The sequence below is a fragment of the Bradyrhizobium erythrophlei genome (genome assembly GCF_900129425.1).
In the GTDB taxonomy this organism is placed as follows: Bacteria; Pseudomonadota; Alphaproteobacteria; order Rhizobiales; family Xanthobacteraceae; genus Bradyrhizobium; species Bradyrhizobium erythrophlei_C.
On the sequence record NZ_LT670817.1, the window covers coordinates 1,196,732 to 2,119,477 of the forward strand.

Here is a 922,746-nt window from a genome sequence, read left to right on the forward strand (position 1 = left end):
CCTTACGACAACGACGGTGCGCTCCCTCTCCCATGGGGAGAGGGTGGGGTGAGGGGGTACGGTCTATCGTGAGGCCTCCCCATGGGAGAGGTGCAACTGCGCTTGCCTCGCGACCGTTACCGCACAAATGAGACGACGCCTCCCGAACGAGCGGGATGCGCGACATTATCGGACCAGCCTGCTCAGCTGCTTTTCTCGCCCGACATCAGCGGGCCGAACAAATCCCAGCTCTCGCCCTTGAATCGCATCATCTGCAGTTGCTCGAGTGGAGCAAAATCCGTCGGGCTGGTCTTGATCCTGGTGCCCGGCAGATAGACGCCGATCTCGAAATTCAGGTTGGCGGCCTGCTTCATGATGTTTTCGCGGGTGAGGTTGTCGCCGCACTGCCGCAGCACCTGTTCCAGCCCCTTCGCGACGCCGTAGCCGAACGTGGTGGAGGCGTCTTCCTGGTCGCCTTCGGGATACCACTTGGTCATGAAGGCGCGCCATTCGTTCATGGCGGCGTCGTTCTTCCATTTCGGATCCTTGGGGTCCTTCAGGTACGCTGCGCTCAGGATGTCCTGACTGGCCTCATAGCCGGCCGGCTTCATCACGCCGCCGACCGAGGCCGACACGTTGGTGATGAACTGCACCGGATGCCAAGCCAGTTCGGCGACTTTCTTGATCGCCTGCGCGGCGAATTTCGGCGTCGCGACGTTGATGAAGATATCGGGATTGGCGCCCTTGATCTGGACGACCTGCGAATCCACCGTCGGCGAACTCGTTTCATACGAACTTTCGACGACGATCAGCTTGTCGGCCTGATCGCCGAGGCCTTCGCGCAGCCCGATCACATAGTCTTTTCCGAAATCGTCGTTCTGGTAGAGAACGCCGATGGTCTTGCCGGGATAATTCTGCAGAATGTACTTCGCGTAAATCCGGGCTTCGACCTGGTAGCTGGGCTGCCATCCCATGGTCCACGGGAAGTCTTTCGGGTCGTTCCACTTGGCGGCGCCGGTCGAGACGAAAAGCTGCGGCACTTTCTTCGCGTTCATGTATTTCTGAATCGCGCTGTTGCTGGGGGTGCCGAGCGAATTGAAGATCAGCAGCACCTCGTCGGATTCGACCAGCTTGCGGGCCTGCTCGACCGCCTTCGGCGGACTGTAGCCGTCGTCATAGCTGATAAAATTGATCTTGCGGCCGTTGATGCCGCCTTCGGCATTGATCTTGTTGAAGTAGGCCGCCTCGGTCTTGCCGATCGTGGCATAGGCCGACGCCGGTCCCGAATAGGGCATGATGTTGCCGATCTTGATCTCGGTATCGGTGGCGCCGGGATCGTATTTCTTCTGCGCGCTCGCTGTGCTCGCGACCGCGGCCGCAAGAAGTCCCGCGAGTAAGGCGGATTTGGCATGGCTCAAGACACGGTGGTGCATCATCGTCCTCCCTGACGTGCTGGCCGAGGCTCAGGCAGTCTTGTTGTAGGGCAGCTTTGTGAGCCGTCGGATTGAATGCGGGCGCAGTATGCACGATTAGGTTGACGTGGCCAGCGATGCCTTCGTCGCTATTTTCCGCAGAGCGGAACCAGCTGTCGGTTCCGGCTGCAGGCGGGCGAGAGCAAGGACTGTCAAATGAAGCGCGCGCCAAAGGGTCATGATATCAGCGCTTCGAACGAAGGCCATGATCCCATGAATCCTGCCCAGAAGGCGCTCTGGTTCATCGAAAGCCATCTCGCCGGCGAACTGACCCTCGACGAAATCGCCGGCGTCGGTGGCGTTTCGCGCTTTCACATGGTGCGGGCGTTCGTCGCCGCGACGGGGCTCCCGGTCATGCGCTATGTGCGTGCCCGGCGCCTCAGCGAGGCGGCGCGTGCGCTCGCGGGCGGCGCGCCCGATATCCTCAATGTCGCGCTGGACGCGGATTACGGCTCTCACGAAGCATTCACCCGCGCGTTCCGCGACCATTTCGGGGTCACGCCCGAAGCGGTTCGCAGTTCGGCGTGCCTCGATAACCTCAGGCTTCAGGAGCCGATCCTCATGAATTCAACCCTCACAGACAATCTTCAGCCGCCGCGTTTTGAGACCGGCAAGCCGATGCTCGTCGCAGGTATTGGCGAGCGCTATAACCATGAGAACGGGGCCGGCATTCCCGGCCAATGGCAGCGCTTCAATCAGTCCGTAGAGAATATTCCCGGCCGGGTCGGGCAGGTCGCCTACGGCGTCTGCTGCAACGGCGATGACGCCGGAAATTTCGATTATATCTCGGGCGTCGAGGTATCCGACTTCTCCGACCTGCCGCGCGAGTTCAGCCGGGTTCGGATCCCCGAAGCGAAATACGCGGTCTTCACCCACCGCGACCACATTTCGACCATCCGCCGCACCATCAACACGATCTGGAATCACTGGCTGCCGGCGTCGGGGCTGAAGGCCGCCGACGCGCCCAGCTTCGAACGTTACGACGAGAATTTCGATCCGCTCACCGGCAATGGCGGCCTGGAGATTTGGATGCCGGTCAGGGAGTAGGCCTCACGCGGGGCTGCCCTGCGCCGTCCCCGTGAGGTGGTTGCTTGGCAAGCGAGATCGGCTTTGCCATAACATCGCGCAACGAAGTCGTTGCGCGGTGCGGAATCAGCCTGGAATCCGCCTGCAGCTTAAGAAAAGCCGGGAGGATTTCATGTCCAGCGTTCGCGTACTCGCCACCGGTCTCGAATTCCCGGAAGGGCCGGTGGTGATGCCGGATGGATCGGTGGTGCTGGTCGAAATCCGCGGCCGGCGGCTGACCCGGGTGTGGCCGGACGGCCGCAAGGAGGTGGTCGCGGAAATTCCCGGCGGCCCCAATGGCGCGGCGATCGGCCCCGACGGCAAATGCTATATCTGCAATAACGGCGGTTTCAGCTGGATGCCCTCGCGCGGCACCATGATGCCGGGCGCGCCCGAACCGCATGAATATATCGGCGGCTCGATCCAGCGCGTCGATCTCACAACCGGCAAGGTCGAAACCCTGTTCGACAAATGCGGCGAGCATCCCTTGAAGGGGCCGAACGATCTGGTGTTCGACAAGCACGGCGGGCTCTGGTTCACGGATTTGGGCAAGCGCCGCGCCCGCGACATGGATGTCGGCGCATTCTATTACATGAAGCCCGGCGCCGGCGAGGTGGTCGAAGGCGGCTTCGGCATGCTGCCCGCCAACGGTATCGGATTGTCGCCGGACGAGAAGACGGTTTACGTCGCGGAGACGCCGACGGCGCGGCTGTGGGCGTTCGACCTGTCCGAGCCGGGCGAGGTCAAGCCGCGCGACGTGATCTATCGCGGCGAACGCGGCAAGCCGATCGCGGGGCTCGGCGGCTACCAGATGTTCGACTCGCTGGCGGTGGAAGCTTGCGGCAATGTCTGCGTGGCGACGCTGATCTCGGGTTGCATTTCCGTGATCGCGCCCGACGGCAGCATCGTCGAGCAGGTACCGACCGGCGACCGCGTCACCACCAACATCGCCTTCGGCGGTCCGGAACTGAAGACCGCCTACATCACGCTATCCGGCAAGGGCGAACTGATCGCGATGGACTGGCCCCGATCCGGCCTGCCGCTGAATTTTCTGAACAAGTGATGATAACAAGTAATGATATCGATCTGCTCTAACCCTCATGGTGAGGAGCGTCGCTCTTGCGACGCGTCTCGAACCATGAGCAGCACACCGTGGTCTCATCCTTCGAGACGCGCTTCAAGTGAAGCGCTCCTCAGGATGAGGGGAGAGGATGTCTAATGCCCTGGCTTGAACCAATATCCCTGAGCGGCCCGCACGCGAGCTTAAAACCCTTGTCGCACGATCATGTCGACGGACTGACCGAGGCGGTGAAGGACGGCGAGCTGTGGAAGCTCTGGTACACCTTCGTTCCGAAGCCTGAAGACATGCGCAAGGAGATCGATCGCCGGCTCGGGCTGCAGGCGGCGGGCACCATGATGCCGTGGACGGTTTTCGATGCCGACGGCAGGATCGCGGGCATGACCACCTATATGAACGTCGATGCGCCGAACCGGCGGGTCGAGATCGGCTCGACCTGGTACGCGAAAGCCGTGCAACGCAGCGCGGTCAATACCCAGTGCAAATTGCTGTTGCTCGGCCACGCCTTCGAAAAACTCGATTGCATCGCGGTCGAATTCCGCACCCATTTCTTCAACCATCAGAGCCGGCGCGGCATCGAGCGGCTCGGCGCCAAGCTCGACGGCATCCTGCGCAGCCACCAGATCGCAGCCAATGGCACGCTGCGCGACACGGTGGTCTACAGCATCATCGCCAGCGAATGGCCGACGGTGCAGGCGCATCTTACCTATCAACTGCACGAGAAGGCGCGGTAGCGGACCGCCCGGAAATAAAGGCGATGGATACATTCGATTATGTGATCGTCGGCGCCGGCTCTGCCGGAAGCGTGCTGACCAACCGGCTCAGCGAAGATGCCGGCACCAGCATCTGCGTGCTCGAAGCGGGCCCGCGCGACTGGCACCCTTACATCCATCTGCCGGCGGGTTTTATAAAAACCTTTCACATGAAGAGCATCAACTGGGCCTACCAGCAGGAGCCGGGCCCGTGGACGGGGGGCCGCAGCATCTATGCGCCGCGCGGCAAGACGCTCGGCGGCTCCTCCTCGATCAACGGCCACATCTACAACCGTGGCCAGCGCCAGGATTTCGACACCTGGGCGCAACTCGGCAATCGCGGCTGGGGCTATCCGGATGTGCTGCCGTATTTCAAGCGGCTGGAGCGGCGGGTCGGCGAGGGCGAGGATACGTTTCGCGGGCGCGACGGCAATCTGACGGTCACCACCATGGACTGGAAGGATCCGCTGTGCGAGGCGTTCATGGCCGGCGCGATCAGTCTCGGCATTCCCAGAAACCCGGATTACAACGGCGCGATCCAGGAGGGCGTATCCTACGCCCAGCGCACGATTCGAAATGGCCTGCGCGTCAGTGCGGCAACCGCCTTCCTGCATCCGGCGATGAAACGGCCGAACGTCCATGTGCGGACGCATGCGCATGCGACCGAGATCATCTTCGAAGGCAAGCGCGCCGTCGGCGTCCGCTACGCCAGGGGCGGCAGGGGCGGCGCGATCACGGAAGTGCGCGCGGCCAAAGAAGTGATCCTCGCCGGCGGCACCTATAACTCGCCGCAACTGTTGCAATTGTCGGGTGTCGGATCGCCGGAACTGCTGCGCTCGCTCGGCATCGAGGTGCGCCACGCGCTTTCAGGCGTCGGCGAGGGATTGCAGGACCATTACGCGCCGCGTTCGGTCGCCCGCGTCAAGAACATCAAGACCATCAACGAACGCCGGCGCGGACTCAGGCTGATCGGGGAGGCGATCAAATGGGCGACGACGCGGCGCGGCCTGCTGTCGCTGTCGCCGACCATGGTCTATTGCTTCTGGCACTCCGGCGAGACCACTGAGAGTTCCGACCTGCAGCTGACGTTTACGCCCGCGAGCTACATGGAAGGCGTGCAGGGGCAGCTGGAAAACGAGCCCGGCATGACGGTCGCATCCTGGCAGCAGCGGCCCGAAAGCCGCGGCTATGTCCGCGTCCGCTCCGCCGATCCGTTCGAACCGCCGATCATCCAGACCAATTATCTGGCCGAAGAACTCGACCGCCGCACCGTCGTCGCCGGCATGAAGCTGGCGCGGCGGCTGCTCGCCTCCGCGCCGCTCGCGCCCTATTACGCCTACGAGGATTTTCCCGGACCCGGCGTGCAGACCGACGATGAATTCCTGGCCGCCGCGACCCAGCGGGGCACCACCACCTTTCACCCGGGATGCACCTGCCGGATGGGCCCGGCCGACAGCAGCTGGGCCGTGGTCGACGATCAGCTCCGCGTCCACGGCTTGCAGAACCTGCGCGTGATCGACGCCTCGATCATGCCGCGGATGATCTCGGCGAACCTCAACGCGTCGACCATGATGATCGCCGACAGGGCGTCGGATATGATCCGCGGCCGTCAGCCCTTGGAGGCAGCGAGGGTTTCGCCAACTGTCTAATGCTCCCAATCCCCCTCAAGTCTCTGCTCAAATATTTGCGCCGGTGCTCCCTGGTGAACTTCGGCGAACTCCTTGAGGGGAAGTGAGTTGGTCACACCGACAACATTGGAATTAACAGTCTCTAAGACCAGCATCTGACCTGACTCCAGATCATGAATTAAGCTAGCAGTCGCTACACTTCCGGCTACGCAACCATTGGTGAGACAAATGACATAGGGAATTTGCACGGGCGAGCCCTGGTCAACAGTCAATTTGATGCCGGGCTGCAAGAATGATCCAGGGGGCATAAAAATCTGCAGGCGAGCAACCGGATCGCCGTCTCGTTCGATCAGATCGACTCTGATTGCGATCTGACCCGTGTCCCATTTACCGTTCATGGTCGTGCGACAAACCATTTTCGACCCGGCCTCCTGGGTGGCCTTGAAACATACCTTGCGCCACGGCGTGTACGTTAGCGGGCGATCTGGCTGTCGTCCCCGAGTGGCGATCTCTGCCTCGGAAAAATTCCCGGTCGCCGGTACGTCGCCAAATGGTACAAGTTGTTGTGCGTCGACCCTCGTCAGTGGGGTCCCCGCGAATACCACAAGTAGTCCAGTGGTCAGGAATTGATACCAAGTTGACCTTGCCGATGAGTACATAAGCCGAATGTCCATAAACCAATTCCTTTCATGGATGTTTGGCCAGGAATTCGCTGACAACAGGCGCCCAGAGCTGAACGGCGTCGGCCGAGTCAATCAAAAAATGGCCGTCCGTTCCAAAATCAGATAACAGATGATACTCGACATTTCCGCCTGCGGCCCGAAACGCTTCCGCCAACCGCTTTGACAGATCAGGTCCAAAATAGCTGTCGTTATGGGTGTAGATCCATAACATTGGAACGCGCGCCGTGCGGCCAAATTCGGTAACGGCATCGACTAGCTGATCAGGGGCACAGTTGCTGTTGGGTTTGCCATTGAGATGACCACCGCGGCCGGCTGCAAAGCCGATGATCGCCCGCACGGATTCCGGATTTTGACTGGCAAGCGCAATCGATCCCCAACCACCCCCGGATTGGCCGACAATGACGACTTCATCGCGCTTGATAAATGACTGAGTTGACATGTACTCGATGATCCACTTGTCAATCGACGCGACAGCAAGCCCCGCTTCACGAAACTCGGCATCCGAACATTTTCCCACGCCCGAGAAAAAAAGCCCGAACAGCCCCCGCTCGGGGATTTCGATCGCAGTAGCACCGTATCCAGGGCGTACAGGTGCGACCACCACGTAGCCCCGCCGCGCAAACCAAAGTGCGGCGTCACGGAATTCAATCACGGGAAAGAAGCTTCGCTCCTTCGCATCGAGCGAAACTCCATGGTTCATCACAACGAGCGGAAATGGACCGCCTCCGATGGGTCGGATCAAATACGCGAGCATCGGCACGGGCGAGGAAGGAATCGCCCAAACCTCCTCGTGAACCTGGGGCGCCGTGGGCTGCTCGGACGCCGGTCCTGCCATCACCAGATTTGGCAGAATGAGGAACATGATTATGCTTGATAAAGGGTACCGCATGGCTAACGACCCTCTACGTATGGCGCTGATTATAGAGCAGCCTTCATGACGAATATATCATGCCCTTGCCAGGCGTGGACGTTGTTGCCCTGCAAGGTAACAAGCGTGGTGCGGAGCCATATCCGCTAATGGGTCAATCGCGTCACTTTGGCCCTCGGTCGACCACTTTCGGTCTTCCCCGATAACCAGACATGCTGAGAGCCCGTCGGCATGTCTCAACGGTGCCAAAAGGCGACATCGACTGGGGGCGGTCTCCGCCTCATTCACCCACTGATAATGAATGACGCACTTGCCGGCATATCACAGCGGCAATGCTGCTGATCCCCGCATTATTCTGAATCGCGGAAACCGGCTTTGTCGGAAGGAAAATGCGCCGCATCGAACGCGGCGCATCTCCTTGGCTGGTCACAAGCTTTTACCAACTGCGCTTCCTGATCGCAGCCACAGATCGGATGCCTGCCTTCGGCGAAGCGCCGGGAAACCAAGGTCGCCGGGCGGGATCGCCTAGAATGTGAATCCAAACCCGACGAAGCCGACCGCATAATCCTTGTGCGCGTCCGCATAGCTGGTGGCGGTTCCGGTGAAGGTCTGCGCCAGCCTCAGACTGTCATTGAGGAGATTGTAGTACTGGAAGCCGCCCTTGACGTACCACTTGCCATAGCTTGCCGGCATGAATGTCAGCGGTGCAGTCGCGGTCAGGCCGGTCGAGAAAACGCCCGCATTGCTCAACGCGCATGTCGTCGTCGCCAACCCACAGCCCGTGATACCGCGATTCCAGTACGACGACGGACCGACACTGACCCATGTCGGCGCGGTCAGCACGACGTTCGCACCGTACTTCTTCAAGTCCAACGTCGGCACCATGCCGAACTCAAAATAATACGAGTCGCTGCTGCCCCCGCTGACGCCGGTAACGACATCCGGCGAGCCATCCAACTCATCCCAGAACCTGACATAGGGCTTGAACGCGATCGGCAAGCCCCATGACGTATCATCGTAGGCGACGGTTACGTTAAGATGGCGTTCGGTGAGGAAGCCACCTGGCGGACTCAGGAACTCGTCGTATTCGATGCTCGCCGACCAATCTTGCAGGAACGCCACCTTGGCTCCGACGAACCAGTCAAACTCATTCCAGGAACCGACCTTGGGATCGTGCTGTTCAGTCCAGAACTCATTCGAAATGCCGCCATAGACGGAGACCTTGTTGAGCATGCTGTTCGCATTCTTGTAGAGATCGAACGAGAGGCCGGCCAGCGCCTGCGGAGCCAATCCCGTGTTGGTGACCAGCAAGCCACGGGAGGTGGAATAGTCGTTCCCGAACGTCATGTCGAAAAAGCCATGAATGTCCGACGACGGAGTTGATGGCGGTGCTTTCACATAAGGGACATCGGAAGCAGGGACATCGGGAGCCTGAAGATCCGCCGCCACCGCGATTCCCGGATCCGCGATCGCGAGGGCGAACGATGCGACCAGTCCCGCAGCCGCGAGACAGCGTTGTATTTTCGATAGATGCTTCATGTATGCAAGTTTCTTCCAGTTGACTGCAGCCGGTGCCGGTCAGTGAACGATCCGACGTAACTTCACAAAACGGCTGTCGAGTTTGCTGGCGGCGTGTTGCAAGCCACAGGCCAGCAACGGGGCCCTTGCATTTGAAACGCGATTCCGGCGCAACGATTCAAATAAGCCCTGCAGTTAAAGGATTTTTCGCATTCAGATTCCCGTTCGAAAGACGCATCGAGCATCGCGCTGCGGGATTTGCGCGCAGCACGCGCACATTAATGAGGCGCAACAGCAATGATTCAGCGCTGAGCGCAGCGCGAGACATGGTGGCGCTGACGAACTCGTGTTCCATTGCAGCGCGTGAGTAACGCCGACGTTATTGGCCGGTGTGACTATGCTTATGTAGGACGATGCTTTCGATATCAGCAGGGCGCAATATTCTCGCGCTGAATGTAACGCGCTGACGGATGCCGATTGTACATTGCGTTCGCCGGCGAGAAGCGGATGCCGACGCAAAATTTGCGCGTCGGATTTTCGGCGACGGCGAGTGTCGGCGAACGCGGCAACGACATCTCGCTCAAGCGCCGCCTGTGCCGATTTCTTGCTGCCGACGTGATGCTATTTCCGCCGGTTCAAGTCCGGCTTGGGTCAAACCCAGACCTCGGGCCGCGTCTGAGCCAGGTCCGTTCATCCCCCTAATAGCGGACATGCGGGCACTTCGGCAGCAGGTCCGTTTCGTGCCAGTAGGAGAACTGAGCGAGCCTGTCGTGGTCAGTTCTTCATCATGGGATCGGTGCCGGTCGCCACGAGAGATCGTCGGACCAAAGGTAGATTGCGATGGCCGCCAAGCACAGAGCGATGGCGATCCAGAAAATCGGAGAATGATGGATCGGTCGTCGGTCGCTCGAAGCCGGCTTCATTCGATAACCGTGCGGGCGAGCAGCGAAGGCGGCACCGCGAGGCCGGGCGCCTTCGGTCTTGAGGTTGATCACCACATGTACGCCGATTGCTGAACGGCCAAGTCCAGCCCTGCTAGACCAGCTTGGCGCGAAGACGTCCGTACTCGACGTCGGTTATCGATCCCGACTTTTTCAGCTGATCAAGCTTGGTAATTTCGTCTGCGACACTAAAGCCAACGATGCGTCGCAATTCATCGCGTGCCTGTTGAGCCTGCTGAGCGTTACGTTCGGCCATGCCTCTGCCTTGGGTGATTAGGTAGGCAAAGATGCCGAAGTAGGAGAATAAAATCAGCACTAGCACCCATAGCGCTTTACCCCAACCGGAGATGTCGTGACGCCTGAACAGGTCGCCGTAGATTACAACCAAAAGCCAGAACCATACGACAAATGCGAACACCCCAATCATATCCATCAGGAAATTTCGATAGGTGAAGCCTTCTTGAACGAAGAACATCTCGATCCTCCCTTGTGTAGGTGTCGTTCAGCTCTGCTCGCTATCCTTTCTGCGATTTAGTCGAAGCCCGAGAATCTTATTACTTCGCCAGCGCGCCGCCAATACGCTCAAGCTAACTAATCTGCTGGCGTCCGTGCAGCCGGTCAGACCAGAGGGCAAACAGACGATCGGGCGCCCCAGACGTCCGAGTTGGGTCAAACTCGGAAGTGCCCCGCTTCCTTGGCAAGTCCGTTCTACCCTCAGGAGCAGACAATCGTCAGGCCGATCCGGCAGGTCCGAAAAGTGCCAGGAGCGGACGTTAAGGTGCGGGCGCGCCAGCGGGAGTGCGGCGCCGCGCGCAGTTCCCAATTATGTCGATGCAGCAGGACACCCGGCGAAGTGCCACGCGGACGAATGCCGGGGAGCCATGACCGGCCGTTCTCCGACTGTCCTGGTTTCGCTCACTCCTTGAGCGATTCAAGACGAGTCCTAGGATTGACCGGCGACCGACACAAAGCGTGCACGGCCAGTGAGATCGCGGCCCCGCGCGCTTTTTCCTCGGAGCACGGCAAAGGGACGATATCGCGCAGCCTGTGCATCGCAAACCATGCGACCATCTCGAGGACGCCGCGAGCGGCGCTCGCTGCGTCCACATCGCGATATATCCGCCGACCACTCTGGCCGCGGGAAATCAAGGCCTCGAGATCCCTGAGATATCGGACTTTCACGTGCTTCACGTAGAGCGCGGCGATCTCTGGAACGTCTTTAGCACATCGATCGAGCAGCCAAATCGCGCGGCGCCGACGATGCATCATGTCAAAGAGCTCGGCTGCCACTTCTGCGATGTCCTCCGTGTGCGGACCGTTCCCCGGCTTCTGTAGTCTCTCCGAGAGAACAGGCCATATCGCATCTCGCTTGATCTCATGCTTGAGCAGATTGAGTGTCTCGCTCGGGGAACTGATACGATAAGGAAGATCGCTTTCGTCCGGCTCAATCTCGAACACATACGACAGCGCCAGATGCAGGAGCGCCTCTTTGCCTTCGACGTAGCCATAGAGCGCTCCCGCCGAGAGATCGCATTCCCGCGCGACGTCGGCCATCTGCGCCAGCCGATAGCCCCGCTGGCTGAGGATGGTCGCGGCGCCCTCCGCGATCCGATGCAGGCGCCCCGCTGGTTTCCGTCGCATGTCACCACCTCCGTGCGCACCGCCTTGACCGGTCGTCAGCGGCATAATAGAATGAACCGTTCATTTATGATAGGCCATGCGGAGCACGATCATGCAGCGGGCATGGGGGATGTTTACCTGTGCGCTAGCACTCCTCGCGAGCATCCCGGGGGACGCGCCGGCACAACTGCGAACGCCGTCGCCGGTCGGCGGAGCGGCTCTCCTCGTGCTTGACCTGCAAGTGGATTTCGTCGATCCGGCAGGACGGCTGCCGATTTCACGCGATCAGATCTCTCCTGTGCTGGCCGCCGCCAACCGGGCGATCGGCGCCGCGAGAAGTGGACATCTGGCAGCAGCCTACATCGGCAACGAATACGGTTTCTGGGACATTCCCGGCAATTGGTTTCGCCGTGGTGCGGCGATGAAGAATTCCTTGGGCAGCGCGCTCGACCCACTCGTAACGCGCATCGCCGGGGCGCCGTACTTCGCCAAGCATCGGGGCGACGCTTTCTCGAACGATGCGCTCGAGCGCTTTCTCGTGTCCAACGACATTGGAAGGGTGGTTCTCGCCGGCGTCTATGCCGACGCTTGCATCTATTGCACGGCGCGATCCGCGATAAACCGGGGATACCGCGTGACAGTGCTCGCCGATGCGGTGGGTGCCGCAAGCGATGAGGATCGACGCGCGGCACTCCTATCGCTGTCACGGCTCGGGGTAGAGGTCGAGACGGTCGCCGATTTTGAGTCGGAGATCGCTCACCAGCGATAAGCGGAAAGATTTTGGAATGTAGGGCTGCGATCGGGCGCCGATGGCGTCTACCGAGCCGAATGTTACGACCGTAATCGGTTTCGCCGTTATTGAAATGACGCCGTAGCGAGCCCCCGCTATCCCGGCGTACCACGCCCGAACGAAGGGCGAAATGTTCACTCGGCTGGATGAATGTGACGGCCTATTTGAGGATCAAGTCATGAGCACAGCAACACCGGAACACATTATGCGAGTTGGTTTGGGCTTTTGGGCATCCAAAACGCTCTTAAGTGCTGTCGAACTAGGCGTGCTTAGCACTTTGGCCGATGCACCAGCCGACCTGCCAAGCCATCCTATATCGGCGGTGTCCTGGAGATGGCAAATGCCCGGCTCTATGGCTTCTGGGGATCGCTCACGGAGGCCCTGCGCACCGGTGAAGTGCAGAACGAGAATAAGGGTGGAGGAGAAAACGTCTTTGCGGCAGTGTATGCCGATCCGGATCGGCTGCGGGGGTTTCTGACCGCGATGAGTGGAATAAGTGCGGGCGCGGCCCACGCCATCGCCGCCAACTTCCCATGGAGCGACAAGAAGACCTTCATGGATCTTGGTTCAGCTCAGGGCATGGTACCCGCCACTCTCGCCCGCGCCCATCCCCACCTCACCGGCATCGGCTTCGACCTTCCCGTAGTCAAGCCCGTCTTCGAGGAATTTATTGCTCACCGCGGGGTGACTGACCGTGCGGTTTCAAGGTGGAAATTTCTTCGAGGACCCTCTGCCGAAAGTTGATGTCATCGTCATGGGTCACATCCTCCATGATTGGGACCTTGCCCAGAAAAAGGTGCTTCTCGGCAAGACATTTGACGCTCTTCCGAAAGGCGGCGCAGTCGTCGTTTATGATGCCATCATCGATGATGATCGCCGCGAAAACACCTTCGGTCTCATGATGAGCTTGAATATGCTGATCGAAACTGCCGGTGGGTTCGACTATACGGGAGAGGACTGTCAGGCTTGGATGCGCGAAGTCGGATTCTCAAAAACGCGGGTCGAACCGCTTGTTGGCCCGGATTCGATGGTGATCGGATTGAAGTAGCTTATCCAGGCGCGCGGCTTGCCGATCAGATACGTCACATGTTGCGAGGTCCGCTGGAGGGTCTCGCGCCATTTTGACCGTCGGCAGACCACTTCCGGTCTTCCCCCGGGAACGGACATCGTCAGGCCGACCCGGTACGTCCGAAAAGTTCGGCTGCCAAAAGCGGACATGGATCGCCAAGTCCGCCAAGTCTCACTAAGAAGCAGTCTTCGCGCTCAAAGCACCTTCGAACGCAGATTACCATTTTTTTCCCATCGTTTTTGAGAGCCTAACAAATCGGAATAGCTAAAAAATCGCGCAGGTACACGTGGCGCATATAGCTGATTTGTAGGACTTATTGGCCAGCATTCAAAGATATTCAAGAATCGCGCAGGCCTACGTATTGCCGCTTTATCCCGCGCTTTCATCGAAGTCACAAGAAAGCTTCATCGCCGCGTCAACTGGCGGCGAATAGATTTCCGTGCCTCGTCGAAGGCAATTCTCATCTCCTTAAATGATAGAAAAGGGCGAACTCATGCGTGGTTTTCGTAATTTTTTCCTGTCAACTGCCGCGATCGCAGCGGCAACACTCGCCTGCGGCGTCACGGTCACACAGGCGGATGACGGCGACGGCCATTCACAACGGCACGGCTACAAGCACGTGCTCTTGATCAGCGTCGATGGCATGCACTCCATCGACCTGAAACGCTGGATCGAAACCCACCCGGGCGGCAACTTTGCCAAGCTCGCCGACAATGGCGTTGTCTACTCCAACGCTTACACGACCGCTCCGTCGGACAGCTATCCGGGCATGCTGGCGCAGGTCACCGGCGCCACGCCGAAGGGCGGCGGACTGTTCTATGACGACAGCTACGACCGCACCGAATATCCCGCCAAAGCCTTCTACACCAGCCAGGGGCTTCCGGACCCGGGTTGCGTGGGCAACCCAGGAACCGAGCTCACCAACTTCGAGGCGCTCGATAAGAGCTACAATTACTCGACCGCGCTGGTGGCCGACTTTACCGGAGGTGGCACAGTGGGTCAGGTCTACACGCAGCTCGATCCCGACCACATGCAGCGCAAGCTGGTCAACGGCAAGTGCGTCCCCGTCTTTCCGCATGACTATGTGCGAACCAACACGATTTTCGAAGTCATCAAGGGAGCCGGACGGCGTGCGGTGTGGTCGGACAAGCATCCGGCCTACGAGGATTTGGCGGGCCCGTCGGGCACTGGCCTCGACGAACTTTATGCGCCGGAGATCAACTCGCAGGATACGCTCGATCAGGGTGCCCAGACCGGCGACGACTACACCACCAGCTATACCGGCGTCCGCACCTATGACTCGATGAAAGTGCAGGCGGTGCTGAACTGGATCGACGGCTATAACGGCGCGCGAACCCAGAAGCAGTCCGTCCCCGCGATCTTCGGCACGAACTTCCAGGCGGTCAGCGTTGGCCAGAAGCTTGCCAAGGCGGGCAACGCGGATTCCGACAAGTCACTCATCGGTGGCTATGCCGATGCCCAGGCGACCCCCGGCAATGCGCTCACGCTGCAATTCCAGTTCGTAGACGATGCGCTCGGCAAGTTCATCAACGAACTCAAGGCTCAGAATCTCTATGATTCGACGCTGATCATCGTCAGTGCCAAGCACGGCCAGTCGCCGATCAACGTCAGGGATCGTGTGGCGATCTCCGATGCGCTGTATAGCGGTGCGCCCGGTTTCGGCTCCCACGGCTTCGAGATCTGTGACGACACGGCGTACGTCTGGTTGTCGCCGGAACTGCAACAGGCGACCAATCCGGCGACCGGTCATCCCTACTATGCGGATGCCAAGGCCTACATCCAGGCCCACGCAGCTGACCTGCATATCACGAAGTTACTCGACCGCGACGAACTGACCCGGCTCTACGAGGATCCGTTCCACAACAGCCGCGTGCCGGACTTCATCGCCCTCACCGATCACGGCGTCATCTGCACCGGCGGGAGCAAGCTTGCCGAACATGGCGGCTGGTCCCAGGACGATCGCAATGTGGCGCTGGTGATGTCTTCGCCTCACATCAAGCACGCAAGGATCGTCGACGACACTACCTTCACCACGCAGATTGCGCCGACGATCCTCGACGCGCTCGACCTTGACCCGCGCAGCCTCCAGGCGGTTCGCGAGGAAGGCACTCAGTCCCTGATGCGCGACTAAAGCTGCTGGGTCGTCTCACGTCGACCCCTCTGATTAAGCAAGACTGTCCCGCCGCGTTGCATGCGGCGGGACTTTCGCTGAGGTTTTCATTGAGCGAAACGCGGCTACCTGAACGCGTTGCATTTCTGAACGGCAGCGAGGCCCCGATATGGGAAGGCCCTTTGGTGTCTGCTGGCGCTTCCAACTGCTGATAGAGCTCGGGCGCCGGCCGAAATAGGCCACACCATCCACGGACGAGTTGTCGAGCAAATGTTCGCTTTGGGCCGGCTGCCAATAACGGACTGGCGGCTTATCGTAATCGCCAGAAACACGACATTGATCGAGTAAGTCGCGTGGACCAGCGCCGTGTGCCGATAGATCAAGCGGCCGTGGGGCCGATCGCCTCGCCGAGACTATCGCGTCGTCACATCGGCGGCTTCACGCCCTCCGCGCCGATCACGACCGCGGCGGCTTCCGAGCCGTCCTTCTTCATAATGACGAAGACCTTGCGCCCAACGGCCAGTTGATCGGCCGGCGCCTTGTCAAAGGCGACGACCGTCGCGCTCGTCGGGATGGTGATCGTCTGTTCTCCGCCTTTGTAGTTAAGCATGAGCACCCGGTCCGTTCCGACCTCCTCGACCTTGGCGATATTGGCGTTGGTCATCATGTTCGGCTTGGATTCAAGATCCCAGGGATAGTGCCCCTCGGCCAGGCCGCGCAGCGATTCATCAAATACATGAACTTCGCGTGCGACGCGCTTGCCGTCCTGCTCGACAGACGTAATGCCGACGAACTTGCCGGCCTGGATGGCACTCATGTCGGCCGTGGTAACCAGGAAAAGGTCTGCGTCGTTGGCGAGTTTGATCGATTCCGTTCCGCCCTTGGCGGTCTGGACGTTGATCGTTCCGTCCTTCGCGGCGGTCAGCGTGCCGCGGATATGCGCCTGCGCGAAGGCTGGCGCGGAAAGCAGTACACCAACAAGAACCGTTGCGGCTGTAATCGCTACCCAAAGAGCTCGAGACATGAGCATCTGATTTCACTCCCTTTGGCGCTCGGCAGGCAAGGTATGCCCACTCCAACGATTAGAATGCGGGCAATTGTGCCGACCTAATCTGGTCACTTTGAAGACGGCTAGATCGAAGGAACTTTGGAGGTCGCTGATGTCCGAGAAGGGGCATTTTCGGAAGTCGGGCTGCTAGGTAGCGAGGTCAGCTTGACCACCGCGAACGGACATCGTCCGCCTGATCGCTCAGGTCCGAAAAGTGCCACTTCCGGACTCATGCGCCGCAGCACAGGACCTGCAAGGTCCGGCCACTATCGCCAAGCTTGTGAATATCGCCTTACTGAATGGCGAAGCAGTAGAAGAGCTCATCCCAGCCGGTGCCGCGGAGGTCGCTCTGGCTGCAACCGTCCGAGTCCACTCCGAGAGCTGGCTGGCCACTTTCTCGTACGCGCACCCTAAAAGGTGGCCATTGAGACGGGATTACCTGCGAACCCCGGAGCTGAACGGTGCGGTGCCGATTGTAGGCGCGCCAGGAGCGGGCGCGCTACTCACGCGAGGCCCGGTGTTGCTCCAGGTGGGGACCGCGTTTGTTGCGCCTACCGACGGCCAATAGTACGATCCCACTGACGGCGCGACGACAGATCCAACAGAAGTTCCGGATGTCCCATAATAAGTTCCGGATTGCGTCGTCGATATTCCCGACGTCCCATAAGTGCCCGATTGCATTGTCGAAACATGATGCCTGATGTGCTTGTACTTCTTCGCTTGGGCAGCAAAGGGCGCACCCGCCAGCCCCACAGTCACGAGCGCGGCAATTACCAGTCTGGTCGTCATCATGGTCGGTCCTTTCCCATCGTTTAGATAGGGACAAGCGCGCCGTCTGCCATCGCGAATATTTCAACGTATCGTGAGCGCGGTAGTACGCCGCGCACGCGGGCTGCACACGCTTTCGTCGTCTGTCTTGCAGGCGCGCTTCCAATTGGCTTGGGCCAGTTCGGCCGGTCTGTTCCAGGCTTCGGGCGTAGTCGCAAACAGCTCTCGTGCACCAAGTTAAGAAGCTGGAGAACCATTCTGCTCTGCAACAAACACGGGTATCCGGCGATTAGTGCGTTCTTGGTAGTCCGCGTAAGGCGGAAACGCCGCCACAGCGAGCTTCCAGAGCCGAGTCCGTTCACGGTCGTCCTTGACCTCACGCACTCGCATTGGTCGCACGACGGTCTCGTCCCGAATTTCCACATTCGGATTGACCCGGAGATTATGCACCCAGGCTGGATCGGTTGGCGCGCCGCCCTGTGACCCGATTAGGACGTAATTACTGCCATCCTTTACGCGCATGAGCGGGGTCTTTCGGATGGCGCCGGTCTTATTGCCGACGTGCGTCACGATGACGACGGGCAGTCCGGTGTCACTTAACGTGGTGCCTTTCGTTCCACCACTACTTTCGTAAAGCTCGACCTGCTCGCGCACCCAGTTTCGGGGACTAGGAACATACTCCGCCATTGCTAAAGCTCCATCGAGGGAGGGTGGTAGGGGACTGGCCTAAATCCAACTCGCGCAGGAACGATCATACAAAATAAACGATGCCCGTGCCACGAGACTCTCCCAGCAGATGACGGTACAGGACTGATGCGCTCAAGATCGTCGCCCGTGGAGCTGACAAGGAAGATCGGGCGGCGGCGTGACATGCTGGCGATCCGTTAGGTAGCCAGCGGTAAGGCCTCCGGAGCGACCGGGCCTTACTTTGTTGTGACCGGAACGATATGCTTTAGGTCGAATTGTGCTTAGGTCTGTTTGTTGCGTAGGAGGTGCGTGTGCGCAGCGCCGGTTGGACGCCAAAGATCGTGCCCTATGGTGCGGATCAAACCGTCTACCTGGTCATTGACCGCTTTGGCGGGCTGGGCACCGTGTACCGCGAAACCGAAGTGGAGCGGACCGACCTCGAAACCATCGTCAGCGATTTCATCTCGGGCCAGTTCAACGACCCGATCCGCGTTGTCGCCTTCAATACACTTGAGCATTGGTCGGATGACGTCTCGGTAGATATCGCGACCGAAATCCAAACCCGCTGCGATATCGAAGGCGTCGCAGTCCCCGAGCATATCCGGGATTTCGTTGACTCCCACGCCGGTCCCGCCCGCCAAATGACGCCGCGGCTCGCCTGAGCCATGCCGTACCCTTGGCCATAGCCGCCAGCCGGTGGAAGGCCAACTATCCGGGTTTCATTGAACCGGCGCTGACCGAAGCGTGGGGGCACGTCGCATTAGAGCAAAAGCAAAACCCGCCCGTCAGTAAGCCATCCGGCAACCTATAGGTGCTATCGCAGACCCGCAGGACGGTAGGTGGGCACATGCTTCGAAATGGCAGTTATTCTGCTTGGTTCAGAACCTCGCAGGCAGAGGGAATCGGCATTGTCGTGCTTAAGGACAGCAAACTGACCGGTGGCGATACCGTGCTCGCCTACACCGGGACGTACTTTCAAAACGGCGATAGGTTTTCGGCTTCCGTTAGGACCCAGCGGCATTCGCCGGGACAGCCTTCTGTTTTCGGCATCGACAACTTGGATTTGACACTGACCGGCAAATCCACGCCGTCGGTGGCATCATGCACCGGAACCGCCAGACAAGCGCCGGACATGATGTTTGTCGCCGCGCTCGTCCCTATGGCAGATTGACAGGCCGCCAACTGAGGCGGCCTCTTTGTGTGTGGGTTTTAATGCCAGCCGCGATGACGACCGTACCCCCATCCATAATGGTGACCGCGACCGCCGTGATGACCCCACCCATGACCATGGCCGCCCCTAACGAGGACGATCGACCCCTCAGTGTCGGCAATCGCACTGGGATTTGCACCGGGCATTGCGAACGCAGGCAGGGCTGGAGCTAGAACAACCGCGCACGCGGCAAACCCGATTAACAAAAGCCGTTTCATATTTCCTCCTTGGACCGCATTATCGCGGTAAGGAAGAAAGTCCTGACAGCCATCAAGGTTCCACCTTTGAAATTAGGCCATTGCGAAATACTAGGGATCGAAGCAGGCCAGTGCCGGCAATCTTGATCTTGGACCAATAAGGACGCGAAAAGCCCCAGAATTGTATCCGGGGCTTTCGTGGTTTTCCTTGGCTTCCTAAAGTTTATTTTTTGCGAGCGTCGTTCATTTTGTCGCCCGGCGCATATTCCGAAGCACCTTTGGTAGCGCCTCTGGACATGCCCGTCGTTCCAGAGTCCTTCATTCTGTCGCTCGGTGAAAGCTCAGAAGCGCCCCGCGAGGTCGCAGCACCCGAATCATTCATCTGAGTGCCCGGCGCTGAACCCGAAGCACCCTTCGTGCCCGATGAACCAGCAAAGCTAAGGCCCGATGATCCAATCAGCACCGCAGCGGCGGCAATAATCAAAGTTTTCTTCATGTCTCTCTCGTCTCCATTGTCTGGGTTGCCAGCCCCAACGTCGCGCGGATTAAAAGGTTCGTCCTTATCGGGATTTGATTGAGGCGCTGAGGAGTCATTCCATCTGCTAGGGAACCGGTTGAGGGCCGAATTTGAGGAACGATTGGTCGTTTCAACCATTGGCTTGTAGGAACCTCACAGGAGTTCAGCTCACAGGAGTTCAGTATGAATAAAGCTATCATCTCGCTTGCGCTCGGTGCTTCCGCACTGTTCGCCACGGCCGCGTCAGCGGCCCCGCTCGCAAATGGTATCGCGGTTATGCCGTACAACGGCATCGAAAACGTTCGCATGGTCTGTGACGAATACGGACGCTGCTGGCGGGATCGGGGTTCGCGACGCGTTATCATTCAGGACTCGTACAACTACGCGCCGCGCGAACGATACATCGAACAGCGCGGATATTATGATGGCGGGTACTATAATAACGGGCCGAGCGTCGGGATCGGCGTTGGGCCGGGTGGCGTAGGAATTGGCTTCGGAGCCGGTCCGCGTTGGTAAGCCTGCGACCACTGATGATTAGATAGAGGCCGTAGAGAAATCTGCGGCCTTCTTCTTTTGCCTTGCCCGCAATGGATTACCACGGCTATTAAGTCGAGCCCCCCACGGTTTACGCAGATAAGGGCACCCGCATTTCGGGTGCCCCAATTCTTTCAACTAGCAGTCCGGCATTCCGGCAGGGCGCGCAGAGGCGGTGGAGCTGGTGCCTGCACCGGCGCTGGGGCCTGCTGCACCGACAGCGCCGGTGCCCATGGGGCTCCTGACGATGCGGAGCCGACCGTGCTGCGGGTATTCTCCGAAGACGTTCCGCGAGAATTCGTTTGGTTCTTATCACGAACCGTATTGCTATTCACGTTTCAGCACTGGCTGTAAGCCGAGCTAGTCGATCCAGAGCTTGTTCCGCTTCCTTGTGCATTTGCGATCGCTGAGCAACGCATTACAGATCGATAGTCGTCCTTGCGGGGATTGCTTCTGGTGACTTAGGCACATTCCCCAGGATCACGAGACGCTGCAGCCAAGTCAGTTCGCGCTCAGGCGTCTTGGGAATTTCGACATAGTCAATCACGAGTTGGTCGTTTTCCTTCTCGATCCGGAAGTAATTCAAGCGATACGAAGGATGGTAGACCGCGGGCAACAAGCCAAGGCGCACCGGAACACGGGACAATAGCTTCAGCCACGTACCGGTATTGATGACGACTTGACCGGCGGGACCCAGTCGCCTCAGGAACGCCGAATGCGTGTGTCCGAAAATGAACACCGCTACCTTGTCATCCGCTTGGAAAACCTCCTGAGCCCCTTTTAGGTAGGGCGCTTCCGAATCGAGGTTCGGGGTCACTCCGTGGCTCGTCTGTAGACGAAAGCGATGCAACGTTCGCATGAGGTCACGTTCGACGACCAACGCAGGGATACCGAACAAAATCAAAAACAGGGAATTGATCGTGATCACGACCTGCAGGACGTTGTCGATGATCCCCAGCCTGCTCATCAGCGGGTTGTGAAATATGATATTGTAATCAAAGATGCCCGCGACCCGAAGGATTTCCCCGAGAATCGCTATCACCGTGACGCCGGCCAGCAGCAGGAAGGGCATCAGCACCCAGCGTAGCGCCATGCTCATCTCGCGGTAAAAGTAGTTCGACAGCATCCAGTCGGGAATCTGCATCGTGCCTACGGAGCGGATGTCCTTGAGCCAGTCTCCCCGGCCGAAGTCCGAATACCGGCTGGCTCCGCTGACGAAGGTTTCCGTGATGAAGTAGCCCACCGGGAGAGCGTAAGCGTTGCCATATTCGGGAAAGCTGTTGAACTGATCGCGCTGCTGTCCGTGTTCGATCCATATCCTCTTGTCGCCCACCGGGCGGATCAGCACCAGGCTCGAGTCCAGATGGATGTTGTATGCCTGCAGTTTCTCCACAAAGACCGGATCGCAAGCGAGATCATAATCGTGATTCCCGACCATCATGGTCACCTTGATGCGCGCGCCGGTGGCCCTGAGTTGATCGAAAATCGCCTGGTGCGCCTGTATGATGTGCGCAAGCCTTTCAACCCCGCGCACAAGCGTGAGCTCCCAGAAGCCAAACGTGTCGCCCACGATCAGAAACTCGGTGTCGGGGCCTTCCTTTTCCAACTCCTTCAGGAATTCGATGAACTCGGCGGCGTAATCGCAATGCTGCAATTGACCGTCGCCACCCATGTGCAGGTCACTGACAAAGTAATACTTCTGTGCCAAAGTATGATCTCCCTGCCAGAGCGGTCGAAAATATCCGACCGCGGGTCATACACGTGCGCAGGATATCGCCCCGGCCGGCTTGATGTAAGCATGAACCATGAACCTCACTCGGCCCGTCGCCTTCTGGATTGCGGTATTGGTGGCGGTCGTCGTCGCCGTCGTTCTATTGCGTGAAGTCCTGCTGCCTTTCGTCGCCGGCATGCTACTGGCGTATCTACTTGATCCTCTGGCCACCCGGCTGGAACGGCTCGGAATGAACCGCCTCATTGCGACGCTAACCATCGTTGGGTCGTTCGTTGCCGGTGTGGCCGCACTTATTATTCTGACCGCTCCGGTCGTTGTCGGTGAGCTTGCCTTTTTCATCGATAATTTTCCGCTCTACATCAAAAGGGTGCAGGGGCTCGCGACCGATCCAAATCGGCCGTGGCTGAGCAAGCTTGTCGGAGAAGGCCTAGGCTACGCCGAGCAGTCGGTCGGGGAACTGACCACATTGGCGACTGCCTGGCTCCGCGATTTTCTGCGTTCGGTTTGGACCGGAGGCCGGGCGCTGATCTCGGCCTTTTCCCTCCTGGTGGTGACCCCGATCGTTGCCTGCTATCTCATCTATGATTGGAAGAAGATGGTGGCGGTTATCGATAACTGGATACCGCCGGCGCAACGCGATACCGTCCGGGCTCTTGCTCGCGAGATCGACGGCACAATCGGCGGCTTTGTGATCGGTCAGGGCACGCTGTGCCTGATCCTCGCGGTATTCTACGCGACAGCACTGTCCTTGCTCGGGCTCAAGCATGGGCTCCTGATCGGCATTGCGGCAGGACTGATAAGCTTCGTGCCGTATCTCGGCTCGCTGAGCGGGTTCGTCATATCGATGTGTGTTGCGATTGCACAGTTCTGGCCGCATTGGGCCGTCATCTGGATCGTCCCGGCGATCTTCTTCGTCGGCCAGACGCTGTCAGACTATTTGCTGTCGCCCTATTTCGTCGGCCGGCGCGTCAACTTGAATGCGGTCTGGATCATGTTTGCGCTGTTCGCATTCGGGTACCTGTTCGGGTTTGTCGGCCTTTTAATTGCCGTGCCGGTTGCGTCCGCTATCGGCGTGCTGACGCGCTTCGCGTTACAACGATATTACGAAAGCTTCCTTTATACGGCCGTCCCGAGGGCAACTGTGACAGATGCGGTTAGATTGACGCCTTCCGACAAGAAGATGGACTGATTCATCAATCTAAAGCATTTTCCTGTTGTATCGAACCACCATCAGGCACCCAACGGGCCTGATGGTTCGAGACGCGCGGCGTTGCCGCGCTCCTCACCATGAGGGCCTCAGACCTCATCCTGAGGAGCATCGCGAAGCGATGCGTCTCGAAGGATGATGCCAGCGAACTGGAAACTGCCCTAGTCAGACGCCCCAGCATGTCGGAAAAGTGCCATGAACCGACATGACCTCAACCATCGCGTTAGGGCCGAGCGCTGACCGCCGCTGCAAAGCGTCCTAATAAACCAGGCCAGTCCCGGGCGGTTTCTCCAGCGCGGCGGCCAACGACCGATACTCCTCGCAGCCCGTCCCGCAAATCGCGGCGATCCGACTCAAATGATATTGCGCTTGATCGCGGTTGCCCTGCTCGATCTGCCACAGACCGTAATATTGCCAGGTCAGCACATGGTTCGGATCTGCCTTCAGGGCTCGCTCGTACCAGACTTGCGAAAGCTTGAAGTCGCCGAGCTTGCGATAGGAGTAGCCGATCAGATTGGCGACATTTGCGTTGTCGTCATGGCCGAGCGCCTTTAGCTGCTCGATCGCGCCAGCATAATCGTTGCGGTCATAGATCGTCGCGTAGGCGGCGCGGTACCCATGAGCGAAGGCGGGGTCGTCGAAAAGGGACTGCCTGGCTTTCTTGGCCTTGGGGGCGTGAGTGGCCCTGGTGCCCGACCGCTTCGGGTACGACGAAGGCGGATAAGCGGAGCGTTGGTTCGTCCCGCTATAGTTTGCCTCACCGCCGCCTAGATCGCTGCCCCCGGCCGCAACAACCGGAGTGACCGAGAACGCAGCGATCAGCGCAATCGAACACGTTGCCAGCGTCACAATCCTGATCATCAAGTTGGTCATAGGAACCTCCTGCATGCTACGCCTTCGAGCTCCCAATCCAGCCGAACGTGTTAACTCCGGCTTGCTTCAAACATTCCTGGAAAGTTATTCAGAAAACGAGATTTAGTGTGACAGCGATGTTGTCTTATGGGGCTTGATCGCCCTCATGCTCTGGCTATGTGGGGCTTCCGCCGGTGAGGCTGATCGCCAGCGCGATAGTCCCGACCAGAATGAGGCTGACGGCCCAGGCTGCGTCCAGGTTGAACCAGCTTCGGGCCACGAATTGTACGCCGAGATAGCGGTAAACCAGCCACGCCGCGCATCCGCCGGCCGCGATCATCGCGGCGGAGTGCGCTACCGACACCAGCAGGGCCATGCCCAGATTGCTATCGATGAGCCTCGATGCCGCCTCGTGGCCGGTGTCCAGGGCCGCGGCCTGGCACAGCCCGAGATAGATCGGCACCAGCATCAATCCAGCGCCATGGGCAATCGCTACCGCGAAGGACCACAGCCCCAGTTGCGTCGGCCGTATTCGGGCGAGCGCGCGTGGATGGCGTTGATTGAGAAGCCGGAAGACACCGAATCCGATGACCAAAAGGCTGGCGCCGAACCGGATCGGTCGCTGCCATTCGACCAGGGCGAGGAGCAGCGCGAAGGGGAGAATGACCAGAAGCATGGCCAGCAGGTGGCCTGCCCATAATGGCCCAAGCGCCCTGAACAGGGCGCGCGAGCTCTTTTCCATCAGTCCCGCCGAAACAGCGAGCGGCCACCCCATCCCCGGATTGATCCCGTGATAGAGACCGCTCGCGACGACAGCCAGCCACAGTCCGGCAACGGTCCAATCGGCTCCGCTCAACTCTAGGCCGAGGGATAGCAGAACGAATCGGTCGAGCAGTCGCCGCCGTCCAGCCGGATTTGATGCGCGCGGTAGCCGTCGGGGAAGCCCACCCAATAATCCCTGGCCAATTCCAGGCCACCGTTTGGACCTGCATTGGCCATGACCTCGGCGCCCGGTATTCCCTCGGGATAGAACTGGTTGTCCCAGGTCGAGTAGAGGGAGTTGGTCCAGTACACCCGTTTGCCGTCGCGGCTGATCTCGACCATTTGGGGACCGCCCGCATAAGTCTTGCCGCTCGGATGAGGCGTGCGGCGAACAATGCCGCCGGTATGCACGGAGCCCGTCAGCTTTGGCTTTCTGGGATCGCTGACATCGTATTGACGCATCTCGCCGGTGCCCCAGCAAGAGACGTAGAGAAACCTGTCATCCATCGACAGGTCGATGTCGGTGACCAGCGGCGGCACGGCGCCGAAGCCTTGCAAGAGGGGTGGCAGCTGTTCCTTGGGCGCCGCTTCCGGCGGAATCGTCGCCGTCTTCTCGATGTGGAACTTGCCGTCCTCGCGCCACCAGGTCCAGATTGAGCCTTCGAGGTTGGTGCTGTCGACCACGATGCCAAGGAAGCCGTGCTCGCGAACGGGATCGTGCGCCGGCCGCACTTCCAGTGCCATTTGATGATTGGCGCCGAGATCGATGGTCTGGACGTTTCGCCGCGCCCGCAGATCCCAGAAGTGGATTCGGTGGCCATACTTGTTCGAGAGCAGATCCTCTGGCACGATCCCGTTCTCGAACTGCGGCGGCAATCCCCACTCGCTGGTCACCATGTAATCGCGCGGCAGGTTCCACCAGAAGTCATACTCCAGCGTTTGCGGACCACGGTCGATCTCCCACCGTCCGAGCACCTCGAACGTCTCGCAGTCCATGATGAAGACACCGGGCGGTCCATCGGTACCATCCTTGCCACCGCCGCCGAGCGTGCTGACGTAGATGCCATCCGGACCGCAGTGGATCGTGTGCGGCCGCGAGTATCCAGTCTTCCTGAAGATTTCCTCGGGCTCGATGATTTTGTGAATCCTGGCCTGGGTCGGATCAGGTTTGGTATCCACGACATAAATGCGCGAGGACCGGATGCCGGGGATGATCAGATAGCGCCGTTCGAGGAATGCGTGTCCGGAGAGCGGCGACAAGGAAGATGAGCAGGCATTCCATCCGAAATGGTGAAACTCGTCGCCCTTGTTCGGCATCGTTACCGTGTGGACGATCTGGCTGTAGGTCGGTGATCCCTGCTTCACGTCGACCACCGCGAGCGCATCGGGTTTTGAGAAGTCGGGGCTGAGCAGCAAGGTATAGGCGAAGCTTTCGGGCGGCGCTTCCATTGCAAGCTTCGGCGATGCGTGGAACGTCGGGTCGGGCCTCATTGTCATCGGACTGCCTCCCTGGTGTGTGGACGCATGCTAAAACGTCTCGGCGGCATGCAGCAGCAAATCGGACTTGTTGGGTTGCTGTCGCGAGAGCTGCCGCCGGGTTCGGCCGATCGCCACAATACACCATCGAAGCCGCCGGGTAATCAGCAAGGTGACGGCCGAAATCGGCCGGCCGTTGAAAGGAGCATGCGGGTCGTTATGGGAGAATGCCGAGTCACTGCTCGCCAATCATCGGCGGCAGATTGTCGTAGTTGGGTCGATCGCTACCGAAAGCCGACGTCTGCGCAGAGTTCGTTTCCGCTGGCGGCGGCCCAGAACCGGACATCGCCAAAAGTGCCAAAGCTCGGCTGTGACCGGTCAGTCCCGCAAGAAAGTGACCCCGCCTCCTCGGCGAGTCGGCGACAGCGCGCCGCGGCAGGAACTCTTATTGCTGCTGGAGCACGTCAACCGGGAAACTGTCGGCGTTAATCTGGTCATTCACGTCGGTCCAGAAGCAATCCACCTGATCGCCCTTGATATCTTTGACGGTCATCAATGGTCCTCCTGAACGCAGCCGAACAAGACTGCCAGTCCGAAATGCAGGTGCGGCCTTGTTCTGTGTGTTTGAGGGGGCAGAGCCGGAAGAGGCCGGAGCCATTCCTACTGTTTTTGTGTCTGCTGGCTTTGTGCCTGTTTTTGTGGGGACGGCATTGCCACCAACTGTGATCAAGCCTGGACCCGAAAACGCCTCTCCCGACGTGCCTCCGACGGGCGGTTGTTGGACCGCACCGGATGCGGGCGCGGGCATATCGGCAGCGGCGGCGTCGTTGAATGTCGCGGTTTGTGCAAACTCCGCCGCTCCTAAACCTGAAAGGCGATCAGCGAAAATGCCGTTTCCGAAGTGAATGCCGTTTCCGAAGCGAATGCCCGTTCCATTGCCAATCCGCGTTCCGAAGCGGATGCCCGTTCCATTGCCAATCCGCGTTCCGAAGCGAATGCCCGTTCCATGGCTAATCCGCGTTCCGTAGCGAATGCTCGTTCCATGACCAATCCGCGTTCCATAGCCAGTTCCCGCCGTACGGCCAACGGCAACTCGGGAGACGCCCGCCATATAACGTCCGCCGATACCTCCAACATGACGTCCGGCAATACCTCCGGCGCGAGCCCCGATATGCGCGCCGCCGAAACGGCCGACGTGAGCGACGCCACCGCCTCCATGTCCACCGCCTCCGTGTCCTCCGCCTCCGCGTGCCTGTGCATCAGTCGCTAGAAGGCTGCCGACAAGCGCCGCGCCTGCCAAGACCACCATCAATCGTCGTCTCATGACATTCTCCTTTGGACTGGACGGGGCCGTCCGCACCGGGGGCCTTGTCCGACGCCGGCGTGCCCCAGCAAAACAAATGCCGAGGCCGCGATAGACTGAAAATGGGAAAACCTGCTTGTTGCCTCAACTAAATTCAGGTTTATGAATTGAAAATCTGCGTGACAGCTCGAACCGACATCAAGCGTGAAACAAATCAACCAAACCGGAGCGTCAAAGCCGAATAAATTGACGTCAATTTTGGTAACGCATCGGGGACTGGAACCGGTCGCGAAGTGCTGATCTCGAACCTTTGAACTCAAAAAGCCACCGGCATCGTTCGGGGCTTTTTTGTTTCGACATAGGCTCCATCTGGAAAGCACGAATGTCGCCTCCGGGGTCATTCGCCAAAAAATCCGGGGCGCGGGTCCCGCCGGATTGACCTTGGCGATTGAACTCTCGCGCTCACTGCGCTCAAACAAGCGAAGGGGAAAGAATGTCGAAAACCGAGCTAGACGGGCATTCGGCCGGAAAAGCTTTACCGGCGTTCGGCAGTCGCGCCATTCTCGGCGCGACCGTCGGCAATATGCTCGAATTCTATGATTTCATCACTTACAGCTTTTTCGCGGTCCAGATCGGCCACACGTTTTTTCCCTCGCACAGCGAATATGCCAGTCTGATGCTGTCCCTTGCTACGTTCGGAGCGGGGTTCGTGACCCGGCCGATAGGTGGCATCGTGATCGGGTCCTATTCCGACCGGGTGGGACGCCGGCCCGCGATGATCCTGAGCTTCGTCATCATGGGCTTCGCGATCATCACGCTGGCCGTCACACCCTCCTACGAAACCATCGGCATCGCTGCCCCGATCATCGTCATCGTCGCGCGAATGGTGCAGGGGTTCTCGCTCGGCGGCGAGGTGGGTCCCACCACGGCCTATCTGATGGAGGCGGCCGAACCGGGCAGGCGGGGACTTGCCGTTTCATGGCAGCCGGCGAGCCAGCAAATTGCCGCGACCGCTGGCGCATTTGTCGGCGTCGTGCTTTCGGAATCCATGGATAGCGCGGCGCTGGACGCTTACGGGTGGCGCATCGCCTTTCTCCTCGGCGCGGTTTGCCTGCCATTCGGCCTCTGGATGCGCAGCGGTTTGCCCGAGACCGTACACGGCGCCGAAACCGATGCGGCCGGGATACAAGCCGCCCGCAAACCAATCGGCGTCATAAGGGCTAATGCGCGGATCATTATTCTGGCTCTGCTCATTCTGGCCAGCGGCACGATCAACACCTACGTCACCCAATACATGACGACCTATGCCGAGAACACATTGCATATTGCGGCCGATCTTGCTTTCGCGACCACAGTTGTAGGCAACGGTCTCGGCATCGCCGCGGCGCTTTACGGTGGCTGGTTGTCGGACCGCTTCGGGCGCTGGCCGGTGATGGTATGGCCGCAATTGGCGGCACTGCTCCTGACCTACCCGGTTTTCCTGTGGATTGTGGATTCGCGCAGCGCCATGGCCCTCTTGGGTGGCTTCGGATTGCTATCGCTCGTCGGCAGCATTCCCTACAGCGCCTTCTACGTCGCGCTGACGGAAAACCTGCCCAAGAGGATACGCGGCAGCGCTTTTGCGACAATCTATGCCGTTGCCATCGCCAGCTTTGGCGGCACCGCGCAACTGATTGTCACCTGGTTGATTCACGCGACCGGCAACGCGCTGGCGCCGGCATGGTACATGCTGTTCGCCGCGGCGGTGGGCTTAGGCGCCATGGTCATGATGCCTGAAACAGCGCCCGTGAAAACAGTTCAGCAAGAGCCGTCCCGATCCTGCTGACGGGGCAAGTCACGCATTCGCAAGCTTTGACGGCACCCTGCCGATGTTCTCGTTGACATTGAGACCAGGGATATTCCTGTCGAGCTCAAATCCCTGACGGATCCGAAAGGTGCCGGAAGCTGCCATTTCCCGGCGGCTAGAGTGCTTTCCATCTCACATGAGCCAGCACACTTTTCTTCTCCCCTCCCCCCGCAAAGCGGCGGGGAGGGGTCGGGGGTGGGGGGTCTATCGGCCGGAACGGCTGCATGGGTGATTGCCGGTACGGACCGGATAGATTCCCGACATTTTAGACCGGGATGATTCCCGACAGGTTTCAGAATGCGCCGGAGGGAGGACCCTTCGATGCCATTTAGAGAGACCGGTCGGATGGAAGAGCGTATTCGGATGTTTTTGGAGTACGAGAGCGGGAACTGGAGCGTATCGGAGGTGTGCCGGCGCTACGGGATTTGCCGCGACACGTTTTACGAATGGCGCAAGCGGAAAGAGAGCGGCGATCCGGCCTGGTTTCAGGACCGCTCGCATGCGCCCTTGCAGTGTTGGCAGACCACGAACGGTGCGATTGCAGAGAAGGTGATCGCGGCGCGGCGGCGATTTCCGTATCTGGGGCCGCGCAAGCTGTTGGCGGTGCTTGATCGGGATGCCCCCGAGATCGCCTGGCCTGCCGCCTCGACGATCGGGGACATTCTCAAGCGCGCAGGCTTGGTCTCGCCGGTGAAGCGGCGCCGTCGCCCGCTCGACCAGCGGCGGCCCTGCACGCCGGTGACGAGCGCCAATGATGAGTGGAGTACGGACTTCAAGGGCTGGTTTCGCACCCGCGACCAGCGGCGGATCGATCCCTTGACGGTAGCAGACAGTCACAGCCGTTTTCTGATCGAACTCCGCATTGTCGCCCCCACTATTGAGGGCGTTCGCCCCTGTTTTGAACGGGCTTTCCGTGAGCATGGCCTGCCGCTTGCGATCCGCTGCGACAATGGTTCGCCGTTCGGCTCGCGTGGCCCGGGCGGTCTCACCCGGCTGTCGGCCTGGTGGATGAAGCTCGGCATCACACCGCACTTCATCCATCCCGCCTCGCCGCAGGAGAATGGCCGACACGAGCGCATGCACCGCACGCTGAAGGCACAGACCTCGGTCCCGCCAGCCAGCAACGCACCCGAGCAGCAGGCCCGCTTTGACATGTTCCGAAAGCATTACAACGAGGAACGTCCGCACGAAGCGCTGGACCAACGGCCGCCGGCAGAGTTCTACAGCCGCTCCCCGCGCACCATGCCGCCGCGCGCGGAAGATCCCTGGTACGACGCCGATCATCAGGTCCGTCGCGTCCGCGGCAACGGCGAGATCAAATGGAAAGGCGAGTTTGTATTCATCGGTGAAGCGCTGGTGGATGAACTTGTTGGCGTTGCTGAGCTCCAGACCGGTGACCACATCGTGCGCTTCTGCGATCTGGACATCGGCCTCATCGATCGCCGCGGCCTGTTCACCCGGTTCGCTCCGCTTCGTGAGCGGCTCCGCGACCCGGGTGAACAGGCCGCTCAACCCAAACTGTCGGGGATCATGCCGGTCCAAAGTGTCGACAATCATGCCGGTTGAACCTACCGCCGCACTACCCCCACCCCCGACCCCTCCCCACCACGCGCAAGGGCGCGTGGAGGGAGGGGAGTGAAGAGCATCGCCAAGCGATGCCGCTCGAAGGATGAAGCATTAGAAGTGGAAAGCGCTCTAATATCGCGATGCGTCGAGGGAAGCATCGATCTGATCGCGATCTGCCCCGTCGGTTGGCGGCAGCGTGAACTGAAACAGGGCGCCCCGTGGCTCGTTTTCGCTCGCCCACAGCCGTCCGCCGTGTTCTTCGACGATGACGCGGCATATCGACAGTCCCATGCCCATGCCGCTGGGTTTTGTTGTGTAGAATGGCTCGAACGGCAGCTGGAGGTTGTCCGCGCTCAAGCCGGGACCCGTATCCCGCACCGCGACGCGCACCTCTTCCTTGGTGCTCTCGGTGCTGATACGCAGTTCACGGGGGCTGTCAGCGGGGCCGCTCATCGCCTGAATGGCGTTGATGATCAGATTGAGCATCACTTGTTGAAGTTGGACCAGATCTCCCCGAACGTGCGGCAGGCTGTCTGACAATTGCGTCTGCACCCTGATTCGGTTCTTCACTACCTCGCCGCGGACCACGGTCATAACCTCCAGGATTGCATCGTTGATATTGATCGTATCCTTCCGTGGGGCAGCTTTTTTCACCAGACTATGGACCCGGTCTATCACCGAGTTGGCTCGCTCGACGTCCTTGATGATGCACTCAATGGATCGTTTCGCGTTTTCGATCTGGGCCGGTTCTCTCGTCAGCCAGCGCGAGCTGGCAGCCGCATTGGCGGCCACAGCGCAAAGCGGTTGCTTGAGTTCATGAGCAAGCGAACTCGTAAGGTGCCCCATTGCTACGACCCGAGTTGCGTGTGCCAGCTCGGTCTGCGCCTGCCGAAGTTGCCGCTCGCGACGGGTGATCTCCAATGCGATCGTAGCTTGCGCGGCAAAGGCCGTGACCAACTCAATCTGCTTGTCCGTGAATGGCTGCACGTGGGCGCGGACGATGGTAATTCCGCCGACTAATTCATCATCTTTCAGCATGGGGACGAGCAGATAGCTCCGGACGCCTATCTGTTCCACGAGAGCCACCAGGCCGGGTACGCGCTGGAGATAAGCTTGATCTGCCGTCAAGTCGGCGATGTGGACCGGCGACCTGGTTTTGACCATTCGCGCGGAGGGAGCGCCTTCACTGACGGGATACAGGTGGCCCTTGACGTAGTACGTATCTGCCACACCTGTTCGCGCAACAATGCGATAGCCGTGTTCCTCGAAGAGTATCAAGGCGCCCACTTCGGCTCTGCAGAGGCGGGTGGCATTGGCGGTTATTGTGTCGAAGATGGGCTCCAGCTCGTGCGGCGAGTTGGCAATGGAGCGCAGTACTTCCGACACCGCCGCCTGCTGCGCAGCGAGTTCGGTGACTTGCTCTTGCAGCTCCAAGCGGTCGGCAACACGTCGGCGGCGAGGGGTTTTAGGGCCGCCGCGGGGCTTGCTCTGTTCCATCCGGTCACGTCTCCGTCTGTTGCAAACGGAACGGTCCTCATCCCCTCAAACTGGGAGCTAGGCAGTCTAAAGGGCCGCGCGGCAAAGTGCGAGCACCATGAGCCTTTCGAACCAGAGAAATGTGACCGTATGTCTGAGGTCTGCTCGGCGTCAAACGCGTCATTTTGGCTGCGCGCAGCCCACTTCCGGTCTATTCCAAAGAGCAGACATTTTCTGACTCCGTCGGCACGTCTCAAAGATGCCAAGAACGGAAGTGCAGCGGACGTGCTCCGGCGTCACGATCGCACGCCTTCGGAACCATCTATGAACACGTCAATTGGGAGGGGGTAGTTGATCACGTAGGTGCCGTAGTTCTGGTCGTGCTTGTCAGGTTGGATCCGGCCGTCCGCGTCCTTGGCGCGAGCCAGCAATGTGTACTGTCCCGGTTCTTTCGGTGTCAGCCAATCGAATTTCCACCGTCGCCACCCGTGCCTTCGCACAGGGTCCAGGAATTCTGCCTGAGCCCAGGTCCGGCCACCATCGGTGCTCACTGCAATCTCGGTCACGTCGGTCTCGCCCGTCCATGCAGCGCCGGAAACCGTGTAGATCTGGTTCGGGGCAAGGGTCTCGTAGACACGTGGTCGCGCGATTTCGGACTTGAGCTGCATTTCTCCCAACGGGCGCCGCACGGGCTTTCCATCCATCGAAGCCCAGTAGGCATAATCCGATGTCTGCCAATAACCCTGAAACGGTTCGCGTACGGCGTCGATACCCGTCAGCCACTTGACGGACGCCATTCCATAATGTCCAGGAACAATTGCGCGGGCCGGAAATCCGTGATCCCGCGGAAGATCGCGGCCGTTCATCTGGTAGGCGATCAAAACTTCCGGCTGAATTGCCTTGGCCCGGGGCAGGCTCCAGGCAAACGATATCGGTTCGGGAGGTACAGGTTCTTCTGTAGGTGTTCCGCGATCCGCGCCTACGAGCACAATCTCGCAAGCGTCTTCCTCCAGCCCGGCGCGCTCCAGCAATGCTCTAAGGGGCACACCAGTCCATTCTGCATTGCTGACGGCTCCGAGTTCCCACTGAGCGCCTCGCACCTGCGGGACGAGAAAGACTCGGCTATTACCGGCGCACTCCAGAGTCGCCACCCGGGTCTCGGACGGCATGCCGCGCAGCTCATCGTAGCTCAATGTGAATGGACGCCTGACCGCACCGTCGATGCGTAGTTGATACGAGGCACGGTCCAAGGCTGGTATCGGAAAATGGCTGCGGATGTAGAACAGTTCTGTGGGAGTGAGATATGAGTCGATCCGGTCGAAGGGAGCCTCCAGATTCTTTGGCTCCTTTTGCCGGATGGTGAGACCCGCGGAAGGGAACTGAATCGTGTTGTCGGCGTAGCGTTTTTCCAAGCCTTCCATGATCCTCTCCTTATTTGCCGATTGCGATGCTGGCGAATGCCGCGTCCGGCGGCTGCGCCAGAAACAAGATCAGGTAAATGGTCATGGCAATGCCGACCAGCGCCAGGAACGAAGCCATGAACACACCTTGCCTGGAGAGCGAGCGATCTGCGAACTGGTTCCGGTCCACTTCGTCGGCCAGGTGCATAAAACGCCGTGCGGAAAACAGATTCACGAGTGCGCCGGTGATGATGAGCGCGACTCCAAACCAGGGTGAAAACTCGTGGAGCTGGGCGGCGGAAAACCGTTGCGCTAAGTGGAGCTGCTCCAGGAGAATCCCGAAGCGCGCCACCACGAACCCGAATCCCATCAACGCGATGCCGGTGCGAATCCAGGCGAGAAACGTTCGCTCTTCCGCCAGATAGTTCCCCAGGTCAGCCGCTGGCTTTGCTTCGATGGGCGTGTCCATTTCAACTTCACCGGCTCTACGGATCGCGCAGCCTTCTGGTGTGCGATACTTGAGGTGGCGGCCCATGCCGACTTGCCCATTAAATTCGAGTTTAATCTTGAGTTGGCTGCGCTCGATTTGGATGGCTGGAGAATCGTTTGATGTAGGAGGCGACTCCGATCGGACCGCCTCCTATCAAGAGTGGCCGGGGCGTTCGCTTACACGGGCGGGCTGGCTCTCGCCAGCACGACTGACCCAGGCCCGGACGCGTCCCGGTGGTCGGACGCTTCGCGCTCGCTGGCGGCAGGGCGTAATAGCCGTTTCGGCTGATTGCGTCGTACCACTCCCAATGCTGGAATCGAGCTTGCTGCAGGCGCAATATGGCCAGCGCCTATTGCGCCCCGCGGACGGTCTTTCCCAAGGTGATTTCGGGCCTGCGCAGACCCATCGCAATCCAGGCGGCGATCAGCTTCAACATGAACTTGCCGGAGTGACCACGATAATTCGGCAAGTCATCGGCAAGCTCGACGCCGGCGCGCCGCTCTTTCGTCATGAGCCGCATTTCAAGCGGCGGCGCGCCTGTCGGAAACCGGTTCCGGTACATCGACAGCCAGTGCCCTTTGGTTACGTCGAGGAACATTGCCGAATTGCAGCACGTGGCAACGACCCGCCGGGTCGGGGAATCCGGCTTGAGCCGATGCTCTTCGAGATACTCCTGCCCCATCACGCATTGCACTCGATCCTTTCGATACAGGATGTAGGCTGATCCACTGTCGGAATCGAGCACGGACGGCGCGGAAGCCATCTCCTCGAACCGGCGTCCGGCTTCTTGGCAGCTCGTGCAATAGCAGGAGGCGGTCAGAATCGGCGGGCCAACGGCCTCGAATTTCACCTTGCCGCATTGGCATGCCGCGGAAAGGTGCTTGTGCTGCTTCTGGTTCACTGCGACTTCCCATTCCTGGATCACATTTAGAAGGCTATGTTGGCAGTGGTGCGAAATGTCTGCAACGGGTCCAAAAACGGAAGTGACCCTGCTTCCTCGGCAAGTCCGTTCTACCCTCAGGAGCAGACGTCGTCAGACCACCCGGGCACGTGTGAAAAGTGCCAACAGCGGAAATCGACGATGCAAACCAGATAGACGAGGCCCAAAAGACCGCGCCTTTGAATCTGGCAATCCAATCGCCACTGGGTAGCTGAACCTGAAGCCATGATCCATCCGAGGACCCGACGCCGCCGGGTCGCGGTCGTAGATTCTACTACGGTCGGGCCCTTACGTTGAGACTTCACAATCCTTCGAGCATAATCATCACGTCGGTCGCGGCGCTTCGGCGCAATGCGATGAGCGGTTGGTATTCCGGTGCCCGGTACCAATTTTTGATCGATGCAATATCGGGAAATTCGATGATAACCACCCGATTGGGTCTCCAATCCCCCTCCAGTATTTCGTGTGAACCCGCCTTTGTGAGATAGCGGCCGCCGAAGCGCTCGACCATCGGCACTACCTTTGCAAGGTAGTCGTCAAACAACGCAACATTAGAGATTATGTGTTCGCCAATGTAATAAGCGGGCATGTGCGTTCCATTTGCCAAAAGCAGACTTCAAACAACTCGACGTTAAGTTCAGCCCCTCATCATTCCGGCAAGCCCGCCTTACGCAGGCCATCCTCTAGCCTTGCGAGGTCGCCAGGTCGACGAAACGGTTGCCATTCTTTGACAGTGGAAACTCGCATTGCGGGGGCGATTTCGCGCAGGCGCGCCATTGCTGCTTGCGCTTCGCTATCTCGACCCGCGAGCGCTCTGGACGCCGCTAGATCGCGTATTGCGGGGAGATAATTCGCCCGCTCCCGCAGTGCCTTTTCGGCCCACAACGACGCCTCGTCATAACGACCAGCAATGAAATGAGCGAGTGCGACCGCGCCCAGGGTTCGGAAACTCATTGGATCGAGCGGGCTCAAGCGCATGGCATCGGTCACATGCTTGATGGCCATTTCCGGTTCGCCGAGAAAGGCCTTTGTCCATCCGCTGTTAATCAAAGCTCCAGCGTGATTGGGATTGAGCGCGAGCGCTCGATCAAGAATGGCTGACCCGTTATCGAGATCGTGCGCAACAAAGACGAGCGCATAACCTGCACCTGATAGTGCCGTGGCGTCATCCGCCCCCAAATCCACCGCCCGACGGGCGAGCCGTGCCGCTTCGGCGATCTCTTGAGCAGGGTCGGCCATCCACCTATTCGCCTTCCGCAAGACGAAACACCAAGCAGCCATGCCGTATGCCGACGCAAACCCAGGGTCCAACTCGAAGGCCCTGTAAAATAGCCGAAGTGCCTCGTCGCTGGATTCCTTGGTCCATTGATGAAGGCTAGCCATGCCGCGCAGATAATGGTCGTATGCATCGAGACTCTCGGTCGGCTTGCGCTTGGCGCGTTCAATCTCGACCTGTTCCAGCTTCGGCGCGATTGCACCCACCACGCGCGTTGTGACTTGGTCTTGTAGATCGAAAATGTCGTTTAACTCACCGTCATAGTGTTCCGCCCAAATATGATTGCCGGTTGCCGCGTCGACTAGCTGGGCGGTGATCCGCACGCGGTTGCCACTCTTGCGAACACTACCTTCGAGCACATAGCGAACGCCGAGTTCGCGTGCGACGCGCTTTACGTCGACTGCTTTACCTTTGTAGATGAACGACGAATTCCGGGCGATGACGAAGAACCAGCGCAGCTTCGATAGAGCCGTGATGATGTCTTCGGTGATGCCGTCGGCGAAATACTCCTGCTCGGCATCGCCGCTCATATTGGCGAACGGAAGCACGGCGAGGGACGGCCGATCGGAGACCGTCCGCTCCATCATCTTGCCAGCGACAGTCGCCGATTTGCCTGGCGCAACTTGCTCGGCCAATTGAACGCGGTGAACGCCGACCGGACGTGCGATGTTTTTGACCGCCTGTTCTCCCAAGTCCTCAAAACCAAAGCTGAGCTTGTCGCGTACTTGATCATGCACGACGCCCGAAACCATGATGCCGCCGGGATCGGCCAGCGCCTCCAGACGCGCCGCCACATTGACTCCGTCTCCGAAAATGTCATCGCCATCGAAAATGATGTCGCCGACATTGATGCCGATGCGGAATTCGATGCGCTCGTCCGACGGAACCCCGGCGTTACGCTCGGCCATGCCACGCTGGATATCGACCGCACAACGGACGGCGTCGACCACGCTCACGAATTCCACGAGCATTCCATCGCCCGTCGTTTTGACGATTCGGCCGCGATGTTCGGTGATCTTAGGATCGACGAGTTCCTTACGGTGCGCCTTGAGCTGGCGCAGCGTGCCTTCCTCGTCGGCGCCCATCAGCCGGCTATAGCCGGCAATGTCGCCGGCGAAAATCGCGGCCAGCCTGCGGTCCACTTGGTCGTTGGGCATATGATGGCTCCGGCGAGCCTGCATTGCTCGGAAAGATAGCATAGAGAGACCTCGAACGTCAGTATCGATATCGCCAATCGGTGCCCTTCGCGACGAGATAAGCGGCTTGTGGAGAGTGAGTTCAGGGGGGACGAATCGCGGCATTCCCGCATTGGGTCTAAAACGGAAGTGACCCAGCTTCCTTGGCAAGTCCGTTCTAACCTCAGAAGCAGACGTCGTCAGACCACCCGGGCATGTCCGAAAAGTGCCATCAACGGAAGTCGACACTTCTTACCAAGCATACCGGACCACACCCTTGCCGGCGTAAGAGCGGGTGACGTCGGAGAACTCGCCCTCGAAGGTCGCCGCCGCCGACCAGCCGTTGCGCCATTTCAGTTCGGCGGACGCGGTGGTCAGTGCCGAGTCGCTCGCTTGTGCCGCGCCGTTGACGACGAAGGATGCGCCGGGCAGCGTCTGGAAGGTGGCGGCAATCGAGCGATCGGGGTCGTAATCATGCGCCCAGGCAAGACGTCCGCGCAGGGTCAGGATGGCGTCTTGCATCGCGTATGATTTGTCGGTGCGGATACCGAGTTCGGTGCGCGTGTCTGTCACGCTCTTCGAGCCGTAAGCAAGGGCGAACGTATTGGCGCCCGACAAAGCCTGCTCGGCATAGGCCGGCAGATCGAAGGTGGTGAACTGTCCGGCGGCATAGGGCGTGACGCCCATCCACGGTGTGACAAAGCGATAGCCGCCTTCGGCGCGGCCGGAGAAGGCGTTGGCGTCGAACTCCGCGCGCAGTTGATCGACGCCCGCGATGGTCACGGTGCGGTCGGTGGTGATGTCCTGCCAGCCATAGGCAAGTGCAGCGGAGATATAGGCCGGGCCGACGGTGTGGCGAATGAAGGCCCCGGCCTGGAACAGGTCGGAACGGCCGGTTCCGCCATTGGCGACGCTGAAATTGGTGCCGCCGCCGGCCAGCGCAAACCCCGCAATCGTAAACGGCGAGATGCGATAGTCGGCTCCAACAGCCGTGCCATAGACGCTGCTGGTCGCCGTGTTGGAGCCGAGCGCGATACTGCCGTCAGTGGTTTGCGATCCACCGTAGCCCGCGGTCCAAACGCTCCAGCTCGGACTGAATGGCGCGACCTTCGCCGGCGCCTTGCGATAGATCGCGGCGTAAGCATCGCTCTCGCTTTGGCTGCGCCCCGAATCTTTCGCCGCATAGGCATTCGCGGCATCGAATTCTTCTGCGAACGGCGTCATGTCCGAACCGGTAGTTGCCCCGTCGCCGCGGCCGCCGATGAACGGGTCGGTCATTACGCCCATGAACATGTTCATCGCATCGAACGTGGTCTGCTGCGACCCGGTCGCAATCTCGCCGGAGGCCTGCGTCAGGGCGGCTGGCGTCAGCGCACCGAATACGATCGGAATGCCGCCGGTCGCATTGAAGAAATTGGTCAGCGCGTTGCCGACATTCTGCTGGTTGCCGTTGAGGCCCCCCGGTATCCCGAAATTCAGCGCCAGATTGAGATACGCATCATGGGTGTCATAGCTCAAATTGGTGTGGAAGTTGGACGGCAGATTGGTATTGACGACCGCAGGATTGAACGTGCCGCTGACCGTGCCGGTCGCCTGGACGAGGGTATATTGCTTTGAGACATAGGATCCGGCCGCGAAGATTGCGCCGACCGTGGCGCCCCCGAGATAAGCGGTGCCCGTGACATTGGCAAAGGAGGCCGGTGCCGGATTGATCTGTACCAGAAATAACGCGCCGGACTGCAAGGCAAGACTGCCGGTCACCGTCATTGACGAGCCCGGCGCGCCGTTACCGGGTGCGAACGTGCCGCCGTTGACGGCGAGATTTTGCACGGAGCCGATGCCGCTCAGCCAGCCATCAGCCATCGCGTAGGCACCGGTGATGGCGCCGTTATCTATCATCGAATTGGTCGTGATCGTTCCCAGGTTGTTGATGGTGGCGCCGGCGTTGTTGACGATCGCATTCGCACTCAGCGTCCGGCCCGCGGCGTTCACGATGCCCGCCCCCGCGGTCGAATTGTTGGTCAACGTGGTAATGCCGGTGAAACTGCCGGCGGCGACAATAAGCTGCGCCGTGCCGTTGTTGGTGAACGTGTTGTTGCCGGCGAGCGTACCGTCAACGGTAAATGTACCGGCGCCGTTATTGGCAATTATGCCATCGACCTGACCCGCAGCAGTCACTGTTCCAGTGTTGGTAAGACCGCCATTGACAATGCTCGTCGCAACATCGGTGTTTAGCGTCCCTGCGTTCGACACCGCCGAGTTCAGCGAACTCAGCGTGCCCGAGTTGCCGATCGTGGCGCCGGCGCTGTTGACGACGGAATTCGCGCTCAGCGTCCGGCCCGTGGCGATCGCGATGCCCGCCGCCGCAGTCGAATTGTTGGACAGCGTGGTGATGCCGGTGAAATCGCCGCCGGTCACGTTCAACCGCGCTGTGCCGTTGTTGGTGAACGTGTCATTGCCGGCCAGCGCGGCGGTGACGGTGAAAATGCCGGCGCCGTGGTTGAGGATTGCGCCGCCAACCGTTCCCAGAGCGTTCGCTGTCGCCGAGTTGGTGAGGCCGCCGGAGATTGTTCCCGTCGTGGTCAGCGTCCCGCCGTTGATGAAACCCGTCGTCGTGGTCCAGGTTCCGGAGTTGACCAGGGCGCCGGCGTCATTGTCGGCGTTGCCGATCCAGGTGCCGCTGTTATTGATCGCGCCCGCGTGGCTATTCGCATTGCTGGTGAGATTGCCGGTCCAGTTTCCTGAATTCGTGACGGTGCCGGTGGATTCGTTGGCCAGGTCTGAATTGTAGTTCGCACCGGCATTGTTGGTCACGGCACCGTAGTTTGCCAGGTTAAGGGCATTGATCGTTCCGCTGTTGCCGATCGTGCCGGTCGCATTGTTGGTGATTCCGTTTACCATCGAAGTCAGGGTCGCACCGTTGGCTACGGCAAGCGCGCCATTGTTCGTCACCAGTCCTGTCGAAGTGTAGGTGCCGGCGTTCACATTCAGATTGGCGCCATTCGCATTGGTAAATGTGCTGTTGCCAGTGAGATCGCCGGTCGCGTTGAAAGTGCCGCCGGCATTGTTTGCGATGGAGCCGTTGACCTGACCTTGCGCGTTGACCGTCGCGGTATTTGTCAGACCTCCGTTGATCGCGCTGGTCGACGTATTGGTGTTGAGGGTCCCGCCGCTGACCGTCGCGCCGCCGTTAATCGTGCCGGTGTTGGTCATTGTGCCAGCCGTATTGGACAATCCGCCGCCGAGCGTCCCGCCGTTGCCTGCCGTGCCGGAGTTGGTCAGCAGGCCAGAAACCATCCCCGGAGAGTTGTTATTGAAGGTACCGGAGCTCGTGACCGTGCCAGTCCAGGTCCCGGTGTTGGCGATCATGCCGGTATTGGCCTGAACGTTGCCCACCCACGTACCGGCGTTGGATATCCCGGTCGCATTGCTGGCGTTGGTGATGACATTGCCGGTCCAGGTGCCGGTCGCGCTGTTGGCAATCGTGCCGGTGTTGGTGGCGACATCCGCGTTATAAGTGAGGTTATTGGTGACGGTGCCCGCGTTGTTGAGGACATCGTCGATCCGGCCGTTGTTAACAATGGTCGCGCCCAAATTGTTGGTGATGCCGCCGGCAGTCGCGATCAGGGTGCCCCCGGCATTGACCTGGATAGCACCAGAGTTGGTGAGCAACTGATCGATCGTGTACGTCCCCGTATTATTTACGGTCAGCGTCGCTGTTGACAGCACGGTAAAGGCGTTCGTGACGTGAAGCGTTCCGCCGTTGACGGTCGTATTGCCTTGATAGGAGAGCGTACCCGACAACGTCTCCGTGCCGGTCGTCAACGTCAGCCCGCCGCTGCCGGCGATCGCACCGCTGTAGGTCGAACTCGCGTTCGACAATGTCAGCGTGTTGGCCCCCAGCGTCACCGTGCCATTGCCCGACAGCGTCTGGATCGACACGCCAGCACTGGCTGCGGAGATGTCAAAGGTGCCAAAATTGTTGCTGACGCCGCTCGATGTCGCGATCGAGCCATTACCCGAAAGCGCCAGCGTGCCGCCGATGATCGTGGTTGCGCCGGTATAGGTGTTAGTGCCGGATAGCGTCTCCGTGCCAGTCGTCAACGTCAGCCCGCCGCTGCCGCCGATCGCACCGCTGAAGGTCGAACTCCCGTTCGACAATGTCAGCGTGTTGGCGCCCAGCGTCACCTTGCCAGTGCCCGACAGCGTCTTGATCAACACGCCCGTGCCGGCTGCGGAGATGTCAAAGGTGCCATTGTCGGCGACGCCGCTTGATGCCGCGATCGAGCCACTACCGGAAAGCGCCAGCGTGCCGCCATTGATCGAGGTCGCGCCGGCATAGGTGTTCGCGCCCGACAGCGTCAGCGTGCCGGCGCCGGACTTGGTCAGCGGCCCGCCGGTGAGCGCCTGGGAGACGGTGAAATTGTTGGCCGCATCGTCAATATCGAAACCGCCGCCGCCGGCGCCCCAGGTGATGGTCCGCGCGGTGGAGTTGAATGTCGTCCCGGTCACCTGCAAGGCGCCGCCGTTGAAAGTAAGCCCGCCTGTCGTGTTGCCCAGATTGCCGTCGGAGGAAACGCTGACCGTTCCCGCCGCAATGGTCGTACCGCCGGTGTAGGTGCTGGCGCCGGTGAGGATCGTCGTTCCGTTTTCGACGATCACTGAGCCATCCCCCGTAATCGGCGATCCAAAGACGTAGTTGTTGGACGTATGATTGAAGACAACGGTGCGGCCGACGACGCCAGGGCCGAAAGAAACCCCGAGACTCGTGGTTAGGGTTCCGGGGGCCACGGGAATGGCAGTGGCCCCCCCGATGGTGAGTGTACCGCCATCAATTAGTATCATCCCGGTCGAAACCGTAGCGCCAGTGCTGATGACAAGTGCGCCCGAACCGGTGAAGGCTCCGACTTGGATCAAATCCGAGGAAACCGTAGCGCCATTGCCGACGAGCAGAGTTCCGGAGGCCCCCAAACCAACCGAAAGTCTGCCCGTATTGGTCCAGGTCGAACCAACGCCGTCGACCGTTGCGACAGCGTCCCCGCCCAAAAAACCGCCAATGAGGGCGGTTCCTGCACCGGTGTCGCCCGGGCCATTGGTAACCAGCGTGCCGCCGCCTGTAACGAACAACAAACCAGTGCCACGCTGTCCAACGATCAGGTCCTTCACCTGCCATTTCGAGCCAGATCCGGTCACTGTGACCGTGCCGTTTGAACCTGGGTTTTGCCCAATGGTGCTGTAACCGCTTCCAAGGACCCCGCCATTCTGGATGGTCAGGGATCCTCCTTGGTTAACGCCGACTGTCAAATCGCCGGACTGGGTACCTGGCCCTTCCACGACCGGGTTCGGGCCGCCACCTGCACCTGAAATTGAATCGATTGAGGTGGTGGTACTTCCCGTCGGAACGCCTGTCGACCAGTTGCCGGCGCTGAACCAGTCAGACGAGGCAGCGCCAGTCCAGGAATCGTCTGCGTGAACCGGTGACGCCGAGAGTGCGGCAATAATTCCGGCAATCGCGGTGGTGCCAAGAAGCCCCGTGCGTCGAGTTTTCCCCCCATTCGGCTTTGTACCAGCGCCGGATGACCGATTGGGCTTGCACGACTTCGCCATCTCAAAAGCTGCAATTTCGACCATAAACGCTCTCGGATGGCTCAATCAGTGGGCCACGACAGGAAGGCGTCTGCCTGCGCGACTTGAGTCTGCTGTTTCTCATTCGGGGGTAATTGACCGCCGCTGGCAACACAACGGGTCTAACGTGAAAACCCCTGCGCATGATACTTTTGACTTCAGCAGTCAAATCATCTGAACTGCGGAGGCAAGTGTGGGGACCGCCGCGGAAGCGCTTCCACGCCGCGCTGGACGATTTGCTCCGATCGAATCAGAGCCCAATTGAAAGAAATCGATGGTCACCATGACGGCTGCGATTCCCGGTTTTCACTTTGACACGAACGATTTTCCGGAAAGCCAGCGTTTTGAGATTTGGCGCTCAGGAATCACGACGCATCAGGTTACGCGCACCGAACCTCCCGGCGCCCCGTTCAATGCGGTGGTGGACGCCTGGACTCTCGGGGATATGGTGATGACCCATTCCGACATCGGTGCCGCCAAGATGGTGCGGACGAAAGAGATGGCGCAGCAGGATGGCCGCGACTGGATCCTGGTTCTTCTCCTGAAATCCGGCACCATGAGCTTTGCGGTAGACGATGGGGCGAAGAAACAAACGATTCGGCAAGGCGAAGTGGCTGTCTTTGACACCATCCGCGACTTTGCATCAGATGGCTCTGCGATGGACAGCGTCACCTGCGCAATTTCCAGGCGAGCTTTTGCGCAAATAACATCCCCGCTTCACCATGGTCTGATCGTTGAGGGGGCGTGGGGGCGTCTTTTGGCCGACTACTTGCTCTCGTTTCTGCGGCAGCTGCCGGAAATGGATGCCGGCGACGCATCAAGCCTCACCGGGGCCTTTGTCGGAGTGCTCGCGGCGGCACTTCGGGCCGCGCAGCCAACCGGCGATGCACCAGTCAGCAAGACGATCGCGACCGCCCGCCATCGCGTGGAATCGCACATCGACCAGAATCTGACCTCCGGCCAACTCACTTCCGAACAGATCTGCGAAAAGCTCGCCCTTTCCCCATCAAGCTTGTATCGGGCGTTCGCCCACGCCGGAGGGATCACAGCCTATATTCGCAAAAGGCGGCTCGAGGTCATTCATGCCTTGCTGAACACAACGACCGATGGCCTTTCGATTGGCGCGATCGCGCGTCAGTACGGCTTTGTCAGTGCCGCGCATTTCAGCAGGGCGTTTCGAAAACAGTTCGGCTTCAGTCCTCGCGCCGCGCGCCTCGGATCAGTCCTTGTCCGGCCGCCCGCAAGGGATGCCGATGAGGCCGCAGTGTTTCGTCATTGGGAAGAACAGCTGCGTTGAAGCCTGCTCCGGCTATCGAGCTTCAAATCTGAGCTTATCGATCATATCAAGCATGATGAAGGCTGTAACACGCGAAGTCCGTTCTGGGTCAATCGCGTCATTTCGATCGTGGTTCGGCCACTTCCGGTCTGCCCCTATGAACGGACATAGTCAGGCCGCTCCAGCATGTCGGAAAAGTGCCACAAGCTGACTCCGCCCTGTCGCCGACCCCTGGGAGCTGCCATCGTTGCGCCGGCGGAGAAGATCAGTCTAGAGGGAGGCGGATCATGTCTGCAGCACTGTCTAACAGCGAGGCGGAGCGACTGCGCGCCTTCGAACGCCAGGGCCATGATGCTTTAGCAACGAGCTATCACGCATTTTTTGCAGCGGTGACGGCCCTTGCCACTAGCCCACTCCTGGACGCGGTGCATCTGCGCCCAGGTATAGGTTTGCTGGACGTCGCGACCGGGCCGGGCGCTCTTGCAGCCGAAGCCGCAAATCGGGGGGCGCGTCCGGTCGGCATCGACTTGTCGCCGCAGATGATAGAACTGGCGCGGCGACTGCACCCCGCCATCGATTTTCGTGAAGCTGACGTAGAACGTCTCCCATTTGCTGATGATACGTTCGATGCAGTTGTCTGCGCTTTCGGCCTCGGGCATTTTCCCCGGCCAGAAGTTGCTGTCGCAGAGTGTGTTCGGACCTTGTTACCCGGGGGACGCGTTGCATTTTCTTGGTGGGATGATCCGTCGCGCCAGCGAATCCAAGGTATTTTCCGGGATGCTATTGCCGAGATTGGCGTATCGATGCCGCCGGACGTGCCACAGGGCCACGATGTGTACCGTTTCTCCAACACAGGAGAGTTCCTCCGGCTGCTAAAGGGGGCCGGACTCACCGAAGTAACAGTCATTGAGCACGCCACGATCTATTCCGTCTCCGACACGGACACTCTTTGGCGAGGTGGCTTGGGTAGCCTCGTTTTGACCGGCGCTGCGATCCGGCAGCAAGATAAGCCAACTCAGGACCTGATCCGATCCGCGTTCGAGCGTCGCGCCAGCATCTACAGATCACCCGATGGGCTGAGATTGCCGGTCGCATTCAAAATAGGCTCTGGCCGACAGCCGACTTGAATGGCGCGACAACCTCGAGGTCCGGACTGGGTCAAACTCGGACCTCTGCGCGCGCAACCGCTAGGTCCGCTCTGCCCACGATTTATCGACGGCGCAAGCTGCTTGAGCAATTCCAGCCATTTCGCGACGATCGAATACTCATAAAGCGCGAAGCCGGTGATGTTGCCACCGGGTCGCGCCAAACTTGCGACGAATCCACCGCCGACCGGATCGCTGACCTGAACGAACACAATCGGTATCGTTTGAGTTGCCTGTTTCAGCCGCTCCAAGGCGGGCGTGGCCGCGGCGACGATAACATCTGGATTCGGGCCGACGAGCTCCACCGCATAGGCGCCCAGGCGCTCGGCATCGCCGCCGCCCCAGCGAACATCGATCCTTACATTGCGGCCATCATTCCATCCGAGCTTCTCAAGGCCGTCTCGCAGGGCCGACATCCTGCGCTGCGCGTCGGGATCGCTCTCCAATGGCGCTATCAGCACGCCGACCCGCCGCATCCGCTCGGGCTGCTGCGCGCGCGCGGCGAGCGGCCAGGCGACCGCCGAGCCGCCAAGTGTAGCTAAAAATCTTCGCCGTCCGATGAAGCTTGCCATGTGACCCTCCGCTTGGGGGTCATGCCCATGCAATGCAGGGGAGGATATCACGCATTACCGAAGGACGAACGATGCCTTTGCGCTGCGAAAGGCTGGAGCCGCCCATTTCTCAGATGGGTCAATCGCGTCATTTCGACCGTGGTTCGGCCGCTTCCGGTCTGCCCCTAGGAACGGACATAGTCAGACCGCCCCGGCATGTCGGAGAAGTGCCACAACCCAACTCATGCAATGCAGCAAACAGCACCCTCACTCGACCCCTCGTCGATATAAGATCACTCATTGCCACCCCCGTCATCAGTGAGCGCTGAGTGCATGGCGTAGACGGCAATTGCCGCTATGAGACCCGTAACAAAGAGCCCGAAAAAGCCAATTCCGATCGCAAGTGCGCGCGTCAACGCCTGCCTCGGGACGAGATCACCGTAACCAATCGTGAGGCCGGTAATGAAAGTGAAATAGACCGCATCCCCGAGAGACCAGCCCTCAACAAAACCAGTCAGCAAGCCCAGGGCAAGCTGAATTGCTAGAATTGCCGACAACACCGGCCACGTGACGTGAATGGCATGGCCGAGCGCCACGAAAAAGCGCCGCCGCAGCGTTTTCGGTGCCGGCCGGTTCATGTCGCGACGACCTCCGTAAACGGAGCGCTGCAGAAGTGGTGCGGCAAGCAAAATGCGGCTATGCCTCCGTTGGGTCAATCGCGTCGTTTCGACCGTGGTTCGGCCACTTCTGATCTGCGCCTATGAACGGACATAGTCAGACCGCCCCGGCATGTCGGAAAAGTGCCAATACCGGAAGTCGCAACTTATTCAACCACGCGCATAAACACGACCTCGACGCTACACTCTAGCGGTTACCAGGTGGGCGGCTATCGGAAAGGCCAGCTCAGTATTGCTCGTGTATTTGCCCAAGGCATTCCTAACGTCGGTGATCAGCGCATCGCGCGCCAGAATTTCCAAGGTACGTTGGCTGTGAGGGCACTATAATTCGATGCAAAGAAGTCAGCTATGGGTCAATCGCGCAGTTCTGACTGTGTGCCGATCACTTCCGGTCTACCCCGGAAAGCAGGTCGATTCTGCGGCGCATGACCTCATAGCACTCGCATGCCGCTGCTTCGAGCCGCGGTCTGTCTATCTCGATCACGCCCCGCTGATTAGATCGGATAGCACGCGACATCCGGAGCTTGCGCACAACGTGCGTCACCGTCGTTCGTCGTACGCCAAGCAACTCCGAAAGCACCTCTTGCGTCAGTGGCAGGAAGTCGCCGTCAACTCGATCGTGGATGTGGAGCAACCACCGGGCCATGCGGGCCTCGACGGAGTGCAGCGCATTGCAGGCCGCCACATGCTGGAATTGCGCCAAAATCGCCCTGGTGTGGGTCTGGACCGTCTGTCTGATGGCGGCACTGCGGCTGAGGGCCGAAAAAAATCGTGCTGGAGAGATTTGCAATGAGGTGCCGGCGACGCATACGACCGCCGTCATCGGAGAGGGGAAGGGTCCGAGCGCTGGCAGGATGCCCACGGCTCCCTCATTCCCGATGACCGCCGTTGCAACCGTTTGTCCGTTCGGCATGTCCAGCATGAACGAGATCGTCCCGCTGCGGGGGAAATAGATCTGTTCAATTTGGTCTCCCGATCGTACGAGCACTGCGTCGCGTTCAAGCGATGCTTTCCGGAGGTGAGGCGCGAGCAAATCAAAATCCGCTGGCGGCAACGCAGCTAACAGTCGATTACCTATCCTGGTAGTGTGCTCCATAACGGGGAAGATCCTTCCCTCGACGGACGCGCGGCTCTCTGCAGAATAGTCCATCTAGCCGCCATGGGCGCTACAGTGTGTTTTTCGATGTTAGAGCTGACCTTGCATGGGTCGCCCGCTCTATGTCTGGCGGCGGATGTTGTAGTCCTGCCATTGCACACCAGACACCGACATAGGCAGCATGCAATGACCTGTCTTCAACACTATCCTTGAAGTTCGGGTAATCGATTTGATCAACCATGAGGGCCAGAGCTTGCTTCACCGCATCGCGTGGTATCACCGCCCGATAGAGATAATCCGTCCCGGTGTTTCTGGTGACCTTGGCTGAAGGAAACACCTTCTCGATGTCTCCATTGCGCCGGGCCCGTACAAGCAACTCAGTCGGGCCACAGTCCTTGCTGACGATGGACAGAAAGCAGTCGGAGTGCATTATCCACATAATTTCCCCTCCATGGTTTTGCTGATGTATGCAGCCACCAGCCGTTTTGCAAATCGGTGTTTGCGTGGCGGCGGGGTCGCCACCATCGGCAGCCCTCTAAAGTTCGGGCTGCGCAAGCGGCACGTCCGCTTCACCCCCCCAAGAACGGACTTCGTTGGTCAGATCGGTCAAGTCCGAAAAGTGCCACAAGCCGACATGTGCACCCTCATGCCGCCAACTCGTCGAGCAGGGTCTTCGCCTGCTTCAGGTCCGGCGTGTCGAAACCCTCGGTGAACCAGCCGTAGACTGGAGCGAGAAGTTCTCGGACCTGATCCCGCTTCCCTTGATCGCACCACAGCCGCGCCATGCTCATGGAAGCTGTGCAGCTCCCAGGACTTCGCCTGCTGTGCACGTGCGACGGCGCTGTCCTTACCGGTGATCTCAGCTCTTCGTGACGGCCACGCAGTCGATCTCGATATCGAACGGACCGGTCCACTCCGGGACGCAGAAGAAGATTCGGGCAGGCGGGTTCTTGGGGAAGTAGCGTTTGTAGATCTCGTTGAAGGTCTTGAAGCGCTCGGCGGATATGCAGAGCACGTTGCACTTCAGCACGTGATCGAGGTCCGACCCCGCCGCCTCCAGCGCTGTCTTCATTTGTTCGAGGATGCGCTCGGCCTGGCGCTCGAACGGGGCATGCTGCAGGAGTTCGCCGGTGTCCGGGTCGAAGGGCGGCATGCCGGACATGAACACCATGTTCCCAGCTCGGGTGCAGACCGAGACGGGAGCGCCCCATTTCTCAAAATTGGTGCTGAACGGTTCGACGCGGATGATCTCTCGTTCCATGGCTTTCCTCCTTTAAGGTCGCTTCAGATGACCAATTCGACTACTACATCGTTTGCACGAGGGCTGTGTTGTGCGTCACAGCAATTTGACCGCCAATGTCGCTGATGGGTCAAACTCCGACCTCGGGCCACATCCGAGCGAGGTCCGTTCATCCCCTCATAGCGGACATGCGACGACTACGGTGGCAGGTCCGCTTGGTGCCACAAGCAGACATCAGTTCGATTTTGACGGTGAGGACTCTAGGACGTTGTAAGCCTGTCGCGTAAAGCTTGACTGAGGCGGCTGTGCCGGACGCCATTTAGTTCGTGCGGTGCGGAGGCTTCTTCTTTCGATGCTGTGTCGGCTGCGTTGCCTTTGGAGGCTGCGGAGGTTGCGGCCAGTAGGCACAGCCGAAGCTACAGCCACAGCCGGCACCGCATCCGGCGGCCAGCCTTAGTTTTTGGAAGAGCGGTGATGGTCCAGCATTTTCCTTGTCGAAGACATAGAACGTCGCCAAACTGACGTCGGAGATCTCCTCCTCACCATGAAAGATTTCGTGCTTCTGCGAGGGCGGTGATGTATTCGCCGACGCTTCGCTAGTTGAGGCGCACGCACCGCTTGCCATCGAGAGAGACATGCCGGCAAACCCTAAGGCGGGTAAGGCTTTGCTCCGACGCTTGCCTATGGAAGAGCGCTTCGGCATGGCACAATTCTCCCACGTGCTTGGGCATACTGAACTAAACTGGCGTGATGAAATCCGACCGAGCTAGTTCCAGTAAAGACCAATGATGGCGGTGGAGGCTATGCCGACCCCGGCGGCGGTCAAGCCTTTGGCCAAGCGGGAAGCCGACTTCAGCGACGATAGATGACGGCCTTGATCCGATCTAGCTAAGTAGCCCCGTCCCGACCGAGTGTCCGCTTCGGGTCCAGGCTGTGTGAAAACGTGCACGCGCGGAGAACTCGCAGAATTGTTTTCTCTCTTTTCTTCTTCCGACGGTGACTGGCAGATCGCCTCTTCTCTTATTGAACGCAATCGAGACTAACTTTCTACGCGCAAGTTCGACGTCGGAGTTTTCACACAGCCTGGGTCAAAAACGGAAGTGACCCTGCTTCCTTGGCAAGTCCGTTCTAACCTCAGAAGCAGACGTCGTCAGACCACCCGGGCATGTCCGAAAAGTGCCAGAAGGCGATATCCCCGCGTCGTCGGCCATGTCCGCTAGGGCCATCGGTGCTTTGATCTATATCAACATACACGCACAATTAGCTTGCACTTTGATGGCTTCATCAAGTGTGCAAAAACGATGCGTCACTTTTGCAGTTTGGTTGCGTACACTTTTTTAACGCTTGCGGCCTGGACAGCTATGGGCAATCCACTGCAAGCAGGTACTGGCACCGTGCGCGTTCTCTTCGGCACGGCGGGGATTGTCGTGGGCGTTGGCCATGGCAAAGGCACGCTAACATTCCAAGGGAAAACGTATTCGTTTGAGGTTTCCGGTGCGAGCTTTGGCGCGACGCTGACGCAAACTGCCAGTGAGTTAGAAGGGCGGGCGCTGAACTTAAATACCCCCGAGGATCTCGCCGGCAACTATATCGCGGTCGGAGCCGGTGGGGCCATTGTGGGAGGAGCAGGCGTCGCGCGGTTGCGTAATGCGAAAGGGGTTATCTTGGTGGTTCGCGGCCCCAAATTGGGTGTGGGGCTCTCGGTCAATTTGGCTCGTGTCACGATAACAATGATGTGACAGCATTTGCTGTTGTTGCTGGTCCGGAGGACCCATGCATGACACTCGATCCGATCCACCAGTTCGAAATCAAAAACCTTTTCAAGATCGGCCAGATCGGCGATCAGGCCATCTACTTCACAAATTCCTCAGCCTACATGCTGCTCACGGTAGCGGTGATTTGCTTACTGACTGTTCGCGGCATGAAAGGCCGACAATTGGTTCCCGGGCGCTACCAGTCGATGGCCGAGTTGAGCTACGTGTTCGTGGCCAATATGATCCGCTCCACCGCCGGCGAGGATGGCATGAAGTTCTTCGCGCTGGTGTACTCGCTGTTCATGTTCGTTTTGGTCTCGAACCTGATAGGCATCATTCCTTCCACCTTCACCGTCGCAAGCCACATCATCGTCACGGCCGCGTTCGCGCTGCTCGTGTTCTTCACGGTGCTGGCCTACAGCTTCTACAAAAATGGGCTAAAATTCTTCAAGATTTTCGTGCCCCGGGCGTTCCGATCTACATCCTGCCGCTGGTTGTCGCGATCGAAATCATCTCCTTCCTGTCGCGGCCGCTCTCGCACAGCGTCCGTCTGTTCGCCAACATGCTGGCGGGTCATATCACGCTCAAGATATTCGCCGGCTTCGTCGCCCTGCTTGGCACCTCGCTCGGCGCGATTGGTTGGATTGGCGGCATTGTGCCGCTGGCGCTGACCGTCGCGCTCACCGCGCTCGAACTGCTGGTCGCGTTTCTGCAAGCCTACGTGTTGCGGTCCTGAACTGCATCTACCTCAACGACGCCCTTCATGCGGGACACTAAGTGGACCCGGAGAGCAAGGGATCGATTCCGCGATTTCTAGCAGCAAATGTCAATCGCTTGCTTGCTTAGGGACAGCGAACTCGGACTGGAGTCGCCTCAGCGCGGCGTAAGGCTTCACGCCGAAGTTCCACATGTCCGGCTCGGGTCAATTGCGTCACTTTGACCGCGCGCCGCTCACTTCCGGTCTTCCGCGATTAGCAGACATTCTCGGGGGCATTTGGCAAGTCTCAAAAGTGCCAATGGGAGAAGTTCCGGGTTAGCGGATAAGGCTGCCAGCCTGAGGCGACCGTGCCTGTAACTTCTTTCCGCCAGCAGGCCAACGTTGATCTACGTCAACGCTGCCACGGGAATTCCGTGACGCATCTCTTATGAGACATGTTGTGGGAGGCGCGCATGCCAGACGAGGCCACAAGTGCAATCGAAGCCGGAATACGGTCCGCGTTCACTGCATACTCCAGAGACGATGACCCCGACTGGAGGAGCGCTACTTGGGTCAAGCCCGAAGAATGCTCCCATTTGGCGATGAGCATTCTAAAGGAATTGGCTGCTAGGGGCTTTGAGATCGTCAGAAGGCGTAAGGCGGCCTTACTGCGCGAATATGATCGTGGTGGCGATGACAATCGGAGCCATTCCCCACGCATAAGAATGCTTCCGGCAGGAGGTAAGGATGCGGATCGCAGTCTTTGGAGCAAAGAATTACGAACGCAGATTGCTCGATGAGCTTAATCCTCGTCATAAGCATGAGATCGTCTATTTTGAGCCGCTGCTTGGTCCCGACACAGCAGTATTGGCAGCAGGATCTCCGGCGGTCGCCGTCTTCGTGAATGACCAAGTCGATGCCGACGTCATCAAGCAGCTCGCTGCTGGTGGCACCAAGCTAGTGACGACCCGCTCGACCGGCTACAATCAGATAGACCTCGCGGCCGCAAAGAAGAGTGGCATCAAGGTTACGCGAGTTACCAATTATTCTCCCAATTCGGTGGCCGAGCATGCGGTGGCGCTCCTTCTCGCGCTCAACCGCAAAATTCCCCGGGCCTATAACCGGACGCGCGACGGCAATTTCGAGCTCGACGGCCTCATGGGTTTCGACCTCGTCAACCGGACAGTGGCTGTGCTTGGAACTGGGAAGATCGGCACCATCTTTGGTCGGATCATGAATGGGTTCGGTTGCAAGGTGCTGGGCTATGATGCCCACCGCTCGCCTGAATTCGAGAAGATTGGCCGCTATGCCGGGGTGGAGGAAATTCAGGCGGATGCGGACGTCATCTCCCTCCATGTTCCGCTCACTTCGCAAACTAAGCATGTCGTCAATGCCAGGACGATAGCCAAGGTGAAGAAAGGCGCACTCCTGATCAACACAAGTCGCGGCGGTCTGGTCGATACCGAAGCGGCGATTGAGGGACTCAAATCCGGTCAGCTCGGCGGGATGGCGATCGACGTTTACGAAAACGAAGCCAGTCTTTTCTTCCAGGATTTGTCGGGCTCCATCATCGAGGATGATGTGATCCAGCGCCTCGTTTCCTTCCCGAACGTAATCCTCACGGCCCATCAGGCCTTCTTTACGCGCGAAGCGCTGGAAGAGATCATGAACACGACGCTTGCCAACGTCTCGGATTTTGCCGCTGGCCTGCCGCTCAAGAACGAAGTCAAGGAGCCGTGACCGTGAAAGCATTCCTCGTGATCGCGTCCGAAAAGCCGCGACCGCCACTGAAAGGATTTCCACGCGTCGCGGAAGGCTGCACGGTATGACCGCTTTGGGTCCAAAAACGGAAGCGACCCTGCTTCCTCGGCAAGTCCGTTCTAACCTCAGAAGCAGACGTCGTCAGGACCACCCGGGCACGTCCGAAAAGTGCCATGACCGGAAACGCTCAGCATGAGCGGAAAAGAAAGGGCACAACGATAATAAAAATTTACGTGTGGCGCCCTTGTGTTGGTGAGATACAATTCTCACTGACTGCAACGCCAGCAGGGCGTCGAACGATGACGCGTTGACGTCTGCCGGGCATAGCCGGTCTGGGCAGACCGGCATCGCGGAGCCAGTAGGACACCGACGGTCAGCGAGGCCGCGTTGAATATGAATCCATCCTGGTTTGGAGCGGGTCCGGCAAGTACGGGTCCGGTAAGTCGTGCGGGAGTGCTCGTCCGACTGGGCGCGATCGGTGCGGTGATGCTGAGCGTGGCCGGGGCGTTCGCCTACACGGGCGGCTGGCTCTCGCCAGCACGACTGACCCAGGACCGGATGATGGCGGCTTTCCAGGATGTCGACGGCATTCACGCCGGCTTCCGCCGCAACCATGCCAAGGGAATGTGCGTCACCGGCTGGTTCGAAAGCAGCGGGCAGGCAGCGGCACTGTCGAAAGCCGCTGTCTTCAGGCCCGGCCGCGTCCCGGTGGTCGGACGCTTCGCGCTCGCCGGCGGCATGCCCTTTCAGACGGATGCGCCTGCGACGGTGCGCAGCATGGCGCTGCGCTTCCTGCTACCCGGCGGCGAGGAGTGGCGCACCGGCATGAACAACATCCCGGTTTTCCCCGTGAACTCGGCGCGTGGCTTTTACGAACAATTGCTTGCCTCCAGCCCCGATCCAGCCACCGGAAAGCCCGACCCGGAGAAAATGAAGGCGTTTTTCGCCGCCCATCCGGAGGCGGAACAGGCGCTGGCGCTCATCAAGAAACGCCAGATCACCTCCGGTTTTGCAAACTCCACCTTCAACGGCCTCAACGCCTTCCGCTTCGTCGACGCCGCCGGCGCCCCCACTTCCGTTCGTTGGTCCATGGTGCCGGTGCAACCCTCCGCGGCTGAAAGCGCCGAGCGGTCAGCGGCAGAGGACAAGAACTACCTGTTCGATGCCCTGATCGCCCGGATCGCGCAGCATCCACAGCAATGGCGGCTGATGGTGACGATCGGCGAGGCCGATGACCCGACCAACGATGCGACGCTGCCTTGGCCCGCCAACCGCCGGCAGATCGACGCCGGCATGGTAACAATCGATCATGCATCGAGCGAGGACGGTGGGCGCTGCACCGCCGTCAACTACGATCCTCTGGTGCTGCCGTCCGGCATCGAGCCATCCGACGACCCGTTGCTGAGCGCCCGCTCGGCGGCCTACGCGCGCTCCTTCACGCTGCGTGCCGGAGAGGAGGGTGAGAAGCCGCCCAGCGCGGTCACACCGCAGGAAGTGGAAGCTGGAGGCAACTCATGACCACCCAGGCACGCTTCCCGGCTGCGTCCCGGCTTCTGCACTGGCTGATGGCGCCCATGATTGTGGCGATGCTGTTCATCGGCGTGGGCATGGCGGCTACGGTCTCCACGCGCTACGAACTGCTGGTCTCGATCCACCGGCCGCTCGGAATAACCATCTTTGTGTTGTGTGTGATTCGTATCGTGAACCGGTTCATCAATCCGCCGCCGGCGTTGCCTGATACGCTTCCATCGCTGCAGCGCTTCGCCGCCAAGGCATCGTACATCGTACTGTATGCGCTCATGTTCATCATGCCGCTGGTCGGCTGGGGCATGCTGTCGGCGGCGCGCTATCCGATCGTGCTCTATGGGCCGCTGCGGTTGCCACCGATCCTGCCGCATGATTTGACGCTCTATGCGTGGCTCCGCGTCCTCCATACCGATCTCGCCTACCTGTTCTTCGCGGCCTTCCTCGTGCACTTCGGTGCAGCGCTTTTCCACGGCCTGATCCGGCGCGATGGCGTGCTCGAGAGCATGGCGTCGTGGCGGTAAGCCGTTTGTAAGCGCGAGCCGGTTGTCGGTTGTTCAAACTTGATCTCGATCTCTGACGGCAAAGTTTGAACAAACCGGTTGCGGGACACACGCCTGGTTTCGTTGTGCAGCTTGCCCGACAGGCAAATCACGCGTGCTGCCGAACTGGGGCGTGTCCAGCCCCTTTTGAAAAAATATTCTGATTTTCCGAACACCCAAATCACTTCTATATTCACCGCCATCCAGTCCCACTCAGAGGGGCGTTGCGCAACGTCACCAGCGCGGGACGGGATGCGGTGGACGCGGATGGTGCTCCTGACGAGGGTGCTTGAGGCGGACGGCGAAGACGTGTGGTCCTGACACCCCGACGCTGGTGTCAAGCCGGTGGAGGCAACTCCGCCGGCGACGGTGGCAAGAAAGCCGATCACCGGGGAGAGCACGGTATAAGCCGTAAACCATTGCGCGGGGAATGCCGGGTGATTCCGGTGACTCGCTGTGAATACTCGTGTGCATACTTACTACCCATAGCGCACACGAGGCTGCGGGTGCATCGGGCATCCGGCATTCCCTGCGCCCTCTGATTGGAGAGGGCGGAACGAGCAGGCCAAACCTCGCGCAAATATGCGGCGAGATCGCGAAGCTGTGTTTACAAACGGCGGCTGCTATTTGAAATCAAGATTGGTGTGCACACAAAACACACTCGTCATGCCCGGACTTGATCCGGGCATCCATCCATCTTCGCAAGAAGTTTTTTTTGAAGAAGATTGATTGCCGGGTCAAGCCCGGCAATGACGACTTGTCGACATTCGCGCCGACCCATGGCTTGCTATGACGTGTATCGAATCCGTAAGGCAGGCAAAGCGCAACTTGCCCATCGTCGTCGTTCGCCAACGTTGTGGGCACGGCGCAAATGCGCCTTTGCTCACCCTGCAGGGCACTCTAATCGAACAGGCTCGATACCGACTCTTCCGACGCGGTGCGGCCGATGGCTTCCCCGATCAGCGCGGCGATCGACAGTGTGCGGATATTGGGCGCGCTGCGGACCGCTTCGGTCGGCTGGATCGAGTCGGTGATGACAAGCTCCTTCAGCCGCGAGCCGGTGATGCGGGCGGCGGCGCCGCCGGACAGCACGCCGTGGCTGATATAGGCGTAGACGTCCTTGGCGCCGTTGGCGAGCAGCGCGTCGGCGGCGTTCACCAGGGTGCCGCCGGAATCGACGATATCGTCGACCAGGATGCAGGTATAGCCGGCGCAATCGCCGATCACGTTCATGACTTCGGATTCGCCGGCGCGTTCGCGGCGCTTGTCGATGATGGCGAGCGGAGTGTTGATGCGCTTGGCAAGGCCGCGCGCGCGCACCACGCCGCCGACGTCAGGCGACACCACCAAGACATTGGTGAGGTCGAAGCGCTCCTTGATGTCGCGCACCATCACCGGCGAGGCGAAGAGATTATCGGTCGGGATGTCGAAGAAGCCCTGGATCTGGAGGGCATGCAGGTCGAGCGTCATCACGCGGTCGACGCCGGCCCGGGTGATCAGGTTCGCCACCAGCTTGGCCGAAATCGGCGTCCGGGAGCCGGATTTGCGATCCTGCCTGGCATAGCCGAAATAGGGGATCACCGCCGTGATGCGGCGCGCCGACGACCGGCGCAGCGCATCGGTGATGATCAGGAGTTCCATCAGATGGTCGTTGGCCGGAAACGACGTCGACTGGATGATGAAGGCGTCGGAGCCGCGGACGTTTTCCTGGATTTCGACGAAGATCTCCATGTCGGCGAAACGCCGGACCACGGCCTTGGTCAGCGGCACATGCAGCCAGTCGGAGATTTCCTGCGCCAAGGCCGGGTTGGAATTGCCGGCGACCAGCTTGATGGAGCCGTTCTTGGCCGACATCGTGGCTTCTCCCCGCGCCTTGCTGGAGACAATATTCAGCATATCGGGATACCCACAGAACCGGCGCGCGTTTCGACGAGCGAGGTGATATCAAGGAGGTGGCTCGGCTGGCAACCCGTCGGGTCAGGTTTTCCTGCGCAAAAACGGTAACGGGAGACTATTTCCTTAACGGGAGCTGTAGGCCAGGGCGCCGGATACATCCGAGGCGGGCGATATTCCTTCCGCGCTTGCCACCGCCGGGCCGCTTCGGCCCGGTTCGGAGGCCGGCGGCGGCTCATCCGCCGGTGCGGTTCCGTTGACCATGGCGGCGAGCCCGCTGAAGCCGGCCTGCGCGATCCGCCGCAGCACCAGATCGTCGGCCGCGGTCCAGGGGTCACGCCCGGCGTTGCCGGCCGGTTCCTCGCCGCTCAGCCGCAGCGCCCGCTGCTGGTTGCCGTCATAGACGTCCCAGACCCATGCGATCGAGGTGCGGCCGCCATGGCTGACCTGGGCGGCGAGATAGCTGCGTACGCGGAAGGAGGCCGTGCCGTCGCGGGATACGATCGAGAGGTTGCGCAGCTTCGATTCGCTGTCGAGGATGCCGACCATCCGGTCGAAGATCTGTGGCGGCGGGCCGTCGATCGACTCGAAGGCGACGGTGGGGCCGCTTCCGCCGCCGGCCATCGCGTAAGAGCCGCCCGCGGCGGCGCCGCCGGCGCAGCCGCCAAGCCCGCACGCCATCGCCAGCAGAATAGCGGCGACCGCGGCGCGCGGCGCAGTCCGCCCGGCCATGGCGGCCCGAAACAGTGTGGTGATGGTGTCCCTCATCGCGCCCCGAGCGATATCGTTAAAACACGTTAAGGTCTAGGGCAGGAATCCCACAATGCCATGATGAGGGTTCACGCGGATGCCGAAGCGCACCGACAATTTTCGTTTAAGTTGAAGCACTTCCGCGCGAAGCTAAGCTTCGAGAGCAATCGCATGCACATGCCGGCCATAATCCGGCTCGTTGCGATGCACCGAGCGGCGGTAGCTGTAGAAGCGCTGGTCGGAATAGGTGTCGACGCCGACATCGTCGATGACAAGGATGCCGGCGTTTTCGAGCCGCATCCGGATCAAGCCGGCCAGATCGAACATCGCGTGGCCCTCGCGCGCGGCGGGAATGAAGAACAGCGCATTCTCCGCGTCGGCCTCGATGAACCGCTCGACGAATTCGCCGCCGACTTCGTAAGAGTGCTGGCGGATCAGGGGGCCGATGGCGGCGACGATGCCGCCGCGTCCGGCGCCGAGTTTTTCCATGGCCTCGACGGTGGATTCCACGATGCCGGTCAGGGCGCCCTTCCACCCCGCATGCGCGGCGCCGATCACGCGCGCGTTCGGATCGGCCAGCAAGATCGGTCCGCAATCGGCCGTGGTGACGCCGATGGCGAGACCTTCGGTGCGCGTGACGATGGCGTCGGCGCGGGGCCGCGACGCGCCTTGCCAGGGTCCGGTGGCGACCACGACGTCAGGCGAATGGGTCTGATGCACGCTGAGAAAATGTTCCGGCATGACGCCCATCTGCCCCGCCATCCGGCGGCGGTTTTCCCTGACATCGGCGGGATCGTCGTTCGAGCCGATACCGCCATTGAGGCTTTCATAGACGCCGCCGGACACGCCGCCCTCGCGGGTGAAGAAGGCGTGGCGCAGGCCGGGAATGGCCGAGAGCAGCGGGGAGCCGAGCCTCATGGCAGTTCGTCCCTGGTGTCCGGCTGCTCGTCGCCGAACCCCGCCAGCGTCGTCAGGTGCGGTTCGGAGACCGCGAGCACCTTGAACATCGAGCCCATGCCCCCGCGGCCGCCTTCGGTCAGCCGTTTCAACGCGCCCGAAATGTCCTCGGAAACCTCATGGCTGGCCTTGGCCATCAGGGTCAGCGCGCGGGTTTCGATGCCGAGCCGCCTGAGGAAATCGCCCTGCTGCACCGGGCCATGCACGCGCGCGCCGAGATCGTCGGCGGCGCGCGCCAGCGCCTGAAAATCGACATGGGCTGTCACGTCGGCCTGGCCGGGATTGTTCAGGGGATCGGTGAAGCTGTGGCGCGCGATGGCCTGAAAGGTATCGCCGACGTCGCTGCGCAGGTGGCCATAATCGATGATCAGCGCCGCACCATCCTGGTCGCGCACCCGGCTGGCGATCTTCATGATCTCGGCGTCGGGCCGCCACTCGAATACGGCGCCGACCGGCGCGGCCTGCACCAGCGGCGGCAGCAGGATCTCGAAGCGCGGCACAGGCTCGGCGGCGGCGCCGAACACCAGCCTGCCGCCGGGGTCGATCTCCACCACGCGCTCGTGCCAGCCGGCCTCGCGCTTCACCACCTGGTGAATCGGCAGCACGTCGAAATATTCGTTGGCGAGAATGACCGCCGGACCGTCGGGGATGTCGTCGATGCCGTCGTGCCAGGCGATGTTGCGTACCCCCGACAGCGTCGCCCTCTGTTTTTCGCGCAGCACCGGATTGATCTCGACCAAATGGACGCTCAGCGCCTGATAGAGCGGCGGCAACACCCGCAGCGCGCGCAGGGCATCCGCCATCATGGTACCGCGGCCGGGTCCGAGTTCGATCAGCCGCAGCAACGACGGCGAACCGATCGCCTTCCATACCGACGCCGTCCAAAGCCCCAGCAATTCGCCGAACATCTGGCTGACTTCGGGCGCGGTGGTGAAATCACCCTCGCGTCCCAGCGGATCGCGCGACACATAATAGCCGTGCCTGGGATGGGTCAGGCACAGCTCCATGTAGCGCCAGACCGGCATCGGGCCGGACGACTTGATCAGCTTCTTGATCTCCGACTGGAGCGGCGAATACTCGGTCACGGCCTGCCTTGAACGGAGTTCGGTGGCTGCTTCGTCGCTTTCCGACGCCATGCCACCACAATAATGATCGCGCCTGCAATAATCATCGGTACCGACAACAACATACCCATGGTCAGCCCGCCCCACAAAAATCCGAGCTGCGGGTCGGGCTCCCTGAAGAATTCGCCGGTGATACGCGCAAAACCGTAAAAGGCGATGAAGCTGCCGAGGATCAGCCCCGGCCGCTTCAGCGCGCCCATGCGAATCATCACCGCCAGCACCGTAAACAGCACGATTCCCTCCAGCCCCGCCTCGTAAAGCTGGCTGGGATGGCGCGGCAGCGGGCCGCCATTGGGAAATATCATCGCCCAGGGCAGGCTGGGATCCGCCGGACGTCCCCACAGCTCGCTGTTGATGAAATTGGCCAGCCGGCCGAGAAACAGCCCGATCGGCCCGACCGCGGTGGTGATATCGCCGAGCGACAGGATCGGAAGGTCGTTCTTCCGGCAGAACAAGATCACCGCGGCGACGCAACCCAGAAAGCCGCCGTGGAACGACATGCCGCCCTTCCACAATTCGAAAATTTCGGCGGGATGCTGGATGAAGAACGGGAGATTGTAGAACAGCACGTAGCCGGTACGGCCGCCGAGGATGATGCCGACCGTCACCCACAGGATGAAATCGTCGAGCTGCAGCAGCGTGATCGGCGCCGGCCCGCCCCACAGTCTTTCGTTCTTGATCAGCGCGCGGGCGTAAATCCACCCCAGCACGATGCCGCCGATATAGGCCAGCGCATACCAGCGGATCGCGATCGGCCCGATGGCGATCGCGATCGGATCGAACACCGGAAAGGCGATGGTGAGGAAGGGCATCGAGCCGGCTTATGACGCGAGGTTGCGGCGATAGAGCGCGAGCAGCCGTTCCCAATGCCGCTCGGCGGCATCGCGATGGTAAACCGGCCGCTTCGGAAACGCGAAGCCGTGATGGGTGCCGGGATAGACCTCGACCTCGGCATTGGCGGAATCGTCGTTCATCGTCTGCCTTACCTTCTCGATGATTTCCATCGGCGCATAAACGTCGGTTTCCGCGCAGCCGAAATAGAGCTCGGCCTTGGACTTTTTCCCCGCAAGATGCGGGCTGTCGGGCTGGTCGGTGGCCAGATGGGTGCCGTAGATCGATGCGGCGGCCTTGACGCGATCTGGAAAATGCGTCGCCGCGTTGATCGCGTATCGTCCGCTCATGCAGTAGCCGACGGTACCGACAATTTTCGCATTCGCGGCCGGCTGCGTGTCGGCATAGGCGAGCAACGCGCGCGTATCCTCCATGACCAGGGGAATGTTGATCGAGTTCATGAATCCGAACATCCGCTTGCGCTCGGGCGCTTCCGGATCTGGCGGTATCGGACCCAGCTCCATCACGCCGGAGCGGTAATACATATTGGGCAGCATCACGTAGTAGCCTGATGTGGCCAGCCGGCGCGCCATGTCGCGCAGTTCCTCGCGGATCGCAGGGGCGTCCATGTAAAAGATAATGACGGGAAACGGGCCGCCGCGCTCGGGATGGGTGATGAAGGTGGTGGTGTGGCCGTCCTTGGTGGGAATTTCGATCTGCTGGTCGATCATGGCGCGTTCGTTCTCGCGGTTTGTGGTTTCTTGCCTCGGCGTTCGATACGATTGCAAGGAAACCGGAACATGACAAGGCGACTTGCCGCGTGAAGAGGGCAACATCGGCCTTGAACCGCGCCGTCCGGATCGCCATTGTGTGGTTGATCGAACCGCGCGCAGCCGACCGGAGATTTCAGGGATGACCCAGACCAGCAATCGCTTTTTCGACGAGATCGGGCGTCTGATGAACGATGCCGCGGGCGCCGCCCAGGGCGTCAAGCGCGAGGTCGATACCGTGGTCCGGAATCAGGCCGAAAAAATCCTGCGCGACCTCGACATCGTCAAGCGCGAGGAGTTCGAGGCGGTCAAGGACATGGCGCGGCTGGCGCGCGAGGAAAACGAGGCGCTGAAGGCGCGCATCGCCGTGCTGGAGGCCAAGCTCGGCGCCTCGCCATCGGCGCCGGACAATGGCAGCCTGAAGACGGACGGTTAGAGCATTCGTCGTGTTGAGCGTCATGGCCGGGTTCGTCCCGGCCAGCCACGTCTGTGCGACCGAGAGAAAGTAAGACGTGGATGCCGGCACGGGGCCGGGCATGATGGAGCTGTCGCTTCCCCCTGGACCCGCAGAAAAATCCCTGCATTTCCTTGTCATTTCCGGGCTTTGGGGCTAGAACCCCGCCACGTCCGCAGCCCCCGCACCCCTGGAGGCTTGCTGCGGCGGCAAATGGGGCCGCGATGCGGCCTTTAACTTTTTGAAAACAAGGACTTAGGCAGATGGCGACCGTCAAGGAATTGAAGGCGACCGCACGTCCGGCAGGCGGCAAGGGGGCCGCACGGGCAGAGCGTCGCGCCGGGAGAGTGCCCGGAGTGATCTATGGCAACGACCAGCCCCCCGTGACCATTTCGGTCGACGATACCGAGTTGCGCCAGCGTATCCTGGCGGGGCGGTTTCTCACCACGATTTACGACCTCGATCTCGAGGGCAAGAAGCACCGCGTGATTCCCCGCGACTTCCATCTCGATCCGGTGCGCGATTTCCCGCTCCATGTCGATTTCATGCGGCTCGGCGAAGGCGCCACCATCCGCGTCAGCGTTCCCCTGCGCATCCAGAGCGCGGAAGCCGCACCCGGCGTGAAGCGCGGCGGCACCGTCAACATCGTTACCCACACCATCGATCTGGAATGTTCGGTCGATAACATCCCGCAATATATCGAGGCCGATGTCAGCGGCCTGGAAATCAGCCACTCGCTGCATCTGTCCGATATCAAGCTGCCGCCCGGCGTGCGTTCGCTGTCGCGCGAAGACGTGACGCTGGTGACCATCGTGCCGCCGTCCGGCTACGCCGAAGAAATCAAGGCCGCTGCCGCTGCCGCCGCTGCCGGTCCGGCATCTGCGGCTGCTCCCGGTGCTGCCCCGGCGGCCGGCGCTGCGGCTGCCCCCGCAGCTGGCGCGGCTCCCGCGGCTGGCGCGAAGGCGCCTGCTGCCGGCGCCAAAGCGCCTGCCGGCGGTGGCGACAAGAAGAAGTAATCGGGCGCGGGATGCCGCGTCATGCGCCTGTTTGTTGGTCTCGGCAATCCCGGCGCGAAATACGCGCATAACCGGCACAATATCGGGTTCATGGCCGTCGGTGAAATTGCGCGGCGTCATGGTTTCGCACCATGGCGCCGGCGCTTTCAGGGCGAGACCGCGGAAGGCACGCTCGATCAGGAGCGGGTGATCCTGCTCCGTCCGCTAACCTTCATGAACGAATCCGGGCGCGCGGTGCAGGAGGCCGCCGGCTTCTTTAAGCTCGCGGCCGGCGAGATCACGGTGTTTCAGGACGAACTCGAACTGCCACCGGCCAAAGTGCGGGTCAAAGTCGGCGGCGGCATTGCCGGCCACAACGGCCTGCGTTCGATCTCGGCGCATATCGGCAACGACTATCGCCGCGTGCGGCTCGGGATCGGCCATCCCGGCGTCAAGGAAATGGTGCACGGCTACGTGCTGTCCGATTTCGCCAAGGACGAGCGTGGCTGGGTCGAGGCTTTGTGCGAGGCGGTTGCCGATAACGCCGGCCTGCTCGCCACCGACCGCGATTCGACGTTCCAGAACAAAGTGCATCTGGCGATGCAGGCCAGGGGATTTTTCGATGAGGACGACGACGGCGAGAAATAAAGCATGACTTGTCATCGCCGGACTTGATCCGGCGATCCATCATTCGAAGCAGATGGATACGCGGCTCAAGCCCGCGTATGACGGCCTGGATACACTCACTCGCAGCGATGTCGCGCGAAGGATCGGGAAGCAATGGGATTCAAATGCGGTATCGTCGGATTGCCCAATGTCGGCAAATCGACGCTGTTCAATGCGCTGACGGAGACAGCGGCGGCACAGGCGGCGAATTACCCGTTCTGCACCATCGAGCCGAATGTCGGCGAGGTCGCGGTGCCCGATCCCAGGCTCGACAAGCTCGCCGCGATCGCCAAGTCGGCCCAGATCGTCCCGACCCGGCTGACCTTTGTCGATATTGCCGGCCTGGTGCGCGGCGCCTCGAAGGGCGAGGGCCTCGGCAACCAGTTTCTCGCCACCATCCGCGAGGTCGACGCGGTCGCCCATGTGGTGCGCTGCTTTGAAGATTCCGATATCACCCATGTCGAAGGCAAGATCGCGCCGCTCGCCGATATCGAGACCATCGAAACCGAGTTGATGCTCGCCGATCTCGACAGCCTGGAAAAGCGCGTCGACAATCTGGCCAAGAAGGCCAAGGGCAACGACAAGGAAGCCAAGGAGCAACTCGACCTCGTCAACCGCGCGCTGGTGCTGTTGCGCGAGGGCAGGCCGGCGCGGTTTCTCGAGCGCAAACCCGAGGAGGAGCGCGTCTTCGGCATGCTCGGGTTGTTGACCTCGAAGCCTGTGCTGTATGTCTGCAACGTCGAGGAAGCTTCAGCCGCCAGGGGCAACAAGTTTTCGGAGGCCGTCGCCGAACACGCCAAAAAAGAAGGCGCGGTCGCGGTCACCATCTCGGCCAAGATCGAATCGGAGATCGCGACGCTGTCGCGTGAGGAGCGCACCGAGTTCCTCGATACGCTCGGGCTGGAGGAAGCCGGCCTCGATCGGCTGATCCGCGCCGGCTATCAGCTGCTTGACCTCATCACCTATTTCACCGTCGGCCCGAAGGAGGCGCGGGCCTGGACCATCCACCGCGGCACCAGGGCGCCGGCCGCCGCGGGCGTGATCCATACCGATTTCGAAAAGGGCTTCATCCGCGCCGAAACCATCGCGTATGACGATTACGTCGCGCTCGGCGGCGAAGCCGGCGCCCGCGACGCCGGCAAGCTGCGGCTGGAAGGCAAGGAATATGTCGTCGCCGACGGCGACGTCATGCATTTCCGGTTTAATAATTGATTCTCCGCAAATGACGCGGAAGCCTAATGCCCCGAGCCTTGGTCGCGGATCGCGCCGAGATGCTCGTTGATGCGAAACACGATCAGGACGAATTCCGCGGCGATCCGCGAAAATACCACCCCGACCACCACGCTGGCGATCGAGGACAGCAGCACAATGAATCCGCCGAACGGGCTGATCGCCATCGCGGCCAGCCCGGAGAAAATGCCGGAGATGCCGAGCAGCGCAATCAACGCGATGACCAGCCAGTAAAAGGTCTTGATGATGGTGGGCGTGATGAAGCGGTCCCACTGAAACAGGTCCCGAAATTCAAACATCGGTCGTTCTCCCCCGGCAAGTCGAATATCAGTTAAAGTCCAAATCTGGCTTAAGTCATTGCAGGGCCTAGCTCCGAATGGTGTCCCGGGCAAGATCAGCGGCGGGCACCGGAGCACGGTGCCCGCCCCGCGGAGCACGAGCCATGCGGGCAGGCGGGTTGAGATTGCCGTAAATAACGGCCACAATCGGGCTTCCCCTTAGGCAATCCCCATCATGACGCTGACCTTTGAAGATTTCCCGCCCGGCCATTTCGGTCAATTCGGACCACGCCGCGTCACGCGCGAGGAGATGCTGGCGTTTGCCGCCGAATTCGACCCGCAGCCGATGCATCTCGACGAGGAGGCCGCTTCGCGATCGATGCTGAAGGGTCTCTCGGGTTCGGGCTGGTACCTGTGCTCGATCATGATGCGGATGATGTTCGACGGTTATATCGGCCGCACCGCGTCCATGGGGTCGCCGGGTGTCAACGAATTGCGCTGGCTGGCGCCGCTTCGCCCCGACGACGATCTGATGCTCGATGTCGAGGTCGCGGAGGCAAGGATTTCCCGGAGCCGTCCCGAGACCGGCATCGTGACGTTCAAGGGCGTGGTGCGCAACGCGGCGGGGCAGGCGCTGTGCGAGATGGTCTCGCCGATCATCGTGCGGCGGCGCGCCACACCGGAGCAGGCCGGCTGATGCGATTTTTCGAGGACATCGAGATCGGGCAGCGGCGTGAACTGGGATCGTTCACCTTTACCGCCGAGCTGATCAAGAAATTCGCCGGCCAGTTCGATCCGCAGCCGTTTCATCTCGACGAGGAGGCGGGGCGCAAATCGCTGTTCGGCGGGCTCGCGGCGTCGGGCTGGCATGTCGGATCGGTCTGCATGAAGCTGTTGGTCGCCGACGGCCAGCGTCAGGCCAGGGAGGCCGCGGCGCGCGGCGAGAAGATCGCGACCTGGGGGCCGTCGCCGGGTTTTCGCGAACTGCGCTGGCTCAAGCCGGTGCTGGCCGGCGACACCATCAGTTTCCAAAGCGAGGTCGAATCGCTGCGCACCTCGGAGAAGCGTCCCGAATGGGGCATCCTGCAGGCCCGCAACACCGGCACCAATCAGCGCGGTGAACTGGTGTTTTCGATTCTGGCGACGGCGTTCGTGCCGCGCCGGAACGCCGGCGCCTGAGCGGCCTCGCTGCACCAGATGGAACGAACTTCCCGCTAACGCATTTTGAACCTTGTCCCCCGCATAATAGACGAGGGGATATATTGAGGGGACGACAATGGCAGACCGCAACGGCCTGAAATTTGTGGGCTTTGTTTTCGCGACCGTGACGCTTGCGGTGATGCTGGCCACCGGGATGGTGGTGAAGGGTTATGCCGACGGCGCCTATACGCTCGATGGCGCGCCGATCGCCAGCCGGTAAGCTACGCTCCGCTAACCATAGCGGCCGAATTCGCCGCGAAGCCTCGCGAATCAGCGGCTCCAGATCAGCGTCAGAAGCGCCACAGCTACGATCAATAATCCGACGAATCGGATCATGATGGTTCCCATCCGGTGCGGCGAACTCCGCAACGGAATCGGATCGGTATTGTCAGGCCGAATGCTCTGCATGAAGATTTGTCCCCCGATAGTGCCTGCTCTTGGTCGCAGCCGGAGCCCGACACGTTCAAAGACATCGCAGCCAAAATGAAACCGCCGCGCTTCCCCTAGGGGGAAGGCGGCGGCAATAATGCCTGGAAACGATACGGCTCAGCTGTTGCGAAGGCCGTCCGCCGTGCGTTTCCACTGCGACACGTTGTCGGCGATCATGCGCGTGGATTTCATCGCGGCCTGACTGAGCTGGGCATAGCCGGAGATCTCGCGCTGGACGCGCTGACCTTCGGAGTGCAGCAGGTCGCGCAGGGCTTCGAGTTCGCCGATCAGATTTTCGATTTCCGAGAGCGAGGTTCCGGCGACGCGCTGGATCAGCGAGTTGACGTTGTTGACGGTGGCCTCGGTATTCGGCTCGAGCGCCGTCTCGCTGCTCAGAATGCTCGGCCCCGGGCGGCGCAGATAGGCGACGTCGTTACGGACGAAGTCACGGATGCCGGCCTCGACCTCCGAGACCGCGGCGAGATCGTCGACCTCAGTTGACTCAACTTTTTCGGAACGAATGGCTGTCATCGGCTAATTCCCCTGGTTCGCGTGTGATGCCAGCGCGGGTGTCCCCGCACGACGAAAGTAACGCAGCGCCATCAGGGCTGCTGAATTTGACCGCATCGCGGCCAATATGCGGCAATGCGCGATCTTTCATGGGGTGTGGCGGAATCGCCGACTACCAGCTGCGCTTGAATCCGGCGGTGAGACTCTTGTTGGCGATACCGAGCGGCGTTTCGCCGATCGAGGCCGACAGGCTAACGTCGCCGAACAGCTTCTGTTCGGCGCCGATCTTGCGCAGCCACCGATCGTCGGTGGTCGAGAGCGTCTGGCCGGCGACGAAGCTGGTGCCGGTGTCGGCGATGCTCAACTTCGCCGATTGCTCGGTTTCATAATTTCGCAGCGGGCGTCCGGCGATGCCGGGCGCCGGCACGATACCCTGCTGAGTGACGTTGTAGCCGTTCTGCAAGGTCAGCGAATACGGCCCGTTGAGCGGCAGCGATTTGCTCAAGGAGGTGCCGAGCTTGCTCTGCTCCTGCGCCGGATCGACGCGGGCTTCGACCGCGGTCTTGTCCCAGATCGAGCCGACGCCGGGTGCCGTGATCGCCGCCCACGCCGTGCCGGAGGATTGCGGCACGCTGCCGCCGTTGGCCAGTTTTTCCGACAGCAGTTCGGAGCCCGTCAGGGTTTGCGGCTGCCGGGTGACGGTCATGTCGGCGCCGATCCGGGTATCCCAGAATGGCGAAAGCGGCTGCTTCACCGACACCGCGGCCGCGCCGTTCGGCGTGTCTTTGGACGACCACGACATTTCGGTGCTGGCTCCCGCCTGCGGCGCAAGGCGCGCCTTCGACGCGGGGCCCGCGGTCAGGGTCGAGGCGTCGACATTGAGCTGGCTCCAGTCGAGCTGCAGATCGCGGATGTCGGTTTCGTCGGCATCGGCCGCCGGAGCAGTGTCGGCCTTCGCCACATCGGGATTTTCGTCGGCAGGCACCGTCTGCGCGCCGGCCTGCAGCCCCGATGCCGCGCTGAAGCCGGCCGCCAGCAACAGCAGCACAACCCAACCGTGTGGTGTCCTGGAAGTCATAACCCCCGCCCGTATGCCCTGAGCATACACCCTGCACGTGCATCAGCGCGAAATTGTGGCGGGAGATTTCCGGCATTGCGAATCCAGACGCCGTCATTCCGGGATGGTGCGTTAGCACCAGACCCGGAATCTCGAGATTCCGGGTTCGATGCTTCGCATCGCCCCGGAATGACGACTGCCGACTACGACGCGGTTTCGCATCGCCCTGGAATGACGACTCCGAACTACGACGCGATTTTCGGCAGATGAATCGGATGTCCGAGCGTCTGCTCCACCAGATCGAAGCTGTCGAGGAGAACGCGCATGCTGAGCAGCCGGCCGGCCCTGAATCGCACGAAATGGGCGATCCGCAGGCTGATCGGCTTGTTCGAGTCCACCGCGGTCAGCGAATAGCGCATCATCGACGCCGCCGAATCCACGCCCAGCATCACGGTCTCGCGCTCGAACTTGCGGACCTGGAAATTGTCCGCGATCTGCCCGACGACGTCGAGCACGGCGGCCTTGCCGCGGCGCGCGCCGAGAAACGGAAACATGTCGATCGGGCCGTAGATCGCCCAGTCGACGTCGTCGTCGAGCAGGGCTGCGAGGTCTTCGGGCCGGCGTTCACTGAGCGCGCGATGCAACGCGCGCGAAAAACGCCAGAGGCTGTGCTCTGTCATGGTGTCTTAGTCCTGAATGATTGAAAAATCAGCAAGCGGCCCCTGATGGCGCGTCATTGGCGACGCCCGGCCTAGTTGCTGCACTTCATCGTTGAGGCCCGAAATAACGGCGTTTGATCAAAACGCAACGGGCATTTTTGCATTGCACAAATGCGATCGATTCTGGTTTACCGGTCGTAGCGGCCGGCCGGCTGCCGCTCGACGGCGATTTCGGCATCGCGAACCGCGATCACGCCGAACAGCAGCGCCCCGCCGAGTCCGCCGATCGCCGCGCCAAGCGGCATGAAGGTGAAGAACACCAGCATTCCGCTATAGCCTTCGAATCCGGTGGTATTGAAAATCTCGACCCAGGCGAGCCCGGCGCCGATGCCAAGCGCGGCGCCCCCGAGCGCGCCCAGCAACAAACCCAGCAGCACTAGCAATGCGATTTTCATGGATGTTCGCCCGTGGATGCCCGCAACACCTCATGGTTGTGTCGCGACTGGACGCGGCGAGGTTCAATGCTGCGATGAAAATCGGGGTTCGACCGTCATTCCGGGGCGCGGCGAAGACGCGAACCTCAGATGCGCAATTGCGCATCGGGGAATCCTTGGATTCCGGGTTCGCTCGTTTCACTCGCGCCCCGGAATGACGGGGCCAATAATCGCCGCGCCCCGGAATGACAGGGCATGCCGACGCCCTCTTATCGCATCGCCTCGCGCACGCTGTGGGCGTAGGCGCCGGTCAGGTCCTGGCCGAGCAATTGCTGGAGGAAATCGAACGAATCGAAAAACGAGCGGTGGATCAGGATGCGGCCGCCGCGCAGCGTAAAGAATTCCGCGATTTCCATGTGCACGACGCGGTCGTCGTTGCGCTTGCGCAGGCTGACATACTGAATCGTCGCGACCTTGTCGCCGTCGACGGCGAGGAATTTGATGTCGTATTTGCGGCTCGAGTAGCGCTGCTGCTGGGTCCGGATCGCCTGCTCGACCCAGTCCCTGCCGTGCTTGTGTCCGAGGTGCGGGAACAGTTCGATCGGCGCAAAGGTGATGCTGTCGAGCTCTTCATCGCAGCACGCCACGGCGCCCTCGATATCGCCGGAATAGAACGCATCGAGAAATTTCAGCACGCGCTGCCGGTGAATATCCTCGACCATTGTTTTTCTCCGCCGGTGTTGGGCCCGACCGTATTGCGGATTGCACTGTGAACCGAATTGCGCGGCGATCAATCGGCAAAAATGACCTAGCGGCTTGAGGCGCCGCAGGTCGAAAACCGCTCACAACCCATGAGTGCAATTTGGCGGTGATGCTCTTGAGGGCCTGGCCGGCGATGGCGTCCTGCTGCCGCTCGAAGATGTCTGTTTGTTTCCGCGGCCGCTATGCGCATCGTGCCGCTCGCGCCATTCGCGATGGCGCAACGCTCGTGCGAGACGCCGGGCGACTCTTCTCCGTCATGGCCGGGCTTGTTTGTCCCGGCCATCCCCCTCTGTGCCTGCCGCAATTCCGTCAGGCCCGTGGATGCCCGGCGCGGGGCCGGACAGGGCGGCTCCTGTCGCGCCGGCTTCAGCGGCGGCGTTCGGGTCAGCCGCCAGGGTCCGACCAGGGCCCGCGAAGCGCTCTCGCGACGATCCGCAAAAACCCGGCGTCAGCTCTTCTTGCTGTTGGGGCTCTGGCCCGCCGGCGTCTTGCCGGCCGCGAACGGATTGACCGGCGCCGCGCCGCCCTTTTTGAGGTTCTTGTCGGCCTTCGGTTTCTTCTTTTCCTTGTTGCTGCGCATCTGACCCTTGGCCATGGCGATCTCCCTTGCGCCCGGATTGAAAGACTCGGCGCCGCCTAAGAATAGCAAATCCGCCGGCTTTTGTAAGCAGGGGCGCGGCAAACCGCGAGGCCGGCGCGGCCGCCAAATCGACGCCGGCGGCCTCGCCTGCGGCTTCGCAGCCCGTATCCTTCGGCGAGGAGGGCAGGGTTCAACGTCCCTCCGTCAGGGGAGAAGCAGTCATGAAATCCGTTGCCTGTAAATCCATTGTCCGTCTTGTCGCCGCCGGCCTTATGATAGCGCTGCCGGCCACGGCACATACGCCGCAGCAAGCGCCACACCAGCTCTACGGAGAAGGCGACCTCAAGCTCGAAAGCGGCGAGGCGATCAATGATTTCTCGATCTCCTACGTCACCCACGGCACGCTGAACGCCCAAAAATCCAACGCCATCCTGATGGTGACGGCGATCTCCGGCAATCACCACCGGCTCGACTTCATGATCGGCCCCGGCAAGGCGCTCGATCCCGGCAAATATTTTATCGTCTGCACGGGTGCGATCGCCAACGGGCTGACGACGTCGCCGAGCAACTCGAAAACCCAGCCGCGGATGAGTTTTCCAAAGTTCACCATCCGCGACATGGTGGAATCGCAATACCGGCTGATGAAGGAAAAATTCGGCATCGACCATGTCGTCGCCGTGGTCGGGCCGTCGATGGGCGGCATGCAGACGCTGCAATGGGGCGTCAGCCATCCCGGCTACATGGACGCGCTGGTGGCGATCGTGCCGCTGGCGAAAACGCCGCCCTGGAGCGTGGCGGTCATGGAGGCCTCGCGCAAGGCGATCATGGATGATCCGGCCTGGAAGGACGGCAATTACGACGCCCCGCCGGAAAAAGGCATCCGGCTGTGGCGCGACATCGTTACCCTGCTGGCGGCGCGCACGCCCGACATGTACACGGTGCAGTTCAAGAACGGCCTCGATGTGTTGCCCTGGATGGAGCAACAGGAAACCGCCGCCCTGAAGGCGTTCGACGCCAACGACTGGATCTACCAGAGCTGGGCCTATGACCGCCACGACGTCGGCACCACGCCCGGCTTTGGCGGCGACACCGCGAAGGCGCTGGCCTCGATCAAGGCCAAAACGCTGATCCTCACCGGCACCAAGGATCTGCTCAATCCGGATTTCGAGCCGAAGGAAATGGGCAAGAATATTCCTGATGTCAGGATGATGACGATCAGCCCCGGAACGGTGACCGGCCACGCCTCCGCCGGCGAATTCAATCCAGCGGATGTGGAGTTTCTGAACCGCGAGACGGGCGCGTTTCTCGATGAGGTGACCGGCGGGAAGCGGATGGAGTAGGGATACGCGTGCCCCGGATGCCGCGCAGCGCGCCGCCCTTGCGGCGTGGTGCGCTGCTGATCCGGGGCCCATCCGTGTTCGGCGGATTCCTGGGTCCCGGCTCCGCGGAGCAGCGCGAGCGCTGCACCGCGTCCGGGACACGAGGTGCGGCGCTGCTCCACCATCGATCGTCATACCCCGCCACCGGGTCTCGCCTGCGGCGAGTCCGATGACAGGCTCCGAGAAGCAATCCAAAACCTCCGCCATCATTGCTCCAATACCCAGATACGCGTCCGCATTCTCGCGGCGCGATGCACCCGAGGTTTGCCAAAAACATCCGCCCTGAAAACAGAGGGCGTGGGGAATGCCGGGCGCCCGATGCACCCGCAGCCTCGTGTGCGCATGGGGTAACAAGTATGCACACGAGTATTCACAGCGAGCCACCGGAAAACACCCGACATTCCCGCACGCAATGGTTTACGGCTTATAGCGTGCTCTCCCCGGTGACCGGCTTTTTGTCACCGTCGTCTTCGGATTAACGGTTTGTCGGTACCCGGTTGGGCCGAAAACCTCCGTCAACTTGACGCCAGCGCCGGGGCGTCAGGACCACACGTCTTCGCCGTACGCCTCAGCGCCGTTCGTCAGCCTGCCGCCGATCGCTCACAGGCCGAAGCCCGCCCTGCCATCACGTGTCATGCCTGACGCTGCTGCGTCCACCGCATCCCGCCCCGCGTTCGTGACGATCGCGCGAGCGCCCCTCTGATCGGGACGGGACGGCGAAGGAGATAAACTGATTTGCGTCTTCGGAAAAACAGAATATTTTTTCGAAAGGGGCTGGACAGGTTTTTTGATTTGCCCGTCAGGCACGGGAATTCAGGCGTAATCTTTCATGCGCCCGTCATTCCGGGGCGAGGCGCAGCCTCGAACCCGGAATCCCCCCATTAGTGGCTATGGATTCCGGACCTGCGCCGGGAGGCGCATCCCGGAATGACCGGTTTACCGTATGTCGAGCGAAGCCAGAAATTCCTCGGCCTGCTCATGCGTCGGAAAGCGGCCAATCTCGCGATAATCGGGATCGTGCTCGGCCGTACCGGGCGAACGAATCACAATTCGCCTCCACCAGGCTCACTGACCTCGCATATCCCCTTGCGCTGCCGACCTGCACCGATCTAAGCAGCCATTAGTCCCGCGTCTCTAAGGCTTTGAACCTGTCGCGCACGATCCGCACCTTGCCCCTGTGAGAATTCCCCAAACGCAGCGCGCGCAAACGTTCGGCACTGATCCTTGTTACATCGAAGGAGCTTATAGATTTCGTTGTCGATAAGAGCATTCTCTAGGGCGCTCAAGCCGGCCGCAGCGTGTAATGAGCCATCAAAGATCTCGCGATCCCAAAACAACTGAACTGCATCGACTAGCCATCGCTGTCGAAGATCTTTTGGCTGAAGCCTTCCTTTTGTTAGCACGCCCGCGCTTCTGAGCATGTATCGATAGTTCGTGAAAACTTTCCGCTGGGTAACTGGCTCCGCTTCGATATGGTTCTCAATAAAACCGAATAATTTCCCGTCCAGAAACGCACCCTCGGCCCAGTCGTCCTTAAGCCACGCATCAGTTAGTATTAGCTCGTTGGCCCATCCCGCGACCCTTCCGTCGGGCCAATGTGAATTTCGCCACTTCCCCGAATTAGCCAAGTGAAACGAAAAGAGAGCCAGTTGCGCGAATTGTTGACCATACGTTGATCGACCAAAAAAGATAGGCTTGCCAAGCGATGTCGAGGCCGTGGTAAGCGACCACGGGTAATTCGAAGTCATCGGGCACCGGACTTTCTGAATCGGTTTCTTCAAATGCCCACAGTCGATGCTGACCGTCGATTACCTCCAATGGTGGCAGTTGGCTTTGCGATAGCGAGTCGATGGATGGAATTACCAGCGTGTAGGGAGATCCAAATCCTTTCTTGATCGTAATAACGTGCTCGGCATTAATTGTTTGACCGTGTCGCTGATCACCCGGGCGCAGAATATTCACAACTATCGCAGTTGGGAGCCAGCCGGGTTTCCGCAGCGACGCGAACTCCTCTCTGTTTTGGTCGGCCCTCAGGTCGCCGTACGGGTATCCATATTTGACGTAACGCTGAATTCGTGCAGTCCGGCTTTCGTCTCTTCTCCGTTGAATTCCTTCGGCAACATCGCCATCTCTGCGCCTTCGATAGACGTCAGATATTCGTCTTAGGTCCGCTGCCTTCATTGAAAAGAGATAGATGTGTGGTTCTGGCCTTCGTCTGTGGGCACTAATTTCGTAATCGTATTGATCCCATTCTTTGAGCCACTGCTTAAATCGAATAGCAGGAATCTGCATCGGGATGTTGCTCCGCAATATCTTCAAACAAGTACGATTGTACTGAGACGGCTTACAACTTTCGAGTTAATAATTGGAACTAGACATCAAGCGCTGCATTCCTGCTTCAGAATGCTCAGCGGGAATACACCGATACAGGATCCCTAGGTTTCACCTCTTCTTCCACCCCCCCCGATGCCCCGGCGCGCCTCCGCTGGAACGGGGGGCCGGGCCGAATTCGGGGCCGAATTGGCGCGAGTCGGTCGGCTGGAAGATTTTGCTGCCGCTGGCCGGGGTCGATTCGTCGCGCGAGGGTTTGCGCGTTGAAGCGCGGTTGGGACGGAAGGGCAGGGACTCGGGGCCGTGCATTTCGTCGAGATGGGGTTTGTGGACGCGGGACGACGAGGCACTGTCGTCGTTGAGAGATTTCACCCCACCCCGCGCGCTTACAGCGCGCGACCCTCCCCCTCCAGGGGAGGGTGAAGAGGAGCCGCGCGGGGTGTTGTTGCCGCCGCGCTTGGCCGACTGTTGCGGCAGGTTTGCTGACTCGCCGTATTTCTTCATCCCGGCATAGGCGCCGGCCTTGCCCTGCACGGTGCGCTGTTTCGCGGTGGGATCGTCGACCACCGCAAGCTCTGTGGCGCGCAGGCGCTTGACTTCATCGCGCAGGCGCGCGGCTTCCTCGAAATTCAGGTCGGCGGCGGCCTCGCGCATGCGAGTTTCGAGGTCGCCGAGCACGGCTTCGAAATTGTGCCCGATGCTGATGACGTCATCGGCCATGCCGCCGCCGCCGATTTCCACCAGCACATGGTCGCGCTCGTAGACGCTGTTCATGATGTCGCCGATGGATTTCTTGATGCTTTCGGGCGTGATGCCGTTGGCGGTGTTGTATTCGACCTGTTTTTCGCGGCGGCGGTCGGTCTCGGCGATGGCGCGCTCCATCGAGCCGGTGATCTGGTCGGCATAGAGGATCACCCGTCCGTCGACGTTGCGCGCGGCGCGGCCGATGGTCTGGATGAGCGAGGTCTCGCTGCGCAGAAAACCTTCCTTGTCGGCGTCGAGGATCGCGACCAGCGCGCATTCGGGAATGTCGAGGCCCTCGCGCAACAGGTTGATGCCGACCAGCGCGTCGAACGCGCCGAGCCGCAAATCCCTGATGATCTCGATGCGCTCGATGGTGTCGATATCGCTGTGCATGTAGCGCACGCGAATGCCCTGCTCGTGCAGGTATTCGGTGAGATCTTCCGCCATCCGTTTTGTCAGCACGGTGATCAGGCTGCGATAGCCGGCCTGTGCGGTGGCGCGGACCTCGCCGACGAGATCGTCCACTTGCGTGCGCGCCGGGCGGATGTCGACCGGCGGATCGATCAGCCCGGTGGGGCGGATCACCTGCTCGACGAACACGCCGCCGCTTTCGTTCAGTTCCCACGCCGACGGCGTGGCGGAGACCGCGACCGATTGCGGGCGCATCATGTCCCATTCCTCGAACCGCAAGGGACGATTGTCCATGCAGGAGGGCAGCCGGAAACCGTATTCGGCCAAGGTTGCCTTGCGCCGAAAATCACCTTTGAACATGCCGCCGATCTGCGGCACCGTGACGTGGCTTTCGTCGGCAAAGACCAGCGCATTGTCCGGGACATATTCGAACAGCGTCGGCGGCGGCTCGCCGGGCCGGCGTCCCGTGAGATAGCGCGAATAGTTTTCGATGCCGGCGCAGGAGCCGGTGGCTTCCATCATCTCGAGATCGAAGGTGGTGCGCTGCTCCAGCCGTTGCGCTTCCAGCAGGCGGCCCTGGTTGTTGAGCTGGTCCAGCCGCCATTTCAATTCGGACTTGATCGACTTGATCGCCTGCACCAGCGTCGGGCGCGGCGTCACATAATGCGAGTTGGCGTAGATCTTGATGAATTCGAGCTCGTCCTGCCGGTGGCCGGTGAGCGGATCGAACTCCTCGATGTTCTCGACGACGTCGCCGAACAGATTGACGCGCCAGGCGCGGTCTTCGTAGTGCGCCGGAAAGATGTCGATGACGTCGCCGCGCACCCGGAAGGTGCCGCGGGTAAAGTCGGCCTGGGTGCGCTTGTATTGCAGCGCCACGAGATCGGCGATCAGCTGGCGCTGGTCGATGCGCTCGCCCTTCTTCAGCGCGAACGTCATCGCGGTATAGGTTTCGACCGAGCCGATACCGTAGATGCACGACACGGAAGCGACGATGATGACGTCGTCGCGCTCCAGCAGCGCCCGCGTCGCCGAGTGGCGCATGCGGTCGATCTGCTCGTTGATGGACGAGTCCTTCTCGATGTAGGTGTCGGTCCGCGGCACATAGGCTTCGGGCTGGTAGTAGTCGTAATAGCTGACAAAATATTCCACGGCGTTGTCGGGGAAGAAACTCTTGAACTCGCCATAGAGCTGCGCCGCCAGCGTCTTGTTCGGCGCCAGGATGATGGCGGGGCGCTGCGTGGCCTCGATCACCTTGGCCATGGTGTAGGTCTTGCCGGAGCCGGTGACGCCGAGCAGCACCTGCGTGCGGTCATTGCGCCTGACGCCCTCGACCAGTTCGGCGATCGCGGTCGGCTGGTCACCCTTCGGCTCGTATTCGGATTTGATTACGAACGGCTGGCCGCCTTCGGATTTCTCCGGACGCGGCGGCCGGTGCGGCGTCCAGACTTTCATCTGGCCGTCTTCGCCCTTGAATTCGGGACGGCCTTCGCGAATCAGCGCGTCCAGCGCATCGGCGGTCGCGGCGACGCCGAGCGCCTCCATCTTGTTGCGCGGCGGCCGCGCCAGCGCGGCGGCGTCTTCCTCCTCGGTGGTGAAGCCGAGCTGTTTTGCGAGCTCCGGATCGAGCACGGGAATCGTCGCCGAGGTGCCGTAGTTGGCCTGGGGGGATTCGGAGAGGCCGGAGTTTGCGGAGGCACCCCCGCCCTGGCCCTCCCCCGCAAGCGGGAGAGGGGACGCAGGCTGCGGCTGCTCACGGGATTCTTCTCCCCTCCCTCCGCGAAGCGGTGGGGTCCGAGGCGAGCGAAGCTCGCTCTCGAGGTCGGGGGTGGGGGGTCTCTCCGCGGGCGATGCTGGCAGCGAGTTTGTTGAGCCACCCCCCACCCCCGACCCCTCCCCACCACGCGCGATGCGCGTGGGGGGAGGGGAGAAGGAAGCATCGCGCTTCGCCGAAGGTCTGGAGCCCTCTCCCGCTTGCGGGGGAGGGTTGGGTGGGGGTGGCGCAACAGGCGACGTCGCTAGCGACGCATCGCGCTTCGCCACATCACTGCTGGTGCCCTTCGTCGATGCCCGCGCGCGATGCGCGGCGGCTTCGCCGCCGGCGCGGCGGTCCCAGGAATTATCCGGCGGCGGCTGCAGGCCGGTGCCCGAGCCAAGGCCTGCATCGCCTCGGTTGATCGCGGGATTGAGCAGTTCGGCCAGCGCCGGTCCGATCGGCTGCACATCGGGGCGATGCGCTTTCGATTTCGGAGTTTTGACGGGCTTTTTGGGATTGTCGGGTTTCTTCGCCATCGGGCGAATATGGGATGAGTCCGGCCGACATAAAAGGGCAAAAGCCCCCAGGGAAACGCGGATGAGCTCTCTTCTGAAGACGCTGACATGGCTCACCGCATTCGGCGCCTGTGCGCTCCATTGTCAGCAGCTGTCAGCACAGTCGAAGGAAGCGGAACCGGCGACGCGCGCGGCCAACGACGCCTTCGTCAAATCACTGCCGTTTTCCGATCGCACCGATCTGGCGGCCGCGCAACAAGGCCGCCGACATCGGTTCGAATTTCGGCGCAATACCGTTTCCATTCTCGCCGCAATACAACGAGCAGGGTGCGAACCGCTCACTGTCGACGCCTGAGCAGCACCTCATGCAGGTGCAGGCTCCAGGCTGCAGCTTCCAGTCGGTCATTCGCGCATGCTTCGGCTTGCACTGACTTCAGCCGGAATCCTCACCGAGGGATGGCGGTCGCCTGTTCGGACCCGCCAAATCCATCTACAATGCCGCGGCGGAACGTGTTCCGCTGACAACGTCGAGGAAACCAGGTGGCTGCTGAAATAAATCCGCTGGCCGGCAAGATCGCCACCCCATCCATGTTGGCGAACATACCGCGGCTGGTGACCGCCTATTTCGAAGGCAAGCCCGATCCGTCGGTCGCGGCGCAGCGGGTTGCGTTCGGCACCTCGGGGCATCGCGGCTCCGCCTTCAACAACGCGTTCAACGAGGCGCACATCCTGGCGATCAGCCAGGCGATTTGCGATCACCGGCGCAGCATCGGCATCAGCGGCCCGCTATTCGTCGGTATCGATACCCACGCGCTGGCGGAGCCGGCGCTGGCGAGCGCGCTTGAAGTGTTCGCGGCCAACGGCGTCGAGACCATGATCGACGAGCACTACGGATATACGCCGACGCCGGTGATTTCCCGCGCGATTCTCGCCTACAACAAAGGCCGCGACACGGGCCTCGCCGACGGCGTCGTGATCACGCCGTCGCATAATCCACCCGAAGACGGCGGGTTCAAATACAATCCCCCCAATGGCGGTCCGGCGGATACCGATATTACCGCCGGCATCGAACGCGCCGCCAACGGCTTTCTTGAAGACGGCCTCAGGGGCGTGCAGCGCATCCCCTATGACCGCGCCCGCCAATCGTCCTGCGTTCATCGCCATGATTATATCGGGCCTTATGTCGCCGACCTCGCCAACGTCGTCGACATGGAGCTGATCCGCGCCGCCGGCGTGAAGATCGGGATCGATCCCCTGGGCGGCGCGGGCGTGCATTACTGGCAGCCGATCATCGAGCGCTATCGGCTGGCCGCGACCATCGTCAGCGACGCGGTCGACCCAACGTTTCGCTTCATGACCGTCGATTGGGACGGAAAAATCCGGATGGACTGCTCCTCGCCCTATGCGATGGCGCGGCTGATCGGCATGCGCGGCAAGTTCGACGTCGCCTTCGCCAACGACACCGACGCCGACCGGCACGGCATCGTGACCCGCTCGAACGGCCTGATGAATCCAAACCACTATCTCGCCGCCGCGATCTCCTATTTGTTTGGCAATCGTCCGCAATGGCGCGGCAACAGCGCGGTGGGCAAGACCATCGTCAGCAGCGCGATCATCGACCGCGTCGCCAAAAAGCTCGGCCGCAGGCTGGTCGAAACCCCCGTGGGTTTCAAATGGTTCGTCGACGGCCTCGGCGACGGATCGTTCGGTTTCGCCGGCGAGGAAAGCGCCGGCGCCTCGTTTCTCCGGCAGGACGGATCGGTGTGGACCACCGACAAGGATGGCATCATTTTGGGATTATTGGCCGCCGAGATCACCGCGCGAACCCAACGCGACCCGAGCCAGTTGTTCGACAGCCTGACGAGTGAACTGGGCGTACCGTTTTACGAACGGATCGACGCGCCCGCCACGCCAGCGCAGAAGAACCGGCTGAAGGCGCTTTCGCCTGAAAAGCTCGCGCTGTCGGAACTGGCCGGCGAGCCGGTTCGCGCGACGCTCACGGCCGCTCCCGGCAACGGTCAACCGTTCGGCGGCATCAAGGTCACGGCCGATGACGGATGGTTTGCCGCGCGGCCTTCGGGCACCGAGGATGTCTACAAGATCTATGCGGAGAGTTTTCGCAGCCAAGAGCACCTGCGGCAAATCCAGCACGACGCCCAGTCCGCCATCGCGCGTGCGTTCGAGGATTAGGCGCGCTGTTCAGCAGGCCGAGGCCGTCGAAGGCGGGGCTTTGACGATATCCAGATGAATGCCGCCGCACCTCGTGCACCGGAGCGCCCAATATTCCGAGCCTGACCGTCCCGGGATGACGCGCAGGATCGCCAGCTCGGCATGGCATTGCGGGCAGTCGGATAGCACCGCGGCGGGCTCGGCTGGTTCGGTCTCGGATACAGACATCGGATGCCGTTGCTTTCAATTCGGGCTAACCAGCCGACGGCTTGGTTTGCGACATCTGGCCGGCGGGTGCGTATCGCTTGAGCTTGAGGCGATCGATCTGCGTCTTGGCATCCGCAATGGCGGCCTCGGGATCGGACCACGCGAAACCGACTTCCAGTGTGGAAAACAGAACGCCATCGATCACGACAGGCTTCTGGTCCTCGCGTCGTATCCGCGCATGCCACAAGCCTCGTCCGGCTTCGAAGGATTCGATCATGAAGTTGTCGTAAATCATCGCATCCTCCAGATGTTGTCCGGAGTCGAGAGAAACATGCGCCCGTCAAAACGAATGTGAACTCGTTCACATCCCCGCCCATTTTTCTGGGCCCTCCGGACTGCGGCGGTTTGTGGTGCAGATCAATTCGCCGGGATGCGAAGCGCCGGCCATTGACTTCACGGCTTCGATGCGGTGAACTTCATGCAATCGCATCCACTTTGGATGACCACCAACCGCCGCACGACAGGAACGCCTTATGATCGACCTTCACTACTGGACCACGCCGAACGGCCACAAGATCACGATCTTTCTCGAGGAGACCGGGCTGCCCTACAAGATCTTCCCGGTGAACATCGGCAAGGGCGACCAGTTCAAGCCGGAGTTCCTGGCGATCGCGCCGAACAACCGCATTCCGGCGATGGTCGATCATGAGCCGAAAGGCGGCGGCAAGCCGATCTCGATCTTCGAATCCGGCGCGATGCTGCTGTATCTCGCCGAGAAGACCGGCAAATTCCTCCCCGCCGACATCTACGGCCGCTACGATGCGATCCAGTGGACGTTCTGGCAGATGGGCGGGCTCGGACCGATGGCCGGCCAGAACCATCACTTCAGGAACTACGCCCAGGAAAAGATCCCATACGCCATCGACCGCTATGTAAACGAGACCAACCGGCTCTATGGCGTGCTCAACAAGCGGCTCTCGAACCGCGAATTCATCGCCGGCGATTATTCGATCGCCGATATGGCAAGCTATCCATGGGTGGTGGGGCACAAAAACCAGGGCCAGAACATCGAGGACTTCCCGCACCTCAAGCGCTGGCTGGAGACGATTGCTGCCCGGCCCGCGACGGAGCGCGCCTACGCCAGGGCCAAGGAGGTCAATCCGAATTTCGGCCAGCCGGCGATCCGCACCGAGGAAGAGCGCAAGCTGCTGTTCGGGCAGACCGCGGCGGTGGTGAAGTGACGCGCAGCTGTCATCATCCGCGAAGGCGGATGATCCAGTAAACGCAGGTGCCAGTAACTTGCATGAGCGTCACGGCGTACTGGATGCCCCGCCTGCGCGGGGCATGACGGAAGGCGAGGGACCATGGCGTTAAAACTGTTCGAACTGGTCGGCACCGACCAAGCCCGTCCCTTCAGCCCGTTCTGCTGGCGGACGCGGATGGCGCTAGCGCATAAGGGGCTCGGCGCGGAGTCGATCCCGTGGTGCTTTACCGAGAAGGACGCGATCGCTCCGCACCATTCCGAAAAGGTGCCGGTGCTGATCGATGGCGAAACCTCGGTCGCCGATTCCTGGGCGATCGCGAACTATCTCGAAGACCGCTATCCGGACCGGCCATCGCTGTTCGGCGGTGAGGGCGGCCGCGCCATGGGCCGCATGATCAACTGGTGGGGCGATGTCACCGTGGTCGGCGGCATGTTCCCGCTGATCGTCGCGGATATTCCCGGCCACCTCAAGCCGGTGGATGCGGCCTATTTCCGCAGGACCCGCGAGGCGCGTTTCGGCAAGCCGCTAGAGGAAGTCGTCGCCGGACGCGACAAATCGGTCGAGGGATTTCGCCGCGCGCTCGACCCGATGCGGCTGACCTTGAAGACGCAAACCTATCTCGGCGGCGGTGCGCCGAACTATGCCGACTACATCGTGTTCGGCGCATTCCAGTGGGCGCGCGTGGTCAGCCCGTTCAAATTGCTGGCCGAGAACGATCCGGTCTACGCGTGGCGCGAAAAGCTGCTCGACGCCTTCGACGGCATGGCGCGGAAATCGCCGGGTTACCAGGTGTAGGTTTGAACGGCTTCGAAAAGCTGGCAGGCGCTCAAGACAGGAGTTTTGACCATGCCGGATCGCGCAGACACGATTTCCACCAAGGCCGTCATCACCGCCGCCGAACCGCAATTGTTCGTCGCCGACATCAAGGCATCCTGTGATTTTTTTGCGGGCAAGCTCGGTTTCGCCGTCGCCTTCACCTATGGCGAACCGCCGTTCTATGCGCAGGTCGGGCGCGACGGCGCGCGCATCAACCTGCGATGCGTCGCGCAGCCGGTGATCGATCAGGCTTTACGGGATCGCGAGCAATTGCTTTCCGCTTCCCTCACCGTCGCGACGGCGGAGGAGATCGAGGCGCTGTTCCGGGAATTTCGGGCCGCCGGCGTGACGTTCTTTCAAACGCTCAAGCGCGAGCCGTGGGGCGCGCGCGATTTTATAATCAAGGACCCGGACGGCAACCTGCTGCTGTTCGCCGGGCCGGCGGAATAGCGAGGCGGGGACGCTGAGGCGAAAACGCGTCGCATTTTTCGTCGACGCGGAAAGACCGCGCTATCTGTTCGGCGGCGTGTGAGTTTGCCCCGCCATCTTCCGCAGGCAATCCCGGCACAGGCAATCCTCGCCCGCAACCGGCATCGGCAGGCGAGCGGTTTCCTCGGCGCACCAGCACGGTCCCGCCGGGTTGCAGGCGAACTCCGTTCCGCAAACGGAACAGGCAAGGCGGCGCGAGACCGGGATATCTGACCGATTTGTCATGATCGGAACCGAGACCTGGCCATGTTTTTCATCCCGGGTTCATGCCGAACGGCGATATAATTCATCACAAGATATACGCGCAAAGCCCGCCAAGCAAAGCGCAAAGGAAAATTCGATGGCCCGCGATCCACAAACCGCTCTTGTCGCGCTCAATCGCTTCGGACTGGGCGCGCGCGGTGGAGCCTCCGGCGATTTCGTCAATGCAAGTTCCGATCCGCGCGGCTTTGTCAAAGCCGACCTGAGCCGCCCCAACGCCGTGCTGCTGGAGGTGCCGGGATTGCTGCCCACCCCGGCCCTGGGGCAGGCGGTGTTCGCGTATCAGCTGGAGGTCAAGCAGGCGCGCGAGGCGAAGTCGGGCGCGCCGATGCCGTCCACGGACGGCGCACCGGCGCCGCCGGCGGCTGAATCCAAGGCGCAACGGCGCAACCTGTCGCTCAACAGCATCGCCATGGACATGTCGGGCAAGTCGCCGGCGATGAATTCGCCGGAAAACGCCGGCGCCAACGCGGCGATGCCATCGGCCGACGCCATGCAGCCCAACGCAGCCAAGCCGCCGCCGCAGCCGCTCAACATCATCCAGAAAACCTACCGCGCCGAGGCGCTGGCGCGGCTGCAACGCGGCGTGATGGCGGATTGCGGGTTCGGCGAGCGGCTGGTGGCATTCTGGTCCAATCATTTTTGCATCTCCGCCAACAAGGGTCCGTTGGCGCGGATGTGGGCCGGCGCGTTCGAACGCGAGGCGATCCGGCCTCATGTGTTCGGACGCTTCGCAGACATGCTCCAGGCCGTCGAGCAGCATCCGGCGATGCTGTTCTTTCTCGACAACCAGCAATCGCTCGGCCCCGATTCCCGCGCCGGGCAAAACCGCAAGCGCGGGCTGAACGAAAATCTCGCCCGCGAAATCATGGAGCTGCACACGCTCGGCGTCGGCGGCGGCTATTCGCAGGACGACGTCACCTCGCTGGCGCGCATCATCACCGGCTGGACCTTTGCCGGAAGGCAAGGACAGCTCGGCACCCCCGGCAGCTTCGTGTTCAATGCCAATGCGCATCAGCCCGGTGCGCAGCGACTGCTCGGCAAGACCTACGAGAACAACGGCGTCGCGCAGGGCGAATCCGCGCTGGCGGATATCGCGCGCCATCCGTCCACCGCGAAATTCATCGCCACCAAATTCGTCCGTCATTTCGTGGCCGACGATCCGCCGCCGGCATTGGTGGCGCGGCTGCAGGACACGTTCGGAAAATCCGACGGCGATCTCAGGGCGCTGGCAACGGTGCTTCTGGATTCCGACGAGGCGTGGCAGGCGCCGCTGACCAAGATGCGCAGTCCCTACGAATTCCTGGTCGCGACCGGCCGGCTGCTGACGCAAATCCCGGAGGAGCCCGGCCGCTATCTGGGCGGCCTCAATTTGCTGGGCGAACCGCTGTGGTCGCCGGCCGGGCCAAACGGATTTCCCGACACCAATGCGGCTTGGGCCGCGCCCGAGGGGATGAAGCTGCGGCTCGATATCTCGGCGCAGGTGGCCTCGCGGCTCGGCGATAACATCGATCCCCGCGATCTCCTGGAGGTTGTCGCCGCCGACGCGGCGTCGCCGGAGACGCGGCGTACCATCGAACGCGCGGAGTCGCGGCAGCAGGCGCTGGCGTTGTTGCTGATGTCGCCGGAATTCCAGAGGAGATGACGATGGATTGCTGCGAAAGCCCGAGATCACCGGCGACCTCGCGCCGCGCGCTGCTGCTCGGCGGGGCGTCGTTCGCGGCCTGGGCCTACTTGCCGAAATTCGCCCGCGCCGCCGATGGACGCGACCCGCGCCTGATCGTCGTGATCCTGCGCGGCGCGCTGGACGGGCTTGCCACCGTCGCACCGACAGGCGATCCGGATTATGCCGGCCTGCACGGGTCGATCGCGCTGACACCGGACGGCCCGCATGCCGCTGTGATGCTCGATTCCTTCTTCGCCCTGCACCCGGCGATGCCGGAATTCGCCCGGATGTACAGAGAACAGCACGCTGCCGTGATCCACGCGGTATCGACGCCCTATCGCGACCGCTCGCATTTCGACGGGCAGGACGTGCTCGAAAGCGGGTTTGCCGGGCCGGGCCGGGTGCAATCCGGCTGGCTCAACCGCGCGCTGGAAGCGTTACCGAAAGGCGAACGCGTGATGAGCGGTCTTGCCGTCGGCCCGACCACGCCGCTGGTGCTGCGCGGTTCGGCGCCGACCGTCGGCTGGGCGCCGGTGGCGCTGCCGCAAGCCGCCGACGATACCGCGATGCGCCTCCTCGAACTCTACCATCATCGCGATCCCGCGCTGGCGTCGGCGTTGTCGCAAGGGTTGCAACTCGACAAGGCCGCGCAGGGCGACGATATGCGGCCGAAGCCGGGCACCAACAATGCGGGCGCGATGCGGCTGGTGGCGCGCGGCGCCGCCAAGCTGATGGCGGCCGACGACGGCCCGCGGATCGCAGCGCTCGCCTTCGACGGCTGGGATACCCATGCCAATGAAGGCGGCCCGGTGGGCCGTCTGGCGCAACTGCTGTCCGGCCTCGACGGCGCGCTCTCCGAATTCGAAAGCGGGCTCGGCGAGCGCTGGCGCGACACCGCGGTGGTGGTCGCGACCGAATTCGGCCGCACCGCGCGGATCAACGGCACCGAAGGCACCGACCACGGCACCGGCACCATTGCGCTGCTCGCCGGCGGTGCGGTGAAAGGGGGCCGGGTGATTTCCGACTGGCCCGGATTGAAGCCTGCCAATCTCTATGAGGGCCGCGATCTTGGACCAACCACCGATCTGCGCGCGGTGATCAAGGGCGTGCTGCACGATCATCTCGGCCTCGCCGAGCGCGTGCTGGCGGAGACGGTATTTCCCGACAGCGCAGCGACGAAGCCGATGCAGGGGCTGCTGGGGTAGACCATTTTTTCTTCGTCTCTCGCCGCTCCAACAAAGTCGTCATGCCCGGGCTTGTCCCGGGCATCCACGTCTTTGGAGCTTGGAGAAGGCGAAGACGTGGATGGCCGGGACAAGCCCGGCCATGACGATCAAGCAGTTGACGCCGCCGCCGACTACCCCTTCGTAATCCCGTCGATCTCCGCGATATCCTCCGCCAACAGCGCCGTCATTCCGGGGCACATCGAAGATGCGAACCACAGATGTGCAATTGCACATCGGGGAATCTCGAGATTCCGGGTTCGTCCTTCGGACGCCCCGGAATGACGAACCTACTTCGTAATCTTGTCGATCTCCGCCAGATCCTCGGCGCTGAGCGCCCAGTCGATCGCCTTGACGTTCTGCTCAACCTGCTCGACGCGGGTGGCGCCGGCGATCACGCTTGAGACCTGCGGCCGCGACGCCAGCCATGAGAACGCCAGTTCGAGCATGGTGTGCCCGCGCTTCTGCGCGAAAGCCTGCAGCTTCTCGACCATGTCCTCGTTGCGCGGCGTGGCGTAACGATCGCGCAACGCCGGCATCTTGGCAAAGCGCGTATCCTCCGGCACCGCCGCGCCGCGCTTGTATTTGCCGGTTAGAAGTCCGCTGGCGAGCGGGAAGAACGGCAACAGGCCGAGCCTGTATTGCCGCGCCGCGGGCAGCAGATCCTTTTCGATGTCGCGCACCAGCAGGCTGTATTCGTCCTGGCACGACACGAACGGACTGACGTTCATCTGGCGCGCGGTCAGTTCCGCCTCGGCGATGCGCCAGGCCGGAAAATTCGAATTGCCGATGTAGCGCACCTTGCCCTGCCGGATCAGATCGTCCAGCGCCCGCAGGGTTTCCTCGATAGGGGTCAGCGGATCGTAATCGTGCTGCTGGTAGAGATCGATGTAGTCGGTCTTCAGCCGGGTCAGGCTGGCCTCGACCGCGGACATGATATAGCGCCGCGACGCGCCCTGTTTGGTACCGTCACTGCTCATCGGCTTGGAATATTTCGTCGCCAGCACGATGTCCTTGCGGCGGTCGCCGAGCACCTGGCCGAGCACGGTCTCGGAGCCGCCCATCCCGGCATAGATGTCGGCGGTATCGAACAGCGTCACGCCGAGATCGATCGCCTTGTGGATCACCTTGCGCGAGGTCTCCAGATCGGTGCGCTGGCCGAAATTGTTGCACCCGAGGCCAACGGCGGAAACGCGCAGGCCGGAGCCGCCGAGATTGCGAATTTGCATGAATTGATCCTGTAGGGGGGAGTTCGAGAGGGTTGTCATTGTGACTCGCGCATGGCGAAGCCGCAAGGCGCCGGGCTTGACGTGTCGCGGGTCAGGCCGATTCTTGAACGCCAGCGCAATCAGGATAACGGTGTCGTGAAGCGGTTCGCCGACCGCAAATGCCGGCGCGGCGGAGGAAGGACGTCGCGAGTGGCGGTTAGGCCCAACGCACCCCGTCAGGCGACAAAAAAAGGCGGCCCCGGTCAGACGCGGCGACTGACGGGGACCGCTTGGGCGCGTGATCTGTGACGGGGGGCCTGATCAGACGCATGCGAAACCTAGCGTTGTATTGTTACGCGCCGGTGACAGCAGGACTTATCCACAGGCCGGCAGCATCCGGGGCAGGCTCGTCATAACAGCTTGCGATAGATGACAAAGCCGGGGCGCTCCGCCACCTGGTTATAAAGCCGCATCGCGGTAAGGTTTGTTTCGTGCGTCTGCCAGTATACGCGCGGCGATCCGGCGCGCCTCGCCTGTTCATAGACGCCGTTGATGAGTGCCTTGCCCACGCCTTCTCCGCGCGCGGCTTCGCTGGTGAACAAATCCTGCAAATAGCAGAGGGGCTCGATCGCCGTGGTGCTGCGGTGGAACAGGTAGTGGGTTAGGCCCAGCAACTCTCTACCGCTTTCCGCGACCAGACCATGTACCGGCTCATAGGCATCGAAAAAGCGGGCCCATGTCATCGCTGTAATTTCAGGGGAAAGCGCGGTCGCGCCCGCGCGTCCGTAAAACGCGTTGTAGCCATCCCACAGCGGAAGCCATCGGTCATAATCCTGTCGGGTGACGAAGCGGACAGACAGTTCGCTGGACATCGGCGTTGCTGCATTCATGAAAGGCGGGCCACCAGGGTGCGCAGGCCGGGGAGGTAGCCCTTTCATTAAGGGCGCCGCCGGACAGGATCAATCGGCTTCGGCGTCTCACGCCACCATGCGGCTATTCCGCGGCGCGGAGATGCCGGGCAAGGTCGCGATCGCCGCCGCCGCGCAACGAGCGGTAATAGTCGGCTCTGGAAGGGTCGTCGCCGTGGCGGACGAGATCGGTCACCGGCGTGTAGCTCAGCATGCGTCCGCCGTCGGGCAATGCCGTGCAGGAAAAACGCAGCACCTGTCCGTCGGCGAGGTCGATATTGATCGGCGTGGAGTCGCCGGCGCGCACCATCTCCATGCGCCGTGCGATGAAGGCACTTAGCTCCTGCTCCGGAAGTTCGTAGGCGCCGGTGTCGCGGCTGTGATACATCAGCGCGATGAACGGTGGCTTGCTGTCGGCCTTCTGGTCGGGCAGCGAGAAATAATCGCGGAAGGCGCGATTGATGAATATCGCGCGGGTATCGGAATCAAGCAGCACGATGCCGATGTTGACCCGATCGAGCGCCGCCGACAGCCGCTCCGCGGTGGCATGATGCCGGCGTTCCCACGCGAACGCATCCGTCAGTCCTTTCCGCAGCAGGCCAGTAAGGGCGGCGGCGCCGGCCGCGGTTAGCGCCAGCATCAACAGCCGAACCAGATCGGCTGCGTCGTAGCCCGGCGCCGCGCGGTGGCTGAGGAAAAACAGCGCGGAGGCAGCGACCGCAACGGCGGCACTGCTCATGCCGGATGCGAGCCCGCTGAACGAGCCTGCGAAGGCGACGATGCAAACCAAAAGCGGCGCCGGGTTGGGAACGGCAACAAAATGGCGATCGACAACAATGGCGATCAGAGCCGTCGTTGCCGTCAATGCCGGACCGGAGATTGCGCGCCAGTCAAAACGCATGCCTGTACTCGTCTCTCACGAGAGTAAACGGGCTTAACGTGACGAATGGTTGCGTCAGCGGCTGTTTTTCCTGGCGTATCCTTAAAAATCGATCAACCGGACCAGTGCGGCTTTCCGATCTCTTGGATCAATTGATATCGATCGCGGAGGGAACCGGCGGGCCGGAATCATGGACCGGCTTTTGCTGGCGATCCGATCCTGGCCGCCTATCTACCTCGTTTGCACCTTCAAAAGGATAAGACATGACAGGTTCGGCGCTTGTGGTTGGAGCCAGCGGTATCGTCGGCAATAATCTCGCCCGGCATCTGCGCGAACGAGGCTGGCAGGTGCACGGATTGGCGCGGCGGCCGCCGACCGGCATGGACGGCGTGATTCCCCTGGCCGGCGACTTGCTGGATTTGGAAGCGCTTCGGGCTGTCTTGCGAGGCCTGCAGCCCACCGATGTCTTCATCGCTACGTGGCTGCGGCAAAAGACCGAGGCGGAAAACATCAAGGTCAATCGCGCCATGGTTCGCAATTTGCTCGATGCACTGTCGCCGGCCGGTTCGGTCAGGCATGTCGCGCTGGTGACCGGGCTGAAACACTACCTCGGCCCCTTCGAGGCCTACGGCAAGGGCACTTTACCCGCGACGCCGTTTCGCGAAGAGCAGCCACGGCTCGATGTGGAAAATTTCTACTACGCGCAGGAAGACGAAGTGTTTGCCGCGGCCGCGCGCGACGGCTTCGGCTGGAGCGTGCACCGGCCGCACACCATCATCGGGTACGCGGTCGGCAATGCGATGAATATGGGCGTCACGCTTGCCGTGTACGCGACGATCTGCCGGGAGACCGGCCGCCCATTTTCGTTCCCGGGCTCCGCGACGCAATGGAACGGCCTCACCGACATGACGGATGCGAGGCTGCTTGCCCGCCATCTGGAATGGGCCGCCACGACAAAGGCGGCGCGCAACCAGGCATTCAACGTCGTCAACGGCGACGTATTCCGCTGGAACTGGATGTGGGCCCGGCTGGCCGGCTGGTTCGGCTTGCAACCCGCACCGTATCGGGGCCACGGAATTCCGCTCGAGCGTCAACTGGCCGATGCGGGTCCGATCTGGACCGAGATCGCCCGCAAGCATGACCTGGCAGTGGCCGATCTCTCGCTGGTCACCTCGGCGTGGCACACCGATGCCGATCTGGGCCGTCCCATCGAAGTGGTCACCGACATGAGCAAGAGCCGCAAGCTCGGCTTTCTCGACTATCAGGCCACCGACGATAGTTTCTTCGATCTGTTCGCCCGGTTGCGCGAAGCCCGCATCATTCCGTGACGGGAGCGCTGTACTCGCGGCCGAAGGCGGGACCGGCGTTTTCGCCGCGCGTTCCCGTCGCGATCAGCAGTGATGCTGCCACCAGGATTGCCGCCGTCAGCGCCGCAGTAACCAGTACGACAGGTGCCTTCATCGTCGCCCGATCGCGGTCCTGACCACCGCTCGTTGTCGCGCAAATTGCGAATGACCTGGAAAATAATTTTTGGCTATGCCGGAATCGGCATCGCCATGGTGACCTTGATCGAAAGCATGGTGAGGGTGACGATCAGGCACAGCGACAGCGAACCGATCGCGAGCGAGGCCGCGACGGTACGGATCAGTCGGGACGAAGCGACAGGCGCGGAGCGGCCATTGAAGCCTGTCGCGCCGGGCGATCGTATCATGGCCCAAGATCCTTCAACGCCCGGGCGAATCACCCGCGACGTCGAAAATTCGCAGGGATCGCCGGCAATATTGCGGCGAGCGCGCCTCGAAAATGGCAAAATCACGGCGATTGCGGCGGTTATGCCCGCTATTCCCGCAGCTTAAGCGTCAGCGGCGATCCCGGCGGAATCGTCGACCTCAGCCCCGGGGCGCCAGTCCATGGCGACGAAGCCGGGGGTTTGCTCGATCCGCCGCAGCCATGCCCGGATCGCAGGGAATGTCGTGAGGTCGTAATCGCAGCGGTCGGCGACATGGGTGTAGCCGTAGAGCGCGATATCGGCGACCGTGAGCTGGCCGGTTGCGAAATACTCATGGGTCTTGAGGTGATTTTCCATCACCTGCAGCGCCGCATAACCGCGCTCCATCCAGTCTTCCAGCGCGTGCGTCTGCAGGTCGCGGCCACCTTTGACCAGCGCCAGCCAGAAATAGGCCGCGCCGATATTCGGCTCCAGCGCGTGTTGTTCGAAGAACATCCACTGCAGCGCTTCGGCGCGCTCGATCCGCGTTTCCGGCGCGAGCGAGGTGCCGCCGGCGACATACCAGAGGATCGCGTTGGATTCGGCGAGGTAGCGGCCTTCCGCGACTTCCAGCAGCGGCACCTGTCCGCTGGGATTCATGGCGAGAAAGTCCGGCGTGCGGCTCTCACCGCGCAGGATGTCGATTTCGATCGCGCGATAGGGCGCGTTGAGCAACGCCAGCGCAAGGCGAACCTTGTAGCTGTTGCCGGAGCGCTGCATCGAATAGAGCTTGTACATCGGATTTGTTTGACCGCAGGACGAGGCTCGCGAAAGTGACCACCTTGTCATCCCGCAAGGCGGCTAAAGAATGATGCCGATACGGATGCGTCGCAAGGCCCCGACAATGGAAAAGGTAGAAATCATCTACCGCACTGCAACCACGCAGAAGATTTTGCCAATACGCCCGATCAAATCAGATCACGCTTGCGCGATTCGATGGACGCTGGCAGCGCCTGCGCGATCGAGCACCGCGCGCCGTAATGTAACGAGGTAAAACGTTAACAACACCAGCAGGCCGAGGGGTATGCCAGTGACTCCGGCAATACCGCGTGACAGCAGCGGCACGATCCACGCCGCGGCCAGCACGCTGATCTCGAAAGTGCGGAAACCACGACGCAGCCCATGGCGGACGAAAAATGCGATGGCGACCGCGAGCACCACGAGATCGTAGTCGAGGACGTACGGCGTCGCGAGCAGGCTGCCGCTCGCCAGCGCCGAGGCCTTGAGTTCGAACGCGACATCGCTCCGCCACAGCCAGGCGAGGCTTGCCGCCAGCATCAGCGCCAGCGCGGTCTGCACCGCATAGGCGGTGTGGACGCCCGCGCCCCACATCCGCACCGCCGAAAAGATCGACTGGATTTTTTCCCAGCCGGTGCCGCCCTGCTCGAGCACCACCGTCTGCGTGAAGGTCATCGAGTCCGCGAACGCGTGCCAGACCCCGCCGCCGAGCGTGACGAAGCTGAGCGCGACCAGCGCCGCCACCGTGACCGCCGCCGCGCCAATGCTGCTCCATCGTCCGCTCGCCAGCAGTGCTACCGGAATCAACACGCCGAATTGCGGTTTGTAGGCGAGCAGGCCGATCAGCACGCCGGCGAGCCATGGCCGGCGATCGAGCAGGTGCAGCGCGCCGCCGAGCAGCGCGGCGGTTAGAAATCCGTTCTGGCCGTGGCCGATATTGACGAACACCGCGGGGAAGGCGGCGGCGACCAGCAGCGTTTGCCGACCGGGCAGGATCGCGCGGATCGTCGCCAGATAGGCCGCGAAGCTCGCCGCAAGCCAGATCGCAAGCCCCCACGCATAGGGGAAGGCGGCCACGACAACGGCAACGGCAAAGAAAAACGGCGGATAGTGCCAGCCGTAGAACGGCACCTCGCGGCCGCCGAATACGGCTATCTCCTCGGCATGCTGGAGCGCGGGCTCGTAGGCCTCCGCCGGCCGGCCCTGCCACGTCAGGCTGCCGGCGGCATAGACGTTGGAAAAATCAGTGCCGAGGGGCTTGCCGTTGCGGTCGACCAGGCCGTCCGCCATCGCGATCCAGCCGGCCACGGCGATCGCGCATATCCCGAGCAGGATCAGGCTGTAGCCGCGTGCCCGCGCGGCGGTCAGCCACTGGCCGGATCGCAGGCCTTGCCAGATATGAGTCATTTCGCCGCGGAATTTTATGAATGTTGCGCGACCCTAGCCGGCGCCTTTTAACGTTCCCTAAAGTTTGGCTGCGATGGGCCAAGCTTCTTGCGATGCATCGTGACACGCTTTAGTGTGCCTCGATCCCATCAATAAGAGTCGTGGATCGGTGTCGCGGCGCCCGGCGTGCTCGCGACCTTTGCAAGGAGATGATGATGCCGTTTCTGTCCGCAGCGCTCGACCGTGTGAAGCCGTCCGCGACCATCGCGGTCACGGATAAAGCGCGCGAGCTCAAAGCGGCAGGCCGCAACGTCATCGGCCTTGGCGCCGGCGAGCCCGATTTCGATACCCCCGCCAACATCAAGCTGGCGGCGATCCACGCCATCGAGGCCGGCAAGACCAAGTACACCGCGGTGGACGGCATTCCCGAGCTGAAGGAGGCGATATCCGCCAAGTTTCAGCGCGAGAACGGTCTTACCTACAAGCCGAACCAGATCATCGTCGGGACCGGCGGCAAGCAGGTGCTCTACAACGCGCTGATGGCCACCATCAATCCGGGCGACGAGGTCATCATTCCCGCGCCCTATTGGGTGAGCTATCCGGAAATGGTGGCGCTTGCCGGCGGCGAACCGGTACCGGTGGTGTGCACGGCGCAGCACGGCTTCAAGCTGCAGCCCGACGCGCTCGAGAAGGCGATCACGCCCAAGACAAAATGGATCATTCTGTGTTCGCCGTCGAACCCGACCGGCGCCGCCTATACGCGCAGCGAGCTGAAGGCGATCACCGATGTGCTAGTGAAGCATCCCGAGATCTGGGTCATGACCGACGATATGTACGAGCATCTGGTCTATGACGATTTCGTGTTCACGACGCCGGCGCAGATCGAGCCGAAACTGTACGAGCGCACCCTGACGGTGAACGGCGTGTCGAAAGCTTATTGCATGACCGGCTGGCGCATCGGGTATGCCGGCGGTCCGGCGCCGCTGATCAAGGCGATGGCGACGATCCAGTCGCAGTCGACCTCGAACCCCTGTTCGATTTCGCAATGGGCGTCGGTCGAGGCCTTGAACGGTCCGCAGGATTTCATCCCGGTGAACAACAAGGCGTTCAGGGAGCGCCGCGATCTCGTGGTGTCGATGCTCAATCAGGCCAAGGGCATCGATTGTCCGCGGCCGCAGGGCGCGTTCTATGTTTACCCGTCCTGTGCCGGCACCATCGGCAAGACGTCGCCGTCCGGCAAGGTGATCGGCAACGACGAAGACTTCGTCACGGAACTCCTGGAAACCGAGGGCGTCGCGGTGGTGCAGGGGTCGGCGTTCGGGCTTGGCCCGGCGTTCCGGATTTCCTACGCGGCCAAAAACTCCGACCTCGAGGACGCCTGCAAGCGGATCCAGCGATTTTGCGGCAATTTGAGATAGTCAAATCACTTCCTCGTCGGCTTCGGATGTTTTGACGGCGGATTCTTGGAAGCGCCTTGTTTTCGACACGGCGCTTCCTTCCTGTCCCCCCGCGAATTCAGTTCATCACCCGGGGACCCCCACACATGCGACTCTCGAGACTTACTATTGCTAGTATTGCCACGGCTGCGCTCGTGCTGCCGATCCCAAGCGCCAACGCGCTGCCGCCGGTTCGTGCCGGTATCCTGCAATGCCAGGGCGGCCAGAATGTCGGCTTCGTCGTTGGCTCCGTGACCAGCCTCCAATGCATGTTCGAAAGCGACGGAAGCCCGCCCGAGCCCTACGTCGCGACCGTCCGCCGGTTTGGCGTCGATCTCGGCTTCACCCAGCAGACCCAATTTTCCTGGGCGGTAAGCGCACCGAGCAGCAGGGTTGCGCGCGGCGAACTCGCGGGCAACTACGGCGGGGTCGGCGCCAACGCGTCGGTCGGGGTCGGATTTGGCGGCAACTTCCTGGTCGGCGGTCCGCAGAATTCCTACGCGCTGCAGCCGCTCAGTGTGCAAGGCCAGACCGGGTTGAACGTTGCGGCCGGCGTTGCCGATATCGAGCTGGAGCCGGTCCAGTTCGCGCATCGCGGTTATCACCGGCATCATTATTACCATCATCACCATCATCATCACGGCTGAGAAGCCGGAGCACGTTAACGGAAAAGAGGCCCGTGAAAGCGGGCCTCTTTTTGTTTGGCGCTTTGCCTCGTTGGCTCGTCATTCCGGGATGGTCCGCACCAGACCCGGAATCTCGAGATTCCGGGCTCGCGCTTCGCGCGCCCCGGAATGACGTTCTAAATTGCAACGAGCGCCTGGAGCGCTGCAAATCTGGCACGGCCGCCGATGTTGTGGCATAGAGAACGGAGCGCCGCGGGCATGGCGCTTTGCTGATTTGGCTCGCATCACATTTTTTAGCCGGAGATTTCATCATGCACCGTTCAATCCTCCTTGTCGGCATCGCCGTCGCCATGCTGGTTGCGTCCTTCGCCGGCGCCGGCGCGCAGCAGCCGATCCAGCGCGTCCAGGTCGGCGTGCTCGAATGCCGTGGCGGCGCCAGCGTCGGCTTCATCGTCGGCTCGGTCACCAATCTCGGTTGCGTGCTGCGCATAGAGGGCATGCCGGAGGATCGCTATGTCGCGACCATCCGCAAGGTCGGCGTCGATCTCGGCATCACCCAGGAATCGGCGCTCGCCTGGGGCGTCTATGCGCCGGTGGCGCGGCTCGGGCCCGGCGATCTCTCGGGCAATTACGCCGGCGCGCAGGGCAGCGCGTCGGTCGGCGTCGGGCTCGGCGGTAATGTGCTGGTGGGCGGCTCGGACAATTCGATCGCGCTGCAGCCGCTTAGTGTGCAGGGCCAGGTCGGCCTCAATGTCGCGGCCGGGCTGGAGAGCCTGGAACTTCGCCCGGGACGGTAAGAATGATCCAAAAGCGCGCGGAACCGTCATCCTGAGGTGCACGCCGTCTTCGGCGAGCCTCGAAAGATGACATGACGGTGCAAGCTTCCCATGCTTCGAGGCGCGCAAGAGCGCGCACCTCAGGATGACGCATCTTCACGTCGCACCGCAGCGACGTTTTTCCGGCTTGCCAAATCTTCGATGTAGGCGGAGCATCCGGCCGCCGACCCAATCAAGGGCCGAGCTCCAGATGAGGAAACGGCGATGGGACAAGACGTCAGTAGTCCCCGCGGTCCACGGTGCATCGCACTAGTGGGCCCTTTCCAAAGCGGTAAAACCACACTCCTTGAAGCGATATTGGCGCGCACCGGCGCCATCCCCCGTGCCGGCAGCGTGGACGCCGGAACTTCCGTGGGCGATGCCAGTCCCGAAGCCCGCCACCACAAGATGGGCGTCGGCCTCGCCGCCGCCACGACAAATTTCATGGGCGACAGTTACACCTTTATCGACTGCCCCGGCTCGGTCGAATTCGCGCACGACATGCGCGCCGCGATCCCGGCGGTCGACGCCGCGGTGGTGGTCTGCGAGGCCGACGAACGCAAGCTGCCGCAGCTCCAGATTATCCTGCGCGAGCTGGAAGATCTCGGCATCCCGCGCTTTCTGTTTCTCAACAAGATCGACAGGGCCAACAAGCGGATCCGCGAAACGCTCGCGACATTGCAGCCGGCATCGCGGATTCCGCTGGTGCTGCGGCAGATTCCGATCTGGAACGGCGATCTGATCGCGGGTTTCGTCGATCTGGCGCTGGAACGCGCCTTCGTCTATCGCGAACACAAGGCATCCAAAGTGGTCGCGCTCGAGGGCGGCGATCTCGACCGCGAGAAGGAAGCCCGCTTCTCGATGCTGGAAAAGCTCGCCGATCACGACGACGCGCTGATGGAACAATTGCTCGAGGACATTCCGCCGCCGCGCGATGCCGTGTTCGACGATCTCGCCCGCGAATTGCGCGAGGGGCAGATCTGTCCCGTTCTGCTCGGCTCGGCGGCGCGCGAGAACGGCGTGCTGCGCCTGATGAAGGCGCTGCGGCATGAATCGCCCGGCGTGGCCGAGACCGCCAGGCGTCTCGGCGCGGCTTCTGCCAAGGACATGCTGGCCTACGTATTCAAGACCGTGCATTTGCAGCATGGCGGCAAGCTCTCGCTGACGCGCGTGCTCGCAGGCCACCTCGATGACGGCGCGACGCTGCAATCCTCGTCGGGTGAGAGCGGCCGGGTGTCGGGCATATCTGGCGTGAACTGCGCCCATGACAGCAAGCGCGCCGCCGCCGAGACCGGCGAAACGGTCGCGCTCGGCAAGCTCGACACCATCAAGACCGGCGACACGCTGTCGAGCGGCAAGACCGCCCCGGCAGTGCTGGTCCGCGTCGAGCCGTCGCCGCCGGTGCTGGCGATCGCGCTTTCGGCAGCCGACCGCAAGGACGACGTCAAACTCGGCCAGGCTTTGTTGCGGCTCAACGAGGAAGATCCCTCGTTGACGATGATCCAAAATCCGCGGACCCACGACACCGTGCTGTGGGGACAGGGCGAGATGCATTTGCGGGTGGCGCTGGAGCGCCTGCATGACCGTTTCGGCGTCAACGTCAAATCGCAGCCGCCGGCGATCGGATATCAGGAAACCATCCGCAAATCGATCACCCAGCGCGGCCGGCACAAGAAGCAATCCGGCGGCCACGGCCAGTTCGGCGACGTGGTGCTGGAGGTCAAGCCGATGCCGCGCGGCGGCGGCTTCGAGTTCCACGAAAGGGTCGTCGGCGGCGCGGTGCCGCGCAACTATATCGGCGCGGTGGAGGAGGGCGTGGTCGACGGGCTGTTGCGCGGGCCGCTCGGCTTTCCCGTGATCGATGTGCAGGTGACGCTGACCGACGGTTCGTATCACAGCGTGGACTCATCGGATCTGGCGTTCCGCACCGCGGCGCGGATCGGCGTCAGCGAGGCGCTGCCGCACTGCCAGCCGGTGCTGCTGGAGCCGATTCATGTGGTGGAGATCGTCTGTCCCACCGACGCCACAGCGAAAATCAACGCCATTCTCTCGGGGCGGCGCGGGCAGATTCTCGGCTTCGACACCCGCGAGGGCTGGCCGGGATGGGATCGCGTCCGCGCCATGATGCCGGAAGCCGAGATCGGCGAGTTGATCGTGGAGTTGCGCTCGGCGACGGCGGGCGCCGGCAGTTTCACGCGGGCTTTCGACCGCATGGCGGAGGTCACCGGCCGCGCCGCCGATCAGATCATCGCCGCGCACCGCGTCGCGGCGTGATTCCGGCTGTCATTCCGGGGCGCGCAAGGCGCGAGCCCGGAATCCAAGGATTCCCCGATGTGCAATTGCACATCTGAGGTCGGGCCCGGAGCCTGTCATCGGGCGGCGCGAAGCGCCGACCCGTTGGGACCATCCCGGAATGACGGCAGATAGCCATTCCAAGACGATATCCTCTCCGCTTCCCGCGATTTGCGTTGCTGCCGCCGAGCATCATGATCTCGCTCAATAAGCCGTCCCGCCCGCCATTGCATGATATCCTCCCGAATCGGGAGACAGGGACTGCAGGGACATGCTGCGGCATATCAAACAGCCGACCTTTGCTGAATTGTACGCACCTAAACTGCTTACGGTGCTGCGCGAAGGCTATGGCTTGGCGGATTTTCGCGCCGACGTGATCGCCGGCCTGACGGTGGCGATTGTCGCGCTGCCGCTGTCGATGGCGATCGCCATCGGCTCGGGCGTGACCCCGGACCGCGGGCTTTATACCGCCGTGATCGGCGGCTTCATCGTCTCCTTGCTCGGCGGCAGCCGGTTTCAAATCGGCGGACCCGCCGGCGCGTTCATTGTGCTGGTGGCGCTGACCGCCGAACGCCACGGCGTCGATGGCGTGATCCTCGCCACCGCGATGGCCGGAGTGCTTCTGATCGCCGCGGGTCTTCTGCGGCTCGGCACCTACATCAAATTCATTCCCTATCCGGTGACCGTGGGGTTCACCGCCGGGATCGCCGTCATCATCTTCGCCAGCCAGCTCAAGGACCTGCTCGGCATCACGCTGACCACGAAAGAACCGGGCGAATTGATCCCAAAACTGCAGGTGCTGTCGGGCGGACTGCACACCGCCAACCTCTCGGCGATCGCCGTGTCTGCGGTCAGCGTCGCCATCATCGTCATGCTGCGAAGACTGCGGCCGCACTGGCCCGGCATTTTGATCGCGGTCGTTGTCGCAGCGCTCGCCGCGTGGGCGCTGTCGCTGCCGGTGGAAACCATCGGCACCCGGTTCGGCGGCATCCCCCGGGAATTACCCTGGCCGGCGTGGCCGGTGTTTTCGCTGGAGAAGGCGCGGGCGGTACTGCCCGACGCGATCGCATTCGCGCTGCTCGGCGCCATCGAGTCGCTGCTCTCGGCCGTGGTGGCGGACGGCATGACCGGCCGCAGGCATCGTTCGAACTGTGAACTGGTGGCGCAGGGGTTTGCCAATATCGGATCGGCGCTGTTCGGCGGCATCTGTGTCACCGGCACCATCGCGCGAACCGCGACCAACGTCCGCGCCGGCGCGCGCGGCCCGATTTCCGGAATGCTGCATTCGGGTTTCCTGTTGCTGTTCATGCTGATCGCCGCGCCCCTGGCGAGCTATATTCCGCTCGCGGCGCTGGCGTCGGTGCTGGTGGTCGTCGCCTGGAACATGGCGGAGAAACACGAATTCGCGACTCTGATCCGCTCCTCGCGCGGCGATGCCACAGTGCTGCTGGCGACCTTTCTGCTGACGATCTTTCGCGATCTCACCGAGGGCATCCTGGTGGGCTTCGCACTCGGCGCAGTGCTGTTCATCAACCGCATGGCGGAGATGACGGGCATCGAGGCGGCAACGCCGCTGGTGACCGCCGACAGGGCCGACCACGGCGACGGTGATCGCGTGCCCTACGATTCCCGGCTGGCTGCCGATCCGGACGTGCTGGTGTATCGCATCACCGGCGCGTTCTTTTTCGGCGCGGCCTCGACGGTAGGGGCGGTGCTCGACAGCCTCGCCGATACCCGCAAGGCGTTCGTGGTGGATTTCGCGGCGGTGCCGTTTCTCGATTCCACCGCGGCCAACGCCATGAGCCGCGTTGCGGCCAAGGCAAAGCGCCAGGGCATCCGGCTCTTCATCACCGGCGCGTCGCCGACGGTGCGCCGGGCACTCCTCACTCATGGGGTGAGGCCGCCGCGCGCCAAATATCGCGAAACCATTGCGCGGGCTGTCGCCGACATCAAGGGCGAGCGCGAGAAACTTTCGGTCGCGGCGGACGGTCTCGCCGCAAGTTAGCTTCGCCCGCGGGCGTTGTTTTTCGCGCGGTCGCACTTTCCAAGTCAGCCGCTTTCGTGAAAACTGCGGCGTCGGCGCGCGAAGTACCGTGCCAATTTCCGTTGCGTGGCATCGCAGTTCGCGGGGAGCCTGATGGACAAGATCGTTTTGTCGTTGAAAATGAAACGGCTTACTGCCTGGCTGGACAGCCGATGTCAGCCGGATAGCCTGATACGCAGGCAGTTCCACGGCTCTCCCTGCGGCAGTTGCTACGTCACCATCGACCCTCATCGTCAGGGTCCCTTTGCGTCCGCCAATCTGAACCGCGTCTATTGGTGCGGAACGGAAGCGGGAATGGAATTCCGTGGCATCGGGCGTTTGATCGATCTGTTCGCGACCGACGGGGTGAAGCGGTTCTTCGTCTGGCTCAGCCCCGGCCCCGACATGGAGGTGGTGCGCGGCTGGCTGGAACAGAGCGGGCTCTCCCGTATTCGACGCACCGGCTATCCGACCCTGTGCCGCGATCATCGTTCGCCGGTTGAATTCAAAACCGATCTTGAGGTGCGAGAGGTGAGCGCGGAAGAAATAACGCAAGCCGGCGATCAGCTGGGCGAGACCATGTGGCCGGGATATGTCAGGTCCGCCGGCAAGGAAGGCTTCTTCCATTACATGGCTTTCGACGACGCGCGTCCGGTCGCCATTGCCACCCTCTGCGTGTTCGAAGACCTCGGATATCTGATGTCCGCGGCGACCGCCGAAAGCCATCGCAAACGCGGAGCCCAGCAGGCCCTGATTGCGAAGCGGATAGAACGGGCCGAACAGATGGGCTGTTCGACGCTGGTGTCCGAAACCCTCTATATGATCGAGCATTCCTACCGGAATCTGCAGCGCGCCGGATTTGAGGAAGTCTACGAAAAAGAAATCTACGAATGGAACGCCTGAGACGTCCTTGCTCGGTCGAACCACGGACAGCCCGCGCGCGCCGCGCCGCGGTTCGCCGAAATGCTTGATTCACACCGCAACACCATATTGGCCTGTGCGCTGAGCGCGCTGGCCGGCTACGTCGACGCCATCGGCTTCCTGCATCTCAACGGTATGTACGTCGCCTTCATGAGCGGCAACTCGACGCGGCTGGGCGTCAGCCTGGCCGCGGGGCACTGGTCGAATGCGGCCGAGGCGCTGGGCGTGATCGCGCTATTCGTGATTGGTGCCGCGGCCGGCTGCCTGATCGTGCTTGGCCACGGTGTCCACCGCCAGCCCTGGCTGCTGCTCACGGAGGCGTCGCTGCTCGCCGGATCGGCGCTCTGCTACAGCTTCGCCCTGCCGAATGCCGCGATTGCCGCGATGGTGCTGGCGATGGGATTGGCGAACGCGGTGTTCCAGATCCAGGGCGGCGGCGGGCTCGGCGTTACCTACGTCACCGGTACGCTGGTCAAGGTCGGCCAGCATGTCGCGGCGGCGCTGCGCGGCGGCCCGCGCTGGGATTGGGTGCCGAATTTGCTGTTGTGGGCGGCGCTGGTGGCGGGTTCGTTTTGCGGCGCGCTGGCCTATCACTGGATCAATCTCGCCGCGATCTGGTTTGCCGCGGGGATAGCGCTGGCGCTGAGCGCGATCGTTGCCGCGACCATCCACCGATAGCATTGACAGCGAACCCAGCTTGGCCGATTTGAGCAGCGGCGGCGGCTGGTTACGACGCGCTGCAGCAGGATAGACCATGACAGCCGAGACCAAAGCCCGTGCCGCATGCCTGATCGGATGGCCGGCAGCGCATTCGCGCTCGCCGCTGATCCATCATTACTGGCTGCGGATGCTTGGTATCGAGGGCGGCTACAGCATCGAGGCGGTGCCGCCCGAGGGCTTTGCCGAATTCGTGCTGCACCTGTCGACGCACGGTTTCGTCGGCGCCAATGTCACCATTCCGCACAAGGAGCGCGCGCTGGCGCTGTCGATGCCGGACGCACGTGCCCGCGCGGTCGGCGCCGCCAACACGCTGTGGTACGAGGGCGGCGAACTGCGCTCGACCAACACCGATATCGAAGGCTTTATCGATAATCTCGACGCCTGCGCTCCCGGCTGGGACGCCGCCACCGAAGCGCTGGTGCTCGGCGCCGGCGGTTCGTCGCGCGCGGTGGTGTTTGGATTGATCGAGCGCGGTATCAGGCGCGTGTATCTGGCCAACCGCACCGTCGCGCGCGCCCGCACGCTCGCGGATCAGTTCGGCGCCACCGTTCATCCTGTTCCCTGGGATGGCATCGATGATCTGTTGCCGCGCGCGGAACTGCTGGTGAATACGACGTCGCTCGGCATGCACGGCCAGCCCGCGCTCGAAATCGAGGCCGGCCGGTTGCCGTCGCATGCGGTTGTCGCCGACCTCGTCTACGTGCCGCTGCAGACGCCGCTGCTGGCGGCGGCGCGGGCGCGCGGACTCAAAGCCGCCGACGGGCTCGGCATGCTGCTGCACCAGGCGGTGCGCGGGTTCGAATTGTGGTTCGGACAGCGCCCCGAGGTCACGCCGGAGCTTCGAGCCCTGGTCGAGGCCGATCTCACAAAGGTTTGAGCGGGAATAGTGTGGAAGTTTTAGGGGGCTCGTGCCCAGTGATACCGTTGTTCAGTGATACCAACCGGAGATCAGTTCATGCCCGTTCGTCGTTCGAGCCTCAGTCGTCCGCTTGTCGCAATGGCCGTTTTGGTCGCGTCGTCGCTCTACGCAGTCGCGCAACAATCGCCGACGCCGTCGCGGGTTCGCGGCACCATCGAGGGCGTTGACGGCGACGTGCTGTCGGTCAAGTCGCGCAGCGGCGAGGATGTCAAGCTGCACATGACCGGCGACATGAAGGTAGTCGGGATCGTCAAGATCTCGCTGTCCGACGTCAAAGTCGGCTCCTTCGTCGGCGCCACCACGGTGCCCGGGGCGGACGGCAGTCAAAAGGCGGTCGAAGTGCACGTATTTCCCGAGGACATGCGCGGCACCGGGGAGGGTTCGCGGCCGTACGATCTGCGGCCCAACAGCACCATGACCAATGCGACGGTGGCCGAGAGCGTCGCGGGCAACGACGGTCGCACGCTGACAGTCAAATACAAGGACGGCGAGAAAAAAGTCGTGGTCGGGCCGGATACGCCGGTGGTGACCTATAACGCCGGCGACAAATCCGACCTGAAGGCCGGCGCCAAGGTGATCGCATTTATCAAAAAGCTGCCGGACGGTTCGTACGAAACCAACCGGGTCGGCGTCGGCCGCGACGGCCTGACCCCGCCGATGTAGGATTCGTCTCTCCCCTGACGACAAACGGGATATCACGGCTGCGTCATCCCGGAATAGCCTTCCGGCCGCGGGGTTCTGTCATGAGTTGGACAGAGCTTTGAGAGGGACAACCATGCTGAAAATTTCTTCGTTGATGCCGCGCCTGCTGGTGGTTTCGCTGACGGTCATGCTTGCATCGGCGGCGTGGGCGCAGCAGCCGCCGACGGTGCGCATCCGCGGCACCATCGAAAGCGTCGATGGCCCCACGCTGATGATCAAGTCGCGCGAGGGCGCGGACATGAAGGTTCGTGTGACCGACAATGTCGTGGTGGTCGGCATCGCCAAAAGCGCGCTGTCCGAAATCAAGCCGGGCTCCTACGTCGGTGTATCGGCGATGCCCGAGCCCGACGGCACCCAGAAGGCGCTCGCCGTTCATATCTTCCCTGAAGCGCAACGCGGCGCCGCCGAAGGCTTCCGGCCCTGGGACCTGCGTCCCAACAGCACCATGACCAACGCTACCGTCGCCGAGACCGTCGCCGGCACCGACGGCCAGAACATCAGGGTCAAGTACAAGGACGGCGAGAAAAAAGTCGTGGTGCCGCCGGAAACGCCGATCGTCGCATTCGTTTCAGGTGACAAGACCGAACTGAAGCCGGGCGCCAAGATCATCATCTTCGGTGCCACCAAGAAAGATGACGGCACACTGGAAGCCGCCCGCGTCGGTGTCGGCCTCGACGGAATTACGCCGCCGATGTGACCTTACTCTTTCCTTCTCCCCTTGTGGGAGAAGGTGGCGCGGACGAAGTCCGTGCCGGATGAGGGGTCTCTTTCCATCGATGGACCGGACCCCTCATCCGTCTTCGTGGAGTTTATCATCGGGCGGCGCTTCGCGCCGACCCGTTGGCGAAGCCACCTTCTCCCACAAGGGGAGAAGGGAAATGGCGAACGCCGCGACGAAACGTTTCAGACCGCCAGCACGTGCTCGTCGATCTCGGCGATGGTGTTGACGCCGCACAGCCCCATGGTGACGCTGAGTTCGTTGCGGATGATGTCGATCGCCTTGGTGACGCCGGCTTCGCCGAAAGCGCCGAGGCCGTGGACGAAGGCGCGGCCGATCATGCAGGACTTGGCGCCGAGCGCGAGCGCGCGCATCACGTCCTGGCCGGAGCGAATGCCGCCGTCGAACAACACTTCGATCCGCGAACCGACGGCGTCGACGATTTCCGGCAGCACCTCGATCGACGACGGCGCGCCGTCGAGCTGGCGGCCGCCATGGTTGGAGGCCACCAGGGCCTGCGCGCCGGTCTTCACCGCTTCCTCGGCATCCTCGACGTCGAGGATGCCCTTGAGCACCAGCTTGCCCGGCCAGATGCTGCGGATCCAGTCGACATCTTTCCAGTTCAGCGAGGTGTCGAACTGCGAGGAGGTCCATGTCGACAGCGCGGTGATATCGTCGGTGCCCTTGAGGTGACCGACCAGATTGCCGAAGGTGCGGCGCTTGCCGCGCAATACGCCGGACACCCATGCCGGCTTGCTCGCAAAATCGAGAAATTTCGAGAGCGTCCATTCGGGCGGCACCGTCATGCCGTTCTTGATGTCCTGATGACGTTGCCCGATCACCTGCAGATCGACCGTGAGCACCAGCGCGCTGCATTTCGCCGCGATGGCGCGCTCGATCAGCGCCTTGATGAAGCCGCGGTCCTTCATGACGTAGAGCTGAAACCAGAACGGCTTGTCGACATTGGCCGCGACGTCCTCGATCGAACAGATCGACATCGTGCTCAGCGTGAACGGAATGCCCGCGGCCTGCGCGGCGCGGCAGGCGTGAATTTCGCCGTCGCCGGATTGCATCCCGAGCAGCCCGATCGGCGCCAGCATCAGCGGCAGCGAAGCAGGCTCGCCGAGAATCGTGGTCGAGAGATCGCGCTTCGACACATCGACCAGAATGCGCTGGCGAAACTTGATCTGCTGCAGGTCTTCCCGATTGGCGCGCAGCGTTTCCTCGGCGTAGGAGCCGCGATCGGCGTAGTCGAAAAATGCCTTGGGCACCTTGCGCTTATGGACCTGGCGCAGATCTTCGATGCAGGTGATGTGTTTCATGGACGTTGCCGGCCCTTCTTGTATTTATGGCTTTGACTGTCATCTAGCATGCTTGGGCCCACCGCAAAATCGCTTCACGGCGGTGGGGCTGCCAGCCAGGAGGGCATCCATGACCGGCCCACGCTCCGAGCCCGAAGATGCCAAAAGTGCCGAGAAGCGCCGGCTCGATCAGGCCCTGGACGAGGGGCTGCAGGAGACCTTTCCAGCCTCGGATCCGGTCAATGTCACCCAGCCGGCGCCCTCGAAACAGGACCGCCACGTCAAGCGCAACGATTGACCGCGGCGGGTGACGCCTCAGTATCCAAGATAAATCAAGCGTTAACAATGGGTTAATCGCTAATCGGCGGCGCGGCCGCCGGTAATGATTAATCATATTTTTTGAAGCCATATCGGCCCCGAAGGCATTATAATCGCCGCACGCTATGATGGCGGCCGTTTGAGGCTTCTTGAGAAACCTGGACGGTGCTTGGGGGGTACATGAGCCGCAGATATTTCGGTACGGATGGGATTCGGGGCCGCGCCAATGGTTTGATTACGCCGGAGCTCGCGCTCAAGGTGGGGCAGGCGGCTGGGCTGGTATTTCAGCGCGGAGAACATCGCCATCGCGTCGTCATCGGCAAGGATACCCGGCTTTCCGGCTACATGATCGAATACGCGATGGTGGCCGGGTTTACCTCGGTCGGCATGGATGTGCTGCTGCTCGGCCCGATGCCGACGCCCGCGGTGGCGATGCTGACCAAGTCGATGCGCGCCGATCTCGGCGTGATGATTTCCGCTTCGCATAACCTGTTCGAAGACAACGGCATCAAGCTGTTCGGCCCGCAGGGCTTCAAACTGTCCGACGACGTCGAAAAGCAGATCGAGCAGCTGATGGATGAATCGCTCGACAAGCGGCTGGCGCAGAGCGCCAGTCTCGGGCGCGCCCGCCGCATCGACGGCGTCCATGACCGCTACATCGAATTCGCCAAGCGTACGCTGCCGCGCGATCTCAGCCTCGACGGCCTGCGCGTGGTGGTCGATTGCGCCCATGGCGCGGCCTACAAGGTGGTGCCGGAAGCGCTGTGGGAGCTCGGCGCCGACGTCATTTCGATCGGCGTCGACCCGGATGGATTCAACATCAACAAGGAATGCGGATCGACTTCGCCGGAGGCACTGAGCCGCAAGGTGCGCGAAATGCGCGCCGACATCGGCATCGCGCTCGATGGCGACGCCGATCGGGTGATCCTGGTCGATGAGCGCGGGCATCTGGTCGACGGCGACCAGCTGCTGGCGGTGATCGCGCAGAGCTGGAAGGAAGACGGCCGGCTCGCCAAGCCGGGCATCGTCGCCACCGTGATGTCGAATCTGGGACTGGAGCGCTTTCTCGAAGGCCAGGGCATCGAAATGGTGCGCACGCCGGTCGGCGATCGCTACGTGCTCGAACAGATGCTGCGCCAGGGCTACAATCTCGGCGGCGAGCCCTCCGGCCACATCATTCTGTCGGACTACGCCACCACAGGTGACGGCTTCGTCGCGGCGCTGCAGGTGCTCGCGGTGGTGCAAAAACTTCGCCGCCCGGTATCGGAGGTCTGCCGCCGCTTCGAACCGTTGCCGCAGATCCTGAAGAACGTGCGTTACCGCAGCGGCAGGCCGCTCGACGACGCCGAGGTCAAATCGGCCATCGACGCCGGCGAAGAGCGGCTCAACGGCCACGGCCGGTTGTTGGTGCGCTCCTCCGGCACCGAGCCGGTGATCCGCGTGATGGGCGAGGGCGACGACCGCATCCTGGTCGAGGAAGTGGTCGATCATATCGTCACCGCGCTCGGTAACGCCGCGGCCGCCGCCGCGTAAGCGCATCGCAGCCATCATTTAATGGCGCTGGTCGGGGCCGTGCCGCCATCGTAGGAAGCGCGTGGCTCCGCGCTGACCTTTCGGGAATGATCTCTTGAACAAGCCTGTCATCGTCTCCGAAGAGGCCCTGGCCGCGCCGGTTCTGGTGCCGGACCCGACGTCCGGTTCGATCGCACGATCCGCCGCGGCGGGACCGGCCTATATCGTCCTCGGCGGCATCAGCCTGTCGCACTTCCTCAACGACACCATGCAGTCGCTGATCCCGTCGGTCTATCCGATCCTGAAAGACAGCTACGCGCTCGACTTCGCGCAGATCGGGCTGATCACGCTGGCGTTCCAGTTCACCGCCTCGCTGCTGCAGCCGCTGGTGGGGCATTTCACCGACAAAAAGGCGCAGCCGTTTTCGCTCGCCGTCGGCATGGGGGCCACGTTCTTCGGCCTGCTGTTGCTCAGCGTCGCGCAGCAATACCTCGTCATCCTCGTCGCGGCAGCGCTGGTCGGACTCGGCTCGGCGGTGTTCCATCCGGAGTCGGCGCGGATCGCGCGGCTCGCCTCCGGCGGGCGCTACGGCTTCGCGCAATCGGTGTTTCAGGTCGGCGGCAACGCCGGAACCGCGATGGGTCCGCTGCTCGCGGCGCTGATCGTGGTGCCGTTCGGTCAGCCGAGCATCGCCTGGTTTTCCTCGGTCGCATTTCTGGCGATCGTGATCCTGTGGCGGATCGGGCAATGGTACAAGCCGCAGATCACGACGAAAAAGATGGCGCCGCCTCCCGCCCATCCCGACGCGCCGAGTTCGCGCCGGGTCGTGATCGCGCTGGTGGTGCTGGTGGCGCTACTGTTCTCGAAGCAGCTCTACGTGTCGAGCCTGTCGAGCTATTACATGTTCTACCTGATCGACAAATTCGGCGTCTCGACCCAGGCCGCCCAGCTTTATCTCTTCCTCTTTCTCGTCTCGAACGCGGCCGGGGGGTTCTTCGGCGGACCGCTCGGCGACCGGTTCGGACGTAAATACGTGATCTGGTTTTCGATCCTCGGCGCGCTGCCGTTCACGCTGGCGCTGCCCTATGCCGGCCTGTTCGCAAGCGCGGTGTTGACGGTGTTCATCGGCTTCATCATTTCCTCGGCGACGTCGGCGATCATCGTGTTCGCGCAGGAGCTGATGCCGCATCGGTTCGGAATGATCTCCGGGGTGTTCTTCGGGTTTGCGTTCGGCATCGGCGGCCTCGGCGCCGCGGTGCTCGGCAAGGTCGCCGACCATACCGGCATCGCGTTCGTCTATCAGGTCTGCGCCTACCTGCCGGCGATCGGGCTGCTCGCGGTGTTCCTGCCGAAGATGCCGAGAACCGCGCACTGACGCGCCGGTCGGCCGCGCAGCTTCAATGCGCTGTTCATCAATACATTGTTAGGAATTGTGGCGCTTGCGCCATCTAATTCTCGCGTGCACTCCGGCAACGAAAAAAACACTCAGAGAATATCAACCTTAAAAATTAGGGTTAAGTGGCGCTTAAGCATTTGGTGGCATCGTCCTGCCGTGAGTTTTTAGTTGTGAGGCCTCCGTCGTTCGCCTCACCGGACAAAAGGACGAAGCCAATGCGTAGCGTTAAATTTCTCGTCGCCGCCGGAGCGGCATCACTGCTGTCGTCGGCGGCGTTTGCCGCGGACATGCCCTCGATCATGCCGCCGCCGCAATATTACGCGCCGCCGGCGCAAGACTTCGGCGGTTGGTATCTGCGCGGCGATATCGGGTTCAGCAATCAGAGGGTGAATAACATCCGCACGTCCGATCCGGTCGCGTACTCCCAAATCAGTTCTCTGACGGAGACAACCAATTTCGATACCGGCGGAATCTTTGACGTCGGTGTGGGCTATCGGTTCAACAACTGGTTCCGTGCTGATGTCACCGCGCAATACCGCGGCAACACGAATTTCAAAGGCACGGACGTCTTCAACGCCTCGGCGTTTGGGGTCGCCTACAACGGCCAGGATAATTATAGTGCCACCAAATCGGAACTGCTGTTCCTGGCGAACGCTTATGCCGATCTCGGCACCTGGTGGTGCATTACGCCGTTCATCGGCGCGGGTGTAGGCACATCCCGAGTCACCATTTCAGGCTTCACCGATAACGGCGTGACCAATCTGCAGCTACCACCCCCGCCGGCCGCACCCTTCGCCGGCGGTCCCCCAGTTGCGAGTAACGCGACCGCCGCGAGCGGCTCGCAGTGGAATTTCGCCTGGGCCCTGCATGCTGGTCTAGCCTACCAGATCAACCCCAATGTCACGCTCGAATTGGCCTATAGCTATGTCAATCTCGGTAGCGGGACGACCGGCGTCATCTCCGACTTCACCGGGTTCCAGGCAGGCCATGTCATGAAGTTCAACGACATCACCTCCAACGACCTGAAACTCGGCGTGCGCTGGAATTTCGACAGCCCGCCGGTCTATGCGCCGCCGCTGGTCACCAAGGGCTGATCGAGCCTTTCACCTGTCAATGTTTGCTAACGGCGCGGGATTTTCCCGCGCCGTTTTGTTTTGCGCGCGTGGCATGATCCCGACTGCGACGGCTGCTTCAGTGCAAAGCGACGAACGGTTTTCGAGCACGATCAGGTCAATCAACGCGCTGCGACAACGATATGTTAAGGTTAACGAGCGATGATCGGCGCCAAGTTAAGGTGTTCGATGGGAGCGTTGCGATGCGTAGGTTTCTGCTGGCGGCGGTAATGTTCGGAGCGGCCTCCGGCGCGCGGGCGGCCGATCTTCCCGATTATTTTCCGGCGCTTCGCGGCAGCGAAGGGCTGAGCACGGCCACCCGAAACTGGGACGGCTGGTATGCCGGCGGTCAGGTCGGGTACGAAACCTCATCGGTCGATTTCAGCCAAAGCGTCGTGGGCCTGACGAATTTTATCTTTCGCAACAGCGTGCTTCAGCAACCGACGTCGCAGTGGTCGCTGTTGAACAAGGCCAACATGCAAGGCACCGGCTTCGGAGCGTTCGGAGGCCGCAACTGGCAGTGGGACGACCTCGTGTTCGGCTTCGAAGCCAACTACAATTACATGAACAGGCTGGCCAGTTCATCTTCCAGCTCGATCGGTCCGCTTGGCATCGTCAACCCCGCCGGCTCGATGCCGCCGCCGAACCACACTTACACCTACAACACCACTCTGACCGGCAAGGCCGCGCTGCAGATCAAGGACGTGTTGACCTTACGCGGCCGCGCGGGCTGGGCGGCCGGCAACTTCCTGCCCTACGTGTTTGGCGGTCTTGCGGTTGGCCGCATGGACGTTTCCCGTTCGGTGACGAGTAACGTCGTCTTGCGGGACGACCAAACCGTGACGACCACTATTAACGGCACCACGACAACCTTCAATCTGAATCCAGTTTTTAGCCCTCAACCGCAGGTTTCGCTGACGTCGAGCCAGGAGCGAACCAATAATTTCGTCGTTGGATGGACCGGCGGTCTCGGAACCGAATACATGGTTTGGGACGGCCTGTTCCTGCGCGGTGAATGGGAATACATCAAGTTCGTGTCGGTCATGAACACGTCGGTTTCGATGAACAGCCTGCACGTCGGGCTAGGCTACAAGTTCTGATCCTCTGTCCACCTCCCGCCTTGACAGGAAATGATGCGGCTGGTCCGATGGCACGCCTGTCCGGGAGGACCGCGGTGATGAAAATCCACGGCGATACCAATTCAGGCAATTGCCTGAAAGTGAAATGGGTCTGCGACCGCTTGGCGCTGCCCTATACGTGGATCGGCGTCGACATGCTCAAGCGCGAGACCCGCACCACGCCATTCCTCAAGCTCAACAGTGCGGGCCAGGTTCCGGTGGTGGAGTTCGACGACGGCCGGGTGCTGGCGGAATCCAACGCCATCATTCGATACCTTGCCCGCGGCAGCGATCTCATTCCAGCCGATGAATTTGCGGCGGCGAAGATGGACGAGTGGTTGTTCTGGGAACAATACAGCCACGAGCCTTATGTCGCGGTGTGCCGCTTCCAGATGAAATATCAGGGCAAGCCGGCATCCGATCTGGATCCCGACAAGATCAAGCGCGGCTATGCGGCGCTGGCGCGGATGGAGCACCAGCTTGCCGCGACGCGATATTTGGTCGGCGACAACCTCTCGCTCGCCGACGTCGCGCTGCTGGCCTATACCCGCCTGGCGCATGAAGGCGGCTTCCATCTCGACGGCTACGCCGCCGTGCGGCGCTGGATCGTTGAGGCCGAACGGTCTCTCGGCCTGCCGCCGGCGCGCTAGGGGTTTCTGGAACCAGCATGAACGCAATATCCTTGATAACCATCCGGCGCGCCCGCCGTGACGACGTCGGCGCCATCGTGCGCATGCTGGCGGACGATCCGCTTGGCAGCGCGCGCGAACGGATCGAAGAGCCGCTGCCGCCGTCCTATTTCCGGGCGTTCGAAGCGCTCGAACACGCTTCCCATATCCAGCTTGTGGTCGCCGAGGACGGTGAGGGTGCCGTGGTCGGCTGCCTGCAGCTCTGCATCCTGCCGGGACTGAGCTCGCAGGGCGCCTCGCGCGGCCTGATCGAGGACGTTCGCGTCGCCGCGCAGTGCCGAAGCCGCGGCATCGGCGAGCAACTGGTGCAGTGGGCCGTCTCGGAGGCGCGCGCCAAAAATTGCAAGCTGGTCGAACTCCTGACGCATCGCACCCGCGTCGATGCACAGCGGTTCTACGTCCGACTCGGATTTCAGCCGAGCCATGTCGGCATGACCTTGCGATTTTGATGTTGCCCAATTGTTCGGCGTCGTCACGCCCGGGCCGTTGCGAACGTTGCGAAACGGGTTTTGCCATTCGTTGCGGTTAAGGCGCGGTAAACTAACCGGTGTTCCGTAATTTTTTTCGCGGAACGATTCATGACATCATGGCGTATCCCGGCGGGCTTCGGGCGGCTTGGGAATTGCGCATGAAAAATTATTCGATCGTCAGGATCGGCAACGAATATGTCGTGCAGGCCGACCACAAGAGCATTCTGAAAATCGCGAGCCGGCGCAAAGCCGCCAGGCTCGTCACCGATGCGGCGGAGCTGCTGCAGTCGCAGCCGGCTGCGAAATTGCCGCCGGACGCGCACGCTGAGTCATCAATCGCCTGTGATCTTCCTGAAGTTCCTTGACGATTCACGGCGATTCCCCTATGCACCGCGGCGGGACACCTCCCCCCAACGGGAGGCTTGCTATCTGGAAGGATAGATCATGACTGCAGCAAAGCCCGCTTTGCGGCCCAACGTGCCGCATTTTTCCTCCGGCCCCTGTGCCAAGCGCCCCGGCTGGAACCCGCAAAATCTCAAGGACGCCGCGCTGGGCCGTTCGCATCGCGCGAAAATCGGCAAGGCCAGGCTCAAGCTCGCGATCGATCTGACGCGCGAAGTGCTTGAGGTCCCCGCCGACTACAAGATCGGCATCGTGCCGGCGTCCGATACCGGCGCGGTCGAAATGGCGCTGTGGTCGCTGCTTGGCGCGCGGCCGGTGACCACGATTGCCTGGGAATCCTTCGGCGAAGGCTGGGTCAGCGACATCGTCAAGGAATTGAAGCTCAAGGACGTCACGCGGCTGCATGCCGGCTATGGCGACATTCCCGATCTCTCCAAGGCCGATCCGGCTTCCGACATCGTCTTCACCTGGAACGGCACCACTTCGGGCGTGCGCGTGCCCAATGCCGACTGGATCAGCGCCGATCGAGAGGGCCTCACCATCTGCGACGCCACCTCGGCGGCGTTCGCCCAAAAACTCGACTGGGCCAAGCTCGATGTGGTGACGTTCTCGTGGCAGAAGGCGCTCGGCGGCGAGGCCGCGCATGGCATGCTGGTGCTCAGCCCGCGCGCGGTGGCGCGGCTCGAAAGCTACACGCCGGCCTGGCCGCTGCCGAAGATCTTCCGCATGACCAAGGGCGGCAAGCTCAACCAGGGCATCTTCGAAGGCGAAACCATCAACACGCCGTCGATGCTGTGCGTCGAGGATTATCTCGACGCGCTGAACTGGGGCAAGTCGGTCGGCGGCCTCAAGGCCCTGATCGCGCGCGCCGACGCCAACACCAAGGTGCTCGCCGACTGGAAGGCGAAGACGCCGTGGATCGATTTCCTGGCCAAGGACCCGGCTGTTCGGTCGAACACCTCGGTGTGCATGAAGGTGGTCGATCCCGCGATCACGTCGCTGACGGCGGACGCGCAGTCGGATTTTGCCAAGAAGCTGGTCGCCCTGGTGGAGAAGGAAGGCGCGGGCTACGATTTCGCGCATTATCGCGATGCGCCGGCCGGCCTGCGCATCTGGTGCGGCGCCACGGTGGAAGCCAGTGACGTCGCGCTGCTGACGCAGTGGATCGACTGGGCCTTCGCGGAAACCAAATCCACGCTCGCCAAGGCGGCGTAAGTTTCTTGTTCACCTCGCCCCGTTCTTACGGGGAGAGGGAGAAGTAAATCGTTCCGCGACTTTCACCCCACCCCGGCGCTACGCGTCGACCCCAAGAGCGAGCTTCGCTCGTCTCGCCCCCTCCCAGGGGAGGGAGAAGGATCAACCTCCATGCCCAAACCCAAAGTTCTCATTTCCGACGCACTCTCTCCCGCTGCGGTGCAGATCTTCAAGGACCGCGGCATCGAGGTCGATTTTCAGCCCAATCTCGGCAAGGACAAGGACAAGCTCGCCGAGATCATCGGCAATTACGACGGCCTCGCGATCCGTTCCGCCACCAAGGCCACCGCCAAGATCATCGAAAAGGCGACGCGGCTGAAAGTCATCGGCCGCGCCGGGATCGGCGTCGACAATGTCGAGATACCGGCCGCGACCGCCAAGGGCATCATCGTGATGAACACGCCGTTCGGCAATTCTATCACCACGGCCGAACACGCCATCACCCTGATGCTGGCGCTGGCGCGCGAAATTCCGCAGGCCGATGCCTCCACGCAGGCCGGCAAGTGGGAGAAGAATCGCTTCATGGGGGTCGAGATCACCGCCAAGACGCTGGGCGTGATCGGCTGCGGCAACATCGGTGCGATCGTCGCCGACCGCGCGCTTGGCCTGCGCATGAAAGTGATCGCGTTCGACCCGTTCCTGTCGCCGGAGCGCGCCAGGGATATCGGTGTCGAGAAAGTCGAACTCGACGATCTGTTCAAGCGCGCCGATTTCATCACGCTGCATACGCCGCTCACCGAAAAGACAAAAAACATCATCGATGCGGCGGCGCTGGCCAAGATGAAGAAGGGCGTGCGCATCATCAATTGCGCGCGCGGCGGTCTGGTTGACGAGCAGGCGCTGGTCGATGCGCTCAATTCCCGGCAGGTCGCCGGTGCCGCGTTCGACGTCTTCGTCGAGGAGCCGGCCACGTCAAACGTGCTGTTCGGCCATCCCAACGTGATCTGCACCCCGCATCTGGGAGCTGCCACCACCGAAGCCCAGGAGAACGTCGCGCTGCAGGTCGCCGAGCAGATGTCGGACTATCTTTTGACCGGCGCGATTTCCAACGCGGTCAACTTCCCCTCGATCACGGCCGAAGAGGCGCCCAAGCTGAAGCCGTTCATCGAGCTTGCCGAAAAGCTCGGCTCGTTCGCGGGCCAGCTCACCGAGACCGGCATCCTCAAGGTGCAGATCACCTATGAGGGCCACGTTGCCGAAATGAAGATCAAGGCGCTGACCTCGGCGGTGCTGTCGGGCCTGCTGCGGCCGATGCTGGGCGACGTCAACGTCGTCTCCGCGCCTGTCGTCGCCAAGGAACGCGGCATGGTGGTCGACGAGATCGTGCGCGCGGCGCAGAGCGACTACGAGAGCCTGATCACGGTCACTGTCGTCACCGAGCGGCAGGAGCGTTCGGTGTCGGGCACGGTCTATGCCGACGGCAAGCCGCGGCTGGTCGATATCAAGGGCATCCGGGTCGACGCCGAGTTCGGCAAGTCGATGATCTACGTCACCAATGAGGACAAGCCGGGATTCATCGGCCACTTCGCCGGCCTGCTCGGCGATGCCAGGATCAACATCGCGACCTTCCATCTTGGCCGCAACAAGCCGGGCGGCGACGCCATCGCGCTGGTCGAGGTCGACGGCGCGGTGCCTTCAGCGGTGCTCGCCAAGGTGCAGGCGCTGCCGCAGGTCAAGCAGGCCAAGGCGCTGACCTTTTAAAGAGCCCTGACGTTCTGAAATCGTCCGCACGACGAAGGAAAGGCCCGGCAAAGCCGGGCCTTTCTGTTAACTATTTTTGTTGCTGGCTGTTCGAATGAGCCTGGTTGCTGGTAAACACCGCGGGCTCGGCGGTCCAGGCAGCGATCGCGAAACATCGATACCAAAGCCCAATATCGAAAGGCGCGCCGTTTTGGATAATCTGCGGCGGCGTTATAGAAAAGAAGTATCAGGGAGAGACCCTTAATGAAGCGAGTCATGGATTCGGCGGCGTGCGCGCTTGCCGCTGCAATGCTTTTTGTTGCACCGTTTGCCCAGGCAGCCTCCAACAAGGTGGTGATCGGCGACATCGACGATATGTCGGGACTTTATGCCGACGTCATTGGCGAAGGCGGTGTTGAAGCCGTCAAGATGGCGATTGCGGATTTCGGCGGAACGGTGCTCGGCAACAAGGTCGAGTTTATGGTCACGGACCATCAGAATAAGCCCGACGTCGGCGCGCAGAAATTTCGTGAGTGGGCGGATCGCGATGGCCTGACCATGGTGCTTGGCGGTTCTAACACTGGCGTCAGCCTCGCCTTGGCGACTGTCGCGAAGGAAAAGAAAACGCCGTTCTTTGCGATCGGTGCAGCCGGCGCTTCGCTGACCGGCAAGGATTGTACGCCCTACACGATTCACTATGCGTACGACACCACGGCACTCGGCAACGGCACCGCCACAACCATGGTCAAGGAGGGCGGGAAAAGCTGGTTCTTCCTGACCGCCGACTACGCATTCGGAACCCAGCTTCAGGAAGCCGCCGCCAAGGTCGTCGAAGCCAATGGCGGCAAGGTGGTTGGCGCGGTGCGCGTGCCCCTCTCGGCATCGGACTTCTCAAGTTTCCTGCTTCAGGCCCAAAATTCGGGCGCCCAGGTCCTGGGCCTCGCCAACGCTGGAAACGACTTCACCAATTCGCTGAAAGCCTTTGACGAGTTCGGCCTGTCAAAGACCATGAAACCTGCGGCGTTGCTGGCTTTCCTCAGCGACATCCATGCGCTCGGACTGAAAACCGCACAAGGTCTTTACCTGACGACCGGCTGGTATTGGGACCTCAACGACAAGACCCGCGCATTCTCAAAGCGTTACTTCGAAAAGACGAAGCGCGAACCCACCATGAACCAGGCCGCCTACTATTCCGCCACGCTCACCTATCTCAACGCGGTCAAGGCCGCCAACAGTACCGACCCGGACAAGGTGATGGCCGAACTTCACAAGACGACAATCGACGACATGTTCGCGAGTGGCGGCAAGATCCGTGCGGATGGCCTGATGGAACACGAGATGTACATCATGCAGGTCAAGAAGCCGGAGGAGTCGAAATATCCCTGGGACTACTATCGTCTTGTGCAGACCATGTCGGGCGAGGAAGCGTTTGGAAAGCCTGGCGACTCGGCTTGCCCTTTGGTTACGCACTGACCGGTCGCGCAATCGGCCGAAATGCGATGGCCGCATATTCACCGATTTGACGCAGAAAAAAATGGCGAGCTGAAGAATATCAGCTCGCCATTTCGGCGACTTCGCCGGTCTGCTCGGCGATGCCAGGATCAACATCGCGACCTTCGATCCCGGCCGCAACAAGCGGGGCGGCGACGCCATCGCGCTGGTCGAGTCGATGGCGCACGGTCTGTGTTGAGTAGAAGCGATGAACCCACCGCTGCTCACTCCTTCACCGCTCCCGTCAGCGACGAAACATAGTAGTCGACGAACAGCGAATAGAAGATCGCGACCGGCAGCGAGCCGAGCAGCGATCCCGCCATCAGCGCGCCCCACTGATAGACGTCGCCGGAAACGAGCTCGGTCAGGATCGCGACCGGAACCGTCTTGTTGGCGCTGCTCTGGATGAAGGCCAGCGCGTAGATGAACTCGTTCCACGACAGCGTGAAGCTGAAGATGCCGGCCGAAATCAATCCGGGCACGGCCAGCGGCAGCGTGATCCGCCATAAAATCTGCAGACGGGTGGCGCCGTCGACCAGCGCGCATTCTTCCAGCTCGTACGGGATCGACTTGAAATAACCGATCAAGAGCCAGGTGCAGAACGGCACCAGGAAGGTCGGATACACCAGGATCAGCGCCAGCGGACTGTCGAACAATCCGAACTGAACCACCACGGTCGCCAGCGGAATGAACAGGATCGACGGCGGCACCAGATAAGCGAGATAAATTCCAAGCCCGACATAGGGGCTGCCTCGAAAACGCAAACGTTCGATGGCGTAGGCCGCCAGCGTGCTGGAGAACAGCGACAGGAAGGTGGCGCCGATCGCGACATACATCGTCGTCATCAGCCAGTGCGGATAGGCGGTCTCGAAAAAGAGATGCCTGATGTGCGCGAGCGTCGGCGACGAAATCCAGAACGGATTATGGGCCTTGTAGTTGAGCAGTTCGGCATTCGGCTTGAATGACGTGATCGCCATCCAGTAGAACGGAAACAGCAGGATCACCACGAAGCAGGACAGCGGCAGATAGATCATCACCATCCGCCGCGCCCCCGAATCCCACGCCATCGTATCGGGCGTGGAAGTTGCGAGGTTGCCGGACTGCGCCACGGCCTCAGTCATTGTTCTCTCCCTGCTGCCATTTGCGGCGGGCGAGGCCGAAGTAGCTGAACAGCGTCGCAAATACCAGGAACGGGATCATCGAGACCGCGATCGCCGCGCCCTCGCCGAGTTCGCCGCCGGCAATGCCGCGCTGGAACGCCAATGTCGCCAGCAAATGAGTGGAATTGACGGGGCCGCCGCGGGTGATGGCGTAGACCAGCTGGAAGTCGGTAAAGGTGAAGATGATCGAGAACGTCATGACGATCGCCAGAATCGGCATCATCATCGGAAACGTGATGTAGCGAAAACGCTGCCACGCGCTGGCGCCGTCGAGCATCGCCGCTTCGTAGAGCGAAGGCGAGATGGTCTGCAGGCCGGCCAGCAGCGAAATCGCCACGAACGGAATGCCGCGCCAGATGTTGGCCGCGATCAGCGAGAACCGCGCCGGCCAGGGGCTGCCGAGGAAATCGATATTGGTGGTGCGGACGTGCAGCACGTCGACCAGGAGATAGGAGATGATGGAAAACTGCGGATCGTAGATCCACCAGAACGCCAGCGCCGACAGCACCGTCGGCACGATCCACGGCAGCAGCACCAGCGCCCGCAGGATGCTCTTGAACGGAAAATGGTTGTTCAGCAACAGCGCCAGCCAGAAGCCGAGCGCGAATTTTCCGAACGTGGCGACGGCGGTATAGAACACGCTGTAGAACACCGCGTTCCACCACAACGGATCGGTCAAGAGGTACTGAAAATTCTCCAGACCGACAAAAACCCCGCGCCGGCCGATCGTGGTGTCGGTGAACGCCAGCCAGACGCCCAGCCCGAGCGGATAGGTGAGGAACACCAGCAGCAGCCCGATTGCGGGCGTCAGGCAGACCACGATCAGGAACGGCTTGTAGTCGAACAGCCGCGCCAGCCAGTGCGGCTGCCGCTGAATCGCACCTCGGGGAAGTGTCGTCGTTACGGACATATCGTCGTCCCGAAAGTCTCGTTCAAAATGATGTCAATCGAATTCCGTTGTCATTGCGAGGAGCCAACGGGTCGGCACGAAGCGCCGCCCGATGACAGGCTCCGCGACGAAGCAATCCATTTTACGTTGATCGATGGATTGCTTCGCTGCGCTCGCAATGACATTTAGCGCCGGAAATATCGCTTGGCGCGTCGCTCGGCTTCGGCGGCGGCGGCTTCCGGCGTCGCGGCGTCGGTCGCCACCGATGCACACATCTGCACCAGGACATAGTCCGCGTTGACCGCGCCGGTCGCCGTTGAAATCGGGCCCTTGTAGCCATTCCAGTATTGATTCTTCATGGTGTCCTTGAAGATCCGCACCTTGGGATCGCCGGACCACACCGCGGCGTCGGCATAGGCGGCAAGCGGCTGCGCCCAGTAGCCGCTGTTGGCGTTGAGCCACGGTTCGTACTGCTCGTGCTCCAGCATGAATTGCAGGAACGCCTTGGCGGCGTTCGGACAGGGACTGTGTCTGAACACCATGGCATTCAGGGTCAGGCCCGACATCGGCGACGATTTGGCGAGGCCCATCGGCATGAACTGATGCATGGTATCGTCCGCAACCGGCCTGGTGGCGGGATCGTTCTTGAGCGAAAAATACAGCGAGACGCCGTTCGATGTCAGGGAGATGTCGCCGGCCGAATAGGCGCGGTTGTTGCTGACGTCATTCCACGACGGCGTCCCGGAAATGAAGGTGGGATAGAGCTGCTTGAGATATCCAAGCGCGGCAACGGTCTCTTTGCTGTTGATGATGACATTGCCTTCCTCGTCGAGCAGCGAGGCGCCGTGCGACCACAACAGCCAGTTGGAGAATCCGTTGCCGTCGCCGACCGCGTTGCCGAGGGCGAAGCCCGCGGGCTTGCCGGCTTTCTGCAGCTTCTGGCAAAGATCCAGGAATCCGGCGTGGTCGTCCGGCGCCTTCTCGAAGCCGGCGGCCTGGATCATCGATTTGCGATACACCAGAGGACCGCCGCTGGCGCCGAACGGCAATCCGATCCAGGCGTTGCTGTTGTGGCGCCTGCCGTATTTCTCGGCGAGAAACAGCCAGCCGCCGTAACGCTTGCCGAGGTAATCGGCGACGTCGGTCAGCTCAACCAGCTTGTCGACATAGATGTGAGGTGCGTCACCAAAACCGATGATGATGTCGGGGCCGGCGCCGCTGTTCGAGGTCACCGCGGTCTGCTGGTTGATGTCCTCCCACCCGACGAAATCGACCTTGACCTCGACGCCGGTCTTTTGCGTGAACTTCGCCGCATTGGCGCGGAACACATCCTCATCGGTCTGGACGAACCGCACCGGCCGCAGCATGCGCAGGCTCGCGCCTTTTTCGATCGCAAGCGGCGGTGCCGGGGTGTCGGTGACCTTGACCGCCGACGCCGCGGGCTGGGCCGAGGCGCCGGTCGCGGCCAGCGCCGCGGCAGACAACCCCAAGCCCAGCGCGCCACGGCGCGTGAAATCGCTCTTCATGGTGTCCTCCCTGTCTTCTTGCTGTGTTCGTGCAGTTGTTTCCTTGTTGTTTTCTTGTTGTTTTCTTGCACCCGGCGTTATTCGCCGATGAGTTTTGGCAGTGACTAGCTGTTCGGGCCGCGCTCCATGCCGACAGGCTGCCAGCGCCGAAGCGACGTATTTTGCAGCACCGACGGATTGACGCAGCTCACCGGCCACATGCCGGACAGCACCAGCGACAGTTCGAAGCCGACGCGCCGCTTGCGCGCCTCGTCGAAGCGGGCGGAGGCCGAAGCGACGTGGGCCGTCAGCGTCACGTTCTCCATCCCCAGCATCGGATTGTTGTGCGAAGGCGGCTCCTTCTCCAGCACGTCGAGTGCGGCGTGTGCGATCCAGCCTTCCTGCAGGGCCTTGATCAGCGCCTCTTCGTTCACGGTCGCGCCGCGCCCGGTATTGATGAAGATCGCGCTCGGCTTCATCTGGCGGAAATGGGTTTCGCCGAGCATGTGGTGCACCTCGGGCCGCGCCGGCGCGTGCATCGACACGAAATCGGATTGCGACAGCACCTCCGACAGCGTCGCCGGCAGCACGCCATGATCGGAAATCAGCGTCTCCGCGATGAAGGGATCATAGGCGATCATCCGCAGCCCGAACGGTGCGGCGCGTTTGGCGACCGCGCGCGCCACGCGCCCGAACGATACGAAGCCGAGCGTTTGGCCCATCAGCCGGGGAATCTTCAGTAGCGCCGGGCGGCCTTCGGTCCAGCGGCCCTGCCGCACCATCTTGTCCTGCTCGACCAGCCGGCGAAACCCGGCCAGCAGCAGCATCATGGCGTGGTCGGCGACTTCCTCGATGAAGGTGTCGGGAATGTTGGTGACGGGAATGCCGCGCGCGGTGGCGGCCTTGACGTCCACGCTGTCGACGCCGACGCTGCCGAGCGTGATGACCTTGCAGTTTTCGAGGGCGTCGATGATGGTCTTGGAGATCGGAATGCCCTTGGCGTAGATGGCGTCCGCGGTCCGGGCGGCGTCGATGAACTCGGCCTCGTTGGCCGGCGCCTCGACGATCTCGGCGCCGATCGGATCGAGCGCTTCCTTTTCATACGCATAGCCGCCGCCGGCGACGGTGAAACTCGCGCCCTTCGGCGTCACGACCTTGAACTTCGACATTTCCTGCTCCCGATTGATTTTCGGTCTTTTTATAGACACGGGGTTATCGCCGCTTCCAGCGTTCGGCGCGTTTGGCATCTCCTGGCCCGGGCAGGCTAGCCTGCCCGAGAGTAAAGCGGAAGCGGGTTCGGCGCCGTGACCGCTTGCATCGTCATCGTTTCGAAGAAGTTGCGCCGGATTCGCGCCGCGCGACAAGTCCGGCGCGCGCAATGCTACAATGTCCTGATCCTGTCGAGCACGGAGGAGACCGCCATGGGCGTGGATCTGTTGAATATCGAGGGCCTGAAGCAACTGGAACATCAGGGCCCGATCGTGATGGTGAACCTGATGCGGTTCCACGAGCGTTCGCTCGATGGCGACGGCAGCGGCTGGGATGCCTATTTGCGTTACAGCGCGCTGACCGTGCCGATGATCAAGGCGCGCGGCGGCACGCTGCTGTGGACCGGCGACGCCAAAGCGGTCGCGCTCGGCCCGCAGCACGGCAACCAATGGGATTATCTGGCGCTGGTGTATTATCCATCCGTGGCCGCGTTCCTCGACATGATGACGTCGGAAGAATACGAAAACCGCTGCGACCCGCACCGCCGCAACGGCTGCGCCGAGCATGTGATCATCTGCACGAGCGAGGCCTACAGCAAATTCAAGATCGGGTAGGGTGCAGATCCGCCCGGCCTGGAGCATTTCCAGCAAGGTCGAATCGTGATTGCCATCGTTGCCTCGTGGTTCGAGACGCGCGGCGTTGCCGCGCTGTGTCTCGTGTCCGGACGCGGTGCAGCGTTCTTCACGCTGCTCCGCAGAGCCGGGACCCACGGATACGGGTCCATCATGGACCCCGGATCAGCAGCGCACCGCCATAGCGCGTCGAAGACGCGCGTAACCGCGCTTATGGCGCTGCGCAGCGTCCGGGGCACGCCAAACCCTCATCCTGAGGAGCGCGCACCTGCGCGCGTCTCGAAGGATGAAGCGACCGAACTGAAAACGCTTCAGAGCCTCCGCACCAGGCCGGATGAAATCTCGCCGATGCTGCGGATGCCGAGCAGGGCCATGTCGCGATCGACTTCATCCCGCAGCAGCGTCAGCGCGCGCCGCACGCCGGCTTCGCCGCCGGCGACCGCCGCGTACAGCAGCGGCCGGCCGATGAAGACGAACTTGGCGCCGAGCGCCAGCGCCTTCAGCACGTCGGTGCCGCGCCGGATGCCGCCGTCCAGCATCACGGTCATGCCGCCTGCCTCGTCGGCGATCTCCGGCAGCGTGCGCAGCGCCGACACCGTGCCGTCGAGCTGGCGGCCGCCATGGTTGGAGACGATCACGCCGTCGACGCCGGATTCGCGCGCGATCTTCGCATCATCAGGCGCGATCAGGCCCTTGACCACGAGCTTGCCGTTCCAGCGCTTGCGGATCAGCTCGACATGCTTCCAGGCCAGCTGGTCGCGCTTGCCGATGTTGCGCATCAGGTTTTTGGCGAGCACCGGCGGTCCGCGCACCGCGTCCATGTTCTCGAAATGCGGCATGCCGTAATTCATCAGGGTGCGGGCCCAGGTGCCGAGCAGCCAGTCCGGATGCGTGACGGTGTCCCAGGCGACGCGCGGCGTGATCGCCAGCGGGACCTGGAAACCGTTGCGGATGTTGTTCTCGCGGTTGGGCGGCACCGGCACGTCGGCGGTGACGACAAAAGTGTCGTAGCCGGCGGCGGCGACCCGGTCGACCAGCGGCTCGATCCGCGACGCATCGCCCGCCAGATAGGCCTGATACCAGGCGGCCGGATTCTCGCGCCTGACATCCTCCAGCGTGATCAGGGAGGAGGCGCTGAGAATCATCGGCACATTCATCGCCGCCGCCGCGCGCGTCAGCACGATGTCGCCCCGGTAGGCGCACAGCGCGGCCGAGCCCATCGGCGGAATGCCGAACGGCGCCGCGTAGGTCTTGCCGAACAGTGTTGTCGCCTGCTCGCGGCCGGAGACGTCGTTCAGCACGCGCGGGACAAAACCGTATTCCTGAAAGGCGCGGCGATTGTCGGCCAAAGCGGCGTCGGTCTCGGTGGCCCCGGAGATGTAGCCATAGAGAAATTTCGGCAGCCGGCGCCGAGCCGTGGCCTCGAAATCATCGAGCGAAAGATAGCGTCGAAGCGCGCGCGGAACGCCGCTCTCGGCACGTTGCACTGTGGCTGGCGGGGAATTGATGGCGGCGGTTCGGTCATGCATTCGGCGAGCAATCCGTCTAAGAGGCCTTGGCGGCGATGGTCCGACAGGGGGATATGGCGGTCAACCTCTGCCGCCGCGTTTGACGCAAACTAATTCGCACTCGCCTGCTTCCGCGACGCAACAAAAACGCCGATCAGCACCAGCGCGAAACCGATGACGTGGAATAGCTGCGGCCGTTCGCCGAGAAACACGATGGCCATCGCGGCGCCGAACGCCGGCACCATATGAAAGAACGGCGCGGCGCGGTTGGCGCCGATCAAGTGGATGCCGCGATTGTAGCACAGGTACGCCACCGTCGAGGGAAACACCGCGACGTAAACCACCGACAGCAGGTTGGTCGTGTCCAGCTGCATCACCGGCCGCGTGCACAATTCCCAGATCAGCAGTGGAATCAAACTTGCCGCGCCGCAGCCGAACGTGAAACCCGCCAGCGACAGCGCGTGAATCTTCGGACGCTTCAAGGTCAGCACCGTATACAGCCCGAAAAACACCATCGCCGCGGTGAAGATGACGTCGCCCTTGTTGAACACGATGCTGGTGACTGCGGTGAGGTCGCCGTGCAGCAGGATCACCAGCACGCCGGTCAGCGACAATACAATTCCGCCGGCCTGCGCCAGTGTCAGCCGGACCCCGAGCAAAAGCAGCGACCATACCGCGACGAACAGCGGCCCGGCCGACTGCAGCAGCAGCGTGTTCAGCGCCTGGGTGTATTCGAGCGCCCAATATTGCAGGGCGTTGAAGACGCCGATGCCGGTGACGGACAACAGGACCATGGTGCCGAGGCGGGCGCGCAGCGCCCCCCAGTCGCGCAGCAGATGCTTCCACGCGAACGGAAGCACCATCAGAAACGCGATCGCCCAGCGCAGGAACGCCAGCGTCACCGGCGGAATATGCCCGGCGGCGAGGCGGCCGACGATGGCGTTGCCGGCCCAGCACAGCGCGGCGATCGAGAGCAGCAGATAGGGCTGGTTGGCGAGCCAGCCGCCGGAGGTTGTGGCCCCGGAGGTTTGATCGGAAGCAGACATTAGGCGGTCGTCTTGGCCCGGGTTCAATGGCGCCGCGGCCCGTCCGGTGCTTTGGCACCAGCGGAAGCTCTGCCCGGCCGCCTCACAGACACGGATTTTCGGCGCGCATCAATGGCGCAGGATGCATCGCGACCATGCATGGGCCGGCTCGTCCACGGGGCGCGGCATGATTCGGACCCGGCGCCGGCCGGTGCCATCGTCCCGACACAGATTTTTAGGGGATATCAATGGGTTGGGGCCCTCCCAATCCGGTCCCGAAGCCCCGTTCCTGCTTGCGTCGCTAGCCCGCTTCCGTTATCCGATTGTATGCCTCGCATGCGAGCGCCCCGGCCGTGATTTAGGGCTGGGCGCATGATCCGGAAAAGCAGGCAGCGATTTTCCGAACCGATCATGCTTGAACCAGGATAGTTGCAGAGGGAATACCCGCGAATGGCCAATGTTGTCGTCGTCGGCGCCCAATGGGGCGACGAAGGGAAGGGCAAGATCGTCGACTGGTTGTCGGAGCAGGCTGACATCGTCGTGCGCTTCCAGGGCGGCCACAATGCCGGCCATACGCTGGTCATCAACGGCGAAACCTACAAGCTGGCGCTGTTGCCGTCGGGCGTGCTGCGGCCCTCCAAGCTCGCGGTGATCGGCAACGGCGTGGTGTTCGATCCGCAGGCGTTCCTCGATGAGGTGACGAAACTGAGGGGGCAGGGCGTCGCCATCAGCCCGGAAAATCTGCGGGTCGCCGAGAACGTCACGCTGATCCTGCCCCTGCATCGCGATCTCGATTCGATCCGCGAATCCAGCAACGCCATCACCGCGATCGGCACCACGCGGCGCGGGATCGGGCCGGCCTATGAGGACAAGGTCGGCCGCCGCGCGATCCGGCTGATGGACCTCGCCGATCTCGATACGCTGCCGCACAAGATCGACCGCCTGCTGGCGCATCACAACGCGCTGCGCCGCGGGCTCAATCTGGAAGAGATCGACGGCGCGGGAATCATGAAGGAGCTGAGAGCGCTGGCGCCGCAGCTTCTGCCTTACGCCGAAACGGTGTGGCGGCTGCTCGACCTGAAGCGCCGCGAGGGCAAGCGTATTCTGTTCGAGGGCGCGCAGGGCGCGCTGCTCGACGTCGACCACGGCACCTATCCCTACGTCACCTCGTCCAACACCGTGGCGGCGCAGGCGGCGACCGGCACCGGCATGGGCCCGGGCGCGGTCGGCTATGTGCTCGGCATCTGCAAGGCCTATACGACGCGGGTCGGCCAGGGCCCGTTCCCGACCGAACTGCATGATGCGATCGGCGAGGAAATCGGCCGCCGCGGCAAGGAATTCGGCGTCAACACCGGGCGCAAGCGGCGCTGCGGCTGGTTCGACGCCATGCTGGTGCGCCAGACGGTGCGGACCTGCGGCATCAACGGCCTGGCGCTGACCAAGCTCGATATTCTCGACGGCTTCGACACCATCGAGGTCTGCGTCGGCTATACTCTGGACGGCAAGGAAATCGACCATCTGCCGGCCGGCGAGGGCGCGCAGGCCCGGATCAAGCCGGTCTACGAGACCATCGAGGGCTGGAAGGAGCCGACCGCCAATGCCCGTTCCTGGGCGGATCTGCCGGCCCAGGCCATCAAATATGTCCGCCGGGTCGAGGAACTGGTGGGTTGCCCAATCGCCTTGCTTTCCACCAGCCCGGAACGCGAGGATACTATTCTGGTCCAGAACCCGTTCGAGGCTTAACGAGATGTTACCGGAAAGCCCGCATTGTTGAGTCGAAATGGCTGATTACTACCCGCTGATTGCCCGCGCCATATCCGGCCTGGACCCCAGTGCCCCCGGCGAGAGCCGCCGCGCGCTTTATGAGCGGGCGCGCGCGGCGCTGATCGCGCAGTTGCGCAGCGTACAGCCGCCGTTGAGCGAATCCGAAATCACCCGCGAGCGGCTGTCGCTGGAAGAGGCCGTGCGCAAAGTCGAGTCCGAAGCCGCCCAGCGCGCCCGGGACGCCACGCGCTCCGGGGACGCCACGCGCTCCGGGGACGCTGCGCGCTCCGGGGACGGCTCGCGCCCAACCGGCGCCCGCGCCGGCGACGCGTTCCGCGCCACGACCCGTCCCGCTTCGCGGCCGGCCGAGCCGGCGCCGCCATCTTCAGCCCAGCCATCTTCAGCACAGCCGCCCCCGCCGCAGCCTCCGACAGCCCAGCCGCCGCGTCCGCGCCAGCCTTCGCCGCCACCGCCGCCGCCGTCGCGCACCGAGCGGCCGCCGCTCGGCCAGGAGGATCGCTCGCCGCGCAACCTTCGCGCCGACCCGGTGCCGATGCAGGATCCGCAGCTGCCGCCGACCCGTGAACGGTCAGGCGCGCCGCGCCGCGGTCCCGACAACAGTGCCCCGCAGGCCCCGCCGCCGCCGGGCGTGCGCGGCTTCCGTGACATCGCCGCCGACGCCGACGATCTCGGCCGCGCCGCGGCGCAGGCCAGCCGCTCGGCGCGGAAAACCTACGCCAACGTGCCGTCGCCCTCGCCGGAATTCGACCGGCTCGAGCCGAGCATGGAAAACCGTGGCGCCGATCCCGACGCGCCGTATTCCTACGACGAGTCCGTCGAGGAGGCCGAGCGCTACGCGCAGTCGCAACAGCCGGCGCCGCGCCCGCGCCTCGGCCCCGACCGCGCGCCGAAAAAGCGTATCCGGGCCGGCACGGTATTTCCGTTCAAGAGCGCGATCGCGATCGGCATCGTACTTATCCTGGTGGGCGCCTCGATCCTGTGGGGCAAGTCGGTGGTGACGGCCGTCAGCGGCCTGTTCAAGCCGTCGCAGACGGTGGTGGAAGCGCCAAAGGACGCCTCGCCGCTGTCGAAGCCGAAGATACCCGATCGGGTCGGCCAGCCGTCGTCGACGGATCAGGTCGCGCCGGTGGCGCAGCGCGTGGTGCTGTATGACGAGGATCCGTCCGATCCCAAGGGCAAGCAATATGTCGGCTCGGTGATCTGGCGCACCGAACAGATCAAGGGCGCCGCCGGCCAGCCGCCCGATCTCGCCGTGCGCGCCGACATCGAGATTCCCGACCGCAAGTTCAAGATGACGATGTCGTTCCGCCGCAACACCGACACCTCGCTGCCCGCCAGCCACACCGCGGAACTGACGTTCATCCTGCCGCCGGATTTCGCCGGCGGCGGCATCAGCAACGTGCCGGGCATCCTGATGAAATCCAACGAGCAGGCGCGCGGCACGCCCTTGGCGGGACTCGCGGTCAAGGTCACCGACGGCTTCTTCCTGATCGGGCTGTCGAACGTCGATTCCGACCGCTCGCGCAACATCCAGCTTCTGAAGGAGCGCTCCTGGTTCGACGTGCCGCTGGTCTATGTCAACCAGCGCCGCGCCATCATCGCCATCGAAAAAGGCGCCCCCGGCGAACGCGCCTTCAACGACGCCTTCGCGGCGTGGGGGGAGTAGGGCGGGCGGCGAGGGATCTCCTGCGTCCGCGATTTCGTTCAGCTGATAAGTTTGCGGATTAAAGGAGACTGAGGCCGGGATCACAATGAAGCTCAAACGGGGGACGTTTGCAGCGACGTTCTTTCTGGCCTGCCTTGCGGCGATGGAATTAGAGGGTGTGGGCTGGATGAAATCTAGCTACTGCAATTCGCAGTTTGCGCCCACGAATTTTGTGGTGTCCATATCGTACCGATCTTTATCATCGTATTTTACGAGTTGACAAAGCGCATGCACTTTGGCCCCAGCGCTAGGATTCATCGTGAGAATTTGGTCACCCCATTTCTTTGCATCAAAGATTAGAACTGCGGGCCAAACTGGTTGAAGGATAACGACTATCAAATATTCTTTTTTATCTTTCTCGACTAGGCGACTAACCCTCAGAAAAGGATTGTCAATTTTAACCCAACTGCCAACATAGGCATCTGTGCCGATAGACCCCATTGAATAGTTCATGCGGGCCAGCTCATTTGGCCCGAATGGCAGCAAGAGGCGGCCACTTTTCTTTGCCTTCTGCACCTCGTCCTCGGTAACCCACGGTTCTGGCGGTAATGGCGGCGGCGGTGTGGGTGTGGTGATCGATGACGGTAGCGGCTTCGCGGGCCGGGGCAGCGCTGGCGCGGAAACTTTGGAGACCTGTGCGCCCCAATGGGCTGCATCAAGCGACCAGATTGTAACTATTGTGGTCACTACAAATAGCCAGAAGAAGGCTAAGAGCGGGCGCGCACTGTCACTACTTGGGGTCGGACGGCCCCCTGTCGCTAACTCCAATTTCCACTTATGACGCGCCGCGTATTCAAGGGATGTCAGGACGACGATCCCGGCTCCGATCAAGAGCCACGTTTGGATTGAAAGCCATCCATAGGTCATGGCGATAACCTGATGGGCCTTCGGAAAGTTCTTGGCGATATTTTCGGGAATAAACTGGGAGACAAATGTATCCCAAGTCGCAATCGCACCCCAGATCGCAAAAATGGCTTTGGGGACCGGACGGCCAAGAATGTCCAAAAAGGCGTTGGCCCGATCCTGAATGGCAACCATGGAATCCCCCTGCGGCACTCTAGCCGAAGGGCAGCAATTCCTGAAACTATAGGTAGTGGATAACCGCCTGTATTCACTTTCGGACCCGGTGGCGTTTGCGGCGGATAGCCATCGTCAGCTCAGATTCGTCGCCATCGAAGCTCGCGATCATGGCGTGAAGCATTGCATCGGGATCGAGCTTTTCGAGATTTAGCGTTTGGCCTGCCCGATCGGCCAACAAGGCGAAGAACGCCAATTGCGTGCGACCATGGTAGAGTTTTCGTAGGGGTGAGGATCCTCCGACGCGTCGCACATGCGGTGGTGATTCAGGCTTTGCGGTGGGCGCGGATGATCGCCTTGCGATATTCCTCGGCGGACAGGCCCTTGCTGGTGGCCTCCGCGGCGCGATCTTTCATCGCCGGCTTCAAGTGAATACCTTCAATCGCGCTGATCTTTGCGAAGCCGGTACGACCAACGATGAAGCCGGTTTTGCTGCTTTTTCCGGTCGAGCGCTTTTGCGTTGGCATGTCTAAAACCTGGCATATTTTTCCGCCGTTTGCCATGCCGTGCCGGCTAGCTGTCGTCGGAGCCGACGCTGCGGGAATGTCTGATCCCGGACGCTTTCGGGTCAGCGCCAACAGTTGACGCCGTTCGCGCAGTAGCGAAACTGGCAGCGGGGCCAAAGACGGGAGGAGCTGGATGAAGCGGTATGTGATCTTTGCAGTACTGGCGCCGCTGCTCGGCGGATTTTGTCTGCTGCTGACGACCACCTGGCTGTCGGGATACTGGAATGAGTTCAATACCGCCCAGGTCACAAAGCTGCTCGCGGTGTTCGTCAAGACGCTGCAGTACAGCTACCTGTTCGGGATCCTGCCGACCCTGATGATCGCGGCGTTGGACGATATTCTCTGGCATATCCGGCGGATTCACCCGGTGGCGCGCATGCTGATCCTCGGTGTGATCTCGTTCTTCGCGGCGGAATTCCTCTACGGCTCCCGGGGGCCGGACAGCGGCGTCACCCAGTTCATCCTTTACGGGCTGGTCGGCTTTGTCCCGGCGACGGTGTCGTCGTGGCTGGCGCATGAGGCGATCGACGAGCCTGCGAAGGCGTGAGCGCGGCGCCTGTGCCGTCCGTGGCTGGATTTGCGCGTCATGGCGAATTTTTGCTCCGGCCGGGTCATCTGGTTGGCTCAGGTGATTTGCCCGTCAGGCGGTTTGTGGAGGCGGCTGTCCAGCCCCTTTTGAAAAAATATTCTGATTTTCCGAAGACCCAAATCAGTTGTATGTCTCTTGCGTCCCGTCCCACTCAGAGGGGCGGCTCGCGACGTCACGGACGCGGGGCGGGATGCGGTGGACGCGGCGGCGCGCTTGACGGGCGTTGCTTGCAGCGGACGGCGAAGACGTGTGGTCCTGACGCCCCGACGCTGGCGTCAAGTTTGCGGATTAATCCGCGTAACGACGGTGGCAAGAAAGCCGATCACCGGGGAGAGCACGGTATAAGCCGTAAACCATTGCGTGCGGGAATGTCGGGTGATTTCCGATGGCTCGCTGTGAATACTCGTGTGCATACTTACTACCCATAGCGCACACGAGGCTGCGGGTGCATCGGGCGCCCGGCATTCCCCACGCCCTCTGTTCTCAGGGCGGATGTTTTTGGCAAACCTCGGGCGCATCGCGCCGCGAGATCGCGAAAGTGTGTCTGAGATTGGCTGTCTGAAAATTAAATCTGCGCACGCGCGTACGCGTCACCTCTCCCCTTGTGGGAGAGGTCGGATCGCATCGTTAGATGCGATCCGGGTGAGGGGTTACGGACTATCGATAGACCGCAACCCCTCACCCCAACCCTAGAGAGCGAGCTTCGCTCGTCTCGATCCCACAAGGGGAGAGGGAGCTCACCGCCGTCGCTGAAACGCTGATGGTTCACTTCAGATGAATTGCTTCGCGAAGCTTATCAGCGGGCACGCATTCAACGCGACGACGGCCTCATACCCTGCCGTCGACCACCACCTCGATCAGCTTCGCGCCGCGCCGCCGGGTGACGGAGTATGACGACTTCTTAATGTGGAGGCCAATCTCTCTTGCTGACCCGAAGCAAATCCCGACGCCGTGATTTACGGATGGTACGTTATGACGCAACTTGCGCCGGCTTCAGGCGTTACCCATTTCATGACCATGTCGAACGACGAAATTCTTTTCACCCGGCCCGCGCGTCCCGGGAAAACCTCACGCGCGACGTTTCGTGGGCCGGAGGCGCGTGGCCCGATCATCGATCAGGAAGGACGCGAAATCCCCGCGGAATCGCTCGGTCCGCAGGTCAACGGTTTCCGGTTCGAGTTCGGCCGTTCCGGCGCCAATCCGTTCGGCAATCTTACCCGCGAACAGCGGCTGGCGCGGCTCGATGCGCTGGCGAGACTTCTGGATGTCGCCTTCGTGCTGCCCGGCAGCAATATCCGCTACGGCATCGACGGCATCATCGGGTTGATCCCGGTGGTCGGCGACATCATCGCGGCCGCGCTCTCATTGTGGCTGGTGCGCGAGGCGCGCGCCCTCGGCGCGCCCTGGCATGTCACCGCAAGGATGCTCGGCAATGTCGCGATCCAAGGCGTAGTCGGAGCGGTGCCGGTCGCCGGCGACGCGTTCGACGTGCTATTCCGCGCCAACATGCGCAACGTGCGCTTGTTGCGGCGCTGGATCGAAAGGCAGCCGGTTTAATCAGGCGGCGTCGGCGTCGGCCTTGTCGGTGGCGGGCGCGGGCTCCGGCGCACGGGGGCGGCGCGGCAGCGGAAAATCCTGGCTTTCGTACAGCGTGCGAATGCCGCTCTGATCGAAGCGGGCTTCATCGACCTGCAGATAGGCGCCGTTCAGCGAGTCCGCCGGCAATTCCTCGATCGCGAATTGCACCGCGGCAGCCGCGGTGTCGAAACGGCGATACGCGAAACCCGCCCGCTTCTTCTTGCGGATCGCGGCGGGGAATAGTTCGGCGGCAGTGTTGTAGCTGAAGGAAGCCATGGTCAGTGACCTTATCTTTTTAGTGAGAACGCGAACGAACTCGCGATCGGATCGTACGGGCTTGCCGATGCGGCAGGCCGGCACACGTCATTTCAGGACAGACCTTAATATAAGCTCGTTTGACGGAAATGCGACTCTTGACGGGTCTGATAATGAATCCGCCGGTTCCGACCGCAGGTCTGGAATAAAGCCCGCTATTTCAAGAGCTTGCGAACATTAAAGTTTGCCGAGCAGCAGCAGGATGATCAGCACGATCAGAATAACTCCGCCAAGGCCCATGCCGGAATGGCCCATGCCGTAGCCGTAGCCGCCGAACCGGCCGCTGAAGCCGCCCAAGAGGTAAATGATCACGATGATGATCAGTATCGTTCCGAGCGACATGGCATATCCCCCACGGCAGCCGGCGAATGGAAATCCGCCGCTCCGCCCCGGGATCAAAGCACATCCGGGCCTTTGGTTCCAGCGAAGGAACCGAAAGCCTTGGAAGCAGAGAGTTCGTCATTCCGGGGCGATGCAATGCATCGAACCTCAGATGTGCAATTGCACATCGGGGAATCTCGAGATTCCGGGTCTGGTGCTAAACGCACCATCCCGGAATGACGGCTTCCCGGAATCTCGAGGTTCCGGGTCTGGTGCTGACGCACCACCCGGAATGACGGCTATTTGGGGCTCGGCCTATTTATTTCGGCTGCAACTTCAGCGCCGCCGAGTTGATGCAGTAGCGCAGGCCGGTCGGGCCGGGGCCATCATCGAAGACGTGGCCGAGATGGCCGCTGCACTTCGAGCACAGCACTTCGGTCCGGACCATGCCGTGGCTGACGTCGCGCTCCTCGTCGACATGGCTCTCGCCGGCCGGCGCGGTAAAGCTCGGCCAGCCGCAGCCGGAATCGAACTTGGCGTCGGATTCAAACAGCGTCTGGCCGCAGCCGGCGCAGATATAGGTGCCGGGCCGTTGCTCATGCTCGTATTCGCCGGAGAACGGCCGCTCGGTCGCCTTCTCGCGCAGCACCGCATACTGCATCGGCGTCAATTCCTTGCGCCACTCGGCCTCGCTCTTCTCGACCTTGCCTTGCATCGTCTTGGTGTCGGACATGGAGTCTCCTTGCAATTGATCCGGCCGTCAGTTGGTGACCTTTGCGCTGTTCACCAGCGTCGGCTTCTCGGTGTAGTTCTCGGCGAAGATCTTCTTGAGGTTCTCGACCTTCGGAATGTCGTTATAGGCGATATAGGGCTGGCTCGGGTGCAGCGTCAGATAGTCCTGATGATAGGCCTCCGCCGGATAAAACCCCTCGAGCGGCCCGACCTTGGTGACGATCGGCTTCTTGTAGACTTTGGCGGCGTTGAGCTGCGCGATGTAGGCGTCCGCGACCTTCTTCTGCTCGTCGCTGGTGGTGAAGATCGCCGAGCGATATTGCGTGCCGGTGTCCGGTCCCTGCCGGTTCAACTGCGTCGGATCGTGCGCGACCGAGAAGAAGATCTGCAGAATCTTGCCGTAGCTGATCTTCTTCGGGTCGTATTTGATCTGCACGGACTCGGCGTGTCCCGTCGAACCGGTAGAGACGGTGTCGTAGTCGGCGGTGCCCTTGCTGCCGCCGGCATAGCCGGACACCGCATTGACCACACCGGACGTATGCTGGAACACACCCTGCACGCCCCAGAAACAGCCACCAGCGACGACCACGGTCTGCAGCCCATCGGAGGCTTGAACGTCCTGGGCGGGGGCAGGGATGATCACGGCTTCTTCCGCGGCACGCGACGGCACGATCGCGAATGCAGTAATCGCCAGCGCGCCGATGGCGGCGGCGCAAAGCGACAGGCGGCTGAATTGGCTACGGGACATGGGGCTTCCTCTGGGGTCAGCGGATTGAAAGACAGTCTAGGACAGGGGCGGCGGTTCGGAAACGGCCTCGGCTCGCCCGATGTCCCAAGATACGCGGCACGAGGGGTATTGTTACAGCCGGACACACACGAGTTCGTGAATAAAAGCGCCGTTCAGCCGAGGCGTCCCGTCGTTGAGACGCGGCTACACCACCACGCTCAGCCGCTTCGCCGCGCGGGTGATGCCGGTGTAGAGCCAGCGTGCGCGGCTGTCCTGGAACGCAAAACTCTCGTCGAACAGTACCACGTCGTCCCATTGCGAGCCCTGCGACTTGTGCACCGTGAGCACGTAGCCATAGTCGAACTCGTCATAGGGCTTGCGCTGCTCCCACGGGATGGTCTCGATGGCGCCGCCGAAGCAGTCGCCGCGAACCGAGACCTTCGTGACCTTGTGGCCGAAGTCCTCGTCGGGCGACAGCCGCATGGTGATGATCTTCGATTTCGACGCCGCGCGCGACTTCACCCGCCACAGCCCGCCGTTGAACAGGCCCTTCTTGCGGTTGTTGCGCAGGCACACCAGCTTGTCGCCGGCGACCGGCAAGGGATCCTCGATATTCTGCTTTTGCCGCACCCGCATGTTGTAGGAGCGTCGCGTGTTGTTACGGCCGACCAGGACCTGGTCGGCGCTCATCACCCGGTCGGGATCGAGTTCGCTGCGCGATACCACTTCGCTTTCGCCATAGCGGCCGATGTCGAGTTCGCGGCCCTCGCGCACGTCCATCGACATTCGCACGATCGGATCGTCCTGGGCCTGGCGATGCACTTCGGTCAGCATCGCGTCGGGTTCGCAGTCGGTGAAGAAGCCGCCGCCCTGGATCGGCGGCAATTGCGCGGGGTCGCCGAGCACCAACAGCGGACATTCGAACGACATCAGGTCGCGGCCGAGTTCGGCGTCCACCATCGAGCATTCGTCGATCACGATCAGTTTTGCTTTCGATGCGGGCGCGTCGTCCCACAGTTCAAAACTCGGCTGCTCGACGCCGGATTCGCGCGCGCGGTAGATCAGCGAATGAATCGTCGAGGCGTTGTCGCAGCCCTTGTTGCGCATCACCAGCGCGGCCTTGCCGGTGAAGGCCGCGAATTTCACCTCGCCGTCGACGCCGTCGGCGATATGCCGCGCCAGCGTGGTCTTGCCGGTGCCGGCATAGCCGAACAGCCGGAACACCGGCGGCGTGCCGTTCTTGCCGGGCTTTGCCTTCAGCCAGTCGGCAACGGCCTTCAGCGCGGAATCCTGATGCGGCGTGAAAGTGGGCATGGGGTCTCGATGAAAGACAGAGCGGGCAGCAAGGGGCGACCGCGACTCACGGACAGCAAAACTAGCTATTCGCGCCGTCAACGCAAGCCGCCTTCCGCCGCGCGGAATTGGCCAAGGCTGGACTCGGCTTACGCGGGGCATACACTGCTCAGAATAACAAGTCGCTCCCGGGGAGGCGTCATGAAATTCGGCATCTTTTATGAGCTGCAATTGCCGCGCCCATGGGAGGCCGGCGATGAACTCAGGCTGTATCAGGACGCGCTGACGCAACTGGAGACCGCCGACCGGCTCGGCTACGACCATGCCTGGGTGGTCGAGCATCATTTCCTGGAAGAATATTCGCATTCGCCGTCGCCGGAATCGTTTCTCGCCGCAGCCTCCCAGCGCACCAGAAACATCCGCCTCGGTCACGGCATTTTCCAGCTCACCACCAATCACCCCGCCCGCGTCGCCGAGCGCGTCGCGGTGCTCGATCTCCTCAGCAACGGCCGCTGCGAATTCGGCATGGGCGAGAGCGCCTCGATCACCGAACTGACGCCGTTCGGCCGCGGCATGGAGACCAAGAAGGAAGTATTCGAGGAAGCCGTCCGCGCCATCTTTCCGATGTTCAAAGAAGGCGGCAGCGAGCATCACGGCAAGTATTTCGACATTCCCTTGCGCAATGTGGTGCCGAAACCCGTTCAGAAGCCGCATCCGCCGCTGTGGATGGCGTGTTCGCAATTGCCGACCATCGAGCGCGCCGGCCAGAACGGTTTTGGCGCGCTCGGTTTCCAGTTCGTCAGCGCCGACGCCGCGCATGCCTGGGTGCATGCCTATTACAATGCGATGACAAAACGGCTGAAGAAGCTCGCCGACTACGAGATCAATCCGAACATGGCGCTGGTGTCGTTTTTCATGTGCGCAAAAACCGACGAGGAGGCCCGCGCGCGTGCCGACGGCGCGACCTTCTTCCAGTTCGCGCTGCGCTTCTACGGCGCCTCACAGAACCGCCAGCGCCCGGCGCCGGGCACCGTCAACATGTGGGACGAATACAACAGGTGGAAGCGCGAAAATCCGGAGGCCCAGGAGGCGGCGCTGCGCGGCGGCCTGATCGGATCGCCCGAAACCATCGCGAAGAAGCTGCGGCGGTTCAGGAGTTCGCACATCGACCAGGTGATCCTGCTCAACCAGGCCGGCAAGAACAGCCACGAGCACATCTGCGACTCCCTTGAATTGTTTGCCAGGGAAGTGATGCCGGAATTCCGCAACGATCCCGAGCACGACGCATGGAAGGCTGGCGTGATGAGCGGGGCGATCCAGCTCGAGGAGATCGACACCGAGGCTTTTGGAGATCGCTACGGCAAGCTGGCGGTCAGCGTCGCGCCGCCAAAGCCGGCGATCACGGCGGCGGGATAGTCTTGCTGGACGGAAGGTTTTTGAACCCTCACGCGAGATGACGCGCGCGTGATGCAGCGTTCGGCCGGCGAAGGACTTCGTTTCGCCAGCCCGGACCCCTGGAAGAATCTTTCACCACGCAAGCGGATTTCGTGACAGCAATCTTTTTTCTGCGCGGTCATTGGCGAAGGCCGCCGTCCGACCCACATCGAGCATTGTACTTCCTCCGAGAGTGAATCGGGCCAGGAGGCAGTTTTCAATGAGCACGCTTCAACGCAGGGCTATTGTTTTCGGGGTTGGTTCCGAACAGGGACTTGGTGCAGCGCTGGCTGGATCTGCGCGCCATTCAAGGAGGCTTCCTAGAATCCAGGCAACCCCCAACAAAAAGGAGAGCAACATGGGACTGCAGAACGAAAAGATCGCAGCATTATCGTTCGTGACCGCCGATCTCAACTACCTGGCGCCCGCTCGGGACCGGCCGCGGACCTATACTTTCGAACCGCCGCCCGGCGAACCCAGATCGAATATCGTGGCGGAGCCGCACAACGTGCCGATTCATGACGTTCGTCCGATCAGTGAGACGGTTTCGGTCGATCGGGAAGGGTTTGCCCTGGTACGGCACAGGAGTTCGGTAAAAAATTTCTACGACGAAGATGAAATCAAGCGCATCTATTATCCGGAGGCGGAACGGCTGATCAAGGCTGTCACCGGCGCCGACCGGGTATCGGTGTTCGACCATACGGTACGCAGACGCGTCGAAGGCGCCGCCGATCGCGACGGCGGCCTGCGTCAGCCGGTGGCGCGCGTCCATGTCGACCACACCGAGAAATCCGGGCCGCAGCGCGTCCGCGACCTCATTCCGGACGAGGCGGAGCACCTTCTGAAGGGCCGGTTGCAGATCATCAATCTGTGGCGGCCGATTCGAGGGCCGCTGCTGGACTCACCATTGGCCGTCTGCGACGCCCGCACGGTAAAGCCAGGCGAGCTGGTTGCGTCCGATCTGGTCTATCGCGATCGCGTCGGCGAGACCTACTCGGTGAAATACAATCCCGACCATCGATGGTTTTATGTGCCGGCGATGACGGTCGATGAAGCCTTGCTGCTGAAGTGCTTTGATTCCAACACCGACGGGCGAGCCCGCTTCGCGCCCCATACAGCCTTCGTCGATCCGACCACGCCTCCCGACGCTCCACCGCGCGAGAGCATCGAACTGCGGACGCTGGTGTTTCACGCGAGTTGAACGTGATGGGTTGAGGTTGAACCACAGCGCTGAAAGACTCTGCTCTATCCTTCCCGTGGGGCAACGGGAGCAGAGTTCGCCTGGGTGCCTGTGGCGGCAATTACCCCTGCAACGCTGCGAGCAATTCGTCGGGCCGCTCGACCATCATCATGTGACCTGCACCGCGCAGCACCACGGTGCGCGAATTCGGCAACGCGGCGGCGAGCGCCTTGCCTGATCTTGCCGGGGTCATCATGTCGCGCTCACCGAGAATGAATGTCGCGGGAACGGTGACCTGCGCGGCGGCGGCGAGCGCGTTCTGATAGGCGTTGCAGGCGGAGAGGTCGTTGAACAGTACGCCGGGCCGGCACTGTTCAAGCACCCGTTGGGCGCCGCTGTGCATCCACAAACCCGGCGCCAGGCTTCCGCCGAGTTCCGCCTGAAAGCCGAGGCCCCAGATCGAGACCATGTCGACGGCCGTATGATCGTCGGCCTCCGCGGCCTTGAGAAGGTCAGGTCCGACCGTCATCGTCGCCGCCGTTCCGATCAGGCTCAGCGCCGAGACTTTTGCCGGGTGTCGCGCAGCGGTCTCCAGCGCGATCAGCGAACCCATGGAGTGACCGACGAGCCTTGCCTTCGCCACGCCGGCGGCGTCGAGCAGCGCGGCGGTCCAGTCGGCCATGTCGGCGATCGTGGAGAGCGGCGCGCCGGCCGAGCGGCCGTGGCCGGGCAAATCCGGAGCCAGCACGCCATAGCCATGATGTGCGAACCACCGGCTGTGCAAAGCCCAAGTGGTATGATCGAAGCCGGCGCCGTGCAGCAGCACGACGGTCGGCAGCGACGAATCGAATTCCCGGCCGCCGGTGGCGACGAAGGCATCAACGTCGTTCACGGACAAAAACATGGTTCAAGCCTTCTGCGAAAGCCGGAGCGCCTGGCCGAGGTCATCGATGATATCGGCGGCGGATTCGATGCCGACGGACAACCGCACCAGCTCTTCGCCGATGCCCGAGGCTTTGAGTTGGGCGGCATCCATCTGCTGATGGGTCGTGCTGGCGGGATGAATGACGAGGGTTTTGGCGTCGCCGACATTGGCCAGATGGCTGACCATCCGAAGCGCCTCGATGAACTTCTTGCCGGCAGGCCGGCCGCCCTTGATTCCGAAACTGACGATCGACCCCGCGCCGCGCGGCAGCAATCGCTTGGCCAGTTCGTGATCGGGATGGCTTTCGAGCGAAGGGTGCAGCACCCAATCAACGGCTTTATTCGCCGCGAGGGCCTCAAGCACGGCATGCGTGTTGGCGACATGGCGCTCCATGCGAATACCCAAAGTCTCGACGCCCTGCAGCAATTGAAAGGCATTGGTCGGTGACAGGCAGGCGCCGAAGTCGCGCAGGCCTTCGGTGCGAGCCCGCATGATAAACGCGGCCGGGCCGAATTGCTCGTCAAAGACAATGCCGTGATATCCGCCGTAAGGTTCGGTCAGCACTGAAAATTTGCCGGAAGCGCGCCAGTCGAACCGGCCGCCGTCGACGATCACGCCGCCGATGGCGATGCCATGGCCGCCGATCCACTTCGTCGCTGAATGCATGACAATGTCGGCGCCAAGCTCGATCGGCCGGCTGAGAAACGGCGTCGCGAACGTGTTGTCGATCAGCAGCGGGATTTTCGCGTCATGCGCGATGTCAGCGACGGCAGGAATATCCAGCACCTCGAGACCGGGATTGCCGATGGTTTCACCGATCACGAGCCGGGTGTTGGGTTGAATTGCCGCGCGGAATTCGTCGAGCGCGCGGGGCTTGACAAAGGTCGTGGTGATGCCGAAGCGCGGCAGCGTGTGCGCCAGCAGATTGATGGTGCCGCCATAGAGCGAGGCAGAGGCGACGATGTGATCGCCGGCATTGAGCAGCGTCGCGATCGCCAGGTGCAGCGCGGCCATGCCGCTCGCCGTGCAGATCGCGCCGACGCCGCCTTCCAGCGCGGCGAGCCGCTCTTCGAGCACCGCGGTGGTCGGGTTCGAAATCCGGGTGTAGATGTTTCCCGCGCGCTCCAGATTGAACAGCGCCGCGGCATGCTCGGAATCCTGAAAGACATAGGATGTGGTCTGGTAAATCGGGACCGCACGCGCGCCCGTGACGGGATCGGGATGTTGCCCCGCATGGAGGCTCAGGGTTTCGAAGGCGGGCGGCCTGGGTGCGGGCATGTCGATCTCGAGGAAAGATGCGTTGTCTGGTTATCACCGAGTTCGGCAGGGTGTGCCACAAAAACCCTCTGATTGTTAGCCCATGGCTTTGTTTCGCTCCGCTTTCCTCCCGGCCCGGACTTGATTTGCCGAAGAATATTCCGTCCGTTGCACAGCTGACGGTGCGATTATTTCGATCAGTGATATCGCCCGGCCGCTGACGCTTCCATCGCGAGAGTTTGCCGGGTCGAACTTTCCCTGCCCATCTTTTGATTAACCGTTCTGCTCGATCCGTGCGCCGAGAAAAATGAGCCGCGCCGGATCGCGATTGCGCAATAATCACATCGCGACCACGCTGCGGCGCAGCGTCGTCATTGCTATTTTTGCAGAGCACTCGACACATCTCGCAGACAGCACCATCCTCTTTTGACAGCGAATGACCGCGCCCCGTTGCGGTATTCCAGTCGGGAGATCGCAATGAAGCGTCGCGAGTTTTTGCAACTATCCTTTGGAACCGTGACGATCGCTGCGCTGTCGCAGCGTGCGAGGGCGCAAGGAAGCCTCAAGGAAATTCGCATCGGCTATCAGAAGAATGGCGTGCTCGTGATCGTGCGGGAGCGCGCGACCCTTGAGGAGCATTTTGGTGCCCAGGGCGTCGACGTGAAATTTGTCGAGTTCTCGTCGGGGCCTCCGATGATGGAAGCGATGAATGTCGGCAGCATCGATTACGGCGCCGTCGGCGACTCACCTCCGGTATTCGCGCAGTCGGCCGGAGCAGCCATCGTCTATGCCGCGGGTGAGCCGATCACCAACGGGCAGGGCATTCTGGTGCAGGGCAATTCGCCGATCCGCGCCATTGCGGATTTGAAGGGCAAGCGCGTCGGCTTCACCAAGGGCTCCAGCGCCCACAATATCGTCGTGCAGACCCTGGAAAAAGCAGGACTCATCTACGCCGATATCACGCCGGTCTATCTGACGCCGCCGGATGCGGGCCCGGCTTTCGCCAATGGCAGCATCGATGCCTGGTCGATCTGGGATCCGTATTTCGCGATCGGCGAGACCAAACAGAATGGCCGCATCCTGGTCAACGCGTCGGATATCACCAAGACCAACTCGTTCTATATCGCCAATCGCGACTTTGCGAAGGCCCACGGGCAGGTGTTGCAGCAGATCATCGATGTGACCGCCTCGACCGCAAAGTGGGCGGAGACGCACCGCGATGCGGTGGCGCAGGCACTGAGCGCGGTCACCAAGATCCCTCTCGACATCCAGACCGTCGCCGCCAACCGTTCGTCATTTGCCGTGGGGCCGATCACCGAGGACATCATCGCGACTCAACAGGGCGTCGCCGATCGCTTCTTCAAGCTTGGGCTCATTCCGAAACCGGTCTTGGTCCGCGATGCGGTCTGGAAGCCGGTGCAGACCTGACCCATCCCATCCTTGGCAGCCTGTTGCCGAAACCAATCAAGATTTCCGACGCGGCAAGGAGGCCCGGCACATGAGTACCCATCAGTCATCCAAAGCCAACATTCTCTGGTTCCTGCCGACCCACGGCGATGGCCGCTATCTGGGCACCACGACCGGCGGACGCGAAGTGAATTTCAATTACCTGCGCCAGATCGCGCAGGCCGCCGATCAACTCGGCTATTTCGGCGTGCTGCTGCCGACCGGGCGAAGCTGCGAAGATTCCTGGGTGGTGGCGTCGGCCGTGGCGCCATGGACCGAGCGGCTGCGTTATCTGGTGGCGGTGCGGCCCGGGCTGCAGTCGCCGGGCGTTGCCGCGCGCATGACCGCGACGCTCGACCGGGTGTCGAACGGACGACTGCTGGTCAACGTCGTCACCGGCGGCGACCCCGTCGAAAACAAGGGCGATGGAATTTTCCTCGGGCATGATGAGCGCTACGCCGTCACCCGCGAGTTTCTCAACGTCTACAGCGATCTGCTTGCGGGAAAGACCGTCAATGTCGAGGGCAGGCACATCCGCATCGAGGACGGACGCCTGCTGTTTCCCCCGGTGCAGTCGCCACGCCCGGCGCTCTATTTCGGCGGATCGTCGGATGCCGGCATCGATGTCGCCGTCGATACCGTCGATAAATATCTGACCTGGGGCGAGCCGCCGGCGCAGGTCGCCGACAAGGTCAACCGCGTCAAGGCGGTTGCCGCCGCGCGCGGACGCAAGCTCTCGTTCGGAATCCGGCTGCATGTGATCGTGCGTGAAACCAACGCCGAGGCCTGGAAGGCCGCGGACGAATTGATCCAGTACGTCACCGACGAGACCGTCGCCTCGGCGCAGAAGATCTTCTCCAGAATGGATTCGGTCGGCCAGCAGCGGATGGCGCAGTTGCATAGCGGACGCCGAGACAAGCTCGAGATCAGCCCGAATCTCTGGGCCGGCGTCGGCCTCGTGCGCGGCGGCGCGGGAACCGCACTGGTCGGCGATCCCCCGACCGTGGCGGCGCGCATCAGGGAGTATCAGGACGTCGGCATCGATACCTTCATCATGTCGGGCTACCCGCATCTCGAGGAAGCCTATCGCTTCGCCGAATTGGTGTTCCCGCTGTTGTCGTTGCAGCAGAACGACAATGTGACGACGCTTCGCGTCAATACCGGACCATTCGGCGAGACCATCGCCAATGAACGCCGGCCTTTGCTGAAGGCTTCGCAATCATGAGCCTGATCGAAAGCCTTCCGCGCGTCCGTGGCCTGCGGCTGCCGCGCGCCGATGGCCTGATCCAGTGGATCGTGCCGCTGGCCATCGTAGTGGTCTGGCAGGCCGCCTGCGAGACCGGATTCGTGCCGGGGCGCGTGCTGCCGGCGCCGAGCGATGTGGCATTGGCGGGCTGGAAGCTGCTGCTGTCGGGCGAACTGGCGCGCAATATCTGGGTCAGCTTCTGGCGCGCCGGCGCGGGCTTTGTCATCGGCGGCGGCATCGGCTTTGCTTTCGGCCTGGCCAATGGCCTGTCGCAACTCAGCAACAAGCTGACCGATACGACGTTGCAGATGGTGCGCAACATTCCGCATCTGGCGCTGATCCCGCTGGTCATCCTGTGGTTCGGGATCGATGAGTCCGCGAAACTGTTTCTGGTCGCGCTCGGGGTGTTCTTTCCGATCTATCTCAACACCCTGCACGGTATCCGCAGTGTCGATCCGCAGCTGGTCGAGATGGGACGCATCTACGGCATGACCGATGGCGAGTTGTTCCGGCGGGTGATCTTTCCGGGCGCATTGCCCTCGATTTTCGTCGGCGTGCGCTTTGCGCTCGGCATCATGTGGCTGACGTTGATCGTGGCGGAGACCATCGCCGCCTCGTCGGGGCTGGGCTACATGGCGATGCAGGCGCGCGAGTTCATGCAGATCGACGTCGTCGTGCTCAGCATCCTGATCTACGCCTTGCTGGGAAAACTGGCCGACAGCGCCGCGCGTGTGCTTGAGCGGCTGACACTGTCCTGGCATCCGGCGTTCCAGAAAACGTGAGAATATCCATGCAGGAAGCCGTTCGTTTTCGCTCATCGGATGCCGAGCCCGTGGATCGCGCCGACTTCATCGAGCAGGCGCGGGTAGCGCGGCGCGGTTCGGAAGCCTCCTCGCGCGGCCTTCCACTGACCATTCGGGGCTTGCGCAAATCGTTCGGCGACAACGAGGTGTTGCGCGGTATCGACCTGCATATTCCGGCGGGACAATTTGTGGCGATCGTCGGCCGCAGCGGCTGCGGCAAGAGCACGCTGCTGCGCCTGATCGCCGGCCTCGAGACGATCGATGCCGGCACGATTGGCTTTGGCGCGGAAACGCGGCCCGAGGATGTGCGGGTGATGTTTCAGGAGCCGCGGCTGTTGCCATGGGCGCGGGTGCTGTCGAACGTCGAAGTCGGCCTCGGTCGTGACCGCGCATCTTCGGATGCACAGGCGCGCGCCGAACAGGCGCTGGCGGAAGTCGGTCTCGAGGACAAGCGGGGGCAATGGCCGGCGGTTCTCTCCGGCGGACAGAAGCAGCGCGTGGCGCTGGCCCGCGCGCTGGTCAGTCATCCCCGCGTTCTGGCGTTCGACGAGCCGCTGGGCGCGCTTGACGCGCTGACGCGGATTTCGATGCAGCGCCTGCTGGAGCGGGTCTGGCACGATCAGGCCTTCACCGCGATCCTGGTGACCCATGACGTGTCGGAAGCCGTTGCGCTCGCCGATCGCGTGCTGGTGATCGAGCACGGCCGCATCGCGCACGATGTCAAGGTCGATATCCCGCGTCCCCACCGGCGCGGCGCGGCCGATCTTGCGGCGCTGGAAGGCTCGATCCTGCGCGACCTTCTCCGATCGGCGGATGAACCACTGGACTTGTGAGGCTGCCATGAATTCCGCCGTCCGCACCATCAAGATCGATCGCGAAGTTTCCTCAGGAGATTTTCGCAGCGCCATGCGTCATCTGGCGGGCGGGGTCAGCGTGATCACAGTCGGAAGCGGCAAGGATATCACGGGGATGACCGTGACATCGGTATCGTCGCTGTCGGTCGATCCGCCAACCCTGATTGCCAGCATCAACCGGGGATCATCGTCCTGGCCGCTGCTCGCACGTCACGGTTTCTTCGGCGTAAATATCCTGACCGCCGATCAGATCGATATCGCCGAGCGGTTTACCGGCAAGGACGGATTGAAGGGCGCCGACCGCTTCGCCGGCGCGCCGTGGACCGCCGGCCTGTCCGGCGTGCCGCTTTTGGCCGGCGCTTTGGCGGCGATCGAATGTGAAGCCGAGGATATCCTCGAGCGGCACTCCCATGCGATTGTGATCGGGCGGGTGCTGGACATCAGGACCTCGGGGCGTACCGCGGCGCTGGCCTACTGGCAGGGCCAATATGTCGCGATCGACCAGAACGAGGATGCGATCAGGCTTGCCGAGGTCAGCCTTCCGGCCCCGCGCGCTCTGCGCAAAATTTGACCCGGTGATTTCGGGACGCCCCGGGCCGCTTAAGACGGGGGCGTTGGCCTTTTGCGCGTTCGCAGGTTAAACCCTGATCGCCACAGCATCAGGAAACAGACCCCTGCGATGGAACGCATGCTCCTTCAAACTGCCATCGGCAGCGCGACTGGTTTGGCGGAAGAGCGGATCGTTGCGCCGCCGGTGAACTATTGGCGGCGGCTGGCGCGGGCGGCCCAAGGCCGTGTGCCGAGCCGATGAAACGGATCGCGACCTGGGTTTTTTATGGGGTCGGCGCGCTGGCGATCGGCTATCTCGCGCTGTACGCCTATGCGGCGTTTACCGGCCGCGAGTTGCAGCCCGGCGATCCCATCCATATTTTCCGCAAGCCCGACGCCCCGAACTACTCGGCGGCGACGGACGGCGCTTTCGGCTGATGGCGGGAGACGAAGGTGCGGCCCATGGTGACGTTCTTCTGAGCGCGGATCTGGGTGTTGTCGTAGGTCCAGCACTCGCCGGAATCGTCGAGGAAGCAGACCCACAGCAGATTGTATTCGGGCCCATAGTCGATCAGCAGATGGGCGTAGCCGTCACCCTTCGGGGTAATGACGGGAATCGGCGGATCGAGTTGGAGGGTGGACATGGCCGGCTTTCAAACAGAGTACGGCGAATTGCCTGTTTGAAAACGTGGTTGCCGCAAAACGGTTCCGGCGCGAGCAGAACTCGTGCCGGGTTATTTCAAATCACGCCGTCGCAGCGACGCGGTGATATTCGCCGGCGCCGGCGGGCGTGATCGGCAATCCGCCGTCGGCATATTCGTTCAGCTTGTTGCGCAGCGTACGGATCGAGATACCGAGAATGTTCGCTGCGTGGGTGCGGTTGCCGAGGCAATGCTTGAGCGTTTCCAGAATGAGATCGCGCTCTACGTCGGCTACCGTACGCCCGACCAGCGCGCGGGTGACCTGTTCGGCGGCGAAAGTGGCGTGCGCTACCGCCGGCACCGTCTTGACCAGGTCGAGACGGTCGCCGTCCGGCGTCAGGATGGCGTCGACGCCGATCTCGTCGCCCTGCGCCATCAGCACCGAACGATGAATGGTGTTTTCCAGTTCGCGGACGTTGCCCTGCCAGCGGTTGGAAGTCAGCACCCGCCTTGCATCCGCCGAAATCGGCCGCAACGGCACGCCGTTGGCGTCGGCATATTTCTTGGCGAAATGCTGTGCCAGTTCGAGAATGTCGGCCGGGCGTTCGCGCAGCGGCGGTATCTTCAGGTTCACGACGTTGAGCCGGAACAACAGGTCTTCGCGGAAGCTGCCTTCGCGCACGGCATCGGCGAGATTGCGGTTCGAGGTCGCGATGATGCGGATATCGACCGGGACCGGGCGGGTGCCGCCGACGCGATCGATCACGCGCTCCTGGATCGCGCGCAGCAATTTGGATTGCAGTCGCACATCCATCTCGGAGATTTCATCCAGCAGCAGCGTGCCGCCGGTGGCTTCCTCAAATTTTCCGATACGGCGCGCGACGGCGCCGGTGAACGCGCCCTTTTCGTGGCCGAACAGTTCGGATTCAAGCAGATGCTCGGGGATCGCCGCGCAATTGATGCTGATGAACGGCTTCTTGGCGCGGTTGGAGCGGGTATGGACATAGCGCGCCAGCACCTCCTTGCCGGTGCCGGATTCGCCGGTGATCATGACGGAAGCGTCGGAGCCGGCGATCTGCTGCGCCAGCTTGATCACCTTGGCCATCGCTTCGTCGCGGTAGATCAGATCGCGCGAATCGTTGGCGACGGCGGCGAGCACCGCGGCGATCAATTCGGGATCCGGCGGTAGCGGGATGTACTCCTTGGCGCCGGCGTGGATCGCGGCGACCGCGGCGCGGGCGTCATTGGAGATGCCGCAGGCGACGATCGGGACGTGAATGTGTTCGGCCTCGAGCCGCATCACCAGATCGCGGATGTCGAGGGCGACATCGACCAGCAGCAGGTCGGCGCCCTTGCCGCCGCGCAGCACCCGCATCGCCTGTTCGTGATCCTCCGCATGCGTAACGGAAGCGCCATTGTCCATGGCGATCTTGGTGGCCGTCGTAAGCTGGCCCTTCAATGTGCCAACGATGAGAAGCCGCATGGTAGTCTCTCCTGTTCGTCTGTTCGCGCCGGTTATGCGCGTATCGCAAAGAAAGCCTTCAGGTGCGTTCAGCCTTGATGATTTCGGTCATGGTTACGCCAAGCTTGTCTTCCACCAGCACCACCTCGCCGCGCGCCACCAGCCGGTTGTTGACATAGATGTCGATGGCTTCGCCGACGCGGCGATCGAGTTCGAGTACAGTCCCGGGCCCGAGTTTCAACAGTTCGCCGATATCCATCTTCGAGCGGCCGAGCACCGCCGAGACCTGTACCGGCACGTCGAACACGGCTTCCAGGTCGGCGGCGACGCGGGACGCCTGTTCGTCCTCGTGATAGGTCACGTCGTTGAGCGGCGGCGCGTTAGCGGCGTTGAGATCTGGAAGCGGGACCTGTGCGTCGGTGTCACTCATGGTTCAATCCTCATGGCCTCAAGTTGCGGCCTGATTGCGGGACGCCATGTAGCGCCCGACAAGTTCGTTGATCTTTGCCTCGATCGCCACGCGCTCCAGCACCACGCCACCATCGGCCCACTCGATCCTGCAATCGCCGGTCTCGATTTCGGGCTCCGCCAGGATCACCAGGCGCCCTTCGAAACCGCTTTGCTTGGCCAGCCGCTCGATCCGATCGCGGGCAGCCTCGTAAAGGGAATCGTTGATCCGAACCACCAGATGCGGCGTCGATACCAGATGCGAGAAGCAGTCGCTCACCAGTCCGGTGATCTCGCCAAGCGGCTCGCTGGAAATCAATTCCCGGCACAGCTTGCGCGCCACGGCAACCGCGACATCGACGGCTTCGGTTTCCATTCGGGTTTCAATGCCGGAAAAGCGCGCGGCGATGCCCTGGATGCCTAACCGGATCTCCTCGAGCGCCAGCGCGGAACGGCGGTCGCTTTCCGCCTTCGCCTCGCGCTGCCCGGCATCATAGCCCTCGCGATAGGCGCGGGCCTCGGCCGAGGCGATCTTCTGCGCGATTTCCGACGGCGTGGCGGGCCGCTCACGCGACTTGTCTGGCGCCGAGAAGTCCATGTCGAACAGGAATTTGGCGGGGGCGGCCATCAGTACACCAGCTCGTCGTCGGCGCGGTTCTTGGTCAGCGTGATTTCGCCCTTGGCCGCGAGATCCTTGGCAAGATTGACAAGCAGCGCCTGCGCCTCGTCGACATCGCGCAAGCGTACCGGTCCCATTGCCCCCATGTCGTCCAGCAGCATCTTGCCGGCGCGGGATGACATGTTGCCGAGGAAGAAGCCGCGTACCTCCTCGTTGGCGCTCTTCAGCGCGACGCCGAGCTTGTCCTTGTCGATGTTGCGCATCAATGTCTGGGCGGAAGCGGAATCGAGCTTGATGAGATCGTCGAAGGTGAACATCAGCGCCTTGATGCGTTCGGCGGATTCGCGGTTCTCCTCTTCCAGCGAAGTGATGAAGCGGGTTTCGGTCTGGCGGTCGAAATTGTTGAAGATCTCGGCCATCACCTCGTGGGCGTCGCGGCGGCGGGTCTGCGACAGGTTCGACATGAATTCGGTGCGAAGCGTCTGTTCGACGCGCTCGATCACTTCCTTCTGCACCGCTTCCATCCTCAGCATCCGGCCGATCACGTCGAGCGCCATGTCCTCGGGCAGGATCGCCAGCACCCGGGCGGCATGCTCCGACTTGAGCTTCGACAGCACCACGGCGATGGTCTGCGGATATTCATTCTTGAGATAGTTGGCGAGCACCTCTTCCTGAACGTTGGAGAGTTTCTCCCACATGTTGCGACCCGCCGGGCCGCGAATTTCGTCCATGATGCCGCTCACGCGCTCCGTGGGCAGGTATTGCTGCAACAGCCGTTCGGTGGCGTCGAACGTTCCCATCAATGCGCCGGACGCCGACATCCGCGACACGAATTCGAGCAGCAGGTCTTCCACCACGTCGGCCTCGACGGTGCCAAGCGTCGACATATGCATCGACAGTTCGCGCACTTCGTCGTCGTCGAGCAGCGACCAGACCTTGCCGCCATATTGTTCTCCCAGCGCCAGCATCAGGATCGCGGCGCGTTTCGGGCCGCTCATTTTCGGACCCTTGGGACGATTCGCCTGCCGGCTCGCCAATTGGGCGATGACGGTGGAGATATCGTTGGCGTTTGTGGTTTGCGGTACGGCCATGTCAGATCACGCAGCCGGCTCGGTGAGCCATTGACGAACGATGGAAGCGGTTTCGTTGGGGTTTCGCTCGGCCAGCTCGCCGACGCGATGCACCGACTGGGCGTGGACCTGGCCCTGGACCTGGGCGACGTCGATCAATTGCGCGGTGGCGTTGGTGCCGGGAACGAGGCTTTGCCCGCCTGCGCCGTCGGCTTGGGCGCTGCCGTCGGTTAACGCCGGTGCCGAACCGGCGCCGGTGAGCGAGGGGACCTCCTCGGAAGCCAGGATGCGCTTGACCAGCGGCCGGATCACCATGAACAGCACCACGAGGCTGAGCAGCATCATGACTCCGAGTTCGATGACGTACATCACGTCGTCCTTGGTGAATTGCAGCATGCCGAGCAGGCCGGTCGGCTCGGCGAGCGGGGCCACCGCCGGCGCTTCGGCGAATTTCAGGTTCACGACCTCGACCTGGTCGCCGCGCTTCTGATCGAAGCCGATCGCCGAGCGCACCAGCGTCGCGATCCGCTCCAGCTCCGCCTTGCCGCGTTCCTGATAGACCATTTCGCCTTTTTCATTCTTGGAATAACTGCCATCGACCAGCACGGCGACCGAGATACGGTTGACCCGGCCGGCCTCTGTGACTTCGGTCTTGGTGGTGTGGGAGATTTCGTAGTTGTTGGTTTCCTCGGTTTTCTTGCTCTGGTCGCGCGCCGGCGTCGCAGTGTCCTGGCGCTGATTGCCCGGCAATTCGTTGTTGACGGTGACCTGGCCGTTATTTTCGGCGGTCGCGCTGGATTCTTCCCGGGTCTGGCTCGAGCGCAGCACCCGGCCTTCGGGGTCGAACTTGTCCGAGGTCTGGGTAACCTTGTTGTAGTCGAAGTCGGCCGAGAGCTGGACGCGGGCGCGGCCGGCGCCGACCACGGACGACACGATCGCCTCTACCTCATTGCGCATTCGCTTCTCATAGGCGGTGCGGCGATCGTCCCCGACCGCGCTATCGGTGTCGCCACCCGCGCCGTCGGCGAGCAATTGACCGGCCTCATCGACGATCGACACCCGCTGCGGCTTCAGGCCGCTGACGGCGGAGGCGACCAGGTGGCGGATGGCGCGAATCTGCTGCGGTTCGAGCGTCCCGCGCACGCGCACGACGATTGAGGCGGATGGTTCGGGCGTCTCGCGCGAAAACAGCGGCCGCTCGGGCAACACCAGATGGACCCGGGCCGCCTGGATGCGGTCGATGGCGCGAATGGTACGGGCAAGCTCGCCCTCGAGCGCGCGCAAATGATTGATGTTCTGCACGAAGCTCGTGGTGCCGAGCGCGTCGGATTTGTCGAAAATCTCGTAGCCAACGCCGCCGCCCTTGGGCAAGCCGCCCTCGGCGAGCTTCATGCGCAGCCGCGTGACCTTGTCCTTTGGCACCATGATCACCGCGCCGTCGTTGCGCAGTTCGTAAGGGATCGCCTGGCGTTCCAGGTCCTTGGTGATGGCGGAGGAATCCTCGAGGCTGAGGTCGGTAAACAGGGTGGTCATCTGCGGCGTCGTGACGCGCATGATGACGAACGCGAAGAAGCCGATCAGCGCGGCTGTCACCGCGACCATCGCCATCAACCGCGACGCACCCAGACCCTTCAGGAAGCCTAAAAGACTCTGCAAACCAACCGCCCCATAGATTCGGCTCCAGAAGCCGACTGGGCAATTATTGCCTATGGGATGGTTTCGATATGGTTAACGAAGGTTAAGAGCGGTGGCGAAACTTCAACATGGGAAAAATCGGCCTCGCACAGCGAGCCCGATTTTCGTCTAATGCCGCTGATTCTGGCGAGCGTTTATTGGCGATATTGCTGGATGCGCGTGGTGCGCAGCCCCGCAAGGCCATGCTGATCGATGGAAAACTGCCAGGACAGGAATTCGTCGACGGTCAGCGTATAACGGCTGCAAGCCTCCTCGAGGGAGAGCAGGCCGCCGCGGACAGCGGCAACGACTTCGGCCTTACGGCGAATAACCCACCGTTTAGTGCCGGGCGCGGGCAAATCCGCAATTGTTAACGGACTGCCGTCAGGCCCGATGACGTATTTTACCCTCGGGCGATGGGGTTCTGTCATGGCGTACTCACAAACTCTCAACCACTGAACTCACGATAACAACCTACGCCCCGCGACTTAAAATTTGCCTAAGCCCAAGGCTTCAATACGAATCTCCTTGAAAATGCCTGCAAACCGTTCTGGCCCGGCGTCTGAAAGACGCCGGGCTGAGGCAGATTGTAAACGGACTGATAGTTTATCCGGCGGCTCGATTGTGCCGGCCTGGGCTTCGGGACTAGTTCACGATGCTCTGGATCTGGCTGACGGTGTAAGTCGAGCCGTTGATCGACAGCAACGGAGGCGATTGAGTGAGATCGACCGAATTGACCACGCCCTGGACCTGCGTGGTAACGGCGACGGTGTTGTTCGAGGAGTCCTTGGCGGTGGCCGTCATGGTGTAATTGCCGGAAGAGTATTGGGTGCCGTCACTGCCTTGGCCGTTCCACACGAAGGGCTGGTTGTTGCCCGCGGTTACGGGATAGCTGCCCGAGAACACGGTCTGACCGGTGCTGCTGGCGATGGTGACGTTGAGGGTTGAATTGGTCGGAATGCTGAGCTCCCAGGTCGCGCTGCCGTTGGTCAGTCCCGCCGTGCTGCCATTGACCACCGCGGTCTTGCCGACGAATCCGAGCGCCTGGGTCGATTGCGCGGTCTGCTGCAAGGATACCAGCGTCGCCAGTGAATCGTTGGTGTTGAGCTGCTGCTGGACGCCGGCGAATTCGACCAGCTGCTGGGTGAATTGGTTGGTGTCCAGCGGACTGAGCGGGTTCTGGTTCTGCAATTGCGTTGTCAGCAGGGTCAGAAAGCTTTGAAAGTTGCCGGCAATTTGCGAGGACGCCAGCGCATTTGCAGCCGACGCCGATGAGCCTGACGAGGAGGAAGAGGCGGGTAGGGGCGTCGTCCCCGAAACGACCGGGCTGGCTGTGGCTGATGTTGTTGTCATGTCCGTCTCCTCAGACGCTAATGTCCACGCCGCTGCTCGATCCGAGCATACGGCCATATGATCGTCCCGCGACCGCGGTGGGGATGGCGGCATCCTCGCTGATGACGAGGTGCTGCGCGTTGCGGCCGTTTTGGTTGCCGCTGTTCTGACCGGAAGAAGACTGGTCGCGCAGGCTGAATTGCAGGCCATTGTCGCCGGTCTTGAAACCGGCATCATCGAGCTGACGCTGAAGCTGCGGTGCGTCCTGACGCAGCATCGACAGCGTTTCCGGCTTTTCGACCGTCAAATGCGACGTCACCTGGCCGTTGCGATCGACATCGATGCGAACATCGATGCGGCCAAGGTCGGCTGGATCGAGCCGGATTTCGAAGCTGCTCTTGCCGTTTTTGGCCGATGCCGCGATCTCAAGCGCCAGCCCGCTCAACGGCACGGCCGCATGGCTCGCCGCCGTGACGGTCAATGGACCGACCGGAGCCGCCGTGGCGGCAATGGCGGGCAGCTGCGGCTGGATCGAACCGGTCGCCTGCGCGCCTGTATCCGATGGGCCTGTTGGGGCGTGTCCGCCGACCGGCAAACTGTCATGGGCCGACGCGGCGGATGCCGATATCGATGGGGGATCGCCCGAGGCATCGGCTTTCGCCGTGTCGCTGCCATTCCCGGCCTCCGGCTTGCCTGCGATGGCCGGTTGCTGGCCGGCGTTTTGAGCGGCGTCAGCCGGTGTCGCTGTAGCCGACGGATCGGCGTTCCCCGAAGCCGTATCTGAAGCGCCCGACGCCGCGGTCTTCGCTTGCGTCGCTACCGGCGCCTTGAGCGGCGTGGCTTTCGCGATCACCGGCGCAGCGTTCGCGACGGCCAATGAGCCATCGGTTGCCGCGGTTGCATTGGTCGGCGTTGCCTGACCCTTCGCGCCCGTGGCGACCGCGTCGCTCGGCGCCGCCCGGACGTTCTTTGCGCTAGCGTCCGCGGCTGCGACGGCTGCATTGGTTGCGGTAGCGGATGCCGATGCGGCCGCGGCGGAGCCGGTCGTGGTCTGCGCCGGTGCAGCGGCGGCCGACGAGGTGCCCGCCGACGAGGTGGCCGCGATCGCCGCCGCCGCAATGGCGAGCGGTGTCGTCGCATTGCCGGACCCAGCCGGCGCTGCAGGCGCATTGGTCGAGGCGATGATGACGGGAATCGCAACGGCGATCGGGTTCGGCATCGTCACGGACGGTCCGCCCGGCTGCGCCGCGGCGCTCGGATCGGCCGCGGAAGTTTTATCGGAAGACGATTTTCCGGTTGATTTCGAGGTGCTGGCTTTCGAGGAATCGGAATTCGAACCGGTCTGCTGGACCGTATTGCTGCTGGTGCTGGTATTGGCGCCGGATGGCTGACTGGCGCTGGAGTTGCCGGCGGATGAATCGTTGCTTGCGGCCTGGTTGGCGGCCGAATTGGCGGGCGGCGGGGTGTTGTCCGAGGCGGCGGGCGCGTCGTCGTAGCGGCGCTGCGAGGCGGGTTGCGCCTGCGCGGATAAGGTCGCGCTATCGTTGCTAGTGTTGGGGGTTGTGTTGCTGTCCAGCAGTGCTCCGAAATTATCGGCTCGGGAAGGCTGGTCGTACCGCGCGGGCCTTGGCGGGGCCTGGAACGACAGGTTTGTCGGTGCATCTGACGTCACGCTGGTCACGGGCGGCCTCTGGCGATGAAACTTGACCTCAGATCAGCAAGGACCGGGCCACCCCGGCTTTCAAAAAATAGTTATAGATTTCAATGGCTTAATACGGGATAGAGTAAACTGCGGAACCACGGCGGCGACTGCCTTTTCTGCCCGGCGGCAAGATTTGCCGTTCGCGGCATGTAAAAGAGGCTGGTGCGATTGCCTGAGAAGAATACGGCCTATATTAAGAGGGCTGCTTTGCAGCCATTTCCGATCAAGCGAACCCGCTTTGCCGGAAACCGCTCCAGAGCTCCATAGGCTCGCAAGCGGCTTTCCAAACGCAAACGGGCTCTTTGGTCGCAAAATGGCTTCCTGATCGCGAAGTGCTGGATGCCGCCGCGATCGCATCAATGACCGAACCATGCTCAACAGTCTGGATCTTGAAGGCCGTCCGCAGGACACAAGGGTTGTCGTCGCCATGTCCGGCGGCGTCGATTCCTCGGTCACGGCGGCGTTGTTGAAATCGGAAGGCTACGACGTCGTCGGCATCACGCTGCAGCTTTACGATCATGGCGCGGCCACCCATCGCAAGGGCGCCTGCTGCGCCGGGCAGGACATCCACGACGCCCGCAATGTCGCCGAGCGGATCGGCATCCCGCATTACGTGCTGGACTATGAGAACCGCTTTCGTGAATCGGTGATCGACAGTTTTGCCGACAGCTACGCCTCTGGTCAGACGCCGGTGCCTTGCATCGAGTGCAACCGCTCGATCAAGTTTCGCGATCTGCTGGCGACCGCGCGCGAACTCGGTGCGTCGGTGCTCGCCACCGGGCATTATGTGGCATCTCGCCGGATGCGCGATGGGTCGCGCGCGCTGATTTGTGCCGCCGACGCCGATCGCGACCAGAGCTATTTCCTGTTCGCGACCACACGTGAGCAACTCGACTACCTCCGCTTTCCGCTGGGCGACATGACCAAACCGCAAGCCCGCGAACTGGCGCGGCGCTTCGGCCTCACGGTCGCGGACAAGCAGGACAGCCAGGACATCTGCTTCGTGCCCACGGGACGCTATACCGACATCATCAGCCGCCTGCGGCCGAATGCCGTGGAGCCCGGCGACATCGTCGACCTCGATGGCCGCGTTATCGGCAGGCATCAGGGCATCGTACATTTCACCGTCGGCCAGCGGCGGGGATTGGGCATCGCCTCCAGCGCGCCGCTCTACGTGGTGCGGCTGGATGCGGCCAGCCGCCGTGTCGTGGTCGGCCCGCGCCAGGCCTTGCGGATGGATCGCATCGTGCTGCGCGATGTCAACTGGATCGGCGACGGCGCGCTGGATCGCGCGGTCGGCGAGGGTCTGGAGATTTTCGTGCGGGTGCGATCGACCCGCGCGCCGCAGCCGGCGTGGCTCCGCGCGGTTGATGGCGGATATGAAGTCGAACTCGTCGCCGGCGAAGAGGGCGTATCCCCCGGCCAGGCCTGCGTGTTCTACGATGCACCCTCGGGCCAGGCGCGCGTGCTCGGCGGCGGATTCATCCAAAGCGCGGCCGCGAAGAGCGCAGCGGCCAAAGGCGCGGCAAGGGAAACCATCGCGCCGCAGCCCTTCGTCGAGGCGATGCGCGGATAAAGTTTCAGGGCGGGGCATGGCTTCAGATATCGACCGCGCGGGGGTCGCAAAGGCTTATGGGCGCTGGGCGCCGGTCTACGATCTGGTGTTCGGCAAGGTGTTCGACCACGGCCGGCAATCGACCATTGCGGAAGCCGACAAGATCGGGGGGCGGATTCTCGACGTCGGCGTCGGCACCGGATTGTCGCTGTCGGATTATTCGCCGACCACGAAATTGTGCGGCGTCGATATCTCCGAACCGATGCTGCGCAAGGCGCAGAGCCGGGTAAGGGCGCTGGGTCTTCGCAATGTCGAGACGCTCGCGGTCATGGACGCCAGGAATCTGGCCTTTTCGGATTCATTTTTCGACGCCGTGGTGGCGCAATATGTCATCACCGCGGTGCCCGATCCGGAAGCCACGCTCGATGATTTCATCCGCGTGTTGAAGCCCGGCGGCGAGCTGATACTGGTCAATCACATCGGCGCCGAGAGCGGCCCGCGCCGTCTTTTCGAACTGGCGTTCGCGCCGCTGGCGCGGCGGCTCGGCTGGCGGCCGGAATTTCCGTGGGCGCGCCTGGTCGATTGGGCGGCCAAACACGGCGGCGTCACCCTGACCGAGCGCCGCCCGATGCCGCCGATGGGGCATTTCTCCCTGATCCGCTATCGCAAATCCTGAAATCGCGGGACGTTCGCACGGAACATCCGCCGGGCCTGGCCGTTTTCCCCGTATGCGAATGAAACATGCACTCTTTCTGTCTGGCGCCCTGTTGGCGGCACCTGGCGCGGTGATCGCGCAAGCCCCGCCGGCGCCGGCGACGCCACCGGCCCAAACCGCCCATCCTGTACCGGCGCGCGTCAGCGATTGTGCGCCGATGCAGCCGGCGCCGCCGCGAGGCACCGTCTCGCCGGAAGGCACGACCACCGGCCAGCGGGCCGAGCCGCTTGGCGATAAACTGGCGAAATCCGACGGCGTGTTGTGTCCGCCCGCGGGCGTTGACCCGGACATCCATGCACCGACGCCCGATGCGGGCAACACGCCGGTGATCCCGCCCCCCGGCAGTCCCGGTGGAGATCCCAACATCCGGCCGAAATAGAGACGGTTGCAGGCGCTTGCCGCGATGGCGGGGCTTTGCTTGACATGCCCTTGACCGGCTTCTTATATGCCGCGCGTTCGCGACTGCGGCATATAAAGCCGTAACAGCGGACGCCGTGGCGGGGTAGCTCAGCTGGTTAGAGCACGGGAATCATAATCCTGGGGTCGGGGGTTCGAGTCCCTCTCCCGCTACCACACGCAGCGCGGGTACCAGCTCGCCGAATCTTCAATGAAATCAATGAATATCGCCTTTCGCGTCGGTATCGATGTGTCCTGTGTCACAAGGATCACTCACACCGAAGGTGCGAAGTCTTGGCTCGTTCAGCATTCATTTCGCGGCGCGAAGGACGCTACATATTCCAGATCCGCACGCCGACCTGCCTATCGTCGGTCTATCGCTCGGGCTCAATCCGGCTTGGGCTTGGAATCGCGAATTACCAAATGGCCTCCACCCGGGCGGCGCGCATTGCATCCTGGATGCTGAGGATCAGGACATCGATGGCGATCCGCGCCAGGCGATGATTATGGCCAAGGCTACAGGCGTTGGCGCTTAAGCCGGTCAGTATCCAGACATCGCAGCTTTGTATGGAGAATGGCATTTCCGCTCTGCGAAGCGTTCTCTTGCTGAAGGCGACGATGACGAAGATGACGCAGACGAGGCGGATACGGAGCCAGGCGAAAGGTTTTGGAAGCAGGCGGCCGGGAGCGGCTCTCGAAGGCGCAACGTTCGGCGATAGAAGACGAAGGTCTGCAACGGTGGCTGTTTCCAGAATGGAAGGTTTACATTCTCCCCACTGGACAAGTCAGATGGTCCAAGCCGTCTCAAAAGCCCGGCAGTACGTGAAAGTAAAATTCAAATTGCAGCGGAAGGGGTTTGCCCTCCACAGCGCGCGGCACACCTTCAAAGGCTTCATTGACGATCTTCGGGCCTTGTCGGAACGATCGCGCAGGGTCGTGATGGGCTGCCAGTGCGACCGACACGTCAGGCGGCTATGGACCAAAGTCGATCACCGAGGAGCGGGCTGAGGTAATTTTAGGGTCTCTCAAATAGCACGATTGAACACATGACGACCCTCTTGCTCAGTACCAAAGAGCGAGCCGATCACGGTGAGTTGAAAATCGTCGAAGCGGGCGAAACGACGAGCGTTCGAACGATGAAAAGTTGCACATCCTGCACGCAAAACGAGCGAAACAGTATCGTTGATATGTCGTCCTTTTTGACCGAGCTTGTGCATTGTCGGCCCTTGGGATGATTTTACAGAGCCCGTTAACTGTAAATCAGCCGCCTCATGGCTTCGAAGGCTCGAGTCCTTCCTCTCCCACCATTTTGAAAACGCTAATGAATTTGCCAAATTCCTGAGTTGTCACAACCGGGTCATAAAACGACGGAAGTCGTGCGCGGCGAAAGGCGCGAAAACTGCCGATCTGCCGGTCGAGCAGCTGACTGAGTTCGAGCTGGTCATCAATTTGAGGACTGCCAAGGTGCCAGGCCTGAACGGCTGCTCGCCCGCGCCGACCGACTCTTGCCTCCGCTGGGGCTGGCGTGCAAAATTGTTGCTGAATTGCCGGAAGTCGAGGTCATGTGTCTCAACAACGCAGAGGACAGGGCCTTACGCGTGGACCTCACGCGTTGAATGTCTGCTGTAATGAATTAGAAAGATTGAATTTAGCGGATCGCCTAGCGCCATCATTTGGATTTGAGAAATGAACGAAGCAGGCTCAAAAAATCCACTCGTCTCACTAGCCATTCCTGTTTACAACGGCGAAGCATATCTCGTCGATGCTATTACGTCTTGCCTCGCCCAAGACTATGATAATTTCGAGCTTATCATTTCAGATAACGCCTCTACGGACGGCACAGAGCGGATTTGCCGCGAATTCGCTACGAAAGACGCTCGGGTAAAATATTTCCGCAATGAAAAGAACTTGGGTGCTGGCCGCAATTACAACCTGGCATTCCATCACAGCTCCGGAAAGTACATGAAGTGGTGTGCGGCGGACGACCGCATCAGTCCGAATTTTGTCAGTGCTTGTGTCGCTGTTCTGGAGAAAAATCATGACGTCATATTAGCCTATGGGACGACAATCAGTATCGATACCGCCGGTCGCGAAATCCCTCTGGTTGGGAGGGGCCGCAAGGCGCAGGATCCAAATGACGGACCGGCCATGCGCTTCCTCAAAGATCTAAACGACCGTGGAACAAATTTTGAGTGCTTCGGACTTTTCAGGCGAGAGATACTTCAAAAATCGACATTGCATCGCTCGTATTACGGTTCCGACCTTACGCTGATGAGTGAGCTGACCTTGCTCGGAAGGTTTGCGCAGGTGCCGGAGGCGATCTTCTACAATCGCGAGCATCCGGCGCGTTCGATGAATCTCAAAGACAAGAAGGTGCTGTTGGCCTGGCAGGATCCGGAAGCCGCAACTAAACACCAGCCTCGCCGGGAGAATTGGGAACGCTGGAAGCATTTGCTGGAAATTGCATTCCGACATCGGCAGACGACGCCCGCCTTCGCCGTCCTCGCCGTGATCGTCATTTGGACCACGGCTAGGGTTCGCGACAGGATAGCGGCTACGCTTGGCCAAATGACATCGGGGCTATTCAAAGGCCACGCTGTCAACAGAGAAGTGTAGTGAGACAAACGTGAGGGGCGTTTGTGAGACTTGCCAGAATGCTCCAAGAGTGCGGTCTTAGAGTCACAAAATTGGGCCGATGCCCGTCCGTTTGGCAACTTCTGTTGTTCACCCCACGTCAGTTAACCTTGCTTACGCTCAGGTGGCGCTTCCTGGAATCGGTAGTTCGGTCAGCGAAGCGTCTTTTCCCGAAAGTCCGCTCAGAACTCGTCGTATTTGCCGTCTGCGTGGATGTAAAAAGTTAAACCAGCCCGACAGAGGACAAGACATCCTTGAATATCGTCTCGCTCTGGGGGCGACAGGACTGGTCGCTCAAGATCCCTTCTAAGGTTCCAATTCGTCCGACGGAAATCGTCGGCTGGAAAACCAACGACGAATGGCTCGCGCTGCATCGATGTGCTGACGAAAGCAAGCTTCAGCCTTAAAAAAGGCGAGTGCCTGCTCGCCGTGTGTTACCTAGGCTCGAGTCATAAGCTTTTTTGCCTTTTCAAGGGGGCTCAAATGCAAGAGCAATCACGGAATGTATATTCCGAAATGTGGTCAGAACTGCATCGAACAAATCACGCGGCGTCATCGAAGCTGCTGAACGTTGACAAAGAGATAGGGTTTAAGGAGGCACATAACCATTTCTCGTCGTTGCAGCCTCCGGATCTGCTGAAGCTGCAGAACTTGAGCTCGCGTGACAGGGAGCGCCTTATTCGGCAGGGGATATCGCCAGTTTTTTTAAGAAGCAACTTTGGAAAATCATTCGGAGTACACTATCTCGATAAGCGAGCGTTTCAGATATGGGCCGTCAAACATAAATCCGTTCGTGCCGTGTGCCCATTTACCGGGCGCATACTTTCGTCCGGCCACTCGTTGCTTGCAAATATAAACACCATTTTCTACCGTTTCGTAAGCGAGCAGATATTCTACATTATTGTTAGCGGAATTGGTTCGGGCTTTAAGAAGAATGCGATCTATTTTCCTGATGATGAATTGATTGTCACATTAGGAGATCCATGGGGGTTTCAGCAGGAGGAGGTGGCCGAATTAAAGGCCCGCATGGTGAGTAATTTTGGGCTTTGCCGCAGCTATTGCTATGCAGGTCCGAATCCGATGGCTCCGGTTGCCGTCTGTTTGGGTTTTTATCATTTTGGCCACCACGTATGGAACGAATTGTCCGGCATACAACGGCTCGTCAGCCATCGGTCGTTGAAGCATGTTGACCGGTTTATTGTGATGCGCGAGCCTCTCGGACCACTGGAGCACATATTTCCCGAGATCCAAGCGAAAACGATCGATAGAAAAGCGACAGCCGACGAGATTTTCAGGGAAATCCTGGAGAAACGATATTTGGCGATCCGAGTTGGAGCCAATTTCATTCCGCGCGCTGTGCTCGAGCGGGTCAACAGGGTAGCGAAAGCTCATTTGTCGGCAGATGCTCGACGAGAAATTAATGCGGCTAAACAGCAGCACCGGCCGTTGCTCTGGATAGGTATCCGAGTCGGAAATCGTATGTGGGCAGATCAGGCTGAAGGCATAGCTTGCCTGATATCGGGATTGATCAACGGTTATCCTCAACTCGGTGTGGTTTTCGACGGCTTTTCAATCCCCGCCGATCGTAGTGAAGCATCAGAAAAAGTCGAATATGCCTCGATTATCGACGAGGAGAATGCTGTAGTTGACGCGGTGAGGAGAAAGCTCCGCGATCGCAATATTCAGATCGTCATCTTCAACATTATTGGCCGCACGATCTTCGACGCGATCGAATGGGCCCACGCCATTGACGTCTATATCAGTCCGTTTGGTACCATACAGCACAAGGTTGGGTGGTTTGCTAACAAGCGGGGCATTATTCATAGCAATTTGAACCTGCTCGGTACCGACTTCATTTGGACCTCGATCGAAGACGCAAAGACTCCCAATTATGTCAGGGCATCAAGTGTCGTCGACGTTCCATCAGGTCTAACGGGAGAAACCATCTATAAGAGTACCAATGATCGACGCGAAATAGGGACTGGCGCCGTAGCAGCGGACCGAAAGGTTGCAAGGAATCCGGAGTTCAATAACTACACCATTGAAGGCAACGCTTTGCTCGAGGATGTACTGGCACTTCTTGAATCGCCAGCGGAGAAATCAACGGCGAATATTGCCATCAAGCGCAAACTTATCGAGCGCAAACTCAGGCACTTTCTTCAAAAAGCGGTGCCGAAATTCGACGTCAGGGGGCTATAGCAGGCCTGCTGAAAAATTAGTCTGGCGGAGAGATCACTATCGGCGTGGCGGCGATTGAAGCCAAACTGAGAGCGGGCTTCGCTGCTATTGGGCTGAAAGAGGCTCCCAACGTCCAACGAAAGAACCAGATTTTCAACCTCCCGAAAATTCACATCAGGTGAACCCCATTGGGCTGAGCGCGACGATCTCCGGCCTGAGACCCGTTTCCTTCAGGCTCAACTCGATTTCGGGGACATAGATTGGATTCATCACGATCACTAAATCCGCTGGCTGATCAATGAGCGCTTTCGGGGCGATCACGGGATGCCCCGTCCCCGGCATGAACTTCCCTTGCTTAAAGGGATTGACGTCCACCACCGCCGCTATCTCTTCGGTCAGTCCGAGCGTGGTCAGAAAGGACACGCCCTTCGATCCCCCGCCCCACAACACAATCCGCTGTCCGCATTTCCACGCCGAGCGAACGCGTTTTCGCCAACCGTCCTGAACCTGCCGCACTCGCTCCGGAAAGTTCGCTGCGAGGCATTGCAGCTCTGCGAGGTCCTGCTCCAGCGCAAGGCGAGGCGGGGAATGTCGGGACACCGGGTTGGCATATTGAATGATGTACTGATCATCGTAGGCGAGGCGAAGCTCGGTTACGTCAAAGCCTTCCTGGCGAAACAGCCTGGCATGCGCTCCCGGGCTGAAATACGAGCAGTGCTCGTAGTAGATGTCCCAGAAAGCGCCTTCAGCAAGCACGCGCTTGGCGTCGGGGGTCTCAAAGAACACGGCGGCGTCGTCGCGCTCACCGATCATCCTGCGGATCGAGCCAACAAAGCTTCGAACTGGTGCGATGTGCTCGAGCGTGTGACGACAAACGATGACATCGGCCTCGAGGTGCTCGTACTTTTCCGAAAAAAGGTCGGTGATGAAGCGAACCTTGTCGCTCGGCGTCAAGCGTCCCTCGTCGGCCCTATAGCCGGGATCGATCCCGAGCCCCGTAGCACCGTCCACATCACAAAGCTCCCGGAGGAATTCGCCTTTGCCGCAACCGATCTCAATGACATGCTTGCCGGCTATCGCGCATTTCTCGGCAGCTTCGCGGGCCAGCTGTCTGGCAAACGCATTGAAAATGCCGGAGAAGTGCTGGGATTCCTCGAAGTTGGTCGAGTACCTCATCACAGCTTCATCGAAAATGTGGTTGAACACGAAGCCGCAGGAGTCGCAGCAGGCAAGCTCCAAGTCTCTCCGAGTCAAAGCACGCGCCGCCTCGGCTGTATCCAGGAGAATGCAGCTATGAATCGGAATCGACGGTACGCGGTATAGTATCCGCGTAACTGCAGTAGAACATGAGGGGCAAACGCGGCGAGTGAGCGCGCCCGAAGGACTGCCTGAGTTTGCCAACTATGATCCAGAGATGGAAGTAAGGCCGCTTTCGCTCGCAGGGCTGTCGGGCTTGAACACGAGAACGGCACCTTCCGGGATCTCGCCGCTGTCGTACCGCGCCACGAACTGGTCAGGCATCGCGGCATCGTCAGAGCCGCGACGAAAGTCGCGCAGACTGGTTCCCGTTGCGCGGGTGTCCACGTTAGGGGCGCTTCGACCATTCTCCAGATCAGTGAGATCGACCGTACGGAAGTCGATGCTAAATCGCGTCAACCCTGACGTATTTGGCACAGTCGAATGCATCTGCGCGCCAGAAAACAGGATTAAGCCTCCCGCCGGACAAACAATCCGGATCTGATCCTCGATGTCCATTGGTTCTCGTGGACCGGGTTGCTTCCGGGTGTCGGCCTTGATGTGCTTCACAGCTTCCTTTCGGCCGACCGCGTTGTATTGATAATAGTTGAAGTGCTCCGATCCGTTGCTGACCGGCTTCGTCCAGTAATTGGGATGAAACGCCATCCCTGACTCCGGCGAAAACTCGTAAATCGGCAACCACCAGTTCAGCTGGGCCATCGGGGCAGACCACCACGTATCCCGGTGCGGCGGAAAGGCGTAGCCAACTCCCGCAGTCAGGTATTTGTCGCTGGTCGCGCCACGCAGCCGGGGCACGTCCACGTGTACCGTATTCAGATCGCCGCCGAGTTCTGCAACCACGTCGCGTAGGAGTGCGGCAGTCTTTGGATGGTGAATGAAATGTGGTTTGAGAGGCCCAAAAATCTCGACGAACCTTTCAACGGACAACTCGAATTGCGCGGTCCGGGGGGGAAGCGGGGCAAAGGCTGCTTCAATGAGTTCGCGAGCAAAATCGACAAGCGCGAGGGTCGACGGCCGCGGCGAAAAAACGAAAATATCCCCCGCGAATATCTTGCCCCGCCGCTCCGCATCAGTCATTTTCGAGTCGAAATAAACTGCGGTCATGATTTTCATCCGGAGTTGGCGTTATCCGAAAACCCAAAATATATCAGATCCCGGCTTGCGTGGAAATAGGGTCAAATTCCCCACGTGCCGTTGCGCAGCTCCATCCCGCGACCCTCGGATCTCAAGTAGGCCCTGAACCAAGAGGTTTCTTCGCGTGTCGTTCAAGCCTGGGAAATTTCCAAATTGCGGTCCAGCGCTGACGCCATCTCCACGATCTCCTGGTAGTAGACAGGATTCATCACGATAACCGAGCTGATGCGGCGTCCGACCAATTCCGCCGGTGGAACAATCGGGGTGCCTGTCCCTGACGCATAACGACCTTGTTTGTGCGGATTGAGATCGATCACCGCATTCATCGCGCTTGCGCCGGGGACCACGTTCAGGAAGTTGACGCCCTTGGCCCCCGCGCCCCATACCGCCGTCGACAAGGGTCCGCGGTCAGCGATGTAATCCCGCCAGTAACTAATTTTTGAACGATAGATCTTGTCAAAATCTCCTGCCAGTTTCTCAAGCGGCAGCACATCCGACGAGAATGCCCGAGTTTGCGGTTTGCCCGTCCTTGCCTCAACATAAAGAAATTGTTCGCCGAATGTTGCCCCCGCATTCACGACCTCGAATCCCGCGATATTGAGCGCCGTACGGAACGAGGGTGGCGTGAAATAAGAAACATGCTCGTAAATCAGATCCCAGATTCCCAGCTCGCGCAGGGTGTAAAGAGCGTTTGGCACTTCAAAGTAGAAAACCGTGTCTGGACAAATACTGTGATGCGTATTCAAAGCCCGTAGAAAGGAAATCGGCTCGGCCATGTGCTCGAGCACGTGTCGGCATGCCACAAGGTCCGGAGCTTCACCCGTATAGGTTTCGTCGAACCAGTTTTTGACGAAGCTTACCCCGGTAATATCTTGTGATCGCTGCTCGAAGCTCTTGTCAAAGCCGACACCTCTGGCGCCGCTCAAAGAGCAGACACACCTGAGGAAGCCACCTTTACCACAGCCCACGTCAATGATCAGCTTTCCGGCGAGATCGTAGCTTGCGTTCAGCCGTCGCGCCAGTTCATCCTCGAAAGACACGAACCTCGGTGAGAAATCCAGGGAGGAATCGTAGCTCTGCGTATAGCGAACCTTGCGCTCATCGAAGGCCGAATTGAAAAAGTGTCCGCAGTCACGACACAAGCAACCATCGAAGCGACCGGTCTCCGATCTCCTCGCAGATGCCGCATCCGCGTGGAGTTCATTACACAGCACCGGCAACCTGTCGATCAGGACAGCGCTCAATAAATTGCCGCTATTGCACACCGGACACTTCATGCAGATTACTCGCAGTCGACCGTGTCTCGCCTCCTGCCATCGTGGGGCACGTAACGGCAATCTTCAATTGACCGTAAGCGTGGCGCCGGTGTGCCGAATCGCAAGGCTGTTTTCATATGACCGTTGGCCAGGGAATAGGAATGATGAACTTTCCACCGCGCGCGCGGTACTCCCGTTGCTGATCGAGAATTTCGTCCGCGAAGTTCCAGGCAAGCAGCAGGACGTAATCAGGCTGGACCTCTAGAAGCATCTCGGTCGGGCGGATCGGAAGCTGTTGTCCGGGCATATACTTGCCTTGCTTGTGGACGTTGCGATCGACCACAAAATCAACGAGATTCCGGTCAATCCCGACAGTGTTAAGCAAGGTCGCCCCTTTGGCCGCCGCCGCATACGCTGCGATAGATGCTCCTTGCGATTTCAAACTGCGCAGCAGCTTGGAAAGTTCCCGCTTCAGGGTGTCGACTCGTGCGGAAAAATCGCGGAAGTATCCGATCCTATCGAGCCCCCGTGCCTTCTCATGCGCAAGCTGCGTCTTCACGCTTGCGTCAACGCGCTCCTCTGGCTCGACGTACAGGCGAAGCGAGCCGCCGTGAATCGCAAGATGCTTGATCTCGTTGAGATAGAGGCCATGACGGCGAAACAGCCTATCGAGCGCAGTGACCGAGAAATAGCAGAGATGCTCGTGGTAAATCGTATCAAATTCGCAATGCTCGATTAGCGGCTCGATGTAGGGCGCTTCGATCACAGCCACGCCATCGTCCTTTAGAATGCGGCGGATCGCAGCGACAAAGCCGTTGGTGTCTGCGACGTGGGCGAGCACATTGTTGGCATGGATAACATCCGCGCGTATGCCTTCCGACCTCAAGGTCTCGGCGAGTTCGCGGGAGAAGAAAGCGCAGCGCGTCGGCACGCCAAGCTTCTCGGCCGCTTGGGCTGGACCTTCCGCCGGATCTATGCCGAGCACCGGAATTCCACCCTCGACATAGTTTTTCAGCAAATAACCGTCGTTACTTGCTAGTTCGATGATGAAGCTGCCGGGTCCAAGCTCGCGCCGCGCAATGAGTTCGAGCACGTTCTCGCGCGAATGCTTGAGCAGCGCGGGAGAGAAGGACGAGAAATAGGGATAGGCGTCGGCGAAGAGAATCTCCGGGTTCGCCGTCTCAGTGATCTGCACCAGACTGCACTCGTGGCAGAAGGCAACCTGGAGAGGAAACGTGAGCTCTCTCTTGCCAAGATCGGCCTCTGCCAGAAGGCGATCGGCGAGCGGTGTCTCGCCGAGATCAAGGAACGTCTCCAGCCGCGCGCTGCCGCAAGACCGGCAAGCCACCTCTCTTACTGAATTCGCCATCTTGCTCGCAACTATTCAAATCAAAACGGAACGGGCGAGAGCTGGAACACGGCGAAGCTCGTCATCGATCTCTCCGTCGCGTATCAATTTCTGGATGTGGGCGATGCGCCTGAAGCGCTCGCCTTCAAAATCGTCGAGCGTAAGGCCTGTCCTGCAATACGCGTCGTAGAGCTGCTCGACGCCGCGTCGCGCAGTCCACTGCGGTTTGAACGCGTGGAGGCGCCGGGCAATGTAATTGCAATCGACACGGTAGCATCGCAAATCGGGGCCGGCGTCGGGCGCAAATTCGATCTTGCTGTTCGGAACAATCTGTTTCACCAGCTCCGCGATCTCGCGAATCTGATAATTTTCGGTCGTCACGCCGACGTTGAATGCCTGATTGTGAATGCGATCGCGATCCGCTTCGAGGACGGCAATATAGGCAGAGGCGATATCCTCCACGTGAACGATGGGACGCCAGGGCGAGCCGTCGCTCTTGAGATAAACCTGGCCTGTCGTAAAAGCCCAGGCCGTCAAATTGTTGACGACGAGGTCAAATCGAATTCGCGGCGACAACCCATAGGCCGTGGATGCCCGCAGAAATGTCGGGCTAAAGGAGTCGTCGGCCATTGGAGCCACGATCTGCTCCGCTTCGGCCTTCGACTTTCCGTAGGGCGTCACCGGATTGAACGCCGCACTCTCATCGAGAAAGTCGGAGCCGGACGCTCCGTAACAGCTACACGAGGAGGCATAAAGAAATCGGGATACGCCGGCCCTTTTGGCCAGTTGGGCGAGCCTCACCGACGCCTTGAAATTCACGTCCTCCGTGAGACTGGGGCGATAATCTCCAAGCGGATCGTTGGATAATCCGGCCAAATGGATGATGGCATCGAAGCCCGCGACGTCGTCGACCTCCGCGTCACGAATGTCCTTGTCGATGGTCGGCACCGCGGCAAGTTCGCCCGCAAAGTTGCACGACCGGTAGAGGTCACTATCCATTCCCACCACGGAGTGATTGCGTTCCAGCAGCCTGAGGGTCAGGACCGCTCCGATGTAGCCGCGATTTCCTGTCAGCAGAACCTTCATTGATCTTGGTCCTTCCAGAGTTTCCAGGGCGGGTTGCCGCTCTCCCACAACCGCTGCAGAACCGTTTTTTCACGAAGCGTGTCCATGCATTGCCAGAACGATTCATGGCGGAATGCCATTAATTGCCCGTCGGCTGCGAGCCGCTGCATGGGCGCGTATTCGAACATGACCTCATCGCCGTCGATGTAGTCCATCACACCCGGCTCCAGCACAAAGAAGGCACCGTTAATCCAGCCTTCCGCAGCCTGCGATTTCTCGTTGAACTCGACAACGCGATGACCGTCGAACTCAATATGTCCATAACGCGCGGGAGGGCGGACCGCAGTCATCGTGGCGAGCTTGCCGTGTGAACGGTGAAAGGCAAGAAGCTTGTTCAGGTCGACGTCGGAGACACCGTCACCCCACGTCAGCATAAAAGTATTGTTGCCCATCCATTTCGTTAATCGCTTGATGCGACCGCCGGTCCCCGTCCTGATCCCGGTATCGACGAGGTCGACCGTCCAGTCGGGGATGGAGCTCCCATGCCGCTTGATTTCTCCCGTCGCCATGTTGACGGTCATGCTGCCATTGAGGCTGTTGTATTCCGCAAACCAGCGCTTGATGTGGTCACCCTTGTAGCCGAGCGCGACCGCAAATTCCCGGTGACCGTAGGTATGATAATACATCATGATGTGCCACAAAATCGGCATGCCGCCGATTTCAACCATCGGTTTAGGCCGAATTTCAGTCTCTTCAGCAAGGCGGGTTCCGAATCCGCCGGCCAGTATTCCGACCTTCATACGTTCCTCCGCACAAAATCGGCATTGGCCCGTCGCAAGCGCAAAATGTGTGTTAACGGGCCCGGCTCAAAATAAGGCAATGTCCCGAAAAGAGAGGTTCTCTAGCTAAAGTTGATAAAACTCGCGGCGGTCGCAGCCGCCAGATGATACCCGGTGGATCGTTCGAATCTGCCCTCGGCTAACCCCGGACAGCGGTTCATCCCTGCCTAATTTTCCTTTCTTCATGGTCGACCCAACAGTGGGGCGGATCCGAGCGCTTCAGAGCTTCGTGGTGGACTAGACTTGAAACCCTGGGCTCTCGGAGCCCGGCAATCAAAGACCTTCTCAGAAAGAGCCTCAACTCTCAAAGGTAGATCGGTGTCGCGCCAGCTTATTCCAAGTTTCGGTGGTGAGAGCGGCAACCTTCGACTCAATTCCCTCGGGGCATCCCGAAATTGCCCATAGCAAAAACATCGACCCGATGTAGGTCACCGCTCCAGCCATGACGACAGACGCCAGTCCAAGCGCCATGTCCGAAAGCGTGTAGAGATTCATTAGCCACTTGTCGGACGATCGAATTACCAAAGCCATGATAAATGCACACGCAACAGGTCGCCACGGCGCCAGCAGTTGTTTCGATACAGGCGTCCCGATCAGTTCTTGCACAGCGATCATGGAGCAGAACGACATAAAAAGGGCGGTCGCCAATCGCACCGATATGACTCCGTCGATGCGATAGTAATATGCCCCTAGTACCATAAGGGGCAATTTGAAGCAAACCTCAATTAGCGCAAGTCTGGCGAATGTTTTGATTTTATGGAGCGAAATGACCAGAGCAGGCAGTGGCCCGACAAACAATGACGGGACCATCGCGACGGATAACCACTCCAATATTGGAGCTGCGTCCAGCCACCGCTGACCTAAAACGACCCTGACAATCGGAGCCGAGAGCATGCTCATCCCGATCGAGATCGGCAAGGCAACTGAGACGATCGTGATCGCGCTCTTCCGGTAGGCTGCTCTCATTCTCTCCGCGTCATCGCGCACCAACGCGAAAGCTACGACCAGAGGTCCTGTAACCTGGTTTACAATGATCTGCGACGGCATAAACGATAGATTCGATGCCATCGAAAACTGCCCGAGGTCCACTCGGCTGATAAGCTTTCCCAACAGCAATTGATCCATCTGCCAGTTGAAAGACGTGATAGCCTGCGTCGCCGTCGACCAACGAAGATAATTGGAGAAGTCTCGCCATTTGCTGACAGTGAGGGTCGGCAAATAAGGGGCAACAAAATATGTCATCGCCACCACGGTGACCGGATTTGCAATCATCCCGGCAGCAATTGCCCAATAGCTTCTGCTCCACCAGGCGAAAACCACCGATACCAGCAAGGCGACAAGTTTGCCCGAGATCTCCAGGAAAAAGTGCGGACGGTAATCGAGTTTCAATGCATATTCCACGAAGAGTGGGCTGCCCATTCCGCGCGTTGCCGTCGCGACTGAAAGGGCGCAGAGAAGCCAACCGACCCGTTGATCGTTGTAGATGATGGAGAGAGGAATCGACAAGACAACGAGGACCGCGACGAGTATCCCCGCTCTTATTAGCTGAAGCGTGAACGCAGTGTCGTAGTGCTCATTAAGTCGCCTTGGCATCGATGTGAGAGCCAAGCCCACGGGCAATTCCATGACCGCTTCGGCAATCAGCATGACCGACATCGCGATAGCGACGAGCCCGAAATCGGCGGGAGATAAAAGCCGTCCCAGTGCGACCAGTGTCACCAAATCAATGCCGCGTGTGACTAACCTGGATACGATGAGAAGTCCGGCGCCAAGCGTCGCGCGAGTTCCCAATTTTTGCGACGAGGGTGCGATTGAGCTGTTCATTCGTAGCGGAAAGTGAGAGAGATCAAAGCTGTATCGGCTAAATCTCGGGCTCGATCGCCTTGCGACACTCGTGGTCCGGGCGTCCTTTGTATGGCTCGGAGGGAACGATAGTCCAATTCGCCGGCTACGTGAAGCTTGTTATGATTGCCGGATCATTCGGGAGAGATGTCATTGCGCCTGAGGTCCTGCGCTGACCATTACGGTTGGCAGCGCTTCTTTCCGGACTGGGCCTACGACCGGGAATTAATTTGGCTTGTGGTATCGAGTCCCTCTCCCGCTACCACTCTATTCCTTTTTTGGAACGTGACGGGAACGCCGCAAGGCATTCCATTGCATGGTGTTCGGTAACGCGGCCCAGCCGCGCAGCCATCATACTAGGCGCCGCGTTGCGGAACTGCGATCAGGCGCAGGAAACTCATCACGCATCCGACCGCGGCGAATCCCGCACCAAGCACCAGTGCGACCGTGGCCCCTTCACGGCCGGCGAGTCCAAAGCAGAGTGCCGCAAGCGCCGAGCCGGTCGTCTGCCCCATCAGGCGCGCGGTCGCCACCATTCCGCTCGCGCCTCCGCTGCGACCGGCAGGGGCGCTGGACATCAAAGCCTTCATGTTCGGCGCCTGGAAAAAGCCGAACCCGCATCCGCAGATAACCATGCGCCAAACGATGTCGACGACGTGGGGGCTCGCCGGAAGCATCGCCAACAGCGCCATCCCGACACCGAGCAGTGCGAGACCGAGGCCACCGAGGATGCCCGCCGGGTAGCGATCGGACAGGCGTCCGGCGATCGGTGCCATGATGGCGACCACCAGAGGCCATGGGGTCATGAAAAAGCCGGTCTCGACCTGCGAGCGGCCAAGAATATCCTCGAAGTAAAACGGCAGGGAGACGAACGCCAGGCCCTGCACCGCAAAGCTGCAGATCGCGGTGGCAGCGGACAGCGCGAAAAGCGGCCGGCGAAACAGATCGATCGGCAGCACCGGCGCCGGATGATCCGCCTGTCTGCGGATCAAAATCCAGCCGGCCAGCACGGCGCAGGCAAGCTCGATCATTACGAGCCCGGGCCGCGCATGGTGGGTCGCGCTTCCGATCCCCAGAATGAAAAGCCCAAGACAGATCGCAGCCAGCAACGCGCCAAGAAAATCGAACGCATGCTTCGCCCGCGGGGTACGCGGCAAGGTCTTCAGACCGATCAGAAACGCAACCACGCCGAAGGGAATGTTGACGGCAAACAGCCAGCCCCAGGACCCGACCGCGAGAATGCCGGAGGCGATCGTCGGGCCGAGCGTGAAGGCGGTTGCGACCACCAGCGCGTTGTGACCGAAACCGCGGCCCAGCAGGCGCCCGGGGTAGACGAAACGAACCAGCGCCGTGTTCACGCTCATGATGCCGCTGGCGCCCAGGCCCTGCAGCACGCGCGCCGTCAGCAGGCTGGGCAACGACCAGGCGCATGCGCAGGCCAGCGACGCCAGCGTGAACAGCAAAAGGCCGCCGAGATAGATGCGGCGATGGCCGACGATTTCGCCAAGTGCGGCGAGCGGCAACAGTGTCGCCACCAAAACAATCTGATAGACGTTCACCACCCAGATGGCATCGGCCGGGCTGACATGAAGATCGGTCGCGATAGTGGGCAGGGCGATGTTGGCGATCGCCGTATCGAGCGACGCCATCGCGAGTGCGGTGAAAATCGCGGCGGAGGCCCATCCTCGGCGGTCAGCCGGCAGACCATCGGCCGCAGCCAGCCCATCCGCCGAAATTGCTTCCGTCGACATTCAAAGATCTCCAGTTACCAGGGATTCTCCAGTTCCCGGGGATGTAGTACGGATTCCAGCCGGCCAGCAGGCGGCCCCCTGCATGCCGCGTATGCGATCCGTTTGAGTGCTTTTGCGTTCCAGCGGCAGGTTCGGTGCGGAGGGTGATCCTAGCGTGGCGCGGTAAAACTACGGTAGGGTGGATCTGACAGGCCGCTAGGTCGTCCGACGCCGATACAACATCTGAGGCCATGGAGAGAATATGACGCTTGCGACGCATCACGACGAAAGGTCATCAGCCGTTTCGTCGAATCATGGAAATACCTGGACGTTGGCGGAGGCCTCGGCGCTCTACGAAATGCCGTTCAACGACCTGCTGTTCAGAGCCCAGACCATCCATCGCGAAAACTTCGACCCCAACCGGGTTCAGCTCAGCCGTCTCTTGAGTATCAAGACCGGCGGCTGTCCGGAAGATTGCGGCTACTGCAGCCAGTCCGTGCACCACGAGTCGGGCCTGACCGCATCCAAGCTCATGGAAGTCGAGCGCGTTGTCGCGGAAGCCCGCAAAGCCCGTGACGCCGGTGCGACCCGCTATTGCATGGGGGCTGCCTGGCGAAACCCCAAGCCTCGCGATATGGAGGCGGTTGTCGCGATGGTGAAGGGCGTCAAGGCGCTGGGAATGGAAACCTGCATGACGCTCGGCATGCTAGATCGCGCGCAGTCCGAGCAACTGAGTGAGGCGGGCCTCGATTACTACAACCACAACATCGATACGTCGGAGCGCTACTACCGCGAGATCATCACCACCCGGAACTTTGCCGATCGTCTTGAGACCCTCGAGCATGTTCGCGCGTCCGGCATGAAGGTCTGCTGCGGCGGCATTGTGGGAATGGGCGAGCAGGCGATTGACCGCATCGAGATGCTGACGGTTCTCGCCAATCTTCCGGAGCCCCCCGAAAGTGTTCCCATCAACATGCTGATCCCGATCGCGGGAACGCCGCTTGCGAATGCAACGCCGATCGAACCGATCGATTTCGTGCGCACTATCGCGCTTGCCAGAATCATGATGCCGAAATCATACGTCCGCCTGTCCGCGGGCCGCACGGCGATGAGCGATGAAATGCAGGCGCTGTGCTTCTTTGCCGGCGCCAACTCCATCTTCGTTGGGGATGTCCTGTTGACGGCGGGCAATCCGGGAAACGACGAGGACATGGGTCTGTTTCGCAGGCTGGGCTTGCAGCCTGAGGAGCAATAGGCTTGCGGTCGCCATATCGTTGCCTCAACGTATCCAGAAATCCGCTTGCCAAGAAAATTGAAAAATGAACAGTCAAGCTCGATCTCGCGCGGCAACAAACCCGACATCCGACGTCACCGAATTCGACTATGTCATCGTCGGCGCGGGATCGGCCGGATGCGTGCTGGCAAACCGCCTGAGCGCGGACGGAAAAACCTCGGTGCTGTTGCTCGAGGCCGGCCCGAAGGACTCTAATATCTGGATCCACGTGCCGCTCGGCTATGGCCGGCTGTTCAAGGACAAAACCGTCAACTGGATGTACCAGACCGAACCCGAACCGGGACTGGACGGGCGAAGCGTGTTTCAGCCGCGCGGCAAGGTGCTGGGCGGGTCGAGTTCGATCAATGGCCTGCTGTACGTTCGGGGCCAGCACGAGGATTACGATCGCTGGCGCCAGCACGGCAACAGCGGATGGGGCTTTGACGACGTCCTGCCGTATTTCAAGAAGGCCGAGGACCAGCAGCGCGGCGCCGACGATTTCCACGGCGCCGGCGGTCCGCTGCCGGTTTCCGATTTGATCCACGCCGATCCGCTGTCCGCCGCCTTCATCGCGGCTGCCGCGGAGACCGGCATACCCTTGAATCCCGACTTCAACGGCGCGGCGCAGGAGGGCGCGGGATTCTTCCAGACCACGACGACGCGGCGGGGAAGACGCGCCAGCACTGCGGTGGCATATCTTCGCCCCGCCAGGGACCGCAGCAATCTGCATGTCGAGACTTCCGCGCTGGCGCAGCGCGTGGTGTTCGAGGGACGTCGGGCTGACGCCGTGGAATACCGCAAGGCCGGGACGCTGCGAACGGCGCGGGCGCGAAAGGAAATACTGATCGCAAGCGGGGCCTATAACTCGCCGCAATTGCTGCAGCTGTCCGGCGTCGGCCCCGCGGAACTGCTGCGAAAGCACGGCATCGAAGTCGTGCTGGATGCGCCGGGGGTCGGGCAGGATCTGCAGGATCACCTGCAGGTGAGGGTGGTCATGCGTTGTGCCAAACCCATCACGCTCAACGACATCGTCAACCACCCTGTCCGGCGGATTCTGGCCGGCGCGCGCTACGCGGCCTTTCGCCAGGGGCCACTGACCATCGCCGCAGGCACGTCAGGGGCGTTCTTCAAAACCAATCCGCGGCTGGCGACGCCGGATATCCAGATCCATTTTCTGCCGTTCTCAACCGACAAGATGGGAGAAAAGCTGCATTCGTTCTCCGGATTCTCGGCGTCGGTCTGTCAATTGCGCCCCGAGAGCCGTGGCTCGCTTCGCATCAGGAGTGCCGATCCCGCGGCGCCGCCGGAAATACGCATCAACTATCTCTCGACCGAGGTCGACCGCACCGCCAACGTCGAAGGCTTGAAGATATTGCGAAAGATCCTGCAGGCGCCGGCGCTTCGCTCCTATGTGGTCGAGGAGGTCGACCCCGGCGCAAAGGTTTCCAGTGACGAGGCGCTGCTGAATTACTGCCGCGCGCGGGGCAGCACGATCTATCATCCGACATCGACCTGCCGAATGGGAAGCGATCCTCTTGCGGTCGTCGATCAGCGGCTGCGGGTTCGCCGGCTGGAAGGCCTGCGCGTGGTCGATGCCTCGGTCATGCCGGATCTGGTCTCGGGCAACACCAACGCGGCGATCATCATGATCGCTGAAAAAGCCTCGGATATGATTTTAGAGGACCGGTAGCCGCCTCGGGCAACAGGGAACGCCGGCGTGGTTTGCATTCGGCATTGGCGGGTTTTATCTTCCTGCCTGATATGGTCCGCGATTCCTGTGCGGCCCCGAATGGAGCGTGACCGGTGGCAGTTCAAATACGGATCGGCACGCGCAAGAGCGTCATGGCGCTGGCCCAGACCGAGGAGATTGCCCGCCGCCTGATCGCGGTCGCTCCGGGCATCGATGTCGAGATCGTGAAGTTTGAAACCACGGGCGACCAGGATCAGGTCGGCAAGCTGTTAAAGCATGGCGGCAAAGGCGGCGCATTCGTCGCCGAAATCCGCAATGCCGTCCGTTCGGGCGAATTGCACGCCGCGATGCATTCGCTAAAGGACATGCCGGGTAATGAGGACACCCCGGGTCTCGTGATCGGCGCGACCCTGCCGCGCGATCCGCCCGGCGACGTGCTGGTGCTTCGATCGGGGATTTCGATCGACGATCTCGGGCGATCGCGCGGCAAAGGATTCAAGATCGGCACCAATGCGGTGCGGCGCGCGGCCTATGCGCGCCGGCTGTTTCCGGAAGCCGACGTGATTCACTACCGTGGCGCCGCCGATACCCGCGTTCGAAAGCTCGACAGGCTGGAAATGCAGCGGCTTCCTGATGGCGGCGAGGTGGGTCCGGCGGACGCGTTGATCATGGCGCGCGCAGGGCTGGAGCGCGTCGGCCTGGCAAGCCGGATCGCCTATGAATTTTCAATCCAGGAAATGCTGCCGGCGGTGGGGCAGGGGATTGTCGCGGTAGAGTGCGCGATCGGCGACTGGCAGACGCGAAGCATTCTCTCAGGCATCGACGATCCCATCGCTCACAGATGCGCCGATGCCGAGCGCGAGGTGCTGTGGGTCCTCAACGGCCATTGCAATTCCCCCATCGCGGGATTTTCGACCATCGACGGCGACCAGATGACGCTGACTTCCTCGGTGCTCGACGAGGCCGGCGGCCTGTTCATCGAGGTAACGCGCTCCGGGCCCGCCGATCGCCCGCGCGAACTCGGCCGCGCGGTCGGACTCGAACTTTTGCACAAGGGTGCGGCCGGAATCATCGAGCGCAGCCGGCCGGAGTGATTGAGCGGCGCCGGTTGCGCAATGCCGTCGTCATCATCCGCGAAAGCGGACGATCCCGTACGCGGTGGCGTTTCGAATCCAGCACAGGCCAGCGATCACGGATACCCGCTTTCGCGGTGTGACGGCCTCCTATCCCTTATATGCCCGCACCCGGTTCAGCATCTGCTCGACATGTGCGATCGGGGTTTCCGGCTGGATGCCGTGGCCGAGGTTGAAGATCAGCCGTCCCCCGGCGTAATCCGCAAGCACGTCGTCGATCGCCTGATCGAGCGCAGCACCGCCGGCGATCAGCGCCAGCGGGTCGAGATTGCCTTGAATGGCGACGCGGTTCTGCACCCGCTCGCGGATTAGTGACGGCTCGGCGGCCCAGTTGATGCTGACGGCGTCGACGCCGGTGGCGTCGACGTAGGCCGGCAGCAACGCGCCGGCGCCCCGGGGAAAGCCAATGATCTTGGCGCCCGGCACTTGTTTGCGGACGCCCTCGACGATGCGCCGGGTCGGCTCGATCGACCAGCGCTGAAATTCGCGCGGCGGCAATACGCCGGCCCAAGTGTCGAAAATCTGCAGCACGTCGGCGCCGGCCGCAAGCTGCCCCAGCAGGTATTGAATCGAGTTTTCCACCAGCACGTCGATGATTGTCGCAAACGCGTCCGCGTGGCGATAGGCCATCATCCGCGCCGGCGCCTGATCCGGTGTTCCCTGTCCGGCCACCATGTAAGTCGCAACCGTCCACGGCGCGCCGCAGAAACCGATCAGCGCAACCTTCGGATCGAGTTCGCGGCGCACGCGGCGCAGCGCTTCATAGACCGGTTCGAGTTTGGCGAAGTCGGCCCGCTGCGCCAGCGTTTCGACTTTCTCCGGCATATCCAGTGGATCGAGCCGGGGGCCTTCACCGGCCTCGAAGCGCACCTCACGGCCGAGCGCATAGGGAATGACGAGTATGTCCGAGAAGATGATCGCGGCATCGAAGTTGAAACGGCGGATCGGCTGCAGCGTGACTTCGGCCGCGAACTCCGGCGTGAAACAAAGATCGAGAAAACCGCCGGCCCTGGCGCGCAATTCACGATATTCCGGCAGATAACGGCCCGCCTGCCGCATCATCCAGATCGGCGGTACGGCCTGCCTGCGGCCGCACAGCACTTCAAGCAGGGGTTTTTCAACGGGGTCGATCTGGGTCAAGCGCTGGGTCCGCGGGCTGATCGGGGCAGGATGCTGTTCTGATACACCGCGGATACGGGCTAGGCCAAGCTGCGATCATCGCTGAGACCGGCAAACATTGGAAGTCGCGGGCCGGCTGTTCAAGATATCTCGGGCAAAAAGGCCGGGAGGGGGTGCCGTCCCGGCAATCTCATCCTTTTTGCGGCACGACCGGAACGGTTGCAGCGATAGCTAGCGGAAATCGCTGATCATCGGTCGCTTCGCCAACAGAAGCTTGAGCGCACAGTCCTCCGGCCTGGCGATCAGGTTCAGCGGTCGTCCCAAATCAGAAATGCCAAACGGGCTGGGGTCGGAATTCATCTTCGGAGCGTACCGCATCCACCTCAACGACGAGGATGCAACCAACTCGTCGCTGGCATAGTCGAACTGAAGTTGCCGCGCTTGTCTGTGCAATATTGATCATCGGGATAAAAATTCCCCGCCGGGTGTCCCCGTTTCCGGACATTGGCGGGGACCGCTTCGTGAGCGCCGGCCAGGCTCAAATAGGGCAGTTTTGGCAGCGTTCCGCGCCGCCGGTCGGGGAACGTCCGGATTGCGGACGCGTTACCCTCCGAGGGAGACGCAACATGGCTGAGAAATTCAATCCCGCGGCACACGACAAGCACGCCGCCAACCCACGCGACGCCGTTCTGGCGGACCGCGACACCCACGCGAAACTGGAAGCCGGTCTGATCGGGAGCTTTCCGGCATCCGATCCCGTTAGTGCGACGCAGCCGCCGCCGTCAAAGCCGCGTCGCGAAGAGGAAGGCGTCTCGCTTTGGGACAAGGTCTTGGCTGTGTTTCGTTAGATCTGCAGAGGGTGGTTTGTGCGGAACCGGCGGCGCTGCGGCCGAAGGAGTTCAAATGAACCAGCAATTCGACCATGTCGCGAACGATTCCCCGGGAAGCGGAAGTTCGAAACGGGTTACCCCAGTGGTATGGGCGGTAATCGTTGTGGTACTGATCGTCGTCGCGATCTGGTTCGCGATGAAGTTGTGAACGGTGCGCTCGGAAAATAGTCGCTGGAATTCGGGCTGCGGATGCGGAACGATCCTCGGTTCCGCCGCTAATAGTGGGGTGGAGGTTCGTTCGTCGCGCCGGGTGCCGCTGCCTCGGCCTCCCGTAGCCGTTCGCTCAGGGTTGCGATCTGACGCGTCAGCACGTCGATCTGCTGCCACTGCGCGGTGATGGTCTCATTCAGAGTCTCGATGGTTACGTCCTGAAACGTCAGCCGGGTTTCGAGCATGTCAATACGATGGCTCAGCGTCTTCACGTCACTCATCGGAATTCTGTTCCATTCGGCGTTCGTGCAGTCCGTGGCCGAGCGCGACGCGGTCGTCGAACACAAAGCATTCGCCGCGCCAGCGGCTCTCCGCTTCCGGGACCCCTTCCAGGTATTTGAGAATTCCGCCCTTAAGGTGATAGACCTGCTCAAAACCGTGTGAAAGCAGATAGGCGCTGGCCTTTTCGCAGCGAATTCCGCCGGTGCAGAACATCGCGACTTTCCGATGTTTAGCGGGATCGAGATGGCGCGCGGCAAAATCCTTGAACTGCCCAAAGCGTTCGATCCCGGGATCCAGCGCGCCGGGGAATGTGCCCATCGCGACCTCGAATGCGTTGCGGGCGTCGATCACCAGCGTGTCCGGCGCAGCGATCAGCGCGTTCCAGTCGGCGGGGTCGACATAGACGCCGACCTGCCGCGTCGGATCGGTGGCGGGATCGCCGAGGGTGACGATCTCCTTTTTCAACCGGACCTTGAGACGCTGAAACGGCATCGCCGAGGCCTGTGAGAATTTCAGCTCGAGCTTGTCCAGCCGGCCGCCGAACAGATCGCCGTGTCGCAATTCTTCAACCAGTGCGGCAATGGCGTCCACGCTGCCCGCCAGCGTGCCGTTGACCCCTTCATGGGCCAGCAGCACGCTGCCCTTCAGCTCCAGACCGGCGCAAATCGCGCGCAGTGGCTCGCGCAACTCCCGGAAATCCCGCAAGGCGGCGAATTGGTAGAAAGCGGCGACCTTGTACGTCATCGCGGTGGTTTATCAGGAGGGTGGCGGAGGGGGAAGGCTGCGCGCGATCAACAGATATAACGTTTATAACATCGTCCCTGTGAAAGCAGGGACCCATACACTACATCCCCGCGGCTAACTAGCGGATGCAGCTAATTGCCTTTGCTACAACAAACATCGGTGGCTGGGTCCCGGCGTTCGCCGGGACGACGATGATGGGGCCGTTGTGCACTACAAGCATTGCCCATCGCGGCCTGAATATGCCATGTAAATGCGCACCCGAAGAACAACGACAAACGACAGAAGTGAGCAACTTGGCATGAGGAATTTCCATCTCGCCGGCCGGTCGACGGTCCACGCCCAGAACGCGATGGTAGCGACGTCGCACCCGCTGGCCGCGTTGACGGCGATCGAGGTGCTGCGTTCCGGTGGCACCGCCGCCGACGCCGCGGTGGCGGCGTGTGCGCTGCTGGGGGTGATCGAACCGCAATCCACCGGCATCGGCGGTGATTGCTTCGCGCTGATTCAGCCCAGGGGCGAGGGCAAGATCGTCTCTTATAACGGCTCGGGCCGCGCCCCGATGGCCGCAAAGCCTGAATGGTATCTCGAGCGCAACATGCATGCGGTCCCGCTGACGTCGGCCCACGCCGTCAGCATTCCCGGCGCGATCGACGCCTGGGCGACCATCCTGCGCGATCATGGCAAGCTTGGGCTCGATACTTTGCTGCAACCGGCGATCAAGGCCGCGGAAGAGGGCTATATCGTTGCGCCGCGCATCGCGTTCGACTGGAAGAACGGTTTCGACAAACTGAAGAAAGGCACCAACACCGAGCGTTATCTGCTGCCGCACGGCAAGCCGGCGGTTGCCGGCGACGTGATCAGGCAGCCCGAGCTCGGCCAGACGCTGCGGGCGATCGCGAAGGGCGGCCGCGACGCGTTTTACACGGGCGCCATCGCCGAGGACATGGTGGAGACGTTGCGCGGGATCGGCGGCCTCCACACGCTGGACGATTTCGCTGCGCACACCACCGAGACCACGGTGCCGATCGGCACCATGTACAAAGGCCTGGATGTCTGGCAGTGCCCCCCAAACGGCCCGGGCATCACCATGCTGGTGATGCTCAACATCCTGTCGCGTTTCGACCTCACGAAATTCGCCCCCCTCAGCGTGGAGCGGTTTCATCTCGAAGCCGAAGCGGCGCGGATCGCCTACATGATGCGCGAGCAGTACATCGGAGACCCCGCCCAGGCCGACGTCGACGTGGTCAGGATTTTGACCAGGGAATTCGCCGACGAATACGGCAGCAAGATCAGGATGGACCGGCTGCTCGATCTGCCGAAAGTGTCGCCGCCTATGAATCCATCGACGGTCTACATCACCGTGGTGGACAAGGATCGCAACGTCTGTTCATTCATCAATTCGATCGCGCATTCCTTCGGTTCGGCGATCGTTACCAACAAGACCGGAATCCTGCTGCAAAATCGTGCTGCTGGTTTCCGCATTCAACCCGGCCATCCCAATTGCATCGCGCCGGGCAAGCGGCCGCTGCACACCATCATCCCGTCGCTCGTCACCAAGGCGGGCCGGGCGCTGATGCCATTCGGCGTGATGGGCGGGCAGTATCAGCCGGTCGGGCAGGTCCATGTGCTGACCAACATGGTCGACTACGGATGCGACGTGCAGGAAGCCATCGATATGCCGCGCGGCCTGCATTATGAAAACGTCTATCAACTCGAGGATGGCGTGCCCGCCGATATCGTCGAGGGCCTGAAGAAGCTCGGGCATCAGACCACCAGCGTGGTGCCGCCACTCGGCGGCGGACAGGCGATCTGGATCGACTGGGACAAGGGCACGCTGTCAGGCGGTTCCGATCCGCGCAAGGACGGCTGCGCGCTGGGCTACTGAGTCGGTTTGCGCGCACTGGAACCCGCGCCATCGACGGTTCGGCCCACGCGATCACGCCGCATCCTGGAACAGGCTTCGCTTGGGGGCATTGACCCCCAAGGAGAAGCGCGATGCCCATTTTTCATTTTGATATTGCCGACGGCGTGCGACTGGAGGATCCGGTCGGGCTGGATTGCAAAAACGAGAACGATGCGAAGAAAACCGCCGATCTGATCGCGCGGCAAATTGCCGTCGACATTCCTGCCGACCGCGAGGACCGCGCCGTGTTGGTGGTCGACGAGACCGGTTCCGAGATCTACAAGGCGCCGGTCAAGCCCTGACGCACCGTTGTCGCGCCTGCGGCGTCCATTTAACCCCCGTTCCATCAGCGAAATTTTTATCGCCGATAGTTCCGCGCCCGTCGGGTGTCGGATTGGCGAAGTAGCTTCGCGGACTGCGACGTAGCTTCGCGGGCAGCGATGCGTCGCAGGACCCGCGCTGGCCCAGTCGGTCGGCGAGAAAACCGGCGTCAATTCGACTCGGCGCTGGCCAAGACTCAAATATCGCGACCTGAGAGCTGCCTGAAATTTCCGCATCAGGATCAGGCTTTTAGCAGGAACGAACACCGCGGCCATCATTTGTTTCACAATCCCCAATCAGAACGCTCCGGGAGCTGCCACGTGCAAATTCGTGCCGGTTACGACATCGCCTTTCAATGCTTCCAGGAGACCCCAATGGTCCTGATGCTCAGCATTGAGCCGGCGCGGGAAAAGGAACTGTTGAGCGAACACCAAATTCAGTTCTCGCCGGACATCCCGTCGCGCAACTACATCGACATGTTCGGCAACACCTGCACCAGAATTGTTGCCCCGGCCGGCCTGATCGAAATGCGCAACGACTTTCTGATATCGGACAGTGGTCTGCCGGACGACGTGGCGCCTGACGCGCGGCAGCTTGCAGTCGATGAATTGCCGGATGACGTGCTGATCTACCTTTTGGGCAGTCGGTATTGCGACACGGAAAAACTTTCCAATCTCGCCTGGTCGCTGTTCGGCAGCGTGACACCGGGATGGCAGCGCGTGCAGGCGATCGTCGATTACGCCCATGACCGGATCTGCTTCGGCTACCAGCACGCCCGTTGCGACCGGACCGCCTCCGAAGGCCATGAGGAGCGCATCGGCGTCTGCCGCGACTTCGCCCACCTCGCGGTGACGCTGTGCCGCTGCGTCAATATTCCGGCGCGCTATTGCACCGGCTATCTCGGCGATATCGGCGTCCCCGTCGATCCGGCGCCGATGGATTTTTCCGCTTGGCTCGAGGTCTATCTGGATGGCCGGTGGTTCACCTTCGATGCGCGTCACAACCATCCGCGGATCGGCCGCATCGTGATGGCGCGCGGCCGCGATGCGGCCGACGTCGCGATATCGACCAATTTCGGCGTGGTCCAGCTGGTGAGGTTTTCCGTCATTACCGACGAGGTGACGCGGGCGCCAGCTAGCGTGTCCAAGGCAGCGTGATTCTCCGCCTCTCCTATTTGCATGGGCTCGACGTTGCGCTAGACAGGTTCCCGATTCCAAAGGGAAGGTGCCCAAGATGCGACGTCTCCAGCATGCAAGAATCTCGATAGCAGCGGCGCTTGCGATGGCGATCGTTGGGGTGTCATTGGCCGGCGTACCGACCATAGCAGCGGCCCAGACCGCAGGGAAAACCATGACCACAGCTTCAGGTTTGCAGATTATCGACACGACCGTCGGCACCGGTGCGACGCCGAAGCCCGGCCAGATTTGTGTCATGCATTACACCGGCTGGCTCTATGAGGACGGCAAGAAGGGCAAGAAATTCGACTCTTCGGTCGACCGCAATGAGCCGTTCGAGTTTCCGATCGGACAGCACAAGGTGATCGCCGGCTGGGACGAAGGCGTCGCCAGCATGAAGGTCGGCGGCAAGCGCACCCTGATCATTCCGCCCGCGCTGGGCTATGGCGCCCGCGGCGCCGGTGGCGTCATTCCGCCGAACGCCACGCTGATGTTCGACGTCGAATTGCTTGGTGTGAAATAGGCAGCCCGCGGGATTGCGAAAAGCGGATTCCGCAGCGTTCGCCGCCGGGTAGTCCGAAGGGAGGCGCATCGTGCACATCTCCATCCTCGACGACTATTTCGACACGGTGCGCACCCTCGAATGCTTCGGCAAGCTTGCCGGGCATGACGTCACGATCTGGAACGATCACGTTCAGGACGTCGACACGCTGGCGGAGCGATTGCGCGATACCGAAGTGCTGGTGCTGATCCGCGAGCGCACGCAGATCCGTGAACCGCTGCTGAAGCGATTGCCAAAGCTGAAGTTGATCAGCCAGCGCAGCGTCTATCCCCATATCGATATCGGCGCCTGCACCCGGCTCGGCATCGTCGTCTCGTCCAGCCAACACGCGGGAACGCCGTCTTATGCCACCGCCGAATTCACCTGGGGACTGGTGCTGGCGGCGATGCGCGCCATACCGCAGCAGATGGCGTCGCTGAAGGCGGGCCACTGGCAGATGGGGGTCGGCCACACGCTGCGCGGCAAGACGCTCGGGATCTACGGCTATGGCCGGATCGGCGCTGTCGTTGCCGGATACGGCAGGGCGTTCGGCATGAAGGTCGTGGTGTGGGCGCGCGAGAAGGCATTGGCGCAGGCGCGCTCCGACGGTTACGAAACCGCCGACTGCAAGGCGGCGTTTTTCGAGCAGTGCGACGTGCTGTCGCTGCACATGCGCCTGGTCGAGGCGACGCGCGGCATTGTCACCGCAAGCGATCTGGCGCGCATGAAGCCATCGGCGCTGTTGGTCAACACCAGCCGCGCGCCATTGATCGAACCGAACGCCCTGGTGAATGCGCTGCGCGCCGGACGGCCCGGCATGGCGGCGGTGGACGTCTACGAGAAGGAGCCGCTGCGCGACACCAGCGATCCGCTGTTGACGATGGACAACGTGGTCTGCACGCCACATATCGGCTACGTCTCGCGCGACGAATATGAAATCCAGTTCGCCGATATTTTCGACCAGATTCTCGCCTACGCCGCGGGTGAGCCGACCAATGTCGTTAATCCGGATGCGATCGGCAAGCGGGGCTGAGGCCATTTCATTTTCGTCATGGCCGGGCCTGTCCCGGCCATCCACGTCCCTCTCTTGCTGAGGAGGAAAGGCGTGGATGCCCGGCACAAGGCCGGGCATGACGATGAGAACAGGCGGCGCGACCGTAAAAAAGGACCGGCCCCGAGGGACCGGTCTTTCTCTTCAAGATCGAATTAGATTCGATCAGAGATTCTTGTTTGCCGCATTTGCCGCGTTGTTCACGGCATCCTTGGTGGCTTCCTTGGCGTCGCCGACGGCCTTCTGGCCCTTGCCTTTGACTTCCTGAATCACGCCTTCGCCCTGCAGGCGATCGGAACCGACGGCTTCACCCACGCCCTGCTTGGCCTTGCCGATGGCTTCGTTGGTCGTGCCTTTAACCTTGTCTGTCGTTGCACCCATGGGAACTCTCCTTTGCTGTTGAGCTTCATCAAGGGCAAAGTCCCTCATGCAGCAAAAGTTCCTGATCGGGGCTGGTTTGCGATCACGGTTTTCTGTAGCGTTCGCGGCGAAACATTTCCGAAAGCAGCACGATGACAGGCTCCCACGATCATACCCATTCCGACCACTCACACGATCATGACGACACGCAGCGCTGGAAGCACGATGGCGTCCGCGTCATTCCCGGCGATCAGCTCGATCCCAACGTGCCATCGACTCCCGGAATGGACCGCAAGGCCGCGATCAATTTCGCCCGCGCCGGCGCGCAGAAACTATGGGCGGGCACCGTGACCATCAAGCCCGACGCCAAGACCGGCGCGCATCATCACGGCCACCTCGAGAGCATCATCTACGTGGTCAAAGGCAAGGCGCGGATGCGCTGGGGCGAGCATCTGCAATTCACCGCCGAAGCCAACCCCGGCGACTTCATTTTTATTCCGCCCTATGTGCCGCACCAGGAGATCAACGCCAGCCGCGACGAGGCTCTGGAATGCGTGCTGGTGCGCAGCGACGGCCAGGCGGTGGCAATCAATCTCGACATCGAGCCGGTGGAAAAGCCGGAAACGGTGTTGTGGATCGACCCGGTGCACCGCGATCCGGCGGAAGGGAAGTAACAGTCGTCATTCCGGGATGGTCCGAAGGACCAGACCCCAGATGTGCAATTACACATCGGGGAATCTCGAGATTCCGGGTTCGACGCTGCGCGTCGCCCCGGAATGACAGCGGAGGGCCTACGCAAACACGCTGTGATCGATCGGTCCGTTCGGCACCACATAGCCATAGCGCGTGTTCGACGGCTCAGGTCCCGCCTTCTCGTATTCCGCCTTCATCATCGCGAAGCGGTCGCCCTTGACGTCGAGCATCGCACGCTTGGGCTGGATGTTGTAGAGCCGCGCGTTGTTGTCGCCGAAGATCGCGGTCTTGACCGGGCCGTCGGCGGCTCCGAGCGGGGCGAAGCCGAATTTCTTTTGCATCACTTCGGGAATCTCCAGCCGGCGCAGGCCTTCGATCTGCCATTGCGGCGCCCCGGTCCACAGTGCGTCCGTGCCCCAGCAGACGTGATCGACGCCGAGGCCCTTGATCAGCGTACCCATGAGCGCCGCGCAGACATTGGGTTCGGCCACCAGCGTGGTTGCGAACAGTTGGCCGACGTCGCCATAGACATTGCTGACGCCGTACTGCGCCGGGATGTCCGCCAAATCACTGGTCCAGGAAATCCGCCCGGTGCGCTCGAACTCGGCCAGCGCCTGCTTCGGATCGCCGCCGACGTGCCGATAGGCGGAGTGATAGATGATAAAATTGAGCTGCGGCCAGTCCTTGGCCGCCTGACCGACGTCGGCGACGTCGGCGAAGCCGCGCAGGTTAGGAAACTGCTTCTCGATGCCGGGGGGAAACAGTCCCTTGTGAACGCAGACATCCTTGATGCCGGCCTTCACCATTTTCTCATAGCCCTTGTAGGTGACCTTCTCGTCGTCCATCCGCCAGGGATAGCGGCTGATGTCCTTATGGGTATTGTCGCCGACGGTGTAGCCCTTGCAGGATTCCGGGTTGAGCGCGAGGCCGGCGTCGAGATTGTCGAGCCAGCCGGGCTGCCCCGGCGTGAAGATCATATGCGAGAACAGCCGCCGCGAGCCGGCTTCGTCGTTGACCTTCTTGCGCGCGTCGGCCATCTGCTGGTTGGTCAGGAACCAGTCCTGCTCGATGTCGGAAGGCGCCGACGAGATCAGCGCGATCTTGGTGTCGCTGTCGAGAAACATCTCTTTCTTGTAGTTGTTGAATTTCAGATCCTCGATGGTCTGCTCGTGGTCGCTCAATTCCTTGTTCCAGCCGGCCTTGCCGACCGCCCTGCGCATGTCGACGAAGGTGGTGATGCGGGTGTCGTCGCGCAGAAAATGCGTATGCATGTCCATGATGAACTGGTCCTTCAGCGCATTGGCGCGCTCCTGGGCCATCGCGGGCGTGGCGGCTTCCGCCGGCGTCGCGTCGAACAGCGCTCCGTAGACTTCGTTCATCGCCACGAAAGAGGCCGCCATGCCGGCGGCGGTCTGGAAGAACCGGCGGCGGTCGAGGCCCTGTTTGCCGCCGAGGTCGTCGGCCATCGCCAGCAGCCGTGCCTCGACCTCGCGTTGCCGCTCGTTCTGCGGGTCGGGATAGAATTCGTCGGATGCCACGATCTGGGTCGGGATCGGCGTCTGGTATGCACATAATTCAGACGGCATCAGCGCGGCAAGTTCTGCTTCGGTCAGTTGGCTGCTCACGGTTTTTACTCCCTAGTTCGGCTGCCGGATTGTTCCGGTCGGTTATTGGCAGGAAAGACTAACCCTATTGCGGCAGGCGGGCTATACGCCGCGTGCTGTGATATTCAAAAATTCGTGCGGTGCGCTTTGTTTCTACCGAAGCGTTTGCGCTCTCTATTCGTCATGACCGGGCTTGTCCCGGCCATCCACGTCTTTCCTTGCAATCGAGCTTAAGCACAAGACATGCTGCCCGGCACAAGGCCGGGCATGACGGCTACGGACGCCCGCTGCTTTCGAACGCTGCGCTGGTCTGCTACGCTTGGCATTGCGGGCACCGGACGAAAGCTCTCGGGCCGACAAGGAGAGAAACATGGCGAAACCAAATCATCCACTGGCGCGGCGCGCGGTCATCAAGGGCGCGGGGCTCGGTCTTATGGCCGGGACTATCGGTGCCGCGCTGCCCGTCTCGGGCGCCGTTGCGGCAACCGCGGATGGCGGCGAGATCTGGAGCAGCGAATACTGGGCAAAGAAGGGCGACGTTCCGCTGTGGATGTTTCGCAAGCGGCTCGGCGCGCCGAAAGCCGGCGAGCCTTCACGGCCGGTGCTGTTCTTCGTGCATGGCTCCTCGGTCACGTCGCGGACGTTCGATCTCAACGTGCCCGGCCACGGCGAATATTCCGTCATGAATGAATTCGCTCGCTATGGCTTCGACTGCTGGACCATGGACCATGAAAATTACGGCAAGTCCGGGCGTACCTCCGGCAATTCCGACATCGCCAGCGGTGTCGAGGACCTGAAGGCGGCGGTTGAGGTCGTGACCAAGGAAACCGGCCGGCAGAAATTCCATTTTCTCGGCGAGTCCTCCGGTGCGCTGCGCGCCGGCGCCTATGCCATGGTGGCGCCGGAGCGCGCCGACCGGCTGGTGCTGGCCGCGTTCACCTACAAGGGCGAGGGCTCGCCGACCCTGACAAAACGCGCCGAGCAACTGGCTTATTACCGCACCCACAACATGCGCAAGCGCGATCGCGACATGATCCGTTCGATCGCCACCCGCGACAAGCCCGGCACCAGCGACCCCGCCGCGGTCGAGGCGCTGGCGGATGCCGAGATGCAATTCGGCGACCAGGTTCCGACCGGCACCTATCTCGACATGACCGCCAATCTGCCGCTGGTGCATCCCGACAAGGTGGTTTCGCCGGTGCTGCTGGTGCGCGGCGAATATGACGGGATCGCTACCGTCGCCGATATCGAGCAGTTCTTCAATTTGCTGCCCAACGGCGACCGCCAGTTCGTCATCCTGCCGGGAACCGCGCATTCGGTGACGCTCGCCACCAACCGGCAATTGTTCTGGCATGTCGCCCGGGCCTTCCTCACCATGCCGACCCCGATCGCGACCTGAGATAAGAGCGTCGAAATAACGCTTTTCCGCAAAGACCGTGATGCCCGGCCTTGTGCCGGGCATCCACGTCTTTTTTTCCCAGCCAGAAACAAGACGTGGATGGCCGGGACGAGCCCGGCCAAGACGAAAGAGGTGCCGTTCTCCGCGAAGTTTCGTGGAAATAATTTATGTGAGATGTCGGGAGCGCATCGCCCACTTCGTCTTATGGACGATCGGAACGACAAAAGAGGAACCCGCCTATGTCAAAAATCTCCCCCTGCCTGTGGTTCGACGGCGAGGCCGAGGAGGCCGCGAATTTGTACGTTTCGCTGCTGCCGGATTCCAGGATCGAGAAGGTGCAGAAGAACACCGTCGACAGCCCCGCCGGAAAGGCCGGCTCGGTGCTGGTGGTGGAGTTCACGCTCGCCGGCCAGCGTTTCATGGCGCTGAACGGCGGCACGCGGTTCGAATACACCCCCGCGGTCTCTTTCAAGATCGACTGCGCCGATCAGGCCGAGGTCGATCGGCTCTGGGACAAGCTGTCCGCCGATGGCGGGTCGGTCCAACGCTGCGGCTGGCTCAAGGATCGCTACGGCTTGTCGTGGCAGATCGTGCCCTCGGTACTGCCGGAATTGCTGGGAGGCCCCGATCGCGCCGGCGCGCAGCGGGCGATGGCCGCGATGATGCAAATGATAAAACTCGACATCGCTGGCCTGCAGAAGGCCTATGAGGGCAAGTCAGCGGCGTGAACGGAACATTTCGGCGAGCCTGTGGTGCCGAAAATTCCTAGTAGTTTGCCCGCAATCCGACGCCGCCGTGGACGGTGTTGCCGACCGGCTGCGGACCCAGAGTGCCGTTGACGAAGAGGTCGGCGACCCAGCCTTTGGTGATGCGGAAGCCGAGCCGGCCGCCATATTCGAACCAGTTCTGGTTGCCAATGGTCGGCACCACGGTGCCGTCGCCGGTCACGGTGGCGACGATGCCGGAACGGGTTGCAAAGGACTGCACGAATCCGCCATTGACGTCGCCCTCGACGCTGCCGCCGAACAGATGTGTCCATTGTCCGCCGACCTTGACCAGATTGGTTTTATCGGTGCCGGTGGCGATCGAGGCGTCGAACGGATTGAACGCCGCGGACGGGTCGGTATAGCCGTTCACCCGCTGCCACAACTGCCAGACTTCGACCGAGGCCGCGATCTCGTCGCGCGGCGACAGCCGGCTGACCCAGCCCGCCCGGCCATAGACCCCGTAGTTGGCGCTATTGGTTTCGCTATCAAGCGTCACCGCGCCGAGGCTCGTCAGATAGCTGCGGGTGTAGCGCACCTTCTCGAACGGCGTGAGGATGGCGCCAATGTCGAAGAACGGCCGCGACGATCCCCAGTCGACGAAATCATAGCGAAGCGCGAACGCCCCGATCGGCGCGCTGGTGACGCTGTATCCGCCTTCGCTGTATCGGGTATAGGCGATGCCCGCAAGCAACGACAGGTTCGGCGTGAGCTCCTTGCGGCCGTGAATGCCGGCAGAAAACGACCCCGCGGAGCCGAACGCACTGATGCAATCGCTGCAATTGACCTGTTCGTTGACGCCCAGCAGCACCGTGCCGAGCACCCGGTTGGTGATCATCTGGTTGAAGCGTTGGTTGGCGAGGCCGCCGATTGATCCGCCGCTCGAACTCGCGCCGGTTGGTGTCGGTGTCGGACTTGGAGAAGGGGAAGGCGTGGGCGTCGGCGTAGGCGTAGGTGAGGGGCTCGGAGTTGGTGTGGGAGTTGGCGTCGGCGTCTGCGCGGATGCCGGAACGGTTTGTGCCGCGATCAGCACAAGCGAAATTGCCGCCGTAACCGCGGCCGACATGACCAAGTTACTTGCGCGTTTTGGCATCGTCAGCGCCCGCACAGCATGCCGGTGGGATCGCTGCCGTCATCGAGGGGAGGCGTTACCGCAGGCGTGGCGTCCGCAAATTGCGTGACGGTGCACAACCCTGCCGCTGCGCCGCAGGTCGAGGTAAAGGTCCAGGGCGGGTTGTTGGTCTTCTGAATCGTGACCCTGCCGCCGGTCGATGTGATCACTGCGGTATCGCCGGGCTGCGTCAGCTCGATGCACTGAAAACCGAGGGTGCAGACCCGCGAGGCGCCTTCCTGCAGCACCACCGTCGTCTTGCCCCGCAGCGACAAAATATCGAGGATGGTGCCGCGTACGCCGATCGTCGCCAGCGGCGTGGTGATCCTGTAGGCGGTCTTTTCGGAATGTCCGGTGACGAAGCGAAACGCGCCCGATGTCAGCCTGATCGCGATATCGCGATAGCTGTGCTCGTCGTCGAAAACAGTGCGGTCGAGCTTGATCGTCGAGCTGGGGCCGAGCGACAGATTGGTGCTGTCGGCCATCACCAGCCGCGCCGCGCTGGCAAGGCCGGTGCGCACGATTTCGTCGCGCAGCACGCCGTCGCCGACGTTGATCTGGCTGGTCGCCGATCCCATGACGCGGACGACTTCGTTCTGGACAACCGCCGCTTCGCCGACCCGGGCTTGCGCGTGAGCGGGATCTGCCGCAAGCCCTGCCGCCAGGCAAAGCACGGAAATATAAAGAACGCCGCAACGCCAATTCATTTCAATACCGATCGATCATCCCGTCGGATCGCGCGCGCCCGCGATGTTGTATATTTATCACAAGCCGACCCTCACCTGCCCGCCAGTTAGTGTCCGCGAAGTCGAAACGCGTTCATTGCAATGGACTCAAAACGCGTGCGCCCCCAAACTTGATTCGTCGCAACGCGATCCCTTCGTGAACCCTGTGTTTGAATCCCCTTCGGTCCCCAACAGTTCGATCGCGCGGAATAGTGCCGTCGCCGTCATTATATTCTTCACAGCCCACTTCGCGCTTCTGGTTGGTGTGACGACGCCGGACAAATTTGTTTTCGACGAAGTTCACTACGTGCCGGCCGCCCGCCAAATGCTTGAGCCGGTGTTGCCGACACCGATGCTCAATCCGATGCATCCGCCGCTGGCAAAGCAGTTGACGGCCTTGTCGATCCGCACGTTCGGCGACGGGCCGCTGGGCTGGCGTTATCCGAGCGTATTGTTCGGAGCGCTCGCGGTCGTTGCGATGTATCTCTGCGGGCTGGTGCTGTTCGCGGGCCAGGGTCCCGCGGTGGCGTCGGCCTTGCTTGCCTTCTTCAACCAGATGCTGTTCGTGCAGTCGCGGATCGCGATGCTGGATATTTCCGCGCTCGCGTTCGGCCTGCTGGCGATCGCAGCCTTCATGTACGGCTTCCGGAAAACTAGGCCGCACCTCTGGTTCGCGCTTGCAGGTCTCGGTTTCGGTCTCTCGAGCGCCTGCAAATGGAGCGGATTATTTCCGCTCGCCACCTGCATCGTCATCGTCATCGTGATCCGCCTGATGCAAGCCTGGCGCACGCTGTTTGCCGACGGCAACGATGACGACTGGTACCGGCCCGGCCTGTGGCCGGATTTCAGATACGCTCACTTCGCCGCCTGCTTGGTGCTGGTTCCGGCGATCGTCTACCTCGCGACCTTCGTCCCGCTCTATGGATTGTCGGTGCCCGACATCCTGGAGGCACAACGCCGGATCTTTGGCGACAACACCACGACCGCGATCGCGGGCCACACCTATATGAGCGCCTGGCCGTCCTGGCCGTTTCTGGTACGGCCGGTATGGTATTTGTTTGACAAGATCGACGACGACCGCATCGCCGCCGTCGTATTCCTCGGCAATCCACTGGTGCTGTGGCCGGCGCTGCCGGCGCTCGCGGTTTGCCTGCGCGACTGGATCGTGACTCGGCGGGCCGATGCCTTCCTGATCCTGTCGTTTTATTTCGGACCGTATCTCGCTTGGGCGATGCTGCCGCGCACCCTGGGATTCCTGTATTATTATTTGCCGTCCGCCACGGTCGCCAGTCTGGCGCTGGTGTACGTCCTGCGGCGCGGCAACAGCCCGCGCTGGGTGCTATGGGCCTTCGTTGCGCTCGCGTTTGCGGGCTTTGCCGCGATGTTGCCGGTCTCGGCCGCGTTCGTGGGAACGTCGATGGAGAGCTTCAACCGGCTGATGATTTTTCAGAATTGGATTTGAGGAGATCGCTGGCCGCGGTCTCCTCCAGTCAACCTGGCTTGGCCCGCCGTCATCGACAGCGCGGCTCCGAGCGTGATCTCCGCGGCCGTGGAAATTTTGAAAAAGCTGGTCATGGTCTTGATCCTCGCTGTTACGCCTTTGGGGGCGTTGATGGGCAGAGGATAGGACGGGCCAGGGGGCTTGAATGTGAGTTAGGTCACGAAGGGATTACTTACCCCATCGGTGGAACTTGCTGAGGGCACCTGAAGTTGGCGTTCGGTCAAAATGGGGGTTCGACCATGTTGATGCGTGTAATTGCAGCCCTGATGCTCGCTGGTAGCCTTTTAATCGTCAGCGCGGCCAACGCCGCGGATGGATGCGGTCGCGGTTGCCACGCAACCGTGTCCGGTGCCTGTGTCATCGATGGCTGGACGACTGGGGCGTTTCCCAACGAATGTCCGGTGGAGGAACGTTTATTCGACCTTGCCCGGCGATCACGGCATCCGGTGGGGAGGCACCATCGGCGGGTTGCCAGCCGCGGGGAAAAAGCAGCTGCCCCGCCTGAGTGACTCACGTCACAGTCCGCACCGGGGAACCGGATCACATTGCTCCCATCAGATCGGCCAGGGGTCGGTGCAGGCCGGCCTTGCCGACATGAAATCCGCCGGTCGAGGCGCCGAACACGCCTGTTGTCACCACCGGCTCGGTCTCGGAAGTCGAGCTCGAGTTCTGGCGCTCGATCAAGGACTCCAACAAGCCGGAAGAAGATCGGCTCACGGCGGCGATCCGGTCGCAAAGCCGTCGCGGCAGCGCCGATGTGTGGACAATAAATCGGCCAGATGCGAGCTTAAGAATGTCCCTCGCCAACAAAAACCAAAAAAGTGAAACTTCCGGCCTTGTTCTCATCACCAAAAAGACAAAGCGAATATCAGGGCTACCGCGGGACCCTGCCCGATCGTTCGGCATATCCGATGCCCATCCTGGTCGGCGCAGCCATGATCGCGGGGGCTATTTTGTTGTCCACGCTGATCACGGCTGTCGGCACGAGGTTCGTGGGCATCGACAGTCCGACCGAGGAAAGCATGTGGCTGGTCGATCGGCTCACCGGCAGCGTCTATAAATGCCAGGCAGCCGCGGAGCGCGGCAAAGCATCCTGCGAGGCTGAACTCGCGACCGGGAGTATCGGGGACCAGCAGAAGCACTGAGCGGGACCCGGTCATGCTCCGATCGCGAGGTCGTGGGCGTTCCGGACTTCGGCTTTGAGCTTACTGGTCCACTCGCCTGTGGGGTTCAAGCCGAACGGAGAGGGCGAACGCCGCCGGATTTGCCAGGTGGCGCATTTTCCGAAATCTGTGGCGCGCGACATCGGCGAATCCCGCTACATTGCCGCCAGCATGCCCCGCACCAATACACTCCATCCCCTGACGACATCCCAGGGCCGCCACATCTGGCTGCGCGCCCAGCGGCTCGACACTTCCGAACCGTTCGGTGAGGGACCGCAGGCGACGGCTGCCGCGGTGGAGCATCTCGGCTATGTGCAGATCGACACCATCAACGTCATCGAGCGCTCACACCACCACATTCTCTGGACCCGGATCCCGAACTACCGGCGCGCCGACCTGCGGCAGGCCCAGAGCGTCGACAAGAGCGTGTTCGAATACTGGACCCATGCCTTGTCCTATGTGCCGGTGAAGGACCTGCGCTTCTTCATGCCCGCCATGAAACTCCACCGGCGCGAGGGGCACAAATGGCTCTCCTCGGTTACTCCAGTGGATTTACGCAAGGTCATGCGGCTGATCCGGCGCGATGGCGCGCTGACCATCCGCGACATCGACGACGACGTGCTGGTCGACAAGCAGCATCTGTGGGCAAGCCGCAAGCCGTCGAAGCGGGCGCTGCAACTGGCGTTCTACCAGGGCCTGCTGACGATCTCCGAGCGCAACGGCATGCTCAAGACCTATGAGTTGATGGCCCGGCATTTCGGCTGGGACACGTCGCCCAATCAACCGCCCAAACCCGCCTCCGCGCGCGAGGTCAATTCCTATCTGCTCGACCGCGCCCTGCGCGCGCAGGGGCTCGTGAGTCTGGATTCGATCTGCCATCTCGCCGCGCCGAGCAAGGCGGCGATTCGGCGCCTGATCGAGCCCAGGGTGCGCGCCGGGGAACTGGTGCCGGTCGCGCTCGAAGGCGCGGGCAAGCAGGAGCATTGGGCGCGGCCGCAGACGATGGAGAGCGCCGGCGGCGCCGCTTCCGAACTGGTCCACATCCTCTCCCCGTTCGATCCCCTGATCATTCAACGCAAGCGCACCCGTCTGTTCTTCGATTACGACCATCGCTTCGAGGCGTATGTCCCGAAGGAGAAGCGGGTGTTCGGCTATTTCGCGCTGCCGGTTCTGGCGGGAGAGGACATCGTCGCCGCGCTCGATCTCAAGACCGATCGCAAAAGCCGAAAATTGCTGCTGCAGAAATGGAGCTGGGTCGGGGTTGGTGCCCGGAGGGGCGCGCGCAAGGATTTAAAGCGCCGTATCGAGGAGGAGCTCCATCGGTTCGAGCGGTTTCAACTGGCGGGTGACGGGAACCAGCCGGCTTCGCCTCAGTTAGCCCGGGATAATCAATCCCTGGAGGGCGTCATGGACAACGACAAATCGATCCTGGAAAAGATAGCCGATACCGTGAAAGACATTGCGACGCTTGCGAGTGATGCTGCCAGCCATGCCCTGAAGGCCGAAGAGCCACCGCTGAAGGCTGGCGAGCAGCCGGCGGTGGCGTACATGCCGCTGGCTGGCGATGCTCTCGTTTCCGATCCCATGATGATGGTGCCGCCGATCGCGGTTGCTCCCGCTCCGAGACGGAAACGCGCGGTCCCAAAGCGAGCGGCGAAGAAGGCGAGCAAAAAGGCCGCAAAAAAGGTGGCCAAAAAATCTGCCAGCAAGGCAGCCAGGAAATCCGTGGCGAAGAAATCCGTGGCCAAGAAATCCGCCGCGAAGAAAACAAGGAAGGCCGCCAAAAAGAGCGCGAAAAAAGCCAGCAAGAAATCGGCGAAAAAGGTCGCGAAGAAAGCCCGCAGAGGAAAGCGCGGCTAATTCATCGCCCTTCGTTTTTCGATACCCGAAACTTCAGCTCCTCCACCTTCGACAACAGAAATTTCAGCAGCGGCGAGGTGTTGGCCTCGTTGTAGCCGAGCACGAGGTCGACCATCGGCGGCGCGCCCTGGATCGGCCGGCTGACGATGGTTTTCGGCAGCAGGTTTTTCGCATAGAGCGGCATCAGGCAGATGCTGCCGGTGGAGGCCACCAGCGAAATCGCCATCGCGATATTTTCGGCCTGGTGATCGGGCTTCAGCGCAATACCGGTACGCTTGGCATATTCGCCAATGACGGCGTGCAGCGTGGGTGCCCGGATCGCTGACACGCCGATGAATGTTTCGCCGGCGATATCCTGCGGGCGGATCGAACTTCGCGCTGCCAGCGCGTGATCGCGCGGCATCACCACGATCAATGGATCCTTTCGCAACGGCTTGAATTTCAGGCCGGGCGCCTGCTTCTCCGGGCGCAAAAAAGCCAGATCGATCTTGCCGCGGATCAGACCCGCGGCGAGATCGGGCGAATCCTGGCTGTGGATGACGACTTCGGTCGCCGGTAGTTCAGCGTGCAACATTTCCATCACCGCCGGCAGCCAGTCCATCTCATAGCCGGTCAAAAAGCCGATCGCGAACGACGCTCTCGCCGGTTGCGATGCCCGCCGCGCCGCCTCGCCGGCGGCCTCGACCTGCAGCAGCGCCACCCGCGCGTGGTCGAGAAACACGCGCCCCGCTGCGGTCAGTTCGATGCCGCGGGGCCCGCGGATCAGGAGTTGAACGCCAAGCTCCCTTTCGAGGTCGTGAATCTGCCGGCTCAGCGAGGGCTGCGCGGTATGCAGCCGCTTCTGCGCCGCCACCGTCAGGCTGCCCTCTTCGGCCACGGCAACGAAGTAGCGCAGGTGTCGGAGCTCCATGGATAGCTATCCCTCAAAAGTATGGCTTCGAGCTTACAAAGTCTTTCTCCGGCGCGCCAGTACGACCTACATCCTCAACAACGGCAGTCAATAGGTGTCAGCGAGAGCACATATCCGCTCAGAACTGAAGCTTCCGGAAAGGCCCAACAGGCATACCGGGCCGTCCTTTGAAGGAGTAATCACATGAGCAATCCCGTTGTCCTGATCACCGGCGCGCTGACCGGCATCGGTCGCGCTACCGCGCTCGCCTTCGCCAACGAAGGCGCCCGTGTCGTCGTCTCCGGCCGCCGCGATGACGCCGGCCAGGCGCTGGTCAGCGAACTTCGCGCCGCCGGCGCGGAAGCCGAATTCATTCGCGCCGACGTCCGCCGCGACAACGACGTACAGAACCTGGTCGACAAGACCGTGGCCCGGTTCGGCCGCCTCGACGTCGCCGTCAACAATGCCGGCACCGAAGGCACGCCCGGCCCGGTCACCGAACAGACGGCGGAGAGTTACGCCGCCACCTTCGATACCAACGTGCTTGGCGTGCTCCTGAGCCTGAAGCATGAGCTGCGCGTGATGCAGGCGCAGGGCGCCGGCAGCATCGTCAACGTGTCCTCGACGATGGGCCATCGCGGCGCACCCGGCGCCTCGCTCTATACCGCAAGCAAGCACGCGGTCGAGGGGCTGACCAAGTCGGCGGCCCTGGAAGCGGCTTCGTTCGGCGTCCGCGTCAACGCCGTCGCGCCGGGCCCGATCGACACCGCGATGCTCGATCGCTTCACCGGGAGTGCCGACCGCAAGGCCGGCCTCGTCGCCGGCGTGCCGCTGAAGCGTACGGGCCGGCCGGAAGAGATCGCCGATGCCATCCTGTTCCTGGCATCCGGCAGGGCCTCGTTCGTCACCGGCCAGATCGTCGACGTCAATGGCGGCAAGACCGCTTCCTGAGACTTCTTCCCGAGGCGTCGAAAAGCGCTTCACCGAATTCCTCGCACCCAAACCGGACAATTGACATGACCGACCTCACCAGCAGAACCGCACTCGTCACCGGCGCATCGCGCGGCATTGGCCGCGCCACCGCCCGCGCGCTCGCCGCCGCCGGCGCTCGCGTTATCGTCCACTACGGCAACGCGGCCAGGGAGGCCGAATCGCTGGTTGCCGAAATCCGTGCCTCCGGCGGAAAGGCCGACGCCGTCGGCGCCGACCTCGGCGCGCCCGACGGCGCCCACAAGCTCGCGGTGCAAGTCCGCAAGATCGCCGGCGAACAGCTCGACATTCTCGTTGCCAATGCCGGCATCGCAACGGCCGCCAGTATCGAGGACCAGACCGTCGAGGAATTTGATCGCATGTTCGCGGTCAACGTCCGCGCACCGTTCTTTCTGGTGCAGCAATTGTTGCCGCTGCTCGGCGAAGGTGCCAGCGTGGTGCTGCTGTCGTCGCTGGCGGCGCGCGCTTCCGTGAGTCTGTTGCCGGCCTATGCCGCGACCAAGGGCGCGATCGATACGCTGGTGAAACATTTCGCGGCGCTGCTGGGGCCACGCGGCATCCGCGTCAACGCGGTGGCGCCCGGCGTGATCGACACCGAGATGTCGAAGTTCGCAACGACCGACGAAGGCCGCCAGTTCACGCTTTCGATGCAGGCGCTGCAGCGCATCGGTCACGCCGACGATGTCGCCGACGTCGTCGCCTTCCTCGCCTCCGATGCCGCGCGCTGGGTGACCGGCGATACCGTTCAGGTCGGCGGCGGCTCGAAACTCTGATTTATCGGGAGGTTAAAATGAAACTCTATCAATCGAACGCCTCGCCCAATTCCCGTCGGGTCAGGATCTTTTTAGCGGAGAAAAGCATTTCGATGCCGCTGGTGCCCGTCGATCTCGGCGCCAAAGAACAATTCTCCGACGCTTACGCGGCGATCAATCCGCGCCGCGTGGTTCCGACCTTGGTGCTCGACGACGGCACCGCGATCGGCGAAGTGCCGGCGATCCTGCGCTATCTCGAGGAAGTCCATCCCGAGCCGCGGCTGCTCGGCGTCACACCGAGGACCAAGGCGGAGGTCGCGATGTGGGAGCGGCGCGCCGAGATGGAAGGATTTGCATCCGCCATGGAGGCGGTGCGCAACGCCGTTCCCGGTCTCAGGAACCGGGCCATTGCCGGGCCGCATGATTACGAACAGATTCCGGCGCTGGTCGAGCGCAGCCGGCTGCGCGTGCGGAATTTCTACGCTGACTTCGATGCCCGGCTCGGCGAGGTGCCCTTCGTGGCCGGCGACCAATTTTCGGTCGCCGACATTACCGCCATCGTCACCGTCGATTTTGCGACCAAAGCCGCCGGTCTGCCGATGCCGGAGCAGCATGTCGCTCTGAAGCGCTGGTACGATTCCGTCTCAACCCGTCCCAGCATGGCGGCGTAGCCGACCGAATCCCGACATCGCAAAGCGATCGAGCAGCGTTGCCAGGACGATTCCGACGGCGTAGGCGAGCATGTCCCACGGCGAGAAGATGCGGCCGAGCAGCAGCGCGCCCGCCAATGTCAGCCGGAAGGCGTCGAGCCAGGGAGTATGAATCAGCCGAAACAGTTCCACGCCAACAGCGATCGAGGCGGCAATCAGCGCGATACCCGGTCGTGACAGGCGTGAAGCCCTCATCGCGACAAGGAGGAAAACCATCATCGCCCACAGCACGGAGCCGCCATATTTCACGATCAGTGCCGGCAGCCCGAGACCGAACCCAAATCTGCGCAATGCGAGGCCGGAAATTACAAGCGAAAGACAAAGACAGGCGCGGGTGATCAGCATCCCGCCGGCTCGTCGGCGACGGGGATCGTCAGTTCGAAGGCCGTGCCCTGGTCGGAATCGATGAGGCGGATCGCGCCACCATGGGCATCCAGCATGGCGCGAACGATCGCGAGCCCCATCCCGGTCCCGCCGCTGTCGCGGCGCGTCGTGAAGAAAGAGTCGAAGATCTGCGCCCGATTGTTGGACGAGACGCCTTCGCCGTTGTCGATGATGTTCACGCGAAGCAGATTTCCCAGTCGCTTGGCGGATAGTTCAAGCGTCGAACTCTTGTGACGCATGGCGTTGTCGGCGAGATTGGAAAAGATGATGGCGGCATTTTCCTCAGATATGCGCATCGGCGTCTCGAGGTCGCCATTTGCCCGAATATCGAGCGAGGCGAAGGCCGAGCGCAGACCGGCAATCGTGCCGTTCAGGGTCGCGGCACCGAGCGCAACCGGATTTTCCGCGCGGGCGAGGTCGCGCAAGCGGCCGGAGATTTTTGCGAGCCGGTCGGCGTCCGCGACGATGTTGTCGAGGAACTTGCGCCTGTCCTCGTCGTCCATGACCGGCGCGTCGACATCGTCGCGCAGCAGTTCGGCGGCGCCCTGGATCGACGTCAGCGGCGATTTCAGCTCGTGCGAGACATGGGTGGCGAAGGTCGAGATGAAACTGGAGCGCGTGTTCAGCCGCCTCGCCATGTCGAGGAAGCTCTCTGACAGGCGGGCGAATTCACTGGTGCCGTGGCGCTTGAGTGGACGCAGGGCGTCGCGGTCACCCTTGCCGATCAGGTTGGTCCGCTCGATCAGTTCCCGCATCGGCTCGGTGATGGTGCGATGAAACAGGAACCCGATCAGCAGCGTTGGCACGATCATGGAAAGTATCGCGAGGACGACCTTTCCGCGCTGCTCGTACAGGTACTTGAAGACGTTGCTGGGCGTGCGGGAGGCATAGATGACCCCCGCGACCTGGCCGCGCACGATCACGGGCATCGCCGTGAAGACGCGCACACCGGTTCCCCGGCTGGTGGAATAGAGCGGCGGCGCGTCATGTTTGGAGACGCGTGCGCGCAGGGCGCCGCGGAAGTGTCCCTGCAGCGCCTCGGCGACTTCTTCGAGATGCGCCAGCGACAGCCCGACTTCCTCGCGGCCGGCGATGACGACGCCGTTCGGATCGAGCAGCCGAAACCCCGCCAGCGTCACGTTCTGGGTTGCGATCAGATCCGGCATCATGCGCGCGCCGAGTGCGGTGAAGGCCGGATCGGCCGGCGCCGACGGCGTCCGGGCTTCCGGCCGCGGCGGCAAAACGTCGTCGTTTTCAAGTTCCAGCCGCGGCCAGATCGGCTGGTACGGTTCGGCGGGAGATGTTTGAGCGACGGGCGGAATCCGGGTGCCGAGGGCGACGCCTTGCGGAACTCCGGTTTCGACTTCGCGGCGAAAGATCGCGCCGAGCGCGGCGCTCTGCGCGATCAGCTCGGCCTCGGTCTGCTGGATCAGCTGGGTCTGGTAGATCTTGAGAAAAAACAGGCTGAACAGCGGGATCGAAAGCACGCTGGTCAGAACGACAAAAACGATCAGGCTGAGGCTTGGCCGCCACTTCCGCCGTGGGCCGGGCGTCGCTCTGGGGACGTCGATCAACGCGATGCCCCACAGCGCCCCAGTTTGAAACCGACGCCATGGACGGTTTCGATCACGGACTCGCAGCCGGCCGCGGCCATCTTGGCGCGGATGTTCCTGACGTGGCTGTCGATGGTGCGGTCGGCGACATGGATGTTGCCGGCATAGGCGGCGTCGAGGATCAATTCGCGGGTGAATACGAACCCCGGCCGCGCCAGCAGCGTGCGCAGAATCGAGAACTCAAGGGCGGTCAGCGAAACCGGCGTATCGAGGAAGTTCGCAGTGCGGGCGTCCAGATCGATCGCGAGCCCGCCATGGCTCATGGCCTTGGCCGCGGCCGGCGCCGGCGCGCTTCGAGTCCGCCGCAGGATCGCATTGACCCGTGCCACCAGTTCGCGCGGACTGAACGGTTTCGTGACGTAGTCGTCGCCGCCGATTTCGAGGCCGAGCACGCGATCGATCTCTTCATCACGCGCCGACGGGAACAGGATCGGCGTATCCGAGGTCTTCCTGATCTGCCGGCAGACTTCGAGGCCATCCATCTCCGGCATGCCGATGTCGAGCACGATGAGTTCGTGGACGTTGCGGTCGAACTGGCGCAGCGCCTCCTTGCCGTCCTGGGCGATCGAAATGTTCATCCCGGTTTTTTCGAACGCGAAGCGCACGACATCGCGGATATGCGGGTCATCGTCAACCACGAGAATGGAATGAGCCATGTTCGCGCTAGGCCTTTGCCGCTATCTCTGGGATTCGGCGATATCGTGGGATTGTTAGCCAAATATCGTTCCAGACGCCATGTCCGAAAACTCCAGGCTCGCCCAATTTTCACGTCGATGGGCAAACCAATAGACAGCACTTAAGTCAGCGCGACGCAGGCGGCGGACATTCAGAGCGCGGGAGCAATTTCAAGATCGAATACGGACGCGATCGGCATGATTTTATTTCCCTGACGTGATGAGGGTGAGGTGCCGGGGTTTGGACGTGGACTTGGACACGGACTTGGACTTCGGCCCGTAGCGCTTCGGCAAGGCGACCACGGAAGACGGAGTAGGCGGCGTTTCCAGCCACCAGCCGTCGTTGAGCAGCCGCCGCGGCAGCCGCGATCGCCGGAATTGAACAATGATGATTTTCCCCATGGCCTGACGATGCGCCGCCGATTGGCAGCGCGTTTGTCCGGTATGTTCAGAATTTGCGGAATTTTGTGCAGAATTTGCGCAGACGGCGAGCGCGAAAGAAGGCGGCGGGATTTTCCGGCCTCGCACCAATCGCCCTTTGCTCGACGGCGATGCTAAGAACCCCCGCGGCCACGTTGCCGCCACCAAAAACAAAACCCTGGAAACAAACTCATGAGCCAGTGCGCCGCCATCACCGCCTCATCGACCGGCGCGAAGAGCGAACTCGAGACCTCTACGATCCGCGCGATCTCGTGACGCCTCATTTCCATTTCTGGTGCTGGCGTATTTCTTTTCCTATCTCGACCGCGTGAATCTCGGCTTCGCCGCGCTGACCATGAACGCCGAACTGAAATTCTCGCCGATCGTTTTCTCGCGACGCATCTGCCGCTGGGGCAGGCGAAGTGACGAGCCCTTAGCTAGCCGTCATTCCGGGGCGTGCGTAGCGCGAACCCCAGATGCGCAATTGCGCATCGGGGAATCTCGAGATTCCCCGATGTGGAATTGCACATCTGAGGTCTGGTCCTTCGGACCATCCCGGAATGACGGTGTTGGTTGGAGGCGCGCGAACCGACGGCACATTGCCTTGGGGGGAGGGAAGTCCCGTGTCCATCCGCTGGACACCCGCAGGCATCCTGCTCACGAAATCATGATTGATGACGAATGTTGACAATCGTCAGCAAATAATCAACACTACCGTCGCGCTTAATCGAGGGAAGCTGCCATGTTGGTTCAATCCATTTTATCGAGCTATTCCAAGCTTTTAATCGGTGTATCGCTGGCATTTCTGGCGACCGCGTTGGCCGGTTGCCACGATACGGTCGCCGAGAAAGCCACCCCGTCGCGCCCGGTGCTGGTGGCAACGGTGCATTATGCGGCGGAATCGCCGGAGCGCAGTTTTGTGGGCACCATTCGTCCCCGGATCGAAACCGACATGGGTTTCCGTGTCCCCGGCAAGGTTGCAAAGCGGCTGGTCGAAGTCGGCCAGGCCGTCGACGTCGGCCAGCCGCTCGCCACCCTCGACGAAATCGATCTGAAACTACAGGCCGAGCAGGCCGAGGCCGAATTGCGCGCCGCCACCGGTGTGCTGGCGCAGGCCGCCGCCGCCGAGCAGCGCGCCAGGGATCTGCGTGCCAAGGGCTGGGCCACCGATGCGCAGCTCGATCAGGCCAAGGCTGCCGGCGACGAGGCGCGTGCGCGGCTCAATCGCGCGCAGCGCTCGGTCGAACTCACCAACAACTCGCTGTCTTACGCGACCCTGGCCGCCGACACCCGTGGCGTCGTCACCGCGACCCTGATCGATGCCGGGCAGGTGGTGGCGTCCGGTCAGACCGCGATCCGCGTCGCGCGCTTTGCGGAAAAAGAAGCCGTGGTCGCCATCCCCGAAACCTTGCTGGGACGCGCCAAGGACGGCGTCGCGACGGTTAGTCTTTGGTCGGAGCCGAACAGGAAATACGTGGCAAAACTGCGCGAGGTCGCACCATCGGCCGATCCGGCGACCCGCACCTATCTGGCAAAATTTTCACTGCCCGACGCCGGCGAAAGCGTCTCGCTCGGCATGACCGCGACACTGACGCTGGCCGACCCCGCCACGACGCGGGTGGCGCGGCTGCCATTGTCGGCGCTGTTTTCCGAGGGCGGCGATCCCTCGCTCTATATCGTCGATGACAAGGGCGAGGTGGCGCTGAAGCCGGTCGCGGTCAAATCCTACGAGAGCAACTGCGTCGTCATATCCGGCGGCGTCGATGAGGGCGCCAAAGTGGTCGCGCTCGGTGTGCAAAAACTCGATCCGGCCCAGAAGGTCAGGGTCGTCTCGTCATTGTCGTTTTAGCCCCGTCATTGCGAGGAGCCCAGCGACGAAGCAATCCATACTTTCTTTTCGGCACGATGGATTGCTTCGCTTCGCTCGCAATGACGGCCACAGTTCACATGGTTCTGGAATTTGGAGAGGCGCGATGAAACATTTCAATCTCTCGGCCTGGGCGGTCAGCCATCCCGCGCTTATTTTGTTCCTGATCGTTGCGCTCGGCGCCGCCGGCTTCTTCTCCTATGAAAGACTCGGCCGCGCCGAGGATCCCTTCTTCACCGTCAAGGTGGTGAACGTCTCGGCGATCTGGCCGGGCGCAACCGCGGCCGAGATGCAGACCCAGGTCGCCGATCCCATCGAGAAGAAGCTGCAGGAGCTGCCGTATTTCGAAAAGGTGCAGACCTATTCGAAGCCGGCGTTCACGGCGATGCAGGTCACGTTCAAGGATTCCACGCCGCCCAAGGACGTGCCGTATCTGTTCTACCTGCTGCGCAAGAAGCTCGCCGACGTGCAGGGCGAGCTGCCGTCCGGTTTGCTCGGCCCCGTCGTCAACGACGAATTCTCCGACGTCGATTCCATCCTCTATATGATGACCGGCGACGGCGCCGACTATGCGCAATTGAAGAAGGCCGCTGAAGGCATGCGCCAGCGGCTGTTGAAGGTACCGGGAGTGACAAAAGTCGATCTCTACGGCACCCAGGACGAGCGGATCTTCGTCGAATTCTCCCATGCCAAGCTGGCGACGCTCGGGATCACGCCGCAGGCGCTGTTCGATTCGCTCGCCAAGCAGAACAACGTGGTGCCGGCCGGCACGGTGGAGACCTCCTCGCAGCGCGTGCCGCTGCGCGTCACCGGCGCGCTCGATGGCGTCAAGGCGGTCGCCGAGACGCCGGTCGAAAGCAACGGCCGGGTGTTTCGCCTGGGGGATATCGCCACCGTCACCCACGGCTTCGTCGATCCGCCGACCTTTATGGTGCGTCAGGAAGGCAAGCCCGCGCTCGGCATCGGCGTGGTCACCGCCAAGGGCGCCAACATCCTGGAACTCGGCAAGGACGTTGCCAACGCCACTGCCGAGTTCATGAAGGCGGTGCCGCAGGGCATCAATGTCGACCAGATCGCCGATCAGCCCAAGGTGGTCGAGCGCGCCGTCAGTGAATTCGTGCATTCCTTCGTCGAGGCGCTGGCGATCGTGTTGTTCGTCTCCTTCGTCGCACTGGGTTGGCGCACCGGCATCGTGGTGGCGCTGTCGGTGCCGCTGGTGCTGGCGATCGTGTTTATCGTCATGAATGCGATGTCGCTAGACCTGCACCGGATCACGCTCGGCGCGTTGATCATCGCGCTCGGTCTGTTGGTCGACGACGCCATCATCGCGGTCGAGATGATGGTGGTGAAGATGGAGCAGGGCTGGGACCGCGTCCGCGCGGCGTCCTTTGCCTGGGAATCCACCGCCTTTCCGATGCTCACCGGTACGTTGGTCACCGCGGCCGGCTTCCTCCCGATCGGCTTTGCCAATTCGGCGGTCGGCGAATATGCCGGCGGCATTTTCTGGATCGTGGCGATCGCGCTGGTGGCGTCGTGGTTCGTCGCGGTGATCTTTACGCCCTATATCGGCGTCAAGCTCTTGCCGAATATCACCGTCAGCCACAACCACGATCCGCACGCGGTGTATGAGACGCGCGTGTACCGGATACTGCGCGGCATGATTCAATGGTGCGTCGAGCACCGCATCAAGGTGGTGCTGGCAACCGTCGGCATCTTTGCGCTTGCGATCGTTGGCTTCGGCCACGTCCAGCAGCAGTTCTTCCCGCTGTCCGAGCGGCCCGAACTGTTCCTGCAGCTGCGGCTGCCCGAAGGCACGGCGTTCGGCGTCACCCAGCAATCCGTGAAGAAGGCCGAAGCGCTGTTGAAGGACGACCAGGACATCTCGACCTATACCGCCTATGTCGGCCAGGGTTCGCCGCGGTTCTGGCTCGGGCTCAACCCGCAATTGCCGAACGAAGCCTTCGCCGAGATCGTGATCGTGGCCAAGGACGTCGAGGCGCGCGAGCGGATCAAGGCGCGACTGGAGAAGGCGGTCGATGACGGGGCACTGACCGAGGCGCGGGTGCGGGTCGATCGCTTTAATTTTGGCCCGCCGGTCGGCTTTCCCGTGCAATTCCGCGTGATCGGTCCCGACCCCGAGAAGGTGCGCGACATCGCCTACCGGGTGCGCGACGTGGTCAAGCAGAACGACAAGGTCAAGGATCCCCAGCTCGACTGGAATGAGCAGTCGCCCTACCTGAAGCTGGTGGTCGACCAGGACCGCGCCCGTGCGCTCGGCCTGACCCCGCAGGACGTTTCGCAGGCGCTGAGCATGCTGATCTCGGGCGCGCCGGTGACCACGATCCGCGATGGCGTCGAGAAGGTCGGCGTGATCGCGCGCGCGGTGCCGTCGGAACGGCTCGATCTCGGCCATGTCGGCGATCTCACCGTCACCTCGCGCAACGGGGTCGCGGTGCCGCTAACGCAGATTGCCAGGATCGAATATTCGCACGAGGAGCCGATCCTGTGGCGGCGCAACCGCGACATGGCGATCACGGTGCGCGGCGACGTCGTCGACGGCGTGCAGGCGCCTGATATCACCAACCAGATCTGGCCGAAATTGCAGGAAATCCGTGACAGCCTCGAGCCGGCCTACCGGATCGAGATGGGCGGCGCGATCGAGGAATCGGCCAAGGGCAATGCCTCGATCTTCGTGCTGTTTCCGTTGATGGTCATCGTCATGCTGACCCTGCTGATGATCCAGCTGCAGAGTTTTTCGCGCCTGCTGCTGGTGTTCCTGACGGCGCCGCTGGGGATCATCGGCGCATCGCTGGGACTGAACCTTGCCAACCAGCCGTTCGGCTTCGTGGCGCTGCTCGGACTGATCGCGCTGGCCGGCATGATCATGCGCAATGCGGTGATCCTGGTCGACCAGATCGAGACCGACGTGGCTCACGGCCTGAGCCGCAAGGAGGCCATCGTCGAGGCCACGGTCCGGCGCGCCCGCCCGGTGGTGCTGACGGCGCTCGCCGCGATCCTGGCGATGATCCCGCTGTCGCGTTCGGCGTTCTGGGGTCCGATGGCGATCACCATCATGGGAGGCCTGTTTGTTGCAACCTTCCTGACCTTGCTGTACCTGCCCGGGCTCTACGCCCTCTGGTTCCGGAACAGCCTTGAAGAAAGCAGCCGCAGCGAACAGATTGGTCTTGCGCCGCAGCATCAGGACGAACTCCAACCCGCATTTCCGCTTGCCGCGGCCGCGGAATAATTGAAGATTGAGTACCGACATGGCGTTGATTTCCGAACATACCGAGCCCGATACCCGCGAGCGGATTCTCGTGGTGGCGGAGCGTTTGTTTCGCGAAATCGGCTATCAAAAGACCACCGTCGCCGACATCGCCAAGGTGCTGCGCATGAGCCCGGCGAACGTCTACCGCTTTTTCGATTCGAAAAAGGCAATCCACGAGGGCGTCGCGCGTACCCTGATGGGCGGCGTCGAGGAAGCCGCCGAGGCCATTGCGACCGGGCGCGGACCGGCGGCGCAACGGCTGCGCGAGCTGATGACCACCATCCACCGCATGAACTGCGAACGCTATATCGGCGATTCCAAGCTGCACGAGATGGTCGAAGTCGCGATGGAGGAGAGCTGGGAGGTCTGCGTCGCCCATATGGAGCGGATCACCCAGACCATCGGCGCCGTCATCGCCGAGGGCGTCGCCTCGGGCGAATTCGAAGCCCCCGACGTGCCGCTGGCGGCGATGTGTTCCTGTACCGCGATGATGCGGTTTTTCCATCCGCAGATGATCGCGCAATGCGCCAACAAGCCGGGACCGTCGCTCGACCACATGATCGATTTTGTCTTGGCCGGCCTGGCGTCGCGGGGCAAGGCGGCGAAACGTTGAGAAGCTGAGAGTTCTCTCGTCATTCCGGGGCGATGCGAAGCATCGAACCCGGAATCTCGAGATTCCGGGCCTGGTGCTAACGCACCATCCCGGAATGACGAGTCGAGTAGCCCGGTTGTAGCGGAGCGCAATCCGGGAAAATTCAATCCACTTGCGCTTTAGACCCGGATTGCGCTTCGCTGCGTCCGGGCTACGAAAAAAAGGAAGCTACCACCGTGACCGATAAAGATCTGCACTATTACGAGCCGGTCAACGGCCACGGCCTCAGGCACGATCCGTTCAATGCCATCGTCGCGCCGCGTCCGATCGGCTGGATCTCGTCGCGCGACGCCAGGGGCAACGTCAATCTCGCGCCCTACAGCTTTTTCAACGGGTTTTGTTATACGCCTCCCATTATCGGCTTTTCCTCGACCTCCTGGAAGGACAGCGTCGCCAATATCCAGGAGACCGGCGAATTCGTCTGGAATCTCGCCACCATGGATCTGGCAAAGCAGATGAACGCCACCGCGGCGCATGTCCCGCACGAGGTCAGCGAGTTCGCGATCGCAGGGTTGACGGCGGCCCCCAGCAGGCTCGTCAACGTGCCCCGGGTCGCGGAAAGCCCGGTCTCGTTCGAATGCAAACTGTCCCAGATCATTCAGCTGCAGGGTGCCGACGGCAAAAAGGCGCAGGCCTGGCTCACCCTCGGCGAAGTCGTCGCCGTCCATATCGACAAGGCCATGATCAAGGACGGCGTCTACCAGACCGCGCTGGCGCGCCCGATCGTGCGCGCTGGCCGCAAGGGCGACTATTTTGAAATTCGGCCGGAGGCCATGTTCGAGATGGTGCGGCCGGATTGACCATGTTGCTGTAAGTTGCGTTGCGGCAATCGGGTTGTTCGGAACCGATACGGCACCTTGCCGTTATCCGGCACCCAGCATCCGGGTCAATTTCGCCTTACCCTGAACGCGAAGTGACAAGTGATTCGCACGCTTTCCTGCTAAATTGAGTCGCCATTCAGCGAGCGCGGGACTCGGCCGCGCCGCCATCCCGACCATGAGGACATCGCCATGAGCTCCCGGTCCTTTCGCCGCGATATCATCACCAAGCCGATCTTCGCCTGGGCGCGGGGCGTCTTGCCGGCCATGTCGGACACCGAGCGCGAGGCGCTGGAGGCCGGCGACGTCTGGTGGGACGCCGACCTGTTCACCGGCAATCCCGACTGGTCGAAACTGCTCGCCAACGCGCCGGCGACCCTGACAGCGGAGGAGCAGGCGTTCCTCAACGGCCCGGTCGACGAGCTCTGCGCCATGCTCGACGACTGGAAGATTAACTGGGAATGGCGCGACCTGCCGCCCGAAGCCTGGGACTTCATCAAGCGCGAAAAATTCTTCGGCATGATCATTCCGAAAGAGTATGGCGGGCTCGGCTTTACCCCCTACGCGCATTCGGAAGTGGTGCGTAAGATTTCGTCGCGCTCGCTGGCCGCCGCCGTCACCGTGATGGTGCCCAACTCGCTCGGCCCCGGCGAACTCCTGATGCGCTTTGGCACCAGGGATCAGCAGCAGCAATGGCTGCCGCGGCTTGCCGACGGACGCGAGATTCCTTGCTTTGGATTGACCAGCCCGGAGGCCGGCTCCGATGCCGCGTCGATGATCGACAGCGGCATCATCTGTAAGGGCAATTTCGAAGGCCGCGACGTGCTCGGGCTGCGCCTCAACTGGCACAAGCGTTACATCACGCTCGGCCCGGTCGCGACGCTGCTCGGCCTCGCTTTCAAGGCCTATGACCCCGATCACCTGGTCGGATCGAAGGACGAGCTCGGCATCACCGTGGCCTTGATCCCGGCGCATCTGCCCGGCGTCGAAATCGGCCATCGCCATCTGCCGTCGATGCAGGTGTTTCAGAACGGCCCGAACTGGGGCCGCGATGTCTTCATCCCGATGGATTACATCATCGGCGGGCAGGAGCGTCTCGGCCAGGGCTGGAAAATGCTGATGACGGCGCTCGCCGCCGGGCGCGGCATTTCGCTGCCGTCGCTATCGGCCGCGGGCGCGGCCTATGCCGCCCGCACCACCGGCGCCTATGCGCGGATCCGCGAGCAGTTCAACGTGCCGATCGGGAAATTCGAGGGCATCGAGGAGCCGCTGGCCCGCATCGCCGGCACCGCCTATCTGCTCGACGCGGCGCGGCGGCTGACCTGTGCTGCGCTCAATCAGGGCCACCATCCCGCCGTGATCTCCGGCATCATGAAGCTGCATGCCACCGAGCGGATGCGGATCGCGATCGACGACGCAATGGACATTCATGGCGGCAAGGCCGTGATCGACGGCCCGCAGAATTACATGGGCAATCTCTATCGCTCGGTGCCGGTCGGCATCACCGTGGAGGGAGCCAATATCCTGACCCGCAACCTGATCGTATTCGGGCAGGGCGCGATCCGCGCGCATCCTTATCTGCTGGAAGAGATGAACGCGCTTGGCGAAGAGGACCGCGCCAGGGGTCTCGACGCCTTCGACAAGGCATTCTGGAAACATATCGGTCACAGCGTCGCGACGATGTTCCGCGCCTGGGGCCGAAGCTGGAGCGGCGGGATGTTCGCGCCGGCGCCCGACGCCGGGGCCGCGACCGGATTCTATCGCCAGCTGTCGCGCTACTCGTCGGCGTTCGCGCTGTGCGCCGACATGGCGCTGCTGACGCTGGGCGGCGCCTTGAAACGCAAGGAAATGCTGTCGGCACGGTTCGGCGATATCCTGTCGGAACTGTATCTGCTTTCGGCCGCGCTGAAACGCTGGCAGGACGAGGGCCGCCAGCAGGCCGATTTCGTCGCGCTCGAATGGTGCATGGCGAGTGGCTTCCGCACCATCGAAAATCGCTTCGCGGAAATCCTGGCGAACCTGCCGAATCGGTTTGTCGCCATCGTTCTGAAATTCCTGGTCCAGCCGTTCGGCGCACGTGTGCTCGGGCCCTCTGATATCGTAATCCATCAATGCGCGCAGCTCGTGCTGGAGCCATCGGCGGCGCGGGATCGGTTGACGCCGGACCTGTCGCATGTCGATGATGACAGAGGCGTGGCCCGGCTGGAGAAGGCATTCCTTCTGGTCACCGGCGCCGAGGAGATCGCCAAAAAGATGCGCGCCGCCCACCTTCACGACTGGAAGCAAGCCGTGAAGAACGGCGTCATCACGCAGGCCGAGGGCGAGCAGCTTGCCGCGGCGCAGGAGGCGGTCGCCAAAGTAATCGAGGTCGACGACTTCGCGCCGGAGGCGCTGTCGCCGATCTACAGGAAGCCCGCCGACGTGCATCAGTTCTTCCAGGCGCTCGGTGAGCAGCGGGCGGCGAGCTGATGGCGCGGCCGGTCTATATTATCGACGGCAGCCGCACGCCGTTCCTGAAAGCGCGCAGCGGGCCCGGTCCGTTCACGCCGGTCGATCTCGCCGTGCAATGCGGCCGGCCGCTGCTGGCCCGCCAGCCATTCGCGCCATCAGCCTTCGATCAGGTGATCCTCGGCTGCGTCAACGTCATTGCCGACGAGATGAATCCGGCCCGTGTCGCCGCGTTGCGGCTCGGCATGGGCGAGGCCATGGTGGCGTTCACGGTGCAGATCAATTGCGGCTCCGGCATGCAATCGATCGACACCGGATACCGCTATATCCGCGAAGGCGTTTCGGATCTGATCCTGGCCGGCGGTTCGGAAGCCCTCAGCTACGCGCCTTTGGTGTGGCCGCAGCAGGGCGTGCGCTGGTTTGCAGGGTTGGCCGGTGCCAAGGGCGCTTTCGCCAAGGCCGCCGCGGCGCTGAGGGCGCGCCCGGCCTATTTCAAGCCGATCATCGGGCTCGAGCGCGGGCTGACCGATCCGATCACCGAACTCAACATGGGACAGACCGCCGAAGTGGTCGGCCATCTCTTCGGCATAACCCGCGCGCAATCTGACTTCTACGCCGCCGAAAGCCACAAGCGGCTCGCCAACGCGCAGGCCCAGGGTTTTCTCAAGGGCGAAGTCGAAACCGCGTTCGCGCGCGACGGCAAATTCTACGATCACGACGACGGGGTGCGGCCGGATTCCTCGCCGGAGACGCTTTCGAAACTCAGGCCGGTGTTCGAACGGCCCTGGGGCCAGGTCACCGCCGGCAACTCGTCGCAGATCACCGACGGCGCGTCATGGACCATTCTCGCCTCCGAAGACGCGGTCGCCAAACACGGCCTGAAGCCGAAAGCTGTCATCGTCGACAGCCAATGGTCGGCGCTCGATCCGTCTATCATGGGCCTCGGCCCGGTGCTGTCGGCGACCGCGCTCCTGAAGCGCAACAAATTGTCGCTCGGGGATATCGAGACCTGGGAATTGAACGAGGCGTTCGCCACGCAGGTGCTGGGCTGTCTGGCGGCCTGGAACGACGACAAATTCTGTCGCGATATTTTGGGATTAGACGGCGCCGCGGGACCGATCGACCACGCCAAACTCAATGTCGACGGCGGCGCGATCAGCCTCGGTCATCCCGTCGGCTGCAGCGGCAACCGCATCGTGCTGCATCTCGTCAACGCGATGAAGCGGCTCGGCACCAAGCGCGGCATCGCCACCGAATGCATCGGCGGCGGGCAGGGCGGCGCGATGTTGATCGAGACGGTATAGGGAACGTCATGGACAGCAAAATCATGGACGTTCTCGCTGACCGCGTGCTCGAACTCGGGCCGAAGCCGGAGGCCAGCGGACCCTATCGCAATTTCAAGCTGACCCGCGATTCCGACGGCATTGCCTGGCTGCTGTTCGATCGCGATGGCGCCAGCGCCAATACGCTGTCGGCCGATGTTATCGAAGAATTCGACACCGTTCTGGCGGCGCTGGAAAGCCAGCGGCCGGCGGGACTTGTCATACGTTCCGCGAAGAAATCCGGTTTCATCGCCGGCGCCGACGTCAACGAATTTCGCGGCGCGACCGATCCGCGTGCAGTCGAAACCGCGATCGGCCGGGCCCATGCGGTGATCGACCGACTCGAAGCCTTGAAAATCCCGACCGTTGCGGTGATTCACGGCTTCTGCCTCGGCGGCGGCCTCGAAGTCGCGCTGGCCTGTCAGTCGCGGATTGCGATCGACGGCGCCCGCTTTGGTTTTCCAGAAGTGCTGCTCGGCCTGCACCCCGGTCTCGGCGGCACCGCGCGCTTCACGCATCTCGTCAATCCGATGCAGGCGATGACGCTGATGCTGACCGGCAAGACCATCGACGCGCGCCGGGCAAAATCGCTCGGGCTGGTCGATGCGGTGACGCAGGAGCGGCACGTCCGCAATGCCGCCAAGGACGCGGTGTTCGGCCATCTGAAACGCGCTCGGCCCGGTCTTGTGAACGCGATCCTGAACTTCACGCCGGTACGGGGCTTTCTCGCTTCGCGGATGCGCGCCGAAGCCGAAAAGGCCGCGCCCCACGAGCACTATCCCGCGCCCTATGCGCTGATCGATCTCTGGGAAAAGCATGGCGGCGACAAGGCCGCGATGCTGGCGGCGGAAAAAACCTCGTTCGCCAATCTGATGGTGACGCCGACGGCGCAGAACCTGATCCGGGTGTTCTTCCTGCGCGAGCAGATGAAGAAGCTCGCCGGCGGCGGTAACACGGTCGCGCATGTTCACGTCATCGGCGCCGGCGCGATGGGCGGCGATATCGCGGCATGGTGCGCCAACGAGGGAATGCGTGTCACGCTCGCCGACATGAAGCCGGAGCCGATTGCCGGTGCAATCAAGCGCGCCGCCGACCTGTTCGGCAAAATCATTCGCAAGCGCACCGATATCCGCGATGCGCTGGACCGGCTGGTGCCCGATCTCGACGGCGAGGGCGTGCGCGGTGCCGACCTGATCATCGAGGCGGTGCCGGAGAAACTGGAGCTGAAGCAGAAGGTCTATGCCGGGCTCGAGCCGAAAATGAAGCCGGGCGCGATTCTCGCCACCAACACCTCGAGCATTCCGCTGCAGGATTTGCGCGCGACGCTGCAAAAGCCGGAGCGGCTGGTTGGACTGCATTTCTTCAATCCGGTGTCGCGGCTGCAACTGGTCGAGGTCGTCAGCCATGATGCGACCGATCCGCAACTGCTGAAGCAGGCGCTGGCCTTTGTCGGCGCCATCGACCGGCTGCCGCTGCCGGTCAAGAGTTCGCCGGGCTTTCTCGTCAATCGCGCGCTGACGCCTTACATGCTCGAAGCGATGCTGATGCTGGACGAGAGGATCGACAAGGTCACAGTCGATGCGGCCGCGGAGAAATTCGGCATGCCGATGGGCCCGATCGAACTCGCCGATCAGGTCGGGCTCGATATCTGTCTTGCGGTCGGCGACATGCTGCGCTCCAAATTCGGCGACCTGCTGCCGCCGACCCCGGCCTGGCTTCGCGACAAGGTGGCCGCCGGCGAACTCGGTCGCAAGACCGGCAAGGGCTTTTATGTCTGGAAGGACGGCAAGGCCGACAAGACGTCCAGCTCATCCTCCACGGCGCAGCCAACGGCTGAAATGATCGACCGGCTGGTCCTGCCGATGTCGAACGTCTGCGTCGCCTGCCTGCGCGAGGGCATCGTCGACAACGCCGAGGTGGTCGATGGCGCCATGATCTTCGGCACCGGCTATGCGCCGTTCCGCGGCGGCCCGCTGAACTATGTGCGAGCCCGCGGGCCGGAGAATGTGGTGTCGGCGCTGCGCGCGCTGGCGGCGAAGTTCGGCGGCCGGTTTGCGCCCGATGCCGGCTGGGATAGTTTCAAATAGCGCGATTTTCAGATTCGATTCGACGGGGCTTCACCAATGACCGACACGCAGGCCGTTCACGCCCCGTTGAATATGGAATTGGAGCCTAGCGGCGAACTCTGTATCCGCACCCTGGCGATGCCGGCCGACACCAACCAAAACGGCGATATTTTCGGCGGCTGGCTGCTCAGCCAGATGGACCTCGGCGGCGGCGTGTTCGCTTCCAAGAAAGCGAAATCGCGCACGGTGACGGTCGCGATCGAGGCGATGAATTTCCGCAAGCCGGTGTTCATCGGCGATCTGGTTTCCGTGCACGCCAATCTGGTCCGGGTCGGCAAGACCTCGGTCACGGTCCACCTCGAGGCCTGGGTGCTGCGCCGCAAGGAAATGCAGTCGATCCTGGTGACCGACGGCAACTTTACCTACGTCTCGATCGACGACCAAGGTCATCCGCAGGCCATCCAGCCGGGCGAACCGGCGATTTCGGCGTAGCCGTATCGACGTCCGTTGCCTCGTGGTTCGAGACGCGCGGCGTTGCCGGGCTCCTCACCATGAGGTCTTAGCGCCCTCATCCTGAGGAGCCCGGCACGCGGCTGTCTCGAAGGATGCGGCCATCGCACTGAAAACGCTCCAGTCCCACCTTCGGAACCTTTTTCCACCTGCACCGTTGTCCGCGCGCCCTGGCGAACCAGGGCACGGAATTGGAAGAAAATGTCGGACACTTACATCATCGAAGTCCATTCGCAGGCGGCCGGAATCGTCGTCCGCAATCCGGACGGCTATCGTTTTTTCGCAGCCTCGCACCGCTTCAATCCGATGGAAGGCCAGCTGTTTCGCAACGCCCGCGAGGCCGAGCGGGCGGCGGTGCGGCTTGCAAATGGCGACCTGCCGAAGGTCGCGTAACAAACCCACCCATTTCCGTCAGGGCGCGGCCCGAAGCGACGATGCGTGACCGCTCGACCTTCCACATACGCCTAGACAGCCGATTTAGCCTCGCTATAGGCTGACTGCGGGACTGCTGGGGGGTGTGGGGATGAGCCGGTATTTTTTCCACGTCGTCGGTAACGGCGACGTTGAATTCGTGGATGAGGACGGCGAACGCTTCGACGCGCAGCAAGATGCGGCCGCCTACGCAGAAAAAATTGCTGCCGAACTTGCCCAAGACGGGGATCACTATCGGGGTTCTGCAGTCTCCGTCTCCGATGAGGACGGCAATGAACTCATGCAGGTAACAGTCAAACCGAAAAATAACTCCTGAGTTTGCGGCGCGCTTCCCCGTCGGCGCGGGACGGGCACTCACATCATCGAAGGCCGCTCCTGGGTGGCATGGATTATCGCGCGCAATGACGGCTGCCGAGGGGCGGACCGCTTTAACCGTAACCCGACGTTCGCCCCTGGGGCGCCGCCAAGACTGATCTGCCGCGTTGACCGGATGCCGGAACGGCCGCACCATGGGCTGCGCTTTTGCCCATGGGTGCCGCCGTGACCGGACTGACGCATCGCCAATCCGAAATCCTCAATATCGCCCGCGCCTTTGGCCGGGTGATGGTGGAGGATCTCGCCCGGCGCTTCGAGGTCTCGGCGCAGACCATTCGCAAGGACCTGAACGATCTCTGCGATCACCGCTCGCTGACCCGCATCCATGGCGGCGCCATCATTGCCTCCGGGGTCGAGAATCTCGCCTATGAGGCGCGCCGCTTCGTCGCCGCCGAGGAGAAGAAGGCGATCGGCGCGGCCGCGGCGCAGCTCATTCCGAACGGCTGCTCGCTGTTCATCAATATCGGCACCACGACGGAAGAAGTCGCGAGCGCGCTGACCTCGCACGAGGACCTGCTGGTCATCACCAACAATCTCAATGTCGCGATGCTGCTTTACAGACACCCGCGCATCGAGGTGATCGTGGCCGGCGGCGCGGTGCGCCGTGCCGACGGTGCCGTGATCGGCTCGACCGCGATCAGCCTGATCGGCCAGTTCAAGGTCGACTACGCCATCATCGGCGCTTCCGCGATCGACGAAGACGGCGCGCTCCTGGATTTCGATTATCGCGAGGTGCAGGCGGCGCAAGCCATCATCGCCAACGCGCGCAGCGTGATGCTGGTCGCCGATTCGACCAAATTGCGGCGCAGCGCGCCGGTCCGTATCGCCCATATCAGCCAGATCCAGACCTTCGTGACCGACGCGGCACTGCCGGCGAGATTAGCGAACATCTGCCATACCCGCGGCATCGAAGTGATCGAGGCGATACCCAAGGCTTCAGCCGATATGGACGAGCCGGGCGCCGAGCCTTCCTCGACCGTCACCCGCCTGCGCTAGACCAGAGACCGTCCTTTCGTCATGGCCGGGCTTCGTCCCGGCCATCCACGTCTGTTTTGCCCGTGCAGCCAAGACGTGGATGCCCGGCACAAGGCCGGGCATGACGAACTGCTCTTTTGGCCCGCTCCAGGTCAAAGCTACCGCCGCCTCCGGGCGGGCCCGAGTTCCCCTTTTTCGCTTGCTTTCACATTTGGTTGTGATTTATTCGAAACCGAAAGCGAAATCGCCAAAGTGAACAGGCGAACGCCCGGGGGAAGCGTCTTTTGGATCGAATTTTCGACCTCGCTATCGTCGGTGGCGGCGTCAATGGCTGTGGCATCGCACGCGATGCGGCGGGCCGGAGTAATTCTGTTTTCCTTTGTGAAATGAACGACTTGGCCAGCGGGACGTCGTCCTGGTCAACCAAGCTCGTGCACGGCGGCCTGCGTTATCTCGAATATTATGAGTTTCGGCTGGTGCGCGAGGCGCTGATCGAGCGCGAAATCCTATGGCAGATTGCCCCGCACATCATCCGCCCCTTGCGATTCGTGCTGCCGCATCATGACGGGCTGCGCCCGGCCTGGCTGCTGCGGCTGGGCCTGTTCCTCTACGACCACATCGGCGGCCGAAACCTGCTGCCGCCGACCCGCTCGGTCGACCTGACCCGGGACGAGGTCGGACAGCCCCTGATCCCCGGCCGTTACACAAGGGGTTTTGAATATTCCGACTGTTTTGTGGATGACGCCCGCCTCGTGGTTCTCACCGCGCGCGATGCGGCCGACCGCGGTGCCGAAATCCGCACCCGGTCGCGCGCGGTCGAGATCCGGCAGGAGAATCGAATCTGGCATGTCACGGTCGAAAACACCGCGACCGGCACGCGCGATACGATTCAGGCCCGTGTGCTGATCAACGCCGGCGGCCCCTGGGTCGAGCAGGTGCTGGCGTCAGGCGCCGGTGTCAACGCCAGGGCAAAAGTGCGGCTGGTGCAGGGCTCCCACATCGTGGTGCCAAAGCTCTATGCGCACGACCGCGCCTATATGTTTCAGAACAGCGATGGCCGCATCGTTTTCGTCATTCCCTACCAGGACGATTTCACGCTGATCGGCACCACCGACCGCGATTACGACGGCGACCCCGCCAAGGTGAAGGCCTCGAACGAAGAGATAAAATACCTCTGCGATTCCGTCAGCGAATATCTGGCGAAGCCGGTCAGGCCCGAAGACGTGGTCTGGACCTATGCCGGCGTTCGCCCGCTGTATGACGACGGCGCCAGCGAAGCCAAGGCGGCCACCCGCGATTACGTGTTCGAACTCGACACGCCCGGCGGCGCGCCGCTGCTGTCGATCTATGGCGGCAAGATCACCACCTATCGGAGGCTGGCCGAGGAAGCGCTGGAGCGCCTGACTCCCTATTTGCGCAGCGCCAAGGCGCGCGAAGGCTGGACCGCGAAGTCGCCGCTGCCCGGCGGCGATCTCGACGTCTCGGCGATCGCCGCGCTATCGGCGGAACTGGTGCGCAGCTATCCGTTTCTCTCGTCCGCCCATGCCAACCGGCTGGCGCACGCCTACGGCACCCGCGCCAGCAAGCTGCTCGGCAATGCGAAATCGATGGATGATCTCGGCCAGGCGTTCGGCGCCACCTTGACGGAGCGCGAGGTCAGGTACCTGATGTCATCCGAGTGGGCCTGCACGGCCGAAGACATCGTATGGCGGCGATCCAAGCTTGGATTGCGGCTGTCGCCTGCGGAGGTTGCTGCCATCGACGACTGGATTGCCACCCACCGGGTCCCGCTTGATAGTCCCTTGCTTGAGGCGGGAGGGCGGCCATGACCGTTGCGCTCGAACACGTCACGCGCTCGATTGATGGCATCCCGACCATTCGCGATGTTTCGCTGACGCTCGAGCGCGGCACTTTGAGCGTGCTGCTGGGCCCGACGCTGTCCGGCAAGACCTCGATCATGCGGCTGCTCGCCGGTCTCGACAAGCCGGCCACCGGCCGCGTCCTGGTCGACGGCAAGGATGTTACCGGCTTCGATGTGCGGCAGCGATCGGTGGCGATGGTCTACCAGCAGTTCATCAATTATCCCTCGCTGACGGTCTATGAAAACATCGCCTCGCCGCTGCGGGTGCAGCGCAAGCCACGCGCGGAAATCGAAAAGCGCGTGCAGGAGGCGGCAAGGCTCTTGAAACTGGAGCCGTATCTGAACCGCACGCCGCTGCAATTGTCGGGCGGCCAGCAGCAGCGCACCGCGATCGCGCGCGCGCTGGTGAAGGGCGCCGACCTGGTATTGCTGGACGAGCCGCTCGCCAACCTCGACTACAAGCTGCGCGAGGAACTGCGCACCGAACTGCCGCGCATCTTCGAGGCGTCGGGGGCGATCTTCGTCTACGCCACCACCGAGCCTTCGGAGGCGCTGCTGCTCGGCGGCCGCACCGTCTGCATGTGGGAAGGCGAGGTGCTGCAGGCCGGCGACACTTCCAAAGTTTACCGCCATCCCGACACCCTGCGCGTCGCCCAGGTATTTTCCGATCCGCCGCTGAACATCGTCGTCATCGAAAAGACCAATGGATCGGTGCAGTACGCCGGCGGCGTCCGGGCGCCGGCGTCAGGCCTTTACGCCGGCCTCGGCGATGGCCCTTACCGGGTCGGCTTCCGCGCCCATCAGCTCGAGGTCGCCAGCGGCATTGCCGGCCGCCACGCCTTTCATGCCACCGTGACGGTGACCGAAATCACCGGTTCAGAAAGTTTCGTGCATCTCAACCGCGATGCTTCCAACTGGGTCGCGGTGCTGCAGGGCGTGCACGAATATGAACCCGGGCACGTGCTGGACGCGGTGCTCGATCCCGACAATGTCTTTGTGTTCGACGCGGCCGGCCGCCTGGTCGCCGCGCCGAGTGCGATGTGAGGGAGATGCCGCATGGCCCGCATTGACCTCGTCGATCTCGCGCACTCCTACGGCGGCAACGCCGCCGACCCCGATTCGTTTGCGCTCAAGCCCGTTACGATGACCTGGCGGCAGGGCGGGGCCTATGCGCTGCTGGGGCCATCGGGTTGCGGCAAGACCACGCTGCTCAATCTGATCTCGGGCATCGTCGCGCCCTCGCGCGGCAAGATCCTGTTCGACGGCGTCGACATCACCCCGCTGTCAACCCAGAAGCGCAATATCGCGCAGGTGTTCCAGTTTCCGGTGATCTATGACACCATGACGGTCGGACAGAATCTCGCATTTCCGCTGAAGAATCGCGGCGTGCCCAAGGCCGAGATCGATGCGCGGGTCGCGGTGATCGCGCGCCTGCTCGACCTCGCGCCCTATCTTTCGCGCAAGGCGCAGCGGCTGACCGCCGACGCCAAGCAGAAAATCTCGCTGGGCCGGGGACTGGTCCGTTCCGATGTTGCCGCCGTGCTGTTCGACGAGCCGCTGACGGTGATCGATCCCGAGCTGAAATGGCAGTTGCGCTCGAAGCTCAAGGCGCTGCACCGCGATCTCGATTTGACGATGATCTATGTCACCCACGACCAGACCGAGGCGCTGACCTTTGCCGATACCGTTGTGGTGATGCATGACGGCCGCGTGGTGCAGAGCGGCACGCCGGCGGAATTGTTCGACAAGCCCGCGCATACGTTCGTCGGTTATTTCATCGGCTCGCCCGGCATGAACATCGTGCCCGCCGAGGTCAGGGGCCGCGAGGCGCGGATCGACGGCCACACCATCGCGCTCAAGCGCAGCTATGACAGCTTGCCTTCGGGCGCCAAGATCGAGATCGGCGTGCGGCCGGAATTCGTCGACGTCGCGCCGCCGGCGCCGGGCCTGCTCTCGGCCAACATCGAGCGGATCGATGACCTTGGCCGCGTGCGCTTCGCGCGGGTTCGAATCGGCGACGCCAAATTCGCGGCCCGGGTGCCGGCGGGATTTTCAATACCCGGTAACGCTGCCGGATTGGTGTTCGACCCCTCGCATGTTCACGTCTACGCCGACAGTCTTCTGGTCGAGGGAACGGCGTAATGGACAAGACCGTCAACCAAAAGGCCTGGTTCCTGGTGCTGCCGGTGTTCCTGGTGGTGGCGTTCTCGGCCATCCTGCCGTTGATGACGGTGGTGAACTATTCGATGCAGGACACCTTCGGCAACAACCAGTTCTTCTGGAACGGCGTCGGCTGGTTCAAGGAACTGCTCGATCCGTCGACCGATCTCGGCGGAAGGTTTTTTGCCTCGCTGTGGCGCAACCTGTTTTTCTCGGCCGTGATTCTTGCCATCGAAGTCCCGCTCGGTATCGTGATCGCGCTGTCGATGCCGCGCGAGGGCTGGCGGGTGGCGGCCTGCCTGGTGATCCTGGCCTTGCCGCTGCTGATTCCATGGAACGTGGTCGGCACCATCTGGCAGATTTTCGGACGGCCCGACATCGGCCTGCTGGGCTATGTGCTGAACGGCATCGGCATCAACTACAACTACGTCTCCAACGAATTCGATGCCTGGGCCACCGTCATCGTGATGGACGTCTGGCACTGGACCAGCCTGGTCGCGCTGTTGTGCTATGCCGGACTGAAATCGATACCTGATGCCTATTATCAGGCAGCCCAGATCGACGGCGCCTCGCGCTGGGCGGTATTCACCGCGATCCAGTTGCCGAAGATGAACCGCGTGCTGCTGATCGCGGTGCTGCTGCGCTTCATGGACAGTTTCATGATCTATACCGAGCCGTTCGTGGTGACCGGCGGCGGTCCGGGCAACTCGACCACCTTCATTTCAATTGAGCTGGTCAAGATCGCGCTCGGACAGTTCGACCTCGGCAAGGCGGCCGCGCTGTCGCTGGTCTATAACCTGATCATCATCATCGTCTGCTGGATCTTCTATACCGTGATGACCAATGCCGGCGCCGAGCGCCGGCCAGAGAAGCCAGAGAAGCCAGAGAAGGGAGTCGCATGATGCATTCGATTCCCGGCCGCCGCGTCATCCTCTCGCTGTTTTTGATTTTCCTGCTGCTGCCGATCTATTGGCTGGTCAACATGAGCTTCAAGACCAATGAGGAGATCGTCTCGACCATGACGCTGTGGCCGCATGCGCCGACCATCGCCAATTACATGCGCATCTTCACCGACGAGAGCTGGTACTCCGGCTACATCAATTCGCTGAAATACGTCGTCATCAATACCATCATCTCGATTTCGGTCGCGCTGCCGGCAGCCTATGCTTTTTCGCGGTATCGCTTCCTCGGCGACAAGCATCTGTTCTTCTGGCTATTGTCGAACCGGATGGCGCCGGCGGCGGTCTATGCGCTGCCGTTCTTCAATCTTTATTCAGCGATCAATCTGTTCGATACGCCGTGGGCGGTCGCATTGGCGCACTGCATCTTCAACGTGCCGCTGGCGGTGTGGATCCTGGAAGGGTTCGTGTCCGGCGTGCCGCGCGAGATCGACGAGACGGCGTTTCTCGATGGTTATTCGTTCCCGCGGTTCTTCATCAAGATCCTGGTGCCATTGATCGCCAGCGGCATCGGCGTCGCTGCGTTCTTCTGCTTCATGTTCTCCTGGGTAGAACTGCTGCTGGCGCGCACGCTGACCTCGGTCAACGCCAAGCCGATCGCGGCGGTGATGACCCGCACGGTCTCCGCTGCCGGAATGGACTGGGGATTGCTGGCCGCGGCCGGCGTGCTGACCATCATCCCCGGCGCGCTGGTGATCTGGTTTGTCCGCAATTACATCGCGCGCGGCTTCGCGCTCGGCAGGGTTTGAGGGGAGCAGCCATGGAAAGCATCGCATGGATGGCCTGGACGCTGCCGACCGCGATTTTCTTCGTGATGCTGTCCATGACCCTGGCGGTCATGACCTGGCTCGCGGTGGCCTATCCGGAAGCCGAGCGCGTCGGAATCCTGCACATTCCGACCACGCGCGGCGACCGCCTGTTCATTTCGCTGATCATGGCCGCGGTCATCCATCTATTGTGGATCGGGTTCGTCGGCACCGACACCATTGCCACGCTTCCGGTCGGGGAAGGTATTGAATTGTCGAGCCTGTGGCTCGCTACCGTGATTTCGCTTGTTTCGGCCGTCGCGATCTTTCGCACCGTCTGAGCCAAGCGAAAAAGAGCAGATCCGGGATCAACCCGGGCCTGGATATTGTTTTGTCGCTGCAACGGAGGAATCACCATGCGACACTTAACGAGAAGCAAAGGTCCTTTGACCGGGACCCGTGTTTTGATGATGACGAGTGCGCTCGCCCTGATGGCGGCGTCGACTGCGATTACCGCGCCCGCGTTTGCGGATGAAGCTGCTGCCAAGAAGTGGATCGACTCGGAGTTTCAGCCTTCGACGTTGTCCAAAGACGACCAGATGAAGGAAATGCAATGGTTCATCAAGGCCGCTGAACCCTACAAGGGGATGGAGATCAACGCCGTCTCCGAAACGCTGACGGTGCACGAGTATGAATCGAAGACGCTGGCGAAGGCGTTCGAGGAAATCACCGGGATCAAGGTCAAGCACGACATCATCCAGGAAGGCGATGTGGTCGAGAAGATCCAGACCCAGATGCAATCCGGCAAGAACGTGTACGACGCCTGGATCAACGACTCCGACTTTATCGGAACGCATTTCCGTTACGGCCAGGCCGTCGATCTGACGGACTGGATGGCCGGCGAGGGCAAGGACGTCACCAATCCCGGGCTCGACGTCAATGACTTCATCGGCAAGTCGTTCACCACGGCGCCGAACGGGCATCTCTACCAGTTGCCGGACCAGCAGTTCGCGAACCTCTATTGGTTCCGCTACGACTGGTTCTCCAATCCCGACTACAAGGCCAAGTTCAAGGCCAAATACGGCTACGACCTCGGCGTTCCCGTGAACTGGTCGGCCTATGAGGACATCGCTGATTTCTTCACCAACGACATCAAGGAAATCAACGGCGTCAGGATCTATGGCCACATGGATTACGGCAAGAAGGATCCGTCGCTGGGATGGCGTTTCACCGACGCGTGGTTGTCGATGGCAGGCAACGGCGACAAGGGAATCCCGAACGGACTTCCGGTCGACGAATGGGGCATCCGGATGGAAGGCTGCCGCCCCGTCGGCTCGTCGGTCGAGCGTGGCGGCGACGTCAACGGTCCGGCGGCGGTCTATTCGATCGTCAAGTACCTCGACTGGATGAAGAAATATGCCCCGCCGCAGGCGCAAGGCATGACCTTCTCCGAATCCGGTCCGGTGCCGGCGCAAGGCTCTATCGCCCAGCAGATCTTCTGGTACACCGCCTTCACCGCCGACATGGTGAAGCCCGGTCTGCCGGTCATGAATGCGGACGGTACGCCGAAATGGCGGATGGCGCCGTCGCCGCACGGTTCGTACTGGAAGGACGGCATGAAACTCGGCTACCAGGACGTCGGTTCGCTGACGTTGCTGAAGTCGACCCCGATTGATCGCCGCAAGGCGGCCTGGCTCTATGAGCAGTTCATCGTCTCCAAGACGGTTTCCTTGAAGAAGAGCCATGTCGGTCTCACCTTCATCCGTGAATCCGACATATGGGACAAGTCGTTCACCGAGCGCGCGCCGAAGCTCGGCGGACTGATCGAGTTCTACCGCTCGCCGGCGCGCGTGCAGTGGACCCCGACCGGCAACAACGTGCCGGATTACCCGAAGCTAGCGCAATTGTGGTGGCAGAACATCGGCGATGCGTCGTCCGGTGCGAAGACGCCGCAGGCAGCGATGGACTCGCTGGCAGCCTCCCAGGACTCGGTGATGGAACGTCTGGAGAAATCCGGCGTCCAGGGCGCGTGCGGGCCGAAGCTCAACAAGAAGGAGACGGCCGAGTACTGGTTCGCGAAGTCCGCCAAGGACGGCAACATCGCGCCCCAGCGCAAGCTCGCCAACGAGAAGCCGAAGGGCGAAACCGTCGACTACGACACGCTGATCAAGTCGTGGCCGGCCTCGCCCCCGAAGCGCGCGTCGAACTGAGGTACACCAACATCGTCATGGCCGGGCATCAGCGCGAAGCGCGTCTTCGCCCAGATGACCCGGCCATCCACGACTTCTTCTTTCACGAAGCAAGACGTGGATGCCCGGCACAAGGCCGGGCATGACGAAGAAGAAATGAGGCCGGGAGCGATCCCGGCCTTTTTTCTATCGTGCGGGCGCGCGCTTCACCTCGCCCCGCTTGCGGGGAGAGGTCGAAATTCGAGCGCAGCACGAATTTCGGGTGAGGGGGACTCTCCACGAGTCGCGCTCGCTGAGAGAGCCCCTCACCCCAACCCTCTCCCCGCAAGAGCGGGGCGAGGGAGCGCGCCGAGCTTCACTGCGCGCGCAGTCGCGCCCTGCATCATTGACCATCGCCTTCCGTCGCCGCACGATGTCGGAGTCAGCTTTTGGAGCTTCGCCATGCGCATGATCTTCCGTTGCGATCCGGCGTTATCGGATCACTTGCCGCGGCCGGTTGCGGCGCGCGGGGCGCTGCCGGACTGGCTCCGCGCCATGCCGGCGAAAGCGCATTCGGACATCCACGGGCGCGACATTCGCACCGTGAAGCAGTGCCCGCCTTTTGTCGACGCGATGGCGTACGGCGTGATGATCCTGCTGCCCTGCGACGTCAGCGTCGACCGTGGTTCGTTTTCCTGGGCCTGGGACATTCCGGAGCCGTCGACATCAGGACATCCCCGCGCGCCCCTGAGCTTTCATGTCGCCGCGCAATTCCCGGATGCGCCCTTTGCGAAAGACGGCCAGGCCGCGATCAAATTCAACAGTTTCTGGACCATCGAACTCGAGCCGGAATGGTCGCTGTTTGCCACCCATCCCATTAATCGCGACGACCTGCCGTTTCGCCTGATCTCGGGGCTGGTCGATGCCGATCGGTTTCACGACGGCGGCATCAATTTCCCGGCGATCTGGACCCGGCCGGATTTTTCCGGCGTGCTGCCGAAGGGCACCCCGGTGGCGCAAGTCTTCGCGGTGCCGCGCGCCGTGCCACAACTCGAATTCGAATGTTTCGACGAGAGTCACAAGGCCGCCTATGAGACGACGGTGGCCGAGGTGCTGGCCAGTCCTGGCGTCTACCGCAAGCGTTTTCGCGCGCGAAGGGGACGAGCATGATCCCGAAAAGTGGATACCGGTTTTCGGAATAAGAACCGGCGCGGGGTTGGATTCCGTCATTCCGGGATGGTCCGAAGGACCAGACCACAGATGTGCAATTGCACATCGGGGAATCTCGAGGTTCCGGGTTCGATGCTTCGCATCGCCCCGGAATGACGGCTCCTCAAACAAAAAACCTTAACCGCCCAGTGAGCGGCGCAAGCTTGCCTCATCGAGCCACAACCGGCCGTGCGGCGCCGAGGTCAGCGCCATCGCGATCGTGCCGAAGGTCGATGGCCGCAGCCGATAGGCCTGCGCATAGGCGCGCATCGCGCCGTCCATATCGCCGGCATCCTGCAGCACTGTGCCGAGATTGAGCGCGGCTTCGGGGTAATCGGGCTTTATTTCGAGCGCCCTGCGGTAGGCGGTGGCGGCGCCGCCGCGGTCGCGCTGATCCTGGCGGACGAGGCCGAGATCGAACCAGACCGATGCGGGCGCCTCGCCACGCACGGCGCGTTCCAGCAAGGTCACGGCGCTGGCGTGCTCGCCATCCTCCCAGGCGAGCCGTCCCAGCCGCGCCGCGGCCTCGATATTTCCGGGCACGACTTCCAGAATGGCCCGCCATGCTTCGCGCGCCTGGGGCCTGAGACCGGCTTGGTCGAGCGCCCGGGCTTTTTCCAGAAATACTTCGCGCTGCGGCGCGATCGCGATCGCCCGATCGAGATGCGACAGTGCGCTATCGAAATCCTTCGCAACGCGGGCGATGCGGGCCGCGAGCAGATGCGCGGCGGCACTGTCGGGGCGTTTTGCAAGGCTGCTCTCGACGTGGCTGCGGGCCGATTCGGTCTCGCCTTTCGAAAACAGCACGGCGGCGAGCAGATGATGGAGCATGGGATCGCCGGGCTGGCGGCTCAACCCTTGCTCGCAGAGCTGGCGCGCCTGGTCGGGCCGGCCCGAATTAAAGGCCGCCGTGGCACGACGAACGATCTCCTCGGCGGTGGGCTTGTTCATGGCAGGCACATTATACGCGTTATTGCGAGCCAACGAGTAGCACCAATGCCGTCATTCCGGGGCGACGCCAACGGGGCCGCGCGAAGCGCGGCCCCGTTGACAGGCTCCGCGTCGAACCCGGAATCCTTGGATTGTCGGCGCGAGATTCCGGGTTCGCGCTGTCGCGCGCCCCGGAATGACGTCGTGGGGTGGAACGCCCGTCGTTACTGCGCCGCGTCGAGCGCCTCGCCCAGCACGGGATAATCCGTGTAGCCCTTGGCGCCGCCGCCGTAGAACGTCGCCTTGTCGGGCGCGTTGAGCGGCGCGCCGCGCTTGAGCCGTTCGACCAGGTCGGGATTGGCGATGAACGGTTTTCCGAACGCGATCAGATCGGCCGCGTTGGCGGCGAGCACCTTGGTCGCGAGTTCGAAATCATAGCCGTTGTTGGCGATGTAGGCGCCCTTGAAGCGCTTGCGCAAGGAGCCGTAGTCGAACGGCGCGATGTCGCGCGGGCCGCCGGTCGCACCCTCGATGACGTGGATGTAGACCAGCTTCAGCGCATTGAGATGATCGACGATGTAATCGAACAGCGGCTGCGGGTTGGAGTCGGAGACGTCGTTGGCCGGCGTCACCGGCGAAATGCGGATGCCGGTCTTGTCGGCGCCGGCTTCCGCGGCCACGACTTTCGATACCTCGAGCATCAGCCTGGCGCGGTTCTCGATCGATCCGCCATAGGCGTCGCTGCGCTTGTTGGTGCCGTCCTTGGCGAACTGATCCAGCAGATAGCCGTTGGCGCCATGGATCTCGACGCCGTCGAACCCTGCAGCGAGCGCGTTCGCAGCGCCACGTTTAAAACTCTCGATGATGCCGGGGATTTCTTCCAGCGCCAGCGCGCGCGGCTCGGAGATATCGGTAAACGTGCCGCCGACAAAGGTCTTGCCTTTGGCGCGGATCGCCGAGGGTGCTACCGGCGCGCCGTCATTGGGCTGCAGCGAGGTGTGCGAAATGCGCCCGACATGCCAGAGCTGGATGAAGATGCGTCCGCCCTTCTCGTGCACGCGGTCGGTGACCTTGCGCCAGCCGGCGACCTGTTCCTTGGAGTAGATCCCGGGGGTGTCCTGATAACCCTGGCCCTGCTGCGAAACCTGGCTCGCCTCGGTCACCAGCAGGCCGGCGGAGGCGCGCTGCCCGTAATACTCGATCGCCAGAGGGGCGGGCACCAGACCTGCGACCGCGCGGTTGCGGGTGAGGGGCGCCATCACAAGGCGGTTAGGCAGCGTGATCGGGCCAAGCTTGTAGGACTCGAAGAGTTTCGTCGGCGTGCTCATGTGTTGATTCCGTAGAAATTGCGGGTAGCGATGATTTGTGCATTGCGGTGGCGGGCGGCAAGCCGCCAGCTATCAGGATTTCGCAGCCTAGCCCCGCACAATGCCGGCGAGGGCCGCCGTCGGGAAATCGCTGTGGGCATTGGCGCAGGATGATTCGTTCAAAATCAGAAACACCGCAGCATAAGCAACTTCCCAGCCGGCGGCGTGACAGCGGAAAGGTTCTATCTTCGTTTGTCCCCGTCATTCCGGGATGGTCCGAAGGACCAGACCCGGAATCTCGAGATTCCGGGTTCATCGCTATGCGATGCCCCGGAATGACAACAATAGCCCGTCATTGCGATCCGTTGGCTTCTCGCAACGACAGGAGCAATCAATTCACTCCGAGAAAATCCCGTTTCCCGATTTCGACGCCGTTGTGGCGCAGGATGCCGTGGGCGGTGGCGGCGTGGAAGTAGAAATTCGGGAAGGCGAAGTTGTTGACGAATTGCTGGCCCTTCACCGTCAGGGTATTGGTCGGGCCGATCGGAAAGGTAACCTCGCGGGCATCGGCGCCCTCGAACTGTTCCGGCTTGAACGTCTTGATATAGTCGGCGGTTTTGGCGAGCCGCTGCTTCAGCTCTTCGAAGGTCTTTTCGGTGTCGGGCGTGGACGGCACCTCGCTATGCGTCAGCCGCGCGCAGCTTTTTCCGGCGAAATCGCACACCAGCTGGATCTGTTTACTGAACGGCAGCATGTCCGGATAGAGCCGCGCGCCGAGCAGGACCTCAGGCGCGATATTCTTCGCCTTGCAGTGCGCTTCGGCCTTGGTGAGGATTCCCGGCAGGCTGCCGAGGATCTGCAGGAACGCGGGAACGGTAGCGTCGTAGAAGGACATGGGATGCTCTTTCGGTTGGTGCTGTCATCCGGGGCATCGCGCAGCGATGAACCCGGAATCTCGAGATTCCGGGTTCGCTCGCGTTGCTCGCGCCCCGAAATGACGGCATATCAGTTTTTCCCGTCATTGCGAGCAATGAAGCGTTCGGCTGGTCGAAATCGTGTTTGCTACCGCACCACCGACGCGCCCGGCGCAAGCGTTTGGGCACGCGGGCCGCCGCGCATCCGCGCCAGCAATTCGGCGGTGGGCCAGGAATCGGCGGGCAGGCCGTATTTGATCTGCATCGCCTTCACCGCGCTGCGGCTTTGCTGACCCATGACGCCGTCGACCTTGCCGACATTGAAGCCCGCGCGCACCAGCAATTGCTGCAATTCGCGCAGTTCGGCGAACGGCAGTTGCGCGACCGGCGCGGAAGGACGGTGCATCGGCGGCGCGCCGGCGATGCGGGTAGCAAGATAGCCGGCGGTGGTCGAGTAGATCAGCGAGTTGTTCCACTCGGTATAGGCGGCGAAATTCGGATAGGCCAGAAAGGCCGGTCCGGTGCGGCCCATCGGCAGCAGCAGCGACGAGGCCAGATTGTCGTCCGGCAACGGCCGGCCGTCCGCGTAGGTGACGCCGAGTTGCGCCCATTTCGAACGCGGCAGCTGGATCGTCAGGTCGGCCTGGTCCCACGGAACGGTTTGCGGCACGCGCACTTCCTGCAGCCAGGGTTCGCCGCGCCGCCATTTCAGTCCGTTGGCGATGTAATTCGCGGTCGAGCCGATCACGTCGGCCGGGCTGTCCAGGAGGTCGCGGCGTCCGTCGCCGTCGTAGTCGACGGCGTAGTTGAAATAATGCGTCGGCAGAAATTGCGTCTGCCCCAACTCGCCGGCCCACGAGCCGACCATCTCCGTTGGTGTGAGGTCACCGCGGTCGATGATTTTCAGCGCGGCGATGGTTTCGTTCGCAAACATCTCCGAGCGCCGGCAGTCGTAGGCCAGCGACACCAGCGAGCGCAGCGTCGGCAGATTACCCATGTTGGCGCCGAAATCGCTTTCCAGCCCCCAGAACGCAGCGATGACGGCCGGCGGCACGCCGTATTCCTTCTCGGCCCGCGCGAACGCCGCGGCATAGGTTTTGATCTTGGCCTGGCCCTGCTGCATCCGGTAAGTCGCGGCCATGCGGCCGGCGAACTCGGTGAACACCTGCCCGAACACGCGCTGGCCGCGATCGCGATTGACGATGCCCTGGTCGTAGACCAGATACGGCGATGCTTCCGCGATCGTGCGCTGCGATACCCCGGCTGAAACGGCCTGCGTTTTCAGGTCAGCGAGGAAGCGGTCGAAAGACATGCCGCCGTGACAGGAGGCGCCTTTCTGGGCCAATGCCTGCTGCGCTACGAACAGGATCGCCAATAAAATGGCGACAGGAAAAAATCGCGTCGTTGAAAAATTTCGCATGCGGTTACCGGTCAGGTTTGACGAACAGGCGGTGCTTCTTTCTTGCCCTCCCCTGAATGGTGAGGGTCGATGGGCGAGCGGCGGATCGAAGAAAGCCCTCACCCCGCCGCTCTACCGGGCGACGCCTCACGTCGCCAAGTCGCGTCGACCCTGGGAGTGAGCTCGGTCTCGACCCTGCAGGGATGGTGAATGCAATCTTACAACTCGTGCGCATTGCCGGAAGCGAACGAGGCCACGCGGCGGGTGTTCTCGTCAAGCAGCAATGTGCAAGCATGGGGGCTAAAGCAGGGCAGGTGGATTTGCGGACGTGTTTCGAACGATAACATTCCGTTCACCATGAGGGCAAATCCCTGAATTCCTTTTTGCAAAACTACCTCCGCCGGCAAGGTTTGCTTACACCTTATGCCGCTTAGTCATGTTTGCGTGAGGCCCTCACCGCATGTAGCCCAAGCATTGCGGCGCAGATGTAGTTAGTGAAGCGTATGTATACCGCCCGCATTGTTGTCCTGATCATCGCGCTCAGTGCCGGGGGCGTTGCCGCATATCTGGCGAGCGGGTCCGACAACAAGGCTGCCCCGACCGCGCCGGCTGCCCAACTGCAAACCGTGGACGTGCTGGTTGCGAAGTCCGACATCGGCCTTGGCCAGACCGTGACGCCTGAAAATCTGCAGTGGCAGACCTGGCCGGCCGCGACCTCAAGCAACGGTTTCATTCGCCGCAACGAACGCCCCGATGCAACGACCCAGATCGCCGGTTCGATCGCGCGTACACCGTTCATCGCCGGCGAGCCGATCCGGGAAGCGAAGCTGGTCAGGGCCAATGGCTCCGGCTTCATGGCGGCGATTCTGCCCACCGGCATGCGCGCCGTTTCCACCGAAATCTCGCCGGAAACCGGTGCCGGCGGCTTCATTCTGCCGAACGACCGGGTCGACGTCATTCTTTCCAAGCACGAGAAGAACCCGGACCACGCCGGCCCATCCGACGTCGTCAACTCGGAAATCATCCTGAGCAATGTTCGCGTGCTCGCGATCGATCAGGCCCCGAAGGAAAAAGACGGCCAGAATTCGGTGATCGGCAAGACCGTAACCCTCGAACTGAAGCCCGAGCAGTCCGAGACGCTCGCCCGCGCGCGCCAGAGCGGCACGCTGTCGCTGGCGCTGCGCAGTATCGCCGATATCAACATGGTCGAAAACAGAACCGACGACGAGGGTCCCAAGCGCGGCGACAGCATCAGTGTGGTTCGCTACGGCGTCTCGAGCCCGACCACGACACAGAAGTGACCATGAGGACGTACGACATGAAATGCAGGGGAAATCAGCTGGCGATGCGAACCTTTCTGGTCCGCGCCCTGTCGTTTTCGGCGATCGCGGCGTTGACGCTCAGTCCGGTCTTGACGCCGGTGGTGGCGAGCGAAGCCGCGGTGCCGGTCGCCGCCGGCGCACATATGAAGGCACGCTTTCTTGCGCTCGGCATCGGCAAATCCGTGATCATCGACTTGCCACGCGACGTCAAGGATGTGCTGGTCGCCGATCCGAAGATCGCCAACGCCGTCATCCGCTCGCCGCAGCGCGCCTACATTATCGGCGAGCTGGTCGGTCAGACCAACGTCGTGTTCTTCGACTCCGAAGGCCAGCAAATTGCCGCCTACGACATCGCGGTTAAGCGCGATCTCAACGGTGTGCGCGCCGCATTGAAGCAAGCGCTGCCCAACGCGAGAATCGACATCGAAGGCGTTGCCGACGGCGTCATGCTGACCGGCTCGGTATCGAGTCCGGTCGAGGCCCAGCAAGCGGGGGATATCGCCGCGCGGCTGGTGGGCGGTGCCGACAAGGTCGTCAACTCGATCGCGGTCCGGGGCCGCGATCAGGTGATGTTGAAGGTGACTGTCGCGGAAGTGCGGCGGGACATTATCAAACAGATGGGCGTCGATCTCAGCGCCAGCATGAATTATGGCACCGCGGTTGTAAACTTCAACAACACCAATCCGTTCACCGCGAATGGCGCTCCGCTTGTCGCCAGCAACGGCACCGCCGTTTCGGCCCTGACCCGCGCCGGTCTGCCCTCGGTCACCGCGACCATGCGCGCGATGGAAAGCGCCGGCGTGGCGCGGACACTGGCTGAGCCCAACCTGACGGCGATTTCGGGCGAGTCCGCGACGTTCATCGCCGGCGGCGAATTTCCGATTCCGGCTGGTTATTCCTGCGATCCCACCACGCATGTCTGTACCACCCAGATCACCTACAAGAAGTTCGGCATTTCTCTCGACTTCACGCCGGTCGTACTGTCCGAGGGACGGATCTCCTTGCGGGTGATGACCGAGGTGTCCGAGTTGTCGACCGACAACGCGATCACGGTCTCACAGGCGCTCACCTCCACCACGACGAATTCCATCACCATCCCGTCGATCAGGACCCGCCGCGCGGAAACCACGCTGGAAATACCATCGGGTGGATCCATGGCGATGGCCGGACTGATCCAGCAACAGACCAAGCAGGCCATCAACGGGATGCCCGGTATCGACCAGGTGCCCATTCTTGGAGGGCTCTTCAGGAGCCAGGACTTTGTCAATAACGAAACCGAATTAATGGTTCTGGTGACGCCCTATATCGTTCGCGCGGTGGCCCAGAAAGACCTGTCGCGTCCCGATGACGGGTTTGCGCCCGCGTCGGATGCCCAATCGACTCTGTTGGCTCAGGTCAATCGGATTTACGGCATTTCCGGTCGCATCGAACCGGTTGGCAACTACCAGGGCAACTTTGGCTTCATCATTGACTGAGACGAAGCTGCCCGGCCAATGCGGGACGAGGAGAGAACGATGACAAGCAGAACACCGGATCGGCATCGAACCCTGCGCCTGCTGAGTGCGCTTGCGGGCCTTTCAGTCGTGCTGGGAGCTTGCACGCATACCGACGACGGGCTGACGGCGAGCGTTCCGGACGATTACCGCCTGCGTCATCCGATCGCGATCCAGGAAGCTGACCGCTCCGTCGTGATTTTCGTCGGTCACGAACGCGGCGGCCTGTCCGCGTCGCAGCGCGCCGACGTCATGGGACTGGCACAGACGTGGGTTCGCGAAGGTACCGGTGCGATTGTGGCCGAAGTGCCGGTCGATACGCCGAACGCACGGGCCGCGGCGAGTTCATTCCGGGAAATTCAGGCGGTGCTTGCGGCAGGCGGCGTGCCTCCACGCGGAATTACGCTGCGTCACTACCATCCGGACGATCCCCGAAATTTCGCGACGATCACGCTGAGTTATCCAAAAATTGCCGCGGTTGCCGGACCCTGCGGCCTGTGGCCGGAGGATCTCGGACCCTCGATCAAGGACCCGAGCTATTTCGAGAACAAGGATTACTACAACTTTGGTTGCGCCTACCAGCGCAACATGGCGGCGATGATCGACAATCCGTCGGACCTTGTGCAGCCGCGATCTGAATCCCCCGCCTACACGGCGCGGCGCTCGGAAGCCTTCGAGAAATATCGCAAAGGCAACCCGACCACGACGACCTATTCCGACGCCGACAAGGCCAAACTCAGCGACACAGGCAAATGATGAGGAACGCCCGTCGAAATCCCGAAGAGCAGCCGGACATCACCCCGCCGCACGCAGACGATTACATCGCTCCGGCGCCTCGGGTGTCGGTGCAGGCCTTTTGCGAGACGGTGGAAACCGCAGCCGCCGTGCGGTCGGCGGGCGAAGACCGCCGCCTCGGCAAGGCCCATCTCACCGTCCAGATGGGCGGCGTGGCCGGGGCCATCGAGGTCTATCGTACGGTGCCTACGCCGAACGTGATCATCCTGGAAACCGAAGACCGCAGCGATATCCTGGTGGGCCTCGATCAGCTCGCAACCGTGTGCGATGCCGGAACCCGCGTCGTCGTGATCGGCAGTGTCAACGATGTCGCGCCTTATCGCGAACTGGTGCGTCGCGGCGTCAACGACTACGTCATTGGGCCGGTCGATACCCTTGATGTGGTGCGCTCGATCTGCAGCCTGTTCTCGGCATCGGAGGCAGTCACCGTCGGCCGGATCGTCGCGGTCGTCGGCGCAAAAGGCGGCGTCGGCGCATCCACCGTCGCGCACAATGTCGCCTGGGCCATCGCCCGCGATCTCGCGCTGGATTCCGTTGTCATCGATCTCGACCTCGCGTTCGGCACCGCCGGTCTCGACTACAACAAGGATCCATTGCAGGGAATCGCCAATGCGGTGTTCTCGCCCGACCGGCCCGATACCGCATTCATGGACCGCTTGCTGTCGAAATGCACCGATCACCTCAGCCTGCTGGCGGCGCCGGCGACGCTCGAGCGGGTCTACGACTTCGGCGAGCAAGCCTTCGACGCGATCTTCGATACGTTACGCATGACAACGCCCTGCATTGTGTTGGACGTTCCACACCAATGGTCGGGATGGACCAAGCGCGCCCTGGTCGGCGCGGACGATATTCTGATCGTGGCCGAGCCGGATCTCGCCAACCTGCGCAATGCCAAGAACCTGTTGAATATGCTGAAAGCGTCGCGTCCCAACGACCGGACGCCGCTGTATTGTCTCAATCAGGTCGGCATGCCGAAGCGCCCGGAAATCAACGCGCGCGGCTTCGCCAAGACAATCGAGAGCCCGCCGATCGCTTCCATTCCATTCGATTCGCGAATGTTCGGCACGGCTGCCAATAACGGCCAGATGATCGCGGAAATCGCCGCGCGCCACCGCGCCACCAAGATGTTTCTGGAGATTGCGCAACTGCTGACCGGCCGCGGCGAGACCAAAAAGCCGCGGCGCTCGTTGTTGTCGCCAATCATCGAGAAGTTGCGGGCAAAGTAAGCCCCGCGCGCAGGGCCGCGGCGCTTCGCAAGGCGCAGGGATCGCGGCCGATGGAGCCGATGCCCTTCGCTAAAGGTCAATCAGCGCGCGACGGCTGCCACCGGTATGCCTTCCGGGCCGCTATGGGCATCATCCTTCCGGGACAACAATCGCTTGAGATAAGCGACATTCGCCGCCGCTTCCTCGGGCGGCCGGCCGGCCTTCACGATGCTTTCAGCCTCCGCGAAACGGCCCCGCAGGCCGACCACAAACGCCAGGTTCTGCCGCACGCGCGGATCCGTATCCGCGCCCTTGTACGCGCGGCGCAGCGTCTCCTCCGCTTTGGGCAGATCTTTTGAAAGCAGGTACGAAAGGCCGAGATTGGACAGCACGGTGGGGTCTTCCGGGGCGATTTTCAGCGCGCTCGCGTAGTACTGCCGTGCTTCCTCGTATCGGCCCAGTTCATCGAGCACAGCTCCCTGGGCCGAGAGGATCCGCCAATCGGGATCTTCGGGGGTATGTGCGTTGCCGAGAACGTCGAATGCCTGCTGGAAATTGCCATTGTCCGCCAGCGCCCGCCCGTAACCGGCAAGAAGCGCCTTGTCGCTGGGGTGAGCGATCGTGGCCTGTTCGAGCACCGCGACGGCCTGGGACCGCTGCCCGGCGGCCCGGAGCGCCTTTCCGTATTGTAACGCCGCGTCGGGATCCTTGGGATTGGCGCGATAGCGATCGCGATCAAGATCCAGTTCGCCCCGGGGGTCGGCGGCACGGTTTGCTTCGGTTTTCTCGCCCAGCGAGCCCGTGATGTCAGACATGCCCGCGCTGCAGCTGCAAAGCCCCAACACCAGGATCGCGGACGATGCCGTGCAGGCCAGAAATCTCGCGAAACGATAGTGGGGCAACTGCGCAAACATGAACTTCAACCTGGGGTTGGCGACTGGACCCCAGATAGCCACGGTAACCCTAAGTTCCGGTTAAACAGGCGGCGTGCTTCGGTTGCGGTCCTGGTTTGCGGGTCGCCCGCGCTGGCCGGCTCGACGTTTTGAGCGGGCCGTTCGATCTAATCGACGAATTCAGCGCCGAATTCGCAACCGATCCGCCATGCCAGCCGGCATCGGCGCTGGTCGCCTGTTGAGAAGGTGATGGTGAACTCAGCGGGAATGTCCGGATATTCCGCGACGACCTTCGCGCCGCCCCTGGAGACGTCCGTGATCACGCAGTCGCGCGGCAACAAGCCGGTCCCGAATTGGATCTTCGCGCCCCGTCTGCACTCACGACGCTCGCTTTTACGTCGATTCATCAGCATGTCGATCCTTCGCTTTGCTCGAGACGGTTCATCCGGCGTGCAGTTGCTTTAGAGAAGAATTGTTGGAATACGCCTAGCGGAACCCCTCGCAATGTAACGATTGTTTTTGAATTCTTTTTACCGAGTTGCCCGGAAGATTTCTCGAACGGCCGCGAACGGCTGCAAATGCCGGAACAGAAATCCCGCAGTGCCGGAATTCGCCGACGGATAAACCGATAAATCGATAAAGAGACGGCGTATCCGATCGGCGCGCTGAAACCGGGCCTACGCCGACCGCTTTGAGCCGGACTCGACCAGGGTCAATTTGCCGAAGGGCACGCCGGCTTTCAGAAGGCCTTCACGATAATGTGCGATGTCGGCCGGCGCTTTCCAGCGGAAATTCCGCAGGTGCCGCTCGACGGTCAGGCCTGGAAAGTTGCCGAGCAAAACCTCGGCCGCCTTGGCCGCTTCCTCGGTTCGCCCCGATTGCGCCAGCGCCGCGGCGCGCACGGCGAGCACCTGAAGATGATTGGGGTTCAGGTACAGGGCTTCGCGCGCCCAGGACAGCGACGCATCGTATTGTCCCAGCAAATAGTGGCTGAACGCGTTCAACGCCGCCCATTTATACCGGGGGTCGCTGTTGCCGCGCTGCATGGCGATTGAAAACAGTTCGATGGCCTGCCGGTGCTCGCCGATCACCATGTGGCATATTCCCAGCACGCCGCGGGCACCCATGTCGTACGGGTTCAACTTGACGGCTTTTTTTGCAGCCTCCATTGCCGCCTCGTACTGTCCCTCCATCGCATGCACATAGGACAAGATCGCAAACCCGAATGACGAACGCGGATCGAGCCGCACGCTGCTTTCGGCGAGATTCATCGCCTCGGTCCACAGCTCGCGCGTACTCCTGATCCAGCCATACTGCACGGCCTGCACCAGGACGGTGGCGAGATAGGCGCGGGCGATGGCGAGCGCCGGATCGAGCGCGATGGCCTCCCGGAAAAAGCCGATCGAGGCTTCGAAATCTGCCTTGGTGTGCCGGTAATAGTGCGAAAGCCCCCTGAGAAACCGATCCCACGCGGTCAAATCGGTGGTGGACGATGAGCGGGTCGGGGCAGAGGCCTCCGCGCGAAATATCTCCGGTGCCAGCGCGGCGGACAGATGCGTGGTGATTTCGTCCTGCATCGCGAACAGGTCGCCCATGTCCCGGTCATATCGGCCGGTCCACAATTGCTCGCCGCTCTCCGGAGCGATCAGCTCGGCGGTGACGCGAATCTTGCTTCCGGCACGCCGTACCGAACCCTGGATCAGGTAGGTGGCATCGATCTCGCGCGCGATCAGGCGGGTGCTGAGATTCTTGCCCTTGAACGAGAACGTCGAATTCCGGCTCAGCACCCGGTAGAAGGATTGCAGCGAAAGCGCGTGGATCAAATCCTCGGTCAGCCCGTCGGAAAAATATTCGTCGGTGCTGTCGCTGAGATTGGCGAACGGAAGCACGCCGACGATCGCCGTTCGATATTGAGCCGGCAGGTCCGATGTGTTCCTGGGCTCCCGGCCGCTTCTGTCGGCCCCGCCTGGCTCCCAGGTCCAGACATTGATCGGCTCTTCGATGTTCTTCAAGCGGTGAAGGCCGGCATCGACAAGGACGGCGCTGAGATGCTTGCTGGCCTCATGGTAGGCCTTGGCGGAAATGGCGACCCCGCCGGGAGCGGCTACCGCTTCAAGGCGAACGGCGACGTTGACGCCATCCCCGAACACTTCGTCCTCGTCGGCGATCACATCTCCCATGTGGACGCCGAGACGGAATTGCATGACGCGATCGGCGGGGAGGTGGCCGTTCCGTTCCGCCATCAGCGCCTGCACCGCGATCGCGGCCTCGATGGCGCCGACGATGCTTGGAAACTCCAGCAGGAAGCCATCGCCGGTGTTTTTGACGACCCGGCCGCCATGATTGAGAATGATCGGGTAGATCGCGCTTCGATGCGCCTTGAACGCAGCGTGGGTGCCTGCCTCATCGCCGCCCATCATGCGCGAGTAACCGACGACGTCAGCGCAGACGATGGCGGCCAGCCGTCTTTCCATTCTCCTGCGTTCCCATGTTTTAGAACCGGCAGATATCACGGTACGTGGTCGGCCGGCCGAATCCAATGATTTATAAACGCACTGTCCCCATGGAACCAGATCATGCAATCTACTCAGGATTGCCGGTGGTCTCGATGAAGCGCATAACGGGAGAATTCGAGGTCGCGGCGCGCCGCCCCGGCGACCGTCACGACGCCGGCTTTGGCCGGGTCTCGATCGAGGGCAGCGGCTCGCCCTCGATCTTGGCCTCGAACGAGCGCAGCCGCTGATAGATCGAAATCAGTTCGACGATCGTGCTCCAGGCGTTGACCAGGTACTGGAACGAGGTGCGGACCTGCGAGAACGCGTTCAGGATCTGGTTCATCGCACCCAGCGTGATCTTGCCGGCGACGATGGTCGGCGCCAGCAGGATGTAGGGAAACACGGTGTCGGTCTGTAGATAGACGATGCGGCCGATATTGAAGTACATGAAGTTCAAATAGAGCCTGAAGTAGTTCCTGCGAACGTCGGCGAACAATTCACCGAGTGTTGGTGGCTCGGCGCGGGCTGCATCGTCCTCGCCGAGCACGAGTTCCTTGCGATAGGCCGCTTCGACCCGCTGGTTGAAGAACTCGATGGCGGGCAGGCGGATGCCGATCAGCGCCAGCGCGCCGGTTCCGAGCAGCGACCAGATCACCGCGGCGAACACCAGCGGGTAGGGGATCGAGCCGATCAGGGGCAGCTCCGTGATATTGCCCGACAGCTTCACCAGCACCGGCAGGAAGGCCAGCAGCGTCAGCAGCGCGCTGATGAGGTTGACGCCGAGACCTTCCATGGTGGTCGCAAACCGCATGGTGTCTTCCTGCACGCGCTGCGAGGCGCCCTCGATCTTGCGCAGCCGCGGCCAGTTGGCGACGTAGAAGTCGTTCATCGCCGTCCGCCAGCGGAAGATGTAATGGCTGACGAAGAACCGCGTCAGCACGCCGACCACAACCGCGATCAGGGCGATCCCGGCGAAGGTCGACAATTCGCCGTAGAACTGCTCGATCGGGACCGACGCCGGTTTCGCCAGCGCGGCCTGCACCAGGTTGTAGAACGGTCCGTACCAGCTGTTGATGGCGACGCTGACCTCGACCTGGAAGTACGAGGTGAACAGGATCAGCGCGGAACCGATGATCGACCAGGGCGCCCAGGGATGCGGCGAATAGACCATCCAGGCGGCCGCGAAGATCGCGACGCACAGCGCGAAATAGAGGTCGAACCAGAGCTCCCGTGGCGACCAGAACATCGCCACGCCGACCACCGGCGGCGCCGACGAGCCCAGGAGATTATCGGCGAAGCCATACCAGAACGCCATCGCCACCGCCGCCCAGGCGATCGCGGAGAGGAAGAACAGCTTGGGCCGGGGGAAAAATGAAACGAACATGCGCGGGGTCCACTCTCGTCGGGTCGGAGGCTTTACGGCACACTGGTGTATGGGGCGACGGACCCGAACACCATAGGGCGTGGCGACAAGGCGATCCGCTGCGGCCGGGGGGTGCCGACTGGCCCTGTACTTCGCTCGCGGGAATTGGGATGCTTTGGCGCCATCAGGGGGCGCTAGCCGTGAAACTCATTCGCCGCCACTTCCTTGAGCTCGCCGGGATCTCCGTGACGGCCCTTGCCTTGCCGCGACGCGCCGCGGCGGCCGGCTATCCGGAGCGGCCGGTGCACATCATTGCCGGCTTTTCCGCCGGCGGCGGGGTCGACATATCGGCGCGCCTGATCGGCCAATGGCTTGGCGCGCGGCTCGGCCAGTCCTTCATCGTCGAGAACCGCCCGGGGGCCGGCGGCAATATCGGCACCGAGGCCGTCGTGCATGCGTCGCCCGACGGCTACATGCTGTTGCTTTCCACCGTCCCCAACGCGGTCAACGCCACGCTCTATGACAATCTGAAGTTCAACTTTATCCGCGACATCGCGCCGGTCGCCGGCATCATCCGCGTGCCCATGGTCATCCTGCTGCACCCGTCGGTGCCGGCCAGGACGGTCCCCGAACTGATCGCCTATGCCAAGGCCAGTCCTGCCAAGGTCAACATGGCCTCGGCGGGCTTCGGCAGCGCGCCGCACATGGCCGGCGAACTGTTCAACGTCATGGCCGGCGTCAGCATGGCGCACGTGCCCTATCGCGGCCAGGCCCCGGCGCTGACCGATCTGATCGGCGGCCAGGTGCAGCTCTTGTTCGCGACCACGCCCGGGACCTCGGACTATATCGCCACCGGCAAACTGCGCGCGCTGGCGGTGACCACCGCGTCGCGGATCGCGATGTACCCGGAGTTGCCGACGATCGCGGATTCCGTGCCGGGCTACGAAGCCAGCCAGTGGTACGGTCTCAGCGCGCCGAACAACACGCCCGCCGATGTCGTCGCCACGCTCAACCGGGAGATCAACGCCGCGTTCGCCGACCCCGGAATGAAGCAGCGCTTCGCCGACATCGGCGGCGAGCCGCTGGCGGGCTCGCCCGACGCGTTCGGGAGGCTGATCGCGGAAGAGACCGAAAAGTGGGCCAGGGTGGTGAAGTCGACAGGCATGAAACCGGAGTAAACCCATGACCGATTCCGAAAAAGCCGTAACAGTCATCGAAGCCCTCAAGGCGGCCGAACGCGAGCCGGCGCAGACGGCGTTGCCGATCCTGAACGGGCTCGTGGGACTGGTGCAGGGCGACGGCAACCAGCCGCTGGAAGTCGAGGAGGCCAGGTCCGGCGCCTTCATGGCGATCTGCGAAGTCGGCAAGGCGCTGCACCGCGGCCAGCCCGCCGATAGCCTGTGGGCCTCGGCGATCGCGGCGGCGGAGAAGTGGAAAGCGGTTGCGGGGTGAGGGTGGCGTGATGGCTGCGAAATAAGCGCGTAGCCCGGATCAGCCAAGGGGTCGGCGCGAAGCGCCGCCCGATGGCAGGCTCCGCGACATCCGGGGTTTTCATTTTGCGGCGATCCCCGCGCCTCACAAACGCTGCTTTTTCGCCGGCCATTGTTTCCTGTCCAGCCGCTCCTGCTGATCTGCCAACGTCCGCCACGCTGCTTCCATCCTCAGGAAGGTAAGCTTCGTGTCGTCGTCTTCGCAGCGCCTGGCAAGGAAGGCACAGTCCTCAGCGTTATCACGGAAAATATCAACCAAACTCATAGGCGCTAAATGGCGAGGGTTTACCTTGCTTGAAGGGGATTGTTCCATGAAATGTTCGTAAGCCCGTGGGGCGGATTGGCGGAACGTAATCCGCCATTCTTCGACCACAAAATGGCGGGTTACGCCGGAGCCTGCATTCGGGCCGCGCTTCGCGCGGACCCGGATGGCTAACCCGCACTACGGGCTGCGCGTGCCAGGCGATGAATTTCTCCAGAACATCCGTTCAGGCGCCGGCGCTTAGGATGCAAGAAGCTCCTTCAGCTTCGCATCGATAAAATCGACGTCCTTCGGATTGGTGCCGGGCCCGCCGGCGAAGTGGCCCCAGATGGAGGGAACGGGGACAAATTTGGCGTCCGGCATATGCGCCACCTCGAACTCGCTGTCTTCAGGCGGAAAATACAAGTCGGTCTGGCCAGGCATGACATAGGCTTTGGCCTTGATGGCGCGGAGAGCCGCCTTGAAGTCACCGTTGTAGAGTTCGTTGTCGGCGATGTCGCCGTTCTGCCAGGTCCATAGCATGGTCAGCAGATTGTTCGGGTCCTTCGGCAGGAAGAACCCTTCCCAGAACGCCACCAGAAAATCTTCCAGCGAGGAGTAGCCCAGTGCCTCGATATCCAACCTCTGGCGGTAGAACGCCTGCGAAAAACCCCAGCCGGCATAGACCCGCGCCGCCGCGCGCAAGCCGCGTTGCGGCTTCTCGGTGTACCAGCCTTCCTTCCACGCCGCATCGGCGGTGAGCGCGGCCTTGACACCCTCCAGGAAAACGAAATTGTGACGCGAGCATTTCGCCGACCCGCAGAATGGCGCGATCAGGTCCATCATGTTGGGATAGAGCGCGCCCCAGTGGAAAGTCTGCAGTGCGCCCATCGACCAGCCGGTCACCAGCCGGATATGCCCGATGCCGAATTTTTCGGTGACCAGACGGTGCTGCGCGCGCACGTTATCGCAGGCCGTCACCTGGGGAAAACGCGGGCCGTTATAGGGTTCCGGCGTGTTGCTCGGTGACGATGACAGGCCATTGCCGAGCATGTTCGGGATAATGATGAAGTATTTCTTCGGATCGAGCGCGCGGCCGTCGCCGACCAGCCACTCGTTGTCATAGTGCTGGCCCGAATACCAGGTGGGATATACGATGACGTTGTCCTTGTTCGGACTGAGCGTGCCGAAGGTCTTGTACGCGAGCTTGCAGTCCCGCAACGTCGCGCCGCGCTGCAGCCTGACGTCGCCCAGATTGTGGATTTCGTAGTCGAGACCCATGGCGAACTCCCTTGTTTCTATTCAAGCCGGAAAAGCGGAGCCCTGATCTTCCTCCGAAACAAAGGAAAGGGTTAAGCTGCTTTCAACGCCATCTCGATCGGGCTGATGTCGCCGACGGCGGGGTGGCGACGGGTTCGATGATAGAAGCCCTCGATGTAGGCAAAAATATTACGCGAGGCCTCCTTGCGCGTTGAATGATGCCGAGCAAGCGCTCCGCGCCGGATGGCAGCGCACCGTCGAAACCGCCGCCAGCTTCACTGCGTTCTATGGCGCAGTTGCGCGGCAAGGCGTATGCTTCAATGGAGCGCGGAAGTCCTGCTGCTCCTCCCGCTCTATGACGAGCGCCCATGATGCATGGTCGCAGCGGTCGCGATCCCCCAAAGCAGCTGCTGGCAAAGGGAGGAAATTGAAGTGCGCAAGATCATTGGAACTGCAGCGTTTGTAGCCATGATGTTATTCACGGCATTGCCGGCATCCGCCCAAAGGGATGGTCCCTACGATCATCCCTACTGCCTGCAATACGGAGAACTCGGCCTTCCCGGGTTGTGTTATTTCACAAACTACCGGCAGTGCCAGGCCTCGGCCTCCGGGACGGGTACGTATTGCGGCACCAACCCGCGATTTGCGTATGGATGGCAACAGCCCTACGCGCGACGCCCGTATCGTGAGTGGTGATCGTTCCGGCGCTTTTGCGAAGTGCGTTGAATAACGCCGGTGAGGGACGAACTCGCAGCGCGTAGGACGGATTAGCGAAGCGTAATCCGCCGTTCTGCGAAATGGCGGGTTACGCCGGAGCCTGCATTCGGGCCGCGCTACGCGCGGACCCGGATGGCTAACCCGCCATACGGGCTAGGACGAAGCAGCACAGCGTGCTTCGAAGCCTCGACCTAGTTCAGCTAGGCTGACCGCGCCCAGTCGTTCGACTAGTAGTGCCTCAGCGTCGCGTAAGGCGTTCCCCACTGCTTCGTTGACGACCTGTTCGACTGCGCAGTCGGGATTGGAATGTTCGTTGCCGATCGCGAAGATCCTTGGGCCACCGACAGCGCGGTGGACGTCGAGCAGCGATACACGCTCAAGATCGCAAGCGATAATCCAGCCGCCGCCATGCCCCTTGTCCGAGCGGACGTAGCCCGCGTCCCGCAGCCCAGCCATCGTGCGGCGGACCACGACCGGGTTGGTCCCGAGCATCGCAGCGATCGCCTCCGACGTCATTGGCCCGTCGTGTCGCGCCATATGGAGCAGCACGTGCAGCATCCGGGAAAGACGGCTGTCATTTCGCATAATCCGGTCTTTCGCATGTCCTTCACGGTTGGCAAGCGCCCACAGTCACGATACTTATTAAGTTACATGATTCGCGGAGTGGATGAAATGCGAGAGTTCGAAAATCCTGATCACTGGGACGTGGCGGCGAGCCACTATCAGCGGACCGCGCATCCTTTCACGGCACGCTTTGCAGAGGCGGCGCTCGCGCGCGTGGCGCTGGCTCCCGGGAGCTTCGTGCTCGATGTGGCGACCGGCACCGGTGCCCTTGCGCTAGCGGCGGCGCGCACAGGAGCAAGGGTGCTGGCGACCGACTTTTCGCCCGGCATGGTGGCGTGCGTCGCCGCCGCAGGGCTGCCCAATGTCGAGGCCCTGGTCATGGACGGACAGGCGCTGGACCTGCCCGACGCGAGTTTCGATGCCGTCTTCTCGATCTTCGGCGTGATCATGTTCCCCGATTGGCGCAAAGGCCTTGCGGAGATGCAACGGGTTACGCGGCCGGGCGGATATGGCGTGGTCGCCACTTGGCAAGACCGGGGTGCGGCGACCTTCCTGTTGCTTGGCCAGATTCGGCGGAAGCTGTTTCCCGAGCGCGAAAGTATGGCAATGCCTGACGCGGTGCAGGCGTTGAGCGATCCTGAGGATTTCGCCCGCGCACTGATCGCGGCGGGCTATCGCAATTCGGAGATCGAGAGCGTGACCCAAGACTATATGCTTGATGTCGCGGCACTCGACGAGCCCGATACGCTGTTCGGGATGTCGCCTGACTGGACCAGTCTGAGCGATGCGGACAAGGCGGCAGTGACTGGCGAGGTTCGGCAAATGGCCGGTGATCGAGCGGTTCTTCCGATCCCGTCTACTGCACTAATCGCTGTGGCGGAACGCTGAGGATCAACGGGACCCACTATCCTCAACTCTGCCGCAAGGCGTGCTCCAACCGACGTCCGCCCCTTCGAATCGATTCCCCGGAAGCCGACTGAGCGTAATCCATCAAACATCGCCGCCCACCAACGGGACCACGGAAGCGTCATCCGATATTTCAACGGACCGACATCTGCTTGGCCTTGGAGAATCGGAGCAGCGCGTGGGATAGGTTGAGCCCGTTGCCAAAAATGCAAAGTGTCAGCTATGCCAGATTCAAAATCGCGTGCGCGGGTCGAGCGAATGCTCCGTGGCGATATGCGGCCTGATGATCTTACCCACCTGTTTTTGTACGCACGCGATCGGTGTGATGGCCGCGAGTCGGTTCAGGAAATCGGAGACTTTGTCGCACATCACGCCGAGCGCAATAAAGGAATTGTTACCGAATCGACTCGGGAGTGGTTTGCAATAGCCCGATTCAGCGCAGTCGTATTTACCTTAGAGGGAACCAAACCTCTTGACCCCGAGAGATTACCCGCAGTGACGCCTTCCTTCTTGTCGGCCACGTTGCGGCGTATCGACAACAAGCAACTAAGGGCAATGAGCGGGCTATCTAGAGTGGCGGCTCGGAAAGCATTACCCGCTCTTTTAAGAATGTTACGCCAAAACGCGGACGGCACATATTCCGCCGGCCCGGTCTCGGGACAAAACGAAGTCGCACTGCTACGGGGACTTTCCTCTGTAATAATCGCGAAGGCTGCCTTTGACGGCGATAGGCTGTTTGCGGATTTTTCCGCAACACTAAAGAGCAATGCCCTGGTTATTAAGAGCGAGACCGACGCACTATCTAAACTCCAGCCGGTAATTGAACTTTTTGCAATCGCAGCGATGCATAACTGCAGGATTCAGATGGATGACGGTTCGCAGATAGTTTTAAAAGCCGCTCCTTCTGATGCTGGGATTGACGTGAATGCCGCCATACCGACACACAAATTGAAGGACGGGGGCGAAATTTTCCTCTCGTCGTCGATTTTTAAATCAAAAATAAATCCAAAAGAATTTTGCGAGCCCAACCTACTGGAATCAAACTGGTCCGGAGAGATCGAATTGAGTTCATCTGGACGGTTGAGTCTACTCTAGCGCGTAGGATGGGTTGAACCCATTGCGAAATCCATCAGAATCAAAAACGGCAAATGATGGGGTAGCGCTTCGCTCACCCATCCTTAACACGCTAAGTGTTTTGAAGCCGTCATTGCGAGCCAACGGGTCGGCGCGAAACGCCGCCCGATGACAGGTTCCGCGAAGCAATCCATCGTGCAGGTTTGCCAAAGCTGGATTGCTTCGTCGCTTTTGCTCCTCGCAATGACGAGAAAGGGGAGCAAGCGTAGCCCGGATGAGCGAAGCGATATCCGGGTTTCATTTGCGTTGACCCCGCATATCGCGGAGCCTGTCATCGGGCGGCGCGCCTCGCGCCGACCCGTTGGCTCATGCGGGCTACCGGCGACGACCACAGCCGCCCCCCGCTCACCCCACCCCTCCCATCACATACGGCTTCAGCATCGCATAAATCATGCTGTGGGTCGGCGTGGGTATGCCGAGCTGGCGGCCGAGGTCGGCGACCTTGCCGCTGAGCCAGGGCACTTCCAGCCGGTTGCCTCGGTCGAGATCGAGCGCCATCGAGGCCTTCATGGCGGGCGGCGTATGGCCAGTGAAATCGAGAATCTTGTCGAGTGCGTCGGCGGGCAGGGCGACGCCTTTGGCGCGGCCGACGTCGATCACTTCCTGCCAGGCGGCGAGGAAAATCGGGCGCAGGTCGGAATCGTCGCGCAGCTTTCCGATCGGCTGGCGGGCCAGCGCCATGATGCCGGCGTTGCTGGCGAGCAGGATGAACTTCATCCAGAGGTCGGTGAGGATCTGCTCGCTCAGAGTCGCGTCGAAGCCGGCCTTGAGGCACAGCGCGAGAAACTTCTCGGCCCGCTGGCTGCGCCGGCCGTCGAGTTCGCCGAAAATCATGCGCATGAAGGTGCCGACCTGCGTGATCACGCCGGGCGCGGTGATCGAGGCCGAGATCTGCGCCACGCCGCCCATCACGGCGCTCTTGCCGAGGATCGGGATCAGCCGCTCGGCGGCGTCGATGCCGTTCTGCAGCGGGATCACGGCGGTCTCAGTGCCGATCAGCGGCCTTATTCGCTCGCCCGCGCTTTCGACGTCCCACAGCTTCACGCAAAAGAGCACGATATCGACTTGGCCGATTTCGGCGGGATCGTCGCTGGCGCGGGTCGGCGTGAGATGAACGTCGCCGCGGGGGCCGTTGACTTTCAAGCCGGCGCTCTTCATCGCGGCGAGATGCGCGCCGCGCGCGAGGAAGGTGACGTCGGCTCCCGCCTGCGCCAACGCTGCACCAAATCCGCCGCCGACTCCGCCGGCGCCGATAACCGCGATCCGCATCAAATTCTCTCCTTGAAGCTCGTCATGCCCGGTCTTGTGCCGGGCATCCACGTCTTTGCCGTACCTTAGGCAAAAAAGGCGTGGATGGCCGGGACGAAGCCCGGCTATGACGAAATTGGATTATTTTCCGGTGGTTGGAAAGAGGAGGCTGAAAATACCGGTTGCAATTCCGGTGCAAAGATTTTCCCGTTCGTAGTTGCGCCAACAAAATCTATAATCGTTGCGGCACGCCCAAAGGGGGCGTCCCGCCACGGGAGGCTGATGCCGATGCCTTCGGGTCCGAAAGCGAAACTGCGCGCGCGGATCGCCTTCGTGTGCCTGTTCGTGGCCTTTGTCGGGCTTTCGATCGGGGCCTATTACGTCGGCGATCTCGGCAGGTTTCTGCCCGGCACGGCCGCGCGTGAAACTCATTCGGCATTGCGGGCCATCGGCGATCCCGGGCGGATCGATGCGGCGTCCGGGCAGCATCCCGCCAATCCATTTCAGCAGCTGCTGGCCATGGCGACCAGGGCGGCCGATGACGCTGACACGGCCAGCGAAAAACTGTCCAGTGAAGTCGAGCGGCCGGCGATCCCGGGGGATATCAATCTGGGCACGGCGAGCCGGGCTGAGCTCGATACGCTTCGCGGCAATCTGAAAACCGCGGAAGCCAACGCCACCGCCTTCATGCCGCGCTACGCCGCGCTGCTCAAGACCGAGCGCGACACGGTCGAAAACGACGCCCGCGCGCTGCATGTGGAGCAAGCGAGCGCCGGCAAGCTTCTGGACCAACTCGATCGGCGGCAGGCGGAAATGACGGCTCTGATGGCCAGGCTGGTGTCGGCGCGCGCCGAGTTCTACGGCGCCTACGAAAACTATGTCGCGGTGCTGGCCGGGGAGTTCGGCAACTACAAGGTGGTGGACGGTCAATTCATCTTCCCGTTTCAGCGCAGCGTCGACCGTTACAATGTCGCGGGCCATGCCATGACGGTCGCGGCGAGAAGCGTCGCCGAACTGGAACAGGAAAGACAAAACCTCAAGCGGTCGCAGCAGGCGGCATGGCTGCGATTCGTCAACGGCCAATGACGCGATGCCGGCGGGCCGGGGGTGCTGATTTGCCCGACGGGCGTGCTTGCCGATTTCGTGTCCAGCCCCTTTTGAAAAAATATTTCTGATTTTCAGAAGGCCCAAATCAGTTGTATGTCTCTTGCGTCCTGTCCCACTCAGAGGGGCGGCTCGCGACGTCACGGACGCGGGGCGGGATGCGGTGGACGCGGCGGCGCGCTTGACGGGCGTGGCTTGCAGCGGACGGCGAAGACGTGTGGTCCTGACGCCCCGACGCTGGCGTCAAGTTTGCGGAGCGATCCGCGTAACGACGGTGGCAAGAAAGCCGATCACCGGGGAGAGCACGGTATAAGCCGTAAACCATTGCGTGCGGGAATGTCGGGTGATTTCCGATGGCTCGCTGTGAATACTCGTGTGCATACTTACTACCATAGCGCACACGAGGCTGCGGGTGCATCGGGCGCCCGGCATTCCCCACGCCCTCTGTTTTCAGGGCGGAGATTTTTGAGCAAACCTCGGGCGCACTGCGTCGCGAGATCGCGAAGGTGTGTCCGGATTTCACGGCCGTCATTGCGAGCCAACGGGTCGCGCGAACGCGCGCCCGATGACAGGCTCCGCGAAGCAATCCACTCTTACTTTCTTTCTCGCTGATCAATGGATTGCTTCGCTGCGCTCCCAATGACGGTCTTACAATTGCTTGCGCCTTGGCTGTTTGAAAAATTGAATCCGATATGGACGGTGCCCGCGCCAGGAGCTCTTCACCTCTCCCCTTGTGGGAGAGGTCGGATCGCATCGTCAGATGCGATCCGGGTGAGGGGTTACGGTCTCACGATAGACCGTGACCCCTCACCCCAACCCTAGAGAGCGAGCTTCGCTCGTCTCGATCCCGCAAGGGGAGAGGGAGCTCACCGCCGATGCCGGGACACTGATGGTTCACTTCAAGTGCGTGGCGGCATCAATCATCGGTCGCGCCTTTGAGAAAGACAATTCGAGCGGCTACAATGGACTGTGCCGGGCCGGGTTATCACGGGAGAAAAAACTTCATGATCGAAAAACGTCTAGACAATTCGCGGCGGAAGCTGATGTGCGCCATCGTTGGCGGCGCGTCGGCGGGGCTGTTGTTTCGGATTTCGCGGACCGAGGCCGCGGAAAAAATGACGCCGCAGCAGGCCGAATATCAGGGCACGCCGAACGGCATCTACAGCTGCGGCATGTGCACGCTGTTCGAGGCGCCGAATTCCTGCAAGGTGGTCGAGGGCGAGATCAGCCGCGACGGCTGGTGCAAGGCCTTTGCGATGGCGGATTGAGTGTGCCCCTTACCCTCCCCTGGAGGGGGAGGGTCGACGCGACTGAAAGGAGCGGCGGGGTGGGGTGGCAGTCTATCGTTTCGAACGGTGCCCGAGTTGAGAGACTGTCACCCCACCCCGTCTCGCATCTTGCTTCGCGCGATGCGAGCCGACCCTCCCCCTCCAGGGGAGGGTAAGGCGCCATCACACCCCTCACAACTCCCTCGCATTACTGAACGCGAACGACGACACCCGGCGCGTGTTCTCGTCGAGGATCAGGGTTCGCGTGATCGGCGGCTCGGCGCGCTGGCTGCAGTTTTCGCGTTCGCACAGACGGCAGTTGACGCCGATCGGCGTGCCCTCGGTTTTTTCCAGATCCATGCCGGTGGCGTAGATCAGTTTCGAGGCATGCCGGATTTCACACCCAAGCCCGATCGCGAAGCGCGGCTGCGGCTGCGGGTGCGGCGCCACCGGCCGGCGCACCATCTGCGCGATCGAGAAGTACCTCGCGCCGTCCGGCAGTTCGATGATCTGCTTGAGCAGCCGGTCCGGCGTGTCGAAGGTCGCGTGCACGTTCCACAGGGGACAGGTGCCGCCGAATTTCGAAAACGGAAAGGTGCCGGAGGAGAATCGCTTGGAGACGTTGCCGGCATTGTCGACGCGCAGCAGGAAGAACGGCACGCCGCGCGCGTTGGGCCGCTGCAGCGTTGTCAGGCGATGGCAGACCTGCTCGAAACCGCTGTTGAAACGCTGCGCCAGTACGTGGACATCGTAGCTCAGCGCTTCGGCGGCGGCATGGAAGGCCTGGTAGGGCATCATGACGGCGGCCGCGAAATAGTTCGCGAGCGTAATCCGGTAGAGCCGGCGCGGGGTTTCGTCGAGCGGGCCGGCGCGGCCGACGATCGCATCGAAAATTCCGCTGCATTCGGCAAGCCCGGTCTGGAAGCCGATCTGGAACGCGCGGCCGGGGCCATCGACCAGTTCCGAAATCAGGAGTTGCCGGCGATGGCGGTCGAACCGCCGCAAGGTCTCGCGCATGACGTCGACCGGCATGATGCGGGTGACAACAGAATGCTTTTCGCGCAGGCGCGCGCCGAGTGCGGCGAACAATTCTTCGGACGCCACATCCAGTTCGTCGCGCAGGGTTTCCGCCGCCTGTTCGAGTTCGGGGAAATAATTGCGGTTGGCCTCGATCAGGTCGCGGACACGCTCGACCGGATTGGCCTCGAAGCGCGTGCCCTCGTCGCGGTCGGCCATTTGGGCTGCGACCAGGGTCTCGCCGCGGCGGGCCTCGGTATAGGCGGCGTACAGCCGCTGCAGCGAATGCGTCACGCCCGGGCACAATTCCGCAAGGTCGCGCAACTCCTGCTTCGGCAAATCGATCTGGCGGAACAGCGGATCGGAAAAGATCTCGTTCAGCTCGGCGAAAAACCGGTCCTCGTCGGCGGTGGCGAGGTCGCGCAGATCGAGGTCATAGGTTTCCGCCAGCCGCAGCAGGATCTGCGCCGTCACCGGCCGCTGGTTGCGCTCGATCAGGTTGATGTAGCTCGGGGAAATGCCGAGCCCTTCGGCGATCTGGGTCTGCGACAGCCCCAGTTGCTGGCGGATCCGCCGGAACCGGGGGCCGACAAACAGTTTCTTGGCGGAATCACCGGCCATGGGCAGCCTCCCTCATTTCCCACCGCCCCCACCGTCATTCCGGGGCGATGCGCAGCGTCGAACCCGGAATCTCGAGATTCCGGGTTCGTGCTTCGCACGACCCGGAATGACGGCAAAAGAGCATATTTTGTGACAAACATTACAAAGTGACATCTATGACATGTACGCATGTTACATGACATCATCATTAGAAGGCAAGTCATCTATACGAATTGAGAAGTTTAGCGTTTAGCTCTCGACACGTTTCGCAATGCACTGTCACGAATGTCGATTGGAGAATTGAAATGTCGCAGACCTTTGAACAGCTGGTTCCCGCGCCCGCCGGGCGTTTCGATGGCATCAGCCGTCCCTACAGCCCGGCCGAGGTAGAGAGGCTGCGCGGTTCCGTGCCGATCGCCTACACCCTGGCCGAAAAGGGCGCCAATCGGCTCTGGGAATCGCTGAAGAGCGAGCCCTTCGTCAATTCGCTCGGCGCCGTCACCGGCAACCAGGCGATGCAGCAGGCCCGCGCCGGCCTGCCGGCGATCTATCTGTCGGGCTGGCAGGTCGCCGCCGACGCCAATACCGCGGGCGCAATGTATCCCGACCAGAGCCTTTATCCGGCCAATGCCGGCCCCGAATTGTGCCGCCGCATCAACCGCACCTTCCAGCGTGCCGACCAGATCGAGCACTCCGAAGGCGGTGCCAAGATCGACTGGTTCGTGCCCATCGTCGCCGACGCGGAAGCGGGCTTCGGCGGTCCGTTGAACTCGTTCGAGATCATGAAGGCCTATATCGAGGCCGGAGCGGCCGGCGTGCACTTCGAGGACCAGCTCGCGTCCGAGAAGAAGTGCGGCCACATGGGCGGCAAGGTCCTGATCCCGACCGCGGCGCATGAGCGCAATTTGATCGCGGCGCGTCTGGCCGCCGACGTCTGCGGCACGCCGACTTTTGTCCTGGCGCGCACCGATGCGGAGAGTGCAAAACTGATTACCGCCGATGTCGATGAGCGCGATCGCGAGTTCATCACCGGCGAGCGCACCGCGGAAGGTTTTTATCGGCTCAAGCCCGGCACGGGTCTCGCCCATTGCATCAAGCGCGGCATCGCGTTCGCGAAATATGCCGATCTGCTGTGGTGGGAGACCTCGACCCCGAACCTCGAGGAAGCAAAAGAGTTCGCCGAGGCCGTGCACAAGGTCTATCCCGGCAAGATGCTGGCCTACAATTGTTCGCCCTCGTTCAACTGGGAAGCCAATATCGACAAGGCGACCATCGCCAAATTCCAGCGCGAAATCGGCGCGATGGGCTACAAGTTCCAGTTTGTCACGCTGGCGGGTTTCCACTCGCTCAACCACGGCATGTTCGAACTGGCGCGCGGCTACAAGACCGAGGGCATGGCGGCCTACTCCCGCCTGCAGCAGGCCGAGTTCGCGTCCGAGAAGCACGGCTATTCGGCGACGCGCCACCAGCGCGAAGTCGGCACCGGCTATTTCGATCTGGTGTCCACCACCATCACCGGCGGCACCTCGTCGACCACCGCGCTGCACGATTCGACCGAAGCCGCGCAGTTCAAGAAGCAGGGTTCGGAAATCCACGTTCAGGCGGCTGAATAAAGGAGGCTATCATGACGAGCGGCAGCAATTTCTGGGTGATTGGCGGCGAGTTCGGTTCGATGAACTTCCACACGCTGGTGGAAGGCTCGGCCCAGGTTCAGGGCCCGTTCAAGACCCGCGCCGAGGCCGAGGACGCCTGGCGCAGGGTTTCGGAAGAGAACCGCCATAAGGCCGGCGTGCGGTTTTCGATCGTCGAGGAGCCCAATCGCGTACCGGCCTGAGGTTTTCTCAGGTCCGACTGACGGCTAAGAAACGGCCCAAGGACGACCGCGGTCCCATCCGGACATCCGGGTGGGGCCGCTTGCGTCTCATCTCCTCTCCCGCTTGCGGGGCAGGCCCGGCTGGGGATGCTTGACGAGAAGGGGTTGCGCGACGCGAGGATGACGCGGATAAATGCTCCACCCGTCGCGCCGATGGCGGCCTATGCTTCCCCGCAAGCGGGAGAGGTGAGAAGCAACCGAAGGCGTAAGCCTTTGGGAACAAACGGCCTTTGCGGACAGCGTGGTTGCTGATAGGTTAAACGCAATCCGAACCCCTTAGACAAAAGGCCGCCAGCTTATGTCAGACGCGCCACATACCGGGAGTCATGCCGCCAGCGAGACGCGTCCGATACGCCTGCGCGATGCGCTTCGGCAGGCGCGGATCGAGGCGGCCGATCGCACCGGCGTGGTCGTCGACCTGCGCGATGCCGAAGTGGCTCGGCTTGAAATTCTCAACGAGGCGCTCGATCCCCTGTTCGCGCAAATACCTGCTCAGGTCGATCTGTTCGATCGCGGTATCAGCCAGGGCGATACGCCGCGGCTGTGGGTCGACGTCGTCGCCCATGTCGTGATGGGACGCGACAAGCGCATTTATCGCTTCGTGCAGGACACCCGTTTCGGCCGCATCGTGATCGCCGAATCCCACGATGCCATCGTCATCGTCGACGCCGTCACCGATTATGTCGCGCGCCGCATGATCGAGCGCGAACACGCGCTGGTCGCGACGCCGGCTGCGCCGGAACCGGTCGTCGTCGAAAAGCCGCGCCGCGGCGGGTTCTGGATCTTCGCGCTTGGCTTCATCATCGGCGCGCTCGCGCTGTTCGGTCTGGCGCTGTTCGCGACGTTACGCAATTTCTAGGCATGCACAATCTCTCACCGTCATTCCGGGGCGCGCGAAGCGCGAACCCGGAATCTCGAGATTTCCGCGATGTGCAATTGCAGATCTGAGGTCTGGTCCGGCCTGTCATCGGGCGGCGCGAAGCGCCGACCCGTTGGGACCATCCCGGAATGACGGTAACGGTTACATCAGCGTGGTCCGCCGCAATTCCCTCACCCGCATCATCTCATCGATACCGCACACGGTCTGCTCGCAACGCCATGCCGCGCCATCGCGCTCGATCGAAAACAGATTGTAGGCCGCGGCGGGATAGCGGCCATGCGCGAGTGCCGATGCCGAAGGCACGCCGATCGCAGGTATCGGGCCCTGCGGCCCGTCGATCCAGATCGTCGAATGAACATGATCGTGCCCGTGCAGGATCAATTCCACGCCGTGTTGCAGCAGGAGCGCGCGCAGTTCGAAGGAATCGGTCAGCCGCTTGGCGCGCGAATCCGAGCGCAAGGGGTGATGGACCAGCAGCACGCGAAATGCCTGTTCGGAAGAAAGCCCCGCCAGCATGCGTTCGAGCGCATCGAGCTGGGGGCGACCGAGCCATCCCGTCGCCATCAGCGGTGGCGTCGGGACCGCCGACGATACGCTGATCAGCGCCAGCGGGCCGCGCCGGCGCAGAGAAGGCAATATGACGCCGCCATCGGGCACCTCGTCGCCGGCGAGGTAATTTCGCCAGGCTTCCGCAAATCGATGCCGGGTGGCGCGCACATAGGCGTCGTGATTGCCGGGGACGACCGTGACACGATCCGGTGCGCCGACGCTTTCCAGCCATTTCAGCGCCGGCGCGAACTCGGCCTCCAGCGCCAGGTTGACGAGATCGCCGGTGATCGCGATGTGATCCGGGCCTTGCGCCTGCAGGTCTGACACCAGCGCATCAAGCACGTCGCGGCGATGGAATTTCCGGCGATTGCGGATCCAGTTGAGATAGCCGAGCGCGCGCTTGCCGGCGAGATCGGCAAGCCGCGGCACGGGCAGCGGCGGAAGATGCGGATCGGACAAATGGGCCAGCGTGAATGCCGCCATCAGTTGCATCCGACCGGGTCGCCCGTGGGACGGCGCCGCTGCACGATCATCTCGTCATATCCCGTGAAATCCTGCAATGTATTGGCAAGCCGGCAGCGGTGACGCAAGGATCAAACGAGATGTCCGGACATCGGGGATTTCAGTGGCGATGAACCTGCAATCCCTGCGAAAGCTCGTCGAGCCGCTGCTGCGGCGGCTGTTTCACCTCTATTGGCGGTTCGCCCGCGGCATGACGCTCGGGGTCCGCGCTGTGGTGCTGGACGGCGACAACAGGGTATTTTTGGTCAAGCACAGCTATGTCTCCGGCTGGCACCTGCCGGGCGGCGGTGTGGAGGTCGGCGAAACCTTCGGCGATGCGCTGCGGCGCGAACTCGCGGAGGAGGGGCGGATTGAAGTGCTGGGCCAACCGGCCCTGCATGGCCTGTTCTTCAACAGCCACGCTTCCCGCCGGGACCACGTCGCCGTCTATCTGGTCCGGCATTTCAGCCAGGATCGCCTGCCCGAACCCAATCACGAGATCGTCGCCTGCGGCTTCTTCGAGGCTGGCGCGCTGCCGGCCGAGACGACTGCGGGGACCCGTCTGCGGATATCGGAAGTGCTCGAAGGCAAAGCGCCGATCACAACCTGGAGTTAGGCCCTTGAGCTTCGCTCCATTTGGCGACAAGCTTGTGGGAGCACCGTGCACCGGAACCAAGCGATGCGATATCTGAAGGCTGCCTGTGGCTTCCTTTGCTTTCTGGTGTTGGCCAGCAACGTATGGTCGATGTCGCACTGGAACGAGGCCCGCGGCGTTTACGACGACGTCTGCTATCTCCGGCAGGCGCATCTGTTCCAGAAATTCGGCATTGACGGGTTGGATACAAATATCTCCCGGGACGACGATCATTATCTGTCGGAAAAATTGAGGGCGATAGCTTTCCCGACCTGGAGCGATACTACCACGGCTCCCTGTCACAACATGATGCCGGCGACAAATAAGCTTGTCATGCAATACCCGCCGGGCACGGGCTTTGTGCTGGCGCTGTTTCCGCAAGGATTTCAGGTCATCCCGCTCTACGCTTTGGCGACTGTCATCATCTTTGGCTTTGCGTCGCTTGGGATTTTTTATGCGCGTTCCACGGCTGCAATTCTGTTGACGACGGCCTTTGGCTGCCTGGCGATCTACCTGATGATCAATCCGACCAAGGCGAGCTATTCGGTGGCGCCGACGATGGTGGTCTGCGCGCTGGCGGGTTTTCTCACCGCCAGGCTCTTCTCCACGGAGCAGCGGCGTCGTCGCCTGCTTTTGACCGGCCTCGTCGGTCTTTTGATTGGCGTGGCCATCAATTTCAGATTGTCCAATTTGTTTCTCGCGTCCGGATATTTTTTATTCTTCCTCGCTTCGTTTTCATTTTACCGGAGGCTGGAGTCATTTCTGCAGGGCGCCGTGTTCGGGGCCGCGTTCTTGGCAGGCGTGGCGCCGACCCTACTTGCGAACGCGATCAACGCGGGCGGTCCTTTCTCTACGACGTACGGCGGTGCCGACACGACGGCCCCGGATTTCAGTTTCAGCGTCATCTGGAGTTACGCCGCGGACCTGCAATTCGCGCTGCTGCTGCTCGCGGGTGCGTGGACCGTTGTGATCCTGCTTTCCAGCACCGGCAACGGCATAAGGCAAACGGCCCTTGTCGCGGCTGGAAATCTTCTGGTGAATCTGGCCTTCTTCTTGAGCCATCCCGTCTTCACCCCGTATTATACGATCCCGATCGCGATGCTGTCGTTGTGGAGCCTGCTGTTTGCCTCGCTGATACAGCCGGCGGAAGCAGTGGACGATAATCGCCTTGGACAGGCGGCCAAAGCCTGATCATGCTATGAGCGTTGAGTCGGCGGGCTTGATCGGGCAGGCATTTCACGAATGATACCATCATCGACGCGGGTTGCGGTTCTGGTGCCGTGCTTCAATGAGGAAGCCGCGGTCGCCACCGTCGTGGCCGATTTTCGCAAGGCGCTGCCTACAGCCGAAATCTTCGTCTACGACAATAATTCGTCGGATCGCACCATCGCGGTCGCGCGCGCCGCCGGCGCCGAGGTGCGCAGCGAACGCCGCCAGGGCAAGGGCCATGTAGTCCGGCGCATGTTCGCCGACGTCGACGCCGATGTCTATGTGCTGGTCGACGGCGACGCGACCTATGACGCCGCCAGCGCGCCACGCATGATCGATACGCTGCTGTCGGATCATCTCGACATGGTGGTGGGCTTTCGGGTCGATCAGGTTCAGGCCGCCTATCGGCCAGGCCATCGCACCGGCAACTGGATGCTGACCAGCTTCCTCTCCTCGGTGTTCGGCCAGGCTTTCAAGGATATCCTCTCCGGCTATCGGGTGTTTTCGCGGCGCTTCGTCAAATCGTTTCCGGTGCTGTCCGATGGTTTCGAGATCGAAACCGAACTGACGGTCCATGCGCTTGAACTGGCGCTGCCGGTCGCGGAAATCGAGACACCTTATTACGCCCGACCGGAGGGATCGTTCAGCAAGCTCAACACCTGGCGCGACGGCTTTCGGATCCTTGCCACCATCCTGAAACTCTACCGGTCGGAAAAGCCGTTGCGGTTCTTCACCGCCATCGGAATATTTCTGACGCTGGTGTCGGTCGGCCTCGCGATACCCATCATCGTCACCTACCTTGAGGAAGGCATCGTTCCCCGGCTGCCGACCGCGGTTCTGTCGATGGGCCTGATGATTCTGGCAGTGCTGTCGGTGTCATCGGGACTGGTGCTCGATACCGTGACGCGCGGCCGCCGCGAGATGAAGCTGCTGGCCTATTTGTCGCAGGCCCCGATCAACAGGAACTGATACGGCAAGAATTTGCCGAGGCGGGCGATGGACCGCGCCTTCGCCAGATGCTATCCCGCGCGTAACCATGAGCGACCTTTCTCTGACAATACTGCCCGAAACCGCCAACGACGCGCTGCCAATCGAACGCCTGCACGAGCGCACGTTCGGGCCCGGCCGTTTTGTGCTGAGCGCGTACCGGATTCGCGAACACGTCGATCATCTGCTCGATCTGTCATTCACCGCCCGGATCGGCACGCTGCTGGTAGGCTCGGTACGTCAGTTGCCGATAATGGTCGGCGATACCAAGGCCTTGCTGCTGGGGCCGCTGACGGTCGAGCCGCCGTTTCGCGGCCGCGGCGTCGGCCGCGCGCTGCTCGATCGCGCGCTGAAGGATGCGAGAGCGAAGGGGCATCGCCTCGTGCTGCTGGTCGGCGACGAGGCCTATTACAGCCGCGTCGGCTTCAAGGCGGTTCCGAAGGGCCGCGCGAGCATGCCGGGACCGGTGGATTACAGTCGCCTCTTGGTGGCGGAGCTCGTCGACGGCGCGTTTTCAGACGTCTCGGGGGCGATCCGTCCCGACTGGAGCGTGGTGCGATCGGGAGCATGATCCTGGCGATCAATCCGATCGAGACATTCGCCTCTCAGAAGCAGGTCACGCGCTCGGCGGCGATGTAGCCCAGCAGCAGTCCCACGCCAAACAGCAACACCATTCCCGCAGCGGCGAACTCGACCCCATGCATCACCAGCGCACCGCTGCCCCCGCGGCCGGCGGTTATCCGTCGCGCCAGCCCCTTTGCGGAGACCGCAATGATGGCAATGGTTGCGACGGTGATCGCGGTGCCAAGCCCCATCACGAACGTGGCGGCGATGCCGGCCCAGAACAGCCCCTGTGCCAGCGCGAACACCAGAACCAGAATGGCGCCCGAACACGGCCGGATGCCGACGGTTAGAACCGCGCTGAAACCGCGCCGCCACCCGCCGGGACCGGAAAGTTGCGAGGGCTCGGGACCATGCGAGTGTCCGCAATGCTCGTCGTGCACATGGCCATGCTCGCGATGCTCCGCATGCTCATGTCCGGACACACGGTCGCGAGCGACAGTGGCATGCGCAGGGCCGCGGTCATGGTGATGATGTTCGTGACCGCCATGATCGTGCGAGTGATGTCCGTGATCATGATGAAATGCAGTCGCGTGCGCCAGGACCGGCGCAATCGTTGGCGCGGATCTGCCGTAAGATGATTGCAGCGCCCGGATCAAGCCGCCGCCCTTGCTCCAGACCAGCCGGACACCGAACGCGGCGATCAGCGTGTAGCTGGCGATCTCGATTGCGCGCTCGGCGCCGCACATGGTCTTGGCGGTGACGTTGAGCAGCCAGGCGCCGATGCCGACGATCAGCACCGCGATCAACGACTGCATCAGCGCCGAGACGAACGACAGCACGATGCCGCGTCGCGCGGTCTCTTCATTGGCGACAAGGTATGACGAGATCACGGTCTTGCCGTGGCCGGGGCCGGCGGCGTGGAATATGCCGTAGGCGAACGAAATCGCCAGCAGCGTCCAGACCGCGCTGCCGTCGGCCTTGGCGGCGCGAATGGTCGCCGACATCTCGCGATAGAATTCCGATTGCTTGGTCATCAGCCAGCCGACGATACCGCCGATTTGCGCGTCGGGAGCGGCGGGCGGACCGCCGAACGGATTTTGCGCCAGCGCGCTCCGCAGCGCGCCATCGACGACAATGGCGACGGCCATGATCGCCAGGCAGTTCAACGCCGTCTGTCGGTTGGTTTTCATGCGCGCGATCCTCAGGGACAATCGACATTGATCTTGTTGGCGAACATTGCGCCATAATTACTGTTGCTTCCGTTCAGAAACGAGGCCTCGCCAAGTTTCTGGGCGGCGGCGGCTCCGTCGTTCGGCCGCTGGATCGTCGTGGCGCAGGCGGCGGGCGCGCCGACGAGGCGGATCGGATTTTGTTTCTGCAGCGCGAAGTCGACGAAGTAGGTTGGGTCGAAGATCTCCACGGCGAGTTGTTTGGTCTTGATCGGGGTCTTGAACGGGAGCGTGAAGTGCAGCACCAGGGTTGAATCCCGGTATTCGAGAAAGTAGTCGGCCGGCTTTTGAAACGGCTGTTTTTGGCCATTGACCTTGGCGAAGGTGAAGAAGCCGTATTCCTTCAGGGAGTCCATATTGGTCTGTGCCAGCGGGGCTAGTTCTTCGCGGCTATAGGTCCCCTTCTTTTTGGCCGCGATGCCCTGCAACGCATAGGTCGAAAACATGTCGTCGAACGTCCAGGCGTGCCGAATCCCGGTGATCGAGCCATCGGCAGCGAAAATCAGTTCGCTCGCCGCGGTGACCCAGACGTGCGGATGGGCCTGCGCCGCACCCGAACTCAAAGCGAGCGCCGCTGAAGCTGACAGCAGATGAAGCAACAAACGCATCAAGGCGTTCACGTTCACCCCCCATTGGCTCTGCCAAGGGCGCTCGCAAGCGGACCTTGACTTGATTGGCTGTCCACCGGTCCCGGCGCGGCCGAGCCTTGCGCCTCTCATATCTTCTTCGAGATGCCGAGGAAGAAGCCGCGTCGCGGCCCGAATTGCGGCGCGAACACGCCGATGCCGGATCCATCCCTGATTTCGTAGATCGAGTCGAACAAGTTGACGACGTCGAAACGAACGGTCATCGGCTTAGGGTCATTCGGCAGCAGGAATTCGCGCTGGATGCCGACATTGACTTGCGTGTAAGACGGCACCATACCGATGTTGGCGTCCCCGTCGCGCAGACCGCTGCCATAGATTGCGTCGGCGCTAAGCTTGGTCCCGCACCACGATAGCCCATCGGCGCCGAACGTTTCAGCGACAGTCGCAGGCCGGCCGCAGAACTGATAGACGGCCCCCGCCGAAGCGGTGACGAACTGGTTGTGGTCGGTATAGACAAAGTGCGACTGGATGTACTGAAACTCGGTCAGGCCGCCGAGATCCGCGAGTGGCGTCGAATTGTCGAATAGATACTGGTTCGACACCACCTGGCTCGCTCTCTGCTGGGCCACGGCAACGTTGGCATAGGCCTGGAAGTTGCCGCTTTTGTACTTGGCGTGGAATTCGATGCCTTCGTTGTATCCGTTGGCATAGTTGAATGCGGTCAGCACGTAGGCCTGGCCGAAGAGGCCGTTGTCGAGGAGGTCCGTCGCGATCTTGTAATAGGCGTCGACTCCGAGTTCCAGACTGGAGCAGTCTTTCGCGCCCGCTGACGAGCATCCGAACGGAATTTTTTGATCGACGCCGGCATCGAAATAGTGCGAGCGCTCCGGCAAGACGGGGTCGTTGGCCTGGCCGGCATTCGGTGCTCCCGTCGTGTTGTTGAACAGGCCGATGTTGGCGGGGGCTGCTTCCACGAGTTCCGGCGGCGTGAAGTAGCGCGCATAGCCGGCATGGAAGGTCGTATTCTCGAACGGCTTATAGGTAAAACTCAAGCGGGGGCTGAACTGGTTAGCGCTCACGAATTGATACATTTGATCGAAGCGCAAGCCGGCGTTGATCGTGAACTGGTCGGTGACCTTCCACTCGTCCTGAGCATACACTCCCATCAGCACGCCCAGTTTCGAGACGTTGTCGGTTATCGTCTCCGGCGCACCGTTGTCCGAGCCGTCGCATACCATGCAGGGTTCGACCAGCGACGAATTGCCGACGAATGCCTGCTCGGCGCTGACTGAGAAGCCGGCGCGGAGCGTATGGGTCGAATTGAGCTTATAGGAGCCGTCGCCCTGGATGCCATTGGTGTAGGAAGTGCGGGTAATATCCGAGGCGACGCCGTTCAGCAGCAGATCTCCGGTCGGGTCCGGCAAGAAGTGCAGATCGTTGTAGCGGGTGAAATAGGACAATTGCCCGTCGAAGCCGTCGACTGATTTCTGCACCGACAGCACGCCAAAGTGAGTGACCTCCCACTGATTTTCGTTGAGCAGCGCTGAATTAAAACTGGTGCTGCCGAACGCGTTGGTGACCGGGGGATTCCCGTTCTGCCCGACCGGTTGACCCGGATTGTTGGGAATCTGAAAGTTGTTGTTCGAAGTGCCGGCGATCAGGCTGACCCGGGTGGTCGGATCGACGAACGCGGACATGTAGGCGAAGCCCCTCTCCTGCTGTGAGAAATCGTGGATCGCGTTGTACGCAGGCGTCGCATTTTCAAGACCCAACGTGTTCTGCAGATAGCGGCCGGTGAAATAGTATTGAACGCCGGCAAAGCAATCCGCAGAAACCGGCGGCGCCTTGACGGAGGTTGGCGCGGTCGTGGTTGCAGGGCAGGTGCTGCCGAATGTGCCGCCATATTCGACGCTCGGCGTAATGGTGCCGTGACTGCCGCCGTACACGCTGGCGGTGCCGCTGTTGTTGAAAAGGTCGTTGCGGGTGGTGATGTCGACGAGGCCAACCGTGCGCAGCCCGAATTCGGCCGGCAAGGCACCGGTGACCAGTGCCATGCTGCCAATGAAACTGGTGTCGAAGATGCTGCCGAAACCGGTGAGCCCGTCGGGCATCATCACCCCGTTGATCCGGAACTGGACGTTGGCGTGATCGTTGCGGACATGCAGCGAGCCGCTGACGGCGGAATCCTGCGAAATCCCGGGGGCCTGCAGCAGCACCTTCTCAACCGACTGGTTGGTGCCTTGCGGCAGATCCTGGATGGTGTCGTGGCTGATGGTGTCGGAGGTCGTGCCGATGGTTGTATACAGATCGTTGCGCTTTTGATCGAAGACGTTGCTTTTTGCGGCAAGCTGTGCGGCTGGCGAGATCGGCGTTGAAGTCGCGGTGGTCGGCGTTGTCCGCGGAGATACGGCGCGCCGCGCGATCGCGCTCGGCTTCGGTTTCTGCCTCGGTGTCCCTGCTACTTGCTTCGGCGCTTCAACCACGATGTCAGGAAGCGCCGTGGTGCCGTTACCGGCGGGTGCTGCGGTCTGCGACATCGCGGCGCCGCCCAGGCCGAGCAGCAACGACGCCGAACCGGAGAGGAGTAGAGTACTTCTTGCAACAAACGTCATTAATCCCAACCCTGAAAAGCCACGGCCTGATTCGTCGTCGACGAATTCGGAGGGGCCTGCCGTCGACATGCAACGGACCGATTTCTAGTTATCCCGATGGACCGGCCACGTATGACGCGGCGATCGCTCAGGGATGACGAAGCAAATTCAGTCAGGAGATCGGGGGAGCGCGAGGCTGAAAGGCAACGCGAGTAGAGTTCAGATGAACGAACTCGGCATCGGTGGCCAGATATGAAAATTCCACGGCCTGCGGAATTAGCAGCAGCGGTGGTGTTGCAAACAGGACCGTATTCGCCATGGCGATAACGGCGCAGATCGCGCAACCGTCGTTCGGCTGCTTGCCGGAATCGCGATCGGGGGCCGGCGCCCGCTGATCGGGTTGACTAATTGTATTCGGTGAAGGGACGCCGTTGACGTGAGCAGCATCGGATAACGCCTGGCCGGATTGAATCGCGGGCGCCGCCTGCGCGGCGATCCCGTGGAAATGTCCGAACGAAAACGCAAACTGGAACGCGAGCGCAACAAGCGCGAGCCGCGTGCCAAGCCTGATGTTCGATCGGAACCACTTCATGCCGATAAACGCCCCACGCCGGCGGGCCAGGTTTTCCCGGCCGCCCCGACGTTATAATATAACATCAGGAATTGCCACAGCGTGTCAACTGCGGTGAATCCATGCGGCGGCGGAATTCGCAACGTCTGTGTGATTCACGCAACGTCCGTTGACGTGAGGTTGCGATCAGCGCCCCTCGCGCAGCCAAGTGGCGGCGAACGCGCCGAGCAGCAGCAGCAAACCGATCAGGCCGGCGAACATGGGCAGCACGCCCACGCCTTTGACGACGCTGGCATCGCGCATCTTCACGCCCATCCAGCCGTCACCGTGAAACACGCTGGACGCACGCACCGGCACGATGCGCGGAAGATCGACGCTCGAGCCATCGACGACCCGCCGGACGTCGCCGCCGGTGGCCTGGGCCAGTGGTTTGAGCGTTTCGGTGGTGGAGGTGACTTCCGAAAACTCCTTCGGGTTGGTCGGGCCGACATTGACCAGCGCTTTCAGCGTGCCATCGGTCGCCTGCCACAGGCCCAGCTCGTTCGCGGGTATCGTCGAGCGCCAGGTTCCCGGCTCGCTTTCGCTCAACGTCAGTTCGCGCGTCGCCCCGGCCGGCGAAGTCACCGTCACCGGCGCGACGTTGTCCGCCATGGTCTGGCGCAGCACCACGAGGTCCTTGCCCTGGACCTGCAGGCGTAAGGCTTCTTCGTCGAGGTCGGGCTGCTTCATCAGCCAATGCGACATTCGCCGCAGCAGGTCGAGATGAGGCCCGCCGCCCTCATAGCCGCGCGCCCACAGCCAGATGTGATCCGACAACAGCAGGGCGACCCGGCCCTCGCCGAAGCGCGACAACAGGAGCAGCGGTTTGCCGTCGGCGCCGGTCATGACCGGAGGAGTGGTCGCGTTGCGCGTCTCGACGTCGCGGAAGAACCGGCTCCAGTGCGGCGGCTCGAAGCTGGATCCTTCCAGTCCGCGCGTCACCGGATGGCGTTTGCCGGCATCGCTCAAATGCGCATAGAACGGCTTCTCGGTGACGCCGACCGGCTCGGCCGGCAGCACCGAATCCAGCGGCGTGCGCCAGATACTCGTGCTCGAAGCGTAATCGGGACCCGCCGACACCAGTACCGCGCCGCCGGCGCGGACGTAGCGCGCGATGTTGTCGAAATACGCGATCGGCAACACGCCCTGGCGCGCGTAGCGGTCGAAGATGATCAACTGGAATTCGTTGATCTTCTGCTGAAACAGTTCGCGGGTCGGAAACGCGATCAGCGACAATTCATTGATCGGCGTCCCATCCTGCTTTTCGGGCGGACGCAGAATCGTGAAATGCACGAGATCGACGCTGGCGTCGGACTTCAAAAGGTTGCGCCAGGTGCGCTCGCCGGAATGCGGCTCGCCCGAGACCAGCAGCACCCGCAATTTGTCACGTACGCCGTCGATCGCAACAACGGCGCGGTTGTTGACCGGCGTCAGTTCATTTTCGAGCGGAGAAGCCTCGATCTCGACGATGTTCGGCCCCTCGTGCTTGATATCGACGTCGACGTTGACGGTCTGGCCGCTCAGCACGGTGCGTTCGTTGATCACTTCGCCGTCGCGGCGCACCACGACCTTGGCGCGATCGCCGCTGACGCCCTGATCGTCGAGCCGGTAGGTGAGGGTCTGGGCTTGTCCGACGATGCCGAAACGGGGTGCGGCGGTAACCGCGATGCGGCGGTCGCGTTCGTCCTTGCGCCCTGTGATCAGCGCATGCACCGGGGCCTGGAATCCCACCGCGGCCGCGTTCGCGGGAATGTCGTGCACGCGGCCGTCGGTGATCAGGAAAGCGCCGGCGACGCGGTCGACCGGCACGTCTGACAGCGCCGACGACATTGCACCGAATAATTTGGTGCCGTCGGTTTCGCCGTCGGCCTGGCCGGCTTCGACCACGCGTACCTCCAGCCCCTTGATCTTCTTGAGGCTGTCGACCAGCGCCTCCCTGGCCTTTTCGGTCTCCTGGGTGCGGTTGCCGAAGTTCTGGCTGGGGCTTTTGTCGATCACGACGGCGGCCACCGACGACAGCGGCTCGCGGTCCTCGCGGGTAAATGACGGATTGGCCAGCGCCAGCAGGATTAGCGCCAGCGCCGTTACCCGCACCGCCGCGCCTCGCGCCCGGCCGAGCAGCAGCAATCCGGCGATCAGGACGATGGCGGCCGCCGCGAGCCAAAGCACGATGGAGGGAACAAGCGGCGTAAACGCGATGCCATACTGCATATTGCGACCCTATTGCCCCAGCCGCTCGATCAGCGCCGGCGCATGCACCTGGTCGGCCTTGTAGTTTCCGGTCAGCGTGTACATCACGATGTTGACGCCGGCACGGAAGGCGAATTCGCGCTGCCGCGGCTCGCCCGGCGTAAGCGGCAGCATCGGCTGGCCGTCGGGGCGGATCGCCCAGGCGCCGGCAAGATCGTTTGATGTGATGATGATCGGCGACACGCCGTCTCCGCCCCGGGCCGGCCGCGACGCGGCCTCATCGTCATCCTCGCGCGGCAACGTCTCGACCCAGGTCTGGCCGGTGTTAAAGCGGCCAGGAAAATCCCGCAGCAGATAGAACGTCTTGGTCAGCACGTGCTCGCGCGGCACCGGTTCAAGCTCGGGAACGTCGAGCGAGGAAAGGATATTGCGCAATGCCAGCATTCCCGGCGTCTGCGACGCGCCGCCATCTCCCGGCGGCGCCTCGATGGCATCGCGGGTATCGAACAGCACGGTGCCGCCCTGCTTCATGTAGGCGTCGATGCGGTTGATGGCGTCCTGCGGCGGCTTCGCGGCACCTGGCACCACCGGCCAGTAGATCAGCGGAAAGAATGCCAGTTCGTCATGCGCGGGATCGACGCCGACGGGATCGCCGGCTTCCAGCGCGGTGCGCTGCGCCAGAAACAAGGTCAGTCCGGACATGCCCGCTTTGACGATGGAATCGACGTCGGCATTGCCGGTGACGACGTAAGCCAGCCGGGTTTGCGAGGTGGCCTTGATGGCGAAATCGTCGCTGCCGTCGGCACGGGATGGCGATGGCGCCCCCAGCATCGTGGCAAACAGGAAGGCGAAGACCAGGGCGGCCGATACCGCGCGCCGCCGCAGCAACGCCGCGAAGCCGGCGCCGAGCAGCGCCACCACGATCGCATCGATCAGGAACAAGGCCAATGACGACGACAGCAGCATGCCACGCAAATCCCGCGGTTCGGCGTTGGTGTAACTGGCGCGCCGCGCGCGCAAGCCCGAGGTATCGAGCGGCGCGATACGGTCGGCGGCCGCCAGCGTATTGACCGCGAGCGGACCGTCGGCCGGGCCGTAGAACCCAGGCGGATGATCGGGTGTCGCCCGATCCCGGAAGTCGGCGGGCAGAGGCTTTGCGGTCGAGGGCGGCGGCCCGAACGAACCGAAACCATCGAGAATGTGCAACGGCGCCACCGTTTCCGCAGCGGCTTGGCTGGCGACGCCGGCACCGGGATTGGAGGTATAGCCGGACATGTCGACGATCCGCCGCAGCATCTCGACGAAGCTGCCGGACATCGGCAGATCGGACCAGCGCATATCGGCGCTGACATGAAACAGGCTGACCACGCCCTTGCCGCGGCGTTCGCCGGTCACCAGCGGCGTTCCATCTTCCAGCGAAGCCCAGCTTTTGGTGGCGAGCACCGCGTCCGGCTCGGCGAGCACCTGCCGGTTGACCGTGACGTCCTTTGGCGCGGTCAGACCGGCGAACGGTCCATCGGCCGCGAACGAAGCGAGATGCTGCGGTTTTTCCCAGGTGAGACTGCCGCCGAGACTGCGTCCGCCGCGGCGCAGCTTCACCGGCACCAGATCGTCGTCGGCTTGCGCCAGACGCGGCCCGGCGAAACGTACCAGCACCCCGCCTTGCTCGATCCACGCACTGATGCGCTCGCGGATCTCGGGCGACAGCGTGCCGACATCCGCCAGCACGATCATCGGCAGCTTCTGGTCGAGAAATTGAGTGATCGCCTGTTGCGGCGCGCCGCGATCGCCGAGCCGCACATCGGCGAACGGAGCCAGGGCGCGGGTGAGGTAGAACGTCGACGCCAGCAGCGGCTGTGCGGTATCGCTGCTCGATCCACTGACGATGCCGATCGCGCGCCGCCGCCATCGCTTGTCGAGCAGTTGTACCGCGCCCGCGGATCGTTCGCCCGATATCTCGAGCCGCGCGATGTCGTTGCGCAACTCGACCGGAAGGTCGAACGCCGCTTCGGTCTCGCGATCCTGCGGCGCAAAGGTGAAGCGGGCCTCGCCGATCGGTGAGCCCTTCAGGTCGAGCGCGCGCACGATTCCGGCAGCAACGCCGCCGCCATCGGCCCGCAGCACCTTCACGGTCATCTTCGCCGCGGCATTCTCGGCCGCAACCAGGGCAAGCGGAGGTGGGGTGCCACCTTCAAAAATCGTCAAGGCACGATCCCCGATCGTTTTGCTCAGTCCCTCGAGGAATTCCGGTCCGCGCCCGGTATCGACGCCATCCGAAAGCCAGGCGATTTCGCAGTCGCCGGTCGCCTTCAGGAAACGCTGGATCGCGGGCAGGGTTTCAACCCGCTCGATCGAATAAGGTTTTGGCGTGAGCTGGCGCAACGCCACCCGCGCGGTGCCGCCGGTCATCAAGGTGATGTCACGGGAGGGCTCGGACAGCGGCACCAGCGCAACGCCGCGGCGGTCGTTGTCGGCATTCGCGATCAATTCGTCCGCGGCCTTGACGCGGGTATCCCAGCTGGAGGCTGCGCTCCAGCCGTCGTCGAGCAAGATCACCAGCGGCGCGCGGGAGCCGGCAAGACCGGTCTGCGGATTCCAGACCGGCCCGGCGGCCGCCAGAATCAGCAACGCGGCGGCCAGCAGGCGCAAGGCGGTCAGCCACCATGGCGTACGCGAAGGGGTCTCTTCCTTCGGCGCGATGTCGAACAACAGCCGCGTCGGCGGAAACTCGATGCGCCGCGGCCGCGGCGGCATCACCCGCAACAGCCACCACAGCACCGGCAGGCTCAACAGCCCCAGCAGCAACATCGGTTCGGTGAAAGACAGCGGCAGTCCGGCCATCATGCGACTCGTCCCGCTTTCACCGTCGCGATGCGCGCGCTGCCCTTGCTCACCATCATCCCGCTGTGCAGGAACAGCAGCAGTTCGGCGGCCGAGCGGCTGGTGGTGTGGGTCGAGAACAGCCAGTCGAGCTTGTTGGTTTCGCCGCGAATCTCGTCGCGATGCAGCGCCACGCGGGCGACGTAGTCGCCGGCCCATCTTTCCGCCCGGCCCGCGGTGATGATGCCGCCGCCTTCCGGTTCGACAAATTCGATCCGGCCGGAATAGGGGAAACTTTCTTCAGCCGGGTCGACGATCTGGACCAGTGCGCCATGCGCACCGGATGCCGACAATCCGGCAAGCATGTCTCTGATTTCAGCGATCGGCGACCAGAAGTCCGACAGCACCACGATCTCGGCCAGCGCCGACGGCACAAAGGCCGGCGGCAGGCTGAGGCGTGCGGCGTCGTCATGCAGCATCGCCTGCGCCATCTTGTCGACGACGTTACTGCTCGCGGTCGGGTTCATCAGGCCGGGAATGCCGACGCGTTCGCCGCCCGCGACCAGGAGTTCCGCGAGCGCGAAGGTCACGATCAATCCGCGTTCCAGCTTGGAGTCGCGCGCCTGTCTGGAGGCAAACGCCATCGACGGCGAGCGGTCCGGCCACAGCCACACCGTGTGCGCGGCCTCCCATTCCTGCTCGCGGACATAGAGATGATCGTCGCGCGCCGAGCGCCGCCAGTCGACCCTCTGCGCCGGCTCTCCGGAAACGAAGCGGCGATATTGCCAGAAACTTTCCCCCGCGCCGGCGCGCCGCCGTCCATGCAGGCCATGAATCACGTTGGCGGCGATGCGGCGAGCTTCAAGCACAAGACGCGGCAGCGATGCGGCGAGCGTTCGGCTTTCGCCATCGGCACGTCGGATTGCTGTGATCTCCCCGCTGGTGTGCTTGGTCTCGGCGGCCATCAACCGATCCGCGTCTTCAATTGCCGGATCACGTCGGGAATGGTGCGGCCTTCGGCGCGCGCCGAAAACGTCAGCGCCATGCGGTGCTTGAGCACCGGCTCGGCCAGATCGAGCACATCGTCGATCGAGGGCGCCAGACGGCCGTCGAGCAGGGCGCGGGCGCGAACCGCGAGCATCAGCGACTGGCTGGCGCGCGGACCCGGTCCCCAGGCGATCAGCTTGCCGGCTTCGCCGCCCTCGGGGCCGGGCCGCGCGGAGCGCACCAATGTCAGGATCGCTTCGACGACGGAGTCGCCGACCGGCAGGCGCCGCACCAGGCGTTGCGCGGTGATCAGGATCTCGGCGTTCATGGCTACCTTGGCGAGCGTCTCCTCCGCGCCGGTGGTTTCGAACAGGATGCGCCGCTCGGCGTCGCGATCCGGATAGTCGACGTCGATCTCCATCAGGAAGCGATCGAGCTGCGCCTCCGGCAGCGGGTAAGTGCCTTCCTGCTCCAGCGGATTTTGCGTCGCCAGCACATGGAACGGCTTCGGCAAGTCGTGGCGAGCGCCCGCAACGGTAATGTGCTGCTCCTGCATGGCCTGCAACAACGCCGACTGGGTGCGCGGGCTGGCGCGATTGATTTCGTCGGCCATCAACAGCTGCGCGAACACCGGACCGGCGATGAAACGGAACGACCGCTTGCCGGTACTGCTCTCGTCCAGCACTTCGGCGCCGAGAATATCCGACGGCATCAGGTCCGGCGTGAACTGGATGCGCTTGGCGTCAAGCCCGAGAGTAACGCCCAGGGTTTCGACCAGCTTGGTCTTGGCAAGGCCGGGCACGCCGATCAGTAGCGCGTGACCGCCCGACAGGATCGTCACCAGGGTATTTTCAACCACCCGGTCCTGACCGAAGATGACGGTGGAGATCGCATCCTTCGCGGCGCGGATCTGACCGGCGACCTGTTCGGCCGAGCGGACGATCACGTCCTCAAGTTTTTCGACACTGTCTGCGCCAGCCATTTAGGTCTCCTTGGTCAATGCTTTGCCTGCAACGCCGCCGACTGCGGCGTCATGCCATGAACCCGAAGCTAAACTCATGCAAAGGCCATGTATTCGTTGAATTAAACTATCCCCACATTATCGGTATTTCAGGGTATGAACGGGATCACGATGTGGCGACTTGATCCGGGCAGAACCCGTTAACGTGGCCTGCACCAATCGTGCCAAATCAAGGCGGTCAGAGTCAGGGCAAACCATGGCGAAGCAAGGGCAGACCACCGATCGGGGCCTCGAAGGACTGACTGCCGCCGTCAAGGATGCTGCGAACGCCAATTCCGCCGGAAAGGGGCTGCCTCCGGTGCATTTGTGGAATCCACCGTTCTGCGGCGATATCGATATGCGAATCGCAAGCGATGGCACGTGGTTCTACATGGGAACGCCCATCGGGCGCCCGGCGCTGGTCCGGCTGTTTTCGACGATACTCAAGCGCGAGGACGGCAAGCACTTTCTCGTGACCCCGGTGGAGAAGGTCGGCATCCGCGTCGACGACGCGCCGTTTCTTGCGGTCGAGATGCTCAAGGAAGGCGACAGCCGCGGCCGGCTGCTCCGCTTTCGCACCAATGTCGACGACTGGGTGAGTTGCGATTCCGCCCACCGCCTGCGGTTCGAGGCCGCCGCCGACGGAGGCCTCACGCCCTATCTTCATGTCCGCGCCGATCTTTGGGCCAAAGTCACCCGCGCGCTTTACTACGATCTGGTTGACATGGGCGAGGAGCGAGTGGTCGATGGTCGTCCGATGTTCGGGATCGCGTCCTCGGGGGCGTTTTTTGCGATGGCGGATGCGGAGCAGGTGAGGGGAGCGCTTTGAACGAGCCGATGCTGAAGACGGGGGCCGTGGCGATCAGCCCGGTGGAGTTTTTCGAGCGCGCCCGCGCCCGGCTGCGCTTTGAGGTCCCGCCGGGCCTGCTTGATCCCCAGATCGTCCCGCAAAGCGGCGATCAGGGCACCGATCGCATGCTCGAAATCATCGCCCGCGAGCAGCCGGTCCGGCCCGCGGCGGTGCTGATCCCGGTGGTGGACCATGCCGAGCCGACCGTACTGCTGACGCAGCGCGCGGCGCACCTCAACGATCACGCCGGCCAGATTTCCTTTCCCGGCGGCAAGATCGATCCGACCGACGCCTCGCCGCTCGACGCCGCGTTGCGGGAGGCCGAGGAAGAGGTCGGCCTGACACGGGAGTTCATCGAACCGATCGGCTATCTCGATCTCTACGGGACCAGTTTCGGATTTCGCATCCTGCCGACGGTGGCGCGGGTGAGACCTGGGTTCAAGCTGCGCATCAACCACGCCGAAGTGGACGATGCGTTCGAGGTTCCGCTGGCGTTCCTGATGAATCCCGTGAACCACCAGTTGCACAGCAAGGAATTTCGCGGGATGGAGCGCACGTACTACGCCATGCCGTTCGCGGAGCGTTATATCTGGGGCGCCACCGCGGGAATTCTGCGGGTGCTGTACGAACGGGTTTATAGGGCATGATTCGTCCGGCTTTCACCGAAGTCGGCATTTTCCTGATCCCATTTGCGGTCTATGCGTTGTTTTTGATCGCGACACGTTCCGGACTGATGATGCAGTCGTCCTGGCCGGTACATGTCATCGCCAAGCTGGCAATCGGTGCGCTGCTGCTGGTGATCGTCAGTTTTGTCCTGCTCGCGCATTTTTCCGGCGCCTCGCCGAATTCGACCTATACTCCCGCGCACATCGAGAACGGCAAGTTGATTCCAGGAGTTGAAAAATGACTGGTGTGCGCGTGCTCGACGACGCGCCCTGGCTCAAGTCCGGCCCAACCGCCCGCGTGCTCGGATTGCTCAACGGCAACGGCGAGGAAGCGCGCGTGGTCGGCGGCGCGGTTCGCAACGCGCTCCTGAAGATTCCAACCGGCGATATCGATATCGCGACCACCGCCTTGCCCGCCGAGGTGACCCGCCGCGCCAAGGTGGCCGGCATCAAGAGCGTGCCAACCGGCATCGAGCACGGCACCGTGACGCTCGTCGTCGACGCGCAGCCGTTCGAGGTCACGACCTTGCGCGAGGACACCGAGACGTTCGGGCGCAAGGCGAGGGTCGCGTTCGGGCGCGACTGGGTCCATGATGCCGAGCGGCGCGACTTCACCATCAACGGCCTGTCGGTCGACGCCGATGGCGTGGTGCACGATCACGTCGGCGGGTTAGACGATATCCTTGCAAAGCGTGTGCGCTTCATCGGCGACCCCAGGCAGCGTATCGCCGAAGACTACTTGCGCATTCTCAGGTTCTTCCGCATGCACGCCGCCTATGGCACCGGCGAGCCCGATCGCGCCGGATACCTCGCCTGCATTGCCGCGCGCGAAGGCCTTGCGACGCTGTCCGCCGAACGCGTGCGCATGGAAATGCTGAAGCTGGTGATCGCGCAAGGCGCGGCCGGCGCAATCACGGCGATGGCGGACGGCGGATTGCTGCTGCCGGTTTTCGGCGGCATCGCCTATATCGGACCGTTCAAGGCGATGATCGCGGCGGAACACCTGCTTGGAGTTGAGCCGAACGCGATCCGCCGGCTCGGGGCGCTCGCGGTTGCCGTCACCGAGGACGCCAAGCGGCTCGCTAGCCGCCTGCGTCTCACCAATGCCGAAACCAGGATGCTCGATTCGATGGGCCATCGCTGGTGGCGCCTCGCCGGCATGGACGAGGCGAGGGCGCGGCGGCGGCTCTATCGGCTCGGCGCGGATCGCTACCGCGACCGGCTGATGCTGGCCTGGGCGCGGTCGGGGCAGGACACCGATTCCGCGTCCTGGCGCGAGCTCGCCACCCTGCCGGAGCGCTGGAACGCGCCGAAATTTCCGCTCAGGGCCGCCGATTTCATCGCGCGCGGAATTGCCGAAGGCCCGGCGCTGGGGCATGTGCTGGGACTGGCCGAGGACGCCTGGCTTGCGGCGGGCTTTCCTTTGGATCAAGCCGCGCTTGAAGCCATCGCCGACCAGGCCGTAACACGTTTCAACCGTGACCACCGGCTGTGATTTTTTCAGGCTTTGCCGATATCTCCGTAGCTCAACTGCTGCTGGTTGCCGGCGTCGCGCTGTTTGCCGCCGTGGTCGGCGGGCTGGCCGGCTACGGCACCGGTGCGTTGATGCCGCTGGTTCTGGTGCCGCTGATCGGCGCCGAACCGGTGGTGCCGATCATCGCCATCTCTTCGATCTTCTCCAACCTGAGCCGCTTCGTCGCCTATCTGCGTTACACTGACGGACGCCGCGCGCTGATCGTGATTTCGGCCGCCGCATTCACGACCGCGCTCGGCGCTTACGGCTATACGCGGTTGACGAGTGCCGGCGCGGCGCTGGTGATCGGCGTCATGCTGATATCAAGCGTTCCGCTGCGCCGTTTGCTCCGACGCCATGACATCAAGATCGGCGATACCGGGCTTGCCGCCGGCGCGGTCGGTTACGGCGTGGTGGTCGGCGGCACCTCGGGCTCGGGGGTGATCCTGCTCTCACTGTTGATGGCGGTGGGCCTCGAGGGCGCGGCCGTGATCGCTACCGATGCGGTGATCTCGGTCACCACCAGCATCATCAAGATTTCCGTGTTCGGATTGGCCGGGGTCATCACCGCGCAGGTGCTCGCCTTTGCGCTTCTGATCGGCGGGATAGCCCTTCCGGGTACGTTTTTGGCGAGAGCCTTCGTCGAGCGTATGCCGGTGCATGTTCACACCGCGATCCTCGACGTCGCCGTGATCGCCGGAGGACTGGTGATGATTTCCGCAGCAGCCCGGCAGCTGCTCTGAGGCGGTCATCCGCTCTCGCTCACTGCGGTCCTGATCGGCGTGCATCTGTTGCTGAACAGGCCGATGGCGTCGCGGACCAGCGGGATGTGGCAGACAAAGCCAACGGGCCGGTACTTGACGCGGATTCTCTCGAGTTGAGACATCGCCAGGCTCATGAAGGCGTCCAACCGGACGACTTCACTGTCGAGTCTGGACTTGGCCCGCTTCATTTCCTCTTTGTCCAGGAATTTGGCTTTCCGCTCCTCGCTGATATCGCTGGTCGATGCCGCCCAGACGCGCGCGGTTTCTATCGTCCTGTGCCCGACTTCGAAGCAGTAGTGCATGGTAAGCACCTGATGCCTTGCACTCAACCAGTTGATCGTTACGGGATGGCTCGCAACGATGTTGCCGTCGTCATCCCTAGCGCAAAGCCGGACCGCGGAGTTTTCTTCGGATTCTTTTAAATCCTCCTTTTCTTTCTTGTCGGCGACTTCCTTCTTCGCGGGGACGCAGACGTCCTTTTTGGATGTTTCCGGATCCTTGGATGTTCTCGGAGGCTCCCTTTTCGCAGCCGGATTGCCGAAATGGGGAAGATTGACGGGACTGTCGCAGTTGAAATTATAGTTTCCCAGCAGCACTTCGCTGAGCGGGTCGGCGTCGAGGGGCCGCGCAGCCGCCGGATCACGGTTGAGGTCGCTGGCCCAGTCGACATAAATTTCCGCCTTGCGGGCGAGCACATCCTTGTTCTGCCGCAGCAGATTCCTTGCCTTCAGGTAATCCGGAAAAATGTCGCGGGCATTCCTGGTGCTCATGGCCTTGTCGGCGTCGTCGGACTTTTCGTTGAGCACATCCCTTAAATCGAAATAGATGAGTTGCTGGAGCAGTTGCGCCTGGGCAAACGCATTCGAAATCTCCACGAATGTCGCGGTCGCCGCGGCCATGTCGTCCTTGGCCTGGGCGCTGACTTTCTCGTCATAGGCGTTGAGGTATTGGAAATAGCCGCCGAGGAAACCGGTCAGCACCGTCACGACCGTCAACCCCTTGGTGACAGAAAATTCGCTGTCCCAGGTCTTGACCCGTTCCAGCCATCTCGGACTCTTTGAATGCCCGTCCGGCCCCTGCGCCGGACTATCCCCGCCGTCCGCCTGCATCGTGACTCCCTACTGGTCGGCTGGCGAAGTCATACGACAATCGTCGATTGTGGTCTATGGCCACTTCACTTCCGGCGGCATCGACGACAGAATCGAATCGACATTGCCCCCGGTCTTCAGCCCGAAGATGGTGCCGCGGTCGTAGAGCAGATTGAATTCGACGTAACGTCCGCGCCGGATCAGTTGCTCTTCGCGGTCGGCCGCGTTCCATGGCGCCGCAAAATTGCGCCTGACGATTTCGGGATAGGTCTTCAGCAAGGCGCGGCCGACGTCCTGGGTAAAGGCGAGGTCGGCGTCCCAATCGCCGCTGTCGTGCCAGTCGTAGAAGATGCCGCCGATGCCGCGCGGCTCCTTGCGGTGCGGAAGATAGAAATATTCGTCGCACCATTTTTTGTATTTTTCGTAAGAGGCAACGGCCGTATGCGCATCGCAGGCCGCCTGCATCGCGGCGTGAAAGGCAACCGTGTCGGCATCCTCCTGGCTCCGCCGCCGGTCGAGCACCGGCGTCAGATCGGCGCCGCCGCCGAACCAGGCCTTGGTGGTGACGACGAAGCGGGTGTTCATATGCACCGCGGGGATGTTCGGATTGCGCATATGCGCGATCACCGAGATGCCCGACGCCCAGAAGGCGGGATCGTCGGCGGCGCCGGGGATCTGGGCGCGGAACTCGGGCGCGAATTCGCCGTGCACCGTGGAGCAATGCACGCCGACCTTCTCGAACAGCCGTCCGCGCATCACCGACGTCACGCCGCCGCCGCCGGGCCGGCCGCTATGGTCGGTGCGGTCCCAGGCCGTGCGCGTGAAACGCCCCGCGGGTCCGGGATAAAGCAACGCCGGCGCCTCGTCTTCGAGTTTCTCGAAGGCCACGCAAATGTCGTCGCGCAAGGTTTCGAACCAGGCCCGCGCGCGCGCTTTGCGATCCTCGATCACGGAGATGTCCATAGGCAATTCCTGATGTCGGCGGATGAAGTGGGTCGGACCATCTTTCCCCGTCATTGCGAGCCAACGGATCGCGCGAATGCACGCCCGATGACAGGCTCAGCGAAGCAACCCGGAAATAATACCGGGAAAGATAGATTGCTTCGTCGCGACGCTCCTCGCAATGACGATCATGCAAACCTAGCCCTGCGGTCCGTAGTAAGTGCAGCTCTCTCCGCAGCTGTCGCGGTGAATGCTTACCCGCGCGATCTGGCCCGCATGCTGAAGCCGCTCCCAGACGAAGCGCGACAGGTTCTCCAGCGTCGGCGGCCCCAGCGCCTCGACCTTGTTGAGCAGTTTGTGGTCAAGCATTTTCTGCACCTCCGCCATGCTACGCTCCAGCAGGCCGAGATCCAGCACCATCCCGGTCAAGGGATCGGGCGTGCCGCGCACAGTGACCTCGGCGCGGAAGGAGTGGCCGTGGATTTCCTCGCTTGCCGCACCCAGCGCCGTTCCCGGCAGCGCATGCGCCGCCTCGAACCGGAACGATTTTGTCAGCTCCCACATTCTAAATCCGCTATCTGATGCCAAGGGTCTTGTGCGTCTGCAGGCTGAGCCGCCATTGCGGATGGCTCAGGCAATAGTCGACCGCGCGCGCGGTGTTTTCGATCACGTCCGGTCCATCCATCGGCTGGAGCGAGAAGCGCTCGAAGGCGAGATCGACAAAGGCCTCCGGCGCCGCATCTTCCTGCGGGTAAATCAGTTTGAGTTCGTGACCCCGCCGGATCACCAGGTCTGAGCCTGCTTTTGGGCTGACGCAAATCCAGTCCACGCCATCGGGCGGGGCGATCGTGCCGTTGGTCTCGACGCCGATCGCAAAGCCACGCGCATGCAGCGCATCGACGAGCGCGATATCCACCTGCAGCAAGGGTTCGCCGCCGGTCAACACCGTGTAGCGGTGACCCGCCGTCCCGGTCCATTGCGCGGCGATGGTATCCGCAAGCGCCTCGGCCGACGCATAGCGGCCGCCGAGGGTGCCGTTGGTTCCGACAAAATCGGTGTCGCAGAACTTGCAGGTCGCATTGGCGCGATCCTGCTCGCGGCCGCTCCAGAGATTGCAGCCCGCGAAGCGGCAAAACACCGCCGCGCGGCCGGCATGCGCGCCTTCGCCCTGCAAGGTCAGAAAAATCTCCTTGACCGCGTAGCTCACCGGGCCGCCTCCCTGGAAGGTTTACTGGTTTGCCGCAGCGCTTCACCCAATGCCATGGCGGCGGCCATCGCGACATTGAGCGAGCGCAAGCCCGGCTTGATCGGGATCACCAGCCGCGCGTCCGCAGCGGTGACGACGTCGTCGGGTACCCCTGCGGATTCGCGCCCGAACAGCAGAATATCGGTCGGGCCGTAGCGATAACCAAGATATGAACTGACGCCCTTGGTTGTGAACAGGACCAGCCGATGGCCGCTATCGTTACGCCATTGCTCGAATTTTGACCACGAGTCGTGACGCATGATGGTCACCTGGTCGAGATAATCCATGCCGGCCCGGCGGAAATGCCGATCGGATACCGGAAAACCGGCGGGTTCGATGATATGGGCTGTCACGTCAAGGCATGCACAGAGACGAAGAATCGTCCCGGTGTTCTGGGGGATGTCAGGCTGGAAAAGTGCAATCTGCATTTGTCGACGGCCCTTCGGCTCCCCATGAAATGTCTGAATAAATCGCCGCTCAGCGCGGAATTAGTGCATTGCACGCTGATGAGCCGATAGCGGGCTTGCGCTCTTCCGGCAAGGGTGCCAATAGAACGATTCTGGACTGCTTGTTCCGCCCGATTGGCTGGGAAAAGTGGTCTTTCTGCCGCCGCGGGGTCGCGGGCGCCGGCATCCTCCCTTGCTTCGTGTGTGCGTTGCCTGGGGCGGTTCCACCGGCTGCAGCTGAGAAAGGGTTTGGAATCGTGACGACAGCGTCTTCGGCGGGCTCGACACGCCGTGATTTCCTTTTTGTTGCAACGGGAGCCGCCGCCGCGGTGGGCGGATTGGCAACCCTCTGGCCGTTTGTTTCCCAGATGAATCCGGACGCCTCGACGATCGCGGCCGGCGCGCCGATCGAAGTCGATCTGACACCGATCGCCTCGGGCCAGGACATCAAGGTGTTCTGGCGCGGCAAACCGATCTACATCATGAACCGCACGAAGAAGCAGATTGAGGAGGCGCGCGCGGTACCGGTTGCGAGCCTTCCCGATCCGGCGACCGACCAGTCCCGAGTCAAGGAGGGCCACGACCAGTGGCTGGTCGTGATCGGCATCTGCACCCATCTCGGCTGCATCCCGATCGCCCATGAGGGCAATTACGACGGCTTCTTCTGCCCGTGCCACGGCTCGCAATACGACTCCTCGGGTCGCATTCGCCAGGGACCTGCGCCCGCCAACTTGGCGGTGCCGCCCTATCAATTCGTATCCGACAGCAAAATCCAGATTGGCTAAGCCCCGGATCGATATCCGAGACCTTAAGCCCGTCGCGTCGCTTTTATACTTCCTCAGGATCGCATCATGAGCGGACCATCCGACTACCAGCCGACCAATCCCGCCTTGAAATGGATTGAGCGGCGTCTGCCGATTATGGGTCTCGTCCACTCCTCGTTCGTGGCCTACCCGACACCCCGCAACCTGAACTACTGGTGGACCTTCGGCGCCATCCTTTCGCTGATGCTCGGGGTGCAGATCCTGACCGGCGTGGTCCTGGCGATGCATTACACGCCGAACGCCGACCTGGCCTTCAGGTCGGTCGAGGGCATTGTGCGCGACGTCAACTACGGCTGGCTGCTGCGCAACATGCACGCCAGCGGCGCCTCGATGTTCTTCCTCGCCGTCTACGTCCACATGTTCCGCGGCCTGTATTACGGGTCGTACAAGGAGCCGCGCGAAATCCTGTGGATTCTCGGCGTCATCATCTACCTCCTGATGATGGCGACGGGCTTCATGGGCTACGTGCTGCCGTGGGGCCAGATGAGCTTCTGGGGCGCCACCGTCATCACCAACCTGTTCTCCGCCATTCCCTATTTCGGCGAGAGCATCGTCACCCTGCTGTGGGGCGGCTATTCCGTCGGCAATCCGACCTTGAACCGGTTCTTCTCGCTGCACTACCTGCTGCCGTTCGTGATCGCCGGCGTGGTAGGGCTGCACATCTGGGCGCTGCATGTCGCGGGTCAGAACAATCCGGCCGGCGTCGAACCGAAGACGGAAAAGGACACCGTGGCGTTCACGCCCTACGCGACCATCAAGGACCTGTTCGGCGTTTCCTGCTTCCTGATCTTCTTCGCCTGGTTCATCTTCTACATGCCGAACTATCTCGGCGACGCCGACAACTACATTCCGGCCAATCCCGGCGTGACGCCGGCGCATATCGTGCCGGAGTGGTACTATCTGCCGTTCTACGCAATCCTGCGCAGCATCCCCAACAAGCTCGCCGGCGTGACCGCGATGTTCTCGGCGATCCTGGTGCTGGCGTTCCTGCCTTGGCTCGACACCGCGAAGACCCGGTCGTCCAGATACCGCCCGCTGGCGAAGCAGTTCTTCTGGATGTTCGTCATCGTCTGCGTGCTCCTGGGCTATCTCGGCGCGCAGCCGCCCGAAGGCATCTACGTGATCGCGGGGCGTGTGCTGACCTTCTGCTACTTCGCCTATTTCCTGATCCTGTTGCCGCTGTTGAGCCGGATCGAGAGGCCGCGCCCGCTTCCGAACTCGATCGCCGACGACGTGCTGGCGAAAACCGGAAGCAAGTCGGCGCCGATGGTGTCCACGGTGATCGCGCTGATGGTCGCGGGGGCGCTGTTCGCCGGAAGCGCGCAGACCGCCCGGGCCGACGAACAGGCAGTGCCGCCATCGCAGCAATGGTCGTTCGCCGGTCCGCTCGGCAAGTTCGATCGCGGGTCGCTGCAGCGCGGGCTGAAGGTCTACAAGGAAGTCTGCTCCAACTGTCACGCTTTGTCGTATATCGCGTTCCGCAATCTCGCCGATCCCGGCGGCCCCGGCTATTCCGAAGCGCAGGCGGCGGCGCTGGCCGCCGAATACAAGATCAAGGACGGCCCGAACGACCAGGGCGAAATGTTCGAGCGGCCCGGCCGGCCCGCCGATTATTTCCCCTCGCCGTTTCCCAACGAGCAGGCCGCGCGCGCGGCCAATGGCGGCGCGGCACCTCCCGACCTGTCGCTGATCACCAAGGCGCGTTCCTACGAGCGCGGTTTCCCGAAATTCGTGTTCGACTTTTTCACGCAATTTCAGGAGCAGGGCCCGAACTATGTCGATGCCATCCTGCAGGGCTTTGAAGACAAGCCGCCGGCGGGCGTGACCATCCCCGATGGCTCCTACTACAACAAATATTTTCCCGGCCACGCCATCAAGATGCCGAAGCCGCTCAGCGACGGCCAGGTCACGTTTGACGACGGGTCGCCGGCAACCGTCGCGCAATACGCCCACGACGTCACTACGTTCCTGATGTGGGCCGCGGAGCCGCACATGGAGGCCCGCAAGCGGGTGGGGCTGCAGGTGTTCGTGTTCCTGATCCTGTTCGCGGGCTTGATGTATTTCACCAAGAAGAAGGTCTGGGCCAACGCGCACTGACCTTGGGCGGGGATATGACGTGAATTTGAAGAAGCCCCTGCGGGGGCTTTTTTGTTGGACGACGACGTGCCCCGGACGCGGTGCAGCGCTCTCGCGCTGCTCCGCTGAGCCGGGCCCCACCTTTCATTGTGCGGGTTCGATGGGCGCCGGATCAGCAGCGCATCACGCCGCAAAAGCGGCGCGCTGCGCAGCATCCGGGGCAGGAGTCCGCTGCGCTTGGTGATTGCTTCCCGACCGCGCAGCGGACAAAATGGCCGCCAGCAGAGCATCCCCAGAAAATCACCCGGAGGAACCTATGGGTACCAGCATCTCTTTCAAGCGGCCGGACGGCAAGGACGCCAGCGGTTATCTCGTCAACGCCAGCCGTGGCGACGCGCCGGGCGTGGTCGTAATCCAGGAATGGTGGGGGCTTTCCGAGCAGATCAGGGGGCTGTGCGACCGCTTCGCGCTGGCCGGCTTCGACGCGCTGGCGCCCGATCTCTACGGGGGCAAGGTGGTGCCGTATCACGACACCGACGCCGCGGGTAAGGAAATGAACTCGCTGGATTTCATGGACGCCACCACGCAGACCGTGCGCGGCGCCGCGCAATTCCTCGCCAGGAACGGCGCCAAGGTCGGGCTGACCGGCTTCTGCCTCGGCGGCGCGGTCACTATCATCGGCGCCGCCAGGATTCCCGAGCTGACCGCGGGCGTGGTGTTCTACGGCATTCCGCCGGAGCAGGCGGCAAAGCCGGCGGACGTGAAAATTCCGCTGCAGGCACATTTCGCCAACAAGGACGACTGGTGCACGCCCGAGCTGGTCGGCGGCTTCGAGAAGGCCATGAAGGCCGCCGGCAAGTCGCTCGAACTGTTCCGCTATGACGCCGAACACGCCTTCGTCAACGAGCAGCGCCAATCAGTGCACGACCGCGCCGCCGCCGAACTGGCCTGGGGCCGGGCCACGGAGTTTTTCAAAAAGCATTTGGGGTGAAGTAACTGGGGGACCTCATCCTGAGGAGCGGCCACTTGGCCGCGTCTCGAAGGAGGAGAGGGGCGGGCTCTCATGGTTCGAGACGGCGCTGGCGCGCCTCCTCACCATGAGGAGCGGAGTTCCTGCTAGCCGTCAGCGAGCCTTGCTGACCCCATCCCACCACGGGCACGTTCCCGACAGCAGTTTGTAATTGCCTGACATCACCTGGACCGGCGCGCGCAGGCCGGAAGCCGCGGCGCGCATCCGCATCTCGCGGGCCACTTCGCGGTCGGCGGGCGGCAGCCAGACCCGTTCATGTCCCCACAGGCTCGGGCCGTCCTTCAGTTCGAAGGGTTGCCAGGTCGGCGGATCGATCTCCCTGCCGCCCCAGCCGCACTCGACCATGAAGGACGACGGCGTCCTGGCGTAAAACGACGTCATGAGATCGTTGGTGTGGCGGCCCAGCGTGACGCGAATGCGCTCGTGCTGGTTCAAGGCGACATCATAGGCCTGGCCGACATCGTCGAGCGAGAACAGCTCCACCATCAGATGATGCATGCCGTTCTTGCCGGTCTCGATCAGAGCGAGGCTGTGATGCCGTGCGTTGATGTGAAAGAAGTAGGCGCGAAACGGCTTTTGCATGTAGTCGCTGAGCCCGAAGCCGAGCACGTCGACATAGAACGGCATCACCGCGTCGATGTTCTCGACCGTCAGCACGGCGTGGCCGAGGCCGAGCGGACCGGTGCGGAAACCCGAAATCGAACGGCCGGGGCAAAACGGCGTCTCGTCGATCTCGGCGCCGTAGAATGCCTCGAGGCGATTGCCCGCGGGATCCCGAAACGAAATCAAGGCGCGAACACGTCTGTTGTCGGCAAGGGTCTGCGGTTCGGCGACGACATTGACCTGATGCTTTTCCAGCCGGGCCGCGAGTTCGTCCAGCGCCGCCGCGTCGGCAACCTCCCAGCCGAAAAAGCGCGTGCCTTCCGGCAGCGAGCGGTCGATGACGATGCGCTGCTTGCGGTCGTCCATCCGGAACGCCAGCAGCGACGGGCTGCGCTCCACCGCCTGCAGGCCGACCAAACCGGTCCCGAACTGCCGCCAGTCGTCGAGATCGGCCGATCCGAACCCCGCATATCCCAGAGCCTGCAACGCCATCGGGCGCCTCCGCTTACCGCTGATGCTTTTGGATGAATCCTACGCATATTTTGCGGATTCAACACCAAAAGATGCGGTTGGCGGCCAGAGTGGGCCGCAGTGCGCCCGCCGTCAGGGACAACACTGGCTTTTGCCGCTTTCCTGAATCGGCGGACAGGGCACCGAGCCATAGGAGCAGAACACGCAGCAATCGCCGGGCAGCGGCTTGAGCTTCTGTCCGCAACCTCTGCAGACATAAAAGAACTGGCAGGCATCGGTCGGCATCGGCTCGGTCGACTGAAACCTGCATTGCGGGCAGGTCAGAACGGATTCCAGTTGCATTGCTTGTTCCGTATTTCCAGCTTTGATCAGGCGGATTCCCGCTACCATAAATACTGGTCTGCAATTGGACCGGAAGGGCACGGGCAAGGCACGGGGTGAAAGATACCAGCCCGTCCCCCGTGCGTCCGCGGCCTTCGTCCCCTTGACGCCCCCGCCGCGCCATGGTGTTTATCCGGCCATGAACACCGCCGTCCGCAAGACCCGTCTTTGGTGGCCCACCTTCTAGAGGTGGCCGGTGCGATTTCATTTCAACCAATCGTCAGAGGCCGTCATCGCAGTGCGACGGCCTTTTCGTTTGTCCTGTGTGGCGTTCCCTCCGCAAGTTTCGTAAGAGGATCACATGAACAGGACCGTTTTCTCCCTGCCGGCCCGCAGCGAATATCGCACCCGTGGCGGCCTCGCCGTCACACGGTCGGTGGAGCAGTTCTCCGGCGGCGCCAAAAGGCTCGATGACCTGATCGACCTGCTCGATCGCCGCCGCGGCGTGGTTCTGTCGTCGGGCACAACGGTGCCGGGCCGCTATGAGAGCTTCGACCTCGGCTTTTCCGATCCGCCGCTGCGGCTGGAAACCACGGGATCCGACTTTTCACTGCAGGCGCTGAACGCGCGCGGCGAGGTATTAATCGCCTTTCTCGGCGACGCGCTCCGCGAACCCTGCGTCGTGGTGACCGAGACAAGCGCCACCCGGCTGGCCGGCCATATTCGGCGCGGCGCGGCGCCGGTCGACGAGGACCAGCGCACCCGCCGCGCCAGCGTGATGTCGCTGGTGCGCGATCTCGTAGCGGCGCTCGGCGCCAACGACGATCCGTTGCTCGGCCTGTTCGGCGCGTTCGCCTACGATCTGGTGTTCCAGATCGAGGACCTCGTGCAGAAGCGCGCCCGCGAACCCGACCAGCGCGACATCGTGCTTTACGTGCCGGATCGGCTGCTGGCCTATGACCGCGCCACCGGGCGCGGCGTGGTGCTGAGCTACGACTTTGCCTGGAACGGTAAATCGTCGGAAGATCTGCCGCGCGACACCGAGCAAAGCATCTACGCCCAAACGCCGCGGCAGGGATTTGCCGACCACGCGCCCGGCGAATATCAGGCCACCGTCGAAACCGCGCGCGCCGCGTTCGCGCGCGGCGATCTGTTCGAGGCGGTGCCGGGGCAACTGTTCGCCGAACCCTGCGAGCGCTCGCCGGCGGAAGTGTTCCAGCGGCTGTGCCGGATCAATCCGTCGCCTTACGGCGCGCTGATGAATCTCGGCGACGGCGAATTCCTGGTGGCGGCATCGCCGGAGATGTTCGTGCGCTCCGACGGAAGGCGGATCGAGACCTGCCCGATCTCCGGCACCATCGCACGCGGCGTCGATGCGATCGGCGACGCCGAACAGATCCGGCAATTGCTGAATTCGGAGAAAGACGAATTCGAACTCAACATGTGCACCGACGTCGACCGCAACGACAAGGCACGGGTGTGCGTGCCCGGAACAATTAAAGTTCTGGCGCGGCGGCAGATCGAGACCTACTCTAAACTGTTTCACACCGTCGATCATGTCGAAGGCATTTTGCGGCCCGGCTTCGACTCGCTCGATGCCTTCCTCACCCACGCCTGGGCGGTGACGGTGACCGGCGCGCCGAAATTGTGGGCGATGCAGTTCGTCGAGGACAACGAGCGCTCGTCGCGGCGCTGGTACGCCGGCGCGATCGGCGCGGTGAATTTCGACGGCAGCATCAACACCGGGTTGACCATCCGTACCATCCGGATGAAGGACGGCCTTGCCGAAGTGCGGGTCGGCGCCACCTGCCTGTTTGATTCCGATCCCGCCGCCGAGGATCGCGAGTGCCAGGTCAAGGCGGCGGCGCTGTTCCAGGCGCTGCGCGGCGATCCCCCAAAGCCGCTGTCGGCGTTCGCACCGGATGCCACCGGTTCCGGCAAGCAGGTGCTGCTGATCGATCATGACGACAGCTTTGTTCACATGCTGGCGGATTATTTCCGCCAGGTCGGCGCCACCGTGACCGTGGTCAGGCACGTGCACGCATTGGAAATGCTAAAGCAGAGGCGTTGGGATCTGCTGGTGCTGTCGCCCGGTCCGGGACGGCCGGAAGATTTTGCGATTGCCAAAACAATCGAGGCCGCGCTCGGCGACAAGCTGCCGATCTTCGGCGTCTGCCTCGGCGTGCAGGCGATCGGCGAGTATTTCGGCGGGCAACTGGGCCAGCTGCGCCAGCCCGCGCATGGACGGCCGTCGCAGATTCAGGTCCGCGGTGGGCGGCTGATGCAGAACCTGCCCAATGAAATCGTGATCGGCCGTTATCATTCGCTCTATGTCGAGCGCGACAGCATGCCGGAGGTGCTTGCGGTGACGGCGAGCACCGAGGACGGCGTCGCCATGGCGATCGAGCACAAGACCCTGCCGGTCGGCGGCGTGCAGTTTCATCCGGAGTCGCTGATGTCGCTCGGCGGCGAAGTGGGCCTGCGTATCGTCGAGAACGCATTTCGGCTTGGCGTGACGGGGAATTGAATGCAAGGTTTCACGCACGTCATTCCGGGATGGTGCGTCAGCACCAGACCTCAGATGTGCAATTGCACATCGGGGAATCTCGAGATTCCGGGTTCAATGCTTCGCATTGCCCCGGAATGACGAAGAGATGGAAAAGAGATACCGATGACTTTTGAATATGATCTGAAGGCCACCGTCCGCACCATTCCGGACTACCCGAAGCCCGGAATTCTGTTTCGCGATATCACCACGCTGCTGGGCGATGCGCGCGCCTTCCGCCAGGCGGTCGATGAACTGGTGCATCCCTGGGCGGGCAACAAGATCGACAAGGTCGCGGGCATCGAGGCGCGCGGCTTCATTCTTGGCGGCGCGGTGGCGCATCAGGTCTCCGCCGGCTTCGTGCCGATCCGCAAACGAGGCAAGCTGCCGCATACCACGGTGCGGATCGCCTACTCGCTGGAATACGGCCTCGATGAAATGGAAATGCACGCCGACGCCATTCATCCCGGCGAGCGCGTCATCCTGGTCGACGACCTGATCGCGACCGGCGGCACGGCGGAGGGCGCGGTCAAGCTGATGCGCCAGATCGGCGCCAATGTGGTCGCGGCCTGCTTCATCATCGACCTGCCGGACCTCGGCGGCGCGGCAAAATTGCGGGCGATGGATGTGCCGGTGCGAACGCTGATGGCGTTCGACGGGCATTGATCTTCCTTAACCTCGCCCCGCTTGCGGGGAGAGGTCGAAATTCGCGGTAGCGAATTTCGGGTGAGGGGGTACAGCTTTCGTCTCATTTTCAGAATTGCGGTGAGAGCCCCTCACCCCAACCCTCTCCCCGCAAGGGCGGGGCGAGGGAGAAGAACTAAGACCCCTGCAAAATCAAGCTCAGCTCGAGCTCGCGGAAACTGAAGTAGTTTTTGCGGATCCATTGATGCAGTTCGGTCGATGTATCCTTCTCGTTGCGCAGATAGGCCGTGAACGAGAACGCCAGCCGGTCGATATAGGTTTTCAGGAACACCGGCAGCGCGGCGATGCGAAGGATCCGGCCATCGGCCATCGCCGCCGGCAGTTCGCCGCGCACCACGTACTCGTTGTCGACGGTAACCAGGGCGGTCGCCGGTATCTGTTGCTGCAGCATGGCGTGGCCGCGCGACGAGACGCGGTCGGTATCGGCGACGAACAGGATGATCGGCGCGACGCCGCGCCGCGCCGCTTCCTTCAAGAATCCGATTTCCTCGGACATCTTGAAGAATTCGTCGAAGGCATGAAAGCCGAGATCGATCACCTTGGCGATCCCGTCATTGACGATCAGGCGATCCATCAGCGACATCTTGCCGAAGGTATCGTCGACCTCGGCCGTCTCGGTTATGCCAGGCAGATATTCGAGCAGCGACGGCTCTTTGAGGTTGATGTCGAATGAAGCGACCGCGCCGTTCTTCAGCAGCAGGAACTCGCTCAACAGCCGCGCGATCAGCGTCTTGCCGACCAGCGGGCGGGGCGAGCAGATGATGTAGACGGGCGTGGTGCGCATCAGGCGCTATATCGGGCGAAATTTGTGCCTAATCCAGCCAAATAACATCCAGCGTGCAATTATTTTTCGCCGCCGCGCGCGGCCGCCAGTTTGCCGGATCCGACCAGGTCGGTCAGCTTGATGCGGTCGAATTCGCTCCAGACGTTGGCGAGCCAGTGCCGGACATAGCCGCGCAGCACGAACGAATAGTTGGCGGCCTCGTCACGGACGCCCTTGTTGGCGACGAACTGGAGGAACGGCACCGAGGCGACCTCGACCTGTTCATAGGCCATTTCGTTGAGCTTGGGGATGGTGAGTTCGGTGGCGTCCTTGATGCGGTGGAAATAGGAATTGTAGGTCGCCTGGTCCCATTCGAAGAAGCTGGTGTTGTTGATGAAGTTTTTCACCAGGAAATATTTCGCGCCCTGCATGAAATTCGCGGTTTCGGCGATTTCGTCCAGCGAGGCGATCGACGGGCCGAGAATGTGGAACACGGCAAAGGTGATCTGTCCCGACTTCGCAGCGTCGAGAAAGCCGATGTCGCGCAACGAGGCCAGCGCCGGCGACAGCAGGCCGGCGCGGACGTCGATCACGGTGACCGAGGGGCCCGATGAATTCAGCGTATCGAAAATCTTCATCTGGTCCGAAGTCGTCGTCATGTCGACGATCTCGGTGATTTCAGGATGAAAGCGCTTCAGGGTGCCGCGCGGCGACTCCGTATCGAACGCGCGGGTCAGCACACTGTTGGCGCTGAAATAGTCCAGCAAGGTGCGCGCGACGGTGGTCTTGCCGACCCCGCCCTTATCAGCGCCTACCACAATCACGACTGGCTTCGCCATAGACTTCCCTCACGCACCCGTTTTCCGATCGAGGCGTGATCCTAGAACAAACCAGGCCGTCTGTTGGCGGAAAACCGCCGTCGGCTCGGATCATACCCCCGAATTTCCGATCGCTGGGAGCAATCGGAACCTCCCGATCCCTGCTTTGGGCGCGAACATGGCAGAAACAAGGGAGAATTCAAATTCATTCGATCGCCGCAGGGCTGATCCTGCCGATGTCATTAACGTGGTGCAGTTGGGGCACAGGGGCTGTTCCCCGAGTGGCGTGCCAAAAATGCCTGTCATGTCAGCGGAAAGCGATGCCTCAGCGAGGCCCCCACGGGCCGGGAGCATTGCCCCACGGGCCCGGCGAGGTACCGGGCGTTGCGTCGGCCGGATCCCTGGCATCGCTCCATGGACCGGAGGGCGCTGGTGCCCGGGCCTGGCCATCTGCCGGCTGATCGTCTGGTCCATCGGCCGTATCCGACGGCAGCGCCAGCCGTCCGGGATCGTGTCCGCCGGCGAATTTCACCAGCGCCTGGACCCGGGCATCCACCGAGGGATGGGTCGCGAACAGGTCGGAAAAACCCTCGCGCGGGTTGTCGAGGCACAATTCCATCACCGCTGAGGTGGCGCCGGGCAGTTCGCCGCGGTTCTCGATCTTGCGCAGCGCCGAGATCATGGCGTCCGGGTTTTTGGTCAGTTCGACCGAGCCGGCATCGGCCAGCAGTTCGCGCGACCGCGACAGCGCCAGCCGCACCAGCTGCGACAATAGCCACGCCAGCGCGATCAGCGCGACCGCGATGATAATGACGACGATGGCGCCGCCGCCGGAGCTTTTTCTGTCGCCGTCCGAAGAAGATGAGGATGAAGATGAAGATGAAGATGACCAGGACCCGCCGCGGCCGTAACCGCCATAGCCGCCATAATAGCCAAGATTGGTGAACGTCCGGAAGAACAGTTCGGCAAAGAAGCCGACCACGCCGGCGATGATCACGGCGATCACCATCATCTGCACATCGCCATTGCGGATGTGGGTGAGCTCGTGGCCGAGCACCGCCTCGACCTCCTGGTCGTTGAGCGCATTCAACAGGCCCGTAGTGACGGTAATGGCATATTGCCGCTGGTTGAGCCCGGTGGCGTACGCGTTCAGCGCGTCGCTTTCGATGATCTTCAGCTTCGGCATCGGGATGCCGCGCGAGATGCAGAGATTTTCAAGGAGATTATAGAGCCGGGGCTGCTGCTGCCGCGTCACGTCCTCGCCGCCGGTCACGGCGTCGACGATCGATTGATGAAAGAAATAGGCGATCACGATCCACAGCACGGCGGCGCCGGTCGCGTAGGGCAGCGCCGTCACGAGGTCGCGCGCGGCCGCCATCAGATAATAGTCGACCGGCGCGCCGCTGTAGTTCACCACTTCCGCGATCAGTGCGCCGGCATAGACCATGACGTAGACCAGGACGAACAGTCCGGCCAGCAGCAGCATCGAGCGAAATTTGTTCGATGCGATGTGCGTGTAAAGTCCGTACGCGGCCATGATGCGCTGCTCTGTTAGGTTCCGTCATTCCGGGGCGCGCTGAAAGCGCGAACCCGGAATCTCGAGATGTTTGACTCGGATGAGATTCCGGGTTCGATGCTTCGCATCGCCCCGGAATGACTGGAGTGGGCCGACATCACTTCAGAATTTCACCTGCGGCACCGCTTCGACTTCGGCGCGGGTGGCGCCGAGGTCGAAGAAATCCTTGCGGGTGAAGCCGAACATGCCGGCGAACAGCGCCGCAGGCATCTGCTGGATGCCGGTGTTGTATTCCTGGACTGCGTTGTTGAAGAAGCGGCGGCTGGCGGCGATCTTGTTTTCGAGGTCCGACAGCTCGTTTGCCAGTTGCTGGAAGTTGGCGTTGGCCTTGAGGTCCGGATAGGCCTCGGACAGCGCGATCAGCCGGCCGAGCGCGCCGCTCAACTGGTTCTCGGCGGCGGCGACCTGTCCGGGTCCCTGCGCCGACATCGCGGCGTTGCGGGCCTTCACCACGTCGTCGAGCGTGCCGCGCTCGTGCGCGGCGTAGCCCTTCACGGTCTCCAGCAGATTCGGGATCAGGTCGTGGCGCTGCTTCAGCTGCACGTCGATATCGGCGAAGGCCTGGCCGACGCGCTGGCTGAGCGCGACCAGCCGGTTATAGGCCGCGAACGCAAAAAGAACGAGAACCACAATAACGCCGAGAACGATCCAGCCGGTCGACATGGCCAACAACTCCTGATGGGACCTCGAAGGAGGGCAGGTAACCCTAGACGAAAAAAAGCCCGCGCGGCAGCCGCCACGAGGTGGGTATCCCCTTGGTCGGGCGCAAGGCGGGATAAGTTCAAGGGCGGTACGTGTCCCGGACGCGATGCGGTGCGCAGTACGCTTCGCAGAGCCGGGACCCAGTCCTCGCCTGGAGGATGGATGGACCCCCGGATCAGCAGCGCACCACGCCGCAAGTGCGGCGCGCTGCGCAGCATCCGGGGCACGTCGGCCCGTTAACCTTCCTCCATCACCGCGTCGCCCCAGCGCCAGCGCCGGGCCCGCGCATAGTCCGCTTTGGCGCGGCGGGGCGCTGTTGCGATGATGACGCCATCCGGCGTGCAGAGTTTTGCCGATACTTCGACCTTGCTGACGGCAGGCTGCGCCAGCACCCGGGCGGGATGGCGGGTCGCCGGCGCGCGCGTCAGCGCGACATAGCTGAATTTTTCGTCTTCGAAGGGAAGTTCGGCGCCCTTGATCTGCTTGTGCGCGCGCAAGCGTGGCAGCCGCTGCGTGAAATGGCACCAGTCCGGCGCCGTCAGCGGACAGCGGCCGTCATGTGGGCAGGGTGCTACGACATGCGCGCCTGATTCGATCAGCTGCGCGCGCGCTGCGATTATCCGGGCGTAGCCCGCCGGCGTGCCGGGTTCGACGATCAATAGCGTGTCGCGGGTTTTTGCCCACATCAACTCGGTGAGCGCGCGTTGTTCCGCCTCGCTTGTTTCGCCGATCATGTAGCTTGCCACCACAAGGTCGGCCGGCTCGGCATCCGCGAGCGCGGCCCGGGCTTCGCCGCGTTGATATGTCATGCCGCGCAGGCGCGTGCTGCCGCTGCCGAGATCGAGCGCCAGCGCGCGCAAGGCGTCGTTGGCATCCAGCAGCGTAAAACTTTGCAGCGATGAAAAAGCTTCGGCCGCGGCCCAGCTCGCCGTTCCCGGCCCCGCGCCGACATCGAGCAGGTTTTGGGGCGCGAAGTCCGGCGTGATCTCAGCGAGCGCGTTCAGGCTTGCAATGACAGCGGCATAGGTCGCGGGCATCCGCGCCAGCGCATAGGCCAGCGCATCGGCCTCCGACCTGATCGCGCCCGAGCCGCCGCCGCCGCGATAGGTCCTTGAGATCAGCGCGGCGCGTTCGGCCGCGTCGCTGCGCGACAGGCCCTGCAGCCTGGCGTCGAGCGCTGCTTTCAACTCGGCCGGTAGGTCGGGAGCGGTCATCGCATGCCGTTCACCCGCACGTTATTCCGGCATCGCGCGCAGCGCGAGAGCCGGAATCTCGAGCTTGGAGGAACGAGATTCCGGGTTCGGCGCGATGCGCCGCCCCGGAATGACGATCAAACAAAAATCATCACGCCACGTGCTGGTCGAGGATCTTCACCGCTTCGTCGAGCGCGACCGAGACCAGTTGCGAGACGCCGCGCTCGGCCATGGTGACGCCGAACAGCCGGTTCATCCGCGCCATCGTGATCGGGTTGTGCGTGATGATGATGAAGCGGGTCTCGGTGGTCGAGGTCATCTCGTGCAGCAGGCTGCAGAACCGCTCCACATTGTGGTCGTCGAGCGGGGCGTCGACTTCGTCCAGCACGCAAATCGGCGACGGATTGGTGAGGAACACCGCGAAGATCAGCGACAGCGCGGTCAGCGCCTGCTCGCCGCCTGACAATAGCGACAGCGTCTGCGGCTTCTTGCCGGGCGGCTTGGCGATGATTTCGAGGCCGGCCTCGAGCGGATCGTCGCTTTCGATCAGATGCAGCGCGGCCTCGCCGCCGCCGAACAATTCCACGAACAGCCGCTTGAAATGGCCGTTGACGATTTCGAACGAGGTCAACAGCCGCTCGCGGGCCTCGCGGTTGAGGCTCTGGATGCCTTGGCGCAGCCGCTTGATGGCTTCCACCAGATCGTCGCGCTCGGTGGTCAGCGAGGTGTGCTGGGCTTCGACCTCGTGCAACTCTTCCTCGGCGCGCAGGTTGACCGCGCCCAGCCGCTCGCGGTCGCGGCGCAGCTTTTCCAGGTTTTCCTCGATTTCGGTAAGCGGCGGCAACTCCGCATCCGGCTTGATTTCGGCGAGGCCGGCCACAGCATGCGGCTCGCATTCCAGCATGTCGTGGATTTCGCGCTCGATGTCGATGAGGCGCCGCCTGGAGCCATCCAGGCGCTCTTCGGCCCGGGCGGTCGCTTCGCGCGCGCTCGACAGCGCCTCCAGCGAGATCTTGGCGGCGCGGTCGGTTTCCGCCATCAGGCTTTCGGCGGCGGCCAGCGCATCGGCGGCGACGCGGCGGGCGCTTTCTGCGGACTCGATTTCGCTGATCAGGGCGCGGCGCTTTTCCGCAAATATCGCGGGCGCATTGTCGAGTTCGGCGCGCTCGGCCTTGACCTCGGTGATGCGGGCTTCGATGGTCGATATCTGCGAGGCCGCGCTCTGCCGGCGGCTTTGCCATTCGCCGCGCTCGGCGGTGATCGCCTGCAGGCGGCGATCCGCCAGTTCGGCTTCGCGCGCCAGCGCCTGTGCTTCGGCCCGTACCTGCGCGGCGAGGCGGCGATGGCCGTCGATGTCGGTGCGCACCGCGGCGAGCCGGGTTTCGGTGTCGAGGCTTGGCGGCAATTCGGCCAGCGCCGCGGCAGCACTTTCATGCGCGCTCTCGGCCTCGACGCGGTCGGCGTGCAGACGGCTGTGAGCTTCGGTCAGCGCCGACTTCCGCGCGGCGTGGCGGTTGATCTCGCGCTCGGTATTGGCGTGGCGTTCCCGTGCCGCATCGGCCTCACGCTGCGCGGCGCGCCATGCATCGCGCGCGGAGGTCTCGGCTGCGGAGGCGGCCTTGAGCTCGGCCTCGGCGGTTTCCAGGGCCTGACGCTTGGCGCCGGCATCGGTGCGGGCCTGTTCAAGCTCGTGTTCGATATCGACCAGCCGCGCGCGCTCGGCCAGACGCCGCGCCGCGCCGGTCGGCGCGTGGGCCGCGGCGACGAACCCATCCCAGCGCCACACATCGCCTTCCGGCGATACCAGCCGCTGGCCGGTCTTCAGCTGCGACACTAACTCCGCGCCGCGGTCCCTGGCAACGACGCCGATCTGGGCGAGGCGCCGCGCCAGTTCGGACGGCGCATCGACATGCGCGGCAAGCGCTTCGACGCCATCGGGCAACGCCGGATCGCCTTCGGTGACGCCCGAATTGGTCCAGCGCATCGGCGCCGACGGATCGACCGGGGCGTCGAGATCGTCGCCCAGAGCGGCGCCAAGCGCTTTCTCATAGCCCTTGGCGACGGTGACGCCGTCGATGATCGGCGGCCACAGATTCTTGGTCTCGCCGTTGACGAGTTTGGAGATCGTGCGCGCTTCGGTCTCGAGCCGCTGCACGCGCTTGTCGGCCTCGTTGAGCGGCGCGCGGGCGGCTTCCAGCCTCGATCGCGCGTCGATGTGGCCGGCTTCGTTAGCCTGCGCGGTGGCTTCCGACTCCGCGAGACTGAGCTGCGCGGTCTCCATGGCCTCGGCCAATGCCGCGAGGTCGCCGAGGCCGCGGGTTTCCTGTTCGAGCTTCTGCTCTTCGCCGGCGACGTTGGCGATATCCTGATCGAGCCGTGCCAGCCGATCGCGATGGCCGCGCACGCTTCCCTCGAACTGATTGCGCTTGGCAGTGAGGTCGGCAAGGGCGGTGGTCAGTTCCGTGAACAGGCGTTCGGCGGCGGCGAGTGTCGCCTCGGCCTCGGAAACCCGTTCGTCAACGCCGCTGCGTTTTTCAACGCGCGACTTGATTTCTTCCTTCAACTCGCTGTCTTCGGTGTCGAGCCGCTGCAGCGCCACCTCGGCGTCGGAGGTCTGCTGCTGCTCGCGGGCGATATCGGCCGAAAACTGCGTCAGCCGGCGATCGAGCTCGGCGACGCGCTCCCTGGCGCGCTCTTCCTCGCGATCGAGCGTTTCGCGTGCATTGGTGAGCCGCTGCAGGCCGGCCGCGGCACGGGCCTCGGCCTCGCGCAGCGCCGGCAGTTCCGAGGCGCGCACCGCCTGGATACGGGCCGCCTCGGCCTGTTCGCGGGTGCGCTCGGCCATGTCACGGACGCTGAGGTCGTGGACAGTGGTGGCTTCCGCCACGCCGGCATTGGCCTCCAGCCAGCGCAGATGGAACAGCAGCGCCTCGGCCTTGCGCACCTTGGCCGCGACCTCGCGGTAGCGGATCGCCTGCCGCGCCTGCTTCTTCAGGCCGTCGATCTGTCCGGCCAGTTGCCCGATCACATCCTCGACGCGGGTCAGGTTGGTTTCCGCGGCTTTGAGGCGCAATTCGGCCTCGTGGCGGCGGGCATGAAGCCCCGCGACGCCGGCAGCGTCTTCCAGCACACGGCGGCGCTGTTCCGGCTTGGCCTGAATGATCTCGCCGATCTTGCCCTGGTGGACCAGCGCCGGCGAGCGCGCGCCGGTGGCGGCGTCGGCAAACAGGATCTGCACGTCGCGGGCGCGTACGTCGCGGCCGTTGATCCGGTAGACCGAGCCTGCATCGCGTTCGATCCGGCGCGAAATTTCCAGCGTCTCCCGGTCGTTCACGGCCGCCGGCGCGGAGCGATCGGAATTGTCGATCGTCATCACCACTTCGGCATGGTTGCGCGACGGACGGTTGCCGGAGCCGGCAAAGATCACCGCGTCCATGTCGGCGGCGCGCAGCGATTTGTGCGAGGTCTCGCCCATCGCCCAGCGCAACGCCTCGACCAGGTTGGATTTGCCGCAGCCGTTGGGTCCGACCACGCCGGTGAGACCGGGTTCGATCACGAAGTCGGTGGGTTCAACGAACGACTTGAAACCGTGGAGGCGAAGGCGGGTCAGCTTCATGGGCACGATGCTCTGTTGGCAGGACGCGAATCTCCCTGCCGGGACAATACCATAGAAGGCAATGTCGGTGTGTGGGCGAGTCGCTTTTGGCGCCTCTCATGGCCGCGACAATGGCGAGGCCGGGCCCCAAGGGCAACCGCCGCCGGGGGCTTTTCCCAAGGCTTTTGTAAGGCTTATGCCGGCGCTTCAGGGGAACATTCGAGCAGGGCGCCCGGCCAACGCCGGAACCGAAAATCCATACCGCAACAGTGAAAGCCAGCTATCGGCCAGGCCGCCAAAACGGCAGACCGAGGACGAATCGATCAGCTCTTCAGCATCGATTTGATCTTCTTGTCGAATTCCTCGAACGAGGTTTCGCCCTTGATCATCTCGCCATTGATGAAGAAGGTCGGCGTCGAGTTCACCTTCAGCACCTCGTTGGCATATTTCTGATCGGCGGCGATCTTGTCGAGCAGCGCCTGATCCTTGAGGCAGTCCTCGACCGCCTGCTGGCTGAGGCCGGCCTGCTTGCCGATCCGGGTCAGCGTTTCCGTGGTGTTCTTCATCACCCAATCGTCCTGCTGCCGGAACAGCATGTCGACCACCGCGAAATATTTCGCCGAATCGTCCTTGGCGATGCAGCGCGCCAGCATCGAGCCTGCCGCCGCCTTGATGTCGAGCGGAAATTCCCGGAACACGTAACGGATCTTGCCGGTGTCGATATATTCCGACTTGATTTTCGGGAACACATCCTTGTTGAAGGCGGCGCAATGCGGGCAGGTCATCGACGCGTATTCGGTGATCGTCACCGAAGCGTTGGCGGGACCGAGCGCCATGTCCGGCAGCGACACCGGTTTGGCCACATCGGCGGCGCTTTGCGCCATCGCGTCCGCGATCAAACGCAGCGGCGAGAACCCGATGAGAGCGGCAAGCCCGGTCAGCGACAGGGCGGCGGTGAAGGCGCGGCGGGTGATGATCAACGAAAAAACTCCCGGATTGGCGCATTCACGCCCAAAGGACCTATAGAAGAACTAGCTGGCTAGCTTGAAACGACAATCGTGGCAATGGCAGGCCGCGCCGGCCGGACGTGGCGGCTGGCTCAATTTCGCTTGATCGAGGCGCCGAGCCGCGCCAGCGCCGCCCGCAATTCTTCGTCTTCGACGGAAGACAGGGTTTCCGCGACCTTCGCCACCGCGCTGGCGTCGGGGGTGCGGGACGCCGGAGGCCGATTCCGGCGCGCCAGCGGGGCCTGGCGCAGCGCCAGCCGCCCCACCGCGCTCCAGCCGAAGAAGCGGTTGACGCGCTGCAGGATGACGTCGGAGGCGTGCTGGATTTCCAGCGCCATCGGGCCCTCCACCCGCAGCACCAGCGTGGCCGGTTCCTGCGGCTGTCCCTGCACCGGCCGCGGCCACTGGATCTTCAGGGGCTCGGAATGGGCGGCGACTTCAGAGCCGGCGATGTCGGCCCAGCGCGTCACCAGTTCGCGCGCGGCGAATCCCTGCTTGGCATAAGCGTCGGAAAACACGTCGCTGAGCAGGACGGAAAGCGGCTTGGCGCTGATCGGACCGGGTTTGGCCATGGCGTTCTATAACACTTAGCATGGCGTGGGCGGAACTCCCTCAACCGTCATGGCCGGGCAAAAGCGCGAAGCGCGTCTTCGCGTCAGGTGTCCCGGCCATCCACGTCTTGAATCGCTGAAAAAAGAAAGACGTGGATGCCCGCGACAAGCGCGGGCATGACGTGGAGAGATTGGCGCTCCGCCCCTACAGTGGTTTTATGAATTCTCGTGCAATCGCCAAGGCAAAGCGTCGCGAAGTTTCTGAGGAAACCGCCCGCCCGGCGCTGCTGCTGGCCTGGTACGACCGCCATCGCCGCCGGCTGCCATGGCGGCCGCTGCCGGGCGAACGCGCCGATCCCTATGCCGTCTGGCTGTCGGAAATCATGCTGCAGCAGACCGGCGTCAAAACCGTGGGGCCGTATTTCCTGAAATTCCTGGCGCGCTGGCCCGATGTCGACGCGCTCGGCCGCGCCTCGCTCGACGACGTGCTGCGGATGTGGGCCGGGCTCGGTTATTATTCGCGCGCGCGCAATCTGCACGCCTGCGCGGTGGCGGTGCGGCGCGATCACGGCGGCGCGTTTCCGGAGACCGAGGAGGCTTTGCGCGCGCTGCCGGGGATCGGGCCGTACACGGCTTCCGCAATTGCCGCGATCGCCTTCGGCCGAAGGACCATGCCGGTCGACGGCAATATCGAGCGCGTGGTGTCGCGGCTGTTCGCGGTCGAGGAGCCGCTGCCGCAGGCCAAGCCGCTGATCCAGCAGATGGCGATGACGCTGCTCGGACCGGGCGAAACAAATCCGCGCGCCCGCGACGAGAAGTCTCGCGCCGGGGACGCGGAGTCGCGCGCCGGGGATAGCGCGCAGGCGCTGATGGATTTGGGGTCCTCGATCTGCACGCCGAAGAAGCCGGCCTGCGCGCTGTGTCCGCTCAACGATGATTGCGTGGCGCGCGCGCGGGGCGATCAGGAGACCTTTCCGCGTAAAGCGCCGAAGAAAACCGGGGCGCTGCGCCGGGGGGCGGCATTCGTGGTCACGCGCGGCGATGAGCTGTTGGTCCGCAGCCGCCCGGAAAAAGGCCTGCTCGGCGGCATGACCGAAGTGCCGACCTCGCATTGGCTCGACGTGCAGGACGACAAAGCGGCGCTGCAGCAGGCGCCGGCGCTGAAAGGCATTACGCGCTGGCGTCGCAAGGCAGGCGTGGTCACGCACGTTTTCACGCATTTCCCGCTCGAGCTTGTGATCTACGCCGCCGCCGTTGCTGCGCGAACCCGCGCGCCGGAGGGAATGCGCTGGGTGCCGATCGCGACGCTGAAGGACGAGGCGCTGCCGAATGTCATGCGCAAGGTGATCGCGCATGGGCTCTCCGGGAATGTATAGCCGTCATGCCCCGCACAGGCGGGGCATCCAGTATTCCGCGGCGCCAGCTTGAATCGATAGGTTTCGGAATACTTGATCATCCGCCTGCGCGGATGATGACGATCTCTCAATGCCTCCCGCAAGCTTAACCCGGCATCGTCACGATCGGCGGCTTGGCGTTCAACCCCTCGACCTGAAAACCGGCGACGCGCTTGTAGTTGGCCGCGATGTCTTCCAATTCCTTTTGCGACAGCACGTCGGTGACGACGTCGTAACCGTCAGGCGCGCGCTCCTCGACCAGTTGCATGACCTGCTCCGGCCCGTTGCGGCGGTTGAGCATGACAAGATCGGTCGTCGCAGGCCGGCGTTCCGCCTCGTACGCCACCAGCGCGGCATGGGTCTCGCCGTGCGCCAGGATCTCGCGGGTGAGAACGCGGGCGTCGAGGATCGCCTGCGACGCGCCATTGGAGCCGATCGGATACATCGGATGCGCGGCATCGCCCATCAGCGTGGTCAGCCCGAAGGTCCATTGCGCGACAGGATCGCGGTCGACCAGCGGATATTCGTAGGCGTGCGGGCAGTTGCCGATCAGGCCGGGCACGTCGAGCCAGTCGAATTTCCAGTCCTTGAACCACGGCAGAAATTCTTCGAGTTTCGCGGTGCGGTTATAGTCCTCACGGCGCCATTGGTAGGTCGGCGGCATGTGCCGCTCGGCGACCCAATTGATCCAAAACTTGCCGTTCGCGTCGGCCTGCTTCGAAATCGGATAGCAGACGAATTTCAGGATTTCGTGGCCGGCCATGATCATGGTGCGGCCGGACAGGAATGCATCCGACGCGGTGATGCCGCGCCAGAGGATGCGCCCATTCCAGAGCTGCGGCCCTTCCTGCGGATAAAGCTTGTCGCGGATCGCGGAGTGGATGCCGTCGGCTGCGATGAGAAGCCGGCCGTCATGGCTGCCGGCCGGCTTGCCGGTTGCCTTGTCGATGAAATCGGCGCGCACGCCTTCGGGGGTCTCGGTCCAGCCGGCAAGATGATGGCTGGTGAGGATGTTCTCCGCGCCCAGCCGTTCGGTCGCGGCGTCGAGCAGGATCTGCTGCAGCGTACCGCGATGGATCGAGAACTGCGGCCATTTGTAGCCGGCCTCGATACCGCGCGGCTCGCTCCAGATCGGCTTGCCGTGCTTGGAAAAATACGCGAGTTCCCTGGTGCGCACGCCTGACGCGTCGAGCCGGTCGAGCAGGCCGAGTTCGATCAGTTCACGCACGGCGTGCGGCAGCACGTTGATGCCGACGCCGAGCGGCTTCAGTTCGGACACGCTTTCAAATACTCTGGCGGGAACGCCGATCTGATGCAGGCTAAGCGCCAGCGTCAGCCCGCCGATGCCGCCGCCGGCGATAAGAACGGTCATGTTACGCCCCTCGATGACGGGTATGGTGATGGCATGGGAACACGGCCGCGGGCAACCGCGAAAGCCGATCGTCGCCGGCGTCGCAGGGATGGACGGCGCAAGGGCGCGGCGTTAACCTTCTGGCTCCCAATGAGGATCAGGAAATGTTCAAGCTCTATTATGCCCCGGGTACCTGCGCGCTCGCGTCCCATATCGCCTTGCAGGAGGCCGGTGCTGCCTACACGACCGAGAAGGTTGATTTCAAAACCAACCAGCAGACCAGCCCGGAATATCTCGCGATCAATCCCAAGGGGCGGGTGCCGTCGCTGGTGACGGATCGCGGCATCCTGACCGAGACACCCGCAATGCTCGCTTACATCGCGCAGAGTTTTCCGCAGGCGAAACTGGCGCCGCTCGACGACGCCTTCGCCTTCGCGCAGGTGCAGGCCTTCAACAGCTATCTCTGTTCCACCGTGCATGTGGCGCATGCCCATAAGGGGCGCGGCCATCGCTGGGCGACGGACGAAGCTTCCTTCGCGGATATGAAGCGCAAGGTGCCGCAGAGCGTCGGCGCCAGTTTCGCGCTGATCGAACGCAATATGCTGAAAGGGCCGTGGGTGATGGGAGAGCAGTATACGATCTGCGATCCCTATCTGTTTACGCTGGCGGGCTGGCTGGAGGGCGACAGCGTCGATCTTGCAACCCTGCCGAAGGTGATGGATCACCGCAAGCGCATGTCGGAGCGGCCCGCGGTGCGCGAAGTTTTGGCCAAAGAGCTGATGCCGGCCTGACCCCAGGCGGCGCGTCGCGGTTCGCGCTGCGGTTTGCAGCAGGTTGGGGCACGGCTGAGATCGAGGCGATCGCGGCGCGCCCACGACTGAAACGAAAACGGCGCCCGCGAAGGGCGCCGTTTCACCGTCGCGGGCGGATCAGGCCGCCTTGGTCTTGAGGTGGCCGAACATGATGTGGCGGGCCTCGTCGTCCATCTCGGTCTTGAAGACGAACTTGTCCTTCAGCGCGATCGCGCGCGCTGCGGCGGGCCTTGCCGAGACCTCATCGAGCAGCCGCTTCACGTTGGGATATTTTGTGAAGACGTCATCGCCAAGCACGTAAGGCGCCATCCGTGCCCATCCCCAGAACGCCATGTCCACGATGGTGTAGGTGTCGCCGACCATATTGCGGCTCTTGGCGAGATGGTCGTCGAGAATCTTGTAGTGGCGATGCGCCTCGTATTGATAGCGGTTGTGCGCGTATTCCAGGTCTTTCGGCGCGGCGTGCTTGAAATGCACGGCCTGGCCCGAATAGGGGCCGACGCCGCTGGCGACGAACATCAGCCATGACAGCAGCTGCGCGCGGTTTTTCGGCGTGCTGGGAGGCAGGAATTTGCCGGTCTTCTCGGCGAGGTAAAGCAGGATCGCGTTGCTGTCGAACACGAACACGCCGTCATCGTCGATCGCCGGCACCTTGCCGTTCGGATTGACGGCGAGAAATTCCGGCTTGAACTGGTCGCCCTTGCGGGTATCGACCGGCACCAGCTCGTAGGGCAGGCCGGACTCTTCCAGAAACAGCGCGACCTTGTTGGGGTTCGGCGCGCCGTTGAAATAAAATTTCAGCATTGGGGTCTCCGGGGATTGGACGGCAAAAACAGCAACGCAAAGCGGACGTCGCGGGTGGCAGCGCTTTTTCTTTGCTTCGGTTCCCGGGGAAGCGCAACCGAAGACTTCGTGAGGCAGCACGCGCGGAGGGCTGCGCTGCCGGCGGAATGTCAGGAAAACCCGGCAAAATCGCAAACGATCGGCTTCCACCGGGGTTGGATCGTCTCCTGCTCCGGAAGACCGCACATTCGTGCCGCGGGGTTCACAAAGACGATTGTCACCGAGGACTCGTTCCGCAACGCGCTGCAGTCCCTGATCGACCACACGCTCCTGCCGCCCGCCGCGAAGTAATCCGACGGCTGATACTTGCGGCGGGCAAATCACTTCGGCTTGAGGGCAATGCTGTCGAAGGCCTTGATAATTATGTCGTTGAACGATCTGCCTGCGCCACTGTCTTTGTTCAACCACATTTGGTGTCGATTTTTCGATGATCCCACTCGGCGGAATGAGCCGGGCTCATGATGCGGGTGGTGTCGCGCCCTTCCTGGTACCGGACGAGAGCCGCTCTGTCGCGGCGGCTGATGTCGTCGATGGTGAGATGGAGGCCCGAAAGTAGCAGCGCACTTGGTTGGAAATCGGAGAGTGGTGGAAAGGCCGCTTCTATTCCGATGCTGCCGGCTCACCTGTTCACTCCGAAGCCACGAAACCCACAACACGGAGAAAGCCTATGTCCCAAGCAGAGCAGTTTGAAGTTCTCGTCGTCGGCAGTGGGGCAGGCGGCAAGCTGATCGCATGGCACATGGCTCAGTCGGGACGACGAACTGCCGTCGTGGAGCGGCGGTGGATTGGAGGCTCCTGTCCCAACATCGCCTGCATGCCCAGCAAGAATGAAATTTCGGGCGCCAGGGTTGCGTACTTGACACGTAATGCCGCGCAGTTCGGGACCACCGCCGGCCCGGTGGCGGTCGACATGAGTGCGGTTCGCAAGCGGAAGCGGGAGATGGTTGACCGACAGGTTACGAAGCACCTGCAGCTATACAAGGCAAGCGGTGCGGAACTGATCATGGGAGCTGGGCGTTTCGCGGGGCCGAAAACGCTTGAGGTTACCCTGAATGACGGAGGCACACGCGTGCTTTCGGCGGACACGGTATTCCTCAACCTCGGAACGCACGCGGCCCTTCCGAACGTTTCCGGCCTCGATGCCGCCCGGCCGCTGACGCATATCGAGGCTCTGGAGCTCGACTATTTGCCGTCGCATCTGCTCGTCATCGGCGGCGGCTATTCCGGCCTCGAATTTGCACAGGCTTTCCGTCGCTTTGGCAGCGAGGTGACCGTCATTGAGGCTGGCCCTCAGATTATGGCTCGAGAGGATTTGGACGTTGCACAGGAGGTGCACCGGCTTCTGAGCGACGAGGGAATTGAAATCGTGGCGGGAGCCGAACTGCTCCAGGTACGCGGGCGATCCGGAGAGAAGGTCAGTCTTGTCGTGCGCACCCGTTCCGGCGAACGAACCATAGAGGGCAGCGACATCCTGGTGGCAGCCGGGCGTGTTCCCAACACCGGTGGAATCGGACTTAAGGAGACTGGGATCGAGTTGGACGATCGTGGTTACATTCGCGTCAATGAGCGCCTCGAGACCAGCGCCCCGAATGTCTGGGCCCTGGGGGAATGCGCGGGCAGCCCACAATTCACGCACATATCCGAAGATGATTTTCGCATCGTCCGCGACAATCTCGCCGGAAACGCGCGCAGCACGCGCGATCGAATCGTTCCTTACTGTATGTTTACAGATCCTCCGCTCGCCCGCGTGGGGCTTAGTGAAGGCGAAGCCGAGCGTCGCGGAATCGCGGCACGCGTTGTGAAGCTGCCGATGGATGCCGTGTTGCGTGCGCAGGCCACCGACGAGAGGCAAGGCTTCATGAAGGCGCTGATCGCCGCGAATGACGATCGCATTCTCGGTTTCGTAATGATAGGCGCCGAGGCGGGAGAAGTTCTGGCTGCGGTGCACACGGCCATGTTGGCCGGTCTTTCATATTCGAGGCTTGCCGATGCCCCCTTCGCGCACCCGACGATGGCCGAGGGGCTCAGCTCGCTGTTCTCGCAGGTACCGCGTCGCCAACAGGGTATGTCGAAAACGGCTTAGTTGATGTCCTGGTCTCCATCGCGCTGTGCTTTGGATCGGCGTGGGCGGCGACTCACTGCGGTGTCGGTGGCGCGTGCGATCGCGGCGCAGCCAAATGACGCGATGCGCCGCGAACGAATTCATGCACCGCAGCAAACAGCCGCTCTATTCGATCACCTCGTCAACGCGGGCGAGCAGCGATGGCGGTACCGTGACGCCTAGTGCCTTCGCCGTTTTAAGATTGATCACGAGCTCGTACTTGGTGGGCGTCTGCACCGGGAGATCAGCCGGCTTCTCGCCCTTGAGGATGCGGTCGACATATGGAGCCGCGCGGCGAAACAGATCGACAAGATCAGTCCCATAGGACATCAGCCCACCGCTCGCCGGGAACAACCGATATGCGTAGGCCGCCGGCAAGCGATACCGATCGGCCAGCGCAATGATCTGCTCGCGGTGGGCCAGTATGAAAATATCCGGCATAACAATCAGGCCGCTGTTCGGCTCGCGCGCCAGCGATACCATAGTGGACTCGATCTCGGCGGGGCTGTGAACAGGCGCGGCCAGCATCACCAGCTTCAACTTGGGGGCGGCTACCTCGACCGGCCTCAAGAAATATGACCCTCCGTCAGGGGACGTCGCCGGATTGAACATTAGCGCGATACGGCTCGTCTGGGGCGCGACCTCCTTCAGCAGTTCCATCAATTTGGACCCCATGGAGGCTTCGAGGTTTGTGAAACCCGTAATGTTGCCGCCGGGGCGGGCCAGTCCGTCGACGAAATGGCTTCCGACCGGATCGGAGACTTGTGTGAACACGATCGATATCGTGCTGGTCAGCTGCTTAAGGGCGGCGACAACAGGTGATGTGTGACCGATTATAAGATCGGGCTTCTGCTCGACGAACTCGCGCGCGAAGCTCTGGATCTTATCTGCGTCGCCCGCGCCCCAGCGATAGTCGATCCGGATATTGCGTCCTGGGACCCAGCCCAGGCCTTGCAGCCCCTGAGTAAATGCTGACACGAGCGATCGCTGTGCTGGATCGCTTTCAGCAATTCCCATCAGCACGCAAACGCGACGCATGTCGCCGGACTGTTGCGCGCGCGCAGCGAGCGGCCACGCAGCCGCACTGCCTGAAAGTACAATAAACTCCCTGCGTCGCATGCGCGCCCCCCAAGACCCGAATGCGGCAGTTAACTATCTAAACTCAAGATCTGGAAGGCGTTGGGGCCTTTCGGAATGAAATAGTTGTTGGCTGCCCTCTAACGCAATGGGTCGTTCAAGGTCGGGTCGATACCGCAGCAAGTCCGGCCATGTCCGTTATGGGACGGCGATGTGGGCGGGATAGGAGTCCGCGTGGGCCGACAACAGACATGGCTCAGCTGCGGGAGTTGATGACGGCAACCGCGACGGCGGGCGCGCTTGGTCGCGTGGTCAAGATGGCCGCTCGCGGCTACAGCCCGGGACAGGAAATCCGGACTGCCAAAAGCTGCTGTTCAGGTTTGCGGGAGCGAATGGGCTAACGACCGGACGCCTGCCGAGGCTTCCGGCCGCTGACCGTCGATCCCGTGGATTTCCGCATCGAACTCATGACGACGCCCGGTCGTGACGAAGCTGCGCTTTCCCGATCGGATGATGCCCAGTTGTGCGTGGTGGCAAAGGCAACGACCCGATCGAGTCGATCGTCCGCGACATCCTCGTTCCAGTGCAGGGAGATTACGCGCTTTGCGTCGAAATCGCGAACCGGGACTTTCTTCACGTTGGGCGCATCGAAAATTGCAGGCATCAGCGCGACGCCCATGCCGGCCCCTACCAATGCGAGAGCACGATCGTCCTGATCCGTCCTGTAGACTACCTGACAGCGTATTCCGCGGTCCGCCAAAAGCTTCGTGGTGTTGGCGAAGGTTTCACAATGAGTTCGAACGATGAAGCGCTCTCCGTTGAGGTCGGACAATTGAACGCCTTCGTAAGAAGCAAAGCGATGGTTGAGGCCAACCACCAGTCCATAGTCTTCCCTCAGTAGCTCGACAGAGCGCTGTCCCGGCTCGCTCCCTGCTTTTATGGAGATACATGCCAGCAACTTTCGGGCTGCGAGTTGCGCATGCAGCTGTTCTCGCGTTCCATCGACGAGTTCGATCCGCGTTTCCGGCAGTTCGCCCTGTAAGGTCTCTATGAGCCGCGCGAGATGCACGGATGGCAACGTGCGCAGTACGCCAATTCGGAGCGGCCGGTCGGCGACACTTGCCCGAAGCTCAGCCTTCACCTTGTTGCAAGAACCCAGAACCTCCTGCGCGGTCATCTGAAACCGACGACCCGCCGGGGTGAGGGTGACCGACTTCGGTGATCGGTGGAACAGCTTCACCCCAAGCTCCTCTTCCAGCTTGGCTATCGAAGCGGAGAGCGCGGGCTGCGATACGGCGGCCCTGACGGCTGCCTTCGTGAAACTGCCGGTCTCCGCGACCGCGGCAAAGTGCCGGATCTGGTAGAGTTCCATACTATAAACCGTGTTTATCCAATCTATCAAAACATACGATTTCACATATTGCTTTTCAATAAGCACATGAGTCCAAGACGGCGAAGCGCGCACCGCCAAAGCAAAAGCTGGCCATCAGAGGATTGTTAAACTGAAAGGAGCATCCGATGCCACTCGTCAGAATCGACCTCAACAAGGACGCGTCTGCCGAGCGCGTTCGAATCGTCAGCCAAGCCGTCTACGGCGCGATGATCGAAATTGCGAATGTGCCGGTCAACGACAAGTTCCAGATCGTGACTCGCCACAGCGCGGACGAGATCATCTATCCGGAGGAGGGCTATCTTGGTGTCCAATACTCGCCGGACCTCATCATGATCCAGGTGACCTGGGTCGGCGGCCGCTCGACCGACGTCAAGAAGCAATTCTACCGGCGCATTGCCGACGAAATTCACGCGAAGGCCGGCGTCCGCAAACAGGACGTCTGGATCAACCTGGTGGATGATGGGCGCGAGGACTGGTCGTTCGGCAATGGCGACATGCAGTACGCGCCGAAGTAGATCGCAACGCGTCCATGCCATTCGTAGAAGTAACCACACGGAAGAACTGTCAGACGCGGTACGCGCCGAGCTTCTGGCATTCCTGCTTAAACGTCGGCGTTTGCGCAGACTATCGGACCCGCATTCACAGATAACGAGGCGAGCACGCGTCGGGCGACCGCTCCTGCGACCGCCAAACGCAACAGGAAACAAGGAGGTTCTCATGATCAAGAGTGTCCTTTATGCCGCGATTGGGTTTGCCGCGATCTCCTCGATCGCCCTGGCTGGCGACGATCGGGAAGACCTTTCTTCGGCGACGGCCCTGTTGCCATCAGGCACATTCACCACGTCGGCGCACTCTGACCAATGGAAAATTGCGAACGCGCTGAGTGCGGGCCCCGCCAGCATCACGGACCACGCAACCGTGATTGATTGGCCCGCGAATCCGAAGCATGGAATGTCTCAGGGCAGGGTGCTTCGCGAGGGCACCAATGGTTGGACATGCATGCGCGACGTTCCCGGAAGGCCTCAGCACGACCCGATGTGCGTGGACGAGACTATGATGAAATGGCTCGATGCGACTCTGGCCGGGAAGAAGCCGGACATCGATCGCGTTGGACTGTCATACATGTTGATGGGCGAGGCGAGGCAGGGACAGGGCGCAACTCCGGCAAAGGACCCCAGCCAGGTCAAAGAATGGTTCACTGTCGGCCCGCATGTGATGATGGTGCTTCCTGACTCAGCCAAGGACGCGCTCCGGGGCATCAATCAGGATCTCTCCAATAACCAGCCCTATACATCGCTCCTCAGTTCCGCGGATGTAGCGACGCCGATCTGGGTCATTCCCGTTGCAAAGGGCGGCGACAGGATCAAGGAGGAGCCGGCGAAATAGGGCTTCCTTGCGACGGACTTGGCGCAGCGCTCTGGCTTCCGCGGGGGGCACGGCGACGATCGGCGGCTTGAGGTGGTCGTTGCAGAGAGCATCACTCGAGAGAGACAAGCCGACGTGACTTGCCGTCTTCGAGCGGACAGAACAGTACCGGCCGACTGAACCTCATTGGTATCTGTCGCTCATCGGTGTCAAAGGTGCGTTTGCGCGGAGTCTACCGGGCGAAATCCCGTAACGTCTCCGAAACGCGCGCACGAATGCGCTCTCGGAGTCGTAGCCGACCGCTGCCGCCACCTTCGCCAGGGTTCCAGTTGTCGAGCCGAGGCGATGGTGTGCCAGACCAAGCCGCAACTCGCTCAGGAAGCCGAGCGGCGGAATATCCCCCTCCCTGCGGAAGATCCGAACCAGGGTCGCGCGCGAAACATGCGCTTCCGCCGCAAGCTCATCCAGCGTCCATGGATGCGCGGGAGCTCTCAACATGGCGGTGACGGCTCTGGCCGAAGACGACGATGCGAGCAGCCGCATTATGCCGCTCGATGCCGCCGATTGTTCGAAATGCAGGCGAAGCATCATCACGAAGAGAGCGGTGGCAAGCTCAGTGGCAATCGTCGCTGCGCCCGGACGCGCGGCCTGCAGTTCCTCATCGATCGCCTGCACCAGCATCCGCATCCGGGCGAACAGATCCCCTCTGCCGACCCTGAGCACGATCGCCTTTGGCAACGCGGCAGTGACAAGGCTATCCATGGCCCCATCCAACCGCAGCCGGCCGCAGATCATCTCGGTGTCGCTCGCGCCGCGGGTGTTGGTCTTGATCCTGATCGCGTTGTTGTATTCGGTTCTGATCGGCGCTCCGGGGCTTCCGCCACGGCTCGCCGATCGCACGACGTGGGGGTCGCCCTGCGGGAGCAGGAGGATGCTGCCGGCTTCCAGCTTGAACGTTTCCCCGGAATACCGCTCCAGCAGGCAATTTCCGTTGGTCACGATGTGAAATTGAGCGAAGCCCGCCGGCTCCGCTTCGTGCACGACCTCCCATTGCAAGGCAAATCGGCACACATCCTGAATTTCCGGGCGCGCCCGGAACAGGGGAGCAATCGCACCGAGCGGGTCGAGAGTAACAGGCTCAGTCGCGTCGTCTGGATGTTTGATCCGGCCGGCATAGGTTTTGCGCCGCGAGAGCATCGCCAATTCCCCGTTCGCCCCAATTTCTCAAAGCATCGAATGAATGAGGAGAATGTAATGCGGATGCGCCAACCCAAGCGCGGAGTTCAGACGCGCAACGATCACGAATACGCGATCAAGAAAACATTCATCGGCGGCGCCCTTGCATTGCCGGTCCTGGCTTATCCCGCTCGCGCCTCGGCGCGCAACGCGGAGCGCTGAACACAGTCAATCGACCATTCATTCCGCGTTTCACATCGCATCGAATAGGAGAGCGTTATGCACATGCTGGATTGGAATACATATCGGCGGCAGCTTGTCGCCGGGGTCGGCGGCTTCGGCAAGCTCAACCCCGATATCATCAAGGGCTACACCACCCTGAGCCGGGCCGGCCAGAAGGCCGGTCACCTCGATGAAAAGACCCGCGAACTCGTCGCGCTTGCGGTCGCCATCACCCTGCGCTGCGACGGCTGCATCACGGTACATACCGCGGCGGCCCGGGAACGGGGTGCGACCAGGGAAGAGATAGCCGAAGTGCTGGGTGTTGCGGTCTCCGTCAATGCCGGCGCGGCCGTCGTCTATTCCACCCGCGCGCTCGACGCATTCGACGCCGCCGCCGAAATCAACCCCAACGCCTGAGGAGAACTCATGATCAACTATCTTCGTCTGCCGCTTTCCTGGATCGCTCATTCCGATCGGGTTGGCATCCCGCTGATGCGCGTCGCCATCGCGATCGTCTTCCTGTGGATCGGCGCGCTCAAATTCGCGCCCTATGAAGCCGACAGCATTACGCCCTTCGTCGCCAACAGCCCGTTTATGTCGTTCTTCTACGAGCATCCGGCCGAGTACAAGGCGCACCTCACGCGCGAGGGCGAGTTGAAGCCGGCCGAGCGGGCCTGGCAGACCGCGAATAACACCTACGGCTATTCCGACGGCCTCGGAACCGTGGAGATAACGATCGGCCTGCTGACGCTGCTGGGCGTGTTCTCGCGCCGATGGGGCATTGTGGGCGCGACGCTCTCGTTCCTGACGCCGTTCGTGACGTTGTCTTTCCTGATCACGACGCCAGACGCGTGGGTCGCCGCGCTTGGCGATGCGCAGCACGGCTTCCCTTATCTGTCAGGCGGTGGGCGACTCGTGCTGAAGGATGTCATGCTGCTGGCCGGCGGCCTGCTGATCATGGCCGAAAGCGCCCGCGCCTTCCTTGAGGCGCCGACGCAGGTTGCGCCGATAGGACAACAGATTGAGCCGCTCGGTCATTCAGCCGGACCGGCATCGGTTCTAGTGTTCTACAAAGAGCCCTCTGTGGAGCCACCAGATTATCAGCCGTTCTGAGCTACGAAGGACGATAGACGCAGCTTACGGCCCGGCGGCAAGGCCCATATTGAGTCCTTGGCGCCGCCGAAATCCAAGCTTCGGAAGACCACATCAAAGGAGCCGGTCGCATGACGTCAAGAAACGAAAACGTGACAGAACTATCCGGAGAAGATGCTTTCTCCCGCAGGAAATTCCTGACGGTCGCATCCGCGGGCGTGGCCGGGACTGTCGTTACAGGACGCGCGGTTGCCGACACGCTTGCCGATGTGCCGCCGCGCGAGGTGGGTGCCGATCTCTCGGGGCACGGCGAGCGATCGAAGTTTGTTCACCTCGCCATGCTTCCGGAGGCAGGACCGGGGAAGCGCAACGTCGATCCAAGCGATGCGATCAATTCGAAAGCGCCACTCGGCAAGCTGGTCGGGACTATCACGCCCACCGATCTGCATTACGAACGGAGCCATTCTGGCAATCCCGATCTAGATCCGGCGAAGCACCGCTTGCTGGTCCACGGCATGACGCGCAAGCAACTCGTGTTCACTGTTGATGATCTCATGCGGATGCCCTCGACCACCCGCACGGTCTTCATCGAATGCACCGGTAACGGCTGGGAAAACTGGAAAAAGGCGGACCCCAATGTCACGGTCCAAAACACTCACGGTCTTGTGAGCACCAATGAGTGGACCGGCGTTCCGCTTCGCTTTCTCATCGATCTCGTCGGGAAGGACCGCCGATCCACCTGGATGCTGGCGGAAGGCGCCGACGCAGCCGGCGTTGATCGGAGTATTCCGCTCACCGAGGAGATTACGGACGAGGCCTTCATCGCATACGGCCAGAACGGCGAGCCGTTGCGGCCGGCCCACGGCTTTCCGATCCGTCTCATCATGCCGGGCTTCGAAGGCAATCTGAATATCAAATGGCTGCGTCGGCTGAAATTCGGCGACCAGCCCTGGATGACGCGGTGGGAAACGGACCGCTACACGCAGCTCCTTGCGAACGGCAAGGCCATGCAATTCCAACTCAGGATGGAGACGAATTCCGTCATCACATCGCCATCGGGAATGATGGAGATACGCCCCGGCTATCACCGCATCACGGGTCTAGCCTGGAGCGGCCACGGCAAGATCGCGAAGGTTGAAATCAGCACGGATGAAGGCAGAACCTGGAAGCAGGCCGAATTGAACTATCCCGTGCTGCCGAAAGCGCAGACAAGATTCCAGCTCGATTGGACCTGGGACGGCAAGCCCACAAAGATCGTTAGCCGCTCGACCGACGACAAGGGCAACGTCCAGCCCGACCGCAAATCGTTCATCGCTCAAATGGGCACTAACGCGCTGTTCCACTACAACGCCCAGCAAACCTGGGCAATCGACGCCAGCGGGAGAGTCAGCAATGTTCTCGCCTAAGCAGCTCTTTGCGGGTGCGGTAGCTGCCGCGCTCCTCGTACTTCCGGCTTACGCCTTCGATTTCGGACGTCCCGCGAACCCCGACGAAATCAAGCTGTGGAACCTCGACGTGCGACCCGACGGCACGGGCTTGCCCGATGGCAGTGGCACGGCGGCACACGGTAAGGAGATTTTCGCGGAGAACTGCGCGGCCTGCCATGGCGACAAGGGCCAGGGCGGCATCAAGGATCGCCTGGTCGGCGGTCAGGGCACGCTCACCTCCGATCATCCGATCAGGACGGTCGGAAGCTTCTGGCCCTACGCCACCACGTTATTCGACTACATCCACCGCGCGATGCCCTACCAGGCGCCGGGATCGCTCAGCGTCGACGACTACTACGCGCTAACGGCATACCTCCTGAGCTTGAACGGAATTCTGCCGCCGGACGGCAAGCTCGACAAGGAGACGCTGCCAAAGGTGAAGATGCCCAATCGCGACGGTTTCATTCCCGATCCGGAGTTCAGCAAAGTGCCGGTGCCGAAGTGATCGGAACTGGATTTCTGCAACACGAACCATCATTGCCCGCAAAACGACGATGGGCGCAAAAGGCTGTTGCGGTCCTTGCAGTGCCGGTCCTTGCGTTATCGGTAACGGTTGGAGCGAAAGCCATGGATAGAGACGGACTGATCACAATCCAAAGCCAATACACGCCGAAGGATACCATGCAGCGGCTCGAGACCGCCGTCAGATCGAAAGGCATGACGGTCTTCGCCCATATCGACCATGCGGCCGGGGCCGCCGAGGTTGGCATGGCCTTGCGTCCCACGGACCTCTTGATCTTCGGCAGCCCGAAAGGCGGCACACCTCTGATGCAATCGGCACAGACCATCGGCATCGACCTGCCGTTGAAGGCCCTGGTTTGGGAGGACGCCGAAGGCCATGTCTGGCTGTCCTACAACGATCCCGCCTGGATCGCGCAGCGCCACGCGGGACCGGCCGGCATGCAAGCTGCGGTTCGGACCATGACCGGCGCGCTCAACGCAATCGCTGCCGAGGCTACATCCGCCGCGCCCAAGAAGTAACAGCCCGGCAATTCGAAGAGAGCCAAGTCATGGAGACCATGAGCCCCACCAACAAGATCTGGACCCGCGAAACCGGCGCGGTCGAAAAACGCGATCTTTGGTCGTCCTTGAAGCGCGGGTTTCGCGGCCGTTGCCCGCGCTGCGGCGAAGGCAGGCTGTTCCGTGCTTTTCTGAAGGTCGACAATCGTTGCTCCGTGTGCGGGCTCGATTTCACGCCGCACCGCGCCGACGATCTGCCGGCCTATCTCGTCATCGTCATCGTCGGCCATATCGTGGTTCCGACCGCGCTTCTGATCGAAACGGATTACTCGCCCCCGGTGGGGCTGCAACTTGCGATCTATCTGCCGCTGACGGTGGTCTTGTCGCTGGCATTGCTGCAACCGGTGAAAGGCGCAGTCGTCGGGCTGCAATGGGCGTTGCGCATGCACGGCTTTGACGACAATGCACCTAAGGGGATTCCGCCGGCTTAGGTTCTCAAATGCTTGGTGCGAGCCGCCGTCGATCGCAGGCGGCATCCCACGAAGCGGTCTGCGGCGCGGGGACGGCTCTTGTCCCCCTTTGCGCCAGAAACGGTCATTCCCGGATAGTCCGAGACATCCGGCCTGATCAGGTCTGAGCGTCTGAGGCCGATTGGATGTCATTTCTTACTCGCGATCGCCCGTCATGACGGGCGCGGAGTCTACCGGGCGAAATCCCGTAACGTTTCCGAAACGCGCGCGCGAATGCGCTCTCGGAGTCGTAGCCGACCGCTGCCGCCACCTGCGCCAGGGTTCCAGTTGTCGAGCCGAGGCGATGGCGGGCCAGGTCGAGAGTAACAGGCTCAGTCGCGTCGTCTGGATGTTTGATCCGGCCGGCATAGGTTTTGCGCCGCGAGAGCATCGCCAATTTCCCGTTCGCCCCGATTTCTCAAAGCATCGAATGAATGAAGAGAATGTAATGCGCATGCCTGGCAGTTCAGAAACACAACGATCACGAATACGCGATGAAGAAAACATTCATCAGCGGCGCCCTTGCAGGTCTGGGGTTGTCCCGTTCACGGCTGCACTGCGACGGCTGCATCACGATGCATACCGCGGCGGCCCCGAGGCATTCGACGCCGCCGCCGAAATCAATCCCAACGCTTGAGGAGAACTCATGATCAACTATCTTCGTCTGCCGCTTTCCTGGATCGCTCATTCCGATCGGGTTGGCATCCCGCTGATGCGCGTCGCCATCGCGATCGTCTTCCTGTGGATCGGCGCGCTCAAATTCGCGCCCTATGAAGCCGACAGCATTACGCCCTTCGTCGCCAACAGCCCGTTTATGTCGTTCTTCTACGAGCATCCGGCCGAGTACAAGGCGCACCTCACGCGCGAGGGCGAGTTGAAGCCGGCCGAGCGGGCCTGGCAGACCGCGAATAACACCTACGGCTATTCCGACGGCCTCGGAACCGTGGAGATAACGATCGGCCTGCTGACGCTGCTGGGCGTGTTCTCGCGCCGATGGGGCATTGTGGGCGCGACGCTCTCGTTCCTGACGCCGTTCGTGACGTTGTCTTTCCTGATCACGACGCCAGACGCGTGGGTCGCCGCGCTTGGCGATGCGCAGCACGGCTTCCCTTATCTGTCAGGCGGTGGGCGACTCGTGCTGAAGGATGTCATGCTGCTGGCTGGCGGCCTGCTGATCATGGCCGACAGCGCCCGCGCCTTCCTTGAGGCGCGCCCTTACGCCAGACTTCAGACGATGACGGCCGGCAAGACCTCCATTGTCCCGGCCGAATGAGCGCAGCCGGTTGCCCCCGGAACCTGCGGCATCGGAAACAGTCTGGAACAGTATCTGCCAATAGGCGACATGATCCGCCTGCTTGAAAATGAAAGAGGCCGCCCGACCGGGCGGCCTCTTATGTGGGCCGCCCGCCGCGGTGGCGGGGATGACCGGCGTGAGTTGGGAGCGGCAACAAACAGCGCTGTTCGAAATTTGAATCGGTCGCTCGTAGCCCGGATAAGCGCAGCGCCATCCGGGGGCTGTCTCCTGAGTCCCGGATGGCGCTTCGCTTATCCGGGCTACAAGCTTGAAAACTCAGCCCGCCGCCATGCCGGAGCGGATTTCGGCGCGCAGCTCGTCGATCAGCCGGAGGCCCTTCTTGGTCTCGACGTGCCAGAAGGTCCAGCCGTTGCAGGCGCCGGAGCCCTGCGCCACCGCGCCGATGCGGTGGATCGAGCCGACCTTGTCGCCGAGCATGATGGCGCCGTCAGCGCGCACCAGGGCGCCATGACGCTTCTTGGAATCGACCAGTCTGGCGCCGGGCAAAATCATGCCGCGTTCGATCAGTTCGGAGAACGCCACTCTTGGTGCGTCGCGCGCGGTCATGAACGGCGCCAGGGTTGCTTCCGGCAGCGGCTCGATCGCGGCGATGCGCGCTTCCGCCGCGGCCGCATAAGTCCGGTCGCGCTCGAAGCCGATGTAGCGGCGACCGAGACGTTTTGCCACGGCGCCGGTGGTGCCGGTGCCGTTGAACGGATCAATCACGAGATCGCCGGGCTTCGACGACGACAGCAGCACCCGCGCCAGCAGGCCTTCGGGTTTCTGGGTCGGGTGAACCTTCTTGCCGTCCTCGCCCTTGAGCCGTTCGTCGCCGGTGCACAGCGGGATCAGCCAGTCGGAGCGCGCCTGCACGTCCTCGTTGGCGGCTTTCAGGGCCTCGTAGTTGAAGGTGTAGCCCTTGGCGTTCTCGTCGCGCGCCGCCCAGATCATGGTCTCGTGGGCGTTGGTGAAGCGGCGGCCGCGGAAATTCGGCATCGGATTGGTCTTGCGCCAGACGATATCGTTCAGCACCCAGAAGCCGAGGTCCTGCATGATCGCGCCGACGCGGAAAATGTTGTGGTAGGAGCCGATCACCCACAGCGTCGCCGACGGTTTCATGACGCGGCGGCAGGCCAGGAGCCAGGCGCGGGTGAAATCGTCATAGGCGGCGAAGGATGAAAACTTGTCCCAGTCATTGTTGACGGCATCGACGTGGGATTCGTCGGGACGCTTGAGATCGCCCTTGAGCTGCAGGTTGTACGGCGGATCTGCGAACACCAGATCGACCGAACCTGCCGGCAGTTTCGACATCTCGGCGACACAATCGCCAACGACGACACGGCTGCTCGGATCGGACTCAAATTTAGTGCGGGGCGCCCTTGCAGACGCCCCGCGACGCGACACAACCATGACTCAAATACTCTGACTCAGGCGACGCTGTCGGCGACGCGGGACTAAACAACCGACTGGCGATACATTGACGTGGCAAAGTAAAAATCGACTTAACCGGGCAATTCTTTCACGCTAGGCAATTTTTGCCGGGCGGGTTATTGATTAACGCGATGGAAATTTTACCTCTGTGCCGCGTTGACTGTCAGCGGAGCCGCTTGCGGCTGGATGTAATGAGGAAAGGCCGCCATGCGTTACGATGATTTCCGCCGCAGCGACGACATCGAGGACCGTCGCGACGACAGCGGCGGCGGAATGGGTGGCGGCGGCGGGTTTGGCCTTCCGATGGGCGGCGGCGGGCTCGGCATCGGCACCATCATCGTGCTCGGCCTCATCAGCTACGCCTTCGGCATCGATCCGCGCATCCTGATCGGCGGCGCGGAAGTTCTCAACGGCGGCCGCAGCCAGGCGCCGAGCTATCAAACCGATCGCAGCTCCACCGCCAGGACCGGCGCGCCGACCGACGAGATGGGCAGCATGATCGCGGGCATCCTCGGCGAGATCGACGATCGCTGGAGCGAGATTTTCGAAGCCAGCGGGCAATCCTATACCGGTCCGCGCATCGTGCTGTTTCGCAACGTCACCAATGGCGGCCGCTGCGGCATGGCGCAGTCGGCGATGGGCCCGTTCTATTGCCCGCCGGACAAGAAGATCTTTCTCGACACCGGATTTTTCCGCGAGGTCGAAACCCGGTTTCGCGGTTGTTCCGGCAACGCCTGCAAATTCACCGCGGCTTATATCATCGCCCACGAAGCCGGCCATCACGTGCAGAACCTGCTCGGCATCCTGCCGCGGGTGACGCGGCTGCAGCAGCAGGTCGGCAGCAAGGCGGAATCCAACGCGCTGCAGGTGAAGGTCGAATTGCAGGCCGATTGCCTGTCGGGCGTCTGGGTCAACCGCGAGGAGAAGAAGCGTCCGGGCTTCCTTGAAGCCGGCGACATCGACGCGGCGCTGACGACGGCGTCCGCGATCGGCGACGACACGCTGCAGCGGCAGGCTACCGGCAGGGTGGTGCCGGACTCGTTCACCCACGGCTCCGCCGCGCAACGCAAGCAATGGTTCATGACCGGCTACAAGCAGGGCACGGTGCAGGCCTGCAATACATTCGGCGCGGCGGCGCTGTAGATGCTGCTATGCATTGATCGTCATGGCCGGGCTTGTCCCGGCCATCCACGTCTTTGCTGGCCTCTAGAGATTTTAAGACGTGGATGCCCGGCACGAGGCCGGGCATGACGAGAGGAAATATCGCCATGTCCTCCATCGATGAATCGACAGACTTCGTGCCGCTCAACATCGCGGTGCTGACGATTTCCGACACCCGCTCGCTGGAGGATGACAAATCCGGAACGGTGCTGGCGGAGCGGCTGACCGCGGCCGGTCACGTGCTGGCGGCGCGCGAGATCATCGTCGACGACGTCGACGCGATCCGCATCATCGTCAGGCGGTGGATCGCCGATCCGGGCGTCGATGTCGTCATCACCACCGGCGGTACAGGGTTCACCGGCCGCGACGTGACGCCGGAGGCGATCGAACCGCTGTTCGAAAAGCGGATGGACGGCTTTTCGATCGCGTTCCACATGCTGAGCCACGCCAAGATCGGCACCTCGACGATCCAGAGCCGCGCCACCGCGGGGGTGGCCGGGGCCACGTTCATCTTCTGCCTGCCGGGATCGCCGGGCGCCTGCCGCGACGGCTGGGACGGCATTCTCGCCGCCCAGCTCGATTACCGCACGCGGCCCTGCAACTTCGTCGAGATCATGCCGCGGCTCGACGAGCATCTGCGGCGCCCCAAGGCAAAGGGCGCTTCGGCTTAACCGCGGGATCGGTCCGCGCCGATGCTAGAGCTTTAACTCCCAGGTCTCGCCGATCAGGCTTTGGCCGAAACTGCGGTGCGGCTCGGTCGCGACCAGCGCGAATCCGGCTTGCTGGTAGATCTTGCGGGCGGCGACCAGAATGCTCTGGGTCCACAGCGTGATTTTGCGATAGCCGCCTGCCCGCGCGAAGGCGATGCATTCGGCGACCAGCCGTTGACCCAGTCCCTGTCCGCGCCCGGCGGGATCGACCAGCAACAGGCGCAGCTTGGCGACATCGTCGCTGTGCCTGACCAGGAATACCGAGCCGACCTGGGTACCATCGAGCGCGGCGATCCAGCAGCGTTCCCGCGACGCGTCGAACGAGGCCAGAAACCTGGCCGCGATCTCCGCCACCAGGCCTTCGAAGCTGGAATCGAAGCCGTATTCGCCGGCGTAGAGCGAGCCGTGGCTCTGCACCACCCAACCCATGTCGCCCGGGCGCGGTTCGCGCAGGATCGCGCGCGGAGCCGGCACCTCCGAAGGATCGAGCAGCCGCTCGATCGCGGCCATCGCCGCGACCAGCCGTTCGCGGCCACCGCATGGCAGCGTGGCGAGCATGTCGGCGACCTCGTCGTGCGAACTGCGATCGAGCTTCGCGAACGCCTGACGCCCCTTGGCGGTCAGGCTGAGCCGGTATTGCCGCCGGTCCGTGGCCAGCGGCTTGCGGGTGATCAACCCGTTTTCCTCGAAACTCTGGATGATCCGGCTGAGGTAGCCCGGATCGAGACCGAGTTCGCTCCCGATCTCCTTCGCGGCCGGATCTGCCCGGTGGGCGAGTTCGTACAATACCCGCGCCTCGCTCAGCGAGAACGGGCTTTTCAGCAGTTGCTGGCCGAGAACGCCGAGCTTGCGGGTGTAGAAGCGGTTGAAGGCTCGCACCGCTGAGATCTGGTGGTCGGAACTGGGTTCGGACATGGCACACCTCTGATAGTTGCCATTGTCAAATAATTATTTGACTTTGGCAAGTACCTAGGCAGGCATCACGCGACGATGATCCGGCTGCGCAGCATGGTGCGCGACGAGCGGCCGAGTTGCCGCAGCAGTCTAGCTTCGGAGCGGCGGGCGTCCGGCGCATAACCCCCGAGCCGTTCGTAATGGTCGCGTGCGATCAGCAATCCCTGGTCCGCCGACGGCCCCGCAAGCATCCGCGCGACGAATTTGAAGCCGTCGCGCAGCCGCGTTTCGCGGTAGGGCGAGCGGGCGTAGCGGAAGATGCCGGCGCGGGGACGGCCGCTGTCGGAGACGCCCTGGATGAATTGCGCGGTTTCACCGATCCAGCCGGAGTCCAGCACCGCGCCGGCATGCAGAAACATCAGCCATGGCGAGCGCGCCTGGCGGGCGCCGGCCGCCAGCGCCGCCGCATGCGATCCCTCGAATCGCAAAAACCGGCAGCCCGCGACGTCGGCGACCCGCTCGATCACGCCGGTGCCGGCCCGGTCGACCAGCAGCACTTCGCGCACCACGCCGGCCGCAGCACCGGGCACCAGTGCCGCGAGGGTGGCGACGGCAGGCTGCTCGACGCCTTCGGTAGGAATAATGACGCTCAGCATGGATGGCTCTTCGCCGGCTCAAGGATTAGGGAAAACGCCGCACTGTTATCACCTTGTCACACTCAAATCAGCATTTCGCCTGCAGCTTTTTGCGCCAATGCATCAGCCTGCGCGGCCGCCGACAAAATCATCGCTCCACTCGATATAGTCGATTCATGTTCTTGATTTGTTCTCAGGGCGTGCTATGTACGAACCATGAGCCGAGCATCCTCTCATGCCCTCAAGCACCCGCCGGTCACGGCGCCCTCCGAGCCGGCGGGTGCACCTTCTCCTTTTCCCGAACTGGCGGTCGCCATCGAACGCGAGCGGCGGCGTGGCCGCGGCGCGCAATCCAACGACAGCGGCCGCTTTGAGGCCGAAGCGCGGGTCGCCTTTGACGACGGCTGGCAGAGTCTCGATGAATTGCCGCCGTTCAAGACCACGGTCACCCTCGACACCGCGCGCAAGGTCATCACCCGCAACGATTCTCCCGATATCGGCTTCGACCGTTCGATCAACCCCTACCGGGGCTGCGAGCATGGCTGCGTCTACTGCTTCGCCCGGCCGACCCATGCCTATCTCGGCCTGTCGCCGGGGCTCGACTTCGAATCGAAACTATTTGCAAAACCCGACGCGCCGCAGCTTCTGGAAAAGGAACTGGCGGCGCAGGATTACGAACCGCGCATGATCGCGATCGGCACCAACACCGATCCCTATCAGCCGATCGAGCGCGAGCGGAAGATCATGCGCGGCATTCTCGAAGTGCTGGAGCGCGCCTCGCATCCCGTCGGCATCGTCACCAAATCGGCGCTGGTGGCGCGCGACATCGACATTCTGGCGCGGATGGCCAAGCGCAATCTCGCCAAGGTGGCGATTTCGGTCACCACGCTCGATGCGAAACTGGCGCGCACCATGGAGCCGCGGGCCTCGACGCCGGCGAAACGACTGGAGGCGCTGCGGCAGCTGTCGGAAGCGGGAATTCCGACCACCGTCATGGTGGCGCCGGTGATCCCCGCGCTGAACGATTCGGAGATCGAGCGCATTCTCGATGCCGCCGCGCATGCCGGCGTCAAGGAAGCGAGCTATGTGCTGCTGCGGTTGCCGCTGGAGGTGCGCGACCTGTTCCGGGAATGGCTGATGGCGAATTATCCCGACCGCTACCGCCACATCTTTACGCTGATCCGCGACATGCGCGGCGGGCGCGACTACGATTCGCAGTGGGGAACCCGGATGAAGGGCACCGGGCCGATGGCCTGGATGATCGGACGCCGGTTCGAGATCGCCTGCGAAAAACTCGGACTCAACAAGAGACGTTCGAAATTGACGACCGATCATTTCGCCCGGCCGAAACGCAGCGGGCAGCAACTCAGTTTGTTTTAGAAATCTGCGCGCCGTGGCGATGGTTGATGGGCAGCCGCCACAATAAAGACTGTCATCGCCCGGCCTTGACCGGGCGATCCAGTACGCCGCGGCCGACCGGCTAACCTCAAACGTCTCCGGAATACTGGGTCGCCCGGTCAAGCCGCGCGATGACACCAGTGTTTTTGTCAACTGCGCTCATTCGCCGAGCTGCTTGGGACGACGCGGGACGACGGGTCTGAATAACGGGCATCACTGAGAGTTCCCGGTTGCGCGGCGGCAAGAGCTTGCGCACGATCCGCGGCATGATTCGAGACAAATCCGACAAACAGCCCGCCAAGCTCCCCAAGGGCGTGATCGCGGTCGCGCCGCCGAGCTTTCGCCGCGAACGTGCGCTGATCAAGCGCGGCGTCTGGCCGGTGGCCGGCTGCGACGAGGCCGGACGCGGGCCGCTGGCGGGCCCGGTGGTGGCCGCGGCGGTGGTGCTCGATCCCAGGCGGATCCCTAGGGGTATAGACGATTCCAAGCGGCTGACGCCGGAGCGCCGCGAGGAGCTGTTCGAGGAAATCTGCGCGACGGCCTCGTTTGCGGTCGCCTTTGCGTCGCCGGCGCGGATCGATCGCGACAATATTCTGCGCGCCTCGCTGTGGGCACTGGCGCGCGCGGTGCACGCGCTCCCGGAACCGCCCAGGCATGTGTTCGTCGATGGCCGCGACCGGCTCGATACGCCTTGCGACTGCGAAGCCGTGATCGGCGGCGACGGACTGGTCATCTCGATCGCGGCGGCGTCGATCATCGCCAAGGTCTCGCGCGACCGGCTGATGTGCAAGCTGGCGCAGGATTGCCCGGGCTATGGTTTCGAATCCCACAAGGGCTACGGCGTGCCGGAGCATCTCGAGGCGCTGCATCGGCTCGGACCCACCGTGCATCACCGCCGGTTTTTTGCACCTGTTGTAGCGGCGCGGGAAAGACATCAGGCGATCGCGGTCGAAGGTGAAATCGTCGCAACCGAGACACAATTTTCTCTTGAGATCGGTGCCGCGGGCTGACGTAGTTGCTTCAATCGGCTTCGGGCTCTATTACCTCACCATCGACCAGTGCGAAGCGTTGGTCCTCCTGGCGAGAAGCGCGGCTTGTGCGTCTCGAACCGCGAGGGCCTCATCCTTCGAGACGCGACCAGGACGTCGCTCCGCGGGAATGAGGGACATTCCTGCCGGTCGGTCAGTTCGTGGCAAAAGCGATCCAGCCGTTTCATGCGTTTCACCTCCCTGATCACCGAACTGATCCGCGCCCGGCCGCGGCTGGTGGTCTGGCTCGTGGTGCTGTTTCAGGCGGCGCTGTGGCTGATGGTGCCGCTGCTGCTGTACCGAAGCCCGCCCGACGACCTTGCCACCGTGCTCGCCTATGGCAGGGAATACCAGGTGGGAACCGGTCTCGGCCCGCCGCTGGCGTTCTGGCTTGCCGATATCGCGTTTCGCGCCGCCGGCAATCATGTGATCGGCGTCTATCTGCTGGCCCAGCTTTGCGGGGTCGCGACATTCTGGACACTCTATCTCCTGTCGCGCGCGGTTGTCGGCGGACAGCAGGCGGTGCTCGCGGTGCTGCTGACCATGACGGTCGTGGTATTCAGTTCGCCCGGCGTCGAATTCGGCCCCCTGGTGCTTGCGCGGCCGCTCTGGGCGCTGCTGCTGCTGCATTCCTGGCAGCTGATCGGCCAGAACCGGCGCAACGCGTGGTTCGCATGGTCGATCGAAGCCGGCCTTTTGCTGCTGACAATCCCCGCCGCGATCGGCCTGTTGATTTTGGTCATCGGATTTGCGCTCGCGACCGCGCGCGGACGGCGCATGCTGAGGTCGTTCGATCCGCTGTTCGCGCTGCTGGTCATTGTCGTGCTGGCGCTGCCGTATCTGATCTGGCTGATTCGCGCCGACGCTTTGGCATTGCCGCCATGGCCGGCGATCGCGGAGTTGAGCGGCAGGGCGCTGCACTGGGCAGGCCTGCTCGGCACCCTCCTGTTCGCCCTGTCCGGGATCGTGCTGCTGGCGGTGCTCAACTCCGGCTGGTTCGCCCGCAAGCCTGAAGACGCGCCGATCATCTATCGGCCGCCGGTCGATCCGCTGGCGCGCGATTTCGTCTATTTCTTCGCCATCGCGCCGGCGCTGGCGGGAAGCCTGATCTCCGGCCTGTTCGATTTGGACCGCGTCGCGGGCGGGGCGGGTGTCGCGTTATTGATGTCGGGACTGGCCGTGATCGTCGCGGCCGGCGATCTGATCGCCCTGCGGCGTCAGCGCGTGCTGCGCACGGTCTGGGCGGCTGCCATCGTCGTGCCCGCGCTCGCGGTCATCGTGACCACGCTTTTTCTGCCCTGGGCCGGCAGCGCCGAGGTGACGACGTCGCTGCCCGCGACCGCGATCGCGCGTTTCTTCGGCGACAGTTTTGAACGGCGCACCAACCAGCCGCTGCGGGCGGTGACGGGCGATGCGCAACTCGCAGCACTGATCTCACTGGACGCCGGCCGGCCTCATTTGTTTCTCGACACCGCAGCGGAACGGACGCCGTGGCTGACATTGGCGAAATTCAACCAGACCGGCGGTGTCGTGGTCTGGCGCGCATCCGATACGGCCGGCACGCCACCCGCCGACATCGCGCAACGATTTCCCGGCCTGGTCCCGGAAGTGCCGCGGGCGTTCGAGCGGCTGGTGGTCGGACGACAGCCGCTGCTGCGGATCGGCTGGGGTATCGTGCGGCCGAAGGCGCCGTAACGAGATCTACCAGCGTTCCCCGGATGCTGCGCGGCGCGCCGCACTTTGCGGCGTGATGCGCTGCTGATCCGGGGTCCATCTATCGACCAACGCATGAATCTTGCTGGTCAACCCGCCCCGTCGCCGCGGAACACAATCCGTCGCCTTCTACAGCAATCAACGCTTTCGTGAAATATGAACCAGTTCACAGCCGTACGTCGCCGTCCGAGTTACCTGGCTCGGAGAATTCCGGTCGTCAATTGGAGGATTGATGAGATCGGAACCAGGCCTGATGACCAATCGGAAACGAAGATATGAACCAGAACATCGGATCGATAGACTATATTCTGATCATCAATAATGATCCGGCTATGCGACAGACGGTGAGTGGGTACTTTTCCGACCACAATTTCCCCGCCCGTTGTATGTCCAACTGGAGCGAGTTGAAATACACCGGCACGCCTCCCAGCTTGATCATCATGGACCAGCCATACGGGCTGGATCGATTGCGATCAATCCGATCGAAATCAGATATTCCAATCATCATCACCAGCGACCACGCCGACGAAATTGATCCTATCGTCAGCCTAGAACTTGGCGCCGACGATTACATCGTAAGGCCTAGCCCCAGGGAGTTGCTCGCACGGACGCGCGCTATATTGCGACGACGGCAGCTGCCGCGTGCCACGCAAATTCGCGATCCGAAAGGCGGCGGCTTTAGATTCAACGGCTGGCGGCTCGAGCGTGACCGCCGAAGACTCGTAGACCCCAACGAAGCGCGAGTTTTGCTGAGTAAAGGTGAGTATGCCTTGTTGCTGGCGTTTCTGGAAGCACCTGAGCGACCTCTCACGCGCGAGCATCTGCTGCATGCGACGCGAGTTCATGAAGATATCTTCGATCGGAGCATCGATGTTCAGGTCTTGCGGCTGCGGCGCAAGTTGGAGATTGATCCGAATGCACCGCGCATGATCCAGAGCGAGCGCGGCATTGGCTATGTTTTTTCGCTGCCGGTGGAGCAGTTTTGAACAACTGCGTTAAGTCGGTCATGTCAGGCCAGCGGACAGGCCTCGAACTGGGCCATCAGGATCGCCGGGTCCTCAAGCACGGTTTCAATCCCGATGGGGCCTTCGTATGCGCTGTCCGGCTACCGGAGGACTAAACCTGTCCGGTTACGTTTGAAACGCATTCCCCGTGAGCTGCAATCGAACCGTAGTTTGCCAACTGCAGACTGCCGCTTCCCAAGCCCGACCTGGAGGATAGCCAGATGACAACGCTTCTCGACAAGAAACGATCAGTGACCAGCAACGTCCAGAGTCCCGACAAGGCCACATTGGATCAGGTGCTTTCGCGCATCGCCGCGCTCGCGCCGATGGTCGCGCGGCTTGCTCCCGACATCGAGCAAGGTCGGCGACTGCCGGCGGAACTCGTGTCCGCTCTCAGGTCTGCACGGATTTACGGCATGCTTGTACCCCGGCGCTACGGCGGCCTGGAACTTGATGCGCCGAGCACCTTTCGGGTGGTCTCGGCCCTGGCCAAGCTCGATGGGTCGGTGGGCTGGAATGCGATGATCGGCCACCTCGGGAGCCTAATGCCGTTCTTGGTGAGCCGGGCTTTTTGTGAGGAAATCTTCCAGGATGGAAAGGATCACATCTTTGCCGGTTCGGGTCAGCCGGCTGGCAAAGCCGAGCGCGTTCGCGGCGGATGGCGGGTTAGCGGCTCATGGCCGTTTGCCAGCGGCTGCCAGAATGCCGAGTGGATCGCAGGCACCTGTGTGATGATGGAGGGCGGTTCCCCGATCGACTCCCCGGACGGGCCCGGCCCGATGACCCGCACCTGTCTCATGCCGGCCGAACGCTGGGAAATCAGGGACACTTGGTACACGGTCGGCCTCAAGGGCACCGGCAGCCACCACGTCGCGTTGACGGACGCGCTTGTTCCCGACGAGAGCTTCTTCGAGTTTCCGTTCGGAGCCTCGTTCGCGTCCGATCCCATCTTCGGCAAGTTCGCCGAGGTCCTCGTGCTGTCGCATGGCGCCGTCGCCGTGGGGATCGCCGAGGGCGCCATCACGGACCTCGTTGAACTGGCAAGGGAGGGCGTCACACAATTGTTCATGACCACGCCGCTGGTGGAGACCGAGCGCTTCAAGGAGGGCTTGGCACGGCTTGATGCCGACCTGATGGCAGCGCGCGCGCTGCTTGAGGCGCAGATCGCCCGCGTTTGGCAAAACCCCGAACGAGCGACGGCGAAGGGCTTGGCCCGCGTGGCGGAACAATTGCAAGCGGTGGTCTGGATCACCTCGGCCTGCGTCCGCGTCGCCGAAAGCTGCTTTGAACTCGCCGGAAGCAGGGCCGTGTACGAAAGCTCATCACTGCAGCGAAGGGTGCGGGATCTTCGCGTCGCGGCTCAACACTTTGCGGCCCAACCGCGCAACTACGTGACGGCAGGGGCCGCCGTGCTCGCGCGCCTGTCGTGAGCACGCATTACGGCAAAGTCGCCCTCGTCACCGGGGGCCGGATGCAGCGTAGCGCGCCGCACTTTGCGGCGTGATGCGCTGCTGATCCGGGGTCCATCGATCCAGGTCCGTGGGTCCCGGCTCTGCGGAGCTGCGCGAAGCGCTGCGCCGCGTCCGGGAAACGAAGATTCAGGATGGGACCTGCTGCTCCAGCGCCTTGGCGATGGAGCGCAAATCCTGCCACGACAGCCGCTTGTAGGACGGCGAGCGCAGCAAATAGGCCGGATGGAAAGTGGCGAGCGCGCGAATCACCCGGGTGCCGGTGTCGTAGTCGAACCAACGCCCACGGGTTTTCATGATGCCCTCGCGCGTCGACAGCAGTGTCTGGGTTGAGGGATTGCCGAGCGTCACCAGCACATCCGGGTTTACCAGTTCGATTTGCCGCTGGATAAACGGCAGGCAGATCTGCGTCTCCTGCGGCGTCGGCGTGCGGTTGCCGGGCGGCCGCCATGGAATGACATTGGCGATGTAGGCGCTGGTGCGGTCCAGCCCGATCGCTCCAATCATCCGGTCGAGCAACTTGCCGGAACGTCCGACGAACGGCAGCCCCTCGAGGTCTTCTTCGCGTCCTGGGGCCTCGCCGACGAACATGATGCGCGCCTGCGGGTTGCCGTCGGCGAACACCAGCCGCGTGGCGGTCGATTTCAGCGCGCAGCCGTCGAATTTTTCCAGCAGTTCGCGCAGCACTTCCAGCGTCGGCGCGGTCCGCGCGGCTTCCCGGGCCGAATGGATCGCTGCCTCCGGCGCCGGCGCCGTATCGCCGCGCAGGGTCGGGACCGCAGCCGGAATGGTCCTGACCGGTTGGGACAGCGGCGCTTCGCTTGCTACGGGGAGGATCACAGGATCGGACAGCCGGTCGACCGGCTCATCGCCCAGCGCACAGTCGACTCCGGCCTCCAGATAAAAGGCCAGCAATTGCCGAACGGTTGGGGTGCTGTCAGGCGTCATGGCGGGATATCAGGGGCATTTCGTTATTCTAGAGCGGATCGCACTGCAGCGAAACGCCCGACTGGGCATTTCCATGGTTGTTCTCAGGCGAAAAATCGGAAACATACGACCTGCCGGGCGCGATCGGCAGGAATGGGGACCGGTTTTGCGCCCGAAATTATAACAAGGGCGCATGATCGTCATCGCCAAACGCTCGCAGTTTGGCGGGTCATGCATTGGAAACTTTCTCGACCGGGCTGAGAGCAGATCATGAGCACCGAAGAATTGCCGCCGCGTGAATCCATGGAATTCGACGTCGTGATCGTCGGCGCCGGGCCCTCCGGGCTGGCCGCGGCGATCCGGCTGAAGCAGCTCAACGCCGATCTCACCATTGTCGTGGTGGAGAAGGGGTCCGAAGTCGGCGCGCATATTTTGTCCGGCGCGGTGATCGATCCGGTGTCGCTCGACAAACTGATTCCGGATTGGCGCGAGGACGCCGATTGCCCGCTGAAAACGCAGGTCAAGACGGATAAGTTCTACTGGATGACGGCGGGCTCCGCGATCCCGCTGCCGGCGATCGCGATGCCGCCGCTGATGAACAATCACCACTGCTATATCGGCTCGCTCGGCAATGTGTGCCGCTGGCTGGCGCGCAAGGCGGAGGCGCTCGGCGTCGAGATTTATCCGGGCTTCGCGGCGGTCGAAGTGCTCAGCGATGACAAGGGCGCGGTGCGCGGCATCGCCACCGGCGACATGGGCGTCGCCAAGGACGGTTCGCACAAGTCGTCCTATACGCGCGGCATGGAACTGCTCGGCAAATACACGCTGTTCGCCGAAGGCGCGCGCGGCAGCCTGACCAAGCAGCTGATCGCGAAATTTTCCCTCGACGCGGGCAGCGAACCGCCCAAATTCGGCATCGGGCTGAAGGAAGTCTGGCAGGTCGAGCCCTCGAAGCACCAGAAAGGCCTGATCCAGCATTCGTTCGGCTGGCCGCTCGACAATTCGACCGGCGGCGGCTCGTTCCTCTATCATTACGACGACAATCTGGTGGCGGTCGGATTCGTCGTGCATCTCAACTACGACGACCCGTATCTGTCGCCGTTTGACGAATTCCAGCGCTTCAAGACCCATCCCTCGATCCGCCCGCTGTTCGAAGGCGGCAAGCGCCTCGCTTACGGCGCGCGCGCCATCACCGAGGGCGGTTATCAGTCGGTGCCGCGTCTGAGTTTTGCCGGCGGCGCGCTGATCGGCTGCGCGGCCGGTTTTGTCAACGTGCCGCGCATCAAGGGCGTCCATAACGCCGTTGGCAGCGGCATGCTCGCGGCCGAACACCTCAACGCGGCGCTCGGCGCGGGCCGCGCCAACGATGAACTGGTCGAATACGAGAATGCATGGCGAGGTTCGGCGGTCGGCAAGGACCTGTACCCGGTTCGCAACGTCAAGCCGCTGTGGTCGAAGTTCGGCACCGTCATCGGCGTGATGCTCGGCGGCATCGACATGTGGTGCAATACGCTCGGGTTCTCGCTGTTCGGAACCCAGTCGCATGCCAAGCCCGACCGCAAGACGCTCGATCCGGCCAAAGCCCACGCGCCGATCGCGCCGGTCAAGCCGGACGGCAAGATCACCTTCGACCGGTTGTCGTCAGTGTTCCTGTCCAATACCAATCACGAAGAGGACCAGCCGGTTCATCTGAAGGTCGCCGACATGAACCTGCAGAAGACATCCGAGCACGATGTCTATGCCGGCCCCTCCAACCGCTATTGCCCGGCCGGCGTCTATGAATGGGTCGAGGAGACGACCGGGCCGCGTTTTGTCATCAACGCCCAGAACTGCGTCCACTGCAAAACTTGCGACGTGAAGGATCCGAACGGCAACATCACCTGGGTCCCGCCGGAGGGGGGTGGCGGGCCCAATTATGAGGCGATGTGACCACGATTGCGTGAATTGGTGCGCGCTCCCTGGCGGTTTCGGGCGAAGTGGACACCGGTTGGCGGGAAGAAAAAGCGTTAAGGCAAGAAACCAGGGCGCCGTTCCGATTTCGATCGGAAGGGTGCTCCGGTGCGGTCCCGGCCACGATACCGCCACACTGGAAGCGTTTTGAGGCAAGGCTGGCGGGATCGGACCCATCCGGGCCTTTCCCTCCGATCGATTCGCCACCCCGTATCCTTGCGGTTGAACGCCAAACGCGGCATTGTCTCCTCTCTTGATGCCGCCGATCGGGTCCGCATTCGAGATTGATCGTAAAGATCCTGCCGTAAATCCCTGGAGCTAGGCGAACCCTGATGTTTTCCATTCGTTTCAATCGCTGGACGATCGCTGCATTCGCCTTCACCGCGCTGGCCGTGCCCGGCACGCTTTCGGCGCAGACGCCCGATCATCCGTCCGACAACTCGGCGCAGTTTCCCAACAGCCACGATCTGAGATCGCTGACGATGTCGGGCAGCTATCTGGCCGCCCGCCATGCCAGCGTGGAGCGTGACGCCAGTTCGGCGGCCGCCTTCTATCGCTCGGCGCTCCGCACCGATCCGAAGAACAACGAGTTGCTCGATCGCGCGTTCATCTCATCGCTCGCCGATGGCGACATCGACGAGGCGGTGAAGCTCGCCGACCGCATCCTGACGCTGGACAAGTCCAATCGCGTGGCGCGGCTGGTGATCGGCGTGCGCGACCTGAAGCTGAAGAAATATGCCGCCGCGCAGCTCAACATCAACCAGTCGATTCGCGGGCCGATCACCGATCTGGTGGCGACGCTGTTGTCGGGGTGGGCCAGCTATGGCGCCGGCGACACCAAAACGGCGGTCGCCAACATCGACAAGCTGACCGGTCCGGAATGGTATCCGATCTTCAAGGACCTGCACTCCGGCATGATCCTCGAACTCGCGGGCAAGGAAAAGGACGCCGGCGTGCGCCTCGAGCGGGCCTACAAGCTCGACGATTCCATGCTGCGGGTGGCCGACGACTATGCGCGCTGGCTGACGCGCAACAAGGACGATGCCGCCGCGACCGCGGTCTATGAGGCGTTCGACAAGAAGCTGCCGCGGCATCCGCTGGTACTGGAAGACCTGCGCGAAACCAGGGCCGGCAAGAAGATGCCGCCACTGGTGGATTCGGCGCAGACCGGCGCCGCCGAGGCACTTTACGGCATCGGCGCGACGCTGACCCGGCGCGGCGGCGAGGATCTTGCGCTGGTCTATTTGCAGCTCTCGCTCTATCTCGCCCCCAATCACCCGCTGGCGCTGTTGTCGCTGGCCGATCTCTACGAGTCGGTGAAGAAGCCGGCGATGGCGATCAAGGTCTACGAGCGCATGCCGGCGAGTTCGCCGCTGAAGCGCAATGCGCAGATTCAGCTCGCGACCAACCTCGACGCCGCCGACCGCAGCGAGGAAGCGATCAAGATCCTCAAGGGCGTCACCGCGGAAGATCCCAAGGATGTCGAAGCCATCATGGCGCTCGGCAACATCGAACGCGGCCGCAAGAAGTTCGCCGACTGCACCCAGACCTACGCCCAGGGCATCGCGGCGATGCCGGACGCGAACGACAAGGGCAACTGGGTCTATTACTATTACCGCGGCATCTGCGAGGAGCGCTCCAAGCAGTGGAACAAGGCGGAAGCCGATATGCGCAAGGCGCTCGATCTGCAGCCCGAGCAGCCCCATGTGCTGAACTATCTCGGCTATTCGTGGATCGATCAGGGCATCAATCTCGACGAAGGCATGAAGATGATCAAGCGCGCCGTCGACCAGCGCCCGGACGACGGCTACATCGTGGACTCGCTGGGTTGGGCCTATTACCGCATCGGCAATTACGACGACGCGGTGAAAAACCTCGAGCGCGCGATCGACCTGAAGCCGGAAGATCCGACCATCAACGACCATCTCGGCGACGCCTATTGGCGCGTCGGCCGCACGCTGGAAGCCAAATTCCAGTGGGCCCATGCCCGCGACCTCAAACCCGAGCCGGAAGACCTGCCGAAGATCGAAGCCAAGATCGCAAACGGCCTCCCCGACGACACCTCGTCGGCGGCCTCCGCGGACAAGAAAAAAGAAGACGGCAAGGGCGGCTGATCGAAGGGGATTGCTCGCCAATGCTAGCGCTGACTGAGGACGGGCGGGCCAAGGTCAACCTGACCCTGCGGGTGGTTGGGCGCCGCGTCGACGGCTATCACGACCTCGAAAGCGTGGTGGCGTTCGCCGACTGCGCCGACCGCCTGAGTCTCGCGGACGGTCCCGAACTCCGTCTCACGACCACCGGGCCGCTTGCGGAAGCCTGTGGCGAGACCGTCGACAATCTTGTGTTCAAGGCCGCGCAATTGCTCGGCGATCGCGTTGCCGATCTGCGGCTCGGCGAGTTCACGCTCGACAAGGTGCTGCCGGTCGCAGCCGGAATCGGCGGCGGTTCGGCGGACGCCGCCGCGGCGCTGCGACTATTGGCGCGGGCCAACGGTCTTGCCATCGACGACACCCGCCTGCTCGAGGTCGCGCAGTTGACCGGCGCCGACGTCCCGGTGTGCCTCGCCTCGCGTGCCTGCGTGATGACCGGCGTCGGCGAAACGCTGTTGCCGCTCACCTTGCCGAAAATGCCGTGCGTGCTGGTCAATCCGCGCATTCCCGTGGCGACCAAGGACGTGTTTCGGGCGCTGGGCCTGCGCAACGGCGAACTGCTGGTCGGCGCCAGCGACGTGATCCGCGCGCCCGCCTGGCCGGAAGCGGGCTCCTCGGTCGAAGACTGGGTGGAAATGCTTGCGGCCAGTTCCAACGACCTCGAAGCGCCGGCGACGCGCATTCAGCCCGTGATCGGCGACGTGATCTCGGCGCTCAGCGCCACCAACGGGGCCTGGCTGGTGCGGATGTCGGGCTCGGGCGCCACCTGCTTTGCGATCTTTGAAAACACCGCGGACGCGCAGCGCGCGGCGCAGAAAATTCAGCTCAACCATCCGCAATGGTGGGTGCATGCGGGGCTGCTGAGCTAGGGCGATAGAGTCCGTTATGCCCGGGCTTGTCCCGGGCATCCACGTCTTTACAGAGTTCATAAGAATACGTGGATGGCCGGGACAAGCCCGGCCATGACGGATTTCGCTAATGCGACCGCGCCAGGCAGAAGGCCACCACCTGCTCAAGCGCGGTCTTCATCGCGGAGGCCGGGAACAGCGCCAGCGCGTCGACCGCCATCGCGCCGTAATGCTGGGCGCGGTTGAGGGTGTCCTCGAGCGCGCGATGCTTGGTCATCAGGCCGATGGCGTGATCGAGATCGCCGTCGCCGATCTCTCCCCGCTCCAGCGCCCTGATCCAGAAGCCGCGCTCGATATCGTTGCCGCGGCGGAACGCCAGCACCACCGGCAGCGTGATCTTGCCCTCGCGGAAATCGTCGCCGATGTTCTTGCCGAGTTTTGCAGCTTTGCCGCCGTAGTCGAGCACGTCGTCGACGAGCTGGAAAGCGATGCCGAGATTCATGCCGACCGAGCGGCATGCGGTCTGTTCGGCCTTGCGCCGGTTGGCGATGACCGGGCCGACCTCGCAGGCCGCCGCGAACAGCTCGGCGGTCTTGCCGCGGATCACAGCGAGATATTCGTCCTCGGTGGTGGCGGTGTTCTTCGCCGCCGCCAGCTGCATCACCTCGCCCTCGGCAATGGTCGCCGCGGCAGACGATAGAATGTCGAGCGCGCGCAGCGAGCCGACCTCGACCATCATGCGAAACGCCTGCCCGAGCAGGAAGTCGCCGACCAGAACGCTGGCCTCGTTGCCCCACAGCATCCGCGCCGACAGCTTGCCGCGCCGCAATTCACTTTCGTCGACCACGTCGTCATGCAGCAGGGTGGCGGTATGCATGAACTCGACCGAGGCCGCGAGCTTGATATGACCATCGCCGGAATAGCCGGTGAGGCTGGCCATCGCCAGCGTCAGCATCGGACGCAGCCGCTTCCCCCCTGAGGAAATCAGGTGGTTGGCGACCTCGGGGATCATGGTGACTTCCGAGCCGGTCCGCGACAGGATCGTCGCGTTGACGCGCTCCATATCGGCGGCGACAAGCCCGACCAGCTCATCGATCGAAGCGCTTGCTGGGCTCTCGAAGGGAACAATAACCGCCACGCTGGTCTCCACTTTTGCCCAATTCGCTCTATCCTTGGTTATAACAATAGAAAGTGCGAGGGAACGCGGCAAGGGCATCAAGCCGTTGACACGCCTTCCCGGCGCTCACGGCAGGTCGGCAAAGGAGAACCCAATTGCGGGAATTGGTCCGGACCAACGACATGGTGCTGGTTTCGGCGGTCGGCGCGCTGCTCGATGGCGCCAACATCCATCATCTGGTGCTGGATCAGAATATGAGCATCATCGAAGGCTCGCTCGGAGTCCTGCCGCGCCGGATTCTGGTCCATGACGACGATAACCGGCAGGCGCGTCAGCTCCTGGCCGATGCCGGCCTCGCCCACGAATTGCGGGCCGATGACTGATTCCGGCGAATTTACCGAGGATGCGTTTCTCGGCGGCCAGCTGCGGCTGCGGCAGCGAAAGTCGGGTCACCGCGCCGGCCACGACGCCATGCTGCTGGCGGCAGCGACACCGGCGCGTTCAGGCGATCGGGTGGTTGATTTCGGCGCCGGTGTCGGCGCCGCCGGTCTCGCGGTCGCCAGACGCGTGGCCGGAATCGAACTAGCTCTGGTTGAGATCGACCAGGGGCTTGCGGATCTCGCCCGCGGCAACGCCGCCGCGAATGCGATCGCGGCCGATGTGATCGTGCTGGACGTGACATCCACCGCCGCGGCCTTTGCAGCAGCTGGGCTGTCGCCCGATGGCGTCGACGTCGTCCTGATGAATCCGCCGTTCAACGATCCGGCCCGGCATCGCGCCTCGCCGGACAAGACCCGCGAGCTGGCGCACGTGGCCACAGTTGCGACGCTTGAAAGCTGGATTCACGCGGGCCGCCGAATTCTGAAATCCGGCGGCGTCCTCAGTTTGATCTGGCGCGCGGACGGCCTCGTCGAGCTGTTGGCGGCGCTCGACCGCGGCTTCGGCAGCCTCGCCATTCTGCCGGTCCATAGCGACGCGGCGACACCGGCGATTCGCGTGCTGATTTGCGCTATCAAGGGTGGAAAGGCGCCGACCCGAATGCATGCGGCGCTGCTGCTCAAAGATGAGTCAGGAGTGCCTAATAAACAGGTGCAGGAAATTCTCGCCGGGAAGGGGGTATTGCCGCTGGCAATACCCTGACGTCCGCTCAATCGCCCTGGCTTTGAGCGCAGCCGGTTATTGCGGAAGCGTTTTGGAGGGTTGTTTCGGCCCCGAAGTGAAATGAACAGCGGTCAAAAGCGTACCGATCAGTGCCATCAGCAGGTAGATCTTCATGTCTTTCTCCGCTGCGCCCTTGCAGTCTGTTAAAGACCGCGATGCAAAAGGCGTTCCACCGCTTCAATGACATGCGCGTGATAAGATACAGTTAATTCGGGGTAACAGTATGACGGAACAAATGGATATTCGTGGGCGATGGCCGGGCCTGTTCGACAGGCTGATGGGATTCCTTCCGGCGCGGCTGCGGCGTGGAACCGCGGTGGTGCCCGTGGTGAGACTGTCCGGCGTGATCGGTGCGGTGACGCCGCTGCGGCCGGGCATGTCGCTTGCCGGCATCGCCAGGACGCTCGAGCGTGCCTTTGCCACCAGGAACGCCAAGGCGATCGCGCTGGTGATCAACTCGCCCGGCGGATCGCCGGTGCAGTCGCGCCAGATCTATTTGCGGATCAGGCAGCTCGCGGCGGAAAAGAAACTGCCGGTGCTGGTATTCGTCGAGGATGTCGCGGCATCCGGCGGCTACATGATCGCCTGCGCGGGCGACGAGATTTTCTGCGATCCGTCCTCGATCCTTGGCTCGATCGGCGTGGTCGGCGGCACCTTCGGATTTCAGGAGCTGATCAAAAGGATCGGTGTCGAACGGCGGCTGTATACGGCGGGCGCGCACAAGGCGATGCTCGATCCGTTCCTGCCCGAAAACCCTGATGACGTCGCGCGCGTCAAGGCGCTCCAGCGCGAGATCCACGCCATCTTCATCGCGCTGGTGAAGCAAAGCCGGGGCGCGCGGTTGAAGGGCGCCGACGATGTGCTGTTCACCGGCGAATATTGGGCCGGAGAAACGTCGGTGTCGCTGGGCCTCGCCGATGCCATCGCCGATCTGCGCTCGACGCTGCGCGCGCGCTACGGCGACAAGGTGCTGACCCCGGTGATCGCGCCGGCGACGGGATTGTTGTCGGGCCTGCTCGGCCGCAAATCGGCCGGTGCGGGAACCCTGACCTCGCTGGACGGCCTGGCGGGTCTGCCCGATGAGGTAATTTCGGCGCTGGAGACCCGGGCAATTTGGGCGAAATTCGGGTTTTAGGGGCGGCGGTTATGCCATTTGGTTGAGTTGCGGGTTGGGTCGGCTTGCGCAACAATATGTAACGGGGCGTGACGCATAAACGACAAGGATCGACCGATGCCGCCGCTGATCGCATTCGCGGGCGCCCTGGGTGGACTGGCCGTGGTCCGCTGGGCCTACCGGACAGCCGTGAGGGTCAACAGGGAATTGGAAGAGGCTCGCCTTGCGCGGGTCGCCGAAGCCGCCAGATCGAACGAAATTCCGACGCTTCGGCGGGACCCCAGCACCGGCGCCTATCGTCCGGGCTGATTGCTGATCCATCCCTGCGTAACGGCTTCGCCGTTATCGCTGGTGCGGGCGCAAGCTTGCGTCTCGAAGGATGGTCACGGGCCGCCATGGTTCGAGACGCGCCAACGGGTCCGCGCGAAGCGCGGCCCGATGATAAACTCCGACGTGCTGCTCACCATCGGGAAAAGTTAGCCTCCAAAAACACTTGCGCCGGTCTCGGGGTGAGGCACCACCCATGAGACCGGCGAGCAAGCTTGGAGGTGGTTCTTCTTATCGGACGCCCCCGGTTTTTGTTTTTCACAATCCAATCGAGCAGGATCACGAACTCCGGAGCACCATCTTCGGAAGGCCAGTCGTCTCAGTCTCCCGAATCGGTCTCCGCGGTTCCACCGGGATAGCGTCCAGTTGCTAACGATCGGCGTCGTAGCGGCGCAAACATTGCCGCCGTGGTTAGCGGAGTGTTACGTTCGGGAGTGCAATTGGGGCCTCCGCCGGCATTTTGACGGCAAATCCGCCCGGCCATCGCCTTGATTCCCCGTCTCCCCGCCGATACGGTCCCGCGCGCTTGCCGCGCCTCCAGCGAAATCAGACGAAATCAGAATCGAACGATGGACTCCCTGCCTCCGCACATGCGCCCGGAACGCTCGTTCCAGGGATTGATCCTGACGCTGCAGCGTTTTTGGGCGGACTACGGCTGCGTGATCCTGCAGCCCTACGACATGGAAGTGGGGGCGGGCACCTTTCACCCGGCGACCACGCTGCGCGCGCTCGGCCCGAAACGCTGGAACGCGGCCTATGTGCAGCCCTCGCGGCGGCCGAAGGACGGCCGCTACGGTGAAAATCCCAACCGGCTGCAGCACTATTACCAGTTCCAGGTGATCCTGAAGCCGTCGCCGCCGGACATTCAGGACCTTTATCTGAAGTCGCTCGCCGCCATCGGCGTCGATAGCGCGCTGCACGACATCCGCTTTGTCGAGGACGACTGGGAAAGCCCGACGCTCGGCGCCTGGGGACTGGGCTGGGAATGCTGGTGCGACGGCATGGAAGTGTCGCAATTCACTTACTTCCAGCAGGTCGCGGGCGTCGAATGCGCGCCGGTGGCCGGCGAACTCACCTACGGGCTGGAGCGGCTGGCGATGTATGTGCAGGGCGTCGACCGCGTCTACGATCTTAATTTCAATGGCCGCGAAGGCGCCGAGAAGGTCACCTATGGCGACGTGTTCCTGCAGGCCGAGCAGGAATATTCGCGGCACAATTTCGAATATTCCGACGCCGACATGCTGTTCAAGCAATTCGCCATGGCCGAGGAAGCCTGCAAAAAATATCTCGAGGCCGGCTGGAAAGACGGCAAGCGCGAGGCGCATCTGATGGCGCTGCCAGCCTACGACCAGTGCATCAAGGCCAGCCACGCCTTCAACCTGCTCGACGCCCGCGGCGTGATCTCGGTGACCGAGCGGCAAAGTTACATCATGCGCGTGCGCGAACTGGCCAAGGCCTGCGGCGAGGCCTGGATGCATACCGAAGCGGGCGGGGCGGGTTCTTTACCCTCCCCTTGAGGGGGAGGGTCGCTCGCCCATGCTTGGGCGAGCGGGGTGGGGTGAAAGGCGGTCTGCGATGTCGCACGAATCCGCTAGATTAAGAAAGTTTGATTTTGGATTTGAAAATTGCAGCGAGCGCCAACCTGCTCCCCTCCCCCCGCGCGCGAAGCGCGTGGCGGGGTCGAGACGAGCGAAGCTCGCTCTTAGGGGTCGGGGGTGGGGGGTGGATGACACGGGGAACGCGGCGTGCTGTCGACCACCGCGTGCCCCGCGCACGCGCTTTGCGTCGAGACGCGACCGAAGCCGAAAAAAAACTCTGGCAACATCTTCGCCTGCCGCCGTTCAAGGAGCACCACTTCCGACGTCAAGCGACGATCGGTCCTTACTTCGCCGATTTCGCCAGCCACCAGCTAAAGCTTGTCATCGAACTCGACGGCGGACAGCACTCTGACAATACGTCGGACGAGACACGCACCCGGTATCTCGAAGCAAACGGCTATCGCGTGCTGCGGTTCTGGAATAACGAGGTCTTCGAGAACATGCCCAGCGTTCTCTCGGCGATCGGTACAGCAGTGAATGCTGATAGACCCCCCACCCCCGACCCCTCCCCGCCGCAAGCGGGGGGAGGGGAGTAGAGCCAATGCCCGATCTTCTCCTCGAACTATTCTCAGAAGAAATTCCCGCGCGGATGCAGGCGAAGGCGGCGGAGGATCTGCGCCGCATGGTGACGGATAAACTGGTCGCCGAGGGCCTGGTCTATGAAGGCGCCAAGGCGTTCGTGACGCCGCGGCGGCTGACGCTGACGGTGCACGGCATTCCCGTGCGTCAGTCGGACCTGAAGGAAGAGCGCAAGGGCCCGCGGGTCGGCGGCCCGGAAGCCGCGATCGCGGGCTTTCTCAAGGCCACCGGCCTTGCGTCGCTCGACGAGGCAAAGATCCAGCGCGATCCGAAGAAGGGAGATTTCTACGTCGCGCTGATCGAAAAGCCCGGCCGCGCCACGTCGGACGTGCTCGCCGACATGCTGCCGGTGATTATCCGCACCTTCCCTTGGCCGAAATCGATGCGCTGGGGCGAACGTTCGGCGCGGCCGGGCGCGCTGCAATGGGTGCGGCCGCTGCATGCCATCGTCGCCACCTTCGGTCTGGAGACCGAGGAGCCCGACGTCGTGAAATTCGCCGTCGACGGCATCGAAGCCGGCCAGACCACGTTCGGCCACCGCTTCATGGCGCCGGCGCCGATCGCCGTGCGCCGGTTCGAGGATTACGAAGCGAAACTGCTGGAAGCGAAGGTCGTGCTCGATCCCGAGCGCCGCAAGGACACCATCGCCACCGACGCAAGGACTCTGGCGCAGGCGCAGAATTTCGAACTGGTCGAAGACCAGGGCCTGCTCGACGAAGTCTCGGGACTGGTCGAATGGCCGGTCGTGCTGATGGGATCGTTCGACGAGGAATTTTTGTCAATTCCGGGCGAGGTGATCCGCGCCACCATTCGCAACAACCAAAAATGTTTTGTGGTGCGGCAGCCTGCTTCACCTCTCCCCGCCGGGAAGAGGTCGAAGGCGCGCGCCAGCGCGACGGCGGGTGAGGGGGCTGGAAACTCTCATGCGATCGACCCCCCTCACCCGGCACTGCGTGCCGACCTCTCCCCAACGGGGAGAGGTGAAGCAGGCAGCGGGGGGAGGGGGGAAGTCCTCACCAACAAGTTCATCCTCACCGCCAACATCGAGGCGTCCGACGGCGGCAAGGCCATCATCGCCGGCAACGAGCGCGTGATCCGCGCACGCCTGAGCGACGCGAAGTTTTTCTACGAGACCGATCTCAAGACAAAACTCGAAGATCGCTTGCCGAAATTCGAGAACATCGTGTTTCATGAAAAGCTGGGGACGCAAGCCGAACGCATCGCGCGAATCAAACGGCTGGCCGCCGAAATCGCGCCGCTGGTCGGCGCCGATGTCGAAAAGGCAAAACGCGCCGCGCATCTGGCGAAGGCGGATCTGCTGACCGAAGTGGTCGGCGAATTCCCGGAGCTGCAGGGCCTGATGGGAAAATACTACGCGCTGGCGCAGGGCGAGGACGCTTCCGTCGCCGCCGCGAGCGAGGAGCACTACAAGCCGCAGGGACCGAACGATCGCGTGCCGACCGATCCGGTGTCAGTTGCTGTGGCGCTGGCGGATAAGATCGACACGCTGGTTGGGTTTTGGGCGATCGACGAGAAGCCGACGGGGAGCAAGGACCCGTATGCGTTGAGACGTGCGGCATTGGGTGCGATCAGGTTGATAGTCGAAAACGGTCTTCGACTATCAATGTTGAAAACTGCCGAACTCGCGATTTCAGGTTTGCTCGATACCGGTACAAAATACCCAGTTGTGGATTCTGGTAAAATTCCAGGCGAGCTTCTTACTTTCTTCGCCGACCGTCTGAAAGTGCAACTGCGCGAGCAGGGATCGCGCCACGATCTCGTCGACGCCGTGTTCGCGCTCGAAGGCCAGGACGACCTCCTCATGGTCGTCCGTCGCGTCGAAGCGCTGGGAAAATTCCTCGATACCGACGACGGCAAGAACCTGCTCGCGGGCACCAAGCGCGCCGCGAACATCTTGCGCATCGAGGAAAAGAAGGACGGCAAGGCCTATGACGGCGCGCCGAACGCGGCGCTCTATAGTCTCGATGAAGAGAAGGCTCTCGCGAAAGCGATCGACCAGGTGAAGGCGGAAGCCAGCGCTGCCGTCGCCAAGGAAGATTTCGCCGGTGCGATGACCGCGCTGGCAAAACTGCGCCCGGCGGTCGATGCGTTCTTCGACAAGGTGAAGGTCAATGACGACGACGCCAGCGTGCGCGAAAATCGCCTGAAGCTGCTGAACGAAATCCGCGCCGCCACACGCGCGGTGGCGGATTTTTCCAGGATACAGGATTGAGTTTCCGCGCGAGCGCACTCTCTCATGCGTCATGCCCGGCCTTGTGCCGGGCATCTACGTGTCTTCTCATTCAAGTAAGACGTGGATGGCCGGGTCAAAGCCCGGCCATGACGGGTATTGGCTCATTACGTTCGCGGTGAACTGCGACACGGAGCGCGGCACATCCTTCGCGACGCGCGGGGGCGCGCTCCTTAGAGCCTGAACACGGACCTCATCCTGAGGAGCTTGCCACCGGGTCCGCGCGAAGCGCGGCCCGATGATAAACTCCGCAAGCGTCTCGAAGGATGGACGCAACATATTGACTCGCAGCCATCCTTCGAGACGCGGCCAAGAGGCCGCTCCTCAGGATGAGGGTTCATTGCATTCGCTGGCCTGAAAGCCGGACTGATTTGCCCGACAGGCAATTTTTCAACCGGCGTGTCTAGCCCCCTTTGCAAAAATATTCTGTTTTTCCGAAAGCGCAAATCAGCCTATATCCATCGCCATCCTGTTCCACTCAGAGGGGCGTTTCGCGAACGTCACGGACGCGGGGCGGGGTGCGGTGGACGCGGCGGCGCGCTTGACGGGCGGTGCCAACGCGGACGGCGAAGACGTGTGGTCCTGACGCCTCGGTGCTGGCGTCAAGTTTGCGGAAATTATCCGCAGGCGACGGTGGCAAGAAAGCCGATCACCGGGGAGAGCACGGCATAAGCCGTAAACCATTGCGCGGGGAATGCCGGATGATTCCGGTAAACTCGCTGTGAATACTCGTGTGCATACTTACTACCCATAGCGCACACGAGGCTGCGGGTGCATCGGGCGCCCGGCATTCCCTGCGCCCTCTGATTGGAGAGGGCCGATGATGATGGCAAACCTCGCGCACAACATGCGGCGAGATCGCGAAGCTGTGTCTGGTGATGACTGACTGCTGAAATTTGCATCTTTTCTCACCGTCTCATGATGAAGGCGTGCTTTGTGCAGGGACGTGTGCGTTCACAAAGAAACGGACAAAACAAAAGCCCCGCCCGGCGGGGGGGAAACCGGGCGAGGCCTTGATGTCCGGTCGCCGTTGCAGCGCCCCGGACAATTCGCTTGGGCTGATTTACTCGACGACCTGAACGATGCGGCGCGAGCGCGGTTCGACCAGTACGGTGCGGCCATTGACCACAGTGTAGCGATAGGGCGTGACGGCGTAGGTCTGCGGCACGTCGTAATAGGTCACGCCGGTTTCCGGCAGCACGCCGCCCACCACAACCTGATCCGGAATCGCGTAGTTCGGCACCCGTTCGCGAATAATGTATTCGCGGAACGCCGGCCGCTGATCGATGGCGATGCCGCCGGCCTCGTCGGAGACGATCACGGGGCCTCCGCGAACGAGGCCGGTGGTGATTTCGCTCTGCGCCTGTGCCGCGATCGGCGCGCTGATGGCGCCCGCGATCGCTGCAATGGCAAGTATCTTGCTCCGCATGATTAGCTCCTTCGCGATGAAACGCGCCCGCTCGCGCCGGCGCGCAATCCCACCCAATTCATCGCGCGCGGCATCGTTCCCCGGAACATGCGGTTGTGACCGCCGCAATTTACGGCATTTTTCGCCGGCGCCGGAACTCATGCGGACGACAAGCGTCTCCTATCGTGGAACCGCGCATGGGGATAAAATGCGGGCCTCGATTCGACTTTTTCCCACAGCGCTGTAGCGAACAGGATTCCAGATGACCCTTACGGTTGCCCACATTTCACCGATCATGTCCGTGATCGCAGGCCTGCTCATTCTGATCATGCCGCGGTTGCTCAATCTGGTGGTGGCGATCTTTCTGATTCTCAACGGCCTGATCGGCCTCGGACTGCTCAGATGGCTTCATATCTAGCGTCAAAACGCGCCTTGTTGCCTTGCGCGGAACTCACCAAAGTGGTGTAAGGCGCGCAACTTCCTCTCCTCTCGCGGATTATTTGCAGTCATGGCCAAAGCCGTAGCGAAGACCAAAAAAATCGCAGCGAAATCAAAGTCATCCGGATCCGCCGGGGCGAAAGCCGCGCCGGCGGTCAGCGCCCGCAAGGCACTCAAGAAGAGCCCGGCCAAAGCGGTGCCGAAGCCAGCGGGCAAGAGCAAGGTTGTCGCCGGCAAGCCCGCCCCAGGCAAGATTGGGGCGGATGTGGCGAAATCCGGCAAATGGGTGTTCACCTTCGGCGACGGCAAGGCGGAAGGCAAAGCGGGCCTGCGCGATTTGCTGGGCGGCAAGGGCGCCAATCTCGCCGAGATGGCCAATCTCGGACTGCCGGTGCCTCCCGGCTTCACGATTCCGACGTCGGTCTGCACGTATTTTTATGCGCACGACAAATCCTATCCTGCCGCATTGAAGGCGCAGGTCGAAAAAGCGCTGGATCATGTCGGCAAGTTGACCGGCAAGGCGTTCGGCGATTCGAGAAATCCGCTGCTGGTTTCGGTGCGCTCCGGCGGCCGCGCCTCGATGCCGGGCATGATGGACACCGTGCTCAATCTCGGTCTCAACGACACCACAGTCGAAGCACTGGCCGAAATGTCCGGCGATCGCCGTTTCGCCTATGACAGCTATCGCCGTTTCATCACCATGTATTCCGACGTGGTGCTCGGCTTCGAGCATTCGCACTTCGAGGACATCCTCGATACCTTCAAGGACAGCCAGGGCTATACGCTCGACACCGACCTGACCGGCGACGACTGGGTCGATCTGGTCGGCCGCTACAAGGATGCGGTGGCGCGCGAGACCGGCAACGATTTCCCGCAGGATCCGCACGCGCAATTATGGGGCGCGATCGGCGCGGTGTTTTCGTCGTGGATGAACGCGCGCGCGGTGACCTACCGGCGGCTGCACGACATTCCGGAATCCTGGGGTACCGCGGTCAACATACAGGCGATGGTGTTCGGCAATATGGGCGAGACCTCGGCGACCGGGGTGGCGTTCACGCGCAATCCCTCGACCGGCGAGAGCAAGCTGTACGGCGAATTCCTGATCAACGCGCAAGGTGAGGACGTGGTGGCGGGGATTCGCACCCCGCAGGACATCACCGAATATGCGCGCAAGGAATCCGGTTCCGACAAGGCGTCGATGGAAACCGCGATGCCCGAGGCGTTCAAGGAGCTGACGCGGATCTACACGCAGCTCGAAAAACACTACCGCGACATGCAGGACATGGAGTTCACGGTCGAAGAGGGCAAGCTGTGGATGCTGCAGACTCGCAGCGGCAAGCGCACCGCGAAGGCGGCGCTCCGCATCGCCGTCGAACTCGCCAATGAAGGCCTGATCAGCAAGAAAGATGCGGTGTCGCGGATCGATCCGGCGTCGCTCGATCAGTTGCTGCACCCGACCATCGATCCCGCCGCCAAGCGCGATGTCATTGCCACCGGCCTGCCGGCGTCGCCGGGTGCTGCCGCGGGCGAAATCGTGTTCTCGTCCGACGAGGCGGCCAAACTGCAGGCCGATGGCCGCAAGGTCATCCTGGTGCGGATCGAGACCAGTCCCGAAGACATTCACGGCATGCACGCCGCCGAAGGCATCCTGACCACGCGCGGCGGCATGACCTCGCATGCCGCGGTGGTCGCGCGCGGCATGGGCAAGCCCTGCGTTTCCGGCTGCGGCACCATCCGCGTCGATTACGGCCGCGGCACCATGAGCATCGGCACGCGCACCTTCAAGACCGGCGACGTCATCACCATCGACGGGTCGCTGGGCCAGGTGCTGGCCGGGCGGATGCCGATGATCGAGCCGAAATTGTCGGGCGAATTCGGCACGCTGATGGGCTGGGCCGATTCGGTCCGCAAGCTCGGGGTTCGCGTCAACGCCGATACGCCCGACGATGCGCGCACCGCGATCAAGTTCGGCGGCGAGGGCATCGGGCTTTGCCGCACCGAGCACATGTTCTTCGAGGAGACCCGAATTCGCACCGTGCGCGAGATGATTCTGGCCGAGGACGAACAGGCCCGCCGCGCCGCGCTGTCGAAGCTTTTGCCGATGCAGCGCGCCGATTTCGTCGAGCTGTTCGAGATCATGAAGGGCCTGCCGGTGACGATCCGGCTGCTCGATCCGCCCTTGCACGAGTTCCTGCCGCATACCCAGGCCGAGATCGAGGAAGTCGCGCGCGCGATGAATACCGATCCGCGGCGGCTGGCCGATCGCGCCCGCGACCTCGCCGAATTCAATCCGATGCTCGGCTTCCGCGGCTGCCGCCTCGCCATCGCCTATCCCGAGATCGCCGAGATGCAGTCGCGCGCGATCTTCGAAGCGGCGGTCGAAGCGCAAAAGCGCACCGGCAAGGCCGTCGGCCTCGAGGTGATGGTGCCGCTGATCGCGACCAAGATGGAGTTCGACCTGGTCAAGGCGCGGATCGACGCCACCGCGCAGTCGGTGATGAAGGAGACCGGGACCAAGCTCGCCTATCAGGTCGGCACCATGATCGAGCTGCCGCGCGCATGCCTGATGGCCGGCGATATCGCCAGCACCGCCGAATTCTTTTCGTTCGGCACCAACGACCTGACCCAGACCACCTACGGCATCAGCCGCGATGACGCCGCCGGTTTTCTCGGCATCTACATCGCCAAGGGAATCCTGGAGATCGATCCGTTCGTCTCGGTCGACCGCGACGGCGTCGGCGAACTGGTGAAGATCGGCGTGGAGCGCGGGCGCAAGACCCGCCCCGATCTCAAGGTCGGCATCTGCGGCGAGCATGGCGGCGATCCCGCATCGGTCGCGTTCTGCCACGAGATCGGACTGGATTACGTTTCGTGCTCGCCCTACCGCGTGCCGATCGCACGGCTGGCCGCGGCGCAGGCCGCACTCGGCAAGGCCGTCGCCAGCCAGGCGTGAGATTCAGCTTCGCGTCCGACGATCAACAAAGACAGCGTCATGCCCGGACTTGTTCGGGCATCCACGTCTTGCGGGGGCGCGTGAAAGAAGACGTGGATGGCCGGGACGAGCCCGGCCATGACGAAGCAATCCCGTAATGATGCGCGGGAAAAATTTCAGAACGCCCCGCAAAATTTTTCTTCATCATTTTCGTTGACCGGATATTTACCACTTTATTCGAGCGCCTGTTTACCAAGGTTTTCGATGTGATCAGGTAAACCGCCGTGATTTCTTGGCTGTATCGCGCGCGCCACGCCGATTAACTCCCTCGCAACCTAAATTCGATAACACCAAAAAAGATCGAATTGCACGGATGTACTGGGGTTCGATTTTGTGCCTGTAGCGTTGCGTGAGCGTATCGATGTCAGTATTGCGTAACCGGCCGAAGGGCGTGCGTTTCGCGTCCTTCGGCCTTGGTCTTTGCGTCTTCGCATTGATCCCGACAGAGATCGGATATCAGGATATCGCCTCGCTGCTGGCCCGGCAGCCGGGCGTCGCCGAACGCTGGCAGAAGCGGGTGTTCTCCGCCGCCAGCACCATCCAGGTCGCCACCTACAGCTTCGGCCGTCCGATCGGAACCTCGGTTCCGCATACCGCGACCTATCTTCTGGCCAGCCTCGACAACCAGGGCAACGACATCACGGGTTCGGTGACGCGCAATCCGATCGTGCAGCCGCCGCCGCGCTATCAGGCGTCCGACTTTCCCAGGGTGGATCGTACGCTGAAGGGCGACCGCCTGGTCATCGCGCCGCCCGAGATGGCAGCGCCAGCTGGCTCCACGCCTGCGAACGAGGATCCGTCGACCTCCAACGCCTCGGTGGCCGGAGCCAAAACCGCCGCCGCGACGGCGCCTGTCGAACCCGCGCCGCTCGATCCCGAACTGCAGGAGGCGCTGAGCGCGCCGCCGCTCGCCCAATACGATGTTTCGATGTCGCTCGAAGCCCAGCCGCTCGACGATCTGAAAGTCGCGCCCGATGCCACGGCGATACCGCTCGAGCCGGCCGCTTCGCATGACGGCTTCTCGGTGAAGACCGCCAGCCTGTATTTCGGCAGTTCCTCGCTCGGCGGCGAGGTGGAGAGCATCGAGCGCTGGCAGCCTGGCGAAGAGCCCTCGATCGTCACGCCGCCTGCGCTCCCCGATCCCGACATGAAGGTGATGGCATCGCTGCCGCCAGCCGCGGACGCCAAGGGAACTGACAACGCCGTCGAAAGCGGTGAGAGCATCGCGGCCAAGGGCGAAGTCAACTCCGACAACCAGCGTGCCAAGACCCCGGCCGAGCGCCTCGGCCTGTTCGACGCGAAGGCGCGCGCCAAATCGGAGAAATGCCTCGCCGAAGCGGTCTATTTCGAGGCCCGCGGCGAAGCCGTGCGCGGCCAGATCGCGGTGGCGCAGGTGGTGATGAACCGCGCGTTCTCCGGCTTCTATCCGACCACGGTATGCGGCGTGGTCTACCAGAACAAGAACCACCACCTCGCGTGCCAGTTTACGTTTGCCTGCGATAACGTGGCCGACGTCGTGCGCGAACCCGACATGTGGGACCGCGCCAAAAAAATCTCAAAGGCGATGCTCGACGGCCAGCTCTGGCTGCCGGAAGTCGCCAAGTCGACGCATTACCACGCCTATTGGGTGCACCCATCCTGGGTCAGCGAAATGAAGAAGACGTACAAATTCGGCGTGCACACCTTCTATCGGCCGCGGGCGTGGGGCGACGGCAGCGACGCCCCGAGCTGGGGAACGCCGGCGCAAACCGCGGAAATCTCCGCGGAGCTCGCGGAAGCGGCGAAGAGCTCGGCCGAGCTGTCACCAACAACGGTGCGGCGCTAGATTCAGGCATCGATATCCAGCGCGATATCGAAATTCGGCGCGGAATGCGTCAGCGCGCCGGCCGAAGCGTAATCGACACCGGTCGCGGCGATCTTGGCGATCGAAGCTTGCGTGACGCCGCCGGAAGCTTCCAGCACGACGCGCCCTTTCGCCAGCTTCACCGCCTCGCTCAGCGTGGCGATATCCATGTTGTCCAGCAGCACCACGTCGGCGAGACCGGTGTCGAGCACTTCGCGCAGTTGCGCCAGCGTGTCGACCTCGATCTCGACCTTGACCAGATGTCCGATATGGGCCCGCGCCCGCTTCAACACCGGCGTGATGCCGCCGGCAACCGCGATGTGGTTGTCCTTGATCAGGATCGCATCGTCGAGGCCGAAGCGATGGTTGAAGCCGCCGCCGCAGCGCACCGCATATTTCTCGAGCGCGCGCAGGCCGGGCGTGGTCTTGCGGGTACAGCAGATGCGCATCTTGGTGCCGGCGGTATGGCGCACATAGTCCGCGGTGAGGGTGGCGATCCCCGACAGCCGGCCGACAAAATTCAGAGCGGTACGCTCGCCGGCCAGCACGGCGCGCGCCGGCCCCGAAATCGTCAGCACGTGCACGCCGGTGGCGACGGTCGCGCCGTCGCGAAAGTGAGCCTGGATGCTGAGATCCGGCGACAGCTTTTGAAATACCGCCAGCGCCACCGGCAGCCCGGCGATGACGCCGGCCTGCCGCGCAATCATGATGGCATGGGCGTGGGTCGCCTCCGGGATGGTGGCGTTCGAGGTGATGTCACCGGCGCGGCCGAGATCTTCATTGAGCGCGCGCTGCACGGCCTCGTCGATGGCAAGCGGCGACAGGAACGCTTCGGGGTTCAACAGCGAGGCTGGTGTTGTCATGTGCTTTTCCTGTCAGGCGTTCATCGGTTGCGCAGAGCGCGTTAAAGTTCGCTCGGAGAGTGACGCCGCGATCTCCCGCGCCGCGGCGAGCGTCGTCATGGTGCGATGCGCCAGCGCCGGTTTCTCTGTGGGATAATCGATGCGGTAATGGCCGCCGCGACTTTCGCGCCGCGCCCAGGCCGAGGCCGCGACCAGCAGCGCGGTCGTGGCCATGTTGCGCAGCGCGATGTTGGCCGTTTCCCGCTCGATGGCCGCGAACGACCGCACCGCTTCCGCGAGACGCTCGCCATCGCGGATCACGCCGACATGCGAGGTCATCATGGACCGAAAAGTTTGTTCCGACCGCGCCGGCATGGCGCCATTTCGCTCGCGGACCGAGGTGAGCAGCAACCGGGTGGGCTTAGTGATCATGCGGCCGCCGATATCTTCTGCGATGCGCGCGGCAAAGACCACGGCCTCGAGCAGGGAGTTCGACGCCAGCCGGTTGGCCCCATGCGCGCCGGTGGACGACACTTCGCCGCCGGCCCACAACCCCGTCAGCGACGTTCGGCCGTGATCATCCACTAATATGCCGCCCATGTGATAGTGCGCGGCCGGGGCCACCGGGATCGGTTGCGTCGCCGGATCGATGCCGGCGGCGATGCAGCTCGCATAGACGGTCGGAAATTTCTCGGCGAAATGCGCGCCGAGCGCATCTCGCGCGTCGAGATACGCGCCATGGCCGGCGGCGATTTCCGCGAACACGCCGCGCGCCACGACGTCGCGCGGCGCGAGTTCCGCCAACCGGTGCCGCGCCAGCATGAAACGCTCGCCCTTGTCGTTGATCAGGGTGGCGCCTTCGCCGCGCAACGCTTCGGTCGCCAGAGGCGCCGGATCGCGGCCGACCATGATCGCGGTCGGATGAAACTGCACGAATTCCGGATCGGCGATCACGGCGCCGGCGCGCGCGGCGATGGCGAGCCCAAGCCCGCTGGCTTCCGGCGGATTGGTCGTCACCGCATAGAGATGGCCGATGCCGCCGGTTGCCAGCACCACGGTGCGCGAGGCCATGGTCACACGGTTCGCGGCGGCGTCGCCGACTTTACGCAACTGAAGCCCCGCCACCGCGCCATCCTCGGTCAGCAGTGCTTCGGCGGCATAACCTTCGATCACCCGGATCGAGGGCGTTGCGCGCACGGCTTCGATCAGCGCCGACATGATCGCCTTGCCGGCCATGTCGCCGCGCACGTGCACGATGCGCCGCGCGGAATGCGCGGCCTCGCGGGAGACCGCGAGTTTGCCCTCGAGGTCGCGATCGAACGGCACGCCATAGTGAAGCAGGTCGCGGATGCGGGCGCCGGCTTCGCGTGCCAGCCCCAACGCCACCGCCTCGTCGACCAGGCCGGCGCCGGCGGCGATGGTATCGGCGGCATGGGCCTCGGCGCTGTCGCCTTCGGCCACTGCGGCCGCGATGCCGCCTTGCGCCCATGCCGTCGAGGCGCCCTGGCCAAGTGGTGCTGCCGAAATCACCGTGACCGGGCGCGGCGCGAGCTTCAGCGCGCAGAACAACCCGGCGAGGCCGCCGCCGACGATGACGACATCGTCGGTGCTGCGGGTAAGGTCGTCGTGATCGTGATTCAACATGTTCCTTCCCTTCGCGGGGACGACGATGTTAGTTCTTCAGATTGATCATCCGCTCCACCGAGCGCCGCGCCTTCTCGGCGATCAGGGGATCGATGGTGACTTCCTCACGCAGATGGACCAGGCTGTCGAGAATCTTGGGCAACGTGATCCGCTTCATGTGCGGGCACAGATTGCACGGCCGCACCATCTCGACGTCGGGCAGCTCGGCCTGGACATTGTCGGCCATCGAGCACTCGGTGATCATCACCACGCGCTTGGGGTGTTTGTTGCGCACCCAGTTGATCATGTGCGCAGTCGAGCCGGTGAAGTCGGCTTCCGCCAGCACATCGGGCGGGCACTCCGGATGGGCGATGATCTGCACAGACGGATCGGCCTCGCGATAGGCGCGCAGTTCGTCGCCTGTAAAACGCTCGTGCACTTCGCAGGCGCCCTTCCAGGCGATGATCTGTACGTTGGTGTTGGAGGCCACATATTTCGCCAGATATTGGTCCGGCAGGAAGATCACCGTCGGCGCGTTGAGGCTCTCGACCACTTGCACCGCGTTGGACGAGGTGCAGCAGATATCGACCTCCGCCTTCACGTCGGCCGACGTATTGACATAGGCCACGACCGGCACACCGGGAAATCGCTCGCGCAATAACCGTACATCGGCGCCGGTGATGCTCGATGCCAGCGAGCAGCCGGCGCGCGAATCCGGGATCAGAACCGTCTTGTGCGGATTCAGAATCTTCGAGGTCTCGGCCATGAAGTGAACGCCGCACTGGACGATGATATCGGACTTCACCTTGGTGGCTTCGATCGCGAGCTGCAGCGAGTCGCCGCCGATATCGGCGACGCAATGGAAAATTTCCGGCGTCTGGTAATTGTGCGCCAGGATCACCGCGCCGCGCGTCTTCTTCAGCTCGTTGATCGCCTTGACGTAGGGCGCCATGAACGGCCATTCGACCGGCGAGATCACGTTCCTGACCCGCTCATAAAGATGCGCGGTGGCGCGTTCGACCTCGGGCGTCCACTCCAGCGATGGCATCGGCAGGGCCCGGGCGCGCTCGGCCGGGCTGACGCGGTTGCGCGGTTGCACCGTGGGTCGCGGGCCGCGGGGGTTTCCGAAATCTTCGGAACCGTAGATTCCAGCAATCGGCATGGCAGGCTCCCTTGGAAATCCAAAATATACTCAATATGAGCATATTAGGGGTCTGAGAAATCCGGCCTCAAAAGGCCGGCGGGTTGCTGAGGTGCGCGGCGACGACCCGAACCAACCCGCAGCCTTGCAGAGGGTTCGACGGGGATACGACGCCCGACTTATACTCATTATGAGCAAATTGCATATAACACGCCTCCCTCCGCTTCGCTAGGCTGCGCGGACCGTTAAATGAGCAAAGCTGCCGGTCGCGCTACGCAACGCTGCAATGCGGCGGGAGGTTTAGCCAACATCCCGGTTGGGATTTCCATGCGGATGCATTAACTTCGCCCGGCGTCGATTTACTGGCGGTTTTCGCACCGCGCGCCGTTTCTTCCGTGTCAAGCCTCGAGGAATTTGCATGGCCGCGACTGAAGGCGATCCCCGTCCTGTCTCCACCGCGGCCACCTGGCGGACCCCGCTGGTGATCGTGGTGTGCGGCAGCCTGATCGGGATGCTGACATTCGGCCCGCGTTCGACGTTCGGGTTCTTCATGCAGCCCATCAGCCGCGAGTTCGGCTGGGGCCGCGACGTGTTCGCGCTCGCCTTCGCCGTGCAGAATCTGCTGTGGGGAGTGGGGCAACCATTTGCCGGCGCGATCGCCGATCGGTTCGGCACGTTGCGGGTGATCTGCATCGGTGCGCTGATGTATGCCGCGGGCCTGACCATCATGCGCTACGGGTCGACGCCGGCCTCGCTCGAACTCGGCGCCGGGATTCTGATCGGTTTCGGCCTGTCCGGATGTTCGTTCAACCTGGTGCTGTCGGCGTTCGGCAAGCTGATGCCGCCGGAATGGCGCGGCATCGCGCTTGGAGCAGGCACCGCCGCCGGCTCGTTCGGGCAATTCCTGTTCGCCCCCTTCGGGGTCGCGCTGATCGACAATTTCGGCTGGCAGTCCGCCCTGACGGTGTTCGCGGCCCTGATGCTGCTGGTGATCCCGCTGTCGCTGGCGCTGGCGACGCCGGCCGTGGCCGCGAGCGACGGACCGGTCATGCAGCAACAGTCGTTCAAGCAGGCGCTGGTGGAGGCCTTCGGCCACCGCTCCTACGTGCTGCTGGTGCTCGGCTTCTTCACCTGTGGGTTTCAACTCGCCTTCATCACCGTGCATCTGCCGGCCTACCTGGTCGATCGCGGCGCACCGGTTCAGACCGGCGGCTGGGTGATTGCCACCATCGGGCTGTTCAACATCATAGGTTCGCTCAGCGTCGGATGGCTGCAGAGCAGGCTCCCGAAGCGCTATATCCTGTCGGTGATTTATTTCGCTCGCGCGATGTCGATCGTGGCGTTCATTTCGTTTCCGATCACCACTTTCTCCGCGATCGCGTTCGGCATCGTCACCGGCCTGACCTGGCTGTCGACGGTGCCGCCGACCTCGAGCCTGGTCGCACTGATGTTTGGGACGCGCTGGCTGGCGACGCTGTATGGCTTTGCTTTCTTCAGCCACCAGGTCGGGGGCTTCCTCGGCGTGCTGCTCGGGGGTATCGTGTTCGAGCAGTTCGGGTCGTACACCCCGATCTGGTGGCTTTCGGTCCTGTTCGGCATATTGTCGGCGCTGATCAACCTTCCGATCGTCGAAGCGCCGGTGGCGCGGCCAGTTGCGCAGCCGGCATAGTCCATTCAGAGTCTGAAAATTCAAGAAGCATCGGAGAGTGCGTTTGGGAACGTTCAAGGCGATCAGGATCGACAAGGCGGAAAAGGGCACCACGGCCGCGCTCACCCAGTTCGATGAAGCCGAATTGATGGATGGCGACGTCACCGTGCGGGTCGAATGGTCGGCGCTGAACTACAAGGATGGCCTGGCCGTTACCGGCAAGGCGCCGGTGGTGCGGCGCTTTCCGATGATCGCGGGCATCGACCTCGCCGGCACCGTCGAGCAATCGTCGCACCCGCAGTGGAAGGCCGGCGACAAGGTGATCTGCACCGGCTGGGGCATGGGCGAGACCCATCTCGGCGCCTACGCCGAGAAGGCGCGGGTCAAGGGCGACTGGCTGGTGCGCCTGCCGCAGGGAATGTCGGCGCGGGATGCGATGGCGATCGGCACCGCGGGGTTCACCGCGATGCTCTCGGTGCTCGCGCTGGAAAAATATGGCCTCACGCCCAAGGACGGCCCGGTTGTCGTCACCGGCGCCGCCGGCGGCGTCGGCTCGGTCGCGACCGCGGTACTCTCCAAACTCGGCTATCACGTCATCGCATCGACCGGCCGCATGGCGGAGGCCGAGTATCTCAGGGGTCTCGGTGCCGCCGAGGTGATCGATCGCAGCGAGCTGTCAGGGCCGGCCAAGCCCCTGGCCAGGGAGCGCTGGGCGGGCGGAATCGACAGCGTCGGGTCCACGACGCTCGCCAACCTTCTGTCGATGACGAAATACCGCGGTGCCATCGCCGCATGCGGCCTTGCCGCCGGCATGGACCTGCCGTCTTCGGTGGCGCCGTTTATTTTACGCGGCGTGTGTCTGTTGGGCATCGATTCCGTGATGTGCCCGATTGAGTTGCGCAAGGCCGCCTGGACCCGGCTCGCGAGTGACCTGGATCGGGGGAAGCTCACTGAAATTACACATGAAATTGGTCTCGACGGGGTTATCGACGCCGGTGCCAGGATCCTCGCCGGCCAGGTTCGCGGTCGAATCGTGGTAAAAATTCTCTAACGGCGTTCAGACTTTACCAACGAACCTGCTCCAATGTTCCGTGCGTTGCCAAAACTAGCTTAGTAAGCCCTTGATTATCCAGCACTTTTTTTTGGGCGTCCGCATCTTCGGCATCAGCAGAGCGCCCGGGTGTTGGGGGTGGCCGATTGAACCCGGATGATGATTTTAGGCGGCTAACGGGTTTACTTCGTAGGGGGTAACCTTGCAGGAACCTGCAAACTTCCCAATTGTAGGTCAGGGCGACGGAAATGGCCCGAAATCATTCAAAAGCGGTCTTATTCTTGTACTTTTTTGCCCTGTTAGGGTTTCCAAACGTTAATTTCTTAAGTTTCTTGAAACTATCATTGAGCGATGGTAGTTATCTATCCAGTTGCTGATGGCGATGGAGAAACAGCACCCCGCTCGAAAGAGTTTCGTGTCTAGCGAATGCAAAGTGGGTTTTCGCACAAAATAGCTCCCGATAACTCGGGGGCTATTTTCTTTTTCCAAGCCTTCGTCTTCGTCGGCCTAAAGGGCTTGTGGCCGTTGCTGGCCTTCTGAATCAGGGCCGTAAATGGGACAGCATGTAACCGGTCGGGTAATTCTGGCTTCAGATACGCAGACGCAACGAAAAGTATCACGTCTAAGCTCGCTTGCTGAGCCTGCTCAACATTAAAGAACACCGCATAGGGACCGCCCGGGACGTCGTCCACGATCAGCATATTCCTGCCCTCCGAAAAGAAGGCCATGCCTGCAGATGCCTCTCGTACCAGCCGAGGCAGTTCTTTGGAGAGCGCGGCGCGAACTGGGCAAAAACACCTCCTATCAGATCCCACCTCAAATATATGATGATCTGGATCACCTGTGCGCACATCGCGTGCGAAGCAATGGTGGCCGTAGGAGACGAGAACTCGAAACGAGACGCTGGCCTCTGTTTTGGCCGACACATCAATTACCGCCGAGTCCAGATGGGTCAGATCGTACTCAACATCGTCAATTACCTTTTTGCCCCAACTTCTCACACTGCGATCCTTGAATGACGTGCAACATGGTCAAAGTACTACCCATGAGTAAAAATGGGCTTTGTTAGAAAGTAAGGCTGCCCTGTTGGCGGCCTCTTTTATTTCTGATCCGCCCAAGGCATCTTGGGTGCAGCCTCAGCCGCGCTAACGGCCGCTTCGTCACCCGCGATTTCGTCTCCGTTGGGTTCGTCGGCGACGGCTGAAGTTCCCTGATCCTTTTCGCCAGCTTTGCGCTGCGACTTCCCTGCCTTTTTCAGCCCGGGATACCATTCTAGAAGGCCGAACAGATCGCTGTTCGGTATGCGCACGAACGTGACGCTGTTCTTGCCCAGCGAAATCCGAATGCTCTGCTTCTGGTTCTCGGAATTGGCCGTGCCGAAATCGAAAGCGCCTTGAAGTAGCGCCTCCTGAATATCGTCAACCGAAGCGGGGGCCGCCCCGCCGCCTGCGGCCTCGGCGCGGGCGAGCATGATTGAGCGGGCTGCGGTGGCAAAGGGCTTACCCAAGAAATCCCCCGGCTGCCATTGCTTTCCGGCGCGCGTCCTCACGGGACCGCCCGCCATCTCGGCCCCTGCGCCGACATCGCCAAACCTAGGTTGTTCGCCCGCCATTTCGTCATAGCCGTTGACCCAGCGCTTGAGGCGCGCGGTTTCAGCTTCGTGGAACGCGATCTTTTCTAAGGCTTTTGCAACTACAGGGTCGTCGGCCATTCCTGCACTCCTTTGGAGGGAATGCGCCATATCTAGATCAAGTGCGGGTTCCATGCAAGTACAATCGAAAACTTGTTTGTTCTTTTGCAACAATATATTTTATGTGTATGAAACTATTCGATTATTTCGTTGGAGAAAGTTTTTAGGGTGATTTTATTATCTGGGAGAGAGGGAAATTCTTCCAGAGTCGCCGTCTTGGCGGCCTTAAATGCCTTCTGTGGGTTCGTCTTTCAAAGCCCGGCCGAGCATCGAAGCGCGACGAAAAGGATGGGCCGCTGCTCTCCCCCCCCCCTCGAAAAGGAACGCCACGGCCTGCAATCGGCTTCAAAACTAACCTGGTCTAACGGTAGGATGCTCGCTTTACTGGCGGTGGGTCCGGGTCAAATCCCGGCGGTCGCCAAGGATCAAATTTAGCGGGACCGCCGTGGCCACATCAGGTGCCCCGGGAGCGAGTCGGAAGCGAACTTGCCAAAACGTCACTCGCGCCCGCTCTGCTTCACTTGACTAAAGGACGACCTTTATGCGGTTAGGGCAATGTTCATTAACCGCTAGTTTCATGCCGTTGGCCCTCAAGGATCGTGTGAGAGTAAGTTGCCCACTGCCGATAAGTCGAGTGACGGTCTCGGTCATGTTTCCCGCTATGGTCTGCGATCTTGGGGCGATGTTGCTCTAGGGCGACACGCTGACTTTAAGTCAATCTTCATAGTTAATGGCTAGTTTACGCCAGCTTTTTGCCATCGACTAAGGCCAATCACAACCTGTTGTCGAAACGAGGTTAATCGGTCCTAGTTCGGTGGGGGGCGTCAGTAGACGCCACAGGGTACTTAGGCCAATGAGGTCACTAGGCTGGTAGCTCATTGTTGCCACGGTTGGTATGGTAAGCAGCGGGTAAAGAAATATCAGGCGGTTGCCCCTGCTCGGTAAGTCGGAGTTACAGCATGGTTGCGCGTTTCGTGTTGGGGGCCGTTACGGCCGGAGCGATGATAGCGCCCGCTTTGGCCGGACAGATGAACGCCGATGAGGCCCGCAGGTTCGTATCCGGCAAGGTGTTCGCGTTTACCTGCTTCGACGGTACCCGCGGTGCGGGCCGGGTGCTCGATGACATGGGTGCGGCTGGCGCGGTACAATTTTCCGGCTCCGGTCCCATTCGCCACGTGCGGCTGCCGGGGAATACGCTCCAGGTCCGCGGCCAGGCCGTCTGTGCGTCGATCAAGGGCCTCCCATTCGAGCCGTGCTTCAATCTCGACAAGAAAGACGACCATAACTTCCGTGGTTCGGTCTCGGGCATGGGCTTCGCCTACTGCGATTTCCATCATCAGGGCGCGGTACAGATGCTGATGGCGCGGGCGGTGGCCCGGCCGCGTTCGCTGCATGCGCGGGAGCGCACCGGTTCTGTCGAAGTGTCCGTGCGCGTCGAGACCCCGCAGGTCGGGAGCGCCAAAATCGAGCCGGTCAAATCCGAGATCAAATCCGAACCGGCGAAAACGGAAAGTGCTCCCGAACTCCGCCGCTCGACCGACTGACCGGGGCGGCCGGCATTGGCCGGCGCGGCATACCAACAAATTCAATCGAACCGCTGACCGCTACGCCACGCCGTAGTGTCGCAATTTTTTTTCGAATTAGCCATGGCTGCGATTCGGGCGCTTCCGATCAGGGATCTGAATTCGAGAGCCCTGAGTCTGAAGCCACCTGGTAGCGGAGCTAGCCGCGCAGGTCATATCTTCAGCGCCGGCCGCGCACGCGAAGGCCCGGCGCGGGCCGCTCCTGCAATACCTCGCGCCGGAAGCGAAACAGCGCAGCCGGCCTGCCGCCTGTTTGTGTCGACAGCACGCCGGTCGGTTCGACCAGAGCACCGGCTTCCACCAGCCGGCGGAAATTCTGCTTGTGCAAATGCCGCCCAGAGATCGCTTCCACGGTCCGTTGCAACTCGGTAAGCGTGAATTCCGGCGATAAAAGTTCAAAAACGACCGGACGGTATTTCAGTTTGGCGCGCAGCCGGGCGATTCCCGTGGCCAGGATTCGGCGGTGGTCGAAGCGCATCGATGCGCCGAGATTCGGAATCGACTTGCGCGCCAGCGCCGCGGGGCGTCCGTCGCGTCGCGCTTCCTCGATCAATCCGGCTTCGTAGAGCAACTCGTAACGGTCGAGCACGCGCTCCTCGTCCCAATGCGCGCCCTCGGTTCCGAAATACAGCCGCACGCGATCCTTGCGGCTGAGGGCGCGCATGGTGCCGGGTTGCTCGCTCTCGGCGGCCCAACGCGAGAGTTCGGGAAAGATATCGCGCTCGATGATCTCGGGCCGCGATTCCCGCCAGTCTTCCCAGGGAAAAAACCGATACCAGGGCTCGAACGTCGCGCCGGGCGCACGCGAGGCATTGTCGACCGCCCGCGTGAGCGCGAGATAGCCGATCGACGCGACGTGGGTGTCGCCGGCCTCGGTGTGCCGTCCGCGATCGCCGAACGTGTAGAGCTGCTCGACGTAACCCAACCGCAATCCCGCCTGTTCTTCCACCCAGGCGCGCAGGCCGATCTCGAAGGTGCGGTGGGAGACCGCATCGAACGGGCCGAACGGAAGCCCGGCGAGCTTGTCGCTGTCGCTGCCGGAGGCGGTGAGGATCAGCGGCTCGTTGCCTTCGATCGCGACGATGGCCGCGGTCAGCCCGATTTCGATCGGCGTCAGAAGCTTTTCGTTCATCTGGCGCCATTCATGGACATCAGTCGAGATCGACGCGGAACGGCCGGCCTTCGACTGTCATGCTGCCCGGACCCATTTCGTCGAGCGCGCGCAGCATCCGGCCCTCCCGCCCCAGCGCCTTGTCCGCCAGACTGACGATCAACCGGTTCGGCGACGCGATCGGCGAGGCTGCACGAATCTGCCGTGCGATGGAAATTTCGTCGCGATGCGGATTGAGCAGGCAGGCGGCGGCGAAGGCGCTCGCGGTCGAGCGGCTGATGCCGGCATAGCAGTGCACGACCAGCGGCGCGGCGCGGTCCCATCCGCGCACGAAGTTCAGGACTTGCTCGATATGCGAATCCGAGGGCGCGACAAAGCCGTCGATCTGCTCGGTGATGTCGTCCATCTGAACTTTCAGATGATTGGCCTCCAGCACCGATTCCGGTCGCTGTACCTGAGCGACGTTGGCCATGACCGTGAGGATGTGACTGGCGCCGGTGGCCTTGACGGTGTCGGGAAGCGCGGCAAGCGAACAGACGTGAATCATGGTGGTCCTTGGGTTGTGTGCATTATATGATGTAGTCGCAAGGCGGGCAAAGGCGCGTTTCGCGCCGTGCCCGCTATCGTTTTCTCAGCCAGCATTGAGTGCTACGCGATCAGCGCTTTGAACCTGGTCAAAAACCGCTTCTCGGCCTTGGCCGCGGTCCAGGGCGTCAGATAATCCCGCCGCGTCGCCGGCGGCAGACCGGGATCGCGGCCGAACAGGCGCTTTGCCTCGGCTTGCGCAAAGCCGGCCAGTTCCGTCGCCTCCAGATAGGCCGCGCCTTTGTCGGCATCCTTGATCTGCTGCTGGATTTCGGGCGCGAGGACGGGCGGCAGGCCGAAGCGGATATGAATCGCCGACAGCAGCCGCTTTTCGACGATCTTGTAGTCCCCGCCGAGCACCGCCTTGAATGGCGAGATCATGTCGCCGATGACATATTCCGGCGCGTCGTGCAGCAATGCTGCGAGCCGGAAGCTGACATCGACGCGCGGCGTCTGTTCGCGCATCACGGCCTCGACCAGGAGCGTGTGCTGCGCCACCGAGAAAATATGCGCGCCGCTGGTCTGGCCGTTCCAGCGCGCGACCCGCGCCAGGCCGTGGGCGATATCGGCGATTTCGATATCCAGCGGCGAGGGGTCCAGCAGATCGAGCCGCCGCCCCGACAACATCCGCTGCCAGACGCGGCTGGGCGTTTGCGGTACGGGAATTTTCCTGGCCGTCATTTGACCTTGAGGCGCGGCGCGCGATGTTTTCCGGCGCAGGTTGTATGGCAAAAACAGGTCACCAGGTGGTCGTTGACCATGCCGGTGGCCTGCATGAAAGCGTAGACGATGGTCGGACCGACGAATTTGAATCCGCGCCCCGCCAGTTCCTTCGACATCCTGATCGACAGTGGCGTCGAGGCCGGTATGCTGGCGGTGGTCTTGAAGTTGTTGATCTTCGGCTTGCCGTCGACGAAATCCCACAGGAATTTCGAGAACCCGGGGCCGTCTTCCATGATCTTGAGATAGGCTTTCGCGCTATTCACCGCGCCCTCGATCTTGGCGCGGTTGCGGATGATGCCCGCATCGTTCATCAGCGCGTGGACTTTCTTTTCGTTGTAGCGCGCGATCTTCGCCGGCTCGAAATCGTCGAAGGCGCGGCGGAAGTTGTCGCGCTTGCGCAGGATCGTGATCCACGACAGCCCGGCCTGGAAACCGTCCAGCATGAGCTTTTCATACAGCGCGCGGTCGTCATATTCCGGCACGCCCCACTCGGTGTCGTGATAGGCCAGGTAAAACGGGTCTTCGCCGGGCCAGGGGCACCGCGTCAGGCCGTCGGCATGCAGGCGCGCTGACCGGCTCATGCCACGGTCTGCTTTGGGGCGATCGAGAGATCGTCCGGCTCGGCGACGCGAAGCGCGAGGCCGCCTGACGTCAGCGGTGTTCCCGCATCCAGCGCGTCGGCGGCACGATCGATCCGGATCAGCGCCAGACCGTGGCGGCCGGCCGCCGAACCCATGGTGCCCACCGGTTTCTCGCCGGCGAGAATAGCAGCGCCCGGTTCGGGCGCCGCCCCGTCAAGGATGACCCGGACCGTTCGCGTGCGCGCGGTGCCGCGATGCTGCATCCTCGACACCACCTCTTGCCCGACGTAACAGCCCTTGTCGAAATCGACGCCGTGCAACCGGTCCATATTGGTTTCGTGCGGAAACGCGTCGCCATACATGAAGTCGAGACCGCCGCGCGGGACGCCCGAGGCGATGCGATGCGCCTCATATTCCGTGCTATCGAGCAGATCCGCGCCAATCAGATCGGCGACTTTTTGCGCGAGCTCCGCCGGCACGAGTATCCGCCAGCCGAGCGCCGAGTCGCGCGGATCGGCATAGGCGAGATCGGGCTTCATGGCGGGATCGCCATCCCATGCCGCGATCACACCGAGACTGTCGGACAGATTTTCGACCGCGACCTTGGCGCGCAGTTTGTAGATACCGAGCTTGTCGGCGAGGGTTTGCGCCAGCGCACGCGGGCAGTCGATCAGGAAGCCGCCGCCATGGCCGGAGGGTGCTTCGGTGACCAGAAAATCCGCAATGATCTTGCCCTGCGGCGTCAGCAACGCCCCGAACTGGCCGACACCCGGATGCAACAGCGCAACGTTGGTGGTGATGAGGCCGTTGAGAAAGCCGCGGGCGTCGTCGCCGCTGACCTTGACCACGCCCCGGTCGGGGAGAAACGCTGCTTTCATACGAAATTCTCTCGAAGTTCTGCCCGGAAGTTCCTGGGGAAACGCCTGCGCCGGATACCACACGGCAACGTAAGACGCTAAGGTGCGGGGAACAAGGCCCGCGCGACGCTCCGTTCCGCGAAGCCGATACCGAGGACCGATGAATCAGCGATTTGATACAATTCTAAAATCCGGCACCGTGCTCAACCAGGACGGCGAGGGCTTGCGCGACATTGCCATCGCCGATGGCCGCATCGCGGCCATCGGTGGGCTGGGACAGGCCTCCGCGGCCGAGGTGATCGACTGCAAGGGTCTGCATATCCTGCCGGGCGTGATGGACACGCAAGTGCACTTTCGCGAGCCGGGCCTGACCCACAAGGAGGATATGGAAACCGGTTCGCGCAGCGCCGTGATGGGCGGTGTGACGGCGGTGTTCGAAATGCCGAATACCGATCCCTTAACCGTCACCGAGCAGAGCTTTACCGACAAGGTGAAACGCGGCCGTCACCGCATGCATTGCGATTTCGCGTTCTTCATCGGCGGCACCCGCGACAACGTGCAGGACTTGCCGGAGCTGGAACGCGCGCCCGGCTGCGCCGGGGTCAAGGTGTTCATCGGCTCGTCCACCGGCGCGCTGCTGGTTGAGGATGACGAAAGCCTGCGACGGATTTTCCAGGTGATCCGGCGCCGCGCCGCGTTCCATGCCGAGGACGAATATCGCCTCAACGAGCGCAAGGCTTTGCGGATCGAGGGCGATCCGCGCTCGCATCCGGTGTGGCGCGACGAGACCGCGGCGCTGATGGCGACGCAGCGTCTGGTCAAGCTCGCCCATGAAACCGGAAGACGCATTCACGTGCTGCATATCTCGACCAAAGAGGAGATCGAGTTTTTGCGCGACCACAAGGACGTCGCCTCCTGCGAGGCGACGCCGCATCATCTCACGCTGGCCGCGCCCGAATGCTATGAGCGGCTCGGCACCCTGGCGCAGATGAATCCGCCGGTGCGATCGGCCGATCATCGTGATGGCATCTGGCGCGGCATCGCGCAGGGCATCATCGACGTGCTCGGCTCCGACCACGCGCCGCATACGCTGGAGGAGAAGGCAAAGACCTATCCGGCCTCGCCGTCTGGAATGACCGGGGTGCAGACGCTGGTGCCGTTGATGCTCGATCACGTCAACGCCGGGCGATTGTCGCTGGCGCGCTTTGTCGATCTCACCAGCGCCGGCCCGGCGCGGCTGTTCAACATGGCCTGCAAGGGCCGGATCGCGGCCGGCTATGATGCGGACTTCACGGTGGTCGATCTCAAGCGCAGCGAGACCATCACCAACAAGTGGATCGCCTCGCGCGGGGGCTGGACGCCCTATGACGGCGCGCGCGTCACCGGCTGGCCGGTCGGCACTTTTGTGCGCGGCAGGCGGGTGATGTGGCAGGGCGAGTTGACGACGCCGTCGATCGGCGAGCCGGTGCGGTTTCTGGAAACGCTGAAGGGGTAGGGCGGCGCTCGCAACCGGCACACTGTGGTCACCCGCCACCGGGTCTCGCCTTCGGCGAGCCCGATGACAGGCTCCAGCAGTGATCCAGTGCGCCGCGGCTGCTCGATTGATTGGGGAGCTTCAAACGCCGTCGACCGATGTCTGTTGTCGGGGGGGGTGAACCGGACCCTTTAGGTTCATTGCGGGAAACGACGCGATTGACCTTATCGCGACATTTCGTGGGCCTTGGCGCGAACGAACTGAGTTGTAAAATAGCTTATTCGACCGGCAGGTCCGGGCTGATTCACGGCTTTCGGAGAACTGAAGTGGCGCGCAAAGCCAAAGCGACAACATGGACCCGCACTGCATTATTAGACGCATTGAGCCAGCTACCGGACCACGCACCAATCTCAGAGGCATTTCCTGGATCAGGTGTACCTCTGAAAGAAAAATGGATTGGCTGGGTCTCGGATTACAACAGGGGCCGGCTTAAAAAGAACCCGTCCGCACGCACGATCTATAATCGGGTGCAACAACCACGATGGATTATATGGCTTGCTGAGGCAAGCGGGATCAATGCTCGTTTGATCCGGAAGGCGATCAATAGTGTCGCCCGTCACGTTATTCGCCAAACGCAGGCCAAGGAGACACGGCGTATCTTGCCTTGGACCCTCGTTGCTCGTCACCTTGAGCAGATGACATCATCTAGGCAACTCCCACGGCGCACGGTGACTAACATCGATCTGACTGAAGATCGGACATCGCTCGTGGCAGAGCTGGAACAAATCCGGAGGATCAAGGATCAAACAACGAGGAAATGCTTGATCGACGCCGGTCTCGGGCAGGGGCAGTTTCGTGTCGACGTCGAGAAGCTATGGAGAGGCGCGCGCGGGGTGACGGGCTGCAGGATTTCGGCAGTGCTCCGCGCTTCGCACATCAAGCCATGGTCCCAATCGACCAATGAGGAACGCCTCAATCCGGAAAATGGGATTCTGCTTGCTGCACACATCGACGCTCTATTCGATCGAGGTCTCATCACTTTTCTAGATAACGGGACCATGCTGATATCCAAGCGGGTCAGCGATCGCGATCGGAAGCTCTTGAGGTTATCAGGACGACTACGGTGCCCGCCGAAAAAAGGCCTACGCCACTTCCTCGGCCGTCACCGGCGTAACTTCTTAGAACGAGAGAGATACGGCGAATAGCGCCTTGCGCTGTCCCGCGCGGCTTCTAAGAAACCGCGTTGGGCTTTGTCTTGTGGGGTCGAAGGGCACGGATCAATCGGTCAGCCGACTTTTCTTATTGGCACGAAGCTGTCGATCCGGGATGTCTGCTATCCGGTCGTTACCGGGACTAAACCGGACGAGGGCCGAGAGCGCGGGCGGGTTGGAGCCGATCTTCGATTCATAACGGCGGATCAAGATCCGCCCTACTCGCTACGGCTTGCTGACGGTCGCGCGGGTTTTGCCAGGGTCGCGCGGGCGTGATACCGCACTCCACATGGCTGCAATGCATGTGGGATCATAATGACAACGATGAATGGTGCCGTTCCCGTCCGGGCGTTTTTTCGGGAAATCCGCGCAATCCCTGGTACGGTTTCCGGTCGGGTCGTCATCCTGGTAGCGCTTTGCTACTTGCTGAACATGATCGACCGCAACGTCGTCTCGGTCGCGGCGCCTGAGATCCAAAGGGAATTCGGCCTCACTAACACCCAGCTCGGTCTGGCATTCTCGGTCTTCGGCTTTCCCTATCTCCTGCAGGCGCCGGTCGGCTGGCTGTGCGACAAATGGGGAAGCCGGCTTGGACTGACCATATTCGGCTCGATCTGGTCGCTGGCGACCATCCTCTGCGGCCTGTCGTCGAGCCTTGCCGGCCTGGTCGGCGCGCGCGCCCTGCTGGGGCTCGGCGAAGCCGCCCCGTTCCCGGCCATGACGCGCGTCATCGCCGATTGGACGCCGCCGACGCGCCGCAGCTTCATGCAGGGGCTGACGCACAGTTTCGTCTCGATCGGCACCACCGCGACGCCGCCGCTGGTTGCCTGGCTGATGGGTTATGTGGGCTGGCGCGGCGCCTTCCTGATGCTTGGTGGCATCAGCGCCGTCTGGGTGGTGGTGTGGGCCTGGCGTTTCCGTGACGATCCGCGCACCCACCCAGAGGTGACCAAAGAGGAGCTTGCGCAGCTTGTTTTCACCCGCAAGGTCGAGGCGAAGGCGCCGTGGCGCCGCCTGATCCCGGCGATGCTGCCGCCGACGCTGGTTTACCTGTGCCTGAGTGCAACGTTCTGGACGTTCTGGACCTGGCTGCCGACCTATTTCGCCAGGAGCTATCACCTCGAGCTCAAGAGTTCGGCGATCTTCACCTTCGGGGTGCTGTTCGCCGGAGTTTTCGGCGACATCAGCGGCGGCTGGCTGAGCGACTATCTTTACCGGCGCACCGGCAGTCTGCGGATCGGCCGCAATGCACTCATCGGCACGTCGCTGATCCTCGCCGCCGCTTGTATCGGCCCGGTGTTGTTCATCCGCGAGGTCAATCTGGCCGCGTTGGCGCTGGCGAGCGGATTCTTCTTCATTCGCGCGGCGGTTTCGCCGACCTGGGCGGTCTGCACCGACATCGCGCCGGCCTGGGCGGGTTCGGCCGGCGGCATGCTCAATACCGGCTCCGCCGTTTCGTCGATCTGCGCGCCGCTGGCCTTCGGCTTCATCGCCGACCTCACCGGCAATTATTCGACGCCGTTCAGCGCGTCGCTGTGCCTGCTGCTGGTGGGCGCCGCGATGTGTCTGGTCATGCGGCCGGACCGTCAGGTCCAGGACGTCGCCTGACCGGCAATCCCCCGGTTTTGCAGGAATAGGTAACGTCCATTATCGCTGACCATCGTCGTTACAGGGATTGTCCCGGGCAGGGCAGCGCTAAGCCGGCTCGGGGCCTCGTCGAACGCCTTGTTGCCCAACGCGGTTCGAACATGCGCCGATGCCGGTGCGGTCACAATTAGCCAGCGGCCTTGTTCAACGAATCCTTCGAGGTATCCCCTATCGGACCCTTTGCGCGAACGTCGAATGTGCGCGCTCCCACCTCCGGCGGCATCGGCTCCAGCCACGGCGCAGCCATCAACGTTTCACGAGCATCGGATAGACCCTGCGCCCAACGAGTCTCCATTGTCAGGCGGTCGAATTCGTAGTCCTTTGATTGTCCCAGCGCGTGCTCCGGACGGTAAATCAGTTCAACAATGTCCATGGTGGTCACGCAGCGGAATTCATCGAGCAAGGCGGTTTCCGCGCCGCTCCTCAGATCGTCGGGCAGCTTCTCCCAAAGCATGTTAATGCTGTGGCGCAGATCGTGCTGCCGCCGCAAGGTGTCCGTAACCGCCCGCGTTCGGCTGGAATAGCGGATGTCCTTGTCCCGCTCGCCCACCTCGTTCAAATCCCTGGGCAGGGCGCCGCGGGCCGGGAAAAGGTCCACCTGGAAGATGAGATGGCTGCGGCGCGGGTAATACTCGAGCACGTGTTGCAGCGGCGTATTCGATACCAGTCCGCCGTCCCAATAGTGCTCGCCATCGATTTCCACAGAGGGAAAGCCCGGCGGCAGCGCGCCGCTCGCAAGGACGTGCTCCGGCCTGATCTCGATCTCCGCATTGTCGAAGTATACGAAATTGCCTGTCCGGACGTTTACGGCTCCGACACTGAAGCGAATTTCCCTGGAATTGATGCGGTCGAAATCCACAAGCCGCTCCAATGTGGATTTGAGCGAGTTCGTGTCGTAGTAGCTGGTCGGCGTGCGGCCGAACCACCAGTCGGCAGGCTTGCGCGGTGCGAAGAAGTTTGTCTGGCCTAGAAGCAACGCTTGCATCGCGCTAATCTGCTTTGCAAGGTCGAAGGGCAGACCCGCGCCGTTGAAGAGACCGGAAATCGGTACGGCCCATCTCGTGGGCGTCGTGATCGCGCGCCAGAACTCGCGCAGCTTTTCGACGCGCGTTTCAGGTGAATTGCCGGCGATCAAAGCGGCATTGATTGCGCCGATCGAGATCCCGGCCACCCAGTCAGGCTTGTAGTCCGACGAGGCAAGCGCCTCGTAAACGCCGGCTTGATAGCTTCCGAGGGCGCCCCCGCCTTGCAGGACGAGTGCAACCTTCTTCGTGTAGGATTTTGGCCGCAAGGCAGCTTGCTTCATTGTCCGTCCTCTGTATTTTATCGATATGAATTGTCCGCGCCAAGCGAACTTCCAGTCGAGACCCAACCAAATTCGAGCTAGTCATCAATCTCGAAGCCGCCAAGACACTCGGCCTCACGATACCGGAATCGTTCCTGCTGCGCTGCGCGCCGACTAGGTGTGATCGGATAAAGCAGATAGTTGCTGCGGTGCATGAGTCTCTTCATGGCACTTTTCGGACTGAGCGCGATGTCAAACTTTAGTCCGTGATGCGCTCAAGAGCGGACATTCGTCGCGGGCAGTGGGTCGCGTAAATCAAAATTGGCCACCTCCCTTAAGGCCGTTCGTTGCCCCCTGACGGGCTCAATCGGCTACCCCGCTTCCCTTGCGACGTGGTCTTGTAGGAGCGTTCCCGATTTCCTGTCCTTCGCTATTCAGGATGGTTATCTGTCGACCAGCGGGGGCCCTGCAGATAATTTCTGAATTTCAGAAATCATCCTTGACGCCGGACCCAAATCACCTCTATATCCTCCGCCATCCACCCCACAGAGGGGCGTATCGCGATCGTCACGGACGCGGGGTTGGTGCGGTGGACGCGGATGGTGCGACTGACGAGAGCACCGGAGGCGGACGGCGAAGACGTGTGGTCCTGACGCCTCGACGCTGGCGTCAAGTGGGCGGAGGTAACTCCGCAAACGACGGTGTCAACAAGCCGATCACCGGGGAGAGCGCGGTATAAGCCGTAAACCATTGCGTGCGGGAATGCTGGGTGATTTCCGGTGGCTCGCTGTGAATACTCGTGTGCATACTTGCTACCAATATGCGCACACGAGGCTGCGGGTGCATCGGGCGCCCGGCATTCCCCGCGCCCTCTGTTTTCAGGGCGGGTGTTTTTGGCAAACCTCGGACGCACTGCGCCGCGAGAATGCGAACCTGTATCTGTATTTGCCGTCATTGCGAGGAGCGAAGCGACGAAGCAATCCATTCTTTCTTTCTGCTCTATGGATTGCTTCGCTTCGCTCGCAATGACGGTCCTAGATAATCGTGCTTTAGCTATTTGAAATTTGAATATGATGAGGCCGTCGCCGTAGCCGAGCAGCCTTACCTCGCCCCGCTTGCGGGGTCGAGACGAGCGAAGCTCGCTCTTAGAGGTCGGAGACGGAGCGCAGCGAAGTCTCCGGGTGAGGGGGACTCTCAGCGAGTCGCGCTGGTTGAAAGAAGCCGACGACAGCTAGTTGGGAAGCAAATTACTGCTTCGCCATCTGAATCGAAAACTCACCGTTGCGGACGCGGACGGGAAGGCCTTCCACGAATTTTGCCACCGCGTCTTCGCCGTAGGTTCCAACAAGTTCGGCGAAGGCTGCGAACAGGCTGGCCTGCGCCAGGCAATCGCCATCGACGCCATCGTGCCGCGCCTCCGCCCAGGCCTCGTTGAGATAGCTGAGCGCGGCCTGCTTCTGCTCGTGATCGGGCAGCGGGTCGCGGGCGGTTGTGAAGGACGCTGGATAGCTCATGAAGCTCAACAGTCTGTGCGCGGGTCCAGGGCGGAGCGCGTCGAATATGCGAGGTTTAGCATGCAGCGCTGCGCCGCCTAGACCAGTTCTTTAGGAAAGGTTAACGGCGCTGACGAAGATGAATTGACTGTTCCGAAACCGGGTTTCGCGCCGCTCTAATTGGCGTAGCGGGCCGTCAGATCCCGTGAAATCTTCGAGCCTTCCTCGATGTACCGGCGGATCGCAACCGTGGCTGCCGGCGTGCAAGTCCGGTAGGTTTGCTGGAACCCGTTATAGCCGCGGTTGAAGCCCGCGATCATGCGGGTGCGGCGATCGCCCGAAGGGGTTTCGGCATCGATCAGCGCCTGCATTTCATTGCGCCATTTCGGGCCGTCATTGGTGCCGCAAATGCCGCGAAGGTAATGCAAGGTACCGAGGATTTCCGCCAGCCGCTGCAGGTCGCCGTCGAACGGCGCAGCCGCATCCTCGGCCCGCGCAGGGCCGGAAATGCATACCGAGATCAGGATGAGAGCGGCCAGAAAATGCTTTGACATGAATGGGTCCGGGACGGCCGTGATATGCCTTTTCAATGCGCTGGAAGCAAGGCGCAGGGACGCGGGAATGGGCCAGCTTTCAAGCCCCGATCAGGCTCCGGGCGGCCTGGATGACCTCCTCAAGGCCGCCGGTAAGCTTGAGATCGCCGAGCGCGTCCGGTGCCATCCACCTGACATCGTCGAGTTCGTCGTTCAGGAACGGCTCGCCGGAACTCCAGCGCGCGGCGAATGACATGATCAGGTAGTGCCCGCTGCCGGCGGCTCCCGGCAGCACCTCGCGCCATCCGGCGAGGCCGACGATGTCGATTTTGAGCGCGGTTTCTTCGTCGACTTCGCGATGCAGCGCTGAGTGCAGCGATTCGCCGAATTCGACCCGTCCGCCCGGCAGCGAGTAAAAGCCCTTGGCCGGCGATCGCGCACGCCGCACCAGCAGGATCCTGCCGTCACGAAAGATCGCCGCGCTGACGGCAAGTTGGGGATGCCGGGGCTGGACGGGGGACGCCGCTGACATCAGTGGGTCATGACGTAGTCGACGTCGGCCTCGGCGCCGCCATTGATGATCCCGCCGGCCAGCGCCACCAATGGCTTGACCCAGCCGGTGGCCTGCTCGGCCAGCGTGGCGCGGGTCTTGTCCTGCCGGACTTCGCGCATGGCTGCGCTGACGGCAGTCAGAATCGAGGTCATCGCGCTGGTGATATTGTCGAATTCGGCGCGGATCTGGGGGGCGGTGGATTCATAGGCCGAGATCGCGAGGTCGCGCGCCTTGAAATTGGACGCCGTGAAATGCTCGGCATAGGAGAGCGGGTGCCAGAGCAGGAAATCTTCCGCGCAGTCCGGCATGTCCGGAATCATCTCGAGCAGCATGATGGCTTCGTTGAAATGATTCAGATAATCGGTGGCAAGTCCGGTGCGGGGATTGATATTGGCCTCCCGCAACTGGGCGGCGCGCGAATCCTCGGCGCGGCCAGCCTTTCCGGGTGCCGGGCGATTGGACGATGCGGTTTTGCCAGTCGTTGATGTCATCTGCCGCAGTCTTGATGGTTGGGGTTAAAAGGTGCTGAACGGATGCCTACTTGGACCACAGAATGTGCGGACGCTTCGTAATCACCTCGCCACCGGCCGCCCTGCGGCTGATCTTTGGCTATATCGAACAACCCAATTTCCCGCCACGGCATAATGTCGCGCCGACCCAGCCGATACCGGTGGTTATCGTCGAAAATGGCGCCAGGCATTTCCGCCTGATGCGCTGGGGCCTGCTGCCGGCCTGGGTCAAGGACCCCCGTGAATTCAGCCTGCTGATCAATGCGCGCGGGGAAACCGTGCTGGAAAAGCCGGCCTTCAAGAACGCGATGAAGCGGCGGCGCTGCCTGATTCCGGCGGACGGCTATTATGAATGGCAGGGTTCCGAAAAGCGCAAACGGCCTCACTTCATCCATCGCCGCGACGGCAGCCCGATCGGGCTCGCCGGGCTGGCGGAAACCTGGATCGGCCCCAACGGCGAGGAACTCGATACGGTGGCGATCGTCACGGCGCCGGCGGGCGCCGATCTCGCGGTGCTGCATCACCGCGTGCCCGTGACCATCGCGCCTGATGATTTCGAGCGCTGGCTCGATTGCCGCGCCGATGACACGGAAACGGCGATGGCCCTGCTGGCGCCGCCGCAAGAGGGCGAATTCGTCTGGCATGAGGTCTCCACGAGGGTTAACCGCGTCGCCAACGACGATGCGCAACTGGTGCTGCCGATCACGGCTGAGGAGATCGCGGCGGAGGAGCCGAAGCCTGTCAAGAAGGCCGCGGCGCGCAAGGTCGCGCCGGTGACGTCGGACGACAGCGGGCAGGGGTCGTTGTTTTGAAATCTCTCGTCCGTCATGCCCGGCCTTGTGCCACGGCTGTCCGGTTCAATTTTTGTGGACGAAGCGCATGGCATTGATTCTATTCGGTCCTGGACGTCTGCAAGCGATCCGGAACACGAATGGAGATCAACACCATGCGGCATGAGAATAGCGTATTTCATGGACTTCTGAAGCACGTTCCGTGGCATCAGTTCGACAGGCTTGTGGAAGACCATGATGCCGATGCGCGGGTGCGGCGACTTTCGACCAAGAGCCAGTTGGTGGCGTTGCTCTACGGCCAGTTTTCGGGTGCAGCGAGCTTGCGGGAGATCGTGACGGGGCTTTCGAGCCACGCCGTGCGGCTCTACCATGTGGGCGCCGGCCCGGTTCGGCGGTCGACCTTCTCGGATGCGAATGCACAGCGGCCTGCCGCCGTGTTCACCGAGCTGTTGGCGATCATGATGAAGCAGGCCCATCGCAGCCTGCGGCGCAAGCTCGCCGAGACCACCTATTTGATCGATGCCACGAGCGCACGCTTGAACGAGCGCAGCGCCGGCTGGGCTCGGTTCTCGGCCGGGGTCTGCGGGGCCAAAGTACACGTGATTTACGATGCCGACGCCGATCGCCCGATCTATGCCGCAGTCACCACGGCCAAGGTCAACGATATCACCGCGGCCAAGCAAATGCCGATCGAGCCGGGAGCCACCTATGTCTTCGACCTTGGCTATTACGATTATGCCTGGTGGGCTGAACTCGACGCCGTCGGCTGCCGGATCGTCACCCGTTTCAAGTCCAATACTCCGCTCGATCTGGTCGAAGAGCTGGCGGTCACGGCTGGCAGCAACATCCTCTCCGACCGCATCGGTTATCTCCCCGCCCGCCAAGCCAGAAGCCGTCGCAATCCCATCAAGGATGCGGTGCGCGAGGTGAGGGTCGTGACCGAGAGCGGAACCGAGCTCCGCATCTTGTCGAACGACCTCGATGCCAGCGCCCAGGAGATCGCCGATCTCTACCGCAGGCGCTGGGCCATCGAACTGTTCTTCCGCTGGATCAAGCAGACCCTCAAGATCACTCGCTTCGTAGGCACCTCCGAGAATGCCGTACGCATCCAGATCGCCGTTGCGCTCATCGCCTTCTTGCTGCTGCGCCTGGCCCAAGCCGCCCACAAGAATATTCCCAGTCCGATCGTCTTCACCAGACTGATCCGCGCCAACCTCATGCACCGCCGACCCATCGACAACCTGCTCCATCCATCGCCCTCGACCAGCCAAGATCAACGTCAGATGAGCCTCCAGCTATGCTAAATCTAAACCGGACAGCCGTGGCCTTGTGCCGGGCATCCACGTCTTGCTTCCTTGAAGGTGTTAAGACGTGGATGGCCGGGACAAGCCCGGCCATGACGATCTTACATCTGTTCGAAATCCAACTTTCGAAAATCATTCAGCACCGCGTATTGCAGCATCAAGCGGCAACGGCGAGCAATTGTTTCAGTTTCAGCACGGCGCTATCCGGCGTCGTGAGTACCGGCCGACCCGACGCCTCGGCGACCAGCGACGCCGCCGGCGCCATGCTGTATTGCGCCAGCGCAATCAGGTCGCAGTCGCGCAGCTCGCGTGACGCTTCCGCGACCAGGCGATCGTGTTCGGCGCGGTCACCGCGATCCAGTGCCGCAAGTGCGCCGGTCGCCAGTTTTGGCACGATATCGACCGAGCGGGGAAATTCCGCCGGCATCGAAGCCAGGGTCGGCGCGAACGTCGAGAGCAAACCGATCCTGCTGCCCCGCGCGGCGGCCTGCTCGATCATCGCTTCACTGGGCTTGAGCACCGGCATCGGCCCGTGTTCGCGCGCCACGGCCTCGATGCAAGGGCCGAAGGCCGAGCATGTGAAGAGGATCGCGTCGGCGCCGGTAGAGGCCGCGTAACGTCCGAGCGACAGGAAACGATCGGTCATCGCATCGGTGAGGCGCCCATCACGCGCCACATCGGCCGACAGGCTGTCGTCGAGCAAATTCATCAGAGTTGCGTCCGGCCAAAGCCGGGCGAACGAGGCCTCGATCGGCACAATCGAATGTTTCAGGGCGTGGATGAGAGCGATGCGCATTTTTTCAATTAGGCCGCGGCCCGGCGGGCTGTCAATGACCGCCCGCCTTGCGCCATATCACCGAAAAATGTTCAGCGCCGCGTATTGCAGCAGCATGATGGTCTTGGCATCCACGATGCGGCCATCGCCGATCATGGCCAGGGCCTGATCGATCGGCAGTTCCAGCACCTCGATGTCCTCACCCTCCGAGGCGATGCCGCCGCCGCTGCCGACCCGCATGCCAGGTTCATATGCCGCGACAAAGAAGTGCAGTTTTTCGGTGACCGAGCCGGGACTCATGAAGGCTTCGAAAATTTTTCGGATGTCGCCGAGCCGATAACCGGTTTCCTCTTCGGCCTCGGCGCGAATCCGCACTTCCGGAGATGCGTTGTCCAGCAGACCGGCCGCGGCCTCGATCAGGAGATCGTCGTAACCGTTGACGAAAGCCGGATAGCGGAACTGCCTCACCAGCACCACGGTGCGCTGCGCCAGATTGTACGGCAACAGCGTCGCGGCGTTGCCGCGGTCGTAGCTCTCGCGGTGCTGGGTCTGCCACTCGCCATTGCCGCGTCGCCACTCGAAGGTGGTGGTCTTCAGTGTGTAATGATTGTCGGAGAGCACGCGGACGTTCTGGACGCGAATGCGGTCGGAGACGGTCATGTCATGCCTGCTTCTCAGTTACGGCGTCGGTTCTCGTCCGTCGAGCCACTTGGCGAAGACCACGCGCTCCTGGTCGTAATAGCCGAGCGCCTCGTAGAAGGCGTGGACCTTGGTGTTATCTCCCCGGACCATGAGCTGGAGCTTTTCGATGCCGCGCGCGCGGAGCCAATTCTCCGCGGCGGTCATGATCTCGCGACCGTAGCCCTTGTGGCGGTGATCGGGATCGACTGTAACGTAATAGACCCAGCCGCGATGGCCGTCGTGGCCCACCAGCACCGACGCGATGAGGAGGCCGTCATTCCGACCCAGCAGCACCGTTGCGTTGGTCTCCTTGCGCGCCCGCGCGATGTCACCGGCGGGATCGTTCCAGGCGCGCGTCGACCCGCAACGCTGCCACAACGCAATCACGTCGGCGATATCACCGTCTTCAATTGCCGCAATCGATAGCGGAGGGGAGGAGACTGTCACGCCACGCCTACAGCACCTTGCCGGGATTCATGATGCCCAGCGGGTCGAGCATCGCCTTGATCGAGCGCATCAGTTCGATCGCGACTTTGTCCTTCACCCCCGGCAGTTCGTCGCGCTTGAGCACGCCGATGCCGTGCTCGGCCGAGATCGACCCACCCATCCGCAACACGATGTCGAATACCACCGCATTGACCTCGTGCCACCGGCCCAGGAAATCAGCGGCGTCGCCGCCGATCGGCTGGCTGACGTTGTAGTGGATGTTGCCGTCGCCGAGATGCCCGAACGGCACCGGCCGCGCCCCCGGTATCAACTTCACCACGGCCGCGTTGGCCTGTTCGATGAAATCGGGCACCGCGACCACCGGCACCGAAATATCGTGCTTGATCGAGCCGCCCTCCGGCTTCTGCGCCGCGGACATTTCATCGCGCAGCTTCCAGAATGCCGTGCGCTGGCTAAGATTCGCCGCGATCACCGCGTCGTCAACGATACCCTGGTCGAGACCCTGCGTCAGGATCGATTCCAGCGCGGCGCGGGCGTCGTCGCGTGGCGACGACAGTTCCATCAGCACGTACCAGGGATGCTTGCTTTCAAGGGGATCGCGGATATCGATGCCATGACGGACGCTGAAATCGACGGCGATGTCGGACAGCAGCTCAAAACTGGTCAGCGCGCCGGCGGCCTCGTTCTGCGAGATCGAGAGCAGCTTCAGCGCCTGCGCGGGCGATTGAAGGCCGACGAAGGCAGTTTCCACCGCGTGTGGCTTCGGAAACAGCCGCAAGGTCGCCGCGGTAATGATGCCCAGCGTGCCTTCGGCGCCGATGAACAGGTTGCGCAGATCGTAGCCGGTATTGTCCTTCTTCAGCTTCGACAATCCATTGAGAATGCGCCCGTCGGCCAGCACCACTTCCAGCCCGAGCGCCATTTCGCGCGCCACCCCGTAGGCCAGCGCCGTGGTGCCGCCGGCGTTGGTGGAGAGATTGCCGCCGATGGTGCAGCTTCCTTCGGCGCCGAGCGACAGCGGAAACAGCCGGTCGACCTCGGCAGCGCGCTGCTGCGCGATCTGCAGCACCACGCCGGCTTCGCAGGTCATGGTGTTGGAGGCGGTATCGATGTCGCGGATCTTGTCCATCCGCCGCGTCGAAATCACCACCTCGCCATTGTGCGGGGTCTGGCCGCCGACAAGTCCGGTGTTGCCGCCCTGCGGCACCAGCGCGATCCTGTGTTCGGTCGCGAGCCTGCAGATGGCGGATACTTCCGCGGTCGAGCCCGGCCGCAACACCAGCGGCGAGCGGCCGTGAAACAGGTCGCGCTCTTCGGTCAGGTAAGGGGCGATGTCAGCGGCATCGGTGACCGCGTATTTGTCGCCGACGATCTCGCGGAAACGCGCGATCAGTTCGGGCGAAAGCGGCGGCGCTGAGGGCTGGAGGACATTCATTTTTGGTCTCTTACGCCTGACTATTCCCGTCCCATTGCGGCGCGGCGCAGCCGGTCGTTGATGGCTTCGCCCAGCCCGTGATCCGGCACCGGCATCACGGCGATGGCGCGCGCGCCCCTTAGGTCGAGCGCGCGCAGATAGCCGAAAAGATTGGCGGCGGCCTCAGTGAGATCGCCTGACGTGGACAAATTCATCACCACGGTCGCGGCGTCAACCCCCGGCACCGCAGGTGTCCCAAACGCCAGCAGCGCCTCACCGGCCTCGATGTAACCGGCATTGAGCCGTACCGGCGTCCGCGGCGCGTAGTGCGAGGCCAGCATGCCCGGCGCCAACGGCTGGCCGGTCGTGTTCTCCGCCTCGTGCGGTGGCTGGACCAGTGCGCGGCCGAGCACGCGTTCGATCTCCGCGCGCGGCAGGCCGCCGGGGCGCAGCAGCAGCGGAGCGTCGAAGCATCCGACAATGGTGGATTCGACGCCGACCTCGACCGCGCCGCCATCGACGATCAGGTCGATGCGCCCTGCGAGGTCGCTTTGCACGTGAGCGGCGGATGTTGGCGAGACATGGCCGGACAGATTGGCCGAGGGCGCCACCACCGGACCGCCGAACGCACGCAAGATGGCCTGCGCCAAGGGGTGGGCAGGCACCCGGATCGCGATGGTATCGAGCCCCGCCGTGGCGAGTTCGGCCACCCTGCAGTCGGCCGTTTTGGGCAACACCAGCGTCAGCGGCCCCGGCCAGAACGCCTCGGCGAGCGCGATCGCGGTTCGGTCGAAGCGGCCGATCCGCATTCCAGCCCCGAGATCCCGGACATGGGCGATCAGCGGATTGAACGAGGGCCGCCCCTTGGCCTGGTAGAGCCGCGCGATCGCGGCGGGGTCGGTGGCGTCGGCACCGAGGCCATAAACGGTCTCGGTCGGGAACGCGACCAGGCCGCCTTCCGCGAGGCAACGGGCAGCGGTGGCCACGGCGGCCGTGCCGGCGGGCAGAATTGGCGTTTTCAGGCCCACATTCACTGGGTTTGGCATCCCTAATTCGGCTTCTTGCGGAGTGCGAAACCCAAGGCTATAAGCCGCGTTCTTGTCGGAGTGTGGCTCAGCCCGGTAGAGCACTGCGTTCGGGACGCAGGGGTCGCAGGTTCAAATCCTGCCACTCCGACCAGATATCATTAGGTTTTTTGTTCTGATTGTCGGTGGTGGCCAAGTCAACCACAGATTCAACACCAGAAACGTATCGGCTTTTTTGGCCGATCGCCAGAGCCGCACCCTGCAGATGATCTGGGTGGTGGTGCCCATAGGTGTCCTGCAGGACCTCCGGGGACATGCCGAGGAACCCAGCCGCTTCCCAGGTCGGCACCCCGCGCTGCATCAGCCAGGTTGCGGCGGTATGTCGTAGCGTGTGGGGGGTGACCCTGCCCGGGAGGCCGGCAAGCCTAACCGCACTCTGGAAGCCTCTCTTAACCGAGGCGACTGGCTTGCCATTAAATTCGACGAAGCAAGTCGCCATAAGTTTCCGCGCTTTCCATCGCCGCAGATGGGTCAGCAGGCGCGGGGGAATGGGTGCCGGCGTCTGGCGCTTTTTCGTGGCCCGCTTTCCAATCGGCTTCCGATAGAAAATGCCGTGATCTAGATCCACGAAGGACCGACCTGTTTCGGGGTAAGGCGACGCGGCGGCGATCGCCCCGGCCCGTGTTCCCGTATAAAGGCCGATCAGGATAAAGCGCGCCACATGACGCAACGGGCGCTTGTCCGTGAATACTGCCGAGCCTTTCGAAGCGCCCGAATGAATTGTCTGCTTTTCTCGATATCGCCAGCAATGCCAAAGCATCGCTGCAGCCTCTTTGCGCGTCAGCCAACGGTCGCGTGACTCGCCCCTTGGTGGCAACGACACGCGAACCGCCCCGCGATGGAGGCCTTCTTTCGCATGGTGATTGATCGCCGCCCGCAGCGTCTCGAGATCGCGACGCGCGCCGCCCTTATTGCCACGATGTCTGACATACGCTGCGCAGGTCTGGGCATTGACCCCTGACAATGTCTTTCCCCCCCAAAATTCATTTAGCCGGCCGATCCTAGCGCCTATTTCGAATTGATCGCCAGGTTCGCCAACGTCAGAAAAGTAGATTGATAGAACGTCAGCGCAATCAATCTCCTCGATGTCGCGGTGACGCCGCGCCGGTTGATATTTCCGGGCAATGTAGTCAGCTAGGGCTTGCTCTGCTTCTTTGGGCGGCTTTGTTTCAGTCGGGCTTCCAATGCATCCCGTGGCGAAATCGTTTTTGCCGTCTCTGATGATCCAAACGGCTTGGGAAATAAGCTTTCGGCCTTTAAATCGTGCGCGCCGTTTGTAAAGCCTGGCTCCTTTGCTCTGACGCGACATAATTCCCTCATTCGATCGATATTTTCGAGCGTCGTGAAATCCTTGCCAGCAATTCGCTCGGTCACGAGTCTACCACGAAAAGCCTCTCTGCGAAGACCAGAAACGGTCATCGAGCCGTCAGGAAACGCTAGTTGTGCAGCGGTAGCTAGGCGAATAGGTGCATCTCGCGCGACCAACCCAATCTCGACCACTTTAGTCATGGTTCGTCCATGAACTTTGGGCGAGACAACAATATGTTGCGAACTCCTTGGGAGTTAGCAGTTGGACCCATAAGTGGCGTTGTTGAGATCGTTCCCAAATGCCTATTGCGATTTGTGAGTTTGGGCTCATTGTCCGACTTCAAATTCAAAAAACTCGACTCTCTGGTCGCATGACAATCGCTCGAGGGGTAGGAAAAGAATGGCCATAAATTTCTTTAAGCGTTCCTCCTCAGATCGGAAGTGCTTCGCCGAAGACGCTGGCCGCGTATTACAAGCTGTGCCGAATGAGACCCTGAAAGGGAACTAGAATGCCGAGGTCTAAAGGTGATGGATCGAAATCGAGCATACGGGTAAGGCCCGGCACATCTGTGCATCGCATGACTGCAAAAAATTGGAGTGATTTAGAAAAGCATTTTCGAGTGTCTCTGCCGGGAGAGGTTCGAGCCAAAATTGAAGTTGCGAGCGATTGCTACGCAGGCATCGGAAAGCTACATTCCCCAAAGGAGTCGATTAATACAAAGACGGCTATTAAGGCGTTAGACGCTTGGATAAAAGCGAGCGGTCGTTTCCAAATATCGCTCGGAAAAAAATCCTCAGTCGCGAAATTAAGCAGGATCGAAATAATCTCAAACCTTTGCGGCGAGGGGAAAAGGAAGAGCCTGGAGAAAATGTCACCTCTCGGATTCTTTGGGCTCATGTTGGATTTGGCCATGGGCGCGGCATCGACGGCAATTGCCGAAATTCCTGGACGCGAGTTTGGTCCTGAAATTAAGGGTGATATGTGGCTGGTTTGGGTGAGACTTATTGTTGTCGCGGTTAGTCAAGTCGGAGCAAAGACGACAGCGTCAAGTTCTAACCTAGCGAGCGAGTCTTCCTTCGTAGAAGGCGTTTTGTACCTGCAGGCACTGCTTCCTGATTATTGCAAACGATTCAAGACCTATGACTCTGTTGTCAAAGGCGTTCAGTTGGCTCGCAAAAAGTTCGGTCACGCTGACGAATTCGTTCTAATGGGTACTATGATGGGATTGGGATCCGGCGTCATCGACAAAGAGTTGCTTAGTAAGTTAAGCGATCTCAGACACGAACTAGGGGCGGGCAAAACCGGTTATTAAATAATTCCCCAATAACATTCCCGCTATGCTCTTCAATTATTTCCTACCGTTTTGGTGTTGCGTCACCTGCGCAACTTAGCCAACTCGAATAGGAGACAAGAATGACGCTCAAGCTAAATTCCTCGGATGATTGGAATGATGGGGAGCCGGTTGAAGATGGTTCGAATGAGTCTAGGCGCTTGCCCAAGCCCAAAGTGCCGATCGATATCGAAATCAAAAACATAGTGCTAGGAAAGCGTGGTCGTGCCATTGATCATCTTAAAGTCTCGCAGTTCGAAAGGTCAATTGCCGACCAGGGATTCTTACAGCCTATCCATGTTTACGCCCTCAAAAATTCGCTGAAAGGAAAATATGGGCTTGCTGCTGGGCAACATCGTCTGCGCGCACTGATTAATTTGGGCTTCCAAAATGTATCGGCGGTTGTCATTAGTCGGCGGCAAGCGAAAGCCTGGCAGCCGGCGGAAAATCTTTATCGAAAGGAGGTTCGTGGGCTCCAAAGGTCGGAGGATATTGTCAAGTATGCGGCCAATCGTCAAAATCTTCCGGCAGTCGAGGTGACCAGAGCAGGTGGTAAGCAGCCTCACGATCGTGGTTACAAAAAACTCGCGGAGGTAACTGGACTTGATCGGAAGCGGATAGCCGAAGCTTTTCTGCATGTCCAATTGCCTGCTGCCGTAAAGAAATTGGTTTTGTCGCTCCCTAAGTTGAACAATCGCCGGATCCTGAACGCCCTCGCAAAGATGGATAACCAGCGCGCGCAGATAGCGTTTATTAGAGAACGTTCAAAAGTCCCTTCTGCCAATGAGTGTCGGACAGGTATGCGAGCTGCCCTGAAGCGCCAAAAGCAAGATACGAAAAGACGACTAGATGGCTCTGAAAGCCTAGAGGCCGCCTGGAAGGCGTCCGAGGTTCGCGAGATATTTGAATGGCAAATCGAGAGCGTAAAAATCGCCTTCATTGAGAAGTGGCTTCGTAATAAATGAGTAAGAAGGGGGTGCGCCGGTAGCGCACCCCCTTCTTCGTTGTAGTGTAATTGGGTCAAAAGGGTGCGCAGGTTGCGCACCCTTTTTCCTTGTTTCTACCGTCCGATCGACTCCGGATGATCGCAAGAATTCGAAATCAGACGGTGCTCCAAAAACTTGTAAATAGATCGACAATTCAAGCAAAGTGACTTGTTCGTCGGTTGGCCACGAACGGTGCTCTGCCGATATCTGGATCAGTTTTTCATATGGGAGAACTCTGTCCAAATGGATCCATTTTCAGCTGAACTGTCTTTCTGAGCGACGTTCCTTCAATCCAATAACTCATCATCAGTACTTTTGTCGCTTCCGGCGACAATAACCTATGGGAGATCAACTATGGACTACATGCCATACCAAACGCGCCTCAATTACATCGAAGGCTTTGATCGAATGGTGCACGAACGAATTGCCGAGAATTGGCAGCCCTATTTCTTGAACTTTATGTTCAATAATATTCCCGGTAAACGGTCGGCAAAGAAACAGATTATGGTGGATGCGGTCTTTCGCGTTTACGAGACGCTCATCACGAAGGTCGTGCGCAAACCAAAGTCGCCTTCTTGGAAAGAGTATTGTCCTTTCTTTATTGGGTGTCCTGATCTTCCCGTCGCCAAGAGCGACAAGGATCTAGCTCGTAATCTGAATGTGAATGATGGGCTTCATTTCAACGGATGCCTCTTGTTGCCTCCTGAGAATAAATGTCGCCTGAAGGGACATCTTGATGACCACTTTCGTAGCCATCAGGATTTATATTATCGCGATGGATATTCGCTAGATCGTCTTCATGCGACCTATATCCACGAGGGATCCATGGTCGATTACGCGCTGAAGCATTTCAAGCGTGGGAATGTCTCTTATGACGACATACTGATCTTGCCTCGGGTCAGTAGTGAATTGGGCCGGCGCAGTAGGAAGTAGTCACATTCTGGGCTCCGAGCCCGCCCATCCATATTTCAGGCCATTAGTAGGCATTGCTACCGGGCGTATCGAACTGCGTTGGCGGCCAGGAAGCAATTAGACTCAGACTCCTGAATTGATCGTTCGGTTGCAGCTGTTTCTGGTGTCGAGATCACACCCGGTCTCTCTGGATGAAATTATCGATCCACTTTGACTGACCAACTCCTGCGCCCGAGCATTCAAATCTCGAGATATGATCATTCATATTTTTACGTCCCGACGAGTGTTGCTAACCCCGAGGCCGACCGAACTGAACTTGTAAAGTAGCAAGCATGCATGAATGCGATCCCGTAGCAATATGATGGAGATAGGTAAATGACACTTCAGAATAATGATTCATCTAACAATTCCGTCTCATCCCACAGCGACCAGAAATATATCGAATCTAAGCTCGGAGATCCAAGCTATCAAATCCTGGATCTTCTGGACAATATGTGGTGCGGGTGTATGGCGAGATATGATGGTGCGTATAACGAAAGCCAGGACATTCCAAAACGGGAGCTTTGGCGGTTAGCAAAAATCCTGCAGCAAATGGAGGAGAATGTAACCATCGTTCGTTCTGAATTTGAGCGCCGCCTAAAGGGCGGCTCGCGGTAAGTAACGTTTCCAAGGGGGCACTTAGCCGCCTTGGATACTCTAGATATGAGCGCGTTCCTCTGATGGAACGACTCTAGATCAAATTGTCGATCCTCCGTGATCGATCAACTCCTGCTTCTGAGCAGTCAAATCGCTGGATAGGCCTAAAACAGTCTTTTTTCTTTTTGGCATGATATTGGCCAGTGTTCGTGAGCAGTCTTGTATAGCTGGATACGGCAGCGCAACCTCCGCCGCTTTGTCACTAATTTCGGACAGAACAACGGAGATTCCGATGAAACTACCACGTATGAGTTCTCTTCACGACCGACAGGGCAAAGTCAGACTCTGGCACGACCCGTTTAATGGTCACTTGATTGATCTGCGTGGCTATCCACTCGCGACGGTCGAGGGGGATCGGATACTCGATTTTTGGTGCCGACACGTTGCCTATTGGAAAAACGCGGTCATTGATATTGATGATACCGTCTTGCTGAAGCGCGGTCACCGTACCGACGTTCCTAAGCTGATGCTTGCGCCGGTGCTGCGCCCCCCCGAAACGCCGTGGCCCGCGCTGACCACGCCCTGGGGTGTAGATATCGCCTTTATTGAGGCTCTGCGGTTTGCAACTGCCGACCGTTTTCGGATTGGCAATCGGTTTGCTACGGAGCAACGCTAATAACGGTAGGGTTTAATTGACTTTCGAGATCTATGCGGCAGATCAGTCATCCGCTCCCGGCAGGCTCTTGCAGCTAGCACGAATCTCGCCAACCGTTTGGCTACCTTTCATCATAACCTCAGAGTATGTTCCGGACAGTTGAATGCTGTCGCCTCCCGGCTTGCCAACGAGCCTCTCCGTGCGTAGTTAGCCCCGGCAAAAAACGGCTATTGGTGCCGTCCCATGAAGGCGAATTGACCGGGGCCACCCGTGTCATGCCCCTGACGAAAGATCGACGTTGTCGAGCTTATGGCTCTTGCGGAAGCCACCGGTTTTGACCCGAGAGATGCCATCAAAAGATTGCTAGTGACGAAGGCTGATTGACCGATCCCTCAGTACTCTCCCGCCAGCATAAGCGTGATAATCCGCTCCGTGACGCTTGGGTCGGCTGGATTCGTCGAATGCGATTTCAAATCCTTGGAATAATAGTCGATCTTAAACATCACGCGATTTCCGTCGAAGTCGAAGACTCCAAAGTCGTGCTCCCCGTATGGATCGTTGGCCGTGCTGAAATCGTCAAAGACCGCAATCGTCTGTACAAGTCGGTTGACGGCTTGCGGCCCTAACGCCGCGATACCGGGTGTAATGACGGCACTGCCAGCGAGCAGATGCTGTCGTAGTTCGTCATTGAGCGCACGAATCCGTTCCCTGTTCTGAGACATGGCTATTCCCTTTAAATTTTGAGGATTGAAGCTTGTTTTGAAAAGAAGTGGCCCGGGTTTTCAACCGGGCCACCGAGATTGAGCTAGACGCCGGGATGAATTAGGGCGACTGAATACAGGTGTCGAAAGAAGGTGGGGTATTTCGGATAGTCACGTGCCCGCAAGGTCAGCTGTTCGTTTTTTCGGTCAATCACAATGGCTGGGTACCACTCCGATGGGGAACTCTCCTCGATTAAAACCAGGTGACCGGGCGCGATAGAATCCCAATCCTTCGGCAGAGCCGAGGCCATAGCGGCTTTTGCGTTAGCCAGGGATTTTTGCAGCGCAGTACCGGTGGGCTCTTCTGTGGCCGGTTTGGCGCTCACGGCGACGATCAGCTGATCATAAAGTTGTTGCTTAATGTAGGGGATCAGCGCCTTGCCTTTACCGTGAATGCGCCCGGCGGGAAGCTTCGTCAGAATTTCCTCAGCATGGGGAGCCACGATCTCCTCTATGCGCATTTTCGTGGAGGCGGCCGCTTCTTTGGCTGCCTCGGCCTGGCTTTGTGGAAACCGCCCAGCTTGAGGCTTTCCGGATTGATCCAGTCCAAAGATCACGAACTGACTTTTGATGGTGGTAGTTGATGGATTGGTTTTCATTGGTCTCTCCAAAAGAAGAGGGGCCCGTTTTAAGCGGGCCCCCAAGGGTTAGTCTGGTGAATGCAGTTTTTATTTCCGGTCATCTGTATCACGAGTACTCGACAACTTCCTGCATTCCTCCAGCTTCACGAATGAGAGCGTTTGCCCTCGCACCGATCTTAGCCTAATGATATCAATATGTTAACAAGTTTAATAGTTCAGTAACGCGAGAAATACTCGAAAATCCGAAGTTTTTACTTACTTCTCAGCGGAATTTTACTGCATATGCCGTGAATTACACAGTATATCTGTTCGCAAGACCTTGAATCATCAATATTGTTGCCGTTGCAGATGTTCTGTCGATCGGCGGCGCAGTATTGCCAAAGGGCATGCTGAATCAATCTCGGGAAGTTTGCCGGATAAGTCGCGTTGAAGCGACGCGCGTCGATTCGAGATGAGGCTTGCCGCAGAATATCTGCGCAGCCGCCGGGCTGATAGCAGCCAGCGCCGTAAGCGTGAGCTGCGCCGAAGTTCTGCAGGATGCCGGTACGGTGCATGAAATTATGGACCAGCGTATCGACAGCGATTAGCTGAGTGCCGACTTCAAACCAATGGGGTCGAAGTTTAGGAGCCGCCATCAGAACTTCCGAAAGCGTCATTGTTAGGACCTTGTCGGAAACTCCAAAGATCTGGCGCATCGGCCCGACCAAAGCTTCCGGCTGCAACCGACTCCTGTCTGGGTCCGTGGAGGGGATGCTCGATAACTGATTGTCTATCCATTTTGGCAGATTGCGCCGTGCTACGTCCCGGACGAAAAAGTAAAGGCTGTAGGCCGTCTGATTTAGGCGACCGTTCCGTAGCCGGTGCGTCGCGACACAGCAGGTGTCGCGGTGTTCAGGCTCAGAACAGCATCCGCTGGTTTTGTCGTATCGGCAATTCTCGTAAGTCCAATAACTCTGCAATTTCGGGCAGGGCGGTGTTTGGCCCAACAGGCATTCGATCTGCTGCCACGTCACACGGCCATGAGTGTCCATGTAGGATGCCGCAACCGCATTGGAGATACCTTGGTAACTGAAGCTGTCCATCATCCAATCGAACAACGCGGGCGTGTCGCCATTTTTGACCGACTTGGCCAAATTGGACGGGTCAGGGTCCGACTGTATGTCTTCGACGAAGGTGAGGGATGCACTGACGCAGCAAACAGGATCAATCAACGAGACTGCATAATCGAGGGCCTCTTGGTGGCTCGATGATCCATAGAAACGCGAAGAACGCCCCGACGTATTTCTGGTTAAATGAGAGATACGAGCCTCCTTTGGGCGTCGCTATCACCGTCAATGTAGCGTTGGGTGGTTTGGATTGATCGGTGACCAGCCAGAAGCTGAACGTCCCGCAAGGATCCGCCTGCTTTGTGGACGAGACGAGCAGCTCGCGTGATGAATGTCCGGCGACCTGAATGGGACGAACATCCGTCAAGTCCAAGCGTTCGATAGGCTCGCGCAAACCAAACCACGATACTCAAGGGCGTCATTGCTCCGCCTCGTTCGGATTTGACGACATTCCCCGAAATCGATGACTTGTCCTTCAAAGCCGCTAGAGCTCTCCGGAGATCGGCATGAATTGGAATATGCCTGCCATGGCCCATTTTTGCCGCATGATCGCGTAGCTCAATGACCATTCCGATCTCGCGCCCGGGTGTGAGTACCATCTCCCACGTCAAGTTTGCTATTTCCGCTGCGCGCAAGCCTGCCTTGATCGACAGCAAAATAAGTACGCGATTACGAACTGGATGGCGGGTGGTGTCGGCGAAAAACAATAATTCGTCGATGTGTGCGGCAGAAAGAATCTTGGCCTGTTTGCCCGACATCTCAGCGATTCAAATATTAGTCGCGTAGATTCTAGATCGGTTTCTAGGCGAAGCAACTGGATAATTTCAGCGAAATCAACTGTATAGGTTTGTATCAAAAGCTTATCAGTCGCCAAGGAACGATTTTCGGCGGGCGACCGCATTGTTAGATATGCGCATTCCTAACAGACCTTATCAGTTTTGCTGGACGCAATTCATCGCCGCGGCGTTGAACCCCAGCTTAAGGCGCGATTTCAACTGCAGTCTTCCGGGAATTTGGCGCCGACTTCCATCATGTAAAGTAATTAGCGGCCGCAAAGCGCTGCGAGTTTACTCTAGTCTAAGGCGACTTGCCGCGACTAACGGCCGTTTCCAGCCGCGCCGGGGTTGCCATCGTGGGCGATCTCTAATTCGCCGTGTTACCGATTTTGGTCGGTGACTTTTTCGCCGCGGGAGTCTTTGCTGTGGCCTTGGGCGCGTCAGTGCTGCGCGCGTTGCCCCACGGGTCAGCAGGAGTTTTGGCGTCTGGAATCTTTTTCAGCGAATCCTTGTAGGCCTTGTCGGTGGCTTGTTCCTTTTCGATCTGATCGGGTGTCTTTGCGTCCATCATTTCCTCAAGGGTCTTAGGGGTTTTGCCTTGGGCGTAGGCCGGCCCGGCCAGCATTGCGATCATAGCCGCGGCGCAGATAACTCTCATGCGAATACTCCCCTCGATGCTTCCTGAGTTTTCCAATCAGCCAGTAGCGTGTTGCCTCGGCGCCCGACGGCATGTGCCATTGAAGCGCGGCCTAAGCCGCTAGGCAATCGCCATCCGGACGATGAGAGGTGAGGGCGCCGGTTCACGCCGGCGGCTTTTTCTATTGCGACTCTCTTGGTCTCGATCAATATCGCCGTTGTTGATCGCGCCGCGAGGGTGCTGTCATGAAGATCGTCCTTCGGGTCGTTGGCCCGCTGTTTGTTGCTGTTGGGCTCTTCTGCTTCGCGCAAGGAACAGGATTGCTCACATGGCCGCACAATGCTGCAATCGTCGACTACGGCGCGGGCATGGTAGCCGTGGGTTTCGGCCTTGTCTGGTTCGGATGGCAGTAAGTGGTCGCGCTCGCCTCGCTTCATGCCGGGCGGCCTATGGTGTGCGATACGAGTCAACCGCATGGGCAAGAAATACGCTGGCGCTAAACAAACCGAGAATTGCAGCAACCGCTTCAATCATCTGACGCACCCTGATTTCTCTTACCGTTAGAAACCTCTGATAATCGGCCTTTGTTTCACGACCGCTTCGTCGGCCGGTAAAATGGTTTCGTTGGCCGGCGGCCACATGACCGCTCAGTGACGGCCCCAGCTTGGGGGGAAGCTGAGGCCGTCTTGGGGTTGTGCCGAGGGGCAGAAACGGCACGACTCTGATGTGGGTTTGCGATCCGCCGCCGCCATTAACTTCTGTGTGAGGGCCTATTCGCCAGTACCTCAGGCCAGTGCCGCCAAGCGAGCGCTGGCGAGCCCTGCGCAGGCGCCGATATCGGCCGGCACTGACAGCCCGCAGAATTCGGACTCACCAACGGGCTTCTTGGCGCTGTCCGGCTTCACGCACAGTCGCTCGGCTATTTGAGCGCGGGTGAGCCCCTGTTCGTGCAGCTTCAGCGCCCGATCAGCTTTGGAGGACGCGCCCCTTTCCGGAATGCCGTTCATCCGACCCTCGTCAGTTCATCGTTGAGGTGCCTTTCCACGTCCCATCGCAGGGCGCCATGCTCGTCTCCTAGTCTCGAATCGTTCATGGGGAATTCTACTGCCCGCCCAGTTGATGCCAAGGTCAAGCTGGGCTGGCGAAGCACAGCCCTTAAACGCGCCTTGCCGCGGGGGGTCCCGAGGATAACCTTGCTGGTGCCGGCGTAGGTTCGCCTGCCTTCGGCGGTGAGGCGGCTTTCGCCGACTAGTACCGTTCCGCAGAGATTATGACTCCTTGACGGGATAGGCTTTGCGGAGCTTTTCGCGAGCCTTGGCGATGGTGAACATCCACTGGATCCGGGGGGCTTCGGCGTTTCGCCGCTTTTCCCAGGCAGCGACCTCGGTGAGGATCGTTTCCTTGTCGTCGATGCGGCGGTCCAGGCATTGGCTGTGCAGGACGCCGATTTCGATTTCCACCATATTCAGCCAGCTGGCATGTTTCGGCGTGTGGTGGAACTGAAGCCGCTTCAGCACCCGGCGAGCCTCCGGTGCGGGGAAGGCGTCGTAAAGCGCCCCGGCTGAATGGGTGGAGAGGTTGTCCATCACCACCCGGATGATCGGGGCGTCGGGATAGTCGATGTCGACTAGTACCGTTCCGCAGAGATTATGACTCCTTGACGGGATAGGCTTTGCGGAGCTTTTCGCGAGCCTTGGCGATGGTGAACATCCACTGGATCCGGGGGGCTTCGGCGTTTCGCCGCTTTTCCCAGGCAGCGACCTCGGTGAGGATCGTTTCCTTGTCGTCGATGCGGCGGTCTAGGCATTGGCTGTGCAGGACGCCGATTTCGATTTCCACCATATTCAGCCAGCTGGCATGTTTCGGCGTGTGGTGGAACTGAAGCCGCTTCAGCACCCGGCGAGCCTCCGGTGCGGGGAAGGCGTCGTAAAGCGCCCCGGCTGAATGGGTGGAGAGGTTGTCCATCACCACCCGGATGATCGGGGCGTCGGGATAGTCGATGTCGACTAGCTCGCGCATGCACTCGGCGAAGTCTTGGTTGGTGCGCCGGTCGGTGACCTTCACCCGGCGCCAGGGGCGGTGAGCGTCGAGGAAGACGAACAGATTGACGGTGCCGTTGCGGCGATATTCGCAGTCGTAGCGCTCGAGTTGGCCCGGCTTGGCGGGAATGGACTCACGCACCTCACCGATGAGTTGGGTCGGGCTCTCGTCGAAGCAGACCACAGGTCTTTGGGGATCGGGCGCCTCTGCATAGAGGTCGAGCACATCCTCCATGCGGGCGACGTATTCCCCGTCGACCTTGGGGATGCACCACATGTCTTTGCGCCAGGGCTTCAGATGGTTCTCCGCCAGCCTTCGACGGACGGTCTCAGAAGATAGCTCTTCATGGTCGGTGAGACACAGAGGCACGCAACAGATCACCGCGCGGCTACGCGGCGCTTGCTGGTGCCAACTCGAGTTCATGCGCAAGTGTCGAGCCATGCCGTTGGGTGTGGTCGCTTCCGGAAGAGCTCAACCAGGCATCGATGAACTGCAACAACTGTTACATTTGCTCGCTGACGCTCGGTTCGACACAACTGAGTTGGACTACCACAAGCTATCCGACTGGCGAGAGTGACTTGATCGTCGACTTCGTCCTCTTCGACGCTATCGTCGTCTTCGTCACCTCGTTCGTGTTCTCGTCGAGGCGAAGCACGCGACCGTCAGTGTCGGCAATATTCCTGATCACGAATCTGGGAACTCAATGTCGGTTTCGTTGGTCATGCGGCTGAATCAGTCGTAATGGCTCAATTGTGATCATCTGCTCTTGGGCCAATGCCGGCATCGACGCCTGCGGTTACTTTTTAGAACCGACTCGGGAAGATCGAAACGGTCATTCCGCTCGCCGGAGGATCCGCGCCTGCCACGAAGCAATTCCGCGACCGTCAACACGCCGGCGGAAGCCGAGCATTGTTGTGCGAGAATCGTTCGTTGTTGTACAAGGAGCGAGGTCACAACGATTCGATGACAAAACGCACGGGCAGCGCCGATCTACCACTTCACGGCGGCCGGGTCCCGGCCTGGCTAGGCCAACGCATGTCGGTGCTGGGCGGCGTCATCACGGAAGCAATCGTGCATCACTACGGCCGCGATGCGTTCCTCGAAAGGCTCGCGCATCCCTTCTGGTTTCAATCGTTCGGCGCGGTAATGGGCATGGATTGGCATTCGTCCGGCATCACGACCAGTGTGATCGGCGCCTTGAAGCGTGGTCTCGCGTCCCGCCAGGACGAACTCGGAATCTACGTGTGCGGCGGGCGCGGCAAACACTCTCGCAAGACGCCCGCCGAGCTACAGGCTCTCGGCGAGCGCATCGGAATCGACGGCGAAAACCTGACACGGGCGAGCCGTCTCGTTGCGAAGGTCGACAGCGCCGCGGTGCAGGATGGATTCGACCTCTATCTGCATGGCTTCTTCGTGACGGCCGACGGCAGATGGACCGTCGTGCAGCAGGGCATGAACGGTGACAAGCGTCAGGCGCGTCGCTATCACTGGCACTCGGCGGCCGTGACCGATTTTGTGGACCAACCGCACAGCGCGATAGACGGTCCTCAGCAAGGCGAAATTATCAACTTGACCGATCGTCGCGCCGCGAAGGCGCGTGACGCACAATTGGACTTGCTGACCGTTTTGGGGCCGGACCGGATCCTCGAGCAGTTCTTGGAGCTCACCACAGCGCCGTCGCTCCAAGGCACGCTGCCGCATCTCGTGATGCCGGTCTACCACGACGTCCGGCCCAAGGACGTCTTTGCGCGGCGGTTGCATGGCACGCTGGCGGCGGCATCCGAACAGGGACCGGTCGACTTTCCGGATCTGCTTCTGACACCGGGAGTCGGCGCCCGAACGGTGCGCTCGCTGGCGATGGTGGCGGAGGTCGTGCACGGCACGCCGTATCGTTTCGCCGACCCAGCACGGTTTTCGCTGGCACATGGAGGCAAGGACCGGCATCCGTATCCCGTACCACTCAAGATCTACGACGAGACCATCCGCGTGATGAAGAGCGCGGTGCAGAAGGCGAAGCTCGGTCGCGACGAAGAGCTCGGTGCCCTCAAGCGTCTCGACGACCAAGCGCGCCGCCTGGAGTTCGTCGCCATGGGACCCTCGGTCGCCGCCTACATCGCCGGCGAGACTTCGGCATCGCCCGAACTCGACGGCCGTTCGGTGTTCGGCTGGGAACGCGATTTGCGCTCCGCCGAACGCCACGTGACGGACGAAACCCACGGTGGGTTGGGTCGTGCGAGCGGCAAACCATAGTCTCAGAAAAGGAAGCGTTCGGCGGGTTCCCGCGCGCAATGTTGCAGGATCGCAACTTATCGGGCTGGAGCCAGGCTGCTCCCAAATACGCTCGTTGCGAATTCAACGCAGATCGGCAAAGAGGAACGTCAGACGGCGATGGAATCAACCGACTTGGAAGACATAATCCAATATGGCGCAATCGCCGCGGTTCGCCCATCTGTCCGCGCCACGGTCCTTCACGCTCGGATCAACGTCGTGTCCGTCCAACGCGCAGTCGTAATCGCCCGTCATCAAGCCGAAGACGGGAATACCTCTATACTTTTCCCGCAGATTGCAGAAATACGAAATCCTCTGGTCGTAATGGTCGCTGAAGAACTCGCCGAGCAGCATGTCTTTCATGCGATCGGGAAATTCATCGTAGAGGATGCCGAGCACGTTGATACCGGTGCGCGAATAGGTGTCCTCGCGCAAAACGATTCTTCGAATCTGCTCGCGCGTGAAGTGATCTCCGAAGGAGCGGGCAAGCATGTACAGAAGCTCGGATAAAGCATTTCCCTCGAGCGTTCCCCAAATTCGCCCACTGATGGATAACACCTCTTCCACGACAAGATGGACTGGGAAATAGGACAATTCCTTCCGATACCGATTTAGAAGCCCGTTTGCGGCTGCTACCAATTCGTGGTCATGCGTTTCGAGCGCAAAGCGGATCAGGTCGCGAAGCTGGGTTGCGCGCGCGACCGGATGAATTCCGCGAGCAATCGTTTTGAGTTGCTCGTTGCCGATCCGATCGAGTGGCGAAAGCCAATCGGCGGCGATCGTAGTGTGAGTCGCCTCTCCGTAGATCGAGCGCTGCAAGCCCTCAACCTCGATGCAACCCTGCAGCCAGCAGAACCAGCCATTTCCGGTCTGCGTTTCCACCTGCACGAGGATCACCGGAAGTCGGCATTCGTATGCGTACTTCAGAAAGTCGTTCTTGAGACGGACCGCTCTCGCCGCCGATTTGCCGTTGAAGCTCTTGATTTGGCATTTCAAAAAGTTTGCGCTCGGATCCGGATCGGACAACTCCGCTTCCATGTCGATCCCGACATCCTCTTCTTGATTCCTGACGATCCAACCGCCCAGACGCTCGAACGTGGCGGCGGCCACCCGGTGGCCCAAGGACCCTATTCGCTGTGAATCCGTGCGCCGCGGCATCAATAGGTCCTTGAATATTACGTTGTCGTTGCCCGACATCGACAAGGTTAATCGTCGCTTCCGGTCAGATCGGGCAGAGCCGGCTCTTCGCCGAACGGGCGATAACCCGTCCGTTCGTCCAGAATATCAGCTTCGGTCAATTGGCTTGTCAGTTGATGAGATTGGGGCGGGTAAATTTTGAGAAGCTGGTCGAGACGCTTCGTGGTCAGCGCCGGTTAGAGCTTGTCGATCGTCGTTTTGGCCGCCGTCGTCTTGCGACCGCTGTGTCTCGGGTGTTCTTTATTTGTTCTTGACAAGCGGATTAAACTTTGACATAAACGACACAACACGATAGTTGTGTCGTCGTGGAACCTAAGTTCGATCCAGACACCGGTTATCTGCCGGCAGGAGTTCACCCAATGGATTGGGGCTCCTTTGTCGTGAAATTTGGCTGGAACAACCGCAGGCATTTCCTGCTCGGAGGAATGCAGCGCGCCTTAGCGAACCTGCGCGCGGCCGGTTGCGCCGCGGCGATCGTCGACGGAAGCTTCGTTTCGAACAAGGAAGAGCCGGGCGACTACGATCTCGCTTTCGATCCCGTTGGAGTGAACGGAAGTCTCGTCGACCCCGTACTTCGGAGGCACGACGACCAAAGGAAGGCAATGAACGCAAAATATTTCGGAGACGTGTTTCCATGGGGAGCGGTGGCCTGCACGACCACGCGCCTCATATATCGCGAATTCTTCCAGCGCGACCGTTCCGGCGTAATCAAGGGTGTCGTGCTTCTCGATGTGAAGCTGCTGCCATGATCACCAACGAACGCCAGCTCCAGATCTCGAAAGCCCAGGCCGCCCGATTCAGGGATTCTTTGGCCGCGCTCGAACGGGGCGAGCTCTCCGAGACCGATCTGCACCCGCTCATGAAGCAGACCCAAATTGATGCCGTCCGAGGCCAGCTAGAAAGCCTGATGAATGAAATCAGAGAATACGAAGATCTGCGAAGCGGCAAGATCCCCGCTATCGAACTGGATTCGTTGGGGGAGCTTCCGGACGGTCTGATCCGCGCACGTATTGCCGCTGGCCTGACCCAGAAGGATTTAGCCGTCCGGCTGGGCCTCCGTGAGCAGCAAATTCAACGCTACGAAGCCACCAAATACGAAGGGGCGACCTTCTCGCGAGTCGTCGAGGTCGCGGATGCGATAGGGCTCAAAATCAGCAAGCGCCTCGAGATCATGAAAACGCGATCGGCAGAGGCCGTGATCGAGCGTCTTCGCTCTATCGGACTCGGCAGCGATTTCATCCGCAGGAGAATTTCCCCGGACATAACGTTCGACGAAAATGGCGCTCGGGAAATAGTGAAACGAGTAGGCGCAATATTCGGCTGGTCTCCCGAGTTGTTATTCGGGTCCGGCACCGTCGATCCGGCACAACTGGGAGGGGCTACGGCACGGTTTAAAATGCCGAAGGGCCGAGATGCTCGGTCCGCACTCGTCTACACCGGCTATGCCTATCGTCTCGCGACCATTTGCGGGCATGCGATGTCGGCAAATGCGCGCCGGCACGTTCCGACCAACTGGAGGCTATTCCGCGACGAATTAGTCGGGAGCTACGGCAGCGTCGAATTCAAGTCGGTGCTCTCGTTCGCTTGGGACTTGGGCGTCGTGGTGCTTCCGCTCAACGACACAGGCGCCTTTCACGGCGCCTGCTGGCGGATAAGGGGCGTCAATGTAGTCGTGCTGAAGCAGGCGTTGCGCTATCCTGCACGCTGGCTTTTCGATCTTCTGCATGAACTGCGGCACGCGGGCGAAAAGCCGGGTGCCGACGAGTTCGAAGTGGTGGAAGCGTCCGAGACGTCGGATGAACGACGAAATTCGCGCGAGGAGCAGGAAGCCAGTTGGTTTGCTGGACAAGTCTCTCTCGACGGTCGCGCTGAAGATCTCACTAAGGAGTGTCTTGCGTTGGCGGAAAGCGATCTTCGCAAGCTCAAGAAAGCGGTCGAAGAAGTCGCGGCTCGCCAACGGGTATCCGCAAGCCAACTGGCGAACTACATGGCATTTCGTCTTTCCATGCAGGGAGAAAACTGGTGGGGCGTCGCCACCAACCTGCAGGACAAGAGTTACGATCCGCTCGCCGTTGCACGCGACGTCTTCTTCGAAAGATTCTCGTTCGGAGATCTTTCTCAATCGGATGCCCAATTGTTGAGCCTGGCCCTACACGATGAGGTGCTTCATGACTGAAACCCTGTTCACCGGCGAGATGCCGAAGTTGGAGCCGCTTAAGGTGCATTGCACGGATGCGCGCTGCGAAACCGGATTTCATTGCTTCGGTCCCAACAGGAGGAGCAAGGACTGGCAAAAGTCCTACGAAGGACAGTGCCAATTCTGCGGCGAGAACCCGGTCGATTGGAAGAAGATAAAAAGCCGCGATCTGTCCGACGTGGAGGGCACGTTTCGCGAGTTGTCGCACGAATGGATCCGCCACACGTTCTTCGATGCGGATTTCGATGAAAAATCGAAGAAGCAAGCCCAGGATCTGGGCATGGAAGGTCTCAAGGCGAGAGTGCGTCCTCTGTTGGAGAAGAAGATCGGGCCCGAGAAGATCTTCCGAGACGGCACTCAGACGAAGAAGGAAGGCAGCGCCATCTTCTACGCGCAGCATGCAACGGCGACTTGCTGCCGGAAATGTCTCGAGTACTGGTATGGCATCAGCTCGAATCGTGAGCTCACCGGAGAAGAGCTAGATTTCTGCGAGGGATTGATCACCGCCTACCTCGACTTGAGGCGCGAAGAATTATTCGACCAAACGAATTCCGACGATGGCGATCAGACGATCGAGGCTCGATAGATGGCCCAAGCGATTGACACGATCACGTTTGCACGGGCCATGCGCGAAAAAATAATCAGGCCCGGTTCCCGCGAACTGCTGATCGCAAAGCTGACAGGATCGGATCAAGAGCAGGATCTCACCCTGCCGGCGAATTGCGACGGTCTCGGTCGCATCCGGCATTTCAACCGCATCGGCTCCCCGCACTGGCCGGAGAATCCGCTTCCGATCGATCCCGCATCGAAGGCGCTGGGCCTTCCTCGCGCCGATCGGCTGCAAGCCCAAGTCTTCCAAAACGCGGCATGCGCTTGGCGCTGCTGGTATTGCTACGTTCCCTACAATCTCCTTTCCGGAGATTCTTCCAGAGGCCGCTGGATGACGACCGACGCCCTAGTCAAACTGTACGCGTCGGAGGCCTCTCGACCGGCCGTCATAGACCTCTCGGGAGGATCGCCCGATCTGACCCCGGAATGGATTCCCTGGATGATGCGGTCGCTCGGGGACGCGGGCCTATCCGAAACGACGTACCTTTGGTCGGACGACAATCTCAGCACCGACTATCTCTTCTCCGTGATGTCCGAAGAAGATCGCCGCACGTTGATCGGTTACCGGAACTATGGGCGCGTCTGCTGCCTGAAAGGTTTCGACGCCGCATCGTTTTCCTTCAACACGACCGCAACGGCCGAGGGATTCGACAGGCAATTCGAGATCCTCGCTCGATATCTGAAATTGGGGATCGACCTTTACGGGTACGTCACCTTGACCGGCGAAGATCCCGCGGCCGCCAAAACGGGCGTGCCGAGGCTGATCGATCGGCTTCAAGCGCTGAGCGAGAGCTTTCCGTTGCGGGTCGTGCCTCTGGAAATCATCAGCTTCACTCCGACCGACAAGCGCTCCAAAGGGGACGACAACAGGTCCGCTCTGACCGATCGGGTCCAAAGAGATGCGATCGAAATCTGGTCGCGAGAACTCGAGCGTCGCTACTCGAAAAGCGAGCTTAGTCGCAACATAGCAGACGTTCCGCTTCAATGACGAAAATCAGCAAATCTGCCGCATCCGAACAGGCCGGAGTTCTGCCGATCCTCGCGCTCTCGATGATAGCCGAAGCTCGGACATTTTCCGACCTGGTCCTGCTCGCGAGCGGGCGGTATCCGACGGAGCTCTTAGAATTCCTGAGAGGCTGCGATCATCCGGATCCGACTTTGCAGCGACACGTGCAAGTGCTGATCGACGATGCGACGATGATCGTTCCGGGCAACGGTCATCCGCAAGGATCCGGCCTCGCGCTGCCGCATCCTATGGACGCCGAATGGCGGTTCACCGACGGCACGGCCGACGATCTTCTCGCTGCCGCCGTCGATGCGACCAACGAAGGCGATGCGATCCTATTGATGGGAGTTCCTTCCGTCGTCATTGCCGCACTTCGCAGCCGGCACGAACGTCTCTTTTCGGTCGTTGGCGAGCATAACGTCATTTCCGACGAGCTCCGTTTCTTGACCGCGAAAGACGACCGCTTCGATCACGACGACGCCGGCCAAAGGCTTGCCGCCGCCGCGATACTGGACCCGCCTTGGTATCTCCATCAATTCTGCGGCATGCTGTCGGAGGCCGCTTCGCGCTGCGCCATCGGCGCCCACGTCTTCTTGAGCGCGCCTTCGGAAACCGTCAGACCGAGCATCCGCGACGATCTCCGGCAAATCGACGCGACCGCGAGCCAGTGCAGCTTGGAGCTCGTCGATCACGTCCCCGGTATGCTCGGGTACCGGACGCCGTTCTTCGAAATGAACGCGCTTAGAGCGTCCGGAATCGGTGCTTGGCTTCCGGAGTGGCGGCGAGGAAGCAAGAGGGTGTACCGCAAGAATAGCCACGGTCGAGCCTTTATTTCGAAACTCCCGGCTCGATCCGGTTTCGAGGTGACGCTTTCGGGCGTCCGGCTGAGGCTTCTCGACGTCGCCCAGGAAAGAGCGACGACCGATCTCATACCGATCCATTCAGGTGAGGTATTTCCGACCGTCAGCATGCGGGCGCCCCGCCGATCCGAGGCCGTGCTTTGGACCAGCGGCAACCGCGCTTTCTCGGTCGAGCACAAGGCGTGCCTGGCGGCTCTGATCACCATCGCCGAGGACAGACGACTGTTGCCCGAAGGACTCTATCCCGAATTATCGCCCGTGCGGAACCCAAAGACCATTGACCGAGTTAGTCCGCTGATTCAGAAGCTACTGGAGTTGGCCGAGCGCGAATTCGCAGAGGCCACGAACCTTTTGGGGCCGGAGGCTTGGGAAACAGCGGCGAACGACGCGAGATTCTTGAGCGACTCTCGCGAAGCACCCCTCTGAAGACGACTTGGCACAGGCGCGTGGCATCTCAGTTGCGCGCACCACACGTCGACGTCGGCGTCCATCTCGCGATCTTCATCGAACCCTATTTGACCGCAGTCCTCGAAGGCAAGAAGACCATCGAGTCGAGGTTCGCCGTCACTCGTCGTCCTCCGTACGAGTGTGTAAAACCGAACGATTACATTCTATTGAAGAAGTCTGGCGGTCCGGTAACCGGGTTGGCACTGGCGAAGTCGATAAAATTCTACCGGCTTTCTCCAACCGTTCTGGCTGACATTCGGCGGAAATTCGCTCGTCAGCTTTTCGCTCTCGACGAAGACTTTTGGGATGCGCGTGCCGACAAGCTGTATGCGACGCTCATCGAGCTCGAGGACCCGGTGGCCATCGAGCCATTCACCGTCGAAAAACGGGACCGACAAGGCTGGGTGACCTACGACCGATTGTCCAATCGGGAGCCAGCCCAACTCGACATCTGAGTGGCCGTGATGGTACTTTGGCTGTATGATCGTCGGCATCGCGGGACGGATTGCAAGCGGTAAGAGTACCTTGGCTCGCGCACTCGCGGGGAGGTATTCGTTCAAGCTGATCAGTTTCGGCAATTACGTGCGGCAAGAGGCGCAGGCACGGGGGCTGGAAGTCTCCGATCGGCAGGTGCTGCAGGATTTCGGACAATCCTTGGTCGAGGAGAGCGCGACATCGTTCGTGCGTGGCGTGTTTCATCGGGCGGACTATCAACCGGAAGATCGGGTGGTACTGGACGGGGTTCGGCATGAGTCGGTCTGGGACGAGATCGTGGCGTTCGGGTCGTCTCACCGATCACCCGTCGCCTTGATATTCTTGGAAATGGCGGAAGAGGAAAGGCGAGGGCGGCTGACCGCTCGTGGCCTGTCCCTGGACGAGGCGTTGGTTCAGGACCGGCACAAGAGCGAATCGGACGTGGACACTCGGCTTTCGAGCAAAGCTGGCATCCACATCGACGGTCTGCAGGACCGAGAATCGATGTTGGCTTCCATCGGCGTTCAATTGGGGCTCGACTGAGATGCCGGACCGAGGGACCGTCATCGCGATCAGCGGAGCAAAAGGCGTCTACACGAGCGCGCTCAGCGTCGTTCTTTCGGAGCTTCTTCGTTGGAAGCGGGTAAAATTCTCCGATCATCTCCGCGACCTGGCCAAGGGCGAAGGTGAGCCGCCCGACGATACGGCAGTCCTCCAACGCATCGGGCAGCAACTCGTTCGAGAACAGCCCGACAAGTTCGTCGCCGCTGTGCTGAAGCTCGCGGATTGGAAGCCGGGCGAAAACTTGGTTTTGGACGGTCTTCGCCACGCCGAAATCTTCACGGAGCTTCAGCGGCAGGTCGGAAACTCAGTCGATCTTCACGTGGTTCACATCGCCATACAGGATCGGGCAGATCGGGCCGATCGGGCCAAACGCTCGGAAGGCCTATCAAATCAAGAGTTCGAGACCTACGATCAAGACGAAACGGAAAAGCAGGTAGAGCAGGCTCCCGCATATGCGAGCCTCAGTCTCAACGGTGCCGATCCTCGCGGGGAACTGGCACGGACCATAATTCGAAGGCTTCTGCCTGAATTTCCATTCAAGCCACCGCCCGATGAGCACGAAGCTGTCTCGGCGATGGAGCCCTTAGTGATTGAAACGGGCCTTGAGGGCCTGGCCCGTGATTTGATCCGAGAGGCAGGAGATTTCGCGAAGGAAGTCCCCATCGGTTTGGCGCAACCCTTATCCAATCTAGTGCGCGCGATGAACTGCTACTACAGCAATCGCATCGAGGGTTACAACGCACCTCTCGCGGACATCGATCTAGCGCTGAGCGGCGATTACGAGAGGGACTCTAGAAAGCGATATCATCAGGCCCAAGCGAAGGCCCACATTGAGGTTCAACGCTGGATCGAGGACGGAAATCTGGCTGATCAGCCAGTATGCAGCTCAAAATTCGTTTGTGCCGTTCACGACCGATTCCTTTCGGAGTTTCCCGAGCCTCAATGGCTCGAAGATGGCGAGGGAAGCCGAGAGCTCGTCATCCCCGGCGGTTTTAGGAGGGTTTTTGCCACCGTTGGAAAACACGTGCCACCCAGTCCAGCCGCAATTCCGCGATTCATGAACCGATTTGAAAAGGTGTATGGAAATCTGGCTTCGCCAGAATCGATCGTGTTAGCCGCGGCACCTGCGCACCACCGTCTGCTGTGGATCCATCCGTTCGGGGATGGAAATGGGCGCGTCGCTCGATTGATGAGCGATGCGATGCTAAGCCGCGCCTTGCGAACACACAGTATCTGGTCGGTATCTCGCGGTCTCGCCAACAACGAAGTCGAATATAAAGCGCTGATTGCCGCGTGCGATCAGACTCGACGAGGCGATCTGGATGGCCGAGGCAATCTGAGCGAAAGCGCCCTGACGGAGTTCACGGAGTTCTTCCTGAAGATATGTCTCGAACAGGTAAGGTTCATGCGGAAACGTATGCGGTTAGACGAACTCTCCAACCACATCGAAAGGTGGGTCGAAACCGCGTCAGCGTACGGTGAAGGAGGGAACCAGGCGAGCGGTTCTGGGCAACGGCTCGACCCTGCAGCCGGACCGCTTCTCAAGGCAATCTTGCATGAAGGAGTGTTGAGCAAATCACGTTGTCAGGTGGTCGTTGGAAGCAAGGTCAATGCTTCCGACGTAATCGATCAGTTGAAGCGAGATGGCGTGGTCAACGTGCACGGAGAAGCGGTCAGCTTCTCGCTACCAGCCCACCGGGCTGAACGATTTTTGCCGGGACTATTTCCCTAGGATTTCCGTCTAGGTTCACATGTAGAAACGATACCTGGGGTCCGGTGTCGTGCCGTCCGGAACATATCTGAAAATGTCGCCGACCTGGCGGGCCACCTTCAGCGTGATGGGAAGTGCGCTCGTCGCATTTTCTCGATTTCGTCGGTCGGGCTCTTCGATCTTCGCGTAGGCCAGATTTGAGGAAAATACATAGCCGGTCGCGGAGGCGGTAGCCGACTTCGGTGACAAATGCGTTTTTCATACTCAAGTCTCCGGAGGGGCCCGAAGCGACAAGACGCGATTACATCGGCAGCGCCAGCTGTGGTTCTGCGTCGTCGACGTGCTGCAGCGCCGATAGCAAGAGTCCCAGAAGCCGGACTGGCTTGCAGACCGGCATCTCGTTCTGCAGCAAAGCGACCGTTAGGCGTTCAAGGTCGCCGCGGCTTGAAACCGCGACGGGGACGGATCTGCTGCGCGTGATGATCTCGAAGTCGTTGAACTTCATTTTAAGCGTCACCGTGCGTCCCCGGTTGCCGGTGCCTTGGCAATATCGCCAGAGCGCCGGGAAATGATGTTCAAGATTGGAATCATTTCGGACACGCACGGCCTGTTGAGGTCCGAGGCGGAACGACGCCTGACGGGCGTCGATCACATCGTTCACGCCGGCGACATCGGGCGCCCCGAGATCGTCGACGCGCTTCGCCGAATCGCGCCCGTCACCGCCATCCGTGGAAACATGGACAGCAGCGAGTGGGCCCGCGAATATCCCGACACGAAACTCGTGCGCCTAGCGGGAAAGTCAATCTACGTTCTGCACGACCTGAAGACGCTGCAGGTCGATCCCGGCGCCGGCATCGACGTGATCGTCTCCGGGCATTCCCACGTACCGAAGATCGACACGGTCGGCGGCGTTCTCTACCTGAATCCCGGCAGCGCGGGACGGCGGCGCTTCAAGCTGCCGATCACGCTTGCGACGCTCGAAGTCACGCCTGAGGGCATACGACCGGAAATCCACGACCTTGGAGGCGACTGAACGCACCGCCGCGGTGGGAATTCACAGCGGAGGAAGAGGCAAGTGATGCTGTCCCGAAGGATGGCGCGGATGGGGCGCCCGGTGATATTTCGCTCCTTCGGACGACCGCCATGACGCCGGCTCGGACGTGCGGATGTCGTACCTCTAGAATTCCGCCAGCGCGAGCGCCGCCAGCACGTCGCGTCCGATTGCCACGTGCTGGCGGCGCATTTTCGTTCCGTTCGCCGGTTAGGCACGAAGAGATCGCTATTTGCGCGAACGTTCTCGTTCGCGCACGACATCCTTCGCCGGCTTGTCGGATCTGAGTCCGAGGTAGACTGGCTGGCGCAGTTCGCCCTTGCCCGTCCACTCCGCGAATTTGACCTCGGCAACCAGCGAGGGCCTGACCCAGGTCGTGGCGGCCTCGTCCTTCACTTTGGCAGGAAAGGGTGATTTAGGAGCCGTCAGCTTCACGAGCTTGGCATGGAGGTCTTCCAGGACCTTGTGGCTGAAGCCAGTGCCTACATGTCCGATGTAGCGCCATGCGTCGTCTTCCCGCACGGCGAGGACCAGGGCGCCGAAGAACGGCCTAGTGCGCCTGGGCGCCGTGAAGCCGGCGATCACCACTTCCTGCCGCTTTGCCGTCTTGATCTTCAGCCAATCCGGGCTCCGGCTTCCGGACGTATACGCGCTGTCGGCGCGCTTCGCCATGACGCCTTCCAAACCCTTCCGCTCTGCCTCGGCGAAGAATTTCGTACCGTCCCCTTTGCGGTGAGGGCTGAAGGCGATCAGCTTGTCGCGCGGCAGAATCGCCTTCAGCCGCTTCTTGCGCTCGAGGAAAGGCTGCTTGCGCAAGTCCACTGCGTTCTCAAACATGAGATCGAAGGCGCAATACAGGAGCTTCGCTTCATGGCGTAGCGCGTTTTGAAGCAGCTGGAAATGTGAGACGCCGTCCTTTCCGATCGCGACGAGCTCGCCGTCGATCACGGCGTCGCCCTTCACGCCCTCCAGCGCTTTGGCGACCTCCATATAGCTGCGGCTGATGATCTTGCCGTTGCGGCTGTAGAGCGCAACCTTGCCCCTCCGGATTTCCGCGATCATCCGGAAGCCGTCGTACTTGTCCTCGAAAACCCAGCCGGGATCGTCGAACGGCGCGTCGGTGAGCGTAGCGAGCATCGGCTGCAGGCGCTTGGGCAGGGTCGACGTCCGGCTCATTCGAGGCCAATCCTTTAAGAGCGCGTTGCGAAATGCATGGAAGTCCTTCAAGGATTAGGGAACGCTTCGAGGCAGCGTCGTGTTCCGCAGGCGCCGTGGCATGCGCGACGTTGACGATCGATCGGGGAGGGCGGATCAGGCCGATGGCCAGGAAATTGAAAACCTATCAGACTTCGCTGGGCTTCTTCGATCTGGTGATCGCCGCTCCGTCGATGAAAGCGGCTCTGGAAGCGTGGGGGGCGGACAGCAATCTTTTCCACCAGGGCGCGGCGAAGGAAAGTGACGATCCGGACGTCATCGCCGCGGCCATGGAGAAACCGGGCGTTGTTCTCAGGCGCCCGGTCGGATCCGACGGATCCTTCGGCGAGCATGCTGAGCTGCCCACCGATCTAGGCGGCCCCGGGCCAACGAAGGCCGCCCGCAAGTCGAAAGGCAGTAAAGCGAAGCAGCCTTCCTCTCGCCCCATCGACAAGGCGACGGAGCGAAAAGCTGCTCTCGCCTTCGAAAAGGAGCGAAGGCGGCGCGAGCGCGAGCGGGCGAGCGAAGAGGTGGCCAGGCAGAAAGACCGTGAACGCCGTCAACAGGCGGTCGACAAGGCGCAGGCTGCATTGAACAAGGCCGAGCAGGAGCACGCGAAGCGGGCCGCGACCATCCAGGCCGAAATCGAGGCTCTCGAGAAGAGATCGCAAACCGAACAAGCCCGATGGGATAAAGAGAAGCGGCGATTGGAAGCCGCGTTGCGACGCGCGCGCGGGGTTAGCGTAACACTTACGTTCGCGACGCGCCCAGGGCAAAAAGGACAAAAGAGTGACCCCTTGGCTTAGCAACCGTATCGGCAGGTCCGAACCGAAAGCCGCTTCTGGATGGGACCGCGGTAAGCTCGGATTCGGTACTCTTCGCTTTTGTAAGGTGTTCTCCCGCTAGTTGCGGGCCTTCTAACGAGCTCGCGCGCCGCATAAAGGACGATACGAGGTTAACCGCAATTCGATCTGTTCGCCGAAACAGGGTTAGTCCTGACTGATAAGGTAATACGCAAAATGGAGTCAGCTCGCCAACTGATAAGGATTGGTCACAAATGGAGTCAGTCCACCGACTGATAAGGTTTCGAGCAAAAGCTTATCAGTTTGAACCGCCAAATTTCAACTTGGTAAATTAGATTTTTCAAGCCGAAAGACCGGAAGTCCTAGTTCCGGATCCGTTGTTTCGACAAAGGCACAGGTAACGCGGGTGCCGCATTGCACCGACTCCGGAGCGCAGTCGACCAGATTGCTCAGGATTCGACCACCATCATCAAGTCGGATGAATGCGACAATGTAGGGTTCCCTGCCTTTCCACTCGGCTTGTGCAGGCCGGCGCACGATCGAAAATGTTTCGACGGCGCCTTTACCCTCACTTTCCTTCCACGCGATAGGGCTGTGGCACTTTGAACACCGTCCGGCTGGCGGCCAGCAGAAGTGATTTTGAGCTGTGCAAAACGGCAACAGCAATCGGCCTTCGCGCGCGGCTTTCCAGTGAGGTGTAGCTTCGCGACCGCTTCTCGGTGCGGAATATTTCATGTCGCCTCCAGCAATAAGACACCGTGCGTCGCGAATAGGCCGCCCATTCCATGAGTCATTGTCATCTCAGCATTTGGGATCTGCCGGTTGCCAGCTTCACCCCGAAGCTGCACAACGGCTTCGATCAGATTGCCAAAGCCGGCCGCGCGCCCCGGATAGCCATGCGACAGCAATCCGCCATGCGTATTGATCGGCAGCCGGCCATCGAGTTTGAATTCACCGCTGCGAAACGCCGCACCTGCTTTGCCTTTTGCCGCAAAGCCGAGATCCTCAACATTGACGAGCATGGCGATGGAGAAACAATCGTAAACCAGTGCGACATCGATGTCTGCACGCGCGCGTTTGGCGAACGACAATGCGCGGTCGAGCGCCAGGCCGGCGCCATGCGCCGTGTAGGACGGTGCTGCGGACAAATGCAAGTGCGTCGTGGAAAATCCCGCACCGATCGCACGAATTGGCCTCTTGCCGCCTTTGCCGGAGCGTTCCTCCGATGTCACGACCACTGCCGCGCCGCCGTCCGAGACCGGGGAGCAGTCAAGTAGACGAAGGGGATCGGCGATCATGTGACTTGCGCTGTAAGTTGCAATGTCCATCGGCGAGCGCATATGCGAATTAGGATGCATGGTCGCGGCCGCCCGATCATGGATGGCGACGGCGCCAAGATCACTCTCGTCGGCGCTAAATTCGTACATGTAAGCCCGTGCCACCATCCCGAACAGCGAGGGGACGGTCGGCCCGAACGGCCGTTCGATATCCGGGTGAACTGGGCCTGAATCGGCTAGCGTATTGACGTAAGCGTCGCGGGTATTGACGCTAAGAGGCATATCGGCGGAGACAATAAGAACCGTTTTTGCCGACCCACCCTCGATCATCTTGCGGGCCATATCAACCATGATCGCCGGCGCGGCGCCGCCACCTTCCAGGGTAAGGGCAGTCGGGGGGGTAATTCCAAGGTATTCTGCGAATGCAGCCGCATGGATAAGATATGAGTCCGAGCGGGGCGCGAGGGTGAGTATCGCATCGACGTCGTGCAGCTCAAGCCCAGCGTCGGCAAGCGCCTGTAAAGCTAAGCGTTCGTGCAGCGCCATTGGCGTCAGGCCCGGAATTCGCCCGTGTACCGGCTCCGCGATACCTGCGATCATTACATTGCTCATTGCAAACAACACTCTTCTGAAAAACTGTACCGACAGAGACTCATTCGTTTATTAGCCAGCGCGGTTTCCAGCCACCCGCGCCGTAGAGGCGTTGCTGCATTTCGCCAGATTCGCAAAAATGGACCGCATCGAGCCGCAGTTCAACCGCGGTCATGACCAGGTCTCGCAGGGCGTCCGTCGGAATGTCACGGCCGTTGGCATTAACATAGGCGTTCACTATGTGTCGGCCGTTATCCCCAATTTTCACTTCGATCTGGTAAGTGTCCCGCTCAAGCATCGTTTCGAGTGCCGCTCGCAGCTCGGCAAGATCGACGCGCGCGCCCTTCACTTTGATGAAATCGGATATCAATCTGCGGAACGGCTGGAAAAGTCTGGGCACCACAAGCTGGCATTTCGGGCATTCGTCAAATTTGACGCCGCCTTCGATAATGTCGCCCGACCAATAGCGGAGAATGACCGTTCCGTGCCAATCGATATGACTCCAGACTAGCACGGCAGGCGCGCCGGGCTTTGCCGGGAGCTTGGTCTCTGGGTCGATCATTTCAATAAAGAAATGCTGGGGGTCGACATGCAGTCCGCTGTTCTCGTCGCAGTCCCGAAAGCCGCCGGACTTGAGCTCGGTTGAGCTCATGCCCTGAATGAGGCGGGCGTTCGGGGCCTTCAGCTCGGCCAGAGACTTCCGAATGTTCGCGGCATACCCTTCGCTCAATGCTTCCGCCGACGCCGAGACCAGTTCGATCGATGGCAATCCGTCGATCTGCCCCGCCCTCAGCATCGTGCAGGCGGTGTCGAGCCAGGACACCAGATAGGATGAGGTGCCGTAGAGCGCCTGGATTTTGGTTCTGTGCGCGACCAAAACCTGATTTTCCGTGCTGGTAACGCGGCCGCCAAACATCGGCCGAAGCGGCTGGCCGTTAAGGAGGGGAACCAGGAAGTTACCGTAGAAGCCGAGATGCTCGCCGGCCGGCAGTAATGACATGAAGCGCTGCGTCGGCGACCAGGTCTTGATGTTGTGGTGAAACAGCCCAGCGCGGCGCAGCGGGCCATGAACGTCGGACAGGGTGTAGGTCGATTGCGCTGCGGTGCCTGTCGTACCACCGGTTCGGGTGGTCAGGATCGGCTGCCAGTCGTATAGGAATTCCCGATAGGCGCGTTCGTCGGTACTGACGGGAGGCTCAATATCGCCCGCCATCTCGGCGCTGCGCAGCGCGCTTTCGCGATAAAGCTTGATGTGATTGGACGAGATTTGTTCGACGGCGGGGTTGTATTCGGCGCCCGGCCAGTTCGGTTGCAGGACAAAATCCGGGAAATGGCTGCGAAGCTCGTCCTTGTCGGTGAAGGGTATCACGCTTGCAAACTCGGTCTCGTTTGAAATCGCCTCCAAGCGAATTCCGAGCTGGGCAAACTTTCTCCGGTAATAGGGCGAGTATCTCAGAATCTCTTCTTTTAGAAAACGCAACAGGTTCTGAAATGACAACGATCTCTGCTCAGCGGGATCAACGGACCGGCACGCGATTCGCTGCGCGCCTTTCGCGAACGTATTAAGGGTCTGAATTGACATCTACGGCAGCATTTTGGGATTATTGTTTCGCTTTGTGGCCGCGGTACCGACTGCCCGGGAATGGCTCTAACTTATATAGCGGCTCTCCGGGCGTTGTAGCCCTAGATGCTGGCGAAGGCTATGGCCGGAATAGTTTGTCCGGAACAATCTGCGGCGCTGCAGTTCTGGAACAACTAGGTTGACGAAGTCGTCAAAACCACCGGGAAGATAAGACGCCTGGATAATAAAGCCGTCCGCTGCCTCCGTTGTGAGCCATTCTTCCATCTGGTCGGCAATATGCGCCGGAGTGCCAACGACGGAATACGAACCACGCGATCCCGCGTAGCGCTCGTAAAGCTCGCGAATGCTGAGCTTTTCCTGCTGGGCTACGCTGCCCACCGTTTTCAGCCGGCTCATACTGGCTCTGGTCTTCTCAGGGATAAGATGATCCGGAATTGGCTCCTCGATCGACAAATGAGATAGATCAGCGCCACCAAGGTCAACGCTGAGGAGTTCCTTGCCGACGTCGGGATGGATCAGGGATTGCAGGTAGTCGAACTTGGCTTGCGCCTCCGACGTGGTCGTACCAACCGTCGGATTGAGGCCGGCAAGCATCTTCAACTGCTGCGGCGCGCGACCGAATTTCGCCATGCGGCTTTTGACATCTTGATAGAACTCTCGTGCCTTTTCGATGCGTTGCTGAGAAAAAAAGATGATTTCAGCGGTCTCCGCGCCCAATTCCTTGCCGTCTTCAGATGCGCCGGCCTGAGCGATGACCGGATAACCCTGAGGTGGACGCGCCAGATTGAGCGGGCCGCGGACCGAGAAAAAGGTTCCCTTGTGATTCAATTTATGCAACTTGCTGGCATCGAAATAGCGGTGGCCGGCGCGATCGCGCAGAAAAGCATCGTCCTCCCAGCTATCCCAAAGCCCGAGAACGACCCGAACGAATTCGCGGGCGCGTTCGTATCGTTCAGCAATATCGTAGTGTTCGTCGCGATTGAAGTTGAAACTCGCGGACGCATTCGCCGATGTGACGACATTCCATCCGGCACGGCCGCCGCTGATGTGATCGAGTGAGCCGAACAGGCGCGCGACGTTAAATGGCTCGTAGTAGCTCGTCGATGCGGTGCAGACGAGGCCGATGTGTTGGGTCACAGATGCGGTCGCGGACAATAGCGTGATCGGCTCGAAGTGTGCCATGTATTGCGGCCACCTGCTGAGCGCCTCCATGTTGCCGTCACGCGTCGCCACGGCGTCCGCCATAAATACGAAGTCGAATTTTGCCCGCTCCGCGGTTTGCGCAAGCTTGACGAAGTAAGGAAAATTCTGCCCCGCATCGATTTGTGAATCCGGGTGGAGCCACGCGGCGATATGCTGTCCCATCGACGGGAAGTGCGCGCCCAACACGAGCTGTCGCTTTGGCTCGGGCATAAACTATCCTCAACTCGCGGCCCTCGAATTCGTGGGGCCCATCGCCGCGCAAGCTAGAATCGATCGCAACGGCTTGTCGAGAACGAGCGTCCACTATGTGAACATTACAATTGCTGGCGAAAAACCGGGTTCTCGCTTCTCAGCATGCGAATCTTAGCGTTGATCGTGGGCAGCTCGTCGCGAAGCGTGGTGAGAATCTCCCGGCGATGCTCGGAAGTCATGCGTTGGGCGATGTTGGTCACACTGATCGCCCCGATGCAGCGATTGTCTCTATCGCAGAGGGGAATGCCGATGCCAGAAAGGTGCGGCGGCCCGTATCCCCGGCTGTAGGCATAGCCGTTCTTGCGTGACTTCGAGAGCTGAAGCGGGAGACCCTCGGGTCTGACGTTGTGATCCCGCAAGCGGTGGGCGTTGTTCTCAATAAAGTCTGCTACTTCCTTGTCCGGCAGCGCGCCGAGTATGGCAAGGCCGGTTGCACCGACGCCCAATGGCCTCGGCATTCCGACATTCAACGGCATCGCACGAACTGGCGTCGTTCCAATTCTGCGATCGATAACGAGGGCGTCATCGCCCTGCCTGGTTGCGAGAAAGACGGTGTCACCGGTAGCAGAGGCAATTCGGGTAAGCGTGTTCTCGCAAATTTCGCGCAAGTTAAGCCGGCTTGCGGCTACCATACCAAGCCGGTGAATCTGATCGCCGAGCAAGTAACGCTTGCCATTGTCGTCGCGAATGACGAGGCTTTCTGCTGCCAGGCAGGACAATATGCGATGAATGGTGGGCCGTTCGATATCGAGCCGGTCGCAGAGGTCGACCACGCGAAGGCCGCGCGGTCCCGCCGTGCCGATTGCTTTCAGAATATGCGATGCCCTGACGATCGCCTGCGTGCCGGAATAAGGTTTCGACGTCGCTTTCGGCTTCCGTTGGCGCATGGGCGATTTCCGCAATTGTCGGCGGGCATTGTAGGGCCGGGTGCTAGGGAAGCAACGGGCTAGGTACAAATAGCCACATTGTGGACATCGCTCATAGACAGGCAAAGACCGCGGTTCTACGTTCTCTGATCATATTTGCGGGTCATCCCATCAGCGGAACCGAATCATGTTGAGCCGAAGAAAACTGCTGTCTGCTGCCGTGGCTTCGTCGGCGTTGTCTCTCGGGCTCAGGCCTACGGGTTCCGAAGCTGCAGATGAATACCCGAACCGGTTGATCCGGCTGATCGTGGGTTACGCAACCGGCGGCAACGTTGACGTTCCGGCCCGATTATTTGTGCCTGAGTTACAGAGAATTCTGGGCGTGCCCGTGATTATCGAAAATCGGCCGGGCGCGAGCGGCATTACGGCGGCTGAAGCTGTTGCGAGCATGGCTCCGGACGGCTACAACATCATTTGGGGAACGTCGGCCAGCCACAGCGTTTCGGTTGTCGCGATGGCGTCGCTGCCGTTCGATCCGGTGAAGGATTTCGCCCCAATCACATTGATCAGCGAAGATCCCAACGTGATTGTCGCCAGCGAGGGCTTTCCGGCGGCCGATTCGATCGAGGCCTTTCTGGCCTATGTGAAATCTCATCCTAACACGCCGATCGGAACGTCCGGGCCGGCCACCTCAGGACGGTTTGCCGTCGAACTCATGAAGCCCAAGTTGGGCGTCGAACTGACTGTGGTCCCCTACAAGTCCACGGGACCACTGCTGACGGATCTGGCCGGAGGTCATATCCCGCTCGGAATCATGGGGGCATCGACGGCGGTGCCCTTTATCAGGGAAAAAAGCATTCGTGCGATTGCCATGACCAGCCTCCGTCGCTCGAGTGTTCTGCCTGACGTTCCCACCTTAAATGAAACGGTATCCAAGGGTTTCGACGCGGTCGCCTGGAGCGCCTTGTTTGCTCCGCCCGGGACGCCCGACGCGATCATCAACAAGATCAACGCCGCCATGAAGGAGGCGTCCGAACTGCCGGCCATCAAGAAGTGGTTCGCGGAATCCGGGTTGGAAGTCCCCATGAGTTCGCCGGAAGAGTTGACGTCCTTCATGAAGGCCGACATCCAGAAATGGGTGCAAGTCGCCAAAGAGAATAATCTGAAGATTGATGTGCAATAGTTGGGCGCGGCAGAAGAGCGAGTTCGCGAACCTCAAGCTACGTTCGCACAGTGGCATGTAATTTCTGCAAAACTGGTAGTGAAGCAGGCTGTGATTTGGCGGTGCCTCGCACGCACTGAAAGCGGCTTTGTCGAAAAATCGTCGTGAGTTTCTGGCCAACGAAGCCTCTTCACACGATGGGGCCCACCGGAATTGGGTATGAAGCTATCCAGTCGCGAATTGACAAGGAAAGAGTAGAAATGGAGTCGGCTCGCGAACTCGCGAACTGACAAGTTTTCATACAAATGGTCAGTTCGCTGACTGATAAGCAAATCGTCGAAACGGAGTCAGTCGGCGACTGATAAGCAAAGGCATAAAAGCTAGTCAGTTTTGACCGGGTAAACCTCGGCGCCTACGCGCCGCTGGCGGGTGCATTGTCGCCGACAGTGTCGGCCTGGAACCCGCCGAGATAGTTCACTCCACCTTGATCTGAGCGTCCTGGATAACCTTAAACCAGCGTTGCTGTTCCGCCTGAACGTAGGCGCCGAATTGCGACGCGTTGTCCTGGCTCGGTGTGGCACCCTGCTGTTCCAGCAATTCCTTGGTCTTGGGTGCGTTCATAATGTCGACCGTCACCTTGTTGAGCTTCGTCACGATTTCCGGCGGGGTGCTCGTCGGCGCGAACAGCCCGAACCAGCCTTCCACTTCATAGCCCGGCACGCCCGCCTCATCGATCGTCGGTACGTTGGGGAGCAACGGTGAGCGCCGCTTCCCCGTAACGCCAAGCGCCTTGAGGTCGCCTCGCTGGATGTATGGCAGGCAGACCGGAAGATTGCAGAACATCATATCGACCCGTCCCGTGAGGAGGTCCGTCATCGGGGCGTTGCCGCCCTTGTAAGGGACGTGCAGGATTTTCGTATGCGTCATCGACTTGAACAATTCGCCGGCAAGATGTTGGCTGCCTCCGACGCCGCCGGACGCGAATGTGTAGTCGCCGCGGTTCAATTCGGCGATAAGTTCGGTCACCGAGTTTGCCTTGAGCTTGCCGGGTCCGAGCACCAGCACGTTGGGCACCGTTGCGAGGTTGGCGATGGCGACAAAGTCTTTGCGGGCGTCGAAGCGCAGGTTTGTATGGAGAATTGGATTGACAGCGTTCGTGCTGGTCGGTCCGACCAACAGTGTATAGCCGTCGGGAGTCGCGGCCGCCACATAGCCCGCGCCGATGTCGCCGTCCGCGCCCGGCTTGTTCTCGACAATGACGGCCTGTCCCAACAGGGGTTGCAGACGGTCGCTAAGCACGCGTGCTGCGATGTCGGCCACGCCGCCCGGCGAGAACGGCACGACTAACGTGATGCGATGATCGGGATAGTTTTCCTGCGCCTGCAACGGCGTCGGGGAGAGACTTGGGAGTGCGCCAAGCAAGCAAGCGCTAGCGACCAGGCTGTATCGGATAGTGGGCAGGATCATGCTGCACCTCCAGCGCCGGCGGTGGCGAATTCGCATAGTCGAGCATTGCGCTGCTCGATGGCGGCGTGGCGTGTGAGGACGCGCTCCGCTCTCAGAAGTACGGGAACGTCTACCATCTTGCCATCGACGGCGAAGGAACCGCGGCCTTCGGCCTTCGCCGCATCATTGCGCGTGATCAGATCGTGAGCCGCAGCGACTTCTTCCGGCCGTGGGCTGTATTCCTCATTCAGGATCGTCACCTGCCCAGGGTGGATGCAGTTCGCGCCCTCGAATCCCATACGGCGTGAGCGGTGTATCATGTCGCGGAATTTTTGTGGGTCACCGAATTCGGCTACGCTGCCGACGAAGCCCAGCGGTATGAGGCCAGCGGCGCGCGCCGCGAACAGCGTATGCTGCTTGGGATAGAGCAGGGCCTCCGGTTCGGGTTCCATCCCGATCGACATCGCGAAATCCTCAGTGCCCAGATTGAGCGCGGCCAACCGCGGCGTTGCGCTAGCGATTTTTCGAACGTGGAAGAACGCATCCGCTGTTTCGATCATGGCGATGAAGCGGATGCGCCCGACCGGCAGGCCGCGGTTTTGTTCTAGCTTGCTCACCAACTCGTCGAGAAGCTGCAGATGAGAGGGACTGGCAACCTTGGTTACCGAGATTGCATCTACTTCTGGGCGGACACAGGCTTCGATGTCCCTTACCGCCAAGTCCAGCGGGCGGTTGATGCGCACCACGAGGTCGGCGCCGCCTCGGCGTACGCGGATGGCAGCCGTCTCGATCAACCTGCGGGCATTATCTTTTTCGGCGTCCGGCACGCTGTCTTCGAGATCGAGGTGGATGGCGTCAGCGCCTCGGCGATGCGCGCCTTCGACGAAGCGCTCCACATTGATCGGCACGAAGAGCAGCGTGCGCCAGACAGGAAGGTCTCGGTGGGCCGATGCTTGTGTCATGTGCTAGCGTTCCCGGGAGGCCGTCGCGCCTTCGCGGGCAATCCCCGCGGCGAGCAGTGTTTTGTAGCGCGCATCGTCGATGCCCGCGTCGGCCAAGACTTCGCGATTGTGCTGGCCAAGTTCTGGAGCGGCGTGGCGCAGGACGCCGGGAGTGCCGGACAGGCGCGGGCTGATGTTGTGCATGGCGACAGTGCCAAGATCCTTATCTGGCGTGCGAACGAGAATCTCGCGGGCAACGATGTAGGGATCTTCGACGATTTGCGAGATATCGTTGACCGGACCTACGGTTACGTCCGCGGCATCGAAGAAACGCAGGTTTTCCTCCAGCGTGCGCTCCCGCATAAAGCCGTCGATGACGGCTTCCAGCGCGGCGGCATTCTTGATGCGCGCGGCGTTCGTGGCATAATCTGGATGACCTATCAGATCTTCACGGCCGATCACGCGGAGCAGGCGCTCGGCCATGGCCTGCGTCGAAGCCGACAGGCAAATCCAGTGGTCGTCTCGGGTACGAAAGACATTCCGGGGTCCCGCCGTCGTGGATCGGCTGCCTGTACGCGGCCTGACTCGCCCGGTCACTTGGTAGTGCGCGGCTTGAGGCCCCAAGATCGCGAACAGCGGATCGAACAGGGGCAGATCCAGCGTCTGGCCTCGGCCGCCGTTGACCTCAACCTCGCGCAACGCAACCATCGTTGCAAAAGCGCCCGCGAGGCCGGCTACATTGTCGGCCATCTGTATGGGAGGCAGCACGGGTTCACGATCGGAGAAGCCATTCATCGATGCGTAGCCTGAGAAACCCTCGACCAGGGTGCCGAAGCCCGGCTTATGGCGGAACGGCCCTGTCTGGCCCCATCCCGAAATGCGCACCACCACAAGACCAGGATTGGCGGCGTGCAGCACATCCGGAGCCAATCCCATTTTTTCCAGGGTATCCGGCCGGTAGTTCTCCACCAGGACATGCGCGTTACGCACCATCGCCAGCAATGCGTCCTTGGCTTCGGCAGCTCGCAAGTCGATGCATACGCTTTTCTTGTTGCGACCGTAGACTTTCCAGTGGGTATCGACGCCATCGGAAAGCCACGCACGCAGCGGATCGCCCTGTGGAGGCTCGACCTTAATGACGTCGGCGCCGAAATCCGCAAGACCCAAAGTAAGAATGTTGCCAGCCACGAGGCGCGACAAGTCCAGCACTCGCACGCCGTGCAGAGGCCCACGCGCGTCCGGCTGGAATGACTTGAGGGGAAGCTTGTTCAGTTCAGGCATAGAGTCCGTTGGAGGTTGTGTCAGTGGAATAATCAATGGGAAACATGCTTGCCACGGCATGAGCCACGGCTAGGACACGCAGGTCGCACCCGTGCGGACCGATCAATTGCACGCCCACCGGCAGGCCGGAAGGGCCCCTACCAACAGGCAACGCTATCGTAGGCAAGTGCAGCAAGGTCCAGAGCGCGCCGAAGCGGGGCGAACCTGATTCATCCAGGCCGGCTTCTGCTTCGCCTTCGGTGGCAGGATACAGCAACGCGTCGAGGCCATCGAACAGAATCGCCGCGAATGATCTCGCCTCGGCCGCCTCCTGCAGCATGTGCAGATAATCCGTCATACCGATCGAGTCCGCGGCCGCCAGGCGTTCTCGCAGGCGCGGGCTAAGACGTTGGCGATGAGAGCGATATTCATGTGACAGCGAACGGCGCGCTTCGTAGCTTGTGATAGGGGTCTGTATCGTCAGAGCCGACTCCATGCGGCGCGGCAATTGCACCTCACGAACGCTCGCACCGGCATCCTCGAGCCTGTAGCGCACGCGCTCGACAGCTTGCAGCGACGCTGGCCGCGCGTACTGCCATTGGCTCGATACACATAGTCCAATTCGCAAATGGCCCGCGGGAGCAAGAACGGATTTCACGCCCTGTAGGCCGTGCACTAACAGCGTGGCATCAGCGACCGTGCGCGCCAGAATGCCGGCGGTGTCCTGCGACGGACTTAGCGCTTTCATTCCTGCGCTTGGAATCAGCTGAAACGTTGGCTTGTAACCGGTTACGCCGCAATAGGTCGCCGGGCGCAGGATCGAGCCAGTCGTTTGGGAGCCCAACGCAATGGGGGCCATGCCGTCGGCCACGGCGGCGGCCGAGCCGCTAGATGAGCCGCCGGGAGTGTGCGATAGCCGGTGAGGATTGCGTGTCTTTCCCGACGTGCGCGTTGCGAATTCCTGGGTGACGGTCTTACCCAAAACGATTGCGCCCTGTTTGCGCAGTCCCGCCACGCAGGCGGCATCCGTCGCAGGAATATGGCCCGCGTAAATTTCTGATCCGTACGACGTGGGATAATCCACGGTATCGAAGATATCCTTGACTGCGAATGGGATGCCGCGCAGCGGAGGGCCCGGCGGCTGCGCGTCGGCCTGCCGCGCACCAAAAATTGCTCGCTGCGGGTCGCACTCGGTAAACGCCTGTACATCAGGTTCACGCTCGGCGATGCGGTCGAGATAGGCGCGGGTCAGCTGCTCCGCCGTGATCTGCGCGGTCTCAAGTGCACGCGCGGCCTCAAGGACCGTAAGGCGATGCAGCGGTGTCAAATCCGTCACTCCAAGGTGATACCCAGTTTCACGACGGCGCTGGCCCACTTGTCGTGCTCGTTTTTGACAAAAGCCGTAAACTGATCGCGGGAAGCCGGTATCGGTTCGGCGCCCTGCGCCAGCAACTGTTTGAGCACGTCATCCTGGCGCAAGATCTCGGTGACCTCGCGATTGAGCGTGTCGAGGATTGCGGGCCGTACGCGGCTGGGCGCGAACAAGCCGAACCAGCCGTCCACGCTGCAGCCGGCAAGTCCCAGCTGAGCCATGGTCGGTACGTCAGGCAGCAGTGCGGACCGCTGCGTCGAGGTTACGCCGAGCGCTCGCAGCTTGCCGTTCTGAATGTAAGGTAAGCAGATCGGCAGGTTGCAGAACATGAATTGCACCCGGTTGCTTAATAGATCGGGCAGTGCAGGGAAGCCGCCCTTGTAGGCGACGTGCGTGGCCTGTGCTCCGCCCAGCGAGGTGAAGATCGCGGCCGCCAGATGTTGCGCGCCGCCGGCCCCTCCCGACGCATAGCTGTAACTGTCCTTCTTCATTAGCGCGAGCAGGTCGTCGACGTTCCGGGCTGGTACGCTGTCGGGCACAACGAGCACGTTGGTCACGCTGGCCGCGCCGGTGATCGGCGCGAAGTCACGCAGGGGATCGAAGGTCAGGTCTTTGTACAGGCTGGGATTGATGGCGTTGGTGCTGACCGACCCCATCAGCAGCGTATAACCGTCCGGTGCCGCCTCGGCGACGAATGCGGCACCCACATTGCCGCCCGCGCCGGGTTTGTTCTCCACCACTACCGTGCCGTGCAGGCGCGGTGCAAGATGCTGGGCAACCGTGCGGGCAAGAATATCAGTGACGCTACCGGCCGCGAAGGGCACGATCATGCGTATTGGCCTATCAGGATACTGCGAAGTCTGGGCAAGTCCGCTGGCGGGGACTGCGATCAGGGTGGCGCATCCGAGCACAATGCGGACGAGAAACCACGGCTTCTTGATCAGGTCCATCACGATGTCTCCGGTAAGCTGCTTGTGGATGTTGAGGTCTCCACCAGCGTATCCCAAGCCGAACGCGACAGCGCGGCGATGAAGCGCGAGGCCGCGGCACGTCCCGGCTCACCGGTTGCCATCCTCTCGGGGACGTCGAAGGTATACGCGCATAGCAGATACAACGGAATGTCGCCCTGGAAGACGATACCCGTGTCGTGATGCATGCCGGGTCCAGTGCCATCCTTGTGGGCGACCTTTGCGATTTCGGGAAGCAGCGCTGGAATCTTTCCCCGCAACTGCTGGCCCCGCAGCGCCCGCAGCGCCATCGCACAATGCACGGGTTGGCAATCCAGCCGTCGCGCGGCATTCTCGTCTCGGCTGCCTAGGAGAACGGCCTCGAGCAGGTATGCTTGTTCGCGCGCGGTAGACACCGTATTGGCTGGCAGGTCCGCGGTCTGCAACGGCAGACCCATGCGATGCACGGTTCGCGCCATGCCGACGGACCGGCACCAGGCATTGATCCGATCCAGACCTAACAGGTCGACGATCGCGCCGGTACAGCCATTGTCACTCACCGCGATCATCAACACCATCGCGTCATGTAGCCGGAGAGTCGGCCCGGCGAACAGGAACTGCGTTATGCCGGAATGCGTGCCCTGATATTCGTGCGGAACGACGATGGGCTGTTCGAGCGAGTGCTCGCCGCGGGCGACGGCACTGAGCAAGGTCATCATGATCGCGACCTTCCGGGTGCTGCGCGTCGCCACCAGCCGTTCCGGATCATGTCCCCACTCACGGCCAGTAGCGAGATCCTTCAGATACCAGGACACCCCGAAGGGCTGCACCGCGGTAAGGCGATCCAGGGCGTAGGTAAGATTGGTCATGTGGAAATTCTACGCGCCGCCGATTCTGATTACTAATTTGATTTTTAGTGCCAATTCATATGTTTTACGACATAATCACTTTATGTCTTCGCCGCTCTATTCCCGCCAACTGCTCGCCTTCGTCACTGTCGCCGAGGAACTTCATTTCGGCCGGGCGGCGGAACGGCTGCATATGAGCCAACCTCCATTGAGCCAGCTTATACGCCGGTTCGAGAAGGAAGTGGGCACATCGCTGTTCTTGCGGACAACCCGCTCGGTCAAGCTCACTCCAGCGGGCCAGATACTTTTCGATTGTTCGCGAAACTTGATCGACCAAGGTAATGCCGTGTTGATCGGCATGCGCGAGGTTGCGACCGGCCAGCGCGGCACGCTGACCCTGGGGTTCACGAGCACAGCGGCCTTCGATGCGTTACCTCGCGCCATCTCCGCCTATCGCGAACGATATCCGAATGTACAGCTGCTGTTACATGAGCAGAAAACATCTAGCGAGTTATGGCAGGAACTGCTGGCGGGGCGGCTGGATGCCGCACTGCTGCGCCGCCAGGCTTCGATGAGCGACAGCGGCTTCCGCTTCATGTTAGTTGGGCGCGAACCCCTGGTTGTTGCTGTGCCAGCGCGTCACCGCATGGCGTCTTTTGCCAAGGTACGGCTGGCTGACCTTCGCGACGAGCCTTTCATTGCATTCGCGGAGCGCAAGTCACATTATTTCCACGCGTTGATCGGCGGATTATTCGAGCGCGCCGGCTTCAAGCCGCGAACCGTTACAGAGAGTGTGCTGCCGACCATGCTTTCGCTGGTGGAGGCGGGCGTGGGCATAGCGTTGGTGCCGGAATCCGCCGCAATGGTTCGGTGCGGCAAACTGGCCTTCAGACAATTGCGCGGCCCCCACACCGCCGCCGAACTTCACGTTGCCCTGCGGGCCGACGGAACCAATGCCGCCGCCGGCATGTTCGCAACGATCGCGGCTCAAGTCTGCAGACGGCGTGAAAATACACAAACGGAGTCAATTCGCTGACTGATAAAGGTTGGTCGCAAACGGAGTCAGTTCGCAGACTGATAAGAAAATCATGCAAAATTACAAAATGGGGTCAGATACTCCCACACCGGGAAGTCGCAGAAAAGTCGAACTCCCTCAGCCGATCGGGCAGGCGAGCATGCCACCTTGTCGTCGCCACTCGCCAAGTGGTCCTTCACAAATGCACCCGCGTCTGGGGCGTCTTACGGAGTTGGTGTTTGAGATTGTGGCTTTTGATAGTGTTTGGTCGGCTTCGATTCGCGGATCACCTTGCTATACGCTTCGACTCTGACGGTTCCGCAGTTCGCTTCTAGAAACGGCATCCAACGCTGAGAGACTACGTCACGTTTTATGACGTTGTTATGCGTGAATATTGTAGAAGATGACTGCGACAAGCGTGAGCTAGGTTTAGAAAGACCGTTGCCTCGACATACCCATAGTGAAAGGGGGCTACCGTCCATCCGTTTGCACTTGCGTTAAGGGCGACTTCTGCGTTCCACTCAGCATGAGTCCGGATCCCGTGAATGGTGACCAGCCCCTTGGTTCGTAATGTCTTCTCCACATAATGTCTTTGGATGTATGCTCTCCGCACCACCTCATATAGATCCTCATCCGGCTCCCAAGTGATATCCCAACATAACCCCTCACTTCGTCGAATTTGTACATCGACGACGCCGACGCGGTCTTCAAAGCGACTGGTCGACATTAGCTTCAGGAAGCTTGCAACCAGCTGGGGTTGATCACTGGATGCAAAAAAGATGTCGACTGAGTTTCCGCTTATATCCAGGCTTTCAATGCGTGGTGGAATTTGACTTGCTGATTTGAACAAGATGACACAGTCGATGTCGCGCGGCTCGGGTTTGTTGGTAACAAACGAGCCCCCGACTAGGACAGACGTTGCGCCATAGTGAGCAGCAAAGTCGAAAATGTTCAGAATTGTCTGACGATACTCTCGCCGATACGGGCTGCTCATGAAGTGCTGCAGAAACTGCTCTCCGGTGCAGCTGTAAACGCCAGTCGGTAGAAATCCCTCGTGATCGAAGGCAGGAAACATGCCTTGTAATTCCTTCTCTTGGTAAATTACGCTTCGGGCTACATCGAAGCCGCCGCTACCCGACATCGCAGGATGTTGTTGGTTCAGGCGGATATAGCTAGGTTATTGCGTCATGCACCTGAGTTGCAAGCTCACTCATAAGCGAGCGCTTGAATGGGTCAGCTCTGGCGCAGAGCTCACCAGGCCGCCGCTCAACGTGCCCACTTCAAAAAACGACAACTGTAATGCTAGTCGAACAGTCCAATGGGGCCGGGATGACCGTTCGCTATCAGTTGCCGCGCCCCCAATGAAACCCCGCCCGATGCGTCCCTCCCTCGTCTGGAGCCATTTGGCCTTATCTATCCCTCCCCACCCATTCAAGACGCACTATTAGTCTAGCCTACTACTACCTGATTCCTGTAGACTGTTATGGCAACGGCGCCTTGATTTTGGCTGCCAGCTTGATCGTGCGACTGGGAAAGGATCTGCGTGGCCAAATCAAATTCACCTACCATGGGCGACATGCTGCCAGATCTTCAGGCATTGGGCTTCAGTGAATACGAAGCGAGGGCGTACTTGACGCTTTATCGATCGCAGCCGGCGACGGCCTACGAGGTAAGTAAGCTTGCCGGGCTTCCGAAAGCTAATGTCTATTCAGTTCTGGACAGTCTTACAAAGAAAGAGGCTGTTCAGCCGATTTCCGAAAACCCCCTACGTTACGTCGTGGTGCCGCCGGCCGTGCTCTTCAACCGGATTGCACAGACTGTTACCAACCGATGCGCCAAATTAACGGAGACCGTGTCTCAACTTTCAAGCGGAGGGGACGATCATTACGTCTGGTCGCTAGCTGGCAGCGATGCGCTGTCGGAAAAGATCCGAGCGATGATCGACGGCGCGAAGTCGCATATCTGGGTCAAGGCGGACGAGAACCTTCTTATGCCCTACCGGGAAGCTTTGCGGAGCGCCGCGGATCGTGGCGTTGCTATTCTCATCATCCTGTTCGGCACGAAGCTTGAGGAATTTGATTTTGGCTATCCGTCCCGGACCTATCTGCACGAGGGCAACGGTATACCGGTCGGCATCGCGCATCAGCTTGTTACGCTAACAGTCGATTTCGAGGAAGCAGTCGTAGCCGAATTTCGTGCGCAAGCGCGCGGATCCTATACGCGCAACAGACCCGTGGTTAACCTTGCGGATTCGCTGTTGCGTCACGAAATTTACTTCGCGGAAATATTTGCCTTGTTTGGCGAGGCGATTCAGAAGGAGTTCGGGCCTGCGCTGCTCGAACTACGCAAGAAGTATCTGCCGACCGAACAAGTGAGAGCGCTCGAGCGCATGATCCGGTCAGGCGAAATGAATTTTCCGTTGGGCGCACGCGATAACGCGAACGCTTGATTGAGGCGAGCAATCCCGACGAAATCCGCCTGCAAAGACTACGCGAGAAACAATTTCTCCCGCCGTGCCGGTTGGCAGCGAGGCGTTATCGCCGCCGTCCGTAGAAAGCCAAATCCATCCATTGCCGCGATGTCCTTGTGCTTTAGATTATTGGCCACAGGCTTTGCGGGAAATATCGATGTCGGATCAGCATTTCGATGCTTTTGGAGATCGCTCAAGCGTCGTCCGGCCCCGGCAGGGCGACGAGGTAATATCGTCGCCTTCGAGGTTTCTCGCGCGATTTGGCACGGTGTTGTTCTGGGTCGTGGTCGCCCCCATCGTTATAATGCGGGTGTTGGTCCGGGTATGATTACCGCGACCGGCGCGGGGTTGCCGTCGCAGCTTTTGCGGATTGCGTCGATCTGAACCTAGTTTCGGTCCCGGAATTTCGCTTGATCAATTTCTCGAAGACGTCGGCGGCTGGAATGGACATTCGCCCCGGCACCTTCAATTGCCAAAGCGTCCTCTCGAGACGGATACCCGCGATTCCGATCATCTTCAGCCGTTGAAGGTTGACCTGGTCCTTGACCGCGGCGGCGGACACGATGGAGATTCCGAGGCCCGCCGCGACCAATTGCTTGATTGCTTCCGTACTGCCGATCTCGAGTGTCCGCGACGTCTGGATGGCGTGGAGCGAGAGCAGTTGAATGACGACTTCGCGCGACCCGGAGCCTGGCTCGCGGATCACCAGCAGTTCCTTTGTCAAACGTGCAGGATCAATCGGCTGATCCCTGCGACCGAATGGGTGAGACGGCGCCGTGATAAGCGTCATGACGTCGGTCTGCCACGGTTCCGAAATCAGTCCGTCATCCTCGATCGGTCCTTCCACCAGCGCGATCTCGATTTCGTGCTGGAGCATGAGGTCCGCGATGTCGCGCGTGTTCGCGCTGACGAGGTGGAGATCAATTCCGGGATGGGCTCGGTGGAATTCGCCGAGGTATTCGGGAAGCAAATAGGTCGCAATGGTGGTGCTGGCACCGATCCGGAGCGATCCGCTGTCCAGGCCGCGCAGTGATTTCAGTTCCTGTTCCGCCGCCCGTTCGGACGCAAAGATTGATTTGGCGCGCCAGCGCAAGCCCCTCCCGGGTGGGTTTGACGCCCTTGTGGGAGCGATCAAGCAGGCGGCAACCGAGCTGCAACTCGAAATCCCGCACACCCTTCGAGACCGCCGGCTGACTGAGCCGCAGCACGGCGGCGGCACGCGAAAAGCTGCCGGTTCCCGCCACCGTGGCAAACAATCTCAGCACCCAGATCGGGACGCTCGTCAAGTTGATCCGGGTGCTGCTTCTTGGCCCGGTCGTGATGGCGCTATCGGTCATTTCATGGCGCTACGCATTGCGCGGGGAGACTGGCTCGGCGACGCCAAAGCTCAATCTGCGCAATCTGGTCCCGTGGTTCATTCCGGGATTTCTGATCCTCGCGGCATTGCGATCCTTTGCATTTGTGCCGGAGAGCTGGGCGGCGCCGATCTCCCAAGCGGCGGCATTGCTGACGGTGCTCTCGATGGCGGCACTTGGGCTCGGTGTGGATCTTCGCGTCATTAGCCGGGTAGGGGGGCGGGTCACTGCCGCCGTAACCCTCTCGCTGATGGTGCTGCTCGGTCTGAGCATCGGCGTCGTGCACCTATTTCCCTAGAAGTTTCCTTTTCGTTGCTCGAGGGCTTGATCGCTGTGCCGGCCTCCGGCTCAGCAGGCTCTGCCGTGCTCGATCAACGTAGCTACCAACGTCGGCTTGACCGGCCTCGACTAATGGTATTAGTAGATACTACCAAATATTTCAGACCCTCCATTCATGAGCGGAGCCCTTACCCATGTCGTCGGTCGCCACCCCACAGCAGTCTGATGTTCTCACCGGCCTAACGATGCGATTTGCGGAGCATGTCGCCTCGCTCAAATTCGAAGACATCCCGAGCGACGTGGTCGCCAAGGCCAAGCTGATCATGCGGGACGGCGTCGGAAACGAAATTGCGGCGTCGGCGATCAGCGAGCCCGCCAACAAGGTCATCGACCTGATCAAGGAGTGGGGCGGCGCGCCGCAAAGCACGATCATCGGCCACGGCATCAAGGTGCCGACGCCAAACGCCGCGCTCGTCAATGCGATGATGGGCCACGGCATCGAACTCGACGACGCGCATGGCTCCGGCCTGATCAAGGCGGGCTCGGTTCTGGTGCCAGCCGCCTTTGCGATCGCCGAGATGTCCGGCGCTTCCGGCAAGGAAGTCATTGCCAGCGTGATCGCCGGTTACGACGTGGCGATACGCATCGCCAAGGCGATCAACCCCGGCCATCGGCAGCGGGGCTATCACACGACCGGTACGGTTTCCGCGATCGGCGCCGCGGCGATGGGCGCCAGGCTACTGGGTTGCGATGCCGAGAAGATCGCCTGGGCGATCGGCCTTGCCTGCATGCAATCAGCGGGCATTCAGTCCTATCTCGACGATCCCTGCATGGCGAAGCCGTTCAGCCCCGGCAAGTCGTCCTTCAATGGCGTAATGGCCGCAATCCTGGCCAGCCGCGGCTTCAGCGGTCCCAAGAAAGCACTGGAATCGCGCGAAGGGTTCCTCAACGCCTTCACCGACAGCGTCCGGCTGGATGATCTCAAGGACAACCTTGGCAAGCACTTCGCGATCATGGAAGTCGGCTTCAAGCCTCATGCCGCCTGCCGTTACGCGCACGGGCCGATCGATCTCGCGCAGGATGCGTTTGCACTCGACGGAGTCCGTCTCGACAATGTCGACCGCGTCACCGTTCACATGAGCGAATTGGCCATTCGTCAAGCCTCGAAACCGAAGGTGACCAACCTCAACGCGGCGATGGGCAGCACCCAGTTCAGCATCGCCCTGGCGCTCAGTTCGGGCAAGAACGGTCTCAAGGAATATTGGGATGGCTACAAGCAGGCCGCCGTTCACGAAGGAATGCAGAAGGTCGAGCTGCACAAGGAGCCCGACTACGGCCTCGGAGGCCGCCAGGCGCAGATCGATATCGCGCTCAAGAACGGCAAGGTCGTCACGCGCAGTTCGCTCGAGCCGAAGGGCGAGCCCACCAACCCCCTAACCGTGGATGAACTGGAGGCCAAATTCCTGGCCATGACCACGATGGTCATCGACGAAAAGCAGGCGCGTCGGATCAGTGATCTCATGATGTCGCTCGAAAATCAGCCCAAGGCCGATGTCGTTCCTCAAGCCGCAGTGGTGCAAAATGGGCCTTCGCTTCGCGCAGCCTGAAATCGCCCCAATGCAGGCTCCATCGCCGTCCGCGGACCGAAACGAGCAACTCGCGATCCGTTGCACGTTCATGCGCGGCGGATCGAGCCGGGGCGGCGTCTTTCTCGATAGCGACCTGCCGCAAGACAAGCAAGAACGGGATGCCGTGCTGCTGGCCGCCTACGGATCGCCAGACGATCGGCAGATCGATGGCATCGGCGGGGCTGACCCGCTGACCAGCAAGGCAGCCGTCGTCAGGTTGTCCGAACGCGAGGATGCCGATGTCGACTATACGTTTTACCAGGTCGGCATCGACAACGCGTCGGTTTCCACCGGCGGCAATTGCGGCAACATGCTTGCCGCGGTCGGCCCGTTCGCGATCCGCCGCGGCTTGATTCCCGCGGTAGAGCCCGAAACGGTGATTCGGATCTATACGACCAACACCAGGCAAGTCGTGACGGCCCGTATCCCGGTGCGGGACGGCGAGCCGCTCTGCGAAGGCGATTGCGCCATCGCCGGCGTGCCCGACACCGGCGCTGCCATACGTCTCGATTTCGGCAATTGTGCCGGTGCGGTCTCGGGCACATTGTTGCCGACCGGCCGCGCGCGCGATTCGATTTCGGTCGATGGCCAAAATATCGAGGTCTCGCTGATCGATGCGGCAACTCCGTTTGTCTTCGTGAACGCCGCCGACATTGGAGCCAGCGGCGTCGAATTGCCGGGTCAACTTCAGGCCAATGAGGCGTTGATGTCGCGTCTCGAACAGGTCCGCGGCTGGGCAGCAGTTGCGCTCGGCCTGGTCACGGATGCACGCATGGCCCGCGCCAAAAGCCCCAATATTCCGCGCGTCATCATGATCTCCCCCCCCCAGCGCTACGAAGCGGTAGGGGGGCGCGAAGTCGAGGCTTCGGAGGTGGATATTTGCGTTCGTCAATTGGCAATGCAGCGTCCGCACAAGGCGCTAGCGGTGACCGGCGCGGTCTGCACGGCGGTTGCCTGCTCGGTGGCCGATTCCGTCGTTGGGGCGGCAATCGGCAGGCCGTTGCAGAACGTTCGGCTCGGTCATCCCAGCGGGGTGCTGCGCGTGGCATCAAGGATCGTCACGGGGCCGGACGGCGCCCCCGCCATCGAGAGCGCGCAGATCGAACGGACCGCCCGGGTCATCATGGACGGTGCGGTCTATGTACGACGGCGAAAGATCGCCCAGCTTGCAGCATCGGCCAAGGCGGTATCGCAATGAACAAGATGGAACGGGAGCCGAGGAGTTTTGTGCCGCCGGAGCGCAGCGCCAAACCGCGGAAGCGCGGCATGACCGCCGTCATCGATTACGGTCCGGATGGATTTGGCTGGACCGGCGAACGAGGTGTGGCCGACCTGCTCGATTGCGCGGCCGACTACATCGATTTTGCGAAAATCTACGCGATGAACGCGCTGCTGCTGCCGAAGCCGGTGGTGCGGAAGATCGTCAAGCTCTATCGCGATGCCGGCGTCAACTGTTACTCGGGCGGAATTCTGTTCGAATACGCCTATCGGCACAATGAAGTCGACTTGTTCGGCGACCATCTGCTTTCCATCGGGTTCAATTCGCTCGAGATATCCGAGAACTACATCACGATGAACGACAACGAGCGGCTTTCTTTCATCGATCGTTTTCAGCGGCTCGGGCTGTCGGTGATCTACGAGTTCGGTCGAAAAAATCCCGAGCAAACCATGCGGATGGAAGAACTCGAAGCCCTGGTTACCACGCTAAGCAATCGCGGCGTCGATCATGTGATTGTCGAACAATCCGAAATCGACATGACCGCCAGCAAGGCGCCGGAGCAACTCAAGGCGCTGGCGGCTGCGCCGTGGTTCGAGCGCATCCTGATCGAAGCCGATCCCTACCGCTTCCCGAAGCAGCATGTCGGTTTGCTCCAGGATTTCGGCAAGGACGTCAATCTTGCCAACATCGCGCCAGGACAGGCGCTGCGCCTCGAGGGATTGCGACGCGGAATCGGACGCGCCGTCAATTATTCGATGCTGGCGGAAGAAGGAATTCAGGTGTGACCCGGCGCCAGTCCGGTTCATGAACACGCAGACAGTCTTGTCATCAAGAGGCGAATTCTCATGACCACTCGTGATCCCGATATCGATGTCATTGTCGTCGGAGCTGGAAATGCCGCGGCATGCGCCGCGATTTCCGCGCGCAATAACGGCGCCAGCGTGATGATGCTGGAAGCAGCGCCACGCGACGCGCGCGGCGGAAATTCGACCTACACCGCCGGCGCCATGCGATATGTCTTCAATGGCGTGGACGATGTATTGAGTGTCGTGCCGGACGTCAACCCGGATACGCTCGCCAATACCGATTTCGGAACCTATACCGAAGATCAATTCTTCGACGACATGTTTCGCGTCACGCAATTTCGCACCGATCCCGATCTTTGCGAATTATTGGTCAAGCGCAGCCTGCCGACGCTGCAATGGATGCGGCAGCAGGGCGTTCGCTTTCAGACCAGCCATGGCAGGCAGGCCTACAAGATCGATGGCCGCTTTCAGTTCTGGGGCGGTCTCAGTGTCGAAGTGTGGGGCGGCGGTCCAGGCCTGGTAGACATGCTGCTCGACTCCGCCGAGAAGAAGGGCATCCATATCCTGTACGAAACCGCGGCCGTCAGTCTGATTCGAGACAACAACGAAGTCATCGGGGTCAGGGTCCGTCACAATGGCGGCGAGCGCGACCTGCACTGCAAGGCCGTCATCCTTGCCTGCGGCGGCTTCGAGTCCAATGCTGAAATGCGGGCGCGGTATCTTGGGCCGAACTGGGATCTCGCCAAGGTCAGGGGTACCCGCTTCAACACCGGTGCAGGAATCCAGATGGCTCTCGCGGTGGGCGCGATGCCTTGCGGCCACTGGTCCGGCGCGCACGCTGTGGGCTGGGATCAAAACTCGCCCGCGTTTGGCGATCTCGCGGTCGGTGACGCGTTCCAGAAGCACAGCTATCCGTTCGGCATCATGATCAACGCGCGGGGCGAGAGATTCCTCGACGAAGGCGCCGATTTTCGTAACTACACCTACGCCAAATATGGTCGCGAGATTTTGGCACAGCCGGGTCAGTTCGCCTGGCAGGTATTCGATGCCAAGGTGGCGCATCTGTTGCGCGACGAATACCGCATTCGCCAAATTACCAAGGTATCGGACGACACCATCGAAGGATTGGCCAACAAGCTTGAAGGCGTCGATCGCGATAAATTCCTCAAGACGGTGGCCGCATTCAATGCCGCGGTGCGGACAAATGTGCCGTTCAATCCCAACGCCAAGGACGGCCGTGCCGCGGATACCTCCCCGCGCAAGTCGCACTGGGCCAACACGATCGATACCGGGCCTTTCGAAGCCTACGCCGTCACTTGCGGAGTGACTTTCACCTTTGGCGGTCTGAAGATCAGCCAGGACGGTCAGGTGCAGGACACGGCGGGACGTCCGATTCCCGGACTGTTTGCCGCAGGCGAACTGGTTGGCGGGCTATTCTATCACAACTATCCCGGTGGTACCGGACTGACCTCTGGCGCGGTTTTTGGAAAGATTGCCGGTGAGGGCGCAGCGGCCGCGATTGCCGAAACAAAGAGCCGGTCAGCGGCCTGAAGGTAACGCATTTTAGGGAGGTAACGTTATGGTTCATCTCGCGTCACAGACCGCTCGCCGGATCGGCATCGTCATCGCTTCCTGCGTCATGATGATGTCCGCGCATGCAGCGACCAAGGATCCGATAGAGATCAAGATCGGCCTTCAGACCACGCCCCCCGACGAGGTCTATCGTGTCAAGGATTGGGGCGCGAAATACAATCTCAAGGTCGATGAGGGTTCCTACAGCTCGGGCGCGGAAATTCTCAAGGCCTTCATCGCCGGCCAGATAGATGTTGGAAACGGCGGTTCGGGGCGCTTGGTCACCATGGCGGCGATGCAGCCCGATCTTTTCTACATTGTCGCCACGAATGAATATGGTGGCGATCGTTACGGTGTCGTTGTTGCCGCGAATTCGTCGATCAAGTCGGTCGCTGAGTTGAAAGGCAAGAAAATTGGGGTCGTCGCGGGCTCCGGCTGCTACAGCACATTCCGGGTTTACCTCGACAAGAACGGCATGAAGGAAAGCGATTTCCAGATGGTCAATATGAAGGTCGAGGATTTGCGCGCTGCCGTGCAGCAGGGCATTATAGACGCCGCCGTGCTTTGGGAGCCGCACGGCGCGATCGGCGAGAGCATGGGCGCGGTCAAGCGCATTCAATCGATGGGCGGGGTCAGCGTGGCGCCCAACCTGGTGCTGGTCAGCCGCAAGTTCGCCGACGAGCATCCCGAGGCCGTCGCGCGGTATATCGCGACCCTGATCGATGTCGGTCAATTCATCAAGTCGCAGCCGGAGAAGGCCGCCACCGAAGCTGCCGCCAATATTAGCAAGAGGGGCGTCACAATAGATCCGAAGGCGCTCGAACTTGCTTTGACGCGCACTAACGTGGACCCGAAGCTCAACGATACCATGACCGATGAACTCGTTCCGGTCGCGGCATCGATGAAGGCGGCAGGAAAGATTGGCGTCATGCCAGAGTTCAAGAAGCTCGTGCGGACTGATTTCTACGAACAGGCCATCAAGCTGTCATCGCAAACTAACTAGGGACGTATTCATGTCCGATGCCACTCTGGCCCGGACGGCTGCAGTGCGGACCGAGCGCCGCAATTCGAACCTTGCGGTTCATCGCGTCGCAGTGTCGATAGCGACCTTCATGCTGCCGATCATTGCCTTCCTGTTGATCTGGGAAGGCGCTGTTCGGGCCGGCTGGATCGAGGCGTCGATCCTGCCGTCGCCGTCGGCTATTGCGCAGCGTGCCTGGGTTCTGCTGAATCCGTCCAACCTGTCGCAAAGCCTGCTTCTGAGCCATATCGGAATCAGCCTGTGGCGCGCCTTGATCTCCTTTGTACTGGGATGCGTGGTGGCGATTCCGCTGGGATTTCTTCTCGGGCTGAACAAGACCGCCTACCAGATCGCATCTCCGCTGCTCAGCCTGTTGCTGCCGCTGCCGGCGGTGGCGTGGACCCCCATTTTCCTGGTCGCCTTCGGACAAGGCGACTTGACGATCATTGCCGTTTGTTTCCTCGGTGCTTTCTTTCCAATCCTCTACAGCACGATCCAGGGCGTGCGCGGCATCGGCCGTCACTCTTTGTGGGTGGTCCGCAGCATGGGCGCAAGCCGGCTGGACATCTTCCGGCGCGTGCTGTTGCCGGGGGCGCTACCGACGCTGATCGCCGGGCTCAAACTGGGCATGGCGCATTCCTGGCGTACCTTGGTGGCAGCGGAAATGCTGGCGGCGTTGACGCACGGCCTTGGCTTCATGATCTTCGCCGCACGTTCCTATATGGACGTGACGACGATGTTCGTCGGTATCGTGTGTCTCGCCATCATCGGCCTGCTGATCGAGCGCGTAGTGTTCGGTTCGCTGGAAGCCCTGACGGTCCGCCGCTGGTATGGCAGCGGAAAGATTGGATCGAGCCGATGAGCGTTGAAATCGCCGACATCCGTCTGGAGCGCCACGACCTCCCGCTGCGTTCATCGACGATCGCGGTTTCGATCGGTCGCGTCGCGATCATTGTCGTCCCGCTATTGGCCTGGGAGATTTGTTCGCGCCTCGGTTGGATCAACGGATTTCTGTTTCCGGCGCCGTCGCTGATCCTGCATAAATTGTGGGTGCAGTCCGGTCCCGGAGGAAATCCGCCCTACGCCATTCTCTGGCATGTCGCCTATAGCCTGTTGCGGTTGTTGTCCGGCGTCTTCCTGGCCGTCACGATCGGCACGCTGCTCGGCGTCGCGCTCGGGATGAGCCGGCATATGCGGCTGGTGTTTCAACCCATCATCAGCATCCTGATGCCGGTTCCGACACTGGCCTGGACGCCGGTGCTTCTGCTGATCATCGGCATCGACAACCGCACAACTATTCTCGTGGTGTTTCTCGCCGCCGTATTCGAGATGATCTACATCGTAGCAAGCGGCATCGAGATGATGAACGTCAAGATGCTCTGGGTTGCCCAATCGATGGGCGCGAGCAAGTGGCAGATTTTCTGGCGCGTCATCATTCCGGGCATTCTTCCCTATCTGATCACCGGGACGCGGCTCGGCACCGGCTATGCGTGGCGGGCGCTGATCGCGGCCGAAATGCTCGCGGCCAGTACGTACGGACTGGGCTTCATGATCTACGACGCCTCCGAATACATGAACATGGACGTCATCTATGGCGGCGTCGTGCTCATCGCGGTGTTGGGGTATCTTCTGGAAAATGTCGTGATCGGAAAAGTGGAAGCCGCGACGACTGAAAAATGGGGAGTTCTCAATGAGCGTTGATACGGCGCAGATTTTCCCGCTCCGCGGCGGCGCGGGTGCCAAGCCCAAGATCGTGGCCAAGGGCATTCAGAAGTACTTCGGCAGCATGCTTGCCATGGAGGACATCTCCTGCACGATCAACGAACGCGAATTCGTGGCGATCATCGGCCCAAGCGGCTGCGGAAAGTCGACGTTTCTTTATTTAATCGCGGGATTCGAAAAGGCGAGTCACGGAGAGCTTTTGATCAACGGCCTGCCGATCGAAGGGCCAGGCCCCGATCGAGGTGTCGTATTTCAGGAATTTGTGCTGTTTCCATGGCTCACGGTATTGCGCAACGTTACGCTCGGCCTTGATATCAAGGGGATGGTGCCCGAAGAAGCGGAGGAACGCGCCCGCAAGTGGATTCGGCTAACTGGCCTGTCAGGTTTTGAGCATGCTTATCCATCGACCCTGTCAGGAGGAATGAAACAGCGGGTCGCGATCGCGCGCGCGTTGACTTACGATCCCGAGATCCTCCTGCTCGACGAGCCGTTCGGGGCGCTCGACGTCCAGACCAAGAATTACATGATCCAGGATCTTCAAAACCTCTGGCTTGAGGCCAACCGCACCATCGTAATGATTACCCACAGCGTCTCAGAGGCAGTTCAACTGGCGGATCGGGTATTGATCTTGAGCTCGCGGCCATCGCGCGTTATCGCTGATGTGCCGATCAAACTGCCGCATCCCCGCGATCAGCGGGATCCGCTCCTTCGACGGCATGAAGATGAGATCACGGCTATCCTTTCGGCGGAGGTCGACAAGGCGATGAGCCTGGAACGTCAGGTCTCAGCGCGCATCTAACGGATGTCTGCTGACTTGCGGCCGCGACGGTCAACTCGAAGTGTTCGAGCAAAAGCAAGATGGCGCTCTCAAAATTACGATGCGCCAACGTCATTTGAGAACGTTCGATTCGGACGAATATGAGGGGTTCCATCTAGGGATTTTAGGTGCGCACTTATTGGCGGCAGCAGGGCGGTTGCTGCAGCGGAAAGCTAATCCTATCCCCATATGCAACGCTTTCTGCCGAAGTGCTCCGACCGTGCGCTTAGTAAGCTTTGCCATTTTGACTAAACGGGCCGACATACCTGCAAACAGCCTGTAGAGATCGTTTGAGCCGGTTACCTGACCACGCAATCGGCGCTGTGGCCGGTCCGCCTGGCCATGGTGCTCGTCGCCGTGGCTCGAAGCCGACCGACTGTCCTTTCATACAATTTCGGTTCTTCGTCAAAATCTGCGTTGCTCGTGGATCCTGTGAACGCCCTTGGTAACTATCGTATTTTCCGTAGAGCGGTGAAATCGACATAGGCCCGCAAATATCTCCAAAATATTCTCGTCAATGAGGGTGAACCTCCGCCCTTCGAAGGGTACTGGCGCGAATGGTATCTATGGCCACTCGGATCGAATTCATCAAATGTGCAATGGAGGGTTTCATGATTTCAGGCGCTAGCCAATGGTCTAAGGCGGGCGACGATGCGACCAAAGAGGCCTTTCACGTGAGCGAGCTTGGGCTGCTCGGCGAGGTGCTGCACTGCAAGCACCTAGCGGGCGGCTTCAGCGCTGTGCAGGTTGCAAGCGTTCTACAGGGCAGGATAGAGCTTTTCGAGAAGACTGCTGATCGAATGACAATTTTTCGAAACGTTGACGAGCTTATTCGCGCTGGCTGGACAATTGATTGAGCAAAACCGGCCGTCCTCAAACCAACGTAACGCAACGTTCTAGGAAAAAATGATGATTGTCGAGACGGAAGCCCCAAGAGGACAGCCGTGCGTGGGCATCTATTGGGGGGTAACGGATCGGTCAGGTAAGAAATCGATTGTCGTCGATGTCAGCCTCCTTGCAGAGGCAGAGCCCTACGGGGATTTTCTTACTCATTCGAGGGGGCACTATGAGGTATGGGAGGCGTGGCGCCGCCTTGGAACGACCGGCCTTGCAAGACGCGGACTTCCGGATGTCTTCCGGATGCATGAATACGAGGAGTTTCCGAGAGGGAGGGTCGTATACGATGGAGAACATAAGAGATTTGTCATTTACGCAGATCGCAGGCTCCAGACCGCGGCCTTCATTGCGGAGATCGTTGGTGCATTTCATCTTCAGACCGAATCGTACATCATTCAATCCGATTCGCATTACCGCAGCAGTTGGTCATGATGTTCAAGGCTGAGGTAACAAGCGCGTATCAGCCGCTTTCAAGCTAGCGCCCGCAATTCAGAAAGACGACGGCGCGGTGCAACAGCGAGCGGCCGCAGGTATTGGGAAGCATTGAAACCATCGGCGAAAGCCAGAAAGAGCAGAAATGGACGAGAATATTGCGATCCTTCATCAAGCAATAAAATCCGCAATAATGTTATATGCACAGATGGCGCGAACCTCGGAGCCACCTCCCGAATCCTTCATACGGGATTTATGCGCAGTTGAACTTCATCGAAACAATTTTTGGGCGGTCCGGATCGAGATGCCGGCGCGAGATTGCGCAGCTTGGGGAATTGATCGGGCTAAGCTTCAGCATCTTAGTCGAAATTTCTTAATCGACATGGCCTGCTTTCGCGAACACGGAGGCAAATCGTCGGACCTGTTAATGCTCGTCGAGTTCAAACTTTGGACCAACAGAGACACCGTTGCAAAAGACGTGGCGCGGCTTAACGAGCTGATTTCTCTGTTGCCGGATAATCAAGGTGTAATGGGTTACGTAGTTAGCGTGCCTCACTACGAGAATGCCGCGAAGGTGCGGGAAGCGCTGGAAGACTTCGCTGAACATTTCATGCTGAGCCGCGAGGTTGCAGCCAGCGGAGAACCGTTCCCAACAGGCGCCGATATATTGGGACCAAGTGCAGGCATAGCGATAATCGACGTGAGAAATCATCATCGTTCATGAATTAGCGTGTAGTCCGTCGGGCGGGTTAACCGAGCTACTCTTGATGCGTAGCAACCGAAGCGAGGTTGGCCAGCAGCAAGTAGTCCTGCCACTGAGTCAAAAGCTTCCCTAGATCACTTCTGATTCCTAGGCTGATTAAGAGGTCGTGCGTACGATTGTTAGCCTGAGAAGGTGTGAAATAGGGAAGGATGGGGAAATGATAGGTTTTCTCCCCCCACGCGCTGAGATCGACGGCAAGCAAGTCGATTGTGAAGCAGTACTGGACGCCCTTGACTGTTCTCAGCTCGGCCGCTCGCTTATAGCAATCAGCAACACTGAATGACATCCCGGCCATACCGGCAGATTTGAAGCGCTTGTAAAAATTCGCGACACCGTGCTGCGCAATTTCATAGCTGCCGGTTTCGGTCGAGAGCGCGGGACCGATTGCTCGCTGTCCTAAAATGGTTGCTTCGTAGCTATACACGTCAATGCCAATACGAAGAGCATCGCGGGTCGAAAGCCATTGCACTTCGTCGGGTCCTGGCGTGGTTATGTAGCGTATAGCATCAAGGTCCAGCCCAATATTAGTTAGGTAAGCAGCGAGACAAATTGCGCGTTGCATCGCCGTCGCTATCATCAATCGTCGCGCGATTTTGACCGACTGACACCCCACGTCACCGTGTGCCTGTCGTAAATCAAATCCGGACATATTGGTGGTGTAGCCCGCCGAGAATTGGGCGGCAAAGAATGTGCCCGGCTAGTTCGACGGCGCGGGAGATCGGCGCATCTTTCTCCAAAGACAAATGCGTCCGTATCTCGTTGTGATAACTCATGTACGACAGCAGGATGTGACGGAGGTGGCGCTCGCTGAACACAACGACGTGGTCAAGGCATTCCCTGCGGATCGAGCCGATCAGCCTTTCAGCATATCCATTTTGCCAAGGGGAGCGCGGCGACGTCGGTCGATCGCGAATGCCCATTGATCGAAGCCTTCGGATGAAGACCTCACCATAGGCCCCGTCCCGGTCACGAATGAGATAGCGGGGAGCTTGTTCCCAGCCGCAGGCTTCCGTGATCTGATTTGCGATCCAATCTGCGGTCGGATGCGCTGTGACGCCAAACCATAAAATCTGCCGTCGACCATGCCCCACAATCAACAAGCCGTAGAGCAGACGAAACGAGATTGTCGGTACGACGAACAGATCCATCGCGGCGATGCCGTCGGCATGATTGCGAAGGAACGTCCTCCAGCCTTGGGATGGCGGCTCTCTTCGCTTGGCCATGTACTTGGCCACGCTGGTCTGCCCGATATCGATGCCGAGTTTGAGGAGTTCTCCATGGATCCGCGGCGCTCCCCACAGAGGATTGGCAATGCTCATCTCGCGGATAAGCTTGCGTATCTCAGGCGCTACAGTTGGCCGGCCCCCACGGCGCCGCGACTTCCACCGCCAGTAGGATCTGAACCCGGCGCGGTGCCATTTAATCACGGTCTCCGGCTTCACGATCGCCAAGGCGTTCAGCACCTTCGGAGCCAAACGATACAAGCCGGCGAATATCAGACGGTCCAGCATCCCGAACGTCGGCCGTTTCGGCGATTTCTGCCGCAACACGTTAAGCTGATGACGCAGAATCATGTTTTCAGCCTCAAGCGAGACCCGCGACCGGAACGCTCCGACCAACGCCAACCAAATTAGGCTACAGACCTCTCGCATAAGGCAGGAGCATCGCCCGATTCGATATCAGTTGCCAGCAAGATTGAGTTTCCGACAGGGACAGCGGCCTGGAGGCCGCTGATGCGCTGCTGATAAGTCTCGCGCTTGAAATCGCGCTCCGACTGACGCTGCGCGAATATCGACGCCTGCAGCAACTGGTTTGGATCGGTGCCTGTGGAGGCGAACGGGCTTCCCGTAGCTTCTGCCTGCATGCGCGAGACTTCCGCCTGCAACGTTGAAACCAGCGCTTCCGACGCGCCGACATCCGCCGCCGCGAAGGTCGGATCGAGCCGCGCGAGCACGTCGCCGGTATGCACGCTTTGCGCCTCGGTCACGTCGATCGAACGGACAACCGAGGTTTCGAGCGGTTGCACGACCAGCAAGGGCACCCTGGAGACCACCTTTCCCTGAGCAGTCACAACCCGGTCGATCGGGATCAGCCCCATCGCCATGACGCAAGCGACGAACATGCTGGAGATGATCCAGATCGTGCCGCGCGCCGTGCGGGGAACTGGGGCGGCGGCGAGAGATTGAGATGGCGACTGGAATTCCAGGATCGCCGGAAGCGTCGGATCGTTCGCGCGGTTTGCGCGGCTAACTGGCCTTTGCATGACGCGGCCCTTGATTCCCGAGATGGCGATTCTGTTGGGTCCAGAGTTGCCGGTAGATGCCGCAGCGTTCGAGAAGCAAACGGTGCGGCGCGATGTCGACGGCCTTGCCGTTTTCCAGGACGAGGATCTGGTCACAGTCGATCAAGGACGACAGGCGGTGCGAAACAACGATCATCGTCCTGCCGTGCGCGATGCGAAGCAAATTGGCGTTCAGCACCGCCTCGCTCTCCGGATCGAGCGCGCTCATTGCCTCGTCGAGGATCAGGATGCGCGGATCGGTGATCAGGGCGCGTGCGATCGCCAACCGCTGCCGCTGTCCACCCGAGAGGTTCGGCGAACCTTCTTCGATCAGCGTCTCGTAGCCATTCGGCATGCGCTCGATGAATTCCTCGGCGCCGGCGAGGCGCGCCGCGCGCACGGCATCGTTCAGCGTGAGCCCGGGACGACCCGCGATGATGTTTTCGCAAATCGAGCCGCGGAACAGGAAATTCTCCTGCAGCACCACGCCGAAACTCTGGCGCAGATGCCGTAGATTGATCTCGCGCACGTCGTTGCCATCGATCTTCAGGAAGCCGCTATAGTCCCGGTTGATCCCTTGCAACAGCCGCGTCAACGTCGACTTTCCGGACCCGCTGCGCCCAACTATGCCCAGCATCGTGCCCGCGGGCACCGCAAAGGTGACGCGTTCGAGCGCGGGAATTTTCGTGCTGCCGTAGGTGAAGCTGACGTCGTCGAAGGCGATCGCGCCGGAGAGTTGCGGACGCAGTCCGCGGGAAAGAGTACCGTATTCCAGCGGGCGGTTCAGCACCGACGCGGCCTCGCTGATCGCGGCGCCGACCTCCTCGTAATTCTCGATCAGGCGCGCCAGCCCCGCGAGCGGCTGCGCGACGCGCATGCTGAGCATCATAAAGGCGAACAGCGCCCCGACGGCGTAGCCGGATTTGTCGGTCATCGCGAGATAGGCGCCGACCAGCACGATACCGATCGACATGAATCGCTCGATCGGATTGACGATCGTTTGCGGCCAGTTTGCCAGTTTCCCGAAGGCCAGCCGCGCCTTTCCGGCCTCGGCAACGCGCGTATCCCACAGCATCCGGCGCTGCGGCTCGAGCGCGAGGGATTTCACGGTCTTGATCCCGAAGATAGTCTCGCCCAGTGCCGCGGCCTTTTCGGATTCGGCGACAATGACTTTGGCAAATACACGCTGCAGCGGACGCAGATAGGCCAACACGACCAGCACGATCAGGGCCGAACAAGCGAGGACCACAAAGGCCAGCGTGGAATTGAGATAGAACAGGAACGGGAGCAGCACGGTCAGCGTCATCATGTCGAGGAACGTCGTCAGCAGCTTTCCCGTCAGGAATTCACGGACTTTGTAGACCTGCGCGATCTTATGCATCGTCTCCCCGGCCGGGTGACGCTCGAAATAGTCGAGCGGCAGCCGCAGCAGACGGTTGAAGACGTGCAAGTTCAGCTTCGCATCCAGCCGCGCGCCGACGACCATCACGATCAGCCGGCGGGCGTAGCCAAGGACCGCCTCATAAACGGTCGCGATCGCAAGGATGGTGGCGAGGAGCACCAGGGTCGAGTAGCTATGGTGCGTCAGCACCTTGTCGACCACCGTCATCACCAACAACGGCGGGAAGATCGTCAGGAAGCTCAGCGTTAGCGAGGCAAACCCGATGTCTCGCAGCGACGGCTTCTCCTGCAACACGAGGCCGGACAGCCAGCTCAGGGTGAACGGTGCGTCCGTCTCCGTTTGCCCGCGCTGGGCACGCAGCAGCACCGCCTCACCTGACCAGACCCTCTCCAGGCGCAACTCGTCCACTGCCAAGGCTATCTCGCTTGCCAGCGCGTGGGGATCCCGAAGGAAAACCACATGGCGGTCAGCATCCGCCCCCACCATCAGGGTCGCGCTCCCGTCGGTGAGCAGCAGCACCACCGGCCCGGTGTCGACGCAGTGCATAAGCTGGCGCCAGTGCAACCGCACCGCCCGCGCCCACATGCCGGCGCTCTGTGCCCATTCGGAGAGCGAGGCCGCTGAAGGGATGTCTTGCGCACCCGTGGAGACGAGCTCGCCTGGATCCAACTCGATGCCGTGGAACCTGGCCGCGACCATCACCGCCTGCACGCGCGGATGGATCACGTCACCGTTGGTTTGGCGCCCACTGCCGGCATCAGTCGGGAACGTAGGCTGATAGCGCTGCGTCAGCGAACCGAGACGCTGTCCGATCGACATGTCCACGACGGCGTCTCCTCAAAGGAGCTTCCGAAAAAAGCATACCTGCCGTTCTGGGCTACGAAATGCGGCGCCGTCATTACCTATGACGTGTAGCGGGGCGGAGGGCGGCGCGCGTCATCCGCCCTTCCGAAGTTGCGGGTCCCGTCGTTTCGCGGTCGAGCGGCCCCAAGAGCAGCGGCCCGACAGTTCTGGAACCTCACCCATGCATTGAATGCGACCCTGTCATAGATCCTGCCATAGGATTTGTCAGGGTATCTGTCATAGATCCCACCATCGATCCTGTCATAGATCCCGTCCCAGGAGTTGTCATAGCTCCCGTCATGGCACCTGATCCCGTCATAGACCCTGTCATCGAATTCGACCCTGTCATCGACATGGCCGAATTATTGGATTCTGGAATCGCCGCCAAGCTGCCAAAGAGACCGTGCGCCTCGTTCTTCACTCCTGCGGTGAAGTAGATCTTGTTCGGATCGGTGCCGGCATTGCCACTGCCGGGAACAAGCGACCAGAGATCAAAGATGGTGATCGGGGCACCGTTGGCGTCTTCCAACTTGCCCAGGAAATGATCGTTCTTCGGATTGAAGACATTGATGGTGCCGTCGCCGAAATTTCCGACCAGAAGATCGTTGGCGAACTCGCCAAATCCCGCGGGTGCAATCGCAAGCCCCCAGGGAGAATCGAGCACCCCGCCGGACGCCACCCTGTCCAGCATATGGCCTTGCAGGTCGAACTCATCCACGAAGCCGTGGCCGACACCGGGGACGTCATCGTGTTTGGTGGGATCTTGCAGCGCGAACGTGACGAACAGGTGGTTGTCAAGAACCTGCACGTTGAAGGGCGCGTAGCCGGCCGGCACGTTCGGATCGGTAAAGCTATTCACCTGATTGAAGTTCTGGTCGAACACATCGACCGTTCCATTCCGGAAGTTTGCTGCGTATAGGAAAGTGCCATCGTCGGTCTGCGCAATCGTGAGACCCTTGTAGACGGCTCCGGTGCCGCCCTGTGAGTTATCGACGGCCAGGACGGAACTGGCGGGGTCCACGGTCGGACTCCAGCCGGAAATGGTGCCGTCCTCGGTTGCAAAAATGAAGACGGACGATCCCGTATGGCCGCCGCTGGTGACGTTGAACCCGGTTCCCGCGATATTGAACACGTCTCCGGTCGGGCTTGACGGCGAGGTCTGCCCTGGAGGCGCCGCGATCGTGATTGCGGGAAACCCACCGACCTTCACCAGGGTTCCGTCACCGTTATAGACCGTCGTCACGCCCGCGCCGTTGTCCGACACCCAGAAAGGACTGGTCGCGCTGTGAGTTAAGCCCCAGGGATTGATGAGATTTGGATCGATTGTCACTGCAGGAACAACGAAGCCATCCGAGACCAAATTGGTCTGCAGAAAGGTTGTTTCCTCCTCGGCGCGATGATGATGACGCTCAGTCTGTGCATCCATGGGTTTCCTCCTTAGCTTGGGTTTCCTCCTTACCTTGGCCCGCTTGTCTCTTGGCGACGTGCTCGACACCACGAATACCTGGGCGCTTGCCCATTCGCAGGTAACAGCGTTGCTTGAAAAGAAGTGCCGCACGTCCCGGGGAGCACGGATAATCAGACAGTGTCCCTTGGGATATCGCGGGTCTCAAGTGACTTTTTTGTTGGTTTCTTCACGTTTGTTATCACGTTTGTTAGTCTTTTCACGATCGGGTGAGACTTTGGCGCGGCTAGTCTAGCACTCCAGCGTCCTACATCGCCCAGCCAGGCATGGAGGAACAAGGTGTTCTTGTCGCGGGCGTGGACGGCATCGCCATCGAACTTGTTGTACCAGATGTACTGCAGGCCCACGCGCGCGTTGAACCATGGCTATGCGATGGTAATCGGCCGGCCCAGCTTGTGGATAGCTGAAGATTTTGGGTGCTGCGCTTCAGGCTGATGGTGAAAACGAGGTCCGTGGTGACGGCCTCAAGCATCATGACAGCGCTGACAGCGATCCGATCACACGCAAGATTTTGTTATCGCATCTTCGTCATCGGTGGCTGCTGAACCTTGAACGCGCCCAGTCGGCGAGGTGGAATAAGTGTAGGCGCCATCGAACATCGTTCGCACAGCGGGGTTTTTGGGAACTCAGTTCCCGATTGACAAACGGCCGCAGCTTTGGCTGTAGCCGTCGCATGGGGAAGCGATCTCCCCACGAGGCGACATGCTAAAGAATCGCGTCCGGTTTTCCACCAAGGACGCGTCATGTCAGCAATTTACTCGATAACCCCCGATAAACTTTCACGCTTGACCGGCACGGCTGCGTGCCCCGTTCTCGTTGACGTCCGGACCGACGAAGACTTCGAAGCTGATCCCCACTTCATTCCGGGCGCGGTGCGGCGGAGTCATACCGATGTCGCGGAATGGGCGCCGAGCCTTTGCGGACGAACGGTCGTCGTGATCTGAGAAGGGGAGAAGGGTTGGAGCGACCGTTCGCCCTGGCGGGCACAGTGAGTTCGCTGAGTAAGGAAAGGACCGGTCGCCGCGAGAACCGTGGGGAGCGCAGATGTTTGGGTATGTGAGCGAGCCGCCGGGTAAACGGTTCAGCGATTCCAGGTCAAAACAGATTGCGGCCGGGGTCATCGTTGGCATTTGCACGGTCGGATGGGCGGCACCCGCCTTGGCCTATCGTCCATTCGATGGAACAGACGCGGCAGTCGCCGATTTGGGCGAGGTCGAAATCGAATTCCAGCCAGCAGGTGCTATTAGCGCCGGGGCGACAAAGCCGCTTTCCGAAGCCGTCTTTAACTATGGCTTTGCGGATAGATGGGAGCTGGTCCTGCAAGGTACGGCACAGGTGCTGCCCGAGGCGGCTGGTCCACTCAGCGTCTCCAATGGTGCGTTCTTGAAATACGTATTGGTGCCTGGCGTTCTCCAGGGAAAGCAGGGACCGAGTGTTGCCACAGAATTCGGCCCGCTACTGCCGCCGGCCGGCGGCTCAGGTGTAGGATTCAGCTGGACCGGCATCGTGTCGCAACGGTGGGAATGGGGAACTATCCACCTGAATACAGCGACGAACCTCACACCCGACCAGCATGGCGAGCTCTTCTTCGATGCCATCATCGAGGGACCGAACCAGTGGAAGGTCCGACCGGTTTTTGAATTCTATTCCGACAGTGTCATCAACCAACAGCAGACATATTCAGCTCTGGCTGGGGCTATCTGGCAGGTGAACGACAAGCTCAGCTTTGATGCTGCGTTTCGCCATGCGCTGGTCAACGGACACGCCGTGAACGAGATCCGTGCCGGACTAACGTTCGCGTTCAAGGTCGAAAAGGACGCAACATCCGCCAAGCCAGGTGTGACTTTTGGTAATTGGGGCCTTTCGCGATGACCATTCGCGACGACTGCTTAGGATTATTTTGGTCGATTTTGGCATGTCCGCCGCGTGTCCGGCAGGGTAATCTCGGAAATGCCCGGTTCGTTGTTGATGGGTGTCACCTGAGGCGTGATTCAAGCTCCTAAAACCGAGCCTGAATCATACTCGTTGTCATTGTTGGCGGGGACAACTGCGGAACTTCGAGCGCGTTATAGATGGCATCAACACCACTAGGCTCGCTTGTCCCCTCAACGTAACACTTCAGTAAAGCCTGCTCATCTGCTGGCAAAAGGCGAACGATAGTCGCGTTCATTATAGCGTTCCACTGTTACTGAGGAGGGCTGACAGTTCGCACGACCTGTTTTGTTGCCGAAGGCCGCATCCCCTTGCGGGTAACCACCTTGCCTAGGTACGGCAGGTTGGCGAGGGCGTCAGCCCCACTCTTAATGCTCCAAGCACAGTAGCTGACACCCGTCGAACGTCAAGAATGTATTCGACCGCGCGACCGAGTTAGGAGCGCGCGTCGCGCGTGAGCCTGGGCCGGCCCCCGCGTGAACCCGGGGTGCCGGGGGTGGGTGAGGGGCCGATTTCGAGAGTCGGTCCAAACCAAAAGCCCCCACCATGTATCGCCCACCAAATCGACCAAACACTGATGCCACATTCAACTATGTGAAGCCGGGTGGGTGAGGGCATTTGGTAGCACTGCCCAATGTCCGTTATTGGGTGAACAGCAAAAGACATATGCTCAATTCGAGTTCTTCCGGTTTTGGACCCAACTGAGACATGGGCACGGGTGCTTCTGTCCCGCGTCTTACATTTAGGACCATGGCGGCTCTTCGCTCGCCCCGGCTGCCTCGTGGTGGATCGTGACACCCGCCGAACGCAACCCGGTCAGCAATACAGTTCTTACAGAGGCAGGATCAAATCCAATATCCTTGGCGTTTGGCGGATGTGCCTCGCTGTCCTTCAATCGGAGCGCCAAGTGCAATTGCTCGCAAAGGTGCTGAACGACGAGATTGACCTGATCGTCAGTCATGATTGGCTTCTCCTGCGACCATTTTGCTATCCAACTAGGTAGCATACGCGAAACTAGGGCGATACGCGATTGGCCGCCCCAAGGATCAACCCCACGCGATTGCCCATGGGCGGGCTCTTCACGATTGGGCATTCGAACATGCCCGGTAGATTGGGTAACCGCTCGGCTCGCCCGGTGATCGGCAGAGAGGTCACCCCGTGGCGGATGTCGGCTGTTGGCACCAAACAGACATGACGCAGCAGCGCCCGCATGTCCGTTGTTGAGGGATGAACGGACTAAGCTCAGACGTGACCCAACTTCCGTTTTTGACAACTCGGACATTGGCGCGGTCGAAGGCACATCCGGTTATCAAAGGAATAGCCCCATGACCAGAAACAGCGCCCACGCCGTCGAATTTGTCCGCGACGGTGGATGAGAACCGCTGTGAAAGTTCTCGCAGATCTGCGGTCAGGACGTTGATGGCAAAATATTTGGTGTCGCGCGAATGCCGCTAGGCTCGAGCTCGTAACGATGGCGACGCCTGTCGCAAACGCCGCCAAACTTCTACGAAATTCACGCGCATCGGACATCGGCGCCATTCGGATTTGCTAAGCGACGCCCCGCAACGACCGGCTGGCTTGGCGCTGCCGAACCTGAGGCATCACCCGCTCCGCCAGCAGGCGCATCGAGTTCGTCACGTCGGCGGGCGCCATGTTGCCAAAGTTTTGCATGGTCATGACGTGATCCACGCCCATGTCGGCGAGCGCGCAAAGCCTCTTCGTGACGGTCTCGACCGACCCAAAAAGATGAATGCCGCTTCGGAGAATATCGTCATAGACCATTTTCTTCGCATACAGCCGGGTCTCGACATAGAGGTTAAACGGTCCGCTCGCCTCCTTGCGTGCCGCGGCGTCGGTCTCGGCGACATGGGTATGGAGGCATACGACGTTGTCACCAAGCGCTTGCGGAAGAGCGAAGGATTCGTTGCCAGCATCGGTTCGGCCGCGGCGATATTCCGACACCAGCGAACCGATTTCGTCGACATGATCGAGCGAGCCGTATGGCACCGTCAAAAGTCCTCGTCCCTGCAAGCCGACGTGGTAGGCGGCCTCCTTGCGGAGAATGGCCACGTAAAGCGGCACCGGCCTCTGGATCGGCTCGACATTCAATTTCACCGCGTCCAGGCGGCTAAACTTGGCGTGGCAGGTCACCCTTTCGCCAGCCAGAAGCCGCTCGACGATCGCAAGGCACTCGTCGAAACGATCGCGTTTTTCAGCGGGGTCGACATCGAATCCTTCGAACTCATGTTTGAGATAGCCGGAGCCGGCGCCGAGCACGAAACGGCCATCGCTAAGGATATCCGCCATCGCAAAAATCTCGGCCGCCGTTCGCGGATTGTGAAACGTAAGGATCGAGATTGCCGTTCCGAGTCTGATGCGTGTCGTCCGTTGGGCAATCGCGCAGAGCAAAGCGGTGGGATTCGGAACTACGCCATAGGGATGGAAATGGTGCTCCGCGGAAAAGAACGCGGCATATCCCAGGTCTTCTGCAAGGATGGCTTGATCGATCACTTGCTTGTAGAGCTGGGGGACGGTGCGGGCGCCATCGGGATAATGGTCCTGGACGGAAAACAGCGAGAGCTTCAAGGCGGCCTCCCAGATTTATGAATTACGTAATAAAGCATGTGTCGTTAGTCGCATGCTCTAAAACCATGAACCGGGTGGTGAAGGTACAGACAAAAGTGTCGAAACGAATTTGCCAGCGCTGCGTGAGCCGCGCAGGAGGGCAATGTCTTCCAGTGTCAGGCCAAAGCTTAAAAGCTGCTCGTTATTGATTTTGCTGAGCCAGCGCCGTATGAGTTGCCTCGCCGGATCATCTTGGGCCTGAACGAGTCTTCGCACCAGGCTCGACCGGGCTTTTCGCTGGCTCGCGATCAGGCTGTTCGGCAGGAACTGCCTTGCCTGGCTCTCTGAGTTTTCCGGCCGCCCGTCAGTTTGTGATCGGTCCGAACTAATTTGTTCGTGCTGCTCCATCTGGAGAGGCTTGGTATGCGAATTGTCGAGTTGATCCGTTGGACGAGACATATCGAACTTCCATTAGCGCTCGTTTGACCCTTGGCGTGCAAGCCTGGTCGCACCACCGCACACGGCCGGCTTTCGAGGCTCAGTAAGCTCCGAGAATATTGCAGCGCGATTGCCGTACCGGATTAACGCGTTACGTCTGTAACGAGAGATGCTCGCGACTGGCGTCGCAGACGTCATTCTTGAAGAGCGTCCGAAGTTGCACCAAACGGACATGCCGACGCTATTGAGCGATGTCCGTTGTTGGGGCCAAAGCGGAAGACATCTGCTCGCAGCGAGTATTTCGCATTTTGACCCACAACGGACGAGGCGGAAAACGCCAAGCTCAAAAATAGAGTGAGAGGAGTTGATCTTTGGGAGCAGCCGCGGGGCGCGTGTTGCTGACTGGCGGGCTGAGGCGCTAGAAGTGACACAGCCGAGCATCGGGGGAGCCAAAATTGGTCTTCCACATTCAATCCTTGGCGCGTCGTCATCGTCGTGCACGTCTCGCGATCTTCGTTTTTCCCTGCGTTTTCTTGGCGTGGCTTTTCGCTACTCTTCCGTCGCTCTATGCGCGTGTTAGATTGGACCGGTCTTTTCCAGCGTTGAGTCGATACGAATTCGAGAAGACGCCTGATGTCGCTTTGGTTGGAAGCTCAATGACATTCAGGTTGTTCGAAGGTTATTTTCTCAAAACACGACCTCGAAATATCGCGATCGGCGGCGGTTCTGCGCTGACCGATCTCGCCATTGTTGCAAGTTATCAAAAATTGCCGCGCCTGTTGCTTGTCGAAACAAACATTCTGTCTCGGCCAGTAGACGAAGTTCTGGTGCAGCAATTCGGAAAGAATGACGCCGAGCCATATCAATGGTTTCGACCGATAAGGGCGATCATTTCGTTTGTGTACTACTGGATAAAATACAAATCGGAAGCGGGAAATGTCGACCAACTGCCGAGGGACAAGCCGTCTGATTACGACATCTCTGCTTCTGTTGCCACCACGCGCGAAGAATTCAGCAGTAACAAGTTGGATGACGCGATGGTCCGAAATGCGGAAACTTTAAAACGGCTAGTGGAGAATTTGGAAGGTCGAGGATGCCAAATCCTTTTTTACGAATTGCCCTATCCCGATGCACTAGGCGATACTCACTACGCTGTAATGGCTAGGTCTCTTGTGCACGCAACTTTCCCTGATGCAAACCAGTGGCCACGATTGGATTTTCACGAGCAGCAGCTTCGATGGGTTGACGCCACGCACATGGACGAGCGGTCTGCGATTATAACCGCCCAAGAAGTTGAAAGGCTGGTGCAGTCAGTCAAATAAACCGCACAATCGTTTTTTATCCGATGATGGCAGCACTTTTCGGACATGGCTGATGTGGCCGACAATGTCCGGTGTTGGGGGATATTGTTGCAAAAGTCACAAATGGCGCAGCGGCTAATTTTCCGCCAAAGAACGAAACAAGCGACAATCGTCGATCAATAGGGCTTCAAACGCGCTACCAGAATCGCCTGTGAGTTTGGCGCTTGGCGACGTGGTCCCCCACAGCATTATTCAATTGCTGCATCTACGGGTCGGAGAATTTGAGTCCCACCTCGCAAAAAGACTTTTGCAATAATATCCGAAGCAAAGCGGACGTTGGCCTACCCGGACATACGAAAAACCCCCGCCGGCCCTCGACGGGGTGCAGTTCGGGAGAGCGACGCGAGATCACATACGCGCCGCTAAATTGAGTATGCCACGATTCGGTTTGTATCGGCCTTCTATCCGCTCGGCGTTCCCATCAAAATCCCCGGCACGGCCAGGATCGTCGAAGCCAAGAAGGCGCGAATGGCAGCGGCTGTGCAATGGCAGTGGAATATCGCGACGGCGCCGCCGGAAACGAAAGTCCGCTGGCCGAGTGTCGGCGATGTTGGGAAGCGGCTGCAAACTGCGAGGCTATCCGCCCACGCAGATAGGTCATTTCCTTGACGAGGGACTTTTGACGATCTGTGGGTTCTGTCATCTAAAACCGATAAAACATGAAGGCCCCGAACACGACCAGCAACGCCGCGCCGATGCCGAGGGCACCTTCGGCTGAAACACTAAGCCCCACAAACTTGACTTCAAACTTGGACGGTTCGCGCATGACACAGCTCTCCATTTGAAAAACATGAAGAGAATCGTCAGGGGGTTTTGTCAGGAGGGGTTATTCGCCAAATCTTGTCAAATGACTGATGCAGCCATCGTTGAATTTGCTCGCTAATTCTAAACTTGGTGGCACGCCATTGACACACAAAAGCGGAGTGCCGCTCGCTATGTGGGTAAAGCCTTTGAATCCTTCATCTTTACCCGGTTGTTTTGGGGTCCGTGTTCCCAAGCAAGGAACATGGTGATGACTGGCTTATCCCAGCAAAATCAATGGGCGTTGGTGTTACGCCAAGAGCGCGCGTCACCAAAAATAATTTTCTACTCCCCAAATATCGCCCGCCAGTACATGCGTGGAAGGTTCAAGACTTACACTGAGTGAGTGCCGTGGCCGAAGCGACTTATTTTGTCGCGCTACCGTTCGTCGCCAGTGACGACGGCGTGGCGGCTGGTGAACCGACTGAATGCTTCAATCCGGTGGCCGTTGTAACATGTCCAGAAGAATTGGTATCGCTAACGAAATAGTACGTCGTGGTCGAGACGTGGCCCAGCAGGGGATGGAACGCCACTCCGCCTCGGCTGTGCGTCGGCCAGAGCCGCGAAGGGCGGCCGGGGTACTGGGCGCACAAAAGGGCCACCTTGCTTTGGTTTTCCCCCCAATGTCACTTAGCAGAAATCAGCTTCCGCCTTGCCATCTCAGTTCGCAATTTACGGAAGTTGTCGAGTATGTTCTCGCCACCTCCCAACGTTTTTTCGGCAACGGGGATGGCCTCTCGAACCTGTTCAAGTGTTAAGCGGTCAGAGGTGTATTTCTCGCGGTCAATGATTGTAATGCTTTTCAGCAACTTGCTCGCAGCGGCCGGCGCGAACTCAAACCCACCCTTCGATTTTGGTACCAAGGGCGTGTGACACGCCGCATTTCGGATCCGCGCAATTCGTTCCATGCGGTCAGCGTGGGTTTGAACGGCCTTTTTCCAATCTTTTTGTCGAATGTGCTTCGCGTGAGCTTTAAGCATCTCGATTTTTTGACGGGTGTCGAGCGTTGCTACGACAGGCTCCAGCAGCGGCGAGGGAGCCAAACTCATCACCTCAATGACGATATGATTGACCTGATGATCCAGCGCCGTATAGAGCAGCGCGATCTCTCCGATAACGGCGCACGCATCTTTCCATTCTGGATTGCCCGCAACAGTCAAAAGAGCGCCCCCCTGGCGCCAGCCTACCGCAGGTTGCGGACGCGCGAAAGCCGTCCCGGCGGCTTGGCAATTCGGCAAATCAGGTGCCGGCCGGGGTGGTCACTTGCCCTTACTCGATCCCTTCAGAGCTGCGATAGCGTAAACCGCAGCGAAAACAACAATCACAAGTACGATCGTCAAGGCAACGAGCTTTTCCATCGTGCCTATTTCCCCTTCGCCTTCATCTCCGCTTCTAGGGCGGCATGGATAGCTTCCGAGGGTGTTGCTTGCTTCGGATTTTCTTCATCCGGCTCAGCGTTCCTGTTTTGGCGAAATGCAAAACCGATAAATCCGAGCACCACTAAAACGGCTCCGGCTACCATCAACCAATGCGGATATTCCATCGCTGAGAGCATCCGTCGTTTCCCCTTCGCCTTCAGCCCCAATCGAGCGCACGTTCACCTTCGTCAGTAAGCACAGGGATTTCGTCCCTCATTTCGATGAGGCCTCTTTCAATCAACGTCGTGATATCGTCAGGACTGACCTGCATAAATTTGGTTCGCTTGGCTTTGACATCACGCAATACCCAGCGGAGGTGGATCGCGGTGTCTAGATTTAAACCGGCCAAAGGCGAGTCTGGTTGGTCCGTCATCGTCGGTTCATTTCTTCTTCAGCCCCAGCTCTACAAGCCGGCGGATGGCCTCGGAGCGCGTCGCGCCCTGAGATTTTGCCCAATCCATGATTTGCTTCATCAGTCCATCGGCTATCCGAACGCCATAAAGCGGCTCTGTCCCGGTCGCGGGACGTCCAACCCTTTTACGTTTAACGGATATTGACTTCACCATAATTGCGTATAACGTAAAAGCAAGCCGAGGGGAAGCAGCGAACTTCCGCCCCGGCTCTAACCCGGACCACAAGGAGACCATTCCAATGGCCAAGGCTACCCGCATGCATAGCATGCCACCCATAGACACGCCCATATCTCAAAATGACGCCCCGTCCCGTCGCCACTTCCTAACCCAAGCCGCTGGCGTGGCCGCGGGTGGCACCGTTCTGGCGCTGGCGACCGTTTCGCCCGGGCAGGTTCTAGCCTCGCCGGCGGGTGCGGCTGCTGCGCCGAACACCATCCTGACACTGATCGCAGATCACAGGGCGGCTACCGCAGCCAGCGCCGCCGCCATGAATCACTATAGTCGAAATGGAGGAGTCGATTCCGGAGGATCGGCGCCAAGGAGACCTGCGCTGCGAGGAGGTGACCGAAGTGGCAACTGACGACCCCCGGTGGCTTGAGCGGCGGCCCGGCGTTCGACAAGTGCGGAAAGGTTTTCGGCATCCTATCTACGTCCATCGATGATCCTGATGGGCGCGGACCTTCTCAAATCTCGATGATTTGGCCCGCGCTTGCGATGACGATCAGGCCTGCTTTTCTTGAACGGTCTATGCCCGCGACCTTTAGATTGTTGGACTTAGATGACGGGTTATGCGGGATTGATCGCCGCGATGTAATTAGCACGGGCGTGGACGCTGCGACTGGCCTAACCCGAATGGAATGGGACCCTTATTCGTAGTTGCACTGTCGAAGATATCCATCGGGCAGGCCCCACACACCTGTGGCAGTGCCCGCAGCCGCAAGGGCTATGTGTCGTTGTGATCCGCGCGGAGGCGCTTTCGCGGAAGGAAGGTCACGTTGGTGCGGTTGCGTTCAGTCGCACTGGTGATCCTGCAACCGGCGATTTCTACGATGCGACTGTGTTGCGAAAGTTCGACGACGTGCTGGACGATTTGAGTGCGTTGTGAGGATTCAGTCGGACTCAAAGCGCCGGATCGGAATCATTATTCGCGCGTCAAGGGCGCCAGCCCATGGGCTGGCCCGGTGCCGGTGGCACATGGGCAGCCAGGGGATTGCCCGGGCACCAGCGACCGGCGTGGGGGTCGCGCTCCGTGGGTTCGGCGGACGGTTTGGGATTCGAACCGTCGGGAACGACGCCGACGGGCGCTTTTTTTGTCTATCGAAGGGCGGCTTTCTTTCGCCGCTCGCGTCTCGGTTCGGGTAATCCGTCGTTCGTTCTGATCCACAACCAACGGTCACGCTGGTCGAGCAACCTTGCGCCGAGCCGCGCGCCGTACAGCCTCACCATCGCATCGCGCCGCCGTGCGAACGCGGCTGCATTTCCACTGTTTACGTCTCCTGTATATTCCAGCGGGAACGGCTTGATCAGGATCATCGCCGAGCAATTTTGCTTTCCCTTGAACTGGCGGTCGATCAACTTTTGGATCAACACCCATACAGCGCCCGATTGCGGTACATTGCCCGCTTCAATGCGCAGCCGGTCGAAAATCACAATGCTACCAAATTCAAACGGGGTTTCGTCCGTTTTGCGTTCGTGCGGTCCCCATGCCCTAAGAACCGTGTGGGCAGCCTGATAGGAATTGTCATCGTGGGCGTCGGCTTCGTTTTCGCACCAGTGACGCAAATTAGGCACGCCAATGTGCTGGTCGTCTTTCAGATATTTCTCCGGCAACCAAAAAAAAGCCCATTCCTCAAACTCACCCGCCGCGACAACACGGTCCTGTGCATCAGAAATCGCAAAAGAAATATCGCGGCGTTCATACTCTCCGCGGTTAGCGAGGCCGGGCCATTTCGGAAACCAGACGGCGAGGCGAAGTCCGGCATGATCGCTAGACCAATTCGGTTTACGGTCGCACTTGATCTGTTCCACGGCTGTTAGATTGCTGTCACCGGCGATTGTTCCTTTGCCCGTCATAATGTTTTGGCCCGCCGCTTGGTTTCGGCTGCACTCGCCGTCGCATAGGCCGCTTCGAAATCCTTGCCGCCCGGCTGGCCCGGCAATGGCGTGCGATTGTCGCCAACCCGGAAATAATAATATGGCTTGCCGCGCTGCATCGGGCCGGATCAGGTAAGGACGCGTCTCGCCATCGCCGATCAGCAGTTGCCAGTCGGCGAGACGCATCCGGTCAACACGAAGGCAAATAACAGGGCGATGATCCTCATTCGTGCGATCACATTCTGTCAGGTTTCCAAACAGGGGATTCGCCGCGAAGGGAAATGCTATCACCGGAATTGGCGGCTGGAAATATGATCCGCGCGAACGGTCGAGCGCTGTGCAAATTTGATGGTAGAGACAGGCCACTTGCCATAGTGGCCCCTGATCGAGATTCGCAGACCGTGATGCTCGTCAAGCCAAACCTGCTCCACGGTCCCCGCCTTTCCATCGGTGAGGATGACGGCCTTGCCGACAAGCTCAGACCGGGCCTCATCGAGCGAGCCGAGGATCGTTAGCGCGCGGACCTTCGCAAGTGGCATGGATGATAGGGGATAAGAGGTTCGACGATGAAATTCACATAAATTTGGAATCGTTCTACGCTCACGAGCAGACGACACCATTAAATTAACTTTTATAGAGCATTCGGCGAAACGCCCCAGCACCCGCGATACCCCCGATCTGGAAACTTGAAGCGGCGCTGAAATGCCGGTCGTGCCGGACGCCTCGACATTCGCCGCCCGTGCATATGATCAAGCTCACTCAACAGCGCGAGATCACGCCTTACGCGTGGGTGCATCCCGACGATGATGATCGGCGATTGGGAAAGACCTAGAAAAAGCCTGCGCTCAGGTCCAGACCGTAGCTCGCAATCATCAGCGAAACGATCAAACCGATACCGCAAAACACGGCAACCATTTTAAGAATATCGACATCGGGCGAGATCGCCGGAATCGCATTCGAGAAGATTCTTGCAATTGCAGTCATGGCGGTTCCCTTGGCTGGTTGATCGCGCCGTTGATAAAAAGAGAGACAGGTGTCAGGACGATTTTGCGCCCACTAAAAATGGTTCGCTTTTGCTTCAAAATTGTTTCGTGCGTCTTCTATGAATCAGTAATCAGTAGGTTCCGAGGACTTAATTTTTACTTAACGTCCCCAGTGCCCGCGCCAGCCTCGCCCATGCCTTCGATCGGTGTGGCCGCCATCACTGTAGCGTCGAACGCAGCGCCGATGGGCGGCGGGACACTCAAGGCAAATGGCGACTCTAGGCGCTTGTCCGGTTGTCGAGGCGGCCCCGTGCCACAGCATCCGTTATTCCCGCCCATTTCCATCGCGATTGCGATTTGATCGCGCGTTGCGGACGGATTCGATAAGACTGCGGAAACTGTTTCGCATTTCGTCCGGCGGGTCAGCCGGTCGCCAGCGCATCCCGCCAGCATCAAAGCCAATAGCAGGGCGGTCATCCTCACTCGGGTAGTCTACCGCAATTAGCGGTCCCTGTTGCGTCTCAACCCCAGGTTGCGCAAGCCGAATCTCGATATAGTGCTCGAATGAGCGGTGACTTTTTTCAGAACGGCGATTGAGGGATGTTGAGGCATATAAAACGGGCGTCGCCGCTTATATTTGGCGCTGTCGCCTTTTTGATAATTTGGTGGATTGTTGATAGTTCGCAGGCATTTCAAAACTGCATAAACGAAGCTGAAAATGGCACAGCCCGCGAGTTTTGGGTCTATCGACGATGCCTTGGCGCTTATGTAATTGATAAGAACGCGGCCATCACGGCCCTCGGGACTTTGGCGGTCGCGATCTTTACGGCCATCTTGGGCGGCTTCACTATCAGCCTGTCAAAATCGACTCGTATCGCCGCCGAGGCTGCACAAAAAGCTGCGGACGCCGCATTTGCAGCCGAGCGCGCCCGCTTTTTCGTGGTCGTCGATAAGCACAACCTCACGGAGATCGTCAAACTCGTTGAAAGTTCGGGGGCCAGCGAAAACAGTGGCATTCCGGGCGGAGACAACGTCTGCATCACCTATCGATTCAAAAACTATGGGAAAACCCTTGAAGTGGTTAGAGAATTGATTGTTGACTCGATGATAGACACTGAGCCGGTCGATCCCCCGGCCCTCTTTCTCTCCACTAAAGATTTTCCGGAATATATGATCGGGGCAAGCGGCTCGACCAAGGTGGTCAACTACAGCCCGGTCAAGCGACCACTTGTTTCTCACGTTCGATCTATAGGGCGCAACTCCGCACATCTGTGGTTTTTCGGACGTTTGTACTACGATGACGTTTTCGGAAATCACCAAGTTCATCGCTTCTATTTTCGAAGCAAATGCCCTCTCGGAAGTGATTCCATCGTTTTGCAGCCCTTCGAATACAAGGATTACAACCAAAGCACATAGAGCCGGACCGTCGCCAAGAATTCAAGAATGTCTGACCGGGCAATCGCGCTCGCAACCGGCGTCGGTAAAATGACAGTCAATAGAGCAAGGACTGGTGTCGCCCCAGATGGGGCAGCGCCACCTCGCAAGCCGACCAAGCGTCCCGACAGCCCCGAATTTACGCGCACCGCTGCGGCTGTCGCCAAAAATCCAGAGATGCGCTGGCTGCCGATCACTCGTCGGCGTCATAGAACCGGATGCGCAATGACCGGGTGTGCGCCTCACAAACTCGACGGCCTTTGCGATCTGTGCCTGCTTCACGCGTGCAACGGTATGGCGGCAAGTCACCATCGTATTGCGGCATGGTCATTGCCTCGCACCTGCCGTTGAGCGTGTCGGCTAGGCCAGTGTCGGAGCTGATTTTGAATGGTGGTGTCATGTAGGCTAGCGCTTTGGCGGGCTGATGGTTCCCGGTCAAGGGCGTAGCCGTTGCGAATCGCCAGAAATGACGCCCGCCAGCCGCCTCGACCGATGACGTTCAGGATCGGCATCATCTCCGACACCCACGGCCTGTTGTGGCCGGAAGCGGAACGTCGTTTGGCCGGTGTGGATCACATCATTCACGGTGGCGACATCGGACGTCACGACATCATCGCCGCTTTCCGCCGGATCGCACCGGTCACCGCGATCAAGGGGAACGTGGACACGGACGACTGGGCTAATGAATACTCCCACACCGAACTCGTGCGCCTCGCCGGCCGGTCCATCTTCGTCTTGCACGATCTGCAGGCCTTGCGGGTCGATCCCATCGCGCTCAGCATCGATGTCGTAGTCTCAGGCCATTCCCACGTGCCGAAGGTCGAAATGGTGGGCGGCGTGCTCTACTTGAACCCCGGAAGCGCGGGCCGGCGGCGTTTCAGGTTGCCGATCACGCTCGCGACGCTCGACATCACGCCCGACGGCCTGCGACCGACCATCCACGACCTCGGGCAGGGCTAAATCGCGGGCCCGATGAGTCATCCAGTGCCTGATCCCAATGCGACCGGCTTTAGCTCATTCTTGCGCAACGTTACAAGGCTGAGGACGAGGGCGGCCACGGAGGCCGCAGCGACCGTTGCGACCATTGGCAGTGAGGTGCGGTCGAAGAACAGCCCGGCAATACCGGTGATTATTGCGCCGGCGACCATCTGCAGCGTGCCGCCGAGCGCCGAGGCGATGCCGGCGATGCGGCCGTGATTTTCCAGCGACAGCACCATCGTCGACGGAATCACGAGCCCGAGAAACGCGAACGACACGAACAACAGCGGGATCAGCACGCGTAGGCTGTCGAAGCCCGCCAACGTCAGCGCCAGCAACAGCACAGCGAACGACGCATAGGCCGACACGGCCGCCATCACCATCCGGCCCATGCCGAAGCGGCCGCCTAGGAAGCCCGCGAATTGCGAGGCGCCGATGAAGCCGATGGCATTGATCGAGAATGCCATGCTGTATTGCGTCGGCGTCAGGCCATAGTGGCCGATATAGACGAAGGACGATGTCGACAGGAACGCGAAGAAACTGGAAATGCCGAGCCCGCCGATGAACGTCAGCCCGAGGAAATGCCAGTCCCGCAGCAACTCGCCGAAATTGCCGAACACACCGCGGATGCTGCCTGGGATGCGCTCATGGGCCGGGCGGGTTTCCGGCAGCAGGAAAGCCACCAGCAACAGCGCGATCAGCGCCGCGACGCCGACCGCGACGAACACCGCGCGCCAGCCGAACGGCACGATCAACGCGCTTCCGGTCAACGGGGCGAGGATCGGCGACACTGAGAACACCAGCATCACCAGCGACATCAGCCTGGTCGCCTCGGCGCCAGTGTGGAGGTCGCGGATGATCGCGCGCGGGATCACGCCCATTGCCGCACCGATCCCTTGCAGGAAGCGAAACGCGATCAGCCAGCCGATGGTCGCCGAAAACGCGCAACCGATCGCTCCTAGAATGAAAAGCGTTAGTCCGCCATACAGCGGGAGCTTGCGGCCGTAAACATCCGACAACGGCCCGTAGACGATCTGGCACAGGCCGAACGAGACGAAGAACGCGATCAGCGTCATCTGCGTCGCCGAGGTCGTGGCATGCAGATCGGCAGCGATCGCCGGCAACGCCGGCAGATACATGTCGATCGCGAACGGACCGACCGCGGACAAAAGCCCGAGCACGACGGCGTTACGGGTGAACGAAGAGGCCATGAAATCTTCTTTTTTTGTTCGGTGAGGCAGTGCTTGGCGTCCGATCACGCCGATTAGAGCGCCTTCAGCCTGTTTTCAGACAACTCCGGGTCATCTCGCGCAACTCTTCAATGGATCCCGGGCGAACACTTTGATCTGCGATGTCCGAGAACGCTGCCATCGTCCGGCGTTGATCACCTTTCGGCTTGGCTTGCTCGGTTAACACATTGGTCATTCCTTTCCAGGCATTTTCGCACTTCCATTTATCAGGGAGGCACCATGTCTGACGTCACCATTCCCGGCGGCAAAATTCGCGCGTTCGTCGAACGGATCGAAAATCTGGACACCGAAATGCTCGAGTTGAGCGAGCAAAAGAAGGAAGTGTTTGCGGAGGCCAAAGGCGACGGATTCGACGTAAAGATTCTGAAAGAGATCATCAAGCTCCGAAAACAGGACCAGGAAGAGCGCGACGAGCGCGAGAGCATGCTCGATCTCTACATGCGCGCCATGGAGCAGGCAGGGTCGGAGAAGGTCGCCAAGGCCGCATGATGACGCATGGGGAGGCGACGACGGCTCAACTCGCCTCCTCATCCGCCGTGTGTCGGTAATGATTCCGTCTCAAAGCCGACGTAGATCGCGAGTTCTCGCGATCTACGCTCTGACGGAAAATCGGCTGAGCGCCGTCAAGGTCTGCAATCGCGGCTCCACTTCGGAGAGATAGATCTCCGTTCTGAGAAATGCGATTTCGTCTTCAAGTTGGTTCTCCCCAACGTCGATGTACCAAGACCTCGGCCGACCGTCGCTTCCGTCGCTCCATCTATCGGGCAATGCCGAACTGCCGACGATTTAAGCGTTCAGGGTAACATCAAGGGCCTGCGGTCCCTCGCGGAGGCGCTGCAGCTTGCCATGGACAATGGCGCTAAGCGGGCGCTGATCCCCTTAGAAAACAAACGAAGCTTTCTGGAAGTCACAGGCGACGTCGTCGAGCACGTAGATCCGATCTTCTTTGGGGATCCCAAGACGGCAGCCTTAAAGGCGCTAGGGCTCAATTGATCCTATTGAACGGGTTCCGGGCCCCGGTCAGGGGCCCCGGCGGTGAATCTGGGGAAACGGGGCCATTAAGCCGGGTTCGTCGATCCTGACGGCCCGCAGCGGCTGGCCCTGCGCCGCAGCGCCGTCGCCTGGTCCAGACGGGACCTGGATCTTCCGGACTATCGAGCGGATTGTCGATAGACCACAAACGCCTCATCTGATGAGTGCAGATATTGCCGAGAAGTTGGGACGAGCCCCGGCGGAAGGCTTCCGCCCTCCCAGCGACCCGCAGAACTCGGCAATGTCCGCGCTCATTGAGTATTTGAAGGGGGCAGGAGCAAAGTTGGTTGGAACAACAGGAACTCGTCCCAGCTCTTCCAATATGGTGGAGCGAACCGCATTAACCTGGCGATCTGGTCGACTTTGGCGGCGCTCCTACGTGGGTAAAGAGGTAGCTAGGGTGGTGACCGGGGGGGCGCATAGCGCTGTGAGCCCGCCGCGCCCTTCTACAGACGTGGTAGACAGTCGCGGCGGGTATCAGGCAGATCAGGCGGAAAATTTCCAAACGGGGGCTTCCTATGGCGCCCTCTGCGAAGAGGTTGGGCCGATGCCCTCGGCGGACCACCTGGCTAAGGGAAGCTAAATCGCCTTAGCTTCCCTTAGCTGCGGAGTAGTCCGCCTAGCGCAACGTGAAGTATCCGGTGACGCCTGACGGCCGCTACTTCGTCGTCCACGGCAGGCTCTGGCGCATGGCGAACTCCGGTCTCGATGAGGCTAACCGAACTGATATCGTTGGCCGGCTGATGGCGGCCCGACCGGCGGTACGGAAGGCCAAGAAGGCGTCCGACAGCGAGGCGGATAACCTAGAATTTCGCGACGCACGATGGGAGGTCAGCCCCCATCACCCGCCGGGGGAGCCAGATTCACCGTCAATTCCTTGCAAAGCAGATCTGGCAGTGGAGAAGGTTCCTCATCGCCGAAGGCATATTCGCCAAAGTCCGGCGTGTTAATCGGCGTGGGGTCCCAACGCCGATCGGCGAGGTAAGCTATTGATCTGTCTAGCGGTGGAGGGGTCACTCTTGGACGCTTATTCACAGTATGGCGCAAAGTGTGTGGTGTGACCCTACCGGTCAGGCCGGCGAGCCTCACGGCGCTGTGGAAACCCCTCTTCACCGATGAGATCGGCTTGCCGTTGTACTCAACGAAGCAGTTGGCGATCAGCTTCCGCGCTGACCAGCGCCGCATGTGGGCCAGCAGCCGCGGCGGTATAGGTGCCGGCGTCTGACGCTTCTTGGTGGTTCGCCTGCCGATTGGCTTGCGATAGAAAATGCCACGCTCGAGATCGACATATGATCGGCCGGGTTCAGCGTATGGCGATGCTGAGGCGATCGCGCCCGCCCTGGTGCCGGTGTACAAGCCGATCAGAACGAACCTGGCAACATGTCTCAGCGGCCGTCGGTCCGTCTGCACCGGGCGACCTTTTGACGTGCCCGAATGGATCGTCTGCTTCTCCCGATAGCGCCAACAATGCCAAATCAGCGCTGCCGCTTCGCCGCGCGTGAGCCACCTGTCGCGCGCTTCGCCTTTCCGCGGAAGGGACACGCGGACGAGCCCGCGGTGAAAGCCTTCCTTTGCATGGTGGTTGATAGCTGCGCGAAATGTCTCGAGATCGCGTCGTGCGCCGCCTGGGCTACCCGAAGCGCGCACCAGATCTTGGCAAGATCAAGTCTGACAAGTTCGTGGGTCCCTAAGGAAAAGCTCAGAGCAGTTGTGTTCGGTTGGATGGACGACTTTCATCTCGAGAAAGGCGATGTTGCCTTGGGGGTGGAGGGCGGGGGACCGACAGGATTTAGTCGCATTTCAACTGATAAGGTTTTTACACAAATGGAGTTAGTGGGCGACCGATAAGGTTTGGTCGCAAACGGAGTCAGTTGGCGGACTGATAAGAAAAGTTGCATACGTTGCCGACTCTCGAATCGATAAGGAGTTCATGTCGCTGCATGCTCTGGTCAGCTTCTCCTCCGTGATCCGAGCTCGGGCAGAACTGACGAAATCACTTCGCTCCATTAGCTTCATCCCGCCAGGAACCCGCCATCGACCGCGACCACCGTTCCGGTGGCGTATTGCGAAGCCGGCATGCAGAGGAAGGCAACCGCGCCTGCAATGTCTTCCGGCTGTCCCCAGCGCTTGAACGCGGTGCGGTCGGCGATGCGCTGATAATGCGCGAGATCGGTGCGGCCGACCGCGTTGATCGCGGTTTCGATATAGCCGGGCGCAACGGCATTGACGCGGATGCCGTCCTCGGCCCACTTCAAGGCAAGCGCCTTGGTCAGCATCACGACGCCGCCCTTGCTGGCGCAATAGGCCGGGATTCGCGGCAGCGCCAGCGTGGCATTCATCGAGGCGATGTTGACGATCGAACCTTTCTGCTCCGCGAGCAGCGGGCGGAACGCCATACAGGTCCGGAACGTGCCGGTAAGGTTGACGTCGAGCACCCTCATGAAGGTCTCGATCTCGAATTCCTTGTCGCGCGCGAGAATGCCGGCGCAGTTGACCAGCGCGTCCACGCGCTGGTGCTTCCGGGCGAAGGACGTAACGGCTTCGTCATTGGTGACATCGAGCGTCGCGAGCGTGAGCCCGGCGCGTGGATTAAGGAGAGTCCGCGCGAGATCAGTCTCGTTCGCACCGGTTGCCGTGACGGTCGCACCAAGATCGCAAAACTGGTTACTGACCGCAGCGCCAATGTCGCCGGCGCCGCCGATCACGACGGCATGAAAGTCGGGAGCGAGTGAAAAATTCAAATTCATCGGGACTGTCTCACTTCAGGATTTCGGCGGCGAAGCCGTCGATTCACGGACGACCAGCGAAAAGTCGATCTCGCGGTGCATGATGGTCTGCTCGCCGGCGAGGCTGCGCACCAGATATTCTCCGGCGCGCTGCCAGGTTTCTCCGGTCGGAACGTGGATCGTGGTTAGGCTTGGCCGCAAATGACGGCTCCAGTCGAGGTCGTCGAAGCCGACCACCGACAGGTCGCGCGGCACGGAGAAACCGTCGCGCTCCGCCTCGAGCAGCACGCCATAGGCGATGACGTCGTTGCCGCACACGACGGCCGTTGGTCGGTCCTTGAGGTTGAGGAGATAACGGGCCGCCTCGCGCGCGTCGTCCAGTGTATAGGGCACCTCAACGTGCCATTGCGCGGGAAGTTCAAGACCGTTTTCGGTCAGCGCGCGGCGAAATCCGGCGACGCGGGCGCTGGCGCGGTCGTTGTTGCGCTGGAGCGCCGAGACGATCCCGATGCGGCGGTGGCCGAGCTCGATGACATGAACGGCGGCGCGATGGGCGGCGGCTTCGTTGTCGGTTCCGACGCAGGGGTAGGGCCGGTCAGGCTGGTAGATGCCGACATTGATGAAGGGCACTGCATTGTCGGCGAGCAGCTTGCGCAATCCCTCGTGATGACAATCGCCGCGCAGCACGAGGCCATCGACGCCGCGGCTGATGAGATTGCGCGCCTGCTCCAGTTCGACGTCAAGATCATACCCGCTCGTAGTGAGGAAGAGCATGTATCCGACCGACGAGAGATATTGCTGCAGCGAGGCAATGCCGCGCGCGAACATCGTGTTGTCGATCGTCGGTACGATTGCGCCGAGCGTGCGCGAGCGGCGCGACGACAGGATGCGCGCTGGTGCGTGCGGGATGTAGCCGAGGGCGTCGATGGCCTGCTCGATGCGTGCGCGCAACGACGGGCTCACCGCATTGGGATTGTTGAGGGCGCGTGAGACCGATGCGGTCGAAACGCCGGCGCGGGCTGCGACGGCGCGGATGCCCTGTTTTACAGACTTGTCGTGGGTCAGCCTCATGAATGTAACGTTACATCCTGCGTCGTGAGCCGCATAGTAGCAGTTATGCCGCAAATCTGCAGCAGATTGTGCAGCCTGTCCATCACTTGACACGGGCGATGTAAGGTCTATTTTGTAACCGTTTTCAGATTTGCTCAAACGTATTCAAAATGGTCCGCCAGCTTAAGGCGGCCAGCCGGGAGGAGAGTTCGATGAAGGCCAGGATGCTTGCGACGCATGTCGCCTTGCCCGTCTTCGCGATTGCCGCCGTCAGCGCGCAGGCGCATGCCGCCGATTTCGACTGGACGAAGTTCAAGGGCAAGACCGTCACATTTCTCGCCAACAACAATCCGGTTGCGCAGGCGCTGCTGACCTACAAGGCCGATTTCGAGAAGCTGACCGGCATGACCCTCAAGGTCGATGGCTATCAGGAACAGCAGATGCGCCAGCGTCTGGTGACCGTCATGAACGCGAACAGCGATGAGGTCGACGTGTTCATGACGCTGCCCTCGCGCGAGGGCGAGCAGTTCGCCGCTGCCGGCTGGTACGGCGATCTCACCACGATGGCCAAGAACGAGGTCGCCAAGGACTACGACCCCAACGGGCTGAGCCAGGCGTTGCTGAAGGCTGCGACCTTCAACGGCAAGCTGACCAGCATGCCGATGAACATCGAAGGGCCGATTTTCTACTACCGCACCGACATCTTCAAGAAGTGCGGCCTCGAGGCGCCGAAGACCATCAAGGACGTCGAGGCTGCCGCCGAGAAGATGAAGGCCTGCGACAGCTCGGTGACGCCGTTCGTCTCGCGCGGCCTCAAGCCCGCGGTCGCCTACACCTTCTCCAATATGTTGCACAATATCGGCGGCAGCTACATCGCAGGCGGCAAATCGAACCTCTGCTCGGCCAAGGGCAAGGAGGCGCTCGATACCTATAGCCGGCTGCTGCGCGACTTCGGACCGCCGGGCGTCGTCAACTACAGCTTCCAGCAGATTTCCGCGCTCTACCGCAGCGGCCGTGCCGCAATGGCGTTCGAATCGTCGAACGAGCTGCGCACCGTGATGGACGGCGGGGCGCGCCTCAAGGACACCGGGCTGTTGCCGTTCCCGGCGGGCGAGGCCGGCCAGGTCCCCACCACGATCGGCTGGGGCATGGCGGTGTCCTCGCATAGCAAGCAACCGGATGCGGCATGGTACTTCGTGCAATGGGCGACCAGCCCCGAGGTGCAGAAAAAGATGGCGCTCCAGGGCATTGCTCCGCCGCGTCCGTCGGTCGCCAAGGATCCTGAGTACCGGAAGTGGATCGACGAGGAGCCGGTGCGCAAGGAATGGCAAGCTGCGCTTGACGTTCTCGCGACGAAGGGCTCGTCCGAGGTCGGCTATCCCATCGTCGCCAATCCGGAATCGCGCGAGTTCATCGGTCAGGCGGTGCAAGACCTGATCCTGAAGCAGAAGCCGCTAGATCAGGCTTGCGCGGATGCCGACAAGGCGCTCGATGCGCTGATCGCGCAGAAGTAGCGGCTCAGTGCCGGCTGGCCTCGTGCGAGCCGGCATCCCCCCATGATCTGAGGAAGCGGACGCATGTCGGACACGGCTGCGACATTGACGCGGGACCGGCAGAAGCTGGAGATGTCGGCGCTTGCGGCGCCGGCCGTGATCTTCACGGTCGCGATGATCGCGTTTCCGGTCGTCTATACGATCTGGCTCGGTTTCCAGACTTTCTCCTCGACCGGCAAGCAATCCTTTGCGGGTCTCGCCAATTATTCGAAGCTGATCTCCGACTACGAGTTCTGGCACGGGCTGTGGATTACCATTGCGCTGTTCGTGCTGTCGTTGGTGCTCCAGCTCGTCTTCGGCGTTTGGCTCGCGCTGGTGCTGTTCCATGCCCAACGCCTGCCGGGAATCGTGCGCTCTCTGTTCATCTCCCCCTTCATGATGCCGCCGGTGGTGGCCGGCATGATGTGGCTCGTGATCCTGGATCCGTCGCTGGGCGCAGCCAACTACATCCTCCAGTCGTTCGGCCTGCCGCCGTCGGACTGGCTGGCCTCGCCGGCCTGGGTCATTCCGACGGTGGCGCTGATCGACAGCTGGCAGTGGACACCCTATGTCGCCTTGATCGTGCTGGGCGGCCTGCAGTCCTTGCCGCCGAGCGTCTACGAGGCCGCGCAGATCGACGGCGCATCTGCCTTCAAGACGTTCCAGCGCATCACGCTGCCACTGCTGCTGCCGACCATCGTCACCGCGACGATCCTGCGCAGCGTCGATCTGCTGCGCTTCTTCGACATTATCTACATCACCACCCAGGGCGGCCCGGGCAACGCTTCGAATACCCTCAACATCTACGGATTCCGCGTCGGCTTCGAATTCTTCAACATCGGTTACGCCAGCGCCCTGATGCTGACGCTGACGGCGATCGTGTTCGCCGCCGTGCTTGCCTTCAACCGCCTGCGCGGCGCGGTGGCGTGGTGATGTTATGAACGATGCAGCCAACACCGACCGCTGGATCCGCTGGCTCAACACGGTGCAGCTCGTCCTCGCCGGAATCATCATCATGGCTCCGACGGTCTGGATGGTGCTGTCCTCGTTCAAGCCGTCCTTCGAGGTCACCGCCTATCCGCCGACGCTGATCTTCTCGCCGACGCTGGAGAACTATGTCGAGCTGACCAGGACCACGCCGTTCCTAAGTTATGCGCTCAACAGCCTGATCGTCACCGTCGGGTCGACCGCGCTCGGGCTGCTTTTTGGCATCCCGGCCGCCTTCGCCGTTTCCTGGACGCGCATTTCCTGGCCCGCGATCCTGACGCTGGCTGCGCGTATGGCACCCGGCACGTTGTTCCTGCTGCCGTGGTACGTCATGTTCCGGCAGGTCGGCATGATCGGCTCCTATACCGCGCTGATCCTCAGCCATGCGGTGATCACGCTGCCCATCGTGATCTGGGTGCTGTTGCCGTCGTTCGACGGCATCCCGCGCAGCGTCTTCGAGGCAGCGCAAGTCGACGGATGCAGCGTCACGCGCATCCTCTGGCGCATCGCGCTGCCGCTGGTGGCGTCAGGTGTCGCGGTGTCGGCGATCCTCGCCTTCGTCTTCTCGTGGAACTACTTCCTGTTTGCGCTAGTGCTCTCCAATGGCGACACCAAGACGCTGATTGCGGCGGCCTTCAACTTCATCGGCGAAGGTTCGACGCAATGGGGCGCCCTCATGGCTGCGGCAACGCTGATCGCACTGCCGCCGCTGGTGCTGGCGGCCCTGGTCCAGCGCTGGCTGGTGTCCGGACTGACGCTCGGTGCGGTGAAAGGCTAGGTATCTGATGAATTTGTCACCCCGTCCGAATTCGATCATGCAGGCCGCGGTCTTCCACGGCAACGACCGCATCACGATCGAGCGCGTGGCAATGCCCGACGTCGCAACCGGCGAAGTGCTGGTCCGCGTCTCGCGCGCAGCACTGTGCGGCTCGGACTTCAAGCTTTGGCACAACGGCGCCGAATTCACCGCAGGCCACGAGATTTTTGGCGTGGTCGAGCAGCCTGGTCACCGCCTGCACGGCCATCGCTGCGCCGTCTACATTCCCCTGCATTGCGGCCACTGCGCGGCGTGCAAGCGCGGCGATACCCAGATGTGCTTGGAAGTCTCCAGCCTGATCGGCTGGAACAGGCCGGGCGGCTATGCCGAATATGTGCCGGTGCCGGATAATTGCCTGCTGCCGGTGCCCGATGACATCGAGGACAGCCTCGCGCCGCTGCTGCTCGATACCATCGGCACATCAGGTCACGCCGTGCGCTTCGTCAGCCGCGTTGTGCCGCCGAGCGAGGCCGGCCCGGTCCTCGTCATGGGAGCGGGGCCTGTCGGCCTCGGCGTCGTGCTGGCGCTCCGCGCGGTCGGTTACAACGACATCCACGTCGCCGATCCGAATGCGGCACGCCTGAAGATCGCGCAATCCTTCGGCGCGAAGGCGCATCCGGTCGGCGATACCTCGAAGCGCTTCGCCCTCATCATGGAATGCTCCGGCGCGCATGCGGCGCGCAACCTCGGCATCGAGTTGGTCCTGCCGCACGGTGCACTGGTGCTGGTCGGCGAGAACGCCGCGCCCTGGACCATCGAGGAGGGCAAGGTGTTCCGCCGCAAGGATTTCTACATGATCCGGACGTTCTACTTTCCGGTTTCGGATTTCGAGCCGAATGTCGAGCTGCTGCGCAAGTACAAGGACGAATACCGCGTCCTCGTCGATGGCGAGTTCGGCCTGCCGGCGCTGCCCGAAAATTTCGCGCGCTTCGCCAAGGGCGAGCTGATCAAGCCCGTGCTGGCGCTGGATTAGCGATCATGGCCTCGATCTCGATCCGCAATCTCGTCAAGCGCTACGGCAACTTCACCGTGATCCCCGATCTCAATCTGGAGATCGCGGACACCGAATTCGTCGTCTTCGTCGGGCCGTCAGGCTGCGGCAAGTCGACTTTGCTGCGGATTATCGCGGGTCTCGAGCCGATTTCATCCGGAGATCTCTATATCGGCGACAAGCGCGTCAACGGCGTGCAGGCCGCGCAGCGCGACATCGCCATGGTGTTCCAGGATTATGCGCTCTATCCGCATATGCGCGTCTACGACAACATGTCGTTTGCGCTGGAGCTGCGGGGAACGCCGAGGGCGGAGATCGACGCTCGCGTGAAGCGCGCCGCGGCGCTGCTGCATATCGAGCCCTACCTCGATCGCAAGCCGAAGGAGCTTTCCGGAGGCCAGCGCCAGCGCGTCGCTATGGGCCGCGCCATCGTGCGCAACCCCAAGGCGTTCCTGTTCGACGAGCCGCTGTCCAATCTCGACGCAAAACTGCGCGGCCAGGTGCGGGCGGAGATCAAGGCGCTTTCGCAGCAGCTGAAGACCACTATGGTCTTCGTGACCCACGACCAGATCGAGGCCATGACCATGGCCGACCGGATCGTGGTGCTCCAGAGCGGCACGATCCAGCAATACGACACGCCCGAGACGGTCTACGAGCGGCCGGCCAACCAGTTCGTGGCCGGCTTTATCGGCTCGCCCGCGATGAATTTTTTCCCGGTCGAATGGCGCCAGGAGCGTGCGATCCTCTCGCAAGGTGGAACGGCGGTGCCGCTCGACGGTGACACAGCGCACCGGCTGCGTCAGGCCGGCAATGCCGTGCTCGGCATTCGCCCCGAACATTTTGTCGCGGCCACCGATGGAATTGCCATCACCGTCAAGCTCGTTGAGCCGCTCGGCTCAGATACGCTGATCCATTTCGATCTCGCCGACGTTTCCGCCATTGCGCGGGTCGATCCGTCGTTGCGGCCGAAAGTCGGCGATCGCATCACGCTGCGTCCGCAACCGGGCAAGACGCATTTGTTCGATGCCGCCAACGGAGAGGTCTTGCGGTGAGCGCGGTGGCCGATATCGGAGATCTGTCGGCGCTGGCGGACGTCGCGTCCAAGGCGCGGCCCGTGCACGTGATCTGCCTGGGGCTGTCCGCGCTCGACCAGGTCTGGCGCGTCGATCGTCTGTTCGCGGGCCAAAGCGAGAAGATCAAGGCGGTCGGCTACGGCACGCTTGGCGGCGGTATGGCCGCCAACGCCGCGGTCGCGGTCGCAAAGCTCGGTGCTTCCGTCGCGTTCTGGGGCCGGGCAGGGAATGACGCCGCCGGCCACGAGATGCGATCGGCCTTTGTCACGGAAGGCGTCGATGTCGAGAATTTCCGGCTGTTTGCCGACGGCCGCTCCTCGGTTTCGGGAATCATCGTCGACAGTTCCGGCGAGCGGCAGATCGTCAATTTCCGCGGCCTTTATCCGGAAGCCACGGACTGGCTTCCGCTCGAAGCCGTCGCTCGTGCATCGTCCGTGCTGGCCGATCCGCGCTGGGTGGAGGGGGCCGCGACGCTGTTCCGGGAAGCACGTGCGCGCGGCATTCCGACACTGCTCGACGGCGACATGGCCGATGCCGAGGTGTTCGAGCGGCTGCTACCCCTGACCGATCACGCGATTTTCTCCGAGCCCGCGCTCGCATCCTTTGCCGGTTCTGCCGAAGACGAATCTTTCGCCGCACTCGCTCGCTTCGGCTGCCGCGTCATCGCGGTCACGCGCGGTGAGGAGGGCATGAGCTGGCACGAGAACGGCCACGTGCACCGGCAGGCCGCCTATGCCGTCGACGTCGTCGACACCACTGGCGCGGGCGACGTCTTCCACGGCGCCTACGCGCTCGCGATCGGCGTCGGCTTAAACGTGCGCGACGCCATGGCGTTTTCGGCGGCGGCGGCTGCGATGAAATGCGGCCACGCCGGTGGCCGCAACGGAATCCCCACCATCAACCAGTGTCTTGCATTCATGAGGACGAAGCCATGAGAACGATTGGAAAGAACCGCGGCCTGGCACGGCTTGCTGACGCGGATGGCCACTTTCGCATGGTCGCGCTGGATCAGCGGCCGCCATTGTTCGATGCGATTGCGAAAGCAAAAGGCATCGCGCGGGACCAGGTCGAATATTCCGACGTCACGGCGGCCAAGCGTCTCCTCGTCGAAAACCTCGCGCCGCATTGCAGCTCGATGCTGTTCGACCCGAATTTCGCTGTGCCGGCAGCGATTGATCTGCTGCCGCCGCGCTGCGGCCTGATCATGACTCTCGAAGAGCACCGCGTCGAGGAGACCGCGGGCGGTCGCAAGTCGCGCGCGATTACGAACTGGAGCGTGGAAAAGATCCGGGCAATGGGCGGCGACGCCGTCAAGGTATTGGCCTGGTACCGTCCGGACGCTGATGCCGCGGTGAATGAGCACCAGAAGCGCTTCGTGCGTGAGATTGGCGAGGACTGCGCCCGCCATGACATTCCCTATGTCCTCGAATTGCTGGTCTACCCGTTCCTCGGCAGCGCCAATCACACCGCCGACTACGTGGAATCGCCAAGCAAGCTGCCGGGCCTCGTCATCGACAGCGTGCGCGAGTTTGCCAAGCCGGAATATGGCGTCGATCTCCTCAAGCTGGAGAGCCCGCTCGCGGCCAACGATCTGCCGGCGCGTGACAACAGCGCGGCGGCGAAGGCCGCGCAGAAGGAGTTTGATGCGATCGGCGACATCTGCCGTGAGCGCAACATCCCCTGGGTGCTGCTGTCGGGCGGCGCTGCGCCCGAAAAGTTCGAGCGGGTTCTCGATTTCGCCTATGCCGCGGGCGCCGGCGGCTTCCTCGCCGGTCGCACCATCTGGCTCGATGCCGTCCTGAAGAATTTTCCGGACCGTGCGGCGGTTTCGGCAAGCCTGCGCAAGGATGGCCTCGGCGTGCTGGAACGGCTCAACCAGCTGACCACGGCCAAGGGCACGCCATGGAAGGCGCGCTTTCCTGTTTTCACTGATATCAAGCAGGAAGGTGACTTCGCGCGCGCCTACTGAGATGGTGGCGGCTCCGCGTGGTCTCGCAGGATCTACACCATGACGACTGACGGCTTCACCATCCGCTCGATCGAGGCATTCTGCTATCGCTATCCGCTGGCGACCCCAGTGGTGACCTCGTTCGGTAAAATGCTCAACCGTCCCGCCGTCTTCGTTCGCGCTGTCGACGAAGACGGCGTCGAGGGATGGGGGGAGGTCTGGTCGAACTTTCCGGCACCAGGTGCGGAGCATCGCACCCGGCTCGTCAATGAGGTGCTTGCACCCGGCCTCGTCGGCCGCAGCTTCGAGGGTCCTGCCCGGGCTTTCGGGACCCTGACTGAGGGCACCGAGGTGTTGGCGCTTCAATGCGGCGAGCCCGGTCCGTTCGCACAGGCAATTTCGGGCATCGATCTGGCGCTATGGGATCTCTCCGCGCGCCGCCGGCGTTTGCCGCTGTGGCGGCTGCTGGGCGGGCAGTCGAGTCAGATCAAGGTCTATGCCAGCGGCATCAATCCCGGTGGTGCCGCGCAGACGGCCGAAGCCGCGCTTAAGCGCGGCCATCGCGCGCTTAAGCTGAAGGTCGGGTTCGGTGCCGAGACCGACCTCGCCAATCTGGCCGCGCTGCGCGGGATCGTCGGCGCGGGCATGCTGGCTGCGGATGCTAATCAGGGCTGGTCGGTGGCGCAGGCGCTGACGATGCTGCCGCGGCTCGCCGAGTTTGATCTGTGCTGGCTGGAAGAGCCGATCCGCGCCGACCGACCGCGTGAGGAATGGCGCAAGCTGCGCGCGAGCGCAGAAATGCCGATTGCCGCCGGCGAGAACATCGCGAGCGCCGAAGGATTCAAGCAAGTCCTCGCGGAGGACGTGCTCGGCGTGGTTCAGCCCGATATCGCGAAATGGGGCGGGCTCAGCGCCTGCGCCGGACTGGCGCGTGACATTCTCGAGGCCGGCAAGACGTTCTGCCCGCATTATCTCGGCGGCGGCATCGGACTGCTGGCCTCGGCGCATCTGCTGGCCGGCATAGGTGGAGACGGTTGGCTGGAGGTTGATGCCAACGACAACCCGCTACGCGATCTATTTTGTGGTCCTGTCGCTAGGGTAAAAGGCGGAATGATCAGCTTGGGCGAGGGACCGGGGCTCGACCTTTTGCCTGACCTCTCCACGATTGTGAATTATCGTAGCCTCTAGATGGAGCCAACTTCGGATCGCAAACATCGATCAAGGCGGTCGGTGGTGAGAAGGGGTGCGAGGCATGTTAGCGACCAACTCAATGAAGCATTGGTTCGCATCGAGTGGTGATTTCCTTGCGCTACCGAGTACGGCTGAAAGCCGGGCCTGACACCTGATAAAAAGCTGCGAGGGGAACGGATTTTGAATTGTGGAGGAACGATAGCGAAGGGCTAAAAAGCCGCCTGAAAGACCAGGTCGATGAACGAATGGATGTGGTCCACTGCGGACGGCGGTACTTGCTCCACGCAATCTGCAACGTGGGTCTAGTTGCTCAGTGATAAGCTCTAGTCGCAAATGGAGTCAGTTGGCCAACTGATAAGGTTTTTGCCGAAAGCTTATCAGTGGTGAAATCGGTTCCGATCGGACTGGCCTAGTCATCGCGCTCGCATAATGGTGGAATTGGAATGTTGCCGGCCGATCGCCGGAAACTTAAGGCCGTCGTCGTCACGAGATTGCATGAAACCGGACAGCCGCCTGCGCAAGATATTCATCTGATTACTTCGTTTCCTCAGCTTATACATCATCGCAGGTTTCGAGCGTTCCTGATCACAAGGAACAAGATCAACAGTCCAAAGCCAAGGAATATTGCTGTTTCGGAGTTTATCAAAGTAACTCCTTGAACGCACGTACTAAGAAGGGGACTTTTGTTCGAAATCACTGATGTCGGCTGCGAGTGCGGCGGCCATTTCAGCCAGCGGCTGTGTGCCGTCTATATGGGTGGTCGCGCTGAACAACACCCCCGACATCAACGGCTTCGTCTCGATGATGCGAAGAGTGCCGTTCTTTAACTCCTTATCGTAACATCGTTTTGGCAAAAACGTAATTCCCAAGCCGGCGGCTGCGAGCGACGCCGCCACGTTCAGGCTCTTGCAGGTATCAAATCGCTTGAAGGCGACGCCCCCGGATTGAAACCATTCGTCGATTGAACGGCGGTGGTGCGACTGAGGAGATAACGTAATGATTGGCCAGGCAGTCATATCGCGCGGCGTGATCGGCCCTGCGGGCAATGGAAGCGAAGGGCTTGCCATCCAGTAAAACTCCATCGTGCCAAGATGTCTCGACCTGAATGTGTTTTCGATATGCAAGCCCGGAGCCAAGACCAGATCTAACGCGCCAGCGCGCAACTCGTCGATTAACGGCAAGGTCAGCGCTTCCTCCATCTCGATACTGATCTTGGGATAGGTTTCCCGCATCGTCTTGATCAGGCGCGGAAGCCATGTCACCGAGATCACTTCGGCAACGCCAATCCGCAGCGTGCCTGAAAACGCTTCGGATGCGAGGATGACGGAACGGATTTCCGCTTCGAGCTGAATCATTTGCTCGGCCAGCGGAAGCAGCACGCGTCCCTTGGAAGTCAGGCGCAAGCTTCGTTGATTTCGCTCAAACAGGACGACGCCAAGCTCGCGCTCAAGCTCCTGAATTCGCATCGACACCGTCGATTGCGTCGATCTGAGACGATTGGAAGCTCCGACGAAGCTGCCGAGCTTTGCACCCCAGAAAAAGGTTTCCAATTGTCTGAGGTTCAATGCCGGCTTTCTTCAAAAAAATTGATGCGCCAATGCCAATATTACTCGTTTGTTTTGAATAGGTCTAGCTCTTAACGTTTTTTGGATGATGAACGAGCGAGTAGACATCGGAAATTCCTCGCAACCGCAACTTCTGCGGTTGAAGTATAAAGTGCGAGTTGCCGCCGCAAAGGACGAAGCCGCAGGTATTCGCTCGTTTGTGCTGGTTCATCCCACTGGCCATGAGCTTCCGCCGTTTGCTGCAGGTGCACATATCGATGTGCATCTCGATGACCATATCGTCCGCCAGTATTCGCTTTCCAGTTCTCCCAGCGAACGAGACAGATATCGCATCGCCGTTCTTCTGAAGCTGAACGGCCGCGGCGGCTCGGTTGCAATGCACAAGAATCAGGAAGGCGATTTCATCGAGATCTCAGGGCCCCGAAACCATTTTGCATTGGCCGGACCGGAAACCAGCCTGCATATGATGCTCGCCGGCGGTATCGGCGTCACGCCGATGATGTCGATGATTCCCGAGCTCGAGGCTAAGGGCGCGGATTACGTTCTGCATTACTGCACGCGTACCCCCGAGAACACGGCGTTTCTTAAAGATCTCGGTCCGGGTGTGGAAGCCAAAAAAGTTCGGCTTCACCACGACAATGGCGATCCTTCGCAAGGTCTCGACATCAAGGCGCTCGTCGCTGCTTACGTTCCGGGAATGCACATCTACTTCTGCGGTCCGCCTGGTTTCATGGCGGCGATTAAGGAGAATCTCGGCGCGTGGCCGCCGCATGCGGTTCACTTCGAGTACTTCTCAGCGCCGGAATCTGACACCGTTCACGAAAATCATCCGTTCAAAATAGCGATCCGCAAAACCGGCGAAGTCCTCGATGTCAGCCCATCGGAAACAATCGTCGATGTGCTGCGCGCGCGTGGTTACAGCATCGAAACAGATTGTCGCGAAGGCTTTTGCGGAACGTGTATCACGCGATACGTGGAGGGCGTGCCTGAACATCGCGACTGCGTGCTCAGCGCTGAGGAGCGCAAGAAGTTCCTGATGATTTGCTGCGCGCGTGCCGAGAGTCCCTCGCTAACGCTCGATCTTTAGCATGAAAATCGTGTCACGACAGTTCGGAGGACAAAGATGACCGCAAATAACGCTCAGCCGCTCGCGACTTACGCTTGCATCGAAAATTGCTGGTACATGATTGGGACGGCATCGGATTTTCCCACGGAAAAGCTGACCGGCCACGTCGTCGCTAAAAAGCCCATCGTGGCTTGGCGGACCAAGCAGGGGCAACTTGTCGCTTATGACGACCGTTGCGCTCACAAGCGATTCCCGCTGTCGAAGGGACGCATGATGAAGGACGGCACGTTGGAGTGCGCGTATCACGGCTTACGATACGACATGACGGGCAAATGCGTGATGATCCCATCCCACCCGACGGGGCCGATTTCTCCGCAGGCCGTCGTTCGTCCGTTCCCGATCATCGAGCAGGATGGCCTGGTGTGGCTCTGGCCGGGAGACGTAGAAGTTTCAAAGACGCGCAAGCCGCCGAGCCTGCCGGAAGTCGGCTCAGACGACTGGAAAACCGAAATTGTCGGACCGATGGAGATTCCAGCCAACTATCTTCTGCTGATCGAAAATCTTCTCGATATTACTCATTTCTATCCGCTTCACGACGGCAACATCGGCGACATTGAAAACAGCCGTATTCCCGTCGATCTAGAAGAGGGTGAAGAAGGCGGCAATCGCTATGCAATGACCATTCGAAAAGTCACCAACTACAAACAGCCCCCTTTTCTCGTCGACTGGTTTCACTACGACACTGTCGACCGGCATCACACCCATTGCATGATGAGCCCGGCCGCCACGCGTGTTGTCATGCGGAACGCCCCGGTCGGCCACCTTTCCACGCGAGACCATGTCCGCGAATTTCCGGGCACGCTGGATCTGAACACCCAAGAGCGTGGGTATGTTCTCGTTCACACTCACACCCCAATAGACGAGAAGCGCCACGTCTGGTGGGTGATGATCAACGTTCCGGCGCATCACATGTCGATGACATTCCCGGACAAGCAGACCGCGACGCACATCGCTGAAATGTTCCCCGATGTCGTGAAGGAGGACAAGTTCGCTCTGGAAGAGCAGCAGCGCATGTTCCAATACCCTGAGGACGGCTATCAGGAAGTGTTCTTGAAACCGGATCTTGCCATTCGTCGCGCGCGCGTGATTTTTCAGGATTTGATGCGCGAGCAGGAAGTTCATCCGCATAGGGTTGCCGCTGAGTAGCGATGATGCACGATAGCCTCACAGGAGCGGGAGGTGCCGGCCCGCTTGTCGGCGTCAGAGTCCTCGAACTCTGTCAGATCGCAGCGGGCCCGTTTGCGGGCTCTCTGCTAGCTGATCTCGGCGCCGATGTTGTGAAGATTGAAAATCCCGGTGGTGGGGACGGCATGCGAAACTGGCCGCCGTTAACTTCCGACGGCGAGGGCGAGACGTTCAGTGAAAACTTTGCGTCGGTGAACAGAAATAAACGGTCGGTCTGCGTCGATCTGAAAGACAGTGATGGAATCGCGCTGACGAAAGCCCTCATCAAGGAATGCGATGTCCTGATCGAGAACTTCCGACCCGGCGTGTTGCCCCGCCTTGGCTTCGGTTATGAAGACGTCAAATCGGAAAACAATAAACTGATCTACTGCTCGATCTCGGGTTACGGCCAACAAGGTCCGTACGCCAAGAAAGGCGCCTTCGACGTCACTGTGCAAGGCATGAGCGGGTTGATGAGCGTTACGGGCAATGAGGGTGAGCCCCCTGTTAAATGCGGCGTGCCGGTCGGTGATTTTTGTGCCGGCTTGTACGGTGCTTACGCCATTCTGGCGGCGTTGCTGAGAGTCAGAGCGGGAGGAAAGGGCGCGTACATCGACTGTTCGATGCTGGGCGCTTTGCTCGGCGTGTCCGCTCTGCAAACCAGCGAATATTTCGGCACTGGGTCGCCAGGCAAACGGCTCGGTTCCTCGCATCCTCGCAACGCGCCGTATCAGGCGTTTCAGGCCAGTGATGCGTATCTTATCGTCGCCGCGGGTAACGACATTCTCTGGCGCGAAGTCTGTCACGCGGTGGGAAGGTCCGACCTTGCGGACGATGTGAAATTCAAGACCCAGTCCGATCGGGCGAGGCGACAGACGGAGCTGGCGGCAATTCTTCAGGAGCAATTCCTCAAGCGAAGCGTCGCGGAATGGCTGTTTGAATTAGACGGCAGAGGCGTGCCGTGCTCTCCGATCAATACCTATGCGGACATTCTCGCCGATCCGCACGTTCAGGCCATGGATTTGATCAAGCCGCTCGATCTGCCGAACAACGTCCGAACGCGCACGGTGGGATTTCCGGTCAAGATTACCGATTTTTCATTCTCGGTTTATCGGGCGCCTCCGGCACTCGGCGAACATACCGCCGAGGTGATCTGCGAGTGGCTCGGCACCGAAGGGAGCTTGGCGTCGAAAACACGCGACCTTGGCTGATGCATTCCGCGTTCGCGATCGCGACATCGGCGACAGGGGTATCGCGCCGCCGCGCGAGCAGTGGCGGCCGCAAAAAGGTTTTAAGACGGAGAGAACACGCTCTCGGTTGAGGCTCTGAAAATATCTACCAATAAAAAGCAGAATAAATATTGGCGACAACGGGAGGGAAATATGAGAGTGCAAGACACCGCAGGAGACAAGGATACCCAGCGGCACGCACGTCGGGCGGTGATTGCCTCGACGGTCGGCTCGATGATCGAATGGTACGATTTCTATATTTACGGGCTGGTCGCGGCGACCGTATTGGGAAGGCTATTTTTTCCTCAAACCGATCCTTATTCCGCGACGCTGCTATCACTCAGCACCTTCTTCCTGGGATTTGTGATCCGCCCGGTGGGGGCGGCTGTTTTCGGTCATTTCGGTGATCGTATTGGACGAAAGGCGATGCTCGTCACCACACTATTGCTAATGGGTGTCAGCACGGTACTCGTCGGTCTCGTTCCGACATACAACCAGATCGGCATCTGGGGCGCTGTCGCCATCACCTTCCTGCGGTTGCTTCAGGGATTCGGCGTGGGCGGTGAGTGGGGCGGCGCCGTTGCAGTTGCCACCGAATGGAAATCGCTCGACAAGAAACGCGGGCTGGCCGGAAGCTGGCCGCAGTTCGGATCTCCACTCGGGTTGTTGTTGGCACTGATCGTGCTCACGACTGTGAGCAAATATGGCACGACCGAATGGTTCGAAACCATCGGCTGGCGAATTCCGTTTCTCCTCAGCATCGTGTTGATCGGCGTGGGACTCTACATCCGCGTCGGCATTCACGAGACGCCCGCCTTCAAGAGAATGGAGCAAAACGGAACGATCCAGAAGGCGCCGGTCAGCGTCGCGATCAGGAAGTACTGGCGCGAAATTCTGCTGGTCTGCGGCATCCGCTCCGGTCAGCACGCGGCCTTCTATCTGTTCACGACCTTCGTTTTGTCCTACGGCGTCGGCACATTGCACATTTCAAAGGATTTGCTTTTTAATGCGCTGTTGCTGGCCTGCAGCGTGTCGCTCATCAGCGTGCCACTATTCGGATATCTGTCGGATATCATCGGCCGCCGCTCACTCTATATTATCGGTGCGGTGACTCTAGGAATTTTCGCGTTCCCTTATTACATGATGCTAAATTCTGGAAACACCGCGATCATCGTGCTCGCTATCGTGATGTCGATTGTCGTTCACGATATTTCCTATGGACCACAGCCGGCGTTTATCGCGGAAGCGTTCCCGCCCGAAGTGCGATATAGCGGCTCGTCGCTCGGATATCAGTTGTCGTCGATCACGGCTGGCGGCCCGGCCCCTCTTATCGCGACATACTTGTTTCATCAGTATGGAACGACGCTCGCGGTAAGTATCTATCTCGCCGCGCTTGCGACGATCGCCACGATCTGCGCTGTCTATCTTCCGGACACGCACCGCAGAAACTATAATTCGTCGGATGCAAGCGATTCTGCCGGGATCGAAGGCGGGCGATCCGTTTCTCTCCAGCCTGCGCAGTGAGAGATAAAGATCTCCGTCGGTGGGCTGATGATGAGTCAGCCGACGGTATTTTTCCGGGACTTGGCCCGTCATGACGTGAATTCCGACATCGTCGGAATGCAGTTTGCTGCCGAACCTATCGTTGTCGACGATTGAGCTTCTTGCCAATATCGTGCCCACATGATCCCGGTCGAAATCGCTTAATAGCGGACAGGCTTTCGCCATGACTCTGCGACATAACCGGTCGGTCTCGCCTCGTTGGCGCCGCAGCTGCATGGTGGACCTTGGCCTTTGAAGGTTGGACGTGCGTGATTGTGGAGGGCGGTCTTGTGGGACTGACAAAGTCAGGCGGCCGGCGCGCCCAATCACATTGAAGAGTATCGATATGACATCTTCCGTTCACGAACTAGCAGTCATGCGCGATGGATCGATCCTGCACATGATGCTGAAGCGTCCGGCAAAATCGAACGCCCTGAGCGCCACGCTGGTGGAGGCCTTAATTGCCACCTTGGGCGCTGCTGAATCGGACGGCACCACGTTGGTAACGTTCAGAGGCGAGGGGACTAATTTTTGCTCCGGCTTCGACCTTGGCGATCTTGAGCGGCAAACCGACGGTGACCTGCTGCTCAAGCTGGTTCGTATCGAGTTGCTGTTGCAACGCATCGCGCATGCGCCGTTTGCTACGCTCGCCCTGGCTCAGGGCAAGGTCCTCGGAGCGGGATGCGATATCTTCTGCGCTTGTTCGGAGCGTATTGCCGAGCCCGACGCCGTTTTTCGAATGCCCGGTTGGAGATTTGGAATTGCGCTCGGAACGCGGCGGCTGGTTGGCCGCATTGGCACGGACGCGGCGCGTTCCGTTCTTGCCAGCAGCCGGATGCTCAAGGCGGATGAAGCACTCGGGATGGGTCTTGTGACGGCAACAGCAAGACAAGAGGATTGGCCGGTTCTTCTCCAATCGATAGGTGAGAAAGCCGCCATGCTGGAGCGGGTATCGCAATCGATGTTGCTTAACCTGACCGCGACGGATACGCGTGCGGCCGATCTCGCGGCTTTGGTGGAGAGCGCCAGCCGGCCGGGACTCAAAAGCCGCATCGAGCAATATCGGCAGGCGGAGCGAGCGAAAGCCGGCATAGATTCAAAAACCATATAGCAGCGATAGGGCGCTGTCTTAGCGTGTCGGATGGCTTCGTAGATCAGCTGTTTGATGTCCATGAAAACCGTACGCCTTCCGCGATACTGCTGGCCAGCGCGCGGCCTCTACTACTGAAAGTGCTGAAACGGACCTGCTGTTTGGGTCCTTGAAAGGTGGTGAATTCGTAGAAATTTTCACAGTCGTTTGGCGACAATAACCGCCGGCACCATGTAACTGCGAGCGTTGCGACTAGGTTCGCTGTGTGTACCGAAAACCTTATTCGAGTTGATGACGTGATGGAATCGCTCAAGCTCGGGATTGAGGTCGCTCAATCAAGCGTCGCCAAAATCTTCCCGCTTCCACAACGCAGCGCAAGACCGAGCCCTCGGCGCCTGGCCCGTCGCTCGCGCCGACGGCCTCTTGCAGAGCGGCTCTACCACCGAAGAAATCGAAGTCCGCAGAGGTAGCCGAGGGTCACCACGGCGCTGGTTGCAAGGGGATACCAGGTTATGACGAATAGCGGGCTGTCGTCCGTGCAGTTCGTCGCGTAGAATGTCGCGGCTATGCCGCTCGCCGCAAGGCCAGCAAGTGCTCCTGTCAAACCCGGCCTGGTGGGAGCGCCTTCCCGCAAGGCCAAGATGAGGCAGGCCAGGGGACCAAGGGAAAGAATCTGAATTAACGTCACGCAATTGCGCGCGTTCGAACCGATGATCGTCCTGACCCAGTGAGATGACGGAATCACCATGATTTCGACGAGAGCTGCTGTCACCAAAACCACCGGCGCGATCGCCAGCCCCCATCCCGACAGGCCAAACGTTGCTCCTGGCCGGGCTGCGCGCAGGATGGCCGCCGTAGCAGTCATGACGAGCGGTAAGGTTACCGCGAACTTCAGCAAAAATCGTGTGGTTTCCATTGCGTACATGATGTCGGAACGGAATCCGACCGCGCCAAAAAACATGATCCCCGCGATGATGTTGCCGGCCGTCATTGCCAGTCCGACAGACCGCTCGAGCTTCCGCCCGACCGGAACGTCCTGCACCAGGGATGAGCATTTCAGTCTTCACATCAGCTCTCCAAGCACTACCGCTTGCAACCCGCGAGATGCAGGTTGGAATTCTGCAGTACTCTATTATCCCCTTTCGTTTTCTGCGCCCGAAGTGTTACGCCGAGCAACAGTAAGGCGCCGCCAATTCGCAAGGGAACCTCGTGCGTCCGCGAGACGGTTACGAGGAATTTCCGCTGTTTCCCCAAAAGCGGCCGCGCGATCTTGCTTTCTAGAGCGTACGGTCTAAATTGCGCAGGCTGGCCGACGGCAGTTCCCAGACGGAATTTGGATATGATTACGGGAGTTTGATGAGTTTGGCAGTTTTGGAGGCATCGGCGGTTTCTTCGATCGGTAAGCTGCTGCCAGGACTTGACTGATCGACGCGCGCACATATTGAAGAAGGAAATGCAGCTCCGGAAAGAAACACGCGTGGAATTTGGTTCGCGCGAGGAGCGATGGGCGGCATGGATGCGCGCGGCGATTGGCGGGGACGCTTCCGCTTACCGGCAATTTCTCGAATCCTTCACGCCATTCCTTCGGGGAGCCGCGGCGAAGCGTTGTTCGCAGCTCGGAATTTCGAGATCCGAAGTTGAGGACATCGTCCAGAATGTCCTATTCGCGATGCACCTCAAACGCGGCACTTGGGATCAATCGCGTCCGATCGGACCCTGGCTGGCGGCGATCGTTCGGAACAAGGTGATCGATGCCTTCCGCAGCCGCGGACGGAGAATCGATATTCCCATCGAGAGCGTTATCGAGACGCTGGCTTCGACCGACCCGGAGGCGGATTCTGAAGGTCATAGCGTTCGGCGGATGCTCGCAAGCCTGAAAGACGTCCAGCGATCCATTGTGATGTCCATTTCAGTCCAGGGCGAGAGTGTAACGCAGACAGCGAAGCGCCTCGGCATGTCCGAGGGAGCCGTTCGCGTGGCGCTGCATCGCGCCCTGAAATCGCTGGCGGCACTCTATCGCGATAAGATCTAAGAACGATGGGCATGCTTGGCGGCAACGTAGGCGCGCTAATTAAAATTGATGATCGGCGCGCATGCCACGAGCGGTCGCTGGCGGCGAATCATTTGCAATAGTGACCCAATTTCTATTGTATTAGCTAGCTGCGGCCTGCGGGGGCGGACAATCCGTGCCCCTCATAACGTTCTGGTGCAAGGGACGGTGAAACCACGGTGTCGTGAGCGTTTCGGAATTGCTGAGTTATCACCGCACTATTCACTCTATGTGGGTGACGTACGTGGTGATACTCGGTTGCTCCAGCGATCTGAAATGAAGATGCCGAAACTAGCGTCGCACCGAGAATGACTAGAATTGCCTTTCGCATCGTAATCTCTCTCTATCAGGCACTTTCTTGCCAGGCGGACGCGCCTCGCTTATGCGTCTCGTGGGAGGTACGATGGGCGATACAGATAATTACACCTCAGTGATCACGAAGCGGCGAGCAGACATCGTTCAAAGGAATTCCTCCGAACAGATAGCCGTGCTGCATTAGGCATTGGTTAGCGAAGTTGGACAAGCCTGGAGGGTTGGCGCGGCTTCTAATTTGGTACTGTTGGCCGGTTGGAACCTCTCACGATTATTTTCTGGACCCCGTAACGTTTGGGCATTTTCGCTCGAATTGCAATGTGGGCGTGTTCTAATCTGTTCGAGGTGCCAGCAATGCCAAAGAAGCTGATTTCCGTTCTGTCTGCCGTTGTCGTCATGTCCGCAGTCGCGTTTGGAGCGCGCGCGGCAGAAAAGCTGAATTACGATGCCAAGTCCTTCGCAACAGCGCAGGCTGCCGGAAAACCCATTCTGGTTGAAATTCACGCAACGTGGTGTCCGACATGCAAGGCGCAAGCACCGATCCTGAGTGATCTTGAAAAGCAGGATAAATTCAAGAATTTGATGGTCTTTCGGGTGGACTTCGATTCCCAAAAAGATGCGGTCAAAGCTTTCGGAGCCCAAATGCAGAGCACGCTGATTACGTTCAAGGGCTCCCAGGAGACGGGCCGCTCAGTTGGAGATACGAACCCCAGTTCGATTGCAGCCTTGCTCGATAAGACGACTTGAGGCACGGATGTCGATTGTTGGCTTGGGACTCGCGTTTCTAGCGGGCCTACTTTCAATCCTGTCACCCTGCGTGCTGCCGTTGCTGCCGATTGTACTAGGCGCGGCTGCTTCGGAGCACAGGTGGGGACCGGTCGCGCTTGCCGGCGGGGTCTCCCTGTCCTTTATCGCCATAGGGTTGTTCGTTGCTACAATCGGTTTTGCGCTGGGGTATGATGGTGGCTGGTTCCGAGACATTGCCGCTGTCGGGATGATCTTGATTGGTGCAGTCCTGCTCGTGCCTCCATTTCAGATGCGCGTCGCGGTTGTTGGTGGACCCATTAGTGACTGGGTCGACCAGCGTTCTGGCAGCTTTTCGAAGTCAGGGCTGGGTGGTCAGTTCGGCGTAGGTCTCCTTCTTGGGGCGGCGTGGAGCCCCTGCGTGGGACCAACACTTGGTGCAGCATCCGTTTTTGCGGCACAAGGTAAGAATCTTGGCGCTGTGGCTTTGACGATGCTGACTTTTGGTCTTGGCGCCGGGTTACCCCTTGTGCTGCTTGGCACGATGTCTCGTGAGCTCCTGTTGCGCTGGCGTGGCGGCATGTCGGCTACCAGCAAAGCAATGAAACAAGCCCTCGGACTGTTCCTGATCGCAATAGGGCTGTTGGTCGTAACGGGTTTCGACAGATCATTGGAAGCCGGGCTCGTTGAAATGTCTCCGCAGTGGTTGACGAACATTACGACTCGTTTTTGAGGGTGGCAGGGTAATACCCCGCTGATGGCCACATTTTTTCATATCCAGCGGCACGGGAGAAACAATCGCAAAGTTGACAAAGATCCTGATCGTAGCATTCTGCCGAGAACGGTCATCATTTTCGGCAACCCCAAAGCGGGGACGCTTCCGATGACAAAGAGCGCTACCCTGGCAATCGATCTGCCGATGAAGGCGCTCGTCTGGCAGGACAATCAGGACCGGGTCCGGCTCACGTATAATACTAGCGAATACAACGCGAAATATGTGTTGCCGAGACATGGTCTTTATGCCTCCGACGACGCATCGAAAGCTCTTGAAAACTACCTGACCGATGCAGCTGAACGAAGTACTATTAATTGACAAGGCTGGGAAGCACCGATCTCGAGCCCATTCGACGGGGCACATTATCGCGACTTGGAATCCGCTGATTTGCGGTCGTAGTCGTGGATTGACGCTCGATCTATCGCATTCAAGAGAACATTCGTAGTCAGCAGCTCGGGAAGAGCTTCGCCCTGCGGCAGTTTAGGTCCGTATACCACGTCGAGAGGGATACCATATCGCGCGAAGCGATGCAGATAGTTTGCGATGTGGGGATCAGGCCGGCTCCAGTCGGCGCGCATTCTTATGACGTGTGATTGCTTAAGCCGCGAACGAACCTCCGCGTTCTCCAGGACCCTCAAGTCGTTGACCTTGCAGGTCAGGCACCACGTGGCAGTGACATCCACCAGTACGGTGTTGCCGTCGGCGATAAGCCCAGCTAGTGCATCCAAATTGAACACCTGCCACTCTTGTCCCGCCGCCGCTTGCGAAACTGGGCCAACCGCGGACAAACTGACGACAATGGGTACGACGGCTAGTGCGGCAGTGATCCATCCGGAACTGCGCGACGCAGGGGCGGCAATCTGGCCTTTGACCGGGGCACTGATCGAGGCTCGGTAACCGAGCAAGCACGCGAGCAAAACGGTCGTGATCGCCGCCATCCACGCACCCGCTATGCTCCAGAGCACGAAGATCAGCCAGACCCCCGTCCCCAACATCAAGATGCCGAGAAACTTTCGCACAACAAGCATCCACGGGCCCGGACGTGGAAGCCAACGAACGCAGCCAGGAAACAACGCGGCCATCCAATAGGGCAGCGCCATTCCGATGCCGAGACACAGGAAGATTACAAAGATTTCGGACGGCCCGCGCGCCAATGCGAAGCCCACGGCTGTTCCGACGAACGGCGCGGAGCAAGGCGTGGCCAGCAAAGTTGCGAACACGCCAGCGAGGAAAGCCTCGAGCATGGGTCCGCTGGCCCGCTTGGACGCTATGGTCGCTATCGAACTTGGCAAGCCGATCGGAAGCCACTCAAAGAAGCTCGCTGCGAACAAGACCGTCAGCACCGCCATGCCCGCCAGGAACCATGGCTGCTGAAACTGTATGCCCCAGCCGAGTGTTGCGCCCGACCATTTTAGTCCGACCAATGAAGCGGCCAGCAGCAGGAAGGTAATCATGATGCCGGAAGCCGTTGCTGCTGAACCTAATCGAACATCGCGCAAGCCACCGCCTGTCTGTCGGGTGAATGCAAAAAGCTTGATCGAAAGCACTGGAAGCACGCAAGGCATGAGATTGAGGATGAGGCCTCCCAGGACGGCTGAAAGCAGTGCGGCGAAAAATGCCGAACTATGCTCGCCGGTCGTTGTGCCGGTGGGCCCCTTGAATTCGGCGCCCCGATTTTCGTCGACTAGTGTTAATGTCAACGGACGGTCAGGCGGTGGCAACGCAGCGAGTCGAACAGTCAGACGGGCAGTCTTACCTGCGTCCTGCAGCTCGACCTTCGGCGCCGGCGGAATTCCATTCCCGGCGCCCTCGACAAAAAGGTCGGGCCGCACAAACGCCTCAACCTTGCTCTGCAGGTCGACCACCAGGGTTGGCTCTGATGCGGTGCCCGCGTACCGAGTGCGGATGACATCAATCCCCGCGGCTTCCGTCGAACCCGGCACACTTTTTCGGGCCGAGTCGATCAACACGGACTCGGCAGAAGGCCCCCCGGCTCCGGTTGGCAACGGCAGAGCGAGTTCAGCCTCAAGGGGTACGCAGATTTCCGAACACGCGGCGTACTCGATCGACGCTTTGACTCGGGCCGAGGTGTGAGCTTGTTTTAGATGTAATTTGACCGGAAGAACCACGTCGTTTTCGTAGACGCTGTTCTGCAATTCATCGATGACGAGACGATGTGGAGCAGGCCAGGAAGTTTCAGCTCCTGAGATATTTTCTGAAGCAGACCAGTCGACCGTTGGTGGGATGCCCGCGTCTCCCGGGGTTCGCCAATAACCGTGCCACCCCTTGGCAAACCGGAATTCCAAGCCTGCTTCGAGGGTTGAATCGGCAGCGATATTATCCGTCGCTGTGATCAGGCGCACCACCGCCTGGCTGTCCCCCACCCAATTGGTGGCAGCCGCACGGGCGCTGCCGGTCCACATTAATAAGCCGACCGACAGCACAACGAGAGCACGGAGGTGAGCGAGAACCATGATGCATCCAGGACAGTATCGATGTCAGTCTACGATGCCGTCGAGTGACGGCCGGTAGCCTCCAGCAAGCGCGTTCGAATTTCACGTTCGCGATGAAGGCAGCCGGGCCGGTTCGTAGACCAATGGGGAAAACGTCAGGTGATCAGGTCGAGCCGTCCGTCAGTCGGGAAGCTCCAATGATCTGGCCATCAGGCGCTTCGAGCACAACAGCGACGTCCTGCCCTTCGGGAAACCGCTCGCTGATCTGGAGAGCGGCTCCCGACCATTGGCCGACCGAGCGGATCGATCTGACGATGTTCGCCTCTTGCAATGTCCTACCGCCGTTTTCTCCGCGGCCAATCGCTGTGGTATGGTCGTGATCAAAGCCGATGAGAAGGATCTTGCCGGAGCCGCTGCCGGAGCCGACCTGTATGGAAACCTGTTCCCCGCCGCTCTTCGTGACGCTAACCGCCGCGGCGGTGCGACTTTCGCGTTTCGCTTTTTCGATGGCTGATCCGACATCCCGGCGGTGCGAGCCGACGAGCCCGGCAGCGCCATCGACGACGATCTCCGGCGTATAAGATCCATCGCCAAAACGGTGGCCATATTGGTCCTGGCGCTGCGTGGCTGCTTGCAGCGAATACGGGTCCTTCCATCCCAGACGGTCCCAATAAGTGACGTGGAAGGCGAGCGCCAAGACGTCTCGCCGATCCCTGGATAGTTCGTTTACGTAAGCGTTCGCCGGTGGGCAGGATGAGCATCCTTGCGAGGTGTACAGCTCCACGACGACAGGTCGTTCTGCGGCAATGGCGGCGGCAGGATACAAACCCGCGATGAGGCCGAGTGAAGTCATCAGACGCGACAGCATGGCAATCCTCCAGTGTTGGGTTCATCCGTATTCGCAATCACGGGCCGCTTTGTTACACTTGATTGCCGTCGGGAGTGTCTCTTGAGCGGGAGCGTTAGCGGAGATTTTGGTCGGATTTCCTAAATTTGCCTGCCTGGAGGGCTATCGGGCGCGTCCTGCGGGTGCACAACGAACAACAAGGCAGTCTTCACACGAAATCTTGAAAATGCCGTGCCTCTAGGTTTCGCAAACGACGCCAAGAGTCCGCCGCACAGAGTGACCCGTGCACCTCTGAGCCGCGCAGAACATCCCTACAAATCTTGCAACAGACGCTGCTCCCGCCAGCGCAACGACGTCGTTTAGCGGCATCCAGCCTCAACGCGGCCTCCTGGGCATCTCGTCGCAGCAGGCCTTCGTCGAGAGTTAGGAGCTTGCCGTCATGAAACATGATGCGGCCGCCGATCATCACGGTGTGGACCGATGAGCGATGCTTGTCCCGAGCACTTGGCGAATATCGGCATAAGCGACCTTGCCCGTCGCGTCCGATTCGAGAATCGACGGAAACGCTTTCTTTTCTTTGCACCGTTTCGTCCGAAGTACATTCTTAGCGCGACCACCTCTTTGATGCTATCGATCGACCGCGCAATCCCATCAGCTTAATGACCTTGTCTTCAACCTCGATCAAGTGCCATTGCATAATAGTAAAATCCGATATCGATCATTCGTATAACTAATTATGCGGCTGAGTTGCCGCTGTGTAAAAGCTTTAGACAGCATTGGTGAAGAAGCGGGCGATTGGAAGGCAATGTGAGGCTTCATGACGGTCCGTCGTCCGAACGTAGGGGAATTGCAACAGGCCGCGCGCGAACTCGGCCTGAATCTGAGTGACGCCGATGCCGTGTCGTTTCATGGCCTGATGCAGGGTCAACTCGACGCCTACGACCTCGTAGACGACATGGTCGCGCCGTTGCCCGAAGTGAAGTATCCGCGGACGCTTGGAGTACGCCCTCAGCCGGAAGACAATCCCTACGGCGCGTGGGCGGTGAAGAGCCGCATTCAAGGGGCGCGGCGCGGCAAGCTCACCGGAAAGCGGGTGGCAATCAAGGACAACGTCTGTGTTGCCGGCGTGCCGATGATGAACGGCGCGTCGATTCTGGAAGGCTATGTGCCGGAGATGGACGCCACTATCGTGACGCGAATGCTCGACGAAGGCGCGGATATTCTCGGCAAGTCGGTCTGCGAGTACTACTGCGCCTCCGGCGGCAGTCACACGTCAGCCAACGGCGTTGTCGAGAATCCAGTTGTGCCGGGTCACAACGCGGGCGGTTCGTCGTCGGGCTCGACAGCTCTGGTAATGGCAAATCTGGTGGATATGGCGACCGGCGGCGATCAGGGCGGCTCGATCCGGATTCCCGCCTCCTATTGCGGAGCGGTCGGATTGAAGCCGACGCACGGGCTGGTCCCCTATACAGGCATCTTCGCCGTTGAACTCACGGTTGATCACGCCGGTCCGATCACTCGCACCGTCGCCGACAACGCGCTGATGCTCGAGGTCATGGCGGGTCCTGATCATTTGGACCCACGGCAGTCCGGTGCGCCGGCGCAACCTTACACGCAAGCGCTCGCGAAAGGCGTCGCCGGTCTGCGCATCGGCGTGGTGCCGGAAGGATTCGGCCTGCTGGGCGCGGAGGCCGAAGTCGACAAGCGCGTGCGTGAAGCGGCCGAGCGCCTGGCCCACACCGGCGCGCATGTCCATGACACCTCAGTCCCGCTTCATGCCGCGGGCGCGGCGATCTGGACGCCGATCTTCCTCGAAGGCGCGACCGATCTCATGATGCGCGGTAACGCTTACGGCACCAATATGAAGGGTGTATTTCTTGAAAGCCTGCTGGATGCCCACGCGCGCTGGCGCGATCGCGCCGACGAGCTATCAGAGACGTTGAAACTCGGCATCCTGACCGGTCACTACATGTCGTCGCGTAACCGGGGGCGCTATTACGGCAAGGCGCAGAATCTCAATCGATTGTTGACGGCGGATTACAACAGGGCGCTCGGTGAGGTCGATCTGTTGCTGATGCCGACGACGCCGATGGCGACAACACCGTTGCCGGGCCCGAACGCGAGCCGCGAAGAGATCATCGGCCGCGCGTTCGAGATGGTCGCCAACACGGCGCCGACCTGCGTGACCGGGCATCCCGCGATTTCCGTTCCCGTGGGCAAGACATTGGATGGCCGCCCGATCGGAGCGATGCTGATTGCGCGTCATCTCGATGAGATGACGCTTTATCGCGCCGCCGCGGCGTTGGAAGCCTGTTATCGGTGATGGGGCGATCACACTGTGCCGCTAATTGGAAACCCAGGGCTTAATGAACCGGAATGGAAAACTACCTACCAACTCGCCCTGCTTTGTGAGGGCGCTTCGTTGGAACGGGGTTGTCGAGCAACGCAAACACCGGTCTCACCAGACCCTCCAGCAGCTTGCGGTCAGGTCGAGCACGCGCAAGCACGCGAATGCCAAGTAAAACACCCGAAAGAAGTCTGGCGAGGTCCTCCGCCGATTGAGCATGCGGAATGGTCCCGTCATGCTGGCCCGAGGTGACGCATCGAAGAAAAAACGATTCGACCTCGCTCAGGAACGTTGCCACGATCTGCCGGAGTTTCTCGTCATGCGGCGCGATTTCGAGCGCGGAGTTGACCAGCAAGCAACCCAGCCGCCGTTTGTCGTTCAAGGATCGTTTGATGATTTCCTGCAGGAACGCGACGATCGCATCCCGCGGGGGAAGGCTGTGCTCAAGACGCCGGATGCGCTCGCGGAAGGTCTGGTCGAGATAGCGATTGAGCGAGCGCTCGAAGAGGGCTCGCTTGTCGCCGAATGCATTATACAGGCTGGCCCCGGCAATGCCCATCTCGTCGGCCAAGTCGCGCACAGAGGTGGCCTCATAACCGTGAAGCCAGAATTGCCGGATCGCCGCGTCAAGCACTGCTGCTTCGTCAAACTCTCGCGGCCTTGCCATGATCTTTAACGCCTTTCCATTCACCGCATCCGCATCGGTTATACACAGGGAACAACCCAATACCATCTGGCGCGACCGCTTCAAAAGGCAATATCTCACTTCCGCTGCTATTCTGATACTTTGGCCCGCGCTCCGGACGCACGCCGAGCCTAACCACGGATGTTGAAGATGCCGTTTTTGGGCTTTGAAGAAGCCGTCTTTTATTATAGATCAGGTGATCTATAATAATCTAGGCTGTTTCATTCCGATGTCCAGGCGCCAGCAGGGCAAAAAACCGCCGAACAATATTGCGGGAGGGATCGTGACAATCCAAGCTGACAATGTGCTGCCAGCCGCAGTTCGCGGGCAATGGCCGTATGCGCCGCGCTTTGCTAACGTCAATGGCTGGCGGATGCACTACATTGACGAGGGTGAGGGCGATCCGGTTGTGCTCTTGCACGGCAACCCGACGTGGGGATTCCTGTACCGCGATATCATCGGTCCTCTTGTCAAGTCCGGACGGCGGGTGATCGTCCCTGACATGATCGGTTTCGGTCTGTCGGAGAAGCCTGTTCGTGAACAGGATCACTCGCTCGACGGCCATACGGCCAATCTGACTGCGCTCATGCGGCAACTCAACCTGTCGAAAATCACGCTGGTTTGTCACGACTGGGGCGGACCGACCGGCCTGTCGTTTGCGATGAGCAACCCAAGCCGTATTCGCGCGCTCACCATCATGAGCACGTGGGCATGGCCGCTGCCTCCCGCCGAATTTCATACGCGCATCTTTCCCTGGCGCATGATGCATGCGCCGCTTGTGGGTCCGTATTTTCTTGGCCGTCACAAGGCGCTGGCGGGCCGTGGCGTCTATCTTTCAGTCGTCGATCGCGAGAAATTTGCCCGCACGGCGCAGGCGGCCTACGAGGGCGTACTACCGGACCCTGCAACCCGGCTACTGACATGGGTTTGGCCCCGTTGGATTCCGCTGGATCAGGATGCGCGGGCCTATCAGCGCTTCAAATGGCTCGAGCAAGAACTGTCGCAGTCAAAGTTTCCCACCATGATCATCTGGGGCCGTGAGGACGAGGTCTTCGACGCCGCGACCTTCTCGAGCCGCTTCAAGCAGATGATTCCGCACGCCGATGGTCCGTATCTGGTGACGGGTCGTCATTTCCTGCAAGAGGACTCCGCTCTTGAAATTGCGGATCTGATCCGGTCGTTTCTTGACCGGCTCGACAAGAGGGAGGCGGCGCAATGACGGATGTAACAGTCATCGGAAAAGCGGATCTGAATGGCAAGCGACTGGCCTTCGGCCTGGCGGAAGATCGTATCGGGCATTACCCGGAATTCCGCGATTTCTTTATCCGCATATTCGGTCTCGATCACAAAGGGCTTGCCGAGCCCGGTTTCGTTCGCGCCCCGTCCGGAATTGTCTACATGCTCATCTTCATCGGCCGCAGTGGCGAGCCCTTCCCATCTGGCGTCGAAATCAGCGCAGTCGTCGACGCGCTTGAACCGATCGATAGCGACACGTTGGACCGGGACCTTTGGGCTATTTTGCGGTGGATGATCGGCGGTGTCGGTGGTGCCTGGACCGTCGAGGATTTCGACCGAACCGGACGTCTTTATCGGGTAGCCGCTGCGCCATCGAACTAACGGCGCCGGCGGGTTAGCCAAACCCGGCCTTCGGCTCCCACCGCGGGCAGAACCGAACTATCGCTTGGCCGATGTCGCCGCGGTCTGTCCGAATAGAATTTTCTTGCCTTCCTCGGTGACAGCGGGCCGATTTGAATAGGGCTCGCCCACAGCGTAGGCTCGGATCGTAGCCGGCCGCGTACGAAGGGTGTCAAACCAGCGGCGGAGATTCGGGAAATCGTCCAGATTCTGCTGCTGCCGTTTCCATGGCACGACCCAAGGATAAGCCGCCATATCGGCGATTGTATAATCCGATCCCGCGATGAATTCGCGCCCGTTCAGCCTTCGATCGAGCACGCCATACAAGCGGTTCGTCTCGTTGACGTATCGATTGATAGCGTAGGGAATCTTGTCCGGCGCATAAATACCGAAGTGATGATTCTGGCCGGCCATCGGGCCGAGGCCGCCCATTTGCCAGAACAGCCACTCCATGGCGGTCTTGCGACCGCGAACACCGGTCGGCAGGAAGCGCCCGGTCTTTTCTGCGAGATAGGTGAGAATGGCGCCGGATTCGAAAACGGTTATCGACTCGCCCCCGTCGGCAGGGCTGGAATCGGTGATTGCAGGCATCCTGTTGTTCGGCGAGAACGCAAGGAACTCTGGCTTGAACTGATCGCCGGCACTGATATCGACCGGATGAATCCGATAGCCGAGTCCGGCCTCTTCAAGAAAGATCGTGATCTTGTGCCCGTTCGGCGTCGGCCAGTAGTACAGTTCAATCATTTGCGGCTCCTTCCGAATGTGCGCCGGCCCATCGATTCATCGTGGCCGTGAGTTCCGATGCAGGCCTGCAACGTCCGCGCTTCTTTCAGTCACAAAAGCGTGCAGTTGCCAGAAACTTCCAATGATGCAATATAGAACGAATGATCCAAAATGAAAAGAGCGGGATCGTTCAGTCTCTGCCAATGTCGACGAATGCCAATCGTCATCCGATGAACCCAACTGTGATCGAAATGACAAAGCCTGCCCTGGGATCAAGCCAATCCAGTTTGAGGACGATTGCGCCGGGATTTGCCTGGGCCGGCCTGTCGGTCGCTATCCTCTCCGGCTGGTTCGTCGTCACGCGTGTCGGCTTCAGGCATGCCCTCAACGTCTGGGATGTCACTGGGCTGCGCTTCGGTGAAGGGGCCATTCTGCTGACCCCGACACTGCTGGTTGGTCCGTCGCGGCTGCCGATCCGCGCATGGACTCAAGGGATAGCACTCGCCACTCTGTGGGGCGCGCCTTTCATTCTGCTCGTCGGTATCGGGCTTCAGCTCACATCTGCGACATTGGCGTCGTCAATTACTCCGGCATTGATGCCGATTTTCGCGGGAGCGATTGGATGGGCGATGCTGGGCGAACTGCCACGCGGGCCGCAAATATCCGGATATATCCTGATTGCAGCCGGGCTTTCGGTTCTGATTTACGGTTATGCGTTGACCGAAGGTCGCCCAAATGCAGCCGGAGTCCTGACCCTCATTGTCGCGGCGGCGATGTGGGCCGCCTATACGCTCCGCCTGCGCGGAAACGGGCTGACTCCACTTCAGGCTGCGGCATTGATCTGTTTTTGGTCGGCCGTCTTTTATGTGCCCATCTACATCGGGTTGAGCCTCTCGAATCTCCGCTACGCGTCCGGTCGAGAGCTGTTGTTTCAATCGCTCTATCAGGGCTTCATGATGAGCGTGGTCGCGATGTTCGCTTTCAACTGCGCCGTCGCATCACTTGGCCCCAGAGCCGCAGCCGCGATCGTCGCGCTGGTGCTGGTTGCTGCCACGGTGGTCGCGATCCCGGTTCTGGGCGAAGTTCCGTCATTGCCATCCGCAACCGCCGTCTGCGTCATCGCCATAGGCGTGATGCTGGCTGCTTCTTCACCTCAATCGAAACCATCACTCAAGGCAACGGGAGAAAGCGCATGATCCGTTTCTATTTCCATCCAACACCCAATCCGGCGAAAGTCGCTCTGATGCTCGAAGAGACCGGCTTGGCCTATCAGTTGATCCCGATCGACACCAGCAAGGGCGAACAGCATACGCCGGCGTTTCGCGCCGTCAATCCGAACGGCAAGGTCCCGGCCATCGTCGATACCGAAGGGCCGGGTGGCAAGGAAGCGCGGGTATTCGATTCCAGCGCCATCCTGCTTTATCTCGGCGAGAAGACGGGACGTCTGATCGGTTCACCCGCCGATAAGCCGGAATTGCTGTCATGGCTGTTTTTCATTGCGACCGGCATCGGACCATTCTCGGGACAAGCCGTTCATTTCCAGCATGCTGCTCCGGAAAAGCTTGCCTATGCAGTGAACCGCTATCGCCGTGAAATCGAACGTCATTATGAAGTGCTCGACACGCATCTCAAGGGACGAGAGTTCATTGTCGGGAAAGAGTATTCGATCGGCGACATTTCGGCGTGGGGCTGGGTGGATCGGGCACCGCGCGTATTGCCCGGCGACACTGATCCGCTGACGGCGTTTCCGAATCTGAAGCGCTGGTTCCGCGCGATCGATTCAGGGCCAGCAGTGGCGAAAGCTCGTGCGGTCGGAAAGGACCATGCCTTCAAGAAAGAGATGGACGAAGAGACACGACGCGCGCTGTTCCCGTCGAATTACGCCAAGGCGGCAAGTTGATCTTTCGATTCCGGTCTCAATAAACGTTCACAGCATCAAGCGAGTTCAAAGATGAATCTTCAGGGAAAACGGGCGCTCATCACAGGAGGATCCAGTGGCATCGGGTTTGCGATTGCCGATGCCATGTTGGCCAAAGGCGCGCAGATTGTCATCACCGGCCGGCGGCCGGATGTTCTGAGCACGGCGGCCGAACGGCTTCGCGCAGGCGGTGGGCGGGTTGACTACGTTGCCGCAGACGTCAGCACGGAGAAGGGCCGGGAAACGACGCTCAAATTTGCGCTGGAGAAGCTCGGCGGTCTCGACGTCCTGGTCAACAACGCGGGCGGCGTCAGGGCCGGCCGGCTGGAGGATACAACCGAAGCCGAGATACGGACCATGGTCGAGGTTGACCTCGTGGCACCGATCCTGCTGACGCGCGCGGCGTTGCCAAAATTGCGGGCAAGCACCAATGGTCTCGTTGTCAACATCACCTCGGGTATCGCGCTCGTTGCCGCGCCATTCTACGCAACCTACGCCGGGGTCAAGAGTGGGCTGGCGAAGTTCGGCGAATCGCTCCGCCGCGAACTGAACGGCGAAGGCGTGCATGTCATGACAGTCTACCCGGGGGCGACGGATACGCCCATGATGAGCTCGTCACGTGCCGGGCCTGAGTTGGGCTTCACGCATGAACCGGCTGCGGCGGTTGCCGATGCCGTTATCGCAGGCATTGAAGAAAACGCCTTTGAGGTCATTCGCGGCGGCGAAGCGCGCGCCAAGATGATAGTCTTGAATCGCGAGGATCCAGCGGCGCTCGACAAGCGTTTCCTTGACCTCAAGTCAGCTCTCGGCGAGGCGGTTCGCGATCATTCGGCGCTGTGAATGCTCAGGATATGGGGCCGGACTAATTCGATCAATGTTCAGAAGGTGCTCTGGTGTTGCCACGAGCTCGATCTGGATTATGAACGGATCGATGCCGGAAACAACTTCGGGGTGACCGACACCCCGGAGTATATCTCCATGAATCCGAACCGCCTCATCCCCACCATCGACGATGGCGACATTCAGCTTTGGGAATCGAACGTGATCGTTAGATATCTCGCGCAAAAGCATAGCGATGGCCGGCTCTGCCCGGCCGATATCGCAACGCGATTTGACGCAGAGCGGTGGATGGACTGGCAAGCGACTGTGTTCTGGCCCGCACTGCGCCCATTGTTCATCGCCCTGATAAGGGCGCCGCCGTCGCAGCGCGATGCGGCTGTCATTTCGAAAGGCGAAAGTCTGTCTCTGTCAGCTCTGCGGATACTCGATGCCAGGCTCTCTGACCGTACATTCCTCGCCGGCGATGCCTTTTCCATGGGCGATATTCCAGCCGCAGCGACAGTTCATCGCTGGTATGCGCTCGACATCCATCATCCTGACCTGCCGAACGTATTGCGTTGGTATGATTTGATGAAAGAGCGATCTCCTTTTCGGCGGATCGTTATGACACCAATGAGCTGAAACGCAGCCAGATCTATCCACCAAATAGCCCACGCGGTCGCCTCATCGAGGTACGATTGCGCAAAACTGCAAGGCGGAATCAAGAGATCCGACACGCCGCGTATTCGCGGTCATCGACCAAAACGATTACGTGGTCACCAGGCTTTACCGGATTCAGTCCAAGCGGCGTGCCTGCCAACACGAGGTCCCCAGGTCTCAATGAGGCGCCGAAGCGACCGAGGTCGTGGCCGAGCCATTCGATCGCCTCGGTAGCACCGCCTCTCATCGCCCACAACGCTCCGGCATCGATCGTCACACCGTTAACTACAACGGACAAGGTCCGGGCGGTCGTCCAATCCTCGAGCATCAGGGTTGCATGGCGACTAGAAATCACAGCGCCGGCGTTGATCCCGTTATTGGCGATCAGTTCTGCAAGCGTCTTCCGGGGTCCTCGAAAGACGAAGTGATGCAGTTCAATGACTGGGAAAGCCGCCTCGATTCCACCGTTCGTACCGATGCGAACGGCCATCTCACCCTCGATCGCGAGATTGGCGTACGCATTGTACTGCAGCTTTTCTCCGGAATTCCTGATCTCACTGCGGAAAAGACGTGCGTGGATCGGACCGCTCATGCCGAATTGCTCGACTACGCCGGATCCGATGCAGCCGACCTTGTATCCCACGACCGCGTCGCCGGCCTCGCAGCGCAAACGCGCGACCTCCATCTGGACGGCGTAGGCCTCGCCCAGCGTCAGCGTATCCCGTACTTCGGCGAAATAGGTTCCAGGCGTGCGCCTCTGGTAGTCGTGCCATTGCCGCACAGCCAAAGTCTCGAGGACGGAGCGGGATTGTGCGTTCGCCATCGCTTAGTCCAGTCTATATTTTGCGACGACATCGGTGTTCCAGGACAAGCCGTTGCCGGCGCGGGACGGAGTGATGGCCATGCCGTCCCTGATCTGGATTGGCTCTTGTAAAATCGAATTGGCCCAATCGACGTATTCGAGCCAATGACGGCCTGGCGTCGCAGCGAGTAGATGCGCGCTCACTTCCGGAAAAAGATGGGACGAGACTTCGCGATTGTAGGCGGCGGCAAGCCCCGCCGCCCGCTGCCAGCCGGTGACCCCGCCGATACGGTCAAGGTCAAGCATGACGTAATCCGACGCTCCAGCCGCCAGGGCCGCAGCCATCGGCGGCAGCCCTGTGAAGTTCTCGCCAATCTGTATGGGTGTCTTCGCGGCCTGCGCGATCAGCGCCATGTGCCGGTAGTCGTCATGCCGGATCGGCTCTTCAATCCAGTAGACGCCTTCGACATCGAGCGCCAATGCATACTTCACGGCGTCCGAAAACGTCAGCGCCTGATTGAAATCGACCATCAACCGCACCCGATCGGGCAGGCGGCGTCGCACTGCCTTGACGGCTGCAAGATCTTGATGAAAATCGGCTCGGCCAAGGCGCAGTTTGACAGCAGCAAATCCGCTCTCAAGCAAGGCCTCGGCCTCATCGGCCGCCGCCTCCGGCGACATCAGTCCAAGCCCATTGCTGTTGTAGGCCGGGATGGGGTGCAGGTCAGCCCCCAGATAGCTTGCAAGCGGCAACCCGGCGGACTTCGCGAGCGCGTCCCAAGCCGCCGTATCAACCGATGAAGCAACCATCGCCAGCGGACCGGTTACGCCGGGAAGCCTGAAATGACGTGAAACGCGCTGCGCGAGATCGAGCGGTGCCAACGGCAGCCCTGTAAGCGCGTCACTTAGCTCGGCGACAATCGGGACAAGTGAACGGGCAATAGACGGCAGGTAACAGAACGCATAGGCGCGCCCCTCGATGCCATCCTGGGTCAGGAGATCGACGAGCAGCAGACACGCGTTGTCGATGCTTTTTGCGCTTGTACCGAGCGGTCGCTTCATCGGCAGCGTGACGGCCGCGGCCGTGAGCGAGCGGAGTGTAAGCTTACTGTTGTTCATGGCATCTGTTCCTCTTGGAGCAGGCTAAAGCGGCCAGCGGAATCCGCTAACTCGGCATCGATGACAAGATTTCGACCAGCGCGGAGAGCCCGTTGACGCGATAGTCCGGTTCAAGGCCCAGCTCATCCATCTGCATCCGGAGTGCCCTGAACATGGTCAGCGGTGCGATGAGATCGTTTTTCTGGCAGGCTTCGGCCATGGCCTCGGGCGTCACCCGCTCGATCCACGCTACTTTCAGTCCGAACGCCTTGGCGCCGCAAGCATCGAACGGATTTGAGGACACGAACAGCACGTCGCCAGGCGCGACCCCGAGATTCGTTTCGATCAGCGTGTAGGCATCCGGGGCCGGCTTGAAGATCTGTTTGGAATCGACGCTGATCGTGGCATCCAGGATCCGGTCCAGCCCCGTATTGCCAACAAGAGAATTGAGCATATCGGTGCTGCCGTTCGACAGTATCGCGAGCTTGCGACCCTTCATCGCCGCCAGCGTTGCCTTCGCGTCGGGATAAAGATCGAGATGGGCGTATTTGCCCATGATACGCTCGAACACGCCGGGATCGTTCTTTAGCCCGAGGCATCGCAGCGTGTAGGCTAACGACTCGCGCGTGATGATCGAGAAGTCCTCATAGCGCTGCATCAGCGATCGCAGCCAGGTGTATTCCAGCTGCTTCAGACGCCAGATCTGGGTGATGATCTCGCCATATCCGGGGAAGGCTTCATCAGTGATCGCGGCTACCGATTGGATATCGTAGAGGGTGCCATAGGCATCGAAAACAACAGCTTTGATCGTCACAGGGCGCACCCTTTATCTCACGGGTTGTGGAGGAAAACCGATCGGCCGCGGTGAACCGCGGCTGACTTCTTTCAGCAAGCGCAGCTGCCCATCTACCCCGGCGCGACACCGGTGTGAACCTGAAGCAGGAATGCGTCGAAGCGTTTTTCGTTTTCTGCGTCGTCCGCCGAGATCAGCGTGCCCAACACGGCGCCGAGGAACCCCAGAGGCAACGAGACGATCGTCGGATTGACCAGAGGCCAGAGCGCGTCGGTGCCGCGCATCGCCGGTCCGATCATCGCCAGCACGACTGAAGAGATGAGGCCGACCGTCATGCCGCCGACTACGCCACCGGTATTGAACCTCCGCCAGAACAGCGACAGGATCAACACCGGGAAGTTGGCGCTGGCGGCTACGCAGATTGCAAGAATCACCAGCACCGCGACATTGACGCCCTGCGCGAGAATTCCGAGTGCAATTGCAAGCACGCCGATGACGACGGCAGCGATGCGCGCGATCCGGACTTCCTGTTTGCCGTCGACCTGTCCGCGCTTGATCCAGTTGACGTAGAAGTCGTGCGCAATGGCGCCTGAGGTCGACAGCGTCAGCGCCGAGACCACGGCGAGGATCGTGGCGACCGCCACCGCGGCGACGAAGCCAAGCATCAAATCTCCGCCGAAGCTGCCCTTTCCACCGCCGAGATATTGCGCGAGGAGCGGTAGCGTCAGGTTGCCGCCCTTGTCGGCGGCTCGGATCGCGTCCTGACCGACGTAATTCGCAGCGGCCAGTCCGAACAGCGTGGTGCCCGCGAAGAATGCGCCGGCGAGAAACATCACCCATACCACGGAACGACGGGCCGTCTTGGCGTCGGGCACCGTGTAGAATCGCGTCATCACATGCGGCAATCCCGCCAGCCCGAACGTATAGCCGAGTCCGAGCGATATCTGGTCGAACGGATTCGTCAGATAGTTTCCGGGCAGCAGATATTTGGCGGTGTATTTCTGTTCGGCATCGGCGAACAGCGTTAGCGGATTGAAATGCACCAGCGACAGGATCATCACCAAGATGGTCGCTCCCGCGCTCAGCATCAGCACCGCTTTGACGATCTGCACCCAGGTCGTCGCCAGCATGCCGCCAAAAGCAACGTAAACGATCATGCTGATGCCGACCAATATCACCGCCCAGTCGTAAGAAATGCCGGTTAGCAATCGCACCAGTACGCCGGCGCCTGCCATCTGCGGCATCAGATAGGCAAAGTTGACAACCACGGTTCCTGCAATGGCAGCAAGCAACGAGGTTCGCGTCTGCATCCGGCTGCGGATGACATCGCCTAGAGTATATTTTCCGGTGTTGCGCATCGGCTCCGCGATCAGAAACAGCACCGTGCAAAAGGCGACCAGCGGGCCAAGCGCGTAGAAAGCGCCGTCCATGCCGTAAAGCGCGGTGAGCCCGGTGAACCCCAGGAAGGCGGCGGCGCTGCACCAGTCGCCGGCCAGCGCAAATCCATTTTGCGCCGCGGTGAGCTGGCTGTCGGCGGCGTAGAAATCGCTCGTGGTATGCGTGCGCCTCGCGGCCCAATAGGTGATGCAGAGGGTGATCAGCAGGATGACGATGAATATGCCGAGCGTGAGGTTCATCTCAATTTCCCCGCCCGGAGATCTCCATCGTAGCCCTCGCGGCGAGCGGATCGAACTTGCCGGCGGCGATGCGCCCGTAGACGATCGCGAGGACCCATGACAGCAGATAGTTGAGCGCGATCAGCGCGAATCCCAGATTGACCGAGCCGGCGATCTTCATGCCCATCAGGTCTTTGGCGAAACCGGCGAATATGGTCAGGCCGACATAACTGACTATGAAAACGATCGTCATCGGCACCAGATACTTCAGCTTTTCGGCGATCAACTCCTTGACCGAGGCGTGCGCAACCTCAAGCGATGCCCCGTCGTGAGCCATGATTTCCTCCCGCGTCTTGAAATCGCGTCCTTCACGGTTTCGGCATCGATAATGCGATGCCGGAAAGCGCGGAGCGATTTGGGTCCCGCATTGCAGCGGGTTGGCCAGTCCGTGCATGTCGTCATACGCAGAGCCGACACTGCGACTTTACGGACGGCCTCCGAAGTGACAAAATGAATAATAGCGATGATCGATATCGTATTTGGCGATTATGGAGATCTCGATGAACTTCGATATCGACTGCCTGCGCTCTTTTCTGGTCATCGCCGACACCATGAGCTTTTCGCGCGCGGCGGAAACCGTCGGCCGCTCCCAATCGACGATTAGCCAGCAGATCGCGAAACTCGAAATTCAGGTCGGCAAGCCGCTGCTGACGCGGCGAAAGGGCCGTGTGCTGGAACTGACCTCGGAGGGCGGCAAGCTTGTGCAGTTTGCGCGAAAGATTCTGCAACTCAATGACGAGGCCTATGCCTCGATGTCCGATGAGATGCTAACCGGTTTTGTTCGTCTCGGTGTGCCGCTCGATTTCTTTGGGCGTGATTTCACGACTTGGCTGGCGCGCTTCAAGAACAGGCATCCAATGGTCGGACTCGAGGTTGAGGCCAATCAATCCGAAAGTCTGATGAAGCGCAGCATGCGCGGCGAGTTTGATCTCGCCTTCTTCAAACAAGAGACCGGTACAACGAACGGCACCGTGGCGCTGCGTGAACAACTGGTCTGGGTCAGTGGGCCGAATTATTCGGGCGATGACAATGAGTCGGTGCCGCTGATCCTATTTCCTGAAGGCTGCGCCTACCGCCGCTGCGCCATAGGCGCGCTAAAGGACCACAAACGATCCTGGCATTTCAGTTTCGTCAGCCCGAGTTTCGAATGCCTTAAGTCGGCGGCGGTGGAGGGTATGGGGATCACCGTCCTCGCCCGCGCGCTGGTCGCGCCGCCACTGCGGATCGTCCGTCATGGAATGCGTCTGCCGCAGCTGCCAACGGTGGAATTGGTGTATTCTTACGGCCGGCGCAGCAATTCGCGAGTTGTCAGCGAGTTGGCTAATTATTTGGCGGACAGCTTGACCGATGCGAGGCCAGCGACGGCGGTGACCTCGGTTCTCTAGAAGCCCCCTCTGGTCATGGGTGAAGGGATTCAGCCTCGACCGATCGACATAGGTGGAACCGTTTGCATCGCCCGCAATGCACATGCCACGATGAACGCGGCCTGATGGAATAGTTGGGCAGTCAGTCGCCCACAGCGAATGTTGTCGCCGCAAACCGATTTGACTCTGACATTCGAAAGGGTGCCGTTGCCAGAGGCCGCCCTCTTGTAATACAGAACGTACGATCTAAAATGCAAGGGCAATATCTCCAATCCCTACCAATTTGGACGAGTGACAATCGTCACCTGATGAAGCCACCTCTAATCGAAATAGCCTGTTGCGACACCGGTCTGTCGGACACGTCGATTAACATAACTGAGAGCACAGACGACATGCCTAGCGCCTTTTCACAGCTCCCCGTCATGCCCGAAATTCGGCAGGAAGACGCTTCTGCGGCCGTCGCCCGTATTTATTCCGATATCAAGCGCGCTTCGGGCACGCCGCTCGTTAATCTGATCTACCGGCACCTTGCAACCGTCCCAGGCGGCCTCGAGTGGGTGTGGGGCTGCATCCGCATGAATTGGGGTTATGATGGTCTGTTGAGGGCCGCAGCGGCCATGCCGGTCGCGAATGTCACGATAATTCTTCCCACATCGCTCTGGCGTATCGTCGGACTTTCCGATTCTGACCTCACGGGGATTCGCTCTCTTGTTCGTCAGTATAATTTGACAAATGCAGCCAATATCATTGGCATCACCGCGCTCGCCCATGTCGCGCGTAGCCCCGCTTGCTGCTCGAACGACGCCATGCTGGATTGGATGGAGGTACCCAGCGGAGCGCCGATTGCCGAAATTCCTTCTGTTCCGAAACTTGATGCACTAGCACCCGACATTAGGAGTCTGGTCTACTTCGTCAACGGCCTAGGGGAGGAAGGGCAGCCGACGATGGTCGCGAGCCTGTTCCGGCATTTAGCGCTATGGCCGAGCAGCCTTGCGGTTACCGCAGCACTCCTGACCCCATTGGCACAATCGGGAGAGCTGACCCGCCTGCGACAGGAAACGATACGGGCCGCCGAAAGGATTGCCGGTGAGTTGATATCGAGTCCAGGGGTGGGCTTTCCGCCTCCCCCTCAAGCGGCGCGAGAGGCCGTGCTGCGCGCGCTAGATCTGTTCAGGACGACCCTGATCGCCAAGATGCTGCCGGTTGGGCAAATTTTATCGCAGGCTCTCAAACCAGCTTAGCATTCAATTTTCCTGCGAAAAAATATTCGCCCCCCTGGGCGACGCGATGTGAGCCAAAGCACTAGGCTAAAAAAGCTAACGGCAAATAGGCGTAAGAATAGCCTGGCCGTAATTTTTCAAGCCGGGCCGATCTTCCGCTTCAGGTCCAGCTCTGTATCGAGGAAAAAGAGACTTATCGTCACGCACGACCGATAGTTGATCTTCGCCGCAAACGCTCAGGCGGTATAGCAAATGGCTATCCTTACCAAGGAAACTCTTACGATTTCGCGGGCGGCCGAAAAACTGGTGATGGCTTTTCCTCGTAAGGGCGGCCGAAGTCGCAAACCAACACGAAAGCATGATGAACGGAGACCTGAGCCGGAATTGGTACGCATTGCATCTGGCGATAGCGATAGGAATAAAATCCGACACCGGGCTCGGCGCGGCTATAAAAGCTTGCCCCGACCTGACCAAATTCGCTTAGCGGGAGCGGCCGCTTCTGGCGCAAAGCGACCGTTCATCCACGAACTGGCTGAAGCGCTGATCATCGTGTTCCGGACCGACAATGGTTCTGGTTGTCATGAGAGCGCCGGCCGTGATCCGATACCGATCCGGCGCGCTGTCCAAGGACTGGAATCATTCTGGCCAGCATGGTGTCCCGAAGCACAAAATGGTGGAAAAGCGCCGCCGTCACGTGGAGAGAAATCAGCGCTAGAAGCGACCAAATTAAGAAAACATGAACGTGGTACGTCATCGCGCTGACCGGATGTCCGATGGAAAAGCTGGAGCCGAGACGATCGATGTTCGGCAGCCTAGGAACGGCCGTGCATCCCACCTCTGACGCGACGATCCAGCCGGTCAGTGGCGTCAGCAACATCAAGGCGTACAGCGTCCAATGCGTGGACTCTGCGACGAGCCTAGAAATGCGAGAGCCGCCGCTCTCCACCTCGGGCCATGGCAACAGCGTCCGCAGGAAGAGCCTGACAACCACAAGACCCAGCACGGTGAGGCCGGCGTAGGCGTGCGCGACGAATGCCTCCTGGCGCGGACCATTCCCATAGCCGAAATACAGCGCTAGGATCATTGCCAAGGCTGCGGCCCAATGGGCGATGACCGAGGCGATATTGGGCCGTTTGAAGGGTTCGATCATCGGTATAAATGAGTGTTTGGGGAGTGAATTGTGCAGCGATGATCGCGTGCGATTTGACAAAAGCGGCCTGCCATCGATCGCGCTGCCCCGCCCCAACCGAGACCCGGCCGCGACGGGTTAGTCCCGTACGCAGGCGGTCTTGTGGTCGAGATCGAACGGTTCTGGCGAATGTGCCGAGCGGCCGTCGCCTCACACTAGGTTGCCTCTTTTCCTGCAAGCTTCTGGGCGAGCCATCGACAGACAGCAATATAGTGCGGCTTATCGATCGGACGTTGCTTGAATTTGCTTGAATTTGCGCAAAAATTGCATGATTGAACTTTTCATTGGTCGCGAGTTGACTAGGAGCCTCGCGACGGCGCAACGGAGGATTGCGGCCCGCCGACGTAATGCCAGGCGGATTCTTTCACTAAAGACAAAAGGCCCACGAACAACGCGCCAAGGTCCGTTCCTGGCACTTTTCGGACCTGACAGGCTCACCTGATGAAGTCCGTTCTTGAAGGGCAAAGCAGACATCCCCCTTCCGTTACTGGCGATTCGAAGTCCGTGTTCAGTAGCGCTTGACGCCGGCGGTGTGATTTCGGCGATGCGGCCGTACCGACATATGCACTCCCGACGCGTCGCCGAGCGGTGCCTGCGAGGCCATCGTACCCGAAAATCGGCGGCCATCGTTCGAATAGATGGAGAAGGTCGGGTCCTGGGCTGCGGCCGCGGCGGGCTCTGAGATCGCGTCCCATGCCGAGGCGGGCGTCACGAGGAGGGCGGAAAGAACAAGCGTCGCGCCCAAAAATTTGAAGCTGGTCATGCCATCCTCCTTGTCACTGGCGCGCAACCCATGCGCGTGCTGTCCATTGACATGATTGAGAGTTGGGCGTTGGCATTCCCCTCGCGCAGGGGTGGCGCAATCACGCTTCGGCGATCGGCGCGTGATGTCACACAGGATCAGAAGGTTTGCGCGACCTTTCAGGGGCCCCAGGAAGACCGCGCCATCGACGAAGCGCAGCTCCGGCGTCGCAGGAGCAAGCCATGATTGGAAAACCGTCCGCGATGGTTACGATCATTTTGGTAGTGCTTGCTGCCTTGGGCGGCATAGCCCTTGCGGCGCAGGATAGGTACACGCTGAAATTGGGCGAGCTTGCGTTTTCTGATTTCAGAGGATACGAGAACTGAAGAGTTGTCGCAGTCAGTCAGACCGTAACTCTGTTGAAAGTAATCGTTGCCAATGACGTGATGATGGACGCGTATAGGCAAAGCTTAGCTGCGGACGGCAAGCTTTTTCCCGAAGGCTCCAAGATTGTGAAATTCGAGTGGACCTTCAAAAAGAATACTGTCGCCCGTATTTCGTGATGGTGCCCGATAACCTCAAGGCAGTTGCCACAATCGAAAAAGATCCAGCAGATTCCCAGACACGCACTGATGGCATACGGCAGGTTTAACTAATGCCGCATCTGACACGTTTACGCCTGAAGGGAACGACGAAAAACGCAGATACGCGTGCCATACGACGGTAAATATTCATAGCGGATGGCTCCCATTTCGCTCGTGAACGCCTGACGGCCTTCCCTTGGCACCCAGATGCCGTGAGCGTGAGCCATCCACCTCATCTGTTATCGGCGGAAGAGCGGAAAATATCTGCTCGTTCCGAGTATTTCTCGGTGTGACCCATTGCGGAAGTGGTCGGCTTTAAGGGCGAGCGGCGCCATACCTTCGTATCGTTCCGTGCCCCCCTTTAGATGCCCGACCTTTACCTGCGTTCAATTGAGCCGCTGATCGTGATCGTCTTAGGCTGCATCCTGGAAAGGCGCACAGGCTGATGAAGTGCGACGCTGAAAAAAGGATGATCGACGAACAGCGACGATAATACCGAAAGGAGACTACGATGCCCAGCTGCTCCGAAAGTCTTAGATCTGGCAGAGCCGCGCGATGCGCAGTTTGTGAAGGCAAGTTTGGTCTCGTCCGGTACTACTCGCTGCGCACCCCCCTTTGTTCAAAGAAGTGCGTCGATCGCTTCAGAGCTCGCCGGGCGAGTGACTGCAATTGGCTGGGCTGGCTCCAAATCGCCTTAGACGAAGTGCCAGAGAACCGCGCGAGGGCACTATGACGTTCCAGATCTCACAACGAGGCGACGAATACTTAAAAACAGCACAGACTTTGCTCCGCGCTGCCGAAACCATGACTGATCGAGTGATTGCGGGTCAGCTTAAGGCCCTTGCCGACGACTACCAGCAGCGAGCTGAGAAAGCTTCGCATGTTGATGCCGCCAAAGCATTCGCTCGATCGGCTGCTAACGCCGAAGGCGAGTGTACATGACCTGATGGGCAGCTTCACAGCCCACCCTGCGATGGAGAAAACACGATGCGTAATTTCTTGGCTTTGGGCCTATTGATCACCCTCAGTGCTCCCGCTCATGCCGCAACGCTGCATCACTACCGCGCCATCATGTCATCATTCGTCCCGGCCTGAACTCAAGCTTCGCCGCCGTTCCGGGCTGGGCCTACGCACGATCGGCGCCGCCGGTCCAATTCGATTATTCGCCTAATCTCTCCACGCTTGGCGGCCAACCGCCGTGCGGATGTTGAAGATCGCTGGGATTCCCCGCTTGGATTTGGTCGACCGCCCCCCGGGAAACCGAGTCTTCGGCGTAACGCACAATATCCAGTACCCGTGCAAAGACCTGGTCGGCAACATCGACCGGTAGCGGTTCCTCGTCAAATGAATCGATGTAAGGATCCGTCATCGATGCAAGAAGCCTGTAAAGCGCGACGTGCTCTGGATCAGCGCTGGCTCGCGCTTAACTTCCGCTTCAGGGATGTGTAGGTCCGGAGGCCGTGATGCTGTGTGCTCAGCCAACTCTGTAGTTCGGATATGTTTCATCTCTCGATGCGAGAAGAAACGGCCGACCGTATCACGTACTGACGCGGCTGCCCCTAACTCCTGCCGTACCGGTCTTGATCGTAGGCCTTCAGGATGCGGACAAAATCGGCCATGCTGGATCGATCCCGGTTTTCGGCCATAACCGCAACCTGAGTATTGGACGCGGGCTGGCTCCTTTGCCAAACCCGCAGTAGGAGATCAGCGATGTTTTTCATGGCGTACCCTCTGCAGCCAACTGTGGCAGTGGACACTAATTACTGGAGCGGCAACGCGCCGCTCGATCAAGAGAAGGCCGGCGGGCGCTACGCCGCCGACCTTGCCCTGCAACTGCCGGCTCGCGGGCCGGTTCCGTTGCTTTGCACTGCGCTTTCATAAGTAGCACCGAGCACCTGGTTGACGCCATTGGGCGCGGGTATGAAGTGACCGCACTGAGGTAGGCTCGGACTAGTGAATCGGGATAAGTCGACTAAAGCGATGGTTTAATCACATGTTCAGACTGTCCGAGGAGTCGCGGGCAGGGAACTAGCGGCGGAGCGGGGCAGCTCATAAGCGTGCGCAGGCGCGGCCAGCAGTCACTCTGCGCTGTCCGTGTGCGCCGGCAATGTGAATGAAAAATGGCACCACGAGGTTCGTTGGCGCCGCTAAAGCGCTGGGCATCGATATCCCCGCGCATTGCTCGGCCGCACGAGGTGATCGAATAAGTGCGCCAGCCGCAAGCTGGCGCGATCCAGCCGGCGGAAGTCCGGCCCAAGTAAGGGGTAGCACCCGCTTGGTAGCGAGTGTTGCGTGGCCACTGGCGACAGGGATCAACACGCCCTACGAAATCATCGCGCGAGCATTGCGCGAGTCAGGCCTGCCGTAATGAAATTGCACCCCATTGCATCTTATTGGAGTTGGCATCCGGCGGCCTCGCGTTACAGGCGAAGCTCGCGAGAACGGACGTCTTACCTCGATTGTAATTGTCACCGCTCGTTCAGACGCGTGAGTTTCTGTTCGGGCGATGAAGGCGTGGCGCTCGAGTACCTGATCAAGCTCTCGACAGCAAGAACCGGTGGCTGCCGTAAGACTCGGAAGTTGCGCCGGCGCTCGCGTAAAGTCGAGGCGACGCACCTTGTCTGACAGCGATCAGATACGGGCAGCCAGGGCTGGCGCGCTCACCGAACCAAAGATTGTGGACGGACCGAATGATCCAATCACGATCCAATGTCTTCGCACGCAGGAACGATGAATTCAAAGATGGCGCCATGGGGCACATTCGCGGTCGCCCACAACTGGCCGCCGTGAGTTTCGATGATCGAACGGCAGATCGACAGCCCGAGCCCCAAACCGCCGGGCTTCGTCGTGTAGAAGGCGTCGAAAAGCCGATCGAGAGTCGCCGGCGCCAGTCCGGGACCCGAATCTCGCACCAGCACGAGCACGCCGCCCGGCTCCGCCTTCCGGCTGCTGATGAATAACTCTCGCTTGATATCGCTGGCGCTCATAGCTTCGATCGCATTCATGATCAAGTTGAGGATCACCTGTTGCAGTTGCACCCGATCGCCATGAATGAGTGGTAAGCTATCCGCGAGGTCCGTCTGCACCGAGACGTTATTCTTCACCGCTTCGCCCCGGGTGAGCTCAATCACCTCGCGGATCCCGTTATTGATGTCCAGGCGCTCGTTCCGAGTTGGCTCCTTCTTGAAGAGAGCGCGAATCCGGTCGATGACTTCACCAGCGCGAACGCCGCTCTCCATGATGAGTTCGAGCGCCTCACGGACCTCCTCGAGATTTGGCGGATGGGCGCCGAGCCACCGTAAACCGGCATGGGCATAGGTGATTGCCGCCGCGATCGGTTGATTGATTTCGTGCGCAATCGAAGCCGATAATTGCCCCATCGTTGCGACGCGGTTCGCGTGCGCGAGCTCCATTTGCACTTCGCGGTATCGCCGCTCGCTCTCACGGGCTTCTGCTTCCGCCCGCTTACGCTCGGTCAGGTCGAGTACGAAACCGACACCCTCATTCGGCCTTCCCTCGAACAGGGTTGCACCGACCAGCACCGGCACGCGACTCCCATCTTTCCGGAAATATTCTTTCTCATATGGTTGCGCAGTTCCACTCATCTCTAGCTGTGCTGCCCGGCGGTCGTCTGCGCCGCGCCATTCGGGAGGCGTCAAGTCCCTCCAGCTCAAACCAGCGATAAGATCGCCGCGGTCATATCCTATGATGCGCCGATAAGCGTCGTTGGCATCAATGATCCGACCGTCGGCGCACCACGTAAAGATGCCTATGATATTGGAGTCGACCAGCCGTCTTATCTTCGCCTCGCGGTCCTGCAGATCATCATAGAGACGGATATTCTCCAATGAGATCGCCGCCTCGGACGCTAAAAGTTTCAGGACGACGATCCGGTCGGGCGTGAAGACGTGCGGGGCCAAGTTGTTCTCGAGGTAAAGCACCCCAACCAGTCTGCTTTCCTTGAGCAGCGGCACGCAGAGAATTGAACGTGCGTGGTGCCCTTGAATGTAATCATCGGCGGAAAACTGTTTATCGCCTGCGGCATCGTGCAGAAGAACGCTCTCTTTCTTCCGAACGACGTAGTGGAGCACTGACAGTGGAAGATCCGCAGCGGTTACGCTCCCTTGCCGCGGACCGACAGCCACCGTATCGCTGCTTGTCGTGGCTTCCGCCAGTATTCGATGCTCGTCGCCTCGCGCAAGGATCAAGAGACCTCGCTCAGCACCCGCGTGCTCAACTGCTGTACGCATGAGCGTGTCGATCAGCTTCTCCAGGACGATCTCGCCCGATATGGCTTGTGAGAGTTTCATTACGGTAGCAAAGTCCAAATGCTCGGCGGGTGTCAGGATCGTGCTCGTCGGATCGGGCAGCGGCTTCTTATCTCTGAGGTGCGTATACAGCGTGTCGAGTTGCCGTACCTTGCCATCGGCCCCCCATTGCAGATAGCAGTCGCGGGCGTCCCGCAAATACGTGTGTGCAATTTTGTCGAACCCACGTGCCTTGTAGAAGCGGGAGGCGAGTTCATAAGCGAGTGCCTGATTGTGAATAAAGCCGTTGGCGCGGGCCGAGCGGATGGCCTGTTCATAAAGGCGCATAGCGCCAAGTTCATCGCCGTCGATGCGAGCGATCTCGGCGGCGATCAGCGCCGCACGGTCGAAAAAGTTCTCCGAGCAGTTTTCCGCCCATAACCGCAGCTGGCGATGGTGGGCGGCCAAGGCCTCCAGGTGCTTGGTACGTTCCGCGGCGGGCGCTGCATCGCAAAGCGCCGCCCGCGTCAGCGCGGCGTAGAAATGGTACTCTGCCAACTCGAAGAATGACAGCGACGTCCAGAGAAGCCGTTCGGCGTTCGCCGCCGCCGTCATGGCGGAAGCGTAGGCACCCGCGAAGAAGCGCGCCTGCAGCTTGCGAATCCAGTACCAACAGGCGGCGATCGCCAGGTGCGGCTCTTTCTCCAGATGCTCCTCGAACCGGCCCTCGTCGAACTCGGTATCGTTGAAGGAGGCGAACTGCGGGGTCAGACCGCGGAGAGTCCGGATGAGCCTAAGCTGGGTGGTTAGGCGGTCAATGATCATAACGAACCGAGCCTGGCGCGCGAAGTCGAGTCCGGCTTCGGCCTCGCGCTGCACGTCACCAAGCTGATCACCTGTGGCAAGGAGGCTTGTGATCAGATAGTTGCCATATGCTGCTGCATAGGTGAGGTCGCCGAGTTTGTTGGCCGCATCGAAGCCGTGCCGCACCAACGGCCGGCCGACGCGGATGGGCTGCGTCCACGGAATAACGCGGTGCCCGAAGATCAGATAGACGCGGGCTTCGAAGCGACGCAGCCCGCGCCGCTCCACCAGGTCCAGGCCGAGCTTACCGAAGCGAAACCCGGCCCGGTAATCGCCGAATTGCGGGCCGAGGATCGTGCCGAGCCCGACGTAGGCGACGCATGATCCGTCGCCGTTGCCGTGCTCCATGCTGAGGTTCGCCATCCGACAGATGACGAGACAGGACAGATTCTCGTCGGTAAACAACGCGGGCGATAGGACTGCAGTGAGGACGTCCATGGTCGCGCGCCACTCCGGGTTGGTCATCAGAGGTAAGTCGACGAGGTCTTCAATCGAGCGACTACCGATCGTACGCCAGAGGCACTCGTATTCTTGCCGGACATCCTGTTTCGTCGGGTGCGCCGACCAGTCAACGCCGACGCGCCGAAGATAGTCGAGACATACCTCGATGGCGCGGTCGGCGCGGCCAAGGGTCGTGAAGAGCTCCACCCGCAGATGGGTTACGGCGGCGAAGTCCACAAGCCGACCCGCGTGGCTGGATAGCATCAACAGCCGTTCTTCCGCTTCCGCCAGCGCACCGGTGAGAAACTCGCATTCGGCCCGGTTGAGCTCCAACGCGAACACGAGCTCATGCCGGCCCTCCCAGTCGTCCTCCGTGAGCAACGTCACACCCGCGGTGAGATAGGTGAGCGCCGAGCCATAGGCCGTAGACGTCTTGGCGCGCTGGCCCGCGAGGAGGTTGAGCTCAGCGAGATGCCCACGTTCCTCTCGAGATATGATCAAGGCGGCGCCGCGGTTGAGTTGATTGACGATCTCGAAGATGACCTCTTCCCGCTTGTCGGGAGGGGTGTGCGACAGGAGAAGGCGCCCTATTCGCAGGTGGGCCGCGGCGCGCGACTCCTCCGCGATCAGCGAATAGGCGGCTTCCTGGATACGATCGTGGACGAACCGGTAGGCACTCGCCAAGCGTTCGAGCAAGTCCTGACGGACGGACGGCCACAGCGCCGCGTGGACCTGTTCCTCGGAGGTCCCGAGGACGATTGCAAGTGTCGTGATCTCGGCGAGGTTTCCGAGACATGCCATAATCTGCAGCGCGTTCTGCGTTTCGGCCGATAGGCGGGTAAGCTTCGCGACCATGAGGTCCACGACGTTGTCGGTGTACCCCTTGGCGTGAATGCGGTCGAGATCCCAGGACCAGCCCGCAACATCATGATCGAAGGTGAGCATTCCCTCTTCTGCTAGCGAAGACATGAACTGAATGGCGAAAAACGGATTGCCACCGGTCTTCTCGTGCACCAGCTGCGCGAGCGGCGCGGAGCGCTCCAACTCGCAGCGAAGAGCGTCCGCCATCAACTGCCCGAGATGCTCTCGGGCGAGCGGCGCAAGCTTGATCTCCGCCACTTTTGCGCCGGCGGTCTTGATAGCATCGAGCTTTCGCATTAGCGGATGAGCGGTTGTAACTTCGTTGTTGCGATAAGCACCGATCAGAATGAGGTGCGTCAGATCCGACCGCGTCAGCATATCCTCCAGCAGATCGAGCGTCGCTGCGTCGAGCCATTGCAGGTCGTCGAGGAACAGCGCGAGGGGATGTTCCGCACCTGCGAACACGCCGATAAGCCGACGGAATACCAATTGGAAGCGGCGCTGCGCATCCTGTGGCGGAAGTTGAGGGACGAGAGGCTGCTCTCCTAAAATAAGCTTCAGCTCTGGGACGAGGTCGATCATGAGCCGTCCGTTCGGGCTCAACGCCTCCAGAAGGACGGCGCGCCAGCGCGCCAACTCGACCTCGCTCTTGCCGAGAACCCAGCGGATCAGGCCTTGAAAGGCTTGGGCCAGCGTGGCGTAGGGGACATCGCGCTTGTATTGATCGAACTTGCCAGCAGCGAATAGCCCGCGCGGCGGCACCATTGCTTTGTGCAGCTCGTTGACGACCGAGGATTTGCCGATGCCGGAATATCCCGAGACTAGCACGAGCTCCGGCGCGCCGCTTTGAACGATGCGCTCGAAAGCGTCGAGCAAGGTTTTGACCTCACGCTCTCTCCCATAGAGCTTCTCGGGGATCAGCAGTCGGTCTGGTATGTCGCCTTGCCCAAGCGGGAAGTCGTCGATGCGCCCCTGACGCTCCCAATCGGCAAAACAGCGGCGCAGGTCGCGCTCGAGGCCCGCGGCTGTCTGGTAGCGCTCCTCGGCGGTCTTGGCGAGCAGCTTCATGATGATGACCGAGACCGGCGTCGGGACATTCTGCACCCGCTCGCTCGGCGGCATAGGCTTTCTGGCAATATGACAGTGCACCCATTCCATTGGATCGGTCGCGGTGAACGGCAGCGAGCCCGTGAGCATCTGGTAGAGCGTGACGCCGAACGCGTAGAGATCGCTGCGGGAATCGACCGAGCGGTTCATGCGGCCGGTCTGTTCGGGCGCCATATAGGCGAGCGTGCCCGCGATGAACTCGGGCGGCGTCGGCGCTTGCCGCTCGCGTGGCAGGCGGGACGCAATGCCGAATCTCGTAAGCTTGACCGCTCCGGTCACTTGGTTCACTAGAATATTGGCGGGCTTGATGTCCTTGTGGACGAGGCCGCGCTGGTGGAGCTTGCCCAGAGCCACAACAATGCTGATTGCGAGACGCAAAAAGCGCCCCACGTCCATCGGAGTGGCTAGCCGCAGGTCGAGCGGCTCGCCGCCGGGATCCTCGAGCACCAATATGGTCCGACCGCCTTCGCGAATAAGCTCGAGCGGTCGGGCCGCCCATGCGGCGTCGAGGTCGTCCTTCAATCCATATTCGTGCGTGAGGCGATCGAGGGTGGCAGGCGCCGGATGCTCGGCGGAGGGCAACACCGCCAGCACGGCGCTGCGGTTTCCGTCGGCGCCCAGGCGCCATCCTCGGCAGAAGACGCGATCACCGTCCTCCCACAAGACCTGGAACCCGTCATCTCCCTCAGTGCTGAAGCGAGAACCTAGTTTCAACTGCAGGCCTCCGCCATTAAGCCGAGCGGGCCGCTATCAGGCTGACAACTTACTACGTCCATCTAGTCCAGCTGAGCAGGAGTTTACCATATACCAGGCAGTCTGGCGACCGTCTGGTACTGTGAGGACGCTATAGGGCGAGCGGGGAGGGGTATGGCACCTTCGGCGCGGTTCAACAGCTAACGACGGACCGCCCCATGTCGTAATTTTTTGACGCGAGCAGGTCCCGCCCCGCCCTCCAGCAAAGATAGCACGCTATTTCCCCGGGCATTTGAACGGCGCCGCCCCGCTCACAACGGAGATCCTGCAGCAGCTACCCAACCTCAAGCTGATAGCTTCGACAGGACCACGAAAACACATCATGGACCTGGGTTTCTTGCCGGAGAGTTTGCAGTATTTTTCGATTAGCGGTCGTGCCGCTTTGACCGGACTAAAAGGATATCGGCTCTCACCGCTTCAACATGACACCTTAGATAAGGTCGAATTTGATAGCGAGCCGATCCGACTGACGTTTGACGCCAGTAAAAGGCGATCTGGGTCCAAAATACACTCATTTTGTCGATGTTTGGGTGGCATATCGTTATTGGCAGAACAAGTATGGCTACGACAACATCAATGCGCCTAACGTCTGTACTGTTGGGGGAGTTGTCGACGGTAGCTGTACCGAATCTTCAGTGAACGCCGGAGTGACGGTGAAGTTCTAAACATCGACGTCCCATGCATTGAAGTCGGGCGTCGCAGGCTTCTGACGACGCCTTTCTTTTTGGTGGTACAACTCTAACTCCAACATCGCTGCCCTCTCACGTCTGCTACGCTTGATCTGGAATATCGTTCCCTTCGGTCGTACTATTTGAATGAGCCATTAGGCGGCTGTTGGCGCAAGAGGGGCAAAAACTCTCGTTTGGCAAGTTTCGGGGAAACGAAACTCGCGCCGTCGCGCTCCCAGCGGTTGATGGGCCCCCAGTCCTGACGCGCTGTTACAGGGCGCGCTCGCCTCCAATAGAAAAATGATCACGCCGATGATGCCGACCACGACCGGAGCGACCACCAGCATCGACAGCCAGATGTTGACGCCGTGGCCGGCGGCAACGATCGCGGCATAGCCGCCAAGCATCAGGAATTCGCCGTGAGCGAGATTGATGACCCGCATCATGCCGAAGATAATCGCCAGCCCGGATGCTGATCAGCGCCAGGCTGGCTATCGCGTAAAGGACCTGGATTGCCAAGAAGAGCAACCAGATCCATGTTCACCTTACCCAAGCAGGGTCTGACAGCCGGCGGGCCATCAGGTCTTGATCACATATTGCTGGTTGTCGTTCGGGTTCTTGATCAGGTTGCATACCGCGGCCGTGTCGGCAGGCTTCTGCTGGGCGAAATCCTCCAGCACCTTGAGTTTCTTGTCGCTGACTTCGGCGATATGAACATCGAGGATGCAATGATGCGTCGGCGGATCGATTGTGACCTTGCCGGAGGGGGCATCGATGCTGATCCCGGTTTCCAGCGCCTCGATGACTTTCAGGCGGTCGATGCTGCCTGCCTTCTTGACCCCTTCCGCCCACAGGCGGAAGCCCTGATAGGTTCCCATCGCGAGCTCGGTGATGTTGGGATAGTCGGCGCCGAAGCGCTTGTGGAAGTTGGCGACGAATGCCTTGTTGACCGGGTTCTTCAGATCCTGGAAGTAATTGTAGCAGATCAGCATGCCATTGCATTCTTCGGGCGACAGAACGATGTGCTCGTTGCCCAAGGCAAAAGTCGTCGACGCCATCGGGATGCTCTTGTGCATGCCGGCCGCGGCCCATTGGCGATAGAAGGAAATATGGGGTCCGCCGACCAGCGCCGACCATACGAAGTCCGGCTTTGCAGCCTGGATCTCGGAAATCGTTGGACCGAAATTGGTGACGTCGAGCGGGAAAAAGTCGATCGACGAAACCTCGCCGCCGTTTTCGGTGACGTATTTCTTCACCCATTGCGAGGTAATCTGGCCGTAATTGTAGTCGGCAGCGACAACATAGACCTTCTTGCCCCACTTTTTCATTGCGTAAGGCACGAGTTTTTCCACCGTCTGCGCCGGCGTGACGCCGGTGTCGAACTGATCGCGGTCGCAGACGCCGCCCTCATACTGGGTGTTGTAGAAATAAAGCGTCTTGAAGCGGTCGAGCACTGGCCGGATGACCTCGCGCGAGGCCGAGGTGATGCCGCCATGAACGACTGCGACCTTGTCCTTCAGCGCCGCCTGCTGCGCGAACTGGGTATAAAGTTGCATGTTCGACTGGGTGTCGTAATTGATCAGCTTGATCTGCCGCCCGAGCAGGCCGCCGGCCGCGTTGGCTTCCTCGACCGCAAGCGTGATCGCATCGACCATCGGCTTGCCGTAGATGTCGAGCCCGCCCGAGAGATCGTGTATGCTCGCGACGTTGATCGGTTCGTCCGCAAAGGCGCTGGAACCGAACATGCCGGCAGCAGCGGTAGCGGTAGCAGCCGTACCCTGTAAGAACCTTCTGCGATTGACCTTCATTGCCGTACCCCTCCTCGTTGTTGTCGAACCATCATGCGACCAGATATTTCTTCAGGATCGACGGGCCCATCGTGTATTTCGGATCGACCATGTTGCCGGATCCGTCCGCCCGGGGCTGAGCAGCATGTAGGCGTCGATTCTCGTCGAAGCCGTAATCGGCGCTCATCCAGCGCACCAACTCGCGATAGGCGACGCGGGCCGCGTCTTCCAGCGGCCGGGCGCTCCCGATAATCATCAGGAAATTCTCGGTCTCAAGTCGTGGCCATGCAAGAGATTTTCAGACGCGGAAGGCCGGTATCCGGGTGAGCGTGGCGCGACAGGCGCCAGCGCTGGCGGCACCAGTTCTTCAAGCCGGCCGTATGAGGCGGCCCGGGATCCAACATAATACAGTTGGGTGCAGAAGACTTGTCCGTCCGCAAATACTCTTCGCTGCATTCGAAGAGTGTGAGCGTGAGTCTCAAGCAATCCCTGTAAGGCGATACGCGTAACAACATCGCAATCAATGACCGCAACGTTGGCACATTCGTTGATTATCGGGTTGTCACCATTCATTTGGCAGAATGTTTACCGTCCTCACGCGACAATCCGCGGCAAGTGCAAAGCAAACGGAATAGGTAGCCCGCAGCATTTGTCGAGTTCACTGCGGTAAAACTCAACCTCTGGCTTGTGCGATCTCCCCCAAACTTGGCCGCTATCCCACTGGCGGGCAACTCATTCCCCGGAGGCTGCTGAACAAAAAATCTGAACAAAATCAATAAACAATCGAAACGGAAAAAAGCTGGAGAAGATGGGAGTTCCCGAGGGCAACGCGACGGCCTGCACTAATCCTTTGCATGACGGAGGGGCCTCGGGCCACGGGTCCACCCATCGATTGGACCCCAGAGTCTTCTCCTAACGCGCATTAAATTGGAACCGCGCGGATCGGAACTATCCGTCAAATATGTTTGCCCCCGGATTTCCGACAGCATTATAATCGCTCACGCCTCTGTGAGAATAGCAAGGAAGGTGCCTCAGTCAAAAAGGGCACAGATCAAGAGAGGTCGGGTGTGCGAGTAATTGGAGAGTCGGACAAGCCACCGCGCAAAAAGAACCGGCCCAACAGTCGCAACGGTCGCCACCATGAGACGCTTGGCCGGTCGCGTCAGAAAGGGGCGCAGCGCGCCGGCGGCAAAATCGCCGAGCCCTTCCGATCCTTCGACTGGGCATTAACTGATCTTGGCCCCATTTCAAAATGGTCGCAATCCATCCGAACGGCCGTCGCGATTTGTGGGAGCATGGCGTCGGCGCAGCACGAAGCGCTGATCTCTGCCGGTCGATCTGAGCGCCGGCGCATAACCGAGCTTGGCAGACAGAACAACGCGCTGCGTAGTCAGGTTGCTCGGCAAAACGAAACTTTGAGCGCCGTACCGCCGCCCCAGCTCGACGTTCTCGATAACGTTCCGTGGATGAAAGGGACGGTCGCGCCCGATGGCGGGTGCGAGTTTATCAATCGCTTTTACCTGAAGGCGACAGGCCTGTCCGCGGATGATTGCATCGCGCCTCCCGAGGTGTGGAAGAAGTCACCGCGTGATCTGCCGCCATTTCTTTCTGGCCTCCATCCGGATCATCGAGACCGCGCAGCCAACTTATTTTGGGACGGCGTCGAGTCGGGGCGAGGGTGGGCCTATGAAGTTCCAATCCGCCATGCCGATGGAGCCTATCACTGACACGTAGGTCGCGCTGTCCCCTTGCACATTCGAAACGAAATCTGGTTCGATTCGTTTGCACTTGTGCCAATATCCAGGATTTAAAAGTTGCGCAGGAACGTCTTGAGACCGCTGAAGAGCGAGCACGCCGCCATCGCGGTTCTGTTCGTCTTTGTCAACTTAGGATCTGTCTGTACGCACTGCCTTTACAATGGAGCAGTCGGATGGAGCCGGATTGTCGGTAACAAAACGCGGATACTGACGATCGTCTTGGGCGCTATCGGCGGTATCGCAGCCGTTACGGGAGTCTGGAGCTTGTTCCTCGACTGGCTAAACTTGCTGGGGGTCCTCGTTCCACCAATCGGCGCTGTGATGATCACAGACCAATTGGTTGTCCGGCACTATCCTGGTATCGAAAAACTGCCGAGCTTCCGCCCAACCGCGTTCGCAGCATGGACCTTCGCAGCTACGGTCGCCATTGTTGTCCGCTACATGGCCTCTCCTATTCGGAGGTAGTTGCAGACTTAATTGCCGGCGTTGCGAGTTACTACGCCCTGTCAATCGCCTCTGGCTTGAAACGAAGGGTGCCAGCTACTTAGGCGTCCATAGACCAGCACACGGTCTTGGTACAATGACTATGAACTTCGGTCGAAAACGGGAACTTACCCTATGTGAAACGGAAACTCGCGCTATGAAAAAAGGCGTGCCTACTGCTTCCACCGTCCCAACTGCGGACGAGCCAACTGTACTTGTGATCGACGATGATCCGCTCACCCGCGGCGCACTCAGTAGTTTGTTTCGTTCGGTCGGACTAAGCGTACGAACGTTCGCATCCGCAAGGGAACTGCTGGAACATCCACTGCCTACGGTCCCCAGCTGCCTGGTCTTAGATGTCAGACTACCTCGGCTGAGCGGCTTCGACCTGCAAGCAGAACTCAGTCGATTAGGGCTGAAGATACCCATCATCTTCATTACCGGTCATGGGGATATTCCAATGTCGGTCAAGGCAATGAAGGCCGGCGCAGTCGACTTCCTAACAAAGCCGTTTCGTGACCAGGAGATGCTTGAGGCAGTGACCAGGGCTCTTGAACGCGATCTGAAGCATCGTAGGGAAGAGCAGTCCAATTTGGATAACCAAACCCGGTTTGAGTCGCTGACCCCTCGTGAGCGTCAAATTATGTCGCTGGTGACAGCCGGCCTTATGAACAAGGAGGTGGCTTTCAGGATCGGCATAAGCGAAATGACCGTTAAGATTCACCGTGGTCATGTGATGCGAAAGATGGGCACGAAATCACTGGCCGACCTCGTGCTCATTGCCGAGAACCTCGGAATTCGGGGGCAAGAAAAATAGGAAAACTAACACCGAGGTAGTATATCCCGAATGACCGGGCCGTGGCACCCTGTAACCGGAAATGTCCTTCTCTACCGAGGGTGGAACGAACGGTTGGCAGAGATTCCGATCATATCGATCGTGGATGACGACGATTTGTTTCGCGGGGCTATAGAGAAGCTCGTGAAATCACTCGGGCTGACCGCCCGTGCATTTGCCTCCGCTGAGTCGTATTTGCAATCGTCGTGGGTGAAAGAAACCCACTGTCTAATTGCGGACGTACAAATGCCGAACATGAGTGGCCTAGAGCTTCAGCAACGTTTATCTCATTTGGGTTTCGACATACCCATCATTTTCATAACTGCATACCCGAACGACGCCGTTCGAACGAAGGCAATGAACGCGGGGGCCGTCTGCTTCCTGCATAAACCGCTCGACCTGCAGGGGCCACGCATAGCCGACTGTCTGCAGGCAGCACTGAGCAGGCCCAAGGGACCTTCTAAGGTCACGTAGCAGTCGATACGATCATTCATCCGGACGTGAATCTCACTGTCTCCTGGTTTTGTCCCCCTCACCGGACAGGAGCGTGGGTAACGTTAATTGGAACACTGCACCACGGGGTAGGTTCGCGCTCGCCCACGGTCGGCCCTGGTGAACCTCAACGATTGAATGGCAAATTGAGAGCCCCATTCCTAGGCCTCCGGGTTTGGTCGTGTAGAAGGACTCAAATAGCCGCTGTTCGCTCTCGGGAGGAAAGCCAGGGCCGGAATCTTGCACGTAGACGAGCACAGCACTCGAGTGTGTCTGTTCGGTACGGATCCAGCAATTCGCGTGCTCCCTCGGTCATTTCGCTCATCGCCTCGATCGCGTTAAGAAGCAAATTGAGAACTACTTGCTGCAGCTGAACGCGGTCTGCCCAAACGGGAGGCAGGCTATCCGCAAGTTGCGTCTTTGCGGAAATGGCATTGTTTGCCATTTCGCCGCGAACCAGCGCGATGACCTCTAAGATCGCTTCGTTGATGTTGAGTCGCGCCTTCAGAGGAGGTGCTTTCTTTACGAGCGCGCGGATTCGGTCAATAACTTCACCCGCTCGCACGCCGCTCTCCACGATAAACCCAAGCGCCTGCTGAACCTCTTCTAAGTTCGGCGGTTGGGCACGTAGCCAAGATAAAGCTGCATTGGCATAGGTGATCGCCGATCCTATCGGTTGATTGATTTCGTGCGCAATTGACGCCGACAGTTGTCCCATCGCTGCGAGACGGTTTGCATGCGCAAGTTCGGTCTGTACTTGCCTGTAACGCCGCTCGACTTCTTTGGCTTTTTTCCGATCGGTCAAATCGATAACAAAAGCGACACCTTCATCTCCCCCCTCGCTGAACGCTTCGAAGAAAGGAACAATCCCGTCTCCGACAAGCGTATATAAATGACGTCCGGCTTGACTCGTTCGATGCGCGCGACGACGCTCGATAACTCGCTCTTCTGCGGTTCGAGGGGCACGTACATCTCGTCGAGGACCTGTCCACCGACCTCTAGGGAGAGACCGGATATGATCCGGTTCGACTCGTATGGAAAGACGTAATCGGATCCGACGAGAAAGACTTAGTTCCCATAGTTCGCGACCAGATAGTCGACAAGTTGTACCGACAATTGGCTCGGAGTGGCACCGGTGTAGATGCAGTGTCGCGAATACTCGAAGCCTTCGTACAGGTGTGGATAGAACAGCAACGCATTGCGCGCTTCGATAACCGGCAATGCAGCCTTCCGGGTGCTCGACATATGACATCCGAAGACGACCTTGACGCGGTCCACGTCGCAAAGCGTAAGAGCCAATCACGATGGAGGGAGGGCGTGGATTTCGGGTCGTAGGAAATGGCCTCGATCGGTCGACCCAGGATACCTCCGGCCCTGTTGATCTCTTCAATCGCCAAAAAGGTTGCGGCGCGCTGTGTCCTGTCGACCGCAGCCGTCGCGCCGGTCTCCGAAAACAGCACTCCGACGCGCCAGCTGTTGGGTTGCATCTCAAAATCACCGAGCGAGGGGCGTTGTCGTGTCCGGTCGAAAGCCGCCTACCGAAGCCACTTGGTGTTTTCGGTACCGCCGGATCCCAAAGATGGCTTTCAAATTTGGGATGCGCAAGAGGAAGCTCGGCGGCCGCAGTCGCCGAGTGCCGTAACGAACCTCCCTTGAATACGCATTCACTCTTGAAGTGCCGGCGCCTTGCGATGTTTGGTAGCAATTTCGTAGGCGTAAGCATATGCTAACAGATTGGCTTCGCTCCAGAGGTGCCCGACGAAGATCAAACTGAACGGTGACCCTGAGGTGTAGTAGCCGGCTGGAACGTTTACGCCGGGAAGTCCCGCGATGTTGATTTCACCGACGGTCGTCTCGCGGATTGTTCCTTTGCCGTGGAGCGGGGGCAGTTCTTCAAGCATCTGCGGGAAAACGCAGGCATCAAGCTTCTCTCGTATAAAAACGTCCTCGAAGATGTTGAGGTAGGTTTCCTTCAACGTGATGAACTCTGAGAGGTCCGGCGGCCGCGATGGATCGTCGAGGGCCGCCTTGAACTGTGGAAGGTTTGGCATGAAGCTCAACACACCTTTAGGGCCAAAGGCATTTTCCGATTCGGTGGCCTTCGCAAATTCCGCGAATGTCTTGAGAGCCGCGTTCGGCCCCAATCTCTCAAGGTATTTCTGGAGGTCGTAAGGAATGGACTCAAGGCCACGCGCGTCGAAGTTCGCGAGAGGCGGCGTCGGCTTGCGAAGGTCTGCGAAGCCTGATCCCGCGAACGGATCGTCGACCAGAACCGCGCCCAATTCTTTCAATTCCTTCTTAGCCCGCTCGTATAGCGACAAGGCCTCGTCGGACATCGGCTGATTACGCCATCCTAAACCGTAAAGGCCAAGACGCTTGCCCTTCAAGGCATCGGCACTGAGCCTCGACGTGTAACCACCCTTGGGCCGCTTACCTACGCCAGCAAGCGTCTTGGGATCTTCCGCTGTATAGCCCGCAAGCACGTCAAGACACAGTGCCGCATCGCGCACGCAGCGCGCGATCGGGCCGACCACATCACGGTTCCCGGAGATCGGCACGACACCCGCGTTCGGAACGAGTCCGATCGTCGGTTTAATGCCAACGAGGTCTTGGGCCGACGCAGGATTCTGGATCGAGCCACCCGTCTCTTCTGCGAGACCAAGCACAACCATGCTTGAGCCCACGGCAGCAGCAGTGCCAGCACTACTTCCACCCGGAAGACGGTCCGGCATGGTGACGTTCAGGGTCGGTCCAGCCCAGCTATCGTTGGCATGACTACCGGAGTGGCTCAACACAGGAACATTGGTCTTTCCAAGGATGATCGCGCCAGCCTTGCGCATGCGCGCCACCACGGGCGAGTCGGTGGCCGGCATCAAGTCTACGCCGCCCGTCTTGCTATATAGGAGCGACCAGCCACCCGTCGTCGGGAAGCCGACCATATCCATCGGATCTTTGACCACTACAGGCACGCCGGCCAATGGACCGAGCTGCTCCCCAGCCGCTCGGCGCTTGTCAATGGCGCGGGCTTCGTCAACGGCAGCAGGATTCATGAAGATGATAGCATTGTATCTTTTGTTGTACTTCTCAATCCTCTTGAGACTGGCCTTGACGAGGGTTTCGGCTGTTAAGCTGCCGGCCCTGAAGCCGGCCTCGATTTGTTCGACGGTGAGGCCGATCAGATCGACATCGTCGTGGGATACGGACTTTGCGGGCTGGCTCATCGAAATCTCCTTTGCATGGGACCATGTTTCTGAATTCGCGCCGTTCCAGCGGAACGAACAAGATTCGAACCCGCGGTCGCCTGCGACCGCAGACACGCATCAATCGCCGGCGAGATCTCACAAGCCAGCACTAACCGCCCGGCGAGACGGCTTTGCTCCGCCGCCCGCGATGTCGGAGTGTGAGAGTTCCAATCAAGAATCACTGACAGTCCTGTCAGCAGCAACGGGAATAGCTGGTCGCTTTAAACTCGAGGCCGCACTGTTGCCTCGGGTAGGACTGGCCACTTTCTCACCTGTGGCCTAGAGCGCTATCCCAATGGCTACAGCTGTCATTTCGTCCGTCCGGGCTGGAAATTGCCCCGCCGATCCTCCGTGGCGTGACATGGCCGCCTCTCGTTTGCTTGAAGAAGAGGAAATCTGTGGGCACGTCTGCGCTTTAGAGGCGCGTCCGCATCTGACCCCGCACGACCCCGTGCAGCCAAGTCCCAGTTCGAATGGGTTTTGGCATGCCACAGCGGGCTAAAAAGAGACTTTAACAAATTATCAACGACCGTGCCAGCGCCTCCAAGCGGTTCCACGAAGGATAGGAGCAGGCCGTCAATGGCGCATCCAGTGTCGACTTTCCGGTGGTAAGATGTAGGCTATTGCGAAAGTTGGATCGGAGCGCTTCAATTCATTAGTTAGGCGGTTCTGTCATGATCAATCGCTGCCGTTCAAGGGAGACGCCCGCAACAAGGCTCTTCGGACCTGAGTAGGATCTGCGCCTGCTCTTTGTGCTAGATTCATGGTACGTCGCACGGGGCAGAACAGGCACGTCGAAAGGAGATTGGCATGTACTTGAGGACAAGCGTGAAGGTAAAATAGTCTCTGCGCGGATACTGGACACGAGGTCAGCTACAAATGACTCGTTTGAAGTCCAAGTCGAAGAAGAAAACGCGGACCGTAATCGGACGCTCAAATGCAACGCGCCAAAGGGAGCGATATTCCAAGAATAAGATTGTGGTCGATGATCGCCAGGTAGATTCCTCTAAACTGAGCGGAATTCGGCAGGGCCAAGGGGAGTCCTGGGACCAAGGCAGCCTGACGCCCGAGCGGATCCACGGCGTAAAGAAAAACATTATGGCTCAACGACAAGCCCAACGTCGTCGCATGGGCGAGATTAGAACCGCTTCGGAAGCCCTTTCGCACGAAATAGACCAGTATAAACAAGTCCTGGACCGATCGCGGTTGCACCTCGAGGTCTTGCATAAATTGCCCGCGGTCGCATGGACAGTTACGCGGCATGGCAACTGTGACTTTGTGAATCAATTCTATGTGGATGCGACCGGCCTATCGGCGGATTATTGCACGGCGCCGCTCAAAACGTGGAGAAAGACTCCCAGCGATCTTCCGCCTTTTCTTTCCGTTTTGCATCCGGACCATAAGGAACGTGTGTCCCATATATTTTGGGACGGCGTCCGATCAGGCGGAGGCTGGACGTTTGCGGCACCATTTCTTCATGCAGACGGCTCCTATCATTGGCACTTTGACCGTGCGGTCCCGGTGCGAGACGCCCAGGGCAAGGTTCTCCGATTCGTCGGCTCTAGTTCCGATATTCAGGAGTTGAGGTCGGAGAGGGACTCGCTGGTGGACAGGGAGAGACGCCTTCTCGCAATCATCGATGGTAGCCCCAACCCGATCTTTCTTAAGGACCCTGATGGTCGCTTTTTGCTGGTCAACAGAGAATTTGAAAGGATCACCGGCGTCTCCCGCGATCAGATTATTGGTAAAACTGAGGATGACCTATCTAAATTGCGCGAGGCGGGCGCGCATCGAACGAACGATCGAGATGTGCCCCGGTCGGGCGAGGTGATGCTCGAGGAGCTTGCTACAACCGATATAGGTCCACGCTGGGGCGCAGTTCGGAAGTTCCCAATCGTCGATGGGGACGGTCGAATCTATGCGACCGCCCACATCACGACGGATGTCACAGCACGCAAACAGGCGGAGGAACACCTCCGCCTGGCCGAGGACCGAACGCGGTTGATCTTGGATTCCTCCCTCGACGCTGTCATCACGATTGACGCGCGTGATACAATTACCGGCTGGAGCAAAAGCGCCGAAGACATATTTGGATGGTCCTGCGGGGAAGCGGTCGGCAAGCGCATCGTGGATACGATCATCCCCAAGCAGTATCGCGAGGCTCATTTGCGAGGGTGTGATCATTTTCTCGCTACCGGCGAAGGCGCGATACTAAACAGACGCATCGAGATAGCGGCGCTCCATAGGGCTGGACATGAATTCCCCGTCGAGCTGACGGTCACTGCTATCCGGCTGGAATCTTGGCACTTTACCGCCTTTGTGCGCGACTTGACGGACAAGAGACGAGTAGAGGAGGCGCTACGCGAAGCGCGGGAAGAGCTGACCCGGGTGACCCGTCTTACCGCGATGGGGCAGCTGTCTGCGTCCATCGCTCACGAGATCAACCAACCTCTGACCGCCGTTGCGGCCAATAGCGATACGTGCCTCTACTGGTTGAGCACGGAGGAGCCGGATCTCGCCAAAGCGAGGGCAGCTGCCCAGCGGTTGGCCAAGGACGCGCGGCGCGCGAGCGAGATAATCGCCCGCATTAAGGCGTTGATGAACAAAACCCCGGCTGAAAAGGCCCCGCTCGATATTATCGACGCGATTCGTGATGTCATGAAGCTAACGCAAGAGGAATTTCGCAAGCATCGCATTACGACGCTTGCGGATCTGCACGAGTCGGTTCCGCGGATCAACGGCGACCGTGTCCAATTGGAGCAAGTCATTCTGAATCTCGTATTGAACAGTATCGAATCAATGATGCTTGTAGAGGATCGTCCAAGGACCCTTTCGATAAGGTCTCGGGTGCGGGATGACAGAATGGTTGAGATCTCATTCCACGACACTGGCGTTGGACTCGAGTCGACCGTGGTCGATCGGCTCTTCGATGCGTTCTTCACGACGAAACACAATGGAACAGGTATGGGTTTGGCAATTTGTCGTTCGATAATCGAAGCCCACGACGGACAGATTTCGGTAACCCCAGGTGCTCCATTTGGAGCAGTTTTCCAATTCAGCTTGCCCATTGCAGATGGACCATGAATGACAGTGACCAGCCCGTCGTCGCCGTCATAGACGATGACGAATCCGTCCGCGAAAGTTTGGGTGCGCTTCTGGAAACGATCTCCTTGAAGGTCGCGCTCTTCAGGTCAGTTGAGGCGTTTTTGGGCGCCAACCCTCCGGTACTACCGAGCTGTATCGTTCTGGATGTGAGACTACCAGGAGCAAGCGGCTTCGAGCTGCAAAAACAGCTAGTCGCGGCTCACGTCGATACGCCGATTGTATTCATTACTGGCCATGGCGATATCCCGATGTCGGTGCGGGCCATGAAGGCAGGCGCAATAGAGTTCTTGTCAAAACCTTTCCGGGAGCAAGAGCTACTCGATGCGGTACGCCAAGGGATCGAACGCCACCGTGCGCGCGCCGCGCAACGACGCGCTTGGGCGCAAATCCACGAGCGATTTGCGGTCTTGACCGATCGCGAAAAGGAAATCATGACCTTGCTTACAGGGGGACGCGTAAGCAAGCAGATTGCCGGCCAACTTGGCGTCAGCGAAGTGACTGTCCGCGTTCATCGTAGCCAAATCATGCAAAAAATGGGTGCGCGCTCGCTGACGGATTTGGTACGAATTGCGGACCGGCTCAAGACGGATGACGAAAACCCTTTGGACCCGGTCGCTGAAGGCCCCTACGATGGGCCGCCTCGCACGAGCCGCACGGTGAAGCGCGTCACAAGGAAACAGAAAGGTCGCGGCAATCTCGCGAAGTAACTTTCTGACTATCCCCGGGTAACCCATTGATGTGATTGCGGTGCGTTCCTCTCCGACCCCGTCACAAGACTTAGATGGCTCCTCCATCTGGCGACACATTTTGCCCGGATTGCCTCAACTTCGCATCGCGCTCCCAATGAGTCCGCTGCCAGGCCCCATGGGTCCGCGCCAGCTGTGGATGAACTGAGGCCGGCGTTTTGCTTATGGCGGATAAGCGAAGAGGCGCAGGCTCTGAACTCGATCGTAGTTTGCCTAAACGATACGAAAGGACTTCCCTTTCATTGTTTATTTGCGACTACAAAATGGTAGGGGCCGAAAGCCGGCTGTGCGAGTTAAGCTGCGCGAGTTAAGTCAACAGCCGCGAACATGGAGAACTCCGTTGAATACACTGGAGCTAGTAGCAATCGTAGATGACGACGAGAACGTTTTGATAGCGATGCAGGGACTCGTCGAAACATTCGGTTACCGAACTGCTGCCTTCGGCTCAGCGAACGAATTTCTGACGTCGGATGCGATAAATGAAGCCGGCTGTCTGATTGTCGATGTGCAAATGCCTCAAATGAGCGGGATCGAGCTTTTTCATTCGCTCATGGCGACCGGCTATCCGACGCCTGCGATATTCATCGCGGCCAATCCGAATCCCAAGGCTGAAAAGCGGCTGCTCGAAGAAGGAGCAATCGCCTATTTGGCCAAACCTGTTCGAACGGAGGCCCTGCGTGCAAGCCTCCGTATGACATTGTATCGACTACCAGGGAGTGACAGTCATGACAACGATTGACGAAACTGCCCGCCGCATCAGCACCGCTGAAGTCATTGTTGAGCCCATCGTCTACGTCGTTGACGATGATCGCCTCATCCGTGGGATGCTCAGCAGCCTGTTTCGATCGGTTGGCTTGCAGGTTCGGTTATTTGAGTCCGCTCGGGAACTGTTGCAATCTAAACTGGACGATGGTCCCAGTTGTCTGGTTCTCGATATCAGAATGCCACGTCTGAGTGGCTTTGATCTTCAAGCTGAATTAGCTAAATCCAATATTAGGATCCCAATTATCTTTCTGACCGGGCACGGGGATGTTTCAACGTCGGTAAGGGCGATGAAGGCTGGCGCGGTCGACTTTCTGACCAAGCCTTTCCGCGAGCAGGACATGCTTGATGCGGTTACTGCGGCGCTCGAGCGCGATGAAAAACGGTGCAATGAGGAGAGGTCCCACTCGGACCTCCAAGATCGGTCCGCCTTATTAAGCGACCGCGAGCGCCAGGTTATGGCATTGGTGACGGGCGGCCTTATGAACAAGCAGGTCGCGAGCAAGATCGGTATAGCCCAGCAGACAGTGAAGATCCATCGGGGCAACCTCATGCGAAAAATGCGCGCCAAAACGCTGGCCGATCTGGTTCTGATGGCGGAAAATCTCGGGATCCGTGGACGGGAGAAAGAGGTGAACTAAACGGTAGCTGATGGGCCAGGGCGGTCTGCCCAGGTAACGATAAGATAACTGTTATGGCGCAAGCAGCAAAGACATCGTTGTCATTCCTAGAGCAGCACTTGTCTGGTGCGCGGCGCAAGGGTAACTCTTGCTCATCAGGGGCTCCAATCTGTCACGGTAGACAGTTCGACAAAATCCCTTGCACTACCAAATGGATCGTGCGACCGACCGCTAGTTTCCAGGAGCGCTGATCCTTCCGGAAAAATGAGCCGCATGCTGAGATGCGGCCATTTTCGGGCGTTCCTCCTTATCACTTGGGCCGCACCATTGCTTATTCCGGAGCTCGATGTCTTATTCGTCGGCGGCTTCGATGAAGAAGCGAGCCCACTGGGCGTTAAGGGACTTGGCGAGCTGACGGATGTATCGGTAGCGCCGGCCATTACCAACGCGGTCTATCACGCGACCGGCAAACGTATTCGAGACCTGCCGGTCACCGTGGAGAAGCTGCTGTGAGAGATACGGCGCCACGAAGTGAACACATGCGACCGTGATCGACGAGGAGATCAAGGCAGGATCAGTATCTTAGGAAAGTGCCGACGCGGCGAATATCTCAGCCACCGGTGCGAAATGGTAAGCCTCTCAATTCGGCTTGCCGAGTACGAACGCGAAGGGAACCACGAAAATGTCGACGCCAACATCATCGCTGACGTGCAGGACTCAATCCCGGCAATGCTTTGCGGTGTGCGCCATGATGAGGGACCGCACAACTCCTGCAGCGTGGTCACGCGCCTCAACGAGATTGTCTACAGCGGCGCCGTATTGATCAATCAATATCCCTCGGTCACAGGAGCAATGGAAATAGACGTGGGTCACATTCTGCCTCCCTCGATTGCATTTCGGCATGAGGTTTAAGATCGAAGACTTCCTTTCAACTTTGGCAAGCTACAAAGCCGGTCCGGCTGTAAGAGAAGGCCGTCGTAGGGTATTGGCCAAGACCTAATCTCACTTGTCCATTTCTCTTGCAGGTGTGTCGATCGTGCTATTTCTGGTGTTTTGATGTGTTGGCTAGTAACTATCGCATTGGCGGGCCGGCGATTCTTGGCCCTCCGCGGGCCGCTGCCGTCGTTTTGTTATCGCCTCGATGGCCGTCGCACGACGCGAGCTGCGTCCTGCTTCAGCAGGTAGAGCGACACGGCAAGCTGAACGACCGCAGACGATCCGCTCGCCCCGTGGATCAGTAATGCGAATTTCGTCGCTGAGAGCGCCTACGATGCCCGGTGACCTGCCGCATTTGAGTCACGACAGCTGATCAGCCGGACAAGTTTTTGCGGATGGATATCATGGCCGTGGCAGTCGGCGGCATCTTGCTCCGACATCGGGAAATCATCGCCTGCCTAGGCGCCGTCCAATTGCGATTCGATCGCATTCAGCTTCAGCCGTTCCCCTTCCGTGAGGGCGGCAATTTCGGGAAGCGCGGGTCCGGTGGACCGCCGCAGGACCGAGAAGCGGATCGCAAACAGGCCGATGATCAATATCGTCGACGGCGCACCCCACAGGATGGCGGTGTGCCAGCTCATCCGGGGTTTCAGCAGCACGAACTCGCCATAACGCGCCACCATGTAGTCGACCACCTGGGTATCGCTGTCGCCGGTCTTGAGCCGCTCGCGCACCAAAAGGCGCAGATCACGCGCCAGCGGCGCCTCGGAATCGTCGATCGACTGGTTCTGGCAGACCATGCAGCGCAGATCGTGCGAGATGGCCCGGGCGCGCGCCTCAAGCTGCGTATCGGGGAGAATCTCGTCCACCTGGACGGCATGGAGCGGCGTAGCGCCGAGAAGCGCGAGCACTACCAGAATAAACCGAACATTCCAGACCATTCGCCGTCCTTCGACCACCCCGGCCGGGGGTGAAAATTCATTCCGCGGGCTGCGCCACGATCTTGGCCGCCGGCTTCGGCGCGCCGATCCGCAACCTGCGGTCCGACAATGACAGCGCGCCGCCAAAGGCCATCACCAGCGCCCCGAGCCAGATCAGAAGCACAAACGGCTTGTGATAGAGGCGCAGCGCGATCGAGCCGTCGGCGTTACTGTCGCCGAGCGAGAGATAAAGCTGGCTGACACCGCGCGTCAGCAGCGCGGCCTCGGTGGTCGACATGCCGTCGCGCGACGGAAACACCCGCTTCGACGGCTCCATGATTCCGATCACGCTGCCTGCCTTGCGCACCGTGAAGTGCGCCGCGGTCTCGCGGTAATTCGAACCGTCGCGGCTGACCATGCCGTCGAAAGTCAAATCGTAACCACTGATGGAAACGGTCTGCGTCGGTTTCAGCGCGATGATGCGTTCGCTTCCCCAGGTGCTCGCGCAGACAATTCCGATCAGCGTGACGCCGAGGGCAAAATGGGCCACCGCCGTTCCCCATGCCGAGCGCGGCAGACCGGCCGCGCGCCGTCCGATCTTTTCGATCGACAGGCTGCGCAGATCGACGCGTTCCGCGATATCGGTGAGGGCGCCGGCCATCACGAACAAGGCAAGGCCAATACCGAACGGCGCCAGCACGGCTTTGGTGCCCGCGACGGCGAAGGTCGCCGCTAACCCGACCATCGCGACCGCACATGCCGCGAGCAGGCGCTGCGCGACCCCATAGAGATCGCCGCGTCTCCACGCCAGCAAGGGCCCGAACGGCACCGCGAGCAGGAGCGGGATGAACAGCGGCCCGAAGGTGAGATTGAAGAACGGCGCGCCGACCGAGATCTTGTCCCCGGTCAGCGCCTCAAGCACCAGCGGATAGAGCGTGCCGATGAATACGGTGGCGCAAGCGGTCGCCAGAAACAAATTATTGAACACCAGCGCGCTTTCGCGCGAGATCGGGGCGAACAGGCCGCCCTGCTTGAGCAGCGGCGCACGCCAGGCGAACAGCGCGAGGCTGCCACCGATGAACACGATCAGGATCACCAGGATGAAAAGGCCGCGCGCCGGATCGCTCGAGAAGGTGTGGACCGAGGTCAGCACCCCCGAGCGCACCAAAAAGGTGCCGATCAGCGACAGCGAGAAGGTGAGGATCGCAAGCAGGATAGTCCAGACCTTGAGCGAATTTCGCTTTTCCATCACCACGGCTGAATGCAACAGCGCGGTGCCGGCGATCCATGGCATCAGCGACGCGTTCTCCACCGGGTCCCAGAACCACCAACCGCCCCAGCCGAGTTCGTAATAGGCCCAGTAGGAGCCCATCGCGATGCCGAGCGTCAGGCACATCCAGGCGAGCAGCGTCCACGGCCGCACCCAGCGCGCCCAGGCCGCATCGATACGTCCTTCCATCAGGGCCGCGACGGCAAAGGAGAAGGCAATGGAGAAGCCGACATAGCCGAGATAGAGCATCGGCGGGTGCACCGCGAGACCGAAATCCTGCAGGATCGGGTTGAGGTCGCGGCCCTCGACCGGCACCTCGGCCAGCCGCCGGAACGGATTCGAGGTGAAGAGGATGAACAGATAGAAGGCGGACGCGATCCAGGACTGCACCGCGAGCACATTGGCCTTGAGCGTAGAAGGCAGATTGGTTCCGAACCACGCGACCAGCGCGCCGAACAGGGCCAGGATCAAAACCCACAGCAGCATCGAGCCTTCATGGTTGCCCCAGACGCTGGTGAACTTGTAGATCAGCGGCATCTGCGAATGCGAATTCTCGAAGACGTTGGCGACCGAAAAATCCGACGTCACGTAACAATAGGTCAGCGCGCCAAAGGCAATGGCCACGAAGCCAAATTGCGCCAGCGCGGTCGAGTCGGCGAGCCTCATCAGCGCGACATCGCCCTTGCGCGCGCCGATCATAGGCGACCACGACTGGATCAGCGCCAGCGCGAGCGCCAGTACAAGCGCGTAGTGACCGAGTTCTGCAATCATGGCGATGGTTCCCGGTTCATCTTGCGCTTTGCTTGACGGGTGCGGCGGTCTCTTGCCAGTGGCCCTGTTTCTTCAGGGTATCGACCACCTCGCGCGGCATGTAATTCTCGTCGTGCTTGGCGAGCACGGTATCGGCTGCCAACGTGCCACCCGGCTCGACGTGGCCCTCGGCAACGACGCCCAGCCCTTCGCGGAACAGGTCCGGCACGATGCCGTGGTAGCTGACCGAGATATCCTTGTTGCCGTCGGTCACCTCGAAGCGGATCTGCAGATTGTCGCCGCGCTCCAGGCTGCCCATCTTCACCATGCCGCCAAGGCGAACGCGCTTGCCCGGGGCGGCCTTGTTGTCGGCGATGTCGGTCGGCGAATTGAAGAACACGATCGAGTCGCGCAGCGAGTTCAGCACCAGCCCAACCGCGATGGCGAGCACGCCGAGACTCGAGCCGATCAAAATGAGGCGCCGCTGTTTCCGTGTCATCAACCGTCCAATCCGAGTTCTTTCGTCAATTCGCCAATGCGGCGCAGATTGTCGCTATTGCCGGCAAGCGCGGTGCGGGCGCTGGCGGCCGCCGTGAGCGCCTTGTCGCGATCGCCGAGCACCGTATAGGCCTTGACCAGGCGAAGCCAGCCATCGACGTCGGAGCCGTTTTCGGCCATCCGCTGCGCAAGGCGCGCGACCATGCTTTCGATCATATTGTTGCGCTCGCCCGGCGCCATCTGCGCGACGGCGGCGACCTGGCTTGCGTCCGGACCCGGCGATGCAAGGGCGGTCGATGAGGGCGGCGCAACGGACATCGGCTCCTTCTCGTCGACCCGCGCCAGCGCGCTCTTGACCATCGGCAGCCATTCGGCACCCTCGCGGGCGCTCGAGATCAGCGCGGCCCACCGCTTCACCGCCTCGTCGCGGCGGCCTTCCTGCTTAGCGCTGAGACCGAGATAATATTGCGCCATCACATCTTCGGGATCGGCGGCGTTGGCGCGCTCGAACAGGCTCTTGGCCTCCGGGATTACCACGCCGTTGGAGGCCACGACGATGGCTTCGCCGAGATCCCCGAGCCGCGCGGCGTCCGGGCCGAAGATCTCGAGCGCGTTGCGCCGCGCCCTGACGGCGGCGTCGAAACGTCCCAGACGAAGATAGACCGGCGCCAGCAATTCCCAGCCGCGCCCGTTCTTGGGATTGGCCTCGAGATATTTCTCGACCTCGGCGACGGTCTGCTCGATCCCCTCGGGAAGCTGCTGTCCGCCGGCCTCCGCATTCATCGTGACGGGGACCAGGTTCGGCGATCCCAGCGAAAGATAGACAAGGCCCGCGCCGAGCGGCACCACGATGATCGCGGCGGCGAGCGTCGCCCAGCGGTAGCGGCGGCGGGCTCGAGGGGGCGCAGCGACGGTGCTCGCAACTTTGGCGGACTCCGCGGCAGCGATCAGGCGGCGCGAGACCTCGACCCGCGCGGCTTCGGCCTCCACGCTGCCAATCAGGCTGGCGGCCTCGTCGCGGTCGATCTCGTCGAGCTGATCGCGATAGACAGCGACATTGCTCCCCGAACGGACGGACTTCTGACGGCGTGCGAGCGGCCACCAAACGGCAGTCACGGCCATCAGCGTCATCAATGCGAGGATCGGCCAGAGGATCATCTAGTCACTTTTTACCCAGTGCTGCCCAAGCAGCTTGTTTGCCAACGCGGATACCAACCAGATGGCTTATTCCAGCTGGGAATAGCGAGAAGCTAGTCAATGCAGCGAATTTCGTTACGCGTCTGTCGCGCAACTAATTTCTGTTCACTGCACCTAAGCTCACCTTAAAAAAACGGGCCGCAGGCGGGTCTTGCGGCCCGAGTCAACAGGGAGCAATTGCCCGATGTCGGGCATCTTCTTTCTAATCCGCGTACGCCTTGCGTGCTTGTGCTGCTTTGTCACTCTTAAGCAGTTCTTGCGCCAATTTACTCTCCGCCAAAGCCATTTGTCGAAATAGCACCTTCCAGCAGATCGCTGCAGGATTAGATCCAGGCCAGTGGCAATTGCACCACTTACGCCGCCACAAAGGCGGCGATACGCTCCTTCGCTCGGACTTGGGCTATGCAGCTCAAGGATCGAGGTATCCGTGTTAACGCTCTTTCACCGGGAACTATCGACACGCCGATCCAGTTCAGCAGCAAGGAAGAGGCAGACGACGCCAAGGCATTCTTCTCTGGGACAACGCCCCTCGGTCGTATTGGCCGGTCCGAAGAGACGGCATCGCCCATTTTATTCCTGGCTTCGGACGCGAGTAGTTATTGTGCTTGGTTCGATTTGGTGGCGGTTGGCGGCATCGCGCAGGTTTGAGTTAGGAGGTTCGGCCCGCCGGCATTGCGCAATCTCCGCGAAGTCCGAGCAATGCAGCAACAGACAGCATCCTCTAGCTGGATTACCGTGCCGATTGGGTAGCTTCGCTCCTACCGTTGGCCCGAATAGTATCGGCGGGGAGATGCGCGAGTATTAGCGAGGTTGAACCTGCATCGATTCCAGCTCCAGGTGCACCATGAATTATGACGCGTATTTCTGCCAGCGACTCGATGAACTGCGTAAGGAAGGTCGGTACAGAGTCTTCGCCGATCTGGAACGCAAGGTAGGCAGGTTTCCTCGCGCAACACTCCATTCCGCCTTCGGGAAAAAGGAGGTGACGGTCTGGTGTTCTAACGACTATCTTGGAATGGGACAGCATCCAGTCGTGCTGGCAGCAATGCACGAGGCACTCGACAGCTGCGGGGCGGGTGCCGGCGGTACACGCAATATATCGGGCACTAATCACTACCATGTCCTCCTCGAACGCGATCTGGCCGACCTACACCAGAAAGAGGCAGCGCTTCTGTTTACTTCAGGCTATGTCTCGAACTGGGCTGCGCTTGGCACGCTCGCGTCGTGCATCCCGGGTTGCGTCGTGCTTTCTGACCAACTGAATCACGCTTCTATGATCGAAGGCATTCGAGGTAGCCGTGCTCCGGTTAGGATCTTCGCACATAATGATCCCTCTGATCTTGCGCGCAAACTCGCTGAGGTCGACGCTGATGCGCCCAAGCTGGTAGCGTTTGAATCGGTCTATTCCATGGACGGGGATATCGCACCGATCGCAGAGCTATGTGATGTTGCCGAAGCATATGGCGCCATGACCTATTTGGACGAGGTGCATGCTGTAGGTCTTTATGGATCGCATGGTGGTGGCGTGGCTGCGCAACAGGGTTTGAGCAACCGGCTGACAGTGATTGAAGGCACGCTGGCTAAGGGCTTTGGGGTCGTCGGCGGCTATATCGCAGGTTCGGCAGCATTGTGCGACTTTGTGCGTAGTTATTCGTCGGGCTTTATTTTTACGACGGCTCTGCCGCCACACGTCGCGGCTGGCGCGCTGGCGAGCGTGCGCTATCTCAAATCAAGCTCGGCGGACCGGAAAGTCATGCACAGCCAAGTCGCCTCGCTCAGGAATCGACTTGATGACGTTGGTGTGCCGCATCTGCGAAATCCCAGTCACATTGTGCCGGTAATGGTAGGAAACGCCGACCTGTGCAGGCAGATCAGCGATGTCCTGCTGAATGAATATGATATCTACATTCAACCCATAAACTACCCAACGGTCCCGCGCGGTACAGAGCGACTTCGTATCACCACGTCACCTTTTCACTCCGAGGCGGATATCGAACACCTAACTACTGCGCTCGCCGAAATCTGGTCGAGCCCCTTGGTCGAGTATTTCTCTTTTCGCGACGTTCCTGGCACGGGTTCGTGTAGAGAGCGGGCAGCGTTTCGCAGCGTCGGCCTTCCGACGCCTCAGGTCGCGGAAACAATCGATGTCAGTTGAACCATGGGCGGCTTGTTGGAAAGTGTTCTCCAACATTGTTTCGAGTCTATCAACGCTATCCAGCAAGAGCGGGAGGCAGCGAAGGTCCGTGGCGGTTGCGACTGGTGTTGGGGAGCCATGACGCTAATCGACTTTGCCAATCCGACTAGGTTCCTGTCGCTGACGGCGCGGCTGTTGCCCTTTCTCGCGGCGGCAACCACTATCCTACTCATGGTCGGCCTCTATCTGTCGGCGGCCGCACCGGACGATTACCAGCAGGGCGCGACTGTCAAAATCATGTTCGTCCACGTGCCGAACGCATGGCTGTCGATGTTCGTCTGGGCTGTGATGAGCACATCCGCACTCGGCACCCTGGTGTGGCGGCATCCGCTCGCTGACGTCGCCGCCAAGGCCGCAGCGCCCATCGGCGCCAGTTTCACCTTTCTCGCGCTCGTTACCGGCTCTCTGTGGGGCCGGCCAATGTGGGGCACCTATTGGGAATGGGATGCGCGGCTGACCTCCGTGCTGATCCTGCTCCTGATGTATCTGGGCCTGATGGCGCTGTGGCGAGCGGTGGAAGATCCCTCGCGCGCGGCACGTGCTGCCGCGGTGCTGACCCTGGCCGGCGCGATCAATCTTCCCATCATCAAATTCTCGGTCGACTGGTGGAACACGCTACATCAGCCGGCCTCGGTGCTTCGGATGGGTGGACCGACACTCGATCGCACCTTCCTGATCCCGTTGTTGGTGATGGCCAGCGGCTTCACGCTGCTGTTCGTCACGCTGCACGTGGCCGCGATGCGCAACGAAATCCTGCGGCGGCGTGTGCGCACCCTTCAAATGATGCAGGCACGCTCCTCGTCAAGCGACGTGAGCGCGGCTTCGCCTGCCTCGCAACCGGCATAACGCTCCATGTCGCTCGGGCCCTACGCCTCCTTTATCGTGACCTCCTACCTAGCGGCTGCATTGGTAGTGGCGGTGCTGACCGCCTGGATTGCGATCGACTACCTCAACCAGAAGCGTCGCCTGCGTGAGCTCGAGGACAGCGGGGTAGTCCGGCGCTCCGGGCGCAGCGCAACGGAGCCGCAGATGACCGGACAGGTGACATCCGAAGCAAGCCAGCAGCGCCGTTCATGGCTGACGGTGCTTCCGGTGATCGTTTTTCTCGCGCTGGCCGCTCTGTTTTGGCTCCGGCTTGGCGATGGCGATCCCTCGCGGATTCCCTCCGCCCTGATCGGACATCCCGCACCACAGACTTCGTTGCCGCCACTGCAGGGCTTGCTCAGCAACGGCGCCCAAGTGCCAGGACTGGATCCGGCAAAATTCGACGGCAAGGTCAGCATCGTCAATGTCTGGGCGTCCTGGTGCGTGCCCTGCCATGACGAGGCGCCCCTACTGACCGAGCTTGCCAAGGACAACCGACTACAGTTGATCGGCATCAACTACAAGGACGCTCCCGACAACGCTCGGCGCTTCCTCAGCCGCTATGGCAACCCGTTTGCCTCGGTCGGCGTCGACGGCAACGGCCGCGCGGCGATCGAATGGGGTGTCTATGGCGTGCCGGAAACGTTTATCGTCGGCCGCAATGGCGAGATCACCTACAAACTGGTCGGCCCAATCACGCCGGACAACATCGACAGTGCGCTCATGGCCGAGATCGACAAAGCGGTCAATGCAGCTTCGATCTCGCGAAAGCTCTGGTCAGCTGATTAGGCGCCAGGTTCTGTCCTAATTAGGACACTCGCTCTGACATTAGGACGCTCCATTAGTGTATGCCTTTGGTCGCTGGCCTCGTGGCATCGTTGGCGCAAACTCCCGCTAGGTGGTAAGCTGAAGCCTCACGATGTGATCGCCAGGAGGGCCTAGCAATGAATCACTTTGCAGTCCCATCCATCGCCCTCGTACTCCTACTCTGGGGCGCACCAGCTTCCGCCCATGGCTGTCATCACGGTCGGCAATATACCGCTAAAGAGGGCTGGCATAGGCATGGAACGCAGTGCGAGCTGCGCCACGGAATCGGGGTCAAGCACAAGGCGGCGCGGCAAGCCGCCGACACTCGTGACAGGGAATTAGGGCGCTAATCTGTTCAGGGGCAATTTGTGGAGAGATTCATAAACCTGAATGACATCCTCTCGCTCCTCCGGTTTCAGATATTCCGCCTCTCGTACCTCAAGTTTGTTAGGTTGGCTCCCCCGATTTTTCCTCCTCGAAGGTAACAGCGGTGGCCGCGACCGCCGATAGCCTCACCGTCTGGCCCTCGATATCAGCGACCAGTCCCAGGTCAATATAGTGATGATGCCCCTTGTGCCGTCCTTCGCCGCTGTCGGCCTTGGCCAGCCTGATCCTGCCCGCTATTATGCGATCCACAGTTCCGATGTGAACACCATCAGCTCCGACCACCTCCATATTCTTCTTGACCCGACTTTTCGTCATGTCTCTTCTCCTCGTCTCAGAGTTTGTGCTTTGCAGAGCTTCCTCGCGCCGTTTGATCATAGGTTCAATCCGCGTTTCCTGATCGGCAATACGTTGGGCCACCAGATCATCGTCTGCAGCACTGGAGTAGGCGGCCGGCTGCCCGATCAGCTCGACGGTTTTCCCTTGCGACAGCGATCTGGTCGTCGATGTCAGCAGTATCGGCGATGATGTCGGGCATGAACACTCCTCCTTGAGCTCGACCGACGGTAAATGCGGCCGGTCGAATATCGACCGGCCGCAGCGAACCGTCTGGGGGCGGGAGGAAACACCGGGCGCCCGTAAAGCTACTCGGCGAGCCCGATCGACGCTTTCTCGATATTGCCGCAACTAGAGTTCGTTTGCGGAAAGTCGGAGAGGTGCATTCGCCCTTGCGCTCTCTATACATGTATACATGTGCCGGCGGCGACACCAGCCGGTTTTGCGCTACCACTAGAATCGCAGGTATCGCGCGCCGGTCATCTCGAGCCACAGACCGCGCGGCGTATCAACCGCTCTCATCAGGTCGCTCTCGCAGTCTGCACACTTCAGAACCGCTCCCATTGGAGATGCATGCAAGGTCAGGGATCCCACGCCGCTCACACAATCGCATGAATCGCATCGAATCTTCGCGAGCGTGATATCGGGAATGAAGATCCGCTGCAGGAGACTTGCCGCGACATTGCCCTCGAGCAAAAGATCGGAGACGTTATTAGCCATGGTATCTATCCTCCTGATGGACCGAATCGTTCTGTCTTGATGCTGAGAGGGTCAAATCCGATCTCTACAAGAAGACTGGCAGCAGTCTCGACGAAGGTAGTGGGACCGCAAACATAGATCGTCGGGTTATCTGCGGGTGGAAACCAGTTTGCTGCAAGCAAGCCTTTGTTGATTCGTCCCCGGTGGCCCCTCCAGTCCTTGGGTTGCTGGCGGGTAAGCGCGTAAACAAGGCGAAAGCTGGAATCACGGCTTATCATCGCCCCGAGCTCGTCTCGGTAGACTATATCTTCCCAACTTCTAGCCGAGTAAATCAGTAAGGCCGGTGGGCGGCTTGGCAACCTGTCGCGGTGACGAAGCATCGACATCAACGGCGTAATACCCGTTCCACCAGCGAGAAGATAAACCGGCCTCCTTGCGGCGCCGGTCCAGACGAAATATCCACCGATAGGTCCCCGAAGCTCAAGTTGGTCGCCGACGCGTAGCTCATCGAGAAGATAGGGAGAAACCTCGCCATCTTTCATTCGCTCGACGGTCAACGCAAGCAATTCGTCTTCAGGTGGAGAGGCGATGGAATAGCTGCGCTGCGCTTGATAGCCGTCCTCGGCTGTGAGCCTGATGTCGACGTGCTGGCCCGGCAGGTGTCCTGGCCAGCTGGCTGGCTGCAGCATGAGGCTCTTTACGCGACGCGTTTCCACCACGACGTCGCGTACCTGAGCGAACTGCCACTCGAGCCGCTTGGGTGGAGAAGTGAGATTAATCTCCGTCATATCTCTGCTCTTTCCAGGGGTCGCCGTAGTTGTGATATCCCAGTGACTCCCAAAAGCCGCGCTCGTCCTTCGGCATAAATCGGATCCTGCGCACCCATTTCGCGCTCTTCCAGAAGTAAAGATGCGGCACCAACAGGCGAGCTGGCCCGCCGTGAGCGGGCGGGATCGGTAGGCCGTCATAACGCGTAACGATCATACCCTTGCCCCCGATCAGATCAGCAACAGGGACGTTCGTTGAATAGCCACCGTCGCAATGAGCCATGACATAAGGTTCGGGAGGCTCCGAAAGTCCGGCTGCTTTGAACAGATCATCGAAGGTGACGCCCTGCCAAATCGTATCAAGCTTCGACCATTTCGTGACGCAATGAATATCGGTCTTGACGGTAGTCTGCGGCAGCGCTTCGAATTCGGCCCAATTCCACACCCGGAGAAGAGAACCGCCAAGTTGAAGAGCCACATTCCAGTTTGCCACTTTGGTTTGTGGCGTTGGGCCCGCCGAAAGAATCGGGAATTCGGGTGTCAGGTACTGCCCGGGCGGCACACGATCCTTCGTCGTTTGCTCGTGTCGCTTCGACCTAAACCCGCGAGAGATGTGAGCCTCATCGTCCATGGAATCATACCTTTCTTCGCCGTGGGTGCGCCGCGCGAAAAGAACTGGGACGCATTTATCCGCTCGCCCGCCGATCGGTCGGCCTACACTTGATGCAAAAGCCTCCACCTGTCGATGGGTGCTAAGCCAAATGCATCAAGATTGAAAAAGCGAACGCAATCGCCGACGAGCGCGGCACTCACCAGTACGGTATCTCCTGTCTCACGCACGATGGGAAAGCTCATCGGCCGTCGACGCGACCTCGCGTCGGGCCAAAGTCGCAGGAGAGAAAGAGATGCGTATCGGATTTCGGACAGCCGCCGTCGTCGTTATGAGCAGTGCGGTCGCGACGACCTTGTTCTTTGGATCGCTCAACAATAGCAATGCGCAGACCGCGCAGACCAGGACTCGTTACTTGCCCGAATACACAGCCGACGGGCAGCTTCTTCTGCCGAAGGACTTCCACGAGTGGGTCTACGTAGGGTCCCCGCTTACGCCGAATGCGCTGAACGACGGCCATGCTGGTTTCCCGGAATTTCACAACGTCTACATCGAGCCGGGTTCGTATGAGATCTACAAGAAGACCGGTCAATTTCCCGAAGGAACGATCCTGTTCAAGGAGCTTCAACTTACACTGCCTGGCGAGAACCCAGACGGATCGCGAACCGAGCCGTCGGGAAGAGGCTATTTCCCTGGGCCTTTCAACGGCGCCGATGTCACAGTCAAAGATTCCAAGCGTTTTTCCGAAACTAACGGATGGGGATATTTCAATTTCAATCATCATGAGCCAAAGGCTCCGATGGCGAAAGTGAAGGCGAAGGGGGAATGCGCGTATTGCCACATCGCAAGCGCGAAAAAGGATGAGGTGTGGACCCAGTTCTATCCGCTGTTGGACAAGTGGCGTGCTTCTTCACTCAACTGAGGGTGGCACAGGAAGGACTGAGTCATGAGAGCCATTCGCGTCTTTAGTCTCGGCATTTCGGGAATTGGAGTGATCATTGCGATCGCGGCGCTCAGTTCAATGCAGGCGACTGCGATTGGGGGCGCCTCGCAAACGGAGGCTGCGGTCGACGCAGCGGGTAACCTGCACGTTCCGCGTGACTATCAGACCACCTATCAGCAGCTCGGAAGCTGGGCCATAGCGGCTGATGAAGGCCGAGGCGCGAAGCAGCTACACGTCGTGCTCGCATCACCGGGATCAATCGAGGCCTATCGCAAGGACGGCCGATTTCCCGACGGAACGGTGCTTGTGAAAGAGGTGTTCGAAGCCGCTACGAAGGAAATGACGACCGGTACTGTCAGCCACGCCGAGAGGTTGAAAGGCTGGTTCGTCATGGTGAAGGACAGTGCCGGCCGCTATCCGGGCAACGCTTTGTGGGGCGATGGGTGGGGCTGGTCTTGGTTCGACGCTGCCAACCCCACAAAGACAACATCCACCGACTATAGAGCGAATTGCAAGTCCTGCCACGTGCCGGCGCAGGCGACGGATTGGATCTACGTCGATGGATACCCTGCATTGAAGCGATAGAGGGGACGCTTCGTGGAGAGTCTCAGACCTACCCCTTAGTCAAACCCAACCAAAGGAGTGCCAGATGGCGAAAGAGGCAATGATGATGAAGGACATGTCCATGGCAAAAGGACAGCCCGGACATCTCTACATTCAAACCAACGAAATCGAGAATGCAATTATCCACTACGAGCGAAGCGCGACTGGTGCGCTTACCGAGGTAGAGCGGATCGGCACGCGTGGTGCGGGCTCAGGCGAGTTCAAGCCGATCAGCGGCCAAGAAAGCGCACCCAACGCGTTCGAAGGTGCGGGAAGCGTCATCATCACGCCGGATCGGCGCTTCCTGTTTGCGACCAATGGCGGCGACAATTCGGTTTCCACCTTCCGTATTGCCGACGACGGCCAGCTTACCCTGGTGGACGTCAAAGCCACCGGCAATCCAGTTGAAGGACGGAGTGGCACCGCCAAGTCGCTGGCCTTTTCTCCAAAGACCCGCACGCTCTTCGTACTGCACTCGTTCGGCCCCGACCATCTCCGGCTCATGTCCGTCGACGTCGAAGGAAAGCTCAAGCTGCGTCCGGAACGGTACACGGTCAATACCTATAGCAAGAGGAACCGCGTAGCCACCATGGTCGTGGTCTCGCCCAATGAGAAGTTCGTCCTTGTCGGCACCACCTTCGATGAGCCGATCGCTCTCACCGGCTTGTATCCGGATGGCTCGCCCATTCTCTGGGTCCAGCGCGCTGGCGGCGCATTCCACTCAATTGCCTCGAATGCGCCAGATCCCGACGGCCTCGCCGTATTCCCTCTGGAAAAGGACGGCTCTCTCGGGACAGCCAGGTTCCTCGACGCGGGAGGAGGCTCTCCGTTCTACATCGCCTTCCTGCACGGCCGGCCGGATACCTTTGTCGTCGGATATGCCGTCAGTGACGGGTGCGCCATGGCCACCATCGGCGAGGACGGCACAGTCAAATTCGGCCCGCTGGTGAAGATCGACACGAGCGCAGGCCTGCCGTCCGAGCTGTGCTGGGCGGTAGTCTCCCCTGATGACCGAACAGTGTACGCGACGAACTTCGGCTACAGCAGCATCAGCAGCTATCACATCAACGGTCGCGGCCTGGAGATCGCTAAGGACCCCGCGTGTCCGAAGGTCCCGGGGGACGGCACTGCCAGGGGACTCAACGGAACCGTGACCAGCGGCCCTAGCGACAACTGGCTCACACCGGACGGTGCCTATCTTTACCAGATTTACGGCAACGCCTCGAAGCTCGTGGGTTACGCCACTCAACCGGATGGTTCGCTCAACGAGATTACCAGCGTCAAGATTCCGTACAACAGTCCGCAGGGGCTTGCGGGATTCTGATTCCACTATCGCAACACGGGCTCGGGCGTGACCGGCTTGGCCAATTGTCACGCCCACCTCGTTTTGCCGGCGTCAACCGCAACCTCAGCTAACGCGCTCAGGAGTTTATCGACGCGATGTTCGAAGCAACGCACCAGCGTAATCCTGGCGAGGACTCGGGTCATCCTGGAGCCTTCGGCGCGCACGGAGGAAATGTGCGCGACGTCGATCTGGAGCGAGCCAACGGAGTTGGCCGGATCGTGCTCGTTGGTTCAGAGAGGGGTACCCGAATCGCCGATGTTTACCAGAAGTTTCCCATAGGCCTCGTATTTCCAAGGATCGGCGACGATCTGGTGAAAGAGGCCGTCATCATAAACTCGTCAGGTGGCATTGCCGGTGGAGATCGGCTCGAAATTGAAGTGGTGGCGCTCGACAATGCGTCGGCCGTGGTCACAACGCAGGCTGCGGAAAAGATCTACAGGGCACTGGATCGACCCGCGCTGGTTGCGACAAAGTTGAAAGCGTACGGAACGGCAAGGCTGGCTTGGCTCCCGCAAGAAACAATCGTCTTTAATCAGGCGCGCATTCGTCGCCAGACGGACATCGATCTTTGCTCAGGAGCCGAGCTGATTGCGCTCGAATGGTTGGTATTCGGTCGTGCTGCGCGCGGAGAGGAAGTCGTTAGTGGCCACATATCGGACAGTTGGCACATCAAAAGGGATGGCCGCCTCATCTGGGCGGATAGTTTCCGCGTCTCAGATGAGGTGTTCGCGCAGCTGCCCAGAAAGGCGCTGCTCTCCAATTGGAAGGCCGTTGGAACGCTCATCTATTTCGGACCTAGTCTTGATGCACGGCTGAGGATTTTGCGCGAGATAGCGGCTTCGCTCGATTGCCGGTGCGCCGCCACGATCGTCGACGCGATCATCATTGTGCGCGTCGCCGCAGCAGCAAGTGCCGATCTGAGGCGTGGGCTGCGTAGCTTGCTGGAGCAATTCAGTCGAGAGCTTGGAGCGGGTCCGTTCGGGGTGCCGAAGATGTGGTCGTGTTAGTGGCCGTTACGGGACGGAGAAAGCCTTGAATCTTACACCGCGGGAAAAGGACAAGCTAATGATAGCTGTCGCAGCGATGGTTGCGCGAGGGCGGCTCGCGAGAGGCCTCAAGCTCAATTATCCCGAGAGTATCGCACTGATTGCGGACTTCATCCTGGAGGGAGCGCGCGACGGGAAATCGGTCGCCGAACTCATGTCCGAGAGCGGCCAAGTACTGTCTCAGGACCAAGTCATGGAGGGCATTCCCGAAATGATCCGCGAGATGCAGGTCGAAGCCACATTCCCCGACGGAACGAAGCTTGTGCCGGTACACAATCCGATTCGATAGGAGCTCTCGATGCGATTAGTCCTGATCTGCATTATATTGTCCGAAGCGTTGATCTTCCCGGCCTGCGCCCATACCGGTGTAGGGCCTGGCAATTCGTTCAGTTCCGGAGTTGCGCATCCTCTGAACGGGGCAGACCACCTCTTCGCTATGACGATGGTAGGCCTCTGGAGTGTGTTCACCGGTGGCCGTGCCGTTGTGGTATGGCCGGCAACCTTCGTGGCAGCGATGTTGGGCGGCTTTGCAGCGGCGAGCTCGGGTTTGCAAATGGTTTTCGTCGAGCAGGCCATCTGCTTGTCGGTCGTCTTGCTGGGAGTGTTCGTTGTGTTCGGAGTACGGGCGCCGGTAGCCCTGGGGGCCGTGATCGTCGGTCTCTTCGCGTTCTTCCATGGGCACGCTCATGGAACGGAGGCGGCCGCAGCCAGCAGGCTTATCCCTTATGCCGCAGGTTTCGCGCTCGCAACCTCTGCGCTCCATGCTGTCGGCATCGTAGCTGGTTTCTGCTTGCGGAGCTCGCTCGGAAGGCTCTTGCTGCGCGCGGCGGGTGGATGCGCGGCGGTGGTCGGATTGTCGTTATTGGGAGGCTGACGTGATCCCTGGCGAGATCTTTCCAGCATCCGAGGAGATTGTCCTGAACAAGGATAGGGCAGCTATCTCTATTGAGGTTGCCAATACCGGAGATCGACCTATTCAAGTGGGTAGCCACTATCATTTCGCCGAGACAAATGCGGCTCTCGCTTTCGATCGGAACGCCGCTGTCGGTTGTCGCCTCGATATCCCGGCCGGGACGGCCGTGCGATTTGAGCCGGGGCAGTCCCGCGAAGTTTCATTGATCCCTTATACCGGTGCCCGCGTAGTCTATGGCTTTGGCGGCCGGGTGATGGGGCCTCTGCCGCCCGTAGGCGGCACTTCGGCCAATTCTGGCAATTGAGGTAACGAAAATGCCCCACATAATGAGCCGCGCCGCCTACGCGCAGATGTTTGGCCCGACGGTCGGGGACAAAGTTCGTCTCGCAGATACTGATCTGCTCATCGAGGTGGAGAAAGACTTCACGACCTATGGTGAGGAGGTAAAGTTCGGCGGCGGGAAAGTCATTCGTGACGGCATGGGACAATCGCAACGTACGCGCAGCGAGGGAGCGGTTGATACAGTCATCACCAACGCCCTGATTCTTGATCATTGGGGGGTCGTGAAGGCGGACATCGCTATCAAGGATGGGCTCATTTCAGGGATCGGGAAGGCCGGCAATCCCGATGTGCAGCCCAACGTCGATATAATCATCGGACCTGGTACCGAGATCATCGCAGGAGAAGGCAAGATCATCACCGCTGGGGGTATCGACACCCATATACACTACATTTGCCCGCAGCAGATCGAGGAGGCGCTCTATTCAGGTCTAACAACTATGATGGGCGGGGGAACCGGACCGGCGGTAGGTACGGCGGCAACAACCTGCACGCCAGGCCCTTGGCATATCCAGCGGATGCTCGAGGCGGCCGATGCTTTCCCGATGAACCTCGGTATTTTCGGTAAAGGTAACGCGAGCCTGGCCGCTGGCCTCGTTGAGCAGATCGAAGCTGGTGCGTGCGGCCTCAAGTTGCACGAAGACTGGGGCGCGACGCCCGCTGTTATCGACTGCTGCCTTTCTGTCGCGGACGACATGGATGTGCAAGTCCTGATCCATACCGACTCGCTTAATGAGGGCGGTTACGTGGAAAAAACCATCGCCGCATTCAAAGGCAGAACGATCCATACGTTTCACACTGAGGGCGCCGGAGGCGGACATGCGCCGGATATCATAAAGGTGTGTGGCGAAGGGAATGTTATCCCGGCTTCGACAAATCCGACGCGGCCCTACACGGTGGATACGCTCGATGAAGCGCTCGATATGCTTATGGTTACACATAATCTCGATCGTCGAATTCCGGAGGACGTCGCCTTCGCTGAGAGCCGCATACGCAAGGAGACGATAGCCGCGGAAGACATTCTGCACGATCTGGGAGCACTCTCAATCGTCTCGTCAGACAGCCAAGCGATGGGGCGCGTCGGTGAGGTGATTACCCGTACGTGGCAGACAGCCGATAAGATGAAAAAGCAGTTCGGGAGATTGGCTGAAGAGAATGGTGGTAACGATAATTTCCGAGCGCGGCGCTACGTTGCGAAATACACGATCAATCCCGCGATAGCCCAGGGCATTTCCACCTACATCGGCTCGATTGAAGTCGGGAAGCTCGCAGACATCGCAATCTGGGATCCGGCCTTTTTCGGCGTAAAGCCCGACATGGTTCTCAAATCCGGCACGATCGCTGCGGCTATCATGGGCGATCCTAACGCTTCTATTCCGACTCCCCAACCTCAATACTATCGGCCGATGTTCGGCGCGTTCGGCCGTTCCCTGGGCAAAAGTTCGGTGACCTTTGTCAGCCAGGCTTCGCTGGAAAAGACAAGGCAGCTCGGGCTTGCGAAGCAACTGCTTCCTGTCTCGAACACGCGCAAGATCGGTAAGCATTCGATGATCCTCAACAACGCGGTCCCTCGCATGGAGGTCGATCCGGAAACCTATGAGGTGCGGGCAGACGGCCGGCTGCTCACTTGCGAGCCCGCGAAGGTGCTGCCAATGGCTCAACGCTACTTTATGTATTGATATGCCGATGCATACTCACAAGCGCAATGGACGAGTATCATGAAAAGCGAGGAGTTCCCGTGCTCGCCTCTATCCCTTTTGCGACTGCAAAGCTGGCTTTCGCCGACCTTCCCGAATGGCGCCTACAGTTACTCGCACGGTCTCGAATGGGCTGCCGAAGCTGGTCACATCCATGACCGCTTAAGCCTGGTCGATTGGCTCGAGGCGGATCTTTGCTACGGATCCGGACGCAATGAAGCAATCTTTTTCAGCGAGGCATATCGCAGCGCAATCGACAACGACCGGGCTAAACTGATGCGAGTCGCGGAGCTGGCGGCGGCCGCCCGCGGGACATCGGAATTCGGGCTTGAATCGTCGCAGCAGGCGACCGCTTGCCTCAACACACTCCGCCAAGTGTGGTTCGATCGAATCCTAGATTTCTTCTCGGACATGCAGTTTCAACCGGTCCTGGCCGTTGTCCTCGGCGCTCGCTCGGCAAGGGAGCGGATTCCGGTGCGCGTGGCGCTTCCGGCATTTCTGCACAGCTACGTTGCCAATTTGGTAACCGCCGGTGTGCGGCTAATCCCCCTCGGGCAAACCGACGGTCAACTCGCTATCGCGGAGCTTGAGAACGCCATATTATTCGCAAGCGCGCAAGGAAGGTGCGCCACGCTCGACGACCTGGGTTCCGCGGGATTCATGGTCGAACTCGCCTCCATTGAGCATGAAACCCAATATACGAGGTTGTTCCGGTCATGAAGACGGTTGAAAGCGAAAAGCCCCTTCTCCGCAACAGTCCCGCTCCCGTACATCACGGCCCGCTCCGCGTCGGGATCGGGGGCCCAGTCGGCTCGGGCAAGACCGCGCTTATAGAGGCTCTATGCAAGCATCTCCGGGATTTCTACGACATCTATGTGATAACCAACGACATTTACACCAAGGAAGACCAGCTCATCCTGACCCGCGCGCAAGCGCTGCCGGCAGACCGCATCATGGGCGTTGAGACAGGCGGCTGCCCGCATACGGCGATACGTGAGGACGCCTCCATGAACCTCGCCGCGATCGAGGATATGAATTTGAAATTCCCGCAAGCAGATCTGTGTTTCGTGGAATCGGGTGGCGACAATCTCGCGGCAACCTTTAGTCCCGAGCTCGCGGACTTGACTATCTACGTGATCGACGTCGCCGCAGGTGAAAAGATCCCACGCAAAGGTGGCCCCGGCATAACGCGCTCCGATCTGCTCGTGATCAACAAGATCGATCTGGCTCCCTTGGTGGGTGCCAATCTTCAGGTTATGGAATCAGACGCCCGACGAATGCGAACTACGCGGCCGTTCATTTTTTCCAATCTGAAGAGCGGACAGGGGGTCGATGAAATCGCCGACTTCATTCTCGAGAAGGGCGGGTTGGCCGCAACGACCTTCTAAGCTTGAAGCTTGCTTACCCGGCAACTCCACTCCACCAGTTCGATCTCTTGACGCGGTTTGTCCGGATTATCGACTCGCAGTCCCACCGCTGTCACGGGCAAGCTTTGCGGCGTTGAGTGCTTCGGTCGCGCCGACGTAGCAGATGGGTTGCTTGTTAGCATCGTTGATCATGCGCCAGAGAACGCCCTTCGCGCTCACTTGCCGGTACTGCGCGTACCAGGCGTCCCTGCCTTCCGGCGTTTTGCCGGGGAAAGCACGGATATCTTCGCTGCCCAAGCAGAGCGTGACGGCGCCTGGAGGCGGAGCATGGCAGCCGAATTCCCTGCGAGCTTCGCGGAAGTTCAACACCTCGGCGCCTTGAGCCTTACGCTCGGCATTCTTTTCGGCCCAGAAGACACAGAAATAAGCATCAGACATTTGGTTGGCTCGTTGCCGTAGGCTCAAGGAGCGAGGGACCGTCTTTAAGACAACCCGACCGGTCCTCTCGCGGTGCCTATGATGGATCGATTTCAACCAGAAGGCGACAAAGAAGGCCGGCCGGAGCGAAGTCCATTTCGACCCGTGCACCAGACAGCACTTTTGAGATGAGGCGCAGGCCAAACCCCTTATGCCGCGGCTTGTGCACCTTCGGTCCACCGTGCTCGCGCCACTGCACGGCGAGAGCGTGATCCCCACCATCGCAACGAACATCCCAAAGCACTTCAACCGCTCCGGACGTAGACGCCAGGGCGCCGTGCTTGCTGGCGTTAGTCGCGAGTTCGTGAAAGATCATGTGAAGCGATAACGCAAGGCGTGGTTCAAGAACGATGTCGGGTCCGGCGACAAGGATTCGATCGCGCAGAAAGGTGACATGTGGCTTTAGCGTTCGTTCGAGCAGTTCCGCTAGAGAGACGCGATTCTCTCGCGCTGTCTCGATCAGGTTGTAGGCGTCTGATAAATTTACGAGCCTGGCCATGAGAGCGACGCGATAGTCGTCTGCCGTGCTGGCTTCAGTATTCTTGACGAAACATTGAACTACAGTGAGAAGATTGCGAAGACGATGCTGAAGTTCTTTGGCCAGCAGTTCAAGTGACGCGTTGCGCTTTGAAAGCGCAGCCTCATAAGGCGGAATTGCTGGCGCGCTTTCGAATGAATCGGAGATGGTCGGTTTCATATGTTTCACTTGTTGCGGGGGGAATTAACACAATGTGGCTAACAACCACGACAGATGGTCAGCTTTCTATCGAACCAAGCGTCCAGAAGCCTCTGCCTCGCGTTAAAAATCGTGGCGCGCGTTTGTACGGCCTCTTCTCCGGCGGAGTTCGGAGCAAAGGTGCTCCCCCGTGGCTGTACGTGAACGCTCTCAGCCAGGCCTACGCCCCCCCCTGGTGGCGTAACCGAGGGTGGTTCGGCCATTGCGGCTAGAGGTGTGACAGTGAAGGCCAGGAGAACCGTAACTCGTGAAAGTAAATGCATGATCGCACCTTGGAAGATAGACGACCCATTCTCATCGCACTGAAGCCATTCTCTAAGTGGACGAGACCGGCTGAATGGGCTTGAGTTCGCGCGCACAACTAGTGACCTGCGGAATGTGTCCACTATGAATCGACTGGTTGCGACACTGCCGCATTGGCGTCACAGGGACGCCATTGCGAAATGACCTGCCTATGATGATGTTTATGCGCGTGGTGCAGTGCGGCTGTTGCTGATTGCATGGTCAAGACAAAACCTAGCGCCGCACAGGTGGCTTGCGGTGCTGCTGATCTCACAGACATTTCCCAACCTCATTTTAGTGGGGACGAAAGCCCGCGTATTATGGGCGGATTCGATCCTGCCTGCTATTTCAGGATTGTTGCGGTTGAAGAGATCTTGTCAGATTAACGCGCGCTGCGAACATACTCCCGCTGCTAGGTGGGATGGGCTCCGTGCCGCTGGCATCGAAAAAAGTCTCACAGGTTCCAGTCACTTCGCGGGCTGAAATTCATTTTGAGTAGCGGCTGTAGCGTTTCCTGGCGACATAGTGGCAGTGTCGCGGATTGATAAATTGCCGAGCCCAGCGATCGAGGTGGCGTAGCCAGCAACTGACAATGCAATTGCCTCTCGATGGCTATAGCCGGGGCAGGGCCAAAAATGGACGTTGGTTTGTGTGACTAAAACCAAAAGGGAACTGGGCGCAACCTAGGTCGGAATAGGGCGGTGCGGAGCCTCGGGTTATAATCTCGGATAGGTAGCATGTCGCATAAACAGCAGTCAGTAGGTGAAATCGATGATGACGAGCACGCCGAGCGTTAGCCCCGGAAGGGTAAATTCGCCAGATGGTGGTACAGATCGAGCTGAAGTTGACTTTCGAAATTTGGAGCAGATCAGACCGCCGGTCGGTATCAAATCCTGGCAGTCAGGTGACGATAGGTTTCTTCATCCCACTGTCCAAATTGCGCCGGTCGATTCCGTGAAGCGTCTCGGTACTGGTCGTCCCGGTTGGTTCGTGGAGAGCGTACATGCGCCGATTGGGAGGAGGATCGAACTTCAATTTCAAGGTCCTGTCCACCTCTTGGCAATGTACAATGAGGGAGGCCGCCGGGACGGAGAAACTTCAATTGACGGATTTGCGCCGTCCAAGATTCGGAATGTTGCGAAGAAGCTCACGTTCGTCCCGGCCGGTTGCGGCTATCGAGAGTGGCTTGAAACCGCCGCGTCCACCCGCTTGACGTTTCTGTATTTGAATCCAACCGTCCTCCGAAACGATGGAGGAGACGACTATGCGGCGAGAATACATTTCGAGGACTCCGGTGTTTGGGAAACCGCAGCCAAGTTGAAAAGCGCGATCGAGAATGGGCAAGCAAAGAGAACGCCCTACCTGTCCGCTCTCTCTAGTGTGCTCGCAATTGAGCTGTCCCGCTGTGACGATAACGCTGCTCGTGATACGGCCCTGAATCGTGGAGGCCTAGCTTGTTGGCAAAAGCGAGCTGTCGCGGGCTATATTGAAGAACATCTAGGCGAACAAATTTGTCTCAGTACGCTTGCGCAACTCGCCCGTCTAAGCCAGCACCATTTTTGTCGGGCCTTCAAACAATCCTTCGGGGTTCCGCCGCATCATTACCACGTACAAAGGCGCATTGAACAAGCCAAACTGCTCTTGGCAGATCGATCAATCTCGATCACGGACATCGGGTTTACGCTTGGCTACTCTCAAACGAGTTCGTTCAGCGTGGCCTTTCGCAAGAATACAGGCTGGACACCGAGCGAATATCGCAGGGAGTTCAAATAGAGCGACAACACGTGTCACCTCTCGCGGGAGCTGCTTAAGCCCGACTTAAGTTGGGCCAAATGTTCATTCCCGGGTGGAATAAAACCTAATCCACCAACCTCACTACCGATCGCCAAAGTCTCTTTTAGGTTCTTCGCACGAATTCGACGAACGCAGGGCCGCCTTTTTGGCCCGGGGGCGGCGTTTGCAGCTTCGCATTTGGTGAACAAGCCAAGGAGACCAAAATGATCGAACTCTACTACTGGCCCACGCCGAACGGCCACAAGATCACAATGTTCCTGGAGGAAGCCGGGCTGGACTACACGATCCATCCCGTCGACATCAGCGCCGGCGATCAGTTCAAGCCCGACTTCCTCGCCATCTCGCCGAACAACCGCATGCCGGCGATCACTGATACCGCGCCGGCCGACGGCGGCCAGCCGATCAGCGTGTTCGAGTCAGGCGCCATCCTGTTGTACTTCGCCGAGAAGACCGCTCGCTTCCTGCCGAAGGATATACGCGACCGCAAGACCGCGACGGAATGGCTGTTCTGGCAGGTGGGCGGCCTGGGGCCGATGGCCGGACAGAACCATCATTTCGGGCTCTACGCGCCGAAAAGGATTCCTTACGCGATCGACCGCTACGTGAACGAGACGAACCGTCTGTACGGTGTCCTCAACCGCCATCTCGAAAACCGCACGTTCATCGCGGGCGACGACTACAGCATCGCCGACATGGCTTCCTATCCGTGGATCGTTCCCTGGAAGCGCCAGCAGCAGAATTTGGACGACTTCCCGAACCTGCGGCGCTGGTTCGACACGGTGCGCGCGCGCCCCGGGACGCAGCGGGCCTACGCGAAAGGCGAACCGTACTCGAGCCGCCCCGCAGTCACCGAGGAAGGCAAGAAGATCCTGTTCGGCCAGACCGCCAGTAGAGCGCCGGCAGAGGAGAGGCGCGAGATATCCCGACGTTCCACTGTATGATGGAGGAGAAAATGACGACCACATCTTCATCGGAGCTACAGCAGGCGCCCGACCGGCGTTCCGCCGATCAGAGCAAGATCGCCTACCAGAGACCTCAGCCCGCAGGCATGGTGCCCGATGTATTCGTCGGCTCCGCGCTGGAGCTTGACGGCGACGAACGCGAGTGGGTCCCGCAGTCGGACACGGTCGCGTTCAGGCCGCTCGTCCTGAACGTAAGCCAGGGCTACTACATCAACATCCTGCGGGTTCGGTCCTATGGCGTGCTGTCGCGGCACCGTCATTCTGGACCGGTGCACGCCTTCACGCTGCGCTGAAGGTGGCGCTACCTCGAGCACGACTGGGTCGCTACGCCTGGCGACTACGCATTCGAGCCGCCCGGCGAGACGCACACGCTGGTCGTTCCGGATGACGTCAAGGAAATGGCCACGCTGTTTCACGTGACCGGCGGGTACACCTACGTCGATCCTTACGGCGAGGCGCTCGGATACGAAGACGTTTCACCAAGCTGGAGCACGCGATCAGGCACTACGAAGCCGTCGGGCTCGGCAAGGAACATGTGAAGAGGATTGTCCGATGACGAGACGCGAGACCGTCGATGTAGATGGCATTCCGATCAGCTATCTGACCGCCGGCAAGGGTGGTCCCTTGGTGCTCCTGCTTCACGGCACTTATTGGAGCCGCGTCTGGCAGCCCGTACTCGACGGCATCGTCGCCGCAGGGCTTCGCCCGGTGGCGGTCGATTTCCCCGGCTTCGGCCGCTCCGGAGGTGAGCTCACCGTGAGTGAGGCTTCGGTTCCCCGTCTCTCCACCTGGCTGGTGCGTTTCCTCGATTCGCTCGGGCATAAGGGGCCGGTCATGGTCGCTGGCCACGACATCGGCGGAGGCGTGGCGCAGCATCTCATGCTCGCAGGTACTGTGGAGGTGCCGCGCGTGGCCGTGGTGAACGGCATCATGTACGACTCATGGCCGGTGCCCGGCGTTGCCCGCTTCCGGGATCCGGTAGTGGCGGCCGCGACGACGCGGGACGACATTCTCGCCGCGCGTCGCGTGTCCGTCGTGAAAGCCCTCGGCCGCCCCGCAAGCGAAGCCGAGATCATCGAATATCTCGATCCCTGGACAGACCCGAGGGTTGCCCGCTCCTGGCTGGCGCTCGCAGGCGCCGCCGACCACCGCTACACCATGGAGATGCTGCCCGCTTTGCTGCAGTCGAAGACGCCCAAGCTTCTGGTGTGGGGCGTGGAGGACGATTTCCAGACGGTCGATTATGCCGAACGCTACGCACGGGAGATCCCGGAAACGCGGCTCGTTCGGATCAAGTCGGCCGGTCACATCCCGATGGAAAAGGACCCCGAAGCCGTAGCGGGAGCCTTGGCCGAGTTCTTTGCGGCCAAACAATGAGGGAGCCCATGAAAGTTGCGATCCTCGACGATTACCAGAACGTCGCGCTGCGGCTTGCCGACTGGTCGGCCGTCCGGCGGCACGCCGAGATCACCGTGTTCAACGACCACGTTGCCGATCCCTCGGCAGTGGTCGAGCGCTTGCGGCCGTTCGACGTGGTAAGCGTCATGCGTGAACGCATGCCGCTCACACGGGAGATCCTGCAGCAGTTACCGAACCTCAAGCTGATCGCCTCGACCGGACCGCGGAATGCCTCCATCAACAGCCAGACCGCGGCCGATCTCGGCATCGCGGTCACCGCGACGGGCTACGATTCCACTCCGACCATCGAGTTCACCTGGTCGCTGATTCTGGCGAGCATGCGGGGCATCGACCGCGAGGCCGCCTCGCTGAGGGCCGGCGGATGGCAGACGGGCCTCGGCTCAAACCTGCGAGGCAAAAGCCTCGGAGTCGTCGGGTTGGGCAATATCGGAAGAGAGGTCGCTCGCATCGGTCTCGCCTTCGGCATGAAGGTGATCGCCTGGAGCCAGAATCTGACTGCGGAGAGCGCCAACGCCGCAGGCACGACCCGCGTCGACAAGGACGCGCTGTTCAGAGAGGCTGACATTGTGACCATCCATCTTGTCTTGAGCCGGCGAACCACCGGACTGATTGGAACTGCCGAGCTCGCCCTGATGAAACCGACGGCGCGGCTGATCAATTCGTCCCGCGGTCCGATTGTTGATCAAGCGGCGTTGATCAACGCGCTGCAGGCCCGCACGATCGCGGGTGCGGCCGTCGACGTGTTCGATACAGAGCCCTTGCCCGCCGATCACCCGTTCCGAACGCTGGACAATTTGCTGGCGACGCCGCACATCGGCTACGTGACGGAAGAGCTTTATCGCACATTCTACGGCGACGCTGCCGCCAGCATGGCCGCGTGGCTCGAGGCCAACGCCGCGTGAACTGGCCGGCAATCTGACGTGAATATTGGTCGCCGGGCCGATGCGATCGAAAGCCGGGATACGAGCTTTTTTCCATTCCGATCTGGAATAAGTCTTATCTCGGCACGAAAACTAGCTGGATTGCAGGAACGAGACGATGTTGCGGGTGGATAATCATTGGGTGGCGCTGAGGCGCCGCGGATTAGAAGGTCCATGACTCTTCTCGTCACAAGTGCGGCCGGCGCGAACGGCGCAGGCTTCGGCAAGCTTCTCGCGTTTACTGACGACGGCAGGCTAATCGGGGTGTTCGGCGACGATCCACGCATTGCCGATCCGCGCGGGCTTGGGATCGACCCTGTCGACAAGGTGCTCTTTGTCAACAGCGGATCCAATCGGATTCTCGCACTTGACCGCAACGGACAGGTCGTGCGCGCGACAGGAATCGTGGAAGGATTGAATCCGGGCGGCGGCAATTTGGGGCCGGATGGCCGTTACTATGTCGGCCTCCGCGGCGAGCGCACGATCATGGCCTTTGCCAGGAAACTCGACAGCGTAGGCGAATATGTCCTGCCGCCCCACGTCGTTCCGTTCCCGCGTGGCTTTGCGTTCGGGCATGACGGCAGACTCTTTCTCGCCTCCGGCATTGGACCGGGCGGAGAAGGCAACAACATCATTCTGGCGTTCGATACCGATCGCCGGATGCTGCCATCATGGAAGGTGAGAGATCTGGAGCTCAGCCCACTTGACCTTGCGGTCGCGCCAGGCGGCAATATCGTCGTTAGCAGCGAGCATCCGTTCGGCGCAGCAGATGCGGTGACGACGATCCGCGAATATGACCAAGCTGACGGGCGTCTCGTACGGGTGCTCGTCCCAAATCATGGTGTGCGGTTTCAAAAGCCGCGGGGTTTACGCTTTGGACCGCACGCCCGGCTCTATTGCGTCGCTCAAGACGAGGTCGTCGCTTTCGATTTCGAGACTGGAGATTGCCTCGGGGCAGTTGCGAGGCTGCCCGGCCTGAACGGCCAGGCCGTGATCTTCTTTCCATGAAGTGAACCGTTCGCAAGGAGAAGCGCGATGAAGGTCGATCCAACAAGGTCGCCTGTGCAGTCCGGGCACTTTGTCCACGAGGAATGGCCGTACCAACCAAGATTCAACCGCGTCAACGGCTGGCGCATGCACTACATCGACGAGGGAGCCGGCGACCCCGTCGTTCTCTTGCACGGCAATCCCGCTTGGGGATTCCTGTACAGGAAGTTCGTGAAGCCGCTGACGGCCGCGGGCAGGCGGGTGATCGTCCCTGACATGATTGGGTTTGGCCTGTCCGAAAAGCCGGTCCGCGAACAGGCGCACAGTCTTGACGGCCACATCGCGAATCTGACGGGCCTGCTGCGGCAGCTAGACATCCGCAACGCGACCATGGTCTGTCATGATTGGGGCGGCCCGACCGGTCTCGGTTTTGCCCTCTCGAATCCTGAACGCGTCCGTGCGCTCGTGATCATGAGCACTTGGGCCTGGCCGCTTCCCCCGGCCGAATTCCACAAGCGGATATTTCCCTGGCGCATGATGCACGCTCCCCTTGTCGGCCCTTATCTCCTTGGCCGGCACAATGCGTTGGCCGGCCGTGGGATGTACCTGTCGGTGGTCGACAGGAAGAAATTCCGAGATGAAGCGCAGAGGGTTTACGAGGGCATCCTGCCTGATCCGGCGACCCGTCTCCTGACCTGGACCTGGCCGCGATGGATCCCGCTCGATGACACCGCACGCGGCTTCCAGCGATTTGAATGGCTCGAGCGCGAGCTCAAAAAATCGAAATTCCCGACACTGCTGGTCTGGGGAAGGGAGGATGAGGTCTTCGATCACAAGACGTTCGCCTCGCGCTTCAAGGAGCTGCTGCCGCACGCGGTGGGTCCTGAGCTCGTCACAGGCCGCCATTTCCTTCAGGAAGATTCGGGACCCGAGATCGCGGAGAAGATCAACAACTTCCTCGACCGCATTGATGAGAGGCAGCCATGACAGGGATCGAAGTCATCGAAAAGCCCGGCCTCGACGGGAAAAGAAGAGCGCTCGTGCTTGCTGAAGATCGCCTCGGCCATTACCCTGAATTTCGCCAGTTCTTCATGCGGCGCTTCTCGCTCGAGACTGATGGCTTGTCGAAGCCCGGCTATGTCCGCGCGCCTTCCGGGATGATCTACGCGCTTGTTTTCGTCGGCCGGAGCGGAGAACCTTTTCCCGATGGGATCGAAATCTACGCGCTCGCCGATGCACTGGAGCCCTTGAGTGAGGAAGACGTGGACACCGATCTCTGGGCACTCCTGAGGTGGATGGTTGATGGTATTGGCGGCGAATGGAGGGTCGAGGATCTCGATGCAACCGGTCGCTTGTATCAGCTCCCGTTCCTGTCCTGATTGGGCTGACCGATTCGAACCTGTTCGCTTATCCCTTCCCGTGGAAGAACAGCGCACGAAGGCCTCGAGATGCGGCGCGGCAAGCACCGACAGGGTTGCGAAAGCGCTGCCTGTCACACCGTAGGCATAGACCGCACCGGCAACGGTGAGCTTGAGGGTGCGAACCGCGCCGGCCACGGCGGCCTCGGTGCGCCCCGTGATGCGCAAAGCGGATGACGCGGCCTGAGAGCGGTCGGCGTGGTATTGTCCGTAAGTGGTCATCGGTCGTCTCCGTGCTGCCCGGCATTCGCTCGGGTCGCGAGAAGAGATGGCCAATTTTTCGCTGCCACGGCAGATGGGGCCGGGCAATATCGCTCATTCCCGGAAAGAATAGGGGAGAACAACGATGGATCGCCTGGCTTCGATGGAAACCTTCATCCGGGTGGTCGAGACGGGATCCTTCTCCGGCGCCGCGCGGCAGCTCCGCGTCGGCCAGCCGGCGGTCTCGAAGACGGTTGCGCAGCTGGAAAGCTATCTGGGCGTCAAACTGCTCACGCGTTCGACGCGGGGACTAACCCCGACCGAGGCGGGCCTCGGCTATTTCGAACGCGCCAGGCGCGCGATCGAGGAAGCCGATGAAGCGGAGCTTGCGGCGCGTGGCGCCGGCACCGGACTTAAGGGCCGGTTGCGCATCTGCGCCGCCGTCACCTTCGCCCGCATCCACCTCATTCCGCTGCTGCCGCAATTTCTTGCCCAACACCCGGACCTCGATCTGGAGGTCGTGCTCGACGACCGTCAGATCGATCTCGTGCAGGAGGGCATCGACGTGGCGCTACGGATGGGAAAGCTGCTCGATTCGGCGCTGACGGCCCGGCGCATCGGACGATGCAAGCGACTGGTCCTGGGTACGCCAGGCTATTTCGATCGCGCCGGCACGCCGGCAAGCCCGGCCGACCTCAGCAAGCACCAGGCCGTGGTCTATCTGCAGGGAGAAGGCAGCGTCTGGTCGTTTCAGCGCGACAGCTCTGAAGCGGCCGTCAAGGTCCAAAGCAGGTTGAAGGTGACTGCGGCCGAAGGCGTCAGGGCCGCGGTACTCGCCCATGCCGGGCTGACCATTGCATCGGAATGGATGTTCACCCCCGAGCTGCGCTCGGGCGTCGTCCGCGCCGTGCTTTCCGAATGGAGCCTTCCGCCGCTCGACCTGTGGGCGGTGTTTCCGACGGGGCGCACCGCGACCGCGAAAGCACGTGCCTTTGTCGATTTTTTCGAACACAGCTTTAACCCGTGACGTTGGCACGCCAAGCGCCAGATACGGCATCCAATCTCGGCTCATCGGCATGCCTCGTCGCCGACGTATCAGGCATTCGCATTACGAATCAGGCGCGACCGCATCCAGGTTATCGCAAAGAAAGCAAGAGCCAGCATCGGAAGCGCAAATCCTATCCACGAAGCGAGACGCCAGCCGCCAAGCGCGAAAGCCAGGCCACCCAGCGTCGACCCGATCGCGCCGCCGGCGAAGAACGCCGACATGTAAAGTCCATTGAGCCGGCTACGATATTCGGCCCCCAGCACAAAGATCGCGCGCTGGCCGAGCGTCAGGTTGGCCGTCATCCCGAAATCCAGCAGGATCGCTGCCGCGGCCAGAAGCGGGATTCCGAGGGAGGATCCTGTGGCGGCAAAGCGGGTGATAAGGATAGCGACCGCAACACAGAGAATGGCGAACGCCGTGCCCGACTCGGTCCATCCTTTGTCCGCGGCACGCCCCGCGAGCGGGGCCGCGATCGCACCGGCGCCGCCGACCAGCGCGAAGAGCGCCACTCCACCCTGTGACATGTGGAAGGATTGCGTGAGCAGGAGCGGCACGGTCGTCCAGAACAGGCTGAACGCCCCGAACAGACAGGCCTGGTAGAGTGCCCGCCGCTGAAGCACGGGTGTTGTGAGCGCCAGGCGACCCATTGATCTCAGCAGCGCGAGATAGGAGATCGTCGCCGCCGGCTCCCGCTTCGGCAGCGCCAGGGCCAACGCGAGCGCCAGGGCAAACATGCTTGCGCCTGAAACGTAAAACACCGCGTGCCACGACATGGCCTGCGTCGCGAAGCTCGACGCCGGCCGCGCGAGCATGATGCCGATCATCAGGCCGCTCATCACATTGCCGACCACCCGCCCGCGAACACGCTCCGGAGCCATGTGCGCCGCAAATGGGATGAGAACCTGTACGGCGACCGATCCCAGCCCGACCAGAAGTGCCGAGGCAAGATACGCCGTCGGCGCAGCCGATATGGCGGTAGTCAGTAGCGCAAGCGCGGTGACGGCGGTCAGCGTCAGAACGAGCCGACGATTCTCCATCAGATCGCCGAGCGGAACGATCAAGAACAAACCAATGCCAAATCCCGCCTGCGTGAAAGCAACAATCAGGCCCGTCGCCGAAGAAGAGAATCCGAGTGAGGCTGCGATCAATTCGGCGATCGGCTGTGAGTAATAAACGTTTGCTGCGAGCAGCCCGGCTGCGATCGCAAACAGCATCGTCATCCAGGATGGCATCTCCTCCGGATCGGAATTCACGACAAGCGCAGGCTTTGTCGATGCGATGGCACTGTTCGTCACGTCATACCCCCTTTTGATCGTTTGGAGCTTCCGAGCGGCGGCTCCGCTTCAAAGTGGGGGGTGAAGCCAAGGCGATTTAGCTATCGCGCGCGAATAAGACTTATCGCTGCCAGGAATGCCGCCCATCTGTCCCATGCGAGCCGAGGGCTCTGCGCACAAGCTCGATCATCGGCGGTTGTTGAGACGAACGAGCATCTCTTCGATACCCACCGGCATTCAGCGTCTCTGCGCGATCAGTAAGGTGACGGGCGAGCGGAGTTGCTCATCCCGAGCCTCCCCAAGAAAGGAGTGTCGCCATGTCCTCGATCTCGATCCTGAAGCGTTCAACTCGATTTGTCGCGGCCGTTGTGGCAAGTGGGGTCTTGTTCGGCTTGCTTTCACCAGCAACGGCGTCCGATCAAAACAGTCCGGCCGTTTTGACCTCGCATTCGCCCTGGCTCGCACCGACCGGTCATCGGCAACCTGCAAGAGCCGACGTCCCCCAGAACGAGGTTCTGTCGGCGTGGGAGCGAGAGCAGGAGGTTCTGGATGCACAACTCGATCGCGTGCTGCTCATCTGCCGCGGCTGTTGATCCCGAGCGCCATTATTCCCGAGCGGAATAGGGTCTAGTCCAACGGCCGCGCTACTCGCCACCGCTGTCTCCTTTAGGTTCTTCGCAGGCCTTCGATCCACGAAGCCCACGCGAAAACCTAAGGAGAACCGCCTATGTCGCTTCAAGCCAACCTCGACGCTTTCAAGGTCGATTTCGAAGCCGGGAAGCCCCCCTATAGCGTTCCCCATTCCGTCATCGAGACGATGCACCGCGCCACCGCCGAGCTGATCGCCTCTGGTGCTGCCTCGCGAGCGAAAAAGGCGGGTGATATCGCCCCGTCCTTCTCGCTGAAAGATCCTGAGGGCATCGTCGTGAGTTCCAACGACCTTCTGAAAAAAGGTCCAATGGTCGTCAGCTTCTATCGCGGCGTGTGGTGCCCCTACTGTAACCTGGAGCTGCAGGCGCTCGAAGCCGCGAAACCTCAATTCGACAAATACGGTGCATCGCTGGTTGCTATCTCGCCGCAGACCGCGCCGAACGGCCGCAAGTCGATGCGCCAGAACAAGCTCTCCTTTCCGATCCTGTCGGATGTGAAGGGCAAGGTTGGCGCCGCCTTCGGCCTGCGCTTCGAGCTGCCCAACTATCTGGTCGAGCTCTACAAGGGCCTTAAGAACGATCTGCCCACGTTCAACGACGATCCGAGCTGGACGCTTCCGATGCCGGCCCGCTACGTGATCGGCCAGGACGGAACGATCTTCTACTCCGAGGTGAATCCCGACTACACGCATCGGCCCGAGCCGGAAGACATGATTCCGGTGCTGCAGCGGGCTGCTGCCGTGAAGGTCTGACAGCAGCCATCAAGAACCAATAGGAAGCGCGACTTTGATCCCGTCGCGCTTCTCCCAGAGGCGGCTGATGGGGCGCACCAGGCTAAGCGACCATCAGCCGCCGTCACTCAAACCGACAGGAGATAACTATGAGCAGGCTGTTCTCCCCGGCCAGGATTGGCCCGTATCAACTTTCCCATCGAGTCGTGATGGCGCCGCTGACGCGCATGCGCTCCGATCCAGGCGATATTCCGAACAATCTGATGGTTGAGTATTACTCCCAGCGCGCATCGAAGGGCGGCCTCATAATTTCGGAGGCGACGCCCGTCTCGATCCGCGGTTATGGCTATGCCGGCGCGCCCGGCATTTATTCGGACAGTCAGATCGCCGGATGGCGCCGTGTCACCGATGCGGTTCATGGGAAGGGTGGCCGGATATTCCTGCAGCTGTGGCATGTCGGCCGTCAGTCGCATACCGATCTGCAGCCGAACGGCGAGCAACCGGTCGCGCCGTCCGCGATCGTGGCAGAAGGCTACGCTTATACCAGGCAAGGTGAGGTCCCGTTCTCGATGCCGCGTGCGCTCGCACTGGAAGAGATTCCTGCGATCATCGAGGAGTTTCGTGCCGGCGCCGAGCGGGCCCTGCTCGCCGGTTTTGATGGCGTCGAGATCCACGGCGCGAACGGCTACCTGCCCGATCAGTTCCTCCAGGACGGCACCAACAAGCGCACGGACGCATATGGCGGCTCCATCGAAAACCGCGCGCGCTTCCTGCTTGAGGTGACGCAGGCTGCTATCTCCGTCTGGGGCACCGATCGTGTGGGTGTCCGCATCGCGCCGAGCGGCGCCTACGGATCGATGTCGGACAGCGATCCGCCCGCGACCTTTGGCTATGTCGTGACCGAGCTCGATCGCCTCGGTATCGCCTACCTTCACGTAGTCGAGCCGCGCATCAAGGGCATCGAGGAGATTGCCAAAGGCCGGGCGCCGATTGCGGCCCAGCATCTGCGGCGAAAATTCAGCCGCATCCTGATCGCGGCGGGCGGTTTCACCGGTAAGAGTGCCGCGGCCATCGTCGCGTCGGGCGACGCCGACCTCGTCGCCTTCGGCCGCCACTTCATCTCCAATCCTGACCTGCCCGAACGGTTGCGACGCAACCTGCCTTTGACCCGCTACGACCGTTCGACGTTCTATGGCGGCGACGGGCGAGGCTACATCGATTATCCGGCGCACGCCGACATGGCGCCGGCGGCGGTTTAATTCTCGACGAGAGCTGTGGGGCGCCACATGTTGGCGCGCCACGTGGATGCCGTTATGCCTAGAAAGAGGATCAGGGCGGCGAGCACTTAGAGTGTGTGGAAATCGCAAGGCGAAACGAACGATGCCCATAAGCTCTCCTCTCCGGTGCTGGTATGAGCCCAGCCCGGCCGGCCCTATTTTGTCTCCCGTCCGACTTCCCGGCGTAGTTCAAGGAAGCTTGCATTGATGGCCACGATGATCGTGCTCAGCGACATCAGAGCTGCGCCGATGGCCGGGCTGAGGAGGATACCGCAGGGATAGGCGACACCGGCGGCCAGCGGAATGGCGATGACGTTATAGCCCGTCGCCCAAAGAAGATTCTGGACTATCTTCCTGTACGTTGCCCGCGAAAGCTCCAGGATTGCAAGTACGTCTCGGGGGTCGCTGCGCACCAGGACTACATCCGCCGACTCGATCGCTACGTCCGTCCCCGCGCCAATCGCGATGCCAAGGTCGGACTCGACCAGCGCCGGCGCGTCATTGACGCCATCACCGACCATGGCGACAGCGAGACCGTTCGCTTTAGTCTCCCGTATCCTTTGCACTTTCTGAAGCGGTAAAGTTTCGGCAAAATACTCGTCGAGTCCAAGTCGCGCGGCGACGGACCTGGCGACCTCTTTCGTGTCGCCAGTGACCATCATGCATCGTACACCCGCCTCCTTTAAACGTGAGACCGCATGGAAGGACTCTTGTCGGATTACATCGGCTAGAGCGATGGCACCCACAAGCCGGTCGTCGATGAGTACGTAAACCACCGTATTTCCGTCATGGGCGAGTTGCTCAATCCGCTCGCTTCGGACGGCAAGCCCATGCTCTCGAATACAGCCGGGGCTCACAACCTTGACGCTGCACCCCGCAGAGCCTTGGATTTAGCGCCATTAGAGAAGCTATGGGGCGGGCGGCGGAGGGTCGTGGCAACTTCATCGTCCATACGAACCGATGGAGGTTGCCCCGTGGCCCAAGTCAATGATCTCAGCCGAAGCCTGACCGCGTTTGATCCGATCTCGACCTTGGTGATGGTCGTCGAGATGAGCAAGGCGAACTGGCTGGTGAACGGCGTTCTTCCCGGCGTCGAGCGCCAGCGGTTGAAGAAACTGGAGCCGGATGCAACGGCACTGTTACGATTGATCGAGCGGTGGCGGAACGAGGCGGTGCATGCCGGCCGGCCGATCAGCCGGATCGCGCTGGCCTATGAGGCTGGCCGCGACGGCTTCTGGCTGGCGCGCTGGCTCATTACTCGCGGGATCGAGGCGCATGTCATCCATTCGGCAAGCGTTGCGGTGTCACGCGAGCGCAAGCGGGCGAAGACGGATCGTCTAGATGCGGCGATGTTGATGCGCGTGTTCCTGGGCTGGTTGCGCGGTGAGCGGGGGCACTGCGGGATGGTGGTGATCCCGACGATGGAGGAGGAGGCTGCGAGGCGCCCGAGCCGCGAACGCGAGAGCCTTGTCAACGAGCGCTCACGCATCACCAACCGCATGAAGAGTGCGCTCTCCCGTCTCGGGATCCGGGGATTCAAACCACATCTGCGCAAGGCGCCAGAGCGTCTGGCAGGTCTGCGGACAGCGGAGGGCACGGGCCTGCCGGCGAACGTCATCGAGGAGTTCCGGCGCGACATGGCTCGGCTGGCGCTGGTCCGCGAGCAGGATTAGCTCGATCGAGAAGACACGTGCCGAGCGGCTCGAGCGGGCACCCGATACAGGGCCGCATGCGATGGTGCGGCTGCTCGCCAGGGTGATCGGTATCGGCATCGAGACGGCGGACATGCTGGTGCGGGAGATCCTGTCGCGGAAGCTTCGAGATCGAAGAGCGGTGACGCGCTACGCCGGGCTCACGGGATCGCCTGACGAGAGCGGTTTGAAACGCCGAGAGAAGGGCCTGGCCAAGGCCGGCAATGCGCGGGTACGACGTGGGCTGATCCAGTTGGCGTGGCGCTTCCTGATGTTCCAGAAAGACAGTGAGCTGGCGCAGTGGTATCGCACGCGGACCGAGGGGCCGAGCGGCGCGCGCAAGACGACGATGATCGTGGCACTGGCGCGCAAGCTGCTGATAGCGCTGTGGCGCCTGGTCACGACCGGCGAGGTGCCAGACGGTGTCGAGCTGCGGCCGGCGGCGTGAGCAACACTCTAGAACGAGAAAGGACAAACAGGGTTCGGCACCTGACCGCACTTGATGCGCCGGGTAGCCGATGACGATCCGAGGTGGCGGCAATCCGCATTCGGCTATGGCTGCAATGCCGCTGAGAGAATGGACCCGCCGCCTCGGAGCCTTGCCCGCAGAAGCGTATGACTGCTTCATGGTCGGGATCCCATACGGGTTCGACCGAATACAAGTGTGGTTCGCGCGATTGATCGCGGCCAATGGCAGGCTCCCCTCGGATCATCGCGCGGCCAACCACCCGATCGCCGGCAGCCTGCCGCCGTGCTCGCGTCCGTCAAGGACAAGCCTTCGGCGGCGCTGAAGAAGCGCCGTCCTTGACCGCCGCTGCGCGCGACGGCGATGGAAATATGCGGTCGGGACGGAAGAATGCTCGCGGCGCGAGTCGAACAAAAGAATGGAATGCAAAGGACGGCCAGATTGGCGTGACGCCCCCTTGACAAAGAAAGCCCCATACAAGCCGTATCGCTGCTCGCGATGTGTTGATGGATCAGGCCAGTTTTCCCTCGCGCTGACGCCGCTGCCTGTCAACGTGGTTCAATCAGGTTGCTGTCGGCACGTCCTGCTAACCAAGTCCAGCCGCGCCCTGCTTGCGGCGTGCCTGCTTGCGCAGCCCTGCCGTTTCCACCGGTTGGACATGGAGACAGTCCCGCTGCGCGACCTGCATCGGTGCCGGCAGCATACGGGGAGCTGCTGCCGGATGGCTGCTATGACAATCGGGACAAGACTGCGTCGAGCGAAGCAAGATGGCAAAAGCGGTGGCGTTAAGATGCGCCTACGATCAAGCACGAGATTGCCATTTGCGTCGCCGCTTATGTTCCGACGATGTGGAATGATGGGACCGGGACCGGCAGTCGGTGCGCGATTTGGAAAGAGAGTAGTGGCGTCACCGGCGGATCGACGGGGCGATACGATAGAGGTGAAGATCATGCTTGCCGACTCGTCCAAACTCAATATCGGAAACACGGCGTTCATGCTTGTATGTTCCGCATTAGTGATGCTGATGACACCCGGCCTTGCATTTTTTTACGGAGGTCTAGTTACAAAGAAGAACGTATTGACTGTTATGATCCAAAATTTCGCGTCATTGTGTTGGACCACAATACTCTGGTTCTGCATTGGTTATTCGATGTGCTTCGGACCGACATGGCACGGCATGATCGGTGATCCAACATATTTTGCCTTTTTGAAAGGCGTTAGCTTGAATACAATTTACACCGGAAATAATTCTGGCATTCCTCTCGGGTTGCACTTTGTGTATCAAATGATGTTCGCAATTATTGCGCCTGCTCTAATTACTGGTGCGTTTGCTAATCGGGTAAATTTCAGTGCGTACTTGCTCTTTCTCACCGCCTGGCTAATTTTTGTGTATTTCCCGTTCGTTCACATGGTCTGGAGCCCGAATGGTTTGTTTTCAAGAATGGGCGTGTTGGATTTTGCTGGCGGGATTGTTGTACACACCACAGCTGGGTTTGCAGCTTTAGCCTCAGTGATATTCGTAGGGCGCAGATGCGATAGCACTGATGTACCCCACAATGTTCCATTAATGGCACTAGGTGCGGGGTTGTTGTGGTTTGGCTGGTTTGGCTTCAATGCTGGATCAGAAGTCGGCGTAGATTGGGTGACCGTTTCATCCTTTGTCAACACGCAATTGGGAGCCGCTTTCGCTGGAGTCGCTTGGCTTGTTTTGGAATGGGCCAACGTTCGGCGGCCCAATTTTGTCGGCCTCATGACTGGTGCGGTTGCAGGTCTTGCGGCCATTACCCCAGCTGCCGGTTATGTGTCCTTCGGTATCGCGTCGGTAATCGGCTTTTCGGCGGGACTGGTCTGCTATTACGCCGTTGCGATTAAAAAGGTCTTTGGGTGGGATGACGCTCTAGACGTGTGGGGAGTGCATGGTGTCGGCGGGGTTCTCGGCGCCATCCTGCTCGGAGTATTCGCTGCGAAAAGCTGGAATCTACACGGTGCGGCAGGTTTATTGTCCGGTGGCACCCGGTTCTTTCTTTGGCAGTGCATTGCCGTCGTTGCATCGGCGGCCTGGGCGTTTGTCTTCAGCTATGCGGCGCTATGGCTGATTAACTGCGTCACTTCGGTTCGCGTGGATGAGGAAACAGAGAAGCTGGGGCTAGACGCTGGTCTCCTTGGAGAAGCGGCCTATTCGGAGGACCGATGACCGTCTGTTCGGCATTGTAGCCCTAGATGCGCGAGAAATAGACCGGCAGTCTCCATCCTGCGCCGCCCGATTCAGATGAACTGGACGCGCATTCCGCAAGTCGACGGTGCTTGCGCTACATTGCTGTCGTTATTTCGTTAATGCGAATATCGGTCACGCAAGCATTGCTGAGCACGTCCCGCAGACTTATCGCCATAGTGGACGGCTGGATGGAATCTGAACAAATGAGCCTTTTGCCTTAGCACGGCCGGCCGTAGCCGAACCGGCCGGGCGAACGAGCCAATAGAGATAGAGCGGCTATGGTGAGCAAGGAGATTAAACTCAATGCAATAATACGGCCAAATGACCGGTTAACCTTGACATTTCGAACCTCAATTACCCTCGCGGTGATGGCGTTTATCATCGCTCTAGCCGTGCTGCTGATCGCCATTCAGGTCCGCGCTCTTCATTGGGCAACGAAGGAAGCTGCGTCTGCCTATATGGACGCGACAAGCACGAAAGCATCGGGACGTCTGCAGACGGAGATGACCGCCATAGCGTCGTTAGTGCGTGTGCTCGCGACCAGTTCCAGCGTAGCCGAATCAAATGAAGGTACCGAGATCGATCCGGCGATCGCGCTCTTCAAAACCGCACTACAGGAACTGCCCCAAATAGACAGTATCTATGCCGGCTTTGAAAATGGCGCTTCGTTGCAGGTGCGGCGCACCAGTGACCTCAACGAGGAGCAGCGCGAAAGATTACGCGCGACACCTAACGCTGATATTGCCATTAATTTGGTCCGCCCCGGCCCCGGTGGCGAACTGCCCATGCGGCGCATTTTTGAAGATCGGCAGGGCAACGATGTCGGACAACTGGATCTATGGAAATACGGATACGACGCCCGCAAGCGGCCTTGGTATAGCGAGACGATGAAAGCCCACCGGTCGGTTGTCTCCTTGCCCTATCTTTCGTCTAGCATCGGCGCACCGGTGATTACGATCGGCGCACCCCTGCGAGGCAAGGTACCTGGCGTCCTTGCCGCCGATCTCAAGCTCGACACTTTCAGCGACTTCGTCCAAACGCAACGGCCTGGAGAGCACGGTATCGTCTTGATCTTCGACTCGACAGGCTCGCTCATCGCCCATCCCGATTTTGCACAATTCGTTACCAGCGCGATGACACATCCATCCAAGCCGCAATTGCCCAATATCAAGGAGATCGACTCGGGGGTCGCAGCGGCCGTATTGCAGGGGGCGCATGGCCGGGAATATTACGACGGAAGCATCAGTGACGAGCAAGGCAATGGCTACCTGTTCAGGTTAGCGAAGTTCCCTCTAGGTGAGCACAGCGCCAAAATATTGTTGCTTGGGGCCCAAAGAGACTTTGTTCAAGATGTTCGGAGGCTAGAGTTCACTGGATTAATCCTTGCAACCATTGCCGGTGCTGCGTTTGTTCCGGCCGTCTGGATGTTTGGCAATGGAATGTCTCGTTCCCTGAAAGACATTACGGCGCAGGCAGCCAGAATCGAGAAGATGGCTGCACCCGACCCTTTACCTGTCACATCACGCATTAAGGAAATTTGCGAACTCGGCAGCACGATGAATCTCGCTCAGCGCACCATACGATCGTTCGCGCGCTTCGTCCCTAAGGAGATTGTCCGAGGCGTCATGGAAAATTCCATATCTACTGAGCTCGGCGGAATCAGGAGGGAGGTTACCGTCGTTTTCACCGACGTTAGCGACTTTACGTCTATCGCGGAGTTTGCCGACCCAGACGTACTCATGCACCAAACCTCCCGGTATTTCTCCGTTCTTACAAAGGCTTTCCTCGCCGAGGGCGGCACCGTCGACAAGTTTATTGGCGACGCAGTGATGGTGTTCTGGAACGCACCAAATGCACAGCCCGACCACATCGAGCGGGCCTGCCGCGCAGTTCTCGCGAGCAGAATGGCGTGCGAAAAGCTGAACGCTCAGTTCGAAGCTGAGGGTGTGAAGCCATTCTTCACGCGGTTTGGCATTCATGTCGGGGAGGCCGTTGTCGGCAACCTCGGCTCAACCGAGCGCATGAACTACACGGCTCTCGGCAATACGGTGAACCTCGCAGCGCGTCTCGAAGGTCTGAACAAGCAGTTTGGAACCGCTATCCTAGTGAGCGAAGGCGTCTACCTGCGGGTTCAGCATTGCTTTCTATTCAGACTCCTTGACTCAGTTGTTGCCAAGGGCATGACAAAGCGAACCCGCATTTTCGAACTGGTCGGGGCAGCGACATGAAATCAGCTTCAATGCTACGAGTTGTCATACCAAGATTGTTTGGTTTGTGGCTTGTGTTCGTGGTTTCAGCGGCTCACGCAGAGGAAAACACTATCAAAATCGGAATTCTACATTCTTTGTCGGGCACCATGGCAATCAGCGAGTCGGTACTTAAGGACACCGTTCTTATGCTGATAGCCGATCAAAACAAAAAGGGGGGGCTGCTGGGACGGAAGTTGGAACCGATAGTCGTTGATCCCGCGTCTGATAGCGACGTTTTTGCGAGAAAAGCCGAGGAATTACTTTCGAAGAGAAAGGTCGCCGTCGTATTCGGTTGCTGGACCTCCGCCTCCCGCAAGTCCGTTCTACCGATTTTCGAGCGGCTGAACGGCCTACTTTTCTACCCAGTGCAGTACGAAGGTGAAGAAACCTCGCGCAACATTTTCTACACGGGGGCCGCGCCAAATCAGCAGGCAATTCCGGCCGTTCGATATCTTATGAGCAAGGAAGGAGGCGAAGTTCGCAGATGGGTTTTGCTCGGCACTGACTACGTCTATCCACGCACGATCAACCGAATCCTGAGCGCGTATCTTGCCGAACAGGGCGTATCACCAGACGACATTATGACTATTTACACGCCGTTCGGCAATTCCGAATGGCGAGGGATCATCGAGCGGATCAAAACGTTCGGTTCGGAGGGAAAAAAGACCGCGGTCATATCAACCGTTAACGGAGATGCAAACACGTACTTCTACAGGGAACTGGTAGCCCAAAAGGTAGACGCCAACGCAATCCCAGTCATGGCTTTCTCCATTGGCGAGCGTGAATTGCTCGCCTCGCACGTCTTTCCCATCGGGCACTTGGCTGCCTGGAACTATTTCCAGCGGATCAACTCCCCAGAAAACGAAGCGTTCATCAAAATGTGGGCGGACTTCAACGAGCAACGAGACAAAACCACAAATGACCCGATGGAAGCCACCTTCATTGGCTTCAGGATGTGGGCGCAAGCCGTTGTCCAAGCGGGAACCACCGATGTGGATGCGGTGCGGCAGGCCATGTACGGTCAGAGAACCGAGGCGCCGAGCGGCTTCGAGGTGGTGATGAACACTAATCATCACCTTTCCAAGCCAGTTATGATAGGCAAAATAAATTCTTCCGGGACCTTCGATGTCATTTGGCAGTCAATCAATCCGGTCCGAGCGGAGCCCTGGAGCAGGTACCTGCCCGACAGCGCCAAGCGTACGGCCGATTGGACCTTTCCTTGGGTCTGCGGGGGGTGCATCCAACCGACATTCAAAGACTGGTGAGGTCCGACTATTGGTGATCGTGCTGGATATGCTTTTCGATGCCGCCGATCTGGATCTGAAGCGCGTGCAATTCCGCAACGATGGTCTGCAGGCAAAGCGTGCGTCAGTTGGCAGCCGCTCATCACTGCTCTTCGTCACGGCTGTAACCAGTTGCTCACCTTCAAGGAGTCGCGCACCCATTCGCCCAACCGTTCGGCAACCTTCTGCCACTGGGGGTTCGCTTTCTTTCCGCCCCGCGCGCGGGGCGGTTCGTAGAATAACGGTTTACCGATGTGCCGACGCTCCTCGACGTATTTCTGGAACCCCTGCTCGATGAGGTGCTTGTGGATCGGCACGCGGCGCAGTCGGTTTGGCGCCGATGCCACATCAACTCAGCGGTAGCATCACTTCCATCCTGAAAGCTGGACGCTCAGTCAGGATTTCGTACCAGCGACGCAAGTTCGGTAAGTCAGGATGCTTTATGTCGAGCGCGTACCACCGATAGACAGACGCGCCCGCTGGAATGTCCGCCATCGACAGCGTGTCGCCGGAAACGAAGGCGCGGTCGGCGAGACGCGCGTCTAAGATCGACATCGCTGCCGCACAACGCTCTTCGACTTCTTTGAGCAGACTTCGATCGCGCTTCTCGGGCGGTGTCCTTATCGGTCCAATGAACAACGGACGCAGCGCCGGCCAGAGTGCAGTAGCTTGCCAATCCATCCAGCGCTCGGCATCGAACCGACATTTGACGTCGGTCGGAAACAGGTTCGTTTGGCCGTATTGATGGGCCAGGTAACGAACGATGACGTTTGACTCCCAAAGCTGATATCCACCATCGTCAAGCGTAGGCGGTTTGGGTTCATTGCGACATAGTCGGCGTCTTGGTTTCCTCCAAATTCACCGCCCACGGCGATGCGCCGGGGCGACAGTCCCAACTCCGTGCAGCACCAAAGTACCTTTTGTACATTTATCGAATTTGGGCGTCCCCATACGGTCAGCACACCTATGTCTCCTTCAGATCAGCAACTGCACCTGCATTGCTTCGCGCTGCAACACACATGATCACGCCCGACCAGCCAATCCTCGGCAATACGCAATAAGGTGACGCACGGCCTGATGCAGTCCGGCATACTCTGAGAAAGGCGCTTCGAAGCCTGAGATTCTTCGAAGCCTGAGATTGATGGGTCATCATCCATCTCCTGGCGAAAGGGCGGGGCGCTTTGAGCAGTCTTCAACCTGATCGGGGCAGTGGTTCGGCTTGCTATCGCGAACAAATCGATCGACGAGCGCTCGAATGAAAGGAGCGGCGAGGATGACAACGGAAAGCATGGAGATTCCACCCTTGGGACGGCGGTCGCTTTCCCCTCGCCATATACTTTGCAACGGTGGTTTGCCCAACATCGATCCCGAGCTTGAGAAGCTCGCCATGGATCCGTGGTGCGCCCCCATAATGGGTTGGCGAGACTCATCTCGCGAACGAGATGACGGATCTCCAGCGGGGTCTTCGGCCGGCCGCCGCGCGGTCTTGATTTCCAGCGCCAATACGCTCGGAAACCGGCACGATGCCAGCGGATCACGGTCTCCGGCCTGACGATCTTCAAAGCGTCCAGCACGCCGGGCGCCAACCGATACAACCCGGCAAATACCAGACGGTCGATTCTGGTGAAGGTTAGTCGGTGCGGCGATTTACGACGCAGCACGTTGAGTTGATGACGAAGCGTCAAGATCTCTACTTGCAGCGACGCTCGCGATCGGAACAATCCGATCAGCGCCAACCAAATCAGGCTGCAAACATCTCTCATCAACCAAGAGCATCACCCAATTCTTCTCCACTTACTAGCCGGATTGAGTTTCCGAAAGGGACAGGCGAGCCTGCCGGCGATTCAGGGAGATCGTGTCCAACTGCAACAAGTGATTCTCAATTTACTCATCAACGCCATCGAGGCGATGAGCGGAATGAGCGAGGGACAGCGGGAATTGCTGATCAGCACCGCAAAGAGCGACTCTGGGGTCGTTGTTTCGGTCCGAGATTCAGGTCCTGGGTTGGCACCCGAGAGCGTCGGACGGTTGTTCGAGTCCTTTTACACCACCAAACCAGGCGGCTTGGGGATGGGTTTGTCAATCTGCCGTTCGATCATTGGCGCATGGCGGACACTTGTGGGCGCGCGCCAATGAACCGTGCGGGATCGTATTTCAATTCGCGTTAACGGCGTAGCAAACACATACGGAGTCCGCGAACGAAACACGGCATTTTGGCGAAAACTATCGCAGGAACCATAAAGACGACCAAAAGACACGTCGCTATGCTCCAAGTTCTCAGATGAGGAGCACGAGATACGATGGTCAGAATCCATTTACGCGCAAACGCGCCGAGCGCCAGACCTTCCCCGAGCATTTTCCACGCGAGCGGGTGGTGATCGATCCGCCGACAGACGCAAGGCAGAGCGCATCCGACGTGAAATGGTCGGACCTCAACGGCTCCGCCACAGTGGCGTAGTCGCCGTCGGTCTTTGGATAGGTGATCAGCGCCTTGGCTTGCGGACGCAACCGCCGAGGGAGAAGCCCAGCAGGTCGACTTTGGTGAAGTCGAGTAGATTGATGAAGGTGACGGCATGAGGACGTCGTGCAGATCGCTCGCGATCCATGGAATCAAAATTACGCGGAGTGAGCAGAGATTCTTGCATGATTCGTGCGTTGATCCCGGTCCGAACTGCCATCTTTGAGGCCAAGCGTGATTTGTGCTTGACCAAATTTCTCAAGGGCAACGACGCCATACGGCAGATTGGCATGAACGATATCGTAGATGTCATAGCAACGTGGCGTCCAAGGATAACTGGTTCGCCAAACGAAGCCGAGTGTTCTGCCTACATTAGGCGAACCAAGTCGCATTCGGGATACACCTGTCCCCGTGATCATCAAGGTGGCCGTCAACGGTGCAATGACGACGCACTCGCTGCTGCATAGCAGCGCATTGAGTGTTGCTATGCTTGCAACGTTACGCGTTCTTTCGGATTTCCAGGCCAAATGATCTCGCAGTCCAACCCCCAGATTCGTCGTTCCGCCGTTCGCAAAAATCTCAACGGCGCTCCCTTCATCAAGCAAATAGCTGGCAATCCCGCTTTCGAGAAAACTTTTTCGAGAATAATCCTTAGCGTCGGACCCGTGAGAGGAGACAATATATGGCTCCCAGAATAGCGGGAGCCACCTAAGGCCCGGCTCCTCGGTCGGTGCTGGGCCGATGATCAAGTCGATTTCGTAATTCTTGAGCTGCGCGATGAGATCGACCGGACTGCCTTCCTGTACGTCGATCTTTAGACCGTCGAATTTTTCCCGGACCGCTCGGATCGCTGTCGTTAGAAGTGCTGGAGCCGCGCTGGGAACGACGCCCAGTCGAACCGAACCTGCAGGAAGCCCTCCCGAGCCACGCGCGACACTTTTGATGGCCTGCGCTTGCTCGATCAAACTCCGTGCGCATTGAACGATCTGTTGTCCAACCGGCGTGACATGGACGCCCGCCCCGGTGCGCTCAAACAACAGGACAGCAAGCTCGTCCTCCAGCTTTTTGATCTGCGCGCTCATTGTCGGTTGGGTAACGTGACAATGCTCAGCCGCCCGCCCAAAGCCTCCGTGGTCGATAACGGCCAATACGTAACGCAGCTGGGTAAGGGTCATGTTCTTTCCAATCCCGAAGACATAGTCAATCATCTATGTAATCCTATTACAAAATCAATTTTATCTCGACCACACCGCATGATAGCTGTTTCACTATTGAGAGAATTTCGGCAGTTAAACCGAAACAAAAGCTGGCTGCGCTGCTCGAGCTCGCCGGATGAAGACGGTTTTGAGGGGAATTATGCCTATGAGCGCTCCGCAAGCGGTTAAGCGACTTGGTCGGCGGCAGGACAATAGCAGGTCGCCCGCCGCGCACCGTCCGGATTACAACATAGGTAAAATCAATGACGTGGTAGTTGCATCGGCTGCAACCCCTTCGGGCCACCACCGGGCAAACGCATTCTGAAGCAAGAGGCAATAATGGGACGAATTACGCTTACGTTCGACAATGGACCCGAACCGGAAATGACCTCGCTCGTCCTCGACGTGCTGCGAAAGCAAGCCGTGCAAGCGACGTTCTTTGTCATAGGAAGGAATCTGGAGCGGCCGGGTGCCAGGGCGGTCGTGGAGCGCGCGCGCGCGGAAGGTCACTGGATTGGGAACCATTCGTTCACTCATCGAATCTCCTTGGGGAATGCGCCGACAGACAGCTTCTTCGATGACGAAGTGTCGCGCACCTTCGATGCCCTTGGCGACCTTGCCCATCCCGATCGATTGTTTCGTCCCTTCTGCAACGCCGGCTTGATCGACCATCAGCTGTTCAGGAAGGCCGATATTCGGAAGATGTCGGACGCCAAAATAACGTGCGTGTTGTTCAATTCCGTTCCCCGCGATTGGGAGCACGCCGATGCCTGGGTGAACCGGGCGTTGTCTGAGCTGACAACCAAGCCTTGGACGACGATCGTTCTGCATGACATTTACGGGTACCCCGACGGCGTCGACGTCCGCTCGATGTTGCAGTTGGACCGCTTTATGTCACTTGCAAAAGAGCAGGGGCATGAGTTCCTTCAGGAGTTTTCTCCCGACTGCGTTCCGATCAGGCGTGGAGACATCTGCTTCGACATTCAGTCCCTCGCCAACTGAACATGTAAGCCGCAAGCGGTGAAAGCAGGCGGAACAAGCGGCGCGGCTATCATCAGCTTCGTGGTGTCGATCGCTCCGACAAGCGCAACGCCAGAGTCCGCCTTGAATATTACAAGGAGACAAACGTGAAATTGGTGCGTTACGGAGAGAAGGGTTTCGAGCGGCCAGGTGTGATCGATAGTGTCGGCAATATCCGATCTCTTGCTTCGATTGTCGCCGATTGTGATCCGGCGAGGTTAGGCTCGCTTTCGGCAGCGTTGTCGAGCTGGTCAATAGACAATCTGCCGACCTGTCCTGCGGGCACACGTTTGGGCGCCCCCCTCTCGAAACCAGGAAAAATCATCTGCATCGGGCTGAACTATAAGGCCCACGCGGTGGGAAGCCGGGATGGCCATACCCACCGAGCCCGTGATCTTTCTCAAAGAGCCGAGCTCGCTTTCGGGACCCTACGATCCCGTTATCCTGCCGGCCAATTCCAGCCAATGCGATTGGGAGGTGGAGCTAGGCGTCGTCATTGGCCGCCCGACGAAGAAGATACCAGCGAGCGACGCGCTCGATCACATCCTAAGATACTGCGTCGTGAACGACGTGAGCGAGCGTTCCTTCCAGCTCGAACGCGGAGGTCAGTGGACAAAGGGCAAGAGCGCGGACACGTTTTGTCCCATTGGACCCTACATCGTGACGCGCGACGAGATTGCAGATCCGCAAGCGCTTCAATTGCGATGCGAGGTTTCCGGCAGGATCGGCCAGGACAGCAACACCTCGGACATGATTTTTAGCGTCGCCGAGGCGATCAGTTATCTCAGCTCATTCATGTCGCTGGAGCCGGGGGACCTCATCTGCACGGGCACGCCGCAAGGCGTCGGTCACGGTAGCAAGCCGCCGATCTACCTCAAGGACGGTGATGTCATGGTCCTTTCGATCGAGGGCCTCGGTGAATAGCGACAACTAGCGCTGGCGGAACGCGAGTGACAGGAAATACCCGCGCGCGTCGCGGTAACCTCAATAAAAAAGCCAGTGGGGGGATATGAGGTGAAGAACGATCAGATCGCATTGTTGGGCGAAGACGTCAGCGGTGCGGGCAAGGAATACCTCGCCACCAGCCCTGGCATGACGCCTGTCGAGAAGCGGGTCATAGCCGCTTCATCAATGGGCACGATCTTTGAGTTGTATGATTTCTTTCTCGTCGGCGCGTTATCCACCGAGCTTGCCAAGCATTTCTTTTCGGGCATCAATCCTAGTGCTGGCTTCATTCTGGCTCTGCTGGGATTCGCCGCCGGATTTGTCATGCGCCCGTTCGGGGGAATGGTTTTTGGACGGTTTGGCGACCTTGTCGGTCGCAAACGCACATTCCTTGCGACGATCCTGATCATGGGTGCCGCGACTTTCACCATCGGCCTGCTGCCCGGGTTTGCGTCCATTGGCTTGGCTTCGCCGATATTGTTCGTGATCATGCGCATGTTGCAAGGACTTGCTATTGGCGGCGAGTTTGGCGGCGCCTTCATCTATGTTGCGGAGCATGGCTCGAAGCGGGATCGCGGCTTCAGGGTTTCCTGGGTTGTGTCGACGGGTGCCGGCGGATTGCTGCTTTCCTTGCTGGTTGTCCTGCCGCTCCAGCATCTCCTGGGAGAAAGCACGTTTTCTGATTGGGGCTGGCGACTTCCCTTTCTCTTTTCAATCGTGATTCTTCTGATCTCTTTGTGGGTCCGACTCAAGCTCGACGAGTCTCCTGAATTCCTGCGGATCAAAGCCGAAGGCGGGATGTCGAAGGCGCCAATCGCAGAGACGCTCGGTCAATGGAAAAATCTGAAATTGATCCTGATCGCTGTGTTTGGCGTCATGATGGGTGCCGCCATTATCTTCTACAATGGTCAGCTCTATACGATGTTCTTTCTCACCAAAGCGCTGAAGGTTGACGCCAGCACGACGAATATCCTGATCATCAGCGCGACCGTTCTTACGGCGCCACTGTATCTCGCCTCTGGAAAATTGGCGGATCTGGTGGGACGCAAGAAGGTCCTGATTGCAGGTTGCCTGCTCGGTGCACTATTCACCATGCCTCTGTTCAAGGCGCTGACTCACTATGCCAATCCATCTCTGGAAAAGGCGGAGTTGGAAGCGCCGATTGTCGTCAGTGCGGACTGGGAAGAATGCGCCTTTCAGTTCGATCCGACTGGGACGGCCAAATTTACCAGCTCATGCGATACCGTAACCAGCAGTCTGGCAAAGGCCGGATTGAATTACCACAGCATGCCGCTTCCGCGCGGTCAGGTCGCACGTATTCAGATCGGCGAAGACGTCGTTGAAGGTTATCGCGCGTCAGATACCGATGCCGCGACGAAGGCCGCAAAGTTTAGCGCGTTGCTGGCCGCGACAGCGTCCAAGCATGGATATGGGACGGGGACTGCCAACAAGGATGAAATCAACATACCGATGGTACTGCTGATTTTGATGGCGCTGCTCTCGTTCGGTGCTTTGGTATTTACGGCGAGCGTGACAATGCTGGTCGAGATGTTTCCAACCAGAATTCGGTATACCGCGATCTCAATTCCCTATCATTTGGCGTCAGCGATTTTCGGAGGATTTCTGCCAGCAACTGCTTTCGCAATCATGGCTGCGACCGGGAACATCTATTCGGGTCTCTGGTATCCGGTCGCTGCGGCCGTGGTGTCCATGCTGGTGCTCGTCCTGTTTGCGAAAGAAACAAAAGACGCGACTTGAGAACGGAGCCGGACAGTTCCGGCATCCGCGTGACCACATTACGCTTCCCTAAGGAGTAAGCTCATGTCTGCCTATTTCGTTGTACGCGGTATCATTCATGACCGGGTCGCCTTTCAGGAGTACGCACGTCGGTCGCCGGGCGTGCTTGCGAGCTTCGGCGGTCGTCACATTGCGCGCGGCGGCAGGAATATTGTATTCGAGGGGTCGGATGACCGGCCCCACGTCGTCATCGCGGAATTCCCTGATTTCGAGTCGGCGGAGAGGTGTTATCGCTCCGAGGCCTATCAGGCGCTCATTCCTCTCAGGTCGAACTGCGCAACGCTCGAGTTCACCCTCATCGATGGGGTGCCCGCGTCACCTGTCGCCTAAAGCACCCGCCGTAGTGGCTCGTGCTGCTGTTGCCGAAGCGCGAACAAGACGATCACGTGCCGAGATTTCCAAAACGTTACAGTCATTTCGTCTATGGCGTCACTCAGTCCGGTCTGACCTGCGCATTGCTGGTGCGATCGCCTGTCTGCCGTTTTTTAGTGAAGGATCCTTTTTCAGCCATTGGATTGCGTCATGGCTGATTTCATGGGCAACGATGTTACCTGTCGTGCTCCTGGCCGCGCCGTTCATCCGCAAGCTAACGGACGCACTTTGTCGTCAAGAAAACACGACCTAGACGGCTTGCGAAAGCCGGTAGAGGGTGGGCGGCGTGCTTATCTACGCCGCCGCCTTGCCAATCGATGCACCGCCATCGGCAAACAGTGTTTGGCCGGTGACGAAGCCAGCGTCCTCCGAGAGTAGAAAAGCAATCAAAGCTGCGATCTCGTCCGGCTTGCCGAGGCGCTTCAATGGGATCATTGAGAGAAAGCGGCGCTCGCCTTCGCTTCCAGCAGGGGTATTCTCCCGGAACATTTCCGTCTCGGTGGGGCCTGGCGCGACTGAGTTGACGGTGATGCCGTATTGCGCAAGCTCCAGCGCCCAGGTACGTGTAAAGCTTGAAATCGCGCTCTTCGCGCCTGCATACGCCGTCCGATCAGCGACACCGAGAATCGTAAGACTCGATAGATTGATCACGCGGCCCCAGTTTTTCTCGCGCATTGCAGGCAGAGCCGCCTGAACCGCTTGCACGGCGGGCGTGAGATTTCGCCGGAACGACTCTTCGAGCTGATCGATGTCGATTTCGTCAATTCGGCCAAGGCGAATAAATCCGACATTGTTCACGACGCCGTCGAATGAAAACCGCGCAGTGAGATCTCGCAGTGTTTCATCCGTCGCACGGCGGTCAGACAGATCAACCGGGACGAGCGTTCCTGGAAAGGCGGGATCATCGGCGCGCCGCGCAACACCCACCACGTGATGTCCCGAAGCAGCCAGCCTTTCGGAAAGTGCGCGGCCGATGCCCTTGCTGGCTCCGGTGATCAGAAATGTTCGTTTAGTCATATCGCTCTCGCGCATTTGATGTCGCCCTATTCATTTGCTTAGTTGTAGATCATATGCTCCAAATCGAAGATATAGAGCATTCGCTACAATACGGCAAGTTCCTTCGAGCCCGGCGATAAATCCGACCCTGAACAAGGACCACGAGACCATGTTGAATAGACGCGCATTTGTATTCGGAGCACCACTTATCCTCGCCGGGTGTGTGAGGCAGGAGGGACCGACGTTCACCGGATTCGATTCCGAACGTGATGCACGCTATGCGTCGATGTATGGCGCAATCGCGAGGTGTCCTATCCCACTAGTGAGCGCCCCGGGACGATCGTGGTCGACCCGGGCAAACGCTACGTTTATCTGGTGATGACCGGCGGTCAGGCGATGCGCTACGGTGTTGGTGTCGGCAAACAGGAGGCCTTCAATTTTCTGGGTACGGCGATCATCGGGCGAAAGGCTGAATGGCCGCACTGGACTCCGACCCGGACATGATAAAGCGCGATCCGAAGCGGTACGGTCCGTATGCTAATGGGATGAACGGCGGCGCCGACAATCCACTGGGGCCACGCGCGCTCTACCTCTATCTGGATGGCCGGGATACCTATTACCGGTTGCACGGGACGGTCGAACCTTGGACGATCGGCACGATGGTTTCATCTGGTTGCGTGCGCTTGATAAACCAAGACATCATGGATCTCTAAAACCGTGTCCGGGTTGGCACCAAGGTGGTGGTGCTTCCGGCACGCGGCATCGATATGTCCTAGCTTTTTACAACGATCCCGCTTGCGTCTGTCGCAAGCGGAATCGTTGCTGGCCTTCGAGCTTTCACGCGCCATGATGCAATGCCGGCCTGCCGCAAGCCTTGCGTTTCTAGATTGATCGATCTACATGCGATCTCGGGCTTGCGGCATATTAAGCTCGGACGAACCGGGGCAGGATGGCGAGAAGGGCAGCATGGGACGTCCGCGAGAATTCGATGTAGAAAAGGTGCTGGCAGCGGCCGGAGATATCTTCTGGGCGCGCGGCTACGAAGCGACTTCGACCCGCGCCCTGACGGAATGCACCGGGTTGACCCCTGCCAGCCTCTACAATGCATTCGGCGACAAGCGTGGCTTCTATTTGCGTGCGCTGAGGTATTACCTCGATCAGACGCTGCGGGAACGTATCACGCGCCTGGAAAGCTCGCTATCACCCGGCCGCGCTATCGCTACGTTCTTTCGCGAAATTATCGCTCGCTCGCTGGCGGATCCGGAGCATCGCGGCTGCATGCTCATGAACACCGCTATCGAGGTGACACCCGAAGACCCCGAGATGCAGCGTTTCGTCGCTGATGAGACCGTAGTCATCGAACGCTTCTTTCATCGCTGCGCAGTCGCCGCTCAAAAGAACGGTGAGATACCGAGGAGCGAGCCGGCCGAGGATATCGCACGTATGTTGCTCGCGCTGCTGGTTGGGCTGCGCGTGCTCGCGCGGGTGCGTCCCGACACCAAACTGCTCAATGGTCTCGTGCGTCCTACCTTGGCGATGCTCGGTCTCTCATTGCCCCGTGGCAAGGGTTCCTGATTACCCGATTGGATTGCCTGACGGCGCCGAACGTCCGTAACGTCGCGACTTTCCTTGAAGAAGCGAATCGCGAAGGCGCTCGGCTCGATCGTCGAATTCATCGAAGCTGCTCGCCCGAAACGAAGCGCTCCGGGATACGCTAGATATGGATTCGCGGCCGAGCGGTCTGTTCAAAGGAAAGGGTGTCGCGTGCATGAGGCATGTCGAAGTCGAGAACCGGTCCGAGCGGGACGATGCGCGTCGGGTTGATCGATTCGTGGCTCAGGTAGTAGTGGCGCTTGATGTGACCGAAGTTGACGGTCTCGCGGACCCCGGGCCATTGGTAGAGCTCACGAGTATAGAACCATAGGTTGGCATAGTCCACGATCCGGCGGATGTTGCATTTGAAGTGAGGCGTATGAAGAGGCCGTACGGCCCTTGTTCGGGCTGAGAATGCCACGCTCCGACATCAACTGGTGGTTTTGCGGCGTAAGCTGAAGGGCCGCGCTCATCTCACGAACAACGACCGCTGGTTCTTCGTTCAGCTCTATCGCTGGTTTCCGTCGATCCTTCCGGTTCTCATGATCATTCGACCCGAAACGCTGGTACGTTGGCATAGGCCGGTTTTCGCTGCTACTGGCGTTGGAAGTCGCGCCCACAGGGAGGGCGACCGCAGATCGACACGGAGCTGCGCGCATTGATCCGGCGGATGAGCATCGAGAATCCGCTGTGGGGCGCGCCACGCATCCACGGGGAACTGCTCAAGCTCGGGTTTGAGGTCGCGCAGTCGAGCGTCGCCAAGTACATGGTCAAACGACGGAAGCCGCCCAGCCAGGGATGGCGGACCTTCTTGCATAACCACGCGCCAGACATTGCCGCGATGGACCTGTTCGTTGTCCCAACCATCGGTTTCGACCTGCTCTACGCCTACATCATAGTGCGGGTCGATCGCAGAGAGCTGGTCTGGATCAGCGTCACAGCACATCCGACGGCCGAATGGATTGCGCGCCAGATCACAGAAGCATTCCCGTGGAATGAAGCGCCGCGCTACCTCATCCGCGATCGCGACCGGATCTATGGCAGCGTCGTCACACGTCGACTGCGTGCCATGGGCATTCGGGACAAGCCGATTGCACCGGCCTCGCCCTGGCAGAATGGCTTTGCCGAACGGCTGATCGGATCGATCCGGCGTGAATGTGTGGACCACGTCATTGTCCTGGGCGAGGCGCATCTGCGCCGAATTCTGAAATCTTACTCCGCCTACTACAACAACATTACAACGCATCGGTCATTGGATAAAGATGCACCGGTTTCTCGTCCGGTTCAGCGAATCGGAAGCATCAAATCACACGCCACCCTTGGCGGACTTCACCACCACTACGCCCGAGCTTAAGTTTTCGGTACACACAGCGCAGATAGTGGGCCGACTCTCTACTTTGAGTCGAGTCGTTTTCGATACGCCAAGAAGCGTTTCACAGATTGTTTTCGGTTCTTTAGCTTAGTTAGGCCGTCGATAAGTCAATCGCTTGCCTTCGATGCCCTTCAACATGGTTTCGTCCTCGCCGCCGGGACCAACGATGGCGAGTGGCACTTCCCACATGTCGCACAGTCGCCCCTACAGTCCGGCATCGATGTCGGCTAATGGGGTCAAACTCGGAAGTGGTGAGCCATTCGCAGAGAGTCCGCTCCACCCCGATGAACGGAATCGTCAGTTTGACCGGGGCGCTCCGATGGCGCCACGACCCATGCTGCGACCTCGACGGCTTCCGGCCTCATCGATCGCGCGCGAGTTTGAAACGGCCCCAATGCCGCTGGCGCAATCGGCGTACCCGACCACCAAAGTCATGGGCAACTCCGCACAGAACTGCGCCACGCATCGTTCGAAACACCCCGCCCCGCCGCCTCGACGGGATCAAGTTCGGCAGAGCGCGGCACGAGATCACAAACACGCCGCCCGATAGATCATGCCACGATTTGGGGCTGTTTGGGATGGCGGGGATCATGTTGTGACCCGGAACGATATGCTTTATGTCGAATTGTATTCAGTTCTGCTTGTTGCGTAGGAGGTGCGTGTGCGCGGCACCGGCTGGACGCCAAGGGTCGTGCCGTATGGCGCGGATCAAACCGTCTACCTCATCATTGACCGCTTTGGCGGGCTGGGCACCGTATACCGCGAAACCGAAGTGGAGCGGACGGACCTCGAAACCATCGTCAGCGATCTCATCTCGGGCCAGTTCAACGACCCGATCCGCGTTGTGGCGTTCAATACACTTGAGCATTGGTCGGATGACGTCTCGGCAGATATCGCGACCGAAATCCAAACCCGTTGCGATATCGAAGGGGTCGCAGTCCCCGAGCATATCCGGGACTTCGTTGATACCCACGCCGGTCCCGCCCGCCAACTGACGTTGCGGCTCGTCTGAGCCATGCCGTACCCCCGATCAAAGCCACCAGCCGTTGGCATCAAGGCCAACTATCCGGGCTTCATTGAACCGGCGCTGGCGACGTCGATTGCTAAGGTGCCGAGCGGCAAGCGGTGGGTCCACGAGATCAAGTTCGACGGTTACCGGGTCCAAGTCCACCTCAAAGACGCAGCAGTGAAGGTATTCACCCGACGCGGCAACGACTGGACCAATCGGTTCAGGAAGATCGCAGGCGATGCCTGGCATATCAATGCCGGCTCCGCGATCATCGACGGAGAAGTGGTCGTCCCGACAGCTGATGGCACCACGGATTTTTCAGTTCTGCAAAACGAACTCAAGGGCAAATCCACCAAGACCGTGATGGTCGCCTTTGATCTGCTGTACCTCAACGGGCACGATTTGCGTAAGCTGCCCTTGATCGAGCGCAAGACGCTGCTCAAGAAAATCATCGCCGAGACAGATGTTCAATTCAGTGAGAGCTTCGAGGTCGATGGCCGCGAGATGTTCAAGCACGCCTGTTCGGTCGGCCTGGAGGGCGTCGTCTCCAAGGTCCGCGGCGGCCGCTATGTCTCGGGTCGCAGCAAGGATTGGCTGAAAAAGACCTGTGCCCAGCGGGAGACGCTGCCTATTGCCGGGTTCGCGCTCGACGGCAAAAAGTTCGACGGCATCTATCTCGGCCGGCGCAAGGGCAGGGACCTGATCTATGCCGGAAAAGTCGATCATGGTTTTGATACTGCATCCGCAAAAGACTTGCAGGCGCGCCTCAAGCCGCTGATCCGCACAACGCAGCCCTATGCAAAGAAGATCGCCCATCGCGGCGTCTGGGTCGAGCCATCGCTGTTGGCGGAGATCGAATACCGCGCGAAGTCCGCCGAGGGCAAGGTGCGTCATCCATTCTTCAAGGGCCTGCGGGAGGATGTATGATCCGGCGCTATACCGGGGTTGATGCTGACGGCATCGCCGAAAGCGATGCCGATCATTCCATGAGATGCCCAGGTTGTGGCGAGTGGTTCGATATGCGCGACCTCAGTCAAGTACTGGCGCATATTCACGACGCGGAGGTTGAGATAGGCATGGGCCAGCGCCCGCCAGAGCGCAGGGAGCATTAGCTTGACGGGGAAAACCGGGCGGGAATTTGACTCACCGAGCCTGGAAAATGAAAGAGAGGCCGCCAAACGAGGCGGCCTCTGCGCAATAGCCGGAGATTACAATCACCACCAATGGCGATGATGTCGCCAACCGTAGTGGTGGCCGCGGCCTCGGCCCCAACCGTAATGATGGCCACGATCGCCGCGCCCCATATGGCCATGACCATGACCGTGGCCACCCTTGACTTGGATGATCGCTTCATCGGAGCTGCCGAGAGCATCCGGTGTTGCGGCGGGCATTGCGGACGCAGTTCCTCCCAGCAAGGCTACCGAGTGCAGCAAGTCCAACAAGTGCAAATTTGAGTTTCATGGGTTTCTTCCTGTGGCGTTGTAGAATGCCGCACGCAGTAAGAAGCTGATTGTGAACAAGCGATGAGCAGGCGAGCCGCTGAAGCAAAAACATCGATCGGCCATGTGAATTATCTCGTCATCCGGCCCAATTCAACAGCGCCGCCTCCGCCGCAACTGGATCGTTCTTGATCCGGTAGATGGTCTGGCGACTGATGCCAGTTATCTTCGCGATCTCACCAATTCCGGCTGACTGCGCGATCATGTCACGCACCGCGATGAACTGAGCCCGTGTGAAGCTGGGCTTGCGACCCCGATACTTCGTCTCGCCATCCTTGGCTTTGGCGAGAGCGATGCCACCGCGTTGGGCTTCCTTGATCGCCTCGGCATTGGCCTGCGCTGTCGCTGCGAGAAAGCCAATGAGCGCGTCACGGACAGCCTGCTGCATCGGGTCCTTGGTTGCCCCGTCGAAGGTCAGACCATTGATGACCGTGCGAACGACAACGCCACGCCGCATGAACTCCTGAATGGTATCCCGCACATCGCTGTAGTTGCGGCCAAGCCGATCAACCCACCGGACCAGCAGTGTGTCGCCCTGGCGGAGCATGTCGAACAGCCGTTTCCCGTTCGGTCGTTCTGCGAACAGCGTGCTCACGCCGGACACGCCGTGGTCCGCGACGACGCGATCAATTTTGAAGCCCGCTGCTTCGGCCTGCGCCTGCTGATGTTCAATATTCTGATCCACGGTCGAGACCCGCGCGTAGAAGATGGTAGCCAACGTCCGCTCCTGTGTCCGTAAGGGTATTGACCGTAGATATCCACGTCCGTTGATCAAAGTCAACCCTAACGGACATAATTTTTGCCGGATTCGGTCTGACCGCATGGCTATACCTCAGCGGACACGATCCTGTCGGCGCACTGATCGGACTTGCCCATTGGGGCAGGGTCAATTGGACACATGAGTGCAGCGTGCAATGGACGTTACTGGGCGAGTGCATACTCGTGCTGGCTCGACTTGTTGAGCCGGAAAGCCGCTGCCCGCGAAATAGCGTCCCGACGGGGACCCGCTCGGGTTATCAGGGAAAGGGGAGCTTTGGCTTTTCATTCACACTGGATGGGTACGCTAAATCGATCGCCCTGGCTGGAGGTGTTGCATGAGAAAGCAGGTGGTTGTTCGATTCTTTGATGAAACGGAAGGTGCCTTTCGGTACAGAGAAATCAACAGCTCCGGCGATTACATTCATGGAGACCGGGACGGAGCCCTCATCGGTGATATCTACCTTCGCAAAGCGGCGATGCCAGATAACCATCCCATCCCTCTTTGATCGCAGGCGGCGTGCCTATTTCTTGCCGCCATTATGGGCAAGTGAGTTTGCAGGGCGAGTCCTATGGCGGGCCGTGTTCCCGAGGTTCCATGTGATCGTCCGACGTTTACTGCAACACCAGGATATTGTGTCCCGTCGCGCGGCTCTCGGCGGGCTGGTGTCCTTAGGCAGCATGGTCGCGCTCGGCGGATGCACCGGCTTGGGTGCGACTGGTGCGCGCTACGACGCTTCGGCGCTCTCGATAGACCCGACATTGCTCGTGACGACGACACGCAAGCCGGTAAACGGTGGGCGCGCGAAGCCGTGGTTTGGGCCGGAGCGGGCTTCCACGATGACTGTCGCAAGGGCAAAACTGGTGCCACCGGATGACGGCCGTTTCTCTCTCGCCGCGGTGGGATTTGCCGATTGGCGTATTGATAGGGTCGAACCGGTGTCGGGAGAGGTCAGCGACCTTCTCGCACAGGCCGGCGGCGGCTCAGACCTCCTGATCTACGTGCATGGATTCAATCAGACATTCGAGACAGCCGCGCTGGATGCCGCGAAGCTTTCCGATGGAATCAGGTTCCGCGGCAGGACGATGGTGTTCTCTTGGCCCTCCAAGGCGGAATTTTTCGACTATGTTTATGACCGCGATAGCGCGATGTGGTCGCGCGACGCTTTCGAACGTGTGCTCTCTTCCATCGTCTCGGCCCCTGGCGCCAGCCGCGTCCACATCGTCGCGCACAGCATGGGAACTATGCTGGCGCTCGAAAGCCTGCGTCAGCTCTATGCGCACTACGGTGACACCGTTACGGGCAGGATCGGCGCCGTAGTGTTCGCCGCGCCGGACATCGACGTGGACGTGTTCTCGTCGACGATCAGCCGCATCGGTCCGCTCGCTGGCAAGATCACCGTCATCACCGCGACGAACGATCGCGCCTTGGCGCTGTCGGGGGAAATCGCCGGGGGAATGACACGAGTCGGCGCCGCCGAGAAAGCTACGATTGAGCAGCTGGGGGTGCGCGTGGTCGATGCTTCAGAAGCAGGCTGGGGCATCATCAACCACGATCTGTTCCTATCGAATGCGGAGGTGCGGCGGGTGATACGCCGCTCGATTGATACCGCGGCCGCGTGACCCCTTTTTCGACAGCATCGGTCAGCCTCGGAAGTATCGGCGTTTGAGGGTCAAGTCTGCATTACCCCAATGAACGGACATCGTGAGTTTGACTGGATCGCATCGAGGAATATTGGCAGGCAGTTAGGTCGAGCCGCGGCTGTACCGGGTGTGCATCCGGGCGAGCGGAACTCGGTCCGAATGCTCGGATGACGCTAACTCTCATCCCTGAGAATGGGGGAAAATTTCTTGTGCAATCTATATTCGATCACCACGAACCAAGCTGCGATCATCGCGCTTTTCCGTCTGATGAACCGATACGTCGGTAACCTGCCGCCGATGCCCGGCGTCTTTCCCGATTATCCTGCGCCCGTGGTACGCAACGCAGGCACCGAGCGGGAGATGGTGATGATGCGCTGGGGAATGCCGCCACCGCCGCGTGCTGGTGGATTCCCGGTCACGAACATCAGGAACACGTCGTCGCCGCACTGGCGGGCTTGGCTCAAACCAGAGCACCGTTGTCTGGTCCCGGCGAACAGCTTCGCCGAGTATGCGCCGGAGCCGAACCCCGAGACCAAAAAGAAGGACGTGGTGTGGTTCGCGCTCAGTGATGACCGTCCGTTGTTCGCGTTTGCTGGCATCTGGACCGAATTCAAGGGAGACAGAGGCACCAAGTCGAAACCCATTCCTGGCCCGCATCTGGTCTATGGTTTCCTGACGACGGCACCGAACGCCATCGTTGAGCCGATCCATCCCAAGGCTATGCCAGTGATCCTGACGACGGATGAGAAACGCGACGTTTGGATGCGCGCGCCATGGGATGAGGCACGCGCACTACAAAGGCCGCTGCCGGATGACTCGCTGAAGATCGTGATGCGTGGGGCGGAGAAGGAAGATCGGGCGGCGGCATAAGAGTCTCGATGGCCAACATTCAGACATTCATCGCCAAGCCCGGCACGCCCGAGTTTGGCGATGTCCGCGCGTTGGCGCGCAAATGCCTTTTCCGTGCTGAAGGTGTCTCTCGAGCAGGAATTGAGAGCCCTGGAGCTATTGGCTGCGGACCAAAGCCGCGGTGTGGCGCTGGTCGCGAAAGCCGATGGCGAGACGATCGGAACGTGCCTTCTGGTGGAGTCAGAGATCGAGCCGAACCATGATGTATCACCATGGCTTGCGGGCTTGTTCGTTGCGCCCGAACATCGGCGAAAGGGGGCGGGCGTCGTATTGGTGCGAGCCATCGAAGATCAGGCGCGACAGCGAGGGTTTTCGCGACTCTACCTGTACACCACAGGGGCTGTCGGGTTCTACACGAGGCTCGGCTGGAAAGTTCTTGATCGCATCAACTGGGGGGGTTTCGACACAGCTCTAATGGCGCGCGATCTGTAGACGTCGCGGGTGGACAAGGCGAGGGCGGTGCAACGGCCATTTCCGGATGATGCGCTCAAGACGTCGCCCGGGTGCCGCCAAGGAGGATCAAGCCGCTGCGTGATGCCGATCCCCGCCGACTTCCGCTTTGGAGCGCATTACGGACTCAAATCAGACATCGCGTCAGGTCCGAAATGTGCCACAACCGGACTCGTGCAACGCCGCATTGCGTCCTATTCGATCACCTCATCGGCACGCACGAGAAACGACTCTGGTATGACGAGACCCAGCGCTTTGGCGGTCTTAAGGTTGATTGCAAGGTCGATTTTGGTGGGCTGCGCCACCGGAAGATCGGCTGGCTTTGCACCCTTGAGGATCTTATCAACATAATCAGCGGAGAGCCGGAATTGATCCACCTCATTAGGGCCGTAAGATATGAATCCATCCGTGCGTATAAACTCGCGCGCACCCCATAAAGTCGCGACGTGAGCGCTACGCGCCAAGGCGTTGATATTGGCCGCATTGGTAACGACGAGCGACTCGGTGCACACGTAGAGCGCTTGTGAGCCGCCATTGAGCGACGCAATCGCAGGTGCAATATCTACGGCACGGTTGATCCTGAGAGCGCTAACCCCAATTCCAACCTTGCCGGCAATTTCCTGGACGATCTCGGATTCTCGGGTAGAGGGCGGATACCCTGCATTAGCCAACACCGCGATGCGGCTAAGGCCCGGGATGGCCTCGCGTAGAATTTCAATACGCTTTGGCGCGATATCCCTCGACTGAAGCGAAAGCCCCGTGACGTTGCCACCGGGTCGGGCGAGGCTTTCGACGAATCCACTGGCGACAGGATCTACGGCAACAGCAAAAACGATCGGAATCGTCGAAGTCACCTGTTTAGCTACCGGAACAGCGCTTCCCGCCGTAAGGATAACGTCAACCTTCAGCTTGACAAACTCAGCAGCAATATCCCGGAAGCCTTCGCTCTTGCCTTCTGCCCACCTGTAGACGATCGCGACGTTGCCTCCATTGATCCAGCCGAGTTCGCGAAGGCGTTGCTCGAACGCCGCGATCATCGGAGCCCACGCGGCCGCCCCGCCAGCGCCGAGGACCCCGACGGTCTTGGTCGGCTGTTGCGCGTGCGCCATAGCGGGCCACGCCACCGCGCCGCCCAAAACACCGAGAAAATCCCGCCGCCGCATGCTCGCCCTCACCCTCAGACAAGCCATCCTAACGGCTCAAACAAGTACTTTAAACCAGCATAAACACGATTGCCGCAATGGCGAGAAATGTCTCTTTGGGTCAAAAGGCGAAATACTCGTTGCGAGCAGATGTCTTCCGCTTTGGCCCCAACAACGGACATCGCTCAATAGGGTCGGCATGTCCGTTTGGTGCCACCAGCAGACATTGCCCGCCGTTTGAATGGCACACCTCGACCGATCAGGCGTCGACCAGATTGATCGGACCAAGAAAATCCATCTTGCCGACATTGACGCCGTTGTGGCGGAGGATGGCGTAGGCCATCGCGATATGGAAAAAGATGTTGGGGATCGCCATCTGCAGCAGGTAGTCCTCGCCGCCGATGACCTTGCCGGGCGCCCAGGAGAGTTTGACCTTGCGCTCGCTCGCGCCCGCGTAGTGCGCCTCTTTCACGCTCTCCGCGAAAGCGACGGTCTTCCGGATGCGGGCGCGCAGTTCGTCGATCGTCTGCTCGTTGTCGTCGTGCTTGGGCGGCGTTTGCCCTGAGAGCCAGGCAGCCGCGGCTTTTACATAGTCGCAAGCGCTTTGGATCTGGTAGGTGAAATGCTGCATGTCAGGCGCGAGACGGCTGGTCATGAGCACGCCGACGTCGAATTTTTTGGCGGCCGCATGCTGCTCAGCCTTGTCGAGACAGGCCTCCAAATTCTTCAGGCTCTGCGTGCACTGCGAAATCACCTGATAGTACATGGGGTCCTTCTGTGTCTTGGTGGTGCGTCAGCGAGCCGATCCGATCGCTGCCGAATTTCTCAGCGTTGCTCGTAGCGCCACCGATTGAGAGTGCTCGGTTTCAGCCCATTATTGCTGACAATATCGCTCCGCACCATCATGAAAACGTCCAGTCCCGGGCGGCACCGCATTTGCCGCACGTCCGGTTAGGGGTCAAAAGGCGAAATACTCGTTGCGAGCAGATGTCTTCCGCTTTGGTCCCAACAACGGACATCGCTCAATAGGGTCGGCATGTCCGTTTGGTGCCATGCACGGACCCATGCAGCGCAACAAATTGCATTTCTACTCGATCAGTTCGTCGGCTCGACCGCTTAGCGCGAGCGGAACGGCGATGCCGAGTGTCTTAGCAGTTTTGAGGTTGATTATCAGCTCTACCTTGGTTGACCTTTGGACCGGCAGATCACCCGGGCTCGCTCCTTTGAGAATTTTTCCGGTGTAGATGCCGACCAGATGATAACTTTCCGCTTCGTTTGCTCCGTAGCTCATCAGGCCGCCTGCCGCGACGAACTCGCGATAAATGAAGATCGCGGGCACCGCGTGGCGGAGCGACAGTGCGCCAAGCTGTTCCTTACGCGAATTGAAGAATAGATAGGGGCCTATGACGAGCGCGTCGGCTTGCAATTGGCCTATGGCTGCAAAGGCCGTATCCAAGTCGTGATCGGTGCTCGCCTGCAGAACATGGAGCTGCATTCCGAGGGCAGGAGCCGCCGCCTGAACGGTGCGCATGAATTGCTCGGTAATAGCCGGAGCGGAAGGATTGACAAGGACGGCAATGATGGTTGCCGCAGGCAGTATTTCGCGCAGCAGCTCCAGCCGCTTTTGCCCTACCTCGACGTTCAAATTGGTCACGCCCGTCAAGTTTCCGCCGGGCCGATTTAAACTTGCTACAAGGCCGAGCGTGACCGGGTCAGTGGCTGTCTCGAACACGATCGGAATTGTGGCAGTCGCCGCCTTTGCCGCCAGTGACGAAGGACTACCGCCCGCCACAATCACGGTCACCTGACGGTGAACCAATTCGGCCGCGAGCGCTGGCAGTCGATCGTCTTGGTCCTGCGCCCAGCGATATTCGATAGCCACGTCCCGGCCCTCGATATATCCTTCCTCTTTCAGCCCCTTGCCGAACGCCCGCAGACGGTTTCCGAACGCCGCAGCCGGTGTACTGCTGAGGAAGCCGATCACCGGCATGGCAGGCTGCGCGCTCGCGGCGAGCGGCCACGTCGCCGCCGTGCCACCGAGAAGCGTGATGAACTCGCGTCGCTTCATGGTCGCCCCCTTAAGCAGGCGACCACACCCTACCATGTCTCTGAATTGAGCGATGTGTTTTGCATCACAGCAAAATTAGCCGCCGACGTCCGAGAAGGGTCTTGTGTCACGAAGCGTAGCCGGTCCAAACGGCCCCGCGCAACTTTATAGGAGATGAAGGTAGGTCCTTCGGGTTCGGCGATCAGGTCGCTGATCCCAAGCCACCGCGGGCCGCTTTGGTCAAAAGCCACGGTGGTGAGCGCTGCGGAAACGTCGGGACGATGATCCCGGCAGGTACGGTTGAGAGAGGCGAGCGCAAGCGAACCATCGATGAAGTGTCGAAAGCGGATTAGGTGATGTCAAAACCGAGGGTTGACCCTACCTTCGGGATCAGTTCGGTGGATGTCCTGATACTGACCGAGCGACATCCGGCATATAGATGGCGCGAAGCTCAACCAGGCTCTTGTAAGGAACGTGAGAACCTGGCCGGCGATGCCAAGGGAAAAGGCTCAAGCGGCTCCAACCGCAAGGCCGAAAGTACCGATGCGCCGGAGAGGGGCGGACTGCTCCGTAGTAGCGACGAAGCGGCTGTAATGGTCGCGGAGCGAAGGGGGCGGGTCATCGACGATGAATCGGTCCAACTGGCAACGGGAGGAGCCCGAAGTTCAACGGAAGGCGGCAGCCTTCAATCGATGGCACGAGCCGGATGAATCGAGAGGTTCAAGTCCGGATCTGTGAGAGGCTCGGGGTGAAATTCCCTGGGCCTACTCGGCAAAAGGCGAAATACTCGTTGCGAGCAGATGTCTTCCGCTTTGGCCCCAACAACGGACATCGCTCAATAGGGTCGGCATGTCCGTTTGGTGCCAACAAGAGACTCATGCACCGCGCTTTACTGGGCTTATTCTATCACCTCGTCGGCGCGGGCAAGAAGGGTGGGCGGAATGTGGATGCCCAGGGCACGCGCCGTCGCCGAATTGATCACCAAATTGAACTCCGTAGGTTGCTCAATGGGCAGATCGCTTGGCTGAGCACCTTTCAAGATACGGGCGGCGTAACTTCCCACTCTTTGATAGGTTCCGCGGAGGCTCGGCCCGTAACTCATCAATCCGCCAACCGCCGGAAACTCGCGCCATTCGTACGACGCCGGCAGCGAATGACGAGTTGCCAATGCGACAAGTTGCAAACGTTGGCTCAGAAAAAACGCATCGTTGGCGACGAGTACAGCGCCGACTCGAGCCTTGGCAAGCTGTGTAAATGCTTGTTCGAGGTCATCAAGGTTGCGCGCCATGGCGACTTCCATGGAGCGCCCGGTAGAACGTGCAACGTCTTTGATTTCCTGCAGGATGTCTTGATTGTCCGGGTTTACCAAAAAACCGACGGTCGAGTTCTGTGGGAGGAGCTCCCGGATCAGTTCAAGACGTTTGAGGGTAAGCGTCGCTGTCATCAGAGCTATGCCGGTGGCGTTGCCTCCGGGATGAGCGAAGCTCTTTGCCAGCCCCAGCTTCACTGGGTCTGACGCAATGTTGAATACTATGGGAATGGTCGAAGTAGCGCGACTTGCGGCGAGCGCAACCACATTGCCTCCCGCCACGATCAAAGCCGGGTTGAGGCGCACGAGTTCTTCTAGGAGTTCTGGAAGCCTATCGTAGTTTCCTCGTGCCCACCGACGCTCTATGGTCACGTTGTTGCCCACGAGGTAACCCAACTCAGCGAGACCTTTAGCGAACGCGGCTGCAAGCTCGGGAGTCGAGTCCTCGGGTGAACCCACGGTTACAAATCCAATGACGGGAACGCGCGGCTGTTGCGCACGAGTAGCGCGCGGCCACATAACCGCCGTGACGGCTAAGAGCGTGATTAACTCGCGGCGTCTCATGCGATTGCCCCGCGATCACGACTAGGCATCGTACCGGCACAATCTAGCAGTCTAAGGGGCCGGGGGGTAGATCAGACATGGTAACTGGGCGAACGGTCGATGTCTCTTGTGGGTCTTGGTTGCGTGATAACGCGCTGACGCGGGCGGGGAACGTCCACGATCCGGTCGGCGTAGTCCGACACGGCCGATCTGAGCAATTTTTTCCTGTTGGGCGATCAGGGGCCGCCTCCGAGTCGTGGCGGGGAATGCTGGGCATGGTCTGGCTCGGTATCGGCACGCAGTGGGGTCTCCACACTCACGCTCTGATCGCTGCCAGCAACGCCCTTGTACCGACGATATTCATGACCCGCGTCAGATTGTAGGCGAGTACGCTGAGCGCCATCTCGCTCGCGACCTTCGGCAGCGTCTTCATCAAGAAGTGCGTCGCGCCCATTCTCATCTTGAGCGTGCCGAAGGGATGCTCAACCGTCTCGCGCCGGCGGCGCATGGCCTGGGGATCTTGATCCAGCCGCTGCTGCACGATTTCGAGAACGTGCTCATGCTCCCATCGCGTGATGCGGCGTTCTTTGCCTGTGGTGCACTGATCCTTGATTGCGCAGGTCTTGCAGGCGTTCGTCCAGTACCGGCGCATCTTCTGCCCGTGTTCCTCATTGGCATAGTGGAATTTGAGCTTCTCGCCGGCGGGGCAACGATAGACATCCTCCTCCGGCACATAGACGAAGTCCTGCTTGCCGAAGCGGCCTTCCGACTTCGCGCCCGACGTCATCGGTTTGGGCAACGTCACGCAAATGCCTGCCTGCTCGCAGGCCAGGATCTCTTCGCCATTGAAGTAGCCGCGGTCGGCGACGGCTTCGAGTTTATCGACTTGCAGAACGGCCTTGGCTTCCCGCGCCACGTTCGCCAGTTGTGAGCGATCCGAGCCGATATTCGTCACATCGTGCGTCACGATCAGATGGTTCACGGTGTCGACCGCGACCTGCACATTGTAGCCGACGACGCCCGAGCCACGCCCACTTGTTGCCATCGAGCGGCTATCGGGATCAGTGAGCGAGATTTGGTGATCCGGCGAGGCCAACATTTGCTTCTCGTAGGCTGCGAGTTTGCCCATTTCCTCTTTCAGCTTGTCGAGCTTCTCCTTGAGCCGCGTCGTCTTGAGCACCAGCACTTCGGACGGTTCCTGCCTATCCGCCGTATCGAGCTGGGAGAGATACCGCGCCACACTCTCCTCGAGTTGCGCGCGCCGGCGATCGATCTTCCCCCGGGTAAAATTGCGATCTCGATTATTGACCGCTTTGAACTTGCTGCCGTCGATCGCGACGCTCGCCTTCGCCAACAGACCCATCTGGCGACAGAGATTGACGAAGCTCGCGCATGCCCTGCGGATCGCCGGGCCATTGTCCTTGCGGAAATCGGCAATCACCTTGTCATCGGGAACGAGCCGACCGAGTAGCCATATGACTTCCAGGTTTCGGCCGGCTTCGCGCTCAAGCCGGCGGCTCGACTGCACTCGGTTGAGATAGCCGTAGATGTAAAGCTTCAGAAGAACCGAGGGGTGGTAGGCAGGCCGGCCTGTCGCTGCAGGCTCGACGCCTTCGAAACCGAGATCGGCCAGATCGAGCCCGTCGACAAAGCAATCCACCACACGAACGCAATTGCTCTCCTCGACCCACTCATCGAGGCATTCCGGCAACAACGTCGATTGTCCGCGATCGGCACCCTCAACGAAGCGCTTCATGATTGCCCCCGGCAAATCGCCAAGCGAATCATAGCAGACAGTTCGTTTTCACGCAGCCAGGGTCAAAATGCGAAATACTCATCCCGAGCAGATGTTTTCCGCTCTACCCCCGAAAGCGGACTCAAGTCGGACACCGCGCCATGACCGTTTCGTGCCAACACGCGGCATCCGCCCGGGCTTGAACCTGATATGAAGCCATCATGCGGTCGTGAAGCTCGGCGCAGCCGCGACCGACGCGGTCGCCAAGGCGCTCGATGGTGTCGCGGTGACCCTGGAGGGTTCCGGCCTCATCGATCGCGCGCGAGTTTGCGTTTGCCCCAATGCTTTTCCTTCCGTGACGGATCGAACACGCGCTGGACGTGTCGATTTAGAGCTTTCATCATACCGATCCGAGCAAACATCGTGGGTCCCCCGTGATTGGCGACGAGTATGAGCGCCTCGATCGCGGCCTGCCACTCCGGCAGCGCGGATTCCTTTTTCGGAAGCCCAGTAATGTAGGTGGCCGCGTCGTGGAGGGTGCGGAGTGTTCGGCCGCCGCGCAGCGGAACCGGCTCGTCGAATTCGCGCGACCAACCCTGATTGCTAATGGCGCCGGCCCTTCTTGTCGAATTCGGTCTTGAAGCCCTTCGGTATCCGCGGATCGTCGTCGCCCGCGTTGCAACGTGGACAAGGAGCCCCGGCGGCGCCGCAGGTGCAGGCGTGCCCACCGTCCCATGGTTTATCGGGGTGGCTTTCACAAACCCAGCCGCAGTCCTCGCAGAGGGAGCATTTCACAGGGGTCGTGTGGATAAGATACATCAACAAGACCCGTGGTGTGGCCTGGCGGTTCCTGACATCAAACCCTAGTGGCATTGCCGGCCGCCCGCAAAGTGCGCTGTAGTCGCACCCATGAGCACCAAGTCGCGCGAGGTCATTTTCGGCAGTCGGATAGCAGGCGCCAAAATCCGCGCTGAGGGTGCCGCCAGCGCGCCAGGGAGGCTGTTCGCGATGCGGACCGCGCCGAGGCCGAAGCATGGTCTATCCGCATGGAGGGCTATGGTGGACCCGCGCAGCCGTCACCGACGATCGCGCAATGCCTCAATGGCGGGCTGGGCTGGCTTGAGGTCGAGTGCAACCGCTGTAAGACCCGCGCAAGCCTGCCGCTCGACTCCATCCGCCGGCCGCGGGGCTTTTTCTTTTGGGCCGACTGCTTGTTCCGAATACCTTGACGAACCTCCGTTCCATGGAACGGCGCTGGTTTCAACTGGTTAGTTGACGGGGCTGATCCGAGGAGAACTAAATGCCTTGGACGGGAAAGAACGGACCATCTTCCCATCGAAAGGGAGTTTCGCGCGAGGCTCTCGAAATGGCGATCACCGCTGCGGTCAAAAAGTCGGATCCGCAATGCGAACCTTTCGTTGGAGTCTTGATCGAGCATCATGCGCCGGGATCGCGTGAGGATACGAACTGGGCTATTAAGGGAATTCGGTTTGGAAGGGCCGCTCGCGACAAGTGCAGCGCAGCCTTGGTCGCCGTCATCGATGAAATGCAGGGCGCGTTTGAACTTCGTCAGGACGCTGCTCCCGCCAAGCCGGCTATTGGCCGCCGGCGCAGACGATCAAGTTGACCGAGACGCGAGAGATCACGCCTTACGTCTGGCTGCATCCGGACGAGGACAGGTGAGAGTCGGCGGCCCCGTGATATGGTTGAATCTGATAGTCCCGGTTGGGAAGGACCCGGCGTGATCTTATTCCGCGGCGATACACATTCCCGGTCAGTCCTCAAAGCGATCAGTTGGCGAACTTTAGGCACCCTCGACACTTTCGCGATCAGCTGGTTCTTGTCGGGCAAGGCTGGACTTGCGGGCTCGATTGCCGCCCTCGAGTTCGCAACCAAAATCGTGTGGTATTACCTGCATGAGCGCGTGTGGGCTGCCACCCCTTGGGGACGACGCTAACTGCGGCGGGAATCCCCGGCCTCGTCCGGACGAGGAGAGGTGAGGGCACGGTTCATGCCGGCGGATTCATTTTTGGATTGGCTTTCACTCAACTAGTCGTATCACCCTCGCCGCTTTATCCGGTCAAGGGCGCGCACGACGTCGTTCCTGTCGAGTACGGCCAGGAGACGTTCCGCAGCAAATAATCGGCCCCAGCGCGGGGGCGCAACTGGGGCCGGGGCTGGGTGTGTGCCGATAGGGGGGTACCGGCACGTGGTACAACCCACCAGCCGGTCAAGGGTTCCGCACACAGTGGCCTGTTTTGAATCTGCGAGTTGTCAAAAGAACGGCCCCAGCTTGGGGCCAAGCTGAGGCCATCGGGCTTTGCATCGTAACGTGCCGAGTAGCCGGCACGATCGGCAGGACCCGCTGTCCCCTCGACGAGTGGATTTTTTTAAATCTGTGAGTGGCCTAATTCGGCCGGTACCAAAGAAACGGCCCCAGCTCCGAGGGAAGCTGAGGCCTAACGTCGCGAGCCGTCGGAACGACCCTCAAAGCCGACAGTTAATTAGAATAGGCCGCTAACGTGCGGCCTGCACGGTCCCGCCCGTCCACTCCCCCATGGACGCCCATCCGCCGTGGCGGGGCCGTGCTCGCCGCCCTCCCGGGTTACCCCAGTCCACAGAATCAAGTTGACCGAAACGCGCCGGGTTTACGCCTTATCGGTGGAGGCATCCGGACGATGAGAGGTGAGGGCGCCGGTTCACGCCGGCGGGTCTTCTCTTGCCGGATGATGGGCGGTCAGGTCGACCAATCGGAACGCCCGGCGTCGTTTCATTCGGTCAAGGGCATGCACAACCTCGTCCCTGTCGAGCACCGCGAACAGACGGTACACTGTTCTCGGCGCGTCACGCGGGCCCAGCTCAATGTATTCCCCCAGGATGCGCCTGGCGTCCTCAACGGCGCGAATGATCGTGTCTTGGTCGGGGCTATTCATGACGCCACAAGATTGATGATGAATTTTCGTTCCCGGTGACACTGCGGTTTAATGTCCCGGAGGCTGTCGCGGTTGGTCGCGCGTTCTGTGGGCAGCCGCGTCGGATCCGGGAAGCCCCACGCGGTGAGGTCCGGCGCCGCTTGCCATGCCGGCGCCGGGCCGCTGCCGGTGCAAGACGGAAGCCAGCATCCCGCTCGATTGCGTTCGGCGGCCGAAGGACACACCAATCTGGAAACTTGAAGCCTCGCTGAAATGCCGGTCATGCCGGAAGGGCCGTCACGCACCGCCGGTGCACATGATCCGACTGACGGAAGAACGGCAGACGGGTGCCTTACGTTTGGATGCATCCGGACGAGGAGAGGTGAGCGCCGGTTAACGCTTGCGGGTTTTCATTTAACTAACAGTGTGGGATGATGCCATCGGAGGATGCCGTCGTGCCCACAGACAACTTCGAATATGACGTAGCTTTTTCGTTTCATTCGTTAGACGAGAACATCGCTTTCGAGATCAACGACCGTCTCCAGGATCGGTATCGAACATTCTTGTATTCGGAAAAGCAAAAGGACCTTGCCGGCCGAAACGGCGAGGACAAATTCAACGAGATTTTCAGGGCAAAGGCTAAGTTTGTCGTCATTCTGTATCGAAAGGAGTGGGGCGAGACGCCCTTTACGAAGATTGAACAGAGGGCCATTCGCGATCGCGCTTATGATGAGGGCTATGGCTTCACTTTATTTATCCCGACCGAAAACAAGCCGACGATGCCCCCTTGGGTCGAGCGCACCAGACTTTATTACTCACTTGAAAGGTTCGGCGTCGACGGAGCCGCAGCCGTGGTCGAATCGAAACTGCAAGAACTGGGGACGGCGCCCGTCATAGAAGGCGCTCGTGATCGGGCTCAGCGCCTTGAGCGAAGCCTGATTTTCAAAACCGAGAAGGAGAATTTCGAGCACAGCGAGGCGGGCGCGCAGGCGGGCTCCAAGGCCTATATTGCCGTATTGACGTTGATGCAGGGCCAAGTCGCAGATCTGGCGCTATCGAGCCCGAGATTGAAGCCGCTGCACATGGAGCAACGCAACAACTATTGGCTATTGTACGGCTTAGGTCCATGGGTGTTGTTCAATTGGACTAACCGGTACTCCAACGTACTGGATAAGGCGTTTTTAGAAGCCCAATATTTCTACAATCAGCCGCAAGTTCCGGGCCTGATGACCTGGGAGGAGCCTCGAAAAATGAAGCTTTTTCGATACCCTTTCGCGTTGCTGCGACCGGGCGTGAGCGGATTTTTGGACAACGGGAGCGACAAGCGCGAATTCAGCGTGGAAGGGCTCGCCGAGCAGTTGTTGAAGACCCACATGGATGAGGTCGAAAACTTTAAGGGCCGATAACCGGGTTGCCGTGCGCATCACGTGGGATTTTCGCCTCGGCCGGGATTGAGAACAAACAACGAAGCGGCGTGTACCATCCGTGTACCACGGACTAAGCGGTACTAAACAGGAGAGGCTGATATCAAAGGGTTTTCTTCATTGCGGCATGGTACACGAATTTATTGAGAACAGAACGCGCATCGCATTGAAATCGTTGGCGATCCCAGCAGGATTCGAACCTGCAACCCACGGAGTAGAAATCCGTTACTCGTCCAGGTTTCTCATTCTCATCGAAAAGGTTAGGTCTGTGCGGCCGACCACCGATTGACCACCGAAACCCCGCGAACAAATGGCGATAAAGGTGGTCGATTACGAGCAAACTTCATTGTTTTTGTTGATCTTTTCGATTGCTACTTACGTTCGGGACGCAGGGGTCGCAGGTTCAAATCCTGCCACTCCGACCAAGATTTCATTGGGGTTTTTCGCCTGATTTCGACCCTCGGTCAAGTTGACCACCGTTTCGGCCACCGAAACGTACCGGCTTTTGCCCGATAGCTGTTGCAGCCCCCTGCAGGAAGTCGGGGTGGTGATGGCCATAGGCATCCTGCAGCACTTCCGGCGACATCCCGAGGAATCCGGCACCCTCTCAGATTGGCACGCTTAGTTCGCGCAAAGTCGGCTCTTCCCTCAACAGCAAAAATATTTGTCGCGCGGGTGGGCCGCCAGTTCGGTGCCAGGCGCGGCCCTATTCGATCATTCGTCGCGCGTACGACTGCATCGTTGAACTGAGCGATGAGGCCGAGTGCCTGAGCGGCTTTCAGCAAACGGGTTTGCACCAAGCGGGCCGTGATCGCCAATCGCGGGACCAGGAGTTGAAATCCCGAATCTCTCGCGGCGGCGTTCTGGGAGTGAGCCTCATCATATCCCTGATCTGGGCCTTGGGGGCGTTACTAATTTTCTACATCGTTCGCATCGCGTTCTTACGACTGTAACAGAGCGCGGGCAGGTTTCGGCATCGCCGAAACGCAGCAAGCGTTGCCGCTGGCGAAGCAATGGAGAGTTCTAGATGAATGTTGCAAGATCAAATGTTTTCAACAGGCTGCCAATCTTTCAATCAAGTTTGGCGGTCACACTTTTCGTGTCGGGCGTTCTGGGTGCCACGGGCGCTGTTGCCGAAGACAATGGCGTTGAGTTCAAGCCGGGAAATTTGCTGGTCAGCCGCTCAGTCTACGATAACAATCCGGCGAATGTCGTCGTGGGGATGCCGCTGCCGCCGAATTGCGTTGCTCCCAATTGCGTGACCGCCACGACCGACGGCTCCTATCCGAACATCTGGAATAACGAGTCCGTCGACGCAAGTTTCGGCATCACCGCGAAGATCGTGCTGGATCAGCTCAAGCCGTCCGGCGAACTGGTCAACTCGCTCGAGGTGCCCAACAGCTCGGACCGCGGTGTTCCGCCGACCAAGGATCAGGTGGTCACCAGCTTTTCGTCCAAATCGGAGATTGCGCTCAATCTGTCGACCGATGGCCGGGTGGTGACGTTTATGGGATACCTCGCGCCCGTCAATGCGCTTGATGTCTCGAATTCCAACACGCCCGCGGTGGTCGATCCCACCAATCCCGTCCCTGGGACTGATTATCGCGTGGTCGCGGCGGTCGACCAGCATGGACGATTTAGCTTCACAAAAACCAATGCTTACAGCGGCAACAACGGACGCGCTGCAATCCTGAACGACAAGGACGGGGCGAACGTTATCTACACCGCCGGCAATGCCGGCAATGGGGGAAATCCTCAGCCAAACGGAATCATTGTTGGCGCGGGGGCGCAGATCCTGACCGCGGAACACAAGGCGCTCGTCGCACAGGACCCCGGCCTGCCGACGCCGGTCGGCAGCTTCAGCATCTCGCAACTCGCGCTGAAGGCGGACAAGGTCGGCAAAGACACCAACTTCCGGGGTCTCACGATCTTCAACAAGGTTGTCTATACCACCAAGGGCAGCGGCAGCAACGGCATCAACACGGTCTACTTCATCGATACGACCGGGTTCGATACGACCGGCAAACCGCTGGCGTGCCCGAACGGCGTCGGCCTGCCGGGTGCCACCGCCAGCCTGCCTTCCGCGCCGATATTTTATGACGCAACGAAGCTGCAGACCAACGGCGTCACCCCCTACAACATGTGCATCCTGAAAGGCTTTCCGACGACGCTGGCAAAAACATCAACTTCGTTCCCGTTCGGTGTCTGGTTCGCCGACGCCAAGACGCTCTACGTCACCGACGAAGGCGACGGCACCACTACTTTTGACCCGGTTTCGGGCAAGTACACGGCCGCCGCTGCGCAGACCGCGGCGGGACTGCAGAAATGGGTGTTCGACAGCAGCCTTGGCACGTGGAAACTTGCCTACGTGCTGCAGGCCGGGCTGGACCTCGGCGTGCCTTACAAGGTGAAGGGTTATCCCACCGGTCAAAATCCCAAGACCGGCCTTCCGTGGTCGCCCGCAAGTGATGGCCTTCGGAACATCATGGGACGCGTCAATCGCGATGGTACCGCGACGATCTGGGCGATCACCTCGACCGTCAGCGGAAACACCGACACGGGTGCCGATCCGAACCAGCTGGTCATGATCACCGATAATTTGGCCGCGACTAGCCTCTCCGCAGGCGAACGTTTCACTGCAATTCAAACGGCGCGCTTTGGCGAAGTCCTTCGTGGCGTTTCGTTTACGCCAGGAACCGATCTCGATCACCTTGCCGACGATCACGATCGGCACGACGACGATCGCCAGCAACACGCCGACGCCCACTGACAATCAACGGGCTCGCACAGTAAATGGTCAGCCGGCACAAATAGTGCCGGCTGACGCTTGATGTCGACCGCTGCCGCCGCGGCACGTATTATTGAGCTTGGCTGAAAATAGAGCCGGCCAGATCAGTCTCGGTGATGCCGGAACTCCCACGAACCACGCTCCGCCCGCAGCGACGGTTCGAAGCCGACCGGGGTCCAGTGCAGGGCGAGCCGCTGCCCCTCGATGATTTCATCCGTCGATAGTTTCGACGCAATTGCGTCGCGAAACCTCGCATAGGTGTCCCGCTCATGCCCCTGCGTGCGCGCCGTGGCGAGGTCGAGCCATTTGTACGCGAGGATGAAATCCTGCGGAACACCGTGACCCTTGTCGTACATCAATCCAAGCATGGCCTGCGCGAAGGGATCCCCCTGAACCGCGCCCTGGGCGTAGAAGTCGACGGCAGTATCGGAGTCCTGCGGTTCGCCGAACCCGTTTTCATACAGGAAGCCGAGCAGGCCGAGCGCCCTGGCGTTTCCACGCTGCGCCAAAGGCAACAGTTCCCGGGCAGCGCGAATGTAATCGCCACGTGAATAGGCCGCAGTGCCGCGCGTCAGCGCGTCGGCATGCACAATCGACGTTGCACCGATGCCGATCGACACCACGAGCGGCAGAGCCGACAGGCGGCGCTGCAAGCTCGCAACCCTACCGCGGCAGCGCGCGACGAGGAGACGTGGAATCAGCATTGCGGCGTTAATGGACACTGGTGGTCTTTGCCTGATTTGTCGCGGTCGTGGCGATGCCTCCGCGCAGTTTCGATCGAAGCTCCTCGGCGACGATATGCGCGTCCGAGCCATTCCGGATGATCTGCGGCCGGATGAAGATGATCAATTCGGTGCGCGCCGTGGAATTGTCCTGATGCCCGAATGCGTCGCCGAGACCGGGAATCTGATCCAGCAGCGGAAGTCCGTTGCGATTGCCGTTTTGCTGCTCGCTGATCAAGCCGGCCAGCAGCACCGTTTGACCGGTCGCCACCGAGATCGAACTCTTGACCTTGCGTTCCGATACCGTCGGCGTCAGGCTCGTCGCGGCGGTGGTGGTCGACGAGACGTTGCTGATTTCCTGCTCGATGTCGAGCCGGACATCGCCGTTGACGCTGATGCGCGGGGACACCCGCAAGATAATGCCGGTGTTGCGATAGTCGATGGTATTGACGACCGTGTTGCTCGTTGACAGCACCGTGGCGCTCCCGGTCGATACCGGCACGGCGTCGCCGACCTGCAGCGTGGCTACCTGGTTGTTGATGACGACGAGAGATGGATTGGACAGCACCTTGACCGACGTGACCGTGTGCAGCGCGTCGAGAATGACACTCGGCTGTGTCACGGAGCCGACCAGGAAGTTGAAACCAGGAAATGCTTGATTGATGAATGTTCCCGCGACGGACGCAATTCCCGAGGTCGGATCGGTAGTGGTGGCCGGCGCCGCTGTCGCCTGCGTGCTCATGATGGATCCGAGATGGCGGCTCGTCAGGTAGGCCTGAACGCCGTAGCTCAGGTCGTTATTGAGCGTTACCTCGGCAATCGTTGCATCAATCGCAACCTGAAGCTGCGGTTGATCGAGTTGCAGGAGGGTGGCCTCGATGATCCGATAGTTCGCCTGGTCTGCATAGATCAGCAGCACATTGTTGACGGCATCCGGCGTGATCCGCACGTCCTGCAGCAGGGGCTGGCCGTTGCCGGAGTTCGAACCGCGCCCGCTGTCGAGTGCGCCGGTTCCGCCCCCGTTCGCACCGGCTTTGCCACCGCTCATGCCCGCCGCTTGCGTGCCGAAGCCCGTCGTGGAACCCGATCCGGATCCTAAGCCGCCAGGGGAGCCGAAGCCGTTCGTAGTCGATGACGCATTACCATTCGCCGACAAGCGGTCGGCGCTGGACGTTGCCGAACTGCCGGATCCCGGTGCGAGCTGGTTGTCGGGGCTGTCCAGCAGGCCGGAGGATGAGCCGCCGATGAACATGTCGGTAAGCACCTTGGCGATCTGGCGGGCCTCGCCGTATTTCACCCGGTAGACGTGAACGCTGGTTCTTTCGGTGTCGGCACGATCAAGACGCTTGATCCAGGTTGCCGCGGTGCGCAGCATCTCGGGTCTCTTGCTGACCACCATGATGGCGTTGAGACGGACGACCGGCTGAAACTTGATGACGTTCTGGCTGAGGCCGTTTTCGCCGGAATCGACGATTTTTTCCAGCTCGGCGATAATCGGGGCCGGCGGGCCGCTCGAAAGCGGGAAAATTCCGACCGATTGACCGCGCATCCAGTCGACATCGAAGCTGACCGCGGTGTCAACGGCAGCGCGGCGTTCGGCGCCGCTGCCCTGAATCAGCAGAAGGTTTCGCGAAACATCCGCGCGAACCGAGCCCGCTTTGGTGGCAAAGCTGTCCATCAGCTTCAACAGCGTTTGCGCCGACACGTATTGCAACGGCACCACGGATACGCCGAAGCCGGGTTCGGGACTGGCGCCCGCCGCATCCACACGCCCCGCGCCGACCGCGTCGCCGAGCGGTGTCAGGCGATAGCCTGCGGTGTCTCGGATCAGCACAACGCCGCTCAATCGCAAGGCACTTTCCAGCACGAAGATGATGTCGGATTTGGCGACCGGCCGGACCGAGACCAGGCTGACGGTTCCTTGCACCCGCGGATCGATCGTGTAGCCGACGCCGAGGATATCGCCGAGCACGACCTTAGCGACGGTAGCGACCGGCGCGTTCTCAAAATTGAGATCGAAGCTGTTGCCGCTGGACGTCGGTTGCGGTCGCTCATCGGAAATGGCAGTTACTTCAGTACCCTGGTACATGATCGGGCGGCTGCTGCCGTCGCTCTGTCCGGATGCCGTCGTGGCGGCATTCACCGGCTGCTGCTGACGCGGCAGGAGGTCCAGCGAACGCACCTTGTCCATCACGTCGAGCTGGGCGCCATCGGTCGAGCCGTTGGTTGCCGAGTTACACGAGGCCAACAGGGCCATCGACATTACTATAAAGGCAGCGCAAGCGCTGCGGCCGATCGCTGGGTACCGGCCCAGCTTGCCGTCGCGTACCATAATCCCCGCCATTCCGACTGTAGGTTTCGGCTCGCAGATCGTTCGTGACGATCCGTTCACACGGCGGGGATACTTAGCGGTGGTTCATGACAGAAATAATTGTTGGCGCTGGTCAACGGTCAATCATTTCATTGCGTTGATTTCAGAACACACCGCCATGCCGTTGTCGGTGGATATCGTTGTTGAATTTGTTTTGAGCAGCTTGAGCGTCGCGCGCTTCGTACAGGTGTCATACTTCGGATCGATAAGTGCGGTCGACGGCTGGCGACGAAACGCGTTGCGCCGATCGACCATAAAAAAACGCGCGAGCGGAAAGACGAATGGCCAGCGACTTGTCCTTGCAGTTCGTGGAATATCTGCGTCAAGGCAAGCACTTGACGAGTGTGGACGGACGCGATGGTGCCGTAGGGCAGGTCGTATCCGATCGCCGTCGTGCCAATCTGTGGGAGCTTACTGATTTATCGGCCGCCGAGTTCGCAGATGAAGCAGCCCGTTTCTATGGTCTCGAGCGCGTCACGCTGCAGGATATGATGTCGGCGGCGCCGCTGGTGGCGTCATTCTCGCAACGCTTTCTGCGCGAGATGCTGGTTTTCCCCTATCAATCCAACGGCCGCGCCATGGTCGCGGTTGCGGATCCGACCGATGTCGCGGTGCAGCGCGCCGTGCAAATCGTATTGGGCGCCGGCGTCGTGATCAGGATCGCGACATCGGAGGATCTTGCGGTTGTTCTGAACCAGCGTCTGGGCGAAGACGACGTCGATCCGGCCGCGGAGCTGGCGGCGCAGCCGCGGGAAGACGACATCGAGAGCCTGCGGGATCTTGCCAGTGGCGCACCGGTGGTACGTGCAGTCAACGATCTGCTTGAAAAAGCAGTGGAATTGCGCGCAAGCGACATTCACATCGAGCCGTTCCCCGCCGGGCTTGTGGTCCGCATGCGCATCGACGGCCTGCTGCGGCCGGTGGTGGCGCCGGCCGGTGTGTTGCCGCGGGCCTTGATTTCGCGCATCAAGATCGTCGCCAACCTCAACATCGCGGAGCGCCGTTTGCCACAGGACGGCGCCGCACGGTTGCGGGCAGGGCGCGCCGACGTCGACATCCGCGTCGCGATCATGCCAACGCAGCACGGCGAATCCGCCGTTATCCGCATCCTGCCGAAGGATCGCGGGCTACTTGTTGTCGAAAAGCTGGGATTTTCGTCGTCCGACGATGCCACGCTGCGGCGTTTGCTGAAGCTGCCTCACGGCATGATCGTCATCACCGGCCCGACCGGCAGCGGCAAGACCACGACACTTGCGACCATACTGTCGATCCTGAATGAACCGGTCCGAAAAATCCTGACGATCGAGGATCCGGTCGAATACGAAATCCCTGGCGTCAATCAATCGCAGGTCAAGCCGGCGATCGGGCTGACATTCGCGGCCGCGCTGCGGTCGTTCGTGCGTCAGGATCCCGACGTCATCATGATCGGTGAAGTGCGTGATTCCGAGACAGCGCATGTGGCTGTCCATGCCGCACTCACAGGTCATCTGGTGCTGACCACGTTACATACAGAAACCGCGGCGGCGGCGGTGCCCCGTCTGCTCGATCTCGGCGTCGAAGGTTACCTGCTGCGATCGGTGCTGCGCGCCGTGATCGCCCAGCGGCTGGTTCGCCAACTGTGCGAGCGCTGCAAATCACCGCGGGCGCTCAACGATGCCGATTTTGCCGAAGATCCCCGGCTCGCGGCGCTAGGATTCCGGACCGGAGAAGTGATTCAGGAGCCGTGCGGCTGCGAACGCTGCGGCGGCACGGGCTATCGTGGCCGGCTCGGCGTCTTCGAGCTTCTGGAACTGACCAACGGTATCCGCGATCTGATCTCGGACAAGACGGACGGGCTGAAGATCGACGAGATGGCGATCCACGGTGGAATGACGACGATGCTCAATGACGGCATCGCGAAATGCCGCGCGGGTCTCACTTCGCCAGCCGAAATTCTCCGTGTCACAACCGTGCGGTGAACGCGTGCCGACTTTTCGCTACCGAGCCCTGACGCAGAACGGCGAGATCGTGAACGGCACGCTCTCGGCGCCGACATCAGCCGAAGTCGCGCGCCGGATCGAATATTTGCGGCTTTTACCGATCGAGACCGTCGAAGACAAGCGCGCCGCTTCCAGTTCCGGCGGCTTCGGTCTGTTCGGCCGGCCGAGCGCCGCCGAAATTACGACCTTCACCAGGGATATGGCGCTGCTGCTGAAGGCGGGCGCACGTCTCGACGACGCGCTCGAACTGCTGGCGACCGACGCCGACGTCGGACGGATGCGTCCGGTGGTCGGCAAGCTCCGCGCGGCGCTTCTCAGCGGCGAGAGCCTGGCGGATGCGGTGGCGGATCATCCGACGCTGTTTCCCCCGATGTATGGCGCGCTGGTGCGCGTCGGCGAGGTATCGGGCACGCTCGATCAGGTTCTCGACATGCTGGGGGCAGAACGGGCGCGGTCCGAACTGATGCGCCGCAAGCTGACGGACGCGATGCAATACCCAGCCTTTGTGCTGGTCGCAGCCGCCGGGGTCATGCTGTTCTTCATCTTGTTCGTGCTGCCGCAGTTTTCGACGGTGCTGCAGGACTTCGGCGCCAAGTCGGATACGACGCTCGGTGCGTTCATCAAGCTGTCGGACTTTCTGCGGGCGAATGCCACCGCCGCAATGCTTGCGGCTGCGGCGGCGGTGGCGGGGGTCTGGTGGCTGCTGCGCCGGCCCGGCACAGGCGCGGCAATCATGACCGCAGTCTCACACGTGCCCGGTATCGGCGGGATCTTCCAGTTTTACCGCACCAGTCTGTTTTGCCGCAACCTCGGCGTGCTACTCGGGAGCGGTGTCAACCTCACGGCCACCTTGCGCATCCTGGTTGACATCATGGCGGTGACCGGAAACGAAGCAACCTGGACTGCGGCCGCCGATCGCGTTCGTCATGGAGGCAAGCTGTCCGATGCCCTGTCCGGGGCAACGAGCCTGCCGCCGATGGCGGTTCGCATGCTGCGTCTGGGTGAGGAAACCGGGCAACTGCCGGCCTTGGCCGGCCGGGTTGCCGATTTCTATGAAGCAAAATTGCAGCGCAGCCTTGATCGCGTGGTGGGCATCGTCGGGCCGCTTGCCATCGTCGCCATCAGCACGGTTGTCGGCGGGCTGATCGTGTCGGTCATGACCGCGCTGCTGTCGGTCACGCAACTCGTCGGCTAGATCAAAGGTTGGTTCATTATGATATCGCTCAAGAGCGTCGGCGGAATTTTCGTCAGGCGATCAGAAGACCGGTCTGTCCGGCGCAAGTGCGAGCCTGATGCGGGCCAGCAGGGCTTCACGCTGGTTGAGATGCTGGTGGTGATCACCATCATCGGCCTCATCATGGGCCTGATCGGTCCGCGCGTTCTCAACTATCTCAGCGAATCCAAGGTCAAGGCGGCCAAAATTCAGCTGCAGAGCTTTGCGAGCGCGCTCGACCTGTTCTATCTCGACGCCGGCCGGTTTCCCTCCACGGCAGAAGGACTGACGGCCCTGGTCCGCCAAACGCCGGGCGTTGCCGCCTGGAACGGACCCTATCTGAAGGGCGGCAACGTTCCCAACGATCCGTGGAACAACAGCTACGTGTATCGTTCGCCCGGAGAGCGCGGCCCGTACGACATCATGTCCTACGGATCCGACGGTCAGGAAGGCGGCAGCGGGGTTGCCGCCGACATTTCGCTCGAAAACAACACCGCGAAAAATGAGTGACGTCGCCGAGCGCGGTTTTACTCTGCTCGAGATCGTGTGCGTGCTGGCCATCATCGCGCTGCTGGCGGCCGTGCTGTTGCCGTTCATTCCGCAGCAGACGTCGCGATCGCGGCTGCAGGCCTATGCGCTGCAGGCCGCGACGCTGCTGAAAGCGGATCGTAATGCGGCGATCCGCGACCGGACCAATGTTGCCACCGTGGTCGATGCGCAGGCGCGCGCTATTCGTTCCGGGGCGTCGCGGGCCGTGATCCGGATTCCCGACGATGTGCGTTTCGATGCGTTGCTGCCGCAAACCTGCCGGCAGCGGACAGCATTGTCGACCATCGATTTTTTCGCCAACGGTACCTCATGCGGGGGCACCATCGCGCTGACTCGCTTTGATGCAGGCTTTGAAATTCGTGTCAACTGGCTGACAGGAAGGATCGAGATTGTTCCCCGGGACACCAGCATCAACTGATCGCGACGCCGGTTTCACGATCATCGAAGTGCTGATCGCGCTTGCAATCGTCGCTGTCTCGATCGTCGCGATCGGTTCGCTGATGGCGACCAATGTGCGCGGGGTGCGGTCGCTGGAGCAGCATGTCGCCCTGACGCAGACGGCACGCACCGTCATGACCGCCGGCCTTCCGCCGCGAGCCGAGCTTCGTCCCGGCACCTTGTCCGGGCAGACCGACAACTATCGCTGGACCGTAGAAGTCATGCCGCTTGGCGGCGACTGGACGGTGCCGAACGCCGACATTCCGTGGGTCCCCGAACTCGTGAGGGTGCGCGTCAAATCTCCCTCCGGCGCGTTGTCCGACATTCGCACCGTTCGCCTGATGCAGAAGCCCTCCAAATGATTGGCACGATGACTCAGCGGCGCGCGGGCGAACGTGGCTTCACGTTGATCGAGGCCATTGTCGCGCTGGCGTTGATGGGGCTGGTGCTCTCGGCGCTCGCGAGCATCACTGCGCAGTGGCTCCCGAACTGGAATCGCGGTCTCGGCCGTATCCAGCGCAGCGAGGTGATCGGCATCGCGCTGCAGCGGATCGGGGCCGATCTCGCCGCGGCCGAATATGTTCCAGCCAATCGCGATTCGCGCCGTCCCCTGTTCGAGGGATCGGAGCTATCGGTAATGTTCGTCCGCACGGCGCTGGGCCCCAACGCCGGCGCTGGACTTGACGTCGTGCACCTGGGCGAGACGACCGAGCGCCGCGAATTCGTGACGGTACGTTCGCGGACGCGATTCACGCCGCTGCCTTCCGCTTCGTCGCTGTCGGAAGAATTGCATTTCGGCGATCCGGTGGTGCTGCTGCGCGCGCCGTTTCGGCTGTCGTTCGCCTATGCCGGTCCGGATCGGGTCTGGAAAAACACGTGGCGGGGGGCCGACAAGCTGCCAGCCATGATCAGGCTGACAATTCGTGATGCGAGTACCGAGCGCGTCCTGTCGATCTCGACAATAACGCCGGTTCACGTCCAGGCGCCGAGCGCCTGCGCGCGGCCTGACGGTGGTTGCGACGACAAGGACAAGCAGGACGTTCCACCCGATGCAGCGGCAGCTCCGCAAGCCGGAATTGCGGGGCAGGGAGGGACGCTATGACAAGGGACCGCGCCGACGCGCCAGCTGCGGAGCGAGGCTTCGTGATCGTTGCCGTGCTCTGGATTATCATGGCCTTGTCGGCGCTGGCGGTGATCTTTTCGCTGTATCTGTCTGCCTCGGCGCAGGCGCTGGCGCTCAACGATACCGCGCTGCAGACCGAAGCGCTGGTGTCCGCGAGCCTCGAACTCACTGCCTATCAGCTGACGCTGGCGGGCGACAAGGCGCGACCCTCGCGCGGATCGTTTCACTTCCGGATGGACGATGCCGACGTTCTCGTCATCTTCACCTCCGAAGCTGCCCGCATCGATCTCAATTTCGCTCCCAAGGAAGTCTTGGCCGGTCTGTTCGCAGGGCTGGGCGCTACTCGAGCCGCCGCCACGGAAGACGCAGACCGGATCGTCGGATGGCGCACCCGTCCTGTGCCCGGTGGCACCAATGACGAGGAAGCGCTCTACGCCGCGGCGGGGCTGAAATATGGGCCGCGGCAGTCGCTGTTTACGAATGTGAATGAACTCGCGCTCGTGGCTGGCCTGCCTCCAGCGTTGGTGGATCGCGCGCTGCCGTTCGTGACGGTGTTCAACGGATCGGCTGGCGTCGATGCCACGATCGCGGCCCCCGAGGTGATCGCTGCATTGCCCGGCAAGCCGTCGGACAATCCCGGCGGCGGGTCCGGCGAGCGATTTGCGCTGTCGAGCGATGCGTCTAGCGACGCATCCGCTCCGGCGTCCGACGGCGCGATGAAGGCAAAGAGCTCGTCCTACCGGATCGAGGCCACGATCAATTTCAGCAACGGCCGCCGTACCGCGTCGGAAGTGGCGATCGCGCTCGGCGACAAGGCTGAACCATACCGCGTGCTGTCCTGGCAGGATGACGTGGAGCCCAGCCGCAGCGTGCGGAAACGCAGGGGCGTATGATGGGCATGATTTCCGAGTTCCAGCAGCTGTTCGGCGAATGGATTGCGGCCGTGACCGGCGCCGCCGATGCGGCTGCTGGCCAATTCATCCGCTCGCGGCGGATACTGCTCGAGGAAGGTGACGACGACGTGTTCACGGCCAGGACAATCGCGGCGAAAAAGGCCCCGGCGCTGCCCGACCTGGTCTTTCGCCTCGATAGCGGTAGGCCGCAGCCGCCGTTGCCGGCGGACTGGAAGGCGGCGTTTCGCGGCAGCCGTGTCGAAGCGCAGGTGCAATCCGGTCATGTCATGACGTGCCTGCTCGACTTCCCGAGCAAGGCCGGTGATTTTCTTGACGGCATGGTCAGGACGCAGATCGATCGTCTGACGCCCTGGACCGCCAATGACGCGGTATTCGGCTGGAGCCCGCCGACGCCCGCGGCGAACGACCGGATCGACGTGATCTTCGCCGCGACATCCAAGCTGAAGGTGCAGCCTCTGCTCCAGTACGCGCAAGCGCTGGATGTGGCCTCTGTTGCCATATATGCCACGGCTTCGCTGGGTGACGGAGCATCCGCCCGGATCAAGCTGCTCGACCAGCCGTGGCGAAGCGCAATCGGGACGACGAGGATACCGCTTCTTCTGCGTGCCATTCTGCTCTCCGCCGGCGTTGCCGCTGCGGCGTCGCTGTTGATCTCTACCTATCTCGGGAGTTCCCTCCAGTCGCAACAGGGCGAGTTGCAGCGGCAGCTTTCGCAGCGCCGCGCCGCGTTGCGCCTCGATCCGAATTCCACCGGATCGGGTCTTGGCCTGCTGGCGAAGCGCAAGCAGGCGACCCCATCCAGCGTCGTGGTGCTGGAGGCCATCTCCCGCGTGTTGCCCGACAGCACTTATGTAACGGAGCTGCGGATCGACGGCGACAAGGTCCAGGTCGTAGGCATGACGCAGGATGCGCCATCCCTCATCAGCCTGATGGAGCAGTCCCCGCAATTCACCCGCGCCACCTTCTTCGCGCCGACCACGCGCGCGGCGAACGAGCCGGGCGAGCGTTTCCATATCGAAGCCCATATCACAGCCTATTTTGGATCCGGCACGTGAGCGCCTACGCTGCATCGAGAAAAGCCATCACCACGTCGCCCATGGTGGCGACAGCGGTCTACGTCGGTCTGGTGAGTGCGCTGCTGTTCGTCACGGTGACGTCGATCGCTGGTGTCCTCGACCAGCGCAGCCAGGTGGCGGCGTCGTCGGCCATGCTGGAGCTGCTTGAGGGGCGCAGACCCGCCGCCGCTGGCGGCTCGTCCGGTAACGTGACGATGCCGGCGGGCTCGGCCTATCTCGAGGGTGCGACCGTGACCGTCGCGGGCGCAACGCTGCTGCAGCGCGTGTCCGAAGCGGTCGCGAAATTCGGCGGCAACGTGCTGTCGACCCAGCTCGATCTGCAAGGCACGCCGTCAAAGACCGGGTTTCTGAGCATGATTGCCAGCTGCGAGATCGAGCAGCCTCAATTGCAGCAATTACTCTACGACCTTGAAGCCGGGATGCCTTTCCTGTTCATCGATCAACTCGTGGTCCAGACTCCGACCGCTGCGTCCGGCCCGGGAAGCGGGAAGTTGCGAATCCTGCTGACGGTGTCGGGGCAATGGCGAGGTGCCAAATGAGGCGCGGCTTCACGATCGGTCTCACTTTTCTGGCGTTGTCGGTCCATGACGTCGCGTCGGCCGCCGCTGTGTCCAGCGATGCGCTGGATGCCGACCTCGGCGACGAGGCACGGCCCAACAGGCCGCCGGCAGTATCTTCCACTCCGGCCGAGCCGGTTACGGCCGTGCGCGTCGTCGCGCCGCCGGGCTCGCCGGCGCGGACGCCAAGCGCCAACCCACTATGGGCCGTGCCGCTCAGTCAATTCTCGGTCACGCGCGACCGTCCAATTTTTTCGCCCTCCCGCCGTCCGCCGCCAGCTGCGATCGCCGCCGAACCAGTGGTTGCCAAGTCGCCGCCGCGAAAAATCGAGCCTCCCCAGCTTTCTCTGGTCGGCACCATCGCCAGCGACGACGAAGGTTTCGGGATTTTCCTTGACCAGTCGACGAAAGCCGCGCTGCGGCTGAAACTCGGCGAGAATCATCAGGGCTGGAAACTACGCGCGATCCGGGGCGGTGAGGTGACCATGGAGAAGGGTGAACACGAAGCTGTGCTGGCATTGCCGCAGCCGGGCGGCGGCCAGCCGACCAGCGAGGTCCATCCGCTGCCAGTGAGCGCGATCGAGAGGCCGGTGGCTTCGCGGCGATGATCTGTCCTTTCGTTGATCCGGCGCGAGTGTTAGAGCGCGCCGAGGAATTGCTGCGAGACGAATGTCAGTAGCAGGCCGATGGCCAGAAAGGGTCCGAACGGCAAGGATGTCTGCCGTGTCATGTCTCGCCCGGCCAGTTGCAAGCCGCCGGCTGCGACGAGCGCCGTCAGCGTGGCGATCAGCAACAGCGTAGGCATCCCGGCGACACCGATCCACAGTCCCGCAGCGGCAAGGAACTTGACGTCCCCGAGGCCAAGACCCTGAATTTTTCGTAGCACGAAATACAATCGTCGCAGCAGCCAGAAGATTAGTCCGATGGCTGCGCCTTCACATGCGGCTTCGATGCCGGCCGCGCTGCCGCCGGCAATGACGGCTTTCACCAGTCCGAGGCCGGCGATGGACAGGTTCAAGCCGTCCGGAATGATGCCGCGACGAATATCGATCAGCGCCAGTGCGCGGCATAGCAGGCAAAGCGCCGCGAAGAACCCCAAAAGACGCAGCGTTTCGGTGTCTATGATCATGCGAGCCTTGCCAGAGAACGACGAATGAGTCGGTACGAGACGGCCGGAGCTACGACCATATCGGCCTTATGACAAGGAATACGCACGGTCCTTGAAGAAACTATTTTTGTCGCGAACAGGCAACGCAAATTGCTGCGCAATTTTTTTTCGGCCGATTTATTTCCGCAGCAAATCGTTTTTATTCCATGAAAAGCGCGACGCGAAACGATCCCGTCACAAAACGGCAAACAGAATTTACAATATTGCACGCCGGTAGCTGCCATGTTTTGCGACGGTCGCGGGTTTGTCGTCGCCGGGAATTTTTGTGACGATGATCCATGTGAGAGTAGCGGTGTGTCTTGCGATGCTGGGACTTGGCATGCGCACGGCGAGCGCCGCACCGCTTGATGTCGCGGCGGAGGATTATCGGCCTTACATGATTGACGGCATCGGCCAGGCACTGGCGGGTGCCCGTGAATTGCGTGAGCGCGCCGCTGCCGGGGATTTGAAGGGCGCGAAGAAGGCCTGGATTTCCGCCCGCTCCGGATGGGAGCGTTCGGAAGTGTTCACGGCGGGCTTTGTTCCCGAACTCGACGCCCAGATCGATGCGTGGCCGAATGCCGACAGCGGCTTCCATGCCATCGAGGCTGAGCTGTTTGGCGCCGGTCTTACTGATGTCGATGGCGATGCCAAAGCGCTTGTCGGGCATCTGGACAGCCTTCACGACAGGCTTCGCGACATACCGCTCACGCCGCAGGGCATCTTGGACGGCACCGTGCGGCTGGCCTATGAGGTCGGCGAGAGTAAAGCTGACGGTGGTGAATCGCGCATCAGCGGCACTTCGCTCGACGACATGCGCAATAACGTCGCCGGCATCGATTTCGCCTACCATACGATTTTCGCGCCCGCGCTCAGGACCGCCGACGCCAGGCTCGCCGGCGCGGTGGATGCAAGGATCGAACAACTCAGGGCGATCGTAGCGGCGCCCGATCTGCAACACGTCGATGTCTCCGCCCTGCGACGCGCCAGCGAGGAACTGGTGATCACGCTGCAGGGGGCGTCCGACAAATTGGGATTGCGGCGCTCGACGCTGGAGGCCGCATCGCAATGATCCTCCGCCGCTCATTCATCGCTGCTCTGGTGCCCGGACTTCTGGTCGCGGGCTTTTACGGGCGCGTCATGGCTTTTCCGGTCGACGGCGATCAGACGACATTGCCCGCAAAAACCGAACTCAACGAAGACGCGCTCGACAAGCCACGCGAAGTATTCCGGTCTGACATCGCCGGCGGCAAGTCGTACTTGGTCAATCTCGGCAATCTGGCCTTCAGTTCGCCCGGAATTCTCGGCGGGGTGGCCCGGCAGGCCGGCTTGAGTTGCGGTACCTGCCATGTCAACGGCGCGGGAAACGCCAAGTTCTTCGTGCCAAAGATGTCGACGCGCCCGGGCAATTTCGACACCACCGGTCCGCTGTTCAATCCGAAGGCGGACAATTTTGTGCTCGATCCCGTGAGGATCCCGAGCCTGCGCGGTGCACGCTATCTTGCGCCCTATGGCCAGGACGGCCGCATGGCGTCGCTGCGGGATTTCGTCCGCAATGTCGTCGTCAATGAGTTTGCCGGGCCCGAACCGGCGCCGGTTATCCTCGACGCGATCGTCGCCTACATCCAGGACATCGACTTCCTGAACAATCCCAGTCTCGGTCCCGGCGGGCGATTGATCGGAAAGATCAGCGAATCGGAGCGTCGCGGCGAGGCGTTGTTCATGAAGCCGTTCCCGCACGATCCGAATCTGAGTTGCGCCGGCTGTCATGTTCCCTCGGGCGCCTTCGTCGATCATCAGCAACATGACGTCGGCTCCGGCGGTCTTTTCAAGACACCGACGCTGCGCAACGCGGATTTCAACGCGCCGTATTTCCACGATGGCCGCTTCGACAGCTATGATCAGGTGGTGGCGCATTTCGATCGCGTATTCGATCTCGGCCTCTCTGCACAGGATCGACAGGATCTCGTGGCCTACCTCACCGCCGTGGGCGACGGTACGCAACCATATGAGCGCGAAGGCGCGGGGGCATCGATGAAGGAAATCAACGATTTCACCACCGTCCTCGCGACGGCGATTCCGGCAGGCGACAAGGATATCGTCGCGCTGGCGGTCGACACCATCGGCAATGAATTGCGAGAATTGACCGAAGATTATCCCGACCGGAAGAACACCAGCGTGTCGGGCGGCGAGCAGCAGCGTGTCTTGGCGCGCACGGCTCTTAAGGAACTCGTTCTCACCTTGCGACGGATCGATATGGCCGTCGCGGACGGCCGGACCACTGACGCGGCGGCGGATTACAGGAATTATCGTTATCTGATGGCCGCCGCGGTGCCCGCGCTGCTGGCCAGCGCCGAACCGTGGTCGTTGTTCAATCCCGCGGTGCATGATTCGCATTACGCGGCGCTACGGCAGGTGATGCAGTCGAGGCATATGTCGCACTGAGGTCCACGAGGCTGTTCGGCTCCGATCGATCAGGACTTGGCGCTATTCTTCTGTTCGGCGCGGTTTCCTCGTGCGAACCGGCGTCCAGACGCATCAAATGCGTCGCTCGAAATGCCGGAGCAGATCACGATCCGATTCAATCTGGATCATGATCTGGAGCGTTGCGGCAGCACAAAGATCGCGTTGCCGCCTGAGAAAATCATGTCGCCGCAAAGAATTGACCGCTGTCGGATCAACGAGGTTCGACCTTGCAGGATCATGCCCGCGTTCGCTGGTCCAATGCCGACGCGCACGTTGCCAGTGTTCACGAGAAAAATGAGCGCCAATGAAAGAGTAGTCCGCTTTACAAAAATTATTTTTCATCGCGCCGGCAAGTTCTTCAGCGAAAGAATTTTGGAGGCTTCTGAATTTATTTCAGCGCATTCACAACATCGATATGCCTGCGTCATGTTGACCCACTAAGTAGTGCTACGCTAATTCAACCTCTGGGGTCGACAATGAAACCGACGTTCAATTTGAAAAGAAGATGGCGGGTCACCACCGCGCTGTGCATCGTGTCCACGATGGCAGTCGGGACCGCGAGCTATGCTGCCACGAACTGGGGCCGAAGCAGCTGGGATTTGCGTTCGCATTCCGACCGCTCCCATGGCGGCAACGGTGAGAACAATAACGGCAACAACAACCATGGTGATGACGGCAAGAACCAGAACACGGCTAAGACCGCTTCGCCGATCAAGCACGTCATTATCCTGATCGGTGAAAACCGCGGCCTGGATCACACCTTCGGTGTCTACAAGCCGAAGGGCAGGGGTGAGACCATCTCCAACCTGCTGTCGAAGGGCATTGTCAACGAAGACGGCACACCGGGCCCGAACTTCGCTCAGGCGCAGCAATACTCGGTCGCCGCGCAGCCGTCCTACTACATCGGCGCTCCGGCTATCGCCAAGTCGCCCTACAGCGCGGCCAACGCGATGCCGCAGCCCAACACCAACGGCACCCCGACCGCGCAGAGCGACACCGGTGCTCCGTTCAATACGATCACCGAAGCGCACGTCGAACAAGACATCAATCCGGCGGACGCCGACATCCTGACGACCGGCGCCAGCGGCTTGCCGACCGGCGTTCAAGACACCCGCGTTCCCGGCGCCGGCACGCTGACGGGACCGTTCCCGCTGCAGGGGCCCCAGCTCACCGACGACGACTACACCGGCGACACCACGCACCGCTTCTACCAGGATTGGCAGCAAGACGATTGCAGCGCCGCCGGCGCGACCAAGAGCAACACTTCAGGCTGTCTGGCAGACCTGTTCCCGTTCGTGATGGCGACCTACTCGTCGGGCAACAAGAGCATGGGCAACTCGATGGGATTCTACAATGCGGAGCAGGAGCAGGCTCCGGTCCTGAAGCAGCTGGCTGATCGCTTCACCTTAGGCGACAACTTCCATCAGTCGTTCCATGGCGGCACCGGCGCCAACCACTTCATGCTTGGCACCGGCGACGCAGCCTTCTGGAGCGATGGCAAGGGCAACCCGATCAAGCCGCCAGCGAACATGATCGCGAACCCGAATCCGGTCTCGGGCACTGTCAATGCGTACACGGCCGACAATAACTTCAGCGCCTGCGCTGACGTGTTCCAGCCCGGCGTCGGGCCGATCGTGAGCTACCTGGAGAACCTGCCTTACGCGGCAGAGCCGAACTGTCAGCCCAACCACTACTACATGCTCGACAACACCAACCCCGGCTACCTGCCGAACGGTGCGCTGTCGGGCGCCGGCAACATCCCGCCATCGCCGGTCAGGACCATCGGCGATGCCCTGATCGAAAAGAACATTAGTTGGGCCTACTACGGTGGCGCGTATAATGATGCCGTGGCGCTATCGAACGTTGCGGTTGCGGCGAATCCGACCAGCCCAAACCTCGGCGCTGCCGCGCTTGCCGATCCGGCTCACGCTCTCGGCGTCGCCTATTGCCAGATCTGCAATCCGTTCCAGTATGCGACCTCGATCATGGCCGACCCGACTGTCCGGACGGCACATATCAAGGATACGGCTGATCTGATCACGGCGATCCAGAAAAACACCCTGCCTTCGGTGTCGTTCGGCAAGCCGGATGGTCTGCTCGATGGTCATCCGCAGTCCTCAAAGGTCGACCTGTTCGAAGCCTACGTGCTCAACGTTCTTGGTGCGCTCGACGCCAATCCGGAGCTGAAGGCGGAGACGGCCGTGTTCGTCACCTGGGACGAAGCCGGCGGTTACTGGGACTCGGGCTTCATCCAGTCGCTCGATTTCTTCGGCGACGGACCGCGCACGCCGATCTTGATCCTCTCGCCGTATTCGACCGGCGGCAAGGTCTATCACAACTACAGCGATCATGTATCGTTGCTGAAGTTCATCGAGCGTAACTGGAACCTGAGGCCGCTCACGAACCGCAGCCGCGACAACTTCCCCAACCCGACGTTCTCGAAGAACGCTCCGTACGTGCCGACCAACAGCCCGGCGCTTGCTGATCTGTTCGACGCGTTCGACTTCAGCCACGCGGTCACTCAGCCCTACACCGAGTGATCCACGGGCGATCGGGACGCCTCGTGATTTAACCTAACCGAAGTGGCGACGATCGGGCTTGATGGCCCGGTCGTTGTCGCCTTTAGTCCGACGGCCCTCATGGCGGGTTTCCCTTTTCGGGTGTTGATGATGGGCAAAGGCCCCCTGATTGTTTTGCCATCCAACCGGCCGTGGTTGAGTGTGCTTGCTCTCGCCGCCTTTTTGTTCTGCGGCTGCGGTGCGGCGCCCGCGCAGCAGTTTTCCGCCGATCTTGCCATCGCGCGGGACGGTGGTGCAGCGGCGCCCGCAGGCAAGGTGCACGTTTTCAGTGAAAAGGTGCGAATTGAAACGCCGGAATTCGCCGGCGGCTTTTTCCTGATCGACGGAGCGAAGCCAGCCGCTTTTTTTGTGCGGCCGGCCGCTGGGATATTTATGGACGCCCGTCAATCGAGCCGCCTCACCCGGATATTGGTGCAGGTCGATCCGGGCGATCCATGCCGGCAGTGGCAGGCTATGGCGAGCGTGGCTGGCGTCGCGGATCAGGGTGACTGGCGTTGCGAGCGCGTTGGGGAGGAGACGATCGAGGGGCACCGCGCCGTCGCCTACCGGGCCGTTTCAGCTTCCGGCCAGGAAATCTTCGGCTGGATCGACCCGGTGCACAAATTTCCGCTGCGGATCAAGACCGAGGACGGGGCGGTGATTACCGCCCAGAACGTTCGGGACGAGCCGCAACCCGCGCAATGGTTCGAGATTCCCCCAGGTCTCCGGAAATTCGATCCTCAGGCACTCATCCATCAAATCAAGCAAAGCGACGTGTGGGTCGCCCATGAAAACGATTCGCAGAGTCCACATCCCTAGCTTCCAACGTCCTCATCAAAAATGTCCCCGTCGCGGTCAACGCGTCTCCGGCCGCCGGCGCGCCGTCCTTCCGCAATACCTTGAGCGCGAGCGACCGCAATACGCCTGCGCGCTTATGACCGCGCTACTGCCGAACGCGTCAGTGTTGCCGGGGCGCGGCGACGGTAGTGAAAGACTTGGTTATCTCGCGCCACCGGATCGCAATCGAATCAACCGGGGATAAAAAATGAAATGGGTTTTCAGCGAAATGCGACCTGCTGACTTCAATCCGACACAGGCCCGTCATTTGCCGCTGTTTATAAACCGTCGCGTTAACCCATCTTTTTTAGAGGAACATGATGAGAAAGAATCTGCTTTCCACTGTTGCGCTGTTTGCCGTCGCGGCGGCTGTTGCCGGGAGCGGTCCGGTTGCCGCTGATGATTCACATGGCAACGGCCCGGACTTCGGTCAGCACGGCAACGACGGCCATGACGGTCGCCCGCAGAACGAGGCGCGAACCGCGACCCCGATCAAGCATCTCGTGGTCATTTTCAACGAGAACCGCTCGTTTGATCATTACTTCGCCACCTACCCGAAGGCGACCAACCCGTCGGGCGAGCCGGTCTTCAAGGCGGACCGGAATACGCCGAACGTGAACAACCTCGCCGCGAATGCATATCTTCTGCTCAGCAATAACCCCAACTCCACCAACCCCCTCAACGGCACCAACGCCGTCAATCCGTTCCGCCTCGATCGCACGCAGGCGAACACGGCTTCTCAGAACCATTCCTATACGCCCGAGCAACAGGCCTATGACAACGGCAAGGCCGACCTCTTCCCGAAATATACGGGCAGGGGCACGTCGGGCGGCGCCGGCGCCTTTGGCACTCCCGGCCAGGTCATGGGCTATTTCGACGGCAACACGGTCACCGGCTTGTGGAATTATGCTCAGCACTTTGCGATGAGCGACAATGCCTATACCGACAGCTACGGTCCGTCGACCCCTGGCGCGATCAACGTGATCTCCGGCCAGACCAACGGCGTGAAGAACATCGTCGGCAATTCCTCGTCCATCAACGACGGTCAGGGCGGCCTGACGCTGATCGGTGACACCGATCCCGGTTACGACGTCTGCTCGAGCACCACGAGCGCGGCGATCCTGACAGGCAAGAACATCGGCGATCTGCTCAACGATGCGAACCTCACCTGGGGCTCGTTCATGGGCGGCTTCAATCTGCAGGCCACCAACACGAACGGCACCACCGGCTGCAAGCGCAGCACCAACAGCACCGTCGTCGGCGGCAACGTCACCGATTACGTTCCGCACCACGCCTGGTTCCAGTACTACGTGTCGACCGCCAACCCGACGCATGCCCGGCCGAAGTCGGTCGCGGCTGTCGGTTACACCAAGCAGAACGGCCAGGTCGATCCCGCCAACCACGGTTATGATCTGCAGGACTTCTACGATGCGGTGAAGGCCGGCAACTACCCGGCGGTCTCGTACATCAAAATGTCGGCTTACCAGGATGGTCACGCAGGTAATTCCGATCCGCTCGATGAGCAGGCCGGAAACCTCGAATTGATCAACTTCCTGCAGCAGCAGCCTGACTGGAAGGACACGGCCGTGATCATCACCTACGACGACTCCGACGGCTGGTACGACCACGCCTACGCCGCGCCCACGACCGCGTCGTTCGATCCCACTGCCGACCAGGTCAATGGCCCCGGCCAGTGCGGTACCGGCACACAGCCCAATGGCTTGAACGGCAAGCCGGTTAACGGCCGCTGCGGTCCCGGCACGCGCATCCCGTTCATCGTGATCTCGCCCTTCGCGAAGCAGAACTACGTCAGCCACGAGCGCATCTCGCAGGCCTCCGTCGTGCGCTTCATCGAAGACAACTGGCTCGACGGTCGTCGTCTTGGCGGCGGTTCGGTGGACGCCACGGCAGGTTCGATCAAGGACATGTTCGACTTCGGGCATGGCTACCGGAACGCCGAGCTCTTCCTCGATCCGTCAACCGGCACCGAGATGCCGGACCACGGCCACGGTCACTGATCGCGGCACGATGCAGCACCGCCGCATAATGTGGCTCCTCGGCGCCGGCCTCAGTTTGGCCGGTGCCGTCTTCGCGGCCGAACCGCAAGGTTCGGCCGGCGCTAATCCACATCCAATCCACCTCGTCCGTCCGCCGGTCGCGCCCTTGTCGGCGATGGCGCAGCTCGGCCGGCAGATCTTTTACGACACCAGCTTGTCGTCCTCAGGCAAGCTGGCTTGCGCGTCGTGCCACAGCCCGCAGCACGCCTACGGTCCACCGACCGACGGCCAGGTCATGCTCGGCGGCCCGTCGCTGTCGCGCCAAGGCGCCCGTGCCGTTCCGTCTTTGACCTATCTGGAGCGGCAGCCGAGCTTCAGCATCGGCCCCGACGATCCGGAGGCCGAGACCGTGGACCTGGCGCAGATGGCCGCGCTCGGCCAGCAGTCCACACGCGCGCAAAAGACCGCTACGCAGACTTCGCAGAGCGCCGCGAACATCGTTCCGCAGGGCGGCATGTTCTGGGACGGCCGTGTAGACACATTGCAGATGCAGGCGGCCGCCCCTTTGCTCGACCCGCGCGAGATGGACGGTGGCGGCATCGAAAGAGCGGTCGAGAAACTGCGTCACGCGCCGTATGCCGAGAGCTTCACGGGGCTGTTCGGCGAGAACATTTTCCAAAACCCGCAGATGCTGCTGTCCGAGGCGATGTTCGCCGTCGCACGCTATCAGATCGAGGAGCCGGACTTTCACCCCTACACGAGCAAGTTCGATTATTGGCTGGAGGGCAAGGCCCGCCTCACCGACAGCGAAATGCGCGGCTATCGTTTGTTCAATGACCCGGAGAAAGCCAATTGCGGCGGCTGCCATATTTCGCAGCCGAGTCTCGATGGATTGCCGCCGCTCTTTACCGATCATCAGTATGAAGCGCTGGGTGCGCCGCGCAATGCAGCACTCTCGGACAACAAGGACATCAAGTATTTCGATCTCGGGGTTTGCGGACCCATTCGCACCGACATCGCCGACCAGACGCAATATTGCGGCATGTTCCTGACGCCGACCTTGCGTAACACCGCCAGGCGCCACGCGTTCTTCCACAACGGGGTATTCCAGACGCTGCAGCAGGTGCTCGATTTCTACAATTTCCGCGACACCAACCCGGAGAAGATCTATCCGCGTGCGGCGGACGGGACGGTTCAGAAATTCAATGACATTCCGGTGCAGTATCAGGCTTATGTCGATGTGAGCGATCCGCCCTTCAACCGGCATCTCGGTGAAACGCCAGCAATGACAGCACAGGACGAAGCCGACATCATTGCATTCCTGAAGACCCTGAACGACGGATACAAGCCGGTGAAGTGAAACACGACGGCGCTGCCCGGCAGTGCGCGACGCTCGTGCGCAACGGCTCGCTCGCTCCGATCTTGGGGCCTCCAAATGACTGGAGGCGGACAGGGTGCACAGCGAAAGCCCGCGGTCTTAGCGGCCTGTGCTCGCCCGGTTCATAAGGTTGTGTCTGCGCGCAAGCCAGTAGTGAGGCCGCCGAAGGAATTCGCAAAGTCGCAGTTGAATGTTGGCTGCGGCCATTGCTAACACGGCGCGACTGCCTCGATGATGCATTCAACGTTTGCTGAAAGTTTGAGCCATCGCCTGAGGCTGGCCGATGTCCGTTGCTGGCGCGAAGCGGATATTCGCAAACTATCGACGTCGGTTAAGGGCACAATAGCGGAAGAGTCCTCGCCTGCACATCACGCATAGCGGCGACGAGCTGCTGCTGGGCGACATACGCAGGCTGTGGAAGCACCCACTGATCCTGAACCGGCCCGGTCGTCCGCGCGACCAGATCGGCGCTGACATGGCTTCGGGGTTGGCCGATCTGGAAGCCTACGGCCAGATGGTCCTTGCCAACCCGGATTTCGTCGCACGGTTGAAGACCAGTACGCCGATGAACGAAGCGGATCGCGCCACCTTCTTTGGCGGCGCCGCGCAGGGCTATACCGACTATCCCGCGCTTGAGGCGGCCGCGGCCGCGTAAGGCGCGCGGCTATGTCCATCATCGCTCCGGTCCATCGGACAAATCATGGTCGCCATTTCCGGGCCAAGCTGATCGACCCCTTCATTGGGCTCGGTCATGCGTGGATGAGCTAGATTGGCTGCAGCTTTCCGCCACACAAATACACCGACCTAAAATTACGCGTTCCGCGAGTGGCCTGGCCAGTCCCGCACCCTTCGATCGGTGCAGCTGTGCTTGACGCGGTGCTGCCGCTGGCGACGAGGCCGTTTTCGAGTTCGAGGACACACATCCTCTCAGCCTTCGGAATGATCCGAGATAACGGTGACGAATTGCCCGCCGCCAGCGGCATCGCGGTGCCGGATGAATTTGCACCTGCGCCTCGAAGCGATCGAAGACTCGGGAAGTCGTTACGGTCGTCGGGGGAGGAGGACACTATGAATTGCTCAAAACGGCATCGCTATCGGACCCACCGCGCCCACGCTCAAGGTTCGACAAACCATCGTGACCACTTGAGGCGGATCACGTCCGAGAAGGCGTGAGCACCTCGCGGCATCGCGCCACCGGCGGATCTCTCGAGCACGGCCGTGCGGAAAACATCCATTACTCCGGGGTGCGGTGTCGACGACATATCGGAGAAACCGATGGATATCATCTGAATAAATCGGCTGTTGCCATGACGGCCGGCAGTTTAGGTTTTTGTCACTTTCAACCTCACACACAACGGAGTCCAACATGAGTGCAGCTTCCATCCAATCAAGCCGTCCCACGCGCCGCATCGGCGCTTGGACACTGCAGGGCATCATCGCGGCGGCTTTCCTTGCCGCCGGCTTCGCCAAACTGGCCGGCGTTCCTTTTATGGTGGAATTGTTCGAGCAGATCGGGCTCGGTCAGTGGTTCCGCGTCGCGACCGGCATCGTGGAAGTGACGGGCGCCGTCGCTCTGCTCGTTCCCGGCCTGGCTTCGATCGGCGCCCTGTGGCTCGGATTCACCATGGTCTGTGCCGTGGCAACCCATGTGTTCGTCCTGCACACCAATCCGGTCCCGGCGATCGTCCTTGGATTGCTCAATGCGGTGGTTGTCTACCTGCGGCGCGATGAGCTCGTTGCCTTGCTTCACCGGGTCAAGGGCTGAGCTTGAAATTCAGAGACAGCCAAACCTCAGGAGAACGAAAATGAAGACCGATGCAGTGTTCACGCGTCCGATACACGCTGAAGAGACTTCCCGGCAGATTGCTCTGCGTACGCGTGGACACTCGCATGGGCGCGTTACCCGACTGGTCAGTCCGGGCGACATTGGTGAATTGATTAAGCCGTTCGTCTTTCTCGATTACTTCGACGCCGATCCAGCGACTGCGCCAGAATTCGGCTTTCATCCCCATTCCGGAATTGCGACTCTAACCGTAATTCTGGCTGGGCAGGCTTTCTACAAGGAGACCACCGGCCGCGAAGGCGTCATCGAGACCGGCGGTGTTGAGTGGATGCGCGCCAGCAGTGGCGTTTGGCATACCGGCGGAATGTTCGGCAAGGAGCGGATTACGGGCTTTCAGCTCTGGGTCGCTATGCCGCCCGAGCTCGAACTTGCCGAACCTCAAAGCCAATATCTTGGCGCTTCCGACTTCCATTTTGCCGGTCCCGCGAGGGTCATCGCGGGCGAATACGACGGTGTGAAAAGCATTGTTGAGTCGCCTTCTGGCATCACTTACCTCGATGTGCGCCTCAAGGCCGGAGAGCGCTGGATCTTTCACCCGACCAAGGGGCACGATGTCGCTTGGATCGCATCGCACCAAGGGATCTTGACAACGCCGGAGCAGGTATCGATGGGCGAAGTCGCCGTGTTCGAGGAGGGCGATCAGGCGATCGAGTTTGAAGCGCTCTCCGATGCCGGCTTCATTCTCGGCTCTGCGGTCAAGCACCCTTACGACCTCGTGACCGGGCGCTACTCCGTGCATACCAATGCGGATTCCTTACGCATTGGGGAGAGCAACATCACCGATATTGGCCGCCGGCTACACAATCAGGGTGTCTTGGGAGCGCAAGACACTGAGGACCGGAGAGATTAGCCTAGTCGTAGACTCACTATGGAGGAAAGCGATGTTTGGATCAGATGGAGTTCAGCTTTTTCGACGTATGGCCGGAGCCCGGGAGTGCCGGGACAGGTCCGATAGACGCTTGCCGCTCCGATCGGAACACTTCCCGGTCGAGGCAAGAGAACGCGAGATCGTCACGCAGCATGGCGTCGTTATCGCGGTAGCAGCCGATCCCGCGATGAGCGAGGAGATAGCTCGGCGCTTAAACGAAAGCGATTGGAGCGGCCAAGAGGATCAATGGGCGCTCTGACCAGAGCCGGAGGCCTGCTCCTTGTTGAGGGGCTCTCGTCGGGCAGGCGAGAGCTGCCTCGAGCCGAAACGAGCACCTTGCGTCGACGAATCGTACCTTTTCCCCGCCTTGCAAAGGTGAGGGCCTTGGTAGTTCGCAAGCTAGAAAGGGCTTACGAGTCGAATTGCGCGACCTCAATGGTTGATATGACCCGCCAATGGGGCAGTATATCATTCGTTTTAGCATCGGTTTGGTCGATAGGTAGGTTCCATGCTCGACGCCGTCTCTCTCGATCAACTGCGTACGTTCATCGCCGCGGTCGATGAAGGAAGCTTTTCTGCCGCCTCCCGCAAGTTGCTGCGCTCGCAGTCTGTGGTGAGTGAGACAATCAGCAATCTTGAGGAACAGATTGGCGTGCAGTTGTTCGACCGCTCTGGCCGCTATCCCAAACTCACTCCAGCGGGATTGGCCATTCTGGGCGATGCTCGCAGCATCATCACCGGGGTCGACTTGCTGAAGGCCCGGGCGAAGGGCATGTCGGTCGGCCTGGAGCCGGAATTGTCCGTGGTGATTGACGTCTTCTATCCGATCGACGCGATTACTCGGGTGGCCAAGGAGTTCCGGGAGAAATACCCTGGAGTGTCGCTCCGCATCTATGTCGAGGCGCTCGGAGGAGCCATCAAACCCGTGCTTGACGGCCGTTGTAGCATCGGCGTCATCGGATCACTGCCGGTGATTCCAGATTCGCTGACCTATGAGCGGTTGCCCGGTATCGCGTTTCTCATGGTTGCTGCCCGCGATCATGCACTGACGTCCTACCGAGGCAAAATCCCCAAGGAAGTTCTCGGAAAACATACTCAGATCGTTCTCACCGACAGGTCGGAGCTATCCTTGGGACGCGAATTCGGCGTCATGTCGCCTGCGACCTGGCGGCTTGCCGACCTCTTCGCCAAGCATCATTTTTTGCTCAAGGGTCTAGGTTGGGGCGGAATGCCATTGCATGCCGTGCGCAAGGATTTGGAAGAGGGACGCCTTTCTGCGCTGCCTATCGAGGACGTGCCTCCGGATGGTTTGATTCTAGCGATGTCGGCAGTGTGGCAGACCAAGTCACCGCCTGGCCCCGCCGGCCGATGGTTTGTCGATCGCCTGAAGCAGATTCCGGTGGAAACGGGCAAAGTGCCGAAACCGCCGGGCGCCAGGAAGAAGGCGAGACGGTCTGCGAAAACTTAGCCGAACGCCGGTGTCCCTATCGCGAGAAGCGACGGATACGGGAGCTTCCCACGACGCCTCAACGCGTGAAGGCATCGCTTTCCTAATGATCCCCACAGTTCGAAGGCTCCGCGCGGCCGGCTGGCCAGGGAAGGCTGGGTAGGCTTCCCGCGGCGCTCGAGGCCGCCCTCGGTCAGGCCCTGCCGGCAGCAACTTTCCTACCAGTAGGACATGCCGTCCCATGCGCGGTTCAAAAAGGATAAAATTAAACTTTACGAACGTAAAGTAAAATGGCATAGTCCGTACGGTCGGGCGGAGGATACTTGGCTTGTCACCTTCTCGACATCGTCAAACGTCGACCGAAAGCGTCGCGAAAAGCCGGGGTGAAATGATGATCGAGGAAAGGGACATCAGCGTCGCCGTGAGGGATGGCACGCGGCTCGCCGTCGACGTTTACCGCCCGGATGCGCCAGGCAAATACCCCGTGCTGTACGCTTCAGCCCTGCACAACAAGGACATCCAGGGTCCTGACATCGCGGATATCTTACCGCCGCAACCGGCGCACGCTCCGCTCTGGTTCGGCCCCATCGAGGCGGGCGACACACGACGCTTCATCGCCAACGGATATGTCCATGTGATCGCCCAGCCGAGGGGCTCTGCCAAATCGGAAGGACACTACGGCCACGAGGATACCGACCACTACGATCTGATCGAATGGATCACACAACAGCCCTGGTCAGACGGTAAGGTCGGAATGGTTGGCATCTCCGGCTATGCGGGCGAACAATGGCGCGCCGCCGCGCAGGGACATCCAGCGCTGAAAGCCATCTTTCCCTACGACGCCTGCAGCGCGTATGGCGGCATGTTCGGATTCCGCGACTTCAATCCCGGCGGGGTCTTGCACACCTTTCCTTATTTGCTCGACGTCTTCAGCACGGTTCATGAGTCGCGTGACCGGCCCGCAGAACTTCCCGCCGCGGACGAAGAACTCTGGCGCCGGGCCATGCGGAACCCGGATTACAAGCAATACATCAACCTCTACAACATTCTTACCCAGAAGGGGCAGCGGACGTTCATCATGTATCTCATGATGACGCATCCCTGGGAGTTCGACGGCACTGTCGAGCGCGCGGAAGAGACCTTCAAGAAAATCAAAATACCATTCTATACCGGCTCAGGAGCCTACGCCTACACTTACAAGCTCCATTGGCTCGGCGCACAGCACTACTTTCAGAATGTCGATGCGCCAAAGAAGTTGCTGTTTACCGGGCCGGCTCACCTGGAGCGGCCATTCCATCAATACCACGACGAGATCATCCGCTGGTATGACCATTGGCTGAAAGGGCAGGACACCGGCATCATGGACGAACCACCGGTGCGCTACTGGCTGATGGGGGCCAACGAGTGGCGGACCGGAGCGAATTGGCCGCTGCCGGAGACGCAGTGGACCAAATACTACCTCTCCCATTGGGAGACGCTGTCGACCGAGCCGCCGCGAGCAGCCTCAGAGCTTGGCGCTGCGGCGCGCGAGCCTGATGTCTTCACGCAGATGCCGCTGACGCGGACGACGAAGGTCGAGCGGCTGCGCTACATGACAGATCCCTTGCCGCATGATGTCACCGTCGCAGGCCCAATCACGCTGACGCTGCACGCGGCGATCGATCAGGACGACACCAATTGGATCATCGTGCTCAAGGATGTTGGGCCCGACGTGTCGGTTCGTACAGCGCGCGAGGGCGAACGGGATGTGCCGTCTTCCTTGCCCGAACGTGAACTGACGCGAGGCTGGCTGAAAGCATCATATCGGGCACTCGATGAAAAGCGTTCGAAGCCCTGGGAGCCATTCCACAAGCTCACGCAGGACTCAATCGCTCCGGTCAAACCAGGCGAAGTGGTCGAGTATCGGATACAGATCCTCGCCACGGCGAATCAATTCAAAGCGGGTCATCGGATCTGTGTCGACATCACATCCTTGGATGTGCCCACAGGCACCGGGGCGATGACCAATGTCGAGTACATCCCGTACCACGTCTGCAGCAGCAAGACGGTCACCCACAAGATCTACCGTGACGCGGAACGGCCGTCACATTTGCTGCTGCCGATCATCCCTGAGCTCACCAACCGGCGTCCATTCTGACCTCTGCATGAAGGAGCACGTGTTGCAATGACAACGATCCGATTTGAACGAGACGGTGCCATCGGAAATATCGTGTTGGCGAATCCCCCCTTCAACCGGCTCGACCTGCGTTTCGCGGAAGCCTTGCGAGCCGCCGTGCACCAGGCCAGCGAAAGCGACATACGCGTGCTTGTTGTTCGATCGGAGGGGCCGCACTTCAGCTTCGGCGGCGAGGTCCGTGAATGGCCCGGAAAGGATGCCAACTGGTTCAGGACATTCGTCGCTGACGTGAACGCCGCCTATCGCGCCATCGAAATGTTGAAGATTCCGACGGTAGCTGTGGTGAAGGGGATTGCCTTCGGCGGCGGTTTCGAACTGGCGCTGGCTTGCGATTTTCTGGTCGCAGCCGACAATGCGACCCTTCGCTGCGTCGAAGTTACGACAGCGATGCTGCCGATCGCCGGAGCCTTGCAGCGGATCGCTGAGCGCGCCGGTCGGGCTCGCGCATCGCGTCTCGCCATGCTTGGGGAGCCGATTTCCGGGCGCGAAGCTGGTGCGCTCGGAATTGCGACGCATGTGGTGCCTGAGAACGAGCTTTCGGCGACCGCGTCTGCATTGGCCCGACAGCTGGCGACGGGGCCGACCAGATCGTACGCAGCGACGCGTACGCTGCTCAAGGCGTGGTCGAGCGGAGGGATCGCCGCCGCGGACCTTATCATGCTCGACGTCGCGATGGAACTCTACAACGGTGCCGATGCGCAGCGCGGCTTTGCGAATACGGCGGAGGCCTTCAACAAGGACATCGAACCGCCAACGCTCGTCTTTGAGGGAAAATGAGCCGGCCTCGAAAGTTTGGTGAGCGCTGGCGGTCAAATATGACTTTGGGCTTGCCGATGAGCGAGAGTCGATTCGAGCAAAAGTCGAGAAACTCCGCCGTCAAGGTCGATAGCTCTAGGCGATCGATTACGCGGCAACCTGTGATAAACTCATGAAGAGCTATTCAAACACTGCGCGTGGCGTTCGGTTGGGAGCTACGAAGGCCAAATGCCGAAGAAAACGAGGCTGACTACTGGGCACCGCAAGCGCCCACGCAAGAGAGCCGAACAACAGCGTTCGATCGAGACGCGAGCCGCAATCCTCAATGCCACGATCGCGGAGTTTGCCGAGCGAGGATTCCAAGGAGCGAGCATTCGCGCTATCGCCGATCGGCTCGGCCTGCAACATCCGCTGATCACCTACCACTATCGCAGCAAGGACATTCTCTGGCGGGCCGCAGCGGAGCATGCCTTCGCACAAATACGGTCCGAGTGGGACATTTTGGCACCCGAAGGATCTGAATTGTCACCGCTGGCGCGGCTACGCCAGGAGTACACGACTCTTTTCCGGTATACCGTTGCGTTTCCTGAATTTCATCGGTTCATGCGCCAGGAAGCCTTGACGAATAATCCGCGGCTGAAATGGGTGGCGGAAACGGTCTTGGCTCCGCTTCTGGCGCGATTGCTGCCTCAGATCATTGAGGCTCAGAAACGAGGTCTCCTACCCGCAGTCGATCCGATTCTTTTCCACTATATGATGGTCAGCCTTACCGCCGCGCTTTCGGAATTCGGCCCTGAAATGCAAGTTACGAGCGGATTGTCATCCGAGGACACGAAGGTCGTCGAAGCGTATTGGCGTCTGGTTGACGAGACGGTCTTCGGACAGGAGCCGAGGGCCGATCGCGCAAAGGCAAGGACGCGCTGAGGACTTTTTTGTTTGCCCGACGGGGCAAGCGGGCGATTTTGCAGCGCATTTGGCTTAGGGATGCGCGATTCCGATTTCAGTCCCCGAATACCGAGGGGACCACCGCGATCGAGGACTTTAGAGGATCAGTAACGGGTTCTACTCCCCAGCCGTCAATACCTCCGTACCGCGCGCCCGGTCGTGACCGCGTGCCTGGTCGTGCGCCGCGCAACCCCGGCAGCGCTGCGGGGCGTCGCCGGCCGGCCCGACCCGCGCTTCAGCCTGCGAGACGATGGTGCTGGACTGCCAGGCGGTCGGCACCACGTCTGCCGAGAACACAACGAACAATGAGAACAGGATCACTACGCCACGGGTCAGTCAAAAGCCGATTTTTGGTCATGTATTCCTCTTTTTGTTGAAGTATCGATCCCGGTGGTGTGGTCGCCGGGACGGCGTCTGAGATCGGCGGCTGCGACAGCGCCAAGCCGCCCTGACACGTATTGTTCCGACGTGTCCTTTTATCGGGTTGGAACCCATTAATCCCCTTCGTATTGACTCAGCGGAGGATTTCATGGCCCGCGTCTGGAACACACCCGTTTTCATCTTGGCCACAGTGTATTTCGTCGTAGACGGGATGTTTTCTCACGTCACGCAGCCCATAACGGTATGGCTTGCCAACAAAAAGCTTTTCGAGCGAGTGCGACTCTGGGTGATCTCTTTGGGGCCTTATCCATCGCTCGCACTTTTTGCCGTGCCAGTCATCATCCTTGAGCCGGCAAAGCCCTTGGCGGGGTATTTGTTGGGAACCGGTCATTTCTTCGCTGGCGCCGTCACCTTCATCACGGCGGAAGTTTTGAAGCTTACACTCGTCGAGCGGCTGTTTCAGCTTAACCGAGAGAAGCTCCTGTCGATTGCGGCCTTCGCTTGGGGATATCAATATTGGCGTCACATGATGGACGTGATCGAATCGATGGAAATTTGGAGGGCTTCACGAAGACTGGCGGCCGATGCCGCACGGATGTTTCGGGCCAGATGGATTCAATATAAGCGCGTCCATAGATCCTCTCGATTTCACTATCACCCGTAGCACGACTCACGTGGCCAGGCGGGCGACCTCACTCACTCGGGCAATAATCATAAGTCCCTGTCGATTGCTCACCGCCATATCCCCTCCTGTGTGTGCCGAAAACTCAAAACCGGACGTAATGATGGTGAACCCGCAGATCAACCGACATCGCCGCTAGCAATTCGCGTCGGCCGGATGCAGACTGTGCAGCGAAAAATGCTGATCGGGGGAAACAATGACTGTTCCTCACCCGGGTGAAGTGGCACACACCAAAGGTCTTCCGATTGCCGCCACACTGGGCGCGCTCGGCGTCGTCTATGGCGACATCGGCACAAGTCCTCTCTATGCGCTGAAGGAAGCGGCCAAGGCGGCCACCCATGGCGGCCCGCTCACCCATGAGGCGATCCTCGGAGTGGTGTCGCTGATCCTCTGGGCGCTGGTCCTGATTATTTCAGTTAAATATGCGCTGCTTATTTTGCGCGCCGACAACCGCGGCGAAGGCGGGATCGTTGCGTTGCTGGCGCTGCTCTCTGCCAGGAATGCGCGGCCCGGAACGTGGCGCGCGCAACTCCTGATCGTCGGCCTCGTTGGTGCGGCGTTGCTTTATGGTGACGGCGCCATCACGCCGGCCATCTCCGTGCTCAGCGCCGTTGAAGGCCTGAAGGTCGATGCGCCGTCGCTGGCGCCTGCCGTGATGCCACTCACCGTCATCATCCTGATCGGGCTTTTCGTCGTGCAACGGAAAGGCACCGGCTTCATCGGCAATATATTCGGGCCGGTGATGCTCGGTTGGTTTTTCGTGATTGCATTGCTGGGCATCTACGGCATCGTCCGAGCTCCCGATGTCCTCGCCGCCGTGAGCCCGCTTTATGCCTTCAATTTTCTGATCCACCAGGATTTTCACATCAGCTTCGCCATTCTCGGCGCCGCCTTTCTCGCCGTGACCGGCGGCGAAGCCATGTATGCCGATATGGGACACTTTGGTCAGGTGCCAATCCGGCTTGCATGGTTTGCGGTTGCCCTGCCTGCCCTCGTGCTCAACTACTTCGGACAGGCCGCGCTGCTGATCACTGACGCGAGCACGCTCGAGAGTCCATTCTATCAGCTTGCGCCAGACTGGGCGCACTACCCGCTTGTTGCTTTCGCAACCGTTGCGACGGTGATCGCCTCGCAGGCGATTATCTCAGGCGTGTTTTCGCTGACGCAGCAGGCGATCCAGCTCGGCTTCCTGCCGCGCATGCAGATTTGGCACACGACCAGTCACACGATCGGCCAGATTTATGTGCCCGTTGTGAACTGGCTGCTTGCGGTGGCGACGCTGGGCGCCGTGATTGGCTTCGGCACATCCGACGCGCTCGCGGGCGCCTATGGAATCGCGGTGTCACTGCTGATGGCGATCACTACGCTGCTTGCGGCGCTGGTCGCACTGCAATGGGGCTACCATCCGATCGTCGTCATCCCGGTCAACGGCTTCTTTTTTATCATCGACCTCATCTTCTTTGCGGCGAATTCGACCAAACTGTTTGAGGGCGGCTGGTTTCCGCTTGCGCTCGCGGGCGCCGTTGCATTCCTGATGCTGACCTGGCGAAGCGGCGCCAGGCTTGTCGAAAGGGCCCGTAGCAATTTGCGTCAGCCGGAAGCAGACCTGATCGAGACCGCCACCAGCGGATGCCCGGCGCGACTACCCGGTACCGCCGTGTTTCTTGCATCCGCGGCCAATGGCGTGCCGCTCGCGCTGACGCAATTCATCCGGCACAATCACGTGATGCACGAGCGTATTATACTCCTCACTGTCCTTATCGAGGAGACGCCGCGTATCGCCGACGAGAACCGGGTGGAAGTGATTGAAGTGATCAAGGGAATTACACGCGTCATTCTCCACTTCGGCTTCATGGAAAGCAACATCACGATCGCAGCAGGATTGCAGGCCGCCTGCGATCAAGGAAAAATATGCGGCATCGATCCTGCAAATATCACTTATTATGTTGGCCGCGAGACGATCATCCCGAGTGACGAAGTCGTGGGCATGGCAGTCTGGCGCGAGACTCTCTTCGCATTTCTGCAGCACAACGCCAAAGGCTCCGCAACCTTCTTCGGCGTGCCCGCGAGACAAGTGGTCGAATTTGGCACTGAGATCGAGATTTGAGAGCTTTGGCGAAAACGATCAGACAACCGATCGGCGTTCATTGCCCGGCAAAGAAGTTGGCCTTGCTTGATCCCTCGATATGGCAAGCGTCTTCCTGGAACTCTCCCTCGATGACCGAGAAGGAATGAGTAGAAAACTATCCAGCTCTTGGCTGAATAAAAATCAAGGCTAAGCTTTGCGACCGGGTGTGAGACAATTTTATCCGAACTAAAGTGTCCGCCGTAAGCCTTTACTTCGACGCCATCATCACCGCAATATGCTCAGCCTTTCGGCGCGACAAGGCTGTGACGATGTTGCGCTCGGTCAATTCCATCAGTCTGTGCATCGCGCGCCGGGCGCCGTCGGGATTGCGAGCCCAGATTTCGTCGAGAATGGCGCGGTGATAGGGTAAGCTCTTGCGCGGCGCACCGGGATTAAGGGTAGATAGTTCGAAAGACATGCGTAGCGCGGCCTCGACGGTTGCACCGAAGGCGACCAGGAAGTCATTGCCTGTCGCAGTGAGGATACCGCGGTGGAAGCGAAGGTCCGGTTCGGAATAGGCGCGGCTGTCCATGCCGGCCGCATCCATCTCGCGATAGGCCCTCTCGATCCGGGCAAGGTCGGCATCGGAGCCGCGTTCGGCACATAAAGCGCAGGCTTCGGGCTCCACGATCCGGCGTACCTGAAGCAATTGCTGGGCGAAATCCTCGATCGGGCGCAACGCCCAAGTCCATTCCAGCAACTCCGCGTCCAGCATGTTCCAGTTGACGCGCTCGCGAACATGCGTGCCGGCTTTTTGCCTGGCTGCAATCAGGCCCTTGGCTTTGAGGATGGACAACGACTCCCGGATCGAGGTGCGGCTGACATCGAATTGCGAGGCGAGCTCGATTTCGCGAGGCAACGTCGATCCCTCATGCCAGACGCCCGTCACGATCAGTCGCGCGATTTCGCGGGCGACGTGGTTATTGGACGGACCGAAGTCATCTGCTTTCGGCAATTTCCGATCCTCACAAAAAAGAATATTGTCTGCTTTATTGCGGTGCGATGTCAAATCACGCCCAAAATCCGATTGATCGTTGGGTATCCGGCTTTTGACAGCCCATTTTATGTCGGTCATATTATTGAAAATTCGATAGAGAGGATGTCCGAATGAGCAGCAACAAATCGCTCGATCTTGCACCCATCGTCAGCCGCCGAAAGCTGCTACAGGTAAGTGCAGCCGCACTCGGCGCCGCTGCGTTTCCGATGCCTGCAATTGCGCAGGCAAAACCCTTTGCAGGCGTGACGCTGCACGGCGCTTCCTTCCAGCATCGCTTCTTCACGTTGCTGCAGAACTATATCCCTGAGTTTGAGCAGCAGACGGGCATGAAGGTCGATCTGCAGCTCTCGGCTTTCCCTGTCTACAACCAGCAGGCAAATCTGGAATTGTCGTCCGGCGGCTCGGCCTATGATTTCGTCAACGTGACATTCTTTCTCGCCGCGCGATGGGTGGCGGCCGGGCTTCTCGCCAATCTGGATGAGCTCACCTCTGATCCAAATCTCACGCCCCCGGACTGGAATCCGAAGGACTTCGTCGATGGCGCACAGGTACCTTACCGCGACGCCAAGGGCACGACCTACGGCTATTCCTGGGAAGGCGGCGCCATGGTGATGGGCTTGTCGCGCATGGATTTGATGGAGAAGAAGGGGCTCAAGATACCGAAGACGTTCGCCGAATTGCAGCAGGTTTGCGCCGAGATCAATGGCACCGGCAATGTCAACGGCATCGTCAGCTTCCAGCTTCATCACTGGTGCCTGCCGCCCTACATCCAGGGTTTTGGCGGCAATGTTTTCCGCAATCCGCCAGCCGACATCATGCCGACACTGAATACACCGGAAGCGATCCAGGCGGTCGAATATTATGCGACGCTCCTGAAGAGCGCGCCACGCGGCGTCCTCACCTACACCGAAGACCAGGCGCGCCAGTCGCTGCTGACGGGGCGCTCCAACATCTTCATTCATTCCAGCTCCTGGATCACGCCGACGCTGCTCTCGGATGAAAGCAAGGTGAAGGACACCGCACGCATCGTCCGGATGCCCGCCGGCCCTGTGCACGATTTTCCAGCCTCGAACAGCCAGGGGCTCGGCATTCCCAAAAACGCCAGGAACAGGAAAGCGGCGTGGGAGTTCATCAAGTGGGCGCTCAGCCCGGAAATCTCGATGCGTTTGTTCAAAGAGCACGGCCACTCGTCGGTGTGCCGCCGGTCCGTGATCGAAAGCGAGACCTATCGCAAGCTGAACACGGTCAACGGCCAGGATCTCGGCGCGCTCTATCTCGAAGTGCTGGAGCTTCCGGCCAAGGGCGAAAATTACATGGCCTATCGCACGGTGAAGGAATTCCCCGTGGTCGGCGATGTCATCAACAAGGCCGTCGAGCAGGTCGTGACGGGACAGCTCACCGGCGCTGCCGCCATGAATGCCGCGCAGGAACAGGCAGTCGCCAATTTGCGCCGTTCCGGAACCGCGCTTTGAGCGAAACGGGAATTGACGCGGAGCGACGAAGTTTTGTGCGCTGGGCGCTGGCGCCAAGTTTGATCGTTCTCTTCGCGATTGCTGCGCTGCCGGCGTTTTACTTGCTGGTGACCAGCCTGACGCCGTTTCAACTGGTCAATCCCGGCTCCTCGACCGATTTCACCGCGCCGTTGCGGAATTACCGCCTGCTTCCGGGGGATCCGCGCTTCGTCAATTCGCTGCTCGTGCAGGCGAAGCTGTCCTTCTGGGGCGTGCTGTTTCAGGTGCTGCTGGGCACGCTGCTCGCGCTGCTGCTTCATACGCAGTCGCGCTTTGTCGAATTCGTCCGTACCTTTTTCCTGATTCCAATAGTGCTGCCGCCGATCGTGGTGGCCGTGATCTGGAAATTGATTTACACGCCCGACATCAGCCCGATCTACTACGCCGCAAGCCTGCTCAATATCACGATGCCATCGCTGACCTCCAGCGTCGATTTTGCTCTGACGTTCAATCATCATTGCCGACACCTGGGAGTGGCTGCCCTTTACCTTCCTGATGGTGCTGGCGGCGCTGCAAACCATTCCCGATGAATATTCCGAGGCTGCGCTGGTCGACGGCGCCAACAAGCTCCAGATATTTTACTACGTCACACTTCCCTTCATCACGCCTATCCTGGTGATCTCGGCGATGTTCCGCCTGATCGACAGCGTCAAAGCGTTTCCGCTTGTCTTCCTGCTGACAGGCGGCGGGCCCGGAAGCGTCACGGAGGTGACCAACTACTATGCCTACTTATTGGCGTTCGATTTCAACGAGATCGGCTATTCCAGCGCGGTGACGATCGTGATGCTACTCCTCGTCGTTGCGGTCAGCCTGGGCGTGATGTGGATGGGCCGTCATCGGGAGGCGATGAATTGAGCGGGAATTCCGGTCGCGGCCCTGGGCGGGGAAGGCTCGTCGCGATCGGCGTGACGCTGGTTGTGCTGCTTTCCCCGTTCCTCTGGTTGTTGCAGATGAGCTTCAAGACCAACGACATGATACTGCAGTTCCCGCCGCTCTTGATCTTCAAGCCGACGCTGGAGAATTACACCTCGCTCTGGCACAGCGCGTTTTCTGCCTCGTTCGTCAACAGTCTGCTGAGCGCGTCGCTCTCCACCGCGCTCGCACTTCTGCTCGGAGTGCCGGCAGCCTACGCGTTATCGCGATGGGCCGGGCGGGGAAAGCATGCGCTGGGATTTGCCATTCTCGTGACCAGAATGGCGCCGCCCATCGCATTCACCATTCCGTTCTTCCTGTTTTATCGCTGGATCGGTCTGCTCGACACGGTCACCGGACTGGTCCTGGTCTATACCAGCTTCAACCTTCCGCTCGTGATCTGGATGATGCAGCCTTTCTTCGATACGGTGCCGCGGTCGCTGGAGGAGGCGGCCTTGGTCGATGGTGCCCGAACCCGTACTGTGTTCCTGCATATCGTGCTGCCAATGGTTGCGCCAGGTATCGCCGCCACCGCAATCCTTTGTTTCCTCTATGCTTGGAACGATTTCTTCTTCGCGCTGATCCTCACCCGCACCAACGCGCGCACGGCGCCGGTCGCCGTCGTGAATTTTATGAACTATGAAGGGTGGGAGTGGGGCAAGATCGCTGCCGGCGGATCGCTCGTGATGGCGCCGGTCCTGATCTTTTCCCTCGCGGTACGCCGTTATCTGGTGAGCGGGCTGACGGCCGGCGCTGTAAAGGGCTAGACATGCGGCTTCCGACTGGCGCCTCGCGCTTCGTTTTCATCCTCGCCCATCCGGCCGGGCACGTCAGCGCGCCGCGTTATTATTCGCCGTATTTCCGGGAAAGCGGGCTCGACTGGCACATGGTGCCGCTTGACATCGCGCCGGAGCATCTCGCGGAGACAATAAGGACGCTCGCGAATTCGCGCAGTGTCGCTGGATTCAACCTCACCATGCCTCACAAGCCGGCCGCGTTTGCGCTTTGCGATACGGCGGGACCCGCCGCAGAATTTGAAGGTGTCGTCAACACCATCCGGATCGAAGGCGATGGACGGCTGGTCGGCGAATCCTTCGACGGGCGCGGATTTATGGACGCCGCCCGCGAGGCCGGCGTTTTCGATTCCGGCCGCCGCTGCGTCGTCATCGGAGCGGGTGGCGCAGGCCGCGCGATTTGCCACGCGCTTGCCGCAGCCGGCGCAAAAAGCATCGGCATTCTCAACGAAACGCCCGGGCCGGTTGAAATTTTGGCGTCGAAACTACGCGGCCAGTTTCCCAATCTTGAAATCAGCCTTCAGGAGAGGTTCGACGACACCGGTCTGCTCGTCAACGCGACGTCGCTGGGACTTAACGCGACAGACGCCATGCCGACGGATCCGGCAAAGCTGCCGAGAGATTGCGCTGTGTTCGACATCATTGCCGGGCGCAGGACCGAATTCATGGAGGCCTGCGCCGCCCGCGGCCTCCGGGTAGTCGACGGTGTTGCTATGATCAAACACCAGCTTCCGCTCCAAACCGCGTTCTGGCGAGGTGAGACATGAACATTGACCACCATAGACTGCGCAATAAGGAGATCGCTGCGACCGTCTTGGCGCATGGTGCTGAATTGTGTTCCTTGACGGATGCTCAAGGATTTGAACTGCTCTGGCAGGCCGGGCCGGAATGGCCGCGCCACGCGCCTTTGCTGTTTCCGATCGTCGGCCGCCTGAAGAACGACGAACTGCATCATCGGGGAAAAGCCTATCCGATGGCACAACACGGTTTTGCGCGCGACCATCGGTTTGACTGGGTATCGCGCGAGTCGACGTCCTGTAAGCTGGTCCTTAACGATAATGCCGAAACGCGCATACGCTATCCCTTTCCGTTTCGGCTGGAGGTCAATTACACGTTGAAAGGCGCCGGACTGGATATAACCCTCGACGTTACCAATACGGGTAACGAGATGCTCCCGGCGTCAATTGGCGCTCATCCGGCGTTTCATTGGCCATTGCTGCCAGGGTTGGCCAAGGAAGCTTACAAGCTCATTTTCTCAAACGAAGAGTCTGCACCGGTCCGTCGACTGAAGGACGGATTGATGCGCCCGATGTCGGAGCCGACACCCATACGCGGCGACACGCTCTCGCTTTCGGAAAAGCTTTTCGATGATGACGCGATTATTCTGGACCAACTTGCAAGTTCAGCCGTTAGCTACGCAGCCGATCACGGTCCATCCATCGACGTTTCTTGGCAGGGATTTCGTGAACTCGGTGTCTGGTCGAAACCCGGCGGCGCTCGGTTTCTCTGCGTCGAACCCTGGCACGGATTTGCAAGTCCGTCGGAATTTGACGGAGAGTTCATCGACAAGCCTGGGTTGATGCACATCTCTCCCGCGCAAAAGCGATCGGTAAATTACCGCATCCGTATTGGCTAATTTGGGCAGGCCCGAACGGCGATTTGCTCCATTGCGTCCGAAGTTGGCACCTTTGAGACATGCCGACGGGCGCTGAGGATGTCCGGAGTTGGGGCAGACCGGAAGCGATCCGCCGACGCTCAAAATGACGCTTTTGACTCGGACAGGACCTCGGCAGGTCGTCGGGTTAAACGCGAATTTACTAGCTCTCCCTTGTCTCATCCTTACGTTCGGGTCGTTGCGCTCCGGTTGCATGACTTTTGCCGCGCGTTCGAGCTGTGCAGCAAAGCATGTGGCATCCCGGTTACCGGGGCGACAATGCGGGTGCCGCGCCAGGGCGGCGGCCCCAACCGCTTGCGGCATATCATATATGGAGAAACGCAATGTCGAGACTTAGTATTGTAGGGGCGACGGCCGTGTTACTCGCGTTAGCAGTTGGAACCCCGACCTTCGCCGTGGAGCTCCGCGGCGTCGATGGCCACCGTGGCGGTGCGATGCACTTCGGCAGCGGCGGGCTCGGCGGTGCTCAAGCAAGGCATCGGCTCCGTGGTATCCAGAAGGCGTCAGCACGCTATTGCGCCGAGCGTTGGGCGTACTACAACCCGGTGTCCGGGAAGTATATGGGCGACGATGGTGAGTGGCATGCTTGCCGATGAAAGCAAAAAAGAGCGGCTCAAGCCGCTCTTTTTTTATGCTCGACGCTTTCCATGCTCGACAAACGGCCTGAGTAGATTGAAAGCTCCAAGCTTCACATCCTTCGGGCGTTTTCTCGCTTGGCCGCCTGGTTGGCGGGCTTGAACGAGCTGAGATGATGCGATGGCCGTTGAGCACTTCTGCTTATGCCACTTTTCGGACATGGCTGCGATGGCGGACGACTTCCGCTGTCGGGGGGGGGGGGACAGCGGAAGTCGTCGCTCGATTCGTTTTCATCATCGAGGGGTTGCTCGCTCCTTGGTCGCAAGTCCGAAAATACTTCGAACGTAGGTGATGATTGTCAGACCGCTCTTGGCGCAAAGCGGCCGTTCGCACGGCGTTCGATTGATGCCGCACTTAGATGAAACATCGGCTCAAAGGGTAACGACGACCTTGCCGAATTGGCCGCTGTTCTCCAGATAGCGCTGCACTTCCACCATATCGTCGAACTTGAATGTACGATCGATGATCGGCTTGAGAGCGCCACTCGTGAGGCCGTTGATGACGTACTCAACTGCGGCCTTCCGGCGTGCTTCGTCGCCGGCTACCAGTCGGATGCTGTATCCCTTGACGGTTGGCATCTTCCGGATCGTCCCCAGCACAGGGATCGGAGCGTCACCCTCGCTCAGTGCGCTGCAGATGTGGCGATGCCCTGATTGGTCAATGCGGCGATCAGCTTGGTAAAGTGCGGGTCCGCCTACGGGATCGAAAGCAACGCGCGTGCCGTTGTCGCTCGTGATGCGCATCACTTCGACGACCATGTCTTGCTCCTGGGTCGCAACGACATGTGCTGCGCCGGCCCTCCTGCAGCCATCTTCCGGCGAGAGTGTTCCTGTTCGGTCACCTCTCGATAACGTGAATATATGATGTCTATCATTCGATTGATTTACGAATACGTGCAACTAGTTCAACGGTCGTTCAATTTCTGATGAGGAGAACTCCGGTGATGAAACAGACCAAACATTCAATCAAGTCTCATCGCTTTGAACTCGTGCACGGCGAAGATGCCGACTTTATCGCCTATCAACGGAAGTTTGGCGATGGCCTTTGGCAGACGGTTTCAACATGGATGATCCCGCGGACTGAGTATCGGTAGCCGACCGCGCCCAGGGCGCTCGAGGTCACGTTAAGCGCGGAAGATTACGACACAGAGTTGGCTGAACGCTGCGGCCCGATCAATCCTGCGTTGCCCGCCAACGCGCTCGTTCCAGTTCCGGCGCAATAGCTTAGCTCAGGGCTGATCTGCATATTCCGGAACATCCGCGAGATAAGGAACTCGGGTATGGGCGTTGTCCGATTTGCGTTGAAATTTCCATATACTTTCTACGGGCTCGCCGCACTAATTCTGTTTCTCGGTGTCTTGGCGATTGTCGTCATGCCGGTCGATATCTTCCCGGAGATCAACATTCCGGTCGTCACTGTCATCTGGCAGTACACAGGTCTAAGCACGCCGGAGATGGAGCAGCGCGTCACCACATACAGCCAATACGCGATCAGTACGAGCGTAAATGGCATCAAGAATATGGAAGCGCAGACGCTGAATGGCATTTCCGTACAGAAGATCTTCTTTCAACCGGACGTCAATATCGACCTAGCTATTGCACAGATCGTTTCGGCTACGAACTACATTCGTGTGCTCATGCCAACCGGAATCCAAGCGCCAATAGTCGTGAACTACAATGCGTCAAGCATACCGGTCCTGCAGCTCAGCCTGGCTTCCGACAATCTCAACGAACAGAAGCTCTACGATTACGGCTACTATCGCCTGCGTCAACAGCTGGCTCCGGTCCATGGCGTCACGTTCCCGACCCCGGATGGAGGAAAATATCGGCAGATCATGGTCGATATCGACCAAACAAAGCTTCAGGCCAGGGGCTTGACGCCGACGGACGTCGTGAACGCGATCAGCGCGCAGAACCTGACACTGCCGTCAGGCTTGGCCAAGATTGGAGACAGGCAATACACGGTTCGCACCAATGCGATGCCCGCGACCATCGAAGAACTGAACAATATCCCCATAAAGTTCGTGAATGGAGCAACGGTATTTGTGAGGGATGTCGGCCAGGTCCGCGATGCCTGGGCAGTACAGCAAAATATCGTCCGAAAAAATGGCCAACGCGCTGTCTTGCTGAGCGTCATCAAGAACGGCAATGCTTCGACGCTCAGCGTCGTGAACGGGGTTCGGAAAGCTCTGCAGACGGCACGCGCGGACGCACCTCCCGGCCTGACCATCGATGAACTGTTCGATCAAGCCAAACTCGTCTCGGCGTCGGTCGCGAGCGTGGTCCGGGAGGGGGCTATCGCGGTTGGGCTTACCTCGCTGATGATCCTGCTGTTTCTCGGGTCATGGCGGTCGACGCTGATCGTCATGATTTCGATTCCGCTGTCGATCCTGACATCCATCGTCGTGCTCTATTTTCTTGGCCACACGATCAATACCATGACACTCGGCGGGATGGCGTTGGCGATCGGCATCTTGGTCGACGATTCGACGGTAACTATCGAAAATACTCATCGGCTGCGCACTGAAGAGGGAATGAGCCCGGCCGCGGCGACACTTCACGGGTCGGCCGGTATTGCCGTCCCAACCTTGGTCTCGACGCTCGCCATCAGTTGTGTGTTTACATCGGTGGTGTTCCTCGAGGGGCCGGCCAAATTTCTGTTCACGCCTCTCGGGCTCGCCGTGGTGTTCGCGATGCTGGCGTCCTATGCCCTGTCGAGGACGTTGACGCCGATCCTCATAGGCTTGCTGCTGAAAGGCGAGCACCACGACGAAACCGGCAGTTCGATGGGCTGGTTCGCGTCGCTGCACCGCAGTTTCGAGCGTGGCTTCGAACACTTTCGCGTAAGCTATATCGACGTGCTCATCCTGATGCTCGCGCGACGGTTCATTGTCCCGCTTGCTGCCGTCCTCATGCTCGCGTTGGGAATCGTGATGCTAACGCTCATCGGGCGTGATTTCTTTCCAGCAATCGACGGAGGACAGATCAAGCTCCACGTTCGCGCACCTGCCGCCACCCGGATCGACGCGACCGAAGGCATTTTCCAGGCCGTCGAGGACAAGATTCGAGAGGTAATTCCCGAGCGAGAACGAGACCTCATTGTGGACGATATCGGGTTACCGCAACGTGTGTACAACCTTGCATTCACCGACGGCTCAACAATTGGCCCCAATGACGGCGTGATCCTGGTGGCCCTTACGAAGGAGCACGCGCCGACGGCCGGGTACGTCCACAAGTTGCGCGAGGTGCTGGCGGCCGAATTTCCCGAAGAAACGTTCTATTTCCAGCCTGCAGACATGGTCACCCAAATTCTCAATTTCGGGCTGCCGGCGCAGATCGATGTTCGGACAGTTGGCCGCGACCGCGCGAACAACCTGCGCGTAGCGCAGGAACTGCGGCGCCGCATTGCTGCTATTCCCGGAATTGTTGACGCGCATCTTCAACAGGAGATCGATGCTCCGGCATTCATGGCCGCGATTGATCGTGCGCGTGCTCTGCAGTTCGGGCTAAGCCCGCAGAGTATCGCCAACGACGTCAATATAAGCCTGAGCTCTTCCGAGCAGGTTACGCCGAACTTCTGGACCGATCCGGCAGCGGGAATTCCGTACTACATTACGGTCCAGACGCCGGAGCGTCAGGTGAGTTCCCTAAACGAACTTGGCAACACGCCAGTTTCTACGAACATCGCCTCTGGAGGCCCGCCGGTACCAGGACTGCTGAGCAACGTTGCCAACTTAAGACGTGACAGCGTCCCGACCAACTTGAATCAGACGAACATCCAGCCAGCCTACGAAGTGTACGCCAGCGTGCAGGGCCGCGACCTCGGCGGCGTCTCCGAGGAGATCAACAAGTTCATTCCGGAAATGCAAAAACAGCTCAAGCCAGGCAACTCGATTGCGGTTCTCGGCCAAATCCAGAGCATGCATGATTCCTTCAGGGATCTGGGGCTCGGACTGTTGTTCGCCACCGTGCTCGTCTATCTGCTCATGCTCGTGAATTACCAGAATTTAGGCGATCCGTTCGTCGTGATCCTGGCCCTTCCTGCAACGCTGTGCGGAATCGTCACCATGCTATTTATCACCGGCACGAGCTTGAGTGTGCCCTCCCTGATGGGCGCGATCATGGCCGTCGGCGTTGCCTCGGCCAATTCCATTCTGCTCGTCACGTTCGCGCGGGAACAGCAGCTCGCCGGCAAGACGGCGTTTCAGGCCGCGATCGATGCGGGACATACCCGGATTCGGCCCGTCCTGATGACGGCATCGGCCATGGTCGTCGGCATGATCCCGATGGCGATCGGCGGCGCCGGCGAGGAACAGAATGCAGCGCTGGCGCGCGCGGTGATTGGCGGCCTGCTGTTCGCGACGCCAACGACCCTGCTGATCGTCCCTTATCTGTTTGCCATGCTGAGAAGCCGCAACGACGGCAAACCAGCTAATGGCGTGTTCGAGGAACTTCCCAATGAATGACACCTGCAATCGTCAGCGCGAACCGGCCGTCGGTCGCAAATCCGAAAAAGCGCCGAACGATTGCCCGGATACTCAGCGCCGCTGGAGCCGCCTTCTGTTCGGGGGCGCCGCTTTCTTGCTGCTCGCCGCGGGCCTGGCTTTCGGCACATCGCGCTCCTATTCGCAGCAGCGGGAGGTCATAGCGACCGCCGATCACGCTCGCGAGTTCGTACCGAGCGTTCGTGTCGCGACCGTAGGGGCGAGCCCCGGCAATATCGTCGTCACGTTGCCGGCAACGACGGCCGCGTTCGCGGACGCGAACATTTATGCTCGCGCCACCGGCTATATCGGAAAGCGAAACGTTGACATCGGCGATCATGTCAAACAAGGCGAACTGCTGGTCGAGCTTGGAGTACCCGAGCTCGACGACCAGATTGCGCAGAACGAGTCCACCCTCGAGCAGCTCAAGGCCGCAGTGCAGCAGGCCGAAGCCAACTCGACGCTCGCGCAAGCGACCTGGGGCCGCGATAAACCCTTGCTCAGGGATGGATGGGTGACGGGCCACCAAGGCGATATCGACCTCCAAACCGTCAAGGCGGATGAAGCCGCGGTCAGCGTTGCGCAAGCGAATGTCGTCGCGCAGGAGCGCCTGCTTCGGGTGCTGCATCAGAACCGGGCCTATGCCTCGGTTGTTGCACCGTTCGACGGCATCATCACCCAGCGCAACGTTGATGTCGGCTCGTTGGTGCAGGGAAACGCAAACACCGGCACTTTCATGTTCGAGATCATGCAGAAGGACGTGATCCGTGTGCGGGTCTATGTGCCGCAGGACGCGGCGTTCGGCGTTGCGCCGGGCGTTGAGGCGATAGTGCGCGTTCCCGAAATCCCGGGTCGCACGTTCCGCGGCGAGGTGACACGGATCGCCGAAGCGCTGCAGACCGGCACTAGGACGCTGCTGACCGAGATCGACATTTCGAATCCCGACGGCGCGCTACAGCCTGGCACCTACTGCACTGTCGATCTCAACATACTGAGGAAGACGCCATCGTTTCTGGTGCCGGCCGATGCGACGATTTTCAATCAGAACGGAATGCAGGTGGCCGTGGTCAAAGATGGTACCGCCCATATCCACAAGGTGTCGGTGATGCGCGATTTCGGAACGCAGGTGGAAGTGGACGACGGGGTCGAACAAGGCGACTTGGTGATCATCAATCCGCCCATTGCCCTTAGCGAGGGCAGCAAAGTACGGGCTCGCGCGGAGCCCGCCGTACCAAGAACGTAGGCGCGGCAGGCCCGACGATCCGCCTGCTTGTCCGTGTCCGCTGGGTATCGCCGACGTTTGAACGTGGCCCGATGCCGCCAGCTTTCAATAAGGAGAAAAAGCACGCCAATGGCCCAACCTCCCCGATCCTTACCAGGTGGCGCCGAGACCGAGATGCGCGAGCACCTGATGGCGAAGCTCGGCCAGATGCGGGTCGCCCCGGTGGCGGGGATACGGCCTGGCGTTCGCGATTTCCGCCTTGATGTGTGCCGGACGCTGGCTCAACACGATAACCCGGCCGGCAAGGAACAACGCCTCTTCCACATCATGGGTCACGAGCAGCGCGGTGAAGCCAGCGCGCTGCCACAGTGACACGAGTTCGCCCTGCATCGTGATCCGCGTCAGTGAGTCGAGCTGGCCCAAAGGCTCGTCGAGAATGAGCAGCTTCGGGTCGTTGACCAGCGCGCGCGCCAGAGCCGCGCGTTGCGCCATGCCGCCGGAAAGCTGGTGCGGGTAGGCATTGGCGAAGCCTGTGAGCCCGACCAGGCGCAACGCGTCTTCGATGCGTCCGCGATGGGTGCGCAGCAACCCGCGTGCTTCCAGTCCGAGCGCAACGTTGCTCCACACCGTCCGCCATGGATAAAGCGTGGGGTCCTGAAAAACGACGACGCGCGACGGATCCGGTGCTTCGATCTCCCTTCCCTCCGTCAGCAGGGAGCCGGCGGTCGGAGTTTCGAGCCCCGCGACCAGCCGCAGCAAGGTCGATTTTCCGCACCCACTCGGCCCCAGGAGAGCGACGAACTCGCCGCGGCCGACCTGCAGGCTGACGCGGTCCAATACCGGCAGCGGCTGTCCTTCCAGGTCGAAGCGATGGCTCACTTCGCGGAGCGTCAGCGTCGTTCCGCGGACCGGGTAGTCGCTTGCGGTCGCCGCTACCACCGCACCAGACCCTTCTGCCAGGATAGCAGGCGGTCGCGCAAGCGGAACAGCAGCGTGATCAATCCGGAGCACAAGAACGCCATGAGCAGTAGCGCGGCGTACATATTGGCGTAGGCCGCCCAACCCTGCGCCCATTGCAGATACCAGCCGAGCCCCGCCTTCACGCCTAGCATTTCGGCTACGACGAGAACCGCAAACGAGTTGCCGAGCCCCATGAACAGGCCAACAAAAACATGCGGCATTGCCGCCGGAATGGCAACCTTGAGCACGAGGAAGCGCTGGCTTGCCCCCAATGTCCGCGCAATATCGTAATAGGCGCTGTTCACGCCGGCGACACCCGACCAGGTGAGCACCGTGACCGGAAACCCGGTGGCGAGCGCAATCAGGAAAATGCTGGCGCTGAAGCTCGACGGGAATACGAAAAATGCGAGCGGCAGCCAGGCCGTCGCTGGCAGCGGCCCGATGAACCGCAAAATCGGGTGGATCCAATAACCGGCGAGCCGCGACCAGCCGATCGCCACGCCAGTCACGAACCCGACCGCCGCACCGATAAAATAACCGGTCGCGAGCAGACGAGCTGAGGCCAAGGTGCCCGCAGCCAGCCGTCCCCAGTCGTCGACTACGACTTCGACAATGGCCTGTGGCGGCGGAAAAAACGGCAACGGCAGCAATCCGAGCTTTGCGGTGACGGCCTCCCAGGCAGCCAAAAACAGCGCGAGCGCGACCAGCCACGGAGAAAGCCGCTGGAGACGTTGGAAAACAGTAAAACGAACGCCGGCAAAGGCCGCCAAGGCAAGGGCAACGGCCAATGCTCCGCACGCAGCGGCGAGGTTGCCGGTGTAGGCCCAATCGCTTTCGAGCTTATCCGGCCAGAACGCGGTGAGCGCGGCGACCATAGACCACGCGGCGGCCGCAGACAGCCCGCCGATTAACGACCGAGTGGCTGACCGTGCAAAAAAAACCGAAACCCGGTTTCTGTGGCCTCGATACTTCATCGACGACCGAGCTCACTGCAGATCTTTGCCGATCGGCTCAGCTTAGAACGTCAAGATAAATCCGCTCGGCGAACTTGGCGGTGTCGGTGTTTCGCTTGATGACGTTCACCGCCTTGAGTTCCTCGGTGTAGAGTAAAAGTTGCTTCTTGAGCGCCGCTCCGACGGGATGATTGTGGTGAGTATGGCTGCGATACATGGTGGCGAGATCCTCCACGGATCCTCTCCCGCCGTAGCTCGAATAGATCGCTGCGGCGTCTGCGGGATCGCTGGCAATTCGGTCTGCCGCCTCCAGTATCGATCGTGTCAGAGCGGCCGCCACCGGTAATTCGCTTCGGGTGAGGCTGCCACGTATCGCGAGAATGCAGCAGGTGCGGTCGGCGAATTCATCCGTCAAGTTCGTCGCGATCTCGTTGAGCTTGCCTTCCTTGAGCCAAAGATAGGGCAGCGGATCGATCTCGGCCAGCGCCTGCACTTCGCCCTTGTCGACGGCAAGCGCGAGCAGATTGGCCGGATACTGGCGCCACTCTACCTCTTGGGTCGGATCGATGCCCTTTTTGGCGAGGAAGATCGAAAAGAAGTTCTTCGCTGGGCTCGCCTGATCGCTAATACCGATAGCCTTGCCGCGCAGGGACTCCAGGCTGTCAATATTCGCAGCCTTGGAGCCGAGGAGCCGGATGCAGCCGCCGTGCACGCCGGCGGTGATCCGAACGTCGAAACCTTGCTCCAGCGGCTTGAGCCAGCGCAGGGCCAACCCCAAACCGGCATCCGTCTTGCCAGTCGCGATCCCCTCCAACAGCTGGTCGGTCGAACCGCCGAAATTGACGAAATCGACATCGAGGTTGTGCTTGGCGAAGATACCCCGTTCCTTTGCGACCGGCGCAGCGAGCGTGCAGGCCGCGTTCGCGTTCCAGGCGAGTTTGAGCTGGCGGGGCGGCCCCTGCAGCTCTTCGCTGTTCGCCGCGGTGCGGCAAATAAGAGGCTCGCCAGGAATATATGCCAGCGATCCAGCCCCGGATGCCGTCAGCGCGCGAGCCGCTCCGAAGATCCCAAACGGCGCCGTGGCCCCGAGGGCGCCGACCAAGGTGAGCACCGAGCGGCGGGAGAAGGCGCGCCGCTTCGCTTCGGGTAGACCTTTCGTCAAGCTGTTGCCGATGTTGCGCGTTTCCATGATGTCGCTCTCCAAAGTCGCGTATCGGCCGTGCCGAGCGCGGCGATACTCAAACCAATCTTGCTTGCAACTGTCATGATACTCCTCCCCGGTTTTCCGAAGGGAGTGCAGCGAGTCGACCCGCTCCCTGCACAATCGAGCGCTATCCGCGCCCGCGCGCATTGCGGATGCCCACGAAGAGACCGGCACAAAAGGATTGTCGGTTTAAGAGAGTGTGATGCCTGCCGACGGCATTTCGCTGCCATTCACCATTAGCGGAGACGTCGGCGCGTCCCGTCTCGGAAGGCAGCTCTGTATAGAGACTATACGATCCAACGCGCATCCAAAAGACCTCATTTTTGCCTGGGCGGAACAAGCAATTCGGTCAGGATCGGCGACCGCAATTGGTCTGAGCCCCGTGCTTCATCCAGCGATGGGAAGAGTTCCGGTGGTATTTGAGCCCAAGTGGCGATGTGGTCGAACACGCTTTGGTGGAGGAACATCTCCGCCAGCATGATCTCGGCGAGGTGCGATTGCTCGATGGCGTCGCCGAAACCTCGCTCATGTGCGATGGCGACGCGAAGGCGTCACGGCAATCGTCTGCGGCCCCGTTCCTTGCGACGCACCCGATCTGGTCGCGACCTTGATGCCGCTCGTCCGCTCGAATTCCGGCAACAATTCCTCGTACGCGCCGTTGAATCCACCGGATATCAGAAGGTTCACCCGTGCCACGAGCTATGCCTGACTTGGCGACTTAGCGGCGTTTTCACGCGTGTTATTTCTGGTTTTTTATTTGAGCATCTGGCTGACATCCAGCGCCTCGTCCGCCGGCCCACTATTGAACGCAGTTTCCCAAACCGCGATTTTGCCGCCGCGCATGGTCCAAACTTCTACTCCAAATCCCTTCATGAGCCGTCCAGTCCCGGAGTCTTCCCATTCTCCGTCCCAGATGTTTGTCATTGTGTCATTCATGAGTGTCCGAAACTGTTTCTTCAGGCGATAGCCCTTCTGCTTGGCGCTTCGCGCCATAAAGAATCCGCGAAGTGCCTCGCGCCCCCTGAATTCAGGAACGATGCCAAACCGCACAACACAGTCTTCGGTGAATCCATCAACCAGCGCATCTACGTTCCACGGCATGAACAATGACTCAACGTAAGCTACAAAAGATCGGCACTCCTCGATTGTGCGAGGATTGCGATCGCCGGGTTTCGCCAAGGGTATTGTTGTCACCTCATCCTCCTAAAGCCCGCCGCTCGCAGGCACCCCCAAGACCGAGACTGGAGAATGTAGCGGCGAAGTTGGAAATCTGGAAGGGGGTGAGGAACAGTCAGGTGTGGCTGAAGCAGCCCAACCTAGACCTTCCGTGCGAAGCGCGATGTCTCGAATGAAGCAGACCTGGCTCGAACGACCGCTTCTGGCGCACAGCGGACATTAGCGACTGTCGCCAATTCGCAGAATGGGTGGTTATTCGCCTCTGATCTCGCTAGGTGACTTGTTCGTCCAGCGGCGAAATGCGCGGCGGAAATTTGCGGCATCACTGAATCCGAGCGCCAGCGCAATATCTTCGTTCGCCAGCCTTGTCGTGCGCAGGTATTTCAGCGCGATTTGCATTCGCAGTTCATCCAGCAAGCCACGGAAGGAAATCCCTTGTTCCCGCAGCTGACGTCGCAACGAGCGATCGCTCACTTCAAGGAGCTTTGCTACGGCGGCGAGGGTCGGAGGGTTGGTGATATCTCCGAGCAGGAGTGCGCGAATCTCTCCGGCTACTCCAATTCGCGATTTCAGATCGTTGAGCAGGTCGTCGCAGAGGGCCACGACCGCTGGGTACGTCGTCTTGTTGCCGAGATTTGCAGATTGGTCGAGCCATGCCGACCGAAAAATGATCTGGTTGGTCCGGCTTGCGAATCTTAGACGACATCCGATCTGGTCCGCGGGCAGGCCAAAATCATGGGCTTCCGGATAAGCTATGCTGATCTGATCTGGAGTGAACGCAGGGCCCATGATATCCCGCATTAGAGATATATGAATGCCGATCTGCATCTCGGTGATGAAGCGGTAGACTTGCGGATCGATTGCGGCGCGCGCATTGGGCTCAATGACCCAGCTCGCGACACCGTCCTCCTCGGTGAATTCGATTGTTGCCAGCGGCGCCGCGAGCGCGTGATAAAGTTCGGCAAAAGCCATCGCCTTTCGAAAGTCGGGACAGCAAAGAATGGCGAACCCGTACATGCCGTAAGCGGAGAGGTGGATTGATGTGCCGGTGCGGTAAGGCAGGTGCGGGTCGTTTGAGAGCCGAATTGCGTTCTTGCAGGCCGTCATCAATTCCGCGAGCGAAATCCTTGACTTGGGAGAGTGCACCTCGTCCATGGTCAGGTTGACGTTTCTCAGTATTTCGCCGGCTGGACAACCCCGGTCGACGAGCACGTCGAATAGCGCGGCAAGTTTGGTCGACTCGTAAACACGCTCACCTAATCCAACGATCGGCCTTTCCTTCGCGCTGTTCGAAATAGAGCGCAAAGCGGAGGATCTCTCAGGCTGCTTGGAGTCGCGCAACTGAACCTGCCTTTGAACGCCACACGGTTCGAAGCTTCTGTCACTTGTCGTCGGGACAGGATAACAGTTTTTCCCGATCGCCCGTAGGCTCAGGCAGCTGGGAATCCGGCTCCCTTGGGCCGTAAATGCAGCAGTTTTATTCAAGACCTGGCCCCTGATGAGGGGCAGCTTGTCCGGCTCGGACCCGCTGTTCGTCCGTTTCAGACCTTCACAAGGGCCGGGCTGCGCGCGAGGCTTGGGGTTGGTGTCGTGAGGTGCGAGGCAGATCAAGCGATCCGCTCACTTAGAACGGCGGACGCCGAAACGGCCGGAGGAAGACAATTCGAGGGAGGCCGCCATGGTGGGAAGGCTGATTCAGACCACCAAATCAGCTTATCAGTATCCTTTGATTTTCAAGCAATTGTGGCACACGCCGCGCGTGCAAGCGCCGGATCAGGAGGTCGTTTACCGCGATCTGAGGCGCTTCACCTATCTCCAGATCAAGGAGCGGATAGGCCGTCTCGCATCGGCGCTGAGCAAAGCGGGGGTTGTGCCCGGCGACACCGTGGGCGTCCTCGAATGGGACAGCCACCGGTTTCTCGAAGCTTTCTTCGCGATCCCGATGATGGGCGCCGTGTTGCAGACGGTGAATGTCCGTCTGTCGCCCGAACAGATCGCCTACACAATCGATCACGCTGGCGCCTCGACGCTTCTCGTCAACGATGAGTTCGTCGGATTGGTGGAGGGGCTGAAGGCCCAATTGCCGAAGGTCAAGCGGCTGATCGTGATGTCGGACCGACCTGTCCCGCAGACTGGCAGCCTGTCCTTCGTCGGCGAATATGAGAGTCTGCTTGCTGCGGCTGCGCCTGATTACGACTTTCCTGATTTCGACGAGAATACTCAAGCGACCACTTTCTACACGACCGGCACGACCGGACTGCCCAAGGGGGTTTATTACAGCCACCGGCAACTGGTGTTGCACTCGATCTGCGGGTTGGCGCTGTTCGGTATGGCGGGGACGCAGGGCCGCTTCTCGCGTGACGACGTCTACATGCCGATCACACCGATGTTTCACGTCCATGCCTGGGGGTTTCCCTGGTCGGCGACACTCGCCGGGGTCAAGCAGGTCTATCCCGGTCGCTATGAGCCGGCGATGCTGGTCAAGCTGATCAAGGGTGAGGGCGTCACCTTCACCCACGGCGTGCCGACCATTCTGCAGATGTTGCTCGACGCCGCCGCCAAGGCGAATGTCGATCTGGAGGGCCTCAAGATGGTGATTGGCGGGTCGGCCTTGCCGAAGGCGCTGGCCAAGCGGGCGCTGGCCGCTGGCATCGACATCTTCGCGGGCTATGGGATGTCGGAGACGGGCCCGCTTGCCGCAGTGTCCCATGTCCGATCGAAGGACCTCACCGGCGATCCGGACGGAGAGGTCGAGTTCCGCGCCAGGGCCGGCATCGCCGGGCCGCTGGTGGATCTGCGCATCGTCGACCCCGACATGAAGAACGTGCCGCATGACGGCAAATCCGCCGGCGAGATCGTGATACGGGCGCCATGGCTCACCCAGGGTTATTTCAACAATCCTGAAGGCTCGGAGCAACTCTGGGCCGGGGGTTACCTGCACACCAGCGATATCGCCGTGGTCGACGCGAACGGCTCTGTGCACATCACCGACCGTATCAAGGACGTGATCAAGACCGGCGGCGAGTGGGTCTCGTCGCTGCAGATCGAGGATTTGATCTCGCAATGTGCCGGCGTTGCGGAGGCTGCTGTCATCGGCGTCAAGGACGAGAAATGGGGTGAGCGGCCGCTCGCGCTCGTGGTCAAGCGGCCGTCGGATGCGAATGGCGTCAGCGACGCCGCCATCAAGGACCATCTCAAAGTGTTCGCCGACAAGGGCGTCATCTCGAAATACGGCATTCCGGAGAAGATCATCTTCATCGACAGCATTCCCAAGACGAGCGTCGGCAAGATCAACAAGAAGGCGCTGCGCGAGCAGTATGGTGACGCGTAGCTGTTCGAACGCAGAGGCGACTGATCGAGGAGGAGAACGTGAGCAACCTCACCCTTGCCGGCTTGGGCGAAAGAGTTGGGCATGAACTCGGACTTTCCGATTGGGTCACGATAGATCAGCCACGCATCGACACGTTTGCTTCCTGCACCGGCGATCGCCAATGGATTCATATCGACGTTGAAAGGGCGAAGCGGGAAAGCCCTTTCCGCGCTCCGATCGCGCATGGCTATCTGACGCTGGCGATGGTGGCGCCGCTGGCGATGCAGGTCGGCGTCATCCCGAGTGATGCCGCGGCCGGGCTGAATTACGGGATCGACAAGGTCCGCTTTCTAACACCGGTGCCGGCTGGCGCGCGCGTGAGGCTGCGCGTCGTGCTCGTCGGGATCGAACCGAGGGAAGGCGGGCAGGTGGTCATGAAGACCCTGAACACAATGGAAGTCGAGGGATCGGAAAAGCCAGCGTTGATTGCCGAAACGCTGGCGCTCCTGATTCCCGCAGCGGGAGTGCGGCAATGAGCACGGAATCTCGCGAACCGATCCCGCTCATGGAAGGGATCTCCGAAGACGCATCCCGAAATACGCTGGCGCTCAATCCACTTGTCGGTATCCGGGGTCAGGATCTGGTCGAGAGCGCCGGCATCCTGTTCAAGGCTATCGTCAACGAGCCGAAGGTCGCTACCGAGCAGTGGCTCTCCTTTCTCAGTGAACTCGGCTCCATCGTCGCCGGTAAGTCGGAGCGTGCGCCGAAGTCGGGCGACAGGCGCTTCTCAGATGCCGCGTGGAAGGAGAGTGCGCTGCACGGCGGGATGCTCAAGGCCTATCTTGCCTGGGGTGACGCAGTCAGCGGCTTCGTCGACAAGACGAGCCTGAGCGACATCGACAAGACGCGGGCGCATCTGGTCACGGAAATCCTGATCGATGCAGTGGCTCCGACCAATTCCATGCTGACCAACCCAGCGGCGGTGCGCAAATTCCTGGATACCGGCGGCCGAAGCCTGTGGTACGGGCTGAAGAACTACTTCGATGATCTCGCCAAAAACGGCGGCATGCCGTCGATGGTGGATGAGAGTGCCTTCAAGGTCGGCGAAACATTGGCGACCACGCCGGGCGGGGTGGTCTTCCGCAACGAATTACTGGAGTTGATACAGTATACGCCGACGACGCCGAATGTGAGAAAGCGGCCGCTGGTCATCACCCCGCCGCAGATCAACAAATATTACGCGTTGGATTTGTCGCCCGACAAAAGTTTGGTTCGCTTCCTGCTCGACAACGGGATCCAGGTGTTCTGCGTCAGCTGGCGCAATCCCACCGCTGCGCACCGAGAATGGGGGCTCGATACCTATATCGCAGCGCTTGATGAGGCTGTCGATGTCGCGCGGGACGTGACCGCTAGCGACGATATCTCGATGATGGGGTCGTGTTCCGGAGGCATCACCTCGACGGCTTATTTCGCGACGCTTGGAAGCGCGGGGCAACAGAAGATCAGGAATATGGTACTCGCGGTCTGCCTGCTCGATCCGAACACGGCCGACGAGAGCGCGTTCGGCTGCCTGATGACGCCGGAGACAATGCACGCGGCCAAGGAATTCTCCCGGGTGCGCGGCATGGTCGACGGCCACGAACTGGCGCGGATGTTCGCGTGGATGAGGCCGAACGACTTGATCTGGAACTACTGGGTCAACAACTACCTGCTCGGCAATCAGCCACCGGCCTTCGATATCCTGTACTGGAATGCCGACACGACCCGACTTCCGGCCGGTCTGCACGGCGATTACCTCGATCTCTATTTCACGAACCCGTTCGTCAACGCCGGAAAGCTCACGTTGAACGGTAAGACGATCGACATGAGCAGGATCAAGGCCGACAGTTACGTGATCGCCGGCGTGACCGACCACATCACGCCCTGGAAAGGCGTGCACAAGACCGCGCAGATCATGGGCGAGGGGACGACCTTCGTGCTTTCGAACAGCGGCCATCTCCAGAGCCTCCTCAACCCGCCGACCAATCCGAAGGCCTCCTTCATGATCGGGACGGTCCATCCATCCGGTCCAGACGCATTCGTGGCCGCAGCCGAGAAGCGAAAAGGAAGCTGGTGGCTCGATTGGCGAGATTGGCTGCACGCACGGTCAGGCGATGAGGTTGCGGCGCCCGCGTCGCTAGGTAGCGAACGCCATCCCATCCTTGCTGCAGCTCCGGGGACTTACGTCTTTGACTGACGATCCTGCAGGAGGGAACCGAGTCGCGAGGCCGGAGATCGAGGTGCGGCAAATCGAGGTCGACGGGCAGTTGCTCCAGGTTGCCATCAGGCACAACAGCGGCCAGCAGCCGCCGTTGTTGCTGTTCAACGGGATCGGCGCCAACTGGGAGTTGGCGAAGCCCTTCCTCGAAGCACTCACCAGTACGACGGCGATCATCTTTGACGTGCCTGGCATCGGCGGTTCGCCCAGGCCGCTCTTGCCGTATCGCCCATCGACGCTGGCGCGGCTTGGCGCCGCTCTCGTTGCGGAGCTAGACTACACGGAGATCGATGTCGCCGGCGTGTCCTGGGGCGGTGGAATCGCGCAGCAGTTCGCGCATCAATATCCAAAGCTGTGCCGGCGGCTGGTGCTCGCCGCGACCGCACCCGGTTTCACGATGGTGCCGGCAAGCCCATCTGTGTTGTGGAAAATGGCGACGCCGCGCCGCTACACCGACAAGGACTACATGAACAGGATAGCGGCGGATATCTACGGAGGCGCCTTTCGCCACGACCCATCCTTGATCGGCGGCCATGCGGCCGCGATGCATGGCGCTCGCAACCTGGGCTATCTGTATCAGCTTGTCGCGATGAGCGGCTGGACCAGTCTGCCGTGGCTGTGGTTGCTGCCGCAGCCGACGCTCGTTCTGATGGGCCGCGACGATCCACTGGTCCCTCCGATCAATGGCCAAATTCTAGCGGGCCTGATCCCGAACGCCGAGCTCCGGATGATCGAGGACGGGCACCTGTTCATCGTGACGCGGCCGGCGGAAACCGCCGCTATAATCGAGGCATTTCTGGCTGACGCGAGCAGGCATGTCGAGCCATCATCTCCGCTCTCCCGAGTGGCCAATTTGGTCAGAGGTCTCGTTTCGACGTTCGGAGAACGCCGCGATGTCCAGGCGCAGCGAGAAGGGGAGAAATGATGACAAGCGAGGTTGTACATCGAAGATCGCATGAAGGAGGGTCTTGAGGGATTACGCGCCAGAATTAGCCGAAGCGAATCGACCTGAACCAGGAGGACCTTCGGCGAAAAGACAAGCCAAACTTTTGCAGGAGCCAGCAAACGCAGGCAGGCCTCACCAATCATAGCAGGAGGAACCGATGGCAACTCAGCAGGCGGCATTACCCGGGAAAACGGACTACGCTCCACCTCCAATCGAAGGCGACTTCTACAGGATAGCCGCCGTGCTGACCGAGAGCGAGCGGGCGCTGCTCAAACGTGTTCGCAAGTTCACGGAAGGCGTCGTCGCGCCGGTGATCGAGGATTATTGGAGCCGCGATGAATTCCCCTTCGAGATCGTCCCGAAGATGGCGGAACTCGGTATCGGAGGCGTGGGCTATCAGGGATACGGCGCCGCCGGCGGCAGCTGGCTGCTGAACGGCCTTGTCGCGATGGAGTTGGCGCGTGTCGATGCGTCGGTGGCGACGTTCTGGGGCGTGCACACGGGCCTTTCGGCCGGATCGATCTATCTGTGCGGGGACGAGCAGCAGAAGCAACGCTGGCTACCGTCTATGATGCGCTTCGACAAGATCGGCTCGTTTGGTCTGACGGAGCCGCTAGTGGGGTCGGCGACATCAGGTGGAATGATGACGACATGCCGCCGCGAAGGCGACAGCTGGACCCTCAACGGCCAGAAGAAATGGATCGGCAATTCCACGTTCGCCGATATCAACGTGATCTGGGCACGAGAGGAAGGTTCGAACCAGGTCAGGGGCTTCGTTGTGGCAAAGGACAATCCTGGCTTTTCGGTCGAGAAGATCAAGACCAAGATGGCATTGCGGGTCGTGCAGAACGGGTTGATCACCCTGAGCGACTGTCGCGTTCCCGAGGCCGACCGCTTGCAGAACGCCAACTCGTTCAAGGATACCGCCAAGGTTCTCAGGATGACGCGTACCGGCGTGGCGTGGTTCGCCGTAGGCTGCCAGATGGGAGCATACGAGCATGCGCTCCGCTATGCGACGGAGCGGACGCAATTCGGGAGGCCTATCGGCGGATTCCAGCTCGTCCAAGATCTGCTGGTGCGCATGCTTGGCAACGTCACATCAACCCAGGCAATGATGCTCCGCCTTGCGCAACTTCAAGACGAAGGCGTGATGCGCGATGAGCACGCGTCGCTCGCGAAAGCGTTCTGCACGGTCAAATGCCGAGAAACCGTCGGCTATGCGCGCGAGTTGCTGGGCGGCAACGGCATCCTGCTCGAGAACCACATCGGACGCTTCGTGGCCGATGCCGAAGCGATCTATTCCTATGAGGGCACAAGGGAGATGAACACGCTGATCGTCGGCAAGTCTATCACGGGATTGAGTGCCTTCGTATGACGCCAGGCATTCACCCGATCCACCGACCGAACCGCCATTTTCAGCAGGTCTTCCGCTCTTTATCGAGAAGAGGAGACGTGCAGCCGACCACCGATTGACGACCGAAACCCCGTGAACGAACGGCGATAAAGGTGATCTATCTTCAGCGAACTTCATTGTTTTTGTTCATCTTTTCGGGTGCAACTTACGTTCGGGACGCAGGGGGCGCAGGTTCAAATCCTGCCACTCCGAGATTTTATTAGGCTTTTGCTTTTTTCCCGAGCGCTTAAGGTTAACCACCGAAATCCGGTGCCTGGAAGTTAAATGGCATTTGCTGGCCCTGCAGGAATCAGGTCGCTGGTGGCCATAAGTTCTCAGCAACGGGGCGTGACCTTCCTTTTTGGTTTTCAGCTTCGCCATGTTCCCTGCCCCGGGCAAGGCTAGCGGGCTCTTTCGAATGCTGTCTTGGATGCGAAGCGGCCACCGGCATCGGCGAATTGTGGATTTGGTTAATGCCATTAAGGACGATTCCAGGTCGGTGGAAAGCCTCCGGCTGCCCCCGATTGTCTCGATTATGCCGCACTTTGGCTCCCATGATAGGGTCGGTTGCGCCGCGGGTTCTTTGGGGATTCTCCGAGGCGTCGAACCGGGGGTAGGATGGCCTACATCGCATTGAAGGCCGGGAAGGTTCCGTTGGGTCGTGGCACCATATCCAGCGCCACGATTCCTTTGGCTATTGCGGCTTTCGCATTGGCGTCGGGAGTGGCGGCGGCCTGGATCGGCGATCTCGATCCGGTTGCCTGGGTCGCAAATTCCGCTGCTCCGAAAGATATCGCCGCATCGTTCGATGACCGGTTCTCGGTGGCTTCGGCGCCCGATTTGTCCACGGCCATCCCGCCGCGTTTGCTGGTTCGATCCTTGTCGTCAGAATTGGAGACCAAATTTCAACAGGCGAAAGGCCGTCTCGCCCAAAAACTGCAATCTCAGGACTGGCGGGTAGCCGTTCTCGAGCAACCGGGCACCGAGCAAACGAGCGCCGAGGAAACAACCACCAGCAAACCGGCTGTCGAGGAGACAACGCCATCGGGCGTCGCTGCCGTTCCCATTCCCAGGTCTCGTCCGGTTGAGGCGAATCTCGAATTACAGTCCGGGCCCCCTGCGGCTCAGCCTCCTGCTACGGCTCAGTCCAACGATCGTACGCTGCTGCAGAAGCTTTCCGATCTGCTTCCGGGGCGTATAACACTCGCGTCGCTGGCTCCCGATGGCGGGCTGCTCGCGAATCGGCCGAACCTCTCGTCTCTTGGCTACGACAGCCTCACCGCCGTCTATGACATCTCTGCGCGTACCGTTTACATGCCGGATGGATCAAAACTGGAGGCGCATTCAGGATTCGGCAGTCTGATGGACGATCCAGCACACGTGAACGAGCGAATGGTCGGTGCAACGCCGCCAAATGTGTATGAATTGAAACCTCGCGAACAACTGTTTCACGGCGTCCAGGCGCTCCGCATGATCCCGGTCGGTGACAACAGCACGCTCGGGCGGTCCGGATTGCTCGCGCACAGTTATATGCTTGGCCCCAACGGCGATTCCAACGGCTGTGTGTCGATCAAGTACTATGAGAAGTTTCTAAAAGCGTTCTCGGACGGCGAGATCAAGCACCTCGTCGTTGTGCCAAGCCTCAGCGATGCGATATCAGCATCGCGGCGGTCAACCTCACAATCATGACGCAGGTCGTCTGAAGCAGTGAACGGTGTCGGAAGAGCTCCGAGCCAGGGCGTGGACTCAAGACGCGGAGCCTTGGGGCGAACAGGCATAGGGAACGGACTCGTTGGCACGCAGCCAAATGCGAATTGATGCGAGCTTGATGAAGGCCAGATAGTTAGCCGCGAGCCTGTCATATCGATTCGCTACACGCCAACGCAGTAGCGAATACGCACCAAAGCGGACGTCCACTGACAACTCCGAATTTAAGGATTCCTCCTTGTTCCAGAACCAAGTCATGAGCGAAGTATCAAATTCCGACACGCCGCTGCGGACGACGTTCAAAATCAGCTTGAACGGCAAGACCGTTTCAATCGCCACCGTTGGCCAAGCTTATCAGTTCATAACAAATCTCAGTTCAGTTGAGTGGATGGAGTTCAGATCGCTGCATGCTGACGCCGTAAGCTGTCTTCAGAGCGCGGCAGGGGACGCGATGTTGACTGTGCAGGCGACAAATGCGTTACGCGCGCTGTTCATCCGCGCCAAGCTACTCTGAGCAGCAAGCCGACATGATCGCGCCTCCCATCGGCCTTTTTTTCTGCACTATTCGGGGAACAAATAGCCGGATGTGACACTGTGGGGGGACAGGCGGTGCCGAGGTCCGGAAGCGCGTTGTTGCTCGTGGGGCTGCTCGGGTTCGTACTCGGCGGTTGCATGCAATCGACACTCGATCCGTCGTCGGGTGCCAGTTTTACCCAACGGGACCGGGAGTTGCTGGCCCATCCGCCTTATGCGCAGGCGAGCATTTCAGAGACCTATCGCCGGCACATCGTCGACTATTCGCGCAGGGAGGCGCCCGGCACGATCCTGGTCGATACCGACGAGCGTTACCTCTATTACGTCCTGCCAGGACGCAAGGCGATCCGCTACGGTGTGGCGGTGGGCGAGGAGGCGCAGGCCTGGTCCGGTGTCGCTACGGTCGGCCGTAGGGCTGAGTGGCCTGACTGGATCCCGACGCCGGAGATTCAGGCGCGACTCGGCCCCTACCCGGCACGCGTGCCCGGAGGTCCGGCCAATCCGCTGGGCGCGCGGGCGCTCTATCTCTACGAGCACAACAAGGACACCCTGTACCGCATCCACGGCACCAATCAGCCGGAATATATCGGCCACGCTGTATCATCCGGCTGTATTCGCATGACCAACGAAGATGTCATCGATCTCTTTGATCGGGTGAAGATGGGAACGACCGTGGTGGTCCTCGCGCCGGGTCAGAGCGGATGGGTCGGGTCCATGGCAGGGCCTCGCAGCTGATCGGGGCGCTGGGGGCGGCCGCCCTGAGACTCAGGGATGGCGTGCCCCTACAGTGGCGTTGGCTGTTATCCGCTCCTGACGAACCCGCACGGCCTCCTGCTTCGGAGTTGAACCCGCCCCGAAGAAGCCGTCACATGTCTGCTGCAGCAAGGACGCAGTCAGCGGAATGACCGCATTCGGCGCGCAGAGCGGACGTCCGACGTAAAGACATCCGCGGCACCATACGCAAGCCCGCAGCCAGCATTCAAAGTAGGCCAATCGGCAGAGGCGGCCCCCCTTGTAACCGGATAGTTAACAGGCTTAGAGTTCGTGGCGCCAATAAAAAACGGAAACGCCATGAAGCATAGCGCCGATCAAATTCTCACCACCCATGTCGGCAGCTTGCCGCGCCCGACGGAGCTTCACGCCATCAGCGTCGCGCGTCGCGAGGGTCAAAAGATCGACGATGCGGCGTTTAACGCCCGCGTGCGCAAGGCGGTAACGGATATCGTCCGCAAGCAGGTCGAGCTTGGCATAGACATCGTTGATGACGGCGAGATGAGCAAGCCGAGCTTCATCACCTATATCAACGAGCGCCTTGCCGGGTTTGAGCCCGACAGCACCCACCGGAATCAAAGCCCATGGGCCGGTTCCCGCGAGGTCCGGGAATTTCCCGAATTCTATGCCCCCCAACTGGCCAACGTGCACACCAGGCACACCCATTATCTCTGCACCGGCCAGGTCAAATACCGCGGCGGACAAGCCCTCAGGACGGATCTCGACAATCTGAAAGCCGCATTGGAAGATGTCGATGTCGCTGATGCGTTTGTGCCTTCGACATCGGTGTCGAGTATCGAAGACTGGAACCGCAACGCCTTCTACAAGTCCGAGGAGGACTACCTGTTCGCCCTCGCCGAGGCGATCGGGGAGGAATATCGTGCCATCGTCGATGCAGGGTTTGTCCTCCAGGTCGATGATCCCCATCTGGTCACCTATTATGTCTGCCATCCGGACAAGAGCCTGGAGGAGTGCCGCCGGTGGATCGAGCTGCGGGTGCATGCGATCAACCACGCCCTGCGAGGCATTCCGAAGGACAGGGTCCGCTTCCACACCTGCTACGGCATCAATTTCGGGCCACGTGTCCACGACATCGAAATCAAGCATATCGTCGATATTCTCGGGCGACTGAATGTCGGGGCGTTTTCATTCGAGGCGGCCAACCCGCGGCACGAACACGAGTGGACCTCGTGGCGCGACGCGAACCTGCCCGACGACGTGATCATGATCCCAGGCATGATCACGCAATCGAACGTCATGGTGGAGCATCCGGAGTCGGTCGCGCAACGGCTTGGGCGCTGGATCGATGCTTTCGGCGTCGAGCGCGTGATCGCCGGCACCGATTGCGGCTTTGCCAGTTTTGCCGGCAATGACGAAATACACGAGACCATCGTGTGGGCCAAGTTCGACGCGCTGGTGAAGGGAACGCGAATCGCGTCAAAGGCCGCACGATCAAAACGTCTGACCGCCTGACGCGCTCAGGCCGAACAAGAAAAAACCAGCCCCAGGGAACATCCATCAATGTCAGCTTCAGATACCAGTAAAAACGCCCGCATCCTTACCACCACGGTCGGCTCCTATCCGGTGCCGGACTGGCTGGTGGCGCTGCCATCCGAGCAAGCTGTGATCGACGCGACGCGCGTCGTGATCGACACCCAGGAGCAGGCGGGGATCGATCTGGTGTGCGACGGCGAACTTTACCGGTTCGATGTCAACCATCCCGAGACCAACGGCATGATCGAATATTTCGTGCGACCGATGTCGGGCGTGCGCAACGAGATCGGGTTGGCCGAATGGCTGGCGTTCAAGCAATCGTCGGATCATAAATTCCGCAGCCGTCCGCCAGGCGTGGTTGATGGCGCCATCGGTCCGGGCTCGCTCGATCTGCCGGCCGCTTGCACGCGCGCGCGAAAGCTGGCGACGCGGCCATTGAAATTCACGCTGACCGGTCCGCACATGCTCGCCAAGATGCTGCTGGACAACCATTACAAGGACAAGGCGGCACTGACCATGGCGATCGCCGACGTGCTGGCAGAACAAGTCAAGCATATCGACGCGGATGTGATCCAGGTCGACGAAGCCAACCTGCCGGGGAGCCCGGAGGAATGGGAGTGGGCGGCGGATGCCATGAACCGGGTGCTCGACGCCATCCCGACCGTACCTGCGGTGCATCTGTGCTTCGGCAATTACGGCGGCCAGACCATTCAGAAGGGCGGCTGGGACAAGCTCATCGACTATTTGAACAGACTGCACGTGAACCACATCGTCATGGAGAACGCGCATCGCCCGCCCGAGGAACTCGCGGTGTTCAAGGAGTTGCGGCCCGAGATCGGCTTCGGTCTGGGCGTCGTCGACATCAAGCAGACGGTCGTCGAATCCGCTGAATCCATTGCGCGTGCGATCGAGCATGCCGACAAGATTCTGGGCGTCGGCCGGGTGAAATATATCCATCCCGACTGCGGCTTCTGGATGCTCAAGCGGGGCATTGCCGACGGCAAAATCCGCGCGCTCGTGCTCGGCCGCGACCTCTACGAGGGCCGCAACTAAGCCATGACTCGCGCACGGCGAAGGCGACCGCGTTGGCGGATCGGGTCCGGGCCCCGTGCCCAAACAGTACGGATATGCGTCAGTCATGCGAATTCCGCGCACCCGACGCTGTCCAGCCCAAGCATCCTTTTCGGAGGAAATTCCGGTCGCCCGATAATTTTGCTCGCGCCGATCTAACCAGATAGTTAAACTCGGTGCCAACCCCGCTGCGACGCCAGGATAAGGTCGCAAAACAGGGGAGGGCCGAGGAAACCTTGAGAGGATTGCGACCAAGATGGCTCGGATTACCGGGGTCGACATCAAACGGTTCGACTATCCGCTGCTTGGAGAATTCAAGTTCTTCAAGTCGGGTTCGCGGCCGTCGATACTGGTCAGGCTGACCGACGAGGACGGCGTGCAAGGCTGGGGCCAATCCGTGCCGATCGAAACCTGGACCTATGAGACGGTCGAAAGCGTCGAATCGACTTTGCGGCATTATCTTGCTCCCGCCATTCTTGGCGCCGATCCGAGCGACCTTGCCGACGTTCATGCACGCATGGAGCGCGCGATCCGGCCGTCATTTTCGGTTGGTCAGCCGTTGTGCAAGGCAGGCGTCGATCTGGCCTGTTACGACCTCTGGGGCAAACAGACCGGCAAATCGGTCAGCGATCTCTTGGGCGGTGCGCGCAAGAAGCAAATCAAGCTCAGCTGGACGATCCAGTCTCCGACGCTTGGCGGAGTCGAAAAGCAATTGGAACAGGGCAGCGCGCTTGGCTACGACAGCTTCAACATCAAAGTCGGCGCTCCGCAGTCGCCGGCTTACGATCTTGAGCTCGTTCGCACAATCGTGACATTCGCGCCTAACGGCTTTCATTGGTGCGACGCCAATACCAATTACGATCTCGACACCGCGTTGACGATGGCTCCCAAGTTCGCCGATCTCGGCCTTAAAGGGCTTGAATCGCCCCTGCCTCCGAATCGGATCCGCGCCTATCAAACACTGAAGCGCCAGGGTGCGCTGCCCATCCTGATGGATGAAGGCATCATCTCGCCCGTCGAAGTGGCCGAGTTTATTGCGCTGGGAATGTTCGACGGCATCGCCATGAAGGTAGCCCGCTGCGGCGGCTTGTGGAACGCAACGCGGATCGCGCAGCTTCTCCGGGAAAGCGGACTGCTGCTGTTTGCTTCAGGGCTCACCGATCCCGAACTATCGATGGCGGCGACCGCGCATTTCTTCGCTTGGGCCGGCCTCGAGCTTCCCGCCGCAGTCAACGGCCCGCAATATCTCGCAGACCGGGGTACGATGGACCCGTTGTTCCGTCCGCGCGGCGATAGCCTGCATGTGCCGGCAGGGCCGGGGTTGGGGATAGAGCTGCCGGATGCAGTACTAAAGTCGATGATGAACGTGGCGGAGGCCCGGGCAGCTTTACCGGTTTGAAGCCTCTGATACGTTGAACAAGGCCGCACGATTGAACGATGTCGGCTGGGAAGGGAACGATGGCTCTCGTGAGTGATTCTGCAAAACCCGATACCGGGGCGGCGAGCGCGGCCGCAACCGGCATTCTCAGGAAGCTGACACCGCTGGCCGGCGTCGTGTGCTTCCTGCTGGTGTGGCAGATTTTCGTGGTCGCCTGGGGTGTGCCGGCCTATCTGCTGCCTTCACCCTCAGCCATCGGCCACGCCTTCATCAGTCAACTTCCGCTGCTGCTCAGTAACGGCTGGATCACCGTCTACGAAATGCTGGCGGGCTATGCCTTGGCGGTCGGCATCGCAATTCCGCTGGCGATCGCGATCACGTCATCGCGGCGCTTCAATCAACTCGTGATGCCGACAATGCTGTTCTTCCAGATCATTCCCAAGGTGGCGATTGCGCCATTGTTCCTGGTCTGGTTCGGGGTCGGACCGACGCCGAAAATCCTGGTCGCGTTCCTGATTTCCTTCTTTCCAATCGTGATCGACGCCGCCGTCGGCTTGCGCTCGATGTCGTCGGAAATGGCGGATCTCGCGCGCTCGATGGGCGCTACGCGCATGCAGGTGTTCGCGCGGTTCAGGCTGCCGACCAGCCTGCCGTATCTGTTCAGCGGCCTGAAAGTGGCGGCGACATTGGCGATCGCCGGCACGGTGGTCGGCGAATTCGTCGGCGCCGACAAAGGCCTCGGCTATCTGCTGCTCGTGACCAATTCGAACATGGAAGCCGCGCTGATGTTCGCTACCATCGTAGCGCTGACCATCATCGGTCTGGTTTTCTATTACATCGTTGAATTGCTGGAGAGCTTCCTGATCCCGTGGCATGTCACCCATCGGGTGGAGTCAGGCACCATGTAGCCCGAAGCGAATTCTGATTGAACGTCAAATAGAGCTTCGCCGCGAAGGCGAAGACAAATCGTAGGGAAGAAATGATTACCATGAAGCGCAGGGAGATTTTACGATCGCTGTTGGCGGCCGCCGCCATAACGCTGACCGCGCCGGCCGGCGCTCAGACGCTCGACAAGTTTCCGTTTCGCCTGAACTGGACGCTGTATGGCGAGCACGCGCCGTTCTTCGTGGCGCTGGACAAGGGGTTCTACAAGGACGTCGGCCTCGACGTCGAGATCCTCGAAGGCAGCGGCTCGACGACGGTCGCGCAGCTGACTGCCAACGCCACCAACCCGGTGTCCTATGTCGATGCGGCGACCATGATGCGCGGCATCAATGCCGGCATGCCGATCAGAGCCGTCGGCGTGACCCTGCAGCAGAGCCCGATGGCGTTCATCTACCGCGCCGACAATCCGCGGCCGAACAAAGTCGCGGAAATCAAGGACAGTCGGATTGCGATCACTGCCGGCGACGCCAGTCTCGCGATCTTCACCGCTTTCATGGGCAAGCTCGACATGAAGGTCAGCGACGTGAAGCTCGTCACCGTCGCCAATCCGGCGGCGAAAGAACAGGCCGTTCTCGGCGGCCAGGCCGACGCCTTGCTCGGCTATTTCATGGATCAGGGTCCGCGCATGCAGCTCAAGAGCGGCGTGAAGATGGGCTGGACCAGGCTCTATGACATGGCCGGTATCTCGACCTTGAGCAGCGCGATCATCATCAACAATGATTGGGTCAAGGATCCCAAGAATCAGGATCGACTCAGGCGCTTTCTGGCGGCGTCGCAACGCGGATGGGAATATACACGGCAACATCCCGATGAGGCGGCCGAGATCTTTTTGAAGCATGCACCGGCTTTCAACACCGAGATCGCGTTGTTGGAAATCAACGGTACGCTTACGATCACCAACACCAAGCACACCGAGGGCAAGGCCTTGTTCTGGTCGGCCAAGGAAGACTGGCAGGAAAGCCAGGATTTGTTGGAGAAATACGCCGGCCTGACCGCGCAGGCAGATCTGAATAAGTATTACACCAACGAATATCTGGCGCAGCCGCCGTATATGCCCGCTAAAAAGTAACCCCGATATCCCGTCTCTCCGCGGCAAGCCGCGGAGAGACTTTTCGTCTCGCGTGATTTGACAGTGGAATTCGCAGGCAATGAGCCAACCTTACATCCGGCTGACGAATGTCGGCAAGAAATTCCAGACAAAGACCGGAGAGGTCGAAGCCTGCGGCGACATCAATCTCGATATCAAGCAATCCGAGTTCGTTGCTATCGTGGGACCGAGCGGTTGCGGCAAAACCACCATCCTCAAGATGGTCGCGGGATTGCAGCCCTATACGTCGGGAACCATCACGGTTGCCGGCAAACGCGTCGATCGACCGCAGACCGACGTCGGCATCGTATTCCAGGAAGCCATCATGCTCGACTGGCGCGATGTGCTGTCGAACGTGATGCTTCAGATCGACATTCGCAAGCTGGAACGCGCCAAATATGAGCCGATCGCGCGGAATCTATTGAAGGCAACCGGGCTCGAAGGATTCGAGACCAAGAAGCCCTACGAATTGTCCGGTGGCATGCGCCAGCGTGTGTCGATCTGCCGCGCGCTCGTCCACGGCCCGAGCATGTTGATGATGGACGAGCCGTTCGGCGCGCTCGACGCGCTGACGCGCGAACAGATATCGATGGATATTCAGCGGCTGTGGATGGAAACCCGCAAGACCGCGTTGCACATCACTCACAGCATACCGGAAGCGGTGCTGCTCGCCGACCGGGTCGTGGTGATGGGACCTCGGCCCGGACGCATCGTCGAGATCATCGACATCGACTTGCCCCGCCCGCGGCGACTGGACCAGCTTCCCGCCCGGTTTCACGAATACTCCACGCGCATTCGCGACATTTTCAAGTCGAAAGGCGTGCTGGCGATGGATTGATGTGCTGCGTAATGAGGATGGCAGCCAGTCTCAAGCCCGATGGCGCTCATGACATCGGCTCAGTGAGCTATCGCGTTGACTCGGCCCCGCTGTTTCTCTTATAACTAACTAGATACTTATTAGCTGTCGGTCGGGTTGCTGAAGATGCGGATCGTGAATTCGTCCAACAAGGAAGGCCGGCTGGATCCGGCAGCATCTCCCCCTGGCGATGCGCTGCGCGTACACGGCGTGGCGGCGTAGCGAACATGGCGCCGCGTGTCGTAACGGCCGATCAAGCTGCGGAACTTGTTGCCACCGGCGATACGCTGCTGATCGGCGGCTCTGGCGCCGGACATTCCGTGCCCGATACGCTGATCGCGGCGATCGCCAAACGCTTTCTGGCCGAAGGCGCGCCGCGCAATCTGACCACGGTGCATCCTGTGGGTCTCGGCGATCGCGCCAACCGCGGCATCGGCCATCTGGCCCATCCCGGTTTGTTGAAGCGCGTGGTCTGCGGCACGCTGGTGGACTCGCCCCCAGTCGAGCGTATGGCCGCCGCCAACGCGATCGAGGCCTATACGCTGCCCCAGGGTTGCCTGTCGCAACTGACACGCGAAATGGCGGCAGGCCGCCCCGGTCTTACCACGCATGTCGGTCTGCACACTTTCGTCGATCCGCGCCTTGGCGGCGGCAGACAAAGCGAAAAGGCGACCGAAGATCTTGTCGAACTGACAACCGTCGGCGGCAAGGAATATCTGTTTTTCAAGTCCTTCCACGTCGACGTCGCGCTGGTGCGCGGTACCAGCGCCGACGAGGACGGTAACATCACGATGGAGCACGAGGCGGTCTTCGGCGAGATGATCTCGATGGCACAGGCTGCCCGCCGTGCCGGCGGCATCGTTATTGCCCAGGTCAAGCGTATGGCGTTGCGGGGTACGCTGCCGCCGAAGCAGGTGAAAATCCCCGGCATGCTGGTCGATCTGATCGTGGTCGACCCCGGGCAAACCCAGACCTTCTTCACCGCGCACGATCCAGCCTATGCCGGCGAGATCAAGGTGCCGCTTGGCAATATCGCTGCGCTGCCGTTTTCGGTTCGCAAGGTCGTGGCACGCCGTGCCGCCCTTGAGCTCTATAGTGGCGCGATCTGCAATCTAGGTTCCGGGATCTCGACCGGAATCGCATCGCTGGCCGCCGAAGAAAATGCGATCGACGACGTCGTGCTCACCAACGAGCAAGGCCTTATCGGTGGCGTGCCGGCGACCGGCAACGAACCCGGTGCGGGCCGTAACTATCAGGCGATGGTCGACCAGCCCTATCAGTTCGATTTCTACGACGGCGGCGGGCTCGATCTGGCATTTCTTTCGTTCGCCGAAGTCGACGAAGCCTGCAACGTCAACGTCAGCCGCTTTGGCGACAAGATCGTCGGGCCCGGCGGCTTCATCAATATCAGCCAGAACGCCAAGACCATGATCTTCAGCGGCACTTTCACCGCCGGGGGCCTCGATATCACCTGGACGGACGGGCGGACCCGGATCGGCCGCGAAGGCGCGGAAAAGAAATTCGTCGGCAAGGTGCAGCAGGTGACCTATTCCGGCGCGCTGGCGGCGCAGAACGGTCAGCGGGCGTTCTACATTACCGAGCGGGCGGTGTTTCGGCGCAACGAAGCCGGTCGCCTGGAATTGATCGAGATCGCGCCGGGTATCGATCTCGAGCGCGATATATTTGCACAGATGCAGTTTCGGCCGGACGTTTCGCCGGCGTTGAAAGAGATGGATTCCCGCATTTTTCGTCCTGAGGCCATGGGACTCGCCGCTATCATTGCCGCCAAGGAGCGCCCGATTCGTTCGCAGCGCCTGAACCGGTTTTTGACAAAGGCGGTGTCGTGATGGCTGTTGCGGCGACCACCAAAACGAAGCGGCCGGCGCCATCGGCGAAGGCAAAAGCGGCCCTTGAGCCGGTGCGGGACGCGGAACGAACCCGCCAGGCGTTGCTTGGCGCCGCGGAAATCGAATTTTCCACCAAGGGGTTTGCCGGCGCGCGCGTCGACGTCATCGCCGATCAGGCCGCGGCCAACAAGCGCATGCTGTACTACTATTTCGGCTCCAAGGAAGAGCTGTATCTCGCTGTGCTGGAACGGGCCTACGGCGCCATGCGCAAGGCGGAACGGGAGCTCAACCTCACCAACCTCGCGCCGCTTGTGGCCATCAAAACGCTGGTCGAATTCAAGTTCGATTACTGCGAGAAAAATCAGCAGATCATCGCGCTGCTGGCCGGCGAGAACATGCTTGGTGCGGCCTATCTCAAGCGCTCGCGGCGGCTGCGCGACATGAATCTGTCGTTGGTCGACGTGATCCGCACCGTGCTCGATGCCGGCGTTGCCAAAGGCGAGATCAAGCCCGGGATCGATCCGCTGCATCTGTATATCTCGATGTCTGCCTTGAGCTACTTCTACTTTTCCAATTCGGCGACGCTGTCGGTGGCGTTCGCGCGGTCGCTGGGCAGCCCGGCCGAACGCAGACTTCGGCGCGCACATGCTGTCGATGTCATCATGGCTTATGTGAAGGCGCTCTGAGCACCATCGTGTGGCGCTATCTCTTGTAAGAAGGCAGAGAACATGAAGTTTGGCGACTATCCCAAGGCTGGCTCGCTCGATGGCGTCGCGGGCTTTCGCAATTACCTGCAATCCCTCGGGATCGATATGCCGTGCGACGACATCGTCGCTCACGGGCCGAAATCGCCTCTGGCGGCGCCGATTGAAGTCGACGGCATGAAAATCGGACATCGTCTGGCGATCCATCCGATGGAAGGCTGGGATTGTGAACGCGACGGCAGGCCGTCGGAGAATACCAAGAGGCGCTGGCGCCGTTTCGGGCTCAGCGGCGCCAAGCTGATCTGGGGTGGAGAAGCCTGTGCGGTGCGTTTCGACGGTCGCGCCAATCCGAAGCAGCTCACCATGACCGCGGAAAGCCAGAGTGAAATCGCGGCCTTGCGCGACATCGTCATCGCCGGGCACAAGGAAGCGACCGGCAATGACGACGACCTCGTGATCGGGCTGCAGCTCACCCATTCCGGCCGCTTCTGCAAGCCGAACGACAACACCAAATTCGAATCCATCATCGCCTATAATCACCCGCTGCTCGACCGCAAATTCGGTTATCCGCCCGAACGGCCGGTGATCAGCGACGACGAGATCAAGCGGTTGATCGATGACTATATCGTTGCCGCGAAGCGCGCCGAGGCTTGCGGTTACGATTTCGTCGACGTCAAACACTGTCACGGCTATCTCGGACACGAATTCCTCAGCGCTGTTGAGCGGCCCGGCCCCTACGGCGGGAGCCTGGAAAATCGCACGCGATTCATGCGCGAGATTGTCGAGGGGATTCGCGCCGAAGCGCCGCGGCTGAAGATCGGCGTCCGGCTTTCCGCCTTCGATTCCGTGCCGTTCAAGCCCGACCCGGCGCTTTCGGTGCCCGGAGCGCTGGGTCCCGGCGTGCCGGAAAATCACAGCGTACCTTATCCCTACGCGTTCGGCGGCAATGCGGACAATCCGCTCGAATACGATCTCACCGAAACCAAGGCGCTGTTCGAAATCATGCGCAAAATGGGCGTGCGGTTCGTCAATGTGACGGCAGCGAGCCCGTATTACAACCCGCATTTGATCCGGCCGGCATTGTATCCGCCGTCCGACGGCTATCATCCGCCCGAAGATCCTTTCATCGGTGTGATGCGTCAGCTCTCGGTCGTGCGTGAACTCAAGGCCGCCTTTCCGGATTTCTGCCTCATGGGTTCCGGTTACACCTATTTGCAGGAGTTCTTTCCGAACGTGGCTCAGGCCGTCGTCCGCATGGGGTGGGTCGATCTCGTCGGTCTCGGTCGCATGGTCTTGGCCTATCCGGAACTGCCCCTCGACATCCTGCAAGGCAAACCGGTGAACAAGAAGCGCAACTGCCGCACCTTCAGCGATTGTACCACCGCGCCGCGCAACGGCATCGTCTCCGGCTGCTATCCGCTTGACCAGCATTACAAGAAGTCGCCGGAATTCAAGAAGCTCGCGCTGCTGAAAAAAGCTCAGGTGGGATAATCGATGCCGACTGCTTCCGATCGCCGCATCGCGTTGCTGGGCACCGGCATCATGGGATCCCACATGGCGCGGCGGCTGGCGCAGGCCGGTTTTCCTGTCACGGTCTGGAACCGAAGTGCGGATAAGGCCGGCCAGCTCACGCGATTCGGCGTGAAGATTGCCGTCAGTCCGTCGTCGGCCTGTGCCGATGCCGATGTAGTGATCGTCATGCTGAGCAATGGTCCTGTCGTGGAGGAGGTCCTGTTTTCGCCAGATCACGCCGGGAAAAGGCCGGCGGAGACGATGGCGGCCGGATCGGTGCTGGTGGTCATGAGCTCGATCCCCGTCGAGACCTGCCAGTCTCAGGCGCCGAGGCTGGCGGCGCGGGGAATCGACTATATCGACGCGCCGGTATCGGGCGGCGAGCCAGGCGCGCGCGATGGCACGCTCGCGATCATGGCCGGTGGCGACGTTAGGGTGGTCAACGGAATTGCCGACGTCTTCGCCGCGATGGGGCGTGTCACGCACATCGGTCCGGTTGGTACCGGGCAGATGACAAAGCTCGCCAATCAGATCATTGTCGGCGCCACCATGGTCGCGGTCGCCGAAGCCCTGCATTTCGCCGCCAGGGGCGGCGCGGATCCGGCTGCGGTGCGCAAGGCCCTGATGGGCGGCTTTGCCGATTCCAGGATTCTCAATATTCATGGTGAACGCATGGTCGAGCGAAATTTCGTGCCGGGCGGACCGGCGGAATACCAGCTCAAGGATCTCCGCACGGCGAAGGCGCTCGCGGCTGACTCGGGCATGCATTTCACGCTGCTGGATTGTCTGGTCGGCATGTTCGGCGACATGATCGACCGGTTCGGCACCGGTCTCGACGTCGCCGGCATCCTTCAGGAAGTGGAGCGGCGCTCCAGCGGCGTACAGGCCGGGACAGTCTCTGCAAAGGTGCCGTCATGACCGGACGCGTCACGCTCAACATCGACGACGGCATCGGCCAGATCCTGCTCGACCGTGCCGACAAGATGAATGCGATCACGCCGGAAATGACGCAGGAATTGCAGGCGGTCTGCCGCGCTGTCGACTCAAACCGCGATATTCGCGTCGTGACGATCGCCGGCGCCGGGGAGCGTGCCTTCTCGGCCGGCAGCGATCTGAATACCCTGGTCAACCTGTCGGATGTCATGGCATTCCGCGACCGCATCGAATACGCGGCCCTGGTGCGCGATATCAAAAAGCCGGTTATCGCGGCGTTGAAGGGCTGGGTTTTGGGCGGCGGTATGGAAATCGCAATCGCGGCCGATATCCGCATATGCGGACGCAGCGCAAGGATCGGCGGCCCGGAAGTCACGCGCGGCTGGCTTGGCGGCGGCGGCGCGTCGCAGATGCTGCCGCGCCTCGTTGGCGTCGGGCAGACGATGCGGATGTTGCTCACCGGCGATCCCGTCGATGCCGAAACGGCGCTACGCCTCGGTCTGGTCGAGGAAGTGGTCGATGACGCCCAGGTGACGGCGCGGGTAATGGAGATGGCAAGAAAGATTGCCTCGTTCAGCCCGACCGCGACGCAGGCCATCAAGGCCGCGGTTCGCGCCGCAATGTCGACGCCGCTGGAAGCGGGTCTGCGTTACGAGAACGAACTCCACGTCATCTGCATGTCAGACAAAGGCCGGCTGGAAGGTATCAAGGCGTTCCAGGAAAAACGCGACGCGAAGTTTTAGAGCAAGCCTCCCGGAGGTCCTCGGCCGAAGGCGGCGTCGCGAAGAGCGGTGGGTCGGTGCCGTCCATTCCCCGAAGTTCGTAGCTCAGACGACGGCCGAACCAAGAGAGCTGGACTAAGGAACAAAGTCCAGGCGCAGCGTTCCCAGGGCGCCGAACTCCCCGACATAAGTGCCGGGCTTTGGCGGGATCGGCGTGGTACAGGTGCCGGTAGTGACGAACTGTCCGCGCTTCAGGCCACCCGCCGGCAATGGCTGTGCGTTTGCCAATGCGATCACCGCCAGCAGCGGATTGCCGAGAATGCGCGCACTGCTGCCGCGCTCGGCGACGCTACCGTCATGCGTCAGGTTGACAGCCAGATTGTCGAGGTCGAGCCTGCGCCAATTGCGGACAGGCGCGCCGGTGACGAAGGCGCCATTGCCCATGGAGTCCGCAAGCTTCAACAGGTCCGGGGCATTCGCAGGCCAGCGGCTGTCGGCGATCTCCATCGCCGGAACAACGGCCTCGACCGCCGCCTCGATCTCGCCGCGCGTATAGTCCTGGTCGCGCGGCGGCAGGTCGGCGCCCAACAGAAACGCCACTTCGCATTCGAGCAGGGGGACGACAAATTGCGCGGCCGAGAGCACCGACGGCGCCGTATGCACGAAAGGCGAAAGCAGGGCGCCTGCCACGGGGCGGCCGGTCAGATAGCCCCGCTGTTGCTCGGTGCTCAGCGCCGTGACCTTCCAGCCCCGGACGGCGTTGCCGGCGCGCGTCGCGAGTTGCGACTGAATCCGGTAGGCCTCGTCAACGCTGGTGATCTTCGCGCGCCACGGGCCGGCTTCGAGCACGCGGGCCTCGGCGCGGGCGCGAGCCAATTCATCGGCCAGGTCCACGAGTAGCGGCTGGACTCCGAGCTGCGGGAACGTTTGCTTATCGGGCATCCGAGCCGTCGAGCCCAAGGAATTGCATCATCAGATCGAGCTGGCTATTGAGCATGTGGATACCGAAGTGGATGGCGTGACCACGCTTCTCGGCGGCGATCAGCAAGGGCGTCATGTCGGGCTTCATCACGACCTCGGCGACCAGTGCGGAAGGATCGGCGCTGGCGAGATTGAATGAATGGCCATCGTCGGACTTCAGCCCCAGCGACGTTGCATTCACGACAACCGAGTGTCCGCCGGCGTCGGCGGTGCCGACCCGGATGTCGATGCCGGGAAATGCTTCGCCGACGTCGGCGACCAGCTTTTCGGCCTTGGACCTCGTGCGGTTATGGATCGTCAGCGCAGCGGCGCCGGCGTCCGCCAGCGCATAGGCGAGAGCGGTGCCGGCCCCGCCGGCGCCGGCCATATAAAATCGCCGGCCGCTGACCTGATGGCCTTGCTTGATCAATCCACTCACGAAACCGCGGCCGTCCAGCAGGGTGCCGCTGAAGCTGCCGTCCGGCTCGCGGCGTACCGTGTTGACGACTTTGGTGTGCACGCCCTCGAGGTTGTCGCAAAGCCGCGCCGACTCCTGCTTGTGCGGCGCGGTGACGATGAAGCCGTCAAGGTTGGCGATCGATTTCAGGCCGGCCCAGCCTTTCGGGAGGTCGTCGCGACCGATATGAACCGGAAGGCATACCGCGTCGATATTTCGTGCCAGAAAATAATCGTTGAACGCCATCGGCGTCCGGACGTGGGCGATGGGATCGCCAATGATGGCGTAAAGCCTTGTCGTTCCGGTGATCATGAAGGCCCCTTAACTATCTAGTTACATAACATAGAAAAGCGCCGATGTTGTCAATGTTCGAAGCCGACGTATGGACAAGCGTCTTGCGCCGCCGCGGCATGTCCTTGTCAGGCCAAGACCACAACACCCCCAACGATTCCCATGAAGAGCGGGCCCTTGGGGGCCTCAAGGTGGACAACAATGCAATCGATCGTAGGGCTCCAGCCGTCAAAACCAGCCCGAAAATCCGTCACGGTTAAAATGTCGCCGCGCTGTTCGAGCATTCCATGAGAGCTGCATTTCAAACCCACGACGGTTTGCAACGGCAACTTAACGAACCCGGGGGCAGCAAGTCGGCGCGTCAGTCGATCGGCCGTTTTGCGGATTACGACTCCCGGATTTCCTTTGCATCACCAGCGGGGCTTTAGAGCGCGGGGCACGGCACGCTACCACAGGATTTTTGCAGCTCGACGCCGCACAAGCCTTAACGGTCAGCCTTGGGCGGAGCCCAACCCAATGGCGCGGTTCGACCCGCCGGCGGCTATCGAGCAGTCGCCGCCGCAACAACGCGGCTGGTCGCTGGCGACAATTGCGAACGTAGATTGTCGCGCGACATGATCACCCTGCCTCTGAAAATACGGGCGGACCGCGATTCGAAATACGTCCGCAATTCCCTCGTATAGAAGCCAATTGAAGGCTCCTCGTTGAATTCAAGCGCAATGATACCGCCGGGATTGAGGTAATTCTCTTCAAGGTCGCCGAGGAAGAAATCCCACTCGCCGATTCCCCACAAGCTCTCCGTCTTGTGTCCGTTAAAGCAAATCTGGTGAGCGGTGATGACGTCAAACCGCCGGTTGATAGCCGGCAGGTTCTTATATGCTTCAATCCGAAAGCCGGTTCTGGACAGACCGAAAAGCGCGATCATGTCGCGATAGAATGGATAGTCCGGAAGGTCGATGCCGTGGACGTCGTGGCCAAGGTATTTGCAGCAATACAGGAAATAGCCGGCGCCACAGCCCAAATCCAGGACCGAGGCGTACGCCGACTTGTCGAGCCCCAATTCGATCGCGCGCATCATTTTCGACCGCAGCCACAGTTGCTTGTCAAAATATTTGTAACTGTCATATCCCTCCGAAGCATGCCTGCCGATTACCTCCTGAAACCTCGCTTGATCGATCGAGGCGTCGGCTTTCGCAGCAAGCGTGCGAGCCCTGAGGAAGTTGGGAATGTCGGAAATCGAATACTGCAGGCGTCCAGAGTTAGCGAATAGCATGGCAACACTCCATCGGGGCTATGCTTGGCCGTAAGCGTGGTTGCGAAAACGAATGTGCTGCAGTGAAAGTGCTCTCACCCTTCATCTGCCTTGAGTCAGCAAAGTGGCGGCATCTGGAGGCGCTTGCTGGTGTTCGCACGATCCGATTGCTTTTCCGAAACGGGAACGCGCAAGAGCATGTCTCTTGATGGTGAGGGCGGTTGCCGACATTCAATCCTTCCACGGCCTGAACGGCTTTGCATCGCCGGGACGAAGGCCGCCGACGTGGCGCAGAATATCGTCATAGGCGTGGTCGCTGACCTTGTATGTGATGATATCGTCGACGGGCTTGCCGTCGCTGGTGAGGCGCAGATGCAGCGAGAGGGTGCCGTCGTCCAGCATGGTTGCGGTACCGGCAAAGGGCATCGATGGTCTGGCGTCCGATGATCGTGACTCCTGGGCGGCGCAAGCGCCGACCATGCCCAGCATGATGAGGACGAGGATGTTCTTATGCATGATCTCCGTCCACGGCCGGCGCATCGCAAGCAAAAACGGGCGCGGCCTCATTCGATATCGGACCGCCGCCAGACGCCAATGACCCGTCCCGTGTCTGGATCGTCGTCTTCGCGCAACAGTTCAAACGGCGGCGGCAGGCTGAAGGGCGGTGCGCACAGGTTCAGGTGGCGCACCTGGCCATACCTGATGTCGGCATTTTGTCGTGCATTGGGATAGGTGGTCGCCAACAGATAACGAATGGGGGATCGCCGAAACTGATTGATGGCGATCCGGACCGCTTCGTCAGGAAAATGGATCATGAGGTCCCGCGCCAGCCATGCGTGGACGTCTGGTAGCGGCTCGCGGAGAACATCGAGCTCCAGGAACTCAGTATCGGGATATTTGCCGCGGTTCTCGACGATGAGATCGTGAACAATGTCGGCCCCGATATATCTAAAGCCGGATGGCCAGTGGACATGTCTCATCCAGTGAAAGTCGCCGCAAGGAGCGTCCAGCAGCGAGTGAATGGAGTGACGGCGAACGAATTCGGGGAGCGCGGCTCTGACCGACACCGTTCGCTTCAGTTCCGCCCCCCAACCGCTGCGGCTCTCGCCGTTGTTCCACCAGTTCCTTCTGAAAATATTCGTAAAGACCTGTTTCGGGCTATCGGTGCCAAGGCTGTCCACCGTCATCCGTTCGTTGATGATCGAACGGAGTTTGCGCGGCGCATTATTGCGAATCGATGCATAAAAGCGTGGCGTATGCTTCTTGAGCAACAACGCTGTTTCCGTGACGGCTCTTGAAAGCTGCATGCCGGTCTTCCTGTCTTTATTGGTCAGCGCGCCTGCCCGTTTGTGGCGTGATCAGGACGCCGGGCGTTCTCGAAGGCTTGCGCGATGGCGCCCCACAGCGGTTTTGCCTGCATCCGGTCGTCATAGGGCAGAGGGCGGGGAAGCCGCGCCGCCGTCGGGTTTTTGGCTCGGAATATTCCACGATAGAACGAGTAATTGTCGGCCAGTTCCCAGGTGATCAATGCCTTGACGGCCGGATGCCGCAGCGTCGTTTCCAGAAACTGTTGTGCTGTCCTGGCGACGGCCGCATCCCGGGCGGTGACATCGTCTGGAAAGACGTCGTCACAGACATCGAACTCGGTGATGTAGATGTCGACGCCCAGATCGGCCAGCGCATGCACGAATTCGTCGAATCGCGCGGGGTCGTGTGGATATTGCGGTTGCAGATGTCCCTGCAGGCCGACGACATCTATCTTCACGCCGGCATTCTTCAGATCGGCGACCAGCTTCAATAGCCCGCGGCGGACGGCGAGCCCGAGTTCGTCGTCGCGTTCGGTCTGCGCCTCGTTCAGCACGAATTTAGTGTTGCGATCGACCGCTGCTGCGCGTTCGAAGGCGCGGCGCACATAATCGGGGCCGAAGGCATCGTACCAGGGGCCAAGCCGGAAGCCACCGGGCGCCTTGTGCCCGGGCCAGAATGGCTCATTGACGACGTCCCATGACTGCAGTTTTCCCGAATATCGCGCGACAACCTCGTCGATATAGGAATCGAAAAAGATCCGCCGTTCGCCGGTGGTCAGCTTTTTTACCCAGTCCGGGTTCCATTCGTTCCAGATCAGGCAGTGTCCACGCATTGCAATCCCATGCTGATCGCAGAAAGCGAGCAGCCTGTCGGCGCTCTCGAAATGTTTGGGGCCGGGCTGCGGCGCAATCCGTCCGATCTTCAGCGCGACGTCGGTCGTAATGATTTTCGTCTGCGTGATGTAGAGATCGCGATATGCCGGATCGGTATCGATCACCTCCGCCGCTGCTGAGCCGAACAGGAGGCCTTTGCTGGCGGCGATCGCGCCCAGACCCGGTGTGGGCGCCGCGACGGCAACGCGCCCGTTGGTCGCGGCGACGCTGGCAGCAGCCAGTTGCAAAAGGCGACGGCGCGAAACGTCAATCATGCGGTAGCTCTCGTTTTTCGTAATCGTAACGGGATCGTTGCGTTGCAATATCGCGATTGTATGGCCATGACTCAGAAAGTGCCTTTGATCTTCTGACACGATGTCGATGACGTCGATGATATCTTCACGATGGCCACCATGGACTTGTCTTCGAGCAGTTCCTTTTGTGTCAGGAAGTGCAAAGTAGAGCGGGGATAGGCGTCGCAGAATTGAGAGAGCGTCGCTGCAGTCGCCGCGACGCTGTCCTGTTTTGGAATCACCGCGATGCCGCCATCTTTCAAGATGTAGGCATCCCTGACATTCGCCATGGCGGCGGCCGCCAGGCATATCTTGAACAAATCCTCATACGCCTGCGGCGGAAGCGCGAGGTCGCCGCCAAGGCTGCCAAGCAAGTACTCACGGCTCTTGCCGCAGTTGTCGGCCCGCGCAGTACCGGCGGCAAGTGCGAGAAAACTGGCAATCAGTGCAAATCTCTTCATGACGCATCAGGCCGGATGCGGCGTGGGATCGGGCTGGCGCGCCTTGACCGCCACTGCGAGCCCGTCAGAAATATTCTCGACGCTTCGTTTTGCGGATCGAGACAGGCCGTAGGTTTCGGCCGCGCAGCGTTCCCATGACAAGGCGGCGGCATGGGCCGAAGCGCCGGCCGCGAGAAGGGATCGTGCATCGGTGTCCTCGGCGAGTTCTGCGATGGCGCGCGCGACAGCCTCTACGGATGGCGGCACGAGCAGCCCCGTTTCGTCGGCAAGAACCGCGTCGGGAACGCCGCCGATCGCGGTCGCCACGCTCGGAAGGCCCGTGGCTGCAGCTTCCAGGTAGACAAGCCCGAACCCTTCGACCCGGCCGGAGCCATCCGGCACGCCGCTCAGGCAAAAGAAGTCAGCCGCGCCATAGATGTCGCGAATCTGCTCGTCGGGCAGCGAACCGAGAAAGCGGACATCGCAGTCCGTGGTCGCGGCGAGTCGCCTCAATTCATCCACATAGTCGGGCTCGCCGTCCGGACCGATCACCAGCCAGGTGATGCGCCTGCGCAGTTCTCCGGAAAGAGTGGAAAGGGCGGCAAGCGTGACGAGATGCCCCTTGCGCCGTGTGATCCGGGCAACCGTCACGACAACAAGCCGGTCGGGCGCCAGTCCGTACGCTGCCCGTGTTGCGGCCCGACCATTCCGCTGACCGAACCAGAATTCCGACACGCCGAGCTGTACGGCATTGATACGCTGGGCGTCGACGGCAAACCGCTCGCGGAACAATTCTCTCGTGTACCCGCTGTTGGCGACGATCTCGGTTCGCGCCCCGAATACGCCCGCGCTTCGAATCGCGAGGCGTTTGAGCGGCGTCTGGGTCTCGTTGATCTCCGTGCCATGGACGGTCATCAGCAGGCGCGCTTGCGTCAGGCCCCGTGAAAGTGCCACCGGGATGAAAAACGGCCAGTCCGCGGCATGGATTACGTCGTAGCGTTCCATCCGGACACGGCTTCGCGCGAGCAGGATCTTGCACGGAAGATCGCGCATCGAATGCAGGCCGCCGCGAAAACGTCGGACTTCAAAAGGCAAAGCGCGATCCGCGGTCGCGGTATCCTGAGCGTAATCCGGAGCGATCACCGTGACGTCAGCACCGAGATCGGTAGCGGCGGAGGCGATCTCCCGCGAATAGGTGCCGATTCCACCGGTGGCGGGGGCGAACTCGCTGGTGAGCAGGAGAATATTCACGGCGTCTCCTCAGGATGCCTGGGACGCAACGGTCATGCCCCGCGCATTCTGAATTTCCTGGTGGTAGCGGAAGACGCGCGCAAGCTGGCTGCCTGGGGTGAAGTCCGCGATGGCGCCGGCAATTCGCGCCGGGTTCATTGCGCCCGCGTCGATGGCGTCGCGGACATCGACGAACCGTTGCGCGAGCGCCTCTGCCATGTCTTCGGCCGAGCCGGCCCGTGCCACCAGAAATCCGCTGTCGCCATCGTGGATCACCGATTCAAGTTGCGGCAAATGCACGGCGACGACGGGGCGCCCGATCGCCAGCGTCTCAAGCACGACGCGCGGCATACCCTCAAATTCGGAAGTGAGGATGCCCGCATGCGCGTCCGCGAGGGTTGCGGCCATTCCCGCGGCATCCTTGAAACCGTGACGAATGGTGATGTCTTCGATCGCCGAGAATTCGGCAAAGCGATAGGGATCGCTGGTCCCGATATAGTGAAACTCGATACCGCCCTGCAGCCGACTGCGCAGGCGGTCGATGGCGCGGAACATCAGCGGCGGATCCTTGAATTCGTCGAGCCTTCCGGCAAACACCACCTTGAACGGTGCCGAGCTGGCGGGCAGGGGTTGCGGCCGGAATATATCCGTGTTGACCCAAGTCCAGAGCGTATCGATCTTGTGCTTTCGACGCGGATAGGTCTTCTGCAGCCGTTCCGTGATGAAGGGGTTGACGCAAAGGAATTTCGCGCTGGTGGCGACAGCGAATCGTTCGCCGGCGTTGTGGACGAACGAATATTTCCGCAGCAGCGAATCCATCTGCAGTTTCGGTGCTCCCTCGCCGTGCAACATCTGGACAAACGGCAGTCTGAGCAGTGCTGGCAGCCACGAGAACTCGACCCGACGCAGGTCGATCGAACATCGCCGCGAGCGGATCAACCTTGCGATCAGGCCGAAATGGCGCAATAGCGCCACGAAAAACTGACCGGTCAGTGATGTGCGGATGCTGCGGGCGGCTTCGCGCGCCTGCCGGTCCGAGTATCGCAGGATCGGTAGAAAATCGAAAGTGCGCCCCCGAAAAGTGAGCCTGTGAATCTCGCCAAGCCTGAGATCTCCGGTAGAATCGACGCCGATGAAAAGCAAATCGGTATCGTCAGGATGAAAGGTGATGAAGTCTCGAATGTAGGTCTCCAAACCACCGACCTTCTCGCCACGCGGATCGAACGGGTGGATGAGGCAGATCTGGTATTTGGGTTTGACGCGATTCGAATTTCGTGCGCGCAACGCCAGTGTTACCGTCGAAGTCATGCCGCTTTCCTCATCCGTGCGTTGACAATCTGGGGAATGGTGCGGGCCACCAGCCGCGGGACTACCGCCACGCAACGCGCATAGCGCGGTCCAAGCCGCCGCGGATCACGTAACATTCGCCACGCCCATTCGAGTCCGGCCTTCTGTGTAATAGAGGGTGCGCGGGTTTGGGTGCCGGCAATGAAATCGAGGGCGGCGCCGATGCAGAGCAATCCGGTTCCGTTGAGCCGATCGAGGCAGCGCGCCGCGAACAGTTCCTGACGCGGAGCGCCGAGCGCGAGGAAGCATAGTTTGGCGCCGGAGGCGCGGATGCTGTCGATCGCGAAGTCGGCTTCACTGGAATAGGGATCGAAATTGGCCGCCGGAGCATAGTAGCCCGCGACCTGCAGTCCTCGAAATCGTTTGGACAAACGTTCTGCCGTGATGGAGAGCGTTCGATCGTTTGAACCCATCATGAATATGGGAAGTCGTTTTTTTTGTGCTTCCCGGCAGACGGGTTCGACAAGGTCAGCGCCGGTCGTGCGTCTGATCCGCGTGCCCATGAGACGGCTCAACACGACAATGGGAAAGCCGTCAGCCGTCACAAAGCGAGCCCGCCGATAGGCGGCGCGGAAATCGGGCCGCTGCTGCAATTGCACAACATGATCGAGATTGAGCGTGCAGACACAGAAATTATCGCCGTGTTCCGCCGCTGAAACGATCGATGAAACGGCTTCGGGGAGCGAAACAACGTTGATGGTGATACCATCGACGGTGAGATTGCGATGGTGCGGTTTCTGCGTGTCCAACGTGTCGATCTCCTGATGGCAATGTGGTCGAGGTACACATGCACAAAAACACCGACAGCGGCGCCCGCAGTGGCCACGGGAACTTGGATGCCGAAAGAATTCTTCCTCGACGAGTGATGGTACGAAATCGCATTATTGCGACGCAACGATGGCGATGTCGTCGTGCGGTATGTTGAAGAAGACGGCAACGCATTCGTTGAATCGAGATCTGCCATGCGTGTGCTTGCAGCGAGTCGTGTTCAGAGTTCTGATTACTGCTGATGCAAATGCAAACGGAGCATTCGAAGCAGCGACGTTGCGTAAACAAGGGCAAGCAAGGCGATGTAGACGGTCGCACCTGCCGTGATATGTGCCGCGAGGACGACAAGAGACGGCGCCTCCGGAAGGTTACCCAGCAGCGCTGCCATCGCAATTGTCGCGAATGCGATCGGGACGAGATGACTGAACGGCAGCGTCAAGCCGAATTTCGAAAAGCCGATCGCAAAACTGACGATCGCAGCAGCCATCGCCGCTATGACCGTTGCGCCGGCGGCCCCGACCAGTCCCCAATATCGGATAAAGACCAGACTCAGCACGACGGTTACCGTTGCATCGATCGCGGCGACAACGATCATCAGCCGGGTGCGATTGTGCAGCAGGAACGTCTGATCCACGAAATGCGCGCGCAGGCTGCGAATTGCGCCTGCGAGGGCCGAGAGTGGAAGCACGGCAAGCGTGACCTGCTGGAACGGGGTAGCGATCAGCAAATGCACGATCTCCACGCGTAGCATGAAGATGCCGGTGATGCTGGGAGCCAGGATTGCGGTCAGCAGCGCGCTGTTGTCTGCGAGTTGGCGCATCGCAAGCTTGCTCCCGCCTTGCTCCATGCTCTTGACCGCCAGTGGAAAGGCGGCAGCGGTCACCAGCATGGCGGAGACCGCCGCAGCGCGCTGGCCGAGACCGTAGCCGACGGCGAACAGCCCGGCTGCGGACACTCCCAGCAGATCGTTGGCGATGAAGCGCGATGCGTTGAGGCCGACCCAGCCGAGTGCGCCCCCGATCACGATCGGAATGCCGTAATGCAGCGCATGATCGACGATCTCGCGATCGAGCGGCCAAAAGCTACGGCCATAGCCGATCTTCGGCAGCACGATCACGGCCGCCGCAAGCTGGGCGACGGCGTAGCCGGCAAGCGGCCACTCGGCCGATTGACCGAGCAGCTTGATCAAGACCAGCCCGACAACAAATCCAATCGAGGGTCCGACGACCTGCTGGATTGTATAGACCCAGATATGGTGACGAACACGGGCGCGCTCGCCGATGTAGAGATTGAGCGTGCGCGTGATGACATAGCCGATGGTGGCAATGAGAAGCCCGGTATTGGCGTCGGGCGCGATCACGAGAAAGAGAATGGCGGTGACGAGGATGCTTTGGATGATGATCGAGGCGAGCATCACCGCATTTTCGGTGCGATAGAACCGCAGTGCTTCGCCGCGATCCTGGTATCGTCCGAAAAACCGCAGCGCGTATTGCGACCACCAGGTGAGAAAGGCGATCTGCAGCAGTTCATGGCTCGCGGTGACCAGCGTGATCACACCCAGCGTGTGTTCGTCGACGACATGGGTCCAGACGATCATCGCAACCAACTGGAACAGCGGTCCGACAATCTGCGCAGGCAAATAGAGCAAGGTGTGTCGCAGCAGCATGTGTCAGCCCCCTAGCCAGCGGCACAGGCGCGGAGGGGTGAGAGCCCTGACCGCCAGCAAGGCCACAATGCTGCCCGAAGCGGTCACGGCATATGTGATCGCGAAATCAGCGGCCGGTCCGAACTGGCGCAACTGGGCATGATCGCGCAAGGCCATCACGATAAAGATGTGCCAGAGATAGATGAAATAGCTGCCGGAGCCTAAGCTTGCGATCAGCGGCAACTGGATGTCGCGCGCCAGGAGCAGGACGCAAAGCAGCGCGGCATAGGCAAAAAAAGCCACCGAGTCGTAGTCGGCGGCGTCGCCAAGATCGAACAGCCGCACCGCCGCGTAGAATATCAGAGCAAGCAGCGTTGCGCCCGATATCAGCGTATGTAGTTCTCGCAGGCTGGAGCGTGTTTTGGAGAGTCCGACCAGCGCCCCCAGCGCCATGAAGGAAAACCAGAACGGAATATCTCGCATCCGGACTTCCTCGACCAGGGAATCCGAAAAGCCCAGCCGAAACAACAGCGGGTCGAGATAGCTTCCGGCCATCAGGCCAAGCGCGATCGAGAGCAGCAGCAAGACAACGAGCCGCCGCTGCGATTGCTCCGTGCCAGTGCCGGAAGCAGAAAACACCAGCCACAGCCCAATGGTGCAGCCGACATAGACGAAGACGTAGTAATAGACAAACACGTAGGCGAGAACGAACCTGGCCAAAGTCGTGGTGATGCGATGATCCATCGCCGGATTGTGCAACGCCATATAGATATAGGCCGCAGCGAACGCGATCGCGTAGGGGATCAGGACTGCCTTCAACCGCCTCGCAAGCGGGACTCGCCCGGTAAGAACGGTGAGGTATCCGGAGGCAAACAGGAAAATCGGCACGCATGGCCGCAGCACCGCGTCGGCCAGCGTCTCCCATGAGTTGAGCGGCTGTTGCAACGAATGGATGCCGATCACCATGAGGATGGCGAACCCGCGCATGGTGTCTATTCCGGCATCGCGGCCTGACGCGGTCGCCCGCGAATCCAGCTCCGATATCGGCCAAACCAAATCTCTCGCCGCCAATGTCATCCGATGTCGCCCGGCCGAAGTCTGATTAATCAACGCTCAACAAGACGGTTGCGATATGCCGGCCTCGCGGACGCCTGCCGTCCGGCGAGTTCGGCGATCATACCGATCACGGCGTCGCGGTCGTCGGCCGCCAGCGCGTTCCAGCGCTTCAGGTTTTGCGCCGCGAGTTTCACGTAGCGGGATCGCCATTGGTAATCCGACAGTATGGCCGCGATCTTCCCCGCGGCGGCAGCCGGGTTGGCCGGGTCGATAAAAATGCCGGAGCCATCAAGCACCTCGTGGAAAATGGCGGCATCCGGAGCGATAATGGGAAGGCCGCCATATTGAGCCTCGAGCAGCGGGAGGCCCAGGCCTTCGTCGTGCGACGTGCAGATGAAGATGTCCGCCTCATCGAGCAACTGCCGAACATGCGCGCTCGGCTGGTAGCCGTGCAGCGTCACGCCGGGAAAGGCCGCGAGTGTCCGCCAGTCATCACCCCAACCCCGCCGCCCAACGATATCCAGTGTCGCGTCCGGGAAACCCTGGGCGCGCAGCGCGCCGGCTATCCGTGCCGCCGCGACGAAGTTCTTTCTTGGCTCCACGGTTCCAAGCGCCACCAGCCGCAGCGGCTGGGTCTTGCGTTCAGCACGCGCTAGCGAGTCGAGGTCGAAGACGTTGCGGACTGGCGGCCGATAAAGCGTGATCGCGGCGTCGGGCCGACAATGGGCTGCGAGCTTCTGCCTTGTGTCGCTGGAATTGGCGAGAAAGCGAGGATAGTGATGCAGCGCAAGCCTGAAAGGCGCAGCCATGTAGAGCCGGGCGCGCCGGTTGAGGTCGGCCGGCCGCGACAGCAGGAAAATGTCGTGGATATAGGGAAGCACACGAGATGCGAACGGCCGCAGCAATGGACTCGGTGGAAAGCCCGGACACAGCAGGATAGAGGAGGAGGCCGCGAGCCGCATCGGCAGCCCGAGGGTTTGCGTCGTCACCATCTGGCGGGTGCCCTGTGCGGTGACCGGGACGACGTCGAGCGGCGCCAGCGCCTCCGGCGAAAACAGCTCAAGCGTGATCCGTTCGAGGCCGGTGACGTGACGTCCGAGATGGGTGTGGTCGACATAGATCGCCATGGGTTGTCCCGATCTAGGAGTAGGCTGGAATCGGCCGCCGCCTGCCGCGGGGGTCAAGGCCGGCGGGCGCAGCGAGGCGCCGCTCGCGCGGCAGCAGCAGGGTGATCAGAAAAATGAACTGCGCGAGCTGGATGCCCTTCGAGGAAAAACTCACCGAGCTCGCCGCGACAATGACAATCAGGACGACGATCGCCCAAGCGGCGTTGCTGGCGCGCAGAAGGATTTCCGTAAACAGGCCGATCAATCCGATCGTCAGCAGGATAGTATGAATAATGCCGAACTGGACGATGCAGGAGATCCAGAAATCCTCGATGCCGTAGTTGAGGCCATATTGGGTCTGAAGCGCGCTTGCGCGCACCGGGTTCGGGCCCAACACCAGCTCACGCCAGTCGAAGTGCGACAGCAGGTCGAAAGTCGCATAGCGCGCAAGCGTGCTGCCTTTGTCGGATGAAAATCGCAGCAGCATCTTGTCGAAGATGCCAAGGTCGAACGCGGCGAAGATGCCTGCGGCCACGACGAACAGCAGGCAGATTGCGGCGATCGCCGTTGGAAGCGAGGTGCGCCCGCCGCGCAGGATCCGGAATATTTCCATAGCGACAAAAAAGCCGATAAGCAGCATTACCGTGACCAGCGCGGTGCGGCCGCCGAATACCATCAACGATGCCAGGCAGAACGCAATCAGTGGAAGCCGTACGAGAACCGGCGGACAAAGCGCGGGTCGAAGTATGAGGGCAAGGATATAAGCCCCAATGACGCCGGAGGCCGTGAGCGGGTGACCCAGAAGAGCAGAGGAGCGCCACTCTCCCAGCACAATCACGTCACCGAGCGTCAGCGGAATCAGCCGGTGACCGGAGAAATATTCGTAGTAGCCAAGAATGACGTTGATCAGAATCGTAAGGTGGATTGCCCACACCAGTGGTTTTCGCTGCGATGGCGAAAGGCGCCAGATCACGAGGCACAGCAAGACAGGCAGCAGAAAGGTGTCGATGATGAAGGTAAACGGGCGCTCCAGCACCAGCATCTGAACCAGCAGGCAGAGCCAGCAGAACAGGTAGACCAAAACGATCTTCGCACCGGAAAAAATCCGGTTGATCTCGCCGATCGGGTCGCTGTTGCGAACGAGCAGCAGGCAGAATGCGAGAAAGGTGAAATAGGTAGCCGGATGAATCTTCTCGTAGAAATTACCACCCGTTGTCAGATAGTGAATTTTCCACTCGGTCAGCATCGCCGAGGACATCGCGAAGGTGGTTATCACCGCCAGCACCATCAGACTGGCAATGATCATGTCGATCAATGGCATCGTCTCGACGCGCCTGCTGCGGGGAACGTACGGCGAGCGGAAGCCCGGCGCGGCGGGATAAGCGCCGTGATACGACGTCCGCGGCGCGCCTGCTCCAGATCCGGCAAAGAGGTCTGGCGGCATCACTGCGCCGCCCCGGCGGTTAGTCCGGCGGTGCCGTAAGGTTTGAGATAGGCCGAACTGCTGTAATAGTCGTAGAAACGCAGCCGGCTCAGATCGACGCGGGTCAAGGCGGTTCCCAGAATCCGGTCATGAACCGGCGACAGCAGATCCATGGTGTGGGAGAGCACCTCGCCGGGCGTCTGGTCCCAGGCCAATGCCAGAATGATGCGATCGGCCAGTTCGGCCAGCGCGCGGCCATCGACCAGCGGTACCAGCGGAGGGGAATCAATGATGATCAATTCGTAGCGGTGACGAAAATGATCGAGGACATCGACGATCTGCTCGGAGAACATCAATTCGGTGATGAGTTCGGCTTGCTTGACGGTCGTCGACGGCAAGATCGAAAGTCCCGTGCTGTGGTCGATGAGGATAGCCTGCTCCGGGGATGCCCGGTTCATCGCAACGTCCAGCAGGCCGGTGTCGGCGTGCGGGCACAGCGCGTGCGTCAGTTGCGGGTTGCGAAGATCGCCGTCGATCAGAAGGGTACGGATACCCAGCGTCGCCACCGATTGCGCGAGATTGACGGCGAGCGTGGTTTTCCCCTCATTTTCGAGCGCGGATGTGACCAGCACCACCTTCACCGGTTGAACGCGCATGGTGCGTTGAAGCGCAAGCCGAATGGAGCGTATCGCCTCCGCGAAAAACGTACCGGGTGCATCGAGCGCGTAGCGCATCAGGGGCGGCTGCAGCGCCGGCGGCAACAGTTTCACGGTTTTCGGATCGTAACGGCTGAGTTCTTGGCGTCCGCGTTTTGCGAGCTTGGCGAGTTCACCCGCGGCGATCAGCGGAATCGCGGCAAGCGCTGGCACGCCGGATAGCTGTTCGGCTTGCTCGAGCGTCTTCACCCGCTGATCCAGATAGTCGACGAGAAATGCGAGGACGAATCCGACACCCACGCCGAGCGTCAGCGCGAGACCCACGACCAGCCAGGTTTTGGGCCAGGACGGCGCGATCGGTATGCTGGCCTTTGTGACCACGTGCGAGTCCGGCATCTCAAGGCTCTCTTGGGCCGTGGTTTCCTTGTAGCGGGCGAGATAGGATTCATAGAGCGTGCGGTTGGCCTCGGCTTCTCGCTGCAGTTCGCGCAGGCGCACTTGCGCTTGACCTGAGGAGCTTGAAACTCCCTGCAGCTGGTCGAAGCTCTGCTGCAGCGATGCTTCGCGCGATCGCGCGACATCGTAATCGTGCCCTGCGCTTTGCAGGATGCGCTTAATTTCCTCATTGATGAGGCGCTGGGTGTCCCGCAGTTGAGCGTGCACATTGGCGACAAGAGGATGGCGCGGTCCGTATTTGCTCGATAGATCCGCTTCATTCTTCGCGATATCGGCATACTGCGCGCGCAACTTGCTGATGATATCCGACGAAATCGCCGCACTGAACCCGCCCTGGTCGCTGCCGGATTTGCTCAATTGCTGAGCCTGGTCGTACTTGGCGCGCGCCTCGGCGGTCTGGACGCGGGCGGCGATAAGCTGATTGTTGAGGTCGGTGATCTGCTGATCATTGACCGTCACGCCCTGCGACACGGTCAGATTGTTGGCGGAGCGAAAATCCTCGACCGCCTTTTCCGACGTGACCACCCGCGACTTCAGCCCGTCGATTTGCCCATTGAGCCAGTCGGCGGCTATACGCGTGGCGTCATACTTGGCGCGGACCTGTTCTTCGAAATAGGCCTCGGCGACGGCATTCGCGATCTCCGCGGCCTTTCGCGGCGATTCCGAGCTGACATTGATATCGACAAGGAAAGTGGTGCCCTGACGGGTTACCTTCATCCGCTTCTGCAGGATGTCTACCGACCTGGCCTTGGCGGCGTCTTCCGGGCTCGCACCGGCAACCGGACCGTTGCTGCTGAACAATCGCTTGATTGGGTCGAGCAGGCCCGGTGTCGGCACGAATTCCGGATCGTCGGTCAGCTTCAGCTTTTCCACCACGCGCTGCAGGATGGCAATCGACTGGATCAGCAGCGCCTCGCTTTCGATGGTGGCGTCGTCGGTTCCGAAATTCGACATCGAGATCGCCGACTGGTTCGATTCGATGGCGCTGGCGCGACGCGGATCGACCAGGACCGTGGAGGTCGCCGTATATAATGTCGTTGCGGACAGGATGTAGATCAGCGCCAGAGCGATCAGGCAAAGCGGCGGCGCTGCCACCGTTTTCCAGCGGCGGCGCAGGATTCGCGACATCTCGCGCAGATCCACAGTCGGCAGCGGCGATCTCTCGATCGCAGTCGCGGTCGACTCCTCTGGCTGGGAATGCGGTTGGTCAAAACTGCGCTGTAACATTGATTCCTACCTGATCTTTGTCGTAGCTGAAGGCGGGAATATCGCTGTTGCGGGAAGTGTATCGATAAAAGAGCGAAATGGCGCCGAAGCGATTGAGTAAATACTTGATAGTGGCATCGGTAGTGACGACGTGGTCCTCGCGCAGCTGCCCGAAGAACTGGTCGTTTTCGTATCCGCCGTCGAGCGACACAATGATATTGCGGCGCAGCTCGTAATCGATTCCGAGTTGTACGGCGTCAGCGAGTACGCCGACGGAACTTGTGTCGGCGGTTTCCGTAACGAGCTGTTCGGCGCTGAAGTGAACATCGAGCAGGCGCGTCGGGCGCCAAGTCAGTTTGGCGCGATAGGAGGGACCCTCGATAGTACCGATCGTCGGGTCATCGAACCGCTGCTGCACATAACCGGCGCCGAACTCGCCGCTGATCAGGTTGGTCAGTTGGACCGTGATGCCCGACAGCGCCCGATAGCCCTGCGAATCCAGCGGCTGGCCGGGGAGACCGCGGATATCGCGTTCATTGCCTTCGGCCGAACTGAACCAGCCCAGCGTCTGTGAAAATGCATAGTCGATCCGGCCATGAAGGGAATAAATCTGCCCGTCGCGGCTGCTTTCATCGATCACGGCGCCGTCCTGCGCCCGCGTCGTTCCATACTGGTAGGAATCGGTACGAATGCCGATCGACGCTGTCAGCCGATTGAATTCCTTGCGAAGGCTGATATCGCCCGAGAAGAGATCATACGGCGTCGGCTGCACGGCGTTGGAAGGTGAACTGAGCGTGCCGACGCCCTCATTCAAATGAGCGATCTGAAAATTGGTCAGAACGGCAAGATCATGGGCGATGTCGAACCAGGCGTTGCCCTTGAGGCTGGCATTGGTCTGATCGAGGCCGGGATTCTGATTATAGACCGTTGACTGCGCGTCCAGCCTGAGATCGATGCCGTGCTGGTCCCACAGCGTATTGGCGCGCAATGAGGGTTCGAACACCGCTGCGATGTCCGAGCGCTTGTTGGTGTTGGAGGAAAACACGTTGCTGTCATAGAAGCCGCCGGAAATCAGCGCCGGGCTGAACATCCATGAACCGGCGCGGATGCCGACCGGCTCGTAACCGGGTTGTTGTCGATCCTTGACCGGCGTGTCCTCGGGTGCGACCTCATCGCGGCTATCCGGATCTGTCAGGTTCGGCTGTGGGGACGATTCGAATATCCGTTGCGCGTTCCATGGTGGCGCAACTTCCTCAGGGGTCGTCGGGATCACCTGTGCATTCGCCGGTGACGCCAGACCGAGCACAATCGCGGCCGCCGGTGCAGGCGCGATCTTGAGACCGCGTCGGCGAAGCGAGGTTGCCGCCCGAGACGTTCCGCGCCGCTCCTCGTTCGCGTCCAGCCGCGAAAATGCAGATCCACATTCCATCACTTGTCCTTTGTGGGAAACGACCGTCACAGGTACGGTTAAACCGTGTCGATGATCTATCGCTGCCCAAAAGAACATCGTGAGCCGCTCACGAAGCCGTCAGCCTCGCAGTGGTCCACATCGTCACCAGCAATCACCACAGACTTACGCCCCTCGGATCGAAAGACCTCTTCGATGATTGCAACGTGAGTAACGTGAAAAAGTTTTCCGCGTCGCAAAAGAATTCGCACTGCAAAGAGACGACACTATGGCAACACCTCGTCTCTCACGTCGCGTCGAGTCAGGCGCGCAACGTTCTCAAAGCAGAACCATGTCGAAGCGACGCTAGAAGTAACGCTCTGGAATGCGGATATTGTCGCCGGGAAAAACCGGAACCGGTGCGTCGAGAGCATAGACTTCTTCAGCGTTGGCTCCCGAACGGCGCAGATAGACTTTATTTTCGTTGGCGCGATAGGTGAATCCGCCGGCGCTGGCGACCGCGTCCATCACGGTAAGGCCCAGGCGATAAGGGTATTCGCCACCCTTTTTCACTTCACCCAGAATATAATAAGGCCTGTAGAGCGCGACCTCGACGTTCACACGGGGATCGCGCACGATTCCCTTCGCCAATGTCGACGCGATCGCCCGCTCCAGCTGTTTCGTTGTCAGGCCCGCGGCTCCGATATGTCCTGCGAGGGGAATCGAAACCTGGCCATTGCTGTCGATTTCGTATTCTCCGGCGATATCGGGCTCGCCGTAAACCTTCAATCGAATTCTGTCATTGGGGCCAAGCACGTAAGTGGCGGCCGCCGACGCGGCCGAAGGAGGTTGCGCCTGTGCCAGGGCATTGGCCGGCAGAGTGGCGATGGCGCCGGACAGCGACAAGATAAAAAGAAATGATAGACCTGTGACGCAGATCAATCGTTGCAGCATAACGGCACCCCACAAAATGCTTGTGACTCATGCTGATGATAGTCGAGCAAAGAAGGCAAAAAAATGTGACGGGGATTTCTCGACTATAGTAGTGGCGAGTTCCGTACGCATCGTCCTGCGTAAACAATTTCACAAAACCAGAATCGTCGTGCCCTCGATGGCGATGCAGGTCAGAATTCCCGTGCGCCACGCGCCGGTGTCGATGTTGATTCGATTATGCCTGATATCGGGATGCGGCACCGACGTATGGCCGTGAACGACAAGCTTCCCGTGGTCCCGCGCCGAGTTGAGGAACTCGTGGCGGATCCAGAGCAAGTCGTTGAGATCCTGCCGCTCGATCGGAACGGCTGGGCGAATACCGGCATGTACGAACAGGAAATCTCCGCAGCAAAAACTGGTGCGGAGACATTGCAGCAGCAGTTCGTGCGCGCGCGGAAAGGCATCCCAAAAACGGCGGTGCAGTTCGGTTTCGATCATCCCCGGGCGCGGCTGAACGCCGTAGGATGCAAGGGTTTGCATGCCGCCGACCTGAAGCCAGGGACGGAGACAGGCCGGATCGCGAAGGAAGTCTTCCATCAAGCTCTCGTGGTTGCCACGCAGGCAAACGGCGCGATTTTCGACCAGCCGGACCGCCAGCATATCGATCACGGTCTTCGAATCCGGGCCGCGATCGATGTAATCGCCCAAATAAACCTCAATCGCATGCGAGATCGGCCTGCGCTGCAGGTCATCATCAATGCGTGCAAGGGTTTCAGCCAGCAGGTCGGCGCGGCCGTGGATATCGCCGATCGCGTAGATGCGAACGTCAGGCGGTGTCGACGCGGCAATGGCTAGCGAATTGGCGGCGGGTGGTGTTCGCATCGTCCGCCGAAGCGATCATGGAACGGCCTCGCGGTCAAATCAAACCGGAACATGGCGCCTCGGCAGGCAAGCACGATTCGTTTTAGAAAAAGATCAGCCCGATCAGTGCAATGATCGCGATCCAGGCGATCGCGTTCGCGATGATAATGCGGTTCCTGAGTCTGCGGTCGGCCGGATCGCGCTGTTCAGGCGCGCACCCGTCCGCACGTTCGGCGACCATCGATGCCTCCCTGGAAAACATTTCCGAGGCAAGCGACTCGTTAGCTGCAGCCGTTTCGGCCTTTCTCGCAGTCATTTGCGAACCCGTGCTGCGTTAACCTCCGGCAGACTACGAGACGTCATTTAGCTTCAGTGAAGCAAGATTGTTCAAAACCATGCGCGTCGGGGATCATTGCATCATTGTGATGCTGCGCCTGTTCGAATCGAAAATCGAATCTTATTCGCGCGGGGTTCCCCGAGTTGCGATTATGCATGGCAGCACCGAGACATACGCGGCGCAACATGCGAGCAATCCTTACCTAAGCGCCTGCGGCTAAAAATGATTTTCCGCGTCGCACGAATAGTTCATCGCTGCGCCTGCGAGTCCGCGCGCGATGTTTCCGTTTTGCTGCCCCATTTCGTTCAAAGAAATAGGAAAGTTTCAATCAACACAGGTCGCTGCGTTTTAATCAACCCAGGTCGCTGCGTGTTGTAAGCCGGATGAAGTTTCGCATCTGCGAATGCTTCGGCGGCGGCGGAAGGTTGCTGCCTTCGCGCGAACACGCGGTGTTCCGTTGCCTGGCTTTGGCAGGGTTCCAGCAGAAGGCGAGCAATAGAGCAATGGTTACTACGATCGCAGTCCGCTCGAACCACGACAATGTCACGCCGCTCCGGAAGGGCCGACACTTCATTTCGGTGCGACCCGTCGAATGTCCGGGTAGCGGCGCGTATCGGAGTCGGCGTTCACGGCGCGCCGTGCGAAGCGAACCGTCGGCCTCGGTAGGAAAGAGAGTATTCGATATCGTTGTTGCGAGCGCGGCATTGTTGTTCTTCGCGCCCTTCCTGCTGGCAGTCGCCATCGCAATCAAGGTCACCTCGCCGGGGCCGGTGCTGTTCTATCAGTACAGATATGGCTACCGGAACCGGTTCTTCAAAATATACAAGTTCCGTTCGATGCGCATGAACGCATCCGATGCTCGCGGTGTGAAGCAGGCGGTGCCAGGCGATTCGAGAATTACGCCCGTCGGAAAAATACTGAGGAAAACGAGCCTCGACGAGATTCCGCAGCTTATCAACGTCATCAAGGGGGACATGTCGCTGGTCGGGCCTCGGCCGCACGTACCGGGGATGCTCGCCGCTGACCTACCGTATGAAGACCTCGTGCCCTATTACTTCCAGCGGCATATCGCGCGGCCTGGAATCACCGGTCTGGCGCAGGTGAGCGGCTGCAGGGGCAGCACCATCGAGCCAAATCGCGCCATCTCGCGGATCGACTACGATCTCGACTACATCGAGAAATGGTCGTTGCGCATGGACATCATGATCATCGCACGTACGATCCGCAGGGAATTCCTGTCGGGCAGCGGATTCTAGGCCGGTTGCGGATCAATCCATCCATGGGAGACACGCGATGATGCAGGCGCACGGCCGTATAGTTCCTGTTCTCCTGTCGGGCGGCACGGGCTCGCGACTGTGGCCGCTGTCCCGGGAAGCCTATCCGAAGCAACTACTGTCTCTTCTCGGCGAAAAAACCTTGCTGCAGCAGACGGCGCTGCGGGTTGCGGATCCGTCGCTGTTTGTTGATCCAATGGTAATTGCGAATGCGGAACATCGCTTCGCGATCGGCGAACAGTTGCGCGCGGCCGGCATATCGGACCCGACCCTCGTGCTCGAGCCGTTCGGACGAAATACTGCTCCGGCGGTGGCGGTCGCCGCACTTCTTGCCAGCCAAACCGATCCCGACGCCGCGCTTCTCGTGATGCCGGTCGACCATTGGGTGCGCGACCACGCCGCGTTCCGGGCCGCCGTGTCGACCGGCCTGGCGGCCGCGCGGCACGGGCGATTCGTCCTGTTCGGGCTACGACCTACCGCGCCGGCAACAGGATTTGGTTACATTCGCATGGGCGAGGGATTTGCAGCTGCGCCCGATGTCCGCGACGTCACCGGTTTTGTTGAAAAGCCGGATCCGGTGATGGTCGAGCGCCTGTTGGCCTGCGACGAGCATCTCTGGAACAGCGGAATATTTCTGCTGCCCGCCCGTCTGTTCATAGATGAACTCGCTGATCAGGCGCCGATGGTTCTCGCAGCGTGCCGCAAGGCGTTGGCGGCTGCAACCCGCGATCTCGATTTCCTGCGTCTGGATCCCGCCGCTTTCGAAGCCTGCCCGTCGATATCGATCGACTATGCGATCATGGAGAAAACCGACAAGGCGGTGGTGGTCAAGGCTGCCTTCGACTGGAGCGATATCGGAAGCTGGTCGGCGCTGTGGACGATGGGCGACAAGGACGGCTCCGGCAACGTGACGACCGGCGACGTCGTCCTGGAAGATGCCTCGGGATGCTATGTGCGCGGCGAGGGACCGCTGATCGCGGCGCTCGGCGTCGAGGATCTCATCATTACCGCGACGCCGGATGTCGTTCTGGTGACCACTCGCAGCCGCGATCAGGATGTCGGCAAACTTGTCGAACGTCTCAAGACCGACGGGCACCGTTCGGCGACGCAGACGCTCAGTGTGCACCGGCCGTGGGGCTATTACCAGTCGATCCACGCCGGCGACCGCTTTCAAGTCAAGCGCATCACCGTCAACCCGGGCGCGAAGCTGTCGTTGCAGAAGCACTTCCATCGCGCGGAGCACTGGGTCGTCGTGAATGGAACCGCGATTGTCACGCGCGATGACGAAGAAATCCTGTTACGCGAAAATGAATCGGTATTCGTCCCGCTGGGCTGCATGCATCGCCTTGAAAATCCGGGGAAGGTACCGCTCAATCTGATCGAAGTTCAGTCGGGGGCCTATCTGGGCGAGGACGACATCGTGCGCATGCAGGATATCTATCACCGAGTCTGAGTTACGAAGTCACCATCACCTCCTCGAACACGCAATAAAAGAAAGACGGCCGAGATGAGCGCAAGGCAACGAACAAAAGAAATGCTGAAGGAAACGTTTCCATCGATCTGGGTGCACTGGCACCTGATGCATCATCCGAAATCGGCGGATCCGGAGCTGTTATATCTCGACAGGATCGTGCCGGAGGGTGCCGTGACTGTCGATGTCGGTGCAAATTGTGGGCTCTACACCCGCAAACTGGCGCGCCTTTCGAGGAAAGTCCATGCGTTCGAGCCTTCCCGCAAGATGGCTGATCTGCTCCGGCGAACCTCAGCATCCAATGTGAGTGTTCATGAGATTGCGTTGTCCGATCAAACCGGCAGCGCAGAATTATTCATTCCGCAGAACGAAAGGGAACCGGTCTACGGCCTCGCTTCGCTCGAACCCAGGCTCGGTTCGTCGAACAAGGAGGTGGTTTCGATCAACGTGCCGACCGCGCGCCTGGATGCGATTGTCCATCAGGACGTTGCCTTTGTAAAAATCGATGTGGAAGGACATGAGTTGAATGTCCTCAATGGCGCGGTCGAACTACTTGAGCACAGTCAGCCGGTTTTCCTGGTCGAAGCGGAGGACCGGCACCGTGTGCAAGCGACCCGTTCGATTTTCGAATTCTTTGAGAGGCGATCCTACAGGGGCTTCTTCCTGAAGCAGGGCAATGCGATCCCGATCGACCAATTTCGTCCCGCGGATTTGCAGGACGCCAGTGCACTTCTTCCCGACGGCGGTCGCAAGAGCGGGCAATCTTACGTCAATAATTTTTTCTTCTTCCCTCAGCATCTGGATGGAGAGTCGATCCTGAACAGCTAGCGAATATCGGACAGACGAGCGTGGCTGCCTGTGACTTAGGGTGCGCTCGCCGAAAAGCCTCGCCGCAACGCTCGCGGGATCGAAGTTTGTCGGACATGTCGTCGTCCTCGCCTGTAAGCCGGCCCACTGTCGAAGCCCTATTTCATTGGGTTTCGGTGGGTTCCGGAACCGGAGGTGGGGAGTTCCTTTTCGCCCCACCAGTTTCCCGTCCGAGACGAACAGCTCGGCTAACAGGCTATCCCGCAAACTTTAGCTGGCTGCCGGCCAACTGCCGTAATCCGCGAAAGCGAAGCCTAAAAAGCGCTCGCGGAGCTGGACGTATTTTCTCACTTCGACGGCTTATGGATTTCGATGATGCGCGATGAGGTCCCGCGTCGTCCAGTTCGGCTGCCCGTTGGTGCGTTGGGCTTCGCGCGGCAGGCCGGCGTGGGTCACGACGTCGATCAGCCGGATCGGTTGGGAACGCCACGCGTTCGGGTCCCAAAAGCCTTTCAATCACGGATGCTCCCAAACGGCGGTTCGACGACAGAATGCACACCTAGGTATAATCGCCCCAACCCCTTTGTCATCCGATCTCCCCTGAAGGTTTCGATTGAAAATACGCAAGTCCAATGGCCCAGATCAGCTGAAGAGACTTATTTCGACCTTAGGTTCGACAATCCGGTCGTAGATTTGAAGATCCGGGAGTGTGCTGATCCACTTGATAGCCCGGTTTTGCTGAATTTTCCGGCAACGGCAGCGGAAGGAATCATGCGTGTTCCTATCTCATATTTCGCTGATATGCGCTTTGCGGCTGTCCAACGATCGTCAGCAGCGACTGATGCGCGATTGAGCGTCCGCGACGTTGATGACGGCTGCAAAGCGTCGCTTTCCCAGAAATCCGACCCACGTAGTTAGGAAAAGGATCATGTACAACGATTCTCTGTTCAACGCTTTCGCCCGGTCCTACGAGGCTCGGAGCGAGGCCGACATGTCGATGGCGGAATATCTGGAATCGTGTCGAGGCGATCCGATGCGATATGCCAATGCCGCCGAGCGGCTGCTGGCTGCGATCGGTGAACCCCAGATGATCGACACGGCCAGGCATCCCCGCCTTGGCCGTATTTTTTTGAACAGGACCATGCGCGTCTATCCTGCCTTCACCGGATTTTATGGCATGGAAGAAACCATCGAGCGCATCGTCGGGTTCTTCCGGCATGCGGCGCAAGGCCTGGAAGAGCGCAAGCAGATTCTCTATCTTCTCGGGCCGGTCGGCGGCGGGAAATCGTCGCTGGCGGAACGGCTGAAGTCGTTGATGGAAGTCAATCCAATCTACGTTTTGAAGGCCGGCGACGAGCTCAGTCCGGTGTTCGAGAGCCCGCTCAGCCTGTTCGATCCGGAATCGCTTGGTCCGATGATTGAGGAAAAATACGGCATTCCCTGCCGCCGCCTCAATGGACTGATGAGCCCCTGGTGCTACAAGCGGCTCGAAGCGTTCGGTGGCGACATTTCACGATTCCGCGTCGCCAAAATCCAGCCCTCGCGTTTGCGCCAGATCGCGGTCGCGAAAACCGAGCCCGGCGACGAGAACAATCAGGATATCTCCTCACTGGTCGGCAAGGTCGACATTCGCAAGCTCGAGACTTTTGCCCAGAACGACCCCGACGCCTACAGCTATTCCGGCGGCTTGAACCGCGCCAACCAGGGCATTCTCGAATTCGTCGAAATGTTCAAGGCGCCGATCAAGATGCTGCACCCGCTGCTGACGGCGACGCAGGAAGGCAACTATATCGGCACCGAGAATATCGGCGCGATTCCCTTTACCGGTGTCGTGCTCGCGCATTCGAACGAGTCCGAATGGCAAAGCTTCAAGGCCAACAAGAATAACGAAGCCTTCATCGATCGCATCTGCGTCATCAAGGTGCCCTACTGCCTGCGGGTGACCGAGGAGCAGAAAATCTATCAGAAGCTCATTCAGGGATCGGAGCTGGCGGCGGCGCCGTGCGCGCCCGCGACGCTGGAGACGCTGGCGCGCTTCTCGGTGATGTCGCGGCTGCGCAAGCACGAGAATTCGACGCTGTTTGCGAAAATGCGGGTCTATGACGGTGAAAGCCTCAAGGAATCCGATCCGAAGGCGCGCAGCGTCCAGGAATACAAGGATGCCGCCGGCGTCGACGAAGGCATGGACGGTGTTTCGACGCGCTTCGCATTCAAGGTCCTGGCTGCGACCTATAATCACGACACCGCGGAACTGGGCGCAGACGCGGTTCACCTGATGTATGCGCTGGAGCAGTCGATCCGCCGCGAGCAGCTTCCCGAGGAAGTCGAAAAACGCTACCTCGAATTCATCAAGGCCGAACTGGTGCCGCGCTATGCCGAATTCATCGGTCACGAGATTCAGAAGGCCTATCTCGAATCCTATTCGGATTATGGCCAGAACCTGTTCGATCGCTATGTCGACTATGCCGATGCCTGGATCGAGGATCAGGACTTCAAGGACCCCGATACCGGCCAGTTGCTCAATCGCGAGCTTCTCAACCAGGAACTGACCAAGATCGAGAAGCCCGCGGGCATCGCCAACCCCAAGGACTTCCGCAACGAGGTCGTCAAATTCTCGCTGCGATCGCGGGCTCAGAATAGCGGCAAGAACCCGTCCTGGACCAGCTATGAAAAGATCCGCGAAGTCATCGAAAAACGGATATTCTCGCAGGTCGAAGACCTGCTTCCGGTGATCTCGTTCGGCACGAAAAAGGACGGCGATACCGAAAAGAAGCACGGCGAGTTTGTCGCGCGGATGACGGCACGCGGCTATACCGAGCGTCAGGTTCGCCGGCTGGTCGAATGGTATATGCGGGTGAAGCAAGCCGGTTGAGGGTGGATGCAACGTGGTTATGCACATCATTGACAGGCGCCTGAATCCGGGCAGCAAGAGCCTGGAAAACCGCCAGCGGTTTTTGCGGCGCGCCAAGTCGTTGGTTCAGGGCGCGGTCAAGAAATCCTCCCAGGAACGCGACATCAAGGATGTCCTGGAGGGCGGCGAGGTCAGCATCCCGCTCGATGGGATGAATGAGCCGCGGTTTCGCCGCGAAGGCGGCACGCGCGATATGGTGCTCCCCGGCAACAAGAAGTTCGTCGAAGGCGACATGCTTCCGCGTTCGGGGCAAGGCAGCGGGAAAGCGTCCGCGCCGGGCGAAGGCGACGGCGAGGATGCGTTCCGGTTCGTTCTAAGCCGCGATGAATTCGTCGATCTGTTCCTGGACGATCTCGAATTGCCGGATCTCGCCAAACGCAAGCTCGCCGAGGCGGAAAGCGAAGGACTTCGCCGGGCCGGCTATTCGACCTCCGGCTCGCCCGCGAATATTTCGGTGAGCCGCACGGTTCGGCTCGCTTTGGCCCGGCGGGTCGCGTTGCGGCGGCCGCGGCCGGAGACGATCGCTCAACTGGAGGCCGAACTTGCAGATTGCGACGAGGCGCGCCGCATCGAACTGATGGCCGAGATCGACGCATTGAAGGCAAAGCTTCGCCGGATTCCGTTCATCGATCCGATCGACATCCGATTTCGCCGCTTCGAAACCGTGCCGAAGCCGGTGGCCCAGGCCGTGATGTTCTGCCTGATGGACGTGTCCGGCTCGATGTCCGAGCACATGAAGGATCTGGCCAAGCGCTTCTACATGCTGCTCTACGTGTTTTTGACGCGGCGCTATCGGCATGTCGAGATCGTGTTCATTCGCCACACCGATCGGGCCGAAGAGGTCGACGAGGATACGTTCTTTCACGGCCCGGCGTCCGGCGGCACCCTGGTGTCGAGTGCGCTGCAGGCGATGCACGAGATCGTCAGGTCGCGGTTTCGTCCGGCGGACTGGAACATCTATGCCGCCCAGGCCTCCGACGGCGATAATTCCAGTTCGGATGCAGCTGCCGTGGGCCGGCTGCTGACCGAGATGATACTTCCGGTCAGCCAGTTCTTTGCCTACCTGGAAGTCGGAGAGGCCGGTGGCAGCACGTTCGATATGTCCGAGTCATCGCTTTGGGCGCTGTATCAGCGCTTGCGCGCCGATGGCGCGCCGCTCTCGATGCGCAAGGTCAGCGAGCGCAGTGAAATCTTTCCGGTCTTTCACGACCTGTTCCACCGCCGTGGCAAGCACGAGAAGGCCGCGTCATGACTACGACTACTGAACGATTGTTTGAAGGAGCGGACTGGGACTTCCCCACGTTGCAGCGCATTCACGACGCCTGCGAGGAGATTGCGCGAACTGAACTGGGCCTCGACACCTACCCCAACCAGATCGAGGTCATCACCGCGGAGCAGATGCTGGATGCCTATTCGTCGGTCGGCATGCCGCTGTTCTACAAGCATTGGTCGTTCGGAAAGCATTTTGCCCACCAGGAAGCCTTCTACCGCAAGGGACTGATGGGTCTCGCCTATGAGATCGTGATCAACAGCTCGCCGTGCATTTCCTATCTGATGGAGGAAAACACCGCGACCATGCAGACGCTGGTGATCGCCCACGCGGCGTTCGGCCACAACCACTTCTTCAAGAACAACTATCTGTTCAAGCAATGGACGGATGCCGAGGGAATTCTCAACTATCTCGATTTTGCCAAGAACTATGTCGCACAGTGCGAGGAGCGGCATGGCGGGTTGGCGGTCGAGCAAACACTGGACGCCGCGCACGCGCTAATGTCGCACGGGATCGATCGTTATCTCGGCAAGAAGAAGCTCGATCTTCGGGCCGAAGAAAAGCGCACCGATGAGCGTCGCCGGCATCGGGAGACCGAGTTCAACGATCTATGGCGGACCGTTCCGACCAGGGCGGTCAAGAGCGAGGCCGTGCTCAATGCTGAGCGTCGCCGCAGCTTGCTCGGACTGCCGCAGGAAAATATCCTGTATTTCCTCGAAAAGGCGGCGCCGCGCCTGCAGCCCTGGCAGCGCGAATTGCTCCGGATCGTGCGCCACATCGCGCAGTATTTTTATCCGCAAAGTCAGACCAAGGTCATGAACGAGGGTACTGCGACCTACGTGCATTACCGCATCATGACCGCGCTGCACGATCGAGGCCTTATTTCCGACGGCAATTTTCTCGAATTCCTGCAGTCGCATACCAATGTGGTGTTTCAGCCTGATTTCGACGATCCGCGCTTTTCGGGCTTCAACCCCTATGCGCTCGGCTTCGCGATGATGCAGGACATCGAACGCATCGTTTCAAATCCCGACGACGAGGATCGCGAGTGGTTCCCCGACATCGCCGGAACCGGTGACGTGATGGCGGTGCTGCGCGATGTCTGGGCCAACTATCGCGACGAAAGCTTTATCAGTCAGTTCCTCAGCCCGCGATTGATGCGACACTTCCGCATGTTCCATCTGCACGATGATCCGGAGGAACGCGCCGGTATCAAGGTCGATGCGATCCATGATAATCGGGGCTACCGCCGTATCCGTCGGGAATTGGCCAAGCAGTACGACATCGGCTTCATCGATGCCAACATCGAGGTGGTCGATGTTGACCTGGCCGGCGATCGTCGTCTGATGTTGCGCCATGCTGTCGTCAAGGGCGCCCAACTCGATGAGGCCGACACCCAGCGCGTGCTCCAGCACCTGGCCGATCTCTGGGGCTACGATGTGGTGCTTCGGGAGGTCGATTCGTCGGACGCTGTGGTCGGGGAGCAACTGGCAACCCCACTCGGGATAGCTGTGACGGACTGAAGCGACGGGCCTCGCGGCTTTTGCCAAGTCAGTGGCTCGCGTCTCTGGCATCAGGTTTTGATTTTCCGCGGCGCCGAGGAATTAAGTGCCGTGATCCCCCGGCCTGGGACGAGCCCGGCGGCGATAGAAACGAAGAGGGATTGCGATAAGAGTTACGCCTGCCTTCGGTCTCTGAGAAACGAAACTTCCATTTTTCGCCGAGTTGTCTGACTGATTCCGCCGCATTCAGTGCCGACAAGTCGCACCATGAAAACGTTTTTCATCATTTTTGTGTCGGCGCTGATTACCATCGCCTTCGAGGTCTATTCAGATGCCGAGTTGACGAGTGCACAGGTTTCGCGCACTGTCGCTCCGGACCCCGCGACAACGGCCATCATCCATGGGGTCAAACACGGCTAGGCGCCCGCGGTCGGTGAGAGCCTTGGGTATCATCCGGCCCTGGTATCCGTCTGTTTTTGGATCCCTTAGACGGACGCGGAACGCTGCTGCTGCGCTCCAGATTCACATTACTTGCCACCGAGCCGCCCGAATTCAGTCTTGAAGATTGGATCACATCCGGATCCAAACGGCAGGGGCGTTGGGATCGAGAATGTCCAGGACGATATGGTTCGCCCTTTTTTGTTTGATTGGCTTGGGCGCCGCGATTGCGATCAAGGCCGCTACGCCGCCGGCTGAGCAGGCGCAGCATCAAGGCAAGATGGAGCCGGCCTTTGCACTGAACGAATCGGCGAAGTCCGACAGGCTGGAACTGGCCGACACTCCTGGGGAGACCGGGATTGTCGTGCCAGCCACCGGGACGAGGCCTGTAGAAACTCCATCGGTCGTTCCCGAGACCGGGCCTGTGGAAACTCCGTCGGCCAGTCCCGAGACGAGGCCCGTGGAAACTCCATCGGCCAGTTCCGAGACGACCAGGAAGATTGCGAGCAAGCATTGGCAAGACGCCAATGCCCGGATTGCCCCGGTCGCGCCGCCTCGCAGGCATACGAAGAGCAAAGAATCGAAGAAAACCGTGGGCGAATATCCCGTGAGCGCAAAGGCCGAGGTCTGGCATTGCCGGCAGGACGCCGTGGGCAGTCTTTTAAGGTCTTTGGACCTTTCGCCACGGTGCAATCTGTAAATCGCTCCCGAGGCGCCATTTTAGAGCGCGACACGAATCATTGTATCGTTTCGTGAACGTCGCAAATGGGCGTGTCCGGTGTCGCCATGACTTCGGCGATAACGTTATAAGATACGTCGATAGCGCCGGGCTTTGTCGGATCGACCTTAACGGACTTAACGTGCAACGTCGCGCGTACCAACCGACCGTCGCTCAAGGTGATCTCGGTGACGCCGTGACGAACGCTGGAAACCGTCGTTTCGGGACGCCGCCCGATCTGAAATGAAAACGGTCGGGTATATCCTATACGCATGACATCCACCTTTGTTGCGGCGATTTCGTACCAATCCCGCCGATTACTGATTGGTTCCAGTGATGCGAACGAATCCTGGGCCCTCGCACCGAACCCGGTTTCAAGCGCGCAAAGGCCCGGTGTGGCGACGCGCCGCACGTGATTGCCAGCTGCACCGGATTCGACTCAACTCGCGCCTTTGAGCTTACACGAAGTATTGCAGGTAACATCGTTACCGTTCATGCAGGCTTTGCACACATCAACGCACTGACTGAGCTTCCTTGCATCAAACTCAGTGTATCGCTGGGCGATGCAAGCACGTTGCTGATCCGTGTACTCGACTTCTTGCGAACATGATGCCAGGCAGATAGCGACTGCCGGCAAAATTATTGCGCTTCCCAGCTGCACGATGTGGTCTCCGTTGCTCGTGATCGCCAGTATAATCTGCCATTGGCCCGAAACCTGGTGTCACACCCTCGCCTGTTTTCCGCGTCGAGTGACAATCCGGGTCGGAAGCGGCAACACGTCAGGTCAAGTCAAAAACGTCAGGTCAATAAGAACGCACTGCCAACGCGATACGGTCACACCGAATTAATAGCAACTTGCGCGTGCAAGTGGGAGAAGAAATCACGTCCGGAGCGGTAGCCACGAACGATTTGGCAGGCTGCCGTTATCTGGAAAGACGATGCTGGAAACGAAATTCCATCAGTCCGACCTCTTCCATAGCGCTCCCTGCTTTGCGTCGGAGACTATGAAGTGCAATCTTGGACGCCCGCCCATCGCTGACGAGATGATCGGGCAAAGGTCCCGACTTCTGCGCAATGACATTTGTGCCACGTCGAAATGCGAACGTCTGCTTTGCCCCCGGGCAACGGCCTTGGCGATGACCTTTTCCGTCAATTCAGCGTTTTAGCAGCATCGCTTAACGAGGGCCTGGATCCGAAACTCCGGCGGCCTTACTTGAGCGTGCGGCCGCTTCTCCGTTCGCGGAGGTCTCGATGCACATGATTGCCTGATCCAGGCTGGACCGAGGCCGGATTCCGGAGTCATCACATCACGAGTCACCGTGACGCTGGTTTCGCGAGAGCTGGTCCGCCCCGTTGCTGCGCCCAAACCGGAAATGCACAAGCTATCGAAGATAAATCCGCAACGAGACCGTAACGCTTATTTATGCAAGCTGTCCCGTGAAATCTGGGTCACGGTTGCACCCCTCTTTCGATCGACCGCTGATAATTTGCCGCGAGGGCCAGATTTCCTGATCGTTCGACAGGTCTCGACGGTGAACTCTCCGGGAGGGGAGTCGCACGTAGAATGAAGCCGATGCCACGGGCGTTGTGAATCATGGGCGGCTCATTTGGCCCGTCGACCTTCCGACGCAGGCGGCCCATATGAACATCGACAAGGTTGGTTTCAGGAACGAATTTATAGTGCCATACCTCTTTCAAGAGAGTTGCCCGCGTCAGAAATTCGTCGCTCCGTTGCATCATGTACTTGAGTAACCGAAACTCGCGTGGCCGCAGATCGATCTGACGGTCGCCACGCTTCGCAGTTCGATCGAGCAGATCTAGCTCCAGCGGTCCCACGCGCAGTACCGTGTCGCTCGACGGAGCTGGCGGTTGGACCAACGGTTCTCCGCTCGATATCAATTCAACCATCGCGAGCGGCTGTTTTGAGCAGTCGTCACGTCGCAAGGAATATCCGCGCATTCGATCAACCATCTTCTCGAGTGTGCTCGAGAGCAGTGAATGAATATCGGCTCCTTTGGAGACAAGATCCGCCGGTATATCTTTGACGAGGAAGCGCACTGAAATGGGCAAGCCGTCGATATCGGCCGCAAGCTCCACCATTTCATTCTGCTGCGCTGACGGCATCCGCGTGCTTCGATGCTGTCGAAGTCTAGATGAATTCAGCAAATGTATGGAGGCTGATCGTGGTTCCGAAGGCGTTGGATCAATGCCGACGAATGCCGTGTCGATCCGATGGGGGGCGTTACGGCTTGTGTTATGAGCTCTCATCGCAATGTCCTTCCTTCAGTGCCGACCCGTCTCCGACGGGCCTTCTTGGCTCGATCAACCCGGACGAGGTGATATTGGCTCTGATCACTTCGAGCTGCATGTGCGGCGCAGCGTTGGCATTCGCCGGGAAATCATAAGGCTAGTACATCAACAGTTTCCGTTCGCGTTTTCCGGTAGCCACCAAATAGATTGATGTCAGGGTGGCCACCACGATGGTTATCCGTCGATTCTGGCCAAAGGCCCGGCTAATTTGGCCGTCGAGGGTTCATGATGCTCTTGCCTGCTTTTCGAGAAGCAGGAACGCGCTTTTGCAGTGATCTGCGTAGCAATTGTGACTGCAGTAGGTGAGGTCCGTCCCGATTTCTCGGAGGTAGCCTGCTTTGATCGGCTGATCGCACATCACACAGAGGGTTTTCGGGCGGGGCGTCCTGCCATTCACCAATACGAATTTCATGTTGCGTCTCCCAATGCGAAGCAGAACTTGGTACCGGACGGGTGGTTCTCGTGCAGGAACTGATCCTGCCGCGTGTTGCTCACCGCAACGGCTGTCAGGCGGCTTGGAATCGAGGCAGCCATCTACGGTCGCCTTCCTGGCGGATTTTGAAGCGATCAGCGCACTTCTTTGAACAAAGGGCGGTTCGCCAGGAGTAGTGCCGAACGAGACCAAACTTTCCGTCACAGATCGCGCAGCGTTTCGCTGCGCCGTTGCATTGATACTGAGGACTGTTGCGCATTTGTGCCTCCTGCTGACCTTGCGTGGGTACTGCGTGGTGGCCGCCTCTTGCTGGCGCCCGCACCTGAAACGAGCCTTTGGGACCCTGGTGGTCTGTCAGATCCGGCGCGGCCCATGCGGAATTCCGGCCGTCGGGTCTAATGCGGTTGCGCTCGATCGTTTTGGCGGGGGTCGCGGACATCTTCCACCTGCTATCTGCACTTCCAGATTAGCAGCGAGATAAGACGATCGAGGCTGATGACTCAATCGTACGTGGGTAAGCGTACGCTATCGAAAGGAATCGGAGGAGTTATACGGAGGTTTGCGTATTCGTCCTTCAAGTTCTATGCCTTCGGGTGTCGGGGTCGAGTGTCTCGACGGACTGCTCCGGGCGGCACATCCTTTCGCGCAGTAGCGTTGATGCAGGATGTCGTGGTTCCTGTGGGGAAGGGGTGGGCGGCTCCCGCTTGCTGTTCGCCTCTAATAAGCGCCGGCAATCTGCCGCGGCGCGCTCGATTGGCTGGTCAATGTCAGAGCGGATTCCCGCAATTTGAGAACGCGGCGAAGCTACGTGGGATGCGGTAGCTCGCATAGATTGTGGGTAGCCAGCCGAAAATGGTACGCTCTTGCAGGCAGAATTGCCCGCACGAGATTCCCGCGGTTGGTTCGATTTTGCGCAGATTTCACCGGAGTTTCGAGAGGCGTCGGCGCGGGGAACCGTGTTCGCCGCCCGCCGTGGGGGCAATCGAATTGCCGGATTTCTTTAAAATGCTCTAATCTTGCGTGCCGAAGACCCGGGACGCTCTGCTCATGACGCGTAACCAGATCACGAATTTCCGAAATTCGGCCGGACAGTGTTCCCCGGCAGCATTGCGCTGGCAGTGGTGCTTCGGCGCTTTTTTGGCGGCACGTCGACTTTGCGTGGACCGCAATCGGGTTCTCTGTCGAGAACGCGGACCGGCGGTTCATACCATTCTTCGCCAAAAAATCGAGCGGCTACCGTTCGAGCGTACAAGCTCTTCGTGGACGACGCGTCCAGCGATTTTGGGTTCGGTCAGACATTTCAGCTTATCCTGTCCGCCTCCAGCGTGGAGGGCGTCGTGATACAACTCGGCAGCTGTCAGCAGCCCGATTTTCTCAGCGGGACGAGCAAGGAGATGATTAAACCTGATCTCACTGAAAGGCCGCCAATACCGTCCACAATTTCTTGCTATGCAATCGCGGTCTTGTCGGTCGCCGTGGCGATAATTGCTACGGAACTTATATCGCGTCTATTGCATGCCGAGGCCATCGCATCGTCGATGCTTTGCGCTGTTATTTTCGCCGCATGGTTTGGCGGTTTTGGCCCGGCGCTGATGGCGATCACGCTCGCCCTCCTGGCTTTCCATTATTACCTGGTGGACCCAATTAGTTCATTTACCTGGAAGCAGAATTTATTCGCCGTGGGTATTTCGGAGGTGCCGCGTCTGATCCTGTTTTGCATTACATCTCTCTTTGTTGCATTCACGATTTCGGCGCAGAGAAAAGCCACAGAAGCTGTCCAGCGTTCCCGCGATGGCCTCAAAGTAGCGATTGAGGATCAAAAGCAGTTTGAAGCCGCGCTGCTGCAAAGCGAAATGTATCTGACCGAAGCGCAGCGATTGAGCCGCACCGGGAGCTTCGGATGGAATGTTTCCAACGGAGAAATCGTCTGGTCAGACGAAACCAACCGTATTTTTCAAATTGACCGAACGACAAAACCGACCCTGGAATCTATTGTCCAACGCACCCATCCGGAAGACCGCGCCGCCGTGCAACGGACCATTGACCGTGCTTCCATCGACGGAAATGACTTCGATCACGAATATCGCTTGCTGATGCCGGATGGCACAGTCAAATATCTCCATGCCGTGGCGCGCGGTGCGAGAGATGCGTCTGGCGGTATCGAGTTTGTTGGGGCGGTGATGGATGTGACGGCTGCAAGGGAAGCGGAACGGAAGTTGCGACGCAGCGAAGCCTATTTGGCCGAAAGCCAGCGGCTGAGTCATAGCAGCAGTTGGGCCTGGGATGTGCGCCGTCGAGAGTTCGTGTATCGGTCGGCCGAAGTATATCCGCTGTTTGGGTTCGATCCGGAAAAGGCCGATGTGCCGATGCAAGCATTCCAGGATCGTATTCTTCCCGAAGACAGGCGCCGGATTATCGAAGCGGTGCCCCGGGCCATCCGGGACAAGGCGGACTTCGAAATTGATTTCCGGATAGCTCTTCCTGACGGATCGACAAAGCGCGTACGTTCCGTGGGGCACCCCGTCGTAAGTAGCGACGGTGACGTCATCGAAGTAATCGGTACGCATGTCGACGTCACCGAGCAGTACGCTGCAAGGGAGACGCTGCAAAGGGCTTTTGACGAAATCAAGAAATCAGAAGATCGCCTTCGACTGGTCATCGACACAATCCCGACGCTGGTCTGGCGCGCTGGACCGGACGGGAACCCGGATTTTCTTAGTCAACCAGCCCTCGACTATACCGGCCTCTCGCAGCGCCAGGCCGGGGATGGCTGGCTTCGCGCTTTTCATCCGGACGACTTGACGAGCATGTTGGAAAAGTGGCGCGCAATTCGCGAGTCCGGTATGCGAGGCGAGCTTGAAGCTCGGCTCCGGCGCTTCGATGGTGAATATCGCTGGTTTTTGTTCCACGCCGAGCCACTGTACGACGAGGTGGGTAACATCACCAAATGGTACGGGTCGGCTACCGACATCGAGGATCGCAAGCGAGCCGAGGAGGCACTTCGCGAGAGCGAGCAGCGTTTTCGCGATTACGCCGAGACGGCTTCCGACTGGCTCTGGGAGACCGGGCCGGACCACCGCATCACCCGCATATCGGACCACCTCAATGCCGTCGGCTTCGGGCCCTCAGGCGTAATCGGCCTTGCTCGCTGGGAGGTTGCAACGGATGCAGAATCGGAACCGGAAAAATGGCGACTGCATCGGGCGACCCTCGACGCACATCACCCATTTCGCGATTTTGTGTACACCGTAAAGGGGATCCGATCTCCGGTATACGTCCGAACCAGCGGCAAGCCGTTTTTTGACGCAAGCGGCAATTTTCTTGGTTATCGAGGCACCGGCACCAATATAACAGCGACGATCCGCGCGGATCACGCCGAACAGGCACTGCGCGAGGCGCAGGCGGAACTCGCACACGTAACGCGTATGACGACACTGGGCGAACTGACAGCCTCCATCGCCCATGAAGTGAACCAGCCGCTCGCCGCCGTGATCGCGAACGCGGAGGCCTGTCTCAGCTGGCTCGACCGCGCGAATCCCGAGATGGACGCAGCGCGCCGCTCGGTAGAATGGATTATCGATGACGGCAACCGGGCGGGTGAGGTGATCCGGCGTGTCCGGGCACTCGCGAAAAAGGGTGACATCGAGAGGGTGCCGCTCGACGTCAAAGACGTCGTCAGAGAAGCCATCGCGCTGGTACAGCGCGAGCTAATTACTCGCGGGGTATCATTGCAAACGGATCTGGCGCCGGATCCAGCCATGATCCTTGGTGATCGGGTTCAACTGCAGCAAGTGGTTGTCAATTTGGTGATGAATGGTATTGAAGCAATGCATCCGGTCACGGATCGACCGCGGGAACTGGTGATCCGAACAGGCCGGGACGAGGCACACCGCGTGTTCCTAAGTGTGACGGACCGTGGCGTGGGGATTTCCGCCGATCGTGCGGACCGGCTGTTTAAAGCCTTCTTCACCACCAAGTCCAGCGGCATGGGTATGGGACTCTCAATCTGCCGTTCGATCGTGGAAGCCCACGGGGGACGTCTGTCGGCTTCCCGTAATGAGGGGCCCGGCGCGACGTTTCAATTCGTGCTACCCTCGCATAAGGAGGATGCGTCGTGACCGAGCGCCCCAAATCTTCGCATGTGCCCGCCAGCGCCACGGAGCCTATCGTCTTCGTTGTCGAAGACGACGCGTCTGTGCGCAGAGCGCTCAGCAATCTTTTCGAATCGGTTGGGTTGAAGGTCGAGGTGTTCGGTTCGGCGTCCGAAATGCTGCAGAGCAAGCTTCCGGATGTCGCCAGTTGCCTGGTCCTTGACATCAGGTTGCCAGGATTAAGCGGTCTGGACTTCCAAACCGAACTAGCCAAGGCGAACATTCATATTCCAATCATCTTTATGACTGGCCATGGCGACATTCCGATGACCGTCAGGGCCATGAAGGGGGGAGCAGTCGATTTTCTGACCAAACCGTTTCGTGACCAAGAGATGCTCGACGCTGTGGTGATGGCGATCGAGCGGGATCGGAAGCGACGCCAAGCCGACACGATCGTCGCGAACTTGCAGGGCCAATTTAAGACTCTGACTCCCCGCGAGCGGGAGATTCTGGCTTTGGTATCGTCTGGCCTCATGAACAAACAGGTAGCCGCCGAACTTGGGCTTGCTGAGATTACCGTAAAGATCCATCGGGGGCACATTATGAAGAAGATGGGTGCGAAGTCGGTGGCCGATTTGGTGATAAAGGCTGAAGCGCTCGGAATCCGTCGCGCCAAGCCTGGCGCATAATTGAGGACCATTGGGCGAAGGTACACGGGCCAGCGCTTTTGTCCGTCTGGCGCTATCCGTTCGAAGCAGGCTTGGGCAGCGGAACTCGACAAAACGATCAACAGCTAGAAGGATCCGATAGCCGCGGATGATATCGGGTACGGTCGTTGAGGATTGGGAGAGCCAATTCGATTTTGCCTGGATAAGCACGCTCGTAATTCCATATCGAGTTCATGCGTGCACAAACCTAAGTATTATTTCACTATCTTGATTGGAGGCTCACCTTTGGGTTGGGGGACTGCTAAGCTAAGCATCTTGCCCTCGCGTCAGGAAGGCCCGTATTTTCAATGCTTACGGCGATTTCAGTCATTGATGACGATGCCTCCGTGCGCGCCGCGACCAATAATCTTCTCAACTCGCATGGGTATTTGGTGCACACGTTTGAGTCTGCCGAGGACTTCTTGCAGTCGGCGCATCAGAACGATTCCTCGTGTGTTGTTGCCGATGTGCAGATGTCCGGTATGAGCGGTTTGGACCTTCTGGTTCATGTGCGCACTCGCGGTAACGACGTGCCGTTTATTTTTATCACGGCCTACCCCGATGAGAGCGTCCGCGCTCGTGCGCTGAAAGCAGGGGCCATCTGCTTCCTAGCCAAGCCCTTCGCCGGACCGGTGTTGATCGAGTGGGTCGAAAATGCCCTGAATCGACATGGCGGAGCCGGCAACTGAGACGGTGAACGCCGGCGCATTGCGTCGGACGCCGGCTCCGACGTCCTTTCGACTGCCAGGAACGGGTTCCGTCGCGGCTAAGCCCCGCGCAGCTCTTCGGCAAGCCAGTTATTTAAAGCGGCGGTCCGTGGATGCTCGACCAGGGCATGGCCGCGGCGTGCGGAGGCCGCGTCATACCGATCGGTTGTTGCCGGTCGACGATATGATTGGCTGGTCTCTCGATGCCTGTGCGAGAACTATCGGATCCTGCGCGAAACCGTCATCCGTTCCGGTCTGTCTGGAATAAATTCCCCCCAGCGTGACGCAGAGTGATGGATTGTGGCCGAGAACAGAAGAGCAATTGCTGATCAATGATTCTCTTGATCCGCTTGTCGAAAACCCTAGACCACACGGCCGTTTCCGTTCGAATTTAAAAAACTAAAAGCGAATTTAATGGCGTCCTCCCTTGTCCCACGACCAACTTACGCTCGCTGCCCTCGTCCCCGGTCGGGAGAATTGCAATGGATGTGACGGCGCTTCTCCTGTCGCGACTTCAGTTCGCTTTCACCATCGCGTTCCACATTATTTTCCCGTCGTTCACGATCGGGCTTGCCGCGTGGCTGACCGTCCTCGAAGCGCTTCATCTTAGAACCGGGCGCCCGGTCTATCAGGTGCTTTTTGAATTCTGGCTGAAAATATTCGGTGTGGCATTCGGCCTGGGTGTCGTATCCGGGATCGTGATGGCATTCCAGTTCGGCACGAATTGGAGCGTGCTGTCCAAAATGGCCGGGCCGATCCAGGGTCCGCTCCTGATGTACGAGACCTTTACGGCCTTCATGCTCGAGGCCTCGTTCTTCGGCGTGCTGATCTTTGGGCGCAGCCGTGTGCCTCCGTGGTTCTATTTGTTTTCGACCGCGATGGTGGCGCTGGGGACCACGTTTTCGGCGTTCTGGATCATGGTCAATAACAGCTGGATGCAGGTGCCATCGGGTTACGTCATGGAAAATGGCGCCTTCGTCCCAAATGACTGGACCAAGATCATCTTCAACTCGGTGGTCTGGTCGCGATTTCCACACATGTTGCTGGCTGCCTACCTGACCGGTGCCTTTTGCGTTGCCGCAACCGGCGCTTGGTATTTGCTACGGAGGGAATATCACGCCGAGTCGCGCATCATGCTGCGCATGGGCCTTGGCCTCGCCGCCGTGGTGATGCCGATCCAGCTCTTCTTCGGGCATCTGAACGGTATCTATGTCAACACCTATCAGCCTTCCAAGATGGCTGCGATCGAGGGACGTTGGGATGACGAGAAACCGGGTTCCGAAGTGCTGTTCGCCTGGCCGGATGTGGAGAACCGGCGCAACCTGTTCGCGATCACGCTGCCGCCGCCTTTCGGCAGCCTGATCGATTCCGACAGTCTCACTGCGGCGGAAACCGGACTCAACAGTATCCCCCCGGAAAACTGGCCGCCGGTGGTCATCCCGTTCTTCAGCTTCCGCATCATGGTCGGATGCGGTCTGGTGATGCTGGGGCTCGCCTGGCTCGGCACCTATCTGAGCTTCAAGCATCGGCTGGCGTACATTCGTCCCCTGCTTTGGCTGACTTTCCTGAGCTTTCCACTTCCCTTCATCGCGATCCTTACCGGCTGGTTCACCGCTGAAGTCGGTCGTCAGCCCTGGGTGGCCTATGGGGTGCTGCGAACCGCGGATGCCGTGACGCCGTTCTTGACGACGCGCGCGGCAGCGAGTTCGCTGGTGCTCTTCTGTGCGGTCTACGCCTTCATCTTCCTGTTCGGCACTTTTTACATTTATCGGCTCATCCGCACAGGTCCTCGTGGACGGCTGTTCGAGGTTCCGCATCTTGCCGTCCCGAACCGGCCGATGTCGCTGGCCACCGAAGATCTGATCGAACGCAGCCCCGTCGGCGCCGGAGAATAACCATGGTCATGTTCTGGGTTTTGCTTTTGGCCATCAGCATTCTGCTCTACGTGCTGCTCGACGGCGTCGATCTCGGCGTCGGCATGCTGTTCGGACTGGCGAGCAGCGAAGACAGGCGGAGCGCCATGCTGAGTTCCGTCGCGCCGATCTGGGACGGCAATGAGACCTGGCTCGTCGTCACCGCGGTGATCCTGTGGGGAGCTTTCCCGGTCGTCTATGCGACGTTGCTGTCGGCGTTCTATCTTGCCCTCATCATCATGCTGCTTGGCCTGATCTTGCGCGGTGTGGCGTTCGAGTTTCGCTACAAGACGCAGCGGCTGCGATGGATTTGGGATTTGAGCTTTGCCGGCGGATCTCTGATCGCGACTTTCATACAAGGGCTGACGGTCGGCGTCCTGGTGCAAGGGTTGCAGGTTACGAATGGCCAATATTCAGGTGGTATGTTCGGCTGGTTCACGCCGTTTGCGGCGCTATGCGGCATCGGCCTGTGCCTTGGCTACGCCCTTCTCGGTGCCTGCTGGCTGGCCAAGAAATGCGACGGCGAGGTTCGCGATGTGGCCCATCGGCAGATTCCCGTACTCGCGGGCGGGGTACTTGTGTTCCTCGTGGCCGTCTTCGCCTACGCTCTCGCCGAGAACCTTCCAATCCTGCATCGCTGGATCGACCGGCCCTATCTGTTCGTATTCCCGGCGATCGGCGCGGTGGCGGCAATCGTCCTCGCGCTCAGCATCCTCCGTCAAAACGACCGTTGGCCGTTCTACATGGTCGCAGTGATCTTTGTGTCGGCATTCGGCACTCTGGCACTGTCCTTCTGGCCCTACATCATCCCGGGGGTCATCACCATCGACGAAGCGGCCGCCCCGCGGTCCAGTCTGATGTTCATGTTCTGGGGGTGCGGGCTGATCGTCTTTCCACTGATGCTGCTCTACACGGCCATCAGCTACAGCGTGTTCAGAGGCAAGGTCAGCACAACAGCCGGATATGGACACCACTAGCCAGGTTTCAGGTGAAACCGGTGAGTGCCGGAGACGTCGTCGCAGGCATCTCGCCGCTGTTATCGCCAATTTCGTCCGTACGCGCGCGATTTCGAACGGCTACGGTTCAAGGCGACCACTCGGGTGAGTTGGGTTCGCCCGGTAGAACTGGCGCTTTGCTGCGCCAATTCTCCGAAGCGAGCCCATCGAGGCAGTGAAAGCCGCGCGCTCGCGACTTCCGGATTGGTCTACCACTCAGTAGTCGCAGTTGTACTGCCACGTGTATGACGTGTAATACGGGCAACCGAGACCATAATCGTAGAAGCCGCCGTCAGCGAAACGGCGCCTTCCAAAGTGCGTGTGGCCAGCGTGCGCCATGTGACCTGCGCCAAAGCCACCAACGTGGCCTGCGCCAAGACCTCCGATGCGACCCCCGCCGAAGCCGCCGATGTGGCCTCCGCCAAAGCCGCCAATGTGGCCGCCACCGCCGCCCATATGGCCGCCACCACCACCGTGTCCTCCGCCACCGCCGCCGCGGGCTTGCGCAGCCGTGGCAACAAGGCTGCCGGCAAGCACAGCACTTGCCAAAATCACCATCACTCGTCGTCTCATTGTACTCTCCATTGGGATAGGCGAACGTCCGCCGCTCGTTGGACGTGGGTCCGTCTCAGGAAGGGGAGCCAACGTCGCGATAGAGTGGAGATGGGATTTCTTGCCTGTCGTCTCTACTAAATTCTCGTTCAATCATCCGGGTCTAATACCAGGCGCCCTCGAACCAAAGGTGGCACGCACCCGATCAACAACCGGGCCTCAAACGAAGGGAACGGCGACGCTATCCCAGTCCACGCAATAGGGGCCGGATGGTTACCGGGAGTTGGAAGCCGCGCAGTTTGACCCGTGTCCGCTTCGTTCAGGAGGAGGGCACAAGGCGGAACGTGCGATTCATCGAATTTCCAAAATCTAAATTCGTTTTTAGTTGAGAAACCGCGTCAGACCGTGACGTGTACTTCCCGTCGCTCTCGACTGGATCAACGAGATGACCGGAAAAATTATTAAGGTCAGTTGAAAGGTGTTCGATATGCATAGGCGGGGTGTTCGGGGAAGCCGTTCGCAATTCACCGCGCGGCATAACCCCGAACGGAGCAATGCGTGATGGAGCCGGCCCGAATCGTCCATCGCCAGATTTGGCGAGAAGGCAATCCGAGCTTGGGCAGTCGTTCGATTCCCGAATAGACCGCGGTAGCGCTTACATATAACGGCGGGACCTATGCGGTCATGATGACGACGCCGCTGGATATGGAGGATTTTGCGATCGGCTTTAGCCTGAGCGAAGGTGTCATCAACGCTTCTGCTGATGTCGACTCATTAGACATCGTGGGTCTCGATGACGGTGTCGAATTGCGGATCTGGCTGAGTAAGCCCGGGGCCATTCGCCTGCGGGAGCGGCAGCGGCGTATCGCGGGACCGACAGGGTGCGGATTGTGCGGCATCGAATCGATCGCGGAAGCGACGCGCCCCGCGGCGGTTGTCCTGCATGGTCGGCAATTCTCGGCAGAACATATCATGGCTGCCATGCAAAGGCTGTCGTTGCGTCAGAAACTCAACATCGAGACGCGCGCGGTACATGCAGCGGCGTTTTGGAATGTCACGAGCGGCATCGTCGCGTTGCGCGAGGACGTTGGCCGGCATAACGCGCTGGACAAGCTGTCGGGCGCACTGGCGCGCGCTTCGATTGTGGCGAACGAGGGGATCATTCTTCTCACCAGCCGGGTTTCAGTGGAGATGGTGCAGAAAAGCTCTGCGATTGGGGCGTGCGTGATGGTGTCGGTTTCGGCGCCCACCGCGCTGGCTGTTCGCATGGCGGATGCCGCGGGTATCACGCTTGCTGCCATCGCGCGCGCGGACGGCTTTGAAGTGTTCACGCATCCGCGCCGAATTTCATTTGGAACCGCTGCCAACACTGCTATCGGTGAGGGCCCTGTTCTCGGTGCATAAGCTTGCGAACGAGAACCTCGTTGGCGCGGGAAGGGCCGGCTGCGCATGCGCGCAACCTCACAATGCAGGATCTTCGTTCATCGGCAGGGTGAACTGAAACGTGGCACCGTGGGGTACGTTGGCCGTGGCCCGCAGCCGGCCACCATGGGCTTCCACGATCGAACGGCAGATCGAGAGTCCCATGCCCATGCCGCCGGATTTGGTGGTGAAGAAGGCGCTGAACAGTCGGTCCGCAGCCTCGGCGGAGATCCCGATGCCGCAATCCGCCACACTGATGAGCGCTTGGCCTGGCCCGTCCTGGCCTGATCGGACCACCAGTTCGCGCGGCCGATCCGTGACCGCTTGCATCGCTTCAATGCCATTCATCACCAGGTTGATGATCACCTGCTGCAGTTGGACCCAATCACCAAGGATCATGGGTAGAGCCGGTGCTAACTCCATTCGCAACAATACCCCATGGCTGATCAACTCACGCCGCACCAACGGGATGGTCTCCCTCACGATGTCATTGACGTCGAGCGGCACCTTCTCAAGGGTGGTCTTGTTCGCAAGCGCCCGGACGCGCCGGATCACCTCGCTTGCCCGATTGCCGTCATTGATAATCCATTCGACTGAGCGGCACGCTGCGTCCACGTCGGGAGTTCCGCGGCGCAGCCAGCTTAGACCGGCCTCGGCATTGGCGACGACGGCGGCGAGCGGCTGGCTCACTTCATGGGCGATCGAGGCGGTTAACTCGCCCAGCATCGTCACGCGCGTTACGTGCGCGAGTTCCATCTGCGCTTTGCGCAGCTCCTCTTCTGCGTGATCTGCGCGTATATTTGCGGTAATGTCGGTGCCCGTGCCCCGATAGCCGAGAAAATTTCCCTTTGCGCCGAAAATCGGCCTGCCGCTCACTCGGACATATACTGGAGATCCACTCTCGTTAAGGGTGCTATAGACGAAATCGCGAAATGGCTGATGTGTGTCGAGCATCTCCCGATGCAGTCGCCATTTTTCGGGTTCGGATTCTACATCCCTTGCAATTTCCCAGCGAGCCACGCCAATTGTCAGTGAGGGCGCGATACCAACCGCATCGAGGTGCTCCGATATGCGGGTGACCCGGTGATCCGGTCCGGTCTCCCAGAGCCAGTCTGAGGCCGTTTCGGCATAGTCGCGAAAGCGCTCCTCGCTCTCGCGCAACTTCTCTTCTGCCTGCTTGCGGTCGGTCATGTCGATGATAAAGGCAACCCCCTCGTCTCGATTCCACTCGAAAAGCGCGCCGGCGATCAGAATCGGCACGCGGCTGCCGTCTTTGCGGGAATACTCCTTCTCGTAAGGCCTGCAACTCCCGGTGGCTCTGACCTGAGCCAACGCATCCTGGTCGGCGGCGACCCACTCGGCGGGCGTCAGCTCCGCCCACCCTATTCCACTCGCGATAAGCTCTTCACGGCTGTAGCCCAGCATGTCGAGAATGGCTTGGTTGGCTTCGATGATCCGGCCCTGGAAATCCCAGATCATGACCCCGATGATATTCGAATCGACCATGCGGCGGATCCTGGCCTCGCGTTCCCGGAGATCGTTGTACAGGCGCGCGTTCTCCAGCGAGATCGCCGCTTGCGACGCCAGCAGTTCCAGCAGCGAGGTCCGGGCGGGTGTGAACACGCGCGAAGTCAGGTTGTTCTCGAGATAGAGCACCCCGATCAGCTTGGTCTGTTTCACCAGCGGCAGGCAGAGCACCGACCGGGGGCGTCTCTCACAGATGTACTCATCTGCCGAAAACGGATTTGGCGCCGAGGCGTCATCAAGGATCACGTTTTCCTGCGTCCGCGCCACGTAATGCAGCACGGATTCGGGAATCTCTACCGATGAGGCGGCCGACCCGCGCAGCGTGACCTCAAGCTGGCCGCGGCCGGTCGTCGCTTCCGCCACGATCCGTGGCTTGTCGGCTGGGAACAGGATGAGCAGGCCACGCCCGGCGCCGGCATGTTCGACTGCGATCCGCAGCAGCGTCTCGATAAGCTTGTCGAGGACGATCTCGCCCGACACCGCCTGCGCGGCCTTGAGCACGGTCCTGACATCCAGCTGCTCGACGGGTGCGCCAATGGTCGTGGTGGGAGATGCAGCGACAGGCGCCTCGCGAAGATGCGGATCAAGCTGTTCGAGTTGCCGCACCTTGCCGAACGCGCCCCAGCGCAGATAGCAGCGCCGCGCCTCCCGCAGATAGGCGTGGGCGAACGTATCGAAGCCGCGCGTCGCGTAGAACCGCGCGGCTACCTCATGGGCAAGGCCCTCGTTCTGCACGAAGCCGTGCTCGCGGGCGGAGCGGATGGCCGCTTCGTAGAGGCGTTCGGCGTCCAGTTCGCGCTGTTCCAGACGCGCGAGTTCGGCGCCAACCAATGCCGCCCGGTTTGCGAATGCGGCAGGACAGTTGTCTGCCCAGACCGCTATCTGCTTGAGATGCGATGCCAGGGCTTCCAGGTGCTGGAGCCGCTCGTCGGGCGCGGCCATATCGCAACACGCCGCTCGCGCAAGCGCCGCGTAGAAATGGTACTCAGCCAACTCGAATTGCGTCGGCGTCGTCCAAAGCACCGATGCAGCTTTCGATGCAGCCACAACAGCCGACGCAAAGTCGCCGGCGTAAACGCACGCTTGCAGCTTGCGAATCCAATAATAGGACGCGCCGATGGCCAACTGGGGTTTGCTCTCGAGGCGTTGCTCGAAGCCGCCCTCGTCGAACTCCGCGCCATCGAAGGATGTGACGGCCGGTTTCAGTCCACGGAGCATGCGGATCAGCCTGAGCTGCCCGGTCATGCAGTCGCTGATGAGTCCGAACGACATCTTCCGTACGAATTCGAGTCCATTCTCGGCCTCCCGCTCGGCTTCACCGAGCGGATCTCCGGCCGCGAGAAAATTCGTGACCAGGTCGACGCAGCTATAGGCTACATAAGAAAGATCACCGGCCTCCTGCGCCGCCTCGAAAGCCCGCCGCAGAAGGCCGCGGCTTATCGACAGGTTCTGCGTCCAGTTGACGACGTGGACGGCAAACACGAGGTAGACACGCGCTTTGAACCGGTCGAGCCCGCGCTTTTCGACCAGATCCAGGCCAAGACTGCCGAACCGGAATCCTGCCGGGTAGTCTCCGAAGTACATTCCCAGCACGCTGCCCAGCCACGCGTAGGCGAGGCATGATCCGTCGCTGTTGCCATGCTCCAGGCTGAGGGCCGCCATCCGACAGACGACGAGGCGGAAGAGATTCTCTTCGGTGAAAAGGGCCGGCGACGTGAGCATCGTGAGCACGTCCATGGTCGCGCGCCGGTCGGGATCAGTCATCAGCGGCAAGTCGACCAGCGACTCGATCGAGTCGGACCCGAGCCGCTGCAGCAGCCGATCATGAGCCTGATGGACGTCCTCCGCTGTCGGGTGCAGCGGCCACCGTCCGTCATCGACCCGCCGCAGATAGTCCAGGCCTACCTCGACCGCGCTGTCGCTATGGTCCAGGGTCGTGTAGAGATTGAGGCGCACGCAGGTGACGGCGGCAGAGTCGACGATGGTCCGCGCGCGGGTTGATAGCAACGAGAGCCGTGCTTCAGCCGACGTCAACTGTCCGGTCAGGTACTCGCACTCCGCGCGTTCGAGCCACAGGCTGAACGTTAAATCGTAGTGGCTGTCCCAGTCGCTTTCGTCGAGCAGGGCCATGCCGGCCCCGAGATAGACGCACGCGGACGCATAGGCCATCGACGCCTTGGCCTTTCGCCCGGCGCGCAGTTCGATCGTCGCCACCTGCGCTTTCTCATCCCGGTCGACCAGAAGCGTGGCGCTCCGGTTGAATTGGTTCGCGACATCGAACAGATGCTCGGCGCGCTCGTCCGCCGTCATGCCTGCCAGGAGCGCGCGGCCGATGCGCAAATGGACTTTGGCACGGTGCTCTTCGGGAGTCAGTGTGTAAACTGCCTGCTGGATACGGTCGTGCAGGAATTTGTAGGCGCTACCCTGATGGACGACGAGGCCAGCGCTGACGGCTTCCCAGAGTGCCTCGTGCACCGCCCCCTCTTTTCCCCCGTGAACAAGGGTTAGAGTGGCGATCTCGGTGACGTTGCCCAGGCAGGCGAGCTGTTTTAGGGCTTCCTGGGTAGTGGCGGACAACCGCTTGAGCTTGCGGGCCATGAGATCTACGACGTTGTCGGTGTAGCTCTTGGCGCGGATGCGATCGATGTTCCATTGCCACGCTTGCGCGGCTGGGTCGAATGCGAGCAGTCCCTCGTCGGCCAACGCGATAAAGAACTGGATCGCGAAGAATGGATTGCCAGCAGTTTTCTCGTGCACCAGCTGTGCCAGGGGCCTCGCGCGCTCCGGCCCGCAATGCAGGGCATCGGCGATGAGCCGGTTGAGATCATCGAGCCACAGGGGTGCCAGCACGATCTCACGCACCCTCACATCGGCATCGCGGATTGCATCGAGGGTCCGCAGAAGCGGGTGCGCCGGGCCGACCTCGTTGTCCCGGTAGGCCCCAACCAGCAGCAGGTGCCGCACCTCTGGATGCGTGACCAGATGCTCGAGGAGGCCGAGCGTTGCTCTATCCAGCCATTGCAGATCATCGAGGAACAGCGCAAGCGGGTGCTCTTCGCGCGCGAACACCCCGAGGAAGCGCCGGAACACCATCTGGAAACGGCTCTGGGCGTCCTGCGGCGGCAGCTCCGCGACCGGTGGCTGTTTCCCGATCACGAGTTCCAGTTCGGGTACGAGATTGACCATGAGCTGACCATTCGGGCCCAGCGCCTCGCTCAGGGAGACTCGCCAGCGACCAAGCTCCACCTCACTTTGGCTCAGGAGCGAGCGGACCAGGCCCTGGAAAGCCTGGCCTAGGGTCGCGTACGGGATGTCGCGCTTGTACTGGTCGAACTTGCCGGACGCGAACAGGCCGCGCGACGGCACCAGCGCCCTGTGCAGCTCGCTCACCACCGAGGACTTGCCGATCCCGGAATAGCCGGACACCAGCACGAGCTCCAAGGTGCCGTCTGTCACGACCCGGTCGAAGGAAGCGAGCAAAGTGTCGATCTCGCGCTCGCGCCCATACAGTTTCTCGGGAATGAGCAAACGCTCTGGCGTATCATGCGCGCCTAGCGCGAACCGATCGATGCGGCCGCATGAATCCCAGGCGGCGAGGCATCTTCGAAGATCAGTCTCGACACCAGCGGCAGTCTGGTAGCGCTCCTCCGCGGTCTTGGCGAGGAGCTTCATCACAATGGCCGACAGCGGCCCAGGAACGCCCCCAATCCGCTCGTCGGGCGGCATGGGTTGCCGCGCGATTTGGCAGTGCACCCACTCCATCGGATCGGCGGCGGTGAAGGGCAGCGTCCCCGTCAGCATCTCGTAGAAGGTGACACCCAGTGCATAGAGATCGCTGCGGGAGTCCACCGAGCGGTTCATCCTGCCGGTTTGTTCCGGCGCCATATAGGCGAGCGTCCCGGCGATCACCTCCGGCGGCGCCGGAGCTTGATGCTCGCGTGGCAGACGCGAGGCAATGCCGAACCCCGTCAGCCGCACGCCGCCGCCTGCCGCGTCCACCAGGATATTGGCCGGCTTGATGTCCTTATGGATAAGGCCGCGCTCATGCATCTGACGGAGCGCCCCCGCAAGAGGAATCGCGATGCGCAGGAAATGCGATACCTCCAGTGGCCGGCCGAGCAGTCGGTCGGCCGGCGCACCGCCGGGATCCTCTAGCACCAGCGCCATGCCGCCATTGTAGTGCGTCAGCGCGATTGGTCGCGCCGCCCATTCAGCGTCAAGTTCAGCTTTCAACGCATATTCGTGTTCAAGCCGCTCGATGCAACCGAGCGACGTTCCTTCCGCGGCAACCAGCAGGATCGGCGCCAGGCCGTTGCCGGAACCCCGGTAGAGCGAGAGGTCCCCCTCCCGCAGCGGCGAGAATGCGTAGCCTGAGAGCTCCTTCACGAGGGCCTCCTGCCAGGAGGACTACTTTAGTACATTGATTAGGTTATGTTTGCTCTCGCCCGTCAATCCAAAAACCGACGCCAAAAAAAGCGACCCTATCACGGTCGGTGCCGTACACGGCTGGACGATGACGAAAACCCTGCTTGTTAGTGGGCACCAGGTCCCGATCCGGATCGACCGGCCAGGCTGATCAAATCCACCTAGCATGGTGGCGTCACTCTTCGGCGCCGATTCACAATCCCGAGTGCAAAAGCCCCCGATGATCTCCTCGATGTCATTCAACGTCGGCCGGCCGCCCTCGCCGCAATAAAAGCTTCGACCCCCCGAGGCAGATGCGGCAAGCGATAGCTGCAAGGCGCACATGTATTTGTTCTATGAGACCTGCATCAAATTTCTCAGACTGGGGCAGTAACCCGCCGGCAGCGCTGCACTACGCACCTGATGATTGCATAAAATAAAATTTAGTTTCCCGAGCTACAATTTAATGTCGGCGGCAAGCCATCTGTTTATTTTTCGCTGCCAGACACCCAACCAGGATACCCCACCAAACGCGCTTTGTTTGGCAACGATGTTTCGGAGCACGCCTACCATTTGAACGACCAGAACGGCCGCGCTGACTAGGAATACCGTCAACCGGGCGAAGATCGCGCAACGCTGTACGGCAGCGAAAGCGAAACCTTGGGAATTTTAAACCTTGGGAATTTGATACCTGCACATCGCCGATTGCCGGTGTGAGAAGCGCTGACCATTTGCGCGCCCGAGCACCGCGTGGGTGCGCGTTCGGTTGTTCCATCAAGGGGCAGCATCAGGGAGCGTGCCATGATCCTAGCGAAATCCCGAAAACTTCTGGCCGGCGTGGCCGCGGCCACCGTCATCCTTGCGTTCGGCTTTGCCTACGCACAGCAAGGGCCACGCGGCAAGTCGAGCTATATGCCGGTCGACATAGAAGAGCCATTCTCGGCGATCTTCGCCAGGCTGTCCGCACAAAAACCCGATGTCACGCGCGAGCACATGGCGCTTCTCAACGAGCGGTATGACCTGAGCGATCGGCCGGCGTCCGGCGTCACCATGGATCGCACAAAACCGGTGCAGGAAGGCGTTCGCGTCAAGCTCCCGACGGGAAAGACGTGGGAGGCTCTTGCGAATATGAGCCCGGAGCAGATCCGCGAACAGAACGCGTTTCCCAAGGGATTTTATCCGTTACCCCATCCGAAGCATTCGGCAGGCGGCTTCGTGTTTCCGCACTTCGTGATCGACGAGATCAAACGGCAGGAGGGACGCGATCTCACGCGCTTCGACGTCGAGTACGACATCCCCGATCATTTCCTGCCCGAATTCCCGCCGCCGATGTACCTCAATCAGCGCACCGACCTCGGCGACGTCTCGCAAGGCAAGCTCGTCACCATTGAGAACTATTACGAGCTGTTCAACGGCATTATCCCACCCAAGCAGCTGGACGGCCTCCGCCTGCTCGTTACTGCGTTCCCGCAGCAGCAGTTCAATCTGACCGAAGACCGTCGTTCCGAACTGCCGAGCCGCGGCTCGGCGTGCTTCGACTGCCACTCCAACGGTCACACCAACAAGGCCACGCATCTTGCTCCCGATGCGCGCCCGGAGGAATCCCGCCATCGCATCGTCACCCCGAGCCTGCGCGGCGTGCAAATCCAGCGGCTGTTCGGCTCGCAGCGTGCGCTCAAGACCATCGAGGATTTCACCCAATTCGAGCAGGCCGGAGCGTATTTCGACGGTGACAACGTGATCGCCACCAAGAAGGGTCTGAACCCCCTCGATCGGATCAGCCAGGTCGACCTGATGGCGGAATTCCAGGAGGAACTGGGCTTCCCGCCGGCACCGAAGCTTGACGTGTTCGGCAAGCTCGATCCTGCCAAGGCCACGCAAGCCGAGCTGCGCGGCCAGGAGATATTCTTCGGCAAGGGCCGATGCGAGTCATGCCACGCCGCGCCCTATTACACCGACAACCTGATGCACGATCTCAAGACCGAGCGTTTCTTCAAGCCGGAGATGATCAACGGCTTGAATGAAGTCGGTGACGGCGCCGTCAAGACCTTCCCGCTGCGCGGCATCAAGGATACGCCGCCCTACTTGCACGACGGGCGTCTGCTGACGCTAGATGATACGGTTGAGTTCTTCAATCTGGTGCTCGGCACGAAATTGACCGGTGAGGAGAAGCACGACCTGGTCGCGTTCCTCCGCACCCTCTGACCTGCACGCCAGGGGTTCGTCTGTTAAATTGCGCTGCGCAAGACCGAGCCGCTATTTTCCGATGCGCTCTCGATACGCAACGCGCTCGACCGGATGCGTCAGGCCAACCGTCTCGCGCACTGACCGCCGACGACATCAAGTCGCTGGAGGCAGCCGATGCGCTGGCCAGCCAGTGTTCTCGAACAGTACTGGCGGACGAATGACTGCGATGAGCGCGGGATCAGCCCGTAAAATCAATCGTCGAAGCTGTCGATGACCGCGTCGGCGATCGCCCGCTTGGTGATGATCCCGACAATATCGTGCACCCTCGGGCGGGCGACGCCGCGAAAGACGATGGCGGCGCCGGAGCGATGGCGTTTTAATCTGACGAACACCAGGCTTAGAAGATCAATGTCACGGCAAATGACAATGCGGCTTTCGACAAAGCTTTCGATCAGCAGGTCAGGATTGGTTCGGGATTCGCGCCACAGACCCGAGCGCGGCGGAATCAGGCCGACAATTCTACCCCCGCGCTCGACAATGATGGCGCGCAGGTCGTCCTTGTCTTCGGCGACCATCGCTTCCTTCAGCGCCGTGCCGGCCTTCGCGACGATGAAGCGCCGCTCCATGATGTCCTGCGCCTGCTTGACGAGATAGAGATTGATGTGCCGCTCTTTGGGGATGCGATGGCCGCGATGGCGCAGCTTCACCGTGTAGATCGTCTCGCCGATCAGCGAGCGCCGTATCCCGGCCGCTACCGCGACCGCGACGATGACGGGCACGATGATGGCGTAGTCGCGCGTCATTTCGAACACCATGACGATGGCGGTCATGACTCCGCCGGTTCCCGCGCCGACCATCGCCGCCATGCCGACGATCGCGGCCGAGGGAACGGTCAGGCCGGCATGAGGAAGAATGTATGCCGCGACAGCCGCGAATGCGGCGCCCAACGTGGCGCCCAGATAGAGCGATGGCGAAAAGATGCCGCCGGAGGCGCCGCAACCGAGGCTGATGGTGGTGGCGAGCAGTTTGAGAGCAAACAGCAGGATAAGCAGGCCGGCCGCGGTCATTTTCTGGTCGAGGATCGACTGAATGACGCCATAGCCCACGCCATCCACATAGGGATGACCGTAGAGGTGGGTGAGGGCGACCATCATCAATCCGATCGCCGCCATGCCGACCATGTTCTGTGTGTAGACATTGCCCGGCAATTTCGGAAAACCGTCCTCCATCACGACGAGCAGGCGAATAAAGGCCCACGAGGCCACCCCGCACAGCACGCCGAGCAGGACGAAAGCGATTGCGTCTTCGGCGCCGAGCGCCTGTGCCAGGGAAAACTGGATATCGGCGACGGCGAACGCCGGATTGGGGCCGATCAATATCCTGCCGATGGTGGTTGCGGCGCCGGTCGCGATGACCACGGGAAGGAAGGTGCGGTTCGAGACTTCCGGCAACAGAATTTCCAGCGCGAACAGCACCCCGCCGAGCGGCGTGTTGAAGGTCGCGGCGATGCCTGCGCCCGCGCCCGCCGAGAGCAGGGTGATCTTCTGCCACGTCGACAGCCGGATCGCCTGGGCAAATGCCGATCCCAGCGCCGCACCGATCTGAATGATAGGGCCTTCGCGACCGACGGCGGCGCCGCTGCCTATCGAAAGCGCCGAGGCCAGCGCTTTGACGATAGCAACCTTGCCGCGGATGTTGCCGCGCTTGTAGAACACCGCATCCATGACCTCGGGAACGCCGTGGCCCTTGGCCTCCGGTGCGAAACGCTCTACCAGGAATACGACGATCAGGCCGCCGATAACGGGTGAAAGGAAAACAAGGTTGCCAAACCGGCTCGGCCCTTCGGTGACGTTCGCATCGTACAGGGCGCTGAAAGTGCCGTTGTAAAACACATTGTGGAAAAATCCGATCAGCATGCGCAACGCGACGGCGCCGCAGCCGGTCATCACGCCCACCACCAGAGCGAGGCAGCAAAGGATGAGAAGGTTGACCCTTCTTTCGTCACCCCGGGATTTCGGGCCACCGCCGCCGACGGGCTTGGGAACGTCAGACGCAGAGAACGGCGCTAGGAGCATATCGGCATTGTCGTTTTACGGGAAAAAGTCACGCCATCGATACGAGAGCGTGCAGCGGAATCAAGGGGCGAACCTGTATTAGCCCTGGATGCGGCTTCCGGCAAATGTTTGCTGCCCGCCGAAAAATGGGTCGTGGAGGTCTCTGCGCAACCGGAATCTGTTGCGAAATGACACGGCATAGACGCCAGGACCTGGATTTCGTCGGTAACAGCCTGCTGTTCCGAAAGCTGAGAGGTCCCGCCGGGGGCTTCGGGTTTTCGTGGCGGGACCTCTCCCTCCCAGGCCGCCGACAGGGGTGAAAGCGGCCCAGTGCTCTGGAAACATTCTTCAAGCCCGATGGTTCGCGAAGATCAAAAAAATTTCACGCTTTGCTGAGCCGTGCCGAAGGATGAGGCCGGAAATCGAGCAACGCCGCGAGGTCCATCGCTGGTTGGGGTCGATCGCCAAGGAGAGTTAGGTCGGCCGGCGGCAGATCAGGTCGATCTCGATCAGGGCCTCGTAGGCAAGGCCAGTGACGCCGACACAGGTGCGGGCCGGCAGGCGATCCGGCGCAAAATAGCTCCGATAGGTCTCGTTCATGACCGCGTAATCTTGCTGGAAGCGCGTCAGGTAAATCCGCGCCATCACCACGTGTTCGAAATCAAGATCGAGCCCGCCCAGCACCAGCCTCAGATTCTCCATCACCGCTCGCGTTTGCGCCTCGATGCCATCGGGCAACTCGCCCGGCGCCTCCGGCGTATCGGGCATCTGTCCGGTGACAAAGACAAAACCATCGGTTTCGACGGCATGGCTGAACGGCGCCACCGGTCTCGGCCCGCCTGCGATCATGTGGAATTTCAACGGATGCGGCCTCGGCTGGTTACGATCGCGGGACATTTTCAAACAGTCGCTTGCTCAGGATGGCATGCACGCCCCAATTGCCATCCACCACCTGCGTCACGCCAAAGTCGACCGCGGCCGACATCAGCGCGATCGCCTCGTCCTCGCTCAGCCCTTTGATGTTCATCAGGAAGCGGCGCATCTTCCGGAACGCGTCCTTCATCGCCAGATCGAGCGACGACGTCGCGTAGACCTCGCTCTGGCCCTTGGCGCCGAACTCGGCGAGATAGTTCGGGTGGCTGAAGCCAGTCAAGACCCAGTCGGTCTCGGTCTCGATCAGCGGATAGGTCAGATCGGCGAAGACCTGGCCGGCCAGATCCGCTTTCTTGTGAAGAATGAGCTGGAATGTTCCGGTCATCGAACATTCGATCGCGGTGCCCCCCAATTCGCCGTCGCCCTGGGTCGCATGGGGATCTCCCACCGACAATAACGCGCCCGGCACCGAAACCGGCAGATAGACCGCCGACCCCTTGCCGAGCCGCCAATTATCGAGATTGCCGCCGAAATAGGACGGCGGAATCGAGTCGACGAAATCCACCTCGCGGGGCGCAACTGCGACCACGCCGAAATGCGGGCGCAGCGGGATGCGAATGCCGTCCAGCACGTTGTGCCTTCGTCTGACGGAGCCTGGCACGACCGGGACGCCGGGATAATCATAGGTGGCGTGCACAACGCCGAACGGATCGGCCTGCGGCTGCCAGCGATAGGAATACAGCGCGCGCGCGTAAGGTGTCTCTTCGAGATCGCCTTCGCGCCTCGCGAAGTGGATCTCGTAGATCGTCACCGCCTCGCGCGGCTTCGGCTCGGCAAGCAACTCGTTGTAGTGATACCCCCACCATGCCGCGACGCTGGAGCCGAACACCTGGCCTTCGAAATCGGGGTTTCGGCTTGCACGCGGCACGATGTCGAGGATACGGACCTCGAGCACGTCGCCGGGCTGGGCGTCCTTCACCGCCACCGGGCCGGTGCAGATGTGAACGCCGAACCCTTCACCGGCACCGCGGCCGTAGACCGATGCATCCATCGGTCCGGCACCGCGCCGATCGACATTCTTCGCGGTTGGGGTCCAGTGGAACACGCTTTCGGCGCCAGCGTCGCCCGCGATCATCCGCTCCGGGTCGTCCGATGCATGCTGGGTCAGGGTCTCGATCGTGATGGTGTCGCCCGAATTGATCTCGACCTGCGGCGCCAGCGACCTCGAGAAATATCCCCAATGCACGCGCGCCGCCTGCACCGATAGGTGATGGTGATGCTGCTTGCCTTCGGCGCTCCCGCAAACGATATCGGCTGGTGAGGGTTCGGTGTTCCTTGCCGCGCTCGCCAGGGGATGATGGCTGCGCAGCTGCGCCAGCGCCTGCTGCGGCCAGCCGCGCTGGCCGGCCGCGGAGGAGGAGGCGGTGAAGCGTTCGAGTTCCTGCTGGCGAAATTCGCGCGGCGAGAGTCCGAAGCGATGGCGGAACGTCCGGCTGAAATGCGCTGAATCATTGAAGCCGTTGCGATAGGCAATTTCCGAGATCGAATGGTGCGCCTCGGCCGGGTTCGACAATTCCGCCGACGTCCGCTGCAGCCGCCGCTCGCGCAAATAATGCGTAAAACTGCTGCCGGAGCCTTCAAAAATCTTTTGTAAGTAACGCTCGGATATTCCTTCGCTCTCCGCCACCCGCGCCGGGGTGAGATCGGGATCGTCAAGCTTGCGTTCAATGGTTTGGCAAAGCCGGTGAAGGATCGCCGCCTGCGTTGCCGTGCAGCCTGCATCCGTCGTCGGCGCGACGAATGTCGGCAAGAGATCGGCGAGGCTTTGTGCGACAGCGGCCCATTCGATATCGGAAAGCGTCTCGAGATTTCGCGCCGCCGTCTCCAGCGTGCGCGAAAACACCTCGGTGAATCCGCCAGGCGCCAGCACCCGGACCTCGTCGAATACGGGCTTGCCGATCTTGCGGCCATGAAACGCATCCGACGTCACCGACAAAACCAGGGCGCGCATGTCGCGCTGGAAGGCCACGCTCCAGTCGCCCTTTCGCGGCAGCAACAGCAGGTGCCCGATAGAGACGATCTGATGGCCCGAGGCAGTCCTGAGCGTGACGCCGTCCTCGATCGGTAACAGCACGATCGGCATGTCGTCTGCGAGACGTGACACCGGCGAAACGGCCTGGGGTCCGGCCGCCAGCCGGGCCAGCACCACGCCCTCGGCAGTACGACGCGATGCCGTCGCATGCCCGGTGTGAACGGCCGAACCCGCCGATGGCTCAAGACCGACCGCACTCAGGACGTCCCGCCACGCCTCGAGCCGGTCGTGCTCGGAGTAGGACTCGCTGGTGAACGGGCGGAAGCTCATACGTCGATCCCAAACGCGGGAATCAAAGCAACCTCCGTGCCAGACGCGCGGCGCGAGCCGCCCCGGCGGCCACCGGATATAATCCCCGGATATCCCTGGGGAATCTGCAACCCCTGATCTTGTTCCCATGTTCCGGGGGCCATTCCTCAAGTTGTCAGTCGCACCTGAAAACGTTCTTCCGGATCGTGCCATGGACGCCCCAATTGGCGTCGACCACCTGGGTCACGCCGAAATCGGCACCCACCGACATCAGCGAAATCGCCTCATCCTCGCTCAGGCCATGCACCGTCATCAGGAACCGCCGGAGCTTGCGGAACGCGTCGCGCATGGCGCGGTCGAGACTCGAATGATTGGCGATTTCGGTCTGCGCATCGGCTCCGAGCTCGGCGAGATAATTCGGATAGGTAAAACCGTACATCGACCAGGCGTGGTCGGTCTCCAGCATCGGATGGGTAAGCCCCTCCAGCGCGGTGCCGGCGAGATCGCCGTGCTTGTGCAGGATGAACTCGAAGTCGCCGGTCAGGGAGGTCTCGATGGCGGTGCCGCCCAGTTCGCTGTCGCCCTGGGCCGCGTGCGGGTCTCCCACCGAGAAAAAAGCACCGGGTACCGCGACCGGATAATACATCCGCGCCCCCTTGCCGATCCGCCAGTCGTCGATATTGCCGCCGGTATAGCTCGGCGGAATCGAACTGACGAAATCCGATTCCGATGGCGCCAGCCCCATGGTGCCGAAGTGAAGCCGCGCCGGCACCCTCACATGGCCAAGGATATTCTCGCGCTTGCGGATGGTCGCGTGATCGACCCGCACGCCCGGATAATCGATCGTGGCGTGCACGATGCCGTCCGGGTCGGTCTGCGGCGTCCAGACATAATTATAGACGGCTCTCGCAAACGGCTCGCCCGAGGTATCGAGCTCGAAGATGGTGATGACTTCGCGCGGCTTCGGCTCCTCAATGAGGTCATGATAGTGGAAACCCCAATTCGCCGCGGCGTTGGAGCCGAAGCAGCGGCCGGCGTGGCAGGCGTGACAGCTGGGGCGCGGCCGAATGTCCAGGATGCGGACTTCCAGCACGTCGCCGGGTTCTGCATTCTCGACCGCGATGGGCCCGGTCAGCAGGTGAACGCCGACGCCTTCGCCGGACCCGCGAATGAACGGGCCCTCGGTCGGGCCGGCGCCGCGGCGCACCACCGCCTTGTGCTCGCGGGTCCAGTGGAACACGCTTTCCGCGCCCGGATCGTTGGCAATCATGCGCTCGTAGTCGTCGTTGGCGTGATGCGTCAGCGTCTCGATAGTCGCGCGGTCTCCCGAGCGCAGCGTCAAGGCTGGCGAGACCTTCTTGCTGAAGTATCCCCAGTGAACGGAAGCCGGCGATACCGGTAGCGTAAAATGCTTCATGCACGTGCCTCTTTGGAACGGATCGTGAGGTGATTGGTCATGCCGTTTGCTCCGGTGTTTTGTCCGCCTCCACCACGCTCAGGAAACGCGCCGTGAGCGGGTGGCGCGGATGGGTGAGGATTTCGTGGGCCGGCCCCTCTTCGATGATCGAGCCGCCGGAAAGGAAGGCGACGCGATCGGCGACTTCATCGGCGAAGCGGATCTGATGGGTCGATATAATCATCGTCAGCCCGTCATCGATCGCCAGCCGCCTGATCACCTCCAGCACCTCGTTGACGAGCTCGGGATCGAGCGCGGAAGTCGGCTCGTCCAGCAGCAACACGCTCGGATTGGGCGCCAGTGCCCGGGCGATCGCGACCCGCTGCTGCTGGCCGCCGGAGAGATGGCGCGGCAACGCATCGGCGCGATGGCTCAGCCCGACGCGCTCGAGCAATTCGCGGGCCCGCCGGTCGGCATCGACGCGGGTCATGCCATGCACCCAGCGCAGCGGCCCCGCGAGATTTTCCATCGCCGTCAGATGGCTGAACAGGTTGAACTGCTGAAACACCATGCCGACGCCGACGCTGGCCCGTTCATTGGCGATCGCGCGCGGCGACAAAGGCTTGCCGTCGTCGCGATGCCCGAGCCGGCGGCCGCCGACGCGCACCATGCCGGAATCCCAGTTCTCCAGATGGTTGATGCAGCGCAGCAGTGTGCTCTTGCCCGAACCGCTGGGCCCAAGGAGCGCCACCACCTCTCCGACCCGCACCGTCAGATCGAGCCCGTTGAGCACGGTCTGCGCGCCATAATTCTTGCGCAGCTTGGTTACCTCAACGACGACATTGTTGCGTTCGACCATCGCGGCGTGCTTCGCCCTATCGCTCCTGGAGCTTGCGCGTGGCGGCGCCGGCAGCAGGCCGGCATTGGCGGTGGTTTGTTCGGCAAGCCTCAGCTTCGTCGACAGATCGACGCGGCGCCAGGGCAGGAAGATGGCGAGGCGCCCTTGCGGCGTGGCGCGGTCGAGGTCGAGCGCCCGTTCTACGAACAACTGGATGACGCTGACCGCCGACGTCAGCACCAGATAGATCAGGCCGGAGGCGAAGAAGATCGAGAAAAAATCGAACGTGGAAGACGCAAGCTGGGTGCTTCGCAGCGTCAGCTCCTGCACGGATATCACGCTCGCAAGCGACGAATTTTTCAAGGCGCTGACGGTTTCGTTGCCGAACGCCGGAATCATGGTGCGAATCGCCTGCGGCGCGATGATGCGCCGCATCAGTAGTGCGGGCGTCATGCCGAGCGCCTGTCCGGCCAGCAGCTGTCCGCGGTCGACGCCGAGCACGCCGGCGCGAAGCATTTCAGCGATGAACGGCGCTTCGTTGGCGGCCAGCGCAAGACCCGCGGCGCCGACCGCGCTCAACTTGAGCCCGATCTGCGGCAGCGCGTCGTAGGCGAACACCATCTGCAGGATCAGCGGCGTGCCGCGGAAGATCACGGTGTAGCCGCGGGCGAACGCGGCCATGATCCCAAAACGGCTGAGCTGCATCGCTGCGACGACCAGACCGAGGATCAGCCCGCCGGCCAGCCCGAGGGCGGTCACCACGACGGTGAACCAGATGCCCTGGAGCAGGTACGGCAGGCTGAGGTAATGAACGAACAGCGCCATTATTTGACGGAAAGAATCTGCGGTTCTTCAAAGTTGTTGACGTCGAGATCCCACTTCTTCAGCAGAGCCATGTGGATTCCGGCCTTCTGGACTTCGATCAGCGCGGCTAGCACCGCGTCGCGGAATTCGGGCTTGTCCTTGGGAACGCCGATGCCGACCGAATAGGGAATGGTCACCGCGAGCGCTTTCTCCAGCTTGTCGGGATTGGCCTTGACCGCCTGGTCCACGGTGTTGACGTCGTTGACATAGGTGTCGGCGCGGCCAGCGAGGATTGCCTGGATGCAATTGGCGTTGTTGTCATAGAGCTGCAGGGTAGGTTCGGGCTTGCCCGCCGCCTTGCATTTCGGAACGAGCGCCTGAACCAGCGGCACTTCAACGAAGCCGGTATTCTCGGCCGCCGCCGCGCCGCACAGCGACAGATTGATACCGTCGAGCTTCTTCGGATTGCCCTTGGCCACCAGAACGCCGTCAAACACTTTCGAATAGGTGATGAAGTCGGCTGCCTTGGCGCGCTCTTCCGTGGCGTAAATATCGGAGATGACAATGTCGGCCTGTCCGCTCGACAACGTCGTCAGCAGCGCTGCGAAGGTCACCGCCTTGTAAGTCAGCGTGAAGCCAAGGCACTCGCCGATCTGCTCGCCGAGATCGATGTCGAAACCGACATATTTGTTCGGGTCCTTCGGATCAATCGCTTCATAGCCGGGAGTGTGCGGGTTGATCGCATTGACGAGTTGCTTGCCCTTCAGGCCGGGATATTTGGCCTGTAACGCCTGGCAGCCTGCCGGCGCGGCAGCGCTGGCAGAGGTCGGTGCACAAATGACGGCCAGCAGGAATGCGCCCAGCATCGCATTGCACAATCCGGTGATCGTCACGGCTCGCGAACGCCGCGTCCCGGCTTGCGTGGAAAACCGCTTATGCATCTGTTTTCTCCTTCGACGTTGTCATGGCGAGCCATGTTCCAAGTTCGAAAGGAGCCTACGGTCACTTGCCCGTGTAGGGCTTGTCTCGGGGCGCACAAAAAGTTGGATCGATCGGTGCCAGGATTTAGGCAAAGGGTGCGCAAATTATGGGCGAGCGCCGCAGGATACACGCAGGTGCGGAACAACCGGCTGATCGGCCCGTTAATGCGCCAGCGGCGCCAATTCGGTTTCGCGGCGAAATGTTGGGCATGCCCGCCAGAGCACGCCGGTTCCGCGTCGTCAACGCGGTAACCTTGCCCACAACACCAGCTGGAATTGCGCCGTCCGCTCCCTAGATGGGTTGTTGTTGCCTTGTTGAGTATTTCAGGAGGGTTCAGGATGGACCTGAAAGACGTTTTTGTCGCCGTGATTTGCGCGACGGTTTCGACGTGGGGCGGCCTCGCGGTCGCGGATGAGTACCATCCCGACGACTTTCTCCACCTCGATCCTTCCAGAGCGCTGCTTTCGCCGACGCCGCTTGGCCCCGTCCAGCATTTCGTGCCGGGCCCGCTCGACGCCACTGTCGATCGCGGAAGCGGCGGCCCGCAGGCGGCTGCGGACACGAATCCCGAACCCCGGGAAGTCGAGACCCAGAAGATCGAGGTCCAGAAAGAGGCCGAGGTCCAGAGAGCCGAGCCCAAGACCTCTGAGCCCAAGACCTCTGAGCCCAAGACCGTTGAGCCCAAGACCGTTGAGCCCAAGACCGTTGAGCCCAAGACCGTTGGTCGGAAGACCCGGGTCATGCACGCCCGCGCCGAAAAGCCGCGCGCCGCGGCTCGTATCAAGCTGGCGCGGCGGCATAGCGATCCGCTCAATGCTCAGGCGTTCGATACGCGGATTCAGGCCTGGCCGTGCAATTCGGGCGGCATCTGCAACTGGAAACGCTAGCTGCGCTGCGGCCTGCGGATTCGGCTTAAGCACCTGACCCGATCTTGATTTGGACTCTGCGCCGCAGACCGACTATCAAGCGGCTGATACGTTGCTCATCTATCCCCCCAACGAAACGTCTGTTCACCGGTTACTCATCCCGGTTGAAGTCTTTCAGGAGTCATCATGGATTATCTGCAAACCCAGGGCATCAGCCTGCCGCGGCTGGGGCTCGGTACCTATCGCATGCAGGGCGATGTCTGCCGCGCGGCGGTCGAGAGCGCGCTGGGCCTCGGCTACCGGCATATCGACACCGCGGAAATGTACGACAATGAAGAGGCCATCGGCGCTGCAATTGCCGCATCCCGCGTCGCGCGCAAGGATCTCCATGTCACCACCAAGGTCTGGAATGAAAACCTCGCGCCGGACGCGATCCGCAAGGCGTTCGACAGCAGCCTGAAAAAACTGAAGCTCGATCACGTCGATCTCTATCTGGTGCACTGGCCCGCGAAAACCATGAACCTGCCGGCGATGTTCGAAACCCTGCTCAAGCTCAAACAAGAAGGCCGCACCCGCGCCATCGGGGTTGCCAACTTCAACATCGCGCTGCTGAAGACCGTGGTCGAGGAGATCAAGGCCCCGATCGCCTGCAACCAGATCGAATATCACGTGATGCTCGACCAGACCCCGGTGCGAAAATATCTCGCGGCGAAATCGATTCCTTTGGTGGCCTATTGCCCGCTGGCGCAGGGCCGGGCGGCCTCGAACGAGACGCTGGCCGCGATCGGCCGCAAGCATGGCGCCAGCGCGGCGCAGGTGGCGCTGAAATGGCTGCTCGACCAGGACGGCGTCGCCGCGATCCCGAAGGCGTCGCAGGCCGAGAGCCAGCAGGCCAATCTCGACGCGCTCAATGTCGGGCTCGACGACGAGGACATCAAGGCGATCGCGTCGCTGCCGAAAGACCAGCGCTGCGTAAATCCCGGTTTTGCGCCGGCGTGGGATTAGGACGTTTTCTGCTTGAGGTGAAGCAGGTTGAGCGACCGCGGCCTCATGGTTCGAGACGCGCGGCTTTGCCAGCGCTCCTCACCATGAGGGTCTGGCAGAACGTCATCCAGAGTCGCGCGCCCTTGCGCGCGTCTCGAAGGATGAGGCCGCCGCCCTATCAAATGCGTTGGCCACGCCAAAAGAAAAATGACCCCTCTCGGGGCCATTCTCCTGTGTCGGACCTTAACCTTCGTGATGATGCTTGATGATCATGACCTTCTTGTCGTGATGGTGCCAGCCATGATCGCGATGCATATGGTCGCCGTGCTTGACCACGACGGTTTCAGCACTCGCAATCGACGGCGCCGCGATCGCGATGGCACCAATGGCGGCGATAACGTATCCAAGCTTCTTCATGTTTTCCTCCTCGGTTAATGACGAGGATTAAACTACGTATCGCACGGAACGTTCCCGGAGCAGTTGCAGAGAATTCTGAACAGCCGTTCAGAATCATCGCTTCGCGATGGCGCGGTCAATTTCGATCGCGAACTAGTCGACGATGGCCTGATACACCAGCGCGTTGATCAACTGCCGATAGTGCCAGCGGATCGGGCCGGGCGCGGCCGAGAGATACACCACCGCGAGTTCTTCTTTCGGATCGACCCACCAGTCGGTGCCGCTGGCGCCGGGCCACGAGAACTGGCCGACCGATCCCATCATCCTGACCACGCCGGGTGTGGTACGCACCGCAAGTCCGAGACCGAAGCCGTAATCGGCGCGGGTCGGATCGGCGTTGCCGACGAGATTTTTGATATTCGGGCCCAACTGGTCGGACAGCATGTAGTCGACAGTTTTGCGGCTGAGCAACTGCGCCTCGCCGAATCGGCCGTGGTTCATCAGCATCGTCGCAAAGCGCAGATAGTCCGACGCGGTGGAGGCCGCACATCCGCCGCCGCATTCGAATTTGAGCGGCTGCGTCAGCTCCGGGCTGCGCGCCTGCGGCTTGCCGGTGTCGGGATCAATCGGCAACGGTTTGGCGTAGCGATCTGCCTTGTCCGCCGGAATCGAAAATCCGGTATCGGTCATCCCGAGCGGCGTGAACAGATTGGCCTGCAGATATTGTCCGAGCGTCTGCCTGGTGATGCTTTCGATGGTGAGGCCCATCACGTCGAGACCGAATCCGTAGTCCCACACGGTCGCGGGCTGGTACAACAGCGGCAGCGACGCCAGTTTGTCGAGGAAGGCCGAACCGTCATAGTCGCGCGCCGCGTCGCCGCTCCCGGCCGGATACATCTTGTGCACCAGCGTAGTGCCGCGGCCGCCATAGATCAGGCCGGAGGTGTGGCGCAACAGGTCCTGGATCGTGATCTGGCGATTGGCGGGTACGGTCTCGGCGGTTGGCTCGCCGGCGTCGCGCACCGCGACACACATTTGTGCGAACTTCGGGAAATACTTGCTGAGGGGATCGTCGATCAGGATCTTGCCCTGCTCATACAGCATCAGGGCGCCGACCGTCGTCATCGGCTTGGTCATCGAGGCGATGTTGAAGATGGTGTCGGTGGTCATGGCGACCCCGGCAGCCTTGTCGCGCCAGCCGTAGGAATCCAGCATCACCAGTTTGCCATGACGAGCAATGGCGATGACCGCGCCGGGAATGCGGCCCGCCTCGATGTCGGCCTTCAGCGTCGCGCCGATCCGTGCCAGCCGCTCCGGGGAGAGGCCGACCTCTTCAGGCTTGGCACGGGGCAGGGGGTCTTCGGCGAATGCGGCGGTGGATGCGAGCAGGCAAAGCGCAGTCGCGAGAATTCGAATGGCAGCCATGGACGTCTCCCGTTCGGGCTCTTCGGCCCTTCACTACGGCTCGACACTAGGGCAGGGCGGTCCAACAGGCCAGCGGCGTTGCTATTCGTTTGGCTGGGCCCTACCTGCATTTATGCAGGGCTGGCGTCGGGTTGCCGTTGGCGGTGAATTTGCTGTCCTTGATGCTGTATTGCTCGTCCGGGCCACGATTGTAGGTCGTTTGCATGGTTCCGTCGGATTGCTTCACAAGTCCATATTCCCGTGTCTGTTTGAAGTTCGGGAAGAAGACGCGCAAATTCAAAACGCCATCGCCGGAAACCTCGGCGCTGACGACCGGGTTTTCATCTTGGGTGTCGCCGAAATCGCGCCGGTGCACGACCTGGTCGCTTGCGGCGAGCTCATAGGCCAGCACCGCACTTTTGTCCCTGCCGGCGGGACGCGCACAGTCCACCGACCACCGGCCGATCAATCCCCATTTTCGCGCGGTTGCGGCGACGGTTTCCGCTGGGGCCTGCAGCGTCAGCGTAAGCGAAAAAACGACCGCCAGTACCGGCCGGCTGAAATGCCTGTTCAAGTTCAGCGCTCCGCGTCGTGACATGGCGCCAAAGTCTAGCATTTCGGTTTCGGCACGCAATGCGCCCGCGATCGCTCGGCGGCTTGCGAGCCGATCCAGACCTCGATCAACGGCGTGCCGTTCGGCCGGTGTATCAATCGCCGTTTTCGGTGAGGTGACGTCTCGCCCGTTCCGCCTCCCGCACTTACTTACTGCGCGAAACCTTCGCTCGCCCTGCCGGTCAGGATACCGACCAGCTTTTCCGGCTGGTCGGGGATCGCATCGCCGCGCCATGCTACATGCTGGTCGGTCCGGACAATGATGAGCTTGCGATCGTAGGGCGCGTGAGAACCGTTGGTATCGACGTCGACGACTTCGATCGGGACCCTGTCTTCGCGCATCGCCTTCACCAACGGCGCGACCGCTATGTCCGGATCGAGTCGCAGCAGCGTGTAGCCCGGCCCGAAGGCATCGGTGACCGGGCGGCCATCCGGCAATTTCGAGAACGGCACCCGGCATCCCGGAATCGTCGAGGGGGTGAAGTCCGCCATCGTGTAGGCGGGCTGCTCTACCCCATCGTACACAATGATCGGAGAGCGATCGTAGAAATAGCCGAAGTTGAGGCCGCCGCAGCAGTATTGCTGCACATTCAGATCGTAGGCGGCCTGTCCCACCCGCTGGCGAACCGCATCGCCTTCGGCGCCCGGCTGCTCGATTTCGTCGGGAACGGTGCGGCGCTGGCCCAGCACTTTGCCGGCCATGTCTATGGCGAAATGGGAAACCTGCTCGGTGATCGGCAGCCGCTCCGCCTCATAGGCGTCCAATATCGCCGGATCTGCCCATCCCTGCAGCGACGCGGCCAGCAGCCACGCCAGGTTGGTGGCGTCGGCGATACCGGCATTCATTCCGTACCCGGCATAGGGCATCCACAGATGCGCGGCATCGCCGCAAATGAACGCGCGTCCGCTGCGAAACCGATCGGCGACGAGCCGCCGGCCGACCCAGTCTTCTTTGGTCAGGATTTCGTATTCGAAATCGGGTCCGACGCCGAGGATCGCGCGGATCGAGCCGTCGCGATCGACCGACTCGAAGGTCTCGTCCTCGCGGTTGAGATGATTGTGAATCAGCCAGTTCTCGCGGCCATCGATGGCAACCACGGTCCCGCAACGCCGCGGATTGAGCGACAGCGTCATCCAGGCCGGCGGTCCCATCAGGTCAAGCAGTTTGGGCGCACGGACATAGGTCGACTGGACGCGCTGGATGATGGGCGTGCCCTGCAGCGTCGCATCGATCGCCTTGCGGACCAAAGAACGCGCGCCGTCGCAGCCGACGATGAAGTCGGCCTCAATCCGAAAGGTCGTGTCGCTATCGAGATCGCGCACGGTGGCGACGATACCATCGGCTTGTTCTTCGAAATCCTCGAACGCGGTGCGGTTGAGGATTTTCAGGCCGTCGATGCCGGCAGCATGGGCAAACAGCACCGGCTCCATGTAGATCTGATTGATCCGATGCGGAGGTTCCGCGGTCGGCCAATCGGTGTCCGGTCCGTCCGTCGAGGTATAACGATCGCGGCGGCATGGAATCGGAATGCGCGACAGTTCGATGCCGGTCGTGGTGGTGCGGTAGGCGCAGTCGTTCGGATAGTCCGCAGGCAGGCCGGCGTTGCGCAGCCCCTGCGCCACGCCGAGCCGGCGGAACACCTCCATCGACCGCGACGAAACGTGATTGCATTTGACGTTCGGCGGCTCCCCGGCGCTCCTGACTTCGACCGCCACGACGGCAATGCCGCGGCGCGCCAAATCCATCGCCAAAGTAAGACCGACGGGACCGGCGCCGACCACCAGCACGCCTGTGCTGATGGAGTTGCTTGTCGCGGTGGGGTGATCGTGCATAATCGAGGCTCGGGTTCTTGCCGGAATTTGGTGGAAAGAGATTAGATGCTTCAGTCGGTCCGGCAAATAGCGCTTTGTGTCCTTGCTTTCCTGCTGAGCCTGCCGCTGCTTGCGCCCGACACAGCACATGCATATCCGGATCAGCCGATCAAGATCATCGTTACCTTTCCGCCCGGCGGCAGCGCCGACATCGTGATCCGCGCGCTGCAGCCGTTGGTTGGCGAGGACCTGCACCAGGCCATCGTGATCGAGAACCGCTCGGGCGCCGGCGGCAATATTGGCATGGCGGCGGTGGCGCAGGCGGCTCCCGATGGCTACACGCTCGGCGTCGCCGCGGCCGGCGTGCTCACGGTCAATCCGCATCTCAACCGCGCGGCGATGTCGTTCGATCCGCTGAAGGATCTCGCTCCGATCACATTGCTGGCTCAAATTCCCTTCGTGCTGGTGGCCTCGCAGGAATCCAAATTCGCCTCGGTCGGCGACGTCATCGCCGCGGCCAAGGCCCATCCCGGCGAGTTGTCGATCGGGCATGGCGGCAACGGCACCGCGATGCACCTGACGTCGGCGCTGTTCGCGCAGAAGGCGGACATCCAGCTTCAGCTCATCGCCTATCGCGGCACCGCGCCGGCCGCCGCCGACGTTCTTGCCGGCCATATCCCGCTCGCGGTGCTGGACATCCCGGCGTCCCAGCAATTGATCCGGGACGGCCGGCTGAAAGCCCTCGGCGTATCGGCGGCGAAGCGGGTGGCGTTCCTGCCGGAAGTGCCGCCGCTCTCGGAAGTCGGCCTCAGCGGATTTGAATCGGTCGGATGGTTCGGTCTCGTTGCGCCCGCGGGCACGCCGCCCGAGATTATCGAAAGGCTGAACGCCGCGTTCGTGAAGGCCCTGGACGATCGCACCGTCGCCGAAAAGATCCGGCTGCTCGGCGCCGAGCCGGCGCCTTCGTCGGCGGCAGCGTTTGCGCAGTTCATCCAGAGCGAAAGCGCAAAATGGGGAAAGCTGATCGCCGACGCCGGCATCACGGGCGAGTGACATCGTGACCGCTGGCGGTCATGCCCGCGCGTGCGTCTCCACATTCGCGATTCTCGCCGGCACGCCGAACTCCTTGCGGCAGACCTCGGCCAGCACGGCGACGCCTTCGCGGATCTGCTGATGCGACGGACTGGCGAAGCACAGCCGCAGCCGGCTGCCGGCATAGGCCTTGTCGGTGGACCATTCCGGCCCAGGATTGATGGCGACGCCGGCGGCAAGTGCGGCCTGGTATAGTCTGAGCGTATCGACATTGTCGGGGAGTTTTACCCACAGGAAGATGCCGCCCCTGGGGTCGTCGAACTCCGCCGAAGTGCCGAATTGCTCGTTGAGCGCTTCCATCAGGGTGTCGAGCTTGGCGCGCAGGCCCCGTGTCAGCTTCGGCACATGCGAGGCGAAATGCGGCGCGCAATATTCCGAAAGCACCATCTGTTCGAGCGCGCCGGAGCCGGCGTCGGTCTTCAGCGACAGCATGCGCGACAATACGTTCCAGGGCGCGACGATGTAGCCGACCCGGAGCGCCGGCGCGATCGACTTGGAAAACGAGCCGATGTGGATGACGTTGGCGGCCTTGCTCATGGCGTAGAGCGCCGGCGGGCGCTGTCCGTCCCAGATCAGGTCGGCGTAGCAATCGTCCTCGAAGATCGGCACGCCGTATTGTTCGGCGAGCTTGAGGAGCTCGACGCGGCGGCTCTCCGGCATAATGGTGCCGGTCGGGTTCTGGACGGTCGGAATGGTATAGATATATTTCGGCGTGATGCCGCGGCGCTCGAGATCGGCAAGCGCCGCTGCCAACGCGTCCATCCGCAGGCCCCCGTGATCGAGGGGAATGCCGATCACGTTGACGCCGAGCCGGGTCAGCCGGTTCAGCGCGCCCTGGTAGGTGTCCTGCTCGATGATCACGGTGTCGCCCCGCGCCAGCAGCGTCGCGTTGACGAGATCGAGCGCCTGCAGCGAGCCGGACACGATCAAAATGTCGTCGGCGCCGCAGTCGAGGCCGGCATCGCGCTTGAGTTTTGTGGTCAGAAACTCCCGCAGGGGACGGTAACCCTGCGGACCGCTGGACAGGCCATAGGTGGCGAGCGTTTGCCCCTCGCGTTTGAGCACGGCGTTGACCGCGTCGATCAGACCCTCGACCGGGACCTGGTCCGGATCGTTGTTGCCGCCGACAAAACTGTATTTCGCCAGGCCGGTCCACTTCGCCGCCGGCGCGGGCAATCCCGGGGGCAGCAGGGGTGCGAAGTCGAACGGTGCTGAAGTCATGAACGGCGTCTCCCTTGTTCTTTGTTGGTTCCGAACTTAAACAGGTTTGCAGCGGTTGTCGCTAGCCTCCGCGCCGTCCTGCCCTGCGTATTGAAGCTGGCGCGGGCCCGCGAGTCCGGCTAATGCTCCCGGCATAGCAACGAGACCCCTCCAATGGCCGATCCGATCCAGGAAGTTCTGCAAGCCTTCGCCCATGGCGAACTCGTCGTCGTCACCGATGACGACGATCGCGAAGGTGAAGGCGATCTGATCGTCGCGGCAACGCTGTGCACCGCCGAGAAGATGGCGTTCATCATCCGCCACACCTCGGGCATCGTCTGCGCGCCGATCACCGGCGAAGACGCGCGCCGGCTGCGGCTCGATCCGATGGTGGCGCACAATGAATCCAACCACACCACCGCCTTTACGGTCTCGATCGACTACAAGCCGGACGGCGGCACCGGCATTTCGGCCGACGAACGCGCCTCCTGTTGCCGCGCGCTGGCCAATCCGAATGCCGGCGCCAACGATTTCGCCCGGCCCGGCCACGTCTTTCCGCTGATCGCGCGCGACGGCGGCGTGCTGTTGCGTTCGGGCCATACCGAGGCCGCGGTCGATCTCTGCAAGCTGAGCGGCCTGCCGCCGGTCGGCGTCATCAGCGAGTTGATGAACGACGACGGTACCGTCATGAAGGGCGAGCAGGTGGCGCGGTTCGCAGCCGCCCACAAGCTCAAGCATGTCACCATCGCCGACATGATCGCCTACCGCCAGGCGCGCGAGAAATTGATCGAGCGGGTCTCGACCTTCATCACGGAAAGCCCGATCGGCCCGTTGCAGGGCTATGCCTATCGCTCGCCGTTCGATTCCATCGCGCATGTGGCCTTCGTCTATAACGGCATCGGCGACGGCAAGAATGTGCTGACGCGATTTCACAAGCCCAACATCGTCAGGGACATCTTCACCGGGCCGAAGCGGATGCAGGCCGTGCTCGAACATTTCAGGAAGGCCGGCCGCGGCGTGCTGGTCTATTTGCGCGACGGCGCCGCGGGCGTCCCGGTCACGCCGCTTCCGGAGGAGAAATCCGCCGAAGCCGACCGCAACCGGCAATGGCGCGAGGTCGGCGTCGGTGCGCAGATCCTGCGCGATCTCGGCGTCACCTCGATCCGTCACTTGACGTCGTCGGTGCACGACTACAAGGGACTGTCCGGCTTCGGCATCGAGATCATCTCCAACGAAGACCTTGAGGGATAGGTTATACCGTCCTTCCGAGATGGTCCGAAGGACCAGACCTCGGATGTGCAATTGTACATCGGGGAATCCTTGGACCGGGTTCGCGCTTCGCGCGCCCTCAGATGTTTGGTTGCACATCGGGGAATGACGGAACCAATCCAATTGCGCTTCCGCTTGTAGCGCTTTAACTTAGTGAATAAATCCGCAAGACATGATGCGAAAGGAATTTTCATGAGCGTGCGCCCTCAGACCAAGGACAAGCCGTCCCCGGTGAATTTCCAGTGGGACGATCCGTTCATGCTCGACGAGCAGCTCACCGAAGACGAGCGCATGATCCGCGACACCGCGCGCGCCTATGCGCAGGACAAACTGCTGCCGCGGGTCACCAAGGCCTATCTGGAAGAAAAGGTCGACCGCGACATCTTCCACGAGATGGGTGAACTCGGCCTGATCGGCATCACCCTGCCGGAAGAATATGGCTGCGCCAATGCGAGCTACGTCGCCTACGGCCTGGTGGCGCGCGAAATCGAGCGCGTCGATTCCGGCTATCGCTCGATGAATTCGGTGCAGTCCTCGCTGGTGATGCACCCGATCTATGCCTATGGCGACGAGAACCAGCGCAAGAAATACCTTCCCAAGCTCGCCACCGGCGAGTGGGTCGGCTGCTTCGGCCTGACCGAGCCCGACGCCGGTTCCGATCCCGGCGGCATGAAGACCCGTGCCGAGAAGACCGCCGACGGCTACCGGCTGACCGGTACCAAGATGTGGATTTCCAATGCGCCGATCGCCGACGTGTTCGTAGTGTGGGCAAAATCGGCCGAGCACAATAACCACATCCGCGGCTTCATCCTCGAAAAGGGCATGAAGGGCCTCTCGGCGCCCAAGATCGGCGGCAAGCTCTCATTGCGCGCGTCGGTGACCGGCGAGGTGGTGATGGAAGGCGTGGAAGTGCCGGAGAGCGCGCTATTGCCCAACGTGTCCGGCCTCAAGGGGCCGTTCGGCTGCCTCAACCGCGCCCGCTACGGCATTTCCTGGGGCGCGATGGGGGCGGCGGAAGACTGCATGCACCGCGCGCGGCAATACACGCTCGACCGCAAGCAGTTCAACCGGCCACTGGCGGCGACGCAGCTGGTGCAGAAGAAGCTCGCGGACATGCAGACCGACATCGCGCTCGGCTTGCAGGCAAGCTTGCGCGTGGGGCGGCTGATGGACGAAGGCAAGATGGCGCCGGAGATGATCTCCATCGTCAAGCGCAACAATTGCGGCAAGGCGCTCGACATCGCGCGCATGTCCCGCGACATGCACGGCGGCAACGGCATCCAGATCGAATATCACGTGATGCGTCACGCCGCGAACCTGGAAACCGTCAACACCTATGAAGGCACCGCCGACGTCCACGCCCTGATCCTCGGCCGCGCCATCACCGGCATTCAGGCGTTTTCGTAGCAACACCTCGTCATTCCGGGGCGCGCCAAAGGCGCGAACCCGGAATCTCCAACCGCGTCATTCCAACTCGTCGAGATTCCGGGTCTGGCCCTTCGGGCCATCCCGGAATGACGGTGAAATAAAAATCCCATGGCCGACAACGACGACGTTCCGTTCAACCGCAACTTTCCCTTGAAGCCCGGCGTCGTCGAGCAAGTCCGCCCTGGCGTGCGGCGGATTCTCTGCGACAATCCGAGCCCGTTCACCTTCACGGGCACGGTGAGTTACATCGTCGGAGAGGGCAAGGTCGCGATCATCGATCCCGGCCCCGCCGACGAAGCCCATGCCGCGGCGCTGCTGGACGCCGTGCGCGGCGAAACCGTGACCCATATCCTGGTCACCCACACCCACGGCGACCACTCGCCGAACACCGCGCGGATCAAGGCCGCGACCGGCGCCACCGTCTATGCCGAGGGCCCGCATCGTGCCTCGCGGCCGCGCTACGAGAGCGAAAAGCACAATCCCGAATCCGGCGCCGACCGCGACTTCACGCCCGACATCGCCGTGCGCGACGGCGAGACCATCGAGGGCGCGGGCTGGTCGCTGCAAGCGGTCGCGACGCCGGGTCACACCGCCAACCATCTGGCATTCGCCTGGCCGGAGCGCAAAATCTCCTTTGTCGGCGATCACGTGATGGGCTGGTCGACCTCGATCGTGGCGCCGCCGGACGGATCGATGATCGACTACATGGCCTCGCTCGAACGGCTGGCGCAGCGCAGCGAGGATTTGTATTTTTCGGGCCACGGACCGGAAATCCCGGAAGGACCGCGCTACGTGCGTTTCCTGATCCGGCACCGTCAGGCCCGTGAAGCCTCGATCCTGCATCGTCTGGCCAAGGGGGAAGCCGATATTCCCACCATGGTGCGCGCGATCTATATCGGCATCGACCCGCGGCTGATGGGGGCTGCCGGCTATTCCGTGCTGGCGCATCTGGAGGATTTGGTCGGCCGCGGAATCGTTGCGACCGACGGCGACCCGGTGATCGGCGGGACGTACAGGCTGGCGAATGGCAAGTAGCGATAGGGAATAGGGAAGAAGGTCGAGCGCGCGCTCAGCTTTTTCCATTCGCAACTCGCCACTCGCCATTCGCCACCTCACTTCTTCACGACCTTCGCCGGCGTCTTGACCGGCGGCAGCGGCTTTTTCACCGGCTTGAGGCTGGTATTCTCGACGGCGGTGTTGATGTCGTCGATCAGCTTGGTGATGCGCGCGGCGTTGCTGCCGAGATCGCTTTCGAAATAGCGTGACGAGGAGCGAATATCGACCCGCGAATCCTCGCCGTCGGCCGCGACGCGGATCGAGACGTCCTCGCGAAATCCCATGATCGGGGTCCGCGCCACCGCCTCGATGCGGCCGATGCGCCCCGGCGGCTGCGGGGCGCGCTCGTCGATCACGAGCCATTTGCGCTTTTTGACCAATTGCAGGGTGACGTCATAGGCCCGCTGTGCGGAGACTTCGAGTTCCACCGTGTCGATATCGGGATAGTACCGACGCTGCTGTTCGGCGGAATAAAGCCCGGCATAGACGGCGGAGTTGGCGCCGTCGCCGGTGCGCAGCCGGGCCAGCGCGTCGAAGCGCGGCGGATCGATCGGATCGGTGGTGATGTCGTGGATCTGCGGCAGTTTGCGATATAGCACGCCGAGATAGGCGGGATAGGCCAGCACGACCGCGTCGATCAACAGCGCCAGCAGGATGCGGCTCATGCCGCGCGAGCCGTTGTGCCAGATCGCGACAAAGGCGGCCAGCCCAACCAGGATGGAGAGGCCGGCGCAGGCCAGCGCGCCGAAGAACGTCGCCAGTGCCGGTTTCATTTCGAGGAAGTCGAAGCGGACGATCAGGATCGAGACCAGCACCGCGACCACCGAAAACACCGCCAAGTTGCGCGCCCATGAGGCGAGGCTGGACACGGGCTCCGATTGGTAGGGAGCGGAAAACCTGCGGGCCATCGGTTATAATCTACCGGGTTGGAACCTGGCCCGGCGACATGCGCAGGGCTGCAAACTGTCCCGTTTGAGACCACGGACCTGCGGCGAATTCAAGGGGACTGGTGACTGTCGGCGGGACTTCTTCCCTTCTCCCCTTGTGGGAGAAGGTGCCGCAGCGAAGCGGAGGCGGATGAGGGGTCTCTATCCGCGGAGACAGACCCCTCATCCGTCCGCGATGCTATGCATCGCGTCCACCTTCTCCCACAAGGGGAGAAGGAAAGTAAAAACCTAATGCGCCGCAGTCGGGAAACTGTACGCCTTGAACTGGTCGCGCAGCGCGGTCTTGAGGATCTTGCCGGTCGCGGTGTGTGGAATGCCCTCGACGAAGGCGATGTCGTCCGGCATCCACCATTTGGCGATCTTGCCATCCATGAATTTCAGGATGTCCTCGCGCGTGGCGGTCTGGCCGGCCTTGAGCTGGATGATCAGCAGCGGACGCTCGTCCCATTTGGGATGATGGATGCCGATCACGGCGGCTTCCGCGACCGCGGGATGTCCGACCGCGAGATTTTCCAGATCGATCGACGAGATCCATTCGCCGCCGGATTTGATCACGTCCTTGGAGCGATCGGTGATCCGCATATAGCCGTGCTGATCGATGGTGGCGACGTCGCCGGTGTCGAAGAAGCCGTCCTCGTCGAGAATGTTGGCATCGACGCGGAAATAGGCCTTCGAGACCGCGGGGCCCGCCACTTTCAGCCGGCCGAAGGTCTTGCCGTCCCACGGCAGCTCCTTGCCGGAATCGTCGGTGATCTTCATCTGGACGCCGAACGGCGGATAGCCTTGGGTCTGCAGGATATCGAGCCGGGCCTCGCCGGTGAGTTCGGCAAACGGAGGTTTGAGCGCGGCAAGGGTGCCGATCGGGCTCATCTCGGTCATGCCCCAGGCGTGGCGCGCCTTGACCCCCATGTCGTAGAACGCCTTGATCATCGAGCGCGGCATCGCCGAGCCGCCGCAGACCACCATTCGCAGGTGCGGCAGCTTCAGGTTGTTGGAGGCGATATGGTTGAGCAGCATCAGCCACACCGTCGGAACCCCGGCGGTATGCGTCACCTTCTCGGTCTCCAGCAGCTCGAACACCGAGGCGCCGTCGAGTTTCGCGCCCGGCAACACCAGCTTGGTGCCCATCGAGGGGGCCGAGAAAGCGATGCCCCAGCTGTTGGCATGGAACAGCGGCACCACCGGGAGCATTGTATCTCCGGCATTGGCGCCCAGCGAATCGCCGGTGTTGGCCATCAGCGCGTGCAGGACGTTGGAGCGATGCGAATACAACACGCCCTTGGGATCGCCGGTGGTGCCGGAGGTGTAACACATCGCGGCCGCGGTATTTTCGTCGAAGGTCTTCCACTTGAAGTCGCCGTCGGCTTCCGCGATCCAGTCTTCATAGGCGATCGCGTTCTTCAGCGTCGTCTGCGGCATGTGCGCCTTGTCGGTCAACACGACGTAGCGTTCCACGCTGGACAATTTGTCGGCGATCTTTTCCAGGATCGGCACAAAGGTGATATCGGTCATCACCACGCGGTCTTGCGCATGGTTGACGATCCAGGCGATCTGTTCGGGAAACAACCGCGGGTTGACGGTGTGGCAGATCGCGCCGATCCCCATGATGCCGTACCAGGCTTCGAGATGGCGCCAGGTATTCCATGCGATGGTGGCGACGCGGTCGCCGAGCTTGATGCCATCGCGATCGAGGCGTTGTGAGACCTTCAGCGCGCGATCGCGGATTTCGGCGTAATTGGTGCGATGGATGGGCCCTTCGACCGAGCGGGTGACGACTTCCTGCGTTCCATGTACCGCGGCTGCGTGCTCGATAATCCGGTGACAAAGCAAAGGCCAGTCTTGCATCAAGCCAAGCATACCAACGTTCCTCCTCATCCTTATTCCCAAAGGAATTGCATGAAGTTTAGCGCGGGGAAAGCGCAGCGCAAATGGCCTTGTGGCACCTTTGGCCGCACCGCAGCGGCAATATTGGTTACCACCGCAATTGTGCTGGCGACGCTTGGCGTGCAAGCCGAACCGGCGGCGGCGAAAAGACCCGCCCCCTGGCTGCAGGGGCCATGGGGCGACCTGTTCGGCCCGCACCGGCCGAAGCTGCGCCGGGCCGCGCTCCCGGCACCCGTGCCGTTACCGAAACCGCGCCCGGCACAGGCCCCCGTGATCGAGCCGGAGAAGCCGGCAGTGGCGAAACAGACGCCGCCGCCGGCCGAGCCTGAGAAGCCGGCCGAACGGGCTGCCACCGCGCCGCCGCCGCCCTCGGCCTGCCGGCTGGCGCTGACCGAGGAGATCGCCATCGCCCCCAGCATCCCCGATATCAACGGCCCCGGCGGCTGCGGCGGCGAGGATCTGGTGCGGCTGGAGGCGGTGGTGCTGCCGGACAAGCATCGGGTTGCGCTGAAGCCCGCGGCGATCCTCCGCTGCACCATGGCCTCGGCGATCGCGGACTGGATCCGCACCGACATGACCCCTTTGGCAGCGAGCCTGGGCAGCGTCGTCAGCGATCTCGACAATTTCGACTCGTTCGAATGCCGCGGCCGCAACCGCGTGGCCGGCGCCCAGTTGTCCGAGCACGGTCGCGCCAACGCGCTCGACGTCCGCGCCCTGAAGCTCGCCGATGGCCAGTCGATCTCGCTCACCGACCGCACGGTGCCGCGCGAAGTTCGCGAGAACGTGCTGCATTCGGTGTGCGCGCGATTTACGACGGTGCTGGGACCCGGCTCGGACGGCTACCATGAGGACCATATCCATCTCGACCTGATGGAGCGGCACAACAATTACAAAATCTGCCAGTGGGACGTGTGGGACCCGCTGCCGCGAATTGCGCCGCTGCTGCCGGCTGAGCGGCCGGATGAAGCGCCACCACGCGAAGTCGCCGCCAAATCCGACGCGGCCAAGCCCGATCCGGCGAAGTCGGATCCAGCCAAGTCAGATCCAGCCAAGTCAGACGCGGCGAGGTCAGATACTGCTGCGCCGAACGCCGGCGACACCCCGCCGTCAACGAAAAAGCGCCGGCAAAACCGGCGCTTTTGATAGATCGTCGACCGTCGCGAGAAGCGAGGCGGCTACTGGACCGAGTTGCCGCCGCCTTGCAGCGCCATCTGCGAATTGTACGGCGAGTCGCCATGGTGCGGCTCGAGCACCACCACGATGGTGCCCATCTTGACCCGGCTATACAGATCGATCACGTCCTCGTTCGTCAACCGGATGCAGCCGGAAGAGATCGACGCGCCGATATATTCCGGCTGGTTGGTGCCGTGAATCCGGAACAGGGTGTCCTTGCCGCCGGAGTAAAGATACAGCGCGCGCGAACCCATCGGATTGTCCGGCCCCGGTGGCACGAAGGTCGGCACGCCGAGCCGTTCGATTTCGCCCTTGGTCGGATGCCAGGGCGGCCACTCGGTCATGCTGCCGATCTTGGCGATGCCCGACCAGGCCATCGCTTCCTCGCCCACGGTGATGCCGTAACGGATCGCCTTGCCGTCATTGAGCACGTAATAAAGATAGTGATTGTCGGAATCGACCACGATCGAACCGGGCGCTTCCTTGCGGTGATAGTCGACGATGGCGCGGCGGAAAGGCTCGGGGATGGGAACGTTGGTGTAGCGGATCTTGGCCAGCAATTCCTTGTCGCGCGGCTTGAAGGCGTTGCTGTTGGTCGCCTCGTAGGTCGTGGTCTCCATGCATCCCGACAGCATCAGACCGGCGGCCAACACAAGTCCCAGTTTAACTTTCAGCGACGACATTGTGCACTTCCGATCGAAAGCCCCGCGTTCGCGCGCAAATGCTGCGCGTCTAACGCCACGATTCCATTAATCGCATTATCGTCTAAATCGGTCACAATTCCAGACCTTAGATGCTCGTGCCGCGCTGCGGCACGCCGGCTGTGTCTTTTTTGCCGCAAATCCGGTGGATTTCGGCTCATTTTTGGGCAGGTACGGCGCGGCGGCCGAATCAGTGCCACGCTGCCGCCGCCCCGCCGCCACAAATGCGGATCGGCGTTAACACTGGTCGTCACGCCCATGCCAGAATCTGGCTAAGTCCTGTTGGTGGGCCGCGCGCCCGGTTCCGGAGTTCCCCATGCTGTCGGTATTCGTCCCTGCCGAAACCTCGCTGAAAAAAGTCGCCAGCGCCGATCTTTCCGCGCTGCCGGAGAGCGCGGTCTGGATCGACCTCGTGAAGCCGACCGCGGTGGAGGACCACGCCGTGGAGCGGCTGGCCGGGATTGCGGTGCCGACCCGGGAGGACATGCAGGAGATCGAGATTTCCAGCCGGCTCTATATCGAGAGGGGCGCCCGCTACATGACGGCCACCCTGATGTGCGACGCCGACACCGAGAATCCGCGCACCACGGCGGTGACCTTCATTCTCGCCAACCACCGCCTGGTGACGGTGCGCTACGACGCGCCGAAGCCGTTCGTGCTGGTGGAGCACAAGCTGGCGCGCGCCTGCCCATCGGGCGTTACCGGCGAAATGGTGCTGATGGAACTGCTGGACGCGGTGATCGACCGCAACGCCGATATTCTGGAGCGCGCCGGCAGCGACATGGACAATATCAGCCATCATATTTTCGAGCCCGAGGGCGCCGCGCGCACCGGCCACGCCAAGCGCTATTCCGACATCCTGATCGCGATCGGCCGCAAGGGCGATCTCACCTCCAAGGTCCGGGAAAGCCTGGTTTCGATCGGGCGGGTGGTGACCTTCGTCGCCGCCGCGGTCGACGGCGTCAAATGGTCCAAGGACATGCGCGAGCAGCTCAAAACCATGCAGCGCGACGTCACCTCGCTGACCGACCACGCCTCCTATCTCTCCAACAAGATCACTTTTGTGCTGGACGCGATGCTCGGCGTCGTCAATCTCGAGCAGAACAACATCATCAAGCTGTTTTCGGTGATGGCGGTGGTTTTGATGCCGCCGACCCTGATCGCCTCGATCTACGGCATGAATTTCAAGATCATGCCGGAACTGGAATGGACGCACGGCTACCCGCTGGCACTGATCATGATGCTGCTCGCCGCGGTCGGACCTTACGTGTTTTTCAAGTGGAAGAAGTGGTTGTAGCGCTTCAAGCTCTTCGCGCAAAGCAGGACGAGGTTAAGAAACTACGTCTCGCATTGAGTACAGGGCATCGCATCGGTGCCTCAATTTCTCCCGTAAAATTTGAGCGTTGCGCTGAACGTTTGAGCGAACCCTTTCTGTCATAACACTGTCTCACGTCGCGAGGGACAGCAATGGTTGAGAAAGTCATAACCCGAGGACGCAACGTCGTCGATTTCGCTCGCTATCAACAGGGCGGCAAAGCGTCTGCGATGTCGGCGCGGGCCTGCCGGCATTGCGGCGCGGCGCTGTCGGAGGGCGAACGCGAAGACGAATGCTCCGGCGCCCTCAACACCGAGGCGCCGCGCCTGCACGAGGCGCCGCGCAAGTTTTATGCGGATTGAGTTCCACGTGTGGCGATTCGATCTCGCTTCATAGGATGGGCAGCAAAGTGGCAACACAAACGCGCTGTCATTGCCGGGCTTGACCCGGCAATCCATCGATCATTGTAAAAGTTTTGTCGAAGAAGATGGATCACCGGGTCAAGCCCGGTGATGACGGCTCGACTGCGGCTACACGTGCTGGCCGCCGTTGATATGGATCTCGGCGCCGTTGACGTAGGAACTGGTCTCCGTGCACAGCACGTAGATGATCTTCGCAACTTCGTCCGGCGTGCCGAGCCGGTGCAGCGGGATCTGCTCGGCGACGATCTTCTCGGTGCCCGGAGACAGGATCGAGGTGTCGATCTCGCCCGGTGCGATCGAATTGACGCGAATGCCGACGCGGCCGAAATCTGACGCCATCTCGCGAGTCAGGGAAGCCAGCGCCGCCTTCGAGGTCGCGTAGGCCGCGCCCGCGAATGGATGCACACGCGAGCCCGCGATCGAGGTGACGTTGACCACCGAGCCCTTGGTGGCCTTCAGTTCCTCGATCAGCCCGCGCGCCATCATGATCGGCGCGAAGAAATTGACCCGGAACACATGGCTCCAGGTGTCGATGTCGGTGTCGATCGAGCCAAGCCGTCCACCGCCGGCGGCCTTCGGCGAAATGGCGGCGTTGTTGACCAGCGCATGCAGCGTGCCGCCTTCCAGCCGCTCGCGGATTTCGGAAATCGCCCGCGTGGTGTCGGCGTGGTCGGCGAAGTCGACCTGGATGTGATCCTCGGGGCCGGCGCCCCACGGGCATTCCTCGGGGAAGGGATGCCGCGAGCAGGTGATGACGCGCCAGCCAGCCGAGGAAAAGCGGATCGCGGTGGCATGGCCGATGCCGCGGCTGGCTCCGGTCAGAAGCAGCGTTCGCCGCGGTCCATTGTGGGTCGCATTCGGCATAAACGGTTCTCTCGATCTCCGTTATGCCCGGCCTTGTGCCGGGCATCCACGTTTTCAAAACTGGCCGCGAGTAAAGACATGGATGGCCGGGACATTAGCTTGAAGACGCGCTTCGCGCTTTGGTCCGGCCATGACGGTTTACTCTATGGATAAAGCCGCGTCTTCGACCATGGCTGGTCCGGGCCTGCGCGGCGGAACTCGATGCGGTCGTGCAGGCGGAACGGACGGTCGTGCCAGAACTCGAACTGCACGGGCGCGATGCGCCAGCCGCTCCAGCCCGGCGGCCGCGGCACCTCGCCGAGGATGTGCCTGGCTGCGACGGTCGCGATCGCCTGTTCGAAGGCGAAGCGGCTTTCCAGCGGTTGCGATTGCTTGCTTGCCCAGGCGCCGATCTGGGCCTGCTTCGGCCGTGTCGCGAAATAGGCGTCGGCTTCGGCCGCGGTGACCGGCGACACGTTGCCGCGGATACGGACCTGTCGGCGCAGCGACTTCCAGTGAAACAGTAAAGCCGCCTTAGGATTTGCGGCGAGTTCGCGGCCCTTTTGACTGGCGATATGGCTATAGAAGACAAAACCGTCGGCGTCATAGCCCTTCATCAGCACCATCCGGACGTCGGGCAGGCCATCGGCGTCGACGGTGGCCAGCGACATGGCGTTGGGATCGTTGGGTTCGGCCTTCACGGCTTCAGCGAACCAGTCGCCGAACAGCCCAAACGGCTCCTCGGCCGCGGTGAAATCACCGGATGTTAACGCTGTGGGGTGTTTGATGGAGGTCGTGTCGGTCATTCAGGGAGTTCCGAGTTGCGTTCGCCCGCGGTCCAGAGCGCGCTGCAGCCCCTGTGCAGGCTTGCCCTATATAAGGCATGGGGACGCGTTGGCCTATCGGCGATCAGGCCGGCGGGTGTCGTAATGACATTGATTCTAATCGGTGTCGGCTCGGGCGGCTGCAGCATGTCGCACTCCGACGGCGCCTTCGCGAGGGCTACCAACAACGAGGTAACGGGTTCGATCGGCGCAGTCCAGGCGCGCGCGCCGGCGCCGACCGAGAGCGACCTTGCCTTTGCCCGCAATGCCGCCTCCGACGTCTTGACCAGGGGCGACAAGGATGCGAGCCAACCTTGGGAAAATCCCGAGACCGGCGCGCGTGGCTCGGTGACGCCGCTGGCGCAGGCCTATTCCTCGGATGGGCGCACCTGCAGGGATTTTCTGGCAAGCTACGTCAACGGCCGGTCGGAAAGCTGGCTGCAGGGCGCCGGCTGCAAGACCGGCCGAGGCCAGTGGGAGATTCATACATTGAAACCGTGGAGACAGGGCTGATCCTGGCCTTCCCGTTGCAAAAATGCCACGAACACCCCAGATGAAACCGGGGTGGGCGGGCCGCCTGAAGTTCAACATCTGATTTTTCTAAAGGAGACGTGACGGATGCGCGACCCCTATGAGGTCTTGGGGGTGCCGCGGGGCGCCAGCGCCGCTGCGATCAAGAGCGCCTATCGCAAGCTTGCCAAGAAGCATCACCCCGACAACAACAAGGGCGATCCGAAGGCAGCGGCGCGCTTTTCCGAGATCAATTCGGCCAACGAGATCGTCGGCGACGAGGACAAGCGCAAGCAGTTCGATCGCGGCGAAATCGACGCCGAGGGCAAGCCGCGTTTCCAGGGCTTTCCCGGCGGCGACCCGCGCGCGCGCGGAGCCTCACCCGGCGGCGGTTTCGAGACCCACACCTTCCGGACCGGCGGCGCCGGTCCCGGGGGCATGGGCGGCGGCGGGTTTGAGGACATCCTCAACAGCATGTTCGGCGGCGCCGCGGCGCGGGGCGCCCGGCCCGGCGCCGGCAATACCTTCGAATTCGATCCCGGCGGCATCGCGCTCGATCTCGATCTTTCCGTGGCCATGACCGTGTCGCTGGAAGAGGCGGTCAAAGGCGTTGAAAAGCGCGTCCGGCTCCCGACCGGCAAGGAACTCAATGTCAAGATTCCCCCCGGGGTCACCGCCGGTCAGCAGATCCGGCTGAAGGGGCAGGGCGAGACCGCGCCCGGCCATCGCCCCGGCGATCTCCTGATCACGGTCTCGATCGCGCCGCATCCCTTCTTCAAGGTCGAAGGCAGCGATCTGCGGGTCGATCTGCCGATCACACTCTATGAAGCCGTGCTCGGCGGCAAAGTCCGTGTGCCGACATTGGGCAACGCGGTCGAGTTGTCGATCCCGAAGAACACGTCGAGCGGCCGGACCTTTCGGCTCAAGGGCAAGGGGCTGCCGAAGGCGACCGGCGCGACCGGCGACTTGTTCGTCACCACCCGCATCATGTTGCCGGACGGGAACGACGCCGACCTTGAGGCGTTAATGCAGAAGTGGCGCGCCGGACATCCCTATAATCCGCGCGGCGATCTAGGCTGATCGCCTTTACGCCTGCCCAAAAAAAGTGCAGCCTCGACCGGGGGACCAGCGCGGTACAAACCCCAGCCGAGGCTGCTAGCGTCGATCGGCGGATCGAACGCACCACAACTTCGCGTGAGCACCGGTGCGATAGTTAGACGCACCCGTGTCCTGATTCCAGATTTTCAATGTCGGAATTGGGACATAGACTATGACATAAATTTATCCGCCGCTTTTCTCGGCCTGGTCGTAGACCAGGCGGGCGATCTGGGCCAGGCGCTGGCGGTCGCTGTCGCCGCTCACTACGTAGCCGACGCCGCGATCGGTCCAGAACAGCGCGCCATCATTGTCCTGCTTGGCATACCGCATCTGCGTCGTCTCGGTCGCCGCGCGCGCGGCATAGATCGTGAAGCGTTCACCCGATGCGCTCTCATACATCAGGAATGAGGCCGGTCCGGTCGGACCGGGCAACAGCCGCCCGCCGACGAGCTTCAGCCCGGTCGCGTCGAGTTCCGGGGCACGCACGTTCCAGCCGCAGCGCTTGGTCAGCCATTGCTGCAGATGGGCACGTTCGCTGCCGGGCACCTCGACCGGATGCCGCACTTCGACCACATAGAGCCGGTGCGCATCCAGCGCATCCACCGTGAAATCCTGGAACGTCGACGGCGAGGTGGCGGCACCGCGTGCCATCCAGCCGACGCCGCCGCCGGCGATGAATGCCACCAGGCTCGCCGCGATCGCGCCGTAGATCCATTGGCGCGGCTTCCTCACCAGCCGCTCGATCTCGAGCCGCCTCGGCACCGCCTCGTCGGCGACCGCGTCGTAACGCGCATGCAGCGCCTCCGCCATCGTCCGCCATGACTGCACCCGTTCGGCATCATCGTCGTGCGCTGCGAGCCACGCCTCGACATCGCCGCGACGCTCCGCCGGCAGTTCATTGTCGACATAGGCGTGCAGCTCGTCTTCGGTGACGGGAATCTTTGGGTCGGTCATGGTCGTTGTCTCTGTCCAGGCTCAATCGAAAATGGCGTGGCGGCCGGCTGGGATGTCGCGCCCCGCGGAAAAAAGAAGGGAAAGCAAAACCATCGTGGTTCGAACGCGTTCATCACAGCCGACATGCCTGCCATCATTTCACCCTCCGCAGCGCGGGGCGTTCGCCTTCGAGCGATGCCTTGACATGGGCGCGCGCGCGGGCGAGCCGCGACATCACGGTGCCGATCGGAACGCCCTGAATGTCGGCGACCTCGCGGTAGCTCAAGCCTTCCAGCATCACCAACAGCAACACCGCGCGCTGCTCTTCCACCAGCGTTGCCAGCGCGCGGGCGATGTCGCGGCCTTCGGCCTCGGTCCCGCTGGCGTCGGGAGCGTTGTCGAGCAGCGGCATGAATTGCGGCCGCCGCGCCAGCGATCGCCGGCGGTTCTTGTTGAGGTTGGTCAGGATGGTATAGAGCCAGCTCCTGACGTCGCCACCGATGAACAGCCGTTCCGAACGCAGCGCCCGCACCAGCGTATCCTGCACCAGATCGTCGGCGATATCGGCATCGCGCGCCAGCGCGCGGGCGTAGCGGCGCAGGGCCGGAATCATGGCTTCGACACTTTGGCGAAACGCGGTCATGAAGCTCAGCCCTGGGGCTCGTCCGGCTGGCGTCCAATATACCGGGTCACGCGAACGCCTCACGCAACATAACACCGAAATCACGCCACTATTCCAGCTGTTAAGGCTGCATGGCAAACAGCCCGGACCAGGGGCGGATTTGGGCTGTACCGGCCGGGAGCGCTGGTGTACCCCGAGACCTGACCAGGGTCGATTGGAAACCGGATGCCGCAAAATTCAGGTCTGATGCAGGGCAAGCGCGGAGTGATTCTCGGCGTTGCCAACAACCGCTCGATTGCATGGGGAATCGCCAAGGCCTGCCATGCGGCGGGCGCGGAAATTGCGCTGACCTGGCAGGGCGACGCGCTGAAGAAGCGGGTCGAGCCGCTGGCCAGGGAACTCGGCGGTATCCTGCTCGGCCACTGCGACGTCACCGATCCCTCGACTATCGACGCAGCGTTCGATCTGCTGAAGGAGAAATGGGGCAAGATCGACTTCGTGGTGCACGCGATCGCGTTTTCCGACAAGGACCAGCTCGACGGTCGCTATCTCGAAACCACCGCCGACAATTTTTCCAGGACGATGCTGATCAGCTGCTACTCGCTGACCGCGATCGCGCAGCGCGCCGAAAAGCTGTTGACCGGCGGCGGCTCGATCCTGACGCTGACCTATTACGGCGCCGAGAAATGGATGCCGCATTACAACGTGATGGGGGTCGCCAAGGCGGCGCTGGAGGCGAGCGTACGCTATCTGGCAGCCGATCTCGGCGAAAAGAACATCCGCGTCAACGCGATTTCGGCGGGGCCGATCAAGACGCTGGCGGCGTCGGGCATCGGCGATTTCCGCTATATCCTGAAGTGGAACGAATACAACGCGCCGATGCGCCGCACGGTGACGATCGAGGAAGTCGGCGACAGCGCGCTGTATCTGCTGTCGGACCTGTCGCGCGGCGTCACCGGCGAAGTGCATCACGTCGATTCCGGCTATCACGTCGTCGGCATGAAGCGCCCCGACGCGCCGGACATTTCGCTGAGTAACTCGCTGGCGAAGGACTGACGAAGGCCGCGATTATCAATGTCGGTCATGCGCGGACTTGATCCGCGCATCCATCCCTTCAAAAGACTTTTTGAAGATGGATTGCCGGGTCGAGCCCGGCAATGACCCGGAGGGAAAATGCCTGTCATCTACTACATCCGCCACGGCGAGACCGCATGGAATGCCGCGGGACGCTTCCAGGGATCGCAGGATATCCCTCTCAATGACCTCGGCCGTACGCAGGCGGTGGCCGCCGGCGGCATTCTCGCCGATCTGGTGGAGCGCGATGGGCGCGAGGCAGGTTCGCTGGCATTCGTGGCCAGCCCGCTTGGTCGCGCCCGGTCGACGATGGAGCTGGTGCTTGGCGCACTGCAACTGCCGAGCGGCGGTTACGCCATCGACGATCGGCTGCGCGAGATCGGCTATGGCCGGTGGGAAGGCCTGACGCTGCCCGAGATGGAGCTGCATGACGCGGCAACATTCGCCGCCCGCAATGAGGACAAATGGGGTGTCGCCGCGCCGGCGGGCGAGAGCTATGCGAGCGTCACGTCGCGCGTGGGGGAGTGGTTCGATTCCCTTCTCGTCGACACGGTCGCTGTCGCCCATGGCGGCACCATGCGGGCGCTGATGGTCGCGCTCGGCCTTGCGACGCCGCTCGAGGCCTCCGAGACGCCGATCGGGCAGGGCGTGGTCTATGTTTTCGACGAGGCCGGGATGCAGAAGTATAGTTGAGGGTGAACTGGAGCGCGGTCTATCGGCACCGTCATGCCCGGGCTTGTCCCGGGCATCCACGTCTTCTTTAACGAACGCGCTGCAAGTAAGGCGTGGATGGCCGGGACAAGCCCGGGCATGACGAACCAGGGGGCATTTGACCCCTCTTCCGAGGCGCGTTACCACAGGTTGACCATCCGCAACAATGCGGAATGTCACCAGCGGCGGACGAACGCAAAGCACCATGTCCTTCAACACCTTCGGCCACATGTTCCGGGTCACGACCTTCGGCGAAAGCCACGGGATCGCGATCGGCTGCGTGGTCGACGGCTGTCCGCCGCTGATCCCGCTGACCAATGAGGACATCCAGCACGATCTCGATCGCCGCCGTCCCGGACAGTCGCGGTTCACCACCCAGCGCCAGGAAGCCGACGCGGTAAAAATTCTCTCCGGCGTGATGGCGCATCCGGAGACCGGCGTGCAGGTGACGACGGGCACGCCGATCGCGCTTTTGATCGAGAACACCGATCAGCGCTCCAAGGACTATTCCGACATCAAGGACAAGTTTCGCCCGGGCCACGCCGATTTCACCTATGAGGCCAAATACGGCCTGCGCGATTATCGCGGCGGCGGACGCTCCTCCGCGCGGGAAACCGCGACGCGGGTCGCGGCCGGCGCCATCGCGCGCAAGATTCTTCCGAGCGTGACCGTGCGCGGCGCGCTGGTGCAGATGGGGCCGCACAGGATCGATCGCGACAAGTGGGATTGGGACGAGATCGCAAAGAATCCGTTCTTCTGTCCCGACAAGGACAAGGCCGCGTTCTTCGAAGGCTATCTCGACGGGATCAGAAAGAAGGGATCGTCGATCGGCGCGGTGATCGAAGTAACGGCGGAAGGCGTGCCGGCAGGACTGGGCGCGCCGATCTACGCAAAACTCGATGCCGATCTCGCCGCGGCGCTGATGAGCATCAACGCGGTCAAGGGCGTCGAGATCGGCGCCGGATTTGGCGCGGCCGAACTGTCCGGCGAGGAAAACGCCGACGAGATGCGGATGGGCAATCAGGGCGTCAGCTTCCTGTCCAACCATGCCGGCGGCATCCTGGGTGGCATCTCCACCGGCCAGCCGGTGGTGGCGCGCTTCGCGGTGAAACCGACGTCGTCGATTTTATCGCCGCGCCGTACCGTCGACCGCAGCGGCGCCGACACCGACATCATGACCAAGGGCCGCCACGACCCCTGCGTCGGCATCCGCGCCGTGCCGGTCGGGGAGGCCATGATGGCCTGCGTGCTGGCGGATCATTTTCTGCGGCATCGCGGGCAGGTGGGGTAGACTCTGGGCGGATTAGCGGTAGCGTAATCCGCCGTTACGCCGCTGAGATGGCGGAACGGTTGCGGGCTGCTGTTTGTAAATTGAATCCGCAACGATTCATTGCGCGCGAACGCACGACACTAACGTCGTCCCTGCGAACGCAGGGGCCCATAACCACCGTCATCAGTTGGAGCAGAAGCTGTTAGCCAGCGTGCCAAAACGCCGGGCCACGGCGTATGGGTCCCCGCGCCCCGTGCGCAATTGCGCACTAGGCGGGGACGACGTTGAGTTGTAAACCGCCCCGCCTTGACGTATCCAAAACTTGCGCGCAAATGCACCGGTCATGAACCCGCAACAGCAGAAGAAAATTTCCGACTGGCTGATCGACGGCGCGAGGTCGGCCGTCGAACCGCGCCTGATGGTGGCGGAATTCTGCGAACGGCTGGTCAGCGCGGGCCTGCCGCTGTGGCGCGTAGGCCTCTTCGTCCGGACCTTGCACCCCGATATTCTCGGCGTCAATTTCATCTGGAAGCCGGACGCCGAGGTCACCTACGGCACCGCGGATTTCGATCTGCTGGATTCGCCCGAATTTCGAAACAGTCCGCTGGCGATCGTGTTCGGCGAGGGCCGGGAGGTCAGGCGTCGCATCGACGATCCCGAAAGCAGGCGCTTTCCATTTCTCGACGATATGCGCACCGAGGGCGTCACCGACTATATCGCGCTGCCGCTGCTTTCGACCGATGGCGCGGCTCATGCGTCGAGCTGGACCACCAAAGAGCCGGGCGGGTTCAGCGACGAACAATTGAACGGTCTGCGATCCCTGATGCCGCCGCTGGCGCGGCTGGTCGAGATCACGAACCAGCGCCGCAGGGCTTCGATCCTGCTCGATACCTATGTCGGCAACCGCGCCGGCGAGCGCATTCTGCGCGGCCAGATCAGGCGCGGCCACACCGAGACCATGCATGCGGCGATCTGGCTGTCGGACCTGCGCGGCTTCACGGCGCTGTCAGACCGGCTGCCGGCCGAGACCGTGGTCGATATTCTCAATGTTTATTTCGACTGCCAGGTGCCGGCTATCAGGAACCATGGCGGGGAGGTGCTGAAGTTCATGGGCGACGGGCTCCTCGCGGTGTTTCCGATCGCGGAAGCGGAGGGCGACAACCGCAGGGTCTGCGCCAACGTGCTCGAAGCCGCGCGAGAATCGCGTGCCAGCGTCGACGCCATAAATTATCGAATCGGAGAAACCATCGAGCGCTTTCGCTTCGGGGTCGCGCTGCATGTCGGAAAAATTCTCTATGGCAATATCGGCGGCGGCAACCGGCTCGACTTCACCTGCATCGGCCCCGCCGTTAATCTCGCGGCCCGATTGGAAAAGATCGCCGGCCGGCTCAGTCGCACCATCGTGGCGTCGGAAGGCTTTGCCGGCATCTGCGACGGCGGCTGGAGCAACCTCGGCGAATTTCCGATCGCGGGCTTTTCGAAGGCCGAACGCGTCTACGGTTTGGCAGATGAAAGGCCGGCCAACTGAAGGCGGCCCGTCTATTCCTCGGGCTCGGTGGTGAACAGCAGCGGATAGCCCTTGGCGCGGCCGGCGTCAGTCGCCCGCGTTGCCTTGGTCTCGGCGACGTCCTTGGTGAAGACCGCGACCACGCAGACGCCGCGCTGGTGCGCTGTTATCATGACCTTGTGGGCCTGGTCCTCGGTCATGCGGAATTCCGCCTTCAGGACGGTGACGACAAATTCGCGCGGCGTGAAATCATCATTGACCAGGATGACCTTGTGCAGGCGCGGCCGTTCGGTCTTGGCATTGACCTTGGTTCGTGGCTTGGTGACGGCGTCGATCATTCCGGCGGCACCCTCCTGACGTGACGGCCGAGATTGCGAAACTTACAACTTCCCGGCCGGTCGCGAAACCCGCAAGTCGCGATGGCTTCATTGCAGCGGCGGCACGGTGCGCAGCCAGGCAATGATATCGGCCAGATCGGCTTGTTTCAGCCCCGCATAGAAGCCGTAGGCCATCGGCGGCCTGAGCTTCCGTCCGTCGCGCCCAATGCCCTCGGTGACGGCCCGGGCGATTTCCCGATCGGTCCAGCCGCCGATGCCGGCGGTCGGATCGGAGGTGATATTGGCGGCGATGCTGCCGGGCGATCCGTCCGGCGCCGGAAAAATCCTGCCGCCGCGGCCCAGTCCGTTCTTGAAATCCGATACGCCGCGCGACCACGCGCTATGGCACTCCATGCAATGGCCGATGGTGACCAGATACGCGCCGCGGCCGACCGGCTCGACAAACATGGTTTTGCTGAATCCGGCCTCGGCGTCGGGATAGGGATCGCGGCGCGCCGGGGCTTTGTAGACCGGGTCGGCAACCTCGTTCCGGATCGGCTTGATGGTGTGAAGGTACGCGACGATGGCGTCGAGATCATCAGGCAGTAACGCCTTGTAGAAATTGGCCGGCATGATAGCCGCCAGCGGCGCGCCGGCGAGGCGGCCATGATCCGGGCGCATTCCCTGCACCAGCGCACGCTTGATCTCGGCATCGCTCCAGCTTCCGATTCCGGTTTCGACGTCCGGCGTGATGTTCGGCGCGGTAGCGATGAAAGCCGGGGTCGTGAATATCATGCCGCCGGAAAACGCCTTCTCGGGAATCGTCTTGCCGTCGGTATCGCGCGGGGTGTGGCAGTTGCCGCAGGCCATGATGGTGTTGACGAGATAGCCGCCCCGCTCGGCCGGCGCTTCAGCCATGGCGCCGCCGGAAATTACCGACAGCACGACGCACGCGACGCCGATACGAAACATGATTCCCCCCTCGCATTGAGCAAGCTGTATTGCACGGGAATCCGATGCCGCAAAATCGTTCGCTTTGGCGTCCGAAGCAGGGACCGCGTGAAATTATGGCAGCCGTTGGGCTAACCCGAATGTGAACGGCAATCCATGTTCCTGCTTTTCGTGACGCAGTTTGCGTGTCACCATCGCATCAGGCGACGGGAGGGCAGCTGATGCGCTGGTGTGTCTCGATCGGGGCGGTGCTCATCGCAGGCGCGATGGCCGCGGGTGGTGGTGCGGGCATTGCCGCGCCGAACTCGGGAAGTCAGGTGCCGGACGCCAGTGACAATGCAGCGGCGGTCGACATCGAGCTCATTCTCGCCGTCGATGTCTCCTATTCGATGGATATGGACGAGCTGGCGGTACAGCGCGAAGGTTATGCGCAGGCCATCGTCTCGAAGGAATTTCTGCAGGCGCTGAAGAGCCTTCCGAACGGCAAGATTTCGGTGACCTATTTCGAATGGGCGGCCTCGAACGATCAGAAGATCATCATTCCCTGGCGGGTGATCGACGGCCCGGAAACCGCTGACGCAGTCGCCAGCGAGATCCTGAAAACGCCGATCCGCCGGGCGTCGCGCACCTCGATCTCGGGCGCGATCAATTTCGCGATGCCGCTGTTCGACGAAGATCCCTATCACGGCGCAAGGCGCGTCATCGATATTTCCGGCGACGGCCCCAACAATAACGGCGCGCCCGTCACCGGCGCGCGCGAAGCGGCGCTGGCGAAGGGCATCGTCATCAACGGCCTTCCGATCATGGTGAAGGAGCCGTCCTATTCGACCATGGACATCGACAACCTCGATTTCTATTACGAGGACTGCGTCATCGGCGGCCCCGGTTCCTTCGTGGTGCCGATCAAGGATCGCGACAAGTTCAAGGAGGCGATTCGGAGCAAACTGCTGCTCGAAGTCGCCGGCCGCACGCCGGAGCGTCGCATCGTCCCGGTGGCCGAAAAGGAGCCGCGGGTCTCCTGCCTGATCGGCGAGAAGATCTGGCAGGACCGCTGGGGCAGGTGAACGTGTCCGATGGCGTTAGACCCGCGCCTCCAATATCAGATTGAACGGTGTTTCGGTGGCGCGGCGGAATTGCGTCAGCCCGGCTTGTTTGGCCACATCGCGAAGCCTCGCCTCGCCGGCCTGGGCGCCGAGCGCCATGCCGACTTCCTGATCGAGCGAAGCGGGCGTGCAGATCACCGTTGAAGCGGCGTAAAAAATGCGCCCGATCGGATTGAGATTGTCCTCCAGGCGATCGTTGGCAAATGGTTCGACCAGCATGCAGGTGCCGTCGGCGGCCATGGTCTCGCGCACATGTTTCATCGCGCCGACCGGATCGCCCATGTCATGCAGGCAGTCGAAGAAGCAAACGAGGTCGTAGTCATCAGCCGGATAGCTCTTGGCCGTTTGGACGTCGAAGTGCACCCGGTCGCCAAGCCGGGCATCCTTTGCCGTCTGGCGCGCGGTCTTGATCGAGCCGGGGTGATAATCGAATCCAAAGAAGCGGGAGTTTGGAAAGGCCTCCGCCATCAGCCGCGTCGACACACCATGTCCGCAGCCGACGTCGGCGACCTTGGCGCCGCGTTGGAGTTTGTCGACAACGCCATCAAGCGCCGGCAGCCATTCCTGCACCAGATGGTGTTTGTAGCCGGTGCGGAAGAAGCGCGCCGTGCCGCAGAACAGGCACTCGCTGCGCCGGTTCCAGCCGACACCCTTGCCGGTTTGGAATGCGTCAGAGATCTTCGGTTCGTCGAGGAACGTCGCCGCCACCAGGTTGCCAACCGCACCCATGAAAAAAGGACTGTCCTCATCGGCCAGCGCCATAGCCTGCTCGGGTTGCATCGAGAATTTGCCCGAAGCGGCATCGTATTCGACATAGCCTGACGCGGCCTGCGCCGCGAGCCATTCGCGGACATAGCGCTCGCTGGTACCGGTGGCCTGCGCAAGTTCCGAAGATTTCATGGGGCCTTTCGCGGCGAGCGTCTTGTAGAGGCCGAGCTTGTCGCCGATCAGCATCAGCGATGCATTCATCGCAGTGCCGATGTCGCCTACCATTTTTCCCACAAAGGCGTTCAGTTTGTCGGGATTGACGTCCATGATGGCCTCCCTGAATACCGTTGGGCAGGCGGCCGCCCCGATCAGAGTGGCGACAGACCGCGCCCGTGAGCCCTCCACCTGCGTATGTCACCTGGCGGCAAAGGAGGTTCAACGTTTCAGCACAAACCGCGCCACCAGTTCGATATGCGGGGTGTGGCGGAACTGGTCGACCGGCGTCACGCCTTCGATCCTGTAGCCGCCATCGATCAGTATCCGCGCGTCGCGTGCAAACGTTGCGACATTGCATGACACCGCGATCACCACGGGAATTTTGCTCGCCGCGATTTGCCGGACCTGGGCCTGCGCGCCCTGCCGCGGCGGATCGAACACGACCGCGTCGTAGTCGCGCAGTTCCTGCGGCATCAGCGGACGCCGGAACAGGTCGCGGGTCTCGGCCTTGACCGGCTTCAGGCCGGACGTCGATGTCGCCGCCTTCTGCAGCGCCGTTACCGCAGCCGCATCATTGTCGAACGCCGAAATCCGCGCCTTTGCCGCCAGCCGTAGCGCGAACGGTCCGACCCCGCAGAACAGATCGGCGATGTGCTTTGCGCGCTTGCAATGCTCCGATACCAGCGCAGCCAGCCTTTGCTCGCCGGCGACGGTGGCCTGCAGGAACGAACCCGGCGGCAAGGTAACCCGCGCGGCGCCGATCACAATAGTTGGCGGCGTCCGCATCAGCACCAGTTCGCCGTGGCGCGTCAGTCGCGCCAGCCGATGTTGCTCGGCTACCTCGGACAACGTGGCGATCATGGCTGACGGCAGCGGCCCCGAGCCGCGCACGTCGACGTCGAGGCCGTTGTCGGTGGCCGTGATCTGGATGTCGAGCGGCTTTCCGACCGATATCAGCGGCTCGGCAACCGCCCATCCCGCATCGAGCGCGCCGCCCAGGCCGGGATCGAGAATGGGGCAGCGATCGACGGGAACGATGTCGTGCGAATTGGCCGCCGCAAAACCGACCTTCAGCACCTCGTGTGTGCCCATCCGGGCGTGCAGCGTAATCCGCCGGCGACCGAGGCCATGCGCGTCGATCAGCGGATCCACTTCACAGGCGAGCTTCGCCTGTGCCAGCGTCTCGACGACGACATTGCGCTTCCAGGCGCGGTAGCGCTCGTCTTCCCAATGCTGGATCGCGCAACCCCCGCAGATTCCGAAATGCGGGCAAAACGGCGTGATCCGTTCCGGGCTTGCGATCTCGACCTGCAGGAGGCGGCGGCGGTCGGGATGGTGGCCGGATACGGGTTCGACTTCGACGGTCTCGCCGCCCAACGTGTACGGCACATACACGGCCTGCCCGTCGGCAGCCGCGACGCCGTCGCCGAGATGACCGACGCGATCGATGACGAGGCGCTCAATCACGGCGCGCGCCGATGAAAAACTCGATATTGCCGTCGCCGCCCGTGATCGAGGACGGAAACACCTGGATGCCGGTGCATCCGAGCGAGGCCGCGAACGCCGCGATGTCGTCGCAGATTTCCTGGTGCACCATCGCATTGCGGATGATGCCGCGCCTCGAATATTTTCGCGGTGCCTCGAACTGCGGCTTTATCAATGCCAGCAACTGCATCGGCGCGGCCGCCAGAGACAGCGCCACCGGCAGCACGGCTTTCAGTGAAATGAAACTGACGTCGATGACGACGATGTCCGGCCGCATCGGCAGGCGCTTGCCCTCAAAACTGCGGATATCGGTTTCCTCCATGGAAACGATCTTGGGATGTTCGTGCAGCGATGGATGCAGCTGATCGCGCCCGACATCGATTGAAAACACCAGACTGGCGCCGTTGGCGAGCAGTACCTCGGTGAAGCCGCCGGTCGATGCGCCGACATCGAGACAGACGTGACCCTCGATGTCGATGGGATATTGCTCGAGCGCGCCCGCCAGTTTGACGCCGCCGCGCGAGACGAAGGGATGCGCGGACTGCGCCTGCAGCACGGCGTCGGCGACAATGGTCTCGGATGGCTTGAGGACCTGTTTGTCATTGGCCGTGACCAGGCCCGCCTCGATCGCGGCCTGCGCGCGCGCCCGGCTCTCGAACACGCCGCGCTCGACCAGCAGCACGTCCGCACGCTTGCGGGAAGGGGGCACGCTGTGGCTGCGCCTGGCCAAGTTCAACCCGATGCCTGAGCGTGCGGCGCGGCCAGCCGCTCGGCCGCCAAGCGCACGCAAGTCTCGAACGCGCCCAGATCATGCCAGATGTCGGCGGGCGCCTGCTGCGGCGTCACCAGCGGGCAGCCGTGCAGATCGAGCGCATGGATCATCATGAGATTGTCGGTCAGTCCGAAATCCTCGACGGTCAGTCCGGACGCATCGACCAGACCTCCATCGCGTGAATGCACGTCGGTGAAGCGACGCATCCGATCGGCATAGGACGTGGGATCGTTGGAATAGCCCAGGCAGAGCTTGCCGCGTCCGGCCATATAGCCGAGTTCGTAGACGGTGCCTGCGTCCGCGCCCGGCCCGCGAAACGGCGTGAGATTGGCAATGACGGCGTCGGCTTCGATCATCATGGCTTGGTTGCCGCGAAATATCCGCAAGGAGGCGTCGCTGGCTGCCGGGTCGATGGCATTGTCCAGCGGATACAGGCCGGTCAGACCATGTCGCGTACACAGTTCGACCTTGCGCCGCCCGATATCAACCGCATCGGGCAGGAAAACGTCGGGACCGGCCAGGTAAACTTTTGTCATTCCGGGATACGTCTGCCGAACTCGGGTTTACCCGAGTTCGGCAGCTGGACTGGCGTCAGGCCAGCTTGACCGTTTCGGCCTTGAAATCCTTGCCGAGGGTTTCGAACACCTTGGCAACGATGCCCTTGGCGTCGAGCCCGGCGCGGGCATACATCGCGTTCGGCGAGTCGTGGTCGAGGAACACGTCGGGCAGCACCATCGAGCGCATCCGCAGCCCGCCATCGAGCATGCCGTGTTCGGCCAGCGTCTGCATGACATGGGAGCCGAAGCCGCCGATTGCGCCTTCCTCGACGGTGAGCAGGATTTCGTGCTCGCGCGCCAGCTCGAGAACCATGTCGACGTCGAGCGGCTTCATGAAGCGGGCGTCGGCGATGGTGGTGGACAGACCGTGCGCAGCCAGTTCGTCCGCCGCCTTCTCGCATTCGGCAAGACGGGTGCCGAACGACAGCAATGCGATCTTGCTGCCCTCGCGAACGATGCGGCCCTTTCCGATCTCCAGCGGCACGCCGGCTTCGGGCATCTCGATGCCGCGGCCTTCGCCGCGCGGATAGCGAACCGCGCTCGGGCGATCGTTGATCGCGACCTGGGTCGCAACCATGTGCACCAGTTCGGCTTCATCCGACGCCGCCATGATGACGAAATTGGGCAGGCAGCCGAGATAGGCATTGTCGAACGAGCCGGCATGGGTCGCGCCGTCGGCGCCGACCAGGCCGGCGCGGTCGATCGCAAAGCGCACCGGCAGGCTCTGGATTGCCACGTCGTGGACGATCTGGTCATAGCCGCGCTGCAGGAAGGTCGAATAGATCGCGCAGAACGGCTTGAAGCCCTCGGTCGCCAGACCCGCCGCGAACGTCACCGCATGCTGCTCGGCGATGCCGACGTCGAAGGTGCGGTCGGGGAAGGCCTTGGCGAAGATGTCGATCCCGGTTCCCGACGGCATCGCCGCGGTGATGCCGACGATCTTCTCGTCCTTCTCGGCCTCCTTGACGAGGCTCTGGCCGAACACGTTCTGGTAGGCCGGTGCGTTCGGCTTGGCCTTGGCCTGGGCGCCGGTGGCGATGTCGAATTTCACCACCGCGTGATATTTGTCGGCGGAGGCTTCCGCCGGGCCGTAGCCCTTGCCCTTTTGGGTGACGACATGCACCAGGATCGGGCCGTCCTTCATGTCGCGGACGTTCTTCAGGACGGGCAGGAGATGGTCGAGATTGTGACCGTCGATCGGGCCGACATAATAGAAGCCGAGCTCCTCGAACAGCGTGCCGCCGCCGACCATGAAGCCGCGCGAATATTCTTCGACACGGTTGGCGCGGTCAGCCAGCACTTTCGGCAGGCGCTTGTTGATCTGTTTTGCGGCGTCGCGCAGCGAGCGGTAGGTCTTGCCGGAGTATAGCCGCGACAGATAGGCCGACATCGCGCCGACCGGTGGGGCAATCGACATGTCATTGTCGTTGAGAATGACGATCAGCCGCGAATTCATCGCGCCGGCGTTGTTCATGGCCTCGTAGGCCATGCCCGCGGACATCGCGCCGTCGCCGATCACGGCGATGACATTATTCTTGCCGCCGCTTAGGTCGCGCGCCACGGCCATGCCGAGGGCGGCCGAGATCGAGGTCGAGGAGTGGGCGGCGCCGAACGGATCGTAATCGCTTTCGGTCCGCTTGGTGAAACCGGACAGCCCGCCGCCGGTGCGCAGGGTACGGATCCGGTCGCGACGGCCGGTCAGGATCTTGTGCGGATACGCCTGGTGGCCGACGTCCCAGATCAGGCGGTCGCGCGGGGTGTCGAATATGTAGTGCAGGGCCGTCGTCAGTTCGACGACGCCGAGGCCCGCGCCGAAATGCCCGCCGGTCACGGAGACGGCATCGATGGTTTCCTGACGCAACTCGTCGGCGACTTGCCGAATTTGGTCCACCTTGAGCCGGCGCAGATCGTCCGGGGTGCGGATGGTATCGAGAAGCGGCGTTTTACTAAATACGGTCACGGCGATATTCCAATTTTGCATGTCGGACGATCCGCCCGACGTGAGATGGGTTGCGCGGTATCAGCGCAGCGAAAACCCAGACGCCCGATGCCACCTGAGCAGGCCGAAGCCTGATACATAAGCCTAGATGCGCGCCGGATCGGTCAGTGTGATATGCATCACTTTGGCGGTTTCACCCTTCTCGGTCATTTTTGTTAGCTATTTGAAGCGCTTACCACCATGGAGAAATTTCGGCAGGCCGCCTTCACCAGCCCATAGCCCTCTAAGCATTACACCAAAGCCGCAGCCAAAGCCAACCCGCAGGAATGGCCGCCCGCCACCGACGATGGCGGATTGAAGGCCGGTCTTAACCGCTGAGGCGGGCCGATGGTTCCATTTCGCCTAATTCGGCGGCATCCGGACGGGGGGCACTGGCTGTTTCGAGCCTTTTCCAGGCCCATTCGCGGGCTGCGTCGTCACCGGTCGCGATCACCAGCGCCGCCTCGGGACGAGCCATGCGTTCCCTCAACGGGATTGGCCCGCAGACGATCATGAAAAAATCGTAGGCGTGCGGCCGCTCGTTGGCCATCACGAACTGGAAATGGACCCGAAAGAACTTCCAGCGGAACAGGTTGTAGTGCTCGGGCTTGATGATTTCGCGGAACCGGACCGGCACGATGGTGGGATTGCGCCTGATGGCGCCGACGTCAATGCCGTGGCCGGTCACCGGGTCGAATGGAAAGAAGTTCATTACATCCTTGCGCGACTGGCAGTCGATCCAGTCGATCGAAGGCTCGATCGCCAGCAGGCGAAGGTGATCGCGGAAATCCTGCGACACCGCATGAAATCCGACGATCGGGAAATTGCCGCCGATCGTGAGCAGGACGATACGCGGGCCGTGGCGCCCGAGCGCCGGATCGAGCTGGAGCGCGCGGGCCAGGATCTCGGCCCCCAAAAACGATCCCGAACTGTGACCGACGACGACAATCTCTTCGGCCTCGCTCTCGCGCGCGACATTCGCGAGGTATTGGGCAAAGCGGTCGATGCGCTCGTCCCATTCCGGCCGCTGGCGGTGCGAGAATTCCCAGGTCCAGATCGTGTCTGACAGCAGATACAGCAGATAGGTCAGGTTTTCCGTGTATTTCAGCGCGGTGCCTAACCCGGCGACGAAGAGCGCCGCCGCGATGGCAACGCTGAACAGGTAGGGAATGCCGAGCGCTTCCAGGCCTTTTTCGAACGCGAACGCAATGCCCAGGGCGCACAGGGCTTCGATCATCAGCAGGAAATGCGGGTAGGTGATGAAGGTCGCGAACCGCCAATGCGCCTTCCAGAACCGCGCGATCGTGCCGCTGAAGACCAGACGCCAGTAGATCCACATGGCGTGGAAAACCGTCCCCCAGATCGGCGCGGCAAGGTCGCGCTGGATCAGGTCTTCCCATCGCAGGAAATCGTAGCTGGTGCGGGTCTGCCAGTCGCCCGCCTTGGTCTCGATGGTCCAGGAGGCGGTCTCGCCGTCGGGTGCCACCTGCGGCCGGGTGATGCTGGCGGTGAGCTGGTACAGCCGGCCGAACTTCCGCAATTCGGTCCTGAACATGCGGTAATACTGCGCAAGGCCGCGCGGATCGTACCCCTGTACATAGATGATATGGCGGTGCTGAACGCGCACGTAGTGCTGATCCCCAGGCTGACCCGCGGGACTATATCAGCCCGTGTAACGCGCCAAGAGCTATTTCAGCCTTCGTCGGGGTCGCCCGACGCCGGATTCGCCTAATATTCTCACCTGTTGCCCGGGAGCGACGTGCCGCAGCGTCCGGTTGGCCGTTATTATTGAACGTCCAGTGGCTCGGTACCGGTGACCTGGCCGTTGGCGTCGGTGGTGATCTTGTCGACCCGCGCTTCCGCCTGCCGCAGCAGTTCCTCGCAGCGCCGTTTCAGGGACTCGCCGCGCTCATAAATGGCGACGGATTCCTCCAGCGGCACCTTGCCGTCCTCAAGCCGCTTGACGATCGATTCGAGTTCCTCGATCGCCCGCTCGAAGCTCAGCTTCTTGACGTCCGTTTGGGTATTTTCAGCCATATTGCTTTCCAGATGCGCTGTTCGCGGACACCAGACTCAAGGAATGATGCGGGCGGATTGTGGCGGCAGGTCACGCGCCCATCAACGCGGTGACATGGGCTGCGACCGACTCTTTCAAGCCTTGCAGATCATAGCCGCCCTCGAGCACCGAGACAATTCGCCCCTCCGCGCTGGTATCGGCGACATCCATCAGTTTGCGCGTCACCCAGCCGAAGTCTTCCGATTTGAGATTGAGCGAGGCCAGCGGATCCCGATAATGCGCGTCGAAGCCGGCCGACACGATGATCAGTTCGGGACTGAATTTCCGCAGCTGCGGCAGGATCACGTTTTCAAACGCGGCGCGGAACTTGGCGCCGCCGTCCTCCGAGGCCAGCGGCGCGTTGACGATGTTGTCGTGCTCGCCGCGCTCGCCGCTGGCACCGGTGCCGGGAAACAGCGGCATCTGGTGCGTCGAGCAATACATCACGGTCGGGTCGGCCCAGAAAATATCCTGGGTGCCGTTGCCGTGATGGACGTCGAAATCGACCACCGCGGCGCGGGCGATACCGTATTTGCGCTGGGCATGACGCGCGGCGATCGCGGCATTGTCGAAAAAGCAGAAGCCCATCGGCTTGCTGATTTCGGCGTGATGGCCTGGAGGCCGCACCGCGACGAACGCATTGTTGTGGGCGCCCGACATGACCGCATCGGTGGCGGCAACCGCGCCGCCGACGCCGCGCATCACCGCCTCCCAAGTGCCCGGTGACATCGAGGTGTCGCCGTCGAGATAGATCAGGCCGCTGGATGGCGCGATATGCCGGAGTTCCCCGACATAATGCTCGTTGTGACAGAGCGTGACCGAATCCAGGCTGCCTTCCGGCGCTTCGCCGCGCACCAGTGTCCCGAAGCGATCTTCCGCGAGCACCTGGTTGACCGCGCGCATCCGGTCGGGACGTTCCGGATGTCCCGGAGGCGTTTCGTGGTCGAGAGAGGCCGGATGGCTAAGAAGAAGTGTCGTCATGCAATTCCCTGGCGCGCCGGGCGCGCTTTTCGAGAAGCGGCTAACTTAAGGGGTCGCCGGCCGCTCGGAAAGAGCCGGGCCGCGCATATGACCTTGCATTTAGTTGATCCGCGCAATGCGGCGGTCGGTCACGGGTGCGATCGGGCTGTTGGCCCGGAAATAGCCATACAAGGCATCGACGTCATAGACGCCTACTCGCTGGGCAGTCCCTTGCTTCAGGACGGTGAAGCCGTCGCCCCCGACCGCGAGATAATCGTTCACCGTCACGCGATAACTGGTCGTGGCATCGATCGGTTGTCCATTCAGCGACATGCGATCGGCCACCACGCGGTCGCCATACGGCTTGGCGCCGTCCCAAGCGTAGTTGAAGCCCTTCGAAACCTGCAGAATCCGCGGCCGCTTCGGATCGAGCCATTGCTGCTCCAGCATATCCTTGATCTGCATTCCCGTCAGCGTGAGCGTGACCAGTTGATTGCGGAACGGCTGGCTGGCGAAGACGTCGGCATAGCTCACCGTCCCGTCCTGCTTCTTCGCAATGTCGGTGCGGATCCCGCCCGGATTGCTGAATGCGATCACCGCGCCGCCATTGGCGCCCGCGCGGGTCGCGGCCAGCTGGGCGTCGGCAATGATGTCTCCGAGTGCGCTCTCGCCGGCTTCGTCGGGCACGCGCGACAGGCTTTCCGTGATCGACCCCGCCGGGCGGTTGGCGATCGGTGCGGCAAATTTGTCGTAGGATTGAAGCAGCGCGGTTTGTTCGGGATCGCTGGCATAGGCCGCAGTGCGGACGATGACGTTGTCGGCCCTGGCGCTGATGACGTCGCGGGTTGCGGGATCGAGCTTCAGATCGATCGCGGTGACGATCGTGCCGTATTTGTCGCCCGAGGTGACCAGCCGTCCGTCGATCTGGCAGACATAGGCCTGGTGGGTGTGGCCGCTGATCACGACGTCGACCGCGCGATCGAGTTTCTTGACGATATCGACGATCGGACCGGATATGCCAGGGCATTCATTATAATCGCCGGTCGGAAAGCCGCCTTCATGGATCAGCACAACGATGGCCTCGACGCCGCGCGCCTTCAGCTCCGGCACCAGCGCATTCACGGTATCGGCCTCGTCCTTGAATTCGAGACCCGCTACCCCCACAGGCGAGACGATGCCGGGCGTGCCCTTCAGGGTCAGGCCGATGAAGGCGACAGGAATGTCCTGAAATTCCCTGATCTCGTAGGGCGGAAAGATGGTCTTGCCGGTGCTCTTGTCGACGGTGCTGGCGGCAAGGTAATGGAATTTCGCGCCGAGGAACGGGTGCGGCCCCTGACATTTGTCGACCGGATGACAGCCGCCGTTCTGCATCCGCAGCAGTTCGTCCTTGCCCTCGTCGAATTCATGGTTGCCGACCGAGGCAATCTCGAGCCCCATCATCGACAGCGATTCGATGGTAGGCTCGTCGTGAAACATCGCCGAGAGAAACGGGCTGGCGCCGATCAAATCCCCGGCGGCGACGAAGATGCTGTTCCTGGCACCCTGGCGCAATTGATTGACCAGCGTCGCCATGTGCTCGGCGCCGCCGGCCGCGACCCTGATCTTTTTGCTTCTGTCGGCGGGATCGTCGATCCTGATGCCGCCCGCCGGCGGCCGCAGGTTGCCGTGGAAATCGTTGATCGCCAGAATCCTCAACTCGACCGGCGCGGTTTGGGCAAGGGCGCGCGGGGTCGGGTTGAGCCCCGTCGCCAGCACCGCGGCCACGAGTATCTGACAAAGCGAATGTCTCATGATGCGGCACTATCCGTCATGGCCGGGCTTCGTCCCGGCCATCCACGTTCTTCCTGCGCAACTGCTACAAGAATGTGAATGCCCGGCACAAGGCCGGGCATGACGGGTTTTGTCATAAAGCGGCATTAGCCTGGCGACGTCCGGACTTCACGCCTTCTTGCGTGAAAAGAACGCCTTGAACGCGGCCACCGCTTCCTTGGAGCGCATGCGTTCCCCGAACAAATGGCTCTCCTGATCGATCCTGCGGGTCAGGTCTTCGGGCGGCAGCTTCAGAAGCTTGCGCGAGATCGCGACCGCCTCCGCCGGCAACGCGCAAATCTCGCGCGCCACCTTGCGGGCCTCGGCTTCGGTGTGACCGGGTGCCACCACCGCATTGACGAAGCCGGCGACCTGCGCTTCATCGGCACTGACCGTACGCCCCATCACCAGCATCGCGAACGCACGCTGATGTCCCATGGTGCGCGGCATCAGCAGGCTGGAGGCGCCTTCCGGCACCAGGCCAAGATGGATGAACGGGGTCGAGAACGTCGCCGTGTTGCTGGCGAGAACATAGTCGCAATGGAACAGCATGGTGGTGCCGATACCGATCGCGATCCCATCGACCGCCGCGATGATCGGCTTGACGTTGTGGGCCAGCGAATAGAGGAACTTGATGGCGTTGGATGCGCGCGGCGTATCGGTGTTCGAGGTGCCGTCCTTCAGAAAGTCCTCGAGATCGTTACCGGCGGTGAACACGCCCGAGCCGCCTGTGATGATGATGCAGCGGACATCCGGGTTGTTCTGCGCGGTATCGATCGCCTCGCTCATGCCGCGATACATCTCCTGGGTGATCGCATTCTTCTTTTCGGGCCGTCGCAGCTTGATCATGCGCGCCGCGCCTTCGTCGGTGACTATCAGATGCCCGGTCATGGTGCAGTCCTTCGAGCGGCCAAGGTGCCGCTGGCGAGTCGTGATATCCTATCCTACATGATGTGCCCGGCGCCCTAAACCGGCGACACCGGTTTTCAACGGTGACTCAATGACGCGCGCGAGGATTATGCGATGCAGCTGACGGGGATACATCACCTGACGGCGATTTCCGCGAAACCGCGCGAGAATCTGGCGTTTTATACCGGCCTGCTCGGCATGCGGCTGGTCAAGAAGACCGTCAACCAGGACGACGTCAGCGCCTATCATCTGTTTTACGCCGACGGAAAGGCCAATCCCGGCTCCGACCTGACCTTCTTCGATTTTCCGGCAGCCCCCGAGCGGCGTGGAGCCAACAGCATTTCCCGCACCGGATTGCGCGTCGCCGGCGAGAAAAGCCTCGGTTATTGGCGCGACCGCCTCAAGCAGGCGGGCGGCCATACCGGCGACGTCACCGAAGTCGACGGCCGGCTGACGCTGCCGTTCGAGGACGGCGAGGGCCAGCGGCTGGTGCTGGTCGATGACGGCGGCGCTGGTTCGGCCTCGCCGTGGGAGAGAAGCGCGGTGCCGGCCGAGCACCAGATTCGCGGCCTCGGTCCGATCGTTTTGAACGTGCACGATCTGGCGCGCACCGAGCGGGTGCTGACGGACGTCATGAATATGCGCCGGGAGCGCGATTACGCCGCCCCGAACGCGCCGGGACGGATTCACGTGTTTGCGATGGGCGAGGGCGGCCCGGCCGCCGAGTTGCATGTGATCGAGCAGAAAGATTTGCACGAGGCGCGACAGGGCGCGGGCGGCGTGCACCACGTTGCGTTTCGCACCCCGGACGAAACGCAATATCATCAATGGACGGAGCGGCTGAACCAGCTCGGCATCCGCAACTCCGGCGAGATCGACCGGTTCTATTTTCGCAGCCTGTATTTCCGCGAGCCCAACGGCATCCTGTTCGAGATCGCCACCGACGGCCCCGGCTTTGCCACCGACGAGCCGATGGCCACGCTCGGCGAAAAGCTGGCGCTGCCGCCGTTCCTGGAGCCGCGGCGCGCGCAGATCGAGGCGGGACTGAAGCCGCTCGGGTAAATCACATTCTCAATCGTCATCGCCCGCAAAGGAGGCGTGAATAATCTCCGGCCTCATCCCCGCGTAACGGCTTCGCCGTTATCGCTGGAGGAGCGCGCTCTTGCGCGCGTCTCGAAGGGAGGCCGCGAGTCCCTTGGTTGCATCCATCCTTCGAAATGCTTGCTTCGCAAGCTCCTCAGGATGAGGGTTTGGCGTGCCCCGGACGCTGCGTAGCGCGAAGCGGTGCGCTGCTGATCCGGGGTCCATGATGGACCCGTACCCGTGGGTCCCGGCTCTGCGGCGCAGCGTGAAGAACGCTGCACCGCGTCCGGGACACGAGACACTTTGCTTCACGCCCTCTCAGGATGAGGCCTTGACAGGCTCGCAGTCGCCCCTCTTTCGATGTCTGGCGTTCCGTGAACAACGAGTTCCCGAAAGCTCCCGCCACCAACTGCCCCATACTCTCCATCGAACCGCCATGCTTCCGTCAAACCGCGATGAAGTGTGGGGCAGGATGTCGTCGACTTGGGGTAATTCCGCCGGTCGCCCTATGGGTGACATTGGATATGGAGCGTCCATGGATTCCATGCTGAAGTCGAAACAAACCGATGATCCGCACGATGTCCTTGTGGTCAGCTCGGATGTCGTTCCGGTCGCGCCCGCCAATGAGCAGCTATCCAGTGTGCTGCAGGATGCCGCGCGCCTTCTTGCGGATGCGCAGAAGCCCAAAGAAAAAGAATCCGGCACGGGATCCGACGTCCCTGCTAGCCCACCGGTCCCTGCTGACCCACCGGTTCCACCGGTCCCGCCGGTCGATATAACGTTTCGCCCGGCTGCCGTCGACGATATCCTGGGCCGGCGCTCGCTCGGCCAGCGGGTGATAAGGGCCTTCACGGCGTTGCTGTTGGCGGCCTGCATCGGGGTTGCCGCGCTCGCCTGGCAGTTTGGCGGCGGCCTGACCAAGAAGGTGATTGGGAAGTGGGTGCCGCAGCTGGTCCTGACTTCATCGGCGCTGCAGGAGAAGCTGGGACTCTCCGCGCCACCGGCACCGCCTGCCGATGCGCCGGCCGCGGTGGAGGCGGCGAATCCGCAAGCCGCGACTCCGGAAGCCGTAGCTGCGCAAACCGCAGATACGCAAGCCGCGGCCCCCGCACCGGAAAGCGCCGCGTCGGCCACCGCCGCGCCCCCTCCCGAAACCACGCCGTCGCCGCAGTCGATGGCGCGCGATCTTGCAAGCCTGGGGCAGGAGGTCGAGCAGCTCAAGGCCAGCATCGACCAGCTCAAGGCCGGCCAGCAACAGATGTCCCTCGATATTGCCAAGGCTTCCGGCAAGGCTTCCGAACAGAACCCGCGGCCGCGGATATCGCCGCCTGTGCGGCGACCGGCCGTCGCGCAAGCCCGCAAGCCGGTGCCGCCATATCCGCTGCCGCAAACCGCGGCGGCCCACGCGTTGCCGCAAGCCGCAGCATCTTATCCAGCCGCTGCACCTTATTACGCGCCGCGGCAACCTGAACCGCTACCGGCCACGACTCAACCGCAGCCCGACCCGGAATTGTCATCGGTGCCGCGTCCGCCGATGCCGGTGCAGTAGCAGCGGTTTCCGGTTCGGCCGCCTCATCCTGCGAGACGCGGCCGCGCCGCTCCTGGCGGCGGTTGGCGTGTTCGAGGGTTGCGCGACGATCAGGAAAGAGCTTGCCGGTGGGCCGCCCTTTCAGTCGTAGAACGCCGGGATCAGCTTCAGCCGGTCCGCCTGCGCCTTGTCATGATTTATGAAGAGCTTCGCGTTGTAGCTCTGCATGATATCGCGAACCCTCTGCATCGAGGCCAGCGACTGTGCCTTGTCCACGTTCAGTGCCGGAACGATGTTCTTCTCGAAGTTTTCCTGCAGGTGAACGACATCGCCCGACAGCACGATGTAGCCGCTGTTGGCAAGGTGTACCATGAGCGATTGGCTACCCGGCGTATGTCCGGGGGTTGAAATCAGAATGACGCTGCCGTCGCCTAAAACGTCGAGGTCGCCATCGATCAGCTTGAGATTTTTTGGCTGCCCCATCAGTTGGCGAGCCAGGATAACCAGCTGGTTCAGATTTGGATCGGTCAGAGGGCCGGAGTTGATCCAGTCATATTCGGCTCGCTGCAGCAGGACGGTCGCATCCGGAAAGAGTTTTACATTCCCGATGTGATCACCATGCGTATGAGAGATCGCAACGTAGTCGATGTCGCTTGTCTTCAGACCAATCTCCGCGAGTTGCGAAGTTATCGTCCTGTCGAGGTGATAGACGATTAACTTTGGCAGGGTCGACCATCCCTTTGGATCGCCCATGGTTGCTTCCGGCACCCCGGTATCCCACATCAGCGAACTGCCGCCGTGTCGAATGAGATAACAGGTCGACGAGAACTCGATGCTTTTCCCGATGTTTTCTCCGGGCGTCCAGACAGATTCATCATTTGCCAGGGAATGTCCGCAGTCGATGCGGTAGAGCCTGTCAGCAACGCCGGACTTTTCGGTAAGCGTCGCCGTGGCTGCGCCAGAGAGGGGCAGGCCGGCAAGCAGCACGCCAAGCGCCATTCCCAGTGCTGCTTTCGACAATGTTGATGGTCGCTTCATGAATGCCTCTCCGTGGCCAGAGTTTGCCCGACGAGTGCAGCGAAGTGGTTGGAGCCGCGAAATGCATCGCACTACTGCGGCTTTCATTTCGAAACGAGCGCCGCGAGCGGAATGATATCACGGGTTGGTGCAGTCGGTTCGGGGCTGCTGCTCACAATATTGAAACTGCGCCTGCGAGATGTTTGGAACGTCGGCTTCAAGCGTGAGGAGCGAATGATTGATCGCGGGGTACCCGGCCACCGGAGGGATCACGCTTGCGGGGCTGACGTGCTGCGCGCTCCTGATTTGTGGAACAGGATCAAAGTGATTTGCCCGACGGGCGTGCTTTCCGATTTCGTGTCCAGCCCCTTTTGAAAAATATTTCTGATTTTCAGAAGACCCAAATCAGTTGTATGTCTGTTGCCGTCCCGTCCCACTCAGAGGGGCGGCTCGCGACGTCACGGACGCGGGGCGGGATGCGGTGGACGCGGCGGCGCGCTTGACGGGCGTTGCTTGCAGCGGACGGCGAAGACGTGTGGTCCTGACACCCCGACGCTGGTGTCAAGTTGGCGGATTAATCCGCGTAACGACGGTGGCAAGAAAGCCGATCACCGGGGAGAGCACGGTATAAGCCGTAAACCATTGCGTGCGGGAATGTCGGGTGATTTCCGATGGCTCGCTGTGAATACTCGTGTGCATACTTACTACCAATAGCGCACACGAGGCTGCGGGTGCATCGGGCGCCCGGCATTCCCCACGCCCTCTGTTTTCAGGGCGGAACGTTCTGGCAAAACTCGCGCGAAACGCGCGGCGAGATCGCGAAGGTGTGTCTGAATCGGCATTACCAGTGGGGGAGTATGACGGCTCGCGCGGGAAGGGGCGACGAAGGAATCCAGCACTGTCATTCCGGGGCGATGCGAAGCATCGAACCCGGAATCTCGAGATTCCCCGATGTGCAATGGCACATCTGAGGTCTGGTGCTGGCGCACCATCCCGGAATGACGGTTGGGGACTATGGATTGCTTCGCGGAGCCTGTCATCGGGTTGCGCATTCACGCGACCCGTTGGCCCAATGACGGTCGGCGCGCGTGAAAACTCCATCGTCGTCCCGGCCTTCGCTCTCGCGGAGACGACGACAGAGAGTCGACAATGCTACGCCAGCAACACCGCGTCGGCGCCGTTTACGGCTTCCGCGCTGTCCATCACCGTCCGCTCGAGCGCGCCCGCCTGCACCGTAACATTCTCGGCAAAAAATCGCGCCAGCGTGACGTAGCGCTGCGGTTCGCCTTCGCCGGCATCGCGCGCGGCGAGCGCCTCGCCGGCCAGCATGCAGCCGCCGAGTGTCGATCCGAACAGCCGCAGATAAGGCGTCGCGGCGGCCAGCGCGTCGTTCGGCGCCGAGGTGACGCGCTCCAGCAGCCACCGGCTGGCGCGCTCGAGCGAGCCGAGCGCGTCGCGCAGTTTCGGGCCGGTGGTGCCGAACGCCGGATCGTTCAAGCCCTCGACCTGGCTGACGATCGCCTTGAGTTCGTCGAGCAAGGCCCACACCGAGGCACCGCCATTGACCGCGAGCTTGCGCGTGACGAGGTCGATCGACTGGATGCCGTTGGTGCCCTCGTAGATCGCGGTGATGCGGGCATCGCGGTAGTGCTGCGCGGCGCCGGTCTCCTCGATAAATCCCATGCCGCCGTGGACCTGCACGCCGAGAGAAGTAACTTCGTTGCCGATGTCGGTGGAGAAGGCTTTCGCGATCGGCGTCAGCAACGCGCCGCGGGCCGCGGCATCGCTGCGGGCCCTGGCATCGGTGGCCCGCACGGACACGTCGAGCGCGACCGCGGTGGCGTAGCAGATCGTGCGGGCCGCCGCCGTCAGCGCGCGCATCTGCATCAGCATCCGCTTGACGTCGGGGTGCACGATGATGGGATCCGATGCGTCGCCCTGCTTGCCGATGGCGCGGCCCTGGCGCCGCTCCTGCGCGAACGCCAGCGCCTGCTGGTAGGCGCGGTCGGCGATGCCCACGCCTTCGAGTCCGACGCCGATCCGGGCCTGGTTCATCATCGTGAACATGCAGAGCATGCCGCGGTTTTCCTCGCCGATCAGGTAGCCGATCGCGCCGCCCTTGTCGCCCATCGTCATGGTACAGGTCGGCGAAGCATGCATGCCAAGCTTGTGCTCGACGCCGCTTGGGTAAATGTCGTTGCGTGCGCCGAGCGAGCCGTCGGCGTTGACCAGGAATTTCGGGATCAGAAACAGCGAAATGCCCTTGGTGCCCGCGGGCGCATCGGGCAATCGCGCCAGCACGAAATGCACGATGTTGTCGGTCATGTCGTGATCGCCATAGGTGATGAAGATTTTCGTTCCCTTGATGCGATAGGTGCCATCGCCCGCCGGCTCAGCCTTGGTGCGCAGAGCGCCGACGTCAGATCCGGCCTGCGGCTCGGTGAGCTGCATGGTGCCGGTCCACTCGCCGGACACCAGCTTTTCGAGATAGATTTTCTTGAGCTCATCGCTGCCATGCGCGTCGAGCGCCTCGATCGCACTCAGCGTCAACAGCGGGCAGAGGCCGAACGCGATGTTCGACGCGCTCCAGATCTCGGTGCAGGCGGCATTGATCGCGAGCGGAAGGCCCTGGCCGCCAAACCCTTCCGGACCCGACACCGCGTTCCACCCGGCCGCCGTCCAGCGCTTGTAGGCATCGGGCCAGCCCGGGGCGGTGGTCACCTTGTCAGCCTCGAGCTTGATGCCGTTTTCGTCGCCGACGCGATTGAGCGGCGCCAGCACGTCGGAGGCAAAGCGTCCGGCTTCCTCCAGCACGGCCGCGGTGATGTCGGCGTCGAAATCGCCGTAATGGCCGGCCTTCACGGCAGCCCGCAGGCCGGCGCCATGGTTGAGGGCGAGCAGCATGTCGTTGATCGGCGCGCGATAGGTCATGGCGGTACCTCGCTCGGGGATTGGCGCTTAAGGCTGCCGTCTTCCCACGAAACCACGGTTCTCTCAACTCTCAGATGGCTGAATCGGGCCGAACGGGAAGGGGGAGACAGCGCATTTTCAGGCGCAGGAGGGACCGGATGGCGTGGAGAAGTGCCTCATTTCGAAGCGATAAAACCCCGGCTTCGATTCGGAGCGAATTCCGCTTCCGGCCTGTTGAAATGGCTCAACTCCCTCTATAGACCGGCGTTGCCAGAGGGAATTCGCGGGCAGGCTGGTCCGCCGCTTTCCGGACAGGTTATTGGGGCGTCGCCAAGTGGTAAGGCAGTGGATTTTGATTCCACCATACGGAGGTTCGAATCCTCCCGCCCCAGCCAGGCAGTCTAGTCTCTGTCGTGAAAGTGATTAGCGTTTAAGAACGTGTGACTTTTCCGCAGGTTAGTGCGCCCAAGCGCAGTCTCTGCGGCTGATTTCAGCGCTTCCCGGGGGTAGGCTCGGCATTTTGTCCCGTGAATCTCAGCTGGCCGATTTTCAATATCCGAATTTTGACCCGTTCAATTGTCGAGACCGGTTTGCATTGCGCAGAGACCGGTTTCGAAGTGCAGATTACAGGCAGTTGACGGGTTATCGAGTTGGAACGCGGCGCTTCAAGTTGCGAGAGAATGGCTGACCTTGCCGTTTGCGCGCAAGCGATTGCGCAAAACCATTGGCCGATGCCGGTTAGCGCTTCCGACTTACCTTGAGCAGGTGTTGTTGTCGGCACCAGGAGTGCACGGACGATTTCGCAAGTTCGGTAACTGTGAGGTTGGCAGGTGCGGTTGCTTCGATGATGGACTGGACAATAGATGGTGCGACGAAGGCGAGAGGTGCAAGCAGGCGAATATGACGTTCGACTTTTCTCTCTTTCTTGGCGATATCGTCGAATGATTTCAACTTCCCCGAGGTGATGTCGTCGATCCAGCGCCTCGCCCTAGCAATTGCGCCCAGGAGCAAATCGCGCGCGTCCGGGGTCAATGTGGCGCTGTTAGTTGAAGGCGCGTGAACGATGCCTTTAACCGCGACGAACGCGGGGGCAGTCCAAGGTATCGTAATCGTGTTTGAGTTTGCTGATGGAGCTTCCTTACTCTTCTGCTTTTCGGAGCTTGTATTCGTTAACGTGGTTTCAGTCTCGAGGAGCTCAATCTCGACGGCCTCTGGCTTCACAATGATTTGGTGGATCCGCGCAACAACAGCACTCTGATCCGAGGGGATGTTTTCCGGACTGCGGCTCGCCAAACTCTGCCGAACTACTCCCAAAACGATATCTTCGATCTCGGCTGCGGGAACACGCCTGACCGTGCCGGCCTGACGCCTGCGTCCCTGGATCACGGCATGCGAGACGTAATAGCGGTATCGTATGCCGCGTTTGTTGGAGTGGCTCGGCGTCATCCGATTGCCCACGTCATCAAAAATCCGTCCCATCAGCAGCGCCGGCGAACCCTTCAGACGCATTGCACGATCGACCGCGTTCTTCTTCAGTTTGGCTTGGACCCTATCGAAGAGCGGCCGGTCCAGGATAGCCTCGTGCTCCCCGGCATGGATCTCGCCACGATAATCGATCTGGCCAATGTAAAACCGGTTACGGAGCAGGTGTGCGAGGGCACCGACCCCGAACGAAATCCCGCCCTTGCTTTCTCCATTAGATAGTGGCCTGACTTTCGTCCGAATTCCCTTGCGCTCCAGAATTTCAGCAAGGGCCGCGACAGAATCGACCTCAAGGTAGAGGGCAAAAATCGTACGGACGATTTTAGCCTCAACAGGGGCTACAACCAGCTTCTTGCCCTCGGTGGCATAGCCGAGCGGAACAGGCCCTCCGACCCACAGGCCCTTCCGCTTGGACGCCGCAATCTTGTCTCGAACCCGTTCGCCAATTACCTCTCGCTCGAATTGGGCAAATGACAGCAGCACATTGAGGGTCAGGCGGCCCATGCTGCTTGTAGTATTAAACGACTGGGTGATCGAGACAAAGGAGACACCGTGCTGATCGAATAGCTCGACCAGCTTGGCGAAGTCGGCAAGCGAGCGGGTCAATCGATCGACCTTATAGACCAGGATGATATCGATCTTGCCGTCGCTGACTTCGTTGAGTAACCGCTGCAGCGATGGACGGTTCAGGGATGCGCCGGAGAGCCCGCCATCGTCAAAATGGTCAGGGATGAGTCTCCAGCCTTCATGGGCCTGGCTCTTTATATAGGCCTCACAGGCTTCCCGCTGCGCATCCAGCGAGTTGAACTCGAGGTCAAGGTTATGTTCGGTTGATTTCCGGGTGTAGATCGCGCAGCGCTGCCGTTTCGGTGATTGGGGTGTCATTGCGTGCGCACTTTGCTGCGCCGAGAGGGGCTGTGCACAGCTGCCCCCGGCTTGTCCGCTTTGCCGCCATTCAGCCGCATGCCAAAGAATTTTGGGCCATTCCAATTGGTGCCGGTTATCAGGCGTGCGACGACCGACAGGCTGGCATATGTCTCCTCCCGCCAGACGAATCCGTCCGATGCCACAACAACCGAATGTCGCTCGCCCTGATATTCTCGAACCAGAACCGTGCCCGGCTTTAAACGTCGATGGGCTGTTTCGATCGCGGGTTTGCCCCGTTCGAAGTCGTCTAAAAGTCGCAGCGACGCCCGGCTGAGCCCGCCGAGCGCCTTCTCCTGAATGTGGTAGGCAATCATGCGTCCCAACATGTCCTTCCCGAGTGCGACGGGCGGTTGCGATTTGAATGTTTGCCGCCAAAGCGCCCTGACCTCATCGATCGGCAGAGATCGGATCTGTTCGATCTCTGCCTCAAGCTCCTCCCGGGACATGTGCCGGTCATCCCTTCCGCGATGGCCTGCTGCCGGTGAGACGGTAGGTTCGTTCACCGCCCGATTTATCCGACACGAGATTCAAACCCAGCTTCTTACGCACGGTGCTAGCAAAGAAACCGCGTACCGAGTGTTGCTGCCAGCCAGTAAACTTCATGATTGTGTGAATTGTCGCACCACCGGGCTTGCGCAGCATCTCCAGCACAGCGGACTGCTTGGATGATCCGGCTTCAATCGCCTTCGACGGCGTCGGGCTGAAGGAGCCGGATTTTGGCTTCAGTGCCGGAGATAACCTCGACTTGACCTTCGACGATGCCCGGTCCGTGGTCGGGCGCTTTGCTGGATGCCCTAGTCTGCGTGGTGTCTTTGCGAAACTGGACTTATGTTTACTGGCGGCCATCTGGCCCTCCCTTGCTTGAGTAGCAGCACCACGTGCTGCCACTGGCACAGCCCCGCAGTAGGTTGGCGGGGCTTGGGAGAGGCGCGCTTTTCAAACCTGAGGTTTAATTGAAAGGTGGCATCATACGGACAGCGGTTCGCAGCATTTCAGATAAAAACGTTCGTTATTGATCGTACTTATCACCGATGTGCAGGCCTCCACGGCCTGCTGCGATTCTTATGGCTTCGCTGCGGCGCTAGGACCCCCCCCCCCCGAGAGCACTCGATGCTTTTCCCTGTTGCAGTGCGGTCCATGACTGTTTTCCCTTTGTTGGGCACAGTGACGCTCCGCGTGGGCGAGAAGTCGAGCAGTTACGCAGTAATCTTATGGCTCTTATCGGACCAATTGGATCACGAAGTTCTCGGATGGGGGAATCTGGACAGGTATTGCCGCTTCCGACTAATACACTATGGGGCGCAGAGCTGCCGTCGCGCGCTGATGCACGCCACCGTGTGGTGTCGAATTTAACGTCGGCGCCACCGGACTGTAGATGCATTGACGCGGGCGATAAGCGGCTCGCGCTTTCGCGGCGGCGGGATGACCGGGTCGGATTCCATGAAATCGAGATATTGAGTCAATGCGTCGACCTGGTCATCGAACTCGCCGGGGAAGCCAACAAGTTCCTCGATGAATCCCTCGCGCCAGATCGCGAACTCGGGCAGGTGAATATGCTTGTTCCGAATCTTTGGGAGGTGATCATTGAAACGGACAGCTTTGGAATCGCGGCGCGGGGTGATGAGCCGGATCTCGAAATTCGCCTTTCGCCGAACCATAGAATAAAGAGCCGGTCCGTTGGCCGTGTTTTCGATGAGCGCAACACTCGGGTTGTATTTCCGAACAAACCACCAAAAGGCCCTGCGAAGGTCTTCAGCGTCGCATTGCTCGCAGAATTGATCGATGAGATAATGTTGTTTGCCCTGGCGTTTCCAGGCCTGGATCACGCTGCGACTGGCGTTGGGCCCTCCGCCATGTCCGGGATCGACGCTGAGAACGACGGGACCGATCGGCAGTTGATGCGGCGCAAAATTCTGGAAATGCTCAGGCCGCGCTCTCAGCGCGGCCTGTGAGCCGAGGCCCTGCTGGTAAAACAGCTCAAAGGGTGGGGCAACTTGAGTGCGCCGAAGCCGCTCGATTTCGGCAGGAGGATAGGCCTCGGGCCGCAAGACGTCTCCTTTCTTACGGGTCCATTCCTCGTGACCAAGTTCGTAAGTTCGCGTCTTGACTGCGATGAAAGGCAGGCGGAGATACTTCCAGCCTTTTTCCTGAAGCAAATAGGAAGACAAATCCTTGTCGCTCACGCGATGCGCTACCACAAGAATGCGACCATTGACCCTGTCGTTCAAACGCGAGATCACAGTATTGAAGTTGGCCCAAACGAGGTCGAGCTTCCGCTCGTTGTTCCAGTCACCGATCTCGTGCGGATCGTCGTACAGAATGAAATCGGCCGGCCGACCGGTGATCGCGCCGGTCGCGGAGACGGCAAAAATGCCCCCGCCGTCTCGTGTCTCAAAGTCGTTTGCGCGAGAATGCCCGTCCTTGATTCGCGTCGTGAATGCCTGCTGATACCAAGGCGACTGCATCATATTGCGAATTTTGCCGCATAGGGCTTCCGCGAACGTGTCATTATAGGCAGTGAGGATGATTCTCAACCGCGGATTCTTGCCAAGGAGAAATGCGGCCAGGCATATCGTCCCCACGAAGCTTTTGAGGTGCTGGGGCGGCAAATTAATCAGGAGCCGATTGATTTCGCCGTCAATCAGTCGAGAGATCACGTAACACAAATGGTCGACGTAGGGTTGGTCTCCTAGTCTCTCCCCATGAACCATCCTGAAGGCATGGCGCACAAATGCCCCGAAGTCAGAGCGAATGAGATTGGCCTCAACAGACCGGGGCGCGGTTGCCATCGCTACTTCCTTTTCCCTGATGGGCGGGGCTTCTCAGACTTGCTCCCCGCAGCATCAGAATTCGAGCGATTCTCCTTTTTCCGCTGCTGGACGAGATAGTTCTCGAGAAGGTCGAGGTCTTCCACGTCAACGCTTTCCGCTGCCTGCTCTTCGACTCCCACGCCAAAGGAGCGCATGCAGGCCAAGAGTGCGTTGACCGCCCTGATGTCCTTCTTGATCGCGGCCGCGGTCAGCGTTTTGATGAATGCCCTCTGCTTGGTGATTTTGCGCTCCTTGCCGTTCTCGGTGAGCGCGAGTTTCTCTTGCAATTCGGCTGCGAGATCGGCCTTGAAGCTGCTCACGCCCTTTGGCCGGCCTTGCGGATTGCCACTACGGCCTTTTTTGAACTGACCGTGCTTAGGAGGGCGGCCATAGCCGCCCTCATCGTGCTCGGAATCACGAGCCATCGTTCGCCTCCGACGGCGCGGCCAACAGCCGTTGAGCAACGTCATTGAAGCGTTCACCAGTCTCGGCCATGACGGCGTCGCGACCGGTCGCGTTCTGCCAGCGGTGGATCGTGACATCGACGTACAACGGGTCCAACTCGACGCCGCAGCAGACACGGCCCGTTTCCTGCGCCGCCATCAGGGTCGACCCGGAACCCAAAAAAGTGTCGAGAACGACATCGCCGCGCTTGGTGACGTCGCGCAAGACATCGGAAATCATGGTGACCGGCTTGACGGTGGGATGGGAGCCCAAAAGTTTGTCGCGTTCCTTTCCGAAGGACGACATCCCGGGGTAGGACCAGACGTTCGTCCGATTCCGTCCGTGTCGGCCAAGCTCGACATTGTCTAAAGGATGTTCGGCGCCCGCCCTGAATACGCATACGAGCTCATGAGCATTGCGGTAAATTCCGCCCATCCCGCCGTTGGTCTTGGTCCAGACGCAGATAGTATAAAGCGGCATGTCGCAGGCACGGCCAGCGACCGTCATTTCCATGACGTGGCGCCAGTCGATACAGGAATATATCAACGCCGCCGGGGTGCAGTTTCGCTTCAGAACGAGCAACGAGTCTCGCAGCAGGGCAAAATATTCGTCGGTCGATAATTCGCCGGCGCCCTGGATGAACTCACGGTGCCGGTGGCGGCCCTTGCCGGTAATGAATCCGTCGACCTTGATATTGTATGGTGCATCCACAAAGCAGACGTTCGCGGCGCGGCCGTTGAGCACGCGGCTGACGAAGGCGAGATCGGTGGCGTTGCCGCAGCCGACGCGATGATCTCCAAGGCTCCAAATTATGCCGGGTGTCGAAACTGCGCTGACGCCAACAGGCGGAATGTCTGAGCCGTTTTCTTCAACGTTAGCTTGGGGCGCGTCAAGGTTGAGATAGTGATCGATTTCCGGTGCGTCAAAACCGGTCAATTCCAAGTCAAAATCTACATCAACTAATTGCTCAAGGACGCCGCGCAAATTCTGCTCGTCCCACCGTGCGTCGAGCGCGGTCCGATTCAGTGTAAGCCGCAGTGCCTTCAATTCGGCTGGAGATTTGTCCGCGACCACTATGACATCAACGTGGGTGGCGCCGTCGGCTTTAAGCGCGAGCCAGACAAGTTCGTTGTCTATGATTTCGCCGCCGGGTGCTACCAGCAACGGCCTCACCTGACCGAAGGCTCCGAGCGACTTTCTCACCTTTTTCATTTGCGAGTTCGGATGAAGCCGCACCGGCTGCATCGCTGACCTCAAGGTGTCGATAGCAACACGTTGAACCGGCATTGAATTGCTCAACAACAGTATGTCCTCCATCCCGACCGGGCGAGTCCGACGGGAACTAAAACCTGAGCCAAAGATAGTATGAAAAAGAGAATACTTACAGGTTGACAGGGAAATTTAGGCCCCTATGATATAGCAGTGGTTAATGAAACGCGAGGGCTTTTAGTTCCCGAAAGGTAGGGGTTTTCGCATGCGTACGACAGAACGGTCATCCGATCACCCAGAAGCTCAAAGAATAGAATCGCTTCGCAAGGCGGCGCTCGGTCTAATTCGCGCAGGAGGGACTCTAGTTCGGACTGGAAAAATGGCTGGGCGTTATCAGGTTGAACATCGCGGGTTCACCATCTGTCACTATACGCCCTTCAACCGCCCCGTAGCTCCACGACTGCGAACCGAACGGCAACGGGCGTTGGCTGAAATTTGGCCAAAACCTCGATTTCGATACGGTCTAAAGATTTTACAAGACGCCGGCGAGTGCCTTAGTGTTGCTTGGGACAATGAAGACCAACTTTTCGTTCTTTGGTTCAGGCAGGATTGTCAGAAACCGTGGGACGTCCGTTTTCTCCGGTATGCAGACGAGTACCTTTGTTAGATGTGATAGCTATTTGCGAGAGTACGATGTTTTGCGGGAGTGGTTGAAGGCGTTTGCGGCGGATCCGCAGCAAGCGTTCCCCGGCCACGGTCAGCTGAGGCCGGAGCAGCACAAGATCGCGCAGCTCAAGCGCGAGCTCGCCAGGCTGAAGGCCGAGCGGGATATCCTAAAAAAAGCCGCGGTCTACTTTGCAAAGGAATCGACATGAAGGGTTTCATTGCGAAGCACCCGGGGATCTGGCCGACGCAATGGTTGTGCGAGACGCTCGGTGTCTCGCAAGGGGGACTTTACGCGTGGCTGAAGCGGCCACGCAGTTTGCGCACCCGCAGCGATGAGGAGCTGGGAGCAAAGGTTCATGCCAGCTTCCTGGCGAGCGACCGGACTTACGGCGCCAAGCGCGTGTGGCACGACCTGCTTGCGGAAGGGGCGTCATGCGGGCTGCAGGCTCTCAGAGCGCGTCCGCGACGGCGGCGCCTGCCGCCCGATCTGGGTGAGCGGCAGGCCGACCGCCGTCGCTGCCAATGTGCTCGTCCGCTCCTTCGAAGCAGCCGCTACCAACCGCAAATGGATTGCCGACTTCACCTACGTCTGGACCGCCGAGGGCTAGCTCTTTGTGGCGGCTGTCGTCGATCAGTTCTCGCGGCGCGTGGTCGGCTGGTCGATGAGTACAACGATGACGGCGCAGCTCGTCACCGACGCCCTGGTGATGGCGATCTGGCGACGGGGCAAACCCGAGGCGCTACTGCATCATTCCGATCGCGGCAGCCAATACACCAGCGAACAGTTCCAGCGGCTGATGGCAGATCACAGCGTCGTCTGCTCGATGAGCCGGTCCGGCAACGTCTGGGACAATGCGGCGATGGAAAGCTTTTTCTCGTCGCTGAAGACGGAGCGGACAGCGCGCAAAGTGTACCGAACTCGAGAACAAGCCAAGGTCAACATGTTCGACAACATCGAGCGCTTTTACAATCCGAAACGCAGGCACTCGAAAATTTTACCCCGACTACACCTTAACGGCCGATTCTCTGGAAGGCGCCCATGGCTCGTCCGAAAAAATCACTATTGCGGCAGCTCGGTCGCGAAGCGCTCGAAGAACAGGGCTACGAAACCGCAGTGAAAAGAGGCCAAGGGTTACTCCCTGGCGCTCGCCTGATTGCCAGAAAGGATGGAGAGGATTTCGTCGTAGCAGTTCGAACGTCTCACGAGCGAGTCTTGAGCTTCACCATGCAGACCAACTCTCAATGGAGAACGTTGGAGAATGTGGATCTGGTGCTGGCAGTGGTCCCAGCCGCGAAAAATTCGGAAATCGTTGAAGTCTTGGCCTTTGACTCCACAGCGTTGAAGGCCCGCTTCGATATCGCCTCGAAGGGTCTCGAACGAGTTGACCGCTCGTCAAGCTTTGAAATGCCAATTTTCATTCCCATTGACAAAGAGTCGCGCAAAAACGTCGGCCACAGCGTCTCGAATCTCAAGGAGATAGCGTTGTGGTCGGTTAATGTTAGTGCAGCCGCGATGAAAGTTAAAGCATCAGACGATAGGGCAGGGACATTCATCGATCGCGTGAAGCGAGAATTTGCGGAACGAAACGAAGTTGACGTGAGCAAAGTCGTCGTCGAGTTCCGAATCTTAACGTGAGCGAGGAATTGTTGCGTGTGACATATGAGTCACGCCATGAAATATTTTCAAAGATTCGATTTGAAAATCTGCCGGGCTAGGTTGACCGCGGCTTGCGCCGGTTGAAGGAAGGCCGCACGGACGGTTGAGACTGCCCGCGGACCTTCTACGAGTTTCCACAAGCCGGTGGAGGTCACAATAGATGACTCTTAATCATCGGGTCCCAGGTTCGAGCCCTGGTGCGCCCACCATCCAGTCTCCGCAAACCGCACGATTCCGATACGACGCTAAATGGGGCGTTTCTGCGGGGATTTCCGGCCACTCAATTCCCGGATCTTGGTCTCTGTGGGCGTTCGCGCATTTTAGTGGCGGTTTTTGGCGCCCTGTCTCCGCATCCAAAAATTCCGTTCCCGGCGGCCGGGGTTGAGCGCGAAGTTCGACCGCGCTTGCGTCCTTAACCCCGACTTTTGGGCCACCGTCATTCGGGATCTTGGGCCGGCGCTGCAGCTATTCTGGATTGAGTCCGAGCGCCTCAAACTGCCGGCTCCATTCGGTCGGCGGATCTCGGAGCCGCTCGATGCCGATGCCGCGGGGCAGGCGACCTTCTACGGCTGCTTTGACAAGATTGGGGGCGAGGAAGGCGAGCGAGATGGTCATATTGACCTGCCGAACGCTGCACTTCTCTCGGGCACAAAGCTGTGCGACCGAGGTTACTCGACCCGAGACCACATCATCGAGCCACCGACGACCTTGGGCAATGGCGCTAACCAGGTGGGCGCGGCGCTCGAACTGTTCCGGTCGGACGTCGCTTCGAGATGCATTGTGCGGAAGCAGGATCTGGCGGGATCTTTTGGAGGGTGGCTTCTGCCAGGGGATCGTGAGCGACTGATCATCTGGGCGATCGGATGCTTCGTCTGCGTTGTCTGATTTGAGTCGAACGATCAGCCTGTCCTTGTGCACAACAATCCCGGCGACCAGCTGTGCGAGGTCGCCGCGGTCCCCTAAGGGCATAACGCTGGTCGTCGCCCCTTCTTGTTCGGCGGCGAGATGCTCCTTCAGGAATTTGACGACGATGTCTTCAATGTCAGGGGCAGGAACGCGCGAGATCGATCCGGCTGACGCGGTCTTCGCTTCACCATGCAAGACAGGCGTCGACACGTAGTAGCGATAGCGGATGCCGGCCTTGGTGGCGTGGGTTGGAATCATGCGATGGCCGGCATCGTCAAACAGCAATCCTGTCAGCAAGTGGTCGGACTTGTTGCGCACAATGGTGCGGTGGGACCACTGGGCGAGGGATTTCTGCCGGACCGCCTCAAACAGCGCGCGATCCATGATTGGAGGCTGCTCACCCGGCAGGATCTCATTCTTGTATTTGACCTCGCCGATATAGAAGTGATTGCTCAGCACGTAGTAAAGCGCGCCGCGCCCGAACGGGATCCCGCCGCGCGTCGTACCCGTGGAGAGCAGCCTGGTTTTGGTCCGGATGTTGCGCTCTTTGAGGTCCCGTAACAGTTCGTTGACGCTGCCAAGTTCGAGGTATCGCCGGAAGATCGATCTGACCAGTTCAGCCTCTTCTTCGACGATGGCGATCTTGCCGTCCTTCATCTCATAGCCTAAGGGCAGAGTGCCTCCGACCCAGATGCCCTTGCGCTTGGAGGCTGCAATCTTGTCGCGGATCCGCTCCGAGGTGACCTCGCGCTCGAACTGGGCAAAGGACAGGAGCACGTTCAGGGTCAGCCGGCCCATCGAGGTCGTGGTGTTGAACTGCTGGGTCACCGAAACGAATGAGACGCCATGGGCATCGAACAGCTCAACCAGCTTGGCGAAGTCCGCCAGCGACCTCGTCAGGCGGTCGACTTTATAAACGACGATGACGTCAATCCTGCGGGCGCGAATGTCCTCCAGCAATCGCTGGAGGTCGGGGCGGTCGGTGGACCCGCCGGAGTATCCCCCATCGTCATAGCGGGACCGGATCAGGGTCCAGCCGGCATGGGCTTGGCTCTTGATATAGGCGGAGGCGGCATCATATTGCGCGTCCAGCGAGTTGAATTCCTGGTCGAGCCCGTGATCGGTAGAGACCCTCGTATAGATCGCGCAGCGGACCGGCTTGACGGAGGGAGCCTTCATGGCCGGACCTCCATGGCCGACCGATCCTCTTTATCTCTCAGTCCAAAGAAGCGCGGACCATTCCACCTGGTGCCGGTGATGGCGAAGGCGACCTTGGAGAGGCTGTCATAGGTCTGGCCGTTCCAGGCAAAGCCGTCGGCCATCACCATCACCCGCTGCGACCGTCTATCCCATTCCCGGACCAGAACCGTGCCGGGGGTAAGCTCAGTCCGCTTCTGGTCGAAGCTGGCCAGTCGGGCGGACATGGCTGGTCCTGCTTCCTTCGCAACGGTTCGATCCAGCACCTGCTTGGTCTCGTGATCGAGGTCGCCAAAACGATCGGCCTGGAGCCGATAGGCGATGACCGCAAACAACAGATGCCGGGTCAGATGAGCAGGGGCCGGTCTCTGGAAGACACTCTGCCAGCGTGCGCGTAATCCCCTGAGATCAAGACCGCGCAAATGCGCGATCTCGTCCCCAACAGACGTTTTGGTCGTGCGACCATTGCGACGTTTCTGCTGCATCGTATCAGGCCGCCTGCTTAGCCCGGTTCATGGCTGCAGGCGAAGCTTTGCCATCCCTGATGCGGTACACCCGACCCTTATCGGTCTGCTCTGAAACAAGGTTGAGCCCGAGCTTCTTGCGGATGACACCGGCAAGAAAGCCGCGCACTGAATGCTGCTGCCATTCGGTTGCGGCCATCATCGCAGCGATTGTTGCGCCTGCCGGGGCACGCAGCATGGCAACGATATGGGCGTGCTTGGTGCCGGGCCGCGTTGCCGACTTGGGTGATGCGGGCGGCTTGCGCGACGTGGGCTTGGCGGGCTTTCGGGCGGTTGGGCGGGTCGCAGCCTTCGGCTTGGATTTGGGCTTGGTCATGGGATCCTCTGAAGTTGATGCGACGCAATCCGCCGCACCTCCTCAGCCCCGCCCGGGTAAAACACCCGGCAGGGCCAGACCCCGAAGCCGGCCTCAGCCGCCCCAAGTCACCACAGCAACGCTCCGATCAGACAAGAAAGCCAGTCAGTTCTGAGCAAGATAGTTGCTCGTGGACCGCGCCGGGGGCGGGATCGTTAATTTCTGACGCACTGGATGCTCGTTAGGTTCATAACCTGAAGGTCACAGGTTCAAATCCTGTCCCCGCAACCAAGGGCACAAAAAATTCGCCTCTAAGCCGGCCCGTTCCGGGTAAGTTCCCACCCATGCGAGTCACCTTCGATAGCAATACATGGGAGAAAATTTTCGACCTGATCGATTGCGATTGGGCGCCTGTTCGGTCGGCGATTTCAGGTGGTCGAATAGCCGGCTTTATCTGCGAGGCCGCCTTCCGAATTGAAGCGATCCGCAAGCGCGAACGTAGTGCTTATTTCGCGGAACCCGCGATGGACGTGCGCTTTCCGTTTTCCACCGTCATGATCGACGGCAAACCCCATCTTCTGCTCGTGTCGTCCGGTCCGAACGATGAAAGTCATCCGGGCTTGCCCGAGATCCAATCTAACAGACTGAAAAACGCGCTTGCGGCAGGCGTCAGGCTTATGCGTGGTGCGGCCTGGATGGGCTTGCCGTCCCCATCAGAAATCCGCGATCCCGCACTCTTCGCACAAACCGACGACCCTGGCCGCGAACAACGTCAAATCGACGCGTCGGCCCGTATTGAAGCCCGTGGCGTCGGTAAGGCGGCGTTCGACGCTGCTGGCGGTTGGAACGCACAATCTGGCGGACCTCATAATGAAAAGGCATTTGCCAAAGCATGTGCTGAGTGGGCTGATGGAGAATTGGTCGCGAGCCACATCGCTTACCGACACGATATTCTGTGCACCAATGATCGGGCCCGCGCTGCGGGTGTTTCAATTTTCGACTCGGAAAACAGGAAGTGGCTCGCGGCGGAATTCGGGGTTCGATTTGCAACCTTGGAGGAGCTTCTCGCGCTGCTAACCGGATAACCGCACAGGGCTGAGAGGTCTGTTTTGCACCGAGATAAGCCCTTCTTGAGCAGATGCAGTTCTCCGAGTCTCCGGGGTGCTGGGGATCCCGATCGAGTGTCCCAAAGAGTCGGGGATCCCAACTGGAGCTTCCTTGATAAAGGTCTCCATTAGTTCCAGAGTACCGCAGGCAGTGTTGGCGTGTAAGGCAACTTATAGCTGCGCCGGTTCGAAACCGGCCGCCCGCACGTCTGCTGACGACATTTCAGGGGAGAAAACAGTGGCAGATACGGAGCGCAGCAGCGCCGGACCAAGCGAGTTTCTCGGCCAACTGGCCGTAGACCTTGAGGCAAGAGCCGGGACGGACAAGCACCTGGCGAAAGTGCTCGTCGAGCATCTTCTCACCGCGTCTGCTAAAGCGGATTGCGTCACCGTTGCGCGGTTGGCCATTAACGACCTCGCTAAAGCAAGAGCGGCAGCCCCAGCGCAGGACACCCAGGATGCCTGATGCGCCGATCTTCATCCAATCGCTCACGCTTTCCGGATTCCGCGCGTACCTGGAGCCGGCGACCTTCGATTTTTTGGCTAAGCGAAGTCTTGCCATCTTTGGCCCAAACGGGAGAGGGAAGTCCGGTTTCGTGGACGGCTTTGAGTTCCTTCTATCGGATACCGGAACAATCAAGCGCCTGGGAATTCGCGCAGCCAATAATCAGGCGGGCGTGGCCGCATTACCTCACGATCTTGCCGTTGAAAAAGGCAAAGCCTCTGAAGTTCATATCGGCCTAAAGCAGGGCAAGACGTTCACCGAATGCTCGCGCTCAGTGACGGGGGACCTTCGCGGCCTCCCGGCCTTAACAAACTGCTGGCAAGTCAGAAGGTCGATCCGATTATCCGTGGATATACCCTTCGCGATTTCGTCGAAAACCAATCTCCCGAACTGCGATATGCCGAGATCGCGGGCTGGCTGCAGTTGTCCCCGCTCGTCGAAATTCAAAAAAATCTACGGATACTGCGCCAACAGATCAAAGCGGACGCCGAGGATCAGACTCCGAACACTCAGATCAATACGCAGGTTGCAAAAGCGACCGCGCGGGCGATCACCACTTGGGACGACGCCGCCGTTCTTGATTATGCCAACGGATTGCTCGTTCCCCTCGACACAACCCTGAAAATGGCGGCGCTCGACCGCGCGGATCCGACGTTCGCAATCATAGCAGCGCGGGCGGCAGCCGAAGAAAGTGAGCTCGGTATTTCGGGCTTGCGGCAGCTCGCGGTGGCGATTGAGGCCGTCTATGCAGTTTCGATTGACCAAAGCAGCGGCGACAGTCAAATCACGGGCGCTATCCCCATATTCGAAGCAGCTGTGGCAACAAAGCTTGAGGCCGCGACTCGGGAGGCCGCGGAACGAGACAAAGCCGCAAATGCGATTTTCGCAGCCGTTTGGAACGCTGCCGAGCCCCTATTCCAGGACGGCGCGCCGTCGGTTGATGCCTGTCCTGTATGCGCCACGCCCGTCGACAAAACGGCTTCAGGAAGCATGGCGGGAATACGCGATCATATCAGCCAGCATAAATCGGAGCTTGAGGCCTACGCGTCGGCCAAGGACAGCCTCGACGATGCGTTGCGCCGCGTCGCGACAGCTCACAGCGCTCTAACTGCGAACCTCAGAGTGCTTCATCCGCTCATCCCTGAATCTGAGCAGGATTGCCGCGCGGCGGAAGAAGTTTACGAGGCGACGATCAAGCAGTGGCGCGATATGCCCGCACCAGACAGCGCAGCGCTGAAGACGCTTTTGAACACACTTCTGGTAGCCGTCGAGACCAAAATTTCCGAAATTCAGCTGCGCCAGGGCGACAATACCTATTCGAAGGCGCTCGCAAAGATCGAAAGCCTTCTCGAAATCAAGGCGCAGAGGCAATTACAGACGCGCGTGACCGAGGAGCTCGAAAAGCTGCGTTCCGCGCTAAACGAGCAGGCAACATTTATTTCCACGGAGATCAGGAAAAAGGTTCAAGCGTTGCTCGATCTGCTTCGCGAGCCCACAAACCTGCTCTACAAAAGCATTCAGGGTAGCGATGCCGCTCTTGTGCGGCTCGAATTGCCACCGGAGGACGAAACGAACCAGCAGCGGCTGGCCCTGCTGATCGACTTTTCACCGGAGCGGCAGGGAGTGCCCCCTTCAGGCTACCTGAGCGATTCACAAATTCACTCGCTCGCGCTGGCCTTACGGCTTGCGGCGATCCGGACGTTCAATACCGGCGCTCCCATTGCGATCCTCGACGACATTGTCACTTCCTACGATGCCGACCATCGGCGCGCCATCGCTGCCATGATCGCGGAAAACCTGACAGACCTCCAGATCATTATCACCACGCATGACCAAAGGTTTTTCAGTTACTTGAAGGATCAACTGCCGCAAGCCCCATGGGCCTTCACTCAAATTATCCGACTGGAGCGGGAATATGGTCCCCGTTTCAGCCATCATAAAATATCCGACGAAATGATCGAGGCCAGGTGGAGCAATGGGCAGTCGGCTGCCAACGAAATGCGCCAGGCAGAGGAGGAATGGCTTCTTGACCGCTGCCGCGAATTTGGCGTCGACGTTCGAATCCGGGAGGTAGATCGGGTTTATAGTCACGAGAGGAGCGAGCTAGCCCTCGCGCTGGCGACCTATTTAAAGGGCACCGGTCTTAAGCCGCCGGATGTCCCCGGGGTTGCTAATCGCTTTCTTGTCAGTGTTCAGAAGGGCGAGATCGAAAATTTCGGCAGCCATTTTCAGGACAGCCCCTATGGTGACGGATCAATAGGCGACGAAAAAGCGCGCTGGGCCGAATTTAAATATTTCCGCGACCATTTCGTTTGCCCGACTTGCAAGCGGACCAAATTCAAACGTCCGATCGCACTTAAGAAGCCTGTTTGCGCTCATGGCAGCTGCGAAACACAGTTCGCGTTTCCTGGAGCCGCAGCGGCCGGTTAGAAGGAACAGCTCTTGCCAAGCAAAAAACCAACACAGACCCTGATCGCAGAGTTAAAGCGGAACAAGCGATTTATGGGGACTTGCCCAACGTGCGGGGACGACTTTCGCCTCGCTGACGCGGCTCTCTTTGCCCTTGACGAAAAACCACCCGATGCAGCCCTGGCGGCAATAGCCGCGATGCGCGAGCGCATCAAGGAGCGCAGGACCGACCTCGCCAAGGCGCGAGAGCGCATGACAGCGCGGGCCGAGAAAACCGCTCATGCTGTTAATCTCGGAAAGATCATCGAAAAGATCCTTCCGTCTTTTTCGAGCTTTCCTCATTCGGCAGGCGACTGTCGTGCACTCTTCGAACCGATCGATTATCTGATCTTCTCGGGACTTGCTGCCCGTGGGCAGGTCGAATCCCTCCTCTTTGTGGATGTGAAGTCCGGCAAGGCCCGCCTGACGGGCACGCAGAGGAATATCAAGGAGCGAGTCGAAGCAGGCGCCGTCAAATTCGATACCCATTCATAGGAATAGACATGGCGGACGGTTTGGACAAAACTTTTGGAGAGCTTGGCCACATCTTGGGTGTTTGCCCTTGTTGCGGCGATTTGTTTTATTTGTCGGAGACCCGCCCGTACCTAGCGGGAAAGCAACCCCATTCGGTTGTGGATCAGATTAGAGCGGCAGAACAACGGCTTGAGCGCGCAGAAGAGAAGCTTGCCGAGATGGAAGCCGACCTGCGGGAACAGGCAGCCGTCGCCGGACTCCGCACGGCTAAGAAATTGCTTAAGAAGATCGATCCCGTTTTTAGCGGAGCTGGTTACGATCCTCATGACGTGAAGGTAATCTTTCATCCCGTGACCTACGTCGTCTTCAACGGTATGTCTCAAGGCAAAGTGCGCGACATCGTACTGCTTGCGAAAAATCCGGAAGATAAAGCCAGCGAGAAAATTCAGGCATCGATAGGGAAGGCTGTTCGCAGCGGTAACTTCGAATTCAAGACGCTGCATGTCGACAATGACGGCAAAGTCGCCCATCGGTAACAACAATCACAAACGGCTTTTAGAGTTATCAATGCCCAGCGGAAAACTGTTCAAGGCGCCCCGGAAGGAGGATGTGCAAGCATCCATCGACGCGTGTCTAGCGAATGCCGACCGGCTGATGGATGATGCCGTGCGGCTAGAATTTCAAGAGCGCGGCGGCGCACGTTTGGCGATTTGCATGCTAGCTCAGGAGGAATATGCGAAGGCGTTTCTACTCTATATGGTGCGTGAAGAACTGGTGCCTTGGGACACCGAGCTGTTGCGGGCAATTAGAAATCACGCATGTAAGCATCTCGTCGCGATCGTTATGGAATACGTCGATCCGCAATGGGAGACTATCGAAGAGCTGGATGCAATCATAAAGGCCGAATTTGCTCTCGAAGGTCGCTTCCCGCCGCGCGTGAGCAGTCGTCAATGGCCCGATGGGCCTGATGAAATAGGCCGACACCGGCCAGCAAATAACCCAGACGCGATCCGTCAAATCCGTGCTTTCGCCATTCCACTTCCGTTGCGGAGCATGCCCACGGCTTCTGCTCGAATAGCGGCCAATAGCGTTCGGAAAATTTTCGATCAAAGCTGGCGTTGTGCGCGATGACAATCCCGGCGTCTGCTGCAAATGCAGCAACGGCTTCTGTATCAATCTGATGCCCCAGGACCATTTCATCAGTAATGCCGGTAAGATCACTGATTTCCGAGGAAATGGGATTTTGCAGCTGGTTAAAAGATGAAAAGACACCCGTGATCTGACCCACCCGATCGTCCGGCAAATAGGTAAACTTCACCATTGCGAGCTCGATGACCTCATCTCGCGCCGTATCGAGTCCGGTCGTCTCGACGTCCAGTATGATCCCGGTCCTGGTCGCCTGTCCCTCGCATGGGGTGAATTCAGTTCGAGGTATAAGCCTGCGCAAAACCCGGTAATCGGGGGATTGCGCCAGCGTTTCGGCCATCATGGCTAGACTGATTTCTTCGGGTGGCATAGGGTCAACCGTGAGATGCATTCGCTTGGAACGCCATGAATAGTTCGTTTTATTCTAACTCGATCAAAGACCTTGTCGACGAATTACCCGAAACGATCCTTGGACATCTCGCAAAACAGAACTCTTTTTCATTAGAGGCGCTGCAGCGCAATGCCTGGCTTGCCCAGATATCTATTTTGCGGCGTGAGCTCCGAGTCTTAACATCGGGGTGGGTCGCGTTCGAGTTCGCCATCCCGCGGATGGGCAAGCGGGCCGACAATATCATTCTGGTTGGCGGCGTCGTTTTTGTCTTGGAATTCAAGGTCGGGACCGAGCAATTCGACAGCGCCGCGATCGATCAGGTGATCGACTATGCCCTCGACCTCAAGAATTTTCACAGCGGCAGTCACGACCGACCGATCGTGCCAATTGTCGTGGCAACAGGGGCGATGGATGCTGTCCACTCTCTGATTTGGGCAGACGATAAAGTCGCGCAACCGATTCTCAGCAATGGCGTCGGGTTGGGCGCATTAATCAAGGACATTTCAGATCAAGCGACAACTGGTTCCGATATCGATGTGCAGGCATGGCTAGGCAGTGGCTATAAGCCCACGCCCACCATCATTGAAGCGGCGCAAGCGCTATATCAAGGTCATAAAGTAGGTGAGATCACTCGTTCGGACGCTGGTGCTATCAACCTAAGCCAAACGGCAGGATGCATTGCGCAGGTCATTGAAGATGCCAAATCGAGGCGACACAAGGCTATTTGTTTCGTGACGGGCGTCCCGGGCGCCGGCAAGACGTTGGCGGGTCTCAACCTCGTAACTCAGCGCACAAACGCTCACGAAGATGAGCACGCCGTATTTCTATCGGGTAACGGACCTCTGGTCGACGTGTTGCGGGAAGCCCTCGCCCGCGACGAGCATGCCCAATCAAAGCTGACCGGGTCCACGATCCGCAAGGCTGACGCTGAGCGCAAAGTAAAGAGCTTCATTCAGCACATCATGCATTTCCGCGACGACAGTTTGGCAGGCCCAAACGCGCCGACTGAGCGCGTCGCAGTGTTCGACGAGGCGCAGCGGGCCTGGGATCGCGACCATCTGGTGAATTTTATGTCGCGCAACAAAAAAGGGCCTCCAGACTTCAATATGTCGGAGCCGGCATTCCTGGTCAGCGTCATGAACCGCCACCAGGATTGGTGTGTCGTAGTCTGCTTGATTGGTGGCGGACAGGAAATCAATGCCGGCGAGGCTGGACTTACGGAATGGTTTTCCGCTCTGCAAACAAAATTTAGGGATTGGAAGGTGTTTACGTCCCGCCAGTTGGCCCACCGCGGCTATCATCGGGGACAGGATCTTTCGGAAATGTTGAGTGGGCTCGACGTGACCGTGTACGAGCATTTGCACCTTGCCGTGTCGATTCGGTCATTTCGGGCAGAGAAACTATCCGAATTTGTGGCTGCCGTTGTCGCGGGTGAGGTAGATGCTGCACGTGATATTTACGACCAGATCAAAGCAGCATATCCGATCAAATTGACCCGGGACCTTGCTGTCGCACGGGCTTGGCTTAGAGAGCAGGCGCGGGGAAGCGAACGCGTTGGACTTGTTGCGTCGTCGGGCGCGTCGCGATTAAAGCCGCTTGGCCTCAATGTCCGTCAAGAGATCGATGCTAAGCACTGGTTTTTGAACGGCAAAGACGATGTGCGTTCGTCACACTACCTCGAAGATCCCGCCACTGAATTTGACATCCAGGGACTAGAGCTTGATTGGGTCGGGGTCTGTTGGGACGGAGATTTTCGATCGATCAATGGTGAGTGGGCATTCCATCGGTTTACCGGCACGAAGTGGCAGAATGTAAACGACGAAAATAGAAAAATCTATTTGACGAATGCCTACCGCGTACTTCTGACACGCGCGAGACAGGGCATGGTGATCTATATTCCGGAAGGCGATGCTGATGATCCCACCCGTGCGTCAGCCTTTTACGACGATACCGCGAAATTCTTGTCAGAATGCGGTCCGTCGTTTCTTTAGATTGAGGCGAGAGACAATCCGAAGGCGTGAGAAAGTTGCGTGATGCGAATCGAAGGACCCGAGAGATATCAGCTTACTTTTACACCTGAGGCCTTCACTGTTCTTTGTGCCAAAGGAACGAACAAATTTTCTGGGTTGTCTACGTCGGATCTGCCCAAGCTCTATATCGCAAGCATCGACAATAAGCCGATCTACGTCGGCATCACCAAGCAGAGCATTCGCAATCGCCTCCGGCTCGGTTGGAATGCGAAGGGAGATTCTGGCTACTACGGTTATGCTTGGCGGCATGGGCATACCGTGGCCGCGCTAGACGTTTGGTGCCATAGCGACGCCATGGAGCGGAATGAACGCGACATCGAGACCGTCGAGGCCGAGGTCGTGTACCTGATCCGCGCTGCTGGCCAATGGCCAGCATTTCAGACCGAAATTCATTTCTATCCGTCTTCGCCGCGGCATCGCGAGGTTGCTGCCGGCATCATGAGCCATTACCGGCTCTAGTCGGTCGATGGCCGACCTATTCCATAACATCTGTTTTCCGAATCACGGCTGTCCCGTTCCCGTCGACAGTCCGAGGCGAGTTGAGCCCAATCGCCCGACTGGAATGGAGTCGCCTGAGTACGGCGCTCGAAGCTGAACCCATCTGCAGGCCTGATCGCGCACTTGCTATCTGCGGCGCCGACGTTCTCTAGGCCGAGACAAATCGGCCAAGCAGAGCTCATGACGCGGCTTGCATCTGAGTTTGGCTTCTTGCCCGCAAGTCGTGTTTCGATCGGCGCCCTCACCAGATCAGCAGATCAGCTGGTGCTCCTCGAGTTGGACCGAGGAACGACGAGGGGGATGCTGAGGGGATAGGTCAATCTCTAACGCCCTCTCGACCGCGGACCGTGGAAGCAAGATCTTGTTTTCACTGCATTCACGATGAGAGTGATCAGTTGAAAGTGAAAAAGTCGCGAGTTTCGGTAGGGCCGGTAGTTAGACCAAGTAGCTACCTGCTACAGCGCGCGCGCGAACCTTGCCTATAGGGAGATTGCGGGCGGCCGAGGCAAGGTGCCCAGTACCGGACGCCTGGTACAATCAGCAGACGTATGTATCAAAACTATCTCTTTCAGTTGAAATGTTTTAGGATCGGGTTTTTAATTGAACAAATGAATTTGCCCGGAGGGCTAATGGTGCGGTGCGGCACGGGTCGGCACTCATTGCTGTGTAGTCGAATTTCAAAGACTTGATGATCTTAGGCCAAGCCGGTGCGTGCAAATCAAACGGATGGATTGAGAGCACAACATTGAGTGTCTTAATTCTCAATCGAGCTTCAACATGATTTCTTCGAACGCTGGAACGCCACACTATGCCCAAGAAAACGCGTTTGCGCATCTCATCACGCCAGATCTTGGTCGCGGTGGCCACCGCCCTAATCATCTCCATGGGTCTGTTTGGGTGGTGGCGCTATTCAACCTGGTCTGAGGCGCAGTCAGTCGAGTTGTCCAAAGCTCGAACGCAAAGCCTTTCCGACTTTTTCGGTTCCTTTGGAGATCAGGGATTAATCCCAATTGTCCGTCCAGGTGCACAAGAAGTGGGAGCGGTTTATAACGCGGCGACTGGCCGTTGGATTTATGAGGCAGCGACCTGCTTCCCGGGACTCAAACCGAAACCTGCGGTAGGCTCCGCCCTGCCAAACATTGTGATTAGTCGAGCAGAGAATGCATCGATTGCATTAGGTTTCGACAACGTGCTGTCGGTGCTCGTCGGCTCAAACCAAGTACGTTCGGTACGACTGGCGTTTTCAGATGTAACCGTCCAAGATACTCCAGAACATTCGTTACGGGAGACATACTCAGCTCAAGCGTGCCCCGAGCTTCAGGCAATATTAGGGAGCGTCTCGTCAGGTCAACCCCCAGCATCAAATGTTGAACTCCTCCTGGTACTTGGCACGATTTATAGGGCGAAGCGTACCGCCACAATTGAATTGAATGCTGACGCAGCGTCGAGCGGAGCGCTCGAAGCGATAAAGAGAGTTCTACCCGTTAGAGCCAGCGTAAAATCTGACTCTGGCAGCGCATTGTCGATAGTCCTGGAAAACGACATCATTCTACCCGTCGCTGCCGCGCCAGCGTTCATTCCCACCCCTACAGGACTAACCTTGGGCCCCGGGCAGCCGAATACCAGGATTGTTTGGATGCCTTTCGATCCCAGCCTGAACCCTGACGCTATTGAGACGTTCAAACACCTCATGAAGCCGAACAACTGATCCCAAGGCGATGCACATGAACGGATCATGGAAACGTTCTTTGGGTTGGGCACTATTCGTTCTGAGCATCGTTTTTATTCAACCAGATGCCTCTGCCGATGATTCTACGTGTAGATCCACGCCTAGTAGTGGTCGCGTCGACGGCTGTATAACCCTAGCAACAAGGGGCCTTGAAGCGCGCAACTTCTATAAAGTTATTGAAAATGTTGTCGATGTCCTCGCAAACCCGGTGACGAGCCCTTCCCAAACGACACGAGCTAAGGCGATCTTGGCCGCCGCACTTTCAGAAGCCGATCGGCCCGATGACGCCTCGAAAGTTATCGACGAATTATGGCCGGCCGGAAACGACATAGCTCATGCTCCCGTCGGTCAACTTAGCAGCTATGACCGTGCGATTGCACTGTTCGCGAAAATGCAGCTGCAAGCTCGAGTGTCCTCGCTCAACGTCGATTCCGCTTTAGCAGCACACTTTTCGCAAGACTTTGCCAACGGCCTAAAAGCAAATGGCCAAGGATATCCATCCGTGGGGTTCGCTTTGAGCGCCTTGGGCAACGCCAACGCGATAGGTTCACCAACAACCACGCTACGCTTAGTCGAAGCGATTGTATCAGTGTTCCGAGAAATCCCAAATGCCGCGAGCATCGAGCTTGCTAACGCCGAAATTTTGGAGGCTTTTGTTGCAGTTCGTGCCAACGCTCTTGCCGATGCCGGTGCCGAATTAGATCGCGCGGAAAAGAGCCTTCCGCTGGCTCCATGGCTGAAGCCGCTCTTAAGAGACGGAAAGGATGAAGATGACGATCGCCACGATGAAGCGAGCAAAATAGCAAGTCTGCTGTGGCGGCATAGTGCTTTGCTGCGCGGCTGTATCGCTATGAAGCGTGGTCAAACTGACTTCGCGCTAGAAAGGTTGAATTTATATTTATTGACCGAACGCAAGGACGACTGGCAACTGTTTTTCATGGGCAGTCCGGCGCAACAAGAAGCCAGAACGCAGCAGTTTCTCTATGGCTCGGACAGCGGAGCGAGCGTGGATGCCGCAAGGGCGGCTATCGCTCAATGGTCAGCCCTTCCCTCCATGGCTGAACAACAATTGCATTGGTTGCGTCTTTTCGAGGCGGAGCTACTAACCGGTACTACAATCAGAGTTGCACAAGTTTCGCAAAGTGTGTTGCGATCTACGTACAATCCAGCCAAGAGCACTGAAGAGGACCCAAGCAACTCATTGTTCTATGCATATTTTGCGTCGCTTGGAGGAGCAGACTACGGGATCGACGCGCGCTTCACCGCTATGCAGGTGTCAGACTTGAAGAGTGCTACGGTTGCACAGAAAGCTCAGGCCTTAGCCATTTTGGCAGGACTGGACGCCCGCTCCGGCTCGCTGGAAGAATCCAGACAGGAACTTTCAACAGCCAGAGAACTCTCCAAGAGTTTGGATGGACGTTGGACGGACGGCCATTGGGTGACGGCAATGTACGCCAGAATAGCTGGCGATACGGACTTGGAGCGAAATGCGCTAGAGATGGTCGTACGGTACATAGTCAAGGCTGACGAGCTTTACGACCTGTTGGCGTATTGGCGCTATTCCGAGTTGCAGGTTACCGCCGGAAACTATGCGGCGGCTCGAGATTCTCTCGGCAAGCTGATGAGCGATTCTGCTACGGTCAACAACACCCGGATCAATCTCCAGGCAGAAACGAAACTTCGCTTTGCAAGAGCAAGCTATCTTGCCGGCGACTATGGTGTTTCTGGAACTCACTCAGCACAAATAGCGCAATTTGATTTAGCCGGAGGCGTGCGGGACCGTGCTAGATTAGCAGAGAGCGCCGCTATTGCGGCGCTCTCTGCTAACGCCCTGGGAGATCTCTCTTCTGCCGCTCGATGGGCTAAAATTGCGGTCTGGTTTGGGCAATTCACCTCGGACACTCGATCGCAATTGGTGGTCAAGAAGCTCGGCGAATTAGAGCCTCTAGCTAATACGAAAATAGCTAATCTGGGGGTCGACGGCCTTCCGGTGGCGGCTACCGATTTCGACGAAAAGGTAGATCTCTTAAAGAACAGGGCAGAAGCCGCAATTACGGATTTCGACAATCAAGTGGTTATCATAAAGGACGGAGCAGAAGCCGCTGCCAAAAACTCCCAACTTCGTACCTTGAAGTTTGTTAAGGAGTATAATCAGAAGAAAGACATCGCGCGCACATTGCTGGCGGTTCACTCTTCTGCTGCTTCCAAAGCGCAATTAGGTGGCGAATTTATTCGACTGACGAGTTCTATTGTTCAATCACTAGAAGCGAATGCCAAAGGCGCATGCCGCGATTTTCTAGTCGCGGGCGAGTACGCCATTGAGAACAACGATACCTTCTCAAGAGACGTCTTTGTCCAGCTATCGAAGAAGCTTGACAATGTGCTTTCCGCGTTCAAGTGCGAAGAAGTAAGTCGGCCGCGCTTTATCGCGCTGCGGGTGCAGCTCGCGCTTGAACTGGGCGAACCCGCGCTGGGTACCCTGGAATGGTTGATTTACGCGCAATCCTCGACACAGCGGACGGGAAGGGTATCAAAGCAGCATCCTCTATATCAGGCCGCTTTGGATGTAGTGAAAGCTCTAGAGGATTCCAATTTGATGCATTTGGCTCCACTTTTGTATTCAGCGTTGCCAAATCTGTTCGCTCCCGACGCACTATATAAACCTGACAACGACGACACGCTGCTCGATGCTCTTCAATCTGAATCCCAGATCGGCTTCGTAAATTCCAACGCGCTGCTTCGCCTAATTTGGGATGACGCAACCTTTGTAAAGCTGGCAAACCCGGCCGGTGCAAAAATTGGCGAAAAATTGGCCAGCCTGGAGAAGCAGCTAGAGGAAATTGGTCGGAATGACGAAGCGAACTTCGTACAAAGTTTGGTGCCCGCTGCCGAATCAAAGCACAAGAAAACCAAATTCAAAGTCGCAATCGACACTCTTGTAGAAACGTGGAATAGCGGCAGCAATCAACAGCGCCTCGAAGTAGCAATCTCCGACGTTGTCGAGAAGGCAAAGGAAGTTGCTGCAGAAGGCAAGCCACTTATCAGTTCAGGCTTTGACACGCGGATCTCTGAGCTCGAGAGGAACGTTAGGCGAGTGGCTGAGTTGGCGGGGGATGCTTTCGACAGTCGGAGCCCCTCAATCGGCTTTCGGTTGGCCGATACCGTGCTTGTTCTAACCCAGATACTGCCGACCGAAACGAGCAGTGACCTCGCTTGGACAGCCCTCGGCAGCATTTTAAGGGCTTCTACTTATCTCGGAGATTTCGAGCCGTTCAGAACGCGCGCGCGCGACCTCCTTTCTCGAGATGCTCAGGCTGTTCAACTGAACCCCGAAGGCGCGCTCAGTTTTCGAACAAATATGAAAATTATCGCAGCGTACCAAATCGTTGCGTCGGATTCGGAGATGGAAGACTTGCTCTCTCCACTCCGCGCAATCGCTGAGCACCTCAGGGACGGCACTGTTAGCATCAATAACCGAAACCAATACGGTTTATTCCAAGAGGCGCTCTTTGGCCAAATATCGCCGCGCGATCCGGCTTCCCGGCTTAAAGCTCTCAGTTTCCTAAAGCAACGGCCGGAACCTTCAAAGGAAATTACAGAGTTCGTCGGCGGCGCGACTGACCGTATAGTAGGCGAAGCTCTCGCTTTCGCGATCAATGACCTGAGGTCAGGCAACCTCCAAGAAGCCCGAACGCTTGCTGCCAAAGTCCAACAGGCGTTACGGGGGCTACCGCAGCAAAATTCAGCCAAGCTGAAGGGGCCGACGTTGGCTGTGCGTGCAGTTGCCGCAGTTTGTAGTGCGTCGACGGCAGAGGACGCAGAAACGTCATTAGATTCTCTTTCGCGCCAAATGGATTCCAGTGCCGAGCTGGCTGTAGAGCGAACACTGTTCGCGCGCGGCCTCTCACATTACGCTGGGAGTAGAATTGCGGATGTGTTCACACGCCTCGACGTGGCTGGTGAACCGGTCCTACAAACGGCCAATAAAAATGTCGACCTGTACCGAATAAAATTGTCCGAGTTTCAAGGTGCGGCTTCTCTCCTCGATGGACAGCCCGAGAAAGCCCGCTCTCAGCTCGCAGAGGCGTGGGACCGCGACAAGCTCAATGCTCGTCGTAAGCAATTTGCGTTCGCGCATACGGTCTTAAGCATGGGGCGCATCAAGACGGCTGACGAGTTGTTCGAAAATCTAAATCAGGCGACCAAGGAACTCGAGCAAGCGTTCGATCAAGCTGATGCGTCCGGAAGCAACTTGGAAGGAAGACATTTTGCAGTCGACCGGGCGGACGCCGCATTTTTAGAAGCGCGCTTGCGACTCGTCCACGGCGATCCGGAGGGAGCGCTCGAAAGCGTCGATCAGTCACGCAAACGCAGAGACTTAAAGCTCTTTCCAACCTTGCAAGGTCCCGAATCCGACCGCACTTTTTCAACCAATGGATCTCTTCTAAACGCAATTGCTGGGACACAGGTTAAGCCCATTGGGCCGTTGTGGCAGGGAGCGCCCACGGTTCCGGCGGGATTGTGGGAGCCGTCGGCGCCTCCAGACTCTCCCTTGCTCGTTGCGCTTACAGCGGCCGATTTGATCAGAAAATCGGGAAAAAGCCTTTCGAAGGAACAAAGTAAGATCGTGCGAGCGGAGGTGCGTGCTGCAACACGGTCCTCTACGACGGTGACAATGGAGAGAGCACGAACTATTGCGGGCATCACTGACGCCGGAACAAAGGAGGCATTGAGAAGGTCGATACTGACGGACAGATCAACTCGTTTAGCCTCGCGGTCTCAGTCCACCGGTCAGTGGCCACCAAAGCCTCGTGAGGTAGGAGACGCCCTAGCCGAGTACACACCTTGTGAAGGCGGAGATGCGCAAAAGTCGTCTCTCTCTCTTAGAGATTTTATGTTTGATGCCCTCGCGCCCGCCACAGGCCTCTGGTCCGAGCAGACAACGAACAACTTCTTACTCAATCCCAAAACAAGCAGCGGCGAAGTTCTACTCTCCGACAATTCCGATAGCTTAAGTATAGCGAGCGATGAAGCCGCGCTATTCCTGACTGGAAGTGGAAAAGAGGTGTTCACGACCGTCATAAGAGACTCAGCGATTGAGGTTTATAAGGTCGCGTTTGAGGACCGAGAGCCAAGTTTGGACGAACTTGTACAGCAAGCACGGAAAGCCATCTCCGAATCGTCAACCGATCCATCGGTGGATCGTACAAGCATAGCGGCTTTATCTCGCAAAATTCTTTGGCCTTTACTGCCTTCGATGAAGGGGGTGCATCGTGTTTTTTTGATCACTCAAGGTCCACTAACGTCTATCCCTTTCCACCTCCTTCATCTGCCTCCTGAAACGGAGACAAGCTCTAGGACAGTTTGGCTAGATCAAGCCTATTCTGTACGGGTACTTCCGGGTCTTGATTTACTTTACCCACCCCCGATCAAGAGCGATCGTACACCGCCGCCTACCCAGTCAGATCTGGAGTTTTTTGCAATTGCTGATCCCGCGGGCTTTGGTGATCAACAGCACTGTCGCGATTCCATGTTAACCAAGCTGCGGAATACGGACGGCGCCGTAGATCCAAGTAAGTTTAGCGAATTCTGCAGCGTACCTGAGACTAAACTGGCGGCTAAAGCGATTGCGCTTACTTTGCTATCGCCGAACTTAGCAAATGACCTTGGTTCATGGCTCTTGACCGGATCCGATGCGCGGGAGCTAAAGGTGACTTCGGATTCGCGGCTCGGGCGCGCGCGAGTTGTGATGTTTGCTACTCATGGCCTTCTGGCCGACGAAAGTCTAGCCACAAGCGGTTTGAAGGAGCCAGCTCTTCTGTTGACACCACCGATCGGTGTGCTGCGTCCGATAGACAGGGATGACGGTCTGCTAACGGCTGGGGAAATAACATCCTTGAATCTGTCGGCAGATTGGGTCGTGCTCGAAGCATGCAATTCAGGAGGCCCTGACGGAGGGAAAGAGGATGAAGCGCTATCAGGTCTGGCTGCCGCCTTCATTGCTGCTGGGGCCCACGGGGTTATAGTATCGTATTGGCGTCTTGATGCGCGCACGTCGATCGGTCTGCTGCGTGAGTTATTTCGGGCGTGGGACAAGGGAAAGTTACCGATGGACCAGGCGCTTGTAATTGCTATGCAAGCGATTCGTGACGGTAAGGTCTTTCCTGGCACCGCGCTTAGAACTGAGTTCCATTGGGCGCCGTTTGTAGTCGTCGCGAGATAAATATCTACCATCCTTCTAGAGATTGGCGTTTTGAATGCGATCCCTCCGAGCGGTGGTTATCTTCCGATCTGATGTTCGCAGCTATGACGACAACTTGGAAGGGCTGAACGCCGAGCAGAGTTGCGCCGTCGAGCACGACCGCGTGGATTTGAGCAATACGGTCGTCTCTTGAGCGCCGTAGCCCGCTCCGGAAAGCAAGATCGCGATGGACCAAATATTCAAACAACACGACCTCCTAACAGAGGTCGCGGGGGCAGCTGCTTTTCAGAATGTCACTCAAGGCATGGCGGGCGCTGGCGACCAATTGTTCATACTCCTTTAGCCCCAGATGTTGTCAGTGGCTCGTGAACTAACGAGGAAGAGGGTGAGATTCTATTTTCTTGGTCGCTTTGCGCGTAGAGCAGATGAAGGAGTGCACCTTGGTCTACAAATTCCATAACGCCTCATCCGCGAAGGCCGCTCACTCGATTTAAATTTGGTGGCGCCCATTTACCTCTTAGCGAGTTCGCGCTTCATCGGCTCTAAGCCGCGGTCGCCTCAGCCTCGGTGATTTTCTGAAATTCGAACAACAACTCCTGGTAATTCTTGGCGAGATAGCCGACGACGCGGCCGTTGCGCAACAGCTTGCTGACATAGCCATTGGCCAGCACCAGATCGAGGTGGTCGGTGCCATAGGTCTGCTCGGCCACCTTGAACTCGCGCGCCAGGCTGGCCGATTCCCGCTCCATCAACGCGACCTGCTCGTCTGACAGCCCCTTGGGCGCGCGGGGCTGGTAACCCGGGGCGAGTTGGGCTTTCGGGGTCGCGGCCACCAGCGAACGCACATAGCTGTTGGAGAAATTATTCATCGCTACCATCAATTCGGCGGCCTCGATCTGCCGGATCGCGCCCAGCTTTCTCAATTCCGAGAAGGTGTTGAGCGCGATGTGCTTTTCCTTCAACAGTTCGGCCGCCTCGCTGCAGATGCCGTCCAATAGCTTGCGGCGCCGGCGGATGCTGGCGACGTCGACATTGAGCGATTTTGCAATGCGTTCTTCGGAGACGCCGTTCTCGACCGCCTTGAGGATCATCTTGTGTTCCTGGATGATCGCGATTCGGTTGACGCGCTTGTTGTAGGTGAAGGCCTCGTCATCGGTTGAGATCAGGCAGTCAACTTCGCCGACACCTCGATCGCGCAGCACCTCGAGCCGCAGATGGCCGTCGAGCAGCAGGAATTTGCCAAACTCCTCGCGGCTGCGCGCGACAACCGGCGGCTCGACCAGCCCGATTTCGGCAATCGAGGCCGAGATTTGCGAATATTTCGACGATCGCTTTACCTCCTCGGAAATGTGTTTCAGCGGCTGGATATCGGAAAGTCGCAGCGACACCGTTCGCTTCTCAAAGCCCATCCGGACCGAAATATGGACACGCCGGGCCATGGCTCACCCCTGTCCCTGCAGCCGCAGCGCAATATTCTTGGGCAGCGTGTCGAGCTTCTCGGTCTCCAGTATCGTGACAAAGTCGGGTTCGGCCAGCAGTTTGCGCAGCGCTTCCAGAATGAACACCAGCCTCGATTTGGTGCTATTGGACTTGCGGATCAAAACCTTCTTGCGATCGACGTCCTGCCGGTAGGCCCGCAGCAGGGCGTTCGAGCTGATCGAACCGCCGTCGACCCGGCGCGGGCCGGTTTTGTAGCCCTTGCCGCGCCGACGGCGCTGCTCGATCAACTTCTTTGCGGCCATCAGCCGCTGGCCGCGCAGCAGCTTTTCTTCATAGGCCTGCTGCAGCACATTCTGGACCTCGCTGTCCTCAGCCTGCGCGATCAACACCGCCACACTGACCGGCACCTGACCGGCCTCGACCGCGCGCAACAGCCGGTGCTCGCCGTGTTCCAGCAGGCTCGCGACGCCCCTGACATATTCGACCGTCAACCCGGTCTTGCGGGCGATCTCCTCGAACTCATAACCCCGGCTCTTCAGCCCTTCGATATCATGCAGCAGATCAATCGCGCGATGTTGCCTTCGGGCGCAGTTTTCGACCAGGCTCATGATCGCGCTGTCCTCGTCGCTGGCGCTGACCACGATCGCCGGGATCTCGCGTTGACCAAGGCTCTGGTAGGCCTCCAGCCTGCCTTGCCCGCAGACCAGGTCGTAGCGTTGTTCTCCCTCCAGCTGCTTCCGCTTGACGGTGATCGGCCGCTTGAGCCCGAGTTCGGCAACACTGGTGACGATTTCTTTGAAAATGCGGCGGTTGCGCACCCGTGGGTTGACGACATCAATCGCATTTACCGGGATGATCTCAATAGATTGAACCGAGTCCATGACGAACCTCCATCAGTTGCGACCGGGCGGCTAGCTCAAACAATGCATCGAGCTCGTCGAAGCGATAAGCATCGAGACCAGCGCCATTGTCTTCGGCCAGCCGGAGTTTCGAGGCTTCCATGTCAAAGCGGGGCAACAGGTAGTAATCCAAAATACCGGCGTTCATTTGGTTCATGCGGACCGCGACGGTGATGTCGGGCCGCAAGCCCATATCGAAGCGAACGTGCCAACGATGCGTACCCGACGAGGTCTCCTGCGAACGGACCAGGCATAATGAGGCGGTAAATTCGTCGTTGACTTCCAAGAGATCGGTATCGCGATCCTGACGCACCATGCCGCCAATGGCCTCGATGCCGCGAATGGTCGAGGCGATCAGCCCGGGATACATGCGTCGGAGCGCTCGGTTGATCTCGATGTAGCGATAATCGCGCTCAGGGGTAAATCCGATCAGCTCGTAGGCGCGAACCAGGCTGCCAAAGCGGCTGCGATAGGCGCTACTGGAGGGGCCGATCTCAAGTTCGTCAATGATGATGCCCGAGAGATAGCCGTGGCTGTCGAGCAGCCCGCGCAGCAGGTCCAGCAATTCCTCGTCAGAGTAATGCTTGGCGCGGTCGCCGATGATCTTTTGCGCTGCCTGGAACGTCTCATCGTCAATGATTTGTTCAAATGCCTTGTCGTGGCGTACCCATTTCTCGGGCGGGTTGGCAATTCGGTGTCCCTTGAGCTTGCAGGACGATCGGTTCCAGACGTTGTTGCCGACGTATTTTTCATTGATCAGAATTTGATGCACCGTGGCTCTGGTCCAAGGCCGGTCCAAATCGGTGAGCGCGCCGCGCTGGTTGAGCAACGTGGCGATCTCGGCCTCCGATTTCCCGGCCGCTACGAACGATTCATAGATGAACCTGATTGTCTCGATCTCTTGTTCGGGGCCTGGAATAAGAATGATGCGGTCGGTTTGGATGCTTTTGTGCTCTCCTCGCACCAGTTCTGTCTTGGGCGCGCCGTTCTGGTCGATCAATTTTCGGCGCAGACCATAACCGGCCGGACCGCCTTGCCGATAGCCGAGCTCGATCAGTCTGCGTTGGCCAGCAAACACTTTTACGGAGAGTTCGCGGCTGTATTCGCCGGCCATCGCGCGCTTCACGCCTTTGACAATCGTCGAGACTGGGCTCCCGTCATTTTCGAATTGTTCTGCGCAGTAACAGACACGGATGCCGGCTCTTTTACATATGTACTCGTAGTACGCGCTTTCGTCTGCGTCCTGGAAGCGGCCCCAGCGACTTACATCATAGACAATGATAATGGAAAATTGAGCGTTGCCGCTTTGAACGTCGTCGATCAGCTGCTTAAGCGCATCTCTGCCGTCCAGGTTTAAACCACTCTTGCCGCTGTCCGCGTATGTTTTCTCTATTTTGAACCCTCGTCGAAGGGCGTATTCGCGGATTTCCTGAGATTGGTTTTCCGTCGAGTACTTCTGGTGGTCCGTCGACATGCGGACGTATTCAGCTGCGGAGTGCGTCACACGGCCTGATTGGTCTGAACTGCGTTTGACATCAACGCTGCTGATTTCCATGGCCCGCCTCACGAACGTCAAACAATGGGCTCAAGGTTTGATATACTATCCGGCCCGAGGCGAAACATGTTGCCGAAAATAGGCAGGAAAATTCCACCGTCTGCCGGAGAGCCTCCCCGCGGTTACGCCGTATCGATCGCAGAAGCGCTTCGGACTGACCTCGGTAGCAGCCATCAAGCGATCAAAACGTTGATGCGATGGACTGGCTCCAATGAACGGACGGCCAAGAACTGGCTTTCGGGAACGAATGGGCCGAGCGGCGAACACTTATTGGAAATAATCCGCAACTCGGACTTGGTTTTTGAATGCGTTTTGCAACTCGTCGGCAGAAGAAGCGTGCTTTCCCATCGAAATCTTGAGGAACTCCGCGAGCGTCTGCAATCTACGACGAAATTGATATCTGAAGTCATGAAGACCGATGACTTTCCGAAATCGCATCAGAGTTCTGGCCCGGAGCCAACTATTGATTCGAGCGGAAGGTGATTTTCGGAAATTAGGGCTTGGTGGCGGCCCTTGGCTCCGGAGCCGGTGGAGAGGATTTCGTTCCGCTTGCGATCTGGCGCGCTCGGAGAGATTCGAACGCCCGGCCCTCGGAATCGGAATCCGATGCTTGTTGAACAGAAAGCGAAGTCCGCAACATTCGATGGCTAGCCGAGCAGGCGCCGATGCTCCGCCCAAGACAACGCAAGGAGTTTCGGGATTTGCGCCAGCGAAAGTCCCGTCGGCTGTCTGCCCTCCAAAATCGCCCACGTAACTTCCGGCGAAAGGAACGCGAGCCGGAGCGCCTGGCGAACGACCTTGGGATGAATCCGGTTGGCCTCGGCGAGTTGTTCGATGGATTCATAAGCTCCGTCGCGGAGACGATCCATCCAGGCATGCGCACGAACGATGGACTGGATCAGGCTCTCGTTGCGCGCGACTTCCGGTATTACATTATCTTCCATCGCCGCTGCTGCATCTTTCGCCGTTGTCGACCACGCAATTCTGAATTCCTGGTTCGCCCCATCCCCGTCGGCCGTACCAGCGGTCGTTATCAGGAGGTGATCGCTGGCGATGACGACGCGCTCAACGTCTCCAATGGAAGCGGGCGCACTCTCGGATTGTCCTTGTTGTTGATGTGTTTTGAGGGCGGCAAGGACCGCGCTCTCGATCTGGGCCGCAGGGACACGCCCGACCGACCCAACGTCGGCCTTCCTTCCCCGCAACAGCGCCGAGCTGACGTAGAACCGGTAGTGCACGCCGTTTTTGGCGGAAAAGCTGGGGCTCATGCGGTTGCCACGATCGTCATAGAGCTTGCCCATCAGCAGCGCCTCGCTCGCGGTGCGGCGGGCTTTGTGGGCGGCGGGTTGGGATGCGAGTAGCTGCTGGACCTGATCGAAGATCTTGCGGTCGACAATGGCTGCGTGCTCGCCGGGGAACCACTTCTCCTTGTGACCGGTTTCCCCGACGTAGATCCGGTTCTTCAGAAAATAGGCGAGGGGGCCATAGGTGAAGGGAATTCCGCCGTTGAATTTCTTGACCTTGGTGTCCCGACGTTTGGTGACGATGCCTTTGGCGTCGAGATCCTCAACTAATTTCCCGAAACTCTGCACCTCAAGATACCGGCTAAATATGTATCGAACGGTCTCGGCCTCGGCCTTGTTGATGACGAGTTTCTTGTCCGTGGCGTCGTAACCAAGGGGAACGGTGCCGCCGGTCCATTTGCCTTTGCGTCTTGAGGCCGCGACCTTGTCGCGGACCCGCTCGGAGGACAGTTCGCGCTCGAACTGGGCAAAGGACAACAGAACGTTCAGGGTCAATCGACCCATTGAGGTCGTGGTGTTGAACTGCTGGGTGACCGCGACGAACGAGATCGATTTGGCATCGAAGGCTTCGACCAGCTTGGCGAAGTCGGCGAGCGATCGGGTCAGCCGGTCGATCTTGTAGACAACGATCACATCGATCCGGCCGGCGTCGATGTCCTTCAGAAGTTGCTGAAGGGCAGGGCGGTCCAGGTTGCCGCCGGAATAGGCGGGGTCGTCATAATGCGGGGGGAGGGCTTTCCATCCCTGCGAGGCCTGGCTCTTGATATAGGCCTCGCAGGCATCACGCTGGGCGTCGAGCGAGTTGAACTCCAGTTCCAGACCATGCTCGGTGGATTTGCGCGTATAGATGGCGCAGCGGACCGATTTTGTCATACTAGCTGCCATGGGGATCGCCGGTCGAAACGGATTTAGCGGTACTGGCAGCGTTCCTTTTCCGGTAGTCGCTTCCGTCGCCCAGATGACCCGATCGGGCTGACGCGGCTTCGGCGTTTCGGTTTGCGCCATCGGACCGACCAGGACCCACAGGCTCGTCGCTTTCTGGCGCCTTGGACCGCAGGCCGAAAAACCGGGGCCCATTCCACCGCGTGCCGGTAATCAGGACCGCGATTTCGGAAAGGTTGCCAAAGGTCTTGCCTTCATAGGCAAATCCTTCCGCGAGCACTGTCACCCGATGGCTTTTGCCTTTCCATTCCCGGACCAAAACCGATCCCGGCTTGATCCGGCGCGCCAGCACGATTTTGCCGCCCGGCTTTGCGGCATATGCCTTCATCATCTGATCGAGTAGGCGTTGCGCCGAGTGGGAGAGGCCGCCGTAGGCCTTCTCCTGAATCCGGTGTGCGATGCTGCGTCGCAAGAGATCTGGACCGAACGCCTTCGGCGGGTCGGATCGAAACACTTCGCGATATCTGGCCCGCAGCTGGGCGATCGGCATGGCCGCTAGCCGACCCAGTTCGGCTTCAACAACTGGATCGGCTTGTTTGTTTGACGAGGGTTGCACGGGCATCACCGGGCCTGGTTTGTCCCGGCGATCCGATAGATGCGCTGACCATCTACCTTCTCGGAGACGAGATTCAACGTCAGCTTCTTCTTGACCACGCCGGCAAGGAAACCGCGTACCGAGTGCTGCTGCCAATCCGTTGCCTTCATGATCGCGGCGATAGTGGTGCCCTTCGCTTCTCGGAGCATCGCGAGCACCGTTTCCTGTTTGGAAGTAGACGGCGCAGCTGCTTTCGGTGACGCGGACTTTGACGTGACGGCGCTCGATGAAGCGACGGACTTCGATCGAGCGGCGCTGCTTTTGGTGCGGCTCTCTGCGCGTGCGGGTTTGGGTGCGGCCTTGGTGGATTTGGATTTCGATGTGCTGGTAGCCATTTGGCTCTCCCTTGTGCGTGCGACAGCATCCGGTGCTGCCACTGACACAAGCCCGCGATAGGCCGGGCGCGGGCGGGGAGGCAATACGAATCGGGTAGGGCGGGTCGACCTCTTTGCGAACGCATAATGCTGGTGCCGCGAGCTCGCGAAGGGGCGAGCTGGAGCATGTCAGATCAGGCGATGTTCACTCCCGCATTGATCGCTCTCAGTGGCGCCGAAGTCGAGCCGATACTGAGCAATGTTGTGGCTCTCTTTGCGCCTGTCAGATCACAAGATGATCGTACCCGATGATGCAGTAGCGAAAGCCCAATCCATCGGTTCCAACTCCAGTATTTCCGAGCCAATCGGGAATTGTACCGCAAGACTGTATGGAACTTCTCTGGCAGCTCAATGCCGCCCCCGGCGTATCGCGGACGCGGCCGGAGTGGCTACTAATCTGCCTCCAGTGCTCGTTCGATCGGTATCCGTAACGCCTATGGTTGATGGATTGTCGACGAGAGCTCGATCGCCCCGAAGTTTCTGACCGGCTGGAATAACGCGTCATGGCCGCGTGAAAAACGCGCGCAAAATCCTTTGACTTGAGGCAGCGCAGGATTCGCTCTGGTTTCATCCAAATGTGCGATTGGCGGTTCCCGCCCGGTCTGGGGAAGGATCGGGGGTCAAGCAAATTTATCTATCCAATTAAAGTGAAACAGGAATATTCATTCTGGGATTCCAGGGGTCACCTCGTGGTTACCGGGCCAGCCGAAACTTGAGCTTCCCGGAGCGAATGACTCGCCTGGGATTCGGCAACTCAGACAAGAAGGTAAGGAAGTGATGGCTTACGAATCGAACCTGGCGACCAACGCCGGGTTGATCGAGGTTCAAATCGAATATCGCGCGGTGGCAGAACTCATCCTGGATTCGCGGAACCCGCGGCAGCATTCCCAGCGCCAGGTCAATCAGCTCGCGGATTCCATCCGGGAGTTTGGTTTCGTGATGCCCGTGGTGGCGGACGGGAGAGGTCAGGTAGTCATCGGCCATGGACGGGTTTTGGCAGCAAAAAAACTCAAGATGCCGCGCATACCGGTTGTCGAGATCCGGCATCTCTCGCCGGCACAGCTGAAGGCACTTCGGATTGCGGACAACAAGCTGGCGCAGAACGCTCATTGGGATGAGCGGCTGCTCGGTGAGAGCCTCCTTGAGTTGAAAGAGCTCGACCGGGATTTTGATCTGTCAATCACCGGGTTCAGCCTGCCCGAGATCGATTTGGCGATCCAAAAACTCAGTGAGGCGGCTGTCGAGGACAACGATGATGCCAGCTCGGTGACGGGGGTGCCGGTCTGCCATGTCGGCGATGTCTGGAGGCTCGGGGGCCATAACGTCCATTGCGGCGATGCAACGTCCGAGGCTGCTTTTGCGAGATTGATGACAGACGGCCGCGCGAACGTCGTCTTCATTGACCCCCCTTACAATGTTCGCATCGATGGCCACGTATCCGGCAACGGAAAGGTCCGCCATCGCGAGTTCGCGCAGGGGTCCGGAGAGCTCAGCCGAGAAGAGTTTATTCGCTTTCTGGCCGGTAGCTGTGCCCTCCTTAAGAACTACAGCAAAGACGGCGCGATCCACTTCGTGTGCATGGATTGGAAGCACCTCGATGAACTTCTCGAAGCCGGTCGCGAGGTCTATGCCGAACTGAAGAACATCGTGGCCTGGGTCAAGAGCACGGCCGGCATGGGATCGCTTTATCGATCGCAGCATGAATTGATCTGTGTCTTTAAGTCAGGCACCGGGCGGCACATCAACAACATCGAGCTCGGCAAGAATGGCCGCAACCGCACCAACGTGTGGCAGTATGACAGCGCCGGTACCCAAGCGCGCAAGGGCAATAATGTCCTGGAGCTGCACCCGACGGTCAAGCCGGTTCGGCTGGTGATGGACGCGCTGCTTGATTGCTCGAACCGCGGCGATATCGTCCTGGATTGCTTTCTGGGTAGCGGCACCACACTGCTCGCCGCCGAACGCACCGACCGCATCTGTCGCGGGATCGAGCTTGATCCGCTGTATGTCGATACGGCGATCCGCCGCTGGCAGAATCTGACGGGCCGGGATGCGGTCCGGGTATCGGACGGCAAGCTCTTTCGCGACATCGAAGCTGAAAAGGAACAGGTCGATGAGTGATGAGAAGAACGACTACGAAGTCGGATACAAAAGGCCACCGGTCGCGACCCGCTTCAAGAAGGGGCAGTCCGGCAATCCTAGCGGAAAGCCTAAAAAGATTTCTCAGGAGCTCGACCCCGGAAAAATTCTGCAGTCGATCGACAACGAAGAAATGATCGTCAAGATCGATGGCAGGGGAAAACGCATGCGAAAGGCAGAGATTAACTTTCGACAGTTGTTCAACAAAGCAATCAAAGGGAGCCTCACCGACGCGAGGCTCATCGCGAAGATGGCCGCAAAATACTTCGGTCCTGAAGCTGAGGGGCCCTCCGAGACCGAGTTCATTATTGTACCGGACAAAGAATTTGCCAAGCCGAAACCAAACACTGATAGCAAAGGAAGGGAATGAACAAAGGAAACCGAAATCCCCCAAAAAGCACTCAGTTCAAAAAGGGCCGCTCAGGTAATCCAAAAGGTCGACCCAGACAAACCGTGCGGCAAGTCTCGACGGGATCCCAGTTTCGCAAGGTTGCCAGGGAGCAGATCTCAATCGAAATTGAGGGTACCCAACATAAGATGTCGCGATGGGACGCCTATGTACGCCAGATCTACAACATGGCGCTCAACAGGAACGGCAGCGCCGCGCGCCTGCTCGACCAGCTGCGAAGGCAATTTCCCGGCGACCTGCTTCCCGGTGATCCCGTTATTTTTCTCATCAGCGAATCCGATGCGAAGATCTGAACGGGGTTGCCAGATTCGTTTAATGGTGGCTTTGGAATGTCCGCTATCGAGGGGCGGAGCAGACTTAACCCGGGTGTCGGCTCATTTCCGTTTTTGACAGCCATATGAGACATTGTGTCTGCCGCAGCTTGCACTGCCCGCGGCCATTAAGGTCAGCGGGCAGTCAATTTCCCTCCACCTGGCGGCACTACGCATTGAGGGTCACAACTTCGACAGCTCCAGCTGCTGTCGGTCGCCAATCCACGTCTTGGCAAGGTCCGCTTCCAGTTTGCTCGCTTGGTCGGCCTTGCCGCGCGCCTTATAGAGTTCGGCAAGCCCGTACCTTGACCAGCCGTTGCTGGGGGCGCGCTTGAGCGCGCGCTGGAACTGCTCCTCCGCTTCGTCGAGTCGGCCCGCCTGCATCAGCGCGACTGCGAGCGACTGCCGCACCGGGTAATACCAGTAGGGCGGCTCCATGTAGGGCAGCCCGTCCTGCAGCGCAGCCGCCCGCTCGAACCGCTCAATCGCTCCAGCCTTGTCGCCCTGACGCTGCGCGACGCGGCCTTCGATGACAGTGCGCGCCAGTGCCAGCACGTCCTGTGCCGGAACGCCCGAGGATTTGAGCAACGTGAAATCCCCGCCCTCGAGGGCTGCGATCGCATTCGCTTCCGCCTTGGCGGCGGTAAAATCGCCTTGCGCCGCGTTGGCAATGCCGCGAGCGTAGTGCCACATGGCCTTGACATACGGAATGGCGTCGCCGGGATCGGGGAGCGCCAGAACGGTGGCGGAAGGGCTGAACAGCGCATGGGCGAAGTAAGGCGCCGCCTTGACCGGCTGCACCAGCGCGATGCCACGCGCGACCTCGTCGGGGATGAGGCCGCCCAGCTTCTCGGCCGCCGCGATGACGGTGGGTCCATCACCAGCCATCTGGGCAGACGCCAGCACGAAATGGACGTTGTGCGGGTAGTACCCGAGGCGGTACACGCCCATGGGCGCATTGGTCGCCGCCAGATATTTTTCGTCCACCCCGATCGCCGTCTTGTTCTCGGCCAGCGCGTCAAGATAGCGCCCGACCCGGTAGTAGATGTGGCTCGGCATATGCACGAGGTGGCCGGCGCCGGGAATGGCCCCCCGCAGCCGGTCCGCATAGGGCTCGGCACGCTCCGGCCGGTCCGACGCCTCCACCGCGTGGATGTAATAGTGCATCGCGCCCGGATGGTTCGGGTCGCGCGCCAGCACGCGTTCGAGCGTCGGCACGATGGGGCCGCTTTGCTCGTTTGGTGCGTGGCCGCCGGGCTGCCAGTAATTCCACGGGCTGAGGTCCATCACCGATTCGGCGTAGAGCACCGCGATCTCGTTGTCGTCCGGGAACTGCGCCGCGACCTTCTCCATGGCTGACGCATACGCGGCATCGAGCTGCACCCGGTCTGCCCTCGCGTCCTTGGCGTAGCGGGTCGAGACCGCCGCAATCAGCGCCTGCTCGCGCGGGGTCGCCTTGGGGGCGAGCATGAGCGCCTTCTCGGCTGCCGCGAAGGCCGGCGCCACCGCGTCTTCCTGCATCGGCAGATTGATGTTGGGCCCGAGCACCAGCGCTTCGCCCCAGAAGCACATGGCGCAGTCGGGATCGAGCTTCTGCGCCTTGCGGAAGGCGCGCTGCGCCTCGCTGTGATTGAACGCGTAGGTGAGCCGGAGCCCTTGATTGAAATAGGACTGCGCCGGCTCGTTCGCGGTCGTGATCCTGTACGTCACCCCGCCGAGCCCCTCCCACAACGGCGGATCTGTGTCGGCGAAAGCGGCCGCCGGCGAGGCGGCCTGCATTTCCGCTTGCGGCACCTCCGTGCGTGTCTGGGCCAATCGCAGCATGGCCCGGGTTACGTCGGCCGACCCATGACAGACGGCGATGTCGGTGCCGAGCTGTCGATCAGTAGCGGCGGCGACGACTATGCTGTCGGTCGGGCCGCCGCCCACGGCGAACGGTGCAAACAAGCCGCCCACGGCCGCACCTGCGACGAGAAGCGGCGGCAAGGGAAAAATCACCCGCATGATGCCCTCCAAGCTGATTGATGATGGAGCTCAGGCGGAGCGCGGCGCCGTGAGCGGTGCGCGACCGCCGGGGCAGGCACGCAGCCTACTCCTCGCAGGCCGCCACGGCAATGAAACGGTGCATTTTGGCAAGGGCATCCGCGTTCCGCGCCCCGCGGGCGCGATGTCGGCCAATGGCCCCAAGCAGCGGTGGGGGGATGTCGCGCATGTGACCTTCACGAGATCGTAGAAATCAAGGTCGGTGAGCTGTCTTGGAGGACGGATGCTCGTCTCAAATCGAACCCTGATAAGATAATCATCGTGTTCGATGGACCGCTGGGATACACGCGTACGATAGCGAGGCGCGAAGATGTAGCAGCGGCGATTACCGAGTTCACCAATCGATTTGGACTGAAATAGTTGCCGTGGGACAGGTCGGCTTATGGCACGTTTGAGACATGCCGGCGGACAGTGACGATGTCTGTTCTCAGGGGTAGAGCGGAAGTCGTCGGTACACGCCCAACCCGACGCGATTGACCCCAACCGGACATTCGTGCCAGCCGGCGAGCGTTCCACCACCTCACCACGGCGGTGCGGACAGATCGCATGCGCGCAGCGCGTGGGGTAGCAAATCTCTACCAATGCAGTCCTCAAGGTCTGCCCTGTAATCGGCCTCAGACAAAGGACGGAATGCGATGCCGATCTAGTCACGGAGCCTTCCGGCCCTTGCTGGACATCTGGGCGCTCAAGTCATCGATTCTCGAAAGGAATAGTTTCAGGATCGGCGATCTATTCGCCTTGTTGTAGCCGACAACCAAGTCGATCGTTGGGGCATCTCCTCGGATCGGACGGCTGGTTACGGACCAAGGAAGAAGATTATTTGGGTAGGCAGGCAGAAGCGCTACGGCGCCGGTCGACGCGATCATGGACATCGCATGGGTAATGTTGTCCACTTCGTGGGCCGGAACGATAGCCAGTCCGGACCGCTTCAAGTAGTCCTCGATCACAGCGCGCGAGGTCGGGGCCGTCTTCGATGGTATGATGAATGTTTCGCCCACGATCTCTCGCAGATCGACGGCGTCATGCCCGGCAAGGCGGTGGTCGCTGGGGAGCATGACGACGAATGGCTCCGTAATCACACGCCTGTAAATCAGATCGTCCGCCCGCTCTTCCGGCCGCATGAACGCGGCGTCAAGCCTGCCCCGCATCAAGGCGTCAGCGAGGTCCGGGGAATTCTGGCTAGAGACCGTGACCTCTATATTGGACAGTTCATCGTGAAGGATGCGCATCGCTTCAGGCAACCAATCTATTTCCTTCCCCGTGAGACACCCTAGAGCGAAGGTCGGCTTGGCGGGTTGAGCCGCCCGCCGCGCTGCTTCCTTGGCTGCCTCTGCCTGGGTGAGCGCCAGCCGTGCATGGTCGAGAAAGGCCTTGCCAGCGGCGGTCAATTCGATGCCGTGCACGCTGCGGCTCATGAGCTGAACGCCAACCTCGTATTCGAGATCGCGGATTTGGCGGCTGAGGGAAGGCTGCGCCGTGTGCAGCCTTTTCTCAGCCGCGACCGTCAGGCTGCCTTCCTCGGCGACCGCTATGAAAAAGCGAAGGTGCCGTAGCTCCATAGCGCTCCCCATATCTCCTAGGCATGCCGCCAAGCTTACAAAGTCTTTTTCGCGGGCGCCAGAGGAGACTACATGGCTTTCAACGAAAGGCACTTGCGACTGTTCTCGGTCTCTAGGCCGCGGCCAGACGTTCCACTTCCATACTCTTCCGGTAGGGCATCAAAATTGAGAGGATTACAAATGAGCAACCCAGTCATATTGATCACCGGTGGGCTTACGGGCATCGGGCGCGCCGCCGCCGTCGCTTTCGCCAAGAAGGGCGCGAAGGTGGTCGTTGCCGGTCGGCGTGATGAGGCCGGAAAGGCGCTCGTCAAGGAACTACGTTCTTTGGGTTCCGAGGCCGAGTTCATCAACGCCGACGTCCGCAAGGAGGATGACGTCCGCGCCATGGTCGACAAGACCGTCGAACGGTTTGGCCGTCTCGATGTCGCGGTGAACAATGCCGGCTCCGAAGGAAAGGGTGGTCCGATCACGGACCAGACCGCGGAAAGCTTTGACGCGACGTTCGAGACCAACGTCCTCGGCGTGGTCCTGAGCATGAAGCACGAAGTGCGTGCCATGCAGGCCCAGGGGAGCGGCAGCATCATCAATATCTCATCGACGTACGGACACCGTGGCGCGGCTTTCGCCTCGATCTACGTCGGCGCCAAGCATGCCGTCGAAGGCATCACCAAGTCGGTGGCGCTCGAACTCGCCAAGTCGGGCATTCGCGTGAATGCCGTCGCGCCCGGGCCCACGGACACCGGCATGCTGACCCGCTTCACCGGTACGTCAGAGAACAAGGCTGCCTTGGCGAAGCAAGTTCCGCTCGATCGTCTCGGCCTCTCCGAGGAAGTCGCCGACGGCATCCTCTTTCTCGGGTCGGACGGAGCCAAGTGGATTACGGGCGAGATCCTCAACGTCGACGGCGGCATGACCGCCAACTGATCCTGTCCGGGCGCAACTATTACGACCCACGCCCGATCGATGCACAATACAAATCAAGTGGAGGGAGTCCAATGGCTAACGTGGTGAAGAAACACAGTATCTCTACCGAGCCCAGAAAATGGTGGATCTAGCGGTGGCGAAAGCCAGAGAACTTGGCGTTACCGAGAACGTAGCGGTTCTCGATGACGGCGGTAATCTCAAGGCCTTTAGCCGGATGGATGGAGCCCCGATCCTTTCGATCGAGATCGCGCAGAACAAAGCTTATACGGCGCTGTTCGGCGTCTCCACGCAGGATTTTTTCAACTTCATCCAAGGCGACCCGTCGCTTTTGGCCGGCATCCCCACGCTCAGGCGTGTTGCTGCGTATGGAGGAGGGTTTCCGATCAAGGTCGACGGAGAAATTGTGGGGGCGATCGGAGTGAGCGGGGCCCCCATGGTGCAGAACGACGTCGATTGCGCGAGAGCAGCCCTGGCGCTCGTGCCCGATGCGGTGCCGGCTGAGTAACGAGGGCGCGACCATGATGATTCATAGCCGCCCAGAAATGATTCATACCCACCAGACCGCGCCGACGCAGTTCGTCGAGGCCAACGGCATCCGCTTCGCCTATCGTCGCTTCGGCAAACCGGGTGGCGTGCCGCTCATTTTCAACCAGCACTTCACCGGCACCATGGACCACTGGGATCCGGCGGTGACCGACGGTTTTGCCAAGGACCGCGAAGTCATCCTGTTCAACAACGCCGGTGTTTCCAGTTCCTCTGGCGAGGTACCCGCCAGGATCGAGAAAATGGGCGCCAACGCGGTGGCGTTCATCAAGGCGCTAGGACTGACGAAAGTCGATGTGCTCGGCTTTTCGATCGGCGGCTTTGTCGCGCAGGAAATCACCCTGCAGGCTCCCGATCTGGTCAGACGCCTGGTTTTGGTCGGCACCGGCCCGCGCAGCGGCGAAGGCATGGCGACCCTCACTCCAGAGGCGCAGAAAATCTTCGGTGCCACCTATGACGATCCCGATCATCTTTGGCTTCGCGTGCACTTTACACAATCCGAGCAGAGCCAGAATGCAGGACCTGAGTTCCTCAAGCGCTTCCGACTGCGCAGCGAGAACCGCGATCCCGAGGTGAACGGGACAGTCGCACCCGCCCAGATCGAGGCGATCGGCAAATGGGGCGCGCCGCAGGAGAAACCGTTCGAATATCTGAAGTCGATCCACCAGCCGACGCTGGTCGTGAACGGCGGCAAGGACGTGATCATCTACTCCGTGAACTCGTTCATCCTGCAGCAGCAACTGCCGAACGCCCAACTCATCCTAATCACGGCTCGCAATACCAGTATCCCGAACTCTTCGTCCGCCATGTCTCGATGTTCCTGTCGGCGGACGAGCGCCGAGGCGTATGAGGATCGAAAGCGGGCACGTTCCGCCATAGCAACAACAGGACGATGATCATGGCTACCCTGACTGGCAAAACCGCTCTCGTTACCGGCGCTTCGCGCGGCATAGGACGCGCCGGCGCACTCGCGCTCGCTGCCGCCGGCGCCCAGGTTCTCGTGCATTACGGCCGTGGAGCGAAGGAAGCCGACGATGTTGTCGCAGAGATAACCGAGGCCGGCGGCCGAGCGGATGCCATAGCGGCCGACCTCGCCGCCGCGGACGGCGCCAGCAAGCTTGCCAGGCAGGCCCGCAGTATTGTCGGAGATCGCCTCGACATCCTTGTCGCCAATGCAGGGGTCTTGAAAGTGGCGACCATCGAGGAAACGACGGTCGAGGATTTCGATAAGCTCTTCGCAATCAACGTCCGCACACCGTTCTTTCTTGTGCAGCAGCTCCTTCCGATCCTGTCGAAGGGAAGCAGCATCGTTTTCCTCTCGTCGCTCGCGGCGCGCGCCGTTGTTGGAACGGAACCTGCGTATGCGGCAACCAAGGGCGCCATCGACACTCTGGTGAAGCATTTCGCCTTGACCCTTGGCGGACGTGGTATCCGCGTCAATGCCGTCGCGCCCGGTGTCGTCGAGACGGACATGTTGAACTTCACCAAAACAGACGCGGGCCGCGACTTAGCGCTGGGCATGCAGGCGCTGAAGCGCCTCGCTCAGCCCGACGACATCGGTGGCGTGATCGCCTTCCTGGCATCGGACAATGCCCGGTGGATCACCGGCGAAACCATCCACGTGGATGGCGGTTCGAAGCTCTGAGTTTTAACGAGAGCGATATGTACTGTCGACCCGAGGGAATAAGCGCGATGAAACTCTACCACTCCACCTGTTCGGTGACAGCTTCACCGATTGATCTTCGGGCGTCGCCGAGGGTTGCGTGCAGCGAGGATTGAATATTTTTGAAGGGCCGTCGACTTCCGGTTTTGGCACTTTTCGGACATGCCCGGGTGGTCTGACGACGTCTGCTCCTGAGGGTAGAACGGACTTGCCGAGGAAGCAGGGGGCCACTTCCGTTTTTGACCCCGGAACGGACCTCAGCGGGCCTCCCTATCCAGACTCACTGTGACGGCTATTGAATCCCAATCTCTCCGGCGATCACGGATCCGAACAGTTCACCGTGTTCACCGTTGAATCGCGACATCTGCATCTGCTCGACCGGGAAATAGTCGGTCGGGCTTGTGTTGATCTTGATGCCCGGCAACAACAACCCAGGTTCGAAGTCCTTGAGGTTAGCGGCCTGTCTCATGACGTTCTCGCGGGTGAGTTCGTCGCCGCATTGCTTGAGCACCTGAACCATGGTTTGCGCTGTCAAATAGCCGTAGACACTGAACGTGCTCGTCTTATCTCCTTCGCGGAATTACTTATCCATGAAAGCGGCCCATTCCTTGATCGCGGGATCTTCCTTCCAAGTTGGATCGGTGGGGTCCTTTAAATAGTTGGTCGACAGAATACCCTTGGCGTTCTCAAGTCCGGCGGGCTTGAGCACGGAGCCCACCGAGTTCGAAATGCTGGCGAGGAACTGAACCGGCTTCCACCCGATCTCAGCCGCCTTCCTGATCGCCTGTGCGGCGAATTTCGGGGAGCTCTCGTTGAAAAAAATGTCTGCGCCCATGGTTCTGAGCGTAACAATCTGCGAGTCGACAGTCGGCTCCGAGGGATCGTAGGGGAGTTCTGCCACAATCATGCGCTTCGCTGCCTCGGCGCCAAGGCCGTCTTTGAGTCCCTTGACATAGTCGCGACCCGAATCGTCGTTCTGGTAGAGAATGCCGATCTTGCCCTGCGGCAGGTTCTGCATGATGTATTTTGCATAGATCCGCCCCTCGGTCTGATAGGTCGGCTGCCAGCCCATAGTCCACGGAAAGCTCTTCCGTTCGCCGAACTGGGTGGCGCCGGTGGCGACGAAGAGCTGCGGCACCTTCTTCATATTCATGTATGGACGAATGGCATTGTTGGTCGGTGTACCGAGGCTCTGGAAGATGAGCAGTACTTCATCGCTCTCCACTAGTTTGCGTGCCTGTTCCACAGTCTTTGGCGGGCTGAAGGCGTCGTCGTAGGTAATAAATTTGATCTTTCTTCCGTTGATGCCGCCCTCGGCGTTGATCTTGGTAAAAAAAGCAGCCTCCGTCCGGCCTATCAGAGCGTAGGCCGACAGCGGCCCGCTGTAAGGCATGATGTTGCCGATCTTAATCTCGTTGTCGGTGGCGCCGGGGTCGTATTTCTTCTCAGCCGCCGCAGGATTTGTGCCGACGCAAAGGCCGAGCAGGAGAGATGCCAGTAGAATGCCTCGCGTCTGCGCCATGTCGACCTCCCCTGATGCCGTCGGCTGCTTGCCGATCATGCGCAGTCTAGGGTTTAGGCGCCGAACTTGTCCAGCTACGGCGACTTCCGTTCTTGGCACCTTTCAGACATGGCACGTGTGATGCGCGATGTCCGTTCTTAGGGGCAGAGCGGAGTGCGCCGGGAGACCGGCAAGGAGTAGATGGTGCAAGTCCATCACGATGAAGGAGTAGCGACCCGCATCGACCCCGAGTCATGCGCAGATGCCCGCGAGGGCATCGGCGAAGCGTTGACAGGGGAGCGCATAGGCCAGCCATTGAGCCGCGATAGTACCCTCATCCTGGGTGCCGACGTCGTTCCGCTGACGGAAGGCAATACGGATGGGCGCGATAGTGCGAGCGCCCAGACGGCCCGGCGTGGTCGTAGACACTGGCATGTGCGGACGCTCTTTGCTCGGGAACCGGGAGATCTCATGGTCGGCCAGCGCCACATGCGTGTAGCGCTGGTCCGTGTCGGGAAGGCGAGGAGCCGTAGCCGATGATGTACGATCATGAGAAGTCTGACCCCGCCATAGTAGCTGTGAAGCCGACGAACAAGGCCGGGCAACCGGCTGCGGAGTTGGTGGAGCCAAGGGCGGGGGCCGAGGGGAATGTGAGACAGCAAAGCACGGGCCGGGCACAGTACCGGGGAACCGTGTCACAGGCGCTGAAGCGCATACGGAATTTCGTGAGAATATCACGACGCGCCGTTACACACCCGAGGTGGGAGCCGTGTGCCCGAATTGGGCTCGCACGGATCTGTGCGGGGGGCGCGGGGTAACTCGCGTCCCTACCGCGAACCTGGCGGTTGCGCGCGCAGAGGTCCGAGTTTGACCCGAAGGCGAAGTGGCGGGTTACTCGATGACTTCATCCGCGAGTGCGAGCATCGTGGGCGGGATGTCGAGGCCAAGAGCCTTGGCAGTCGCGAGCGGCGATAAGGATGTCGCATCTAGGCAACAGCTCCAGTAAATGTGACCCATCCCAATCTTGTCCGTCGCCTCGCTTGGGACATTCGACTAAAAACGGACTCGCCTTGGACTACGGGGAGCGTGCGTGTAGCGTTCTTTCGGGGACCGTGCCGCGGAGTTGGGGCCGATGAAAGCCTTGCAGGCCACCTGCATCGTGGGTGCCATAACATTCACGGGGATGATCCATCAGGTTGGCGGAAACACGCCGAGCGCGACCGTGCCGGACGCAATGCCGGAAGCGGCTGCGAGCGCCGAGACGCCCGGTGGGCCTGCGCTCTCCGCCGCCGTGCCGGAGGCATCTGCCGCGGGTTCCGGACCGCCGTTGATGGCCCAAGCCGAAATCGGCGACGATTCTTTCGAGGCAAAATGGATGGCCTTGGGCCATCATGATTCCGCCCAACCGATGCCGACAACGCACGATGCGCCCGACGATGCTTCCAATCCGGCACCGGTGACGCAGGATTTCCGGTATCTCATCTATTACGTCTGGTCCGAACTGCCGCCTGCCGAGAAGCCGGCGGCTATCGTCTTAAGTTCACTCAAGGCCACCCCGGTCGGAACGCCGGTCGAGGAGATCAAGCGCGCTTCCGACGCTTTCGGTCTGGATTTCAATTTCATGAAGGCGGTTGCCAAGATCGAGTCCGGTTTCGACCCCAAGCAACGCACCGGGTCGTATATCGGCCTGTTCCAACTGAACGAATACGAGTTCAACAAATTCGGCTCGGGGCAGATTCGTGATCCCCGCGACAATGCCGTTGCGGCGGCCTACAAGGTCATTACCGAAGGCATTCTGTTCGAGTGGGTGACGCACAAGAAGCCGACCTTGAGCGATCTTTACCTAATCCATCAACAAGGCTGGGAAGGCGCAGCCGAGCACATCAGCCAACCTGATCGCATCGCTTGGAAATCCATGTGTGCCACCAGCGAAGGCAGGGAGAAAGGTGAAAAATGGTGCAAACGCGCGATCTGGCGGAATACTCTTCCGGCCGTAAAACACGCTTGGAAATCGGTCGATAAGCTGACATCGGGGGCATTCGTCGGAATGTGGCGCGACCGGGTTGCTGATTTCTATTCGAAATACATGGCCACCGCCGCCGCACGGGCGACCCAGTAAATTTCCGTTGAGTGGTTGGCAGGAGTTGCCGCCAATACTCATTCAACAATGTGATAGAGTGTAGCCCTCACGACCGCGGAAGTGCCATGTTGATCTCCGGTCGCTGCCATTGCGGCAATATCTTTCTCGCGCTCGACTGGCGGCCGGAGCCGTCAGAAATCCCGGCTCGGGCCTGCACCTGCTCGTTCTGCGCGAAGCATGGCGGTGTTTGGACCTCGTGCCCGACCGGATCGCTCACGGTGAGCGTCAAGGATCGCACGCGCGCATCAAAATGCGCGTTCGGCACCAAGACTGCCGAGTTTCACGTGTGCACCGGGTGTGGCGTGGTGCCGGTGGTCACCAGCCGAATCGACGGCTGCCTCTACCCCGTCGTCAGCGTGAACGCATTTGAGAATGTAGAACCTGCGCTGCTTCGACGCGCGCCGGCAACCTTCGAGGGCGAGAATGAACAAGCCCGCCTGAGCCGGCGCAAGCGCAACTGGATTGCGGATGTCCGGTTTGAAGCCACGAGCTAGGCGCTCGGGCTCACCATCTCGGAATCGGTCTTGCTGCTCGCCGACGAGGTGATCGAATACAGAGCTATTTGTTGCGGTGCGTGAGTCCGCATTTGGTACTTTTCCGACATGCCGGGGCGGTCTGATGATGTCCGTTGATTGGGGAAGACCGGAAGTCGTCCGCCGACGCCCAAATCGACGCGATTGACCCTGAGCGGAAGTCGCGCCTTTTCAGGAGCGGTCACCGTCAGGTCGCAAAAAATATATTGAACCCGTCAAATGGTCACCATTCGCGAATGTCAGTTGGCCGTTCCCGTACGAGGAGGCAAAGAGGGGACACGAGGATCTTGCGCTTCGTGCACGATTGACCGCAGACGCCGCGCCAAGTCTGCCAGGCGGAAAGGTTTGTCGATGATCGGAAACTCGTCTACCGCTCGATGTCTTTCCAACACATCCCCCGCGTAGCCCGAGGTGAGCAGGATCTTGATGCCTTTGCTCAGCCGCCTCGCTTCGCGGGCAAGCTCAACGCCATTCATTCCGTTTGGCATCACCACATCGCTGAACAAGAGTTCAAATTCTTGGCCACTCTGGAGCATCTGGATGGCCTCCGCCCCAGTCCGAGCGCAAACAACCCAGTAGCCGAACGTGGTTAGCATTGCCGACGTGACTTCCAGGATATCCTCATTGTCCTCGACCACAAGGATTCGCTCCGAACCTTCAGGGATGGCCTGCGGTTGGATGGCTTCCACCCCGGCATCACGCTTTTGCGTGGCTTTGGGTAGATGCAGAGCGACCGTTGTCCCCACGCCGGACGCGCTTTCGATAGCAATATGCCCCCCGGATTGTCGGACAAAGCCATAGACCATGCTGAGGCCGAGTCCGGTGCCCTTGCCGACCTCCTTGGTCGTGAAGAAGGGCTCAAAAACCCGATCCCGTACTTCAGGAGGCATCCCGCAGCCGGTGTCCGTGACGGACACCTTTACATACGATCCGGGCAAGCACCCGGCCACGGCTCCCTCATCCAAAACGACGTTCCGCGTCTCGATCTCGAGAACGCCGCCATCCGGCATTGCGTCGCGCCCATTCAGAGCCAGGTTGAGGAGAGCGGTCTCGAGCAGTGGCGGATCGACATGGCACAGCCACAATCGCTCATCGGTCCGCAGCTTGACCTGGCAGCTTCCTCCGACCGCTTGGCGGATAAGCCCCTGGAACTCAGAAATGAGCTGGTTTGCGTCGACCAGTTTTGGGTTCAGTACCTGCCGTCGGGAAAAGGCGAGAAGCTGCGCCGTTAGCTTTGCTCCCCGATCAGCGGCACCCCGTGCGGCCGCGGCGAGCTGCCGGACCCTGCCATTATCTGCCGCCTCCTCGATGAGCTCGAGGTTCCCGGAGACCACCATAAGCAGGTTGTTGAAGTCGTGCGCGATGCCGCCGGTGAGTTGGCCGACGGACTCCATCTTCTGGCTCTGGTGAAGCTGCTCCTGCATGAGGCGGCGCGCCTCCACGGCGTGCTTGTGCTCGGTGATGTCTCGGAAGTAGAACGCCAGGCCCTCACTGGAGGGGAACGCGTTGAACGCGTACCAGACACTTCGGCGTTCGCAGAACTTCTCGAAGCTGGCCGGGCGCTGCTCTGACATGGCCTCTCGAAGTTGGCTGAAAATCTCCGTGTCGGCAGCATCCTGGAAGGCTTCCCATAGTTTCGCACCGATCGGATCGCGCCCTTCGCCTATCTGCGTCCAGGCTCGCCCATTAAGGTAGCTGACCCGCCAGTCTCGATCGACGATGACCACGCTGTCGGTCGTACTCTCAAAGATCGTCGTGATCCGAGCCGCGGCTTCCTCGGCTTTTTCCTTCGCCTCCGACAATTCGTGCTCGCGGTGCTCCAGTGCATCGGCCATCGTATTGAACGCGTCGGCGACTTGGGCGATTTCGGATTTATCAGCGATGTCCACACGTCGGGCATAATCACCCAGCCGCCATTGGTTCGCGGCGTTGACCAATTGGCCAAGCGGGCGATGGATGTATCGCCTAGCGCCCAACAATGTCAGGACCAACACCAGCGAAGTGCTGAGGACGATCAGAAGGATGTCGCGCCGCGTGCGATATTGGATGTCGGCGAAGGCCTGCGCCTTGTCGACGCTATAGCCGACAAAAAGCCCCCCGGAATCGGCGTCCAAGGTTGAGTAACCGATGATCCGCTCCACTCCATTGATGTTGAGGATATCGACCGCTCCCCGTTGGTCCAGATTCAGGTATTTGTCACCGCGCATCTTTTTGCCGACAAGCCGGCTGTTATCGGGGTAGCGGGCGAGATACGTGCCATTGCGATCCGTGATGGCGAGCGCCGCTCCCTCCGGAGCGCCCTTTCGAGCGATGTAGTCAGCGAGCCAATCGAGGCCAAGACCCGCCACAATGACGCCGCCCATGCGGCCATCGTCGCCGTAGAACGGCAACGCAAACTGGATGACGTTCCGGCCGGTTGCCAGACCTTTCGAGAACTCTCCGACCGTGAATGTGCCGGTTTTCAAGATGTCGGCAAAGTAGGGCCGCGCAGCGATGTTGATTGGCAGATGGTCGCTGTTCGTGTTGCAGAAGGACCGGCCATTCAAGTCGGTGACGAGAAACCTGATGGACGCCGGAAATCGCTGCTGCATCGCAGCCAGGTAAGCATCGCACGCTTGGCTGTCCCTCGTCTTTATCGCCGGGACCTCCGACATCGCGATCAGGACTTGACGAATTCCCTGTACGATCTGCTGCTGTTCTGCCGCGGCTAGTTTGGCCAGGCTGAGCGTTTGGTTCTGCACTTCGACCTGGCGCGCACGACGCAGATCGAATTCATTGTATGCTTGGATCGCGATCGCTGGCAGTAGTGCGACAGCCACCAGCACGAATAGGCGTGATAAGAGAGTCACCGTTCGCCCGTCGGGGGAATGATGCTGAACTCGTCTCGATCGACGGCGAAGCTGTCGGTGATGCGCCCCGATCATCCTGATGGCCGTAATGCGAGCGTCGGGTACGCAAGGTTCCGGGTGATCTAAACTCTACGCCATCCACTGCCGAACATGTGGGGGCCGTGTTGCGGCTTGATGTCAGTGCGGAAAAACTTCGTTACGATCGTAACGCGTCTAGGACTTAAGAACGGCGGAAAGCTGATACCATGGCGTCGAAGGCAACCGCGGGTGCTAGGGCGTCAATGCCTTTTCGCTCGGTCTCGAAGTGCCGCAATTGCTGCTCGCCCAGGCCAACGAGGTGATCGAATGACGGCATGGTTTGCTGCGGTGCATGAGTCCGTTGTTGGCACGAAACGGACTTTCCGCGATGTCCGCAGTTTGGTTGCTATTGGGGGGAAAGCGGAGTGCGCCGGGAGACCGGCAAGGAGTAGATGGTGCAAGTCCATCACGATGAAGGAGTAGCGACCCGCATCGACCCCGAGTCATGCGCAGATGCCCGCGAGGGCATCGGCGAAGCGTTGACAGGGGAGCGCATAGGCCAGCCATTGAGCCGCGATAGTACCCTCATCCTGGGTGCCGACGTCGTTCCGCTGACGGAAGGCAATACGGATGGGCGCGATAGTGCGAGCGCCCAGACGGCCCGGCGTGGTCGTAGACACTGGCATGTGCGGACGCTCTTTGCTCGGGAACCGGGAGATCTCATGGTCGGCCAGCGCCACATGCGTGTAGCGCTGGTCCGTGTCGGGAAGGCGAGGAGCCGTAGCCGATGATGTACGATCATGAGAAGTCTGACCCCGCCATAGTAGCTGTGAAGCCGACGAACAAGGCCGGGCAACCGGCTGCGGAGTTGGTGGAGCCAAGGGCGGGGGCCGAGGGGAATGTGAGACAGCAAAGCACGGGCCGGGCACAGTACCGGGGAACCGTGTCACAGGCGCTGAAGCGCATACGGAATTTCGTGAGAATATCACGACGCGCCGTTACACACCCGAGGTGGGAGCCGTGTGCCCGAATTGGGCTCGCACGGATCTGTGCGGGGGGCGCGGGGTAACTCGCGTCCCTACCGCGAACATCGCGGTTGCGAGCGCCGACTTCCGAGTTTGACCCGAAACGGACTTGAGGCGAAACCCTAAAACTACATTCCAGATCCGGTATGGCTATCGGGAGGGCCACCAAAACGGCCCAGTTATCAGTGTTATTTTTGTCAGGCTTCACTTTCGTACCTTGCCGAAATGCAAAGCCGATAAATCCAGCAATCGTGCAGAAGGCAAGTAGAGGCAGCAGCTAGTTCGGCATATTCGAATCCGCTGTTCAGGGCCGCGTCAGTTGGCGGCTCCTTTTGTATCAGGCCAAGCCTCAGCTATCAGTCTGGATCGCGATGACAACAAGTTCGCTGCCGTCAATCGTCTGGGTCCTTTGCCAAACGTTCTTCCGATTTGGAATGGGTTCAAATCCACCGTACATGTTCTGGGCCGCTTTCTTTTTTAGCGCAGCAGGAAGCGCCTGGACCCAGTCGCCAAAACCTTGGTAGTTACCGCGCCTCTGCTGAGCGACGTAACTAGTGCCTTCATAGATCGCTACATAAGTGTAGAGCGGCATCACTGACCTAGCTTTTTGATGCAAATCGGTTGGCCCCTAGGGACAGGGGTGCAATCCCAATCCGGACCGAAGCCATTGTTCGGTTTGAATTTCGTAAAATTCGGAAACCAATAGAAACTGAAAGCGATAAGACAAAGCACAACGACGATGAATAGAACACCCATCACGTCTCCGCGCGTTGGATACGGCCGCGGCCACCTCATGACAGTGTTTCAGCCCGAATTTCGGCCGCGGAAGGATCGAGAGATCAATCCCATGCGATAGCAGAGCCCCGACGAGACGGAGATATTCTACGCGCAATATGCATTGACCCTCGCTCCATCCTGCTTTTCGCATGCGGTTCTACGATGACTATAGGAGAACCTCTCTTTCACGTTACTTAAAGGCTCAACTCAAATCGTGCTGAATATCGGCGACGTCGCCTATTGGCACTTTTCGGACCTAGCCCGATGTCCAAGTTGAGTCCGTAATGCGCAGCAAAGCGGACCTCGGTGAGGGAAACGTAGCGGCCTGTACAATCAATCGCAGGCGGCCTACTGCATGGGCGCCCCTCCGAGCGCTGGCGTCTCCGGACCTTCGCCGACCTCCATCGCCGCGTCGTGAACGTGCGCGAGCATTTGGGCTAAATCGCGCATGTCGAACAACGTCCCGCGCACAACCATGCGGCTCGATTCCTATGTCGCGTTTATGAACGGATGGCTGAATCATGCTCGCATTCCTATGCCGTGATGCGCATCTCCCTGCGATCGGGGATTCTGACGCGACAAGGAAACAGAGCCATGACGAGAAATCTCAAGAAAGGTCAGCGTATCGGCCGTACCCCGAAGACCGGCGCCGAGCTCGCGATTTCTCCGCGTCGCGTGATCGTGTTCAAGCCGTCGGCCATTCTGAAGCAGTGGATCAATGGCCACAGCCCCAGTGGCGTTGCGTGAGCAGCTGCGATGGCCGCAAGACGATTGAGCAGCCAAATGAACAAATGGAACACGCTTAAAGTTGCGATGTACGGAGCTTGCCTAGGACTGCTCTACGCAGCCTCTCTGGAGATTGGGCTTTGGACACATCCCGATGTGTACGGGCAAGCGGGTGGCGGATTAATTGGTGGCACTATCGCTGGAGCCATCCTCGGCTTACTTATTTCGGGTTTTCGGAATCTCTTTGTTCGGTTTTTTAGCTGACGCCATCAGCGGGTTTTTGTCGTCGTTTGCATGGTGTCCCGAGGCCACTCGCACCGGCTCATTCCCCTTCGCCTTCAGCCCCCGGTGGACCTGCCCGTCGCGATGAAGCCAGCCCGCCTCCCATTATCTCGCCCGAGTGCAGCACGGAGCGCCAATGCATTCCACGCCAAACCCGAAACAAACCGATCCGCGCGATTTCCTTCTGATCGCGCCCGAGGATAAAGAGCTTTCCAATCTGGCGCACGACGCCATGCGCTATTCTTCGGCGCAGACCCGCATGGGGTCCGACTTCTCCGCTGGCCCCCCGATTCCCCCGGTCGATCTGAGGTTTCGCCCTGCTGCCGTCAACAATGTCGAAGTCCAGGGCGACCGGCCGTCGATTGGCAGGCGGGCGGTACGCGCCTTCATTCGCTTCCTATGGGTAGCATGCATCGGTGGCGCGGGCGTCGCTTGGCAGTTCTACGGTGATGCGGCCAAACAGATTATCGCGAAGTGGGCGCCGCAGTTCGTCCTGATTTTATCGCCGCCGCTGGAAAACCCAAGGCTCCCCGAGCAACCGACCCCACCTGCCGTCCAGGCGTCCGCGACGAAGGCAACACCACCGCAACCGGCACTTTTGGCTCAGACCGCCACGGAAGGCGTCGCGCCGACCGCCGCCGCCCTATCTCCCGAATCAGCGCAGTTGCTCCAGTCGATGGGGCGCGACCTCGCAACCGCAGGGCAAGAGATCGAGCAGCTCAAGGCCAGTATTGAGCAGCTCAGGGCCAGCCAGGAACAAATGTTCCGCGACGTTGCCAAGGCTTCCGAGCAGAACCGACGCCCCAAGATATCAGCGTCTCCGCCCCGATCGGCCGCCGCGCCGCCGCGCAAGCCGATGCCATTTAGGCCCTCGCAAGCCGCAGCAGCCCCTACGTTGCCGCAAGCCGCAACACCTTCCGTGCTGCGGCAACCTGAACCGCAACCGCAAGCCACGGCCCAGCCGCAGGTCGAACCAGAGCTGTCATCGGTGCCGCGGCCGCCGATGCCCGTGCACTAGCACCAGTTCTTTCACCCTGCAGCCGCCGCAATTCGCGATCCGGCACGATTCCTATGTCGAGACGATGCGCCGGGATGGAACGCTGCACGAATTCGATGCAGCTTACAAATCCCGACACGCGGCGGCGCGGGGCGAGGGGTTCATGGGATTCAATGTTGCGATGGCGCGCCGCGCGCTGATCCCGCACTATGATTTGGGACGCTATGGCAGACTGTTTGCGGGGCTATCCGATCCCGGGTTGCGCTCATCTCGAATATCCGCCACCAACTGACCGAAGATAGAACGGCTTGCTGTTTCGGCCTGTCAAAATAGTCCACTTCCGAGTTTGGCACTTTTCGGACATGCCCGGGTGGCTGACGACGTCTGCTCCTGAGGGTAGAACGGACTTGCTGACGAAGCAGGGTTACTTCCGTTTTTGCCCATCTCGGACATCTCCCAAGAGACCGTTCCCCTCCCAGTCGCGTTGGTGCGGTGGACGCCTGAGCCTTTGCCGATCAAACGGCATGTCGAGAAACGTGAGCCCGCTCTCCGTAACCTCCGCAAGGGCCACGTTTCTGACAATGCCGCGCTATTGCAGATGAATTGGAGGCAAAGCTGCGAAAACCAGCATGGAGATAGCGAGGATCGCCACAACGTAACCGAGCGAGGTATTAAGCGCCGCAAGCGGATCGTCGGGAGGTTCGATCATCTTCGACGCGCTCCGATTATCGGGCCCACTCCGAGCGCCGGGCGCAAGCAAACTTGTTTGCGATCGCCTTGCCGCTCTCCGTGTGAAAAAGATGTACAACAAATAGGTGTCGATCAAAATTGTGACGGCCAGGACGACATAGGCCCAGGGGCTTTCCATCACATTCAGCTCGATCAACACCCGAGAGAAGCCGAAACCCACAACCCACGCATCAAAGCTCATGCATATCCGACGAAACGTCTCGGCATCCAGATGGCGGATGACATAGGCGCCGAGCGGTACTCCAACCGCAACGCAGGGAACAAACACCCATAAGATGTTCTCGCTTTCGGCCGTAAACAGGCCAAGCTGGTAATAGGCGATGGCGGTGACGCTCGACTCGGCCACGCGAACCAATGCGAGTCCGGCCCGAAACTCGGTTTTGACCAGACCCTGGTTGTTGAACAGGATTGCCAACGGCGGTCCCGAGATGGTGGTGACCGAATACAGGATGCCCAGCGCGGTTCCAAAGGGAAGACCGACCAGCCAGGTCGACCGAATTGGTCTTCGCCACCCGGCGGCCTGGACCAGGATGAGGGGCAGAATGAGTGTGTAGGTCCCGAATTTGATCCAGCCAGGCTCAACCGAGGTGAGAACCCAGGCTCCGATTCCGATGCCAGGCAGGAGCCCAGTAACGATTGGAAACACCTTTCTCCATACGGCTGCAACGCCGTTCAGATTCATGAATAGAACGTAGAAGTTGATGACGACCTCGACCAGGACGACGGCGGGATTCAGGATGCGATTTGTATAGAAAACCAGCGCCATCGGAACGGTCAGCGAGGAAAACCCATAGCCGAGAGCGCCATTTATGAAGGATGCAAACAAAGCGATCCCGGCGAGAACGATCACCGCAGTCTCTAGAGGAGGCATCGTAGGCTTCTCCGAGTTGGCAACGGTCGCCCACGGCGCGGCCGACTTTATCCTACCACTTCCGCGGTCTATTTGTAGGTTGGAACCCTATCGGGCGGTGGGTCAGGGTATCCAGCCTGGAGCCCCCTCCACATCTGTCACAGATAGGAAGGCTTCTATGATCCTATTCAGGATAGTCTTCGCAGTAACCGCTATCTTGCTAACCAGGGATGCATTTGCGGAGCCAGGGATGTGGATCGGGACAGCCCCATTTTGCTTTGGGTCGCCAGCAGCCTGCACTGATCTGGGAATGATATACGTGAAGAGTGATTCAATAGGGGACGGTGGCAAATGCTGGACTGGAACGAAAGTGTATTGTTCAGGTTATCCCGCCCCTGAAATTGCATTCATGGGTTATGATGCTTGTGACGGTTTTCAATGTCATCGAACGATGTGCGGTAGCAATCCCAGTCCGGGTCCGAGGGTAATCGCAAGTGAGTCTTGGTACTTCTGTCCTGTCTGCCTCAGTGCAAATGTTAGAACGATGATGAGATTGAACAAAGTTCCTAACGCACAGATTGCGCGTGCTTGTCCGTGGCGATATTTCTAGGTTCGTGATCATCGGGCAGTGCGTAGGCGCAGTCAGCGCACATGATCGCCCGCTTGTCGCCGATGCAGGTCCGATCCTTGCCGCCGTTGTGCTTGCAATCGCGGCATTTGAATAGGTAGTGGCGCGCGGAAGATTGATGCGGATCGGCATCGCTCGACTTTCCGCCGACGTTCAGCGCCCGCATCGACCGGTTGAGCCGGCTGCACTTTTCGGACATGGCGCGATGTCCGAGTTGAGTCTGCTTTCGGGGGTAAACCGGAGTGCGCCGGGAGACCGGCAAGGAGTAGATGGTGCAAGTCCATCACGATGAAGGAGTAGCGACCCGCATCGACCCCGAGTCATGCGCAGATGCCCGCGAGGGCATCGGCGAAGCGTTGACAGGGGAGCGCATAGGCCAGCCATTGAGCCGCGATAGTACCCTCATCCTGGGTGCCGACGTCGTTCCGCTGACGGAAGGCAATACGGATGGGCGCGATAGTGCGAGCGCCCAGACGGCCCGGCGTGGTCGTAGACACTGGCATGTGCGGACGCTCTTTGCTCGGGAACCGGGAGATCTCATGGTCGGCCAGCGCCACATGCGTGTAGCGCTGGTCCGTGTCGGGAAGGCGAGGAGCCGTAGCCGATGATGTACGATCATGAGAAGTCTGACCCCGCCATAGTAGCTGTGAAGCCGACGAACAAGGCCGGGCAACCGGCTGCGGAGTTGGTGGAGCCAAGGGCGGGGGCCGAGGGGAATGTGAGACAGCAAAGCACGGGCCGGGCACAGTACCGGGGAACCGTGTCACAGGCGCTGAAGCGCATACGGAATTTCGTGAGAATATCACGACGCGCCGTTACACACCCGAGGTGGGAGCCGTGTGCCCGAATTGGGCTCGCACGGATCTGTGCGGGGGGCGCGGGGTAACTCGCGTCCCTACCGCGAACCTCCCGATTGCGACCGCCGACTTCTGAGTTTGACCCAACTCGGACATGGCGACCTGCGTCGTCGTGCCAGCGATCACGCGGCAACGGTGCTACCTGCTGAGCATATTTCCAGAGAACCCGGCACCATTCCGACGGGGAGCGCCGCGGAACCTGTTTCGCCGTTTCAACCTTTCGGAATCAGCCGCCGTACCGCCGGTCTCAGGCACGGCAGAGTTCACGTGCGCCTCACCGCGTGCTGCCCGTGGCAAGCTCTTGCGAGTGCACCGGGATCATCAGCTGCTCGCTGAGTTTGCCGGGGAACATGACGAAGGGCTGCGTCGGGTCTTTGACATCCAGATCGCGCCGATAGGCACTGAGCATCTCGCGTGCTGCGCCGCCGACGATCATCACGTGCGGCCCGGTCTGGACCCAATGCTGGTGCGTGTGCCGTTCGGTATGTGTGCTGATCTGGCCCGACAAGAATTTCACTTTATGGTGACTGAGAGAGTGCGGATACCGCGAGGAATGCCGGTTATGCTACAATTTACCCATGCTTCAGGGGGATATCTCAGAGGAGCTGACCATGACCAAAAGCATTCTTGTCAGTCTTGCTCTCCTCACTCTCTCTACTTCTGCCGCTTTGGCCGTGCGTCGGACTCATCATCGCCACGCGATTCATCGCCCAGCGATGAACGCATTTGAATCGTGACACTCACGTCTGCGGGCTGGGGCATGGAAGACCTCTCAAGGTTTCCATGTCGTGACGTTCGTGAAGCGTTTGATCTGTCGCAACGCGCGCGACAAGCGAAGGCAAATCGTTTTCAAATAATGGGGCAAGCAGGTAACGGAGAAAAGCCATGAAGCAGATGAGTCTGACAACAGTTGCGATTGCAGCCTCGACGTTTGCGTGTGCGGCGCTGCTCTCCTTTGACTGCTCTGAGCAACGCGGCCTCTCGCTATCAGTCGAGAAGGCCGTAGCACGGGTCGGTCGTCCCCTGACCCCCGTGAGCGTTGCGGGCGTCGCGCGCCGGCAACACCGGCGGGCTGCTTACGGCGCCGGAGGTATGGTCGTGGGGCGTTACGGAGGCGGCGCGAACAACAGAGGCGGCTTGGTTGGCGGCGACGACCCCGGTACCTACGCAGGCGCCGCCGCGGTCGGCACGGCTGCCGCGGTCGCGGCCACCTCACCTAACTGGGGATGGGGAGGCGACCCCTACCGCACAGGCACAGGTTACTACGCGGGGGGTCCTTACTACGGTGGTCCTGTTCGGGGAACCAGGGCGGCCTACTATGGTGGTTATGCCGGTGTGGGTGCGCCTCGGGTCGGCTGGACGGGCGGTGTGAGTAGCAGCGACTACGCCCTGTATATCCGAAATCTACACGACTCCGGGTATGATACGAGGAAAAATTTCAACGCGAGCGGGAACGTGAGTACGCAATAGCGTCTGGTCTCGTCGTCCATCGTCCATCGTCGTCTCCCGTGGGTCCTCGCTGGGATGACAGCATCGTGGGCTGGGGCCTTTTTGCGTTTGGCGACCCTACCAAGTGTCGCCTCGCAAAATATGCTCGGGCATGTCGGATGTTCGCGGATGAAGCGGGCACGTCGAGTGCATAGTGACCGAAGACGTGCGCGTGATCGCCGCAGTCTTCGCAAACGAACTCGGTGATGTGATCGAGGGCGCTCATTGCGGCGGTCGCGCTGGCTATCTTGCAGCGGTTGGGTCGGTCGTGAATAGACGTGCGAAAAGCCCTGGCCTACACCACATCGTCCTGTATTGAAGAGCCGCCGACGGGGCGGCTTTTTCTTTTGAGGCCTTCTTATTAGCGTCATGTCCGAGTTTGGCTGCACCAAACGGACATGACGCCGCAGCGCCCGCATGTCCGTTGTTGAGGGATGAACGGACTAAGCTCAGACGTGACCCAACTTCCGTTTTTGACCCTGAACGGACGAATCGGGATGCCCGTTGTTAGGTCAGGTGTGAGAAGCTGAGCGTACCAGCACCAGATCGGTTCTCGCGCAAGCGCGACCTTGTTCCACGTTGGACCAACACCGCCCGACGGCTGGGCGTCTCCTGGCCTGTGTCACTGATTTTCGAGAAGGTTCCGGGGCGGTCGTCGTACGGACCTTGATCTATGTCAAGACTTCGAGCGACCGGTGCCGGAAGACTATTAGGTGCTTGAACATGAGAGCCGACCATCCCCGTACTGTCAGAGGTCGGAGTGATTGGACGGTTGAGAGAGGAGCAGAATGATGATCCGGATGATTGCTGTTGCTGGCTTCGTCTTATCGGTTGCAATATCGGCACAAGCTATGACGCCTGCGCCGATTCCTCAGCCGGACGGCATGATCACGCAAGTCGCTGCCGCCTGCGGCGCTGGTAGGACACGAGTTAACGGTGTGTGCGTGGCACGAACCACCATACGCCAGACCCGCCGAGCCGTCCGCAGGTACTAAGTGTCGCCTCGCAAATGCCCCTTGATGATGTGCTCGGGCATGTCGGATGTTCGCGGATGAAGCGGGCACGTCGAGTGCACCGGTAAGCCGTAATATCGTCCTGTATTGAAGAGCCGCCGACGGGGCGGCTTTTTCTTTTAAGGCCTTCTTATTAGCGTCATGTCCGAGTTTGGCACTTTTGAGACATGCCGAATGATCCTGAGAATGTCTGCTAATGGGGGAAGACCGGAAGTGACCGGCGCGCGGTCAAAGTGACGCGATTGGACCCAAAGCAGTCATCCCGCCGGTCCAAATCGGGCGCAAGTTGCCTTCGCCAATGGCAGCTATTGGCTTTGCGGGCCCGCCACCCTAGAATTGCGGCGATCGCAGGACGGGCGAAATGCAGTATGTTTGCGACGCGGCGAAGGGTAAGACCTGGTTCCGTATCGAGACGGAAGGTGAAGCGGCGCATGAGTCGCGCCTGATGAGCCACACAGTCGAGAAATATTTCTGCCGCGAGCGGGAGAAGGCAGTCCAATCCTGGCGTCCGGTGTGGCCCAACGCGATCGAGCGCGACATCGGCCTCGAGGCCCATGTACAGCGAGAGATGCCGCTTTTCCTCACGTTGCGCGACAGGGAGGGCAATGCACTGGCTACAGCGATGCTGCCACCGGGTGGCAAGGATCGCGGCGGGTTCCGGATCATCATCGTTGCCGCATCCAATGCCGATCCTTATCCTGAGCAGGACGCGGCCATCGCTGCGCTAGGAGCGCATTTCGGTCTCACACTCGATCGCCACCGCTGCTTCCCCTACGGCCGCTAAGGAGCCTGACAAGTATCGCTGCTTGATTGGAGCGATGTCGGCTCATGGCACTTAACAGACATGACCAGCCACGCTGACGACATCCGCTCATTGGGGAACAGCGGAGTGCGCCGGGAGACCGGCAAGGAGTAGATGGTGCAAGTCCATCACGATGAAGGAGTAGCGACCCGCATCGACCCCGAGTCATGCGCAGATGCCCGCGAGGGCATCGGCGAAGCGTTGACAGGGGAGCGCATAGGCCAGCCATTGAGCCGCGATAGTACCCTCATCCTGGGTGCCGACGTCGTTCCGCTGACGGAAGGCAATACGGATGGGCGCGATAGTGCGAGCGCCCAGACGGCCCGGCGTGGTCGTAGACACTGGCATGTGCGGACGCTCTTTGCTCGGGAACCGGGAGATCTCATGGTCGGCCAGCGCCACATGCGTGTAGCGCTGGTCCGTGTCGGGAAGGCGAGGAGCCGTAGCCGATGATGTACGATCATGAGAAGTCTGACCCCGCCATAGTAGCTGTGAAGCCGACGAACAAGGCCGGGCAACCGGCTGCGGAGTTGGTGGAGCCAAGGGCGGGGGCCGAGGGGAATGTGAGTCAGCAAAGCACGGGCCGGGCACAGTACCGGGAAACCGTGTCACAGGCGCTGAAGCGCATACGGAATTTCGTGAGAATATCACGACGCGCCGTTACACACCCGAGGTGGGAGCCGTGTGACCGAATTGGGCTCGCACGGATCTGTGCGGGGGGGGCGCGGGGTAACTCGCGTCCCTACCGCGAACATCGATAATTCGCAGTTTGATGGCTCTTTTTGACCCTGGCTGCGTGAAAACGAACTGTCTGCTATGATTCGCTTGGCGATTTGCCGGGGGCAATCATGAAACGCTTCGTTGAGGGTGCCGATCGCGGACAATCGACGTTGTTGCCGGAATGCCTCGATGAGTGGGTCGAGGAGAGCAATTGCGTTCGTGTGGTGGATTGCTTTGTCGACGGGCTCGATCTGGCCGATCTCGGTTTCGAAGGCGTCGAGCCTGCAGCGACAGGCCGGCCTGCCTACCACCCCTCGGTTCTTCTGAAGCTTTACATCTACGGCTATCTCAACCGAGTGCAGTCGAGCCGCCGGCTTGAGCGCGAAGCCGGCCGAAACCTGGAAGTCATATGGCTACTCGGTCGGCTCGTTCCCGATGACAAGGTGATTGCCGATTTCCGCAAGGACAATGGCCCGGCGATCCGCAGGGCATGCGCGAGCTTCGTCAATCTCTGTCGCCAGATGGGTCTGTTGGCGAAGGCGAGCGTCGCGATCGACGGCAGCAAGTTCAAAGCGGTCAATAATCGAGATCGCAATTTTACCCGGGGGAAGATCGATCGCCGGCGCGCGCAACTCGAGGAGAGTGTGGCGCGGTATCTCTCCCAGCTCGATACGGCGGATAGGCAGGAACCGTCCGAAGTGCTGGTGCTCAAGACGACGCGGCTCAAGGAGAAGCTCGACAAGCTGAAAGAGGAAATGGGCAAACTCGCAGCCTACGAGAAGCAAATGTTGGCCTCGCCGGATCACCAAATCTCGCTCACTGATCCCGATAGCCGCTCGATGGCAACAAGTGGGCGTGGCTCGGGCGTCGTCGGCTACAATGTGCAGGTCGCGGTCGACACCGTGAACCATCTGATCGTGACGCACGATGTGACGAATATCGGCTCGGATCGCTCACAACTGGCGAACGTGGCGCGGGAAGCCAAGGCCGTTCTGCAAGTCGATAAACTCGAAGCCGTCGCCGACCGCGGCTACTTCAATGGCGAAGAGATCCTGGCCTGCGAGCAGGCAGGCATTTGCGTGACGTTGCCCAAACCGATGACGTCGGGCGCGAAGTCGGAAGGCCGCTTCGGCAAGCAGGACTTCGTCTATGTGCCGGAGGAGGATGTCTATCGTTGCCCCGCCGGCGAGAAGCTCAAATTCCACTATGCCAATGAGGAACACGGGCAGAAGATGCGCCGGTACTGGACGAACGCCTGCAAGACCTGCGCAATCAAGGATCAGTGCACCACAGGCAAAGAACGCCGCATCACGCGATGGGAGCATGAGCACGTTCTCGAAATCGTGCAGCAGCGGCTGGATCAAGATCCCCAGGCCATGCGCCGCCGGCGCGAGACGGTTGAGCATCCCTTCGGCACGCTCAAGATGAGAATGGGCGCGACGCACTTCTTGATGAAGACGCTGCCGAAGGTCGCGAGCGAGATGGCGCTCAGCGTACTCGCCTACAATCTGACGCGGGTCATGAATATCGTCGGTACAAGGGCGTTGCTGGCAGCGATCAGAGCGTGAGTGTGGAGACCCCACTGCGTGCCGATACCGAGCCAGACCATGCCCAGCATTCCCCGCCACGACTCGGAGGCGGCCCCTGATCGCCCAACAGGAAAAAATTGCTCAGATCGGCCGTGTCGGACTACGCCGACCGGATCGTGGACGTTCCCGGCCCGCGTCAGCGCGTTATCACGCAACCAAGACCCTTGGCGGACATCGGATTGTCGCTAAATGACCGGTAAGTGAAGCCCCCTGGCTCTTAGAATGTGCTAATTTGAGCCGGCACGATCCACTGTCTTCAGCCCGGAACCGTTGCACCATGACCGATTATCATAATCCGGCATGGACCAAAGAAAGCCGCTTCCGCGGTAGCCTCGACGATGTGATTATCATCCCGCTCGTTGTTGTTGCGCTCGCGGCCAAGAAAATCCTGCATTTCATCCTTTCGATCCTGATGCGGCTGCTCGACTACGCTTTCCCTTTGGCAATGCAGATCGTCTGGCTTCCGCTCTTCGCGGCCAGGGTTCTTGGCAATGTCATCGTTACTGCCATAAGCGTCGCGTTGCGTCTTGTTCCCCTTTCCGAGACGAATCGCCGGCGCTGGAGCATAGCGATCCGCCGGAACTGGTCGTGGCTTCGGCGGAAGATTAGCTATCAGGCGTTCGAACGAGCTGTGCATACCGCCTTTGAGAGCGGCATGGCATTCGTGTTCCGGAAATGCCGGCATCTCACGCCGAACACCGCACTGCTCGTGATCCTGGGCGCGGTACTTTGGCTCCCGATCTCTTTCGGGGCAGCAACGGCGATGCACGCGATATTGTTTGCGAAGGTCACGTCCTGGCCGGCGTGGATGCAACTCTTGCATCCGCTGGCAACGGTCATCGCGAAGAGCAAGCTCTTGGTGCTGCCGGTGTACCCGGCAGCCTGGCCAAAGGCCAAAAGACATCCCCTCGTTCAGCTCGTATTCAAGGGCTATGAAACCCTCAAGCGCATGTATGTGATCAAAAAGGTCGGCTTTCGCTATCGGCAGACAGAGATCGTTGGCATCGCAGTGGTTGAGAGGCTCGAGCGCACCGTCGGCATCGCATCGGCGGTGAGGTGGCGGCGCAACGCGCACGTTGCCGAACATTTCGGCGTCGAGAAGCCCACTCAGAAATTGCAATCGTTCTTCTCGCGATGGTCAATCAAGTTCTCGGCCGAATACTACGAAGCGAAAGAACAGCAAGCCTCAGATGTCCTATCGTTAAGCAGCAGCGGGCTGCGAACGCTGAGGTGATCGTCAATCTCAAAACCATTCCGATACTTTTGCTGCTCGGCTGCGCCGGGACGGACTGCGGTTACCCAACGCCTCTTGGCACGAAGCGGACCAGTCCGCCCGGTCTGACGATGTCCTTTCATCGGGGTAGAGCGGACTCTCCACGAATGGCTCTCCACTTCCGAGTTTGACCCTGAAAAGACGGTCACTCTGATCCTATCGGCTAGATCCGGGAAAGGCCCTTCTGCGGACTAGTGCGATGTCGGACTTCGGTGCCGCCGACTAACGTTGGCTAATAAATTCACTAATAACCAAACTACGGCAGCACACAGAACACCGGCGTAAAGCCCAAAGAATGGACGATAGGACAAGCCTTCGAGATATCGCTGGAGTTCAAGAGCCTGAAAAACGGTGAAACTGACGAGCCAGATCAACCGGACGAACCATTTCCACAATATCGGGTCCAGATCACTTCCTTTCCGCCGAGCTATTCTGAGGGCAAGGAACACGAGCAATGCGACAAAAATCGAAAACCAAGTCATATTGGGTCCGTCCAGTTTGGCGAACAAGTAAACTAAAACATTTTCAATGTTGGCCGACCATAGATCGCAAATTGATTAAATTGTGCGCCCACGCAATTGCGGCGACGTTGGCGCGGGCTGGTATAGATGTCCGCTCTTGGCACTTTTCGGACGTGGCCGATCTAGCTGACGATGTCGGTTCTTGGGGGCAAAGCGGAGTGCGCCGGGAGACCGGCAAGGAGTAGATGGTGCAAGTCCATCACGATGAAGGAGTAGCGACCCGCATCGACCCCGAGTCATGCGCAGATGCCCGCGAGGGCATCGGCGAAGCGTTGACAGGGGAGCGCATAGGCCAGCCATTGAGCCGCGATAGTACCCTCATCCTGGGTGCCGACGTCGTTCCGCTGACGGAAGGCAATACGGATGGGCGCGATAGTGCGAGCGCCCAGACGGCCCGGCGTGGTCGTAGACACTGGCATGTGCGGACGCTCTTTGCTCGGGAACCGGGAGATCTCATGGTCGGCCAGCGCCACATGCGTGTAGCGCTGGTCCGTGTCGGGAAGGCGAGGAGCCGTAGCCGATGATGTACGATCATGAGAAGTCTGACCCCGCCATAGTAGCTGTGAAGCCGACGAACAAGGCCGGGCAACCGGCTGCGGAGTTGGTGGAGCCAAGGGCGGGGGCCGAGGGGAATGTGAGACAGCAAAGCACGGGCCGGGCACAGTACCGGGGAACCGTGTCACAGGCGCTGAAGCGCATACGGAATTTCGTGAGAATATCACGACGCGCCGTTACACACCCGAGGTGGGAGCCGTGTGCCCGAATTGGGCTCGCACGGATCTGTGCGGGGGGCGCGGGGTAACTCGCGTCCCTACCGCGAACTCACAGCCGACAATCGCGGAAACGACCGAATGACCCAAGCGACATTATCGGCGAGCGGATTGAGACATCGTTGTTGTCGCCTGATTTTCACTCAGGGCGAGCTGTTTCTTGCCGGATGCTGCCTGGGTTTGATGCTGATCAGGTTCAGCAGCGTTGCGCTCACGATCATCGCTATGATGCCACCAACACTTAACGCGATCTGCATCGCAAGCCCGTTCGAGATGTCGAGCAGCGCCATGTGGCTAACGAAAGCCAGCAAAACGCTAAGGCAATAAATAGGTAGCGAGTTCTGGCCGCAGCGGATCGCGCCGCGCATCACGGGCGTCTCCAGCGCTCGCCAGTTGCGAGGAACCAACCATGCCGCCAAAACGGCTATTGCCAGAAAATGCAGCAGTCGCAAGGGGTCGAGATTCGATTTGTCCAATGGGTAGAGCAGATATGCCAGCATTTGCGGGATCAGTGCTTCCAGCGGCTTGATGCGCCAGCTCAGTGCGGTGATCAGGCTGAAGAGCAGATAGAGGACTGCGAGGACAAGCGCCGCGCGTGACCTCACCCACGGCTGGACCTTGTTGCCCTCGATGATCCACCACGCGCCAAGCACAACCAGCAACTGCCAGGCCATCGGATTGAAGGCCCAGTGGCTGTTCGGCCACGCCGGGACGGTCCAGCCGAAGAAATGCACCAGCACATAGAGCGCCACCGAGGCGCCAAGCGTCAGGTTCGGCACCCGCAGCAGCAGCCACAGCAGCGGCGCGAACAACAGGTGAAGAAGCACGAAGATGGGTAAGACGTCGGTGTTGACTGGACGGTATTGCAAGATCGCCGCGCGCGCGAGCGTCGCGCCCGGCTGATCCAGCAGAATGCGCGTATTGCTCGCGTCAGCGGAAGGGCCGCCGCCTACGAGGTGAATCAAGATGGCGCTCGCGAGCGTCAGCAGCAGAAATGCGACATAAATATCCCAGCTTCGCCGCAGCGTCCGGCCAATCACTCCGGTCCAGCCCTCGCAGCGCCATGCCTTGCCGTAGGCCAGCGCACAGGTTACACCCGAGATGAACATGAATACTTCCGCGGCATCGCTGAAGCCGTAGTTCCGCGGCGTCAGCCAACTTCCGATGTTGTTGGGAATATGATCAAGAAATATCCACCACAATGCGATGCCTCGGCAGGCATCTATTCGCAGGTCGCGGCCCCAGTCTTTCAGCTCCAGCAGCTCGTCGACCAATGGCTTGGGGGTAGCGCTTTGATCGTGCATCCGGTTGCCCCAACCAGCTAAATGAACCTGGCGTGTGCGTCACCACCGATCACTTGAAAATGTTAGTCGAAGCAAAGGACTCGCGAACGTGAAGTGGTTCACCTTCCATGTGCGTCACAGCGCCGCTTAGCGAATTCTGCCGTGGTAACCTGATCTTCTGTGATCCGTTTCAGATCAGATGATCGAGACCATTGCGCACCGTGAAGACCGCGCATATGGCTAAACGGAAGTATAATTGTCCAATCGAGTGCTTCCGCTTTTGGCACGAAACTGACATGGCCGGCCTGGTCGGCGATGTCCGGTCTCGGGGGTAGAACGGAAGTCGGATTTCGGGGCCGTCAGGTCCGAGTCTGACCAAGCGGCCATAGGGCGGACGTCTGACAAGAGTCCGGTTACGACCCAGGCAGGATCGTAAGCGCAACCACGTTGACCTGGATCAATGGGAGCACACTGCGATATTCCGAACCTGTGTTGGCCTAAATTGGCCGCATCGGATTGACACATGACGAAGAACTGGCGTGGGCCGTTCATAACTGTGGTGCTGCTTGCACTGTTCGCCGCGTTCAATCGTTCCAGCGGCGCTGACCCTGACCTGACAGCGGAGCAGCCCTTTATGTCCCGCGCTGAGGTTCGCCAGCAGGGAGCGGTCACCGTTCGCGCTGCGGTGCTGACCGACGACGAAAGTGAACGATATTTCGGCGCATCACTGGCTGACCATGGCATCCAAGTCGTTTGGCTGAGCGTAGATAACGCCAGCGATTTGCGGCTGCGCTTTCTGCCGATCGTCACCGACCCGAATTATTTCTCGGCCCCGGAAGTCGAACGGTTACTTCGCGTCTGGTGGTGGTCGGGCAGTACCAATGCATCGATCGCAGCGGTAGCGGCGCGAACCCCGGTGCCGGATGTGATTCCGCAAAAACAGACCGCTGCCGGGTTCGTCTTCACGCACCGCGAAGGCGGTTTGAAGCTGCTTGAGGTCGGGTTCGAGACCGATAGGCAGATGCTTCGGTTCAGGTTCGTGCTGCCGGTCGGCGGCCGCTCATACGCGATCCAGAAAACCGACTTTGGAACCATTTATTCGCCCGGTACAATCGAGGCCGTCGATCTTGCGACACTGCGCGAAAAGCTGGCGCAGTTGCGCTGTTGCACGACCAACAAGGCCGCTAATACCAACGGTGATCCGCTCAATATCGTAGTCGTTGGGCGCGGCATTGACGCGCTATTTGCCTTCATCGAGCGAGGCTGGAGGCTTGACGAGCCGTTCGACCTCCACAGCGTTTACCGGACTATTCGGGCCTTCTTGTTTGGCAGCGAATATTTCAACGCGCCGGTCAGCCCGCTATATGTTTTTGGGCGCCAGCAGGATGTCGCGCTGCAGAAAGCGCGCGACACCGTCAGCCTGCGCAATCATCTACGGCTCTGGCTGGCACCGTTCACCATTGACGGACTTCAGGTGTGGGTTGGCCAAATCAGCCGCGACATCGGCATCAAGCTGACCACACAATCCTGGTATCTGACGACCCACGTTATTAGTCCGGAAGTGGATCAGGACCGCTTCTATCTGATGCAGGACTTGTTCCTGTCCGGGGCTGTTTCACGCTTTGGCTTTGTCCGAGGCGTAGGCGCGTCGTCCATGCCCGATCCACGGGTAAATCTCACCGGCGAGCACTATTTGACTGATGGCCTGCGGCTCGTGTTGTTCCTCAATGAGCCGCGCCGCGCGTTCGACCAGATCGATTTTTTGGATTGGGAGCGCGTTGACCCCGTAAAACGGCCGCTGCCGCTGGGCGTGTCTGGCGGATAAGTGAGAGGCAATGTCGCTTTCTGGCACAAAGCGGACATCCCGCACGCTCCGACCCACGTCCGCTTTCGGGGAGAACAGCGGACATCACGTCCCGCGCGGTTTCCATGGAGCGTCGTTCTTAGGGGCTCGCCGCGAACACTAGGTCCTCACGTCGCTCAGGCGGCTTCACCGCGGCTCAAGACAGTCAAGCGTGACGCAGCTAATGCATCTAAGCTCGACCCCGACTCTCTGAGATATTTGCGTCCGTTACCGGAGACCGCTGACGAAGTTTGTGAGGTTGGACGTGATTTAGATGCGTCCAACGCTGACATATTTCTCGGGGAGCGGGCGACCGAGGGCGTTGTGAAGGCTTTAAGTCGTAAAAATGAACTTTCCAACTACCGGATAGTGCATTTCGCGACGCACGGGTTTCTTCCGGGGCAAGCAGGCTCCGGATCGGAGGCTGCTTTGCTGCTCACGCCTCCGGCCAAGGCGACGGACGATGACGATGGGCTGCTCACCGCGTCAGAAATCGCAGATCTGAGACTAGATGCAGACTGGGTAATCCTGTCAGCCTGCAATACCGGGGCCGGCGGCACAGAAAATGGAGTTCCCCTTTCCGGACTTGCGAAGGTGTTCTTTTATGCCGGCGCCCGGTCTCTCCTTGTATCGTCGTGGCCCGTGTATTCGGACGCCGCAGTCGCGACTTTAGAGAACACCTTTCGGATACTTGCTCGCTCAACGGAGTCGCAGCCTCTGGTAAGGGCGGAGGCCTTGCGTCAAGCGATGAATGAGGTGAGAAGCTCGCCATCGCATCCTTACTTTGCCCATCCTGCAGAATGGGGAGCTTTTGTTCTGGTAGGAAACGGGACATTCTAAAGGATCGGGACAAAAACCTCGCTGGAGCCTTAGCAAATATACGGTGATTAAATAAACCGCTCGGGCGCAGTGGAGCATTGCAAGGTTCGATTCGCGTAATGGGCGGTTATGGAACGTCGGGTTTTGGCGCAAAGCGGACCTTCAGGGCTTCCACAACAGCAGTTTACTGCTGGGACGGATCGTCAGGGGCGAGGGCGACAATCACGCCGCGGCGGATTAAGGCGCGGCCGGTTTAGTGCGAGAGTATGCGCAATGGCGCTCTCGAGGTCCCGCGCTGCGCGTAAGTTTTACGACCGCGATGATTTGCCCTTCCTGAATTCTCATCGCAATCTCCTGTCGGAGGGGCCTCCTGGCGCCTTCTCGTTAATGTCAATGTCGAGCGGCACGTGCCTCAGCAACGCCTGTCCCTGTCGCAAACTCAATCTGACTAGCGGTTGATCGAGAATCGGGCGATGCTGTTATGGGATGAGAGATCTTGTCAGGGCTCATTGTTTGGGTGGTCGCAGATCTGTTTCGGTCGCGGGCAGCGCTCGAGGCTGAAATTTGGACGTTGCGGCAGCAGATAAACGTTCTGCGGCGAACCGCTCCTAAGCCTGCACATCGCGGAAAAGTTTGGGGTCTACTGCACCGCTGACCCGCATGAGATAAAAAAAGAGTACACCAAGCTTCGCGAAGACGGCGGTGTCGTGTGGGCGACAATGCGCTCCGAAATAATCTGCGCGCCTTGTCTGCTCGGGCGCATGGAAGGCGAGTTCATTGTTGATCCTCGCAGCGTCTATCCGAAGAGTTCCCCGTGTCGGCTCAGAGCGCGATAGGCTGTAGAGCCGACGCGGTTCTCGCCCCAACATCTAGGTCGATTGCCTCGTCATTGCCGGCGATCAATTCGCGAAAAAAAGCCCCGCGAGATGCGGGGCTTCTTTTGTTTCAACGGCCGCGCATCAGAGCCGAGGGAGTCAGTGTCGATCCGCTTGGATCAGCTGCGACTGCGATGGGACCCAGCGTGTTCCCGGAGATGTTCATGGGTCTGATGGCGATAGGGCCTGTCTGGCCGACCGTGACGCCTGTGGTACGGCCGGGCATCAGAGCCGACGGAGTCAGTGTCGATCCGCTTGGATCAGTCGCGACTGCGATGGGAGTCAGTGTCGATCCGCTGGGATCAGCTGCGACTGCGATGGGACCCAGCGTGTTCCCGGAGATGTTCATGGGTCTGGTGGCGATATGGCCTGTCTGGCCGACCGTGACGCCTGTGGTGGGTAACTCAGTTCCTGGCAGGCTGACCATGACGCCTGTGGTGCGGTACTGAGTTCCTGGCAGGTTCATCGGGGCTTGCGCCAAGGCGAACGTCGCCGGGAGCGTAAAAGCAAGTGCCAGTGCGATGGTCGTCAGTTTCATGGATTTCTCCTTGCGTTTGGACAAGCGAAGACGTGGGAATCCCGGCTTGATTGTTCGATTAAATTCTTCGTAAGCCCGATACAAGTCCGGCAGGTTGTTCACGGCTCGCAGAGCCGCGGTGCTCAAACAATCGTCTTCATCGCATGCTGTCGTCGCCGATGCCGGCGTGCTTGGCAAACAGCAGAATTGCGTAAGCTTCTTCGGCCCGGCTCTTTGCCCACCAAATGTCGCGGCTTTTTTGGTTTCGAAGCCTTGCAGAAAACTCTGGATCCTGCTGGCGAGCTTCGAGCAGAACCGTTTCAGTTTCTCTCAACTGCGCGATGGTGTACGTGCGATCTCGGGCTGGGGGTCAATGTCCGGGTTGGGTGTGCGCCGTGCAAAGGCGGCGCTTTCCAGTGGGTGCAAGCCCCACCCGGCAACCGCTCCAGCCGGAAGCAATCGGACCAGCCATGTAGGTAACGGAGTGGCTGAGGCAGGCCTGCAATTCGCGATAACTGGAAATGCCGTGCCTGCCGTCTCCGCCGACTTGCCGGTTACAGATGCTTTTTTCGCTGGGAGTAAATTGTTTCCATTCCGTTTGAAGTTTCACGCGCGCTTGCGTCTCACGGGTCACGCAGCTATTCAGCTCCACCTTCGAGCCGATTTCGAACTGGCACTCCCGCGCGATATCGAATTTCGGCACGACATCCGCGATAAGCGTGGGGTGCAGGGAAGTCAGAATAATGATCGGCAGGTGAATCAGCATTTTTGTTCTCCGAACTGCGTAAGCAAGAGGTGATCGACGAAGCTGATGTGGGTTCGCAATCCATCGACACCACTAAATTGAATTTTCAGCCGTCTGAAACCAGCAGGCGCTGGTGCATTCGCGTTGAACGACGAGTTGCTTCAAATCAGCTGCCGCCGCTAAGGCATGCCATTGTCGAGAGGAATTCGAGCCGCCGATCTCATTCGTATCCGTGTCGAACCTTCGCAACTCGGAATTGCGATCGAGTTTTTCGGAATCGCAATCCGGAGAATGTATTTCAAAGATGCGAGCATCAAACGGCTTAGTAGCAGCGCCGTGCAGATCAACGGCGCTTCGATTTTTCTCTGGAATGGGATGGCCGGCCATACGAGACTGCCATCCGGAATTTCAAAGATATATTCAGATATCTGAAACGCTTCCCCAAAGAAGTCGAGTTTGAACCAGCGCGGGATCAGGCATAACCAATAGCGTTGGGAGCCGCGATCCATGCACAAGAAGTTCCTCGACCCGCCGGCATCCGCATTCCGTCAAGCGCCATCATCGCAATTCATCGGGCGAGGCGTGACTCAATGCGGCCACAAGCGTGGACCTGGCGTCGTCGTCATCTCCTCGGCCCGCATGTGGCCGGAGCGGTCGCGATTTTCAAAGTCCAAGCCTTCAATAGCCGGGTGCGGCCGTCGGGCATGTCAATAAACGCTGCCGCGTCGCAAAGGTCGACGATAATGGCTGGGCGAGCATAGTCTTGTTGAAGGCATACGCGAACGCACAGGTAGAGGCGAAGCGCGCGCAGTCGGGAACATAGGCGGCAGCTTCATTTAGCCGTGGCGCTGTCGGCTTTGCAGGCGATCAGGCGGAAAGTCCAATTACTGTTGTGATAGGCACAACGATTCTGCGTTCTGACGAAGGTTGAAAGGAAAGTTTGATGAGGCTTTGCGGCACCGCGATTGCTATTCTTTTGGTGTTTGGAACTACATCGGCATTTGCGGCCCCGATCGAAAGAGCTGCTGACTCGGCCGAGTGCAAGGGGATTATCGCGCGTCTCCTTGAAGCGACCGATGAAAGTTTCGACCACTATTCGCCTTCAGGCGAAGACGTGTTCTTCAGAAATCCCAAAAGTGTGCTGAGCTGCACGGGTCATCGGCATGCCGGCATTTCCCTGACGTGGGATGAGGGCGGCTTTCCGCCGAACGAGTGGTTCGGGCTACTCGCGAAGGCAGGCAAAGCGGTAACGGGAGCCGACTTAACAAAGCTGGAATCAGCATCCCGTCAGTGCTACCGCTCGGCACTGAAGGACAGAACAGAACTAGCCGACATGGAAATCCCCAATGCGAAGATCGAATGTCAGGATTTCACGCCTGACGGGGGCGGCCTGAACATTAGTATTTGGATGAACGACGCTTTGTCTGTGTCGCCCGTGCTGAATGAACGGTGACTCGCCGTTCTGATGTCCAACATAAGGCCGCCTGCTTTCGAGTCGGGGCTTTCGCTTAAAGGCCGCGCCGCTCGCTGCCAAAGGTCGAGACTCGGCCTATGCGTGGAGCCGCGTCAGGTTTGGTGCAGGAAAGCCCGAGCTTAGCGGGGCATCGTTGCCGTAGAGTGCAGCCTGCCGGCCACGTTCCTGTACCAACGCAAGCACGGTATCGATCGTCGGTGTTGCGACCTTGACGAGGCGGCCCATTTCCTGGACGGCGGTGACGAGTGCATCGATCTCCAGGGATCGGCCTCGTTCGAGATCTTGCAGCATCGAAATTTTGTGACCGACGACGGAACCGGCTGCATTCAGCCGCCGCTCCATCATTTCCTCCGGAATGGTGAGACCGAGCGATGCTGTTATCGCCTGGGCTTCGGCCATCATGGACTTGCATAGGGCGCGGAGGCCGGGCTCGGAGGTGACGCGATCGAGGGTCGCGAGAGTAAGAGCGCTGATCGGATTGAAGCAGACGTTGCCCCAGAGCTTGAGCCAGATGTTCCAGCGGATGGTTTCGCGGATCGGCACATCGAATCCGGCCGAAACCAGCGCATCGCGCAGGGCCACGATGCGTTCCGAGGTGGAGCCGTCGGGCTCGCCGATGGTGAAGCGCTTGAACAGGCGATGTTCGATCACGCCGGGCGCCACGACCTCGCAGGCGGGATCGACGACGCAGCCGATGGCGCGCTCCGGTCCAATCGCGTTCCATTGCGCGCCGCCGGGATCGACGCTTTCCAAATGATGGCCGTCCAGCGGGCCGCGCTCCTTGTAGAAATACCACCAGGGAATGCCGTTCATCGCTGTGAGAACGGCGGTGCGCGGACCGAGGAGCGGAGCGAACGCGCCCGCGCTGGCGTGGGCCTGCTGCGCCTTCAGCGCGCAGATCACGACATCCTGCGGGTCAAACGCCGCGGGGTCGTCGCTTGCCGGCAAGTCTACCGTGCGCATCTGTCCCTCCACGATTAACTTGAGCCCGTGGCTCCGAATGGCCGCCAGGTGCGCACCGCGGGCAATTGCGCAAACTTCATGGCCCGCCAATGCGAGCTCCCCAGCCATGTAGCCGCCGATCGCCCCGGCGCCGAATACGCATATCTTCATCGCTAGCTCCTCTGTTTGTCATCCAACGACAGACATATAGAGTCTCCCTGTTTTGGTGAGTATCGGGAGATTTGGCGGGACATCTTCCCGTTTTTCGCGATAATCCGCCCATGGATAAGTTCGCGGCGATGCGAGTGTTCGTCAGGATTGCGGATGCGGGGAATCTGTCAGCCGCAGGCCGTCAGCTGGGTCTTTCCTTGACCTCCGTCAGCCGCCAGCTCATCGCACTCGAAAAGTTCCTGGGCACTACGCTTGTCGAGAGGACGACGCGCCATCTCTCGCTGACGGAGTCCGGTCTACTCTACTACGAACGGGCGAAACAGATTTTGGAGGAGGTCGCCGAGGCGGAACGCGGCCTCACGGCGCAGAGGGGAATCGCGTCCGGCCGGTTGCATGTGAGCGCTCCTTCGCTGCTCGGTCGGTTGCGCTTGGCGCCAATGCTGCCCGGCTATCTGGCGGAGCAGACTCAGGTCTCTATCGATCTGATGCTGGTGGATCGGCCGGTACGTCTCGCCGACGAAGGTATCGATGTTGCCCTTCGCATTGGACCGCTGGAAGACTCAGACCTGATTGTCCGCAAGCTCGACGATGTCCAGCTTGTCGTCTGCGCCGCGCCGGAATATCTGCGCCGGCGCGGCGAGCCGGCGACGCCGGACGACCTGGTCGAGCACGACTGCCTGGCCTTCGGCGATGTACCGGGCGTAGCGGAATGGAGTTTCCAGGACGGCGCGGTGCGAAGATCTCTGCACATTCCAACCCGGCTTTGCGCCAACGACTTCGATACGTTGGTCAGTGCGGCTTTGGCAGGGGCCGGGCTTGTCCGAGTGCCGTCCTGGCAGGTTACGCATTTTCTCGCTGACCGGCGGCTCAGGATTGTGCTCGAGGCTTATCAGCGGCCGTCCACACCATTGAGCATCCTAACCCTGCGCAACCGCCTGCTTCTGCCGAAGGTGCGCGCCTTCGTGGACTTTCTGCAGCAGCACTGGATGCATCCGCGACCGCCTCTCTGATCTTGTGCCTACATACACCCGCTCATAAAGATCGTGTTCAGTCGGTTACGCGCTTTCGGGAAGCAACCTCTTCGCGTGTAGCCTTCAATACGAATTGATCGTCGAGCGGTGCGTTCCGTTCCCGTCCGTCACCACGGTCACCCCGATTTCCCCAACCCGAGACCGATAGTAACCCGAGACTGCCACCTGGATGCATTTCAAAGAAATATTTCAGATCTCTGAAGCGCTTCGCCAAAGAAATTGAGTTTGAAACAACGCAGGATCGGACGGAACCAATATCGTCAGGAGCCGCGATTCCATGCACAAGAAATCCTTCGACCCGCCAGCATCCGCGTTTCTTCAGGCGCCATCTTCGCAATTGATAGGGCGAAGCGTGACTCTTGTCTTGGCGGCTACAAGCGTGGACCTGGCGTAGTCGACATCTCCTTGATCGCCCAGCATGTGGCCGGAGCGGTCGCGACTTTCAAAGTCCAAGCCTTCAATTCTCTTAGCGATGTGAGGCAAATCAATGGGTATCGTTCGCTTTGCGCTGAAATTTCCGTACACGTTCTACATCCTGGCTGCGCTGATTGTGTTCCTGGGCGTCTCGTCCATTATGGTCATGCCGGAGGACATCTTCCCGGAGATCAACATTCCGGTGGTGTCGATAATCTGGCAGTACACCGGCCTGACCTCGCCCGAGATGGAGCAGCGGGTCAGCACCTATAGCCAGTACGCGATCAGCGCGAACGTCAACGGCATCAAGAACATCGAGGCGCAGACCCTCAACGGCCTCAATGTCCAGAAGATCTTTTTCCAGCCGGACGTTAGCATCGATCTGGCCATCGCCCAGGTCGTCTCGGCAACAAATTCGATCCGTGCCTTGCTGCCCGCCGGCATAAACCCACCGATCGTGGTGGAGTTCAATGCCTCGAGCGTTCCGGTGCTGCAGCTCAGCCTGAGCTCCGACCGCCTCAATGAACAGCAGCTCTACGATTACGGATTGTACAACCTGCGCCAGCAGCTCGCCCCGGTGCACGGCGTGACCATGCCGACTCCGGATGGGGGCAAATTCCGGCAGATCATGGTCGATATCGACCCGGTCAAGCTCCAGGCCACGGGCCTGACTCCGTCGGACGTGGTGAACGCGGTCAACGCCCAGAGCCTGACATTGCCGTCGGGTCTCGCCAAGATCGGCGACACGCAATACCCGGTGCGCACCAATGCGATGCCTACGGCCATCGCCGATCTCAACGACATTCCGGTCAAATATGTCAATGGGCAGACCGTGTTTCTGCGGGATGTCGGGCAGGTGCACGACGGCTGGGCGGTTCAGCAGAACGTCGTTCGCCAAAACGGGCGTCGCTCGGTGCTGTTGGGCGTCATCAAGAACGGCAATGCCTCGACGGTCACGGTCGTGAACGGCGTCCGCAAGGTCCTGAAGATCGCGCGTGAGGCAGCGCCGCCCGGGCTGACCATCACCGAGCTGTTCGATCAATCGAAGCTGGTCACGTCATCGATCGTGGGCGTCCTCCGCGAGGGGGCGATCGCGGCCGGGCTCACCGGCCTGATGATTCTGTTGTTTCTCGGCTCATGGCGATCGACCCTGATCGTCTTGATCTCAATTCCGCTGTCGATCCTGGCATCCATCGTCGTCTTGCACTTTCTCGGCGACACGCTCAACACAATGACCCTCGGCGGCATGGCGCTCGCGGTCGGCATTCTCGTCGACGATTCGACGGTGACGATCGAGAACACCCACCGGCTGCGCGGTGAAGGGATGCCCCTTGCGGCGGCAACCCTGTACGGGTCCGCCAGCATCGCGGTCCCCACCATGGTCTCGACGCTGGCGATCAGCTGCGTGTTCACATCGGTGGTGTTCCTGGAAGGGCCGGCGAAATTCCTGTTCACGCCGCTTGGGCTTGCCGTGGTGTTCGCCATGCTTGCGTCGTATACGCTGTCGAGGACCTTGACGCCCGTCATCATCGGGGTGCTGCTCAAGGGTGAACATCACGACGCAACGCCTGGCTCGGGCAATGTGTTTACGCGCTTTCACGAGGGCTTCGACCACGCTTTCGAGCGATTTCGCCGCGGCTATCTCCGCGCGCTGACGATGCTCCTGAAACGGCGCCGAATCGTCCCCGTCGTCGCCGCGCTGATGCTTGCGCTGGGCGGCGTCATGCTCACCTTTGTTGGCCGCGACTTCTTCCCTGCGATCGACGGCGGCCAGATCAAGCTTCACGTCCGTGCCCCGGCCAACACGCGCATCGAACACACGGAGCTCATCTTCCAGGAGATCGAAGACAAGATCCGCGAGGTCATCCCGGCGCGGGAACGCGATCTCATCGTCGACGATTTCGGGGTCCCGGAACGACCGTACAACCTCGCCTTCACCGACGGGTCGACCATCAACGTCAACGACGGGGTGATCCTGGTGTCGCTGAAGAAGGGACATGCGCCAACGGCAAATTACGTGCGTAAGCTCCGTGAAGTGCTGCCAGCCGCGTTTCCGTCCGACATATTCTATTTCCAGGCCGCCGACATGATCACCCAGGTTCTCAATTTCGGGCTCCCGGCGCAGATCGACGCTCGCGTGGTCGGCACCGACCGCGCCACGAATCGGCAGGTGGCGGAGGAGTTGCGGCGGCGCATTGCGGCCGTTCCGGGGGTCACCGATGTTCATCTGCAGCAAGAGCTCGATGCACCGGACTTCATGGCCAGCATCGACCGGTCGCGCGCACTTCAGTTCGGTCTCAACGCGCAAACGATCGCCAATGACCTCAACACGAGCCTCAGTTCCTCAGAACAGGTCTCCCCCAATTTCTGGACTGATCAGGGAGACGGTATTCCCTACTACTTCGCAGTCCAGACACCGGAGCATCAGGAGAGCTCGCTCGGCGAGCTGGGCAATACGCCGGTGTCTACCGCGATCGCCTCCAACGGCCCGCCAATACCGGGGCTGCTGAGCAACGTGGCGACGCTGCAGCGCTCCAGCGTGCCGACCAACCTGAACCAGACGAACATCCAGCCCGTGTTAGACATCTACGCCAGCGTGCAGGGCCGCGATCTCGGCAGCATCTCCGACGACATCAGCAAGATCAAGGCGGAGCTGCAGAAGGAGCTCAAACCCGGCAACACCATCGAGGTTCTTGGCCAGATCCAGAGCATGAACGACTCCTTCCGCGATCTCGGCATCGGGCTGATGTTCGCGGCGGTGCTGGTCTACTTCCTGATGGTGGTGAACTATCAGAACTTCGGCGATCCGTTCGTGGTGATCCTGGCTCTGCCGGCGACCTTGTGCGGGATCGTCACGATGCTGTTTATCACCGGCACGACCCTCAGTGTCCCCTCCCTGATGGGCGCGATCATGGCGGTCGGCACCGCCTCGGCGAATTCCATCCTGCTCGTGACGTTCGCGCGCGAGCAGCAGCTTGCCGGCCGGACGGCTTTTCGGGCCGCGCTCGATGCGGGCCGCTCCCGGGTGCGGCCGGTGCTGATGACGGCGGCGGCCATGATCGTCGGCATGATCCCGATGGCGATCGGCGGCCCCGGCGAGGAGCAGAACGCGGCGCTGGCGCGCGCGGTGATCGGCGGCCTCTTGTTTGCGACCCCAACCACCCTGCTGATCGTGCCGTATCTCTTTGCCGTGCTGCGCAAGCGCAACGACGGCGTCCCGGCCCAAGGCGTATTTGAGGACCTCCCCAATGAATGACGTTCCTACCCGAGACGAAAACGAAGCGCTCGATCATCGAGCCGGCCCGCCCGGTGATCACCAAACGGAGAAGGCGCCGAAACCTCGCCCGAAAGCCCGGCGCCGATGGGGCGGATCCTTGGCCGCGCTTGGGGCATTTTCATTGCTCACCGCCGGAGTCGCGATGGGCGCGTCGCGCCACTACGCGCAGCATCAGCGCGTGATGGCGACTGCCGAGCGGGAACGTGATTTCGTACCCAGCCTGCGTGTCGCGACGGTCAAGGCAAACCCCGGCATCGTGTCGGTCGTTTTGCCGGGGACGACGGCCGCATTCACAGACGCGAATATCTATGCCCGTGCCACCGGCTATATCGCCAAGCGCAATGTCGATATCGGCGATAGCGTCAAACAGGGCGAACTGCTGGTAGAGCTCGCCGTGCCCGAGCTCGATGACCAGATTTCGCAGAACGAGGCGACGCTCACTCAGCTCAAGGCGGCGCTGGAGCAGGCGCAGGCCAACTTAAGGCTCGCCCAGGTGACCTGGGACCGCGACCGGCCGCTGGTCAAGGAGGGATGGGTGACCCAGCAGCAGGGCACGGTGGACGTCCAAACCCTCAAGGCATACGAATCCGCGGTCAACGTCGCGCAGTCCAATCTCGCGGCGCAGGAGCACCTGCTTAGGGTCCTTCGCCAGGACCGGGAATATGCCATGGTCGTGGCGCCGTTCGACGGCGTCATCACCCAGCGCAACGTCGACGTCGGGAGCCTGGTTCAGGGCAACGTCAACAGCGGCACCTTCATGTTCGAGATGATGCAGAAGAACGTGATCCGCGTCTGGGTCTACGTGCCGCAGGACTCAGCCTTCGGCGTGGCGCCGGACGTCGACGCCGTCGTGCGCGTGCCCGAGCTCCCGGGTCGCGAGTTCCCCGGCAAGGTGACTCGAATCGCCGATGCGCAGCAGAGCGGTACGCGCACCCTCTTGACCGAGATCGACCTTCCAAATCCTGACGGCGCGCTGCGGTCCGGGGTCTACTGCATGATCGAGCTCAAGATTCCGCGCAAGACACCGTCCCTCGTGGTGCCTGCCGAGGCCATGATCTTCAACCGCAATGGCATGCAGGTCGCGGTGGTCAACAATGGCAAAGCGGAGATCCGCAAGGTGAGAGTGACCCGCGATCTCGGCACGCATGTGGAAGTGGACACCGGGGTCAAGCCAGGAGATCGGGTCATCCTCAATCCGCCGGTTAGTCTGGTCGAGGGCAGCAAGGTGCAGGTGGCTGCGGAATGAAGCGGCAAATCACCATACACAGCGTCGGCGGCGTGCGAGGCCGTCCGGGCGTGCCGAGAAATCACGGCATTGCAAGGACAGCAACTACAGGCGTCGCACGCAAACAGATTTCCTCTACGAGGAATGACCGCAGCACCTATTAAATCTCAACGGTTCAACCAGGAGAGCCCCCAACTATGCGCTCAATTTTCGTTGGAATAATTATCGTGTCGGCGTCGACAGTCGTCGTGCACACTGCTGAAGCTCGGAAGTTCGCCCGAAGCCAGCCCGCCTATGGGTATATGCAGGCTCCGGCCGGTCATCGGCAACCAACCCAGGATGATGTTACAGACGCCAATCAAGTCCAGCTCGACAAAAAGAGCATCGAGAAGGACAACGAGCTCCTCGATCTGCCACCAACCCAGAACAAGATTATAGGTGCCGATGAGCTCCGGTCCAAGGACAACGCCCTGGCTAGGATGATTGGCCAGGAAAATGCCCGGCTTGATCGCGAAATAAGCGGAATTTGCCGAGGCTGCTGAGCATGCAATGGCCTGGTCTCATAAGGGCATCAGTCTCGACGCGCCGCCGCCTCTGGCACGGCCAATTAAGGGTTGCTGTTGGAGGCCATTTGGCGACCACTACGGTTGGCGCGCGATGTTCTGGCTTGGCTGCCGATTTGCCATCGCGACGGGCATCTTGCTGGCTGCGATCCTGCCGAGAAGCCGCTCCAAGAGCCGAGACAGTTACCCAACTTCTGAAGTCGCCAGTGACTTTGTGGCAGAGCGAGCCGACTCTGCAGCGTGCTGCACTGATCCAAGGTTGTCTCTTCGGTTCATTCAGCGCGCTTTGGACCATTCTCGCGTTGCAGCTCGATGCAAATGGTCATTTGAACGCGCAAATTGCGGGCCCTTTCGGCGTAGTCGGCGTCCTGTTCGCGCCGATTGCCGGGAGGCTCGCTGATCGCAGGGTTCCTTACACCGTCATCCGTCTCAGCGCCATCGCGATGCCCGCAGTTGTCGACGACCAGGAGAATCTGTCGACCCGATAGCACGGGGTCGATCCGATCGGTGTGCTCGATGTCGGGGGGAGGGGATCTGTGGTGCTCCCGCAAGGGTTGGGCCAACCAATTCGTCTTCCGAGATCTTGGCCATCTCTGCCAAATGGACACCATCCTGGAAATGTTCTCCCAAGCGCCGTCCAAGCTCGAGAACGATTCTTGTTTTCCCAACTCCTTCGGCGCCGGTAATGGTGACGAGGCGGCTTTTGTCGAACAATCGCTCGATTTCGCGGTGGTCCGCCGCGCGTCCGAGCAAGGAGGTCAAGGGAACAGGCGGGCTGGACGGGGTCAATCGCTTCACCTCCGACGTTCCTGCTTTGGAATGAGGCGTCTTTTGGTTCTCTGCGACCAGTCGATAGCCGCGTCCGAACTCGGTCCGGATCATGTCGCGATCTGCGCCCAGCGCTCGCCTAATGGCCGACATTTGGGCTTGAAGATTGTTTTCTTCGACGACGACCCTCGACCAGACGATATCGATAAGTTGATCCTTCGACACCAGCTCGCCGTCGGCCTGCACCAGCACCCAAAGCACATCGAAGGCACGCGTGCCGATGTCGACTTTCACACCATCGCGCAGGAGTAGGCGCAATCTCGGAAAGATGCGGTAGCGTCCGAAATCAACTCCCTCGTCGTCGCGATCCTCCCGCTTCGCGCGGAGGATTTCGCCCGCGCGCCCGACGATGCGGGCCCGCTCGGCGACCGGACGGACCTTCAATTCCTCGAGTACTTCCCCCGTGGTTGGGTTGGTTATGCGGGAGCCCATCGATGCTTCTCCTTTCGAGGTCTGCACACGTCTGCTCAAAAAAGCAGCTGGAGCGGGTGACCTTGCGGAAACGGGGTCTAACTCGCGCACCAATTGGTAATTGACGTCGCCTACCGTTTTCATGATGAATCTTCTAGTCATGTGGTCAGCCAGATAGAACCGCGTGTGATTCTTTCCGCAAAAAAATCTGGATTTTCCGCAAACGCGCCCTAGATCCGCAAATATGATTGCGGTTGCCGACCTACCGGCGAGCGTTGGGTTCCGGCGGTACCGGGTGCTGCCGCACCGCCGCGAAATGATTGCTGACGGAAAGCCGATCAAGCTCGGCGGCCGTGCATTCGATATCCTGATGGCACTAATCGAGGCACGCGGGGCGGTAGTCACCAAGGACGCGCTGACAAAGCAGGTATGGTCCGGCCGGGTCGTCGAGGAAAATAATCTGCAATCTCATATCTCCGCGTTGCGGGCTGCCTTGGGCCCGGACCGCGACCTGATCCGCACAGTCTCTGGACGTGGCTACCAGTTCATTGGGGAAATCCGGGTTTTGTCGGTGGCCGGCGATGAGCGCGCCAGCGTCGGTCTGGGGGAGGCGGAATCGGGAGCGCTTGCTCCCACTAATGTGCCGGAGCCAGTTTCGGAGCTGATCGGGCGAGATGACGAGCTCGCCGAGGTCGTCAACCTTATGGGCGCGCATCGGTTCGTCACGTTGACTGGGCCCGGGGGCATCGGCAAGACTCGGCTGGCCGTCGAACTTGCACGCGAACTGCGGACGAACTTTGCCGATGGCGTGTGGCTGGCGCAATTCTCGCCGCTTGCCGATCCCAAGCTGGTTCCCGTCGCGGTTGCCGCTGCTGTTGGCCTGAGGCTTGGCGGTGAGGCTTCGGTGCAGAGTGTGGCCCAGGGGCTTGCCGGGCGCCGATTGCTGCTGGTGCTGGACACCTGCGAGCACGTCATCGAAATCGCCGCGAGCATGGCCGAGGCGGCGCTCGGGGCGGGCTCAGAGCTGCGCATCCTTGCTACGAGCCGTGAGTTGCTCAAGGCCGAGGGCGAATGGGTCTACCCGGTGTCGCCGTTGACCGTGCCGACAGCGGATGTCGAGCACGAAGATATTTTCGAATATGGAGCAATCCGGCTGTTCCTGGAGCGCGCGAGGGCCGCCGATCCGCGTTTTGCGCCGGATCGACCCCTCGCCGAGTTGATCGCGGCGACCTGCCGGCGCCTTGACGGCATCCCACTGGCGATCGAGCTGGCGGCGGCACGCGCCTCCGCGCTCGGTGTCGAGGGGCTTGCCGCCCGCCTTGACGATCGCTTCCGCCTGCTGACCGGCGGAAAGCGCACGGCCCTGCCGCGGCACCAGACCCTGCGGGCGACGCTCGATTGGAGCTACGAGCTGCTGACCGAGCCTGAGCGTGTGATCCTGCGGCGGCTGGCGGTCTTCGTCGGCCCCTTCAGTCTCCAGGCGACAATCGCGGTTGCGGCGGACCCTGAGACCGAGTTGGCCCCTGTGGTCGAGAGCCTCGCCAGCCTGGTGGCGAAATCGCTCGTCACGACCGAGGGCGGAGCCGTTGCGCGTTACCGCCTACTCGACACAACGCGCGCCTACGCCTCCGAAAAGCTTGATGAAAGCGGCGAGCGCGTACCGCTGGCGCGCCGTCACGCCGAATATTACCGGGATGTCTTTGAACGAGCGGATATCGAATGGGAGAGCCGGCCCAGTGCCGAGTGGCTAGCCGATTACGCCTGGCGCATCGACGATGTACGCGCCGCGCTTGACTGGGCGTTTTCGCCAAGCGGGAATGCTTCGCTCGGCGTGGCCCTGACGGCAGCCACCGTGCCGTTATCGATGCACTTGTCGTTACTAGACGAGTGCCGCAGCCGGGTCGAACAGGCCCTCGCCGCGCTATCGGCCGGAGGGGTCGATGATGCCCGCCGGGAGATGAGGCTGCTTACGGCGCTGAGCGCGACAATGGTATGGGCCAGGTCCGCTGTGCCCAGACTCGGCAAGATATTGGCTAGGACTCTCGAAATCGCGGAGTCCCTCGGCGATACCGAGTACCAACTGCGTTCGCTCCGGAGCCTTTGGTTTTTTCACACTTACAGCGGCCGACATCGCGTAGCTCTAGGGGTATCAGAAAGGTTTACTTCTCTGGCGGCGACCCGACACGATTCGAACGATCGGTTTGTCAGCGAGCGGCTTATGGGAGCGTCGCAACACTTCCTGGGTGACCACCTCAATGCGCGGCGCCGTTTCGAGCGCCTGCTCGCTCATTACGTCCCGTCTGACCGTCGCTCCGACCTCGATCGCTTTCAGTTTGATAATTTGGCAGGGGCGCGCGGCCACTTTGCGCGGATCTTGTGGCTGCTGGGTTATGCGGACCAGGCGATGCGCGCCGCCGAAAGCTCAATCGACCGGGCTCGCGCCATCAATCACGCGTTAAACCTATGCTTCGCGCTAACGTATTTCGGATGCCCGGTTGCCCTGTTGGTCGGCGATCTGGCCACGGCGGAACTCTATATCCGTCTGCTGCTCGACCATTCGAGAAGGCACGGGCTGGTGCAGTGGCACGCCTACGGCCGCTGCCACCAGGGCTTGCTCAGTATAAAACGGGGCGATGTCGCCACGGGATTAGGGTTGCTGCGCACCAGCCTTGATGAGATTGGCGGGCCCGAGTTCGCTTTCTTCCTGCGGTTGGCCACATTGATGGATGTTCGAGCGGAGGCCTTGGCTTGTGCAGGAGAAATTGACGGCGCGCTCGATGCGCTGACTGCGACGACGGAATGTGTGGAGCGCGCCGAGGAATTGTGGATCATCCCGGAGCTCCTGCGCCGCAAAGGAGAGCTTTTGATGGTGAGGGGAGCATCCGGCGAGGCGACGATGGCCGAGGATCACTTTCGGCAGGCGCTCGACTCCGCGAACCGGCAGGGCGCCCTGTCGTGGGAGTTGCGCGCAGCCACGAGCCTCGCGCGCCTGTGGTACGGTCAAAACCGGCGCACTGAGGCGCGCGCGCTGCTTCAGCCCGTCTACGATCGCTTTACCGAAGGCTTCGACACGGCCGACCTGAAAGCGGCAAAAGCGCTTCTCAATACGCTGCTGTAGGGCGGGCGCAGCGCCGTGCGCGGCTTTTCAACAGACCGTTCACGTGATCGGGATGAGGCTGTCGAGTGATTTCAGATCACTGAAACTCATGGCCCAAGACTCTACCCAGTTTCGACCTCATTATCTGGTGTGGCGCTCGGCGCACTGGCCACGATTTTTAAGTGGTCACGGCAGCTGACGAAAGCCGGATCGCGCTACGGCCCGCCACGTCAGCGCGTGGCACCAAACAGCAGGAAGCTTATCTTGGCGACGCTGAAGATCAACGGTGAAGACAGAACTTACGAGGCTCCCGATGACACGCCGCTGCTATGGGTGATCCGGGAAGAACTCAAACTTACCGACACCAAGTTTGACTGCGGACGCGGCCTGTGCGGTGCCTGCGTGGTGCATATCGATGGCAAGCGCGCGTTTTCGTCCCAGACGCAGGTGTCGAATGTTGCCGGCAAGGAAGTGACGACGATTGAGGGGCTTTCGCCGGACTCCTCGCATCCCTTGCAGAAAGCTTGGCTGGCCGAGAGGGTGCCGCAGTGCGGCTATTGTCAGTCCGGCCAGATCATGAGCGCGGCCGATCTGTTGAAGCGCGCCTCGGACGAACCAGAGTCCACACAACGGCAAATCCGGGGACTGCAAAAATGGCGGCTCAAACGAGTCGTCGAGTATGTCGAAAATCATCTCTCAGAAAGAATCGGCCTGTCACCGCCGCAGCAGGGGCACGCTTGATGCTCGAGATCGAGCCGCATGTCCTCGCGGGGCAGATGCGTCGGCAGGCTTGGTCGATCGGGCCGCGATCTCGGCGTCTTGACTGTCGCTGATGGAAGCGTGGCTTCGACCCGCGCGATATCGGCGTGGAGGTCTTCAAAACCGAACTGCAGCTGGTCGTCATCCAGCCGTTCGGCGCGCCGGCCAAATTGGCTGCGCTGCAGCTTCTGAACGATGAGCCGGAGGCGTTCGATCTCCGCCTGCGCCTCCGTGAGGTCGGCGCGTTCGGTCGCGAGCGTCCGGACCATCCGCTGCAGCGTCTCCACATTGTCTGGCAGATCGGCAAGATCGATGTCCATGAGCCGGAAGTTTACGCCGACTCGCGCGCTTTCTCACCGATCCACATGCCGGTGAGTCAATCGGCCGCAGTGATCATCCCGCCACGGCCGGTCGCCACTGCCGCTCGGGTGCGCGCCAGTCGACGCCGTCAATCAGCATCGACAACTGTGCCGGGTTCAGCATCAGCGTTCCACCCGGCTCGACGTTCGACGGCCAGAGGAATACGCCGTGCTCGAGCCGCTTGGTGAAGAGGCAGAGGCCGGTGCCATCCCAGAACACAATTTTGATGAGGTTGGCCTTCCGACCCCGGAACACGAAGAGGTGGCCCGAGAAGGGATCCTGCCGCAGCACACCCTGGACCAGCATCGCGAGCCCATTGATGCCCTTGCGCATGTCGATATAGCCGAAGGCCAGGTGCACTTTCACGCCTGGAGGAAGCAGCGTCATGGCGTGTGCTCCTCGGTGGGCGAGGTCGCATCCACAATCTCTACCGCCACGAACAGCGGTGCCACCTGAGTCAGGTTCTGCTTCCAGCGGAACAGGACACGCGCCGCGATCCCATAGCGGCGCGCTACCTCCGACAGGCTGGCTCCCGGGCGCCCCGTCTCCTCGACGATCCGGCGTTTATCGACCTCGCTAAACGTCCGCCTGTGGCCCTCGCGGGCCGGCGGCACGATCGGGCCTGGGAGATCGTTAAGGTTTTCGGTATTCACAAGGCTGACCTGTTGCCGCAGGACCAGGTTTTCCGCTTCCAGCGTTGCTCTCGCCTTGAAGCGCGAAGCCAGGATACCGAGAATCAGCTTGAACAGATCAGTCATCAGGATGCGAGCTTGCGCCGTCCGCTTGCTGCGTCTACGCCGAATCGAATTTTCGGTACCCACAGCCAGGATTCATGTTGCGGCGAGCGCCGAAATTCCGTCCGGGAATTCAGGGCGGTGACTTCAAGGATGAACGGATTTGCGCCAGCAGCTCAGCACGGACTTTGCGAGCCGCAAGCGCCTGATTCATTTCGACCTTTACGAACCTTACCGGCGTATTGGGCTGAAGCTGTCCGATCAGATCCATATCGGCCGAAATGACCGTGCCGACCATGAAGTAGCCCCCGCCTGAAACCGCGTCACGATGCAGCACGATCGGCTCAGTGCCTCCGGGCACCTGGATCGAGCCATACGGATAACAGGCATCGGTGATGTTGGAGGGATTGGAGCCCGCGCCGAATGGTGGCTCGCGCGGCACGAACTCGAGCGGCTTGCCGCCTTTGAAGCGGTAACCGATCCGGTCGGCTTCCGGAGCGACCTTGCAGGTATCAGAGAAGAACCCCCTGCCGGCAGCATCGGTGATGCGATGCCAGTAAATTCCGGGCATGACGCGCAACTCCGTCGGCATCGCCATCGGCAAGCCGCGCAATTCTTCCCCGACCGTACGGCCGTCCTTGACCGCTGTCGTAGCCGCACCGACCGGTAGTTCGTCGCCCGCCTCGAGCTTTCGACCCTCGAAGCCGCCCAAGGCGCCCAGCGCGTAGGTCGAGCGCGAGCCGAGTACCACGGGGACATCGATTCCGCCTGCGACGGCAATGTAGGCGCGCGCGCCCTTTTTCAGGAAATCGAAAGAGAGTTTTTGGCCACGCTTCACCTTGAAGGAGGCCCACGTCTCACCCGGAACGCCATCGAGCCTGGGTGGCAACTCGGCGCCCGTGACCGCGACCATGGCGTCATCGGTGAACTCAAGCTCCGGCCCCATAAATACGGCCTCGAGCACGGCAGCTCCCTCCGCATTGCCCACGAGCAGGTTGGCGGCGGCGAGCGCATGCCGATCCATTCCGCCGGAGAGCGGGATACCGATATGATAATAGCCGGGACGCCCGAGGTCCTGGACGGTGGTCGAAAGACCCGGCTTCAAAACCTTAATGGCCATGGAGGACCCCCTCGAGTTTGCGATTGTAACCGTCGATGTCGCGGTTGAACTCGGTGAGTGAGAACGAAACATCCCGGATGGTCGGCGAGAAGCGGCCAGCTTCGACATCGGCGACCGCCTCATCATAAGCCGGCCGCTCGATGGGCTTCCACTTCACGATGTCGCTCGGCTTGAACAGGCACATGAAATCGCGCAGATAGCTCATCTTCTGATTGGGATCGTAGATCGGCATGGGCGTGATGCCGAACATCTGGTAACCGCCGGCACCGCGCACCGAGTAGATGCAGCCGAAGCAGCCGCCGTGCCCGATCGTCAGCTTGGGTGTGTCCGTGCGCGGGCGCAGATATTTCGGCACCTGAATCTGCCGTTTGCGTTCGACCATCTGGTAGAGCCAGGGCACGCCGGAGACGAAGCCCACCATCGAGACGAACCAAGGTGCACTTGAATGCGCCTTGATGAACGCGTCGATTCCGTCGAAATTGTTGCTGCGTGCCGCGTATTCGAGATCGGTGCCGTTGGGATCTTGATGGCGCTCGCGGAAGCGCATCAGCGTCTCGCGCGTCCAGGGATCGTCGTAAAGCACCGGGATCTCGATGATCCGCGTCGCGATGATCGGCTCGGACTTTGCGGCCGCCGAATCCAGGCGCTTCAATTCGGCGAGCATATCATCGGGCTTGATCAGATCCGGATCGAACTTCACCTGATAGGAGGCATTGGCCGGGCAGATCTCGGTGACACCTTTGATCTTGGCGTGGCGTATCGCATTGGTGATGAAGAGGCTTTTGAAAAAAGCCTCGAGCGACATGGATTCATCCACCTCTGCGAAGATGTGCTCATCGCCGCCAAAGGAAAATCGAGTTTGCATGGGACCTTGGCCTCCTGTTGCTGACGGGGCGGACTATTTTGCGGTTGAGGGTCAGGAGCGGTCGGCACCGCCAGCGCAGCCTCTGCTGCGGCAAGACCTGCGCTATGCGATGCCAGCCACGTTCGAGCCAGGCGGTACGAAACCGCCGGGCCTGTACGTCGGGGTCGCGAACTCACACGTCGATCTCGGCGATCGGCTGACCGGCCATCACGGCCTCCTCATTTTCGGCAAGGAAACGCACGATCTTGCCCGATGCGCCTGCCTTCACCTCGTTGAACGACTTCATGACCTCGATGAGACCAATGGTGTCGTCTTGCGTGATCGTGTCGCCTTCGGATTTGTAGGCTGGTTCGTCCGGCGCCGGCTTGCGGTAGAATATGCCTGGGAGGGGCGAAACGATTTTCTGTATGCCCATGAGTTCCTCATACTTTGGTCGCTTCGGCCCTGGCCGGCCGCGCCTCAGCGCGCTGCCAGATAAGGGCGGACTACCTCGCGAACGGCCCGGGCGACGGCGACGGCATTCGGTGTGTCGGAGTGGACACAGATGGCATCGGACCCGACCGCGACGTCGTTTCCAGCCACACTGAGCGTCTTGCCTTCGGTCAAGGCTCGCAGGCACCGGGCTGCCGCGTCGGTCGGATCCTTGGCGTCATGTTCGCGCGTGATGATGAGGCCACCCTCGGCATTGTAGTCGAGATCGGCGTAGTATTCGGCGACGAAGGTATGACCGCGGCGCTGATAGACCTTCTCGTGCAGCGTCCCTTTCATGCCGAACAGCGGCACCTTGTAGACATCGTCCGCGTCTGCCACGGCCTCGGCGATGTCCTCCATCCGCGCGGCCATGCCGTAGAGCGCGCCGTGCGGCTTGATATGATTGAGGGCTACCCCTTCGGCATCCAGGAATGCCTTGAGGGCGCCGATCTGGTAGAGGAGGCAGTTCGTCAGCTCTTCGCGGCCGATCTTCATCTCTCTGCGTCCGAACCCTTGCAAATCGGGCAGAGAGGGATGCGCGCCAACCTTGACGCCGTGCCGTTTGGCAAGGCGCACAGTCTTGCGCATGTGATTGAAGTCAGAGCCATGGAAGCCGCAAGCGACGTTGGCCACGTCAATCTCGGGCATTAGGCCTTCATCGTCGCCCATCTTGTAGAGACCGAAGCCCTCGCCCATGTCGCAATTAATGATGACCATCTCTGTGTTGTCCTAATCCCGGCTGCTGCATCCGAGCGCCGCATTTGCGAAACAAACCCAAAACCCGCCGACGAGCAATCGTGTCCTTCCACTTATCCTTCGATTCTCTGATCATCGCACTCTCGCTTCACGATGCAGTGTTTGCGCTTACCGGCAGGGTGAACTGAAACGTGGCGCCGTGGGGTACGTCGGCCGTGGCCCACAATCGGCCGCCGTGGCCTTCCATGATCGAACGGCAGATCGCGAGTCCCATGCCCATGCCGCCAGATTTGGTGGTGAAGAAGGGGTTGAACAGCCGGTCCGCAATTTCGGTGGAGATGCCAACTCCACAATCGGTTACACTCACGAGCACCTCTTGTGTCTCCTGGAGAGAACCGATCGCCAGTTCGCGCGGCCGATCCGTGACCGATTGCATGGCTTCAATGCCATTCATCACCAAGTTGATAATCACCTGCTGCAGTTGGACCCGATCGCCTAGGATCATGGCTGGAGCCGGAGCCAACTCCATTCGCAACGATACCCGATGGCTGGTTAGCTCACGCTGCACCAGGGCCACGACCTCCCTTACGACGTCATTGATGTCGAGCGGCACCAGTTCAATGTCAGTCTTTTTCGCGAGCGCCCGAACGCGCCGGATCACCTCACCCGCCCGATTGCCATCGTCGATGATCCATTCCAACGAGCGGCGCGCTGCGTCCAGGTCGGGAGTTGCGCGGTTAAGCCAGCGCAGACCGGCCTCGGCGTTGGCGACGACGCCGGCGAGCGGCTGGTTCGTTTCGTGGGCAATCGAGGCCGCCAGCTCCCCCATCGTGGTGACGCGATTCACGTGTGCGAGCTCCATTTGGGCATCGAGGAAGCGCTGCTCGCTCGCGCGCAGCCTCTCTTCCGCCCGCTTGCGGTCGGTCATGTCGACGACAAAGGAAACCCCTTCGTCTGGCTTCCACTCGAAAAGCGCGCGGGCGACCAGCACCGGCACGCGGCTGCCGTCTTTGCGAAAGTACTCTTTCTCACGCGGTTGGAGGGTTCCAACCGCCTTTAGCTCTGCGATGATCTGTTCGTCGGCGTCACGCCATTCGGTCGGCGTCAGTTCCGTCCATCGCATCCGACCCGAGAGGAGATCTTCCCGGGCATATCCGACGATATCGAGAAAGGCTTCGTTGGCTTCAATGATCCGGCCCTGAAGATCCCAGATCACGACGCCGATGATGTTCGAGTCGACCAGGCGGCGGATCCTGGCCTCCCGTTCCTGGAGATCGTTGTACAGACGAGCGTTCTCCAGCGAGATCGCCGCTTGCGACGCCAGCAGTTCCAGCACCGAGATCCGGGCGGGCGTGAACACGTGCGATGCCAAGTTGTTCTCGAGATAGAGCACCCCGATCAGCTTGGCCTGCTTCACCAGGGGCAGGCAGAGAATGGACCGCGCCTGACGCTGACGGAGATAAGGATCCGCGGCAAACTGGGGCTGGACGGGGGCGTCGTAGAGAATGACGCTCTCGCGGGTGCGCACGACATAGTGGAGCACGGACTCCGGCAGCGCCGCCGCGGTCACCGGCTGGTCACGCAGTTCGACCACGACCGTGTCGTCGCCAGTCGTCGCTTCCGCCTCGATCCGCAGCTCAGGCCCGCGGGGAACAATCAACAGACCTCGCTCGGCTCCTGCCTGCTCAATGGCAGTGCGCATCAGGGTGTCGATCAGCCTTTCCAGGACGATCTCGCTTGAGACGGCCTGCGACACCTTGATCACGGTCGCGAGGTCGAAGTGTTCGACCGGCGCCCCGATCGTGCCTGTTGGACCCGGCGCTCGCTCTTCCTCCCTGCGGAGCGGATACATCTCGTCGAGCTGCCGCACCTTGCCATCGGCGCCCCAAGCGACATAGCCGTCGCGCGCCTTCCGCCGATACATGTGCGCAAACTCTTCGAAGCCACGCGCCGCGTAGAAGCGCGCGGCCAGTTCGTAGGCGAGCGCCTCGCTGTGGACAAAGCCGTTTGCGCGTGCCGAGCGGATGGCCTGTTCGTAAAGGTCCATGGCATCGAGCGCGCGGCCTTCGATCCGCGCGATTTCCGCCCCGACCAGTGCGGCGCGGTTCTCGAAATTCTCCGGGCAATTTGCCGCCCAGATCTTGAGCTGTCGGTGGTGCGCGACCAGAGCCTCGACATGCTTGGTCCGCTCCGCATCGCAGGCTGCGTCGCAGAGCGCAGCCCGCGCCAGCGCGGCGTAGAAATGGTACTCCGCCCGCTCGAAGAAGGCTGGCGACGTCCAGAGGAGGCAGTCCGCCTTCGCCGCCGCCGCGATCGCGGCAGCGTGGTCGTCGGCGAGGACGCGCGCCTGCAGCTTGCGGATCCAGTACCAGCAGGCGGCGAGCGCGAGCCGCGGATCCGCCTCCAGATGCTGCTCGAACCGCTCCTCGTCGAACCCGGCGTCGTCGAAGTGGCCGAAGATCGGGGTCAGGCCGCGCAGCGTCCGGATCAGTTGGAGCTGCCCGGTGATCCTATCGACGACGAGACCGAACCGCGCCTGACGCGCGAAGTCGAGCCCCGCCTCGGCCTCTCGCTGCACCTCGTCGAGCGGATCGCCACTGGCGAGAAGGTGCGTGACTAAGTGGGTGCGGCCAAAGGCTCCATAGGTGAGATCGCCGGCCTCCTGCGCGGCGTCGAGGGCGAACCGCATCAGGCTGCGGCTGGTGCGGATGGGCTTCGTCCATGGCATGACGTGGTGCCCGAAGATCAAGTAGACGCGGGCCTTAAAGCGATCCAGCCCACGCTTCGCCGCAAGGTTGAAGCCGACCTGACTAAAGCGGAACGCTGCCTTGTAGTCGCCGAACTGCGCTCCCAGCACGGTGCCGAGGATAGCATAGGCATAGCTGGACGCGTCGCTGTTGCCATGCTCCAGGCTGAGATTCGCCATGCGGCCGATGACGACGTTGTACAGATTCTGGTCGGTGTACAGGGCCGGCGACACGACCGCGGTGAGGACATCCATGGTCGCGCGCCAGACCGGGTCGGCCATCCGTGGCAGATCGAGGAGCGCCTCGATAGGGCGGCTCCCGATCTGCTGCCACATCAGCTCGTACTCACGCCGGACCTCGTCCTGCGTCGGGTGCGCCGACCACGCGACGCCGACGCGCCGCAGGTAGTCGAGGGCCACCTCGACGCTGCGGTCGCTCCGGTCCAAGGTCGTGAAGAGTTCCTCGCGCAAGCACGCAACGGTCGCATGCTCGACTGTGTGGGCGGCGCGCGTCGACAGCGCCGTTGAGCGCTCCTCCGCTTGCGCCAGCGCGCCGGTGAGAAACTCGCATTCGGCGCGGTTTAGCTCCAGCGCGAAGGTGAGCTCGTGCCGGCGCTCCCATGAGCCTTCCGCCAGCAGCGCCGCGCCGGCGATGAGATAGGTGAGCGCCGAGGCGTAAGCGGCGGAGGCCTTGGCGCGTTGGCCCGCGAGCAAGTTGAGCTCGGCCAGTTGCTCACGCTCGCCTTGTGAGGTGATCAGCGCGGCGCCGCGGTTGAGCTGATTGACGATGTCGAAGATGGCCTCTTCGCGTCGTTCCGAAGTGGTATGCGCCGCGAGCAGCCTTCCGACGCGCAGGTGCGCCTCGGGGCGCAATCGGTCAGGTATCAGTGAATAAGCAGCCTCCTGGATACGGTCGTGGATGAACTTGTACGACCCGTCCTGACGTTCGATCAACTCCAGGCGAACGGCCCCCCAGAGATCCGAACTGACCTCATCGTTCGATTTCCCGAGAACGATCGAAAGCATCGTGATCTCGGCGATGTTGCCGAGGCAGGCGAGCTGCTGCAACGCGGCCTGGGTCTCGATCGGCAGGCGGGTCAACTTCCCGACCATAAGGTCCACCACATTGTCGGTGTACCCCTTGGCGTGAAGGCGATCAACCTCCCAGCGCCAGCGCGCCGCGTCGTGATCGAAGCGGAGCAGTCCCTGTTCGGCGAGCGCAGAAATGAACTGAAGGGCGAAGAACGGATTGCCTCCCGTCTTATCGTGCACCAACTGGGCGAGCGGCGCGGCGCGCTCCGGCTCGCAGCGAAGCGCATCCACGATCACCTGCTTCACGTCGTCACGGGCGAGGGGCGCCAGGCGGATCTCCTGCACGCGCGCTCCGGCTTGGCGGATCGTATCGAGTTTACGCGTCAGTGGATGAGTGCCATCGACCTCATTGTCCCGGTACGCGCCGATCAGCATCAGGTGCTTCATATCCGACTGGGTCAACAGATCCTCGAGCAAGTCGAGCGTCGCCGCGTCTAGCCATTGCAAATCGTCGAGGAAGAGCGCCAGTGGATGTTCCGGGCGGGCGAAGACGCCGATGAAGCGCCGGAACACCAGCTGGAACCGCGCCTGCGCCTGCTGCGGCGGCAACTCCGCGACCGGCGATGGTTCGCCGACAATGAGCTTCAGCTCGGGGACGAGGTCGACCATGAGCCGCCCGTTAGGGCCCAGTGCCTCCACAAGGGCGTCGCGCCAACTGCTCAGCTCCGCGTCGCTCTTGCTGAGAAGAGGTCGCACGAGACTCTGAAAAGCCTGCACCAGCGTCGCATAGGGGATGTCGCGTTTGTACTGATCGAACTTCCCGGAGGCGAAAAGGCCGCGCGGCGGCACCAGCGCCTTGTGCAGTTCATTGACGACGGCGGACTTGCCGATGCCGGAATAGCCGGAGACCAGCACTAGCTCGGGCCGGCCGCTTGCGACGACACGGTCGAACGCGACGAGCAAGATCTCGACCTCGCGCGCTCTCCCGTACAGCTTCTCGGGGATCAGCAGCCGGTCGGGCGTGTCTTGCTGGCCTAACGGGAAGTCGTCGATGTCGCCCGAGGGCTTCAATAGGGCCAAGCAGCGCCGCAGGTCGCATTCGACTCCGGCGGCGGTCTGATAGCGCTCCTCTGCGTTCTTGGCGAGCAGCTTCAGGATAAGGCCGGAGACCGGAGCCGGGATAGTCTCCAGCCGCTCGCTTGGCGGCACCGGCTTTCTGGCTATATGGCAGTGGACCCACTCCATGGGATCGACTGCGGTAAACGGCAGTGAGCCCGTGAGCATCTCGTAGAGTGTGACTCCGAGGGCGTAGAGGTCGCTGCGGGCGTCGATCGAGCGGTTCATTCGCCCGGTTTGTTCGGGCGCTATATAGGCGAGCGTGCCAGCAATCGACTCGGGCGGCGCGGGCGCCTGCCGCTCGCGCGGCAGACGCGAGGCGATACCGAAACCGGTGAGCTTGACCTCTCCGGTCGTGCGGTTCACCAGGATATTCGCTGGCTTGACGTCCTTGTGGACGAGGTCGCGCCGGTGGACTTGTGAGAGGGCCGTGGCGACCGCGATGGCGAGCCTCAGAAAGTTCCGCACCTCCATGGGCAGTCCGAGCAATCGGTCCAGCGGCTCGCCGCAGGTGTCCTCGAGCACTAGCATGATCCGACCGCGTTCGCGGACGAGCTCTAGTGGACGCACCGCCCACGCCCCGTCTAGTTCATCCTTCAATTCGTATTCGCGAGCAAGGCGGTCGAGGGTGGCGGGTGTCGGATGCTCCGCCGCGGCCAGCACGGCCAGCACCGGGCCGCGATGACCGTTGGCGTGGCTCTCTCCTCTGCAGAAGACGCGTTCGCCGTCCTCCCACAAGACCTGGAGGCCACTGACTCCACCAGCGCTGGACCAAGAGAGATCCATCTGCGCAATCCGCCGTCAGCTCGGTGGCCGCCATGGGCTGGGAAAGTCTGCCTCAGAGGGTGGCCAGCGAAGGTTTGGACGAGCAGGGTACCACCGACGAGGCCGCATGACCACGTCGGTGAAGGTTTCGGATACCGGCCGCTGCGGAACGGTGCCAAAGGGACGGGCGGCCGGCATTCGAAGGCCACCACGAGAGAAAACTGCGACGTGGGTACCTATGGTGGTGCCCCACGAGCTCTATCGGGATTTGAGCGCCGCATGCGAGGTTTGCGAGGGAAGCCGATCGCGCGCAGTGATTGATGTCGACGTGGTTGATGAGCACATGGCTTCTGCCGAATGCTCGACCAAAAGCGATGCGTTGAAACGCGAGTTGGGCTTCTGGGCAAGCGCCGCCTTGGCTTGGGCCCAGCACAGAGAATGGCGTCCGACGTTGAACTACCCCGCGTCGTCGCTGACGATGACGTGTAGGGCAACGCCTGATGCTGCGCCAGCGCGCGCCCGGTGGCGATCATCACCGGATAGTTCGCTCTCCAAGATCTTGTGCGTGGGAGATCTGCCAATATTCCATCATTAAGTTTGCCAATCGATATTCGACCGAATGTTGGCTTAGCTCGTCGCGCGCGAAATTCCCTGTTACTGCTTGAAAATTCCCTGTTCTTTGAAATATTTTCCCTGTTAATTTGCGTAGGGAATTGCGCGAAAAAGTGACTGCGGCGCAGCGGTTTCTTGCTACGAAATCGGTCTAGGGAGCCTCGAAATCGCAAAATTCCCTGTAAAATTCCCTGTTAGCAGGGAATTTGCCTGGAGACGGGTGCGATCAGCACTGCGTCGCCAGCCAGGCAGTGCGGCGCTCGGAGATTTTACCCTCAGAAACGCTAGAAAGACGTTTGCGATTCAGCGGACGGTCTCCAACCGCCCAATTTGGCCACTTCCGGCGCGAAATAGCCGATAATCTCCAGCGGATATTTGAAATATTCGCGTTTTTGGGAGACGCGACCGGAGACCGGGTTCGATCGGGACTGCGTGGCGGGCGCGCCGATTGCATGTGGCGCCTCCATTTGACGCTAATTCCGGCCGTTGGCAGCAAGGCGCAGAAACTGCCGCTTCATCGCATTGACCTTGGCGAGATATGCCGCGACGAGATGATCGCCGCAGCGCTCGCCGGCCATCATCTGAAAACCACGATGCACGAAGGCCGAGGCGGGACCTGCGCCGCAGAGATGGATGAATGCGGCGAGATCCTGCTTCTGCTGCGGGCTTGCCGCTGCGTCTGGCGCGCGGGCAAGAACTGCCGCGACATTGCGGTCCAGGTACACGGCCGCGAGCTCGATGGCATGGCTCGGGACCGCGCGGGTATAGAGGGCAGTGAACCCGCAATCGGTATCCACGACAGCGTTCCCTCGGATACAGTAGCGTGCCGCCTCGGTGTAAGCTGCATCGGTCATCTGGTACATGCCCACAGCGCTCGAGGCGGGCTTGTACACAGCGAAGGGATTCCAGGTGAGCTGCCAGCGCCAGTAGGTGCGCGCCACCGGATTGCCGGTGCTTTCGACCTGCGCCAACGCGGCCAGCAGCTCGGGCGTGATCGTGCTGGTGGAATACGTGTGGAAGAGCGGTTCGTACCGCCGCCACGTTTCGATCGGTTCCTTGTCGAGCGCCCCGCCGACGAAAAAGAGCAGCTCGCTCGGCTTGCGGACAACGTGATAGACGAGGTTTGTCAGCGAGAATGCCGCGAGGACGAGCGCCGCGAGGCAAACGATCCGAACCGCCCGCGGTGCTGCGGTCAGCGCCCGTCGCACCAAGCGCGCGCCTCGCCAGCGGCTGACGCGGCGGAGCAAGGTGTTCCAGCTTTGCCTGACGCGCGTCTTGCGAGAGCGGGGCTTGGCAGTGCGCGGCGAGGACACGCGGATGTTTGGCCTGTTGTGCGCCGGCATGCGACAGCCGGCCGGCGTGGTGTGATAGGGAGTGGTGTTCAGAGTGGTTCAGCGCCGGACGATGTCGCACACCGACATGGGCATCGCAGGGGCGACGACCGACACCTTCATTCTCTTCGAGAACGGTGTCAGGCGCAACCGCTGAGTGAGCGCCTTTCCGCGGTCTAACTGAACAGCAGTGCCTTGCGCCGGTCTTCTCAGGTCACGTCGGTCGAACGCGATTTCCCAATGGTGACTAATTGAACCGGTGTTGCTAACTGTTAACCCCATTCTGGATTTCTCAGTGAAGGACGTGACGATGGTCAGCAGTGCGGCATCTCTGTCGGACACATGGAGGGTGGGCGTCCTGTTCTCTCGCACGGGGCTGACCGCCGTCACCGAGACCGAACATTTTATGGGCACGGCACTTGCGATCCAGGAGGTCAATCAGGCCGGGGGGATCCTCGGGCGCGAGCTCGAAGTGGTCGCCTACGATCCGGAATCGGAGCCGGCAACCTACCGTCGTCTGGCCGACAGGCTTCTGACCGATGACGGCATTTCCGTGATTTTCGGCTGCAGTTCGTCGGCCGAGCGCAAGGCCATTCTGCCGGCGATCGAACGTCGCAACGGGCTGCTCTGGTACCCGTCGCTCTACGAGGGCTTCGAATATTCGCCCAACGTGATCTACACGGGGGCATCGCCGAACCAGACCAGCTTTCCGCTGGCCGAATATCTCGTCCGTAACCACGGGCGTCGCGTGTTTCTGGTCGGCTCCGACTACATCTATCCGCGCGAGTCGAACCGCATCATGCGCGATCTGGTCGATTCCTACGGCGGCAAAATCGTCGACGAAGTCTATGCTCCGATGGCTGCTCCGGAATCGCACCTGCGCGATATCGTGGAGCGGGTGAAGGATCTGGCTCCGGATGTGCTGTTTTCCACGGTGGTCGGACGTTCGGCGCAGACCTTTTACCGGCTCTATCGCAAAGCCGGCCTCGATCCGGCATCGATGCCCATCGCCAGCCTCACCATGGCGGAAGGCGAGGTGCGCGAGATCGGTGCGGCGTTGTGCGAGGGGCACATCACGGCGGCGACCTATTTCGGATCGCTTCGGGGGGCGAGCAACCGGCGATTCACCGACAACTTCCGTCGCACCTTTGGCCCGGACCGGCCGGTCAGTATGTGGAGCGCCGGGGCCTATGCTCAGGTTCACCTGTTTGCGCTCGCCCTGGAGCGAGCCGGAACACTTGACACTCAGCGGCTCGTTGAGGCGGCGCTCGGCCTGTCATTTGAGGCGCCCGAAGGCGCCATCCAGATCGACCCCGACAACAACCATACCTGGCTGACGCCACGCATCGGGCGGGTCCGGATTGACGGCGGTTTCGATGTGGTCTGGGAAGCGAAGGCTGCGGTGAAGCCCGATCCCTATCTCGCGGTGTCGCCGCTCGGGGGACGATGGATCGGTGAGGAGGCTTACGTCGCATGAAGCCGGGTATCCGCCGTCTCATCGAAGAGTTGCGCGGCGCGCGCGTCCTTGTCGTGCATCCGCGCGACGCCGAAGGTGACGCGCTGCTCGATCAGTTGAAGCGCATCGGTTGTAACGTGCGCGGCATATGGCCGCCGCCAGTGGAATTGCCCAACGACGTCGACACGGTTTTTCATTTGGTGGAGACCGCCGAGACGCCGGCTTTCATCGCATCCGCTTCGGAAGGCGGACCGACCTTCGTGGCGATCGTCGACTACGAGAACCCGACGGTGCTGCGGCGGCTTCTCGACAGCAATGCCCACGGCGTCATCAACAAGCCGATCCGTCCCTTTGGCATCCTGTCCTCGCTTGTGCTGGCCCGCTCGATGCGCGGCTATACCCGCCGTCTGGAGAGCAAGGTACAGAAGCTCGAAGAGACGCTGAAGGCGCGTCGCGATGTCGACAAGGCGGTGAAGATCCTGGTGACGCTGAAAAGAGTTAGCGAAGCCGAGGCCTATGAGTTGATCCGCTCGCAGGCAACGCAGAAGCGATTGTCGATGGCAGAGGTGGCCACGACGATCATCGGCGCCCAGGATGTGATGGCCGGATTGGGGCTGATCGATGAGCGGTGAGACCGACGGTCAGGCTGTCTGCACAATCCATCATCATCCGTGCCGCTAATTCGGTCCACCTCATGATTGACATGACGTCCGCGTTTCTGCTGTAATTCCAATGTAGGCGATGCTCAACTCATCGGTTGAGATTGTCACGGCGGCCGGTCGGCCGCTTCCACATGTGGCTATGTAGCCCTCGATCGGTGCCTCACGGCGCTGTCGGGGGCTTTTTGTTTTGCGCGCCCGTTTTGTTTTGCGCGCTCGGGGAGTTTTGCGCGATGACTTTGCACGCCTCCAACGATCACGCCTCGACCGACAAGGTAGCCGGGTCGATCGTAGTCGCCTGCATTCAGATGCAACCGGCTTTCGGAAACGTCGCCGCCAATGTAGCGCACAGCCTGGAACTGATCGATCAGGCGGCGTCGCGAGGCGCCGACCTCGTCGTGCTGCCGGAGCTGGCCAATACAGGTTACATGTTCGCCTCGCGTGAGGAAGCGTTCGGCCTTGCCGAGCCAATTCCAGGCGGACCGTCGGTCGCAGCCTGGGCAGAGCGTGCGGCCCGGCACGGCATGCATATCGTCGCGGGAATCACCGAACGTTCGGGGCCTGATCTCTACAACAGCGCCGTCGTGATCGGTCCCGAAGGCTATATCGGTACGTTCAGGAAAGTGCATCTCTGGAACGAGGAAAACCTGTTCTTCGAGCCAGGCGATCTCGGCTTCCCGGTATTCCACACGCCGATCGGTCGCATCGGCGTTGCGATCTGCTACGATGGCTGGTTTCCGGAGACCTTTCGGCTCTGCGCGCTGCAGGGGGCCGATATCGTCTGCGTGCCGACCAACTGGGTTCCGATTCCGGGTCAGGCCGAAGGGCGTGAGGCGATGGCCAACATCCTCGCAATGGCCGCGGCCCATAGCAATTCGATCTTCATCGCCTGCGCTGACCGCGTCGGCGTCGAGCGGGGGCAGCCCTTCGAGGGCCAGAGCCTGATCGTCAGTTACACCGGATGGCCTGTCGTCGGGCCTGCCAGCCGGGAAGCGGAAGACATCCTCATTGCCGAGGTCGATCTCGGCGAGGCCCGGCGCAAACGCAACTGGAACGCCTTCAACCAAGTTCTGCGCGACCGCCGTGTCGACGTCTATGACGAGATGCTCGGATCCGGCGCGAAGCGCAGTTGGTACTGACCTTTGCCCTTCACCCCGGAAGTTTCAATGAACCCTCAGGAGTACCGATCATGATCCTCAATCGTTCACTTTCGACGCTGCTCGCTGCCGCTGCATCCGCAACACTCCTCGCTGGTGCGGCACTTGCCGCGGATCCTATCAAGATTGGAGTGCCGGTCGGCCTGTCCGGCGCCAACAGCGTGGTCGCACCCTCGGTGGTGCAGTCGGCGCAGCTCGCTGTCGAGGAGATCAACGCCAAGGGCGGCGTGCTCGGCCGTCAACTGGCGCTGGAAGTCGCCGATGACGCGTCCGGCGCCGCTGGCGCGCAGAAGGCGTTCGATAGCCTGGTGTTCCAGAAGAAGGTCGATGTGCTCATCTCGATGGAGACGAGTGCTGCGCGCAACGCGGGGCTGCCGATCGTGGCGCGCGGCAAGGTACCCTACATCTATACGTCGTTCTACGAGGGCAAATCCTGCAGCCCGTTCATGTATGTCAACGCCTGGGTGCCGGAACAGCAGGTACCGCCGATCGTCGACTATTTCACCAAGGAAAAGGGCGCGAAGACCTTCTTTCTGATCGGCTCGGACTATGCCTTCGGCCGCGGCATGCTGGCATTCACCAAGGCCTATATCGAAAAGACCGGCGGCAAGGTGGTTGGCGAGGAATATCTGCCGATGGACGGCACCGACTGGACGCCGATCATCTCGAAGCTGAAGAGCGCGGCGCCGGCTGCGCTGATTACGTCGACCGCGGGTGGCGCGCCGAACGTCACGTTGACCAAGCAGCTTCGCGCCGCCGGCGTTGCCGTGCCCTACGGCAATCTCGCGGTGGATGAAGGCACCGCGAAGGCCATGGGCACCGACGCCGAGGGCATCTATCTCTCGGCCTCCTATGTGACCGGGATCGACAGCGCCGCCAACAAGGCCTATCTCGCCGCCATGCAGAAGAAGTTCGGCAGCGACCTGAAGACCCCGAACGATCTCTCGGTGCCGGAATACGAAGCGGTTTACGCCTACAAGGCGGCGGTGGAAAAGGCCGGCAAGACCGACTCGCCCGCCGTACTGAAAGCGCTCGCCGAGATCTCGGTAGACGGACCGCGCGGAAAGATCGCGATGGCGCAGCAACACCACGCGGCGTTGACGATGTATCTCGGTCAGGTGCAGGGTGACGGCAGCGTCAAGGTCATCAAGAGCTTTCCCAATGTCAGTGCCGGAGAGCAGTGTCCGAATCTGAAGCCCTGACGTTTCTGCGCGCGGCGGGAACCCCATCGTCTTCCTGCCGCCGCCATTTGGTGCGGCCTCATGATTACACTCTGCCTCGACATCATCACCACGGCGGCGATCCTTTTCATCGTCGCCGCCGGCCTGCTGATCGTCTTTGGCGTGATGAAGATCGTCAACTTCGCGCATGCCGCCTTCGTCACGGTCGGCGCCTATGCCGCGCTGGTCGCCTCGCGCCTCGGGTTGCCGCCGGTGCTGGCTCCTGTTGTCGCTTTCTTCGTCGGCGGGCTGATCGGGGCGGCGACCGAACGCATTGTGGTGCGGCGGCTTTATCGCCGGCCGCTGGACGCCATCCTCGCGACGTGGGGACTCGGCATCGTCATCGGCCAGTTGGTGACGCTGGCTTTCGGACGCGAGGTGCAATTTGTGCCGGCGCCGATCTCGGGCACTCTTGAACTGTTCGGCGCCGACTATTCGCTCTATCGCCTGCTACTGGTTCCGATCGCGCTGGTCATTGCCGCGCTGTTCGCCGGACTTCTCAACGGCACGCGACTTGGTCTGTCGACTCGCGCGGTGATCATGAACGAGACCCTGGCGCAGGGACTTGGCATCGACAGCAGCCGCGTTCGCCTTATCACCTTCGGGACCGGATGCGGCTTGGCCGCCGTCGCTGGCGCGCTAATCACGCCGCTGACCAGCGTAGATCCCAACATGGGGCTGGCGTGGCTGATCGGCGCCTTCATGCTCGTCATGGTGTCCGGCGGCTCGCTGCTGACGCTCGGCCTGTCCTGCTTCGTGCTCGGTGGATTGCAGGTGCTGGCCAGCACCTTTATCAGTCCGATCCTCGGCGGCCTGACCATCGCGCTGCTCGCAGCTGTATCGCTCCGGCTGCGGCCGGCGGGGTTCGCCCGTGCTTGATTCCGGCAGTGTGAAAGAGCTGCAGCCGAAGGCGGCGTTGACCGGTCTTCAGCGGCCGATGCTGCGCATCGCGATTGCCGCGCTGCTGGCGGCGAGCCTGGTGATCGCCGGTCCCTGGGTGCTCGATACCTATACGGTCAATATTCTCGTCCGGGCCTTCTTCGTCGCGCTCGCCGCACTGACAGTGGATGTGCTGTGGGGCGTCAGCGGCACGCTGACATTCGGGCAGTCGGCATTTTTCGGCATCGGTGGCTATGCGCTGGCGATCGTCTTCACCCAGTTCGGCTTCGGTCCGGGCGAAGCGCTGCTGGCGCTCGGCGCCGCGGTCGGGGTCGCCGCGATCGTGGCAGGGCTGGTCGGCTGGTTGTCGTTCTATCCAGGCTCGACGCCGCTTTATGCATCGGTGATTTCGCTGGTGCTGCCGATCGTGCTGGTGCAGATCCTGTATTCCGGCGGAACCTTCACCGGATCGTCCAGCGGTTTGGTCGGCTTCGAGAGTTTCGACGTCACGCTGGAGAACTGGTTTCGATTGTCCGGGCTGGCGGTGATTTCGGCGCTGGTTGTCACCTGGATCGTGCTGCGCAGCGACGCCGGACGGGTGCTTGGCGCGATGCGTGACAATGACGAGCGTTGCAGCTATCTCGGCATCGACACGGCGCGGGTCCGCATCGGCCTGCTGGTCGTCGCGGCCATCGTCGCGGCGCTGGCCGGGTTCGGCTATGTGGGATTCGGCGCCGTCGCGGCGCCGGAGAATGCCGGCTTCGTGTTCGGCACCCAATTGGTCGTGATGGTGGCGCTCGGAGGCCGCGGCTCGTTGATCGGCGCGGTGATCGGCGCCGTGGTTATCGAGGTCGCCAGCGCGTACCTGTCGAGCAGCTTCCCGTTCGTCTGGGAGTTGATCGTCGGCATCGCCTTCGTCATGGTGATCGTCTTGCTTCCGGGCGGATTGCTCGGCGGCCTGCGCGATCTCGTCCGCGGGATTCGCCGGCGAATACGGCCGGCGCCAGCGATCGCCGCAGCCCCTGTTCTTCTCGCGACCCTTGAGCATGCCGGCGTCGCACCCGATCGCAACGACGTGGTGGTCGATGTCGAAGGTCTCTCCAAACATTTCGGCAGCCTGACGGTGCTATCCAACATCTCGTTCTCGGCTCGCCAGGGCGAACTCGTCAGCCTGGTCGGGCCGAACGGTGCCGGAAAGACCACGTTGATCCGCTGTCTGGCAGATGGCAGCGAACGCTCGGAAGGCAATGTGCGCATTGCCGGGCGCTCGATCGAGCGTCTGCCGGCAGACCGCATCGTCGGTCTCGGGCTTGGACGCAAGTTTCAGGCGGCTTCGGTGTTCGAGACCTTGAGCGTGGCCGACTGTCTGCGCGTTGCCCGCGTCAGGAGCGAGCGGCCCTCCTTCATCACGTCCTCGCCGGTGCTGTCTTTGCCGGCGGCCGCGCGCGCGGTGGTGGAGAGCTCGGGTCTCGTCGAGCGGCTGGGCCAGGAGGCGCGGTTTCTCAGCCATGGCCTCAAGCAGGCGCTGGAGCTCGCGATGGTGTTGGCGCTTGAGCCGAAGGTGCTGCTGCTGGATGAGCCGACCGCGGGATTGACGCGGGCCGAGCGGCAGGGCTTTGCCGCCATCCTCACCGCGCTGGTGGTGCGCGATCGGCTATGCGTGCTGATCATCGAACACGATCTGGATTTCGTACGTCAAATCTCGTCTCGCATTATCGTCTTGCACCAGGGCCGCATCGCGCTGGACGGTCCCGTGGCCGAAGTCGTCGATGCGCCCTTGGTGCGCGAAATCTACACCGGCCGGCCGCCGGCCGATGCCAGCGGGGTCACAGCGTGATCCCCACCCTCGAATTGACCGGCGTGACCAGCGGCTATGGCAGCTCGCCGGTCGTGCACGGAGTCTCGCTGCAGGTCGCGCCTGGCGAGATTGTGGCGCTGGTCGGCAAGAACGGCATGGGCAAGTCTTCGCTGCTGAAGACGATCCTCGCTTTCCTACCGGTGTGGGAAGGCGCCGTGCGGATCGATGGCCGCGACGTCACCGGCCTCGCCCCGCATCGCAAGCGCGCGCTTGGGCTCGCCTATGCGCCGCAGGAACAGGCACTGTTCCAGGATCTCAGCGTACGCGACAATCTCCGGCTCGGCCTTGCCGATGATCGCGGCTTCGAGGCGAGGCTGTCCGATGTCAGCGGCTGGTTTCCGGTACTGACCGCGCGATTGTCCCAGCGCGCTGGCACGCTGTCGGGCGGCGAACAGAAGATGCTGATCGTGGCGCGGGGACTGATCGCCGAGCCGCGGCTGTTCCTGCTCGACGAGGTGACCGAAGGCCTGCAGCCCTCGGTGGTCGACCAACTCGCTGAAGTCCTGGCGAAAACTCGGCGCGACCGTGGCACCGCGATGCTGGTGGTCGAGCAGCATCTATCCTTCGTCCTTGGACTTGCAGATCGCTTTGCAGTGTTCAAGCGGGGCGAGGTGGTTGATACCGGACCGGTCGATGCCTTTTCGGCGGCGCGGATCGACGAACATATGCGCCTTTAGGTACGCCGAGCCATCGTATCTGCTAATCGTCGGCGCCGCAGGACGGAAATATAGAAGATCGGCGTCCGTACTCTAGAGGTGGAAACTCACCAATTGAGCGAAAGCACACATAGCTCAGAGGGTGATCCTGCTGCAGCTGGATCAGCCCGGGAGGCTGTATTGTCATTGACATCGGCTGCCGCACTGCCTTAGCTCTTGCGCCGCCGGGAAGAAATTGGCTTCATATTGCTGCTTTGCAAAATGGCCACAACAGTGAATCGTCAAGCCGATTCCAGGAGGCGTTCGTTGAAACGCATGAATAAGGCAACGAGCGAGCCGTGGCGGGTTGGCGTCTTGTTTTCCCAATCCGGTCACATGTCGGTCATTGAAGAGACCCAGCTTCGCGGAACTCTGTTGGCGATCGACGAGATCAATAGTTCCGGCGGGTTGAACGGCCGCGAACTCATGCCAATCATCTACGACCCGGCTTCGGACAACACCCTGTTCCGGCTCTATGCCAAGAAGCTGATGACCGAGGACGGCGTATCGTCGATCTTCGGATGCTATACCTCAAGCAGCCGCAAGGTGGTGCTGCCGATCGTCGAGCGCCTGAACGGGCTGCTCTGGTACCCGACGTTGTACGAGGGATTCGAGTATTCCCCCAACGTCATCTACACGGGCTCCGCCCCGAACCAGAACAGTCTGGCGCTGTGCGAGTATCTGGTCTCCAATCTCGGCCGGCGCTTCTATTTCGTCGGATCGGACTACATCTACCCGCGCGAAACCAATCGGATCATGCGCGAAATGCTGCGCGGCGCGGAGGTGGTAGGCGAGAGCTATGTCTCCTTGCGGGCGCAGCGCAAGGATTTCCTGCCGATTATCCGGGACATGCAGCGCACGCGGCCGGACGTGATCTTTTCCACCGTGGTTGGCGATTCCACGGTCCATCTCTACCAGAGTTACTCCGACGCCGGATTCGATCCGAAGACGCTGCCGATCGCTAGTCTCACCACGACCGAGGCCGAAATCCGCGCCATGGGCTTCGACGTCGGGGAGGGCCACATCACCGCAGCCTCATACTTCCAGAACATCGATAGCGCTTCAAACGCCAGTTTCGTCTCACGCTTCAAGAAACGCTTCGGCGCCGACGAACCGACCAATATGTGCGTCGAGGCCGCCTATTTCCAGGTGCATTTCTTCGCACGCGCGCTCGTCATGACCAACTCGATGGAGACAAACCTGCTCCGGCCGGTGGTTCTCGGCTCGGAATTCGAGGCGCCGCAGGGCAAGGTCGCCATCAACGCCTCTTGCAGCCATGCCGATCTGTGGTCGTGTATCGGCCGCGCCAACCGCGCCGGCCAGTTTGACATCGTCGCGCGCTCCAAGGCGGCGGTCGCCGCCGATCCGTATCTGACCTGCTCCGGCCGCAACGCGCATTTCCTCTGATCGACCATGAAGCCCGAAAACCTGTAGCCATGAGCAAAGTCGAAGTGCCCGCCAAGCCCGGCTCAGCCAGCCTGGCCGAATTCGAAATCGTCGTTGCGGTAGCACCAGAATCCGGCGCCGACCAACTGGTGCGCGATCTGCAACGCGCACGCGCCAAAGTCCGGCGCCTGTGGCCGATGCCGGACAAGCTGCCGTCCGACGCCGATGTGCTGGTGGTTGAATTCAGTCACCGACTGACCGATCAGTTGCCCTGGGCGCCGGGCGAATCCCGCTCGGCCGTCGTTGTGGTGATCGGGCCGAACCGTGCGCCCGACCCCGCGCGACTGTGCGAGGCGACGCCCGAGGCGGTGATCTACATGCCGGCGCAGACGGAGACCATCGCCGGCGTGGTGGCTTTGGCGCGCAGTCAGTTCGACTACACCAAGCGCTTGCGCGACCGGATTGAGCGGCTGGACGAGAATCTGCGGACGATCCGCAATGTCGAACGTGCCAAGGCTATTCTGATTTCGACGCGCGGTATGAATGATGAGGCTGCCTATAGGTTCCTGCGCAGCCAGGCGATGGACCGTCGCACCACCGTCAACGCCATTGCCGCGGCGATCATTGACTCGTTTGAACTGTTGGGTTAGTTTTTTCATCTCACCGTCTTGAAGCGGTGGGGCGGCAACATTGCCGTCCATCTTTACATCGGGCGAAAAAGCCCCCGTCTCGGATGATATCCGAACGGGGGCTTTTTGCTGTTCACGCGGGAGGCAACCATGAAACTTACGAGACGCCGATTTCTTCAGACCAGCGCCGCCGGCGGCGCCTTCCTGGCCGGAAGCATGCCGCATATCTGGAGCAAGAATTCCGATCTGGCCTGGGCGGCCAACGGCGAGATCAAGGTCGGCGTGCTGTTTTCGCTGACCGGTACCACCGCGATCATTGAGGAATCGCTGAACAAGGCGACAATCCTGGCGATTGAGGAAATCAATGCAGCCGGCGGCATCAATGGTATGAAGATCGTGCCGGTGATCGAAGACCCGGCTTCCGATCCCGCGACCTTCGCCGAGAAGGCGCGCAAGCTGGTCGCCGGCGACAAATGCGTCAGCGTGTTCGGCTCCTACACGTCGGCCAGCCGCAAGGCCGTGCTGCCTGTCGTGGAGAAGCAGAACAATCTCTACTGGTACCCGACCTTGTATGAAGGCCGCGAGTGCTCGAAGAACGTCATCTATACCGGGGCCGTGCCGAACCAGCAGCAGGATGAATTCATCCCGTGGTTGATCAAGAACTTCGGCAAGAAGTTCTCGATGATCGGGTCGAACTACATCTACCCGAAGGAAGAGAACAACTACTGCCGCAAGCTGCTTGAGAAATACGGGGCCGAAGTGGTCAACGAAGAATACGTGCCGCTCGGTCATTCCGAGTTTTCCTCGGTCATCAACAAGTTCCGTCAGCAGGAGCCGAACGTCATCTTTTCGACGGTGGTCGGCGATTCGGTGGTGGCGCTGCATCGGCAGTACAAGGCCGCCGGCCTCGATCCTGCGAAGATGCCAATGGCCAGCCTGACCACGTCGGAAAACGAGATCGCCGCCATGGGTGGCGAGGCCGCTGCCGGCCACTTCACCTCGGCGCCGTATTTCGAAGTCCACAAGTCGCCAGAGAACGAGAAGTTCGTCGCTGCCTACAAGAAGCGTTGGGGTGCCGACAAGGTCACCCATTTCGTGTCCGAGGCCTGCTACTTCCAGACCTACATGTTCAAGCAGGCCGTCGAGAAGCTCGGCAAGGGCGACATTACGCCGAATGCCATCCGCGAGGCCGTCAAGGGCGTCGAATTGGTCGCCCCGCAGGGCAGGGTCCGTCTCGAACCCGAAAATCTGCACACCTGGCTGTGGCCGAAGATCGCTCAGGCCAAGTCCAACGGCCAGTTCGAAATCATTGTCCAGTCGAAGGAATGGCTGAAGCCCGATCCCTACGCTGCCTATCCCAACCAGGTCTGCACGGAAAAGGGCCTGGTCGAAAAGAAGTCCTGATCGCCTTTTGTGTATCCGGGCGGCCAGTCAGCCGCCCGGTGTTTCGTGTTACCGTGGAACCTTTCTTATGCATTTCGTCTTCGAACAGGTCCTGACCGGGCTCAGCATTGGATCAATCCTGCTGCTGGTGGCGCTGGGCCTCTCGATAATCTATGGCACGATCGGGGTGATCAACCTTGCTCATGGTGAGTTCATCATGCTCGGTGCTTACGCGGCCTGGGCATTGAAGGCCTATGCTGGGTTGTCCTTGTTGCCGGGTCTGGTGCTGATTTTTCTTGGCGTCGGGCTGTTCGGCTGGCTGGTTGAGCGCTTCCTGCTGCGCCGGCTGTACAGGCGGCCACTCGACACCATCCTGGCGACCTGGGGGGTTGGCGTCGTGTTGCAGCAGGTCGTTCGGCTCACCGCCGGTGGCGAATTGCGCTATGTCGAACTTCCGCCGTCGATGGACAGCAGCGTCTCGATCTTCGGGGTCGAGATCGCCGCCTATCGCATTTTCATCTTCGTGGTCACGGCGCTGTTGTTCCTGATCAGCTGGTCCATCATGTACCGCACGACTTTCGGACTGAAGTTGCGCGCGGTCGTGCAGGACCGCAACGTCGCGTCCTGCTTCGGCATCAATGCCGACCGGATTTATTCACTGACCTTCGCCTATGGCGCCGGTTTGGCCGGCCTCGCCGGGGCGATCGTCTCGCCGTTGAAAAGCGTTTCACCCGAAATGGGCACCGGTTACGTCGTCGACGCATTCATGGTCGTCGTGCTCGGCGGCGTGCAGAGCCTGTTCGGCACGGTGATCAGCGCCTTCGTCATGGGCGAGGTCACCGGCGCGATCGCGTTCCTTCAAAACGACACCATAGCCAAGGCGGCCGTCCTGATCGTCATCATCAGCGTCATCCGATTCCGGCCCCAGGGCCTGTTCGTCGCAAAGGTGCGCGCATGAGCAAGCCTCCGCAGGCTCCCTCGCGCCAACGCGCAACCGGTTTCTGGCAACCGGAATTGATCGCTATCGTCATCCTTATCGCCGCCATGTATTTGATGCCTTATGTGCTGGTCGACGATTTCCTGATCAGTAAATACAGCCGATATCTCGTGTTCGGTTTGCTGGCGCTGGCGCTGTCTTTGTCCTGGGGCTACGGCGGCATCCTCAACCTTGGTCAGGCATTGCCGTTCGGTCTCGGTTCCTACTGCATGGCCATGGCTCTCAAGCTCCGGACCATTCCGGTTCAGACCGGCGCCGGCGGCCTGCCGGACTTCATGGTCTGGAACAACGTCCAGCAGCTGCCCTGGTTCTGGGTGCCATTCTACTCGATGACCTTCGGCATCATCGCCGGCATCGTTGTGCCATCGGCGCTGATGGCCGGGCTCGGCTGGTTCATGTTCCGCGGCCGGGTCACCGGCGTGTTCGTGGCGATCACGACGTTGGCCATGCTCGTCGTCGTCAACCTGCTGATCGTCGACCAGCAGCAATATACCGGCGGTTTCAACGGCATCACCGATCTGGCGCAGTTGACCATCGGCGGTATCGTGTTCGACGCTTACAACCGTACCACTTTCTATCTGATCGCTTCCGTCGCCAGTGTCATCCTGGTGTTCGGCTACGTGCTCTCTCGCACCAAATTCGGCCTTATCCTGCAGGCGATCCGTGATCAGGAAGACCGTGTGCAGTATTTCGGCTACGACGTCGCCAGCTACAAGATCAGCGTAATGGCGATCTCGGCGGCGATCGCCGGTCTCGCCGGCATGCTCTACACGATCGTGATGGAGTTCGCGTCGCCGACCTTCCTCAACGTTCCCCTCAGCCTGTCGGTAGTGATATGGTGCGCAGTCGGTGGCCGCGGCAGCCTGCCGGGAGCCTTCGTCGGCGCGGTGCTGGTCACCGGCATGCAGGGAGCTCTGTCGGAATCGAAGACCTTCCTCGACACCTGGACGCTGGTGATGGGCATCCTGTTCGTGCTGGTCGTGCTCTTCCTGCCCTCCGGCCTCGCTGGCCTGATCGGCCAGTTGCTGGCGAAAATCCGACCCGGCGATAATCATGGTCCGAACGGAAAAATAGATCTGAAATCCAGCCATCCGAAGGAGATCGCATGAGCACCCATCTCGTCGTGCGCGATCTGACCGTCAGCTTCAATGGCTTCATGGCCGTCAACGGGCTCGACCTGACCATTAACAGGGGCGAGCTGCGCTGCCTGATCGGCCCGAATGGCGCCGGCAAGACCACCTGTCTCGATCTGATCTGCGGCAAGGTCAAACCGACCGCCGGCTCGATCGTGTTCGATGGCAAGCATCTTGAGTCGCTTGAGGAGTACATGATCGCCCGCTCCGGTGTCGGCCGCAAATTTCAGGTGCCGAGCGTGTTCCGGGAGCTGACCGTGCGCCAGAATCTGGAAGTCGCCCACTGCAAAAGGCCGGGCGTGTGGACCAATCTGATGCGAGGGCCCCAGAACGACGCCGCCGCCGGACTGGAAGACCTTTGCGTCTTCGTCGATCTCATCGACCAAATCGAGGCGCCGGCCGCCTATTTGTCCCATGGCCAAACCCAGTGGCTGGAGATCGCGTTGCTGATGGCGCAGAACGCCGAGCTGATCCTGATGGACGAGCCGACCGCCGGCATGACCGTCCAGGAAACCCGTAAGACCGCGGAGATCTTCAACCGGCTGAAGGGCCGGCATACGCTGATCGTGGTTGAGCACGACATGGGTTTCGTCAAGGAAATCGGCGATTCGATTTCGGTTATGCATCAGGGCAAGCTGCTCGCGGAAGGTAACGTCAGCGACATCGAGAGCAATCCGCTGGTGCGCGAAGCCTATCTTGGCTCGGGGGGCTTCGGTCATGCTTGAGATCAAAAATCTCAGCGCCTTCTATGGCAATAGCCGCGCCCTGCAGAATGTTACGCTGGAGGTTGGTGAAGCCGGCTTCCTCAGCGTGCTCGGACGCAACGGCGTCGGCAAGACCACGCTGCTGCGCAGCATCGTCGGGCTGATGGACAGGAACGACGGCAGCATCCGGCTCGACGGCGAGGAAATTGCCGCGACCCCGACCCACGATCGGGTCAGGCACGGCATCGGTTATGTGCCGCAGGGCAGGGGCATCCTGCCGCAATTCACAGTGCGCGAAAATCTGAAACTTGGCACTTTCGCCCGCCGCAATCCCGGCGATGCGGGCGTGCTCGAGGACAAGGTGTTCGACCTGTTCCCGGTGCTGAAGGAATTCTTGAATCGGCGCGGCGGCAATTTGTCCGGCGGCCAGCAGCAGCAACTCGCCATTGCCCGCGCGATGCTGACCAACCCGAAGATTGTCCTGCTCGACGAACCAACCGAGGGAATTCAGCCCAACCTCGTTGAGCAGATCGAGGACGTGATTGTGCGCCTCAACAAGGAGCACGGCATCACGATCATTCTTGTCGAGCAAGACGTGAACTTCGCCCGACGTGCCTCACGATCCTTCGTGATCATCGAAAAAGGCCACGTCGCGGCGTCCGGACCGATCGATACGCTAACCGACGACCTCGTCCACCGTCACATGGCCGTTTGATCGACGGCAAACTCAACCAAAACAGGAGACGACCCCCATGCTTCACGGTGACATTTCCAGCAGCAACGACACAGTCGGCGTAGCCGTCGTTAATTACAAGATGCCACGCATGCACACCAAGGCCGAGGTGCTCGACAACGCCCGCAAGATCGCCGACATGGTGGTGGGCATGAAGACCGGCCTGCCGGGAATGGATCTGGTGATCTTCCCGGAATACTCCACCCACGGCATCATGTACGACTCCAAGGAGATGTACGAGACCGCCTCGTCGATCCCGGGTCCCGAGACCGACATCTTCGCCGAGGCCTGCCGCAAGGCCAAGGTCTGGGGGGTGTTCTCGCTCACCGGCGAGCGGCACGAGGAGCACCCGCACAAGGCACCGTACAACACCCTGATCCTGATGAACGACAAGGGCGAGATCGTGCAGAAATACCGCAAGATCATGCCGTGGGTGCCGATCGAAGGCTGGTATCCCGGCAATTGCACCTATGTCTCCGAAGGCCCGAAGGGCATGAAGGTCAGCCTGATCATCTGCGACGACGGCAACTTTCCGGAAATCTGGCGTGACTGCGCCATGAAGGGCGCCGAGTTGATCGTGCGCTGCCAGGGCTACATGTATCCGGCCAAGGAACAGCAGATCATCATTTCCAAGGCGATGGCCTGGGCCAACAATGTCTACGTCGCGGTCGCCAATGCCGCCGGCTTTGACGGCGTCTATTCCTACTTCGGTCACTCGGCGATCATCGGCTTCGACGGCCGCACCCTGGGCGAGACCGGCGAGGAGGAATACGGCATTCAGTACGCCCAATTGTCGAAGAGCTTGATCCGTGATGCCCGCCGCACCGGCCAGTCGCAGAACCACCTCTACAAACTGGTTCATCGCGGCTATACCGGCATGATCAATTCTGGCGAAAGCGCGCGCGGCGTCGCGGCCTGCCCCTACGATTTCTACAAGAATTGGATCGCCGATCCGGAAGGCACGCGCGAAATGGTCGAGGCGATGACCCGTCCGACCGCGGGCACGGACGAATGCCCGATCGACGGCATTCCCAATGAGAAGTCCCCGGCCCACCGCTGAGGACAGGCTGGCCTGGAACATCGCTTCCCTTTGCCTTTGGCAGACGTGGTCCGGAGCATCGTCGTCTCAGACGATGCTCCGGAGCCAGGTGGTAGCCAATTCCGTGAGAACCCTGCATTCTCCAGATCCGGCTTCGGCCGCGGCGTTTTTTTCAGGAACCGCGTGAGCTTATGACCAATCTGGACGACTATCGCATTCGCGAGCAACCCTATTACAAGCTGGTTGGCACCGAGATCGCGCTGTTCGAGGCTGCGCATCAGGTGCGCATGCCGATGATGCTGAAAGGCCCGACCGGCTGCGGCAAGACCCGTTTCATCGAATTCATGGCCTGGCGCCTGAAAAAGCCGCTGATCACCGTCGCCTGCCACGAGGACATGACCGCCTCCGACCTCGTCGGCCGGTTCCTGCTCGATGCCAATGGCACAGTCTGGCACGATGGACCATTGACCAATGCGGTTCGCTACGGCGCGATCTGCTATCTCGATGAGATTGTCGAGGCGCGCCAGGACACCACTGTCGTTATCCATCCTCTGACGGACGACCGACGTATCCTGCCACTGGAGAAGAAGAACGAACTGGTCCGTGCGCATCCGGACTTCCATCTGGTGATCTCATACAACCCCGGCTATCAGAGCGTCCTGAAGGACCTGAAGGAATCGACCAAACAGCGTTTTGGCGCGATCGATTTCCACTATCCCGCCGCTGATATCGAGACCGAGATCGTCGCCCACGAGGCCGGCATCGCCACCGCCGCCGCGCGCACTCTGGTCGAGATCGGCATCCGCTCGCGCAACCTGCGCGGCCACGGCCTGGACGAGGGCGCCTCGACGCGCATGCTGATTCACGCCGGACGGCTGGTGGCCAAGGACGTGTCGTTCAACGCAGCCTGCGATGCCGCGCTGGTACTGCCGATCACCGACGATCCGGACATGCGCGAAGCGCTCAAGGACGCCATCGCTGCCTGCATCTAGAGGCGGACACAGCGGGATGATCAATCAAACGCCCTTTGCCGATCTCGTCGAATCCGGATTGGTCGGAGATCCCCGCAACGGTTCGATCTGGCGGTCGCTGAGACAGGTATTCAACAGTCATCAGCTCGCCGAATGGCGCGCCGATCTGGCACGATTGCACGCGAGCGGGCTCGGGCCCGCCGGGCTTGAAGCCTATATCGGCGCGGCCGGGACCCTCGCGGAGCACCGCGGGCCGCTGGCCGCGCTGGCGCTCGCCCCCTGCATTCTCGACGTCGAGCGGCATGCCGGCCGCGCCGCCGCCGCGGCACTCAGCGAGGCAACCTCGCCGGCGCTGCGCCATCTCGGCAATGAGCGCGATTTCCGCGATTGGCTCGATGCGGTCGCGGAACTGGCCGCGCAGGGGCCAGAATCGGTGATGCCGGTGCTGGCCCGCTCCGATAGTCTGCTCGCCGAACTCGGCGCCCACGGTTTTCGCGCCTGGGTGCTCGGAGGCCTCCGCGCCGGCGGCAGCAATCCCGAGCGCCGGCTGGCGCTGTTCAGCCTGTCCGACCCGCGCGCCTTCGATCTGTTTGAACAGGCGACGGGCGATATCGGGTTCACGGATCTCGAACGCGCGCTGAAGGCCTATCTGATGGCGCTGTTCCGGCAGAAGCCGTTCATCCGCGCCGTCGCCGGCACGCCGGGCGACTCCCTGCAGCGCCGCGCCGGTTTCGACCGCCGGTTCGTGCAGGTGCCGGCGCGCATGCGCGGCGTCGCGGCCACCTCGGTCAGGAGGGTCTATCGGGCGATGCTTGCCCATATCGGCGCGCATCTGGTCCATTCCGGGCCACGCTTCCAAATCCGCGGGCTGAAGCCGATGCAAGTAGCGCTGGTGTCCCTGATCGAGGACGCCCGGGTCGAGCAATTGGCGATGCGCGAGTTGCCCGGGCTGTTTCGGCTATGGGCGCCTTTCCATACCGCCCGCGCCGATGGTGGCGTCACTGCGCCGAGCCTGTTCGCGCGGTTGTCGCGGGCATTGATCGACCCAAACTATCGCGACGACGATCTGTGGGTGACAAAAGGCCGGCAGATGTTCTTCGCCGCCCGCGAGGCTTTGGCCGATCCTGGTATCAGTCGTCAGATCGGAAATCTGCTAGGCAACGATCTCGGCCAGATGCGCATCCAGTTCAACCCGCGCACCTATCGCGTCGAGCCGCTCTATCGCGACGACAATGCCGGCCTGTGGGACATCGACGACGCGCCGCCGCAGATGAGCGACGAACAGGACGCCATCGTTGAATCCGTGCGTATCGAGCGGACCCAGGACCTTGACGACAGCCGTGATCTGCAGAGATCGACTCCGGATGACGATGTCGGCCGAGCGACCGCGCGCGAATTGCGCGCCGACGAAGGCGTGCCGGTCGGCAAATATCCCGAATACGATTATCTGCTCGGTCGCGAACGCCCGGAATGGGCGACCGTGGTGGAGTATCAGCCGCAACCGGTCGACGCCACACTGCTCGACCGCCAGGTGCAGAGCTATGGCGACATATTGAACCGGCTGGAGAATCTGGTTGGCGCCGCGCGGGTCAGCCGTCCGGCCCGGCTGCGCGGCCGCACCGAAGGTGACCGGCTCGATCTCGACGCCACGATCCAGGCGGCGATCGACCGTCGCGCGGGTCTCGCGCCGTCGCCGCGGGTCTATGAAAGCACCGAGCGGCGCAACCGCGACCTGTCGGTGCTGGTGCTGCTCGACATTTCGGAATCGACCAAGGATTTCGTCAAAGGCAGTTCGACCACGATCCTGACCGTTGAGCGGATCGCTACCGCGCTGCTGTCCCAGGCCCTGTCCGACCTCGGCGACGCCTTTGCGGTTGCGGCCTTCTGCTCGAACGGCCGCGACGACGTCCGCTTCTATCCGGTAAAGGATTTCGACCAGCGATACGACCGCCACGCCCGCGCTCGACTCGCGGGCCTGCGCGGCGGCCTATCGACCCGGATCGGCGGCGCGATACGCCACGCTGGCGCGCTGGTGGGGGCGCAGCGGACCCATCGTCGGCTGGTACTGGTGGTCACGGACGGCGAACCGTCCGACATCGACGTCGCTGACCGGCGCTATTTCGTTGAGGATGCGCGCAAGGCGGTGCAGAGCCTCGCGCACAACGCGATCGACGTATTCGGAATCGGGCTCGACGGCGGCGGCACGGCCTATCTGGCGCGGATGTTCGGCCGACGGAATTTCGTCGTCATCGACCAGATCGCCCGTCTCCCCGACAAGCTGCCGCTGCTTTACATGCGCCTGACCAGCTGAGCCTGGGCAGGACCATCACGATGCCGGTATCGCGTTCTCGGGGCAAATAGATATGCGTCACGTCGGCAGCGAGAGGGTATGCGGCCGCATTCTCGCGGCGCGCTGCGCCCGAGCTTTGCGTTTGTTTGCCGCCCTCGACAAGAACAAGAGGGCGCAGGGAAAGCCGGGTGCGCGCTGCACCCGCGGTCTCGCGTGCCATAGGGTATAAGAGAACGCACACGAGCATACAGGTTCAGCGGAGGCAATCCGACTTTCCCTGCGCGATGGTTTTACGGCTTATTCCATGCTCTCCCCGGTGTCCGGGCTTTTTAGCCACCGTCGTCCGCTGGAAGTTTTGCTTCCCGCGAACTTGACACCAGCGTCGGGGTGCCAGGACCACACGGCTTCACCGTCCGCCATGGCTGCGTTCGTCATGCGCCGCCATCGCGTCCACCGCATCCCACCGCACGTTCGTGACGATCGCGAGCCGCCCCTCTCATCGGGTAGGACGGGCACGAATGTAGACTGATTTGCGAGTTCGGAAAAACAGAATATTTTTTCCAAGGGGCTTGACCGGGTTTTGGTGATTTGCCCGCCGGGTTGTTATGTCGCGGCTCGCTTTGGAATATTTCGCTTGCGCGCGAGGCGAAGCAGGACCTCATCCCCAGGGAGCGGCTGCTTGGCCGCGTCTCGAAGGATGGCCGCGAGTCCCTGCGTCGTGTCCATCCTTCGAGACGCTTGCGCCGCTCGCTGTGTATGGCATGGCGGAATACGGTACGCTATTCCGCCATGGGAACTGTGCCGATGCAGAGATCCCGGATATCGCTGCGCTCATCCGGGCTACGCCTGCTGGGCAGGACCATCACGATGCCGATTTCGGGTTTCAGGATGTATCGGGTGAGATATCCGTCGCGTTCGATCCATCGGCATTCGAGACCGCCCGACGTCTCCGTGTTCACCCTGGCAAAACGCATACGCAGAACGGTTGATCGGCTCGATCCGCAGGGGATGCCTCGATCATATCGTGGTGTTCGGCGAACGCCATCTACGCCACGTGCTGCTGTCCTGCATGGACCATTCTAATGGCACGCACTCACTTATCGTTGAACAAGGATGCGCCGATATCACGTGCCGCCGAGGCAGTGGGGCGCATTCTGTGCTGTCCGATCCTGGGTGGACTGCATCACCAATATGCTTGGGCTTGATTTGCGGTAGGCACAGTCGCCAACCGCTATGCAACGATCGGGAGGAGACGCTCTACTTCGTCCCGCAGGTCCGCGATCGCCTTGCGATCGCCCGAGAGATGCCGCAGCAGGCATCGCTGGAAGAGTCCATCAAACAGCGCATAGAGGGCGCCCCGGGAGACGACCGGCTGTCGGCCACCAAGTGAGGCAAAGCGGGACGCGACGCGCCAAACCATATCTTCCAGGCTCTTGTCGATCTCGGCCACGTCGTCGCGAAAGGCGTCTTCAAACAGAGACTGCGAGCGAAGGTCGTACCAGAGGCGATGCATCCGGGCCTCGTCGCGAACCGTCTCGCCGAGCTTTTCCAGAAAACCCTTCATCAGTTCGTCGCGGCTTTGTGCCGCCGACGTGATCTGGTCGTACCGCGTGACGCACTTCGCCTTGTAGTGACGAACACAACAGCAGATCAGGTCGACCTTGTCGCTGAAATAATAGTGCAGCACGCCGTGCGTAAATTCGGATTTCTGCGCGATCTCACGCAGGCTGGTCCTCGCATAGCCGAGCTCAGCCAAGGTTTCCAGCGCAGCCTCGGCAAGTTCGATTCGGCGTGCACTGAATTTGTCAACACGCACACGCTCGATTCGATCCGAGGGCCGGCTCGGCCGTCTCGTCGTTTCAATTTTCCGCTGCGTCGCTCCAGTTTCTCTCCGCACGCCTGAACTCCGAATCACCGCTTCACCTCGGCAGCAATAATGCCCTGAAGCGCCCTGCAAAATCATCACCCAGTTTCCTGGTCAAGAATTACTTGACAAGTGTATAAATTTTGGACGATCGTCAAGATATTCTTGGGCAAGTGTCAAATTTCCAAGCATCGCAGCCGGAAGAAGCTGCGCACGGGGAGGAAGAGCAGGCAGCACACCAGCGCCGTCCGACCGTTCATTCCAGTCAGCCGAACGTTTTTTCTCAGCGGGGGACGAGTAACAAGCTCACCCCCGGGCGGCAGCTTCACCGTTCGGCAAGCAGCGGCACGTCACAAAAACGAAAATCACAAAGCGAGGAGTACACGATGAGCGAAAAAACTCTGGCAGGCCGCAAGGCTCTGGTCACTGGCGGCGCGCGAGGCATCGGCGCTGCGATCGCAGAGGCGCTTACGAACGCCGGTGCTGCCGTAATGATCGGCGATATTCTCTCCGATCTCGGCAAGGAAACCGCCAGCCGTCTTGCAAAAACAGGCGCCAAGACCGGCTTTGTAGAACTGAACGTCACCGACGACGCGCAATGGGAGAGGGCTGTCGCAACGACCATCGCCACGCTCAGTGGCTACGACATATTGATCAACAATGCAGGCATCGAGGTTACCTCGCTCGTCGTGGATCTCAAGGCCGAGGATCTGCGCAGGATGTGCGACGTCAACATCGTCGGGACTGGTCTCGGCATGAAACATGCGTTTCGCGCGATGCGACCTGGCGGAGGTGCAGGTGCCGGTGGCGCCATCGTCAATGTCGCCTCGGTTGCGGCCACCATCGCATTCCCGGCCATTGCGGGATACTCCGGCACGAAATCGGCCGTTGACCGCATGACGCGGGTTGCCGCGATGGAAGCAGGCAAGCTTGGTTACGGCGTGCGGGTCAACTGTCTCTACCCGGGCTTGTCCCCACCGACATGGGCATGCAACTGGCCAACGACATAGTCGCGGCAGGACTCGCACCGGACGCCGGCGCCGCCGTTGCCTCGGTCGTCGAACAGACGCCGCTTGGGCGATTGGGCGAGGTCGGCGACATGGCCGACGCCGCTGTTTTCCTCTGCTCCAACGAGGCGCGCTTCATCACGGGTGCCGGGCTGCCGGTCGATGGCGGCATGGGCATGTAAATCGGCAAACGCAAAGAATAGAAAATTCGGGAGGAAATGAACATGAGCGAGAAAAGGCCTGTCGTCGTCTATGGTGTCTCTGGCTACACGGGGCGTCTGGTTTGTGAATATCTGCGGGAATACAACATTCCCTTTATTGCCGCCGGCCGCGACGCGGCCAAAGTGAAGGCCGTTGTCGAAAAAATTCCCGGCATCGAGACGGCGGATTACGAAATTGCCGAGGTTGAGCACACCGTCGAAGCGCTGACCAAGCTGTTCAAGGGCGCGCAGGTCGTCAGCAATATGGTCGGCCCATTTATCAAGTATGGCCCGGAAGTTGTCGAAGCCTGCCTCGCGGCCGGCTGTCATTACAGTGATACGACCGGCGAACAGGACTGGGTGCTGCTGGCGCAGGAGCGCTGGGGGACAAAATTTGCGGCCAAGGGATTACTGCTCGCGCCGAACGTCGCGCAGATGTACACAACGGGAGAAATCGCGGCGAACATTTGCCTCGAAACGCCCGGCCTCGATACGCTCGACATCCTCGTGCTGTGGAAGGGGTTCCCGACCTACGCCTCGACGCAGACGATTTTCACCATCCTCAAGGCGAACTGGTACTATCTCGTCCAGAACAAATTTGTTGAATGGGATGTGACCGCCAATTTCGAGGTCAACGTTCCCGGTCAGCACGAGGGCGCAATAGCCGTACCCTGGGGCGGCACTGCGCATCCGGTCTGGTTCAAGAACGATCCGCGTGTGTCCAATTGCAGGGTGCTCGGCGGCGTCATGCAGCGCGACGTTATGTTGGGTGTGGTTCAAACCCAGGAGATGGTGAAGGAGAAAATCAAGCCGCTTCCGCCCGATCAGCAGGAGAAGGCGCTGGCTGACATCGCGGCGACACTGCAAGCAACCATGCCGCCGCGCGAGAATCCGCGCATCAATACCTCGATCGACTCCGTCTATGCGTCGGGACCGCTCGGTCGCGCCCATTGCGTGATCCACGGGAACTGCAATTACAAGCAGACCGGAATGCTGCAGGCCTACGCCGCATTTTCGCTGCTGCAGACTGCTCCGAGGAAGGTTGGCTTTGCCTCCGCCTGTCAGGCGTTCGGCCATCGGGAACTGCTAGGCCAGTTGCGAAGCTTCGGCCTGGTGATGAATCCAATTCTGACGGTTCACACTTGATGCAACCGAATGGCGCGGACGACCGCGCCATTCGCCTTCTTTCCGGGAGGTAGGCCGTGCGGCTTGTCGACTATCTGGATAAGGGCGCGTCGCTTGGTGGTGATGCTCCATGCCTGACCATGGACGGAAAGGACCTGAGCTATGTCGACGTGCAGCGCCTTAGCTATCGGATTGCACGCGGATTAGCCAATTCCGGCGTTACCCCAGGGGAGAAAGTCGCGATCCTGTCCGGCAACGATCCGATCGCCTTTGCCTGCGTGTTCGGAATTTCGCGCGCCGGAACCGTCTGGTGTCCGGTTAATCCACGCAACGAGGCCGCAGAAAACCAGTTCATCCTCGATGCGTTCGATTGCAGCCTGTTGCTGTTTCACAGCGGCTTCGCGCCGATGGTCGACAAAATGAGGCCTCATCTGCCGAAGCTGCGCAGGCTCGTATGTCTGGACACCGACTTGTCCTTCGCGCCGTCATTCCAGCGTTGGCTTGCCGATGTTGGCGAGCAGTCCTTTCAGCGCGATCCAGTTGATGATCTTGCGCTCCTACCCGGCACCGGCGGAACCACCGGCAAACCCAAAGGCGTGATGCTCTCGGGCCGCAACATCGAAACGATGACGGCGTTGACCCTGATGGGCTATCCATTCAAGGGGCGCCCGACCTATCTTGCGCTCGCGCCGCTGACGCATGCAGCCGGTGTGCTCTGTTTTCCCATCATGACGCTCGGGGGCAGGGTGGTGATCATGCATCATCCGGACATCGGCGAATTCCTCGACTTGATCGCACGCTACCGGGTCACGCACACATTCCTTCCGCCAACCGTTATCTACATGCTGCTGGATCATCCGAAGCTTGAAAGCGCCGATCTCAGCTCGCTGCAATGCTTCTGGTATGGCGCGGCCCCGATCTCGGTGGCGCGCCTGACCGAGGCGCTGGAAAAGATCGGCCCGATGGCACAGCTGTTTGGGCAGACCGAGGCGCCGATGATGATCTCGATGATGCCACCCGAGGACCATTACAATCCTGACGGTTCGATCGCGACTGGACGTCTGTCGTCGGCGGGGCGTGTTGGCCCGCTGGTTCGGGTCGGCATCATGGATGGCGAAGGTAATTTGATGCCGGCCGGAGAACGCGGCGAAATCGTCGTTCGTGGATCGCTCGTGATGGATGGGTACTACAAGAACGCCGAAGCAACGGCGGAGGCCTCCACGCACGGCTGGCATCATACGGGTGACATCGGATACCTCGACGCAGACAATTTCCTTTATATTGTCGATCGCGCAAAAGACATGATCATTACTGGCGGCTTTAACGTCTATTCCGTCGAAGTTGAGAACGCCCTTCAGGCCCACGAAACCATTCAGGACTGTGCCGTCATCGGTTTGCCAGATGAGAAGTGGGGCGAACGTGTTGTCGCTGTGGTACAGCCGAGAACAGGACGCACCGTCGATGTCGCCGCACTATCGGCCTTCGTCAAGCAGCGGGTGGGCAGCGTCAAGACACCCAAGCAGATTGAAGTCTGGGATGACCTTCCGCGCTCCAAGGTCGGCAAGGTGCTGAAATCCGAGATCCGCGCCAGGATGCTGGTGAACGGGAAGACATGACGATGGCGCGGCAAGTACTCATAGCAGAGGTCGGCATTGGCGGAGCTGAAAAAGCATACGGCCAATAACATCGATGCCATCCTTCGCAGTCCCATCAAAACTCGAAGTTCGAGTTCTCCAACAACCTCAAGACCGCGAGGGCGCTTGGCATCGACGACCCGGCGATGCTCCTGGCCAGCGCCGACAATGTGATCGAACGAAGTCGTCGCCGAATGTCACCTGTTGGCGCAAAGCGGGCCTTCGCTCACGCCCGGTCTGGCGGCCTCGCGTGCTTCGTCCGCATTCACTTCAGTGGCGAGAACGCGACCGGGGTGAGAAAGATGCTCTCCTGGTGCACCAGGAACGGCAGGATCTTGGGCGAGAAGGCGGCCCATTCCTGGTCCTGCGCCAGCTTTTGGCGCTGCGCGGTGCGATGAGCGAAATCATCATAGGCCCAGATGAAGACCACCGAATTGAGCACGCCGGTTTCCTTGGTCCAGCAGCCAATTAGCTTGGCGTAGCGGGTGATGATGCCGACACCCTCGGTCTCATAGATCTTGAGGAATTCCCCGGCCTTGCCGGCCTGAATCTGGTAGGTGCGGTGCTCGTAGATCATCTCGGTGGTTTCCTGTGGCGTAACTCTGCGGGGGCGAGGGGCCGCGAGACTAGCTTGTCGGCGGTCGGGTGCAATCGTAATTTGTCGTCAACTGACGATTTGGAAAAGGGCAGTGGACATGCGGGCGCGATCTAAACTGCTCAGCGGAACGCCGGCCCCGCGGACGGGAAAGCCGGCGGGCAAGCGGGTTGTGGTCGTTCGGCTACCTCCGGCCGAACGCCGCGCCAAAATCCTCGCCAGTGCGTGCGACTTCTTCGCCGAATACGGCCTGACCGCGCAGACCCGGGCGCTCGCCGCCTCCTGCGGCGTCGCCCAACGGCTGCTCTACCGCTACTTCCCATCCAAGGCCGCGCTGCTCGATGAGGTGTACCGGGAAGCCATCGTCTCGCCCTTCAAGGCCGTCTGGCTGGTGCAACTGCGCGACCGCAGCGGTCCGCTCGAGCAGCGCTTGCTCGAATTCTACCGGAACTATTACGACACGGTGCTGACCCGCAGATGGTTGAGGCTCTTCCTCTACGCCTCGCTGGCCGAAGCGCGCATGGCACCGGACTACATCTCGGCCATCGTGTTCGAACTGCTCGAGACCATCGTGCGCGAGGCCGCCCACGAGATGAAAGTCGAACTGCCGAAGGATTCCGCGCTGCTGCACGAGGTCGGCTGGACGCTGCATGGCGCGGTCTCGCACCTTGCGATCCGCCGGCACCTCTACGGCGCCAGCCTCGATGTTGCCGAACAGCGGGTCCTGGCGCTGCATGTGCGCGGATTCCTCGGCGGCTTTGCCTCCCTCGCAGCGCGGGCGCGCGACTTCGAGGCGGCGGGACGATAGAGGTCGGCTGCCCGCCGCAGCAGCATCCTGCCCATAAGTCGTCAGTTTACGACTTATATGTCCGATGTTAAGGTTTGTTTCGGCCCGCCCCCGCCTGCCCGGCGGGGTGCCCAGAAATCATCCGATCGGGAGATTAAGCCGTGACCGCATTTGCCCCGTCGAACCGCCGTTCGTTTCTGAAGACTGTCGCGGCGGCTCTGTCGTCTGCAACCGTCCTGTGTCGCGCCGGACGCGCCCTGGCGGCAGAGCCGATCAACTTCGCCTCATGGTCGGCCGGCGTCGACACCGTGAAGAGCCATATCGCCGCCTTCGAAGCGAAGACCGGCATCAAGGTGAACTACACCAACAGCCCTTTTGCACAGTACCGCGAGACGATGATCACCAAGTTCATCGGCAAGGCGCCGATCGACACACTGTGGGTGTCGGACAGTTGGCTGCCGGAATGGGCCGAGGCGGGCTGGATCGCTCCGGTCGACCAATACAAGACGCTGGTCGACAATTCCGACGTCGACCAGTTCTGCGTCGACTCGATGACCTACAAGGGCAAGCAGTACGGCAACACCTATTACAGCGATTACATGGCCTTCATCTACAACGCCGACATGTTGGCCAAGGCGGGCATCAAGGCGCCGCCCGCCACCTGGGCGGAGGTCGTCGACCAGGCCAAGATCATCAAGGACAAGGGCCTCGCGCAGTGGCCGGTGCTGATCTCGATGGCCCAGGAGACCTGGCTGATCGAATTCATGACGGCGATGGTCTATTCCAGCGGCGGCCACTTCACCGACGACAAGGGCAACGCCGTGATGCAGGATCCGGCCAACGGCGCGGGCGCGGCACTGCGCTGGCTGGTGGACGCGGTGCAGAAGCACAAGATAATCTCCCCGTCCTGCGTCGAGACCGGCGAACTTGCGGTATTGAAGGCGTTTTCCTCGGGCGACAATGCTTTCGGCCTGATACCGAAATACCGCCTGCGCACGCTGAACGATCCGGCGCAGAGCAAGCTTGCCGGCAATGCCAAGATCGCCTTGATGCCGAAGGGCGAGAAGGGCTCCAACGCCACGGTGGGCTGGATGCGCTTCTACGGCATGACGCCGCGCGCCCAAGCCGACGCTCAGCGGGCCGCGGACACCGTGATGCTGATGGATTGGTTCGGCGGCAAGGCCGACGGCGAATACAAGTTCCAGAAGATGCTGTTCAAGGATGTCGGCTCCGGCTTCGGCCAGAAGTCGCTGTTCAACGATCCCGAGATCCGGGCCGGCTACGCCGCCTATGGCGACGTCGACCTGATCGCCAAACAACAGTCGCTGGCGCGCAAGAAGGATGTCGTCACGCCCTGGTTCGGCGAGTGGAACGATGTTAACGGCACCGCCTGGCAGCAGGCCATCATGGGCAAGGTCAGCGTCGAGCAGGCCCTCAACACCTCGGCGGCGAAGTGGACCGAACTAAAGAAGCAGAGCTAAGGCCATCGTGAGGTCGTTGCCATGACGTCGAGCGCCATTGGCGCCGCGACGCCGCGCCTGCGCGGCGCGCTCAGTTATGACGAGCGCGCCGCCCTGATGTTCGTGGCGCCGCTCGCCGCGGTGCTGCTCGCCGTTGCCGTGTTCCCGATTCTGTATTCGTTTTACGTCAGCTTGTTTTCGCTGAAGCTGACGCGGCCGGGCCGGATGCCGTTCGTTGGGCTCGACAACTACGTCGCCGTGCTGTCCGATTCGCATTTCTGGCTCGCGGTCGAGCGCACCGCCTACTTCTCCGTACTCTCTGTGGTCGCCATCGCAGTGCTGGCGCTGCTGGTGGCGCTGCTGCTCAACGAGGAGTTTCCCGGCCGCCGCGCGCTCGGCGCCATCCTGCTGGTGCCGTGGGCGATCCCCTACGTCGCCAACGCACTGATGTGGAAGTGGATATACGATTCCAACTATGGCGCCCTGAACGGGTTGCTCTATCAGCTCGACTTCATCAATTCCTACATGGTCTGGCTCGGTGACGCCGACAAGACACTGCCGCTGATCGCCAATGCCTTTGTCTGGAAGGAAGTGCCGCTCGCCGCCATCCTGCTGCTGGTCGGGTTGAAGACGATTCCGCCGGATTTGCATGCTGCGGCCAAGGTGGACGGCGCCAATGCCCTGCGGCGCTTCTTCCACATCACGCTGCCGCAACTCACGTCTGCCTTCGCTCTCGTCGTCGTCTACGAGACGATGATGGCGATCCGCCATTTCGACCTGTTCTTCATCCTCACCGAGGGCGGTCCAGGCGACGCGAGCCACGTCGTCGCCTGGCGCATCTACGTGGAGACCTTCCGCGGCCTTTCCTTCGGTACCGGTGCGGCTATGGCCTATGTGCTGGCGCTGGCGACGCTCGCGCTCGCCTACGCCATCATCCGCGTGCTGGCCCGGAGGATCTGAGATGACGGCGATCCCTGCGACTGCGCCATTCGCCATCCGCCACTACCGCGTCCATTCGCCGTTGCGCCGCATCGGGCGAGGCGTGGCGCTTACTGTGGCTTCGTTTCTGTTCCTGGGTTACGTGCTGGCGCCGATTACATGGCTCGTGTCGTCCTCGTTCCAGAACGAGCGCGAGATCATTTTCAAGCCGCCGCATTGGATTCCTGAAGCGCCAACGCTAGAGAACTTCAGGGCCATCTTCGCCGCCAAGGACAAGGCCGTCACGTACGCAACGCGCAAGTCGGCGGATCCCGCCAGCGGAGGCTTCATCCCGACGACCGCGACCAATCTGCTGCCCTCGATGCTGAACAGCTTCATCGTCGCCTGCGCGGTCGTGGTGCTCAATCTGGTGGTTGGCGTACCGGCGGCCTATGCCATGGCGAAGATCCATTTCCGCGGCCGCCAGGCTTCTATCTATGCCATCCTAGCCACCCGGGTGATCCCAGACATCGCGCTGGTGGTGCCGTTCTTCCTGTTCATCCGCAATCTCGGCCTGCTCGACAGCCTGTGGTCGCTGATCATCACTTATCTCGCGGTGACGGTGCCGTTCTCGGTGTTCGTGCTGGTGAGCTATTTCGAATCGCTGCCGGACGAGCTCGACAAAGCGGCCCGGGTCGACGGCTGCTCTCGCCTGCAGACTCTCCTGCGCGTCTATCTGCCGCTGGCCAGGCCGTCGCTGGTCGCCGTCATCCTGTTCGCTTTTCTCGCGAGCTGGAACGAGTTTCTGCTGGCGTTGATGTTCACGCAGACCCCGGCCTCACAGACGCTGCCTATCGTTATCGCCTCCTTCACCTCGGATTTCACCATCAGCTTCTCCTTCATCAACGCCGCGGGCGTGCTGGCGATCATACCGCCGGTCATCCTCGCGCTGGTCTTCGAACGCTACATCGTGTCCGGCCTGACCGCCGGCGCCGTCAAGGGGTGAGGTGCGCCAAGCATGGCCCGGATTCGTTTCAAGTCTGTGACCAAGCGTTACGCTGGCGACGTCATCGCCGTGAAGGACCTCGACCTTGAGATCCGCGACAAGGAATTCGTGGTGCTGCTAGGCCCCTCGGGCTGCGGCAAGTCGACCACGCTGAACATGATCGCGGGACTGGAAGATGTCACCGAGGGCGAATTGTGGTTCGACGAGCAGATCGTCAACGCGCTGCCGCCACACCGGCGCGACGTCGCCATGGTGTTCCAGAGCTACGCACTCTATCCGCACAAGACGGTCTACGAGAACATCGCCTTCGGGTTGCGGATGCGCAAGGTCGACGGCGCCGACATCGACCGCCGCGTCCGCGACGCCGCGGTCAAGCTCGAGATTGGCCATCTGCTGCAGCGCCGCCCGAGTCAGCTGTCTGGCGGGCAGCGCCAGCGCGTCGCGCTCGGCCGGGCAATGGTGCGGCAGCCCGCGGTGTTCCTGATGGACGAGCCGCTGTCGAACCTCGATGCAGCGTTGCGCATTTCCATGCGCGCGGAGATCAAGCACCTGCACACTGCAATGCAGACAACCTTCGTCTACGTTACCCACGATCAGGCGGAGGCGCTGACGCTCGCCGACCGCATCGTGGTCATGAAGGATGGCGTGATCCAGCAAATCGGCAATCCCGACGATGTCTATGAGCGTCCGCGCAACATGTTCGTCGCCTCGTTCCTCGGCAATCCGGCGATCAATTTTCTCGAGGGGACTATCGCGCGCGGCGACGAAGGACCGCTGTTCCGCTGCGGCGAGCTGGCGATTGCCCTACCGGCGAAATTTGCCGCAGGGCTGCGCGACCGGGGCGAGCAGGCGGTGGTGCTCGGGCTACGCCCCGAGGACGTCTGCGCCGCCGAGGCGGTGGGGCCGGGGCTCACGCTCGCGGGCGTGGTCGATTCCTTACTTCCGGTCGGCTCGGACCGCTTTCTTGGCCTCAAGGTAGAGGGCAGCGACGTCTTCGTCCGGGTCGACAAGGAGGCGCGGCACCAGGAGGGCGCAGCGATCGGGCTCGGCCTGGTCGCCGAGCGGCTGCATCTTTTCGACAAGGCGAGCGGCCTGACGCTGGCCGGGGAGGGCACGCCATGAAGCCCGGCCGCTTTTCCTATGAAGCGCCGGCTTCGCTCGACGCGGCGCTGGACAGCCTGGCGACCTGGCACGATGCCGCCAAGATCATTGCCGGCGGCCAGAGCCTTGCGCCGATGCTCAACATGCGGCTCGCCCGGCCCGACCACCTGATTGACATCAACGGCCTCGCCGATCTCGGCCACGTCGCCGTCGACGGCGACAGGCTGTCGATTGGCGCGCTGGTGCGCCATCATCAGCTCGGCCATCATGGACTGGTGGTGCAGCACTGTCCCATGCTGGCCTATGCCGCCGAAACCATCGGCCACTATGCCATCCGGCAGCGCGGAACGATCGGCGGCAGCCTGGCGCATGCCGATCCGGCGGCGCAGCTGCCGCTCGCCGCGCTTACCCTCGATGCAGAGATCGAGCTGCGGTCGGCGACGACGCGCCGTACCGTGCCGGCCGACGCCTTCTTCGTCTCGATATTCACGACCGCTATCGAGCCTGACGAACTGCTGGTCACGATTCGCCTGCCGCTCCGGCAGCCGCACGAGGGCTGGGGCTTTCGCCTGTTCACCCGGCGCGCCGGCGACTTTGCCATCGTGTCGGTAGCGGCGACGCTCGCGCGCGGCCAGGGTGCGGCAATCGAGCGGTTGCGCCTCGCCATCGGCGGTATCGGACCGGTGCCGGTGCGGGCCGAGCATCTGGTGCCGGCGGAATTCGCGACCGTTCTCACGGAAGGTTGGTCGGTGGGAGTGGCGGCCGCGGTGGCCGCGGCCGTGGAGATCGAGGACAACGAGCGGACGCCCGTCGTGTTCCGGCGGGAACTGGTCGAAAGCCTGGCGCGGGACGTGCTCGACGACGCATTGGAGCGCGCGCGATGACTGACATTGATCCTGCTCCCGTCACCCTGACGGTCAACGCTCGCACCTACCGCGTGTCGGCCGAGCCGCGGCGGCTCTTGTCCGACGTGCTGCGCGAAGACTGCGGCCTCACCGGCACCCATGTCGGCTGCGAGCATGGCGTCTGCGGCGCCTGCACCATCCTGTTCGACGGCGCGCCGGCCCGCGCCTGTCTGCTCTATGCCGTTCAGGCGCAGGGGCACGCGATCACGACCATCGAGGCCTTCGCGACGAAGGGTGAGCTGTCGGTCGTGCAGCAGGCGCTGCACGAGGAGCATGGGCTGCAATGCGGCTTCTGCACACCCGGTATCGTCGTCACCATGGAAGCGTGGCTCGAACAGCATCCGAATCCTACCGAGGCCGAGATCCGCGACGCGCTGTCGGGCAATCTCTGCCGCTGCACCGGCTACCACAACATCGTTGCGGCGGTGATGAAGGCGGCGGCGCGGCGGCGCGGGGAGGCGAACCGATGACGGAAGCGCGCACCATCGGCGTGGCACTGCCGCGCAAGGAAGACTACCGGCTCCTCACCGGCCAGGGCCGCTATCTAGACGACATCGCTGTACCGAACTGCCTGCACGCACATTTCGTCCGCTCGCCGCACGCTCATGCGCGCATCGTAGCGATCGATTGCGAGGCGGCGCGCGGCGCCGAGGGCGTCGTCGCCGTGGTGACTGGGCTCGAGCTCGCCGAATGGACGACGCCGCTCCGTATGGCGCCGCCGATCGAGGGGTTGCAGCCGACCGAATTTCCGACGCTGCCGTTCGACAAGGTCCGATTCGTCGGTGATCCGGTGGCGTGCATCGTTGCCACCAACCGCTATCTGGCGGAGGATGCCGCCGAGCTGATCGAGGTCGCCTACGAGGCGCTCGAACCGGTAGTGGACCTTGAGCGGGCGCTGGCGAAGGACGCGCCGCTGGTCGACGACGATCTTTCATCGAACCTCGTCGCGCATCAGAGCTTCAGCGCCGGCGATCCGGCTCGCCGCTTTGCCGAGGCGGAGATCGTGGTCACGGCCGAATTCCGCCAGCCGCGGCAGACCCACGCGCCGATCGAGACGCGAGGCTGCTGTGCGCTCTGGGACGGCGGCCGGCGCCACCTCACCATGCATATCGGCAACCAGGTGCCGCACCCGTTCCGCACCCAGCTGGCGCGCCGCTTGCGCTTGACGGAGTCCCAGGTGACCGTCATCTGTCCCGATATCGGCGGCGCCTTCGGCCAGAAGATTGCGCTCTATCGCGAGGAACTGACAGTGGCGGCGCTGGCGCGGCAGCTCGGCCGCCCGGTGCGCTGGCGAGAGGACCGTGCCGAGAACCTGATGGCGGCGAGTCACGCCCGCGAGGACGTCGCGCGCACCCGCGCCGCGGTCAACCGCGACGGTCGGATCCTGGCGCTGGAACTCGAGATCGCTGAGGACTTCGGCGCCTACTGCTTCTACCCGGCGAACTATCTTGCCCGCGTGGTGGGGATGATCCTGACCGGCCCGTATCGGATCGACGACTACGCCTTCGACATCAAGGTCGCGCTGACCAACAAATGCGGCAACGGCCCGATGCGCGCGCCGATGGCGATCACCAGCTGGGTGATGGAAGGGACCATCGAGGCCATCGCGCGGCGGCTCGGGTGCGATCCCGTCGAGGTGCGCCGCCTCAATATGCTGCAGGCGGCGGACCTGCCGTTCACCATGCCGTCGGGGCTCGTGGTCGATGACGTCACGCCGCGCGAGACCATGGAAGCGGCACTGCGGACCTTCGACGTCACCGCCTTCCGCGAACGCCAGGCGCGCGACCGCGCCCGCGGCATCCATCGCGGTTTCGGCCTGTGTTGCGTCGTCGAGTCGACCACCTACGGTTCTGCATTCTACAAGGCGGCCGGCATTCCCGGCTCCGGTCACGAGTCGGGCTGGGTGAAAATCGAGCCTTCGGGCGCGGTCAACGCCTCGGTCGGCCTGATGGCCTCTGGCCAGGGTTACGAGACTACCTTCGCCCAGGTGGTTGCGGAGCCGCTCGGCGTCGATCCCGCCGATGTCCAAATCCATCTCGGCAACACCGACACTGCGCCCTACGGCATGGGCAGCCGCGGCGCCCGCGGCGGCACCGCAGGCGGCAGCGTGCTCCTGCTCGCCGCCCAGGCGCTGCGCGATAAGGTGCTGATCATTGCCGCGGCGCTGCTCGGCCTCAACAGCAGCGGCGAATTGCGCCTGCGCGGCGGCTGCGTCGAGCGCCGGCTCGGCGGCGAATGGCGTGCAGCCGGCCCGTCGCTCGCCGATATAGCCCACGTTGCCTATTTCGATCCGCTGCGGCTGCCGCCGGGCCTCGAGCCCGGTCTCGAAGCGCACCGTGCTTACGATCCGCCGCCGATAACCTTTTCCAACGCCACGCACCTGTGTGAGGTGCGCCTCGATGTGGCGACCGGCCATGTCGCGGTGGAGCGGTACTTGGTCGTCGAGGACTGCGGCGCGGTCTACAACCCTGCGATCGTCCGCGGCCAGCAACAGGGCGCGATCGCCATGGGCATCAGCGGCGTGCTCCTGGAAGAGATGATCTATGACGAGAGCGGCCAGAACCGCTCGGGCAGCTTCGCCGATTACCTGCTCGCCACCGCCGTGGAGATCCCGCCGATCGAGGTGATCTCACAGCACACCCCGAGCCGGCACACGCCGACCGGCAGCAAAGGCATGTCCGAGGGTGGCGTGATGGGTGCCATCGGCGCGCTGCCGAGCGCGGTCAACGATGCGCTGGCGCCGTTCGGTGTCATCGTCGACCGCCAGCCGCTCAGTCCCATGTATCTTCGCGAATTACTGCGCGGCCCGAGCAAGGAGAAGCAAGCATGAAAGCGGACATTCAGAGAAATGACGATGTCCGCCAAGTGCCACAATCGGCCTAGCGCAGCGCAGGATCGCCGGTCAGCGATCGACCGCACTGCGCGTTTGGGACTTGCCCTCGGTCGCGGAAAGCTCCGACGTGATCCACTCGGCGAAGGCGCGCACCGCGCGGCGCTGTCGGCTGGCGCGCGGAAAGACGAGATAATGGCCCACGTAGCAGACATCGACTGAACGGCCCTCGAGTGGGGCGACCAGTTTGCCGGTCGCGATTTCACGTTCGGCAAGCCTTGTCGATTCGAGAGCCACGCCAAGACCGCTTGAAGCCATCGCAATGGCAATGAAGCTGCGGTCGAAACGCATACCGTGGATTGCAGGCGACTCAAGGCCGTTGGCCGCGAACCATTGGTGCCACTGAACCCGTTTGACTTCCGACCGGATGAGCACCTCGCCGAACAGGTCTTTCGGCTTGCGAATACTCTTTGCGATGTCCGGAGTGCAAAGTGGAGTAACGGTTTCCTCGCCCAGCGGAACTATCTCGTTTCCTTCGCCTCTCGGCTGACCATAGACAACGTCGACATCGAAATCGTCGTTGCTGAATCGGGCATATTCGGTGCTGGCCGCAAGTCGAACCTCCAGTTTAGGCTCGGCGGCGAGAAACTGAGCCAGACGAGGCGCCAGCCATTGTGCTGCGAAACTGGGTGCGCAGTGCACCCGAAGCAATTGCGGGCCACGGCCAGCAACTTCCTCCATGCCTCGCCTCAGATTGTCGAACGCGGCGCCAGCATGACACATGAGGTTCTCGCCGGCGGGCGTCAACCGGACCGATCGGGCGTTCCGCTCAAAGAGCGTCGTACTCATGGTGCTTTCAAGCTTACGGATCGCGTGGCTTACAGCACTCGGCGTCAGATGGAGTTCGTTTGCAGCATCGCGAAATGAGCCGGTGCGCGCGGCCGCCTCAAAGGCCCGGATCGCCGAGATCGGAACACTGGAGAGCAACATTCGATAAGTGAACCAGATTCATCCATTCAAGACAACTGCGCGTTTGTCCGAGCGCAGGCCACGGCGTAATCGATTTCCCCAACAAGACGGGCTCCAGACAGTGGTGCCTCGGAAAGCAAACCCAATGGGAGGAAAGGCATGCTGCTTCGCGGCAAAACAGCTGTTATTTCGGGTGCGGCCTCGCCGCGAGGGATAGGCCTTGCGACCGCCCGGCGGTTCGTAGCGGAAGGCGCCCGTGTCGCAATCCTCGATATCGACGGCGCCGCTGCAGAAAGTGCAGCGCGAAATCTCAATCCTATTTCGGGAGAGCCGCATGTTGGTCTTGCGTGCAACGTGGCCGACCAGGGTTCCTGCGTGAAAGCCGTCGAGGCCGTGATCGCAGCCTTCGGTCAAATCGACATTCTTATCAACAATGCCGGCGTCACGCAGCCCGTGAAGCTACTTGATATCACAGCCAGCGATTGGGACCGCATACAGGACGTCAACCTGAAGGGGATCCTCTTTCTTTCACAGGCGGTCATTCCGCATATGCGCCGGCGCAAGACTGGATCCATCGCCTGCATGTCTTCTGTCTCGGCCCAGCGTGGCGGCGGCATTTTTGGCGGACCTCACTATTCCGCCGCGAAGGCCGGCGTTCTCGGACTCGCAAAGGCGATGGCGCGCGAGTTCGGGTCCGATAGCATCCGTGTCAATTGCGTAACGCCGGGCCTGATCGGCACCGACATCACCGCCGGCAAACTAACCGACGAGATGAAAGCAAAAATACTCGAAGGCATCCCACTCGGCCGCCTCGGCGATGCCGATGACGTGGCGGGTATTTACACTTTCCTGGCTTCGGACCTCTCCGCCTATGTCACCGGAGCCGTCATCGACGTCAATGGCGGCATGCTGATTCACTGATCGCGCCACATGAGGAAGATATCAATGGAAACAATCACGAAGACATTTGCCAACGCCCCTACACTCGCCGAGCGCGCCCACAACATCCGCCGCAATGCGCTCCGCATGGGTGAGGTGCAGGGTCAAGGCTACATCGCGCAGGCTCTCGACATCTCAGACGTGCTTGCGGCGGCATATTTTCACGCGATGCGCTATCGACCGGACGATCCGACCTGGGAAGGACGAGACCGTTTCCTTCTGTCAAATGGGCACTATGCCATCGCACTCTACGCGGCCTTAATCGAGGCCGGGATCATTCCGGAGGCTGAACTTGAGACCTATGGTTTTGACGAAAGCCGACTGCCGATGTCGGGCATGGCTTCCTACACGCCGGGAATGGAGATGTCGGGCGGGTCGCTCGGCCTGGGTCTGAGCATTGCCGTGGGCATGGGACTTGGATTGAAGCGCAAGGGCTCCACAGCACGGGTCTACACCCTTTTCTCCGACGGAGAACTCGATGAAGGCTCGGTCTGGGAGGCGATCCAGTCAGCAGGGCACCACAAGCTCGACAACCTGATCGCCATTGTCGATGTCAACAACCAACAGGCAGACGGTCCTTCCACGCAAGTCATGGCATTCGAGCCGCTGGTCGACAAGCTGAAGGCGTTCGGCTGGTTCGTACGAAGGGTCGACGGCAACGACCTCGATGCCGTGATCGCGGCTTTCGATGCAGCCAAGGCAGACCCCGAGCCGAGGCCACGCATGATCGTCGCCGACACGCTCATGGGCAAGGGCGTTCCCTTCCTGGAACAGCGCGACAAGAACCATTTCATCCGTGTCGAAGCACATGAATGGCAGCTTGCACTTACAGCACTCGAAGCCGCGAGGCAGTCATGAAATCCGCAACATCGACCCCATCCGGAAAGCCGCGTCTGACCACGTCTGCGATGATCGCATCGATCGCGGCGGATGGACAAAAGACTAAGCCGGCGCCCTTCGGGCACGCCCTGGTCGAACTTGCGCGCAATCGCTCCGATGTGATCGGCATGACGGCCGATCTCGGCAAATATACCGACCTGCATATTTTCGCGAAGGAGTTTCCTGATCGCTTCTACCAGATGGGCATGGCCGAACAGCTTTTGTTCGGTGCAGCTTCCGGGTTGGCGGCTGAGGGGTTCACGCCATTCGCGACGACTTATGCGGTATTCGCATCCCGGCGCGCCTACGATTTCATCCACCAGACGATTGCTGAGGAAGACCGCAATGTGAAGATCGTGTGCGCGCTGCCCGGCCTGACGTCTGGCTATGGACCGAGCCACCAGGCGGCGGAGGATCTTGCGCTGTTCCGGGCCATGCCGAACATGACGGTGATCGATCCCTGCGATGCGCTCGAGATCGAACAGATCGTGCCTGCCATCGCTGCCCATCGAGGGCCGGTCTATATGCGCCTCCTTCGCGGCCAGGTACCCGTAGTCCTTGATGAGTACGACTATAAATTCGAGCTTGGAAAGGCGAAGCTGATCCGCAGCGGCAAAGACGTCCTGATCATCTCGTCTGGCATCATGACGATGCGCGCGCTCGAAGCAGTCAAGATCCTTGCAGATGATCGCGTGCAGGCAGCGGTGTTGCATGTCCCCACGATCAAGCCGCTCGACGCAGAAACGATCCTCCGCGAAGCCTGCCAGCCCGGTCGGCTGGTCGTTGTCGCCGAGAACCACAGCGAGATCGGTGGCCTGGGCGAGGCGGTTGCCGCGCTGCTGATGCGCTCAGGCACCCATCCGGCTTTCCGGCAGATTGCTCTGCCCGACGAGTTTCTCGCCGCCGGTGCACTTCCGACATTGCACGATCGTTACGGCCTCTCCACCAGCGCGGTCACGGCGGCAATCAAGAGCTGGCTCTGAATTCATCTCATCTCGTTCCTGAACAAGGGTGCATCGGGTCAAGCTGCGAAAGGATACGATATGAAGACCATCGCTTTCGTCGGGCTCGGCGCAATGGGTCGGCCCATGGCTCGAAACCTCATCAGGGCCGGGTACGCCGTCCAGGGCTATGACGTGAATCCTGCTGGTCTTGAGGACCTAAAGGCCGCCGGCGGCGTGCCGGCCGGCTCCGCCAAAGAGGCCTTCGCAGGTGCCGGCGCAATTGTGTTGATGGTCGTCAATGCCGCCCAGGCCGAGGCAATACTGTTCTCGAATGGGGCGCTTGAAGCGGCGCCGGCCGAAGCAATCGTTTGCCTCATGGCGACCTGTCCACCGAAGCAGGTCCAGGCCATCGCTGAACGCATCGCGATCACCGGACGGCGTTTCGTCGATTCTCCCGTCTCCGGCGGCGTCGTCGGCGCTACCGCCGGCAGCCTCACGATCATGGCCGCAGCGCCCAAGGACTTGTTCGAGTCGGTACAGCCCATGCTCGAGGCGATGGGCAGCCGCACCCTGCGCGTCGGGGATAAGCCCGGACAGGGCGCCACCGTGAAGACGGTAAACCAGCTTCTCTGCGGCGTTCATATCGTGGTTGCGGCGGAGGCACTCTCCCTGGCCGAGAAGATCGGGGTCGATACCAAGTCGATGCTCGACATCCTGGTCGGCACATCCGCCGGAAGCTGGATGTTGAAGGACCGTGGTTCCCGCATGATTGAAGCCGATCCAGAGGTGACGAGCGCGGTCGACATCTTCGTCAAGGATCTCGGCATTGTGCTCGAAGCTGGCCGCGAGACGAAGGCAGCGCTGCCGATGACCGCGCTGGCCTACCAGCTTTTCAATTCGACCTCCGGCCGCGGCGAAGGTCTCGCAGATGACAGCCAGGTTATCCGCGCCTACCGCGCCCTTAATGGGACCACCTAGCAGCCCGCATCAAAACACAAGACAGGAGGAAACGATCATGACGACCCGCTGTAAGCCGACGCGCCGCGCCCTGCTGGCGGGCGCCGCTGCCTTCCCCTTGCTCACTATGCTCAAATGGCCCGCAAGCGCAGCCGAGTTCGATCTCAAATACGCCACCGGGCAGGACCCGAGCCATCCGGTCAACCTCCGTGCGCAGGAAGCGCTGACCCGAATCCGCGAGGCGACCTCGGGCCGGGTAGACATCAAGCTCTTTCCGGCGAACCAGCTCGGCTCCGACACGGACCTACTCACGCAGGTCCGGAACGGCTCGATCGAGTTCTTCAACCTGTCATCGCTCATCCTGGCGACTCTCGTGCCCATCTCGGGGATCACCAGCGTCGGCTTTGCGTTCAAGAACTACGACGAGGTTTGGGGAGCCATGGACGGTCCACTCGGCGACCACGTCCGTTCCGAGATCGCGAAAACGCCGATCTTCACGGTCTCGAAGATATGGGACAATGGCTTCCGCCACGTGACATCATCGACCCGCGAAATCAGGGGCCCGGCAGACCTGAAGGGCTTCAAGCTGCGCGTGCCGCCAGCGCCTGCTCTAACTTCACTGTTCAAGGCATTAGACGCCTCACCCACGCCAATCAACTTCAACGAAGTCTACACCTCGCTTCAGACCAAGGTGGTGGAGGGACAGGAGAACCCCCTTGCCATTATCGCGACGACACGGCTCTATGAAGTCCAGAAGACCTGCAGCCTGACGGCGCATGTCTGGGACGGCTATTGGGTGCTTGGCAACAAACGCGCTTTCGCTAAGCTACCGGCCGACTTACAAGCAATTATCACCCGCGAACTCGACAAGTCGGCGGGCGACCAGCGGGCCGATATCGCCAAGCTGAGTGACACCCTGAAGGCGGACCTGAAGGCCAAGGGCATCACGTTCATCGATGTCCAACAAGACGACTTCCGGAAGGCGCTCGCCGGCACAAATTTCTATGCTGAGTGGAAGCAGAAATACGGCCCTACTGCCTGGGGCCTTATGGAGAAGGTCTCCGGTAAACTCGGCTGACCAGGCAAACCGCACGCACGCCTTGGGTCTTCAAGACGCGAGCGGGTCCGTTTTTTAATGGAGAAAGCAGTCATCGCCCTAGGAAGTAACAATGAGCGGGAGGAATAGGCCATGAACATTGTCAGTGAGACAAGCGACATTTCGCATTGGGGTGCCGAAGCAGAGCAAGGCAAACCGATTCCGTGGCTCGATCGGCTCAATGACATCGTCGGCATGTTGGTTGAATTTCCGGCCGCGCTGCTGGTCGCGGCTGAGGTCGTTGTGCTCCTCATGGGCGTGATCTGGCGCTACGTTCTGCAAACGCCGCTTGTCTGGTCGGACGAACTCGCCTCAATTCTCTTCCTCTGGCTCGCGATGCTCGGTTCGATCGTGGCGCTGCGGCGCGGCGAGCATATGCGAATGACGGCCATCGTCGGCAAGCTCCCGCCGCATCTGCGCGCCTTCCTCGACCTGATCGCAATCGCGGCCGCGCTCGCCTTCCTGCTTTTCGTTGTGCGCCCGGCCTATGAGTTCGCCGAGGACGAGATGTTCGTTACAACCCCCTCTCTGGAGATTGCCAATTCCTGGCGGGCCGCAGCGTTGCCGATCGGGATTGCGCTGATGATTCTTGTCGGTTTCCTTCAGATATTCCGCTTCGGCCGCTTCTGGACCAGCATCCTCGCCCTCGGGACGGTAGCCGCCGCCGTCGCCATCACCGCGCTGCTGGGGCCCCATCTTCAGGGGCTTGGCAACTGGAACCTGCTCATCTTCTTCGTCCTTGGCGTCGGCTCGATGGTGCTTTTGGGCGTACCCATCGCTTTCTCATTCGGTCTTGCAACCTTCGCTTATCTCGCACTCACGACCTCGACGCCGACCGTCGTCGTTGTGGGACGCATGGACGAAGGCATGAGCCATCTGATCCTGCTCGCCGTACCGCTCTTCGTGCTCCTTGGCCTGCTGATCGAGATGACGGGGATGGCGCGCGCGATGGTCGGGTTCCTGGCGAGTCTTCTCGGTCATGTCCGCGGCGGGCTCTCCTACGTCCTGATCGGCGCGATGTACCTCGTCTCCGGAATCTCAGGCTCGAAGGCTGCCGACATGGCGGCTATCGCCCCGGTCCTTTTCCCGGAGATGAAGCGGCGCGGCGCGAAGCCGGGCGACCTCGTAGCACTGCTTTCAGCCACGGGTGCCCAGACTGAGACCATCCCGCCTTCGCTCGTGCTGATCACCATCGGCTCCGTAACGGGCGTCTCGATAGCGGCGCTCTTTACCGGTGGGCTCCTGCCGGGCGTCGTGCTCGGGGTGACTCTCGGGGCACTGGTCTGGTGGCGCTACCGTAATCAGGATCTGTCCGGGGTGCGTCGCGCCTCTGGTCGCGAGATTGGCAAGTCATTCCTGATCTCGCTTCCTGCGATCGCCCTCCCGTTCATCATCCGGGCGGCAGTGATCGAGGGCGTCGCGACCGCGACCGAGGTGTCCACGATCGGCATCGCCTATACGGTTTTAGCCGGGCTTCTGGTTTATCGACAGTTCGACTGGAAGCGCATTTATCCCATGCTGGTGGACACAGCCTCGCTCTCCGGATCCATTCTGCTCATCATCGGGGCTGCAACTGGCATGGCCTGGGCCCTCACCCAATCCGGCTTCTCGAGTCTGCTTGCCGATTCCATGAAAGCCCTGCCCGGGGGCACCCCAACTTTCCTCGCCGTCTCGATCCTCGCCTTCGTCGTGCTCGGCTCCGTCCTCGAGGGAATTCCGGCTATCGTGCTCTTTGGCCCCTTGCTCTTTCCGATAGCGCGACAGGTCGGCGTGCACGAAGTGCATTATGCCATGGTCGTGGTTCTGGCGATGGGCATCGGCCTGTTCGCGCCACCATTCGGTGTAGGTTATTACGCGGCCTGCGCGATCAGCCGCATCAACCCGGATGAAGGAATGAGACCGATTGTCGGCTACATGATCGCACTTTTCATCGGCACCATTATCGTCGCTGCTGTACCGTGGATATCAATCGGTTTCCTGTAAAACAGCCTCGGACGAGGAATGTCCATCATCAGCGGTCGTCGAACGGGTAATAGCAAAGCCGGTGCCGGCACTGGCATGACGGAGAAGGCAGCAGATAGATCGTCGGCCCGCATATGAGGAACGAGAAAGGGGAGTCTGCCATGACTGACAGCAAAATGGCCGCGCCTTTGGATCCCGCTGTTCTGGCGGAACGATTTCAGACGCTGGCGACCAAGAGCCAGGCTGCCGCACAGGGATTTCTCGTCGACCGACCAGACGTCGCCAATATCGGCATGGGCGATCCGGCCAAGATCGGTCAAGCCTTCTTCGAGCTGACAACCAGGCTCGCGGCCGATCCACGACCGATCGCGCGCGCGCAACTCGAGCTTTGGGAGCAGAGCGTCAGCCTGTGGACGCGGACATTGCGACATCTGCTCGGCGGCGAGCCACCGCCGGTGGGCGCACCGGACAAACGCTTCAAACACCCTGAATGGGCCGAGAACGCTGTATTTAGCTATATCCGCGACAGTTATCTTCTTTCCGCTCGTGCTATCCTCTCTGCCGTCCGAGGCGTCAAGGGGCTTGATGAGGAGACATCCAGGAAGGTCGAATTCTATACGAAGCAATTCGTCGATGCGTTGGCGCCCTCCAATTTTGCAGCGACAAACCCTGAAGTGTTATCGAAGACGTTTGAGACAGGCGGTGAGAACCTGCTCAGCGGCCTGACGAATTTGCTTAACGACCTGCAGCGCGGAAAGGGCCGCCTCAGCGTTACTATGACGGATATGAATGCGTTCCGGCTCGGCGAAAATATTGCGACGACGCCGGGCAAGGTCGTTTTCCAGAACGAAATGATTCAACTCATCCAGTACACCCCGACGACAGAGCAAGTATTTCAAACGCCTCTGTTGATCATTCCACCGTGGATCAACAAATTCTACGTCCTCGATCTCCAGCCAAAGAATTCGTTCATCCGCTGGTGTGTCGAGCAGGGGCACACGGTCTTCGTGATTTCATGGATCAATCCGGACGCACGTCTGCGAGACAAGAGCTTCGAGCACTACATGCTTGAGGGCGCCATCGCGGCGATGGCGGCAGTCGAGAAAGCCACTGGCGAGCGTGCGGTGAATTGCGTCGGATATTGTCTTGGCGGAACGCTGCTCGCATCGACGCTCGCTTATCAGGCAGCCAAAGGCGACGATCGCGTCAGGAGCGCGACCTACTTCGTCACGCTCGTCGATTTCGTGGAGTCCGGCGACATGTCGGTCTTCATCGACACCGAGCAACTTGCGGCGCTCGAAGCGCGCATGAACGAGAAGGGCTACCTTGATGCGCAGGACATGGCGACCTCATTCAACATGTTGCGCGCGAATGATCTCATCTGGTCGTTTGTCGTAGGCAACTATCTGCTCGGCAAGGAGCCGGTTCCATTTGATCTTTTGTATTGGAATTCAGATGCGACGCGCATGCCTGCGGCAATGCACTCGTTCTACCTGCGCAACATGTATCAGGAAAATAATCTGGCCAAGCCTGGAGGCATCACTCTCGATGGCACGCCAATCGATCTGCGGAAAATCACAACGCCGTCCTTTATTCTCGGTACAAAGGAAGATCACATCGCACCCTGGAAATCCGCTTATCGGGCAACGCAATTCTATGCTGGTCCGGTTGAGTTTGTGTTGTCAGCGTCAGGCCACATGGCCGGTGTGATTAGTGCACCCGGTTCAAAATATGGCCACTGGACGAATTCGTGGAATCCCGCGACGGCCGAGGAATGGTTCAAAACTGCGACCGAGCGCCGGAGTTCGTGGTGGCCTCACTGGAACGAGTGGGTGGTGAGGTTCTCAGGTGGACAAGTTGCGGCCCGAACGGCCGGCGAGGGCTTGTCGGTCATCGAAGACGCTCCGGGATCCTATGTAAGGGTTCGCTCTGACGCATAGGCGGAAACACCGGCCCGCGTCCATTTGAAAAAAGGACTTTCTTGGGAACGCCTGGTTTTGGAAGCCTCAAATCGCAAAATTC

The 922,746-nt window shown here is 60.8% G+C and carries 826 protein-coding genes, 4 tRNA genes, 33 pseudogenes and 1 riboswitch; of the genes and pseudogenes, 485 read left to right on the top strand and 378 right to left on the bottom strand.

All coding sequences use genetic code 11. From position 1 onward, the window contains the following. Positions 1–182 precede the first annotated feature (182 nt). Complete coding sequence (locus tag B5527_RS05685) at positions 183–1,415, bottom strand: ABC transporter substrate-binding protein (protein WP_079600419.1); 1,233 nt, start codon at positions 1,413–1,415, stop codon at positions 183–185. Positions 1,416–1,664: 249 nt separating this feature from the next. Between B5527_RS05685 and B5527_RS05690 the strand changes: the two genes are divergently transcribed. From B5527_RS05690 to B5527_RS05705, 4 genes are all read left to right on the top strand, one after another. Further along, complete coding sequence (locus tag B5527_RS05690) at positions 1,665–2,498, top strand: AraC family transcriptional regulator (RefSeq protein WP_079607098.1); 834 nt, start codon at positions 1,665–1,667, stop codon at positions 2,496–2,498. 151 nt (positions 2,499–2,649) lie between these two features. Beyond that, the gene (locus B5527_RS05695) at positions 2,650–3,579 is read left to right on the top strand and encodes an SMP-30/gluconolactonase/LRE family protein (RefSeq protein ID WP_079600420.1); all 930 of its coding nucleotides are present in this window, start codon (positions 2,650–2,652) and stop codon (positions 3,577–3,579) included. A gap of 155 nt (positions 3,580–3,734) precedes the next feature. Then, complete coding sequence (locus B5527_RS05700; protein ID WP_079600421.1) at positions 3,735–4,328, top strand: GNAT family N-acetyltransferase; 594 nt, start codon at positions 3,735–3,737, stop codon at positions 4,326–4,328. A 23-nt stretch (positions 4,329–4,351) separates the two neighbouring features. Next, positions 4,352–5,995 carry a GMC family oxidoreductase gene (locus B5527_RS05705; RefSeq protein ID WP_079600422.1) on the top strand — a complete coding sequence of 548 codons (1,644 nt, stop codon included), beginning with the start codon at positions 4,352–4,354 and terminating at the stop codon, positions 5,993–5,995. Here the strand turns inward: B5527_RS05705 and B5527_RS05710 are convergent. The 3 genes from B5527_RS05710 to B5527_RS05720 all read right to left on the bottom strand — a co-directional run bounded on the left by B5527_RS05710 (position 5,992) and on the right by B5527_RS05720 (position 9,064). Next, positions 5,992–6,648: an invasion associated locus B family protein gene (locus B5527_RS05710; RefSeq protein ID WP_079600423.1), complete on the bottom strand. Its 657-nt coding sequence runs from the start codon at positions 6,646–6,648 to the stop codon at positions 5,992–5,994. The two genes, B5527_RS05705 and B5527_RS05710, sit on opposite strands and share 4 nt — an antisense overlap. 13 nt (positions 6,649–6,661) lie before the next feature. Next, complete coding sequence (locus B5527_RS05715) at positions 6,662–7,519, bottom strand: alpha/beta hydrolase family protein (protein WP_245332512.1); 858 nt, start codon at positions 7,517–7,519, stop codon at positions 6,662–6,664. Between the two features lie 531 nt (positions 7,520–8,050). After that, positions 8,051–9,064 (bottom strand): hypothetical protein, encoded by a 1,014-nt coding sequence (locus B5527_RS05720; protein ID WP_079600425.1) that lies wholly within the window; start codon positions 9,062–9,064, stop codon positions 8,051–8,053. A gap of 486 nt (positions 9,065–9,550) precedes the next feature. Here B5527_RS05720 and B5527_RS43480 point away from each other — a divergent pair, with 486 nt between their 5' ends. Beyond that, entirely contained in the window at positions 9,551–9,745 is a 195-nt protein-coding gene (locus tag B5527_RS43480; protein ID WP_154072040.1) for a hypothetical protein, read from the top strand. 333 nt (positions 9,746–10,078) lie between these two features. Here the strand turns inward: B5527_RS43480 and B5527_RS05730 are convergent, their stop codons facing one another. Both B5527_RS05730 and B5527_RS05735 read right to left on the bottom strand, forming a co-directional pair. Then, positions 10,079–10,459, bottom strand: coding sequence for a PLD nuclease N-terminal domain-containing protein (locus B5527_RS05730; protein WP_079600427.1), 381 nt, complete (start codon positions 10,457–10,459; stop codon positions 10,079–10,081). A 440-nt stretch (positions 10,460–10,899) separates the two neighbouring features. Beyond that, complete coding sequence (locus B5527_RS05735; RefSeq protein WP_079600428.1) at positions 10,900–11,670, bottom strand: TetR/AcrR family transcriptional regulator; 771 nt, start codon at positions 11,668–11,670, stop codon at positions 10,900–10,902. Between the two features lie 64 nt (positions 11,671–11,734). On the opposite strand from B5527_RS05735, the gene B5527_RS05740 reads away from it, so the two are divergent. The 4 genes from B5527_RS05740 to B5527_RS05750 all read left to right on the top strand — a co-directional run bounded on the left by B5527_RS05740 (position 11,735) and on the right by B5527_RS05750 (position 15,615). Further along, positions 11,735–12,373 carry a cysteine hydrolase gene (locus B5527_RS05740; protein WP_276329345.1) on the top strand — a complete coding sequence of 213 codons (639 nt, stop codon included), beginning with the start codon at positions 11,735–11,737 and terminating at the stop codon, positions 12,371–12,373. A gap of 354 nt (positions 12,374–12,727) precedes the next feature. Continuing rightward, positions 12,728–13,138, top strand: a complete 411-nt coding sequence (locus B5527_RS47320; protein WP_338065090.1) for a methyltransferase — start codon at positions 12,728–12,730, stop codon at positions 13,136–13,138. 10 nt (positions 13,139–13,148) lie between these two features. Further along, entirely contained in the window at positions 13,149–13,442 is a 294-nt protein-coding gene (locus B5527_RS47325) for a methyltransferase (protein WP_338065091.1), read from the top strand. 514 nt (positions 13,443–13,956) lie between these two features. Then, on the top strand, positions 13,957–15,615 hold the full coding sequence (locus B5527_RS05750; RefSeq protein WP_079607099.1) for an alkaline phosphatase family protein: 1,659 nt from the start codon (positions 13,957–13,959) through the stop codon (positions 15,613–15,615). Between the two features lie 403 nt (positions 15,616–16,018). On the opposite strand, the gene B5527_RS05755 is transcribed toward B5527_RS05750, so the two are convergent. From B5527_RS05755 to B5527_RS05765, 3 genes and pseudogenes are all read right to left on the bottom strand, one after another. Further along, positions 16,019–16,624: a hypothetical protein gene (locus B5527_RS05755; protein WP_079600430.1), complete on the bottom strand. Its 606-nt coding sequence runs from the start codon at positions 16,622–16,624 to the stop codon at positions 16,019–16,021. A 522-nt stretch (positions 16,625–17,146) separates the two neighbouring features. Beyond that, positions 17,147–17,434, bottom strand: a pseudogene (locus tag B5527_RS47535) (hypothetical protein); the annotation flags it as partial. A gap of 213 nt (positions 17,435–17,647) precedes the next feature. After that, complete coding sequence (locus B5527_RS05765) at positions 17,648–18,097, bottom strand: nitroreductase family deazaflavin-dependent oxidoreductase (RefSeq protein WP_079600431.1); 450 nt, start codon at positions 18,095–18,097, stop codon at positions 17,648–17,650. A 311-nt stretch (positions 18,098–18,408) separates the two neighbouring features. Between B5527_RS05765 and B5527_RS05770 the strand changes: the two genes are divergently transcribed. Together B5527_RS05770 and B5527_RS05775 are read left to right on the top strand one after the other, a co-directional pair. Beyond that, complete coding sequence (locus B5527_RS05770; protein ID WP_079600432.1) at positions 18,409–18,759, top strand: hypothetical protein; 351 nt, start codon at positions 18,409–18,411, stop codon at positions 18,757–18,759. 185 nt (positions 18,760–18,944) lie between these two features. Next, positions 18,945–19,268, top strand: coding sequence for a hypothetical protein (locus B5527_RS05775; protein ID WP_079600433.1), 324 nt, complete (start codon positions 18,945–18,947; stop codon positions 19,266–19,268). Positions 19,269–19,727: 459 nt separating this feature from the next. Here B5527_RS05775 and B5527_RS43485 read toward each other — a convergent pair whose 3' ends face one another. Then, positions 19,728–20,000, bottom strand: a complete 273-nt coding sequence (locus tag B5527_RS43485) for a hypothetical protein (RefSeq protein ID WP_154072041.1) — start codon at positions 19,998–20,000, stop codon at positions 19,728–19,730. Between the two features lie 204 nt (positions 20,001–20,204). On the opposite strand from B5527_RS43485, the gene B5527_RS05780 reads away from it, so the two are divergent. Next, on the top strand, positions 20,205–20,537 hold the full coding sequence (locus B5527_RS05780) for a hypothetical protein (RefSeq protein ID WP_079600434.1): 333 nt from the start codon (positions 20,205–20,207) through the stop codon (positions 20,535–20,537). Between the two features lie 436 nt (positions 20,538–20,973). On the opposite strand, the gene B5527_RS05785 is transcribed toward B5527_RS05780, so the two are convergent. Beyond that, a complete protein-coding gene (locus B5527_RS05785) occupies positions 20,974–22,263 on the bottom strand; it encodes a metallophosphoesterase (RefSeq protein WP_154072042.1) in 1,290 nt (429 codons plus the stop codon). 97 nt (positions 22,264–22,360) lie between these two features. On the opposite strand from B5527_RS05785, the gene B5527_RS05790 reads away from it, so the two are divergent. Further along, a complete protein-coding gene (locus B5527_RS05790) occupies positions 22,361–23,476 on the top strand; it encodes an AI-2E family transporter (protein WP_079600436.1) in 1,116 nt (371 codons plus the stop codon). Positions 23,477–23,752: 276 nt separating this feature from the next. Here the strand turns inward: B5527_RS05790 and B5527_RS05795 are convergent, their stop codons facing one another. From B5527_RS05795 to B5527_RS05815, 4 genes are all read right to left on the bottom strand, one after another. Next, the gene (locus tag B5527_RS05795) at positions 23,753–24,367 is read right to left on the bottom strand and encodes a tetratricopeptide repeat protein (RefSeq protein ID WP_079600437.1); all 615 of its coding nucleotides are present in this window, start codon (positions 24,365–24,367) and stop codon (positions 23,753–23,755) included. 154 nt (positions 24,368–24,521) lie between these two features. Beyond that, a complete protein-coding gene (locus B5527_RS05800; protein WP_079600438.1) occupies positions 24,522–25,202 on the bottom strand; it encodes a hypothetical protein in 681 nt (226 codons plus the stop codon). 2 nt (positions 25,203–25,204) lie between these two features. After that, positions 25,205–26,605, bottom strand: coding sequence for a selenium-binding protein SBP56-related protein (locus tag B5527_RS05805; protein ID WP_079600439.1), 1,401 nt, complete (start codon positions 26,603–26,605; stop codon positions 25,205–25,207). Positions 26,606–27,029: 424 nt separating this feature from the next. After that, positions 27,030–27,695, bottom strand: coding sequence for a DUF2158 domain-containing protein (locus B5527_RS05815; protein WP_154072043.1), 666 nt, complete (start codon positions 27,693–27,695; stop codon positions 27,030–27,032). A 685-nt stretch (positions 27,696–28,380) separates the two neighbouring features. Here B5527_RS05815 and B5527_RS05820 point away from each other — a divergent pair. Further along, a complete protein-coding gene (locus B5527_RS05820; RefSeq protein ID WP_079600442.1) occupies positions 28,381–29,712 on the top strand; it encodes an MFS transporter in 1,332 nt (443 codons plus the stop codon). A 366-nt stretch (positions 29,713–30,078) separates the two neighbouring features. Continuing rightward, entirely contained in the window at positions 30,079–31,299 is a 1,221-nt protein-coding gene (locus B5527_RS05825) for an integrase core domain-containing protein (protein WP_245332352.1), read from the top strand. A 129-nt stretch (positions 31,300–31,428) separates the two neighbouring features. On the opposite strand, the gene B5527_RS05830 is transcribed toward B5527_RS05825, so the two are convergent. The 7 genes from B5527_RS05830 to B5527_RS05860 all read right to left on the bottom strand — a co-directional run bounded on the left by B5527_RS05830 (position 31,429) and on the right by B5527_RS05860 (position 43,222). Beyond that, entirely contained in the window at positions 31,429–32,796 is a 1,368-nt protein-coding gene (locus B5527_RS05830; protein WP_079600443.1) for a sensor histidine kinase, read from the bottom strand. Positions 32,797–33,071: 275 nt separating this feature from the next. Further along, positions 33,072–34,196 (bottom strand): sulfite oxidase, encoded by a 1,125-nt coding sequence (locus B5527_RS05835; protein ID WP_079600444.1) that lies wholly within the window; start codon positions 34,194–34,196, stop codon positions 33,072–33,074. A 10-nt stretch (positions 34,197–34,206) separates the two neighbouring features. Continuing rightward, complete coding sequence (locus B5527_RS05840) at positions 34,207–34,710, bottom strand: YidH family protein (RefSeq protein ID WP_079600445.1); 504 nt, start codon at positions 34,708–34,710, stop codon at positions 34,207–34,209. Between the two features lie 304 nt (positions 34,711–35,014). Next, positions 35,015–35,566 (bottom strand): GFA family protein, encoded by a 552-nt coding sequence (locus B5527_RS05845; RefSeq protein ID WP_197689274.1) that lies wholly within the window; start codon positions 35,564–35,566, stop codon positions 35,015–35,017. 340 nt (positions 35,567–35,906) lie between these two features. Continuing rightward, positions 35,907–36,194: a DUF1330 domain-containing protein gene (locus B5527_RS05850; RefSeq protein WP_079600446.1), complete on the bottom strand. Its 288-nt coding sequence runs from the start codon at positions 36,192–36,194 to the stop codon at positions 35,907–35,909. 59 nt (positions 36,195–36,253) lie between these two features. Next, positions 36,254–38,038 (bottom strand): adenylate/guanylate cyclase domain-containing protein, encoded by a 1,785-nt coding sequence (locus tag B5527_RS05855; protein ID WP_154072044.1) that lies wholly within the window; start codon positions 38,036–38,038, stop codon positions 36,254–36,256. 270 nt (positions 38,039–38,308) lie between these two features. Next, a complete protein-coding gene (locus B5527_RS05860; RefSeq protein ID WP_172842488.1) occupies positions 38,309–43,222 on the bottom strand; it encodes a beta strand repeat-containing protein in 4,914 nt (1,637 codons plus the stop codon). 733 nt (positions 43,223–43,955) lie between these two features. On the opposite strand from B5527_RS05860, the gene B5527_RS05865 reads away from it, so the two are divergent. Together B5527_RS05865 and B5527_RS05870 are read left to right on the top strand one after the other, a co-directional pair. Beyond that, on the top strand, positions 43,956–44,978 hold the full coding sequence (locus B5527_RS05865) for a helix-turn-helix domain-containing protein (RefSeq protein WP_079600449.1): 1,023 nt from the start codon (positions 43,956–43,958) through the stop codon (positions 44,976–44,978). A gap of 266 nt (positions 44,979–45,244) precedes the next feature. Continuing rightward, positions 45,245–46,084 carry a class I SAM-dependent methyltransferase gene (locus tag B5527_RS05870; protein WP_079600450.1) on the top strand — a complete coding sequence of 280 codons (840 nt, stop codon included), beginning with the start codon at positions 45,245–45,247 and terminating at the stop codon, positions 46,082–46,084. On the opposite strand, the gene B5527_RS05875 is transcribed toward B5527_RS05870, so the two are convergent. The 7 genes from B5527_RS05875 to B5527_RS43495 form a co-directional block, all read right to left on the bottom strand. Further along, positions 46,015–46,674, bottom strand: coding sequence for an ABC transporter substrate-binding protein (locus tag B5527_RS05875; protein ID WP_079600451.1), 660 nt, complete (start codon positions 46,672–46,674; stop codon positions 46,015–46,017). The genes B5527_RS05870 and B5527_RS05875 overlap by 70 nt on opposite strands. A 272-nt stretch (positions 46,675–46,946) precedes the next feature. Further along, a complete protein-coding gene (locus tag B5527_RS05880) occupies positions 46,947–47,291 on the bottom strand; it encodes a potassium channel family protein (protein WP_245332513.1) in 345 nt (114 codons plus the stop codon). 421 nt (positions 47,292–47,712) lie between these two features. Next, positions 47,713–48,480 (bottom strand): Crp/Fnr family transcriptional regulator, encoded by a 768-nt coding sequence (locus tag B5527_RS05885; RefSeq protein WP_245332514.1) that lies wholly within the window; start codon positions 48,478–48,480, stop codon positions 47,713–47,715. Positions 48,481–48,496: 16 nt separating this feature from the next. After that, complete coding sequence (locus B5527_RS05890; RefSeq protein WP_197689275.1) at positions 48,497–48,865, bottom strand: hypothetical protein; 369 nt, start codon at positions 48,863–48,865, stop codon at positions 48,497–48,499. A 205-nt stretch (positions 48,866–49,070) separates the two neighbouring features. After that, positions 49,071–49,217, bottom strand: a complete 147-nt coding sequence (locus tag B5527_RS43490) for a hypothetical protein (protein ID WP_154072045.1) — start codon at positions 49,215–49,217, stop codon at positions 49,071–49,073. A 68-nt stretch (positions 49,218–49,285) separates the two neighbouring features. Next, positions 49,286–49,687 (bottom strand): RidA family protein, encoded by a 402-nt coding sequence (locus B5527_RS05895; RefSeq protein WP_079600452.1) that lies wholly within the window; start codon positions 49,685–49,687, stop codon positions 49,286–49,288. Between the two features lie 298 nt (positions 49,688–49,985). Further along, positions 49,986–50,369, bottom strand: a complete 384-nt coding sequence (locus B5527_RS43495) for a hypothetical protein (protein ID WP_154072046.1) — start codon at positions 50,367–50,369, stop codon at positions 49,986–49,988. A 562-nt stretch (positions 50,370–50,931) separates the two neighbouring features. On the opposite strand from B5527_RS43495, the gene B5527_RS05900 reads away from it, so the two are divergent. The 5 genes and pseudogenes from B5527_RS05900 (at position 50,932) to B5527_RS05925 (ending at position 55,926) form a co-directional block, all read left to right on the top strand. Continuing rightward, complete coding sequence (locus B5527_RS05900) at positions 50,932–51,405, top strand: hypothetical protein (protein ID WP_245332515.1); 474 nt, start codon at positions 50,932–50,934, stop codon at positions 51,403–51,405. Between the two features lie 38 nt (positions 51,406–51,443). Further along, positions 51,444–52,197, top strand: a pseudogene (locus B5527_RS05905) (F0F1 ATP synthase subunit A). Positions 52,198–52,864: 667 nt separating this feature from the next. After that, positions 52,865–53,857: a 2-hydroxyacid dehydrogenase gene (locus B5527_RS05915; protein ID WP_079600453.1), complete on the top strand. Its 993-nt coding sequence runs from the start codon at positions 52,865–52,867 to the stop codon at positions 53,855–53,857. 414 nt (positions 53,858–54,271) lie between these two features. Continuing rightward, complete coding sequence (locus B5527_RS05920) at positions 54,272–55,396, top strand: catalase family peroxidase (protein WP_079600454.1); 1,125 nt, start codon at positions 54,272–54,274, stop codon at positions 55,394–55,396. After that, positions 55,393–55,926, top strand: coding sequence for a cytochrome b (locus B5527_RS05925; protein WP_079600455.1), 534 nt, complete (start codon positions 55,393–55,395; stop codon positions 55,924–55,926). Before B5527_RS05920 ends, B5527_RS05925 begins: the two co-directional genes overlap by 4 nt. A gap of 918 nt (positions 55,927–56,844) precedes the next feature. On the opposite strand, the gene B5527_RS05935 is transcribed toward B5527_RS05925, so the two are convergent. The 6 genes from B5527_RS05935 to B5527_RS05960 form a co-directional block, all read right to left on the bottom strand. Next, positions 56,845–57,798 carry a ribose-phosphate pyrophosphokinase gene (locus B5527_RS05935; protein ID WP_079607104.1) on the bottom strand — a complete coding sequence of 318 codons (954 nt, stop codon included), beginning with the start codon at positions 57,796–57,798 and terminating at the stop codon, positions 56,845–56,847. Positions 57,799–57,963: 165 nt separating this feature from the next. Continuing rightward, positions 57,964–58,605 (bottom strand): hypothetical protein, encoded by a 642-nt coding sequence (locus B5527_RS05940; protein ID WP_079600457.1) that lies wholly within the window; start codon positions 58,603–58,605, stop codon positions 57,964–57,966. A 132-nt stretch (positions 58,606–58,737) separates the two neighbouring features. Further along, positions 58,738–59,505, bottom strand: coding sequence for a peptidoglycan editing factor PgeF (gene pgeF, locus B5527_RS05945; protein ID WP_079600458.1), 768 nt, complete (start codon positions 59,503–59,505; stop codon positions 58,738–58,740). After that, positions 59,502–60,629: a class I SAM-dependent methyltransferase gene (locus B5527_RS05950; protein WP_079607105.1), complete on the bottom strand. Its 1,128-nt coding sequence runs from the start codon at positions 60,627–60,629 to the stop codon at positions 59,502–59,504. The genes pgeF and B5527_RS05950 overlap by 4 nt, the downstream gene beginning before the upstream one ends. Then, complete coding sequence (lgt, locus tag B5527_RS05955; protein ID WP_079600459.1) at positions 60,626–61,480, bottom strand: prolipoprotein diacylglyceryl transferase; 855 nt, start codon at positions 61,478–61,480, stop codon at positions 60,626–60,628. The genes B5527_RS05950 and lgt overlap by 4 nt, the downstream gene beginning before the upstream one ends. Before the next feature lie 9 nt (positions 61,481–61,489). Next, the gene (locus tag B5527_RS05960; protein WP_079600460.1) at positions 61,490–62,230 is read right to left on the bottom strand and encodes a dienelactone hydrolase family protein; all 741 of its coding nucleotides are present in this window, start codon (positions 62,228–62,230) and stop codon (positions 61,490–61,492) included. A 181-nt stretch (positions 62,231–62,411) separates the two neighbouring features. Here B5527_RS05960 and B5527_RS05965 point away from each other — a divergent pair, with 181 nt between their 5' ends. From B5527_RS05965 to ychF, 4 genes are all read left to right on the top strand, one after another. After that, positions 62,412–62,705: an accessory factor UbiK family protein gene (locus B5527_RS05965; RefSeq protein ID WP_079600461.1), complete on the top strand. Its 294-nt coding sequence runs from the start codon at positions 62,412–62,414 to the stop codon at positions 62,703–62,705. A 281-nt stretch (positions 62,706–62,986) separates the two neighbouring features. Further along, entirely contained in the window at positions 62,987–63,739 is a 753-nt protein-coding gene (locus B5527_RS05970; protein ID WP_079600462.1) for a 50S ribosomal protein L25/general stress protein Ctc, read from the top strand. A 21-nt stretch (positions 63,740–63,760) separates the two neighbouring features. Next, the gene (gene pth, locus B5527_RS05975) at positions 63,761–64,366 is read left to right on the top strand and encodes an aminoacyl-tRNA hydrolase (RefSeq protein WP_079600463.1); all 606 of its coding nucleotides are present in this window, start codon (positions 63,761–63,763) and stop codon (positions 64,364–64,366) included. Positions 64,367–64,498: 132 nt separating this feature from the next. Continuing rightward, complete coding sequence (gene ychF, locus B5527_RS05980) at positions 64,499–65,596, top strand: redox-regulated ATPase YchF (RefSeq protein WP_079600464.1); 1,098 nt, start codon at positions 64,499–64,501, stop codon at positions 65,594–65,596. 23 nt (positions 65,597–65,619) lie between these two features. Here the strand turns inward: ychF and B5527_RS05985 are convergent, their stop codons facing one another. Beyond that, on the bottom strand, positions 65,620–65,913 hold the full coding sequence (locus B5527_RS05985; RefSeq protein ID WP_079600465.1) for a DUF4282 domain-containing protein: 294 nt from the start codon (positions 65,911–65,913) through the stop codon (positions 65,620–65,622). Positions 65,914–66,127: 214 nt separating this feature from the next. Between B5527_RS05985 and B5527_RS05990 the strand changes: the two genes are divergently transcribed. The 3 genes from B5527_RS05990 (at position 66,128) to B5527_RS45200 (ending at position 67,312) form a co-directional block, all read left to right on the top strand. Beyond that, positions 66,128–66,589 carry a MaoC family dehydratase gene (locus tag B5527_RS05990; protein WP_079600466.1) on the top strand — a complete coding sequence of 154 codons (462 nt, stop codon included), beginning with the start codon at positions 66,128–66,130 and terminating at the stop codon, positions 66,587–66,589. Continuing rightward, on the top strand, positions 66,589–67,071 hold the full coding sequence (locus tag B5527_RS05995) for a MaoC family dehydratase (RefSeq protein ID WP_079600467.1): 483 nt from the start codon (positions 66,589–66,591) through the stop codon (positions 67,069–67,071). Before B5527_RS05990 ends, B5527_RS05995 begins: the two co-directional genes overlap by 1 nt. Positions 67,072–67,168: 97 nt before the next feature. Then, positions 67,169–67,312 carry a hypothetical protein gene (locus B5527_RS45200; protein WP_172842489.1) on the top strand — a complete coding sequence of 48 codons (144 nt, stop codon included), beginning with the start codon at positions 67,169–67,171 and terminating at the stop codon, positions 67,310–67,312. Between the two features lie 50 nt (positions 67,313–67,362). On the opposite strand, the gene B5527_RS45205 is transcribed toward B5527_RS45200, so the two are convergent. From B5527_RS45205 to B5527_RS45210, 7 genes are all read right to left on the bottom strand, one after another. Then, complete coding sequence (locus B5527_RS45205) at positions 67,363–67,500, bottom strand: hypothetical protein (protein ID WP_172842490.1); 138 nt, start codon at positions 67,498–67,500, stop codon at positions 67,363–67,365. Between the two features lie 138 nt (positions 67,501–67,638). Further along, entirely contained in the window at positions 67,639–68,052 is a 414-nt protein-coding gene (locus B5527_RS06000) for a hypothetical protein (protein ID WP_079600468.1), read from the bottom strand. Positions 68,053–68,203: 151 nt separating this feature from the next. After that, complete coding sequence (locus B5527_RS06005; protein WP_245332517.1) at positions 68,204–69,109, bottom strand: hypothetical protein; 906 nt, start codon at positions 69,107–69,109, stop codon at positions 68,204–68,206. 224 nt (positions 69,110–69,333) lie between these two features. Beyond that, complete coding sequence (locus B5527_RS06010; RefSeq protein ID WP_079600469.1) at positions 69,334–69,768, bottom strand: nuclear transport factor 2 family protein; 435 nt, start codon at positions 69,766–69,768, stop codon at positions 69,334–69,336. A gap of 167 nt (positions 69,769–69,935) precedes the next feature. Next, entirely contained in the window at positions 69,936–70,202 is a 267-nt protein-coding gene (locus tag B5527_RS06015; protein WP_079600470.1) for a hypothetical protein, read from the bottom strand. A 248-nt stretch (positions 70,203–70,450) separates the two neighbouring features. Beyond that, complete coding sequence (locus tag B5527_RS06020) at positions 70,451–70,903, bottom strand: nuclear transport factor 2 family protein (RefSeq protein ID WP_079600471.1); 453 nt, start codon at positions 70,901–70,903, stop codon at positions 70,451–70,453. A gap of 488 nt (positions 70,904–71,391) precedes the next feature. Beyond that, entirely contained in the window at positions 71,392–71,538 is a 147-nt protein-coding gene (locus tag B5527_RS45210; RefSeq protein WP_172842491.1) for a hypothetical protein, read from the bottom strand. Positions 71,539–71,744: 206 nt separating this feature from the next. Here B5527_RS45210 and B5527_RS06025 point away from each other — a divergent pair, with 206 nt between their 5' ends. Continuing rightward, positions 71,745–72,863, top strand: coding sequence for an alpha/beta fold hydrolase (locus tag B5527_RS06025; protein WP_079600472.1), 1,119 nt, complete (start codon positions 71,745–71,747; stop codon positions 72,861–72,863). Between the two features lie 1,659 nt (positions 72,864–74,522). On the opposite strand, the gene B5527_RS06035 is transcribed toward B5527_RS06025, so the two are convergent. Continuing rightward, positions 74,523–75,194: a DNA sulfur modification protein DndB gene (locus B5527_RS06035; protein ID WP_079600474.1), complete on the bottom strand. Its 672-nt coding sequence runs from the start codon at positions 75,192–75,194 to the stop codon at positions 74,523–74,525. Positions 75,195–75,344: 150 nt separating this feature from the next. Next, positions 75,345–78,680, bottom strand: coding sequence for an excinuclease ABC subunit UvrB (gene uvrB, locus B5527_RS06040; RefSeq protein WP_079600475.1), 3,336 nt, complete (start codon positions 78,678–78,680; stop codon positions 75,345–75,347). A 61-nt stretch (positions 78,681–78,741) separates the two neighbouring features. On the opposite strand from uvrB, the gene B5527_RS06045 reads away from it, so the two are divergent. Then, positions 78,742–79,014 carry a hypothetical protein gene (locus B5527_RS06045; protein WP_079600476.1) on the top strand — a complete coding sequence of 91 codons (273 nt, stop codon included), beginning with the start codon at positions 78,742–78,744 and terminating at the stop codon, positions 79,012–79,014. A gap of 185 nt (positions 79,015–79,199) precedes the next feature. After that, positions 79,200–80,849 (top strand): phosphoglucomutase (alpha-D-glucose-1,6-bisphosphate-dependent), encoded by a 1,650-nt coding sequence (gene pgm / locus B5527_RS06050; RefSeq protein ID WP_079600477.1) that lies wholly within the window; start codon positions 79,200–79,202, stop codon positions 80,847–80,849. Between the two features lie 232 nt (positions 80,850–81,081). Here the strand turns inward: pgm and B5527_RS06060 are convergent, their stop codons facing one another. Next, entirely contained in the window at positions 81,082–81,330 is a 249-nt protein-coding gene (locus B5527_RS06060) for a hypothetical protein (RefSeq protein ID WP_079600479.1), read from the bottom strand. A 238-nt stretch (positions 81,331–81,568) separates the two neighbouring features. Between B5527_RS06060 and B5527_RS06065 the strand changes: the two genes are divergently transcribed. From B5527_RS06065 to B5527_RS06075, 3 genes are all read left to right on the top strand, one after another. Beyond that, on the top strand, positions 81,569–82,276 hold the full coding sequence (locus tag B5527_RS06065) for a glutathione binding-like protein (RefSeq protein WP_079600480.1): 708 nt from the start codon (positions 81,569–81,571) through the stop codon (positions 82,274–82,276). A 123-nt stretch (positions 82,277–82,399) separates the two neighbouring features. Then, positions 82,400–83,095 carry a glutathione S-transferase family protein gene (locus tag B5527_RS06070; protein WP_079600481.1) on the top strand — a complete coding sequence of 232 codons (696 nt, stop codon included), beginning with the start codon at positions 82,400–82,402 and terminating at the stop codon, positions 83,093–83,095. Between the two features lie 51 nt (positions 83,096–83,146). Continuing rightward, positions 83,147–83,566: a VOC family protein gene (locus B5527_RS06075; RefSeq protein WP_079600482.1), complete on the top strand. Its 420-nt coding sequence runs from the start codon at positions 83,147–83,149 to the stop codon at positions 83,564–83,566. A 60-nt stretch (positions 83,567–83,626) separates the two neighbouring features. Here B5527_RS06075 and B5527_RS46110 read toward each other — a convergent pair whose 3' ends face one another. Further along, positions 83,627–83,830: a cysteine-rich CWC family protein gene (locus B5527_RS46110; RefSeq protein WP_079600483.1), complete on the bottom strand. Its 204-nt coding sequence runs from the start codon at positions 83,828–83,830 to the stop codon at positions 83,627–83,629. Positions 83,831–83,945: 115 nt separating this feature from the next. Here B5527_RS46110 and B5527_RS06085 point away from each other — a divergent pair, with 115 nt between their 5' ends. Further along, positions 83,946–85,511: a DUF1800 domain-containing protein gene (locus B5527_RS06085; RefSeq protein WP_079607107.1), complete on the top strand. Its 1,566-nt coding sequence runs from the start codon at positions 83,946–83,948 to the stop codon at positions 85,509–85,511. Continuing rightward, on the top strand, positions 85,508–86,737 hold the full coding sequence (locus tag B5527_RS06090; protein WP_079600484.1) for a DUF1501 domain-containing protein: 1,230 nt from the start codon (positions 85,508–85,510) through the stop codon (positions 86,735–86,737). Before B5527_RS06085 ends, B5527_RS06090 begins: the two co-directional genes overlap by 4 nt. 308 nt (positions 86,738–87,045) lie before the next feature. Here B5527_RS06090 and B5527_RS06095 read toward each other — a convergent pair whose 3' ends face one another. The 3 genes from B5527_RS06095 to B5527_RS06105 all read right to left on the bottom strand — a co-directional run bounded on the left by B5527_RS06095 (position 87,046) and on the right by B5527_RS06105 (position 89,772). Next, positions 87,046–87,984: an aldo/keto reductase gene (locus B5527_RS06095; protein ID WP_079600485.1), complete on the bottom strand. Its 939-nt coding sequence runs from the start codon at positions 87,982–87,984 to the stop codon at positions 87,046–87,048. 389 nt (positions 87,985–88,373) lie between these two features. Next, on the bottom strand, positions 88,374–88,853 hold the full coding sequence (locus B5527_RS06100; protein WP_425305062.1) for a GNAT family N-acetyltransferase: 480 nt from the start codon (positions 88,851–88,853) through the stop codon (positions 88,374–88,376). Between the two features lie 103 nt (positions 88,854–88,956). Then, the gene (locus tag B5527_RS06105; protein ID WP_079600487.1) at positions 88,957–89,772 is read right to left on the bottom strand and encodes a PAS-domain containing protein; all 816 of its coding nucleotides are present in this window, start codon (positions 89,770–89,772) and stop codon (positions 88,957–88,959) included. A 242-nt stretch (positions 89,773–90,014) separates the two neighbouring features. Here B5527_RS06105 and B5527_RS06110 point away from each other — a divergent pair, with 242 nt between their 5' ends. Further along, the gene (locus B5527_RS06110) at positions 90,015–91,079 is read left to right on the top strand and encodes an SDR family oxidoreductase (RefSeq protein WP_079600488.1); all 1,065 of its coding nucleotides are present in this window, start codon (positions 90,015–90,017) and stop codon (positions 91,077–91,079) included. On the opposite strand, the gene B5527_RS45215 is transcribed toward B5527_RS06110, so the two are convergent. From B5527_RS45215 to B5527_RS06125, 4 genes are all read right to left on the bottom strand, one after another. Then, positions 91,069–91,212 carry a hypothetical protein gene (locus tag B5527_RS45215; RefSeq protein WP_172842492.1) on the bottom strand — a complete coding sequence of 48 codons (144 nt, stop codon included), beginning with the start codon at positions 91,210–91,212 and terminating at the stop codon, positions 91,069–91,071. The genes B5527_RS06110 and B5527_RS45215 overlap by 11 nt on opposite strands. Positions 91,213–91,285: 73 nt before the next feature. Next, positions 91,286–91,462 (bottom strand): hypothetical protein, encoded by a 177-nt coding sequence (locus B5527_RS45220; RefSeq protein WP_172842493.1) that lies wholly within the window; start codon positions 91,460–91,462, stop codon positions 91,286–91,288. Between the two features lie 141 nt (positions 91,463–91,603). Next, on the bottom strand, positions 91,604–92,257 hold the full coding sequence (locus B5527_RS06120) for a glutathione S-transferase family protein (protein WP_079600490.1): 654 nt from the start codon (positions 92,255–92,257) through the stop codon (positions 91,604–91,606). 180 nt (positions 92,258–92,437) lie between these two features. After that, entirely contained in the window at positions 92,438–93,664 is a 1,227-nt protein-coding gene (locus tag B5527_RS06125; RefSeq protein ID WP_079600491.1) for a glycosyltransferase family 87 protein, read from the bottom strand. Positions 93,665–93,858: 194 nt separating this feature from the next. On the opposite strand from B5527_RS06125, the gene B5527_RS06130 reads away from it, so the two are divergent. The 10 genes from B5527_RS06130 (at position 93,859) to B5527_RS06175 (ending at position 104,794) form a co-directional block, all read left to right on the top strand. Then, on the top strand, positions 93,859–95,061 hold the full coding sequence (locus B5527_RS06130; RefSeq protein ID WP_079607108.1) for a pyridoxal phosphate-dependent aminotransferase: 1,203 nt from the start codon (positions 93,859–93,861) through the stop codon (positions 95,059–95,061). A gap of 125 nt (positions 95,062–95,186) precedes the next feature. Further along, entirely contained in the window at positions 95,187–95,726 is a 540-nt protein-coding gene (locus B5527_RS06135) for a DUF992 domain-containing protein (protein WP_079600492.1), read from the top strand. A 290-nt stretch (positions 95,727–96,016) separates the two neighbouring features. Further along, the gene (locus B5527_RS06140; RefSeq protein WP_079600493.1) at positions 96,017–96,502 is read left to right on the top strand and encodes a DUF992 domain-containing protein; all 486 of its coding nucleotides are present in this window, start codon (positions 96,017–96,019) and stop codon (positions 96,500–96,502) included. Between the two features lie 243 nt (positions 96,503–96,745). Beyond that, entirely contained in the window at positions 96,746–98,794 is a 2,049-nt protein-coding gene (locus B5527_RS06145; RefSeq protein ID WP_079600494.1) for an elongation factor G, read from the top strand. 289 nt (positions 98,795–99,083) lie between these two features. Then, positions 99,084–100,817: a SulP family inorganic anion transporter gene (locus tag B5527_RS06150; protein ID WP_079600495.1), complete on the top strand. Its 1,734-nt coding sequence runs from the start codon at positions 99,084–99,086 to the stop codon at positions 100,815–100,817. 132 nt (positions 100,818–100,949) lie between these two features. Further along, positions 100,950–101,738, top strand: a complete 789-nt coding sequence (locus tag B5527_RS06155) for a GNAT family N-acetyltransferase (RefSeq protein ID WP_079600496.1) — start codon at positions 100,950–100,952, stop codon at positions 101,736–101,738. Between the two features lie 60 nt (positions 101,739–101,798). Further along, positions 101,799–102,434: a YoaK family protein gene (locus tag B5527_RS06160; RefSeq protein ID WP_079600497.1), complete on the top strand. Its 636-nt coding sequence runs from the start codon at positions 101,799–101,801 to the stop codon at positions 102,432–102,434. A 76-nt stretch (positions 102,435–102,510) separates the two neighbouring features. Then, complete coding sequence (locus B5527_RS06165; RefSeq protein WP_079600498.1) at positions 102,511–103,353, top strand: shikimate dehydrogenase; 843 nt, start codon at positions 102,511–102,513, stop codon at positions 103,351–103,353. A gap of 78 nt (positions 103,354–103,431) precedes the next feature. Beyond that, on the top strand, positions 103,432–104,058 hold the full coding sequence (locus B5527_RS06170) for a hypothetical protein (RefSeq protein ID WP_079600499.1): 627 nt from the start codon (positions 103,432–103,434) through the stop codon (positions 104,056–104,058). Between the two features lie 133 nt (positions 104,059–104,191). Further along, the gene (locus tag B5527_RS06175) at positions 104,192–104,794 is read left to right on the top strand and encodes a DUF5666 domain-containing protein (protein WP_079607109.1); all 603 of its coding nucleotides are present in this window, start codon (positions 104,192–104,194) and stop codon (positions 104,792–104,794) included. 206 nt (positions 104,795–105,000) lie between these two features. Here B5527_RS06175 and B5527_RS06180 read toward each other — a convergent pair whose 3' ends face one another. Continuing rightward, positions 105,001–106,137 (bottom strand): alpha-hydroxy acid oxidase, encoded by a 1,137-nt coding sequence (locus tag B5527_RS06180; RefSeq protein WP_079600500.1) that lies wholly within the window; start codon positions 106,135–106,137, stop codon positions 105,001–105,003. Between the two features lie 109 nt (positions 106,138–106,246). Between B5527_RS06180 and B5527_RS45225 the strand changes: the two genes are divergently transcribed. The 11 genes from B5527_RS45225 (at position 106,247) to B5527_RS06230 (ending at position 117,540) form a co-directional block, all read left to right on the top strand. Beyond that, positions 106,247–106,414 (top strand): hypothetical protein, encoded by a 168-nt coding sequence (locus tag B5527_RS45225; RefSeq protein WP_172842495.1) that lies wholly within the window; start codon positions 106,247–106,249, stop codon positions 106,412–106,414. Positions 106,415–106,614: 200 nt separating this feature from the next. Beyond that, positions 106,615–107,967, top strand: a complete 1,353-nt coding sequence (gene glmM / locus B5527_RS06185) for a phosphoglucosamine mutase (RefSeq protein ID WP_079600501.1) — start codon at positions 106,615–106,617, stop codon at positions 107,965–107,967. 94 nt (positions 107,968–108,061) lie between these two features. Next, a complete protein-coding gene (locus tag B5527_RS06190; RefSeq protein WP_079600502.1) occupies positions 108,062–109,321 on the top strand; it encodes an MFS transporter in 1,260 nt (419 codons plus the stop codon). A 236-nt stretch (positions 109,322–109,557) separates the two neighbouring features. Continuing rightward, a complete protein-coding gene (locus B5527_RS06195) occupies positions 109,558–110,436 on the top strand; it encodes an outer membrane protein (RefSeq protein ID WP_079600503.1) in 879 nt (292 codons plus the stop codon). Between the two features lie 221 nt (positions 110,437–110,657). Next, on the top strand, positions 110,658–111,554 hold the full coding sequence (locus tag B5527_RS06200; RefSeq protein ID WP_079600504.1) for an outer membrane protein: 897 nt from the start codon (positions 110,658–110,660) through the stop codon (positions 111,552–111,554). 77 nt (positions 111,555–111,631) lie between these two features. Continuing rightward, the gene (locus B5527_RS06205; RefSeq protein WP_079607110.1) at positions 111,632–112,222 is read left to right on the top strand and encodes a glutathione S-transferase family protein; all 591 of its coding nucleotides are present in this window, start codon (positions 111,632–111,634) and stop codon (positions 112,220–112,222) included. A gap of 17 nt (positions 112,223–112,239) precedes the next feature. After that, on the top strand, positions 112,240–112,710 hold the full coding sequence (locus B5527_RS06210) for a GNAT family N-acetyltransferase (protein ID WP_079600505.1): 471 nt from the start codon (positions 112,240–112,242) through the stop codon (positions 112,708–112,710). 179 nt (positions 112,711–112,889) lie between these two features. After that, a complete protein-coding gene (locus B5527_RS06215) occupies positions 112,890–113,096 on the top strand; it encodes a hypothetical protein (protein ID WP_154072049.1) in 207 nt (68 codons plus the stop codon). A gap of 79 nt (positions 113,097–113,175) precedes the next feature. Then, complete coding sequence (locus B5527_RS06220; RefSeq protein ID WP_079600507.1) at positions 113,176–114,348, top strand: phosphoserine transaminase; 1,173 nt, start codon at positions 113,176–113,178, stop codon at positions 114,346–114,348. 150 nt (positions 114,349–114,498) lie between these two features. After that, complete coding sequence (gene serA, locus B5527_RS06225; protein WP_079600508.1) at positions 114,499–116,088, top strand: phosphoglycerate dehydrogenase; 1,590 nt, start codon at positions 114,499–114,501, stop codon at positions 116,086–116,088. A 255-nt stretch (positions 116,089–116,343) separates the two neighbouring features. Then, complete coding sequence (locus tag B5527_RS06230; protein WP_245332699.1) at positions 116,344–117,540, top strand: ABC transporter substrate-binding protein; 1,197 nt, start codon at positions 116,344–116,346, stop codon at positions 117,538–117,540. Positions 117,541–117,619: 79 nt separating this feature from the next. Here B5527_RS06230 and B5527_RS47025 read toward each other — a convergent pair whose 3' ends face one another. The 5 genes from B5527_RS47025 to B5527_RS06250 form a co-directional block, all read right to left on the bottom strand. After that, the gene (locus B5527_RS47025) at positions 117,620–117,745 is read right to left on the bottom strand and encodes a hypothetical protein (protein WP_276329312.1); all 126 of its coding nucleotides are present in this window, start codon (positions 117,743–117,745) and stop codon (positions 117,620–117,622) included. Between the two features lie 37 nt (positions 117,746–117,782). Then, a complete protein-coding gene (locus B5527_RS06235; RefSeq protein ID WP_425305088.1) occupies positions 117,783–118,625 on the bottom strand; it encodes a carbohydrate ABC transporter permease in 843 nt (280 codons plus the stop codon). A 46-nt stretch (positions 118,626–118,671) separates the two neighbouring features. Further along, positions 118,672–119,628, bottom strand: coding sequence for a carbohydrate ABC transporter permease (locus B5527_RS06240; RefSeq protein WP_079600511.1), 957 nt, complete (start codon positions 119,626–119,628; stop codon positions 118,672–118,674). 164 nt (positions 119,629–119,792) lie between these two features. Next, a complete protein-coding gene (locus B5527_RS06245) occupies positions 119,793–121,133 on the bottom strand; it encodes an ABC transporter substrate-binding protein (RefSeq protein ID WP_079600512.1) in 1,341 nt (446 codons plus the stop codon). A 104-nt stretch (positions 121,134–121,237) separates the two neighbouring features. Next, positions 121,238–122,281 (bottom strand): C-terminal binding protein, encoded by a 1,044-nt coding sequence (locus B5527_RS06250; protein ID WP_079600513.1) that lies wholly within the window; start codon positions 122,279–122,281, stop codon positions 121,238–121,240. A 252-nt stretch (positions 122,282–122,533) separates the two neighbouring features. On the opposite strand from B5527_RS06250, the gene B5527_RS06255 reads away from it, so the two are divergent. Then, a complete protein-coding gene (locus tag B5527_RS06255; RefSeq protein WP_079607111.1) occupies positions 122,534–122,935 on the top strand; it encodes a DUF1330 domain-containing protein in 402 nt (133 codons plus the stop codon). 329 nt (positions 122,936–123,264) lie between these two features. Here the strand turns inward: B5527_RS06255 and B5527_RS06260 are convergent, their stop codons facing one another. Both B5527_RS06260 and B5527_RS06265 read right to left on the bottom strand, forming a co-directional pair. After that, complete coding sequence (locus B5527_RS06260; RefSeq protein WP_079600514.1) at positions 123,265–124,482, bottom strand: alpha-hydroxy acid oxidase; 1,218 nt, start codon at positions 124,480–124,482, stop codon at positions 123,265–123,267. Between the two features lie 89 nt (positions 124,483–124,571). Continuing rightward, a complete protein-coding gene (locus B5527_RS06265; RefSeq protein ID WP_079600515.1) occupies positions 124,572–125,507 on the bottom strand; it encodes a DMT family transporter in 936 nt (311 codons plus the stop codon). Positions 125,508–125,936: 429 nt separating this feature from the next. Here B5527_RS06265 and B5527_RS06270 point away from each other — a divergent pair, with 429 nt between their 5' ends. From B5527_RS06270 to B5527_RS46115, 3 genes and pseudogenes are all read left to right on the top strand, one after another. Continuing rightward, positions 125,937–127,229, top strand: a complete 1,293-nt coding sequence (locus tag B5527_RS06270) for an adenylosuccinate synthase (protein ID WP_079600516.1) — start codon at positions 125,937–125,939, stop codon at positions 127,227–127,229. 37 nt (positions 127,230–127,266) lie between these two features. Further along, positions 127,267–128,937: a hypothetical protein gene (locus tag B5527_RS06275; RefSeq protein WP_079600517.1), complete on the top strand. Its 1,671-nt coding sequence runs from the start codon at positions 127,267–127,269 to the stop codon at positions 128,935–128,937. 67 nt (positions 128,938–129,004) lie between these two features. Continuing rightward, positions 129,005–129,196 (top strand): annotated as a pseudogene (locus B5527_RS46115) (DUF6471 domain-containing protein); the annotation flags it as partial. Here B5527_RS46115 and B5527_RS43500 read toward each other — a convergent pair. The 3 genes from B5527_RS43500 to B5527_RS46120 form a co-directional block, all read right to left on the bottom strand. Next, a complete protein-coding gene (locus B5527_RS43500) occupies positions 129,115–130,014 on the bottom strand; it encodes a hypothetical protein (protein WP_154072050.1) in 900 nt (299 codons plus the stop codon). The pseudogene B5527_RS46115 and the gene B5527_RS43500 sit on opposite strands and share 82 nt — an antisense overlap. Before the next feature lie 73 nt (positions 130,015–130,087). Further along, entirely contained in the window at positions 130,088–130,249 is a 162-nt protein-coding gene (locus B5527_RS43505) for a hypothetical protein (RefSeq protein WP_154072051.1), read from the bottom strand. Positions 130,250–130,319: 70 nt separating this feature from the next. Continuing rightward, positions 130,320–130,631: a hypothetical protein gene (locus B5527_RS46120; RefSeq protein ID WP_245332519.1), complete on the bottom strand. Its 312-nt coding sequence runs from the start codon at positions 130,629–130,631 to the stop codon at positions 130,320–130,322. A gap of 61 nt (positions 130,632–130,692) precedes the next feature. On the opposite strand from B5527_RS46120, the gene B5527_RS06285 reads away from it, so the two are divergent. Beyond that, a complete protein-coding gene (locus B5527_RS06285) occupies positions 130,693–131,106 on the top strand; it encodes a DUF5413 family protein (RefSeq protein ID WP_079600519.1) in 414 nt (137 codons plus the stop codon). Positions 131,107–132,159: 1,053 nt separating this feature from the next. Continuing rightward, positions 132,160–132,705, top strand: coding sequence for a DUF4112 domain-containing protein (locus B5527_RS06290; protein ID WP_154072838.1), 546 nt, complete (start codon positions 132,160–132,162; stop codon positions 132,703–132,705). Here B5527_RS06290 and B5527_RS06295 read toward each other — a convergent pair whose 3' ends face one another. From B5527_RS06295 to B5527_RS06315, 5 genes are all read right to left on the bottom strand, one after another. Next, positions 132,706–133,002, bottom strand: a complete 297-nt coding sequence (locus tag B5527_RS06295) for a hypothetical protein (RefSeq protein WP_079600520.1) — start codon at positions 133,000–133,002, stop codon at positions 132,706–132,708. It abuts the gene before it with no gap. 216 nt (positions 133,003–133,218) lie between these two features. After that, entirely contained in the window at positions 133,219–133,383 is a 165-nt protein-coding gene (locus B5527_RS06300; protein ID WP_079600521.1) for a DUF3309 family protein, read from the bottom strand. 298 nt (positions 133,384–133,681) lie between these two features. Then, positions 133,682–134,095 (bottom strand): peptide-methionine (R)-S-oxide reductase MsrB, encoded by a 414-nt coding sequence (msrB, locus tag B5527_RS06305; protein WP_079600522.1) that lies wholly within the window; start codon positions 134,093–134,095, stop codon positions 133,682–133,684. 27 nt (positions 134,096–134,122) lie between these two features. After that, positions 134,123–134,842, bottom strand: coding sequence for a peptide-methionine (S)-S-oxide reductase MsrA (gene msrA, locus B5527_RS06310; protein ID WP_079600523.1), 720 nt, complete (start codon positions 134,840–134,842; stop codon positions 134,123–134,125). A 183-nt stretch (positions 134,843–135,025) separates the two neighbouring features. Beyond that, on the bottom strand, positions 135,026–136,135 hold the full coding sequence (locus tag B5527_RS06315; protein ID WP_079600524.1) for an ATP-dependent DNA helicase: 1,110 nt from the start codon (positions 136,133–136,135) through the stop codon (positions 135,026–135,028). Between the two features lie 180 nt (positions 136,136–136,315). Here B5527_RS06315 and B5527_RS06320 point away from each other — a divergent pair, with 180 nt between their 5' ends. Further along, positions 136,316–137,530 carry an LLM class flavin-dependent oxidoreductase gene (locus B5527_RS06320; RefSeq protein WP_079600525.1) on the top strand — a complete coding sequence of 405 codons (1,215 nt, stop codon included), beginning with the start codon at positions 136,316–136,318 and terminating at the stop codon, positions 137,528–137,530. A 376-nt stretch (positions 137,531–137,906) separates the two neighbouring features. Next, a complete protein-coding gene (locus B5527_RS06325; protein ID WP_079600526.1) occupies positions 137,907–138,749 on the top strand; it encodes a CmcJ/NvfI family oxidoreductase in 843 nt (280 codons plus the stop codon). A 100-nt stretch (positions 138,750–138,849) separates the two neighbouring features. Here the strand turns inward: B5527_RS06325 and B5527_RS06330 are convergent, their stop codons facing one another. Both B5527_RS06330 and B5527_RS06335 read right to left on the bottom strand, forming a co-directional pair. Further along, on the bottom strand, positions 138,850–139,632 hold the full coding sequence (locus tag B5527_RS06330) for an alpha/beta fold hydrolase (RefSeq protein WP_079600527.1): 783 nt from the start codon (positions 139,630–139,632) through the stop codon (positions 138,850–138,852). A 3-nt stretch (positions 139,633–139,635) separates the two neighbouring features. Continuing rightward, on the bottom strand, positions 139,636–140,931 hold the full coding sequence (locus B5527_RS06335) for an O-acetylhomoserine aminocarboxypropyltransferase (RefSeq protein WP_079600528.1): 1,296 nt from the start codon (positions 140,929–140,931) through the stop codon (positions 139,636–139,638). A 456-nt stretch (positions 140,932–141,387) separates the two neighbouring features. Between B5527_RS06335 and B5527_RS06340 the strand changes: the two genes are divergently transcribed. From B5527_RS06340 to B5527_RS06365, 6 genes are all read left to right on the top strand, one after another. Beyond that, positions 141,388–142,338, top strand: coding sequence for a sulfonate ABC transporter substrate-binding protein (locus B5527_RS06340; RefSeq protein WP_079600529.1), 951 nt, complete (start codon positions 141,388–141,390; stop codon positions 142,336–142,338). A 70-nt stretch (positions 142,339–142,408) separates the two neighbouring features. Next, the gene (ssuD, locus tag B5527_RS06345; protein ID WP_079600530.1) at positions 142,409–143,581 is read left to right on the top strand and encodes an FMNH2-dependent alkanesulfonate monooxygenase; all 1,173 of its coding nucleotides are present in this window, start codon (positions 142,409–142,411) and stop codon (positions 143,579–143,581) included. Next, complete coding sequence (gene ssuC / locus B5527_RS06350; protein ID WP_079600531.1) at positions 143,578–144,384, top strand: aliphatic sulfonate ABC transporter permease SsuC; 807 nt, start codon at positions 143,578–143,580, stop codon at positions 144,382–144,384. Before ssuD ends, ssuC begins: the two co-directional genes overlap by 4 nt. Before the next feature lie 8 nt (positions 144,385–144,392). Continuing rightward, complete coding sequence (locus tag B5527_RS06355; RefSeq protein WP_079600532.1) at positions 144,393–145,238, top strand: ATP-binding cassette domain-containing protein; 846 nt, start codon at positions 144,393–144,395, stop codon at positions 145,236–145,238. A 7-nt stretch (positions 145,239–145,245) separates the two neighbouring features. Next, positions 145,246–145,830 carry a flavin reductase family protein gene (locus tag B5527_RS06360; RefSeq protein ID WP_079600533.1) on the top strand — a complete coding sequence of 195 codons (585 nt, stop codon included), beginning with the start codon at positions 145,246–145,248 and terminating at the stop codon, positions 145,828–145,830. Between the two features lie 236 nt (positions 145,831–146,066). Continuing rightward, positions 146,067–146,246: a hypothetical protein gene (locus tag B5527_RS06365; protein WP_079600534.1), complete on the top strand. Its 180-nt coding sequence runs from the start codon at positions 146,067–146,069 to the stop codon at positions 146,244–146,246. Here B5527_RS06365 and B5527_RS06370 read toward each other — a convergent pair. The 9 genes and pseudogenes from B5527_RS06370 to B5527_RS06410 form a co-directional block, all read right to left on the bottom strand. Beyond that, the gene (locus B5527_RS06370) at positions 146,213–146,452 is read right to left on the bottom strand and encodes a hypothetical protein (RefSeq protein ID WP_079600535.1); all 240 of its coding nucleotides are present in this window, start codon (positions 146,450–146,452) and stop codon (positions 146,213–146,215) included. The two genes, B5527_RS06365 and B5527_RS06370, sit on opposite strands and share 34 nt — an antisense overlap. Positions 146,453–146,552: 100 nt before the next feature. Then, complete coding sequence (locus B5527_RS06375) at positions 146,553–147,932, bottom strand: sigma-54 interaction domain-containing protein (RefSeq protein WP_079600536.1); 1,380 nt, start codon at positions 147,930–147,932, stop codon at positions 146,553–146,555. 58 nt (positions 147,933–147,990) lie between these two features. Then, positions 147,991–148,341, bottom strand: a complete 351-nt coding sequence (gene fliN, locus B5527_RS06380; protein ID WP_079600537.1) for a flagellar motor switch protein FliN — start codon at positions 148,339–148,341, stop codon at positions 147,991–147,993. Between the two features lie 18 nt (positions 148,342–148,359). After that, positions 148,360–148,986: a FliH/SctL family protein gene (locus B5527_RS06385; protein ID WP_079600538.1), complete on the bottom strand. Its 627-nt coding sequence runs from the start codon at positions 148,984–148,986 to the stop codon at positions 148,360–148,362. After that, positions 148,986–150,068, bottom strand: a complete 1,083-nt coding sequence (gene fliG / locus B5527_RS06390) for a flagellar motor switch protein FliG (RefSeq protein ID WP_079600539.1) — start codon at positions 150,066–150,068, stop codon at positions 148,986–148,988. Before fliG ends, B5527_RS06385 begins: the two co-directional genes overlap by 1 nt. 6 nt (positions 150,069–150,074) lie before the next feature. Beyond that, positions 150,075–151,703 carry a flagellar basal-body MS-ring/collar protein FliF gene (fliF, locus tag B5527_RS06395; RefSeq protein WP_079600540.1) on the bottom strand — a complete coding sequence of 543 codons (1,629 nt, stop codon included), beginning with the start codon at positions 151,701–151,703 and terminating at the stop codon, positions 150,075–150,077. Positions 151,704–151,876: 173 nt separating this feature from the next. Continuing rightward, positions 151,877–152,152 (bottom strand): DUF1153 domain-containing protein, encoded by a 276-nt coding sequence (locus B5527_RS06400; protein ID WP_002714638.1) that lies wholly within the window; start codon positions 152,150–152,152, stop codon positions 151,877–151,879. 214 nt (positions 152,153–152,366) lie between these two features. Beyond that, positions 152,367–153,074: a flagellar hook assembly protein FlgD gene (locus B5527_RS06405; protein WP_079600541.1), complete on the bottom strand. Its 708-nt coding sequence runs from the start codon at positions 153,072–153,074 to the stop codon at positions 152,367–152,369. Positions 153,075–153,084: 10 nt separating this feature from the next. Next, positions 153,085–153,765, bottom strand: a pseudogene (locus tag B5527_RS06410) (flagellar hook-length control protein FliK); the annotation flags it as partial. Between the two features lie 220 nt (positions 153,766–153,985). On the opposite strand from B5527_RS06410, the gene B5527_RS06415 reads away from it, so the two are divergent. The 5 genes from B5527_RS06415 to B5527_RS06435 all read left to right on the top strand — a co-directional run bounded on the left by B5527_RS06415 (position 153,986) and on the right by B5527_RS06435 (position 157,598). After that, complete coding sequence (locus tag B5527_RS06415; RefSeq protein WP_079600543.1) at positions 153,986–154,444, top strand: hypothetical protein; 459 nt, start codon at positions 153,986–153,988, stop codon at positions 154,442–154,444. A 681-nt stretch (positions 154,445–155,125) separates the two neighbouring features. After that, positions 155,126–156,331: a tRNA 2-thiouridine(34) synthase MnmA gene (gene mnmA / locus B5527_RS06420; protein ID WP_079600544.1), complete on the top strand. Its 1,206-nt coding sequence runs from the start codon at positions 155,126–155,128 to the stop codon at positions 156,329–156,331. A 16-nt stretch (positions 156,332–156,347) separates the two neighbouring features. Then, positions 156,348–156,986: a class I SAM-dependent methyltransferase gene (locus B5527_RS06425; RefSeq protein ID WP_079600545.1), complete on the top strand. Its 639-nt coding sequence runs from the start codon at positions 156,348–156,350 to the stop codon at positions 156,984–156,986. Between the two features lie 52 nt (positions 156,987–157,038). Beyond that, the gene (locus tag B5527_RS06430) at positions 157,039–157,404 is read left to right on the top strand and encodes a hypothetical protein (protein ID WP_079600546.1); all 366 of its coding nucleotides are present in this window, start codon (positions 157,039–157,041) and stop codon (positions 157,402–157,404) included. Between the two features lie 117 nt (positions 157,405–157,521). Continuing rightward, positions 157,522–157,598 (top strand) — tRNA-Met (locus B5527_RS06435). Positions 157,599–157,837: 239 nt separating this feature from the next. Here B5527_RS06435 and B5527_RS43510 read toward each other — a convergent pair. Both B5527_RS43510 and B5527_RS43515 read right to left on the bottom strand, forming a co-directional pair. Further along, complete coding sequence (locus B5527_RS43510) at positions 157,838–158,002, bottom strand: hypothetical protein (RefSeq protein ID WP_154072052.1); 165 nt, start codon at positions 158,000–158,002, stop codon at positions 157,838–157,840. Positions 158,003–158,446: 444 nt separating this feature from the next. Next, positions 158,447–158,638: a hypothetical protein gene (locus tag B5527_RS43515; RefSeq protein WP_154072053.1), complete on the bottom strand. Its 192-nt coding sequence runs from the start codon at positions 158,636–158,638 to the stop codon at positions 158,447–158,449. A 469-nt stretch (positions 158,639–159,107) separates the two neighbouring features. Between B5527_RS43515 and B5527_RS06445 the strand changes: the two genes are divergently transcribed. The 3 genes from B5527_RS06445 to B5527_RS06450 all read left to right on the top strand — a co-directional run bounded on the left by B5527_RS06445 (position 159,108) and on the right by B5527_RS06450 (position 162,254). Further along, positions 159,108–160,037 carry a glycosyltransferase family 2 protein gene (locus tag B5527_RS06445; protein WP_079600548.1) on the top strand — a complete coding sequence of 310 codons (930 nt, stop codon included), beginning with the start codon at positions 159,108–159,110 and terminating at the stop codon, positions 160,035–160,037. A gap of 272 nt (positions 160,038–160,309) precedes the next feature. Continuing rightward, entirely contained in the window at positions 160,310–160,462 is a 153-nt protein-coding gene (locus B5527_RS43520; protein ID WP_154072054.1) for a hypothetical protein, read from the top strand. Between the two features lie 76 nt (positions 160,463–160,538). Beyond that, positions 160,539–162,254, top strand: a complete 1,716-nt coding sequence (locus tag B5527_RS06450; protein ID WP_154072055.1) for a hypothetical protein — start codon at positions 160,539–160,541, stop codon at positions 162,252–162,254. Between the two features lie 153 nt (positions 162,255–162,407). Here the strand turns inward: B5527_RS06450 and B5527_RS06455 are convergent, their stop codons facing one another. The 8 genes from B5527_RS06455 to B5527_RS06490 form a co-directional block, all read right to left on the bottom strand. Continuing rightward, positions 162,408–163,634, bottom strand: a complete 1,227-nt coding sequence (locus tag B5527_RS06455) for a class I SAM-dependent methyltransferase (protein WP_245332520.1) — start codon at positions 163,632–163,634, stop codon at positions 162,408–162,410. Continuing rightward, positions 163,635–164,603, bottom strand: a complete 969-nt coding sequence (locus B5527_RS06460; protein WP_197689276.1) for a hypothetical protein — start codon at positions 164,601–164,603, stop codon at positions 163,635–163,637. A 152-nt stretch (positions 164,604–164,755) separates the two neighbouring features. Continuing rightward, the gene (locus tag B5527_RS06465; RefSeq protein ID WP_154072056.1) at positions 164,756–165,901 is read right to left on the bottom strand and encodes a class I SAM-dependent methyltransferase; all 1,146 of its coding nucleotides are present in this window, start codon (positions 165,899–165,901) and stop codon (positions 164,756–164,758) included. Positions 165,902–166,013: 112 nt separating this feature from the next. Then, positions 166,014–167,249: a class I SAM-dependent methyltransferase gene (locus tag B5527_RS06470; RefSeq protein ID WP_079600550.1), complete on the bottom strand. Its 1,236-nt coding sequence runs from the start codon at positions 167,247–167,249 to the stop codon at positions 166,014–166,016. 15 nt (positions 167,250–167,264) lie between these two features. Beyond that, positions 167,265–168,314 (bottom strand): NAD-dependent epimerase/dehydratase family protein, encoded by a 1,050-nt coding sequence (locus B5527_RS06475; protein WP_079600551.1) that lies wholly within the window; start codon positions 168,312–168,314, stop codon positions 167,265–167,267. Next, positions 168,311–169,093 (bottom strand): glucose-1-phosphate cytidylyltransferase, encoded by a 783-nt coding sequence (rfbF, locus tag B5527_RS06480; protein ID WP_079600552.1) that lies wholly within the window; start codon positions 169,091–169,093, stop codon positions 168,311–168,313. Before rfbF ends, B5527_RS06475 begins: the two co-directional genes overlap by 4 nt. A 336-nt stretch (positions 169,094–169,429) precedes the next feature. Then, positions 169,430–170,956 carry an oligosaccharide flippase family protein gene (locus tag B5527_RS06485; RefSeq protein ID WP_079600553.1) on the bottom strand — a complete coding sequence of 509 codons (1,527 nt, stop codon included), beginning with the start codon at positions 170,954–170,956 and terminating at the stop codon, positions 169,430–169,432. Positions 170,957–171,330: 374 nt separating this feature from the next. Further along, positions 171,331–172,725, bottom strand: a complete 1,395-nt coding sequence (locus B5527_RS06490) for an MFS transporter (RefSeq protein ID WP_079600554.1) — start codon at positions 172,723–172,725, stop codon at positions 171,331–171,333. Positions 172,726–172,966: 241 nt separating this feature from the next. On the opposite strand from B5527_RS06490, the gene bioB reads away from it, so the two are divergent. The 3 genes from bioB (at position 172,967) to hemC (ending at position 176,761) form a co-directional block, all read left to right on the top strand. Beyond that, positions 172,967–173,959 (top strand): biotin synthase BioB, encoded by a 993-nt coding sequence (gene bioB, locus B5527_RS06495; protein ID WP_079600555.1) that lies wholly within the window; start codon positions 172,967–172,969, stop codon positions 173,957–173,959. Between the two features lie 64 nt (positions 173,960–174,023). Continuing rightward, positions 174,024–175,667: a GMC family oxidoreductase gene (locus B5527_RS06500; protein ID WP_079600556.1), complete on the top strand. Its 1,644-nt coding sequence runs from the start codon at positions 174,024–174,026 to the stop codon at positions 175,665–175,667. Positions 175,668–175,780: 113 nt separating this feature from the next. Next, positions 175,781–176,761 (top strand): hydroxymethylbilane synthase, encoded by a 981-nt coding sequence (gene hemC / locus B5527_RS06505; protein WP_079600557.1) that lies wholly within the window; start codon positions 175,781–175,783, stop codon positions 176,759–176,761. Positions 176,762–176,890: 129 nt separating this feature from the next. Here hemC and hemE read toward each other — a convergent pair whose 3' ends face one another. Further along, a complete protein-coding gene (hemE, locus tag B5527_RS06510; RefSeq protein ID WP_154072840.1) occupies positions 176,891–177,931 on the bottom strand; it encodes a uroporphyrinogen decarboxylase in 1,041 nt (346 codons plus the stop codon). A gap of 614 nt (positions 177,932–178,545) precedes the next feature. Between hemE and B5527_RS06520 the strand changes: the two genes are divergently transcribed. Together B5527_RS06520 and B5527_RS47030 are read left to right on the top strand one after the other, a co-directional pair. Further along, positions 178,546–178,767 carry a hypothetical protein gene (locus B5527_RS06520; RefSeq protein ID WP_079600560.1) on the top strand — a complete coding sequence of 74 codons (222 nt, stop codon included), beginning with the start codon at positions 178,546–178,548 and terminating at the stop codon, positions 178,765–178,767. Positions 178,768–178,822: 55 nt separating this feature from the next. Continuing rightward, complete coding sequence (locus B5527_RS47030; protein WP_276329313.1) at positions 178,823–178,957, top strand: hypothetical protein; 135 nt, start codon at positions 178,823–178,825, stop codon at positions 178,955–178,957. A 67-nt stretch (positions 178,958–179,024) separates the two neighbouring features. Here B5527_RS47030 and B5527_RS06525 read toward each other — a convergent pair whose 3' ends face one another. Both B5527_RS06525 and B5527_RS06530 read right to left on the bottom strand, forming a co-directional pair. Beyond that, the gene (locus tag B5527_RS06525; protein ID WP_079600561.1) at positions 179,025–179,240 is read right to left on the bottom strand and encodes a SlyX family protein; all 216 of its coding nucleotides are present in this window, start codon (positions 179,238–179,240) and stop codon (positions 179,025–179,027) included. Next, positions 179,233–179,985, bottom strand: coding sequence for a rhodanese-related sulfurtransferase (locus B5527_RS06530; RefSeq protein ID WP_079600562.1), 753 nt, complete (start codon positions 179,983–179,985; stop codon positions 179,233–179,235). The genes B5527_RS06525 and B5527_RS06530 overlap by 8 nt, the downstream gene beginning before the upstream one ends. Before the next feature lie 298 nt (positions 179,986–180,283). Between B5527_RS06530 and ggt the strand changes: the two genes are divergently transcribed. The 5 genes from ggt (at position 180,284) to B5527_RS06555 (ending at position 184,958) form a co-directional block, all read left to right on the top strand. After that, positions 180,284–181,870 carry a gamma-glutamyltransferase gene (ggt, locus tag B5527_RS06535; protein ID WP_079600563.1) on the top strand — a complete coding sequence of 529 codons (1,587 nt, stop codon included), beginning with the start codon at positions 180,284–180,286 and terminating at the stop codon, positions 181,868–181,870. Between the two features lie 110 nt (positions 181,871–181,980). Further along, positions 181,981–182,190, top strand: a complete 210-nt coding sequence (locus B5527_RS06540) for a DUF6894 family protein (protein WP_079600564.1) — start codon at positions 181,981–181,983, stop codon at positions 182,188–182,190. A 339-nt stretch (positions 182,191–182,529) separates the two neighbouring features. Continuing rightward, the gene (locus B5527_RS06545; protein WP_079600565.1) at positions 182,530–183,366 is read left to right on the top strand and encodes a transglutaminase-like domain-containing protein; all 837 of its coding nucleotides are present in this window, start codon (positions 182,530–182,532) and stop codon (positions 183,364–183,366) included. 124 nt (positions 183,367–183,490) lie between these two features. Beyond that, complete coding sequence (locus B5527_RS06550; protein WP_425305063.1) at positions 183,491–183,907, top strand: FKBP-type peptidyl-prolyl cis-trans isomerase; 417 nt, start codon at positions 183,491–183,493, stop codon at positions 183,905–183,907. Positions 183,908–183,977: 70 nt separating this feature from the next. Beyond that, entirely contained in the window at positions 183,978–184,958 is a 981-nt protein-coding gene (locus tag B5527_RS06555; protein WP_079600567.1) for a D-2-hydroxyacid dehydrogenase family protein, read from the top strand. Positions 184,959–185,141: 183 nt separating this feature from the next. Here the strand turns inward: B5527_RS06555 and B5527_RS06560 are convergent, their stop codons facing one another. After that, positions 185,142–185,357 (bottom strand): CsbD family protein, encoded by a 216-nt coding sequence (locus tag B5527_RS06560; RefSeq protein WP_079600568.1) that lies wholly within the window; start codon positions 185,355–185,357, stop codon positions 185,142–185,144. Between the two features lie 131 nt (positions 185,358–185,488). Between B5527_RS06560 and B5527_RS06565 the strand changes: the two genes are divergently transcribed. After that, positions 185,489–186,010, top strand: a complete 522-nt coding sequence (locus B5527_RS06565; protein ID WP_079600569.1) for a cupin domain-containing protein — start codon at positions 185,489–185,491, stop codon at positions 186,008–186,010. Between the two features lie 117 nt (positions 186,011–186,127). Here B5527_RS06565 and B5527_RS06570 read toward each other — a convergent pair whose 3' ends face one another. Then, positions 186,128–187,654, bottom strand: coding sequence for an amidohydrolase family protein (locus tag B5527_RS06570; RefSeq protein ID WP_079600570.1), 1,527 nt, complete (start codon positions 187,652–187,654; stop codon positions 186,128–186,130). A 349-nt stretch (positions 187,655–188,003) separates the two neighbouring features. Here B5527_RS06570 and B5527_RS06575 point away from each other — a divergent pair, with 349 nt between their 5' ends. Together B5527_RS06575 and B5527_RS06580 are read left to right on the top strand one after the other, a co-directional pair. After that, positions 188,004–189,032 (top strand): alpha/beta hydrolase, encoded by a 1,029-nt coding sequence (locus B5527_RS06575; protein WP_079600571.1) that lies wholly within the window; start codon positions 188,004–188,006, stop codon positions 189,030–189,032. Between the two features lie 239 nt (positions 189,033–189,271). After that, complete coding sequence (locus B5527_RS06580) at positions 189,272–189,760, top strand: VOC family protein (protein ID WP_079600572.1); 489 nt, start codon at positions 189,272–189,274, stop codon at positions 189,758–189,760. A gap of 37 nt (positions 189,761–189,797) precedes the next feature. Here B5527_RS06580 and B5527_RS06585 read toward each other — a convergent pair whose 3' ends face one another. Beyond that, positions 189,798–190,889, bottom strand: coding sequence for a hypothetical protein (locus B5527_RS06585; RefSeq protein WP_079607116.1), 1,092 nt, complete (start codon positions 190,887–190,889; stop codon positions 189,798–189,800). Between the two features lie 2 nt (positions 190,890–190,891). Then, positions 190,892–191,614, bottom strand: a complete 723-nt coding sequence (locus tag B5527_RS06590; protein WP_079600573.1) for a FecR family protein — start codon at positions 191,612–191,614, stop codon at positions 190,892–190,894. Positions 191,615–191,798: 184 nt separating this feature from the next. On the opposite strand from B5527_RS06590, the gene B5527_RS06595 reads away from it, so the two are divergent. Further along, positions 191,799–193,094: a phospholipid carrier-dependent glycosyltransferase gene (locus tag B5527_RS06595; RefSeq protein WP_425305089.1), complete on the top strand. Its 1,296-nt coding sequence runs from the start codon at positions 191,799–191,801 to the stop codon at positions 193,092–193,094. Between the two features lie 305 nt (positions 193,095–193,399). Beyond that, entirely contained in the window at positions 193,400–193,642 is a 243-nt protein-coding gene (locus B5527_RS47540; RefSeq protein WP_425305090.1) for a GCG_CRPN prefix-to-repeats domain-containing protein, read from the top strand. Positions 193,643–193,673: 31 nt separating this feature from the next. Here the strand turns inward: B5527_RS47540 and B5527_RS43525 are convergent, their stop codons facing one another. After that, positions 193,674–194,039, bottom strand: a complete 366-nt coding sequence (locus B5527_RS43525) for a hypothetical protein (protein WP_154072057.1) — start codon at positions 194,037–194,039, stop codon at positions 193,674–193,676. A gap of 5 nt (positions 194,040–194,044) precedes the next feature. Here B5527_RS43525 and B5527_RS06600 point away from each other — a divergent pair, with 5 nt between their 5' ends. Together B5527_RS06600 and B5527_RS06605 are read left to right on the top strand one after the other, a co-directional pair. Then, positions 194,045–194,278: a hypothetical protein gene (locus B5527_RS06600; RefSeq protein ID WP_079600575.1), complete on the top strand. Its 234-nt coding sequence runs from the start codon at positions 194,045–194,047 to the stop codon at positions 194,276–194,278. A gap of 189 nt (positions 194,279–194,467) precedes the next feature. Further along, positions 194,468–195,640 (top strand): annotated as a pseudogene (locus tag B5527_RS06605) (winged helix-turn-helix domain-containing protein); the annotation flags it as partial. Between the two features lie 517 nt (positions 195,641–196,157). Here the strand turns inward: B5527_RS06605 and B5527_RS06610 are convergent. Continuing rightward, positions 196,158–197,066: a LysR substrate-binding domain-containing protein gene (locus tag B5527_RS06610; protein ID WP_079600576.1), complete on the bottom strand. Its 909-nt coding sequence runs from the start codon at positions 197,064–197,066 to the stop codon at positions 196,158–196,160. A 183-nt stretch (positions 197,067–197,249) separates the two neighbouring features. Here B5527_RS06610 and B5527_RS06615 point away from each other — a divergent pair, with 183 nt between their 5' ends. The 3 genes from B5527_RS06615 to B5527_RS06625 all read left to right on the top strand — a co-directional run bounded on the left by B5527_RS06615 (position 197,250) and on the right by B5527_RS06625 (position 199,458). Then, the gene (locus B5527_RS06615) at positions 197,250–197,996 is read left to right on the top strand and encodes an SDR family NAD(P)-dependent oxidoreductase (protein WP_079600577.1); all 747 of its coding nucleotides are present in this window, start codon (positions 197,250–197,252) and stop codon (positions 197,994–197,996) included. Positions 197,997–198,061: 65 nt separating this feature from the next. Continuing rightward, positions 198,062–198,808 (top strand): SDR family NAD(P)-dependent oxidoreductase, encoded by a 747-nt coding sequence (locus B5527_RS06620; RefSeq protein ID WP_079600578.1) that lies wholly within the window; start codon positions 198,062–198,064, stop codon positions 198,806–198,808. Between the two features lie 17 nt (positions 198,809–198,825). Then, positions 198,826–199,458: a glutathione S-transferase family protein gene (locus B5527_RS06625; RefSeq protein ID WP_079600579.1), complete on the top strand. Its 633-nt coding sequence runs from the start codon at positions 198,826–198,828 to the stop codon at positions 199,456–199,458. Here the strand turns inward: B5527_RS06625 and B5527_RS06630 are convergent. From B5527_RS06630 to B5527_RS06640, 3 genes are read right to left on the bottom strand one after another with little or no spacing between them, the layout of a single operon-like run. Further along, the gene (locus B5527_RS06630; protein ID WP_079600580.1) at positions 199,432–199,842 is read right to left on the bottom strand and encodes a DUF2809 domain-containing protein; all 411 of its coding nucleotides are present in this window, start codon (positions 199,840–199,842) and stop codon (positions 199,432–199,434) included. The two genes, B5527_RS06625 and B5527_RS06630, sit on opposite strands and share 27 nt — an antisense overlap. Then, positions 199,836–201,455, bottom strand: coding sequence for a sensor histidine kinase (locus tag B5527_RS06635; RefSeq protein ID WP_245332522.1), 1,620 nt, complete (start codon positions 201,453–201,455; stop codon positions 199,836–199,838). The genes B5527_RS06630 and B5527_RS06635 overlap by 7 nt, the downstream gene beginning before the upstream one ends. Beyond that, positions 201,452–202,150, bottom strand: coding sequence for a response regulator transcription factor (locus B5527_RS06640; protein WP_079600581.1), 699 nt, complete (start codon positions 202,148–202,150; stop codon positions 201,452–201,454). The genes B5527_RS06635 and B5527_RS06640 overlap by 4 nt, the downstream gene beginning before the upstream one ends. Before the next feature lie 630 nt (positions 202,151–202,780). On the opposite strand from B5527_RS06640, the pseudogene B5527_RS46125 reads away from it, so the two are divergent. From B5527_RS46125 to B5527_RS06745, 20 genes and pseudogenes are all read left to right on the top strand, one after another. After that, positions 202,781–203,003, top strand: a pseudogene (locus tag B5527_RS46125) (MFS transporter); the annotation flags it as partial. A 327-nt stretch (positions 203,004–203,330) separates the two neighbouring features. Then, positions 203,331–204,437 carry an efflux RND transporter periplasmic adaptor subunit gene (locus tag B5527_RS06655; protein ID WP_079600583.1) on the top strand — a complete coding sequence of 369 codons (1,107 nt, stop codon included), beginning with the start codon at positions 203,331–203,333 and terminating at the stop codon, positions 204,435–204,437. A gap of 124 nt (positions 204,438–204,561) precedes the next feature. After that, positions 204,562–207,702 (top strand): efflux RND transporter permease subunit, encoded by a 3,141-nt coding sequence (locus B5527_RS06660; RefSeq protein WP_079600584.1) that lies wholly within the window; start codon positions 204,562–204,564, stop codon positions 207,700–207,702. A 19-nt stretch (positions 207,703–207,721) separates the two neighbouring features. After that, positions 207,722–208,336: a TetR/AcrR family transcriptional regulator gene (locus tag B5527_RS06665; RefSeq protein ID WP_079600585.1), complete on the top strand. Its 615-nt coding sequence runs from the start codon at positions 207,722–207,724 to the stop codon at positions 208,334–208,336. Positions 208,337–208,551: 215 nt separating this feature from the next. Continuing rightward, on the top strand, positions 208,552–209,175 hold the full coding sequence (locus B5527_RS06670) for a flavin reductase family protein (protein ID WP_079600586.1): 624 nt from the start codon (positions 208,552–208,554) through the stop codon (positions 209,173–209,175). A 210-nt stretch (positions 209,176–209,385) separates the two neighbouring features. Next, a complete protein-coding gene (locus tag B5527_RS06675) occupies positions 209,386–211,662 on the top strand; it encodes an acyl-CoA dehydrogenase (protein ID WP_079600587.1) in 2,277 nt (758 codons plus the stop codon). Then, positions 211,662–212,945, top strand: a complete 1,284-nt coding sequence (locus B5527_RS06680) for an acetyl-CoA C-acetyltransferase (protein ID WP_079600588.1) — start codon at positions 211,662–211,664, stop codon at positions 212,943–212,945. The genes B5527_RS06675 and B5527_RS06680 overlap by 1 nt, the downstream gene beginning before the upstream one ends. An 8-nt stretch (positions 212,946–212,953) precedes the next feature. Then, the gene (locus tag B5527_RS06685) at positions 212,954–215,050 is read left to right on the top strand and encodes a 3-hydroxyacyl-CoA dehydrogenase NAD-binding domain-containing protein (RefSeq protein ID WP_079600589.1); all 2,097 of its coding nucleotides are present in this window, start codon (positions 212,954–212,956) and stop codon (positions 215,048–215,050) included. A gap of 36 nt (positions 215,051–215,086) precedes the next feature. Further along, positions 215,087–215,521 (top strand): acyl-CoA thioesterase, encoded by a 435-nt coding sequence (locus B5527_RS06690; RefSeq protein WP_079600590.1) that lies wholly within the window; start codon positions 215,087–215,089, stop codon positions 215,519–215,521. Positions 215,522–215,740: 219 nt separating this feature from the next. Then, positions 215,741–215,932: a hypothetical protein gene (locus tag B5527_RS06695; protein WP_079600591.1), complete on the top strand. Its 192-nt coding sequence runs from the start codon at positions 215,741–215,743 to the stop codon at positions 215,930–215,932. A 130-nt stretch (positions 215,933–216,062) separates the two neighbouring features. Continuing rightward, positions 216,063–216,287 carry a DUF6894 family protein gene (locus B5527_RS06700; RefSeq protein ID WP_079600592.1) on the top strand — a complete coding sequence of 75 codons (225 nt, stop codon included), beginning with the start codon at positions 216,063–216,065 and terminating at the stop codon, positions 216,285–216,287. A gap of 224 nt (positions 216,288–216,511) precedes the next feature. Next, complete coding sequence (locus B5527_RS06705) at positions 216,512–217,342, top strand: DeoR/GlpR family DNA-binding transcription regulator (protein WP_079607118.1); 831 nt, start codon at positions 216,512–216,514, stop codon at positions 217,340–217,342. Between the two features lie 263 nt (positions 217,343–217,605). Continuing rightward, complete coding sequence (glpD, locus tag B5527_RS06710; protein WP_079600593.1) at positions 217,606–219,150, top strand: glycerol-3-phosphate dehydrogenase; 1,545 nt, start codon at positions 217,606–217,608, stop codon at positions 219,148–219,150. Then, the gene (locus B5527_RS06715) at positions 219,147–220,226 is read left to right on the top strand and encodes an ABC transporter ATP-binding protein (RefSeq protein ID WP_079600594.1); all 1,080 of its coding nucleotides are present in this window, start codon (positions 219,147–219,149) and stop codon (positions 220,224–220,226) included. Before glpD ends, B5527_RS06715 begins: the two co-directional genes overlap by 4 nt. Before the next feature lie 12 nt (positions 220,227–220,238). Continuing rightward, the gene (locus B5527_RS06720; protein ID WP_079600595.1) at positions 220,239–221,324 is read left to right on the top strand and encodes an ABC transporter ATP-binding protein; all 1,086 of its coding nucleotides are present in this window, start codon (positions 220,239–220,241) and stop codon (positions 221,322–221,324) included. Continuing rightward, the gene (locus B5527_RS06725; protein WP_079600596.1) at positions 221,324–222,244 is read left to right on the top strand and encodes a carbohydrate ABC transporter permease; all 921 of its coding nucleotides are present in this window, start codon (positions 221,324–221,326) and stop codon (positions 222,242–222,244) included. Before B5527_RS06720 ends, B5527_RS06725 begins: the two co-directional genes overlap by 1 nt. Continuing rightward, entirely contained in the window at positions 222,244–223,050 is an 807-nt protein-coding gene (locus B5527_RS06730) for a carbohydrate ABC transporter permease (protein WP_079607119.1), read from the top strand. Before B5527_RS06725 ends, B5527_RS06730 begins: the two co-directional genes overlap by 1 nt. A gap of 11 nt (positions 223,051–223,061) precedes the next feature. Further along, positions 223,062–223,388 (top strand): DUF2160 domain-containing protein, encoded by a 327-nt coding sequence (locus tag B5527_RS06735; protein WP_079600597.1) that lies wholly within the window; start codon positions 223,062–223,064, stop codon positions 223,386–223,388. 75 nt (positions 223,389–223,463) lie between these two features. Next, positions 223,464–225,257 carry an ABC transporter substrate-binding protein gene (locus tag B5527_RS06740; RefSeq protein WP_079600598.1) on the top strand — a complete coding sequence of 598 codons (1,794 nt, stop codon included), beginning with the start codon at positions 223,464–223,466 and terminating at the stop codon, positions 225,255–225,257. 420 nt (positions 225,258–225,677) lie between these two features. Beyond that, positions 225,678–226,385 (top strand): hypothetical protein, encoded by a 708-nt coding sequence (locus B5527_RS06745; protein WP_079600599.1) that lies wholly within the window; start codon positions 225,678–225,680, stop codon positions 226,383–226,385. A 177-nt stretch (positions 226,386–226,562) separates the two neighbouring features. Here the strand turns inward: B5527_RS06745 and B5527_RS06750 are convergent, their stop codons facing one another. From B5527_RS06750 to B5527_RS06765, 4 genes are all read right to left on the bottom strand, one after another. Further along, the gene (locus tag B5527_RS06750; protein WP_079600600.1) at positions 226,563–227,375 is read right to left on the bottom strand and encodes a tetratricopeptide repeat protein; all 813 of its coding nucleotides are present in this window, start codon (positions 227,373–227,375) and stop codon (positions 226,563–226,565) included. Between the two features lie 203 nt (positions 227,376–227,578). After that, entirely contained in the window at positions 227,579–228,682 is a 1,104-nt protein-coding gene (locus B5527_RS06755) for an alkene reductase (protein ID WP_079600601.1), read from the bottom strand. Positions 228,683–229,052: 370 nt separating this feature from the next. Continuing rightward, positions 229,053–229,556 (bottom strand): DUF1993 domain-containing protein, encoded by a 504-nt coding sequence (locus B5527_RS06760; protein WP_079600602.1) that lies wholly within the window; start codon positions 229,554–229,556, stop codon positions 229,053–229,055. Between the two features lie 167 nt (positions 229,557–229,723). Next, positions 229,724–230,887 carry a lytic murein transglycosylase gene (locus tag B5527_RS06765; RefSeq protein ID WP_245332701.1) on the bottom strand — a complete coding sequence of 388 codons (1,164 nt, stop codon included), beginning with the start codon at positions 230,885–230,887 and terminating at the stop codon, positions 229,724–229,726. A 590-nt stretch (positions 230,888–231,477) separates the two neighbouring features. Between B5527_RS06765 and cpaB the strand changes: the two genes are divergently transcribed. The 4 genes from cpaB to B5527_RS06785 are packed head-to-tail and all read left to right on the top strand — an operon-like array spanning position 231,478 to position 235,810. After that, on the top strand, positions 231,478–232,275 hold the full coding sequence (cpaB, locus tag B5527_RS06770) for a Flp pilus assembly protein CpaB (RefSeq protein WP_079600604.1): 798 nt from the start codon (positions 231,478–231,480) through the stop codon (positions 232,273–232,275). Positions 232,276–232,292: 17 nt separating this feature from the next. Next, a complete protein-coding gene (locus tag B5527_RS06775) occupies positions 232,293–233,771 on the top strand; it encodes a type II and III secretion system protein family protein (RefSeq protein ID WP_245332523.1) in 1,479 nt (492 codons plus the stop codon). Between the two features lie 39 nt (positions 233,772–233,810). Then, positions 233,811–234,545: a CpaD family pilus assembly protein gene (locus B5527_RS06780; RefSeq protein WP_079607121.1), complete on the top strand. Its 735-nt coding sequence runs from the start codon at positions 233,811–233,813 to the stop codon at positions 234,543–234,545. Beyond that, positions 234,542–235,810, top strand: a complete 1,269-nt coding sequence (locus tag B5527_RS06785; protein ID WP_079600605.1) for an AAA family ATPase — start codon at positions 234,542–234,544, stop codon at positions 235,808–235,810. Before B5527_RS06780 ends, B5527_RS06785 begins: the two co-directional genes overlap by 4 nt. A gap of 80 nt (positions 235,811–235,890) precedes the next feature. On the opposite strand, the gene B5527_RS06790 is transcribed toward B5527_RS06785, so the two are convergent. The 4 genes from B5527_RS06790 to sbmA all read right to left on the bottom strand — a co-directional run bounded on the left by B5527_RS06790 (position 235,891) and on the right by sbmA (position 240,561). Next, the gene (locus tag B5527_RS06790; RefSeq protein ID WP_079600606.1) at positions 235,891–236,703 is read right to left on the bottom strand and encodes a tetratricopeptide repeat protein; all 813 of its coding nucleotides are present in this window, start codon (positions 236,701–236,703) and stop codon (positions 235,891–235,893) included. A 146-nt stretch (positions 236,704–236,849) separates the two neighbouring features. Further along, on the bottom strand, positions 236,850–237,095 hold the full coding sequence (locus B5527_RS06795; protein WP_154072059.1) for a PilZ domain-containing protein: 246 nt from the start codon (positions 237,093–237,095) through the stop codon (positions 236,850–236,852). A 264-nt stretch (positions 237,096–237,359) separates the two neighbouring features. Continuing rightward, positions 237,360–239,156: an adenylate/guanylate cyclase domain-containing protein gene (locus B5527_RS06800; RefSeq protein ID WP_079600607.1), complete on the bottom strand. Its 1,797-nt coding sequence runs from the start codon at positions 239,154–239,156 to the stop codon at positions 237,360–237,362. Positions 239,157–239,343: 187 nt separating this feature from the next. After that, positions 239,344–240,561: a peptide antibiotic transporter SbmA gene (sbmA, locus tag B5527_RS06805; RefSeq protein ID WP_079600608.1), complete on the bottom strand. Its 1,218-nt coding sequence runs from the start codon at positions 240,559–240,561 to the stop codon at positions 239,344–239,346. A 179-nt stretch (positions 240,562–240,740) separates the two neighbouring features. On the opposite strand from sbmA, the gene B5527_RS06810 reads away from it, so the two are divergent. Beyond that, entirely contained in the window at positions 240,741–241,718 is a 978-nt protein-coding gene (locus B5527_RS06810) for a Bug family tripartite tricarboxylate transporter substrate binding protein (RefSeq protein ID WP_245332524.1), read from the top strand. Between the two features lie 4 nt (positions 241,719–241,722). Beyond that, on the top strand, positions 241,723–241,992 hold the full coding sequence (locus tag B5527_RS06815) for a hypothetical protein (RefSeq protein WP_079600610.1): 270 nt from the start codon (positions 241,723–241,725) through the stop codon (positions 241,990–241,992). Between the two features lie 123 nt (positions 241,993–242,115). On the opposite strand, the gene B5527_RS06820 is transcribed toward B5527_RS06815, so the two are convergent. Both B5527_RS06820 and B5527_RS06825 read right to left on the bottom strand, forming a co-directional pair. After that, complete coding sequence (locus tag B5527_RS06820; RefSeq protein ID WP_245332525.1) at positions 242,116–242,343, bottom strand: hypothetical protein; 228 nt, start codon at positions 242,341–242,343, stop codon at positions 242,116–242,118. Between the two features lie 189 nt (positions 242,344–242,532). Further along, positions 242,533–243,552, bottom strand: a complete 1,020-nt coding sequence (locus tag B5527_RS06825) for an alpha/beta fold hydrolase (RefSeq protein ID WP_079600612.1) — start codon at positions 243,550–243,552, stop codon at positions 242,533–242,535. Between the two features lie 354 nt (positions 243,553–243,906). Between B5527_RS06825 and B5527_RS06830 the strand changes: the two genes are divergently transcribed. Next, positions 243,907–244,227: a DUF3551 domain-containing protein gene (locus B5527_RS06830; RefSeq protein WP_079600613.1), complete on the top strand. Its 321-nt coding sequence runs from the start codon at positions 243,907–243,909 to the stop codon at positions 244,225–244,227. Positions 244,228–244,401: 174 nt separating this feature from the next. Here the strand turns inward: B5527_RS06830 and B5527_RS06835 are convergent, their stop codons facing one another. Beyond that, complete coding sequence (locus tag B5527_RS06835; protein ID WP_079600614.1) at positions 244,402–244,833, bottom strand: Rrf2 family transcriptional regulator; 432 nt, start codon at positions 244,831–244,833, stop codon at positions 244,402–244,404. An 87-nt stretch (positions 244,834–244,920) separates the two neighbouring features. On the opposite strand from B5527_RS06835, the gene B5527_RS06840 reads away from it, so the two are divergent. Both B5527_RS06840 and B5527_RS43535 read left to right on the top strand, forming a co-directional pair. Continuing rightward, the gene (locus B5527_RS06840; RefSeq protein ID WP_079600615.1) at positions 244,921–245,700 is read left to right on the top strand and encodes a class I SAM-dependent methyltransferase; all 780 of its coding nucleotides are present in this window, start codon (positions 244,921–244,923) and stop codon (positions 245,698–245,700) included. A 240-nt stretch (positions 245,701–245,940) separates the two neighbouring features. Continuing rightward, complete coding sequence (locus B5527_RS43535; RefSeq protein ID WP_154072060.1) at positions 245,941–246,813, top strand: hypothetical protein; 873 nt, start codon at positions 245,941–245,943, stop codon at positions 246,811–246,813. A 384-nt stretch (positions 246,814–247,197) separates the two neighbouring features. On the opposite strand, the gene B5527_RS06850 is transcribed toward B5527_RS43535, so the two are convergent. Continuing rightward, complete coding sequence (locus B5527_RS06850) at positions 247,198–248,121, bottom strand: 2-dehydropantoate 2-reductase (protein WP_079607123.1); 924 nt, start codon at positions 248,119–248,121, stop codon at positions 247,198–247,200. Positions 248,122–248,382: 261 nt separating this feature from the next. On the opposite strand from B5527_RS06850, the gene B5527_RS06855 reads away from it, so the two are divergent. Both B5527_RS06855 and B5527_RS06860 read left to right on the top strand, forming a co-directional pair. After that, positions 248,383–249,186, top strand: coding sequence for a hypothetical protein (locus tag B5527_RS06855; protein WP_079600617.1), 804 nt, complete (start codon positions 248,383–248,385; stop codon positions 249,184–249,186). A gap of 1,022 nt (positions 249,187–250,208) precedes the next feature. After that, a complete protein-coding gene (locus tag B5527_RS06860) occupies positions 250,209–250,472 on the top strand; it encodes a hypothetical protein (protein ID WP_079600618.1) in 264 nt (87 codons plus the stop codon). A 192-nt stretch (positions 250,473–250,664) separates the two neighbouring features. On the opposite strand, the gene B5527_RS06865 is transcribed toward B5527_RS06860, so the two are convergent. Then, positions 250,665–252,110: a helix-turn-helix domain-containing protein gene (locus B5527_RS06865; RefSeq protein WP_079600619.1), complete on the bottom strand. Its 1,446-nt coding sequence runs from the start codon at positions 252,108–252,110 to the stop codon at positions 250,665–250,667. A 284-nt stretch (positions 252,111–252,394) separates the two neighbouring features. On the opposite strand from B5527_RS06865, the gene aceA reads away from it, so the two are divergent. The 3 genes from aceA (at position 252,395) to B5527_RS06880 (ending at position 254,821) form a co-directional block, all read left to right on the top strand. Beyond that, on the top strand, positions 252,395–253,702 hold the full coding sequence (aceA, locus tag B5527_RS06870; protein ID WP_079600620.1) for an isocitrate lyase: 1,308 nt from the start codon (positions 252,395–252,397) through the stop codon (positions 253,700–253,702). Positions 253,703–253,713: 11 nt separating this feature from the next. Next, positions 253,714–253,923: a DUF4170 domain-containing protein gene (locus tag B5527_RS06875; protein ID WP_079600621.1), complete on the top strand. Its 210-nt coding sequence runs from the start codon at positions 253,714–253,716 to the stop codon at positions 253,921–253,923. A 337-nt stretch (positions 253,924–254,260) separates the two neighbouring features. After that, entirely contained in the window at positions 254,261–254,821 is a 561-nt protein-coding gene (locus tag B5527_RS06880) for a hypothetical protein (protein ID WP_079600622.1), read from the top strand. 162 nt (positions 254,822–254,983) lie between these two features. Here B5527_RS06880 and B5527_RS06885 read toward each other — a convergent pair whose 3' ends face one another. Next, the gene (locus B5527_RS06885; RefSeq protein WP_079607124.1) at positions 254,984–255,874 is read right to left on the bottom strand and encodes a metallophosphoesterase family protein; all 891 of its coding nucleotides are present in this window, start codon (positions 255,872–255,874) and stop codon (positions 254,984–254,986) included. A 148-nt stretch (positions 255,875–256,022) separates the two neighbouring features. Between B5527_RS06885 and B5527_RS06890 the strand changes: the two genes are divergently transcribed. The 4 genes from B5527_RS06890 (at position 256,023) to B5527_RS06905 (ending at position 259,293) form a co-directional block, all read left to right on the top strand. Further along, positions 256,023–256,508: an NUDIX domain-containing protein gene (locus B5527_RS06890; protein ID WP_079600623.1), complete on the top strand. Its 486-nt coding sequence runs from the start codon at positions 256,023–256,025 to the stop codon at positions 256,506–256,508. A gap of 378 nt (positions 256,509–256,886) precedes the next feature. Beyond that, on the top strand, positions 256,887–257,717 hold the full coding sequence (locus tag B5527_RS06895; RefSeq protein WP_245332526.1) for a hypothetical protein: 831 nt from the start codon (positions 256,887–256,889) through the stop codon (positions 257,715–257,717). Between the two features lie 51 nt (positions 257,718–257,768). Next, the gene (locus B5527_RS06900) at positions 257,769–258,704 is read left to right on the top strand and encodes a glycosyltransferase family 2 protein (protein WP_079600624.1); all 936 of its coding nucleotides are present in this window, start codon (positions 257,769–257,771) and stop codon (positions 258,702–258,704) included. A gap of 67 nt (positions 258,705–258,771) precedes the next feature. Continuing rightward, positions 258,772–259,293, top strand: coding sequence for a GNAT family N-acetyltransferase (locus B5527_RS06905; RefSeq protein WP_079600625.1), 522 nt, complete (start codon positions 258,772–258,774; stop codon positions 259,291–259,293). A gap of 34 nt (positions 259,294–259,327) precedes the next feature. Here the strand turns inward: B5527_RS06905 and B5527_RS06910 are convergent, their stop codons facing one another. From B5527_RS06910 to B5527_RS06945, 8 genes are all read right to left on the bottom strand, one after another. Beyond that, positions 259,328–260,476 (bottom strand): nickel/cobalt transporter, encoded by a 1,149-nt coding sequence (locus tag B5527_RS06910; RefSeq protein ID WP_079600626.1) that lies wholly within the window; start codon positions 260,474–260,476, stop codon positions 259,328–259,330. Between the two features lie 11 nt (positions 260,477–260,487). Next, complete coding sequence (locus B5527_RS06915; protein WP_079607126.1) at positions 260,488–261,123, bottom strand: DUF1007 family protein; 636 nt, start codon at positions 261,121–261,123, stop codon at positions 260,488–260,490. A 107-nt stretch (positions 261,124–261,230) separates the two neighbouring features. Next, on the bottom strand, positions 261,231–263,714 hold the full coding sequence (locus tag B5527_RS06920; protein WP_154072061.1) for a TonB-dependent receptor: 2,484 nt from the start codon (positions 263,712–263,714) through the stop codon (positions 261,231–261,233). A gap of 151 nt (positions 263,715–263,865) precedes the next feature. Further along, a complete protein-coding gene (locus B5527_RS06925) occupies positions 263,866–264,285 on the bottom strand; it encodes a DUF2946 domain-containing protein (RefSeq protein WP_079600628.1) in 420 nt (139 codons plus the stop codon). 165 nt (positions 264,286–264,450) lie between these two features. Further along, positions 264,451–266,514 carry a hypothetical protein gene (locus tag B5527_RS06930; RefSeq protein WP_079600629.1) on the bottom strand — a complete coding sequence of 688 codons (2,064 nt, stop codon included), beginning with the start codon at positions 266,512–266,514 and terminating at the stop codon, positions 264,451–264,453. Between the two features lie 9 nt (positions 266,515–266,523). Then, on the bottom strand, positions 266,524–269,334 hold the full coding sequence (locus B5527_RS06935; RefSeq protein WP_079600630.1) for a DUF4159 domain-containing protein: 2,811 nt from the start codon (positions 269,332–269,334) through the stop codon (positions 266,524–266,526). Beyond that, positions 269,334–270,278: a DUF58 domain-containing protein gene (locus B5527_RS06940; RefSeq protein ID WP_079600631.1), complete on the bottom strand. Its 945-nt coding sequence runs from the start codon at positions 270,276–270,278 to the stop codon at positions 269,334–269,336. The genes B5527_RS06935 and B5527_RS06940 overlap by 1 nt, the downstream gene beginning before the upstream one ends. Continuing rightward, positions 270,278–271,282, bottom strand: coding sequence for an AAA family ATPase (locus B5527_RS06945; protein ID WP_079600632.1), 1,005 nt, complete (start codon positions 271,280–271,282; stop codon positions 270,278–270,280). Before B5527_RS06945 ends, B5527_RS06940 begins: the two co-directional genes overlap by 1 nt. A gap of 235 nt (positions 271,283–271,517) precedes the next feature. Here B5527_RS06945 and B5527_RS06950 point away from each other — a divergent pair, with 235 nt between their 5' ends. From B5527_RS06950 to B5527_RS06970, 5 genes are read left to right on the top strand one after another with little or no spacing between them, the layout of a single operon-like run. Beyond that, positions 271,518–272,129, top strand: coding sequence for a DUF1285 domain-containing protein (locus B5527_RS06950; protein WP_079600633.1), 612 nt, complete (start codon positions 271,518–271,520; stop codon positions 272,127–272,129). A gap of 8 nt (positions 272,130–272,137) precedes the next feature. Next, a complete protein-coding gene (locus B5527_RS06955) occupies positions 272,138–272,797 on the top strand; it encodes a CoA pyrophosphatase (protein ID WP_425305091.1) in 660 nt (219 codons plus the stop codon). Continuing rightward, positions 272,794–273,057, top strand: coding sequence for a DUF6111 family protein (locus tag B5527_RS06960; protein WP_079600635.1), 264 nt, complete (start codon positions 272,794–272,796; stop codon positions 273,055–273,057). Before B5527_RS06955 ends, B5527_RS06960 begins: the two co-directional genes overlap by 4 nt. Continuing rightward, positions 273,054–274,310, top strand: coding sequence for a CCA tRNA nucleotidyltransferase (locus tag B5527_RS06965; protein WP_079600636.1), 1,257 nt, complete (start codon positions 273,054–273,056; stop codon positions 274,308–274,310). The genes B5527_RS06960 and B5527_RS06965 overlap by 4 nt, the downstream gene beginning before the upstream one ends. Continuing rightward, positions 274,307–275,071, top strand: a complete 765-nt coding sequence (locus B5527_RS06970; RefSeq protein ID WP_079600637.1) for a TSUP family transporter — start codon at positions 274,307–274,309, stop codon at positions 275,069–275,071. Before B5527_RS06965 ends, B5527_RS06970 begins: the two co-directional genes overlap by 4 nt. Before the next feature lie 5 nt (positions 275,072–275,076). Here B5527_RS06970 and B5527_RS06975 read toward each other — a convergent pair whose 3' ends face one another. The 5 genes from B5527_RS06975 to B5527_RS06995 form a co-directional block, all read right to left on the bottom strand. Continuing rightward, positions 275,077–276,201 (bottom strand): hypothetical protein, encoded by a 1,125-nt coding sequence (locus tag B5527_RS06975; RefSeq protein ID WP_079600638.1) that lies wholly within the window; start codon positions 276,199–276,201, stop codon positions 275,077–275,079. A 54-nt stretch (positions 276,202–276,255) separates the two neighbouring features. Further along, positions 276,256–277,143 (bottom strand): oxygen-dependent coproporphyrinogen oxidase, encoded by an 888-nt coding sequence (hemF, locus tag B5527_RS06980; RefSeq protein WP_172842496.1) that lies wholly within the window; start codon positions 277,141–277,143, stop codon positions 276,256–276,258. Positions 277,144–277,320: 177 nt separating this feature from the next. Beyond that, on the bottom strand, positions 277,321–277,686 hold the full coding sequence (locus tag B5527_RS06985; RefSeq protein ID WP_079600639.1) for a 6-pyruvoyl trahydropterin synthase family protein: 366 nt from the start codon (positions 277,684–277,686) through the stop codon (positions 277,321–277,323). A 10-nt stretch (positions 277,687–277,696) separates the two neighbouring features. Beyond that, complete coding sequence (gene queE, locus B5527_RS06990) at positions 277,697–278,329, bottom strand: 7-carboxy-7-deazaguanine synthase (protein ID WP_079600640.1); 633 nt, start codon at positions 278,327–278,329, stop codon at positions 277,697–277,699. After that, the gene (locus B5527_RS06995; protein WP_079600641.1) at positions 278,326–278,796 is read right to left on the bottom strand and encodes a tRNA (cytidine(34)-2'-O)-methyltransferase; all 471 of its coding nucleotides are present in this window, start codon (positions 278,794–278,796) and stop codon (positions 278,326–278,328) included. Before B5527_RS06995 ends, queE begins: the two co-directional genes overlap by 4 nt. Before the next feature lie 275 nt (positions 278,797–279,071). Here B5527_RS06995 and petA point away from each other — a divergent pair, with 275 nt between their 5' ends. From petA to B5527_RS07010, 3 genes are all read left to right on the top strand, one after another. After that, complete coding sequence (gene petA / locus B5527_RS07000) at positions 279,072–279,599, top strand: ubiquinol-cytochrome c reductase iron-sulfur subunit (protein ID WP_079600642.1); 528 nt, start codon at positions 279,072–279,074, stop codon at positions 279,597–279,599. Between the two features lie 66 nt (positions 279,600–279,665). After that, positions 279,666–281,735: a cytochrome c1 gene (locus tag B5527_RS07005; protein WP_079600643.1), complete on the top strand. Its 2,070-nt coding sequence runs from the start codon at positions 279,666–279,668 to the stop codon at positions 281,733–281,735. Positions 281,736–282,030: 295 nt separating this feature from the next. Continuing rightward, positions 282,031–282,705 (top strand): dienelactone hydrolase family protein, encoded by a 675-nt coding sequence (locus B5527_RS07010; RefSeq protein WP_079600644.1) that lies wholly within the window; start codon positions 282,031–282,033, stop codon positions 282,703–282,705. A 132-nt stretch (positions 282,706–282,837) separates the two neighbouring features. Here B5527_RS07010 and B5527_RS07015 read toward each other — a convergent pair whose 3' ends face one another. Together B5527_RS07015 and B5527_RS07020 are read right to left on the bottom strand one after the other, a co-directional pair. After that, entirely contained in the window at positions 282,838–283,839 is a 1,002-nt protein-coding gene (locus B5527_RS07015; RefSeq protein ID WP_079600645.1) for a VOC family protein, read from the bottom strand. 111 nt (positions 283,840–283,950) lie between these two features. After that, a complete protein-coding gene (locus B5527_RS07020) occupies positions 283,951–284,160 on the bottom strand; it encodes a GDCCVxC domain-containing (seleno)protein (RefSeq protein ID WP_079607128.1) in 210 nt (69 codons plus the stop codon). A gap of 340 nt (positions 284,161–284,500) precedes the next feature. Between B5527_RS07020 and B5527_RS07025 the strand changes: the two genes are divergently transcribed. Together B5527_RS07025 and B5527_RS07030 are read left to right on the top strand one after the other, a co-directional pair. Beyond that, positions 284,501–286,666, top strand: coding sequence for an anthranilate synthase component I (locus tag B5527_RS07025; RefSeq protein ID WP_079600646.1), 2,166 nt, complete (start codon positions 284,501–284,503; stop codon positions 286,664–286,666). Positions 286,667–286,810: 144 nt separating this feature from the next. Further along, positions 286,811–287,350 carry an adenine phosphoribosyltransferase gene (locus B5527_RS07030; RefSeq protein ID WP_079600647.1) on the top strand — a complete coding sequence of 180 codons (540 nt, stop codon included), beginning with the start codon at positions 286,811–286,813 and terminating at the stop codon, positions 287,348–287,350. Positions 287,351–287,504: 154 nt separating this feature from the next. On the opposite strand, the gene B5527_RS07035 is transcribed toward B5527_RS07030, so the two are convergent. From B5527_RS07035 to B5527_RS07070, 8 genes are all read right to left on the bottom strand, one after another. Then, the gene (locus tag B5527_RS07035) at positions 287,505–288,173 is read right to left on the bottom strand and encodes a hypothetical protein (RefSeq protein WP_079600648.1); all 669 of its coding nucleotides are present in this window, start codon (positions 288,171–288,173) and stop codon (positions 287,505–287,507) included. Between the two features lie 59 nt (positions 288,174–288,232). Continuing rightward, a complete protein-coding gene (locus B5527_RS07040) occupies positions 288,233–288,991 on the bottom strand; it encodes a hypothetical protein (protein ID WP_079600649.1) in 759 nt (252 codons plus the stop codon). A gap of 304 nt (positions 288,992–289,295) precedes the next feature. Further along, positions 289,296–290,507: a M48 family metallopeptidase gene (locus B5527_RS07045; protein WP_079600650.1), complete on the bottom strand. Its 1,212-nt coding sequence runs from the start codon at positions 290,505–290,507 to the stop codon at positions 289,296–289,298. A 141-nt stretch (positions 290,508–290,648) separates the two neighbouring features. Beyond that, positions 290,649–291,209, bottom strand: coding sequence for a LemA family protein (locus tag B5527_RS07050; RefSeq protein WP_079600651.1), 561 nt, complete (start codon positions 291,207–291,209; stop codon positions 290,649–290,651). Positions 291,210–291,484: 275 nt separating this feature from the next. After that, complete coding sequence (locus tag B5527_RS07055) at positions 291,485–292,462, bottom strand: small ribosomal subunit Rsm22 family protein (RefSeq protein WP_079600652.1); 978 nt, start codon at positions 292,460–292,462, stop codon at positions 291,485–291,487. 130 nt (positions 292,463–292,592) lie between these two features. Continuing rightward, complete coding sequence (gene smc / locus B5527_RS07060) at positions 292,593–296,057, bottom strand: chromosome segregation protein SMC (protein WP_079600653.1); 3,465 nt, start codon at positions 296,055–296,057, stop codon at positions 292,593–292,595. Positions 296,058–296,359: 302 nt separating this feature from the next. Next, positions 296,360–297,016 carry a DsbA family protein gene (locus tag B5527_RS07065; RefSeq protein WP_079600654.1) on the bottom strand — a complete coding sequence of 219 codons (657 nt, stop codon included), beginning with the start codon at positions 297,014–297,016 and terminating at the stop codon, positions 296,360–296,362. 119 nt (positions 297,017–297,135) lie between these two features. Next, complete coding sequence (locus tag B5527_RS07070) at positions 297,136–297,615, bottom strand: DUF721 domain-containing protein (protein ID WP_079600655.1); 480 nt, start codon at positions 297,613–297,615, stop codon at positions 297,136–297,138. 197 nt (positions 297,616–297,812) lie between these two features. Here B5527_RS07070 and B5527_RS07075 point away from each other — a divergent pair, with 197 nt between their 5' ends. Then, positions 297,813–298,970 (top strand): A/G-specific adenine glycosylase, encoded by a 1,158-nt coding sequence (locus B5527_RS07075; protein WP_079600656.1) that lies wholly within the window; start codon positions 297,813–297,815, stop codon positions 298,968–298,970. Between the two features lie 124 nt (positions 298,971–299,094). Here the strand turns inward: B5527_RS07075 and B5527_RS07080 are convergent, their stop codons facing one another. Next, complete coding sequence (locus B5527_RS07080) at positions 299,095–300,360, bottom strand: flavin-dependent oxidoreductase (RefSeq protein WP_079600657.1); 1,266 nt, start codon at positions 300,358–300,360, stop codon at positions 299,095–299,097. Positions 300,361–300,503: 143 nt separating this feature from the next. Here B5527_RS07080 and B5527_RS07085 point away from each other — a divergent pair, with 143 nt between their 5' ends. Next, on the top strand, positions 300,504–301,130 hold the full coding sequence (locus B5527_RS07085) for a glutathione S-transferase family protein (protein ID WP_079600658.1): 627 nt from the start codon (positions 300,504–300,506) through the stop codon (positions 301,128–301,130). 138 nt (positions 301,131–301,268) lie between these two features. Here the strand turns inward: B5527_RS07085 and B5527_RS07090 are convergent, their stop codons facing one another. After that, a complete protein-coding gene (locus tag B5527_RS07090) occupies positions 301,269–301,955 on the bottom strand; it encodes a glutathione S-transferase family protein (RefSeq protein ID WP_079600659.1) in 687 nt (228 codons plus the stop codon). A 15-nt stretch (positions 301,956–301,970) separates the two neighbouring features. Here B5527_RS07090 and B5527_RS07095 point away from each other — a divergent pair, with 15 nt between their 5' ends. Both B5527_RS07095 and B5527_RS07100 read left to right on the top strand, forming a co-directional pair. Then, positions 301,971–302,285 (top strand): hypothetical protein, encoded by a 315-nt coding sequence (locus B5527_RS07095; RefSeq protein WP_079600660.1) that lies wholly within the window; start codon positions 301,971–301,973, stop codon positions 302,283–302,285. A 376-nt stretch (positions 302,286–302,661) separates the two neighbouring features. Then, complete coding sequence (locus tag B5527_RS07100; protein ID WP_079600661.1) at positions 302,662–304,077, top strand: dihydrolipoyl dehydrogenase family protein; 1,416 nt, start codon at positions 302,662–302,664, stop codon at positions 304,075–304,077. Positions 304,078–304,221: 144 nt separating this feature from the next. Here the strand turns inward: B5527_RS07100 and B5527_RS07105 are convergent, their stop codons facing one another. Both B5527_RS07105 and B5527_RS07110 read right to left on the bottom strand, forming a co-directional pair. Beyond that, the gene (locus tag B5527_RS07105) at positions 304,222–305,112 is read right to left on the bottom strand and encodes an ABC transporter substrate-binding protein (protein ID WP_245332703.1); all 891 of its coding nucleotides are present in this window, start codon (positions 305,110–305,112) and stop codon (positions 304,222–304,224) included. A 457-nt stretch (positions 305,113–305,569) separates the two neighbouring features. Next, positions 305,570–306,610, bottom strand: coding sequence for a LysR family transcriptional regulator (locus B5527_RS07110; RefSeq protein ID WP_154072064.1), 1,041 nt, complete (start codon positions 306,608–306,610; stop codon positions 305,570–305,572). An 80-nt stretch (positions 306,611–306,690) separates the two neighbouring features. Between B5527_RS07110 and B5527_RS07115 the strand changes: the two genes are divergently transcribed. After that, positions 306,691–307,080: a tautomerase family protein gene (locus tag B5527_RS07115; RefSeq protein ID WP_079600664.1), complete on the top strand. Its 390-nt coding sequence runs from the start codon at positions 306,691–306,693 to the stop codon at positions 307,078–307,080. A gap of 202 nt (positions 307,081–307,282) precedes the next feature. Continuing rightward, a complete protein-coding gene (locus B5527_RS07120; RefSeq protein ID WP_079600665.1) occupies positions 307,283–307,951 on the top strand; it encodes a hypothetical protein in 669 nt (222 codons plus the stop codon). Between the two features lie 162 nt (positions 307,952–308,113). On the opposite strand, the gene B5527_RS07125 is transcribed toward B5527_RS07120, so the two are convergent. Beyond that, a complete protein-coding gene (locus B5527_RS07125) occupies positions 308,114–309,001 on the bottom strand; it encodes an AraC family transcriptional regulator (RefSeq protein ID WP_245332704.1) in 888 nt (295 codons plus the stop codon). Between B5527_RS07125 and B5527_RS46135 the strand changes: the two genes are divergently transcribed. From B5527_RS46135 to B5527_RS07155, 7 genes are all read left to right on the top strand, one after another. Further along, positions 308,939–309,328, top strand: coding sequence for a hypothetical protein (locus tag B5527_RS46135; protein WP_245332818.1), 390 nt, complete (start codon positions 308,939–308,941; stop codon positions 309,326–309,328). The genes B5527_RS07125 and B5527_RS46135 overlap by 63 nt on opposite strands. A 57-nt stretch (positions 309,329–309,385) precedes the next feature. Then, positions 309,386–309,745 (top strand): carboxymuconolactone decarboxylase family protein, encoded by a 360-nt coding sequence (locus tag B5527_RS07130; RefSeq protein WP_197689277.1) that lies wholly within the window; start codon positions 309,386–309,388, stop codon positions 309,743–309,745. 9 nt (positions 309,746–309,754) lie between these two features. Beyond that, complete coding sequence (gene rclC, locus B5527_RS07135) at positions 309,755–310,441, top strand: reactive chlorine resistance membrane protein RclC (protein ID WP_079600667.1); 687 nt, start codon at positions 309,755–309,757, stop codon at positions 310,439–310,441. Positions 310,442–310,551: 110 nt separating this feature from the next. Further along, a complete protein-coding gene (gene soxC / locus B5527_RS07140; protein WP_079600668.1) occupies positions 310,552–311,826 on the top strand; it encodes a sulfite dehydrogenase in 1,275 nt (424 codons plus the stop codon). Beyond that, positions 311,813–312,352, top strand: a complete 540-nt coding sequence (locus B5527_RS07145) for a c-type cytochrome (RefSeq protein WP_079600669.1) — start codon at positions 311,813–311,815, stop codon at positions 312,350–312,352. Before soxC ends, B5527_RS07145 begins: the two co-directional genes overlap by 14 nt. 122 nt (positions 312,353–312,474) lie before the next feature. Beyond that, positions 312,475–312,888: a DUF302 domain-containing protein gene (locus tag B5527_RS07150; protein ID WP_079600670.1), complete on the top strand. Its 414-nt coding sequence runs from the start codon at positions 312,475–312,477 to the stop codon at positions 312,886–312,888. Positions 312,889–312,917: 29 nt separating this feature from the next. Further along, complete coding sequence (locus B5527_RS07155) at positions 312,918–313,358, top strand: DUF983 domain-containing protein (RefSeq protein ID WP_079600671.1); 441 nt, start codon at positions 312,918–312,920, stop codon at positions 313,356–313,358. A gap of 136 nt (positions 313,359–313,494) precedes the next feature. Here the strand turns inward: B5527_RS07155 and B5527_RS47545 are convergent, their stop codons facing one another. Then, complete coding sequence (locus B5527_RS47545; protein ID WP_079600672.1) at positions 313,495–313,767, bottom strand: helix-turn-helix domain-containing protein; 273 nt, start codon at positions 313,765–313,767, stop codon at positions 313,495–313,497. Here B5527_RS47545 and B5527_RS45235 point away from each other — a divergent pair. Both B5527_RS45235 and rclC (B5527_RS07165) read left to right on the top strand, forming a co-directional pair. Next, positions 313,681–314,013, top strand: a complete 333-nt coding sequence (locus tag B5527_RS45235) for a hypothetical protein (RefSeq protein WP_172842420.1) — start codon at positions 313,681–313,683, stop codon at positions 314,011–314,013. The genes B5527_RS47545 and B5527_RS45235 overlap by 87 nt on opposite strands. A gap of 9 nt (positions 314,014–314,022) precedes the next feature. Further along, positions 314,023–314,649 (top strand): reactive chlorine resistance membrane protein RclC, encoded by a 627-nt coding sequence (rclC, locus tag B5527_RS07165; RefSeq protein ID WP_079600673.1) that lies wholly within the window; start codon positions 314,023–314,025, stop codon positions 314,647–314,649. 297 nt (positions 314,650–314,946) lie between these two features. On the opposite strand, the gene B5527_RS07170 is transcribed toward rclC (B5527_RS07165), so the two are convergent. Beyond that, entirely contained in the window at positions 314,947–316,080 is a 1,134-nt protein-coding gene (locus B5527_RS07170; protein WP_079600674.1) for a site-specific DNA-methyltransferase, read from the bottom strand. Positions 316,081–316,308: 228 nt separating this feature from the next. Here B5527_RS07170 and ypfJ point away from each other — a divergent pair, with 228 nt between their 5' ends. Both ypfJ and moaB read left to right on the top strand, forming a co-directional pair. Further along, the gene (gene ypfJ / locus B5527_RS07175; protein WP_079600675.1) at positions 316,309–317,244 is read left to right on the top strand and encodes a KPN_02809 family neutral zinc metallopeptidase; all 936 of its coding nucleotides are present in this window, start codon (positions 316,309–316,311) and stop codon (positions 317,242–317,244) included. Positions 317,245–317,369: 125 nt separating this feature from the next. Beyond that, positions 317,370–317,933, top strand: a complete 564-nt coding sequence (gene moaB / locus B5527_RS07185) for a molybdenum cofactor biosynthesis protein B (protein ID WP_079600677.1) — start codon at positions 317,370–317,372, stop codon at positions 317,931–317,933. 24 nt (positions 317,934–317,957) lie between these two features. Here the strand turns inward: moaB and B5527_RS07190 are convergent, their stop codons facing one another. Together B5527_RS07190 and B5527_RS07195 are read right to left on the bottom strand one after the other, a co-directional pair. After that, positions 317,958–318,887 carry a bifunctional helix-turn-helix transcriptional regulator/GNAT family N-acetyltransferase gene (locus B5527_RS07190; RefSeq protein WP_079600678.1) on the bottom strand — a complete coding sequence of 310 codons (930 nt, stop codon included), beginning with the start codon at positions 318,885–318,887 and terminating at the stop codon, positions 317,958–317,960. Positions 318,888–318,952: 65 nt separating this feature from the next. Further along, on the bottom strand, positions 318,953–319,522 hold the full coding sequence (locus B5527_RS07195) for a glycosyltransferase (RefSeq protein ID WP_079600679.1): 570 nt from the start codon (positions 319,520–319,522) through the stop codon (positions 318,953–318,955). 195 nt (positions 319,523–319,717) lie between these two features. Between B5527_RS07195 and B5527_RS07200 the strand changes: the two genes are divergently transcribed. The 5 genes from B5527_RS07200 (at position 319,718) to B5527_RS07220 (ending at position 326,074) form a co-directional block, all read left to right on the top strand. Continuing rightward, positions 319,718–320,881: a PA0069 family radical SAM protein gene (locus B5527_RS07200; protein WP_079600680.1), complete on the top strand. Its 1,164-nt coding sequence runs from the start codon at positions 319,718–319,720 to the stop codon at positions 320,879–320,881. A 284-nt stretch (positions 320,882–321,165) separates the two neighbouring features. Further along, positions 321,166–321,909 (top strand): ribonuclease HII, encoded by a 744-nt coding sequence (locus B5527_RS07205; protein WP_079607130.1) that lies wholly within the window; start codon positions 321,166–321,168, stop codon positions 321,907–321,909. Positions 321,910–322,113: 204 nt separating this feature from the next. Continuing rightward, complete coding sequence (locus tag B5527_RS07210) at positions 322,114–323,622, top strand: glycosyltransferase family 39 protein (protein WP_079600681.1); 1,509 nt, start codon at positions 322,114–322,116, stop codon at positions 323,620–323,622. A gap of 293 nt (positions 323,623–323,915) precedes the next feature. Then, positions 323,916–324,626 (top strand): winged helix-turn-helix domain-containing protein, encoded by a 711-nt coding sequence (locus B5527_RS07215; protein WP_079600682.1) that lies wholly within the window; start codon positions 323,916–323,918, stop codon positions 324,624–324,626. A gap of 269 nt (positions 324,627–324,895) precedes the next feature. Continuing rightward, the gene (locus B5527_RS07220) at positions 324,896–326,074 is read left to right on the top strand and encodes an acyl-CoA dehydrogenase family protein (RefSeq protein ID WP_172842498.1); all 1,179 of its coding nucleotides are present in this window, start codon (positions 324,896–324,898) and stop codon (positions 326,072–326,074) included. A gap of 168 nt (positions 326,075–326,242) precedes the next feature. Here the strand turns inward: B5527_RS07220 and B5527_RS07225 are convergent, their stop codons facing one another. Continuing rightward, positions 326,243–327,061, bottom strand: coding sequence for a uracil-DNA glycosylase (locus B5527_RS07225; RefSeq protein WP_079600684.1), 819 nt, complete (start codon positions 327,059–327,061; stop codon positions 326,243–326,245). 249 nt (positions 327,062–327,310) lie between these two features. On the opposite strand from B5527_RS07225, the gene B5527_RS07230 reads away from it, so the two are divergent. From B5527_RS07230 to B5527_RS07240, 3 genes are all read left to right on the top strand, one after another. Continuing rightward, the gene (locus B5527_RS07230) at positions 327,311–328,969 is read left to right on the top strand and encodes an electron transfer flavoprotein-ubiquinone oxidoreductase (RefSeq protein ID WP_079600685.1); all 1,659 of its coding nucleotides are present in this window, start codon (positions 327,311–327,313) and stop codon (positions 328,967–328,969) included. Positions 328,970–329,322: 353 nt separating this feature from the next. Beyond that, positions 329,323–331,104 (top strand): tetratricopeptide repeat protein, encoded by a 1,782-nt coding sequence (locus tag B5527_RS07235; protein ID WP_079600686.1) that lies wholly within the window; start codon positions 329,323–329,325, stop codon positions 331,102–331,104. A 20-nt stretch (positions 331,105–331,124) separates the two neighbouring features. Further along, positions 331,125–332,009, top strand: a complete 885-nt coding sequence (locus B5527_RS07240) for a 4-(cytidine 5'-diphospho)-2-C-methyl-D-erythritol kinase (RefSeq protein WP_079600687.1) — start codon at positions 331,125–331,127, stop codon at positions 332,007–332,009. 106 nt (positions 332,010–332,115) lie between these two features. Here the strand turns inward: B5527_RS07240 and B5527_RS07245 are convergent, their stop codons facing one another. Continuing rightward, on the bottom strand, positions 332,116–333,126 hold the full coding sequence (locus tag B5527_RS07245; RefSeq protein ID WP_079607131.1) for a polyprenyl synthetase family protein: 1,011 nt from the start codon (positions 333,124–333,126) through the stop codon (positions 332,116–332,118). Between the two features lie 134 nt (positions 333,127–333,260). On the opposite strand from B5527_RS07245, the gene B5527_RS07250 reads away from it, so the two are divergent. The 7 genes from B5527_RS07250 to glyS all read left to right on the top strand — a co-directional run bounded on the left by B5527_RS07250 (position 333,261) and on the right by glyS (position 340,117). Further along, positions 333,261–333,488, top strand: a complete 228-nt coding sequence (locus B5527_RS07250) for a DUF2007 domain-containing protein (RefSeq protein ID WP_079600688.1) — start codon at positions 333,261–333,263, stop codon at positions 333,486–333,488. Beyond that, positions 333,481–334,245 carry a tRNA1(Val) (adenine(37)-N6)-methyltransferase gene (locus B5527_RS07255; RefSeq protein ID WP_079600689.1) on the top strand — a complete coding sequence of 255 codons (765 nt, stop codon included), beginning with the start codon at positions 333,481–333,483 and terminating at the stop codon, positions 334,243–334,245. The genes B5527_RS07250 and B5527_RS07255 overlap by 8 nt, the downstream gene beginning before the upstream one ends. Positions 334,246–334,489: 244 nt before the next feature. Further along, the gene (locus B5527_RS07260) at positions 334,490–335,401 is read left to right on the top strand and encodes a S49 family peptidase (protein ID WP_079600690.1); all 912 of its coding nucleotides are present in this window, start codon (positions 334,490–334,492) and stop codon (positions 335,399–335,401) included. Positions 335,402–335,497: 96 nt separating this feature from the next. Next, positions 335,498–335,689, top strand: coding sequence for a hypothetical protein (locus B5527_RS07265; RefSeq protein ID WP_079600691.1), 192 nt, complete (start codon positions 335,498–335,500; stop codon positions 335,687–335,689). Positions 335,690–336,276: 587 nt separating this feature from the next. Beyond that, positions 336,277–337,224 (top strand): glycine--tRNA ligase subunit alpha, encoded by a 948-nt coding sequence (locus B5527_RS07270; RefSeq protein WP_079600692.1) that lies wholly within the window; start codon positions 336,277–336,279, stop codon positions 337,222–337,224. Positions 337,225–337,433: 209 nt separating this feature from the next. Next, on the top strand, positions 337,434–337,841 hold the full coding sequence (locus tag B5527_RS07275) for an endonuclease domain-containing protein (protein ID WP_079607132.1): 408 nt from the start codon (positions 337,434–337,436) through the stop codon (positions 337,839–337,841). 5 nt (positions 337,842–337,846) lie between these two features. Next, positions 337,847–340,117: a glycine--tRNA ligase subunit beta gene (gene glyS / locus B5527_RS07280; protein WP_079600693.1), complete on the top strand. Its 2,271-nt coding sequence runs from the start codon at positions 337,847–337,849 to the stop codon at positions 340,115–340,117. A 1,081-nt stretch (positions 340,118–341,198) separates the two neighbouring features. Here glyS and B5527_RS07290 read toward each other — a convergent pair. Continuing rightward, positions 341,199–341,564, bottom strand: coding sequence for a DUF1236 domain-containing protein (locus tag B5527_RS07290; protein ID WP_079607133.1), 366 nt, complete (start codon positions 341,562–341,564; stop codon positions 341,199–341,201). 241 nt (positions 341,565–341,805) lie between these two features. Between B5527_RS07290 and B5527_RS07295 the strand changes: the two genes are divergently transcribed. The 3 genes from B5527_RS07295 (at position 341,806) to B5527_RS07305 (ending at position 346,798) form a co-directional block, all read left to right on the top strand. Next, the gene (locus tag B5527_RS07295) at positions 341,806–341,961 is read left to right on the top strand and encodes a DUF3096 domain-containing protein (protein WP_079600695.1); all 156 of its coding nucleotides are present in this window, start codon (positions 341,806–341,808) and stop codon (positions 341,959–341,961) included. Between the two features lie 90 nt (positions 341,962–342,051). Next, on the top strand, positions 342,052–344,934 hold the full coding sequence (gene ppdK / locus B5527_RS07300; RefSeq protein WP_079600696.1) for a pyruvate, phosphate dikinase: 2,883 nt from the start codon (positions 342,052–342,054) through the stop codon (positions 344,932–344,934). A gap of 400 nt (positions 344,935–345,334) precedes the next feature. Beyond that, entirely contained in the window at positions 345,335–346,798 is a 1,464-nt protein-coding gene (locus B5527_RS07305; RefSeq protein ID WP_079600697.1) for a cell wall hydrolase, read from the top strand. A 2-nt stretch (positions 346,799–346,800) separates the two neighbouring features. Here B5527_RS07305 and nadC read toward each other — a convergent pair whose 3' ends face one another. Genes nadC through nadA form a run of 3 tightly spaced genes read right to left on the bottom strand, consistent with a single transcriptional unit; the run spans position 346,801 to position 350,443 of the window. After that, positions 346,801–347,679, bottom strand: a complete 879-nt coding sequence (gene nadC, locus B5527_RS07310; RefSeq protein ID WP_079600698.1) for a carboxylating nicotinate-nucleotide diphosphorylase — start codon at positions 347,677–347,679, stop codon at positions 346,801–346,803. Positions 347,680–347,691: 12 nt separating this feature from the next. Further along, on the bottom strand, positions 347,692–349,302 hold the full coding sequence (locus tag B5527_RS07315; RefSeq protein ID WP_079600699.1) for an L-aspartate oxidase: 1,611 nt from the start codon (positions 349,300–349,302) through the stop codon (positions 347,692–347,694). A gap of 28 nt (positions 349,303–349,330) precedes the next feature. Beyond that, on the bottom strand, positions 349,331–350,443 hold the full coding sequence (nadA, locus tag B5527_RS07320; RefSeq protein WP_079600700.1) for a quinolinate synthase NadA: 1,113 nt from the start codon (positions 350,441–350,443) through the stop codon (positions 349,331–349,333). A gap of 397 nt (positions 350,444–350,840) precedes the next feature. Between nadA and B5527_RS07325 the strand changes: the two genes are divergently transcribed. After that, positions 350,841–352,091: an MFS transporter gene (locus B5527_RS07325; protein WP_079600701.1), complete on the top strand. Its 1,251-nt coding sequence runs from the start codon at positions 350,841–350,843 to the stop codon at positions 352,089–352,091. A 43-nt stretch (positions 352,092–352,134) separates the two neighbouring features. Continuing rightward, positions 352,135–353,121, top strand: a complete 987-nt coding sequence (locus tag B5527_RS07330; RefSeq protein ID WP_079600702.1) for an MDR family oxidoreductase — start codon at positions 352,135–352,137, stop codon at positions 353,119–353,121. Positions 353,122–353,540: 419 nt separating this feature from the next. Here the strand turns inward: B5527_RS07330 and B5527_RS43545 are convergent, their stop codons facing one another. Beyond that, entirely contained in the window at positions 353,541–354,122 is a 582-nt protein-coding gene (locus B5527_RS43545) for a hypothetical protein (RefSeq protein WP_154072066.1), read from the bottom strand. A gap of 98 nt (positions 354,123–354,220) precedes the next feature. Further along, entirely contained in the window at positions 354,221–354,832 is a 612-nt protein-coding gene (locus B5527_RS07345; protein ID WP_079600705.1) for a hypothetical protein, read from the bottom strand. A gap of 938 nt (positions 354,833–355,770) precedes the next feature. Between B5527_RS07345 and B5527_RS07350 the strand changes: the two genes are divergently transcribed. Continuing rightward, positions 355,771–356,355 (top strand): hypothetical protein, encoded by a 585-nt coding sequence (locus B5527_RS07350; protein WP_079600706.1) that lies wholly within the window; start codon positions 355,771–355,773, stop codon positions 356,353–356,355. A 199-nt stretch (positions 356,356–356,554) separates the two neighbouring features. Here B5527_RS07350 and B5527_RS07355 read toward each other — a convergent pair whose 3' ends face one another. From B5527_RS07355 to B5527_RS07375, 5 genes are all read right to left on the bottom strand, one after another. Then, a complete protein-coding gene (locus tag B5527_RS07355) occupies positions 356,555–357,526 on the bottom strand; it encodes an NUDIX hydrolase (protein ID WP_079600707.1) in 972 nt (323 codons plus the stop codon). Between the two features lie 19 nt (positions 357,527–357,545). After that, positions 357,546–358,052, bottom strand: coding sequence for a tyrosine phosphatase family protein (locus B5527_RS07360; protein WP_079600708.1), 507 nt, complete (start codon positions 358,050–358,052; stop codon positions 357,546–357,548). A gap of 101 nt (positions 358,053–358,153) precedes the next feature. After that, positions 358,154–358,771: an HD family hydrolase gene (locus tag B5527_RS07365; protein ID WP_079600709.1), complete on the bottom strand. Its 618-nt coding sequence runs from the start codon at positions 358,769–358,771 to the stop codon at positions 358,154–358,156. After that, the gene (locus B5527_RS07370) at positions 358,768–359,394 is read right to left on the bottom strand and encodes a DNA-3-methyladenine glycosylase I (protein ID WP_079600710.1); all 627 of its coding nucleotides are present in this window, start codon (positions 359,392–359,394) and stop codon (positions 358,768–358,770) included. The genes B5527_RS07365 and B5527_RS07370 overlap by 4 nt, the downstream gene beginning before the upstream one ends. Continuing rightward, complete coding sequence (locus B5527_RS07375) at positions 359,391–360,272, bottom strand: YgfZ/GcvT domain-containing protein (RefSeq protein WP_079600711.1); 882 nt, start codon at positions 360,270–360,272, stop codon at positions 359,391–359,393. The genes B5527_RS07370 and B5527_RS07375 overlap by 4 nt, the downstream gene beginning before the upstream one ends. Before the next feature lie 139 nt (positions 360,273–360,411). Here B5527_RS07375 and B5527_RS07380 point away from each other — a divergent pair, with 139 nt between their 5' ends. The 3 genes from B5527_RS07380 (at position 360,412) to B5527_RS07390 (ending at position 364,544) form a co-directional block, all read left to right on the top strand. Next, the gene (locus tag B5527_RS07380) at positions 360,412–361,746 is read left to right on the top strand and encodes a dihydroorotase (protein WP_079600712.1); all 1,335 of its coding nucleotides are present in this window, start codon (positions 360,412–360,414) and stop codon (positions 361,744–361,746) included. A 305-nt stretch (positions 361,747–362,051) separates the two neighbouring features. Continuing rightward, positions 362,052–362,930 (top strand): HNH endonuclease, encoded by an 879-nt coding sequence (locus tag B5527_RS07385; protein ID WP_172842499.1) that lies wholly within the window; start codon positions 362,052–362,054, stop codon positions 362,928–362,930. 321 nt (positions 362,931–363,251) lie between these two features. Continuing rightward, the gene (locus tag B5527_RS07390; protein ID WP_079600714.1) at positions 363,252–364,544 is read left to right on the top strand and encodes an MFS transporter; all 1,293 of its coding nucleotides are present in this window, start codon (positions 363,252–363,254) and stop codon (positions 364,542–364,544) included. A gap of 166 nt (positions 364,545–364,710) precedes the next feature. On the opposite strand, the gene B5527_RS07395 is transcribed toward B5527_RS07390, so the two are convergent. The 6 genes from B5527_RS07395 to B5527_RS07415 all read right to left on the bottom strand — a co-directional run bounded on the left by B5527_RS07395 (position 364,711) and on the right by B5527_RS07415 (position 368,938). After that, positions 364,711–365,889, bottom strand: coding sequence for a patatin-like phospholipase family protein (locus B5527_RS07395; RefSeq protein WP_154072067.1), 1,179 nt, complete (start codon positions 365,887–365,889; stop codon positions 364,711–364,713). Positions 365,890–365,966: 77 nt separating this feature from the next. Beyond that, positions 365,967–366,095: a hypothetical protein gene (locus B5527_RS47035; RefSeq protein WP_276329314.1), complete on the bottom strand. Its 129-nt coding sequence runs from the start codon at positions 366,093–366,095 to the stop codon at positions 365,967–365,969. 1,020 nt (positions 366,096–367,115) lie between these two features. Beyond that, on the bottom strand, positions 367,116–367,382 hold the full coding sequence (locus tag B5527_RS07400; RefSeq protein ID WP_079607135.1) for a hypothetical protein: 267 nt from the start codon (positions 367,380–367,382) through the stop codon (positions 367,116–367,118). A 155-nt stretch (positions 367,383–367,537) separates the two neighbouring features. Beyond that, positions 367,538–367,915, bottom strand: a complete 378-nt coding sequence (locus B5527_RS07405) for a TIGR02301 family protein (RefSeq protein WP_079600715.1) — start codon at positions 367,913–367,915, stop codon at positions 367,538–367,540. A 79-nt stretch (positions 367,916–367,994) separates the two neighbouring features. Next, the gene (locus tag B5527_RS07410) at positions 367,995–368,426 is read right to left on the bottom strand and encodes an NUDIX hydrolase (RefSeq protein ID WP_079600716.1); all 432 of its coding nucleotides are present in this window, start codon (positions 368,424–368,426) and stop codon (positions 367,995–367,997) included. After that, positions 368,426–368,938 carry a hypothetical protein gene (locus tag B5527_RS07415; RefSeq protein ID WP_079600717.1) on the bottom strand — a complete coding sequence of 171 codons (513 nt, stop codon included), beginning with the start codon at positions 368,936–368,938 and terminating at the stop codon, positions 368,426–368,428. The genes B5527_RS07410 and B5527_RS07415 overlap by 1 nt, the downstream gene beginning before the upstream one ends. 62 nt (positions 368,939–369,000) lie before the next feature. Between B5527_RS07415 and B5527_RS07420 the strand changes: the two genes are divergently transcribed. Next, a complete protein-coding gene (locus B5527_RS07420) occupies positions 369,001–369,768 on the top strand; it encodes an SOS response-associated peptidase (RefSeq protein ID WP_079600718.1) in 768 nt (255 codons plus the stop codon). Between the two features lie 134 nt (positions 369,769–369,902). Then, the gene (locus B5527_RS07425) at positions 369,903–371,051 is read left to right on the top strand and encodes an IS4 family transposase (RefSeq protein ID WP_079607136.1); all 1,149 of its coding nucleotides are present in this window, start codon (positions 369,903–369,905) and stop codon (positions 371,049–371,051) included. A 157-nt stretch (positions 371,052–371,208) separates the two neighbouring features. Here the strand turns inward: B5527_RS07425 and B5527_RS07430 are convergent, their stop codons facing one another. From B5527_RS07430 to B5527_RS07450, 5 genes are read right to left on the bottom strand one after another with little or no spacing between them, the layout of a single operon-like run. Beyond that, positions 371,209–371,847 (bottom strand): aspartate/glutamate racemase family protein, encoded by a 639-nt coding sequence (locus B5527_RS07430; protein ID WP_079600719.1) that lies wholly within the window; start codon positions 371,845–371,847, stop codon positions 371,209–371,211. 57 nt (positions 371,848–371,904) lie between these two features. Beyond that, positions 371,905–372,486: a GDP-mannose pyrophosphatase gene (locus B5527_RS07435; protein WP_079600720.1), complete on the bottom strand. Its 582-nt coding sequence runs from the start codon at positions 372,484–372,486 to the stop codon at positions 371,905–371,907. 18 nt (positions 372,487–372,504) lie between these two features. Further along, positions 372,505–372,954: a GNAT family acetyltransferase gene (locus tag B5527_RS07440; protein WP_079600721.1), complete on the bottom strand. Its 450-nt coding sequence runs from the start codon at positions 372,952–372,954 to the stop codon at positions 372,505–372,507. 7 nt (positions 372,955–372,961) lie between these two features. Next, the gene (locus B5527_RS07445) at positions 372,962–374,389 is read right to left on the bottom strand and encodes an FAD-binding oxidoreductase (RefSeq protein WP_079600722.1); all 1,428 of its coding nucleotides are present in this window, start codon (positions 374,387–374,389) and stop codon (positions 372,962–372,964) included. 20 nt (positions 374,390–374,409) lie between these two features. Further along, on the bottom strand, positions 374,410–375,402 hold the full coding sequence (locus B5527_RS07450) for an L-threonylcarbamoyladenylate synthase (RefSeq protein WP_154072842.1): 993 nt from the start codon (positions 375,400–375,402) through the stop codon (positions 374,410–374,412). A gap of 68 nt (positions 375,403–375,470) precedes the next feature. Between B5527_RS07450 and B5527_RS07455 the strand changes: the two genes are divergently transcribed. Then, positions 375,471–375,547, top strand: a tRNA-Pro gene (locus tag B5527_RS07455). Between the two features lie 168 nt (positions 375,548–375,715). On the opposite strand, the pseudogene B5527_RS47330 reads toward B5527_RS07455, so the two are convergent. Together B5527_RS47330 and B5527_RS46140 are read right to left on the bottom strand one after the other, a co-directional pair. Beyond that, positions 375,716–376,213: pseudogene (locus B5527_RS47330) on the bottom strand (tyrosine-type recombinase/integrase); the annotation flags it as partial. 374 nt (positions 376,214–376,587) lie between these two features. Next, the gene (locus B5527_RS46140; RefSeq protein ID WP_245332527.1) at positions 376,588–376,962 is read right to left on the bottom strand and encodes an excisionase; all 375 of its coding nucleotides are present in this window, start codon (positions 376,960–376,962) and stop codon (positions 376,588–376,590) included. 377 nt (positions 376,963–377,339) lie between these two features. Here B5527_RS46140 and B5527_RS07465 point away from each other — a divergent pair, with 377 nt between their 5' ends. The 5 genes from B5527_RS07465 (at position 377,340) to B5527_RS07485 (ending at position 381,302) form a co-directional block, all read left to right on the top strand. Then, positions 377,340–378,074, top strand: a complete 735-nt coding sequence (locus tag B5527_RS07465; RefSeq protein ID WP_154072068.1) for a hypothetical protein — start codon at positions 377,340–377,342, stop codon at positions 378,072–378,074. 101 nt (positions 378,075–378,175) lie between these two features. After that, entirely contained in the window at positions 378,176–379,057 is an 882-nt protein-coding gene (locus B5527_RS07470; protein ID WP_079600725.1) for a ParB/RepB/Spo0J family partition protein, read from the top strand. A 375-nt stretch (positions 379,058–379,432) separates the two neighbouring features. Next, positions 379,433–380,011, top strand: a complete 579-nt coding sequence (locus B5527_RS07475; protein ID WP_079600726.1) for a hypothetical protein — start codon at positions 379,433–379,435, stop codon at positions 380,009–380,011. A 354-nt stretch (positions 380,012–380,365) separates the two neighbouring features. Further along, a complete protein-coding gene (locus B5527_RS07480; RefSeq protein WP_079600727.1) occupies positions 380,366–380,647 on the top strand; it encodes a hypothetical protein in 282 nt (93 codons plus the stop codon). 271 nt (positions 380,648–380,918) lie between these two features. Then, a complete protein-coding gene (locus B5527_RS07485) occupies positions 380,919–381,302 on the top strand; it encodes a hypothetical protein (RefSeq protein ID WP_079600728.1) in 384 nt (127 codons plus the stop codon). Positions 381,303–381,673: 371 nt separating this feature from the next. Here the strand turns inward: B5527_RS07485 and B5527_RS07490 are convergent, their stop codons facing one another. The 5 genes from B5527_RS07490 to B5527_RS07510 all read right to left on the bottom strand — a co-directional run bounded on the left by B5527_RS07490 (position 381,674) and on the right by B5527_RS07510 (position 385,139). After that, a complete protein-coding gene (locus B5527_RS07490) occupies positions 381,674–382,003 on the bottom strand; it encodes a DUF3768 domain-containing protein (protein ID WP_079600729.1) in 330 nt (109 codons plus the stop codon). Between the two features lie 83 nt (positions 382,004–382,086). Beyond that, positions 382,087–382,641 carry a hypothetical protein gene (locus B5527_RS07495; protein WP_079600730.1) on the bottom strand — a complete coding sequence of 185 codons (555 nt, stop codon included), beginning with the start codon at positions 382,639–382,641 and terminating at the stop codon, positions 382,087–382,089. Between the two features lie 233 nt (positions 382,642–382,874). Beyond that, positions 382,875–383,834 (bottom strand): hypothetical protein, encoded by a 960-nt coding sequence (locus B5527_RS46145; RefSeq protein ID WP_245332528.1) that lies wholly within the window; start codon positions 383,832–383,834, stop codon positions 382,875–382,877. A gap of 77 nt (positions 383,835–383,911) precedes the next feature. Beyond that, positions 383,912–384,487 (bottom strand): tyrosine-type recombinase/integrase, encoded by a 576-nt coding sequence (locus tag B5527_RS07505; RefSeq protein WP_079600731.1) that lies wholly within the window; start codon positions 384,485–384,487, stop codon positions 383,912–383,914. A 385-nt stretch (positions 384,488–384,872) separates the two neighbouring features. Then, entirely contained in the window at positions 384,873–385,139 is a 267-nt protein-coding gene (locus tag B5527_RS07510; RefSeq protein ID WP_245332529.1) for a hypothetical protein, read from the bottom strand. Positions 385,140–385,387: 248 nt separating this feature from the next. On the opposite strand from B5527_RS07510, the gene B5527_RS43550 reads away from it, so the two are divergent. Further along, positions 385,388–385,555 (top strand): hypothetical protein, encoded by a 168-nt coding sequence (locus tag B5527_RS43550; RefSeq protein WP_154072069.1) that lies wholly within the window; start codon positions 385,388–385,390, stop codon positions 385,553–385,555. Positions 385,556–385,927: 372 nt separating this feature from the next. Here B5527_RS43550 and B5527_RS07515 read toward each other — a convergent pair whose 3' ends face one another. The 3 genes and pseudogenes from B5527_RS07515 to B5527_RS07525 all read right to left on the bottom strand — a co-directional run. Continuing rightward, the gene (locus B5527_RS07515; protein WP_079600733.1) at positions 385,928–386,149 is read right to left on the bottom strand and encodes a hypothetical protein; all 222 of its coding nucleotides are present in this window, start codon (positions 386,147–386,149) and stop codon (positions 385,928–385,930) included. 261 nt (positions 386,150–386,410) lie between these two features. Beyond that, positions 386,411–386,785, bottom strand: a pseudogene (locus tag B5527_RS07520) (transposase); the annotation flags it as partial. Positions 386,786–386,789: 4 nt separating this feature from the next. Continuing rightward, positions 386,790–387,539, bottom strand: a pseudogene (locus B5527_RS07525) (IS630 family transposase); the annotation flags it as partial. Between the two features lie 606 nt (positions 387,540–388,145). Here B5527_RS07525 and B5527_RS07530 point away from each other — a divergent pair. Further along, positions 388,146–389,432, top strand: coding sequence for a DUF763 domain-containing protein (locus B5527_RS07530; RefSeq protein ID WP_079607138.1), 1,287 nt, complete (start codon positions 388,146–388,148; stop codon positions 389,430–389,432). 144 nt (positions 389,433–389,576) lie between these two features. Here B5527_RS07530 and B5527_RS07535 read toward each other — a convergent pair whose 3' ends face one another. Continuing rightward, positions 389,577–390,560, bottom strand: a complete 984-nt coding sequence (locus B5527_RS07535) for a DUF4365 domain-containing protein (RefSeq protein WP_172842500.1) — start codon at positions 390,558–390,560, stop codon at positions 389,577–389,579. A 392-nt stretch (positions 390,561–390,952) separates the two neighbouring features. Here B5527_RS07535 and B5527_RS07540 point away from each other — a divergent pair, with 392 nt between their 5' ends. The 8 genes from B5527_RS07540 to B5527_RS07575 all read left to right on the top strand — a co-directional run bounded on the left by B5527_RS07540 (position 390,953) and on the right by B5527_RS07575 (position 398,536). Next, positions 390,953–391,396, top strand: a complete 444-nt coding sequence (locus B5527_RS07540; protein WP_425305064.1) for a DUF6932 family protein — start codon at positions 390,953–390,955, stop codon at positions 391,394–391,396. Continuing rightward, complete coding sequence (locus tag B5527_RS07545; RefSeq protein WP_079600737.1) at positions 391,393–392,823, top strand: helix-turn-helix domain-containing protein; 1,431 nt, start codon at positions 391,393–391,395, stop codon at positions 392,821–392,823. Before B5527_RS07540 ends, B5527_RS07545 begins: the two co-directional genes overlap by 4 nt. Next, positions 392,816–393,430 carry a DUF4186 family protein gene (locus B5527_RS07550; protein WP_172842501.1) on the top strand — a complete coding sequence of 205 codons (615 nt, stop codon included), beginning with the start codon at positions 392,816–392,818 and terminating at the stop codon, positions 393,428–393,430. Before B5527_RS07545 ends, B5527_RS07550 begins: the two co-directional genes overlap by 8 nt. After that, positions 393,431–394,441 carry a radical SAM protein gene (locus B5527_RS07555; protein ID WP_079600739.1) on the top strand — a complete coding sequence of 337 codons (1,011 nt, stop codon included), beginning with the start codon at positions 393,431–393,433 and terminating at the stop codon, positions 394,439–394,441. It begins immediately after the preceding gene. Between the two features lie 170 nt (positions 394,442–394,611). Further along, complete coding sequence (locus tag B5527_RS07560) at positions 394,612–395,745, top strand: hypothetical protein (RefSeq protein ID WP_154072072.1); 1,134 nt, start codon at positions 394,612–394,614, stop codon at positions 395,743–395,745. A gap of 89 nt (positions 395,746–395,834) precedes the next feature. Next, positions 395,835–396,221, top strand: coding sequence for an ASCH domain-containing protein (locus B5527_RS07565; protein ID WP_154072073.1), 387 nt, complete (start codon positions 395,835–395,837; stop codon positions 396,219–396,221). A gap of 25 nt (positions 396,222–396,246) precedes the next feature. Further along, positions 396,247–396,783, top strand: coding sequence for an AAA family ATPase (locus tag B5527_RS07570; RefSeq protein ID WP_079600742.1), 537 nt, complete (start codon positions 396,247–396,249; stop codon positions 396,781–396,783). 1 nt (position 396,784) lies between these two features. After that, positions 396,785–398,536 carry a Fic family protein gene (locus B5527_RS07575; RefSeq protein ID WP_079600743.1) on the top strand — a complete coding sequence of 584 codons (1,752 nt, stop codon included), beginning with the start codon at positions 396,785–396,787 and terminating at the stop codon, positions 398,534–398,536. 280 nt (positions 398,537–398,816) lie between these two features. Here the strand turns inward: B5527_RS07575 and B5527_RS07585 are convergent. Further along, a pseudogene (locus B5527_RS07585) lies at positions 398,817–399,074 on the bottom strand (DNA polymerase IV); the annotation flags it as partial. 9 nt (positions 399,075–399,083) lie between these two features. Between B5527_RS07585 and B5527_RS07590 the strand changes: the two are divergent. After that, entirely contained in the window at positions 399,084–399,548 is a 465-nt protein-coding gene (locus B5527_RS07590; protein ID WP_079600745.1) for a metallophosphoesterase family protein, read from the top strand. 246 nt (positions 399,549–399,794) lie between these two features. Here the strand turns inward: B5527_RS07590 and ligD (B5527_RS07595) are convergent, their stop codons facing one another. Then, positions 399,795–400,742, bottom strand: a complete 948-nt coding sequence (gene ligD, locus B5527_RS07595; RefSeq protein WP_079600746.1) for a non-homologous end-joining DNA ligase — start codon at positions 400,740–400,742, stop codon at positions 399,795–399,797. Positions 400,743–400,885: 143 nt separating this feature from the next. Between ligD (B5527_RS07595) and B5527_RS07600 the strand changes: the two genes are divergently transcribed. Next, a complete protein-coding gene (locus tag B5527_RS07600) occupies positions 400,886–401,566 on the top strand; it encodes a cell envelope biogenesis protein TolA (protein WP_245332530.1) in 681 nt (226 codons plus the stop codon). Between the two features lie 315 nt (positions 401,567–401,881). Here B5527_RS07600 and B5527_RS07605 read toward each other — a convergent pair whose 3' ends face one another. From B5527_RS07605 to B5527_RS07625, 5 genes are all read right to left on the bottom strand, one after another. Continuing rightward, a complete protein-coding gene (locus B5527_RS07605) occupies positions 401,882–402,298 on the bottom strand; it encodes a Zn-ribbon domain-containing OB-fold protein (RefSeq protein WP_079600747.1) in 417 nt (138 codons plus the stop codon). Then, entirely contained in the window at positions 402,295–403,386 is a 1,092-nt protein-coding gene (locus B5527_RS07610) for a thiolase family protein (protein ID WP_154072074.1), read from the bottom strand. Before B5527_RS07610 ends, B5527_RS07605 begins: the two co-directional genes overlap by 4 nt. 106 nt (positions 403,387–403,492) lie before the next feature. Next, the gene (locus B5527_RS07615) at positions 403,493–405,013 is read right to left on the bottom strand and encodes a hypothetical protein (protein ID WP_172842502.1); all 1,521 of its coding nucleotides are present in this window, start codon (positions 405,011–405,013) and stop codon (positions 403,493–403,495) included. A 66-nt stretch (positions 405,014–405,079) separates the two neighbouring features. Next, positions 405,080–406,426 carry an LLM class flavin-dependent oxidoreductase gene (locus B5527_RS07620; protein ID WP_079600750.1) on the bottom strand — a complete coding sequence of 449 codons (1,347 nt, stop codon included), beginning with the start codon at positions 406,424–406,426 and terminating at the stop codon, positions 405,080–405,082. 104 nt (positions 406,427–406,530) lie between these two features. Continuing rightward, positions 406,531–407,355 carry an IclR family transcriptional regulator gene (locus B5527_RS07625; protein ID WP_079600751.1) on the bottom strand — a complete coding sequence of 275 codons (825 nt, stop codon included), beginning with the start codon at positions 407,353–407,355 and terminating at the stop codon, positions 406,531–406,533. Positions 407,356–407,626: 271 nt separating this feature from the next. On the opposite strand from B5527_RS07625, the gene B5527_RS07630 reads away from it, so the two are divergent. Continuing rightward, complete coding sequence (locus B5527_RS07630; protein ID WP_172842503.1) at positions 407,627–408,517, top strand: Bug family tripartite tricarboxylate transporter substrate binding protein; 891 nt, start codon at positions 407,627–407,629, stop codon at positions 408,515–408,517. A gap of 453 nt (positions 408,518–408,970) precedes the next feature. Here the strand turns inward: B5527_RS07630 and B5527_RS07635 are convergent, their stop codons facing one another. The 6 genes from B5527_RS07635 to B5527_RS07660 are packed head-to-tail and all read right to left on the bottom strand — an operon-like array spanning position 408,971 to position 415,331. Beyond that, positions 408,971–409,963, bottom strand: coding sequence for a Bug family tripartite tricarboxylate transporter substrate binding protein (locus tag B5527_RS07635; RefSeq protein ID WP_079600753.1), 993 nt, complete (start codon positions 409,961–409,963; stop codon positions 408,971–408,973). Further along, positions 409,960–410,904, bottom strand: coding sequence for an HpcH/HpaI aldolase/citrate lyase family protein (locus B5527_RS07640; protein ID WP_079600754.1), 945 nt, complete (start codon positions 410,902–410,904; stop codon positions 409,960–409,962). Before B5527_RS07640 ends, B5527_RS07635 begins: the two co-directional genes overlap by 4 nt. Before the next feature lie 3 nt (positions 410,905–410,907). Further along, positions 410,908–412,164: a CaiB/BaiF CoA transferase family protein gene (locus B5527_RS07645; protein ID WP_079600755.1), complete on the bottom strand. Its 1,257-nt coding sequence runs from the start codon at positions 412,162–412,164 to the stop codon at positions 410,908–410,910. Beyond that, a complete protein-coding gene (locus B5527_RS07650; RefSeq protein WP_154072077.1) occupies positions 412,157–413,470 on the bottom strand; it encodes an amidase in 1,314 nt (437 codons plus the stop codon). The genes B5527_RS07645 and B5527_RS07650 overlap by 8 nt, the downstream gene beginning before the upstream one ends. A gap of 5 nt (positions 413,471–413,475) precedes the next feature. Continuing rightward, positions 413,476–414,465, bottom strand: coding sequence for a Bug family tripartite tricarboxylate transporter substrate binding protein (locus B5527_RS07655; protein WP_079600757.1), 990 nt, complete (start codon positions 414,463–414,465; stop codon positions 413,476–413,478). Continuing rightward, entirely contained in the window at positions 414,465–415,331 is an 867-nt protein-coding gene (locus B5527_RS07660; RefSeq protein WP_079600758.1) for a serine hydrolase, read from the bottom strand. Before B5527_RS07660 ends, B5527_RS07655 begins: the two co-directional genes overlap by 1 nt. On the opposite strand from B5527_RS07660, the gene B5527_RS07665 reads away from it, so the two are divergent. Continuing rightward, positions 415,330–416,346 carry a LysR family transcriptional regulator gene (locus B5527_RS07665; protein WP_079600759.1) on the top strand — a complete coding sequence of 339 codons (1,017 nt, stop codon included), beginning with the start codon at positions 415,330–415,332 and terminating at the stop codon, positions 416,344–416,346. The genes B5527_RS07660 and B5527_RS07665 overlap by 2 nt on opposite strands. Positions 416,347–416,695: 349 nt before the next feature. Here the strand turns inward: B5527_RS07665 and B5527_RS07670 are convergent, their stop codons facing one another. Further along, complete coding sequence (locus B5527_RS07670) at positions 416,696–417,400, bottom strand: DUF6932 family protein (RefSeq protein WP_154072078.1); 705 nt, start codon at positions 417,398–417,400, stop codon at positions 416,696–416,698. Positions 417,401–417,868: 468 nt separating this feature from the next. Here B5527_RS07670 and B5527_RS07675 point away from each other — a divergent pair, with 468 nt between their 5' ends. Then, positions 417,869–418,774 carry a TrmB family transcriptional regulator gene (locus B5527_RS07675; protein ID WP_197689278.1) on the top strand — a complete coding sequence of 302 codons (906 nt, stop codon included), beginning with the start codon at positions 417,869–417,871 and terminating at the stop codon, positions 418,772–418,774. Between the two features lie 349 nt (positions 418,775–419,123). On the opposite strand, the gene B5527_RS07680 is transcribed toward B5527_RS07675, so the two are convergent. Both B5527_RS07680 and B5527_RS47550 read right to left on the bottom strand, forming a co-directional pair. Then, positions 419,124–419,888 carry a LysR substrate-binding domain-containing protein gene (locus tag B5527_RS07680; protein ID WP_245332531.1) on the bottom strand — a complete coding sequence of 255 codons (765 nt, stop codon included), beginning with the start codon at positions 419,886–419,888 and terminating at the stop codon, positions 419,124–419,126. 61 nt (positions 419,889–419,949) lie between these two features. Continuing rightward, positions 419,950–420,060: pseudogene (locus B5527_RS47550) on the bottom strand (helix-turn-helix domain-containing protein); the annotation flags it as partial. On the opposite strand from B5527_RS47550, the pseudogene B5527_RS07685 reads away from it, so the two are divergent. The 12 genes and pseudogenes from B5527_RS07685 to B5527_RS43555 all read left to right on the top strand — a co-directional run. Beyond that, positions 420,035–420,448: pseudogene (locus B5527_RS07685) on the top strand (putative sulfate exporter family transporter); the annotation flags it as partial. The pseudogenes B5527_RS47550 and B5527_RS07685 overlap by 26 nt on opposite strands. A 175-nt stretch (positions 420,449–420,623) precedes the next feature. After that, entirely contained in the window at positions 420,624–422,036 is a 1,413-nt protein-coding gene (locus B5527_RS07690) for an MmgE/PrpD family protein (RefSeq protein WP_079600762.1), read from the top strand. Positions 422,037–422,046: 10 nt separating this feature from the next. Continuing rightward, positions 422,047–423,255, top strand: a complete 1,209-nt coding sequence (locus tag B5527_RS07695; RefSeq protein ID WP_079607141.1) for a 2-methylaconitate cis-trans isomerase PrpF family protein — start codon at positions 422,047–422,049, stop codon at positions 423,253–423,255. Continuing rightward, on the top strand, positions 423,252–424,061 hold the full coding sequence (locus tag B5527_RS07700; protein WP_197689279.1) for a phosphosulfolactate synthase: 810 nt from the start codon (positions 423,252–423,254) through the stop codon (positions 424,059–424,061). Before B5527_RS07695 ends, B5527_RS07700 begins: the two co-directional genes overlap by 4 nt. Before the next feature lie 60 nt (positions 424,062–424,121). Then, entirely contained in the window at positions 424,122–425,633 is a 1,512-nt protein-coding gene (gene tcuA, locus B5527_RS07705) for an FAD-dependent tricarballylate dehydrogenase TcuA (RefSeq protein ID WP_079600763.1), read from the top strand. Positions 425,634–425,661: 28 nt separating this feature from the next. Then, the gene (locus B5527_RS07710) at positions 425,662–426,657 is read left to right on the top strand and encodes an NrtA/SsuA/CpmA family ABC transporter substrate-binding protein (RefSeq protein ID WP_079600764.1); all 996 of its coding nucleotides are present in this window, start codon (positions 425,662–425,664) and stop codon (positions 426,655–426,657) included. Positions 426,658–426,667: 10 nt separating this feature from the next. Next, positions 426,668–427,537 (top strand): ABC transporter permease, encoded by an 870-nt coding sequence (locus B5527_RS07715; RefSeq protein ID WP_079600765.1) that lies wholly within the window; start codon positions 426,668–426,670, stop codon positions 427,535–427,537. Beyond that, positions 427,534–428,376 carry an ABC transporter permease gene (locus B5527_RS07720; RefSeq protein WP_079600766.1) on the top strand — a complete coding sequence of 281 codons (843 nt, stop codon included), beginning with the start codon at positions 427,534–427,536 and terminating at the stop codon, positions 428,374–428,376. Before B5527_RS07715 ends, B5527_RS07720 begins: the two co-directional genes overlap by 4 nt. Positions 428,377–428,428: 52 nt before the next feature. Then, on the top strand, positions 428,429–429,196 hold the full coding sequence (locus tag B5527_RS07725; RefSeq protein ID WP_197689280.1) for an ABC transporter ATP-binding protein: 768 nt from the start codon (positions 428,429–428,431) through the stop codon (positions 429,194–429,196). 629 nt (positions 429,197–429,825) lie between these two features. Then, positions 429,826–430,071, top strand: coding sequence for a hypothetical protein (locus B5527_RS07730; protein ID WP_154072079.1), 246 nt, complete (start codon positions 429,826–429,828; stop codon positions 430,069–430,071). A gap of 52 nt (positions 430,072–430,123) precedes the next feature. Next, positions 430,124–430,543 (top strand): hypothetical protein, encoded by a 420-nt coding sequence (locus tag B5527_RS07735; RefSeq protein WP_079607143.1) that lies wholly within the window; start codon positions 430,124–430,126, stop codon positions 430,541–430,543. Between the two features lie 145 nt (positions 430,544–430,688). Beyond that, positions 430,689–431,267 (top strand): hypothetical protein, encoded by a 579-nt coding sequence (locus B5527_RS43555; protein ID WP_154072081.1) that lies wholly within the window; start codon positions 430,689–430,691, stop codon positions 431,265–431,267. Positions 431,268–431,301: 34 nt separating this feature from the next. On the opposite strand, the gene B5527_RS07745 is transcribed toward B5527_RS43555, so the two are convergent. The 5 genes from B5527_RS07745 to B5527_RS07765 all read right to left on the bottom strand — a co-directional run bounded on the left by B5527_RS07745 (position 431,302) and on the right by B5527_RS07765 (position 437,327). Continuing rightward, positions 431,302–431,955, bottom strand: coding sequence for a hypothetical protein (locus B5527_RS07745; protein ID WP_154072082.1), 654 nt, complete (start codon positions 431,953–431,955; stop codon positions 431,302–431,304). Then, positions 431,942–432,541, bottom strand: a complete 600-nt coding sequence (locus tag B5527_RS45690) for an integrase core domain-containing protein (RefSeq protein ID WP_245332532.1) — start codon at positions 432,539–432,541, stop codon at positions 431,942–431,944. The genes B5527_RS07745 and B5527_RS45690 overlap by 14 nt, the downstream gene beginning before the upstream one ends. 395 nt (positions 432,542–432,936) lie before the next feature. Then, positions 432,937–433,569 (bottom strand): hypothetical protein, encoded by a 633-nt coding sequence (locus B5527_RS07755; protein WP_079600772.1) that lies wholly within the window; start codon positions 433,567–433,569, stop codon positions 432,937–432,939. Next, positions 433,553–435,808 carry a peptidase domain-containing ABC transporter gene (locus tag B5527_RS07760; RefSeq protein WP_079600773.1) on the bottom strand — a complete coding sequence of 752 codons (2,256 nt, stop codon included), beginning with the start codon at positions 435,806–435,808 and terminating at the stop codon, positions 433,553–433,555. Before B5527_RS07760 ends, B5527_RS07755 begins: the two co-directional genes overlap by 17 nt. Before the next feature lie 199 nt (positions 435,809–436,007). Then, positions 436,008–437,327 carry a TIGR03118 family protein gene (locus B5527_RS07765; RefSeq protein ID WP_245332533.1) on the bottom strand — a complete coding sequence of 440 codons (1,320 nt, stop codon included), beginning with the start codon at positions 437,325–437,327 and terminating at the stop codon, positions 436,008–436,010. Between the two features lie 1,014 nt (positions 437,328–438,341). Here B5527_RS07765 and B5527_RS07780 point away from each other — a divergent pair. Continuing rightward, complete coding sequence (locus tag B5527_RS07780) at positions 438,342–439,169, top strand: hypothetical protein (protein ID WP_079600776.1); 828 nt, start codon at positions 438,342–438,344, stop codon at positions 439,167–439,169. Positions 439,170–439,506: 337 nt separating this feature from the next. Further along, a riboswitch (SAM-I-IV-variant riboswitch) is annotated at positions 439,507–439,609 on the bottom strand. Between the two features lie 362 nt (positions 439,610–439,971). On the opposite strand, the gene B5527_RS07785 is transcribed toward B5527_RS07780, so the two are convergent. The 3 genes from B5527_RS07785 to B5527_RS43560 all read right to left on the bottom strand — a co-directional run bounded on the left by B5527_RS07785 (position 439,972) and on the right by B5527_RS43560 (position 442,253). Further along, positions 439,972–440,190 (bottom strand): hypothetical protein, encoded by a 219-nt coding sequence (locus B5527_RS07785; RefSeq protein ID WP_138836405.1) that lies wholly within the window; start codon positions 440,188–440,190, stop codon positions 439,972–439,974. 587 nt (positions 440,191–440,777) lie between these two features. Then, entirely contained in the window at positions 440,778–441,815 is a 1,038-nt protein-coding gene (locus tag B5527_RS07790; RefSeq protein ID WP_079600778.1) for an LLM class flavin-dependent oxidoreductase, read from the bottom strand. 57 nt (positions 441,816–441,872) lie between these two features. Next, a complete protein-coding gene (locus B5527_RS43560) occupies positions 441,873–442,253 on the bottom strand; it encodes a hypothetical protein (RefSeq protein WP_154072083.1) in 381 nt (126 codons plus the stop codon). A gap of 434 nt (positions 442,254–442,687) precedes the next feature. Here B5527_RS43560 and B5527_RS07795 point away from each other — a divergent pair, with 434 nt between their 5' ends. Continuing rightward, entirely contained in the window at positions 442,688–443,554 is an 867-nt protein-coding gene (locus B5527_RS07795; protein ID WP_154072084.1) for a hypothetical protein, read from the top strand. Between the two features lie 682 nt (positions 443,555–444,236). Here the strand turns inward: B5527_RS07795 and B5527_RS47040 are convergent. The 7 genes from B5527_RS47040 to B5527_RS43570 all read right to left on the bottom strand — a co-directional run bounded on the left by B5527_RS47040 (position 444,237) and on the right by B5527_RS43570 (position 449,303). Then, on the bottom strand, positions 444,237–444,359 hold the full coding sequence (locus B5527_RS47040) for a hypothetical protein (RefSeq protein WP_276329315.1): 123 nt from the start codon (positions 444,357–444,359) through the stop codon (positions 444,237–444,239). A gap of 661 nt (positions 444,360–445,020) precedes the next feature. Continuing rightward, positions 445,021–445,554: a hypothetical protein gene (locus B5527_RS07800; RefSeq protein WP_079600780.1), complete on the bottom strand. Its 534-nt coding sequence runs from the start codon at positions 445,552–445,554 to the stop codon at positions 445,021–445,023. 203 nt (positions 445,555–445,757) lie between these two features. After that, entirely contained in the window at positions 445,758–445,949 is a 192-nt protein-coding gene (locus tag B5527_RS07805) for a hypothetical protein (RefSeq protein WP_079600781.1), read from the bottom strand. 20 nt (positions 445,950–445,969) lie between these two features. Then, positions 445,970–446,185 (bottom strand): hypothetical protein, encoded by a 216-nt coding sequence (locus B5527_RS07810; RefSeq protein WP_079600782.1) that lies wholly within the window; start codon positions 446,183–446,185, stop codon positions 445,970–445,972. A 1,354-nt stretch (positions 446,186–447,539) separates the two neighbouring features. Continuing rightward, complete coding sequence (locus B5527_RS43565; RefSeq protein ID WP_154072085.1) at positions 447,540–448,685, bottom strand: hypothetical protein; 1,146 nt, start codon at positions 448,683–448,685, stop codon at positions 447,540–447,542. After that, positions 448,607–448,858, bottom strand: a complete 252-nt coding sequence (locus B5527_RS46155) for a PRC-barrel domain-containing protein (RefSeq protein WP_079600786.1) — start codon at positions 448,856–448,858, stop codon at positions 448,607–448,609. Before B5527_RS46155 ends, B5527_RS43565 begins: the two co-directional genes overlap by 79 nt. A 289-nt stretch (positions 448,859–449,147) precedes the next feature. Next, positions 449,148–449,303 carry a response regulator gene (locus B5527_RS43570; protein ID WP_154072086.1) on the bottom strand — a complete coding sequence of 52 codons (156 nt, stop codon included), beginning with the start codon at positions 449,301–449,303 and terminating at the stop codon, positions 449,148–449,150. Between the two features lie 599 nt (positions 449,304–449,902). Here B5527_RS43570 and B5527_RS07840 point away from each other — a divergent pair. Beyond that, the gene (locus tag B5527_RS07840) at positions 449,903–450,718 is read left to right on the top strand and encodes a hypothetical protein (RefSeq protein ID WP_079600788.1); all 816 of its coding nucleotides are present in this window, start codon (positions 449,903–449,905) and stop codon (positions 450,716–450,718) included. Positions 450,719–451,228: 510 nt separating this feature from the next. After that, positions 451,229–451,696 (top strand): metallophosphoesterase family protein, encoded by a 468-nt coding sequence (locus tag B5527_RS07845; protein WP_079600789.1) that lies wholly within the window; start codon positions 451,229–451,231, stop codon positions 451,694–451,696. 17 nt (positions 451,697–451,713) lie between these two features. Here the strand turns inward: B5527_RS07845 and B5527_RS07850 are convergent, their stop codons facing one another. After that, positions 451,714–452,925 (bottom strand): multidrug effflux MFS transporter, encoded by a 1,212-nt coding sequence (locus B5527_RS07850; RefSeq protein ID WP_079600790.1) that lies wholly within the window; start codon positions 452,923–452,925, stop codon positions 451,714–451,716. 258 nt (positions 452,926–453,183) lie between these two features. On the opposite strand from B5527_RS07850, the gene B5527_RS07855 reads away from it, so the two are divergent. Further along, positions 453,184–453,453 carry a DUF2312 domain-containing protein gene (locus B5527_RS07855; protein ID WP_079600791.1) on the top strand — a complete coding sequence of 90 codons (270 nt, stop codon included), beginning with the start codon at positions 453,184–453,186 and terminating at the stop codon, positions 453,451–453,453. A 102-nt stretch (positions 453,454–453,555) separates the two neighbouring features. Here the strand turns inward: B5527_RS07855 and B5527_RS46160 are convergent. The 3 genes and pseudogenes from B5527_RS46160 to B5527_RS07880 all read right to left on the bottom strand — a co-directional run. Next, a pseudogene (locus B5527_RS46160) lies at positions 453,556–453,723 on the bottom strand (3'-5' exonuclease); the annotation flags it as partial. Positions 453,724–456,008: 2,285 nt separating this feature from the next. Further along, positions 456,009–456,743, bottom strand: a complete 735-nt coding sequence (locus B5527_RS07875) for an SDR family NAD(P)-dependent oxidoreductase (protein WP_079600793.1) — start codon at positions 456,741–456,743, stop codon at positions 456,009–456,011. A 15-nt stretch (positions 456,744–456,758) separates the two neighbouring features. Continuing rightward, entirely contained in the window at positions 456,759–457,793 is a 1,035-nt protein-coding gene (locus tag B5527_RS07880; RefSeq protein WP_079600794.1) for a LacI family DNA-binding transcriptional regulator, read from the bottom strand. A gap of 191 nt (positions 457,794–457,984) precedes the next feature. Here B5527_RS07880 and B5527_RS07885 point away from each other — a divergent pair, with 191 nt between their 5' ends. The 8 genes from B5527_RS07885 (at position 457,985) to B5527_RS07920 (ending at position 466,308) form a co-directional block, all read left to right on the top strand. Beyond that, the gene (locus B5527_RS07885) at positions 457,985–459,286 is read left to right on the top strand and encodes an ABC transporter substrate-binding protein (RefSeq protein WP_079607144.1); all 1,302 of its coding nucleotides are present in this window, start codon (positions 457,985–457,987) and stop codon (positions 459,284–459,286) included. Positions 459,287–459,349: 63 nt separating this feature from the next. Continuing rightward, complete coding sequence (locus B5527_RS07890) at positions 459,350–460,237, top strand: carbohydrate ABC transporter permease (RefSeq protein ID WP_079600795.1); 888 nt, start codon at positions 459,350–459,352, stop codon at positions 460,235–460,237. A 4-nt stretch (positions 460,238–460,241) separates the two neighbouring features. After that, positions 460,242–461,069, top strand: a complete 828-nt coding sequence (locus tag B5527_RS07895; protein ID WP_079600796.1) for a carbohydrate ABC transporter permease — start codon at positions 460,242–460,244, stop codon at positions 461,067–461,069. A gap of 7 nt (positions 461,070–461,076) precedes the next feature. Next, the gene (locus B5527_RS07900) at positions 461,077–462,081 is read left to right on the top strand and encodes a zinc-dependent alcohol dehydrogenase family protein (RefSeq protein ID WP_079600797.1); all 1,005 of its coding nucleotides are present in this window, start codon (positions 461,077–461,079) and stop codon (positions 462,079–462,081) included. A 5-nt stretch (positions 462,082–462,086) separates the two neighbouring features. Continuing rightward, positions 462,087–463,151 (top strand): ABC transporter ATP-binding protein, encoded by a 1,065-nt coding sequence (locus B5527_RS07905; RefSeq protein ID WP_079600798.1) that lies wholly within the window; start codon positions 462,087–462,089, stop codon positions 463,149–463,151. A gap of 5 nt (positions 463,152–463,156) precedes the next feature. Next, positions 463,157–464,107, top strand: a complete 951-nt coding sequence (locus B5527_RS07910; RefSeq protein WP_245332534.1) for a sugar kinase — start codon at positions 463,157–463,159, stop codon at positions 464,105–464,107. Then, the gene (locus B5527_RS07915) at positions 464,104–465,141 is read left to right on the top strand and encodes a tagatose 1,6-diphosphate aldolase (RefSeq protein ID WP_079600800.1); all 1,038 of its coding nucleotides are present in this window, start codon (positions 464,104–464,106) and stop codon (positions 465,139–465,141) included. Before B5527_RS07910 ends, B5527_RS07915 begins: the two co-directional genes overlap by 4 nt. Positions 465,142–465,180: 39 nt before the next feature. Beyond that, a complete protein-coding gene (locus tag B5527_RS07920; protein WP_079600801.1) occupies positions 465,181–466,308 on the top strand; it encodes a mandelate racemase/muconate lactonizing enzyme family protein in 1,128 nt (375 codons plus the stop codon). Between the two features lie 671 nt (positions 466,309–466,979). On the opposite strand, the gene B5527_RS07925 is transcribed toward B5527_RS07920, so the two are convergent. After that, a complete protein-coding gene (locus B5527_RS07925) occupies positions 466,980–467,876 on the bottom strand; it encodes a LysR family transcriptional regulator (RefSeq protein ID WP_079600802.1) in 897 nt (298 codons plus the stop codon). Between the two features lie 151 nt (positions 467,877–468,027). Here B5527_RS07925 and B5527_RS07930 point away from each other — a divergent pair, with 151 nt between their 5' ends. The 5 genes from B5527_RS07930 (at position 468,028) to B5527_RS07950 (ending at position 474,048) form a co-directional block, all read left to right on the top strand. Then, entirely contained in the window at positions 468,028–468,963 is a 936-nt protein-coding gene (locus B5527_RS07930; RefSeq protein WP_172842504.1) for a PDR/VanB family oxidoreductase, read from the top strand. A 36-nt stretch (positions 468,964–468,999) separates the two neighbouring features. Then, the gene (locus tag B5527_RS07935; RefSeq protein ID WP_079600804.1) at positions 469,000–470,148 is read left to right on the top strand and encodes a Rieske 2Fe-2S domain-containing protein; all 1,149 of its coding nucleotides are present in this window, start codon (positions 469,000–469,002) and stop codon (positions 470,146–470,148) included. A gap of 2 nt (positions 470,149–470,150) precedes the next feature. Next, on the top strand, positions 470,151–471,377 hold the full coding sequence (locus B5527_RS07940; protein WP_245332535.1) for a CaiB/BaiF CoA transferase family protein: 1,227 nt from the start codon (positions 470,151–470,153) through the stop codon (positions 471,375–471,377). Between the two features lie 171 nt (positions 471,378–471,548). Beyond that, complete coding sequence (locus tag B5527_RS07945; RefSeq protein ID WP_079600805.1) at positions 471,549–472,919, top strand: MFS transporter; 1,371 nt, start codon at positions 471,549–471,551, stop codon at positions 472,917–472,919. Positions 472,920–473,283: 364 nt separating this feature from the next. Further along, positions 473,284–474,048: an enoyl-CoA hydratase/isomerase family protein gene (locus tag B5527_RS07950; protein ID WP_079600806.1), complete on the top strand. Its 765-nt coding sequence runs from the start codon at positions 473,284–473,286 to the stop codon at positions 474,046–474,048. Positions 474,049–474,463: 415 nt separating this feature from the next. Here the strand turns inward: B5527_RS07950 and B5527_RS07955 are convergent, their stop codons facing one another. Then, positions 474,464–475,069 (bottom strand): DUF1109 domain-containing protein, encoded by a 606-nt coding sequence (locus tag B5527_RS07955; protein ID WP_276329316.1) that lies wholly within the window; start codon positions 475,067–475,069, stop codon positions 474,464–474,466. A gap of 435 nt (positions 475,070–475,504) precedes the next feature. Here B5527_RS07955 and B5527_RS07960 point away from each other — a divergent pair, with 435 nt between their 5' ends. From B5527_RS07960 to B5527_RS07975, 4 genes are all read left to right on the top strand, one after another. Then, positions 475,505–476,059 carry a sigma-70 family RNA polymerase sigma factor gene (locus B5527_RS07960; RefSeq protein WP_079607147.1) on the top strand — a complete coding sequence of 185 codons (555 nt, stop codon included), beginning with the start codon at positions 475,505–475,507 and terminating at the stop codon, positions 476,057–476,059. Positions 476,060–476,743: 684 nt separating this feature from the next. Next, positions 476,744–477,136 (top strand): thioredoxin family protein, encoded by a 393-nt coding sequence (locus B5527_RS07965; RefSeq protein ID WP_079607148.1) that lies wholly within the window; start codon positions 476,744–476,746, stop codon positions 477,134–477,136. Positions 477,137–477,143: 7 nt separating this feature from the next. Further along, entirely contained in the window at positions 477,144–477,866 is a 723-nt protein-coding gene (locus B5527_RS07970) for a cytochrome c biogenesis CcdA family protein (RefSeq protein WP_079600807.1), read from the top strand. A 24-nt stretch (positions 477,867–477,890) separates the two neighbouring features. Further along, a complete protein-coding gene (locus tag B5527_RS07975; protein WP_079600808.1) occupies positions 477,891–478,226 on the top strand; it encodes a DUF302 domain-containing protein in 336 nt (111 codons plus the stop codon). Positions 478,227–478,270: 44 nt separating this feature from the next. Here B5527_RS07975 and B5527_RS07980 read toward each other — a convergent pair whose 3' ends face one another. After that, complete coding sequence (locus B5527_RS07980; protein WP_079600809.1) at positions 478,271–480,382, bottom strand: protein-disulfide reductase DsbD family protein; 2,112 nt, start codon at positions 480,380–480,382, stop codon at positions 478,271–478,273. A 142-nt stretch (positions 480,383–480,524) separates the two neighbouring features. Next, entirely contained in the window at positions 480,525–481,229 is a 705-nt protein-coding gene (locus B5527_RS07985) for a DUF1223 domain-containing protein (protein ID WP_079600810.1), read from the bottom strand. 796 nt (positions 481,230–482,025) lie between these two features. On the opposite strand from B5527_RS07985, the gene B5527_RS07990 reads away from it, so the two are divergent. Further along, complete coding sequence (locus tag B5527_RS07990; protein ID WP_079600811.1) at positions 482,026–483,531, top strand: amidase; 1,506 nt, start codon at positions 482,026–482,028, stop codon at positions 483,529–483,531. A 61-nt stretch (positions 483,532–483,592) separates the two neighbouring features. Here B5527_RS07990 and B5527_RS07995 read toward each other — a convergent pair whose 3' ends face one another. Then, positions 483,593–484,306 (bottom strand): TetR/AcrR family transcriptional regulator, encoded by a 714-nt coding sequence (locus B5527_RS07995; RefSeq protein WP_338065096.1) that lies wholly within the window; start codon positions 484,304–484,306, stop codon positions 483,593–483,595. A gap of 163 nt (positions 484,307–484,469) precedes the next feature. Between B5527_RS07995 and B5527_RS08000 the strand changes: the two genes are divergently transcribed. Beyond that, positions 484,470–485,459: an alpha/beta fold hydrolase gene (locus B5527_RS08000; protein ID WP_079600812.1), complete on the top strand. Its 990-nt coding sequence runs from the start codon at positions 484,470–484,472 to the stop codon at positions 485,457–485,459. Then, a complete protein-coding gene (locus B5527_RS08005) occupies positions 485,456–485,857 on the top strand; it encodes a hypothetical protein (protein WP_079600813.1) in 402 nt (133 codons plus the stop codon). The genes B5527_RS08000 and B5527_RS08005 overlap by 4 nt, the downstream gene beginning before the upstream one ends. Before the next feature lie 57 nt (positions 485,858–485,914). Here the strand turns inward: B5527_RS08005 and B5527_RS08010 are convergent, their stop codons facing one another. After that, positions 485,915–486,619: a glutathione binding-like protein gene (locus tag B5527_RS08010; RefSeq protein WP_079600814.1), complete on the bottom strand. Its 705-nt coding sequence runs from the start codon at positions 486,617–486,619 to the stop codon at positions 485,915–485,917. A gap of 140 nt (positions 486,620–486,759) precedes the next feature. Here B5527_RS08010 and B5527_RS08015 point away from each other — a divergent pair, with 140 nt between their 5' ends. The 4 genes from B5527_RS08015 to B5527_RS08030 are packed head-to-tail and all read left to right on the top strand — an operon-like array spanning position 486,760 to position 489,977. Further along, entirely contained in the window at positions 486,760–487,794 is a 1,035-nt protein-coding gene (locus B5527_RS08015; protein WP_197689281.1) for a DMT family transporter, read from the top strand. Then, complete coding sequence (locus tag B5527_RS08020) at positions 487,791–488,498, top strand: glutathione S-transferase family protein (RefSeq protein ID WP_079600815.1); 708 nt, start codon at positions 487,791–487,793, stop codon at positions 488,496–488,498. Before B5527_RS08015 ends, B5527_RS08020 begins: the two co-directional genes overlap by 4 nt. A gap of 51 nt (positions 488,499–488,549) precedes the next feature. Further along, complete coding sequence (locus B5527_RS08025; protein WP_079600816.1) at positions 488,550–489,356, top strand: SDR family NAD(P)-dependent oxidoreductase; 807 nt, start codon at positions 488,550–488,552, stop codon at positions 489,354–489,356. Then, on the top strand, positions 489,357–489,977 hold the full coding sequence (locus B5527_RS08030; RefSeq protein ID WP_079600817.1) for a glutathione S-transferase family protein: 621 nt from the start codon (positions 489,357–489,359) through the stop codon (positions 489,975–489,977). Positions 489,978–490,056: 79 nt separating this feature from the next. On the opposite strand, the gene B5527_RS08035 is transcribed toward B5527_RS08030, so the two are convergent. The 5 genes from B5527_RS08035 to B5527_RS08055 form a co-directional block, all read right to left on the bottom strand. Then, a complete protein-coding gene (locus B5527_RS08035) occupies positions 490,057–490,818 on the bottom strand; it encodes a 2-keto-4-pentenoate hydratase (RefSeq protein ID WP_079600818.1) in 762 nt (253 codons plus the stop codon). A 3-nt stretch (positions 490,819–490,821) separates the two neighbouring features. Next, positions 490,822–491,916, bottom strand: coding sequence for an enolase C-terminal domain-like protein (locus tag B5527_RS08040; protein WP_079600819.1), 1,095 nt, complete (start codon positions 491,914–491,916; stop codon positions 490,822–490,824). A 46-nt stretch (positions 491,917–491,962) separates the two neighbouring features. Continuing rightward, positions 491,963–492,709 carry a haloacid dehalogenase type II gene (locus B5527_RS08045; RefSeq protein ID WP_079600820.1) on the bottom strand — a complete coding sequence of 249 codons (747 nt, stop codon included), beginning with the start codon at positions 492,707–492,709 and terminating at the stop codon, positions 491,963–491,965. A 92-nt stretch (positions 492,710–492,801) separates the two neighbouring features. Next, a complete protein-coding gene (locus tag B5527_RS08050) occupies positions 492,802–494,325 on the bottom strand; it encodes a solute symporter family protein (RefSeq protein ID WP_079600821.1) in 1,524 nt (507 codons plus the stop codon). A gap of 1 nt (position 494,326) precedes the next feature. Next, positions 494,327–494,641 carry a DUF485 domain-containing protein gene (locus B5527_RS08055; protein ID WP_079607151.1) on the bottom strand — a complete coding sequence of 105 codons (315 nt, stop codon included), beginning with the start codon at positions 494,639–494,641 and terminating at the stop codon, positions 494,327–494,329. Positions 494,642–494,864: 223 nt separating this feature from the next. On the opposite strand from B5527_RS08055, the gene B5527_RS08060 reads away from it, so the two are divergent. Beyond that, the gene (locus tag B5527_RS08060) at positions 494,865–495,749 is read left to right on the top strand and encodes a LysR substrate-binding domain-containing protein (RefSeq protein ID WP_079607152.1); all 885 of its coding nucleotides are present in this window, start codon (positions 494,865–494,867) and stop codon (positions 495,747–495,749) included. Between the two features lie 401 nt (positions 495,750–496,150). Continuing rightward, a complete protein-coding gene (locus B5527_RS08065) occupies positions 496,151–496,969 on the top strand; it encodes a hypothetical protein (protein WP_154072090.1) in 819 nt (272 codons plus the stop codon). A gap of 523 nt (positions 496,970–497,492) precedes the next feature. Here B5527_RS08065 and B5527_RS08070 read toward each other — a convergent pair. Then, the gene (locus tag B5527_RS08070; RefSeq protein ID WP_079600823.1) at positions 497,493–498,098 is read right to left on the bottom strand and encodes a cytochrome b; all 606 of its coding nucleotides are present in this window, start codon (positions 498,096–498,098) and stop codon (positions 497,493–497,495) included. A gap of 547 nt (positions 498,099–498,645) precedes the next feature. Then, complete coding sequence (locus tag B5527_RS08075; RefSeq protein WP_154072091.1) at positions 498,646–498,900, bottom strand: hypothetical protein; 255 nt, start codon at positions 498,898–498,900, stop codon at positions 498,646–498,648. Positions 498,901–499,121: 221 nt separating this feature from the next. Here B5527_RS08075 and B5527_RS43580 point away from each other — a divergent pair, with 221 nt between their 5' ends. The 3 genes from B5527_RS43580 (at position 499,122) to B5527_RS43585 (ending at position 501,344) form a co-directional block, all read left to right on the top strand. After that, the gene (locus tag B5527_RS43580) at positions 499,122–499,265 is read left to right on the top strand and encodes a hypothetical protein (RefSeq protein ID WP_154072092.1); all 144 of its coding nucleotides are present in this window, start codon (positions 499,122–499,124) and stop codon (positions 499,263–499,265) included. Between the two features lie 927 nt (positions 499,266–500,192). Next, positions 500,193–500,405, top strand: a complete 213-nt coding sequence (locus B5527_RS08090; protein ID WP_079600827.1) for a hypothetical protein — start codon at positions 500,193–500,195, stop codon at positions 500,403–500,405. A gap of 768 nt (positions 500,406–501,173) precedes the next feature. Next, positions 501,174–501,344, top strand: a complete 171-nt coding sequence (locus B5527_RS43585) for a hypothetical protein (protein WP_154072093.1) — start codon at positions 501,174–501,176, stop codon at positions 501,342–501,344. An 818-nt stretch (positions 501,345–502,162) separates the two neighbouring features. Here B5527_RS43585 and B5527_RS08100 read toward each other — a convergent pair. After that, entirely contained in the window at positions 502,163–507,697 is a 5,535-nt protein-coding gene (locus tag B5527_RS08100; RefSeq protein WP_197689282.1) for an AAA family ATPase, read from the bottom strand. Between the two features lie 355 nt (positions 507,698–508,052). Here B5527_RS08100 and B5527_RS46170 point away from each other — a divergent pair. Then, a pseudogene (locus B5527_RS46170) lies at positions 508,053–508,401 on the top strand (hypothetical protein); the annotation flags it as partial. 158 nt (positions 508,402–508,559) lie between these two features. Here B5527_RS46170 and B5527_RS08105 read toward each other — a convergent pair. From B5527_RS08105 to B5527_RS08115, 3 genes and pseudogenes are all read right to left on the bottom strand, one after another. Further along, positions 508,560–508,850: a hypothetical protein gene (locus B5527_RS08105; RefSeq protein ID WP_245332536.1), complete on the bottom strand. Its 291-nt coding sequence runs from the start codon at positions 508,848–508,850 to the stop codon at positions 508,560–508,562. Between the two features lie 132 nt (positions 508,851–508,982). After that, positions 508,983–510,212 (bottom strand): ABC transporter substrate-binding protein, encoded by a 1,230-nt coding sequence (locus B5527_RS08110; RefSeq protein WP_079600830.1) that lies wholly within the window; start codon positions 510,210–510,212, stop codon positions 508,983–508,985. A gap of 31 nt (positions 510,213–510,243) precedes the next feature. Further along, positions 510,244–510,486: pseudogene (locus B5527_RS08115) on the bottom strand (acetamidase/formamidase family protein); the annotation flags it as partial. A 772-nt stretch (positions 510,487–511,258) separates the two neighbouring features. Here B5527_RS08115 and B5527_RS08120 point away from each other — a divergent pair. The 3 genes from B5527_RS08120 (at position 511,259) to B5527_RS08135 (ending at position 513,740) form a co-directional block, all read left to right on the top strand. After that, complete coding sequence (locus B5527_RS08120) at positions 511,259–511,918, top strand: hypothetical protein (protein WP_154072094.1); 660 nt, start codon at positions 511,259–511,261, stop codon at positions 511,916–511,918. Positions 511,919–512,588: 670 nt separating this feature from the next. Then, positions 512,589–513,248, top strand: coding sequence for a response regulator transcription factor (locus B5527_RS08130; protein ID WP_079600834.1), 660 nt, complete (start codon positions 512,589–512,591; stop codon positions 513,246–513,248). A 93-nt stretch (positions 513,249–513,341) separates the two neighbouring features. Then, positions 513,342–513,740 (top strand): response regulator transcription factor, encoded by a 399-nt coding sequence (locus B5527_RS08135; protein ID WP_245332537.1) that lies wholly within the window; start codon positions 513,342–513,344, stop codon positions 513,738–513,740. Positions 513,741–513,773: 33 nt separating this feature from the next. Here the strand turns inward: B5527_RS08135 and B5527_RS08140 are convergent, their stop codons facing one another. The 4 genes and pseudogenes from B5527_RS08140 to B5527_RS08155 all read right to left on the bottom strand — a co-directional run bounded on the left by B5527_RS08140 (position 513,774) and on the right by B5527_RS08155 (position 516,979). Further along, positions 513,774–514,016 carry an ATP-binding protein gene (locus tag B5527_RS08140; protein ID WP_172842505.1) on the bottom strand — a complete coding sequence of 81 codons (243 nt, stop codon included), beginning with the start codon at positions 514,014–514,016 and terminating at the stop codon, positions 513,774–513,776. Beyond that, complete coding sequence (locus B5527_RS46175) at positions 513,952–514,563, bottom strand: sensor histidine kinase (protein ID WP_245332706.1); 612 nt, start codon at positions 514,561–514,563, stop codon at positions 513,952–513,954. Before B5527_RS46175 ends, B5527_RS08140 begins: the two co-directional genes overlap by 65 nt. Positions 514,564–514,589: 26 nt before the next feature. After that, positions 514,590–515,245 (bottom strand): annotated as a pseudogene (locus B5527_RS46180) (transporter substrate-binding protein); the annotation flags it as partial. A 177-nt stretch (positions 515,246–515,422) separates the two neighbouring features. After that, the gene (locus B5527_RS08155; protein ID WP_079600837.1) at positions 515,423–516,979 is read right to left on the bottom strand and encodes an amidase; all 1,557 of its coding nucleotides are present in this window, start codon (positions 516,977–516,979) and stop codon (positions 515,423–515,425) included. Positions 516,980–517,279: 300 nt separating this feature from the next. Here B5527_RS08155 and B5527_RS43595 point away from each other — a divergent pair. The 6 genes and pseudogenes from B5527_RS43595 to B5527_RS08180 form a co-directional block, all read left to right on the top strand. Continuing rightward, a pseudogene (locus B5527_RS43595) lies at positions 517,280–517,360 on the top strand (peptide-methionine (S)-S-oxide reductase MsrA); the annotation flags it as partial. A 519-nt stretch (positions 517,361–517,879) separates the two neighbouring features. Then, on the top strand, positions 517,880–520,084 hold the full coding sequence (locus B5527_RS08160) for a PAS domain S-box protein (RefSeq protein WP_079600838.1): 2,205 nt from the start codon (positions 517,880–517,882) through the stop codon (positions 520,082–520,084). Then, complete coding sequence (locus tag B5527_RS08165) at positions 520,081–520,812, top strand: response regulator transcription factor (RefSeq protein WP_079600839.1); 732 nt, start codon at positions 520,081–520,083, stop codon at positions 520,810–520,812. The genes B5527_RS08160 and B5527_RS08165 overlap by 4 nt, the downstream gene beginning before the upstream one ends. Before the next feature lie 379 nt (positions 520,813–521,191). Continuing rightward, complete coding sequence (locus B5527_RS08170; protein ID WP_154072095.1) at positions 521,192–521,590, top strand: response regulator transcription factor; 399 nt, start codon at positions 521,192–521,194, stop codon at positions 521,588–521,590. Then, on the top strand, positions 521,577–522,254 hold the full coding sequence (locus tag B5527_RS08175; RefSeq protein ID WP_079600841.1) for a response regulator transcription factor: 678 nt from the start codon (positions 521,577–521,579) through the stop codon (positions 522,252–522,254). The genes B5527_RS08170 and B5527_RS08175 overlap by 14 nt, the downstream gene beginning before the upstream one ends. 243 nt (positions 522,255–522,497) lie before the next feature. Beyond that, positions 522,498–522,746 (top strand): hypothetical protein, encoded by a 249-nt coding sequence (locus tag B5527_RS08180; protein ID WP_154072096.1) that lies wholly within the window; start codon positions 522,498–522,500, stop codon positions 522,744–522,746. Between the two features lie 881 nt (positions 522,747–523,627). Here B5527_RS08180 and B5527_RS08190 read toward each other — a convergent pair. The 4 genes from B5527_RS08190 to ccmI form a co-directional block, all read right to left on the bottom strand. Next, complete coding sequence (locus tag B5527_RS08190; RefSeq protein ID WP_425305065.1) at positions 523,628–524,080, bottom strand: cytochrome c-type biogenesis protein; 453 nt, start codon at positions 524,078–524,080, stop codon at positions 523,628–523,630. A 67-nt stretch (positions 524,081–524,147) separates the two neighbouring features. Then, the gene (locus B5527_RS08195) at positions 524,148–526,130 is read right to left on the bottom strand and encodes a heme lyase CcmF/NrfE family subunit (protein ID WP_079600844.1); all 1,983 of its coding nucleotides are present in this window, start codon (positions 526,128–526,130) and stop codon (positions 524,148–524,150) included. 16 nt (positions 526,131–526,146) lie between these two features. Further along, complete coding sequence (gene ccmE, locus B5527_RS08200) at positions 526,147–526,608, bottom strand: cytochrome c maturation protein CcmE (protein WP_079600845.1); 462 nt, start codon at positions 526,606–526,608, stop codon at positions 526,147–526,149. After that, positions 526,608–527,765: a c-type cytochrome biogenesis protein CcmI gene (ccmI, locus tag B5527_RS08205; RefSeq protein WP_079600846.1), complete on the bottom strand. Its 1,158-nt coding sequence runs from the start codon at positions 527,763–527,765 to the stop codon at positions 526,608–526,610. The genes ccmE and ccmI overlap by 1 nt, the downstream gene beginning before the upstream one ends. Positions 527,766–528,131: 366 nt before the next feature. On the opposite strand from ccmI, the gene B5527_RS08210 reads away from it, so the two are divergent. From B5527_RS08210 to B5527_RS08225, 5 genes and pseudogenes are all read left to right on the top strand, one after another. Further along, positions 528,132–528,452 (top strand): SDR family NAD(P)-dependent oxidoreductase, encoded by a 321-nt coding sequence (locus B5527_RS08210; protein WP_079600847.1) that lies wholly within the window; start codon positions 528,132–528,134, stop codon positions 528,450–528,452. Between the two features lie 196 nt (positions 528,453–528,648). Beyond that, positions 528,649–529,959, top strand: a complete 1,311-nt coding sequence (gene hemA / locus B5527_RS08215) for a 5-aminolevulinate synthase (protein WP_079600848.1) — start codon at positions 528,649–528,651, stop codon at positions 529,957–529,959. A gap of 117 nt (positions 529,960–530,076) precedes the next feature. Further along, the gene (locus B5527_RS08220; protein WP_079600849.1) at positions 530,077–530,844 is read left to right on the top strand and encodes a heme ABC transporter permease CcmC; all 768 of its coding nucleotides are present in this window, start codon (positions 530,077–530,079) and stop codon (positions 530,842–530,844) included. Positions 530,845–530,850: 6 nt separating this feature from the next. Then, positions 530,851–530,976, top strand: a pseudogene (gene ccmD / locus B5527_RS47045) (heme exporter protein CcmD); the annotation flags it as partial. A 51-nt stretch (positions 530,977–531,027) separates the two neighbouring features. Then, complete coding sequence (locus B5527_RS08225; RefSeq protein WP_172842826.1) at positions 531,028–531,651, top strand: DsbE family thiol:disulfide interchange protein; 624 nt, start codon at positions 531,028–531,030, stop codon at positions 531,649–531,651. A 465-nt stretch (positions 531,652–532,116) separates the two neighbouring features. Here B5527_RS08225 and B5527_RS08235 read toward each other — a convergent pair whose 3' ends face one another. From B5527_RS08235 to B5527_RS08250, 4 genes are all read right to left on the bottom strand, one after another. Further along, positions 532,117–532,371 (bottom strand): DUF2171 domain-containing protein, encoded by a 255-nt coding sequence (locus B5527_RS08235; RefSeq protein ID WP_079607154.1) that lies wholly within the window; start codon positions 532,369–532,371, stop codon positions 532,117–532,119. Between the two features lie 471 nt (positions 532,372–532,842). Continuing rightward, a complete protein-coding gene (locus tag B5527_RS46195; protein WP_079568215.1) occupies positions 532,843–533,109 on the bottom strand; it encodes a DUF6510 family protein in 267 nt (88 codons plus the stop codon). Positions 533,110–533,114: 5 nt separating this feature from the next. Then, the gene (locus B5527_RS08245; RefSeq protein ID WP_079600852.1) at positions 533,115–533,876 is read right to left on the bottom strand and encodes a ferredoxin reductase; all 762 of its coding nucleotides are present in this window, start codon (positions 533,874–533,876) and stop codon (positions 533,115–533,117) included. Further along, positions 533,863–534,486, bottom strand: coding sequence for a sulfite oxidase-like oxidoreductase (locus tag B5527_RS08250; protein WP_079600853.1), 624 nt, complete (start codon positions 534,484–534,486; stop codon positions 533,863–533,865). Before B5527_RS08250 ends, B5527_RS08245 begins: the two co-directional genes overlap by 14 nt. A 274-nt stretch (positions 534,487–534,760) precedes the next feature. Between B5527_RS08250 and B5527_RS08255 the strand changes: the two genes are divergently transcribed. From B5527_RS08255 to ureG, 10 genes are all read left to right on the top strand, one after another. After that, entirely contained in the window at positions 534,761–535,387 is a 627-nt protein-coding gene (locus tag B5527_RS08255) for a cytochrome P460 family protein (RefSeq protein ID WP_079600854.1), read from the top strand. A 24-nt stretch (positions 535,388–535,411) separates the two neighbouring features. Then, the gene (locus tag B5527_RS08260; RefSeq protein WP_079600855.1) at positions 535,412–535,993 is read left to right on the top strand and encodes a cytochrome P460 family protein; all 582 of its coding nucleotides are present in this window, start codon (positions 535,412–535,414) and stop codon (positions 535,991–535,993) included. A gap of 64 nt (positions 535,994–536,057) precedes the next feature. Beyond that, positions 536,058–537,335: a lactonase family protein gene (locus tag B5527_RS08265; protein WP_079600856.1), complete on the top strand. Its 1,278-nt coding sequence runs from the start codon at positions 536,058–536,060 to the stop codon at positions 537,333–537,335. Between the two features lie 116 nt (positions 537,336–537,451). Continuing rightward, entirely contained in the window at positions 537,452–538,363 is a 912-nt protein-coding gene (locus B5527_RS08270) for an urease accessory protein UreD (protein ID WP_079600857.1), read from the top strand. Positions 538,364–538,388: 25 nt separating this feature from the next. Beyond that, positions 538,389–538,691, top strand: a complete 303-nt coding sequence (locus tag B5527_RS08275) for an urease subunit gamma (protein ID WP_079600858.1) — start codon at positions 538,389–538,391, stop codon at positions 538,689–538,691. A 9-nt stretch (positions 538,692–538,700) separates the two neighbouring features. After that, positions 538,701–539,276 (top strand): HupE/UreJ family protein, encoded by a 576-nt coding sequence (locus tag B5527_RS08280; RefSeq protein ID WP_079600859.1) that lies wholly within the window; start codon positions 538,701–538,703, stop codon positions 539,274–539,276. Position 539,277: 1 nt separating this feature from the next. Beyond that, positions 539,278–539,619 (top strand): urease subunit beta, encoded by a 342-nt coding sequence (locus B5527_RS08285; protein ID WP_079568224.1) that lies wholly within the window; start codon positions 539,278–539,280, stop codon positions 539,617–539,619. A 10-nt stretch (positions 539,620–539,629) separates the two neighbouring features. Further along, the gene (gene ureC, locus B5527_RS08290) at positions 539,630–541,333 is read left to right on the top strand and encodes an urease subunit alpha (protein ID WP_079600860.1); all 1,704 of its coding nucleotides are present in this window, start codon (positions 539,630–539,632) and stop codon (positions 541,331–541,333) included. Between the two features lie 39 nt (positions 541,334–541,372). Beyond that, positions 541,373–542,071, top strand: a complete 699-nt coding sequence (locus B5527_RS08295) for an urease accessory protein UreF (protein WP_079600861.1) — start codon at positions 541,373–541,375, stop codon at positions 542,069–542,071. Next, positions 542,068–542,739: an urease accessory protein UreG gene (gene ureG, locus B5527_RS08300; protein ID WP_079600862.1), complete on the top strand. Its 672-nt coding sequence runs from the start codon at positions 542,068–542,070 to the stop codon at positions 542,737–542,739. The genes B5527_RS08295 and ureG overlap by 4 nt, the downstream gene beginning before the upstream one ends. Before the next feature lie 66 nt (positions 542,740–542,805). Here ureG and B5527_RS08305 read toward each other — a convergent pair whose 3' ends face one another. Together B5527_RS08305 and B5527_RS08310 are read right to left on the bottom strand one after the other, a co-directional pair. After that, positions 542,806–543,156 (bottom strand): hypothetical protein, encoded by a 351-nt coding sequence (locus B5527_RS08305; RefSeq protein WP_079600863.1) that lies wholly within the window; start codon positions 543,154–543,156, stop codon positions 542,806–542,808. A 76-nt stretch (positions 543,157–543,232) separates the two neighbouring features. Further along, on the bottom strand, positions 543,233–543,892 hold the full coding sequence (locus tag B5527_RS08310) for a sensor histidine kinase (protein WP_079600864.1): 660 nt from the start codon (positions 543,890–543,892) through the stop codon (positions 543,233–543,235). A gap of 1,092 nt (positions 543,893–544,984) precedes the next feature. Between B5527_RS08310 and B5527_RS08320 the strand changes: the two genes are divergently transcribed. The 9 genes and pseudogenes from B5527_RS08320 (at position 544,985) to B5527_RS08360 (ending at position 552,941) form a co-directional block, all read left to right on the top strand. Next, entirely contained in the window at positions 544,985–545,986 is a 1,002-nt protein-coding gene (locus B5527_RS08320; RefSeq protein ID WP_245332539.1) for a helix-turn-helix domain-containing protein, read from the top strand. Positions 545,987–546,210: 224 nt separating this feature from the next. After that, positions 546,211–546,948, top strand: a complete 738-nt coding sequence (locus tag B5527_RS08325; RefSeq protein WP_079600867.1) for a glutathione binding-like protein — start codon at positions 546,211–546,213, stop codon at positions 546,946–546,948. A 107-nt stretch (positions 546,949–547,055) separates the two neighbouring features. After that, positions 547,056–547,525, top strand: a pseudogene (locus B5527_RS08330) (2,4'-dihydroxyacetophenone dioxygenase family protein). Then, positions 547,522–548,346, top strand: coding sequence for an alpha/beta fold hydrolase (locus tag B5527_RS08335; protein ID WP_079600868.1), 825 nt, complete (start codon positions 547,522–547,524; stop codon positions 548,344–548,346). Before B5527_RS08330 ends, B5527_RS08335 begins: the two are co-directional and overlap by 4 nt. An 8-nt stretch (positions 548,347–548,354) precedes the next feature. Next, positions 548,355–549,290: a D-2-hydroxyacid dehydrogenase family protein gene (locus tag B5527_RS08340; protein WP_079600869.1), complete on the top strand. Its 936-nt coding sequence runs from the start codon at positions 548,355–548,357 to the stop codon at positions 549,288–549,290. A gap of 192 nt (positions 549,291–549,482) precedes the next feature. Next, positions 549,483–550,316, top strand: a complete 834-nt coding sequence (locus B5527_RS08345) for a hypothetical protein (RefSeq protein ID WP_079600870.1) — start codon at positions 549,483–549,485, stop codon at positions 550,314–550,316. 126 nt (positions 550,317–550,442) lie between these two features. Next, positions 550,443–551,282, top strand: a complete 840-nt coding sequence (locus tag B5527_RS08350; RefSeq protein ID WP_276329346.1) for an alpha/beta fold hydrolase — start codon at positions 550,443–550,445, stop codon at positions 551,280–551,282. Continuing rightward, complete coding sequence (locus tag B5527_RS08355) at positions 551,279–551,674, top strand: hypothetical protein (RefSeq protein ID WP_079600872.1); 396 nt, start codon at positions 551,279–551,281, stop codon at positions 551,672–551,674. Before B5527_RS08350 ends, B5527_RS08355 begins: the two co-directional genes overlap by 4 nt. Positions 551,675–552,059: 385 nt before the next feature. Then, on the top strand, positions 552,060–552,941 hold the full coding sequence (locus tag B5527_RS08360; RefSeq protein WP_079600873.1) for a LysR family transcriptional regulator: 882 nt from the start codon (positions 552,060–552,062) through the stop codon (positions 552,939–552,941). 68 nt (positions 552,942–553,009) lie between these two features. Here B5527_RS08360 and B5527_RS08365 read toward each other — a convergent pair whose 3' ends face one another. Further along, a complete protein-coding gene (locus tag B5527_RS08365) occupies positions 553,010–554,194 on the bottom strand; it encodes an MFS transporter (protein ID WP_079607155.1) in 1,185 nt (394 codons plus the stop codon). Between the two features lie 359 nt (positions 554,195–554,553). Here B5527_RS08365 and B5527_RS08370 point away from each other — a divergent pair, with 359 nt between their 5' ends. The 3 genes from B5527_RS08370 (at position 554,554) to B5527_RS08380 (ending at position 556,876) form a co-directional block, all read left to right on the top strand. Continuing rightward, a complete protein-coding gene (locus B5527_RS08370) occupies positions 554,554–554,829 on the top strand; it encodes a hypothetical protein (protein ID WP_079600874.1) in 276 nt (91 codons plus the stop codon). A gap of 134 nt (positions 554,830–554,963) precedes the next feature. Beyond that, the gene (locus B5527_RS08375) at positions 554,964–555,638 is read left to right on the top strand and encodes a peroxiredoxin-like family protein (protein ID WP_079600875.1); all 675 of its coding nucleotides are present in this window, start codon (positions 554,964–554,966) and stop codon (positions 555,636–555,638) included. A 128-nt stretch (positions 555,639–555,766) separates the two neighbouring features. Next, on the top strand, positions 555,767–556,876 hold the full coding sequence (locus B5527_RS08380; protein WP_079600876.1) for an alkene reductase: 1,110 nt from the start codon (positions 555,767–555,769) through the stop codon (positions 556,874–556,876). A 173-nt stretch (positions 556,877–557,049) separates the two neighbouring features. On the opposite strand, the gene B5527_RS08385 is transcribed toward B5527_RS08380, so the two are convergent. After that, a complete protein-coding gene (locus B5527_RS08385; protein ID WP_276329318.1) occupies positions 557,050–557,751 on the bottom strand; it encodes an HAD-IC family P-type ATPase in 702 nt (233 codons plus the stop codon). A gap of 117 nt (positions 557,752–557,868) precedes the next feature. Here B5527_RS08385 and B5527_RS47555 point away from each other — a divergent pair. From B5527_RS47555 to urtA, 4 genes and pseudogenes are all read left to right on the top strand, one after another. Then, positions 557,869–559,033: pseudogene (locus B5527_RS47555) on the top strand (IS110 family transposase). A 967-nt stretch (positions 559,034–560,000) separates the two neighbouring features. After that, entirely contained in the window at positions 560,001–561,245 is a 1,245-nt protein-coding gene (locus tag B5527_RS08395) for an ammonium transporter (protein ID WP_172842506.1), read from the top strand. Positions 561,246–561,547: 302 nt separating this feature from the next. Beyond that, positions 561,548–563,494 (top strand): cache domain-containing protein, encoded by a 1,947-nt coding sequence (locus tag B5527_RS08400; protein WP_172842507.1) that lies wholly within the window; start codon positions 561,548–561,550, stop codon positions 563,492–563,494. A gap of 11 nt (positions 563,495–563,505) precedes the next feature. Beyond that, a complete protein-coding gene (gene urtA / locus B5527_RS08405) occupies positions 563,506–564,780 on the top strand; it encodes an urea ABC transporter substrate-binding protein (RefSeq protein WP_154072845.1) in 1,275 nt (424 codons plus the stop codon). Positions 564,781–564,914: 134 nt separating this feature from the next. Here urtA and B5527_RS08410 read toward each other — a convergent pair whose 3' ends face one another. The 3 genes and pseudogenes from B5527_RS08410 to B5527_RS46215 all read right to left on the bottom strand — a co-directional run. Beyond that, complete coding sequence (locus B5527_RS08410) at positions 564,915–565,145, bottom strand: hypothetical protein (protein WP_154072097.1); 231 nt, start codon at positions 565,143–565,145, stop codon at positions 564,915–564,917. A 1-nt stretch (position 565,146) separates the two neighbouring features. Next, positions 565,147–565,479 carry a glutathione binding-like protein gene (locus B5527_RS46210; protein ID WP_245332544.1) on the bottom strand — a complete coding sequence of 111 codons (333 nt, stop codon included), beginning with the start codon at positions 565,477–565,479 and terminating at the stop codon, positions 565,147–565,149. 99 nt (positions 565,480–565,578) lie between these two features. After that, a pseudogene (locus B5527_RS46215) lies at positions 565,579–565,656 on the bottom strand (hypothetical protein); the annotation flags it as partial. A 972-nt stretch (positions 565,657–566,628) separates the two neighbouring features. Here B5527_RS46215 and B5527_RS46220 point away from each other — a divergent pair. Together B5527_RS46220 and B5527_RS43600 are read left to right on the top strand one after the other, a co-directional pair. Continuing rightward, positions 566,629–566,974: pseudogene (locus B5527_RS46220) on the top strand (ATP-binding protein); the annotation flags it as partial. 105 nt (positions 566,975–567,079) lie between these two features. Beyond that, positions 567,080–567,256, top strand: a complete 177-nt coding sequence (locus B5527_RS43600; protein WP_154072098.1) for a hypothetical protein — start codon at positions 567,080–567,082, stop codon at positions 567,254–567,256. A 158-nt stretch (positions 567,257–567,414) separates the two neighbouring features. On the opposite strand, the gene B5527_RS08425 is transcribed toward B5527_RS43600, so the two are convergent. Next, positions 567,415–568,464 carry a LysR family transcriptional regulator gene (locus tag B5527_RS08425; RefSeq protein WP_079600881.1) on the bottom strand — a complete coding sequence of 350 codons (1,050 nt, stop codon included), beginning with the start codon at positions 568,462–568,464 and terminating at the stop codon, positions 567,415–567,417. Between the two features lie 327 nt (positions 568,465–568,791). Here B5527_RS08425 and B5527_RS08430 point away from each other — a divergent pair, with 327 nt between their 5' ends. From B5527_RS08430 to B5527_RS47335, 5 genes and pseudogenes are all read left to right on the top strand, one after another. Next, positions 568,792–569,454: a polysaccharide deacetylase family protein gene (locus tag B5527_RS08430; protein ID WP_074280438.1), complete on the top strand. Its 663-nt coding sequence runs from the start codon at positions 568,792–568,794 to the stop codon at positions 569,452–569,454. Between the two features lie 125 nt (positions 569,455–569,579). Next, a pseudogene (locus tag B5527_RS08435) lies at positions 569,580–570,396 on the top strand (fumarylacetoacetate hydrolase family protein). 90 nt (positions 570,397–570,486) lie between these two features. Next, a complete protein-coding gene (locus B5527_RS08440; protein ID WP_338065097.1) occupies positions 570,487–572,175 on the top strand; it encodes an MFS transporter in 1,689 nt (562 codons plus the stop codon). 63 nt (positions 572,176–572,238) lie between these two features. Beyond that, the gene (locus B5527_RS08445; protein ID WP_079600882.1) at positions 572,239–572,544 is read left to right on the top strand and encodes a DUF1330 domain-containing protein; all 306 of its coding nucleotides are present in this window, start codon (positions 572,239–572,241) and stop codon (positions 572,542–572,544) included. Between the two features lie 214 nt (positions 572,545–572,758). Next, the gene (locus B5527_RS47335) at positions 572,759–572,839 is read left to right on the top strand and encodes a hypothetical protein (RefSeq protein ID WP_338065126.1); all 81 of its coding nucleotides are present in this window, start codon (positions 572,759–572,761) and stop codon (positions 572,837–572,839) included. A 41-nt stretch (positions 572,840–572,880) separates the two neighbouring features. Here the strand turns inward: B5527_RS47335 and B5527_RS08455 are convergent, their stop codons facing one another. Then, positions 572,881–573,618, bottom strand: coding sequence for an SDR family oxidoreductase (locus tag B5527_RS08455; protein ID WP_245332545.1), 738 nt, complete (start codon positions 573,616–573,618; stop codon positions 572,881–572,883). Positions 573,619–573,885: 267 nt separating this feature from the next. Here B5527_RS08455 and B5527_RS43605 point away from each other — a divergent pair. Together B5527_RS43605 and B5527_RS08465 are read left to right on the top strand one after the other, a co-directional pair. Continuing rightward, positions 573,886–574,358: pseudogene (locus tag B5527_RS43605) on the top strand (L,D-transpeptidase); the annotation flags it as partial. 223 nt (positions 574,359–574,581) lie between these two features. Continuing rightward, positions 574,582–575,157, top strand: a complete 576-nt coding sequence (locus B5527_RS08465) for a TetR/AcrR family transcriptional regulator (RefSeq protein WP_338065098.1) — start codon at positions 574,582–574,584, stop codon at positions 575,155–575,157. Positions 575,158–575,296: 139 nt separating this feature from the next. Here B5527_RS08465 and B5527_RS08470 read toward each other — a convergent pair. After that, positions 575,297–575,563 (bottom strand): annotated as a pseudogene (locus B5527_RS08470) (hypothetical protein); the annotation flags it as partial. Positions 575,564–575,845: 282 nt separating this feature from the next. On the opposite strand from B5527_RS08470, the gene B5527_RS08475 reads away from it, so the two are divergent. From B5527_RS08475 to B5527_RS08490, 4 genes are all read left to right on the top strand, one after another. Further along, a complete protein-coding gene (locus B5527_RS08475) occupies positions 575,846–576,529 on the top strand; it encodes an integrase core domain-containing protein (protein ID WP_079600884.1) in 684 nt (227 codons plus the stop codon). Positions 576,530–577,208: 679 nt separating this feature from the next. Continuing rightward, positions 577,209–577,559 (top strand): hypothetical protein, encoded by a 351-nt coding sequence (locus B5527_RS08480; protein ID WP_079600885.1) that lies wholly within the window; start codon positions 577,209–577,211, stop codon positions 577,557–577,559. Positions 577,560–577,562: 3 nt separating this feature from the next. Next, positions 577,563–578,483 (top strand): non-homologous end-joining DNA ligase, encoded by a 921-nt coding sequence (ligD, locus tag B5527_RS08485; RefSeq protein ID WP_079600886.1) that lies wholly within the window; start codon positions 577,563–577,565, stop codon positions 578,481–578,483. After that, a complete protein-coding gene (locus B5527_RS08490) occupies positions 578,480–578,668 on the top strand; it encodes a hypothetical protein (protein ID WP_079600887.1) in 189 nt (62 codons plus the stop codon). Before ligD (B5527_RS08485) ends, B5527_RS08490 begins: the two co-directional genes overlap by 4 nt. Before the next feature lie 466 nt (positions 578,669–579,134). Here B5527_RS08490 and B5527_RS08500 read toward each other — a convergent pair whose 3' ends face one another. Next, entirely contained in the window at positions 579,135–579,773 is a 639-nt protein-coding gene (locus B5527_RS08500; protein WP_079600889.1) for a recombinase family protein, read from the bottom strand. Between the two features lie 376 nt (positions 579,774–580,149). Between B5527_RS08500 and B5527_RS45900 the strand changes: the two genes are divergently transcribed. From B5527_RS45900 to B5527_RS08515, 4 genes are all read left to right on the top strand, one after another. Next, on the top strand, positions 580,150–580,320 hold the full coding sequence (locus B5527_RS45900; protein ID WP_210199310.1) for a hypothetical protein: 171 nt from the start codon (positions 580,150–580,152) through the stop codon (positions 580,318–580,320). 91 nt (positions 580,321–580,411) lie between these two features. After that, positions 580,412–581,434 carry an alpha/beta hydrolase gene (locus B5527_RS08505; protein WP_154072100.1) on the top strand — a complete coding sequence of 341 codons (1,023 nt, stop codon included), beginning with the start codon at positions 580,412–580,414 and terminating at the stop codon, positions 581,432–581,434. A gap of 228 nt (positions 581,435–581,662) precedes the next feature. Further along, the gene (locus B5527_RS08510) at positions 581,663–582,325 is read left to right on the top strand and encodes an SOS response-associated peptidase (RefSeq protein ID WP_079607160.1); all 663 of its coding nucleotides are present in this window, start codon (positions 581,663–581,665) and stop codon (positions 582,323–582,325) included. Positions 582,326–582,385: 60 nt separating this feature from the next. Beyond that, the gene (locus B5527_RS08515; protein ID WP_079600890.1) at positions 582,386–582,796 is read left to right on the top strand and encodes a GNAT family N-acetyltransferase; all 411 of its coding nucleotides are present in this window, start codon (positions 582,386–582,388) and stop codon (positions 582,794–582,796) included. A 212-nt stretch (positions 582,797–583,008) separates the two neighbouring features. Here the strand turns inward: B5527_RS08515 and B5527_RS08520 are convergent, their stop codons facing one another. From B5527_RS08520 to B5527_RS46225, 6 genes are all read right to left on the bottom strand, one after another. Continuing rightward, a complete protein-coding gene (locus tag B5527_RS08520) occupies positions 583,009–583,977 on the bottom strand; it encodes an ABC transporter substrate-binding protein (protein WP_172842509.1) in 969 nt (322 codons plus the stop codon). A gap of 238 nt (positions 583,978–584,215) precedes the next feature. Beyond that, a complete protein-coding gene (locus tag B5527_RS08525; protein ID WP_079600892.1) occupies positions 584,216–584,722 on the bottom strand; it encodes a DUF1993 domain-containing protein in 507 nt (168 codons plus the stop codon). Positions 584,723–585,043: 321 nt separating this feature from the next. After that, the gene (locus B5527_RS08530) at positions 585,044–586,024 is read right to left on the bottom strand and encodes an ABC transporter substrate-binding protein (RefSeq protein WP_079600893.1); all 981 of its coding nucleotides are present in this window, start codon (positions 586,022–586,024) and stop codon (positions 585,044–585,046) included. A gap of 877 nt (positions 586,025–586,901) precedes the next feature. Next, positions 586,902–587,771, bottom strand: coding sequence for an ABC transporter substrate-binding protein (locus B5527_RS08535; protein WP_172842510.1), 870 nt, complete (start codon positions 587,769–587,771; stop codon positions 586,902–586,904). Between the two features lie 400 nt (positions 587,772–588,171). Then, positions 588,172–589,611: an IS1182 family transposase gene (locus tag B5527_RS08540; RefSeq protein ID WP_079600895.1), complete on the bottom strand. Its 1,440-nt coding sequence runs from the start codon at positions 589,609–589,611 to the stop codon at positions 588,172–588,174. 287 nt (positions 589,612–589,898) lie between these two features. Next, positions 589,899–590,348: a hypothetical protein gene (locus B5527_RS46225; protein ID WP_245332546.1), complete on the bottom strand. Its 450-nt coding sequence runs from the start codon at positions 590,346–590,348 to the stop codon at positions 589,899–589,901. 151 nt (positions 590,349–590,499) lie between these two features. Between B5527_RS46225 and B5527_RS46230 the strand changes: the two are divergent. The 4 genes and pseudogenes from B5527_RS46230 to B5527_RS08575 form a co-directional block, all read left to right on the top strand. Continuing rightward, positions 590,500–590,792, top strand: a pseudogene (locus B5527_RS46230) (hypothetical protein); the annotation flags it as partial. A gap of 164 nt (positions 590,793–590,956) precedes the next feature. After that, positions 590,957–591,217, top strand: coding sequence for a hypothetical protein (locus tag B5527_RS08555; RefSeq protein WP_079600896.1), 261 nt, complete (start codon positions 590,957–590,959; stop codon positions 591,215–591,217). A gap of 75 nt (positions 591,218–591,292) precedes the next feature. Continuing rightward, on the top strand, positions 591,293–591,547 hold the full coding sequence (locus tag B5527_RS08560; RefSeq protein WP_197689285.1) for a DUF2061 domain-containing protein: 255 nt from the start codon (positions 591,293–591,295) through the stop codon (positions 591,545–591,547). A gap of 1,410 nt (positions 591,548–592,957) precedes the next feature. After that, positions 592,958–593,908 (top strand): hypothetical protein, encoded by a 951-nt coding sequence (locus B5527_RS08575; protein ID WP_154072102.1) that lies wholly within the window; start codon positions 592,958–592,960, stop codon positions 593,906–593,908. 194 nt (positions 593,909–594,102) lie between these two features. On the opposite strand, the gene B5527_RS43615 is transcribed toward B5527_RS08575, so the two are convergent. After that, a tRNA-Arg gene (locus tag B5527_RS43615) sits at positions 594,103–594,226 on the bottom strand. Between the two features lie 130 nt (positions 594,227–594,356). After that, positions 594,357–594,512: a hypothetical protein gene (locus B5527_RS43620; RefSeq protein WP_154072103.1), complete on the bottom strand. Its 156-nt coding sequence runs from the start codon at positions 594,510–594,512 to the stop codon at positions 594,357–594,359. A gap of 513 nt (positions 594,513–595,025) precedes the next feature. On the opposite strand from B5527_RS43620, the gene B5527_RS08580 reads away from it, so the two are divergent. Beyond that, entirely contained in the window at positions 595,026–596,696 is a 1,671-nt protein-coding gene (locus B5527_RS08580) for a hypothetical protein (RefSeq protein ID WP_197689286.1), read from the top strand. 122 nt (positions 596,697–596,818) lie between these two features. Here the strand turns inward: B5527_RS08580 and B5527_RS08585 are convergent, their stop codons facing one another. The 3 genes from B5527_RS08585 to B5527_RS43625 form a co-directional block, all read right to left on the bottom strand. Continuing rightward, positions 596,819–597,367, bottom strand: coding sequence for a tetratricopeptide repeat protein (locus B5527_RS08585; protein WP_245332547.1), 549 nt, complete (start codon positions 597,365–597,367; stop codon positions 596,819–596,821). A 58-nt stretch (positions 597,368–597,425) separates the two neighbouring features. Then, positions 597,426–599,768, bottom strand: coding sequence for a type II secretion system secretin GspD (gspD, locus tag B5527_RS08590; RefSeq protein ID WP_172842827.1), 2,343 nt, complete (start codon positions 599,766–599,768; stop codon positions 597,426–597,428). Positions 599,769–599,891: 123 nt separating this feature from the next. After that, positions 599,892–600,062, bottom strand: coding sequence for a hypothetical protein (locus tag B5527_RS43625; RefSeq protein ID WP_154072104.1), 171 nt, complete (start codon positions 600,060–600,062; stop codon positions 599,892–599,894). Positions 600,063–600,088: 26 nt separating this feature from the next. On the opposite strand from B5527_RS43625, the gene B5527_RS08595 reads away from it, so the two are divergent. The 10 genes from B5527_RS08595 to B5527_RS08640 are packed head-to-tail and all read left to right on the top strand — an operon-like array spanning position 600,089 to position 608,264. Further along, complete coding sequence (locus B5527_RS08595; RefSeq protein ID WP_079600902.1) at positions 600,089–601,765, top strand: GspE/PulE family protein; 1,677 nt, start codon at positions 600,089–600,091, stop codon at positions 601,763–601,765. 4 nt (positions 601,766–601,769) lie between these two features. Continuing rightward, a complete protein-coding gene (locus B5527_RS08600; protein ID WP_079600903.1) occupies positions 601,770–602,981 on the top strand; it encodes a type II secretion system F family protein in 1,212 nt (403 codons plus the stop codon). Positions 602,982–602,999: 18 nt separating this feature from the next. Next, on the top strand, positions 603,000–603,509 hold the full coding sequence (gene gspG, locus B5527_RS08605; RefSeq protein WP_079600904.1) for a type II secretion system major pseudopilin GspG: 510 nt from the start codon (positions 603,000–603,002) through the stop codon (positions 603,507–603,509). Then, positions 603,502–603,966, top strand: a complete 465-nt coding sequence (locus B5527_RS08610) for a type II secretion system protein (protein ID WP_079600905.1) — start codon at positions 603,502–603,504, stop codon at positions 603,964–603,966. Before gspG ends, B5527_RS08610 begins: the two co-directional genes overlap by 8 nt. Beyond that, complete coding sequence (locus B5527_RS08615) at positions 603,938–604,348, top strand: PulJ/GspJ family protein (RefSeq protein WP_079600906.1); 411 nt, start codon at positions 603,938–603,940, stop codon at positions 604,346–604,348. Before B5527_RS08610 ends, B5527_RS08615 begins: the two co-directional genes overlap by 29 nt. Before the next feature lie 8 nt (positions 604,349–604,356). Then, positions 604,357–605,088, top strand: coding sequence for a PulJ/GspJ family protein (locus B5527_RS08620; RefSeq protein ID WP_079607163.1), 732 nt, complete (start codon positions 604,357–604,359; stop codon positions 605,086–605,088). Further along, entirely contained in the window at positions 605,085–606,002 is a 918-nt protein-coding gene (locus tag B5527_RS08625; protein ID WP_079600907.1) for a general secretion pathway protein GspK, read from the top strand. Before B5527_RS08620 ends, B5527_RS08625 begins: the two co-directional genes overlap by 4 nt. After that, positions 606,002–607,078 (top strand): PilN domain-containing protein, encoded by a 1,077-nt coding sequence (locus B5527_RS08630; RefSeq protein WP_079600908.1) that lies wholly within the window; start codon positions 606,002–606,004, stop codon positions 607,076–607,078. The genes B5527_RS08625 and B5527_RS08630 overlap by 1 nt, the downstream gene beginning before the upstream one ends. After that, positions 607,075–607,638 carry a type II secretion system protein GspM gene (gene gspM, locus B5527_RS08635; protein WP_245332548.1) on the top strand — a complete coding sequence of 188 codons (564 nt, stop codon included), beginning with the start codon at positions 607,075–607,077 and terminating at the stop codon, positions 607,636–607,638. The genes B5527_RS08630 and gspM overlap by 4 nt, the downstream gene beginning before the upstream one ends. Further along, positions 607,635–608,264, top strand: a complete 630-nt coding sequence (locus B5527_RS08640; RefSeq protein WP_079600910.1) for a hypothetical protein — start codon at positions 607,635–607,637, stop codon at positions 608,262–608,264. The genes gspM and B5527_RS08640 overlap by 4 nt, the downstream gene beginning before the upstream one ends. Positions 608,265–608,293: 29 nt before the next feature. On the opposite strand, the gene B5527_RS08645 is transcribed toward B5527_RS08640, so the two are convergent. Next, the gene (locus B5527_RS08645) at positions 608,294–608,785 is read right to left on the bottom strand and encodes a prepilin peptidase (protein ID WP_079600911.1); all 492 of its coding nucleotides are present in this window, start codon (positions 608,783–608,785) and stop codon (positions 608,294–608,296) included. 310 nt (positions 608,786–609,095) lie between these two features. On the opposite strand from B5527_RS08645, the gene B5527_RS08650 reads away from it, so the two are divergent. The 16 genes and pseudogenes from B5527_RS08650 to B5527_RS08735 all read left to right on the top strand — a co-directional run bounded on the left by B5527_RS08650 (position 609,096) and on the right by B5527_RS08735 (position 629,244). Beyond that, positions 609,096–609,875, top strand: coding sequence for an EfeM/EfeO family lipoprotein (locus B5527_RS08650; protein ID WP_079607164.1), 780 nt, complete (start codon positions 609,096–609,098; stop codon positions 609,873–609,875). After that, entirely contained in the window at positions 609,872–611,248 is a 1,377-nt protein-coding gene (locus tag B5527_RS08655; protein ID WP_079600912.1) for a cytochrome c peroxidase, read from the top strand. Before B5527_RS08650 ends, B5527_RS08655 begins: the two co-directional genes overlap by 4 nt. A gap of 36 nt (positions 611,249–611,284) precedes the next feature. Next, complete coding sequence (locus tag B5527_RS43630; RefSeq protein ID WP_154072106.1) at positions 611,285–611,710, top strand: hypothetical protein; 426 nt, start codon at positions 611,285–611,287, stop codon at positions 611,708–611,710. A 35-nt stretch (positions 611,711–611,745) separates the two neighbouring features. Further along, on the top strand, positions 611,746–613,809 hold the full coding sequence (locus B5527_RS08665) for an alkaline phosphatase family protein (protein ID WP_079600914.1): 2,064 nt from the start codon (positions 611,746–611,748) through the stop codon (positions 613,807–613,809). 42 nt (positions 613,810–613,851) lie between these two features. Continuing rightward, the gene (locus tag B5527_RS08670) at positions 613,852–614,646 is read left to right on the top strand and encodes a hypothetical protein (protein WP_079600915.1); all 795 of its coding nucleotides are present in this window, start codon (positions 613,852–613,854) and stop codon (positions 614,644–614,646) included. 338 nt (positions 614,647–614,984) lie between these two features. Beyond that, positions 614,985–616,682, top strand: a complete 1,698-nt coding sequence (locus B5527_RS08675; protein WP_154072107.1) for a phospholipase C — start codon at positions 614,985–614,987, stop codon at positions 616,680–616,682. Positions 616,683–616,710: 28 nt separating this feature from the next. Continuing rightward, complete coding sequence (locus tag B5527_RS08680; RefSeq protein ID WP_245332549.1) at positions 616,711–618,021, top strand: cytochrome-c peroxidase; 1,311 nt, start codon at positions 616,711–616,713, stop codon at positions 618,019–618,021. Between the two features lie 400 nt (positions 618,022–618,421). Beyond that, positions 618,422–618,694, top strand: a pseudogene (locus B5527_RS08685) (alkene reductase); the annotation flags it as partial. Positions 618,695–619,405: 711 nt separating this feature from the next. Next, positions 619,406–619,804: a DoxX family protein gene (locus tag B5527_RS08690; protein WP_079600918.1), complete on the top strand. Its 399-nt coding sequence runs from the start codon at positions 619,406–619,408 to the stop codon at positions 619,802–619,804. Positions 619,805–619,844: 40 nt separating this feature from the next. Further along, on the top strand, positions 619,845–620,732 hold the full coding sequence (locus tag B5527_RS08695) for a pirin family protein (protein WP_079600919.1): 888 nt from the start codon (positions 619,845–619,847) through the stop codon (positions 620,730–620,732). Between the two features lie 526 nt (positions 620,733–621,258). Further along, entirely contained in the window at positions 621,259–622,218 is a 960-nt protein-coding gene (locus tag B5527_RS08705; RefSeq protein ID WP_079600921.1) for a LysR family transcriptional regulator, read from the top strand. Between the two features lie 370 nt (positions 622,219–622,588). After that, positions 622,589–624,334 carry a CocE/NonD family hydrolase gene (locus tag B5527_RS08710; protein WP_172842511.1) on the top strand — a complete coding sequence of 582 codons (1,746 nt, stop codon included), beginning with the start codon at positions 622,589–622,591 and terminating at the stop codon, positions 624,332–624,334. A gap of 27 nt (positions 624,335–624,361) precedes the next feature. Next, positions 624,362–625,150 (top strand): enoyl-CoA hydratase/isomerase family protein, encoded by a 789-nt coding sequence (locus B5527_RS08715; RefSeq protein WP_079600923.1) that lies wholly within the window; start codon positions 624,362–624,364, stop codon positions 625,148–625,150. A 207-nt stretch (positions 625,151–625,357) separates the two neighbouring features. After that, positions 625,358–626,053: a TetR/AcrR family transcriptional regulator gene (locus B5527_RS08720; protein ID WP_079600924.1), complete on the top strand. Its 696-nt coding sequence runs from the start codon at positions 625,358–625,360 to the stop codon at positions 626,051–626,053. 550 nt (positions 626,054–626,603) lie between these two features. Then, positions 626,604–627,119: a hypothetical protein gene (locus B5527_RS08730; protein ID WP_079600926.1), complete on the top strand. Its 516-nt coding sequence runs from the start codon at positions 626,604–626,606 to the stop codon at positions 627,117–627,119. 214 nt (positions 627,120–627,333) lie between these two features. Further along, positions 627,334–629,244: a potassium transporter Kup gene (locus B5527_RS08735; protein ID WP_079600927.1), complete on the top strand. Its 1,911-nt coding sequence runs from the start codon at positions 627,334–627,336 to the stop codon at positions 629,242–629,244. A 229-nt stretch (positions 629,245–629,473) separates the two neighbouring features. Here the strand turns inward: B5527_RS08735 and B5527_RS08740 are convergent, their stop codons facing one another. Further along, a complete protein-coding gene (locus B5527_RS08740; protein ID WP_197689288.1) occupies positions 629,474–630,220 on the bottom strand; it encodes a FadR/GntR family transcriptional regulator in 747 nt (248 codons plus the stop codon). Positions 630,221–630,372: 152 nt separating this feature from the next. On the opposite strand from B5527_RS08740, the gene B5527_RS08745 reads away from it, so the two are divergent. The 7 genes from B5527_RS08745 to B5527_RS47560 all read left to right on the top strand — a co-directional run bounded on the left by B5527_RS08745 (position 630,373) and on the right by B5527_RS47560 (position 635,750). Continuing rightward, positions 630,373–631,734: an ABC transporter substrate-binding protein gene (locus B5527_RS08745; protein WP_079600929.1), complete on the top strand. Its 1,362-nt coding sequence runs from the start codon at positions 630,373–630,375 to the stop codon at positions 631,732–631,734. Between the two features lie 35 nt (positions 631,735–631,769). Next, positions 631,770–632,303 (top strand): carbohydrate ABC transporter permease, encoded by a 534-nt coding sequence (locus B5527_RS45695; protein ID WP_197689289.1) that lies wholly within the window; start codon positions 631,770–631,772, stop codon positions 632,301–632,303. After that, positions 632,269–632,628, top strand: a complete 360-nt coding sequence (locus B5527_RS45700; RefSeq protein WP_197689329.1) for a carbohydrate ABC transporter permease — start codon at positions 632,269–632,271, stop codon at positions 632,626–632,628. Before B5527_RS45695 ends, B5527_RS45700 begins: the two co-directional genes overlap by 35 nt. After that, entirely contained in the window at positions 632,625–633,452 is an 828-nt protein-coding gene (locus B5527_RS08755) for a carbohydrate ABC transporter permease (RefSeq protein ID WP_197689290.1), read from the top strand. The genes B5527_RS45700 and B5527_RS08755 overlap by 4 nt, the downstream gene beginning before the upstream one ends. A gap of 2 nt (positions 633,453–633,454) precedes the next feature. Further along, the gene (locus B5527_RS08760; RefSeq protein WP_079600930.1) at positions 633,455–634,246 is read left to right on the top strand and encodes a shikimate dehydrogenase family protein; all 792 of its coding nucleotides are present in this window, start codon (positions 633,455–633,457) and stop codon (positions 634,244–634,246) included. After that, complete coding sequence (locus tag B5527_RS08765; protein WP_079600931.1) at positions 634,243–635,115, top strand: aldose 1-epimerase family protein; 873 nt, start codon at positions 634,243–634,245, stop codon at positions 635,113–635,115. Before B5527_RS08760 ends, B5527_RS08765 begins: the two co-directional genes overlap by 4 nt. Positions 635,116–635,588: 473 nt before the next feature. Next, positions 635,589–635,750 (top strand): BA14K family protein, encoded by a 162-nt coding sequence (locus tag B5527_RS47560; RefSeq protein WP_425305092.1) that lies wholly within the window; start codon positions 635,589–635,591, stop codon positions 635,748–635,750. Between the two features lie 411 nt (positions 635,751–636,161). Here B5527_RS47560 and B5527_RS08775 read toward each other — a convergent pair whose 3' ends face one another. After that, complete coding sequence (locus tag B5527_RS08775; RefSeq protein WP_276329319.1) at positions 636,162–636,689, bottom strand: zinc-binding dehydrogenase; 528 nt, start codon at positions 636,687–636,689, stop codon at positions 636,162–636,164. A 44-nt stretch (positions 636,690–636,733) separates the two neighbouring features. Between B5527_RS08775 and B5527_RS45250 the strand changes: the two genes are divergently transcribed. The 3 genes from B5527_RS45250 to B5527_RS08785 all read left to right on the top strand — a co-directional run bounded on the left by B5527_RS45250 (position 636,734) and on the right by B5527_RS08785 (position 641,516). Continuing rightward, positions 636,734–636,883 carry a hypothetical protein gene (locus tag B5527_RS45250; protein ID WP_172842513.1) on the top strand — a complete coding sequence of 50 codons (150 nt, stop codon included), beginning with the start codon at positions 636,734–636,736 and terminating at the stop codon, positions 636,881–636,883. A 186-nt stretch (positions 636,884–637,069) separates the two neighbouring features. Then, positions 637,070–640,255, top strand: a complete 3,186-nt coding sequence (locus tag B5527_RS08780; protein WP_079600934.1) for an efflux RND transporter permease subunit — start codon at positions 637,070–637,072, stop codon at positions 640,253–640,255. Next, positions 640,248–641,516: an efflux RND transporter periplasmic adaptor subunit gene (locus tag B5527_RS08785; protein ID WP_154072109.1), complete on the top strand. Its 1,269-nt coding sequence runs from the start codon at positions 640,248–640,250 to the stop codon at positions 641,514–641,516. The genes B5527_RS08780 and B5527_RS08785 overlap by 8 nt, the downstream gene beginning before the upstream one ends. Positions 641,517–641,645: 129 nt before the next feature. On the opposite strand, the gene B5527_RS08790 is transcribed toward B5527_RS08785, so the two are convergent. The 5 genes from B5527_RS08790 to B5527_RS08815 form a co-directional block, all read right to left on the bottom strand. Continuing rightward, a complete protein-coding gene (locus B5527_RS08790) occupies positions 641,646–642,434 on the bottom strand; it encodes an ABC transporter ATP-binding protein (protein WP_079600936.1) in 789 nt (262 codons plus the stop codon). Further along, on the bottom strand, positions 642,428–643,429 hold the full coding sequence (locus B5527_RS45705) for an ABC transporter permease (RefSeq protein WP_197689291.1): 1,002 nt from the start codon (positions 643,427–643,429) through the stop codon (positions 642,428–642,430). Before B5527_RS45705 ends, B5527_RS08790 begins: the two co-directional genes overlap by 7 nt. 37 nt (positions 643,430–643,466) lie before the next feature. Then, the gene (locus B5527_RS08800; RefSeq protein ID WP_245332550.1) at positions 643,467–644,759 is read right to left on the bottom strand and encodes an ABC transporter substrate-binding protein; all 1,293 of its coding nucleotides are present in this window, start codon (positions 644,757–644,759) and stop codon (positions 643,467–643,469) included. Positions 644,760–645,365: 606 nt separating this feature from the next. Then, positions 645,366–645,806 (bottom strand): nuclear transport factor 2 family protein, encoded by a 441-nt coding sequence (locus B5527_RS08810; RefSeq protein WP_154072110.1) that lies wholly within the window; start codon positions 645,804–645,806, stop codon positions 645,366–645,368. 234 nt (positions 645,807–646,040) lie between these two features. Then, complete coding sequence (locus B5527_RS08815) at positions 646,041–647,129, bottom strand: AraC family transcriptional regulator (RefSeq protein ID WP_154072111.1); 1,089 nt, start codon at positions 647,127–647,129, stop codon at positions 646,041–646,043. Positions 647,130–647,466: 337 nt separating this feature from the next. On the opposite strand from B5527_RS08815, the gene B5527_RS08820 reads away from it, so the two are divergent. From B5527_RS08820 to B5527_RS08915, 19 genes are all read left to right on the top strand, one after another. Continuing rightward, entirely contained in the window at positions 647,467–649,119 is a 1,653-nt protein-coding gene (locus B5527_RS08820) for a fatty acid--CoA ligase (RefSeq protein ID WP_079600941.1), read from the top strand. 38 nt (positions 649,120–649,157) lie between these two features. Further along, positions 649,158–649,634, top strand: a complete 477-nt coding sequence (locus B5527_RS08825) for a MaoC family dehydratase (protein ID WP_079600942.1) — start codon at positions 649,158–649,160, stop codon at positions 649,632–649,634. Next, on the top strand, positions 649,631–651,334 hold the full coding sequence (locus tag B5527_RS08830; protein WP_079600943.1) for an alpha/beta fold hydrolase: 1,704 nt from the start codon (positions 649,631–649,633) through the stop codon (positions 651,332–651,334). Before B5527_RS08825 ends, B5527_RS08830 begins: the two co-directional genes overlap by 4 nt. A 43-nt stretch (positions 651,335–651,377) precedes the next feature. Further along, positions 651,378–652,280 carry a poly(3-hydroxyalkanoate) depolymerase gene (gene phaZ, locus B5527_RS08835; RefSeq protein WP_197689292.1) on the top strand — a complete coding sequence of 301 codons (903 nt, stop codon included), beginning with the start codon at positions 651,378–651,380 and terminating at the stop codon, positions 652,278–652,280. A gap of 178 nt (positions 652,281–652,458) precedes the next feature. Beyond that, the gene (locus tag B5527_RS08840; RefSeq protein ID WP_079600945.1) at positions 652,459–653,676 is read left to right on the top strand and encodes an acyl-CoA dehydrogenase family protein; all 1,218 of its coding nucleotides are present in this window, start codon (positions 652,459–652,461) and stop codon (positions 653,674–653,676) included. A gap of 636 nt (positions 653,677–654,312) precedes the next feature. Further along, entirely contained in the window at positions 654,313–655,383 is a 1,071-nt protein-coding gene (locus B5527_RS08845; RefSeq protein WP_079600946.1) for a DUF2778 domain-containing protein, read from the top strand. A gap of 274 nt (positions 655,384–655,657) precedes the next feature. Next, positions 655,658–655,915, top strand: a complete 258-nt coding sequence (locus B5527_RS08855) for a hypothetical protein (RefSeq protein ID WP_079600948.1) — start codon at positions 655,658–655,660, stop codon at positions 655,913–655,915. A gap of 95 nt (positions 655,916–656,010) precedes the next feature. Then, the gene (locus B5527_RS08860; RefSeq protein WP_079607167.1) at positions 656,011–656,670 is read left to right on the top strand and encodes a L,D-transpeptidase; all 660 of its coding nucleotides are present in this window, start codon (positions 656,011–656,013) and stop codon (positions 656,668–656,670) included. A gap of 336 nt (positions 656,671–657,006) precedes the next feature. Then, positions 657,007–658,179: a cobalamin-independent methionine synthase II family protein gene (locus tag B5527_RS08865; protein ID WP_079600949.1), complete on the top strand. Its 1,173-nt coding sequence runs from the start codon at positions 657,007–657,009 to the stop codon at positions 658,177–658,179. Between the two features lie 48 nt (positions 658,180–658,227). Further along, positions 658,228–659,253, top strand: coding sequence for a cobalamin-independent methionine synthase II family protein (locus B5527_RS08870; RefSeq protein WP_079600950.1), 1,026 nt, complete (start codon positions 658,228–658,230; stop codon positions 659,251–659,253). Between the two features lie 274 nt (positions 659,254–659,527). After that, positions 659,528–660,670, top strand: coding sequence for a mandelate racemase/muconate lactonizing enzyme family protein (locus B5527_RS08875; protein ID WP_079600951.1), 1,143 nt, complete (start codon positions 659,528–659,530; stop codon positions 660,668–660,670). A 59-nt stretch (positions 660,671–660,729) separates the two neighbouring features. Next, positions 660,730–661,557 carry an ABC transporter permease gene (locus B5527_RS08880; protein ID WP_172842516.1) on the top strand — a complete coding sequence of 276 codons (828 nt, stop codon included), beginning with the start codon at positions 660,730–660,732 and terminating at the stop codon, positions 661,555–661,557. 80 nt (positions 661,558–661,637) lie between these two features. Then, positions 661,638–662,663 carry an ABC transporter substrate-binding protein gene (locus tag B5527_RS08885; RefSeq protein ID WP_172842517.1) on the top strand — a complete coding sequence of 342 codons (1,026 nt, stop codon included), beginning with the start codon at positions 661,638–661,640 and terminating at the stop codon, positions 662,661–662,663. A gap of 79 nt (positions 662,664–662,742) precedes the next feature. Further along, positions 662,743–663,519, top strand: a complete 777-nt coding sequence (locus B5527_RS08890; protein WP_079600954.1) for an ABC transporter ATP-binding protein — start codon at positions 662,743–662,745, stop codon at positions 663,517–663,519. A 245-nt stretch (positions 663,520–663,764) separates the two neighbouring features. Next, positions 663,765–665,384 (top strand): acyl CoA:acetate/3-ketoacid CoA transferase, encoded by a 1,620-nt coding sequence (locus B5527_RS08895; protein WP_079600955.1) that lies wholly within the window; start codon positions 663,765–663,767, stop codon positions 665,382–665,384. Next, positions 665,384–666,070: a TetR/AcrR family transcriptional regulator gene (locus B5527_RS08900; RefSeq protein WP_079600956.1), complete on the top strand. Its 687-nt coding sequence runs from the start codon at positions 665,384–665,386 to the stop codon at positions 666,068–666,070. Before B5527_RS08895 ends, B5527_RS08900 begins: the two co-directional genes overlap by 1 nt. A gap of 42 nt (positions 666,071–666,112) precedes the next feature. Continuing rightward, on the top strand, positions 666,113–667,579 hold the full coding sequence (locus tag B5527_RS08905) for an NADH:flavin oxidoreductase (protein ID WP_079600957.1): 1,467 nt from the start codon (positions 666,113–666,115) through the stop codon (positions 667,577–667,579). A gap of 3 nt (positions 667,580–667,582) precedes the next feature. Continuing rightward, a complete protein-coding gene (locus B5527_RS08910; RefSeq protein ID WP_079600958.1) occupies positions 667,583–668,518 on the top strand; it encodes an NAD(P)-dependent oxidoreductase in 936 nt (311 codons plus the stop codon). Further along, positions 668,515–669,276 carry an enoyl-CoA hydratase/isomerase family protein gene (locus B5527_RS08915; RefSeq protein ID WP_079600959.1) on the top strand — a complete coding sequence of 254 codons (762 nt, stop codon included), beginning with the start codon at positions 668,515–668,517 and terminating at the stop codon, positions 669,274–669,276. Before B5527_RS08910 ends, B5527_RS08915 begins: the two co-directional genes overlap by 4 nt. 114 nt (positions 669,277–669,390) lie before the next feature. Here B5527_RS08915 and B5527_RS08920 read toward each other — a convergent pair whose 3' ends face one another. From B5527_RS08920 to B5527_RS43635, 19 genes are all read right to left on the bottom strand, one after another. After that, positions 669,391–670,149 (bottom strand): 2-keto-4-pentenoate hydratase, encoded by a 759-nt coding sequence (locus B5527_RS08920; RefSeq protein WP_154072112.1) that lies wholly within the window; start codon positions 670,147–670,149, stop codon positions 669,391–669,393. Between the two features lie 37 nt (positions 670,150–670,186). Further along, positions 670,187–670,984, bottom strand: a complete 798-nt coding sequence (locus B5527_RS08925; protein WP_079600961.1) for a shikimate dehydrogenase family protein — start codon at positions 670,982–670,984, stop codon at positions 670,187–670,189. 520 nt (positions 670,985–671,504) lie between these two features. Then, on the bottom strand, positions 671,505–672,236 hold the full coding sequence (locus B5527_RS08930) for a class I SAM-dependent methyltransferase (RefSeq protein WP_079600962.1): 732 nt from the start codon (positions 672,234–672,236) through the stop codon (positions 671,505–671,507). A gap of 210 nt (positions 672,237–672,446) precedes the next feature. Then, positions 672,447–672,731: a hypothetical protein gene (locus tag B5527_RS08935; RefSeq protein WP_154072113.1), complete on the bottom strand. Its 285-nt coding sequence runs from the start codon at positions 672,729–672,731 to the stop codon at positions 672,447–672,449. A 47-nt stretch (positions 672,732–672,778) separates the two neighbouring features. Next, positions 672,779–673,489: a class I SAM-dependent methyltransferase gene (locus tag B5527_RS08940; RefSeq protein WP_154072114.1), complete on the bottom strand. Its 711-nt coding sequence runs from the start codon at positions 673,487–673,489 to the stop codon at positions 672,779–672,781. A gap of 56 nt (positions 673,490–673,545) precedes the next feature. After that, positions 673,546–674,670: an endo-1,4-beta-xylanase gene (locus B5527_RS08945; protein ID WP_079607168.1), complete on the bottom strand. Its 1,125-nt coding sequence runs from the start codon at positions 674,668–674,670 to the stop codon at positions 673,546–673,548. A 71-nt stretch (positions 674,671–674,741) separates the two neighbouring features. Continuing rightward, positions 674,742–675,149, bottom strand: a complete 408-nt coding sequence (locus B5527_RS08950; protein ID WP_245332551.1) for a hypothetical protein — start codon at positions 675,147–675,149, stop codon at positions 674,742–674,744. A gap of 6 nt (positions 675,150–675,155) precedes the next feature. After that, positions 675,156–676,379: a glycosyltransferase family 4 protein gene (locus tag B5527_RS08955; protein WP_079600965.1), complete on the bottom strand. Its 1,224-nt coding sequence runs from the start codon at positions 676,377–676,379 to the stop codon at positions 675,156–675,158. 9 nt (positions 676,380–676,388) lie between these two features. Continuing rightward, complete coding sequence (locus B5527_RS08960; protein ID WP_079600966.1) at positions 676,389–677,666, bottom strand: glycosyltransferase family 4 protein; 1,278 nt, start codon at positions 677,664–677,666, stop codon at positions 676,389–676,391. Next, positions 677,663–678,454: a WecB/TagA/CpsF family glycosyltransferase gene (locus tag B5527_RS08965; protein WP_079600967.1), complete on the bottom strand. Its 792-nt coding sequence runs from the start codon at positions 678,452–678,454 to the stop codon at positions 677,663–677,665. The genes B5527_RS08960 and B5527_RS08965 overlap by 4 nt, the downstream gene beginning before the upstream one ends. A 251-nt stretch (positions 678,455–678,705) precedes the next feature. Next, positions 678,706–680,139, bottom strand: a complete 1,434-nt coding sequence (locus B5527_RS08970; protein WP_079600968.1) for a lipopolysaccharide biosynthesis protein — start codon at positions 680,137–680,139, stop codon at positions 678,706–678,708. Positions 680,140–680,142: 3 nt separating this feature from the next. Continuing rightward, positions 680,143–681,195 (bottom strand): acyltransferase family protein, encoded by a 1,053-nt coding sequence (locus B5527_RS08975; protein WP_079600969.1) that lies wholly within the window; start codon positions 681,193–681,195, stop codon positions 680,143–680,145. Positions 681,196–681,224: 29 nt separating this feature from the next. Beyond that, a complete protein-coding gene (locus tag B5527_RS08980; protein ID WP_079600970.1) occupies positions 681,225–682,301 on the bottom strand; it encodes a glycosyltransferase in 1,077 nt (358 codons plus the stop codon). 13 nt (positions 682,302–682,314) lie between these two features. Continuing rightward, entirely contained in the window at positions 682,315–683,724 is a 1,410-nt protein-coding gene (locus tag B5527_RS08985; RefSeq protein ID WP_197689293.1) for a VpsF family polysaccharide biosynthesis protein, read from the bottom strand. Then, complete coding sequence (locus B5527_RS08990; RefSeq protein WP_079600971.1) at positions 683,724–686,042, bottom strand: GumC family protein; 2,319 nt, start codon at positions 686,040–686,042, stop codon at positions 683,724–683,726. The genes B5527_RS08985 and B5527_RS08990 overlap by 1 nt, the downstream gene beginning before the upstream one ends. Then, the gene (locus B5527_RS08995; RefSeq protein ID WP_079600972.1) at positions 686,023–687,450 is read right to left on the bottom strand and encodes an outer membrane beta-barrel protein; all 1,428 of its coding nucleotides are present in this window, start codon (positions 687,448–687,450) and stop codon (positions 686,023–686,025) included. The genes B5527_RS08990 and B5527_RS08995 overlap by 20 nt, the downstream gene beginning before the upstream one ends. Before the next feature lie 324 nt (positions 687,451–687,774). Beyond that, complete coding sequence (locus tag B5527_RS09000; RefSeq protein ID WP_079600973.1) at positions 687,775–688,362, bottom strand: polysaccharide biosynthesis/export family protein; 588 nt, start codon at positions 688,360–688,362, stop codon at positions 687,775–687,777. 129 nt (positions 688,363–688,491) lie between these two features. Continuing rightward, positions 688,492–689,223 carry a metallophosphoesterase family protein gene (locus B5527_RS09005; protein ID WP_079600974.1) on the bottom strand — a complete coding sequence of 244 codons (732 nt, stop codon included), beginning with the start codon at positions 689,221–689,223 and terminating at the stop codon, positions 688,492–688,494. Positions 689,224–689,305: 82 nt separating this feature from the next. Beyond that, complete coding sequence (locus tag B5527_RS43635) at positions 689,306–689,443, bottom strand: hypothetical protein (protein ID WP_154072116.1); 138 nt, start codon at positions 689,441–689,443, stop codon at positions 689,306–689,308. Positions 689,444–690,177: 734 nt separating this feature from the next. On the opposite strand from B5527_RS43635, the gene B5527_RS09015 reads away from it, so the two are divergent. The 3 genes from B5527_RS09015 to B5527_RS09025 all read left to right on the top strand — a co-directional run bounded on the left by B5527_RS09015 (position 690,178) and on the right by B5527_RS09025 (position 693,112). After that, complete coding sequence (locus tag B5527_RS09015; protein ID WP_245332552.1) at positions 690,178–690,795, top strand: sugar transferase; 618 nt, start codon at positions 690,178–690,180, stop codon at positions 690,793–690,795. A gap of 40 nt (positions 690,796–690,835) precedes the next feature. Next, positions 690,836–692,266 (top strand): mannose-1-phosphate guanylyltransferase/mannose-6-phosphate isomerase, encoded by a 1,431-nt coding sequence (locus B5527_RS09020; protein WP_154072848.1) that lies wholly within the window; start codon positions 690,836–690,838, stop codon positions 692,264–692,266. An 81-nt stretch (positions 692,267–692,347) separates the two neighbouring features. Then, positions 692,348–693,112, top strand: a complete 765-nt coding sequence (locus tag B5527_RS09025; RefSeq protein ID WP_245332553.1) for an FkbM family methyltransferase — start codon at positions 692,348–692,350, stop codon at positions 693,110–693,112. Positions 693,113–693,451: 339 nt separating this feature from the next. Here B5527_RS09025 and B5527_RS43640 read toward each other — a convergent pair whose 3' ends face one another. Continuing rightward, the gene (locus tag B5527_RS43640) at positions 693,452–693,607 is read right to left on the bottom strand and encodes a hypothetical protein (RefSeq protein ID WP_154072117.1); all 156 of its coding nucleotides are present in this window, start codon (positions 693,605–693,607) and stop codon (positions 693,452–693,454) included. Positions 693,608–694,019: 412 nt separating this feature from the next. Between B5527_RS43640 and B5527_RS09030 the strand changes: the two genes are divergently transcribed. The 4 genes from B5527_RS09030 (at position 694,020) to B5527_RS43645 (ending at position 699,194) form a co-directional block, all read left to right on the top strand. Continuing rightward, positions 694,020–695,963 (top strand): PrkA family serine protein kinase, encoded by a 1,944-nt coding sequence (locus B5527_RS09030; protein WP_079600978.1) that lies wholly within the window; start codon positions 694,020–694,022, stop codon positions 695,961–695,963. A gap of 19 nt (positions 695,964–695,982) precedes the next feature. Continuing rightward, positions 695,983–697,254: a YeaH/YhbH family protein gene (locus B5527_RS09035; RefSeq protein ID WP_172842518.1), complete on the top strand. Its 1,272-nt coding sequence runs from the start codon at positions 695,983–695,985 to the stop codon at positions 697,252–697,254. Then, a complete protein-coding gene (locus B5527_RS09040; RefSeq protein ID WP_079600980.1) occupies positions 697,251–698,795 on the top strand; it encodes a SpoVR family protein in 1,545 nt (514 codons plus the stop codon). Before B5527_RS09035 ends, B5527_RS09040 begins: the two co-directional genes overlap by 4 nt. 246 nt (positions 698,796–699,041) lie before the next feature. Next, complete coding sequence (locus B5527_RS43645; RefSeq protein ID WP_154072118.1) at positions 699,042–699,194, top strand: hypothetical protein; 153 nt, start codon at positions 699,042–699,044, stop codon at positions 699,192–699,194. A gap of 755 nt (positions 699,195–699,949) precedes the next feature. Here the strand turns inward: B5527_RS43645 and B5527_RS43650 are convergent. Together B5527_RS43650 and B5527_RS09060 are read right to left on the bottom strand one after the other, a co-directional pair. After that, positions 699,950–700,342, bottom strand: coding sequence for a hypothetical protein (locus tag B5527_RS43650; protein WP_154072119.1), 393 nt, complete (start codon positions 700,340–700,342; stop codon positions 699,950–699,952). 1,037 nt (positions 700,343–701,379) lie between these two features. Next, positions 701,380–702,054 (bottom strand): winged helix-turn-helix domain-containing protein, encoded by a 675-nt coding sequence (locus tag B5527_RS09060; protein WP_172842519.1) that lies wholly within the window; start codon positions 702,052–702,054, stop codon positions 701,380–701,382. Between the two features lie 1,878 nt (positions 702,055–703,932). On the opposite strand from B5527_RS09060, the gene B5527_RS09075 reads away from it, so the two are divergent. The 5 genes from B5527_RS09075 to cydB all read left to right on the top strand — a co-directional run bounded on the left by B5527_RS09075 (position 703,933) and on the right by cydB (position 711,068). Beyond that, a complete protein-coding gene (locus B5527_RS09075; RefSeq protein WP_079600986.1) occupies positions 703,933–706,791 on the top strand; it encodes a PAS domain-containing protein in 2,859 nt (952 codons plus the stop codon). Next, positions 706,788–707,453, top strand: coding sequence for a response regulator transcription factor (locus B5527_RS09080; RefSeq protein WP_079600987.1), 666 nt, complete (start codon positions 706,788–706,790; stop codon positions 707,451–707,453). Before B5527_RS09075 ends, B5527_RS09080 begins: the two co-directional genes overlap by 4 nt. Positions 707,454–707,779: 326 nt before the next feature. Beyond that, entirely contained in the window at positions 707,780–708,160 is a 381-nt protein-coding gene (locus B5527_RS09085) for a response regulator transcription factor (RefSeq protein WP_079600988.1), read from the top strand. A gap of 500 nt (positions 708,161–708,660) precedes the next feature. After that, positions 708,661–710,073: a cytochrome ubiquinol oxidase subunit I gene (locus B5527_RS09090; RefSeq protein WP_079600989.1), complete on the top strand. Its 1,413-nt coding sequence runs from the start codon at positions 708,661–708,663 to the stop codon at positions 710,071–710,073. A 2-nt stretch (positions 710,074–710,075) separates the two neighbouring features. Further along, positions 710,076–711,068, top strand: a complete 993-nt coding sequence (gene cydB / locus B5527_RS09095; RefSeq protein ID WP_079600990.1) for a cytochrome d ubiquinol oxidase subunit II — start codon at positions 710,076–710,078, stop codon at positions 711,066–711,068. Positions 711,069–711,302: 234 nt separating this feature from the next. On the opposite strand, the gene B5527_RS09100 is transcribed toward cydB, so the two are convergent. After that, positions 711,303–711,659 carry a hypothetical protein gene (locus tag B5527_RS09100; protein WP_079607173.1) on the bottom strand — a complete coding sequence of 119 codons (357 nt, stop codon included), beginning with the start codon at positions 711,657–711,659 and terminating at the stop codon, positions 711,303–711,305. Positions 711,660–712,196: 537 nt separating this feature from the next. Between B5527_RS09100 and fdhD the strand changes: the two are divergent. Further along, a pseudogene (gene fdhD / locus B5527_RS09105) lies at positions 712,197–713,042 on the top strand (formate dehydrogenase accessory sulfurtransferase FdhD). Between the two features lie 57 nt (positions 713,043–713,099). Here the strand turns inward: fdhD and B5527_RS09110 are convergent. Beyond that, a complete protein-coding gene (locus B5527_RS09110) occupies positions 713,100–718,973 on the bottom strand; it encodes an ATP-binding sensor histidine kinase (protein ID WP_197689294.1) in 5,874 nt (1,957 codons plus the stop codon). An 819-nt stretch (positions 718,974–719,792) separates the two neighbouring features. On the opposite strand from B5527_RS09110, the gene B5527_RS09120 reads away from it, so the two are divergent. Further along, complete coding sequence (locus B5527_RS09120; protein WP_245332554.1) at positions 719,793–721,196, top strand: cytochrome B6; 1,404 nt, start codon at positions 719,793–719,795, stop codon at positions 721,194–721,196. A 27-nt stretch (positions 721,197–721,223) separates the two neighbouring features. Then, positions 721,224–721,399, top strand: a pseudogene (locus B5527_RS47565) (CbbX protein); the annotation flags it as partial. Between the two features lie 30 nt (positions 721,400–721,429). On the opposite strand, the gene B5527_RS09130 reads toward B5527_RS47565, so the two are convergent. The 6 genes from B5527_RS09130 to B5527_RS09155 all read right to left on the bottom strand — a co-directional run bounded on the left by B5527_RS09130 (position 721,430) and on the right by B5527_RS09155 (position 730,350). Continuing rightward, complete coding sequence (locus B5527_RS09130; RefSeq protein ID WP_245332555.1) at positions 721,430–723,124, bottom strand: chloride channel protein; 1,695 nt, start codon at positions 723,122–723,124, stop codon at positions 721,430–721,432. A gap of 582 nt (positions 723,125–723,706) precedes the next feature. After that, positions 723,707–724,093 carry a RidA family protein gene (locus B5527_RS09135; RefSeq protein ID WP_079607176.1) on the bottom strand — a complete coding sequence of 129 codons (387 nt, stop codon included), beginning with the start codon at positions 724,091–724,093 and terminating at the stop codon, positions 723,707–723,709. Positions 724,094–724,112: 19 nt separating this feature from the next. Further along, positions 724,113–726,467, bottom strand: coding sequence for an acetamidase/formamidase family protein (locus tag B5527_RS09140; RefSeq protein WP_079600993.1), 2,355 nt, complete (start codon positions 726,465–726,467; stop codon positions 724,113–724,115). Between the two features lie 154 nt (positions 726,468–726,621). Then, positions 726,622–727,863, bottom strand: a complete 1,242-nt coding sequence (locus tag B5527_RS09145) for an acetamidase/formamidase family protein (RefSeq protein ID WP_079600994.1) — start codon at positions 727,861–727,863, stop codon at positions 726,622–726,624. Between the two features lie 37 nt (positions 727,864–727,900). Next, positions 727,901–729,505 (bottom strand): amino acid ABC transporter permease/ATP-binding protein, encoded by a 1,605-nt coding sequence (locus tag B5527_RS09150; RefSeq protein ID WP_079600995.1) that lies wholly within the window; start codon positions 729,503–729,505, stop codon positions 727,901–727,903. Then, positions 729,505–730,350 (bottom strand): ABC transporter substrate-binding protein, encoded by an 846-nt coding sequence (locus B5527_RS09155; protein WP_245332710.1) that lies wholly within the window; start codon positions 730,348–730,350, stop codon positions 729,505–729,507. The genes B5527_RS09150 and B5527_RS09155 overlap by 1 nt, the downstream gene beginning before the upstream one ends. A gap of 453 nt (positions 730,351–730,803) precedes the next feature. Between B5527_RS09155 and B5527_RS09160 the strand changes: the two genes are divergently transcribed. After that, on the top strand, positions 730,804–731,352 hold the full coding sequence (locus B5527_RS09160) for a hypothetical protein (protein ID WP_079600997.1): 549 nt from the start codon (positions 730,804–730,806) through the stop codon (positions 731,350–731,352). Positions 731,353–731,517: 165 nt separating this feature from the next. After that, complete coding sequence (locus B5527_RS09165; protein WP_079600998.1) at positions 731,518–732,336, top strand: aldo/keto reductase; 819 nt, start codon at positions 731,518–731,520, stop codon at positions 732,334–732,336. Positions 732,337–732,558: 222 nt separating this feature from the next. On the opposite strand, the gene B5527_RS45260 is transcribed toward B5527_RS09165, so the two are convergent. The 4 genes from B5527_RS45260 to B5527_RS09180 form a co-directional block, all read right to left on the bottom strand. Then, positions 732,559–732,732 carry a hypothetical protein gene (locus B5527_RS45260; protein WP_172842520.1) on the bottom strand — a complete coding sequence of 58 codons (174 nt, stop codon included), beginning with the start codon at positions 732,730–732,732 and terminating at the stop codon, positions 732,559–732,561. Between the two features lie 132 nt (positions 732,733–732,864). Continuing rightward, on the bottom strand, positions 732,865–734,136 hold the full coding sequence (locus B5527_RS09170) for a serine hydrolase domain-containing protein (protein WP_079600999.1): 1,272 nt from the start codon (positions 734,134–734,136) through the stop codon (positions 732,865–732,867). A gap of 100 nt (positions 734,137–734,236) precedes the next feature. Next, positions 734,237–734,689 carry a hypothetical protein gene (locus tag B5527_RS09175; protein WP_245332556.1) on the bottom strand — a complete coding sequence of 151 codons (453 nt, stop codon included), beginning with the start codon at positions 734,687–734,689 and terminating at the stop codon, positions 734,237–734,239. 188 nt (positions 734,690–734,877) lie between these two features. Further along, a complete protein-coding gene (locus B5527_RS09180; RefSeq protein WP_079601000.1) occupies positions 734,878–736,560 on the bottom strand; it encodes an FAD-dependent oxidoreductase in 1,683 nt (560 codons plus the stop codon). Between the two features lie 45 nt (positions 736,561–736,605). Between B5527_RS09180 and B5527_RS09185 the strand changes: the two genes are divergently transcribed. Next, complete coding sequence (locus B5527_RS09185; protein WP_079601001.1) at positions 736,606–737,592, top strand: Bug family tripartite tricarboxylate transporter substrate binding protein; 987 nt, start codon at positions 736,606–736,608, stop codon at positions 737,590–737,592. 18 nt (positions 737,593–737,610) lie between these two features. Here B5527_RS09185 and B5527_RS09190 read toward each other — a convergent pair whose 3' ends face one another. Beyond that, positions 737,611–738,852 carry a PLP-dependent aminotransferase family protein gene (locus B5527_RS09190; RefSeq protein ID WP_079601002.1) on the bottom strand — a complete coding sequence of 414 codons (1,242 nt, stop codon included), beginning with the start codon at positions 738,850–738,852 and terminating at the stop codon, positions 737,611–737,613. A 153-nt stretch (positions 738,853–739,005) separates the two neighbouring features. Between B5527_RS09190 and ribB the strand changes: the two genes are divergently transcribed. The 3 genes from ribB to B5527_RS09205 all read left to right on the top strand — a co-directional run bounded on the left by ribB (position 739,006) and on the right by B5527_RS09205 (position 742,563). Then, positions 739,006–740,082, top strand: a complete 1,077-nt coding sequence (ribB, locus tag B5527_RS09195) for a 3,4-dihydroxy-2-butanone-4-phosphate synthase (RefSeq protein ID WP_079601003.1) — start codon at positions 739,006–739,008, stop codon at positions 740,080–740,082. A 210-nt stretch (positions 740,083–740,292) separates the two neighbouring features. Further along, positions 740,293–741,507, top strand: coding sequence for an acyl-CoA dehydrogenase (locus tag B5527_RS09200; RefSeq protein ID WP_079601004.1), 1,215 nt, complete (start codon positions 740,293–740,295; stop codon positions 741,505–741,507). Between the two features lie 129 nt (positions 741,508–741,636). After that, entirely contained in the window at positions 741,637–742,563 is a 927-nt protein-coding gene (locus tag B5527_RS09205) for an MBL fold metallo-hydrolase (RefSeq protein WP_079601005.1), read from the top strand. A 77-nt stretch (positions 742,564–742,640) separates the two neighbouring features. On the opposite strand, the gene B5527_RS09210 is transcribed toward B5527_RS09205, so the two are convergent. After that, on the bottom strand, positions 742,641–743,492 hold the full coding sequence (locus B5527_RS09210) for a DUF1499 domain-containing protein (RefSeq protein ID WP_079601006.1): 852 nt from the start codon (positions 743,490–743,492) through the stop codon (positions 742,641–742,643). 267 nt (positions 743,493–743,759) lie between these two features. After that, positions 743,760–745,388, bottom strand: coding sequence for a fatty-acid--CoA ligase (locus B5527_RS09215; protein WP_079601007.1), 1,629 nt, complete (start codon positions 745,386–745,388; stop codon positions 743,760–743,762). Between the two features lie 39 nt (positions 745,389–745,427). Between B5527_RS09215 and B5527_RS09220 the strand changes: the two genes are divergently transcribed. Then, on the top strand, positions 745,428–746,558 hold the full coding sequence (locus tag B5527_RS09220; protein ID WP_079601008.1) for an extensin family protein: 1,131 nt from the start codon (positions 745,428–745,430) through the stop codon (positions 746,556–746,558). A gap of 32 nt (positions 746,559–746,590) precedes the next feature. Here the strand turns inward: B5527_RS09220 and B5527_RS09225 are convergent, their stop codons facing one another. After that, the gene (locus B5527_RS09225) at positions 746,591–747,271 is read right to left on the bottom strand and encodes a L,D-transpeptidase (RefSeq protein WP_079601009.1); all 681 of its coding nucleotides are present in this window, start codon (positions 747,269–747,271) and stop codon (positions 746,591–746,593) included. Positions 747,272–747,605: 334 nt separating this feature from the next. Between B5527_RS09225 and B5527_RS09230 the strand changes: the two genes are divergently transcribed. Both B5527_RS09230 and B5527_RS09235 read left to right on the top strand, forming a co-directional pair. Beyond that, positions 747,606–748,586, top strand: a complete 981-nt coding sequence (locus B5527_RS09230; RefSeq protein ID WP_079601010.1) for a magnesium transporter CorA family protein — start codon at positions 747,606–747,608, stop codon at positions 748,584–748,586. Between the two features lie 170 nt (positions 748,587–748,756). Next, a complete protein-coding gene (locus tag B5527_RS09235) occupies positions 748,757–748,966 on the top strand; it encodes a hypothetical protein (RefSeq protein ID WP_154072120.1) in 210 nt (69 codons plus the stop codon). A 168-nt stretch (positions 748,967–749,134) separates the two neighbouring features. Here the strand turns inward: B5527_RS09235 and B5527_RS09240 are convergent, their stop codons facing one another. After that, positions 749,135–749,890, bottom strand: coding sequence for an SDR family NAD(P)-dependent oxidoreductase (locus B5527_RS09240; RefSeq protein WP_079601011.1), 756 nt, complete (start codon positions 749,888–749,890; stop codon positions 749,135–749,137). Between the two features lie 143 nt (positions 749,891–750,033). Further along, entirely contained in the window at positions 750,034–750,675 is a 642-nt protein-coding gene (gene pdxH / locus B5527_RS09245) for a pyridoxamine 5'-phosphate oxidase (protein WP_079601012.1), read from the bottom strand. Between the two features lie 123 nt (positions 750,676–750,798). On the opposite strand from pdxH, the gene B5527_RS09250 reads away from it, so the two are divergent. Further along, the gene (locus tag B5527_RS09250) at positions 750,799–751,206 is read left to right on the top strand and encodes an RT0821/Lpp0805 family surface protein (protein WP_079601013.1); all 408 of its coding nucleotides are present in this window, start codon (positions 750,799–750,801) and stop codon (positions 751,204–751,206) included. 105 nt (positions 751,207–751,311) lie between these two features. After that, positions 751,312–752,283 (top strand): DnaJ C-terminal domain-containing protein, encoded by a 972-nt coding sequence (locus B5527_RS09255; protein WP_079601014.1) that lies wholly within the window; start codon positions 751,312–751,314, stop codon positions 752,281–752,283. 201 nt (positions 752,284–752,484) lie between these two features. Here the strand turns inward: B5527_RS09255 and B5527_RS09260 are convergent, their stop codons facing one another. Together B5527_RS09260 and B5527_RS09265 are read right to left on the bottom strand one after the other, a co-directional pair. After that, positions 752,485–753,255 (bottom strand): anti-sigma factor family protein, encoded by a 771-nt coding sequence (locus tag B5527_RS09260; protein WP_079601015.1) that lies wholly within the window; start codon positions 753,253–753,255, stop codon positions 752,485–752,487. A gap of 133 nt (positions 753,256–753,388) precedes the next feature. Then, the gene (locus tag B5527_RS09265) at positions 753,389–753,877 is read right to left on the bottom strand and encodes a sigma-70 family RNA polymerase sigma factor (protein WP_079601016.1); all 489 of its coding nucleotides are present in this window, start codon (positions 753,875–753,877) and stop codon (positions 753,389–753,391) included. Positions 753,878–754,081: 204 nt separating this feature from the next. On the opposite strand from B5527_RS09265, the gene fabI reads away from it, so the two are divergent. The 4 genes from fabI (at position 754,082) to B5527_RS09285 (ending at position 758,439) form a co-directional block, all read left to right on the top strand. Next, complete coding sequence (gene fabI / locus B5527_RS09270; RefSeq protein ID WP_079601017.1) at positions 754,082–754,912, top strand: enoyl-ACP reductase FabI; 831 nt, start codon at positions 754,082–754,084, stop codon at positions 754,910–754,912. A 117-nt stretch (positions 754,913–755,029) separates the two neighbouring features. Beyond that, positions 755,030–755,623: a histidine phosphatase family protein gene (locus tag B5527_RS09275; RefSeq protein WP_079601018.1), complete on the top strand. Its 594-nt coding sequence runs from the start codon at positions 755,030–755,032 to the stop codon at positions 755,621–755,623. Between the two features lie 223 nt (positions 755,624–755,846). Further along, the gene (gene aroC, locus B5527_RS09280) at positions 755,847–756,932 is read left to right on the top strand and encodes a chorismate synthase (protein ID WP_079607178.1); all 1,086 of its coding nucleotides are present in this window, start codon (positions 755,847–755,849) and stop codon (positions 756,930–756,932) included. 322 nt (positions 756,933–757,254) lie between these two features. Next, entirely contained in the window at positions 757,255–758,439 is a 1,185-nt protein-coding gene (locus B5527_RS09285; protein WP_079601019.1) for an adenylate/guanylate cyclase domain-containing protein, read from the top strand. Between the two features lie 11 nt (positions 758,440–758,450). Here B5527_RS09285 and clpS read toward each other — a convergent pair whose 3' ends face one another. Next, positions 758,451–758,756 (bottom strand): ATP-dependent Clp protease adapter ClpS, encoded by a 306-nt coding sequence (clpS, locus tag B5527_RS09290; protein WP_079601020.1) that lies wholly within the window; start codon positions 758,754–758,756, stop codon positions 758,451–758,453. 87 nt (positions 758,757–758,843) lie between these two features. Next, positions 758,844–759,707 carry a c-type cytochrome gene (locus tag B5527_RS09295; protein ID WP_079601021.1) on the bottom strand — a complete coding sequence of 288 codons (864 nt, stop codon included), beginning with the start codon at positions 759,705–759,707 and terminating at the stop codon, positions 758,844–758,846. A gap of 200 nt (positions 759,708–759,907) precedes the next feature. Between B5527_RS09295 and B5527_RS09300 the strand changes: the two genes are divergently transcribed. After that, on the top strand, positions 759,908–760,750 hold the full coding sequence (locus B5527_RS09300; RefSeq protein WP_079601022.1) for a DUF1194 domain-containing protein: 843 nt from the start codon (positions 759,908–759,910) through the stop codon (positions 760,748–760,750). 15 nt (positions 760,751–760,765) lie between these two features. Here B5527_RS09300 and B5527_RS09305 read toward each other — a convergent pair whose 3' ends face one another. The 10 genes from B5527_RS09305 to B5527_RS09350 form a co-directional block, all read right to left on the bottom strand. Further along, on the bottom strand, positions 760,766–761,824 hold the full coding sequence (locus tag B5527_RS09305; RefSeq protein ID WP_079601023.1) for a class I SAM-dependent methyltransferase: 1,059 nt from the start codon (positions 761,822–761,824) through the stop codon (positions 760,766–760,768). Between the two features lie 108 nt (positions 761,825–761,932). After that, entirely contained in the window at positions 761,933–763,180 is a 1,248-nt protein-coding gene (locus B5527_RS09310; RefSeq protein ID WP_079601024.1) for a class I SAM-dependent RNA methyltransferase, read from the bottom strand. Then, positions 763,173–763,907 carry a TlyA family RNA methyltransferase gene (locus tag B5527_RS09315; RefSeq protein ID WP_172842521.1) on the bottom strand — a complete coding sequence of 245 codons (735 nt, stop codon included), beginning with the start codon at positions 763,905–763,907 and terminating at the stop codon, positions 763,173–763,175. The genes B5527_RS09310 and B5527_RS09315 overlap by 8 nt, the downstream gene beginning before the upstream one ends. A 23-nt stretch (positions 763,908–763,930) precedes the next feature. After that, a complete protein-coding gene (locus B5527_RS09320; RefSeq protein WP_079601026.1) occupies positions 763,931–764,506 on the bottom strand; it encodes a nucleoside 2-deoxyribosyltransferase in 576 nt (191 codons plus the stop codon). Positions 764,507–764,561: 55 nt separating this feature from the next. Then, positions 764,562–766,508 (bottom strand): 1-deoxy-D-xylulose-5-phosphate synthase, encoded by a 1,947-nt coding sequence (dxs, locus tag B5527_RS09325; protein WP_079601027.1) that lies wholly within the window; start codon positions 766,506–766,508, stop codon positions 764,562–764,564. A gap of 325 nt (positions 766,509–766,833) precedes the next feature. Next, complete coding sequence (locus B5527_RS09330; RefSeq protein ID WP_079601028.1) at positions 766,834–768,132, bottom strand: alpha/beta fold hydrolase; 1,299 nt, start codon at positions 768,130–768,132, stop codon at positions 766,834–766,836. Positions 768,133–768,290: 158 nt separating this feature from the next. Continuing rightward, positions 768,291–768,542 (bottom strand): exodeoxyribonuclease VII small subunit, encoded by a 252-nt coding sequence (locus B5527_RS09335; RefSeq protein ID WP_079601029.1) that lies wholly within the window; start codon positions 768,540–768,542, stop codon positions 768,291–768,293. A gap of 70 nt (positions 768,543–768,612) precedes the next feature. Beyond that, on the bottom strand, positions 768,613–769,542 hold the full coding sequence (locus B5527_RS09340; RefSeq protein ID WP_079601030.1) for a histone deacetylase family protein: 930 nt from the start codon (positions 769,540–769,542) through the stop codon (positions 768,613–768,615). 99 nt (positions 769,543–769,641) lie between these two features. Continuing rightward, positions 769,642–771,312, bottom strand: a complete 1,671-nt coding sequence (locus tag B5527_RS09345; protein WP_079601031.1) for a bifunctional metallophosphatase/5'-nucleotidase — start codon at positions 771,310–771,312, stop codon at positions 769,642–769,644. 147 nt (positions 771,313–771,459) lie between these two features. Continuing rightward, positions 771,460–772,221, bottom strand: coding sequence for a crotonase/enoyl-CoA hydratase family protein (locus tag B5527_RS09350; protein WP_079601032.1), 762 nt, complete (start codon positions 772,219–772,221; stop codon positions 771,460–771,462). 132 nt (positions 772,222–772,353) lie between these two features. Here B5527_RS09350 and B5527_RS09355 point away from each other — a divergent pair, with 132 nt between their 5' ends. Continuing rightward, positions 772,354–773,301, top strand: a complete 948-nt coding sequence (locus tag B5527_RS09355) for a ring-cleaving dioxygenase (RefSeq protein ID WP_079601033.1) — start codon at positions 772,354–772,356, stop codon at positions 773,299–773,301. Between the two features lie 556 nt (positions 773,302–773,857). Then, positions 773,858–774,871: a hypothetical protein gene (locus tag B5527_RS09360; protein WP_079601034.1), complete on the top strand. Its 1,014-nt coding sequence runs from the start codon at positions 773,858–773,860 to the stop codon at positions 774,869–774,871. Between the two features lie 120 nt (positions 774,872–774,991). Here B5527_RS09360 and B5527_RS09365 read toward each other — a convergent pair whose 3' ends face one another. Then, complete coding sequence (locus B5527_RS09365; protein WP_079601035.1) at positions 774,992–775,888, bottom strand: N-acyl homoserine lactonase family protein; 897 nt, start codon at positions 775,886–775,888, stop codon at positions 774,992–774,994. 1,131 nt (positions 775,889–777,019) lie between these two features. Then, positions 777,020–778,798 (bottom strand): acyl-CoA dehydrogenase, encoded by a 1,779-nt coding sequence (locus B5527_RS09375; RefSeq protein WP_079601037.1) that lies wholly within the window; start codon positions 778,796–778,798, stop codon positions 777,020–777,022. A gap of 299 nt (positions 778,799–779,097) precedes the next feature. On the opposite strand from B5527_RS09375, the gene B5527_RS09380 reads away from it, so the two are divergent. Further along, positions 779,098–779,172, top strand: a tRNA-Gln gene (locus B5527_RS09380). Between the two features lie 343 nt (positions 779,173–779,515). Here B5527_RS09380 and B5527_RS09385 read toward each other — a convergent pair. From B5527_RS09385 to B5527_RS09410, 6 genes are all read right to left on the bottom strand, one after another. After that, positions 779,516–781,144, bottom strand: coding sequence for a recombinase family protein (locus B5527_RS09385; RefSeq protein ID WP_079601038.1), 1,629 nt, complete (start codon positions 781,142–781,144; stop codon positions 779,516–779,518). Then, on the bottom strand, positions 781,141–781,632 hold the full coding sequence (locus B5527_RS09390; protein WP_079601039.1) for a DUF2924 domain-containing protein: 492 nt from the start codon (positions 781,630–781,632) through the stop codon (positions 781,141–781,143). The genes B5527_RS09385 and B5527_RS09390 overlap by 4 nt, the downstream gene beginning before the upstream one ends. Before the next feature lie 7 nt (positions 781,633–781,639). After that, positions 781,640–782,032: a DUF3489 domain-containing protein gene (locus tag B5527_RS09395; RefSeq protein ID WP_079601040.1), complete on the bottom strand. Its 393-nt coding sequence runs from the start codon at positions 782,030–782,032 to the stop codon at positions 781,640–781,642. A 503-nt stretch (positions 782,033–782,535) separates the two neighbouring features. After that, complete coding sequence (gene terL, locus B5527_RS09400; protein ID WP_079601041.1) at positions 782,536–783,975, bottom strand: phage terminase large subunit; 1,440 nt, start codon at positions 783,973–783,975, stop codon at positions 782,536–782,538. A 2-nt stretch (positions 783,976–783,977) separates the two neighbouring features. Next, entirely contained in the window at positions 783,978–784,466 is a 489-nt protein-coding gene (locus B5527_RS09405) for a DUF5681 domain-containing protein (protein ID WP_154072121.1), read from the bottom strand. Continuing rightward, positions 784,411–785,652: a DNA modification methylase gene (locus B5527_RS09410; RefSeq protein ID WP_172842522.1), complete on the bottom strand. Its 1,242-nt coding sequence runs from the start codon at positions 785,650–785,652 to the stop codon at positions 784,411–784,413. Before B5527_RS09410 ends, B5527_RS09405 begins: the two co-directional genes overlap by 56 nt. Positions 785,653–786,221: 569 nt before the next feature. Between B5527_RS09410 and B5527_RS09415 the strand changes: the two are divergent. Further along, a pseudogene (locus tag B5527_RS09415) lies at positions 786,222–787,310 on the top strand (IS3 family transposase); the annotation flags it as partial. 44 nt (positions 787,311–787,354) lie between these two features. After that, complete coding sequence (locus tag B5527_RS09420; RefSeq protein ID WP_154072122.1) at positions 787,355–787,951, top strand: hypothetical protein; 597 nt, start codon at positions 787,355–787,357, stop codon at positions 787,949–787,951. Positions 787,952–788,437: 486 nt separating this feature from the next. Here the strand turns inward: B5527_RS09420 and B5527_RS09430 are convergent, their stop codons facing one another. Genes B5527_RS09430 through B5527_RS09440 form a run of 3 tightly spaced genes read right to left on the bottom strand, consistent with a single transcriptional unit; the run spans position 788,438 to position 790,915 of the window. Beyond that, complete coding sequence (locus B5527_RS09430) at positions 788,438–790,057, bottom strand: recombinase family protein (protein ID WP_079601045.1); 1,620 nt, start codon at positions 790,055–790,057, stop codon at positions 788,438–788,440. Continuing rightward, positions 790,054–790,560, bottom strand: coding sequence for a DUF2924 domain-containing protein (locus B5527_RS09435; RefSeq protein ID WP_079601046.1), 507 nt, complete (start codon positions 790,558–790,560; stop codon positions 790,054–790,056). The genes B5527_RS09430 and B5527_RS09435 overlap by 4 nt, the downstream gene beginning before the upstream one ends. 4 nt (positions 790,561–790,564) lie before the next feature. Then, positions 790,565–790,915 carry a DUF3489 domain-containing protein gene (locus tag B5527_RS09440; protein WP_079601047.1) on the bottom strand — a complete coding sequence of 117 codons (351 nt, stop codon included), beginning with the start codon at positions 790,913–790,915 and terminating at the stop codon, positions 790,565–790,567. A 323-nt stretch (positions 790,916–791,238) separates the two neighbouring features. Here B5527_RS09440 and B5527_RS09445 point away from each other — a divergent pair, with 323 nt between their 5' ends. After that, positions 791,239–791,979 carry a hypothetical protein gene (locus tag B5527_RS09445; RefSeq protein ID WP_079601048.1) on the top strand — a complete coding sequence of 247 codons (741 nt, stop codon included), beginning with the start codon at positions 791,239–791,241 and terminating at the stop codon, positions 791,977–791,979. A gap of 244 nt (positions 791,980–792,223) precedes the next feature. On the opposite strand, the gene B5527_RS45265 is transcribed toward B5527_RS09445, so the two are convergent. Then, positions 792,224–792,481, bottom strand: a complete 258-nt coding sequence (locus tag B5527_RS45265; protein WP_172842421.1) for a hypothetical protein — start codon at positions 792,479–792,481, stop codon at positions 792,224–792,226. Here B5527_RS45265 and B5527_RS46240 point away from each other — a divergent pair. From B5527_RS46240 to B5527_RS47570, 5 genes and pseudogenes are all read left to right on the top strand, one after another. After that, positions 792,459–792,620: pseudogene (locus B5527_RS46240) on the top strand (AAA family ATPase); the annotation flags it as partial. The gene B5527_RS45265 and the pseudogene B5527_RS46240 overlap by 23 nt on opposite strands. 146 nt (positions 792,621–792,766) lie before the next feature. Then, a complete protein-coding gene (locus B5527_RS09455) occupies positions 792,767–794,935 on the top strand; it encodes a chromosome segregation protein SMC (RefSeq protein ID WP_245332819.1) in 2,169 nt (722 codons plus the stop codon). Between the two features lie 12 nt (positions 794,936–794,947). After that, on the top strand, positions 794,948–795,448 hold the full coding sequence (locus B5527_RS09460) for a Holliday junction resolvase-like protein (RefSeq protein WP_154072123.1): 501 nt from the start codon (positions 794,948–794,950) through the stop codon (positions 795,446–795,448). Positions 795,449–795,456: 8 nt separating this feature from the next. Further along, entirely contained in the window at positions 795,457–795,963 is a 507-nt protein-coding gene (locus B5527_RS09465; protein WP_079601051.1) for a Holliday junction resolvase-like protein, read from the top strand. Between the two features lie 31 nt (positions 795,964–795,994). Next, positions 795,995–796,309: pseudogene (locus tag B5527_RS47570) on the top strand (AbiV family abortive infection protein); the annotation flags it as partial. Positions 796,310–796,319: 10 nt separating this feature from the next. Here B5527_RS47570 and B5527_RS09475 read toward each other — a convergent pair. Next, positions 796,320–796,943: a 3'-5' exonuclease gene (locus tag B5527_RS09475; protein WP_079601053.1), complete on the bottom strand. Its 624-nt coding sequence runs from the start codon at positions 796,941–796,943 to the stop codon at positions 796,320–796,322. Between the two features lie 35 nt (positions 796,944–796,978). Here B5527_RS09475 and B5527_RS09480 point away from each other — a divergent pair, with 35 nt between their 5' ends. The 4 genes from B5527_RS09480 to B5527_RS09495 all read left to right on the top strand — a co-directional run bounded on the left by B5527_RS09480 (position 796,979) and on the right by B5527_RS09495 (position 807,444). Beyond that, entirely contained in the window at positions 796,979–798,955 is a 1,977-nt protein-coding gene (locus B5527_RS09480) for a DUF2075 domain-containing protein (RefSeq protein ID WP_079601054.1), read from the top strand. Between the two features lie 42 nt (positions 798,956–798,997). After that, complete coding sequence (locus B5527_RS09485; protein ID WP_079607179.1) at positions 798,998–799,453, top strand: hypothetical protein; 456 nt, start codon at positions 798,998–799,000, stop codon at positions 799,451–799,453. Positions 799,454–800,300: 847 nt separating this feature from the next. Next, positions 800,301–801,200 (top strand): hypothetical protein, encoded by a 900-nt coding sequence (locus B5527_RS09490; RefSeq protein ID WP_079601055.1) that lies wholly within the window; start codon positions 800,301–800,303, stop codon positions 801,198–801,200. Between the two features lie 16 nt (positions 801,201–801,216). After that, entirely contained in the window at positions 801,217–807,444 is a 6,228-nt protein-coding gene (locus B5527_RS09495) for a CHAT domain-containing protein (RefSeq protein ID WP_172842523.1), read from the top strand. Positions 807,445–807,965: 521 nt separating this feature from the next. On the opposite strand, the gene B5527_RS09500 is transcribed toward B5527_RS09495, so the two are convergent. From B5527_RS09500 to B5527_RS09510, 3 genes are read right to left on the bottom strand one after another with little or no spacing between them, the layout of a single operon-like run. Continuing rightward, positions 807,966–808,862 (bottom strand): plasmid partitioning protein RepB C-terminal domain-containing protein, encoded by an 897-nt coding sequence (locus B5527_RS09500; RefSeq protein WP_079601057.1) that lies wholly within the window; start codon positions 808,860–808,862, stop codon positions 807,966–807,968. 3 nt (positions 808,863–808,865) lie between these two features. Next, on the bottom strand, positions 808,866–809,744 hold the full coding sequence (locus tag B5527_RS09505; protein ID WP_079601058.1) for a plasmid partitioning protein RepB C-terminal domain-containing protein: 879 nt from the start codon (positions 809,742–809,744) through the stop codon (positions 808,866–808,868). Next, on the bottom strand, positions 809,722–811,317 hold the full coding sequence (locus B5527_RS09510) for a recombinase family protein (RefSeq protein ID WP_079601059.1): 1,596 nt from the start codon (positions 811,315–811,317) through the stop codon (positions 809,722–809,724). The genes B5527_RS09505 and B5527_RS09510 overlap by 23 nt, the downstream gene beginning before the upstream one ends. Positions 811,318–811,383: 66 nt before the next feature. On the opposite strand from B5527_RS09510, the gene B5527_RS09515 reads away from it, so the two are divergent. Beyond that, positions 811,384–811,800 carry a hypothetical protein gene (locus tag B5527_RS09515; RefSeq protein WP_079601060.1) on the top strand — a complete coding sequence of 139 codons (417 nt, stop codon included), beginning with the start codon at positions 811,384–811,386 and terminating at the stop codon, positions 811,798–811,800. 164 nt (positions 811,801–811,964) lie between these two features. Here B5527_RS09515 and B5527_RS09525 read toward each other — a convergent pair whose 3' ends face one another. Genes B5527_RS09525 through B5527_RS09535 form a run of 3 tightly spaced genes read right to left on the bottom strand, consistent with a single transcriptional unit; the run spans position 811,965 to position 814,493 of the window. After that, positions 811,965–813,506, bottom strand: coding sequence for a recombinase family protein (locus B5527_RS09525; RefSeq protein WP_079601061.1), 1,542 nt, complete (start codon positions 813,504–813,506; stop codon positions 811,965–811,967). Beyond that, positions 813,496–814,125 (bottom strand): DUF2924 domain-containing protein, encoded by a 630-nt coding sequence (locus B5527_RS09530; RefSeq protein ID WP_079601062.1) that lies wholly within the window; start codon positions 814,123–814,125, stop codon positions 813,496–813,498. The genes B5527_RS09525 and B5527_RS09530 overlap by 11 nt, the downstream gene beginning before the upstream one ends. After that, entirely contained in the window at positions 814,125–814,493 is a 369-nt protein-coding gene (locus B5527_RS09535; RefSeq protein ID WP_079601063.1) for a DUF3489 domain-containing protein, read from the bottom strand. Before B5527_RS09535 ends, B5527_RS09530 begins: the two co-directional genes overlap by 1 nt. Positions 814,494–815,309: 816 nt before the next feature. Between B5527_RS09535 and B5527_RS09540 the strand changes: the two genes are divergently transcribed. Genes B5527_RS09540 through B5527_RS43655 form a run of 3 tightly spaced genes read left to right on the top strand, consistent with a single transcriptional unit; the run spans position 815,310 to position 817,373 of the window. Then, the gene (locus B5527_RS09540) at positions 815,310–816,653 is read left to right on the top strand and encodes a site-specific DNA-methyltransferase (protein ID WP_079601064.1); all 1,344 of its coding nucleotides are present in this window, start codon (positions 815,310–815,312) and stop codon (positions 816,651–816,653) included. Further along, the gene (locus B5527_RS09545) at positions 816,646–817,041 is read left to right on the top strand and encodes a DUF5681 domain-containing protein (RefSeq protein ID WP_079601065.1); all 396 of its coding nucleotides are present in this window, start codon (positions 816,646–816,648) and stop codon (positions 817,039–817,041) included. Before B5527_RS09540 ends, B5527_RS09545 begins: the two co-directional genes overlap by 8 nt. After that, on the top strand, positions 817,038–817,373 hold the full coding sequence (locus B5527_RS43655; RefSeq protein ID WP_154072124.1) for a DUF5681 domain-containing protein: 336 nt from the start codon (positions 817,038–817,040) through the stop codon (positions 817,371–817,373). Before B5527_RS09545 ends, B5527_RS43655 begins: the two co-directional genes overlap by 4 nt. A gap of 201 nt (positions 817,374–817,574) precedes the next feature. Here B5527_RS43655 and B5527_RS09550 read toward each other — a convergent pair whose 3' ends face one another. Together B5527_RS09550 and B5527_RS09560 are read right to left on the bottom strand one after the other, a co-directional pair. Further along, entirely contained in the window at positions 817,575–819,395 is a 1,821-nt protein-coding gene (locus B5527_RS09550; RefSeq protein ID WP_079601066.1) for a tetratricopeptide repeat protein, read from the bottom strand. A gap of 686 nt (positions 819,396–820,081) precedes the next feature. Beyond that, positions 820,082–821,086, bottom strand: coding sequence for a LysR family transcriptional regulator (locus B5527_RS09560; protein WP_338065099.1), 1,005 nt, complete (start codon positions 821,084–821,086; stop codon positions 820,082–820,084). Between the two features lie 87 nt (positions 821,087–821,173). On the opposite strand from B5527_RS09560, the gene B5527_RS09565 reads away from it, so the two are divergent. The 4 genes from B5527_RS09565 to B5527_RS09580 all read left to right on the top strand — a co-directional run bounded on the left by B5527_RS09565 (position 821,174) and on the right by B5527_RS09580 (position 824,108). Then, complete coding sequence (locus tag B5527_RS09565) at positions 821,174–821,920, top strand: SDR family NAD(P)-dependent oxidoreductase (RefSeq protein WP_079601068.1); 747 nt, start codon at positions 821,174–821,176, stop codon at positions 821,918–821,920. A gap of 118 nt (positions 821,921–822,038) precedes the next feature. Beyond that, entirely contained in the window at positions 822,039–822,425 is a 387-nt protein-coding gene (locus B5527_RS09570) for a GlcG/HbpS family heme-binding protein (RefSeq protein ID WP_079601069.1), read from the top strand. Positions 822,426–822,438: 13 nt separating this feature from the next. Further along, on the top strand, positions 822,439–823,359 hold the full coding sequence (locus tag B5527_RS09575) for an alpha/beta fold hydrolase (RefSeq protein ID WP_197689295.1): 921 nt from the start codon (positions 822,439–822,441) through the stop codon (positions 823,357–823,359). A gap of 2 nt (positions 823,360–823,361) precedes the next feature. Continuing rightward, entirely contained in the window at positions 823,362–824,108 is a 747-nt protein-coding gene (locus B5527_RS09580; protein WP_079607181.1) for an SDR family NAD(P)-dependent oxidoreductase, read from the top strand. Positions 824,109–824,418: 310 nt separating this feature from the next. Here the strand turns inward: B5527_RS09580 and B5527_RS09585 are convergent. Then, positions 824,419–825,648: pseudogene (locus tag B5527_RS09585) on the bottom strand (ABC transporter substrate-binding protein). 1,111 nt (positions 825,649–826,759) lie between these two features. On the opposite strand from B5527_RS09585, the gene B5527_RS09595 reads away from it, so the two are divergent. Both B5527_RS09595 and B5527_RS45710 read left to right on the top strand, forming a co-directional pair. After that, entirely contained in the window at positions 826,760–827,746 is a 987-nt protein-coding gene (locus tag B5527_RS09595; RefSeq protein ID WP_245332559.1) for a transglycosylase SLT domain-containing protein, read from the top strand. Positions 827,747–827,985: 239 nt separating this feature from the next. After that, complete coding sequence (locus B5527_RS45710) at positions 827,986–828,261, top strand: hypothetical protein (protein ID WP_197689296.1); 276 nt, start codon at positions 827,986–827,988, stop codon at positions 828,259–828,261. A gap of 278 nt (positions 828,262–828,539) precedes the next feature. Here B5527_RS45710 and B5527_RS09605 read toward each other — a convergent pair whose 3' ends face one another. Both B5527_RS09605 and B5527_RS09615 read right to left on the bottom strand, forming a co-directional pair. Then, the gene (locus B5527_RS09605; RefSeq protein ID WP_079601071.1) at positions 828,540–831,149 is read right to left on the bottom strand and encodes an ATP-binding protein; all 2,610 of its coding nucleotides are present in this window, start codon (positions 831,147–831,149) and stop codon (positions 828,540–828,542) included. A 1,392-nt stretch (positions 831,150–832,541) separates the two neighbouring features. Continuing rightward, positions 832,542–832,784 (bottom strand): hypothetical protein, encoded by a 243-nt coding sequence (locus B5527_RS09615; RefSeq protein ID WP_079601072.1) that lies wholly within the window; start codon positions 832,782–832,784, stop codon positions 832,542–832,544. A 695-nt stretch (positions 832,785–833,479) separates the two neighbouring features. Here B5527_RS09615 and B5527_RS47575 point away from each other — a divergent pair. The 3 genes from B5527_RS47575 to B5527_RS47050 all read left to right on the top strand — a co-directional run bounded on the left by B5527_RS47575 (position 833,480) and on the right by B5527_RS47050 (position 835,266). Then, positions 833,480–833,716, top strand: coding sequence for an HU family DNA-binding protein (locus B5527_RS47575; protein WP_079601073.1), 237 nt, complete (start codon positions 833,480–833,482; stop codon positions 833,714–833,716). A 397-nt stretch (positions 833,717–834,113) separates the two neighbouring features. Then, positions 834,114–834,995, top strand: a complete 882-nt coding sequence (locus tag B5527_RS09630) for a hypothetical protein (protein ID WP_079601075.1) — start codon at positions 834,114–834,116, stop codon at positions 834,993–834,995. A gap of 142 nt (positions 834,996–835,137) precedes the next feature. Beyond that, positions 835,138–835,266, top strand: a complete 129-nt coding sequence (locus B5527_RS47050; protein ID WP_276329320.1) for a hypothetical protein — start codon at positions 835,138–835,140, stop codon at positions 835,264–835,266. 297 nt (positions 835,267–835,563) lie between these two features. Here the strand turns inward: B5527_RS47050 and B5527_RS09640 are convergent, their stop codons facing one another. The 3 genes from B5527_RS09640 to B5527_RS09655 all read right to left on the bottom strand — a co-directional run bounded on the left by B5527_RS09640 (position 835,564) and on the right by B5527_RS09655 (position 838,567). Next, positions 835,564–836,595, bottom strand: a complete 1,032-nt coding sequence (locus B5527_RS09640) for a sulfite exporter TauE/SafE family protein (protein WP_079601077.1) — start codon at positions 836,593–836,595, stop codon at positions 835,564–835,566. Positions 836,596–837,140: 545 nt separating this feature from the next. Next, positions 837,141–837,401 carry a hypothetical protein gene (locus B5527_RS09645; protein WP_079601078.1) on the bottom strand — a complete coding sequence of 87 codons (261 nt, stop codon included), beginning with the start codon at positions 837,399–837,401 and terminating at the stop codon, positions 837,141–837,143. Positions 837,402–838,333: 932 nt separating this feature from the next. Further along, on the bottom strand, positions 838,334–838,567 hold the full coding sequence (locus B5527_RS09655) for a hypothetical protein (RefSeq protein ID WP_154072125.1): 234 nt from the start codon (positions 838,565–838,567) through the stop codon (positions 838,334–838,336). A 2,354-nt stretch (positions 838,568–840,921) separates the two neighbouring features. Between B5527_RS09655 and B5527_RS09670 the strand changes: the two genes are divergently transcribed. From B5527_RS09670 to B5527_RS09685, 3 genes are all read left to right on the top strand, one after another. Next, the gene (locus B5527_RS09670) at positions 840,922–841,344 is read left to right on the top strand and encodes a hypothetical protein (protein WP_079601080.1); all 423 of its coding nucleotides are present in this window, start codon (positions 840,922–840,924) and stop codon (positions 841,342–841,344) included. Positions 841,345–842,210: 866 nt separating this feature from the next. Then, positions 842,211–843,650, top strand: a complete 1,440-nt coding sequence (locus B5527_RS09680) for an IS1182 family transposase (protein ID WP_079600895.1) — start codon at positions 842,211–842,213, stop codon at positions 843,648–843,650. A gap of 298 nt (positions 843,651–843,948) precedes the next feature. Continuing rightward, positions 843,949–844,905 (top strand): hypothetical protein, encoded by a 957-nt coding sequence (locus B5527_RS09685; RefSeq protein WP_079601081.1) that lies wholly within the window; start codon positions 843,949–843,951, stop codon positions 844,903–844,905. Between the two features lie 1,473 nt (positions 844,906–846,378). Here the strand turns inward: B5527_RS09685 and B5527_RS09695 are convergent. Beyond that, the gene (locus B5527_RS09695; RefSeq protein WP_079601082.1) at positions 846,379–847,539 is read right to left on the bottom strand and encodes an OpgC domain-containing protein; all 1,161 of its coding nucleotides are present in this window, start codon (positions 847,537–847,539) and stop codon (positions 846,379–846,381) included. Between the two features lie 502 nt (positions 847,540–848,041). On the opposite strand from B5527_RS09695, the gene B5527_RS09700 reads away from it, so the two are divergent. The 3 genes from B5527_RS09700 (at position 848,042) to B5527_RS43665 (ending at position 851,504) form a co-directional block, all read left to right on the top strand. Further along, positions 848,042–849,343 carry an LssY C-terminal domain-containing protein gene (locus B5527_RS09700; RefSeq protein ID WP_079601083.1) on the top strand — a complete coding sequence of 434 codons (1,302 nt, stop codon included), beginning with the start codon at positions 848,042–848,044 and terminating at the stop codon, positions 849,341–849,343. After that, positions 849,344–850,201 (top strand): CHAT domain-containing protein, encoded by an 858-nt coding sequence (locus B5527_RS47580; RefSeq protein ID WP_079601084.1) that lies wholly within the window; start codon positions 849,344–849,346, stop codon positions 850,199–850,201. 1,018 nt (positions 850,202–851,219) lie between these two features. Further along, the gene (locus tag B5527_RS43665) at positions 851,220–851,504 is read left to right on the top strand and encodes a hypothetical protein (protein ID WP_154072126.1); all 285 of its coding nucleotides are present in this window, start codon (positions 851,220–851,222) and stop codon (positions 851,502–851,504) included. A gap of 225 nt (positions 851,505–851,729) precedes the next feature. On the opposite strand, the gene B5527_RS43670 is transcribed toward B5527_RS43665, so the two are convergent. The 3 genes from B5527_RS43670 to B5527_RS43675 all read right to left on the bottom strand — a co-directional run bounded on the left by B5527_RS43670 (position 851,730) and on the right by B5527_RS43675 (position 852,704). Then, the gene (locus B5527_RS43670) at positions 851,730–851,906 is read right to left on the bottom strand and encodes a hypothetical protein (RefSeq protein WP_154072127.1); all 177 of its coding nucleotides are present in this window, start codon (positions 851,904–851,906) and stop codon (positions 851,730–851,732) included. 36 nt (positions 851,907–851,942) lie between these two features. Then, positions 851,943–852,338, bottom strand: a complete 396-nt coding sequence (locus tag B5527_RS09720) for a hypothetical protein (protein WP_079601087.1) — start codon at positions 852,336–852,338, stop codon at positions 851,943–851,945. A gap of 72 nt (positions 852,339–852,410) precedes the next feature. Continuing rightward, complete coding sequence (locus B5527_RS43675; RefSeq protein ID WP_154072128.1) at positions 852,411–852,704, bottom strand: hypothetical protein; 294 nt, start codon at positions 852,702–852,704, stop codon at positions 852,411–852,413. Positions 852,705–853,260: 556 nt separating this feature from the next. Between B5527_RS43675 and B5527_RS09730 the strand changes: the two genes are divergently transcribed. Beyond that, the gene (locus B5527_RS09730; protein ID WP_079601089.1) at positions 853,261–853,770 is read left to right on the top strand and encodes a hypothetical protein; all 510 of its coding nucleotides are present in this window, start codon (positions 853,261–853,263) and stop codon (positions 853,768–853,770) included. 96 nt (positions 853,771–853,866) lie between these two features. Here B5527_RS09730 and B5527_RS09735 read toward each other — a convergent pair whose 3' ends face one another. Beyond that, on the bottom strand, positions 853,867–854,904 hold the full coding sequence (locus B5527_RS09735; protein ID WP_079601090.1) for a 2-dehydropantoate 2-reductase: 1,038 nt from the start codon (positions 854,902–854,904) through the stop codon (positions 853,867–853,869). A gap of 110 nt (positions 854,905–855,014) precedes the next feature. On the opposite strand from B5527_RS09735, the gene B5527_RS09740 reads away from it, so the two are divergent. The 4 genes from B5527_RS09740 (at position 855,015) to B5527_RS09755 (ending at position 861,393) form a co-directional block, all read left to right on the top strand. Next, positions 855,015–855,914, top strand: coding sequence for a LysR family transcriptional regulator (locus B5527_RS09740; protein WP_079601091.1), 900 nt, complete (start codon positions 855,015–855,017; stop codon positions 855,912–855,914). 508 nt (positions 855,915–856,422) lie between these two features. Then, positions 856,423–859,605 (top strand): efflux RND transporter permease subunit, encoded by a 3,183-nt coding sequence (locus tag B5527_RS09745; RefSeq protein WP_079601092.1) that lies wholly within the window; start codon positions 856,423–856,425, stop codon positions 859,603–859,605. Between the two features lie 118 nt (positions 859,606–859,723). Next, a complete protein-coding gene (locus B5527_RS09750) occupies positions 859,724–860,872 on the top strand; it encodes an efflux RND transporter periplasmic adaptor subunit (protein WP_245332560.1) in 1,149 nt (382 codons plus the stop codon). 176 nt (positions 860,873–861,048) lie between these two features. After that, complete coding sequence (locus tag B5527_RS09755) at positions 861,049–861,393, top strand: hypothetical protein (RefSeq protein WP_079601094.1); 345 nt, start codon at positions 861,049–861,051, stop codon at positions 861,391–861,393. A gap of 450 nt (positions 861,394–861,843) precedes the next feature. On the opposite strand, the gene B5527_RS09760 is transcribed toward B5527_RS09755, so the two are convergent. Beyond that, positions 861,844–862,797: a winged helix-turn-helix domain-containing protein gene (locus B5527_RS09760; protein WP_172842524.1), complete on the bottom strand. Its 954-nt coding sequence runs from the start codon at positions 862,795–862,797 to the stop codon at positions 861,844–861,846. Positions 862,798–862,897: 100 nt separating this feature from the next. Here B5527_RS09760 and B5527_RS09765 point away from each other — a divergent pair, with 100 nt between their 5' ends. Both B5527_RS09765 and B5527_RS09770 read left to right on the top strand, forming a co-directional pair. Further along, the gene (locus B5527_RS09765; protein ID WP_079601096.1) at positions 862,898–865,771 is read left to right on the top strand and encodes an ATP-binding protein; all 2,874 of its coding nucleotides are present in this window, start codon (positions 862,898–862,900) and stop codon (positions 865,769–865,771) included. A gap of 243 nt (positions 865,772–866,014) precedes the next feature. Continuing rightward, on the top strand, positions 866,015–866,491 hold the full coding sequence (locus B5527_RS09770; RefSeq protein ID WP_079607184.1) for a (2Fe-2S)-binding protein: 477 nt from the start codon (positions 866,015–866,017) through the stop codon (positions 866,489–866,491). Here B5527_RS09770 and B5527_RS09775 read toward each other — a convergent pair. The 9 genes from B5527_RS09775 to B5527_RS09820 form a co-directional block, all read right to left on the bottom strand. Next, positions 866,440–866,829 carry a hypothetical protein gene (locus tag B5527_RS09775; RefSeq protein ID WP_079601097.1) on the bottom strand — a complete coding sequence of 130 codons (390 nt, stop codon included), beginning with the start codon at positions 866,827–866,829 and terminating at the stop codon, positions 866,440–866,442. The two genes, B5527_RS09770 and B5527_RS09775, sit on opposite strands and share 52 nt — an antisense overlap. Positions 866,830–866,902: 73 nt before the next feature. After that, positions 866,903–867,256, bottom strand: coding sequence for an IS66 family insertion sequence element accessory protein TnpB (gene tnpB / locus B5527_RS09780; protein WP_079601098.1), 354 nt, complete (start codon positions 867,254–867,256; stop codon positions 866,903–866,905). Next, positions 867,253–867,627 (bottom strand): transposase, encoded by a 375-nt coding sequence (locus tag B5527_RS09785; protein WP_154072129.1) that lies wholly within the window; start codon positions 867,625–867,627, stop codon positions 867,253–867,255. Before B5527_RS09785 ends, tnpB begins: the two co-directional genes overlap by 4 nt. 109 nt (positions 867,628–867,736) lie before the next feature. Further along, complete coding sequence (locus B5527_RS09790; RefSeq protein WP_079601100.1) at positions 867,737–868,723, bottom strand: biotin-dependent carboxyltransferase family protein; 987 nt, start codon at positions 868,721–868,723, stop codon at positions 867,737–867,739. Continuing rightward, on the bottom strand, positions 868,713–869,588 hold the full coding sequence (locus B5527_RS09795) for a 5-oxoprolinase subunit B family protein (RefSeq protein WP_079601101.1): 876 nt from the start codon (positions 869,586–869,588) through the stop codon (positions 868,713–868,715). Before B5527_RS09795 ends, B5527_RS09790 begins: the two co-directional genes overlap by 11 nt. Positions 869,589–869,760: 172 nt before the next feature. Further along, entirely contained in the window at positions 869,761–870,003 is a 243-nt protein-coding gene (locus tag B5527_RS09800; RefSeq protein WP_079601102.1) for an acetyl-CoA carboxylase, read from the bottom strand. Between the two features lie 44 nt (positions 870,004–870,047). Beyond that, positions 870,048–870,776, bottom strand: coding sequence for a LamB/YcsF family protein (locus B5527_RS09805; protein ID WP_079601103.1), 729 nt, complete (start codon positions 870,774–870,776; stop codon positions 870,048–870,050). Positions 870,777–870,903: 127 nt separating this feature from the next. Continuing rightward, positions 870,904–876,435 carry a trifunctional serine/threonine-protein kinase/ATP-binding protein/sensor histidine kinase gene (locus B5527_RS09810; protein WP_079601104.1) on the bottom strand — a complete coding sequence of 1,844 codons (5,532 nt, stop codon included), beginning with the start codon at positions 876,433–876,435 and terminating at the stop codon, positions 870,904–870,906. Positions 876,436–877,499: 1,064 nt separating this feature from the next. Further along, the gene (locus tag B5527_RS09820) at positions 877,500–878,369 is read right to left on the bottom strand and encodes a transglycosylase SLT domain-containing protein (RefSeq protein ID WP_079601106.1); all 870 of its coding nucleotides are present in this window, start codon (positions 878,367–878,369) and stop codon (positions 877,500–877,502) included. A 298-nt stretch (positions 878,370–878,667) separates the two neighbouring features. Between B5527_RS09820 and B5527_RS09825 the strand changes: the two genes are divergently transcribed. From B5527_RS09825 to B5527_RS09905, 17 genes are all read left to right on the top strand, one after another. Continuing rightward, on the top strand, positions 878,668–879,834 hold the full coding sequence (locus tag B5527_RS09825; RefSeq protein WP_079607185.1) for a transporter substrate-binding domain-containing protein: 1,167 nt from the start codon (positions 878,668–878,670) through the stop codon (positions 879,832–879,834). Further along, positions 879,831–880,445 carry an ANTAR domain-containing response regulator gene (locus B5527_RS09830; RefSeq protein ID WP_079601107.1) on the top strand — a complete coding sequence of 205 codons (615 nt, stop codon included), beginning with the start codon at positions 879,831–879,833 and terminating at the stop codon, positions 880,443–880,445. The genes B5527_RS09825 and B5527_RS09830 overlap by 4 nt, the downstream gene beginning before the upstream one ends. A 260-nt stretch (positions 880,446–880,705) precedes the next feature. Continuing rightward, the gene (locus B5527_RS09835) at positions 880,706–881,611 is read left to right on the top strand and encodes a nitrilase family protein (protein ID WP_425305066.1); all 906 of its coding nucleotides are present in this window, start codon (positions 880,706–880,708) and stop codon (positions 881,609–881,611) included. Between the two features lie 50 nt (positions 881,612–881,661). After that, positions 881,662–882,831, top strand: a complete 1,170-nt coding sequence (locus tag B5527_RS09840; protein ID WP_172842525.1) for a substrate-binding protein — start codon at positions 881,662–881,664, stop codon at positions 882,829–882,831. Positions 882,832–882,891: 60 nt separating this feature from the next. Then, entirely contained in the window at positions 882,892–883,728 is an 837-nt protein-coding gene (locus tag B5527_RS09845) for a branched-chain amino acid ABC transporter permease (RefSeq protein ID WP_079601108.1), read from the top strand. Between the two features lie 58 nt (positions 883,729–883,786). Continuing rightward, complete coding sequence (locus B5527_RS09850; RefSeq protein WP_154072851.1) at positions 883,787–885,565, top strand: ABC transporter permease subunit; 1,779 nt, start codon at positions 883,787–883,789, stop codon at positions 885,563–885,565. Continuing rightward, positions 885,562–886,263 carry an ABC transporter ATP-binding protein gene (locus B5527_RS09855; protein ID WP_154072130.1) on the top strand — a complete coding sequence of 234 codons (702 nt, stop codon included), beginning with the start codon at positions 885,562–885,564 and terminating at the stop codon, positions 886,261–886,263. Before B5527_RS09850 ends, B5527_RS09855 begins: the two co-directional genes overlap by 4 nt. 294 nt (positions 886,264–886,557) lie before the next feature. Further along, on the top strand, positions 886,558–887,688 hold the full coding sequence (locus tag B5527_RS09860; protein WP_079601111.1) for a transporter substrate-binding domain-containing protein: 1,131 nt from the start codon (positions 886,558–886,560) through the stop codon (positions 887,686–887,688). Positions 887,689–887,732: 44 nt separating this feature from the next. Then, on the top strand, positions 887,733–888,317 hold the full coding sequence (locus tag B5527_RS09865) for an ANTAR domain-containing response regulator (protein WP_172842526.1): 585 nt from the start codon (positions 887,733–887,735) through the stop codon (positions 888,315–888,317). Positions 888,318–888,446: 129 nt separating this feature from the next. After that, a complete protein-coding gene (locus tag B5527_RS09870) occupies positions 888,447–889,700 on the top strand; it encodes a transporter substrate-binding domain-containing protein (RefSeq protein ID WP_079601113.1) in 1,254 nt (417 codons plus the stop codon). A 67-nt stretch (positions 889,701–889,767) separates the two neighbouring features. Next, positions 889,768–890,637 carry an urea ABC transporter permease subunit UrtB gene (urtB, locus tag B5527_RS09875; RefSeq protein WP_079601114.1) on the top strand — a complete coding sequence of 290 codons (870 nt, stop codon included), beginning with the start codon at positions 889,768–889,770 and terminating at the stop codon, positions 890,635–890,637. Beyond that, the gene (gene urtC, locus B5527_RS09880; protein WP_079601115.1) at positions 890,634–891,785 is read left to right on the top strand and encodes an urea ABC transporter permease subunit UrtC; all 1,152 of its coding nucleotides are present in this window, start codon (positions 890,634–890,636) and stop codon (positions 891,783–891,785) included. The genes urtB and urtC overlap by 4 nt, the downstream gene beginning before the upstream one ends. Beyond that, complete coding sequence (urtD, locus tag B5527_RS09885; protein ID WP_079601116.1) at positions 891,782–892,534, top strand: urea ABC transporter ATP-binding protein UrtD; 753 nt, start codon at positions 891,782–891,784, stop codon at positions 892,532–892,534. Before urtC ends, urtD begins: the two co-directional genes overlap by 4 nt. Continuing rightward, positions 892,527–893,228, top strand: a complete 702-nt coding sequence (gene urtE / locus B5527_RS09890) for an urea ABC transporter ATP-binding subunit UrtE (protein ID WP_079601117.1) — start codon at positions 892,527–892,529, stop codon at positions 893,226–893,228. The genes urtD and urtE overlap by 8 nt, the downstream gene beginning before the upstream one ends. A 37-nt stretch (positions 893,229–893,265) precedes the next feature. After that, a complete protein-coding gene (locus B5527_RS09895) occupies positions 893,266–894,306 on the top strand; it encodes an aliphatic amidase (RefSeq protein ID WP_079601118.1) in 1,041 nt (346 codons plus the stop codon). A gap of 170 nt (positions 894,307–894,476) precedes the next feature. Beyond that, positions 894,477–895,277 (top strand): CbbQ/NirQ/NorQ/GpvN family protein, encoded by an 801-nt coding sequence (locus tag B5527_RS09900; protein WP_079601119.1) that lies wholly within the window; start codon positions 894,477–894,479, stop codon positions 895,275–895,277. 16 nt (positions 895,278–895,293) lie between these two features. Beyond that, complete coding sequence (locus B5527_RS09905) at positions 895,294–897,567, top strand: nitric oxide reductase activation protein NorD (RefSeq protein ID WP_154072131.1); 2,274 nt, start codon at positions 895,294–895,296, stop codon at positions 897,565–897,567. Positions 897,568–898,325: 758 nt separating this feature from the next. Here B5527_RS09905 and B5527_RS09910 read toward each other — a convergent pair. Beyond that, complete coding sequence (locus B5527_RS09910; RefSeq protein ID WP_154072132.1) at positions 898,326–898,505, bottom strand: hypothetical protein; 180 nt, start codon at positions 898,503–898,505, stop codon at positions 898,326–898,328. A gap of 272 nt (positions 898,506–898,777) precedes the next feature. Further along, positions 898,778–899,509 carry a TetR/AcrR family transcriptional regulator gene (locus B5527_RS09920; RefSeq protein ID WP_079601122.1) on the bottom strand — a complete coding sequence of 244 codons (732 nt, stop codon included), beginning with the start codon at positions 899,507–899,509 and terminating at the stop codon, positions 898,778–898,780. Between the two features lie 44 nt (positions 899,510–899,553). Between B5527_RS09920 and B5527_RS47055 the strand changes: the two genes are divergently transcribed. From B5527_RS47055 to B5527_RS09935, 4 genes are read left to right on the top strand one after another with little or no spacing between them, the layout of a single operon-like run. Next, positions 899,554–900,420, top strand: coding sequence for an SDR family NAD(P)-dependent oxidoreductase (locus tag B5527_RS47055; RefSeq protein ID WP_276329321.1), 867 nt, complete (start codon positions 899,554–899,556; stop codon positions 900,418–900,420). Further along, complete coding sequence (locus B5527_RS47060; protein ID WP_276329322.1) at positions 900,399–900,599, top strand: SDR family oxidoreductase; 201 nt, start codon at positions 900,399–900,401, stop codon at positions 900,597–900,599. Before B5527_RS47055 ends, B5527_RS47060 begins: the two co-directional genes overlap by 22 nt. 42 nt (positions 900,600–900,641) lie before the next feature. Then, the gene (locus tag B5527_RS09930; protein ID WP_079607188.1) at positions 900,642–901,763 is read left to right on the top strand and encodes a DUF5938 domain-containing protein; all 1,122 of its coding nucleotides are present in this window, start codon (positions 900,642–900,644) and stop codon (positions 901,761–901,763) included. A gap of 56 nt (positions 901,764–901,819) precedes the next feature. Beyond that, on the top strand, positions 901,820–903,358 hold the full coding sequence (locus tag B5527_RS09935; protein ID WP_079601123.1) for an AMP-binding protein: 1,539 nt from the start codon (positions 901,820–901,822) through the stop codon (positions 903,356–903,358). 283 nt (positions 903,359–903,641) lie between these two features. Here the strand turns inward: B5527_RS09935 and B5527_RS09940 are convergent, their stop codons facing one another. Next, on the bottom strand, positions 903,642–903,953 hold the full coding sequence (locus B5527_RS09940) for an NIPSNAP family protein (RefSeq protein WP_079601124.1): 312 nt from the start codon (positions 903,951–903,953) through the stop codon (positions 903,642–903,644). Between the two features lie 118 nt (positions 903,954–904,071). Between B5527_RS09940 and B5527_RS09945 the strand changes: the two genes are divergently transcribed. The 8 genes from B5527_RS09945 to B5527_RS09980 all read left to right on the top strand — a co-directional run bounded on the left by B5527_RS09945 (position 904,072) and on the right by B5527_RS09980 (position 912,978). Then, positions 904,072–904,779 carry a TetR/AcrR family transcriptional regulator gene (locus B5527_RS09945; protein WP_079601125.1) on the top strand — a complete coding sequence of 236 codons (708 nt, stop codon included), beginning with the start codon at positions 904,072–904,074 and terminating at the stop codon, positions 904,777–904,779. 140 nt (positions 904,780–904,919) lie between these two features. Beyond that, on the top strand, positions 904,920–906,239 hold the full coding sequence (locus B5527_RS09950; RefSeq protein WP_079601126.1) for an extracellular solute-binding protein: 1,320 nt from the start codon (positions 904,920–904,922) through the stop codon (positions 906,237–906,239). A 21-nt stretch (positions 906,240–906,260) separates the two neighbouring features. Beyond that, positions 906,261–907,178, top strand: a complete 918-nt coding sequence (locus B5527_RS09955) for a carbohydrate ABC transporter permease (RefSeq protein WP_197689297.1) — start codon at positions 906,261–906,263, stop codon at positions 907,176–907,178. 1 nt (position 907,179) lies between these two features. Beyond that, entirely contained in the window at positions 907,180–908,142 is a 963-nt protein-coding gene (locus B5527_RS09960) for a carbohydrate ABC transporter permease (protein ID WP_079601127.1), read from the top strand. Positions 908,143–908,154: 12 nt separating this feature from the next. After that, positions 908,155–909,264, top strand: a complete 1,110-nt coding sequence (locus B5527_RS09965; RefSeq protein ID WP_079601128.1) for an ABC transporter ATP-binding protein — start codon at positions 908,155–908,157, stop codon at positions 909,262–909,264. Then, complete coding sequence (locus tag B5527_RS09970; protein WP_079601129.1) at positions 909,261–910,127, top strand: FAD binding domain-containing protein; 867 nt, start codon at positions 909,261–909,263, stop codon at positions 910,125–910,127. The genes B5527_RS09965 and B5527_RS09970 overlap by 4 nt, the downstream gene beginning before the upstream one ends. Then, the gene (locus B5527_RS09975) at positions 910,124–910,618 is read left to right on the top strand and encodes a (2Fe-2S)-binding protein (RefSeq protein WP_079601130.1); all 495 of its coding nucleotides are present in this window, start codon (positions 910,124–910,126) and stop codon (positions 910,616–910,618) included. Before B5527_RS09970 ends, B5527_RS09975 begins: the two co-directional genes overlap by 4 nt. Further along, the gene (locus tag B5527_RS09980; protein WP_079601131.1) at positions 910,615–912,978 is read left to right on the top strand and encodes a xanthine dehydrogenase family protein molybdopterin-binding subunit; all 2,364 of its coding nucleotides are present in this window, start codon (positions 910,615–910,617) and stop codon (positions 912,976–912,978) included. Before B5527_RS09975 ends, B5527_RS09980 begins: the two co-directional genes overlap by 4 nt. A 72-nt stretch (positions 912,979–913,050) precedes the next feature. On the opposite strand, the gene B5527_RS09985 is transcribed toward B5527_RS09980, so the two are convergent. Then, on the bottom strand, positions 913,051–913,965 hold the full coding sequence (locus B5527_RS09985; RefSeq protein ID WP_079607190.1) for a LysR substrate-binding domain-containing protein: 915 nt from the start codon (positions 913,963–913,965) through the stop codon (positions 913,051–913,053). A 141-nt stretch (positions 913,966–914,106) separates the two neighbouring features. On the opposite strand from B5527_RS09985, the gene B5527_RS09990 reads away from it, so the two are divergent. The 7 genes from B5527_RS09990 to B5527_RS10020 all read left to right on the top strand — a co-directional run bounded on the left by B5527_RS09990 (position 914,107) and on the right by B5527_RS10020 (position 922,664). Further along, complete coding sequence (locus B5527_RS09990) at positions 914,107–914,868, top strand: SDR family NAD(P)-dependent oxidoreductase (protein ID WP_079601132.1); 762 nt, start codon at positions 914,107–914,109, stop codon at positions 914,866–914,868. Positions 914,869–914,892: 24 nt separating this feature from the next. Then, on the top strand, positions 914,893–915,744 hold the full coding sequence (locus B5527_RS09995; RefSeq protein WP_079601133.1) for a transketolase: 852 nt from the start codon (positions 914,893–914,895) through the stop codon (positions 915,742–915,744). After that, the gene (locus tag B5527_RS10000) at positions 915,741–916,748 is read left to right on the top strand and encodes a transketolase family protein (protein ID WP_172842527.1); all 1,008 of its coding nucleotides are present in this window, start codon (positions 915,741–915,743) and stop codon (positions 916,746–916,748) included. Before B5527_RS09995 ends, B5527_RS10000 begins: the two co-directional genes overlap by 4 nt. Positions 916,749–916,808: 60 nt before the next feature. Further along, positions 916,809–917,687 carry an NAD(P)-dependent oxidoreductase gene (locus tag B5527_RS10005; protein WP_079601135.1) on the top strand — a complete coding sequence of 293 codons (879 nt, stop codon included), beginning with the start codon at positions 916,809–916,811 and terminating at the stop codon, positions 917,685–917,687. A 37-nt stretch (positions 917,688–917,724) separates the two neighbouring features. Further along, positions 917,725–918,744, top strand: coding sequence for a TRAP transporter substrate-binding protein (locus B5527_RS10010; RefSeq protein WP_079601136.1), 1,020 nt, complete (start codon positions 917,725–917,727; stop codon positions 918,742–918,744). Positions 918,745–918,957: 213 nt separating this feature from the next. Beyond that, positions 918,958–920,745, top strand: a complete 1,788-nt coding sequence (locus B5527_RS10015) for a TRAP transporter large permease subunit (RefSeq protein ID WP_245332711.1) — start codon at positions 918,958–918,960, stop codon at positions 920,743–920,745. A 140-nt stretch (positions 920,746–920,885) separates the two neighbouring features. Then, a complete protein-coding gene (locus tag B5527_RS10020; protein WP_079601138.1) occupies positions 920,886–922,664 on the top strand; it encodes a PHA/PHB synthase family protein in 1,779 nt (592 codons plus the stop codon). Positions 922,665–922,746: the final 82 nt, after the last annotated feature.

Bases quoted from the DNA above. Each gene is read 5' to 3' on its own strand.
- B5527_RS05740 (WP_276329345.1), top strand. From the start codon at position 11,735: ATGTTTACCTGTGCGCTAGCACTCCTCGCGAGCATCCCGGGGGACGCG.
- B5527_RS07105 (WP_245332703.1), bottom strand. From the start codon at position 305,112: ATGGGAATTGCTGAAAGCGATCCAGCACAGCGATCGCTCGTGTCAGCA.
- B5527_RS09905 (WP_154072131.1), top strand. From the start codon at position 895,294: ATGATCAATCAAACGCCCTTTGCCGATCTCGTCGAATCCGGATTGGTC.
- B5527_RS06880 (WP_079600622.1), top strand. From the start codon at position 254,261: ATGTCAGACGCGCCACATACCGGGAGTCATGCCGCCAGCGAGACGCGT.
- B5527_RS43490 (WP_154072045.1), bottom strand. From the start codon at position 49,217: ATGAGCATGGCGCGGCTGTGGTGCGATCAAGGGAAGCGGGATCAGGTC.
- fliG (WP_079600539.1), bottom strand. From the start codon at position 150,068: ATGGCCGTACCGCAAACCACAAACGCCAACGATATCTCCACCGTCATC.
- B5527_RS09435 (WP_079601046.1), bottom strand. From the start codon at position 790,560: ATGCAGCAGAAACGTCGCAATGGTCGCACGACCAAAACGTCTGTTGGG.
- B5527_RS08980 (WP_079600970.1), bottom strand. From the start codon at position 682,301: ATGGCGATCTATGTCGACCACACCCATCTCGGACGTCACGTCACCGGC.
- B5527_RS06825 (WP_079600612.1), bottom strand. From the start codon at position 243,552: ATGGGTCTCGACTACGAAATCCACAATCTGGGCGACGTCAGGCTGCAG.
- B5527_RS09405 (WP_154072121.1), bottom strand. From the start codon at position 784,466: ATGACGTTGCTCAACGGCTGTTGGCCGCGCCGTCGGAGGCGAACGATG.
- fliN (WP_079600537.1), bottom strand. From the start codon at position 148,341: ATGAGTGACACCGACGCACAGGTCCCGCTTCCAGATCTCAACGCCGCT.
- B5527_RS10005 (WP_079601135.1), top strand. From the start codon at position 916,809: ATGAAGACCATCGCTTTCGTCGGGCTCGGCGCAATGGGTCGGCCCATG.
- B5527_RS06065 (WP_079600480.1), top strand. From the start codon at position 81,569: ATGATCGACCTTCACTACTGGACCACGCCGAACGGCCACAAGATCACG.
- B5527_RS05755 (WP_079600430.1), bottom strand. From the start codon at position 16,624: ATGCTCATGTCTCGAGCTCTTTGGGTAGCGATTACAGCCGCAACGGTT.
- B5527_RS07785 (WP_138836405.1), bottom strand. From the start codon at position 440,190: ATGACTGACGATCAGGTCAATCTCGTCGTTCAGCACCTTTGCGAGCAA.
- B5527_RS05705 (WP_079600422.1), top strand. From the start codon at position 4,352: ATGGATACATTCGATTATGTGATCGTCGGCGCCGGCTCTGCCGGAAGC.
- B5527_RS09550 (WP_079601066.1), bottom strand. From the start codon at position 819,395: ATGCGGGTGATTTTTCCCTTGCCGCCGCTTCTCGTCGCAGGTGCGGCC.
- B5527_RS05990 (WP_079600466.1), top strand. From the start codon at position 66,128: ATGACGCTGACCTTTGAAGATTTCCCGCCCGGCCATTTCGGTCAATTC.
- B5527_RS09365 (WP_079601035.1), bottom strand. From the start codon at position 775,888: ATGAAGCGACCATCAACATTGTCGAAAGCAGCACTGGGAATGGCGCTT.
- B5527_RS07950 (WP_079600806.1), top strand. From the start codon at position 473,284: ATGACATCTTCCGTTCACGAACTAGCAGTCATGCGCGATGGATCGATC.
- B5527_RS08075 (WP_154072091.1), bottom strand. From the start codon at position 498,900: ATGACCAGCTTCAAATTTTTGGGCGCGACGCTTGTTCTTTCCGCCCTC.
- B5527_RS43645 (WP_154072118.1), top strand. From the start codon at position 699,042: ATGAAAACGTTTTTCATCATTTTTGTGTCGGCGCTGATTACCATCGCC.
- B5527_RS05790 (WP_079600436.1), top strand. From the start codon at position 22,361: ATGAACCTCACTCGGCCCGTCGCCTTCTGGATTGCGGTATTGGTGGCG.
- B5527_RS09975 (WP_079601130.1), top strand. From the start codon at position 910,124: ATGACTGACATTGATCCTGCTCCCGTCACCCTGACGGTCAACGCTCGC.
- B5527_RS07290 (WP_079607133.1), bottom strand. From the start codon at position 341,564: ATGCGGAGCAAGATACTTGCCATTGCAGCGATCGCGGGCGCCATCAGC.
- B5527_RS07735 (WP_079607143.1), top strand. From the start codon at position 430,124: ATGATTGTCGAGACGGAAGCCCCAAGAGGACAGCCGTGCGTGGGCATC.
- B5527_RS43580 (WP_154072092.1), top strand. From the start codon at position 499,122: ATGATTGGAAAACCGTCCGCGATGGTTACGATCATTTTGGTAGTGCTT.
- B5527_RS05920 (WP_079600454.1), top strand. From the start codon at position 54,272: ATGAATCCATCCTGGTTTGGAGCGGGTCCGGCAAGTACGGGTCCGGTA.
- B5527_RS09820 (WP_079601106.1), bottom strand. From the start codon at position 878,369: ATGCCGGCGCACAACAGGCCAAACATCCGCGTGTCCTCGCCGCGCACT.
- B5527_RS07395 (WP_154072067.1), bottom strand. From the start codon at position 365,889: ATGAAGCAAGCTGCCTTGCGGCCAAAATCCTACACGAAGAAGGTTGCA.
- B5527_RS09465 (WP_079601051.1), top strand. From the start codon at position 795,457: ATGGCGGACGGTTTGGACAAAACTTTTGGAGAGCTTGGCCACATCTTG.
- B5527_RS08380 (WP_079600876.1), top strand. From the start codon at position 555,767: ATGAGCAGGCTGTTCTCCCCGGCCAGGATTGGCCCGTATCAACTTTCC.
- B5527_RS09335 (WP_079601029.1), bottom strand. From the start codon at position 768,542: ATGGCTGAAAATACCCAAACGGACGTCAAGAAGCTGAGCTTCGAGCGG.
- ureC (WP_079600860.1), top strand. From the start codon at position 539,630: ATGCCCCACATAATGAGCCGCGCCGCCTACGCGCAGATGTTTGGCCCG.
- B5527_RS09755 (WP_079601094.1), top strand. From the start codon at position 861,049: ATGCGCTCAATTTTCGTTGGAATAATTATCGTGTCGGCGTCGACAGTC.
- B5527_RS47040 (WP_276329315.1), bottom strand. From the start codon at position 444,359: ATGCGCGAACCGTCCAAGTTTGAAGTCAAGTTTGTGGGGCTTAGTGTT.
- B5527_RS07225 (WP_079600684.1), bottom strand. From the start codon at position 327,061: ATGACGCCTGACAGCACCCCAACCGTTCGGCAATTGCTGGCCTTTTAT.
- B5527_RS06010 (WP_079600469.1), bottom strand. From the start codon at position 69,768: ATGACAGAGCACAGCCTCTGGCGTTTTTCGCGCGCGTTGCATCGCGCG.
- B5527_RS09485 (WP_079607179.1), top strand. From the start codon at position 798,998: ATGCGAATCGAAGGACCCGAGAGATATCAGCTTACTTTTACACCTGAG.
- B5527_RS09340 (WP_079601030.1), bottom strand. From the start codon at position 769,542: ATGACGACACTTCTTCTTAGCCATCCGGCCTCTCTCGACCACGAAACG.
- B5527_RS06105 (WP_079600487.1), bottom strand. From the start codon at position 89,772: ATGCGTTTTGACTGGCGCGCAATCTCCGGTCCGGCATTGACGGCAACG.
- B5527_RS43535 (WP_154072060.1), top strand. From the start codon at position 245,941: ATGCCAGATTCAAAATCGCGTGCGCGGGTCGAGCGAATGCTCCGTGGC.
- B5527_RS09685 (WP_079601081.1), top strand. From the start codon at position 843,949: ATGACCGATTATCATAATCCGGCATGGACCAAAGAAAGCCGCTTCCGC.
- B5527_RS07410 (WP_079600716.1), bottom strand. From the start codon at position 368,426: ATGTCAGCGGCGTCCCCCGTCCAGCCCCGGCATCCCCAACTTGCCGTC.
- B5527_RS09250 (WP_079601013.1), top strand. From the start codon at position 750,799: ATGACATTGATTCTAATCGGTGTCGGCTCGGGCGGCTGCAGCATGTCG.
- B5527_RS09835 (WP_425305066.1), top strand. From the start codon at position 880,706: ATGACTTTGCACGCCTCCAACGATCACGCCTCGACCGACAAGGTAGCC.
- B5527_RS09035 (WP_172842518.1), top strand. From the start codon at position 695,983: ATGCACATCATTGACAGGCGCCTGAATCCGGGCAGCAAGAGCCTGGAA.
- rfbF (WP_079600552.1), bottom strand. From the start codon at position 169,093: ATGAAGGTCGGAATACTGGCCGGCGGATTCGGAACCCGCCTTGCTGAA.
- B5527_RS06750 (WP_079600600.1), bottom strand. From the start codon at position 227,375: ATGAACAAGCCCACCGCCGAGGAGATCGTTCGTCGTGCCACGGCGGCC.
- B5527_RS45205 (WP_172842490.1), bottom strand. From the start codon at position 67,500: ATGCAGAGCATTCGGCCTGACAATACCGATCCGATTCCGTTGCGGAGT.
- B5527_RS07470 (WP_079600725.1), top strand. From the start codon at position 378,176: ATGACGCTCAAGCTAAATTCCTCGGATGATTGGAATGATGGGGAGCCG.
- B5527_RS08010 (WP_079600814.1), bottom strand. From the start codon at position 486,619: ATGATTGAACTGTACTACTGGCCGACGCCGAACGGGCACAAGATCACG.
- ssuD (WP_079600530.1), top strand. From the start codon at position 142,409: ATGAGTACCCATCAGTCATCCAAAGCCAACATTCTCTGGTTCCTGCCG.
- B5527_RS06335 (WP_079600528.1), bottom strand. From the start codon at position 140,931: ATGCCCGCACCCAGGCCGCCCGCCTTCGAAACCCTGAGCCTCCATGCG.
- B5527_RS09430 (WP_079601045.1), bottom strand. From the start codon at position 790,057: ATGAAGGCTCCCTCCGTCAAGCCGGTCCGCTGCGCGATCTATACGAGG.
- B5527_RS08820 (WP_079600941.1), top strand. From the start codon at position 647,467: ATGGTGGGAAGGCTGATTCAGACCACCAAATCAGCTTATCAGTATCCT.
- B5527_RS06475 (WP_079600551.1), bottom strand. From the start codon at position 168,314: ATGAAGGTTCTGCTGACAGGAAATCGCGGCTACATCGGAGCGGTCCTG.
- B5527_RS09795 (WP_079601101.1), bottom strand. From the start codon at position 869,588: ATGCAAACTCGATTTTCCTTTGGCGGCGATGAGCACATCTTCGCAGAG.
- B5527_RS08540 (WP_079600895.1), bottom strand. From the start codon at position 589,611: ATGAAGCGCTTCGTTGAGGGTGCCGATCGCGGACAATCGACGTTGTTG.
- B5527_RS08945 (WP_079607168.1), bottom strand. From the start codon at position 674,670: ATGATTGACGTTTCGCGCCGTCGCCTTTTGCAACTGGCTGCTGCCAGC.
- B5527_RS05840 (WP_079600445.1), bottom strand. From the start codon at position 34,710: ATGGGCCGCCACCTCAAGTATCGCACACCAGAAGGCTGCGCGATCCGT.
- B5527_RS06625 (WP_079600579.1), top strand. From the start codon at position 198,826: ATGAAACTCTATCAATCGAACGCCTCGCCCAATTCCCGTCGGGTCAGG.
- B5527_RS08620 (WP_079607163.1), top strand. From the start codon at position 604,357: ATGACTCAGCGGCGCGCGGGCGAACGTGGCTTCACGTTGATCGAGGCC.
- B5527_RS07715 (WP_079600765.1), top strand. From the start codon at position 426,668: ATGTCCGATGCCACTCTGGCCCGGACGGCTGCAGTGCGGACCGAGCGC.
- B5527_RS07430 (WP_079600719.1), bottom strand. From the start codon at position 371,847: ATGCGCATCGCTCTCATCCACGCCCTGAAACATTCGATTGTGCCGATC.
- B5527_RS07055 (WP_079600652.1), bottom strand. From the start codon at position 292,462: ATGACCGCTCCCGACCTACCGGCCGAGTTGAAAGCAGCGCTCGACGCC.
- B5527_RS07980 (WP_079600809.1), bottom strand. From the start codon at position 480,382: ATGGTTCTCGCTCACCTCCGTGCTCTCGTTGTGCTGTCGGTCGGCTTA.
- B5527_RS09490 (WP_079601055.1), top strand. From the start codon at position 800,301: ATGCCCAAGAAAACGCGTTTGCGCATCTCATCACGCCAGATCTTGGTC.
- B5527_RS05710 (WP_079600423.1), bottom strand. From the start codon at position 6,648: ATGGACATTCGGCTTATGTACTCATCGGCAAGGTCAACTTGGTATCAA.
- B5527_RS06405 (WP_079600541.1), bottom strand. From the start codon at position 153,074: ATGACAACAACATCAGCCACAGCCAGCCCGGTCGTTTCGGGGACGACG.
- B5527_RS07625 (WP_079600751.1), bottom strand. From the start codon at position 407,355: ATGCGCCAACGGAAGCCGAAAGCGACGTCGAAACCTTATTCCGGCACG.
- B5527_RS06815 (WP_079600610.1), top strand. From the start codon at position 241,723: ATGACCGATTCCGAAAAAGCCGTAACAGTCATCGAAGCCCTCAAGGCG.
- B5527_RS06720 (WP_079600595.1), top strand. From the start codon at position 220,239: ATGGCCCGCATTGACCTCGTCGATCTCGCGCACTCCTACGGCGGCAAC.
- B5527_RS06130 (WP_079607108.1), top strand. From the start codon at position 93,859: ATGCCGTTTCTGTCCGCAGCGCTCGACCGTGTGAAGCCGTCCGCGACC.
- B5527_RS07115 (WP_079600664.1), top strand. From the start codon at position 306,691: ATGCCACTCGTCAGAATCGACCTCAACAAGGACGCGTCTGCCGAGCGC.
- B5527_RS09595 (WP_245332559.1), top strand. From the start codon at position 826,760: ATGAAAGCCTTGCAGGCCACCTGCATCGTGGGTGCCATAACATTCACG.
- B5527_RS05780 (WP_079600434.1), top strand. From the start codon at position 20,205: ATGAATAAAGCTATCATCTCGCTTGCGCTCGGTGCTTCCGCACTGTTC.
- B5527_RS06045 (WP_079600476.1), top strand. From the start codon at position 78,742: ATGAGCTCTCTTCTGAAGACGCTGACATGGCTCACCGCATTCGGCGCC.
- B5527_RS09160 (WP_079600997.1), top strand. From the start codon at position 730,804: ATGGACCTGAAAGACGTTTTTGTCGCCGTGATTTGCGCGACGGTTTCG.
- B5527_RS08195 (WP_079600844.1), bottom strand. From the start codon at position 526,130: ATGATTGCAGAACTCGGTCACTACGCGCTTGTACTGGCGCTCGCGCTG.
- B5527_RS09805 (WP_079601103.1), bottom strand. From the start codon at position 870,776: ATGGTCATCATTAATTGCGACATGGGCGAGGGCTTCGGTCTCTACAAG.
- urtC (WP_079601115.1), top strand. From the start codon at position 890,634: ATGAGCAAGCCTCCGCAGGCTCCCTCGCGCCAACGCGCAACCGGTTTC.
- B5527_RS07210 (WP_079600681.1), top strand. From the start codon at position 322,114: ATGCGTTTCACCTCCCTGATCACCGAACTGATCCGCGCCCGGCCGCGG.
- ppdK (WP_079600696.1), top strand. From the start codon at position 342,052: ATGGCCAAAGCCGTAGCGAAGACCAAAAAAATCGCAGCGAAATCAAAG.
- B5527_RS08165 (WP_079600839.1), top strand. From the start codon at position 520,081: ATGAATGACAGTGACCAGCCCGTCGTCGCCGTCATAGACGATGACGAA.
- B5527_RS09775 (WP_079601097.1), bottom strand. From the start codon at position 866,829: ATGGACATCGATCTTGCCGATCTGCCAGACAATGTGGAGACGCTGCAG.
- B5527_RS06865 (WP_079600619.1), bottom strand. From the start codon at position 252,110: ATGGCCGGTGATTCCGCCAAGAAACTGTTTGTCGGCCCCCGGTTCCGG.
- B5527_RS06260 (WP_079600514.1), bottom strand. From the start codon at position 124,482: ATGCATGACCGAACCGCCGCCATCAATTCCCCGCCAGCCACAGTGCAA.
- B5527_RS09800 (WP_079601102.1), bottom strand. From the start codon at position 870,003: ATGGGCATACAGAAAATCGTTTCGCCCCTCCCAGGCATATTCTACCGC.
- B5527_RS07475 (WP_079600726.1), top strand. From the start codon at position 379,433: ATGGACTACATGCCATACCAAACGCGCCTCAATTACATCGAAGGCTTT.
- B5527_RS07030 (WP_079600647.1), top strand. From the start codon at position 286,811: ATGACTTTTGAATATGATCTGAAGGCCACCGTCCGCACCATTCCGGAC.
- B5527_RS09165 (WP_079600998.1), top strand. From the start codon at position 731,518: ATGGATTATCTGCAAACCCAGGGCATCAGCCTGCCGCGGCTGGGGCTC.
- B5527_RS06550 (WP_425305063.1), top strand. From the start codon at position 183,491: ATGGCGATCGTTGGGGTGTCATTGGCCGGCGTACCGACCATAGCAGCG.
- B5527_RS06090 (WP_079600484.1), top strand. From the start codon at position 85,508: ATGACGATGGATTGCTGCGAAAGCCCGAGATCACCGGCGACCTCGCGC.
- B5527_RS06290 (WP_154072838.1), top strand. From the start codon at position 132,160: ATGACCATGTCGAACGACGAAATTCTTTTCACCCGGCCCGCGCGTCCC.
- mnmA (WP_079600544.1), top strand. From the start codon at position 155,126: ATGCTCAACAGTCTGGATCTTGAAGGCCGTCCGCAGGACACAAGGGTT.
- B5527_RS07045 (WP_079600650.1), bottom strand. From the start codon at position 290,507: ATGGCCGCGTACGGACTTTACACGCACATCGCATCGAACAAATTTCGC.
- B5527_RS09185 (WP_079601001.1), top strand. From the start codon at position 736,606: ATGCTTCAGTCGGTCCGGCAAATAGCGCTTTGTGTCCTTGCTTTCCTG.
- B5527_RS06680 (WP_079600588.1), top strand. From the start codon at position 211,662: ATGGCGCGGCCGGTCTATATTATCGACGGCAGCCGCACGCCGTTCCTG.
- B5527_RS07700 (WP_197689279.1), top strand. From the start codon at position 423,252: ATGAACAAGATGGAACGGGAGCCGAGGAGTTTTGTGCCGCCGGAGCGC.
- B5527_RS08760 (WP_079600930.1), top strand. From the start codon at position 633,455: ATGCGGCTTCCGACTGGCGCCTCGCGCTTCGTTTTCATCCTCGCCCAT.
- B5527_RS43620 (WP_154072103.1), bottom strand. From the start codon at position 594,512: ATGTCGCCGGAAGTGCTGCAGGATGCCTATGGCCATCACCACCCCGAC.
- B5527_RS07550 (WP_172842501.1), top strand. From the start codon at position 392,816: ATGACTGAAACCCTGTTCACCGGCGAGATGCCGAAGTTGGAGCCGCTT.
- B5527_RS08000 (WP_079600812.1), top strand. From the start codon at position 484,470: ATGTCCAGGCGCCAGCAGGGCAAAAAACCGCCGAACAATATTGCGGGA.
- B5527_RS05875 (WP_079600451.1), bottom strand. From the start codon at position 46,674: ATGGCAAGCTTCATCGGACGGCGAAGATTTTTAGCTACACTTGGCGGC.
- glmM (WP_079600501.1), top strand. From the start codon at position 106,615: ATGAGCCGCAGATATTTCGGTACGGATGGGATTCGGGGCCGCGCCAAT.
- B5527_RS47320 (WP_338065090.1), top strand. From the start codon at position 12,728: ATGGCAAATGCCCGGCTCTATGGCTTCTGGGGATCGCTCACGGAGGCC.
- B5527_RS06565 (WP_079600569.1), top strand. From the start codon at position 185,489: ATGACAGGCTCCCACGATCATACCCATTCCGACCACTCACACGATCAT.
- B5527_RS08665 (WP_079600914.1), top strand. From the start codon at position 611,746: ATGAAACCGACGTTCAATTTGAAAAGAAGATGGCGGGTCACCACCGCG.
- B5527_RS06000 (WP_079600468.1), bottom strand. From the start codon at position 68,052: ATGACAGCCATTCGTTCCGAAAAAGTTGAGTCAACTGAGGTCGACGAT.
- ccmE (WP_079600845.1), bottom strand. From the start codon at position 526,608: ATGACACGGAAACAGCGGCGCCTCATTTTGATCGGCTCGAGTCTCGGC.
- B5527_RS09145 (WP_079600994.1), bottom strand. From the start codon at position 727,863: ATGAAGCATTTTACGCTACCGGTATCGCCGGCTTCCGTTCACTGGGGA.
- B5527_RS06955 (WP_425305091.1), top strand. From the start codon at position 272,138: ATGCTGAAGACGGGGGCCGTGGCGATCAGCCCGGTGGAGTTTTTCGAG.
- B5527_RS09385 (WP_079601038.1), bottom strand. From the start codon at position 781,144: ATGACACCCCAATCACCGAAACGGCAGCGCTGCGCGATCTACACCCGG.
- B5527_RS08070 (WP_079600823.1), bottom strand. From the start codon at position 498,098: ATGATCGAACCCTTCAAACGGCCCAATATCGCCTCGGTCATCGCCCAT.
- B5527_RS07215 (WP_079600682.1), top strand. From the start codon at position 323,916: ATGAACCAGAACATCGGATCGATAGACTATATTCTGATCATCAATAAT.
- B5527_RS06125 (WP_079600491.1), bottom strand. From the start codon at position 93,664: ATGACTCATATCTGGCAAGGCCTGCGATCCGGCCAGTGGCTGACCGCC.
- B5527_RS09580 (WP_079607181.1), top strand. From the start codon at position 823,362: ATGGCTACCCTGACTGGCAAAACCGCTCTCGTTACCGGCGCTTCGCGC.
- B5527_RS06460 (WP_197689276.1), bottom strand. From the start codon at position 164,603: ATGAAAATCATGACCGCAGTTTATTTCGACTCGAAAATGACTGATGCG.
- B5527_RS05690 (WP_079607098.1), top strand. From the start codon at position 1,665: ATGAATCCTGCCCAGAAGGCGCTCTGGTTCATCGAAAGCCATCTCGCC.
- B5527_RS06675 (WP_079600587.1), top strand. From the start codon at position 209,386: ATGAGCTCCCGGTCCTTTCGCCGCGATATCATCACCAAGCCGATCTTC.
- B5527_RS45260 (WP_172842520.1), bottom strand. From the start codon at position 732,732: ATGAAGAAGCTTGGATACGTTATCGCCGCCATTGGTGCCATCGCGATC.
- B5527_RS06785 (WP_079600605.1), top strand. From the start codon at position 234,542: ATGATGAGGAACGCCCGTCGAAATCCCGAAGAGCAGCCGGACATCACC.
- B5527_RS06145 (WP_079600494.1), top strand. From the start codon at position 96,746: ATGGGACAAGACGTCAGTAGTCCCCGCGGTCCACGGTGCATCGCACTA.
- B5527_RS06135 (WP_079600492.1), top strand. From the start codon at position 95,187: ATGCGACTCTCGAGACTTACTATTGCTAGTATTGCCACGGCTGCGCTC.
- B5527_RS06925 (WP_079600628.1), bottom strand. From the start codon at position 264,285: ATGAAGTGGTTCCGATCGAACATCAGGCTTGGCACGCGGCTCGCGCTT.
- B5527_RS09200 (WP_079601004.1), top strand. From the start codon at position 740,293: ATGAGCGTGCGCCCTCAGACCAAGGACAAGCCGTCCCCGGTGAATTTC.
- B5527_RS09735 (WP_079601090.1), bottom strand. From the start codon at position 854,904: ATGAAGATATGCGTATTCGGCGCCGGGGCGATCGGCGGCTACATGGCT.
- B5527_RS09630 (WP_079601075.1), top strand. From the start codon at position 834,114: ATGCATTCCACGCCAAACCCGAAACAAACCGATCCGCGCGATTTCCTT.
- B5527_RS43625 (WP_154072104.1), bottom strand. From the start codon at position 600,062: ATGGTCGATCGGCGCAACGCGTTTCGTCGCCAGCCGTCGACCGCACTT.
- B5527_RS06100 (WP_425305062.1), bottom strand. From the start codon at position 88,853: ATGAATGCAGCAACGCCGATGTCCAGCGAACTGTCTGTCCGCTTCGTC.
- B5527_RS08960 (WP_079600966.1), bottom strand. From the start codon at position 677,666: ATGACTTCGACGGTAACACTGGCGTTGCGCGCACGAAATTCGAATCGC.
- B5527_RS07445 (WP_079600722.1), bottom strand. From the start codon at position 374,389: ATGAATGTCCTCCAGCCCTCAGCGCCGCCGCTTTCGCCCGAACTGATC.
- rclC (WP_079600673.1), top strand. From the start codon at position 314,023: ATGATCAACTATCTTCGTCTGCCGCTTTCCTGGATCGCTCATTCCGAT.
- B5527_RS06265 (WP_079600515.1), bottom strand. From the start codon at position 125,507: ATGTCTGCTTCCGATCAAACCTCCGGGGCCACAACCTCCGGCGGCTGG.
- B5527_RS08520 (WP_172842509.1), bottom strand. From the start codon at position 583,977: ATGCGGCGGCGGGATTTTCTCGGTGTTTTGGGCGGCGCGGTGGCGTGG.
- B5527_RS07490 (WP_079600729.1), bottom strand. From the start codon at position 382,003: ATGTCTCAGAACAGGGAACGGATTCGTGCGCTCAATGACGAACTACGA.
- B5527_RS08395 (WP_172842506.1), top strand. From the start codon at position 560,001: ATGCTTGCCGACTCGTCCAAACTCAATATCGGAAACACGGCGTTCATG.
- B5527_RS06950 (WP_079600633.1), top strand. From the start codon at position 271,518: ATGGCGAAGCAAGGGCAGACCACCGATCGGGGCCTCGAAGGACTGACT.
- B5527_RS07760 (WP_079600773.1), bottom strand. From the start codon at position 435,808: ATGTCGATCGGACAGCGTCTCGGTTCGCTGACGCAGCGCTATCAGCCT.
- B5527_RS08780 (WP_079600934.1), top strand. From the start codon at position 637,070: ATGGGCGTTGTCCGATTTGCGTTGAAATTTCCATATACTTTCTACGGG.
- rclC (WP_079600667.1), top strand. From the start codon at position 309,755: ATGATCAACTATCTTCGTCTGCCGCTTTCCTGGATCGCTCATTCCGAT.
- B5527_RS06520 (WP_079600560.1), top strand. From the start codon at position 178,546: ATGGCTGAGAAATTCAATCCCGCGGCACACGACAAGCACGCCGCCAAC.
- B5527_RS07855 (WP_079600791.1), top strand. From the start codon at position 453,184: ATGTCTGACGTCACCATTCCCGGCGGCAAAATTCGCGCGTTCGTCGAA.
- B5527_RS06715 (WP_079600594.1), top strand. From the start codon at position 219,147: ATGACCGTTGCGCTCGAACACGTCACGCGCTCGATTGATGGCATCCCG.
- B5527_RS09205 (WP_079601005.1), top strand. From the start codon at position 741,637: ATGGCCGACAACGACGACGTTCCGTTCAACCGCAACTTTCCCTTGAAG.
- B5527_RS06900 (WP_079600624.1), top strand. From the start codon at position 257,769: ATGATACCATCATCGACGCGGGTTGCGGTTCTGGTGCCGTGCTTCAAT.
- B5527_RS09525 (WP_079601061.1), bottom strand. From the start codon at position 813,506: ATGGCAGCTAGTATGACAAAATCGGTCCGCTGCGCCATCTATACGCGC.
- B5527_RS09180 (WP_079601000.1), bottom strand. From the start codon at position 736,560: ATGCACGATCACCCCACCGCGACAAGCAACTCCATCAGCACAGGCGTG.
- fabI (WP_079601017.1), top strand. From the start codon at position 754,082: ATGCCGCAAAATTCAGGTCTGATGCAGGGCAAGCGCGGAGTGATTCTC.
- B5527_RS08975 (WP_079600969.1), bottom strand. From the start codon at position 681,195: ATGACATTGGCGGCGAGAGATTTGGTTTGGCCGATATCGGAGCTGGAT.
- B5527_RS07935 (WP_079600804.1), top strand. From the start codon at position 469,000: ATGACCGCAAATAACGCTCAGCCGCTCGCGACTTACGCTTGCATCGAA.
- B5527_RS06610 (WP_079600576.1), bottom strand. From the start codon at position 197,066: ATGGAGCTCCGACACCTGCGCTACTTCGTTGCCGTGGCCGAAGAGGGC.
- B5527_RS06975 (WP_079600638.1), bottom strand. From the start codon at position 276,201: ATGCAGGCGGACGGCGGGGATAGTCCGGCGCAGGGGCCGGACGGGCAT.
- B5527_RS06915 (WP_079607126.1), bottom strand. From the start codon at position 261,123: ATGCGTTTGTTGCTTCATCTGCTGTCAGCTTCAGCGGCGCTCGCTTTG.
- B5527_RS43570 (WP_154072086.1), bottom strand. From the start codon at position 449,303: ATGACTGCAATTGCAAGAATCTTCTCGAATGCGATTCCGGCGATCTCG.
- B5527_RS07845 (WP_079600789.1), top strand. From the start codon at position 451,229: ATGACGTTCAGGATCGGCATCATCTCCGACACCCACGGCCTGTTGTGG.
- B5527_RS08990 (WP_079600971.1), bottom strand. From the start codon at position 686,042: ATGTTACAGCGCAGTTTTGACCAACCGCATTCCCAGCCAGAGGAGTCG.
- B5527_RS07390 (WP_079600714.1), top strand. From the start codon at position 363,252: ATGACAACGATGAATGGTGCCGTTCCCGTCCGGGCGTTTTTTCGGGAA.
- B5527_RS09565 (WP_079601068.1), top strand. From the start codon at position 821,174: ATGAGCAACCCAGTCATATTGATCACCGGTGGGCTTACGGGCATCGGG.
- B5527_RS07905 (WP_079600798.1), top strand. From the start codon at position 462,087: ATGGCCTCGATCTCGATCCGCAATCTCGTCAAGCGCTACGGCAACTTC.
- B5527_RS09230 (WP_079601010.1), top strand. From the start codon at position 747,606: ATGCTGTCGGTATTCGTCCCTGCCGAAACCTCGCTGAAAAAAGTCGCC.
- B5527_RS09970 (WP_079601129.1), top strand. From the start codon at position 909,261: ATGAAGCCCGGCCGCTTTTCCTATGAAGCGCCGGCTTCGCTCGACGCG.
- B5527_RS06465 (WP_154072056.1), bottom strand. From the start codon at position 165,901: ATGAAGTGTCCGGTGTGCAATAGCGGCAATTTATTGAGCGCTGTCCTG.
- B5527_RS08970 (WP_079600968.1), bottom strand. From the start codon at position 680,139: ATGCTGCTGCGACACACCTTGCTCTATTTGCCTGCGCAGATTGTCGGA.
- B5527_RS09445 (WP_079601048.1), top strand. From the start codon at position 791,239: ATGCGAGTCACCTTCGATAGCAATACATGGGAGAAAATTTTCGACCTG.
- B5527_RS09100 (WP_079607173.1), bottom strand. From the start codon at position 711,659: ATGAGACGACGAGTGATGGTGATTTTGGCAAGTGCTGTGCTTGCCGGC.
- B5527_RS08335 (WP_079600868.1), top strand. From the start codon at position 547,522: ATGACGAGACGCGAGACCGTCGATGTAGATGGCATTCCGATCAGCTAT.
- B5527_RS09830 (WP_079601107.1), top strand. From the start codon at position 879,831: ATGAAGCCGGGTATCCGCCGTCTCATCGAAGAGTTGCGCGGCGCGCGC.
- B5527_RS06005 (WP_245332517.1), bottom strand. From the start codon at position 69,109: ATGACTTCCAGGACACCACACGGTTGGGTTGTGCTGCTGTTGCTGGCG.
- B5527_RS09375 (WP_079601037.1), bottom strand. From the start codon at position 778,798: ATGACCTATCGCGCGCCGATCAACGACATGCTGCTCGCCCTCAACCAT.
- B5527_RS07485 (WP_079600728.1), top strand. From the start codon at position 380,919: ATGAAACTACCACGTATGAGTTCTCTTCACGACCGACAGGGCAAAGTC.
- B5527_RS07850 (WP_079600790.1), bottom strand. From the start codon at position 452,925: ATGGCCTCTTCGTTCACCCGTAACGCCGTCGTGCTCGGGCTTTTGTCC.
- B5527_RS05775 (WP_079600433.1), top strand. From the start codon at position 18,945: ATGCTTCGAAATGGCAGTTATTCTGCTTGGTTCAGAACCTCGCAGGCA.
- B5527_RS06530 (WP_079600562.1), bottom strand. From the start codon at position 179,985: ATGACGTACAAGGTCGCCGCTTTCTACCAATTCGCCGCCTTGCGGGAT.
- B5527_RS06740 (WP_079600598.1), top strand. From the start codon at position 223,464: ATGCGACACTTAACGAGAAGCAAAGGTCCTTTGACCGGGACCCGTGTT.
- B5527_RS08030 (WP_079600817.1), top strand. From the start codon at position 489,357: ATGCTCAGGATATGGGGCCGGACTAATTCGATCAATGTTCAGAAGGTG.
- B5527_RS06240 (WP_079600511.1), bottom strand. From the start codon at position 119,628: ATGTCCGTAACGACGACACTTCCCCGAGGTGCGATTCAGCGGCAGCCG.
- B5527_RS09845 (WP_079601108.1), top strand. From the start codon at position 882,892: ATGATTACACTCTGCCTCGACATCATCACCACGGCGGCGATCCTTTTC.
- tcuA (WP_079600763.1), top strand. From the start codon at position 424,122: ATGACCACTCGTGATCCCGATATCGATGTCATTGTCGTCGGAGCTGGA.
- B5527_RS08490 (WP_079600887.1), top strand. From the start codon at position 578,480: ATGATCCGGCGCTATACCGGGGTTGATGCTGACGGCATCGCCGAAAGC.
- B5527_RS06275 (WP_079600517.1), top strand. From the start codon at position 127,267: ATGGCTGATTACTACCCGCTGATTGCCCGCGCCATATCCGGCCTGGAC.
- B5527_RS08925 (WP_079600961.1), bottom strand. From the start codon at position 670,984: ATGATCACCGGAACGACAAGGCTTTACGCCATCATTGGCGATCCCATC.
- B5527_RS06340 (WP_079600529.1), top strand. From the start codon at position 141,388: ATGAAGCGTCGCGAGTTTTTGCAACTATCCTTTGGAACCGTGACGATC.
- B5527_RS07015 (WP_079600645.1), bottom strand. From the start codon at position 283,839: ATGGCGTTGCAGGCTCTGGGATATGCGGGGTTCGGATCGGCCGATCTC.
- B5527_RS05895 (WP_079600452.1), bottom strand. From the start codon at position 49,687: ATGGAACGAGAGATCATCCGCGTCGAACCGTTCAGCACCAATTTTGAG.
- B5527_RS08530 (WP_079600893.1), bottom strand. From the start codon at position 586,024: ATGAAGCGACGCGAGTTCATCACGCTTCTCGGTGGCACGGCGGCGACG.
- B5527_RS09930 (WP_079607188.1), top strand. From the start codon at position 900,642: ATGAGCGAGAAAAGGCCTGTCGTCGTCTATGGTGTCTCTGGCTACACG.
- lgt (WP_079600459.1), bottom strand. From the start codon at position 61,480: ATGCCCTTCCTCACCATCGCCTTTCCGGTGTTCGATCCGATCGCGATC.
- B5527_RS08180 (WP_154072096.1), top strand. From the start codon at position 522,498: ATGAGCCGCATGCTGAGATGCGGCCATTTTCGGGCGTTCCTCCTTATC.
- B5527_RS09540 (WP_079601064.1), top strand. From the start codon at position 815,310: ATGGCTTACGAATCGAACCTGGCGACCAACGCCGGGTTGATCGAGGTT.
- B5527_RS09760 (WP_172842524.1), bottom strand. From the start codon at position 862,797: ATGAAAACGGTAGGCGACGTCAATTACCAATTGGTGCGCGAGTTAGAC.
- B5527_RS09730 (WP_079601089.1), top strand. From the start codon at position 853,261: ATGAGGCTTTGCGGCACCGCGATTGCTATTCTTTTGGTGTTTGGAACT.
- B5527_RS06985 (WP_079600639.1), bottom strand. From the start codon at position 277,686: ATGTGGGAGCTGACAAAATCGTTCCGGTTCGAGGCGGCGCATGCGCTG.
- B5527_RS07360 (WP_079600708.1), bottom strand. From the start codon at position 358,052: ATGATTCACGTCTGTTCGCTTGCCGCGCTTCCCGACACCGTCAAGGCC.
- B5527_RS07720 (WP_079600766.1), top strand. From the start codon at position 427,534: ATGAGCGTTGAAATCGCCGACATCCGTCTGGAGCGCCACGACCTCCCG.
- B5527_RS08295 (WP_079600861.1), top strand. From the start codon at position 541,373: ATGAAAAGCGAGGAGTTCCCGTGCTCGCCTCTATCCCTTTTGCGACTG.
- aceA (WP_079600620.1), top strand. From the start codon at position 252,395: ATGTCGCAGACCTTTGAACAGCTGGTTCCCGCGCCCGCCGGGCGTTTC.
- B5527_RS07425 (WP_079607136.1), top strand. From the start codon at position 369,903: ATGCGGCATGAGAATAGCGTATTTCATGGACTTCTGAAGCACGTTCCG.
- B5527_RS08745 (WP_079600929.1), top strand. From the start codon at position 630,373: ATGAGCAGCAACAAATCGCTCGATCTTGCACCCATCGTCAGCCGCCGA.
- B5527_RS08355 (WP_079600872.1), top strand. From the start codon at position 551,279: ATGACAGGGATCGAAGTCATCGAAAAGCCCGGCCTCGACGGGAAAAGA.
- B5527_RS08705 (WP_079600921.1), top strand. From the start codon at position 621,259: ATGCTCGACGCCGTCTCTCTCGATCAACTGCGTACGTTCATCGCCGCG.
- B5527_RS07690 (WP_079600762.1), top strand. From the start codon at position 420,624: ATGTCGTCGGTCGCCACCCCACAGCAGTCTGATGTTCTCACCGGCCTA.
- B5527_RS08625 (WP_079600907.1), top strand. From the start codon at position 605,085: ATGACAAGGGACCGCGCCGACGCGCCAGCTGCGGAGCGAGGCTTCGTG.
- B5527_RS06500 (WP_079600556.1), top strand. From the start codon at position 174,024: ATGAACAGTCAAGCTCGATCTCGCGCGGCAACAAACCCGACATCCGAC.
- B5527_RS07635 (WP_079600753.1), bottom strand. From the start codon at position 409,963: ATGATCCTGCCCACTATCCGATACAGCCTGGTCGCTAGCGCTTGCTTG.
- clpS (WP_079601020.1), bottom strand. From the start codon at position 758,756: ATGATCGACGCCGTCACCAAGCCACGAACCAAGGTCAATGCCAAGACC.
- B5527_RS06020 (WP_079600471.1), bottom strand. From the start codon at position 70,903: ATGGTCGAGGATATTCACCGGCAGCGCGTGCTGAAATTTCTCGATGCG.
- B5527_RS05715 (WP_245332512.1), bottom strand. From the start codon at position 7,519: ATGTTCCTCATTCTGCCAAATCTGGTGATGGCAGGACCGGCGTCCGAG.
- B5527_RS07695 (WP_079607141.1), top strand. From the start codon at position 422,047: ATGCAGGCTCCATCGCCGTCCGCGGACCGAAACGAGCAACTCGCGATC.
- B5527_RS07600 (WP_245332530.1), top strand. From the start codon at position 400,886: ATGGCCAGGAAATTGAAAACCTATCAGACTTCGCTGGGCTTCTTCGAT.
- B5527_RS06450 (WP_154072055.1), top strand. From the start codon at position 160,539: ATGCAAGAGCAATCACGGAATGTATATTCCGAAATGTGGTCAGAACTG.
- B5527_RS07150 (WP_079600670.1), top strand. From the start codon at position 312,475: ATGGATAGAGACGGACTGATCACAATCCAAAGCCAATACACGCCGAAG.
- B5527_RS08890 (WP_079600954.1), top strand. From the start codon at position 662,743: ATGAGCCAACCTTACATCCGGCTGACGAATGTCGGCAAGAAATTCCAG.
- B5527_RS47050 (WP_276329320.1), top strand. From the start codon at position 835,138: ATGGGATTCAATGTTGCGATGGCGCGCCGCGCGCTGATCCCGCACTAT.
- B5527_RS09535 (WP_079601063.1), bottom strand. From the start codon at position 814,493: ATGGCTACCAGCACATCGAAATCCAAATCCACCAAGGCCGCACCCAAA.
- B5527_RS05960 (WP_079600460.1), bottom strand. From the start codon at position 62,230: ATGATCGACCAGCAGATCGAAATTCCCACCAAGGACGGCCACACCACC.
- B5527_RS08630 (WP_079600908.1), top strand. From the start codon at position 606,002: ATGGGCATGATTTCCGAGTTCCAGCAGCTGTTCGGCGAATGGATTGCG.
- B5527_RS07275 (WP_079607132.1), top strand. From the start codon at position 337,434: ATGACACGGGGAACGCGGCGTGCTGTCGACCACCGCGTGCCCCGCGCA.
- B5527_RS06370 (WP_079600535.1), bottom strand. From the start codon at position 146,452: ATGTCCACCCTCCAACTCGATCCGCCGATTCCCGTCATTACCCCGAAG.
- B5527_RS08885 (WP_172842517.1), top strand. From the start codon at position 661,638: ATGAAGCGCAGGGAGATTTTACGATCGCTGTTGGCGGCCGCCGCCATA.
- urtB (WP_079601114.1), top strand. From the start codon at position 889,768: ATGCATTTCGTCTTCGAACAGGTCCTGACCGGGCTCAGCATTGGATCA.
- B5527_RS07880 (WP_079600794.1), bottom strand. From the start codon at position 457,793: ATGAGGCTGACCCACGACAAGTCTGTAAAACAGGGCATCCGCGCCGTC.
- uvrB (WP_079600475.1), bottom strand. From the start codon at position 78,680: ATGGCGAAGAAACCCGACAATCCCAAAAAGCCCGTCAAAACTCCGAAA.
- B5527_RS06160 (WP_079600497.1), top strand. From the start codon at position 101,799: ATGCTTGATTCACACCGCAACACCATATTGGCCTGTGCGCTGAGCGCG.
- B5527_RS07035 (WP_079600648.1), bottom strand. From the start codon at position 288,173: ATGCGCACCACGCCCGTCTACATCATCTGCTCGCCCCGCCCGCTGGTC.
- B5527_RS09190 (WP_079601002.1), bottom strand. From the start codon at position 738,852: ATGACTTCAGCACCGTTCGACTTCGCACCCCTGCTGCCCCCGGGATTG.
- moaB (WP_079600677.1), top strand. From the start codon at position 317,370: ATGTCCTCCATCGATGAATCGACAGACTTCGTGCCGCTCAACATCGCG.
- B5527_RS08130 (WP_079600834.1), top strand. From the start codon at position 512,589: ATGAAAAAAGGCGTGCCTACTGCTTCCACCGTCCCAACTGCGGACGAG.
- B5527_RS06690 (WP_079600590.1), top strand. From the start codon at position 215,087: ATGACCGACACGCAGGCCGTTCACGCCCCGTTGAATATGGAATTGGAG.
- B5527_RS09945 (WP_079601125.1), top strand. From the start codon at position 904,072: ATGCGGGCGCGATCTAAACTGCTCAGCGGAACGCCGGCCCCGCGGACG.
- B5527_RS43510 (WP_154072052.1), bottom strand. From the start codon at position 158,002: ATGCCATTCTCCATACAAAGCTGCGATGTCTGGATACTGACCGGCTTA.
- B5527_RS06660 (WP_079600584.1), top strand. From the start codon at position 204,562: ATGAAACATTTCAATCTCTCGGCCTGGGCGGTCAGCCATCCCGCGCTT.
- B5527_RS43600 (WP_154072098.1), top strand. From the start codon at position 567,080: ATGAGGAGCACGAGATACGATGGTCAGAATCCATTTACGCGCAAACGC.
- B5527_RS07615 (WP_172842502.1), bottom strand. From the start codon at position 405,013: ATGTCAATTCAGACCCTTAATACGTTCGCGAAAGGCGCGCAGCGAATC.
- B5527_RS08340 (WP_079600869.1), top strand. From the start codon at position 548,355: ATGAAAGTTGCGATCCTCGACGATTACCAGAACGTCGCGCTGCGGCTT.
- B5527_RS07885 (WP_079607144.1), top strand. From the start codon at position 457,985: ATGAAGGCCAGGATGCTTGCGACGCATGTCGCCTTGCCCGTCTTCGCG.
- B5527_RS06920 (WP_154072061.1), bottom strand. From the start codon at position 263,714: ATGACGTTTGTTGCAAGAAGTACTCTACTCCTCTCCGGTTCGGCGTCG.
- B5527_RS08425 (WP_079600881.1), bottom strand. From the start codon at position 568,464: ATGATTGACTATGTCTTCGGGATTGGAAAGAACATGACCCTTACCCAG.
- B5527_RS09570 (WP_079601069.1), top strand. From the start codon at position 822,039: ATGGTGGATCTAGCGGTGGCGAAAGCCAGAGAACTTGGCGTTACCGAG.
- B5527_RS09720 (WP_079601087.1), bottom strand. From the start codon at position 852,338: ATGCTGATTCACCTGCCGATCATTATTCTGACTTCCCTGCACCCCACG.
- B5527_RS08040 (WP_079600819.1), bottom strand. From the start codon at position 491,916: ATGAACAACAGTAAGCTTACACTCCGCTCGCTCACGGCCGCGGCCGTC.
- B5527_RS47325 (WP_338065091.1), top strand. From the start codon at position 13,149: ATGGGTCACATCCTCCATGATTGGGACCTTGCCCAGAAAAAGGTGCTT.
- B5527_RS09495 (WP_172842523.1), top strand. From the start codon at position 801,217: ATGAACGGATCATGGAAACGTTCTTTGGGTTGGGCACTATTCGTTCTG.
- bioB (WP_079600555.1), top strand. From the start codon at position 172,967: ATGACGCTTGCGACGCATCACGACGAAAGGTCATCAGCCGTTTCGTCG.
- B5527_RS09955 (WP_197689297.1), top strand. From the start codon at position 906,261: ATGACGTCGAGCGCCATTGGCGCCGCGACGCCGCGCCTGCGCGGCGCG.
- B5527_RS06170 (WP_079600499.1), top strand. From the start codon at position 103,432: ATGCCCGTTCGTCGTTCGAGCCTCAGTCGTCCGCTTGTCGCAATGGCC.
- B5527_RS08160 (WP_079600838.1), top strand. From the start codon at position 517,880: ATGACTCGTTTGAAGTCCAAGTCGAAGAAGAAAACGCGGACCGTAATC.
- B5527_RS07195 (WP_079600679.1), bottom strand. From the start codon at position 319,522: ATGCTGAGCGTCATTATTCCTACCGAAGGCGTCGAGCAGCCTGCCGTC.
- B5527_RS06790 (WP_079600606.1), bottom strand. From the start codon at position 236,703: ATGTTTGCGCAGTTGCCCCACTATCGTTTCGCGAGATTTCTGGCCTGC.
- B5527_RS07985 (WP_079600810.1), bottom strand. From the start codon at position 481,229: ATGCTGTCGCGTCTGATGACTTCACTCGGCCTCATCGCGGGTTTGTAT.
- B5527_RS05685 (WP_079600419.1), bottom strand. From the start codon at position 1,415: ATGATGCACCACCGTGTCTTGAGCCATGCCAAATCCGCCTTACTCGCG.
- B5527_RS06540 (WP_079600564.1), top strand. From the start codon at position 181,981: ATGCCCATTTTTCATTTTGATATTGCCGACGGCGTGCGACTGGAGGAT.
- B5527_RS43550 (WP_154072069.1), top strand. From the start codon at position 385,388: ATGAAGATCGTCCTTCGGGTCGTTGGCCCGCTGTTTGTTGCTGTTGGG.
- B5527_RS08050 (WP_079600821.1), bottom strand. From the start codon at position 494,325: ATGAACCTCACGCTCGGCATATTCATCGTCATCCTGCTGATCACCCTC.
- B5527_RS09510 (WP_079601059.1), bottom strand. From the start codon at position 811,317: ATGGAAATCAGCAGCGTTGATGTCAAACGCAGTTCAGACCAATCAGGC.
- serA (WP_079600508.1), top strand. From the start codon at position 114,499: ATGCCCAAACCCAAAGTTCTCATTTCCGACGCACTCTCTCCCGCTGCG.
- B5527_RS08595 (WP_079600902.1), top strand. From the start codon at position 600,089: ATGGCCAGCGACTTGTCCTTGCAGTTCGTGGAATATCTGCGTCAAGGC.
- B5527_RS07010 (WP_079600644.1), top strand. From the start codon at position 282,031: ATGGGTACCAGCATCTCTTTCAAGCGGCCGGACGGCAAGGACGCCAGC.
- B5527_RS45215 (WP_172842492.1), bottom strand. From the start codon at position 91,212: ATGAAGGCACCTGTCGTACTGGTTACTGCGGCGCTGACGGCGGCAATC.
- B5527_RS09965 (WP_079601128.1), top strand. From the start codon at position 908,155: ATGGCCCGGATTCGTTTCAAGTCTGTGACCAAGCGTTACGCTGGCGAC.
- B5527_RS06780 (WP_079607121.1), top strand. From the start codon at position 233,811: ATGACAAGCAGAACACCGGATCGGCATCGAACCCTGCGCCTGCTGAGT.
- B5527_RS47060 (WP_276329322.1), top strand. From the start codon at position 900,399: ATGCAACTGGCCAACGACATAGTCGCGGCAGGACTCGCACCGGACGCC.
- B5527_RS07965 (WP_079607148.1), top strand. From the start codon at position 476,744: ATGCCAAAGAAGCTGATTTCCGTTCTGTCTGCCGTTGTCGTCATGTCC.
- B5527_RS09170 (WP_079600999.1), bottom strand. From the start codon at position 734,136: ATGGCTGCCATTCGAATTCTCGCGACTGCGCTTTGCCTGCTCGCATCC.
- B5527_RS06075 (WP_079600482.1), top strand. From the start codon at position 83,147: ATGCCGGATCGCGCAGACACGATTTCCACCAAGGCCGTCATCACCGCC.
- B5527_RS06150 (WP_079600495.1), top strand. From the start codon at position 99,084: ATGCTGCGGCATATCAAACAGCCGACCTTTGCTGAATTGTACGCACCT.
- B5527_RS07515 (WP_079600733.1), bottom strand. From the start codon at position 386,149: ATGAACGGCATTCCGGAAAGGGGCGCGTCCTCCAAAGCTGATCGGGCG.
- terL (WP_079601041.1), bottom strand. From the start codon at position 783,975: ATGGCAACCGCGCCCCGGTCTGTTGAGGCCAATCTCATTCGCTCTGAC.
- B5527_RS07990 (WP_079600811.1), top strand. From the start codon at position 482,026: ATGACGGTCCGTCGTCCGAACGTAGGGGAATTGCAACAGGCCGCGCGC.
- B5527_RS07400 (WP_079607135.1), bottom strand. From the start codon at position 367,382: ATGAGCTATCCAGCGTCCTTCACAACCGCCCGCGACCCGCTGCCCGAT.
- B5527_RS47545 (WP_079600672.1), bottom strand. From the start codon at position 313,767: ATGCTCTCGCGGCGCAAAACCTATGCCGGCCGGATCAAACATCCAGAC.
- B5527_RS07265 (WP_079600691.1), top strand. From the start codon at position 335,498: ATGCCGCCGCTGATCGCATTCGCGGGCGCCCTGGGTGGACTGGCCGTG.
- B5527_RS05865 (WP_079600449.1), top strand. From the start codon at position 43,956: ATGGTCACCATGACGGCTGCGATTCCCGGTTTTCACTTTGACACGAAC.
- B5527_RS08365 (WP_079607155.1), bottom strand. From the start codon at position 554,194: ATGCCATCCTGGATGACGATGCTGTTTGCGATCGCAGCCGGGCTGCTC.
- B5527_RS08915 (WP_079600959.1), top strand. From the start codon at position 668,515: ATGACCGGACGCGTCACGCTCAACATCGACGACGGCATCGGCCAGATC.
- B5527_RS06120 (WP_079600490.1), bottom strand. From the start codon at position 92,257: ATGTACAAGCTCTATTCGATGCAGCGCTCCGGCAACAGCTACAAGGTT.
- B5527_RS06735 (WP_079600597.1), top strand. From the start codon at position 223,062: ATGGAAAGCATCGCATGGATGGCCTGGACGCTGCCGACCGCGATTTTC.
- B5527_RS08905 (WP_079600957.1), top strand. From the start codon at position 666,113: ATGAAGTTTGGCGACTATCCCAAGGCTGGCTCGCTCGATGGCGTCGCG.
- B5527_RS08830 (WP_079600943.1), top strand. From the start codon at position 649,631: ATGAGCACGGAATCTCGCGAACCGATCCCGCTCATGGAAGGGATCTCC.
- B5527_RS06210 (WP_079600505.1), top strand. From the start codon at position 112,240: ATGAACGCAATATCCTTGATAACCATCCGGCGCGCCCGCCGTGACGAC.
- B5527_RS06885 (WP_079607124.1), bottom strand. From the start codon at position 255,874: ATGGCGGCATTCACGCTGGCCCATTTGTCCGATCCGCATCTTCCGCCG.
- B5527_RS43560 (WP_154072083.1), bottom strand. From the start codon at position 442,253: ATGTCTCGTCCAACGGATCAACTCGACAATTCGCATACCAAGCCTCTC.
- cpaB (WP_079600604.1), top strand. From the start codon at position 231,478: ATGTATACCGCCCGCATTGTTGTCCTGATCATCGCGCTCAGTGCCGGG.
- B5527_RS07005 (WP_079600643.1), top strand. From the start codon at position 279,666: ATGAGCGGACCATCCGACTACCAGCCGACCAATCCCGCCTTGAAATGG.
- B5527_RS07085 (WP_079600658.1), top strand. From the start codon at position 300,504: ATGTTCAAGCTCTATTATGCCCCGGGTACCTGCGCGCTCGCGTCCCAT.
- B5527_RS09940 (WP_079601124.1), bottom strand. From the start codon at position 903,953: ATGATCTACGAGCACCGCACCTACCAGATTCAGGCCGGCAAGGCCGGG.
- B5527_RS08065 (WP_154072090.1), top strand. From the start codon at position 496,151: ATGCCCGAAATTCGGCAGGAAGACGCTTCTGCGGCCGTCGCCCGTATT.
- B5527_RS06180 (WP_079600500.1), bottom strand. From the start codon at position 106,137: ATGAAACACATCACCTGCATCGAAGATCTGCGCCAGGTCCATAAGCGC.
- dxs (WP_079601027.1), bottom strand. From the start codon at position 766,508: ATGCAAAATTGGAATATCGCCGTGACCGTATTTAGTAAAACGCCGCTT.
- B5527_RS09850 (WP_154072851.1), top strand. From the start codon at position 883,787: ATGCTGCGCATCGCGATTGCCGCGCTGCTGGCGGCGAGCCTGGTGATC.
- B5527_RS07575 (WP_079600743.1), top strand. From the start codon at position 396,785: ATGCCGGACCGAGGGACCGTCATCGCGATCAGCGGAGCAAAAGGCGTC.
- B5527_RS06470 (WP_079600550.1), bottom strand. From the start codon at position 167,249: ATGGCGAATTCAGTAAGAGAGGTGGCTTGCCGGTCTTGCGGCAGCGCG.
- B5527_RS08710 (WP_172842511.1), top strand. From the start codon at position 622,589: ATGATCGAGGAAAGGGACATCAGCGTCGCCGTGAGGGATGGCACGCGG.
- B5527_RS07270 (WP_079600692.1), top strand. From the start codon at position 336,277: ATGGACTCCCTGCCTCCGCACATGCGCCCGGAACGCTCGTTCCAGGGA.
- B5527_RS05935 (WP_079607104.1), bottom strand. From the start codon at position 57,798: ATGTCGGCCAAGAACGGCTCCATCAAGCTGGTCGCCGGCAATTCCAAC.
- B5527_RS06745 (WP_079600599.1), top strand. From the start codon at position 225,678: ATGCGCATGATCTTCCGTTGCGATCCGGCGTTATCGGATCACTTGCCG.
- B5527_RS09790 (WP_079601100.1), bottom strand. From the start codon at position 868,723: ATGGCCATTAAGGTTTTGAAGCCGGGTCTTTCGACCACCGTCCAGGAC.
- B5527_RS09840 (WP_172842525.1), top strand. From the start codon at position 881,662: ATGATCCTCAATCGTTCACTTTCGACGCTGCTCGCTGCCGCTGCATCC.
- B5527_RS10015 (WP_245332711.1), top strand. From the start codon at position 918,958: ATGTTGGTTGAATTTCCGGCCGCGCTGCTGGTCGCGGCTGAGGTCGTT.
- B5527_RS07240 (WP_079600687.1), top strand. From the start codon at position 331,125: ATGCTAGCGCTGACTGAGGACGGGCGGGCCAAGGTCAACCTGACCCTG.
- B5527_RS07755 (WP_079600772.1), bottom strand. From the start codon at position 433,569: ATGCAAAGGCCAGTTAGCCGCGCAAACCGCGCGAACGATCCGACGCTT.
- B5527_RS07145 (WP_079600669.1), top strand. From the start codon at position 311,813: ATGTTCTCGCCTAAGCAGCTCTTTGCGGGTGCGGTAGCTGCCGCGCTC.
- B5527_RS09350 (WP_079601032.1), bottom strand. From the start codon at position 772,221: ATGACCGGGCATCTGATAGTCACCGACGAAGGCGCGGCGCGCATGATC.
- B5527_RS08025 (WP_079600816.1), top strand. From the start codon at position 488,550: ATGAATCTTCAGGGAAAACGGGCGCTCATCACAGGAGGATCCAGTGGC.
- B5527_RS06700 (WP_079600592.1), top strand. From the start codon at position 216,063: ATGAGCCGGTATTTTTTCCACGTCGTCGGTAACGGCGACGTTGAATTC.
- B5527_RS07295 (WP_079600695.1), top strand. From the start codon at position 341,806: ATGACCCTTACGGTTGCCCACATTTCACCGATCATGTCCGTGATCGCA.
- B5527_RS07350 (WP_079600706.1), top strand. From the start codon at position 355,771: ATGGTTGCGCGTTTCGTGTTGGGGGCCGTTACGGCCGGAGCGATGATA.
- B5527_RS09120 (WP_245332554.1), top strand. From the start codon at position 719,793: ATGATCCTAGCGAAATCCCGAAAACTTCTGGCCGGCGTGGCCGCGGCC.
- B5527_RS06230 (WP_245332699.1), top strand. From the start codon at position 116,344: ATGGATTCGGCGGCGTGCGCGCTTGCCGCTGCAATGCTTTTTGTTGCA.
- ccmI (WP_079600846.1), bottom strand. From the start codon at position 527,765: ATGATCCTCTGGCCGATCCTCGCATTGATGACGCTGATGGCCGTGACT.
- B5527_RS06685 (WP_079600589.1), top strand. From the start codon at position 212,954: ATGGACAGCAAAATCATGGACGTTCTCGCTGACCGCGTGCTCGAACTC.
- B5527_RS06385 (WP_079600538.1), bottom strand. From the start codon at position 148,986: ATGGCCGCCCCCGCCAAATTCCTGTTCGACATGGACTTCTCGGCGCCA.
- ligD (WP_079600886.1), top strand. From the start codon at position 577,563: ATGCCGTACCCCCGATCAAAGCCACCAGCCGTTGGCATCAAGGCCAAC.
- B5527_RS06725 (WP_079600596.1), top strand. From the start codon at position 221,324: ATGGACAAGACCGTCAACCAAAAGGCCTGGTTCCTGGTGCTGCCGGTG.
- B5527_RS08645 (WP_079600911.1), bottom strand. From the start codon at position 608,785: ATGATCATAGACACCGAAACGCTGCGTCTTTTGGGGTTCTTCGCGGCG.
- B5527_RS08785 (WP_154072109.1), top strand. From the start codon at position 640,248: ATGAATGACACCTGCAATCGTCAGCGCGAACCGGCCGTCGGTCGCAAA.
- B5527_RS07920 (WP_079600801.1), top strand. From the start codon at position 465,181: ATGACGACTGACGGCTTCACCATCCGCTCGATCGAGGCATTCTGCTAT.
- B5527_RS08515 (WP_079600890.1), top strand. From the start codon at position 582,386: ATGTCCGCGCGTTGGCGCGCAAATGCCTTTTCCGTGCTGAAGGTGTCT.
- B5527_RS08225 (WP_172842826.1), top strand. From the start codon at position 531,028: ATGACCGGACAGGTGACATCCGAAGCAAGCCAGCAGCGCCGTTCATGG.
- B5527_RS09355 (WP_079601033.1), top strand. From the start codon at position 772,354: ATGCAGCTGACGGGGATACATCACCTGACGGCGATTTCCGCGAAACCG.
- B5527_RS06490 (WP_079600554.1), bottom strand. From the start codon at position 172,725: ATGTCGACGGAAGCAATTTCGGCGGATGGGCTGGCTGCGGCCGATGGT.
- B5527_RS06835 (WP_079600614.1), bottom strand. From the start codon at position 244,833: ATGCGAAATGACAGCCGTCTTTCCCGGATGCTGCACGTGCTGCTCCAT.
- B5527_RS07370 (WP_079600710.1), bottom strand. From the start codon at position 359,394: ATGAGCCGGTCAGCGCGCCTGCATGCCGACGGCCTGACGCGGTGCCCC.
- B5527_RS07590 (WP_079600745.1), top strand. From the start codon at position 399,084: ATGATGTTCAAGATTGGAATCATTTCGGACACGCACGGCCTGTTGAGG.
- B5527_RS09140 (WP_079600993.1), bottom strand. From the start codon at position 726,467: ATGAGCTTCCGCCCGTTCACCAGCGAGTCCTACTCCGAGCACGACCGG.
- B5527_RS07100 (WP_079600661.1), top strand. From the start codon at position 302,662: ATGTCCCAAGCAGAGCAGTTTGAAGTTCTCGTCGTCGGCAGTGGGGCA.
- B5527_RS05695 (WP_079600420.1), top strand. From the start codon at position 2,650: ATGTCCAGCGTTCGCGTACTCGCCACCGGTCTCGAATTCCCGGAAGGG.
- B5527_RS09995 (WP_079601133.1), top strand. From the start codon at position 914,893: ATGGAAACAATCACGAAGACATTTGCCAACGCCCCTACACTCGCCGAG.
- B5527_RS06800 (WP_079600607.1), bottom strand. From the start codon at position 239,156: ATGGAAAGACGGCTGGCCGCCATCGTCTGCGCTGACGTCGTCGGTTAC.
- B5527_RS09530 (WP_079601062.1), bottom strand. From the start codon at position 814,125: ATGCCCGTGCAACCCTCGTCAAACAAACAAGCCGATCCAGTTGTTGAA.
- B5527_RS45265 (WP_172842421.1), bottom strand. From the start codon at position 792,481: ATGAAGATCGGCGCATCAGGCATCCTGGGTGTCCTGCGCTGGGGCTGC.
- B5527_RS06255 (WP_079607111.1), top strand. From the start codon at position 122,534: ATGGGCGTGGATCTGTTGAATATCGAGGGCCTGAAGCAACTGGAACAT.
- B5527_RS08250 (WP_079600853.1), bottom strand. From the start codon at position 534,486: ATGGACGATGAGGCTCACATCTCTCGCGGGTTTAGGTCGAAGCGACAC.
- B5527_RS06200 (WP_079600504.1), top strand. From the start codon at position 110,658: ATGCGTAGGTTTCTGCTGGCGGCGGTAATGTTCGGAGCGGCCTCCGGC.
- B5527_RS05835 (WP_079600444.1), bottom strand. From the start codon at position 34,196: ATGGAAGGCTTGGAAAAACGCTACGCCGACAACACGATTCAGTTCCCT.
- B5527_RS09210 (WP_079601006.1), bottom strand. From the start codon at position 743,492: ATGGCCCGCAGGTTTTCCGCTCCCTACCAATCGGAGCCCGTGTCCAGC.
- B5527_RS06590 (WP_079600573.1), bottom strand. From the start codon at position 191,614: ATGAATTGGCGTTGCGGCGTTCTTTATATTTCCGTGCTTTGCCTGGCG.
- B5527_RS09090 (WP_079600989.1), top strand. From the start codon at position 708,661: ATGGATGTGACGGCGCTTCTCCTGTCGCGACTTCAGTTCGCTTTCACC.
- B5527_RS07610 (WP_154072074.1), bottom strand. From the start codon at position 403,386: ATGGCGCTGCACGAACGCTTAGCTTTACAGGCGCTTGCCGACGCTGGG.
- B5527_RS06875 (WP_079600621.1), top strand. From the start codon at position 253,714: ATGACGAGCGGCAGCAATTTCTGGGTGATTGGCGGCGAGTTCGGTTCG.
- B5527_RS06830 (WP_079600613.1), top strand. From the start codon at position 243,907: ATGGTCGCAGCGGTCGCGATCCCCCAAAGCAGCTGCTGGCAAAGGGAG.
- B5527_RS06600 (WP_079600575.1), top strand. From the start codon at position 194,045: ATGCCCATCCTGGTCGGCGCAGCCATGATCGCGGGGGCTATTTTGTTG.
- B5527_RS07365 (WP_079600709.1), bottom strand. From the start codon at position 358,771: ATGACGGCCAGGAAAATTCCCGTACCGCAAACGCCCAGCCGCGTCTGG.
- B5527_RS09020 (WP_154072848.1), top strand. From the start codon at position 690,836: ATGCAGGCGCACGGCCGTATAGTTCCTGTTCTCCTGTCGGGCGGCACG.
- B5527_RS05795 (WP_079600437.1), bottom strand. From the start codon at position 24,367: ATGACCAACTTGATGATCAGGATTGTGACGCTGGCAACGTGTTCGATT.
- B5527_RS09030 (WP_079600978.1), top strand. From the start codon at position 694,020: ATGTACAACGATTCTCTGTTCAACGCTTTCGCCCGGTCCTACGAGGCT.
- ligD (WP_079600746.1), bottom strand. From the start codon at position 400,742: ATGAGCCGGACGTCGACCCTGCCCAAGCGCCTGCAGCCGATGCTCGCT.
- B5527_RS06860 (WP_079600618.1), top strand. From the start codon at position 250,209: ATGATCGAAAAACGTCTAGACAATTCGCGGCGGAAGCTGATGTGCGCC.
- B5527_RS06215 (WP_154072049.1), top strand. From the start codon at position 112,890: ATGAAAAATTATTCGATCGTCAGGATCGGCAACGAATATGTCGTGCAG.
- B5527_RS45700 (WP_197689329.1), top strand. From the start codon at position 632,269: ATGGTGCTGGCGGCGCTGCAAACCATTCCCGATGAATATTCCGAGGCT.
- B5527_RS07655 (WP_079600757.1), bottom strand. From the start codon at position 414,465: ATGGACCTGATCAAGAAGCCGTGGTTTCTCGTCCGCATTGTGCTCGGA.
- B5527_RS08930 (WP_079600962.1), bottom strand. From the start codon at position 672,236: ATGCTATTCGCTAACTCTGGACGCCTGCAGTATTCGATTTCCGACATT.
- B5527_RS06525 (WP_079600561.1), bottom strand. From the start codon at position 179,240: ATGAGTGACGTGAAGACGCTGAGCCATCGTATTGACATGCTCGAAACC.
- B5527_RS09420 (WP_154072122.1), top strand. From the start codon at position 787,355: ATGGCTCGTCCGAAAAAATCACTATTGCGGCAGCTCGGTCGCGAAGCG.
- ssuC (WP_079600531.1), top strand. From the start codon at position 143,578: ATGAGCCTGATCGAAAGCCTTCCGCGCGTCCGTGGCCTGCGGCTGCCG.
- B5527_RS06445 (WP_079600548.1), top strand. From the start codon at position 159,108: ATGAACGAAGCAGGCTCAAAAAATCCACTCGTCTCACTAGCCATTCCT.
- B5527_RS09305 (WP_079601023.1), bottom strand. From the start codon at position 761,824: ATGGACGTCAATCCCGACAAACTGAACGCCTTTGTGGGAAAAATGGTA.
- B5527_RS43515 (WP_154072053.1), bottom strand. From the start codon at position 158,638: ATGCACAAGCTCGGTCAAAAAGGACGACATATCAACGATACTGTTTCG.
- B5527_RS08035 (WP_079600818.1), bottom strand. From the start codon at position 490,818: ATGGCGAACGCACAATCCCGCTCCGTCCTCGAGACTTTGGCTGTGCGG.
- B5527_RS08360 (WP_079600873.1), top strand. From the start codon at position 552,060: ATGGATCGCCTGGCTTCGATGGAAACCTTCATCCGGGTGGTCGAGACG.
- B5527_RS07840 (WP_079600788.1), top strand. From the start codon at position 449,903: ATGTTGAGGCATATAAAACGGGCGTCGCCGCTTATATTTGGCGCTGTC.
- B5527_RS08690 (WP_079600918.1), top strand. From the start codon at position 619,406: ATGAGTGCAGCTTCCATCCAATCAAGCCGTCCCACGCGCCGCATCGGC.
- B5527_RS05995 (WP_079600467.1), top strand. From the start codon at position 66,589: ATGCGATTTTTCGAGGACATCGAGATCGGGCAGCGGCGTGAACTGGGA.
- B5527_RS08870 (WP_079600950.1), top strand. From the start codon at position 658,228: ATGTCAGCTTCAGATACCAGTAAAAACGCCCGCATCCTTACCACCACG.
- B5527_RS08020 (WP_079600815.1), top strand. From the start codon at position 487,791: ATGATCCGTTTCTATTTCCATCCAACACCCAATCCGGCGAAAGTCGCT.
- msrB (WP_079600522.1), bottom strand. From the start codon at position 134,095: ATGTCCGACACCAAGACGATGCAAGGCAAGGTCGAGAAGAGCGAGGCC.
- B5527_RS06890 (WP_079600623.1), top strand. From the start codon at position 256,023: ATGAACCTGCAATCCCTGCGAAAGCTCGTCGAGCCGCTGCTGCGGCGG.
- B5527_RS43635 (WP_154072116.1), bottom strand. From the start codon at position 689,443: ATGGTCGCCGAACGTGCGGACGGGTGCGCGCCTGAACAGCGCGATCCG.
- B5527_RS07080 (WP_079600657.1), bottom strand. From the start codon at position 300,360: ATGACCGTTCTTATCGCCGGCGGCGGCATCGGCGGGCTGACGCTGGCG.
- B5527_RS06195 (WP_079600503.1), top strand. From the start codon at position 109,558: ATGCGTAGCGTTAAATTTCTCGTCGCCGCCGGAGCGGCATCACTGCTG.
- B5527_RS07025 (WP_079600646.1), top strand. From the start codon at position 284,501: ATGAACAGGACCGTTTTCTCCCTGCCGGCCCGCAGCGAATATCGCACC.
- B5527_RS09870 (WP_079601113.1), top strand. From the start codon at position 888,447: ATGAAACTTACGAGACGCCGATTTCTTCAGACCAGCGCCGCCGGCGGC.
- B5527_RS09390 (WP_079601039.1), bottom strand. From the start codon at position 781,632: ATGTCCCGGGAGGAGCTTGAGGCAGAGATCGAACAGATCCGATCTCTG.
- B5527_RS09085 (WP_079600988.1), top strand. From the start codon at position 707,780: ATGCTTACGGCGATTTCAGTCATTGATGACGATGCCTCCGTGCGCGCC.
- B5527_RS07200 (WP_079600680.1), top strand. From the start codon at position 319,718: ATGAGCCGAGCATCCTCTCATGCCCTCAAGCACCCGCCGGTCACGGCG.
- B5527_RS06235 (WP_425305088.1), bottom strand. From the start codon at position 118,625: ATGGCGTGGGATTCGGGGGCGCGGCGGATGGTGATGATCTATCTGCCG.
- B5527_RS09920 (WP_079601122.1), bottom strand. From the start codon at position 899,509: ATGATTTTGCAGGGCGCTTCAGGGCATTATTGCTGCCGAGGTGAAGCG.
- msrA (WP_079600523.1), bottom strand. From the start codon at position 134,842: ATGTCCCGTAGCCAATTCAGCCGCCTGTCGCTTTGCGCCGCCGCCATC.
- B5527_RS46110 (WP_079600483.1), bottom strand. From the start codon at position 83,830: ATGACAAATCGGTCAGATATCCCGGTCTCGCGCCGCCTTGCCTGTTCC.
- B5527_RS07205 (WP_079607130.1), top strand. From the start codon at position 321,166: ATGATTCGAGACAAATCCGACAAACAGCCCGCCAAGCTCCCCAAGGGC.
- B5527_RS08310 (WP_079600864.1), bottom strand. From the start codon at position 543,892: ATGAAACCGACCATCTCCGATTCATTCGAAAGCGCGCCAGCAATTCCG.
- B5527_RS08445 (WP_079600882.1), top strand. From the start codon at position 572,239: ATGTCTGCCTATTTCGTTGTACGCGGTATCATTCATGACCGGGTCGCC.
- B5527_RS45250 (WP_172842513.1), top strand. From the start codon at position 636,734: ATGAAACAGACCAAACATTCAATCAAGTCTCATCGCTTTGAACTCGTG.
- B5527_RS06025 (WP_079600472.1), top strand. From the start codon at position 71,745: ATGAAATCCGTTGCCTGTAAATCCATTGTCCGTCTTGTCGCCGCCGGC.
- B5527_RS07465 (WP_154072068.1), top strand. From the start codon at position 377,340: ATGACTGCAAAAAATTGGAGTGATTTAGAAAAGCATTTTCGAGTGTCT.
- B5527_RS07020 (WP_079607128.1), bottom strand. From the start codon at position 284,160: ATGCAACTGGAATCCGTTCTGACCTGCCCGCAATGCAGGTTTCAGTCG.
- B5527_RS07120 (WP_079600665.1), top strand. From the start codon at position 307,283: ATGATCAAGAGTGTCCTTTATGCCGCGATTGGGTTTGCCGCGATCTCC.
- B5527_RS07480 (WP_079600727.1), top strand. From the start codon at position 380,366: ATGACACTTCAGAATAATGATTCATCTAACAATTCCGTCTCATCCCAC.
- B5527_RS46210 (WP_245332544.1), bottom strand. From the start codon at position 565,479: ATGGATTGGCAAGCTACTGCACTCTGGCCGGCGCTGCGTCCGTTGTTC.
- B5527_RS08325 (WP_079600867.1), top strand. From the start codon at position 546,211: ATGATCGAACTCTACTACTGGCCCACGCCGAACGGCCACAAGATCACA.
- B5527_RS09740 (WP_079601091.1), top strand. From the start codon at position 855,015: ATGGATAAGTTCGCGGCGATGCGAGTGTTCGTCAGGATTGCGGATGCG.
- B5527_RS06630 (WP_079600580.1), bottom strand. From the start codon at position 199,842: ATGCTGATCACCCGCGCCTGTCTTTGTCTTTCGCTTGTAATTTCCGGC.
- B5527_RS46195 (WP_079568215.1), bottom strand. From the start codon at position 533,109: ATGGCTAATAACGTCTCCGATCTTTTGCTCGAGGGCAATGTCGCGGCA.
- B5527_RS07510 (WP_245332529.1), bottom strand. From the start codon at position 385,139: ATGATCGCAATGCTGGCCGGGCCGGCCTACGCCCAAGGCAAAACCCCT.
- B5527_RS05830 (WP_079600443.1), bottom strand. From the start codon at position 32,796: ATGGAACAGAGCAAGCCCCGCGGCGGCCCTAAAACCCCTCGCCGCCGA.
- B5527_RS08675 (WP_154072107.1), top strand. From the start codon at position 614,985: ATGAGAAAGAATCTGCTTTCCACTGTTGCGCTGTTTGCCGTCGCGGCG.
- B5527_RS07745 (WP_154072082.1), bottom strand. From the start codon at position 431,955: ATGTCCGGATTTGATTTACGACAGGCACACGGTGACGTGGGGTGTCAG.
- B5527_RS06575 (WP_079600571.1), top strand. From the start codon at position 188,004: ATGGCGAAACCAAATCATCCACTGGCGCGGCGCGCGGTCATCAAGGGC.
- B5527_RS09680 (WP_079600895.1), top strand. From the start codon at position 842,211: ATGAAACGCTTCGTTGAGGGTGCCGATCGCGGACAATCGACGTTGTTG.
- B5527_RS08900 (WP_079600956.1), top strand. From the start codon at position 665,384: ATGGCTGTTGCGGCGACCACCAAAACGAAGCGGCCGGCGCCATCGGCG.
- B5527_RS06035 (WP_079600474.1), bottom strand. From the start codon at position 75,194: ATGCAGATTCCTGCTATTCGATTTAAGCAGTGGCTCAAAGAATGGGAT.
- B5527_RS06355 (WP_079600532.1), top strand. From the start codon at position 144,393: ATGCAGGAAGCCGTTCGTTTTCGCTCATCGGATGCCGAGCCCGTGGAT.
- B5527_RS09500 (WP_079601057.1), bottom strand. From the start codon at position 808,862: ATGGCCCGGCGTGTCCATATTTCGGTCCGGATGGGCTTTGAGAAGCGA.
- B5527_RS09515 (WP_079601060.1), top strand. From the start codon at position 811,384: ATGTTGCCGAAAATAGGCAGGAAAATTCCACCGTCTGCCGGAGAGCCT.
- B5527_RS05730 (WP_079600427.1), bottom strand. From the start codon at position 10,459: ATGTTCTTCGTTCAAGAAGGCTTCACCTATCGAAATTTCCTGATGGAT.
- B5527_RS45900 (WP_210199310.1), top strand. From the start codon at position 580,150: ATGAGAAAGCAGGTGGTTGTTCGATTCTTTGATGAAACGGAAGGTGCC.
- B5527_RS07810 (WP_079600782.1), bottom strand. From the start codon at position 446,185: ATGACGGACCAACCAGACTCGCCTTTGGCCGGTTTAAATCTAGACACC.
- B5527_RS08105 (WP_245332536.1), bottom strand. From the start codon at position 508,850: ATGATGCGGGTCATCAATCTCGCTCACGGCGAATTCCTGATGCTTGGC.
- B5527_RS07305 (WP_079600697.1), top strand. From the start codon at position 345,335: ATGTCAGTATTGCGTAACCGGCCGAAGGGCGTGCGTTTCGCGTCCTTC.
- B5527_RS05850 (WP_079600446.1), bottom strand. From the start codon at position 36,194: ATGCCCGCTTATTACATTGGCGAACACATAATCTCTAATGTTGCGTTG.
- B5527_RS09240 (WP_079601011.1), bottom strand. From the start codon at position 749,890: ATGCCGAATGCGACCCACAATGGACCGCGGCGAACGCTGCTTCTGACC.
- B5527_RS47030 (WP_276329313.1), top strand. From the start codon at position 178,823: ATGAACCAGCAATTCGACCATGTCGCGAACGATTCCCCGGGAAGCGGA.
- B5527_RS08255 (WP_079600854.1), top strand. From the start codon at position 534,761: ATGCGTATCGGATTTCGGACAGCCGCCGTCGTCGTTATGAGCAGTGCG.
- B5527_RS07660 (WP_079600758.1), bottom strand. From the start codon at position 415,331: ATGACCAATCTTACCTACGCCCTGGATCGCCTTACCGCGGTGCAGCCC.
- B5527_RS06580 (WP_079600572.1), top strand. From the start codon at position 189,272: ATGTCAAAAATCTCCCCCTGCCTGTGGTTCGACGGCGAGGCCGAGGAG.
- B5527_RS09455 (WP_245332819.1), top strand. From the start codon at position 792,767: ATGCTCGCGCTCAGTGACGGGGGACCTTCGCGGCCTCCCGGCCTTAAC.
- B5527_RS06840 (WP_079600615.1), top strand. From the start codon at position 244,921: ATGCGAGAGTTCGAAAATCCTGATCACTGGGACGTGGCGGCGAGCCAC.
- B5527_RS06615 (WP_079600577.1), top strand. From the start codon at position 197,250: ATGAGCAATCCCGTTGTCCTGATCACCGGCGCGCTGACCGGCATCGGT.
- B5527_RS08950 (WP_245332551.1), bottom strand. From the start codon at position 675,149: ATGAAGAGATTTGCACTGATTGCCAGTTTTCTCGCACTTGCCGCCGGT.
- B5527_RS05870 (WP_079600450.1), top strand. From the start codon at position 45,245: ATGTCTGCAGCACTGTCTAACAGCGAGGCGGAGCGACTGCGCGCCTTC.
- B5527_RS45235 (WP_172842420.1), top strand. From the start codon at position 313,681: ATGGCGGGCCAGGTCGAGAGTAACAGGCTCAGTCGCGTCGTCTGGATG.
- B5527_RS06765 (WP_245332701.1), bottom strand. From the start codon at position 230,887: ATGTCTTTCGACCGCTTCCTCGCTGACCTGAAAACGCAGGCCGTTTCA.
- B5527_RS07895 (WP_079600796.1), top strand. From the start codon at position 460,242: ATGAACGATGCAGCCAACACCGACCGCTGGATCCGCTGGCTCAACACG.
- B5527_RS06855 (WP_079600617.1), top strand. From the start codon at position 248,383: ATGCCGATGCCTTCGGGTCCGAAAGCGAAACTGCGCGCGCGGATCGCC.
- B5527_RS08015 (WP_197689281.1), top strand. From the start codon at position 486,760: ATGATCCAAAATGAAAAGAGCGGGATCGTTCAGTCTCTGCCAATGTCG.
- B5527_RS08350 (WP_276329346.1), top strand. From the start codon at position 550,443: ATGCACTACATCGACGAGGGAGCCGGCGACCCCGTCGTTCTCTTGCAC.
- B5527_RS08455 (WP_245332545.1), bottom strand. From the start codon at position 573,618: ATGCGCGAGAGCGATATGACTAAACGAACATTTCTGATCACCGGAGCC.
- B5527_RS05820 (WP_079600442.1), top strand. From the start codon at position 28,381: ATGTCGAAAACCGAGCTAGACGGGCATTCGGCCGGAAAAGCTTTACCG.
- B5527_RS09990 (WP_079601132.1), top strand. From the start codon at position 914,107: ATGCTGCTTCGCGGCAAAACAGCTGTTATTTCGGGTGCGGCCTCGCCG.
- B5527_RS06965 (WP_079600636.1), top strand. From the start codon at position 273,054: ATGACTGGTGTGCGCGTGCTCGACGACGCGCCCTGGCTCAAGTCCGGC.
- B5527_RS08430 (WP_074280438.1), top strand. From the start codon at position 568,792: ATGGGACGAATTACGCTTACGTTCGACAATGGACCCGAACCGGAAATG.
- B5527_RS06245 (WP_079600512.1), bottom strand. From the start codon at position 121,133: ATGAAGAGCGATTTCACGCGCCGTGGCGCGCTGGGCTTGGGGTTGTCT.
- B5527_RS07235 (WP_079600686.1), top strand. From the start codon at position 329,323: ATGTTTTCCATTCGTTTCAATCGCTGGACGATCGCTGCATTCGCCTTC.
- B5527_RS45225 (WP_172842495.1), top strand. From the start codon at position 106,247: ATGACCGGCCCACGCTCCGAGCCCGAAGATGCCAAAAGTGCCGAGAAG.
- B5527_RS09265 (WP_079601016.1), bottom strand. From the start codon at position 753,877: ATGACCGCGTTTCGCCAAAGTGTCGAAGCCATGATTCCGGCCCTGCGC.
- B5527_RS06755 (WP_079600601.1), bottom strand. From the start codon at position 228,682: ATGAGCACGCCGACGAAACTCTTCGAGTCCTACAAGCTTGGCCCGATC.
- B5527_RS08280 (WP_079600859.1), top strand. From the start codon at position 538,701: ATGCGATTAGTCCTGATCTGCATTATATTGTCCGAAGCGTTGATCTTC.
- B5527_RS09060 (WP_172842519.1), bottom strand. From the start codon at position 702,054: ATGCCGTCAGCGCAGCAGAATGAAATGGTGGAGCTTGCGGCCGATATC.
- B5527_RS08555 (WP_079600896.1), top strand. From the start codon at position 590,957: ATGGCGATCACCGCTGCGGTCAAAAAGTCGGATCCGCAATGCGAACCT.
- B5527_RS07970 (WP_079600807.1), top strand. From the start codon at position 477,144: ATGTCGATTGTTGGCTTGGGACTCGCGTTTCTAGCGGGCCTACTTTCA.
- gspD (WP_172842827.1), bottom strand. From the start codon at position 599,768: ATGGTACGCGACGGCAAGCTGGGCCGGTACCCAGCGATCGGCCGCAGC.
- B5527_RS05700 (WP_079600421.1), top strand. From the start codon at position 3,735: ATGCCCTGGCTTGAACCAATATCCCTGAGCGGCCCGCACGCGAGCTTA.
- B5527_RS06485 (WP_079600553.1), bottom strand. From the start codon at position 170,956: ATGAACAGCTCAATCGCACCCTCGTCGCAAAAATTGGGAACTCGCGCG.
- B5527_RS08525 (WP_079600892.1), bottom strand. From the start codon at position 584,722: ATGTACTATCAGGTGATTTCGCAGTGCACGCAGAGCCTGAAGAATTTG.
- ypfJ (WP_079600675.1), top strand. From the start codon at position 316,309: ATGCGTTACGATGATTTCCGCCGCAGCGACGACATCGAGGACCGTCGC.
- B5527_RS06425 (WP_079600545.1), top strand. From the start codon at position 156,348: ATGGCTTCAGATATCGACCGCGCGGGGGTCGCAAAGGCTTATGGGCGC.
- B5527_RS08800 (WP_245332550.1), bottom strand. From the start codon at position 644,759: ATGCGCGCGGGCGCGGATAGCGCTCGATTGTGCAGGGAGCGGGTCGAC.
- B5527_RS09475 (WP_079601053.1), bottom strand. From the start codon at position 796,943: ATGCCACCCGAAGAAATCAGTCTAGCCATGATGGCCGAAACGCTGGCG.
- B5527_RS09155 (WP_245332710.1), bottom strand. From the start codon at position 730,350: ATGCTGGGCGCATTCCTGCTGGCCGTCATTTGTGCACCGACCTCTGCC.
- urtE (WP_079601117.1), top strand. From the start codon at position 892,527: ATGCTTGAGATCAAAAATCTCAGCGCCTTCTATGGCAATAGCCGCGCC.
- B5527_RS46140 (WP_245332527.1), bottom strand. From the start codon at position 376,962: ATGACTAAAGTGGTCGAGATTGGGTTGGTCGCGCGAGATGCACCTATT.
- B5527_RS09300 (WP_079601022.1), top strand. From the start codon at position 759,908: ATGCGCTGGTGTGTCTCGATCGGGGCGGTGCTCATCGCAGGCGCGATG.
- B5527_RS07260 (WP_079600690.1), top strand. From the start codon at position 334,490: ATGACGGAACAAATGGATATTCGTGGGCGATGGCCGGGCCTGTTCGAC.
- B5527_RS05925 (WP_079600455.1), top strand. From the start codon at position 55,393: ATGACCACCCAGGCACGCTTCCCGGCTGCGTCCCGGCTTCTGCACTGG.
- B5527_RS47575 (WP_079601073.1), top strand. From the start codon at position 833,480: ATGGCTGAATCATGCTCGCATTCCTATGCCGTGATGCGCATCTCCCTG.
- B5527_RS08650 (WP_079607164.1), top strand. From the start codon at position 609,096: ATGATCCATGTGAGAGTAGCGGTGTGTCTTGCGATGCTGGGACTTGGC.
- B5527_RS07570 (WP_079600742.1), top strand. From the start codon at position 396,247: ATGATCGTCGGCATCGCGGGACGGATTGCAAGCGGTAAGAGTACCTTG.
- B5527_RS08655 (WP_079600912.1), top strand. From the start codon at position 609,872: ATGATCCTCCGCCGCTCATTCATCGCTGCTCTGGTGCCCGGACTTCTG.
- B5527_RS07325 (WP_079600701.1), top strand. From the start codon at position 350,841: ATGGCCGCGACTGAAGGCGATCCCCGTCCTGTCTCCACCGCGGCCACC.
- B5527_RS08305 (WP_079600863.1), bottom strand. From the start codon at position 543,156: ATGTCTGATGCTTATTTCTGTGTCTTCTGGGCCGAAAAGAATGCCGAG.
- B5527_RS08270 (WP_079600857.1), top strand. From the start codon at position 537,452: ATGTTCGAAGCAACGCACCAGCGTAATCCTGGCGAGGACTCGGGTCAT.
- B5527_RS09275 (WP_079601018.1), top strand. From the start codon at position 755,030: ATGCCTGTCATCTACTACATCCGCCACGGCGAGACCGCATGGAATGCC.
- soxC (WP_079600668.1), top strand. From the start codon at position 310,552: ATGACGTCAAGAAACGAAAACGTGACAGAACTATCCGGAGAAGATGCT.
- B5527_RS09395 (WP_079601040.1), bottom strand. From the start codon at position 782,032: ATGGCCGCCAGTAAACATAAGTCCAGTTTCGCAAAGACACCACGCAGA.
- B5527_RS08880 (WP_172842516.1), top strand. From the start codon at position 660,730: ATGGCTCTCGTGAGTGATTCTGCAAAACCCGATACCGGGGCGGCGAGC.
- B5527_RS07495 (WP_079600730.1), bottom strand. From the start codon at position 382,641: ATGAAAACCAATCCATCAACTACCACCATCAAAAGTCAGTTCGTGATC.
- B5527_RS06910 (WP_079600626.1), bottom strand. From the start codon at position 260,476: ATGAAAACCAACCGACAGACGGCGTTGAACTGCCTGGCGATCATGGCC.
- B5527_RS46155 (WP_079600786.1), bottom strand. From the start codon at position 448,858: ATGCCACTTGCGAAGGTCCGCGCGCTAACGATCCTCGGCTCGCTCGAT.
- B5527_RS06640 (WP_079600581.1), bottom strand. From the start codon at position 202,150: ATGGCTCATTCCATTCTCGTGGTTGACGATGACCCGCATATCCGCGAT.
- ribB (WP_079601003.1), top strand. From the start codon at position 739,006: ATGGCCGATCCGATCCAGGAAGTTCTGCAAGCCTTCGCCCATGGCGAA.
- B5527_RS07420 (WP_079600718.1), top strand. From the start codon at position 369,001: ATGTGCGGACGCTTCGTAATCACCTCGCCACCGGCCGCCCTGCGGCTG.
- B5527_RS43675 (WP_154072128.1), bottom strand. From the start codon at position 852,704: ATGGCCGGCCATCCCATTCCAGAGAAAAATCGAAGCGCCGTTGATCTG.
- B5527_RS07780 (WP_079600776.1), top strand. From the start codon at position 438,342: ATGTTTGGGTATGTGAGCGAGCCGCCGGGTAAACGGTTCAGCGATTCC.
- B5527_RS05855 (WP_154072044.1), bottom strand. From the start codon at position 38,038: ATGCCCAACGACCAAGTGGACCGCAGGCTGGCCGCGATTTTCGCCGGC.
- B5527_RS06110 (WP_079600488.1), top strand. From the start codon at position 90,015: ATGACAGGTTCGGCGCTTGTGGTTGGAGCCAGCGGTATCGTCGGCAAT.
- B5527_RS07730 (WP_154072079.1), top strand. From the start codon at position 429,826: ATGATTTCAGGCGCTAGCCAATGGTCTAAGGCGGGCGACGATGCGACC.
- B5527_RS06330 (WP_079600527.1), bottom strand. From the start codon at position 139,632: ATGTTTTTGTCCGTGAACGACGTTGATGCCTTCGTCGCCACCGGCGGC.
- B5527_RS07505 (WP_079600731.1), bottom strand. From the start codon at position 384,487: ATGTCGGGCAAACAGGCCAAGATTCTTTCTGCCGCACACATCGACGAA.
- B5527_RS06295 (WP_079600520.1), bottom strand. From the start codon at position 133,002: ATGGCTTCCTTCAGCTACAACACTGCCGCCGAACTATTCCCCGCCGCG.
- B5527_RS07075 (WP_079600656.1), top strand. From the start codon at position 297,813: ATGAATTCTCGTGCAATCGCCAAGGCAAAGCGTCGCGAAGTTTCTGAG.
- B5527_RS08060 (WP_079607152.1), top strand. From the start codon at position 494,865: ATGAACTTCGATATCGACTGCCTGCGCTCTTTTCTGGTCATCGCCGAC.
- B5527_RS05880 (WP_245332513.1), bottom strand. From the start codon at position 47,291: ATGAACCGGCCGGCACCGAAAACGCTGCGGCGGCGCTTTTTCGTGGCG.
- B5527_RS09040 (WP_079600980.1), top strand. From the start codon at position 697,251: ATGACTACGACTACTGAACGATTGTTTGAAGGAGCGGACTGGGACTTC.
- B5527_RS07130 (WP_197689277.1), top strand. From the start codon at position 309,386: ATGCACATGCTGGATTGGAATACATATCGGCGGCAGCTTGTCGCCGGG.
- B5527_RS06695 (WP_079600591.1), top strand. From the start codon at position 215,741: ATGTCGGACACTTACATCATCGAAGTCCATTCGCAGGCGGCCGGAATC.
- B5527_RS07315 (WP_079600699.1), bottom strand. From the start codon at position 349,302: ATGTTGAATCACGATCACGACGACCTTACCCGCAGCACCGACGATGTC.
- B5527_RS06140 (WP_079600493.1), top strand. From the start codon at position 96,017: ATGCACCGTTCAATCCTCCTTGTCGGCATCGCCGTCGCCATGCTGGTT.
- B5527_RS45705 (WP_197689291.1), bottom strand. From the start codon at position 643,429: ATGAAGTATCGAGGCCACAGAAACCGGGTTTCGGTTTTTTTTGCACGG.
- B5527_RS09825 (WP_079607185.1), top strand. From the start codon at position 878,668: ATGGTCAGCAGTGCGGCATCTCTGTCGGACACATGGAGGGTGGGCGTC.
- B5527_RS08090 (WP_079600827.1), top strand. From the start codon at position 500,193: ATGACGTTCCAGATCTCACAACGAGGCGACGAATACTTAAAAACAGCA.
- gspG (WP_079600904.1), top strand. From the start codon at position 603,000: ATGATATCGCTCAAGAGCGTCGGCGGAATTTTCGTCAGGCGATCAGAA.
- B5527_RS08320 (WP_245332539.1), top strand. From the start codon at position 544,985: ATGATGACGAGCACGCCGAGCGTTAGCCCCGGAAGGGTAAATTCGCCA.
- B5527_RS06905 (WP_079600625.1), top strand. From the start codon at position 258,772: ATGAGCGACCTTTCTCTGACAATACTGCCCGAAACCGCCAACGACGCG.
- B5527_RS06285 (WP_079600519.1), top strand. From the start codon at position 130,693: ATGAAGCGGTATGTGATCTTTGCAGTACTGGCGCCGCTGCTCGGCGGA.
- B5527_RS09220 (WP_079601008.1), top strand. From the start codon at position 745,428: ATGAAGTTTAGCGCGGGGAAAGCGCAGCGCAAATGGCCTTGTGGCACC.
- B5527_RS08985 (WP_197689293.1), bottom strand. From the start codon at position 683,724: ATGCCGCCAGACCTCTTTGCCGGATCTGGAGCAGGCGCGCCGCGGACG.
- B5527_RS08155 (WP_079600837.1), bottom strand. From the start codon at position 516,979: ATGAGCCAGCCCGCAAAGTCCGTATCCCACGACGATGTCGATCTGATC.
- B5527_RS08220 (WP_079600849.1), top strand. From the start codon at position 530,077: ATGACGCTAATCGACTTTGCCAATCCGACTAGGTTCCTGTCGCTGACG.
- B5527_RS09005 (WP_079600974.1), bottom strand. From the start codon at position 689,223: ATGCGAACACCACCCGCCGCCAATTCGCTAGCCATTGCCGCGTCGACA.
- B5527_RS06375 (WP_079600536.1), bottom strand. From the start codon at position 147,932: ATGCGGCTTCTCATCGTTGGCACATTGAAGGGCCAGCTTACGACGGCC.
- B5527_RS43555 (WP_154072081.1), top strand. From the start codon at position 430,689: ATGGACGAGAATATTGCGATCCTTCATCAAGCAATAAAATCCGCAATA.
- B5527_RS09765 (WP_079601096.1), top strand. From the start codon at position 862,898: ATGATTGCGGTTGCCGACCTACCGGCGAGCGTTGGGTTCCGGCGGTAC.
- B5527_RS45220 (WP_172842493.1), bottom strand. From the start codon at position 91,462: ATGATACGATCGCCCGGCGCGACAGGCTTCAATGGCCGCTCCGCGCCT.
- B5527_RS06315 (WP_079600524.1), bottom strand. From the start codon at position 136,135: ATGCCCACTTTCACGCCGCATCAGGATTCCGCGCTGAAGGCCGTTGCC.
- sbmA (WP_079600608.1), bottom strand. From the start codon at position 240,561: ATGTTCGTTTCATTTTTCCCCCGGCCCAAGCTGTTCTTCCTCTCCGCG.
- B5527_RS08865 (WP_079600949.1), top strand. From the start codon at position 657,007: ATGAAGCATAGCGCCGATCAAATTCTCACCACCCATGTCGGCAGCTTG.
- B5527_RS06175 (WP_079607109.1), top strand. From the start codon at position 104,192: ATGCCGCGCCTGCTGGTGGTTTCGCTGACGGTCATGCTTGCATCGGCG.
- B5527_RS08175 (WP_079600841.1), top strand. From the start codon at position 521,577: ATGACAACGATTGACGAAACTGCCCGCCGCATCAGCACCGCTGAAGTC.
- B5527_RS09225 (WP_079601009.1), bottom strand. From the start codon at position 747,271: ATGTCGTCGCTGAAAGTTAAACTGGGACTTGTGTTGGCCGCCGGTCTG.
- B5527_RS05735 (WP_079600428.1), bottom strand. From the start codon at position 11,670: ATGCCGCTGACGACCGGTCAAGGCGGTGCGCACGGAGGTGGTGACATG.
- B5527_RS07530 (WP_079607138.1), top strand. From the start codon at position 388,146: ATGACAAAACGCACGGGCAGCGCCGATCTACCACTTCACGGCGGCCGG.
- B5527_RS08245 (WP_079600852.1), bottom strand. From the start codon at position 533,876: ATGACGGAGATTAATCTCACTTCTCCACCCAAGCGGCTCGAGTGGCAG.
- B5527_RS09130 (WP_245332555.1), bottom strand. From the start codon at position 723,124: ATGACCGGCTGCGGCGCCGTCGCGTTGCGCATGCTGATCGGATTTTTC.
- pth (WP_079600463.1), top strand. From the start codon at position 63,761: ATGCGCCTGTTTGTTGGTCTCGGCAATCCCGGCGCGAAATACGCGCAT.
- B5527_RS07710 (WP_079600764.1), top strand. From the start codon at position 425,662: ATGGTTCATCTCGCGTCACAGACCGCTCGCCGGATCGGCATCGTCATC.
- urtD (WP_079601116.1), top strand. From the start codon at position 891,782: ATGAGCACCCATCTCGTCGTGCGCGATCTGACCGTCAGCTTCAATGGC.
- cydB (WP_079600990.1), top strand. From the start codon at position 710,076: ATGGTCATGTTCTGGGTTTTGCTTTTGGCCATCAGCATTCTGCTCTAC.
- B5527_RS06430 (WP_079600546.1), top strand. From the start codon at position 157,039: ATGCGAATGAAACATGCACTCTTTCTGTCTGGCGCCCTGTTGGCGGCA.
- B5527_RS08375 (WP_079600875.1), top strand. From the start codon at position 554,964: ATGTCGCTTCAAGCCAACCTCGACGCTTTCAAGGTCGATTTCGAAGCC.
- B5527_RS09785 (WP_154072129.1), bottom strand. From the start codon at position 867,627: ATGACTGATCTGTTCAAGCTGATTCTCGGTATCCTGGCTTCGCGCTTC.
- B5527_RS05720 (WP_079600425.1), bottom strand. From the start codon at position 9,064: ATGAAGCATCTATCGAAAATACAACGCTGTCTCGCGGCTGCGGGACTG.
- B5527_RS08765 (WP_079600931.1), top strand. From the start codon at position 634,243: ATGAACATTGACCACCATAGACTGCGCAATAAGGAGATCGCTGCGACC.
- B5527_RS08370 (WP_079600874.1), top strand. From the start codon at position 554,554: ATGTCCTCGATCTCGATCCTGAAGCGTTCAACTCGATTTGTCGCGGCC.
- B5527_RS09575 (WP_197689295.1), top strand. From the start codon at position 822,439: ATGATGATTCATAGCCGCCCAGAAATGATTCATACCCACCAGACCGCG.
- B5527_RS07355 (WP_079600707.1), bottom strand. From the start codon at position 357,526: ATGAACGAAAAGCTTCTGACGCCGATCGAAATCGGGCTGACCGCGGCC.
- B5527_RS07545 (WP_079600737.1), top strand. From the start codon at position 391,393: ATGATCACCAACGAACGCCAGCTCCAGATCTCGAAAGCCCAGGCCGCC.
- B5527_RS08235 (WP_079607154.1), bottom strand. From the start codon at position 532,371: ATGACGAAAAGTCGGGTCAAGAAGAATATGGAGGTGGTCGGAGCTGAT.
- B5527_RS43525 (WP_154072057.1), bottom strand. From the start codon at position 194,039: ATGCCGAACGATCGGGCAGGGTCCCGCGGTAGCCCTGATATTCGCTTT.
- B5527_RS06015 (WP_079600470.1), bottom strand. From the start codon at position 70,202: ATGAAAATCGCATTGCTAGTGCTGCTGGGTTTGTTGCTGGGCGCGCTC.
- B5527_RS09900 (WP_079601119.1), top strand. From the start codon at position 894,477: ATGACCAATCTGGACGACTATCGCATTCGCGAGCAACCCTATTACAAG.
- B5527_RS09345 (WP_079601031.1), bottom strand. From the start codon at position 771,312: ATGAGACATTCGCTTTGTCAGATACTCGTGGCCGCGGTGCTGGCGACG.
- B5527_RS06620 (WP_079600578.1), top strand. From the start codon at position 198,062: ATGACCGACCTCACCAGCAGAACCGCACTCGTCACCGGCGCATCGCGC.
- B5527_RS06320 (WP_079600525.1), top strand. From the start codon at position 136,316: ATGAAATTCGGCATCTTTTATGAGCTGCAATTGCCGCGCCCATGGGAG.
- B5527_RS07890 (WP_079600795.1), top strand. From the start codon at position 459,350: ATGTCGGACACGGCTGCGACATTGACGCGGGACCGGCAGAAGCTGGAG.
- B5527_RS47335 (WP_338065126.1), top strand. From the start codon at position 572,759: ATGTTACCTGTCGTGCTCCTGGCCGCGCCGTTCATCCGCAAGCTAACG.
- B5527_RS05940 (WP_079600457.1), bottom strand. From the start codon at position 58,605: ATGAGGGACACCATCACCACACTGTTTCGGGCCGCCATGGCCGGGCGG.
- B5527_RS06940 (WP_079600631.1), bottom strand. From the start codon at position 270,278: ATGGCCGCCGAGACCAAGCACACCAGCGGGGAGATCACAGCAATCCGA.
- B5527_RS06945 (WP_079600632.1), bottom strand. From the start codon at position 271,282: ATGGCTGGCGCAGACAGTGTCGAAAAACTTGAGGACGTGATCGTCCGC.
- B5527_RS09255 (WP_079601014.1), top strand. From the start codon at position 751,312: ATGCGCGACCCCTATGAGGTCTTGGGGGTGCCGCGGGGCGCCAGCGCC.
- B5527_RS05890 (WP_197689275.1), bottom strand. From the start codon at position 48,865: ATGTGGATAATGCACTCCGACTGCTTTCTGTCCATCGTCAGCAAGGAC.
- B5527_RS08845 (WP_079600946.1), top strand. From the start codon at position 654,313: ATGGCCTACATCGCATTGAAGGCCGGGAAGGTTCCGTTGGGTCGTGGC.
- B5527_RS07805 (WP_079600781.1), bottom strand. From the start codon at position 445,949: ATGCTCTCAGCGATGGAATATCCGCATTGGTTGATGGTAGCCGGAGCC.
- pdxH (WP_079601012.1), bottom strand. From the start codon at position 750,675: ATGACCGACACGACCTCCATCAAACACCCCACAGCGTTAACATCCGGT.
- B5527_RS43665 (WP_154072126.1), top strand. From the start codon at position 851,220: ATGGGTCTGATGGCGATAGGGCCTGTCTGGCCGACCGTGACGCCTGTG.
- B5527_RS09360 (WP_079601034.1), top strand. From the start codon at position 773,858: ATGGATTCCATGCTGAAGTCGAAACAAACCGATGATCCGCACGATGTC.
- B5527_RS06960 (WP_079600635.1), top strand. From the start codon at position 272,794: ATGATTCGTCCGGCTTTCACCGAAGTCGGCATTTTCCTGATCCCATTT.
- B5527_RS08855 (WP_079600948.1), top strand. From the start codon at position 655,658: ATGAGCGAAGTATCAAATTCCGACACGCCGCTGCGGACGACGTTCAAA.
- B5527_RS47035 (WP_276329314.1), bottom strand. From the start codon at position 366,095: ATGAAGAGACTCATGCACCGCAGCAACTATCTGCTTTATCCGATCACA.
- B5527_RS08475 (WP_079600884.1), top strand. From the start codon at position 575,846: ATGAGCATCGAGAATCCGCTGTGGGGCGCGCCACGCATCCACGGGGAA.
- B5527_RS07940 (WP_245332535.1), top strand. From the start codon at position 470,151: ATGATGCACGATAGCCTCACAGGAGCGGGAGGTGCCGGCCCGCTTGTC.
- B5527_RS06270 (WP_079600516.1), top strand. From the start codon at position 125,937: ATGGCCAATGTTGTCGTCGTCGGCGCCCAATGGGGCGACGAAGGGAAG.
- B5527_RS07620 (WP_079600750.1), bottom strand. From the start codon at position 406,426: ATGCCCGAGCCAAAGCGACAGCTCGTGTTGGGCGCGCACTTCCCGTCG.
- B5527_RS09505 (WP_079601058.1), bottom strand. From the start codon at position 809,744: ATGGACTCGGTTCAATCTATTGAGATCATCCCGGTAAATGCGATTGAT.
- B5527_RS06665 (WP_079600585.1), top strand. From the start codon at position 207,722: ATGGCGTTGATTTCCGAACATACCGAGCCCGATACCCGCGAGCGGATT.
- ggt (WP_079600563.1), top strand. From the start codon at position 180,284: ATGAGGAATTTCCATCTCGCCGGCCGGTCGACGGTCCACGCCCAGAAC.
- B5527_RS06995 (WP_079600641.1), bottom strand. From the start codon at position 278,796: ATGCAGATTGCACTTTTCCAGCCTGACATCCCCCAGAACACCGGGACG.
- B5527_RS09295 (WP_079601021.1), bottom strand. From the start codon at position 759,707: ATGTTTCGTATCGGCGTCGCGTGCGTCGTGCTGTCGGTAATTTCCGGC.
- B5527_RS08695 (WP_079600919.1), top strand. From the start codon at position 619,845: ATGAAGACCGATGCAGTGTTCACGCGTCCGATACACGCTGAAGAGACT.
- B5527_RS08640 (WP_079600910.1), top strand. From the start codon at position 607,635: ATGAGGCGCGGCTTCACGATCGGTCTCACTTTTCTGGCGTTGTCGGTC.
- B5527_RS08110 (WP_079600830.1), bottom strand. From the start codon at position 510,212: ATGAAGGTCAATCGCAGAAGGTTCTTACAGGGTACGGCTGCTACCGCT.
- B5527_RS07255 (WP_079600689.1), top strand. From the start codon at position 333,481: ATGACTGATTCCGGCGAATTTACCGAGGATGCGTTTCTCGGCGGCCAG.
- B5527_RS07645 (WP_079600755.1), bottom strand. From the start codon at position 412,164: ATGCCTGAACTGAACAAGCTTCCCCTCAAGTCATTCCAGCCGGACGCG.
- tnpB (WP_079601098.1), bottom strand. From the start codon at position 867,256: ATGACGCTGCTTCCTCCAGGCGTGAAAGTGCACCTGGCCTTCGGCTAT.
- B5527_RS09810 (WP_079601104.1), bottom strand. From the start codon at position 876,435: ATGGATCTCTCTTGGTCCAGCGCTGGTGGAGTCAGTGGCCTCCAGGTC.
- B5527_RS05765 (WP_079600431.1), bottom strand. From the start codon at position 18,097: ATGGCGGAGTATGTTCCTAGTCCCCGAAACTGGGTGCGCGAGCAGGTC.
- B5527_RS08610 (WP_079600905.1), top strand. From the start codon at position 603,502: ATGAGTGACGTCGCCGAGCGCGGTTTTACTCTGCTCGAGATCGTGTGC.
- B5527_RS07170 (WP_079600674.1), bottom strand. From the start codon at position 316,080: ATGGTTGTGTCGCGTCGCGGGGCGTCTGCAAGGGCGCCCCGCACTAAA.
- nadA (WP_079600700.1), bottom strand. From the start codon at position 350,443: ATGCCGATTGCTGGAATCTACGGTTCCGAAGATTTCGGAAACCCCCGC.
- B5527_RS07435 (WP_079600720.1), bottom strand. From the start codon at position 372,486: ATGACCGTCTCCGACCGCATTCGCGTCCAGAACGTCCGCGTGCTCTCC.
- hemF (WP_172842496.1), bottom strand. From the start codon at position 277,143: ATGGACATCTCCGTGATCGAGGATCGCAAAGCGCGCGCGCGGGCCTGG.
- B5527_RS08995 (WP_079600972.1), bottom strand. From the start codon at position 687,450: ATGGAATGTGGATCTGCATTTTCGCGGCTGGACGCGAACGAGGAGCGG.
- B5527_RS09545 (WP_079601065.1), top strand. From the start codon at position 816,646: ATGAGTGATGAGAAGAACGACTACGAAGTCGGATACAAAAGGCCACCG.
- B5527_RS47560 (WP_425305092.1), top strand. From the start codon at position 635,589: ATGCACTTCGGCAGCGGCGGGCTCGGCGGTGCTCAAGCAAGGCATCGG.
- smc (WP_079600653.1), bottom strand. From the start codon at position 296,057: ATGAAGCTGACCCGCCTTCGCCTCCACGGTTTCAAGTCGTTCGTTGAA.
- B5527_RS08895 (WP_079600955.1), top strand. From the start codon at position 663,765: ATGGCGCCGCGTGTCGTAACGGCCGATCAAGCTGCGGAACTTGTTGCC.
- urtA (WP_154072845.1), top strand. From the start codon at position 563,506: ATGCTACGAGTTGTCATACCAAGATTGTTTGGTTTGTGGCTTGTGTTC.
- B5527_RS06360 (WP_079600533.1), top strand. From the start codon at position 145,246: ATGAATTCCGCCGTCCGCACCATCAAGATCGATCGCGAAGTTTCCTCA.
- B5527_RS06935 (WP_079600630.1), bottom strand. From the start codon at position 269,334: ATGGCCGGACTGCCGCTGTCTTTCACCGAACCGATGTTGCTGCTGGGG.
- B5527_RS08715 (WP_079600923.1), top strand. From the start codon at position 624,362: ATGACAACGATCCGATTTGAACGAGACGGTGCCATCGGAAATATCGTG.
- B5527_RS09640 (WP_079601077.1), bottom strand. From the start codon at position 836,595: ATGCCTCCTCTAGAGACTGCGGTGATCGTTCTCGCCGGGATCGCTTTG.
- B5527_RS09000 (WP_079600973.1), bottom strand. From the start codon at position 688,362: ATGCTGCAACGATTGATCTGCGTCACAGGTCTATCATTTCTTTTTATC.
- B5527_RS07090 (WP_079600659.1), bottom strand. From the start codon at position 301,955: ATGCTGAAATTTTATTTCAACGGCGCGCCGAACCCCAACAAGGTCGCG.
- B5527_RS43585 (WP_154072093.1), top strand. From the start codon at position 501,174: ATGTTTTTCATGGCGTACCCTCTGCAGCCAACTGTGGCAGTGGACACT.
- B5527_RS06365 (WP_079600534.1), top strand. From the start codon at position 146,067: ATGAAACGGATCGCGACCTGGGTTTTTTATGGGGTCGGCGCGCTGGCG.
- B5527_RS09745 (WP_079601092.1), top strand. From the start codon at position 856,423: ATGGGTATCGTTCGCTTTGCGCTGAAATTTCCGTACACGTTCTACATC.
- B5527_RS06930 (WP_079600629.1), bottom strand. From the start codon at position 266,514: ATGCAGTATGGCATCGCGTTTACGCCGCTTGTTCCCTCCATCGTGCTT.
- B5527_RS06325 (WP_079600526.1), top strand. From the start codon at position 137,907: ATGGGACTGCAGAACGAAAAGATCGCAGCATTATCGTTCGTGACCGCC.
- B5527_RS10010 (WP_079601136.1), top strand. From the start codon at position 917,725: ATGACGACCCGCTGTAAGCCGACGCGCCGCGCCCTGCTGGCGGGCGCC.
- B5527_RS09285 (WP_079601019.1), top strand. From the start codon at position 757,255: ATGAACCCGCAACAGCAGAAGAAAATTTCCGACTGGCTGATCGACGGC.
- B5527_RS47540 (WP_425305090.1), top strand. From the start codon at position 193,400: ATGCTCGCTGGTAGCCTTTTAATCGTCAGCGCGGCCAACGCCGCGGAT.
- B5527_RS09235 (WP_154072120.1), top strand. From the start codon at position 748,757: ATGGTTGAGAAAGTCATAACCCGAGGACGCAACGTCGTCGATTTCGCT.
- B5527_RS07415 (WP_079600717.1), bottom strand. From the start codon at position 368,938: ATGACATCAACGACTGGCAAAACCGCATCGTCCAATCGCCCGGCACCC.
- B5527_RS06250 (WP_079600513.1), bottom strand. From the start codon at position 122,281: ATGTCGAAGTTCAAGGTCGTGACGCCGAAGGGCGCGAGTTTCACCGTC.
- B5527_RS08730 (WP_079600926.1), top strand. From the start codon at position 626,604: ATGGCCCGCGTCTGGAACACACCCGTTTTCATCTTGGCCACAGTGTAT.
- B5527_RS05965 (WP_079600461.1), top strand. From the start codon at position 62,412: ATGACCCAGACCAGCAATCGCTTTTTCGACGAGATCGGGCGTCTGATG.
- B5527_RS07070 (WP_079600655.1), bottom strand. From the start codon at position 297,615: ATGGCCAAACCCGGTCCGATCAGCGCCAAGCCGCTTTCCGTCCTGCTC.
- B5527_RS09960 (WP_079601127.1), top strand. From the start codon at position 907,180: ATGACGGCGATCCCTGCGACTGCGCCATTCGCCATCCGCCACTACCGC.
- B5527_RS07640 (WP_079600754.1), bottom strand. From the start codon at position 410,904: ATGACACAAGCATCGGCCCACCGAGACCTTCCTGTCTGGCGCACGCTG.
- B5527_RS08735 (WP_079600927.1), top strand. From the start codon at position 627,334: ATGACTGTTCCTCACCCGGGTGAAGTGGCACACACCAAAGGTCTTCCG.
- B5527_RS07605 (WP_079600747.1), bottom strand. From the start codon at position 402,298: ATGAAATATTCCGCACCGAGAAGCGGTCGCGAAGCTACACCTCACTGG.
- B5527_RS06095 (WP_079600485.1), bottom strand. From the start codon at position 87,984: ATGCAAATTCGCAATCTCGGCGGCTCCGGCCTGCGCGTTTCCGCCGTT.
- B5527_RS07155 (WP_079600671.1), top strand. From the start codon at position 312,918: ATGGAGACCATGAGCCCCACCAACAAGATCTGGACCCGCGAAACCGGC.
- B5527_RS43485 (WP_154072041.1), bottom strand. From the start codon at position 20,000: ATGAAGAAAACTTTGATTATTGCCGCCGCTGCGGTGCTGATTGGATCA.
- B5527_RS09215 (WP_079601007.1), bottom strand. From the start codon at position 745,388: ATGCTTGGCTTGATGCAAGACTGGCCTTTGCTTTGTCACCGGATTATC.
- B5527_RS09025 (WP_245332553.1), top strand. From the start codon at position 692,348: ATGCTGAAGGAAACGTTTCCATCGATCTGGGTGCACTGGCACCTGATG.
- B5527_RS06655 (WP_079600583.1), top strand. From the start codon at position 203,331: ATGTTGGTTCAATCCATTTTATCGAGCTATTCCAAGCTTTTAATCGGT.
- B5527_RS07230 (WP_079600685.1), top strand. From the start codon at position 327,311: ATGAGCACCGAAGAATTGCCGCCGCGTGAATCCATGGAATTCGACGTC.
- B5527_RS08005 (WP_079600813.1), top strand. From the start codon at position 485,456: ATGACGGATGTAACAGTCATCGGAAAAGCGGATCTGAATGGCAAGCGA.
- ychF (WP_079600464.1), top strand. From the start codon at position 64,499: ATGGGATTCAAATGCGGTATCGTCGGATTGCCCAATGTCGGCAAATCG.
- B5527_RS05805 (WP_079600439.1), bottom strand. From the start codon at position 26,605: ATGACAATGAGGCCCGACCCGACGTTCCACGCATCGCCGAAGCTTGCA.
- B5527_RS43655 (WP_154072124.1), top strand. From the start codon at position 817,038: ATGAACAAAGGAAACCGAAATCCCCCAAAAAGCACTCAGTTCAAAAAG.
- B5527_RS09695 (WP_079601082.1), bottom strand. From the start codon at position 847,539: ATGCACGATCAAAGCGCTACCCCCAAGCCATTGGTCGACGAGCTGCTG.
- B5527_RS07975 (WP_079600808.1), top strand. From the start codon at position 477,891: ATGGCCACATTTTTTCATATCCAGCGGCACGGGAGAAACAATCGCAAA.
- B5527_RS05885 (WP_245332514.1), bottom strand. From the start codon at position 48,480: ATGGACTATTCTGCAGAGAGCCGCGCGTCCGTCGAGGGAAGGATCTTC.
- B5527_RS07900 (WP_079600797.1), top strand. From the start codon at position 461,077: ATGAATTTGTCACCCCGTCCGAATTCGATCATGCAGGCCGCGGTCTTC.
- B5527_RS05985 (WP_079600465.1), bottom strand. From the start codon at position 65,913: ATGTTTGAATTTCGGGACCTGTTTCAGTGGGACCGCTTCATCACGCCC.
- B5527_RS06795 (WP_154072059.1), bottom strand. From the start codon at position 237,095: ATGCTGATGAATCGACGTAAAAGCGAGCGTCGTGAGTGCAGACGGGGC.
- B5527_RS09670 (WP_079601080.1), top strand. From the start codon at position 840,922: ATGCAGTATGTTTGCGACGCGGCGAAGGGTAAGACCTGGTTCCGTATC.
- B5527_RS07945 (WP_079600805.1), top strand. From the start codon at position 471,549: ATGAGAGTGCAAGACACCGCAGGAGACAAGGATACCCAGCGGCACGCA.
- B5527_RS06060 (WP_079600479.1), bottom strand. From the start codon at position 81,330: ATGATTTACGACAACTTCATGATCGAATCCTTCGAAGCCGGACGAGGC.
- B5527_RS05750 (WP_079607099.1), top strand. From the start codon at position 13,957: ATGCGTGGTTTTCGTAATTTTTTCCTGTCAACTGCCGCGATCGCAGCG.
- B5527_RS09150 (WP_079600995.1), bottom strand. From the start codon at position 729,505: ATGGCGCTGTTCGTTCATTACCTCAGCCTGCCGTACCTGCTCCAGGGC.
- B5527_RS45200 (WP_172842489.1), top strand. From the start codon at position 67,169: ATGGCAGACCGCAACGGCCTGAAATTTGTGGGCTTTGTTTTCGCGACC.
- B5527_RS09980 (WP_079601131.1), top strand. From the start codon at position 910,615: ATGACGGAAGCGCGCACCATCGGCGTGGCACTGCCGCGCAAGGAAGAC.
- B5527_RS09260 (WP_079601015.1), bottom strand. From the start codon at position 753,255: ATGACCGACCCAAAGATTCCCGTCACCGAAGACGAGCTGCACGCCTAT.
- B5527_RS08720 (WP_079600924.1), top strand. From the start codon at position 625,358: ATGCCGAAGAAAACGAGGCTGACTACTGGGCACCGCAAGCGCCCACGC.
- B5527_RS08265 (WP_079600856.1), top strand. From the start codon at position 536,058: ATGGCGAAAGAGGCAATGATGATGAAGGACATGTCCATGGCAAAAGGA.
- B5527_RS09615 (WP_079601072.1), bottom strand. From the start codon at position 832,784: ATGCCGCTCTACACTTATGTAGCGATCTATGAAGGCACTAGTTACGTC.
- B5527_RS09700 (WP_079601083.1), top strand. From the start codon at position 848,042: ATGACGAAGAACTGGCGTGGGCCGTTCATAACTGTGGTGCTGCTTGCA.
- B5527_RS07380 (WP_079600712.1), top strand. From the start codon at position 360,412: ATGAATCAGCGATTTGATACAATTCTAAAATCCGGCACCGTGCTCAAC.
- nadC (WP_079600698.1), bottom strand. From the start codon at position 347,679: ATGACAACACCAGCCTCGCTGTTGAACCCCGAAGCGTTCCTGTCGCCG.
- B5527_RS07040 (WP_079600649.1), bottom strand. From the start codon at position 288,991: ATGGCGAAGCCAGTCGTGATTGTGGTAGGCGCTGATAAGGGCGGGGTC.
- B5527_RS07345 (WP_079600705.1), bottom strand. From the start codon at position 354,832: ATGGCCGACGACCCTGTAGTTGCAAAAGCCTTAGAAAAGATCGCGTTC.
- B5527_RS09645 (WP_079601078.1), bottom strand. From the start codon at position 837,401: ATGTCCGAAAAGTGCAGCCGGCTCAACCGGTCGATGCGGGCGCTGAAC.
- B5527_RS06085 (WP_079607107.1), top strand. From the start codon at position 83,946: ATGGCCCGCGATCCACAAACCGCTCTTGTCGCGCTCAATCGCTTCGGA.
- B5527_RS08875 (WP_079600951.1), top strand. From the start codon at position 659,528: ATGGCTCGGATTACCGGGGTCGACATCAAACGGTTCGACTATCCGCTG.
- B5527_RS43495 (WP_154072046.1), bottom strand. From the start codon at position 50,369: ATGCCGAAGCGCTCTTCCATAGGCAAGCGTCGGAGCAAAGCCTTACCC.
- B5527_RS06560 (WP_079600568.1), bottom strand. From the start codon at position 185,357: ATGGGTGCAACGACAGACAAGGTTAAAGGCACGACCAACGAAGCCATC.
- B5527_RS06760 (WP_079600602.1), bottom strand. From the start codon at position 229,556: ATGTCCTTCTACGACGCTACCGTTCCCGCGTTCCTGCAGATCCTCGGC.
- B5527_RS05825 (WP_245332352.1), top strand. From the start codon at position 30,079: ATGGAAGAGCGTATTCGGATGTTTTTGGAGTACGAGAGCGGGAACTGG.
- B5527_RS06220 (WP_079600507.1), top strand. From the start codon at position 113,176: ATGACTGCAGCAAAGCCCGCTTTGCGGCCCAACGTGCCGCATTTTTCC.
- B5527_RS06850 (WP_079607123.1), bottom strand. From the start codon at position 248,121: ATGCGGATCGCGGTTATCGGCGCCGGCGGAGTCGGCGGCGGATTTGGT.
- B5527_RS09895 (WP_079601118.1), top strand. From the start codon at position 893,266: ATGCTTCACGGTGACATTTCCAGCAGCAACGACACAGTCGGCGTAGCC.
- B5527_RS07670 (WP_154072078.1), bottom strand. From the start codon at position 417,400: ATGTTTCCTGCCTTCGATCACGAGGGATTTCTACCGACTGGCGTTTAC.
- B5527_RS09440 (WP_079601047.1), bottom strand. From the start codon at position 790,915: ATGACCAAGCCCAAATCCAAGCCGAAGGCTGCGACCCGCCCAACCGCC.
- aroC (WP_079607178.1), top strand. From the start codon at position 755,847: ATGTCCTTCAACACCTTCGGCCACATGTTCCGGGTCACGACCTTCGGC.
- B5527_RS06300 (WP_079600521.1), bottom strand. From the start codon at position 133,383: ATGTCGCTCGGAACGATACTGATCATCATCGTGATCATTTACCTCTTG.
- B5527_RS10000 (WP_172842527.1), top strand. From the start codon at position 915,741: ATGAAATCCGCAACATCGACCCCATCCGGAAAGCCGCGTCTGACCACG.
- B5527_RS06820 (WP_245332525.1), bottom strand. From the start codon at position 242,343: ATGGAACAATCCCCTTCAAGCAAGGTAAACCCTCGCCATTTAGCGCCT.
- glyS (WP_079600693.1), top strand. From the start codon at position 337,847: ATGCCCGATCTTCTCCTCGAACTATTCTCAGAAGAAATTCCCGCGCGG.
- B5527_RS06775 (WP_245332523.1), top strand. From the start codon at position 232,293: ATGAAATGCAGGGGAAATCAGCTGGCGATGCGAACCTTTCTGGTCCGC.
- B5527_RS06730 (WP_079607119.1), top strand. From the start codon at position 222,244: ATGCATTCGATTCCCGGCCGCCGCGTCATCCTCTCGCTGTTTTTGATT.
- B5527_RS09480 (WP_079601054.1), top strand. From the start codon at position 796,979: ATGAATAGTTCGTTTTATTCTAACTCGATCAAAGACCTTGTCGACGAA.
- B5527_RS07915 (WP_079600800.1), top strand. From the start codon at position 464,104: ATGAGAACGATTGGAAAGAACCGCGGCCTGGCACGGCTTGCTGACGCG.
- B5527_RS06155 (WP_079600496.1), top strand. From the start codon at position 100,950: ATGGACAAGATCGTTTTGTCGTTGAAAATGAAACGGCTTACTGCCTGG.
- B5527_RS09860 (WP_079601111.1), top strand. From the start codon at position 886,558: ATGAATAAGGCAACGAGCGAGCCGTGGCGGGTTGGCGTCTTGTTTTCC.
- B5527_RS07375 (WP_079600711.1), bottom strand. From the start codon at position 360,272: ATGAAAGCAGCGTTTCTCCCCGACCGGGGCGTGGTCAAGGTCAGCGGC.
- B5527_RS10020 (WP_079601138.1), top strand. From the start codon at position 920,886: ATGACTGACAGCAAAATGGCCGCGCCTTTGGATCCCGCTGTTCTGGCG.
- B5527_RS05915 (WP_079600453.1), top strand. From the start codon at position 52,865: ATGCGGATCGCAGTCTTTGGAGCAAAGAATTACGAACGCAGATTGCTC.
- B5527_RS06205 (WP_079607110.1), top strand. From the start codon at position 111,632: ATGAAAATCCACGGCGATACCAATTCAGGCAATTGCCTGAAAGTGAAA.
- B5527_RS05815 (WP_154072043.1), bottom strand. From the start codon at position 27,695: ATGGCGGGCGTCTCCCGAGTTGCCGTTGGCCGTACGGCGGGAACTGGC.
- B5527_RS07665 (WP_079600759.1), top strand. From the start codon at position 415,330: ATGTGGAAATTCTACGCGCCGCCGATTCTGATTACTAATTTGATTTTT.
- hemA (WP_079600848.1), top strand. From the start codon at position 528,649: ATGAATTATGACGCGTATTTCTGCCAGCGACTCGATGAACTGCGTAAG.
- B5527_RS08055 (WP_079607151.1), bottom strand. From the start codon at position 494,641: ATGGCTCACGACGGGGCATCGCTTGAGGTTGCGCACGCCTCGGTCAAG.
- pgeF (WP_079600458.1), bottom strand. From the start codon at position 59,505: ATGAGGCTCGGCTCCCCGCTGCTCTCGGCCATTCCCGGCCTGCGCCAC.
- B5527_RS07190 (WP_079600678.1), bottom strand. From the start codon at position 318,887: ATGTCCGAACCCAGTTCCGACCACCAGATCTCAGCGGTGCGAGCCTTC.
- B5527_RS08345 (WP_079600870.1), top strand. From the start codon at position 549,483: ATGACTCTTCTCGTCACAAGTGCGGCCGGCGCGAACGGCGCAGGCTTC.
- B5527_RS08260 (WP_079600855.1), top strand. From the start codon at position 535,412: ATGAGAGCCATTCGCGTCTTTAGTCTCGGCATTTCGGGAATTGGAGTG.
- ureG (WP_079600862.1), top strand. From the start codon at position 542,068: ATGAAGACGGTTGAAAGCGAAAAGCCCCTTCTCCGCAACAGTCCCGCT.
- B5527_RS05970 (WP_079600462.1), top strand. From the start codon at position 62,987: ATGGCGACCGTCAAGGAATTGAAGGCGACCGCACGTCCGGCAGGCGGC.
- B5527_RS08840 (WP_079600945.1), top strand. From the start codon at position 652,459: ATGGCAACTCAGCAGGCGGCATTACCCGGGAAAACGGACTACGCTCCA.
- B5527_RS43480 (WP_154072040.1), top strand. From the start codon at position 9,551: ATGCCGACGCAAAATTTGCGCGTCGGATTTTCGGCGACGGCGAGTGTC.
- B5527_RS07405 (WP_079600715.1), bottom strand. From the start codon at position 367,915: ATGTCAAAGCATTTTCTGGCCGCTCTCATCCTGATCTCGGTATGCATT.
- B5527_RS08935 (WP_154072113.1), bottom strand. From the start codon at position 672,731: ATGCATAAGAACATCCTCGTCCTCATCATGCTGGGCATGGTCGGCGCT.
- B5527_RS07875 (WP_079600793.1), bottom strand. From the start codon at position 456,743: ATGAATTTGAATTTTTCACTCGCTCCCGACTTTCATGCCGTCGTGATC.
- B5527_RS06585 (WP_079607116.1), bottom strand. From the start codon at position 190,889: ATGCCAAAACGCGCAAGTAACTTGGTCATGTCGGCCGCGGTTACGGCG.
- B5527_RS06400 (WP_002714638.1), bottom strand. From the start codon at position 152,152: ATGACAGAACCCCATCGCCCGAGGGTAAAATACGTCATCGGGCCTGAC.
- B5527_RS08680 (WP_245332549.1), top strand. From the start codon at position 616,711: ATGTGGCTCCTCGGCGCCGGCCTCAGTTTGGCCGGTGCCGTCTTCGCG.
- B5527_RS09320 (WP_079601026.1), bottom strand. From the start codon at position 764,506: ATGACAAAAGTTTACCTGGCCGGTCCCGACGTTTTCCTGCCCGATGCG.
- B5527_RS45210 (WP_172842491.1), bottom strand. From the start codon at position 71,538: ATGGCCAAGGGTCAGATGCGCAGCAACAAGGAAAAGAAGAAACCGAAG.
- B5527_RS08560 (WP_197689285.1), top strand. From the start codon at position 591,293: ATGGTTGAATCTGATAGTCCCGGTTGGGAAGGACCCGGCGTGATCTTA.
- B5527_RS06165 (WP_079600498.1), top strand. From the start codon at position 102,511: ATGACAGCCGAGACCAAAGCCCGTGCCGCATGCCTGATCGGATGGCCG.
- B5527_RS09410 (WP_172842522.1), bottom strand. From the start codon at position 785,652: ATGAAAAAGGTGAGAAAGTCGCTCGGAGCCTTCGGTCAGGTGAGGCCG.
- B5527_RS07050 (WP_079600651.1), bottom strand. From the start codon at position 291,209: ATGTCGACCGGCTGGATCGTTCTCGGCGTTATTGTGGTTCTCGTTCTT.
- B5527_RS07555 (WP_079600739.1), top strand. From the start codon at position 393,431: ATGGCCCAAGCGATTGACACGATCACGTTTGCACGGGCCATGCGCGAA.
- B5527_RS43500 (WP_154072050.1), bottom strand. From the start codon at position 130,014: ATGGTTGCCATTCAGGATCGGGCCAACGCCTTTTTGGACATTCTTGGC.
- B5527_RS06070 (WP_079600481.1), top strand. From the start codon at position 82,400: ATGGCGTTAAAACTGTTCGAACTGGTCGGCACCGACCAAGCCCGTCCC.
- B5527_RS08910 (WP_079600958.1), top strand. From the start codon at position 667,583: ATGCCGACTGCTTCCGATCGCCGCATCGCGTTGCTGGGCACCGGCATC.